Annotated in this window: 795 protein-coding genes, 14 tRNA genes, 3 rRNA genes, 4 pseudogenes and 2 riboswitches (2 of these 818 running past the window's edge); of the genes and pseudogenes, 326 read left to right on the top strand and 490 right to left on the bottom strand. The window is 63.0% G+C overall.

From position 1 onward, the window contains the following. The 6 genes in view from tkt to pgl are tightly spaced (at most 32 nt apart) and all read left to right on the top strand, a layout consistent with a single transcriptional unit that may run on beyond the window. Positions 1-1870 carry the 3' portion of a transketolase gene (gene tkt, locus ABQM86_RS10720; RefSeq protein WP_369746592.1) on the top strand. The gene continues 257 nt to the left of window position 1, outside the view, so 1870 of the gene's 2127 nt are visible here — the last part of the coding sequence; the start codon falls outside the window, past its left edge; it ends in the stop codon at positions 1868-1870. A 32-nt stretch (positions 1871-1902) separates the two neighbouring features. Continuing rightward, entirely contained in the window at positions 1903-3021 is a 1119-nt protein-coding gene (gene tal / locus ABQM86_RS10715) for a transaldolase (protein ID WP_369746591.1), read from the top strand. 6 nt (positions 3022-3027) lie between these two features. Further along, positions 3028-4659 carry a glucose-6-phosphate isomerase gene (locus ABQM86_RS10710; RefSeq protein WP_369746590.1) on the top strand — a complete coding sequence of 544 codons (1632 nt, stop codon included), beginning with the start codon at positions 3028-3030 and terminating at the stop codon, positions 4657-4659. Between the two features lie 15 nt (positions 4660-4674). After that, on the top strand, positions 4675-6231 hold the full coding sequence (gene zwf, locus ABQM86_RS10705; RefSeq protein ID WP_207593514.1) for a glucose-6-phosphate dehydrogenase: 1557 nt from the start codon (positions 4675-4677) through the stop codon (positions 6229-6231). Further along, the gene (locus ABQM86_RS10700) at positions 6228-7169 is read left to right on the top strand and encodes a glucose-6-phosphate dehydrogenase assembly protein OpcA (RefSeq protein ID WP_024821021.1); all 942 of its coding nucleotides are present in this window, start codon (positions 6228-6230) and stop codon (positions 7167-7169) included. Before zwf ends, ABQM86_RS10700 begins: the two co-directional genes overlap by 4 nt. Continuing rightward, a complete protein-coding gene (pgl, locus tag ABQM86_RS10695) occupies positions 7159-7977 on the top strand; it encodes a 6-phosphogluconolactonase (RefSeq protein ID WP_337340341.1) in 819 nt (272 codons plus the stop codon). Before ABQM86_RS10700 ends, pgl begins: the two co-directional genes overlap by 11 nt. Here pgl and ABQM86_RS10690 read toward each other — a convergent pair. From ABQM86_RS10690 to ABQM86_RS10620, 15 genes are all read right to left on the bottom strand, one after another. Continuing rightward, on the bottom strand, positions 7930-8325 hold the full coding sequence (locus tag ABQM86_RS10690; protein WP_280627928.1) for an RNA polymerase-binding protein RbpA: 396 nt from the start codon (positions 8323-8325) through the stop codon (positions 7930-7932). The two genes, pgl and ABQM86_RS10690, sit on opposite strands and share 48 nt — an antisense overlap. A 176-nt stretch (positions 8326-8501) precedes the next feature. Next, positions 8502-8759 (bottom strand): preprotein translocase subunit SecG, encoded by a 258-nt coding sequence (gene secG, locus ABQM86_RS10685; protein ID WP_024821019.1) that lies wholly within the window; start codon positions 8757-8759, stop codon positions 8502-8504. Between the two features lie 36 nt (positions 8760-8795). Beyond that, positions 8796-9611, bottom strand: a complete 816-nt coding sequence (gene tpiA, locus ABQM86_RS10680) for a triose-phosphate isomerase (protein WP_207593511.1) — start codon at positions 9609-9611, stop codon at positions 8796-8798. 74 nt (positions 9612-9685) lie between these two features. After that, positions 9686-10912, bottom strand: a complete 1227-nt coding sequence (gene pgk / locus ABQM86_RS10675; RefSeq protein ID WP_369746589.1) for a phosphoglycerate kinase — start codon at positions 10910-10912, stop codon at positions 9686-9688. A gap of 9 nt (positions 10913-10921) precedes the next feature. Further along, positions 10922-11932 carry a type I glyceraldehyde-3-phosphate dehydrogenase gene (gene gap, locus ABQM86_RS10670; protein ID WP_089595055.1) on the bottom strand — a complete coding sequence of 337 codons (1011 nt, stop codon included), beginning with the start codon at positions 11930-11932 and terminating at the stop codon, positions 10922-10924. Between the two features lie 271 nt (positions 11933-12203). Further along, positions 12204-12827: a superoxide dismutase gene (locus tag ABQM86_RS10665; protein WP_089595054.1), complete on the bottom strand. Its 624-nt coding sequence runs from the start codon at positions 12825-12827 to the stop codon at positions 12204-12206. Between the two features lie 174 nt (positions 12828-13001). Next, positions 13002-13982: a DNA-binding protein WhiA gene (whiA, locus tag ABQM86_RS10660; protein ID WP_018777554.1), complete on the bottom strand. Its 981-nt coding sequence runs from the start codon at positions 13980-13982 to the stop codon at positions 13002-13004. Positions 13983-13991: 9 nt separating this feature from the next. Beyond that, complete coding sequence (gene yvcK / locus ABQM86_RS10655) at positions 13992-15008, bottom strand: uridine diphosphate-N-acetylglucosamine-binding protein YvcK (protein WP_207593509.1); 1017 nt, start codon at positions 15006-15008, stop codon at positions 13992-13994. Beyond that, positions 15008-15931 carry an RNase adapter RapZ gene (gene rapZ / locus ABQM86_RS10650; RefSeq protein ID WP_089595052.1) on the bottom strand — a complete coding sequence of 308 codons (924 nt, stop codon included), beginning with the start codon at positions 15929-15931 and terminating at the stop codon, positions 15008-15010. The genes yvcK and rapZ overlap by 1 nt, the downstream gene beginning before the upstream one ends. Positions 15932-16060: 129 nt before the next feature. Next, on the bottom strand, positions 16061-18076 hold the full coding sequence (uvrC, locus tag ABQM86_RS10645) for an excinuclease ABC subunit UvrC (RefSeq protein ID WP_369746588.1): 2016 nt from the start codon (positions 18074-18076) through the stop codon (positions 16061-16063). Between the two features lie 60 nt (positions 18077-18136). After that, positions 18137-18805 (bottom strand): 1-acyl-sn-glycerol-3-phosphate acyltransferase, encoded by a 669-nt coding sequence (locus ABQM86_RS10640; RefSeq protein WP_207593507.1) that lies wholly within the window; start codon positions 18803-18805, stop codon positions 18137-18139. Continuing rightward, a complete protein-coding gene (locus ABQM86_RS10635; protein WP_369746587.1) occupies positions 18792-19508 on the bottom strand; it encodes an HAD hydrolase-like protein in 717 nt (238 codons plus the stop codon). The genes ABQM86_RS10640 and ABQM86_RS10635 overlap by 14 nt, the downstream gene beginning before the upstream one ends. Before the next feature lie 68 nt (positions 19509-19576). Next, positions 19577-22504: an excinuclease ABC subunit UvrA gene (gene uvrA / locus ABQM86_RS10630; protein ID WP_369746586.1), complete on the bottom strand. Its 2928-nt coding sequence runs from the start codon at positions 22502-22504 to the stop codon at positions 19577-19579. A 65-nt stretch (positions 22505-22569) separates the two neighbouring features. Then, positions 22570-22950, bottom strand: coding sequence for a GntR family transcriptional regulator (locus ABQM86_RS10625; RefSeq protein ID WP_207593504.1), 381 nt, complete (start codon positions 22948-22950; stop codon positions 22570-22572). 202 nt (positions 22951-23152) lie between these two features. Then, positions 23153-23932 carry a trans-aconitate 2-methyltransferase gene (locus ABQM86_RS10620; protein ID WP_369746585.1) on the bottom strand — a complete coding sequence of 260 codons (780 nt, stop codon included), beginning with the start codon at positions 23930-23932 and terminating at the stop codon, positions 23153-23155. Between the two features lie 70 nt (positions 23933-24002). Between ABQM86_RS10620 and ABQM86_RS10615 the strand changes: the two genes are divergently transcribed. The 4 genes from ABQM86_RS10615 to ABQM86_RS10600 are packed head-to-tail and all read left to right on the top strand — an operon-like array spanning position 24003 to position 29830. Then, positions 24003-26537 (top strand): DEAD/DEAH box helicase, encoded by a 2535-nt coding sequence (locus tag ABQM86_RS10615; protein WP_369746584.1) that lies wholly within the window; start codon positions 24003-24005, stop codon positions 26535-26537. 10 nt (positions 26538-26547) lie between these two features. Beyond that, the gene (locus tag ABQM86_RS10610; protein WP_369746583.1) at positions 26548-27918 is read left to right on the top strand and encodes a CoA transferase; all 1371 of its coding nucleotides are present in this window, start codon (positions 26548-26550) and stop codon (positions 27916-27918) included. 48 nt (positions 27919-27966) lie between these two features. Beyond that, positions 27967-28479 (top strand): N-acetyltransferase family protein, encoded by a 513-nt coding sequence (locus ABQM86_RS10605; protein WP_369746582.1) that lies wholly within the window; start codon positions 27967-27969, stop codon positions 28477-28479. Further along, a complete protein-coding gene (locus ABQM86_RS10600; protein ID WP_280627920.1) occupies positions 28472-29830 on the top strand; it encodes an alpha/beta fold hydrolase in 1359 nt (452 codons plus the stop codon). Before ABQM86_RS10605 ends, ABQM86_RS10600 begins: the two co-directional genes overlap by 8 nt. On the opposite strand, the gene ABQM86_RS10595 is transcribed toward ABQM86_RS10600, so the two are convergent. From ABQM86_RS10595 to coaE, 4 genes are all read right to left on the bottom strand, one after another. Then, a complete protein-coding gene (locus ABQM86_RS10595) occupies positions 29827-31173 on the bottom strand; it encodes an MFS transporter (protein WP_207593498.1) in 1347 nt (448 codons plus the stop codon). The genes ABQM86_RS10600 and ABQM86_RS10595 overlap by 4 nt on opposite strands. Positions 31174-31202: 29 nt before the next feature. Then, complete coding sequence (locus tag ABQM86_RS10590) at positions 31203-32228, bottom strand: TerC family protein (protein ID WP_280627918.1); 1026 nt, start codon at positions 32226-32228, stop codon at positions 31203-31205. Positions 32229-32396: 168 nt separating this feature from the next. Then, positions 32397-34496, bottom strand: coding sequence for an excinuclease ABC subunit UvrB (gene uvrB / locus ABQM86_RS10585; RefSeq protein ID WP_011774759.1), 2100 nt, complete (start codon positions 34494-34496; stop codon positions 32397-32399). Between the two features lie 29 nt (positions 34497-34525). Next, the gene (gene coaE / locus ABQM86_RS10580) at positions 34526-35764 is read right to left on the bottom strand and encodes a dephospho-CoA kinase (protein WP_280627917.1); all 1239 of its coding nucleotides are present in this window, start codon (positions 35762-35764) and stop codon (positions 34526-34528) included. Positions 35765-35786: 22 nt separating this feature from the next. Between coaE and ABQM86_RS10575 the strand changes: the two genes are divergently transcribed. After that, on the top strand, positions 35787-36476 hold the full coding sequence (locus ABQM86_RS10575; RefSeq protein ID WP_207593495.1) for a YigZ family protein: 690 nt from the start codon (positions 35787-35789) through the stop codon (positions 36474-36476). Between the two features lie 98 nt (positions 36477-36574). On the opposite strand, the gene rpsA is transcribed toward ABQM86_RS10575, so the two are convergent. The 4 genes from rpsA to polA form a co-directional block, all read right to left on the bottom strand. Beyond that, a complete protein-coding gene (rpsA, locus tag ABQM86_RS10570; RefSeq protein ID WP_026540604.1) occupies positions 36575-38056 on the bottom strand; it encodes a 30S ribosomal protein S1 in 1482 nt (493 codons plus the stop codon). 184 nt (positions 38057-38240) lie between these two features. Continuing rightward, on the bottom strand, positions 38241-39173 hold the full coding sequence (locus ABQM86_RS10565) for a polysaccharide deacetylase family protein (RefSeq protein ID WP_369746581.1): 933 nt from the start codon (positions 39171-39173) through the stop codon (positions 38241-38243). Positions 39174-39223: 50 nt separating this feature from the next. Next, on the bottom strand, positions 39224-40540 hold the full coding sequence (locus ABQM86_RS10560; RefSeq protein ID WP_369746580.1) for a GNAT family N-acetyltransferase: 1317 nt from the start codon (positions 40538-40540) through the stop codon (positions 39224-39226). Between the two features lie 85 nt (positions 40541-40625). Next, entirely contained in the window at positions 40626-43268 is a 2643-nt protein-coding gene (gene polA, locus ABQM86_RS10555) for a DNA polymerase I (RefSeq protein ID WP_280627999.1), read from the bottom strand. 160 nt (positions 43269-43428) lie between these two features. On the opposite strand from polA, the gene ABQM86_RS10550 reads away from it, so the two are divergent. Continuing rightward, on the top strand, positions 43429-43893 hold the full coding sequence (locus ABQM86_RS10550) for a hotdog fold thioesterase (protein WP_280627914.1): 465 nt from the start codon (positions 43429-43431) through the stop codon (positions 43891-43893). Between the two features lie 4 nt (positions 43894-43897). Here the strand turns inward: ABQM86_RS10550 and ABQM86_RS10545 are convergent, their stop codons facing one another. From ABQM86_RS10545 to ABQM86_RS10520, 6 genes are all read right to left on the bottom strand, one after another. After that, positions 43898-44449: a dihydrofolate reductase family protein gene (locus ABQM86_RS10545; RefSeq protein ID WP_207593490.1), complete on the bottom strand. Its 552-nt coding sequence runs from the start codon at positions 44447-44449 to the stop codon at positions 43898-43900. Positions 44450-44462: 13 nt separating this feature from the next. Further along, a complete protein-coding gene (locus ABQM86_RS10540) occupies positions 44463-45350 on the bottom strand; it encodes a hypothetical protein (protein WP_242703301.1) in 888 nt (295 codons plus the stop codon). Continuing rightward, complete coding sequence (locus ABQM86_RS10535) at positions 45347-46126, bottom strand: hypothetical protein (protein WP_369746579.1); 780 nt, start codon at positions 46124-46126, stop codon at positions 45347-45349. The genes ABQM86_RS10540 and ABQM86_RS10535 overlap by 4 nt, the downstream gene beginning before the upstream one ends. A gap of 327 nt (positions 46127-46453) precedes the next feature. Next, a complete protein-coding gene (locus tag ABQM86_RS10530; protein ID WP_089595031.1) occupies positions 46454-46675 on the bottom strand; it encodes a hypothetical protein in 222 nt (73 codons plus the stop codon). Then, a complete protein-coding gene (locus ABQM86_RS10525; protein WP_207593488.1) occupies positions 46672-47877 on the bottom strand; it encodes an inorganic phosphate transporter in 1206 nt (401 codons plus the stop codon). The genes ABQM86_RS10530 and ABQM86_RS10525 overlap by 4 nt, the downstream gene beginning before the upstream one ends. 181 nt (positions 47878-48058) lie before the next feature. Further along, on the bottom strand, positions 48059-48577 hold the full coding sequence (locus ABQM86_RS10520; RefSeq protein ID WP_369746578.1) for an HAD domain-containing protein: 519 nt from the start codon (positions 48575-48577) through the stop codon (positions 48059-48061). A gap of 108 nt (positions 48578-48685) precedes the next feature. Here ABQM86_RS10520 and kynA point away from each other — a divergent pair, with 108 nt between their 5' ends. The 3 genes from kynA to ABQM86_RS10505 are packed head-to-tail and all read left to right on the top strand — an operon-like array spanning position 48686 to position 51837. After that, positions 48686-49555, top strand: coding sequence for a tryptophan 2,3-dioxygenase (gene kynA / locus ABQM86_RS10515; RefSeq protein ID WP_207593486.1), 870 nt, complete (start codon positions 48686-48688; stop codon positions 49553-49555). Positions 49556-49607: 52 nt separating this feature from the next. Continuing rightward, positions 49608-50846: a kynureninase gene (locus tag ABQM86_RS10510; RefSeq protein WP_369746577.1), complete on the top strand. Its 1239-nt coding sequence runs from the start codon at positions 49608-49610 to the stop codon at positions 50844-50846. A gap of 7 nt (positions 50847-50853) precedes the next feature. After that, positions 50854-51837, top strand: a complete 984-nt coding sequence (locus ABQM86_RS10505) for a PaaX family transcriptional regulator C-terminal domain-containing protein (RefSeq protein WP_369746576.1) — start codon at positions 50854-50856, stop codon at positions 51835-51837. On the opposite strand, the gene ABQM86_RS10500 is transcribed toward ABQM86_RS10505, so the two are convergent. The 5 genes from ABQM86_RS10500 to ABQM86_RS10480 all read right to left on the bottom strand — a co-directional run bounded on the left by ABQM86_RS10500 (position 51786) and on the right by ABQM86_RS10480 (position 56270). Then, on the bottom strand, positions 51786-52082 hold the full coding sequence (locus ABQM86_RS10500; protein ID WP_369746575.1) for a Dabb family protein: 297 nt from the start codon (positions 52080-52082) through the stop codon (positions 51786-51788). The two genes, ABQM86_RS10505 and ABQM86_RS10500, sit on opposite strands and share 52 nt — an antisense overlap. Beyond that, the gene (locus ABQM86_RS10495) at positions 52079-53752 is read right to left on the bottom strand and encodes an FAD-dependent oxidoreductase (RefSeq protein WP_280627906.1); all 1674 of its coding nucleotides are present in this window, start codon (positions 53750-53752) and stop codon (positions 52079-52081) included. The genes ABQM86_RS10500 and ABQM86_RS10495 overlap by 4 nt, the downstream gene beginning before the upstream one ends. Before the next feature lie 36 nt (positions 53753-53788). Beyond that, positions 53789-54574: an SDR family NAD(P)-dependent oxidoreductase gene (locus tag ABQM86_RS10490; RefSeq protein ID WP_280627905.1), complete on the bottom strand. Its 786-nt coding sequence runs from the start codon at positions 54572-54574 to the stop codon at positions 53789-53791. Positions 54575-54751: 177 nt separating this feature from the next. After that, the gene (locus tag ABQM86_RS10485; RefSeq protein ID WP_369746574.1) at positions 54752-55546 is read right to left on the bottom strand and encodes an IclR family transcriptional regulator; all 795 of its coding nucleotides are present in this window, start codon (positions 55544-55546) and stop codon (positions 54752-54754) included. A 1-nt stretch (position 55547) separates the two neighbouring features. Continuing rightward, positions 55548-56270 (bottom strand): GntR family transcriptional regulator, encoded by a 723-nt coding sequence (locus tag ABQM86_RS10480; protein ID WP_369746573.1) that lies wholly within the window; start codon positions 56268-56270, stop codon positions 55548-55550. A 212-nt stretch (positions 56271-56482) separates the two neighbouring features. On the opposite strand from ABQM86_RS10480, the gene ABQM86_RS10475 reads away from it, so the two are divergent. The 5 genes from ABQM86_RS10475 (at position 56483) to ABQM86_RS10455 (ending at position 61068) form a co-directional block, all read left to right on the top strand. Further along, entirely contained in the window at positions 56483-57376 is an 894-nt protein-coding gene (locus ABQM86_RS10475) for an N-acetylglucosamine kinase (RefSeq protein WP_207597397.1), read from the top strand. Positions 57377-57451: 75 nt separating this feature from the next. Then, positions 57452-58603, top strand: coding sequence for an outer membrane lipoprotein carrier protein LolA (locus ABQM86_RS10470; RefSeq protein WP_369746572.1), 1152 nt, complete (start codon positions 57452-57454; stop codon positions 58601-58603). After that, positions 58600-59571, top strand: a complete 972-nt coding sequence (locus ABQM86_RS10465) for an ABC transporter ATP-binding protein (protein ID WP_207597395.1) — start codon at positions 58600-58602, stop codon at positions 59569-59571. The genes ABQM86_RS10470 and ABQM86_RS10465 overlap by 4 nt, the downstream gene beginning before the upstream one ends. Further along, positions 59561-60427 carry an ABC transporter permease gene (locus ABQM86_RS10460; protein ID WP_369746571.1) on the top strand — a complete coding sequence of 289 codons (867 nt, stop codon included), beginning with the start codon at positions 59561-59563 and terminating at the stop codon, positions 60425-60427. The genes ABQM86_RS10465 and ABQM86_RS10460 overlap by 11 nt, the downstream gene beginning before the upstream one ends. Before the next feature lie 20 nt (positions 60428-60447). Further along, positions 60448-61068, top strand: coding sequence for an L-threonylcarbamoyladenylate synthase (locus tag ABQM86_RS10455; protein WP_207597393.1), 621 nt, complete (start codon positions 60448-60450; stop codon positions 61066-61068). 25 nt (positions 61069-61093) lie between these two features. Here the strand turns inward: ABQM86_RS10455 and ABQM86_RS10450 are convergent, their stop codons facing one another. After that, entirely contained in the window at positions 61094-61951 is an 858-nt protein-coding gene (locus tag ABQM86_RS10450) for a serine hydrolase domain-containing protein (RefSeq protein ID WP_369746570.1), read from the bottom strand. Between ABQM86_RS10450 and ABQM86_RS10445 the strand changes: the two genes are divergently transcribed. Next, on the top strand, positions 61944-62150 hold the full coding sequence (locus ABQM86_RS10445; RefSeq protein WP_369746569.1) for a hypothetical protein: 207 nt from the start codon (positions 61944-61946) through the stop codon (positions 62148-62150). The two genes, ABQM86_RS10450 and ABQM86_RS10445, sit on opposite strands and share 8 nt — an antisense overlap. A 108-nt stretch (positions 62151-62258) precedes the next feature. On the opposite strand, the gene ligD (ABQM86_RS10440) is transcribed toward ABQM86_RS10445, so the two are convergent. Beyond that, positions 62259-63284 (bottom strand): non-homologous end-joining DNA ligase, encoded by a 1026-nt coding sequence (gene ligD, locus ABQM86_RS10440; protein WP_207597391.1) that lies wholly within the window; start codon positions 63282-63284, stop codon positions 62259-62261. Between the two features lie 76 nt (positions 63285-63360). Here ligD (ABQM86_RS10440) and ABQM86_RS10435 point away from each other — a divergent pair, with 76 nt between their 5' ends. Beyond that, the gene (locus ABQM86_RS10435) at positions 63361-64026 is read left to right on the top strand and encodes an alpha/beta family hydrolase (RefSeq protein WP_369746568.1); all 666 of its coding nucleotides are present in this window, start codon (positions 63361-63363) and stop codon (positions 64024-64026) included. A 16-nt stretch (positions 64027-64042) separates the two neighbouring features. On the opposite strand, the gene ABQM86_RS10430 is transcribed toward ABQM86_RS10435, so the two are convergent. From ABQM86_RS10430 to ABQM86_RS10420, 3 genes are all read right to left on the bottom strand, one after another. Further along, positions 64043-66148, bottom strand: coding sequence for an elongation factor G-like protein EF-G2 (locus tag ABQM86_RS10430; protein ID WP_207597389.1), 2106 nt, complete (start codon positions 66146-66148; stop codon positions 64043-64045). Positions 66149-66307: 159 nt separating this feature from the next. After that, the gene (locus tag ABQM86_RS10425; protein ID WP_207597388.1) at positions 66308-67042 is read right to left on the bottom strand and encodes a M50 family metallopeptidase; all 735 of its coding nucleotides are present in this window, start codon (positions 67040-67042) and stop codon (positions 66308-66310) included. 31 nt (positions 67043-67073) lie between these two features. Continuing rightward, positions 67074-67691 carry a TetR/AcrR family transcriptional regulator C-terminal domain-containing protein gene (locus ABQM86_RS10420; protein ID WP_207597387.1) on the bottom strand — a complete coding sequence of 206 codons (618 nt, stop codon included), beginning with the start codon at positions 67689-67691 and terminating at the stop codon, positions 67074-67076. Positions 67692-67851: 160 nt separating this feature from the next. Here ABQM86_RS10420 and ABQM86_RS10415 point away from each other — a divergent pair, with 160 nt between their 5' ends. Next, positions 67852-69309: an APC family permease gene (locus ABQM86_RS10415; RefSeq protein WP_207597386.1), complete on the top strand. Its 1458-nt coding sequence runs from the start codon at positions 67852-67854 to the stop codon at positions 69307-69309. Then, positions 69299-70930 (top strand): amidohydrolase, encoded by a 1632-nt coding sequence (locus tag ABQM86_RS10410; RefSeq protein WP_280627893.1) that lies wholly within the window; start codon positions 69299-69301, stop codon positions 70928-70930. The genes ABQM86_RS10415 and ABQM86_RS10410 overlap by 11 nt, the downstream gene beginning before the upstream one ends. On the opposite strand, the gene hrpB is transcribed toward ABQM86_RS10410, so the two are convergent. Further along, on the bottom strand, positions 70927-73575 hold the full coding sequence (gene hrpB, locus ABQM86_RS10405; RefSeq protein WP_369746567.1) for an ATP-dependent helicase HrpB: 2649 nt from the start codon (positions 73573-73575) through the stop codon (positions 70927-70929). The genes ABQM86_RS10410 and hrpB overlap by 4 nt on opposite strands. 81 nt (positions 73576-73656) lie before the next feature. Further along, the gene (locus ABQM86_RS10400; RefSeq protein ID WP_369746566.1) at positions 73657-74700 is read right to left on the bottom strand and encodes an NAD(P)-dependent alcohol dehydrogenase; all 1044 of its coding nucleotides are present in this window, start codon (positions 74698-74700) and stop codon (positions 73657-73659) included. 130 nt (positions 74701-74830) lie between these two features. Here ABQM86_RS10400 and ABQM86_RS10395 point away from each other — a divergent pair. From ABQM86_RS10395 to ABQM86_RS10385, 3 genes and pseudogenes are all read left to right on the top strand, one after another. Further along, positions 74831-75720: pseudogene (locus tag ABQM86_RS10395) on the top strand (helix-turn-helix transcriptional regulator). A 404-nt stretch (positions 75721-76124) separates the two neighbouring features. Beyond that, entirely contained in the window at positions 76125-77846 is a 1722-nt protein-coding gene (locus ABQM86_RS10390; RefSeq protein ID WP_369746565.1) for an acyltransferase, read from the top strand. A 116-nt stretch (positions 77847-77962) separates the two neighbouring features. Beyond that, entirely contained in the window at positions 77963-79759 is a 1797-nt protein-coding gene (locus tag ABQM86_RS10385; RefSeq protein ID WP_369746564.1) for a DUF222 domain-containing protein, read from the top strand. A gap of 300 nt (positions 79760-80059) precedes the next feature. Here ABQM86_RS10385 and ABQM86_RS10380 read toward each other — a convergent pair whose 3' ends face one another. Together ABQM86_RS10380 and ABQM86_RS10375 are read right to left on the bottom strand one after the other, a co-directional pair. Beyond that, a complete protein-coding gene (locus ABQM86_RS10380; protein ID WP_369746563.1) occupies positions 80060-80638 on the bottom strand; it encodes a Clp protease N-terminal domain-containing protein in 579 nt (192 codons plus the stop codon). Between the two features lie 153 nt (positions 80639-80791). Then, a complete protein-coding gene (locus tag ABQM86_RS10375; RefSeq protein ID WP_369746562.1) occupies positions 80792-81727 on the bottom strand; it encodes a 5'-3' exonuclease H3TH domain-containing protein in 936 nt (311 codons plus the stop codon). A gap of 181 nt (positions 81728-81908) precedes the next feature. On the opposite strand from ABQM86_RS10375, the gene ABQM86_RS10370 reads away from it, so the two are divergent. From ABQM86_RS10370 to ABQM86_RS10360, 3 genes are all read left to right on the top strand, one after another. Beyond that, positions 81909-83819, top strand: coding sequence for an FAD-binding monooxygenase (locus ABQM86_RS10370; protein WP_369746561.1), 1911 nt, complete (start codon positions 81909-81911; stop codon positions 83817-83819). A gap of 170 nt (positions 83820-83989) precedes the next feature. Beyond that, positions 83990-85261 (top strand): MFS transporter, encoded by a 1272-nt coding sequence (locus tag ABQM86_RS10365; protein WP_242703599.1) that lies wholly within the window; start codon positions 83990-83992, stop codon positions 85259-85261. 17 nt (positions 85262-85278) lie between these two features. Next, positions 85279-85797, top strand: a complete 519-nt coding sequence (locus tag ABQM86_RS10360) for a dihydrofolate reductase family protein (RefSeq protein ID WP_207597375.1) — start codon at positions 85279-85281, stop codon at positions 85795-85797. A gap of 31 nt (positions 85798-85828) precedes the next feature. Here the strand turns inward: ABQM86_RS10360 and ABQM86_RS10355 are convergent, their stop codons facing one another. From ABQM86_RS10355 to ABQM86_RS10345, 3 genes are read right to left on the bottom strand one after another with little or no spacing between them, the layout of a single operon-like run. Next, complete coding sequence (locus ABQM86_RS10355; RefSeq protein ID WP_369746560.1) at positions 85829-86599, bottom strand: SDR family NAD(P)-dependent oxidoreductase; 771 nt, start codon at positions 86597-86599, stop codon at positions 85829-85831. An 18-nt stretch (positions 86600-86617) separates the two neighbouring features. Beyond that, positions 86618-87586 carry a LysR family transcriptional regulator gene (locus tag ABQM86_RS10350; protein WP_369746559.1) on the bottom strand — a complete coding sequence of 323 codons (969 nt, stop codon included), beginning with the start codon at positions 87584-87586 and terminating at the stop codon, positions 86618-86620. A gap of 29 nt (positions 87587-87615) precedes the next feature. After that, positions 87616-88827: an MFS transporter gene (locus ABQM86_RS10345; RefSeq protein ID WP_369746558.1), complete on the bottom strand. Its 1212-nt coding sequence runs from the start codon at positions 88825-88827 to the stop codon at positions 87616-87618. 270 nt (positions 88828-89097) lie between these two features. Here ABQM86_RS10345 and ABQM86_RS10340 point away from each other — a divergent pair, with 270 nt between their 5' ends. From ABQM86_RS10340 to ABQM86_RS10310, 7 genes are all read left to right on the top strand, one after another. Next, positions 89098-90117: a VOC family protein gene (locus ABQM86_RS10340; protein ID WP_369746557.1), complete on the top strand. Its 1020-nt coding sequence runs from the start codon at positions 89098-89100 to the stop codon at positions 90115-90117. After that, positions 90117-91058, top strand: coding sequence for a fumarylacetoacetate hydrolase family protein (locus ABQM86_RS10335; RefSeq protein WP_207597371.1), 942 nt, complete (start codon positions 90117-90119; stop codon positions 91056-91058). The genes ABQM86_RS10340 and ABQM86_RS10335 overlap by 1 nt, the downstream gene beginning before the upstream one ends. Continuing rightward, positions 91055-92062 (top strand): cyclase family protein, encoded by a 1008-nt coding sequence (locus ABQM86_RS10330; protein WP_369746556.1) that lies wholly within the window; start codon positions 91055-91057, stop codon positions 92060-92062. The genes ABQM86_RS10335 and ABQM86_RS10330 overlap by 4 nt, the downstream gene beginning before the upstream one ends. Positions 92063-92127: 65 nt before the next feature. Continuing rightward, complete coding sequence (locus ABQM86_RS10325) at positions 92128-93252, top strand: FAD-dependent monooxygenase (protein ID WP_369746555.1); 1125 nt, start codon at positions 92128-92130, stop codon at positions 93250-93252. Then, positions 93249-94325, top strand: coding sequence for an amidohydrolase family protein (locus ABQM86_RS10320; RefSeq protein ID WP_369746554.1), 1077 nt, complete (start codon positions 93249-93251; stop codon positions 94323-94325). Before ABQM86_RS10325 ends, ABQM86_RS10320 begins: the two co-directional genes overlap by 4 nt. 10 nt (positions 94326-94335) lie before the next feature. Beyond that, positions 94336-95349, top strand: a complete 1014-nt coding sequence (locus ABQM86_RS10315; RefSeq protein WP_369746553.1) for a fumarylacetoacetate hydrolase family protein — start codon at positions 94336-94338, stop codon at positions 95347-95349. 18 nt (positions 95350-95367) lie between these two features. After that, the gene (locus ABQM86_RS10310) at positions 95368-95628 is read left to right on the top strand and encodes a hypothetical protein (protein ID WP_207597366.1); all 261 of its coding nucleotides are present in this window, start codon (positions 95368-95370) and stop codon (positions 95626-95628) included. 1 nt (position 95629) lies between these two features. On the opposite strand, the gene ABQM86_RS10305 is transcribed toward ABQM86_RS10310, so the two are convergent. After that, positions 95630-95986 (bottom strand): TraR/DksA C4-type zinc finger protein, encoded by a 357-nt coding sequence (locus ABQM86_RS10305; protein WP_280627877.1) that lies wholly within the window; start codon positions 95984-95986, stop codon positions 95630-95632. 6 nt (positions 95987-95992) lie between these two features. Further along, complete coding sequence (locus ABQM86_RS10300) at positions 95993-96475, bottom strand: pyridoxamine 5'-phosphate oxidase family protein (RefSeq protein WP_207597364.1); 483 nt, start codon at positions 96473-96475, stop codon at positions 95993-95995. Positions 96476-96707: 232 nt separating this feature from the next. Between ABQM86_RS10300 and ABQM86_RS10295 the strand changes: the two genes are divergently transcribed. Beyond that, positions 96708-97136: a hypothetical protein gene (locus ABQM86_RS10295; RefSeq protein WP_337340528.1), complete on the top strand. Its 429-nt coding sequence runs from the start codon at positions 96708-96710 to the stop codon at positions 97134-97136. A gap of 61 nt (positions 97137-97197) precedes the next feature. Here ABQM86_RS10295 and ABQM86_RS10290 read toward each other — a convergent pair whose 3' ends face one another. From ABQM86_RS10290 to ABQM86_RS10275, 4 genes are read right to left on the bottom strand one after another with little or no spacing between them, the layout of a single operon-like run. Beyond that, positions 97198-97593, bottom strand: a complete 396-nt coding sequence (locus tag ABQM86_RS10290; protein WP_089594989.1) for a hypothetical protein — start codon at positions 97591-97593, stop codon at positions 97198-97200. Between the two features lie 54 nt (positions 97594-97647). After that, positions 97648-99798 carry an iron ABC transporter permease gene (locus ABQM86_RS10285; RefSeq protein ID WP_369746552.1) on the bottom strand — a complete coding sequence of 717 codons (2151 nt, stop codon included), beginning with the start codon at positions 99796-99798 and terminating at the stop codon, positions 97648-97650. A gap of 9 nt (positions 99799-99807) precedes the next feature. Further along, positions 99808-100788, bottom strand: a complete 981-nt coding sequence (locus ABQM86_RS10280; protein WP_278251953.1) for an ABC transporter substrate-binding protein — start codon at positions 100786-100788, stop codon at positions 99808-99810. Between the two features lie 44 nt (positions 100789-100832). Beyond that, complete coding sequence (locus ABQM86_RS10275) at positions 100833-101657, bottom strand: ABC transporter ATP-binding protein (protein ID WP_369746551.1); 825 nt, start codon at positions 101655-101657, stop codon at positions 100833-100835. Between the two features lie 103 nt (positions 101658-101760). Here ABQM86_RS10275 and arfB point away from each other — a divergent pair, with 103 nt between their 5' ends. Then, positions 101761-102180, top strand: coding sequence for an alternative ribosome rescue aminoacyl-tRNA hydrolase ArfB (gene arfB / locus ABQM86_RS10270; protein ID WP_207597360.1), 420 nt, complete (start codon positions 101761-101763; stop codon positions 102178-102180). A 30-nt stretch (positions 102181-102210) separates the two neighbouring features. Here arfB and ABQM86_RS10265 read toward each other — a convergent pair whose 3' ends face one another. Next, a complete protein-coding gene (locus tag ABQM86_RS10265; protein WP_242703594.1) occupies positions 102211-102612 on the bottom strand; it encodes a nuclear transport factor 2 family protein in 402 nt (133 codons plus the stop codon). Between the two features lie 225 nt (positions 102613-102837). Here ABQM86_RS10265 and uvrA (ABQM86_RS10260) point away from each other — a divergent pair, with 225 nt between their 5' ends. Next, a complete protein-coding gene (gene uvrA / locus ABQM86_RS10260; protein WP_369746550.1) occupies positions 102838-105360 on the top strand; it encodes an excinuclease ABC subunit UvrA in 2523 nt (840 codons plus the stop codon). 1 nt (position 105361) lies between these two features. On the opposite strand, the gene ABQM86_RS10255 is transcribed toward uvrA (ABQM86_RS10260), so the two are convergent. Next, positions 105362-107110: a pyruvate dehydrogenase gene (locus ABQM86_RS10255; RefSeq protein ID WP_280627873.1), complete on the bottom strand. Its 1749-nt coding sequence runs from the start codon at positions 107108-107110 to the stop codon at positions 105362-105364. Positions 107111-107642: 532 nt separating this feature from the next. On the opposite strand from ABQM86_RS10255, the gene ligD (ABQM86_RS10250) reads away from it, so the two are divergent. The 3 genes from ligD (ABQM86_RS10250) (at position 107643) to ABQM86_RS10240 (ending at position 111200) form a co-directional block, all read left to right on the top strand. Continuing rightward, positions 107643-108887: a non-homologous end-joining DNA ligase gene (ligD, locus tag ABQM86_RS10250; RefSeq protein WP_207597356.1), complete on the top strand. Its 1245-nt coding sequence runs from the start codon at positions 107643-107645 to the stop codon at positions 108885-108887. 1 nt (position 108888) lies between these two features. Further along, on the top strand, positions 108889-110163 hold the full coding sequence (locus tag ABQM86_RS10245; protein WP_280627872.1) for a cation:proton antiporter: 1275 nt from the start codon (positions 108889-108891) through the stop codon (positions 110161-110163). A 143-nt stretch (positions 110164-110306) separates the two neighbouring features. Next, positions 110307-111200, top strand: a complete 894-nt coding sequence (locus ABQM86_RS10240; RefSeq protein WP_369746549.1) for a glucose 1-dehydrogenase — start codon at positions 110307-110309, stop codon at positions 111198-111200. Positions 111201-111248: 48 nt separating this feature from the next. Here ABQM86_RS10240 and ABQM86_RS10235 read toward each other — a convergent pair whose 3' ends face one another. From ABQM86_RS10235 to ABQM86_RS10220, 4 genes are all read right to left on the bottom strand, one after another. Further along, a complete protein-coding gene (locus ABQM86_RS10235) occupies positions 111249-112445 on the bottom strand; it encodes an NAD(P)/FAD-dependent oxidoreductase (RefSeq protein ID WP_369746548.1) in 1197 nt (398 codons plus the stop codon). Between the two features lies 1 nt (position 112446). After that, positions 112447-112656, bottom strand: a complete 210-nt coding sequence (locus ABQM86_RS10230) for a DUF2945 domain-containing protein (RefSeq protein ID WP_369746547.1) — start codon at positions 112654-112656, stop codon at positions 112447-112449. 106 nt (positions 112657-112762) lie between these two features. After that, complete coding sequence (locus tag ABQM86_RS10225; RefSeq protein ID WP_369746546.1) at positions 112763-113326, bottom strand: DinB family protein; 564 nt, start codon at positions 113324-113326, stop codon at positions 112763-112765. A gap of 16 nt (positions 113327-113342) precedes the next feature. Continuing rightward, the gene (locus ABQM86_RS10220) at positions 113343-114809 is read right to left on the bottom strand and encodes an APC family permease (protein WP_207597351.1); all 1467 of its coding nucleotides are present in this window, start codon (positions 114807-114809) and stop codon (positions 113343-113345) included. A gap of 224 nt (positions 114810-115033) precedes the next feature. Here ABQM86_RS10220 and ABQM86_RS10215 point away from each other — a divergent pair, with 224 nt between their 5' ends. After that, the gene (locus tag ABQM86_RS10215) at positions 115034-115846 is read left to right on the top strand and encodes a hydrolase (RefSeq protein ID WP_369746545.1); all 813 of its coding nucleotides are present in this window, start codon (positions 115034-115036) and stop codon (positions 115844-115846) included. Between the two features lie 7 nt (positions 115847-115853). Here the strand turns inward: ABQM86_RS10215 and ABQM86_RS10210 are convergent, their stop codons facing one another. The 5 genes from ABQM86_RS10210 to ABQM86_RS10190 all read right to left on the bottom strand — a co-directional run bounded on the left by ABQM86_RS10210 (position 115854) and on the right by ABQM86_RS10190 (position 121376). Next, positions 115854-117434 carry an ABC transporter ATP-binding protein gene (locus ABQM86_RS10210; protein ID WP_280627867.1) on the bottom strand — a complete coding sequence of 527 codons (1581 nt, stop codon included), beginning with the start codon at positions 117432-117434 and terminating at the stop codon, positions 115854-115856. Next, positions 117427-118272, bottom strand: coding sequence for an ABC transporter permease (locus ABQM86_RS10205; RefSeq protein WP_369746544.1), 846 nt, complete (start codon positions 118270-118272; stop codon positions 117427-117429). The genes ABQM86_RS10210 and ABQM86_RS10205 overlap by 8 nt, the downstream gene beginning before the upstream one ends. Beyond that, a complete protein-coding gene (locus ABQM86_RS10200; protein ID WP_369746543.1) occupies positions 118256-119197 on the bottom strand; it encodes an ABC transporter permease in 942 nt (313 codons plus the stop codon). Before ABQM86_RS10200 ends, ABQM86_RS10205 begins: the two co-directional genes overlap by 17 nt. Before the next feature lie 27 nt (positions 119198-119224). Beyond that, a complete protein-coding gene (locus ABQM86_RS10195) occupies positions 119225-120775 on the bottom strand; it encodes an ABC transporter substrate-binding protein (protein ID WP_369746542.1) in 1551 nt (516 codons plus the stop codon). Between the two features lie 175 nt (positions 120776-120950). After that, positions 120951-121376 (bottom strand): ChaB family protein, encoded by a 426-nt coding sequence (locus ABQM86_RS10190; protein ID WP_207597345.1) that lies wholly within the window; start codon positions 121374-121376, stop codon positions 120951-120953. 128 nt (positions 121377-121504) lie between these two features. Here ABQM86_RS10190 and ABQM86_RS10185 point away from each other — a divergent pair, with 128 nt between their 5' ends. Further along, the gene (locus ABQM86_RS10185; RefSeq protein ID WP_207597344.1) at positions 121505-122281 is read left to right on the top strand and encodes a type 1 glutamine amidotransferase domain-containing protein; all 777 of its coding nucleotides are present in this window, start codon (positions 121505-121507) and stop codon (positions 122279-122281) included. Here the strand turns inward: ABQM86_RS10185 and ABQM86_RS10180 are convergent, their stop codons facing one another. Beyond that, positions 122282-123220: a LysR family transcriptional regulator gene (locus ABQM86_RS10180; protein WP_280627864.1), complete on the bottom strand. Its 939-nt coding sequence runs from the start codon at positions 123218-123220 to the stop codon at positions 122282-122284. 227 nt (positions 123221-123447) lie between these two features. Between ABQM86_RS10180 and ABQM86_RS10175 the strand changes: the two genes are divergently transcribed. After that, positions 123448-124566, top strand: coding sequence for a PrpF domain-containing protein (locus tag ABQM86_RS10175; RefSeq protein ID WP_207597342.1), 1119 nt, complete (start codon positions 123448-123450; stop codon positions 124564-124566). A 12-nt stretch (positions 124567-124578) separates the two neighbouring features. After that, on the top strand, positions 124579-126027 hold the full coding sequence (locus tag ABQM86_RS10170) for an SLC13 family permease (RefSeq protein ID WP_369746541.1): 1449 nt from the start codon (positions 124579-124581) through the stop codon (positions 126025-126027). A gap of 156 nt (positions 126028-126183) precedes the next feature. Here the strand turns inward: ABQM86_RS10170 and ABQM86_RS10165 are convergent, their stop codons facing one another. The 10 genes from ABQM86_RS10165 to ABQM86_RS10120 form a co-directional block, all read right to left on the bottom strand. Then, positions 126184-126912, bottom strand: a complete 729-nt coding sequence (locus tag ABQM86_RS10165; protein WP_369746540.1) for an SDR family oxidoreductase — start codon at positions 126910-126912, stop codon at positions 126184-126186. 122 nt (positions 126913-127034) lie between these two features. Further along, positions 127035-128459: a glycoside hydrolase family 32 protein gene (locus ABQM86_RS10160; protein ID WP_348537389.1), complete on the bottom strand. Its 1425-nt coding sequence runs from the start codon at positions 128457-128459 to the stop codon at positions 127035-127037. Between the two features lie 145 nt (positions 128460-128604). Beyond that, positions 128605-130155, bottom strand: coding sequence for a glycoside hydrolase family 32 protein (locus ABQM86_RS10155; RefSeq protein WP_369746539.1), 1551 nt, complete (start codon positions 130153-130155; stop codon positions 128605-128607). Next, the gene (locus ABQM86_RS10150) at positions 130152-131246 is read right to left on the bottom strand and encodes an ATP-binding cassette domain-containing protein (protein WP_369746538.1); all 1095 of its coding nucleotides are present in this window, start codon (positions 131244-131246) and stop codon (positions 130152-130154) included. The genes ABQM86_RS10155 and ABQM86_RS10150 overlap by 4 nt, the downstream gene beginning before the upstream one ends. Continuing rightward, positions 131243-132205 (bottom strand): ABC transporter ATP-binding protein, encoded by a 963-nt coding sequence (locus ABQM86_RS10145; protein ID WP_369746537.1) that lies wholly within the window; start codon positions 132203-132205, stop codon positions 131243-131245. Before ABQM86_RS10145 ends, ABQM86_RS10150 begins: the two co-directional genes overlap by 4 nt. Beyond that, entirely contained in the window at positions 132202-133137 is a 936-nt protein-coding gene (locus tag ABQM86_RS10140; protein WP_369746536.1) for an ABC transporter permease, read from the bottom strand. Before ABQM86_RS10140 ends, ABQM86_RS10145 begins: the two co-directional genes overlap by 4 nt. Positions 133138-133148: 11 nt before the next feature. Next, positions 133149-134126 (bottom strand): ABC transporter permease, encoded by a 978-nt coding sequence (locus ABQM86_RS10135; protein WP_207597335.1) that lies wholly within the window; start codon positions 134124-134126, stop codon positions 133149-133151. A gap of 301 nt (positions 134127-134427) precedes the next feature. Continuing rightward, on the bottom strand, positions 134428-136098 hold the full coding sequence (locus ABQM86_RS10130; RefSeq protein ID WP_280627859.1) for an ABC transporter substrate-binding protein: 1671 nt from the start codon (positions 136096-136098) through the stop codon (positions 134428-134430). A gap of 80 nt (positions 136099-136178) precedes the next feature. After that, the gene (locus ABQM86_RS10125) at positions 136179-137246 is read right to left on the bottom strand and encodes a LacI family DNA-binding transcriptional regulator (protein ID WP_369746535.1); all 1068 of its coding nucleotides are present in this window, start codon (positions 137244-137246) and stop codon (positions 136179-136181) included. 166 nt (positions 137247-137412) lie between these two features. Beyond that, a complete protein-coding gene (locus ABQM86_RS10120; protein ID WP_280627858.1) occupies positions 137413-137541 on the bottom strand; it encodes a hypothetical protein in 129 nt (42 codons plus the stop codon). 207 nt (positions 137542-137748) lie between these two features. Between ABQM86_RS10120 and ABQM86_RS10115 the strand changes: the two genes are divergently transcribed. Then, positions 137749-138777, top strand: a complete 1029-nt coding sequence (locus ABQM86_RS10115) for a DUF808 domain-containing protein (RefSeq protein ID WP_369746534.1) — start codon at positions 137749-137751, stop codon at positions 138775-138777. 6 nt (positions 138778-138783) lie between these two features. On the opposite strand, the gene ABQM86_RS10110 is transcribed toward ABQM86_RS10115, so the two are convergent. After that, positions 138784-139818 (bottom strand): AAA family ATPase, encoded by a 1035-nt coding sequence (locus ABQM86_RS10110; protein WP_369746533.1) that lies wholly within the window; start codon positions 139816-139818, stop codon positions 138784-138786. 159 nt (positions 139819-139977) lie between these two features. Here ABQM86_RS10110 and ABQM86_RS10105 point away from each other — a divergent pair, with 159 nt between their 5' ends. The 7 genes from ABQM86_RS10105 to ABQM86_RS10075 all read left to right on the top strand — a co-directional run bounded on the left by ABQM86_RS10105 (position 139978) and on the right by ABQM86_RS10075 (position 146268). Further along, on the top strand, positions 139978-141024 hold the full coding sequence (locus ABQM86_RS10105; RefSeq protein ID WP_369746532.1) for a homoserine dehydrogenase: 1047 nt from the start codon (positions 139978-139980) through the stop codon (positions 141022-141024). After that, the gene (locus ABQM86_RS10100; protein WP_369746531.1) at positions 141017-142432 is read left to right on the top strand and encodes an aldehyde dehydrogenase family protein; all 1416 of its coding nucleotides are present in this window, start codon (positions 141017-141019) and stop codon (positions 142430-142432) included. The genes ABQM86_RS10105 and ABQM86_RS10100 overlap by 8 nt, the downstream gene beginning before the upstream one ends. Further along, positions 142429-143805, top strand: a complete 1377-nt coding sequence (locus tag ABQM86_RS10095) for an aspartate ammonia-lyase (RefSeq protein ID WP_369746530.1) — start codon at positions 142429-142431, stop codon at positions 143803-143805. Before ABQM86_RS10100 ends, ABQM86_RS10095 begins: the two co-directional genes overlap by 4 nt. 58 nt (positions 143806-143863) lie before the next feature. Continuing rightward, entirely contained in the window at positions 143864-144556 is a 693-nt protein-coding gene (locus tag ABQM86_RS10090) for a histidine phosphatase family protein (protein ID WP_280627853.1), read from the top strand. A gap of 24 nt (positions 144557-144580) precedes the next feature. After that, the gene (locus ABQM86_RS10085; RefSeq protein WP_280627852.1) at positions 144581-145135 is read left to right on the top strand and encodes a DUF3090 domain-containing protein; all 555 of its coding nucleotides are present in this window, start codon (positions 144581-144583) and stop codon (positions 145133-145135) included. Continuing rightward, positions 145135-145902 (top strand): SCO1664 family protein, encoded by a 768-nt coding sequence (locus ABQM86_RS10080; RefSeq protein ID WP_369746529.1) that lies wholly within the window; start codon positions 145135-145137, stop codon positions 145900-145902. Before ABQM86_RS10085 ends, ABQM86_RS10080 begins: the two co-directional genes overlap by 1 nt. 63 nt (positions 145903-145965) lie before the next feature. Continuing rightward, entirely contained in the window at positions 145966-146268 is a 303-nt protein-coding gene (locus ABQM86_RS10075; protein WP_369746528.1) for a hypothetical protein, read from the top strand. A gap of 63 nt (positions 146269-146331) precedes the next feature. Here ABQM86_RS10075 and ABQM86_RS10070 read toward each other — a convergent pair whose 3' ends face one another. Together ABQM86_RS10070 and ABQM86_RS10065 are read right to left on the bottom strand one after the other, a co-directional pair. Beyond that, positions 146332-147483, bottom strand: coding sequence for a fatty acid desaturase (locus tag ABQM86_RS10070; RefSeq protein WP_369746527.1), 1152 nt, complete (start codon positions 147481-147483; stop codon positions 146332-146334). Positions 147484-147496: 13 nt separating this feature from the next. Next, the gene (locus ABQM86_RS10065) at positions 147497-148597 is read right to left on the bottom strand and encodes a ferredoxin reductase (protein ID WP_207597322.1); all 1101 of its coding nucleotides are present in this window, start codon (positions 148595-148597) and stop codon (positions 147497-147499) included. Positions 148598-149027: 430 nt separating this feature from the next. On the opposite strand from ABQM86_RS10065, the gene ABQM86_RS10060 reads away from it, so the two are divergent. From ABQM86_RS10060 to ABQM86_RS10040, 5 genes are all read left to right on the top strand, one after another. After that, the gene (locus ABQM86_RS10060) at positions 149028-150227 is read left to right on the top strand and encodes a pyridoxal phosphate-dependent aminotransferase (protein WP_207597321.1); all 1200 of its coding nucleotides are present in this window, start codon (positions 149028-149030) and stop codon (positions 150225-150227) included. Then, entirely contained in the window at positions 150224-151216 is a 993-nt protein-coding gene (locus ABQM86_RS10055; RefSeq protein ID WP_369746526.1) for a 2-hydroxyacid dehydrogenase, read from the top strand. The genes ABQM86_RS10060 and ABQM86_RS10055 overlap by 4 nt, the downstream gene beginning before the upstream one ends. Positions 151217-151370: 154 nt before the next feature. Beyond that, a complete protein-coding gene (mtr, locus tag ABQM86_RS10050; protein WP_369746525.1) occupies positions 151371-152831 on the top strand; it encodes a mycothione reductase in 1461 nt (486 codons plus the stop codon). Between the two features lie 198 nt (positions 152832-153029). After that, positions 153030-153938, top strand: coding sequence for an ATP-binding cassette domain-containing protein (locus ABQM86_RS10045; protein ID WP_369746524.1), 909 nt, complete (start codon positions 153030-153032; stop codon positions 153936-153938). Then, positions 153938-155557 carry an ABC transporter permease gene (locus ABQM86_RS10040; protein ID WP_369746523.1) on the top strand — a complete coding sequence of 540 codons (1620 nt, stop codon included), beginning with the start codon at positions 153938-153940 and terminating at the stop codon, positions 155555-155557. The genes ABQM86_RS10045 and ABQM86_RS10040 overlap by 1 nt, the downstream gene beginning before the upstream one ends. A gap of 409 nt (positions 155558-155966) precedes the next feature. Here ABQM86_RS10040 and ABQM86_RS10035 read toward each other — a convergent pair whose 3' ends face one another. The 8 genes from ABQM86_RS10035 to ABQM86_RS10000 form a co-directional block, all read right to left on the bottom strand. Further along, positions 155967-156980 (bottom strand): sugar phosphate isomerase/epimerase family protein, encoded by a 1014-nt coding sequence (locus ABQM86_RS10035; protein ID WP_369746522.1) that lies wholly within the window; start codon positions 156978-156980, stop codon positions 155967-155969. A 26-nt stretch (positions 156981-157006) separates the two neighbouring features. Continuing rightward, positions 157007-158503, bottom strand: a complete 1497-nt coding sequence (locus tag ABQM86_RS10030; RefSeq protein ID WP_369746521.1) for a sugar ABC transporter ATP-binding protein — start codon at positions 158501-158503, stop codon at positions 157007-157009. Continuing rightward, positions 158500-159354 (bottom strand): sugar phosphate isomerase/epimerase, encoded by an 855-nt coding sequence (locus ABQM86_RS10025; protein WP_207597314.1) that lies wholly within the window; start codon positions 159352-159354, stop codon positions 158500-158502. Before ABQM86_RS10025 ends, ABQM86_RS10030 begins: the two co-directional genes overlap by 4 nt. Next, a complete protein-coding gene (locus ABQM86_RS10020; RefSeq protein ID WP_207597313.1) occupies positions 159347-160198 on the bottom strand; it encodes a sugar phosphate isomerase/epimerase family protein in 852 nt (283 codons plus the stop codon). Before ABQM86_RS10020 ends, ABQM86_RS10025 begins: the two co-directional genes overlap by 8 nt. 77 nt (positions 160199-160275) lie before the next feature. Beyond that, positions 160276-161265 carry a sugar ABC transporter substrate-binding protein gene (locus ABQM86_RS10015; RefSeq protein WP_207597312.1) on the bottom strand — a complete coding sequence of 330 codons (990 nt, stop codon included), beginning with the start codon at positions 161263-161265 and terminating at the stop codon, positions 160276-160278. A gap of 70 nt (positions 161266-161335) precedes the next feature. Beyond that, entirely contained in the window at positions 161336-162454 is a 1119-nt protein-coding gene (locus tag ABQM86_RS10010; protein WP_369746520.1) for an ABC transporter permease, read from the bottom strand. Between the two features lie 44 nt (positions 162455-162498). Continuing rightward, positions 162499-163542, bottom strand: a complete 1044-nt coding sequence (locus tag ABQM86_RS10005) for a Gfo/Idh/MocA family oxidoreductase (protein ID WP_280627838.1) — start codon at positions 163540-163542, stop codon at positions 162499-162501. Beyond that, the gene (locus ABQM86_RS10000; protein ID WP_369746519.1) at positions 163539-164675 is read right to left on the bottom strand and encodes a Gfo/Idh/MocA family protein; all 1137 of its coding nucleotides are present in this window, start codon (positions 164673-164675) and stop codon (positions 163539-163541) included. Before ABQM86_RS10000 ends, ABQM86_RS10005 begins: the two co-directional genes overlap by 4 nt. 250 nt (positions 164676-164925) lie before the next feature. Here ABQM86_RS10000 and ABQM86_RS09995 point away from each other — a divergent pair, with 250 nt between their 5' ends. From ABQM86_RS09995 to ABQM86_RS09970, 6 genes are all read left to right on the top strand, one after another. Beyond that, positions 164926-166176: an ROK family protein gene (locus tag ABQM86_RS09995; protein ID WP_280627836.1), complete on the top strand. Its 1251-nt coding sequence runs from the start codon at positions 164926-164928 to the stop codon at positions 166174-166176. A gap of 312 nt (positions 166177-166488) precedes the next feature. Further along, positions 166489-167394, top strand: coding sequence for a helix-turn-helix domain-containing protein (locus ABQM86_RS09990; protein ID WP_280627835.1), 906 nt, complete (start codon positions 166489-166491; stop codon positions 167392-167394). Between the two features lie 116 nt (positions 167395-167510). After that, complete coding sequence (locus tag ABQM86_RS09985) at positions 167511-167627, top strand: ATP-binding protein (RefSeq protein WP_369746518.1); 117 nt, start codon at positions 167511-167513, stop codon at positions 167625-167627. 328 nt (positions 167628-167955) lie between these two features. Then, complete coding sequence (locus ABQM86_RS09980) at positions 167956-169104, top strand: glutathione-independent formaldehyde dehydrogenase (RefSeq protein WP_369746517.1); 1149 nt, start codon at positions 167956-167958, stop codon at positions 169102-169104. A 53-nt stretch (positions 169105-169157) separates the two neighbouring features. Further along, positions 169158-170306 carry a zinc-dependent alcohol dehydrogenase gene (locus ABQM86_RS09975; protein ID WP_207597306.1) on the top strand — a complete coding sequence of 383 codons (1149 nt, stop codon included), beginning with the start codon at positions 169158-169160 and terminating at the stop codon, positions 170304-170306. Positions 170307-170318: 12 nt separating this feature from the next. Next, positions 170319-170906 carry a hypothetical protein gene (locus ABQM86_RS09970; RefSeq protein ID WP_207597305.1) on the top strand — a complete coding sequence of 196 codons (588 nt, stop codon included), beginning with the start codon at positions 170319-170321 and terminating at the stop codon, positions 170904-170906. Positions 170907-170977: 71 nt separating this feature from the next. Here ABQM86_RS09970 and ABQM86_RS09965 read toward each other — a convergent pair whose 3' ends face one another. From ABQM86_RS09965 to ABQM86_RS09950, 4 genes are all read right to left on the bottom strand, one after another. Then, positions 170978-173200 carry a catalase gene (locus tag ABQM86_RS09965; RefSeq protein WP_369746516.1) on the bottom strand — a complete coding sequence of 741 codons (2223 nt, stop codon included), beginning with the start codon at positions 173198-173200 and terminating at the stop codon, positions 170978-170980. A gap of 191 nt (positions 173201-173391) precedes the next feature. Beyond that, a complete protein-coding gene (locus tag ABQM86_RS09960; protein ID WP_369746515.1) occupies positions 173392-174027 on the bottom strand; it encodes a TMEM175 family protein in 636 nt (211 codons plus the stop codon). Between the two features lie 61 nt (positions 174028-174088). Continuing rightward, positions 174089-174400 (bottom strand): putative quinol monooxygenase, encoded by a 312-nt coding sequence (locus ABQM86_RS09955; protein ID WP_207597302.1) that lies wholly within the window; start codon positions 174398-174400, stop codon positions 174089-174091. 286 nt (positions 174401-174686) lie between these two features. Continuing rightward, entirely contained in the window at positions 174687-175520 is an 834-nt protein-coding gene (locus tag ABQM86_RS09950) for an aldo/keto reductase (protein WP_242703590.1), read from the bottom strand. Between the two features lie 472 nt (positions 175521-175992). On the opposite strand from ABQM86_RS09950, the gene ABQM86_RS09945 reads away from it, so the two are divergent. The 5 genes and pseudogenes from ABQM86_RS09945 (at position 175993) to ABQM86_RS09925 (ending at position 179859) form a co-directional block, all read left to right on the top strand. Continuing rightward, a complete protein-coding gene (locus tag ABQM86_RS09945) occupies positions 175993-176223 on the top strand; it encodes a zinc-ribbon domain-containing protein (protein WP_280627829.1) in 231 nt (76 codons plus the stop codon). Positions 176224-176295: 72 nt separating this feature from the next. Next, entirely contained in the window at positions 176296-177030 is a 735-nt protein-coding gene (locus tag ABQM86_RS09940; protein WP_280627828.1) for a GAF and ANTAR domain-containing protein, read from the top strand. Positions 177031-177194: 164 nt separating this feature from the next. Beyond that, positions 177195-177881 (top strand): GAF and ANTAR domain-containing protein, encoded by a 687-nt coding sequence (locus ABQM86_RS09935; RefSeq protein ID WP_280627827.1) that lies wholly within the window; start codon positions 177195-177197, stop codon positions 177879-177881. Between the two features lie 9 nt (positions 177882-177890). Then, a pseudogene (locus ABQM86_RS09930) lies at positions 177891-178603 on the top strand (GAF and ANTAR domain-containing protein). Positions 178604-178665: 62 nt separating this feature from the next. Next, positions 178666-179859 (top strand): fatty acid desaturase, encoded by a 1194-nt coding sequence (locus ABQM86_RS09925; protein WP_369746514.1) that lies wholly within the window; start codon positions 178666-178668, stop codon positions 179857-179859. A gap of 851 nt (positions 179860-180710) precedes the next feature. Here the strand turns inward: ABQM86_RS09925 and ABQM86_RS09920 are convergent. The 3 genes from ABQM86_RS09920 to ABQM86_RS09910 all read right to left on the bottom strand — a co-directional run bounded on the left by ABQM86_RS09920 (position 180711) and on the right by ABQM86_RS09910 (position 184688). Further along, positions 180711-181775 carry a hypothetical protein gene (locus tag ABQM86_RS09920; RefSeq protein ID WP_369746513.1) on the bottom strand — a complete coding sequence of 355 codons (1065 nt, stop codon included), beginning with the start codon at positions 181773-181775 and terminating at the stop codon, positions 180711-180713. Between the two features lie 27 nt (positions 181776-181802). Then, on the bottom strand, positions 181803-182771 hold the full coding sequence (locus ABQM86_RS09915) for an alpha/beta hydrolase (RefSeq protein ID WP_280627824.1): 969 nt from the start codon (positions 182769-182771) through the stop codon (positions 181803-181805). A gap of 498 nt (positions 182772-183269) precedes the next feature. Next, entirely contained in the window at positions 183270-184688 is a 1419-nt protein-coding gene (locus ABQM86_RS09910; protein WP_280627823.1) for an amino acid permease, read from the bottom strand. Positions 184689-185333: 645 nt separating this feature from the next. Here ABQM86_RS09910 and ABQM86_RS09905 point away from each other — a divergent pair. Next, entirely contained in the window at positions 185334-186248 is a 915-nt protein-coding gene (locus tag ABQM86_RS09905; protein ID WP_369746512.1) for an ABC transporter substrate-binding protein, read from the top strand. A 39-nt stretch (positions 186249-186287) separates the two neighbouring features. On the opposite strand, the gene ABQM86_RS09900 is transcribed toward ABQM86_RS09905, so the two are convergent. Together ABQM86_RS09900 and ABQM86_RS09895 are read right to left on the bottom strand one after the other, a co-directional pair. Continuing rightward, the gene (locus tag ABQM86_RS09900; RefSeq protein WP_369746511.1) at positions 186288-186689 is read right to left on the bottom strand and encodes a hypothetical protein; all 402 of its coding nucleotides are present in this window, start codon (positions 186687-186689) and stop codon (positions 186288-186290) included. A gap of 289 nt (positions 186690-186978) precedes the next feature. Continuing rightward, on the bottom strand, positions 186979-187878 hold the full coding sequence (locus ABQM86_RS09895) for a LysR family transcriptional regulator (protein WP_369746510.1): 900 nt from the start codon (positions 187876-187878) through the stop codon (positions 186979-186981). Positions 187879-188185: 307 nt separating this feature from the next. Between ABQM86_RS09895 and ABQM86_RS09890 the strand changes: the two genes are divergently transcribed. The 3 genes from ABQM86_RS09890 to ABQM86_RS09880 are packed head-to-tail and all read left to right on the top strand — an operon-like array spanning position 188186 to position 191455. Further along, the gene (locus ABQM86_RS09890; RefSeq protein ID WP_369746509.1) at positions 188186-189589 is read left to right on the top strand and encodes a DUF6421 family protein; all 1404 of its coding nucleotides are present in this window, start codon (positions 188186-188188) and stop codon (positions 189587-189589) included. Beyond that, entirely contained in the window at positions 189586-190326 is a 741-nt protein-coding gene (locus tag ABQM86_RS09885) for an SDR family NAD(P)-dependent oxidoreductase (RefSeq protein WP_369746508.1), read from the top strand. Before ABQM86_RS09890 ends, ABQM86_RS09885 begins: the two co-directional genes overlap by 4 nt. A 28-nt stretch (positions 190327-190354) precedes the next feature. Beyond that, entirely contained in the window at positions 190355-191455 is a 1101-nt protein-coding gene (locus tag ABQM86_RS09880; protein ID WP_369746507.1) for a low specificity L-threonine aldolase, read from the top strand. A 282-nt stretch (positions 191456-191737) separates the two neighbouring features. Here ABQM86_RS09880 and speB read toward each other — a convergent pair whose 3' ends face one another. After that, entirely contained in the window at positions 191738-192712 is a 975-nt protein-coding gene (gene speB / locus ABQM86_RS09875; RefSeq protein ID WP_369746506.1) for an agmatinase, read from the bottom strand. A gap of 454 nt (positions 192713-193166) precedes the next feature. Here speB and ABQM86_RS09870 point away from each other — a divergent pair, with 454 nt between their 5' ends. From ABQM86_RS09870 to ABQM86_RS09860, 3 genes are all read left to right on the top strand, one after another. After that, the gene (locus ABQM86_RS09870; protein ID WP_207597287.1) at positions 193167-194138 is read left to right on the top strand and encodes an amino acid ABC transporter permease; all 972 of its coding nucleotides are present in this window, start codon (positions 193167-193169) and stop codon (positions 194136-194138) included. Then, positions 194135-194941: an amino acid ABC transporter ATP-binding protein gene (locus tag ABQM86_RS09865; protein ID WP_369746505.1), complete on the top strand. Its 807-nt coding sequence runs from the start codon at positions 194135-194137 to the stop codon at positions 194939-194941. The genes ABQM86_RS09870 and ABQM86_RS09865 overlap by 4 nt, the downstream gene beginning before the upstream one ends. A 257-nt stretch (positions 194942-195198) precedes the next feature. Beyond that, complete coding sequence (locus ABQM86_RS09860) at positions 195199-196485, top strand: PLP-dependent aminotransferase family protein (protein WP_369746504.1); 1287 nt, start codon at positions 195199-195201, stop codon at positions 196483-196485. Positions 196486-196982: 497 nt separating this feature from the next. On the opposite strand, the gene ABQM86_RS09855 is transcribed toward ABQM86_RS09860, so the two are convergent. Then, on the bottom strand, positions 196983-198017 hold the full coding sequence (locus ABQM86_RS09855; RefSeq protein ID WP_369746503.1) for a carbon-nitrogen hydrolase family protein: 1035 nt from the start codon (positions 198015-198017) through the stop codon (positions 196983-196985). Between the two features lie 186 nt (positions 198018-198203). On the opposite strand from ABQM86_RS09855, the gene ABQM86_RS09850 reads away from it, so the two are divergent. Beyond that, positions 198204-199175 (top strand): helix-turn-helix domain-containing protein, encoded by a 972-nt coding sequence (locus ABQM86_RS09850; RefSeq protein ID WP_369746502.1) that lies wholly within the window; start codon positions 198204-198206, stop codon positions 199173-199175. Positions 199176-200242: 1067 nt separating this feature from the next. Here ABQM86_RS09850 and ABQM86_RS09845 read toward each other — a convergent pair. Further along, complete coding sequence (locus ABQM86_RS09845) at positions 200243-201184, bottom strand: LysR family transcriptional regulator (RefSeq protein WP_207597283.1); 942 nt, start codon at positions 201182-201184, stop codon at positions 200243-200245. A gap of 120 nt (positions 201185-201304) precedes the next feature. Here ABQM86_RS09845 and ABQM86_RS09840 point away from each other — a divergent pair, with 120 nt between their 5' ends. The 3 genes from ABQM86_RS09840 to ABQM86_RS09830 are packed head-to-tail and all read left to right on the top strand — an operon-like array spanning position 201305 to position 203939. Further along, positions 201305-202297 (top strand): DUF1852 domain-containing protein, encoded by a 993-nt coding sequence (locus ABQM86_RS09840; protein WP_207597282.1) that lies wholly within the window; start codon positions 201305-201307, stop codon positions 202295-202297. A 20-nt stretch (positions 202298-202317) separates the two neighbouring features. Then, complete coding sequence (locus ABQM86_RS09835) at positions 202318-203364, top strand: methionine synthase (RefSeq protein ID WP_207597281.1); 1047 nt, start codon at positions 202318-202320, stop codon at positions 203362-203364. 2 nt (positions 203365-203366) lie between these two features. Further along, positions 203367-203939, top strand: a complete 573-nt coding sequence (locus ABQM86_RS09830; RefSeq protein ID WP_369746501.1) for a flavin reductase family protein — start codon at positions 203367-203369, stop codon at positions 203937-203939. Positions 203940-204102: 163 nt separating this feature from the next. Here the strand turns inward: ABQM86_RS09830 and ABQM86_RS09825 are convergent, their stop codons facing one another. The 3 genes from ABQM86_RS09825 to ABQM86_RS09815 form a co-directional block, all read right to left on the bottom strand. Continuing rightward, positions 204103-204723 carry a glycoside hydrolase family 3 C-terminal domain-containing protein gene (locus ABQM86_RS09825; protein ID WP_369746500.1) on the bottom strand — a complete coding sequence of 207 codons (621 nt, stop codon included), beginning with the start codon at positions 204721-204723 and terminating at the stop codon, positions 204103-204105. A 96-nt stretch (positions 204724-204819) separates the two neighbouring features. Continuing rightward, on the bottom strand, positions 204820-204957 hold the full coding sequence (locus tag ABQM86_RS09820; protein WP_337340652.1) for a DUF5129 domain-containing protein: 138 nt from the start codon (positions 204955-204957) through the stop codon (positions 204820-204822). 430 nt (positions 204958-205387) lie between these two features. Continuing rightward, the gene (locus ABQM86_RS09815) at positions 205388-206320 is read right to left on the bottom strand and encodes a LysR substrate-binding domain-containing protein (RefSeq protein WP_369746499.1); all 933 of its coding nucleotides are present in this window, start codon (positions 206318-206320) and stop codon (positions 205388-205390) included. Positions 206321-206433: 113 nt separating this feature from the next. Here ABQM86_RS09815 and ABQM86_RS09810 point away from each other — a divergent pair, with 113 nt between their 5' ends. The 8 genes from ABQM86_RS09810 to ABQM86_RS09775 all read left to right on the top strand — a co-directional run bounded on the left by ABQM86_RS09810 (position 206434) and on the right by ABQM86_RS09775 (position 211826). Next, a complete protein-coding gene (locus ABQM86_RS09810; protein ID WP_369746498.1) occupies positions 206434-207750 on the top strand; it encodes a cytochrome P450 in 1317 nt (438 codons plus the stop codon). A 34-nt stretch (positions 207751-207784) separates the two neighbouring features. After that, complete coding sequence (locus tag ABQM86_RS09805; protein WP_337340569.1) at positions 207785-208108, top strand: 2Fe-2S iron-sulfur cluster-binding protein; 324 nt, start codon at positions 207785-207787, stop codon at positions 208106-208108. Positions 208109-208111: 3 nt separating this feature from the next. After that, a complete protein-coding gene (locus ABQM86_RS09800) occupies positions 208112-209350 on the top strand; it encodes an NAD(P)/FAD-dependent oxidoreductase (protein WP_369746497.1) in 1239 nt (412 codons plus the stop codon). Positions 209351-209391: 41 nt separating this feature from the next. Further along, positions 209392-210774 carry an MFS transporter gene (locus tag ABQM86_RS09795; RefSeq protein WP_369746496.1) on the top strand — a complete coding sequence of 461 codons (1383 nt, stop codon included), beginning with the start codon at positions 209392-209394 and terminating at the stop codon, positions 210772-210774. Positions 210775-210982: 208 nt separating this feature from the next. After that, on the top strand, positions 210983-211108 hold the full coding sequence (locus tag ABQM86_RS09790; RefSeq protein WP_280627804.1) for a hypothetical protein: 126 nt from the start codon (positions 210983-210985) through the stop codon (positions 211106-211108). 33 nt (positions 211109-211141) lie between these two features. Further along, positions 211142-211273, top strand: a complete 132-nt coding sequence (locus tag ABQM86_RS09785) for a hypothetical protein (RefSeq protein ID WP_337455590.1) — start codon at positions 211142-211144, stop codon at positions 211271-211273. Further along, entirely contained in the window at positions 211270-211539 is a 270-nt protein-coding gene (locus ABQM86_RS09780; protein ID WP_280627803.1) for a hypothetical protein, read from the top strand. The genes ABQM86_RS09785 and ABQM86_RS09780 overlap by 4 nt, the downstream gene beginning before the upstream one ends. Positions 211540-211703: 164 nt before the next feature. Next, positions 211704-211826 (top strand): hypothetical protein, encoded by a 123-nt coding sequence (locus ABQM86_RS09775; RefSeq protein ID WP_280627802.1) that lies wholly within the window; start codon positions 211704-211706, stop codon positions 211824-211826. A 25-nt stretch (positions 211827-211851) separates the two neighbouring features. Here the strand turns inward: ABQM86_RS09775 and ABQM86_RS09770 are convergent, their stop codons facing one another. Then, a complete protein-coding gene (locus ABQM86_RS09770) occupies positions 211852-212082 on the bottom strand; it encodes a helix-turn-helix domain-containing protein (protein ID WP_280627801.1) in 231 nt (76 codons plus the stop codon). Between the two features lie 99 nt (positions 212083-212181). On the opposite strand from ABQM86_RS09770, the gene ABQM86_RS09765 reads away from it, so the two are divergent. The 4 genes from ABQM86_RS09765 to ABQM86_RS09750 all read left to right on the top strand — a co-directional run bounded on the left by ABQM86_RS09765 (position 212182) and on the right by ABQM86_RS09750 (position 218135). Next, on the top strand, positions 212182-214200 hold the full coding sequence (locus ABQM86_RS09765; protein WP_369746495.1) for an alpha/beta hydrolase: 2019 nt from the start codon (positions 212182-212184) through the stop codon (positions 214198-214200). Positions 214201-214319: 119 nt separating this feature from the next. Beyond that, the gene (locus tag ABQM86_RS09760) at positions 214320-214712 is read left to right on the top strand and encodes a hypothetical protein (protein ID WP_369746494.1); all 393 of its coding nucleotides are present in this window, start codon (positions 214320-214322) and stop codon (positions 214710-214712) included. Between the two features lie 177 nt (positions 214713-214889). Beyond that, the gene (locus ABQM86_RS09755) at positions 214890-215279 is read left to right on the top strand and encodes a hypothetical protein (protein ID WP_280627797.1); all 390 of its coding nucleotides are present in this window, start codon (positions 214890-214892) and stop codon (positions 215277-215279) included. A 1680-nt stretch (positions 215280-216959) separates the two neighbouring features. Beyond that, the gene (locus tag ABQM86_RS09750; protein WP_369746493.1) at positions 216960-218135 is read left to right on the top strand and encodes a hypothetical protein; all 1176 of its coding nucleotides are present in this window, start codon (positions 216960-216962) and stop codon (positions 218133-218135) included. A 1021-nt stretch (positions 218136-219156) separates the two neighbouring features. Here ABQM86_RS09750 and ABQM86_RS09745 read toward each other — a convergent pair. Continuing rightward, the gene (locus ABQM86_RS09745) at positions 219157-220119 is read right to left on the bottom strand and encodes a hypothetical protein (RefSeq protein ID WP_369746492.1); all 963 of its coding nucleotides are present in this window, start codon (positions 220117-220119) and stop codon (positions 219157-219159) included. Positions 220120-220589: 470 nt separating this feature from the next. Between ABQM86_RS09745 and ABQM86_RS09740 the strand changes: the two genes are divergently transcribed. Beyond that, on the top strand, positions 220590-221108 hold the full coding sequence (locus ABQM86_RS09740) for a hypothetical protein (protein WP_369746491.1): 519 nt from the start codon (positions 220590-220592) through the stop codon (positions 221106-221108). Positions 221109-222381: 1273 nt separating this feature from the next. Here the strand turns inward: ABQM86_RS09740 and ABQM86_RS09735 are convergent. Continuing rightward, positions 222382-223353, bottom strand: a complete 972-nt coding sequence (locus ABQM86_RS09735; RefSeq protein WP_369746490.1) for an HNH endonuclease — start codon at positions 223351-223353, stop codon at positions 222382-222384. 347 nt (positions 223354-223700) lie between these two features. On the opposite strand from ABQM86_RS09735, the gene ABQM86_RS09730 reads away from it, so the two are divergent. Both ABQM86_RS09730 and ABQM86_RS09725 read left to right on the top strand, forming a co-directional pair. Then, the gene (locus ABQM86_RS09730; protein ID WP_369746489.1) at positions 223701-225818 is read left to right on the top strand and encodes a restriction endonuclease; all 2118 of its coding nucleotides are present in this window, start codon (positions 223701-223703) and stop codon (positions 225816-225818) included. Positions 225819-226216: 398 nt separating this feature from the next. Further along, on the top strand, positions 226217-227638 hold the full coding sequence (locus tag ABQM86_RS09725; protein WP_369746488.1) for a hypothetical protein: 1422 nt from the start codon (positions 226217-226219) through the stop codon (positions 227636-227638). 167 nt (positions 227639-227805) lie between these two features. Here the strand turns inward: ABQM86_RS09725 and ABQM86_RS09720 are convergent, their stop codons facing one another. Further along, positions 227806-229281, bottom strand: coding sequence for a DUF4041 domain-containing protein (locus tag ABQM86_RS09720; protein ID WP_207597238.1), 1476 nt, complete (start codon positions 229279-229281; stop codon positions 227806-227808). A gap of 564 nt (positions 229282-229845) precedes the next feature. Between ABQM86_RS09720 and ABQM86_RS09715 the strand changes: the two genes are divergently transcribed. Then, entirely contained in the window at positions 229846-230217 is a 372-nt protein-coding gene (locus tag ABQM86_RS09715; RefSeq protein ID WP_369746487.1) for a DUF4192 family protein, read from the top strand. A 137-nt stretch (positions 230218-230354) separates the two neighbouring features. Then, positions 230355-230543 (top strand): hypothetical protein, encoded by a 189-nt coding sequence (locus ABQM86_RS09710; RefSeq protein ID WP_207597236.1) that lies wholly within the window; start codon positions 230355-230357, stop codon positions 230541-230543. 217 nt (positions 230544-230760) lie between these two features. On the opposite strand, the gene ABQM86_RS09705 is transcribed toward ABQM86_RS09710, so the two are convergent. From ABQM86_RS09705 to ABQM86_RS09685, 5 genes are all read right to left on the bottom strand, one after another. Beyond that, positions 230761-233346: an AMP-binding protein gene (locus ABQM86_RS09705; RefSeq protein WP_369746486.1), complete on the bottom strand. Its 2586-nt coding sequence runs from the start codon at positions 233344-233346 to the stop codon at positions 230761-230763. Further along, a complete protein-coding gene (locus ABQM86_RS09700) occupies positions 233343-234512 on the bottom strand; it encodes an ABC transporter ATP-binding protein (RefSeq protein ID WP_369746485.1) in 1170 nt (389 codons plus the stop codon). Before ABQM86_RS09700 ends, ABQM86_RS09705 begins: the two co-directional genes overlap by 4 nt. Further along, positions 234509-236107: an ABC transporter permease gene (locus tag ABQM86_RS09695; protein WP_369746484.1), complete on the bottom strand. Its 1599-nt coding sequence runs from the start codon at positions 236105-236107 to the stop codon at positions 234509-234511. Before ABQM86_RS09695 ends, ABQM86_RS09700 begins: the two co-directional genes overlap by 4 nt. 4 nt (positions 236108-236111) lie before the next feature. Beyond that, a complete protein-coding gene (locus ABQM86_RS09690) occupies positions 236112-237152 on the bottom strand; it encodes an iron ABC transporter substrate-binding protein (protein ID WP_369746483.1) in 1041 nt (346 codons plus the stop codon). 430 nt (positions 237153-237582) lie between these two features. Beyond that, entirely contained in the window at positions 237583-237759 is a 177-nt protein-coding gene (locus ABQM86_RS09685) for a CsbD family protein (RefSeq protein ID WP_369746482.1), read from the bottom strand. Between the two features lie 496 nt (positions 237760-238255). Between ABQM86_RS09685 and ABQM86_RS09680 the strand changes: the two genes are divergently transcribed. After that, a complete protein-coding gene (locus tag ABQM86_RS09680) occupies positions 238256-238915 on the top strand; it encodes a DUF4192 family protein (RefSeq protein ID WP_369746481.1) in 660 nt (219 codons plus the stop codon). A gap of 37 nt (positions 238916-238952) precedes the next feature. Here the strand turns inward: ABQM86_RS09680 and ABQM86_RS09675 are convergent. Continuing rightward, a pseudogene (locus ABQM86_RS09675) lies at positions 238953-239375 on the bottom strand (serine/threonine protein kinase); the annotation flags it as partial. Between the two features lie 319 nt (positions 239376-239694). Here ABQM86_RS09675 and ABQM86_RS09670 point away from each other — a divergent pair. Continuing rightward, complete coding sequence (locus ABQM86_RS09670; protein WP_369746480.1) at positions 239695-239853, top strand: hypothetical protein; 159 nt, start codon at positions 239695-239697, stop codon at positions 239851-239853. A 402-nt stretch (positions 239854-240255) separates the two neighbouring features. On the opposite strand, the gene ABQM86_RS09665 is transcribed toward ABQM86_RS09670, so the two are convergent. Continuing rightward, positions 240256-240337 (bottom strand) — tRNA-Leu (locus tag ABQM86_RS09665). 196 nt (positions 240338-240533) lie between these two features. On the opposite strand from ABQM86_RS09665, the gene ABQM86_RS09660 reads away from it, so the two are divergent. After that, positions 240534-241139 (top strand): ANTAR domain-containing response regulator, encoded by a 606-nt coding sequence (locus ABQM86_RS09660; RefSeq protein WP_369746479.1) that lies wholly within the window; start codon positions 240534-240536, stop codon positions 241137-241139. 130 nt (positions 241140-241269) lie between these two features. On the opposite strand, the gene pyk is transcribed toward ABQM86_RS09660, so the two are convergent. From pyk to hisI, 11 genes are all read right to left on the bottom strand, one after another. Then, positions 241270-242763 carry a pyruvate kinase gene (pyk, locus tag ABQM86_RS09655; RefSeq protein WP_369746478.1) on the bottom strand — a complete coding sequence of 498 codons (1494 nt, stop codon included), beginning with the start codon at positions 242761-242763 and terminating at the stop codon, positions 241270-241272. 55 nt (positions 242764-242818) lie between these two features. Next, positions 242819-244276 (bottom strand): glutamate synthase subunit beta, encoded by a 1458-nt coding sequence (locus tag ABQM86_RS09650; RefSeq protein WP_207597218.1) that lies wholly within the window; start codon positions 244274-244276, stop codon positions 242819-242821. Further along, on the bottom strand, positions 244269-248882 hold the full coding sequence (gene gltB / locus ABQM86_RS09645) for a glutamate synthase large subunit (protein ID WP_369746477.1): 4614 nt from the start codon (positions 248880-248882) through the stop codon (positions 244269-244271). Before gltB ends, ABQM86_RS09650 begins: the two co-directional genes overlap by 8 nt. Positions 248883-249141: 259 nt before the next feature. After that, a complete protein-coding gene (lgt, locus tag ABQM86_RS09640; protein WP_369746476.1) occupies positions 249142-250296 on the bottom strand; it encodes a prolipoprotein diacylglyceryl transferase in 1155 nt (384 codons plus the stop codon). A gap of 20 nt (positions 250297-250316) precedes the next feature. Continuing rightward, the gene (gene trpA / locus ABQM86_RS09635) at positions 250317-251129 is read right to left on the bottom strand and encodes a tryptophan synthase subunit alpha (protein WP_207597215.1); all 813 of its coding nucleotides are present in this window, start codon (positions 251127-251129) and stop codon (positions 250317-250319) included. Further along, on the bottom strand, positions 251129-252502 hold the full coding sequence (trpB, locus tag ABQM86_RS09630) for a tryptophan synthase subunit beta (protein WP_207597214.1): 1374 nt from the start codon (positions 252500-252502) through the stop codon (positions 251129-251131). Before trpB ends, trpA begins: the two co-directional genes overlap by 1 nt. A 114-nt stretch (positions 252503-252616) precedes the next feature. Beyond that, on the bottom strand, positions 252617-253435 hold the full coding sequence (trpC, locus tag ABQM86_RS09625) for an indole-3-glycerol phosphate synthase TrpC (protein WP_369746475.1): 819 nt from the start codon (positions 253433-253435) through the stop codon (positions 252617-252619). A 2-nt stretch (positions 253436-253437) separates the two neighbouring features. Next, entirely contained in the window at positions 253438-253710 is a 273-nt protein-coding gene (locus tag ABQM86_RS09620) for an HGxxPAAW family protein (RefSeq protein WP_207597212.1), read from the bottom strand. Positions 253711-253842: 132 nt separating this feature from the next. Then, positions 253843-254448 (bottom strand): Trp biosynthesis-associated membrane protein, encoded by a 606-nt coding sequence (locus ABQM86_RS09615; protein WP_369746474.1) that lies wholly within the window; start codon positions 254446-254448, stop codon positions 253843-253845. Further along, positions 254445-256028 (bottom strand): anthranilate synthase component I, encoded by a 1584-nt coding sequence (locus ABQM86_RS09610; protein WP_369746473.1) that lies wholly within the window; start codon positions 256026-256028, stop codon positions 254445-254447. The genes ABQM86_RS09615 and ABQM86_RS09610 overlap by 4 nt, the downstream gene beginning before the upstream one ends. 57 nt (positions 256029-256085) lie before the next feature. Then, positions 256086-256502: a phosphoribosyl-AMP cyclohydrolase gene (gene hisI / locus ABQM86_RS09605; protein ID WP_369746472.1), complete on the bottom strand. Its 417-nt coding sequence runs from the start codon at positions 256500-256502 to the stop codon at positions 256086-256088. 89 nt (positions 256503-256591) lie between these two features. Here hisI and ABQM86_RS09600 point away from each other — a divergent pair, with 89 nt between their 5' ends. Continuing rightward, positions 256592-257236: a TIGR03085 family metal-binding protein gene (locus ABQM86_RS09600; RefSeq protein WP_207597537.1), complete on the top strand. Its 645-nt coding sequence runs from the start codon at positions 256592-256594 to the stop codon at positions 257234-257236. 57 nt (positions 257237-257293) lie between these two features. Here ABQM86_RS09600 and hisF read toward each other — a convergent pair whose 3' ends face one another. The 14 genes from hisF to ABQM86_RS09530 form a co-directional block, all read right to left on the bottom strand. After that, complete coding sequence (gene hisF / locus ABQM86_RS09595; RefSeq protein WP_089594622.1) at positions 257294-258070, bottom strand: imidazole glycerol phosphate synthase subunit HisF; 777 nt, start codon at positions 258068-258070, stop codon at positions 257294-257296. A 46-nt stretch (positions 258071-258116) separates the two neighbouring features. Next, complete coding sequence (hisG, locus tag ABQM86_RS09590; protein ID WP_207597208.1) at positions 258117-258977, bottom strand: ATP phosphoribosyltransferase; 861 nt, start codon at positions 258975-258977, stop codon at positions 258117-258119. An 82-nt stretch (positions 258978-259059) separates the two neighbouring features. Continuing rightward, positions 259060-259323, bottom strand: coding sequence for a phosphoribosyl-ATP diphosphatase (locus ABQM86_RS09585; protein WP_024820576.1), 264 nt, complete (start codon positions 259321-259323; stop codon positions 259060-259062). Positions 259324-259436: 113 nt separating this feature from the next. Then, complete coding sequence (gene ribH / locus ABQM86_RS09580; RefSeq protein ID WP_369746471.1) at positions 259437-259922, bottom strand: 6,7-dimethyl-8-ribityllumazine synthase; 486 nt, start codon at positions 259920-259922, stop codon at positions 259437-259439. A gap of 18 nt (positions 259923-259940) precedes the next feature. After that, positions 259941-260645 carry a GTP cyclohydrolase II gene (ribA, locus tag ABQM86_RS09575; RefSeq protein ID WP_207597206.1) on the bottom strand — a complete coding sequence of 235 codons (705 nt, stop codon included), beginning with the start codon at positions 260643-260645 and terminating at the stop codon, positions 259941-259943. Next, positions 260642-261337, bottom strand: a complete 696-nt coding sequence (gene ribB / locus ABQM86_RS09570; protein WP_369746470.1) for a 3,4-dihydroxy-2-butanone-4-phosphate synthase — start codon at positions 261335-261337, stop codon at positions 260642-260644. Before ribB ends, ribA begins: the two co-directional genes overlap by 4 nt. Further along, a complete protein-coding gene (locus tag ABQM86_RS09565; RefSeq protein ID WP_369746469.1) occupies positions 261334-261963 on the bottom strand; it encodes a riboflavin synthase in 630 nt (209 codons plus the stop codon). The genes ribB and ABQM86_RS09565 overlap by 4 nt, the downstream gene beginning before the upstream one ends. After that, positions 261963-263102 carry a bifunctional diaminohydroxyphosphoribosylaminopyrimidine deaminase/5-amino-6-(5-phosphoribosylamino)uracil reductase RibD gene (gene ribD / locus ABQM86_RS09560; protein WP_369746468.1) on the bottom strand — a complete coding sequence of 380 codons (1140 nt, stop codon included), beginning with the start codon at positions 263100-263102 and terminating at the stop codon, positions 261963-261965. The genes ABQM86_RS09565 and ribD overlap by 1 nt, the downstream gene beginning before the upstream one ends. Further along, the gene (pnuC, locus tag ABQM86_RS09555) at positions 263099-263803 is read right to left on the bottom strand and encodes a nicotinamide riboside transporter PnuC (protein WP_369746467.1); all 705 of its coding nucleotides are present in this window, start codon (positions 263801-263803) and stop codon (positions 263099-263101) included. Before pnuC ends, ribD begins: the two co-directional genes overlap by 4 nt. Positions 263804-263892: 89 nt before the next feature. After that, positions 263893-264048, bottom strand: a riboswitch (FMN riboswitch). A gap of 77 nt (positions 264049-264125) precedes the next feature. Beyond that, entirely contained in the window at positions 264126-264800 is a 675-nt protein-coding gene (rpe, locus tag ABQM86_RS09550; protein WP_369746466.1) for a ribulose-phosphate 3-epimerase, read from the bottom strand. A 46-nt stretch (positions 264801-264846) separates the two neighbouring features. Continuing rightward, positions 264847-266394: an RsmB/NOP family class I SAM-dependent RNA methyltransferase gene (locus ABQM86_RS09545; RefSeq protein WP_369746465.1), complete on the bottom strand. Its 1548-nt coding sequence runs from the start codon at positions 266392-266394 to the stop codon at positions 264847-264849. Then, positions 266391-267311 carry a methionyl-tRNA formyltransferase gene (gene fmt / locus ABQM86_RS09540; RefSeq protein ID WP_369746464.1) on the bottom strand — a complete coding sequence of 307 codons (921 nt, stop codon included), beginning with the start codon at positions 267309-267311 and terminating at the stop codon, positions 266391-266393. The genes ABQM86_RS09545 and fmt overlap by 4 nt, the downstream gene beginning before the upstream one ends. Continuing rightward, positions 267308-267880 carry a peptide deformylase gene (gene def / locus ABQM86_RS09535; protein WP_369746463.1) on the bottom strand — a complete coding sequence of 191 codons (573 nt, stop codon included), beginning with the start codon at positions 267878-267880 and terminating at the stop codon, positions 267308-267310. The genes fmt and def overlap by 4 nt, the downstream gene beginning before the upstream one ends. A 70-nt stretch (positions 267881-267950) precedes the next feature. Beyond that, positions 267951-268835 (bottom strand): cytochrome, encoded by an 885-nt coding sequence (locus ABQM86_RS09530; protein ID WP_369746462.1) that lies wholly within the window; start codon positions 268833-268835, stop codon positions 267951-267953. Positions 268836-269282: 447 nt separating this feature from the next. Here ABQM86_RS09530 and ABQM86_RS09525 point away from each other — a divergent pair, with 447 nt between their 5' ends. The 6 genes from ABQM86_RS09525 to ABQM86_RS09500 all read left to right on the top strand — a co-directional run bounded on the left by ABQM86_RS09525 (position 269283) and on the right by ABQM86_RS09500 (position 272177). Continuing rightward, entirely contained in the window at positions 269283-269783 is a 501-nt protein-coding gene (locus ABQM86_RS09525; RefSeq protein ID WP_369746461.1) for a hypothetical protein, read from the top strand. Between the two features lie 53 nt (positions 269784-269836). Continuing rightward, positions 269837-269974, top strand: a complete 138-nt coding sequence (locus ABQM86_RS09520) for a hypothetical protein (RefSeq protein WP_369746460.1) — start codon at positions 269837-269839, stop codon at positions 269972-269974. 107 nt (positions 269975-270081) lie between these two features. Continuing rightward, positions 270082-270474: an ankyrin repeat domain-containing protein gene (locus ABQM86_RS09515; protein WP_369746459.1), complete on the top strand. Its 393-nt coding sequence runs from the start codon at positions 270082-270084 to the stop codon at positions 270472-270474. A 30-nt stretch (positions 270475-270504) separates the two neighbouring features. Continuing rightward, on the top strand, positions 270505-271035 hold the full coding sequence (locus ABQM86_RS09510; protein WP_369746458.1) for a hypothetical protein: 531 nt from the start codon (positions 270505-270507) through the stop codon (positions 271033-271035). A 141-nt stretch (positions 271036-271176) separates the two neighbouring features. Continuing rightward, the gene (locus ABQM86_RS09505) at positions 271177-271662 is read left to right on the top strand and encodes an alpha/beta hydrolase (RefSeq protein WP_369746457.1); all 486 of its coding nucleotides are present in this window, start codon (positions 271177-271179) and stop codon (positions 271660-271662) included. A 122-nt stretch (positions 271663-271784) separates the two neighbouring features. After that, on the top strand, positions 271785-272177 hold the full coding sequence (locus ABQM86_RS09500; protein WP_369746456.1) for a hypothetical protein: 393 nt from the start codon (positions 271785-271787) through the stop codon (positions 272175-272177). A 1593-nt stretch (positions 272178-273770) separates the two neighbouring features. On the opposite strand, the gene ABQM86_RS09495 is transcribed toward ABQM86_RS09500, so the two are convergent. Continuing rightward, positions 273771-273845, bottom strand: a tRNA-Val gene (locus ABQM86_RS09495). A 248-nt stretch (positions 273846-274093) separates the two neighbouring features. On the opposite strand from ABQM86_RS09495, the gene ABQM86_RS09490 reads away from it, so the two are divergent. The 9 genes from ABQM86_RS09490 (at position 274094) to ABQM86_RS09450 (ending at position 278059) form a co-directional block, all read left to right on the top strand. Continuing rightward, a tRNA-Gly gene (locus ABQM86_RS09490) sits at positions 274094-274166 on the top strand. A gap of 46 nt (positions 274167-274212) precedes the next feature. Further along, a tRNA-Cys gene (locus ABQM86_RS09485) sits at positions 274213-274283 on the top strand. 39 nt (positions 274284-274322) lie between these two features. After that, a tRNA-Val gene (locus ABQM86_RS09480) sits at positions 274323-274397 on the top strand. 57 nt (positions 274398-274454) lie between these two features. Further along, positions 274455-274527, top strand: a tRNA-Gly gene (locus ABQM86_RS09475). 25 nt (positions 274528-274552) lie between these two features. Then, a tRNA-Val gene (locus ABQM86_RS09470) sits at positions 274553-274627 on the top strand. Positions 274628-274684: 57 nt separating this feature from the next. Beyond that, a tRNA-Gly gene (locus ABQM86_RS09465) sits at positions 274685-274760 on the top strand. Between the two features lie 177 nt (positions 274761-274937). Continuing rightward, on the top strand, positions 274938-276392 hold the full coding sequence (locus ABQM86_RS09460) for an amino acid permease (RefSeq protein ID WP_280627765.1): 1455 nt from the start codon (positions 274938-274940) through the stop codon (positions 276390-276392). Positions 276393-276487: 95 nt separating this feature from the next. Then, on the top strand, positions 276488-276721 hold the full coding sequence (locus tag ABQM86_RS09455; RefSeq protein WP_207597196.1) for an antitoxin: 234 nt from the start codon (positions 276488-276490) through the stop codon (positions 276719-276721). 120 nt (positions 276722-276841) lie between these two features. Further along, entirely contained in the window at positions 276842-278059 is a 1218-nt protein-coding gene (locus ABQM86_RS09450; RefSeq protein ID WP_207597195.1) for a benzoate/H(+) symporter BenE family transporter, read from the top strand. Position 278060: 1 nt separating this feature from the next. Here ABQM86_RS09450 and zapE read toward each other — a convergent pair whose 3' ends face one another. Continuing rightward, entirely contained in the window at positions 278061-279101 is a 1041-nt protein-coding gene (gene zapE, locus ABQM86_RS09445) for a cell division protein ZapE (RefSeq protein WP_207597194.1), read from the bottom strand. 209 nt (positions 279102-279310) lie between these two features. Between zapE and ABQM86_RS09440 the strand changes: the two genes are divergently transcribed. The 3 genes from ABQM86_RS09440 to ybaK all read left to right on the top strand — a co-directional run bounded on the left by ABQM86_RS09440 (position 279311) and on the right by ybaK (position 281339). Continuing rightward, positions 279311-280237 carry a sulfurtransferase gene (locus ABQM86_RS09440; protein ID WP_207597193.1) on the top strand — a complete coding sequence of 309 codons (927 nt, stop codon included), beginning with the start codon at positions 279311-279313 and terminating at the stop codon, positions 280235-280237. A gap of 89 nt (positions 280238-280326) precedes the next feature. Next, positions 280327-280785: a SufE family protein gene (locus ABQM86_RS09435; RefSeq protein ID WP_198318399.1), complete on the top strand. Its 459-nt coding sequence runs from the start codon at positions 280327-280329 to the stop codon at positions 280783-280785. Positions 280786-280820: 35 nt separating this feature from the next. Then, positions 280821-281339, top strand: a complete 519-nt coding sequence (gene ybaK / locus ABQM86_RS09430) for a Cys-tRNA(Pro) deacylase (protein WP_369746455.1) — start codon at positions 280821-280823, stop codon at positions 281337-281339. Here the strand turns inward: ybaK and ABQM86_RS09425 are convergent. Beyond that, positions 281336-282658, bottom strand: a complete 1323-nt coding sequence (locus ABQM86_RS09425) for a S9 family peptidase (protein WP_242703578.1) — start codon at positions 282656-282658, stop codon at positions 281336-281338. The genes ybaK and ABQM86_RS09425 overlap by 4 nt on opposite strands. Positions 282659-282778: 120 nt before the next feature. On the opposite strand from ABQM86_RS09425, the gene ABQM86_RS09420 reads away from it, so the two are divergent. The 9 genes from ABQM86_RS09420 to ABQM86_RS09380 all read left to right on the top strand — a co-directional run bounded on the left by ABQM86_RS09420 (position 282779) and on the right by ABQM86_RS09380 (position 292933). Next, entirely contained in the window at positions 282779-283270 is a 492-nt protein-coding gene (locus ABQM86_RS09420; RefSeq protein WP_280627761.1) for a hypothetical protein, read from the top strand. 14 nt (positions 283271-283284) lie between these two features. After that, a complete protein-coding gene (msrB, locus tag ABQM86_RS09415; RefSeq protein ID WP_369746656.1) occupies positions 283285-283725 on the top strand; it encodes a peptide-methionine (R)-S-oxide reductase MsrB in 441 nt (146 codons plus the stop codon). 201 nt (positions 283726-283926) lie between these two features. Continuing rightward, positions 283927-285294: a DUF6421 family protein gene (locus ABQM86_RS09410; RefSeq protein WP_207597190.1), complete on the top strand. Its 1368-nt coding sequence runs from the start codon at positions 283927-283929 to the stop codon at positions 285292-285294. Next, positions 285294-286034, top strand: coding sequence for an SDR family NAD(P)-dependent oxidoreductase (locus ABQM86_RS09405; protein ID WP_369746454.1), 741 nt, complete (start codon positions 285294-285296; stop codon positions 286032-286034). The genes ABQM86_RS09410 and ABQM86_RS09405 overlap by 1 nt, the downstream gene beginning before the upstream one ends. A 70-nt stretch (positions 286035-286104) precedes the next feature. After that, positions 286105-287166: a low specificity L-threonine aldolase gene (locus ABQM86_RS09400; protein WP_369746655.1), complete on the top strand. Its 1062-nt coding sequence runs from the start codon at positions 286105-286107 to the stop codon at positions 287164-287166. Between the two features lie 63 nt (positions 287167-287229). Then, the gene (locus tag ABQM86_RS09395) at positions 287230-287886 is read left to right on the top strand and encodes a DUF3000 domain-containing protein (protein WP_337340926.1); all 657 of its coding nucleotides are present in this window, start codon (positions 287230-287232) and stop codon (positions 287884-287886) included. Between the two features lie 91 nt (positions 287887-287977). Beyond that, the gene (locus ABQM86_RS09390; RefSeq protein ID WP_207597187.1) at positions 287978-289339 is read left to right on the top strand and encodes an HRDC domain-containing protein; all 1362 of its coding nucleotides are present in this window, start codon (positions 287978-287980) and stop codon (positions 289337-289339) included. A 190-nt stretch (positions 289340-289529) separates the two neighbouring features. Beyond that, positions 289530-290792 carry an acetyl-CoA C-acyltransferase gene (locus ABQM86_RS09385; protein ID WP_207597186.1) on the top strand — a complete coding sequence of 421 codons (1263 nt, stop codon included), beginning with the start codon at positions 289530-289532 and terminating at the stop codon, positions 290790-290792. Then, positions 290789-292933, top strand: a complete 2145-nt coding sequence (locus ABQM86_RS09380) for a 3-hydroxyacyl-CoA dehydrogenase NAD-binding domain-containing protein (RefSeq protein WP_369746453.1) — start codon at positions 290789-290791, stop codon at positions 292931-292933. The genes ABQM86_RS09385 and ABQM86_RS09380 overlap by 4 nt, the downstream gene beginning before the upstream one ends. A 159-nt stretch (positions 292934-293092) precedes the next feature. Here the strand turns inward: ABQM86_RS09380 and ABQM86_RS09375 are convergent, their stop codons facing one another. The 8 genes from ABQM86_RS09375 to ABQM86_RS09340 form a co-directional block, all read right to left on the bottom strand. Next, a complete protein-coding gene (locus ABQM86_RS09375) occupies positions 293093-294070 on the bottom strand; it encodes an aldo/keto reductase (protein WP_369746452.1) in 978 nt (325 codons plus the stop codon). 9 nt (positions 294071-294079) lie between these two features. Continuing rightward, positions 294080-294298: a hypothetical protein gene (locus tag ABQM86_RS09370; protein ID WP_207597183.1), complete on the bottom strand. Its 219-nt coding sequence runs from the start codon at positions 294296-294298 to the stop codon at positions 294080-294082. Between the two features lie 31 nt (positions 294299-294329). Further along, on the bottom strand, positions 294330-294890 hold the full coding sequence (locus tag ABQM86_RS09365) for a hypothetical protein (protein ID WP_207597182.1): 561 nt from the start codon (positions 294888-294890) through the stop codon (positions 294330-294332). Beyond that, positions 294887-295450, bottom strand: coding sequence for a DUF402 domain-containing protein (locus ABQM86_RS09360; RefSeq protein WP_369746451.1), 564 nt, complete (start codon positions 295448-295450; stop codon positions 294887-294889). The genes ABQM86_RS09365 and ABQM86_RS09360 overlap by 4 nt, the downstream gene beginning before the upstream one ends. After that, on the bottom strand, positions 295450-297423 hold the full coding sequence (gene dxs / locus ABQM86_RS09355; RefSeq protein WP_207597180.1) for a 1-deoxy-D-xylulose-5-phosphate synthase: 1974 nt from the start codon (positions 297421-297423) through the stop codon (positions 295450-295452). The genes ABQM86_RS09360 and dxs overlap by 1 nt, the downstream gene beginning before the upstream one ends. 175 nt (positions 297424-297598) lie before the next feature. After that, a complete protein-coding gene (gene acnA / locus ABQM86_RS09350) occupies positions 297599-300406 on the bottom strand; it encodes an aconitate hydratase AcnA (protein ID WP_369746450.1) in 2808 nt (935 codons plus the stop codon). 232 nt (positions 300407-300638) lie between these two features. Further along, positions 300639-302012 carry a class I SAM-dependent RNA methyltransferase gene (locus ABQM86_RS09345; protein ID WP_369746449.1) on the bottom strand — a complete coding sequence of 458 codons (1374 nt, stop codon included), beginning with the start codon at positions 302010-302012 and terminating at the stop codon, positions 300639-300641. Continuing rightward, positions 302013-303986: an APC family permease gene (locus tag ABQM86_RS09340; RefSeq protein WP_207597177.1), complete on the bottom strand. Its 1974-nt coding sequence runs from the start codon at positions 303984-303986 to the stop codon at positions 302013-302015. It abuts the gene before it with no gap. 116 nt (positions 303987-304102) lie between these two features. On the opposite strand from ABQM86_RS09340, the gene ABQM86_RS09335 reads away from it, so the two are divergent. Next, positions 304103-304774 carry a TrkA family potassium uptake protein gene (locus ABQM86_RS09335; RefSeq protein WP_207597534.1) on the top strand — a complete coding sequence of 224 codons (672 nt, stop codon included), beginning with the start codon at positions 304103-304105 and terminating at the stop codon, positions 304772-304774. Next, positions 304774-305511, top strand: coding sequence for a TrkA family potassium uptake protein (locus tag ABQM86_RS09330; protein ID WP_207597176.1), 738 nt, complete (start codon positions 304774-304776; stop codon positions 305509-305511). The genes ABQM86_RS09335 and ABQM86_RS09330 overlap by 1 nt, the downstream gene beginning before the upstream one ends. Here ABQM86_RS09330 and ABQM86_RS09325 read toward each other — a convergent pair. The 4 genes from ABQM86_RS09325 to dut form a co-directional block, all read right to left on the bottom strand. After that, a complete protein-coding gene (locus ABQM86_RS09325) occupies positions 305478-306260 on the bottom strand; it encodes a DUF3159 domain-containing protein (RefSeq protein ID WP_280627750.1) in 783 nt (260 codons plus the stop codon). The two genes, ABQM86_RS09330 and ABQM86_RS09325, sit on opposite strands and share 34 nt — an antisense overlap. After that, positions 306257-306634 (bottom strand): hypothetical protein, encoded by a 378-nt coding sequence (locus ABQM86_RS09320; protein ID WP_369746447.1) that lies wholly within the window; start codon positions 306632-306634, stop codon positions 306257-306259. Before ABQM86_RS09320 ends, ABQM86_RS09325 begins: the two co-directional genes overlap by 4 nt. Beyond that, positions 306627-307370 carry a DUF3710 domain-containing protein gene (locus ABQM86_RS09315; RefSeq protein WP_369746446.1) on the bottom strand — a complete coding sequence of 248 codons (744 nt, stop codon included), beginning with the start codon at positions 307368-307370 and terminating at the stop codon, positions 306627-306629. The genes ABQM86_RS09320 and ABQM86_RS09315 overlap by 8 nt, the downstream gene beginning before the upstream one ends. A gap of 97 nt (positions 307371-307467) precedes the next feature. Further along, a complete protein-coding gene (gene dut, locus ABQM86_RS09310) occupies positions 307468-308019 on the bottom strand; it encodes a dUTP diphosphatase (RefSeq protein ID WP_207597173.1) in 552 nt (183 codons plus the stop codon). A gap of 103 nt (positions 308020-308122) precedes the next feature. Between dut and ABQM86_RS09305 the strand changes: the two genes are divergently transcribed. After that, the gene (locus tag ABQM86_RS09305; protein ID WP_198318398.1) at positions 308123-308620 is read left to right on the top strand and encodes a DUF3093 domain-containing protein; all 498 of its coding nucleotides are present in this window, start codon (positions 308123-308125) and stop codon (positions 308618-308620) included. Between the two features lie 36 nt (positions 308621-308656). Here the strand turns inward: ABQM86_RS09305 and ABQM86_RS09300 are convergent, their stop codons facing one another. Next, positions 308657-308956 (bottom strand): DUF4193 domain-containing protein, encoded by a 300-nt coding sequence (locus tag ABQM86_RS09300; protein WP_207597172.1) that lies wholly within the window; start codon positions 308954-308956, stop codon positions 308657-308659. Between the two features lie 294 nt (positions 308957-309250). On the opposite strand from ABQM86_RS09300, the gene sepH reads away from it, so the two are divergent. After that, complete coding sequence (sepH, locus tag ABQM86_RS09295; protein ID WP_369746445.1) at positions 309251-310591, top strand: septation protein SepH; 1341 nt, start codon at positions 309251-309253, stop codon at positions 310589-310591. A 9-nt stretch (positions 310592-310600) separates the two neighbouring features. Here the strand turns inward: sepH and ABQM86_RS09290 are convergent, their stop codons facing one another. From ABQM86_RS09290 to ABQM86_RS09275, 4 genes are read right to left on the bottom strand one after another with little or no spacing between them, the layout of a single operon-like run. Continuing rightward, positions 310601-311341, bottom strand: coding sequence for a thymidine kinase (locus ABQM86_RS09290; RefSeq protein WP_369746444.1), 741 nt, complete (start codon positions 311339-311341; stop codon positions 310601-310603). Further along, positions 311334-312524, bottom strand: coding sequence for an alkaline phosphatase family protein (locus ABQM86_RS09285; protein WP_369746443.1), 1191 nt, complete (start codon positions 312522-312524; stop codon positions 311334-311336). The genes ABQM86_RS09290 and ABQM86_RS09285 overlap by 8 nt, the downstream gene beginning before the upstream one ends. Before the next feature lie 26 nt (positions 312525-312550). Beyond that, positions 312551-313276, bottom strand: coding sequence for a DUF5998 family protein (locus tag ABQM86_RS09280; RefSeq protein ID WP_207597168.1), 726 nt, complete (start codon positions 313274-313276; stop codon positions 312551-312553). Positions 313277-313332: 56 nt separating this feature from the next. Beyond that, the gene (locus ABQM86_RS09275; RefSeq protein WP_369746442.1) at positions 313333-316020 is read right to left on the bottom strand and encodes a GNAT family N-acetyltransferase; all 2688 of its coding nucleotides are present in this window, start codon (positions 316018-316020) and stop codon (positions 313333-313335) included. Positions 316021-316074: 54 nt separating this feature from the next. Here ABQM86_RS09275 and ABQM86_RS09270 point away from each other — a divergent pair, with 54 nt between their 5' ends. Next, positions 316075-318591, top strand: a complete 2517-nt coding sequence (locus tag ABQM86_RS09270; RefSeq protein ID WP_369746441.1) for a DNA topoisomerase (ATP-hydrolyzing) subunit A — start codon at positions 316075-316077, stop codon at positions 318589-318591. A gap of 95 nt (positions 318592-318686) precedes the next feature. Here the strand turns inward: ABQM86_RS09270 and ABQM86_RS09265 are convergent, their stop codons facing one another. Continuing rightward, positions 318687-319070, bottom strand: coding sequence for a VOC family protein (locus ABQM86_RS09265; protein ID WP_207597165.1), 384 nt, complete (start codon positions 319068-319070; stop codon positions 318687-318689). 128 nt (positions 319071-319198) lie between these two features. Between ABQM86_RS09265 and ABQM86_RS09260 the strand changes: the two genes are divergently transcribed. Continuing rightward, positions 319199-319717, top strand: a complete 519-nt coding sequence (locus ABQM86_RS09260; RefSeq protein WP_280627744.1) for a DinB family protein — start codon at positions 319199-319201, stop codon at positions 319715-319717. 6 nt (positions 319718-319723) lie between these two features. Here the strand turns inward: ABQM86_RS09260 and ABQM86_RS09255 are convergent, their stop codons facing one another. From ABQM86_RS09255 to ABQM86_RS09240, 4 genes are read right to left on the bottom strand one after another with little or no spacing between them, the layout of a single operon-like run. Next, positions 319724-320734, bottom strand: a complete 1011-nt coding sequence (locus ABQM86_RS09255) for a GNAT family N-acetyltransferase (protein ID WP_369746440.1) — start codon at positions 320732-320734, stop codon at positions 319724-319726. A 9-nt stretch (positions 320735-320743) separates the two neighbouring features. Beyond that, a complete protein-coding gene (cydD, locus tag ABQM86_RS09250) occupies positions 320744-324154 on the bottom strand; it encodes a thiol reductant ABC exporter subunit CydD (RefSeq protein WP_369746439.1) in 3411 nt (1136 codons plus the stop codon). Between the two features lie 7 nt (positions 324155-324161). After that, complete coding sequence (gene cydB, locus ABQM86_RS09245; protein ID WP_207597161.1) at positions 324162-325241, bottom strand: cytochrome d ubiquinol oxidase subunit II; 1080 nt, start codon at positions 325239-325241, stop codon at positions 324162-324164. 18 nt (positions 325242-325259) lie between these two features. After that, positions 325260-326852 carry a cytochrome ubiquinol oxidase subunit I gene (locus ABQM86_RS09240; protein WP_369746438.1) on the bottom strand — a complete coding sequence of 531 codons (1593 nt, stop codon included), beginning with the start codon at positions 326850-326852 and terminating at the stop codon, positions 325260-325262. A 280-nt stretch (positions 326853-327132) separates the two neighbouring features. Between ABQM86_RS09240 and ABQM86_RS09235 the strand changes: the two genes are divergently transcribed. Genes ABQM86_RS09235 through ABQM86_RS09225 form a run of 3 tightly spaced genes read left to right on the top strand, consistent with a single transcriptional unit; the run spans position 327133 to position 329720 of the window. Further along, the gene (locus ABQM86_RS09235; protein WP_011774471.1) at positions 327133-327519 is read left to right on the top strand and encodes a BlaI/MecI/CopY family transcriptional regulator; all 387 of its coding nucleotides are present in this window, start codon (positions 327133-327135) and stop codon (positions 327517-327519) included. A 5-nt stretch (positions 327520-327524) separates the two neighbouring features. Next, positions 327525-328511, top strand: coding sequence for a M56 family metallopeptidase (locus ABQM86_RS09230; RefSeq protein WP_280627739.1), 987 nt, complete (start codon positions 327525-327527; stop codon positions 328509-328511). A gap of 15 nt (positions 328512-328526) precedes the next feature. Continuing rightward, positions 328527-329720 (top strand): MFS transporter, encoded by a 1194-nt coding sequence (locus tag ABQM86_RS09225; protein ID WP_369746437.1) that lies wholly within the window; start codon positions 328527-328529, stop codon positions 329718-329720. On the opposite strand, the gene ABQM86_RS09220 is transcribed toward ABQM86_RS09225, so the two are convergent. Then, positions 329717-331825 (bottom strand): type IIA DNA topoisomerase subunit B, encoded by a 2109-nt coding sequence (locus tag ABQM86_RS09220; RefSeq protein ID WP_207597157.1) that lies wholly within the window; start codon positions 331823-331825, stop codon positions 329717-329719. The genes ABQM86_RS09225 and ABQM86_RS09220 overlap by 4 nt on opposite strands. A 337-nt stretch (positions 331826-332162) precedes the next feature. Between ABQM86_RS09220 and ABQM86_RS09215 the strand changes: the two genes are divergently transcribed. After that, on the top strand, positions 332163-332384 hold the full coding sequence (locus tag ABQM86_RS09215; protein WP_018778705.1) for a hypothetical protein: 222 nt from the start codon (positions 332163-332165) through the stop codon (positions 332382-332384). A gap of 191 nt (positions 332385-332575) precedes the next feature. On the opposite strand, the gene ABQM86_RS09210 is transcribed toward ABQM86_RS09215, so the two are convergent. The 4 genes from ABQM86_RS09210 to ABQM86_RS09195 all read right to left on the bottom strand — a co-directional run bounded on the left by ABQM86_RS09210 (position 332576) and on the right by ABQM86_RS09195 (position 337833). Next, the gene (locus ABQM86_RS09210) at positions 332576-333886 is read right to left on the bottom strand and encodes an RNA polymerase sigma factor (protein WP_089594537.1); all 1311 of its coding nucleotides are present in this window, start codon (positions 333884-333886) and stop codon (positions 332576-332578) included. A 258-nt stretch (positions 333887-334144) separates the two neighbouring features. Beyond that, entirely contained in the window at positions 334145-335404 is a 1260-nt protein-coding gene (locus ABQM86_RS09205; RefSeq protein ID WP_369746436.1) for a DUF4192 domain-containing protein, read from the bottom strand. A gap of 99 nt (positions 335405-335503) precedes the next feature. Beyond that, the gene (locus ABQM86_RS09200; RefSeq protein ID WP_369746435.1) at positions 335504-336859 is read right to left on the bottom strand and encodes a nitrate/nitrite transporter; all 1356 of its coding nucleotides are present in this window, start codon (positions 336857-336859) and stop codon (positions 335504-335506) included. Positions 336860-336894: 35 nt separating this feature from the next. Further along, positions 336895-337833: a proteasome assembly chaperone family protein gene (locus ABQM86_RS09195; RefSeq protein ID WP_369746434.1), complete on the bottom strand. Its 939-nt coding sequence runs from the start codon at positions 337831-337833 to the stop codon at positions 336895-336897. A 337-nt stretch (positions 337834-338170) separates the two neighbouring features. On the opposite strand from ABQM86_RS09195, the gene ABQM86_RS09190 reads away from it, so the two are divergent. The 5 genes from ABQM86_RS09190 (at position 338171) to ABQM86_RS09170 (ending at position 344423) form a co-directional block, all read left to right on the top strand. Continuing rightward, positions 338171-339694 (top strand): leucyl aminopeptidase, encoded by a 1524-nt coding sequence (locus ABQM86_RS09190; RefSeq protein WP_280627735.1) that lies wholly within the window; start codon positions 338171-338173, stop codon positions 339692-339694. Between the two features lie 296 nt (positions 339695-339990). Further along, complete coding sequence (gene lpdA / locus ABQM86_RS09185) at positions 339991-341373, top strand: dihydrolipoyl dehydrogenase (protein WP_207597152.1); 1383 nt, start codon at positions 339991-339993, stop codon at positions 341371-341373. Positions 341374-341484: 111 nt separating this feature from the next. Further along, positions 341485-343269 carry a 2-oxoglutarate dehydrogenase, E2 component, dihydrolipoamide succinyltransferase gene (gene sucB, locus ABQM86_RS09180; RefSeq protein WP_369746433.1) on the top strand — a complete coding sequence of 595 codons (1785 nt, stop codon included), beginning with the start codon at positions 341485-341487 and terminating at the stop codon, positions 343267-343269. Positions 343270-343402: 133 nt separating this feature from the next. Continuing rightward, positions 343403-343756, top strand: a complete 354-nt coding sequence (locus ABQM86_RS09175) for a hypothetical protein (RefSeq protein WP_207597150.1) — start codon at positions 343403-343405, stop codon at positions 343754-343756. Positions 343757-343994: 238 nt separating this feature from the next. Next, on the top strand, positions 343995-344423 hold the full coding sequence (locus ABQM86_RS09170) for an OsmC family protein (protein WP_089594529.1): 429 nt from the start codon (positions 343995-343997) through the stop codon (positions 344421-344423). Positions 344424-344520: 97 nt separating this feature from the next. On the opposite strand, the gene ABQM86_RS09165 is transcribed toward ABQM86_RS09170, so the two are convergent. Further along, positions 344521-348021 carry a S41 family peptidase gene (locus ABQM86_RS09165; RefSeq protein ID WP_369746432.1) on the bottom strand — a complete coding sequence of 1167 codons (3501 nt, stop codon included), beginning with the start codon at positions 348019-348021 and terminating at the stop codon, positions 344521-344523. 85 nt (positions 348022-348106) lie between these two features. Between ABQM86_RS09165 and ABQM86_RS09160 the strand changes: the two genes are divergently transcribed. Continuing rightward, positions 348107-349006 carry a TIGR01777 family oxidoreductase gene (locus ABQM86_RS09160; protein WP_369746431.1) on the top strand — a complete coding sequence of 300 codons (900 nt, stop codon included), beginning with the start codon at positions 348107-348109 and terminating at the stop codon, positions 349004-349006. Between the two features lie 15 nt (positions 349007-349021). Here the strand turns inward: ABQM86_RS09160 and ABQM86_RS09155 are convergent, their stop codons facing one another. Continuing rightward, the gene (locus tag ABQM86_RS09155) at positions 349022-350686 is read right to left on the bottom strand and encodes a protein kinase (RefSeq protein ID WP_369746430.1); all 1665 of its coding nucleotides are present in this window, start codon (positions 350684-350686) and stop codon (positions 349022-349024) included. 85 nt (positions 350687-350771) lie between these two features. On the opposite strand from ABQM86_RS09155, the gene lipB reads away from it, so the two are divergent. Together lipB and lipA are read left to right on the top strand one after the other, a co-directional pair. Next, positions 350772-351503 carry a lipoyl(octanoyl) transferase LipB gene (gene lipB / locus ABQM86_RS09150; protein WP_369746654.1) on the top strand — a complete coding sequence of 244 codons (732 nt, stop codon included), beginning with the start codon at positions 350772-350774 and terminating at the stop codon, positions 351501-351503. Next, positions 351500-352519, top strand: coding sequence for a lipoyl synthase (gene lipA / locus ABQM86_RS09145; protein WP_280627730.1), 1020 nt, complete (start codon positions 351500-351502; stop codon positions 352517-352519). Before lipB ends, lipA begins: the two co-directional genes overlap by 4 nt. Positions 352520-352571: 52 nt before the next feature. Here the strand turns inward: lipA and ABQM86_RS09140 are convergent, their stop codons facing one another. From ABQM86_RS09140 to ABQM86_RS09130, 3 genes are read right to left on the bottom strand one after another with little or no spacing between them, the layout of a single operon-like run. Next, positions 352572-353429: a hypothetical protein gene (locus ABQM86_RS09140; protein WP_369746429.1), complete on the bottom strand. Its 858-nt coding sequence runs from the start codon at positions 353427-353429 to the stop codon at positions 352572-352574. After that, positions 353413-355284: a hypothetical protein gene (locus tag ABQM86_RS09135; RefSeq protein WP_369746428.1), complete on the bottom strand. Its 1872-nt coding sequence runs from the start codon at positions 355282-355284 to the stop codon at positions 353413-353415. Before ABQM86_RS09135 ends, ABQM86_RS09140 begins: the two co-directional genes overlap by 17 nt. Further along, the gene (locus tag ABQM86_RS09130; RefSeq protein WP_337340952.1) at positions 355284-357308 is read right to left on the bottom strand and encodes a CDP-glycerol glycerophosphotransferase family protein; all 2025 of its coding nucleotides are present in this window, start codon (positions 357306-357308) and stop codon (positions 355284-355286) included. The genes ABQM86_RS09135 and ABQM86_RS09130 overlap by 1 nt, the downstream gene beginning before the upstream one ends. Positions 357309-357499: 191 nt before the next feature. Between ABQM86_RS09130 and ABQM86_RS09125 the strand changes: the two genes are divergently transcribed. Then, complete coding sequence (locus ABQM86_RS09125; protein WP_207597141.1) at positions 357500-358261, top strand: DUF4191 domain-containing protein; 762 nt, start codon at positions 357500-357502, stop codon at positions 358259-358261. A gap of 86 nt (positions 358262-358347) precedes the next feature. On the opposite strand, the gene ABQM86_RS09120 is transcribed toward ABQM86_RS09125, so the two are convergent. Beyond that, entirely contained in the window at positions 358348-358785 is a 438-nt protein-coding gene (locus ABQM86_RS09120) for an RDD family protein (protein ID WP_207597140.1), read from the bottom strand. A gap of 325 nt (positions 358786-359110) precedes the next feature. On the opposite strand from ABQM86_RS09120, the gene glnA (ABQM86_RS09115) reads away from it, so the two are divergent. Then, on the top strand, positions 359111-360535 hold the full coding sequence (glnA, locus tag ABQM86_RS09115; protein ID WP_089594519.1) for a type I glutamate--ammonia ligase: 1425 nt from the start codon (positions 359111-359113) through the stop codon (positions 360533-360535). A gap of 71 nt (positions 360536-360606) precedes the next feature. On the opposite strand, the gene ABQM86_RS09110 is transcribed toward glnA (ABQM86_RS09115), so the two are convergent. From ABQM86_RS09110 to ABQM86_RS09095, 4 genes are all read right to left on the bottom strand, one after another. Beyond that, positions 360607-360957, bottom strand: coding sequence for a hypothetical protein (locus ABQM86_RS09110; RefSeq protein ID WP_207597139.1), 351 nt, complete (start codon positions 360955-360957; stop codon positions 360607-360609). A gap of 320 nt (positions 360958-361277) precedes the next feature. After that, the gene (locus ABQM86_RS09105) at positions 361278-361505 is read right to left on the bottom strand and encodes a hypothetical protein (RefSeq protein WP_207597138.1); all 228 of its coding nucleotides are present in this window, start codon (positions 361503-361505) and stop codon (positions 361278-361280) included. A gap of 66 nt (positions 361506-361571) precedes the next feature. Then, entirely contained in the window at positions 361572-361787 is a 216-nt protein-coding gene (locus tag ABQM86_RS09100) for a hypothetical protein (RefSeq protein WP_026542533.1), read from the bottom strand. Between the two features lie 54 nt (positions 361788-361841). Beyond that, on the bottom strand, positions 361842-362411 hold the full coding sequence (locus ABQM86_RS09095) for a GNAT family N-acetyltransferase (RefSeq protein WP_207597137.1): 570 nt from the start codon (positions 362409-362411) through the stop codon (positions 361842-361844). Between the two features lie 60 nt (positions 362412-362471). Between ABQM86_RS09095 and ABQM86_RS09090 the strand changes: the two genes are divergently transcribed. Beyond that, positions 362472-363959, top strand: coding sequence for an arylsulfatase (locus ABQM86_RS09090; protein ID WP_369746427.1), 1488 nt, complete (start codon positions 362472-362474; stop codon positions 363957-363959). On the opposite strand, the gene ABQM86_RS09085 is transcribed toward ABQM86_RS09090, so the two are convergent. Continuing rightward, positions 363956-366967 (bottom strand): bifunctional [glutamine synthetase] adenylyltransferase/[glutamine synthetase]-adenylyl-L-tyrosine phosphorylase, encoded by a 3012-nt coding sequence (locus ABQM86_RS09085; RefSeq protein WP_369746426.1) that lies wholly within the window; start codon positions 366965-366967, stop codon positions 363956-363958. The genes ABQM86_RS09090 and ABQM86_RS09085 overlap by 4 nt on opposite strands. 9 nt (positions 366968-366976) lie before the next feature. Beyond that, the gene (glnA, locus tag ABQM86_RS09080; RefSeq protein ID WP_026542529.1) at positions 366977-368317 is read right to left on the bottom strand and encodes a type I glutamate--ammonia ligase; all 1341 of its coding nucleotides are present in this window, start codon (positions 368315-368317) and stop codon (positions 366977-366979) included. A 190-nt stretch (positions 368318-368507) separates the two neighbouring features. Between glnA (ABQM86_RS09080) and panB the strand changes: the two genes are divergently transcribed. Continuing rightward, entirely contained in the window at positions 368508-369413 is a 906-nt protein-coding gene (panB, locus tag ABQM86_RS09075; RefSeq protein ID WP_369746425.1) for a 3-methyl-2-oxobutanoate hydroxymethyltransferase, read from the top strand. Here panB and ABQM86_RS09070 read toward each other — a convergent pair. Then, positions 369410-369574 (bottom strand): SPOR domain-containing protein, encoded by a 165-nt coding sequence (locus ABQM86_RS09070; protein WP_011774435.1) that lies wholly within the window; start codon positions 369572-369574, stop codon positions 369410-369412. The two genes, panB and ABQM86_RS09070, sit on opposite strands and share 4 nt — an antisense overlap. A 108-nt stretch (positions 369575-369682) precedes the next feature. Between ABQM86_RS09070 and map the strand changes: the two genes are divergently transcribed. The 3 genes from map to ABQM86_RS09055 all read left to right on the top strand — a co-directional run bounded on the left by map (position 369683) and on the right by ABQM86_RS09055 (position 372212). Beyond that, complete coding sequence (map, locus tag ABQM86_RS09065; RefSeq protein WP_207597133.1) at positions 369683-370561, top strand: type I methionyl aminopeptidase; 879 nt, start codon at positions 369683-369685, stop codon at positions 370559-370561. A 71-nt stretch (positions 370562-370632) separates the two neighbouring features. Then, positions 370633-371436, top strand: a complete 804-nt coding sequence (gene ppgK / locus ABQM86_RS09060; protein WP_278251957.1) for a polyphosphate--glucose phosphotransferase — start codon at positions 370633-370635, stop codon at positions 371434-371436. Between the two features lie 8 nt (positions 371437-371444). Continuing rightward, positions 371445-372212, top strand: coding sequence for an SDR family oxidoreductase (locus ABQM86_RS09055; RefSeq protein ID WP_207597131.1), 768 nt, complete (start codon positions 371445-371447; stop codon positions 372210-372212). An 86-nt stretch (positions 372213-372298) separates the two neighbouring features. Here the strand turns inward: ABQM86_RS09055 and nrdR are convergent, their stop codons facing one another. From nrdR to ABQM86_RS09040, 3 genes are all read right to left on the bottom strand, one after another. Beyond that, positions 372299-372802: a transcriptional regulator NrdR gene (gene nrdR / locus ABQM86_RS09050; protein WP_089594513.1), complete on the bottom strand. Its 504-nt coding sequence runs from the start codon at positions 372800-372802 to the stop codon at positions 372299-372301. Between the two features lie 174 nt (positions 372803-372976). Then, positions 372977-374341, bottom strand: coding sequence for a histidinol dehydrogenase (hisD, locus tag ABQM86_RS09045; RefSeq protein WP_369746424.1), 1365 nt, complete (start codon positions 374339-374341; stop codon positions 372977-372979). Between the two features lie 4 nt (positions 374342-374345). Then, positions 374346-374879 carry a hypothetical protein gene (locus tag ABQM86_RS09040; RefSeq protein ID WP_369746423.1) on the bottom strand — a complete coding sequence of 178 codons (534 nt, stop codon included), beginning with the start codon at positions 374877-374879 and terminating at the stop codon, positions 374346-374348. 110 nt (positions 374880-374989) lie between these two features. Here ABQM86_RS09040 and ABQM86_RS09035 point away from each other — a divergent pair, with 110 nt between their 5' ends. Next, complete coding sequence (locus ABQM86_RS09035) at positions 374990-375490, top strand: flavin reductase family protein (protein ID WP_207597532.1); 501 nt, start codon at positions 374990-374992, stop codon at positions 375488-375490. 34 nt (positions 375491-375524) lie between these two features. Here ABQM86_RS09035 and dnaE read toward each other — a convergent pair whose 3' ends face one another. The 23 genes from dnaE to dinB form a co-directional block, all read right to left on the bottom strand. Then, entirely contained in the window at positions 375525-379082 is a 3558-nt protein-coding gene (dnaE, locus tag ABQM86_RS09030; RefSeq protein WP_207597128.1) for a DNA polymerase III subunit alpha, read from the bottom strand. A gap of 55 nt (positions 379083-379137) precedes the next feature. Further along, positions 379138-380064, bottom strand: coding sequence for an RluA family pseudouridine synthase (locus ABQM86_RS09025; RefSeq protein ID WP_207597127.1), 927 nt, complete (start codon positions 380062-380064; stop codon positions 379138-379140). Then, positions 380057-380680 (bottom strand): signal peptidase II, encoded by a 624-nt coding sequence (lspA, locus tag ABQM86_RS09020; protein ID WP_207597126.1) that lies wholly within the window; start codon positions 380678-380680, stop codon positions 380057-380059. Before lspA ends, ABQM86_RS09025 begins: the two co-directional genes overlap by 8 nt. A gap of 100 nt (positions 380681-380780) precedes the next feature. Further along, positions 380781-381479, bottom strand: coding sequence for a DivIVA domain-containing protein (locus ABQM86_RS09015; protein ID WP_207597125.1), 699 nt, complete (start codon positions 381477-381479; stop codon positions 380781-380783). A gap of 156 nt (positions 381480-381635) precedes the next feature. Next, positions 381636-381923: a YggT family protein gene (locus tag ABQM86_RS09010; RefSeq protein WP_207597124.1), complete on the bottom strand. Its 288-nt coding sequence runs from the start codon at positions 381921-381923 to the stop codon at positions 381636-381638. 106 nt (positions 381924-382029) lie between these two features. After that, a complete protein-coding gene (locus ABQM86_RS09005; protein ID WP_089594506.1) occupies positions 382030-382566 on the bottom strand; it encodes a cell division protein SepF in 537 nt (178 codons plus the stop codon). Positions 382567-382651: 85 nt separating this feature from the next. Then, on the bottom strand, positions 382652-383410 hold the full coding sequence (locus ABQM86_RS09000) for a YggS family pyridoxal phosphate-dependent enzyme (protein ID WP_280627716.1): 759 nt from the start codon (positions 383408-383410) through the stop codon (positions 382652-382654). Further along, positions 383403-384116, bottom strand: coding sequence for a polyphenol oxidase family protein (locus tag ABQM86_RS08995; RefSeq protein ID WP_207597122.1), 714 nt, complete (start codon positions 384114-384116; stop codon positions 383403-383405). Before ABQM86_RS08995 ends, ABQM86_RS09000 begins: the two co-directional genes overlap by 8 nt. A gap of 25 nt (positions 384117-384141) precedes the next feature. Beyond that, positions 384142-385362, bottom strand: a complete 1221-nt coding sequence (gene ftsZ / locus ABQM86_RS08990) for a cell division protein FtsZ (RefSeq protein WP_369746422.1) — start codon at positions 385360-385362, stop codon at positions 384142-384144. 216 nt (positions 385363-385578) lie between these two features. Then, positions 385579-386484 (bottom strand): FtsQ-type POTRA domain-containing protein, encoded by a 906-nt coding sequence (locus tag ABQM86_RS08985; RefSeq protein WP_369746421.1) that lies wholly within the window; start codon positions 386482-386484, stop codon positions 385579-385581. Then, positions 386477-387847 (bottom strand): UDP-N-acetylmuramate--L-alanine ligase, encoded by a 1371-nt coding sequence (gene murC / locus ABQM86_RS08980; protein ID WP_369746420.1) that lies wholly within the window; start codon positions 387845-387847, stop codon positions 386477-386479. The genes ABQM86_RS08985 and murC overlap by 8 nt, the downstream gene beginning before the upstream one ends. Then, positions 387844-388962: an undecaprenyldiphospho-muramoylpentapeptide beta-N-acetylglucosaminyltransferase gene (gene murG, locus ABQM86_RS08975; RefSeq protein ID WP_369746419.1), complete on the bottom strand. Its 1119-nt coding sequence runs from the start codon at positions 388960-388962 to the stop codon at positions 387844-387846. Before murG ends, murC begins: the two co-directional genes overlap by 4 nt. 6 nt (positions 388963-388968) lie before the next feature. Continuing rightward, positions 388969-390270 carry a putative lipid II flippase FtsW gene (ftsW, locus tag ABQM86_RS08970; protein ID WP_369746418.1) on the bottom strand — a complete coding sequence of 434 codons (1302 nt, stop codon included), beginning with the start codon at positions 390268-390270 and terminating at the stop codon, positions 388969-388971. 2 nt (positions 390271-390272) lie between these two features. Then, positions 390273-391862: a UDP-N-acetylmuramoyl-L-alanine--D-glutamate ligase gene (murD, locus tag ABQM86_RS08965; protein WP_369746417.1), complete on the bottom strand. Its 1590-nt coding sequence runs from the start codon at positions 391860-391862 to the stop codon at positions 390273-390275. After that, positions 391844-392953 (bottom strand): phospho-N-acetylmuramoyl-pentapeptide-transferase, encoded by a 1110-nt coding sequence (gene mraY / locus ABQM86_RS08960; protein WP_089594499.1) that lies wholly within the window; start codon positions 392951-392953, stop codon positions 391844-391846. Before mraY ends, murD begins: the two co-directional genes overlap by 19 nt. Beyond that, positions 392950-394440 carry a UDP-N-acetylmuramoyl-tripeptide--D-alanyl-D-alanine ligase gene (murF, locus tag ABQM86_RS08955; protein WP_207597116.1) on the bottom strand — a complete coding sequence of 497 codons (1491 nt, stop codon included), beginning with the start codon at positions 394438-394440 and terminating at the stop codon, positions 392950-392952. The genes mraY and murF overlap by 4 nt, the downstream gene beginning before the upstream one ends. 6 nt (positions 394441-394446) lie before the next feature. After that, positions 394447-396084 carry a UDP-N-acetylmuramoyl-L-alanyl-D-glutamate--2,6-diaminopimelate ligase gene (locus ABQM86_RS08950; RefSeq protein WP_280627709.1) on the bottom strand — a complete coding sequence of 546 codons (1638 nt, stop codon included), beginning with the start codon at positions 396082-396084 and terminating at the stop codon, positions 394447-394449. 102 nt (positions 396085-396186) lie between these two features. After that, positions 396187-397983 (bottom strand): penicillin-binding protein 2, encoded by a 1797-nt coding sequence (locus ABQM86_RS08945; protein WP_207597114.1) that lies wholly within the window; start codon positions 397981-397983, stop codon positions 396187-396189. Between the two features lie 42 nt (positions 397984-398025). Then, entirely contained in the window at positions 398026-398688 is a 663-nt protein-coding gene (locus ABQM86_RS08940; RefSeq protein ID WP_207597113.1) for a hypothetical protein, read from the bottom strand. Continuing rightward, entirely contained in the window at positions 398685-399683 is a 999-nt protein-coding gene (gene rsmH / locus ABQM86_RS08935; protein ID WP_207597112.1) for a 16S rRNA (cytosine(1402)-N(4))-methyltransferase RsmH, read from the bottom strand. The genes ABQM86_RS08940 and rsmH overlap by 4 nt, the downstream gene beginning before the upstream one ends. Before the next feature lie 167 nt (positions 399684-399850). Further along, positions 399851-400282, bottom strand: a complete 432-nt coding sequence (mraZ, locus tag ABQM86_RS08930) for a division/cell wall cluster transcriptional repressor MraZ (protein WP_026542500.1) — start codon at positions 400280-400282, stop codon at positions 399851-399853. A 437-nt stretch (positions 400283-400719) separates the two neighbouring features. Further along, on the bottom strand, positions 400720-401088 hold the full coding sequence (locus ABQM86_RS08925) for a DUF3040 domain-containing protein (RefSeq protein WP_280627707.1): 369 nt from the start codon (positions 401086-401088) through the stop codon (positions 400720-400722). Between the two features lie 239 nt (positions 401089-401327). Next, positions 401328-402590, bottom strand: a complete 1263-nt coding sequence (dinB, locus tag ABQM86_RS08920; protein ID WP_369746416.1) for a DNA polymerase IV — start codon at positions 402588-402590, stop codon at positions 401328-401330. A 72-nt stretch (positions 402591-402662) separates the two neighbouring features. Between dinB and ABQM86_RS08915 the strand changes: the two genes are divergently transcribed. Further along, positions 402663-403241: a hypothetical protein gene (locus ABQM86_RS08915; protein ID WP_337340967.1), complete on the top strand. Its 579-nt coding sequence runs from the start codon at positions 402663-402665 to the stop codon at positions 403239-403241. Further along, positions 403238-404332: a polyprenyl synthetase family protein gene (locus ABQM86_RS08910; protein ID WP_280627706.1), complete on the top strand. Its 1095-nt coding sequence runs from the start codon at positions 403238-403240 to the stop codon at positions 404330-404332. Before ABQM86_RS08915 ends, ABQM86_RS08910 begins: the two co-directional genes overlap by 4 nt. A gap of 125 nt (positions 404333-404457) precedes the next feature. Here ABQM86_RS08910 and ABQM86_RS08905 read toward each other — a convergent pair whose 3' ends face one another. Next, on the bottom strand, positions 404458-404811 hold the full coding sequence (locus ABQM86_RS08905) for an Rv2175c family DNA-binding protein (RefSeq protein ID WP_207597108.1): 354 nt from the start codon (positions 404809-404811) through the stop codon (positions 404458-404460). Positions 404812-405066: 255 nt separating this feature from the next. On the opposite strand from ABQM86_RS08905, the gene ABQM86_RS08900 reads away from it, so the two are divergent. Together ABQM86_RS08900 and pknB are read left to right on the top strand one after the other, a co-directional pair. After that, positions 405067-406407, top strand: a complete 1341-nt coding sequence (locus ABQM86_RS08900) for a LysM peptidoglycan-binding domain-containing protein (protein WP_207597107.1) — start codon at positions 405067-405069, stop codon at positions 406405-406407. Positions 406408-406494: 87 nt separating this feature from the next. Continuing rightward, positions 406495-408558 carry a Stk1 family PASTA domain-containing Ser/Thr kinase gene (gene pknB, locus ABQM86_RS08895; protein ID WP_369746415.1) on the top strand — a complete coding sequence of 688 codons (2064 nt, stop codon included), beginning with the start codon at positions 406495-406497 and terminating at the stop codon, positions 408556-408558. A 79-nt stretch (positions 408559-408637) separates the two neighbouring features. Here the strand turns inward: pknB and ABQM86_RS08890 are convergent, their stop codons facing one another. Beyond that, entirely contained in the window at positions 408638-410041 is a 1404-nt protein-coding gene (locus ABQM86_RS08890) for a class II 3-deoxy-7-phosphoheptulonate synthase (protein WP_207597105.1), read from the bottom strand. Between the two features lie 66 nt (positions 410042-410107). Continuing rightward, positions 410108-410899: a 1-acyl-sn-glycerol-3-phosphate acyltransferase gene (locus tag ABQM86_RS08885; protein ID WP_207597531.1), complete on the bottom strand. Its 792-nt coding sequence runs from the start codon at positions 410897-410899 to the stop codon at positions 410108-410110. A gap of 109 nt (positions 410900-411008) precedes the next feature. Here ABQM86_RS08885 and ABQM86_RS08880 point away from each other — a divergent pair, with 109 nt between their 5' ends. The 3 genes from ABQM86_RS08880 to ABQM86_RS08870 are packed head-to-tail and all read left to right on the top strand — an operon-like array spanning position 411009 to position 413129. Further along, positions 411009-411797 (top strand): carboxylesterase, encoded by a 789-nt coding sequence (locus ABQM86_RS08880; protein WP_207597104.1) that lies wholly within the window; start codon positions 411009-411011, stop codon positions 411795-411797. Beyond that, positions 411794-412597, top strand: coding sequence for a carboxylesterase (locus ABQM86_RS08875; RefSeq protein ID WP_280627702.1), 804 nt, complete (start codon positions 411794-411796; stop codon positions 412595-412597). Before ABQM86_RS08880 ends, ABQM86_RS08875 begins: the two co-directional genes overlap by 4 nt. Beyond that, positions 412584-413129: a hypothetical protein gene (locus tag ABQM86_RS08870; protein ID WP_369746414.1), complete on the top strand. Its 546-nt coding sequence runs from the start codon at positions 412584-412586 to the stop codon at positions 413127-413129. Before ABQM86_RS08875 ends, ABQM86_RS08870 begins: the two co-directional genes overlap by 14 nt. A gap of 32 nt (positions 413130-413161) precedes the next feature. Here the strand turns inward: ABQM86_RS08870 and ABQM86_RS08865 are convergent, their stop codons facing one another. Beyond that, positions 413162-414220 (bottom strand): ROK family protein, encoded by a 1059-nt coding sequence (locus tag ABQM86_RS08865; protein ID WP_207597101.1) that lies wholly within the window; start codon positions 414218-414220, stop codon positions 413162-413164. A 186-nt stretch (positions 414221-414406) separates the two neighbouring features. Between ABQM86_RS08865 and ABQM86_RS08860 the strand changes: the two genes are divergently transcribed. Then, entirely contained in the window at positions 414407-416218 is a 1812-nt protein-coding gene (locus ABQM86_RS08860) for a long-chain fatty acid--CoA ligase (RefSeq protein ID WP_280627700.1), read from the top strand. Between the two features lie 62 nt (positions 416219-416280). Here ABQM86_RS08860 and ABQM86_RS08855 read toward each other — a convergent pair whose 3' ends face one another. Next, complete coding sequence (locus tag ABQM86_RS08855) at positions 416281-419676, bottom strand: pyruvate carboxylase (protein ID WP_369746413.1); 3396 nt, start codon at positions 419674-419676, stop codon at positions 416281-416283. A gap of 301 nt (positions 419677-419977) precedes the next feature. Between ABQM86_RS08855 and ABQM86_RS08850 the strand changes: the two genes are divergently transcribed. Beyond that, the gene (locus ABQM86_RS08850) at positions 419978-420787 is read left to right on the top strand and encodes a ParA family protein (protein ID WP_207597098.1); all 810 of its coding nucleotides are present in this window, start codon (positions 419978-419980) and stop codon (positions 420785-420787) included. A gap of 152 nt (positions 420788-420939) precedes the next feature. On the opposite strand, the gene ABQM86_RS08845 is transcribed toward ABQM86_RS08850, so the two are convergent. The 5 genes from ABQM86_RS08845 to gcvH all read right to left on the bottom strand — a co-directional run bounded on the left by ABQM86_RS08845 (position 420940) and on the right by gcvH (position 424010). After that, the gene (locus ABQM86_RS08845) at positions 420940-421533 is read right to left on the bottom strand and encodes a MerR family transcriptional regulator (protein WP_026542483.1); all 594 of its coding nucleotides are present in this window, start codon (positions 421531-421533) and stop codon (positions 420940-420942) included. Positions 421534-421768: 235 nt separating this feature from the next. Further along, positions 421769-422272 (bottom strand): bifunctional nuclease family protein, encoded by a 504-nt coding sequence (locus ABQM86_RS08840; RefSeq protein ID WP_026548570.1) that lies wholly within the window; start codon positions 422270-422272, stop codon positions 421769-421771. Next, positions 422272-422988, bottom strand: coding sequence for a MerR family transcriptional regulator (locus ABQM86_RS08835; RefSeq protein ID WP_207597530.1), 717 nt, complete (start codon positions 422986-422988; stop codon positions 422272-422274). The genes ABQM86_RS08840 and ABQM86_RS08835 overlap by 1 nt, the downstream gene beginning before the upstream one ends. Positions 422989-423008: 20 nt before the next feature. Further along, complete coding sequence (locus ABQM86_RS08830) at positions 423009-423485, bottom strand: FHA domain-containing protein (protein WP_089594479.1); 477 nt, start codon at positions 423483-423485, stop codon at positions 423009-423011. Positions 423486-423623: 138 nt separating this feature from the next. Further along, positions 423624-424010 carry a glycine cleavage system protein GcvH gene (gene gcvH / locus ABQM86_RS08825; RefSeq protein ID WP_089594478.1) on the bottom strand — a complete coding sequence of 129 codons (387 nt, stop codon included), beginning with the start codon at positions 424008-424010 and terminating at the stop codon, positions 423624-423626. Positions 424011-424126: 116 nt separating this feature from the next. Here gcvH and ABQM86_RS08820 point away from each other — a divergent pair, with 116 nt between their 5' ends. Continuing rightward, a complete protein-coding gene (locus tag ABQM86_RS08820; RefSeq protein ID WP_280627699.1) occupies positions 424127-424708 on the top strand; it encodes a hypothetical protein in 582 nt (193 codons plus the stop codon). 69 nt (positions 424709-424777) lie between these two features. On the opposite strand, the gene ABQM86_RS08815 is transcribed toward ABQM86_RS08820, so the two are convergent. Further along, positions 424778-425986, bottom strand: a complete 1209-nt coding sequence (locus ABQM86_RS08815; RefSeq protein WP_369746412.1) for an MFS transporter — start codon at positions 425984-425986, stop codon at positions 424778-424780. Between the two features lie 170 nt (positions 425987-426156). Here ABQM86_RS08815 and ABQM86_RS08810 point away from each other — a divergent pair, with 170 nt between their 5' ends. Continuing rightward, complete coding sequence (locus ABQM86_RS08810) at positions 426157-426603, top strand: MarR family winged helix-turn-helix transcriptional regulator (RefSeq protein WP_369746411.1); 447 nt, start codon at positions 426157-426159, stop codon at positions 426601-426603. A 123-nt stretch (positions 426604-426726) separates the two neighbouring features. Here ABQM86_RS08810 and ABQM86_RS08805 read toward each other — a convergent pair. The 10 genes from ABQM86_RS08805 to ABQM86_RS08760 all read right to left on the bottom strand — a co-directional run bounded on the left by ABQM86_RS08805 (position 426727) and on the right by ABQM86_RS08760 (position 436490). After that, a tRNA-Pro gene (locus ABQM86_RS08805) sits at positions 426727-426800 on the bottom strand. Between the two features lie 141 nt (positions 426801-426941). Beyond that, positions 426942-428492 (bottom strand): ribosome biogenesis GTPase Der, encoded by a 1551-nt coding sequence (der, locus tag ABQM86_RS08800; RefSeq protein ID WP_207597094.1) that lies wholly within the window; start codon positions 428490-428492, stop codon positions 426942-426944. Between the two features lie 10 nt (positions 428493-428502). Then, a complete protein-coding gene (locus ABQM86_RS08795) occupies positions 428503-429246 on the bottom strand; it encodes a 1-acyl-sn-glycerol-3-phosphate acyltransferase (RefSeq protein WP_207597093.1) in 744 nt (247 codons plus the stop codon). Beyond that, positions 429236-429949, bottom strand: a complete 714-nt coding sequence (gene cmk / locus ABQM86_RS08790) for a (d)CMP kinase (RefSeq protein ID WP_280627696.1) — start codon at positions 429947-429949, stop codon at positions 429236-429238. Before cmk ends, ABQM86_RS08795 begins: the two co-directional genes overlap by 11 nt. Continuing rightward, positions 429949-431055 (bottom strand): prephenate dehydrogenase, encoded by a 1107-nt coding sequence (locus tag ABQM86_RS08785; protein ID WP_280627695.1) that lies wholly within the window; start codon positions 431053-431055, stop codon positions 429949-429951. Before ABQM86_RS08785 ends, cmk begins: the two co-directional genes overlap by 1 nt. Before the next feature lie 3 nt (positions 431056-431058). After that, complete coding sequence (locus ABQM86_RS08780; RefSeq protein WP_207597090.1) at positions 431059-432270, bottom strand: pseudouridine synthase; 1212 nt, start codon at positions 432268-432270, stop codon at positions 431059-431061. Between the two features lie 150 nt (positions 432271-432420). Next, entirely contained in the window at positions 432421-433077 is a 657-nt protein-coding gene (locus tag ABQM86_RS08775; RefSeq protein ID WP_280627693.1) for an SMC-Scp complex subunit ScpB, read from the bottom strand. Further along, positions 433070-433960 (bottom strand): ScpA family protein, encoded by an 891-nt coding sequence (locus ABQM86_RS08770; RefSeq protein WP_369746410.1) that lies wholly within the window; start codon positions 433958-433960, stop codon positions 433070-433072. Before ABQM86_RS08770 ends, ABQM86_RS08775 begins: the two co-directional genes overlap by 8 nt. A gap of 30 nt (positions 433961-433990) precedes the next feature. Then, positions 433991-434890 carry a ParA family protein gene (locus tag ABQM86_RS08765; RefSeq protein ID WP_089594468.1) on the bottom strand — a complete coding sequence of 300 codons (900 nt, stop codon included), beginning with the start codon at positions 434888-434890 and terminating at the stop codon, positions 433991-433993. A 253-nt stretch (positions 434891-435143) separates the two neighbouring features. Then, entirely contained in the window at positions 435144-436490 is a 1347-nt protein-coding gene (locus tag ABQM86_RS08760) for a cation:dicarboxylate symporter family transporter (RefSeq protein WP_207597087.1), read from the bottom strand. Positions 436491-436627: 137 nt separating this feature from the next. Here ABQM86_RS08760 and ABQM86_RS08755 point away from each other — a divergent pair, with 137 nt between their 5' ends. From ABQM86_RS08755 to ABQM86_RS08730, 6 genes are all read left to right on the top strand, one after another. Beyond that, positions 436628-438274: an ATP-binding protein gene (locus tag ABQM86_RS08755; protein ID WP_369746653.1), complete on the top strand. Its 1647-nt coding sequence runs from the start codon at positions 436628-436630 to the stop codon at positions 438272-438274. Further along, positions 438271-438984, top strand: a complete 714-nt coding sequence (locus ABQM86_RS08750) for a response regulator (RefSeq protein WP_280627691.1) — start codon at positions 438271-438273, stop codon at positions 438982-438984. The genes ABQM86_RS08755 and ABQM86_RS08750 overlap by 4 nt, the downstream gene beginning before the upstream one ends. Before the next feature lie 73 nt (positions 438985-439057). After that, positions 439058-439714: a GntR family transcriptional regulator gene (locus ABQM86_RS08745; protein WP_369746409.1), complete on the top strand. Its 657-nt coding sequence runs from the start codon at positions 439058-439060 to the stop codon at positions 439712-439714. Positions 439715-439724: 10 nt separating this feature from the next. Further along, positions 439725-441245 carry an MmgE/PrpD family protein gene (locus tag ABQM86_RS08740; RefSeq protein WP_369746408.1) on the top strand — a complete coding sequence of 507 codons (1521 nt, stop codon included), beginning with the start codon at positions 439725-439727 and terminating at the stop codon, positions 441243-441245. Continuing rightward, a complete protein-coding gene (gene prpB, locus ABQM86_RS08735) occupies positions 441246-442151 on the top strand; it encodes a methylisocitrate lyase (RefSeq protein WP_369746407.1) in 906 nt (301 codons plus the stop codon). It abuts the gene before it with no gap. A 76-nt stretch (positions 442152-442227) separates the two neighbouring features. Next, positions 442228-443367, top strand: coding sequence for a bifunctional 2-methylcitrate synthase/citrate synthase (locus tag ABQM86_RS08730; protein WP_369746406.1), 1140 nt, complete (start codon positions 442228-442230; stop codon positions 443365-443367). An 85-nt stretch (positions 443368-443452) separates the two neighbouring features. Here the strand turns inward: ABQM86_RS08730 and ABQM86_RS08725 are convergent, their stop codons facing one another. Then, positions 443453-443947 (bottom strand): 8-oxo-dGTP diphosphatase, encoded by a 495-nt coding sequence (locus tag ABQM86_RS08725; RefSeq protein ID WP_369746405.1) that lies wholly within the window; start codon positions 443945-443947, stop codon positions 443453-443455. Positions 443948-444003: 56 nt separating this feature from the next. Here ABQM86_RS08725 and ABQM86_RS08720 point away from each other — a divergent pair, with 56 nt between their 5' ends. Beyond that, positions 444004-444762: a hypothetical protein gene (locus ABQM86_RS08720; protein WP_369746404.1), complete on the top strand. Its 759-nt coding sequence runs from the start codon at positions 444004-444006 to the stop codon at positions 444760-444762. A 48-nt stretch (positions 444763-444810) separates the two neighbouring features. On the opposite strand, the gene xerD is transcribed toward ABQM86_RS08720, so the two are convergent. The 9 genes from xerD to ABQM86_RS08675 all read right to left on the bottom strand — a co-directional run bounded on the left by xerD (position 444811) and on the right by ABQM86_RS08675 (position 454050). Continuing rightward, positions 444811-445770, bottom strand: a complete 960-nt coding sequence (gene xerD, locus ABQM86_RS08715) for a site-specific tyrosine recombinase XerD (protein WP_369746652.1) — start codon at positions 445768-445770, stop codon at positions 444811-444813. A 2-nt stretch (positions 445771-445772) separates the two neighbouring features. Beyond that, positions 445773-446435, bottom strand: coding sequence for an NUDIX hydrolase (locus ABQM86_RS08710; protein ID WP_207597080.1), 663 nt, complete (start codon positions 446433-446435; stop codon positions 445773-445775). 27 nt (positions 446436-446462) lie between these two features. Beyond that, positions 446463-448208 carry a CTP synthase gene (locus ABQM86_RS08705; RefSeq protein ID WP_207597079.1) on the bottom strand — a complete coding sequence of 582 codons (1746 nt, stop codon included), beginning with the start codon at positions 448206-448208 and terminating at the stop codon, positions 446463-446465. Positions 448209-448339: 131 nt separating this feature from the next. After that, entirely contained in the window at positions 448340-450079 is a 1740-nt protein-coding gene (gene recN, locus ABQM86_RS08700; protein ID WP_280627686.1) for a DNA repair protein RecN, read from the bottom strand. Between the two features lie 3 nt (positions 450080-450082). Further along, on the bottom strand, positions 450083-451114 hold the full coding sequence (locus ABQM86_RS08695; protein WP_207597077.1) for an NAD kinase: 1032 nt from the start codon (positions 451112-451114) through the stop codon (positions 450083-450085). Between the two features lie 13 nt (positions 451115-451127). Next, on the bottom strand, positions 451128-451940 hold the full coding sequence (locus tag ABQM86_RS08690) for a TlyA family RNA methyltransferase (RefSeq protein ID WP_207597076.1): 813 nt from the start codon (positions 451938-451940) through the stop codon (positions 451128-451130). A gap of 3 nt (positions 451941-451943) precedes the next feature. After that, the gene (locus tag ABQM86_RS08685) at positions 451944-452237 is read right to left on the bottom strand and encodes a hypothetical protein (protein ID WP_369746403.1); all 294 of its coding nucleotides are present in this window, start codon (positions 452235-452237) and stop codon (positions 451944-451946) included. 9 nt (positions 452238-452246) lie between these two features. After that, positions 452247-453233 (bottom strand): HAD-IIA family hydrolase, encoded by a 987-nt coding sequence (locus ABQM86_RS08680; protein ID WP_369746402.1) that lies wholly within the window; start codon positions 453231-453233, stop codon positions 452247-452249. Further along, positions 453226-454050, bottom strand: a complete 825-nt coding sequence (locus ABQM86_RS08675) for a hypothetical protein (protein WP_369746401.1) — start codon at positions 454048-454050, stop codon at positions 453226-453228. Before ABQM86_RS08675 ends, ABQM86_RS08680 begins: the two co-directional genes overlap by 8 nt. A 6-nt stretch (positions 454051-454056) precedes the next feature. Here ABQM86_RS08675 and ABQM86_RS08670 point away from each other — a divergent pair, with 6 nt between their 5' ends. Further along, positions 454057-455043 (top strand): hypothetical protein, encoded by a 987-nt coding sequence (locus ABQM86_RS08670; RefSeq protein WP_369746400.1) that lies wholly within the window; start codon positions 454057-454059, stop codon positions 455041-455043. A gap of 432 nt (positions 455044-455475) precedes the next feature. Here the strand turns inward: ABQM86_RS08670 and rrf are convergent. The 6 genes from rrf to ABQM86_RS08640 all read right to left on the bottom strand — a co-directional run bounded on the left by rrf (position 455476) and on the right by ABQM86_RS08640 (position 466105). Beyond that, positions 455476-455592: ribosomal RNA gene (rrf, locus tag ABQM86_RS08665) — 5S ribosomal RNA — on the bottom strand. A gap of 154 nt (positions 455593-455746) precedes the next feature. Beyond that, a 23S ribosomal RNA gene (locus ABQM86_RS08660) occupies positions 455747-458904 on the bottom strand. Between the two features lie 540 nt (positions 458905-459444). Next, a 16S ribosomal RNA gene (locus ABQM86_RS08655) occupies positions 459445-460964 on the bottom strand. Together the 16S, 23S and 5S rRNA genes form the textbook arrangement of a ribosomal RNA operon. A gap of 806 nt (positions 460965-461770) precedes the next feature. After that, positions 461771-463081: a tyrosine--tRNA ligase gene (gene tyrS / locus ABQM86_RS08650; protein ID WP_207597072.1), complete on the bottom strand. Its 1311-nt coding sequence runs from the start codon at positions 463079-463081 to the stop codon at positions 461771-461773. A 37-nt stretch (positions 463082-463118) separates the two neighbouring features. Next, positions 463119-465347: an ATP-binding domain-containing protein gene (locus ABQM86_RS08645; RefSeq protein WP_369746399.1), complete on the bottom strand. Its 2229-nt coding sequence runs from the start codon at positions 465345-465347 to the stop codon at positions 463119-463121. 89 nt (positions 465348-465436) lie between these two features. Further along, on the bottom strand, positions 465437-466105 hold the full coding sequence (locus ABQM86_RS08640; RefSeq protein ID WP_207597070.1) for a DNA-3-methyladenine glycosylase: 669 nt from the start codon (positions 466103-466105) through the stop codon (positions 465437-465439). A gap of 79 nt (positions 466106-466184) precedes the next feature. On the opposite strand from ABQM86_RS08640, the gene ABQM86_RS08635 reads away from it, so the two are divergent. Then, positions 466185-467690 carry a DNA-3-methyladenine glycosylase 2 family protein gene (locus ABQM86_RS08635; protein WP_369746398.1) on the top strand — a complete coding sequence of 502 codons (1506 nt, stop codon included), beginning with the start codon at positions 466185-466187 and terminating at the stop codon, positions 467688-467690. 125 nt (positions 467691-467815) lie between these two features. Here the strand turns inward: ABQM86_RS08635 and ABQM86_RS08630 are convergent, their stop codons facing one another. The 9 genes from ABQM86_RS08630 to argC all read right to left on the bottom strand — a co-directional run bounded on the left by ABQM86_RS08630 (position 467816) and on the right by argC (position 477362). Continuing rightward, a complete protein-coding gene (locus tag ABQM86_RS08630; protein ID WP_369746397.1) occupies positions 467816-468553 on the bottom strand; it encodes a maleylpyruvate isomerase family mycothiol-dependent enzyme in 738 nt (245 codons plus the stop codon). A gap of 84 nt (positions 468554-468637) precedes the next feature. After that, positions 468638-470053: an argininosuccinate lyase gene (gene argH / locus ABQM86_RS08625; protein ID WP_369746396.1), complete on the bottom strand. Its 1416-nt coding sequence runs from the start codon at positions 470051-470053 to the stop codon at positions 468638-468640. After that, complete coding sequence (locus tag ABQM86_RS08620) at positions 470053-471258, bottom strand: argininosuccinate synthase (RefSeq protein WP_207597066.1); 1206 nt, start codon at positions 471256-471258, stop codon at positions 470053-470055. The genes argH and ABQM86_RS08620 overlap by 1 nt, the downstream gene beginning before the upstream one ends. Positions 471259-471326: 68 nt before the next feature. Then, positions 471327-471866 carry an arginine repressor gene (locus ABQM86_RS08615; RefSeq protein WP_089594443.1) on the bottom strand — a complete coding sequence of 180 codons (540 nt, stop codon included), beginning with the start codon at positions 471864-471866 and terminating at the stop codon, positions 471327-471329. After that, the gene (gene argF / locus ABQM86_RS08610; protein ID WP_207597065.1) at positions 471866-472870 is read right to left on the bottom strand and encodes an ornithine carbamoyltransferase; all 1005 of its coding nucleotides are present in this window, start codon (positions 472868-472870) and stop codon (positions 471866-471868) included. Before argF ends, ABQM86_RS08615 begins: the two co-directional genes overlap by 1 nt. Further along, on the bottom strand, positions 472867-474204 hold the full coding sequence (locus ABQM86_RS08605; protein ID WP_369746395.1) for an acetylornithine transaminase: 1338 nt from the start codon (positions 474202-474204) through the stop codon (positions 472867-472869). The genes argF and ABQM86_RS08605 overlap by 4 nt, the downstream gene beginning before the upstream one ends. Then, positions 474201-475157, bottom strand: a complete 957-nt coding sequence (gene argB / locus ABQM86_RS08600) for an acetylglutamate kinase (RefSeq protein ID WP_369746394.1) — start codon at positions 475155-475157, stop codon at positions 474201-474203. Before argB ends, ABQM86_RS08605 begins: the two co-directional genes overlap by 4 nt. 10 nt (positions 475158-475167) lie before the next feature. Further along, positions 475168-476334 (bottom strand): bifunctional glutamate N-acetyltransferase/amino-acid acetyltransferase ArgJ, encoded by a 1167-nt coding sequence (argJ, locus tag ABQM86_RS08595; RefSeq protein WP_207597063.1) that lies wholly within the window; start codon positions 476332-476334, stop codon positions 475168-475170. Continuing rightward, positions 476331-477362, bottom strand: a complete 1032-nt coding sequence (gene argC / locus ABQM86_RS08590) for an N-acetyl-gamma-glutamyl-phosphate reductase (RefSeq protein WP_207597062.1) — start codon at positions 477360-477362, stop codon at positions 476331-476333. Before argC ends, argJ begins: the two co-directional genes overlap by 4 nt. 167 nt (positions 477363-477529) lie before the next feature. On the opposite strand from argC, the gene ABQM86_RS08585 reads away from it, so the two are divergent. The 4 genes from ABQM86_RS08585 to ABQM86_RS08570 all read left to right on the top strand — a co-directional run bounded on the left by ABQM86_RS08585 (position 477530) and on the right by ABQM86_RS08570 (position 485100). Next, positions 477530-478618 carry an acyl-CoA desaturase gene (locus tag ABQM86_RS08585; RefSeq protein ID WP_207597061.1) on the top strand — a complete coding sequence of 363 codons (1089 nt, stop codon included), beginning with the start codon at positions 477530-477532 and terminating at the stop codon, positions 478616-478618. A gap of 85 nt (positions 478619-478703) precedes the next feature. Next, positions 478704-479669 carry a quinone oxidoreductase gene (locus ABQM86_RS08580; RefSeq protein WP_369746393.1) on the top strand — a complete coding sequence of 322 codons (966 nt, stop codon included), beginning with the start codon at positions 478704-478706 and terminating at the stop codon, positions 479667-479669. A gap of 160 nt (positions 479670-479829) precedes the next feature. Then, entirely contained in the window at positions 479830-483744 is a 3915-nt protein-coding gene (locus tag ABQM86_RS08575; RefSeq protein WP_369746651.1) for a Pls/PosA family non-ribosomal peptide synthetase, read from the top strand. Between the two features lie 12 nt (positions 483745-483756). Then, entirely contained in the window at positions 483757-485100 is a 1344-nt protein-coding gene (locus ABQM86_RS08570; protein ID WP_369746392.1) for a M1 family metallopeptidase, read from the top strand. On the opposite strand, the gene ABQM86_RS08565 is transcribed toward ABQM86_RS08570, so the two are convergent. The 5 genes from ABQM86_RS08565 to ABQM86_RS08545 all read right to left on the bottom strand — a co-directional run bounded on the left by ABQM86_RS08565 (position 485097) and on the right by ABQM86_RS08545 (position 492122). Further along, positions 485097-485750: a 4'-phosphopantetheinyl transferase superfamily protein gene (locus ABQM86_RS08565; RefSeq protein WP_369746391.1), complete on the bottom strand. Its 654-nt coding sequence runs from the start codon at positions 485748-485750 to the stop codon at positions 485097-485099. The genes ABQM86_RS08570 and ABQM86_RS08565 overlap by 4 nt on opposite strands. Before the next feature lie 564 nt (positions 485751-486314). Further along, on the bottom strand, positions 486315-487181 hold the full coding sequence (locus ABQM86_RS08560) for a serine protease (protein WP_369746390.1): 867 nt from the start codon (positions 487179-487181) through the stop codon (positions 486315-486317). A 187-nt stretch (positions 487182-487368) separates the two neighbouring features. Then, positions 487369-489912, bottom strand: coding sequence for a phenylalanine--tRNA ligase subunit beta (pheT, locus tag ABQM86_RS08555; RefSeq protein ID WP_369746389.1), 2544 nt, complete (start codon positions 489910-489912; stop codon positions 487369-487371). A gap of 2 nt (positions 489913-489914) precedes the next feature. Beyond that, entirely contained in the window at positions 489915-490976 is a 1062-nt protein-coding gene (pheS, locus tag ABQM86_RS08550) for a phenylalanine--tRNA ligase subunit alpha (RefSeq protein ID WP_207597052.1), read from the bottom strand. 192 nt (positions 490977-491168) lie between these two features. Then, entirely contained in the window at positions 491169-492122 is a 954-nt protein-coding gene (locus ABQM86_RS08545; protein ID WP_369746388.1) for a hypothetical protein, read from the bottom strand. Between the two features lie 101 nt (positions 492123-492223). On the opposite strand from ABQM86_RS08545, the gene ABQM86_RS08540 reads away from it, so the two are divergent. Both ABQM86_RS08540 and ABQM86_RS08535 read left to right on the top strand, forming a co-directional pair. After that, the gene (locus tag ABQM86_RS08540; RefSeq protein ID WP_337341193.1) at positions 492224-492667 is read left to right on the top strand and encodes a hypothetical protein; all 444 of its coding nucleotides are present in this window, start codon (positions 492224-492226) and stop codon (positions 492665-492667) included. A 2-nt stretch (positions 492668-492669) separates the two neighbouring features. Further along, positions 492670-493299 (top strand): SIMPL domain-containing protein, encoded by a 630-nt coding sequence (locus tag ABQM86_RS08535; protein ID WP_280627669.1) that lies wholly within the window; start codon positions 492670-492672, stop codon positions 493297-493299. On the opposite strand, the gene pcp is transcribed toward ABQM86_RS08535, so the two are convergent. Beyond that, positions 493296-493937, bottom strand: coding sequence for a pyroglutamyl-peptidase I (pcp, locus tag ABQM86_RS08530; RefSeq protein WP_337341194.1), 642 nt, complete (start codon positions 493935-493937; stop codon positions 493296-493298). The two genes, ABQM86_RS08535 and pcp, sit on opposite strands and share 4 nt — an antisense overlap. Before the next feature lie 92 nt (positions 493938-494029). On the opposite strand from pcp, the gene ABQM86_RS08525 reads away from it, so the two are divergent. Continuing rightward, complete coding sequence (locus tag ABQM86_RS08525; protein WP_207597047.1) at positions 494030-495118, top strand: Rv2578c family radical SAM protein; 1089 nt, start codon at positions 494030-494032, stop codon at positions 495116-495118. Between the two features lie 10 nt (positions 495119-495128). Here the strand turns inward: ABQM86_RS08525 and ABQM86_RS08520 are convergent, their stop codons facing one another. Continuing rightward, positions 495129-495563: a (deoxy)nucleoside triphosphate pyrophosphohydrolase gene (locus ABQM86_RS08520; protein WP_369746387.1), complete on the bottom strand. Its 435-nt coding sequence runs from the start codon at positions 495561-495563 to the stop codon at positions 495129-495131. Between the two features lie 133 nt (positions 495564-495696). Between ABQM86_RS08520 and ABQM86_RS08515 the strand changes: the two genes are divergently transcribed. Next, a complete protein-coding gene (locus ABQM86_RS08515) occupies positions 495697-496905 on the top strand; it encodes an MFS transporter (protein WP_280627666.1) in 1209 nt (402 codons plus the stop codon). Positions 496906-496932: 27 nt separating this feature from the next. Here ABQM86_RS08515 and ABQM86_RS08510 read toward each other — a convergent pair whose 3' ends face one another. The 4 genes from ABQM86_RS08510 to infC form a co-directional block, all read right to left on the bottom strand. Further along, a complete protein-coding gene (locus tag ABQM86_RS08510) occupies positions 496933-497859 on the bottom strand; it encodes an RNA methyltransferase (protein ID WP_207597044.1) in 927 nt (308 codons plus the stop codon). 26 nt (positions 497860-497885) lie between these two features. Further along, positions 497886-498560 carry a 50S ribosomal protein L20 gene (rplT, locus tag ABQM86_RS08505; protein WP_089594417.1) on the bottom strand — a complete coding sequence of 225 codons (675 nt, stop codon included), beginning with the start codon at positions 498558-498560 and terminating at the stop codon, positions 497886-497888. 119 nt (positions 498561-498679) lie between these two features. After that, complete coding sequence (gene rpmI / locus ABQM86_RS08500; protein ID WP_011774324.1) at positions 498680-498874, bottom strand: 50S ribosomal protein L35; 195 nt, start codon at positions 498872-498874, stop codon at positions 498680-498682. Between the two features lie 121 nt (positions 498875-498995). Then, positions 498996-500036 (bottom strand): translation initiation factor IF-3, encoded by a 1041-nt coding sequence (infC, locus tag ABQM86_RS08495; RefSeq protein ID WP_369746386.1) that lies wholly within the window; start codon positions 500034-500036, stop codon positions 498996-498998. Positions 500037-500428: 392 nt separating this feature from the next. Between infC and ABQM86_RS08490 the strand changes: the two genes are divergently transcribed. Further along, positions 500429-500830 (top strand): DUF1844 domain-containing protein, encoded by a 402-nt coding sequence (locus tag ABQM86_RS08490; protein ID WP_089597300.1) that lies wholly within the window; start codon positions 500429-500431, stop codon positions 500828-500830. Between the two features lie 82 nt (positions 500831-500912). Here the strand turns inward: ABQM86_RS08490 and ABQM86_RS08485 are convergent, their stop codons facing one another. The 8 genes from ABQM86_RS08485 to ABQM86_RS08450 all read right to left on the bottom strand — a co-directional run bounded on the left by ABQM86_RS08485 (position 500913) and on the right by ABQM86_RS08450 (position 507115). After that, positions 500913-502217, bottom strand: a complete 1305-nt coding sequence (locus ABQM86_RS08485; RefSeq protein ID WP_369746385.1) for an MFS transporter — start codon at positions 502215-502217, stop codon at positions 500913-500915. A 49-nt stretch (positions 502218-502266) separates the two neighbouring features. Continuing rightward, positions 502267-503187, bottom strand: coding sequence for an SseB family protein (locus ABQM86_RS08480; RefSeq protein WP_280627663.1), 921 nt, complete (start codon positions 503185-503187; stop codon positions 502267-502269). After that, complete coding sequence (gene priA, locus ABQM86_RS08475) at positions 503187-503930, bottom strand: bifunctional 1-(5-phosphoribosyl)-5-((5-phosphoribosylamino)methylideneamino)imidazole-4-carboxamide isomerase/phosphoribosylanthranilate isomerase PriA (protein WP_207597040.1); 744 nt, start codon at positions 503928-503930, stop codon at positions 503187-503189. Before priA ends, ABQM86_RS08480 begins: the two co-directional genes overlap by 1 nt. Positions 503931-503977: 47 nt before the next feature. Beyond that, the gene (locus tag ABQM86_RS08470) at positions 503978-504136 is read right to left on the bottom strand and encodes a hypothetical protein (protein ID WP_198318392.1); all 159 of its coding nucleotides are present in this window, start codon (positions 504134-504136) and stop codon (positions 503978-503980) included. After that, entirely contained in the window at positions 504137-504889 is a 753-nt protein-coding gene (gene hisH, locus ABQM86_RS08465) for an imidazole glycerol phosphate synthase subunit HisH (protein WP_207597039.1), read from the bottom strand. Further along, positions 504886-505512 (bottom strand): imidazoleglycerol-phosphate dehydratase HisB, encoded by a 627-nt coding sequence (hisB, locus tag ABQM86_RS08460; protein WP_089594411.1) that lies wholly within the window; start codon positions 505510-505512, stop codon positions 504886-504888. Before hisB ends, hisH begins: the two co-directional genes overlap by 4 nt. A 46-nt stretch (positions 505513-505558) precedes the next feature. Next, entirely contained in the window at positions 505559-506677 is a 1119-nt protein-coding gene (locus ABQM86_RS08455; protein ID WP_207597038.1) for a histidinol-phosphate transaminase, read from the bottom strand. 78 nt (positions 506678-506755) lie between these two features. Continuing rightward, positions 506756-507115: a LysM peptidoglycan-binding domain-containing protein gene (locus tag ABQM86_RS08450; protein ID WP_207597037.1), complete on the bottom strand. Its 360-nt coding sequence runs from the start codon at positions 507113-507115 to the stop codon at positions 506756-506758. 345 nt (positions 507116-507460) lie between these two features. On the opposite strand from ABQM86_RS08450, the gene lexA reads away from it, so the two are divergent. Continuing rightward, positions 507461-508204 carry a transcriptional repressor LexA gene (lexA, locus tag ABQM86_RS08445; protein ID WP_089594409.1) on the top strand — a complete coding sequence of 248 codons (744 nt, stop codon included), beginning with the start codon at positions 507461-507463 and terminating at the stop codon, positions 508202-508204. Here lexA and ABQM86_RS08440 read toward each other — a convergent pair. Further along, complete coding sequence (locus tag ABQM86_RS08440) at positions 508201-510261, bottom strand: ATP-dependent DNA helicase (RefSeq protein ID WP_369746384.1); 2061 nt, start codon at positions 510259-510261, stop codon at positions 508201-508203. The two genes, lexA and ABQM86_RS08440, sit on opposite strands and share 4 nt — an antisense overlap. After that, the gene (gene hflX / locus ABQM86_RS08435) at positions 510254-511816 is read right to left on the bottom strand and encodes a GTPase HflX (protein ID WP_369746383.1); all 1563 of its coding nucleotides are present in this window, start codon (positions 511814-511816) and stop codon (positions 510254-510256) included. Before hflX ends, ABQM86_RS08440 begins: the two co-directional genes overlap by 8 nt. A 519-nt stretch (positions 511817-512335) precedes the next feature. On the opposite strand from hflX, the gene ABQM86_RS08430 reads away from it, so the two are divergent. After that, on the top strand, positions 512336-512950 hold the full coding sequence (locus ABQM86_RS08430; RefSeq protein ID WP_369746382.1) for a class I SAM-dependent methyltransferase: 615 nt from the start codon (positions 512336-512338) through the stop codon (positions 512948-512950). On the opposite strand, the gene dapF is transcribed toward ABQM86_RS08430, so the two are convergent. The 6 genes from dapF to ABQM86_RS08400 form a co-directional block, all read right to left on the bottom strand. Further along, positions 512931-513899, bottom strand: a complete 969-nt coding sequence (gene dapF, locus ABQM86_RS08425) for a diaminopimelate epimerase (RefSeq protein ID WP_207597033.1) — start codon at positions 513897-513899, stop codon at positions 512931-512933. The two genes, ABQM86_RS08430 and dapF, sit on opposite strands and share 20 nt — an antisense overlap. Positions 513900-513936: 37 nt before the next feature. Then, on the bottom strand, positions 513937-514863 hold the full coding sequence (gene miaA / locus ABQM86_RS08420; RefSeq protein WP_369746381.1) for a tRNA (adenosine(37)-N6)-dimethylallyltransferase MiaA: 927 nt from the start codon (positions 514861-514863) through the stop codon (positions 513937-513939). An 18-nt stretch (positions 514864-514881) separates the two neighbouring features. Further along, the gene (gene miaB, locus ABQM86_RS08415; RefSeq protein ID WP_369746380.1) at positions 514882-516411 is read right to left on the bottom strand and encodes a tRNA (N6-isopentenyl adenosine(37)-C2)-methylthiotransferase MiaB; all 1530 of its coding nucleotides are present in this window, start codon (positions 516409-516411) and stop codon (positions 514882-514884) included. Beyond that, positions 516411-516953: a regulatory protein RecX gene (locus ABQM86_RS08410; protein WP_369746379.1), complete on the bottom strand. Its 543-nt coding sequence runs from the start codon at positions 516951-516953 to the stop codon at positions 516411-516413. Before ABQM86_RS08410 ends, miaB begins: the two co-directional genes overlap by 1 nt. Then, entirely contained in the window at positions 516943-517983 is a 1041-nt protein-coding gene (gene recA, locus ABQM86_RS08405) for a recombinase RecA (protein ID WP_089594401.1), read from the bottom strand. Before recA ends, ABQM86_RS08410 begins: the two co-directional genes overlap by 11 nt. Positions 517984-518231: 248 nt before the next feature. After that, complete coding sequence (locus tag ABQM86_RS08400; RefSeq protein ID WP_207597029.1) at positions 518232-518456, bottom strand: DUF3046 domain-containing protein; 225 nt, start codon at positions 518454-518456, stop codon at positions 518232-518234. Between the two features lie 41 nt (positions 518457-518497). On the opposite strand from ABQM86_RS08400, the gene ABQM86_RS08395 reads away from it, so the two are divergent. After that, the gene (locus ABQM86_RS08395; protein WP_207597028.1) at positions 518498-519049 is read left to right on the top strand and encodes a MarR family winged helix-turn-helix transcriptional regulator; all 552 of its coding nucleotides are present in this window, start codon (positions 518498-518500) and stop codon (positions 519047-519049) included. A 90-nt stretch (positions 519050-519139) separates the two neighbouring features. Here ABQM86_RS08395 and ABQM86_RS08390 read toward each other — a convergent pair whose 3' ends face one another. The 8 genes from ABQM86_RS08390 to ABQM86_RS08355 all read right to left on the bottom strand — a co-directional run bounded on the left by ABQM86_RS08390 (position 519140) and on the right by ABQM86_RS08355 (position 527876). Further along, positions 519140-519574 (bottom strand): helix-turn-helix domain-containing protein, encoded by a 435-nt coding sequence (locus tag ABQM86_RS08390; protein ID WP_024820363.1) that lies wholly within the window; start codon positions 519572-519574, stop codon positions 519140-519142. A gap of 137 nt (positions 519575-519711) precedes the next feature. Further along, positions 519712-520224 carry a CinA family protein gene (locus ABQM86_RS08385; protein ID WP_369746378.1) on the bottom strand — a complete coding sequence of 171 codons (513 nt, stop codon included), beginning with the start codon at positions 520222-520224 and terminating at the stop codon, positions 519712-519714. After that, complete coding sequence (pgsA, locus tag ABQM86_RS08380) at positions 520221-520823, bottom strand: CDP-diacylglycerol--glycerol-3-phosphate 3-phosphatidyltransferase (RefSeq protein ID WP_207597026.1); 603 nt, start codon at positions 520821-520823, stop codon at positions 520221-520223. Before pgsA ends, ABQM86_RS08385 begins: the two co-directional genes overlap by 4 nt. Before the next feature lie 38 nt (positions 520824-520861). Continuing rightward, a complete protein-coding gene (locus ABQM86_RS08375; RefSeq protein WP_369746377.1) occupies positions 520862-523723 on the bottom strand; it encodes a DNA translocase FtsK in 2862 nt (953 codons plus the stop codon). Between the two features lie 75 nt (positions 523724-523798). Further along, positions 523799-525490, bottom strand: coding sequence for a ribonuclease J (locus tag ABQM86_RS08370; RefSeq protein ID WP_207597024.1), 1692 nt, complete (start codon positions 525488-525490; stop codon positions 523799-523801). 27 nt (positions 525491-525517) lie between these two features. Continuing rightward, complete coding sequence (gene dapA, locus ABQM86_RS08365) at positions 525518-526429, bottom strand: 4-hydroxy-tetrahydrodipicolinate synthase (protein WP_089594395.1); 912 nt, start codon at positions 526427-526429, stop codon at positions 525518-525520. Positions 526430-526487: 58 nt separating this feature from the next. After that, on the bottom strand, positions 526488-527444 hold the full coding sequence (locus tag ABQM86_RS08360) for a carbon-nitrogen hydrolase family protein (protein ID WP_369746376.1): 957 nt from the start codon (positions 527442-527444) through the stop codon (positions 526488-526490). A gap of 96 nt (positions 527445-527540) precedes the next feature. Continuing rightward, positions 527541-527876, bottom strand: a complete 336-nt coding sequence (locus ABQM86_RS08355; protein WP_369746375.1) for a hypothetical protein — start codon at positions 527874-527876, stop codon at positions 527541-527543. An 88-nt stretch (positions 527877-527964) separates the two neighbouring features. On the opposite strand from ABQM86_RS08355, the gene ABQM86_RS08350 reads away from it, so the two are divergent. Continuing rightward, the gene (locus ABQM86_RS08350; protein ID WP_369746374.1) at positions 527965-529200 is read left to right on the top strand and encodes a heparan-alpha-glucosaminide N-acetyltransferase domain-containing protein; all 1236 of its coding nucleotides are present in this window, start codon (positions 527965-527967) and stop codon (positions 529198-529200) included. Here the strand turns inward: ABQM86_RS08350 and ABQM86_RS08345 are convergent. From ABQM86_RS08345 to ABQM86_RS08305, 9 genes are read right to left on the bottom strand one after another with little or no spacing between them, the layout of a single operon-like run. Continuing rightward, positions 529176-529664 carry a hypothetical protein gene (locus ABQM86_RS08345; protein ID WP_207597021.1) on the bottom strand — a complete coding sequence of 163 codons (489 nt, stop codon included), beginning with the start codon at positions 529662-529664 and terminating at the stop codon, positions 529176-529178. The genes ABQM86_RS08350 and ABQM86_RS08345 overlap by 25 nt on opposite strands. Positions 529665-529668: 4 nt before the next feature. Then, positions 529669-530427 (bottom strand): 4-hydroxy-tetrahydrodipicolinate reductase, encoded by a 759-nt coding sequence (dapB, locus tag ABQM86_RS08340; RefSeq protein ID WP_369746373.1) that lies wholly within the window; start codon positions 530425-530427, stop codon positions 529669-529671. A gap of 51 nt (positions 530428-530478) precedes the next feature. Continuing rightward, positions 530479-530934 (bottom strand): molybdenum cofactor biosynthesis protein MoaE, encoded by a 456-nt coding sequence (locus tag ABQM86_RS08335; RefSeq protein ID WP_089594391.1) that lies wholly within the window; start codon positions 530932-530934, stop codon positions 530479-530481. Further along, positions 530924-531421, bottom strand: a complete 498-nt coding sequence (locus tag ABQM86_RS08330; protein WP_207597018.1) for a molybdenum cofactor biosynthesis protein B — start codon at positions 531419-531421, stop codon at positions 530924-530926. Before ABQM86_RS08330 ends, ABQM86_RS08335 begins: the two co-directional genes overlap by 11 nt. Further along, on the bottom strand, positions 531418-531954 hold the full coding sequence (gene moaC, locus ABQM86_RS08325; RefSeq protein ID WP_280627650.1) for a cyclic pyranopterin monophosphate synthase MoaC: 537 nt from the start codon (positions 531952-531954) through the stop codon (positions 531418-531420). Before moaC ends, ABQM86_RS08330 begins: the two co-directional genes overlap by 4 nt. Continuing rightward, the gene (glp, locus tag ABQM86_RS08320) at positions 531942-533168 is read right to left on the bottom strand and encodes a gephyrin-like molybdotransferase Glp (protein ID WP_369746372.1); all 1227 of its coding nucleotides are present in this window, start codon (positions 533166-533168) and stop codon (positions 531942-531944) included. Before glp ends, moaC begins: the two co-directional genes overlap by 13 nt. Positions 533169-533226: 58 nt before the next feature. Beyond that, positions 533227-534834 carry a molybdopterin-dependent oxidoreductase gene (locus ABQM86_RS08315; RefSeq protein ID WP_369746371.1) on the bottom strand — a complete coding sequence of 536 codons (1608 nt, stop codon included), beginning with the start codon at positions 534832-534834 and terminating at the stop codon, positions 533227-533229. Beyond that, positions 534831-536051, bottom strand: coding sequence for a sensor histidine kinase (locus ABQM86_RS08310; RefSeq protein ID WP_369746370.1), 1221 nt, complete (start codon positions 536049-536051; stop codon positions 534831-534833). The genes ABQM86_RS08315 and ABQM86_RS08310 overlap by 4 nt, the downstream gene beginning before the upstream one ends. Beyond that, on the bottom strand, positions 536038-536805 hold the full coding sequence (locus tag ABQM86_RS08305; RefSeq protein WP_207597013.1) for a response regulator transcription factor: 768 nt from the start codon (positions 536803-536805) through the stop codon (positions 536038-536040). The genes ABQM86_RS08310 and ABQM86_RS08305 overlap by 14 nt, the downstream gene beginning before the upstream one ends. A 134-nt stretch (positions 536806-536939) precedes the next feature. Here ABQM86_RS08305 and moaA point away from each other — a divergent pair, with 134 nt between their 5' ends. Together moaA and ABQM86_RS08295 are read left to right on the top strand one after the other, a co-directional pair. Then, positions 536940-538079 carry a GTP 3',8-cyclase MoaA gene (gene moaA, locus ABQM86_RS08300; RefSeq protein WP_369746369.1) on the top strand — a complete coding sequence of 380 codons (1140 nt, stop codon included), beginning with the start codon at positions 536940-536942 and terminating at the stop codon, positions 538077-538079. A gap of 4 nt (positions 538080-538083) precedes the next feature. Further along, complete coding sequence (locus ABQM86_RS08295; protein WP_089594386.1) at positions 538084-538350, top strand: MoaD/ThiS family protein; 267 nt, start codon at positions 538084-538086, stop codon at positions 538348-538350. Between the two features lie 3 nt (positions 538351-538353). Here ABQM86_RS08295 and ABQM86_RS08290 read toward each other — a convergent pair whose 3' ends face one another. The 8 genes from ABQM86_RS08290 to truB all read right to left on the bottom strand — a co-directional run bounded on the left by ABQM86_RS08290 (position 538354) and on the right by truB (position 546053). Continuing rightward, positions 538354-538815, bottom strand: a complete 462-nt coding sequence (locus tag ABQM86_RS08290) for a DUF1579 family protein (RefSeq protein ID WP_369746650.1) — start codon at positions 538813-538815, stop codon at positions 538354-538356. 78 nt (positions 538816-538893) lie between these two features. Next, the gene (locus tag ABQM86_RS08285) at positions 538894-540237 is read right to left on the bottom strand and encodes a M16 family metallopeptidase (protein ID WP_369746368.1); all 1344 of its coding nucleotides are present in this window, start codon (positions 540235-540237) and stop codon (positions 538894-538896) included. An 89-nt stretch (positions 540238-540326) separates the two neighbouring features. Continuing rightward, entirely contained in the window at positions 540327-542579 is a 2253-nt protein-coding gene (locus ABQM86_RS08280; protein WP_207597010.1) for a polyribonucleotide nucleotidyltransferase, read from the bottom strand. Between the two features lie 238 nt (positions 542580-542817). Then, positions 542818-543087 carry a 30S ribosomal protein S15 gene (gene rpsO / locus ABQM86_RS08275; protein ID WP_089594382.1) on the bottom strand — a complete coding sequence of 90 codons (270 nt, stop codon included), beginning with the start codon at positions 543085-543087 and terminating at the stop codon, positions 542818-542820. A 159-nt stretch (positions 543088-543246) separates the two neighbouring features. Next, positions 543247-544230, bottom strand: coding sequence for a bifunctional riboflavin kinase/FAD synthetase (locus ABQM86_RS08270; protein ID WP_369746367.1), 984 nt, complete (start codon positions 544228-544230; stop codon positions 543247-543249). 88 nt (positions 544231-544318) lie between these two features. Beyond that, a complete protein-coding gene (locus ABQM86_RS08265; RefSeq protein WP_369746366.1) occupies positions 544319-544765 on the bottom strand; it encodes a hypothetical protein in 447 nt (148 codons plus the stop codon). A gap of 2 nt (positions 544766-544767) precedes the next feature. Beyond that, complete coding sequence (locus ABQM86_RS08260) at positions 544768-545121, bottom strand: hypothetical protein (protein ID WP_089594379.1); 354 nt, start codon at positions 545119-545121, stop codon at positions 544768-544770. A gap of 2 nt (positions 545122-545123) precedes the next feature. Beyond that, entirely contained in the window at positions 545124-546053 is a 930-nt protein-coding gene (truB, locus tag ABQM86_RS08255) for a tRNA pseudouridine(55) synthase TruB (RefSeq protein WP_280627643.1), read from the bottom strand. Between the two features lie 34 nt (positions 546054-546087). Between truB and ABQM86_RS08250 the strand changes: the two genes are divergently transcribed. Continuing rightward, the gene (locus ABQM86_RS08250; protein WP_207597006.1) at positions 546088-547242 is read left to right on the top strand and encodes a pyridoxal phosphate-dependent aminotransferase; all 1155 of its coding nucleotides are present in this window, start codon (positions 546088-546090) and stop codon (positions 547240-547242) included. A 46-nt stretch (positions 547243-547288) separates the two neighbouring features. Here the strand turns inward: ABQM86_RS08250 and ABQM86_RS08245 are convergent, their stop codons facing one another. The 6 genes from ABQM86_RS08245 to rimP form a co-directional block, all read right to left on the bottom strand. Beyond that, entirely contained in the window at positions 547289-547771 is a 483-nt protein-coding gene (locus ABQM86_RS08245; protein ID WP_207597005.1) for a nucleoside deaminase, read from the bottom strand. Between the two features lie 85 nt (positions 547772-547856). Beyond that, on the bottom strand, positions 547857-548360 hold the full coding sequence (gene rbfA, locus ABQM86_RS08240) for a 30S ribosome-binding factor RbfA (RefSeq protein ID WP_207597004.1): 504 nt from the start codon (positions 548358-548360) through the stop codon (positions 547857-547859). A 78-nt stretch (positions 548361-548438) separates the two neighbouring features. Next, positions 548439-551315: a translation initiation factor IF-2 gene (gene infB / locus ABQM86_RS08235; protein WP_280627641.1), complete on the bottom strand. Its 2877-nt coding sequence runs from the start codon at positions 551313-551315 to the stop codon at positions 548439-548441. Positions 551316-551467: 152 nt separating this feature from the next. After that, a complete protein-coding gene (locus tag ABQM86_RS08230) occupies positions 551468-551809 on the bottom strand; it encodes a YlxR family protein (protein ID WP_369746365.1) in 342 nt (113 codons plus the stop codon). Positions 551810-552005: 196 nt separating this feature from the next. Further along, on the bottom strand, positions 552006-552986 hold the full coding sequence (gene nusA, locus ABQM86_RS08225) for a transcription termination factor NusA (protein WP_089594374.1): 981 nt from the start codon (positions 552984-552986) through the stop codon (positions 552006-552008). Further along, complete coding sequence (rimP, locus tag ABQM86_RS08220; RefSeq protein ID WP_089594373.1) at positions 552986-553597, bottom strand: ribosome maturation factor RimP; 612 nt, start codon at positions 553595-553597, stop codon at positions 552986-552988. The genes nusA and rimP overlap by 1 nt, the downstream gene beginning before the upstream one ends. A gap of 105 nt (positions 553598-553702) precedes the next feature. Here rimP and ABQM86_RS08215 point away from each other — a divergent pair, with 105 nt between their 5' ends. The 4 genes from ABQM86_RS08215 to ABQM86_RS08200 are packed head-to-tail and all read left to right on the top strand — an operon-like array spanning position 553703 to position 557465. Further along, entirely contained in the window at positions 553703-554848 is a 1146-nt protein-coding gene (locus tag ABQM86_RS08215; RefSeq protein WP_369746364.1) for a ferritin-like domain-containing protein, read from the top strand. Positions 554849-554899: 51 nt separating this feature from the next. Beyond that, the gene (locus ABQM86_RS08210; protein WP_369746363.1) at positions 554900-555628 is read left to right on the top strand and encodes a VIT family protein; all 729 of its coding nucleotides are present in this window, start codon (positions 554900-554902) and stop codon (positions 555626-555628) included. Positions 555629-555662: 34 nt separating this feature from the next. Beyond that, positions 555663-556685, top strand: coding sequence for an aminoglycoside phosphotransferase family protein (locus tag ABQM86_RS08205; protein WP_369746362.1), 1023 nt, complete (start codon positions 555663-555665; stop codon positions 556683-556685). A gap of 3 nt (positions 556686-556688) precedes the next feature. After that, a complete protein-coding gene (locus ABQM86_RS08200; protein WP_337341033.1) occupies positions 556689-557465 on the top strand; it encodes an aspartate dehydrogenase domain-containing protein in 777 nt (258 codons plus the stop codon). Positions 557466-557479: 14 nt separating this feature from the next. Here ABQM86_RS08200 and ABQM86_RS08195 read toward each other — a convergent pair whose 3' ends face one another. The 8 genes from ABQM86_RS08195 to dxr all read right to left on the bottom strand — a co-directional run bounded on the left by ABQM86_RS08195 (position 557480) and on the right by dxr (position 566251). Next, positions 557480-558277 (bottom strand): sulfite exporter TauE/SafE family protein, encoded by a 798-nt coding sequence (locus ABQM86_RS08195; protein ID WP_369746361.1) that lies wholly within the window; start codon positions 558275-558277, stop codon positions 557480-557482. Beyond that, positions 558274-560085 carry a proline--tRNA ligase gene (locus tag ABQM86_RS08190; protein ID WP_207596997.1) on the bottom strand — a complete coding sequence of 604 codons (1812 nt, stop codon included), beginning with the start codon at positions 560083-560085 and terminating at the stop codon, positions 558274-558276. The genes ABQM86_RS08195 and ABQM86_RS08190 overlap by 4 nt, the downstream gene beginning before the upstream one ends. Before the next feature lie 399 nt (positions 560086-560484). Further along, positions 560485-561216 (bottom strand): hypothetical protein, encoded by a 732-nt coding sequence (locus ABQM86_RS08185; RefSeq protein ID WP_280627636.1) that lies wholly within the window; start codon positions 561214-561216, stop codon positions 560485-560487. Between the two features lie 74 nt (positions 561217-561290). Further along, positions 561291-562169 carry a GNAT family N-acetyltransferase gene (locus ABQM86_RS08180; RefSeq protein WP_369746649.1) on the bottom strand — a complete coding sequence of 293 codons (879 nt, stop codon included), beginning with the start codon at positions 562167-562169 and terminating at the stop codon, positions 561291-561293. Beyond that, a complete protein-coding gene (ispG, locus tag ABQM86_RS08175) occupies positions 562132-563298 on the bottom strand; it encodes a flavodoxin-dependent (E)-4-hydroxy-3-methylbut-2-enyl-diphosphate synthase (RefSeq protein ID WP_024820317.1) in 1167 nt (388 codons plus the stop codon). Before ispG ends, ABQM86_RS08180 begins: the two co-directional genes overlap by 38 nt. Before the next feature lie 47 nt (positions 563299-563345). Then, complete coding sequence (locus ABQM86_RS08170) at positions 563346-563639, bottom strand: YciI family protein (protein ID WP_207596995.1); 294 nt, start codon at positions 563637-563639, stop codon at positions 563346-563348. A 63-nt stretch (positions 563640-563702) separates the two neighbouring features. Beyond that, positions 563703-565034 (bottom strand): RIP metalloprotease, encoded by a 1332-nt coding sequence (locus ABQM86_RS08165; protein WP_369746360.1) that lies wholly within the window; start codon positions 565032-565034, stop codon positions 563703-563705. A 32-nt stretch (positions 565035-565066) separates the two neighbouring features. After that, a complete protein-coding gene (gene dxr, locus ABQM86_RS08160) occupies positions 565067-566251 on the bottom strand; it encodes a 1-deoxy-D-xylulose-5-phosphate reductoisomerase (protein WP_369746359.1) in 1185 nt (394 codons plus the stop codon). Between the two features lie 105 nt (positions 566252-566356). Here dxr and ABQM86_RS08155 point away from each other — a divergent pair, with 105 nt between their 5' ends. Then, a complete protein-coding gene (locus tag ABQM86_RS08155; protein WP_369746358.1) occupies positions 566357-567817 on the top strand; it encodes a lipase maturation factor family protein in 1461 nt (486 codons plus the stop codon). On the opposite strand, the gene ABQM86_RS08150 is transcribed toward ABQM86_RS08155, so the two are convergent. Then, positions 567788-568855, bottom strand: coding sequence for a LacI family DNA-binding transcriptional regulator (locus ABQM86_RS08150; protein ID WP_280627634.1), 1068 nt, complete (start codon positions 568853-568855; stop codon positions 567788-567790). The genes ABQM86_RS08155 and ABQM86_RS08150 overlap by 30 nt on opposite strands. A 282-nt stretch (positions 568856-569137) precedes the next feature. Here ABQM86_RS08150 and ABQM86_RS08145 point away from each other — a divergent pair, with 282 nt between their 5' ends. The 6 genes from ABQM86_RS08145 to ABQM86_RS08120 are packed head-to-tail and all read left to right on the top strand — an operon-like array spanning position 569138 to position 575373. Next, the gene (locus ABQM86_RS08145) at positions 569138-570457 is read left to right on the top strand and encodes an extracellular solute-binding protein (protein WP_207596990.1); all 1320 of its coding nucleotides are present in this window, start codon (positions 569138-569140) and stop codon (positions 570455-570457) included. A gap of 4 nt (positions 570458-570461) precedes the next feature. Continuing rightward, complete coding sequence (locus ABQM86_RS08140) at positions 570462-571388, top strand: carbohydrate ABC transporter permease (RefSeq protein ID WP_207596989.1); 927 nt, start codon at positions 570462-570464, stop codon at positions 571386-571388. Further along, a complete protein-coding gene (locus ABQM86_RS08135; protein ID WP_207596988.1) occupies positions 571388-572287 on the top strand; it encodes a carbohydrate ABC transporter permease in 900 nt (299 codons plus the stop codon). The genes ABQM86_RS08140 and ABQM86_RS08135 overlap by 1 nt, the downstream gene beginning before the upstream one ends. Positions 572288-572317: 30 nt before the next feature. Next, the gene (locus tag ABQM86_RS08130) at positions 572318-573538 is read left to right on the top strand and encodes a Gfo/Idh/MocA family protein (protein ID WP_369746357.1); all 1221 of its coding nucleotides are present in this window, start codon (positions 572318-572320) and stop codon (positions 573536-573538) included. 9 nt (positions 573539-573547) lie between these two features. Then, complete coding sequence (locus ABQM86_RS08125; protein WP_207596986.1) at positions 573548-574249, top strand: ThuA domain-containing protein; 702 nt, start codon at positions 573548-573550, stop codon at positions 574247-574249. Continuing rightward, a complete protein-coding gene (locus ABQM86_RS08120) occupies positions 574234-575373 on the top strand; it encodes a Gfo/Idh/MocA family protein (protein WP_369746356.1) in 1140 nt (379 codons plus the stop codon). Before ABQM86_RS08125 ends, ABQM86_RS08120 begins: the two co-directional genes overlap by 16 nt. Before the next feature lie 79 nt (positions 575374-575452). Here ABQM86_RS08120 and ABQM86_RS08115 read toward each other — a convergent pair whose 3' ends face one another. The 7 genes from ABQM86_RS08115 to ABQM86_RS08085 all read right to left on the bottom strand — a co-directional run bounded on the left by ABQM86_RS08115 (position 575453) and on the right by ABQM86_RS08085 (position 583482). Beyond that, positions 575453-576319 carry a CoA ester lyase gene (locus tag ABQM86_RS08115; RefSeq protein ID WP_337341040.1) on the bottom strand — a complete coding sequence of 289 codons (867 nt, stop codon included), beginning with the start codon at positions 576317-576319 and terminating at the stop codon, positions 575453-575455. 115 nt (positions 576320-576434) lie between these two features. Next, on the bottom strand, positions 576435-576920 hold the full coding sequence (locus tag ABQM86_RS08110; protein ID WP_207596983.1) for a MaoC family dehydratase: 486 nt from the start codon (positions 576918-576920) through the stop codon (positions 576435-576437). Then, a complete protein-coding gene (locus ABQM86_RS08105; protein WP_337341041.1) occupies positions 576917-577669 on the bottom strand; it encodes a CoA transferase subunit B in 753 nt (250 codons plus the stop codon). Before ABQM86_RS08105 ends, ABQM86_RS08110 begins: the two co-directional genes overlap by 4 nt. Then, positions 577666-578514 (bottom strand): CoA transferase subunit A, encoded by an 849-nt coding sequence (locus ABQM86_RS08100; protein WP_369746355.1) that lies wholly within the window; start codon positions 578512-578514, stop codon positions 577666-577668. Before ABQM86_RS08100 ends, ABQM86_RS08105 begins: the two co-directional genes overlap by 4 nt. Positions 578515-578534: 20 nt before the next feature. Further along, positions 578535-579698, bottom strand: coding sequence for an acyl-CoA dehydrogenase family protein (locus ABQM86_RS08095; protein WP_207596981.1), 1164 nt, complete (start codon positions 579696-579698; stop codon positions 578535-578537). Next, positions 579695-581869 carry a biotin carboxylase N-terminal domain-containing protein gene (locus tag ABQM86_RS08090; protein ID WP_369746354.1) on the bottom strand — a complete coding sequence of 725 codons (2175 nt, stop codon included), beginning with the start codon at positions 581867-581869 and terminating at the stop codon, positions 579695-579697. The genes ABQM86_RS08095 and ABQM86_RS08090 overlap by 4 nt, the downstream gene beginning before the upstream one ends. Positions 581870-581871: 2 nt before the next feature. Beyond that, a complete protein-coding gene (locus ABQM86_RS08085) occupies positions 581872-583482 on the bottom strand; it encodes a carboxyl transferase domain-containing protein (RefSeq protein WP_207596979.1) in 1611 nt (536 codons plus the stop codon). A gap of 140 nt (positions 583483-583622) precedes the next feature. Between ABQM86_RS08085 and ABQM86_RS08080 the strand changes: the two genes are divergently transcribed. The 3 genes from ABQM86_RS08080 (at position 583623) to ABQM86_RS08070 (ending at position 587549) form a co-directional block, all read left to right on the top strand. Next, the gene (locus ABQM86_RS08080; protein WP_207596978.1) at positions 583623-584255 is read left to right on the top strand and encodes a TetR/AcrR family transcriptional regulator; all 633 of its coding nucleotides are present in this window, start codon (positions 583623-583625) and stop codon (positions 584253-584255) included. A gap of 79 nt (positions 584256-584334) precedes the next feature. Further along, positions 584335-586260, top strand: coding sequence for a DUF222 domain-containing protein (locus ABQM86_RS08075; protein WP_369746353.1), 1926 nt, complete (start codon positions 584335-584337; stop codon positions 586258-586260). Positions 586261-586676: 416 nt separating this feature from the next. Further along, complete coding sequence (locus ABQM86_RS08070) at positions 586677-587549, top strand: NAD-dependent epimerase/dehydratase family protein (protein WP_369746352.1); 873 nt, start codon at positions 586677-586679, stop codon at positions 587547-587549. A 95-nt stretch (positions 587550-587644) separates the two neighbouring features. Here the strand turns inward: ABQM86_RS08070 and ABQM86_RS08065 are convergent, their stop codons facing one another. From ABQM86_RS08065 to pdhA, 3 genes are read right to left on the bottom strand one after another with little or no spacing between them, the layout of a single operon-like run. Further along, positions 587645-589084 (bottom strand): dihydrolipoamide acetyltransferase family protein, encoded by a 1440-nt coding sequence (locus ABQM86_RS08065; protein ID WP_369746351.1) that lies wholly within the window; start codon positions 589082-589084, stop codon positions 587645-587647. Next, positions 589081-590091: an alpha-ketoacid dehydrogenase subunit beta gene (locus tag ABQM86_RS08060; RefSeq protein ID WP_207596974.1), complete on the bottom strand. Its 1011-nt coding sequence runs from the start codon at positions 590089-590091 to the stop codon at positions 589081-589083. Before ABQM86_RS08060 ends, ABQM86_RS08065 begins: the two co-directional genes overlap by 4 nt. Then, complete coding sequence (gene pdhA / locus ABQM86_RS08055; RefSeq protein WP_280627622.1) at positions 590091-591260, bottom strand: pyruvate dehydrogenase (acetyl-transferring) E1 component subunit alpha; 1170 nt, start codon at positions 591258-591260, stop codon at positions 590091-590093. Before pdhA ends, ABQM86_RS08060 begins: the two co-directional genes overlap by 1 nt. Positions 591261-591455: 195 nt before the next feature. Here pdhA and ABQM86_RS08050 point away from each other — a divergent pair, with 195 nt between their 5' ends. From ABQM86_RS08050 to ABQM86_RS08030, 5 genes are all read left to right on the top strand, one after another. Next, positions 591456-591926 carry an Lrp/AsnC family transcriptional regulator gene (locus ABQM86_RS08050; RefSeq protein WP_207596972.1) on the top strand — a complete coding sequence of 157 codons (471 nt, stop codon included), beginning with the start codon at positions 591456-591458 and terminating at the stop codon, positions 591924-591926. Positions 591927-592073: 147 nt separating this feature from the next. Then, complete coding sequence (locus ABQM86_RS08045; RefSeq protein ID WP_242703565.1) at positions 592074-592781, top strand: hypothetical protein; 708 nt, start codon at positions 592074-592076, stop codon at positions 592779-592781. A gap of 128 nt (positions 592782-592909) precedes the next feature. Beyond that, positions 592910-593317, top strand: a complete 408-nt coding sequence (locus ABQM86_RS08040; protein ID WP_011774231.1) for a DUF4383 domain-containing protein — start codon at positions 592910-592912, stop codon at positions 593315-593317. A gap of 44 nt (positions 593318-593361) precedes the next feature. Beyond that, positions 593362-593967 carry a hypothetical protein gene (locus tag ABQM86_RS08035; RefSeq protein WP_207596970.1) on the top strand — a complete coding sequence of 202 codons (606 nt, stop codon included), beginning with the start codon at positions 593362-593364 and terminating at the stop codon, positions 593965-593967. Between the two features lie 76 nt (positions 593968-594043). Continuing rightward, positions 594044-595063 (top strand): PHP domain-containing protein, encoded by a 1020-nt coding sequence (locus ABQM86_RS08030; protein WP_207596969.1) that lies wholly within the window; start codon positions 594044-594046, stop codon positions 595061-595063. A gap of 85 nt (positions 595064-595148) precedes the next feature. Here ABQM86_RS08030 and ABQM86_RS08025 read toward each other — a convergent pair whose 3' ends face one another. Together ABQM86_RS08025 and ABQM86_RS08020 are read right to left on the bottom strand one after the other, a co-directional pair. Then, the gene (locus ABQM86_RS08025) at positions 595149-596768 is read right to left on the bottom strand and encodes a cation acetate symporter (protein ID WP_172322137.1); all 1620 of its coding nucleotides are present in this window, start codon (positions 596766-596768) and stop codon (positions 595149-595151) included. Then, positions 596765-597145, bottom strand: a complete 381-nt coding sequence (locus tag ABQM86_RS08020) for a DUF485 domain-containing protein (protein WP_207596968.1) — start codon at positions 597143-597145, stop codon at positions 596765-596767. Before ABQM86_RS08020 ends, ABQM86_RS08025 begins: the two co-directional genes overlap by 4 nt. Positions 597146-597352: 207 nt before the next feature. Between ABQM86_RS08020 and ABQM86_RS08015 the strand changes: the two genes are divergently transcribed. Genes ABQM86_RS08015 through ABQM86_RS07995 form a run of 5 tightly spaced genes read left to right on the top strand, consistent with a single transcriptional unit; the run spans position 597353 to position 601856 of the window. Further along, positions 597353-598555, top strand: a complete 1203-nt coding sequence (locus ABQM86_RS08015; protein ID WP_207596967.1) for a sensor histidine kinase — start codon at positions 597353-597355, stop codon at positions 598553-598555. A 21-nt stretch (positions 598556-598576) separates the two neighbouring features. Next, a complete protein-coding gene (locus ABQM86_RS08010) occupies positions 598577-599296 on the top strand; it encodes a LytTR family DNA-binding domain-containing protein (RefSeq protein WP_280627619.1) in 720 nt (239 codons plus the stop codon). Then, the gene (locus ABQM86_RS08005) at positions 599293-599655 is read left to right on the top strand and encodes a hypothetical protein (RefSeq protein ID WP_337339632.1); all 363 of its coding nucleotides are present in this window, start codon (positions 599293-599295) and stop codon (positions 599653-599655) included. The genes ABQM86_RS08010 and ABQM86_RS08005 overlap by 4 nt, the downstream gene beginning before the upstream one ends. Next, the gene (locus ABQM86_RS08000; RefSeq protein WP_369746350.1) at positions 599652-601118 is read left to right on the top strand and encodes a cation acetate symporter; all 1467 of its coding nucleotides are present in this window, start codon (positions 599652-599654) and stop codon (positions 601116-601118) included. The genes ABQM86_RS08005 and ABQM86_RS08000 overlap by 4 nt, the downstream gene beginning before the upstream one ends. A 45-nt stretch (positions 601119-601163) precedes the next feature. Further along, complete coding sequence (locus tag ABQM86_RS07995; RefSeq protein WP_207596963.1) at positions 601164-601856, top strand: hypothetical protein; 693 nt, start codon at positions 601164-601166, stop codon at positions 601854-601856. Between the two features lie 24 nt (positions 601857-601880). On the opposite strand, the gene ABQM86_RS07990 is transcribed toward ABQM86_RS07995, so the two are convergent. From ABQM86_RS07990 to rpsB, 6 genes are all read right to left on the bottom strand, one after another. Beyond that, entirely contained in the window at positions 601881-602465 is a 585-nt protein-coding gene (locus tag ABQM86_RS07990; protein WP_089594332.1) for a DivIVA domain-containing protein, read from the bottom strand. 20 nt (positions 602466-602485) lie between these two features. Continuing rightward, complete coding sequence (locus ABQM86_RS07985; RefSeq protein WP_089594331.1) at positions 602486-603421, bottom strand: phosphatidate cytidylyltransferase; 936 nt, start codon at positions 603419-603421, stop codon at positions 602486-602488. Further along, a complete protein-coding gene (gene frr, locus ABQM86_RS07980) occupies positions 603421-603978 on the bottom strand; it encodes a ribosome recycling factor (protein ID WP_026541491.1) in 558 nt (185 codons plus the stop codon). Before frr ends, ABQM86_RS07985 begins: the two co-directional genes overlap by 1 nt. 102 nt (positions 603979-604080) lie before the next feature. Then, positions 604081-604818: a UMP kinase gene (pyrH, locus tag ABQM86_RS07975; protein ID WP_207596961.1), complete on the bottom strand. Its 738-nt coding sequence runs from the start codon at positions 604816-604818 to the stop codon at positions 604081-604083. Between the two features lie 120 nt (positions 604819-604938). Next, positions 604939-605775: a translation elongation factor Ts gene (gene tsf, locus ABQM86_RS07970; protein WP_026541489.1), complete on the bottom strand. Its 837-nt coding sequence runs from the start codon at positions 605773-605775 to the stop codon at positions 604939-604941. 120 nt (positions 605776-605895) lie between these two features. Then, positions 605896-606768 (bottom strand): 30S ribosomal protein S2, encoded by an 873-nt coding sequence (rpsB, locus tag ABQM86_RS07965; RefSeq protein ID WP_207596960.1) that lies wholly within the window; start codon positions 606766-606768, stop codon positions 605896-605898. A 407-nt stretch (positions 606769-607175) separates the two neighbouring features. Here rpsB and ABQM86_RS07960 point away from each other — a divergent pair, with 407 nt between their 5' ends. After that, the gene (locus tag ABQM86_RS07960) at positions 607176-607685 is read left to right on the top strand and encodes a M23 family metallopeptidase (RefSeq protein WP_369746349.1); all 510 of its coding nucleotides are present in this window, start codon (positions 607176-607178) and stop codon (positions 607683-607685) included. Positions 607686-607726: 41 nt separating this feature from the next. On the opposite strand, the gene ABQM86_RS07955 is transcribed toward ABQM86_RS07960, so the two are convergent. The 6 genes from ABQM86_RS07955 to ABQM86_RS07930 form a co-directional block, all read right to left on the bottom strand. Beyond that, positions 607727-608917, bottom strand: coding sequence for an acyl-CoA dehydrogenase family protein (locus ABQM86_RS07955; protein WP_337339628.1), 1191 nt, complete (start codon positions 608915-608917; stop codon positions 607727-607729). A gap of 134 nt (positions 608918-609051) precedes the next feature. Then, positions 609052-609125 (bottom strand) — tRNA-Ile (locus ABQM86_RS07950). Between the two features lie 83 nt (positions 609126-609208). After that, complete coding sequence (locus ABQM86_RS07945) at positions 609209-610405, bottom strand: glycosyltransferase (protein WP_369746348.1); 1197 nt, start codon at positions 610403-610405, stop codon at positions 609209-609211. Between the two features lie 109 nt (positions 610406-610514). Continuing rightward, positions 610515-611420, bottom strand: coding sequence for a DMT family transporter (locus tag ABQM86_RS07940; protein ID WP_207596956.1), 906 nt, complete (start codon positions 611418-611420; stop codon positions 610515-610517). Then, on the bottom strand, positions 611420-612043 hold the full coding sequence (locus ABQM86_RS07935) for a CDP-alcohol phosphatidyltransferase family protein (protein WP_369746347.1): 624 nt from the start codon (positions 612041-612043) through the stop codon (positions 611420-611422). The genes ABQM86_RS07940 and ABQM86_RS07935 overlap by 1 nt, the downstream gene beginning before the upstream one ends. Before the next feature lie 48 nt (positions 612044-612091). Next, a complete protein-coding gene (locus ABQM86_RS07930; RefSeq protein WP_207596954.1) occupies positions 612092-612940 on the bottom strand; it encodes a phage holin family protein in 849 nt (282 codons plus the stop codon). A gap of 175 nt (positions 612941-613115) precedes the next feature. On the opposite strand from ABQM86_RS07930, the gene ABQM86_RS07925 reads away from it, so the two are divergent. The 5 genes from ABQM86_RS07925 (at position 613116) to ABQM86_RS07905 (ending at position 618930) form a co-directional block, all read left to right on the top strand. Next, positions 613116-614345: a multidrug effflux MFS transporter gene (locus ABQM86_RS07925; RefSeq protein WP_369746346.1), complete on the top strand. Its 1230-nt coding sequence runs from the start codon at positions 613116-613118 to the stop codon at positions 614343-614345. A gap of 23 nt (positions 614346-614368) precedes the next feature. After that, positions 614369-614548 carry a glycine zipper domain-containing protein gene (locus tag ABQM86_RS07920; protein ID WP_207596952.1) on the top strand — a complete coding sequence of 60 codons (180 nt, stop codon included), beginning with the start codon at positions 614369-614371 and terminating at the stop codon, positions 614546-614548. A 125-nt stretch (positions 614549-614673) separates the two neighbouring features. Next, complete coding sequence (locus tag ABQM86_RS07915; RefSeq protein WP_369746345.1) at positions 614674-617172, top strand: phosphatidylglycerol lysyltransferase domain-containing protein; 2499 nt, start codon at positions 614674-614676, stop codon at positions 617170-617172. Positions 617173-617194: 22 nt separating this feature from the next. Continuing rightward, a complete protein-coding gene (locus ABQM86_RS07910) occupies positions 617195-618478 on the top strand; it encodes an alpha/beta hydrolase (RefSeq protein WP_369746344.1) in 1284 nt (427 codons plus the stop codon). A gap of 44 nt (positions 618479-618522) precedes the next feature. Beyond that, positions 618523-618930, top strand: coding sequence for a hypothetical protein (locus ABQM86_RS07905; protein ID WP_207596949.1), 408 nt, complete (start codon positions 618523-618525; stop codon positions 618928-618930). A 48-nt stretch (positions 618931-618978) separates the two neighbouring features. Here ABQM86_RS07905 and ABQM86_RS07900 read toward each other — a convergent pair. The 9 genes from ABQM86_RS07900 to ABQM86_RS07860 form a co-directional block, all read right to left on the bottom strand. Beyond that, positions 618979-619051, bottom strand: a tRNA-Asn gene (locus ABQM86_RS07900). Positions 619052-619167: 116 nt separating this feature from the next. Continuing rightward, a tRNA-Asn gene (locus tag ABQM86_RS07895) sits at positions 619168-619240 on the bottom strand. Positions 619241-619293: 53 nt separating this feature from the next. After that, a complete protein-coding gene (dnaG, locus tag ABQM86_RS07890; RefSeq protein WP_369746343.1) occupies positions 619294-621183 on the bottom strand; it encodes a DNA primase in 1890 nt (629 codons plus the stop codon). A 59-nt stretch (positions 621184-621242) separates the two neighbouring features. Next, positions 621243-622559 (bottom strand): deoxyguanosinetriphosphate triphosphohydrolase, encoded by a 1317-nt coding sequence (locus tag ABQM86_RS07885; RefSeq protein ID WP_280627613.1) that lies wholly within the window; start codon positions 622557-622559, stop codon positions 621243-621245. A gap of 64 nt (positions 622560-622623) precedes the next feature. Further along, a complete protein-coding gene (dusB, locus tag ABQM86_RS07880; protein WP_014921229.1) occupies positions 622624-623805 on the bottom strand; it encodes a tRNA dihydrouridine synthase DusB in 1182 nt (393 codons plus the stop codon). A gap of 122 nt (positions 623806-623927) precedes the next feature. Next, positions 623928-625445: a YibE/F family protein gene (locus tag ABQM86_RS07875; protein ID WP_369746342.1), complete on the bottom strand. Its 1518-nt coding sequence runs from the start codon at positions 625443-625445 to the stop codon at positions 623928-623930. Positions 625446-625573: 128 nt separating this feature from the next. Then, positions 625574-626536, bottom strand: a complete 963-nt coding sequence (locus ABQM86_RS07870) for a GNAT family N-acetyltransferase (protein WP_369746341.1) — start codon at positions 626534-626536, stop codon at positions 625574-625576. A 2-nt stretch (positions 626537-626538) separates the two neighbouring features. Further along, entirely contained in the window at positions 626539-627924 is a 1386-nt protein-coding gene (locus tag ABQM86_RS07865) for a glycine--tRNA ligase (RefSeq protein ID WP_207596944.1), read from the bottom strand. A 139-nt stretch (positions 627925-628063) separates the two neighbouring features. Then, the gene (locus tag ABQM86_RS07860) at positions 628064-629068 is read right to left on the bottom strand and encodes a DMT family transporter (RefSeq protein ID WP_207596943.1); all 1005 of its coding nucleotides are present in this window, start codon (positions 629066-629068) and stop codon (positions 628064-628066) included. A gap of 23 nt (positions 629069-629091) precedes the next feature. Between ABQM86_RS07860 and ABQM86_RS07855 the strand changes: the two genes are divergently transcribed. Continuing rightward, positions 629092-629319 (top strand): RNA-binding S4 domain-containing protein, encoded by a 228-nt coding sequence (locus ABQM86_RS07855; protein ID WP_207596942.1) that lies wholly within the window; start codon positions 629092-629094, stop codon positions 629317-629319. An 11-nt stretch (positions 629320-629330) separates the two neighbouring features. On the opposite strand, the gene ABQM86_RS07850 is transcribed toward ABQM86_RS07855, so the two are convergent. Next, on the bottom strand, positions 629331-629981 hold the full coding sequence (locus ABQM86_RS07850) for an alpha/beta hydrolase (protein ID WP_369746340.1): 651 nt from the start codon (positions 629979-629981) through the stop codon (positions 629331-629333). Positions 629982-630051: 70 nt separating this feature from the next. Here ABQM86_RS07850 and ABQM86_RS07845 point away from each other — a divergent pair, with 70 nt between their 5' ends. The 3 genes from ABQM86_RS07845 to ABQM86_RS07835 all read left to right on the top strand — a co-directional run bounded on the left by ABQM86_RS07845 (position 630052) and on the right by ABQM86_RS07835 (position 632599). Then, complete coding sequence (locus ABQM86_RS07845; RefSeq protein ID WP_207596940.1) at positions 630052-630894, top strand: SGNH/GDSL hydrolase family protein; 843 nt, start codon at positions 630052-630054, stop codon at positions 630892-630894. Positions 630895-630928: 34 nt separating this feature from the next. Then, a complete protein-coding gene (locus ABQM86_RS07840) occupies positions 630929-632116 on the top strand; it encodes a winged helix DNA-binding domain-containing protein (RefSeq protein WP_207596939.1) in 1188 nt (395 codons plus the stop codon). A 75-nt stretch (positions 632117-632191) separates the two neighbouring features. Further along, a complete protein-coding gene (locus tag ABQM86_RS07835; RefSeq protein WP_207596938.1) occupies positions 632192-632599 on the top strand; it encodes a hypothetical protein in 408 nt (135 codons plus the stop codon). Between the two features lie 61 nt (positions 632600-632660). Here ABQM86_RS07835 and ABQM86_RS07830 read toward each other — a convergent pair whose 3' ends face one another. Continuing rightward, positions 632661-633782 (bottom strand): homoserine O-acetyltransferase, encoded by a 1122-nt coding sequence (locus ABQM86_RS07830; RefSeq protein WP_369746339.1) that lies wholly within the window; start codon positions 633780-633782, stop codon positions 632661-632663. Positions 633783-633797: 15 nt separating this feature from the next. Next, positions 633798-633914: riboswitch (SAM riboswitch) on the bottom strand. 183 nt (positions 633915-634097) lie between these two features. Continuing rightward, positions 634098-635438, bottom strand: a complete 1341-nt coding sequence (locus tag ABQM86_RS07825) for a bifunctional o-acetylhomoserine/o-acetylserine sulfhydrylase (RefSeq protein WP_369746648.1) — start codon at positions 635436-635438, stop codon at positions 634098-634100. A 201-nt stretch (positions 635439-635639) separates the two neighbouring features. Between ABQM86_RS07825 and ABQM86_RS07820 the strand changes: the two genes are divergently transcribed. Next, positions 635640-636278 carry a VOC family protein gene (locus ABQM86_RS07820; protein ID WP_089594306.1) on the top strand — a complete coding sequence of 213 codons (639 nt, stop codon included), beginning with the start codon at positions 635640-635642 and terminating at the stop codon, positions 636276-636278. Positions 636279-636398: 120 nt separating this feature from the next. Here ABQM86_RS07820 and ABQM86_RS07815 read toward each other — a convergent pair whose 3' ends face one another. After that, positions 636399-637172, bottom strand: a complete 774-nt coding sequence (locus ABQM86_RS07815) for a CPBP family intramembrane glutamic endopeptidase (RefSeq protein ID WP_369746338.1) — start codon at positions 637170-637172, stop codon at positions 636399-636401. 23 nt (positions 637173-637195) lie between these two features. Here ABQM86_RS07815 and ABQM86_RS07810 point away from each other — a divergent pair, with 23 nt between their 5' ends. After that, a complete protein-coding gene (locus ABQM86_RS07810) occupies positions 637196-637876 on the top strand; it encodes a histidine phosphatase family protein (protein WP_369746337.1) in 681 nt (226 codons plus the stop codon). Positions 637877-637900: 24 nt separating this feature from the next. Here ABQM86_RS07810 and ABQM86_RS07805 read toward each other — a convergent pair whose 3' ends face one another. The 5 genes from ABQM86_RS07805 to ABQM86_RS07785 are packed head-to-tail and all read right to left on the bottom strand — an operon-like array spanning position 637901 to position 642380. Further along, positions 637901-638692, bottom strand: coding sequence for a DeoR/GlpR family DNA-binding transcription regulator (locus ABQM86_RS07805; protein WP_089594303.1), 792 nt, complete (start codon positions 638690-638692; stop codon positions 637901-637903). A 24-nt stretch (positions 638693-638716) separates the two neighbouring features. Further along, the gene (locus ABQM86_RS07800) at positions 638717-639571 is read right to left on the bottom strand and encodes a class II fructose-bisphosphate aldolase (protein WP_280627605.1); all 855 of its coding nucleotides are present in this window, start codon (positions 639569-639571) and stop codon (positions 638717-638719) included. Beyond that, the gene (locus ABQM86_RS07795) at positions 639553-640521 is read right to left on the bottom strand and encodes a hexose kinase (protein WP_280627604.1); all 969 of its coding nucleotides are present in this window, start codon (positions 640519-640521) and stop codon (positions 639553-639555) included. Before ABQM86_RS07795 ends, ABQM86_RS07800 begins: the two co-directional genes overlap by 19 nt. Further along, on the bottom strand, positions 640518-641453 hold the full coding sequence (locus ABQM86_RS07790; protein ID WP_369746336.1) for an ROK family protein: 936 nt from the start codon (positions 641451-641453) through the stop codon (positions 640518-640520). The genes ABQM86_RS07795 and ABQM86_RS07790 overlap by 4 nt, the downstream gene beginning before the upstream one ends. Positions 641454-641462: 9 nt before the next feature. Continuing rightward, entirely contained in the window at positions 641463-642380 is a 918-nt protein-coding gene (locus tag ABQM86_RS07785; RefSeq protein WP_280627602.1) for an SIS domain-containing protein, read from the bottom strand. Positions 642381-642654: 274 nt separating this feature from the next. Here ABQM86_RS07785 and ABQM86_RS07780 point away from each other — a divergent pair, with 274 nt between their 5' ends. Further along, complete coding sequence (locus tag ABQM86_RS07780; RefSeq protein ID WP_369746335.1) at positions 642655-647061, top strand: endo-alpha-N-acetylgalactosaminidase family protein; 4407 nt, start codon at positions 642655-642657, stop codon at positions 647059-647061. Positions 647062-647123: 62 nt separating this feature from the next. Here the strand turns inward: ABQM86_RS07780 and hutI are convergent, their stop codons facing one another. After that, positions 647124-648362 (bottom strand): imidazolonepropionase, encoded by a 1239-nt coding sequence (hutI, locus tag ABQM86_RS07775; RefSeq protein ID WP_369746334.1) that lies wholly within the window; start codon positions 648360-648362, stop codon positions 647124-647126. A gap of 11 nt (positions 648363-648373) precedes the next feature. Then, the gene (locus ABQM86_RS07770) at positions 648374-649471 is read right to left on the bottom strand and encodes an NAD(P)/FAD-dependent oxidoreductase (RefSeq protein WP_369746333.1); all 1098 of its coding nucleotides are present in this window, start codon (positions 649469-649471) and stop codon (positions 648374-648376) included. 165 nt (positions 649472-649636) lie between these two features. On the opposite strand from ABQM86_RS07770, the gene ABQM86_RS07765 reads away from it, so the two are divergent. After that, positions 649637-650353, top strand: a complete 717-nt coding sequence (locus ABQM86_RS07765; protein WP_369746332.1) for an AAA family ATPase — start codon at positions 649637-649639, stop codon at positions 650351-650353. A 174-nt stretch (positions 650354-650527) separates the two neighbouring features. On the opposite strand, the gene ABQM86_RS07760 is transcribed toward ABQM86_RS07765, so the two are convergent. Both ABQM86_RS07760 and tdh read right to left on the bottom strand, forming a co-directional pair. Continuing rightward, positions 650528-651721, bottom strand: coding sequence for a glycine C-acetyltransferase (locus tag ABQM86_RS07760; protein WP_337339614.1), 1194 nt, complete (start codon positions 651719-651721; stop codon positions 650528-650530). Between the two features lie 47 nt (positions 651722-651768). After that, positions 651769-652815, bottom strand: a complete 1047-nt coding sequence (gene tdh / locus ABQM86_RS07755; protein ID WP_207596927.1) for an L-threonine 3-dehydrogenase — start codon at positions 652813-652815, stop codon at positions 651769-651771. Between the two features lie 107 nt (positions 652816-652922). Here tdh and ABQM86_RS07750 point away from each other — a divergent pair, with 107 nt between their 5' ends. Then, complete coding sequence (locus ABQM86_RS07750) at positions 652923-653861, top strand: LysR family transcriptional regulator (protein WP_369746331.1); 939 nt, start codon at positions 652923-652925, stop codon at positions 653859-653861. Between the two features lie 38 nt (positions 653862-653899). On the opposite strand, the gene ABQM86_RS07745 is transcribed toward ABQM86_RS07750, so the two are convergent. The 5 genes from ABQM86_RS07745 to ABQM86_RS07725 form a co-directional block, all read right to left on the bottom strand. Further along, positions 653900-655093 carry a Gfo/Idh/MocA family protein gene (locus ABQM86_RS07745; RefSeq protein WP_369746330.1) on the bottom strand — a complete coding sequence of 398 codons (1194 nt, stop codon included), beginning with the start codon at positions 655091-655093 and terminating at the stop codon, positions 653900-653902. Positions 655094-655110: 17 nt separating this feature from the next. After that, positions 655111-656163, bottom strand: coding sequence for a LacI family DNA-binding transcriptional regulator (locus ABQM86_RS07740; RefSeq protein WP_207596924.1), 1053 nt, complete (start codon positions 656161-656163; stop codon positions 655111-655113). 56 nt (positions 656164-656219) lie between these two features. Beyond that, the gene (locus tag ABQM86_RS07735; RefSeq protein WP_280627597.1) at positions 656220-657878 is read right to left on the bottom strand and encodes a sugar ABC transporter substrate-binding protein; all 1659 of its coding nucleotides are present in this window, start codon (positions 657876-657878) and stop codon (positions 656220-656222) included. Positions 657879-657953: 75 nt separating this feature from the next. Continuing rightward, entirely contained in the window at positions 657954-658877 is a 924-nt protein-coding gene (locus ABQM86_RS07730; RefSeq protein ID WP_369746329.1) for a carbohydrate ABC transporter permease, read from the bottom strand. 42 nt (positions 658878-658919) lie between these two features. After that, positions 658920-659954, bottom strand: a complete 1035-nt coding sequence (locus tag ABQM86_RS07725) for a sugar ABC transporter permease (RefSeq protein ID WP_207596921.1) — start codon at positions 659952-659954, stop codon at positions 658920-658922. Between the two features lie 292 nt (positions 659955-660246). Between ABQM86_RS07725 and ABQM86_RS07720 the strand changes: the two genes are divergently transcribed. After that, complete coding sequence (locus ABQM86_RS07720) at positions 660247-661242, top strand: formylglycine-generating enzyme family protein (protein ID WP_369746647.1); 996 nt, start codon at positions 660247-660249, stop codon at positions 661240-661242. On the opposite strand, the gene ABQM86_RS07715 is transcribed toward ABQM86_RS07720, so the two are convergent. From ABQM86_RS07715 to ABQM86_RS07695, 5 genes are all read right to left on the bottom strand, one after another. Further along, entirely contained in the window at positions 661243-661797 is a 555-nt protein-coding gene (locus ABQM86_RS07715) for a hypothetical protein (protein WP_369746328.1), read from the bottom strand. 75 nt (positions 661798-661872) lie between these two features. Beyond that, entirely contained in the window at positions 661873-663381 is a 1509-nt protein-coding gene (gatB, locus tag ABQM86_RS07710; protein ID WP_369746327.1) for an Asp-tRNA(Asn)/Glu-tRNA(Gln) amidotransferase subunit GatB, read from the bottom strand. Beyond that, a complete protein-coding gene (gatA, locus tag ABQM86_RS07705) occupies positions 663381-664943 on the bottom strand; it encodes an Asp-tRNA(Asn)/Glu-tRNA(Gln) amidotransferase subunit GatA (RefSeq protein ID WP_369746326.1) in 1563 nt (520 codons plus the stop codon). Before gatA ends, gatB begins: the two co-directional genes overlap by 1 nt. Positions 664944-664948: 5 nt before the next feature. Beyond that, positions 664949-665245, bottom strand: a complete 297-nt coding sequence (gene gatC / locus ABQM86_RS07700; RefSeq protein WP_017199363.1) for an Asp-tRNA(Asn)/Glu-tRNA(Gln) amidotransferase subunit GatC — start codon at positions 665243-665245, stop codon at positions 664949-664951. A 238-nt stretch (positions 665246-665483) separates the two neighbouring features. Continuing rightward, the gene (locus ABQM86_RS07695; RefSeq protein WP_369746325.1) at positions 665484-666986 is read right to left on the bottom strand and encodes a CitMHS family transporter; all 1503 of its coding nucleotides are present in this window, start codon (positions 666984-666986) and stop codon (positions 665484-665486) included. Between the two features lie 156 nt (positions 666987-667142). Between ABQM86_RS07695 and ABQM86_RS07690 the strand changes: the two genes are divergently transcribed. Together ABQM86_RS07690 and ABQM86_RS07685 are read left to right on the top strand one after the other, a co-directional pair. Continuing rightward, positions 667143-668843 (top strand): ATP-binding protein, encoded by a 1701-nt coding sequence (locus tag ABQM86_RS07690; protein WP_337339609.1) that lies wholly within the window; start codon positions 667143-667145, stop codon positions 668841-668843. Continuing rightward, a complete protein-coding gene (locus ABQM86_RS07685; RefSeq protein ID WP_280627589.1) occupies positions 668836-669495 on the top strand; it encodes a response regulator in 660 nt (219 codons plus the stop codon). Before ABQM86_RS07690 ends, ABQM86_RS07685 begins: the two co-directional genes overlap by 8 nt. A 70-nt stretch (positions 669496-669565) precedes the next feature. Here ABQM86_RS07685 and ABQM86_RS07680 read toward each other — a convergent pair whose 3' ends face one another. Both ABQM86_RS07680 and ABQM86_RS07675 read right to left on the bottom strand, forming a co-directional pair. Beyond that, the gene (locus tag ABQM86_RS07680; protein WP_369746324.1) at positions 669566-669946 is read right to left on the bottom strand and encodes a RidA family protein; all 381 of its coding nucleotides are present in this window, start codon (positions 669944-669946) and stop codon (positions 669566-669568) included. Between the two features lie 56 nt (positions 669947-670002). Continuing rightward, positions 670003-670515, bottom strand: coding sequence for a GNAT family N-acetyltransferase (locus tag ABQM86_RS07675; protein WP_207596913.1), 513 nt, complete (start codon positions 670513-670515; stop codon positions 670003-670005). A gap of 296 nt (positions 670516-670811) precedes the next feature. Here ABQM86_RS07675 and ABQM86_RS07670 point away from each other — a divergent pair, with 296 nt between their 5' ends. Further along, positions 670812-672179: an LLM class flavin-dependent oxidoreductase gene (locus ABQM86_RS07670; protein WP_369746323.1), complete on the top strand. Its 1368-nt coding sequence runs from the start codon at positions 670812-670814 to the stop codon at positions 672177-672179. Between the two features lie 28 nt (positions 672180-672207). Here the strand turns inward: ABQM86_RS07670 and ABQM86_RS07665 are convergent, their stop codons facing one another. The 19 genes from ABQM86_RS07665 to ABQM86_RS07575 all read right to left on the bottom strand — a co-directional run bounded on the left by ABQM86_RS07665 (position 672208) and on the right by ABQM86_RS07575 (position 710079). Continuing rightward, a complete protein-coding gene (locus tag ABQM86_RS07665) occupies positions 672208-673416 on the bottom strand; it encodes an AAA family ATPase (RefSeq protein ID WP_369746322.1) in 1209 nt (402 codons plus the stop codon). 10 nt (positions 673417-673426) lie between these two features. After that, positions 673427-674251, bottom strand: a complete 825-nt coding sequence (locus tag ABQM86_RS07660; RefSeq protein WP_369746321.1) for an inositol monophosphatase — start codon at positions 674249-674251, stop codon at positions 673427-673429. Beyond that, positions 674248-676542 carry an NAD-dependent DNA ligase LigA gene (gene ligA, locus ABQM86_RS07655; protein ID WP_369746320.1) on the bottom strand — a complete coding sequence of 765 codons (2295 nt, stop codon included), beginning with the start codon at positions 676540-676542 and terminating at the stop codon, positions 674248-674250. Before ligA ends, ABQM86_RS07660 begins: the two co-directional genes overlap by 4 nt. A 42-nt stretch (positions 676543-676584) precedes the next feature. Beyond that, complete coding sequence (locus ABQM86_RS07650; protein ID WP_369746319.1) at positions 676585-677064, bottom strand: hypothetical protein; 480 nt, start codon at positions 677062-677064, stop codon at positions 676585-676587. 225 nt (positions 677065-677289) lie between these two features. Continuing rightward, positions 677290-681744: an FtsK/SpoIIIE domain-containing protein gene (locus ABQM86_RS07645; protein WP_369746318.1), complete on the bottom strand. Its 4455-nt coding sequence runs from the start codon at positions 681742-681744 to the stop codon at positions 677290-677292. Continuing rightward, positions 681741-682445, bottom strand: a complete 705-nt coding sequence (locus ABQM86_RS07640; protein ID WP_026541428.1) for a hypothetical protein — start codon at positions 682443-682445, stop codon at positions 681741-681743. The genes ABQM86_RS07645 and ABQM86_RS07640 overlap by 4 nt, the downstream gene beginning before the upstream one ends. 45 nt (positions 682446-682490) lie before the next feature. Then, complete coding sequence (locus tag ABQM86_RS07635; RefSeq protein WP_369746317.1) at positions 682491-684194, bottom strand: serine/threonine protein kinase; 1704 nt, start codon at positions 684192-684194, stop codon at positions 682491-682493. Beyond that, the gene (locus ABQM86_RS07630; RefSeq protein WP_369746316.1) at positions 684191-686230 is read right to left on the bottom strand and encodes an FHA domain-containing protein; all 2040 of its coding nucleotides are present in this window, start codon (positions 686228-686230) and stop codon (positions 684191-684193) included. The genes ABQM86_RS07635 and ABQM86_RS07630 overlap by 4 nt, the downstream gene beginning before the upstream one ends. Next, positions 686217-687143, bottom strand: a complete 927-nt coding sequence (locus ABQM86_RS07625) for a PP2C family serine/threonine-protein phosphatase (protein WP_207596904.1) — start codon at positions 687141-687143, stop codon at positions 686217-686219. The genes ABQM86_RS07630 and ABQM86_RS07625 overlap by 14 nt, the downstream gene beginning before the upstream one ends. Then, complete coding sequence (locus ABQM86_RS07620; RefSeq protein WP_369746315.1) at positions 687140-688726, bottom strand: RDD family protein; 1587 nt, start codon at positions 688724-688726, stop codon at positions 687140-687142. Before ABQM86_RS07620 ends, ABQM86_RS07625 begins: the two co-directional genes overlap by 4 nt. Beyond that, positions 688719-691214: a transglutaminase domain-containing protein gene (locus tag ABQM86_RS07615; RefSeq protein WP_369746314.1), complete on the bottom strand. Its 2496-nt coding sequence runs from the start codon at positions 691212-691214 to the stop codon at positions 688719-688721. Before ABQM86_RS07615 ends, ABQM86_RS07620 begins: the two co-directional genes overlap by 8 nt. Further along, entirely contained in the window at positions 691211-692614 is a 1404-nt protein-coding gene (locus ABQM86_RS07610; protein ID WP_207596901.1) for a DUF58 domain-containing protein, read from the bottom strand. The genes ABQM86_RS07615 and ABQM86_RS07610 overlap by 4 nt, the downstream gene beginning before the upstream one ends. A gap of 72 nt (positions 692615-692686) precedes the next feature. Further along, positions 692687-693658, bottom strand: coding sequence for a MoxR family ATPase (locus ABQM86_RS07605; RefSeq protein WP_089594270.1), 972 nt, complete (start codon positions 693656-693658; stop codon positions 692687-692689). Positions 693659-693715: 57 nt separating this feature from the next. Continuing rightward, complete coding sequence (locus ABQM86_RS07600; RefSeq protein ID WP_369746313.1) at positions 693716-699916, bottom strand: Ig-like domain-containing protein; 6201 nt, start codon at positions 699914-699916, stop codon at positions 693716-693718. A 157-nt stretch (positions 699917-700073) separates the two neighbouring features. Further along, the gene (locus tag ABQM86_RS07595; RefSeq protein ID WP_369746312.1) at positions 700074-706190 is read right to left on the bottom strand and encodes an Ig-like domain-containing protein; all 6117 of its coding nucleotides are present in this window, start codon (positions 706188-706190) and stop codon (positions 700074-700076) included. Positions 706191-706455: 265 nt separating this feature from the next. Continuing rightward, positions 706456-707634 (bottom strand): adenylate/guanylate cyclase domain-containing protein, encoded by a 1179-nt coding sequence (locus ABQM86_RS07590; protein WP_207596897.1) that lies wholly within the window; start codon positions 707632-707634, stop codon positions 706456-706458. Further along, complete coding sequence (locus ABQM86_RS07585) at positions 707624-708217, bottom strand: PH domain-containing protein (protein WP_369746311.1); 594 nt, start codon at positions 708215-708217, stop codon at positions 707624-707626. Before ABQM86_RS07585 ends, ABQM86_RS07590 begins: the two co-directional genes overlap by 11 nt. Beyond that, a complete protein-coding gene (locus ABQM86_RS07580; RefSeq protein ID WP_369746310.1) occupies positions 708210-709133 on the bottom strand; it encodes a biotin--[acetyl-CoA-carboxylase] ligase in 924 nt (307 codons plus the stop codon). Before ABQM86_RS07580 ends, ABQM86_RS07585 begins: the two co-directional genes overlap by 8 nt. Before the next feature lie 67 nt (positions 709134-709200). Next, positions 709201-710079: an NAD(P)-dependent oxidoreductase gene (locus tag ABQM86_RS07575; RefSeq protein WP_337339594.1), complete on the bottom strand. Its 879-nt coding sequence runs from the start codon at positions 710077-710079 to the stop codon at positions 709201-709203. Positions 710080-710291: 212 nt separating this feature from the next. On the opposite strand from ABQM86_RS07575, the gene ABQM86_RS07570 reads away from it, so the two are divergent. The 3 genes from ABQM86_RS07570 (at position 710292) to ABQM86_RS07560 (ending at position 713878) form a co-directional block, all read left to right on the top strand. Then, entirely contained in the window at positions 710292-711875 is a 1584-nt protein-coding gene (locus ABQM86_RS07570) for an acyl-CoA carboxylase subunit beta (protein WP_207596893.1), read from the top strand. Then, entirely contained in the window at positions 711872-712129 is a 258-nt protein-coding gene (locus ABQM86_RS07565) for an acyl-CoA carboxylase subunit epsilon (protein WP_089594263.1), read from the top strand. The genes ABQM86_RS07570 and ABQM86_RS07565 overlap by 4 nt, the downstream gene beginning before the upstream one ends. A 66-nt stretch (positions 712130-712195) precedes the next feature. Then, positions 712196-713878 carry a DUF885 domain-containing protein gene (locus tag ABQM86_RS07560; RefSeq protein ID WP_369746309.1) on the top strand — a complete coding sequence of 561 codons (1683 nt, stop codon included), beginning with the start codon at positions 712196-712198 and terminating at the stop codon, positions 713876-713878. Between the two features lie 1657 nt (positions 713879-715535). Here the strand turns inward: ABQM86_RS07560 and ABQM86_RS07555 are convergent. Next, entirely contained in the window at positions 715536-717098 is a 1563-nt protein-coding gene (locus ABQM86_RS07555; RefSeq protein WP_369746307.1) for a hypothetical protein, read from the bottom strand. 200 nt (positions 717099-717298) lie between these two features. Between ABQM86_RS07555 and ABQM86_RS07550 the strand changes: the two genes are divergently transcribed. From ABQM86_RS07550 to ABQM86_RS07525, 6 genes are all read left to right on the top strand, one after another. Further along, the gene (locus ABQM86_RS07550; protein ID WP_369746306.1) at positions 717299-718732 is read left to right on the top strand and encodes a dicarboxylate/amino acid:cation symporter; all 1434 of its coding nucleotides are present in this window, start codon (positions 717299-717301) and stop codon (positions 718730-718732) included. A 92-nt stretch (positions 718733-718824) separates the two neighbouring features. After that, on the top strand, positions 718825-719328 hold the full coding sequence (locus ABQM86_RS07545) for a YbjQ family protein (RefSeq protein ID WP_089594256.1): 504 nt from the start codon (positions 718825-718827) through the stop codon (positions 719326-719328). A 143-nt stretch (positions 719329-719471) separates the two neighbouring features. Beyond that, entirely contained in the window at positions 719472-720194 is a 723-nt protein-coding gene (locus ABQM86_RS07540) for a TetR family transcriptional regulator (protein WP_369746305.1), read from the top strand. 1 nt (position 720195) lies between these two features. Further along, positions 720196-722721, top strand: a complete 2526-nt coding sequence (locus ABQM86_RS07535; RefSeq protein WP_369746304.1) for an MMPL family transporter — start codon at positions 720196-720198, stop codon at positions 722719-722721. Between the two features lie 152 nt (positions 722722-722873). Next, entirely contained in the window at positions 722874-723533 is a 660-nt protein-coding gene (locus tag ABQM86_RS07530) for a nucleoside triphosphate pyrophosphatase (RefSeq protein ID WP_207596885.1), read from the top strand. A gap of 60 nt (positions 723534-723593) precedes the next feature. Beyond that, positions 723594-725465: a biotin carboxylase N-terminal domain-containing protein gene (locus ABQM86_RS07525; RefSeq protein WP_242703562.1), complete on the top strand. Its 1872-nt coding sequence runs from the start codon at positions 723594-723596 to the stop codon at positions 725463-725465. A 68-nt stretch (positions 725466-725533) separates the two neighbouring features. Here ABQM86_RS07525 and ABQM86_RS07520 read toward each other — a convergent pair whose 3' ends face one another. After that, positions 725534-726943, bottom strand: a complete 1410-nt coding sequence (locus ABQM86_RS07520) for an MFS transporter (protein ID WP_207596883.1) — start codon at positions 726941-726943, stop codon at positions 725534-725536. Between the two features lie 292 nt (positions 726944-727235). Between ABQM86_RS07520 and ABQM86_RS07515 the strand changes: the two genes are divergently transcribed. The 4 genes from ABQM86_RS07515 to ABQM86_RS07500 all read left to right on the top strand — a co-directional run bounded on the left by ABQM86_RS07515 (position 727236) and on the right by ABQM86_RS07500 (position 733454). Further along, complete coding sequence (locus tag ABQM86_RS07515; protein WP_337339587.1) at positions 727236-728648, top strand: MFS transporter; 1413 nt, start codon at positions 727236-727238, stop codon at positions 728646-728648. Next, positions 728649-730856 carry a molybdopterin oxidoreductase family protein gene (locus tag ABQM86_RS07510; RefSeq protein ID WP_369746303.1) on the top strand — a complete coding sequence of 736 codons (2208 nt, stop codon included), beginning with the start codon at positions 728649-728651 and terminating at the stop codon, positions 730854-730856. It begins immediately after the preceding gene. Further along, entirely contained in the window at positions 730853-732415 is a 1563-nt protein-coding gene (locus ABQM86_RS07505) for an FAD-dependent oxidoreductase (protein WP_369746302.1), read from the top strand. The genes ABQM86_RS07510 and ABQM86_RS07505 overlap by 4 nt, the downstream gene beginning before the upstream one ends. A gap of 136 nt (positions 732416-732551) precedes the next feature. Continuing rightward, positions 732552-733454: an MBL fold metallo-hydrolase gene (locus tag ABQM86_RS07500; protein ID WP_369746301.1), complete on the top strand. Its 903-nt coding sequence runs from the start codon at positions 732552-732554 to the stop codon at positions 733452-733454. On the opposite strand, the gene ABQM86_RS07495 is transcribed toward ABQM86_RS07500, so the two are convergent. Next, on the bottom strand, positions 733387-734796 hold the full coding sequence (locus tag ABQM86_RS07495; protein WP_207596878.1) for an NAD(P)H-quinone dehydrogenase: 1410 nt from the start codon (positions 734794-734796) through the stop codon (positions 733387-733389). The genes ABQM86_RS07500 and ABQM86_RS07495 overlap by 68 nt on opposite strands. Positions 734797-734918: 122 nt before the next feature. On the opposite strand from ABQM86_RS07495, the gene ABQM86_RS07490 reads away from it, so the two are divergent. From ABQM86_RS07490 to ABQM86_RS07475, 4 genes are all read left to right on the top strand, one after another. Beyond that, positions 734919-735719, top strand: coding sequence for a purine-nucleoside phosphorylase (locus tag ABQM86_RS07490; RefSeq protein WP_207596877.1), 801 nt, complete (start codon positions 734919-734921; stop codon positions 735717-735719). Positions 735720-736180: 461 nt separating this feature from the next. Continuing rightward, positions 736181-737779 carry a glycoside hydrolase family 68 protein gene (locus tag ABQM86_RS07485; protein ID WP_207596876.1) on the top strand — a complete coding sequence of 533 codons (1599 nt, stop codon included), beginning with the start codon at positions 736181-736183 and terminating at the stop codon, positions 737777-737779. Between the two features lie 91 nt (positions 737780-737870). Beyond that, positions 737871-739496 carry a glycoside hydrolase family 32 protein gene (locus tag ABQM86_RS07480; RefSeq protein ID WP_369746300.1) on the top strand — a complete coding sequence of 542 codons (1626 nt, stop codon included), beginning with the start codon at positions 737871-737873 and terminating at the stop codon, positions 739494-739496. A gap of 102 nt (positions 739497-739598) precedes the next feature. Further along, positions 739599-741344, top strand: coding sequence for a phospho-sugar mutase (locus ABQM86_RS07475; RefSeq protein ID WP_369746299.1), 1746 nt, complete (start codon positions 739599-739601; stop codon positions 741342-741344). A gap of 27 nt (positions 741345-741371) precedes the next feature. On the opposite strand, the gene nirD is transcribed toward ABQM86_RS07475, so the two are convergent. Next, positions 741372-741734, bottom strand: coding sequence for a nitrite reductase small subunit NirD (gene nirD, locus ABQM86_RS07470; RefSeq protein WP_280627562.1), 363 nt, complete (start codon positions 741732-741734; stop codon positions 741372-741374). Positions 741735-742017: 283 nt separating this feature from the next. Here nirD and nirB point away from each other — a divergent pair, with 283 nt between their 5' ends. Genes nirB through ABQM86_RS07455 form a run of 3 tightly spaced genes read left to right on the top strand, consistent with a single transcriptional unit; the run spans position 742018 to position 746862 of the window. After that, the gene (gene nirB / locus ABQM86_RS07465) at positions 742018-744648 is read left to right on the top strand and encodes a nitrite reductase large subunit NirB (protein WP_369746298.1); all 2631 of its coding nucleotides are present in this window, start codon (positions 742018-742020) and stop codon (positions 744646-744648) included. 9 nt (positions 744649-744657) lie between these two features. After that, positions 744658-745692 (top strand): uroporphyrinogen-III C-methyltransferase, encoded by a 1035-nt coding sequence (cobA, locus tag ABQM86_RS07460; protein WP_207596871.1) that lies wholly within the window; start codon positions 744658-744660, stop codon positions 745690-745692. A 12-nt stretch (positions 745693-745704) separates the two neighbouring features. Then, positions 745705-746862: a uroporphyrinogen-III synthase gene (locus ABQM86_RS07455; protein WP_207596870.1), complete on the top strand. Its 1158-nt coding sequence runs from the start codon at positions 745705-745707 to the stop codon at positions 746860-746862. Between the two features lie 33 nt (positions 746863-746895). On the opposite strand, the gene ABQM86_RS07450 is transcribed toward ABQM86_RS07455, so the two are convergent. From ABQM86_RS07450 to ABQM86_RS07435, 4 genes are all read right to left on the bottom strand, one after another. Next, positions 746896-748194 (bottom strand): Y-family DNA polymerase, encoded by a 1299-nt coding sequence (locus ABQM86_RS07450; RefSeq protein WP_207596869.1) that lies wholly within the window; start codon positions 748192-748194, stop codon positions 746896-746898. 150 nt (positions 748195-748344) lie between these two features. Then, a complete protein-coding gene (locus ABQM86_RS07445) occupies positions 748345-748857 on the bottom strand; it encodes an N-acetyltransferase family protein (RefSeq protein WP_369746297.1) in 513 nt (170 codons plus the stop codon). Further along, a complete protein-coding gene (locus tag ABQM86_RS07440; RefSeq protein ID WP_369746296.1) occupies positions 748854-749201 on the bottom strand; it encodes an ArsR/SmtB family transcription factor in 348 nt (115 codons plus the stop codon). Before ABQM86_RS07440 ends, ABQM86_RS07445 begins: the two co-directional genes overlap by 4 nt. 51 nt (positions 749202-749252) lie before the next feature. Next, a complete protein-coding gene (locus tag ABQM86_RS07435) occupies positions 749253-749993 on the bottom strand; it encodes an aquaporin (RefSeq protein WP_369746295.1) in 741 nt (246 codons plus the stop codon). A gap of 45 nt (positions 749994-750038) precedes the next feature. Between ABQM86_RS07435 and ABQM86_RS07430 the strand changes: the two genes are divergently transcribed. From ABQM86_RS07430 to ABQM86_RS07405, 6 genes are all read left to right on the top strand, one after another. Then, complete coding sequence (locus ABQM86_RS07430; RefSeq protein ID WP_280627556.1) at positions 750039-750713, top strand: helix-turn-helix domain-containing protein; 675 nt, start codon at positions 750039-750041, stop codon at positions 750711-750713. Between the two features lie 155 nt (positions 750714-750868). Then, entirely contained in the window at positions 750869-751291 is a 423-nt protein-coding gene (locus ABQM86_RS07425) for an arsenate reductase ArsC (protein WP_207596865.1), read from the top strand. A gap of 31 nt (positions 751292-751322) precedes the next feature. Beyond that, positions 751323-752312 (top strand): thioredoxin-disulfide reductase, encoded by a 990-nt coding sequence (gene trxB / locus ABQM86_RS07420; RefSeq protein ID WP_369746294.1) that lies wholly within the window; start codon positions 751323-751325, stop codon positions 752310-752312. A 42-nt stretch (positions 752313-752354) separates the two neighbouring features. Continuing rightward, positions 752355-753740, top strand: coding sequence for an FAD-dependent oxidoreductase (locus tag ABQM86_RS07415; protein ID WP_369746293.1), 1386 nt, complete (start codon positions 752355-752357; stop codon positions 753738-753740). Between the two features lie 35 nt (positions 753741-753775). Then, positions 753776-754432, top strand: a complete 657-nt coding sequence (locus ABQM86_RS07410) for an arsenate reductase ArsC (protein ID WP_207596862.1) — start codon at positions 753776-753778, stop codon at positions 754430-754432. Further along, complete coding sequence (locus ABQM86_RS07405; protein WP_369746292.1) at positions 754432-754848, top strand: low molecular weight phosphatase family protein; 417 nt, start codon at positions 754432-754434, stop codon at positions 754846-754848. Before ABQM86_RS07410 ends, ABQM86_RS07405 begins: the two co-directional genes overlap by 1 nt. Positions 754849-754894: 46 nt before the next feature. Here ABQM86_RS07405 and ABQM86_RS07400 read toward each other — a convergent pair whose 3' ends face one another. Both ABQM86_RS07400 and ABQM86_RS07395 read right to left on the bottom strand, forming a co-directional pair. Next, positions 754895-755326 carry a hypothetical protein gene (locus ABQM86_RS07400; protein WP_369746291.1) on the bottom strand — a complete coding sequence of 144 codons (432 nt, stop codon included), beginning with the start codon at positions 755324-755326 and terminating at the stop codon, positions 754895-754897. After that, the gene (locus tag ABQM86_RS07395; RefSeq protein WP_026542753.1) at positions 755308-755739 is read right to left on the bottom strand and encodes a LexA family transcriptional regulator; all 432 of its coding nucleotides are present in this window, start codon (positions 755737-755739) and stop codon (positions 755308-755310) included. The genes ABQM86_RS07400 and ABQM86_RS07395 overlap by 19 nt, the downstream gene beginning before the upstream one ends. A gap of 253 nt (positions 755740-755992) precedes the next feature. On the opposite strand from ABQM86_RS07395, the gene ABQM86_RS07390 reads away from it, so the two are divergent. Further along, complete coding sequence (locus ABQM86_RS07390; RefSeq protein WP_369746290.1) at positions 755993-756424, top strand: hypothetical protein; 432 nt, start codon at positions 755993-755995, stop codon at positions 756422-756424. Between the two features lie 24 nt (positions 756425-756448). Here the strand turns inward: ABQM86_RS07390 and ABQM86_RS07385 are convergent, their stop codons facing one another. After that, positions 756449-757045 (bottom strand): dihydrofolate reductase family protein, encoded by a 597-nt coding sequence (locus ABQM86_RS07385; protein ID WP_369746289.1) that lies wholly within the window; start codon positions 757043-757045, stop codon positions 756449-756451. A 51-nt stretch (positions 757046-757096) separates the two neighbouring features. Next, a complete protein-coding gene (locus ABQM86_RS07380; protein ID WP_278251950.1) occupies positions 757097-757225 on the bottom strand; it encodes a hypothetical protein in 129 nt (42 codons plus the stop codon). Here ABQM86_RS07380 and ABQM86_RS07375 point away from each other — a divergent pair. From ABQM86_RS07375 to ABQM86_RS07325, 11 genes are all read left to right on the top strand, one after another. After that, entirely contained in the window at positions 757224-757655 is a 432-nt protein-coding gene (locus tag ABQM86_RS07375) for a hypothetical protein (RefSeq protein WP_280627548.1), read from the top strand. The two genes, ABQM86_RS07380 and ABQM86_RS07375, sit on opposite strands and share 2 nt — an antisense overlap. Positions 757656-757803: 148 nt before the next feature. Then, positions 757804-760539 carry a GMC oxidoreductase gene (locus ABQM86_RS07370; RefSeq protein ID WP_369746288.1) on the top strand — a complete coding sequence of 912 codons (2736 nt, stop codon included), beginning with the start codon at positions 757804-757806 and terminating at the stop codon, positions 760537-760539. Continuing rightward, positions 760536-762557, top strand: coding sequence for a hypothetical protein (locus ABQM86_RS07365; protein WP_369746287.1), 2022 nt, complete (start codon positions 760536-760538; stop codon positions 762555-762557). The genes ABQM86_RS07370 and ABQM86_RS07365 overlap by 4 nt, the downstream gene beginning before the upstream one ends. Beyond that, a complete protein-coding gene (locus ABQM86_RS07360; protein WP_207596853.1) occupies positions 762554-763609 on the top strand; it encodes an alpha/beta fold hydrolase in 1056 nt (351 codons plus the stop codon). Before ABQM86_RS07365 ends, ABQM86_RS07360 begins: the two co-directional genes overlap by 4 nt. Then, positions 763606-764589 carry an acetoacetate decarboxylase family protein gene (locus ABQM86_RS07355; protein WP_369746286.1) on the top strand — a complete coding sequence of 328 codons (984 nt, stop codon included), beginning with the start codon at positions 763606-763608 and terminating at the stop codon, positions 764587-764589. Before ABQM86_RS07360 ends, ABQM86_RS07355 begins: the two co-directional genes overlap by 4 nt. Next, a complete protein-coding gene (locus ABQM86_RS07350) occupies positions 764586-765068 on the top strand; it encodes a DUF1772 domain-containing protein (protein ID WP_207596851.1) in 483 nt (160 codons plus the stop codon). Before ABQM86_RS07355 ends, ABQM86_RS07350 begins: the two co-directional genes overlap by 4 nt. Next, positions 765065-765541, top strand: a complete 477-nt coding sequence (locus ABQM86_RS07345; protein WP_369746285.1) for a hypothetical protein — start codon at positions 765065-765067, stop codon at positions 765539-765541. Before ABQM86_RS07350 ends, ABQM86_RS07345 begins: the two co-directional genes overlap by 4 nt. Beyond that, positions 765538-766893, top strand: coding sequence for a patatin-like phospholipase family protein (locus ABQM86_RS07340; protein ID WP_369746284.1), 1356 nt, complete (start codon positions 765538-765540; stop codon positions 766891-766893). Before ABQM86_RS07345 ends, ABQM86_RS07340 begins: the two co-directional genes overlap by 4 nt. 156 nt (positions 766894-767049) lie before the next feature. Further along, positions 767050-767970, top strand: coding sequence for an FAD-dependent oxidoreductase (locus ABQM86_RS07335; protein WP_369746283.1), 921 nt, complete (start codon positions 767050-767052; stop codon positions 767968-767970). A gap of 135 nt (positions 767971-768105) precedes the next feature. Further along, on the top strand, positions 768106-768798 hold the full coding sequence (gene deoC, locus ABQM86_RS07330) for a deoxyribose-phosphate aldolase (protein WP_369746282.1): 693 nt from the start codon (positions 768106-768108) through the stop codon (positions 768796-768798). A gap of 54 nt (positions 768799-768852) precedes the next feature. After that, positions 768853-769080, top strand: coding sequence for a hypothetical protein (locus ABQM86_RS07325; protein WP_089594218.1), 228 nt, complete (start codon positions 768853-768855; stop codon positions 769078-769080). Positions 769081-769214: 134 nt separating this feature from the next. Here the strand turns inward: ABQM86_RS07325 and ABQM86_RS07320 are convergent, their stop codons facing one another. Further along, positions 769215-770024 carry a metal-dependent hydrolase gene (locus tag ABQM86_RS07320; protein ID WP_089594217.1) on the bottom strand — a complete coding sequence of 270 codons (810 nt, stop codon included), beginning with the start codon at positions 770022-770024 and terminating at the stop codon, positions 769215-769217. Positions 770025-770028: 4 nt separating this feature from the next. After that, on the bottom strand, positions 770029-773661 hold the full coding sequence (gene mfd / locus ABQM86_RS07315; RefSeq protein WP_369746281.1) for a transcription-repair coupling factor: 3633 nt from the start codon (positions 773659-773661) through the stop codon (positions 770029-770031). Between the two features lie 109 nt (positions 773662-773770). Here mfd and ABQM86_RS07310 point away from each other — a divergent pair, with 109 nt between their 5' ends. The 4 genes from ABQM86_RS07310 to nhaA all read left to right on the top strand — a co-directional run bounded on the left by ABQM86_RS07310 (position 773771) and on the right by nhaA (position 777563). After that, positions 773771-775312 (top strand): SDR family oxidoreductase, encoded by a 1542-nt coding sequence (locus tag ABQM86_RS07310; RefSeq protein ID WP_369746280.1) that lies wholly within the window; start codon positions 773771-773773, stop codon positions 775310-775312. A 47-nt stretch (positions 775313-775359) separates the two neighbouring features. Next, positions 775360-775857 carry a DUF2505 domain-containing protein gene (locus ABQM86_RS07305; protein ID WP_089594214.1) on the top strand — a complete coding sequence of 166 codons (498 nt, stop codon included), beginning with the start codon at positions 775360-775362 and terminating at the stop codon, positions 775855-775857. A gap of 1 nt (position 775858) precedes the next feature. Continuing rightward, complete coding sequence (locus ABQM86_RS07300; protein ID WP_207596844.1) at positions 775859-776080, top strand: SCO4848 family membrane protein; 222 nt, start codon at positions 775859-775861, stop codon at positions 776078-776080. Positions 776081-776243: 163 nt separating this feature from the next. Next, positions 776244-777563: a Na+/H+ antiporter NhaA gene (nhaA, locus tag ABQM86_RS07295; protein WP_337339559.1), complete on the top strand. Its 1320-nt coding sequence runs from the start codon at positions 776244-776246 to the stop codon at positions 777561-777563. A gap of 28 nt (positions 777564-777591) precedes the next feature. On the opposite strand, the gene sufU is transcribed toward nhaA, so the two are convergent. The 10 genes from sufU to ABQM86_RS07245 all read right to left on the bottom strand — a co-directional run bounded on the left by sufU (position 777592) and on the right by ABQM86_RS07245 (position 792345). Next, positions 777592-778044: a Fe-S cluster assembly sulfur transfer protein SufU gene (gene sufU, locus ABQM86_RS07290; RefSeq protein WP_207596842.1), complete on the bottom strand. Its 453-nt coding sequence runs from the start codon at positions 778042-778044 to the stop codon at positions 777592-777594. A 67-nt stretch (positions 778045-778111) separates the two neighbouring features. Then, positions 778112-779437 carry a cysteine desulfurase gene (locus tag ABQM86_RS07285; protein WP_369746279.1) on the bottom strand — a complete coding sequence of 442 codons (1326 nt, stop codon included), beginning with the start codon at positions 779435-779437 and terminating at the stop codon, positions 778112-778114. Between the two features lie 89 nt (positions 779438-779526). Beyond that, positions 779527-781998, bottom strand: a complete 2472-nt coding sequence (locus ABQM86_RS07280) for an ATP-binding protein (RefSeq protein ID WP_369746278.1) — start codon at positions 781996-781998, stop codon at positions 779527-779529. A gap of 472 nt (positions 781999-782470) precedes the next feature. Beyond that, on the bottom strand, positions 782471-785152 hold the full coding sequence (locus ABQM86_RS07275; RefSeq protein WP_369746277.1) for an AAA family ATPase: 2682 nt from the start codon (positions 785150-785152) through the stop codon (positions 782471-782473). A 32-nt stretch (positions 785153-785184) separates the two neighbouring features. Beyond that, positions 785185-787917 carry a LuxR C-terminal-related transcriptional regulator gene (locus tag ABQM86_RS07270; RefSeq protein WP_369746276.1) on the bottom strand — a complete coding sequence of 911 codons (2733 nt, stop codon included), beginning with the start codon at positions 787915-787917 and terminating at the stop codon, positions 785185-785187. Positions 787918-788058: 141 nt separating this feature from the next. Then, positions 788059-788643 carry an aminoacyl-tRNA hydrolase gene (gene pth, locus ABQM86_RS07265; RefSeq protein ID WP_280627533.1) on the bottom strand — a complete coding sequence of 195 codons (585 nt, stop codon included), beginning with the start codon at positions 788641-788643 and terminating at the stop codon, positions 788059-788061. Between the two features lie 147 nt (positions 788644-788790). Then, positions 788791-789360, bottom strand: a complete 570-nt coding sequence (locus ABQM86_RS07260; protein ID WP_207596836.1) for a 50S ribosomal protein L25/general stress protein Ctc — start codon at positions 789358-789360, stop codon at positions 788791-788793. 316 nt (positions 789361-789676) lie between these two features. After that, positions 789677-790657, bottom strand: coding sequence for a ribose-phosphate diphosphokinase (locus ABQM86_RS07255; RefSeq protein ID WP_011774071.1), 981 nt, complete (start codon positions 790655-790657; stop codon positions 789677-789679). Between the two features lie 2 nt (positions 790658-790659). After that, positions 790660-792153, bottom strand: a complete 1494-nt coding sequence (gene glmU / locus ABQM86_RS07250) for a bifunctional UDP-N-acetylglucosamine diphosphorylase/glucosamine-1-phosphate N-acetyltransferase GlmU (protein ID WP_207596835.1) — start codon at positions 792151-792153, stop codon at positions 790660-790662. Positions 792154-792273: 120 nt separating this feature from the next. Further along, positions 792274-792345: transfer RNA gene (locus ABQM86_RS07245), tRNA-Gln, on the bottom strand. A 299-nt stretch (positions 792346-792644) separates the two neighbouring features. Between ABQM86_RS07245 and ABQM86_RS07240 the strand changes: the two genes are divergently transcribed. Further along, positions 792645-793244 (top strand): TetR/AcrR family transcriptional regulator, encoded by a 600-nt coding sequence (locus ABQM86_RS07240; protein WP_026542776.1) that lies wholly within the window; start codon positions 792645-792647, stop codon positions 793242-793244. A 427-nt stretch (positions 793245-793671) separates the two neighbouring features. On the opposite strand, the gene ABQM86_RS07235 is transcribed toward ABQM86_RS07240, so the two are convergent. From ABQM86_RS07235 to ABQM86_RS07215, 5 genes are all read right to left on the bottom strand, one after another. After that, positions 793672-795504 carry an ABC-F family ATP-binding cassette domain-containing protein gene (locus ABQM86_RS07235; protein WP_280627530.1) on the bottom strand — a complete coding sequence of 611 codons (1833 nt, stop codon included), beginning with the start codon at positions 795502-795504 and terminating at the stop codon, positions 793672-793674. 35 nt (positions 795505-795539) lie between these two features. Then, entirely contained in the window at positions 795540-796532 is a 993-nt protein-coding gene (locus ABQM86_RS07230) for a 4-(cytidine 5'-diphospho)-2-C-methyl-D-erythritol kinase (protein ID WP_337339553.1), read from the bottom strand. Beyond that, a complete protein-coding gene (rsmA, locus tag ABQM86_RS07225; RefSeq protein WP_207596831.1) occupies positions 796529-797410 on the bottom strand; it encodes a 16S rRNA (adenine(1518)-N(6)/adenine(1519)-N(6))-dimethyltransferase RsmA in 882 nt (293 codons plus the stop codon). Before rsmA ends, ABQM86_RS07230 begins: the two co-directional genes overlap by 4 nt. A gap of 26 nt (positions 797411-797436) precedes the next feature. Beyond that, positions 797437-798588: a resuscitation-promoting factor gene (locus ABQM86_RS07220; RefSeq protein WP_207596830.1), complete on the bottom strand. Its 1152-nt coding sequence runs from the start codon at positions 798586-798588 to the stop codon at positions 797437-797439. 291 nt (positions 798589-798879) lie between these two features. Then, positions 798880-799767: a TatD family hydrolase gene (locus ABQM86_RS07215; RefSeq protein WP_207596829.1), complete on the bottom strand. Its 888-nt coding sequence runs from the start codon at positions 799765-799767 to the stop codon at positions 798880-798882. A 197-nt stretch (positions 799768-799964) separates the two neighbouring features. Here ABQM86_RS07215 and ABQM86_RS07210 point away from each other — a divergent pair, with 197 nt between their 5' ends. From ABQM86_RS07210 to ABQM86_RS07200, 3 genes are read left to right on the top strand one after another with little or no spacing between them, the layout of a single operon-like run. Beyond that, positions 799965-801053, top strand: coding sequence for a MoxR family ATPase (locus ABQM86_RS07210; RefSeq protein WP_207596828.1), 1089 nt, complete (start codon positions 799965-799967; stop codon positions 801051-801053). A 9-nt stretch (positions 801054-801062) separates the two neighbouring features. Next, the gene (locus tag ABQM86_RS07205; RefSeq protein ID WP_369746275.1) at positions 801063-802490 is read left to right on the top strand and encodes a DUF58 domain-containing protein; all 1428 of its coding nucleotides are present in this window, start codon (positions 801063-801065) and stop codon (positions 802488-802490) included. Further along, positions 802487-804988 (top strand): DUF3488 and DUF4129 domain-containing transglutaminase family protein, encoded by a 2502-nt coding sequence (locus tag ABQM86_RS07200; protein WP_369746274.1) that lies wholly within the window; start codon positions 802487-802489, stop codon positions 804986-804988. The genes ABQM86_RS07205 and ABQM86_RS07200 overlap by 4 nt, the downstream gene beginning before the upstream one ends. Before the next feature lie 117 nt (positions 804989-805105). Here ABQM86_RS07200 and ABQM86_RS07195 read toward each other — a convergent pair whose 3' ends face one another. Both ABQM86_RS07195 and rsmI read right to left on the bottom strand, forming a co-directional pair. Continuing rightward, the gene (locus ABQM86_RS07195) at positions 805106-806587 is read right to left on the bottom strand and encodes an NAD-dependent succinate-semialdehyde dehydrogenase (RefSeq protein ID WP_026542786.1); all 1482 of its coding nucleotides are present in this window, start codon (positions 806585-806587) and stop codon (positions 805106-805108) included. A 160-nt stretch (positions 806588-806747) separates the two neighbouring features. Further along, positions 806748-807623, bottom strand: a complete 876-nt coding sequence (gene rsmI / locus ABQM86_RS07190) for a 16S rRNA (cytidine(1402)-2'-O)-methyltransferase (protein ID WP_369746646.1) — start codon at positions 807621-807623, stop codon at positions 806748-806750. A gap of 251 nt (positions 807624-807874) precedes the next feature. On the opposite strand from rsmI, the gene ABQM86_RS07185 reads away from it, so the two are divergent. The 3 genes from ABQM86_RS07185 (at position 807875) to ABQM86_RS07175 (ending at position 812014) form a co-directional block, all read left to right on the top strand. Then, positions 807875-809566 (top strand): dolichyl-phosphate-mannose--protein mannosyltransferase, encoded by a 1692-nt coding sequence (locus ABQM86_RS07185; protein WP_369746645.1) that lies wholly within the window; start codon positions 807875-807877, stop codon positions 809564-809566. 10 nt (positions 809567-809576) lie between these two features. Next, positions 809577-811409, top strand: a complete 1833-nt coding sequence (locus tag ABQM86_RS07180) for a long-chain fatty acid--CoA ligase (protein WP_369746273.1) — start codon at positions 809577-809579, stop codon at positions 811407-811409. Positions 811410-811522: 113 nt separating this feature from the next. Next, the gene (locus ABQM86_RS07175; RefSeq protein WP_369746272.1) at positions 811523-812014 is read left to right on the top strand and encodes a hypothetical protein; all 492 of its coding nucleotides are present in this window, start codon (positions 811523-811525) and stop codon (positions 812012-812014) included. On the opposite strand, the gene ABQM86_RS07170 is transcribed toward ABQM86_RS07175, so the two are convergent. Together ABQM86_RS07170 and ABQM86_RS07165 are read right to left on the bottom strand one after the other, a co-directional pair. Next, complete coding sequence (locus ABQM86_RS07170) at positions 812011-813120, bottom strand: TIGR01906 family membrane protein (protein ID WP_369746271.1); 1110 nt, start codon at positions 813118-813120, stop codon at positions 812011-812013. The two genes, ABQM86_RS07175 and ABQM86_RS07170, sit on opposite strands and share 4 nt — an antisense overlap. A 139-nt stretch (positions 813121-813259) precedes the next feature. Beyond that, a complete protein-coding gene (locus tag ABQM86_RS07165) occupies positions 813260-814252 on the bottom strand; it encodes a stage II sporulation protein M (RefSeq protein WP_337339544.1) in 993 nt (330 codons plus the stop codon). A 108-nt stretch (positions 814253-814360) separates the two neighbouring features. Here ABQM86_RS07165 and ABQM86_RS07160 point away from each other — a divergent pair, with 108 nt between their 5' ends. Continuing rightward, positions 814361-815164 carry an RDD family protein gene (locus ABQM86_RS07160; RefSeq protein WP_369746270.1) on the top strand — a complete coding sequence of 268 codons (804 nt, stop codon included), beginning with the start codon at positions 814361-814363 and terminating at the stop codon, positions 815162-815164. Between the two features lie 112 nt (positions 815165-815276). On the opposite strand, the gene ABQM86_RS07155 is transcribed toward ABQM86_RS07160, so the two are convergent. The 5 genes from ABQM86_RS07155 to ABQM86_RS07135 all read right to left on the bottom strand — a co-directional run bounded on the left by ABQM86_RS07155 (position 815277) and on the right by ABQM86_RS07135 (position 819908). Further along, positions 815277-816116, bottom strand: a complete 840-nt coding sequence (locus tag ABQM86_RS07155; protein ID WP_207596821.1) for a pentapeptide repeat-containing protein — start codon at positions 816114-816116, stop codon at positions 815277-815279. Between the two features lie 187 nt (positions 816117-816303). After that, positions 816304-817524 carry an Ig-like domain-containing protein gene (locus ABQM86_RS07150; protein WP_369746269.1) on the bottom strand — a complete coding sequence of 407 codons (1221 nt, stop codon included), beginning with the start codon at positions 817522-817524 and terminating at the stop codon, positions 816304-816306. Between the two features lie 119 nt (positions 817525-817643). Beyond that, the gene (gene ahcY / locus ABQM86_RS07145) at positions 817644-819122 is read right to left on the bottom strand and encodes an adenosylhomocysteinase (protein ID WP_207596819.1); all 1479 of its coding nucleotides are present in this window, start codon (positions 819120-819122) and stop codon (positions 817644-817646) included. 45 nt (positions 819123-819167) lie between these two features. Further along, positions 819168-819386, bottom strand: coding sequence for a Trm112 family protein (locus ABQM86_RS07140; protein WP_207596818.1), 219 nt, complete (start codon positions 819384-819386; stop codon positions 819168-819170). A 144-nt stretch (positions 819387-819530) separates the two neighbouring features. Further along, positions 819531-819908 (bottom strand): DUF3499 domain-containing protein, encoded by a 378-nt coding sequence (locus ABQM86_RS07135; protein ID WP_280627517.1) that lies wholly within the window; start codon positions 819906-819908, stop codon positions 819531-819533. A 142-nt stretch (positions 819909-820050) separates the two neighbouring features. Between ABQM86_RS07135 and ABQM86_RS07130 the strand changes: the two genes are divergently transcribed. Next, a complete protein-coding gene (locus ABQM86_RS07130; protein ID WP_207596816.1) occupies positions 820051-820569 on the top strand; it encodes a metallopeptidase family protein in 519 nt (172 codons plus the stop codon). Positions 820570-820576: 7 nt separating this feature from the next. On the opposite strand, the gene ABQM86_RS07125 is transcribed toward ABQM86_RS07130, so the two are convergent. From ABQM86_RS07125 to ABQM86_RS07115, 3 genes are read right to left on the bottom strand one after another with little or no spacing between them, the layout of a single operon-like run. Then, a complete protein-coding gene (locus tag ABQM86_RS07125; RefSeq protein WP_369746268.1) occupies positions 820577-822214 on the bottom strand; it encodes a DUF5719 family protein in 1638 nt (545 codons plus the stop codon). After that, on the bottom strand, positions 822207-825590 hold the full coding sequence (locus ABQM86_RS07120; protein WP_369746644.1) for a glycosyltransferase: 3384 nt from the start codon (positions 825588-825590) through the stop codon (positions 822207-822209). Before ABQM86_RS07120 ends, ABQM86_RS07125 begins: the two co-directional genes overlap by 8 nt. Next, positions 825590-826135 carry a WhiB family transcriptional regulator gene (locus ABQM86_RS07115; RefSeq protein WP_081733423.1) on the bottom strand — a complete coding sequence of 182 codons (546 nt, stop codon included), beginning with the start codon at positions 826133-826135 and terminating at the stop codon, positions 825590-825592. The genes ABQM86_RS07120 and ABQM86_RS07115 overlap by 1 nt, the downstream gene beginning before the upstream one ends. 378 nt (positions 826136-826513) lie before the next feature. On the opposite strand from ABQM86_RS07115, the gene ABQM86_RS07110 reads away from it, so the two are divergent. Next, on the top strand, positions 826514-827209 hold the full coding sequence (locus ABQM86_RS07110) for a TIGR03089 family protein (protein WP_337339541.1): 696 nt from the start codon (positions 826514-826516) through the stop codon (positions 827207-827209). Here ABQM86_RS07110 and ABQM86_RS07105 read toward each other — a convergent pair. Next, positions 827196-827759 (bottom strand): GtrA family protein, encoded by a 564-nt coding sequence (locus ABQM86_RS07105; RefSeq protein ID WP_207596812.1) that lies wholly within the window; start codon positions 827757-827759, stop codon positions 827196-827198. The genes ABQM86_RS07110 and ABQM86_RS07105 overlap by 14 nt on opposite strands. Positions 827760-827950: 191 nt before the next feature. Between ABQM86_RS07105 and ABQM86_RS07100 the strand changes: the two genes are divergently transcribed. Genes ABQM86_RS07100 through ABQM86_RS07080 form a run of 5 tightly spaced genes read left to right on the top strand, consistent with a single transcriptional unit; the run spans position 827951 to position 833578 of the window. Beyond that, entirely contained in the window at positions 827951-829138 is a 1188-nt protein-coding gene (locus ABQM86_RS07100; RefSeq protein WP_337339540.1) for a 5-(carboxyamino)imidazole ribonucleotide synthase, read from the top strand. Continuing rightward, positions 829135-829698, top strand: a complete 564-nt coding sequence (gene purE / locus ABQM86_RS07095) for a 5-(carboxyamino)imidazole ribonucleotide mutase (RefSeq protein WP_089594181.1) — start codon at positions 829135-829137, stop codon at positions 829696-829698. Before ABQM86_RS07100 ends, purE begins: the two co-directional genes overlap by 4 nt. A 20-nt stretch (positions 829699-829718) precedes the next feature. Continuing rightward, complete coding sequence (locus ABQM86_RS07090; RefSeq protein ID WP_207597507.1) at positions 829719-831335, top strand: LCP family protein; 1617 nt, start codon at positions 829719-829721, stop codon at positions 831333-831335. A gap of 53 nt (positions 831336-831388) precedes the next feature. Next, positions 831389-832639, top strand: a complete 1251-nt coding sequence (gene manA / locus ABQM86_RS07085; RefSeq protein ID WP_369746267.1) for a mannose-6-phosphate isomerase, class I — start codon at positions 831389-831391, stop codon at positions 832637-832639. Positions 832640-832642: 3 nt separating this feature from the next. Beyond that, entirely contained in the window at positions 832643-833578 is a 936-nt protein-coding gene (locus ABQM86_RS07080) for a lipid II:glycine glycyltransferase FemX (RefSeq protein WP_369746266.1), read from the top strand. A gap of 138 nt (positions 833579-833716) precedes the next feature. Here the strand turns inward: ABQM86_RS07080 and glpX are convergent, their stop codons facing one another. Next, a complete protein-coding gene (gene glpX, locus ABQM86_RS07075) occupies positions 833717-834739 on the bottom strand; it encodes a class II fructose-bisphosphatase (RefSeq protein ID WP_017198677.1) in 1023 nt (340 codons plus the stop codon). 125 nt (positions 834740-834864) lie between these two features. Between glpX and ABQM86_RS07070 the strand changes: the two genes are divergently transcribed. The 5 genes from ABQM86_RS07070 to ABQM86_RS07050 all read left to right on the top strand — a co-directional run bounded on the left by ABQM86_RS07070 (position 834865) and on the right by ABQM86_RS07050 (position 840361). Further along, positions 834865-835641 (top strand): DUF4245 domain-containing protein, encoded by a 777-nt coding sequence (locus ABQM86_RS07070; protein ID WP_369746265.1) that lies wholly within the window; start codon positions 834865-834867, stop codon positions 835639-835641. Positions 835642-835692: 51 nt separating this feature from the next. Further along, complete coding sequence (locus ABQM86_RS07065; RefSeq protein ID WP_011774029.1) at positions 835693-836307, top strand: carbonic anhydrase; 615 nt, start codon at positions 835693-835695, stop codon at positions 836305-836307. Positions 836308-836394: 87 nt separating this feature from the next. Next, on the top strand, positions 836395-837822 hold the full coding sequence (locus ABQM86_RS07060; protein WP_089594175.1) for a class II fumarate hydratase: 1428 nt from the start codon (positions 836395-836397) through the stop codon (positions 837820-837822). Positions 837823-838004: 182 nt separating this feature from the next. Continuing rightward, on the top strand, positions 838005-838691 hold the full coding sequence (locus tag ABQM86_RS07055) for a TetR/AcrR family transcriptional regulator (protein ID WP_207596807.1): 687 nt from the start codon (positions 838005-838007) through the stop codon (positions 838689-838691). Beyond that, positions 838688-840361 (top strand): MDR family MFS transporter, encoded by a 1674-nt coding sequence (locus tag ABQM86_RS07050; protein WP_369746264.1) that lies wholly within the window; start codon positions 838688-838690, stop codon positions 840359-840361. Before ABQM86_RS07055 ends, ABQM86_RS07050 begins: the two co-directional genes overlap by 4 nt. A 2-nt stretch (positions 840362-840363) precedes the next feature. Here the strand turns inward: ABQM86_RS07050 and ABQM86_RS07045 are convergent, their stop codons facing one another. The 3 genes from ABQM86_RS07045 to ABQM86_RS07035 all read right to left on the bottom strand — a co-directional run bounded on the left by ABQM86_RS07045 (position 840364) and on the right by ABQM86_RS07035 (position 842023). Beyond that, entirely contained in the window at positions 840364-840840 is a 477-nt protein-coding gene (locus ABQM86_RS07045) for an NUDIX domain-containing protein (RefSeq protein ID WP_207596805.1), read from the bottom strand. 4 nt (positions 840841-840844) lie between these two features. Continuing rightward, on the bottom strand, positions 840845-841345 hold the full coding sequence (locus ABQM86_RS07040) for an META domain-containing protein (RefSeq protein ID WP_369746263.1): 501 nt from the start codon (positions 841343-841345) through the stop codon (positions 840845-840847). Between the two features lie 126 nt (positions 841346-841471). Then, a complete protein-coding gene (locus tag ABQM86_RS07035; protein WP_280627510.1) occupies positions 841472-842023 on the bottom strand; it encodes an A24 family peptidase in 552 nt (183 codons plus the stop codon). Positions 842024-842082: 59 nt separating this feature from the next. Between ABQM86_RS07035 and ABQM86_RS07030 the strand changes: the two genes are divergently transcribed. Next, a complete protein-coding gene (locus ABQM86_RS07030) occupies positions 842083-842844 on the top strand; it encodes a hypothetical protein (protein ID WP_207596802.1) in 762 nt (253 codons plus the stop codon). A gap of 170 nt (positions 842845-843014) precedes the next feature. Then, positions 843015-843680, top strand: coding sequence for a GNAT family N-acetyltransferase (locus ABQM86_RS07025; RefSeq protein WP_369746262.1), 666 nt, complete (start codon positions 843015-843017; stop codon positions 843678-843680). Positions 843681-843784: 104 nt separating this feature from the next. On the opposite strand, the gene ABQM86_RS07020 is transcribed toward ABQM86_RS07025, so the two are convergent. Together ABQM86_RS07020 and ABQM86_RS07015 are read right to left on the bottom strand one after the other, a co-directional pair. Next, positions 843785-845059 carry a PhoH family protein gene (locus ABQM86_RS07020; protein WP_369746643.1) on the bottom strand — a complete coding sequence of 425 codons (1275 nt, stop codon included), beginning with the start codon at positions 845057-845059 and terminating at the stop codon, positions 843785-843787. Positions 845060-845416: 357 nt separating this feature from the next. Continuing rightward, the gene (locus tag ABQM86_RS07015) at positions 845417-846223 is read right to left on the bottom strand and encodes an isoprenyl transferase (RefSeq protein WP_207596799.1); all 807 of its coding nucleotides are present in this window, start codon (positions 846221-846223) and stop codon (positions 845417-845419) included. Positions 846224-846331: 108 nt separating this feature from the next. Between ABQM86_RS07015 and ABQM86_RS07010 the strand changes: the two genes are divergently transcribed. Next, positions 846332-846973, top strand: a complete 642-nt coding sequence (locus tag ABQM86_RS07010; RefSeq protein ID WP_369746261.1) for a hemolysin III family protein — start codon at positions 846332-846334, stop codon at positions 846971-846973. Positions 846974-846989: 16 nt separating this feature from the next. On the opposite strand, the gene ABQM86_RS07005 is transcribed toward ABQM86_RS07010, so the two are convergent. From ABQM86_RS07005 to mca, 3 genes are all read right to left on the bottom strand, one after another. Further along, complete coding sequence (locus tag ABQM86_RS07005) at positions 846990-849146, bottom strand: thioredoxin domain-containing protein (RefSeq protein WP_369746260.1); 2157 nt, start codon at positions 849144-849146, stop codon at positions 846990-846992. After that, entirely contained in the window at positions 849124-849468 is a 345-nt protein-coding gene (locus ABQM86_RS07000; RefSeq protein ID WP_207596796.1) for a hypothetical protein, read from the bottom strand. The genes ABQM86_RS07005 and ABQM86_RS07000 overlap by 23 nt, the downstream gene beginning before the upstream one ends. 103 nt (positions 849469-849571) lie before the next feature. Continuing rightward, positions 849572-850477 carry a mycothiol conjugate amidase Mca gene (gene mca, locus ABQM86_RS06995; protein WP_369746259.1) on the bottom strand — a complete coding sequence of 302 codons (906 nt, stop codon included), beginning with the start codon at positions 850475-850477 and terminating at the stop codon, positions 849572-849574. 74 nt (positions 850478-850551) lie between these two features. Between mca and ABQM86_RS06990 the strand changes: the two genes are divergently transcribed. Continuing rightward, positions 850552-851010 carry a DUF4307 domain-containing protein gene (locus tag ABQM86_RS06990; RefSeq protein WP_369746258.1) on the top strand — a complete coding sequence of 153 codons (459 nt, stop codon included), beginning with the start codon at positions 850552-850554 and terminating at the stop codon, positions 851008-851010. Positions 851011-851162: 152 nt separating this feature from the next. Then, the gene (gene greA / locus ABQM86_RS06985; RefSeq protein ID WP_011774015.1) at positions 851163-851657 is read left to right on the top strand and encodes a transcription elongation factor GreA; all 495 of its coding nucleotides are present in this window, start codon (positions 851163-851165) and stop codon (positions 851655-851657) included. Positions 851658-851744: 87 nt separating this feature from the next. On the opposite strand, the gene ABQM86_RS06980 is transcribed toward greA, so the two are convergent. The 4 genes from ABQM86_RS06980 to ABQM86_RS06965 form a co-directional block, all read right to left on the bottom strand. Beyond that, the gene (locus ABQM86_RS06980) at positions 851745-852359 is read right to left on the bottom strand and encodes a rhomboid family intramembrane serine protease (protein WP_369746257.1); all 615 of its coding nucleotides are present in this window, start codon (positions 852357-852359) and stop codon (positions 851745-851747) included. Between the two features lie 13 nt (positions 852360-852372). After that, positions 852373-853611 (bottom strand): threonine ammonia-lyase, encoded by a 1239-nt coding sequence (gene ilvA, locus ABQM86_RS06975; RefSeq protein WP_089594164.1) that lies wholly within the window; start codon positions 853609-853611, stop codon positions 852373-852375. A gap of 3 nt (positions 853612-853614) precedes the next feature. Beyond that, entirely contained in the window at positions 853615-854895 is a 1281-nt protein-coding gene (locus tag ABQM86_RS06970) for an AI-2E family transporter (RefSeq protein WP_207596792.1), read from the bottom strand. A gap of 85 nt (positions 854896-854980) precedes the next feature. Next, positions 854981-855931 carry an aldose 1-epimerase family protein gene (locus ABQM86_RS06965; RefSeq protein WP_369746256.1) on the bottom strand — a complete coding sequence of 317 codons (951 nt, stop codon included), beginning with the start codon at positions 855929-855931 and terminating at the stop codon, positions 854981-854983. 99 nt (positions 855932-856030) lie between these two features. On the opposite strand from ABQM86_RS06965, the gene galT reads away from it, so the two are divergent. The 3 genes from galT (at position 856031) to ABQM86_RS06950 (ending at position 859640) form a co-directional block, all read left to right on the top strand. Then, positions 856031-857182: a galactose-1-phosphate uridylyltransferase gene (galT, locus tag ABQM86_RS06960; protein ID WP_369746255.1), complete on the top strand. Its 1152-nt coding sequence runs from the start codon at positions 856031-856033 to the stop codon at positions 857180-857182. Next, complete coding sequence (gene galK / locus ABQM86_RS06955; protein WP_207596789.1) at positions 857179-858339, top strand: galactokinase; 1161 nt, start codon at positions 857179-857181, stop codon at positions 858337-858339. Before galT ends, galK begins: the two co-directional genes overlap by 4 nt. A gap of 62 nt (positions 858340-858401) precedes the next feature. Then, entirely contained in the window at positions 858402-859640 is a 1239-nt protein-coding gene (locus tag ABQM86_RS06950) for an acetyl-CoA C-acetyltransferase (RefSeq protein ID WP_280627502.1), read from the top strand. A 167-nt stretch (positions 859641-859807) separates the two neighbouring features. On the opposite strand, the gene ABQM86_RS06945 is transcribed toward ABQM86_RS06950, so the two are convergent. Then, on the bottom strand, positions 859808-860719 hold the full coding sequence (locus ABQM86_RS06945) for a Bax inhibitor-1/YccA family protein (RefSeq protein WP_369746254.1): 912 nt from the start codon (positions 860717-860719) through the stop codon (positions 859808-859810). Between the two features lie 417 nt (positions 860720-861136). Between ABQM86_RS06945 and ABQM86_RS06940 the strand changes: the two genes are divergently transcribed. The 5 genes from ABQM86_RS06940 to ABQM86_RS06920 all read left to right on the top strand — a co-directional run bounded on the left by ABQM86_RS06940 (position 861137) and on the right by ABQM86_RS06920 (position 866205). Continuing rightward, entirely contained in the window at positions 861137-862471 is a 1335-nt protein-coding gene (locus tag ABQM86_RS06940; protein WP_242703555.1) for a branched-chain amino acid ABC transporter permease, read from the top strand. A gap of 9 nt (positions 862472-862480) precedes the next feature. Continuing rightward, on the top strand, positions 862481-863449 hold the full coding sequence (locus ABQM86_RS06935) for a branched-chain amino acid ABC transporter permease (RefSeq protein ID WP_089594158.1): 969 nt from the start codon (positions 862481-862483) through the stop codon (positions 863447-863449). Continuing rightward, positions 863446-864438, top strand: coding sequence for an ABC transporter ATP-binding protein (locus tag ABQM86_RS06930; RefSeq protein ID WP_207596785.1), 993 nt, complete (start codon positions 863446-863448; stop codon positions 864436-864438). The genes ABQM86_RS06935 and ABQM86_RS06930 overlap by 4 nt, the downstream gene beginning before the upstream one ends. Then, on the top strand, positions 864435-865205 hold the full coding sequence (locus tag ABQM86_RS06925; protein WP_207596784.1) for an ABC transporter ATP-binding protein: 771 nt from the start codon (positions 864435-864437) through the stop codon (positions 865203-865205). Before ABQM86_RS06930 ends, ABQM86_RS06925 begins: the two co-directional genes overlap by 4 nt. Positions 865206-865347: 142 nt before the next feature. Continuing rightward, a complete protein-coding gene (locus ABQM86_RS06920) occupies positions 865348-866205 on the top strand; it encodes a phosphotransferase (protein WP_369746253.1) in 858 nt (285 codons plus the stop codon). Between the two features lie 92 nt (positions 866206-866297). On the opposite strand, the gene ABQM86_RS06915 is transcribed toward ABQM86_RS06920, so the two are convergent. From ABQM86_RS06915 to ABQM86_RS06800, 24 genes are all read right to left on the bottom strand, one after another. Next, the gene (locus ABQM86_RS06915; RefSeq protein WP_207596782.1) at positions 866298-867653 is read right to left on the bottom strand and encodes an ABC transporter substrate-binding protein; all 1356 of its coding nucleotides are present in this window, start codon (positions 867651-867653) and stop codon (positions 866298-866300) included. Between the two features lie 322 nt (positions 867654-867975). Beyond that, positions 867976-868049, bottom strand: a tRNA-Leu gene (locus ABQM86_RS06910). A 21-nt stretch (positions 868050-868070) separates the two neighbouring features. Continuing rightward, positions 868071-868991 carry an N-acetyltransferase gene (locus tag ABQM86_RS06905; RefSeq protein WP_369746252.1) on the bottom strand — a complete coding sequence of 307 codons (921 nt, stop codon included), beginning with the start codon at positions 868989-868991 and terminating at the stop codon, positions 868071-868073. A 121-nt stretch (positions 868992-869112) separates the two neighbouring features. Beyond that, positions 869113-870567: an NAD(P)/FAD-dependent oxidoreductase gene (locus ABQM86_RS06900; protein WP_207596780.1), complete on the bottom strand. Its 1455-nt coding sequence runs from the start codon at positions 870565-870567 to the stop codon at positions 869113-869115. Between the two features lie 38 nt (positions 870568-870605). Then, positions 870606-871997: a S8 family serine peptidase gene (locus ABQM86_RS06895; RefSeq protein WP_280627441.1), complete on the bottom strand. Its 1392-nt coding sequence runs from the start codon at positions 871995-871997 to the stop codon at positions 870606-870608. Beyond that, positions 871994-872950 carry a Ppx/GppA phosphatase family protein gene (locus ABQM86_RS06890; protein ID WP_280627440.1) on the bottom strand — a complete coding sequence of 319 codons (957 nt, stop codon included), beginning with the start codon at positions 872948-872950 and terminating at the stop codon, positions 871994-871996. Before ABQM86_RS06890 ends, ABQM86_RS06895 begins: the two co-directional genes overlap by 4 nt. Beyond that, positions 872947-873630, bottom strand: a complete 684-nt coding sequence (locus ABQM86_RS06885; RefSeq protein WP_280627439.1) for a DUF501 domain-containing protein — start codon at positions 873628-873630, stop codon at positions 872947-872949. Before ABQM86_RS06885 ends, ABQM86_RS06890 begins: the two co-directional genes overlap by 4 nt. Before the next feature lie 68 nt (positions 873631-873698). Then, on the bottom strand, positions 873699-874439 hold the full coding sequence (locus ABQM86_RS06880; protein ID WP_207596777.1) for a septum formation initiator family protein: 741 nt from the start codon (positions 874437-874439) through the stop codon (positions 873699-873701). Positions 874440-874571: 132 nt separating this feature from the next. Then, entirely contained in the window at positions 874572-875852 is a 1281-nt protein-coding gene (eno, locus tag ABQM86_RS06875) for a phosphopyruvate hydratase (RefSeq protein WP_207596776.1), read from the bottom strand. A gap of 116 nt (positions 875853-875968) precedes the next feature. Beyond that, positions 875969-876664: a MazG nucleotide pyrophosphohydrolase domain-containing protein gene (locus ABQM86_RS06870; RefSeq protein WP_207596775.1), complete on the bottom strand. Its 696-nt coding sequence runs from the start codon at positions 876662-876664 to the stop codon at positions 875969-875971. Beyond that, entirely contained in the window at positions 876642-877784 is a 1143-nt protein-coding gene (locus ABQM86_RS06865; RefSeq protein WP_207596774.1) for an adenosine deaminase, read from the bottom strand. Before ABQM86_RS06865 ends, ABQM86_RS06870 begins: the two co-directional genes overlap by 23 nt. 49 nt (positions 877785-877833) lie before the next feature. Continuing rightward, entirely contained in the window at positions 877834-878517 is a 684-nt protein-coding gene (locus ABQM86_RS06860) for a DedA family protein (protein ID WP_207597504.1), read from the bottom strand. A gap of 192 nt (positions 878518-878709) precedes the next feature. Continuing rightward, the gene (locus tag ABQM86_RS06855; RefSeq protein WP_207596773.1) at positions 878710-879360 is read right to left on the bottom strand and encodes a DedA family protein; all 651 of its coding nucleotides are present in this window, start codon (positions 879358-879360) and stop codon (positions 878710-878712) included. An 88-nt stretch (positions 879361-879448) separates the two neighbouring features. Further along, entirely contained in the window at positions 879449-880759 is a 1311-nt protein-coding gene (locus ABQM86_RS06850) for a thymidine phosphorylase (protein WP_369746251.1), read from the bottom strand. Continuing rightward, the gene (locus ABQM86_RS06845; protein WP_280627437.1) at positions 880756-881160 is read right to left on the bottom strand and encodes a cytidine deaminase; all 405 of its coding nucleotides are present in this window, start codon (positions 881158-881160) and stop codon (positions 880756-880758) included. Before ABQM86_RS06845 ends, ABQM86_RS06850 begins: the two co-directional genes overlap by 4 nt. Positions 881161-881162: 2 nt before the next feature. Continuing rightward, positions 881163-882452, bottom strand: a complete 1290-nt coding sequence (locus tag ABQM86_RS06840) for an ABC transporter permease (protein WP_089594145.1) — start codon at positions 882450-882452, stop codon at positions 881163-881165. Then, positions 882449-883804: an ABC transporter permease gene (locus tag ABQM86_RS06835; RefSeq protein WP_369746250.1), complete on the bottom strand. Its 1356-nt coding sequence runs from the start codon at positions 883802-883804 to the stop codon at positions 882449-882451. The genes ABQM86_RS06840 and ABQM86_RS06835 overlap by 4 nt, the downstream gene beginning before the upstream one ends. After that, positions 883797-885314 carry an ABC transporter ATP-binding protein gene (locus tag ABQM86_RS06830; RefSeq protein ID WP_207596769.1) on the bottom strand — a complete coding sequence of 506 codons (1518 nt, stop codon included), beginning with the start codon at positions 885312-885314 and terminating at the stop codon, positions 883797-883799. The genes ABQM86_RS06835 and ABQM86_RS06830 overlap by 8 nt, the downstream gene beginning before the upstream one ends. Positions 885315-885448: 134 nt before the next feature. After that, positions 885449-886687, bottom strand: a complete 1239-nt coding sequence (locus tag ABQM86_RS06825; protein WP_207596768.1) for a BMP family protein — start codon at positions 886685-886687, stop codon at positions 885449-885451. Positions 886688-886800: 113 nt separating this feature from the next. Next, the gene (locus tag ABQM86_RS06820; protein WP_369746249.1) at positions 886801-887814 is read right to left on the bottom strand and encodes an NADP-dependent oxidoreductase; all 1014 of its coding nucleotides are present in this window, start codon (positions 887812-887814) and stop codon (positions 886801-886803) included. Further along, the gene (locus tag ABQM86_RS06815; protein ID WP_207596766.1) at positions 887811-888242 is read right to left on the bottom strand and encodes an organic hydroperoxide resistance protein; all 432 of its coding nucleotides are present in this window, start codon (positions 888240-888242) and stop codon (positions 887811-887813) included. The genes ABQM86_RS06820 and ABQM86_RS06815 overlap by 4 nt, the downstream gene beginning before the upstream one ends. Positions 888243-888295: 53 nt before the next feature. Then, positions 888296-888730, bottom strand: coding sequence for a MarR family winged helix-turn-helix transcriptional regulator (locus ABQM86_RS06810; RefSeq protein ID WP_369746248.1), 435 nt, complete (start codon positions 888728-888730; stop codon positions 888296-888298). Between the two features lie 122 nt (positions 888731-888852). Then, entirely contained in the window at positions 888853-890058 is a 1206-nt protein-coding gene (locus ABQM86_RS06805) for an amidohydrolase (protein WP_024820064.1), read from the bottom strand. A gap of 110 nt (positions 890059-890168) precedes the next feature. Then, positions 890169-891266, bottom strand: a complete 1098-nt coding sequence (locus ABQM86_RS06800) for a mannose-1-phosphate guanylyltransferase (RefSeq protein WP_369746642.1) — start codon at positions 891264-891266, stop codon at positions 890169-890171. Positions 891267-891555: 289 nt separating this feature from the next. On the opposite strand from ABQM86_RS06800, the gene sdhC reads away from it, so the two are divergent. The 5 genes from sdhC (at position 891556) to ABQM86_RS06775 (ending at position 895991) form a co-directional block, all read left to right on the top strand. Continuing rightward, complete coding sequence (sdhC, locus tag ABQM86_RS06795; RefSeq protein WP_089594138.1) at positions 891556-891936, top strand: succinate dehydrogenase, cytochrome b556 subunit; 381 nt, start codon at positions 891556-891558, stop codon at positions 891934-891936. Between the two features lie 3 nt (positions 891937-891939). After that, a complete protein-coding gene (locus ABQM86_RS06790) occupies positions 891940-892401 on the top strand; it encodes a succinate dehydrogenase hydrophobic membrane anchor subunit (RefSeq protein ID WP_017197835.1) in 462 nt (153 codons plus the stop codon). Between the two features lie 97 nt (positions 892402-892498). Beyond that, entirely contained in the window at positions 892499-894298 is a 1800-nt protein-coding gene (gene sdhA / locus ABQM86_RS06785) for a succinate dehydrogenase flavoprotein subunit (protein WP_207596763.1), read from the top strand. Further along, the gene (locus ABQM86_RS06780) at positions 894298-895080 is read left to right on the top strand and encodes a succinate dehydrogenase iron-sulfur subunit (RefSeq protein ID WP_026542862.1); all 783 of its coding nucleotides are present in this window, start codon (positions 894298-894300) and stop codon (positions 895078-895080) included. The genes sdhA and ABQM86_RS06780 overlap by 1 nt, the downstream gene beginning before the upstream one ends. Before the next feature lie 143 nt (positions 895081-895223). After that, positions 895224-895991, top strand: a complete 768-nt coding sequence (locus ABQM86_RS06775) for a carboxylesterase (RefSeq protein ID WP_089594135.1) — start codon at positions 895224-895226, stop codon at positions 895989-895991. Positions 895992-896088: 97 nt separating this feature from the next. On the opposite strand, the gene ABQM86_RS06770 is transcribed toward ABQM86_RS06775, so the two are convergent. Continuing rightward, positions 896089-897390, bottom strand: a complete 1302-nt coding sequence (locus ABQM86_RS06770) for a sugar ABC transporter substrate-binding protein (protein WP_280627431.1) — start codon at positions 897388-897390, stop codon at positions 896089-896091. 111 nt (positions 897391-897501) lie between these two features. Here ABQM86_RS06770 and ABQM86_RS06765 point away from each other — a divergent pair, with 111 nt between their 5' ends. Beyond that, positions 897502-898422, top strand: a complete 921-nt coding sequence (locus tag ABQM86_RS06765) for a glycoside hydrolase family 43 protein (RefSeq protein ID WP_280627430.1) — start codon at positions 897502-897504, stop codon at positions 898420-898422. Continuing rightward, on the top strand, positions 898419-900632 hold the full coding sequence (locus ABQM86_RS06760) for a hypothetical protein (protein WP_369746246.1): 2214 nt from the start codon (positions 898419-898421) through the stop codon (positions 900630-900632). The genes ABQM86_RS06765 and ABQM86_RS06760 overlap by 4 nt, the downstream gene beginning before the upstream one ends. A 23-nt stretch (positions 900633-900655) precedes the next feature. Here the strand turns inward: ABQM86_RS06760 and ABQM86_RS06755 are convergent, their stop codons facing one another. From ABQM86_RS06755 to glyA, 11 genes and pseudogenes are all read right to left on the bottom strand, one after another. Beyond that, positions 900656-900808, bottom strand: coding sequence for a glycine zipper domain-containing protein (locus ABQM86_RS06755; protein ID WP_280627428.1), 153 nt, complete (start codon positions 900806-900808; stop codon positions 900656-900658). A gap of 24 nt (positions 900809-900832) precedes the next feature. Continuing rightward, on the bottom strand, positions 900833-901918 hold the full coding sequence (locus ABQM86_RS06750) for a YihY/virulence factor BrkB family protein (RefSeq protein ID WP_369746245.1): 1086 nt from the start codon (positions 901916-901918) through the stop codon (positions 900833-900835). Beyond that, entirely contained in the window at positions 901845-902522 is a 678-nt protein-coding gene (locus ABQM86_RS06745) for a 2'-5' RNA ligase family protein (protein ID WP_207596758.1), read from the bottom strand. Before ABQM86_RS06745 ends, ABQM86_RS06750 begins: the two co-directional genes overlap by 74 nt. A gap of 4 nt (positions 902523-902526) precedes the next feature. After that, positions 902527-903648 (bottom strand): tryptophan--tRNA ligase, encoded by a 1122-nt coding sequence (trpS, locus tag ABQM86_RS06740; protein WP_207596757.1) that lies wholly within the window; start codon positions 903646-903648, stop codon positions 902527-902529. A 20-nt stretch (positions 903649-903668) separates the two neighbouring features. Continuing rightward, on the bottom strand, positions 903669-904502 hold the full coding sequence (locus ABQM86_RS06735) for an exodeoxyribonuclease III (protein ID WP_207596756.1): 834 nt from the start codon (positions 904500-904502) through the stop codon (positions 903669-903671). Between the two features lie 10 nt (positions 904503-904512). Then, entirely contained in the window at positions 904513-905079 is a 567-nt protein-coding gene (locus tag ABQM86_RS06730) for a hypothetical protein (protein ID WP_207596755.1), read from the bottom strand. 67 nt (positions 905080-905146) lie between these two features. Beyond that, a pseudogene (locus ABQM86_RS06725) lies at positions 905147-905979 on the bottom strand (ABC transporter permease). Continuing rightward, positions 905976-906794, bottom strand: a complete 819-nt coding sequence (locus tag ABQM86_RS06720; protein WP_369746641.1) for an ABC transporter permease — start codon at positions 906792-906794, stop codon at positions 905976-905978. The pseudogene ABQM86_RS06725 and the gene ABQM86_RS06720 overlap by 4 nt, the downstream one beginning before the upstream one ends. 37 nt (positions 906795-906831) lie before the next feature. Beyond that, positions 906832-907761, bottom strand: coding sequence for an ABC transporter ATP-binding protein (locus ABQM86_RS06715; protein WP_369746640.1), 930 nt, complete (start codon positions 907759-907761; stop codon positions 906832-906834). Positions 907762-907908: 147 nt separating this feature from the next. Then, complete coding sequence (locus ABQM86_RS06710) at positions 907909-908802, bottom strand: bifunctional methylenetetrahydrofolate dehydrogenase/methenyltetrahydrofolate cyclohydrolase (RefSeq protein ID WP_207596753.1); 894 nt, start codon at positions 908800-908802, stop codon at positions 907909-907911. 133 nt (positions 908803-908935) lie between these two features. Continuing rightward, positions 908936-910231 carry a serine hydroxymethyltransferase gene (glyA, locus tag ABQM86_RS06705; RefSeq protein WP_280627423.1) on the bottom strand — a complete coding sequence of 432 codons (1296 nt, stop codon included), beginning with the start codon at positions 910229-910231 and terminating at the stop codon, positions 908936-908938. A gap of 236 nt (positions 910232-910467) precedes the next feature. Here glyA and purU point away from each other — a divergent pair, with 236 nt between their 5' ends. The 5 genes from purU (at position 910468) to ABQM86_RS06680 (ending at position 913807) form a co-directional block, all read left to right on the top strand. Continuing rightward, a complete protein-coding gene (gene purU, locus ABQM86_RS06700; RefSeq protein WP_280627422.1) occupies positions 910468-911319 on the top strand; it encodes a formyltetrahydrofolate deformylase in 852 nt (283 codons plus the stop codon). A gap of 21 nt (positions 911320-911340) precedes the next feature. Continuing rightward, a complete protein-coding gene (locus tag ABQM86_RS06695) occupies positions 911341-912006 on the top strand; it encodes a class I SAM-dependent methyltransferase (protein WP_369746244.1) in 666 nt (221 codons plus the stop codon). A 73-nt stretch (positions 912007-912079) separates the two neighbouring features. After that, positions 912080-912598, top strand: coding sequence for a gamma carbonic anhydrase family protein (locus ABQM86_RS06690; protein ID WP_369746243.1), 519 nt, complete (start codon positions 912080-912082; stop codon positions 912596-912598). Positions 912599-912710: 112 nt separating this feature from the next. Beyond that, on the top strand, positions 912711-913097 hold the full coding sequence (locus ABQM86_RS06685) for a PadR family transcriptional regulator (RefSeq protein WP_369746242.1): 387 nt from the start codon (positions 912711-912713) through the stop codon (positions 913095-913097). Beyond that, positions 913094-913807: a hypothetical protein gene (locus ABQM86_RS06680; protein ID WP_369746241.1), complete on the top strand. Its 714-nt coding sequence runs from the start codon at positions 913094-913096 to the stop codon at positions 913805-913807. Before ABQM86_RS06685 ends, ABQM86_RS06680 begins: the two co-directional genes overlap by 4 nt. Positions 913808-913864: 57 nt before the next feature. Here the strand turns inward: ABQM86_RS06680 and ABQM86_RS06675 are convergent, their stop codons facing one another. Next, complete coding sequence (locus tag ABQM86_RS06675) at positions 913865-915562, bottom strand: flavin monoamine oxidase family protein (RefSeq protein ID WP_369746240.1); 1698 nt, start codon at positions 915560-915562, stop codon at positions 913865-913867. Continuing rightward, positions 915559-916989: an amino acid permease gene (locus tag ABQM86_RS06670; RefSeq protein WP_242703617.1), complete on the bottom strand. Its 1431-nt coding sequence runs from the start codon at positions 916987-916989 to the stop codon at positions 915559-915561. Before ABQM86_RS06670 ends, ABQM86_RS06675 begins: the two co-directional genes overlap by 4 nt. A gap of 194 nt (positions 916990-917183) precedes the next feature. Here ABQM86_RS06670 and alr point away from each other — a divergent pair, with 194 nt between their 5' ends. Both alr and ABQM86_RS06660 read left to right on the top strand, forming a co-directional pair. Further along, positions 917184-918416 (top strand): alanine racemase, encoded by a 1233-nt coding sequence (gene alr / locus ABQM86_RS06665; RefSeq protein ID WP_369746239.1) that lies wholly within the window; start codon positions 917184-917186, stop codon positions 918414-918416. Beyond that, positions 918406-920019 (top strand): PucR family transcriptional regulator, encoded by a 1614-nt coding sequence (locus ABQM86_RS06660; protein ID WP_369746238.1) that lies wholly within the window; start codon positions 918406-918408, stop codon positions 920017-920019. Before alr ends, ABQM86_RS06660 begins: the two co-directional genes overlap by 11 nt. On the opposite strand, the gene ABQM86_RS06655 is transcribed toward ABQM86_RS06660, so the two are convergent. Next, positions 920016-920822, bottom strand: coding sequence for a carbon-nitrogen hydrolase family protein (locus ABQM86_RS06655; protein ID WP_369746237.1), 807 nt, complete (start codon positions 920820-920822; stop codon positions 920016-920018). The two genes, ABQM86_RS06660 and ABQM86_RS06655, sit on opposite strands and share 4 nt — an antisense overlap. A gap of 311 nt (positions 920823-921133) precedes the next feature. Here ABQM86_RS06655 and ABQM86_RS06650 point away from each other — a divergent pair, with 311 nt between their 5' ends. Continuing rightward, a complete protein-coding gene (locus ABQM86_RS06650) occupies positions 921134-922324 on the top strand; it encodes an ROK family transcriptional regulator (protein ID WP_089594117.1) in 1191 nt (396 codons plus the stop codon). Positions 922325-922453: 129 nt separating this feature from the next. Next, positions 922454-922746 carry the 5' portion of a multiple monosaccharide ABC transporter ATP-binding protein gene (gene mmsA / locus ABQM86_RS06645; protein ID WP_207596742.1) on the top strand. Its footprint extends 1264 nt past the window's final position, so 293 of the gene's 1557 nt are visible here — the first part of the coding sequence; its start codon is at positions 922454-922456; its stop codon lies beyond the right edge, outside the window.

Here is a 922746-nt window from a genome sequence, read left to right as displayed (position 1 = left end):
GTTCCTGTCCGGTTACGGCCTGGAATTGAAGGACCTTGAGGCGCTCCGCACCTGGGGTTCACTGACCCCTGGCCACCCCGAGTACAAGCACACCGCCGGCGTGGAAATCACCACCGGCCCGCTGGGCCAGGGCTTGGCCTCGGCTGTTGGTTTCGCGTACTCCCAGCGTCGCCAGCGCGGCCTGTTCGACGCCGATGCTCCCGCCGGCGAATCGCCGTTCGACCACACCATCTGGGTCATCGCCTCCGATGGCGATCTCCAGGAAGGCGTGACCTCCGAGGCGTCCTCGCTGGCCGGCCACCAGGAACTTGGCAACCTCGTAGTGATCTACGACGAGAACCACATCTCCATCGAAGACGACACCGACATCGCCTTCACCGAGGACGTCCTCAAGCGCTACGAGGCCTACGGCTGGCACACCCAGCGCGTTGACTGGACCAAGACCGGCGACTACGTCGAAGACGTCCAGGAACTCTACGCAGCACTGCTCGCGGCCAAGGCTGAGACGAACAAGCCGTCCATCATTTCGCTGCGCACCATCATTGGGTACCCGGCGCCGAAGAAGCAGAACACCGGCAAGATCCACGGTTCCGCCCTGGGTGCCGAGGAAGTCGCGGCCCTGAAGACCGTGCTCGGCTTCGATCCTGCCAAGTCCTTCGATGTTGACGAAGAAGTCCTGGCACACGCCCGTAAGGTCCTGGACCGTGGCGCCGAGTCACGCGCTGCCTGGCAGAGTTCGTTCGAGGCATGGCAGTCCGCCAACCCGGACGCCGCTGCCCTGCTGGAGCGTGTTGAAGCCAAGAAGCTCCCCGTCGGCATCGACGCTGCGCTTCCCGTGTTCGAAGCAGGCAAGGACGTTTCCACCCGCGCGGCTTCGGGCAAGGTCCTGAACGCCATCGGCCCGGTCCTGCCGGAGCTGTGGGGCGGTTCGGCCGACCTCGCGGAGTCCAACAACACCACGATCGAAGGCTCGCCGTCGTTCATCCCGACTTCGCGCTCCACGGACGCCTGGAAGGGCAACCCGTACGGACGGGTGCTGCACTTCGGTATCCGTGAGCACGCTGCTGCGTCGATTGTGAACGGCATTTCCCTGCACGGCCGCACCCGCGCTTTCTCCGGTACATTCCTCATCTTCAGCGACTACCAGCGCCCGGCCATCCGCCTTGGCGCGCTGATGGGTGTTCCGTCCCTGTACGTATGGACACACGACTCCATCGGCCTGGGCGAAGACGGCCCCACCCACCAGCCGGTTGAGCAGCTCGCTTCGCTGCGCGCCATCCCGGGCCTGGACGTTGTCCGTCCCGGTGATGCGAACGAGGTTTCCGCGGCATGGAAGGCCATGCTGGAGAACCACGAGAACCCGGCAGGTATCGTCCTGACCCGTCAGAACATCCCCACCTACGCCCGCGGCGAAGGTGAAGCAACCGGTGACACGTTCGGTTCCACCGCAGGCGTTGCCAAGGGCGGCTACGTGCTGGCCGAAGCTTCCAAGGACGGCGAAACCGTTGACGCCCAGGTCATCCTGATCGGCACCGGCTCCGAAGTCCAGCTGGCAGTCCAGGCCCGCGAAGCCCTCCAGGCCGAAGGCATCGCAGCCCGCGTTGTCTCCATGCCCTGCGTTGAGTGGTTCAACAAGCAGGACGAGGCCTACCGCGAATCCGTGCTCCCCGCTTCCGTGAAAGCCCGCGTTTCTGTTGAAGCCGGCCTTGCACTCGGCTGGCGCGAATTCGTCGGCGACGCCGGCCGCTCCATCTCCCTTGAGCACTTCGGTGCCTCGGCCGACTACAAGCGGCTCTTCAACGAATTCGGCATCACCGCCGAAGCCGTCGCAGCCGCAGCCAAAGACTCCCTCGCAGACGTCAACGCATAACAGTCTGCTCCCCTCTCACAGGAGAAAAACACATGTCTAGCACTCCCACGCAGCAGCTCTCCGACGCCGGCGTTTCCATCTGGCTCGATGACCTCTCCCGCACCCGCCTGGACACAGGCACCCTGCAGAAGCTCATCGACGAAAAGAACGTGGTTGGCGTGACCACCAACCCGTCCATCTTCCACGCCGCGATCACCGCCGGCACGGACTACGACGCCACCATCGCAGCGCAGGCCGCGGCCGGCGCCAGCGTCGAAGAGACCATTTTTGAAATCACCACCACTGATGTCGCAGACGCCTGCGATCTCTTTGCACCGGTAGCCGCCGCCACCAATGGTGTGGACGGCCGCGTTTCCATCGAGGTGGATCCCCGCCTTGCCTGGGACACCGCCGGCACCATCGCCGAGGCCAAGCACCTCTACGCCAAGGTCAACAAGGACAACGTCCACATCAAGATCCCAGCAACCCTGGAAGGCCTCGAAGCCATCACGGCTACCCTGGCCGAGGGCATCAGCGTCAACGTGACCCTGATCTTCTCCCTGGAGCGCTACCGCGCGGTCATCAACGCCTTCCAGTCCGGCCTTGAGCAGGCCAAGGAGAACGGCCACGACCTCTCCAGGATCCACTCCGTTGCTTCGTTCTTCGTGTCCCGCGTTGACTCCGAGATCGACAAGCGCCTCGACGCCATCGGCACCGATGAAGCCAAGGCACTCAAGGGCAAGGCCGGTGTCGCCAACGCACGCCTGGCTTACCAGGTCTACGAAGAGCTCTTCTCCACCGAGCGCTGGGCAGTGCTGGCAGAGGCCGGCGCCCTCCCGCAGCGTCCGCTGTGGGCCTCCACCGGCGTCAAGGACCCTGCCTACCCGGATACCCTCTACGTGACCGAACTCGTGGCAGCCGGCGTGGTCAACACCATGCCGGAGAAAACGCTGGATGCCACGTTCGACCACGGCGTCGTCACTGGTGACACCATCACCGGCACTTACGACGAGGCAAACGAGACCCTCAACGACCTCGAAGCCCTCGGCGTTTCCTACAACGACGTCGTCACCCTCCTTGAGACCGAAGGCCTTGAGAAGTTCGTAGGCTCCTGGAAGGAACTCCTCGCCGACGTCGAAGGCGCCCTCGCCACCGCACGGAAGGTTTCCTAACCCACCATGAGCACAATCAGCTACGACGCCAGCGGTGCCGCGCAACAGGCCATCGCCCAGCACATTGACAGCCTGGTTGAGGACAGGATCGCCACGCGGATTTTCGCCAAGGACCACACTCTGTGGGGTCCTGAGGCAGAGTCCGAGTCTGCGATCCGTCTCGGCTGGGTAGAGGCCGCCACAGTGTCCCAGGCCTTGGTCGGTGACATTCTGGAACTTCGTGACGCCCTTCGTGCCGAAGGCGTTACCCGCATTGTCCTGTGTGGCATGGGTGGGTCTTCGCTGGCTCCCGAGGTCATTGCCGGTACTGCCGGCGTCGAGCTGACTGTGCTGGACAGCACTGATCCTGAACAGGTCAGTGCTGCACTGGCGGATCGGCTGGCGGAAACGGCGATCGTCGTTTCCTCCAAGTCCGGCTCCACCGTCGAGACCGACTCCCAGCGCCGTGTATTCGAGAAGGCGTTCAACGACGCCGGCATCGACGCTGGGAGCCGCATCATCATCGTTACTGATCCGGGGTCGCCCCTGGATAAGGCGTCGCGCGAGGCAGGCTACCGCGCGGTATTCAACGCCGACCCCAACGTGGGAGGCCGTTTCTCAGCACTGACTGCCTTCGGCCTGGTCCCTTGTGGGCTTGCCGGTGTGGACATCCAGGCCTTCCTGGATGAGGCGGAGGAAGCTGCGGAGATCCTCAACGAGGACTCCGCCGACAACATCGGCCTGGCACTGGGCATAGCTTTGGGTGGTACCAGCCCGCTGCGCAACAAGGTGGTCATCGCCGAAGACGGCTCAGGTATTGTCGGTTTCGCTGATTGGGCCGAACAGCTCATTGCGGAATCCACCGGCAAACTGGGTACGGGCGTCCTGCCTGTCGTTGCCGGCCCGGACTCTCCTGAGGCCCTGAACGGTGCAGACGACGTCCTGGTGGCGCGGCTGGTCAGCGCGGATGCCGACGTCGAGCTTCGTGGGAACGAGGTAGCCATCGCCGGTGGGCTGGCCTCGCAGATGTTTGTCTGGGAATTCGCAACCGCCGTGGCGGGCCGGCTCCTGGGCATCAACCCGTTTGACCAGCCCGACGTCGAGGCCGCCAAGGTGGCAGCCCGCGGCTTGCTGGACGCCCGTCCCGAACCCACCCCCGCGGCCTTCACCGACGGTGCTGTGGAAGTACGCGGAGGTGGATGGCTCGGTAACGCCTCAACGGTAAGCGAGGCTGTGCAGGCACTGCTCAGCCAGCTCGGCACGGATGGCTACTTGAGCGTGCAGGCATACCTCGACCGTATTTCCCACGCGCCGCTTGAAGGTATCCGGGATGAACTCGCGGCCGTCAGCGGGCGTCCTGTGACATTCGGTTGGGGTCCGCGGTTCCTTCACTCCACGGGCCAGTTCCACAAGGGCGGACCGGCCATCGGAGTATTCCTGCAGGTCACTGCAGCATCCTCCACTGATCTGGACATCCCGGAGCGGCCCTTCACTTTCGGCCAGCTCATTGCCGCCCAGGCCACGGGCGACGCCCAGGTCTTGGAAGGCCATGGCCGTCCTGTTTTGCGCCTGCACCTCACTGAACGTGCTGCCGGCGTGGCCCAACTCCAGGAAGTCGTCGCTGCGTTGGCCGACCAAGCCAGCGCACTCGAAAGCTAAGGCACAGAACCAAACATGCCAGAAACTGAAAACGGCAGGAAAAACGCCGGTCTGCGGAATCCTCTGCGGGATCCGCGGGACCGGCGCCTGAACCGCATCGCCGGGCCGTCGTCGTTGGTGTTCTTCGGAGTCACCGGCGACCTCGCCCGTAAGAAACTCATGCCGGCGGTCTATGACCTCGCCAACCGTGGTCTGTTGCCTCCCAGCTTCGCGCTGGTTGGTTTCGGCCGCCGTGACTGGGACAACGCTGATTTCGCGGCCGAGGTCAAGGAAAACGTCAAAGCCCACGCCCGGACCAAGTTCGATGAAGCGGTATGGGAGCAATTGGCCTCGGGTATTCGCTTTGTCCAGGGAGAGTTCGACGACGACGACGCTTTTGAGCGCCTCGGTGATGTCCTTGATGAGCTGGATGAGACCCGCGGAACCCGCGGGAACCACGGCTTCTACTTGTCGATCCCACCCAAGGCCTTTGAGCAGGTCTGCCGCCAGCTGTCCAAGCATGGCCTTGCCCAGGCCAAGCCTGGCCAATGGCGACGTGTGGTGATCGAGAAGCCGTTTGGGCATGACCTCGAGTCCGCCCGCCAGCTGAACGACATCGTCGAATCCGTGTTCCCGGCCGATGCCGTGTTCAGGATTGACCACTACCTGGGCAAAGAGACGGTGCAAAACATCCTGGCTTTGCGCTTCGCGAACCAGTTGTTTGAGCCGCTCTGGAACGCCAACTACGTGGACCACGTCCAGATCACCATGGCCGAGGACATCGGCACCGGCGGGCGTGCAGGGTATTACGACGGCGTGGGTGCTGCCCGCGATGTCATCCAGAACCACCTGCTCCAGTTGCTGGCGTTGACGGCGATGGAGGAGCCCATTTCCTTTAATGCCGATGATTTGAGGGCGGAGAAGGAAAAAGTCCTCGCGGCGGTCAAGCTGCCCGACGACCTCTCGACCCACTCCGCACGTGGTCAGTTCACCGGTGGCTGGCAGGGCGGCGAAGAAGTACTCGGTTACCTGGATGAGGACGGCATCCCTGCCGATTCCAAGACCGAGACGTATGCTGCGATCCGGGTGGACATCAACACCCGCCGCTGGAACGGTGTGCCGTTCTACCTGCGCGCCGGTAAGCGTTTGGGTCGTCGTGTCACCGAAATCGCCGTGGTGTTCAAGCGCGCGCCGAACCTGTTGTTCCGCGACCATGGTGAGGACGACTTCGGCCAGAACGCCGTGGTGATCCGCGTCCAGCCCGACGAAGGCGCCACCATCCGTTTCGGTTCCAAGGTCCCTGGCACCCAGATGGAAGTCCGCGACGTCACCATGGACTTTGGCTACGGCCACTCCTTCACGGAGTCCAGCCCCGAAGCCTACGAGCGACTCATTCTGGACGTACTCCTGGGTGAACCGCCGCTCTTCCCGCGCCACCAGGAAGTGGAATTGTCCTGGAAGATCCTGGACCCGTTCGAGGAATACTGGGCCGGACTGGACGAACAACCGCAACCCTACGCACCCGGCAGTTGGGGACCGGCCTCGGCCGATGACCTGCTCGCCCGTGACGGACGAACCTGGAGAAGGCCATGATTGTAGATCTTCCCGATACCACCACCTCCAAGATCTCCAAGAAGATCATGTCGCTGCGTGAACAGGGCGGCGTCATCGCCTTGGGCCGTGTCCTGACCCTGGTGGTGGTGACCAAGTCCGGGCAGGAAGAAGAAGCCATCGAGGCCGCCAATGAAGCCAGCCGGGAACACCCCTGCCGGATCATTGTCCTGGCCGATGCCGGCGTTGAGGGTCCTGACCGTCTTGATGCTCAAATCCGTGTCGGCGGCGACGCCGGCGCATCCGAGGTCATCGTCCTGCGCGGGCATGGGCACATGGCCCACGAGAGCGAATCCCTGGTGGCCGCCCTGCTGTTGCCGGATGCCCCGATCGTTGCCTGGTGGCCGCACGGAGCCCCGGAAAGCGCCTGCGAAACCTCCATCGGCCGCATCGCGCACCGCCGCATCACCGACTCCGCCAACGAACCTGACCCCCGCCGGGCACTGGAGAACATCCGGGCAACGTACAAAGCCGGCGACACCGACCTTGCCTGGACCCGCCTGACCAACTGGCGCATGCAACTCGCAGCTGTCTTCGACCAAGTCGACAGCGACCCCGTCTCAGCCGTGGCTGTGGAAGGCGCATCGGACTCTCCCAGCACCCTGCTGCTGGCTGCCTGGCTGAGCCTGGCGCTGGAGGCGCCCGTCACGATTGTGGCGGACCCTGCAGGTACCGGCATTCGGCGGGTCCGGCTGACCCGTGCAAGCGGCGATGTCCAGCTTTTCCGTCCCGGACTGTCCGTGGCGGAACTGACCCAACCTGGACAGCCGGCACAGCGTATCACCCTCCCCCGGCGCAGCCTTAAAGATTGCCTCGCCGAAGAACTCCGACGGCTCGACCCCGACGAAGTCTTCGGAGAAGTGATTACGATGGGACTGCCACTTACCAGCCAGAGGAGAGTCCAGACAAGTGCACGCTGAGCCAAGAGTTAGCATCCATCCCGACTCCAAGGTGTTGATGGCCGCCATCGCGGCACGCCTCATTACCAAGCTTGTGGATGTCCAGGACAAGCACGGCGAGGCCACGGTGGTCCTGACCGGCGGCACCGTCGGAATCGGAACGCTGAAGGCTGTGGCCGATTCAGCTGCAGCACCGGCCGTCGACTGGTCAAAAGTTAACTTCTGGTGGGGTGATGAACGCTTCGTTGCTGCTGACAGCGAGGACAGGAATACCCGTCAAGCGCACCAGGCCCTGCTGGCCCACCTGGCTGTAGATCCTGCCAGGATCCACGAGCCCGGCTCGGCGGACGACTTTGCCACAGCTGACGAAGCCGCCTTTGCCTATGCCGAGGAACTCAAGGCAGCAGCCGAAGCCGAGCATGCAGCTGACATGTCTGATAGCCGCTCCGACGAGCCTGGCCTCCTGCCGCGCTTTGATGTCCTGCTTCTTGGCGTGGGCCCGGACGCCCACGTGGCGTCGCTCTTTCCCGAGCAGGCCGGCGTCCGTGAGAAGAAACGCACGGTGGTGGGTGTCGAGAACTCGCCCAAGCCGCCGTCGTCGCGTATCTCCTTGACGCTGCCCGCCATCAACACCGCCCAGGAGATCTGGATGGTTGTTGCCGGCGAGGACAAGGCAGGAGCTGTTGGCCTGGCCTTGGCTGGCGCCAATCCGGTCCAGGTGCCCGCCTCCGGTCCCGTTGGCCGTGCGCGGACCCTGTGGCTTATCGACGAGAACGCAGCCTCACGCGTCCCCCAGCAGCTGGTCCGGAAGGACCCCGCGGGCGCGTAGCCGCTCCAACGCTCCAGTCAGGACAATTTCTGCGTCTTGGCTGGAGCGTCTCTCTTTAACGTAGTCGAGGTGCGATTTGAAGAGCTCGTCCTCTGGCCGGGCCGAGGCCGGATGGCCGGGATCACGGGAGGCCGGAAGGCCGCACTTGGGGCAGTCCCACGTCCTGGGAATTTGCTCGTCCGGCAGCTTAAGAAAAACAAGCCGGGTTTCGTGTCCTTTGGCGCACCAATAGGGAACCCGAATCCGCGGCAGCTGGACTCCCCCGCCATGGTCGCTTTGGTTTCTCGGAGTAGAACCTTGGGCCACACCTACGCGGGTGCCCCGATATCCTGGCGTGCCATGAACCATTTTCGAACCCCTAGCGACTCGGTGGTCGGCCGTCACGGCCTGTGGGCCTTTCGGCCAACACGGACATTCTAGTGCGAAGTGCTCGACGACGGCACTGGGGATGGGTAACCAACAAAAAGAGGAGTGGTCCCTGGGAAGGAACCACTCCTCTTGTGATAGATCCGTTGAGGTGGGGACTAGGAGTCGCCACCTGAGGTGAAGCGCATGATCAGGCCAAGGCCGATGATGACAGCTCCCCATGTGATACCGAGAATGATGGTGAAGCGGTTCAGGTTGCGCTCGGCTACACCGGACGAACTCAATCCGGAGCTCATTCCGCCACCGAACATGTCGGACAAACCGCCGCCACGTCCCTTGTGCAGGAGAATGAGCAGCGTCAGCAGAAGACTGGTGATTCCCAGCAGGATCTGCAGAATGACTTGAAGAACGTCCACGACGGCCTTTCGAAGAAGCGGAAAACGGGAGCCGGACTAGTCCGTGACGAGGTGGCTCTCGAACCTGACAATGTTAGCAAACTCAGCGGGGTCCAGGCTTGCGCCACCCACAAGCAATCCGTCAACGTCACTTTCGGCCATGATGGCGGCTGCATTGTTGGCCTTGACGGAACCGCCATAAAGGAGACGGGTCTTTGCTGCGACGGTCTCGTCGAAGAGTTCGGCAAGTTCGGCTCGGATGGCTGCACACATTTCCTGTGCATCCTCCGGACCGGCAACTTCGCCCGTGCCGATGGCCCAGACGGGTTCGTAGGCAACCACGAGTTCCGCAGCCTGCTCAGCCGTGAGTCCTTCAACACCGGCGCGCAGTTGGGCAAGGGTGTGCTCCACATGCGTTCCTGCCTGGCGGATCTCGAGGCCTTCGCCGACGCAGAGGACAGGGATGACGCCGTGGCGGAACCCAGCTTTGACCTTGGCGTTCAGGACGTCGTCGGATTCGTTGTGGACGGTGCGGCGCTCACTGTGGCCCACCAGGACGTAGGTGCAGCCCAACTTGCTGAGGAACTGACCGGAGATATCACCGGTGTAGGCTCCGGAGTCGAACTGCGAGAGGTCCTGGCCACCGTAGACCACCTCGAGGTCGTCACCCTGGACCAGCGTCTGGACGCCACGGAGGTCCGTGAACGGCGGGAAGACGGCAACCTCGGCACGGTTGTAGTCGTGCTTGGCGTCGGACAGCGTCCAGGCGAGCTTCTGCAGCAAGGTGATGCCCTGGACGTGGTCCATGTTCATCTTCCAGTTGCCGGCGATGAAGGGCTTGCGGACAAAGTTGCCGTTGGCAGAGGTAGTCACATGAACTCCAAAGAATGCGTTGAAATATGGAACGGCCGGCAGAACGCGATGGCGTCCTGCCGGCCGGATGGTGCTTAGCGGTCCAGGACGCTCAGGCCGGGAAGTTCCTTGCCTTCAAGGTATTCCAGGCTTGCGCCACCACCAGTGGAGATGTGTCCGAACTGCGAGTCCTCGAACCCTAGGGTCCGAACGGCTGCGGCGGAATCGCCACCCCCCACAACGGTGAAGGCAACCGTATCCGTCAACGCCTGGGCGATGGCCCGCGTGCCGCTGGAGAAGGCCTCGAATTCGAAGACACCCATGGGGCCGTTCCAGAAGACGGTCTTGGCGCCTTCGATCTGGGCTGCGAACGCGGAAGCGGATTCCGGTCCGATGTCCAGGCCGATACCGGAAGCTCCGAAAGCGCTGTCCTCAATGGCGTCCGCCCTGACGACCTCGTGGTCTGCATCAGCTGCAAAGCGGCTGGCCACTACTACGTCGGTGGGGATCACAAAGGAGGTACCCGCAGCCGAAGCGCGCTGGAGGTAGTCCTGGACTACGGGGATCTGGTCCTCCTCAAGAAGGCTTCCCGCAACCTTGTGGCCTGCTGCGGCCAAGAAAGTAAAGAGCATGCCGCCGCCAACAAGGATGGTGTCCGCTTTGCCCAGAAGGTTCTCGATCACCGCCAGCTTGTCCGAGACCTTGGAGCCACCAAGAACTACGACATACGGGCGCTGCGTGTCCGTGGTGAGCTTCCGGAGAACCTCTACCTCGGTGTGGACGAGGTCGCCCAGGTAGGACGGCAACCGGGTGGCCACGTCATAAACGCTCGCGTGCTTGCGGTGGACCGCTCCAAAGGCATCGTCCACGAAGGCGCCGTTACTTCCCGTGAGGGCAACCAGCTCGTCGGCGAAGGCGCCGCGCTGGGCGTCGTCCTTGCTGGTTTCGCGGGCATCGAAGCGAACGTTCTCCAAGATGAGTACGTCCCCGTCGTTGAGGCCGGATGAGAGCTCCTTGGCGGAGAGCCCCACCGTGTCGGCGGCGAGCTGTACCGGGAAGTCCGCCAGCTCCGCAAGGCGGGCCGCAGCGGGCTTCAAGGAGTACTTTTCTTCGGGAGCGCCCTTGGGGCGTCCAAGGTGTGCGGTAACGAGCACACGGGCACCGGCGTCCGAGAGCTTCTTGAGGACCGGAAGTGAGGCCTTGATGCGGCCGTCGTCGGTCACTGTAGAGCCGTCGAGCGGCACATTGAGGTCACTTCTGACCAGAATGTACCGCCCGCGGACACCTTCAGCGATGAGTTCGTTGAGGGTGTGAGATGTCATGTGTCTACCCTAGCCCAGCTTGGATGCGACGAGCTCCGTGAGGTCTACGAGGCGGTTGGAGTAACCCCACTCGTTGTCGTACCAGGAAACAACCTTGACCTGGTTGCCAATGACCTTGGTCAGGCCGGAGTCGAAGATGGAAGACGCCGGGTCTCCGACGATGTCCGAGGACACGATGGGAGCGTCGGTGTAGCTAAGGATGCCGGCGAACTGTTCTGACTCAGCGGCAGCCTTGACTGCTGCGTTGACTTCTTCAACCGTTACTTCGCGGGAGACGGTGACCGTGAGGTCCGTAGCGGAACCCGTGGGGACCGGAACGCGGATGGCGTAGCCGTCCAGCTTGCCCTTGAGCTCCGGCAGGACCAGTCCGATTGCCTTGGCTGCACCGGTGGACGTAGGAACCATGTTGATGGCGGCGGCGCGGGCGCGGCGGAGATCGCCGTGCGGTCCGTCCTGCAGGTTCTGGTCGGCCGTGTAGGCGTGGACCGTGGTCATGAGGCCACGCTCGATGCCGAAGGCGTCATTGACTACCTTGGCCAGCGGGCCGAGGCAGTTGGTGGTGCAGGAGGCGTTGGAGATGATGTTGTGCGCTGCGGGATCGTAAAGCTCGTGGTTGACGCCCATGACGATGGTGATGTCTTCGTCGCTTGCGGGAGCCGAGATGAGGACCTTCTTGGCGCCGGCATCAATGTGCTTCTGGGCTGCTGCGGCCTTGGTGAAGAAGCCGGTGGACTCGATGACAATGTCAACGCCCAATTCGCCCCACGGAAGGTTGGCGGGATCGCGCTCAGCCAGGACCTTGATGGACTTGCCATCGACTACCAGGTTTCCATCGACAACTTCCACGGTCTGGGCGAGGCGTCCACCGACGGAGTCGTACTTCAGGAGGTGGGCGAGAGTCTCGGGGCTGGTGAGGTCGTTGACGGCGACGATCTCAAGGTCTGCGCCCTGGGCCAGTGCTGCGCGGAAGTAGTTACGGCCGATGCGGCCGAAGCCGTTGATACCAATACGGGTGGTCACTATGTGTCAATCTCCTTGGTGCTCTTGCAAGCACGCCTAGTGAGTCGGATTTATTATTTCCAACCAACAGACCCCGCACGTCTTTGGGCAGAGGTGATTATCAGATCGGAGGGCGACCAGCCACGTTGCTGAAGGCTAACCGCCTTCCGTGATCCATCTTACGTTTAACTAAGCCTGCCCCCGCAACTGCGGAGGCAGGCTTTCCAGCATTTGGCCCCAATTCACGCAAAAAGTGACTTTTGTTACATCGGCGTGAACCGGGGCTCACCAACTAAAGGACGATGAGGCCCGTGGCGTTGGCGCGCGCGGCTTCGAAGCGCTTTGCAACGTCCGCCCAGTTGACGATGTTCCAGAAGGCCTTGACGTAGTCAGCCTTGACGTTGACGTAGTCCAGGTAGAAGGCGTGCTCCCACATGTCCAGCATCAGGAGCGGCGTGGTACCTACTGCAACGTTGCCCTGCTGATCGTAGAGCTGCTCGATGAGCAGGTTGCCACCGATGGGCTCGTAGGCCAGGAAAGCCCAGCCGGAACCCTGCAAGCCAAGTGCGGCAGCGCTGAACTGCGCACGGAAAGCGTCGAACGAACCAAAGGCGTCATCGATGGCTGCTGCGAGCTCACCTTCGGGCTTGTCGCCGCCGTCCGGGGAAATGTTGTTCCAGAAAACGGAGTGGTTGATGTGTCCGCCGGTGTGGAACGCGAGGTCCTTGGAGAGACGGTTGATGTTGGCGTAGTCACCCTTCTCGCGGGCATCGGCCAGCTGGGAGAGGGCATTGTTGGCGCCTGCAACGTAAGCAGCATGGTGCTTGCTGTGGTGCAGCTCCATGATCTTTGCCGAAATGTGCGGCTCGAGTGCTGCATAGTCATAGCCGAGCTCGGGCAGAACGTACTCTGTCACGAAATCCTCCAATGTAATGGACTGACGTCCGGGTTGGTAACTCTCGTTATGTCATCCGGCCAGCATGCTGGCCGGAAATCCTTGGCGAAGAAGCCTGCTCTTGCCTCCATCGGGAACAACCCCGGGTGGCCTCGCAGTATTTCCTCCACGCATTTTCGATTCTATGGGTGCGGACTACTCGTCCATCATTTCCGGAGTCACATTTGCCTCAGTACCCGGGATGCCCAGGTCGAGGGCCCGCTTATCCGCCATGGCGAGGAGGCGGCGGATGCGACCCGCAATGGCGTCCTTGGTCATGGGCGGATCCGCCAGGCGTCCGAGTTCATCCAGGCTGGCCTGCTTGTGGGCAACACGGAGCTCCCCGGCGTACTTGAGATGGTCCGGTACGTCGTCTCCCAGGATTTCCAGGGCACGGTCCACCCTGGCACCCGCGGCCACTGCTGCCTGGGCAGACCGGCGCAGGTTGGCGTCGTCAAAGTTGGCAAGCCTGTTGGCCGTCGCCCGGACTTCCTTGCGCATGCGCCGTTCTTCCCACACCATCAGCGCGTCATGCGCACCCATGCGGGTCAGGAGGGCAGCAATGGTGTCTCCGTCTCGGATGACTACGCGATCCACTCCGCGCACCTCACGGGCCTTGGCCTGGATGCCGAGCCGCCTGGCAGCCCCAACGAGTGCCAGCGCGGATTCGGGGCCGGGGCACGTGACTTCCAGCGAGGAAGAACGACCCGGCTCAGTGAGTGAACCGTGGGCGAGGAACGCTCCCCGCCAGACAGCCTCGGCGTCTGCAGCCGAGCCGTTGACCACCACCGAGGGCAGCCCTCGCACAGGACGTCCGCGTCCGTCCAGCAGGCCCGTTTGGCGGGCGAGTGCTTCACCGTCCCGGACCACACGGACAACATAGCGGCTTCCCCGGCGCAGGCCGCCACCGGAAACGACGATGATTTCGCTCTGGTGGCCGTACACTTCCGCGATCGCGGCCCGGAGGCGGCGTGCCGTGGAAGCGAGGTCGACTTCAGCCTCGATGACGATCCTGCCCGAAATGATGTGCAGGCCACCCGCGAAGCGCAGCATTGCCGAAACTTCAGCCTTGCGGACTGAAGACTTTTTGATGTCCAGCCGGGACAGTTCGTCCTTGACCGACGCAGTAAGTGCCATCGCGTATTCCTAACTGTTCCCGAAAATATCGTGGTACGCCGCTGCCAGCAGCAGTGGATCATGGACGGGGCGGCGCCTCGACGCCCCCACTCTACCCAACACCACTTCAGCCCCGATCATCCCCGCGGCCTTCTCGAAGGCTTTGAGGTCCTGGATTGCAGCAGGATCCGCAAGGACCACATCGACGCTGAATTCAGGTGCATAGCGGCGCAGGACGTCCAGATGGTCCGCGGCCGTCATGCCCGAGGTTTCCTTGGTTTCGACGTCAAGGTTCATGGTGAGGCAGCGCTTCGCAGCGGTGTCGCCCAGGGCTTGGCGCAGCTCAGGCAGCAGCAGATGCGGCAGGACCGAGGTGTACCAGGAACCGGGTCCAAGGATGACCCAGTCAGCCAGTTCGATGGCCGTCAGGGCTTCTGTGCAGGCCGGAGCATCCTCAGGCAGCAGCCTGACGTCTTCAAGCTTGCCCGCCACAGCGCATTTTGCCTGGCCCCGGACCGTACGCAGTTCCTGGCCACCTCCCGGAAGGTCAATGTGGGCCTGGCCCTCAATGGTGAGGGGAACGCTGGACATGGGCAGCACCTGGCCCCTGGCTCCCAGCAGGGCGCCGGCCCACTTCAGGCCGGCAACCGTATCTCCCAAGAGCTCCCACAGGGTCACGATCAGCAGATTGCCCATGGCGTGATGGTCCAGTGAGCCGCCTTTGGCGGACCCGGCATTGAAACGGTGCTGCATGACGTCCCGCCAGGTCCGGCCCCAGTCGGTATCGTCGCACAGGGCGCTGAGCGCCATCCGCAGGTCGCCGGGCGGAAGGACGCCGTACTCCTCGCGAAGACGCCCGGACGAGCCGCCGTCGTCCGCTACTGTGACGATTGCCGTCAGCTCGGAGGTGAGCAGGCGCAGTGCCGACAGCGACGCAGCCAGTCCGTGGCCGCCACCCAGGGCAACCACTGACGGACTTTTCTTTTGCTGGCTGCCGGGGACGCCTTTGGGCGGGATCAGGGGCAGTGGGCCGGTGAGGACGCCCACTACTCGCGTCCCAGGTCTCGGTGGGTGGTGGTGACTGTGACACGGGGATACTGCGCCAAACGCTTCGAAAGTTCGACGGCGACCGCCACCGATCGGTGCTTGCCTCCAGTGCAGCCAACAGCCAAGGTGGCGTAGTGCTTGTTCTCCTGGCGGTAGCCGTCCAGGACAGGCTCCAGGGCCCGTACGTACCTGTCCACGAACTCGTGCACGCCATCGGCAGCCAGCACGTAATTGCTGACGTCCTCATCCAGCCCTGTATGGGGCCGAAGCTTGGGAACCCAGTGCGGGTTGGGAATGAAACGGGCATCAGCCACGAAGTTGGCATCCACGGGGAGTCCGTACTTGAATCCAAAGCTCATGACGTTCAGGCGCAGGGTCACCGGGCCTGTGTCGCTGAACAGTTCGGTGATGGCTGTTGCCAGACCGTGGACATTGAAGTCGGAGGTGTCCAGCACGACGTCGGCATGCTCGCGCAGTTCCCGCAGGACCTCGCGCTCGACCCCGATGCCATCAAGGATCCTGCCGCCGCCCTGCAGGGGATGCGGACGGCGTCCTTGCTCGAAACGGCGGACCAGGACGTCATCATTGGCGTCCAGGAAGAGCACCCGGAAGGTGATGCCGCTGGCGCTGAGCGCGCCCAGCGCCGTCTGGATGTCAGTGAAGAGGTCCTTGCTGCGGACATCCACCACCACCGCCAGCTTGGGAATGGATTTGGGAGCATGCGAGACAATTTCGGCCAGGGTTCCCAGCATCTGCGGTGGGAGGTTGTCCACCACATACCAGCCGTGGTCTTCCAGGGCATCCGAGGCCGTACTGCGTCCTGCCCCTGACATGCCGGTGACGACCAGCAGTTCCGCCTCCGGGGGCTTGACGGGCGTGAGGCCGTCCTGCTCCGTTCCGGACCCTGCCGTTGCCTCATCCATGAGTTGTTCCCCGTTTCGTCCGAAGTGGTGTTTACGGCCTGAGGTGCGCTCCCCTTGGGTCAACGCACCCTCGACATGTTCAAGGGCCGGTGGCCGCTGATGCGGCCATCGGCCAGGTTCTAACCCTAGCTAAGATTCAAGGATTTCGCCGGTGGTCATGTTGATCGCCGGGACTGCCCCGGCGGAGTCTTCCGTGTTACCCAGGTGTTGAACCACGGCAGCTGCCAGCGCAGGGCCGATACCTTTGGCAGACGTGAGCTCTTCAACGGAAGCCGCTTTGATCTTTTTCAGCGAGCCGAAGTGCGCCACCAAAGCCTTGCGCTTGGCTTCACCAAGGCCCGGCACCCCGTCCAGGACGGACACCGTCATGGCCTTCCCGCGCTTCTGCCGATGGAAAGTGATGGCGAAGCGGTGGGCTTCGTCACGGATCCGTTGAAGTAGATACAGTCCTTGCGATGTCCTCGGCAGGATGACCGGGAAGTCGCTGTCAGGCAGCCAGACTTCTTCCAGACGCTTGGCAAGGCCCACCACGTAGACGTCGTCGATGCCGAGCTCCGCCAGCGCACGCTTGGCGGCGTTGACCTGCGGCTGCCCGCCGTCCACCACCACCAGGTTGGGCGGGTACGCGAACTTGGCCTTGGGGGCCGGCATCGTGGGGTCCGACGGCGGGGCTTCAGTGTTGCTCTTGGCCCCCGCACGCGTCGGGTTGACGATCTCGCCGGATATCACGGGGACCTGGGCAGCCTTGTCCGTCAGGTAATGCCGGAACCGACGGGTCAGGACGTCATGCATCGCCGCGGTGTCGTCAGCTGCCGCTGCGCCCGTGATGGAGAACTTGCGGTAGTCCGCTTTCTTGGGCAGACCGTCCTCCACCACCACCATGGAGGCCACCACGTTGGTGCCCTGCACGTGCGAGATATCGAAGCACTCTATCCGCAGCAAGGGAACCGGAATTTCCAGGGCTTCCTGCAATTCCTGAAGCGCCACCGAGCGGACAGTGATGTCGCCGGCCCTGCGGGTCTTGTGCAATTTGAGGGCTTGCTCCGCGTTCTCGCGCACCGTGGACATCAGGGCGGCCTTGTCACCACGCTGGGGCACGCGGATGTCCACCTTGGCACCACGCAGTCCGCCCAGCCACTCAGTGAGTTCGGCATGGTTGCTGGGTGCTTCCGGCACCAGGACTTCGCGGGGAATCCGGCCCTGGACCTCGCTGTCCTCGCCGTAGACCTGCTGCAGCAAATGTTCGATCAACTCTGGGGTCGTGGCATCTTCAACCTTCTCGACCACCCAGCCACGCTGTCCGCGGACCCGGCCACCGCGGACGTGGAAGACCTGCACGGAAGCCTCCAGTTCGTCGTCGTGGAGCGCGAAGACGTCAGCGTCGGTATCTTCGGCGAGGACCACGGCATTGCGCTCAAAAACCTTCCGGAGCGCGATGATGTCGTCCCTGAGCCCGGCAGCCCGCTCGTAGTCGAGTTCGGCCACGGCTGCTGCCATGTCCTTTTCCAGGCGGCTTATAAAGCGTTTCGCTTCGCCGCCCATGAAGGAACAGAAATCCTCGGCGAGGTTGCGGTGTTCATCCGGACTCACCCGGCCGACGCAAGGGGCCGAACATTTGTCGATGTAGCCGAGCAGGCAAGGACGCCCGCTGGATTCCGCGCGTTTGAAGACGCCCGCGCTGCAGCTGCGGACCGGGAAAACCCTCAGCAGGGTATCCATCGTTTCGCGGATGGCGCCGGCGGTGTAGGGCCCGAAGTACTTGGTGCCCTTCCTGCGCTCACCTCGCATGACCTGCACCCGGGGGTACTTCTCCCCCATGGTGACGGCAAGGTAGGGGTAGGTTTTGTCGTCGCGGAAAACTACGTTGAAGCGCGGTTTGAACTCTTTGATCCACGTGTATTCCAGCTGCAACGATTCCAGCTCGCTGCCCACCACGATCCATTCGACGCTGCTGGCCGCATGCACCATGGCGTGGGTCTTGGGAAGCAGTCCTGCAGGGTTGGCAAAGTAGGAATTAAGCCTGGACCTGAGATTCTTTGCCTTGCCTACATAGATGACCCGGCCATGGGGGTCGCGGAATCGATAGACGCCCGGGGTGGTCGGAATCTCACCTGTTTGGGGCCGGTAACTTGCTGGATCTGCCACGTTTCCAGTCTAGTGAACCGGAACGACAACCATTGCCACGTCATCCCCCGGCAGCTGCTGCTAGTCGACGGATTTGCTCTGGTTGTAGCTTGCAGAGCGTTCCTGGCCGCTGAGCAGGGCGATGGCGTCCATGATCCTGTCGGTGACTTCACGCCGCGCCGGAAGCGAGTGGTCCGGCCCGGTCTTCTCGAAATAGAGCGGCTCGCCCACCTTCATGGTGAAGTGCTGTGGCCTTACTGCGTTCTTGTCCGCAGGCTGCAGCCTTTCGGTCCCGATCAGGCCCACGGGAATGACAGGCGCGCCTGTGGTCAGGGCAAGCCACCCCACGCCCGTACGCCCACGGTAGAGGATGCCATCGCGCGATCTGGTGCCCTCGGGGTAGATGCCGATGCCCTTGCCTGACTCGAGGATGTCCAGCAGGGTCTTGAGCGCCTGCACGCTGGCAGCCTGCTCACCTCGTTCCACCGGAATGGATCCCACGGCTTCGAAGAAGGACTTCATGACGGCACCTTTGACGCCCTTGGTGGTGAAGTATTCGGCCTTGGCAAAAAAGGCGACCGGACGCGGCATCAGAGCCTGGACGATCACGCTGTCAAGGAAGGAAAGGTGGTTGGGGGCCACAATGAAGGGCCCCTCTTTGGGAACGTTCTCCAAACCAATGACAGTAGGCCGGCACGTGGAGGAAATCAGTCCACGGGTTGTCCACCGGATCGCATCAAAGACTGCCATCGTTTTGTACCTCGCTCAGGGCTGCCGCACGGACAGCGTCAAGTTCTTCAATTTTGATCCGCAATTCGGCTGCGGTTTGCACTACGGCCACAGCGCCGGCTTCTTCGAGTTCACCGTCCGGGGCGAATCCCCAGGCCACCCCGATGCAATCCAGGCCGTTTGCCATGGCTCCTGCGACGTCCTGATGCCTGTCTCCCACCATCACTGCCGGCTGTGAATGCAGGTCAGCCAAGGCTGCCCCAACAATCTCGACTTTGCCGGATGCCGTATTCGCTTCCAGGGACTCGTTGTCAGCCGCCCCGCGTATGGACACGAAGAAATCAGCAATTTTATGGTGTTCGAGGACGAGCCTCGCAATGGACTGCGGCTTCTGAGTAGCAACTGCTACAGCCCGGCCGGATTCAGCAAAGTACTCAAGAAGTTCGAAGATCCCGGGGTAAAGCTTGCACTGCCCGATACCCGTTTCCTTGTAATGGCGCCGGTAACGCTCAATGGTTTCATTGACCAGGGTTTCCGGGACGTTGGCCAAATGCAGCAGGGAATCGCTGAGCTTGGGACCCACCATGGAATTCAGCACGGCCTGCCCAGGAACGGGAAGGTTCAATTCACGGAGGGCCGCGGAGATTCCTCCCGTGATACCGCCGGCTGGATCGACAAGGGTGCCGTCCAGATCGAATATTACGGGCACCGTTGTTTGAGTCACCGGGTTAGTTTCTCACGAGTAGCGGCATGCCTGAAACTCGCATGCCGCTACCGGAATACTTCTGGCGCCTATCCGAGAATCTCGGCCAGGAACGTTGCTGTGTGGCTCTCCGTGGATTTTGCCACCTGTTCGGGTGTTCCGGTGGCAACAATCTTTCCGCCACCCGAGCCACCGTTGGGGCCCAGATCCACAATCCAGTCCGCGGACTTGATGACGTCGAGGTTGTGCTCGATGGTGATGACCGTATTGCCTTTGTCCACCAGGCCCTGAAGCACCATCAGGAGCTTACGGATGTCCTCGAAGTGAAGGCCCGTGGTGGGCTCGTCCAAGACATAGATGCTGCGTCCGTTGGAGCGCTTCTGCAGCTCTGCGGCAAGCTTCACGCGCTGGGCCTCGCCACCGGACAGCGTGGTTGCCGGCTGTCCCAGACGCACGTAGCCAAGGCCAACGTCCACCAGAGTAGTCAAGTGGCGCGCAATGGGAGTGAAGGCGGCAAAGAACTCCGCACCCTCCTCAATGGGCATGTTGAGGACATCAGCAATGGTTTTGCCCTTGTAGTGGACTTCAAGGGTTTCCCGGTTGTACCGGGCACCATGGCAGACCTCGCAAGGAACATAGACGTCCGGCAGGAAGTTCATCTCGATCTTCAAGGTGCCGTCGCCCGAACACGCCTCGCAGCGACCGCCCTTGACGTTGAAGGAGAACCGTCCGGGCAGGTATCCACGGACCTTGGCTTCGGTGGTCTCGGCGAAGAGCTTGCGGATGTTGTCGAACACCCCGGTGTACGTCGCGGGGTTGGAGCGCGGAGTACGCCCGATGGGACTCTGATCGACATGGACCACCTTGTCCAGGTGTTCCAGGCCGGCCACCGTCCGGTGCCGTCCTGCCACTTGCTTGGCACCGTTGAGCTTATTGGCGAGGACCTTGTACAGGATCTCGTTGACCAGCGTGGACTTACCGGAACCGCTGACGCCGGTCACCGCAGTAAAGAGCCCCAGCGGGAACGTGGCATCGACATTGTTGAGGTTGTTCTCACGGGCACCGACAACCTTGAGCTCACGCTTCTTGTCGTACTTACGGCGTTTGGTGGGAATGTCGATCTTCCGGCGTCCTGACAGGTAGTCACCCGTCAGGGAATCCGTGTTCTCCAACAGCTCCTTGTAGGTACCTGAGTGCACCACCTGGCCTCCGTGCTCACCGGCGCCTGGTCCGATGTCCACCACCCAGTCAGCCTCGTGAATGGTGTCTTCGTCATGCTCCACCACAATCAGCGTGTTGCCGAGGTCCCGGAGACGGGTAAGGGTCTCGATGAGTCGACGGTTGTCACGCTGGTGGAGGCCGATGGACGGCTCGTCAAGGACATACAGGACGCCCACCAGGCCGGAACCGATCTGGGTTGCCAGCCGGATGCGCTGGGCCTCCCCGCCGGACAGGGTTCCTGACGGCCGCTCGAGATTGAGGTATTCCAACCCCACGTCCAGAAGGAAGGTCAGGCGGGCCTGGATCTCCTTCAGCACCTGATTGGCGATTTGCGCTTCCCTGCTGGTGAGGGTCAGGCTGCCCAGGAACTCAGCGCATTCGCGCATAGGCATGGCAGCAACCGCTGCGATCGACTTGCCGTTGATCAACACGGACAACGATGCCGGGTTGAGGCGTGCACCATTGCACTCAGGGCAGGGAATCTGGCGCATGTACTCTTCGTACCGGTCACGGGCCCAGTCGGAATCGGTTTCACCGTGCTTCCGGTGGACGTACTGGATAGCGCCTTCAAAGCCCGTGCTGTACTTGCGTTCACGGCCAAAACGGTTCTTGTACTGGACAACAACCTTGTGGTCCTTGCCATGCAGCACGGTGTTCCGGACTTCTTTGGAGAGTTTCTCCCAAGGCGTCTTCATGGAGAAACCGAGCTCATGGGCCAGGCCCTCAAGGAGGCGGTTCCAGTACTCAGTGGTTGCCGTTCCCAAGGACCACGGGGCAATGGCGCCTTCACCCAAGGAGAGTTCAGGATTGGGGACGATGAGTTCTTCGTCGACTTCAAGCTTGGTTCCGATGCCGCTGCATGCCGAGCAGGCACCAAAGGGGTTGTTGAAGGAGAACGAGCGGGGCTCGATTTCATCGATCGCCAAAGGGTGCTCGTTGGGGCAGGCAAGATTCTCGGAGAAAGCCCGGATACGACCGGGATCCGCGGGGTCAAGATCCACGAACTCCACCAGGACACGGCCCTCCGCCAGGCCCAGGGCGGTCTCCACGGAATCCGTGAGCCGCTGGCTGATGTCTTCCTTGACCACCAAGCGGTCAACCACCACTTCGATGGTGTGCTTGAACTGCTTCCCCAGCTTGGGAGGATCGCTCAGTTGGACGAGCTCGCCGTCAACGCGTGCACGGGAATAGCCTTTGGCGGTCAGTTCCTTGAACAGGTCGACGAATTCGCCCTTGCGTCCGCGGACCACCGGGGCGAGGACCTGGAAACGTGTGCCTGTCTCAAGTTCCAGAAGCTGGTCAACAATCTGCTGCGGTGTCTGGCGGGCGATGGGTTCGCCACATACGGGGCAGTGCGGGCGGCCAACGCGGGCCCACAGCAACCGCATGTAGTCGTAGATCTCCGTGATGGTACCCACAGTGGAACGGGGGTTCTTGCTGGTGGATTTCTGGTCGATGGAGACCGCGGGCGACAATCCCTCGATGAAGTCGACATCAGGTTTGTCCACCTGGCCCAGGAACTGGCGCGCGTACGCGGACAGCGACTCTACGTAGCGGCGCTGCCCTTCGGCGAAGATGGTGTCGAAAGCCAACGATGACTTACCGGAACCCGAGAGTCCCGTGAACACGATCATGGCATCGCGCGGAAGGTCGACGTCCACGTTGCGCAGGTTATGTTCCCGGGCACCCTTGACCACCAGCCGCGAGAGGTCTGGCCTCGCGGGATTGGAGTCAGGAACCACAGGGATGCTGTTCGGGGATTCGATGGCGGTATCTTCAGCTAAGGCTTTGGGCACTTACCAATGCTAATCGAAAACTTCTTCGAATTTCCATGTCGTGCCTCACATGCTACCGATCGGTATCAATCCGCGTCATACGCTGCGGCGAGAAGCTGGACTGCCTCGGCGAAAGAGGCGCCCTGTGCCTTCGCGGCGGACGCATACTGCCCGGCCACCTCGGCCAGCGCTCCCCAGCGATCGTCCCGGGCACAGACCACGGTGCCGTTCCGACCGCGGGTTGCCACGACGCCCGCGGCTTCCAGTTCTTTGTAAGCCCGGGCGACGGTGTGGGGTGCGACGTCCAGTACGCCGGCCAGATTGCGCACGGGTGGCAGTTTCGCTCCAACCGCCAGGACTCCCGAGTCAGCGAGCTCGATGATCCGCAACCTTAACTGTTCAAAGAGGGCGACAGCGCTGGTGGTGTTGGGCCGCCAGGTGCCCGGGAAATCGCCGGTGGGAGTCACAACGACCTCCGCCCGGGTGCCGGCATGTGGCGGGGCGTTTGATGTCGGAAGCGTCCTTGGTCCATGCCGAGAATTAGACCAGCGACGACGGCAGTGGACAAGCCATGACGACAGGCACATCCACATCGAGGACCAGGCAGATCACCATGCAGCTCACGGCGCAAGAAGGTCGCTGCCTCCCCTCCCGGGGAATCCAACGGCGTCACGCGTTCTTCCGTGCCACGGCAAAAATGCGTCGAAACGGATAGACGGTTCCATGGCTTGTTGCGGGATAGGCCTCGCGCAGCATTGCGGCGTACTCCGTCTCGAAGTCGGCAGCTTCTTCAGAGGACAATGCCGCCAACACGGGACGGAGACCTGTGCCGCGGACCCATTGCAGGACCGGGTCACTGCCCGGCAGTACCTGCTGGTAGGTGGTTTCCCAAGCGTCGGCCGAGCATCCGGCGTCGAGCATGATTCCCAAGTAGTCCGCCGGGCTCCCTACTGCACCGTCATGTCGAAGAACGCCGTCCAGCCGGGCCGACCACTGGGGCGATTCCGCGAGGTGCCGCATCAGGGTGTGGGAAGGAGAGGTGAAATTGCCGGGAACCTGCAAGGCAAACCATGCCCCGGGCTGCAGGGCCCGCAGCCAGCCGGCCAGCATGTCCTGGTGACCGGGAACCCACTGGAGCGCCGCATTGCTGACAACTACATCGGTATCGGCGTCGGGCGACCATTTCGCGATATCACCCTGTAAAAATTCCAGATGCGTGAACTGCTGCGTGAGGGCGCCTGCTTGAGCGAGCATCTCCGCAGAGGAGTCCAGGCCAACAATGCGGGCGCCTGGCCAGCGCTCGGTGAGCGTAGCAGTAAGGTTTCCGGGGCCACAGCCGAGGTCCACTACCGTGCGGGGTTCACTGGCCTGGACCCTCGCGACGAGGTCGTGGAATGGACGGTCCCTATGGTTTCCGAATTCCACATACTTGGACGGATCCCACTTCATCAAAGCCTCCTCGCATCTGCCACCATTGCTGGGCCGAGCCTAAACCGTGCGGGCACTAAGCTGGAAACCAATGAAACTTCTTGAGCAGCTTCCCGGTTCCACCGCCACCGGTCCCCTGGACCCGGACGAAATCTACACACGGTTCGTGGAGTGGACGGAAACCCGCGGGCTACAGCTGTATCCGGCCCAGGACGAAGCGATCATGGAGCTTGCCTCCGGCGCCAACGTCATCCTCGCCACCCCCACGGGCTCCGGAAAATCGTTGGTGGCCATCGCGGCACACTTCGAGGCGATGGCACGGGGCCAGCGCAGCTACTACACGGCTCCGATCAAGGCATTGGTGTCCGAAAAGTTCTTTGCCCTCTGCGACATCTTCGGCGCGGAGAACGTGGGAATGATTACGGGCGATTCCGGCGTCAACCAGGATGCCCCAATCATCTGCTGCACCGCTGAAATCCTGGCCAACATTGCCCTCCGCGAAGGCTCGACGGCGGAGCTCGGCTCTGTGGTCATGGACGAATTCCACTTCTACTCCGATCCCCAGCGCGGATGGGCGTGGCAGGTACCCCTGCTGGAACTCCCCCAGGCACAGTTCCTCCTGATGTCCGCGACCCTGGGAGACGTCACACGCTTCGAAACCGGTCTGACCGAACTCACTGGCCGGTCCACCACCACAGTGAGCTCAGCCGAACGTCCTATCCCGCTGCACTACTACTACCACCTGACCCCGGTCCACGAGAGCCTGGAAGAACTGCTGTCCACCAAGCAGGTCCCGGTGTACGTGGTCCACTTCAGCCAGGCCGAAGCCATTGAGCGTGCCCAGAACCTCATGAGCATCAACATGTGCAGCCGCGCGGAGAAAGACCGGATCGCTGAGCTCATTGCAGGTTTCCGGTTCGCCGCCGGTTTCGGAAAAACCCTCAACAGGCTGGTCCGCCACGGTATCGGTGTCCACCACGCCGGCATGCTTCCCAAATACCGCCGCTTGGTGGAGCAACTGGCCCAAGCCGGGCTGCTGAAAGTCATCTGCGGTACCGACACCTTGGGGGTGGGCATCAACGTGCCCATCCGGACCGTGTTGTTGACTGCTCTGAGCAAGTACGACGGCGTACGCACCAGATCGCTTAACTCACGTGAGTTCCACCAGATTGCCGGACGCGCCGGACGCGCGGGGTACGACACTGCCGGGACGGTGGTCGTCCAGGCGCCGGACCACGTGGTGGAAAACACCAAGGCGATGGCCAAGGCAACCGCCAAGTTCGGCGATGACCAAAAGAAGTTGCGGCAGGTGGTGAAGAAGAAGCCTCCTGAGGGATTTGTCTCCTGGGGTGAGCCCACGTTCAAGCGGCTGGTGGAGTCCGTGCCTGAGCCGCTGACGTCCAGTTTCACTGTGACCCACGCGATGCTCCTGAACCTTATGGAGCGCCCGGGTGACCCGTTCCAGGCCACCAGGCGCTTGCTCTGCGAGAACCACGAGAACCGCGCTTCCCAGCTCAAGCTCATGAAGAAAGCTTTGGGAATATACCGCGAGCTGCTGGCCGCAGGTGTGGTTGAACGCATCCCGGAGGAGGAGCAGGAAGTTGAGGGGCGCTCCGTACGCCTGACAGTTCACCTGCAGGCAAACTTCGCCCTGAACCAGCCGCTCTCCCCCTTCGCGTTGGCCGCCTTGGAGTTGCTTGATCCCGAGTCGCCGTCCTACGCCCTGGACGTTGTCTCCGTGATCGAGTCAACCTTGGAGAAGCCCCGCCAGATTCTTTCGGCGCAGCAGAAGAAGGCACGCGGCGAGGCCGTTGCGGCGATGAAAGCCGATGGCATCGAGTACGACCAGCGGATGGCCATGCTTGACGAAGTTACGTACCCCATGCCTTTGGCGGACATTCTCGGCGAAGCTTTTGAGGTCTACCGCAAGGCTGCGCCGTGGGTGGGCGACTTTGAGCTTGCGCCGAAATCCATCATCCGGGACATGTACGAGCGCGCCATGAATTTTGGTGAGTTCGTGCAGTTCTATGGCCTGGCCCGCTCGGAGGGCATCGTCCTGCGCTACCTGGCGGACGGGTTCCGCGCCCTGCGCCAGACCGTTCCCCAGGATTCGCTGCGGGAGGACCTTGAAGACCTGATTGCGTGGCTGGGAGAACTGGTCCGCCAGGTTGACTCCAGCCTGCTGGATGAATGGGAAGAGCTCACTTCGGGGCTTGCCCCCACACCGCACGACGCTCCCCCTCCCCCGCCCCCGCTCCTGACGTCCAACATCCGGGCTTTCCGTGTGATGGTCCGGAACGAAATGTTCCGCCGGGTTGAACTCTTTGCTGATGAGGACTCAGCGGCACTGGGCGAGCTGGATGGCGATGCCGGCTGGGACGCAGAACGCTGGGAAGAAGTCCTGGATGACTACTTTGATGAACACGACGACATCGGCACGGGTCCTGATGCCCGTGGCCCGGGACTGCTCATCATCACCGAGGAACCCGGCAGCTGGAAAGTGCGGCAGATCTTCGATGATCCTGCGGGCAACCATGACTGGGGAATCTCGGCCGAAGTTGACCTGGCCGCATCTGACGAGACCGGTACCGCCGTGGTCCGCGTGACAGACGCCGGCAGGCTCTAGGCCAACCGCTGTGGAACCGGTCCCGGACCTGACCGGCAGCCTGCGGTTGCTGGACGCCTTCGCTACTGCAGAGCCGGCAGCCTGCATCGGTCCGCGCTGGTGGTGGGGTGGCAGCTTGGACGTCGAAGGGCTCGCGTTGGGGTCCGTCCAGGCAGCAGCCACTGCCCTCGAATCCCTGACGGGTTCTACGGGCCGTTACGCGGTGTCGTCAGAATTGACGGCAGCGTCTTTTGATTCGTTGGGGCACCTGAGGATCTCGGGCCGGAAACCCCAGGGTTTTGCTCCGATGTCCGGGTTCCGTCCCACCGCAGATGGCTGGATCCGTCTGCATGCCAACTACCCGCACCATGCGGCGCGGCTGATGGAAACGCTTCGGATTTCGACGCCCGATGGGCTTGACCGAGTGCTGCTTTCCATGAACGCTCTGGAGGCAGAGGAAGCAATTATTGCCGGGAGGGGTGTGGCCGCGGCCGTCCGTAGCCGGGAAGAGTGGACTGCCACACCCATGCATACCGCGGCAAGCACGGGACCGTGGATCGGATTCACGTCTCCTGCAGCGCCGGGTGAAAGTCCGCGGTCGTCGTCGTGGGTTCCCTCAACGGACCCATTCCGTCCCCTGGCCGGACTCAGGGTCCTGGACCTGACCCGCGTCATAGCGGGGCCCACGGCCACCCGACTTCTGGGCGCCCTGGGTGCGGATGTCCTGCGGATCGATCCGCCGGGTCTTCCTGAGCTCACTGATGCCTTTGTTGATTCCGGGTTCGATAAGCGCAGTGCCGAAGCCGACCTCAACAATGCCGAGGCTTTGGACGTGGTGCACCGCCTGCTTTCGGCGGCCGACGTCGCAGTGACCGGCTACCGTCACGGTGGACTGGACAGATTCGGTGTGAACCCGGACGGGATGCTGGCCGCCAGGCCTGATCTGGTGGTGGTGACATTAAGCGCCTGGGGCGACTCAGGACCGTGGAATGGCCGGCGCGGCTTCGACAGCCTGGTACAGGCAGCCTGCGGAATCGCGGAGCGATACGGAAACGTCGACGACGGGTGGACACCCGGCGCGCTGCCCGTCCAGGCACTGGACCACGCAACGGGGTACGGTGTTGCTGCAGCCGCCCTGGCTCTCCTGTCAGAGCGCCTCCACACTGGACGAGGAGGATCGGCACACGTTTCCCTGGTCCGCACGGCGGAGGTGCTCTTCCGCCTGTCGGTGCCCGGGCCCGCCAGCGGCGTCGGCGGAATGCCCATCCCGGACTTCCGTCTGGTGGACAGCCCCTACGGGCCACTCCGCTTCGTAGGGCCACCCCTGACGGTGGACGGTGTCCCCCTCCAATACCGCAAGGCCCCGGTGAAGTACGGAACGTCCGCCTTGGCTTGGCAGTAAGGAAGAACCGGGAGCGGCAGGCGCAGCTCCCCTAGTAAGCTCGGAGCCATGAGTGTAATCCGCCCAGCCACTGTAGACGACGTCCCTGCCATCCTCCGGATGATCCATGATCTTGCGATCTACGAGAAGGAACCGGACGCAGTCAAAAATACACCGGCCATGCTGACCGAAGTACTTTTCGGCGAGAACCCCCGTGTCTACGCCACCATGGCCGAAAACAGTGCCGGCGCAGTTCAAGGGTTTGCCCTCTGGTTCCTGAACTACTCCACGTGGGAGGGCGTCCACGGCATCTACCTGGAAGACCTTTACGTGATCCCCGAAGCACGTGGCGAGGGCCATGGCAAGGCGCTGTTGCAGCATCTGGCGGCCACCGCCGTCGAACGTGGTTACGCCCGTGTTGAGTGGAGCGTCCTTGACTGGAACGAACCCTCCATCACGTTCTACAAGAACCTGGGCGCTTTCCCCATGGAAGAGTGGTCCACGTTCCGCCTGACCGGCGAGGCCCTTGAGGCCTTCGGCACGAACGCGGGCCAGACGAACGAGGCTCTCGCCCGTGGCTGACCAGTCCCCCGGACAGACCGCCGGCCGCAGCACTGCCGGCGTGCACAGTGTCCACGCACGCCACGAGTTCCGCGGGCTGCGAACGGCGGAGCACTATTTCACCGTTCCCTTGGTGCACGTACCGGATGAATCAGCCACCGCCGGCGAGACCATCACGGTCTTTGCCAGGGAATACTCCTCCACCGACCACACGGCCGAGGAAGCCGCCAGGCTGCCTTGGTTGTTGTTCCTGCAGGGCGGCCCGGGCGGCCGCGGCAACCGGGTCACATCATTGTCGGGTTGGATGAAGGCGGCCGCGAAGGAATTCCGCATCCTGATGCTCGACCAACGCGGCACAGGCTTGTCCACACCCGTTGAACAACAGTCACTCGAACTCCGGGGCGACCCTTCAGCACAAGCCGAATACCTGACCCACTTCCGTGCCGACTCGATCGTGGCTGACGCTGAGTACATCCGCCGTGTGCTCGGTTCCGGTCCATGGTCTGTCCTCGGCCAGAGTTTCGGCGGCTTCTGCGCGTTGACGTACCTCTCCTTCGCGCCGGAGGGCCTCCGCGAGGTCCTTATCACTGGTGGGCTGGCGCCGCTCCACGGTCCGGCGGACCGCGTGTACCAGGCCACGTTCCACCGTGTCGCTTTGCGGAACGCGGAATACTTCTCCTGGTACCCGGAAGACCGGGACATCGTCACCCGGATCGCCCGCCACCTGGACCAGCATGCTGAGTTCCTCGCCAGCGGCGAAAGGCTCACGACCGAGCGTTTCCAGATGGTCGGGTCCTTCCTCGGGGGCAACACCCGGGTGGATGCGCTGCACTACCTCCTGGAGGATGCATTTATTGACACGCCCTCCGGTCCACGCTTGTCCGAGGCGTTCCTTGAACAAGTGCGGAGCCTCGTGAGTCGCGCGGCCAACCCTCTGTACGCCGTCGTCCATGAGTCGATTTACGGACAGGGTGAGGCAACCAACTGGGCCGCGTGGCGGGTGCTGGAGGACCATCCGGAATTCAAACCCGACGCGAACGAGCCACTGCTCACCGGTGAGATGGTCTACCCCTGGTATTTCGAACAGGATCCGGCCTTGGTTCCCCTGCGGGACGTGGCTGGGCATTTGGCGGCCAAGAAGGACTGGAAGCCCCTGTACAGCCCCGAACGGCTGGCGGTAAACACTGTCCCCGTAGCGGCTGCCGTCTATAAGGACGATATCTATGTGGACCATGACCTGTCCCTGGAAACTGCGGCTGCAGTGCGGGGCCTTCAACCATGGGTCACCGCGGATTTCCACCACGATGGTATCGGGGAAGACGGCGAGGGAATCTTCGCACGTCTCCTTGGGATGGTTCGGGCGGTCCGTTAGGCCGGCGGCTGGTGCGACGGCGCGTCCTGGGCCCGTGCTGACCGTACGGCCATGACGAGCGTCAAAACCAGCACTACGGCAGCCAGGGCGCCCGAGGCGATGTTCAAGCCTTGGTATCCGATCCACGCGAGCAGCAGACCGGAGGTGGCGCCGCCAATGGCGCCGGCGCCACCCATGAGGGTGTCAGAGACGCCCTGAACGGTAACGCGCGCATCGGGGGCAACGCTTTCAGCCAGCAACGTTGACCCGGAGATGGTTGCGGCGGACCAGCCCAGGCCCAGGAGGATCAGGCCAGCGGTGACGAGACCAGGCTCGTGCTGGCCAAAACCGGCAATGAACACGGCAACCAGCAGCAGGCCGTGGCCCATGGCGATGGTTTGCAGGCGCCCTGCCTTGTCAGTGAGCCACCCCCAGAGAGGCGACAAAGCAAACATTCCGGCAATGTGCAGCGAAATCGTGAGGCCGATGATCACCAAGGCATCCTCGCTGTCCGTGGTTCCGCCATGGTGTCCTGCATGGGAACCGCCGACGAGTTGCTGCAGGTGCAGGGGCGTCATGGACATGACGGCCACCATGACGCCGTGCGCGGCCACAACGGCGGCCAGCGCCAGCATCGCCGACGGTGATGAGCGCACGGCGCGCAATCCTGAACGGATGGTACCCCTGACGGGCAGCGCGCCCTCGCCTGCGTCGCCGTTTGCCTGGGATGCCAGCCGCCTGGACAGCACCAGGGGGTCCGGGCGAAGGCCCGCGAACAACAGGACGGCTGCAAGGAACAGGCCGGCCGCAGAAAATACGAAGGGGCCGGCAATGGGCGGCAACCCGAGTGCCTCCCCAACCACTGCACCCGGCTGGATCAGGTTGGGGCCGGCGACAGCACCAATGGTGATGGCCCAGACCACGGTGGACAATGACCGTCCGCGGTGCTCCGGGTCAGCGAGGTCGACGGCGGCGAACCTCGCCTGCAGGTTCGCGGCGGTTCCAAGACCCAGTAAAGCTGCGCCCAACAAGAGCAGCACGAAGGACTGGCCCACCACGGACGCAATAACCAGGAGCGCCCCCATCATCGCGGCCACCAGTCCTGTCACCAAACCTGTCCGGCGTCCCCGCGTTTCTGCCAGCCGCGCCAGGGGAAGAGCCGCGATCGCTGCGGCCAGTGTCAGCACTGTGGTGATGGAGCCGGCCCACGCTTCTGACCCTGACAGGTCCACTGCCAGCAACGATCCGATGGAGAGCGTGGCTCCGTTGCCGACGCCGCTGAGAAGTTGTGCGGAACTGAGCAGGAAAACAGTACGGCGCTGAACCCGTTGTGGGTCCAGCGCCGTAGTTGAAGTGGTAGTCACTTCACGAGACTACAACTTTCCAAGGAGAGTTACTCTGCCTCGCTCAAGCTCTTTCGTGCGTCTTCTTCCAACCGGGCATCGATCTTGGCCTGGCGTGCTGCCGGGCTCAGGAGGCTGGCTACAACCGCAACGACGATCGTTCCAACGATGACCGCCAAGGAAACGTAGGTGGGGATCTCCGGTGCCCATTCGATGTGCTGTCCGCCGTTGATGAACGGAAGCTCGTTGACGTGCATGGCGTGCAGGACGAGCTTGACGCCAATGAACGCCAGGATGACGGACAGTGCGTGCTTGAGGTACACCAGGCGGGTCATGAGGCCACCGAGGAGGAAGTACAGCTGGCGCAGGCCCATGAGTGCGAAGATGTTTGCGGTGAACACGATGAACGCGCTCTGCGTCAGGCCGAAGATCGCCGGGATGGAGTCCACTGCGAAGAGGAGGTCTGTCAGGCCGATCGTGATGAAGACGATCAGCATGGGGGTGAAGACCTTCTTGCCGTCCACGGTGGTGCGGATCTTGTTGCCGTCGAACTTTTCGGACATCGGCAGGACCTTGCGAAGGCGGGCAATGAGCGGGTTCTCGGTGTCTTCCTCGTCTTCGCCGGAGTCCTTCGCCTGCTTCCAGGCAGTCCACAGCAGGAAGGCGCCGAAGATGTAGAAGACCCAGCTGAACTGCTCGATGACCACGGCACCCAGCGCGATGAAGATACCGCGGAGGATCAGGGCGATGATGATGCCCACCATCAGCACTTCCTGCTGGTACTTACGGGGCACCGAGAAACGGGCCATGATGATGATGAAAACGAACAGGTTATCGATGCTCAGGCTGTACTCAGTGACCCAGCCGGCGACGAACTGGCCGCCATACTCTGCACCGGCAAAGATGAACATGGCCACGGCAAAGAGCAGTGCCAGTCCTACATAGAAGGCGACCCACAGGCCGGCTTCTTTCATGGAAGGTTCATGGGGACGCTTGACGACCAACAGGAGGTCGATCAGCAGGATGATTCCGAGAACGACAAACGAGCCGATCTCAAACCAGACGGGAAGCTGCATTAAAGGTGCCTTTCGCAGGGTACGGGAAAGCGGTGTAAGTCTCTCCGGCCTGCCAGGGTGCGGTGAATGCAAGAATTGGCGGCCCGCTAGATCCGGCGAGGCATCTGTGCCTTGCGTGCTGACGGACGTAGCGCTTGGGATACTCCCCTACGTGACCTAAACCTTACCTTAGGCGTGCCCGGCGGACTGCATCTGGCGTAATTCGCGCTTCAACTCCTTGACTTCGTCACGGATGCGGGCAGCGACTTCGAACTGCAGCTCAGCAGCCGCCCCGTGCATCTGTTCGGTGAGTTGCTCAATGAGTCCCACCAGGTCCTCGGCGGGAGCGGCGGCAAGGCCATCCTGCCGAACTGTCGCCGCACCCTTGGCTGCCGACTTGCCGCGTTTGCCGCCCTTGGCGAGTCGGTTGTTGTTGAGCAGTTCCTGGGTGTCTGCGTCTTCCTTGGCCAACTGGTCCGTGATATCAGCAATTTTCTTCCGCAACGGCTGCGGATCAATGCCATGGTCCGTGTTGTACTGCACCTGGATGGCACGGCGCCGGTTGGTTTCTTCAATGGCGTGGGCCATGGAGTCGGTAATCCGGTCCGCGTACATGTGGACTTGGCCCGACACGTTACGCGCTGCGCGGCCGATGGTCTGGATGAGCGAGGTGGAAGAACGCAGGAAACCTTCCTTGTCAGCGTCGAGGATGCTCACGAGGGAAACCTCAGGCAGGTCAAGGCCTTCGCGGAGGAGGTTGATGCCTACGAGGACATCGAACACGCCCATTCGCAGCTCACGGAGCAGTTCCACGCGCCGGAGGGTGTCGACGTCGGAGTGCAAGTACTCTACCTTGACGCCGTGGCCCACCAGGTAATCTGTGAGGTCCTCCGCCATGCGCTTGGTCAACGTGGTGACCAGAACGCGTTCATTCTTTTCCGTGCGGGTCCTGATTTCACCGAGCAGGTCGTCGATCTGACCCTTGGTGGGCTTGACCACTACCTCGGGATCGATGAGGCCGGTGGGACGAATGATCTGCTGCACATAACCGTCAGCTTTGCCGAGCTCATACTTACCGGGAGTTGCGGACAGGTACACCGTCTGACCGATGCGTTCCAGGAACTCATCCCACTTCAGTGGCCTGTTGTCCATGGCGGATGGGAGGCGGAAGCCGAAGTCCACGAGGTTCCGCTTGCGTGACATGTCGCCCTCATACATGGCACCAATCTGCGGGATGGTGACATGTGATTCGTCGACGACCAGCAGGAAGTCGTCCGGGAAGTAGTCGATGAGGCAATGCGGGGCGGTCCCGGGATTACGGCCGTCAATGTGCACGGAGTAGTTCTCAATGCCGTTGCAGAAACCCATCTGCTGCATCATCTCGAGATCGTACGTGGTGCGCATCCGGAGGCGCTGCGCCTCCACCAGCTTGTTCTGGCCTTCGAGGACCTTCAAACGGTCAGCGAGTTCATCTTCGATGCGCTTGATGGCACGGGCCATGCGCTCCGGACCGGCAACATAGTGCGATGCCGGGAAAACGTACATCTCCTCTTCGTCGCGGAGAACCTCTCCGGTCAGGGGATGGAGGGTTTGGATGTTCTCGATCTCGTCACCGAAGAACTCGATCCTGATGGCCAGTTCCTCGTACATGGGGATAATCTCCACGGTGTCACCACGGACGCGGAACGTTCCCCGGTGGAAGTCCATGTCGTTGCGGGCGTACTGCATGGAGACGAACTTGCGCAGGAGGTGGTCCCGATTCATTTCCGCCCCCTTGCGGAGCGTCACCATGCCGGCGATGTACTCTTCGGGCGTGCCCAGACCGTAGATGCAGGAAACCGTGGCCACCACGATGACGTCGCGACGGGTCAGCAGGGCATTGGTGGCAGAGTGCCGGAGGCGCTCCACTTCCTCATTAATGGAGGAATCTTTCTCAATGAAGGTATCCGTCTGTGCTACATATGCTTCGGGTTGGTAGTAGTCGTAGTAGGAGACAAAATACTCCACTGCGTTGTTGGGCAGCAGCTCCCTGAACTCATTGGCCAGCTGCGCGGCGAGTGTCTTGTTCTGGACCATCACCAAGGTGGGTCGCTGGACCTGCTCGATGAGCCACGCCGTGGTGGCACTCTTACCCGTACCCGTGGCGCCGAGGAGGACGACGTCTTTTTCACCGTTGTTGATGCGTTCCGTCAGTTCTGCAATGGCTGTCGGCTGGTCACCGGCGGGCTTGAACTCACTGATTACTTCGAAAGGTGCGACGACACGGTTGATTTCCTGGGCAAGGCTCATAAAACCAATCTACCCCTGCCCCAGGACAGCTACTGTCCGCGTTTGCCTTCAGCTGAAGACAAATACGACGGCGGCAGCCAGCCTGTGCGTTTGGCCCACTCATCCATGAGTGGCCAGGCAACGTCGGTAAACCAAGGCTCCTTGGCATCGGCGTAGGCAGCGGTGCCGCTCTCCCCCGCAAACGTGGCCGCCAACGTGCGCTTGTGCGCCTCGTACAGCGCGGTAGCGGAGGGTTCAGAGCGCAACCAGTCACGGAACAGCAGGGCATACCGCCACCCCGGCGACCCGGCCACGCGGACATGCAGATTCACCGGCCGGCCGGGATCGGCGTTGGCGTGGAACCGCTTCTGCCATTCTGCGGGATCGGGCCGGGCGGGTTTTGGTGTGTCCCGGTTGACTCCCGGAATTGCCGGGAACCCTGCTGCAGCGAGTTGATTCGCCATCAGATCGGCGGCCTCGAGATCGGCCACCGCCACCTGAAGGTCGATCACATCCTTGGCCGCCAGTCCCGGCACCGATGTAGAGCCGACGTGGTCCACCGCGAGGATCTGCTGGGGGGCAGCAACGGCAATACGGGCGGCGAGGCGGTCAGCCTGCCTGCTCCAGTCGCTGTTGTATGGCGTCATGACCGGCCCTACGTGCCGTTCAGCCCTTGTTCCCTGGCTGAGATTCCTGGCAAAAGGCAACAGCCTGTCCGTCCATAACGCCTCAACCTTCGCGAGGAGCTCTTCGCGGTCACCGTCGTTGACCAGGACAACATCGGCAGCCGCGTTGCGTTCTTCCCGCGTGGCCTGGGCCGCGATACGGGCTCGGGCATCGTCGGGAGTCATCGCCCGGAAATCCACCATGCGTTGGACGCGCACCGGCTCCGGCGCATCCACCACCACCACCAAGTGGAAGTTGCTGCCCTGCCCGGTTTCGACCAGCAGTGGAATGTCCTGGACAACGATATCGCCGGGGCCGGCTGCTGAAACGATCGCCGCTGCTGCTTCGCGGACCAGCGGGTGAATGATGCCATTGAGCACCTCGCGCTGCGAAGGATCGTGGAACACGATAGCTCCGAGTTTGGGCCGATCAAGCCTTCCATCAGAGTCGAGGATTCCAGGGCCGAATGCTTCCACAACGCGGGCCAGCCCAGGAGTTCCAGGTTCCACCACTTCCCGCGCAAGGAGGTCAGCGTCCACAAGGATTGCACCCAATTCCCGCAATCTGGACGCCACCAGCGATTTCCCCGAGGCGATGCCGCCCGTCAACCCAATCTTCAGCACCCTCCAACACTAGACTGAAGCGGTGGAAAATGAGGATGACAGCCGCGCGACAACGTATACGACCCTCGCGGTTGGTCCGGATTTCCGCCACGAACTGGAGATCCGGCGGTCCCGGTTCATCACAGTCCTTCGGCGCTCACCTGATGAGCAAACCGCGCGCTCACTGGTCAATGATCTTCGGCGTGAATTCCACGACGCCCGACACCACTGCTCAGCCTTCGTCATAGGTCCGGATCGGATGATCCAACGTTCCAGCGACGACGGGGAACCGTCGGGAACTGCGGGTATCCCCATGCTGGAGGCGCTCATCAAACGGGAGACTTCACCAAGGGTGACGGACCTCAGCGACGTCAGTGTCGTCGTCGTGCGCTATTTCGGTGGGATTTTGCTGGGCGCGGGCGGACTGGTCCGCGCGTACTCCGAATCGGTGTCCGCTGGTTTGGACGAGGCTCCATTGGTTCTCCGGCGAAGATTGCGTCTGTGCGCCATCGACGTCCCCCATGCCGAAGCCGGCCGCTTGGAAAACGAGCTTCGCGGCGCCGGGTACGTCATGGCGGACACCGGATACGAACCCCAGCACACGGTGCTTCACCTCGCCTTGCCCGACGAGGCAACGGCCATCTCCGAGGCACGCGCGCGGTTGGCTTCCCTCACGGCTGGACATCTTGAGCTGCGGCCCCAGGGAACTGAGTGGGTAGACGTCCGCCGCTGAGCAGTTCCCGCATCGCGAAGGCTTTAAGCAGAAGGACCCCTGCCCGGAGGCAGGGGTCCTTCTTTGGCTGTTCAGCACATCCCGTGAGGGAGGCGGAATTAGTTGCCGGTCAGCTTCTCACGCAGTGCGGCGAGTGCTTCGTCGGACGCCAGGGTACCGCCGCCGGTGTTGGACTCAGCAGCAGCCGGCTCCGAGGAGTAGCTCGTGGTGCCGGAATCGCTCTCACCGGACGTTGCAGCAGCAGCGTCGTCAGCAGCGTGCTGGGCAACCTGCTTCTTGTGGGCTTCCCAACGGGTCTGGGCGTCAGCGTACTGCTGCTCCCAAGCTGCACGCTGGGTCTCGTAGCCTTCGAGCCATTCGTTCGACTCGGGGTCGAAGCCCTCAGGGTACTTGTAGTTGCCCTCTTCGTCGTACTCAGCGGCCATGCCGTACAGAGCGGGATCGAACTCGGTGCTGTCAGCGTCAACGCCCTCGTTAGCCTGCTTGAGGGAGAGGGAGATACGGCGACGCTCGAGGTCGATGTCGATGACCTTGACGAACAGTTCGTCGCCAACGGAGACAACCTGCTCGGCGAGCTCCACGTGGCGGACAGCCAGCTCGGAGATGTGCACGAGGCCTTCGATGCCGTCTTCGACGCGAACGAACGCACCGAACGGAACCAGCTTGGTGACCTTACCCGGAACAACCTGGCCGAGGGCGTGGGTGCGGGCGAAGGTCTGCCACGGATCTTCCTGCGTAGCCTTGAGCGACAGGGAGACACGCTCGCGGTCCAGATCCACTTCGAGGACCTCGACGGTGACTTCCTGGCCAACCTCGACAACCTCGGAGGGGTGGTCGATGTGCTTCCAGGACAGCTCGGAAACGTGAACGAGGCCGTCTACGCCGCCCAGGTCCACGAAGGCACCGAAGTTGACGATGGAGGAAACAACGCCCGGACGAACCTGGCCCTTTTCCAGCTTGTTGAGGAACGTGGAGCGAACCTCGGACTGGGTCTGCTCGAGCCATGCACGGCGGGACAGCACAACGTTGTTGCGGTTCTTGTCCAGCTCGATGATCTTGGCTTCGATCTGCTGACCGATGTACGGAGCGAGGTCGCGGACGCGGCGCATCTCGACGAGGGATGCGGGCAGGAAGCCACGCAGGCCGATGTCCAGGATGAGGCCACCCTTGACAACCTCGATGACGGTACCGGTGACGACACCGTCTTCTTCCTTGACCTTCTCGATGTCGCCCCAGGCGCGCTCGTACTGAGCACGCTTCTTGGAGAGGATCAGACGGCCTTCTTTGTCTTCCTTGGTGAGAACCAAAGCTTCGACCTGATCGCCAACGGCGACAACGTCACCGGGATCAACATCGTGCTTGATGGAAAGCTCGCGGGAAGGGATGACACCTTCGGTCTTGTAACCGATGTCGAGCAGGACTTCGTCGCGGTCGACCTTGACGACGGTACCTTCGACGAGGTCTCCGTCGTTGAAGTACTTGATGGTGGCGTCGACAGCTGCGAGGAAGTCCTCAGCGGTACCGATGTCGTTAATAGCGACTACGGGGGTACCGGGCTTCTCGGTGGAGGTGATGGTCATGTAGTAGGGGCTCCGTTGTGGATAGTGAGTCGGTCAGGCAAACCGCTGCCGTCCGGGTCCGGACGGCAGAACACGGCAAAATACCGGGTCATCCTGATTTGTGGATTAATACAAAATGGATGCATGCACGTAGTACACGCCCGTTTATTCTAGTCGCATTGGCAAAGCAGGGTCAAAAGGAGTGTCACGTGGTCAGCACGTCTCCCAGGCGGGCGAACGTGGCGCCCCGGTCCAGCATCCCCGGCAGAGCCCGGGCATAGCCTTCGGCAGTGCCCGCCGCCGGCCTGTTGAAGTGCGAAATAACGATGTCGCCGGCAGCTGCGCGAGCCACCTCGGCTGCGACGGTGGCCGCCGGATAGGTGGCCCCACCGTCCCCATTGATGGTGAAGTTGACCGGCAGCATCCCAAGCCTGCGCGTCATCTCCACAGCGACATCGTCGTAGAAGGCGGTTCCCGGCCGGAAGAACCTGGGAGCGGAGCCGTCGAGTTCACGCATCAGCGCCTGGTTTCCCATCAACTCGTCGTAGGCAGCCGCGGCATTGGCCGTCCCAGGGATCCCGTAGGCAGACCTCCCGTTGACTGAGAGCGGCTGATGAAGGGTGCCATGGTTGGCAAGTTCGAACAGTGGGTCGGCGGCCAGCTCGGCGGCCAGCGCTGGGTTGGCGTGGAGCCATCGGCTGTTGATGAAGAGCGTCGACGGGACATTGAGCCGGCGGAGTGTCGTCAGCAGGGCGTGGTCGCAACCAGTGCCCCCAGGGCCGCCGCACGCATCGAATGTCAACGCCACGTGCTTCGACGGCGAATTGTTCACCACTCCCGTAATGTGCAGCCCCCACTCGGTGGGCCGCCTGCCAGCGAATTCGGCCAGGATCTGCTGTTTGTCGGGCACTGTGGCAATGGCCGCTGGCGCAAGGGCAGCAGCGGCCTGCTCGCTTGATGTGGCAGCAATCGACGGCGGCGGCGTGGCCGGGCCTGTCGGCGGCGCAACCGATGGTGATGCCGCTCCTGACGGCCCCTCCACCGATGCGCAAGCCGCCAACGCAGCTGATGCGAGGCCCGCCATTCCAAGCAGCACTGATCGCCGGCCGGCCACAGGCCGCCGCGTGTAATCCCCCATGGATGTCCTTAACTAGGTGTGTCTATGTGCTTTTGATGACGTGGTGCAGTTTAGAAGTGCGTCAGGCAATGCGCCGGGCGTTCCACCGCGAAAAGTTGCTGGGCCAGGAATGCGGCACCGGCTGATTTCTCACGGACGCGTCCCGCAGCAGCAAGGGTTACCGGAGACACCGCACCAAGATAGATGGACGCGAGGTCGGCCACGTCCATCGTCAGATCCGCTGATTCGCCCGAGGCTTCAGTCACGACCGCCGCAGCCCCACCGTCGGACTCCAGGACCCAGGTGCCGCCAGCCAGCGACAGGGAGTCCGTCACTTCCAGGACCAGGCGTCCTGCGGAGGCGAAGCGGCGTGCCCGCAAGGCGGCCGGGGTATCCAGGATCCGCAGCCACAGCATGTCACGGACCTCGGAAGCCTCGATGCACCGTGGGTCCTCCAAGGCCCATGCCAAGGGATCATCCACAGGGGCTTCAGCCCACGTCACGTCCTCGATGAGGTCAATGCTGCCCAGGAAACGCCACAGATCCAGGTAGGCAGCGTTGGTAGCGGCAACGAGGTCCACAATTTCCATGGTGTATGGCTTGTGGTCCCAACCCTTGAACCGGTATGAGACGTAGCCGTCCAACGCTCCGGAAAGGTCGTAATGCAGGGCACAGCGGACGCTGGTGTCGGGCTTGCCGTCCTGCCCAAGGGAGCCGGAGGCAGCAAGCCGGTAATACTCCTGCCGGTCCACCGATCCCGGCGACAGCCGCTGGACGCGCTCGAACACCCGGGGCGCCACGTCAAGCAGCACGGAAGGATCCGCGACTTCCACAGTTCCCTCCGGTCGCCCCTTCATCCGGAAGCGGGGTCCGGTGTCGACCTTGATGCTGCGCTCAAAGGTAGCAACGCCGAAACCGAAACGACCATAGATGGAACCTTCGGAAGCCGTCAGTGCCGCCATGGCCAGGCCGTCATCCTTGGCGCCCGCCAGGTCAGCCGTGATCATGCCACGCAGGATTCCTTGGCGGCGGTGTGTTCCGCGGACCGTTACAGCCGTCACCAGGTTGGACTCGAGCTGCCGGCCAAAACCGATATTCAGGTCCTTGCGCATGGTGGCGTAGGTTGCCACCGGGACATTCGCCTCGAGGGAGTGTTCTGGTACGACGCCGTTGACGTAGACGCCTGTCAGCTCACGCCCGTCCGCCTGGTAGGCGGCGAGGGTCTTTGCAAGGTACTCGTCATCACGACGTTGCTGGTGAAATCCGTGCGATACAGCCTGCACCCAGGTGGCACAGCGGCCATAGGCATCGGAGTCGTCCTTGTCGGCCACAGCGGGGAAACGCTGGACGGAATATTTCCGGGAGGTTGGTTCATTGGGATCAGCCACGATCCCGAGCCTAGCCAGACGCCGCAGGGCGCGCCACCATCCCGGCGGCGCGTCCTGCGGTGATACCCCGAATTCCGGGACCGGACTAGTGTCCGGCCTCGTACCAGCTGGAGCCAACGCCGATCTGGACATCGAGGGGAACGGACAGCTCGGCAGCTGATCCCATCTGCTCGATGACCAGTTTCTCCACGACTTCGCGCTCTCCCGGTGCCACTTCCAGTACGAGTTCGTCGTGGACCTGCAGCAGCATCCGTGACTTCAGGCCCTGGCTGGCGAGCTCGGCGGACACGCCAAGCATGGCGCGCTTGATGAGGTCTGCCGCGGAGCCCTGGATGGGCGAGTTGAGGGCGATGCGTTCTGCCGCTTCCCTCGCCTGGCGGTTGGTACTGGTCAGGTCAGGGAGGTAGCGGCGGCGGCCTTCGATGGTGGCCGTGTAGCCGTCAGTCCGTGCTTGGTCGACGACACCACGCAGGTAGTCCCGCACGCCGCCGAAGCGGTCGAAGTAGTCCTTCATGAGAGTCCGTGCCTCGTCCACGGAGATCTCCAACTGCTTGGAGAGTCCGAAGGACGTGAGTCCATACGCGAGGCCATAAGACATCGCCTTCACTTTGGATCGCATGGCGCTGGTGACTTCGGACGGGTCTACATTGAAGATCCGCGAACCCACGAAACGGTGCAGGTCTTCTCCGTCGCGGTACGCCTGGATCAGGGCTTCGTCACCGGAAAGGTGCGCCATGATGCGCATTTCGATCTGCGAGTAGTCTGCCGACAACAGGCACTCGTAGCCTTCGCTGACCACAAAAATTCCGCGGACCCGCCGGCCTTCTTCGCTGCGGACCGGGATGTTCTGCAGGTTGGGATTGTTGGAGGAGATGCGGCCGGTGGCTGCGATGTTCTGGGCGTACGTGGTGTGGATACGGCCATCCTCCGCGACCGACTTCTTGAGCGTCTCCACCATCTGGGCCAACTTGGAGGACTCACGGTGGGCCATGAGCTGGACCAGGAACTCGTGGCCGGTCTTTTCCAGCAGGCCCTTCAGGGACGCGGCATCGGTGGTGTAGCCGGACTTGATCTTCTTGGTCTTGGGCAGCCCGAGTTCCTCGAAGAGAACAGTCTGGAGCTGTTTGGGTGATCCGAGGTTGACCTCGTGTCCGATCGCCGCGAACGCCTGCTCCTGGGCGTTCTCGATCACCTTGGTGAGGTCCGCGAGTTGCTCGTCCATGCGGTCCGTGGACACAAAGATTCCTGTGAGTTCCATCTGCGCCAGCACGCGTGCAACGGGAAGTTCCAGCGTCGTCAACAGGGCATCAGCCTTGATGTCCGACAGTTCCGTTTCGAAGTGCTTGCTGAGGGCATGTACGACGGCGGCATGCTGGACGAGCGCTGCGGCGGCGGCTTGATCTGTTTCACCTGAGAGGTCGAGCTCCAGCTGCCCGGACTGGGCAGCGGCTGCGGTAAGTGAGATCTTCAGATGCACTTGCGCGAGTTCTGCGAGATCGTAGCTGCGGCGGTCCGGCTGGATCAGGTAGCCGGAGATGGAGGTGTCATCCACCACGCCTTCCAGGCCGAGGCCACGGTTATGAAGAGCTTTGAGTGCCGACTTGAACTCGTGCAGCACCTTGGCTTCCTCGGGGTCCTTGAGCCAGCGGGCCAAGACCGACTCAGCTGCGGCGTCCAGCCCCGTCAGTTCGATATAGGCCGCTCCGTTGTTCCTGACAACAGCCAGGGCACCCGCATCATCACCGATGCGTCCGGGGACAAGCTGCACTGCAAGTGCCGAACGCACACCGGATCCGGCGGCGAAGAAGGACTCAAGTCCCGCGGCGTCCGTGAGGACCGAATAGTCCGGGGCCTCAATGGTGTCCGGAGCCTCTCCTGCGGTGTCATCACCGTAGAGATCGAACAGCCGCGTACGGAGGGTCCTGAACTCGAGTTCCTCGAAGAGTTCCTCGATCGCCTGGCGATCCGGACGTGGCTCGTGCAAGTCAGCCAAGGTGAGGGGAAGGTCGAGGTCGGTCAGCAACTGGTTCAGCCGGCGGTTCCGCTTGACGTTCTCCAGGTTCTCCTTCAGCGCACCGCCCACCTTGCCGCCGATGGAGTCAAGGTTTTCCAGGATGCCTTCGAGGCCGCCGTACAGGTTGATCCACTTGGCAGCTGTCTTGGGGCCAACGCCCGGGACGCCGGGCAGGTTGTCAGCGGTCTCGCCAACGAGGGCGGCGAGGTCCGAGTACAGGCCGGGCTTGACGAAGTACTTCTCTTCAATCGCCGCAGCGTCCATCCTGGGAATGTTGCTCACGCCCTGCTTGGGGTAGAGCACAAAGACGTTGTCGTTGATCAGCTGGAACGCATCCCTGTCGCCGGAAACGAGAAGGACTTCGAAGCCTGCGGCGTCGCCCTGCGCGGCCAGCGTGGCCAGGACATCGTCTGCCTCGTATCCGGGCATGGCGATCGTTTTGATGCCCCAGGCCTCCATGACCTTGGCGATGAGACCGATCTGGCCCGCGAACTCTGCAGGCGTCGCGTTGCGCCCGCCCTTGTACTCGCTGTACTCGGCCTTGCGGAACGTGGTGTCGTCAGAGACGTCAAAAGCTACGGCGACGTGCGTGGGCTTCTGGTCCTTGATCAGGTTGATCAACATGGAGGTGAAGCCATGGACTGCGTTGGTGTACTGGCCCCTGGCAGTGGAGAAATTCTCGGCCGGAAGCGCATAGAAAGCCCGGAACGCCATGGAGTGGCCGTCAAGGACCAACAGCCTGGGCCGGCCCTCCCCCGCGGTGCTGGCCGATACTGTGGCAGAGGGGGTGGGGGCTGTCGCAATGGCAGCAGCTTGGGCCGTTGGAACCTGGTCCGGTTTGGTTGTTTCACTCACAGGTGCCAGCCTAGTTGGCATGATGGACAATTTCACGCCGAACCCCTTTGCCGATGAGCTCGCCGAGGCAGGGGTGCCCGAAGAATTCCACGATTGGCTCTCGGCACACGGTGTGGGTGCACTGGTGGTGAAGCTCGGGATCCGGTTCACGGAAATGAGTGCTGAACGAATGGTCGCCACCATGCCGGTGGAAGGAAACACGCAGGTAGCGGGCATCCTTCACGGCGGGGCCCACGTTGTCCTCGCCGAGACCTTGGGATCGTTCGCGGCGTCCCTCCATGCCGGCCGGGGCCGCCATGCGGTAGGCATCGAAGTGGGCGCAACACACCACCGTTCAGTTGCCAGCGGCCTGGTGACGGGCACGTGCACGGCGATTCACCTGGGAGGCACCCTTGCTACCCATGAGATCGTGATGACCGATGACAAGGGCCGGCGGCTTTCGACCGCCCGGATCACCAATATGATCCGGGACAACCGGCACTGACCACCTAATCCGAGCCCTTGGGCAGCCTGTAGTGAAGCTCGGCCGCGGCCCCGCCGATGATCTTGTGCGAGACCAGCTCAAGTGGCGCCGTCGGGCCTTTCAGCGGCAACAGCCGCTTCCCCGCGCCCAGCACCACGGGAACGATCGTGACGATCATCTCGTCCAGCAGCCCGGCATTGGCGAACTGGGCCACGAGGTCGCCTCCGCCCACCAACCAGACGTTCTTGTCTCCAGCGTCTTTTAGCAGGTCCGGGGCGAACTCGCGGACGTCTCCGCGGACGAAGGTGATGTCCGCTCCGGCTGGAGCCGAGTACTCATGGTGGGTGAACACCCAGCAGGGAGTGTCCGGATAGGGCCATTGGCCGGGCTCGTGTTCCATCAGCCAGCGGTAGGTGTCCCCACCCATGACGATGCACCCGACGCCCGCCATGAAGGACTCAATGCCTTGGTTCACACCCTCAACCCGGTCGAACTGCAGGAGCCAGCCGAGGTCGTCGTCCGGGGAGGCTATGAAGCCGTCGATGGTGCAAGCTACGTAGTACTGAAACGTCGACATGGGCCCAGACTAGTCAGTCCGACGCGGGGTTCCCATACTCCACGCGGACACTGCCGTCGTCCTGCAGCACCACCACCCGGCCCCGCTCGAGGGACCAGCCTTCGTTGAGCAGGAAAATCCGTCCGCCGCTGACCACCAGCAACCGCAGCCCGGTGTACCTATACAGGGGCGCCGTATCCGAGCCCGCAGACTCCTCGCGGACGTTCGGGGCACCGACCGCAAGACGTTCCTTGCTGTAGACCACCGCCGTGGGCAAAAGGCTGGAACGTTCCTGGTAGTCGAGGGCAGCACCGCGCCCCAGTGCCTGCGCGTAATCCGACGTACCCCAAAACAGCAGCAGCGTGACCAGCACGAACACCAGGGACCTCTCGAGGGCCCTTGGGGTGGTCCTCTGCGCAGGATGGCCGCGCTCAACGGCCCGGCGTCGCACACTCAGGCCCCAGGCCCCCACCACCAATCCCCCGGCGATCAGGAAGGGCGCGTACAGCACGATCTGGCCGGGACGTGCGGAAACGGCCAGCCACATGGCCGCGGCATAGGCAAAGCCGAGCAACATCACAAGGGTGGCGGTCAGATGGACGGCTTTTCTGTGCCGCCCGGCTTCAAGAAGCCGCGATACTGCGCGGTCCAGCATGAACCACAGCAAACCGATGACCACGAGCCATGCCAACGGCTGGAACAGCGACTGGATACTCCTCAGGACAAAGTCCTGGACTGTGTAACCGAACAGGCTGACATCGAGGCCCATGGCTTTGGCCTGCGCGTCAGTGCGGGCCCAACCGAAATAGACCAGCAGCGCCGTGACGATGGTCAACGGCGGGCCGATGACCGAGAGGACTTCGAGGGTCCGCTGCCAGCGTGTGTTGTTGACTCCTTCTTCGGTATCGGGTGTATCGCTCACGGGGCAGCCGTTGGGGAGGCAGCGCCTGACGGCGGCGCAGTTGGGGGTGGAGTGGCGGAGGGACTGTGGCCGGGCAAACCTGTGCCCGGGCTTGGGGTCTCCGGGGGTGGCACGGAGCCGGTGGCGGTACCGGGGTCGTCGTAGAAGAAGGTCACCGTTCCGGCAATATCCACGGTGTCAGTGATGGAGATCCGGATCGAGTCCCGGCCGGCTGACGAGGGCATCCGGAGATAGACGGGCTGGTAGTCGTCCCTGGCGCCAACAAACTCAGCGTCCACGGGAACGCCGTCGAACAGGACATCGCCCACCCGGACGTAGTAGCCGTCCAAGCGAACAATCGTGCCACCACTGCTGGGCCCGGAGGCGCGTGCCAGCCCTGGGATCGGCCTGAGCTCTTCGTCAACCACGGTCAATCCAACCAACTGCCTCGGGCATGCTTCGCCTTGTCCCGGCTCCACGATGAAGACAGCGTCGGGATTGCTGCGGTGTTGGGCGAGCAGCGACGCCGAAGTGGCGGCGACCCGGAATTCAAGGCACTGGGTTTGCGGTATCCGCGGCGTGGCAGCAACTGCAATGGAAGCCCGCTGCCAATCCTGCTGACTCCCGCTCTGAAGTGCCTTGCACACGGCGGCGCCGGCCAGCCAGACTGCCGCGTCGTCGGCACCCTCCACGCTCTGCACCAAGGCATCGCATTGGAACTGCTGGAGCAAAAGATATCGCTGGCCGGAGGTGGGATCGTTCGGGCCAATCGGTCCGATGGGGACCCAGCGAACCACTGGAGCATCCGCCTGTGGCGCCCCGGGGCCTGCCGGACCAACCGGTTGGGTGGCTGTAGGAGCGATCGTGCTTGGTACTGGTTGCCCAGTGGTGGCGGCTGTGGAGGGGATGGAAACCGGAGGCGATGATCCGCCGCCCTCAGCTGCGGGCGGAAGGCAGGCGGAGAGCCCCAGCATCAAGGCCGGAACCAGAGCCAGTCGGATGAGATGGCTTCGGGATGGGCAATTCATGACAGCCCCGCATCTGCCGGATCACAACCACGCAGTTATGTGCATAACTACACTGCTGATTATTCTCCCGAAAGCCCCCGACTGCCAGAGAGGCTGCTACTTTCCGAAGTAGGGAACAATCAGGTAGATCCCGAACAGGACGGCCGCGGCGCACACGCCGAAGCAAACGTAGGCCAGGGACCGGACCAGGACAGGCGACTTCTGCTGGGCGTCACCGGCGATGGCCGTGAGGCGGACCCCCAGGGAGTAAAGGACCACCAAAGTCACGGCCGCCACGAGGGTGACTCCTCCTACCTGCAGCAATTCCAACCATTTCATCGCCGCACATCCTCATTCTGGGTGGTCTTACGGGTCTTCTTCTTCTTGCGGAACCGGACGGCATGGCCGGCTTCTTCAACCTCGACGGCGTTGTGGTGGCCCACATGCGATTTGCGCGAGACAACAAACATGAAGAGCACCGCTGCTGTTCCAACAACTGCCGCGATAATGACGCCCACGACGCCGATGCTCACCAAGAGCGCCGTCAGTGCACCGACAATGGCCGAGGCCGGGAGGGTAAAGAGCCAGCCCAACGCGATCTTGCCTGCGGTGCCCCAACGAACCGAGGTGCCCTTACGGCCCAGGCCCGAGCCGATGACCGATCCCGAAGCGACTTGTGTGGTGGACAGGGCGAAGCCGAGGTGGGACGAAGCGAGGATGGCCGAAGCCGTGCTGGTTTCGGCAGAGAAACCCTGGGCGGGCTTGACCTCGGTCAGGCCGGAACCCATGGTGCGGATGATCCGCCAGCCGCCCGCGTAGGTTCCGATGGCGATGGCGAAGGCACAGGCCGCGATTACCCAGAACTGCGGACCGCTGCCCGGAGCCTGGGTTCCACCGGCGATAAGAACCAAGGTGATGATGCCCATGGTCTTCTGGGCGTCGTTGGTGCCGTGCGCCAGAGCCACCAGGCTGGACGTGAAGATCTGTCCGGTGCGGAAGCCGCCGCGTTTCTGCGTGAGCTTGTCGCCGGTTTCGGGATCGTGGCGCGAGGTCAGTGCGTAGGCGAGGCGGGTGCAGATGTAAGCCACCAGGCCGGCGATCAGCGGCGCGAAGATCGCGGGCAGGATCACCTTCTGCAGCACGGTCTCGAAGTTGATGGAATGGAGCCCGATGCCCACCACTGCCGCGCCAATAAGGCCGCCGAACAAGGCATGGGAGGAGCTCGATGGCAGGCCTTTGAGCCACGTGACCATGTTCCAGAGAACTGCGCCCATGAGTCCGGCAAAGATGATGTCCGGAGTGATGTGGATACCATCCGAGCCTTCCCGGATCAGTCCACCTGAAATGGTCTTGGCCACTTCCGTGGAGAGGAACGCGCCGACGAGGTTGAGCACAGCGGCCAAGGCAACGGCCGTCTTGGGCTTGATCGCCCCCGTGGCGATAGGCGTGGCCATCGCATTCGCTGTGTCGTGAAACCCGTTGGTGAAGTCAAAGAAAAGGGCCAACGCTATTACCAGCGCGACCATGAAGGTGATATCCACCTGTTGCCCAATCTGCAGAGTCGTCGACGTTCAGCAGTTTCACTTCCCCGTACCTGCCATCCACAGCATAGTTCAGCAAGTGTTCAACTGACCGGGCTTGCGGAATTCACTCTGGCGGGCTTGAAACCTTAAGAATCTTACGTGGCATCCAGTGAGCGGACAAACGTACACGGCCTTCCCCTCAGCCCAGATACTCCCTTACTGCTGCAAGGTGGCTCGGGGACAGTCCCTTGCGGGGATCGGGTGAGATGCAAAGCACACGGTCCTGTTGGTATTCAGCCCAGGAGCGGGCGTCGGATTCCCGGCTGAGCTGGTCGTCCAGCCACACGATCCGCCGGCTCCCCGTAGCCGCCAGATCCTTTTGGAGGGCGACAAGTTTCCACCACTCCGGGCCTTGGTCCCAGCCCTGGCTGGACAGTACCGGCCAGTCCTCCCCCTGGAGGCCGATAGCCGGGCAGAGGAACTCGGGTGCAAGGCGCTCCCACGTGGTCAGCCACACGAAACGCGCGGCTGGATGGCGGGCAAGGTCATTAAGTCCCGCCACGAGTTCCGGCGCGAAGGCAACCTCCAGGATCCCGGCGTCGGCGGTGGTCCATTCGCCACCCCAATCATTGGTTCCCACCGGACTGAAGGGGTTCACCACGCCATCGACGTCGAGGTAGATCGACACGGGCGCGGCAGCCTTTTCCACACTTTCCATCCGCACTCCCCTTCCCCAATGGTCGTGCTTCAGCCTACGTGACGGTGGCCCCCTGCGAACCGAAAATCAATAGCTTGACGTGCGTCATGGAAGTGATAATCTCAAACCATGGAAAAGCCCACAGTCCATTCCGCCCACAGCGTCCGGGACATCGAGGACACCGTCCGCACCGATTTCCGTCATGCGATGTCCTACGGCGGATATCTGGACCTCGATCACCTGCTCAGCTCCCAGCATCCCCTGAGCGAGCCGGAACACCATGATGAACTGCTGTTCATCATCCAGCACCAGACCAGCGAGCTCTGGCTCAAGCTGGTCCTTCACGAACTTTTGGAAGCCCGCAGGCTGTTTGACGCGGACAATTTGGGCAAGGCACTGAAGTGCATCGCCCGCGTCAAGGCCATCCAGCGCACCATGACGGAACAATGGTCGGTCCTGGGAACGTTGACGCCGCGTGAATACGCCCAGTTCCGCGGGTTCCTGGGCAGCTCGTCCGGCTTCCAGTCCTATCAGTACCGCGGTGTCGAGTTCCTGCTGGGCAACAAGAACCGCGGGATGCTGCGCGTTTTCGAAAGCGAACCCGAGGCCCACGCTTTGCTCAGCAAGCTCTTGGAGGAGCCCACGCTGTATGACGCCTTCCTGGCAGTGCTGTCCCGCGCCGGCTATGACATTCCCGCCGACATCCTTGAGCGGGACACCAGCGAGCCGTGGACCTTCCGGAAGGACCTGGTCCCCATCTTCCAGAAGATCTACGAATCCGATGACACCCCATGGGGCCTTTACGAAGCGTGCGAGGACCTGGTGGACATTGAGGACAACTTCCAGGCATGGCGCTTCCGCCATTTGCGGACGGTTCAACGAACCATCGGTTTCAAAGTCGGCACCGGAGGATCCTCGGGCGTGGACTTCCTGAAGCGCGCCTTGGACCTGACCTTCTTCCCCGAGCTCTACGCAGTACGCACCGAAATCGGCAACTAAGCACCCAGGCAAACATCGAGAATTGCCGCCCAACACTTCCGCAGGAGGAACCATGTCCACAGCACAGCAAACCCAACGGCCAACGTCGGCCGAACTGGATGCCGCTGATCCCCTCGCCGCCCAGCGCGAGGCCTTCTACGCGCCCGACGCCGCCCAACTCACCTCATATCTGGATGGCAACTCACTGGGCCGCCCGCTGAAAGCCACGGCAGGGAATCTCGATTCGTTTGTGCACAAGGCTTGGGGCAGCCGCCTGATCCGGGGTTGGGACGAGCAATGGATGGATGAGCCGACGGTCGTGGGAGACCGCATCGGCGAGGTGACCCTGGGCGCTGCCGCTGGGCAGACCACCGTGGGCGACTCCACCTCCGTGATGCTCTACAAGATGATCCGCGCGGCAGTGGATGCCCAGCCGGGGCGGGATGAGATCATCATTGACCGCGACAACTTCCCCACCGACCGGTTCATCATCGAGGGCATCGCCGCCGAGCGTGGGGCGACTATCAAATGGATCGCTGCGAACCCCGCCAGCGGTGTTCGCCCGGAGGACCTGGACGGACTGCTGGGCGAAAGGACCGCCGTAGTGGTCCTCAGCCATGTTGCGTACCGGTCAGGCTTCCTGGCCGACGCCGAGGGCATCACTGCCAAGGTTCATCAAGCAGGTGCCCTGATGCTCTGGGACCTTTGCCACTCCGTAGGTTCCGTGCCCATGGAGCTGGACAAGTGGGGCGTGGACATCGCAGTCGGCTGCACCTACAAGTACCTCAATGGTGGCCCCGGTTCGCCCGCCTTCGCCTACGTCAACGCTTCCCAGCAGGACCGTTTGCAGCAACCCATCTGGGGTTGGATGGGGGCCGACAACCCGTTTGGCATGACGGACGCCTACCGTCCCGCGCAAGGGATACGCAGGTTCATCACGGGAACACCTCCCGTGCTGGCCATGCAGCCCATGAAAGACATGCTGGAACTGATTGCCTCCGTAGGGATGGACGCGGTCCGGGAAAAGTCCATCAAGCTCACGGAGTACGCAATCGCACTCTCAGAGGAGCTCCTGGTGCCTCTCGGCGCGGAAATCGTGAGCCCTCGGAAGGTGGCCGAGCGCGGCTCCCACATCACCGTGGACCACCCGTTGTTCGCAGATGTTACAGCGAGGCTTTGGGAAAAGGGTGTCATCCCCGATTTCCGTCCCCCGCACGGCCTGCGCATTGGCCTGTCCCCCTTGAGCACAAGCTTTGCCGAAGTTGAACTGGGAGTGGCAGCCATCCGCGACGCACTCTCCCAAGCGCAGTGAGCCGGAAATGAGTGCTGTCCTCGATGACATGGACTCCCGCCCAGGGAGTACAACGTCGTTGCTGCGTACCGTGATCGGCCTGTACCTGCGCGACGCCGGCGGATGGATGTCCGCCAAGGACATCGTGGCACTCATGGAGGCCCTGGGCACGACAGGAACAGTAACACGGACCGCCTTGGGCCGGTTGCGTAAAAAGGATGTAGTGCTTCAGGAGACACGCGCAGGGGTCCCCGGTTTCACGCTTACAGACGGGGCCGCCACCATGTTGGCGCGCGGAGACCGCCGGATCTACAACCCACGGAGCATGTCACTGGAGGATCCCTGGTGCCTGATCTCCTTCTCCATTCCTGAGACGGAACGCGAAAAGCGGCACCAGCTGCGGCGTCGGCTCCACTGGATCGGTTGCGGGACCGTGGCAGCGGGTTTGTGGATCTGTCCTGATTCGCTGCGAGGCGAAGTGGAGGAAATCCTGATGGACTTGTCGCTCCGGGACATGGCGACGATCTTCGTCACGGGAACACCCATGGTTGGCGGCAGCCTTCGCGACGCAGCCTCCAAGTGGTGGGACCTGGAAGCAGTGGCCGCGCTGCACAGGGACTTTATCCGTGAGCACGGTTCGGCCGGCGCGACCATTGATGGCGCTCCTGCGTCTCCCGTGCGGACGGTGGAGCCTTCTGCTGAAGCTTTTTCCACCTACGTGCAGTGCATCGACCGCTGGCGGATCATCCCGTATCTGGACCCCGGGCTGCCTCCTGCATTCCTGCCGGAGGACTGGCCCGGGGCCGAAGGTTCGGCACTGTTCAGCCGGACAGTTGCCGCTTATGCGGAGCCCAGTGCGGAGTTCGTTCGCCGGACCTTGAAGGAAAGTCAGGCGCTGCCATCGCCTGACTGGGCTCCAGTGCTTTCACTGACGTGCACAGCACTGCGCGACTGCACGGCTCAAGGCTGGAGCGCGAAGTCCACGGCAATGATCCGCCCGCTGTTGGGATAGGAGTACTTCTTCAGCGGCTCGTGCAATGGGTGCGTGGTGTAGACCTCGAGGTCCTCGACCGTACTGAAGTCAGCCACAATGGCGTAGTCGAAGGACCGATCCTGGTGGAGGACATCCGGCCCGTGCGTGAGCTCCAGCAGGCCGGGAATATTGCCCTTCATCCTGTCCAGGCCCTCCTGCCAGGCAGCCTTGTCCGCCTCGGGAAAGCCGGCCTTGAACTTGAAGAGCACCACGTGGCGAATCATGCTTCAACTCCTGCTGCTGCGCCCCTATATGCCGAGGGCGTGTACTCCGCCGGCTCGCCTGCAATGGTGCGTCCTGCCAGGTAGCCCATGGTCATGATGGGCCCCAGGGTGGCACCGGCCCCAGGGTAGCCCGCAGCGTAGGCGTTCTCCGTTGTGTTTCCGGCGGCGTACAGGCCGGGGATGGGCTCTCCGTCGACGTCCAGGACCCGCGCCAAGGCGTCCGTGGCAACGCCTCCGTTGCTGCCGAAGGCGCCATTGACCACCTCCATCGCGTAGAACGGACCGGACTGCAGCGGACCGAGGGAAGGGTTGGGCCAAGGGCAGTCGTCGTCACCCCAGTACTTGTCGTAGGCGCTTTCGCCGCGGCCGAAATCCGGGTCTTCGCCTTTGACTGCATAGTGGTTGAAGCGTTCAACGGTGGCCGCGAGGTTATCGGCAGGGACACCGATCTTCGCGGCCAGTTCGGCCAACGTGGGGGCTTCCGTCAGGTAAGCCGGCGTCGGTTGGCCCGCCCGGTGGGCGAGGATACCGTAGCGCTCCAGGTAGCTGTGATCGAACACCACATGGGCAGGGGTGTTCAGGGTCTGGTTGTTGGGTGAATCCCACGATTGGAGGCAGCGGGCGAGGTCGTTGTAGTTCTGGGATTCGTTGGCAAAACGCCGGCCATGACGGTTGACCATGAGCGATCCCGGTCCTTGCCGCTCAAAACGCAGAAGCGTACCAACCGGTTCACCGTCCCGGGTGTCTCCCGTAATGGACATGGGAGCCCACCAGGCTTCCCGGGTTCCCCGGGTGTGGGCCCCCACCCGCTGGGCCATCTTGAGCCCATCGCCGGTATTCGATGGCGGCGAGCACATGACGTACAGGCGTGAGGCCAGCAGCGAGTCAGCCAGCGCCCTGTCCCATTCGAAGCCGCCCGTGGCGAGGACCACGCCGTCGTTGGCATGGAAGGTTTCGCCTGACGTGAGCTGCACGCCCACTACCCTGCCGCCGTCGTTCAGCAGTCGATGCCCGCGGGCGCCAACCACCAGCGCAGCGTCATCCCGCACCAGGCTGGCCAACAGCATGGAGACCAGAGCCTGGCCTTTGGCAACCAGCCCCTGCTCCTGCCGCTGCTTCAGTTGCGCCCACGGGAACTTGGTGAATGCGCCCCAGGTCTCGTACTCCTGCATGGTGAACGGGGCCCGGCCATCGGACCGGACATGGGCGGCGAGGCCGCCGAGCGCTTCACGAATGTTGAACAGCTCGGGTTCAACTGTCCTGCCGCCTTCCACGGAACCGGGCAGGTCCTGCCGATAGTCCGGGAAGTTGTCCAGGAAGATCAACCGGACTCCGCATTCGTCTTCAGTGAAGCGAAGCATCGTGTCGCCGTAGGTCAGGGCCGCTTCCAGAAGTTCTTCGCGGCTCCGTCCCCGGGCAACGGCGCGGACGTACCGGGCTGCCGCTTCCTTGGAGTCGCTCAGCCCGGCTTCGCGGGCATGATGGTTGTCAGCAACCCACAGCATGCCTCCCGAGACGGCGGTTGTTCCGCCCAGCAAGTGGGTCTTTTCAAGCACGACGACGGACTTGCCGGCACGCGCGGCCGTGGCGGCTGCAGTCAAAGCGCCGGCACCGGAGCCGACGACGACGACGTCGTAGGCAGTGGAGGGTGTGCCGTTCAGGTATTTCATGGTGGTACCTCTCAAGGGGCGATGGATTGGGGGCTGTCAGACGGCCGTGTAGCCGCCGTCGATGACCAACTCGGAGCCGGTGGTGAAACGGGACTCATCGGAGGCCAGATAGAGCACTCCGTAGGCGATCTCGTCCGGTTCACCTTGGCGCGGGAGCGGGTTTCCGCCCACCAGTTGCTGGTAGTAGGCCTCTGCTCCGATGTCCGACTGTTCTGCAGAGTGCCTGCTCATCCGCGTGTTCATGGATCCGGGATGGATGGAGTTCACCCTGACTCCGTAGGTGCCATAGGCCGCTGCGTCTGACTTGCTCAAGAGCCGGACGGCTCCTTTGGTGGCGTGGTACAGGGGAACGTTGCGCCCGCCGGTTAGTCCGTGGATGGAGGAAAAGTTGATGATGCTGCCGGACTGCTTGGCGATCATGGCCGGGACAACGTGTTTGGTCAGGAGCCACACGCCTTTGACATTGACGTCGAAGACGAGGTTGAACTGGTCCACGCTGGCAGTGTGGCTGGCACCTGCCGGGCCGATGATTCCTGCCGCGTTGACCAGGATGTCCGGTGCGCCGAGCTCAGCAGTCAGTTGCTGGACGGCCTGCGCGACACTGGCTTCATTGGTGACATCGACGTCGTATTCAGTGATCCCCGGGTGCCTTGCTGTGGTGGATGTTCCCGCCCGGTCCAGGCTGGCAACACTTGCTCCGTGCTGGGCGAGCAGACGGGCTGTGGCACCGCCAAGGTCTCCCCTGCCTCCTGTCACCACGGCGACCTTGCCGGCCACCCTCCCGCTGACGGACTCCTGCCCAGCCTGCTTTGCTGTTTCCATGACCAACTCCTCCTGCCGCGGCGTTGCGGCTGCTGAAACCCAGGTACAACGCAGGGCAGCACGGAACAGAGCCCCAGGGGCCCTGATGAGGTGGAGATTTGGGCGGTGATGCCCTGCTGGGTTTTACTCTGCCAGCGCGGTTGTGAGTGTAACCACAGGGTTACCGATGAACGGGAATCAGATATTTCCGTTGCTTTGCCGGACAGCGCCCTTGAGCTCGCCCCGCCAGCCGAGCGCCCGTGAAATGCCGCGCGCAGCAGTCATCAGGACCGGAACCCGGGCCGCGACGTTTTCTTCATTTCTGGGGACCACGACGCTCAGGGCGGCGACCACCGTATTCGCACGGCCAAAGACAGGGACTGCGATTCCGCTGGATTCCGGCACGATGATTCCGGGCATGGACGTAAACCCCTGTTGCCGGATGTTGGCCAGGTGACGTCGGAGGTCAGTGGGCTGGGTCAGGGTTGCATCGGTAAACTTCTCCAGCGTGCGGGCCAGGAACAGGTCCTGGTAAGCAGGGGGCGAATAGGCCAGCAGCACCAGCCCTGACGAGGTTCCATGAACCGGAAGGCGGCCGGCAACTTTGGTGATGTCCACCAGGGAATCCCTGGAGCCGATCCGTTCGATGTACAGGACTTCGTCCGAATCCAGGATTCCCAAAGTAGTGGAGTGCTGGACCACTGACTGCACATCCTCCATGAAGGGCAAGGCCGCTTCGCGGAGGCCCACCATGCGTGAGCTCCTGGACACCAGCTCCCACAGCCGGGTGCCGATCCGCACCTCGCCGTTGGCTCCGCGCTCGAGCAAACCTTCATTCAAGAGTTCGTCCACCAGACGGTAGGTGGTTGTCACCGGAAGCCCGGAGCGCCTGGCCAGGGTGGCGACGCTCATGGTGAGGTGGGCGTCGTCGAACGCTCCCACCAGCCGGACCAGACGCCGGATGATTGACTCTCCAGAGGACGAGTTGGCCACCTCAACCTCCCGACTTCACGCGGGATACGAACCGGAACCTGTCGCCGCGAAACGCACTGCGGGTCCATTCCAGCGGGGCGCCGTTGGCGTCACGGGCCAGCCGGTGGACCACCAACAATGGCGCGCCCATCTCGATCCCCAGCAGCCTGACATCCTCCGGCCCAGCCAGGGCCGTCTCCACAGTGTCCTCAACGTCGGCGACGCGGAGGCCGTAGACATCGGCCAGTACCGCGTACAGCGAACCGGCTTTGGCCAGATTGGACTTGAAGCGCGGCAGCCTGCCGGGAAGCCAGGCGACCTCGTGCGCCAGAGGCTCCCCTTCAATCAACCGGATGCGCTCGAGCCGGGTCACAGGTTCGCCCTGCGCAAGTCCCAACTGGTCGGCGACGCCGGCATCGGAGCCGACCACATCCAGGGCCAGCAGCCGGGAATCCGGCCGCAGCCCCTGGTTGCGGGCGTCATCGGAGAAGGACGTCAGTTGCCTGACATGCGTCACCTTGGGCGGGGCCACAAAGGTTCCATGCCCCTGGATGCGTCCCAGTTTTCCTTCAGCCACCAGCTCGCTGATTGCCTGCCTGACAGTAGTACGGGACGTGGCGTACTTCCCGGCCAGTGCACGTTCGGTGGGGATCAGCGTTCCTGGCTGGAGGCCCGCGATGAGCCCCAGAACCTCAGTCTTGAGGAAGTAGTACTTCGGCGTTGCCGGCGCGACGTCTGTGGGCATATTGGACATCCTACTTGTAGACAACGGAATTGGTCTATGCCAATGTGAACTGGGCTCATGTGGACCACGCTGACCTGACAAAGCCAGGAAACGAAGGGACATCAGTTGGAGGATATAAATAAGTTCCGTGAAAACGGCGGGAAGAGGTCCGGGGCCAGCTCCAATACCACCGTCGCCCCGTTGACCGGGGCAGATGAAACGGCGGCCCGGCGATGACGCCGGCGGTTCTCGGCCTGCACATCGGCGGCTCCAAGACGCATGCCGTTCGCTGGGATGGAACCCACGCGGAGGGAGGGGGCGTCGAAATCACCGAAGCGAGCGCCAATCTTTCCTCAGTGGGCCACCAAGGAGCCGACGCAGTTCTGCGAAGGATTGCCGCGAGTGTGGGCAGCGGAATCGAAGCCGTATGTGCCGGCGCGGCCGGCGCCGACACCCCAGCCAGCCGGGCTGTGCTGTCCGCGCTCCTGACTGAGCACTTTCCGGGCGCCCGCGTTGAGGTGGTCCATGACACGCGCATCGTCCTCGCCGCAGCAGGCCTGGATGCCGGAGTTGTGCTGGTTGCCGGCACCGGTTCGGTAGCTTGGGGCCGGAACGCAGACGGGGCGGAAGCCCGCAGCGGTGGCTATGGCTACTTGCTTGGCGACGAGGGCGGTGGCTACTCCGTGGTGCGGGACGCCGTGCGTGAAGCCCTCCGGGAGTACTATGCAGGCCTGGAACCCGGGACGCTGGTCCGCTCGCTGATGGCCGCAACGGCCAATGTGGACGCCTTGCAGCTCATGGATGCCTTCTACGCCAAGCCGGAGCCGGATCACTGGGCGACTCTCGCCCCGCTGGTCCTGGAACTCGCCGCCGAAGGCGACTCGGCAGCCATGCGGATTCAGGCGGAGGCCGCCCATCATTTGGCAAGTTTGGCCAGGCAGGTACTGGGAGAGCTCGGCCTCGAGCTGCCACTGGTCATGGCCGGCAGCTTACTGGTGAACCACAGCCAGCTCGCTGGCTCGGTTGCCCGGAAGGTCTCCTTGGAAGATCCGTCATCGATCCGGATCCTCTCCCAAGCCCCGGTCCACGGGGCGGTGGAACTGGCACGCCAACTCATAAGGGACTGATGCCCGGACAGGTGATCCGCGCAGGTAACCGGAGTAGTCTGGGTTCATGCCTTTCACGATCGGTGGTTGGTAACAATGGCGCGGTACAAGCAGCGATGGCTGCCTGTCGGCGTGATCGCCCTTGTTGTAGCGATGGCTGCCATGTTCGCCTCGGTGCAAGCGGGTGCCACCGTTTCCCTCCCGGCCAAGACCGCTGACGAAATCCTCGCGATGATTGCCCGCACAGAGGTCCGGGCGTTGTCCGGCACCGTAGAACAAACTGCTGCTTTGGGATTGCCGGAAATCCCCGTTGCGGGCCCGGGCATTGCCCCCGGGGCTGCCTCGGCGATGGAGTTGTTGACCGGCTCCCACACAGCAAGGGTTTACCTCGACGGTCCGTCCAAGGCCCGGTTGCAGATCATGGACCGCATGGCGGAGCGTGACGTGGTGATCAACGGGCGGGACGCCTGGTTCTACAACTCGGCCGACAACAGCGCCACGCGGTTAATTGCGCCGCAGCCATCTCCAGCCGAGGTCCCGTCCTTCGCGGGCCCCAGGCCGTCGCTTCCGCCCACCTCCACACCGGAACGGCCTTCACCGGACATGTCCTCACGGGATTTGCCGACGCCCGAGGCAATGGCCAGCCGTTTCCTGGCGGCAATCGACGACACCACCGAGGTGTCCGTTGGCGACTCCTCCTCGGTTGCCGGCCGAAGTGCGTACCGGATCAGCCTGCATCCCCGCAACACTGCGACCTTGGTTGAGTCGGTGGCGATCGATGTTGATGCTGACACCGGCCTGCCCCTGGGTGTCGAAGTGCGGGCCAAGGGCCAGACCGACCCCGCGTATTCACTGGGCTTCACTGAGTTGAACCTGTCCACTCCGGATTCTGCGTTGTTCGAGTTCACCCCGCCACCGGGCGCCACCGTGACGGAGAAGACACTCCCTGCCAAGCCGGTACCCACCATGGCCGCTCCCGACACACCCACACCGGAGGTCGCGCCTGAGGCTAACCGCCCACGCCCCACCGTCACTGGTGAGGGTTGGGAGTCGGTTGTAGTTTTGCCGGCAGGCTCTGCCCCGGCCGGGCTGACGTCCAACCCCCAGCTGTCCCAGGCACTGCAACCTGTCGCCGGTGGCCGTGCGTTAACGACGTCGCTGGTCAGTGTCTTGATTCTCGACGACGGCCGCGTTTACGCGGGCATGGTGCCACTGGAGCGGCTCCAGTCAGCCGCTGCCGCCCAGTGAGCGGATCCTTACCCTCCGACTTCGCCATAGAAACGCGTGGCCTGGTCAAACTCTTCGGTCACCGACCCGCCGTTGATGGAATAGACCTCGCGGTCCCCCGGGGTTCTGTCTTCGGCTTCCTTGGGCCCAACGGTTCAGGCAAAACCACCACCATCCGGGTGCTGCTGGGCTTGGCATCGGCAAGCAGTGGGGACATCCGGGTGCTCGGCCAGGAGATGCCCCAGTCTCTGGCGTCCGTCCTTCCGGACGTGGGGGCCTTGGTGGAGGGGCCGGGCTTCTATCCGTTTCTCTCCGGTACGGGCAACCTGATGCGCCTGGACACCGCCGACCGCCATGCTGCCTCGTCCACCAGACGGCAACGTGTCCACGACGCTTTGGAGCGGGTGGGGCTTGGCCACGCCGCAGGCAAGAAGGTCCGGGCATATTCGCTGGGTATGAAACAGCGCCTTGGCCTGGCCAACGCCATGCTGAGGCCACGAAAACTGCTGGTCCTCGACGAACCAACCAATGGACTGGATCCGCAGGGCACGCGTGAGGTGCGTGGCCTGGTTCGGGCCCTGGCCGCAGGCGGGACCACCGTGTTCGTTTCCAGCCACTTGCTGGCTGAGGTGGAACAGATGTGCACCCACGTGGCCGTGATGAGTGCCGGCCGTCTGGTTGCTCAAGGTCCCCTGGAAGAGCTGCGTTCCGCCGGCCAGGCCCACGTTGTGGTCCACACCCCCGACGTCGAACGTGCCGCCGGCGTCCTGGCCCGCCTGGGACTGGTTCCCGGCCAGGCTCCTGGTACCGGCAGCCCCTGGGGAACCACAGCGTTGTTGGGCACTGGGCTCAATGGACTGGAACCCGAAACGATCGTGACCGCACTGGTTGCCGAGGGTGTCCGGGTCCGCGGTTTCGCCGTGGAAAACGCGAGCCTCGAAGATCGCTTTGTGTCACTGACCGGAGAGGGGTTCGACGTTGTCGGCTGAACCTGCGGCGCCCGCTACCTCGGCCGCCGGCCGGCCCGGAGCCGGATGGGCACTGCTGGGTTCTGAGCTGTCCGTGCTGTTCCGCCGGCTCCGCACGTGGGCCATGCTGATCGCCTTGGCTGCAGTTCCCCTGCTGATTGCCGTGGCGGTGAAGTTGTCGTCCCGGCCCACGACGCCAGGGCGGGGACCGCTTTTCCTGGACCGCATCACCCAGAACGGACTCTTCGTGGCTGTGACTGCGTTAGTGGTGTGCGTTCCACTGTTCCTGCCACTGACCGTTGGCGTGGTGGCCGGAGACACCATTGCAGGAGAAGCCAACACTGGAACGTTGCGGTACCTTCTACTGGCTCCCGCAGGACGGATCCGGCTGTTGTTGGTGAAGTATGCCGGGGCCGTTGCCTTCTGTTTCGCCGCAACGGCGACTGTCGCGGCCTCCGGCGCCCTGGCCGGCGTCGTACTTTTTCCCGTGGGGCCTGTGACCCTGCTGTCCGGTGACACCATCAGCGTCGGCGAGTCGGCCATGAGATCGCTGTTGATCGCTGCCTACATCACTGTGTCGCTGCTGGGATTGTCGGCGATCGGCCTGCTCATTTCGACGTTCACGGACGTGCCGGTGGGGGCCATGGCGGCCACGATCGTCCTGTCGGTGGTCTCGCAAGTACTGGACAACCTCCCCCAACTTGAATGGCTGCACCCCTGGCTCTTCAGCCATCATTGGCTGGGTTTCGCGGATCTGCTGCGGCAGCCCATCTCCTGGACGTCGTTCGGCGACAACGCGCTTCTCCAGGCCGGGTACATGGCAGTGTGCGGCGCGCTGGCTTACGCCAAATTCTCAAACAAGGACGTCTTGTCTTAGCTTTGTCGTAGGCTCTTCCCATGGCCAGATTCTTTGACGTGCACCCGGAAGATCCACAACCACGCGCCATCGGCCAAGTGGTGAGCATGCTCCAAGGCGGCGGCTTGATCGCCTACCCCACCGACTCCTGCTACGCGCTGGGGGCCCAGATCGGCAACAGGGAAGCGCTGGACCGGATCAGGACCATCCGGCAGTTGGACGACAAACACCACTTCACCCTGGTATGCAAGGACTTTGCCCAGATGGGCCAGTTCGTGATGCTGGACAACGACATCTTCAGGAGCATCAAGGCCGTCACTCCCGGCAGCTACACCTTCATCCTCCCGGCCACGCGTGAAGTCCCCAAGCGGCTGCTCCACCCCAAGAAGAAGACCGTGGGGGTGCGCATTCCCGATCACAGGGTAGTCCAGGCGCTGTTGGCCGAACTCGGCGAGCCTTTGCTGTCCAGCACCCTGCTGCTGCCGGATGAAGAAGAACCTTTGACCCAGGGATGGGAAATCAAGGAGCTCCTGGACAACCAGGTGGATGGCGTCATCGACGCCGGCGATACTGGTTCAGAGCCCACTACCGTGATCGACTTCTCCAGCGGAGTGGCCGAGGTTGTGCGTCGCGGAATGGGCGATACTTCGCGCTTCGAATAGCCGCGCGGATGCCTGGAAGGCACGTTCAGCGGAACTGGAAACGGCAGCCTGAGTTCAAGGCCACTTGCGCAACACCCGTCATCTCCAGGGAAAGTGCGGACGGTTGCGTCATAAGGGGCTGCGGAGGATAGGCCACAAAAATGGCCAACTGTCGGTTGCCGTCGGCACTGCTGAGGGCAACGCTTCCGTAGCCTGGAACATCTCCGGCATGGCCGTAGTAGGAGCCGTTCGTACAGCGGTCGTCCCAATGGTCCAGGCCAAGGCCGTACTCGGCGAACACTGTGCCCTTCATGGCGATGAGGCTTGCCGGCGCCAACAACCGCCCCCTGAGCAAGGCGTCCTGGAAGGCGCTGATGTCCCCGATGCTGGACACCAGGCCGCCTGGTGCAACCCCTGGTGGCGCTGAGGGAAACGTCACGTCCACGGTTTCCCCGCCCTCCTGGATGTAACCGTGGACAAGGTCATCCGGCACGGTGGAGCCCGGAGCCAACAGCTGGGTTGCCCCGAGGTCCAGGGGCGTCAGGATGTCGGCCCGCAGGACGGCCTCCAACGGGGAACCACGGAGTTGCTCCACCACCCGTCCCAGCAAGGCATCGGCCTGGGCAGGCGATACGTCCGGGAGAGCTGCGGTGATTCCCAGGAGTTGGCGAGTGGTGAGGGGGCTACCCGCAGCAACGGAACCCGGCAGGTACGTGGTGACGGCGTCGTCCAGCGTCAGCAGTCCCTCATCGGCGAGCTTGAAGATGGACACTGCCAGCATGGTCCGGAGTTGCCCGCCCACAGGGAAAGTGTCGCTGGGCTGCACAGCAGTGCGCGCTTCCCGGCTCCTTACTCCCGCTGCGCTGGTCCACTCCTGCCGGCCAACTTTTGCCTTGATGAGCACCGCTGAGGCTCCTTCCTCCAGTTTCTCCCGGGAGAAGAGCTCCAAGGTGGCCCGGAGCTCCTGGAAGGCCGGCGAAACTAAGGTGGTCTCCGTGGGCAGCGCGCTTGGTGTTGGGGTGACCGCCGGCACCAAAGGAGGGGCCGTCGTCGTTGGTGCCACCGTTGCCGTCACCGGAGGCAGTGCCGGCGTAGTGGCCTGAGTCGGCAAGGGGTCCGGCGTGCGGGTGCACCCACAAAGAAGCAACCCGCACGCAAGTGCGAGGCTCGTTACCCCCTGACCTGGGCGTCGCGGCAAGCAGACTCCCGGTTTACTCCTCGGGCTTGCGGGCCCGGCTGGGTTGCACGCGCATGGGTTCACCCGGCATCTTGGGGAATTCAGGCGGGAAGGGCATCTCGCCCTGGCCGTTCTTGACGTCCCGCTCCCACCATTCGAGCAGCACATCGATATCGCCGGGGTGATCGTGCATGGATGCCCACGGGTCGCCTGTCTTCGCCAGACGGTCCGGGACTGTGGTGATGGTGTACTTCGCGGGATCTGAGCTTTCCAGCTCATCCCACGTCAGCGGGCAGGACACCTGTGCCGTGGGTACGGCGCGGGGGCTGTAAGCCCCGGCGATGGTTCGGTCCCGGTTTGCCTGGTTGAAGTCCACGAAGATCCTGGTCCCGCGTTCCTCCTTCCACCAGGCTGTAGTGACCTTGTCCGGCTGCCGTCGCTCCAACTCGCGTCCTGCGGCAATCACAGCATGGCGTACGTCGAGGAACTCATGCTTGGGGTGGATGGGCGCGTAGACATGGAGTCCCCTGTTGCCCGATGTCTTGATGAACGCCGTCAACCCGGCTTCCTCCAGCACTGACCGGAGCTCCTGCGCAGCGGGGATGGCGTCGTCGAAATCGGTGCCCGGTTGGGGATCGAGGTCGATCCTCAGTTGATCGGGGTTATCGGGATCGCCGGCACGCGAGGCCCATGGGTGAAACACCACGGTGTTCATCTGTGCTGCCCACACAGCAGCCGCAGGCTCGTCGATGACCAGCTGCGGATGGGACCGGGCACTGGGATAGGTCACCGGGACGGAACGGACGTACTCCGGCGCGCCCTTGGGCGGATTTTTCGAGAAGAACATCTCGCCCTCAATATTGCCTGAATAGCGTTGAAGGCTGACGGGCCGGCCTCCGTTGGCGGCCACAAACGCGTCTCCGACGTCGATGAGATAGTTGGCGAGGTCCAGTTTTGTCAGTCCCGCCTCGGGCCACATCACCCGGCTTGGACTGGAAATGCGGACCTCCCGGGGGCCGTCGGGACCGGGAACAGTGACAGTGGTTGCTTCGCTCGCCATGGGCACAAGCTACCCCGTAAAGGGCTTGCGCGTCAGCACCCACGGCGTTTTCGGTGCTATGGGCAATGATGGTTACATGCCCAACACTGAAACACCTGTCACCGTCACGGTTGGTGAATCCAACATTTCCGCCCTCCATATCAGGCCGGAGAGCCCGTTTGCCACGTTGGTGGTGGCGCACGGCGCCGGAGCTGGAATGGAACATCCGTTCCTGCAGGGTTTCGCCGCGGCGATGGCGGGCGAAGGAGTGGCTACCTTCCGCTTCAATTTTCCCTATCGCGAGGCAGGCCGGCGATTCCCCGACCGCCCTCCCCTGGCCATCGCCACGTGGCGCGCCGTCATGGACAAGGCCGCTGAATTAAGCGATGGTGAGCCCCTCTGGGCGGCGGGCAAGTCCTTCGGCGGTCGGATGGCGTCCATGGCAGTGGCCGACGGCATGCCTGCCAGCGGATTGGTGTACCTCGGCTACCCCCTGCATGCGCCCGGCAAGCCGGAGAAACTGCGCGACGAACACCTCTACGGAGTTACGACGCCCATGCTCTTCCTCCAAGGCACGCGGGATACGTTCGCAACACCGGAACTGTTGAAGGCCGTGGTGGGCAAGATAGGCCCGACGGCGACGCTCCAGTGGAGCGAAGGCGGTGACCATTCGTTCGCGGTCAAGGGTGTCAAACGCGGGGCGGCCGAGACCGGGGCGTCGCTGGCGCCCGTGGTGGCTGCGTTCCTGCGGGCCAACTCCTAAGCCTGTCCCCTGGGCACTACTTTGGCAGGGGCTCGTGGCGGAGGTAGGACCGGCGGAAACGACCGGTTCCGGCGGTGAGGGCACGCAGTTCAATGGCGTAGCGCACAAGTTCCTGGTCCGGCACTTCGGCAGTGATGTCCGTTCCCTCGGCGTCGGTCGCGGTAGTGCCGGTAACCCGGCCCCGCCGGCCCGAAAGATCACTCATCACGGCACCTACGTACTCGTCAGGGACACTGATAACCACCGATGAGACAGGTTCCAACAACTGGATTTTGGTGGCTGCCGCAGCTTCACGAAGGGCCAGCGCCCCGGCTGCCTGGAAGGCCGCATCCGATGAGTCCACGCTATGGGTTTTTCCGCCCACCAACGTCACTTTGATGTCCACCACCGGGAATCCTGCGGATACGCCCTTGAGCATTTGGGAACGGACGCCCTTTTCCACGCTGGTAACGAACGTTGCAGGGATCGCCCCGCCCACGATCCTGTCAGTGAAGGCGAAACCTTCACCTCTGGCGAGGGGCTCTACCTCGATGTCACAGATGGCAAACTGCCCATGGCCCCCGGATTGCTTGACGTGCCGTCCGTGTCCCACAGCTTTGCCGGCGAAAGTCTCCCTGAGCGGAGTAATAACGTCCACGGTCTGCAGTTTGACGCCCTGGCCGCGCAACCTGTCCAGGACTACCTCGGCGTGGGCTTCTCCCATGCACCAGAGGATGAGCTGGTGGGTGTCCTGGTTGCGTTCCAATCTAAGCGTCGGGTCTGCGGCCGCGACCTTCCCGATGCTTTTTGCCAGCGCGTCTTCATCACTCCGTGAAGCACCTTCGATGGCGATGGGCATCAGTGGCTCGGGCATGTTCCACGTTTCGATCAGCAGCGGCGCTTCCCTGTCGGACACGGTATCGCCGGTCTCGGCGCTGGCGAGCTTGCTGATGGCGCAAATGTCCCCGGCAATACACTGTGGAACGGCTTTCAAACTGGAGCCCACCGGCGAATAAAGGTGGGTGACGCGTTCATCGGCGTCGTGGTCCTCATGGCCCCTGTCCGCCAGTCCCCTGCCGCCCACATGGATGGCGGAATCCTCCCGCAACGTCCCGGAAAAGACACGGACCAGGCACACGCGGCCAAGGAATGGATCCACGGTGGTCCGCACCACTTCTGCGGCCAGACGCCCCGCAGGATCACATTCCAACGGTTTCATGGGCGAACCGTCCAGTTTCATCACCGCGGGGGTGATGCGTTCCACTGGCGATGGCAAGGCATCGGTCAACAAGGCCATGAGCTCGGGAAGGCCCACCCCGGTTTCCGCCGACGTCGGAATGACCGGAAAGAAGCTCCCCCTGGCCACAGCGGTTTCCAGGTCCTTGATGAGGTCTGCCAGTGGTAATTCCTCGCCACCGAGGTACCGGTCCATGAGTGTTTCGTCTTCGCTCTCGGCAATGATCCCTTCGATCAAGTTGCCCCGCGCCTCCTCACCATCCGGCATCGATGACGGATCCCCATCAGCCGGCCCATTGAGGATGCTGACCAGGCCGGTATTGCCCACCGCCGGAACGTACAAGGGGAGCACCGACTCACCAAAAGCTTCCTGGCATCGCACGACGGCGGCACTGAAGTCGCCGCGCGGATGGTCCAGTTTGCTGAGCACCACCGCCCGGGGCATGCGGACTTTCTCGCACTCGCCCCACAGCGCAATGGTGGCAGCGTCAATGCCGTCGGCAGACGAGACAACAAAAAGGGCCGCGTCGGCGGCCCTTAGACCAGCGCGCAATTCGCCGGTGAAGTCGGTGTAGCCCGGGGTGTCGATCAGGTTGACCTTGATATCACCCACCAGAATTGGCGCGACAGACATGGTCACCGAGCGTTGCTGATGGACTGCGGAAGGATCGGAATCGCTGACAGTGGTGCCTTCGCTGATGGATCCCATCCTGGTGATGGCTCCGGTGGCAGCGAGCAGCGCTTCCACGAGCATCGACTTGCCGGCTCCAGAATGCCCCACGAGTGCAACATTCCGGATTCGGGAGGGGTCCCTTGGTGCCAAGGCCGGGCCGTTGTCACTCCGTCGGGCTTCAGTCATGCCGGGCCCGGCTCCCCTTGGCGTTTCGCGCGTGCCCTTCGCGGACATGGGCACCTCCTGGTGTTGGATCCCGGCACGGAGTCCGAACACATCCTGTTCGAACGTTAAACAGGATTGGACACCCTGAGGTGACCACAGGGCAAGGGCTGGCAGCCAGCAAAACCGGCCAACCGCCGTCGGGTCCTTGGTGGCGGTAAGAACTACGAACTACAGGGCGAGCATCCCCCACAGCAACCAGGCAGATGCTGCTGCGCATCCGAGGATCACCACAGTAAACCCCGTCAACCACACGAAGGCCGGCAGGCCTGTGGTGCGGCCCAGGATGAAGGCGTCGGAGGCCCCAATCCGGTCCCGGCGGCTGGTGTGCACACTGGCCAGTTTGAAGAGGTCGCGGACACCGCCCACTGACAGGGCGACGCCAAGGGCAAGGACCACATAGTTCATTGTTGCCGGGGCAGCGAACAGGATCAGCAGCTGGGCTACCGCAGCGCTCACGACGGCCACGAGAATCCCGGTGAGGTTCCGAAGGAAAATGAGCGACACCAGCAGGATCAAGGCCCCGACGGACATCGCCGCGCCGGAACGGCCTGCCGCAAACGCGGCGATCAGCCCGAGGCCAACCACTGCTGGTGCGGGGTATCCCCAAAACCCGGACCAGGCCGCACCAAAAGCACTCCGGCCACTGCTGACAAGGCGTCCCGAATGGTCGAGCCCGATACGGAGCCCGTGCACAAAACGTCCTGTCATCAGTGCCGCATAGGCGTGGCCGAGCTCGTGGACGAACGTGACGTACAGGCCGAACCAGCGCCAGGTCACACGCGGAATGCTGAGGACAACGGCACACGCAAGGATGCCCAGCAAGGCCGGTAGTGGCACCGCAGTGGTGTGCGTTTCGGTGAAACCGCGGACCACCGCGTCCCACCACGTTTGAAAGAGGGTCATTGCGCCTTCCGGATGCCCTCCACCGACGGCCTCACAGCCGTGTCGACTGAAGGCGGGAATGCAGCCCGGCGATGAGGATCTCAAGGCCAAAGTCGAAAGCTGCCTCGCCACGCTCCACAGCAGGTCCAGCCTGTGCCAGGGCATTGGTCAGGGCCGGGTACCCGTGCGCAGGTGGAGCCCAGACGACGTCCGGCGCTGCCAGGTCCAAGGCGAAACCCAGGGCGAAGCTGTCAATGGTGGAAATCGCTGACATCACGTCCCGGCCCCGGAACCCGGCGGCTCCAAGGGCAACCGCAAGGTTCTCGTAGAGGGCCATCACTTTATCGTCTTGAACTGTTTGGAGCACCAGCAGCGGTGCGAGTTTCGGATGACGGGCGAAGGCATCGCGATAACTCCGGACAATGGCGCGAAGGGACGCCTCCCAGTCCTGCTCGTCCTCCAGGACATAAGGACTCTCACCGATGATCCTGCCACGCATCAGCTCAAGGATTTCCTCCCGTCCGCTCACATGGTTGTAGATGGAGGACTGGCTGACGCCGATCCGCTTGGCCAGTTTGGGCAGGCTGAAGTCCCCGGCTTCGTCCACCAACTCCAGGGCTGCGGTGACGAGGGCATCGATGGATATCAGTGGGACCAGCGGGCGTGCCATACGGGTGTCTCCATTCAAGGTTGTTGTTACGACTCTAGCCAGAACTTTGCACCGAGGTATTGTGCTCTGGATCACCAGGCCCTACGCTAAACGAAAGCCTTTCGCTTAATGACTTTCACTCCTTGAACATTCCTTCCCCCCAATACCCCTGAGGATCCCCATGTCTGACCTCGAAACCCGACCTCCAGCAGCAAATGCCGGAAATGGGCTCAAACGGAATGCCATCGGCACCGGCGGCATCGCCTTCCTGGTGATCTCCGCAGCAGCCCCCCTGACAGTGATGGCCGGCGTAGCCCCTGTGGCTATCGGCATCGGGGGCATTGGCGCCCCCATGGGATACGTCATTGCCGGGGCAGTCCTGCTGGTTTTCGCCATTTCCTTCATGGCCATGACCAAACACGTCAAAGCTGCCGGCGGTTTCTATACGTACATCAGCCTTGCCATGGGCAGGACAGTCGGGCTGGCCGCGGCCATCCTGGCGATTGTGTCCTACAACTGCCTGCAGATCGGCGTCTACGGTTTGTTCGCCGTCCAAACCCAGGCCATGCTCCGCTCGCTCGTTGGCCTGGACGTGCCATGGCCCGTTGTGGCGTTGGTTGCCATCGCTGCCGTCTGGCTACTTGGATTCCGCGGCATTGACGTCGGCGCCAAGGTCCTCGGAGTCCTGCTCATCGCCGAAACCGCCATCCTGGGGATCATGGGCGCAGCGATCCTTGCCCGCGGCGGAGCTGCCGGCATCAGTTTCGCCTCCTTCTCCCCCGAGCACGCTTTCACGCCGGGTGTCCTGGCGATTCTGGCTATTTGCTTCGCGGCATTCATGGGCTTCGAATCCACCGTGCTGTATAGGCGCGAGGCCCGCAACCCGGACAAGTCCGTCCCGCGTGCAACGTACATCGCCGTTGGATTCATGTCCGTGTTTTATGCCTTCATTGTCTGGACAGTCATTCAGGCCTTCGGCGACGGGAACGTGGTCACCGCAGCCGGTGAACTGGCCGACGGAATGTTCTTCGCCACCATCAACCAGTACGTGGGGCCGTGGGCCGAGGTGGTGATGTACGTCCTGATCGTGACCAGCGTCTATGCATCACAACTGGCTTTCCACAACGCCATCAACCGCTACGTCTACATGCTCGCTGAAGACGGTGTGCTCCCGGCGTTCCTGGGCAGGACCCACCCCAGGTACAAGTCCCCGCACCGTGCCGGCCAGATCCAGACCATCCTGGCCGCCGTCGTCATCATCATTTGTGCGATCGCCGGCGCCGACCCATACAAGCAGCTCCTGATCTGGGTGAACACTCCGGGGATCGTCGGAATCGTTGCCTTGCAGGGCCTGGTGTCCGTGGCCGCCTTCATCTATCTGCGCCGCCATCCGGCGGCCGTGACCAACCGTTTCCTCATTCCAGTGAGCGTGGCCTCGGCCATCCTGTTGTTCGGGGTGGTGGCGTTGATCGCCATCAACATCGAACTCCTCACGTTTGCCGATCCCCTCACCAACACCGCGCTCCTCCTGGTCGCACCAGTTGTTTTCCTGGCAGGCCTGCTGATTGCACGACGCCTGCGCACCACCCGCCCTGACGTCTTTGCCCGGATTGGAAGCTTCGAAAAACATGACTCCTGACCTCATCGTCCTTGCCGACACCATCCACACCATGGACGGCCACCGCGGCGATTCCCACCAGGCCGTAGCCGTGCGCGACGGAGTGATTACCGCCATCGGAAGCCGGGTTGAAGCGCAGGACTGGGCGCACGCGGGCACCCGCGTGGTTGACCTTGGCAACGCGACGCTGACTCCGGGCCTGGTGGACTGCCACATCCATCCGGTGTTCGGGCTGGACCTGACCATCGGTGTTGACCTGTCCAGTGCTGCCACTGTGGAGGAAGTCCGCGCCCTGCTCCAGCCGGAATCAGAGAACGACGGCGGCTGGTTGCGTGGCTGGGGACTGAACCCCAACGCCTTTGGCGCAGTTCCGTTGCACCGGAGCGTTCTGGATGCTGTCAGCGGTGACAAGCCCGCGCTGATCCGGTTGTTCGACGGTCATTCAGCCCTCGCCAACAGCCGGGCGCTGGACCTGGCGGGCATCCGAGGCAGGCATGAATTCGAGCAGGCTTCCGAGGTGGTGTGCGATGCCGACGGCGTTCCGACCGGCCTCCTCCTTGAAGCAGCCGCCATGGAGCTTGTCCAACGGCACATCCCCCAGGAAACGTTCGACGAACGGAAAGCCAGGCTCGCTGCCTTGCTGGAGGACTTTGCCCGAGCAGGATTGACCGGCGGCCACATCATGGACCACAGCGACGAATCCGCCCGCCTTTTCCGGGCTTTGGAGATCGACGGCGGGCTGCCGCTGCGCCTGCGGAGCGCCCCGTGGTGCATGCCCGGCACCGATGAATCCGATTGGAAGGAACTGGCCCGCACCGTGGGGACCGGTGGGCGACGATGGTCTGTTGAGGCCATCAAACTGTTCGTCGACGGAACCGTGGACAACGGAACCGCCTGGCTTTACGAACCCGACGCTTACGGCCAATCCACTGCGCCGTTCTGGCCACGGCCGGAGGAATACTCGGCCGCGGTCCGATACTTCGCCTCCCGGGGCATCCCGACGGCGACGCATGCGATCGGTGATGCGGGCGTGGAACACGTGTTGAATGCGCTGGAGTCATTGCCCGGCGCGGTGCCGGCTGATGTCCTGCGCCGGACCGTCCACCGCATTGAACACATCGAGACAGTTCCGGACGGGCTCGTGGAGCGCTTCAGGAGTGCGGGTGTAGTGGCCAGTATGCAACCAACGCACTGCACCCATTATTCAGCGGCGGACCACAGCGACAACTGGTCCACCCGGTTGGGCGCCGAGAGAGCGGACCGGGCCTGGCGCTGCAGGGACCTCCGCGAGGCGGGAGTGACACTGGGCATCGGCTCGGACTGGCCGATCGCACCGTTTGAGCCCCTTCCCATCATCGCGGATGCGCAACTGCGCCGGCGATCCGGACATCCCGAGCAAGAGCCCATCGCGCCGGCGCAAGGTCTCACCGCATACCAGGCACTGGAGGGCTACACCTCGCATGCTGCAAAAGCGGCAGGCCTCTGGGATGCCTCCGGTTCCATCTCGGTGGGCAAACGGGCAGACTTCACGGCTTTCGAACTCGACCCCCTGACCACCGACCCCGACGAGTTGGCTGCCAGTGCGGTCCTGGGAACATTCGTCGACGGTGAGATCCAGTTCATGCTGGAGCGCCTCGCCTAGCTGGAGTGGCCGGACTGCATCCTGCTCTTGGTCCTGGCGGTGGCCGGCGCAGTCCACGGGTCTTCGGGCCAGGGATGCTTGGGGTAGCGCCCACGCATCTCGGCCCGGACCTGGGAATAGGGACCGGACCAGAAGGAAGCGAGATCGTCAGTGACGGCCAATGGCCTGCCTGCCGGAGACAGCAAGTGGAACAGCACAGGGACCCTGCCGTCGACGAGCAGTGGCGTGCGGTCCCAGCCGAAGCATTCCTGGAGTTTGACCGCCACCACCGGCCTGCCGCCGTCGTGCTCTTCCGGGCCTTTCTCCGACACCTCCGGATAATCGATCCTGACCCGCGAACCGCTGGGAACGTGCAGACGCTCGGGAGCAAGGCTGTCCAGGCGGGATGCTTCCGGCCATGGCAGCAGCCGACGCAAGGGCTCCGCAAGGTTGATCGACTTAACAGGCGTCCCGGTAGCCATCTGTTCCAGCTCCGGGGTCAACCAGTCCTCGAGTCGGGCCAGCAGTCTGGCTTCACGGACGTCGGGCCATGGCGCACCGAGCTCGTGGTGCAGCAACGCGAGCCGCCTCCGCAGGGTGTCGGCTGCTGTTGACCACCCGATCATGGACAACCCGGTTTTTGCCAAGGCCTCACCCACCGCATGGCGTCCGGCTTCTGCGCTGGGGCGCACAGGCGTGGAGGACAAGACGATCGCTCCCAACCGACGTTCCAGGCGGGCGGTCACCTTCCCGTGGTCAAACTTCGCCTGCACGTTGGTGACCATGAGATCGGGGGCAGCAGCGTGGGCAAGTTCCGCGGACAACGGCGCCGCTGAGCGGATCAGCGCGCCCGTTCCCGCAGCGTCGCGGCCCTGTGCCCGCGACACTTCGGACACTGCCAGCCACTCATGCCCGGACAACGGACTTCCGGCAGGAAGCCCGGCCCTTGTCCCGGAGGACAACAGGTATGTGGATCCACCTCCGGGAACGCGACGCCCCACACGGTCCGGGAAAGCCAACGCCACCACGAAGCCGGGCGTTTCCCTGGCGGAAACGTCCGCTGGGAGTCGTGAAGGCACGACGCCGGACGCCTCCTGCCGGGCCATCGACTCCATCCGCTTGGCCTCCTCCGCGAAACGTCGCGCGGCGGGATCGGAACCGGACCTCAGCGACGTCAGCAAGGCGGTGAGGTCCGCACCGGGTGCGCGCTGGTCACCAGCCACGAGTGCTACGGTTTCCGCCGCTGCCCGCGTGCCGACCACTGCGGCTCCATCCAGCAAGGCCCGGGCCAGGCGGGGATCGGCCGGAATGCGTGCCAGTGACTTGCCCAGCGCGGTGACGGATCCGTCCCCGGCCACTGCACCCAGTTCCCGGAGGACTTCCACAGCCTCGTCCATGGCTCCTGAAGGTGGAGCGTCAGGCAGCTGCAAGCCCAGGCCTCCCGGAGCGCCCCAGCAGGCGAGGACCAGTGCGGCTCCCGTGAGGTCGGCTACCGAAATCTCGGGTGTTTGGTGGGCCGGGGCCGCTGCGAAAGACTGGTGGTCGTAACAACGGACCACCGCGCCTGGCCCTTGCCGTGCCGCGCGTCCGGCACGCTGGTCGGCCGAAGCCCGTGAGCAGGAGACGGTCACCAAGCCCGACATGCCACGCCCCGAGTCCCTCCGCGGTTCCCTGGCCAAACCCGAATCAATAACGAGCCGCACGCCGGGAACGGTGAGGGATGACTCAGCCAGCGAGGTCGACACAATGATCCGCGGCGGGCCGCCGGGCTCACGCCCGGACACAGCCCGATCCTGGGCGTCGGGACCGATCTGGCCGTGCAACTCAAGTACCTCCACGTTCCGGGGAACCTGGGCGCGAAGGCGATGTGCGACGTCGGACACTTCACGGGCGCCCGGCAGGAAGACCAGAGCATCAACTTCAGGGTTGGCGGCCAAAGCCAGTCCGTGGGCGGCCGCGGCGGTACGGGCCACGTGATCCAGGAACGTGCGGGCCACTCCCCGTTCGTTGAGGCGGTGCTCACCGGAGGGGGCCCACTGAACCTCCAGCGGGTACAGCGCAGAAGGGCAGTCAACCACGGGAGCCGGGCCGCCGTCGTCGTGAGCTGTCCCGCTTTGCTTCAGGAGGGCTGCAAAACGCGGGGCGTCGAGGGTTGCCGACATTGCAATCAACGTCAGGTCGCCACGGAGCTCACGGACCTCGGCAAGCATGCCAATCAACAGATCGGTATCAAGCGCGCGTTCGTGCACCTCATCCAGGACCACGGCGTGAACGTCCTCCAGTCCGGGATCGCTGAGGAGACGGCGGAGGAGAATGCCGGGCGTGACGAATTCCACCACCGTATCCTTGCCGGCCTTGCTCTCCCCGCGCACGGTGTAACCCACTTTGCCGCCCAAGCGGCTGCCGTCCAATGCCGCCAGCCGGCGTGCAGCCGAACGCGCAGCAACACGCCGTGGTTGGGTGACGACGATACGTGGCTGGCCGGATTGCCGTTCGGCCAGCAGGTTGGCCAGCAGCGGAGGCACGAGCGTGGTCTTGCCCGTGCCGGGCGGCGCCTGTACGACTGCCACGCCGCCATCGCCCTGGCGTTCCAGCGCCGCGGTCAGGTCCGCGAGGGATTGAGCAAAGACCAGCCCCCTACCGATGGTGTCCAGTCTGAAAGTCACCAGACCATTGTCCCTGTTCGGTGGTACGGAAAGGCCACGCCGGTGTGAACCCGGCGTGGCCTTTCCTCTCGTGCAGTGTTTCTAGCCGATGGTGGAAGCGTCGATGACAAAGCGGTAGCGGACGTCGGAGGCGAGCACGCGCTCGTACGCCTCGTTGATCTTGCTGGCCGGGATGACCTCGATTTCGGCGCCAAGGGCATGTTCGGCGCAGAAGATCAGCATTTCCTGCGTTTCCCGGATGCCGCCAATGGCGGAACCAGCGAACCGGCGACGACCTGTGATCAGCGAGAACACGTTCACCGGCAGCGGTTCGGCCGGGGCGCCAACGTTGACCAATGTGCCATCAAGTGTCAGCAACTGAAGGTACGCGCTGATATCGATCGAAGCGCTGACCGTGTTGATGATGAGGTCGAAGGTGCCGCCGAGTTGCTCGAATGTGGCGGGATCACTGGTGGCGTAGTAGTGGTCCGCGCCAAGCCCGAGCCCGTCCTCCATCTTCTTCAATGACTGCGAAAGGACCGTGACCTCAGCGCCCATGGCATGGGCGATCTTGACGGCCATGTGGCCGAGTCCGCCGAGCCCGACAACCGCAACCTTCTTGCCGGGACCGGCGCCCCAGTGGTGCAGGGGCGAGTAGGTGGTGATGCCTGCGCAGAGCAGCGGAGCAGCAACGTCCAGTTCCAGGCCCTCCGGAATGGTGACGACGAAGTCCTCATTCACCACCACATGGCTGGAATATCCGCCTTGGGTGATGGTGCCGTCGCGGTCAACGGCACCATAGGTGCCCACGTTTCCCTTGAGGCAGTATTGTTCTTCTCCGGCCAGGCAGTTCCGGCACTCCTTGCACGAGTTGACCATGCAGCCGACGCCAACGCGGTCGCCCACCTTGTGCTTGGTCACATCGGAGCCAACCTCGGTGACGATGCCGGCGATTTCGTGACCGGGGGCCAGAGGATACTGCTGCGGCCCCCAATCACCGCGGACCGTGTGGATATCGGAATGGCAGATGCCGGCGAACTTGATGTCAATGTGGACGTCGTTCGGGCCGACCTCGCGACGTTCGATGGTGGTCAGGGTCAGGTCGCCCGTAGCCGAGGGGGCAGCGTAAGCGTTAGCGGTAGGCATGTTTCTCCTGCGTTGTGAACGTTGGTGGATATTTCCATCTAACCTTGTTTCCCTGGACGCAAGGAGTTACTGCTGTAAGGGGTAATGACAGGGACTCCCTTAGCTGGACAAAAGCCATACCGTTGAAACCATGGACAACCGGACTGAGACGCGTGACTTTCTTTCCACCCGAAGGGCGAAAATCACGCCGGAGCAAGCGGGACTGGCAGCTTATGGCGGCAACCGTCGGGTCCCCGGACTTCGACGCGGCGAAGTGGCCATGTTGGCAGGCATGAGTGTTGAGTATTACACCCGGCTGGAACGGGGAAACCTCTCCGGGGTCTCTGAAAGTGTGCTGGACTCGCTGGCCAACGCCCTGCAGCTGGACGACGCCGAACGCGCCCATCTGTATGACCTCGCCCGCGCGGCAAGCGATGGCGGCAAGTTCCGGCGTCGTCCTGTCCGGAAGCAGGCCATCCGGCCGGGGGTGCAACTCACGCTGGATGCGATCACCGGCTCGCCGGCTTTCATCCGCAACGGCAGGTTGGACCTTCTGGCAACGAACGCCTTGGGTCGGGCCCTGTACGCAGACATTTACGACAGCCCATCCGGACCGCCCAACCATGCACGTTTCCTCTTCCTTGATCCCCGCAGCCACGATTTCTACACGGACTGGGAACGCGCCGCCAACGACACCGTGGCCATCATGCGAACGGGGCCGGCCGTGATCCCTATGACCGAGGGCTCAGCGACCTTGTGGGCGAGCTGTCCACCCGCAGCGAGGAATTCCGTGTCCGCTGGGCATCCCACAATGTCCGCCAGCATTTCACCGGGAAGAAACAGTTCCGGCACCGGATAGTCGGTGACCTGCACTTGCTCTACGAGGCCCTGGAATTATCCGCTGACGCCGGTTTGACCTTGACCGTCTACAACGCCGAGCCCGGTACGGGCACTGCGGACGCCCTTCAATTACTCGCAAGCTGGGCTGCGACCACTCCCGCGTCGGCCGCGGACTCAGAGCCCATCCGTCACCATCATTGAGACCTTCATCAAGGAGTTCATGGATATCCCGCCCAAGACCACCAGCACCAAAGGGCCTGCGGAGCTCTTCACCGGCGAGGTCTATTTTGACGTCCTCGCCAAGGGCGAAGAGCCATCGCAGTTAAGGATGAACATCGTCAGGTTCGCGCCGTGTTCCCGGACAGCGTGGCACACCCACGCGGGGGGCAAAACCGTCTACACGCCCCTGGCGAGTGGCACTGGCATGGCGCTGCCCCGGATCACTTCATGGGTCATTTGGCTAGGTGGGAAACCGCCGGCGCCACCGGTGGCTCAGAGACGGCGTGGGGAGAGTTGGTCACCGATGAGGAGTACGGCTACCCGGAGTGATCGACCTTGATTGTTTGCGTCTGACGCATTGACCGGAGTGGGAGGGGCCGCAAATAATGAGGGAAGCGCTTTCCAACACCTGTCACCGCGGAGCCTACGACGTGAATCCCCAGCACCACCTCAATTTTGACTACTCTCCTTGGACGTTTTGGAGTTCTGCCTCGGAGGCGGAACGGGACGCGCAGCACGAATACCAAAATGGCTTCGCGGCACGCGATGGCGTCACCATAGGTGAGCGGGCTTTCCTGTCTCCGATGGCCAGTATTGACCCCGACTCACTGTCCATTGGCGCAGACTCCTTCATAGCCGCCCACGCCTACGTCACGGGTACCGTCACCATTGGTGACGATTGCACGGTTAACGCCTTTACCGTGGTTCGAGGCGACATCACCATGGGCGACGGCGTGAGGATCGGCGCCCACACCTCCATCCTCGGCTTCAACCACTCCATGGATCCCGCCGAACCCGTTTTTAGACAGCCGTTGACCAGCACAGGCATCCGCATCGGAGACGACGTCTGGATTGGGTCCAACGTGGTGGTCCTTGACGGAGTCACAGTTGGCTCGCATGCAGTTCTGGCCGCGGGCGCCGTGGTCACCAAGGATGTTCCCGAATGGTGCATCGTGGGCGGAAACCCTGCCCGCAGGATCCGCGACAGGCGGGATGCCGCTCCGGCCAGGACGTTGGGGGATCTGACCGCGGCCGACGGCGGGCTGTTGGCAGAGTTGAGAGCCTTCGCCGATGCGGCACGCACCGATGCTCCGCTGATTCTTTCAAGGAGTTGGACCTCCGCCGATGGCGGCTGCTATGTGGACCGTCCTGGCACATCGCCGACCGTCAGGGCGCACTGCGATGCCATTGAAATCGCGGACCTCCTGTTGGGTTCCGTCCCACCGCAGCTCACCCGGGCGGATCACATCGAGCAGCTCCAGGCACTCCAGGATCCGACCTCCGGGCTGGTGCCGGAGTTGGGCTCCGACACCATTGCTCCGCTGGTCTTTGGCGAGGGACCAGCCACCTATCATGTCCTCTCGGCAGGCTATGCCCTGGATCTACTGGGGAGCCGGTTCCGCCATCCGGTGTACTGCATCGCCGACATGGACCCGGCAATGCTGATTTCTTACTTGGACGCGCTGCCGTGGCGAAAGGAAGCCTGGGGATCAGGTGCTTGGGTGGACGCATGGGGCACTGCCGCTTACTGGAACCTTGCGCAGAATCATCCCAACTCCGTGGGTTCGTTGGAGGCGCTGTTCGGCTGGCTGCTGACGCACGTCAATCCGTTGGCTGGAACGTGGGGTACGCCCACGACAGATACCCGGATGAAGGTCGTCAATGGGTATTACCGCCTGACTCGTGGCACTTTTGCGCAGTTCGGGGTACCGGTCCCCCACGTTGAACGCCTCGTGGACACTGTCATGGAGCACTCCTCGGATCCGCGCTATTTCTCCCCCGGGCGGCAGAATGCCTGCAACGTCCTGGACGTCGTCCATCCTTTGTGGCTGGCGTCCAAGCAGACCTCATATCGCCGGGCAGAGATCAACAGCTGGGCCGGAGCCCAGCTGAAGCAGGCCTTGGGCCGGTGGCATCCGGGCCAAGGAATGGCTTTCAGCGCTGCGGAGGAGAGCGGAGACCACCATCTCCCAACACTTCAAGGAACGGAGATGTGGCTGGCCATCATCTGGTACCTCGCCGACATCCTGGACAGCGCCGAAGCACTGGGATACAAGCCCCGCGGCGTCCACCGGCCCGAACCCGCGTGGTCGCTGCCTGGTCTGTAGCTTTCCGCACATCACCATGTCGGCTGATTCCCTTCCAACGCTCTCACTTGATGCCGAAAGCACGTGGCGACAACGACCGGCGCAATAATGTCAGAGCCCCCTGACATGCTGTTTTTATGGAAAAACCAGGGCAGTCGACAGCACTCAGGGCGCAATTTTCCCCTGCTGTGGTTGCCCTGACCGCTGTCCGGTCACGACGCGTCTTGAGCATGCCGGACGTGCTGAAGGCCGGGTTCAAGGATTCGACGGCGACCGTCACCTGGATTGGCCACTTCCACGGCGCCGGGCTGCCCAACGGTCAGACGAAGTCCGCCCGGGCTTCATCGCTCACCGGCCTCGCCCCGGCCGGCGTTTCGGCCCAAAGTCCAAGATCAATCCCGACCGTCCCGCCAGTCCAACGTCGCGACACCCAGCGCCCTGATCCCAAGGCGGCCGGCAGCCGGGACCTGGCGGCGTTCCTTGACGACAGCGCGGCACTTCTGGACTCCGCGCGCGTGTCCGCTGCCGGTGAGGCGCGGCTGTTTGGGTTTGTTGAAGCGGCTGATTTTGCCGGCGAGGTCGAGGAGATCGCCCGGTCGGTGGAGTACTTGCAGGTGGTCGCGGCGCAGGCTGTGGAACGGACCCGGACCGAAGCCCAGCAAACCAAGCCCGGACCCTCGGCAGCAGCACCGCAATGGCGGACCGGCTGGACGGAACCAGCCACGGACGCAACAGTGCCGGGCGCAACGGTTCCAGGAGCGGCCAGTGTTCTGGATGACGGGTACCGGAACGCGGCCCAGTTCCTGCGCGCACGGTTGCGGATCGGCATTGGAGAAGCCAAGCGCCGGCTCGCCCTCGCACCCGACGTCCTCCCCCAAACCGGGATGGCCGGGCAGAACATCCCGGCCCGCCACGAAATACTTGCGCAAGCCCTCACCACCGGGGACCTGCCTTCCCGTTCGGCCTCGATCATCAGCACCGCCCTGGACAAAGTCCGGCACCTCACCGACGAGGACACCCTCACCCGGATGGAACACGCCCTCACCACCACCGCGGTCGAAACCGACCCGGACTTCGTCACCACAATGGCCAAACGCTGGATCGACGCCATCGACCACGACGGCCCCGAACCCACCGAAGAAATCCTCCGCCAACTCCAAGGCGTGTTCCTCCGCCGCCGACGCCGCCACGGCCTCCACCACCTCGAAATCTTCGCCACCGACGAACAATACGAAATCCTCACCACCGCCATGAACGTCGCCACCAACCCCCGCCTCACCACCCCCGGCACCGAAGCCAGCCCGGACCTGGACCGGCGCAGCCGCCCACAGAAACTCCTCAACGGCCTCACCAGCGCCTGCAGCCTCGCCATGCGCACCGAAAAACTACCCGCCAACGGCGGCCTCCCACCCCAACTCACCGTCACCATCGGATACCAAGAACTCCTCGAACAAGTCCACAACCACCACCACAACCCCGGCACCGGCACCGGCACAGTAGCTGGGATAGGGACAGGCACCGCGACCTTCACCGGCCCGATGCACCCGAACACCATCCGCAAAATCGCCTGCGACGCCGACATCCTCCCCGTCCTGCTCGGCAGCGACTCCCGCATCCTGGACATCGGCCGCACCACCCGGATCTTCCCACCCCACATCCGCAAAGCCATCACCGCCCGCGACCAAGGATGCGCCTTCCCCGACTGCACCATGCCCGCACCCTGGTGCGAAGCCCACCACACCACCTACTGGTCCAACGGCGGCACCACCTCAACAGACAACGGCACCCTGCTCTGCAGCCACCACCACCTCATCCACAAAGAACAATGGCGCATCGACATCAAAACCGGCATCCCCTGGTTCATCCCCCCACCCCACATCGACCCACACCAAACACCCCGACGCAACCACCACCACACCCCCCACAGAACATAGGAAAGCGTCCGCAGAACAACAACACGCCCAACCGTGAAGCCGGGTCACGCCCAGCACCGTCCCAATAACAGGGCGACCCGTCCAGCAAAACGGTGCGCGGTCGGAGCGGGCCTGATGCTGGACGACGCCTGATGCTGGACGACGCCTGATGCTGGGCGCGTCCTGACGCTGAGCGAGCGTAATGCGTTCGAGCACAGCTCAAGTGCGTCCAGCAAGGTACGGACCAGACCGCAAGGGATCCCCCGGATATCGCCCGGGGGATCCCTTGCTTCAGCCGATCAGCTGGTCAGCTTGGCAGTGTCAGCGGCCGCCTCCCCCAATGACTCCAGCCTCCACGGCTTTGGTCACGGCGTCTGCCTCTGCCTGGGTCAGTTTGCCGTCCGTGACCGCCTTGTCCAACTTGGATTTCAGTGCAGCGGAGCGTTCCGCTTGGCCCGCGGCCCGGATTTCTTCCAGTGCCGTGGTGACCTTGGCTTCGTCGACGCCCAGGGCGGCAGCAAGAGATTTCGCCAGTGCCGCGTCCTGCTCCGTCCGGTCCGGCTTGGTTCCTTCGGCTCCGTCTGTTCTTTCAGCAGGCGGCGTGGTGGGTTTGTTGGCCTCACGGAATGCCTTCAAAGCTTCGGTGACCTTAGCCTCATCCACACCGAGCTTGGTTGCCAGGTCAGCGGCTATCTGTCCCCGATCGTGTCCGTGTCCGCCTGGCTTTCCGCCCCGGTCTGAAGGGGTGGTTGCTTCCGCTGACGACGTGCCGTTTGGGGACGCCGTGGCGCTCGGCGTCGGCGTGGTGGCCGCCGTCGCGATACTCGTCGCGCCCAAGCCTGCGCCCAATGCCAGTGCTCCGGCTGCTACGCCCAGCGTGATTCTCTTGACTTTAGACATGTGCCTCTCCTCAATGAGCCGTCGGTACGGCTGGTGTCTGAGGGACGGTCAAAGGTTCCGTCCTCCTTAACACGATGAGAGACCCACCACAGCCCCGGCTGTTCCGAACCTGTCATTCGGCTGTGAAAGTGAACCGGAGCCTGTGGGTGGATGTCAGCGGACTCGGTCCAGCGCCTCCAACAGCCTCTTGACCGATCCACCCAAATTCCACTCCGTCGCCAGCTGTTCCAGTTCCGTGCGCGCGTCTCCGGTGACGGGACGCAGCTCGGCACCTGCTTCATCAAGCGTCGGCACTTCCAAGTCCCGCACCACATTTACGACCGTAGGCGCCACGTTGAGGTAGTCAGCCGCCGCGGACAGCTTGGCGCGCACAGAAGCCGACAACCCGCCGTCGGGAGCTTCCGCCGCCTCAAGCAGCCCCTTCAATGACCCGTGTTCGCCAAGCAATGACGCCGCCGTCTTTTCTCCGATGCCGGCAACGCCGGGTAGTCCGTCGGAGGCATCGCCCCGGAGTGTTGCGAAGTCGGCATATTGCTGGGGCAGCACACGGTACTTGCCCACCACAACGACGTCGGTGAGGACTTCCAGGTTCTTCATTCCACGTGCTGTGTAAATGACGCGGACTCCACGGTCATCATCGACGAGCTGGAACAGGTCGCGGTCGCCCGTGACCACATCCGTCGGCATCCGGGACTGGCTCGCGTAGGTCCCTATGACGTCATCCGCTTCATGGGCGTCAACGCCCACCACAGCGATCCCCGCGAGGTCCAGTACTCGCCGGATCATGGGAATCTGCGCCTCAAGAGGGTCGGGGACAACCTCCACATCCGGACCAGTTGGAACCATCTCCGCGACCCGGTGCGACTTGTAGCTGGGAATCAGGTCCACGCGCCATTGCGGGCGCCAATCGTTGTCCCAGCAGGCGACCAAGTGCGTGGCTTCGTAGTCGGTGGTGAGTCGGGCGATCATATCCATGAGCCCCCGCACCGCGTTCACAGGTGTGCCATCGGATCGGCGGATGGAATCGGGCACGCCGTAGAAGGCGCGGAAGTACAAAGAGGCAGTGTCCAAAAGCATCAGTCGCGGCATACCTGATCCTGACACGTCCACAGCCCTTTGGGCAGGAAGCTCCGGCAGATTCGGTGGTGGGTCACTGCGAACACTTGAAGCCTGCTGTGAGCGGCATTACTATTGTGTGAGCGATAATAGAACAAGCTGTTCTATTATCGAACACCTTGATTGATGGCCCACAAAGAAGTGAGGAAAGCCCGTGCAGTTCCACCACCACGGATACGTATCCGGTGACCCGCGAGTTGAACCGGCCGCCGGCGTCGGCATCAACCGCCCCGCCGAGCTGCCCGACGAAGTTGACGTTCTCATTGTGGGCACCGGCCCGGCCGGAATGTTGACCGCGGCGCAACTGTCCCAGTTTCCTGACATCACAACCCGCATTGTGGAGCGTCGCCCCGGACGGCTCGCCATCGGCCAGGCCGACGGCATTCAGGCCCGCAGCGTCGAAACTTTCCAGGCATTCGGGTTTGCCGAACGAATCATCGCGGAGGCCTACCGCATCACCGAGATGGCCTTCTGGAAGCCGGACCCGGCCGACCACTCCCGCATTGTCCGGGCCGCCCGGGCTGTGGACGATCCCGCGGGGATCAGTGAGTTCCCGCACCTGATTGTGAACCAGGCCCGCGTGCTGGACTACTTTGCCGAGTTCATGGCCAACTCCCCCACGCGGATGACGCCGGACTACGGCTACGAATTCCAAGGCCTCGAAGTCACCGAAGACGGCGACTACCCTGTCACCGTCACACTGGCCCATACGTCCGGTCCCAAGGAAGGCCGGGAGCGCACTGTCCGGGCAAAATATGTGGTGGGGGCTGACGGTGCCCGCAGCAAAGTTCGCGAGTCCATCGGTTGCCACCTTGCCGGCGATCAGGCCAACCACGCCTGGGGTGTCATGGACGTCCTCGCCGTCACCGATTTCCCGGACATCCGCACCAAGTGCGCCATCCAGTCCGGCGCCGGTGGCAGCATCCTGTTGATCCCCCGCGAAGGTGGCCACCTGTTCCGCATGTACGTGGACTTGGGTGAAGTTAATCCCAACGACAAAGGCGCCGTGCGGAAAACCACCATCGAGCAAATCATCGGCAAGGCCAACGACATTCTCCACCCCTACACCCTGGATGTCCGCAATGTCGCCTGGCACAGCGTCTACGAGGTAGCACACCGGCTCACAGACAGGTTCGACGACGTTCTGCCGGAGGACCGCGGTACCCGCACGCCACGGGTGTTCATCACCGGCGACGCCTGCCACACCCACAGCGCGAAAGCCGGCCAAGGCATGAACGTCTCCATGCAGGATGGCTTTAACATTGGCTGGAAGCTCGGCCACGTCCTGGAAGGCCGCAGCCCCGAAAGCCTACTGGACAGCTACTCGGCCGAACGCCAGGTGGTGGCCAAGAACCTGATCGATTTCGACAAGCAATGGTCCACACTGATGGCCAAGAAACCAGAAGAATTCGAAGACCCCGCCGAACTGGAGACCTTCTACACCAGCACCGCAGAATTCCCGGCTGGCTTCATGACCCAATATGCCCCGTCCATGCTGGTTGCCGAGGCACAGCACCAGGAGCTCGCCACCGGCTTCCCCGTCGGTAAACGCTTCAAATCGGCACCCGTCCTCCGTGTCTGCGACACCAACCCCATGCACCTTGGCCATCACGCCAAAGCAGATGGCCGTTGGCGCATCTACGTCTTTGCCGATACTGCCCAAGCGGGCAGCCCAGGTCCGGTAGCCGACTTCGCCGAGTGGATCGCGAACTCACCGGAATCGCCGCTGGCCGCGACGCCGTCGGACGCTGACCGCGACGCCTGGTTCGATGTGAAGGTGATCTACCAACACGACCACACCAACGTGGACATCAACGCCGTACCCGAGGCCTTCAAACCCACGGTAGGACCCTTCAAGCTCACCTACCTTGAAAAAGTGTTCGGTACCGACCCCAACAACGACATCTTCGACCTGCGCGGACTCAGCCGGGACGGCGTCGTTGTGGTGGTCCGCCCGGACCAGTACGTCGCCAATGTGCTGCCCCTGACCGCGACGGCCGAACTTGGCCGGTTTTTCGCGCCGCTGTTGGCTTCACACCCGGGCGCTGGACTCGTCCAGGCGTAGAAGCTTCAACGCTGGAAAACTGCCGGTGGACTCGACAGCCACCGGCAGTTTCTCCGTGGTCTGGCATTCGCGGTGGCTTCGGCGTAGAACGGCTCTATGGGCGATCAGTATGGGTTGCAGGCGGACGTGGCCGCCCAAAAGGCCCTCGGTCGATGGTGCAGGTGGGCAAGGTGAACGAGGAAGCCCGCAAGATTCAACGTGTCTACCTCACGCTGACGCTGGGAAACACCATTGCTGCCTCGTTCATCTGGGGTATCAACACTCTCTTCCTGCTTGATGCCGGGCTGAGCAACCTTGAGGCATTCGCCGCCAATGCGTTCTTCACAGCAGGGATGGTCCTTTTCGAGGTTCCTACCGGGGTCATCGCCGACGGTTGGGGCCGTAGGGTTTCCTTCTTGCTGGGCACGGTGACGCTGGCCGTCTCCACCTATTTGTACTTTGTGCTGTGGCAGATCTCGGCGCCATTCTGGATGTGGGCAGTGGTCTCCGTCCTGCTGGGCTTGGGCTTTACGTTCTTCTCCGGGGCTGTGGAGGCCTGGCTAGTGGACGCTTTGCGCTTCTCGGGTTACGAAGGCGGGCTCGAGTCCGTGCTGGGCAGGGGGCAAATGGTGCAAGGCGTGGCCATGTTGCTCGGCTCCGTGGCCGGCGGCGTCATAGCCCAGGCAAGCAATCTCGGGGTGCCGTTCATCCTCCGGGTAGCTGTGTTGGCAGCGATGTTCGCAGTAGCGTTCGCCCTAATGCACGACGTCGGGTTCTCGCCTGAACGCTCGACGCACCCCCTTCGTGCTACCCGCGCAGTGCTTTCCGCGTCCATTGAGAACGGATTGAAAAAACCGCCAGTACGCTACGTGATGCTCGCCGCACCGTTCAGCGCCGGCGTCGGAATCTATGTTTTCTACGCCCTTCAGCCGTTCCTGCTTGATCTGTTCGGCGACCCGCGCGCCTACTCCATCGCCGGACTGGCTGCCGCCATTGTGGCTGGTTCGCAGATCCTGGGCGGCTGGCTCGCTCCCCACGCACGAACACTGTTCCACAAACGCACGTCCGTCCTGATTCTCGGTGGCCTGGTGGGTGCCGTCATCCTGCTGATCCTCGGGTTCACCCGCAACTTCTGGCTTGCGTTGGTGCTCCTGGCCCTGTGGGGCGTAGTGGGCGCCGCCGCAACTCCGGTCAGACAGGCGTATATCAATGACATGATCCCTTCGAAGCAACGGGCCACCGTACTCAGTTTCGATTCGCTCATGGGTTCAAGCGGTGGCGTGGTCATCCAGCCACTCCTTGGCCGGGGGGCTGATCTTTACGGCTACCCGGCATCCTTGGCTGTGGCCGGCGTCATCGAGCTGATCGCGGTGCCGTTCCTGCTGGCAAGCCGGAAGCAAGGCGCAGCGGCGGACACGGCCGTCACAACTGAAACCGCCCCGGACACCGAGTCCTTGCCGTGAGTAAGGTGTTCGGGGGCATGGCCTCCAGCTTGGACGGATACATCGCCTCAGAGGGCGGCGATCTTTCATGGCTGAACGATGCCATGGCCAGGGACGAAGACTACGGATTTGAAGCCACCGAGCGCAGGACCGGGGCTTACATCATGGGGGCCAACACCTACCGTGAGGTGTCAGCGATGGGCGGCGGGGTGTCCAAGGTCCCAACGTACGTGGTCACCCACCATCAAACACTCGCTACCAAGGGCACTACCGAACTGTTCTCCGGCGATCTGCGGGAACTCGTTGCGCATATCAAGGAAACCATTGCTGGGGACAAAGACATCTGCCTGTTTGGCGGCGGTGAGTTGGTGACGGAATTCATCGAGCAGGGTTTGATCGATGAGCTGGGTATTTCCGTGATCCCCGTCATCCTGGGCGGTGGCATTCCGTTCTTCGGCCGGGTGGGTCAGTGGACGAAGTTGGAACTCATGGAGTGCCGTCATTACCCGTCCGGAATCGTCCTGTTGAACTACCGGTTGGTGGGCCCGGGGACCTAGGAGTTCAACGGCGCCAGCCACGTGTTATCGGTCAACGCACCGCATCTGAGATTGATTTCGCTCCGCCGTGGCTGCTCTGTCCACCGTCAACCGGCAGGTCCACTCCCGTGACAAAAGCGGCCATTGGGCTCAGGAGGAAAAGCACGACGGCCGCAACTTCCTCGGGAGTCCCGGTTCTCCCCAGCGGCGTCTCGGCGATGCTGGCTTCCCTGAAAGCCGGGTTGGCTCCGGAAGTCATGGGCGTCTCGATAAATCCAGGATGAACCGAGTTCACCCGGATGCCCTGCGGCCCGAGTTCCGTGGCGGCGGCGATGGTAAGCCCCCGCAGCGCCCATTTACTGGCGGTGTAGGCAACAGGGTAATGCCCGCTGAGGGCCGCCACTGATCCAACATTGACGATGGAAGCCCCGGGCTTCATCAACGGAACGCAGGCCTGCATTCCCAGCAGAGGCCCAGTAACGTTCACCTCCGATACGGCGGCGAGATCGGCCGGTGTTGCCTCGAGCAGGCGGCTGCGTCGGGTGATGCCGGCGTTGTTGACCAAGCCGTCCACCCGGCCGTATTCGTCGTGGAGGAGCTTCGCCAAGTGCGCCCACCCACTCGGCTCGGTGACATCGAGTTGGCGGTAGACAATGCGGTCCGGGTGTGAAGCGGCCACGGCCTTCAGGGCTGCGGATGGCTCCGCGGTCAGATCTGCCGCGAGCACGGTCGCCCCGGTAGTGGCCAGCAGCAGGGTTTCGGCCAGGCCTTGGCCACCGTTGGCGCCTGTAATCACCACCATGGCGTCTGTCATATCAAGCATGATGTTGCGTCCACAGCATCATCCGTCCGCCCCAACGCGATACGTTGCTGCGACGGGTATGGGATGTGCCGTCACCGGGAAAAGAGCGTGCAGTTGGGAACAGGCCCGCTGAACCACTGACCTCAGCCAGGCGTTGGCTGGATCTTCGGTCTGTGATGGATGCCAATACATTGCCTCGACCAATGAGGCCTCCAAGTCTCCGGTGAACTCCAGAACCTCGATCCTTGCCCCGCGTTGGGCCCTGGACGCCAGCATCCTCGGCACCAAGGCCACCAAGTCCGTACCCTCCACCAGGAGGGGCAGGGACAGGAAGCCTGCCACTGTCGCTGCCACCCGCCGTCGAACGCCCCGGGACTCAAAAAGTTTGTCAGCCGGGGTGCTGATCCCCTCGCCGAAGTACCCCACCGCGTGCGGGACGCCAATAAGATCCGTCAACGTCATGGCCGGCATCCGGAGCAAAGGATTCGCGGCATCGACCACTGCTACAAAACTGTCACGGAACAGCTGCTTGGAGTCGCCTTGCATCTTGTAACCAGTGGGCCCCACCAACAGGTCCATCTTGGAGTATTCGGCCATGGTGCCCTCAAGTCCGGAGGTCGGAACGAAGTCCACCACCACGCGTGGTGCTTCCTGCTGCAGGATGCCCCGCAGCGGCCCCACAATGAGGGCAGCTGCATAATCGGAAGCCGCAATGACGAACTCGCGTTCGCTTGTGGTGGCATCGAATCCGGACCGGACACGCGTGGCCCGCTGGACATGAAGCATGGCTTCATCCACCAGCGGGACCAACGACTGCGCAAAGGGTGTGAGATCGTACGTGCGGCCGTGACGCACCAGGAGTTCGTCGTCGAAATGCCGCCTGAGCCTGGCCATGGCTGCACTGGTTGCAGGCTGGCTGAGTTGGAGCCGCTCGGCCGCCCGGGAAACGTTCCGCAGTTCCAACAGCACCTGCAATTGGGGCAACAGGTTGAGGTCCAGGTTCTTCATCCTCCTAGGTTATCCAGCCACGGTCTTCATCAGTGGCTGACAGGTACCAGCCGCGGCCCACGAATCAGCACAGCCAGCAACGCCAGCGCGCAGGCCAGGCCCAGCGCCCCGAGCGCAAGGCCCAGGTTGCCCAGAGCAGCGGCTGTCGCGCCCAGGACTATAGGCGTCAGGAACTGGCCGATGAACAAGGTTCCAGTCCAGATACCGGTGCCCCGGCCGCGCTGGGAGAAGTCCAGTCCGTTGACCGCCCACGTCAGCAGCGTCGGCAACAAAACACCCGTGCCCGCACTGGCGATCACTGCCCCAAGGACAGCCACCGGAACGCTGCCCGCCACGGAAACAACGCAGAGCCCGACGGCGGCGAGGCCGAAAGCGCCTGCCAACAGTTTTCGGGTGCCCAGCTTGGCCAGGAAACGGAAGGAGATTGCCCCTGCTGCCGTTGCAAGCGAAGCGATCGCAGCCGCACCACCAATGAGGGCGGCATCCTGGACGCCCAAACTTGTGATGACGTAGGGCAGGTGGACTATCAACGCGTAGAACACCATGCCGCCAAACAGTGTCACAGCAGCAGGTACACCGATCTGACGCCAGGGCACCGGCTGTTTCGCTGCCAGGCCCGTGGCTTGGCTCTTGGCTGGTTCCCAGAGCTTGAAGATCATGGGGACCACCAGGACGGCGCTGACTGCGTACAGCCAGAAGGGCGTCCGCCAGCTGATACTGCCCAAGGCGCCACCCAGCGCAAAGAATGCCGTCGCAGCAAGTGCGCTCACCATGGTTTGGAGGCCCAGGTATTTGTTCCGTTGCTGCCCCGCATAGTAGTCGGTGATCAGGGTTGTGCAGCACGTCATGATGGCTGCCTCTGCAATACCTACGCCGATCCTTGATGCGGCAATGGACTCAAGGGTGTCCAGCCATAGCGGTGCCGTGCCAAAAAGTGCGTAGGCCAGCATGGCGTAGATCAACAACTGCTGACGGCCCATCCTGTCAGCGACGTAACCCGCCAAGGGCGAAAACAATGCCACGAACAACGCTGGAAGCGTCAGGACCAGCGGCACAAGAATTGCGACACCCGCAGTGTCCGCGAAAACCTGGTTCAGGGTGGGCAGGACAGGTGCCAGCAAAACGGCGCCCAGGACCGGCATGCAGCTTCCGGCCACAAGAAGTGCAGCTTGCGCCTTGCCCGCTTCCCGGGTGGAGACCGGACGGCGCGACTCGAGCGCAGTGGGATCAATGATGCTCATGGGTGTTCCTTCGCCATTGAAGAGTCCCTGGTACCGGCAGGGTCGCCGAGGGGATTTCCATCACTGTGACAAGCCTCACTCCATCGGAGAATAGCTGTTTGGGTATAGCTGGTATTCATACGGCTGATAGCCGCACCGACTCCAACTATTTGTTTGACGGATAGCTCCTATCAGATACTTGCTCTTCTCCGGATACGTGATGTGGCTCATGGTGGTTACAGGACCCTGCAGAGAACTGTCCGAGCCATCAGTACATAGAAGGAATTCATCGTGGAAACTCCCCTCTCCCATCTTGCCCACCTCGAGATCACCGCTCCGGACGTCGACGCCTCGGCACGGTTCTACGAGGAGAAGTTCGGCATGCGCATCATCGACCGCGTGGAGGGCAATGTCTACCTTCGCTGCTGGGGCGATTACTACCGCTACAGCCTGGTCATCACTGAAGGCCCCGAGGCATCCTTGGGCCGGATGGCGTGGCGCACCAACTCCCAGGCCGCACTCGAAGCCGCCGCAGCCCGTGTTGAAGCAACCGGCGTGCAGGGCACGTGGACTGCGGGCGGTCACGGCTTTGGCAAGGCCTATGAGTTCACCGGTCCCTACGGCCACCACATGCGCCTGTTTTACGACGTAGAGAAGTTCGTTGCAGAGCCCGGCTTCGAATCCACCTACCCGGACCGTCCCGAGCGCCGCAGCAGCCACGCAGCCGCTCCACGCTTCCTGGACCACGTCACGGTGGCTGCCTCCGACGTCCGGGGGTTCGCCCAGTGGTACAACGAAGCGCTGGGGTTCCGCGTCATGGCCTTCGTGGACCTGGATGAAGCACCCATCACGGTCTTCTCAGTCCTGACCACCAACGAGAAGTCCCACGACCTCGGAGTGGTCCTGGACACCTCCCAGCGCGCCGGCCGCGTCAACCACATCGCCTTCTGGGTGGACGCCACCGAAGACCTGCTCCGCACTGCCGACGTGATGATGGAAAACGGGACCCCCATGGAATACGGCCCCTCCATCCACGGCGTGGGCGAGCAGAACTTCCTGTACTTCCGCGATCCCTCCGGTCTCCGCGTCGAGCTCAACTCCGGCGGCTACCGCAACTACGTCCCGGACTGGGACGCCAACACCTGGAAGCCTTCTGAAGGATCCAACAACTTCTACAAGAACGGCGCCATGCCGCACTCCATGACCGAATCCTTCCCGCCGGCCGAAGGCTTCACCGCAACGGAAGAAGGTGCTTCCGCTGAAATGAAGGAAGCACTCCTGAACCCCTACGCAAAGCAGGGCCGCGGCTAATGACGCAGCCAAACTACGCACTGATCCGCTTTCAGGAGCCCGGAGAGAGCAAACCCAAAGTCGGTCTTGTGGTGGGAGAACGTGTCCTCCCCCTGGACGGCGACATCAACTCGCTCATCCAGCACTGGGACACCACCGAAAGCGAACTGGACGCCTTGGCTGCCTCAGCGGGCGACGAAACAGGCCTGGCGTTGTCCGGCGTTGATGTCCTTGCTCCCGTGGAACCCATGCAAGTGCTGCAAACAGGGGCCAACTACCGCAAGCACGTGATCGACCTCGCGGTAGCCCACCGCGAAGCCGGCCAGGATGCCGAGGAGGTTCGCACCAAGACCGCCGCCATGATGGATCAGCGCGCCGGTCAGGGCACACCGTACTTCTTCATCGGGCTTCCGACGGCGATCGCGTCGGCCACAGATGATCTCACCCTGCCGTCCTACAGCAAGTCCCACGACTGGGAGCTGGAACTGGCAGCAGTCATCGGCAGGACCGCGTTCCGCGTCACTCCCGAGGAAGCCCTGGACTACGTGTACGGCTACACCATGGTCAATGACATCACCACCCGCGAGTACGTCTTCCGCAAGGACATGCCCGCCATCGGTTCGGACTGGTACCGCGCCAAGAACGCACCGGGGTTCCTGCCCACCGGTCCCCTGCTGGTACCGGCCAAGTTTTTCGGTGACCCGCAGGACGTCCAGGTCACACTGAAGCTCAACGGCAAAGCCATGCAGGACGAGTCCACCCAGGACATGATCTTCGGCGTTGCCAAACTCGTGAGCGAAGCCTCCCAAACGATGCCGCTGAAGCCAGGCGACCTGGTGCTGACAGGCAGCCCTGCCGGTAATGGCCAGCACTGGGGACGGCTCCTGCAGAACGGGGACGTCATGGAAGGCACCATCACCGGGCTGGGCACCCAGCTCATCCACTGCAAGGACGAACAGTGACCACCGATGCCGTGAACGTTTCCCTGATCCAGCGGAAAGATCCGCTGGCCAGTATCGCCGCCGCGGCCAGGCAGTTCAACAACTGGGGCCGCTGGGGCGAAGACGACGTTCTCGGAACGCTCAACTTCATCGATGCGGCCAAGCGCGTGGAGGCCGCTGCGTTGGTCACCACCGGCGAGGCCTTTTCCCTGTCCCAGCCCTTCGACACCAACGGCCCCCAGAAGGGGTGGCGTCGCCGGACCAATCCCGTGCACACAATGACGGACACCGGTGTGGATGCCGAGCGGGGCAACCAAGGGTTCCCCCACGGCTTCGGGGGCGCCGATGACGTCATTGCCATGCCTTTGCAGTGCTCCACGCAATGGGATGGGCTGGGTCATATTTTTGATCGCGGCAAGGCCTGGAACGGGCGTGCAGCCGGAGATGTGGTCACCTCCGAAGGCGACCTCGTCACCGGGATCGAAACCGCCGCGGCGAAGATCGTCACCCGCGGCGTGCTGCTGGACGTCGGCCGCGCACTCGGCGCGGACCTGGGGCGCACCGATGGCGAACTGCCCGACGGTTTCGCGATCACCCCCGAACACCTGGAACGCACCATTGAACGTCAGGGTCCCAGCTCCCCTGTTCGCCGGGGCGACATCGTTGTGATCCGAACGGGTCAGTACACACGGGTCCGGCGCGACGGGTGGGGCGACTACGCCGGCGGGTCCGCACCGGGCCTGTCCTTCAGCACCGCGGAATGGCTGCATACCTCGGAAATTGCCGGTATCGCCACAGATACCTGGGGCTTCGAGGTCCGGCCCAATGAGTTTGAAGGCGCGTTCCAGCCCCTGCACCAGATCGCCATCCCCAACCTTGGTTTGTTCCTCGGGGAAATGTGGGATCCTGACGCACTGGCTCACGCGTGCGCCGCCGACGGCAGGTATGACTTCATGCTCACTGCGGCCCCACTCCCCATCACCGGGGCTGTGGGCTCGCCGGTCAATCCCATCGCGGTCCGCTGACACCCCGTCCACCACCGCACGCAGCACACCAGGCAGCAACGCCGTCGACACAAAGGAGTCTTCAGATGGCAGCAGTAAAGAGGGTCGGAATCGTCGGAGCGGGAGCCGCGGGGCTTACTGCCGCCATCCTCCTGGCCGATGCAGGTATCGAGGTGGAGGTCCTGGAGAAGGCCGCGGAACCGCAAACCCTGGGCTCAGGGATAACGCTCCAAGGCAACGCCCTGCGAATCCTCCGCAACCTGGGAGTCTGGGATCAGGTGCAAGCACAAGGGTACGCTTTCAGCACCCTTGGCCTGCGCGCCCCCGACCCCGCCGGCACAGTCATCGCAGTCCTGGAGGACATCCGGACCGGTGGCGACGATCTTCCGGCAACGCTCGGAATGTACCGGCCGGACTTGACCGCCATCCTCCGGGACCGGGCCCAACAAGCAGGCGCCCGCATCAGCTATGGCAAAACCGTCACCGACATAGCTGACGACGGCGGCACCGTCACGGTCCGCACGGCCGATGGTTCCAGTGCCTCCTATGATCTCCTCATAGGCGCTGACGGGCTCCATTCCGCAGTCCGCACAGCGATCGGCATCGACGTCGAGCCCAAACCCACCGGCATGGGCATTTGGCGCGCCTTCGTCGAACGGCCCGAAGACGTAGTCCGGACCGATCTCACCTACGGTGGCCCATGCTTCATTGCCGGCTATTGCCCCACCGGACCGGACACCATTTACGCCTACCTCGTGGAAGAGGCGCAGGAACGCAGGCACGAAGACGGCCCACAGGTCATGGCAGAACTTGCTGCAGCCTACGGTGGCCCGTGGAACGAAATCAGGGACAACCTGGACCACAGCGCCCGCATCAATTACACGTGGTTCACCTCGCACTTGGTGGAAGGCCCGTGGAATCGCGGGAGCACCGTCATCATCGGGGACGCCGCCCACAGCTGCCCCCCGACGGTCGCCCAAGGGGCCGCCATGGCCTTGGAGGATGCGGCAGTGCTTGCGGAACTCCTGATCTCCGTCGACCACCTCACCGAGACCTTATGGAAAGAGTTCACGGATCGACGCTTGGAGCGGGCGACAGCCGTGGTACAGGCATCGGTCCAGTTGGGGCAGTGGATGCTGGACGGCGTCCGGGACGCCGATGTGCCCGGACTGATGAATTCCCTGTCAACCATGCTGAAGGAACCTGCATGAACACCCTTGCCACAGACCACCAATCCGTCATCGATGTCCACGCGCACGTCCTCATTCCGGCACTCCAACAAGAAGTGGCGGAAGGTGACCCGGAGGGATTCGCGGCCCTCCAGGCCCTGGAAGCCCTGAGGAACGGTCCTGAATCCATGGCCACCTCAGGCGCCATGATCAAGGAGCGGTGGCAACAGCTCACTGACCTCACCCGACGCCTGAAAGACATGGACGCCCAAGGCGTGGATGTCCAACTCGTCTCCCCGTCACCCTCGCACTTCTATTACTTTGCCCGTGCGGAGCTCGCACTGGCGTTGGCCAAGCAGGCGAATGCGGCAGTCCGTGAGCTCATCGACAGGGCTCCGGACCGGCTGAACGGACTCGGGCTCGTTCCTTTGCAGCATCCCCATCTCATGGTCGAAGCGCTGGAGCACGCCGTGACGGAATGCGGTTTGGCTGGTGTGGAGATCGGATCGTTCGCCGGCACGCCCGAGGCTGCGGAGCGCACCACCGTGGAGCTGTCGGATCCTCGGTTGGAATCCTTTTGGAGCCGGGCGGAGGAATTGGGTGCCCTGGTCTTCCTGCATCCGTTCGGCTGTTCCCTGGACGAGCGTCTAGACCGGTTTTACCTGGCCAACACCGTGTCCCAGCCGGCCGAGAACGCTGTGGCCCTGTCCCACCTCATCTTCAGCGGGGTCCTGGACCGGTACCCGGACCTGCGGATCCTCGCCGCCCATGGCGGGGGTTACCTTCCCACCACGATCGGCCGTTCGGACCATGCCTGGAAGGTCCGGCCCGAGGCGCGGCAGTGCGCCGAACCGCCGTCGTCCTATCTTCGGCGGATCTTCTTCGATTCGCTGGTCCACCATCCCCGCGAACTCAGGGCGCTCATCGAAGCTGCCGGGCCCACCCAAGTGATGCTCGGCTCTGACTACCCCTTTGACATGGGCTCGGACCACCCTGTTGCGGAGGTTCATGCCGCCGGCCTCTCCGACGCCGATATCACCCGGGTACTTGCCGGCAACGCCGGCCGTCTCGGTATCACCTCCGCGGCAGCCCCCGCCGCCCGCCCCACCGTCTAAGGAAGAAACCATGGTCAAGATTGCCCGCTGGAACTACGACGGCGGTACTCGGGAAGGGTTCGTCGACGACGACAACTGCTTTGCGCTGTCCGAGGGACGCACCGTCCAGCACCTCCTGCAGGCCGGTCTGGAAGAGACTCTGTCCATCGCCGCGGAAACGCGCCGGACCGTACGTCCTGTTGCCTTGCGGGACGTGCAGTTGCTGGCCCCGCTGCTACCGGGCACCATCAGGGATTTTGTTGCCTTTGAGGAGCATGTTGAGGGGGTTCGCAAGAGCATCGACGGTGTGGCAGGCGTAGTGGCCGAATGGTACGAAGCGCCGACGTTCTATTTCACGAATCCTCATACGGTGACCGGCACCGGCGAGGTGATCGGCATTCCTGCGGGTTGCAGCGAGCTGGACTTCGAGACCGAAGTCGCGGCCGTCGTCGGACACGTACCAGGCAGTGAGGGCAGGAACCTGTCCGCCCCGGACGCGCACCGCCACATCTTCGGTTACACCATTCTCAACGATTGGTCGGCGCGTGACCTTCAAAGGCGGGAGATGAAGGTCAGCCTTGGCCCCTGTAAAGGAAAGGACTTCGCCAATACCCTGGGGCCCTGGATCGTGACCGCTGATGAGTTCGAGCACCTGCACGACGAGCAGGGTTTTCTCCCCCTGGCCATGGCGGTGGAAGTCAACGGTGAGGCCATTGGCGGGGACCTCCTGTCCAACATGGGCTGGCCCTTCGCTGAGCTCGTGGCCTATGCGTCCCAGGACTCGGTGGTCCGGCCAGGCGACGTCCTGGGTTCAGGAACCTGCGGCAGCGGCTGCCTGGCCGAACTCTGGGGCCGGAACGGCGCCAGGACTCCCCCGCCTTTGAAGACAGGGGATTCCGTGGGAATGAGGGTGGATGGCATCGGCTCGATTCTCAACACTGTTGGTGAACGACGCGAAGCCGTCACCCGGGTTCCTGCCCGCAACCGGCCAGGTACCAAAGACGGCGGTGGCCGGAAAGTGCGGGAAACTGTCACTAACCACTAAAGAAAGCGCGGTCCACCTTTGATCTCCCTGCAGCAAGACCCTGAGGGCTTCGTCCGGATGAAGAGACACTTCCCTGGCGGTGCTTCAGTGTCCATACTCTTCACTGACGGAACCCAGGAAGTTTTCACCGGGCAACGGCTCAACGACATCTACGACGAGGCGCTGGCTGCTTATCGCGCCGGCAACAACCTGGACGCGAAAGGGTTCAACCGAGGACCCCGGAAGAAGGTCCAGCAAACCATCGAGTTCATCCCCGTCTCGCCGGGCATGTCCGGGTAGCTCACCGGCGCCGGCCGGAGGCGTGCTCCACGCAGAAGGGCGTCCACGGCCGGGCCTCGAGCCTGGCCTCCGGAATGTCCGCGCCGCACACCTGGCACCTCCCGTAGCTGCCCTCGACAATCCGCTCCAGGGCAGCATTGATCTCCTCCAGGCCTGCGCGGCTTTGCTCCAAGAGGGCTTCAGCCTGCGAAAGCTCAAACGCGATGGTGCTGCCCTCGGGATCATGTTCGTCATCCACATTGGAGTCCTGCCGTGCGAGGCTCACCGAGGTGATGTCGCTGCGCAGTGCTTCCACCAGCTTCATTTTTCGGTCCCGTTCCTCCGTAAGGAGGACCTTGAACCGCTCTGCGTCATCCACGGTGGTTCAGAGTTCCACTGTTCCGCTCTCGCCGACGCTGAACCGGGAGTTGGTGACCTTGGACTTGACCCACTGAAGTACCGTAGCGGCTGTTCCACCCGGACTGGTCCAGTATTCAGCCGAGTCCGAATCGACGTGCAGCAGGCACACTTCCGGAGTATCCGGTCCATCCGGGTACCAGGCTTCCACCACTTGGTTCCACAGTTCGCGGATTTTCCGGCGATCCGTAACAACTTCAGCCGTACCCGCTACTGAAACCCACTCCGTGTTCTTGCCGAAGGACACGTTCACCCGGGCATCCTGCCGGACATGCGCCACCTGCGAGGTGTCCAGTCCCGTAAAGAACCACATGTCGCCGTCGTCCTTGACGTCCTGTACGGCGAGCGGACGGCTGACCAGCGCGCCGTCTTCGTTGATGGTGGTCAGCATTCCGATCCTGGAGTCGTTGATGATGTCCGTGACCTTCTTGATGTCCTGCTCTTCAGTCATGCCTCGCCTCGCTCTTTTCCGTGCCGGGGACTTTCCCCAAACGGCCAGCCTAATAGTAAGACTACTGATTTACTAGGCGGCCAAGGAATGTCGGTAAAGGCCGGAAATGCACAGCACCCGGCCTAACGGGAATCATGGCGGGCTGTTGTCCGTTCTCCTTGATGATGACGGCCGACGGCGGTCAGGCATGCCTGTCCGGGGCACGCAAACGACGGGAAGTTTGGGGACTGCCATGACGTTGGACGAAACACTTGCCCACCTGCGGGCCGCGCACCTCATGGTCCGCGACGCCCAGGAGTGGGACGGTCTCACTACGGCGCTGCGTTCAGCCTATGAGGCCAACGACGAGGACCTTATCGAACAACTAAGGCCGCCGTACCTCCAGTCGTGGCGGACAGTGACGGGCAATGTCCTCCGGGACACTTTCGACTCTGCTGGCATCTCGGTGGCGGATCCCCACCATCCTTGGGGAATTGCCACCTTGACCGCGAACGGATTCAGTTCAGAGCCGCTGCTGTGCCTTGTTGATGAAGCTCGCGCCGACGCAACGGAAACTGCCACTTCGGATACCATCCGGCTGCTCTCCTTTACCGAGGCATTGAACCACTACGCGGACTGCCTGGTGCCCTTCTTTGACGATCAGGTTGAGCAACCACGGTGAAAATCCTGTCTCCCCAACGATTCCCTTATCCGGTCCGGAGAGTCATTCGAGGGGTTCAGGACTAAAGCACCAGGAGGGCAAATCCGCCCAGCGTGCTCAGGATGCCAACGCCAGTGAGGATCCAACCGACAATCAGCACTGTATGGTCGTGCCGCGGTGGTTCAAGCGAGCATCTCGAAGGATGGCAGACGTCATAATGCACCACTACTGCCCGCGGCTCATAGCCTCCGGCACCAGCCGGGACATCCAGCAGGACTTTGCGTTCCTCGTCTGACTGGTCTACCCAGTGGAGGCCCATGAATCCGCCCGCGGCAAAGCGTTCACCGTCCGCGGTCACCCAAACGCATCGGCGCTTGGCGATGATCCAGGCACTGATCAGCAAGGGCACGCCCGGGACGAACCCCACCCAGGTCATCATTTCCAGAATGGGGCCAAGAACGTCCACTGTACCGGCCATACAGTCGATCCTATGTGGTGGAGGCCAGTGTCCGGGAGGTCTTGGAGCGGGAGGTCAGACGTTTCGGTCCACCCGGGACCGCCACAGCAGATAGACGAAGTACGGCGCTCCCACCAAGGCCGTCATGATTCCCGCGGGGATCTGTGCGGGTGCTATGGCAGTCCTGCCAATCACGTCTGCGAACACCACCGTGGCGGCCCCAATAAGGGCGGCTGCGGGAAGGACGCGGGAATGCCGCGCCCCCACCAGGGTCCGGGCTGCGTGGGGGGCCACCAAACCAACAAATGCGATCACGCCCACCGATGAGACAGCACCCGCTGTCAAGAGCACTGCGACCGACAACAGGAGCAGGCGTGATCCGGACAGCCCGATGCCCAGCACACGGGGAGAATCATCATCTACCGCAATAAGGTCCAGATCCCGCCGCATTCCCGCCAGCACAGGCAGCGAGACCAGCAAAGCAAGGAGGGGAGGCAGGACCGACGCGAAATTACGGCCATACGTGGAGCCGGACAACCACGTCAGCGCCTTGGTCTGGTTGAATGGGTCCGTACTCACCAGGAGGACTGTAATCATCGCGGCCAATCCCGCGGAGACACCAATGCCTATCAATACCAGGCGGTTCTGCTGCAGCCCTCCGCGGAAGGCGAGGCCGAAGACCAGCAGCGCGGACAATGCCGCGCCGCCCAGCGCAGAGCCGGTGATGACCCACGAGCCCGCGGTGGGGACCGTGGTGATGACGATGATTGCCGCCAGTCCGCCGCCACCGGAGACTCCCAGAATCCCAGGCTCGGCCAAGGAGTTCCGGGAGACTGCCTGGATGAGCGCACCGGCAAGAGCCAGGGCAGCTCCGGCAAGAACTGCTGCCAGGACCCGCGGCACGCGAGTACCCAGCACGGCACTGACACGGTTTCCGGACTGGCCCGTGAGCCAATTGACCAGATCACCGAGCAAGAGTTTCGCATCGCCCAGCAACGCGCCCGCCACCAGCAAGCCCGTGAGCAGCACCAGCAGCCCGATCAATACCGTGAGGAAGAACCGGCGTGAACGCAGCCGCGCCAAAGCGTCGCCTGCAACACTCAAGCCGGCGTCGGACATCCGCATGGCCAGTGCCACCAGGAAAACGGCGCCGAAGACCGTAGTGACTGCACCGGTGGGAACTTCGACGCCGGCTTGGGCACCGAAGAGGCCACGGACAAGAACGTCGGCCCCGATGACCACCACTGCACCGGCCACACCGGAGATTGGCAGCAACGCCCGGTGTCGGCCAAGGCCGCGGAGCCGGGAGGCCAGCAGCCGAACAATGGCCGGGGCACAGAGACCCACAAAACCAATCGGCCCGGCGATCGTTACTGCCGCTGCGGACAGGACGACGGCAAGTACGACGGCGCCGACCCGGGCCAGGCGCGGGTCCGCACCTGCCAGCCGGGAGGCGTCGTCGCCCAGACCGAGCAAATCCATCCTGCGGGCGAGGAGGAACAAGCCTGCAATGGCCAGAAGAATGACCGGTGTGAACTGGATCAGTTCATCGGTGCGTGACTGGGCAAGGCTGCCCTGCCCCCAGGCGTAGAGACCGGTGGTTTCCTGGCTGAACAACAGCAACAGCGCGCTGGTGGACGAATGCAGGCCGAGGGCCAGCGCCGTGCCGGCCAACACCAAACGGATGGGACCGCCGTTGCCGTTGGCTCCCCCGCCGGACAATGCCAGAACCAGCATCGCCGCAGCCAGACCGCCGATAAAGGCAATACCGCCCGACAGCAGCGCCGGCAGCGTCAGCCCGAAGGCGGCAACTGCCACGATGGCAAAGTGGGCTCCGGCGTTGACCGCCAGCGTGTCCGGGGAAGCAAGAACGTTGCGGGTGGCCGACTGCAGGGCTGCACCGGCCACCCCCAACGCGACGCCGACCAACAGGCCGGCGAAAAGCCGCGGTATGCGCGAGGCGACCAACACTGCGGTGTCCTGGTCAGTTCCGCCACCGGTGACCAGCCCCAGCAACTGCAACGGGCCGACGTCGGCCGTTCCTTGCGTGAGGTGGAGCGCCGACAACAACACCAGGACAACCATCCCGGCCGCAGCCACAAGGACCGGTCCGGCAAGACGCCGGGCTCCTTGCCGGGCGCCGTGTCCGGTGGGCGGTGCGGGGACGGGAGTACCCGCCACGGCCGTGGGTACGGTCATGACGGGCCTCTTCGCAGTGTCGGTCATGAGGTGGGACTACTTGGTGAGGGACGCGACGATCGCGTCGACATACTGGGTCATCGAGGCAGGGCCACCGAACATCCAGATGCCATCAGCAAGGCGGTGCACGTTGCCGGAGGTCACGAACGGAAGGGACTTCCACACAGCGTTGTCCGTCAACTGCTCGGTGAAGTCACCGTCGGCACTGTTGGTGATGTAGACAAAGTGGTCGGCATCGACGGCAGTCAGGCCTTCGACGTCCGTGGAGCCCAAGCCATACGCAGGGTCCCCTTCAACTGTCCAGGGGTCGACGAGCCCCAGTTCCGTATTAATGTCAGCCAGCAGGGATCCCTTGGTGTAGGGGCGGATGGAAACCTTGCCGTCAGCAACCCAGCCGTCGGCGAACGCCACGCGGGAACCGCCGAGGCCGGCCTTCTCGAGATCGGCTTTGCCCTTGATGACGGCGGCATCAAACGCACCGATGACCTCGTCGGCCTTCTTCTCCGTGCCGGTCGCCTTGGCGACCAGCTTCAAGTTGTCTTCAGCCTGAGCAATCTGGCGGCTGCCATCGGCAGACTTCACCACCACAACGGGAGCCAACTCTTCGAGCTGCTTGATGACTGGTTCGGCAAGATCAGTGGTCGCAACGATCAGGTCAGGATCCAGCGATGCAATGGTGTCGAAGCTGGGCTCGTTACGGGTTCCAATGTCCGTGGGAGTGCTGTCCAGCGTGCCGGCGGTAACCCAGGCGCTGTATCCCTTGACGTCTGCAACACCAACCGGCATGACGCCGAGGGTGGTCAGGTTCTCCACCACGTTCCATTCGGTGCCCACCACTCGCTTGGCTGGGCCGTCGAGCTTGACTTCGGTGCCGCGGGCGTCGGTTACGGTGATGGCTTCGCCGGCCGCCGCAGTGTTGGACGCCTGGCTGGCAGGTCCTTCGGTAGTGCCGCAGCCGGTGAGCAGGACTGCCAAGGCAGCAGTGGCGGCCAAGGCCTTGTGAATCTTCATGGACACGGGGTCCCTTTCGTGTTGGGGTGCTGACGTTGTCTTGGAAGTCTTCAGCTGTCGTTGTGCCGGCCCACCGCGCGGGTGCGCAGCCTGCCTGTCAGCGGGTCAGTATGGGTGACGATGGGGATTGAATAGACGTCGCTCAACAGCGCTGCATCGAGGGCTTCGTGGGCTGGACCCGCCGCTGCAATCCGACCCTCCGAGAGAACCACCACGTGGTCGGCCAGCGCGGCTGCTTCATCGAGGTCGTGCAAAACCACGCCAATCGCCACACCGTGGACGCGGGCGAGGTCGTAGACCAGGTCAAAAATTTCCACTTTGTACCGGAGGTCCAGGTGGTTGGTGGGTTCGTCGAGGAGCAACACCGACGTGTCCTGGGCCAGGCAGGTTGCCAGCCATACCCGTTGCAGTTGTCCGCCGGAGAGTTCCTGGACACCACGATCGGCAAGTTCAGCAACGCCTGTCAGTTCCATGGCACGGTGGACAGCAGCGGGGCCCTCGGGATCGGCAGCACGCCACCGTCCGCGGTACGGATGGCGACCGAACTCCACGACATCACGAACGCTCAGTCCGTGCGGCACAGGCCGGCTCTGCGACAGCAACGTTACGTGGCGTGCGAAGTCACTGCGCTTCATCAACAGCGCATCGGATGCTTCTCCGCCGGCGGGCCGGACCGTCACTGTTCCGGAGGAAGCCTCATGCAGACGGGCGAGCGCACGGAGCAGCGTGGACTTGCCGCTGCCGTTCGGACCTACCAAGGCCACAATGCGGCCTGGCTCCAGGTGGAGCCCGGCACCGTGCACCACGTCCTTGTCCCCATAGCGGAGGACCAGCTCTGTGGCTTCAAGCCCGGAGAGTTCACTCAGTTCAATCACAAAACGAAAGATTAGCTTAGCCTTACCTAATTTCTAAACCGTGTCGGAGGATGTCCCTGCCTTTGCCGACCCGGCACGGCTCGGGACGTGCGAGGCTAGACCCATGGACCTGCGCATCTCCCCCACAGTGATGGTTCCCGCCTCGGAGCTGTCCTGGCGCTTTTCGCGTTCGTCGGGACCCGGCGGCCAGCATGTCAACACCACAGACAGCCGCGCAGAGCTGATGTGGAACGTTGCCAAAACTGCGGCGCTGACGGATGGGCAGCTCCAGATGCTGCTCAGGCGCCTTGGGCCACGACTTGTCGACGGAGTGATCACAGTGACGGCCGCCGAGGAGCGGTCACAGCTGCGGAACCGGGAGATCGCCCTGGCCAAACTCGCTGACATCGTCAGGGCCGGCCTTGTCCCGGAAGTTATTCGCCGCCCCTCCAAGCCCACCCGCGGCTCGGCCCGCCGGCACCGCGCAGCCAAGGAAATCAGGTCCGCAACCAAGCAGCAACGGCGCCGGCCTCCAGCAGAGTGAAGCCGATTTGCGGGGCGGTCCTGGGATCGCCTAGGCCTTGGTGACCTCAACCCACTGGGAGCGCCACTCGGGAGCTTGGAAGGCTTCGCTCCAGTAGGCTGTTTCCTTGGCAATCCTGCCGTCGCGGAATTCAAAGATGAAGACCGTCTCATAGGTAGGTCCGCCATAGTCCAGCAGGGCCTCAGCGGTGACCAGGTTGCCGCCACCCAGGAGGCGCCGCGGCGTAATGGTGGGGAGTTGTGGGAAGGCGCTGTAGATGGCCCTGCGGTTCTCCGCCCCGCGAACCACTTCCCCGGATTGAGGCCAATGCATCACGGCGTCGTCATGGAACAGCTCATCCATGACCTCGATATGACGATTGTTGATGCAGTCGATCAGCCGCTTGACCACGTTCTCGTTGGTGCGCTGTTCATCCAGGGTTTCGTCAGCCATAATCCGCATTCTCCTCCTGGGGACCCTGCTGCACTACCGTTTGAGCGGACCGGATCAGTTCTTCTTGATCAGTGCCGGCCCGGAGCCGGGTCCGGGGATCCCTCAACCAAACAGCAAAGCGACGCCTGCCGGCAGGCACGATTTCATCATCCCCGCCCCTTAGCGCCAAGGCTGGGAGCCGGCCCGTCCAAGCGACAAGTCGCGAACGCGGCTAGAGTCATAGAAATGGACAGAGTACTGACAAATTCCCAGCGGCCAGTTCCCCATGCGCCGGCAGCGCAGGTTGCCGCCCCCGAGGATGGCTTTGTCCGAGTCCGGGGGGCACGCGAAAACAACCTCCGCACCGTTGACGTGGACGTCCCCAGAGATGCGATCGTCGCCTTCACCGGCGTCTCCGGCTCCGGCAAATCTTCCTTGGCCTTCGGCACCATCTTTGCCGAAGCACAGCGCCGCTACTTCGAATCCGTGGCACCCTACGCCCGCCGCCTCATCCAACAGGGCCACAACCCCAAGGTGGAGTCCATCACCGGGCTGCCACCCGCCGTCGCGCTCCAACAACGCCGCGGCACCGCGACCGCACGCTCCAGCGTGGGTACAGTGACAACCCTCTCCAACTCGCTGCGCATGCTGTTCTCCCGGGCCGGGCGTTATCCGCAAGGCGCCAAGCAACTGGACTCAGATGCGTTCTCCCCCAACACCGCCGCCGGAGCATGCCCCGAGTGCCATGGCCTGGGCGTTGCCCACACGGTCAGCGAATCGTCTTTGGTTCCCGACCCCTCCCTCACCATTAGGGACGGTGCCATAGCCGCGTGGCCGGGCGCCTGGCAAGGCAAGAACCTTCGGGACATCCTCACCCACCTGGGCTACGACGTGGACACGCCGTGGAAAAAACTGCCGAAGAAGGACCGGGACTGGATTCTCTTCACAGAGGAACAGCCAGTGGTGGAAGTGACACCCCAACGCGACCGCGTTGCCAAGCCCTACAAGGGTAGGTTCTGGAGCGCCAAAAGCTACGTTCTCCACACGCTCGCGGACTCCAAGAGCACCACCATGCGGGACCGGGTGCTGCGCTTCATGGAGACCGGCCGATGCCCACGGTGCGACGGCAGCGGACTCAGGCCCGACGCGCTCGCAGTCACCTTCGCCGGTAAGACCATCGCAGAGCTGAACGCACTGCCCATGACGCAACTGGCAGAGATCATCAGACCCACCGCCGAGCTCACGGCCGCGGGCACGGCGTCCCGCACCCAGACCTCCGGCGAAGGCAACGAGGTGGCCGTCGCCATCACCCGTGACCTGCTCGCCAGGGTTACCGTGCTCCTGGAACTCGGCCTGGGCTACCTGGCACTGGGCCGCGCAACGCCGACGCTCTCTCCCGGCGAGATGCAAAGGCTCAGGATTGCCACACAGCTGCGCTCCGGGTTGTTCGGCGTCATTTATGTGCTGGATGAACCGTCCGCCGGGCTTCATCCGGCTGATGCCGAACCCTTGCTTGAGGTCCTCAACCAGCTCAAGGGGTCCGGAAACTCAGTGTTCGTTGTGGAGCACAACATGGACTTCGTCCGGGCCGCGGACTGGTTGGTGGACGTCGGACCGCATGCCGGAGATGGTGGTGGCCAGGTCCTTTACAGCGGCCCCGTGGGCGGCCTGGAAGCTGTGCAGGATTCAGTGACCAGACCCTTCCTGTTCCCCGAAGGCAGCCGCGCGGGTACAGGTGCTGCCCGCCCATGGGATGAGTCGTTGGAACTTCGAGGAATCACCCGGCACAACCTCCGCGGGCTTGCGGTCGACTTTCCCCTGGGTGTGCTCACGGCTGTGACGGGCGTTTCCGGCTCGGGTAAGTCCACGTTGGTCAGCCAGGTTCTGGCCGATGTTGTCAGCGCCGAATTGCACCCGGAGTCCACGGACAGCGAGTCGCCCACTGCGGTACCGGGAACTGCGGCCGTGTCCGGGCTGCACCGTCTCGATCGCCTCGTGAAAGTGGACCAGAGGCCCATCGGCCGCACTCCGCGCTCGAACCTGGCCACCTACACGGGCCTTTTCGATGGTGTGCGGAAAGAATTCGCGGCCACTGATGGCGCCCGTGCCCGGGGTTTCGGCCCAGGAAGGTTCTCCTTCAACGTCGCCGGCGGCCGCTGCGAAACGTGCCAGGGAGAAGGATTCGTGGCGGTGGAATTGTTGTTCCTGCCGGGAAGCTACGGCCCCTGCCCTGAGTGCAACGGTTCCCGTTTCAACCCGGAGACCCTGGAAGTTACCTACCGTGGCCGGACCATCGCGGAGGTCCTGGGAATGACCGTTTCAACAGCGTCCGGGTTCCTCTCAGATCTCCCGGCCGTCTCGCGAAGCCTGCAAACCTTGAAGGAAGTCGGACTGGGTTACCTCAGGTTGGGGCAGCCCGCCACGGAGTTATCCGGCGGGGAAGCCCAACGCATTAAGCTCGCCACCGAACTACAGCGCGTCCAGCGCGGGCACACCCTGTACCTGCTGGACGAACCCACCACCGGATTGCACCCCGCTGACGTGCAGTTGCTGATGAAGCAGCTTCACAGGCTCGTCGACGCCGGCAACACCGTGATCGTGGTCGAACACGAGATGGACGTAGTGGCGGACGCAGATTGGGTGATCGATTTGGGACCCGGCGGCGGCGACGCCGGTGGCGAGGTGATCGCCACCGGCCCGCCCGCCGTCGTCGCCCGTTCAACGGAAAGCCGGACGGCCCCTTACCTGGCCACCGCACTCCGGCAGTGAGTCAGCGCCGCGGGATGTTGCGCAGGTTGCTGCGGGCCATGCTCACGGCCTCGCCTGCGCCCCGGTTCAGGACCACTTTGGACATGGCAGTCGCGAATCCGATGACCTGGGACCCGGAGATCTTCGGCGGAATGGACAACGCGTTCGGATCGGTAATGAGCTCCACCAGTGACGGTCCGGGGTGCGCAAAGGCCTCCCTGTACGCAGCCTCGATGTCCGCTGGATCCGTGACGCGCACTGCGTGGAAGCCCAGCGCCTTGGCAACCTCGGCGTAGTTTGCGTCCGGGACGTCCACGCCGAAGTCAGGGAGTCCATCCACCAGCATCTCCAGCTTGACCATGCCCAGGGTGGAGTTGTTAAACACCACCACGTTCACGGGCAGCTTGTGCGCGGCAACGGTGATGAGCTCACCCAGCAACATGGACAAGCCGCCATCACCGGAGACTGAGACCACCTGCCGGCCGGGATACGCCACTTGCGCACCAATCGCGTGCGGAAGCGCGTTGGCCATGGAGCCGTGGAGGAAGGAACCGATCAGTCGCCGTGTGCCCAACGGGTTGATGTAGCGGGCGGTCCAGACGTTGCACATGCCGGTGTCAGCCGTGAAGATGGCATCCTCTGCTGCCACCTGGTCCAGCAAGGAGGCAGCATATTCGGGGTGAATCGGCTGCTTCTTCTCCACTTTGCGGGTGTAGGCGCCCACGGCTTTGTTCATCAGGCGGTCGTGCTTCTTGAGCATCTGATCCAGGAACCGGCGGCTCTTCTTTGCATGGATCAGTGGCAGCAATGCTTGAAGTGTTGGCAGGACGTCGCCGTGGACGGCAACATCGACGTCGGTCCGCCGGCCCAGCCGCTGGGCGGCCCGGTCCACTTGGGCTGTCCGGGTATCCGGCAGGAACTGATCGTACGGAAAGTCGGTGCCCAGCAGGATCAGCAGGTCAGCATCCTCGATACCCTCCGCTGCAGCACCGTAGCCGAGCAAACCGGTCATGCCAATATCGAACGGATTGTCGTACTGGACAAAATCCTTGCCCCTGAGGGAGTGTCCAATGGGCGCTTTGATGAGCTCTGCCAGCGCCATAAGTTCCCTGTGGGCGCCCGCAACGCCGGCACCGGCGAAAACAGCCACCTTATCGGCGTCGTTAATGGCCTTGGCTAAATCCTGGACGCCCGCAGGATCTGGCACCACCGTTGCGGGCCGGAACGTGGCAGGCAAAGGCGTGGGGGCCGTGGCTTCGAGACCGGCGATATCGCCCGGGAGCGTAACCACTGATACTCCCCTGAGGGCGATGGCGTTCTGGATGGCGCTGTGCATGACCCGTGGTGCCTGCTCGGCAGTACTGATCAGTTCCGAATATACCGAGCATTCCGTGAACAGCCGGTCCGGATGGGTTTCCTGGAAGAAACCGCTGCCGATCTGCTTGCTGGGGATATGCGAGGCGATGGCCAGCACCGGAGCTCCAGTGCGGTTGGCGTCGTACAGGCCGTTGATCAAGTGCAAATTGCCGGGGCCGCACGATCCTGCGCAAACGGCGAGCCTGCCGGTCAATTGCGCCTCCGCGGCGGCGGCGAACGCCGCGGCTTCCTCGTGACGTACATGGATCCAGTCGATGCCACCCTTCGCCGAGCCTCCGGTCTGGCGAACAGCGTCCACGATCGGGTTGAGGCTGTCGCCGACGATGCCGTAGATCCGCTGCACTCCGGCAGCCTGGAGTTGTTCGATGAGCTGGGTGGCGAGTTCCTTGGCCATAGTGTGCAGACTCCCTCAGTGGATGGTGGTGGGCTGACATGGCCAAATATAGCCGGATTGCCTTGGCGGCGGCTGGATGCCTCCAGGCCGCCAAACGCGTCTCGAAGAGGCGTTCCGCCATGCTTACCAGGCGTTCCGGGGCAGGGGATGAATTCGGCCTCGTCATTCAAGAAAACGTGAAAACCCTCCCGTTAACCGTCTCGACATTTACCTTTGCCAATTTCTGTCGAAGGTCCAGACCCAGCCCAATCCATTCCCCTTTCATTAGTGAGCCTTCCGGGCAGACATAATAGATGCCGGGACAAATTTGTTTCATCAATGTGCCTTCAAAACGTCAATGTGCATTCCACCGCTACGGATACACCCCGCGGGGTTAACGCCTGGGTACCTCTGGTTTTTTCGGGGTTTGGAGAAGACGTTTTCGCTACTATAAATGCCAGTTCCGTAAATGTAGTGGCCCCGGCAACAGCATGGAACCACTTTTTCTCCGATTCCTCTGGCTGGGACAGCCGTTCGTTGCTAGCGTGACCGCATGAGCCCCTCCAAGACCCCCGCGGAGATTCTTGACATTGACGGTGCCGAGGTTCGTGTCTCGAATCCGGACAAAGTGGTTTTCCCGGAACCCGGGCTGACTAAACTCGATCTGGTCCGCTACTACCTTGAAGTGGCCGATGGTGCGCTGAGGGGAGCCGGCGGCCGGCCGATGGTCCTCAAGCGCTTCCCCAAAGGCATCGATGCAGAGCCGTTCTTCCAAAAGCGCGTGCCGGAAAACCATCCGCCGTTCATCGACACAGCTACGCTCCACTACTCCTCCGGAACCTCCGCTGAAGAAACGGTCATCCGGGATGCCGCGGGCTTGGCCTGGGTAGTGAACCTTGGCTGCCTGGACCTCAATCCACACCCCGTCCGCGCCGAGGACCTTGAGCACCCTGACGAGCTTCGCGTGGACCTCGACCCCATGCCGGGTGTGGATTGGTCGCAGATCGTGGACACCGCGTACGTCGCACAGGACGTCCTCGACGACGTGGGGTTGGTGGGATGGCCGAAGACGAGCGGTTCGCGCGGGCTTCACATCCTGGTGCGGATCGCGCCGCACTGGTCCTACCGCGAGGTCCGGCTCGCCGCCGAAACCCTGGCCAGGGAGGTGGAGAACCGCGCACCGGGACTCGCCACCGCCAGGTGGTGGAAAGAGGAACGGGGTGAAAGCGTGTTCGTCGACTTCAACCAGAACGCCAAGGACCGCACCGTTGCCTCCGCCTATTCGGTCCGGTCACTCCCCGATGCCCGCGTCTCAACTCCACTGACCTGGGCAGAAGTACGCTCAGCCCGGCCGGACCAGTTCACGGTCCTCACTGTCCCTGGCCGCTATGCCGATGTGGGTGATCCCCACGCCGGCATCGACCACGCCGTGGGGTCACTCGACGGGCTGCTGGCGTTGGCTGCCGAGCTCGGCCCGGCAGAAAAGGCTCCGCGAAGCGGGGACGGCTCAGGCCGCCGGATGCCCACGATGCCACTCATCGAGGTGGCCCGCACCAAAACGAAACCAGAAGCCCTCGCAGCGCTGGAGGAATGGAAAGAACGGCACCCGGACGTCGTCTCCGCTTTGCACCCGGCAGATGTCCTTATTGACGGGATGAGGGGATCCAGCTCGCTCTGGTACAGGGTTCGGATCAACCTGCAGCACGTTCCCGACAGCGGGCGCCCGCCGCAGGAGGAACTCCTTGCCGACTACGATCCTTGGGCGGGCAAGACATGGCCCGGACGGCCCGGGGCCTGACATGCAAGGCCTGTCCGCGTCACTGGTCCTCATCGCAGCGTTGGCAGTTGCAGCTCCCCTAGCCGTTCGGCTGCTTGATCCCGTGATCAAGGTGCCGATCGTGGTCTTCGAAATTGTCCTGGGGATCCTGTTTGGCCCCAGCCTGCTGGGCTGGATCGAATCCACTCCGTTCACCGACACCTTGGCTGATTTTGGGCTGGCGATGCTGTTTTTCGTTGCAGGGAACGAAATCGACTTCACGGCAATCCGCGGGCGCCCCATCAAACGTGCTTCCGCGGGATGGGTGATCTCCCTGGCAGCCGGAGTCGGCGCCGGCTTTGTGCTGGCTCCCGCCCCCGAGGCCGCCGTGATCATTGGAGTGGCCTTGTGCTCCACAGCATTGGGAACCTTGCTGCCCATCATCCGCGATGCGGGCGAATCCACATCTCCCGTCGGCACTGCCGTTGCAGCCCTGGGCGCCGTAGGCGAGTTTGGTCCCCTGATTGCGATTTCACTCTTCTTCTCCGGGAAGCAAGTGGGAACGGCTTCAGTGGTGTTGTTGGGATTTGTCCTCCTGACCGGCGTATCCATCTACTTCGCTTCAAAAGCACGGCACACTCTCTTCCACGCCCAGGTCACCAGGACCCTCCACACCAGCAGCCAATTCGCCATGCGGTCCATCATGCTGGTCCTCAGCTCGTTGGTTGTCCTGAGCATGGTGCTGGGGCTGGACATGCTGCTGGGTGCCTTCGCGGCCGGCGTCCTCTGGCAGGTAACCATCGCGCGTGCTCCCGAAGCTGACCGAAGAGTAATTGAAACAAAAATCGATGCGGTCGCCTTCGGATTCCTGGTGCCCATCTTCTTCATAGATACCGGTATTGATTTTGATCTCGGCGCGTTGACGTCAAGCCCTGCTACCCTCGCTTTGGTCCCGCTGTTCCTGGTGCTCCTGCTGGTCATCCGCGGCCTGCCGTCCTTGCTGGCGGCGCCCCGGGGCTCGACATGGGCCCATAAGCGGGCAATCCTGCTGTTCGGGGCAACGGGGCTGCCCATCATCGTGGCCGTAACCACCATCGGACGGGAGCAGGGATTCATCACCAGCGGAATCTCCTCCGCACTTGTCGGCGCCGGTATGCTCTCCGTCCTGTTGTTCCCCCTGCTGGCCCTGCTGCAACTCCAGCGCGGGGCCACAACGGCCCCTGCGGCGGCATTGCCGGCCGACAGCAGTCCACGCCCAGACCAACAGAAGCACGACGGCGACCTCCCGCCGTCGGGCGCTTCCGGCAGCAGCACCTAGGCGCAGCCAGCGTCGGGCAGCAGGGACACACCACCAGGTTTTGCACCTGACCTCAGGCGTGCTTAGTGTGGATTCATAAGCTTCCTTAGCTTTAGGGGCGCGATACCCGCAGCGCTTCTCCCGTAGACAACAGGAGGACCATCATGACTGATCAGTACACGTTCCGAAACCCTGTCACCGCCTACGAAAAAATCTCCCCGCCGAAACAGCACCAACCCGAGCCGGGACTGGACGCAGATTTGACGCCCACAGCGGATCTTGGTGAGGAAACCTACCGCGGAACCGGTCGGCTGGATGGCCGCAAGGCGATCGTCACCGGCGCGGACTCGGGCATCGGCGCGGCGACCGCCATTGCCTTCGCGCGGGAGGGTGCCGACGTCGTGCTTTCCTACCTTCCCGAAGAGGAAGAAGATGCCGTCCGGATCGCCGGCATTATTGAAGCCGCAGGCCGCAAAGCCGTCAAGGTGCCAGGCGATCTCAAAGACTCCGCTACATGCCGGGAGCTGGTGGATACCGCCATCGCCGTCTTGGGCGGAGTGGACATCCTGGTCAACAACGCAGGCAAGCAAGTGGCACAGGAAGACCTCGCAGGCATCACCGACGAGCAATTCGACCACACACTAAAGACCAATGTGTACGCGATGTTCTGGCTGACCAAGGCTGCACTGCCCCACCTGCCCGCTGGTTCAACCATTATCAACACCACATCGATCCAGGCCTACAACCCTTCGCCCACGCTGGTGGACTATGCCACCACGAAGGCCAGCATCAACAATTTCACGAAGGGCCTGGCCCAGCAGCTGGCCCCCAAGGGCATCAGGGTCAACGCAGTGGCACCCGGCCCCATCTGGACCCCGCTGCAGGTGAGCAGCGGCCAGCCCAAAGAGGCCTTGCCGGAGTTCGGCCACTCCACTCCCCTGGGCCGCGCCGGCCAGCCGGCAGAGCTTGCCCCGGCGTACGTGTTCCTCGCTTCGCCCGAATCCAGCTACGTAGTTGGCGAAACCCTCAACGTCAACGGTGGCAGCCCCACACCCTAGCCGGGAACCCGCAGCTGCCTGGCTGACGTGGTGGGAATGGACTCGTCCTTAAGCCCTGCCCTTGAGGATCATGTGCCAGTAGACCTGGGGGAACATGATGCGGTCCACCCACCACGACACCCGGCTTTCCTTCCACGTGGGCACTTTCGGGATGGTAGACATAGGGCGATAGTGGTCGTCAAATTCAGCGAAGACCACCGTGGTGCGCGAAACAGTGAAGGGGCACACGGAATAGCCGTCGTACTTCATCGCGGGCGGCTTTCCCTGGCGGGCCGCCACGAGGTTCTTCGCCAGCACCTTGGTCTGCTTGCGCAGGGCACCGCCGGCCTTGGAGTTGGTGGTGGCTGCAGCGTCGCCCAGGGACCACACGTTGGAGTGGCGGACGTGGCGCAATGTTTCGGTGTCCACGTGGACGAACCCGTCCTGCCCACCAGGGGCTGGAAGATCCGTAGCTCTGAGCCACTCCGGCGCAGACTGGGGTGGGACGGCGTTCAGGACGTCGTACCCCAGCTCCTCAGTGGTGTTGGTGACATTGTTGCGGATGGTCGCTTGCCTGCTGGCAGCGTCCACGGCCACCAATTCGCTGTTTGTCCGGAGCTCAATGCCGTATTCAGCAATTTTCCGCTCAAGCTCCCTGTCCACCTCGGGGATGCCGAATACGGTGGGATATGGCTGCACCATCACCACGCGGATCTTGTCCAGGACACCTTGCTCGCGCCAGTAGTCGCACGCCAGGTACATCGGCTTCTGACTGGCGCCCCCACACTTAACAGGTCCTGACGGCATGGTAAAAACCACTGTGCCGGACCGGATACTGCTCAGGAGTGACCAGGCCTTGGGTGCGAGCTCGAATTCATAGTGGGACGCACCGTACGGGGAATGGACAGCCTCGGCCAAGCCCGGCACTGAATCCCACCGGTACTGGAGCCCCGGACACACCACCAGATGTTGATAGCCCACGGCGCTGCCTGAGGCCAGCATCACCATGTTGGCCGTGGTGTCCACGTCCACCGCATGGTCTTTGATCCAGGCAACCCCCCGGGGCATCACGGATGCCTGGCTGCGGGTGGCTTCCTTGACCGTAGCCCTGCCGCCGGCGATGTGGGAGAACAGAGGCTGATAGAGGTGATGGTCCTTGGGTTCAATGAGGCCAATGTTCTTGACCCCGTATCTGCTCAGCCGGGCCGCAAGCGAGACTCCCGCATTGCCCCCGCCGATGATGACTACATCGTGCTGATGGGACATATCACTGGTTCTTTTCGGTCAGGGCGGAGCCTTTGTGGGCCGCCCGCGCGCCGGTCTTGTCTGATTCCACCACGTACTGCGGCTCGTCTTCAGTGGCTCGGTGGGTATTGCCGTCCAATTCGAAGTCGCTGGTCTTCCTCTCCACAATCTTCCCGTGCGTTTTGCCTTGGGAGGTGTTCCACTCCACGCGCGTTCCCTTGCCCAGTGCCATATCCGCTCCAATGTGTGGTGTTCAGCTCTGACTTCAAGCGCTCCACAATAGTAAGCATGATGATCTTTTTCGCGGAACCCCCCAGAGCACGTTGCTGGACGCAGCCTCAGCCGGGCGGGTCTTGCCCCACGAGACCGTCCACAGATTCGCGGATAAGGTCCGCGTGGCCATTGTGCCGGGCGTATTCCTCAATCATGTTCAGGAGGATGTAGCGCAGGCTGGGCAACTCGATGTCCGGACGGGACGCGATGGTGCCTTGCCGGGACGGGCCGCCTTCTGCCATAGCTGCTTCGAACAAGACCCTGGAGCGGGCAACAGCGTCACGCCACCTTTCATACAGTTCCTCCGGCGGGTCTCCGGCAGCGGAATTCCAGTCCCAGTCGGGGTCGGCGTCCCAGTCAACTGCGTTCCACGGGGGAAGTTGCCTGCGGCCTTGGAGCCACTCGGTGGACATATCGTCCTCGAAGCGGGCCAGGTGCTTGAGCAGCCCACCCAAAGTCAACGACGACGGAGCGTGCCGGGCCCTCAGGCCGTCCCGGTCAAGTCCCTCCGTCTTCCAGGCAAACGTCGCCCTCTGTCGCTCAAGGAAGCCCATCAGGGTGGCGGCTTCATCGCCGTCCAGCGGAGGCTCCGCGTTGACCGGTTCGGTGGTGCCTGCTTGATCGTTCACAGCAGCTCCTGGTGATTCATCCGGAAGGAGTTCCCTGCTCCCGGTCGCGTGGCCCTGCTGACGGAGTGGATTTTCTGGTGATCAGCCACGTGATGAACCAGAGCACGACACCAATGGCCATGAGCCCGCCGGCCACTTGGTACTGTATGGGGTTCCTGCCCACCCAGGGACCAGCGAGGAAGGCGCAGAGGATGGCGGCCACCCACGGCAACTGACCGGGCGAGGTGAAAAAGACCTTGCGGTCCGGGTGCCTCTTGCGGCGGAGCACCACGCACGCCACGTTGACCACGGTGAAGACGCACAACAGCAGAAAAGCGGTTGTCCCCGACAGGTTGGCCACGATGTTGCTGTCCGGATCGATGCTGACGTACCAAATCAGTCCCAGGGCCAGGACGGTGGAGAAAGTGATGCCGGCCCACGGTGAACGGCGTCCGGGCAGCACCTTGCCAAGGCCGCGCGGCAGGACATGCTGGCGGGCCATCCCATAGATCAGCCGGCTCGCCATCAGCATGTTGATCAAGGCAGTGTTGGCCACCGCAAAGACCGCCAGGAACGGAAAGATCTTATCGATCGGGAAATCCGGGGAGCCCTTGTGGACGACCTCGAGGAGTGCCGCCCCTTCGGATTCCCTGATCTCCCCCAATTCGGTGGGTGACAACACACTGACAACCGACACCGCTACCAGCATGTAGAGCAACACTGCGATACCGAGGCCCGTCAACATGGTTCGGGGAAAGATGCGCTCCGGGTTCTTGGTCTCCTCCACCATGTTCACGGAGTCCTCGAATCCAACCATGGCAAAAAAGGCAATGGACGTGGCGGCTGTAACAGCCAGGAACAGCCCCTTGTCCTGGTAGTCGGTGAACACCGTGATTTCCTGGATGTTGCCTGTTCCCTGCGCCATCACGAAGAACCCGACGCCGATCACAATGCACAGGGCGAGTACCTCAACCGAGGTCAGCACCACGTTGAACTTCACGCTTTCGCCAACCCCGCGGAGGTTAATTACTGCCAGCAACAGCATGAATGCCATTGCGACCAGTGTGATCATTCCTTTGTCAGGCGCGCCCATCCACCCGTTGACTTCCAGACCTCCGAACAGATTCTGGGCGAGGACATTCGCGGATGTTGATGCGCTGGTGATGCCGGAACACACCACGGCGAACGCCACAAGGAACGTGACAAAGTGGATCCCGAATGCCTTGTGCGTATACAGCGCCGCGCCCGCCGCCTGAGGGTACTGCGTCACCAGTTCCAAGTAGGAAAAAGCTGTCAGCGTCGCCACAATAAAGGCCAGAAGGAACGGCAACCAGACAATGCCGCCCACCGTCCCCGCCATCGTCCCGGTGACTGCGTAAACGCCCGCTCCGAGAATGTCGCCCACGATGAAGAGGAGCAGGAGTTTGGGCCCCAGAACCCGCTTGAGCTGTGGTTCTTCGTCCGGGGGTGAAGCTTGGTAGACGTCGTCGGATGTGGTGCTCATGGTTGACCTCCACGGCGGATACACGGTTCCCTGATCGTGTTAGTGACCTGACGTAACCCACTGTGAGCCTGTCCGTTGGCTTTGGCAACACTGTTGGCCCCGAAACCTGCCCTTCCGGAGTGCCGCACCCGTGCAATATTCTGGGCCCACCAGTGTGCGGCGGACGGCGGTCCGCTGGCCGTGGACCGTGGGCTCCGAATCCGACCGCTCCGAAAGGACCATCCATGCTGATTTGCGCGGCCTGTGCGGTGGAACGTGATGAACCCGTTCCGGGTGTCTGCCCCATCTGTGCCGACGAACGGCAGTACGTCCCTGACGAAGGGCAACAGTGGGTCACTCTTGACCAACTCAGGACGGCCGGCCAGCGGATATCGCTCTCGGAAAGCGAACCAGGTCTTATAGGCGTCAGTACTGACCCGAAGGTCGGAATCGGCCAGACGGCCCAGCTGGTAGTGACGTCCCAGGGCTCGTTGCTGTGGGATCCGGTGGGCTACATCGACGACGACGCTGTGAAGGCGGTGCGGGAGCACGGACCTGTCCTGGCGATCGCCGCCAGCCATCCGCACATGTTCGGCGTGCAGGTCGAATGGTCACGGCGGCTGGGCGGCGCCCCGGTATGGGTGACTGAGGCAGACCGCCAATGGCTGGGACGCCATGATCCGACCATTGCCTACTGGTCCGGCAGCATGTCGATCGCCCCCGGGCTGACCCTGCACCAAACCGGCGGACACTTTCCCGGCAGCGCCGTGGCGCACTGGGCGGCCGGAGCAGCCGGCATGGGGGTTCTGTTGACCGGTGACAGCGTGTTTCCCAATCCGGATCGCCGTTCCATCTCGTTTATGCGAAGCTACCCGAACCGCCTGCCGCTGTCCGGAGCCGTGGTGTTGCGGATCGCGGCGCAGTTGGACACGCTTGGGTTCGATCGCATCTATGGGAATTTCAACAACGTCATATCGTCCGGAGCCAAAGCCGTTTTGCACGACTCCGCTGAACGGCATGCCGCCTGGGTGCGGGGAGACTTCGATCATCTGACGTGAACTGTTGCTAAGGGGCAGTCCTCATCTTTTTCAGATGCAGTCCCCTGCAGGGAATCGCGGCCGAGACCAGGTCTTTGCTGTGCTGGTGCTGCGGGTCAGCGAAGAACTTATCGGTGTCGGTGAGTTCCACCAACCGCCCCTGATAGAGGACGGCTACCCGCTGGCACATATGGCGCACCACGTCCATGTCGTGGGTGATCATCATCAGGGACAGCCCCCGCTCGCGGTGCAGGCGTTGCAGCAGGTCAAGGATGGTTCTTTGTGTCAGTGCATCCAGGGCGGAGGTTGCTTCGTCGCAAATGAGCACTTCCGGCTCCATCAGGAGCGCCCGGGCGATGGTGACCCGCTGCAACTGGCCGCCGGAGCATTGGCCCGGACGCCTGTCCAGCAGACTGGGTTCCAGTTCCACTTCCGTCATGGCGTCGCTCAGCCGTTGGGTTTTCTCGCTCGACGGGAGCCGCCGTGGCAAGGGTGCTTCCAGGCTTGCGCGGAGTGTCATGCGGGGGTCGAAGGCGTCATGTGGTTCCTGGAACACCAGTTGGACGGCAGTCGGATCGGCAAGCCGGTCTGCTGACAGAGCCCGGGTGATGCTGCCGCTGCTCATTCCTTCCAGACCAACGATTGACCTGGCCAAGGTGCTTTTCCCGGAACCGGATTGGCCGAGCACTCCCAGGATCTCCCCCTTTTTCAGCTCGAGGGAAACAGCGTCAAGTGCTGGACTGCGACCCCGGCGGCCGCGGCCGAAATTCTTGACGACGCTGTTGAGGGTAAGGACATTCCGCGCCGGGTGCACCTGCTTCACAGTCCCTGATGGCAGGAGGTTTGATGCCTCCAGAAGTTTTTGCGTGTAAGGACTCTTCGGGCTTCCCAGCACTTCCTCAGTGGTGCCCGACTCCACGATCTTGCCTGCCTCCATCACCAGGACGCGATTTGCGAAGGCCGCAACAGAGGCAAGATTGTGCGTGATGTAGAGAATCCCCAGACCACGCTGGCTCCGTTCGCGGTCCAGCAACTGCAGGATCTGGCGTTCCAGGACCTTGTCCAAAGCAGACGTTGGTTCGTCAGCAAGCAGGATCCCCGGCTGGCCCGCCAGGGCCACGGCTGTCATGGCACGTTGGGCCATGCCACCGGAAAGTTGGTGCGGGTAGGCCCGGGCGCCCCACTGCGGATCCTCGAATCCCACTTCAGCCAGCAGCTCCAGCACCTTCTCCTCCGCAGCTTTTCCGCGCAGGCCTGAATGGAGGCGGAGGGGTTCCCTCAGGTGGGCACGGAGGGTCTTGCTGGGGTTGAACATCTTCTTGGGCTGCTGGAAAAGCATCCCCAACCGGCCACCCCGGATGCGGTTCAGCTCAAGTCCGGAGGCACGGGTCACGTCTACGGAGTCCACATGGATGGACCCCGAGGCAATCCGCAAAGGCTGCGGCAGCAACTGCAGGACGGACCGGGCAGTCATGGTTTTGCCCGACCCGGAACCTCCCACGAGCGCTACAAACTCGCCGGGATGCACGGCCAGGCTCACACCGGAGAGAATCGGGCGTCCTGCGTCTGTGCCCAGCACCGTCAGGTTCTCGATCACCAGTTCAGGCATGCTGGCCCTCCACTACCAGGACATCCACCCGGTCGGCTGCCCGCCGTGACGTCCGCTGGCCGATCAGCGTTACACACAGGGCAACCAGGAAGATGGTGAGGCCCGGAGCAATGATCCCCCACGGTGCCCGCTCCGCATACGGCTGGGCCGCTGCCACCATGGAACCCCAGTCGGATTGTGGCGGTTGAACGCCCAGCCCGAGGTAGGACAGGGCTCCCACGCTGATCAGGAGCTGTCCGAAACGCAGGGTCGCCTGCCCCAGCATCGGCGCTGCGAGGTGCGGGATGATGTGACGGAAGACAATGAACGACGGCGAACAGCCCACCACGCGCGCTGCTTCGACGAACCCGCGGGCAGAAACGTCGTAGGCCAACGTCCGGGCCAGGCGGGCAAACGGCGTCCACCCGGTTACGGTCAGGGCGACCAGCAGGGACGTAAAACCTGTGCCCATGGCCGCGACGATGAACAATGCCACCACCATCTCCGGCAGCGCCAACAAGACATCATTGGTACGGGTGAACAGTTCGTCTACCCAGCCCTTCCGCCGGGCACTGAGCACACCGACCACCAAACCAATGATTCCGGTCAGGACCGTGGCCAGTGCCGCCACCACCAAAGAGAACCGGCCGCCGTCGAGCAAGCGGCTGAGCGTATCCCGCCCAAGGTGGTCCGTCCCCAACCAGTGTGTGGCACTGGGTGGCGCGAGCCGTGCAGCGAGGTTCTGATCGTCCGGTGGAAAAGGTGCCAGCCACGGTGCAGCCGCCACGGCGGCAACTATCAGGACGAGAATAACGACGGCGGCGCCGTCGAGCACTGACCGTTTACGCAAGGGCGCCACTCACCTTTGGGCTCAGAATCCGGTGCAGGAAGTCCGCGAGGGTGGTAATGGCAACAGCCAAAGCCACCACAACCACCACGCCTCCCTGCGCCAAGGGGATGTCACTGTTGACCACGGCGTCGTAGAGAAGGCGGCCCATCCCGGGGATCGCGAAGATGACCTCCACAATGACCGAACCTCCCAGAAGACCGGCGAACCACACCGCGAACAACGTGGACAACGGAACCAGGCCGTTGGGAACAACATGCCGCAGGACAGTCTGCACGTGGCTAAGGCCGCGGGCCCGGGCAGCGGGAATGTGCTCCGCCTCAAGGGCATCGATCATTCCCGAGCGGACCGCTGAGGTGAAGAAGCTGATGGGCCGAAGGGACAGCGTGGCGGCCGGCAGGACAATGGACGACGCCGTATTCCACCCGGCCGAGGGCAGCCAGGAAAGTTTGAGGGCAAAGACCAGCACCAGCAGTGGTGCCAACCAGTATTCCGGCATGGCAATAAAGGACTGTGTGACAGTGGTGATCAGTTTGTCGGTTTTGCTGCCTTGCTTCAGGGCCGCAACAATGCCCAATGGGAGGGACACCAGCACGGCCATGCCCAAAGCCACCAGCACAAGGCTGAGGGTGATGCCCAAGGCAGGCAACACCTGATCAATCACCGGTGTACGGCTAATGTGCGACAACCCCATGTCCCCTGTGAAGAAGTCGCCCAGCCACCGGAGATATTGCACGGGAAGCGGATCGTTGAGTCCCAGGCTTTCCGCCAGTGCCTGAACGGTGGCTTCGTCCACCACATCGCCGGCTACACGGGACCGGATAATTTTCCGGACCGGATCGCCTGGGGTCACGTAAGGAATCAGGAAGACGGCGAAAGACGACAGCAGGACGGCGACCACCAGGGTCGCCGTCCGCTTCGCAAGGAACGTGATCATACGTGCTTCGGTTGTCCCAGCCCGTTGTCAGGAGCCGGCCTTGGCCGTTTGCGCGGTCAGGACGTAACGGGACAGCGGGTCCTGGACGTAGGACAGGACGTTGCTGCGGACAGCGTCCGTGGCTTGTTCATTGACCAGCCACAGGTTCACGGCTTGGTCGTTCAGGAGTTGACCGGCTTTGCCATACAGCTTGTACCGTTCCTCAGTGGTGGAGGTCCGGGCAGCTTCTGTGATGAGTGCGTCGTACTCTTCGTTGCAGAAGTGGCTCAGGTTGTACGTGCCCTTGCAGGTGTAGTCGGCCGTCAGGAAGCCAATCGGATCGGCAATGTCAATCAGCCGGTTGCGCTGGCTCAGGATCATGTCATAGTTGCCGGCCAAGACGTCCGGTTCAGCCGAGGCGTATTCCTTGGCCTGGATGGTCACTGGAACACCGATGTCCTTGAGGTTGTCCTGAATCACCGTTGCTACGTCGGCGAACTCCGTCCGCTCCACGATGGCGATGATCTCCAGCGGCCTGTCCGCGGTGTAGCCGGCATCGGCCAGGAGCTTCTTCGCCTCGTCCAGGTTCTGCTTGGGAGTCTTGGCTTCGCTGGATGCCCATGGTTCGGAGGGCGCGAAGGGACCAGCTGCAGGCAACGCCGCGCCTTCGTAGACGCTGGCGGCCAGGGCTTCCAGGTCCAGAGCGGACCGGAGTGCCTTGCGGAAATCCACGTTGTTGAAGGGTGCCCTGCCGTTGTTCATGTACAGGGTGGCCGTGCGGGGTGAATCTGCCTTCAGGACGGACACCTCGGGTGCACTCTCAAGCGTGGACAGTGCGGAGGCTGGAATGGACAAGGAAATGTCGGCCTCGCCGGTTTGCACTTGCGCGGCCCTGGTAGCGCCATTGGTGATGAAGCGGACTTCTGCGCCAGCCAACTGCACCTTTCCGCCCCAGTAATTCTCGTTGCGGTCCAGGGTCAGGGACTGCTTCGCCTTCTCAGACACTGGGGTGAACGGTCCCGTGCAGTGGCCGAAGGGATTCACCGTGGCACCGGTATAGGCGGCAGGCGCGAGGATGCCCGTGTTGACGCTCGCCAAGCGGAACGGCACCAGCGGATTCTCCACCGGCGTGGTGACGCGAACGGTCTTGGCGTCAGTTGCCTGGACTCCACTGACAATGCCCGGGCTGAACGCCCTTGCAGGCACCTTGGCCTTAAGGACTGAGTTCAGCGAAGCGGCGACGGTCTCTGCGGTGAGATCGGTACCGTCCTGGAACTTCACGCCTTCACGGATGGTGAAGTCCCACTCAAGTGGTGAGACCTGCTTCCACTCAGTAGCCAGGAACGGGACCACCTTGCCCTGGGCGGAATCATATTTGGTCAGGGTTTCCAGGCAGCCGGACAACGACAGAATGTACGCGGCATCGGACTCCAGGGCCCAGTTGGCCACGGGGGCCCGGAAGTTATCCACGACGATGCGCTGGTTGGTATCGGCCACTTTCCCGGTGGCGCCTGTCTGTCCACCGCTAAGACCACAACCGGTCAGGGAAAGAAGTGCAGCGACCCCAAGGGCTGCTGTGGAACGGCTGAGTTTGCGCAAAGGGAACCGCCTGCGATGTATGCCCGGAACGGGAGGGCATGGGGAAATGGAGACTATTTAGGTTAGCCTTACCTCGGCGCAACAGCAAAAACAGGGCGCTTCGCAGACGCGTCACAATGTGCCTGACATCACCCAGCCCAACCATTTGCCCGCTGCGGCATCCTGCGCCCCAGATTCAGCTTTCCCGGGCTTTCCGGGTAGCCGCGTCATTGGCTTTCTGCAGTGCCTGGACCAGCTCATCCTTGTTCATGGTTGAACGGCCCTTGATGTCCAGCTCGCGGGCCCGCCGGTAGAGGTGCTCCTTGGAAGCGTTGGCGTCCACTCCGCCGGCAGTGGGCTTATCCGAGCTGGCCCCTCCAGCCGCGTGGTCATCGGAAGGTCCATTTTCTTCTTTGGGTTCCCAATGGTCGCCCACCTTCTCGTAGCTGTGCTTCAGCGACGCGAAAGCCGTGCGGGCGGCCCTGCCCTCATCGCCGTCATAGGAATCCATCGCCGAGTCGTAGGTCTTGGCGAACGTGTCCTGGGCCTTCTGATCCGAGCGCTGGAGCGTCGATGGCAACTCGTTTTTCCGTGCATGATCATTTTTGCCGGTCTTGGGCATGGCACTCACTCTCCTGATCCAGGGAACAACTACAGCATGCGACAGCAGACGCATGGATCCTCGTTCAGCCTACTAAAGGACCGGAATTGATGGGGGCGTAGGGTGGAGGAGGACGAAAGGAGCACTTCATGAAGAAAATCCTCATGGTACTAACCAGCGTTTCCGAGCTCGGCGACACGGGAGAGAAGACCGGCTACAACGTGGCAGAGGCCGCACATCCCTGGAAGGTCTTCAAAGACTCAGGCCACTTCGTCGATTTTGCTTCCATCAAAGGAGGCCAACCTCCGCGCGACGAAGTGGACACGGACGATCCCATCCAGGTTGCCTTTACCCAGGATGAGACAACGCGCGCCGGCCTGTACAACACCGCACGCGTCGACGTCGTAGACCCCGCACAGTACGATGCCATCTACCTCGTGGGCGGCCATGGGACCATGTGGGACTTCCCGGACAGCGAAGGCCTGCAGAATCTGGTGGCCAGCGTCTACAACGCGGGCGGTCTGGTAGGTGCCGTCTGCCATGGGCCGGCCGGCCTGTTGAACGTAGAACTGGACAACGGGTTCAGGCTGGTTGAAGGCCGCGACGTAGCCGCGTTCACCAATGACGAAGAAGTGGCTGCGGGGAAAGACAAGGTCATCCCGTTCTTCCTGGCGGACCGGCTCGAGGAACAGGGGGCCCGCCACGTCTCCGCAGGGGTCTTCGAGGAGAAGGTAGCGGTGGACGGCCGCTTGGTTACGGGCCAGAACCCCGCCTCGGCCGCTGGCGTGGCCAAGGAAATGGAAAAGCTCTTCGCTGAAGTCATCCACCAGGAAAAGGCAGAAGAGCAACACGAGGCAGAAGCAGTGCGTGCGGAGAAGGACGCAGAGAAAAGCGCCCGGAAGGCTGATGCCGACGCCGACCACTGATTACAAGTAGTCGCGCCCCCGTTCGCGGGCGATTTCCACCAGCGTGGAGTGGAATGCCACTTCGGCGGGGGCGTAGACCTTGTCCTGGCGCTGGGCTAGAAGTACCCGCCGTAAGGGGGCGTCCGGGCCCAGACTGAGGACGCGGACATCGGGATGTTGGAGTGCAACAGCCGTCTTAGGCACCATTGCCACGCCCATGCCCACGCTGACCATGGCCTGCGCCTCCTGGTAGTCGTTGGCCAGGAACCCGATGTTTGGTTCAAAACCGGCATCGTGGGCAGATCGCTGCAACACTTCCACTACCGGATGAGCTTCAGCGCGCACTATCCATGACTCCTTCCGGAGTTCACGCATACTTACTTCCTCACGGTCAGCCAAGGGGTGCCCCTTGGCCACGAGAATCACCGTGCTCTCCTGGAAGACCTCAGTGATGCGGATGGACTCATCACTGAAACGGTTCCAAGGGTAATCCCACAGCAGACACAGTCCCGTTACCCCGGATTCAAGGTCCGAGACCAATTCGTCGAAGCGGGCACTGCGCACAGAAAGTCCAATGGCGGGGTAACGCTTCTTGAATGCCCGGATGACAAGCGGGAGAAACGATCCCGCCAACGTGGGAAAAGTACCAACCGTCAGTGACCCGCGGCGCAGCCCCGCGATCTGATCCAGGTCCGCGCGGGCCGCCCGCATCTGCCCAACAATTTTCCGGGCGTGCCCTGCCAGTATCTGGCCGGCCTCGGTGGGGACTACGCCGCGCGAACGGCGGTTGAGGAGAGGCTGTCCGACTTCCTGCTCGAGCTTGCGCAACTGCTGCGAAACGGCCGATGGCGTATACAGCATGGTGTCGGCCGCAGCGGTGATCGATCCCTGCTCGACCACTTCCACCAGCAGCGCAAGCCGCCGGATATCGAATAGTTCGGCGTTTTCATCGTTAAGCATGCGTTCATGCTCCTGTCCAAGTGGTTCATTCACTGTATTTACGGGAGACCGACTTGCCACAGAGCCAGCTTTTCCAGACATTGGCGTATCCGAATCCAGTCATTGTGCGCTGATAACCTTGTGAATTAAGCATCCCTTCAGCCCCCATCATATATCCAACATTGTCTTCATTTGTGATCCCGATCATCCTCGTACAAGAAGAACATCACCGAGATGCAGGGAACACCATGAAGATAGAAGCGGAATGGATGCGCGGGGGCACCAGCAAGTGCTGGGTCTTTGAAACTGCTCATCTGGAAGAAGCCGGCACCGACGTCAACGAGCTGCTTCCCAGGCTCTTCGGAAGCCCGGACTCCCGCCAGATCGATGGGGTCGGCGGGGCCACCTCCACCACCAGCAAGGCGATGATCCTCAGTCGGCCCGACGACGATGAAGTCGATGTCGAATTCACCTTCGCCCAGGTAGGCATCGAAGAGGCAGCCGTGGACTGGGGAAGCAACTGCGGGAATTGCTCCGCGGTTGTGGGGCTTTACGCCATTGAAAAAGGCTGGGTTTCGCCCGACGGCGATTCCACCCGCATCGTCACCCGCAACACCAATACGGGCCAGATCATCATCCAACGGGTTTCGACCCCCGAGGGCGCACTGCCGATCATTCCTGATGCAGACATGCCCGGCGTCGTTTTTCCTGGCTACAGGGTGGGTCTTGGCTTCCGTGATCCGGCAGGAAAAACCACCGGCAAGCTCCTTCCTACCGGCGCGCCGACGGACGTCATTGTCGCAAACGGCACCCGGTGGACGGTATCAATGGTCGACGCCGGTGCGCCGGTGGTCATGGTGCGTGCCGAGGAGTTGGGACTGGACACTGCCCGTTATGAAACCTGGAGTGCCGGCGTCGAACTGCAGCTGGATGCTTTGGACATGATCCGACGCCTCGCAGCTGTCCGGATGGGCCTGGCGGCCAGTCCTTCGCAAGCCGCGCGGGCCGTCCCCAAGCTTGCGATCGTGGGCGCACCCACCGGGGAGGACCTGGAAGGCGACGTCAACGTCATGATGCTCTCCATGGGCAAACCGCATCCGGCGTTGGCCATCACGGGAAGCATCGCTTTGACACTGGCCGCCCGCACCCCGGGAACAGTGCTGAACCACATTACCGGTATCCCTTCCCGCCCCACGCTAAAACTCCGCACGCCGGCCGGCGTGATTGAAACCTGGACCGAACACCGGGACGGTTCCCTCCTGGTGGGCGTCGACCGGACCGCCCGCACCATCGCCACCAGCATCATTCACGTCCCGGAGGCTCTCGGCAGTGCCGTCGAAGCCCCGCTGGCATCAGCCACTCAATGAGGAGACACCACCATGGCTAAAGTTACTTACCAACCAGCTCCCGAATCGGAGAGCGAAACCCGGGATCAGAATTCCGGCAGTCCCAACCGCCGTCGCCGTATCCTGCTGGTAACGGTTGCCGCTTCCGTGATCCTGGGCCTGGTTGCCATCCTGTTCGGGGGCGCCATCTTCAACCCGGCGGCCACCCCGGAATCGGAGCCGACCATGACTGCCATCCAGATCATCCCGCTGGTCATCCTCGTGGTGATGTTCGTCGTCGCCACGAAATGGCCGCTGAACATCGGGGTTATGGGACTGGTAGCATCCTTCGGCGTTGGCTACTTCATGCTGGGCATGACGGACAAGGAAATCCTGGCGGACTTCCCTGCCAACATCGTCATCACCATCGTCGGTGTCACGTACTTCTTCAGCATGGCCCAACGGAATGGGACCATCGACATCATCGTCCAGACGTGTGTCCGGCTGGTTCGCGGCAAGACCATGCTCCTGCCTTGGGTGTTCTTTCTCCTGGCAGCATCGCTGACAGCCCTTGGCACCTTCTCCCCTGCCGCCGTCGCCCTTCTTGCCCCTGCCGCCATAGGACTGGCCTATGAATCACGCATCCACCCCGTCCTCATGGGTGCCTTCATCATCAACGGAGCACATGCAGGTGGATTCTCACCGCTGTCAGTGGCGGGTGTTCTGGTCCACGACATCGCAGTGAAGAACGGCTTCCCCATCTCGCAGAGCTCACTCTTCGCCGCAAGCTTTGCGCTGAACCTCATCCTGTCAGTTTTGACAGTGGTGCTGTTTGCCCTCCTGGGCAAGATCCGCGACGGCGCCACAGGCCAGCTCGCTGACCTGGACACCACGCATACCGCCCGGCCACACGGCCAGCAGATCCTCACGCTGGCACTGATCGTCGCAATGCTTGTCTGCGCCTTGGGCTTCCACATGCCTATCGGCTTCGTGGCACTCTCCGCAGGACTGCTCTTGGCGCTGGTCAACATCAAGGAACACCAGACGTTCATCGGCGGAGTCTCCTGGTCCACCGTGCTCCTGGTCGCCGGCATGATCACTTACGTATCCCTGCTGCAGCACGTAGGCGTCATCGATACGCTCGCCGAGCAGGCACTGGCACTCGGAGCCCCGCTCCTCATTGCACTGGTTCTTTGCTACGTCATCGGCGTCGGCTCGGCCTTTGCATCCTCCACCGCCCTGCTCACGGCTTTCATCCCCTTGGCGGGACCGTTGCTTGCAACCAGTTCACTGAGCGCCTCGGGCACCGTGGCAGCACTGGCTATCGCCGCGACCGTCGTGGATGTATCCCCGTTCTCCACCGACGGCGCACTGGTTGTCGCCAATGCCCGCGAAGACGATCGCCAGCGTGTCTACAAGCAACTGATGGTGTACGCCGGCGGCGTGGTCCTCGTAGCACCCGCACTGGCCTGGGCACTGCTGGTCCCCACCGGGATCATGTAAGTTCTGGACCCCACTGACCGCCGAAGTACAGGTTCGGCAAGCGTAGGGAACCGTACCTGCACACCGTCGCAACAGGAAGCCCGAACCTCGGGCGCAGGGACCGGCACCATACGCACCAAAGGCAGGGCCACCACTGAGGTGTCCCTGCCTTTGGTTTCAGGCGCTGACGCGCTTCAGCTGTGGGTAGATGGCTTCCACAGGGGCACTAAGTCCGGCCTTGAGGTTCACGGACGTCTCATCCGCGAGGACTTCATACTCGCCGGCCTGGACGGCGTCGAAGACGGTTGCCACGAGGTCCGCGGGGGCGGTTTTCGGCTCGGTGGAGTGCGCGGCCATGGGGGTGTCAACGTAGCCAACATGGACCCCCACGACATGCACGTTCCCGGCGGCGAGTTCAAGGCGCAGGGAGTTCGTGGCCGACCACAGGGCCGCCTTCGTGGCGCTGTAGATCCCTGCCACCGCATACCAGCTCAGGGCGGAATGAATGTCAATGAGCACCGACTCCTCCTTGGCGGACAAGACCGGAGCGAAGGCCCTGGCCAGGAACAACGGCCCAAGGAAATTGGTCTCCACGTTGTGCCGGATCTCCTCATCCGTGTGGCTGAGGATGCCAGGCGTCGGTGTGCTGGCACCGGCATTGTTGATGAGGACTGTTGTGTCCTGCGCAGCCTCGACGGCCGCCCGAACGGATGCCGGATCCGTGACATCCAAGGTGAGCGGGACGATGCGATCATCGCCCCACGTGCGCGGATTCCGCGCCGTGGCATAAACCTTGCTCGCACCGCGGGCCAAAGCCTCGTGGACAAAGTGGGTGCCAATGCCACCGTTGGCTCCAGTGACGAGGACAACTGCATCAGTCAAGACGGACGTGTTCAGTGAAGGCATGATGGGGACTTCTTCCTGATGGGCTGGGCTGTGGGGGAATACTGATCCCTGATGGGAAACCACTTATTGACTTCACTCATAACTGAGTGCTCTCAGTAGTTATTCCCCCACGCCCTCCAGTGCTACGGCGTGACCTTGAGTTCCCTGATGGTCATATCCCGGAACGTCGCCGTGCCTTCATGGGCGTAAAGACGGATGCCGTCGTCGCCTTCAAGGGGGAACACCCGGTGCGAGTGCACCACGCGCCCATCTCCAACGAACACTTCCACACTGGTTCGATCCACCAGGATCCGCAGCGTGAGGCGGCCTGTGGCAGGGTCCACCGGCGTTTGCGTTTCGCCGGCTGTCGGGTTGATCGTGGGGCGGCGATTGACGTACGTGAACGGGCCACCCAGGAAGACCCCCGCGGCCACGTGCCTGCCGCCACCGGGTGCTCGGCAGACCTCCAACCCGAGATTGGCGGGCGGCGCAGCCGGATCCCACACCAGTTCGCACGTGAGGTCGTAAGCGGTCGAGCGAATCTCCAGGTCATGTGTACCCGCAACCGCCACGTCACCCACGCGGTGTGTTCGCGTTACGTGGTCACCCAGCGCAGAGGTGGGGGCGGAGGCGAGATAATAGGCGCCATTGCCACGCTTGAGCCGGATATCCCGGACGATCATGTCATCGCCGTTGTAGCCGTCAGTGGCAAGGGTTGGCGTGTTGTGGGGGTAGTCCCAGAAATTTGCCCAACCAATCGCCCGGCGGAGGGTTGGGTCCTCCACCCCCGACGCGTCGTGATGCGGATATGTTACTGCACCATAAAAGTCGAAGCCGTAATCGAGCCATTCCGGCTCAGGATGGTCTGGAGCAAAGGAGCTGCCGTCAAAAGCTCCAGTCCAGTAGGCATAGGTTGCCGGCAGTCCGCGGCCCTTGCCGTTTGCACTGGTGCCCAGCACCCAGTGCCGGGTGCCGTCGTCGGCGGTCATCCTAAAGAGGTCGGGGCACTCCAGCAGCCCCAAATCGCTGCGCAGAAACTCGCCAACCCGCGTCCAGGAGCGCAGATCCGGGGACGTGTAGAAACCCAGCTTTTGCCCCTCCGCGTTGGCCATGAACCACCGGTTGCGGTCCTCGTCCCAGATCACCTTGGGATCGCGGAAATCGTGAACCCCCGGGTTGGGCAAAACCGGAGCCTGGCCACCTGATATGAAGGACCGGCCCCTGTCTGTGGAGTACCAGAGGTACTGTGCCTGCCGGCCCTCCGGCGCCTGGGTGACGAGTGCCACCACCGTACCCGCCCCGTAACCCGCAGTATTCCGCTCATCAACCACCAGGCATCCGGACCAACAGTCGCCGTTGGAATTGCTGAACTTCGGCACCGCGACCCCGCGGTCCCTGAACGCGACGTGATCAGTGGTGGTGGCACGGCGCCATGACGTGCCACCACCGCCGTTGATGTAGTCAGCGTTATACAAGTAGTAGTAGTGGTACTCCCCATCGAGGTAGATGGGTCGCTGGGGATCGTTCTTCCAGTTGTCAGGCACGCTGAAGTGATAGACCGGGCGCATCCGCGATGATCCTTTCGAGGCTGGGCCACCCGCCGCCATGGCGGGCTCTGCAGGGGTGGACAGCGCCAGGGACCCGCCCAGCGCAACCGCGCCGGCGCCCGTCAGTAATCCACGGCGGGTAACCGGTGATGACATTTCCACGGGTTCACAGTCCTTTCGGGATGAGGTTGCGGGCGCTGTCAAAGATCCCGGCCATCGTCCAGGCATCAAAGGAGAGGAGCCGCACCGACCCTTCAGTCGCTGCCAGCGTCACGCGCTCGCCGCCCAGGGTCGGGTAGACGCGGGCCGTGAGCGGCTTGCCGTTGGCGAAAATTTCGACGGCGGACCGGTCCACCAACACGCGCAGGCGCACCCGGCCGTCCGTCATCGGCAGGGGCCCGGATTTGTCTTCCGCATCGATGGTGGGGTCGAGGCTGCTGCGCGTACGGTCCAGGCGAAGGGTGCCGCCGGGGGTCCCATCAGCGGCCCGGTCCAGCACGATCACTGTCTCCTCGGCCCCGTCCGACGACGCCAGCACTCCGAGCCGGACCTCTGCCCCGGGTGCAAGTTGCACATCCAGTTCAAGGTCCAGCTGGTTACCGGACACGCCGGTCTCCACGGACGTACCCGCCCCCACCATCACGTGGCCGGGGACGCTGAAGAGGCTTCTGCGCAGCTTCTCTACTTCGGGAACCGGTGCGAACTCCAGGGTTCCGTCGTGCGCCAACGTGGCGACGCGCGGCAAGCTCATGACGCCCGACCAGCCCGCTTCCACCATGGCGGCATCGCTTCGCCCTTCCTGCATCCAGCCGAACATGACACGCCGGCCGGACTCATCCTGGAACGATTGCGGTGCATAGAAGAACCGCCCTCCGAAGTCCAATCGGTGCAGCGTATCCGGCTCGAACGTATCGCCGCCGTAGCGGCCGGTCCAATACAGCGGGTGGCGGGTTTCGCCGTCGTCCCACGCGGAGAAGACCAGCACATCCGGCGAGCCGTCAGCGGGCGCAGACCCCAACGATCCCTGCCCTGCCCGGAACAGGTCAACGCATTCCCACATCGTCCCGGTCCAGTCAGTGTCGGCGGGATCGCCCTGCGAGGCATCCCCGATCATCAGCGGGCCCAGGTAGTCCCAAGACCGCAGGTCCGAAGACTCATAGAGGAACGCCGTGCCGCCGAGGTGTCGAATTCCTGAACCCACCAGCTGGCGCCATGTGCTTCCCTCGCGCCATACGCAATGATCGCGGTAGGCCGTGATGTCAACGCCGGCAGGTGGGGCACCGATAACAGGGTTCCCGGGGTCCTTGGTCCAGCTCAGCAGGTCAGGGGTTCCTACAGCGACGCACGGCAACTCCTTGCCCTCTGCGCGGCCCGAATACACCAAGGTGGGCGTGCCGCCGTCGTTAACCAACACCCCGGACCAGCAGCCCTCGGCGTCAGGTCCCTCGGAGGGTTCCAAAGCAACAGGCTGGTCAATCCACGTGACCAGGTCGGTGCTGGTGGCGTGGCCCCACTGGATGCGGTGGTGGAAAGCGCCCTCGGGGTTGTACTGATAGAAGAGGTGGTAGGTGCCGTCCCAGTGACTGACACCGTTGGGGTCGTTGAGCCAACCGGCCGGTGAGACAAAGTGGAAGCGCGGCCTCAGGGGATCGGCTTCGGCGCGGGCCACCAACTCATCCTGCGGAACGGTGGCGAGCGGATGGGTCAGTTCAGTCATGCGGAAGCCTCTTCTTGAGCGTTCGACGCCGGGTGGCCGGGGTGGAGTGGTTCACTCGCCAGGGCATGGCCGCCGGCAGCGGCCCATGGGCGGTGCAGGTGGCAGCGGACCCAGTGACGGTTTTCGGGGTCCCCCACCTGATGACGGACGGGTGCTTTGTCCGAGCACGCCTGGTCCGGGTCGCCGCCGAAAGCGCAGTGTGTGGAAGCCATGACCGCCTGCCGCAATTCGGCTCTACGGACGGGATCGTACGAGCCTGCCCGGGCGGGATCCGGGACAGCCGACACCAGGAGTTGCGTGTACGGATGCGCGGGGTTGGCCAACAGGTCCAGGGACTCCCCTTCCTCCACCAGTTCACCGGCGAACATGACCGCGGTCCGGTCCGCCAGGTACCGGGCGGAGGCGAGGTCGTGGGTGATGTAGAGCATGGAGATGCCTTGCTGGTCACGGAGCTTGCGCATGAGGTTCAGAACGCCGATCCGTACGGAAACGTCCAGCATGGAGGTAGGCTCATCGGCCAGGATGACCTGCGGTTCAACGGCGAGCGCCCTGGCTATCGCAACGCGTTGGCGCTGACCGCCGGAGAGCTCGTGCGGATACGAGTTCAGCATGTCGGCCTCCAGGCCAACAGTGGTCATGAGCTCCTCAAGCCGCCGCTGGGTCTCCTCCTGGGAACCACCATTCTTCCCGTGGATCGCCAGGGAGCGCCCCAGGAAATGCTCGATCCTGTGCGCCGGGTTCAAGGAGCCAAAAGGATCCTGGAACACCATCTGCAGCTGGGACCGAAACGCCCGCGACGCCTGGAAACGATCCCGCTTCAGAACATCGACGCCGTCAATGAGAATCTCCCCGGAGCTCGGCTTTTCCAGACGGGCGACACAGCGGGCCAGGGTGCTCTTCCCGGAACCGGACTCCCCCACGAGGGCCACGATTTCGCCTTGGTGGATGGTCAGATCAACCCCATGCAGAGCGCGGACGGACCCGCGGGAGAACAAGCCGCCCATCGGGAAGGTCTTTCCCAAGCCTCGAATCTCAAGGGCGGGGGTGCCGGTAGTGGACACGGCCGATGGGCTCATCAGGGAGTGGCTCATCGTGCGGCTCCTTCCAGGTTTGCTGAATCAACCACCGGGGCGTCGCCACCGAACGGAGCCACAAAATGGCCGGGTGTCACCTCGGCGAGGTCCGGGATGTTACGGAACTTCACACCGTCGGGCAATCCCGTCAGCGGAACGCGTGGACCGGTGAGCGGCGGGAATGCGCCCATCAGCGCCTGGGTGTACGGATGGCGGGGGGTGGCGTAGACGTCCTGGGCTTTGGCGGTTTCCACGATCCGGCCTCCGTACATCACGGCCATCCGGTGCGAGAGTTCCACCATCAGGGACATGTCGTGCGTGATGAAAAGGACGGAGAAGCCGAGTTCGCGCTGAAGCTCCTTGATCTGGGCCATGATTTCCTGCTGCACCACCACGTCCAGCGCGGTGGTGGGTTCGTCGAGGATCAACAGTGATGGCTTGAGCGCAACGGCCATGGCAATAACGGCACGTTGACGCATACCGCCGGAGAGTTGGTGCGGATAGGACTTCAGCCGTGCGGGATCGATCCTTACAAGTTCCAGCAACTCACCGGCACGCCTCATCGACTCTTTACGGGAGTAACCGGCGTGGGTGGTGAAGATGTCCACGATCTGTTCTCCGATGGTCAGCACCGGGTTGAGCGAGTTCATGGCTGACTGGAACACCATTGCAACGTCCTGCCACCGAAAGCGCCGCAGCTCTTCCGGGCTCATGGCCAGGACGTCCTTGCCGCCAAAGGAGATGCTTCCGCCTGCGATCTTTGCGGGATCCTTCAGGAGCCTCATGATGGAGTTGGCAATGGTGGACTTCCCACAGCCGGACTCCCCCGCAAGGCCGAATACCTCACCGGTGCCGATGCTGAAGGAGACGCGGTTGACGGCGGTGGTGGAGCGGGTGTCACCGATGTACTTGACGGTGAGGTCCTTGACGTCAAGGACCGGTTGGCGGGAGCCGAAAGAAACTTGGGAGATGGTCATTTGGCGGCGCTCCTTTCAGTGTTCGTGGGTGTTGTTTTAGGCGTTTTGATCTTCCGAAGCCGCGGATTGGTGACCTCGTCCACGGCGTAGTTGATGAGGGCGAGGGCGAAAGCCACCAGCGCGATGCACACGCCGGAGGGGACAAAGACCCACCAGCTTCCGGTGAGCAGTGCACCTTCGTTGCCGGCCCAGAAGAGGTTGTTGCCCCAGGAGACAGTGCTGACATCGCCCAGGCCCAGGAACTCGAGGCCTGCTTGGGCGCCGATACCGTAGATGACGCAAGCCAGGAGCGTACCCATGACGATCGAGGCCATGTTGGGCAGGATCTCGCGGAACATGATCCGGCCGGCCCGTTCGCCGGACACCACGGCTGCAGCCACAAAATCCTTGGAACGGATGGACAACGCCTGCGATCTCAGCACGCGGGCGGAACCGGCCCATCCGGTCACCACGAGTACAAGGATTACGGTCCCCAGTCCCGGCGGAAGGAACGCGGCCAGGATGACCAACAGCGGCAGGCCGGGCAGCAGCAGGAAGACATTGGTGACCAGGGACAGTGCTTCGTCAATGAATTTGCCGAAGTACGCCGAGGCAAGGCCCACCAGGATACCGATGAAAGTGGATGCCACGCCCACTGTCAGGCCCACGAACAGTGAGCTCCGCGAACCATGGACGGTCAGCGCGAGGACATCCTGTCCCTTGGCCGTAGTTCCCAGCCAGTGCTCGGCTGAAGGTTCCATTGAAGCCATGGCCGTGATCCGCGACGGATCGCCGGGGAACAGGATCGGTGCCAGTAAGGCCAAGGCGATGAAGATGATCATCACGGCCATGCCCGTCAGGGCTTTCTTGTTGGTGAGCAGGCCGTGGACGAAGCTGCGGTTCGGCTTGCGGACCGGCGTTGGAGTTGGCTGCTTCAGAAGTGCGGTTGTCATGATCGGTCCCTCTAGTTGCTGCGCACGCGCGGGTCGAGGCGGACGTAGAGGATGTCCACCAGGAAGTTGGCAAGCAGAACAGCGGCGGTGATGGTCAGGAACAGGCCCTGCATGAGCGGATAGTCGAGGCCTTGGACAGCGTTTAGGAGCTGGTAGCCGACGCCGGGATAGGCGAACACCACCTCTGTGAGCAGGGCGCCGCCCACCACGAATCCCAGTCCCATGCCGAAGCTCGTGACGGAGGGAAGCATGGCATTGCGTGCTGCGTAGCGGAGCATGATGCGGCCCGGACGGAGTCCCTTGGCTTCGGCCATGGTGATGTAGTCCTCGGAATTGGTGGCAATCATGGTGTTCCGCATGCCGAGCATCCAGCCGCCGATGGACACCAACACAATGGTCAGCGCCGGCAGCACAAGGTGCGCACCGACGTCGCCGATGAATTCCCAAGTAAACGCCGGCTCCAAACCGTCCGTGAACGCGTGGCGGATCGGGAACCAACCCAGCACCACGCCAAACAGGTAGAGAGCGCCCATGGCGAGCCAGAAGTACGGGAAGGAGCCGATGAACACCAGCACCGGCGGAAGCGCGGAGTCGATCGCTCCGCCGCGCCGCCAGGCGGCCAGGATGCCCAGCAGGTTTCCTACGACGGCGGCAATGACCAGTGCGGTACCGCCCAGCAAGAGTGTCCAACCGATCTGGGACGAAATGACCTCGGTCACCGGGGTGGGGAAACGGGAGATGGAAACACCCATCTGCCCGGTGAAGATGTTGTGCAGGTAATCGATGTATTGCGCCCAGAGGGGCCGGTCGTCAACACCCAGCAGCTTGCGCAGGGCCTCGATCTGTTCAGGCTGCATCCGGTCTTGGGAACGGGCGAACATGCGGGAGACGGGGTCCCCGGGCATGAACCGCGGAAGCAGGAAATTCAGGGTGATGGACGCCCAGAAGGCGATCAGGTAGAAACCCAGGCGGCGCAGGATGAAGCGCACGGTTTCCCTCCATTCGGGAAGTGCGGAAAGTATGGGAGGCACGCCCGGCGGAGTCGGCCGGGTCAACGGCGTAGAACCGCCGGGCGTGCGCTGTGAGGCCCGACTGGGCCTCAAGCGGTGGATGGGCCCACGCCGCCCGGGTTCCCTGGCCGAAGCGCAGCGAGGTGAGGGCGGCGGTGGGTGGGCCCACGCCGCCCGGGTTCCCTGGCCGAAGCGCAGCGAGGTGAGGGCGGCGGTGGGTGGGCCCACGCCGCCCGGGTTCCCTGGCCGAAGCGCAGCGAGGTTAGGGCGGCGGTGGGGACTACTTGCGCGGTTCCAGCGTGGTCAGGACCAGCACCGTGGTAGGCGACCGGACCGAGAGAGTGGCGTATGGGTTGGCCTCGGTGGGCCAGCCGGTGAAGCGGGTGTCGTTGAAGGCACCCCATTCAGGGCCGGAGAACAGCGGCACCAGCGGCGCGACGTCGTTGTACTGTTCCTGCAGTTTGTTGGCGATGTCCTTCTGCTTGGACAGATCGGCCTCCGCTGCGAAGTCGGCGAGCAAGGCATCCGCCGTGGTGTCGCCGAACCGGTGGTAGTTGTCGAACGTCTTGGTGCCCACGGGCTTCACGGTGCTTGTGCCCATGGAAGTGTTGAAGTACTTGTACGGGCTGGGGTCGTTGGCGCTCCAGACAATGCCGGAGTCGAAGTCGCCGGTCTCGTAGCCGGCAACCACAGCGGCCCAGTCCGGGGACTCCACCTTGGTGGTGACGCCGACTTCTGCAAGGTTCTGCGAGATGACGTTGGCCACGGACAGCCAGTCGGACGAAGTAGCACCCACGGAGATCTTGAATTCGAAAGGCTTGCCGTCCTTCAGCGTGCGCTTTCCGTCAGCTCCCTTGGGGTAGCCGGCTTTGTCCAGCAGCTCGTTGGCCTTCTGGACATCGTGGTTGGTCCACGTGCAGTTGTCCTTGACCTGGGTATTCTTCCAGGTCTCGTAGTTGCCGGACAGCCCGGTGCAGTCGGCCGGCTTGGCGTAGCCGCTCATGCCGATTTTAGTGACTTGCCCGCGGTCAACTGCCATGCTCAGTGCTTTGCGGACATCAACATCGTTGAATGGCGCTTTGGTGGTGTTGAGCTGCCAGTTGATCATGGCACCCGTAGCCGGGAACCAGTACTGACGGTGTTCCTTGTCCTTGGAGACAAAGGTCTTTTCGATGTTGGGGATGTACTGGGGAGCCCAGTCCACGTCGCCGTTCGCTGCGGCAAGGTTGGCGCCGTCGTTTCCTGCGAAGGCGAGCATCTTGATACCGGCGATCTTCTGCTTTTCCGGCTGCCAGTAGTTGGGGTTCTTTTTCAGCACGAAGGACTGTGCCTGGAAACTGTCAACCTCGGTGTATGGTCCGGTGCCCACGGGCTTGGCGTTGGCATCCTTTTCCGGGTCCGGCACAGCGGACCAGATGTGCTTGGGCAGGATGGTGATGTGGCCGACGTCGTAAAGGGCCGGGGACCACGGCTTGTTGAAGGTGAAAGTGACCTTGTTGCCCTCGGCGGTGACGGTGTCCAAGTACTCGAAGCCGCCCTTGATCTTCTTCTGAAGTTCGAACGTATAGGCAACGTCGTCTGCAACGAAAGGCTGCCCGTCGGACCATTTCACACCATCACGGAGGGTGAACGTGACGGACTTGCCATCCTCGGCGGCCTTCCACTCGGTGGCGAGCCACGGCACCGTGTCACCCTTGGCGGGGTTGAAGATGAGGAGGGATTCGTAGATGGATTGCTGAACCATGGGGTTCACCGTGGGGGCGAACGGATTGAAGTTCTGCACGAACGTGCCCATGTCTTCACGCGGGATGGTGAGGAACGCGCCGGCGTTCGCGCCGGCGTCGGACGTGTTGGTCTTGGCAACGTTCGCGGTGCAACCGGTGAGAAGCATAGCGCCTATTGCAAGGCTCGCCGCCGTCATCCGGGCAGCCCTGAATCGGGGTTGTGTCATGATGGTTATCTCTTTCCTATCTTCATCGTCCAAGGTGAAGGGGTGGGTAAGGGGTTTGCTCTTCGAGGTTGATTTCGCGGTCAGACCGAAGAGCGTTCTAGCAGCGGACAGTCGACCAATTGCTGGTCGGCAAGGATCGGCTGTCCTGCTGTAAGAGCGGCAAGCGTTTGGACACCCAAGGCGCCCATTTTTTCGAATGGCAACGCAACCGTGGTCAGTTTTGGCCTGAGGTAGGCCGCAATGAGTTCCTGGTTGTCGAAGCCGATCACGGCAATGTCCCCGGGGATGGTCAGTCCCCGTTCCTTGATGGCGTCATAAGCGCCCATCGCCATGCGGTCATTGAGGCAAAACAGGGCCGTTGGCCTGTCCTCCGGTGGATAGCGGTCCAGAATCCGGCATGCGGCGTCGTAACCGCCGTCCGCCGTTGCGTATCCGGACACCACCAAGTCCGGGTCAAGCTCCAGTCCGGCAGCGGAAAGTGCTTCGCGTGCACCTTCCAACCGGCCTACTGCGGCAGGGATAACCGGGTCAAGGTTAATGATTCCGATCCGCGAGTGGCCGGCTTGGAGCAAACGTTCGACGGCGACTCTGCCTCCCCCACGTTCGTCCGGGACGATCGAGGGCAGTTTTCCATCAGCGTCGTAGCAGTTAATCAGGACGGTGGGTACTTCGTTGGCGCTCTCTGGAACCCGGACGCCCCGGTGGAAGGTGGCTGCGTAGAGAAGCCCTTCCACTCGTTGCTCCAACAGTTTTTCGATGGCAGCATCCTCCAGGCCCTGGTTGGGTCCTACGGCATCGGCCTGGTCGGATGGCGCGATGAGCAGGAACCGGCGGTCAAGCCAGGCTTGGTCTTGCGCGCCTTTGATGATGTCGACGGCGAAGGGTGCCGTGACGATCTCCGTCACGATCCCGTACCAGTCACTGCGCTGTGATGCCAACGCACGGGCGCCGGCATTGGGGCGGTAGCCCAATTCCTGCACGGCGTCATTGATCCGGGTGCGGGTTTCCTCTGAGATGCTGGCATTTTCGCGGTTGCTCAGCACAAAGGAAACAGCCGTCCGGGAAACACCGGCATGTTTGGCGACGTCTTTCATGGTGACTCCGCGCTGCCGGACGGCCGCAGTGCCGGGGGTGGTGCTTTTCGCCATCGAATGCTCCGGTGTTCGGTGTTCTGAGTCGTGCGCCAGACCTTCCTTGTCTGGTTCGCTTGCCTGGTAATGCGTGATGGTAACGCGCGTTACTAAGCGAGCATGTGACTTAGGTTACCCGCGTTACTTCGAGTCTGTCAACACTCCTTTGAGCGCCTCCGACCAACTAACTTTCGTCAGGTTCTTCCTCGGTTGTTTCCTTTTCGTCGTGCCGGGAGGCGTCGTGGACCTTTCTCGGCATTTTGCCCTCAAGGTCAGCAGGTACGGGAGGATCCTTCTCTTCATCAGTAGACATGAAGCCAGCATAGGTGGATCACGCCGGTGATGCCTGGCAGGCAAAACCCGCGCATAGGTATATTTCAGGTGGCAATGTCCGGGCTAAGGCGCGTCACGGCCATCCCTGGTTTTACCAGCCAACGTATAATCCGAGCATGCCCTTCATGCTCCTTGTACCAGTTATCCACGCCCAGCCTTCCGGCCTTGACCAGGACGGAGCAGCCCTGTGAGCGGCGGTCTCGTCGCCCTGTTGGATGACATTGCTGCCCTGGCCCGCATCGCGGCCGCATCGGTGGACGACATCGCAGCGGGAGCCGCCAAGGCTGGGGCCAAAGCTGCCGGCGTAGTGATCGACGACGCCGCCGTAACGCCGCAGTACGTGTCCGGGGCTGACCCATCCCGCGAACTGCCCATGATCAAAAAGATCTTCTGGGGCTCGCTGCGCAACAAACTGGTGATCATCCTGCCGGCGCTGCTGCTCGTCAGCGCCTTCATCCCGGGAATCATTCCGTTCATCCTCATGCTGGGCGGTTCCTACCTCTGCTACGAGGGCGCTGAAAAGGTCTGGCACAAGCTCCGCGGCCATGCTGATGATGCCGAGAAGGCACCAGCTGTCCAACGCGGCCCTGAGGCCGAAGCCAAGGTGACCAAGGGAGCCATCACCACCGACTTCATCCTGTCCTGCGAAATCATGGTGATCGCCATGAACGAGGTAGCCACCGAGTCCCTCTGGGCCCGGGCGTTCATCCTCGTCGTCGTAGCGATCGCCATTACGGTCATCGTCTATGGTGCGGTAGGACTGATCGTCAAGATGGATGACATCGGCCTGCACCTGACCACCAAGGACTCCGCGGGCTCACAGCGCTTCGGCCGGCTTCTCGTCAAGGGAATGCCCGCCGTGTTGGCCGCGATCACCCTCATCGGGACCATCGCCATGCTCTGGGTTGGCGGCCACATCATGTTGCAGGGGGCACACGACCTCGGCTGGCACGGCCCGTACGACCTTGTTCATGTCCTTGAGACACCCTTTGCCGGAATCCCCGTTGTGGGTGGCTTCCTCGCATGGCTGGTCAACACGCTGTGCTCAGCCATTCTCGGCGCCATCTGGGGCCTGGTGATCATGGTAATCCTGCACCCGCTTCTCAAAGTGCTGCCGTTCGGCAAGAAAAAGGACGCACACAAAGAAGGCGATGTCCGTGCTGCGAGCTCCGGCCACCGGCCCGGAAGCGATCATAGCCAGAAGGATAAGGCCTGATTCAGGTCAGGCAAGCCAGCGCCACCAGCGTGAGGGCTCCGGTTCCGGGATGGCTTCCGGCTGCGGCTCCTGGCCCAGAGCCAGAGCGGCCCCGACGATGTCATCCTCGGTGAGCGTGATGACCGCTTCACGATCAAGTGCGTCGAGGCCCGGTTCTTCGTCGCGCGTCAGCCGCAGCGCCTGGCGATTCAGTGACTGCTCAAACAAGGTGCGGGCGAAGCGGGCGTTCCCTGAGTCTTCTCCTGCGTGAAGCCCGGCGAGGATGCGGCGCAACATCTGACCCGCGCCTAGCTCCAGCGTGTACTCATGTTGGGCCAGCATCTGCTGGAATATCGTCTCCAGTTCGTCTACCGAGTAATCGGGGAAGGTGATCTCGCGGGCGAACCTTGACCGCAGCCCGGGGTTGGAGAGCAAGAAAGACTCCATGAGCCGCGGGTAACCGGCCACGATCACCACCAAGCGGTGGCGGTGGTCCTCCATCCGCTTGAGCAGGACCTCGATCGCCTCGGGGCCGAAATCCATCCGGCCGTCCTCCGGGGCAAGCGCATAGGCCTCATCGATGAACAGGACGCCGTCCAACGCCCGCCGGATTACCCGGTCCGTCTTGATGGCAGTTGCTCCAACGTACTGACCCACCAGGCCGGAACGGTCCACCTCGACCAGGTGTCCTTTCTGGAGCAAGCCCACCGCACGGTACATTTCGGCCAGGAGGCGCGCCACGGTGGTCTTGCCCGTGCCCGGGTTTCCGAGAAATACAAGATGCTGGGATGTGGCCACCTCCGGCAGTCCGTGGGCTTTGCGACGGGCCTGGACCTGGAGCAATGCCACCAAGGCCCTGACCTGTTCCTTTACGGTCTCCAGCCCGACCAGCGCATCGAGCTCGGCCTGCACTTCGGACAGCGGCCGGGCGGGACCGGGCCGCGCACCGATGAAATCGCCCACCAGGTCGTCAACGCGTTCCGACCCTGGCAGCTTGAGCTGATTGGCCAGATGGCCAATCGTTTCCCTCAGCTCATCGAGCGGATTGCGGCTTGCAGCCATACATCCACTGTAGTCCTCGCGATATGAAGCGGCCACGGATCAAACTGCCCGCATTTGGGCGTTTCGGCATCTTCGGCGGGCGATTCGCCCATAAGTAACTGACACTCCGCGGACTGAAGCTTGGAGGACAGCATCACCGCCCTACCCAAGGAGATCAACGTGACTACTTACAACCTGGCCCTGATTGGTTTCGGAGGCGTGAACCGCGCCTTGGCCGAACTGATCCGTGACGAACCGCAGCGCTTCGCTTCCCTCGGGTTCGAGCTCCGCGTTGTGGCCATTACCGACCTCGCGTTTGGCTCGCTCGTCCAAGGCGATGGCATCGATCTGACCTCGGTCCTCGCCATGCCTCGCGGATCTTCGTTCGACGGACTCCCGGGCGGCAGCTCCGACCCCCGCAACGAAGACGTCATCAAGAACAGCCCCGCCGACATCGTGGTCGAAGCCACCTTCACCAGCCCCCTTGACGGGGAACCGGCCGTTTCGCACGTGAAATGGGCCATCGAATCGGGCAAGCACGTGGTGACCACCAACAAGGGGCCGGTGGCCTTGCAAGGCACTCAATTGTCCAAGCTCGCCGCCAACAACGGCGTTCGCTTTGAGTATGAAGGCGCTGTCATGAGCGGCACGCCCGTGATCCGTTTGGCGCACAAGATGCTCGGAGGTCTGGAGCTGAACGCCGTGCAGGGAATCTTGAATGGAACCAGCAACTACCTCCTGGGGCGTATGGAAGCCGGCCTGCGCTTGGACGAGGCCATCTCAGAGGCCCAGGATCTCGGATACGCCGAAGCGGATCCGACCGCCGACATCGGAGGCTCCGACGTCCGGCTCAAGGTCGCCATCCTGGCCAACGAACTGCTCGGTGCCACCATCCACCCCAATGACGTGGAAACCACCGGTATCCAGGACATCAAGAGTGATGACGTCGCCCAGGCCTTGGCAAGCGGTTTCCGGTGGAAGCTGATCGGTGAAGCCCGCCGCGAGAGCGATGGCAGCATCACTGCTTCCGTCCAGCCGATCGCCCTTCCGGCGGACCACCCGCTGGCCGGGATTTCCGGTGCCACCAACGCCGTCTCCTTCACCACCGACCTGCTCGGGGCCGTCACCGTTTCCGGTCCGGGAGCCGGACGCGTCGAGACCGCCTACGCCCTCATTTCCGACATCATCGCCGTTGACGAATTCGCCAAAGGAGCCGTCCGTGCCTGAAACAGCCATCGCCGAGGCCAAGAGCGAAGCCACAACCAACGATCTGGTGGTTCGCAACAAGTTTGACGGTACCGTTCTGGCTACCCTGCCCCAGTGCAGTGAGGCGGATGTACGTGTCGAGCTCATCCGTGCCGCTGCGTCCGCTCCGGCAGCTGCAGCCCTGCCGCGCCACGAGCGTGGCAGGATTCTGGACACCGCCGCGGACCTGTTGCAGCAGCGGTCGCAGAAGGTCGCCGAACTGATTGTTGCCGAAGCCGGGAAAACCATCAAGCAGGCCCGCAAAGAGGTTTCCCGTGCGGTGAACACCCTTAAGCTCTCCGCTGCGGAAACGCGCCGGAATGTTGGTGAAGTCGTTCCGTTCGACTCGTTCGCCGGTTCTGAGAACCGCCAGGGATGGTTCACCCGTGAACCACTGGGGCTCATCGCAGCGATTACGCCCTACAACGACGCGTTGAACTTGGTGGCCCACAAGCTCGGTCCGGCAATCGCCGGAGGGAACACCGTCATCCTGAAGCCATCGCAGCTGACACCGTTGACGGCCATCCTCCTCGTGGACCTGCTTCGCGAGGCCGGACTGCCCTCAGACTTCGTCACCGTTGTTCTGGGTGACCGCACGGTCGCGCAAACCATCATCTCCTCCAAACTGGTCCGCATGGTCTCCTTCACCGGAGGATTCGCCACCGGCCGGGCCATCGCCGCGAATGCCGGAATCAAGCGCCTGTCCATGGAACTTGGCGGCAACGCACCCGTCATCGTCTTCGACGACGCCGACATCCCAGCCGCCGTCGAAGCCAGCGTGTCCGGCTCCTTCTGGGCCGCCGGGCAGAACTGCATCGGCGCCCAGCGGATCCTTGTCCAACGATCGGTCTTCGACACGTTCCTTGATGCCTTCGTCGCCCAAACCGCGGCACTTAAGACCGGCGACCCGAGCAACGAACACACCGACGTCGGGCCCATGATCAGCAGCGCCTCCGCCGCCGAAGCGAAACGGAAGATCGAGGAGGCCGTAGCCGCCGGGGCGCGACTGCTGACGGGAGGGACCCTGAACGGGCCGGTCCTCACACCCGCTGTTCTCACAGGAGTCCCCCGCAGCTGCGAAGCCTGGAGCGAGGAACTCTTCGCCCCGGTCGTCCTCGTCGAACCGTTCGACACCGCCGAGGAAGCCATCGCACTGGCCAACGACAGCGAATACGCCCTCCAGGCAGGGGTTTTCACCAAGGACCTGGGTCGGGCCCTGGCCACCGCCAAGGCGATCGACGCAGGCGGCGTGATGATCAATGACTCCTCCGACTACCGACATGATGCGATGCCGTTCGGCGGTTCCAAGTACGGCAGCATGGGCCGGGAAGGCGTCCACTTCGCCTACGAGGAAATGACCCAGCCCAAAGTCATTGCGATCACCTCATGAACACAGGAGTAAGAATTGAGCACGACAGCCTGGGTTCTTTGGCTGTCCCAAAATCCGCTTTGTGGGGCATCCACACTGAACGGGCGATCCTCAATTTCCCGATCAGCGGCATCCAGTTGGGAACCCACCGGCACCTCGTCCGGTCACTCGCATTCGTGAAGAAGGCTGCAGCCCTGACCAACGCCGAGCTGGGCTTGATTCCGTCGGAAGTCGGCAAGGCCATCGCTGAAGCCTGCGACACAATGGCCGCCGGTGACGTTGACCATGCCTTTCCCGTCGACGTCATCCAAGGTGGCGCCGGGACATCGACCAACATGAACGCCAACGAGGTCATCGCCAACCTCGCCCTGGAGGCCTTGGGCCACCCCCGCGGCTCCTACGATGTGGTGGACCCGATCGGGCACGTCAACAAGTGCCAGTCCACCAACGACGTCTATCCGACAGCGGTGCGGTTGGCCCTCGTGTTCGCGTTGGAGGACCTCCTGGAGCGCCTGGCCCTGTTGTCAGAATCATTCGCCGAACGGGGCCGGGCCTTCGCGGCCATCCCGAAAATTGGTCGCACGCAGCTTCAGGATGCAGTTCCCATGACCCTCGGCCAGGAATTCACCGCGTTCGCGGTAACTCTGGAGGAAGACCAACGGCGTCTGCGCGAGGCAGCCGCGCTGTTGCGGGAATGCAGTCTGGGTGCAACGGCCATCGGTACCGGCATCACCGCGGACCCGCGGTATGTGGAGCGCGTCATTGACAAGCTCTCGGTGGTGAGCGGGGTCAAACTGGACCGTGCCCACGACTTTGTTGAAGCAACCTGGGACACCGGCGCGTTCATGACGTTCTCCGGAGCGCTCAAACGCACTGCCATCAAGCTCTCCAAGATCTGCAGCGACCTTCGGCTGCTCTCCAGCGGACCCCAAACAGGGCTCGCCGAAATCCGGTTGCCCCCGCGCCAAGCGGGCTCCTCGATCATGCCCGGCAAGGTCAACCCGGTGATTCCGGAGGTCGTCAACCAGGTTGCGTTCTTCGTTGCCGGGGCCGATCTCACTGTCACCATGGCTGCCGACAACGGACAGCTACAACTGAACGCCTTTGAACCGGTCATCGCCCACTCCCTGCTGCAATCAATGAACTGGCTGACCAACAGCACGGATGTTCTGCGGGACCTATGCGTCGAGGGCATCGAAGCGAACGAAGCATTGCTGCGGTCCAGGGCACGGGCCTCCACAGCACAAGCCACGGCACTGCTCCCTGTGCTGGGATACGCCGTTGCGGCCGACATCGCCCACAAGGCGCTCGTGTCCGGACAGAGCGTCGTCGACGTCGCTGTCAGTGAAGGCCTGCTGCTGCCCGAGCAGGTCGAGGCCCTGATGATGGCCTGAGACCGGGATAAACGATTCGCGGATCACGCCGGGACGTGCGGGATACTAGGCTGAGTGGATGGCGACAGTTATTCTCGTGCGGCACGGCCGCACCACAGCCAATGCAACTGGACTGCTGGCCGGCCGGACCGCGGGCGTGAGCCTGGACCAGGTAGGGCGCGAACAGGCGGCATTGACGGCAGACCGGCTCGCAGCAGTGCCGGTAGTCGGGGTAGTGTCGAGTCCTCTCGAGCGCTGCCGGCAGACCGCCCAGCTCATTCTCGACCGCCAGGCCGGCACGCCGTATGCACCAGTCGAAATCGATATCACCGAATGCGATTACGGCCAGTGGCAGGGCCGCATGCTCAGTGATCTCGCAACTGAGGATTTGTGGCCGGTGGTGCAAACACAACCATCCGCCGTCGTGTTTCCCGGCGGTGAATCCATGGCCGCGATGCAGGCCAGGTCCGTGGCAGCCATCAGACGCCACGATGCAGCCTTCGAAGCCGAGCATGGGCCGGGAGCAACCTGGGTGGCGGTGAGTCACGGTGACATCATCAAGTCGATCCTTGCGGACGCGCTCGGCATGCACCTTGACCTGTTCCAGCGTATTAACGTGGGCCCCGCCTCCGTATCGATCGTGCGCTACGGCGCTGACAGGCCCAGTGTCTACGCGACCAACACCGATGCGGGTGATCTGTCATGGCTGTCGAACGGCATCCATTCCGGCGATGCGCCGGTGGGCGGCGGTGCAGGACAGAACGCGCCGTGAACCTTATGTGCCTAAAATACAAGCATGCCTACAAGTGTTCACGAGTTTGCCTGGCCTGATCGGGTTGTAGTTGGGACCATTGGCCTTCCAGGGTCGCGGACGTTCTACCTGCAAGTGCGTGCAGGGAAGCAGATCGTGAGTATTGCCTTGGAGAAGCAGCAGTCGGCCCAGCTCGCAGAAAAGATCGACGAGATCCTTGACCAGCTCATCACTGTTCAGGGGAATCCGTTCAGCGTACCGACCAGTACTCCCATCGAGCTTGTCGACAACGATCCCCTTGAGGCGGTTGACGAGCAGTTCCGCGCTGGAGCCATGAGTTTGGGTTGGGATCCCACCACAGCCCAAGTGGTGATTGAGGCCTACCCCATCGCCGACGTCGATGCTGATGACAACGACGAGCCGCTCGTTGGGGACGACGCAGTCGAAGCGGAAATGCTGCTGGTGCGCATGCCGGTAGGCACCGCCCGCGCATTCGCCAAGCGCACCCGTGAAATCGTCGGAGCCGGGCGCCCGACGTGCCCGCTCTGTGGATACCCCATAGACGCCGACGGGCACAGTTGCACCCTTCCCGAGGCGTGATGCCGGCGCCGGACTTGGCGACCGCCGAGCTGACGCTCACTGGCCGCATCACGACGGCTTCAAACGCGACATTCCTGGGCGCCATCGGGGACGTAAAAGTCGTTTATAAGCCGATGGCAGGCGAAAGTCCGCTCTGGGATTTCCCCGATGGCAAACTTGCTCACCGGGAGGTGGCCGCGTACCTGGTATCGCAGGTATTCGGCGGGGACATCGTGCCATGCACCTGGCTGCGCGATGGCCCGTTGGGCGAAGGAATGGTCCAACTGTGGAAAGAGCGAGACCCTGCCCAGCGCGCCGTCGATCTGGTTGCAACGGACCACGCGCCGGAAACGGGATGGAAGCACGTTCTCGAAGGACAGGATGAGAAGGGACGGATGGTCACCCTCATTCACGAAGACTCGCCAGCGCTCAGACGCATGGCAGTCTTCGACATGATCGTCAACAACGCCGACCGTAAAGGCGACCACATTCTGGCCATGGCGGACGGACACCGACACGGCGTGGACCATGGACTGACCTTCCACCATGACCATAAGTTGCGCACAGTGCTGTGGGGATGGCTGGGCGACCCGCTGGCCGCCGGGGAACTCGAAGGCATCGATCGTGTCGCAGAGGGTTTGAACGGTGGGCTGGGTCAAAACCTGGCGGACTTGCTGAGCGCCGAAGAAATCGCCTCGCTCGCCACACGCTGCGAGCGACTGCGCCTGCTTGGACGGTTCCCGGCTCCGAGCGGTGACATGCCGGCGGTGCCCTGGCCTCTGTTCTAGGATAATTCCGGCTAAGGGATTCCCAGCGAAACCAGCCCACCCTCTACTCCACGAGAAATGAATATGGAACTTTTTGACGCCCACACCGTTGTGATTTCTGCCGTGCTCCTGGTGCACATCACTGGGGTGATGATCGTGGCCGCCTCAGTTGCCGGCCTGGTGATCTCCCTCTTCGTCGTTGTCCTCGCCGTGCACTCCATCCGGACCACGTGGGAACTGACCCAAAACCTGCGAAGCGAGGGACGCTTCAGCGGCACCATCAGTAAGGTGTTCTCTTCTGTGAAGTCAGGAGCCCTGGCAGCACGTCCCCTGATAGCCGATGCACGACAAAGAATCAGCCGGCTGTCACCATTCAAGCCCGAGTAGAAACCGGTTCACCGAGACCGTGGGACCGGGATCTCGGCGCGGACGGGCGCTCATCCGGCAGGGTTAGGGCACAGCGAGCTTGAAGACCTTGGCCCAGGCAGAGCCGACCTGCTTAAGCAGGGGCCCCGTGGTGTACTTCAAGCCGTAGCGCTGGCATATGTCACGGACCTTGGGCGCAATCTCGGCGTACCGGTTGGACGGCAGGTCAGGGAAGAGATGGTGCTCAATCTGGTGCGACAGATTCCCCGTCATGAGGTGCATGAACGGTGACCCGGAGATGTTGGCGGATCCGATCATCTGACGGACATACCAGTCGCCGCGGGTTTCGCCTTCCACCATTTCCTCGGTGAACGTATCCGTTCCTTCCGGGAAGTGGCCGCAGAAGATGACGGCGTGTGCCCACACGTTGCGGATGGCGTTGGCAGTGAGGGTGCCATAGAGGGCTTGTTTCCCGGAGCCCATCAGCATGGCCAAGGCTGGGGTGGCCGCATAGTCCTTGGCGAATTGCTTGAGCGCCTTCCGCCCCAGCGCTTTGAGGTCCTTGTTCATGGCCTCCTTGGACTTCAGGCCTTCCTTGTACTCAGGGATCTCCAAGTCGTAGAGGGCTATGCCCCATTCAAATACGGGCGCAAGCAAAGCGTTGTAAAGGGGGTTGCCCAGGTTGAAGGGCTTCCACTCCTGGTCAGGGTCCATGCGCAGAAGGTTGTAGCCGACGTCGCGGTCCTTGCCAACCACGTTGGTCCAACGGTGGTGGAGGTCGTTGTGCGTGTGCTGCCACGATCGCGACGGGGTAACGAAGTCCCACTCCCAGGTGGTGGAGTGGATGTCCGGGTCACGCATCCAGTCCCACTGGCCGTGGAGGATGTTGTGGCCAAGTTCCATGTTCTCCAGGATTTTTGCCAGGCTGAGAAGTGTGGTGCCGGTGAACCAGGCAGCCTTGTTCTTGCCTATCAGCAGTGCGGCACGACCTGAGATTTCCAATCCACGTTGGATCTTGATCATCCGCCTGATGTAGGCAGCGTCGCTGGAGCCACGCTTGGCAAGAATTTCGTCGCGGATTGCATCAAGCTCACGGCCCAGTTGGGCTACTTGCTCGTCGCTCAAATGTGCGGCCGCCGGCGGCCGCACCGTGGGCCTTCCCTCATCGGCAAGGGCACCGGGCCGGGTCTTGGATCCGACGGCGGTGACGGAGCCTTTGGCTGAGACTACTGACATGCGGTTGTACTCCTCAGATTTCCAGATTGACAGGCCCGGCGGCTGCCGAGACACAGGTTTGGATAAGTTCCCCAGGTGCCCCATGGATCTCACCGGTGCGCAGATCGCGGACCCTCCCGGCGAGCAAGGGAGTCAGACAGCTGTGACAAATACCCATGCGGCAGCCGCTGGGCATCAGGACCCCTGCGTCCTCGCCGACGTCGAGGAGAGGGACACCGCCGTCGGCCTTGACCTCCCGGTCGGAAGTTTCGAACGTGACCACGCCGCCTTCGCTGCCGTCCCCTCCCAGGAGCTCGGTGCTGAAGCGCTCAATAGTGAGCGAGCCCTGCCCCGTTCCACCGTTTGCTGTCTTCCCTGATGTGCCGGCAGGAGTCAACGCTGCCTGGTTCCACATAGCTTCGGCGTCATCCAGGAAAGACCCCGGGCCGCACGCGTATGCGGCCCTGTCGCGCCAGTCCGGGCACACCTCTTCGAGAGCGGCCGCAGACGTGAAGTTCATGCGGCCACGTCCACTGGTGTGCCACTGCACCACGCGGAAGTTGGGAAATTGATCGGCAAGTTCGTCCAGTTCCTCGCGGAAGATACTGTCGCCTTCTTCACGGGAGGAGTGGATCAGGACAACGTCAGCGTCAGGGCGGCTTGGGACAAGCGTCCGGATCATTGACATGACGGGTGTGATGCCACTTCCCGCAGTGAGCATGAGCAGCGAACGGGGATGCTCGGGGAGGACAAAATCGCCCTGGGGCGGCGCCAGGAAAAGGACGTCACCCACCTTGGTCTTGCGGACCAAGGTTCCGGATACGGATCCTACGTCAGTGACCGTGATGGCCGGACCTTTGCCAGCCGGCGCACTCAGCGAATAAGAGCGCCATTGGCGGACCCCGTTGATTTCGACGCCTATCCTCGCCCACTGCCCGGCGAGGTGGGCATGCCAGCCTCGGCCGGGCCGGAAGAAAATGGTGGCTGATTGAGGTGTTTCGCGGACTACCTCGGTGACGACTCCACGCAATTGACGGGACGAATAGACCGGGTTGAACAACGCCAGGACATCCTCAGGCGCAAGTGGGGTGGTCAAAACCGAGGCGATGCGGGCCAGGGGACGAAAGCTGACCATGAACTACTCCTCGCAACGACGGAGACCGAAGACCTCAGCAACATGTGCCGGGATATCCGAACCAGCAAATATCATAAGTATACTTATAAATCTCATCCCTTGAAACACAGGGAAAGCCCCTCAGGAGGGGCTTTCAACGGGAATGGGGCGATACGTGGATCGGTCAGCGGTGATGCGCCCCTCCCCTCCGGGCTTTTGCGCCCATGCCGGTTTCAGTAGCTAGACCGTAATACGCCCAGCGGATGGGATGCAAACCCGCAACCAATAAAGACCGCCAGTGCGGTAGTCCAAGTATCCGGATTCAGGTTTTTGGCTCATCGTCGACGCCGCTCGATCGCGAGCATCCTTGAGCGGAGCGCTCCGCCTTTGATATATTAGTTAAGTATTAGATGTCTACGACGGACTTTTGACTCAACGAGGAGTAAACGGCATGCAGCAACTCGCGCATCGGCTCGAACGGCTCGGCACTGAAACCGCCTTTAGCGTGGCCCAAGCCGCGGCATCCTGGAAGGCAAAGGGAAATCTGGTTTACCCTTTCCATCTCGGCGACATCAACATCCCGACCGCCCCACATATCGTCGAAGCCATGACCAAGGCAATCGCTGACGGCTACACCGGGTATTGCCCCGGCCCGGGCATCCCACAGCTCCGCGAAGCCCTTGCCGAAGACCTTGGCTCACGCCGCGGAGTGACCTTCTCTGCAGAGAACGTAGTAGTAATGACGGGCGGCAAACCGGTCATCACGAAGTTCCTGCAGGCCGTGATGAACCCCGGACAGGAAGTGCTCTACCCGAACCCGGGATTCCCCATCTACGAGTCGCAGATCGAATACCTCGGAGGAAAGGCAGTACCGTACCGCTACCTCCCCACGAGCCAGGGTTTCTCGATCGACCTCGATCAGGTTCGGGCCTCGATCACTCCGAACACCACCGCAATCATCTACAACGACCTGCAGAACCCCATCTCCGCCGAGTCGACTGCTGCCGAACGTGAAGCCATCGCCAAGATCGCGCAGGAGCACGATCTCTGGGTTCTCTCCGATGAGGCCTATTTTGAGACCCGCTACGAGGGGGTTTCGAGCTCGATTGCCTCGATTCCTGGCATGGCTGAACGTACTGTCATTCTGTACACCTTCAGCAAGAAGTTCGCCATGACCGGCTCACGGCTGGGCTGCGCAGTCGCACCACTTGAGATCGCGAAAGTCCTCAGCACGCTCAACACCAACGACGAATCCTGTACCACCCACTACGTGCAGTGGGCTGGCATCGAAGCACTCCGCGGCACCCAGGAACCGGTCCAACAGATGCTCGACATCCTGCGTGAGCGCCGGGATGCTGCCTGCGAGCTCGTGAACTCCGTCCCCGGAATGCACGTCGCGGTACCTCAATCGACGTTCTACCTGTTCCCCGACGTTACCGACGTCATGGAGAAAATGGGGTACACAGCAGTGGGCGACTTCGCCAGCGACGCACTCTACAAAACCGGAGTCTCCTTCTGCACACGTGAGCACTTTGGGCGCCGCCAACCCGGCGAGGAGCGGCAGTACATCCGGCTCGCCTACTCAGGCATCGACGTCGCTGACATCCGCGACGGCCTTGGCCGCCTGCGCGACTGGATCGCAACGGCATGAGCCGGGTCCTCGTCACGGGACGCATTCCCGATGCTGCCATTGAAAAGCTCCGCGCCGAGCACGACGTCGATGCCTGGACGGGGCCTGAATCCATCAGCCGCGAAGAGCTGTTGCGGCGGGTAGCCGATACAGACGCGATCGTGTCCCTGCTGACCGAGCGCGTTGATTCCGAACTGCTCGACGCCGCCGGCCCGCAGCTCAAAGTCGTAGCGAACGTCGCCGTCGGATACGACAACATCGATGTGCCCGCCTGCACCGCGCGCGGAGTCGTCGCCACGAACACGCCCGGTGTGCTCACCGACGCTACGGCGGACATCGCGTTCGGCCTCATCCTGATGGCTACCCGCCGGCTCGGTGAGGGCGAACGGCTTATCCGGTCGGGCGAGTCATGGAAGTGGGGCATGTTCTTCCTGCTGGGGTCCAGCCTGCAGGGAAAGACACTCGGCGTCGTGGGCATGGGCGGCATCGGCCAGGCAACCGCGCGTCGGGCAAAGGCCTTCGGCATGGAGATCGTGTACCAGTCCCGCAGCGAAATCGATCCCACGGTCGCCGCCGAGTTGGATGCACGACGCGTCGATCTCAACGAGCTGCTGGCCGTTTCCGACGTCGTCTCACTGCACTGCCCCTACGGTCCCGCCACTCACCACTTGATCGGGGCCGGGCAACTCGCAGAAATGAAGAGCTCGGCATACCTTGTCAACACCGCCCGCGGACCCATTGTCGATGAAGACGCACTGGCATCCGCGCTCCGGGAGGGTGCAATCGCGGGAGCTGGGCTCGACGTTTACGAGCAGGAGCCCCGCGTCCATCCCGGCCTGCTGGAACTGGACAATGTTGCGCTCCTGCCGCACCTTGGCTCGGCGACGGTGGAGACGCGCACCGCCATGGCCATGCTCGCCGCTGACAACGCCATCGCAGTGCTGAGCGGGGAACAGCCCCCAGCACCAATCGCTGAGGGCGTCAGGGGTGCACAACGAGCAGAACGTTGACTCCGCTGCGCCATGATCAGGCGACCCGGTAAGTATTCAGGGGGGTGTCCGTGCTTCGCGGGCGCTCCCCTGCCTTGCCGTGCGGCCCGTGTAATGGGTCCCGACAGGTTGTGTTCAGTAGGGTTGGGAAGACCCCAGAGTGAGGACCACCTGCATGCACACCACTTCCAGCAAGGCCGCCGTGGATCGGCATTACGACCTGATCATCATCGGCACGGGCTCCGGGAACTCCATTCCCGGACCCGGGTTCGAAGACCGGTCGATCGCGATCATCGAGGAAGCAACGTTCGGCGGCACCTGCCTGAACGCCGGCTGCATCCCCTCGAAAATGTACGTCCACACCGCCGACACCGCGCTGCAGACCGCCAGGTCCGCACGGCTGGGCCTCCACGCCGAGGTCAACTCCGTAGACTGGCCCGGCATAGTGGGCCGGATCTTCGAGAACCGCGTCGACCCCATTGCCGCCGCCGGTGAGGAATACCGGCGCGGACCACAGACTCCGAACATCGATGTCTACGACCAGCACGCTGTCTTCATCGGAGAACGCACCTTGCAAACAGGTCAAGGCAACCAGCAGATAACCATCTCGGGTGACCAGGTTGTCATCGCCGCGGGCTCCCGCCCCTTCATCCCCGAGGCCATCGCCGCTTCGGGCGTGCGGTACCACACCAATGAGGACATCATGCGGCTCCCTCATCTACCCAAATCATTGGTGGTCATCGGCGGCGGCTACATCGCAATGGAGTTCGCCCACGTCTTCGACGCCCTCGGCACGGACGTCACAATCATCGCCCGCTCCACACTCCTGCGGAACCTCGACGAGGACCTGCACGACCCGTTTAACGACCTCGCCGCCGAACGCTTCGACGTCCGGTCCGGCCGCACCATCATCGGCGCCGACCAGACAAGTCAAGGCATAACTGTCAGGCTCGACGACGGCACCTCCGCCACCGGGGAGGTACTGCTGGTAGCGACCGGGCGCATCCCCAACGGGGACCTGCTGGACCTGCCCTCCGGCAGGATCGAGACGATAGGCGCCGGACGCATCAAGGTCGATGACTACGGCCGGTCAACCTCCGCTGCGGGAGTTTGGGCCCTCGGCGACGTTTCATCGCCCTACATGCTCAAACACGTCGCCAACGCCGAGATGCGCGCGGTGCGGCACAACCTGCTCAACCCGGAAAGCCTGCAGAGAATGCCCCACGACCACGTCCCCGCCGCCACCTTCACCCACCCCCAGATCGCCACCGTCGGGATGACCGAATCCCAAGCCCGCGAACACGGCCACAACGTGACAACCAAAGTCCAAAGCTACGGGGACGTCGCCTACGGTTGGGCCCTGGAAGACACCACCGGCATCTGCAAACTCATCGCCGACAAAGACACCGGCAAACTCCTCGGCGCCCACTACATGGGCCCCCAAGCATCAACCCTGATCCAGCAGATGATCACCGTCCTGGCCTTCGACCTCGATGTACGCACGTTCGCTGCCAACCAATACTGGATTCACCCCGCACTACCTGAGGTCACCGAAAACGCCCTGCTCGGTCTCACCTTCAACCAACCGGACCACACCAACACCGTCTTCCGCGCACGCCCCGGCGTGGACCACTGAGGATTCGGGCTGACGCGTTGATCGGCAAGGTGAACACCGCGCCCTAACGGGTGTGCGTGGTCCTCTTCCTTGGGGGACTGCACAGACGTAGGCTGTGGATCGGAGAGCCGGGAAGACTGGTCGGCCCGCTGGGTGAAATGCCCGCGGAACGGCTCCGGCGTCCGTCTGGGTCGTTGGACCGAAGACAGGATCTCCGCAATGCCATCATCGTCAGAACCAATCGTCGACGCCGTGCAGCTCGTCAAAGTTTTCGGCAGGACCCGCGCCCTTGACGGGCTGGACCTGCGGGTTGGGTACGGGGAAGTCCACGGCTTCCTGGGCCCCAACGGGGCCGGCAAATCAACAACGTTGCGTGTCCTCCTGGGCTTGATGCGTCCCACCGCAGGAACGGCCCACGTTTTCGGACTCGACCCCTGGCAAGACCCCGTCCGCGCCCACCGGGACATCGCCTACGTTCCGGGAGATGTGAGCTTGTGGCCTAACCTTTCCGGCGGCGAAGTCATCGATCTGCTGACGAGCCTGCGGGGCGGTGTCAACGAACGGCTCCGCCGGGACTTGATCGAAGAATTTGAATTGGATCCGCGTCGTAAGGCCAGGACATATTCGAAGGGAAACCGCCAAAAAGTGTCCCTGATTGCTGCGTTCGCGCGGCCGGCTCGACTGTATTTGCTCGATGAGCCCAGCGCGGGTTTGGATCCCGTCATGGAGTCGGTCTTCCGTCGGCAGGTTCAGCGCGTCACTGCGGAGGGCGCCACAGTGCTGCTGTCCAGCCACATCCTCAGCGAGGTTGAACAGCTCTGCGAAAAGGTGACCATCATTCGCGCAGGACGCACCGTGGAATCAGGAACCCTGGCCGGATTGCGTCACCTGAAACACACCCACTTCAGGATCGACGCCACCGAACCTGAACTGTTTCACTCCCTGCCCGGCGTGCAGAACCTCATAGTCGACGGCGGCCTGGTTGAGTTCGACGTCGACCCGGCCGACCTTTCGCCGTTGCTGCAGGCGGTAGCAGCGGCCGGACTCAGCGGTTTGACCGTGTCTCCACCATCGCTTGAGTCCCTTTTCCTCAGCCACTACAGCGGCGCGAACGGCCAGGTTCGCTGATGTCCGGAATGATGGGACTTCTGCTGGTGCAGGCGCGCAGGGAACGGGTGCTGTTGCCGGTGTGGATCCTGAGCATTGCCTTTCTTGGCTTCATTATCGCCAATGCCGTGGCCACCGAATTTGGTGATGAAGCAGCCCGGTCAGCGATCATCACTGTTGCCGGGGCAAGCCCTGCGTTCCTGTTCGTCCGGGGACTTCCTGACGGGACCACTGTCGGGGCAGTCGTGTTCTTTCAAGGCTATGCGTTCACCGCTGTCCTCGCAGGGTTGATGAGCACTTTCCTGGTCATCAGGCACACCCGCACGGATGAAGAACTCGGACGAGCGGAACTGATTGGCTCCGTCCCGGTCCGCCGGGCCGCACCAATCACGGCCACCCTTATCCTTGGAGGCACGGCGAATCTGGTTCTGGCAGTCTCCGTGGCGGCCGGTTACGTTGCCGCAGGCTTACCCTTGTCCGGCGCCATCACCGCCGGGGCGGCAGTCGGCGCTGTGGGCGCGTTCTTCGTAGCAATCAGTGGACTCGTCGCACAGATCATGCCCTCAGGCCGGGCATCCAACGGCGCAGCTGCCGCCTTGGTCGGCGGGGCGTATTTCGTGCGGGGCGTTGGCGACGCGTTCGGTACCCCGTCCGCTGACCTGACCCAGGTGACCAGTGGATGGTTTTCGTGGTTCTCCCCCATCGGCTGGGGACAACGTTCCCGGCCGTTCTCGGTGGCTGATCCCATCCCGCTGCTGGGATTGGTTGCGGTGAGCCTTCTTCTGGCGCTGGCCGTCATCTGGCTCAGGAGCAAAAGAGATCTGGGAGAAAGTCTGCTGGCCGAACGCGCCGGACGGGAGCGGGCCGCGACCGGGGCCTCTTCTTTGCTCGGCTTGGCATGGCACCAACAACGATTCATCTTGCTGGGCTGGTGTCTCTTCTCGGGCCTGCTTGGCGGCATGGCCGGTGGGCTGGGGCCCGTGGTCACCAACGTCATCGGCGGGAATCAGTCGCTTCGCGAGCTGATTTTCCGGCTCGTTCCCGGCGGCCGGGGGGAGCTCATTGACGTTTTCACTACCGCGCTGCTGGGCATCGCGGGTGTCCTCGCGGCTGCCGCAGGTGTCCAGGTTGTGCTGCGGCTTCGCACAGAAGAAGCGGAAGGGCGAGCTGAACTGCTCTTGGCGGCGCCGCGTTCCCCGGCACGCTGGCTCGGTGCGAACCTGCTCCTCGCTACCGTCTCTACTGTGATGGTGGCTGTGGTTGCGAGAACCGCAGCCGCCGCAGGTCTTGCCGTGTCGGGCGTGGCAAGCGGACCTCCTGGATTGCTGATCGGCGCCGCCTTGGCTCACGTACCGGCCGCCGTCGTATTCATTGCCGCTACGGCCGTGGCCTTCTCTGTTATCCCGCGGGCGAGCATCGCCTTAGGCTGGGGGTTTCTGGCCGTCGGGCTGGTTTTGGGGCAATTCGGCGAACTGATGCGCCTGCCCGCCTGGCTCCAGGACCTTAGCGCGTTCCGCCACACGGCGGCGATGCCCGTCGAAGCCTTCGACCCCATAGCCGCCCTCACCATGACCGGCATTGCCCTGACTGGAGCCGGACTAGCCGGCTTTCTGCTCAGCAAGCGAGACCTCGCAGCATGAGCCACTGGACACGAAGCTTGTAAACCATGTCACCCTGAACCGTGGCACCCGCGATCTGTTCCAAGGCAGAGCCGAACCCACCATAGATAGGAGGCTGCCCCGCAGCGAGGAAATCCGCCAGCTTTTCAGGTGGATTCCAGGCCTCACCCGTTGGCAAGGCGACCGGCATCGCCTGACCAATCCCGGGCCCTTTCGTGGCTCCGCCCTCCTCGTTCTCCCCAGGCTTGACCTCAAGACCCCAAACGATGTGGCTGTGGTTAAAGGCTTGGACCTCCGCTCCACAGCTTTCGAGGAGCGGAGGTCAAGCCATGAACAGCAGCGAATTGGCCGACGGGAATGTCAAACCAGACTCGACCACACCTTGCAGCCCTGGCCGGGTCGAAGGGTGCGGATCACGTCGGTTACATACTTAGTCCTTGCTGCTGAAGGCGGCGTCGAAGCTGGTTTGCGACGCCGGGAAGTCGAACTTCTTCAGTGCGGCCAGGGCTTCGGGTGCCCCATGGAGTCGGTCCATTCCTGCGTCTTCCCATTCTACGGAGATGGGGCCGTTGTAGCCGATCGCGGTGAGGGCGCGGAAGGACGATTCCCAGGGCACGTCGCCGCGTCCGGCGGAGACGAAGTCCCAGCCGCGGCGGGGGTCGCCCCAGGGCAGGTGGGAGCTCATGACGGTGTTCCGGCCGGTGGGGCGGAGCTTGGTGTCTTTGCAGTCCACGTGGTAGATCCGGTCCTTGAAGTCCCAGATGAAGGACACGGGGTCGATGCCTTGCCACATGAAGTGGGAGGGGTCCCAGTTCAGGCCGAACGCTTCCCGGTGGCCGATCGCTTCGAGGGTCCGGACGGTGGTCCAGTAGTCGTAGGCGATCTCACTCGGGTGGACTTCGTGGGCGAAGCGGACACCGTTTTCGTCGAAGACGTCCAGGATGGGGTTCCAGCGGTCGGCGAAGTCCTGGTAGCCGGCCTCGATGACTTTTTCGGGGACGGGCGGGAACATGGCCACGTACTGCCAGATGGAAGAGCCGGTGAACCCCACCACGGTGTCCACGCCGAGCGCTTTTGCGAGGCGGGCGGTGTGTTTCATTTCTTCGGCGGCGCGTTGGCGGACGCCTTCGGGTTCCCCGTCGCCCCAGACGCGGGAGCCGACGATGGCTTCGTGGCGGAAGTCGATGGGGTCATCGCAGACGGCCTGGCCTTTGAGGTGGTTGGAGATGGCCCAGACCTTCAGGTTGTACTTCTCCAGGACAGCGAGTTTGGACTCGACGTAGCCGGGTTCGTCCCAGCGCCAGGCGTCCAGGTGGTCTCCGGAGACGGCGATTTCCAGGCCGTCATAGCCCCAGCCCGAGGCAAGGCGAGCGACTTCCTCGAAGGGGAGGTCGGCCCACTGGCCGGTAAACAAGGTGAACGGCCGGGTCTGTTGATCGGGCATGATTCTCTCCGTTCTGGTCTGATCGCTTACGCCGCGGCATAAGCGATGACGTTTTCTTTGGTTGCTTGTGCCTTATCCAGCTCGGCCACTACCCGGCCGGACCGCATGACCATCACTCTGTCGGAGAGCTCCAGCAGCTCGGGGAGTTCGCTGGAGATCACGAGTACGGCGACGCCTCTGCGGGCCAGCTGCTCGATGAGGCGATGGATCTCCGCCTTCGCGCCGATGTCGATGCCCTTTGTTGGCTCGTCCAAAATGAGTACCTTGGGATTGCTCGCCAGACAGCGTGCGATGATGACCTTTTGCTGGTTGCCGCCGGACAGGGACTGGATGGGGGTTTCCGCGGATGGGGTCCTGACATCGAGTTCCTTAATGTAGCTGGTTACCATCTTCTTTTCGTAGCCACGCCGCAGTACGCCCCACTTGCTGATCTGCTTCAGCAGGGTAAGGGTAGTGTTCTCGCGGATGGACAGCATGGGAATGATGCCCTGCAGCTTTCGCTCTTCCGGGACAAGTGCAATGCCTGCGGCAATGCCGGCAGAGGCGCCGTGGAGCTTGAGTTTCCGGCCACTTACGTGCACAGTGCCGGCGTCGGCTTTGTCGGCCCCGTAGATGCACCGGGCTACCTCGGTTCGGCCGGCACCGACCAGTCCTGCCAGTCCGACGATTTCACCGGCGTGCAGCTGGAGGTTCACGTCCTCAAAGGCACCGACAAGGCTTAGACCCTGCGCCTCAAGCACAAGTTCACCGCGTTCGCGGGGAATGTGCTCGTAAAGGTCAACATCCCTGCCCACCATCAGCTGCACAACGGAACGGGCATCGAGCTCATCTGCAGGGACGGATGAGGCCACGGTTTTGCCCTCGCGGATTACGGTTATCCGGTCGGCCAGGGTGAAGACTTCTTCCAGTTTGTGCGAAACGTACATGATCGCCAGGCCCTTGTCCCGGAGTTCGTTGACGAGCTTGTACAGTTTCTCCACGTCCTGCTCGGTCAGGGCAGTGGTTGGCTCATCCATGATGATCACTCTTGCGTCCTGGGCAATGGCACGCGCGATTTCCACCATCTGTCCGTCCACCGTTGAGAGCGCCATCGCAGGGGTGTCGAGGTTGAGGTGGGGTGCAACCTGGTCCAGGGCCTTCCTTGCCCGCTTGCGGATATCGCGACGGGAGAGGATGCCCTTGCGTCCGCCCCAGTTTCCCAGAAGGACGTTTTCGGCGACCGACAGGTCCGGGACCAGATTGTGTTCCTGATAGATGGTGGCGATCCCGGCGGCTTTGGAAGCCGCGGTGCTGGAGGGCATGAGTTCGCCGTCCACGTACACGCCGCCTTCGTCGGGAGTATAGAACCCGCTGAGGGTCTTGATCAGCGTTGATTTTCCGGCTCCGTTTTCACCACAGACGCAGTGCACCTCTCCGGCATGAAGCTCAAAGTCCATGCCGGAGAGGGCCACGACGCCCGGAAACAGTTTTACGAGATTTCGTGCTTCAACGATTGATGAAGCGCGTCCGGGCGTCCCAATCACGGCAGTTCCCTCCTCAGGAACGTGAGTCCATCTCTGGCCAGCGCATCCATGGACGGTGCCACCGGCCGCCAGAGCGAAACGGCCTTGGCGATTTCCTCGACAGTGGGGAGGAACGATTCGACAACAATGGAACCTTGGTAATCGATCGTTTTCAGCGCGTCAAAGGTCTCGGACCACGGCACGTGACCGCTGCCGGGCGTTCCGCGATCGTTCTCTGACACTTGGAAGTGGAAGACCTTGTCACCGGCAGAGGTGATGGCCGCCGCGATGCTCTTCTCTTCGATGTTCATATGGAACGTGTCGAGCATCAGGCCTACGTTATCCCGGCCGATCAGACCGCAAAGTTCCAGACCCTGCTCCACAGTGTTGACCAGATCCGTTTCGAAGCGATTGAGCGGTTCTATGGCCAACGTGACGCCGCGTTCGGAAGCGTAGTCCGCTACTTCACGCAGACTGTCGGCCGCCCACTGGCGCTGCTGCCGGCGTTCTTCGGGGGGAAGCAGCCGGGCTTTGCCGGTGGCTGAGTACATAGGGCCGGCAACGTGGGGGGAACCGACGGCTTGGGCGATGTCAACGCAGAGTTTCAGGTAGTCAATTCCCTGCCGACGCTTCTGCGGGTTTTCGTGCGAGACGTCGCGGTCCGGTCCGAACGCCCCGCAGATGGATACGGGCAGTCCGGTCCGTTCCGAGGCTTCCTTCAGTGCTTCCGCACTGACGACGGCAGGGTCCTCAATACAGACCTCGATCAGGTCGTAGCCCATCTCCTTGGCGACGTCGAACTGATCAACGTCGCGGTCGGTGAACGGGGAGACCAGGATGAAGGTGCTGACCCCGAATTCGTATTTACTCATGGGGCCAAAGCTCCTGTTCCAGCTTCTTCATTTCGTTGATGGCCTTTTCGGTGTAGGGGTCCAGGAACTCCAGGTGGCCGCCACGAGCCATCATGGCGAAGGGGTTCGACGCGGCGGGCAGGAGTTCGAAGGTCAGGTAGCCGTCGAAGTTGATGTCCTTCAGCGTCTGCAGTGTCGGACGGAAGTCGATGTGTCCTACGCCGGGGGCAGCCCGGTTTGAGTCGGCGAGGTGGACGTGGTTGACTTTGCCGCCAGCACGGGCGAACGCTCCGTGGATGCTGTCTTCTTCGATATTCATGTGGAAGAGATCGCCGTGCACGCCGGCGTTCTTCAGACCGGTAGCGTCCAGAAGTTCCACAGCCCGGTCGAGCCGGTTCAGGAAATGCGTCTCGTAGCGGTTCCACGGTTCGAGAGTGATGTTGATGCCGACGCTCGCCGCATATTCGCCAAGTGTGCGGACATTCTCGACCGCCCATTCCCATTCCTGTTCATCGCTCGCCAGGGCTTCGGTCTTGCCCACCGGGGATGGCCCGACGATGATGGTCGGAGCTCCGACGGCGGCGGCGAAGTCGGCTACCGACTTGCCGTAGTCCAAGGCCTTCTGCCGGTTGGCGGCGCTGGGGTTGATCAGGTCGCGTTCCTCTCCAAACCAGATGCTGCAGATGGAACTGACGTCGATACCGGCGTCGCTGGTCAGTTTGTTGATCTCGTCGACGTTGTGCGTTGCCGGTTCTCCGACCAGTTCGATGGCGTCGTAGCCGTAACGGGCGACGCGGTCAATGCCTTTGGCGATGTCTTCCTGGTAGTAGACGATGGCGTTGTAGGAATACTTGAAGCGGGACATGTTTCTCCTTGAGGGAATTGGTGTTGCTGCCTGGCCAAGCGGCGGGGCCTGGCCAGGCAGCCGAGGGGTTAGCTGCGCTAGTCCTTGAAGATGTTGCCCCAGAGAGTGGGGTCATCGACGTTCTCTTTGGTGATGAGCTTGGTGTCGGTCAGTTGCATCTTGGGCACCTGCTTGCCGTCAAGCAGGTCAACCTGGGCCTGAAGGGCCAGTGCACCCATCTCGAACGGGTTCTGGTCCATCGTCGCGTCCTGGGTACCGTTGCGGATGCGCTCCAGGGCGAGCGGTGTGCCGTCGACGCCAACCAGCGGGATGTGGTTCTCTGCTCCGACCGGGGCGTCCTTGTTGATCTGCGAGAGGCCGGAGACGATTCCCCGCACCATTTCGTCGTTGTGGCTGAAGAGGCCGTTGATACTTGAGTCGGCGGTGAAGTTATCGACGGTCAATGACAGTGCGTTGTCTGCAGTCCACTGTGCGTCACGGCCGATGACCTTGATACCAGGGAACTGTTGGATACCTTCGCTGAAACCCTTGCCGCGCAGGGTTGCGTGGTATGCGCCCTTGGCTCCTTGGTATTCAAGAACGGTTCCCTTTTCTTCCATCAGTTTGGCCAAGGCTTCGGCCCCGAGTTTGCCGGCCTTTTCGTTGTCGAAGGCGACGGCGGCGTCGGCGATGTCCCCCGGGATGACCGAGTCCACGGTGGTGACGGTCTTTCCGGCATCATGGATCATCTGGACTCCGGGAACCAGTTCAGCTGAGTTGTTCGGACTGAGGACAATGCCGTCCACACCCTGGGCGAGTTGATCCTGGATCTGGCTGATCTGGGTGCTGGAATCGCCTTTGGCATCAAGGACTGTGACTTCCACGCCGAGCTCCTCCGCCTTATCCTTGACGCCCTGCCCGAGGGCAACCATGAATTCAAAACTCTGGCTGTAGAGCAAGACGGCGATCTTCTTTGTCTTTGTTCCGTCGTTTGATTCCTGTGCGGCGCTAGGTGCACCGCAGCCGGTCAGGGCGATGGTTGCGGCGGAAACTACCGCGAGAACCGCCAGTTTGGGTGAGGTCTTCATTGACTTACTCTTTCTGTTGGGTGCTAGGGCATGCCGGCCGGGGCGGCCTGCTTGCGTGGGGCGTCAGGCGTCAGGCCGGAGCTTCGGTAGTTTGTGGTGCACGAGTGCCGTCCGTGTCTTTCGATGGCGGCGGTCCGATCTTGCGTTTACGTGACAGGTTCTTTTGGACGTACTTGTAGCGGTAGACGTCCAGGGCGGCTGCGGCGAAGATCACCACGCCTTGGACAATCCGGTCGTAGGAGGAAGGGATTCCGAGCAGGTTCACGGCGTTGGAAACCATTGCGATCAACAGCACGCCGAGCAGTGTGCCCTTGATGTTTCCTTGGCCGCCGAAGAGGCTTGTTCCGCCGATGACCACAGCTGCGATGACTGTCAGCTCAATGCCGTCGCCCGCCCTCGGGCTTCCTGAGGCCAGGCGGCCGGTGAGCAGAAGCCCGGCCATGCCCGCCGAGAGACCAGCGATGATGTAGGCGTTCATGGTGACGCGGTCTACCCGGATCCCTGCGAGCAGGGCAGCTTCCTTGTTACCGCCGACGGCGTAGATGGAGCGTCCGTAGGTAGTGCGGGTTAGGGCCAGATGGGCCAGGAACGCCAGCACCAGAACGGCCGGTATGAGCAGGGGAATTCCTGCGATTTTGGCGCTGACCACCTCGGTGAGCACCTTGGGTACAGGTGTGATGTTGCCGCCGTCGGAGTAGGCGAAGGCGATTCCCGACCCGGCGGAGAGTGTTGCCAGGGTCGCGATCAGCGGGGATATCCCCAGCTTGGTGACCATCAGTCCGTTGACGGCACCGACTCCGGCTCCAACCACGAGGCCGGTCAGTAGTCCGATTGCCGGCGGCATATCCATGTTGACGATCACGCCCATGGACAGCACCGACGACAGGGCAGCCGTCGATCCTACAGAAACGTCGATGCCGCCAGTAAGGATCACGAAGGTCATGCCAATGGCGAACACACCGAGGATCGTGCACTGGTAGAACAGATTTACCAGGTTGACTGTGGTCAGGAATACCGGGCTGAGGAACGTCAGCAGTACACCGAATAGCAGGACGACGACCAGCAGGCCCTGCGCACCGATGAAGTCGCCGATGCCGGAAAGCCGTGAACGGGAATCGTCGTGGGATTTTCCGGGGCCAGCCTTCCCGGAAACCGGACCGGACGAGCCGGTGGCTGTTTGTGGCTGCATGTTTGTATCTCCAGTCAATTCGACACTTCCTCGGGTCGGAAGTGCTAGTGGCTGCCGAAGAGTTCGGCGTTGGTCTTCAAGGTGATGGGCGCGCCGTCTTGGCGGGCGGAGTCGGCGGTGGCCATGACGAGTTGCAAGCTCTGAATGTTGTCGGTGACATCCGTCTCAGCCTTGTTTCCGGTTTCGATGGCGTCGCGGAACGCTTCGAGGGTCCCCAAGCGTTCCTCCACCGGCAACGGGTCCAAATCGACGTGCATGACGCCGGAGCGTTCCACCGCGCCGGCAAGGAAGACGGTGTCAAACAGTGAGGCGAAGTTGATGGTGACCTCGTTGTTCTTCCAGGTGATGGTGCCCTTGCTGCCTTGGATTTCCCAGTCGCCGTCCCAGCTGGTCTGCGGACCGTATGAGCTCCACGATCCCGTGTAGACGACGCGGGCACCGTTGTCGCAGTCGAACTGCACCACGGCGGAGGCGTTGCCCTTGAATCTGGAGGTGCTAGTGTTCCAAGAGCGCGCACGCACGGCGGTGGGTTCGACACCAACGATGCCGCGGAGCTGGTCAAGGTGATGGATCATGGCATCCACGATCAGTGGTTCATCCATTTCCAGCCGGAACCCTTCGAACGGCGGGTTCTTCTTGTAGTCGATGAAGACGTGCTCGAGGTCTCCGATGACTCCGTCGCGGATGAGGCGCTGAACGGTGCGGGCGGCGCGCTTGAAACGGTAGTTCTGTGAAACCATGGCTTGTTTGCCGGACTTCTCTGCCGCTGTAATGATGCGAATGCCGTCTTCAAGGCTGTGGGCGAGGGGCTTCTCAATGAGTGTGTGCACCCCTGCTTCCAGAGCCGGGATGGCCACCGCTGCGTGGTACTCGGGTGGAACAATGACCAAGGCAGCGTCGAACGTGTCCTTGTGTCCCAGCGCCTCGTCGATGGTGGCGTAGGCAGGGATTCCGTATTGTTCACCCGCGGCCCTCGCAGCGTCGGGGTTGACGTCGACAACGCCGGCCAGCTCCCAACTCTTGCTGTGGTGAATCACGTTCAGCCATGAGGCGCCCCAGGCGCCGAGGCCTACTTGAATGATCTTCATAGCTGCACTCCTACTGGTTCTTTAGTGTTTGGGACGTCGACCCATTCGCCGTCCTTGCTGGATTTGATGATGCTTTGTGTAAGGACGGCTGATCTGAGTCCGTCCTGGAAGGTCGGCAGGCCTTCGCGGAGGTCACCGCCGATGGCGGCATAGGTATCGGCCACGAACGCATTGAACGCATCCTGATAACCCTGCGGGTGACCAGCTGGCAGCACGCTGAGCCGTGCTGCTTCCGGGCTGAGTGCCCCCGGATCACGGACAAGCAACTGGGACCCCGCCCGCTTACCCAGCCACAATGTCTCCGGGGCTTCCTGGTCGAACTGGAGGGTGCTCTCTGAACCCGCGATCTCGATCATCAGGCGGTTTTTTCGGCCGGGCGCAACCTGGCTGACCAGGAGATTTCCCACGCTGCCCGAATCAGTGGCGAAAACAGCCGCCACGAGATCCTCGGTCTGAATGTCCCTGTTGTTCGCCCGGCCCGGGAACAGAGTCCTGCTCATGGCACTGACTTTGGTTATCCGTTCACCGCTCACGAATTCGAGAAGGTCGCACAGGTGGGAGCCGATGTCGGCAAACGCCCGCGAGGGCCCACCCACAACGGCGTCCACCCTCCAGTTGTCGTCCTCCCGGGAGAGTAACCAGTCTTGGAGGTAAGAGCCCTGGATAGCGGAGATCCGTCCTGCTTGGCCCGAGGAAATACGTTCCCGGGCTTCCCGGATCATCGGATGGAAGCGATAGACAAAGGGGACGGTCGCAACTGTCCCGGCCATGGCGGCTAGCTCTACAAGTTCGGCTGCATCCTGGACGTTGGTGGCCAATGGCTTCTCGCAGACCACATGCTTACCTGCTTTCAGCGCAGCTTCAGCCAGTCCGTAATGAGTGCCGTTCGGCGTGCAGATGTGGATGACGTCGATCGCGTCGTCCTCGAAAAGGTCCTGGGCGGAATCGTAAGCCCGCTGCACACCCAGGCGGTCTTTGGCGCGGTCGGCGCTGGCACGGCTCGAAGACGCAATGGCGACGATATCCGCCCCTGCAGCGCGGGCGGCCCGGCTGTGCACATCGGCCATGAACCCGGCGCCGACGAATCCGGCCCGTAGCCGGGAGGGGGCTGTCGTGGTTCTGTCGTTGTCCATGTCGAAACAGTGACACGCAGCACGTGGCTTTGGTCAGGGGCCCAACAAAAGTCTGCACCTTTTGACGCTGATGGGGGTCGAATGCACACCCAAGTTGCACTTTGTGATGCTAAGCACTTCGCCGGGTGGACGGGAACGAGTGAGCCGCTTGACACTAAGTGGAGATGAGGGCCCTCAGGGTCCGGTGAGCCCGACGCGTCAAGAATTCAGGCTCACGAACAACCTCTTTTTAGCCCCGAATTGGAGTGTCATGGACAACGGCGGACCCGGCGAACTACTGCAAATCCTGCGGGACGGACAACCACGAACCAGAGCAGACCTGGCTGGAACAACAGGGTTGGGCCGAGCTGCCGTCAGTTCCCGCCTTGAGCCGCTCCTGAAATTGGAACTGGTGGTTCCCGTATCAGGGGCACCTTCTACTGGAGGTCGTCCATCGGCGCGGCTAGCTTTCAACCCAGGCGCAAAGTTGGTGGCGGCCGCAGACGTCGGCGCGACACACGCCACAGTGGCCCTCACTGACCTGTCAGGAACGATACTCGTGGAAACCACTGAGCGGCTGGAGATTTCATGCGGACCCGAAGCGGTCCTGGACTGGCTTTTGACGATGGTGAAGGGACACTTGCAAGTTTTGGCGCGCCCGACTGCGGACGTCATCGCCGTCGGCATCGGACTACCTGGCCCGGTAGAGCACTCCACCGGAAAGCCGACGAGCCCGCCGATCATGCCAGGGTGGGACGGATTCGATGTTCCCGCTTACATTCAGCAAACCTTGGGCGTACCCGTACTCGTCGATAACGACGTCAACCTTATGGCCCTCGGCGAGCGGGCGACCCGTTGGCCCAACGAGGAGAACATGATTTTCCTCAAAGTCGCCACTGGCATCGGATCTGGAGTGGTTAGCGGAGGAGAACTGCAGCGTGGCGCGGCAGGTGTCGCCGGAGACGTCGGCCATATTGCTGTTTCCCGGGGGGCAGGAATTCTCTGCCGCTGTGGCAAGAGTGCCTGCCTGGAAGCCATTGCAGGCGCACCTGCCATCGCCGCTCAACTCCGCGACAGCGGGCTTGAGGCAACCACTGGAAGCGATGTCGTTTCGCTGGTTCGTTCCGGGAATCTGGCTGCTGTCCAAGCGGTCCGCCAAGCGGGCCGCGACATCGGAGAAATGCTCAACATGTGCGTGAGCTTCATCAACCCCGCCCTGATTGTTGTGGGCGGATCGCTTGCCCAATCCGGAGAACACCTCATGGCAGGGATACGCGAAACGGTCTACGCACGATCAACGCCTTTAGCGACCCAGCACCTGACAATCACCCAGTCCGAAACCGGGCCGGAAGCTGGAGTGGTTGGCGCCAGCATCCTGGCCGTCGAGTATGTCCTCTCCCCCCACCGAGTAAATCAACTGGCAACCAGACCGCTTTCCGACGGAAACGAAATTATCAACCGGCAGGAAAATGAGCCCGCTTTCCCCACACACCGGCCGCTCCTTGAGGCGCTGGCCAAATAATTGCAAGACGCACCTCTGTGAAAAACATATACACATCAACGCACCAGCCGAAGGTGCATCCGGAGGTAAAATTGACCTACCAGCGGACCTCATTTTCGGTCGGTCTGACGAGTCACCGCAAGCGCTTCCCTAAGCCGCCGTGCCAGCTCGCAAGACTGCCATGATGCTCAGCTGGTAAAGGAGGACGGCATGCCTCAATCTGGTGACGGGAACAGCGCCCGTGTGCGACGTTACGCAGTACCGGAAGGGCTCACTCCAGAACAAAGGTTCGAGCATTGGCGGGTCTGGTACGGCAACGCCGTCGAAACACCAATGAGGCTGGAGCGGTCAGAAGGAGAGAGTCCTGCGTCCGTCAGTCCCTCAGCTATTAATCTTGCCGGACCGGGCTTCAGCCTCATAGAGATGCACAACACCCCCGCGCTGGGCTTTTGGGCGCCGAATCCCGACTCCACTGACTTGCGCCTGGCCTACTTCCGCAAGGCGTCGGGTCTGACCCTCGATCTCAATGGCACCCCCGAGCCGGTTCCAACGGGTTCGGTGAGATTCATCGACACCTCGCTTGGTGGCAGTTTCGATGCACCCGAAGGATTCCACGCACAGCAACTCAACATGGACCGCGTCAGTCTCAATGTCAGCGAAGGCGGACTGCGCTCCCTTCTTCGCCTGCCTGACCTTGCAAGCCACCCCATTGTGGGCACCTTCGTGATACCCGCATTGATGAGTTGGAAGCGGCCCGGCATCGACAGTGAGGCATCAGGAACCAGTGAGATCCTACGATCCGTCATGGCAACCCTGGTGGGCTCCCTGCTCGAATCGCCGGCCGACGATGAGACACAGAAACCGGCACTAAGCCGGGCGGTAAAGAAATACCTTGAGAGCAGTTACGACAACCCAAATCTGGACGTGGCAATGATCGCCGGAACGTTCAACCTCTCCCGTCGCTCCCTGTTCTACTTTTTTGAGACCGAAGAACTCCGTTTGGGTGAGCGAATCCGCGCCTTGAGAACCCGGAAAGCGTTGGAGCTTCTGCTTCAAGCCCATGCTCAAAGAATCACCTACTCAGAAATTGCGACACGGAGCGGATTCACCAACGTTCAAAGCATGCGCCGGGCCATCAAAGAGTTCACCGGGATGAATGTCAGGGAGATCCATAAATCCGAGCCCGTCGTTCATATGGCACTGCAGCAACTGCGGCAGAAGCTCAACCCAGCAGCTTGACCCGTCGGAGGCCCTGCCTTGGCACCGTCCCGCCGCTTCCGTGGTCGCATAGTGATGGTGTCGGCTGAGGCTGGCGGGCAAGCCTGATGTATGGACCTCGGGCCAAAATTCAGTTAGTGCCCGCCAAGGCCGTCATCGACGCCCACGGCGGAACGATCAAGCTCAGCAGCCAGCCGGGCAAGGGCACCACCGTGACAGTCACCATTCCCGCCCAACGCAACCGGCAAAATTGATCGTCATCTTTTCTGTCGCTACACCTCGACAGTATTAATAAGTGTGCTTAGTATTGAAGCTTATTCATTGTCTCGTTTGCGGACGGACCAGCAGGCGGATCGTCCCGGACATCCTGCGGTCTGAAAGCGTTGGGCCTTACGGCCCCTTCTGAGCGACTCTCGCGTCTCAACCTGCACTCCCCATTTCCTCGCTGAATCAACACCCGTTTCTGGGTTACGGCTGCGCCATTATTCCGTTCAGGACCCCGCGCCATTTCTGCGCCTGCGCCCCCGGAAAGCTACATCGACTTGGTCGGATCGGCTTGGGCAACAAGAAAAGAGCGGAAAAATGAAGGCAGTAGTCTACAAAGGGCCGAACGACGTCAGCGTCGAGGATGTACCTGATGCCAGGATTGAGCACCCCGCCGACGTATTGGTGCGAATAACGTCGTCGAATATTTGCGGCTCCGACCTGCACATGTACGAAGGCCGCACCAGCTTCGAGACCGGACGCACCTTCGGGCACGAGAACCTCGGTGAAGTGATCGAAACCGGCTCCGCGGTGAGCAAGGTCAAGGTGGGCGAACGCGTCGTACTGCCGTTCAACATCGCCTGCGGATTCTGTAAGAACTGTGAACGGGGCTTCACCAACTACTGCCTGACCATGCAGCCCGAACCCAAGCTCGCCGGCGCGGCGTACGGGTTCGCGGACATGGGCCCGTATCAAGGCGGACAGGCCGAGTACCTGCGCGTGCCGTACGGAGACTTCAACTGCCTGCGTTTGGGCGAGGACGCCGAGGAGAAGGAACTCGACTATGTCATGGTCGCGGACATCTTCCCCACCGGATGGCACGCAACCGAGATGGCCGGCGTTTACCCCGGGGACTCGGTCGTCATCTACGGCGCAGGGCCAGTAGGACTCATGGCCGCCTACTCGGCCATCATCAAGGGCGCCGGAAAGGTCATGGTGGTGGACCGTCACAGTGACCGCCTGAAGCTGGCGGAACAGATCGGCGCTATCCCTGTAGACGATTCCAAAGTGGACCCTGTTGAGTTCGTCAAAGACCAAACCATGGGGTTCGGGGCTGACCGGGGATGCGAATGCGTCGGGTACCAGGCGCACGACCCCAGCGGAAACGAACAGCCCAACCTGACGTTGAACCGCCTGGTGGACTCCGTCCGGTTCGTCGGCGGCCTAGGCGTAGTAGGCGTGTTCCTGCCGCAGGATCCTGGCGCCCCGGACGAACTCGCCAAGCAGGGGCAGGTGGCCTTCGACTATGGAAACTACTGGTTCAAAGGACAAACGATGGGCTCCGGCCAGTGCCCTGTCAAGAAATACAACCGGGCCCTTCGCGACCTCATTGCCGGCGGAAAAGCCAGTCCCTCATTCCTGGTCAGCCACGAACTTTCCCTGGACAAGGCCCCGGAGGCCTACAGAAACTTCGATGACCGCGTCGACGGCTGGACCAAAGTCGTCCTCCACCCCGACGGCACCTAGGCCCGGGAGGTCATTTCAATGCCGGAACGAACTACTTCCCGGAAGGGGAACTGATGCGATCCATGGTGTATCGCGGGCCCTATAAGGTACGCGTGGAAGAAAAAGACATACCGCAGATCGAACATCCCAATGATGCGATCGTGCAAGTGAAGTTGGGGGCCATCTGCGGCTCAGACCTGCACCTTTATCACGGCATGATGCCGGACACGCGGGTCGGGATGACCTTCGGTCATGAGTTTGTGGGCGTGGTGCACGAGGTGGGTTCCTCGGTGCAGAACCTGGTGGTCGGGGACCGGGTCATGGTTCCGTTCAACATCTACTGCGGGTCCTGCTACTTCTGCTCACGCGGCCTGTACTCCAACTGCCACAACGTGAATCCGAACGCCACTGCCGTGGGCGGTATTTACGGTTACTCCCACACCTGCGGGGGTTACGACGGCGGCCAGGCTGAGTTTGTGCGCGTGCCGTTCGCTGACGTGGGTCCCAGCAAGATTCCGGACTGGATGGACGAGGAAGACGCAGTCCTGCTCACGGACGCACTGCCTACTGGCTACTTCGGCGCCCAGTTGGGCGACATTGCCGAAGGTGACACCGTTGTGGTGTTCGGTGCCGGCCCGGTGGGCCTGTTCGCGGCAAAGTCGGCATGGCTCATGGGAGCGGGGCGGGTGATCGTCATCGACCACCTGGAATACCGATTGGAAAAGGCCCGCTCGTTCGCCCATGCCGAAACCTATAACTTTGTTGAGTACGACGACATTGTGGTGCACCTGAAAAAAGCCACGGACTACCTGGGCGCCGACGTCGTGATAGATGCGGTAGGAGCTGAAGCGGACGGTAACTTCCTCCAGCACGTGACCAGCAGCAAGCTGAAACTGCAGGGTGGGTCTCCCATCGCCCTCAACTGGGCCATCGACTCCGTCCGCAAGGGCGGCACGGTGTCAGTAGTGGGCGCCTATGGACCGCTCTTCAGCGCCGTGAAGTTCGGTGACGCGATGAACAAAGGGCTGACGCTTCGGATGAACCAATGCCCTGTCAAAAGGCAGTGGCCCCGGTTGTTCGAACACATCCAGAACGGGCATCTTAAACCCAGCGACATTGTCACCCACCGCATCCCTCTGGAGCACATCGCCGAGGGTTACCACATCTTCTCGGCGAAGCTTGATGACTGCATCAAGCCCCTGATCGTCGCAACCACGGTCTGAAAGGGGATCGCAATGGCTGAAATACCGACGCCCTACACCTCCGGCACGCCCGCGCTGAAGGAAACTGCGGAGGAGCTGCGGGCACGGATCCCGGGATGGGGCGTGGACCTCGACCCGGCGGACAGGCCCTCCTACCCCCGCGAGCAGCCCGGTATCGAGACCGGGGCGCGCTGGGACTTTCCCGAACGCCAGAAGGAGAAATGGCCCCGGGAGCGGTCCATTGAACACGCTTTCGTGACCCCCGTCTTTGGCACCTCAACCCCTCCCAAGGGCATCTCCGGTGCGCTGCGGAAGTACGCGTACGGGAAATACAGCGAAGGCCGCGCAGCCCACTGGCTTGTGCTGATCGCCGCCGACAGAGTGGACGCGTGGGAAAACCACGTGCGCGCATTCGCAACTCTGCAACCGGACAACCCGGTGACCGAAACCGGCGTGCTCAGCGAGTTCACCCACCATGGTGCGCGTTCCCGCTTCGGGAAAAAGCGCGCCGACCTGAACCATCAGTGGATCGACCCCATACTTGTCGGTGCCCCGTGGGTACTGGCGGGTCTGGGGGCAGTAGCCGCCTTGAGGAGGGTGCGGAAGCACCGACCGGCCTGACACCACGACGGCGGCGGGCTGGCCCACAGGGCAACCCGCCGCCGTCGTGCTTAACAGTTTGTCCTTGGGGGCTAAGAAGCCGACCCCGCCACCGGGAACCGCTCCCACGCCCGGTGTGCGGAGAGCAATTCCCGGACCACCGGAATTACCGTGTCCGGACCTTCACCACTGACGATCCCGGGGGCAGCCTGAGGGACGCCGGCCGCGTCAAGAACTGCGGCACCTGAACCCCAGGCACCAATGGCTTTGCCATGACGGAACGCTTCGGACACCATCAGGACCACCCGCGGATCAAGGGTCACCCCGGGTTCACCGGCCTTGGCGTCGCGGCCCGGCATGGCGTCGGCTGCCGGAGTGCCTCCGCCTGCCACAATGACTGCGTCGAATTCGGTGGAGCGTGCAGTGAGGTAGCTCCTTTGAACAGTCACGTCCGGACCCTGATCCGACTCGATCACACCTCCGGACGGTGCAATAACCAGCGGAACCATGTCTGCCGCATCCAGCGCCTCGCGTGCCGCTGTCACCAACGACAGGTCACTTTCACTGTCCGCGATGATGCCCACGACGCGACCGGCAACAGGCCACTTTCCACCAATCTGGGACACAGCAGGGCTCGGTTCCACGTCCGGCGTGTCAACGGTGGCCGTGGGAGCGGGCATCCCGAGGCCCTTGGCGACAGCAGCGCAAAGGCCGGCATCGATATTGGCCAACGCCATAAGTTGCCGTTCCCGGATTGCCACTTCGTAGCACTTGCCAAGCTCGAAGGTGTAGGCCTGGATCACGTGGTCCTGCTCCACCGGAGTCAAACTGTGGAAGAACAGCCGGGCTTGGCTGAAGTGATCATCGAACGACGCGGGATTGCGCCGTTCCTTCATTCCTGTGGCGACTTCCTCAGGGACGTCCACAAATGCTCCCACGTCCTGCCCTGCCATGAAGGGGCAACCACCATCAAGGGAATTTGGATGGTAAGGGGCTACTCCCCCATGCACGGCAGTCTGGTGCATACCGTCACGCAGCATGTCATTGACCGGGGCGTGGGGACGATTGATGGGAATTTGCGCGAAGTTCGGGCCGCCGAGCCGCGAAATCTGCGTGTCCAGGTAGGAGAAGAGCCGGACCTGCAACAGAGGATCGTTGGTTACATCAATACCTGGGACGAGGTGTCCGGGGTGGAAGGCTACCTGCTCGGTCTCGGCAAAGTAGTTGGTCGGGTTGGCGTTCAGCGTCATCAGCCCGATCGGCTGAACCGGCGCCAATTCCTCAGGGATAAACTTGGTGGGATCCAGAAGGTCGATACCTTCAAACATTTGATCTTCAGTGTCCGGAAAAGTCTGGATGCCGAGCTCCCATTCCGGGTAGGCACCTGATTCGATCGCATCCGCCAGATCACGGCGGTGGAAATCGGGATCCATGCCGTTAATAATCTGGGCCTCTTCCCACACCAATGAGTGGACGCCCAGCTTCGGCTTCCAGTGGAATTTCACCAGAGTGGTCTTACCGGCCGCATCCACCAACCTGAATGTGTGGACGCCGAACCCTTCCATGGTCCGGTAGGAACGGGGAATTCCGCGGTCAGACATATTCCACATCGTGTGGGCTTGGGCTTCGGTGTGCAACGAAACGAAATCCCAAAATGTATCGTGCGCACTCTGGGCCTGCGGGATCTCCCTGTCAGGGTGCGGTTTCCCCGCGTGGATGATGTCCGGGAACTTGATGCCGTCCTGGATGAAGAAGACAGGAATGTTGTTTCCCACCAGGTCGTAGGTGCCCTCATCCGTGTAGAACTTCGTGGAGAAGCCACGGGTGTCACGGACGGTATCGGCGGACCCCCTTGATCCCAGGACAGTGGAAAACCTCACGAACACCGGGGTTTCCACATCCGGCGCAAGGAACCCTGCCTTTGTGACTTTTGAAGCCGTGCCATAAGAGCGGAAGATTCCATGTGCCCCGGCTCCTCTGGCGTGGACAACACGCTCGGGAATTCTCTCGTGGTCAAAGTGCGTGATCTTCTCACGCAAGTGATGGTCCTGCAGCAAAATCGGGCCCCGCGGACCCGCCTTGAGTGAATGGTCTGTATCTCCAAGCCTTAGACCTTGGGCCGTTGTCAGGTACTGGCCGGACTGCGAACGCGAGTTCACGGGTGCTCCGGTGGGGCTCCCCGTAGGTGACACGGCCTCCGGACCCCGCTGATCAGGCTTCGGCGGCAACGGCTCCCGTGCATCTGTTGGCTCTTCAACCGCGGGGCTCTCAATCGACGGAGTCCCTGGAATCTTGATGTTGTCCTCAACTGGCACTGCGCGTTCTCCTCGATGTTGATCGGCAAATCGACTACTGCACTCAACCAAAAAGGTAAGCTTCCTTAGTACCTTATGGGCCAGGGATCCTGCTTGCAACGTCAGTAGGGCCACATAACGCAGGACCACTCGACATGAGGGTGGAGCGTGGGAACTGCATCGGCGAGGTAGACAGGGGCAACGAGCAGTGCCTACGGGCCCCGCAGGAAGGCCGGCCTGTGATCGAACCCGTGACTGGTGAGACCGTAGAAAACAGGCAGGATCAGAAAGATCACCGATGCGACCAGCGGATGGACGAGGACACCTGCGGTTCCCGCCGCGAGGTAAAGCACCACCCCGGCAAGGGCACGTGGCCGCTCGCGCGCGAAATAGGTATCCTCCACCTCCTCCTCGGTGAGCTCAGGGTGCCGTGCCAGGTGCGAAAAGAAGACCAGCCATGACAGGCACAGCAGTGCCCCGACGATCGCGTACAGCGCGACCGCGACCCGCTCATCGGCCAGATTGCCTGACTTGGCTGTATCGATGATCACCGCTGTGGGCCAAGGCAAAAGAGCGAGCGTGGCGAGGATGCCTAGGTTGGCCCACTGCAGGCCGATATCCATCTGCCGAATACGGGAGAAGGCTGATTTATGGTTGAGCCAGATCACGGCCAGGTAGGTGTAGGAGGCCGCATAAGCCAAGTATGTCGGCCACTGACCCAACAACCCGGCCATCAGCCCGCCTGGCTCAGTCTCCGGCGGCGTGAGCTCAAGTACAAGGAACGTGATGACGATCGCGATGACGGCGTCGCTGAACGCCTCGGCACGGCTCGTGACCGAACGTGTCACCCTCTGCTCCTAAGCCTGCGCATGACGTGGCACCGTGGAGCGGCGACGGCTTGCCGGTCCCCTATCCGCCTTCGCCGGGGAGTTTGTATGCGAGCACATCGATGTTCTGTATGTTCGGTTCCACACTGAACAACTCTGCTCCCTGAGCGGCAAGTGCCTGCCCGACTCCCCCGGAGAGGTGGGTCTGGCGGGCGTCGTCATCGGGGAAAACGTCAAATACTCCGAAAGTCGATTCGTCTAACTGGAGGGCGAACCAAGCACGCGTGCCTTGCTCCTGTTCAACGACGGAACGCGCGGAGCGGAGGAAATCTGCGACGTCCTTCTCCTTGCCGGGTTTGGCCTTAAGGATCACCAACAATGCAACCTCAATCATGCTCCATCACCCGGCCCGCCCTGACTGATTCCGTACTGCACGACAGTTTTCATGGCGAGCCTCCTTGGAACGGTGCTGCGGCGAGTATGGTGCGGACCGAACTGGCCTCGTGGCACCTCCTCCACGTAACGAGGGAGCGGCGCGATGCACTGCCAGTCTCGCAGTGATCGCCGGCCACCACAAGGGATGTTTCCGTCTGCCAACTTCAGTACAGTTCCCCGCCGGGACTCGGCGGGCCATCATCGCGCCCTCGCCGAGGGCGCTGCCCGAAAAGCCCTGACACCGCCTAGATCATCTCAAGCACGCGTTTGTGGGTGGGAGGAGGATGGGCGCGATCCAGGTCCGCCAGGTCGTGGGGCGCAAGCTGAACGTCGAGGGCCCGCTGGCATTCCTGGACATGGTGCGGGCTGGAAGCTTTGGGAATGGCGAGGACGAGCGGATGCCTGAGCACCCAGGCGAGGGCGATCTGCGCGGGACTTACACCGTGTTCGGTTGCGATGCGCACCAGCACAGGATCATTCAGCATCCTCCCCTGCTCCAGCGGCGAGTACGCCATCACCGGTATACCCCCGTCGCCGCAGCGGGGCAAAAGATCGAACTCGATACCACGGCGGGTCAGGTTGTAGAGCACTTGGTTGGTCGCGACTTTCCGCCCGCCCGGCAGGCGCATAAGTTCTTCCATGTCCGCCACATCGAGGTTGCTGACGCCCCAGTGCCGGATCTTCCCGGCCTCCTGCAGGCGTTCAAATGCTTCGAGCGTTTCGGCCAAGGGCACAACGCCGCGCCAATGGAGTAAATAAAGGTCGATGATGTCCGTTCCAAGACGGCGCAAGCTACCTTCGCAAGCATCGATGGTTCCGCGTAATGTCGCGTGGTGCGGCAGGACTTTGGTGATCAGGAACGCTTCTTTCCGCCGGGCTGCCAGCGCCCTTCCGACGAGTTCCTCGGCCGCGCCGTTGCCATACATCTCAGCTGTATCCACTACGGACATTCCCAAATCCAGGGCCGCATGGATCGCAGCGGTCTCTCGCGGGGCGGTGCTGGGGTTCTCGCCCATACCCCACGTTCCGATCCCGAGCACCGGGACAGCCTCACCGGAGGGAAGAGATATCTCGCGCAACGTAATTCCCGTCAGAAAGAGCCCGCTCCCGTTGTCGGCCGCATGGCGTCCAATGATTCCCGTCCGGACCATGGCGACAAGCGCCGTGTTTGTTCAATCTACGCGACTGTTGGGGGAGACGAAAGGTACCGGGGCTCCCCCGGAATCCCCGCCTGGGCCAACCATGTCGGAAATGGTGATCCCCGGCCTGGCCATCCGGCCCCTTCGGCAGGCCGCACCTGGGCCCACGGTTCGACGGCGGCCGGTCTCCGAACGTGCGGAACTTTGACCGAGGTGGTGGTTTCGGTAACCGGCCTTCACGAGTCCACTTGCCAGAACGGCAGAGATAGACATTTCTACAATGTAGACTTTATGCGTAGACTGGGTAGGAAAGCTTGCTTATCTTCTCTGGGGTCGCTTGCCTGCGCGCAGTACCGACGGAAGCGAATGTCCCCACCAGAAAACCCCACGAACTCCCTGAAAGGCATCTCCGATGTTTCTCATCTTCGGTCTTAAAACCGCCATCCGGGAATTGCCCGGACGAATGGCTACCTGCCGGTTTTGCGGCCAGTTCGCTCATCACCACCTGCAGCAACGCGCCACGAAGTTCACCCTGTTCTTCGTCCCCGTCTTCACGACGTCCAAGTCCTACACCATCAGGTGCACACACTGCGGCGGACCATCGAGCATCACCACGCGGCAGAAGAACGCACTAGCCAGCTAAGCAATCGGCGTCCTGACCGGACGCCACCCACCATTCATTGTGAATCAGGACGCCAAACCCTAGATTGGACGCATGACGGACAACGAGCTGGAGGAAGGCTTCGATCACCTGAACCGGCTGATAACGTCGACCGACGACCTCAAGGGCTTCCTTCAGGGCATGGCTGGGCTCGCGTCGGAAAAGCTAACCCACACCGAGGGAACGCAGATCGAATGCGCGGTAGCGCTGCACCGTCGCAAACGCCGCACCACGATCGCCGGCAGCAGCGACATCGCCCTCTGGCTGGATCAAATCGAACAACGCCTCGGCGAAGGACCTTGCGTGGAAGCACTGGAGTTGGGAAAGCCCATGATTGTCTCGGATGCTGCGGCCGACCAACGTTGGCCCAACTACTGCAGGACCCTCACCGACGAGGGGTACCGCAGTGCCATGGGTATCCCCCTTGAGCTGGGGGCCGACGCCGACGCTGTCCTCGACTTCTTCGCAGCACCGGCAGATCAGTTTACTCCGAATACCGTTGAAGATGCCCGGGTTTTTGGCGATATGGCCGGTAGGGCCCTTCGTCTGGCTGTCAGGATCACGACGGCAGAACAGCTGGCCGACGATCTTAGATCTGCATTGGAAAGCCGGACCGTGATCGACCTCGCGTGCGGAATGATCATGGCCCAGAACCGATGCAGCCAGGTACGGGCAATGGAAATCCTTAAGAAAGCCTCCAGCGACCGCAACCAAAAACTCCACGTAGTCGCCGAAAACATCGTCCAGCGGGTCAACGCGACCTACACTTCAACCTTTTTCGAGAAATAACGCCTCTCGAAAGGTGATGAGCAGACCGTGGCGACCACCGCCGTCGAGGGCCTCAACCGCCGTCGGGTTTATGGTTGAGGAAGCAGTCAGAGTCCGACTGTCCAGGAAAAACAGGAATGGTGGTCATTGGTGCAGCCGAGCCATCGCGGGAGCTCTGATCAAGCGTGCCTGACCTGACAGCCGCGCCGTGGAACGCACCCCACGGCGATCTGTGTGCCGCGTTCCTCCAGGAACTGCCTATTGATGGCGCAGCTGTATCTGTCTTCGGTGGTTCAGCCGCCGAAACGTTGATGTGCGCGTCCGACGCTACGGCCGGCCGGCTCGATGAGCTCCAGTACGACCTCGGGGACGGGCCACGGTGGGATGTTTTCCGCACCCACCTGCCGGTGGTGATCCCCGACCTGACCGCCGAAGGGGTCCGGTCGTGGCCGGCCTTTTCCGAGGCGGCCACCAGAACGGAGGCGGCAGCGTTCTTTGTTTTTCCGTTGCTCGCCGGCGGCCTGGTCATCGGGGTAGCAGAACTGTACTGCACCTCACCGCGGGAACTCAGCCCCGCCCAGGTCAGCCGGGCCGCACAAATCGCCAGCCGGACCGCCTGGACATTGCTGCGCGGATTATTGCCCGGCAATGAGGCCGGATCGGCGGCCATTCCACTGGCCCGGCGTGAAATCCACCAGGCAACCGGCATGGTTCTGGTCCAGACCGACAGCACCGCCGATGAAGCATTGCTGCTGTTGCGCGGTCATGCATTCGCCAGCGGACGATCATTGCAGGACACCGCGCTGGACGTTGTCAGCCGAAAGCTGGATTTCACGCCGGCCGCGGGCGCCGCAGAAACCGGATCACAGTAAAATGCAGACATGGTAAACAAAAGCAGAGCCGAACGTCTCAGCGATACGTTCGTGAAGCTTACCGACACCCTCGTTGCCGACTACGACGTCCTGGACTTGCTCCACACGCTCGTGGAGGACGCCGTCGATTTACTCGACGCCGCCCAAGCCGGGCTGTTGCTCTCCGACGCCGACGGCGACTTGCAATTGCTGGCTTCAACCAGCGAGCAAAGCCAACTGGTGGAACTGCTCCAACTCGAAGCCGGAGCGGGCCGTGCGTGGAGTGTTACCACACAGGAACAGTCATCACCGTCGATGACATCGGCGCCCTTGGTGACCGCTGGCCGGCCTTCCAGCAAATCGCCTTGGACATGGGCTTCAGGTCAGTGCACGCCGTACCCATGCGCGTCCACACCAGAGTCATCGGCGCCATGGGCCTGTTCGGAGCCGAAACCGGCGCCCTGTCCCCCGAAGACGCCTCCATTGCCCAGGCCATGGCCGACGTTGCCACCATCAGCCTTCTGCAGGAGCGCACCATCCGCGAAGCTGGCGTCCTCAACGACCAACTCCAACGCGCGTTGACCACCCGGGTGCTCATCGAGCAAGCCAAAGGCGTCATTGCCCAGACCAAAAACCTCGACATGGACAGTGCCTTCAACGTGCTGCGCGCACACGCCCGATCCTCGCGGCAAAACCTTCACGATGTCGCCGAAAGCATCGTCAAGCGCACTCTGAAGATTTAGCACTTTCCATGTGACCGGCTGTAAAGGATTGCCCGCCCGGGTCCGTTCCCTATGGACTCACAGTGTCCTTCGTGTCTACGCTGGTGTTGTTGCCCCAGACCTCGGCAGTGCATTCAGAGCACACACGAGGAGGCAATATCTTGTCGCTCATCAAAGAGCCCCCACCGGTCGTACCCACAGTCAAACCAGCAGCCAGGCAGACGACGTCCGCAATTCGCATCAACAAAGTCACCAGCAGCTATGCGAGCCTTTTGACCTCAGTTAAGGAAGCGGGGCTGCTCGAGCGGTGCCGCCGCTATTACATCCTGCTGCTGATGCTCTTGATCATCGCGGGTGCCGGCGTCTGGGCGGCGTTCTTCCTTCTGGGCGACTCGTGGCTCCAGCTTGCAGTAGCGGCGGCACTCGGCGTTGTCTTCACGCAGTTCGCTTTGGTCGGGCACGAAGCAGGGCACCTTCAGGTCTTTGCCACCCGGGCGGCAAACGAGTGGACAGCACGCCTGATCGCCACCCTCATGGTGGGCATGAGCTATGCCTACTGGACCGACAAGCACTCCAGGCATCACGCCCGGCCGAACGTGGTTAACCGGGATCCGGACATCGCTCCCGGTGCCATCGTCTTTCACAACGAAGTAGCCAACAACCGTGGACGATTCTCCCGGGCGTTCGGCAAACGACAGGGCTACCTCCTCTTCCCACTGCTACTGTTCCTTGGTTGGACGCTGCATATCGACTCGCTCAGGTACTTGCTGCGCCGCGGCCCAGTGAAGTTCCGTTGGCTTGAGCTTGGCCTGCTGGGCCTGCGTTTTGGCACCTACATCGGATTGTTGTTCCTCACGCTGTCCCCTGGGATCGCTGCGGCGTTTATCGGGGTTCAGGTCGCCGTTTTCGGGCTTTACATGGGAGGAACCTTTGCGCCAAACCACAAAGGGATGCCGATACTTCCCGAAAACAGTCGCGCCGACTTCCTGACCCGGCAAGTGCTCACGTCCCGCAATATCACCGGCAGCAGGTTCGTGACGTTCTTCATGGGTGGGCTCAACTACCAGATTGAACACCATCTGTTTCCCGACATGCCCCGCCAGCATCTGCGAGAAGCAAGCCAACTTGTCAAAGAACACTGCGTTCTCATGGGCATTCCATACACCGAAACCAGGCTGATGCACTCCTACGGAATCGTGATCCGCTACCTCAATACCGTAGGTCTCGCCGCGGCTGCCCCGTTCACCTGCCCCCTCGCAGGGGAGCACCGGAGTTAACGGAGCGCTCAGGGCCTTTGTTTTGAGAGGATTCGCCCTCACAGGGTTCTTTACTATGGACTCGCGGCCTCCTTGGTGCCTACGCTGGTGTTGTTGCCCCAGACCCCGGCAGCGCCTTACCAGCGCAACGAGGAGGCAACATCTTGTCGCTCATCAACCGGCCCCCAACGGCCCTAGCCACAGCAGGGAAGCCGACTAATCGCACGATAGTCTGCCGCGTCCATTCCTACCGGGAAAGCAGCCCCTCTTTCACGGATGAGGAGGACCGGTAGCCGTCATGGCAGAGAACTCCATTCCATCGGGTGGGACATCCCTGCCCCAAGGGTCGAGAATGTGGTGCCCGACGTGCCGGACCGACGGCTACCTGGTGCTACACGCGATTGAAACAGCACGGGCCCACACAGTCGGCCTCGTCGTAGAGGTCTCTTACAGCTGTACCGGATGCGGTTCGATACTCTCGCACTTCACGCCATTCAGCGAAGTTGCTGCACGGCTGAACACCGGAACGAATCTTGAAGGGCTCATCCTCTTCGGCGACAGCTACCTTCATTGCAGCGAGCCCATGGCCAGAGTACCCCTCGAAGTGCGACGGACCCTGACCGCCAGCAGCATTCCTGGAGATGACTTGACTCAACTGCTGGACGTCCGGCTTAGAACCCAGATTTTGCGCTGCGTGAGCTGCGGCTTCCGGCTGGAATTGCCTGCCTGAGCAAGCCGGTACGACTCCCAGCGCCCATATCCACCACCTTTGCCGTGACAAACCGGCGCGTCCGCCGGGCCACCGCGGATAGGGACTGCAACTTGAAGGTCCCTTCGCACCTGAGAGGATCTGATTCATCATGGGCAGCACGTCAGTCGAAACGATTTGTTGCAAGCCGGAAAAGAGCCAGAGCCAGCGTTAGGCGAACCCGCCCAACTGGCGTCCGGATATCGAAAGCCAAGGCGATTGAGAGTTCTGCAGCACGGCTCTGAACACTTGAATGGTGCAGATGGAGCTGTCCGGCAACAGATCGCAGGCTGCTGGACTCCGCTATGGCTTCGAGCAAGGGCAACGCTTTCGGCTGACCCTCCACCAATTGCCTCAAATTGGTGACATCGGTCGGCTCCTGCCCGGAGTCGTCTGCCCGCCCGGCCAGGACGATGAGACTTCCGAGCTCGTCAGCCGTTTGCACACTGTGGCGTGGAGTGGTGAGTCGGAGGGCCAGCAGGGCCGTTTCCCAGGAGTAATAGAGTTCGCGGGGGGCCCGCGCGAGGCCTACTCCTGTGGGGCCAACCTCCTCAAGCGCTTCTGTGGATGGGCGGATCCCTGCCTTAATGGGTCCGAAGGGCGTCTGGACCAATGCAGTGGGACCAGGCATGGATGTCGTTACCGGCGTTGCGTGAACCCGATACATCCTGTCCCGCTCGAGGTGCAGGAGCCTTGCCCCCTCAGAACGCTTTTCCTCCGGCATATCACCGTCGATGACCGCCTCCATCGCCCGTCGCGTGATGGCCACCGGACTGGTCCGGTCCCAAAAGACGCCCAAGGCGAGTGCGAGGCGTTCCAGAATCAGCTCGTCGTTGACGAACCCGGGCCTGGCGCGTTGAATCCATGCTTTCCCGTCAATGCCGAATGGCTGGGAGGGCCACTGCCCTTGCTCGCTGGTGATTCTCTGGCCCGATGCATCTACACAGATGCTCCGGCCTTCCAGCGAATAACCCACGGGGCAGCCGCACAGGGCTGCTGCCCCACGGATGAGCATGTCTGCGTTGGCCCGGCTGTTGATCAGGGTATCGAAGTAGGCGATGACTTTGAGGCTTTCCGAGGCTACCGGATCGAGCGCTTTGAGCCGCCACACGAGTCCCTGCACTGATACCACCACTCCGTCGTCGGTCTCTACGAACTCTATGGTGTGCCACTCCGGCCAATCCGGCAACGAAGATCTCCCAGCCGGCTGAGCCGGTCAGGCGCCCAACGCTCGTCGTAGCCACCGGGTTCTGGCTTCGCGGGCCAATATCGAGAGCGCCGCTTGGGGAAAGAAGATGTCGAAACCGTGGAAGCCACCCGGCCACACGTGCAATTCGGCCTCCCCACCGGACATCCAGATGGTTGAAGCATAGGCAATGTCCTCATCCCGGAAAACCTCGGCTGAAGCGACATCGATGAACGCTGGAGGTAAGTTTGAGAGGTCCGCAGCGCGCGCAGGGGCGGCGTAGATGGAAACTTGGTTGGTTCCACGCCGTTCCCCCAAGAGCGCATTCCAGCCAGTGTCGTTGCTGGTACGGTCCCATACACCTATGCCATCAAACTGGTGGCTGGAAACGGTCTCATTGCGATCATCCAGCATGGGGTAGATCAACAACTGGCCGGCCAGGAAAGGGCCACCACGGTCGCGTGAGAGCAACGCCACCCCTGCAGCGAGTCCGCCGCCAGCACTGGCGCCTGCAACGACGATCCGGTGGGGATCGACACCCAGTTCTTCGGCATTGGCGGCCATCCACTCCAAGCCTGCATAACAATCCTCCACCGGCGCCGGATCGGGATGTTCGGGGGCAAGTCGATACTCCACTGAAACGGCCACTGCATCAAGGGACTCAACCCAGTCAACGAGGGAATCCGCTCCAAGAAAACGGTCGCCCATAACCATTCCCCCGCCATGAATGTTATAGATGCCTGGTCCGCCGGGCGCGTGATCGACCCGGCGGAAGATGGAGACAGTAAGGTCCGGAGCGCCCACCGGACCGGGGATCGTCCGCTCAAAATGTGTCACGGGGCGTCCAGCGAGAAGATCCTCGATAGGCGGTGCAACCAGGGTTTCGCGCATGCCTTTGATCATGTCGGGCGTCAACGTTGGGCCTATCAAGTCGCCCAACGCTCCCAGCGTGGCACCCAGCTCAGCATCGAAAGGTGGCACTTTATACTTCGGTGACATCTCAACCTCCATCCTGACGGCCACCTCGTCGTGACCTGAAGCAAGCCTAGGCTTGCTGGCGCCATACGTTACCCGCCAAAGGCACTCAAAAGGCTGACTACGGGCGCCATGTGGCGGTCAATGGAAACCATTGGTGGCTCCGGACTACTGCCGCTGCCGGCACCACCTGGGACGAGGTTATTGCGCGCTGGACGGGCAAGCCCCTGCCCGCGGGGTGCTGAGACGGAACTCTTCGGCCGTAGGCAGCCCGGTTAATTCGACCAGTTCAACGTGGTGCTCCTTCAGTACTTCCAGGACCTGGTTCGGGCTGACCCGGAAGACTTCGCGGTGGAAGCAAGGTGGCTTCCCGCGGGGTGTCCGCGGTGTCATGGCGTGCCAGCCATGACACCGCGTTTGTTCCACCGTGCAGTGACCGCGTCGCTGACGTCCGCGAATGAGCAAGGCCAGGCCTGGTCAGGTCACGAGGCGGAGGCCTAAGGCTTCCACGCCCAGCCATGTTCAGTTCTGAAGTTGATCCACTTCGGCCGATTGTGGTTCGGTCGCGACGTCTTTTACCCGGAGACTTTGTGCCACAACGGAATTCCGACGTCCGTATGCGAGGTAGATGCCAGCGCCGAGCGCCATCCAGACGACAAAGACAATCCACGTGCTTCCACCGAGGTTCACCATCAGAACCAGGCACATAACAACAGCAAGTATCGGCGTGAACGGGTACAAGGGAACCCGGAAGGTACGTGGAATGTCAGGCTGGTTACGCCGCAAGGCGATGACCGAGATGCTGACGAGAGAGAACGCAAACAAGGTGCCGATACTGGTTGCGTCGGCCAGTTCGCCGAGGGGGATCAACCCTGCGGCGGCAGCTATGGCACCGCCGGTGATCATGGTGTTGGCGATTGGGGTCTGCGTGCGACGGGAGACCTTGGCGAAGACGGGCGGGATCATTCCGTCCCGTGACATTGCCATCAGAATGCGGGTCTGGCCGTAGAGGGTGACCAGGACGATGCTGACGATGGCGATGACAGCCCCGATGGCAAAGATCAGGGAGACCCACACGGTGCCGGTCACTTCTTCAAGGATGTGCACCAAAGCCGATTCCTGACCGTCGAACCATCCCCACGGACGGGCACCGACGGCGGCCACGGCCACGGCCACATACAGGACAGTGACAGCAGCCATCGAGATCACGATGGCTCTGGGCAGGTCACGTTGGGGGTTTTTCGCTTCATCGCCGGCAGTGGAGGCCGCGTCGAAGCCGATGTAAGAGAAGAACAACCGGGAGGAAGCAGCCGTAATGCCGGCGAGGCCCATGGGGGCAAGTGGCTCAAAGTTCCGTGAATCGAACGCGCTGAAAGCGACAAGGATAAAGAGCAGCAGGACAACTACCTTGAGTCCGACGAGGATGGTGTTGACCACGGCGCTTTCACGGGACCCGCGAATGAGCAGTACGACAGCCAGCAGTACGATCACCACGGCGGGAACGTTGAACACTCCCCCATCGCCTGGCGGTTGAATAAGCGCATGCGGAAGTTCAACTCCAAACGCTTTGGCCACTTCAGACAGGTACTCACCGGCCCCGACTGCCACGGCGGCTACGGAAACCGCATACTCGAGCAGCAGACACCATCCGCAGATCCAGGCCAGCCCTTCACCCATGGTGACGTAGGTATAGGAGTAGCTGGACCCCGAGACGGGAACTGCCCCCGCCATTTCCGCATAGGACAATGCAGAGAGCATGGCCGCGATGCCTGCTACAACGAAAGAAATCCAAATAGCGGGTCCGGCAATGGGCACAGCATCGCCTAAAACAACGAAGATCCCGGTTCCCAAGGTGGCGCCCACACTGATCATGGTCAGTTGGACAAGGCTCAGGCTCCGCCGGAGACCGGTCGTCTGGATGTCTGATTCCCTTTTCAGCATGTGCAGCGGCTTGCGGGTTCGTACTTGCTGGGTAAGGCTCAATCCCGCTCGGGACGTCCTTGTGCCAGGTGTTGGAGAGTTCTCCATGGGTGCCTTTCAATCTGGGGGGGTGCCCACCCGCAACTGGATGACACGCTGACGGGTTCTGGGGGCGGGCGGTTGCTTCATCGTCGATGGCGTCGCGGGAGACCTGCGCGAGGGAGTCGTCGTCGACCCGGGGCTGCGCGTTGGCAGACGCCTGGCGATCTTTAGTCATTCATGTGTAGAAGCCATTCCTGTTGGAGCTCTTGGTCCACCGCTTCGGTGCGGTGCGCCTTGAGCATAGTTTTTTCTTAGCTGTGAGCGGCCTCACCGTAAGACAGAGTGAGCCATGATGCCTCCGGAATGTGACTGAGGAACAGAAACCCTACGCCACGTTGAGGGGATTTACGTCCTTGTCGTATGGGCTTGTCGGCGCCTCTTTGGGGCCTATAACCCACCGCCGGCCCAGCGTAGCTGTCCATAAGAAATTCTCGGCCTTCACTGCCGAAACGGCGTTGTCGGTGCGGTCCTTCTTATGGCCGATTGCTCATATTTTCGGGAACCGTAGCGTTACCACAACGTTCCGAAGAACGGACATATATGTGCCTAGAGAAAGTGCAAATCATGCAGAAGAGAACTGGCTTGGCCCTTGTTCTGGCCGCATCCATCGCGTTGTCTGTCGCCTCTTGTACAACGTCCGAACAGGTAGGAGGAACGACTTCGACGGAAAGCCTTGATCCCACCAGCGTCAGCCGGGATGAGCAGATTTCGGCAAGCGTTCCGGCAGATGTCCGGGCGGACGGCGTCCTCACCGTAGCCACCGATCCTACCTATGCTCCGGCTGAGTTCCTCGGAGGTGCCGACGGTCAAACACCCATGGGCTTCGACATCGACATAGCCAACGCCGTTGCAGCCCGCATGGGATTGAAAGCTGAGTTCCAGAACGCCGACTTTGCCAACATCCTCCCCTCCCTCGGCCCGAAATACGACCTGGGCGTGTCATCCTTCACCGTGACATCCACGAGGTTGAAGGCCGTCAACTTCGTGAGCTACCTTGCAGGTGGCACCCAGTGGGTGGTGCAGAAAGACAACCCGAAAAAAGTCGACAGCAAGAACGCCTGCGGTCTGAAAGTCGGCGTTGAGACAGGGACGCTACAGGAGACGGCTGTCAGAAAGCAGTCCGATGACTGCGTCGCCAGCGCCAAGCCCGCCATTGAGGTACTTACCCTCACCAACCAGACGGACGTGACAACACGCCTCATCAATGGAGGTCTCGATGCCTTCGTGGCCATGTCGGCCGCTGCCGGATACGCCGTGTCGGAAACCGGTGGCCGGCTTGAGCCCCTGGGAGACGCCGTCGACCCGAGCCTTGTCGGGATCGCCGTGGCCAAGGACAATGAACCCCTGGCCATGGCTGTCGCTGCCGCTGTCAACAGCCTCATCGCTGATGGGACTTACGGCACCATTCTCAAGGCCTGGGGTCAGGAGAAGACGGCTCTGGACAAGGCCGAAGTGAACCCACCCACGACTATTGAATAGTCCGCACCAGCGGCGTTATCAGCAAGGCAGCCGGGTACGTCAGCATTCTGTTGGCGTATCCGGCTTCTCAATGTCCACTGGCAGCGCGGCCACGGCGGGACCAGCCGTAGTTGCCCGCTTCAGCATCAGGGTCGAATCATCGGAAGAAAACAGCCGTCGACCCGCCCCGCCGTCCAACCACACCCACAGCAGGGTGCCATCTGGCATGACGACATCGATGGTGCCTTTTCTCACGGCGCCGTCCAGGTAGAAACTCACGCGCTGGCCGGTCCGGTAGCGGAGTGGCTCTTCATCTTCACCGCTGTGGGATAGCGGTGCCCAAAAGGGTTCCCCTGCCGGGTCAAAGACTATGCGTTTAACGGTCAACTGTTTGGTGAAGGCGGTCTTCCGGTGCTCCACGAAAGTTGCGGGCACGTGCGTTGGCTGCGACTGGTCCGTCATTGCTCGGCTCCCTGGCTCGGGGTGGGTTGATGCCGGATGCCTCGTCGAAGTTCCTGCAGCGTTGGCCTCTGTCGCGGAAACCCAACAATCAGGGCCCAGATGTGCAGAACAGGACTGTCCCGCGGGTCTCTGTCCGTTGCCAACAAAAAGGCCGCCCCGACTTTGGCACCCACGGGGAAATGTAGTTCGCCGCCGGGCAATCCGCGCACCAGCATCAGGGATCGTGGGGCTTCGTCGACCGTTTCATGGCAAAGCCGCATTCCCGCTGGCCGTTGTTGACGTTGGGTGATTACTGAGGGCCTTCGAGTGCTTCCTTGAAGAGCCGTATCAGTGTTGTAGGTCGAGACCCCGGGCGTTCCCGGGAGGTCAAGGCGACGATGTTTCGAGTCAGCTCCAAGCCTTCCACGCGTACCCGGACCAGACCCTCCGAGCGTTGAAGGGAGAGTTCGGGAAGGAAGGCGCCGCCCATCCCGGCTGCGACCAGTGCTGCAGTGGCGTTGAAGTCATCACTGACACCGACCACGCGGGGTCGGAAATTGTGGTTCCGTAAGTGCTGCTCGATGACAACACCGTCGCTGCCCCCGGGGTACTGCATGATCCAAGGCTTGGTGGAGAGGTCGTCCACACTCATCAGCGTGTGTGCAGCAATCCCCCAAGCGGCAGGGATAACCACCCTGAAAGGGTCCTCGGCAATCTGATCTCTCGCGATACTCGGCGGCCACAAGCCGGATTTTCCGAGTTGAAACACGAAAGCGGCATCGAGTCCGCCTGACCGGAGTTCATCCGCAGTCTCCCACGGTTCGGCAACAGACACGCGAAGGTCCACGCCTGACTTCTCCCACTCAGGATGCCGAAGTACCAGGGGCAGTACCTGTGCTGCGAGGCTGGGAAAAATCCCAACCCGCATCAGTTCCTTGCCTGTGCCCTGAACGGCCCGGGAACTCGAAATCATGACGTCGACGCCGGCTAAAATACGCGCGGCCTGCTTGGCCAGTGCGAATGCTTCAACTGTGGGAGTGACGCTCCTGGCATGTCGCGTGAAAAGGCGAACGCCGGTCTCCTGTTCAAGCGTCAGCATCTGCTGGGAGACATTCGAGGGCGAGTATCCGACGTCTTCCGCGGCCGCGGCGAAGGAGCCGGTCTTCATGACAGCGAGCAATGTCTGCAGTTGGCTGGAACTGATGGCCATGTGTCTTCCTTTGCTTCGCTGTTCCTATATTGTCCTGTTTGCCTCATTGGTCCCACCCTGTTACTGCCACATTCTGCTTGGGTATCGGTGGTCGCGCAGGCCAGTGTGGGCGGAATCGACGCAATCTGACCTTTATGCGGCACCGGGAAGCGGTTGTATAGCCAGGACCGCGAATCTTGAGGGCTTAGCAAGCCCGCGAGCGAATGAGGCACAAAATATCTTATGCTTCGGCATCTTTTCCATTAGATTCTCTGTCTTAGCTGTAGCGTCGTTTCTCACCCGATTGTTATCCTCTGAAAGGAATGGCATGTCCACGACCACACGTTCCGCCGCTGTGACGTTGTCCACCGCCCAGTTACGTGAGCTTCCCGCCTGGTTGGCGCTCAAGCAGGCCGCTACAGACTTCCAACTCATCCAAATCCAGGACGGTTCCGTGCCCGAGCCGGAAGACAAGGTAACAGCCAAACGGCTTACCGCGACCATCCGGAAGTCCCTCGCAGAACTGGCTCCGCAGTTTCCACACGACGCGGAGTATCTGGAACAGGTGCAGGACGCTTTCGCAGGGTGGGAAGAGGCTGGTTTTGAAGTGCCCGACTTCCTTGACGCCCTCCAGGCTTTCCAGCCTCAGCAGCACAGGGCCGACGGCGTGCGTCACCTTGTGGTCTTCCCGATGTACACGCAGAACGGCAGCAGCAACCGTTTTGTGGAGGCAGTTCTGATTGAAGTTGTTTGGCCCGAGTTCATCGACGAACTCGAAACCGGAGACTACTCCAACCCCCTGTTCCTGCCGATTCGGTTCATCGACTTTACCCCTGGCTACGACACCAATTCGGCAGTGCTCTTCCCCGAATCCGTCGCTGTCAGGACAACACCGCAGTTCACCTGGGGTGCCATCTTCGCCGACCGTGAAGCGGCAAGGTTCCGGCGCGTTCTGCGTTCAGCAGCGGAGATCACCCGGCTGGATTTGCCCGAAGACGCTGCAAGCCTGCTGGATGACCAGCACCTGACCGAGTCCACCTTCGTAATGTGGGACCTGATTCATGACCGGACGCACATGCGCGGGGACCTTCCCTTCGACCCGTTCATGATCAAGCAGCGAATGCCCTTCTTCCTCTACACCCTCGAAGAGCTGCGCTGCGACCTCACCGCGTTCCGCGAGTCTGTAAGGATCGAAAAGGACGAGAACGCTTCTTCGGAAGCGCGCAAACATGCCAAGCTCGTCCAGTACGCTGTGATCTTCGACAGGATCTTCAGGTTCGCCATGACCGGCAGCCGCGTTCGCAATTATGACGGGCTCGGTGGCCAGCTGCTGTTCGCCTGGATGCACCAGCACCACGTTCTGCACTGGACGGACACCAAACTGACCATCGACTGGGATGGTGCCGCCCAGGTCGTCATCGCCCTCGGACAGGAAATCGAAGACCTGTACTGGCGTTCAATCGATCGTCCCAAAACAGCCCACTGGCTGGCTGCCTACGAATTGATCTCGGCGACCGTAACGCCTCACCCGGCCTCAATCTGGGCCAAGGGCCCTGAAGCGCTGCCCCTGGAGGGCCCACCGCGTGGTCTGACTGATCTGGTCCTCAATGACGAGTTCCCTCACTCAATGTTCTATGAGGCGCTCGAGAAGAAGATGAGGGACGTCATTTCCTCCACGTCCGGCATCACCGGCGAAACAGCGCAGACAACCTCTGAAGCGACCGCGGCATGAGCGCCCCCACGGCAATACGTACAAACCTGAACGTGGTGGTGGCAGGTTCCACGAGTGCCGCCGGACGGGCTGTCGTGAAATCTTTGGCAGCACAGGGGGCCAGGATCGCCGCCGTCGACGTCAACGAAGCCGGCGTCAGGGCCCTCGCGCAGGAGTATCAGGAGGTCACACCCTACGTCTGCAACCTTGCCGACCCTGCGGAGGTCGACACCTTCGCCCGGGCTGTCCGCGCGGACGTCGGCCCTGTCGATGGGCTGATCCATCTCGTTGGTGGATGGCGTGGCGGGGATGGCATCACTGGCCAGCAGGATCAGGACTGGGACGTTCTGCACACCAGCGTGCTCACCACGCTCCGGAATACTTCCCGGGCTTTCTACGAAGATCTTGAATCGTCTGACAAAGGGCGTCTGGCGATCGTCTCCTCTGTGACGGCACAGAAACCGACCGCTGGTGGCGCCGCCTATTCTGCGATCAAGGCAGCCTCCGAGGCTTGGGTTCTGGGTGTCGCCGATGGCTTCCACCAGAGCCAAACAGGCAACAAGGCAGAACCCGTCGGACAGAAGTCAGCGGCAGTGGTCTTCGTCGTCAAGGCACTGGTCGATGACGCCATGCGTGAGGCTGCGCCACACCGTGCCTTCCCCGGCTACACCGATGTGCAGGAACTTGCCGAACACGTCACGGCACTCTTTGACGCGGATGCCGGGAGTTTGAACGGGACCCGGCAGCACCTGATCTAGCCGCTGGCCGGTACTCGGAAGGACATCCATGTCAGTTACAGAACTCACCACAGCCCTTCACCCGGGACGGCCCCTGCATGATGCCGGTCTGCGCAACTTTGCCTCAGACAACTATGCCGGGGCGCACCCGGAAGTGCTGGCAGCTTTGATCCAAGCCAACGAGGGCCACCAGCCCGCCTACGGAGAGGACGTTTACACCGAGCGTCTCCAGCACGTCATGCGGCAGCATTTCGGGCCAAAAGTCCAGGCCTTCCCCGTGTTCAACGGCACCGGGGCGAACGTCCTGGCGCTGCAGTCCATGCTGCCCCGCTGGGGAGCAGTTATCTGCGCCGCTTCGGCCCATATCAACACCGATGAGAACGGGGCCCCCGAGCGGATCGGTGGGCTGAAGTTGTTGCCGGTACCTACCAGTGACGGCAAACTCACCCCCGAACTGATCGAACAGGAAGCGTGGGGTTGGGGTGATGAACACCGGGCCCAGCCCCTTGCGGTGTCCATCACGCAAACGACCGAATTCGGTACGGCCTACCAGGCCGGGGAGATCAAGGAAATCGCTGATTTCGTCCATGAGCGGGGAATGCTGCTGCATCTGGACGGCGCACGCTTGTCCAATGCCGCCGCCCACCTGCAGCGTCCCTTCCACGACTTCACCACCGCAGCCGGAGTCGACGTGCTCTCCCTGGGCGGGACGAAGAACGGGATGGTCTTTGGGGAAGCAGTTGTCGTCCTCAATCCGGATGCCGTCGCGGGCGTCAAGTACCTGCGGAAACTGAACATGCAGCTGGCATCAAAAATGCGATTCGTTTCGGCGCAGCTCATCGCCCTTTACGAATCGGACCTTTGGTACCGGTCAGCTGCGCAAGCCAACGCCATGGCCGCGCGGCTGCGCGCAGGAGTGGAGGGCAACCCGGCCGTGCACCTGTCCCAGTCAACGCAGGCTAACGCTGTTCTGGCCGTCCTGCCACCGGGGGCAGCCGAAACACTGCGGCAACGGTACAGGTTCTACGACTGGGATGCGGCACGCAGAGAAGTACGCTGGATGACTGCCTTCGACACCACGGCGGCAGACGTGGACGATTTACTCGCGGCAGTCGGCGCAGCCGTCCAAGTTCAGCACGGTACCTTGTAGGCGCGGCGCCCAGCTGCGCGCTGCCCCACCTCAACATAGGAGCCCACGACCGGATAAACCGGCCGTGGGCTCCTATGTTTATTGGGATCCCCCACATCCGCCGCGATGATGCTGGCCTTGGCCCCGGCTCGTGCCGGGGCCATTTGAGTGAACAGTCCAGGTGGAGGCGCAGCCTTGGACCAAGGGCTTTGACGGATCGGGACCTGGAGAGACGACAAAGGCGGCGGGCCGAAGATTCGGTCCGCCGCCTCGCTGCCAGCAGAGCTGGCAACCAACGTCACGTCAGGAGTTGGGTTCCCCGCCGGAGGTGTCCCGAAGGCCCATGAGCGTGATGAGTTCCCATGCCGTGTGGGCTGCTGCCAAGCCCGTGACGCCTGCATGGTCGTACGCCGGCGCAACTTCGACAACGTCTGCACCGACGATGTTGAGCCCGCGCAATTTCCGCAGGACGGTGAAGAATTCCCGGGTGTTGATGCCGGCGACCTCCGGGGTCCCTGTGCCCGGGGCGTGTGCGGGGTCGAGAACATCGATGTCCACGGAGATGTACACGGGCCCCGTGCCGAGACGGCCACGTACCTGCTCCACGATGCTGGGAATCGAACGTTCCTGGAACTCTTCGCTGCGGACGATCTCGAACCCGGCTTGACGGTCGTCGTCCAGCTCGCTTGGATCGTAGACTCCGCCGCGGATGCCTACGTGCTGGCATCGATTCAGATCCATCAGTCCTTCTTCGGCCGCGCGACGGAAGGGGGAGCCGTGCCAGATTGATTCTCCGTGCAGTACGTCCCAGGTGTCCAAGTGGGCATCGAAGTGAAGCACGGCCAGTGGTCCATGCTGCGCCGCAGCCGCCCTCAGCAACGGCAAAGCTATCGTGTGGTCACCACCAAGTGCCACGATCCGGGTGCCTTGGGATGTCAGCTTTTCCGCTCCCGCCTGGATCGACGTGACAGCCCGTTCGATTCCGTACGGTCCGACAGCGATGTCGCCGGCGTCGACGACCTGCTGGTCACGGAACGGGTAAGCATCGTGGATCTGGTGGTACGGATGCAGCTGGCGGGAATTTTCGCGGATGTGGGCCGGGCCAAACCGCGCTCCGGGCCGGAAGCTCGTACCGGAATCGAACGGGATGCCCACCACGGCCACATCTGCCCTTGGGACTTCTTCCAGCCTGGGAAGCAGGGCGAAGGTCGCGATTCCTGCGTACCTGGGCGCCTCGGGATCGTGCCGTTGCCCGACGATTTCTGACGTGCTCGTCATTGGTTTCCTCTCTTCTTCAGGCCACGGCGCCTGTCACTGGTTGTGACCAGGAACTAAATCAACCGCCGGGCATGCTGCTGAATCGTGGCACGCCGCAAAGGCGTAGCGCTTCCCGTCACAGCAATTTCTGAGGCTGAACCCACCCCTGAGCCGTTGAGGCACAGAAAAATTAGGGCTCGCGTGACCTGAGCCACATTCTTTTTATGGTTGGGGCAGGCGATGGCCAGGATCCAAGTCCGGCACGTTTCTCCGCGATATGTACCTCCTAAGTAAGGCAGAGCATGATTCCAACCTCCAGGCCCTTCGGTACGGTTTTGACCGTCCACACGCTAAGCGTGCCGGCGACAGCGCCTTGCATGACAGCGCCCCTGGCCCGTTCATTCAGCGCCGTTGGTATGGACAGCAACCAACCACAAGGTCGGTCTGCTTCCCTCGACGATGCGGCAGGTGCGTCATGAGAACGCAAACAGCTGAACCCTCCGTGTCCGGTACGGCGACAGCCCCGGCATTAATCGACGCAATCCCGGTGCGGCACCCTGGTCGGTGGATCGGCGCAGGCATCCTCGTTCTAGTGATGATCCTGATCGGCCAAAACCTGGCAACCAACCCCCAATTCCATTGGGAGACCGTCGGGCTGTACCTCTTGGACATCAATGTGATCCGAGGCGTCGGGTGGACGCTGCTCCTCACAGTTCTGTCCATGGCTCTGGCCGTTGGCTTGGCCATACTGCTTGCATTCATGCGCCAATCAGATAACCCCATACTGAGGTGGACCTCATGGTTCTGGGTCTGGTTTTTCCGCGGTACCCCCGTATACACCCAACTCATCTTCTGGGGACTCGTCGCCGTGCTTTACCCAAAAATCGCGGTCGGCGTTCCCTTCGGGCCGGAGCTCTTCAGCTTCACCACCCAGGACGTACTCACAGCATTCTGGGCGGCAGTCCTCGGACTCGGACTGAACGAATCGGCCTACCTGGCCGAAATTTTCCGGGCGGGTTTGAAGTCCGTGGACAAGGGCCAAATGGAAGCAGCGGAAGCCCTGGGCATGAGGAGGGCGAAGATCATGTGGCGCATTATCCTGCCCCAGGCAATGCGCGTCATCGTCCCACCGACAGGTAATGAAACCATCGGAATGCTCAAGACCACATCACTTGTCCTGGCTGTTCCTTTCACCCTTGACCTGACGTTCGTTACAAATTCCCTCGCCAATCGCACATACCTTCCCATTCCGCTGCTCATCGTGTCCGCCACCTGGTACCTCTTCATCACCAGCCTCCTCATGGTCGGCCAGCACTTCATCGAGAGGCACTACGGCAAAGGCATCGACAACCTCGCTCCCGTCGCAGTGAATCCTGCGGCACTGAAAGCAGCCAAAGCGAACACCACGGCGAAAACCGCTGAGATTATTGAGGAGAGCGGACGATGACTTCAGGCCATGCCCAAACCACCAAGTCGTCGGCCCAGACGACCACCCCCTTGGTCAGAATCGAGGGACTGCACAAGTTCTACGGTCACCACCACGTGCTTCAAGGCATCGATATGACCGTGAAAGAAGGTGAAGTCGCTGTTCTCATCGGGCCATCGGGTTCCGGGAAGTCGACACTGCTCCGGTGCATCAACCAGCTGGAGAGCATCAGCGCCGGCCGGATCTACGTCGATGATGAACTTGTCGGCTACAAAGAGAAGGACGGTAGGCTCCATCAACTGAACGTTAAGGACATCGCACGCCAACGCCGCAACATCGGCATGGTGTTCCAGCGCTTCAACCTGTTCGGGCACAAAACCGCACTCGAAAATGTCATCGAAGCTCCAGTCCATGTCAAAGACCAGCCCAAAATCACCGCCAAACGCAAAGCCTTGCAACTTTTGGACAGGGTTGGGCTGGCCTCCCGGGCCGACTACTACCCCGCGCAGCTCTCCGGGGGCCAGCAGCAACGAGTAGCCATCGCCCGGGCCTTGGCCATGGAACCTGAACTGATGCTGTTCGATGAACCCACTTCAGCCTTGGACCCCGAGCTCGTGGGAGACGTCCTGACGGTCATGAAAGACCTGGCAAAGTCCGGAATGACCATGGTCGTCGTGACCCATGAAATCGGCTTTGCCCGGGAAGTCGGCGACACCCTGACCTTCATGGACGGCGGCGTGGTCGTCGAATCCGGCGATCCCAGAGACGTCATCGCAAACCCCCAACAGGAACGGACAATCAACTTCCTGAGCAAAGTACTCTGACGCAGCCCGGGCTGGAATGACCTGCGGTGCGCTTTCCGGTTCTGATCCCGGCGTCAGGCTGGGATCAGAACCGGAGCGCATTCCCCTAGCTGTACCGCCAACGAACACGAGCCAGACACCCGGGCTGACAACATATGAAGAACAACATGAAGCACCTGGCGTGGGACCAGACGACCACTTGCACTGACGCAACAGGCCGTCAGGCAAGGGCACCAGGACACCCGCGAACACGCCGGAGACCCCAGTATTGGAGACGAATGACCCACGAAACATTGGATGCCGGCGCAACGCTGCCCGCTGAAGCCATCGACGCCATTGAGCGGGCCGCCACGGCCGCCCACCCGCACGAGGAACTGTTCTCCGCGCGGGCCGCCAACATCAAGCAATCCGCCGTTCGCGATGTCTTCGACATCTCCATGCGGCCCGGCCTTGTCTCACTCGCCGGGGGCAACCCCTACCTGCAGTCGCTGCCGTTGGAGAAGCTCGGCCAGACCGCAGCCCGCATCATCGCCGAGGAAGGCATGACGGCCCTGCAGTACGGCGGCGGCCAGGGCACCGAAGAGCTCCGTGCCCAGATCTGCGACATCATGGCGGCAGAGGGCATCACCGACGCTGATCCCGGCAATGTGGTCATCACCGCCGGCTCACAGTCGGCGCAGGATGTGGCCACCAAGGTCTTCTGCAACCCCGGCGATGTGGTCCTGGTGGAAAACCCCACCTATGTGGGGGCCTTGAACACGTTCGAGGCATACCAAGTCGAGGTGGCACCGATCGACATGGACGACGACGGCCTGGTACCTGAGCTTCTTGAGGCCAGGATCGCGGCGCTCCAGTCAGAGGGAAAGAACATCAAATTCCTCTACACGATCCCCAACTTCAACAACCCCTCCGGGATCACCCTGGCCGCCGAACGCAGGCAACGGATCGTCGATATATGCCGGGACGCGAACATCATTGTCCTGGAGGACAACCCCTACGGGCTCCTGCGTTTCGATGGCCATCCCATCGCCCCGATGCGCGCGGCCAACCCGGACGATGTCATCTACCTCGGCTCCTTCTCCAAGATCTTCGCTCCCGGCCTCCGGATCGGCTGGGCACTGGTTCCCGCGCACCTGCAGCGCCGCTTCTACCTGGCCTCCGAAGCCGTGACGCTCTGCCCGCCGCCACTGAACCAGATGATCGTCTCGGCATATCTCCGCGACTATGACTGGAAAAGCCAGATCGATACGTACCGCACGCTGTACGCGGAGCGGTGCGAGGCCCTGCTCTCAGCGCTGGATGAGTACATGCCCGCCGGGCTTACATGGACCCGCCCCGCCGGCGGCTTCTTCGTCTGGGTCACCCTGCCCCATGGCGTGGACACGTACCTCTTGCTCGCCAAGGCCATCGACGCCGGCGTCGTCTTCATCCCCGGCGCAGCCTTCTCCCCCGCCGACGGCCCCTCCAACAAGCTCCGCCTGGCCTTCAGCGCAGTGCCGCCCGATACGATTGCCGAAGGCGTCCGCCGCCTGGCCCCAGTTTTGGCAGAAGCCATCAAGCTCTGACGGATGCGGCCCGGCCGGGAAAGTCCGAGTGCCTGGACTGGCCAAACTACGTCTTCCTGTTCCAACCAGGCGAAGAAGGACCGGGTGGGGCTGAACCAATGATTGCCGGAGGGGTACTGGGGGTTACGGGTCGGCGGCCCGACGCCGTTTTACGGCCTCCACGTCGTGGCCCATAAAGCTTCCGGAGAATTCTCTATCCGACCCCAAACCTTCATGGCCGGCGTCTACGAATTGGAAGTCACCGTGAGCGGCCGTAGTCGGCGGGCTCCAGAGCAGCACCGATCAGTGCGTCACGGTGCTGTTTAAACCAGCGACCATAAGCCTCGACGTCGTCCCAAAAGGCAATAATGACCTGCTTCTGCGAATCGCGCGGAGTAGGGCGGGTAGGGCGGTGTGTAGCTATCGCCTGCCCGCTTCGGGTGCGTCCGTTCGACGGTGGGGTGTATCGGGATGGAATGCTCGATAGCCGGGTCCTGACGGCTGGGGTCAGGAGCCATTTAGAGTTCCGCCATGAATGGGAGCGCTGGTTCTTCTACGTGGCGGAGTTGCTCAGGACTGGGGACGGTATCCGCTGGCAGGACGGCGTCGATGACGGCTCTCCTAGGAGCTTTGTTGAGGACCAGCTGGGTGACATCGGGGCGGGAGTAGTGGCCCGCTGGGTCGGAAATGGCCTTCGACGCTGAAATAAGGCCCAGATCTATCTCAGCGTAGACGAGGCCTTCCTGGTCGTCCGGAAGGGATTCGTGGAGTTGCCGGCCGTCGGGTCCGAAGATGCGGGCATGTCCGCCGCCGGTTTTCAGGAGTGCTTTCTGCGTGTCGGTGGCGCACATCTCGTCGACCATGTCCTGGGACACGGTGGCGCACGGAGCCAGGACGAAGCACTGGCCTTCCACAGCATAGATGCGCGAGGCGGAGGTGTTGACCTCAGGGCCGAGGGCAAAGGCACCACCTTCATATAGGGAAAAGCTCGGCCATGCAGCGACGTGCACCTGCTCGTTCTGGGCGTACATGGCGTACTTGGACAATGGCTGCAGGTGCTCCCAGCAGCAGAGCCCGCCGACGCGCCCCAGCTTGGTGTCCCAGACGGCCAAGTCGCTTCCATCGCCTTCGCCGAAGATGGTGCGCTCCACGTAGGTGGGCTTTAGCTTGCGGCGCTGGGCGATGGTCTGTCCTTCACTGTCAATGAACCATTGAGCGATGTAGAGGCTGCCGCCATGGCGTTCGCTCAGGCCCATACTGACCATGATGTTGTTGTCCCTGGCTGCCTTCGAGATCCGCTCCGCCTGGGGAGTGCCGTACTCAAGGGAATTATCGAAGTAGCGTTTGGTGTATTGCGGCAGCCACAGGGCTGGTGCGTCGAGCCAGGCGTACCATGGGTACCCCGGGAGCCAGGTCTCGGGAAATGCAATCATCTGCGCGCCGTTGCGTGCCGCGTCCTCGATCAGGGCGATCGTTTTATCGATGGTCTTGTCCAGGTTGAGGAATGCCGGTGCTGCCTGAACGACGGATGCTTTGAACTGGGCGTGGTTCATTGGGATCTCCTAAAGGATGTGATGCGAGTCATAGAAGTGGATGTGTTTCCACGTTATGTCTCAATTCCCAAGGATTCTTGATCGAGAATCGCAGGAACGTTGACTGCGTATGTCACGTTGCACGCACCCCCATCGGCCTCGGCAAACCGGCCCCAGAGTTGGCGCAGGGCGGCGATAAGATGGGGCATGGCCAAGGTTGTGAGCACAGTGGCGGTGTCTCCCCGGAACAGTGTTTCGTTCTGGACGGAGGCCGTTTCTGATACTTTCGTTGACCTCGACTGCAAGGCGGGTGACGGCCGCGAGTCCATAGATGGTGAGATAACCGTCCAGACTCTGGCATCGCTTGATTTGGCCCGTGTCCGTGCTTCCGCGCAATCCGTCCACCGCACACCAGCTGCCATCGACGCTTCCACCGACGACTACTATCTCGTGGGCATCCAAACCGAAGGCTCATGCTTGGTAACCCAGGGAGGCCGCTCGGCCGCCCTCCACGACGGCGGATTCGCGCTCTATGACACCACCCGACCGTATTCGCTGCTGCTGACCGGCCACTTTGAGCAACTTGTGCTCCGCCTTCCACGAATTGCGTTGGAGCGACATTTACCCGAAGCTGCCAGACTCACCGCATTGGCAGTAAACGCGGATCCAGGGGCTGCACGTCTGCTGGTAAATACAGTGCAGTTCCTGGCGAACGATATTGACGTTCTGCCCTCGGATGTCTCTTTATCAGTCTCCCAGGGCGTGGAGCATCTGATTGTTGCCGGCCTGGGCGGCCTCGCCCGCTGCGTCCCGGACGCGCAGCGAGTCTCCCGGCGCAAGCTCGTGCAAGCCCATATCCTCGAAAACCTCGGCGACGAGTCCCTGAGCATCAAATCCATCGCAAGAGAGCTTCACCTGTCTCCGAGCAGCATCCACCGCGCCTTCGCAGCGGACGGCGAGACAGTGATGGGCTGGGTCTGGCAGCAACGTCTGAACCGGATCCGGGAGACCTTGTTGACCGGGAGCTATGACGGCACGCTGACGGACTTGTCCCTATCGTGGGGATTCTCAGACCCCGCACACTTCAGCCGGGCCTTCCGCCAGCGGTATGGGCATGCGCCCTCGCAATTGCTTCGACCGATAGCCGAATCCCCTTTCACACCCCCTTCGACCCAGTAGTTGCCACTTGCTCCTAATCTGAATCGCGGTGAGCGCGGTGGGCAGGACTGCTGGCAACACTTCCAGTGGTCGAGTACATCGGTCCAAGTGCCATTCTTGAAGCCGGTGGAAGCCCTACGCCGAGCGGCGACGCGGTTCCCATACGTTTTCTGAACCGTAAGTGCAGCAGTCGGACGCGGTATAGCGCTGCCGTTAATGGCAGGCGGAACTTGCCGTATGCTCTCCGTCGCGACATATGTGCGCTTATCGGCAGACTGGTCCGCGTCGGCGTGCTCAGCCGACATTCGCGCGAGCTGCAATGTCGCGAGCTGCAATGTTCCGTAGGCACCGCTGGGGAGCGGTCGTCTGCGTTGAGCCCGCGTCCGGCTTGATTTCGCAGTGCGCTCCGACGACACGGCCAAGACCCGTTTGTTTCCTCGCCCGACGAAAGAACCGAAGTCAGGATCCTTAGTGCAAGTTCCCAAAGTCATATCGTGCGCAGCATCCCTACGCATGTAGAGGTGTGGGCCAACCACGACCTACCGGACGGACCCAGAGAGGACCACATAACACCAGCTCCAGGAAACAATGACCCCGAAAGGCCGTCATTACTGGCGTGCCCTTCCCGCCACGGCGGTCCTTCCTCTGCTCCTTGCAGGGTGCAGGACCACTCCCGTCACGGATTCCCTACCAGCACCGTGGAGCAGACCATGGGACCAGAACAAGCCCGAACTACATAAAACTCTTCAACGAGATTCAAGCTCTCGCCCCGGGCGACTGGACGAAAGTTGCACCGGAAGCACAGGGGGATACATAAGGCGGTAAAGGAAGTCTTTGAGAGCAAAGGGCAAAGAGAGGGCAGATTCCGGTAGCAAGCAACAGACAGGCGAAGGCACCGCGGCCTTACAAGCCCGGCGTGACGTCCTCGGACTGGCCCCGCCACCACCTGGAACAGGACGTTTTCCTCGCTGGCGCCCGCGCCGGCCATGCCAACGACGAAGTCGGGCATATACGACACCTGCAGCCCGCTCGCCTGAAACAACTACCTCCAATCACTGAAGGGTAAAGACCCGCCCACCCAGCTGCAGTCAGTCGATCAGCGCCACGCCGAACTCCGCCACGACGGCCCGCAATTCCTTCAGATAGCGCTGCGCTTGGTCGGTGAGTGGAATCGCTGCGTGGCCTATCCAGCCGATCTCGATGCGTTCATCAACGTCGAGCGGGATGGCGACGATTTCCGGGTCGAGCTGCCCGCTGATGATGCCGGTCGAGATCGTGTAGCCGTGGAGCCCGATCATGAGGTTGAAGATCGTCGCACGGTCAGAGACCCGGATCTCCTGTTTGCTGGACAAGGTGGAGAGAATCTCCTCGGCGAAGTAGAAGGAGTTGTTCGCACCTTGATCGAAGGTGAGCCGCGGCAAGCCGGCGAGATCGGCGAGAGTCGCACGCTTCTTTGAGGCGAGCGGGTTTTTCCTTGAAATGAAAATGTGCGGATCGGCGAGGAAAAGCGGAGTGAACGCGAGCCCGGACTCCCGGAGCAGCTTGTCGATGATCTTCCGGTTGAAATCGTTCCGGTAGAGAATGCCTATTTCGCTGCGGAGCGTCCGGACATCCTCGATGATGTCCCAGGTGCGTGACTCACGCAGTGAGAACTCGTATTCGGCCACGTCAGTGGCCTTGACCATCCGGACGAAGGCGTCCACCGCGAACGAGTAGTGCTGCGTTGACACCCCGAGCAGACGTCGCCGTGGTGGCCTGCCAAGGTAGCGCTGCTCGAGGAGAGCAAACTGCTCCACTACCTGCCGCGCGTAGCCGAGGAACTCGACTCCGTCGGCGGTGAGGGTGACTCCGCGGGCGGAGCGAACCAGGAGCGCACGGCCCACCCGCGCCTCAAGGTCCTTCATCGCGGCGGACATTGTCGGCTGGGCTACGTAGAGAAGATCGGCTGCCGCGGAGATCGACCCCTCAGCTGCAACTTCGATGAAGTAGCGGAGCTGCTGCAGCGTCAATCCGCTCGAAATCTGGGCCATAGGAAGATTCTATATGAATGCATAGTAACGCCTAGTTACCCGATACCCGTCGGTAGGTTGCACCATGGATACATCACCTTCTGAAAGGCCGTCTCCGGCCCATCAACGGATTGGCAGCACATGGCAGACGACTTCACCTTCAGCATCACCACGACCCCCTTCGACGAGGATTACTCACCGTCGGAAGGCTCGCGGATCACCACGAATTTCGCCAACCTGGCACGGGGCGAGCACCGCCAGGAGAACCTCCGGAACGCCTTGACCATGATTCGGCGCCGCTTCAACGATCTCGCAAGCTGGGACAACCCGGACCGGGACCGCTACACCCTCGCGCTTGAGATCGTTTCCGTGCAGATTGAGTTCACCGCGGAAGGCACTGATCAGCAGTTCCCGCTGTTCGAGGTTCTCGACATCCAGATCGTCGACCAGCTGAATGGGGTCCGTCACCAAGGGATCGTCGGGAACAATTTCTCCTCCTACGTCCGTGACTTCGACTTCAGCGTCGTACTGCCAGCGGCAGCAGCAGAGTCAGGCAAGCCCACCGTTCCCGAGGACTTCGGCGATCTGCACGGCAAACTGTTCCAGCAATTCCTCGACTCCCCCGCATGCAAGGAACGCTTCCCGCAACCGCCAGTGGTGTGCATCAGCGTCTCCACGAGCAAGACGTACCGGCGAACGGAGAACCATCACCCGGTCCTGGGCGTCGAGTACCAGCAGGACGAATTCTCGCTGACGGACGCGTACTTCGCAAAGATGGGGCTGCAGGTCCGCTACTTCATGCCACGCGGCAGCGTTGCCCCGCTCGCCTTCTATTTCCGCGGCGACCTGCTCAACGACTACTCCAACCTGCAGCTCATCGGCACGATCAGCACCATGGAAACATTCCAGAAGATCTACCGCCCGGAGGTCTACAACGCGAACTCCGCCGCCGCCGTCGTCTACCAGCCGAGCCTGGGAGAGCAGGACTACTCACGGACCCAGATCGCCTACGACCGCGTCGAGCGCAGTCAGCTCGCGATCAAGCAGGCTAAGTACACGGAGGAGCACTTCATCACTCCCCACAAGGATCTATTGGACCGGTGGACCGCCAAATACCCCGCTCTCGTCAACTGACCCACGGAGAATCGTCAATCATGAACACACTTTTGCCCACCACCGTTGTCGGAAGCCTGCCGAAACCATCGTGGCTCGCACAGCCGGAAACTCTTTGGTCCCCGTGGAAACTGGGGGGAGATGAGCTGCTCGAGGGCAAGCAGGATGCTCTGCGCATCGCCATCCACGAACAGACCCGACGCGGCATCGACATCGTCAGCGACGGCGAGCAAACCCGCCAGCACTTCGTCACCACCTTCATCGAGCATCTCAGCGGGGTCGACTTTGAACAGCGCAAGACCGTGCGCATCCGCGACCGCTACGACGCAAGCGTGCCGACCGTCGTCGGAGCAGTGCGCCGCGAGCGGCCGGTATTCGTCGATGACGCCAAGTTCCTCCGCGCAACCACCGACCGGCCGATCAAATGGACTCTTCCCGGTCCAATGACGATGGTGGACACGCTCTTCGATGACCACTACAAGAGCCGCGAGAAGCTGGCGTGGGAGTTCGCCGCGATCCTGAACCAGGAGGCGAAAGAGCTGGAGGCGGCCGGGGTGGACATCATCCAGTTCGATGAGCCCGCGTTCAATGTCTTCCTCGATGAGGTCAAGGACTGGGGCGTGGCTGCGCTGGAGAGAGCGGCAGAGGGACTGCGTGCGGAGACGGCCGTGCATATCTGCTACGGCTACGGCATCAAGGCCAATACCGACTGGAAGGCGACGCTCGGCTCACAGTGGCGGCAGTACGAGGAAACGTTCCCGCTGCTTCAGAACTCCAGCATCGACATCATCTCGCTGGAATCCCAGAACTCCCACGTGCCCATGGACCTCATCGAGCTCCTCCGCGGCAAGAAAGTCATGCTCGGGGCAATCGACGTCGCAAGCGAGACCATCGAGACCCCGGAGGAGGTTGCCGACACCCTCCGCAAGGCCCTGCAGTTCGTCGATGCGGACAAGCTCATCCCCAGCTCCAACTGCGGCATGGCACCGTTCCCCCGCGACGTCGCACTGGCCAAGCTGAGTGCTCTCAGCGCAGGAACGAACATCATTCGCGAGGAACTCGCCCGCTCCGTCCCCCGGGTGTCATAACCATGTTTCACGCCTACCCCCCAGACACTTGGGTCGAGGCTCCGAAGCAAAGCTTCCCGTCCTCCCTCTCGGCCGACGAATTCAAAGCACTGTTCCGTGGCCACCCGGGAGGTGTCGCCGTCATCACGGCGGATGCCGGCGAAGGACCGGTGGCACTGACGGTATCGTCGGTCGTGTCAGTGAGTGCGGAACCTCCGTTGCTGATTTTCTCGGTCTCGGCACTGTCCTCTGCCTCTGAGGTGCTTTCACGCGCCGAAACCGTCGTCGTGCACCTGTTGGACGCGCACGACATCGACTTGGCGAAGTTTGGAGCGACCCCCGGCGCCGACCGCTTTGACCAGACGCACCGCTGGTCGACCCTTGCCACCGGCGAAGCGGTTTATGAGGATGTACGGGCGTGGGTGCGCTGCGCCGTCATCAATCGCATGGAGGTGGGGACTTCCACCATCATCGCCGTTCACGCCCTGGAGTCCCGCGTGATGCGTGACGTCCAAGCGGGCGAAGCCGGCGACGCTCTGGTCTACCACAACCGCTCATGGCACCGTCTGGGCGAGCATTCCAAGCACGAAGGCTGAATGCCGCGCCAACAATGCGAGGCAGCAAAGCAGAACGGCGCGCGACGGCGGGAGCATAACTCCCGCCGTCGTCCTCCTTAACATCGGCGCGTCCATCGACTTCCTGAAGGGCCCCCTGGTCTGCACGCATGCGACGCTTCGGTTCGCCTTCGGTTGCTGGAGATCAACCGTCCGTCTCACATGCGGGAACAGCCACGCCACCCAGTCCATGCCCGTACGTGTACAGAGGATCCCGGGTGCCGCCTGGTTCATCGCTGTGGGCCTCCAGGACGGCTTGAGTTGATCGGGGCAATTCAAAGGGAAGCCGGCCTTCGGGATTTACCTTGCCAGCCAGCACCCGCACGAGGGCTTCGTCGGAGATTCCTAACGTGGCCAAGAGAGCCGTATAGTGCGGTTCCAGCGGCGTGAGTATCGCCGGACGGTCGAGGTTCATCACAAGGACCACGGGTGCTTTCGAGGCGAGTTCTTCAGTATGCGCAACGGTGGCGGCATCGAAATCCAGGCTCCCGGCGTGGAACATCGCCTCAAGGAACAGATCATTTCGTGGCTCGTAAGGGGCATCGAGACGGACAATCGCGACGTCGGCATCGTCCGGAGCAGTTGCGATGACAGCACAATCAGCGAGGGCATCAGGGGACATCCCTTCCACGTAGACCCGCGTCGAGGACCTCAGAGGAAAGACACCCGCTGCAGTTTTAAGAGCCACCACGGAGCGGCTCTGTGCTTTGAGGCCCTCCTCACGGAATTCGGCGTTGCCCACGACGGCCTTCAGCAACCGTCGCACGGATTCGTCGGTGCGCTGAACCCGGATGCGGCCCGACTTGACTAAACAACCAGGATTTCGGGGCAGGCCTCTCCACCGAACTGGTCGCAGCCGGCTTCAATGGCCTTGACCATGCGCCGCGCGCCGGACCCCTGCGATGGTTCCATCTGTCCATTGGGCGTCGCGAAGACGTTCTTTGGCCGCCTCCTGAACATCATCCCGCTGCTCAAGAGATACCTTCCGGTCCTCACCCATAAACGTGCCCACGTGTCTCCCCCGGGGCTAAGGGGGAAGATAAAGAGGCCGTCCGCCCACTTTTGACCGTCTGAGGCAGCCAGCGCGCCGATGGGGCTTCCCGCGGCAGCCTCTACCCGCTGAACGGCATTCTCTTCGCTGACGTCCCCCGCAACAGCAAGTTGGTTTGCTCCTGCATCCGGACCGCCCACTTACTCCCAGCGCGGCGCTGCTCGCCGACAAACTTCCGGAAGTCGGCGGCGAGATGGAACGAAAACCTTGCCTCTGGTGTCGGTGGTATGCCCTAGTGGCAGGGTCCCAAGGGCACATCAACAGATATCGCCTTGCGCTCGATGGGTGCGCGGTGCCGATGCTGTACGGGCCGGTCAGGCTGTACGTACTGGCGAAGCTTCCGGAACTGTCCGACGGATAGTATTGCCAGACCTTCCGTTCAGATGTCTCCGTGATCCGAACCAGCGTTGACCGGTGGGGTGTACAGCTGCCTCGCGAGTGTGATCATGGCTTCGACGCTCTGAGACTGTTTTATGGCAGCTGGCCAGATGAGGGAAACGGGAACGCTGCGCACCGCGGGGTTTATAGGTCGAACTGCGAGTGGTCGCCCTTCATAGGATTGGTTGGAGGCTGGTTGCTGCACGAGGATGGCGTAACCCATTCCGCGTCCTACCAGCGATCTGGTCACTTCGTAATCCAAGGTCCTGAACCGGATGTTTGGGTCCAGACCCGCGCTGGAGAACATCATCATCGTGTTTTCGCGGCTGGGGTAGACGTCCAAGAGAATCATCGGCTCGTCAGCGACATCCTCCAAGCGCAGCGTCGGGTAAATGGCGAGTGGATGGTCAGCGGCCAAAACGATGGCCGGCGAAGTGTCGAAGAGCCGGTGGCCCCGCAGCCCATTGGGCAGCGACAGGTCGTAGGCGATGGCCAAGTCCAACGTTCCGGACTTGAGCCCTTCCTGCACGTCTGATTGCGGGCCGACGAAAAAGTCGAGGTCGACGTAGGGGTGCCGCTTACTGTAGTTGTCGATGAGCGCTGCCAGTACGGTAGGCGCCAGTGTCCCGTAGCAGCCCAACGTCAGGGACCCGCGTAACTCAGCTCCGGCGTCGGCGGCGTGAAGCTCCAAATCGGTGGCCGCATGGAGCAGCCCTTTGGCGCGGTCCAGGACGTAACGTCCGGCCGCGGTCAGTGCCACGCCGTGAGCCTTGCGCCTTATGGTCAGCTGCGCTCCGAAGGCGTGCTCAAGTGCGTTGATTGCTCCTGCGACTGCCGACTGCGAAATGAGCAGGGTGTCCGCAGCTGCGGTCATGGTGCCGTGTTCCGCCACGCTGACAAATATTTCGAGCTGCCGAAGTGTGTATCGAGCCACCTTTTGCCTCCTCACTAAAACCGTGGATATATCGCAGATACTTGTACTTTACCGGGGATGTGTTCTGTTCCACACTGAGTTCAGGCAAAGTTGCCCACGACTTCAGGAGACCAATGATGATCACCCAAGGAACCCCAAAAGCCCCAGGCTGCCCGTTCACTGAGGCGCTCCCCGAAGATACAGCGGAGCGGAATGCCCTGCTTGCCTCAGTTCCAGCAGACCACGTTGGCGCCTCAGATTCCCCAACTGCCGAGGCACTCATTGAGGCCCCTCTAGCAGACTGGGTATCCATTCCCGATCTGTACAGCAACCCGTTCCCTATTTACCGGCGCATGCGTGAAGAGGCACCAGTGCACTGGGTGCCGGCAGTGAACCGCTACATGGTCACAAGCTACGCTGCCTGCCACACAATAGAACAGGACGCGGACACTTACTCCGCCAACGAATCCGGTTCACTCATGAAGCGGGCCATGGGCCACTCAATGCTGCGCAAAGACGACCCGGAACACAAAGTGGACCGGGACTCATACGGCAGCACGCTGCGCCCCGGGACGATCAAGAATCATTGGGCGTCGATCTTCGAAAAGAACAACACCAAGTACCTGGACGAGCTCGCCGCCAAGGGTCCGGGCGCTGATTTCGTCTGGGACTACGCCGCTCCCTACGCGGCAGAAAACCTCAGGCTGATCTGTGGCTTCCACAACTCCACCCAGGAGGACTTCCAGCGCTGGAGCCAGACGATGATCGATGGCACCGGCAACTATGCCGACGACGCCTCCGTCTGGACCAAGAGCGAAGCATCGTCCAAAGAGGTAGACGCGGCCATAGATGACATGATCCCGTACCTGCGCAAGAACCCCGATCCATCGCTGCTCTCAGGGCTGGCGTCCATGCCTATTCCGCTGGAGTCGATCCGGGCCAACCTCAAGATGACCATCGGCGGGGGCCTCAACGAGCCCCGCGACGTGCTGGCCACAACGGTCTGGGCCCTGCTGAGCTACCCGGACCAACTGGCCGACGTCCTGGCTAACCCAAAATTGTTTTCGGTCGCTTTCGAAGAGTCTGTCCGCTGGGTCGCGCCCATCGGGATGTACCCGCGGCAGACGACCCGCGAAACAGTCCTCGAAGGTGTGCGCCTCCCCACCGGCGCACGGCTGGGCGTCGTGCTCGGCGCCGCAAACCGCGATCCTGCCGTGTTCACCGACCCGGACACGTTCAACATCCAACGGCCAAAGAAGCCGCACCTTGGCTTCGGTGGAGGCGCACACTTCTGCGCCGGGACCTGGGTCGCCCGTGCCCAAGTGGCTCAAGTAGCGATGCCCGCGCTCTTCGACAAGCTGCCTAGTCTGCGGCTGGACCCTGATAACCCCTCTATCGACGCCGGCTGGGTATTCCGGGGACTGACCAAAATGCCAGTCCTGTGGAACTGAAACCCAGCCCTACCCAGCACTCCAAGGAAGAATCATGCCAACCATCACTTTCGTACAGCCCACCGGAAAATCCGACATCGTCTCCGTGGAAGAAGAGACGTCTCTCATGCGAGCTGCGGTCACCAATGGCGTAGAAGGCATCGTCGGCGAATGCGGCGGCCAAGCCATGTGCGCCACCTGCCACGTGTATGTTCGCCCCGAATTCGAGGACGCCCTGCCCGGTCTCAGCAACGACGAAGACGAAATGCTCGACTGCACCACGGCAGAACGGACAAGCCAGTCCCGCCTCGGATGCCAGGTGAGTGTCGGCGCACACCTTGACGCAATCATCGTCGACATTCCCACGGACCAGGTCTAAACCATGGGAGTAATCATCATCGGAGGCGGCCAAGCCGGCATCCAAACGGCCGACTCCCTCCGTTCCGGCGGATATACCGACAGCATTACCATCCTCGCCGAGGAAGGGTGCCTGCCTTATCAGCGCCCGCCACTGTCCAAGGACTACCTGGCTCCGGGCGGGAGCCCCGTGCCCCTGCCACTGCGGCCGGCCTCCTTCTACACCGACAACGACATCGACCTGCGCAGCGGTGTCTCCGCAACGGACATCGACCGGGACAACAAGACCGTCACCATCTCGGACGGGACTGCGCTTCCCTACGACCACCTTGTCCTGGCCACTGGTTCCCGCAACCGTCAACTGACCTGTCCCGGAGCGGAAGCGACAGGCATTCACAGCCTGAAGACTCTGCGGGACGCAGAAGAACTGCACGCCGCTCTCACTCAAGCGCGGGACATCGTCGTCATTGGAGCAGGATTTATTGGCCTGGAATTCGCCGCAGCCGCAAGAGCCCACGGATGCTCCGTGACTGTGTTGGAATTTGCCTCCCGCCCCATGGCCCGGGCCCTGACCCCTGCTATGAGCGAGTGGTTTACCGACGCGCACCAACGAAACGGTATCGAGCTTCGCCTGGGTGAAGGCATCAGTCGTTTCGAGGCTGGCCCTGATGGCGGAGTTTGTGCCGCCCACTCCACCACAAATCGGCGTTACCCGGCTGACCTCGTTGTTGTCGGTGTGGGCGTCATCCCCAACGACGAGATTGCCGCCAGGGCCGGACTGGAAACAAACAACGGCATCGTGGTGGACCAGTCCCTGAAAACTTCAGACCCTTGGATATTGGCCATCGGCGACTGCGCCAACTACCCGAACCCCCATACCCGGACCAGAACCCGGCTCGAGTCGGTCCAGAACGCAGCGGCGCACGGACGTCACGCAGCACAGGTCGTCCTTGGCGCATCGGACCACTACGAAGAAACACCTTGGTTCTGGTCAACACAGGGCACACTGCGGCTGCAAATGGCCGGGATGTCCAGCGCCGACGACACAACCACACTCATCGGCGACCCCGCTACAGCCAAATTTTCGGTCCTCTGCCACCGGGACGGCCAACTCGTAGCCGTCGAATCCGTGAATGCCGCAGCAGATCACATGGCTGCCCGGAAACTTCTATCAGCAGGCCTCGGACCATCACCCGAAGAAGCCCAGGTTCCAGGTTTCAGCCTGAAAGCACATACAAAGCAGGCTCTGCTAAACCCCGCATAGCATTCCCCTAAACACCACCCTCACCCAACGCAGGAGAAACCATGCCCAGTGCATCAACCGACGCCGCGGCGAAAAGGACGCAACGACGCGTCGCCTTCGCCACCATCGTCGGAACCACCATCGAGTGGTACGACTTCTTCATCTATGCCACAGCCGTCGGTCTCGTCTTTGCCCAAGTGTTCTTCGCCCCTGCGGGGGAATCGATCGGGCTTTTGCTGGCATTCGCATCCGTGGGGATAAGTTTCCTCTTCCGCCCGCTCGGAGCCTTCCTAGCCGGGCACTTTGGCGACCGCATCGGCCGTCGACCCATGCTGGTCCTCACACTCATCCTGATGGGAGCCGCCACCACACTCATCGGTATCCTCCCGACCTACGAAACTGCAGGAATCCTGGCCCCCGTCATGTTGCTGCTCCTCAGAATTCTCCAAGGCATCTCGGCAGGCGGCGAATGGGGAGGCGCTGTTCTCATGGCCGTCGAGCACGCCCCACGCAATGGCCGTGGCCGCGCCGGAGCTTTCCCCCAACTAGGCGTACCGCTGGGCATGCTACTGGCCTCCGGAGTCACCGCCGTCATGACCGGATGGGTCTCCCCCGGAACAGCCTTCATCGAATGGGGCTGGCGCGTGCCATTCCTGCTCAGTATCGTTCTGATCGCCGTCGGATACATGGTCCGGCGCGCCGTCGACGAATCCCCCGTATTCCAGGAGATCGCCACCAAAAAGCAGCAAACCAAAGTCCCGGCCGCCGAACTGTTCCGCAAACACTGGATACTGGTCCTGCTCGCCGCACTTGTCTTCGCAGGAAACAACGCAGCAGGCTACATGGCTACAGGAGGATTCATACCCAGCTACGCCACCAGTCAAGTAGGCCTGGACCGCACCGACGTACTCCTTGCGATCACCTTCGCCGCTGCCATGTGGTTCCTCTTCACACTTCTCTCGGGCTACCTCGCCGACAAGATCGGTCGCAAACGCACCTACTTGATCGGCTTCGGATCCCAGGCACTCATGGTCTTCCCGCTGTTCTGGCTCATCGACACCGGTTCGCTGCCCATGCTCTACCTCGCGCTAGGCCTGTTCACCATCGGTCTGGGACTCAGCTACGGGCCACAGGCAGCCTGGTACAGCGAAATATTCCCGGCCTCAGTGCGCTTCTCCGGAGTATCCATCTCGTACGCGATCGGGGCCATCCTCGGAGGGGCATTCGCACCAACCATTGCCCAAGCACTCATACAATCCACCGGAAGCAGCGCGGCGGTTTCGCTGTATCTGCTCGGCATGACCATACTGTCTGTCATTGCGGTACTGATCCTGCGGGACAGGCCAGGCATAGACCTCTCGATCAACAACCAAGCCGAGCAAGAAGTCGGAGCCACCATCTTCGACCAGCGCCGGGAACGGGCCTACGACAAAGCGACCATCTAGCGACATAGAGCACACCAAACCCTGCGGGCTCTCCACACTATGCCGGGAGCCCGCAGGGCTTTGTAAGGTTGCAGTACCTGGACCCGATTCGCGGGGTTTGCCATGATGCAACTCGTGAGCTCGTTCTCCCGACCGTGTTTGACGACCTCTGCAGGGAGGCCGAGGAATTTGATGGCCCCGCGCTGACACGTAAGCGGACCAGGAGTCGTTGCCCGAGGGCCAGGGGCGAGAGCTGGCCCGGCAGGAGTTGGGCCTGAACCGCCGCTTGGACCTGAAGCGTCGCGTCCACGAGCCTTGGGTCGCGGACTCCACGTCCCTGACAGCCCTCGAATAGCCGGAGCAAGTACGGCCCGGTGATGAGCTGCGAATGTTCAAGGGTCTTCGGGTCTGCGCCGTGGGAACCGTACTCTGGGTCGAGCAGGCGACCTTGCCGATGCCTGGCGATGAACAGGAACAGCTGCTGGGCTGGCTCGCCGACCCGCTGGACGAAAGACCATGAAGGTCAAATACAGTCCGGTCCTCACCCACGACGAACGGACAACACTGGAGCCAATTTCATGGTTGACGATCGACGCTGAGTACCACGTCGTCTCACAGCTCGCTCATGCAGGCCGCCGTGTTGACCTGCAGCGTCTCACCGACAACGGTCACAGTCTTGCCTGGTTCGACTCCACGGCGTTCATCACCGTGGATGGAAGCGTGCCTGAAAGTTGGGAGGCCCGCATCCATGAGGGCGTCATGCCGGTGTTCGCAACCGCCACCTGACAGGTGCCCGGGTTCTGGGAGGACTAATACGACGGCGACCCCGCCGCGCAGAGGCGGTCAGGCAGGAACTCAAGAAGATCATCGGTGGCACACCCTTTCCGGATGTGCGTGACCTGCATGGTCCCCTGACCTAACTGGAACTGTGCTCCGCTGCGGAGCTCATCTTGGGAAATTCCGGTGCAAAATTCGCCCGGGCCCTGCTGTGCGTGCTGGAACCGCTGGGTGACGAGGAATCCGGATCCAACACAGCCGACTGGTTCGCCGGAGTCGTTTGGGACATCTGGTGACATCGCTGATGGATAGGCCAGGCACTCATTCCGGCAGCTCGCCGGCGGCAATCCTCTCGGCGGTCAGAGTGTACGCCGCAATGATGTAGTCCTCGACATCCGCGGCAGCAATGCGCCAGATGTTTCTACCTCCAACCTGGATGCCGCGCAGATCCCCGGCTTTCGGCAGCGTCCTGATCTGGCTCACGGAGATATTGAGTTCCTGGGCGACCTGTTCAATAGTCAGGAACCGGCGCTTCTTCTTTTTGTCGGACACCCGTCCATCCTTAAAACCGTCCGGCTGCGTAGACCCTCAAGAGAAGCAATGAGCAGTTATGCTAGTCGTTGGATTTATTGTTCTGGGTTGGGGGCGGGCATGGGAATTGCTTTTGATGACGGCGCGGCCGACGCGCTGATCACTGCCGCGAACTCCGCCGACGAGGTTCTGCGTGCCGAGGGAGGCTTCCTGAACGGGGCCGTGGAGCAGGCAGTGCAGGACTTCAACGGCGGCTACGGGCGCCTGTTCAAGGACGCCTGCGGCATCAGGTCCGATGATCGCGGCAAGCTCTCAGGTGTCCTCGCGGCTCTGGCCGAGGACGTCGGCGAGGCCAAGCACAGGGCACAGCAAGAGAAAACCCGGCAAAAGAACATGGACGCCTGGCAGCAACGCGACAACATCCGCAAACAGCACCTGCTCTCCGGGAACATCGCCGAAGCATCCGCAACAGTCGCCACCATGGTCCTGGACCCGATGCCCGAGAGCACGCCAGTCCCGCCACCGGCTGTTTCAGCTGCTTTCTCCGCGCGGGACCGGCCCCGGTTCGCCGGCGGGCCGGGAACCGGAACCACCTCAGCTGATCCGGGCAAGCTGCGCGGCTTCGCGTCAGTGTCCCGGACTGCCACGAACACCCTGAACTCACACTTTGTCGCAGTCCGGAATGCCTGGAGCGGTTTCACAGCATCGTGTTCCTGGGTGACCATCGAGACTGAATCGTTTGTTGCTGGTTTTGAGCGGCTGCTCGCCGCGAACGCAGCAGACGCCGATTGGATAGAGCAGGTCGCCACTGCATTCGAAACAGCCGGCAGCGGCGCTATAGCGGACAGCATGCTCAACGGGCTCTTCATCCAGTACGCAGCACCAAACCAAGTGGGCCTGAACGACATCGGAACCATGAGTGCAGCGCAACTGAAGGTTTGGCTGGGTAATGGTGGCAGCGCCAGGCTGCGGGAACTCCTGACCCAACCAGGACTGGACCCCGTAGCGACAGCCACGTGGTGGTCTGGTCTCGGCCACACCGTCGAGCCTGCCACTGGGAAAGTCACCGTCGGTGAAGAACAGCAGCTCCTGATCGATGAACTTCCGGACGTTTTAGGGAACCTGAACGGTGTCACCGCGACAGCCCGGAACCTTGCCAACCGCAAAAAGTTGCTGCAGATGCACGACCGCTGGAAAAAGTACCGCGAAGAGCGCGGCGGAAAAGTCGATGAAGGCTCCCAGGAAGACATGATCAACAAAGTCTGGGAATCGCTCTACGACAGCGAGGGCAGGCCGAAAACCAATCCTCAGGATCCATCCGACATCCGGCAACTAATCAGCTTCGCTCCCTTTGGTCTCGGGACAGGGTCGGAGACCGGGTTCGGTGCATCTATTTCCGTGGGAGACCTCGATGCCGCCAAGCACGTCACCTACCAGCTCCCCGGGCTGGACACCACCATCGGCAAAGACGTGGCATCCAAGACCAAACAGGCCAAGGATCAAAGGCTTGATCAGCGTGCCCTCGCCTCACGTAATGGAATTGATCCTGATCGAATCGCTGTTGTTGCCTGGATTGGTGTTGAGCCGGCCCAGGGTCTGGGTGTGTTCAGCAATGACCAGGCAAAAGTCGTGGGTCCTGCTCTTCGCAACGACGTGACAGGGTTCAACGCCGTTCATCAGAACCTCGAGAACACTGCCAGGACAACCGCCGTCGGGCACTCCATGGGTTCCCTCGGCGCCATGGAAGCAGCCAAAACCGAGCTGCCTGTCGATAACCTCGTTCTCGTCGGTGACGTTGGAGCCCCTGACAACGTGACCTCCGTGAACGATCTCCACCTAAACCCCGGCGGCACCGTATACCGGGGAACCTACGACTGGGACCACATAGCCGAGGTCGGGCATGGGCTCGGCTGGCAGCGTAGAAGTACCGAAGACCCCGGATTCGGTGCCGTCACCTTCGGCACGAACGGCACCACCGCGCCCGATGGCACCGTTGAGAACCCCACCAAAACCCACGACGGACAGACCGGCGGCAAGGACGGCGTCTATGGATATTTTGATCGCGGCACAGAGTCAAGCAGCAATCAAGCCAAGATCGCCTTGGGCTTGAGTGACCAACTTACGAATGTGAAACGATGATCACCATGTCTTCGCGAAGATTTCTCATCCAAGGCCTTGTCGTTGCCATCCTCGCTGCCCTCACTGGGTGTGGAACTACGCCGAGCACCAACCCACCTACCAGTACCGCGGAGCAGACTATGGGACCAGAACAAGCCCGCACGGAATACCTCGACATCTTCACACAAATTCAAGCTCTCGCCCCTGGCGACTGGACGAAAGTTGCACCAGAGGCACCGGGGGATGTCTGCGATCTGCCCCAGGGCATTGAAGGGACTCAATTCAGCTTTGACAGTACACGCAGCGTGATCTCAGAAGATCAGGCTGAAGCCATACATAAGACGGTAAAGGAAGTCTTTGAGAGCAAAGGGCTAAGAGTTGTACAAACCCAGCCCTCGGGGGCAAACCGAGACCAGACAACCACAGGCTTTGGCGATGGCAAGTTCTCCATGCAGCTTGGAACGAGCAGCTTCGGCACCACGCTCGGCGGCAACACTCGATGCGCGCCGGATCCCGAGGGCAAATTCCGGTAGCAAGCAGTGACCAACAACGTCCACCGGTACTGGCGCGTCCTTTCCACCAGTGCCGTCCTGCTGCTGCTCGTGTCCGGATGCGCCCCTACCTCTCCGGGAAAAGAAACTGGTACTGCCCCATCACCCTCTCAAACCACCGCAACGAACACACTTCCCGATGACGGGAAAGGGGCAACCATGACACCGGGAGAGGCCAAAACGGAGTTCTTCGGACTCCTCGACGAGATCCAAGCGATGGCACCGGGCGATTGGACCAATAAGGATGTTCCGGCAGGTGGCTACTGCAGCTTCCAGGGAACCGGAAACGGCAAGTCGTTCGCTGGTGCGCGGACCATGGGACCCCTCAGCGCCACCGAGCGGGAGACACTTCGGCAGAAAGTCGAACATTTCTATGAGTCCCGCGGGTACAGCGTAAAGGTCTTTGATCAATCTACGACCACAAACAAGCTCATCATGACTAATGGTTTTGGACCAGATGGCTTAGTTATCCAGCTCTACACGGGCGACCTTGGCACAGTAGTCGATGGCAATAGCCGCTGCGTTCCTGATCCGCAGAGCCAGGGATAGCCGAGCTGACCATGACGTGCCGGGCCACAGTGAGCCCTGGTCGCAGATGACAGCAGAGCCACAAGCTAAGCCACGATGACTTACAGTGATCACGTGCCAGATCTTGAACTCCTCGGCTTCCATGAGAACGCTGCAACTCCTGTCGGAGTCACTCCCCCCCCCCCCCCCCCCCCGCGCAGCTCTGACCCTTGGTCATGTTCTCGTTGGCATGGGCGCGGACCACGATCCAGTTGTGCAGCTGGAAGACATCCTGGTCATCCGGCACACCTTCAGCCCTAGCGATCCCCAGGCTTTGCGAGGCCCCGAGGACCTGACGCCCGAACGCGTTCTTACCTACACCCGGGAGCAGAGTGTCTTGCCGCGCAGTTTCCCTGCCGTCCCACCGCGATACTGGATCATCCTTGCCGCCGACGGCCAAAAACGATCGCGACTGTGGGGTGCCTTCGAGAACCACGGCGAAATCATCGCTGAACGTACTACGTCTGAGCGGTATTTTGATCTGCGACCCTCCGACTTTCTCGCGCCGTTGAACGACCGGCTCGTCATCGAATGGGACAATCCCCCGCAGCTGGCACCGATGGGCCAGCGCAAACACCGCTGGCCCATCCCCCTCTCTCCAGGCACGAGCCCAGGCCGGCTGGAATCGACGCATGATCTCGATGTCATGTTTCGCTCGTTCCCCCTACCCACGAAGAGGTGTAGGACAACCACGACCTACGGGACGACCCGAGAAAGGAGACGTACAACCCCCATACACTGCCAGCGGAGGGCCACCCAGCCACGGCTCTGAACCCGCTCTCCACAACTGAACAGGCCAACCGGCGGCCAGGCACATGCCGGCACCACATCAGAGGCTCCTGTCAACAATTGTCAACACGTTAAAGCAAAAACCCCCTCCGACGAGGGGGTATGCCGTGCCCGAGGTGGGACTCGAACGGGATTCCAAGCCTTGTTGATGCGGGGAAGCAGCGGAAACATGCGGAATCCGGGCCGGTCCAGCGGCTGTACGAAGCCGTCCGAGGTGGAAAGTGTGGACATTGTCCACACTTCTTTTTGGTCGACGGACCACTAACGAGGACCCGATGCTTCCCCTGCGCACTCATATCCAGCGACTGCAATCGGCTGCTGCGGCCCTTGCAGATTGCCTGCTCGATGACACCTGTCCGTCCTTGTGAAACCCCCGGCCGCGATGAAGCCGCGACCTCCAAGGCACGACTTCCCAGCGGCCCCGCCGCCGAAGAGCCTCATGGCCGTACGTGAGTGCGAGGCGGCCGGAGACTCCTCTTCAAGAGCGCGGAATGCATGCCAGGACGCGGTATCCGGTATCGGGCCGAGCAGGTATGTGAGCTGGGCACCGTCTTCGAAGAGGAGCTGCCGGTTCGACCCCTTCAGCCGCGATCTGCCCGTACTTTTGCGCAGGCTCTTTCCGACTGTAGCCGCAGTTTTAGAGCTCCAAGGGCAGCGCGTACGCGATGCTGAGGTCAGCGACCCCTTTTTTCGTCCCTGGAATCCCGCTCCACCTGAAACCGCTCAACAGCTGGTTGAGGATCCGAGCGACCTCAAGTTTTCATATGCGAGCCTTGGTCGCTTTCTGCGAACCCAGCTTGCGTGTCCCGATTCGCAGGAGCTTTTAGCGCGTCCTGCTGCCGACCACGGTGAACCGGCAGCAGAATAGTTGCCATGACTACCGACAAGGCTTCTCCACAGCATACAAAGACAGATGTGGAACACACGGCGCAAGAGTCGGTGGGTAAAGCAGGCAATGAGGCTTTCAAAAACATCGTTGTGGAACCGCCCGCCATGGCCACGATGCAACGCATCCTGGAACAAGCCGGCAACCAGGCTTACAAAAACATCGTTGTGGAACCGCCCGCCATGGCCACGATGCAACGCATCCTGGAACAAGCCGGCAACCAGGCTTACAAAAACATCGTCGTGGAACCGCCCGCCATGGCCACGATGCAACGCATCCTGGAACAAGCCGGCAACCAGGCTTACAAAAACATCGTCGTGGAACCGCCCGCCATGGCCACGATGCAACGCATCCTGGAACAAGCCGGCAACCAGGCTTACAAAAACATCGTCGTGGAACCGCCCGCCATGGCCACGATGCAACGCATCCTGGAACAAGCCGGCAACCAGGCTTACAAAAACATCGTCGTGGAACCGCCCGCCATGGCCACGATGCAACGCATCCTGGAACAAGCCGGCAACCAGGCTTACAAAAACATCGTCGTGGAACCGCCCGCCATGGCCACGATGCAACGCATCCTGGAACAAGCCGGCAACCAGGCTTACAAAAACATCGTCGTGGAACCGCCCGCCATGGCCACGATGCAACGCATCCTGGAACAAGCCGGCAAGCTGCATCTGCGTGATTTTCCAAGTCGCTTTACTGGAATAGCAGCAATTCAGCGGATCCTGGACATGCCTGATGGACCTCTACTGCAACCTCCTTTAAGCGCTGACTTGGAAGTGAAGGAAGTTGCCAACAAGCTTCGGGACGAAGCAGATGAGCAAGTCATCCTTGAAATAGACGCGGCATACAGCCAGGTAGTCATTTCGGCCGTTGCACAAAAGGATCCTGTCAGCGACCTAGCGCTGACAATCCCTTTCCACGACCGCTACAGCAGGGCAGCGCTGCAGCTGGCCGTTGTAACGGCCTATATGTCTGCTTCCTACATTCTGGGGTTGGCCGCAGCTCTTTTCCCTCCACTTTCGGCCGCTCTCTGGATGTCGGGCTACACCCCGGATCCGAAGCTCGCGTGGAAAGCCACAGGAGCAGCTTATGACCGAATTTTCTCGCGGGAGAATAACCATGTCCCCTCGGAGCAGCCGAAGAACAACGTCTGGTGACCCCTAACCCTTTGCCCCTCTATGCAGTCGCGCAGACACTCTGAACCCAACGCGGTAGCCACCACTTCATAGGATCTTGACTGTCCGCATAGGAACCTCGCCTTCCGAAAGAAGCGGAACGGCGATGTCTGCTAAGTTTTCACAGCCGTGTCCTCAGTGAACCTTAGTCAAACCGTGCTCTGTATCGTGGCGAACGTAAATGATTCCGATCGAAGGGACGTGTTGTGGCGCAGGGTGACATCGAGACGCATTACGAAGACGGTACGTGGAAGAACCGAGCGCGAGGGCTTTATTTCGGCTTTCACCTCTCACGGCACCAAGGCAGAGGCAACCGCTCAGGGCCGCGAAGCGGCCTTGAAGACAAGGTGAAGCACGTCATCAAGAACCAGGACAGCACCATTTCCGAGAAGAACAGTTACGGTAATGATCCACGAAACGTCCCCGGCTAAAGCAGCCGCCCGGCGGGCGGCGGATAAGTGGCGAGGAAGCCTTTCGCTGACAATGGCTTCTTTCGCTTAACGCGTTGACCCCAAACTTGATGGTGCATCCGCTGCTGCCGCAATCAGACAAGTTTGCCATGCAGCGGAGCGGTCGTGCTGGCAGTTATGCGCCACACATTCCGGCCACCGATCTTTGTTACCCCGGAGTTCGCCGGATTTCAACAACGCTCCGATCTGGCTCACGGACACATTCAGTTCCTCGGCTACCTGCTCAACGGTGACGAACCGGTACTTCGTGGTTTTATCGGACACTCGTCCATGGTAAGAGGGCGACCAGATTCTGAACTTCAACACGCTAGGTCGGGCGGCGCCTGCCCGCAGCACCGCCCGGCCCTTGCTGCGGGGTCGACAACAGCCCCGGCCGTCGTGGGGGATCAAAGGCCGCTGCGTTTACTCCGCACCGTTCAGCAAAGCTCGGTAAAGGGATGGACGCACGAATAGCCGGTGCTCATCTTTCCGGGCTGACCAGCCCCGATTACTCGTTAAGGCGTGGGTGGGCACCGTTCTAAGACCAGCCGGCGTTATTGACGGAACGGAATTTCGCTGCAAGTGACCTTGATGTCATGCAGACCATAGAATTCCAACAGCTGCTTCAAGCTGGCCGTCGCCTGGACTCTGTACGGGGTTGGGCCGATACGAATTTCCCGGATCGGCAGCCTGCCGGCTTTAGTAGCAAAGCGTTTTTCATCCGGATCAATATTCTCTCCACGCAGCGAGGTGAGCTTCACATACGGTACGAGCCCATAGGGACCTGTACGGTGGAAAACAAACTTCCAGGCGGGGTTGGGCCAAACGATGATCCGTTCTTCGAGTTCGTCACGGAAACCATCATTTTTGATCAGATCCAAGTCCTCATTCATGAAGAAGGGAAAAAGCCAGACCCTGAGCTTGCCTTTCTCAGCGGGTGCCAAGCGTTTCTCGACACCATCACGAAGCTTCTCAAATACCGTAGTGATGATCTCCGACTGCTCCTTCAGGTCGTAAACGACGGATTTCCATTCACCGCCCTCTATGAATACGTCATCCGGGTCATAGGTGCGAAAAGGGATTCCTTCCTCGTCGTATTCGATCGCGTCGTCACCGTAGCCGGCGGGAGGATTTGGGTGCTCGTCCTCTTCGAGCCTTGCCAAGGGCACCAAGGACTCGCTTCGATCTAGCCCGACTGCAAAGCTGACTTGATGACGGCCGTAGTAGCGCCACATGGTCAGGCTGTCAGGGTCGGAGGACGCTGATAAAACGAAAGAATCACGTGATCTTGCCTTCACCTCAGGGATGTACTCCTCCAGCATTTGCGTGACCTCTTCAGAGAGATCACGACGCTGGTCCTCAAAGTGGTTTCGAAGCTGGATGCTGCCGCTGAGCAGCTCGTTCATGTCATTCATGAAGGCGGCTGAGCCCGCCCACAGTTCGTTGTTTTCTAGAATGTTCATCAAGGCACCACCGTCGGTGTAGTGCCAAACAAGTTCAGTCTCTTCTTTCGCCATACCCAAAGCATATTTGCAGCGGGTAGGTCCAGTGGACAAATGCAGTGATCCGTTGACCCTTTCCCCCTCCGCCCCAGACAACTAGCCCATGGCAAACAGGACGAAGCCCCAAGCTGTTAGCGGCAGTTATCGACCGACTGGCCAAGAAGTTTCCGGACACTCCACGCCCAGGTCAAGAGATCGTCAGCGAGGAATACCCCGCAGTTAAAGACGGGCCAACGTGCGTTGTTGGGATTCGCGGCCCAATGCGTCGAACGAAGTGACAACGTTGCCACCCAGGAAGAATGGGCTTGAGAAAACTGATCAGACATCGCGGCCTTGTGCATGCTGTCAATCACCGTGCCAGAGGCAACTCAGTCATGCAGCTCCGCCAGCAGATTGGCCAAACTGGAACTACGCAGCGCGGCCTCGATTGCAAATGACCTTCACGGGAGCCCCAGCTAGACTGGGAGTTGTGGCAGGATTGCCGGGTGACTCCTCCCATAGCCTATTTTCAGGCTGCAGCAACCGCCATCCCAGCATTGATGATTGCCGTCGCGGTAGGCATGAGACGTGGGCACAAGCTTGCAGAGCTCAGTGGGACAAATGCAACCCGCCGCATTATGAACCTCAACGTGGTTTTGCTTCTCTTTTTTCTCATCGGGGCTGGCGAAGTCAACGCTTTGCTGGCTATTGCTACGAATGGCGGCACGGCAGTCCAGGGCTACTGGGCCTACCAGGGGATTATCCTGGCTTTTGCCCAACTGGGACACGAGCTCGTGACGCCAGTACTGTCAGGTATAGAGGACAAGAAGCTATTATGGGTCGGCAGAATCTACACAATGATTTTGCCGCTGGTTGCTTTGGCTTACGGGCAGGCCGTCTTCTTCGGCCCGGATTACAATCTCATGATTATCACTCAAAGGTGCATAGATGAATTGCGAGAGCGGTTCGGATGGTTAGCCTCGACGGCTGAAGTCATCAAGCTGAATCCAGTCTACAGCCTGTAGTTGTTGAAAAGGTAAAAGCAATAACCTTGGCTATGCTCGAAATGGGTGCGAATTTGGGGCCAAGGCCCACCACTGGCGCCAGGAACTCAATTGCCCGGATACTGTCTAGAGAATTGCGATACGGTCGCGGACGGTGAGGTCGGCGGCTCTCTTGGCGGGCGATCGGCCGAACAAACCCGGTAGATCGATCGAAGGGCCGACAGATCTGCCACAGCCTGTGGCACTTTCGCCAGCTAACCTGTGGGCTATGCGACATATGGGCGCTTATCGGCAGACTGGTCCGCGTAGCCGTGCTCAGCCGACGATCGCGTGAGCTGCAATGTTCCGCAGGCTCCGCTGGGGAGCGGTCATCTGCGGACGGCCCGCCCCCACTTGATTTCAAGGTGCGCGTCGATGACACGGCCAAGACCAACTTGAAAGCACTCGGCCGACCGCCACTGAACTCCCACCTCGGAATGACCCTGCATATGTAGAGCGCTTCCTGATCGGCGTCATGTCGCTATGGGCACTCACATGCATGAGTAGATATGGGCCCAAGGAGGGAAGACCGCATGGCTGCGATCAGTCGCAATAAAGAAGATTTAAGTGTGGACAATGTACACACCTTCTTTGGCCTGACAAAGCATCGGCATGGCCGGCTTCCTCGCCCAAAGAACGAGCCGAAACCAAACAACTTAGACGAAGGATCTCGAAGTCATGTTGTCCTCGTGCCCCCTACCCATGAAGAGGTGTAGGCCAACCACGACCTACCTGAAGAACTAGGAGAGGAACGAATAACCCCAGTTCAGAGCAAGCGGAGGGCCGACCAGCCACGACCCTAAACCCGCTCCCCCACAACCAAACAGGCGACCCGCGGCGCCAGGCACACCCCGCGGCCAGTGTCAGAGGAACCTGACCAACAAGAATGTACACACATTAAAGCAAAAACCCCCTCTGACGAGGGGGTTTGCTGTGCCCGAGGTGGGACTCGAACGGGATTCCAAGCCTTGGAAACACTGGGAAGTGGCCGAAACATGCGGAATCCGGGGCAATCCGGTGGGTGTACGAGCCAGTCCGAAGCGAGAAGTGTGGACACTGTCCACACTTTTTTGGACTGAGCCTCCACTCCGAGGTCCTGGACGGGGTTCGAGGGAGAGCCTTGCGCTACTACCGGAACCACGTCCGCGACCTGTTCAAACGCCTGTATGCCGGTTGCATCGCCAACCGGTGTGCTGACGCCGCACCGTCGTGTTCATAGGCAATAAAGTGGTCTCACCTGTCGTGGCCAGACACTTCAGGCAAATGAAACTTTGTTGGATTTGGTCCTGTTACATCGCCAGCACAGAGTCTGCAAGTTATCCGGCGTTGACAAGCCACCCTTGGACACCGGAAGAATGTGGTCCACTTCCAGGAGCAGGTGAGGTTCTGCCGCTACCGAAACGGAGCAGTACCGACAGGCGTGATTGTCGCGGGTCTTGATGTAGTTGCGTAGCCTGGTCGTCATCAAGGATCGCTGTCCTGCCGCACTTTTCTTCCACCGAATCTTCTGCGACAGCAGATCAATGAGTGCGTCAATAGTCTTGGCGTCGAAGGTGACGGTAGCCCGCTGCGAGCTATTCCCGCCGGCACTAACGTACTCAAAGACGTACACGGGATACGGAACCCATATGGGCGATAGTTCAACACCCACTTGCGCCATGAACTCATCTCCAAAGTACTTCAGGATGAATGCAGGTGGGTTAATCGAGTTAGCGATGCTGGCCTCGCGTTGGCGCAGGTTTGCGATGGCGCCTTCCAGCCGTGCTATGTCGTCGCCCAGACTCTCCACATTCGCGAGGTCAGCCTCTTCTGCCTTGATATTGAAGTACTTCATTACGTACTTGAGCGGGTCGACACTGGCATTACGTACTACCTGCAGGGAACAGTTATGCACGTTCGGGGCTTGATGATTCGCTACGTTCCGGTCGCGCCGATAGTTGTAATGGCTTGTGTTTTGGAATGATGCCAAATGAGCTTGGGCGCCGGCGGTTGAAGCGCCGACCTGGAAGATACCACTCCTCCGGATCTCCGCAGCATATTGGGCGACCTCGTTGTGCTCAGCGACCACCGAGCCGATCGCAGCTCTGTGCGCTTGAAACTCATCACTTGCAAAGTAGCGTCTCTTTCTAACGTTGCGGATCACCTTCGGCAGCGCGATAGCCAGAACGACAATGACGATAAGCAGTAAAACTTCCATCGTGATTCGGTATCCCCATTTGGTCTTCATGTTGAACAGGCGGACTGGTAAAACTACTGCGCTTCGCTGCGTGCAGTGCAGACCGAAATCGCAACCGAGTCAGCCTTGGCGGCACAGAGCACGCCGTACAACGGAAATCTTATCTGCGTGCTGTGACATGATCCGAGAGCCACACCCGTTGAGGGTTCTGGCCCTAATGTCTCGGGTAGGACGAACAACTACCTGGCAACGCGTTGAGGGGTCAATGCGAGTTACATGTCCTGGTCAGGTTATGAGTGGATAAAGGCCCAGCCCCGGGCGTCTGCTCGAAACGGAGTGGAATCGGCACGCCAGCGATTCGGCCCACTGAAACCGCCTCAATCTCATATAGTTCTTCAATGACCACGGAAAGTCTGGCAACGAAGGCTCACGAACTCGCGGAACAGAGAGCGCTTTGGCGTGGGCAGGCCGCCTCAATCCCGGGTCTCTTGGGAGGTAAGGGTGTCTGGGTCCCACTTGTTCTAGAACTCGTGAGGCAGGTCGGTAGCGAACGCCTGATTGACCTGAACGCGAAACCCGTGTTGTCATTCGACGCAGCCGAAATAGAAGTCCGCAACGGTGGCGCATCCCCAAAGCCTGACGTTGCTTCATGGCGCGAGTACTATGGCTTTCTTAGAGGTTTAAGACTCGTCAAGAACGGCAGTTTGGGACTCGAGCTCACCCCGAAGGGTTTGGAACTTGTGTCCGATCCGACGCCGCACCGTCTCGCCAGCATCTTTGCTGAGCGGATCCGCCTGTTCACAGAAACACTATCCGAAATCGCCCAAGAGCCGCTCACGATTGATGACGTGGATGAGCGAATTCGCCGCCTATACAAGACCTCGTGGCGGAGCAACGGCGGCACTCGGAGTCGAATGGACTGGCACGACGTTCTTGGCCTCATCGAGGCTGTAGGAAACAGGCGATGGCAGATAACGACCTTGGGCCGGACATTGCTTGAGGACCGCTTGGTTGTGACACCCGAGTCCTTTGACTATGAGCACGAGCCAATCGTCGAGATCGCAGAACCCCCTGTTGAGATCACCGCACTGCTCGCTGAATTCTTGACGTCAACCCGTACCCACGAATCGCGAAGCACCTACAACATCTGGGTACCGAGTCCGCCTTCGAGTCCCAACAAAGTAGAGAATCTCAGAACAATCATTAATGTAGCACTGGAAAAGATTGGTCGAGAGGAACTTTTCTCATTTATCAGCGATGCCTTCAGCTTGAGAAGGAGCAGCGTGGACTCCATGCTGCCATTTCTGCGGGCTTCGGGGGTTCTTATAGAAGTTGGTCGAGGAATATACGAGGCAACACCTGCAGCAAAAGCGTGGATTGAGTCAGGGGATGACCTCAACTTCATCAGAATTCTCCACGTAAACATGCGCTTTGTGGGTGAAATGATCCGCGCCGTTAAGAACGATGCAACACGCAACGAGGTATATTCCGAGGCGGCCGCGTACGGCCTCAATACAGACAAGTGTCGCTGGATCGCCAGTTTCCTGCTTAACACAGAGTTGATCGAGGAGCCACGGTACGGAAGTCTTCGGTCGACACCTCGCGGTAATGCCTTACTCGCAGAACTGCCCCTAGCGGAGGTTCCCGCTTTGCGAGGGGAACTAAGCACTCCAACGCACTCTGGAAGTCAGACAACTGACGGGCCACCACCAGCTTTGAGCACTGAACTGGCAAGACTCTCCCGGGACCCACAGGCTGCCGGACATTCGCCTGGCCGAGCGTTCGAGAATGCCATTCGGGACGTCTTTCTCGCGATGGGGTTCGAGGCACGCGTTATCAGCGGGTCGGGTGACACGGATGTCCTCGTCAAATGGCGCGACCCTGATGGCTCTCCAAAGACGGCGATAATCGAAGCGAAAGCACGATCAATTGGCAATGTCGCACACACGGACATCAGCGATGTAGCGCTTGAGACACACAAAAATCGGCACGATGCCAATTTTGTGGCAGTTGTTGGGCCCGCCTTCAGCGGCGAAACCCTTAAGAACATGGCCTACCAAAGGGAATGGGTACTACTGGAAGCTGAACGTTTGGGGCACCTTGCCGAAGCATCGATCGCCCTGGGACTCCAGCCCTTCGAGATTGGGCAAGTGTTCTTAACCCCTAACGGAGTAACCGAACTCGACGACGGGCTGGCAGCGCGTCGTCGCGAACTGGACATAGTGAAATTCGTAGTCGTCAAACTCGCCGAAGAAGAACATGAGACCGGTGAACCGCTTTCCGCCCGTGATATTTCTCGGGATGGACGCAAAACAGAACTAGCACCTAGTGTCGAGGAGATCGCCGTTGCCATCGAAACAGTGACGCAAATGCAGAGCGACGCCTTGAGATTAGTCGATACCGCAGATGACCCAAAATTCGCAACATACGTTCTCGGCAACGTGCCCGCCGCCGCGCGCCGACTGCGTGCTCTCGCCGACGCCCTAGAAACTCGAGGCACCAATTCTGTGGAATGACTCCTGCCCGCGACCGCACGTGACTCCAACTGGCGCAGGATGCGCCCGCTTCGACAGTTTCACTCACCTGTGTGGTTCCTGCTACTTGGGGCTGTCCGCCCCATCATGAGGCCCAGAGCGCCTCCATGAGATCGACCTCAGAAGCAAGCCACGGTCCCCCACCGATCTCACCACTTTCGGCGTTTTGGCCGCGAGCTATCCCTCTTGTCCCGCTTCGCCGGGAGAGTGCCATGCGGTACCTGAGCTAAAAGTCGGTCCGCCCTCTGCCTCGGTGGACCGCGCGCTCTGCCCCATCACATACCCTGCTACCTGCCCAATTTGAGTACGTCGGAGCCTAGGCTCATCTTCTAAAGCCAGCCCATAAACCTGCTCAATCTTTATCTGGAAGAATCGACTGTATGCGTGAGCAAAGCACACCGGAATGGGAAGAAAATTCCACCTACACCGGGAGTTGGTGGGCCCCAGATTGCCCAGAGTTAGCGTTCCATGGGAATCTGGAATTCAAAGGACGAAAACCTGAATTGCGGATTTCTGCTGACGTATTCGGCCAACATCGAGTCGTGCATGGGAAATCTCGGGTAGTTCACGGCAAACTCGAGACGGGCGAAAAGTTAACGCTCTGGGACCTCAGTGGTCATCCTCTGCGGTCTCTCTACAACGGAGATAACGGGACAGAGAACGTCAAGACGTTCACTTACGCAATTCTGGGTGATCATCTAGCGGGGCCTGAAGAGACCCGCTTGCGCTACTCCGCATATCGCATGCGAGGGTTGGGGACCTGGGCGGCAATTGATGCCCCAATTCCGTACGCCACACCCTATGAAGAGTTACCGAACTACCATCCGGTCGTGCTCAGCATCCCAGACGATGAGACAGATACTGAATATTTGGTTGAAGTTCGCATAGAGAATCCTCGCCGTCTCGAGGCGGAGGAAGGAAACTCGTACGGAGTAATCAGTAGCTTTACCGGCGAAGACGCTCGAATAGTTTTTGCGTGTGAGCCGCCTGCGCCCGCCCGCATACACGACCTTTTGCTGTTCGATATGCAGGCCCTTCTCACATTCTCCTATCAGGGTGGTGCACCCATTGAATCGGAGTGGTTGGCCCTTGGGAATCTCGATGACCAGCTGAACGTCATGCGGGAAGATGCCTTCACTGGGCATCCACCTACCGAACATATTTTCCGAGACGCCATGGTGCTGACTACTGCCGCCCTCGAACCGCGCGAACTGCTCCCGGCCTGGTGGAGAGTTGTTGAAGAACTCTATCCGGCAACGCAAGTCATAACCCTGTATCACCACGGGCCTCATGGTGTTCTGGAAAATTCTGTGTCATCTGTTATTGCCATGCTAGAAAATCTGCATGCGAAAATTGGTCCAACGACGACCAGGTTTGAGCAAGGCTTCCTGCGAGCACAGGCAAAACCTCTCAAAGCGGCTCTAAGATCTGCCTTTCCCGGCAATGAATACGCCCGTTTCCGCGAGTTCATGTACGAAGCCCTGCAAAATGACCGGCCGACACTCGAAATTCGGCTTGAAGAGCTTGTATCCGCGGCAACACCCGAACGGCTCGCGCTTATGCACATCGACCCAACTCAGTGGATTGAAGATGTCAGGCTAGTCCGCAACCCGCTTGCACACACTTCCTCACATGTAGGCCGTAGAGGGGGAGGCAACTCAGTGGTCCTAAGACGAGTCAACGCTCAGTCCCGAGCCATAGCCACCATGCTCGTCCTTGGACAGATGGGCTTGGGCAGCGAAGCCCTCGACATAGCCGCCACCGCGCTCTCTCGGAAATTACAGCACCTCCAACCTCAGTGAACTGAATAGACCCCAGCTATAACCACTCGAGGTACCACTAGTTATTACCGTTCACCTCACCGCTATAGCTTCAATCGTGCCGATAACGGCGCCTAAGACATGCGCCGAACGAACGGCCGACTCCATTCGCGCTATGGATGCGTTAACCGGCAATTGACCGCTGTGCGTTACACAGGCAAGGCCTCTGCCTCCGGTGTGCTGAGGCGGAATTCTTCGGCGGTGGGTTGTTCGGTGAATTCCACGAGTTCGACGTGGTGTTCTTTCAGCACTTCCAGTACCTGGTGCGGGGTGACCCGGAAGAATTCGCGACGGAGGTTGACCTTGTTGACGCGCTGCTCAGCGAACGTCCGGTGCAGCATTGCCTCGGTGGCGAGGGCATCGTCGGAGTAAAAAAGCGCATGTACGTCGAAGCGGAACGGTACGGACGCATCTCCGAGTTCGTTGACCCGGTCCATGGGCTCCAACCGGCGGGTCATGCCGATCTTGACCATGTTTTCCCCGAAAGCGCCGATGTTGGAGATGACGTACACGTAGCCGGCGCGAATGTTCGCAGCGCGCCGTTCCACGTCGGCGAGGGCGAGTTCGTCTTCAGCGATTTTGGCGCGCATTCGTTCTGCGCCTTCGAGGTCGCCGTTGGCTATGAGTGCGTCCAGGGTTGCCTGGTGCATGGCCCGTTCCTTGGCGAGCTTTTGCCGGGCGGCGGCGAGTTCCGCTTCGGCTTTCTTCTGCTCGCGCAGATCTTCGCGTCGGGCGCGCTCCAGTTCCTTCTCCGCGGCAAGAGCTTGGAGGTGTTCCGCGGCGAGCACCATTTCCTGGATGCGCAGGTGGTGGTAGGTCTCGTCGACTCGTAGGTCAATCATGGTGCCTTGTCGTTCGATCTGTTCTTTCGCCTTGGTCAGGCGCGCCGTCGCGGTTGCCAAGTTTCCAGCTTTGACCGTTTTCACGCAGTTCTCGGCTTCGGCGTTATAGGCACGCAGCATGATGGTCGACATCTGGTTCACGAACTTCATGCCCTGCTTCGCGGAGTTGTTGAACGTGAAGTTCGACGTCGCGTGGATGGCCTGCTTTGCCCGGGCCATCTCCTTGTATTGGGCACGGACGGAATCCAGCCGGGCAGACAGGTGAGCGGAGTGTTCTGCTGGGTGGTCGAAGTCAAAGACTCCGACTTCCTGCAGCGCGGCCGAGGCGCGAGCGGTCACCAACTGGCCTTCGGCTTCGGCAAGTTCAGAACGCAGGGAGTGCAGTTGAGACTGAAGCCGTTGGTTCTCAGATGCCCATTCCCTGCGTTCGTTCTCAGCAGTGCGGCGAAGCTCATCCCGGCTGGCTTCTATCTGGTCGAACTCGAGCAGGCCACGCTCATCCAGGATCCTTTGCAGCCGCTCGACATCGGCGAGGGCGGTCTCGGCTGTCTTCTTGGCACCGAAGAATCCGACCTTGCGCGTGCCTCCAACGCGTCCCTGATTCAGTTCCTGCGGTTCCTGAGAATGTTGACGCGCCGGGGCCGGCTCCCGGGGAGCAGTCGGTAAATCCGCCAGCTGTGCGGGCTGGACAGGTTGGACGTGATCGGTCCAGCGCATGCCGTCCCAGTAGCGGACAAGTGCAGAGTTTTGAGGGTCGGTGTACCAGCCGGCGGGAACGCTCACAAAGGGACCTATCGTCGTCGAAACATAAACTGCTGGGTTCATCACCCAGCTGTTCAGATCAACATGCCTAGCTCCCCCAGCATGATCTTGCCCTACCCGTGCCGGAAAGCTGAAGAAGTCTCCAAAACATTTCGTGCCGCAATTCAAAATCCACGAACATTTCTGGCGGGGTCAAGGGAACGCGGGCATTTGACTCTTCCGCGGGAACTCATATTTTCCCAACAGCATGACGGTTCGACACCGCTGAACCGGCTCAACTGCCCACGGCGTCAAAGTTGCGGGCCCTGAACAAGTCTCACGCCCGACCACTTTTCCTTGCTGGACCACCCGCTCTCTCCAACCGACCGACTCACCTCATCCATAAATTCCAAGGCGCTGACGCGCCGACCCGGCCCGGAACTTCGCTCGGCGCTCTTACGTCGCTCCCATCCTGACGAACTTTCCGGCGCTCCCGGTCCCCCAGGTTGCACTACAGCCCCTACCCCAGCGCCCAGGTCCCCTAACAGAAGGACACCCAACCCCAACAAACCACATGCACACCGAATTAGGGCAAGGAACAGGACCATGAACGCGCTGACCATCAAAAACCCGGCAGATTTACTCAGCTTCATCGGACACACCCTCGGCTTCTGGCCACAGGTGAGCCTCGTCTGCATCACCCTCGGCAACAGCAAAGTAGGTGCAACGCTCCCCATCGACCTCTCCCGCCAGCCATGCCACGAAGTCCTCTTCGCCCGGACCGTCGCCAGCGACCTCACAAATGACTCCAAAGCCACAAGCATTGTCTTCGCCCGGTATACCAGTGCCGCTTCCGAACCTGGCCAGTCGAACGCCCACACCGCGACCATCGCAGCGCTCACCGGAGTCGTCGCAGAAACCGGCGTCACCATCCGCAACGGAATCTTCGTCGGTAGCGACACGGCCGCCCCCCTATGACACCGGAGCGGGCCAAGACAGAACCCTGCCCCTCAGCACCACCGAGTACAGCCAAGTCAACGCCGAATTCATCTACCGCGGCAGCACCATCGCCCCCCACTGACCAAATCACCCTGCCACCACGAACGCACCAGGCTGTGGAAGCGACCGTCATCGAAAACCACATGATCGCCATCAAGTCACTAAACCCCGAGAAAGCCGTCCGGCAGGCACACGAACTTTGGACCACAATGCCCGACAGCCGCGATTACCTCACAGAAGAGAAAACCACTGCCCTGATGGCCAACTTCCAGTTCCCGCACATCCGCGACCAGCTCATCCTTTGAACTCCCAAGCGCTGGACGTGTCCAGAGCGGCGATCTATTCGAGCACTGGGACAGTACCGTGGCCGTAGGTATCCAGAAAGCTGCGTTATTCAGCTACAGTTCACCTTCATCTCTCGCAGCAAGACTCTGGCGGTCCCTGTCCCCTAGTCGTCTCGAGAGGCCGTGTCAGCAAGGCTTCCCACCAGGTCCGGGATAAGGCAGCTAGGCGACATCCCTATCAGGACATGGAACCAGGTCGCTCAACAGCAGTTGGACGCGCTGGTCGCAGCCAACTTTCCGCAGCCCCCATGACCCTGCTCATAAGAGCCCAATAGGCCACGCCGACGGCCAGGGATGCCCACACCGCCAGACCCTTATCAATCTGAATGACCATTGGGTATACGAGCCAATGGGTGACGTATATATACAGCGAAGCACTGGCCAGTAGGGCGACGAACCTGTGCATGCCGCGCGGGACGGGCAAGGTGTTAATCCAGAGGAGAACGAGGAAGCCCGCGAGAATCGTGGCGCTGCGGTAGGTGTCTTCGAAGGATCCCGGGATAGTGCACAGAGCCATAGCGGTAAGAAGGGATCGCTGCCGGAGCGTGTGGGACACGGCGGCAGCCCAGCCGAAGGCGAAGAGCCACAAAACGGGCCCCTGGCCGGGGTAAGGCAGCTCAACGACGTCGAAGCGTTGCAGGAGATCCAGGCCCGCCAATGCAAGCGGGAAACCCCATGGCCACCGGCGCATGGCCCGATCGATGACCGGGATAGCCAGCAAGAGCGCGAGACCGACCAGGATGTGAACTAGCACCTCGACGAACCAGAAGCGGGACATGTCTGTCCAACCTTGCGGGCCGACGAGTGAGTTCAGAAGAAGAACGTTGTGCCAGCCGTAGTCATCAGTGACAGCGAACGCGACTGCTATCACCGCCACGCTGGGAACCACGATCCGGGCAATGGCCCGCAAGTGCCGTCGGAAACGGGAACGCCGATTTCCCTCAAGCTGGAAACGGGCAAAGTTGTAGCCGGCGAGGCCCATCAGTACGTGAGCTGTTCCTTCCCAGGAGAACAGGCCGATGTGCGTGGAAACGATGAAGACGATGGCCACTGCCCGCAGGACGACGCTTGTCTCCATCGGTGCAAGCAACCGCCTTTGCCAGGTGCGTACCCGCCCATGGACCGGTTTGGCGGTATGCCCGGCGCGCTCGGCCTGCTTCAGTCCGGGGGTGAGCTCGCGGATGGGCATCAGATGCCATCCCCGCGGAAGGTAACGGAGTTCCTGCTCCAGGCGAACTGAGGCCGCGACGTACGAGAGTGAGTCTCCGCCGAGCGACACGAAGGTGTCCGTGTCCGTGACGTTGGCCGTTTCGAGTACTTCGGCGAAGATCGTGCGCACGTCCATGCCGGGGTGATGCGGAGGTGGCTCGTTGGCTGGCATCTCCGGTCGGGATGCCATAGCGATGACGGCAGGGTAGTCAGGCTTTCCGTTCGCCAGCCGGGGTATCTTGGGGACAGGATGGAGGTCGACGGCGGCGCGCGGCAGCCCAAGGTCCTGGGCGACGGTCTTTGCTATCAGGGATAGATCGTGATCCCCCTCGACGGCGGCAACGAGCCGGCCATCTGTGCCTGCTACGGCCGCTGAAACCCCCAACCCGATCAGAATGCGTTCGACGTGGCCTAAGTCGACCCGCAGGCCAACCACTTTGATGAAACGGCTTCGTCTGCCCACGATCTCGTAGAGCCCGTTGGGGGTGCGCTTGGCCAGGTCCCCCGTTCGGAGTTCAGCTACGGTCCGGCCTAAGGCCAGGTCCTGAGGACTTTCGGCGTAGCCGAGCATGACGTTTGGTCCGGCGTAAATCAGCTCACACTCATCGAGTCCGGGCACTTGTTCAAGCCGGAATGTTCCACCGGGCACGGGCACGCCGATGGCCTGCGGGTGTTCGGAAGCGAGGTCCGGTGGCAGGTAGGCCATTCTGGCGGTGGCTTCGGTCTGTCCGTACATGACAACGAGGTCCCAGCCTCGTCGTGCACCCAGCCCGGCGTAGTGCCGGACCTTGTCGGGGCCAAGACCTCCGCCGGCTTGGGACACATAGCGGAGCGAGGGCAGTGCCATGTCTGCGAAGCCCACGCGCTCGAGAAGGTCAAAGGTGTAGGGCACGGCGGCAAACGATGTAGCCCCTTCGGCGTGGAAAAGATTCCAGAAGCACGGGTCTACCACGGACAAGTCGGTCACCACCAGCGATGCGCCCCGGAGGAGGTGGCTGTTGATCACCGACAGGCCGTAGCAGTAGGACATCGGCAGCGTGGTGGCTGCCCGGTCGTGTGGACCTATGCCCAGATACTCGGCAATGGACTCGGCGTTGGACTGCAGGTTTTCCAACGAAAGCCTGACCAGCTTGGGTGAGCCTGTGGAGCCGGAGGTGCTCAGGAGTAGTGCCAGCTCAGGGTGGAGTTCATGCCGGGTCCCGGGCCGGCGTTCCTCCATCACAGGCTCGCCGGACCCCGAACGCATGATGACGTCGGGGTCGTACGCGGCCACGAGCGATTCGAGCGCAGCGGGCTTGTCCGCGGGCAGGAGGATGATCGCGTGGTTTCCGGTAAGCGCAGCCAAGTAGGCGACCAGTGAGTCCACGTCATTCGAGGCGGTCAGTGCAACAAGCCGACGGACAGGGCCGAGCCGGGCTGCGGTCGTAGCTACCAGATCTGCAAGCTCTGCGTACGAAATGGTGCGCGAGCCACCGCGAATGGCCGGACTATCTCCGAAACGGGCAAGCTGCGCGGCAAAGGGAACGGGTGCAAGGTCGAGCGTTGTTGTTGTCATTGAATCTCCTGGGGAAAGGCCACTCCCTCGCCGACAACGCGAAGGCACAGTTCCGTCCCGGGCTTGGTAATCGAAGCGTTCCAGTGCCGGATGGTGATCACCTCACCGCCGCCAGGGTAGCGGTGGCCGTTGCCGGAGACTCCGCCGTCGGCAGCGCTGTACGCAGCAAGCTTGATGCGGACGGTGGTCTCGGGTCCGAAGTAATCCGTATCAACGACGACTCCGCGGATGGGGCCGTCGGGGGCGATGCGGATCTGTTCCGGCCGCAGCATCAACTGCACCCGTCCCTGTGCAGGGGGACGGCGCACCGGAATCCCGCCGAGTGAACACGTGGCCAGTGATCCCTCCAACCATGCGTCCAGAATGACGGCGTCACCGAGGAACTCGGCAGTGGCGCGGTCCGCTGGACGGGTGTACACAACAAACGGATTGCCGATCTGCGCCAATTTTCCGCCCCGCATGATGGCCACCTGGTCCGCAAACGACAGCGCTTCAGCCTGGTCATGCGTCACGAGGATGGTGGTCACACCCGCGGCGTTCAGCACCTCAGCCACCGCCCGCCGCGTGGCGACGCGCAGGCCCGCGTCAAGGGCCGAGAACGGCTCGTCCAGCAGCATGAGTTCAGGTTCCCGCGCAAGAGCACGCGCCAGGGCAACGCGCTGTTGCTGGCCGCCGGACAGCTGGTGCGGGCGCCGCTTGGCCATGGAACCGTCTAGCGCGACCATCTCGAGCAGCTCCTGGACGCGGGGGCCCACGGCCCGCCGACCGCCGTCGAGCTTCCCGGAATCCAACCCGAAGGCTATGTTCTGCCCCACCGAAAGGTGCGGAAACAGGGCACCGTCCTGGGCAACATAGCCCACCTGCCGCTTGTGCGCCGGAACCCGGACTCCGTTGCCGGCAACGGTGGAACCATTGAGGCTGATGGTCCCGGTGTCAGGATGTTCGAAGCCTGCAATAAGCCGTAACAGCGTGGTCTTACCCGAGCCGGAAGGTCCGACGATGGCGGTGGTTCCCCCCAATGCGACGGACAGGTTGACGCCCTTCAACACTGACTGGGAACCGAAGTTCTTGGTGACGTCGGCGATGTCTAAGTGGGTGTTCGTGGTGGGAGCCACTGTGGGCGCAACCCGTGGGGCGGGCAGCCTGGGTGGAGATTGTTCGGTCACTGTCCGGCAACTTTCTTGGACTGATGGAAGAGCAGGTAGGTCATGGGGGCCGAGAGCAGGATCATCAACAGCGCATAAGGTGCTGCGCCGGCATAGTCGATCTCGCTGCTCTTGCTCCAAAATTCGGTGGCCAGGGTCCGGGTCCCGTTCGGCGAGAGCAGAAGCGTTGCCGTCAACTCATTGACGATGGCAAGGAATACCAAGGCCGCACCGCCGGCAGCCGCAGGGGCAGTGAGCCGCAGGGTGACCTTGAAGAACGACGCCAAGGGAGCCTTGCCGAGGGATTGCGCGGCCTCATCCAACTCTTTGGGTGCTTGGGCAAGGCCCGCCCGAAGGTTGACCAGTGCCCGGGGAAGGAACAGCAGCACGTACGCCGCAACCAGGACCCCTGCTGTCTGATAGATGCCCGGAAGAACCCTGATGCTGACGGTGACAAACGCCAAGCCCACAACAATGCCCGGCAGTGAGCTCGTTACATAGTTGGACAGCTCCAGGACCTTGCTGAACCAGCTGGGCCGCCTGACCGCAAGGTATGCCATTGGGAACGCCACCACGGTGGTGGCCACCGCGCCGGCAGCCCCATACAGAAGGGTTTGCAGCAATGCCGGGGCGAACTCGCCGACCACCCACACCTCCGGGCCACCCGCAGCGATCCAGCGCAGGACCATCCAGACCGGCACGCCGAAAGCCAGGATCGTGACCGCAAGCATGGCCAACTGGGCTGGGGCCTGGAACTTACCCAGCTCCAGCCTTGTTGCTTTCGCCTGTGCGCCCGAACCGATCCTTGCGTAGCGGGCCGTACCGCGGCTCTTCACCTCGGCCAGGAGCAGGACCAGGCACAGGAAAACGAGGACGCTGGCCAGCATGTTTCCGGCGGTGCCGTTGAACGTCGACTGGAACTGGACCATGATCGCCGTCGTGAAGGTATCAAAGCGGATCATCGCGAAGGCTCCGTACTCCGCGAGGAGATGCAACGCCACCAGCAGGGCGCCACCGGTCATGGCAATGCGGAGCTGCGGCATAACCACCCTGAGGAACACTGCCCAAGGACCCAGGCCCAACGAAGCCGCGGACTGCTCAATAGCGGGGTCCAGCCTGCTTAGCGTTGCCGCGGCTGGAATGTACACCAAAGGGAAGTAGGACAGCGTGGCGATCAGCACGCCAGACCATATGCCCTCCAGCGACGGTATCGCGGACACCCACGCATAGCTGTTCACGAACGCTGGAACTGCCAGTGGCGCAGCCAGCGCAACAGCCCACCATGTGCGGCCACGCAAGGTAGTGCGCTCCACCAGCCAAGCCCCACCAACACCGAGCACAAGGCATAGCGGAACGGTTAGTACGGTTAGCAGAATCGTGTTTAGGAGCAGCTCGCCAACGCGCGGACGGACTATGAGTTCGACGGCGGTGTCCCACCCGGTCGCGACGGTCATGTAGACCACGTAGCCGAGCGGGATCAGCGAAAAGAAGGCGATCAGGACCGCCAGGACCGATACGGTGGAAACGCCGAAAGGCGGGCGAAGGCGCTTGCCCTTGTCCGCCGTCGGCGTGTTTCCCGGACCTGGCTGGCCGGAAACCGTAAACCCGGTTGTCACCGAATTACAGCAGTCCCGCCTGGGTCATCAGGTCGGTGACCTTGGAGGAGTTCAGCTTTGCCGGATCAACAATGGGAGCCTGCAGTTCCTTGATGGGAACCAGCTTTTCGTTTGCCTCAACCTGCGAGGCAATGGCGTATTCGAAGGACGTGCCGGTCTTCAGGATCTCCTGGCCCTTCTTGCCCGTGATGAACTTCAGGAAAGCCTGGGCGTCGGCTGCCTTTTTGGAGGACTTCAGCACGCCACCTCCGGACACAGATACGAAGGCACCCGGATCCTGGTTCTTGAAGTAGTACGGCGTGACGTTCTTGGAGTTCTCGCCGGTCTTGGCCTGGTCGCCGTAGTAGTAGTAGTGGTAGATCAACGCGGCATCAACTTCGCCGGCGTTAACAGCCTTCATGGCCGTGCCGTTACCCTTGTAGGCCTTGAAGTTGTCCTTCATGCCTTTAAGCCATGCCTCAGTGGCGGCTTCGCCCTTCAGTTCCAGCAGTGCGGAGACTATGGCCTGGAAGTCGGCGCCGGTGGGCGACGCTGCCCACTTGCCCTTCCACTCCGGGTTGGCCAAATCCAGCATGGACTTGGGTAGCTTGTCTTCGCGGATCTTGTTTTTGTCGTACACCAACACGGTGGAGCGGGCTGCGATACCGGTCCATTTGCCGGTGGAAGGACGGAACTCTGCGGGCACCTGGTCAATGGTGGTCTGGTCTACGTCGGCGAAGAGGGCGGCATTTTCAACCTGAGCCATGGCCGGGGAATTCTCGGTAAGGAAGACGTCGGCAGGAGAGGCCGCGCCCTCCTGAATGAGCTGGTTGGACATTTCAGTGTCCGACCCCTGGCGCAAGGTGACCTTGATTCCTGTCTCCTTGGTGAAGGCGTCGATCCATTCTTTGGTAAGGCTTTCGTGCTGGGCGTTGTACACCGTGATGCCATCGACGGCTTCGGACGGCGCGGGGGCGGTCGAAGCGTCGGAGCCACAGGCTGCAAGGGCAAGGGTGGCGGTGGCTACAAGTGCGATTTTGGCCAGCGCAATGTTGGGGATCTTCATGGGGATACTTTCTGCAAACTGTCGGAGAGAGATTGGGGACCCTCCCAGGAAGTTTAGGTTAGCCATGCCTAAGCGTCCAAGGCTCCTAACTGCTGGGCACGAATGTTACGGCGCTCCTACCATTTGTGAGGTCAGGGCCACGTTGCAACCCTCAGACCCCGCATGGCGCGGCACAGCAACAGTCACCTTCCCCCGCTTAGGTCCTGCGGATGACCGTCGAGGCTCTACCCGACTGCATGCTGAGCTCATGGAAAAACCATCACATTGCGACGTGCAGGATGGGCTTCCGGGAGCACCCGACCTTGACCAGTTTGTCCTGAAGGCCAAGCTGCCGAGCTGTGCCTGATCTTGGGTTCGTTTTCGTCGCAATGATTATCGATGCTGTCGCATCTACATTCGACGTAGAAAACAGCCTGGCGTTTACCGGTGGTCAGCGCTTCTTGAACGCGTCCTTCAACTTCTCGACAGCCTGTCTGAGGTCCGCCCTGAGCTGGTCCCTTTTTCCTTCGGCCCTGAGGCGGTCGTCAACGTTTGCCCTGCCGGTGGCTTCTTTGAACTTACCGGCAAGCTTTCTCCCCGCATTCCCGACTTTGTCGCCGAGACCCATAGTATTCCTCCTCTGAGGCGAACCGGCAGCTACCGATGGGATCATCGTTTACGCTATCCAGCGGCATCTGCGGCGGCCAGACTTCGAGTGAGAGGTTGGGAAATCACACCCTTGGCTCTCCGAGACCGCGCACTGGAATTGGACGAACCTAGAAGGCGTCCGCGTCCTTACTGATCACCTTCAGGCAGAAGAGCGCTCTCACTGACGTCATGACGTGAGGTCATGACCCCTCCATGAATAGCCAGAAGCAACAACGCTGTTTGTCATTCTGATATCCCGACCATCGCTGGACGGGCCGCCGCGCAGCCAAGGCGCTGACATGCCAGCGCCGGTCTGGAAAGTTCGCTCGTCGCTTCTACGCCACTTGTCCCCTTCCGAACTTTCCGGATCGGCCCGGTCCCCGATTTGCACTCCAGCCCTCTACCAGCGCACGGGTCCCCTATCAGAACGACCCGCAAAGACCACAGAATCAGCATATGGGCAAAGGAAAAGGACAATGAATGCGCTCACCATCAAAGACCCTGCTGACCTGCTCAGCTTCATCGGGCACACCCTCGGCTTCTGGCCCCAAGAGAGTCTGGTCTGCATCACCCTAGACAAAGGCAAGGTCGGCGCCACCCTCCGCATCGATCTCCCGCGCCAGCCCGGCACGGAACTCCCCTACGCCCGCACCGTCAGCAGCTACCTCACCACTGACACCAGCGCGACAAGCATCGTCTTCGCCCTCTACACCTCAACCCACTGCGAACCCGGCCAGCCCAAACCACATGCAGCGACCATCGCCGCACTCACCGGAGTCCTCGCCGAAAACGGCATCACCATCCGCGACGGAATCTTCGTCAGCGACGACACCTACTCCCCCTACGACAGCGAGCCCGGACAAGACATCAGCCTGCCCATCAGCACCACCGAATACAGCCGCGTCAACGCCGAGTTCATCTACCGCGGCAGCACCATCGAACCAACCAACCGGATCATCGTCCCGACGCCGACCCACGAAGCAGACCACGCCACCGCCGTCGAAAACGGCATGCGCACGATCCGCGCCCAGGCGCCGCATCAAGCCGCGCTACGAGCCAGCGAACTGTGGACAACCATGCTTGGTAGTTGCGATTTGCTAGGAGATCACCTTGCTGAGTCAGAGACGAGTCTTTGAAATGAGCGATGCCGAAATCCGCAAGAACGACCCGTCGGTTCTTACTGTCGACGAGGATATTCTCGGGCTTGATGTCCCGGTGCACCACCCCTCGATCATGCACATAGGCGAGACCATCGCATAGTTGGGAGAGGTAATCGAGAAGCACCCGGTAGTCGTATTCCTCGTCAATGATGTCGCGCAAGTTCTCCGGGTACAGGTCCATGGTGTAGTAGAAGTACTTCGCGTCATCGAACTGCGAGTGAATTTTCACAACGTGATCATTCTTCGAGTCCAGACCGAACGCGATTTCCTGGAGGAACCTCCCGTTGCGCTCTGGCCGAGCATTTTTCTTTATTTGCTTGAGTGCGTAGACCCTGTCATCTGCCAATGAGCGCACCTCACAGACCGTGCCCGCCCCGCCCTGCCCCAGCTGTGGCTCGACGACGGTGTAAGAGTCACCGTCGATCTCAAAAATCATCCCCTTTTTCATAATGACCACACTATTGAAATTTCGGGATGATCGAATTCCTCCTGAACTGCGTTCGCAGACAGGGCCGCCCACCGTTATTGCCCCAATCCGAATCCTTTACGAACGTCCGGACCCGTCCCCTAATCAGGCTCGATGTGTCTCGAAACCTCTATGCCTCCAGACACTAGGGATTTGAGATACTCAGTTATGAAGGTGAAGCGATCAGGCTCTCCGCCAGAAATTAGTACCATCGTCTGCTCCGGATAGTGTGAACCAGACCAGAACTGTCACCATTCGACGTCATCTTGCCCGAGACGATGCGCGAGACATGGGCTACACAAACCCCGAAGAAAAGGTCCGGATTGTGGTGACCCTCCTGGAAGGAGCAACACGCTGGGCGCCGGACGAGTATGACGACGCAGAGCTCGAATCCCTGGCAGACAAAGCCGTGGTGCTGTCGCGAACGGTGTTGGGCCTGGAGCTCTGACCCAGTCATACGCTAACTTTGCTTCAGCGAACGAGTGTTCGGCCCCTCACTCCATCAATGTGAACGTGGACGCAATCGCAGTCGCCCGGGCAGCCCCGCCGGGTGACAATCCTTCGAATCACCCCTCCCATGAACACGTTCCTTAGGTCATGTTGCGCACAGCACCCCTACCCATGAAGAGGTGTAGGACAACCACGACCTGCCAGACGAACGCAGAGAGGAACACCTGACTCCAGGCCCGAGCAAGCGGAGGGCCCACCAGCCAAGACCCTGAACCCGCTCCCCCACAACTGAACAGGCCAACCGGCGACCAGGCACACGCCGGCACCACACATCAGAGACTCGTGTCAACAATTGTCAACACGTTAAAGCAAAAACCCCCTCTGACGAGGGGGTATGCTGTGCCCGAGGTGGGACTCGAACCCACACACCTTTCGATACTGCATTTTGAGTGCAGCGCGTCTGCCAATTCCGCCACTCGGGCGCGGATTACCGGGAAGTTAAATCTCGCTGACTGCTCACGTCTGTGAGCAACGCGATCCTTTCCCAGCACGCGAAATTACTATACATGCAGATAGGCTGATTCAAAGAACCGGGCGCGCTGATGCAACAAAAACCTGCCATCAAAGAGTCCACACTAAGATGGACATGAACCCGCCGAACCTTTTCAAGGAGATCCCGTGACCGAACAGACGGAGTCCATACCCACAGCCCAGCCGGCCCGACGCGTTGTCGTAGCCGAGGATGAGACCCTCATCCGCCTGGACATTATCGAGATTTTGAAGGGCGAGGGGTACGACGTCGTCGGCGAGGCAGACAACGGCGAGAAAGCTGTGCAGCTGGCCGAGGAACTGAAGCCTGACCTTGTCCTCATGGACGTGAAGATGCCCGTGATGGACGGCATTTCGGCGGCTGAGAAAATCGTCAAGGCACGCATCGCGCCTGTTGTCCTTCTGACTGCTTTCAGCCAGAAGGAACTGGTGGAGCGGGCACGCGACGCCGGTGCCATGGCTTACGTCGTCAAGCCGTTCTCCCCCGCGGACCTGATTCCGGCCATTGAGATCGCTCTCTCCCGCCACGAGGAAATCAAGGCGCTCGAGAACGAGGTTTCCGACCTCCAGGAGCAGTTCGCCACGCGCAAGCTTGTAGAGCGCGCCAAGAGCCTCCTGACCACCAAGATGGGCCTGACGGAGCCGGAAGCCTTCCGCTGGATCCAGAAGACCTCCATGGACCGTCGCCTCAGCATGCGTGAGGTTGCCGAGACCATTATCAACCAGGTCAACTGACGCAAGAACCACAACAACGACGGCGGCCGCTTACCTCCTGCGAGGTGGGCGGCCGCCGTCGTACTCACCACCAACAAACAAAAATGCGGGCCCCGCCATAAGGCGGGGCCCGCATTCAACAACCGAAGAACTAGCTCTTGGTCTTGGACTTCTTTTCAGGCCACGGGCCAACAGGTTCCTTGCGTGAACCGTCGTCAACCTTGGAGGTATCGGCGAGGTCACCCACCTTGTGGACCTTCAGTGAGTTCGTGGAACCGGCCTGTCCTGGAGGGGATCCGGCGGCGATGACAACCAGGTCGCCTTCGTCCACAAGATCCATTTCCAGCAGGCTCTTGTCCACTTGTGCGGTCATCTCGTCGGTGTGGCCCACGGAGGGAACCAGTACCGGCTGGATGCCCCAGGTGAGGGCAAGCTGGTTCCAGACGTGCTCCACCGGTGTGAACGCGAAGACCGGCTTGACGGGGCGGAGGCGCGAAAGGCGGCGTGCCGAGTCACCGGACTGGGTGAAAGTACAGATGTACTTTGCGTCCAGCTGGTCGGCGATTTCGACGGCGGCACGGGTGATGGCGCCACCGCGCGTCTTGGGCTTGGTACCCAGCGGGGGGACGCGCTCCAGGCCGTGAACTTCAGTGGACTCGATGATCCGGGCCATGACCTTGACGGTTTCGATGGGGTACTGGCCCACAGAGGTTTCGCCGGAGAGCATGACTGCATCGGCGCCGTCGAGAACTGCGTTGGCGCAGTCTGAAGCCTCGGCACGCGTCGGACGCGGGTTGTCGATCATGGATTCCAGGACCTGGGTGGCCACGATGACCGGCTTTGCCCAGCGACGCGCCAGTTCAATGGCACGCTTCTGGACTATCGGCACCTCTTCGAGCGGCAGCTCGACGCCGAGATCGCCACGGGCAACCATGATGGCGTCGAAGGCGTCGATGATTTCGTGGAGCTGCTCCACTGCCTGCGGCTTTTCGATCTTGGCGATCACCGGAACACGGCGGCCTTCTTCGTCCATGATCTCGTGGACGCGCTTGATGTCTGAGGCATCACGCACGAACGAGAGGGCGATGAGGTCGGCGCCGCGCTTGAGGGCCCAACGGAGGTCGTCCTCGTCCTTTTCGCTCAAGGCGGGGACGTTGACGGCAACACCGGGCAGGTTGATGCCCTTGTTGTTGGAAACCTTGCCGCCAACAGTAACGGTGGCGACTACCTTGACGTCGTCAACCTCGATGGCACGCATGGCCACCTTGCCGTCGTCGATCAGCAGGGCATCGCCCACGTTGACGTCTTCAGTGAGGCTCTTGAGCGTGGTGGAGCAGATGTCCTTGGTGCCGGGTACGTCTTCGGTGGTGATGGTGAAGATGTCGCCGACGGCCAGCTCGTGGGGTCCGTCAACAAAACGGCCAAGACGGATCTTGGGTCCCTGGAGGTCAGCCATGATCGCAACAGGCTTGCCCAGCTGCGCCGCAGCCTTGCGGACGTTTTCGTAGGTGATGTCATGCACGGAGTAGTCGCCGTGGCTCATGTTCATGCGAGCAACGTCGACGCCGGCCTCCAGCACCGCGAGGGTGTTGTCGAAGCTGGAGATAGCCGGGCCGAAAGTTGCCACAATTTTCGCGCGTCTCATATACCTACCCTAAGTAGTTCATGCTGATTGAGTAAAAGAAACGTTCCTGCCGGCGCTATAAGACCGCTATTGCCCGGTCGGTGGGGGCGACCGGTGCCGGGAGAATGGTGCTTCCCATCAGGAACTTGTCCACTGCGGCCGCACATGCACGGCCTTCCGCAATGGCCCACACAATCAGTGACTGGCCACGTCCGGCATCGCCGGCAACAAACACGCCCTCGGTGTTCGTCATGTAGTAGCCGTCGCGGGCAACGTTGCCCCGACCGTCGAACTCTGCGCTGACCTGCTCCGTGATTCCTGCCGGCTCAGCGCCGGTAAAGCCAAGGCTCAGGAAGACAAGGTCAGCTGGGATGATCCGTTCTGTACCGGCCTTGGGCAGGCGTTTGCCGTCCACGAACTCGGTTTCAGCAACTTTGACGCCGGTGAGTTTGCCGTTTTCTCCAACGAACTCAACGGTGGACGCAAGGTAGGTACGCTCGCCGCCTTCTTCGTGGGCGCTTGCGACCTCGAAGAGGGTGGGGAACGTCGGCCACGGCTGGTGTCCTGCACGTTCCGACGGCGGCTGCTTGCCGATCGCGAGCGTGGTCACCGAAGCGGCCTGATGGCGGTGGGCGGTGCCGATGCAGTCAGCACCGGTATCGCCACCACCGAGGATGACCACGTGCTTGCCGCGGGCATCAATGTGGTTTTCGGGGTTCTCCCCTGCCACCATACGGTTCGAAGGAACCAGGTAATCCATGGCGAAGTGGACGCCCTCAAGGTCGCGGCCCGGGATGGGCAGGTCACGCGGCACGGTAGCACCGGTGGCGACTACGACGGCATCGTAACGGCGACGCAGCTGCTCCCAGGTCACGTCCGTACCGACGGCGACTCCGGTCCGGAAGCGGGTGCCTTCGGCCTTCATCTGCTCCAGGCGGCGGTCAACCTGTTCCTTCTCCATTTTGAAGTCGGGGATGCCGTAGCGGAGCAGTCCGCCAATCTTGTCGTCGCGTTCGTAGACGGCCACGGTGTGGCCCACACGGGTCAGCTGCTGTGCCACGGCCAGGCCTGCCGGTCCGGATCCCACCACGGCCACTGTCTTGCCGGTGAGGCGCGTCGGCGGCAGCGGCTGGACCCAGTCGTTGTCGAAGGCCTGGTCGATGATCGAAACCTCGACCTGCTTGATGGTCACTGCAGGCTGGTTGATACCCAGCACGCAGGACGCTTCGCAAGGTGCAGGACACAGACGGCCCGTAAATTCCGGGAAGTTATTCGTGGCATGAAGGCGCTCAATCGCTTCTTCACCCTTATCCCGCCACACGAGGTCGTTCCACTCAGGAATCAGGTTGCCCAGCGGGCAGCCCTGGTGGCAGAACGGAACGCCACAGTCCATGCAGCGGCCGGCCTGGCTCTTCAGGACGCCCTTTTCCTGTGCTTCGTACACCTCTTTCCAGTCCATGATGCGGACGGGAACAGGACGGCGTGGCTGCGTTTCGCGCTGCCGGACTTTCAGAAATCCGCGTGGATCAGCCACCGGTTACCTCCAGGATTCGAGACCATACTTCTTCGCCATCGGGGTCCAAACCCTCTTCAATGGCGTCGAGACGGGTTTGCAGGACTGCTGCGTAGTCGCGGGGCAGTACTTTGGTGATGCGGGCGGCGGTGTCGTCGAAGTTTTCGAGCAGACGGCCGGCCAGGACGGATTCGGTTTCCTCAAGGTGCTTGGTGAGGAGGCCGTGAACGATGTCGCGGTCCTCGGCATCGAGCTCCAGGAGCTGGAGTTCGCCGGTGTCGAGGGCCATCTTGTTGACACGCTCGGGCTGCAGGTCCAGCACATAGGCGGTACCACCGGACATGCCGGCACCGAAGTTACGGCCGGTGCGCCCGATGATCAAGGTCTGGCCACCGGTCATGTACTCGCACCCGTGATCGCCAATACCTTCGACGACGGCGGTCGCACCGGAGTTGCGGACCAGGAAGCGTTCGCCAACCTGGCCACGCAGGAACATCTCGCCGCTGGTGGCACCGTAGCCGATGACGTTGCCTGCAATGACGTTGCGCTCTGCCGGGAACACGTTGGTGCGGTCCGGGCGGACGATGATGCGGCCGCCGGAGAGACCCTTGCCGACGTAGTCGTTGGAATCGCCGAACATCCGCAGAGTGATGCCCGCGGGCAGGAACGCTCCGAGCGACTGGCCTGCGGTGCCGTTGAGCGTGACGTCGATGGTGTCGGTCGCCAGGACATCGATGCCGAAGGTCTTGGTCACCACGTGGCCCAGCATCGTACCCACGGACCGGTCTGTGTTAATGACGTCGAGGGTGATCTTGACGGGCATGCGGTCGCTGAGTGCTTCCTGGGCCATGGTGATGAGCCGCTGGTCAAAGTGCTTGTCCAGCTCGTGGTTCTGACCGGTCATGTTGCGCAGCGGCACGTCGTCGTCGAACTCCAGCCCGTGCAGGATGGGATCGAGGTCCAGCCCTTCGGCCTTCCAGTGGTTGATCGCTTCGCGGGTGTCCAGCACCTCGGCGTGACCGATGGCTTCTTCCAGGCTGCGGAAACCGAGCTCTGCAAGGATTTCGCGGACTTCTTCTGCGAGGAACTCGAAGAAGTTGACCACGAACTCGGGCTTGCCGTTGAAGCGGGAGCGGAGCTCGGGGTTCTGTGTGGCAACACCAACGGGACAGGTGTCCAGGTGGCAGACGCGCATCATGATGCAGCCTGAAACCACCAGCGGAGCAGTCGCGAAACCGTATTCCTCGCCACCCAGCAGGGCAGCAATAACAACGTCGCGGCCGGTCTTGAGCTGGCCATCCACCTGAACCACCACGCGGTCGCGGAGACCGTTGAGCATGAGGGTCTGCTGGGTCTCGGCCAGGCCGAGTTCCCACGGTACGCCCGCGTGCTTGAGCGAGTTCAGCGGCGAGGCGCCGGTACCGCCGTCGTGACCTGAAACAAGTACGACGTCGGCCTTCGCCTTGGTGACGCCGGACGCCACCGTGCCGATCCCGACTTCCGAAACCAGCTTCACGTGGACACGGGCCGAAGGGTTGGCGCGCTTGGCATCGTAGATGAGCTGTGCGAGGTCTTCGATCGAGTAGATGTCGTGGTGCGGGGGCGGGGAAATGAGTCCGACTCCGGGAGTCGAGTGACGCGTCCGGGCTACCCAGGGGTAGACCTTCTGGGCCATCAGCTGGCCACCTTCGCCGGGCTTGGCACCCTGGGCCATCTTGATCTGGATGTCGTCGGCGTTGGTCAAGTACAGGCTGGTGACGCCGAAGCGGCCGGAAGCGATCTGCTTGATGGCAGAGCGGCGCTCCGGATCCAGCAGGCGGTCAACGTCCTCGCCACCTTCACCGGTGTTGGACTTGGCGCCCAAACGGTTCATGGCAATGGCCAGGGTCTCGTGCGCTTCCTTGGAAATGGAGCCGTAGCTCATGGCACCGGTAGAGAACCGCTTGACGATGCTGGAGACCGGTTCCACTTCCTCGAGCGGAACCGCAGGGCGTACACCGTCCTTGAACTTCAGGAGCCCACGCAGGGTCATCAGGTTCTCGGACTGGTCGTCGATGCCCTTGGTGTAGGCCTTGAAAATGTCGTACCGGCGTTCGCGGGTAGCGTGCTGCAGGCGGAACACCGTCTCAGGGTTGAAGAGGTGCGGTTCACCGTCGCGGCGCCACTGGTACTCGCCACCGCCAAGAAGCGGCTGGTGCGGGTGCTCGATGCCACCTTCGGGGTAGGCCATCTGGTGGCGCGCCGAAACTTCGGCAGCGATGACGTCCAAGCCGACGCCCCCCAGCTGGGAATGCGTGCCGGAGAAGAATTCGTCCACGAGCTCCTGGGACAGGCCCAGCGCTTCAAAGGTCTGGGCGCCCGTGTAGGAAGCCACGGTGGAAATACCCATCTTGGACATGATCTTCAGGACACCCTTGCCGAGACCCTTGATCAGGTTGTAGACGCCGTCTTCAGCGGTGACGCCCGTGACGTCACCGTTGGAGATCAGCTGTTCCACCGATTCCATGGCCAGGTATGGGTTGACTGCGGATGCGCCGTAGCCAATGAGCACGGCCACGTGGTGCGTCTCGCGGACATCGCCGGCCTCAACCACCAGCGCTGTCTTGGTGCGGTTGGCGCTGCGGAGCAGGTGGTGGTGAACGGCGCTGACCAGCAGGAGCGAGGGAATCGGCGCCCACTGTGCGTTTGAGTCACGGTCGGACAGCACCACGTACTGCACACCGCGGTTGATCGCGCCGGAAACCTGTTCGCAGATTTCGGTCAGGCGTGCACGAAGTGCCGCTTCCCCACCCTCCGGGCGGTAAAGGCCGCGGACCTTCATGGCGATGCGGTCGCCGTCGGGCGTCTCGATGTTCGCGATCTTGGCGAGCTGGTCGTTGTTGATGACCGGGAACGGCAGGGAGATCTGCGGCTGGCGGACCTGCTTGCCGTCCAGGAGGTTGCCGTTGGGGCCGATGGCACACTTCAGTGAAGTGACCAGTTCCTCGCGGATGGCGTCCAGCGGCGGGTTGGTGACCTGGGCGAAGGACTGCACAAAGTAGTCGAACAGCAGGCGTGGGCGCTTGGAAAGCACGGCAACAGGAGTATCCGAACCCATGGCACCCAGGGGCTCGGCACCCGTGCGGGCCATCGGGCCGAGCAGGATCTTGAGCTCTTCGGTGGTGTACCCGAACGTTCGCTGGCGGATGTTGACCGACGCCGCGGTGTGGACCACGTGCTCGCGCTCAGGGAGCTCGTTGATGTCGATCAGGTTGTCCTTGAGCCATTCAGCCCACGGATTGGCAGCAGCAACCTCGGCCTTGACCTCAGCGTCGTCAATGATGCGTCCGGCTTCGGTGTCCACCAGGAACATCTTGCCGGGGGCGACGCGGCCCTTCTTGACCACGTTGGAAGGCTCTACCTCGATCACCCCAACTTCGGAGGCAAAGATGATGAGGCCGTCTTCGGTGATCCAGTAGCGTCCCGGGCGCAGGCCGTTGCGGTCCAGCGTTGCACCAACGAGGTTGCCGTCGGTAAAGGAAACAGCGGCCGGACCGTCCCACGGCTCCATGAGCAGTGAGTGGTACTCATAGAAAGCACGGCGGGCGGGATCCATGGTGGCGTGGTTCTCCCACGCTTCCGGGATCATCATCATGATGGAGTGCGTAATGGGACGGCCGGACAGCCACAAGAGCTCGGCAACCTCGTCGAAGGAAGCGGAATCCGAGGCACCGGGGGTGCAGATTGGGTAGAGCTCTTCGGGAACGGAACCCAGCAGCGGGCTGGCCAGCTGCGACTGACGCGCACGCATCCAGTTGCGGTTGCCCTTGACCGTGTTGATTTCACCGTTGTGGGCGATGGTGCGGAAAGGCTGCGCCAAAGGCCATGACGGGAACGTGTTGGTAGAGAAGCGCGAGTGGACAATGGCGAGCTTCGTCTTGAAGCGCTTATCCGAAAGGTCCGGGTAGAACGGCTCCAACTGGGCTGTGGTCAGCATGCCCTTGTAAACGATGGTGCGCGAGGACAGCGACGGGAAGTACACGCCGAACTTGTTCTGGGCACGCTTGCGGATGCGCCAAGCGCGGGAGTCCAGCTCATTGTGCTCAAGCTGCTCACCGGTGGCTGAGGCAAAGAACGGCTGCGAGAAGTACGGCATACAGGCCCGTGCCATGGCGCCCACCAGATCGGCGACCACTGGAACTTCACGCCAGCCGAGGACCGTCAGGCCTTCGTCGGCTGCAAGCGCTTCAATGCCGGCCTTCGCGGTTTCTGCTTCGCGGGACTCGGCGGGAAGGAAAGCTGTGCCCACCACGTACTGGCCAGGGGCGGGCAGTTCGAATTCGGTGACGGCCCGGAAGAACTCGTCCGGTACCTGCATAAGCAGGCCCGCACCGTCGCCGGTACCTTCGTCGGCGCCCACGGCGCCGCGGTGTTCGAGATTGCGGAGGGCGGTCAGAGCCGCTTCCACGATGTCGTATCCCGGTTCCCCGCGGAGCGTGGCAATAATAGCCAGGCCGCAGGCGTCCTTCTCCGTATCAGGGTTGTAAAGACCCTGGGCCTCCGGGAGCGCGGCAAAGCGCTTGAATGGAGACATGGCACCCTGAGGTTCGATATTTTCGGACCAACCGGGGTTATGAAGATGGGTCATGGGAGACGTCCTTCCTCGAGATCGTGCGTATGGAAGGGACAACGTTGGCCCCACCTTGCCTGCCCTGTGACGGGCACAACAAAGCGCTAGTAATTGGAATTGTAGGCCAGCCGATCCAGCGCAACGAACAGTTACGCAGACCTCTGGCCCCGGCTTGACCAGTGAACATCGGTATGCTGCGGTCCGGTTTCCGGGGTGCCACGACGCTGTGGACTGGGCCCTACGAGCGGTGACTCTGTTGCCCCTTGACCGAACGTGACTACTTGGTGTCGTCAGCCTTCGGCGTGGATCCGGGGGCCTTCCTTGCGGCAGTTGCAGCAGATGTGGATTCCGGGGCGGACGTGCTGTCCTTTTCCGGCTTCCCTGCTGTTTTCTGCGGCTCGTCAACGTGGCCCGAATCGCTTTGGTTATCAGGGAGATTACCACGCGAACCAGTATCTGAGACAGATGCGTCCACATCATGACTGGTGACGCTCGTCACCGGAATGGGCTCTTTTCCGGCCTTCTCTTCCGGCTCGCGCCCCGCCAAGTAAGGAGTGTCGGGCACAGGCCGTCCCCGGCGGCCGAGGATGAAGAAGATGGCCAGCGCAGCAATGAAGACAAAGATGCTGGTCCACACATTGAGCCTGGTGGTAATGCCAAACAGATTGATCTGTTCAGCATCATCGATGCGCAACGCCTCGATCCACACCCGGCCCAGGGTGTAGTACACCGCGTAGAGCCAGAAGAGCCGGCCCCACCGGAAGTTGAACTTCTTGTCCAGCAACAGAAGGATGGCCACGCCCAGCAGGTTCCACAGCATCTCGTAGAGGAACGTGGGGTGGAACAGCGTGCCTGCCGCCATATCCGGCGGGAAGTTCGCGTTGGCTGGATCAATCTCCAGTCCCCAAGGCAAGGTGGTCGGCGCACCGAAGAGTTCCTGGTTGAACCAGTTCCCCAAACGGCCGATCGCCTGGGCCAGCAGAAGTCCCGGCGCAGCTGCGTCCAGGAAAGCCGTCAGTTTGACGCCTGCCCGGCGGCAACCAATCCACGCGCCCACGGCACCCAGGATGACGGCACCCCAAATGCCGAGTCCGCCTCGCTGAATCTGCGGAATCAGGGACAGGTCCCCGGTACCGTCAAAGCCCGGACCGAAGTAAGCGTCAGGCGAGGAGAACACATGGTAGAGCCGGCCGCCGATGATGCCGAAAGGAATTGCCCAGATGGCAATGTCCCACAGGCTGCCTTCAGGAGCGCCACGGCGCTTCCATCGAGCCGACGTCAGCCACAGGCCAACGATGATGCCCGCCAGGATGCAGAGGGCGTAAGCGTGGATACGCAGCGTCCCCCACGGTAGCGGAATGTCGAAACCGGACCACGATGGGCTCGGGATACTCATGGGGACCATTGCCGCTGCGTGGAGGACGGTCTGCATTCGCTTCGCGGTTTCCTTTTCTAGGCTTCTGCAGCTGCGCGGCCCAAGCCGGCGCTGAGGTTCTTGGTGAGTTGCCCGACAGCGTCCACGCCGCCATCGCGGAGAGCCGCCACCAAGGCGGTTCCAACGATCACGCCGTCAGCATAGCCGGCAATTTCACGGACATGGTCCGGGTTGGACACGCCCAAACCGACGCACACGCGCCCGGCTCCGGCAGCGTGGGCACGGGCCACCACGTCTTCAGCACTGCTGCTGACAGAGGTGCGCGTTCCGGTGACGCCCATGATTGAGACAGCGTAGACGAATCCACGACTTGCCTTGACGGTCATATCAAGTCGCTCCGGGGTGGACGAAGGTGCCACGAGGAACACCCGGTCCAAGCCATACTTATCCGAGGCCTCGAACCACTCATGAGCCTCGTCAGGGACCAAGTCGGGGGTGATGAGCCCGGCTCCCCCGGCTTCGGCCAGGCGCCGGGAGAATTCATCGACACCCATGCGCATGACCGGGTTCCAGTAGGTCATGACCAGCACGGCCGCATCCGTAGCGGCGGTGATGCCGGCAACAACGTCGAAAACGTTGCTGACACGGAATCCGTTGGCGATCGCCTCGGTGGTTGCAGCCTGGATGACCGGGCCGTCCATCACAGGATCGGAGTACGGGATGCCGATCTCGATGAGGTCAGCACCATTGCGGGCCAAGGCGATGCCCGCCTCGATGCTTTCCTGGACGGTGGGGTACCCCGCGGGGAGGTAGCCCACCAGGGCGGCACGGCCTTCTGCCTTGGCACGATCGATGGCGGCAGCGGATTTGCTGGCGAATTCTTCAGTCATCAGTTCTGGTCCTCGTTGACATCCCCGGCATCGGACGTGCGCTCGGTGGGGCCCTTGGGCTTACGGGTAGATAACGTAGTGCCCTTGACGTGGCCTTCTTCATCCAACATGTTGAACCAGGCCGCGGCCGTCTCCACGTCCTTGTCTCCACGACCGGACAGGTTCACGATCACCGTGACGTCGGAAGGGTTCTCCTTGCCTTCGGTCAACCGATGGCCGATCTTGATGGCGCCGGCCAAGGCGTGCGAGGACTCGATGGCGGGAATGATGCCCTCGGTCCGGCACAGGAGGCTGAAGGCGTCCATCGCTTCGGTATCCGTGACCGCCTCATACGTGACGCGCCCAATGTCGGCCAGGTATGAGTGCTCCGGACCCACGCTGGGGTAGTCCAGACCCGCGGAGATGGAGTGGGACTCGATGGTCTGGCCGTCTTCGTCCTGCATGAGGTAGGAACGGGCGCCGTGCAGGACGCCGGGACGGCCCAGAGAGATCGCAGCCGCGTGGCGACCGGTCTCGACACCTTCTCCGCCTGCTTCAAAGCCATAGATCTTGACGGATGCGTCGTCAAGGAAAGCGTGGAACAGGCCGATCGCGTTGGACCCACCACCGATACATGCGGCAATGGCATCGGGGAGCTTGCCTGTTTGCTCCAGGATCTGGCTGCGGGCTTCCTCGCCAATGACTTCATGGAAATAGCGGACCATGGCAGGGAATGGATGTGCCCCGGCCGCAGTACCCAGAAGGTAGTGGGTGTGTTCGACGTTCGAGACCCAGTCTCGCAAGGCGTCGTTGATGGCGTCCTTGAGTGTCTGGGAGCCGTTGGTCACGGGTACCACGGTGGCACCGAGCAGCTGCATGCGGGCAACGTTCAGGGCCTGGCGCCGGCAATCCTCGGCACCCATGTAGACCACACATTCCAAGCCCAGCAAGGCTGCCGCCGTGGCGCTGGCCACGCCGTGCTGTCCGGCGCCGGTTTCCGCGATCACCCGTGTCTTGCCCATGCGCTTGGCGAGGAGGGCCTGGCCCAGGACGTTGTTGATCTTGTGGGACCCGGTGTGGTTCAGGTCTTCGCGCTTGAGGAAGATGCGTGCTCCGCCGGCGTGCTCGGAGAAGCGTTTGGCTTCGGTGAGCAGGGAAGGCCGGCCGGAGTAGTTTTTATTGAGATCCTTGAGCTGAGCGATGAACTCGGGGTCAGCTTTGGCTTTCTCGAAGGTGTCCTGGACTTCGTCGAGGGCGGCGATGAGGGACTCGGGCATCCAGCGTCCGCCGTAGTTGCCGAAATAGGGCCCGGAGGCGTTGCGCAGCGAAGGGCCACCTTGCAGGAATGCGTCAGCCGCATTCTCTTCTGAGCCGGCTGTTGGCGCGTTGACCATCAGTCTCACCGTCCTGTTCCAGTTAGTTCATTGGGTAGTTCCACGTGCCGCAAGGCAGCCGCAGGCTCAAGCCCGGGCTGCCTTGCGACAGTTCGCCGTGATTCAGTGACTGCCTCAGTTCCTGACGGCGATGGCGGCAGCTCCAGCTGCCTTGAATTCGGTGATGCGTTCGCGCGGCGTGGAGTCACTGACAAGCGCCTCCCCCACCAGGATGGCGTTGGCGCCGCCCGCGGCGTAATGCGAGACGTCGTCCACGCCCCGCACACCCGACTCGGCGACGATGACGGCCCCGGCAGGAATCAATCCAGCCAGGGAACTGAAAACCGAGCGGTCGACGTCGAGGGTCTTGAGGTTGCGGACATTGACGCCGATGATCTTGGCCTGGGCCGCGACGGCGCGCTCGATCTCTTCCTCGGTGTGGGTTTCCACGAGCACGTTCATGCCGAGCTCGTGGCTCAGCGCGCTGAACTCCGCCAACTCCGAGTCCGACAGTGCCGCGACAATAAGCAGGATGAGGTCGGCGCCGTGGGCACGGGCTTCCCAGATCTGGTACTCGTCCACCGTGAAGTCCTTGCGCAGCAAGGGAATATCGACGGCGGCGCGGACGGCATCGAGGTCGGCCAGCGAGCCGCCGAAACGGCGCTGTTCGGTCAGGACGCTGATGACGGAAGCCCCGCCGTCGGCATACTGAACCGCAAGGGAAGCGGGATCCGCGATGGGCGCGAGGTCGCCCTTGGACGGGCTGCGACGCTTGATTTCTGCGATGACCTTGAGGTCGTTGCGGACGGATGAGGGACCACCCAGGGCGGCCCATGCATCGTGTGCCGGGGCGGCACCTGCGGCGCGGTCCTTCAGCTCCGCAAGGGAAACGAGACGGCTGCGCGTCTCCATCTCCTCCTTGACGCCAACAATGATGTCATCAAGAACGGTCACGATTAGTGGCCGTTGTTCTGCAGCTTGCTGCCGCCCACTCCGTAGCCCGCCTTGCGCATGACGAAGCCCACGATCAGGCCGATGACCATGACAACCAGTCCGCCAATGAAGATCGGAGTACTGGCAATGACGAACGCGATGGAGGAAATCAGGGCACCGACCAGCATCACAAGTACGCAGGTCCAGGCAGCCGGGCTGTTTCCGTGGCCAATGGCGTCAGCGTGGCTGGCCATGGTGGATTCAGCTTGGTTTGCGGACACTGTTGTTTTGCTCATGTGAAATCTCCTCAGGATGAATACTGCTTACATTCTGCCATTTATTGGCGGCGCCCGGGACATCGTCCGACGTCACGACAGGCGTGTGGGCTTTTGTTGCGCCACACCTGCCCGGAAGCCCACTGTGGCTGCCTACGTAGGGTCCTCACCACGCGACAGGCTGTCCCAGCTGTCAATCTCGTCCACCGGTTCGTTGCTGCTCTTCAGGCCCCGTGCGCCGGCGTCGTACTTGGTCCGGGAGGTCCAATGACGTCCGGCCAGCGGCAAGGCAACAGCGCAAAGGGCCAGCAGGGCACCCGCCACAATGGCTGCCACCGGGAACGCCGTGGACGCAGCGTCAGCCTGTCCGCCGGACACGCCTGTTGCGGCAGCAATGGCACCTTGGGCGGCACCCAACGGGTCAAGCAGGACAGTGATTGCGGCAAGAATGATCCCGGCCGCCGACAGGACGATGAGGACCGCGATGATCCAGCGCGCGATTTTTCCGGCAATGGACGCTGCCAGTCCGCCGGCCAAGGCGACCACCGCAAGGGCAGTAACTGCCGTGGCTGCCTTGCTGCCTTGGACGTGGAGGTCGCTGTTGGACGCTCCGGTGGGATCCAGGCTGACCTCGATCCAGGTCTGCGTGGTGGCACCGAATACCGCCAGGGCAAGGATGGTGGTGGCGAGAACCACAGTGGATTTGCGTGCCCAGCGCGGCGGCTGCCTGACGGGAGATGCCGAGGGTGCCGTGCTCATGACGCGGAAGTCCCGTCGTCGTGGATGTCTGCAGTCCCTACCGTCTCAGCGGAAATGTTCTGCAGCGATCCCGCGGTGTGAACGGCCCGAAGGGGCGCAGCCGCTTTGTTCACCGTCTCCAGCGCTTCGGATGGCTTGTGCGAATCGGCCACGATTCCACCGCCGGCCTGGACATAGGCGCGGCCCTCACGGAGCAGGGCTGACCGGATGGCAATCGCCATGTCCATGTCACCGGCGAAGTCCAGGTAACCCACCACACCGCCATAGATGCCACGCCGGTGGGGTTCCAGTTCGTCCAGCAGTCGCAGCGCGCGGGGCTTGGGAGCGCCGGACAGCGTGCCCGCCGGGAACGTCGCTTTGAGGACGTCGTAGGCCTTGGCCTGGGGAGCGAGCTCCCCCACCACGGTGGACACCAGGTGCATGATGTGGCTGAACCGCTCCACTTCCATGAACTGCGTGACGTCCACCGTTCCTGCCACACAGACCTTTGACAGATCGTTGCGCGACAGGTCCACCAACATCAGGTGCTCGGCCCGCTCCTTCTGGTCGGCCAGCAGTTCTGTCGCCAGTGCTTTGTCCGCCTCAACGGTCTTCCCACGGGGGCGCGAACCGGCGATGGGGTGGGTGATGACTTCCTGGCCGGTCACAGTCACAAGCGCTTCCGGTGACGAGCCCACAATCGAGTACCCGCGGCCGTCCGCATCCTCCAGGCTGAAGAGATACATGTACGGGCTCGGGTTGGTATTGCGCAGGACGCGGTAAACATCCAGGGGATCCGCAGCGCATTCCATCTCGAAGCGCCGGGAAATCACCACTTGGAAAACCTCGCCGTCAACAATGGCTTCCTTGCCGCGGTCGATCGCCTCAAGGTACTTGGCTTCATCCCACCGCTCCTGGACGCTGGAAGCAAAGTCCAGGGCAGCGGTTTCCAGCACAGAGACCGGCTGGGCCACGGGGGTGCTGATCTGGTCCAGCAAACCCTTCACCCGGGCGACGGCGTCGTGCCAGGCGTCGTCCACGCGCTCGGAGCTGTCGTCGAAGTTGATGGCGTTGGCAATCAGGAGGACGGTGCCGTCCACATTGTCATGAACAGCCATGTCGGTGACCAGGTTGAGGGCCATCTCAGGCAGGTGCAGGTCGTCTTCGGGCGGAGACGTCAGCCGCTCCCAGTGACGGACGGCTTCCCACCCGAGGAAGCCCACCAAACCGGACGTGAACGGCGGCAATCCATCAAAGCGGTCTGTTTGGAGTGCCTCGATGGTGTCCCGCACCGCGTCAACAGGGTTACCCGAGACGGGAACCCCCACGGGCGGCTCACCAATCCAGTGGGCCTGTCCGTCCTTGGTGGTCAGCGTGGCACGGGACTTGGATCCGATGAAGGAGTAACGCGACCACGCGCCGCCAACTGCCGCGGACTCCAAGAGGAATGTTCCGGGTTGGCCCTTGGCCAGCTTTCGGTACAAGCCGATAGGAGTCTCGGCGTCTGCCAGGACCTTGAGTCGGACAGGGATGACACGGCTGTGGACGGCGAGTTCGCGGAACTCTTCCAGGCCCGGGCTGATGATTCCAAGGTCCTGCATGGCTATGTTCTCCGCCTTTTGTCTGAGGTGGTGCGTCAGTGGAAAGTAGTGGGTGCCTTAGTCGCGGTGGCCCGTAACAACTGTGAAGTCGCGACCATCGAAGCAGGTCCGGGTACCGGTGTGGCAGGCTGCGCCGATCTGGTCCACGCGGATCAGGAGGGCATCGCCGTCGCAGTCAAGGGCGACAGACTTCACGAACTGTACGTGTCCGGAGGTGTCGCCCTTGCGCCAGTACTCCTGGCGGGAGCGCGAGTAGAACGTCACACGTCCCGTGGTCATGGTGCGGTGGAGAGCCTCGTCATCCATCCAACCAAGCATGAGGACCTCGTTGGTGTCATGCTGCTGCACGATAGCGGCAACGAGTCCGGATGAATCACGCTTGAGGGCGCTGGCGATCTCCTGCGGCAAGGGGCCTGCGGGGTCACTGAAGGGCTCCACGGCGGGAGAGTGGCTGGGGGCGGACTGCTCTGACATCAGATCAAGTCTAGTGCCTTTGGCGGGAGCCGGATTCTGCGGCGGTTCCACTGCGCATGAGGGCTCCGATCGTGCTAGTTTCACAAGTGATGCATTTCGTCGATCCTTCCCGAGAAGTACTGGCCGAAACCCTGCTGGCGGCCGGACCTGACTCCCCCACGCTCTGCGAAGGGTGGCAGACGCGGGATCTTGCTGCTCATTTGTATCTGCGCGAACGGAAGATTGCAGTGGGTTTGGGCCTTCTGATTCCCAGCCTGGGCAAGGCCTCGGAAAAGGCCACTTCCAAACTTGCAGCCAAGCTCAAGAGCCCTGACGCCTACGCGGACCTCATCAAAACTTTCCGCGCCGGCCCACCGGCCCTCTCCCCCTTGAAGATCAAAGCCCTGGATGAGACGTCCAACCTCATTGAGTATTTCGTTCACACTGAGGACGTCCGCCGCGCGGGCGACCGTTGGGCCCCCCGCGCACTCGACGAAGCATATTCGGATGCCCTGTGGGACGACCTCATCAAGCGGGCTGCCTTCCTGTACCGCGGCGTAGACCTCGGCATCGTCCTTGTACGTCCCACCGGGCCGCGGCATGTCGCCAAGCGCGCCCCCGTTTCCGTCGCCATTGTTGGCGAACCGGGCGAATTGCTCATGCATGCGCACGGCCGCACCAGCCAGGCTTTGGTCACCTTCGAAGGCCAGCCGGACGCCGTCGCGTTGTTGCAGTCCGCCGATATCGGCCTCTAAACAAACCAAGGGAGGGTCACTGCGTGGTGACCCTCCCTTGCTTTTAATCATTGCCGATCAACGGACTTCGAAGCCGGCCTCCCGGATGGCGGCCTTGACCTGGGCGATCATGTCGTCCGGACCAAAGTGGAACACCGAAGCGGCCAGTACGGCATCAGCTCCTGCTTCTACGGCGGGCGGGAAGTGGGCCGGTTCCCCGGCGCCGCCCGAGGCAATGATCGGAATGTTCACTGCAGCGCGGACCAAGCGGATCAATTCAAGGTCGAAGCCGTCCTTCGTACCGTCGGCGTCGATCGAGTTGAGCAGGATTTCGCCCACGCCCCGGTCCGCTGCTTCCTTGGCCCAGGCGATGGCGTCGATTCCGGTTCCGGTGCGGCCGCCATGCGTGGTCACTTCAAAACCGGACGACGTCGGGACGTCACCTTCGCGGGTACGGCGCGCATCCACTGAGAGCACCAGGACCTGCGAGCCGAAGTGACGGGTGATTTCGTCAATGACCTCCGGACGGGCAACAGCGGCGGTATTGATGGACGCCTTGTCCGCACCGAAGCGCAGGAGCTTGTCCACCTCTGCCACGCCACGGACACCACCACCCACGGTGAGGGGAATGAAGACTTCCTCAGCCGTGCGGCGAACGACGTCGAACGTGGTTTCGCGGTTGCCGGATGAGGCAGTGACGTCCAGGAACGTCAGTTCATCGGCCCCGCCATTGTCGTAACGGTGCGCAAGTTCCACCGGATCACCGGCGTCGCGGAGGCCTTCAAAGTTGACGCCTTTGACGACGCGGCCTGCGTCGACATCAAGGCAGGGTATGACGCGGACGGCTACAGCCATGTGCTGCTCCTCAGTTCTGCTGGGCTCTACTCGATCACTGCGTGGGTTAGATGCGGCAGGCGTGGATGCTGCTGACCAGGATGGCGCGCGCACCGAGGTCGTAGAGCTCGTCCATGATGCGGTTGGTTTCTTTTTTGGGAACCATTGACCGCACGGCAACCCATTCCGAATCACGCAGGGGCGACACGGTGGGCGATTCAAGGCCGGGAGTCAGCGCAGCGGCGTCTTCCACCAGGTCCTTGCGGATGTCGTAGTCCATCAGCACGTACTGGCGGGCCACCAGGACGCCCTGGAGCCGGCGGATGAGGATCTCGATTTCCTTGGCTGTACCGTTGGCTGCTCCACCTGAACCGGAGCGGCGGATGAGCACGGCCTCGGACTTCAGGATGGGATCGCCAAAGATCTCCATGCCGGCAGCCTTGAGGGTGTTTCCGGTTTCGACGACGTCGGCAATGGCGTCCGCCACGCCGAGGCGTACGGAGGACTCCACAGCACCATCGAGGCGGACCACTGTGGCGTTCACGCCGCGCCCGGCGAGATAGTCGCGCAGGAGGCCGTCATAGCTGGTGGCCAGGCGCTTCCCTTCAAGCTGTTCGACGCCGGCGAAGTCACCTACAGGACCGGCAAACCGGAAGGTTGACGGCGCAAAGCCCAGGGGAAGAATTTCCTCGGCTTCGACCTTCGCATCGAGCAGGAGGTCCCTGCCGGTGATGCCGACATCCAGCGTTCCCTGGCCCACGTAAACAGCGATGTCACGGGGACGGAGGAAGAAGAACTCAATGTCGTTGTCGGGGTCCACCATGACCAGCTCGCGGGTATCGCGACGTTGGCGGTAACCGGCCTCGGACAACATGGCCGAGGCGGCTTCGGACAGGGATCCCTTATTGGGGACTGCTACACGGAGCATGGGGAGACTTTCTTGTTGGAAGGGAGTTTTCAGGCACCTTGGCCACGCAGGGGCTCCGCTACAGGCGAGCGGAGTGGCGTGGCTAGAGATGCTTGTAAACGTCCTCCAGAGTGAGGCCCTTGGCGAGCATGAGGACCTGCAGGTGGTAGAGCAGCTGGGAGATTTCCTCAGCGGCGGCTTCGTCCGATTCGTACTCCGCGGCCATCCAGACTTCGGCGGCCTCTTCGACCACCTTCTTGCCGATGCCGTGGATTCCGGAGTCCAGTTCGGCAACCGTGCGCGAGCCTGCCGGGCGGGTCGCTGCTTTCTCACTCAGTTCTGCGAACAGCGTCTCGAAATTCTTCACGCCCTCCAGACTACTTGCTCCGGGGCGGACACCGCTTGTTGGGGCGTTGCATGACGAAGGGGATGTGAGTGAAGACACACCCACATCCCCTTGAGCGCCCGCAGGCAAGGGCTTTAGCTGAACTGCTTCAACGTCACTGCCGTGGCGAGGGCTGCGGTGACAGCTTCGCGGCCTTTATCTTCTTTGGAACCGGGCAGGCCTGCGCGGTCCAGGCCCTGCTGCTCGGTGTCACAGGTGAGGACACCGAAGCCCACCGGCACGCCGGTGCGGACACTGACATCGGTGAGTCCGGATGTCGCGGCCTGGCATACGTAGTCAAAGTGCGGTGTCCCGCCGCGGATGACCACGCCAACTGCCACCACTGCGTCAAAGTGCGGTGCGAGCCTGGCGGCGGCGACAGGAAGCTCAAAGCTGCCCGGAACCCGCAGGAGTGTGGGCTCGGCGATCCCGGCTTCCTTGGCGGCGCGAAGTGCGCCATCCACCAGCCCGTCCATGATCTGTGTGTGCCAGCTTGCTGCCACAATGGCCAGCTTGAGCTGCGAGGTTTCCTCAGGGTTAAGGGTGGTGAGGTCGATAGTGGGGGCGCCGTGTCCGCTCATGGTGTGGTGTGGATCCGTTCAGTCTTGGTTGTTGTCAAAGGTGTGGTTCGAAGGCGTCTTGCCATTGCTGACGGGCTCGACATCGAGCGTCAGCCGGTGGTCCATCCGGTCCTTCTTGGTTTGCAGGTAGCGCAGGTTCTGTTCGCGTGAAGGCACCTCGGTGGGGACCATTTCCACCACAGTCACTCCGGCCTTGTCGAGCCGGTGCTGTTTGTCGGGATTATTGCTCAGAAGCCGGACTTCATGAAGTCCCATCTCGGCGAGGATCTGTCCTGCCGCGCTGTACGAACGTGCATCAACCGGCAAGCCCAGCTGCTCATTGGCTTCCACTGTGTCGAAACCGGCTTCCTGCAAGGCGTAGGCCTTGATCTTGTTGGCCAGCCCGATGCCGCGGCCCTCCTGGCCGCGCAGGTAGAGCAGCGTTCCGCCTTCGGCGTGGATGAGTTCCAAGGCAAAAGCCAGCTGTTCTCCGCAGTCGCAGCGGTATGAACCGAAAACATCGCCGGTCAGGCACTCGGAGTGCAGCCGTACCAGCGGCGCACGGCCATCCTTCGGCGGATTGGGCGAACTGACGGCGAGGTGTTCAACGCCGGTCACGTGGTCCGTCCAGGCCTGAGCCACAAAGTCGCCGAAAGCCGTGGGCAACTGCACGATCGGGCCACCGCTGACGGGGTGGGGCGCAGGGCCGGTGTGGTCACTGCTGCGCGTGGTCGATGCGGTCATCGCTTCTCCTCGTCCTCCTGTGAAATGGGTGCCGTCTGGGACTCTACCGCCTCAACATACGACACCAGGTCCTCTATGGAGATGAGGGGGCATCCATGGTCGGCGGCGAAGTCGCGCAGGCTGTCCAAGCGCATCATTTCACCATCATCATGTACCAACTCTGCGATCACACCCACCGGGGCCAACCCGGCAAGACGACACAGGTCTACGGCAGCTTCCGTGTGACCCGGACGTTCACGCACTCCCCCTTTAACCGCACGCAACGGGAAAATATGCCCGGGACGGGTTATTGAGGCCGGGGTGCTGCCCGGATCTGCCAGAATACGGGCCGTCAGGGCCCGGTCCGTAGCCGATATACCTGTACTGACGCCGATCGCTGCGTCGCAGGAAACGGTGTATGCGGTCCCCTTGGCGTCCTCGTTGATCTCCACCATGGGAGGCAGCACCAGTGCATCCGCACGTTCGCCGTCCAACGGGACGCAGATGACGCCGGATGAATACCGGATGGTCCATCCCATGAGTGCGGGCGTGGCATGCTGGGCCGCGAAAATAATGTCACCTTCGTTCTCACGGTCCTCGTTGTCCACCACGATCACTGCCCGGCCCGCGGCCATCGCCTCAATGGCCGTTTCCACGGGATCCAGTGCTATACGGGGAGTTCCGGCCGGTGAGGTGTTTGCAGGGGCGCTCATCGTGTGCTCCCTGCCTGCGGCGCGAAGGACAGGAGGCGTTCGGTGTACTTGGCCAGCACGTCGACTTCCAGGTTGACGCGGCCACCCACTGGCTTGGCTCCCAGCCCGGTTTCTTCCAGAGTTGTGGGGATCAGCCCTACCTCAAACCACGGCGCCGGTTCGGCAGCAGCGCTGACGGCGGTCACTGTCAGCGAGACACCGTCGACGGCGATCGAACCTTTCTCCGCGATGTAGCGTGCCAACGGGGCCGGGACACCAAACCGCAGCCGGTCCCAGTTGCCCAGGGCCTCGCGTTCCAGCAGCTCACCCACACCGTCCACGTGCCCCTGCACCACGTGGCCGTCCAGCCGTCCCCCCGCTGGAACACAGCGTTCAAGGTTCACGGTGTCCCCCGGGGCCAACCCGCCGATGGTGGTCCGGACGAGGGTTTCACCCATGACATCAACGCTGAAGTCCTGCCCGTCAATTTGTGTGGCGGTCAGGCACACTCCGTTGACGGCGATGGAACCACCCAAGGCCAAGCCATCGGTGGTGGTGGGTGCTTTCAGCCGCAGCGTGGCGCTGGCGTCGCCGTCATGCTCAATGCCCAGCACGGTGCCTTGTTCTGCAACGATTCCCGTAAACATCAGTGTCCTCCTGTGACATGTTCCGCAGCTTCACCGCGCGGAACCAAACTCTTGTGTGGAACCAAATTCTTGATATTGACGGCGGCGCCGCTGGGCGACCGCAGGTGCAACCGAAGGTCGTTGCCGAGCATCCGGACCGCTCCGCCACCGGCGTCGTCCCAGGACCAGTGCTGGGCGTCCGCCAGCGTGGTGATTCCGAGGTCGTGCAGGGCGGGAGTTCCGGATCCCAGCAACGTCGGAGCCATGTAGACGATCAGCTCGTCCACGAGATGCGCGCCAAGGAATGTGCTCAGGATGGACGAGCCGCCTTCCACCATGACGTGCCTGACTCCCTGGTCGAACAGCATGCCCAAAGCCTCTGCCGGATCCCGTGTTGGCAGGTGCACAAAGCGCCCGTCGGTCCCCCGGACTGCCGCATCCTCAGGGACCTCCCGTAAACCCATTACGGCGCGGACCGGCTGCCGGTTGGAGAGTTCTCCCTCCGCGTCCCTCGCAGTCAGCCTGGGGTTGTCGATCAGGACCGTCCCCGTGCCCACCAGGATGGCGTCGATGAGTCCCCGCAGCCCATGGTTGTCAGCGAGCGACTCCGGACTGGAAATCCATTGACTAGTGCCGTCCTCGGCCGCAATGCGGCTGTCCAACGTCTGGGCGATGTGCAAGGTGACGAAGGGGCGCTTGGCGGCAACGGCGTCGAACCAATCGCGGTTGAGGTCGAACGCCCGCTCCAGGGCCAGCCCGGACCGGACCTCCACGCCGGCCGAACGGAGCGTACGGGCACCGCCCGCAGCGGGGTCGTGGGGATCGTCGACGGCGTAAATCACCTTTGAGATTCCCGCCGCCATGATTGCCTGCGCACAGGGTCCCGTGCGGCCCACATGGTTGCACGGTTCCAGGGTCACCACCATGGTTGTTCCCACGGTGTCGATGCCTTGCTTGCGGGCTTCGGAGATCGCGTCTGCTTCGGCATGGGCCGTGCCGGCACCCCGATGGTATCCCGTCGCCAATTGCTGGCCCTCGGGACTGAGGATGACTGCCCCAACCAACGGGTTGGCTCCGCGGGGACCGGCAAGGGCTGCGGCGAGTGCGGCATCCATGGCCGCGCGCTCCGCCGGAGTGTAGAGGGCTGTATCGGCCGTCATCGTGCAACTCCCGCCGGTTGTGCAAGGTCCGGTGTGCCGGCATCACGACCGGTACGTTCGCGCTTTTCGGCCCGCCACCAGACGAAAAATCCGGTGAGGGTGAAGAAGCCGTAGAACAGGTACATGACCGCGCTGGCGTAGTAGCCGGCGCTGAACAGCAACGGCACACCTACAATGTCCACGGCAACCCAGATCAGCCAGAACTCAGTCCATCCACGGGCCATTCCGTACGTCGCCAGAAGTGACCCCATGAAGGTCCAGGCGTCGGCCCAGACCGGCGGGTAGGAACCGAGGGCATCAAACAAGGGCGTCAGCGCTGCCGTGCCGGCCGCCATGGCGCCAACCAGAGCGATGCGGACCTTGTTGCTGGCCCAGCCAGGCACAATGGCGCGCCCTTGGCTGCTCGATTGACGGCCTTGCTGCCACCGGTACCAGCCGTAAATGGCGACGGCGATGAACATCACCTGCCGTGCCGCCTGCCCCCACAGGGTAGCCGGCGCAGCTGCACCAAAGACGTTACCCAGAAAGACCGTGAGCAGGAGGATGTTGCCGATTATGCCGATCGGCCAAGCCCAGACTTTGCGGCGCATACCGCCGAGGGCGCTGAGGAGCCCAAAAATGTTTCCAAGCACTTCGCGTAAGACAAGAGCAGATCCTCCAACGGGGATCTGTGCTTCGAAGAGCCATCGCAGAAAGTCCATGCCGTTCCTTCCCAGTAAGCCGCGATGACTCCGGGGGTGTACGACAGCGCAATGCCGGGCGTCGCTAAAGGAACGCCCACGGCATGACTGTACGTGCTTCTCCCATCCAGACTTTAACTGTCGGTACCGGAATTTCACCAGTTCAACCGTCTGCCATCGAAGGTCCAATCACTTGGAATCCGATGGCTCGCGGGTCGCGGACTATAACCGCCGGTTCGGACTTACACCGACCCCGGAGCACGTATGTGTGTTGTTATTCTGCCACAACTACCAAGATGGCCGGGCTATTCCCAGCCATCTTCGTAACATGTGGTGACGGTCGTCAGGCGAACGTCGCCGTCACAGCCTGGCCTGCTGCACGGAGCCGATCGATCGCCGCTGCGGGATCCTGGTGCCCATAGACCGCCGAGCCTGCCACGAACACATTGGCACCGGCTTCTGCGGCCCTGATGATGGTTTCCTCAGTAATTCCCCCATCCACTTGGATGGCCACGCCGATGCCGGAGCCCTCTACCGCAGCCCGCGCACGTCGGATTTTGGGCAGGGTGATGTCCAGGAAGGACTGCCCACCAAATCCGGGCTCCACCGTCATGATCAACAGCATGTCCAATTCGCTGAGCATGTCCAGGTAGGGCTCAACCGGCGTAGCCGGACGAAGGGCCATTCCAGCTTTGGATCCCCGCGCACGCAGTTCGCGTGCCAGCTTGACGGGGGCCATGGCGGCTTCCACATGGAACGTCACCGAAGCAACGCCTGCGTCCGCGTAGGCAGGCGCCCAACGGTCGGCGTCGGAAATCATCAGGTGGGCGTCCAACGGTACCGGACTGACCGCCTGGATCCGCTGCACCACCGGCAGGCCCAGCGTCAGGTTGGGGACAAAGTGGTTGTCCATGACGTCGACGTGAACGGCATCGGCATTGCTGATCCGCTGCAGTTCCGCCTCAAGGTTGACGAAATCGGCAGACAGGATGCTCGGATTGATACAGCACTGAGACAAAGCAGCCCCTCTGGGTCGGTGGAAATGGAAAGCCGGGTTCCGGCAGTTACGGCTTTTTACGGATGATGGCCATGAACATGGCATCGGTCTGGTGGACGTGCGGCCACAACTGGGCTGTTTGTTCGTGCCCTGCGCCCAAGCGCCCGGTGAGGCTGACATCGTCAAGAGCCTGCCCGGCGTCGAGCAGTTCCAGGTCCTCACGCTTGGCCATGACGTCGCTGACAACCGCGGTGGTTTCGGCCGGGTGCGGCGAGCATGTCACATAGGCAACCACGCCGCCGGGCTTTACTGCATCAATTGCAGACTTCAAGAGGTCACGTTGCAACGGACCGAGGTCGCCAATGTCCTTGGGTGAGCGCCGCCACCGCGATTCGGGGCGCCTGCGCAACGCTCCCAGCCCGCTGCAGGGAACATCAACCAACACGCGGTCGAAAGCTTCCGCCTGCTCCGAACCAACGTCGCGTCCATCACCCGTCCGTACCGACCATGTGTCCTCCGGAACAGCCGACAGTGCCTGCTGAACGAGCTTCGCCCTGTGCGGCGCGGGCTCATTGGCCAACAACGTAGCGCCGTCCCTGTGCGCCAGGGCAGCCAGAAGAGCGGCCTTGCCTCCCGGACCTGCGCATAAGTCCAACCAGCGTTCACTTCCGGAGGAGGCGCCCAGGTCCACGCCGGCCAAGGCCCGGGCAACCAGCTGGGATCCGACATCCTGCACGCGGGTGGTTCCGCGACGAACTGTTTCCAGGCGGCCGAGGTCTCCACCGGCGGACAATGCCGAATCTTCGACCAGTTCGCCTGCCGTGGCCCCATTGTCGAAAGCCTCGTCCAGGCTTCCCAAACCCGGCAGCGCCACCAGATTGACCACGGGCGCGGCGTTGTCCGCCTCCAGCAGGTCATCAATTTCCGACTTCGGACGTCCGTGGTTGACAAGCGATTGGCGCAATGCGCGGACAATCCATTCAGGGTGGGCATGCCGGAGCGAGGCAATCCGGGTTTCATCGGTTTCGTCGGCCAGCAGGATGTCCAGCCACTCGCCCATGCTGTGGGCAGTGACCTTGCGCAGGACTGCGTTGATCAGGGCTGACGGACCTGCGCCGATGACGGCACGCGCCAAGCCAACGGTCTGGTCCAACGCTGCATGCGCAGGAACACGCATTGAGAGCAACTGATGGGCGCCAATCCGCAGGGCATCCAGGATTGCAGGGTCCAACTGCTCGAGGGGGCGGTCCACGCAGCGGGCGAGAATAGCGTCATAGGTGCCTTGACCGCGCAAAGCGCCGTAGCTCAGCTCCGTGGCGAAGCCGGCATCCCGGCGATCCAAGCGGTGTTCCCGGATGCGGGCTGGGAGCACCAGGTTGGCGTAGGCATCCTCGGAAGCAACAGCACGGAGCACTTCGAAGGCCACAAGGCGGGCCGGGTCAGCGCGGCGGGTGCGCTGCGAGGGAGCATTGTTCGTGAAGCCCCGCTGAGGGCCACGGTTTCGCTCCCTGCCTTGGGCGTCACGCCGGCTTTCGCCACGTGCTCCCCGGTTGCCTTGTCCGGCGCCGTCCCGGTTCCCGCTGTTGTTGGGGCCTCGCCGGCCGGACTCACTCATTCGAATACCACTCTCTCGGGTGCTGCCAAGCCGCGGGCCCAGTCAGCCGACGACATCATTTTCTTACCTGCCGGCTGGATCCTGCCGAGCTCAACGGCGTGGGATCCGGTACCCACCAGAACAGACTTGCCCTCCACCCTGATGGTGCCCGGAGCCAGGTCCTTAATCTCAGGACGGAGTGCCAGTGGTTCAAGTTTGATTCGCTGGCCTTCCAGCGTTGTCCATGCCCCCGGCTCAGGTGTCACACCACGAGCCCGGCGGCTGACGGCAAGGGCCGGCAGCTGCCAGTCAAGGCGGCCGTCCTCCAGCATCAATTTGGGAGCGAGGGAGACTTCTCCGGTTTGGGGTTGCGGGGCAGCCTGACCGGCGTCGATCGCGGAAAGCGTCTGGCTGAGAAGCACGGCTCCGCTGATGGAGAGGCGCTCGAGGAGGTCCCCGGAGGTGTCATCCGGCCGCACAGCTTCAGTGAGGGTACCGAACACGGGGCCGGTATCGAGGCCTTCTTCGAGCTGGAACGTCACGGCACCAGTGATTTCGTCCCCCGCGATGATTGATCGCTGGACGGGGGCAGCGCCCCGCCAAGCAGGGAGGAGCGAGAAATGCAGATTGACCCACCCATGCCTCGGAACTCCCAAGGCTGCCTTCGGAACAATTCCACCGTAGGCAACAATGGCAGCGACATCCGGGGCGAAGTCCGAGATCCGGGCGGTGGTTTCCGCATCGACCTTGGCCGCGCGGATGACGTCGATACCCAGTTCCATCGCCCGCGCTGCGACGGGCGAAGGTGTCAGTACACGCTTCCTGCCTACCGGCGCGTCCGGGCGCGTCAGGACCGCGACGACGTCGAATCCCGCCTTAACCAGAGCGTCCAACGATGGGACGGCCACGGCGGGGGTTCCTGCGAAAAGGACCCTCACTCGGGTGCCCCGAAACTGCCGCCACCAAAACTCGATCCCGCGCTGGCGGCGCGCTGGGACGTGGTCTTCTCCGTAATGGCGTGGTAGTTGGCGTTCCGGATGGCGCGGAGAGCTGCCTTGCGGTCATCCCCTTCCAACCTGTCCGTGTACAAGATGCCGTCAAGGTGGTCCGTTTCGTGCTGGAAACACCGGGCAAGCATGCCCTCTGCTTCCACCGAGACCGGGTTGCCGTTCATATCAACACCGGTGGCCCTGGTTGTCCGGAAACGGCGGACCGGGAAGCCCAGGCCGGGGATCGAGAGGCAACCCTCTACTTCGTCGGGCTGGAAGTCATCGCTGTTCTCCAGGACAGGGTTGATGATGTGGCCTTCCACTCCCCCAATGCGGTAGGTAAAAACACGCTGGCTGACGCCGATCTGAGGTGCAGCGAGGCCCGCACCTTCCACGTCCTCCATGGTTTCAGTCATGTCAGCTACCAGCTTGGCGAGCTCCGGACCGAAATCGGTGACAGGGTCCGCTACGGTGCGCAACACCGGATCCCCGATGATTCGGATACTCAAAATTGCCATGTGCTGTCAGTCCTCACTATCGTCAAACCCGGCTCCGGGTGTTGCGGAGCCTAAGCCAGTTTAGTTGAGGTCAATCACCGCTGGCGCTGTTTGCCGCTCCGGCGCCAACCGCTGCGAACACCGGCGGAGCAATGGGCAACAGCGCTTGTCCCGCAGCAGAGACGTCTGCCGACATTTCCCAGACGCGCCGAAGCGCGCAGAACTTCCACCAATGGTGCTTGAGGATTTCCGGGTTGGCCCGCATCGGCCGGACTTCGGTCTCTCCGATGGCTACAGCGAGCAGCATGGGGTTGTCTCCGTATTTCCATGGCTCCCATACTCCGGCAACGGGATCGACCAGGCTTTCCTCCGCCTTCATTCCGGCCGCGAGTTGCATGACCACTTTGTCATCCAGGGACTTGACCGTTCCATCCCGCGTAGTGCCTTTGGTCTTGTAGTCGATCAGGCAGATACGCCCATTGATCCGGGCTACAAGGTCAAGTGTCCCGGCGTAGCCCACAGTCTTGTTCCACACGGTGATCTCCGGGGCCAAGGGCTCCACCCGGTACAGCTCCCACCATTCATCGAAACGGGCGGCAAACGCCTCCTCACCACGGGCTGCGAGGTCGTCCCGGCATTCCTGCATGCGGTGTGGACGCCCCAGAGCACGTAAGGCAACCTGCTCGCAGTACGTGTGCACGCGGTCGCCTCGTGCTGCTGCCGCGTCCCTATACACCTCAGCAGCTTTGGCCGCCTTGTTAATCGCTTGGCGGGTTTTGGCCGGGCTGCCAAGAATCGCCGGAAGCTCCGGGTCCGCAGCGAGACTGCTCGCACCCATGTAGCTGAACCAACCGTCCAGCGAGTGGGCCTGTTGTCCGATCACCGTGGTGATGGAGGGAACCGAAAATTGCTCCGTGGTAGAGCGGGCATACATCCGGCCGTAGTCAGTAGCGTGGGCAAGCAGTGGAGCAGTCATATAAAGACTGTGTCATACAGGGCCGACAGAATTCTCCGGCGGGAAGATCATTGCGAGTTGCTCCGGCGGCAGCCGGGCCAGCTTCGCCGCAAGGATGGGAGCCGTCTCCGCCAGTTCCGAAGTGGACAGCCCAGGGTCAGGAGGGGTCCAGGGCACATCAGGTTCATCCTCAGCACGCATGTTGACAAAGTGCTCCGATGAAGCGTTTCGTGACGCGAAATACCCATCGGTGTTGGCGATTGCCGTGCAATTACTGCCCCGTCAAGCGCGACGCCGCCGTCAGCACCAAGGACTGGAGTGCTTACACCAGGCAAAAAGCGGACGTGGTGGCTGCGATCCTCAAAAGCGCAGGAGAACCCGACTAGCACTAACCAGCGTCCGGTATGGGATCCTTCATCGGCGCCTTGGCCTCGAACCGAATCCCCCATGTGAGAGAGGCAAAGATCAATGAAGATCGGCAACTTCGTTCCTGCGCGGGTTGAGCTGCAGGAATCCCAGGTTGGCCGCCGGCAGGTACTGATAAGCCTCGGGAGCGCAGTTCTCGTCGCCACGGTGAGTGCGTGCGCATTGTTGGAGCTCCCCGACGAGGTAGAGCCTTCTGACATTATTGGCGAGTGGACATCGAAGCCGAAGAACGGCCACACCACACTTTTGAAGCTCTGCGCTGACGGTATCTTTGAGTGGCCTGGTGTGACTGAGGGAACCTTCGGGGATGGGACCTCTTCAGAGAAGCTCGACTGGGAAAGGTTAGTGACCTATTCCGGCCAATGGTCGATCAAAAAGGACCTCGTCAGCAAAAAGTTCACGAACGTCAGGCTCCGGCCTGAGACATCACAGGACTTGGCAATCTTTCCCTTGTCTGTCTGGAAACGTGGCTCAGATCAGTTCCTCACCTATACGCTAGGCGATCCGGACGGGGGCGACAGGTTCGAATTCCATAACCGCTAAGCCCCGGTTCGGGAAGAACTCAACCGGCGCGGATGTAGCCTGCCTGTTCCACGGTGCGGACTAAATTCAGCGCCCTGATCACAGCTTTCGCTGAGCGTGGCGATGAACTTCATGGCATTGCAGCCGGAGCCACCGCTTACCTGATCAATCCCTTCCGCCCCGCCAACTACGTGAACTCGCGCTGCAACTGAGCCCTCAACAACTCACGCCCCCGGAACCATAAACAAGCCCTGAAAAGACAATTAGCAATCCAGTCGGCGCGCGCTGTCTTGCGGCACAGATATGGAAGGCTGCACGTATGGACAGGATGAACCGCACAGCGCTCCACCACGCAGCCCTGGAAAACGATGTTGCCGCCGTAGAGCAACTTCTTGCTGACGGCGCTTCTCCCGACGCCCAGGACAAAGCCGGATTCACGCCCCTACATTTTGCGGCGCAGGAATACTCAGTAAAAGCATCTGCCGCTTTGCTTGGTGCCGGCGCCACCGTTGATCTTCAAAACGGCTGGGGCAACACCGCGCTCTTTACAGCCGTCTTCAATTCAAACGGCCGTGGCGAACTGATCAAACTCCTGCGTTCGCACGGCGCTGATCCGCTCTGTGTCAACGGAAGCGGCCAGACGCCCGTGGGGCTGGCGCGGCTGATCGGCAATTACGACGTCGCGCAGTACTTCACCGACGTACCTGAGTAACCTGCGCTATCCAAGACTTATCCTGATGCCATGGATAGAGTGCTGCTCGATCAGGTGATCATGACGGACTACGGCCAGTTCGACCTCATCTGGGCTGACGAGGGCGGCTTCGACGGCATCTTTGAACGCTGCTTTGAGGGCCAGGTCAACGGCCTGGTCGGGGCTGCAGCTCCCAATGGGGTCTATATCAACCTCGGACGACGGTCTGGCGGTTCTGACATGTGCATCGTTCTCCTTGATAAGCGGCCAGCTACGGAACCCGATAGCGCATGGGAAGACATCGTAGAGGTATCCTTCGCACTCCCCCCAGGACACGATCTGCGTTGGGCCTCGTGGGCGGATGAGACGAAGGGGGAACTAGCTAACGTGCCGCCCGGGAGCTACCGGCTGCGGGTCAGTGCGAAGGGCCGCGACGAAGGCCATGATGGAGAATTCTCCGAAGAAGTCGTCGATCATTACCTGCTGGAGATGTGGCCAGCTACGCCGAAACCCGACGCCATCGTGCGCTCAAAGAGCCAGAGCGCCGAGTACTGGCACAAGACGTGGGGAAGCCGCCGCTAGGCGCAGCATCGCTTCAAGACTGTTCGTCTGGCCATCACTCCGGAAGTTCGCCGGCGGCGATCCGCTCTGCAGTGACCCTGTACGCCTCAGCGATGTAGCTTTCCACATCGGTGGCAGCAATGCGCCAGACGTTCCAGCGATGTGGTCGGGTTCAACGCAGTTCATCAGAACCTCGACAACGCAGCGATGACAACGGCTGTCGGGCACTCCATGGGTTCCCTCGGGGTCATGGAGGCGGCAAAAACCGGGCTGCCTGTCGATAACCTCGTTCTCGTCGGTGACGTTGGTGCCCCTGATAACGTGACTTCCGTGAACGATCTCCATCTGAACCCCGGAGGAACTGTTTACCGGGGAAGCTACGACTGGGACCACGTAGCCGAGGTCGGGCATGGAGTCGGCTGGCAGCGTAAAAGCACCGACGACTCCGGATTCGGCGCTGTCACCTTTGGCACGGACGGCACCACAGGACCGGATGGTGCCAAAGACCTGCCAACGAAAACCCACGACGGGCAAACCGGTGGCAAGGACGGCATCTACGGTTACTTCGACAAGTCAACAGAGTCTAGCTACAACCAGGCCAGGATCGCCCGCGGCTTGAATGACCAGCTCACGAATGCGAAACGATGACATCCACACGTAGCCGCCGATACTGGCATATGCTTCCCGCCGCGGCGATCCTTTTACTCACCCTTGCAGGGTGCGGGACAACGCCAAGCACCAACCCACCTACCAGCACCGCGGAGCAGCTCATGGACCCGGAAGAAGCCCGAACAGAGTACCTTGACCTCTTCAACAAGATTCAAGCTCTCGCCCCCGGCGACTGGACGAAAGTCACACCAGACAAAGCAGGGTGGGTCTGTGATCGTCCCCTCGGCACGGAAGGCACCCAGGTCTCCTTCGATACCAGTCGGAGTCCACTGAGCCGGGAAGAGATGGATGTTCTCCACGACAAGGTCAAGGCCTTGTTCGAGGCCACCGGGTTTAATCTCAGGCAGGAAATCGATGATGGCCCGAACTTTGCCCGACACACCGTGGTCCTCGGGCCCGACAAGTTCTCTATGGGCTTCGGTACCGGCAAGTACGGCATCACCCTCAGCGGGAACACCCGCTGCTTTGCCGACCCGGAAGGTAAATTTCGCTAGGAATCCCCAGGCGGACGATCAATTCACGAATGCGACACGATGACCACCATGTCTTCGCGAAGATTTCTCATCCAAGGCCTTGTCGTTGCCATCCTCACTGCCCTCACTGGCTGTGTAACAACGCCGAGCACCACCCCACCTACCAGCGCCGCGGAGCAGACTATGGGACCAGAACAAGCCCGCACGGAATACCTCAACATCTTCACACAAATTTGAAGCTCTCGCCCCGGGCGATTGGACGAAAATTTCACCCGATAAACCCGGTATGGCGTGCCCCCTCCCGGACGGGACCGAGGGCACTCGGTTCAATTACGACAGTACGCAGGGCGCGATCTCAGAAGATCAGGCTGAAGCGATACATAAGTCGGTAAAGGAAGTCTTTGAAAGCAATGGGCTAAGAGTTGTTCAAACCCAGCCTTCGGGGGCGAACCGAGACCAGACGACCACTGGCTTTGGCGATGGCAAGTTCTCCATGCAGCTTGGAACGAGCAGCTTGGGCACCACGCTCGGCGGCAACACTCGATGCGCTCGGGATCCCGAGGGCAAATTCCGGTAGCAAGCAGTGATCAGCAAAGTCCGTAGGTACTGGCCTGTCCTATCCACCAGCGCCGTCCTGCTGCTGCTCGTGTCCGGATGCGCCCCCGCGTCTCCGGGTAGGAGTGCTGTTACAGCCCCATCACCCTCTCAAACCGCAGCGAGCAACATGCTTCCCGATGACGGGAAGGGCGTCACCACGACCCCGGAAGCAGCCAGACCGGAGTTCTTCGGACTCCTCGATGAGATTCAGGCCTTGAAACCAGGAGACTGGGTGAACGAGGACATTCCGGCAGGTGGCTACTGCAACTTCCAGGGAAGGCTGCAGCAGCAGCCTCACAACGCTGGGAAACGGCAGACGCCCCACTGAAAGGGACGGCTCAACAGCCCCTTGAAGAGTTCCTTTCGGGAGAGTTGAACGACTACATTCGGCTCCAACTCCTCGCCGGGATAGAGCAGCTAAAGAGCGGAAGACGCTACTACGAGTACAACACCTTCAACATACTGCTCGACGCTGACAGGTCTACTGTGACCGTTGAGGACGAACCCGACGTGCATCGGGAAAGCACGCTGTCTTTCGCCGACTTTCAGGTGCTTCTCCGCTCATCCACTGGGCTACAACTCTAAATGCCAACAACGTGGCCGGAATCCCGGGCCCAGCGCGCCGTCCTCAGAAGTGAACGCAGCGAAGCCCCACTACTAGGCACCATTGAAGACCCGCACCTTCGGACTCAACCGGAACTAACGGACCACCCCTCTGTAAGAGGCATGCTGGTCGCATCGGTCGCGTGCTCTGCCCTGCTGGTTGATTGCCATTTATTGACACCAGGACAAGAGGGGGGAATGCGATCAACCGTGGCAATTACTGAAACCGAGACACCTTGGTGGTGGGACTGGGTAGTACTGGTGTGGTGTCCCCGTGGTACTTGGGACAGTAGGTAGCCATCATCCTGCCGAGCAGGATTCATGGACCTCGTTCGCGAGTCCCACGCAGGTACCACGGAGTGGAGGAAAATGCCTCAGAAACCCAAAAGCCCCCGGAATTCCGGGGGCTTCTCTTGGTGGGCGATACTGGGTTCGAACCAGTGACCTCTTCGGTGTGAACGAAGCGCGCTACCACTGCGCCAATCGCCCGGGTGCATAGAAAACACTAACCGACCACGGCCTGATTGCAAAACCGATCAGCGCCTTCATTGACAACCGAACTACAGCGGTGGAATTACATGGGTGAAACTCAGGGGATTCCGCGCAGATTCAAGGATCCAGCCACCTGCGAAACCAAATCCCCACCCTCGATTTGGAGTTTGCAACAACCTCCTATAGAGTTTTTACTCGTCGGAAAGCGACGGAAAGCCTGAAGGGTTGTCCGTCAAAACGACACTGCGGACGTAGCTCAGCTGGTAGAGCACCACCTTGCCAAGGTGGATGTCGCGAGTTCGAATCTCGTCGTCCGCTCGCAAGGCACTGTCAAAGCAGGAATTCCCCGGAATTCGGCTTACACGGTGGGTTGGCCGAGAGGCGAGGCAGCGGCCTGCAAAGCCGTATACACGGGTTCGAATCCCGTACCCACCTCGGTGAAAACCATGTCTTCCAGCAGTTGGCTGGATGCATGGGCGATTGGCGCAGCGGTAGCGCGCTTCCCTGACACGGAAGAGGTCACTGGTTCGATCCCAGTATCGCCCACCAGAACAAGGCAACTTGTTTGTTGTTGACGGCCAGGCATCAGCCCGGCAGACAACATGTGCGGACGTAGCTCAGCTGGTAGAGCACCACCTTGCCAAGGTGGATGTCGCGAGTTCGAATCTCGTCGTCCGCTCTCCTACTCGATAGGACCCGGAAACGGGCGATTGGCGCAGCGGTAGCGCGCTTCCCTGACACGGAAGAGGTCACTGGTTCGATCCCAGTATCGCCCACCAGAACAAGGCAACTTGTTTGTTGTTGACGGCCAGGCATCAGCCCGGCAGACAACATGTGCGGACGTAGCTCAGCTGGTAGAGCACCACCTTGCCAAGGTGGATGTCGCGAGTTCGAATCTCGTCGTCCGCTCCAAAAAGAAAAGCAGCTCCCCGGAGCTGCTTTTTTTGTGCCCAACTTCAGCAAATAATCGATTCATTACTTGAAGTAACCGATACCCCTCAGAAGAAGTCGCTTTATCTAATGTGATTAGGCTCGCATAATGTACTGCGAGCTCATCACCGTTCCACGCCAACTGGCAGGAGTACCCCCATGAATCAACAGACGGCTTCCAAGTCCGTCCTGAGGCGCAAGCCGATCGACGACATTGAGGAAGAAAACAAGCACAGCGGACTATTCAAAAGTCTGGGCCTCTGGCAGCTGACGGCCATCGGCGTCGGCGGAATTATCGGCGTCGGGATCTTCTCCCTCGCCGGCCTTGTAGCCCACGGGAGCGAGGGAACTCCGGGCGTAGGCCCCGCAGTTCTGATTTCCTTCCTGATCGCCGGCTTGGCATCCGGCGCCGCCGCGCTGTCCTACGCCGAATTCGCTGGAATGATCCCCCGCGCCGGCTCGGCTTACACCTACGGCTACGTGGCCCTCGGCGAGATCATTGGCTGGTTCATCGGCTGGGATCTGCTGCTGGAATACATCGCGATCGTGGCTGTGGTGGCCATCGGCATCTCCGGTTACTTCGATGCGTTCCTCTCCGGCATCGGAATCCACATGCCAACGTGGATGACGTCCACTGCCGACGAGGGCAAGGGCGGCATCATCAACCTCCCGGCGATCCTGGTCTGCCTGTTGGTCACGTGGATCCTGAGCCGTGGAACCAAGGCCTTTGGCCGGTTCGAACTGGTAGCGGTGGCCATTAAGGTCATCCTGATCCTGTTCATCATCGGACTCGGTATTTTCTACGTCAACGCCGAGAACTACAACCCGTTCATGCCCAGCGGCTTCGGTCCGGTTATCGCCGGCGCCGCAACCGTCTTCTTCGCAGTCTTCGGCTATGACGCCATGAGCACAGCGGCCGAAGAGGCGAAGGACGGCAAGAAGCACATGCCCAAGGCCATTATCTTGTCCTTGATCATCGCCATGCTTTTGTACGTAGCTGCCACGCTGGTCCTGACCGGTATGCAGAACTACAAGGACATCAACCCCACGGCCGGCTTCGCGTCGGCGTTCCAGGGGGTTGGACTGCCCGTCATTGCCACCATCATCTCGGTGTTCGCGGTGCTTTCCATCCTGACCGTCATGCTGACCTTCCTGTTGGGCGTCACGCGCGTGTGGTTCTCCATGAGCCGCGACGGCCTGCTGCCCGGTTGGTTCGCCAAGACGGACCGGCACGGCACGCCACAGCGCGTGACGTGGATCGCCGGCGTTGCTTCGGCCTTCCTCGCCGGCGTTTTCCCCATCAAGGAAGTAGCCGACCTCACCAACATCGGCATCCTGGCCGCCTTCGTGGTGGTCTGCGTTTCAGTAATTGTTTTCCGATACACCAAGCCAAATGCTCCGAGGACGTTCCGGTTGCCGCTCATGCCGATCGTCCCTGCCTTCGGCGTCCTGGCCTCCGCGTTCCTGATGTTCCAACTGCATTGGGAGACCTGGGCCCGGTTTGGAGTGTGGCTGGTCATCGGCCTGGTGATCTACTTCGCGTACGGTCGCAGGCACTCACTGATGAACCCGGACAGCCCGCGCCACAAGGTGGAAAGTAAGCCATTGGCGTAGTTTGTCCACAGCGTCGTCCGCAACCCTTGGCACCCCTGTCAAGTGGTGTTAGGGTCGGACGCGGAGGAGCGAACTGGCTCCGCGATGGAAGGGAGGTGCCCGTGGGTTTAATTGACGACCTGAAGGGCAAGGCTCAGGGTCTCATTCAAGGCAACGAAGAAGCCATCAAGAATGGCATCGAAAAGGCCGGGGATTTTGTGGACAATAAGACGGGCGGCAAGTATGCCGGCCACGTCGACAAGGTCCAGAATGCCGCTTCCGACTTCGTGGCCAAGAACGACGGAAAGCCTGGACAGGCTCCCGTCACGGATGAGCCGAAGCAGCCGTAGCTGCCTGAGCCGCCGTACCAGATACGTCAAGGGGGCACCGGTCCCGCCGAGAGGCGCCACCGGTGCCCTTGGCGTTTAACCGACAGGGCGTCCGCCCGCTGTTCGGGTACGTTGGACTTCATGCGTTCTGTCTCCCCGCCCACCACTCATAACCATGTCAGCCGGGACACACTGGGCCCGCCGATCACCGCCGGCATTGTGACAGCGTTGGTTGGCTTTACTTCATCGTTCGCAGTAGTCCTGGCAGGTCTTCAAGCTGTGGGGGCCAATCAGGCCCAGGCATCCAGCGGTTTACTGGCACTCACCCTGACCTTCGGCCTCGGGATCCTGTGGCTGTCCTGGCGGTCCAGGATGCCGGTCACGCTCGCGTGGTCAACACCCGGGGCAGCGCTGCTCGCCTCCGCTGGAACGGTCGACGGCGGCTGGCCGGCTGCCGTGGGCGCGTTCCTGATGGTCGGGGTACTGATCGTCCTGACGGGATTGTTGCCGGTGTTGGGGCGCCTCATGGCCAGGATCCCTACTGCGCTGGCGCAAGCCATGCTTGCCGGGGTCCTGCTTCCCCTGTGCCTGGCGCCCTTCAAGTCGTTGGGCTCGGCACCGCTCCTCGTTGCTCCGGTGATCTTGTGCTGGGTTGTGCTGATGAAGTTCGCACCGCGTTGGTCTGTCCCAGCATCGTTGCTGGTTGCCCTCGCCGTCATCGGGATCCACATAGTCTCCAACGGAGTCCAGGTACCCCTTCACAGCCTCGTGCCAAGGCTTGAGTGGACAACTCCGGCCTTCTCCCTGGAGGCTGCCGTAGGGCTGGCATTACCCTTGTTCATCGTCACCATGGCATCGCAAAACATTCCAGGCGTCGCAGTCCTGAAGTCGTTCGGGTACACCACTCCATGGCGCCCCTCGATGCTGGTCACCGGCGCGGGCACTCTTGCCGGTGCACCCTTCGGCGGACACGCGATAAACCTCGCGGCGCTCAGCGCAGCGCTGGCGGCGGGAGAGGAAGCAGGCAAGGACCATGGCAGGCGTTGGATCGCAGCGTTCGTTTCCGGACTGGCCTACCTTGTCCTGGCCGCGGCGTCCGCGGCGCTGGTGACGTTGGTGGCCGCAGCCCCGCCAGGACTCCTGGAAGCCGTCGCCGGCCTGGCACTCCTGGGGACTCTGGCCGCCTCCATTTCCTCAGCGCTGGCTGTAGCGGAGGAACGCATTCCGGCTTGCATCACTTTCCTGTTGGCAGCGTCAGGCCTCAGCTTTGCCGGGGTTGGCGCTGCGTTCTGGGCGCTGGCCGGAGGCATCCTGGTGCGCTGGATGCTCAAGAGCCGCGAGCCTGTTCAGAAAGCGTGAATCAGGCGGGTTCGTGGTTTTGCGCCTCACGGGCAAGGGCGGTCAGCCGGGAGACAGCCCGGAAGTACTTCTTGGTGTAACCGCCGGTCATCATCTCTTCGGTAAAGAGTTTGTCGAAGGGGACGCCGCTGGCCAGGATGGGCACATCTTTGTCATAAAGCCTGTCCGCCAGCACTACGAAGCGAAGGGCTACTGCCTGCTCCGTGATGGTTTCGACGTCGCTCCACACCACGGCTTCAACGCCGGAGATGAGTTGACGGTAACGGCTGGGGTGAACCGCAGCCAGGTGATTGACCAGCGTGCGGAAGTCATCCACCGCCACGGTCCTGCCGGCGAATTCGGCCTTCATACGGTGTTTGAGCTCTTCGGTCTTCAGCGGCGCCGGAGCAGCGGGCAATCCACGGTGCCGGAAGTCCTCGCCGTCGATCCTGACAACATCGAACTGGTCCGCGAGAACCTGGATCTCGCGTTGGAAATCGACGGCGGCAAAGCGGCCCTCGCCCAGCGAGCCGGGCAGGGTGTTGGACGTGGCCGCGAGCTTGACGCCGGCGTCGGCCAGTTCACGCATCAGGCGGGACATCAACACGGTATCGCCGGGGTCATCCAGTTCAAATTCGTCGATGCAGACCAGCTTGTAGCTGCTCAGCGCCTCCACGGTCTTGCGGAATGAAAGCGCACCCACCAGGTTGGTGTATTCAACGAACGTACCGAAGGCCTTGGGTCCGGGCGACCTGTGCCACAACGAGGCCAGGAGGTGGGTCTTGCCGACGCCAAAGCCGCCGTCAAGGTAGATTCCTGCTCTGGTGGCCGGCGCCTTCTTGGCGAAGAGCTTCTTGAACAAGCCGCCGTTGTCTTCGGATGCCACTCCGTCGGCGAAGGCCGAGAGGAGCTTCACGGCATTGGCCTGGCTCGGCTGCGAGGGGTCGGGACGGTAGCTGTCGAACGATACCTCTCCGAATCGCGGAGAGGGGTAGAAACCCTTCAGGAGCTCCTCCACGGAGACTGCCGGCGTGCGGGCAGCCAGTTGCTCGATCTGTACCACGGTGGTCCGTTCCTTCGGTATTAGGTCCCCAGCAAGAATACCGGCTTCCGGCGGCCCCGGCGGGACACGTGACCAAGCCCATGTTTCACCGTGTGACCGCAGGGAAGCATTCCTGTCGCCCCGTGGTTAGTGTTGGAAGCAGCCGGGCCGGCACCTGCACCACTCCCCACGGCCAGGCTTCCGTCCGTTGTCAGTGAAAGGCCATCACCATGTCCTACCCCGTTGAACAGAACGAAAAGTTCGCGTCGTACGCGAACCCCGAACGCCTTGTTTCCACCGAATGGCTCGCATCCGCGCTTGCCGACGGCGCTGTTGCCGACGGCAAACTGGTAGTGGTTGAGTCCGATGAGGACGTCCTCCTGTACGAGACCGGCCACATCCCAGGAGCCGTAAAGATCGACTGGCACACCGATTTGAACGATGAGGTCACCCGCGACTACGTCGACGGCGCTGCTTTCGCTGCCCTCGCATCATCAAAGGGAATCTCCCGCGACAGCACGGTTGTCATTTACGGCGACAAGTCCAACTGGTGGGCTGCCTACGCCCTCTGGGTTTTCACTCTCTTCGGCCACGAAGACGTCCGCCTCCTGGATGGCGGCCGCGACAAATGGATCGCCGAAGGCCGCGAGCTGACCACCGAAACTTCACAGCCCGTCGTCGGCGACTACCCGGAAGTAGAGCGCAACGACGCTCCCATCCGCGCTTTCAAGGAAGATGTCCTGGCGCACCTGGGAAACCCCCTGATCGACGTCCGCTCCCCCGAGGAATACACGGGACAGCGCACCCACATGCCTGCCTACCCCGAAGAGGGCGCACTCCGTGGCGGCCACATCCCTACGGCCGCATCCATTCCATGGGCCCGGGCCGCTGCAGAGGACGGCACCTACCGCAGCCGCGAAGAACTCGAAGCCCTGTACCTGGGTGAGGCCGGACTGGCGGCCGGCGACGACGTCGTGGCCTACTGCCGGATCGGCGAACGCTCAAGCCACACCTGGTTTGCGCTCAAGTACCTGCTGGGCTTCGATACCGTGCGCAACTATGACGGCTCCTGGACAGAGTGGGGCAATGCCGTTCGCGTTCCCATCGTCAAGGGTGCAGAGCGCGGTTCCGTTCCGGCCGCCTTCGCACGCAACTAGTCGTCGCGTGAATCCGCCACCGTCCGGAGGGCCCGTAGTGTTGCGGCATACAGAGCGCAATCGCCGCGGTTGTGCGTAAGCTGGAAGAGATGAGTACGTACACTTTGCCCACCGCGCTGGCGGAAATCGTCGATGACTTCCAGGCACTGACGGAGCCTGACCGTCTGCAGCTCCTGCTTGAGTTCTCCAGGGGCCTTCCGGAGCTTCCAGAGCGCCTGAAGGACCACCCTGAGTTGCTGGAGCAGGTTGTGGAATGCCAGTCCCCGCTGTTCCTCACGATCGAGTCGGAGAAGAATCCTGACGGTGCCCGCAAGTACCGGCTCTTCTTCAAGGCTCCCCAGGAGGCGCCGACCACCCGCGGCTTCGCCGGTGTCCTGCACGAGGGACTCGACGGACTTACCGCCGAAGAGATCCTTGCTGTTCCGGACGACATGCCCGAACTGCTGGGCCTGACGCGGGCCATTACTCCCCTGCGTATGCGGGGAATGACGGCCATGCTCGGCCGCATCAAGCGCAAAGTTGCAGCCGCCAGCCGGCTGGAGCACTGAGCCCGCCAGGACACCGAAAGGCGCCACCAGACGGTATGGCCAAGAAAATGGCTTCACAGGGAACGCCGGCTACTGCAGCTCTTGCTGCGGCCGGCGTTTCTTTTGTGCTTCACCCGTACGCCCATGATCCAGCCGCGCCCAGCTACGGCATGGAAGCCGCGGAGGTCCTGGGCATCGAGCCGGAGAGGGTCTTCAAGACACTCATGGTGGAGGTCGAAGGCCGCCTGGCGGTAGCCGTTGTCCCTGTGTCCGGAAACCTGGACCTGAAGTCGGTTGCGGCGGCGTTGGGAGCGAAGAAAGCGGCCATGGCCGATCCCAAGGCCGCTGAGCGCCGCACCGGTTACGTGCTGGGCGGGATATCGCCCGTGGGACAGCGCCAGCCCTCCCCCACGGTCCTGGACGAATCAGCGCTGGGCTTTGACGCCATCCTGGTCTCCGGTGGCCGCCGCGGACTGGACATCGAACTCGCTCCCGCGGACCTCATCCGGTTGACACAGGCCGCCGTTGCGGCCATCGGCACCTCCCCGCCAGCTGATACCAAGCGTCGGCCTTAGCCAGTCTGGCCAGAAGCGCCAGTCAGTCCTGCACCACCCACTGAGCCTGCACCATCCTCCGGACCTGCAGCCACCGGCTGTCCCGGGTTGTTCCGTGGAGCCAATTCCCGCTGCAGCCATGCGTGCACTACGCGTTCCCACCGTTCCGGGTCCACGTTCCATTCCTTGGTGTGCCGCGCACCGTTGAAGGGCTCAAAGGTCACCATTTCCGGGTTCTTCTCGGCGAGGCTGGCGGACGGGCCGAACGGAACGTAGTCGTCGTCGACGCTGTGGATCAACAGCGTGGGGGTCCGCAGCTCAATGGCGCGGGCTTCCCAATCCATGGCCTTGAGGTCAACGGGAGCCGCGAGGCCGGTCAGCCTGCGCCCCAGCGGATGACCCAGCATCAACTGGCCATAACGCCCCACGGTGTAGGGAATCCTGTTCATTTGGGCATGGTGGGCCATGACATTGACCCAGTTGATGACGGGGGCATCCAGCACCAAGGCCCGGATGAGGTGGCGGTGCCTGGAGAGATCGGCTGTCTGCAGGCTGATCGCTCCGCCCATGGACCACCCGAACAGCACGACCTCCCCGGCCCCATGCTCCAAGGCGTAATCAATGGCAGCCTCCACGTCCCGCCATTCAGTGGATCCCAGGCCGTAGCGCCCATCGAGGGCTGATGGGGCCAGGCCGTCGTTGCGGTAGGAGATGAGCAGGCTGTCCAGCCCCAGGCTCCGCGCCGTACGCACAGCCCGGAGGCCCTCAAGCCGCGTGGCGCCACGCCCGTGCACCATAATTGCCCAGACCGGCGCTGCAGCGGAAGCATCAGCGCGGATCAACCATGCCGGCGCCAGCCCGCCGTCGACCTTTATCTCCACATCCTCGGCCGCAAGGCCGATCGACGCCGGGTCCGGGTAGGTAGCGCCGCTCCACCAGCCACGGCGGGCCTCTGCCAGATTGCCACTGTAGACCTCTTCAACCTCGCGGAGGACAGTCTGCTCGGCCGGGGAGTAGGACACGATCCGGCCAATCCGCGCGTGTCCTTGACCGCCGGCGAAGAAGAGACTGAACACGCCGTCGATGGTGGTGTCCGGGGTAGCCGCGAGGATGACCTGGAGCCCCTTGTCGTCCCGGATGACTGCCAGGACCTCCTGGTCCTCATGGCGGGCCGCCGGGGTGATGACGCGCCGTGCAAAGTAGACGGCGAGCGCAGAGGACCCGGCGCCGAGCAGGCCTGCGAGGGTGCCGCCCGCGAGGAAGCCGCCTATGGCCCATTTGGTACGGAGGGACATTTTGTTCTCTGCAGCGTCGCCCGCTGACCCGTGTGTCGATGCCATGCCTCCATTGTTGCCGCTTCCTGGCCACGCCGGGTGCAGGTGCGGGCCGCGCGGCGCACCTGCACCCTGATTCGGTACCAAAGCCTGCGGACTCAGGTTATGCGGGACTACGCTGTAGCCATGAGTGATCCCATAGTCATCTTGACTGAAGAGCCCCTTGGCCCCGACGACCGCGTTAACATCGCCAAACTGGTGGATGGCAGCGACGCGCCCCTTGTTGTCCTGGTTCCCGCCAACACCGAGCGACATCTCCTGGTGGACTTCCTGGAGAATCTTTCGTTGCTGGAGATCGCCAAGGCGTTCCGCGAACTTACAGCGCAGTCACCGGATCCGGCGGCGGAGCGTGCTGAAGCGTCGGAGACGTTGTCGGCCTCCTTGGCGGCGTTGGCCGGTTTGGGTGGCGGCGTCACGGGTGAAGTCGTCGACGGCGGTGCCGTGGCCGGCTTGGTGTCCAAGGTGCGTGCGCTCGATGCCGCGCAGGCCGTAGTGGTCACGCGCCCCCATGCCATCGCCGATACGTTCCACACCGACTGGGCCAACAAAGCGCAGGATCAATTGGGACTTCCTGTCCTCCATCTGTACGCGGGTTCGGGATTTATCGGCGACTCGTGAGCGTTGCACAAGACATGAACACTCCTGAGAACACCAGCAAGACAACTTCTGCGCCTGCGGAGAAAACTGATGCCCAGTGGCGCGAGGAGTTGACCCCCGAGGAATACCGCGTTCTGCGGCAGGCGGGAACGGAGCGGCCGTACACCGGCGAGTACTGGGACACCCACACAGAGGGCGTCTATCAGTGTCGTGCTTGTGGCAGCCAGCTGTTTACCAGCAAGGAGAAGTTCGATTCCCATTGCGGCTGGCCGTCGTTCTGGGCTCCCTTGGCTGAAGGCACGGTCCGCTATCTTCATGACCGCACCATGGGCATGGACCGGGTGGAGGTCCGTTGCGCCAACTGTGATTCGCATTTGGGGCACGTCTTCGAGGGCGAGGGCTACGGCACCCCTACGGACCAGCGGTTCTGCATCAACTCCATCTCGCTCCGCCTGGTCAACCCGGAAGAGAGCTGACGGGTCCGGACGGGCCGGCCATGGGTTCGGTCCGTCCGGAGCTGTTGTCCTGCAGGAGTGCGGGGCGCTGGATCTCGAACTGTGCAGGAACACCCAAAGGGCAAGAGTTGCTTATCCTCGGGGCTTTTTTCAATTAGCAATGCTTTTCGCTTGCTACGCTCGGCCCAGAAGCAACCACTACTTCGGAAAGGGCCGAGCTCCATGACAACCATCGCCACCTCCACCCTCCCGCGTGTCACCGCTGACAACGCCGAGTGGACAACGCTGAAGGCCGCGGCCACAGCACTCCAAGCACACCAGGAACAGGACGGCTCCATCGCCGATCCCTCGGTCCACGGCGAGGCAACAACCCTCGTAGCAACGATCTGCGACGCCGTCACATCTTTGGCTCCCCTGTTCCCCCACGACGCCCGCTACCTGGAGTTGCTGGTGGAGGACTTTGGCCGGTGGGTACAGGGCGGCTTCGGCGTACCGGACTTCCTGGATTCCCTGCAGGCGTTCCAGCCCCAGGAACTGCGCGTTGACGGCCTCCAACACCTGGTGGTCTTCCCCATGTACACGCAGAACGGCAGCACCAACAGGCTGGTCGAAGCCGTATTGATCGAGGTCATCTGGCCTGAGTTCATTGGCGGGCTTGAAGCGGGCGAGTACTCCAACAAGCTGTTCGTCCCCATCCGCTTCATCGATTTCACTCCCGGGTACGACACCAACTCCGCGGTGCTCTTCCCCGAAACCGTTGCTGTGCGCGAGACTCCCACCTTCACCTGGGGCGCCATCTTCGCCGACCGTGAAGCCGCACGCTTCCGCCGCGTCCTCAAGGCAGCAGCAGCAACCACTTCTTTGGAACTTCCAGCAGATGCAGCCCAGTTGATCGAGGACCAGGAACTCACCCAGCGCACGTTCGTCATGTGGGACCTCATCCATGACCGCACCCACATGCGGGGTGATCTGCCTTTTGATCCGTTCATGATCAAGCAGCGCATGCCGTTCTTCCTCTACTCGTTGGAAGAGTTGCGATGCGATTTGACCGCCTTCCGCGAGTCAGTCCGCATCGAGAAGGATGAGAACGCCGATCCTGACGCCAGGAAGCACGCAAAACTTGTTCAGTACGCGGTGATTTTTGACCGGATCTTCCGCTTCGCGATCACCGGCAGCCGTGTCCGCAACTATGACGGACTTGGCGGTCAACTGCTGTTCGCGTGGATGCACCAGCACCACGTCCTTCACTGGACGGACAGCAAGCTCTCCATTGACTGGGAGGATGCTGCTGCAGTAGTGGTTGAACTCGGTGCCAGAATCGAAGAACTCTACTGGCGTTCCATTGACCGGCCGAAGGCCGCCCACTGGTTGGCTGCGTACGAACTCATTTCCGGCACGGTGACTGCCCACCCGGCGTCTGTGTGGGCCAAGGGACCGGATGCCCTGCCGCTGGACGGTCCTCCCCGCGGGCTCACCGACCAGGTCCTTGACGACGAGTTCCCGCTGTCCATGTTCTACGAAGCACTGGAGAAGAAGATGCGTCCCGTGATCGAATCCACTACGGGCATCACCGGCGCGACGGCGGCCTGATGCCCACACTGACCATCCTTGTGACCGGCGGCAGCAGCGCGTCCGGCATTGCTGCCGCGCGGGCTTTGGGGGCCGCCGGTCACCGGGTCTTCACTGTGGGCTCGGACGACTTGCGCATCCAGGAAGCGGCGAATGAAGCCGGCCATGGAGTGGTCCCCCTGGTGTGCGATCTCGCTTCGTATGAGGCTGTTCGCGACCTCGCGGACGGGCTCTCCGGCCACGGCGTTGAAAAGGTGGATGGAGTCATCCACTTGGTGGGCGGTTGGCGTGGTGCGAAAGGCATCGAAGACCAATCCGATGAGGATTGGGATGCCCTGGAACGGGGCGCGATCACTACCCTGCGCAACGTCTCCCGGGTGTTCTACAGCCAGCTCGAGGCATCCCCGCAGGGCCGGTTGGCGATGATCTCCTCCACCTCCGCGTCAGCCCCTACTGCCGCTGCCGCCAGTTACGCCGCGGCAAAGGCTGCCGCTGAAGCCTGGACCCTTGCAGTGGCTGACGGGTTCCGCCGCGCGCAGGCGGACGGCCGGCCGGACAGCCAGCAGCAGCCAGAAGGCCAACACAGCGCAGCCGTCATCTTCGTGGTCAAAGCCCTGGTGGATTCCGCAATGCGTGCCGCGCATCCGGACAGGCGGTTCCCCGGCTATACGGACGTCGAGGACCTGGCGGCCGCCGTCGTCGGACTGTTCGAAGAACCGGCCGCAAACCTCAACGGCCAGCGCATCCTGCTGGCCAAATAGACTTGAAAGCGTGAATGAACAAGTGACGAGCACAACAGAGGCCATCCACCGCGCCAACAGCGCCAACACGATGGTTGGGAACAGCCAGCTCCATGACCCATCGGTTCGTGGATTTGCCTCCGACAACTATTCCGGCGTGCACCCGGAGATCCTCGCAGCACTGGCAACCGCCAATGGCGGGCACCAGGTCTCTTACGGCGAGGATGTGTACACCGCACGGCTGCAGGAGGTGCTGGAGCAGCAATTCGGGCCGGGCATCGAGACCTTCCCGGTCTTCAACGGCACCGGCGCCAACGTCCTTGCCCTGCAATCCCTCCTTCCCCGGTGGGGAGCGGTGATCTGTGCCTCCACCGCGCACATCAACATGGATGAGAACGGTGCACCCGAACGGGTGGGCGGGATCAAGCTCCTCCAGGTTCCCACCGAGGACGGCAAACTCACCCCCGAGCTGATTGATCGCGAAGCGTGGGGCTGGGGTGACGAGCACCGGGCCCAGCCTTTGGTGGTCTCCATAACCCAGACCACTGAACTGGGTACCTGCTACACCCCTGAAGAAGTGCGGGCCATCGCGGACCACGCCCATTCCAAGGGCATGAAGCTTCACATGGATGGCGCCAGGCTGGCGAACGCAGCCGCTCACCTTGATGTTCCCCTCCGGGCCTTCACGCGCGACGCCGGCGTGGACATCCTGTCCTTCGGCGGCACCAAGAACGGGCTCCTTTTTGGCGAAGTAGTAGTGGCACTCAACCCGGAGGCGGCTGATGGCCTGAAGTTCCTTCGCAAGATGAACATGCAGCTCGCCTCGAAGATGCGCTTCATCTCAGCCCAGTTCATTGCCCTGCTGGAGGATGGACTGTGGTTGCGTTCGGCCGCCCACGCCAACGCCATGGCAGCCCGCCTGCGGACGGCCATTGAAGCGATCGACGGCGTGGAGCCCACCCAGGCGACGCAGTCCAACGGCGTCTTCGCCATCCTCCCGGCCGGCGTTGCCGACCGCCTGCGCAAGAGCTTCGCCTTCTACGATTGGGACGCCGCCAGAGGTGAGGTCCGGTGGATGTGCTCCTTTGACACCACAGAGGAAGACATCGACGCCTTCGTTGCTGGCATCAAGCGGGAGCTGGCCTCCCGGTAACCCCGCGCATCCGGGGCGGCGAGCCTGCTGGGAATCGCCGCCCCGGAAGCATAACCTGCGAGGGTGAACGCCCTCGCACAGGTTCCCTCGGACTTTCTCCTCGCCTTGGGAACACTTCGAAAAGCCCAATGCCGCAGCGAATTGCGGCTTGATGAGATCCCTGCGCCCGCCCGGCTGGCCCCGTACGCGGTGGCTTTGGGTGCGGAAGTTTTCAGCCCCACTGCGGCTACGCGCCGCGTTCCCGTCCACGGGCCGGCGGCAAAGGCCTTCGCAGCGAGCCAGGCGAACACGCCGGCGAGCGAGGACGACGACGAACTGGCCACGGGCCGGTTCATCCTCCTCTACGATCCCGATGGTTCACCGGTGTGGGAAGGTGAATTCCGTATTGTCACCTACATCCGGGCCCAAATGGACGCTGAGATGGGCAACGACTCCATGCTGGGCTCCGTCGCCTGGACGTGGTTGGTGGACGCCCTGGAGAACCACGCAGCCCCGTATCGCGCGGCTGGGGGCACGGCAACAAGGATCCTTTCCGAGAGCTTTGGCACACTGGCCGAACGCCCGGACACCATAGACATTGAACTGCGCGCTTCATGGACCCCTGCCGGCGCTGACGTCCAGGCGCACTTGGAGGCCTGGTCTGACATGGTCTGTACTTTCGCCGGGCTTCCTCCCCTTCCGCCGGGCGTCACTGGACTTCCCAACAGGAGGCTGAATTGACCACTGTTGACACGTCGCCCACGGCGGCCAATACATGGTCAGCACCGCGTCCCGGCGAGAACCCGGCGTGAATCGGTAAGCTTAAGCCACCATGACCCCTGAAAATCTGGATAAAACCACAGCCGGCGATCCGGTTGCTGATCCCACCACCCACATCAAGGTAGACGGCTTTGACAGCCACGTCCCCGAAGTCATCGATCTCGATACGCCACGCGAAGGCGTCCCCCTGGTCATCGACACTCCGGCCGGACTTGAACGATGCGCCGCCGCCATCGCCGCCGGAACAGGACCGGCCGGCGTGGACGCAGAGCGCGCCTCCGGCTTCCGTTACGGCCAACGCGCCTTCCTGGTGCAGATCCGCCGCGACGGAGCGGGAACCTGGCTGATCGACCCCGAGCCTTTCGACAACCTGGACATCATCAACGAGGCTCTCCGAGGCGTCGAATGGATCCTGCATGCAGCCACCCAGGACCTTCCCTGCCTGTCCGAACTCGGCATGTGGCCCGACAAACTGTTCGACACCGAACTTGCCGCCCGCCTTGCCGGCCTTCCCCGCGTAGGCCTGGCGGCCGTCATCGAGCAACTCCTCGGATTCGGCCTGGCAAAAGAACATTCTGCAGCCGACTGGTCCACCCGCCCACTGCCCGAGCCTTGGCTCCGGTATGCAGCGCTCGACGTCGAAGTTCTTGCGGAATTGCGCGAAGAGCTCATCGAGTTGCTGGAGGCGGACGGCAAGCTGGAGTACGCCGAACAGGAATTCGCCGGCATCCTTGCCGCCGGTATTTCACCGCCCCGCGTCGATCCCTGGCGGAAAACGTCCGGGTTGCACCAGATCCGGGACCGCCGTCAGTTGGCAGCAGTCCGCGAACTCTGGCAGGAGCGCGATCAGCTGGCACGTAAACGCGATGTGGCGCCGGGGCGCCTGATTCCTGATTCGGCCTTGGTGGCCGCCGCGAAAGCCATGCCCACCACTGTCCCCCAACTACTGGCCACCAAGGGATTCCACGGCCGCTCTGCCCAACGGGAGGCACCGCGCTGGCTGCGATGCATCACCATCGCCCGCACCCTGACTGATCTTCCGCCCTTGCATCTGCCCACCAACGCTCCACCGCCGCCGCGGGTGTGGGTGGACCGCGACCCGGAGGCTGCAGCACGCCTGGCCACCGCCCGGCCCGCGCTGCAGGCCAAGGCTGACGAACTCAACCTGCCGGTGGAGAACCTGCTGACACCGGACTTCCTGAGGCGGATTACCTGGCGGCCACCGTCGGACATATCCCTGGAAACGGTATCTGCTGAATTGCGGGAGCTGGGTGCCCGCGAATGGCAGGTCTCCTTCGCCGCACCAATCCTCACCGACGCCTGCTTGAACCCCAAACCCCTGCCGGCCAAAGAATCCAAAACGAAGGACAGCCGGCAGGCACAGGAAACCCAACAGTCATCGGACTCCGCCTGAGTCTGTCCAGACTGCCGGGCCCGTCACCCGAACTACGGTTCGCAGCGGCGGGCCTTTCGCGTCTCCAGGGTCACTCGGCAGGAGGCCGACACACCTTGCACCGTAAGTTACCGGCGAGTAACATTGCGTTAATGCCAACCGGAGCACCCGCGACGCGGGCCGGCGCCATGTCTCAACGAGGAGTTAATACATGAGTCCATCACGCAGTGCCCAAAGGAATGTCCGCGATGTCGTTTTCGTGGACGGAGTCCGCACCCCGTTCGGCAAAGCCGGCGACAAGGGAATCTACGCGGGCACCAGGGCCGATGACCTCGTGGTGAAGTGCATCCGCGAACTGATGCGGCGCAATCCGTCCCTGCCAGCAGACCGCGTGGACGAGGTAGCCATTGCCGCCACCACGCAGACCGGAGACCAGGGCCTCACCATCGGCCGCACCGCCGCGTTGCTGGCCGGCCTCCCGCGCACCGTTCCCGGCTTCGCCATCGACCGCATGTGCGCAGGCGCCATGACGGCGGTCACCACGACGGCGAGTGGCATCGGCTTTGGCGCCTACGACGTCGTCATCGCCGGCGGAGTGGAACATATGGGCAACCACCCCATGGGCGCCGGAGCCGACCCCAATCCGCGGTTCATGTCCGAGCGGCTGGTGGACCCGGCTGCCCTGAACATGGGCAACACGGCAGAAAACCTGCACGACCGGTTCCCGGCCATCACCAAGGACCGCACGGATGCCTATGCCGCTGCTTCGCAAGCCAAGCTCGCCGCAGCGTACTCCAACGAACAAATACAGCACGACCTCGTCCCCGTGGCCACCATGAAGCCGGGCCAGGGCTGGGCGCTCCACACCACGGACGAACCCCCTCGCCCCGGAACCACGGTGGCCGACCTCGCCGAACTTCGCACCCCTTTCCGTGCCCACGGCCGCGTCACTGCCGGAAACGCCGCTGGCCTGAATGACGGCGCGACGGCGGCCGTTCTCGCGTCGGCCGAAGCCGCCGAGGAGCTGGGACTCTCCGTCAAGATGCGCCTTGTCTCCTACGCCTTCGCGGGCGTCGAACCGGAGGTCATGGGCATTGGCCCCGTTCCGGCGACGGAAAAGGCGCTCAAGAACGCCGGACTGGGAATAGAAGACATCGGGCTCTTCGAGATCAATGAAGCCTTCGCGGTCCAGGTACTGAGCTTCCTGGACCACTTCGGCATCGCCGACAATGACCCCCGCGTCAACCGCTATGGCGGTGCGATCGCCGTCGGACATCCGCTTGCTTCCTCCGGCGTCCGCCTGATGAACCAGCTGGCCCGGCAATTCGAGGAGGATCCCACAGTGCGCTACGGCATCACCACTATGTGCATCGGCCTGGGCATGGGTGCAACAGTGATCTGGGAGAACCCGCACCACCCCGACTACGCTTCCTCCACCGCTGAGACCGCCACCACCGAAGGAGCCGCCGCATGAGCGCCGCCGAATTCCAGAAGCTCGCCGCCCTCTTCCCTGACGAAGTGGTCACCCACTCCTACGTGCAGGACATTCAGCTGCCGGGTGGCGCAGGAACCTTTGCGCTGATCACCCTGGACAATGGCTTGGACCACTCCAAGCCCACCACGCTGGGCCCCAACACGCTGGTTGAACTGGGCGGCGTCCTGGACCAACTCAAGGAACGCGCTTCACGGGGTGACATCGTGGGTGTCGGTGTCACGGGCAAGCCTTACTTCCTGGTGGCCGGCGCCGACCTGTCGGCCGTCAAAACGCTCAAGGAGCGCGAGCACGGCCTCTGGATGGCACAGCTTGGCCACGCCGTCTACAGCACCCTGGCAAATCTTGGCGTGCCAAGCTTCGCCTTCATCAACGGCCTTGCCCTGGGCGGCGGACTCGAAATCGCCCTGCAGTCGACGTACCGGACCGTCTCCACCGGTGCCGGCGCCTTGGCCCTCCCCGAAGCGTTCATCGGCCTCGTGCCGGGGTGGGGTGGCGTCTATATCCTGCCGCGCCTCATCGGTCCCGAGAACGCCGTCAAGGTGATGATCGAGAATCCCCTGAGCAACAACCGGACACTCACCGGACCGCAGGCATTCGAGCTGGGGGTGGCCGATGCCATCTTCGAGCCTGCCGACTTCGTGGAACAGTCGCTCGCATGGGCGGCAAAGGTTATTTCAGGCGACGTCACACCTGAGCGGAAGAACTCCGTAGATGCCGCGGACGACGCAGTCGCTGGGCGGTGGGCAGCCGCAGTTACCGCTGGACGGGCTTTTGTGGAGTCCAAGACCTCCAATGCCTCCCCTGCCCCGGCAAAGGTCCTGGACGTCATGGAAGCCAACCGCACCATGACACAGGCGGAATCGGCAGAGCTCGAGTGTGAGACCCTCGCAGGGCTCATGCAAACGGACGAGTTCCGCTCCACTGTGTACGCTTTCCTGGACCTTGTCCAGAAGCGCTCAAAGCGTCCTGCAGGGGCCCCTGACCGCAAGCTTGCCCGCCCGGTCACCAAGGTCGGCGTGGTAGGCGCAGGGCTCATGGCAAGCCAGCTGGCCTTGCTGTTCGCCCGGCAGCTGAAAGTCCCTGTAGTGATGACCGACATCGATCAGGCGAGGGTGGACAAGGGCGTTGCCTACGTCCATGCCGAAGTGGACAAGATGCTGGCCAAGAAGCGGATCAAGCCCGACGCCGCCAACAGGACCAAGGCGCTCATTACGGGTTCCGTCTCCAAGGAAGCCTTCGCCGACGCCGACTTCGTCATCGAGGCCGTTTTCGAAGAACTGCACATCAAGAAGCAGGTCTTCGCGGAGGTTGAAGCAATTGTTTCTCCCGAATGCATCCTGGCCACCAACACGTCTTCGCTGTCTGTCACTGCCATGGCCGAGGACCTGAAGCACCCGGAACGCCTGGTGGGCTTCCACTTCTTCAACCCGGTGGCTGTCATGCCCCTCCTGGAGATTGTGCGGGCACCCAAGACGGACGACGCCGTGCTGGCCACCGCCTTCGAACTCGCCAAGGGTCTCAAGAAGACTGCGGTGCTGGTCAAGGATGCCGCAGCCTTTGTGGTCAACCGCATCCTGCTCCGCCTCATGGGTGAAGTCATCGCAGCGTTCGACGAAGGAACACCTGCCGACGTCGCTGACAACGCCCTGCGTCCCCTGGGGCTGCCGATGTCGCCGTTCACCCTGGCTGCCATGGTTGGCCTGCCGGTCGCCCAGCATGTGCAGGAGTCCCTGCACACAGCGTTCGGCGACCGGTTCCCCGTCTCGCAGAACCTGCAGAAGCTCATCGACAACGGAGTAAAGTCACTATGGGTCCCAGGCCCCGATGGGACTCCTGTTATCCCGGCTGAGACTTTGGCCATTATGTCCTTCGGCGACACCCCGTCCACCGGCGAGGACGTCCTTCGACGCACGCAGGATGCCCTGGCCGAGGAAATCGGGCTCATGCTCGCCGAGGGCGTGGTCTCCGGACCGGAAGACATCGACCTTTGCGTCATCATGGGCGCCGGCTGGCCGATGTTCCTCGGAGGCATCACACCGTACCTGGATCGCGTGGGCGCTTCGGAGCGGGTCAACGGCAAGAGGTTCCTCGCCCCCGGCGTCGCATCAGCCCCTGCCTGATCCGTCCCTCTCTCACATCCCGGGCCCTTAAACCGATCGCTCTCTCACATCCCGCAGCCCAAACCGGAACGCTCTCTCACCGAGGTGGGAGAGCGTTCCGTTTTAGGGTCTGTTTTCTGCGAGAGGGACGCCCGACGGGGGGCGGGATGTGCTAGCGGGCTAGAAGAGTGCAACCTTCGGCGTCCGCGGGAAGATCTCATCCAGCTCCGCGAGGTCTTCCTTGGTAGGTACCCAGCACACAGCTTCGGCATTTTCGCGGATCTGCTCCGGACGCGTGGCGCCCGCGATCACGCTGCCGACACCGGGCTGCGCGGCAAGCCAGGAGAAGGCCAGCTGCAATTCACTGATGTCCCGCTCCTTGGCGAACTGGCCGAAGCGACCCAGCTGGTCCCAATCGGCGTCGTCCACCAGGTTGGTGCGGGTGTGGCTCAAGCGGGAACCTTCAGGGGCCTTGCCCGCAGAGTACTTTCCGGTGAGCAGCCCGTTGGCCAAGGGGAAGTAAGGAAGGACGCCCAAGGAAAAGGCTCCCGCCGCGGGAAGCACCTCGAGTTCTGCGCGCCGGTCCAGGAGGTTGTAATGATTTTGCGTCGAGATGAAGCGCGCGCCCCCAAGCTGGCGCCCGACGTACTCCGCTTCAGCGATCTGCCAGCCGGCAAAGTTGGAATGGCCGATGTACCGCACCTTGCCGCTGGACACCAGGTCATCCAAGGCGGCCAGGGTCTCCTCGATGGGCGTCCGCGCGTCCGGGGTATGGAACTGGTAGAGATCGATCCACTCTGTGTCCAAGCGGCGGAGCGATGCTTCCACGGCCCTCACAATGTAGCGGCGCGAACCGCGGGCGTCGAAGTCGTTGCCGTTGACTCCACGCATGTCCATGCCGAACTTGGTGCCGATGACTACGTCGTCACGCCGGCCCTTGAGCGCCTTGCCCAACATGGCCTCGCTCAGTCCCGGCTCGCGGCCGTAGACATCGGCAACGTCAAAGAAGGTCACTCCGGCATCAAGCGCGGCATGGACAACGTCGTCCGTGCCCTCCTGGGACTCGGTGGGTGTATTGGCGCGTCCAAGATTGTTGCAGCCCAGCCCAACAGCTGAGACAGTCAATCCGGAATGGCCAAGGCGTCGGTATTCAGTCATGAAATCAGCCTAGCCGCCGCTGTAGGAGATTCCCGATTCCTCCATGGCATCCTCAAGCTGGGCGATGGCCACCGGCCCCATGCCGTGGAGCTTGGAGATTTTCACCTCTCCGAATTCCGCCAACTGCTCCAGGGTCTCAATTCCTTCGTGCGCCAAAGCCCGTCTCGCCGGTGCAGCGAGGCCCTTGGGCAGTGGTGTATGTCCGGGCCAGTTGCTCTTGGACGCCATGGAAGTCCCTCCTGGTGCGTTGGGGTGCTACTTAGAGAGTAAAGCCCACGCCCTGCTTGGGCGAGTGCTTCAGCCGGAAGGCGTCGGGCTCGCTGTGGGGCGCCGCAGCGATAGTGAGTTTGGTGAAGTCAAGGTCCTCACCACGAACACAGATCTTGATGGCATTCACGGCCTTGTTGACGTCCGGGCAGAGGCAGAAGATGTTCAAGTGGCCATTGCCTATTTCGGACCGGTCCACGATGCCCAACCCGCGCCATGCCAGTTCCCCTGTCAGGGCGGCCTTGGCTTTCCGTTCAAGATGACGGTCCCGCTCGGTGCCGTCCTTGGTCTTGAGGGCAATCTGGGCAACAACCCAGAACTGCTCCGACTCTGGAATCTCCGCGTATCCGTCTTCCTCGCACTGCGCAGCGAATGCCGACATCAGGCCCTCCACCGAGGATTCGTCCTCCACGCCGGTTTCGTCGGTTTTGCTCTGATGACCCACCACGCCGTGATTAATCACGAACTGCTGGTCCTCGTCGTCGTACCAGGCTTCCCGGAAGTGAAGTACTCCCTCATCGTCCCGCTTGTACGTGCGAATAATGCCGCTCATGCCCGTCCTTTTCTGAACCATTCGGCGCTGGTGCTGGCACCAGTGACGTCGAACGGTGCTTTCATGGCCGCTACAGCCTCCAAGAGGGCGGCGCATTCCGTGCGCATAGCGGCCACTGTGTCGTGCGGATAGCCCATGGCCACCCGGTGCTGCTCAAACTCGTCTTCATCGTCAACAAACACACCGTGCCGGGTGGAACGGATCACGTCCAAGTCCATGTCGATCATGTGGAACTCCGTGACGCCGGGCCTGATGGTGTTCCAGCCGTGGGACGTGGCGAGGTCAACGTAAATGCGGAAGTCCCCCGGGTACGTATCGTCGTAAAAGGTCGCCACAAACTCGCCGGTCCTCGGGACCAGCAGGACAGCGTCCGAAGCCGTGTAGAAGGCTGCCCCGGGACGGGAACAGAACTCCCCCGCGCCCTGGAAAATCCACCAGCCGTGAAGGTCTTCGCCAAGATACCGGCCAGGCACCACCCAATGGGCTTTGCCGTTCCATTTCCTGTTCCTCGACACAACGAGGTCACCGGGCTGCAGTGCGCCCGGTCCGGGGTTATTCATCACAACGTGGGCAGACTGCCGGTGGTGGGGTGTTCCTGGCCTGGGAGGGGCCTCGCGAAGGGGACCTTGGTCCCCAGAACCTGGGCTACGACGTCGTGCGTTATCTTCTGGGCGGTGAGTCCAACGCGTTCCAGGACCTGGCTCCGGGAGCCGTGGACCAGGAACTCCACAGGCAAACCGACTTCATTGAGGGCCGTATCCACCCCCGCAGCACGCATCTCCTGCCGGATGCGGGAGCCAACACCACCGGCACGCACGCCGTCTTCAATGCAGATGACCAAGCGATGGCGGGCAGCGAGAGCAATGATCGATTTACGGACGGGAAGGACCCAACGGGGGTCCACTACCGTGGAACTGATGCCTTGGGCACCCAGCCGGCCGGCCACATCCAGCGCGAGCTCAGACATGGCGCCGACGCTGACGATGAGGACATCGTTTTCGGTGGATCCCTCGGGTCGGCGGGCAAGGATGTCAACGCCGTCGTGAAGCCGTTCAATCGCTTCAACTTCGGAACCGACGCTGCCTTTGGAGAACCGCACCACCGTGGGGGCGTCGTCAACCGCCACAGCCTCCCGCAATTCTTCCCGGAGCCTGGTGGCATCGCGGGGTGCGGCCAAATGGAGTCCCGGCACGATCTGGACCATCGCCATGTCCCACATGCCGTGGTGGCTGGGGCCGTCCGGGCCGGTGACGCCGGCCCGGTCCAGGACAATCGTGACGCCGGCCTTATGCAGGGCCACATCCATGAGGAGCTGGTCAAAGGCCCGGTTCAGGAAGGTGGCATAGACCGCCACCACGGGATGCAGGCCGCCGAAGGCCATGCCTGCAGCAGACGTGAGGGCGTGCTGCTCAGCGATGCCGACGTCGATGACGCGTTCCGGGTGCCGCTCAGCAAATTTGTGCAGGCCCACGGGGATCAGCATGGCGCCTGTAATGCCCACGATGTCCTCGCGCTCATCAGCGATGTCCGCGATCTCCTCAGCGAACACCGAGGTCCATGACCTGGCGCCAGGCATCTCCGTGGACTCGCCCGTTTCGGGGTCGATGATTCCCACGGCGTGGAATTGGTCTGCCTCGTTGGCCAGGGCCGGGGCATAACCGTGGCCCTTCTCAGTCATCGCGTGCACGATCACCGGGCCTCCGTAAGCCTTGGCGGTGTTCAGCGCATTCTCCATGGCCTGGAGACTGTGCCCGTCCACCGGACCGATGTACTTCATGCCCAGGTCCTCGAACATGCCTTGGGGAGCCCACCAGTCCTTGATGCCCTTCTTCATGGCGTGCAGGCTCTTGTAGGTGAATTGCCCGGCGGGACCGCCGTTCTGGAGCTTTTTCTTCCACCAGTCCAGCATCCGCTCGTACGCCGGAGTGGTGCGCAGGGAGTCGATGGTGGGGCGCAGTGAAGCGAGGTAGTCGGCAAAGCCGCCAACAGTGGGTGCGTAGGAACGGCCGTTGTCATTGACCACAATGACCACACGCCGCCGTTTGTCAGCGGCAATGTTATTGATGGCTTCCCACGTCATGCCACCGGTGAGTGCGCCATCGCCCACCACCGCGACGACGAACCGGTCACCTTCGCCGGTCAGCTGCCGGGCCCGTGAAATGCCGTCGGCCCAGGACAGGGAGGACGAGGCGTGGGAGCTCTCCACAATGTCGTGCTCTGATTCAGCGCGCTCCGGATATCCGGAGAGCCCACCCTGCTGGCGGAGGGTGCTGAAATCCTGGCGGCCGGTAAGCAGTTTGTGCACGTAGGACTGATGCCCGGTGTCGAAGACAATGCTGTCCCGCGGGGACTCGAAAATCCGGTGGACGGCCAGGGTGAGTTCAACGACACCAAGGTTTGGACCCAGGTGTCCGCCTGTCGCGGCTACGTTGGTGATCAGGAATTCCCTGATTTCGCCGGCCAGTTGTTCCAGCTCGGTGCCGGACAGTTTGGCCAGGTCCTGTGGATCCTTGACGGTTTCCAAAAGTCCCAACGGCCCTCCTTAGGGTGAATGACGTGCTTGTTAACTTTAGCGCGTGCCCGGGCCTGCGCGTTTCCCACCGCGACGATCCGCATCGCGGCGGGACCAGGACGCCAACAGCCCCGGCTGGTCAGGCGACCAGCCGGGGCTGTCTGGCATCAGGATCAGCCGGAAACCGGCCGACTCGCTATGCGGAGATCTGGCGCAGCACGTACTGCAGGATGCCGCCGTTGCGGTAGTAGTCCGCTTCACCCGGGGTATCGATGCGCAGAACCGCGTCGAAGGACTTGACGGTACCGTCCTCTGCCGTAGCCGTCACTTTGAGCGTCTTCGGCGTGGTGCCGTTGTTCAGCTCGGTGACGCCTTCAACTGCGAACGTTTCCGCACCGGTCAGGCCCAGGGTTGCTGCCGACTCACCTGCGGGGTACTGCAGCGGGAGGACGCCCATGCCGATCAGGTTGGAGCGGTGGATACGCTCGTAGCTCTCGGCGATGACGGCCTTGACGCCCAGGAGCGCGGTGCCCTTTGCAGCCCAGTCACGGGAAGAACCCGAACCGTATTCCTTGCCTGCCAGCACCACCAGCGGCGTTCCCGCTGCCTGGTAGTTCTGGGCGGCGTCGTACACGTACGCCTGCGGTGCACCTTCCTGGCTGAAGTCGCGGGTGAAGCCACCCTCGACGCCGTCCAGGAGCTGGTTCTTGATGCGGATGTTGGCGAAGGTACCGCGGATCATGACTTCGTGGTTGCCACGGCGCGAACCGTAGGAGTTGAAGTCCTTGCGCTCCACACCGTTGGCCAGGAGGTACTGGCCTGCAGGGGTGTCCGACTTGAACGAGCCAGCCGGGGAGATGTGGTCCGTGGTGACGGAGTCGCCGAGCTTCAGGAGGACGCGGGCGCCCTCGATGTCCTGGACGGGGTCCGGCTGTGCCTTCATGCCCTCGAAGTATGGGGGCTTCCGCACGTAGGTGGAGTCCTCGGCCCATGCGAAGGTGTCGCCTGCAGGGGTATCGAGGGCCTTCCAACGGTCGTCGCCGTCGAAGACGCCCTCGTAACCCTTGGCGAACATGGCCTCGTCGATGGAGGAGTCGATGACTTCCTGCACCTCCGTGGGGTTCGGCCAGATGTCCTTCAGGAAGACCTCGTTGCCTTCCGAGTCGGTGCCCAGGGCATCGGTGTCGAAATCGAAGTCCATGGAACCGGCCAGGGCGTAGGCGATGACCAGCGGCGGCGACGCCAGGTAGTTCATCTTCACGTCCGGGTTGATGCGGCCTTCGAAGTTGCGGTTGCCGGAGAGGACTGCGGTGACGGAAAGATCGTTGGCCTGGATAGCCTCGGAGATTTCAGGCTCCAGCGGACCGGAGTTACCGATACAGGTGGCGCAACCGTAACCGACGATGTAGAAGCCGAGCTTCTCCAGGTACGGCGTGAGGCCGGACTTTTCGTAGTAGTCAGTGACCACCTTGGAGCCGGGGGCAACAGAGGTCTTGACCCACGGCTTGGACGTCAGGCCCTTGTCCACGGCGTTGCGTGCCAGGAGGGCAGCAGCAAGCATCACCGACGGGTTGGACGTGTTGGTGCAGGACGTGATCGATGCGATCGACACTGCACCATGGTCCAGCTCGAATTCGCGTCCGTCGGCAGTCTTGACCTTGACCGGCGACGACGGGCGGCCATGCGCACCGTTGGCGGCGGAGTAAACGCGCTCCGTCTCCGTGGTGTGCGAGTCAGCATGAGTGAACGACGGCGCGTCCGACGCCGGGAAGGACTCGTCCAGCGACTCGTCAACGCTGCCGTCTTCGATGGCCACGTAGTTGTGGATGTCCTTACGGAACTGCTCCTTGGCGTCCGTGAGCTCAATGCGGTCCTGGGGACGCTTGGGGCCGGAAATGGAAGGAACAACCGTGGACAGGTCCAACTCAAGGAACTCGGAGAAGCGCAGTTCGCGGGAGGGATCGTGCCAGAGGCCCTGTTCCTTGCTGTACGCCTCCACGAGGGCGACGTTTGCTTCGGAACGGCCGGTCAGGCGCAGGTACTCCAGGGTGACGTCGTCGATGGGGAACATGGCAGCCGTGGAACCGAACTCCGGGCTCATGTTGCCGATGGTGGCGCGGTTGGCCAACGGCACAGCGGCAACGCCTTCACCGTAGAACTCAACGAACTTGCCAACAACACCGTGCTTGCGCAGCATTTCGGTGATGGTCAGGACGACGTCGGTGGCGGTAGCGCCGGCCGGGATGCTGCCCTTGAGCTTGAAGCCCACTACGCGGGGGATCAGCATGGAAACGGGCTGGCCAAGCATTGCTGCCTCGGCTTCGATGCCGCCGACGCCCCAACCCAGGATGCCCAGGCCGTTGACCATGGTGGTGTGCGAGTCAGTGCCCACACAGGTGTCGGGGTAGGCACGAAGAACGCCGTCTACCTCGCGGGTCATCACGGTGCGTGCCAGGTACTCGATGTTGACCTGGTGGACAATACCGGTTCCCGGCGGGACAACTTTGAAGTCGTCGAACGCGGTCTGGCCCCAGCGAAGGAACTGGTAGCGCTCACCATTGCGCTGGTATTCGATCTCCATGTTGCGCTCCAGTGCGCCGGAGTTACCGAAGGCGTCGATCTGGACGGAGTGGTCGATGACCATTTCTGCAGGCGCCAAGGGGTTGACGCGCTTGGGATCGCCGCCGAGTTCCTTGACTGCTTCGCGCATGGTGGCGAGGTCAACGACGCAGGGAACACCAGTGAAGTCCTGCATGATGACACGTGCCGGGGTGAACTGGATTTCCGTATCGGGCTCCGCATTGGGATCCCAACCGGCCAGGGCGCGGACATGGTCCGCCGTAATATTGGCGCCATCCTCAGTCCGCAGGAGGTTTTCAAGCAATACCTTAAGGCTGAACGGAAGGCTGTCTGCGCCCTCTACGGAGTTCAACCGGAAAATTTCATAATCGGTGCCGGCTACATTCAGTACGCCTTTGGAACCGAAGCTGTCCACAGTGCTCATGGCAGGACTCCTCTCGCAACAGTTTCATCTTTGTCGCGTGGTTGGCCGCTAGCCAGTTAGGCGCACCTTACTTAGCCGGGCGGCATCTCTCGTGGTCACCCCGGTCCGCGGCGATGATTCCAGCGAAGCGGGGCTACTACGCCCATCGTAGTGGCATCCGCCCCAAGAGTGGCATGTCGCCAACCAAACACGGCGCCGCCCGCCGCACTGCGGCGGGCGGGCGACACTCCGGCTAGGCGGAAGGGACGATCAAGCCCACAGTTTCGAGGTGGTGGGTATGGGGGTAGAGATCGAAGGCCCGCAGTGACTCCAGGCGCCAACCTCCCTGATGGAAGTAACCCAGATCACGCGCAAAGGAAGCAGGATCGCAGGACACATAGGCGATTGCGCGGGGACCAGTGGCCATCAATTGCTTGACCACAGCCTTTCCGGCTCCGGCCCGCGGTGGATCCAGCACCACGGAATCGAAGCTCCGGGCACTCTGGTGCAGCACGCGTTCCACCCGCCCTTGGACGATTTCCACCTGCGGCTCACCGTGCAGGTTCTTACGTGCGTCGCGGCTCGCGCCGGGGGCACCCTCCACCGAGAGCACCGATCCAGTGACACCCACGGCATCGGCCAGCGGTGCCGTGAACAGCCCGGCACCGGCGTAGAGGTCGGCAACTGCGGCGCCCGGCTGCAAGTACCCGCCATGCGAAAGATAGTCCGTCACAGCGCCCACGAGCGTTTCCGGTGCGTTCTTGTGGATCTGCCAGAAACCCTCGCCGGTGACCCGGTACTCGTGGCCGGCCGCGGTCTCCTGCACCCAGGTTCTCCCCCGGAGCTGCAGGACCTCTCCCTTGCTGGGGTCGAAGCTGGCGACCGACACGTCATGCGGCAACTGCGACAAAATGCTGTGCACCCTCTTGGGGCTCGTCCCCTCCTCCGGCGCCAGCAGTATCAGGGGCCTGGATCCATTGGCCGGGACCGCAACCTCGACGCGGGCGATGCCCGAGAGGTCAAGGTCCCACAGCTTCAGGTCGTTCAGTTCCGGGAGCGCCAACGGCATCTCCTTGATGGGAAGCACCACGTCCGAGCGGTGGGCGTGCATGCCCAACCGCCCCTTGGAGGTCACGGCAAAGCCGGCGCGTGTGCGCCAGCCGAGGCCGTCGTCGTTATGGTCCCCCACGGCTTCCACCTCTGTGGCGAGGTCAAGCCCGGCAAGCCGTTTGAGTTGTTCAGCCAGCACCTCGGCTTTCAGGGCACGCTGGTGCTCCAGCGAAATATGCCCGAGCTCGGCGCCGCCAACCGGCGGCCCGCCACGGCGCCAGGAGGCCTGGGAATCCGCTGCCCTCCAAAAGTGCGGGACCCGGTGGGGCGAAGCGTCAAGGACTTCGACGACGTCGGCCCGCCAGAAGCGCGACGAGTCACCGGAGTCAGTCAACCGGATACGGACCTTCTCCCCCGGGATGGCGTGCCGGACGAAGATGACGCGCCCTTCGTGCCGCGCGACGAAGTGCCCTCCGTGGGCTATGGGACCAATGTCAACGACCAGTTCAGTACCGGATGCCCCTTGGTGGTCATTGACGGGGTGATCGGTGTGGGAGGAATTGCTGTGGGAGGTCATTTAGGTATCCTGCAGTGCCTTTGCTTCTTCGGAGGATTTCAGCTGCCACGGAACGCTGGCAACCATGACTCCAGGTTCAAAGTGGAGCCTCGTCTTGATTCTGAGTGCTGTCTGGTTATGGACCAGTTGTTCCCACCATTTGCCCACGACATATTCGGGGATGTAAACCACGATCAAGTCCCGCGGCGAATCACGGCGCATGTTCTTGATGTAATCCATGATGGGCGTCACGGTCTCGCGGTACGGGCTGGCCAGGACGGTCAGGGGAACCGGAATTTCCAGTTTCTCCCAATCCCGGACGGTGTGTTCGGTCTCCTCGGTATTGATGTCCACGGTAATTGCGTCAAGGCGTGAAGGCCTCGACGCCCTGGCATAGGCCAGTGCCCTCAGGACAGGCTTGCGTACGTGCGAGACAAGCAGTACCGCGTGGACACGGGTGGGCAACGCACGCGGGGACGAGTCCTCGTCAACGGCCAGTTCCCGGGCCACATTGTCATAGTGGGCCCGGATGCTCCACATGATGAGGAAGAGGACAAACATCGCAAGCAAAGCGATCCAGGCACCTTGCTCGAACTTGGTGATCAAGACGATCACCAAGACCAATGCGGTCATGCCAAAGCCCAGCATGTTGATGGTTCGCGACTTGAAGATGCGGCGGCGGACAGCCTTGTCCCTGGCAAGCTTCAGCTCCCGGCCCCAGTGGCGGATCATCCCGAGCTGGCTGGCCGTGAACGAGATGAAGACACCCACAATATAAAGCTGAATCAGCTTGGTGACATCGGCATTGAACGCAAGGATGAGCACCAGTGCGCCGGCCGCCAGGGCGAGAACGCCGTTGCTGAAGGCAAGGCGGTCACCCCTGGTTCGGAGCTGGCGGGGAAGGTAACCGTCCTGGGCCAGGATGGAGCCAAGCACGGGAAAGCCGTTGAAGGCGGTGTTGGAGGCGAACACCAGGATCACACCCGTGGCAGCCACCACGACATAGAAAAGGATGGAGCCCGAGCCAAAGATGGTGTCCGCGATCTGGCTGATGGCAGGCGTCTGGATGTAGCCCTCCGGCAGGGGTTTGCCATCCACCAGGAACTCGCGCGCGGGGTCCAGGACAATGTGCACCTTGGTGGCGTTGGCAAGGTAGAGGATTCCGGCCAGCATGGAGGCCGCTATGACGCCCAACAGCAGCAGCGTGCTGGCCGCATTCTTGCTCTTTGGTTTCCTGAAATTGGGAACGCCGTTGCTGATGGCCTCAACACCTGTGAGCGCCGCGGCCCCGGAGGAAAAGGCCCGCAGCAGCAGGAAAGCTCCGGCAAGGCCCACCAATCCCTCGTCGAAGCCTGGCTCCGGGACGATGGTGAAGTTGGCGGAGGGTGCCTCACCCAGTGTCCCGGTAGCTGCTTGGAAGATGCCTACCGCGGTCATGCCGAGGATGGACGCCATGAAGATATAGGTGGGGACAGCGAAGAGCGTCCCGGCTTCCCTGACCCCGCGGAGGTTGACCAGCGCAAGGATGACCACGCCGATGGTGGCGATGAGTGCCTGCTGGCCGTGCAGCGAGGGAATGGCCGTAGTGAGGTAGGTGGCCGCCGAGGACATGGACACCGCCACTGTCAGCACGTAGTCCACCAGCAGGGCCGACGCCACCGTGAGCCCGGCATACTTGCCCAGGTTGACGCTGGCGATTTCGTAGTCGCCGCCGCCGGATGGATAGGCGTGGACATTTTGCCGGTAGGACGCCACTACTGTGAGCAAAACCACCATGACCGCGAGGCCGACAAGTGGAGAGAAGGCCACTGCGCTGACTCCGGCCAGGGCGAGTGTCAGCAGGATTTCGTCAGGGGCATAGGCTACCGAAGACAGCGCATCCGAGGCGAAGATCGGCAAAGCGATGCGTTTGGGCAACAAGGTGTGGGACAGGCGGTCGTTCCTGACTGGCCGGCCCACCAACACCCGCTTCGCAGCATTCAAAATTGTCAGCACTCCGCAAAGCTACTCTGAATCCCCATCGATGTCATGACGGTCGTTCGCAGGCGCAGCCACGCGGCACCGGTAAAGTCATACCGAGCGGGACGGACAGCACAGATAAAGGAGACATGGTGGCTCACTTCGTGATCATGGGTTGCGGCCGTGTTGGCGCAACCCTGGCACACACTTTGGAGGATGCCGGCCATTCGGTCGCCATCATCGACCAGGACGAGCGGGCCTTCCGCAGGTTGCGCAACACCTTTACCGGCCGCAAGGTCACCGGGGTGGGTTTCGACCGGGACACCCTCAAGCAAGCCGGCGTGGAAGAGGCCTACGCCTTCGCCGCCGTCTCCAGTGGCGACAACTCGAACATCCTGGCCACCCGGGTGGCCCGTGAGACCTTCCACGTTGCCCACGTCGTGGCACGGATCTACGATCCCGGCCGCGCCGAAATCTACCAGCGACTGGGCATCCCCACGGTGGCAGCCGTCCGCTGGAGCGCCGACCAGGTCCTTCGCCGCATTCTTCCGGAGCAGCATTTGGCCGGAGACTACCGTGAGCCCTCAGGCCGGCTCGTGCTGGCCGAAGTGGAGCTGCACGAGGATTGGATTGGGCACAGCCTCGCTTCGATCGAGGCGGCCTCGGGAATCCGCATCGCCTTCCTCACCCGGTTTGGTGAGGGCGTGCTCCCCCAGGCCGGCACGGCTTACCAGGAAGGCGATACGGTCCACGCGATGCTGAGCCTGGACAGAACGTCCGAGATCAGCCGGATCCTCGCCAAAGCACCCGCCAAGGAGTCTTAGTGAAAGTTGTCATTGTTGGCGCAGGAAGCGTCGGCTCGTCCATTGCCCGCGAACTTCTGGCCCACAAGCACCAGATACTGCTGATCGACCTCAAGCCCGAGGTGATTGGCCGCAGCGGACTGCGGGGCGCCCGCTGGTTGGTGGGAGACGCCTGTGAACTCAGCACCCTGCAGGACGCAAAACTTGAGGATGCCGACGTCGTGGTGTCAGCCACGGGCGACGACAAAGTCAACCTTGTGGTTTCCCTGCTGGCCAAGACCGAGTTTGGCGTGGGACGCACCGTGGGCCGTGTGAACAACCCCAAGAATGACTGGATGTTCAATGATTCCTGGGGCGTCGACGTCGCGGTGAACACCCCGCAGCTCATGACGGCATTGGTGGAAGAAGCCGTGGAAATCGGCGACATTGTCCGCCTCCTGACGCTCCAGACCGGTGTGGCCTCGATCGTCGAATTCACCGTCCCGCATGACTCCCATGTCATCGGCAGCACGGTCGGAGGGATCGACTGGCCGGAGGACGCAACACTGGTAGCCATCCTTCGCGACCAAGCGCCGATCACTCCTACCCGGGACGATGTCCTGGATGGCGGCGACGAGCTGTTCTTCGTCACCACCATCGCAGCCGAAGACGGCCTCCGGTCACTGTTGTCGCCAGGTTCCGACGACGGCGGCGAACCTCGTGGGGAAACGTCTTCGGCCGCGGATCAGTCCTCTGAGGACGACGGCTTCGACGGCTGAGGTGCAGGCTTGGTGAGCAGCCAGGCCACCCAGAGACCCAGGATGTACAGCGGGGCGCCCATCAGGAGCCTGGTGGTCGCCAACGCTGTCAGGCCGGCCTCACCCAGGAAGTACAACGGCACCTGCACCACAAGGCGCAGCGCAAGAACCGCAACCACAATCCACGTTCCCAGTTTGTAAGCCCTGAGCCGTTCGGGATCCTTCCGCCACTCGAGGCCCTCATTGCGGACGAAACCAAAAAGAAGGCCCGCCACCGGCCATTTGAGGACAATGGAGAGCACCATGGCGGCGATGTAGGCGATATTGGTGAAGAAGCCCAGGACGTAGAAGTCCTCTGCCTTGCCCGTGGTATTGGCCAACCACGCGGAAATACCGACGCCCACCACACCGGCCAGCGCCTGGGTCAGGGGACGCCGTTGGATCAACCGGACCACGGTGAAAACCGCGGCGGCGGCCAAAGCCGCCACCAACGCCGGGGTCAGATCACGGGTCACGGTGAAAACCACCAGGAACACCAGTCCCGGAAGAATGCTCTCAGCGATTCCCTGCCATCCACCTGCGGACTTCAGCATGTCCACATGCCCAGCGCTGTTCCGGTGGAGGCCGGCTTTTTCGGCGTAGCCGGCAGCGAGATCGGACACACTGGGGGTTTCTGCCGTCGGCTTGAGGGCATCATCCGGCGGTGACATCCTTTGATCGGGAACAGCGCCCCCGGTGTCCTTGGGTTCTGATCCATTGGACACGGTCATAGGTGCTCCTGACGGGAAAGTATTTCGTAGCGTGGATTGAACATGGCCGGCAAACCGTCAAGCTGGGTCACCATGCCGTTCAGGCGAAGCTGCACACCGGCCTCGATGCCGGGGACGCGTGTCCTGCCGAGCCAAATGACGCGGAGACGGTCGTAGGGCTTCCGGATTCCACCTGCACTGATGACCTGATGTGGTCCGGGACCCAGGGCGTCGACGACAACAGCGGAAAAAAATGGCTGATCGCTGGGCGGCTGATGCGTCACCGACTCGATGAAGCCGGTGCACACCGCCCTCCCCCGGGCAGGAAGATCACGGACTCCCTGCGTCCGGGGACGCTGGCCGGCTGTTCCTCCCCTGCCCGAAGTGTCAGCCAATCTGGGTGATCTCCGGCCCTCGTTCGGGCTGTTCCATGGCCGGTGCAGCCTGCGGAGCGCCGGCCTGTCCCGGCACGGCAGCGTCCTTGGGCAGGCGCAGCTGCAGCAATTCGCGGGGAGGCATCGGGTTGTCGCCGCGCACCACCACTACACGGCGGAAAAGTTCTTCCAGCCCTGCTGCAGCGTCCCGCTCCAAGGCAGCCTGCCCGCCGAGGACGCCGCGGAGGAACCAGCGCGGACCGTCCACGCCCATGAAACGCGCGGCACGGAAACCACGGCTGCCATCGGCCGCTTCAGCGGGCAACTTGGCGACCAGCTCGGTACCAAAGGCTCCGGCAACTTCTTCGGTTTCCCCGCCCTGACTGGCCACGGACTGGGTGATCTGTTCCCGGATCTCATCCCACAAACCTTCTGACCGCGGAGCCGCAAACGCCTGAAGCTGCAGGCTGGAACCGTCCAGGTCCATGGTCACGGCCACCACACGCTGGGTGGCTTCTTCAACCTCAAGCCTCAACTGGAGACCTTCGGCTGGAGCGATCAGCAGCGCCCCGAGGTCCACGTAACCGTCACGGTCCTCGATCTCGTCTATATCCAAGGGGCCTTTGGCAAGCCGGAAATCACCGGGGGTGCCAAGCTGGCCCGATTGAGGACTTTGTGCCTCAGCACCGGATTCCTCGACAGTGCCGGCGGTGTCCGACCGCTCGTCCTTGGACTTCTTGCCGCGCCCAAAAAGCATTGGGTTTTCTCCTTAGTAGTGGTCTATCCCCAAGTAAACCGCACCCACGTTAAACCATGTAAAACCACGCCAAGGCGATGCCTCCGACGCAGCGAGGTCAGTGGTTTGCTGAGGGCTTCGGTGCGTTGAAGCCGCCGGTGGAACCGAAGCCGCCGGTTCCACGAACGGAATCGGACAGCTGGTCTACAGCCACGAACCGCGCGTACTCAACGCGCTGTATCACCATTTGTGCAATTCTATCGCCGCGCTTGAGGTCGATGGCGTGGTCTTGATCGGTATTCAGGAGCGTCACCGCGATCTCGCCCCGGTAGCCTGCGTCAACAGTGCCTGGAGCATTGACGACGGTCAGCCCATGCTTGGTGGCGAGCCCCGACCGCGGGTGGATAAGAGCCACGAAACCATTCGGCAGCGCTATCGAAACGCCCGTGGGAACAAGTTTCCGCTCACCGGGGGCGAGGTGTACGTCCTCGCGGGCCCGGAGGTCGGCTCCGGCATCTCCCGGGTGCGCGTACGACGGCGCTTCCAACCCGGCGTCGAGCATTTTCAGCTGGACTTCCAAGGTGGGGGCTCCGTAGGCCGCGGGGGTCTCACTGCCGTTGGCGGTTCCGGGGGCGGTGTCTGTGCTGAATACTGCCGTCTCATTGCTCACAGTGGTCCATTCTACTGGGAGCAGGAACCTGCGCACCCGGCCTGCCGGCCGCTGCCTTTGAGGGTGGACGCAGCACCAGCGCAGGGCCGGATAAGCTGGAGGCATGCCTACGCCTGACCAGTCCTCCCCCGTGCCTGCCCGGAACACCCCGACGTCATCGGAGGTTCTCTACACCGAGAAACTGTGGCCGTCAGTGTGGATTTGGGTTGTGGTGGTGGGCCTGTCCGGCGCCGGCATCCTGATGTTCGGCCCCATCAGCGCAGCAACGGGCATCATCGCGGCTTTGGTCCTGCTGGCCATCATGACCATCATGTTGGTGCTCTCAACACCCACGATTACGGTCACTCCCACCACGGTCCGGGTAGGCAGGGCCAGCATCGACCGGAAGTTCGTGGGATCCGTCCAGGCCTTCACCAAAGGCGAAGCCACCGCCGAGCGGGGTCCCCGGCTCAACGGACTCGCTTACATGTGCTTCCGTGGCTGGATCGACCCCGTGGTCAAGATTGAGATCACGGACCCCGCGGACCGGACTCCGTACTGGCTCGCCTCTTCCCGCCGGCCTGACGAACTGGTCTCGGCGCTCACCACCCCGCGGGACTGACAAGTCCCTGCGGGAACCCCGGGAACGCTGGTGTTCCTATCCTTCGCACTCCGTGCAGTACAAATGTCCGCCACGCTCGGTGGCGATTTGGGACTTGTGCTTCACCAGGAAGCAATTGAAGCAGGTGAACTCGTCCGGTTGGGGTGGCATGACCTGGATCAGGAGTTCTTCGCCGGATAAATCAGCACCGGGCAACTCGAAGCCGTCGGCAAGGTCCGACTCATCGACGTCCACGGCGGAAGATTGCTTCCCCGACTGGTGCGTCTTGAGTTCTTCCAGGGAATCCTCGCTGACGTCTTCCTCGGTCTTTCGAGGGGCATCGTAATCGGTGGCCATGGTCCTTCCTAGTCCTCCCTGTCTGCAGTGGGTTCTCGCCGGTCCGGCGGCCATCGCCACCGGGGTAAGGGTGCAACGCTGCACGCCTCGGATTTGTGCCCGGTATCGGCCAGATTGTCCTCTTCCCGCCCACGAATGTCCATAGCCCCCAATCGTTGCCAAAAAGCACCGAAAGAACTCCTCGCAGGGCCGGTTTCACCGGAATATCACGGCACGCCCTCCCTCCTAGTAGGAAAAGACCCCGGCGGGTGGCAGAGTTTCGAATGTCAGTTATGCCATGTGGTGGAGGGTGTTATGCAGGATCTACGACTGGTAGGCGTCCACGACGACGGCGGGCATCTGCTTTTGAGCGGCCCCGGCGGTGCGATGTTCCAGCTTCCGATCGACGAGGCCTTGAGGTCAGCGGCGAGCCGGACCCCTGCCCAAGTGGCGGCACGCGCCGCCAACACAGCCATTGCCATGTCCCCGCGCGACATCCAATCCAGGATCCGCAGTGGGGCCACCGCGGCCGAAGTGGCCGAGCTGTCCGGGCTGCCCCTCGCCAACGTCCAACGCTACGAAGGCCCTGTCCTCGCAGAGCGTGAGTACGTAGCCAGGCAGGCACGCAACATTGAGGTTGCTGCCCCTGCCCCCGGGCACGACGCCTACCGTTCGGCCTTCGGCGACAACCCGGCCACGCTGGGTGAAATGGTAGACCACAGGCTCGCTGCCCACGGCATCGATTCGGCCACGGTGGAATGGGACTCGTGGCGCCGTACGGACGGTTCCTGGACCGTCGTCGCACGCTTTGAAACGGTACCGGGCACCCACGGCAGCATCGGTGAGGAACCTCCTGCCATGTGGACCTTCAGCCCGCAGCGCAAGTCCCTTCAGAACGCCAACCGCTGGGCCCAACAACTCAGCGAGCTGGAGCCACTGGATGGACCCGTCCCGGCGCGCAGGCTCGCTGCCGTCTCGGACCGGCCTTTCGATTTCGAAACCGATGCTGAGACAGCCGCCCGCGCGTCCGCCAAGGAATCGGACAGCCTCCTGGAAATGCTGCGTTCGCGGCGGGGTCAGCGCCTGGGCGTGGACGAAGACGGAGACGACGCCTTGGCGGTGCTGCTGAGCAACGTTCCCGCAGCCCACCCGCGGCCCGGAAGCGAGCACGAAGACCTCGAAGAAAACGACGCTGCAGATCCCGAACCGGCTCCGGCCGTCGCGGAGGAACCTGCACGTAAAGACGGGCGCCCTTCCATGCTCTCGCGGCTGAGCCTGGCTCCACGGCACTTTGAACCCCACGACGAAGATGAAGACGATTCCCTGAAGCTGCACCACGGCGTCAGCACGGAAACGCGGGAGATCACGGTGGTAGCCGGCCCGCTGCGACCCGTCACTTCACTCACAGGGCGCAAACCTGCCGGGCTTGACGAACTCCTGGGTGGCAACAGCACTGTCCGAAACACGGACTCTCCGCGGGAGGAATCTCCTGAAGATCATCGGGACAGCGAAACCCTTGCTGATGATTCCAAGAACCCCGGGGACTCCGGGGGCCGCAAGGACCCCGATGCCCCCGCAGAACGCCAACCGTCACGGCCAAAGCGGTCCAGCATTCCCAGCTGGGACGAGATTGTCTTTGGAGCCCGCGGAGACTGATTCCACAAGCTAGCCGTGGCGGAGCTCCCCGGCGCCCGGCCAGAGGCAAGCGTCAATGTCGAAAGGGAGCGGCTGGTCCGCCCCTGCCATCAGGTTGGCACCGTGCACCGTGACGCGCCGCATGTAGTGGCGGCGGCATAATGTCTCGTAACCCACCGAAGCCTCACGGCCTTCGACGCCGGCCTCCGGACTGCCTTCTACGTGCTCGCCCCCGGTGGCTGGTGCCACGTCACCCACCATCACCTGCTTGCCTTCCACCACCATGATGCCGTTCACCGTCCGGGCATTCTGAGTTGCCCGGCGCCCGCACCAGCACAGTGCTTCCACTTGCAGCACTTGGACCTTATCGGCCAGCTCAATGAGGCGCTGTGACCCAGGAAACAGCCGGGTGCGGAAGTCCGAGGTGATGCCAAAGGCGAAGACGTCCACCTCCATCTCATCCACCACACGTGCCAACTGCTCCACTTGGGCGGGTGTATAGAACTGCGCTTCATCGCAAATAAGGTAGTCCACGCGGAGTCCGCTGGTGCGGCGGACCACAACTTCGTCCCAGAAGTCGGTGTCACCCTCCACCTCAACGGCGTCGATGTGGAGTCCCAACCTGCTGGAGATGGTGGAGTATCCGGCGCGGTCGTTGCAGCTGAAGCGAACACCTCCGCGGCCCCTTGCGCGGTGGTTGTGGTCCATCTGGAGGGCAAGGGTGGACTTGCCGCAGTCCATGGTGCCTGAGAAGAAGACCAGTTCAGCCACGTTTGCCCTTCTTGCCGGCAGCAGCGAAGCACACCAAGGGAACTTCGCGCTCGGCTTTGGTCAGCGAACCGTGCTGGCCCACTACCTCCAGGGAAGCGGGGCGGGCACGGCGGGTGTCATAGAGTGCCAGGGTGTCGCGGGCTGCGATCATGACATCGCCAATGCGCGGCGCAACCTCGGGGCGGACAGCACCGAACAATCCGGCGTCCATGGCCTGGTTCCGCGTGAAAGCCCAGATCCTCTCACCGAAGCGATGACGCCAGGCTGCGAGCAGGGCTTCGCGATGCTCCGCGGTGGCATCGGGTTCAAGGTACAGGTGCACCATGCGCGGCTCCCCTGCAGTGTGCCTGACTCCTGCCACCAAGGGTTCATCGGCGGAGTAGTCGAGTCTCTGGGATTCGGGAACGTCCACCATGCCGTGGTCACCGGTCAACAGGATGGTGGTACCTGCCGGGAGCGTTGAGGAGAGCCGTTTGACCGCGGAATCCAGTTCTTCGAGTTGATGCTCCCAACGGTCCGACTGGCAGCCATGGCGGTGGCCCGCTTTGTCCAGCTCATTGAGGTAGAAGTACATCAGGGAACGTCCGCCACCGGACATTGCTTCCGCGGCCGCGGCCGTCCGCGCATGCAGCGTAGTGCCGCCAATAAACCTGCTCCCCCGCAGTGCGGCCTGCGTCATGGGCGAGTTACCGAATTGAGGCAGGCTGACGGTCACCACGTCCAGTTCCTCGGCCAGTCGTTCAAAGACGGTGGAGTGGGGCTGCCACTCCACAGGATCCACCTGTGAATCCCAATTGCCCAGGAGGTTCACTACCTTGTCCTGCGCTGGATCCAGGACGTCGTATCCCACCATGCCATGTTGTCCGGCGGGCAAGCCGGTGCCCAGGCTCGCCAGGGAGGCTGCCGTGGTGCTGGGGAATGCTGAGTCGATCCACTGCGGGACGTTACCCTGTCCTTCGGCCAGGACTGAGCGGAGGAAGGGCGTGTGGGAGGCCTTCTGTTTGAGCAGGTTGCGGCCCAAACCATCGGCGAGGACCACGCAGATACGCTGGGATGCCGGCACCTGCAAGTGGTTGGTGAACCCGGGCACTCCGAGAGCAGCGGCGGAACTCGTGAAGACTTCCGCGATCGACTTGCTCCCGAACAGCGGGGCTGAGGGGAGATCGGCTGCGTCGTGGGTCACCGGGGACGAGGTCTGCGCGGCGTCCCTCAACGCTGGTGTCCGCGGCTCAAGCGGTTGCTGAAGACACCCGAACGCGGCCGCGGAGCGGGGATGCCCGTGTGCTGGACGGGAGCCGGATTTCCTGTATTAACGGCACGCAGGGCGCGGGCAAAGAGCTTGGCATCCTGGACGGCCTGCAGACCATCCGCTTCGGCGCTGATGCGCAGCACGATGTCTTCCTGGGCAATGGTGCCGCTGTACCCATGATCTGCCTCGCACTGGGGGTCTCCGCAGCTGGCCGGTCCCATGTCCAAACGCTGGCCTCCGGACCAGGCAATGGAGACGGTGAGCTCCCGTACAGGATCGGAGGGCTTGTAGTTCTGGGGCTGGGAGTACATGTAGCTGAGGACCACCGAGCGGATTTGGGCCACTGGGACCGACTCCGTAGAGATCTGGGCAACAATTTGCTCGCCGGCTTCATCAAGCTGCTGGTCGTCAACATGGGTGATGACCAGCATGTCTTCGGTGAGCACCAGGACAGTGATGTGCCTGCGGACCTCGGCGCGGTCAAAGTGCGTCTCCAAGTGCACCAAATGGGAAAGGCACTCCCGGCCGTCCAGGGCGTCATCGACGACGTCCGCCACGAGCCGCGGATAAAACCCCGCCTGCTGCAATGCCTGGTCCAGGCTCTGCCCCTGCGAGCTGTGGTTATGCGCGGTGTGGTGCCCGGTGTTGGACGGGCGTGATTGAGGCGTCGGAGACTGGGTGCTCATTCCCCCATTTTCACAGATCGGTTGATGACTTCCTAACCGCGCGGTCCACCCTGTGGCTAACTTCGCATCGCACGCCGCGCGCTGTCAGTCCGCTGTGCGGCGTTGCCAATCCAGACCTCGGCACCCAGGATCGTGGCGCCCGAGGGACCGGCCAGGACGGGGTTGAATTCCACCAGCGCAATTCCCGGGTGATCGTCCTTCAGCTTCGCAAGCCTGGCCGCTATGTCCTCCAGGGAAGCCACATCCACCGCAGGCAGTCCCTGATAACCAAAGAGTTTCCTTGAGGCGCGCGGTGAGCGGATGACGTCATGCAGGTCCGCAGCCGAGAGCGGAGGTACCCGGTGGGCCCAGTCGTCCAGCAGGTTCACGGCATCACCGGCCAACCCAAAGGAGAGAACGGGCCCCAGCAACGGATCCTCAATGGCCCGGAAAGTGCAGGCCTGTCCCACCGGAGCCATGGCCTGGACCTCAAGGGACGGCGATCCATATGGTTCCAAGGCCCGGCGCATTTGTGCAACGTTCAGGCGCAGCGATTCCGCGTCCTGGATGTCCAACCGCACCCCGCCCAGATCCAGCCGGTGCCGGAGGGCTGGGTCGGTGGTTTTCAGGACCACAGGCCAACCCACCGCGTCGGCCGCCTGCACGGCTTCGTCCGGTGTACCGAATCCAAGCGTGGGCACCACGTCGATTCCGTAGCCGGCAAGCAGCGCCGCGGCAGCCCCGGCGTCGAGTTTCCTGAGTTTCTCGCCGGTAACACCGGCCAGCATCGCCGTCAGCGTTTCCCGGGTGCCCTCCACGTCGCAGCCGTCCGGTTCAACGAACAGTCCTTGGTCCCTGTCGCGCCATTGTGCATAGCCAACAATGGCCGCCAAGGCAGCCACGGCGGCGCCCGCATTGGAAAAACACGGAAGCACGGGCTTCTCTGCGGAACCCACCATGCCCTCCACGTGGACCGAGGGGTCCAGAATTCCCGTGAACGCGGCAACAACGGGTTTCCCGGCCTCTGCGGCACATTCCGCGAGGACACCGGCCAACGCCTCCACCGTGAGTCCCCTCGCGGGAAGGAGTGCGGCAATTACAGCGTGGACGGAGTGATCGGCCAGACTTTCCATGAGGCTGGTCCTCAGTGCCGGGAGCGCAAGCGACATACCGGCGTCGAGGTCAACGTCAGTGACCAGCCGGTTCACCTCCAGTCCGAGCGGACCCGCGGTGTCGGAAACTACTTTGCCCAAGGCCACGGAATTGGAATAGACGGCAACCCCGGGGCCTTGTGGCAGCGCCTGGGATGACACGATCTGGGCGATGTCCATGAGCTGCTCAATGGTTTCCACGCGGATGACGCCTGCTTGGCGCATCATGGCGTCCACTGCGGCAGCGGGGGCTTGGGTGGTCCGCACTTCGTGCCCCGGCGGCAGGCTGAGGCCCGTCACATCGGACTTTGCGACGATCACAGGCTTGCTCCGCGACAACCGGCGGGCCAGGCGGGAGAACTTACGGGGGTTGCCGATGGATTCCAGGTACAGGCCCACTGCGGAGGTGTCGGCGTCGTCCTCCCAGTACTGCATGGCATCGTTGCCGGAAACGTCGGCACGGTTTCCCGCCGAGAGGAAGGAGGACAAACCGAGCCTGCGGCGGCTGGCGGCGGCGTAGACAGCAACGCCCACAGCAGCAGATTGGCTGAACAGGCCCAAACTTCCCCTGGGCGGCATGGTGGGCGCCATGGACGCGTTGAGGGATACGGCCGGGTGGGTGTTCAGTATTCCGAGGGACTCGGGGCCGATCACCCGCATCCCGTTGGCCCGGGCACGACGCACCAGTTCGTGCTGGCGTGCCAGGCCCCGCTCGCCGTCGTCGGCAAATCCTGCAGTTGCCACTACGATGCCCTTGACGCCGGCAGCAGCGCAATCGTCCACCACCTTGGGTACTTCTTCGTAAGGAACAGCGATGATGGCCAACTGCACAGGTCCAGGTATTTCCGACAACTTGCCGAAGGAGACCATGCCGGCAAGTTCAAAAGCCTCAGGGTTCACCGCGTAGACCGGGCCCTTGAACCCGCCTTCAATGATGTGTTCGAGCAATTGGTAGCCAATGGTCCCCCACTTGCGGCTGGCGCCGATAACAGCCACCGACGACGGCGACAGCAGGTCGCGCACGCTGCGGGCCTCGGCGCGGTGCTCACGGGATTCCATGACGGCCCGCGACTTCTCCGTGGGGTCGATGTTGAACTCGACGCTCACCACGCCATCGTCGAATTGCCGGGTGAGGTCGTAGCCGGCGTCGGCAAAGACCATCAGCATCTTCCGGTTATCCGGCAGGACCTCGGCAGTGAAACGCCGGATGCCGTTTTCGCGGGCGGCAACGGCCAGGTGCTCCAGGAGGATCGAGCCGATCCCGCGGCCCTGATGGGCATCTGAGATATTGAAGGCGACTTCAGCCTCGTCCGGGTCATCCAGCCGGTCGTAACGGCCGATGCCCATGATCTCCCCGCCGATGGTAATGACGAAGGCCACCCGGTTGATGTGGTCCACTTCGGTGAACCGCCGCACTTCCTTGCCGGAGAGCCGGGGTTTGAAGGAAAAGAACCGCATGTAGATCGACGCCTGCGATTGGCCCGCATGGAAGGCTTGCAGGGCATCGGCGTCCTCGGGCCGGATGGGGCGAAGGTGGGCGGTTCCGCCGTCGCGCAGGACGACATCAGCCTCCCAATATTCCGGATAAATGCCGACGCCGGGCTGATCCACCATAGGCTTAGCCTAGCTAAAACATCCGCAGTACAACTTCAAGGATTCACCGACCCCATGGCCCGCAGCCAAAAATCAGCACGGACAGCCGAACCCCTCGGCGATTTCACCGAAAATATCGTGGACATCGACGTCACTTCGGAGATGGAAGGCTCCTTCCTGGAGTACGCCTACTCAGTGATTTATTCGCGTGCGCTCCCGGACGCCCGCGACGGACTGAAGCCCGTTCAACGGCGCATCCTGTACATGATGTCCGATATGGGCCTCCGCCCGGATCGCGGGCACGTTAAAAGTGCCCGGGTGGTGGGCGAAGTCATGGGCAAGCTCCACCCCCACGGCGACACCGCGATCTATGACGCCATGGTGCGCATGGCGCAGGACTTTTCCCTCCGCCTGCCGCTGATCGATGGCCACGGAAACTTCGGATCGCTCGACGACGGACCGGCAGCACCGCGGTACACCGAGGCACGCCTGGCCGCCGCCGCGCTGATCATGACGGATCACTTGGACGAAGACGTAGTCGACTTCGTCCCCAACTACGACAACCAACTGACCCAGCCGGATGTCCTCCCAGCCGCTTTCCCCAACCTGCTGGTCAATGGCACTACGGGCATCGCGGTGGGCATGGCAACGAACATGCCTCCACACAACCTCGTTGAGGTCATCGCCGCCGCACGCCACCTGATCGCCAACCCGGACGCTACGCTGGATGACATCATGAGGTTCATCCCGGGTCCCGACCTGCCCACAGGCGGCCGGATTGTTGGGCTGGACGGAATCCGCGACGCCTACGCCACCGGCCGCGGTTCCTTCAAAACCCGTGCCAAGGTTGAGGTGGAACAGTTGTCCGCCCGACGGACCGGCCTGGTGGTCACTGAGCTCCCCTACATGGTGGGCCCGGAAAAGGTGATCGAGAAGATCAAGGATGCCGTCAACGCCAAGAAGCTGACAGGCATCAGCGATGTGGTGGATCTGACGGACCGCAACCACGGCCTGCGCTTGGTCATCGAGCTCAAGAACGGCTTTAACCCCAACGCCGTCCTCCAGCAGCTTTACCGCTATTCACCCATGGAAGATTCCTTCGGGATCAACAACGTTACGTTGGTGGACGGTCAGCCACAGACGCTGGGCCTCCTGCAGTTGTTGCAGGTGTACGTTGAGCACAGGCTGACTGTGGTGCGCCGCCGTACGTCCTTCCGCCTGGGCAAGAAGAAGGACCGCCTCCACTTGGTGGAGGGCCTTCTGATCGCGATCGTTGACATCGACGAAGTCATCCAGATCATCCGTTCCTCCGACGAAGCGTCTGCCGCCCGCGAGCGGTTGATGTCCATCTACGACCTCACCGAGATCCAGGCCAACTACATCCTGGAACTGCGTCTGCGGCAGCTGACCAAGTATTCCCGGCTTGAACTGGAGAAGGAACAGGACGAGCTCCGCCGCGAAATCGAGGCACTTGAGGCCATCCTGGCCTCCGATGAGTTGCTCCGCGACCTCGTCTCCGGCGAGTTGGGGGTCATCGCCGAAAAGTACGGCACACCCCGGCGCACGGTGCTGCTGGAGTCCGAAGCCGTCTCCCCCACCGTGGCTGCAGCCCTCGCAGCTTCCACTCCCGGCCCCAAGGGCAAGGCTGCGGCGTTGCCCTTGGAGATTCCGGATGACCCCTGCTGGGCCCTGCTCAGCGTCTCAGGCCAGATTGCCAGGACGTCCAACCAGGAGCCGCTGGCCGAAGCGGGACCCCGGGCCAAGCACGATGTCTTCCGCTCGGTAGTGAAAACCACTGCCCGGGGTGAGATCGGCGCGGTGACGTCGCAAGGGCGCATGCTGCGCCTGCAGGTCATGGACATGCCCGTCCTCCCGCCGATGTCCGGGCTTCCCAACCTTGCCGGCGGTGTCCCGGCGAAGGACTTCATCACGTTGGTCAAGGGCGAGACTCTGGTTGCGTTCGTTCCCTTGGATGCCATCCTCGCTGTTGGCACCGTCCAGGGAATCGTCAAACGGGTTCAACCGGACTATCCGTTGAACCGTGAGGACTGGGAGATCATCGCACTGAAGGACAAGGATTCGGTCCTTGCTGTGGAACCGGCACAGGAGGACGACGTCGATCTCGTCTTCGTGACCCGACAGGCACAATTGCTCCGGTTCAGTGCGTCCAACGTCCGGCCGCAGGGCCGAACGGCGGGCGGTATGGCCGGCATCAAGCTGGCCGCCGGTGATGAAGTGATCCACTTCGGAACCGTACGCACCAACGATCCCGCCGCCGTCGTCGTCACCATTGCCGGCACCAATGGCGCCTTGCCGGGCACAGCTCCCGGCACCGCGAAGGTGACAGCTTTCGAGGAGTACCCTGCCAAGGGCCGTGCCACCGGCGGCGTCCGGGTCCACCGTTTCCTCAAGGGCGAAGACACCCTGCTGCTGGCGTGGGCGGGACATGGCCCCGCAAAAGCGTCCTCGGCAGCCGGCGTCGCGCGGGCCCTCCCGCACGAGCATGGCCGCAGGGATGGTTCCGGCGTGCCGTTGTCGCAGCCTGTTGAGGCGATCGGACCGAGCATGGCATGGGTCGAAGCGGCAGAATAGCCGCGCCACGAACAGCACAGCCGTCAGGAACAGCGAAGGCCGGGGAGATAGACCCCGGCCTTCGCTGTGCCGTGGCCCTGGGGCCACGGCGCGGGCTAGCCGGTTTGGTTGATGCTGAGGATGTTTCCCTCGCTGTCCAGGAACCATGCCGCAGCGCTGCCGTCAGGCATCGTGGCGATTCCGTCCTCAGTTTTCAATCCAGGAAAGTCGTAGTCCTCAAACGTGACACCCTTGCCGCGCAGTTCCTGCACGGTGGCCTTGACGTCATCGACTGTCCAGCCCATCTGGGTGTTCTTCGCGGACCCGGCATTGGATGTCTGGTAAACGAAGAATCCCGTTCCATCGCCGCACCTGTACTGGAGGTTGTCGTCGGCGTCCGGATTTTCGGGTTCCAGTCCGAGTTTTTCGCTGTAGTACGCGCGGGCCCGGGCTATGTCCTGTGCCGGTAGGACGGCACCAACCTGCTGATCCTTGAGCATGTTTTTCTCTTTCCGGCTCTCCCCCCGGAATGAACTTTACTCTTGCGCGGGCGGGCACGTCATGCGAAAACGACACCATATTTCACGGTTCGCAACGGGTGTGGTGCAGGTCGGCTTAGACTGGCGGCATGCCGATCATCCCTGACGAAAAAGACTGGACCTGGGTGCTCTCCCAGCCCTGCCCCGAATGTGGTTTCGACCCCGCCACGGTAACTCCTTCCACGGTGCCAGGGTCGGTCCTGAACATGCTCCCCCGGTGGAGGGCTGTCCTCCGTCGGGAAGATGCGGCCGTCCGGCCTGACGACCACACATGGTCCAACCTGGAGTACGCCTGCCACGTCCGCGATGTGTTCAGCCTGTTCGACCAACGACTGAACCTGATGCTGACCGAGGATGATGCCCGGTTCGACAACTGGGACCAGGACCAGGCCGCCATCGATGGGGAGTACGGTTCGGCCGACCCCCGAACCGTGGCTGACGAACTTGAAGCGGAGGGCAGCGAGATCGCCGAGTCCTTCGCCCGGGTCACCGAGAATGACTGGCAGCGCACCGGCACCCGCAGCAACGGGTCCTCGTTTACTGTGCTGACGTTCTCCCAGTACTTCCTCCACGATGTTGTCCACCATCTGCATGACGTGGACGGCTAGGACGGGCTAGAGCATCTTCTCCCACGTCATGCTGCGGTTCACGGGTGCATAGCCCATCCGGAGGTAAAGCTCCAGCGCACCGGTGGGGTTGGCTGAATCCACATCCAGCGATGCCACCTGCATCCCGGCATCGGTGTACCGGCGCATGGCGTCCGCCAGCAGCATTTGTGCAATGCCACGGCCCCTGTAGGCGCGCCGAACGCCCAGGAGCTCCGTATAGCCCTCTGTGAAACCGCGGTCTGCTGCGGAATCGGGATCGAAGCTGCTCAGCTGGTATCCAGCCACCTCCCCCGTCCCTGAGTCGAGAACCACCGCACTGAGATCATGCCGCGCCGTGGGTTCCTCGATGGTGAAGCGCCAGGACTCTTCGTCCCTGGGTTCGCTCCCCCAGTGGTCCCTGAAAGCATCGTTGTGCGCTTGACGTACGGGTTCAAAGAGCGTCGGTTCCAACGTCCTGAGTTCCAGGCCGGCACCCAGTGGCACTTGGGGCAGTTCGTGGGAAAGGGGCCGGTGCATTTCATTGAACCAGCGGACGGCAGCATACCCATGCCCCATCAGGAGAGTGGCCTGGTGTTCGTGCTGTTCTTCTGTCTGGATGCGGAGCCGCGGCGGTGCCTCTGTATGCCCGGCAGCCTGATCAGCGTCGAACCGCCTGCGCACCTGCTCTTCCTGCCACACCAGGACTGCTGAGCCGATCCCGCGTTGCTGCCATTCGGGATCAACACACGCCGCTCCGGTGGCTTTATCGCCCTCCGGGTTCTTGGAAATACGTCCGTAGGCGCGTGCGGCACCGTCGGCGTCCAAACCCAGCAGGGTGCTCGTCTGCGGCGGGTTCTTGCTGGACTCCAGGATGTGGGCCAGGTCCCCGCGCTTTTCGTACCAGACGGGATGTTCGACGGCGGCCGTCCGGGCTACCAGGGCCGCCCAGTTATCAAGATCCTCCATGGTGGCAGGCCGCCACTGCAGGCCGGTGATGTCGGCATTGGGCACAGCAGGGCTTGCGGCGTTGAAAGGCATGCCAACAGGTTACTGAGGGGTACGCTTTCCCACCAGTTCCGGCGCGCCCATGCTTTGTTTCGCCGCAGGCCGGGCTGCGGGCAGTTCCAGCCGCGCATCCCCCGGATCAATGTCGTCAGGATTGTGCGTCACCAGGACAACCGTGACGTCTTTGAGGCCCTGGCGGAGAATGGCCATCATTTCCCGTGCAGAACCGGCATCCAGATGGGCGGTGGGCTCGTCGAGCAGCAGGACCGATGCCCCAGTCAAAAGGGTCCTGGCCATTGCCAGCCGCTGCCGTTCGCCTCCGCTGAGGAACGAGCCACCGGGCCCGATCCTGGCATCGAGCCCGTCCGGCAAGGCGTCCACCACCGCATCAAGTCCGACGTCGGCCAGTGCCTTGTGCATCTCGGCCTCGCTGGGCTTCGCCGCGGCCGGACGGCTGAGCAGGAGATTCCCACGGATGGTCGAGTCGAAGAGGTGCGCTTCCTGGGGGCACCAGGCAGCGGTGCCCGTCAGCTTCGCTGTTCCCCGGGTAAGCGGCAGGAAGCCCAGCAGCACGGACAGCAGCGTGGTCTTTCCCGCGCCCGAGGGCCCTGTCACCGCGAGCCAACGGCCGGGTCCGGCTTCGGCGGTGATCCCGGCGAAGGCATCGGGGCCCCCGGGCCAGGCGGCCGCCGCACCCTTCAATTCAAGCCCCGCTGAGCCGTCGCGGTCCGGGAGTGGCCGCGGGCCGCCGTCGAGTTCTGTTCGGGTTGCCCCGGAAAGATCGGTGGCAGGAGCGTCCAAAGCCCCGGACGCAGCAACCCGGCCCAGCACGTCCGCGAGCGCCGGAGCCTGGCGCACTGCGGAAACGATGCCGCTGAAGGCATCCACCAAGGCCAACTGCATCAGGACGATGACAGCCACAAGTTCGGGCGGGACTGCACCGTTGGCAACAGAAGGAGCGCTGAGGACACCTGCCCACAAGGCTGCCAGCGAGCAGGACAGGACGATCACGGCTTGGCCGAGGCCTTCAGCCCATGCCGAGCGCTGGGCAGCGACGGTGGCTTCGCGGTCTTTGGTTCGCAGATCCTTGAGGACCGGCCCGGCTACTGCGTTGGCCGTCAGTTCTGCCCGGGCGTCCAGGGCAGCGGCCACGCCGTGAAGTACCGCGGAGCGCATGTGCTGTTCGGCCTTGGCAGCGTTCCTGTCAGCCAGGACGGCAAGGAGCGGAGCGATTGCAAGTCCCACAACAGAGGCCAGCACGACAGCGGGCAGGGCGGCGGGCAGGACGACGGCGGTGGCTGCGATCGCCGCTGCTCCCACCCCCACTGCGGTGACGGGTGGCAGAGCGACCCGTGGCAGGAGATCCCGGAGGGTATCGACGTCGTCCACGATTGCGCCAAGAACATTGCCGCCCTGGAGAAGGCGCCTCAATGACAGTGCCCTGCGGCTCAGTGTCTCCCACAGTGCTCCGCGGAGGCGGGTCATAGCGGCGAACACGGCGTCGTGGGTCAGGAGCCGCTCACAGTAGCGCAGGACTGCCCTGCCGATTCCGAAGAATCTGACGCCCACGATCGCGCCCAGCAAGTAGAGGATGGGCGGTTGTTCGCTCGCCCTGATGATCAGCCACCCGGACAAACCTGACAGTGCTACCGCGAACAGGGCAGCCAGGACTGCCACGGTGCCGGCTGCGACAAACTTCCACTGCACGGGCTTGAGGATCCCCATCAGGCGCTTCAGGCTGCCGGCCTGTGGGGCGCTCTGGGTAAGACCATCGGTCATGGGTGTCTGGCGCTGCTCGCCGGCGGCCTTCTCCAGAGTGTCACCCGTGCGCTTGGACGGAACCATGGGCGCGGTATGGAAGCGTTTGTTTCCCACGGGCACCACGTGGTCCGCGAGCGCACGGGTTGCGGCGTCGTGGGCCACCAGGATGACAGTCACGTTGCCTCGCAGTGACTCGATGGCGTCGCGGACCACGCTGGCTGAGTAAGGGTCCAAGTGTGCGGTGGGCTCGTCGAGCAGCAGGACGGTGGCCCCTGCTTCCACCCGTGCCAATCCACGGGCGAGCGCAACACGGCGTAGTTCGCCGGGGCTCAGCTCGGCCGGGTTCTTCGCAGCCAGGTGCGCAGCCTTTGCTTTCGACAGAACTCGTGTGACGGCTTGGGCGGCATCTCCGTTGTACCCGTCAAGATACAGCGACACTTCTTCCTGGACGGTCTCTGTTGCCATGGCGGGGTGTTGGGGCACCCATGCCACGGCCCCCTTCCCGGCTCCAGTGACCGTTCCCGTTACGCCGGCTCCCGGCCCTGGTCCGATCAGCCCGGCAAGGACACCAAGGACGGTGCTCTTCCCGGCGCCGCTGTCGCCGTCGAGGGCTGTGATACTTCCCCGCGGAGCGGTAAAACTGAGGGGCCCGACGGCGGCTGTGGACCTCCCGTGATAAGTCACCGCCAACCCGTCAACCACAACGCCGGACGGCGTGTTGTTTGAGGATTCTTTGTCCATCAGGGGTTGGTGCGCGGGGGCATCCAGCACGGCATGGGTGGTTTCCAAGGCGGCCCTGCCGTCGTCGCTGGCGTGGTGGGCCGTACCAAGCTCCCGAAGCGGCAGGTAGCAGTCCGGGGCCAGGATGAGGGCCAGAAGGCCGGCTTCCAGCGCCATGTCGCCGCCCACAAGCCTGACACCAATGAACACGGCAACAACGGCAACGGAGATCGTGGCAATGAGTTCGAGCGCCAACGCTGACAGGAAGGCTGTGCGGAGCGTTCCCATGGTCCGGCTCCGGTACTGCTCCGAAATGTCTTCCAAGGCCGCCCGTTGTTCGGTGGCGCGGCCCAGGCCCACCAGCACCGGAAGGCCCTTGGCCAGTTCCAGGATGTGCCCGGAGAGCTTCCGGAGGGTTGTCTGGGCGTCCCTGACGTTGTCCTCCGTGTGCCGGCCAATCAGGACCATGAACAACGGCACCAGCGGAACGGTCAGGACGATCACTACCGCGCTGACCCAGTCGGCAAAGAGAATCCTGGTCCCGATCAACAGCGGCACCGTGGCGCAATTGACCAAGGCGGGCAGGTACTGGGTGTAGTAGTCGTCCAGCGCATCCAGGCCCCGCGTCGCCAGGATGGCCAGGCCGCCGTCGTTCATTCCTTCGACCGGGGATGAACCACGGTCGGCCAGTGAGCGCCGCAGCAGCTGCGCCCGCAACTCCTCCTTGACACCCAGGGCTGCACGCCTGGAGGCGATGCCCTGGCCCCAGACCGTGAGTGACCTCAGGACTGCTCCCACGGCACCCCAGACAAGTCCGCTGCTCCAGTCCCCCGTTCCGGAAGCGAGCCCTGCCAGCATCCCCGCCACGGCCTGGGCCATGAGCACCAGGGACAGCGCCTTGAGGGCGGACAGGAGCCCAATGAGGTAGAGCGCGGATCGGGTGGCCGGGCCGGAGGGGAACACGGGCTTCATGGGGCGGTTAGCCTTCCTTGGTGCTGGCGGTTGGCTGGCTGTCCTTGGAGATCAGGACCTTGGCGGCAATAGCGGGAAGGAAGCCGTGCGCTTCAGGGATGTGCGCCGCGCTGACACGCCGGCGGAATACCCAGTAGGTCCAGGACTGGTACGCGATCACCAAGGGCAGTCCTACGGCTGCCACAATGCTCATCAGTCCAAGTGTGTAGTCCGAGGATGAGGCATTTGAAATGGTCAGGTTGAACGCTGGGTCAAGGGTGGAAGGAATCACCACGGGGAAGGCTGCCCCGAAAATCGAAGCGGTGGCGCACACAATGAACCCACCCAGGGCACCGAAGGCGCGACCTTCTGCCCCTGCCCTGGCCAGCGTCCAGGCCAGGACGACAGCTACGACTCCGGCCGCCACCAGGGCCCAGGTCCACGGCTTGCCGCTGAGGAATTGCACTGACACCATCCAGCCGAACATCGGCAACACCGCAAACGGCACCAACCGCACAAACCAGCGGCGGGCACGGTGCCGCACATCGCCGTCGGTTTTGAGGGCCAGGAACGCAAGGGCGTGGACCAGGGCGAACGCCACCACACCGAAACCGCCCAGCAGCGCATAGCCACTGAACCAGGACATCGGGCCGCCGCTGCGGTCTCCGTTGGCGTTCAACGGAAGGCCGGTGGTGGTCAGCGCCAAAGCGGCACCGATGCCGAAGGCTGCGACAAAGGATCCGACGGCGATCGCCCAGTCCCAGCGGTTCCGCCAGCGCTCTGAGTCCACTTTGCCGCGGTATTCGAAGGCGACAGCCCGGAAGATCAGCGCGGCCAGGACTGCCAGGAGTGGTAGGTAGAGGGCGGAGAACAGCGAGGCGTACCAGAGCGGGAAGGCTGCGAAAGTGGCTCCGGCTGCAGTGAGCAGCCATACCTCGTTGCCGTCCCACACGGGGCCGATGGTGTTGAGCAGCACACGGCGGTCCGTGTTGTTGCGGGCAAACAGCTTCATGAGCATGCCGACGCCAAGGTCAAAGCCCTCCAGGAAGAGGTAGCCCGTCCACAGCACCGCGATGGCAACAAACCAGATGGTTGGCAACAGTTCCATTGTCAGTTTCCCCTGTCTCTAGTAGGCGAAGGCCAGGACGTCGTCGCCGGACTTGTCCGGACCGGCGTCGTTCTTGTCGTCGTCGTCCGTGTCCTTGGCCGGGTGGGCCAGCTCCGGCATCGCGGAGGCCACCCCGCCCCGGATGTACTTGACCAGCAGCTTCACTTCGACCACCAGCAATACGGCGTAGATGGCGGTGAGGACCACCAGCGAGGTCAGGAGCTCCCCGGCGCTGACCCCCGGCGAAACGGCGGCAGCTGTGAACATGAAGACCTGGTCGATGCCGTTCATGTCCGGGTTGGGCGCCACCACGAACGGTTGCCGTCCCATTTCGGTGAAGATCCATCCCGCGGCGTTGGCTCCGAAGGGTGCAAGAATGCCGAAGACGGCGAGGCGCATGAGCCACTTCGATTGCGGCACTACGCCCTTGCGGGTCACCCAGAGAGCCAGCAGTGCGGCAAAGGCTGCGATCCCGCCGAAGCCGATCATCATGCGGAAGCCCCAGTAGGTCACCTCCATCACAGGCACGTACTGGATTTCCTGCCCCGCACGGTCGCCGTACAGCGGGTTGTCCGGGAGATGGGTTCCGTACTTTTCCTTGTACTCGCCCAGCAGGCTGTTGACACCCTTCACTTCGGTGGTGAAGTCACCCTTGGCCAGGAAAGAGAGGATGCCGGGTACTTCGATCACGGCAACAATGTCATCGCAGTTGGTGGCGCCGAGGTTGCCAACACTCAGGACCGAGAAGCCCGTGCCGTCGTGGCAGGCGGCTTCTGCGGCAGCCATTTTCATGGGCTGTTGTTCAAACATCAGCTTGCCCTGAAGGTCGCCCGTGATGGCGGTGCCGGCGAAGGAAATCATGGCAACCACGGCACCGATCCGGAGGCTCTTCATCCACACGGTGTAGTCCGAAGTGTCCCGGCCCGGGATCGCAGCTTCACCGAGGACCAGCTTGCCGTCCTTGCCCACGACGTCGATGCCGTCATGCCGGCGACGCCACAAGTGGTACCAGGCGATGCCCAGGAGGAACGCACCGGCAACTGCCAACGCACCGAACAGCGTGTGCGGTACAGCCACCAGCGCTGTGTTGTTGGTGAAAACTGCCCAGGCGTCGGTCATCACGGGCCGTCCGTCCACCATCTCCACTCCCACAGGGTGCTGCATCCAGGAGTTCGCCACGATGATGAAGTAGGCGGAGAAGACGGAACCAATGACGGCAATCCACAGGCAAGCCAGGTGCACGCCGCGCTTGAGTTGCTTCCACCCGAAGATCCACAACCCCAGGAACGTTGATTCAACAAAGAAGGCCAGCAGGGCCTCGAGGGCAAGCGGCGCGCCGAACACATCACCGACGAACCGGCTGTACTCGCTCCACGCCATGCCGAACTGGAATTCCTGCACGATGCCCGTGGCCACGCCCATGATGAAGTTGATGAGGAAGAGCTTTCCCCAGAACTTGGTCATCCGCAGGTATTCGGGCTTGCCCGTGCGGTACCAGATGGTCTGCATAATGGCCACCACCAGTCCCAAGCCGATAGTGAGGGGCACCATCATGAAGTGGTAGACGGTAGTGATACCGAATTGCCAGCGTGCGATTTCCAAGGCGTCCATGGCTGTCCTTTGTACGGCGGACCGAAGTACGATGACGTTACTTCTACGTTGCGTAGAAAACTTGTCTTCTACACAGTGTAGAACAAATGACGGGCGACGAAACCCATTCTTCAAGTGGCGTAACCCACGCGCAAGGGCTCCCCAGTGGCCGCGGCGCGCCGATAGTTCTACCTCACGTAGAATGAAGAGCTGAAAAGCGGTAGATTTATGGTGGAATGTTGGATCATCGCTCCCGGCAGCAGTTACCCTGCACCGGGAAGCGGAAGGTAGGGACGTATAGATGGCAAGTCTTGGGGAACTGGAACGGGCAGTCATGGATCTGCTCTGGGCAGGCCAGGAGGCTGCAACTGCCAACACCCTGCGCGATCTGTTGGCGCAGGATTCCGAGGCCGGAGATGGCACTGCGGGACATCAAGGCAAGGATCTGGCCGTGACCACGGTGCTTACCGTGCTGTCACGCCTGGAAAAGAAGGGGCTGGTGGAGCGTGAGCGCGGTACCCGTCCGCACCGCTACCAAGCTGTTTCCAGCCGCGCTGACCACACCGCCGAACTGATGCATGAAGTCCTGGGCTCCGCCCCGGACCGCGAGGCCGTCCTGGCCCGCTTCATTGGTTCCGTCACCGAAAGTGAAGCCGCTACCCTGCGCAAACTGCTCGGCTACAATTAGCCACTATGTTCTGGACCTCATACCTGCTTGCGGTCCTGGCATTGATTTTGGCATGGCCGGTGCCCGTCCTCCTGTCCCGCGCCCAGTGGCCGGCACGCTCGCCCTTCACGGCCATGGTCCTGTGGCAGGCGATCGCCCTCGCCGGTGGACTGTCCATGATCGGCGCCATGCTGGTCTACGGGCTGGAGCCCATCGGCGACAACCTCATTGCCGGTCTCAAGAGCCTGGCCGGCATGGTCTTCAACAACGAACCCACCACAGCGCTGGGTTTTTGGCACCTCTTCGCACTGTCCGCGGCAGCGCTCCTGACCGCGCACCTGGTTTTCACCCTGCTCCTGACCTATTACAAGATCGAGCGCCAACGGCGGCGGCACCGCGAACTGCTGGCCTTGCTCGCCTCACCGTCCGACGACGGCCCGGGCACCGTGGTCATCAACCACGACTCCCCTGTGGCGTACTGTCTCCCCGGCGGCGCCCGATCCGTCACGGTCTTGTCCGACGGCCTGATGGCAGCCCTGGAGCCGGCTGAACTCAGGGCCGTCCTCATTCACGAGAACGCCCACCTGTCCCAGCGCCACGACCTCCTGCTGTGGGCCTTCGCCGCCTGGCGCCAGGCCCTGCCGTGGTTCCCCACCACGCGGCTGGCCCAGACCGCGGTGAACTCCCTGATCGAAATGCTGGCCGATGACGTCGCCTTGCGGACCGAAAGCAAAGGCACCCTGATCAAGGCCATCGCGATCGTCGCCAGCGGAACCTCCCAGCCCGCCATCGGAACCGGGGCACTCAACGCCGGCGGCGCCGTGATCGAAGGCAATGCCGTCAGTGCCACCGGAGGGGCGGACTCACCACGCACGACGGCGTCACGCGTCAGCCGCCTCCTCTCACCCCAGCCTCCACTTACCAAGGGCCTGCGCATCCTTGTCCTGGTGGTATCGGCCTTGCTGCTGGCAGTGCCGACCGCGCTGTTGATCGTCCCGGGACTGTTGGGCTGAACGGGATTGTGAAGCGTGAATCCCACTGACGCCGCGGCCTTCCCCGTCCACGCCTATCAGCGCTGGCCGCTCTACGCTGCGGGATTCACCACCGCCTTCGGCGCGCATGCTGTCGCTGCCGCCCTGGGGGCCGAAAGCGCGGACATTGGATTGAGCCTGCTGGCCTTGGGCGTACTGCTGGCCTTGTACGACATCGCCGAAGTGTTCCTGAAGCCGGTGTTTGGCGCCCTGAGTGACCGCATCGGGCCAAAACCGGTCATCGTGGGTGGGCTCCTGGCCTTCTCCGCGGCCTCACTTACCGGGTTGTGGGCCGACCAGCCTGCCATGCTCGCTATGGCGCGACTGGGACAGGGAATGGCGGCTTCGGCGTTCTCACCGGCATCATCGGCCGGCGTGGCACGCCTCGCGGGAAAGCACACCGGACGGTATTTCGGACGATACGGTTCGTGGAAGGGGCTCGGCTACGCGGTAGGACCGCTGCTGGGAGCTGTTGCCATCATCAGCGGCGGCTTCCCTCTCCTCTTCGGCGTTCTGTCCGCCCTGGGCCTCATTGTTGCCATGTGGGCAGCGGTTGCGGTGCCGCGTCTGGCGCCACTGCCCCGCCCCCGGTACACCATTGTGGATGTATGGCGCCAGAGCACCGAGAGATCATTCCTGGGCCCTACACTGGTCCTGGCTGCAGCCACCGGGGCCTTGGGCGCAGCCGTCGGCTTCCTTCCTGCCTTGGCGGCACGCGAAGGCCTTGGCACGGCAGGAAGCGTGGCGGTTGTAACGGTATTGGCCCTTGCGTCGTCGCTGATACAACCTCGCATCGGCAGGCTGCGGGACCAGGGCTTCCTCGCCGACAAGCCGGGCATGGTGGCAGGCTTGCTCTGCATCGCGGCGGGCACACTGATGGCAGGGCTCCTCCCCGGAGCGGTTTGGATCTACCTTGCTGCCGTCCTGATCGGCGCAGGGATAGGCATTTCCACACCCCTGGCTTTTGCGCACCTGGCAGACTCGACCCCCTCCGAACGGCTGGGCAGAACCATGGGTTCAGCCGAGCTGGGACGCGAACTCGGCGATGCCGGCGGTCCGTTGCTGGTGGGCGGCATCGCCGTGGCGGCCGGACTTCCCTGGGGACTGGGAGCCTTGGCACTGCTGGTGGGGCTGACGGCATTCGCCGCGCCGGGAACCAAGGAACCAGCGGCTCCGTCCACCGCCGGCTAGGCGTCGATGCGTTCCCGGTCCAGTGTGGCGGCGCCGGCAATGATGAACTCCTTGCGGGGCGCAACATCCGAGCCCATGAGAAGGTCAAAGACCTCTTCAGCGCGCTGGGCGCTGTCGATGCCAACCTTCCGCAGAGTCCGGTGCCGTGGATCCATGGTGGTCTCTGCCAGTTGCTGCGCATCCATTTCGCCCAAGCCCTTGTAGCGCTGGATGGGCTCTTTGTAGCGCTTGCCTTCCTTGGCAAGGTTCGCCAGGAGGACATGAAGCTCCGCCTCAGAGTAGGTGTAGATCATCTCGTTGGCCTTCTGGCCGGGGTTGATCACTTCCACCCGGTGAAGGGGCGGAACTGCCGCAAACACTCGGCCTGCTTCCACCATGGGGCGCATGTAGCGGAAGAACAGGGTCAGCAGCAAGGTCCGGATATGCGCGCCGTCCACGTCGGCGTCGGTCATGAGAATGACCTTGCCGTAACGGGCTGCCTCAATATCGAAGCTGCGACCCGAGCCGGCCCCAACTACCTGAATAAGCGCCGCGCACTCGGCATTGGAGAGCATGTCGCCCACGGAAGCTTTTTGGACGTTCAGGATTTTTCCGCGGATGGGCAGCAGGGCCTGGAAGTCGGAAGACCTGGCGAGCTTGGCTGTACCCAGGGCGGAGTCACCTTCAACGATGAACAACTCTGAACGGGCAACATCGTCCGTGCGGCAATCGGCCAGCTTGGTGGGCATCGAGGAGGTTTCCAACGCATTCTTGCGACGCTGGGTTTCCTTATGAACACGCGCCGAGATGCGCGACTTCATTTCGCTGACCATCTTTTCCAGCAGGAGCGCCGACTGGGCCTTGTCGTTACGGTTGGCCGAGTTCAACCGGCCAGTGATCTCCTTTTCCACCACTTTGGCCACGATGGCCCGTACCGCCGACGTACCCAGGATCTCCTTGGTCTGGCCCTCGAACTGCGGCTCCGCAAGCCGGACAGTCAAAACGGCAGTGAGCCCGGCGAGAATGTCATCCTTCTCGATTTTGTCGTTACCGGCCTTGAGCTTGCGGGCATTCGTTTCCACAGCCTTGCGGAAGGTCTTCAGCAACGCCGCCTCAAAGCCCGACTGGTGGGTACCGCCCTTGGGAGTGGCGATGATGTTGACGAAGCTGCGCATGGTGGTTTCGTAGCCGATTCCCCAACGCAGGGCAATATCGACCTCACAATCGCGTTCGACTTCCGCGATCTTGCTGTGCCCCTTGTCGTCCAGCACCGGGACCGTTTCCTTGAACTTTCCGGAACCGTGGAGTCGCCAAACATCCGTCACCCCGGCATCTGCGGCCAGGAACTCAACGAATTCCGAGATGCCTCCGTCATGATGGAACACTTCCTCGTGTGCACCGTTCTCACCCGGAGTCCCGGGGAGCTTGCGTTCATCGCGGACCGTGATCTTCAGGCCGGGCACAAGGAAGGACGTCTGGCGGGCCCTCGCGGCAAGGTCATCGTAGGAGAACTTCGCATCAGGTGTGAAAATCTGCCGGTCCGCCCAGTAGCGGACCCGGGTTCCCGTTACCCCGCGCTTGGCCTTGCCCACGACGTCCAGCACGGAGTTCTCAACGAACGGCTCAAAGGGAGCCTCGGGGCCAGGCTTCGAACCCGAATCCACGAACCGGCCGGGCTCACCCCGGCGGAAGGACATTTGGTAGGTCTTGCTGCCGCGATCCACCTGAACGTCCAGGCGGCTGGACAGAGCATTGACCACAGAAGCGCCAACGCCATGCAGGCCGCCGGATGCCGTATAGGAACCGCCGCCGAACTTGCCGCCCGCGTGCAGCTTGGTGAAGACGACCTCGACGCCGGAGAGACCGGTCTTGGGTTCAACGTCCACCGGGATGCCACGGCCGTCGTCGTGGATTTCCACCGAGTTGTCGGCGTGCAGGATCACCTTGATGTCGTGGCCGAATCCCGCCAGGGCTTCATCAACGGCGTTGTCGATGATTTCCCAGAGGCAGTGCATAAGGCCACGGGAGTCGGTGGAACCGATGTACATGCCCGGGCGTTTGCGGACGGCTTCCAAGCCTTCAAGGACAGACAGGTGCCGGGCGTTGTATTCAGAACTCGGTGCCACTCGCAGTGTGCTCCTTCGGGGTATATCTCAAGGTGAATCTGGGGGTGCTTCCCAGCCGTCCAGTTGCTGTTCAGTGCCGGAAATTGCTGGTAACTGCTGGTAAGCGCTGGTAACTACTGGTAATCGCTGGTGAATGCTGGTAACTCAGGGCAAACACTGCCCATACTAGGCTAGCCCCGACCGACCGGTGCCACTGGTTGCCACTCCCTGTACGGGCCAATCTGTGTGGTTACGTTACGCACATGTGATACGCGGACAGCGAAAGTGACCCATCCTTGCCATGGATCTGCGTCGAATGCTGGTTATATGGATGTACGGAACTACTAAGGAGGCCGACATGACAACAGCAGTTGCAGACCGCACGCTAAACGCAGCTGACCGGTGCGATCGTTGCGGAGCCCAGGCATATGTCCGCGTTGTACTCGAGTCCTCCGGTGGTGAGCTGCTTTTCTGCGGCCACCACGCACGTGCAGTTGAAGCTACGCTCCGGCCCATGACTTCGGACTGGCACGATGAGACCGAGCGCCTCAACGAGAAGGCACCCGTCCCCGTCGACTAGGCAGGGCAGCCCGCACAGCCGGACTCCCTTGTTCAGCAAGTATTGTGTTGATCAGATAACGAGGCTCCTCCCATCAGGGAGGGGCCTTGTTGCTTCCCGGGTGTGCCCGGGAATTTGCCCCTTGAACGGCAATCAACAAAAAGCGGCCCGGTCGGTTATCCGACTGGGCCGCTTTTGCAGTGCGGGCAGATTTAGTCCAGGTAGTCCCGGAGGACCTGCGAGCGGGACGGGTGCCGCAGCTTGGACATTGTCTTCGATTCGATCTGGCGGATGCGCTCACGCGTGACTCCGTAGACCTTGCCGATTTCGTCTAAAGTCTTCGGCTGGCCGTCCGTCAGGCCGAATCGCATGGCCACCACGCCGGCTTCGCGCTCAGACAGGGTGTCCAGCACCGAGTGAAGCTGCTCCTGCAGGAGCGTGAAGCTGACAGCGTCGGCCGGAACTACAGCTTCCGAGTCCTCAATCAGGTCACCGAACTCGGAGTCTCCATCCTCGCCGAGCGGGGTGTGGAGCGAGATCGGCTCGCGTCCGTACTTCTGGACCTCTACGACCTTCTCAGGGGTCATATCCAGCTCCAGAGCCAGCTCTTCCGGCGTTGGTTCGCGGCCAAGGTCCTGGAGCATTTGCCGCTGGACACGTGCCAGCTTGTTGATGACTTCCACCATGTGCACCGGAATACGGATGGTGCGGGCCTGGTCAGCCATGGCGCGCGTGATGGCCTGGCGGATCCACCAGGTGGCGTACGTGGAGAACTTGAAGCCCTTGGTGTAGTCGAACTTCTCCACTGCACGAATAAGGCCAAGGTTGCCTTCCTGGATCAGGTCCAGGAAGAGCATGCCACGACCCGTGTAGCGCTTGGCCAAGGAAACGACGAGACGCAGGTTGGCCTCGAGCAGGTGGTTCTTGGCGCGCTTTCCGTCGTGAATGACGAACTCAAGTTCACGCTTGAGTTTGGGATCCATGGATCCGTCATCAGCGTTGATCTTTTCCTCGGCAAAAAGGCCGGCTTCAATGCGAAGCGCCAGGTCCACTTCCTGCTCTGCGTTCAGCAGGGCGACCTTGCCGATCTGCTTCAGGTAGTCCTTGACGGGGTCGGCGGTTGCGCCCGCGGACATGACCTGCTGGACCGGGGCGTCGTCGTCGTCAGCGTCGGAGTAGACGAATCCCGAGCCGGACGGGGCGGGCTTGTCCTTGGCGGCGGCTGCGCCATCCTCGGTGTCATCTTCCCCGACTTCGACTTCCTCCGCTGCTGCGGGATCAAAGTCTTCGTCCTCGGCAGTGGCTTCCTCGGAGTCGGAGCCGGACTTGTTAGCGGCCTCAGCGGCGGCCTTCGCGCCGGGCTTGGGCCCACGCTTCTTCGGTGCGGGCTTGTCAGAGTCACCCTCTGAAGCCTTGTTGGCAGCGCGTGTCGCCGCGCGCTTTGCCGACGTGGCCGCCTTCTTTTCCTCGGCGGTCAATTCAGCCTGGGCGGCGGGTTCCTTCTCGACGGAAGACGGAGTCACAGAAAACCTTTCTAGCGGCGGTCTGTGGAATCACCATACGGGCAACACCACTATGACCCTGTCAAGTCCGCGATCAATTTCAAATGCGATCGCCGTCTGCAGAGTCTGTAGATAGAACTCCCGACAACGCTGATTTGTTCCCGTTTCCGGGCTCAAGCAGGCATTCAAACGCGGACCCAACCGGGTCTCGGCATCCATTGTCTCACGGTTTTGCGAAACCCATGCCTGTTGAAGTTCCACCACGTGGGTACAGGCGTCCTACACAGGTGCTTGTCTGGGCCCCCTCCACGCCGAGTCGGGCCGGCTCGCCCACCGACAAACGGCGCCCTGGCCCAGGACCTCCATCAGCAGTTCGGCCAACCGATAACCAGGACGGGCAGTTTCGGCCCGAGCAAGGCATGCGTGGGCGATTGAACCGCTGCCCTTGCACCATGTGATCCACCCCTGAAGCGTGAACGCCGCGGCAGCCACATCACCCGACTCTTCTTCCACGCACAGCCCGGCAAGGACGCGGTGCAACGCATCAACGCGAGGCCAGCACGGCGTATCGGGGCGCATTCCCAGCAGGACATCGCCATAAGTGAAGACATCCCCGTGCCCACTCGAACCACTCGGAGCAGTGGCCGGCGGGTAGGTGGCGGATGCCGTTACGACGAGTTCGCCAACATCAAACGGCGGCGCGCACGACTCGTCGTCGCTGAAGAATTCAAAAGCAGCAGCGCCCGATACTGCAGAGTCCATGCCGGCGGCCGCCATCACCACCACGGCATCCCGCCAAGCCGGCACCTTCAGCGTGGTCCTGAGGAATCCGATCAGTTGCGCGTCAGTCTCCGGCTGCAAAGGAGCACCATGCTCGACTCTGGCGAGGACGTGATGCCAGACCGCAAGGACGGATTCCAGGCATCGCCCACTGCGCCATGCGCCGAGGATGCGCTCTCCCCATCGGATCTCCGCTTCCATCACGGAAGGATCCAACGGTCCTGATCTGGCAAGTGAGGGTTGTCCGGTGCCACTCCTCGGCGACGGACCGACTGCACTCCCCTGGTAAACGAGCTCAGCGTTCAAGCGGCTGTCCTTGATGCGGGCCACCGGAAGTCCTGGATCCGGGCAACAGCTTTTGTCCGAACAGAAGGCGCTGCGCCAATAGTTGGTTCCGATCAGCCAGGCATCCCGCACCGACAAGTCAACCTCGTCGAGGGACAGTTGCAAGGCTTCAATCATTGGCATCGCCTGGTCGACGACGGTTCCATCGGCCCAACCGGATTCGGTGTAGACAGCAAGCACCACACCGTTGGCGGCTTCGTCCGCCACCAGGTATTGGCGTATCTGTTCAGCGAAACCGACAAGTGCCCGGGGCGACCGGCGGGACGGCAGATCCACCCGCAGCGTGGCCCCCAGCATTTTCCCCTGCATGGTGATGGCAACCAGGCTGTCCTCGGGCCAATAGCCCAGCAGGTGGGGGATATAGCCAAGAATGTCTTCAGGTTGGTGGATGCTCAGTGTTCTCTTGGTGGTCATGCATCCAGCCTGCGTACGTCCGGCTGGCAGAAACAGACCATACCTTGCCTATGTGGAAAAGCTGGTCCGTTTCACGCCGGGGCAAGGGCGGCAGCCGCGCTACTGATCCTTTGCGGCGGTGGCACGCGAGGCGCGCCTTTTTTCCACGCGCTCCCGGCGCTGATTGGCCAGGGTTGCCACCAACGGCTGTACATGGATTCCCTGGGCGGCCATCTGCCGCCGGACTTTACGCCGGGACACCAGGATGAGGACCGTTCCCAGGCCAAGGAGCAGGAACTGCACGCTGAGTGCGATGCGGAACGGTGCCAGTCCGTACAAATCGCCACCCGAGAAACCGCTGGCATTCAAGAGGTCCAGAACCAGGCCGATGAGGTAAATCGCAACAAGTGCCGCAATGAAGCCACCCACGTTCACAATTCCGGTTGCCGTGCCGATCCGGTGCGAGGGGTTGAAGGTCCGTGCAAAGTCGAAACCAATCATGGACCCCGGACCTCCAACCGCCAATACCACTACCAGCACGACCAGCATCCACAACGGAGCGCGGTCAGGAAGGAGGAGAACGGCAGCCCACGCCACAGCGGTGGCAAAGGTGATCAGCAGGACCATCGCTGAGCGTCTCATGGGGTGTTTGGAGACGAAACGGCCAAAGCCCGGACCCGCAATGATGGCGGTTGCCACAAAGAGCGCCATCAAAGCGGAGACTGTTCCGGCATCAAGTCCCTGGGCCGAGAGCAGGAAAGGGTAGCCCCAGGTCATGGCGAACAGGTTTCCGCTGAACTGGACGGTGAAGTGGCTCCACAGCCCCAGCCGGGTCCCCGGCTGTTTCCAAGCGCGTGACAGAGAGACTCCCGTGGCCCTCAGGCCTTGCCCGGACTCCTTGGGCGGATGCCCGGGAGGTGCATCCCGCAGCATCGCGAGTACCAGCACCACAGCCAGCACTGACATGGCCGCAAGGGTGAGGAACGCGGGGGTCCACCCGGAAGTGTGAAGGAGAAGCGCAAACGGAACCACACTGAAGAGCTGCCCCAACTGGCCGGACATCCCGGTGAGCTGGGTAACCAAGGGAACCTTGGCGGGAGCGAACCACAACGGCACCAGACGGATGACCGAAATGAACGTCATGGCGTCACCGGCACCCACCAGGACCCTGCCAAGGACACCTCCGGGCACACTGTCCGCGAACGCGAGCTGCAATTGGCCCAGCCCCATCAGGACTGCTCCCCCGGCGATCATGGCCCGTGAACCGAACCTGTCCACCAGGACGCCGACCGGAATCTGCAGCCCTGCATAGACCAGGAGTTGAAGCACGGTGAAGAAGGAGATGGCGGCTGCACTGGCATGGAACCGCTCAGTAGCCTCCAATCCAGCAACGCCGAAGGACGTTCGTTGCGCCACCGCCACCAGGTAGGCGAACACGCCGATCGTCCAGATAAGCCAGGCGCGGGGTGCATTCACCCCTCAATTATGCCTGTCACCTCCTGAAAGATGATTTATTGAGGCGAGTCCTTACGGGCCAAATAGGCCTCGACTGCAGCTCCGATGTCCTCGGCATTGGGCAGCTCATCGTTCTCGTCCGCCAGCAGCGAGCGGCGGACCACTCCCTCGGATTTCTCGTCGTACCGGGCCTCCAGATTGGTGACCACCGCTTGGACCTCTTCCGAGGCCTGAATCTGTTCCGCGATCTGGCGACCAACTTCCCGGCCTGACTCACGGAGCCGGTCGGTGGGCAGCATCAGCGATGTTGCCGCCCCCAGGTACTCCAGGCCGGCTACAGCCGCCGGAGGATATTCGGCTTCTGACAAGTAATGCGGAACATGGATGACATAGCCCGCCACGTTGCGTTCCGCTTCCGTCAGCCGGAGTTCAAGGATGTGGCCGATGGCAGCGGGAACGTCCACAGTGGGCTTCCAGCTGGAAATCCCTTCAATGAGATCGGGGCGGTTGCCATGAACGGTGACTCCCACAGGCCGCGTGTGCGGGACAGGCATGGGGATGGAGTGGATCCAGGTGACCAGGTTGACGTCCAGCTCTTCAACAATCCCGACGACGGCCCTTGAGAAACGCTCCCACTGGAGGTCCGGTTCGAAGCCTGCCAGCAACAGGAACGGTTGACCGAGGCCGTCGGTCAACTTATACAGACCAAGCTTGGGGGCCTGGTAATCCTGTACGTGGTCTTCCACGAAGCTGATGTGGGGGCGGCGCGAACGGTAGTCGATCAGTTGGTCGGCATCGAACATGGCCACTACCTCGGCGTCGAGCTCGTCCAGCAGTTCCGCGTTGATCTGCCGGACCACCTGGCCGGCGTCGGCAAAGCCGGTGAATCCCATGACCATGTTCAGCCCGCGGAGCTCAGGGCTGTGGAAGGTCTCGATGTTGCGCGCGTACAGCGATTCAGGGTCCAGGAGGGAGCCGGATATCCGTTCAAACACGGCGTGTTCCTTTCGCAATGACAAAGTAGGGGAAGGTCCCGGAGGTGCCGGCCACATGGCGCCAACGGGGCCGTCGGTAGTAGCGGTGGGATTCCTTTAATCCTTACAACGCTGCACCTCCAGCGGGCATTCCTGCACCGGATGTGCCGCAGCTCTCATTTAATTGCTGTCCGAAGCGTTCAAGAGACTACGATCGAACCGGGCCGGTATCCTCTTGCGACACTGGCCCCTGAAGACCAAGGCCGCCGTCGGAAGAGGACGTCGGGCGCGTACCGGGGCAGGCCGCCAAACATGCGGCCCAGCCATGCAATGCAGAGAGAAGTGAGGCAACATCCTCGTGGTCAAGACTACTGACATCATCCTGGGCATCATCGCCAAGGACCTGAAAAAGTCCCCCAGCGACGCACTTGTGATTGGAGTTGCGCAAGGTGCGGATGGGCCAGTGCTGCTGCCGAATCCGTTGAGCGCAAAGGCAGCCGAGTCCGTTGCGGGCTCCCTCAAACTGTTGGGGATCACCGGCGCTGCCGATCAGGCACACCGGCTCCCGGGCTTGCCGGAGACCGGCTCGGGAATTTTGGTCCTCGCCGGCGTGGGCAAATTGTCGGAATCCGGCAGCCTCCCCGAAGAATCCCTGCGCCGCGCCGCGGGCTCTGCCGTCCGGCAATTGGCCGGCGTCACGTCAGTAACGTTGGCCTTCCCGACCACCGGCGTCACCGATGTCGCGGCCATCGCCGAGGGTGCCGCCCTTGGCGCCTACTCCTACACGGAGCACCGTTCCAGCAAGGACGGACTGAAAGCCCCTGTAGCCAAGGCCCTGATTTTCTCCGATGTCGATCCCAAGGATGCCCAACCGGCACTGGACCGTGCTGTTGTTGTGGCCCGTGCCGTCAACGCCACCCGGACCCTGGTCAACCAGCCTCCCAGCCACCTCTACCCGGAGTCGTTCGCCGAGTCCGCCAAGGAACTCGCCAAGGGCCTGCCCGTCAAGGTCACTGTCTGGGACGAAAAGCGACTGGAAAAGGAAGGCTTCGGCGGCATCCTTGGCGTCGGTAAGGGTTCAACCCGCCAGCCACGCCTGGTGAAGGTCGAATATGCTCCGGCCAAGGCCACCAGGAAGATTGCCCTCGTGGGCAAGGGCATCACGTTCGACACCGGCGGTATCTCCATCAAGCCGGCCCTCGGGATGGGCGACATGAAGAGCGATATGGCGGGCGCCGCCGTCGTCCTTAATACCGTTTTGGCCATCGCTTCGCTTGGCCTGAACATCAAGGCGACCGCGTGGCTCTGCATTGCGGAGAATATGCCCTCGGGTGCTGCGGCACGGCCTGCCGACGTCTTCACCATCTACGGCGGAAAGACGGTCGAGGTCCTCAACACCGACGCCGAAGGGCGTCTGGTCATGGCCGACGGGCTCGTCGCTGCCAGCCTGGAAAAGCCGGACGCCATTATTGACGTTGCCACACTGACGGGCGCCCAGCTCATCGCGTTGGGACTGCGCACGGCTGGTGTCATGGGCTCCGATTCCGTCACCGCAGCCTTGAAGTCGGCGGCAGACCGGGCAGGCGAACTGGTCTGGCCGATGCCGCTGCCGGAAGAACTGCGCCCAAGCCTGGATTCCCAGGTGGCGGACCTTGCCAACATTGGTGAGCGTAACGGCGGCATGATGACCGCAGCCGTTTTCCTGCGGGAATTCGTCGGCAAGAACGGCGACGGCCAGCAGATCCCTTGGGCACACGTCGATATTGCGGGTCCGTCGTTCAACAACGGCAGCCCCTACGGCTACACCCCCAAGCAGGGAACCGGTTGCACTGTCCGCACCCTGGTTGCCTACGCCGAGGATCTCCTCGCCGTTCCTGCCTAAGCGGCACGCCCCCGCCCACCAGGGCCGCGACGGCCCTTGCCGGACACCCTGCAAGGGCCGCGCAACCCCGGAATTATGCGGCGTGTAGCGCTGTGTCACAAGTGAACGTGAGTCTCGACACAAGCGCTCCACAAAACGCCCGCCGAGGGTGGAGCATGGGTAGGTGGTTCGCTAAGGTGAACTCGATAGTCACAAATGCAAGAGAACTTAGGTGCTGGCATAATCACGGCAGAACAAGTTCCAAAGACCAGATGGCACGCAGTCCCGTGTCATCATTCACGCGAGGGAGCGTTTTAGTGGCCGATCAGGCAACTGCGCAAGAATTCGACATCCTGGTACTCGGTGGCGGCAGCGGCGGCTACGCCACTGCCCTGCGGGCCGTACAGCTTGGGTTCACCGTTGGCCTTGTGGAAAAGGCAAAGCTCGGCGGAACCTGCCTGCACAACGGTTGTATTCCCACCAAGGCACTCCTGCACTCGGCCGAACTGGCCGACCATGCACGCGATTCCGCCAAGTATGGTGTGAATGTCACGCTGGACAGCATCGACATGCCGGCCGTGAACGCCTACAAGGACGGCATCATCGCCGGTAAGTACAAGGGCCTCCAAGGACTCATCAAGTCCAAGGGCATCACCGTCATCGAGGGTGAAGGCAAGCTTCAGGGCAACAACACGGTAGTAGTCAACGGCACCCCCTACACGGGCAAGAACATTGTCCTGGCCACCGGCTCCTACTCACGCTCCCTGCCTGGCCTGGAAATCGGCGGCAAGGTCATCACCTCCGACCAGGCGTTGACCATGGACTACATCCCCAAGAGCGCAATCGTCCTCGGCGGCGGCGTCATCGGCGTCGAATTCGCTTCCGTATGGAAGTCGTTCGGCGTAGACGTCACCATCATCGAGGGCCTCCCCTCCCTGGTTCCCAACGAAGACGCCTCGATCGTCAAGAACCTTGAGCGTGCCTTCAAGAAGCGCGGCATCAAGTTCACCACCGGCATCTTCTTCCAGGGCGTCGAACAGAACGACGACGGCGTCAAGGTCACCTTGGTGGACGGCCAGACCTTCGAAGCCGACCTCCTGCTCGTGGCCGTCGGGCGCGGTCCTGTGACCGCCAACCTGGGCTACGAAGAAGCCGGCCTCACCATTGACCGCGGATTCGTCATCACCAACGAACGTCTCCACACCGGCGTCGGCAACATCTACGCCGTGGGCGACATCGTCCCCGGCGTCCAGCTCGCACACCGCGGCTACCAGCAGGGCATCTTCGTCGCCGAGGAAATCGCCGGCCTGAACCCGGCAATCGTCGAGGACATCAACATCCCCAAGGTCACCTACTGCGAGCCCGAAATCGCCACGGTCGGCTACACCGAAAAGGCCGCCAAGGAGAAGTTCGGCGACGACCAGGTGCAGACCCAGGAGTACAACCTTGCCGGCAACGGCAAGAGCTCAATCCTCGGCACCGGTGGCATTGTCAAGCTCGTACGCCAGAAGGACGGCCCCGTGGTGGGCATCCACATGATCGGCTCCCGTATGGGCGAGCAGATCGGTGAGGCCCAGCTGATCGTGAACTGGGAAGCCTACCCGGAGGACGTGGCCCAGCTGGTCCACGCCCACCCCACCCAGAACGAAAGCCTGGGCGAAGCCCACCTTGCCCTCGCGGGCAAAGCTCTCCACGGCTAAGTCTTACCAAGACCCACGGTTCAGGCGCATGCAGCGGAAAATGCCGCATGCGCCTGAACCGGACCAGCAGAATTCATCCGCACAAAGATCAATAAGGAGAACGGGGACGACATGTCTGAATCCGTTAACTTGCCCGCCCTCGGTGAGAGTGTCACCGAAGGAACCGTCACCCGCTGGCTCAAGCAGGTTGGTGACCGGGTAGAGATCGACGAGCCGCTGCTCGAGGTTTCAACCGACAAAGTAGACACCGAAATCCCTTCTCCGATCTCAGGCGTCATCGAAGAAATCCTCGTCGCTGAAGACGAGACCGCTGAAGTTGGCGCCCCCTTGGTCCGCATCGGCGACGGCTCCGGCTCAGGTGCTCCTGCTGCCGAGGCTGCTCCGGCCGAGGAGGCACCGGCTGCTCCCGCAGAGCAGCCGGCAGCCGCCCAGGAGGCTCCGGCTGCACCAGCAGCAGAGGAAGCTCCTGCTGCCGAGGCACCCGCCGCTTCCGGCGGCGAAGGCCATGAAGTAACCCTCCCCGCGTTGGGTGAAAGCGTTACCGAAGGTACCGTGACCCGGTGGCTCAAGGCTATAGGCGACACCGTGGAGGTGGATGAGCCCCTTCTGGAAGTTTCCACCGACAAGGTCGACACCGAAATCCCGTCGCCGGTTGCGGGCACCCTGCAGGAAATCCGCGTCAACGAGGACGAGACCGCTGAGGTTGGCTCCATCCTTGCCGTCATCGGTTCCGGCGCAGCGGCACCGGCCGCCGCTCCCGCACCCGCGGCACCTGCCGCTGCACCCGCACCTGCTGCCGCTCCGGCCGCACCTGCTGCCGCTCCGGCCGCACCTGCTGCCGCTCCGGCCGCACCTGCTGCCGCTCCGGCCGCACCTGCTGCCGCTCCGGCCGTACCTGCTGCCGCTCCGGCCGCACCTGCTGCCGCTCCGGCCGCTCCTGCTGCTGAAGGTTCTTCGGAATCCGGTTACGTCACTCCCTTGGTCCGCAAACTTGCCAACCAGCACGGTGTGGACATTGCTTCCGTCTCCGGTACCGGCGTCGGTGGCCGTATCCGCAAGCAGGATGTCCTGGCCGCTGCCGAAGCCAAGCAGGCCGCCGCTGCCCCCGCAGCATCGGCTCCCGCAGCCGCAGCCCCCGCTGCCAAGACCGCTGCTCCGGTAGCAGCATCGTCCCTGCGCGGCACCACGGAAAAGGCACCACGTATCCGCCAGGTCATCGCCCGCCGCATGCGCGAGTCCCTTGAGGTCTCCACCCAGCTGACGCAGGTGCACGAGGTCGACATGACCAAGATTGCCAAGCTCCGCCTCAAGGCCAAGAACCAGTTCCTGGCCCAGAATGGCGTCAAGCTCACCTTCCTGCCGTTCATTGCCAAGGCTGTAGCCGAAGCCCTGAAGCAGCACCCCAAGCTGAACGCTGCTTACGACGAGTCCAAGCAGGAAATCACCTACCACAACGCCGAGCACCTGGCGATCGCCGTCGACACCGACAAGGGCCTTCTGGTTCCGGTCATCTCCGACGCCGGCAACTTGAACCTTGCGGGCCTCGCCGGCAAGATCGCCGATGTCGCAGGCCGCACCCGCGACGGCAAGATCGGCCCGGACGAGCTGTCCGGCGGTACGTTCAGCATCACCAACATCGGTTCTGTTGGCGCACTGTTCGACACGCCGATCATCAACCAGCCGCAGGTGGGTATTCTCGGAACCGGTGCGATTGTCAAGCGTGCCGTGGTGGTTGCTGACGAAAATGGCGACGACTCGATTGCCATCCGCTCCATGATGTACCTTTCCCTGACGTACGACCACCGTTTGGTGGACGGCGCAGACGCCGGCCGCTTCCTGCAGACCCTCAAGGCCCGCCTTGAGGAAGGTGCGTTCGAAGCCGACCTTGGCCTCTAGGGCTTAGCGACACAACGTCCTGCTGTGACGTAAAAGGGGCAGGTCACCGGAAATCCGGTGGCCTGCCCCTTTGCTGTATCCGCTCCGCGTGGCTTTGCTACGGGACGTAGAACCAACTCGATAAGCTGGGTCCATGAGTATCCTCTTCAGCATTCTGGTGTTCTTGCACATCGTCGGCGCGGCCATGATTGTGGGCTACTGGATCGCCACCATCAAGGAGCCAACCATCCACCCGCGCCAGCGCGATGGCGCCTTCCTCCAGCTCCTGACCGGCATCGCCATGATGGGTTTGTTCCCCTTGCTGCCTGATGCCGATCCCAACTACTTCAAACTCGGGGTTAAGTTCGCCATTGGCGTCGCTGTGGCTGTCCTTGCCGTCATTGGCTCGCGCAAGGTCAAGAAGGGCGAGCCTGTCTCCACCGGGCTGGCTCATGGTGTGGGCGGCCTTGCCCTGGTGAACATCGCCATCGCCACGCTCTGGAACTGACCCGGCACCATACTGACGCCGGGCAGCGTCAATCGCGTTGATCATAATGGACGCGATTCCAAGGCCCCGGCTTGTCCGCGCAGGGGTATGTTTTCCCGTCTTCATCCCGCCAGTCAAGGGGTCACAATCCACTGACAGCGGAATGTCCGTGCGGTCCCACGGGCAAATCCCTAGGATGGAAACCGGTGGCACCTGCCTCAGGCTGGTTGCCGACTCACAACGACTTCAAGGAGTGGAAATGGCAGCAACACGCACCGCACACACGGTTTGGAACGGCAACCTGATCGAGGGCGCCGGCAACACGACGCTGGACAGCTCAGGCCTGGGCACGTTCGATGTCACCTGGAAGGCACGTACCGAACAGTCCGGTGGCAAGACCAGCCCTGAAGAACTGATCGCCGCGGCCCACTCCGCATGCTTCTCCATGGCTTTCAGCCACGCCCTCGCCGGTGAAGGTTTCACTGCTGAGGAAGTCAACACCAAGGCAGATGTCACCTTCGTTCCCGGAACCGGCATCACCGGGAGCCACCTGACCATGACCGCAAAGGTTCCTGGCCTGTCCGAAGAGGACTTCCGCCGGATCTCCGAAGACGCGAAGACAGGCTGCCCCGTTTCGGGTGCACTGGCCAGCATCGAGATCACCCTGGATGCCACGCTCTCCGTCTAGCTCCACCTTGTACTGAACAGCACCACTGAACCACAAGAAGAGCCCCGCCGTTCCTTCACGGAAACGGCGGGGCTCTTCGCTGTTGAACCTTCTGCCCTTAGCCCTTCTGCGGACGTGAGGGCAACGGTTCCGGACGGACCTTGCGGTAGCCCTCGCGGAGGGGAGGCCTGTCCGTGGGCAGTTCCTGGATCATTTCCTTGAGTGCACCGATGCCGTACTCCAGCTGGGGATCAGTACCGGCGGCATAGGCGTGGGGCGGGAACAGTACTTCGATGTCCGGCTCCACTCCGCGGTTTTCAACATCCCAGCCGATCCCACCGCTGAACCACGTGGCGTACCGGGGTTGCGTCACGCCGGTGCCATCCGCCAGGGCAAAGCGGTTGTCGATGCCCACCACCCCTCCCCATGTCCGCGTACCGATCACAGGGCCAATGCCCCTCAGTTTGGAAACCTGGGTGATGATGTCGCCATCCGACCCCGCAAATTCGTCGGCGAGGATGATCACAGGACCGCGGGGGGCGTGGTCCGGGTAAGTCCGCGGCTTCTCCCCGCGCGGCATGCTCCAGCCAGTGACCTTCCGGCCGATGAGTTCGGCGACCAGCTGTGAGGTGTGCCCGCCACGGTTGCGGCGTACGTCCACAATCAGGCCGTCCAGGGCGGTTTCGGTATCCAGATCGCGGTGGAGCTGCGCCCAGCCGTTGGCCATCATGTCCGGGACGTGCAGGTAACCGAACTTACCGTCCGAGGCCTCCCGCACGGTGCGGCGGTTGGCCCTGACCCAGTCCTGGTAGCGAAGCCTCTCTTCATCACGGACAGGGACAACAGCCACACGACGTTGAGCCCCGGCGGCCCCACCGTGTCCTTCGCCGTTCAGCAAGGTCAGCTCCACTGTCCGGCCGGCTGCTCCCACCAACTGCATTGCTGGCGTCAAAGCCGCCGAAAGTTCGACGCCGTCAATCGCCAGGAGGACGTCACCGGCCTTCGCGTCGGCACCCGGTCGCGTCAAGGGCGAAGTCGCCAGCGGGTCCGAGGACTCCCCCGCCAGGATCCGCGTGATTTCCCAGCCTTTGCTGCCGAAGTGAAGCTCAGCACCCAGGCGGCCCTGGCCGTTACGCCCTGGCTCGCTCACAGCGGCAGGCTTGACGTAGGCGTGCGACGTTCCCAGCTCACCGTGCATCTCCCACAGCAGGTCCACCAAGTCGTCATGCGAGCCCAAACGGTCCACTATCGGCCGGTAGCGTTTGAAGACGGAGTCCCAATCCTGGCCAGCCATGTCTGCGGTCCAGAAGAAGTCACGCTGAAGACGCCAAGCCTCCTCAAAGGCCTGCCCCCAGGCAGCCACAGGGTCAAGAATGACCCGGATCCTGTTCAGCTCCACCTTCACCAGGTCTCCGGATTCCTCGTCCACCTTGGTGTCCGAAGGTACCGAGGTCACCTGCTGGTCCAGGATGTAAACAACCCGCTTGAGGTCACCGGACAACCTGTAGCTGTCCACTGCAGCAACCAAGGTGGTTTTCTTGCGCTTTGCGAGCTCGTACCGCACCAAGGCCGGTGCGGTCTTCTTATCTGCGAGGGTGCCCTTGCCTTCGCCCGTCACGCCGGAGAGTTCAGTATCAAGCCACAACAAGGCACCGTCTGCGACAGACAGCTGCGAGTAGTTCCCTTGCGGCACGGGCACACTGATGACGCGGTGAGCCAGTCCCTCCGGGTCGACACGCACGGAAGGTGCGCCGCCGTCGTCGGACTCCACCGAGGCAGCCGCCCCGTCCTCCAGCGCATCAACGGACGGGCCAAAAGGTGAAGGCGTGTCCGCAGCCAAGGCCACAAGATACGGCTTGATGGGGCTCGGGAAGGACAGGTCGAAGGAGTGGCCGTCATAGACCGGGTCGAAACTTCGGTTCGACAGGAAAGCGAGGAACTTCCCATCCGGGGTGAACCGAGGTGATTCGTCGCAGAAACGGCCGTCGGTGACATCGATGATGCCCGCCTCAGCGTCACTTGGGCGGGTGATGCGGAGCTTACTCCGCGAACCGAAAGATGTGACCGGCTCTGACCACACCAGCCACTGCGAATCCCCGGACCACGCCAGTTGTTCGATGCTCCCCTCACCCACGCTGACAACAAGGCTCAACGTTCCCTGGGCCGTGTCTGCAACGTAGACGTCCCCAAAGGAGGTCCCCACTGCGAGCCATCGTCCATCCGGGCTCGCCTCGAGTGCACTTGTGCGCGTCGGCGACGGGAATTCAATCCGGACGTCCACCGCGTCCTCCGCCGTTTCAGGGACTGGCGGCGCGTCCGTGGCACTCACAGTGTCAGCGGACGGTTCGGCCGGCGTGCCGGCTCCCGCGCCGGTTGGCGGCGTGACAGGGACTGTTGCCCGCGCCGCAGTACTTGCCTGCCCCAACACATTGGACGCGGACACCGGTTTGGGCAGTGGATCAGATTCATTGTCCGGAGCAGGCGTCGGAACAACCGCGTCGGGCACGTCCACGACTGCCGACAATCGCGAGGCGATGCGCTTGATGTACAGGGCTTCAACGGACTCATGGTCAGCGACGTAGGCAATCCGGCCGCCGGTCAGCGGACGCGGCAGGCGGGCCCGCACCCCGGGTGTCGCCTCGACTACACGCGATGGTCCGTCCTTATGCCGGAGCCAGTGGAGCGTTCCGTGCGACTCCACGGCACTGGCTGTACCCGACGCGTTGGGAGCGACGTCGCCGAGGTGCGCAGCGACTTTGAGGGGCGCGGGACGGCGGGCCGGCGAGGCCGAACCCAGCGTGATGTCCAGTTTGCTTGCCTCGGCGTCGGCATCGAGTGAAGGAAGCATCCACAGCTCGCCGGCTGATTCAAAGATCACCCGGTCACCGTCGGTGCCCGCATGCCGGACGTAGAAGTCTTCGTGATCGGTGTGGCGGCGCAGCCCCGACCCGTCCGGAAGTACGGAGTAGAGGTTGCCGTACCCCTCATGGTCCGAAAGGAAGGCGATACGTCCTTTCACCCACAGGGGGTCAGTGAGGTTCCCTTCGATCTCCGGAACCAGGCGCTCGAACTCACCGTTACCGTCGGCGTCGATCCACAGTTTGCCCGCCGTGCCGCCCCGGTACCGCTTCCACCAAGCAGGTTCCCGGGAAAGGACACTGGCCAACACCACGGGCTTTTCGTCACCGATTTCGGGACCAAAGGCAACTGCCTCGACGGGTCCAAAGGGAAGTTCGACGGCGGCACCCCCGTCAAGGGGGACACTGTAGGCATGCGTGTGGCGGCTTTCGGACTGCTGGAAGGCGCTGGTCACCACCACGTTTCCTGACGGTGTGAAGCCCTTGACTTTAGTGGTGCTGTGGCCGAAGTACGTCAGCTGCCTGTAGCCACCGCCGTCGACGTTGGCCGTGACAACCTCCGGAGACGTTCCCACAATCACCGTCCACACGAGTCGTTTTCCGTCCGGAGTGAAGCGGGGGTTCCTTGCCGGCAGTTGCTGGGACGAAACCCGCCAGGCACGCCCGCCGGAAAGGGGGGCCACCCAGATATCGTCTTCGGCCACGAAAGTGACCAGATCGCCGTGCACATGCGGGAAACGGAGGTAGCTGGAGGAGGTCATTGTTCGATCATAGTCAAGAGGCGCCCAGCCTCAGCGGCACCGACAGGCGTTTCCGCCATGCACGTTTCCCATGGTGAGATGGGTCATGAGAATCGTGATGTCCGGAGCGTCAGGAATGATCGGAACGGCTTTATCGGAGCACCTGGCCGGCTACGGCCATGAGGTCATCCGGTTGGTGCGGAGGCCCGCCAAGGACCCCGGTGAATGGACGTGGAACCCGGCCGCGGGGCAACTCGACGAAGCCGTCCTGGACACGGCGGAGGCCGTCATCAACCTTTCCGGAGCCGGAATCGGGGACCGCCCGTGGACCAAGAAGCGCATCCGGGAACTCCGGGATTCCCGGCTCGAAGCTACCAGGACCCTGACCGACGCCATGGGAAGGCTCGGCACACCACCGGCCACCTTCATCAGCCAATCCGCCTCCGGATACTACGGTGCCTCACGCGAGGGCCTTCTGCGGGAGGATTCGGGGCCCGGCCATGGCGTGCTGGGAAACTTGTGCGTCGAATGGGAACGAACAGCCCGGACCGCACCATCTGGTGTGCGGGTAGTGACTCCACGGACCGGCGTAGTACTCAGCACCTCAGGGGGCGCGCTTGGACCCCTCCTCCCTTTGCTGAGGATCGGGCTGGGCGGGCCGTTTGGAAACGGGCGGCAGTACTGGCCTTGGATCACATTGGCCGATGAAGTGGCTGCATTGGCGCATCTTCTGAGAACTGACATTGATGGCGCGGTGAATGTTTGCGCCCCGGAAAGCGCAGACGTCAACACGATCGTCGCCGCCCTGGCCAAAGCCTTCCACCGGCCAGCCTTCTTACGTGTCCCCCGTCCCGCTTTGCGGTTGGTGCTGGGGCGGCTTGCCGATGAGCTGGTTCTAGCCAACCAGAGAATGGAGCCTGCCCGGCTGTCGGACGCTGGTTTCACGTGGGAGCACCCATCCTTATCTGACGCCATGGCCTGGTTGACCAAGGACAGGGCACGCTGACCGGGCGGTTGGCCGTCAGCCGTTGGTCGCTGGACCAGTGTGGTCCAGGGTGTCGCTTTCCTTGCCGGTGCTTGGAGCGAGGATTTCTGAAATCCACCATCGCCCGTCAGCGCGAACGATGTGAACGCGAAGCTTCTGCGGCGGGCCGGCAGGCTGTGGCCGGGCTTTGGCTCCTGAGGCATCACGTTCTTCATAGCCGGATGTCGCGACAGTCACCGTGACCACGGCGTCGCCGGCCTCCCCGGGTTCGGACACGCCATCCGCGGATAACGTCGTCGAGAATCCGGCGTACATCGTTCCGGTTTTCCGCAGGTGGTCCGCCAGCAGCTGGTCAGAGGCTTCCGCGGGTGATCCAGCGGCATTGACCAAAGCCAATAACTCAGGTCTTCCCTGCCCCAGTGCAATGTCGCGCACGGATGCCAGCGTGGCAACGGCCACTGCCGGATCTTCGGCGTGGAGTCCTTCGGCCAGTTCTTCCGGCAGAGCGGCGGACACCGTGGTTCCTGGCCCTGGGGCCGGATTCAAGGTCTCCGCCGCTGCTTGCTGGGGCTGCGCAGATAACTCCAGGCTTTGATGCTGCGGGTTCTGCGGCCACAGTATCCATGCCGCGATGCCGAGCAGCAACCCGGTAGTCAGTACGGCCGCAAGGACCCTGACCCTGGCCCAGAGGCCACGACGTTGGGGCCGCCGGCCCTCCGGACGAAGTCCAGGCTGTAGTCCAAGCGGAAGGAAACTCCGCCATGATCCAAACCATCGGGGCATGCGCCGTGCGGGACGCCCCAAGGCCTGGCGGCGGGTCAGCAGGTCAGGAATGACGGAGGAATGTACGGCGCCGGACAAATCCACCGGCTCCGGCGCCGCGCTCCTGAAGATCGCCATGGCCAGTTCCCTGGCAGCAGGCCGCACCAACGCATCGACATCCAGCGCAGCCTCCAAGGCGGCCACCAACGACCTCGGAACATCCGGAACCAGCACGGACAACGGCGGCCGGTGTTGAGTGGTCTCCGGTGCCGCCCCCGTCAGGCAGTACCACCCGACGGCGGCAAGGGAATAGACATCACGCGCCGGCTGGAGTTCCTGCAATGCGTCGGTCCCACTGCCGGCGGCAACTGCGCCACCTGGCGACGTGAAGCCGGGTGTTCCAGCCTCAAGGTTTGGCCGGCCACCTCCCACCACGGAGGCAATGCCCAGGTCCGCGAGCAGTGGCTTCCCCTCGGCAGTGAAGAGGATATTTCCAGGCGCCACGTCACCATGCACGGTGCCATTGGCATGGAGGTAGTCCAAGGCCTGGGCAAGAGGGGTCAGAATGGTGACAGCTTCGCCTACATGGAGCCTTCCCCGCCCTGCCATCAGGTTGGCCAGCGAGCCGCCCGCCGCGTAGTCCATGACGATGCCCAGTGTCCCCACGCAATCGCCTTCAAGCGGAACGACGTCGTGAACCCGAACCAGGTGCTGGTGTTTCAGGCCGGACAGGACCTTGACCTCCCTCGAGGCTTCCTCAAGAACCTTGGATTGCGCCATCCGGGCTCCGGGACTGGCGCATTTAATGGCGAACCGCGCCCCATCGCTGCTCCTGGTGACCAGCCATACAGTAGAAGTACTGCCTTGGCCCAACATGCGGGATGTCACATAGCCCGGAGCGGACGGCGTGACGGCGGCGGGCGGATCCAGAGTTTCCATAGACAAGATCTACCGGAATACGGAATTTTCCGCAGAAGTTATCCACAGGTCGCACCCAGATCACTCCTTGCACCAACAGCACGTGATGCGACTGAGAGGTTCGCCACAAAATCATGGACAGTCTGCCGCTGGGTCTAAGCTTGAACCCATGACTCTTGAGTTTTCACAACTGGGTCTTGCCCCTGATTTCGTTGACTACATGCAGGGCTGGGACCTGCAGCGCGAGATCCACAACAAAGTTGTTGCGGGCGAGAAGAACAGCACCGTTTTGCTCCTGGAGCACGCTGCCGTCTATACGGCCGGCAAACTCACGGAAGATCACGAACGACCCTTTGACGGGACACCCGTCGTTCCCGTGGACCGCGGTGGAAAGTTGACCTGGCATGGTCCAGGACAGCTGATCGCCTATCCCATCCTCAAACTCAAGAACCGCGCCGGTATCCGCGACTATGTGGAACGGCTCGAAGCCATCATGATTGCCGTGATGTCGGACTACGGCATCAACGCCGTGACTGTGAAAGGCCGGGCCGGCGTCTGGCTGCTTGCCGATGAAAAAGGTCCGGACCGCAAAATTGCCGCTATCGGTATCCGCGTCCTGGACGGCGTCACCATGCATGGTGTCGCCATCAACTGCAGCAATGACTTGGCGCCTTACGCACAGATCATTGCCTGTGGAATTACCGACGCCAGTGTCACCACCATGTCGCTGGAAGCCGGCCGGACCATCAACCCGGCCGACATCGTTGACCGCTTCGTGGAAGAATTCCGCAAGCATGAAGAAGCACTCATTTCCACCCACGAAGGAGCACTCCAGTGACCCTGGCACCTGAAGGCCGTAAGTTGCTGCGCGTTGAGCAGCGTAACTCGGCGGTCCCGGTTGAACGCAAGCCCGAGTGGATCAAGGCCAAGGTCCAGATGGGTCCTGAGTTCGTCCAGCTCAAGAACCTGGTGAAGAAGGAAGGCCTGCACACTGTGTGTGAAGAGGCCGGCTGCCCGAACATTTTTGAGTGCTGGGAAGACAAGGAAGCGACGTTCCTGATCGGCGGGTCCGAGTGCACCCGGCGGTGTGATTTCTGCCAGATCGATACCGGCAAGCCGTCCCCTGTGGACATGTTCGAACCCACCAAGGTGGCCCGTTCGGTGCAGGCGATGCAGTTGCGCTACGCGACCGTGACCGGTGTGGCCCGTGATGACCTGGCCGATGAGGGTGTGTGGTTGTACGCCGAAACGGTCCGGAAGATCCACGAACTGAACCCGGGCACCGGGGTGGAGCTGCTGATCCCGGATTTTTCCGGCAAGCCGGAGCACATCGCGGCGATCTGTGATTCCAAGCCCGAGGTGTTCGCGCACAACGTCGAGACCGTGCCGAGGATTTTCAAGCGGATCCGTCCGGCGTTCCGGTACGAGCGGTCCCTTGATGTCATCACGCAGGGCCGTGATCTGGGCATGGTGACCAAGTCCAACCTGATCCTGGGCATGGGCGAGACCCGGGAGGAAATCTCCGAGGCCCTGCGGGACCTGCACACGGCCGGGTGTGATTTGATCACGATCACCCAGTACCTGCGCCCGTCCGAGCGGCACTTGCCGGTGGACCGGTGGGTCAAGCCGCAGGAGTTCGTGGATCTCCAGCACGAGGCCGAGGAGATCGGGTTCCTTGGTGTGATGTCGGGTCCGTTGGTGCGGTCCTCGTACCGGGCCGGGCGCCTCTGGGCCACCGCGATGCGGAAGAAGGGCCGGGACATCCCCGCCCACCTCGCCCACATTGCCGAGGGCATCCAGGACTCCGGCACCACCCGCCAGGAAGCCTCCACCATCCTCGCCGCCCACAAGTAGGCAAACCCATCCTCAGCCGCGCCGCCACACCAGGCGGCGCGGCTGAGTGGTCTCATCCCAGGTAAAACCGGTTCCGGGCGCCCAGGTGATCCAATTGGAAGCACCAGGCGGCCCGTCCGATGCCGGAGGTAGCAGCGTCCAACCCGCGTTCCAAGGTGGAAACGTCAATGACCTGCTCGTCGGAGACGAAGATGAACTCACTCCCCGAATGGACAAGGCTCTTTTCCGTTTGGGCCGCCGTGTACCCATGCACTGATGGTCGCGTCCAGAAGATCCCTTTACTCACGATCCTTGCGGGCACGCCCGCGGCTGTAGCGTTGGACGGGACGTTCTTGGTGATCAGGGCACGGGCAGCCAGAATGCTGCCGGAACCGACCTTGGCTCCCTTGAGAAGAAGCGTGTCTTCCCCCAACCACACATGGTCCCCCACCCAAATGGACTCGCTCGGATTGACCCGCTGGTGATGCTCGACTGAATAGATCAAGTGTGGGTCGGCCGTCCTGAAGGCAACCCGGGACGAAAACATTGCATCGCTGCCCACTATCACGTGCTTGCGTTCAGTGGGAAGGACCCGCGCTTCTGCCGTGAAAGTTGCGCCAGGGCCCAAATAGAAGACGGACTCTTCGAATACCGTCACAATCAGCCTGAGGAACCCATGGGACTTCCGGAGATGGATCACGGCGTCGTTCCCCAGGAAGCGGAGCTTTGTGTTGCGGAGCCTTGTTCCATCCTCGATGAAGAGGACGTTTCCAGTTCCCGCGAATTCGACGCTTGATGAGGTGAATTCAGACCCGGGCGTTTCCTTGAGGTGTACTACGTTGTCTTGAATGGCGGCGACATCCGCGTAAGAGCGGATGATCTGGTTCTTCGGGGGCTGGCCACCTCTGCTTGAATCAGTCGTGTCGGACACCGGCCACCTCCCGGGAGTCCGCAAGCACAACGCTGGTGTCTTCCCAGTCAATGGCGGACAGTGCCTCGGCAGCGTCGGCGTGCGTGTCTCCATGGACGACGATCAGCAAGCGCTGGACTCCGGCAGCGATGACAAACCTCAGAGCTGCGATATCCGCCAAGGCCCAGCCATCGAGGACTTGGACTGCAGCCCTGCACGCCGTCCGGGTACAACTGTCCTCGACGTCTGCAATTACTGCTTCGGGGTCGGAAACGAAATGGATCTCCATCGTGTCACCGTCAGGGGCCAGTGTGCGGCAGCTATAGCGGAAACGCGCGAAGGTATCTCCGTCGAGCACGGCATAGTCCTGCGTGGTTTCTGTGTGAAGTGTCAACGCCTGGGAGCTCAAGGTCTTCTTTGGTATCCGTGTCCCCGGTTTCACAGCCTCCGGCAGGGCGCCGGTCCACGTGGTCCCATCGGCCTTCATGGCGATCACCTGGGAGAGCTGGCCGATGGGGTCATAGGCGGGGAAAAGGCTCTGCTCACCGGCGGTGTATTTGACGAAGTGATAGGAGTGCTCCGTCATCAGCTGCAGGAACCGTGTTCTCCCCGAGCTCCCGGCGATGAACCAGTTGGCCCCGGTGACCGTGGAAGCTTCCGCATCGATCCTGACCTGCACCTGGAGGGTCTGGTCGTGGCGGAAGGTACGCATCTCTTCGCACGCGAATTGTTCCTCCACCGGGTCGCCGAGAAATCTCCGAATGATGCACAACATGGCGGGGAGAGCGGCCCTGGCGACGTCGGAGTGTCCGCCATTGATGCGGTACTTCGAGAGATTGGGTATGTCGGAGGCCAACTCGATCAGCGAATGATTGCTCAGCTCGTCGGAGTTCGTATAGAAGTAGTCAATTTTGCGTCCTTCCGCGAAATACCGGCGGAGGCGGTCCTCTGGTTGCCCGACATCGCGCAAGGCACGGTTTTGCAAGAGGTTGTCCTTGAAGAACGGCTTGCTGAAGTAGTACGGCAGGTTCATTTGCGGCACTGCAAGAAGCAAGGCGGCCTCAGGATAGTCCATGGCGTAGTGGATGGCGATGGAACCACCCTTGGATGCACCGAAGAAGAGCATCTCTTTACGATCGATGTGGAACCGGCTCCGCAGCCCCTCAATGGCTCCCCCCACCCGGCTCTCCAGAGGCCTGCCTGCATTGTCCACCATCATGTAGGAACCGGCCACCAGGTAACGGTCTTGGAAGCACACCATTATGGTGTCCCGCAGGTCCGTCTCCGTGAGGTCCTTGAGGTAACTTACTGCATAGGAAATCCGCGTAGTCGAAGGGCCAAAACCAGGGAAGGTGATGAGCATCCTTTTCGGGTTTGTTGTGTTCCCGCGCAAGGAGTAGAACACGTCCCCGTGTTGCTCCACACCATACTGCTCATCGTACGAAACTTGCTGTCGCGTAGTGAACGCTCCCCGCCCGATCTTCAACTCATAGGGTGTATCGATATCGACAGCGAAGCGGGAGACATCGTCCGAGGTGACCATGATGTTGCGGTATTCAAGAGGGAACCCACGGGCCGGTGGTTCCACCATGTTTCCATAGACCACCTTCCCGTCCTGGAGCAGCCGGAACTGCTGACCCTTCCAGGCTTCCCAATTGCCCAAGGTCAGCTTCGCGAAGTAGACCCCTTGCGGGAGGCTTTCGGAGGCAACACGGCGGATCCTCCCCTCCAGGCCCTTGGCCTTGATAATGCGCCGCACGGGTGAATCAGCACGGGAGGCCAGGACTGCCCTGGCGACCTCCAGCCCGGCAGGCGAGTAGGCCGCCGCCCGGCCCGCTTTGGTGATGCTCTTCTTGAACCCATGAATCAACGCCATCAGAGACTCAACATCCTTTCGACGATCTTTTCGTTGATGCGTGCTGGATCCACTCCCTCAAAGAAGCGCTCACGGCGTCTGATGTACTTGGGATCCCTCACGGCGAAATCCTCACGGACGATGTGGTTCACCAGCTCGGAGTGCTCACTGAACACAGGGCCCAGTCCGTCGTCGCTGTAGTCCATGCGACTCTCGTAGGGCTGGTCCTTGAAGAAATCGGCTGCGTCCCAGTGGTAGTACGCAATTGGCTTGCCCACGAAGGCCGCGTCAAGGGCCGCGGAACTGTAGTCGGTCACCACGAGCTCAGCGGCGCAGATCGCTTCCCGGTAGCTCAAATCAGACTTCACGATGCGTTCGGTAAACCTGAACTGTCCGGCTCGTTTTTCCACGTTGGGGTGAAGCTTCACATGCATGATCCGGTCTGTGTCCTCAAGGAACCTGATGAGCCTTGGGTCCGAGAGCAAGGTGTCAATGGCATGGAAGTAGTCCGACTGCACAAAGTGCTCAGTCGAGGACTGGTGCAGATTGAAGCGCCATGTGGGCATGAAGAGAAGATGTTGTTGTCCGTGGATGTCGCGGGCCAAGGACTCGTAGCGCGGCAATCCACTGTTCAGGGTCTCAACAGGAGCCAATTTGCTCATGTATTCCGTTTCGATCCTGCCCGTGGCAACAAAAACGTCAAAGTACTTGGAGAGCACCCAATCGGACATGTCATTGAGCTGGATTCCATGCTGGAGGTAGACAAACCGGGAGTTGGCGAACGATTTTCCGCGGTATCTGATGCTGTATATCTGCGAGGACACCACAAGGTCTGATATGAGGAACTTCTCGTAGAAATCCTTGGTGAAAATAGAAATCAGGTTGAAGCCCTTGGCCTCCAGGCGCGCCCAGTCGGGCGACTTGGGGTTGATCGCGAAGTACGCATGGGTAAATTCGGGATGCCTTGCTGTGAAGTACTCATACAAATGCTCTGCATTGTCGTCTGCTTGATGAGGCCGGTCGAAAAAGAGGATCGTCGAGGAAGGGCGGATCGGCCGGTTGTAGAAGTTGTAGCTGCCGGGCCTGGCATGGCCGGACCTGAGATTGCGTGCCAGATAGCACTTTCCGATCCTCAGGATCTCGTCATTGAACAGCAACTCATACAGTGGGACCTCGCTCGCGCCAGCGTCAGGCTTGTGCCGGAAAACCAGGTAGGCGTCTTTGTTGCTGAGTTGCTTGTAGAACTGCTTGCCGTCTTCCGGGTCAACCAGCCAGCGGATCCAGGCAGCTTCGAAAGGCTGCAGCGGCTCCACCATGGCCAGAAGCTCCATCAGCTCGAAGCCGCTGATCAAGTCCCGAAGATGGTTCAACTTAATGGACGTCGCCTTTTGCCCCCGGATCCCCCGGAGGAACAGTGCAACGTAGCGCAGGACCTGCAGCCTGATTTCTTTGGAGTGAACGGGCATCACCGGCATCAGACGGTTGGCTTCCGCGGCAACCTTAAGGCCGATCGCTCCCTTGGTATCTGATGCCATAGAGAAACCTGTGGTGAGCGGCCTGACCTTCGCTATCGACCAATACATGCGGTAGCTGGTGTAGATGGCGGTGCGATCCACGTCCTCGAGCGCCTCCAGTGCGTCGGACAATCTCCTCGTGTTGAAGGCACTGCCAAAGACGTCGGTGTCGCGGGCGTAGTGGTACGCGTCGTCGAGCTTGGTTCCGGCCACATGTTTCGGGATGGGGCCTGTGTACATGACGGGCTCGGCAAGATAGACCGTGCGCGACTTGAGGTACTCGAAGAGGGTGGCCACGTAGTTCGCAGACAAGAGGTGGGAAGTCCGCATGAAGATGACGTACTTGCTGTCGATCTGCCGGCAGAGCCTGGCGATGACGGTCGTCGTCAAGGGCTCAGCAACATGAAGGACCGAGAAATGCGATTCAAGCCGCAGGCGTGCAGCTATCAATCGCCGGTACATGGCGGACTCGCGGTCAAGTTGTCCGGTTTCCTCAAGGACGATGGTGAGCAGTGGCGGCAAATCGGGCATGTGGTTCCTATGGCGATCGAACGTGGGGAAATGCGCAGTGTCGAGTCACTCCGGAGCTTGGGAGTCACTTAAACCAAGTGACACAGCGGGCTGGTTCGTGACGGAGAAATCAAAAACGAATCGCCTGCGGCCTGGCCGTGGTCCTCAAGGCGTCCGGTGTCTGGGCGTACATCACGTAGAATTAAGGCACTATGGCGAACTCCCCTGATTCCAGCAACTCGACCCCCTCGGCCGACGCACCCAAGCGTGGGCTGTTCCAGCGCAAGCCCAAGGAAGCCAAGGCAAAGAAGCCTGGCCAGCTGAAGCAAATCGCTGAAGTCTTCAAAATGACCCGGCGGAACGATCCCCAGGTCGTGTGGATCATGGTGCTGGCGTTCCTTGCCGTGGTGGCTGTCGCATTCCTGATCGGCTTCCTTCTGGAGAACTGGGTCACCGGCCTGATTATCGGTATTCCGCTGGGTCTCCTGGCAGCGGTGTTCATCCTGTCCCGAAGGGCCGAAAAGGCTGCCTTCGCCCAGATCGAGAACCAGCCGGGCGCCTCTGGCGCCGCCTTGGGAACCCTCCGCCGTGGTTGGGTCACGCAGGACCAGCCTGTAGCGGTCAACCCACGCACGCAGGACGCAGTCTTCATGGCCATTGGCCGGCCCGGGGTTGTCCTGGTCAGCGAAGGTCCCACACACCGTGTTAAGCCCCTTGTCGATGCAGAGCGCAAGCGCCTTGCCCGTATTCTTCCGAACGTCACCATCCACGTTCTGGAATCCGGACGGGGAGAAGGCCAAGTGCCCCTGAACAAACTGGCAAAGACCATGGGCAAGCTCAACAAGGAGCTCACCAAGATTGAAGTAAACGCTGTCAGCAAACGCATCAATTCCCTGGGGAACCGCCTGCCGATCCCCAAAGGCATTGATCCCTACAAAGCGCGCCCTGACCGCAAGGCCGCGCGCGGACGCTGACGCTCTTCGCTACAACGAAAAACCGCTGCTCCCCGAATTCGGTGGAGCAGCGGTTTTTTGTTGTCTTCTTTGCCGGGAGGGCGTGCCTACATCCGTATGAGGATAGTGTTCATCGCTTTGTCGTGCAGGCCCCGCTGGTCAGGATCAAAGACGACTGCCGGAATGACCAGGCACAAGAGGATCGTCCGTACCACTGCGGCCACCGGACCGGCAGGACCTCCGCCCAAGCGAACCACATGGATGCCAGCCACCCTGTGTCCGATGCTGTAGCCCAAGGTGCCAATCAGGAGAATCTGCTCAACAGCGAAAATGGCCAGCGTAGCCCATGGGTCGCCGCCGAAGGCAAAGTTGCTGATGACCAACGCGATGGTCCAATCCACAACGATGCCCAGGATGCGGCGCCCGGCGCGCGCAGTGGAGCCGGGACCCGATTCAGGCAACCCGAGCCTTTCGCCGGGATACTTGGAGATTCCGGACGTGTCCGGACCGCTCAACCAGGAGCCAATGTCTTTTCTATCTACCACACTTCAAGCCTAACGGCTGGGCTGCCCGGTGTCCGACCTGCCAGAGCTCCGGAAGCGGCCGCCAGAGGTGCTTGTCGGGGCGCAGTGTTCGCCCACCGGACCGACGTGGACCAGACACCGGGAAGCCGACTACCGTTTACACAACAGATGATTCTGTAACCTGCCGGAAACAATACTGACACCCCCGGGAAATCCCATCTCCCTATGGTGGTATGAGTTGCCAGCCACCACTGCACAAGGGGATGTTTTGTGTCTCCGGAGCTTTGGCATGGGCTGCACCACGCGGCCTTCCGGGCCTGTTACTTGATATGCATAAGGAGCATAGATGTTCAAGACTGCGGACGAAGTCCTCAAGTTCATCAAAGACGAAGACGTCAAATTCGTCGATATCCGCTTCACCGACCTTCCTGGTGTCCAGCAGCACTTCAATGTGCCGGCCAAGAGCGTTGACCTTGACTTCTTCGTCAATGGCCAGCTCTTCGATGGTTCTTCCATCCGCGGCTTCCAGGGCATCGCTGAGTCCGACATGCAGCTCATCCCGGATGTGACCTCGGCCTTCATCGACACGTTCCGCATCGAGAAGACGCTTGCGCTGAACTTCTCCATCGTGAACCCCCGCACCGGTGACCCCTACCACCGCGACCCCCGTGGCGTAGCCGAGAAGGCTGAAGCCTACCTGGCCTCCACCGGCATCGCCGACACTGCTTTCTTCGCTCCCGAGGCTGAGTTCTTCGTCTTCGACAACATCCAGTACGAGTCCTCCCCTCAGGGCAGCTTCTACAAGATCGACTCCGAGGAAGCTCACTGGAACACCGGCCGTAAGGAAGAGGGCGGAAACCTCGGCTACAAGACCCCCGTCAAGGGCGGTTACTTCCCGGTCTCCCCCACCGACAAGCAGGCCGACCTTCGCGACGCCATGTGCATCGAACTGGATAAGGCCGGCCTTGAGGTTGAGCGCTCCCACCACGAAGTTGGATCCGCGGGCCAGGCCGAGATCAACTACAAGTTCACCACGCTGACCGCGGCTGCTGATGACCTGCAGAAGTTCAAGTACATCATCAAGAACACTGCCGATGCTTGGGGCAAGTCCGTCACCTTCATGCCGAAGCCCGTCTTCGGTGACAACGGCTCGGGCATGCACTGCCACCAGTCACTGTGGAGCAACGGTGACCCGCTGTTCTACGACGAGAAGGGCTACGCAGGCCTCTCCGACATGGCTCGCTGGTACATCGGCGGCCTGCTGAAGCACTCTTCCGCAGTCTTGGCTTTCACCAACCCGACGGTCAACTCCTACCGCCGCCTGGTCAAGGGCTTCGAGGCCCCCGTGAACATGGTCTACTCGCAGGGCAACCGCTCCGCCGGTATCCGTATCCCGATCACGGGCACCAACCCGAAGGCCAAGCGCATCGAGTTCCGCGCTCCGGACCCCTCGTCCAACCCGTACCTGGCGTTCGCTGCCCAGCTGATGGCCGGCATCGACGGTATCCGCAACCGCATTGAGCCCCCGGCTCCCATCGACAAGGACCTCTACGAGCTCCCGGCCGAGGAAGCCAAGGACATCCCCAAGGCTCCGGGTTCCCTGGAAGAAGCTCTTGAGGCCCTTCGCGAGGACAACGAGTTCCTGCAGGCCGGCGGCGTCTTCACCCAGGACCTCATCGACACTTGGATCGACTACAAGTACGAGAATGAGATCCGCCCGCTGTCGCTGCGCCCGAACCCGTACGAGTTCGAGCTCTACTACGGCGTCTAAGCTCCACCACGCGCATTAACCAGCGCGATCCCCGGTCCATATGGACCGGGGATCGCCTTTTTTGCGGCTAACTACTCAGTCTTATCCTGATCGCGTTCGCGGATGTTCCTGGCGATCTCATCCAGTTTCTCCTTGACGAAACCAGCAGCTTCCGAAAGACCCTTTTCAGCGCTGCCCAGCGGATCCAGCTGAAGGTAGACCTTGTGGTCGATCGTGAGGTCGTATTCATCCTTCAGGTGGGTACCGCCGCCGACTCCATCAAGCGACAGGTAGACCAGCGCTTCGGTTCGCGCAATGCCTGCGATGGTTCCGAAAACCACAGTGAAGTCATTGGGCTGAAAGCTCACGGACTGGCCCACATGGCGCCGGTCCAACTCCCCGGCAAGGACGGTCTTCTCTGTCGAACTTGGGTTGTATTCCATGGACTTTCCCTCTGCCTAGAGAACAGTGACAGAAGAAGTCTATAAGGATACTTAGCGTCTGCGCAGCCTGATGCCCCAGGAGCCGCAGCGCTCACGGGAGCCAAGCCATCAGTGCTTGGTTCTGGGCGACCGTCCCGGGACTTCCGGCGCTGCACAGTCAGTGCAGAACACCCGGTCGGTTTCTTCGCCGCAGCACTGGCAGCGATGGAGCAGGGCCGCTGGTTCAATCACATACGTTGTCATAACCACAATGCTGCCCCGCGGCCATTGCGGGGACACGAGTAGCGTGTACTCGTTTTTTCGCCTGCCAGGTACCGCGACTACTTGGATTCGAAAAACCGCAGCTCTTCGGCGGTCGCCGGAGAATGGCTTAAAACTCCCCCGACCATTGCAGCAGGTTCTTCGTCAGAGAAGGTCGCAAAGCAGCGCCGGCAGACAAACGTACCGGCACGGCCGTGACGCGAGGACCAGTGCGGCCCTGCCTGTTCGCAGCGAAAACAGCACATGGTGGAGAAAGCTGCACCTTCCGAATCCACGCTGATTGTCACGGGAGAATCCTAAACGACCCCAGCCGCCGGGGCCAGACCCCTGCACATTTTGCCGCGGCAGTATTTCTACTGCTTGCCGTACTTCTTGTGCACCGCCTGCTTACTGACGCCCAGGCAAAGGGCTATCGCCTCCCATGACAAACCGGACTGCCTGGCCGCACGTACCAGCGAAGCTTCCCGCCGCCCGACTTCCTTCTGAAGTTCCGCTACAGCGTACAGTGCCTCAGCCGGGCCCATTCCATCCATCGATCCCACCAGCGTCTTCATTCGGTCCACCTCCATGACGTCAACCCTAGTTGACGAAATGCTAATCGTCAACCAGTGTTGACGTCAGTGTCACTCAAAGGCCCTGTACATCGTTCGCTGCGGACCGGAACTGCCGCCCAGGTACCTGCCTGCATCGACGAAGCCAGCCTTGGCGTAAGCAGCCTGTCCCGCCGGATTACGTTCGTTGACGGACAGCACGACGCCGGTCTGGCCGCCGCCCAGCCGGGTCGTCAGCTTCCACGCCTCCTGTGTTGCCGCACGCGCAGCCCGTGTTCCCAGGCCACGCCCTTGGCTTCCCGAGTCGATCAGGAAGCCCCTGAGAAGCCATGCAGAATCATCGTCGGACCAACCCGCCAATTCCGCAGCCCCGTACTGGAGGGTCAGCACGCCCACCGCCAGCCCCCCTGACTCAATGACGTACGGCAGACGGGACTCCTCCTCCATGCCCAGCAGCATCATGCGGAGGGGGTCCCCGACGAACTCGCGCTGCCTCTCCTCGACGGAAAGCGTGGCCACGGCACCCAGGTGAATGGCCCGCGCGTCATCGTCCAGGCACTTAAGCGGAATCAGCCACACATCACCCACGTCAGAGTGATCGTTCGCGCTCGAAAATTGATCTTTCGAGTCATATTCAAGCATTTCGCGGGGTCTTCCTACTAGTGTTGTCACAACTGTTCCCTACGTCGAAGGAACCTCTCCATGAACCGGCCGAACGTCATTCTGATCTGCGTGGATGAATGGAGGGGCGACTGCCTGTCCTCGGACGGCCATCCCTACGTCGAAACACCCCATCTCGACGAACTCGCCCGAAGCGGCGTGCGGTTCTCCAAAGGCTATTCTGCTACGCCATCCTGCGTCCCTGCCCGCGCGGCCCTGTTTACAGGACAGTCCCAGGAACGCCACGGACGGGTGGGGTACAACGACGGCGTACCGTTTCACGCTGTCCACCCGGTGACAGTACAGGACGAGTTCAGAAAGGGCGGATACCACACCCAAGCAATCGGCAAGATGCATGTGTGGCCCGAACGCTCAAGGCTCGGCTTCGACGATGTGGTCCTCCATGACGGCTACCTTCATCACGCGCGGCGGGAACACCAACAGCATTTCGCCATGTTTGATGACTACGTGCCGTGGCTCCGGAGGCAGCCGGGGATGAGCCCCGATGCAGAGTATTTCGATCACGGCGTGAACTGCAACTCGGTTGTTGCCCGGCCCTGGGACAAGGCAGAGAACCTGCACCCTACGCATTGGATCGGCACGCAGGCCATCGAATGGATGCACCGCCGCGATCCCGTGAAACCCTTCTTCCTCTACCTTTCCTTCCACCGTCCGCACCCACCGTACGACCCGCCGTCGTGGGCTTTTGAGCAGTACCTCGGCCTTCCCGGGTATGAGGCCGTGGTGGGCAATTGGGAGCACCACTGGGATGGGAACCGGAGGGACGGAGACTACCAAGCAAGCTACGGCAGAATGCCGGACCATGTGGTCCACCGTGCCAGGGCTGGGTACTACGGCCTGATGGCGCAGATCGATCTGCAGATCAACCGGATCAAGGAGTCACTGGCGGATTTCGGACTCGATGACAACACGGTCATAGCCTTCACCAGCGACCACGGGGAAATGATGGGCGACCACCACATGTTCCGCAAGGCCGTGCCCTACGAGGGATCCGCCCGCATACCGTTCATTATCGCCAACTCACCTGCAGCACAGGACGCAGCGCGGGGCACCGTAGTGGACCACGTGGTGGAACTGCGGGACATCATGCCCACGCTGCTGGATCTTGCCGGGTTGCCCATCCCGGACTCCGTGGATGGAAAGTCCCTTGCGCCCCTCGTGCGCGGCGAGAATACCCAATCCGTCCGGGACGTCCTGCACGGCGAACATGTCTATTGGGGCCAGAACCTGCACTGGTTGACCGACGGGCACCACAAATACATTTGGGGTTCCGGAAGAGGAACAGAAGAACTGTTCAACCTCGACGCCGATCCTCAGGAACGCTTCAACCTCGCCGACGATCCCGCGAGCCACGCTGAACTGCACCGCTGGCGGGATCGGATGGTGGAGACACTCCGGGACCGTGAAGAAGGCTACGTGGTCAACGGCACGCTGGTGCCAGGGGTTCCGGTGGTCTCCATGTTGCGGCATGCCCGGGAAATGGCCGGGGCGGCGCTTCCCCAGGGCTAATTGCCGTAGAAGACCTTCTCGAACACTCCCCTGGCCCTCCGGCTGAGCCGCAGGTAATCCTCTTCGAACTGGCCGGCATTTCCTGGAGCATATCCACACCAGCGCGCCGCAGCCTCAAGGTCCTTGCGTGAAGACGGCAGAAGGTCAGAAGCCCGTCCCGTGACGATCACATTCGCTGAGCGTATCCTGCTGGCAAACCGCCACGCATCCCGCAGGAGCGCAGCGTCGTCGTGTCCAATGAAGTCCAGTTTTTCCGCTGCGGAGAGGGCCTCAAGCGTCGAAGTTGTCCTCAGCTCCGGATGCTTGCCGGCGTGCTGCAACTGGATCAACTGCACCAGCCATTCGACGTCGCTCAGCCCGCCGCGCCCAAGCTTGACGTGACGCGCAGGATCGGCGCCTCGCGGCAAACGTTCAGACTCCACGCGTGCTTTGATTCGACGGACTTCCCGCACATCCTGCTCCGCCAACTCCCGAGGGTAGCGGATCGGGTCAATAAGCTTGACGAAATCGGCGGCCAGCTCATCGGAACCGGCCATGGGACGCGCCCGCAGCAGCGCCTGGGCCTCCCAAATAAGCGACCACCGACGGTAGTACTCCGCATAGGACTCCAGCGACCGGACCATCGCGCCGTTTTTGCCTTCGGGCCGCAGGTCCGCGTCCACCATGAGTACACGTTCAGCCATGATGGCCGGCTTGAGCGGCTGGGTGAGGAAGCTGGAGACTTTGGCGACGATCGCCGTCGCCTGCTCCTGGGCCTCTGCGTCAGAGAACCCGGGACGGGCGCGATGCACATAGATGACGTCGGCGTCCGAGCCGTAACCGATTTCCCGTCCACCCTGCCGCCCCATGGCGACCACCAGGACATCGGTTTTCAGAGGACCATCGGCGGCAATGACGGATTCGGCTACATGAAGCGCCCCCAGGACAGCGGCCCGGTCGGTTTCAGCCAGGGCAAGGCCAACTGCGTCCTGGTCCAGCAATCCGGAACTGTCGGCGATCGCTGTCCGCAGGATCTCGCGGCGCCGGATCAAGCGAATGAGCCGCATGGCACTTTCGGGATCGGGGTGGCGGGAAAGCTTGGACCGGATCTCCTGCCACTGGGCTTCGAAGCTGATGGGCACCAGCTCTTTGTCGCTGCCCAGCCAGGCCACAGACTCCGGGGAAACTTCCAATAGATCCGATATCAGCCGGGAGTTGGCCAGCACCTGGCACAAGCGTTCCGCAGCCGCCTGCGAATCCCTCAACAGACCCAAATACCAATGTGTCGTGCCCAGGGCCTCGCTGACCCTGCGGAAGGCGAGCAGACCGGCGTCGGGGTCCACGCCTTCAGCGAGCCAGCCCAGCAAAATGGGGAGAAGCTGCCGCTGCAGCGCCGCCCGCCGGCTGACTCCGGCCGTCAGCGCTTCAATGTGCCGCATGGCCCCTTGCGGATCCGAGTAGCCCAGGGCAGCAAGCCGCCCTTGGGCTGCCTCGGGGGTGAGCTTGGCATCCTCGCTGCTCAGCTTGGCCGCAGTATTGAGCAAGGGGCGGTAGAAGATGCGCTCATGCAGCTCCCGCACGGCTTTCTTGGTCTTCTGCCAGGTCGCCATCAGCTGGTCCGGATGCGGCCGTTCCAGCGAAAAAGGCCCCAGGACGGCCTTGGCAAGGAACCGCTGCGCGTCCTCGGCCACAGGCATGAGATGGGTTCGCCGCAGCTGGAAAAGCTGGATCCGGTGCTCCAGCAAACGCAGGTACCGGTAGGCGTTGTCGAAAGCGGCTGCATCCGTGCGGCCGATGTAACCCCCGGCAGACAGTGCGGCAATGGCTGACGTGGTGTCCCTGCATCGCAGGGATTCGTCGGATTTTCCGTGGACCAGTTGCAGCAGCTGGACGGTGAACTCGACATCGCGAAGGCCGCCGCGCCCCAGTTTGATCTGGCGGTGTTCCTCGGCCGCGGGGATGTAATCGGTGACCCTGCGGCGCATCGCCTGCACGGATTCGACGAACCCTTCGCGGCCCGCGGAGGCCCACACCAGCGGTTCCACCGCTTTCTCGTAGCGCTGGCCCAGTTCCCGGTCGCCGGCAATGGTGCGTGCTTTCAGGAGCGCCTGGAACTCCCAGCTTTCTGCCCAACGTGCGTAGTAGCTGAGGTGGGAGGGCAAGGTACGGACCAACGGTCCGGACTTTCCCTCGGGACGGAGGTTGGCATCGACTTCCCATAGCCCGGGCTCCGGCGCCGACGAAGAAATCGCGCGGGAAATCCCGGACGCCAGGGCAGTACCGATGGTGGACGCCCGGGCGTCCTCCAGATCCCCCGCCTCAATGACGTAAATGACGTCGACGTCGGAGATGTAGTTCAGTTCACGGGCGCCACACTTGCCCATGCCAATGACGGCAAGCCCGACGTCGGCGATCTCCGCGGCAGCGTACTGTCCTGCCGCTTCGGCCCGGGACACGGCGAGGGCGGCCTCGATGGCGGCACCAGCAAGGTCGGCCAGTTCGGCGCCGACAGCCGGCATGAAGTCCTGGGGCGATGCGGCACAAAGATCCTTGATGGCCAGCTCGGTCAGCCCGCGTCGATAGGCACTCCGAAGTGCCGCGTAGGCCGGCATACCGGTGATCCCGGCCACAGGGCGCTGGGCTCCGGGCTCGGCTTTCACGGAACGGAGAAGCATGGCCCGGAGCTCTTCACTGGAGGCCTGGAGGGGCTCCGGGCTGACGCGGGCCTCGAACACATCCAGGTGTTCAGGCCGGCGCATGAGGAACTCGCCCAGCGCCTCGGAAGCGCCCAACAGACGGTACATGGGCTCGCTGGTGTCCTGCTCCGCCGCAGCCAGCTTCTTCAGCCCTGGATTCTTCTCCAGAAGGCGGACCAACGATTGCAGGGCCGTGTCCGGGCTCGCGGACATGGAGAGCCCGGCAAAGAGCGCTTCCTGGTCAATACCCTCAAGTTCAGGGGCAGTAAGGAAACGTTCTGCCTTTTCGAGATCACTGAAACCGGCTGAAATGAGCCGACGTGCAAGGCTCATTGGCCTTGCCTACAGAATGCCGAGGTTGCGCTGCAACTCGTACGGTGTGACCTGAAGGCGGTAATCCTGCCACTCCGCGCGCTTGTTGCGCAGGAAGTGCTCGAAGACCTGCTCGCCCAGGATCTCGGCTACAAGCTCCGATTCCTCCATGGCGCGGATGGCGTCGTGGAGGCTGGCCGGCAATGGCGCATGCCCCATGGCCCTGCGCTCAGCGGTGGTCAACGACCAGACGTCGTCTTCCGCAGCAGCGGGAAGTTCGTAGCCTTCCTCGATGCCCTTCAACCCTGCGCCCAGCAGGACAGCGTAGGCCAGGTACGGGTTGGTGGCGGAGTCGATCCCGCGGTACTCGATACGCGCCGACTGGCCCTTGCCGGGCTTGTACAGCGGAACGCGGACAAGCGCGGAACGGTTGTTGTGTCCCCAGCTCAGGTAGCTCGGCGCCTCGCCGCCGCCCCAGAGCCGCTTGTAGGAGTTCACGAACTGGTTGGTGACTGCCGTGAATTCGGGAGCGTGCTTCAAAATTCCCGCGATGAACTGACGTGCCGTCTTGGACAGCTGGAACTCAGCTCCAGCTTCGAAGAACGCGTTGGTATCGCCCTCGAACAGGGAGAAGTGGGTGTGCATGCCGGAGCCGGGGTGGTCGGTGAAGGGCTTGGGCATGAAGGTGGCGTAAGTCCCCTGCTGGAGCGCGACCTCCTTGATGACCGTACGGAAGGTCATGATGTTGTCAGCGGTCTGCAGGGCATCCGCGTAACGGAGGTCGATCTCGTTCTGGCCCGGGCCGCCTTCATGGTGGCTGAACTCCACGGAGATGCCAACGGATTCGAGCATGGTGACAGCCGTACGGCGGAAGTCCTGGGCAACGCCGCCCGGAACGTGGTCGAAGTAGCCTCCCTCATCCACGGGAACCGGCGAGCCATCGGGGCCGAGGTCCTTGGACTTGAGCAGGTAGAACTCGATCTCCGGGTGGGTGTAGCAGGTGAACCCCATGTCCGCAGCTTTAGCCAGGGTCCGTTTGAGGACGTTGCGGGGGTCAGCTGCGGAGGGTTCACCGTCAGGGGTCAGGACGTCGCAGAACATGCGCGATGTTTGTTCCGTCTCACCGCGCCACGGCAGGATCTGGAAAGTCGACGGATCCGGCTGGGCGAGCATGTCGGACTCAAAGACGCGGGCAAGGCCCTCGATCGCTGAACCGTCAAAGCCAAGGCCCTCTTCAAAAGCTCCCTCAACCTCGGCAGGCGCAAGCGCTACCGACTTCAGGGAACCCACGACGTCGGTGAACCACAAGCGTACGAAGCGCACGTCACGCTCTTCGATCGTCCGCAGAACGAACTCTTGCTGGCGGTCCATAGGGCCTCTTTTCCGATTCAGTGTCCATGCCGCTGGTTCCAATGGTTTGGAGCCACGACAACTCAGCCTTCACTCTACTAAGTCTTCGGTGCTTATGCCGCAGCAGTACCTGCGCGTAACACAGCGTTTACATTCAGTGACGCTTGGCACACTGGTGGCAGGCGTCGTCGGCACCCCTTAGGCTCTACCCATGGCCCCGAGCAACCTTCCTGAGTCCACCACGCCCGCCGAAGTTCCCGCACCCTACGGGACCGGCCCGGCATCTGCTGCCACGACGCCCGCTTCAAGCGCAGGTAAGCCGCTCAGCAGAGTCAGGATCCACCACCTCCAGCAAGCCAAGGACAACGGCGGGCGCTTCGCCATGCTGACTGCCTACGAGCAGTACACCGCAGAGATTTTTGACCAGGCAGGAATCGAAGTCCTCCTCGTCGGAGACTCGGCATCCAACAACGTCTTTGGCAACGAGACGAGCCTGCCCGTCACTGTGGACGAGCTCCTGCCTCTGACCCGGGCGGTGAGCCGGGCTGCCAAGAGGGCCCTGATCGTGGCGGACCTTCCCTTCGGCAGCTACGAGGTTTCGCCAGGGCACGCAGTTGCTACCGGCGTCCGGTTCCTCAAGGAAGGCCTGGCGCACGCTGTCAAGATCGAGGGGGGCGCTTATTACGCAGACACCGTTAAAGCCATGGTTCAGGCCGGCATCCCCGTCATGGCCCATATTGGCTTCACTCCGCAGAGCGAACACTCCTTGGGCGGTTATCGCGTCCAGGGCCGCGGAGACGACGCACAACGCCTCGTGGACGACGCCCTCGCACTGCAGGACGCCGGAGCCTTCAGCGTGCTCATGGAAATGGTTCCGGCGGAAACGGCGGCCGCCGTCGATGCCGCGTTGCGGGTACCAACCGTAGGTATCGGTGCCGGGAACACCACCACAGGCCAGGTCCTCGTGTGGCAGGACATGGCTGGTCTGCGGGGAGGAAAAATGGCCAAGTTCGTCAAGCAATACGCCGACCTGCGCACCACCCTGCGCGACGCAGCCGCCGCTTACGGCGAGGACGTCAGGTCCGGGCAGTTTCCCGGACCCGAGCATTCCTTCTAGTCGTCGTCCTGGGCGTCCCAGGCATCGTTTCGGGCTTTAACCTTTTCCAAGGCGTGTTCGGCTTCTTCCCTGGTTTTGTAAGGGCCAATCAGCTGGGTCCAATCGGACATGGCGTCCTCTTCGATCTCGTGCGTCTTGACGTTGTACCAGTACTCCGTCACGTCTCCTCCTCGGTCCTTGGGCGGCTGGACGCGTAACGTTGGCGGGGTCACGGGAACCCGGCCACCCTTTGTTACTTACGTCTCTTGTGTGCCTTATATGATCAATCTATGCCTTCTCTTGCTTCGACTGCACCCATCGGCGCCCTCACCCCAGGAACCATCAGCCCCGAGCGGCCTGTCCCGGCCTCCATTCCGCGGCCCGAGTACGTCGGCAAGAAGGCGCCGGCCAAGTTCACCGGTTCCGAGGTGAAGTCGGCGGAGACCATCGAAAAGATCCGCATCGCCGGCAAGATCGCGGCCCAGGCGATCGTCGAGGTGGGCAAGCACCTGGAGCCCGGCGTCACCACGGACTACCTGGATAAAATCGGCCACGAGTTCCTTCTGGACCACAAGGCCTATCCCTCCACGCTTGGCTACCGTGGCTTTCCCAAGTCGTTGTGTTCCTCGCTGAACGAAGTCATCTGCCACGGGATCCCCGATTCCACCGTGGTGCAGGACGGCGACATCCTGAACATCGACATCACAGCCTTCATCGGTGGAGTCCATGGGGATACCAACTACACTTTCCTGGTTGGCGACGTGGATGAGGAATCCCGTCTGCTGGTTGAGCGTACGCAGGAGTCGCTCAACCGGGCCATCAAGGCCGTGGCCCCTGGCCGCGAAATCAACGTAATCGGCCGTGCCATCCAGTCCTACGCCAAACGCTTCGGCTACGGCGTGGTGCGGGACTTCACTGGCCACGGTGTGGGTGAGGCCTTCCACACGGGCCTCATCATTCCGCATTACGACGCAGCCCCGGCGTATAACACCGTGATCGAGGAAGGCATGGTCTTCACCATTGAACCCATGCTGACGCTCGGCACCATCGAATGGGACATGTGGGCCGACGACTGGACAGTCGTTACCAAGGACCACAAGCGCACGGCCCAGTTCGAACACACCCTGCTGGTCACTGAGACCGGCGCGGAAATCCTTACCCTTCCCTGAGCTCGTCGGAAGGTCCAGCAGCCCGGGCGGCTGCGCCATGCCCATCCCCTCCTGCCATGATCGGAATTGCATTGTCCAAGAAGGATGAGAAGACCCACAAGAACGCACCGCTGATCGGTATCGACATCGGTGGCACCGGCATCAAGGGCGGCATCGTCGACCTGAAAAAGGGCAAGCTGATTGGAGACCGCTTCCGTGTTCCCACACCCCAGCCCGCAACTCCTGAGGCAGTAGCCGAGGTTGTAGCCCAGATCGTCGAAGAACTGTCCAGCCGCCCGGACGCCCCGGCTGCAGACTCCCCGGTGGGTGTGACCTTCCCCGGCATCATCCAGCACGGCGTGGTCAACTCAGCTGCCAACGTGGACAAGACCTGGCTCGGTACTGACATCGACGCAAGGTTTACCAAGCGTCTTGGCCGACCCGTGGAGGTTATCAACGACGCCGACGCAGCCGGTCTGGCTGAAGCCCGCTACGGAGCCGGCGAAGGCGTGGATGGAACGGTCCTGGTCATCACTCTGGGAACCGGAATTGGCTCTGCTTTCATCTTCAACGGCCAGTTGGTCCCCAACGCGGAGCTGGGCCACCTTGAGGTGGATGGACACGACGCCGAGACCAAGGCCTCCGCCGTAGCCCGTGAACGCGATGGCCTGAGCTGGGACGAGTACGGCGTCCTGCTCAACCGATACCTCCAGCACGTTGAGTTCCTGTTCTCCCCCGAACTTTTCATTGTGGGCGGCGGAATCTCCAAGCGCTCCGATGAGTACTTCCCGCACCTGGACCTGCGCACCAAGATTGTGACTGCGAAACTGAAGAACGACGCCGGTATTGTCGGCGCAGCGCTTGAGGTCGCTTTGCACCACAAGCTCACCAAGTAGTCCGCAGGATGGCTGAGGACACAGTTCCGGGAGTCGGAACGGTTATCGTCACGGGGGCCAGCCGAGGCATCGGAGCTGCCGTGGCCCACGCTGCGGCGCGCGCAGGATATGCAGTGGTGGTCAACTACTCCGAGGACAGCGCAGGAGCTAAAAACGTGGCTGAGGACATCATCGGACTGGGCGGCAGGGCACTGGCCGTCCAGGCCGACGTCAGCCGCCCCGCCGACGTCGTGCGTTTGTTCGACGAAGCCGCGGCCTTGGGTCAGGTGACCGCCGTTATCAACAACGCGGCCATCACCGGCAACCTGATCGGCCCCCTGGTGGGCGTACCGGCCGAGACCATTCAACGGGTTGTTGACGTCAACGTATCCGGGATGATCCATATGTGCCAGGAAGCTGTTCGACGGCTCTCCACCGACAACGGCGGCAGTGGCGGATCGATCGTTAATATCTCGTCAACCGCCACCAAAGCGGGCTCGCCTGGAACCTGGGTCCACTACGCTGCCACGAAGGGCGCTGTAGATGTCCTCACGGTTGGTTTGGCGGCCGAGGTGGCCAAACAGGGCATCCGGGTCAACGCGGTGGCCCCCGGCAGCACCAACACAGGATTGCATGCCGCCGCAGGCATGCCGGACCGGGTGGAAAGGTTGAACCCCACCATTCCCATGGGGCGCGGGGCTGAACCCGAAGAAGTGGCGGCGGCCGTCTTGTGGCTGACGTCCGCCGAGGCCGGGTACATTACCGGAGCTGTGCTTCCTGTTTCTGGAGGCCGCTGACCAGCGTGCCGGAAACGCTCACCCTGGCGTGTGCCGGTCCTGGTGCCGGTGGCGGGTGCGGCTTCCCCTCCGCACCGCCACCGGAGCTAGAGTGGGCTCTTCTCTGAACCCTTGGCTTCTTTTGCCCCGGCCTTCGCATGCTCTTCATGCTCGTGGCGAAGCAGTGAAATGGCCGATTCAAAGTCTTCCAGGGACTCAAAAGCCTGGTAGACGCTGGCGAAGCGCAAGTAGGCTACCTCGTCCAGCTTCCGCAGCGGGCCAAGAATGGCCAAACCGACCTCGTGCGCGTCAATTTCCGCCGCACCCGAGGACCGGATGTTTTCTTCGACTTCCTGCGCCAACATGGCGAGATCGTCCTCAGTAACCGGGCGTCCTTGGCATGCCTTGCGGACACCACTGATGACCTTGATCCGGCTGAAGGGCTCACCGACTCCGGACCGTTTGATGACGGAAAGGCTGGTGGTCTCCACGGTGGTGAATCGACGGCCACATTCAGGGCACTGACGGCGGCGGCGGATGGAAGAGCCGTCGTCGGCCATGCGGCTGTCAACGACACGGGAGTCGGGATTCCGGCAGAACGGACAATACACGCTGGGCCTCCCCTGACAGTTCCGGCACGGAACGGAGCCGGCGGGTTGCCGGGGACGCAAAAGGTGCCGGAAGTTTAACTTCCGGCACCAGTTTACGTTTGTTCACTACGTAATGACAAGCGTGTAATTACTACATGTAGTAGTGGGCACCCTTATATGTAGTGGTTAAGTGGGCTACGCAAAGCGGATCCGGACCGCGTCGCCGTGACCGGGGAGATCTTCGGCACCGGACAAGCTCACGATGTGGCCGCTGACCTGTTCCAGCGCCGAACGGTTGTAGTTGATCACCTGAACGGCACGGAGGAACGTGGTGACATTCAAGCCTGAAGAGAAGGCCGCTGTTCCGCTGGTGGGCAGTACGTGGTTGGATCCGGCACAGTAGTCACCCAGACTGACGGGGCTGTAGTCACCCACAAAGATGGCGCCGGCGTTACGGATCCGCGACGCAACAGCCGCAGCATCCGCCGTCATGATTTCCAGGTGTTCAGCTGCATAGGCATTGCAGACCGCGATCCCCTGTTCGAGATCATCCACCAGCACCACACCGGACTGCGGCCCGGACAACGCCTCCAGAACCCGGGCGCTGTGCTTGGTGACGGCAGCCTGCCGTGCCAGTTCAGACACGACGGCGTCAGCCAGGTCAGCGGAGTCCGTCACCAGGACTGAAGCTGCTTTGGGGTCGTGCTCTGCCTGGCTGATGAGGTCGGCGGCCACGAGGGGGGCCTGTGCCGTGGAGTCGGCAAGAATGGCAATCTCGGTGGTACCGGCCTCTGAGTCGATGCCCACCACGCCCTTGACGAGCCTCTTGGCCGTGGCAACGAAGATGTTTCCGGGGCCGGTCACCACATCCACGGGTTCAATGGGCAGCTCGTCCGCGGATCCCGGGATTCCGTAGGCGAAGGAAACGATCGCCTGCGCACCGCCGATGGCATAGACCTCATCAATGCCGAGCAGCTTTGCCGCAGCCAGGATGGTGGGGTGCGGAAGGCCGTCGAAGTCTTTCTGGGGTGGGGAAGCCAGAGCAATCGACTCAACCCCGGCCGCTACTGCCGGCACCACGTTCATGATCACTGAGGAGGCCAGAGGAGCGAGCCCGCCGGGCACGTAGAGCCCAACGCGGCCCACCGGAATCCAGTTCTGGCTGACGACTGCGCCATCGGCCAGGGCAACATCCACATTGGCCGGGCGCTGCTGCTCCGCAAACTGCCTGGCGCGGCTGATGGACTCTTCCAAAGCAGCGCGGACGTCGGGATCCAGCCCGGCCAAGGCCTGGTCCAGCGCCTCAGCCGGAACCCGCGGGTGGGACTGTTCCACGCCGTCGAACTTCCTGGCCAGCTCAGCGAGGGCCGCGAAGCCACGGCCGCGGACGGCTGTAATGATGTCCTGGACCTTCTGCTCGGCGTCGGCCATGGTCTGGTGGCGCGCCCTGGGAACTGCGGCACGCAGCTCAGCCAAGGAAAGGTGGCGGCCCCGGAAATCGATGCTCCGGAAATCGAGGGAAGCGGCGGGGCGGGCGGAAGTATCCGAAGAAGTGGTCACTTGGCTATTTTACGGGCTTCTTGGAAAGAACCCCGAACAGCGCCAGGACGAACGTGATGAAGGCCGTCGCAGCCGGCCACAGCAACAGCACAGCGAAGGAACGGAGCGTGAATCCATATCCCGGACCCAGTGCGGGGTTGGGGGCCGGGCCAAACAGCTGCGCGGTCAGCAAGCCAACCAACCACGCCACAATGCCACCCATCGCGCCGCCAACGAGTGCGAAGGTCAATCGGCGCCCCACGGAGGGGCCCTGCAGTTTCCCGTCCAGCATGACCCCCGTGAAGCACCCCGCCACGAGTACCAACCCCGCCAGGACCAGGTCGCGTGGAAGCCAGGACTCGGGATTGACTGCATCGGCAAGCGCGGGGTTGCCGGAGACCAGGTTGAGCCCACCCGGAGCCAACAGCCACCAGAGCACTCCAAGAAGGACGCCGGCGGCCAGCGGAAGGACAAGCCAGAGAGCCTCCTTGAAACTGCGGGGAGGAGCGGCCGGGGCCGGATCGGCAACAGCAGGTACGTGCACGGTTGGCTCGGTCATACCCCTCACATTAACAAAGGTTCATGCAGGCTCAACAAAATGAGGACCCGGCAGCGCCGGAGGAATACGCTGATGGGAGAGTCAGCCCCCAGTCCAGGAGATTCATCGACGTGACAAGCGAACCATCCGGCTTTGACCAGACTTTCCGGGAGATGTTCCGCAGGCATGCCGCCGGGGTTGCCATCATCACGGCGAACTTGAACGGAAAGCCCTTCGGCTTCACCGCCACCTCTGTGGCGTCGCTGTCCGCCGAGCCGCCCCGGTTCACTTTCAACATGGCCAGGAGCTCCAGTTCGTGGCCGGCCGTAGCCAATGCCGAGTACATCGGTGTCCACATGCTGGGGCTTGAGAACCAAGCCCTCGCCAACCGTTTCGCACGGACACGTGACCGGTTCGAAGGCGACCATTGGGAACCTGGCCCCCACGATGTGCCGATTCTCAAGGATGTCAGTGGCTGGTTGGTGGGCAAGATCCAGATGCGGCTCTCGTTCGAGAACAACGCAGTGGTAGTAGTGGAGGTCATCGATGGCCAAGTAGGCGACGACGGCACTCCCCTGCTGTACCACAGCGGCGGTTACAGCAAGCCCGCGCCGCTCGACTACGAAATCTGACGGGGCGGAATCCCTGACTGGCGGCTTTGGTTCGCTAGTTGTCCAGGCAGGCCGGCCCCAGCAGGACCTTCAAGTCACCGAAAAGCGACGGGCTGGGGTTGACCCGCATATGCACGGGCAACCCCATGACCTCCACTTTGGTATCACCCATCAGCTTGAGCCGGACTTCGGAGTTCCCGCGGTGAGTGCGCAGGACATCGCGCAGGTCCGTTACGACCGCTTCGGTTGCCTTGAACGTGGGAATGGTGATCACCACGGGACCATTGACGCTTTCGCTGAGGTCCGGCACCGAAAGCTCCATGCAGTTCAGCGTCACTGCGCCGTCGTCCCGGCGTTGCAGCCTGCCCTTGACCACCACGATGAGGTCCTCGGCCAGGACGGAGGCGATGGGACCGTAGACCTGCCCGAAGAACATGACCTCCATTGATGCGCCGAGGTCTTCGATTTCTGCCCGGGCGTAGGCGTTGCCGCTGGCCTTGGCGATCCTGCGGCTCAACGAGGTGATCATGCCCGCGATGGTGACAATCGCGCCGTCGTGCGGTCCGTCTTCACCGATGATCGAGGTAATGGACTGTTCCGCGTGCTGGCTAAGAACGCCTTCCAGCCCTTGCAGGGGATGGTCTGAAACGTAGAGTCCCAGCATGTCCCGTTCGAAGGACAGCTTGTCCTTCTTCTCCCACTCGGGAAGGTCGGGGATTTCCGTGGTGAGCGACGCTTCGGGCTCCTGGTCCTCGAAGCCGGCGAAGAGGTCGAACTGGCCAATCGCCTCGTTGCGCTTGAGGGTGATCACGGAATCGATGGCTTCTTCGTGGATCATGGCCAAAGCCCGGCGGTGGTGCCCCAGCGAATCGAAAGCGCCGGCTTTGATCAGCGATTCGATGGTTCGCTTGTTGCACACCACGGCCGGAACCTTCAAGAGGAAATCCTTGAACGAGGTGTAGTTGCCCTCTGTGGCGCGCGTTGAAACCATGGCGTCCACTACGTTGACGCCGACGTTCCGGATGGCACCCATACCGAAACGGATGTCCGTTCCCACCGGGGTGAAGTTCAGCGAGGATTCGTTGACATCCGGCGGCAGGACCGTGATGCCCATGCGCCGGCATTCATTGAGGTAGATGGCCGACTTGTCCTTGTCATCGCCCACCGAGGTCAGCAGTGCAGCCATGTATTCCGGCGCGTAGTGCGCCTTCAAGTAGGCCGTCCAGTAGGAGATCACGCCATAAGCAGCCGAGTGGGCTTTGTTGAATGCGTAATCGGAGAACGGAAGCAGAATGTCCCACAAGGTCTTCACGGCAGCCATGGAGTAGCCGTTGTCCTGCATGCCTTGGGAGAAGCCGGCAAACTGCTTGTCCAGTTCGGATTTCTTTTTCTTACCCATGGCACGGCGAAGAATGTCAGCTTGGCCCAGTGAGTATCCGGCCAGCTTCTGTGCCACCGCCATAACCTGCTCCTGATACACGATCAGGCCGAAGGTGCCGCCGAGGATTTCCTTGAGGGGTTCTTCCAGCTCCGGGTGGATGGGAATGACCTCTTGGATCCCGTTCTTGCGCAGCGCGTAATCAGTGTGGGCATTGGCGCCCATGGGACCCGGGCGGTAAAGCGCCAGGACAGCGGAGATGTCTTCAAAGTTGTCAGGCTTCATCAGCTTGAGCAAGGACCGCATGGGTCCCCCGTCAAGCTGGAACACGCCCAGGGTGTCACCGCGGGCAAGGAGTTCATAGGAGGCAGCGTCGTCGAGTTCCAGGTTTTCCAGGTCCAACTCGACGCCACGGTTCATCTTGATGTTTTCCAGGGCGTCCGAAATGATCGTCAGGTTTCTCAGACCCAGGAAGTCCATCTTGATCAGGCCGAGGCCTTCGGACGTCGGGTAATCGAACTGGGTGATGACCTGGCCGTCCTGGAAACGGCGCATGATGGGAATGACATCGATGATGGGGTCCGAGGACATGATGACACCCGCGGCGTGGACACCCCACTGGCGCTTCAGGCCTTCAATGCCCAAGGCCGTCTCGAAGACCTTGGCGGCCTCGGGGTCGGTGGCGATGAGCTGGCGGAAATCGCCTGCTTCGCTGTAGCGCTTGGACTCCGGGTTCTGGATGTCCGCCAAGGGAATGTCCTTGGCCATGACGGCAGGCGGAAGCGCTTTGGTCAAGGTCTCGCCCATGCTGAACGGGTAGCCCAGAACGCGGGAGGAGTCCTTCAGCGCCTGCTTGGTCTTGATGGTTCCGTAGGTGACGATCATCGCCACGCGCTCGTCACCGTACTTCTTGGTGACGTAGTCGATCACTTCGGAGCGGCGCCGGTCATCGAAGTCGACGTCGAAGTCGGGCATGGACACACGGTCCGGGTTCAGGAAGCGTTCAAAGATCAGGCCGTGCTGCAGGGGGTCGAGGTCGGTGATGCGCATGGCGTAAGCCACCATGGAGCCTGCACCGGAACCACGTCCCGGACCCACCCGGATCCCGTTGTTCTTGGCCCAGTTGATGAAGTCGGCAACCACCAGGAAGTAGCCCGGGAAGCCCATTGATGTAATGACGCCGAGCTCGTAATCTGCCTGCTTGCGGACCTTGTCCGGGATGCCTTGGGGGTAACGGTATTTGAGGCCGGCGTCTACTTCCTTGACCAGCCAGGAGGTCTCGTCTTCCCCGGGCGGGCAAGGGAAACGCGGCATGTAGTTGGCGCCCGTGTTGAACGAAACTTCGCAGCGCTCGGCAATCAGCAGCGTGTTGTCGCACGCCTCAGGGTGGTCGCGGAACAGTTCCCGCATTTCCTGTGGAGACTTCAGGTAGTAGCCGCTGCCCGAGAAAGCGAAGCGGGAGCCGCCGTTGTCGTACGTTGGCTCCAAAAGGGTGGAACCGGACTGGATTGCCAGCAAAGCCTCGTGGGCCTTGGCATCGTGCTCGTGCGTGTAGTGGAGGTCGTTGGTGGCCACCAGCGGCAGGTTGAGCTCCTTGGCCAGGCGCAGGAGGTCGCCGGTCACACGGCGTTCAATGTCCAGGCCGTGGTCCATCAGTTCACAGAAGTAGTTCTCTGCCCCGAAGATGTCGCGGAACTCCGCTGCAGCCTCAACGGCCTCGCGGTAAAGGCCGAGCCGCAGCTTGGTCTGCACTTCCCCGGAGGGGCAGCCCGTGGTGGCGATCAAACCTTCGGAGTAAGTGTTGAGCAGTTCCCGGTCCAGCCTGGGCCACTTACCAAAAACCGAGTCGAGGGACGCAATGGAGGAAGCCCGGAACAGGTTCCTCATACCCACATTGTTGTAGCTCAAGAGCGTCATGTGGGTGTATGAGCCACCACCGGAAACGTCGTCCTTGCGCTGGCTTTCGTCGCCCCAGCGGACTCGTTCCTTGTCGCCCCGGGCGGTGCCGGGCGTGACATAGGCTTCGACGCCAATGATGGGCTTGATGCCCTTGTCCGTGGCCTTGCGCCAGAAGTCGAACGCACCGAACAAGTAGCCGTGGTCGGTGGTGGCCAGAGCGGGCATCCCGAGACGTTCGGTTTCATCGAACAGCTCACCCAGACGGGCCGCTCCATCCAGCATGGAGTACTCGGTATGGGTGTGCAGGTGGACGAACGAATCATTGCTGGAAGTCACCACGACAGTCTACCGTCCCGGCCCGTGCGGGGCAGGGACCCCGGCCGGCGGTGCCCTACGCTGAACCGGTGGCGAGCAGGTCCAAGGCGTACTGGAGGTCCGCCGGATACTCGCTGCTGACTTCCACCCACTCACCCGTGCCGGGGTGGGTGAATCCAAGCTGACGCGCGTGCAGCCACTGGCGGGTCAATCCCAGGGTGGCCGCGAGACGGGGATCCGCGCCGTAGGTGAGATCTCCGGCACACGGGTGACGCAAGGCCGAAAAGTGCACGCGGATCTGGTGTGTCCTGCCGGTCTCCAGGTGCACTTCCACCAGGGTTGCCTTGCCGAAGGCTTCCAACACCTCGTAGTGGGTTACTGATGGCCGGCCGTCCTCGATCACCGCGAACCGCCAGTCGTGGCCGGGGTGGCGGCCGATGGGAGCATCAATGGTGCCCTCCAGGGGGTCAGGCAGTCCCTGGACCACAGCATGGTAGACCTTCTCCACGGTCCGTTCCTTGAAAGCGCGCTTCAGCATGGTGTAAGCGTGTTCAGTCTTGGCCACTACCATGACACCCGACGTACCGACGTCCAGCCGGTGGACGATCCCTGCGCGCTCGGGCGCACCGGACGTCGAAATCCTGTACCCGGCCCCGGCGAGACCTCCCACCACTGTGGGTCCCACCCAGCCGGGTGAAGGATGGGCCGCGACCCCCACCGGTTTGTCGATGACTACGAACTCGTCGTCGTCCAGCAGGATCTTCAGGCCTTCCACAACTTCCTCCACCACTTCCAAGGGATCCCGTCGATCCGGGACGGTGACCTTCAGCACTGAGCCGGCGGCAAGTTTTGCCGACTTGCCCATTGCCACGCCGCCTACAGTGACGTTGCCTTCAGCGATCAGCAGCGCCGCCGCGGAACGGGAGATGCCAAGCAACTGGGCCAGGCCTGCGTCAGCCCGAACACCTGCCAGTTCGTCGGGCACCACTACAGCGCTACTCACCGGCGGGCTCCCCGGTGGAACCGCCTGCCGGCTTGGCATCATTGGCGGACCGTGCGTCATCAGCCGGCTTGGGAGCAGACGTTTGACGCGTCCCATCCATGCCGATGCCGCGAAGCGTCAGGAGGCAGATGATGACGACGCCGGACACCACGGCTGAGTCTGCGATGTTGAAAATGGCAAAGTTGGGCAGCTGGATGAAATCCACGACGTGGCCCATCGCAAACGACGGTTCCCGGAACAAGCGGTCAGTGAGGTTGCCCAACGCTCCTCCGAGCAGCAGGCCCAGCGACAGGGCCCACCAGGCCGATCCCAGGCGCCGCAACTGGAAGAGGATCGCCACGGATACGACGGCCATGACAATCGTGAAGATCCAGGTTACGTTCTCGCCGATGGAGAACGCGGCACCCGAATTCCGGATGTAGTACCAGTGCAGCAACGGGGGAAGAACGGGGATCCGCTCCCCCTCCGTCATGGTGCTGGTCACCCAAAGCTTGGTGAGCTGATCAAAGGTGTAGGCAAACACGGCGAAGCCGGCAAACAGCCAGAGCATGGCCGGGCGCCACTTGCGGCGGGCGGCGGGCGCCGGCTGTGGGGCGTCATCGGTGAAGTCGGTCATAGTGCTTTCATTCGGGAAGCGTGGCGGGCACTGTCATGGGCTCTTAACAGCAAAAGCCGGTGGCCGAGGAGTCCTCAGCCACCGGCTTTCAGAATACTTGCTAAACGTCTGCGGTTGCTTCGCCGACCTCGGGGGCAGCAACGGAACCACGGGCGTCCAGGTCGCGCAACTGGCCTTCAATGTAGGCCTTCAGGCGTGAACGGTAGTCGCGCTCAAAGCCTCGGAGCTGCTCAACCTTGCGCTCAAGGACGGAGCGCTGCTGCTCCAGGGCACCGAGGATCTTGCGGGACTTCTCCTGGGCATCGTTGACGAGGCTGGAAGCCTCGATCTGAGCCTCGGCAATGATCTTTTCCTTCTGCTGGGCACCGTCGGAGACGTGCTTGTCGTGCATCTGCTGGGCCATGGCCAGCAGGCCCGCAGCAGATTCAGCGGAGGGCGTGACGCTGTTGGTCGCAGCGGGAGCCTTGGCGGCGGCAGCAGCGGCTGCAGCCTGCTCGGCTTCCTTCTTCTTGGCAGCTTCAGCAGCCTTGGCTTCGGCTTCCGCCTTGGCTTCAGCTTCCTTGTCGACCTTGACGGGGGCCGGAACCTTCTCAACCACCGGAGCCGCAGCAGCTGCAGCAGGCACTGCCGAACCGGCTTCGCCGAGCTTCTTGCGAAGTTCGTCATTTTCCTGGTTCAAGCGGCGAAGTTCCACCACGATCTCGTCGAGGAAGTCATCTACCTCGTCCTGGTCGTAGCCTTCGCGGAACTTGGTCGGCTGAAAGCGCTTGTTGACAACGTCTTCTGGCGTCAAAGCCATCTGGTCACCTCGTTGGTCTAGTTAGTCAGTAGGCCTTCCGGCCGTTCAAAACTACGGTACCTAAATATCATCTGGTTCCTCCAATTCAACACCATCGTGTTGAATTGGCGAATTTGCGGCCTTTGAACCATCGGTGGTCCGGGTTCCGCGGAGCAGCTACGCCAGGCTGTTGGTTACCGCCATCGCAATGCTGACGGCGATAATCAGGATCAGGAAGCCCAAATCCAGGGAGATTCCGCCCAACTGGAGTGGCGGTATCAGCCTCCGGAGCCTCCCCAGCGGAGGATCCGTCACGGAGTAGACCACGTGCGCTGTAACCAACGCCACACCCCGTGGCCGCCACTGGCGGGCAAACATCTGGACCCATTCGAAGATGAGCCGGATGATCAGGGCAATGAAGAACAGCAACAACACAATATAGATAAGGCCGAAAACAATGCCCACGAGTTAGCTCAGATCTCCCACTTGTTCCGGAATGCGGATCGGTCCCTACTATTGCAACACAGATGCCAGGCAGGTTGACCCGCCTGGCATCCGCAAAAGATCGATGTCAGCTCTGGTTGAAGAAGCTGGCTTGGGTTTCGCTGGCCTTTTTGTCATCACCGATGACTTCGACATACGACGGCGACAACAGGAAGACTTTGTTTGTCACCCTCTCGATGCTGCCGTGGAGGCCGAACACCAGGCCGGCGGAGAAGTCCACGAGGCGCTTGGCATCGGCTTCACCCATGTCGGTGACGTTCATAATGACGGGAATGCCATCCCTGAAGCTCTCACCGATGATCTTGGCGTCATTGTAGGAACGGGGGTGAACGGTGGTGATCTGCCTCAGGCCAGAGGCGTCTTCGCGGCTGGAGGCCGCACGCTTGATGGGTGTCACGGGTGCGCGGTATTCCTCTTCAGCATCTACAGTGGGCATTTCACGGACAACTTCCCGGACGGGAGCAGGCGCCCTGCGCTCTTCCCGTTCCTGTGACTGGGGGCGTTCTTCGTCGTGGTGCGAGGCGACAGCCTGCTCAGATTCGTAGTGTTCATCGCCGTCGGCGAGCCCAAGATAGATCATTGTCTTGCGCAGAGCGCCAGCCATGGTGCACTCCTATCGTTTCTGCAGTAGGCGGGCCGCCATGACGTGACATATTGGAACCCCGGCCCGTCATTCCAATACTTTGACGCTACCCCACGGCCGGACGGGAACCGAGAATATCGGAGCCTATTCTCAGGTGTGTCGCTCCGAAGTTCACTGCCGCTTCGAGGTCCTGGCTCATCCCTGCCGATATCCGTGTGGCAGCTGGATGAGTGGCCCGGAGGGCCTCGGAAATACCGGCAAGTTTCTCGAATGCCGCCTCCGGATCCGCTCCCAACGGCGCCACGGCCATGAGCCCGGACAGCTGCAAGCCGGAAGCCGATTCGATCCTGTCTGCCAGCACGCCGACGTCGGAGGGGCTGGCGCCACCACGGTGGGCACCGGCGTCGTCATCCAAACCCACTTGGATGAAACAGTCGAGGTCGCCGCGCCCAGTAGCATCCTGTTCCCGCGCAACGGCCTTGGCCAAGGCGTCGACCACCTGAAGCCTGTCGATCGACTGAACCGACGAAGCATACTTGACGACTGACTTGGCCTTGTTGCTTTGGAGTTGCCCAATGAAATGCCACCGGACATCCACGTCGGGAAGACCGGCGCTTTTGGCGGCAGCTTCCTGATCACGGTTCTCTCCGACATCGGTCACGCCCAGTGCCGCAAGCCGGCGTACATCGTCCGCGGGATGGAATTTGGTCACCACGATCAGCCGTGGCGCGTCAGTCCGTCCGGCAGCAGCGACAGCTGTTTCGATCCGGCGCCTCACCGTGTCAAGCCTGTGGGAGAGTTCGGCAGTCCGGGCATCACCCGTCAGGCCATCGCGTTTTTCGTCGTCGCGACCAAGGCTAATCATGCGTCCACACCAAACCTGCAAATCGACCCGTCCGGGAGTCCCGGCGGTATGAGAAAAGTGAATTGTGCTCCCGAGTGCACTCCCCCGAGTACTCCAAGGTGACATCCATGGCTTCCAGTTGGGCCCTGACGCCGGCGGGAAGATCCAGGGCGGGCGTACCCCAGGACGTGGTGGCCCACGTGGCAGGAACCCGGGCCGCGACCTCGTCCCGTAACCCGGGCGGCACCTCGTAGCAGGATCCGCAGATGGAAGGGCCCAGCCATGCATGGATGTCCACTGCACCGCGCCTGCGCATTTCCTCGACGGTTGCGGGCACAACCGCCGAAGCCACACCGGGGCGCCCGGCATGGGCTACTGCAATCACAGGATCGGCGCCGGTACCGCTCCCCACGAAGACCACGGGTACGCAGTCGGCCACCATGACCGCCAACGGCTGCACCGCACGTCGTGAAGAAGTGGCGGCTGAAACCATGGCGTCGGCCGTTGGCCCTGGCCCGTGGGCGTCAATGAACGCCACGGTGTTGCCATGGACCTGATCCATGTACTGGAATGTGCCGGCTTCCAGTCCGGCGGCCTGTTCAACTCGAACGCGGCGCGCCAGGACCTCGGCGGGGTTGTCTCCCACGTGGAGAGCCAGGTTCCCGGCGCCTGTATCCGTGAAGGCTACAGAGACGCCGGGCCGAACTTCATTGCGCCACCAGAACACCAGGAATGGACTCTCCGAACGCGGCTTACTTCAGGAAGTCGGGGACGTCGAGGTCGTCGGAACGGCTGCCCGAAAGATCGGGCTCCACTACCGCCGGGAGGTCGACGTCGAAGCCTGAGTCGGCAGGGAGTGCCGACGGACGCTGCTGGCCCCAGTTGCTCAAGCCTGCGGCACCGATTCCGGCCGTTGCGTGCTGCGGTGCAGCGGCGCTGGACGGTGCGCTGCTCGGGGCAGCGGGACGATCCGAGGGGACGGGGTTCTGCGCAGGACACGACTGGTCCATGGAAGGCGAGGTCGCTTTCACATCATCGAAGCCTGCCGCGATGACGGTCACGCGTGCCTCATCGCCCAAAGCGTCGTCAATGACTGCGCCGAAGATGATGTTGGCTTCGGGGTGTGCCACTTCCTGAACCAAACGGGCGGCCTCGTTGATTTCAAAGAGACCCAGGTCCGAACCACCCTGGATGGAGAGCAGGACGCCGTGGGCGCCGTCGATGGAAGCTTCCAGCAGCGGCGAAGCGATGGCCAGCTCGGCAGCCTTGACCGCACGGTCCTCGCCGCGGGCGGAACCAATACCCATCAGGGCCGAGCCCGCGCCCTGCATGACGGACTTGACGTCGGCGAAGTCAAGGTTGATCAGGCCGGGGGTGGTGATGAGGTCCGTGATGCCCTGGACACCGGAGAGGAGCACCTGGTCCGCGGAACGGAAGGCGTCCAGGACGGAGACGTTGCGATCGCTGATGGACAGGAGGCGGTCGTTGGGGATGACAATCAGGGTGTCGACTTCGTCGCGCAGGGCGTCGATGCCGGCCTCGGCCGAACCGGCACGACGGCGGCCTTCGAAGGTGAACGGGCGCGTCACCACACCGATGGTCAGCGCGCCCAGCGAGCGGGCGATGCGTGCCACTACGGGGGCGCCACCGGTTCCCGTGCCACCGCCTTCACCGGCGGTCACAAAGACCATGTCAGCACCGCGGAGAACTTCTTCGATCTCGTCGGCGTGGTCCTCTGCGGCCTGCTTGCCCACCTCGGGGTTCGCGCCGGCGCCAAGGCCACGCGTGAGTTCACGTCCAACGTCAAGCTTGACGTCGGCGTCGCTCATGAGCAGCGCCTGCGCATCAGTGTTGATCGCGATGAACTCGACGCCCCGAAGGCCCACCTCGATCATGCGGTTGACTGCGTTCACGCCACCGCCGCCGATGCCGACGACCTTGATGACGGCCAAGTAATTCTGCGGTGCTGCCACGTTTCGTGCCCCTTGCTTGTGTCCTATAGCGAAACTGATCGAGTCCAACGTGAATCCTTGGACCTTAACCCTCTAGTTGAAGGTTATAGTTATGTCAAGTAACTCTACTGCGACGGTATTTCCTATGCTTCGCACATGCAATCTCCGCTTGCGCGTGTCGTGTGATTGCCGCGAAATAAGGCCACCGCCGGCCGTAGGTTACGTCCTCGAAACTGCTTATTTTGTGAATGGATGCCGCGGAACGCTGACGTCGTAGACACTCACTTGAACCTTCGGGTCCGCAGGCATCTTCAGCAGTGCTTCGAGTGCCTTCGCCTTCAGTTCCCTGTCCTCGGCATTGCCCCACACTACCGTCTTTCCGTCCACCAATTTCAGCTCTACGGCATCCGGGGAAGCGGCCGAAGCCGTGGACATTTTGGCTCGGACATCGGCGGGCAGGGTGTCCAGGACGGCCGCAATGGCCTTGAACAGCTCCGTATTGGTGGCTCCGGCCCCGGCATCGATCAAGGGCAGCGCCACCGCTGACTGGTCCTTGGTAGCCCCGAGCTGCACTCCGTCCACATCAACCATCACGTAGGCGTCCCCCTGCTTCAGCAAGGCCACCGGAACGCGCTCGTTGACGTGAACCAGCAACTCTGACGGCGGGCGCGCCTCCACCGTGGCCGAGCGAACCTGCACCAGTGGCTTGAGGAGCTCGTTGATCTCCTGTTCACCCACCTGGGGCAGTGGTTTGCCTTCGAGGCCCGAAAGAGCTTTCTGCACCGCCTCCGGAGTCAGCAGCGTGGTGCCGTCCACCGTGATGGTCCTGACTGCCAGCGCCGGCGAGAAGACCGCTCCGGCGATCAGGGCCGCCACTACAGCCGCCACTATGGAGAGCGTCCACATCACCAGCCTCCGCTGGCGCCGCCGTTTCGGCTCCGGAAAGACAATGACGTTGTCCGAGGACGCGGTGGAGGCGGCCGATGTGCCGGTGGCGGATGTGCCGGCGGCCGTGACGGAATTACCCTCCGGCTCAAGGGAGCGTTGTGCGCTGATGACGTGGTCGGATCCGCTGCCCGGCCGTGAGGATCCCGGCCGGGGTTCCGTTCCCGGCCTGTACGTCGGCTTGCGGGTGCTAGCCACCCAACGCCTCCACGATCACTGGCCCATAGGCGGTGACATCACCAGCGCCCACGGTCAGGACCACGTCGCCCTCGTGGGCGACGGCTGCCAGGGCCTCCACAGCTTCGCCGGCCGCCACCAGCCGTCCCGTGGCCAGCTGATCGACGATCAAGTCACTGGTGACACCAGGAATTGGATCCTCCCGGGCAGGGTAGATATCCAGGATCAAGGCCGTATCCGCTGTGTCCAACGCTGCGGCGAATTCCTTGGCAAATTCACGCGTACGGGAAAACAGGTGCGGCTGGAACAGGACGTGGACTTTGTTGCCGCCTGCTACCGAACGGGCCGCCGACAAGGCAGCGCGAACCTCCGTGGGGTGGTGGGCGTAATCGTCATAGACCCGCACTCCCCTCCCCTGGCCTTTGAACTCAAACCTCCGTGAAGCCCCGGTGAAATGGCCAAGCGCTGCGGCGGCAGCTTCCGGTTCCACACCAAGTTCGACGGCGACCGCGAACGCGGCTGCCGCGTTCAGGGCGTTGTGACGGCCAGGTACCTGCAGTTCGACCCTGTGGACCTTGTCCCCGAAGGCCACCGAAACGTCGCCCGGGCCGCCGTCGAAAAGCCGGATGTCGGCGTCGTCCGAGGTCCCGTACGTCAGTACCCGCGTGATCCCTTGGGATGCCGTGCGCTCGGCCAGGGCACGGGCGCCGGCGTCGTCGGCGCAGGCCAGGAGAAGGCCGTCAGCCGGAAGGAGCGCCGCGAAGTTGTCAAAGGAGGCGAAGACCGCTTCCGGTGTTCCATAGTGGTCCAGGTGGTCTGCCTCGACGTTGGTCACCACGGCGATCAGCGGCCGGTAGTTGAGGAAGGATCCATCGGACTCGTCCGCCTCGGCAACAAAGATGTCCGAATTCCCATGGGCTGCGTTCACTCCCAACGCCGGGACGTTGGCCCCAATGGCAAATGTAGGGTCAACGCCGGCCTCCTTCAGCAGGACGGCGATCATGGAGGTAGTGGTGGACTTGCCGTGCGTACCCGCCACTGTCACCACGCGGTGGCCGGCCATGGTGGCTGCCAAGGCTTCGGAACGGTGCAATACCGGCAACCCGGCGGCCCGCGCCGCGGCAAGTTCCGGATTGTCGGCGCGGATGGCCGAGCCGGCCACGATCGTCTGGGCGTCTGCCAGGTTGCCTTGGTGGTATCCCACCGCGATGCGGGCCCCTGCCGAGGAGAGGTCATGCATGACCGGAAGATCTTTGGCATCGGTACCACTGACGGGGACCCCGCGGGCCACCATGATGCGTGCGACGGCGGACATTCCCACGCCGCCGATGCCAATGAAGTGGACGCGGCCCAAGGACTTGAGGGGGGCGATGCTGGTGGTCATGCGGATACCGCTTCCAGGACAAGATCAGCCATGCGCTGATCGGCGTTTCTAATACCAAGGGCTTCGGATTTGCGCGCCATGTCGACGAGCCGGCTGTGGTCCGAGAGCAGCGGAATGAGTTCCCTCTCGAGCCATTCCGGGCTGAGGTCTTTGTCGTCAACCAGGAGCGCCCCGCCTGCATCCACCAACGGGGCAGCATTCAGGGCCTGTTCCCCGTTTCCGATGGGCAGCGGCACAAAGACGGCCGGAACTCCCACCGCGGCCACTTCGCTGACCGTTCCCGCGCCGGCGCGGGCCAGAAGGACATCGGCGGCAGCGTAGACGTTCTCCATCCCGTCCACATACTCAACCTGGCGGTATCCCTCAGCGGCCAGAAGACCGCCATGTTCGTTGAGGACAGCTTTCCCGTTGCCGGTGATGTGCAGGGTCTGGATGCCGCTGGCCGCCAACGCCGGCAAGGCCGCAGCGATGGAACGGTTGATGCTCATGGCACCCGAGGAACCGCCGCTGACGATCAACGCGGGACGGTCCGGGTCAAAGCCCAAGGCTTCTTTGGCGGCAGGCGCAGCCGTTGCCCGGTGCAGTCCGGAAATGGCACGCCGCATGGGCATGCCAACATGACGGGCGCCCCGCAACCGGGTGCCGGAGAAGGCCACGGCGACGTGTTTGCTGAACCGGGCACCCACCCGGTTGGCCAGACCGGCCTTCATGTTGGCCTCGTGGATCACCACGGGGATGCCGAGTTTACGGGCGGCCAGGTACATCGGAGTGCAGACGTAACCGCCCACACCCACCAGGACGTCGGCGTCGGCATCCTTCAGGATCCGGCCGGCCTGGGAGACCGCGGCCAGCAACCGGGCCGGAAGCTTGATCAGGTCAACAGAGGGCCGGCGCGGAAACGGAACCCGGTCAATGGTGGCGAGTTCGTAGCCGGCCGCCGGGATGAGCCGCGTTTCCATGCCCGACGGCGTGCCCACAGCCAGGATGGAAGCATCCGGACGCTTGTCCTTGATGGCATCGGCGATGGCCAGCAGCGGGCTCACATGCCCGGCAGTACCGCCGCCTGCAAGGACGACGGACAAAGGCTTGGACGCGTTGCGGGAGTCAGGAGTCATGAAGGGCTATGTACGCTTTCGTGCGGTTTTCGGAGAACGGCGCGGCAGGAACCGGGGTCGCTGCTGCGGCGGCAATTGGCCTCGGGCCAAGGACAACACTACGCCCACGCCACAGAGGGACATCACCAGGGCCGAGCCGCCGTAGGAGATGAATGGGAGCGGCACGCCGACCACCGGGAGGAGCTGCGTCACGACTGCCATGTTCATGCTGGCCTGGCCAAGGAGCCAGACCATGATCCCACCTGCCAGCGTTCGCTGGAAGGGATCTGTTTGCCTGACCACCACCCGGAAAATGGCGATGCCGAGGATCGCGAACAGCACCAACACCACCAGGGTTCCCACAAGTCCAAGCTCTTCACCAATGATGGCGAAGATGAAGTCATTGTGGGCTTCGGGAAGCCAGTTGTACTTCTGCCGGCTTTGGCCGAGGCCCAGCCCGGTCCAGCTACCCTGCGCCAGGCCGTACATTCCGTTGGTGGACTGGAAGTCGAAGTCGAAGTTTTCCGTACAGGAGGCTGACGCCGTGCCCAGCCATGAGGTGATGCGGCAGATGCGGTTCGCACTGCTGATGGTTCCTAGGACGGCGCCGACTGCACCTACGGCTCCAGCGATGGCCAGCATCTTCCCCGGCACTCCAGCGAAGTAGAGTCCTGCGGCTGTGATGGCCGCGATGACAATCACGGTACCGAGGTCGTTACCGACCATCACCAAGGCAATCACCAGGCCTGCTCCGGGAACAACCGGGATGATCACGTGCCACCAGCGATGGAGGAGCTTTTGCTTGCGGGCCAGCACAGCTGCAATCCAGACGCACAGGACCAGTTTGGCCATCTCCGAAGGCTGGAGGGTCACTCCGCCAAGGTCGATCCAGTTCTTGTTGCCGTTGACGGTGTTGCCCATGACCTGGACCAGGACCAGGAGCGCCACCACGCCGCCGAGGGCCCACCAGGACAACCTCTTCATCCAGTTCACGTTCGTGCGCGAGATGACGTACATGGCGGCCGCACCGAGGACCCCGAACATTGCCTGCTTCAGGGCATCCGCATAGGGCGATTTGCCCTCGGAGATCGCCTCGACACTTGAAGCGGACAACACCATCATGATTCCGATGGCGGTGAGCGCCAGGGCACAGCCCAGGATGAGGTAGTACGTGGAACTGTTGGGCGTCCTGTCCTTGCCTTCAAGGCTTTCCCAAAAGTTGCGCAGGTGTCCGCGGAGCCCGGAAGGCTTCTTTCCCGGCGTGGCCGGAGCCTTGGGTTTCCCGTCCCGTGGGTCCTTGCCGCGGGTGCGGGTGGGCGTGCTGACCATTGTTACTCCTCGGTGGTCGGTGCCTGCCCTTCCACAAGCTCGCGAACTGCCTGGACGAATGCATCGCCGCGGTGAGCGTAGGAAGAGAACTGATCCATGGATGCAGCCGCGGGTGCCATCAGGACGGTGTCCCCAGGCATGGCCAGTTGGGCCGCCGACGCCACGGCCTGGGCCATGATGGCCTCGCCGTAGATGGGCGAAGCGGCGTTGCCGGCTACGGTCTGCACCTTTTCAGTGTCGCCCTTCGCCTGCGCTATCACGGGGACATCCGGTGCGTGTCGTTGGAGGGAGCCTTCCAGCGCCTCCGTATCGGTACCGATCAGCACAACAGCTTTCAGCCGGGACGCATGTTCTTTGACAAGGTCGTCATAGTTGACGCCCTTGGACAGTCCTCCCGCGATCCACACAACCTGCTGGAAGGAAGACAACGCGGCGGACGCTGCATGGGGGTTGGTGGCTTTGGAGTCGTTGATCCATAGAACCTCGTTCAGCTTGGCCACCACCTGGATCCGGTGGGCGCCGGGCAGGTAGTTGACCAAGCCCTGCTTTACCGCTGCCGGCTCAATCCCGTAGGCACGCACCAACGCTGCAGCAGCCAGGGCATTGGCTACCATGTGCCGCGGCGCCACGGGTCCGAGGTCAGACATCGCGGCCAACTCCGCTGCCGAGTCCTTGCGTTCGGCAATGAAGGCGCGGTCAACCAGCAGTCCGTCCACTACACCCAGCATGCTGATGGCAGGCGTGTTGGTGGTGAAGCCAATGGCGCGGCACCCCTCCACCACATCGGCGTTTTCCACCATGCGCTCGGTTTCGATTTGCTCGGCGTTGTAGACGGCAGCCTTCTGGGTGTTTTCATACACCTTGGCCTTGTCCGCAAGGTAGGAGGCATACGATCCGTGCCAGTCCACGTGGTCTTCAGCGACGTTGAGGCACACGCTGGCTACCGGTGACAGGGAGTGGCTCCAATGGAGTTGGAAGCTGGAAAGCTCAACAGCAAAGGCGTCGTAGTCCACCGGATCCCGGAGCGCATCGAGGATGGGCGTTCCCACGTTGCCTACGGCGATGGCCTTGAGACCCGCCGCCTGGAGCATGGACTCGGTCATGCCCACGGTGGTGGTCTTGCCGTTGGTGCCGGTAATGGTGAGCCAATCCGCCGTCTTGCGTCCCTCGCGGACGCGGAGGCGCCATGCAAGTTCAACATCTCCCCAGACGGGGATGTGCTTGCGCTTGGCGGCAGCCAACAGCGCTTGGTCAGGCCGCCATCCCGGCGAGGTAACAACCAGTTCAGGCAAAGAGCCATCGATCAACGGCAGGGCGCTGACGGCGTCTTCCCCCAGGAGAACGTCGACCGCGCCGACAATTTTCAGGGTGTCTGCCTGGGCTTTGGCTTTGGGGGTGGTGGCAGCGTCAACCACCACTACTTTTGCTCCGAGCTCAATCAGGGTGTCAGCTGCCGAGAAGCCGGACACGCCGATTCCCGTAACCACCACCCGCAGGCCGCTCCAGTCAGCGTCCCAGCTGGTCAGTCCGTTGAGCCTGTCCGTGGCGGACGGAGTTGTCTCCGGGCTTCCATTCACAGCAGTACCACCCATTCAGCGTAGAAAATTCCGAGGCCGGCGGCCACGAAGAGACCGGCGAGGATCCAGAAACGGACCACTACGGTAACTTCCGCCCAGCCCTTGAGTTCAAAATGGTGCTGGAGCGGTGCCATCTTGAAGACACGTTTGCCGCCGCTGAGCTTGAAGAAGCCCACCTGGATGATCACCGAGAGGGTGATCAGGACAAAGAGCCCACCGATGAAGGCCAGCAGCAGTTCAGTGCGGGACAGGATGGCGAAGGCTGCAACGGCGCCGCCGATCGCCAGGGACCCAGTGTCACCCATGAAGATCTTGGCCGGCGACGTATTCCACCAAAGGAATCCCACCAGGGCTGCGCTGAGGATGGCTGCCAGCAGGGCGAGGTCCATGGGGTCCCGGACCTGGTAGCAGCCACTGCCTGCTTCACGCGGCGATCCACAGGCTTGGTTGTTCTGCCAGATTCCCATGATGGTGTACGCCCCGAAGACCATGATGGACGCCCCCGCCGCCAGACCGTCCAGCCCGTCGGTCAGGTTCACGCCGTTCGTGGCCGCGGTAATGATCAGGTTGGACCACACGATGAAGAGGATCGCACCGAGCACGGTTCCTCCAAAAGCGAGGTCCAGCCAAGGGATGTCCCGCACCAGAGAGATCTGGGTCGATGCCGGGCGCAATCCGTCCTCATTGGGGAACTGCAGGACCAGGACGGCGAAGATGATTCCCACCGCAGCCTGGAGGATCAGCTTGGCGCGGGCGTTAAGGCCCAGGCTCCGCTTGTTGGAAATCTTGATGTAGTCATCCAGGAACCCTACAAAGCCCATGCCCACCATGAGGAACAGCAGCAGGAGCCCGGACGCGGATGGTCCCGGGGAGCGCGGGTTCATCATCCACATGATCAGGTGGGTCACGAAGTAGCTGATGAGGACGGCCGCCACCACCACGGTTCCACCCATGGTGGGCGTTCCGCGCTTGGTGTGGTGCGACGTCGGACCGTCGTCCCGGATGAATTGCCCGTAGCTCTTGGCCACCAGGAACTTGATGAACAGGGGTGTCCCAATAAGGGCCACCAGAAGGGCGACGCCGGCGCCGATCAAAAGTGCAATCACAGCAGCTCGTTCCCTTCGCTTGCGGCCGCTTCAGCCGCGTTGTCTCCGGTGGGCTCGGCCCGTGGAGGTAATGCTATCCGATCACCCAAATGCCGCAGCCCCACGCCGTTGGAGGATTTGAACAGCACCAGGTCACCGGGTTCGAGCTCATTCTGAAGGAGCTCGTAGGCTTCTTCCACTGTCTCGGTGAACGAACATTCGTCACCCCAGGATCCTTCCTGGATGGCTGAGACGTAGAGGGCACGTGCTTCGCGTCCCACCACCACCAGCCGTGAAATGTTCAAGCGCACCACCTGCGTGCCGACGGCGGTGTGCTCGCGGATGGAGTCCTCCCCCAGCTCGAGCATGGCCCCAAGGACCGCCCAGGTCCTCCTGCCTTGCCCAAGGTCTGCCAGGGTCCGCAGCGCTGCCCGCATCGATTCGGGATTGGCGTTGTAGGCATCATTGATGATGGTCACGCCGTCCGCGCGTTCCGTCCGCTCCATACGCCAGCGGCTGGCCGCAGACTGTGAGCTCAGGGAGGCAGCAATAGCGGCTGCCGGGATGCCTGCGGCAAAGGCGGCTGCCGCAGCGGCCAAAAGATTGGTCACGTGGTGACCGCCGATCAGGCGGCTTCGCACCTCGACGGCAGGCCCGCCGTCGGGCAGTACAAGATCAAACTCGGGGAAACCGTGTCCGTTGACCACCACGTTGCGGGCTTCGACTTCCTCGGTGGTAGCCGGTGACGACGTGAAGCCCAGGACCTTGGCCTTCGTCCGGCTGCGCATGGCGGCAACACGGCCATCGTCCAGGTTGATCACCGCTGTGCCGTGCTCCCCGAGGGCTTCGACGAGTTCACCCTTGGTTTTAGCGATATTCTCGACGCCGCCAAATTCACCGGCGTGGGCCGTGCCAACCACCAACACAACACCTATGTCCGGTTTGACCATGTCGGCAAGATACTTGATGTGGCCCAGGCCTGTGGCGCCCATTTCGATGACCAAGTAACGGGTATCGGCGTCTGCGGCGAAGACCGTCAGCGGCACGCCCACCTCACCGTTGTAGGAACCCTGCGGGGCCACCGTCCTGCCGGCCCCCGAAAGCACTCCGGCGAGGAGGTCCTTGGTGGTGGTTTTGCCTGCCGAGCCCGTGATTCCGATGACGGTGAAGTCTTCGCCGCGCTGCGCACGTTCAGCCCGGATGCGTCGGACGCATTCCGCTGCCAACGCGCCCATGGCCAGGACCGCGTCATCAACCACGACGGCGGGGAAAGGGCTTCCGGCGGCATCGGTCACTTCACGTTCCGCCAGGACCAGGACGGCGCCGCGCTCGAACGCAGCATCAACGTAGTCGTGTCCGTCGGCGTGCTCGCCCGGTTTGGCCACATACAGGGAACCGGGAACCGCCTCCCGTGAATCAGTGACGACGGAGGTGGGCACGACGTCCGTAGCTCCGGTCAATCGGCCATGGGTGATGTCGGCGATCTCCGCCGCAGTAAGTGCAATCATCTCGGTTTAGGACTCTATCCGCTGGTCCGTTGAAACGCTGAATCCCTTGGATGTCAAGGCGGCACGCAATTCCACCCTGTCGTCCAGAGCCAGGTTGACGCCTTTGACCTCTTGCCACACTTCGTGGCCACGTCCGGCGATCAGGATGGTGTCGTTGACAGTGGCCATCTCCACGGCCAGGCGGATCGCCGCGTCCCTGGGGAAGGACTCGATGATCTCGCTGGACAGTCCCTCTGTATCGTGTGCCGCGTGGGCGCCTTGCAGGACCTCGGCGCGGATTGAGGCGGCATCTTCGTCATGGGGATCGTCATCGCTGACAATCACCACGTCAGCCAGGCGCGCGGCAATGGCGCCCATGGTGGGCCGCTTGCCTTGATCGCGCTGGCCGGTGGCACCGAAGACCACAATGACGCGGGAACCCTCCTGGGGGGAACGCACGGCCTCAAGGGCACGCGCGAGGGCGTCGGGATTGTGGGCAAAATCAACAACGGCCGCCGGTTCAGTTGACACCAATTGCATTCGTCCGGGAACACCAACGGAAAAAGGGTCATGGGCATCCAGCGCAGCCTGCAGGGTCTGTACATCGACACCGGACGCCAGGACCATGATGGCGGCCAGGGCTGCATTGGCCACGTTGAAGTCCCCGGGCAGCCCCGTATGGACGCGCAGTACACGTCCATCGACATGACGTAGTTCGAATTCCGAGCCCAGCCCGCGGGCGGCGACTGCTGTTACCTGCCAATCAGCATCGGAGGTGGAGTCCTTGGCAGAGAGGGTTGTGACAGGGATATCCGCCAGCTCCACGAGCTTCCGTCCCCACTCGTCGTCCACAGTCACAACGGCGCGCCGGGCCCTGCCTGCAGTGAAAAGGTCTGCCTTGGTGCGGAAATACTCTTCCATGCTCCCGTGCAGGTCCAGGTGGTCCTGTGTGAGGTTGGTAAAGCCCGCGACGTCGAACATCACACCATCCACACGCCGGAAGGAGATCGCATGGGATGACACTTCCATGGACGCAGCCTCCAAGCCGCGTTCCCGCATCAACGCCAAGAGGGCATGGACGTCCGTGGACTCAGGTGTGGTCAGCAAGCTGGGGATGGGTTCACCGCCCGCCACGATCTCGATCGTGCCAATGAGCCCCGGCTTCTTGCCAAGGGCCCTCAGCAGCGAGTTGATGAAGTAGGTGGTGGTCGTCTTGCCGTTGGTGCCGGTGACGCCGTAGAGCGTTGGATATCCACCTTCGGAGGGCTGGCTTCGGTAGATCAGTGCGGCCAAAGGACCCACAGCCGTACGCGGCTCGTCAATGATCAGGACAGGTACGGGCTGTTCGCCGGCCAGCGCAAGCTGGCGTGCCCCGGCGTCGTCCGTCACCACCGCGACTGCACCGGCTTCGACTGCCTGGGGAACGAAGTCGGCACCGTGGCGCGAGGCTCCCGGCAAAGCCATATAGAGATCGCCGGGTTCCACGGCCCTGGAGTTGAGCGTGATACCCGTTACTCCTCCGTCATGGATTCCCTCAGGGGCGGCAACGCCAAGGACCTCCGCGATGGTGGCCAAAGGCACCGCTGCCACGGACCCGGGGCGGAAGCCGGACCGGCCTGCATCCGGCGTCGTGACGTTGGTGGCTGCCTCATTATGCTCTGACACGTAGTTCTCCGTTGGTGCTCGTGGAACGACCGGCTTGGGGCCAGCGGCGCCCGGGCCGTTAGTGGTGGATCGAATTTTGGCCGAAACAGACGCCCAAGAAGCTTACTTGACGAACTGGGGCAGGCGCGCGGGAGTTCCTGTGGACGGCGCCACGTTGTAGGTCCGCAGGACCTGCGCCATCACCGACCGAAACACCGGCCCGTTGGTGACGCCGTAGATGTTTCCCTTGGGACGCTGCAGGACCACTTCGACGATAAAACGGGGGTCATCCATCGGCGCCATGCCCACCATCGAGGCGGTGTAACCGTCGAAGCCGGGCAGACCGTCTTCACGGGGCGCCTGGGACGTTCCCGTCTTAGCACCAACCCGGTAGCCGTCGATGGCCGCGTCCTTGATCTGCCCCTCGGTCACGGCGCTCTCCAGAATGTCCCGGACCTGCTGCGCGGTCTCCTTGGACACCACTTGGCGCGAATCCTTGGCCGCAACCTTCTGCTCCTCCCCCTCGGGGGTGACGTAGCTGTCTATGAGCCTGGGCTGCAGCATCACACCATCGTTGGCGATGCTCTGGAAGGCCCGTACTGTCTGGAGTGTGGATTGGGAAACGCCCTGGCCGAACAGCACCGTGTATTGCTGCCGTTCGTCCCACTGCTCAGGCTTGGCCAGGATGCCGGTGGCCTCAGCCGGCAAGCCGATGTCCGTTTGCTCCCCAATGCCGAATTTCTTCAGCCAGTCGTAGCGCTGTTCCTTGGTCAACCTGCTGCCGGCCATGACGGTTCCGGTGTTCATGGACCACCCCAGGATGCCCGCCAGGGTGCGTTCCTCCGTGCCGTGCTCAAAGGCGTCCGTAAACGTCTGTCCGTCGATGGTGTATGCCGTTGGAATTGTGAAGTGATCCAAGGGGAAGGACTTGCCCTCCTCGATGACAGCCGCCGCGGTGATCATCTTTTGCACGGACCCAGGTTCATAGGCGGCCGTCACGGAGCGTACGCCCCGATCCTTGGCGTCCACTTTCCCCGGGTCATTGGGATCCGGAGCGTTGGTATCAGCCAGGGCCACCAGGTTGCCGGTCTTGGTGTCCATCACAATGATGGACCCCCACTCCGCGTTCATCTTGTCCACCTGGCTTTGGATGGCCTGCTGCGCGAAGTACTGGATATCGGTGTTGATGGTCAGCTTGACGTCGCTGCCATCCACGGCCGGCGTCAGTTCATCGGTGGCAACCGGAATCCTCAGGCCGTCAGCGCCGATCTCAAAGACCCGCTTGCCTTCAACACCGCGAAGGATCTCGTCCTGGGTTTGTTCGATGCCTGCTTGTCCGGTGGTCCCGTCCTGGAGGAAGCCCACCACGCCACCGGCAACACTGCCGTTGGGGTAGACGCGCTTGCTGACGCCTTCAGGGACGACTCCGGGGATGTTCAGTTTGGAGATGCGGTCTTCAAGTTCAGGCTTGATGTCCTTGGCAACCACGAAGTACTTCTTGTCCCCGGTCAGCGCCTCACGGATCTTCTCAACGTCGGACCCCAGGAGCGTAGCGAGCTCCGAAATGCCCTGGTCCCTGGAAACAGTCTCGATCTCGTCGGTCTTCTCGTTATAGCGCTTGAAAGAGGCTGTGTTCGTGTTCAAGACCTGATCGACCACCAGGTTGTAGCGGATGACGCTGCTGGCCAGCACGGTTCCGTTCGCGTCCACAATCTGTCCGCGTTCTGCCGGCAGGACCTGCGGTGTGAGGCGTTTTGCCAGCGCGGCCTCGGCCATTCCTCCCATGTCCAGGCCCTGGACCATGAAGAGCTTCCCACCCACAACCAAGAGCAGGGTCAGCATGATGCCAAGACCAACGCGGAGCCGCTTTCTTGCCGCCGGCGTCTTCGTTTTTTTCGATGTGCCGGGGTTCTGAGCCACGTTGATTCCTTGCTGCTGGCCTAGCTTCAGTGGACTGATGGGTTACTGCCCGGGTGCCTTCTGCTGGGGGGCCGGGACTGATCCCCCATGGAGTTCAACCGGAGGCGTGGCTGCCGGAGATGCCGGATTTTCGGCAGGAGCCGCCGGAGTGGGCGGCGCCACCGGTGTTACCGGTTTGAGGTTCTCCAGCGGATCCTTGGTTGTCACCGAGGGAACCACGTCCAGCATCCCCGCCACGGCCGGAGGAGCAAGCTGGGCCAAGGGAGCATCTCCCTTAACTGCCGGCGTTGCCTTTCCGGTGACGGTCATCGTATTCAGGTCGATCTGTCCCTTGACGGTGGAAGGAACCATTCCCAATTCTGCAGCCTTTGCAGCCAGATTCTGGGGAGCTTCGAAATTCTGCTTCTTCTGTGTCAGGTCCTGGTTTTCCTTGTTCAGGGTTGCTGCCTCCGCCTTGAGCTGCACCAACTGGTACTGGGCGGTGGACACTGAAATGTTCAAGACAAGTACGGTCAGGAGGGCAGCCGCCATGGCCACGAAGCAGAGGACAACAAAAGGTGTCCGGCGTTTGCCCGGAGCGTTTCGCACCAGGGAGAGCGGAGTGCGGGCCTTGCGTCCGGCGTCGGGCTTGCCGGCAGGAGCGGGCAGCGCACGGGCCGTATTGCCCACCACGGAGGGCAGTGTCTTCGCTGCGGCGTTGCTCATGCGTCTCTCCTCGGTTTGATGCGCTCTACTGCCCTCAACCGGGCGGACGCCGCGCGGGGGTTCTCAGCGATTTCTGCTGCCGTGGGCACTTCCGTGCCCTTGGTGATGGTCTTTAGTTCGGGTTTGTGTTCTTCAAGTTCCACGGGAAAACCAAGTGGGGCTGAGGATTTGGATCCGGCCTGGAATACGGACTTCACGATCTTGTCTTCCAGCGAGTGATACGACATCACTACAATCCGGCCGCCCATGGCCGTAGCGGCCACGGCTGCAGGAACGGCCCGTTCCAGCACATCCAGTTCCTCGTTGACCTCAATCCGAAGCGCCTGGAAGGTGCGCTTGGCGGGGTGTCCACCGCTCTTCGCGGCTGCAGCGGGGACTACACTCCGGATCTGTTCCACCAGTTCACCGGTGGTCGCGAAGGGCTTCCCGGCGCGGGCATTCACGATCCTGTTGGCGATGCGCCCGGCAAACTTTTCTTCGCCCCATTTACGGATGATGCGGACCAGCTCGTCTTCGCTGTAGTTGTTGACTACATCGGCAGCCGTCTGGCCGCGGCTGGTGTCCATCCGCATGTCCAGGGGGGCGTCGTAGGAGTAGGCGAAGCCACGCTCCCGCTCATCAAGCTGCAGTGAAGACACGCCCAGGTCCATGAGGATGCCATGAACCTCGGGGATGCCAAGGTCCGCCAAGACGTCTTCGATTTCGTCGTAGACGGCGTGAACCAGGTCAGTCCTGTTCGAAAACGGCTCCAGCCGTGCACCCGCCAAAGCGAGCGCTTCCTCATCGCGATCAATGCCGACCAGGTGCAGGTCCGGAAAGCGTTGCAGCATCGCCTCGGAGTGGCCGCCCATGCCCAGGGTGGCATCGATGGCCACAGGCGTCTGGCCGCGCTTCCGGGCAGCCTCGAAACCAGGGGCCAGCAAGTTGATGCAGCGGTCTTTGAGGACGGGTACGTGGCGCTCCGATGTGGGCTTTGCCGCGTCCTGCTCTTCCACGCTGCCTCCTCTTTCCGCAATCGCTTGCCTGGTGTTTCTTGAATCGGATCCCCATCCGCGCCTATCGTTCGGCCGGCCTGGCTCAGGGGAAGGTGAGCCAGGAAGACTGTTCGATGGGCGGCTGGAGATCCCATTCAAGAAGCGGTAATACTGCTTCCTCCGACCGGTTAGATGAACCCGGGCAGATTGTCGTCATCCGTTTCCGAGAAGGCTGCTTCCTTCTCGTTGAGGTACTCATTCCAAGCTTCGGCATCCCAGATCTCCGCCCGGGTACCGGCACCGATCACGGCCAGTTCCCTACCGAGGCCCGCATACGCCCGGAGCGCCGGCGGAATCGTCACGCGCCCCTGCTTGTCAGGTACTTCATCAGAGGCTCCCGACAGGAAAACGCGAATGTAGTCACGGGCCTGCTTGGAAGACAGTGGCGCTTCCCGCATCGATTCGTGGATACGTTCGAATTCTTTCTGGCTGAAGACGTAGATGCAGCGTTCTTGGCCCCTGGTGAGGACCAACCCCTCCGCCAGCTCCTCACGGAACTTGGCGGGAAGGATGATCCTGCCCTTTTCATCGAGACGCGGCGAGTGAGTACCCAGAAACATCTGGCCCCACCGCCCCTCAGTTAAGGTGCCCGTTCATTCCCAACACTGCCACTACCCTCTTATGTGCTCCACTTTACTCCACAAAGCCCCACAGTCAACGCAGTATGGGGCGTTTCTCCACCACCTTGAGTTTTAAGATGACCGAAACGGCGCGGCTTTCAGGGTCGTGGCGGAAAGTGGAGGGATGCGATCCCCTGGGCTCGGCGCGTCTGCTCCCAACAGGGAGCCCAGGTATCCAATCCGGACATCTACGCAGCTGTGGAGGTGGCGGGTGGTGGAAAGTGGAGACGGGGTGGGAAGTGGAGGAGGCCACCACCACTCCTTAAACGCAAAAAGACCCGCAGTTTGCGGGTCTTTCGTTATCCCCTTTAGATCGTCAGGGGCGCGCGTCAAGCGGGGTAACCGGCACGGCCGGCGGTGGAGAGAGGAACGAACGCTCAGGAATCGTCGCGGCGCCGCTCGTCCCAGCGCTCTTCCAAGCTGCTCATGAAGGAACTCTTGGGTTTGCCCTTTGCAGGCTTGCCCTTGCCGGCTTTGCCAAAGGCACCTCCGCGCAGCGTGGCGAAGTAAACGCCAGCACCCATGACGACGAAGCCGAGGACACCCACCGGTATCGCCTGCATCGACACTCCCACGAGCAGGAGGAGGATGCCGGCAATGGCGCCGAGCACGCCGATAATCACATGCCGGGTTGACCAACTGCGAATGGGATCCGAGCCCATGGTGCTGGCGAACTTCGGATCGTCCTCATGAAGTTGCTTTTCCAGTTGCTCAAGCAGCTTCTGTTCGTGCTCCGAGAGGGGCATCGCGACCTCCTTTAGTCAGCCAGCGTCGGGACATAACGCTTTCTGTGCGTCTGTTTCCAAAACGATCGGACCAAGAAAATCGTTCCCAAAATTCCCTCGTGGTTCAGCGGGCATCTCAGGGCCGACTGTTCAGGAAACAGTTTGTCCAGACGATCTAAATCTCTGTAATAAATAGGATAGTTTGTCCGACGCCGTTCTGAAAGACGCCCGGAGCCCAGCGGGACCAAGCTCACAGCCGATCAGGTGCCTGTGGGAGGTTTTCCCGGTTCCAGGAGCCTGGCAGGGAGCAAGGTCTTGGAACCGAAGCGTTCTGAAACGCGGTCCAATGCCTGCTCCGCTGCCCTCCAGTTGTCATCCCGGCGATCCAGGCTCAGCTGCAGGGACGTCTGTCCGGCAGGCTCAAGCTGCTCTGCCCGAACCCCTACGAGGCGGACAGTCATGGACCGCGGGCCCAGGGATTCCAGCAGTTGGACAGCCACTTGGTAGATCATCTGGGCACTGTCCACGGGGGCGTGGACGGTCCGGCTCCGCGTGACGGTTGAAAAGTCCGAGTACCTCAGCTTCAAGGCGACAGTCCTGGCCAGCATGCCTGAACTCCGCAATCTACCCGCCGTCCGGTGCGAGAGGCGCAGCAGTTCCCTGTGCAACAGGTCGTCGTCGCCGGTGTCGTTGGAGAACGTCTCCTCGGCTCCGATGCTCTTCTCCAGCCTGGTGGGGGTCACCGGTCGCGGATCGACCCCCATGGACAGGCGGTGGACGTGTTCACCGCTGGCACCCAGGACCTTCTTCAAAGATGCCAAGGGAGTAGCTGCCACATCTGCCACGGTCCGGATGCCAAGCCGGGCAAGCATTTCTCCGGTCTTTCCACCCACACCCCACAATGCGTTGACAGGGAGGCTGTGCAGGTACGCCAGCGTGTCCTCCGCGTCGATCTGCAGTATTCCGTCGGGCTTGCACCGCGTGGACGCGATCTTGGCCACGAACTTGGTGCTTGCAATTCCAACGGAGGCCGTAATTCCCAGTTCCGACTGGACCCGTCGCCGGATGAGGTGGCCGATGTCCAAGGGCGGACCGAGCCGGCGAATCGCGCCGCCAACATCCAAGAACGCTTCGTCCACGCTGAGCGGTTCCACGAGATCCGTAATGGAGGCAAAGATCTCCATGATCTGGCCGGACACTTCGTAGTACACCGTGTGCCGCGGGTTGATGATCACTGCGGACGGACAGCGTCTCATCGCCATGGACATCGGCATCGCGGACTTCACTCCGGTTGCCCGGGCCTCGTAGGAAGCAGAGAGCACCACCGACCGCTCAGCGGGAAACCCGACAATGACGGGTTTTCCCCGAAGATCAGGGCGGCTGCGGAGTTCAACGGAAACGAAGAACGCATCCATATCAACGTGAAGTATGCTGGTTCGCCTCAGTTCCCGCAGAGCATCTCCAGCGCTGCGGGAGGGTTCCTGGCCGGCTCCCGGTCCGTTTCCGAATGCTTCCTGCCTCACATCGGCAATACTATGCCCGGCCACTGACTAAACTGGAGGCACAGTCAGGCTCAGCCCACGGAAGGATACCCTGTGAAGCTCTTTGGAACTCCTCGATCGCGAGGTTTTGCCCTGCTCGCAGCAAGTGTCGCCGTCGCGGCCTCGGCATGTACGCCGTCGCCAGGAGGCTCAGCCGCGCCCTCCCCCACAGAGACTTCATCGCAGTCGGCACCATCCACGCCGGCCGCTTCAGGTTCGGGCTCCGGTTCCACGTCGGCACCGGAGACTGCGACGGCCACGGAGTCGGCCACCCCGGCGCCCGGCGCAACGGCAACGGTGAACGCACTTGTTCCCGGCTTCCCTGAACAGTTGATCCCCGTCATGCCCAAGACGTCTGTCCGTTCCAGCAGTTTTGACAAGAGCACCTCCCTGGCCACCGTTGCCTTGGTCGGAACCGTCAAGGCCCCGCCTGAGGGCGTGGTGGACTACTACAAAACATCCTTGGAGGCACAGGGCTTCAAGCTTGTCCCAGGCCCAGAAGCCGTGGGCAACGTCACCTCGCTCGACTTCATCAGGGGCGATGGCGAGACCGTGAACGTCTCAATACGGCAAAAGGAAGGCGTGTCAACCTTCACCATTGGCGCCAACGTGGCGTCCGGGTCCATCAAGTGACGGCATTTTCCCAAGTGGCGTCCGAACAGACGGAGTTCATCAGCGGGGTTGCGGGCAAACTGAGAAACTTCCTGTCACAGCAACAGGACCTCATGGCTACGGTGTCCCCGGACGTCGAACCGCTGATCGGCTCAATTTCCCACCTCGTCACTGGTGGAAAACGACTCCGCGCACTGATGTGCTATTGGGGTTGGAGGGGCGCAGGCGGTCAATCCGGAGATCCTGACATCGTTACTGCCGGGTGCGCGCTGGAACTGTTCCAGGCAGCAGCGCTGATCCATGACGACATCATTGACCGATCAGATACACGCCGCGGTGGACCCAGCGTGCACAAACGCTTCAGCCAACTCCATGGCATCAACGGCTGGGCTTTGGACAGCGCGCGCTTTGGGGATGCCGCTGCCATTCTGACGGGGGACCTCTGCTTATCCTTCAGCGAGGAGTCCTTTACCGAAATCGGCGTCCGGGCCGCGGCGGGAACCCCCGCGCGCCGCATTTTTAATGTCATGAGGGCCGAGGTCATGGCGGGCCAGTACCTCGACATTCTTGAGGAGGTGGCCGGCCCTGTTCGTGACCGGGCCGGCTCAGTGGATCGCGCGCAATCGATCATCCGGTACAAATCAGCAAAGTATTCCACGGAACATCCGCTGGCATTGGGCGGAGCGCTTGCCGGCGCCCCCGCGGGGCTGCTGAAGAACTACTCAGAGTTTTCCTTGCCCCTCGGCGAGGCATTCCAAATGCGGGACGACGTCCTTGGAGTCTTTGGCGATCCCGAAACCACCGGCAAACCGGCAGGCGATGATTTGTTGGAAGGCAAGCGCACTGTCCTTGTTGGATTTGCCTTGAACCAGGCAACAGCCGACGACGCAGAATACCTTGATCGAATGCTGGGTAATCCGGGCCTTGGCGAAGACGACGTAGCTCGTATCCGCCGCATCATGGTGCAATGCGGCGCTTTGGATGCCACGGAGTCGCGGATTGCCGAACTGAGCAACCAGGCCTTTGAAGCGTTGGAACGCCTGCCACTCGATGACGCGCCGCTCACGGCATTGAGGCAGTTGGCCGAGGCCGCCGTCAGCCGCGCAGCCTAAGCCTCAGCATGGCGGTTCAGCCGGTGGGGACCGGCTTCGAAAGGACATGACTCGACGACGGCGGTGGAACCCGCCGTCGTCGTCGTTTTAATTCAGTTCCAGGCTGTCCAGCCGGGAAGACACCTCTACCAGGCGAGAGACTGGGCGCGACGCCTGATTTCAGTTTTCCGCCCCTCGCGCAGGGCGTCGATAGGACGGCCCCGCAGTGATTCATCCGGGGTAAAGAGCCAGACGATCAACTCTTCGTCGTTGTAACCGGCATCGCTGAGAACCGCGATGGTTCCCTTCAAGCTGTCTACAACATGTCCATCCTGAAGAAACAAGGCTGGAACGGAGCGGACATTCCGCTCTCCCCGCCTGATGGCTACCAGCGCACGCTCATCCAAAAGTCCGTGGACTTTGGTGATGGAAACTTCCAGCAGCTCGGCGACATCCGGCAGCGGGAGCCAGTCGGAAACAAGGCTTTCTACATTACTCACGGAACAAGGTTGCCACGCCGCACTGCCCGGCGCCTAGCCGGGGTTCGACGGCGGCACCCGGTTCCCGCCTTGAGGTCGCCATTTCATTGGCAATTAATTGGTATCCATAATCCCGTACGACAGGAATTGTTGTGTCGATTGAATAAGTGTGAGAGATTCACACTGATCACACTTGCACCATTGATAACATCAGTAACATTGGCAACACTGACAACAGCGCTACCCAACACCCCGCTGTTGAGATGAGGACACTTCATGACGACGCCCCGCTCGCCGAAACGAACCATGAGCATGCCGGTCATTGCGGCAACCACGGCTGCGCTTCCCGCCGTGGTTTTGTCCTCGCTTGCCCTGGCCCAGCCGTCCATGGCTTCCCCGGCACCCCAGCCCCGCAAAGTCCCTGCCACGCTTGCTGCAGCAATGAAGGCGCAAGCCGTCAATGCCGGCACCGTCATCCCCGCACAGGCTGTTGCAGCCACGCTGCCCGCAGCCCTGCGCCCCATGGCCCCTTCGGTTCCGGATACTTACACGATCGTTCGTGGCGACACCATCAGCGCGATCGCCCGCCGCTTCAATCTGGACACCAACGCGGTCCTCCAGCTGAACAAGCTCTCGGCCACCACGTTGATCTACCCGGGCCAGACCATCAAACTCACGGGAACGGCTACGACCACACCCGCCCAACCCTCCGCACCGGCGGCCCCGAGCGCCCCAGGCAACGCCAGCATCTACACAGTGGTCTCCGGTGACACCCTGGGCGCGATAGCCGCCAAGCATGGCGTACCCCTGTCCAGCATTTTCAGCTGGAACAACCTCAATGGAAGCTCCATCATCTACCCGGGGCAGAAAATCAAGGTCAGCGGCGGCTCTGCGCCCTCCACGCCCGCGGCTCCAGCACCGGCCCCCGCGCCCGCGCCTGCCCCCTTGGCCAGCACAGGTTCCTACACCATCAAAGCCGGCGACACCCTCAGCTCCATCGCCGCGCGCCACGGGGTCTCCCTGAGCGCGCTGATGACCGCCAACAAGGTATCGGCAACCACGGTCATCTACCCGGGCCAGAAGCTCAGCATCCCCGGCCCCGGACTTCAGCCGGCCGGCGAGACCAAGCCGCTGGTTCCCAGCACCTTCCTGGGCTTCACCTACCCGGCGGCCGTGGTGAGTTCGGCCAACGAGAACAAGGCCCTCCTCAACGCTTCCCCGGTACCAAGCCGCGCCGAAATGAAGAGCATCGTGGCAGATACGGCCAGGCGCATGGGCGTCAGCCCGTCCCTGGCGCTTGCTTTCGCGGAACAGGAGTCCGGCTTCGACCAGCGGGCTGTTTCACCTGCCAACGCGATCGGCACCATGCAGGTCATCCCGTCGTCCGGCCAGTGGGCCTCGGACCTGGTGGGCCGCAAGCTCAATCTCTTGGACCCCTACGACAACGCCACGGCAGGAGTCGCGATCATCCGCGCACTGATCGCCACCAGCAAGGACCTGGACACCGCGATTGCAGGTTACTACCAGGGCCAGTACTCGGTCAGCAAGTACGGCATGTACGACGACACCAAGCGTTACGTCGAATCGATCAAGGCCCGCCAGCGCACGTTCGGCTAGGCTTCAGCAGCACCTCGGAAGGGGCCCGGATCCCATTGGCCAGCCCAATGTGGATTCGGGCCCCTTCCCTGCCTCGTTTAGGATCGTATGGTGCAAGAACCAACGCAGGACCAGCTCATTGGAACCATGGTGGACAGCCGATACCTGGTCCGTTCCCGCCTCGCCAAGGGCGGAATGTCCACCGTCTACCTGGCCACGGACCAGCGCCTTGAGCGCGACGTGGCCCTCAAAGTCCTGCACCCACACCTGGCAAACGATCCCACCTTCCTGCAGCGGCTGAGCCGCGAGGCAAAAGCCGCCGCCAGCCTTTCCCACCCCCATATTGTGGGCGTACTGGACCAAGGCGAAGACGGCCACATCGCCTACTTGGTGATGGAATTCGTCAAGGGCCACACCCTCCGCGACGTCCTTATCGAGCAAGGCATCCTGGCACCGAGGCTTGCTCTTGCACTGATCGATCCCGTCATCGAAGGACTGGCCGCTGCCCATAGCTCCGGCTTGATCCACCGGGACATCAAACCCGAGAACGTCCTGATCGCCGACGACGGCCGGATCAAGGTGGGTGATTTTGGCCTGGCCCGGGCGGTCTCGGCCAATACCAGCACCGGCGCCCTGATCGGCACTGTGGCTTATCTGGCTCCTGAACTGGTTCTCGGGCAACCCGCGGATGCCCGCAGCGATATCTACTCGGCGGGCATCATGCTCTACGAAATGCTGACCGGCAAACAGCCCTACGCCGGCGACTCCCCCATCCAGATGGCCTACCAGCACGTCAACGCGGTGGTGGGACGACCGTCGGACGTTGTTCCCGGATTGGCCGAAGACCTTGACGAACTGGTTCAGTGGTGCACGGCGGCAGATGCCGAGAACAGGCCTGTGGACGGCGCTGCCCTCCTGGCCGAACTCCGCCACATCAGAACCACGCTGACCGACCAACAGTTGGACCACCGGCAAGGTCCGGGACCCAACCCACACCCCGCGGTATCGGCTTCCACCGCGCTCGGTGGCGGCGCCGGTAATCCAAAGGAAACGCTGGCAACCACGGCGTCACCTACCGAGTTCATCAGCCACCAGAGCAACCCGACCACCATCATGGCGGCCGGTGGTTCAGCGATCCAGCACGCGAGGACTGCGGCAAGCGGGGATGCTGGGCAGGACCTTGGCCGTCCCGGCAAGCGTGAGCTGAAGAGGCTCGAGAGGCAACAGACCAAAGACCGCGCCCGCGCTGCAGCGACCCCTGTCCGCCCCCTCAGGGAAGGCAATCCCCGCCGTCGTGGCGTGATCTGGGCCATCGTGATCGTCATCCTGGCGATGTTCGCGGCTGCAGCCGGGTGGTTCTTCGGCATGGGGCCCGGTTCACCCGGGACCGTACCCGACGTCAAGAACAAGACAGTTGCCGAGGCACAGCAACTCCTCCGGACTGCTGGTTTCCAATCGGAGCCACGCGACGTCTTCGACGACGACATCCTGGCCGGACTCGCGGTCGGAACCGAGCCCGAATCCGGCGCAGAAGTACGGAAGTTCCAGCCCATTACCCTTTTCGTCTCCAAGGGGGCCCAGCTCTTCCCCTTGCCCGACTTGACCGGCGGCACCCTGGACGAGGCCAAGACGGCACTTAATGCCGCGGAAATGGCCTTGGGGAACGTCACCGAAGCCTTCGACGAGAAAGTACCTGCCGGCGTCGTGATTGCCCAGGACCCGGCCAAGGGCACTGAAGTCCGGCACGGTACGCCTGTGGCCCTGGAGGTTTCCAAGGGTCCCCAGCCGATTCCCGTGCCGGACGTTCGCGGCAAAACACAGGATGCCGCAGTCAAGGCCCTCCAGGACGCCGGGCTCAAAGCCGTGATTGCTCCGGAAACGGTCAATGACAAGTCGGTCCCCAAGGGCGCAGTGGTCTCCCAAACCCCGGCCAACGGCACCCTCATCCGAGGCAAGTCCGTGACGCTGACCGTGTCCAAGGGGCCCAAAATGGTGAAGGTTCCCAGCTTCATTGGCAAACAGGCCGATGAGGCTGAGAAGGAGTTGAAGAAGTTGGGCTTCAAGGTGGAAGTCAACAAGATCCTCGGCGGTTTCTTCGGTACCGTCCGTGACCAGAGCCCCGTCAATACTGAAGTACCGGAAGATTCGGTTATTACGCTGACAGTCGTCTAGCAGCCCCACTCCAGTTACCTGAATACATCAAAAAGGCGCGGTCCGGAGACATCCGGACCGCGCCTTTCTTTCTGGTTTCCTACCGCTTGGAGAGGGCTCCTGCCACCAGGAAGGCCATCTCAAGGGACTGCATGTGGTTGAGGCGGGGATCGCACACTGACTCGTAACGGTCCAGGAAAGCGTCCTGATCGATGGGATCGGCACCGCCCAGGCACTCAGCGACGTCGTCGCCGGTCATTTCGACGTGAAGGCCGCCGGGGACGGTACCCAACGAGTGGTGGACCTCGAAGAAGCCACGGACTTCATCAATGACGTCGTCGAAGTTGCGGGTCTTGTAGCCGTTCGGTGACGTGACAGTGTTGCCATGCATGGGATCGGTGACCCACAGCACCTGTGCCCCTGAGGCCGTGACGCGCTCGACGACGGCAGGCAGCTTTTCCCGGATGTTCGTCGCACCCATGCGCGTGATGAACGTCAGGCGGCCCGGTTCCCGGTTGGGGTCCAGCTTGTCGATCAAGCGCAAAGCATCGTCACCGCTGGTGGTTGGCCCAAGCTTGACGCCGATCGGGTTCCGCACACGGGAGAGGAAGTCGACATGTGCATGGTCCAGTTCACGGGTCCGCTCGCCGATCCACAGGAAGTGTGAGGAGGTGTCGTAGGGCAGGCCGGTGCGGGAATCGATGCGGGTGAGGGCACGCTCATAGTCGAGAAGCAACGCTTCGTGGCTGGCGAAGAACTCCACCCGCTTCAGTGCCTCGAAGTCGGCACCACAAGAGTCCATGAAGCTGATGGCACGGTCGATATCGCGTGCCAGCGACTCGTAACGGGCGTGCGCCGGGTTTTCCGTGAAGCCCTTGTTCCACTGGTGGACGAGTCGAAGGTCCGCGAAGCCACCCTGGGTGAACGCACGAATGAGGTTCAGAGTGGAAGCAGAGGTGTGGTAGGCCTTCAGCATGCGGCCGGCGTCGTGGGCGCGGGACTCCGGGGTGAAGTCGTAGCCGTTGACGATGTCGCCGCGGTAGGCGGGAAGTGTCACGCCGTCGCGGGTCTCGTCGTTGGACGAGCGCGGCTTGGCAAACTGGCCCGCCATGCGGCCCATCTTGATGACGGGCATGGCAGCACCGTACGTGAGCACCACTGCCATCTGCAGGATGGTCTTTACGCGGGCGCTGATCTTGTCCGCGGTGGCGGCCTCAAAGGTCTCAGCGCAATCGCCGCCCTGCAGGAGGAAAGCCTTGCCCTGTGCCGCAGCGGCCAGTCGCTCCCGAAGAACGTCCACTTCGCCTGCGAAGACCAGCGGCGGCACCACGGAAAGTTCCTTGACGGAAGCCTCGAAAACGCCGGCGTCCGACCAAGTGGGCTGCTGTGAAATCGGCAGGTCCCGCCAGGCGTCGAGCCCGGGATAGTTCGCTGCCCCGCTTTGGGCGGTGCTGGCAAGGGGATCTGCTGTGGAGGATGCGGTGTTCGCGGTTAGCTCAGTCACCCTTCAAGAGTAGTAGCCTCCGGCATGGTTCCGGGACAGTGGGCGTAACCGATGCTGCCGCCCGCGTCACAGTTTCTGCGATGTCCCGTCCCCGCCGCTCCCAGGTTCATCCCTGTCCTCAGCGATGTCTTCGGTGACCTCCTCTGTCACCTCAAGCTGGTGGACAGGCTCCGGGCCCTTGCCGGCCAACTGGGCCTTGACCACGGCGGCATACTCATCGACGTATTCCTGGCCGGAGAGACGCATCAGGGCGTACATGATTTCGTCCGTCACTGCGCGCTGGATCAGGCGGTCGTCCTCCATGCCGTAGTAGCGGCTGAAGTCCAGGGGTTGTCCAAAGATGATGCCGACCCGGCGGATGCTGGGGAGCCGCTTACCGATGGGCTGGACTTTCTCCGTGCCGATCATGGCGACCGGCACCACGGGGACCCTGGTTTGCAATGCGAGCCGCGCTACACCCACCTTGCCGCGGTAGAGCCGGGCGTCCGGGCTGCGGGTGCCTTCCGGGTAAATTCCCAACAAGCCCCCGGAGGCGAGGACATCCTTGCCGGCTTGCAACGACATCTCGGACGCTGCCCCTCCGGAACGGTCCATGGGAAGTTGGTTGCTCAGCCTGAAGAAAAGCGCCGTAAGCCGGCCCTTGAAGCCTTTCCCGGTGAAGTACTCGGACTTGGCCAGGAAGATCACCGGCCGATGCACCATCAAAGGCAGGAAGATGGAGTCCGAAAAGGACAGGTGGTTGGACGCCAGGATTGCGGCCCCGCTTTCAGGGACGTTATCCAGGCCCTTGACCCACGGCCTGAACAGGAGTTTGAGGATGGGACCCAGGAAGATCCTTTTCATGACCCAATAGAACACGGTTGTCCTCTCACGGCCGACGGATGGCATGCTTCCGGCAACCCGGCCGGCACTCAACTGCAACCCTACTCCAGTGAGAAATCTCCGGAACAGTGACACGATGGGACACATGACGGAACGCCTCACACCTGCAGCGCCGCTTGCCTTCCACCATGCCGGGCACGGACCCAATGCCGGCACCGGAGTGGCCATCTGCCACGGATTCACCGGCAGTCCACTCAGTGTCCTCCCGTGGGCGGAGTATCTGGCCGCTCAAGGATTCGCCGTTTCTGTACCACTGCTGCCTGGCCACGGGACCAGTTGGCAGGACCTCGCAACAACGCGGTGGCAGGACTGGTACCGGACTTTTGAACAGAGTTACCTGGACTTGGCCGGGCAAACAGAAAAGTGCTTCGTGGCGGGATTGTCAATGGGTGGCGCCGTGGCACTGCGTGTAGCTTCACAGCATGATGTCCCCGGGCTGGTCCTTGTCAATCCGGGCCTGAGTTTCTATGACCGTCGCGTGAGGTACGTAGCTGCCCTCAAATACGTCATGCCCACCACCACACCCATCGTTGAAGACAAACCGGCTCCGGTCACCACCCAGGATGGCGACTATTCCAAGACGCCCTTGAAGTCAGTCCATGAACTGAAGAAGCTCTTCCGGGCGGCCACTCTCGGATTGCCCAAGGTGCAGGCTCCGGCTTTGGTCTTCAAGTCGTCAGTGGACGAGGTGGTCCCGCCGAGTTCCGTAGCCGCCATTGAGCGCCACATTGCGTCCTCCCGGTTAAAGGTGGTGACGCTTCCGCACAGCGGTCATGTGGCCACACTGGATGTTGATGCGCCTACCATTTTCGAACAATCAGCCAGGTTTTTCCGTCAGCACGCCGGGGACAGAGTAGCCTCAGAGTCATCATGAACATGCTTCCGGATTTCTCGCCGTTCCTCAGCAGTTGGAACGGGACAGGCCCCCGCGTGGGTGTCGTTATGTCCCACGGTTTTACCGGCAGTCCACACAGCGTCAGGCCTTGGGCCGAGCACCTGGCTGCAGCCGGTTATGCTGTCAGGTTGCCCTTGCTGCCCGGTCACGGCACAACGTGGCAGGACATGGCGAGGCGTTCCTGGCAGGAGTGGCACCGCGCAGTGGATGACGCCTACCTTGAACTGGCCGCCGAGTGCGATTACGTCTTCAGCACCGGCCTGTCCATGGGCGGCACTTTGGCGCTGCGCATCGCGGCGACGCGCCCTGTGGCCGGAACAGTGGTGGTCAACCCGGGATTGGTCCTCGATGATCCACGGGCAGTCATAGTCGCTGCGCTCAAATACGTGGTGAAGACAACGCCGGCCATTGCCAACGACATCCTCAAACCGGACCAGAATGAAGGTGCCTACGCCCGCACTCCTGTTGCCGCGGCGCACCAGTTGAAGAAGATGTACAAGGACACGGCAGCGATCCTGCCCCGCATCCACTCCCCTGTCCAGGTCTACAAATCCAGTGTGGACAACGTGATCTCAGAGGCGAGCCTGGATTTCCTGCGCGCCCGGGTCAACGCACCAGTGGACGTCAAATACCTCAACAACAGCTACCACGTGGCTACTCTCGACAACGACGCCCCGGAGATCTTCGCGGGTACCGTGGATTTCATTCAACAAACCGTAGCAACCCTGGCCGGACACGGGCCCTCCCCCGAAAAGGACACAGCCCATGAACAGGCCTGATGCCAACTCTGCCGATCAGAGCGCCAACAAGGACGACGACGCCGTATGGCTCGACCTGGTGGCCCGGTTGGAGGGGACTGGAACCTCCGAAGCCGGGAACCCGCCGTCGGCCGGTCCCCTGAACCCGGCTCCCGGAGACGGCGGGCTGCCCCGGCGTGAATCCAGCAAGGCCTTCAGGGATTTCGACCCCTTGGGATTGTCCACGCCGCCCGATGAAGCGACCGCGGTTCCCGCGTCTTCCGAAGGCGCCGGCCGTCCCTTGGGGCCACGTGACTTCGAGGTCGAAGACGACGATGACGCCTTCGTTCCCGAGGAGCCTCCGAGCCTTGCCGGCACGGAGCCGTTGACCATGCTGGCGTGGGTTGGCGCAGTGGGAGGACCCATCGCGCTGCTCTTCACCGCAATGTTCTGGCGGTCTGCTCCCCTTGTTGCGATCCTGGGAATTGTTGCCGCTTTTGTGGCGTCGGTGGTGTTCCTCATTATGCGGCTTCCGCAGGAAAAGAATGAGGACGACGACGGCGCCCGCATCTAGGTGCTGCCGACGCCCCCTCTGCGGCGAACAGCTTAGCTGTGGGCGCGTCCGCTGACACGTGAAAGGTCCGCGGCGCCGATCATGCCGGCACGGGGACCGAGTGCCGCGAGCTCAATCCCCGCCATGGGCCGGAACCCCCTGCCGGTGAGGTTCTTCGCGAACGACTCCCGGGCTGGTCCGGCCAGCAGTTCCCCGGCATCGCAGAGTCCCCCGCCGATCACGAACATCCCGGGGTCAAGGGCAGCGGCCAGGTTGGCCAGTCCCAATCCCAGCCATTCGCCTTGATCTGCAAGGAGTTCGCGGGATGTCGCATCACCTTCCAGTGCCAACGCCGTGACAGCTGCCCCCGTGAGGTTGTCTGCAGTTCCGCCGGCCTTTTCCAAAAGAGCCCGGCCTTCCGGCGAGTTGGTCCGGACAAGTTGGCGGGCCTCGCGCCCCAAGGCGTTGCCGGAGGCATACTGCTCCCAGCACCCACGGTTCCCGCATTCGCAACGGTGTCCGCCGGGAAAGATAATCTGGTGCCCGAATTCGCCGGCCACCCCGTAACGTCCTCGTTCCACCCGGCCATCCATGACCATGGCCCCGCCAATGCCCGTACCCAGCGTCACGCACACCAGCCGGCTCTCACCCTGGCCTGCACCGAAGCGCCATTCAGCCCAGGCGGCGGCATCGGCGTCGTTCGTCAGGAGGACAGGACGCCGCAGCAGCTTCTGCAGGCTGGCCCGGAGCGGCTCATTGCGCCAGGCAAGGTGCGGGCTGAACAGCACCGTCCCGCCGTCGAGATCCATCCATCCCGCTGCGCCGATTCCGACGGAGGCCACGCGGTGCTCGGCGCTGAGTTCGTCCACCAGCTCCACGATGGTCTGTTCCACGGCCCGGGGATCGGCACCGGGAGTGGACCTGCGGGCCTCGGCGAGGACCCGCCCTTCCGCATCCACCACGCCGGCTGCAACTTTGGTGCCGCCGATATCTATTCCAATCGCCAGGCCGCGACGGCCCAAATGGCTGCGGCGGGCAGCCCACGGCACGTCCTTCCATGCTGAGGCCGGTGGTTTGGGTCTGGCACGAAAAGAGGACCGTAGTGCGGGCATCCCATCATCTTATTCCGCTGGACTGCGGGCCCCCGCATCGGCGGGTCGGAGGGCCCCCGAGTTGCTTGAAATGACGGCTCATCCGTAAAGTTACTCGCCAGTAGGTGAAATAGGACACACCTCCGCGAGCGGGCATACTAGAGTGAAAGCAGCCCCTCGTGGCCCGTGGATATCAAAGGAGCTACCGTGCGTGAAATCAGTGTTCCTCCCCTCGTCAATATCGCCCCGGAAACCAACATCACGGACTTCGTGATCCGGGAAGCCGAAAAGGCGTCAAACCCAGCGTTGTTCTCCAAGCTGGACAGCAATGGGCAGTGGCAGGACATCCGGGCCAAGGACTTCCTCGCTGATGTCAGGGCCCTGGCAAAGGGCCTGATTGCCAGCGGCGTCGCCACCGGCGACCGGGTGGGCATTATGTCCCGGACCCGGTACGAATGGTCGTTGGTGGACTTCGCCATCTGGTTCGCCGGTGCAGTCTCGGTCCCGATCTATGAAACGTCTTCTCCTTCCCAGGTGGCGTGGAACCTGGGTGACTCTGGTGCGGTGGCAGCCTTCGGCGAAGCCGCACACCACGAGGACGTCATACGCCAGGCGGTGGCAGCCGAGGACATCAGCTCGGTGGCCCACGTCTGGCAGCTTGAGGGTGCGGGGCTGGATGCCCTGCGGGCAGCCGGTGCAGGCGTACCCGACGACGAACTCGAGTCCCGCCGCTCCTCCGCGGGCCTGGCCGATCTCGCCACCATCATTTACACCTCCGGCACCACCGGCAGGCCCAAGGGCTGCGAATTGACCCACGGCAACTTCGTGGAGCTCTCCGAGAATGCCCGCGCGTCCCTTCCCGAAATCATCAATGAGTCGGGCAAGACCATCATGTTCCTGCCGCTGGCCCACGTCTTTGCCCGGTTCATCTCCGTGCTTGCCGTGGCCGGCGGCGTCCAGGTAGCCCATACCCCGGACATCAAAAACCTGCTGGCCGACCTCCAGAGTTTCCAACCGACGTTCATCCTGGCTGTCCCCCGCGTCTTCGAGAAGGTGTACAACTCGGCGCTGACCAAGGCCGAAGACGGCGGCAAGGGCGCCATCTTCCACCGCGCCGTGGACACCGCGATCGCCTACTCCAAGGCCCGCGAGTCAGGTTCCCTGGGCCTCGGCCTGAAGATCAAGCACGCAGTGTTCGACAAACTCGTTTACGGCAAGCTCCGCGCGGCCATGGGTGGACAGGTAGCCCACGCCGTGTCCGGCGGCGGCCCTCTGGGTGAACGCCTTGGCCACTTCTTCCAAGGCATCGGCCTGCAGATCCTGGAAGGTTACGGACTCACCGAAACAACCGCGCCCATCTCCGTCAACACTCCTTCCATGATCAGGATTGGCACTGTTGGCGCCCCCTTGCCCGGAAACTCCGTCAAGATTGCCGACGACGGCGAAATCCTCGCCAAGGGAGTCTGCGTCATGCGCGGTTACTACAAGCGCGAAGACCTCACGGAAGAGACCTTCACCGACGGCTGGTTCCGCACCGGCGATATTGGCGAGTTGGACAGTAACGGATTCCTCAAGATCACTGGCCGCAAGAAGGAAATCATCGTGACGGCCGGCGGCAAGAACGTGGTTCCCGCGTTGCTCGAGGACCAGATCCGCGCTGATGCGCTGGTCTCCCAGGTTTTGGTGGTGGGCGATAACCGCCCGTTCATCGGCGCTCTGGTCACCCTCGATGAGGAAGCCCTCCCAGGATGGTTGGAACGCCACGGGCTGCCGTCCAGCACGTCGTTGGGCGAAGCCGCGGACCATGCGGTGGTGAAAGCCGCGGTGCAGGAACTCATCAGCAAGGCCAACCAGTCAGTGTCCCAGGCTGAAGCCATCAAGTCTTTCCGGATTGTCCCGGCGGACTTCACGGAGGCCTCAGGGCACCTCACCCCGTCCCTCAAGGTCAAGCGGGCCCAGGTCATGAAGGACTTCAACGCCGTGATCGAGGAAATGTACTCGTCTCCACGCGCTTCCTAGAAAACGACAAAAAAGTACCCCGTCCGGACGTTTCCGGACGGGGTACTTTTATGGGCGGATTGCTAGCTGATCACCAGCAGCAAGTCGCCACCCTGGACCTGCTCCACCGAGGAAATAGCCAGGCGCGAGACCGTGCCGGCTACCGGCGTCGTGATGGATGCTTCCATCTTCATCGCCTCAATGGTGGCCACGGTATCGCCTGCGTTGACGACGTCGCCCGCCTTGACCGTGACCGTCACGGCACCGGCGAACGGGGCTGCAACCTGGCCGGGCTGGGCAGGATCGGCCTTCTCTGCTGCCTTGACGTTGCTGACCACCGAACGGTCACGGACAACCACCGGGCGGGACTGGCCGTTGAGCGTGCACATCACAGTGCGCATGCCCTTCTCATCGGCTTCGGACACAGCCTCAAGCTGGGCAATGAGGCGGACGCCCTTTTCCAGCTCGATGACATGCTCTGAGCCTTGCTGGAAACCGTAGAGGTAGTCACGGGTGTCCAGCACGGAGATGTTGCCGTAGGTCTCCACACTCTTCAGGTAGTCCTTGGTGGGACCGGCGAACAGCAAACGGTTCAGCGTGTGCTGGCGCGTCTTGGAATCCCCCTTGAGCGCAGCGCTGTCTTCGGCGCTGATATCCACATCGCGGACCTTGACACTGCGGCCCTGCAGTGCCTTGGTACGGAACGGCTCGGGCCAGCCTCCAGGAGGATCTCCGAGTTCGCCGGACAGGAAGCCGATGACGGAGTCAGGGATGTCGTAGTTCTGCGGGTTCTCGTTGAAGTCCGCCGGATCAGCGTTCAAGCCAACCAGGTGCAGGGCGAGGTCTCCCACCACCTTGGAGGAAGGCGTCACCTTGACCAGCCGGCCCAGGATGCGGTCGGCAGCGGTGTACATGTCCTCGATGGCTTCGAACTGCTCCCCCAGCCCCAGGGCAATAGCCTGCTGGCGAAGGTTGGACAGCTGGCCGCCCGGGATTTCGTGCTGGTAGACACGGCCTGTGGGGCCCGGCAGACCTGACTCGAAGGGCGCGTAGACGCGGCGGACAGCTTCCCAGTAAGGCTCCATGGCGCCCACATTTTTCAGGCTGAGGCCGGTGTCCCGCGGGGTGTTGGCCAAGGCTGCCACCAAGGCCGAAGCGGCAGGCTGGCTGGTGGTCCCGGCAAGGGAGGCAGCAGCGACGTCAACAGCGTCCACGCCGGCTTCAACGGCAGCGAGGAGGGTTGCCAGCTGCCCACCGGCGGTATCGTGCGTGTGGAGATGCACCGGCAGGTCGAAGCGCTCGCGCAACGCCGTCACCAGCTTTGTGGCCGCAGCCGGACGCAACAGGCCTGCCATGTCCTTGATGGCGAGGATGTGGGCACCGGCGTCGACGATCTTCTGGGCGAGGTCCAGGTAGTAGTCAAGGGTGTACAGGTCCTCATTGGGGTCAAGGAGGTTGCCCGTGTAGCAAAGCGCCACTTCTGCGACGGCGGTGCCGGTGGCCCGGACGGCCCGGATGGCCGGTGCCATCTGGTTGACGTCGTTGAGGGCATCGAAGATGCGGAAGATATCGATGCCGGTGGCTGCTGCTTCGTTAACGAAAGCCTCAGTCACTTCCTCAGGGTAGGGCGTGTAGCCCACGGTGTTGCGTCCGCGGAGCAGCATCTGGAGGCAGGTGTTGGGAAGTGCCTGACGCAGTGCGGCCAGACGGTCCCAGGGGTCCTCACCGAGGAAACGCAGGGCGACGTCGTACGTCGCACCGCCCCAGGCTTCCACGGAAAGGAGTTCCGGCATCAGGGCCGTCACCGCCGGACCGGCCGCGACGAGGTCACGGGTGCGGACGCGGGTGGCCAGGAGCGACTGGTGGGCATCACGGAAGGTGGTGTCCGTGACGGCCAGGGCCTGCTGCTCCCGAAGGGCCTTGGCGAAGCCCTCGGGCCCGAGTTCCATCAGCTTCTGGCGCGAACCTGAGGTGGGAACCGGCCCCTCGATCGCCGGCAGCTTGCTGGCCGGGTCTGAGTGGACCGTGAGCTCACCGTTCGGCTTGTTTACAGTCACCTCGGCCAACCACGTGAGCAGCTTGGTGCCACGGTCGGCGGAGATGTGGGACTTCAGCAGCTCCGGGCGCTTGTCAATGAAGTCAGTGGCCACGTTGCCGGCGTTGAAGTCCGGATCCGCAAGGACAGCCTGCAGGAAGGGGATGTTGGTGGACACGCCGCGAATACGGAACTCTGCGAGGCCACGGCGGGCACGGGCCACTGCTGCCGGGTAGTCCCGGCCACGGCAGGTCAGCTTGACCAGCATGGAGTCAAAGTGCGGGCTGATCTCGGCACCCGAGTAAACGGTACCGCCGTCGAGCCTGACACCGGCACCGCCGGCAGAGCGGTAACCCGTGATCTTTCCGACGTCCGGACGGAACCCGTTGGCGGGGTCTTCCGTGGTGATGCGGCACTGCAGCGCGGCACCCTTGATGAAAACGGTCTCCTGGCTCAGGCCAAGGTCCGCCAGGGTCTCACCCGAAGCGATGCGCATCTGCGCCTGTACGAGGTCCACATCCGTGATTTCCTCGGTGACGGTGTGCTCCACCTGGATACGGGGGTTCATTTCGATGAACACATGCTGCCCGGCGCGCTCACCCTCGGTGTCCACCAGGAATTCCACGGTTCCCGCATTGACATAGTTGAGGGCCTTCGCGAAAGCAACGGCATCGCGGTAGAGCGCCTGGCGGATGTTCTCATCCAGGTTCGGCGCAGGAGCGATCTCCACCACCTTCTGGTGGCGCCGCTGCAGTGAACAGTCACGTTCGAAGAGGTGCATGACATTGCCCTCGGCGTCAGCCAGGATCTGCACTTCGATGTGGCGGGGACGCAACACAGCCTGCTCAAGGAACATGGTGGGATCGCCGAACGCGGCGTCAGCCTCACGCATGGCGGACTGCAAGGCCTCGGGGAGGGCTTCGCGCGTCTCCACACGGCGCATACCGCGGCCACCGCCACCGGCGACAGCCTTTGCGAAGATGGGGAACCCAATATCGTCCGCTGCCGCAATGAGCTCGTCAAGATCCTTGGACGGCTTGCTCGACTTCAAGACAGGTACGCCGGCCTTGCGGGCTGCTTCCAGTGCCGCAACCTTGTTGCCGGCGAGTTCCAGCACCTCCGCGGGCGGACCCACAAAGGTGATTCCGGCTGCCTTGGCAGCACGGGCGAGGTCCGGGTTCTCCGAGAGGAAGCCATAGCCGGGGTAGATGGCGTCTGCGCCGGCTTCCTTGGCGACGCGGACAACCTCCTCCACGTCAAGGTAGGCGCGGACGGGATGGCCCACCTCGCCGATCAGGTAAGCTTCGTCGGCCTTCTGCCGGTGGATCGAGTTACGGTCCTCGTGCGGAAAGACGGCTACGGTCTTGGCGCCCAGTTCATAACCAGCGCGAAACGCCCTGATCGCGATTTCGCCGCGATTGGCCACCAGAATTTTCGAAAACATACTTCTCCTGCATCATTGCGGGTGGATCGGTCGGTGGTCACAGTGTGTAGTGCCGCCAGCATCAAACACAAATCTTTGTGGCAACCATCACAATGGAATCGTCATGTGGGCTGTATATGCGTGCGCGCGATCCGACGGCATGCTATTGCTGCTTCGTCTCCCGCGGCCGGGCGCGTAGAAAGCGGGATTCAGCCGCGATGCACCATATGATGTTGAGGGGGCTTCGGCAAGCCCCGGCTCCGGCGCTTCCGGAGCCGAATCAGCGCGATACGGCAACCGGCGTTAGGTTTTGGGTTTTCAAGTGCAAGTAGTCAGCATCAGCAGCCTCAAAGGTGGAGTGGGAAAGACGTCCGTGACCACTGGTCTGGCGTCCGCGGCCCTCGCCGCCGGCATTCCTACCCTGGTGGTCGATCTCGATCCCCACGCCGACGCCACCACGGCACTGGGTGTCCAGCCGGGCGGGCAACTGGACATCGGCCGGATGCTGAAAAGCCCCCGGAAGGCCCGGCTCCAGGAAAACGTGGCGGGCAGCAGCTGGGTCTCCAACGGATCAAGCGACGGCACCCTGGATGTCGCAGTAGGTTCGGCGTTCACCGGAATCTACGATCGCCCGGACTTGGGACGGCGCGACCTCCGAAGGCTGTCAGCAGTACTGGCCGGCACCACAGCTTATGAACTCGTGCTGGTGGACTGCCCACCGTCCCTCAACGGGTTGACGCGCATGGCGTGGAGCGCCAGTGACCGGGTGGTCCTTGTGGCTGAGCCCGGGCTGTTCTCCGTAGCCGGCACTGAACGCACCATGAGGGCCATTCAACTCTTCCGGCAGGAGTTCGCTCCCAACCTGGCTCCGGCCGGCATCGTTGCCAACCGGGTTCGTACAGGCTCCGCAGAACACACCTTCCGCCTGGCTGAAATGGAATCAATGTTCGGTGACTTGCTGCTGACTCCCCACATTCCGGAACAGGCAAATTGGCAGCAGATCCAGGGTGCAGCCCACTCTGTGCACCACTGGCCCGGGGATTCGGCCAAGAACTCCGCCAAGCTGTTCGATGCGCTCCTGGAGAGCCTCCTGGCGGGACAACCATCCCTGCGGGACCGCCGCCAGCGCTAGGTGATGCAGCCTCGCACAGGGGCTGGAGCAAACAGCAGAGCGGGAACCACAGCAAACCTGGTATCGACAAGGAAAGCCTCCTCCCCAAGGGGAAGAGGCTTTCTGTGGTTTAAGACCGGGTCGTGCGGTCCAGTCAATCAATGCGGCAGGGTTCAGCCAATGCGGCGGGCCACTCGCCGCTTGCTCAATTCGTCGTCGGGAAAGGACTGCTCCACGGCGTGTTCACTCGGAAGAGCGGCCAGGCTTCCCTCTACTTCCCGCCATACGCGTCCAACGGCTATGCCGAAGACGCCCTGTCCGCCTTGGACGAGGTCAATGACTTCGTCCGCAGAGGTACATTCATATACGCTCGCACCGTCGCTCATCAGGGTAATTTGCGCAAGGTCCTCAACACCCCTCTCGCGGAGGTGCTCCACAGCGGTTCGGATCTGCTGCAGGGACACACCTGTATCAAGGAGCCGCTTGACCACTTTGAGAACCAGGATGTCGCGGAATCCGTAGAGCCGCTGGGACCCGGATCCTGCCGCCCCGCGTACGGCCGGCTCCACCAGGCCCGTACGGGCCCAGTAATCGAGTTGGCGGTACGTGATGCCTGCGGCTTTGCATGCAGTGGGACCGCGGTAGCCCGCGTCCTCGTCCAGCACAGGAAGGTCCTCTGTGAAGAGTAAACCTTGGGCGCCGGATGCGGGCGCAGCAATGCCGGTCGAGGCCTGCTTCAGCTCGCCTGCTTCGCCTTTCGGACTCACGTGACCTCCTTGTTCTCAGTTCCCTTGGGGACGGTGCATACCCTGGCACAACGCTGAAATGCAGCAGTGTAATTCCCACAAGTCCGCACCTTCCAGTGTGACTTGCGCAGGCAGTGTATGCAACGGGAACTTGATATCTTCGACGTTAGGCCCGTCGGGGGCCGAGGTCAAAGACCTTGGCCCCAATTTCCGGTCGTGTCGAAACTTTCACCCTCAACTTTAGGCTTAAGGTCCCTCAGCCCTCGAAGTCTTCGGGTTCCACGTCGTCCAAAAACTCCCGGAAGCGGCGCATTTCGCGTTCTTCGTCCACGCTGGGATCCGGCTCGGAGTCTTCACCTTCGTCGTGTTCCGTGATCCGGACACCGGCTTCTTCCATCACGGCATCAGCGCACCAAATGCGGCACTTGGCCCGGAGCGCCAGCGCCAGCGCGTCCGAAGCCCGGGAACTGACCACGGTGCCGTCGTCGAACTGCAGTTGCCCGTAAAAGATGTTGTCCTCAACAGCAACGATGTTGACGCTGATGATGGAGTGCCCCAGCGATTCAACAACGTCCACCAAGAGGTCGTGCGTCATGGGCCGGGGCGGAACCACTCCCTGCTGGGCCAAAGCAATGGCGCTGGCCTCCGGGGTGCCGATCCAGATAGGTACATGCCGTTCGCCATTGAGTTCGCGAAGAAGCACCAAGGGCTGGTTGGACGGCAACTCTATGCGCACGCCTACGATTTCGACTTCGATCATCAGCTGTCCATCCGGGAGATGCGATCATGGACGAGCGCCCTGTGAAGGGTGAGGCAGAGCTCACTGATCTCGCGGGCAGCTTCTGCTGCGCGGGCTTGGGACGCGGCGTCGCGGCGGGACGTCAGAGGCGCTACGGCCCGTTCCACCAAACCGAACTCACGGTCTGCCGCGGCCTGGAATGGACGAAGGTGCCTCGGTTCGAGGCCGTGCCCTTCCAACTGCACGCAGGCCCGCGCCACTTGAAGGGCGTGCTCGTCGAACCGCCCGCCGACGTGGCTGATAAGCCCGAAGCTCAGCAGTGATTCAAGCAACGGCACGCTCGCTCCCGACTCAGAGCGCAACTGCTCCTCGGTCAGTGCCCTCGCCCGTCCTTGCCTCTCGGCAGCCATTCCGGCCGAAACAGCTTGGGGCGCCACTGTCACGCCGGGTGGCAGATTTTCCGGGCGCTCACCGCGATCAATGGCGTCCAGGTAGTCCTTAATGACTTTCAGCGGAAGGTACTGGTCGCGCTGCAGCGCGAGGACGAAACGGAGGCGCTCGACGTCACCGTCCGCATACTGCCGGTAGCCTGCAGCGGTCCGCTTGGGGTTGATGAGCCCCTTTTCCTCCAGGAACCGGATTTTGGACGCAGTCATGCCAGGGAAGTCGTCACTCAGCTGGGCAAGGACTTCCCCAATGTTCAGGACCTGCGGTCCTCGGCGGTCCGGCTGGGCGATAGCCACAGGCAGGTACCCCGTCAGACTTGGCCTGCTGCGCGGACAGGGCTCAGGTAGTAGGTCAACCGGAACTTGCCGATCTGCACCTCGTTGCCGCTCTTCAGGTGCACACGGTCAACGCGGTCGTGGTTGACATATGTTCCGTTGAGGCTGCCCATGTCCACCAGTTCGAAGCCCGATGCCGTGCGAAGGAACTGGACGTGCTTGCGGGACACCGTGACGTCATCCAGGAAGATGTCTGCGTCCGGGTGCCGGCCCGCAGTGGTGGTGTCCGCATCCAAAAGGAACCGCGCTCCGGCGTTGGGCCCGCTGTGGGCAATAAGCAAGGCCGAGTTGGGCGGTAGTGCTTCCACGGATGCGCGCTCTTCAGGGGCCAGCTTGGGGGCGATGCTTGGCTCGTCCCACGTTGGCGTGATGCTGATGGAGGTGGTCTCCGACGTAGGCTGTTCCTCCGCGCCGTTCCCGACATTGGCTTGATTCTGTTCGCCGCCAACCATGGAATTTCCTCCTCATCTGCCGGCAGTTCAAAAACCTGCCAGCCACTTCCGCATCCCGGTACCGCCGGGCAAATCGGTTGCTGGCCCGCCGTCGCGCTTTTCCCGCTAAGGAAATTCAGCCTGGCGGGCCAGATAACTTTAGCCTACCTGTTGTTCGTACTCTGATGCACTGAGCAGGGAATCCACTGCATCTGCTTCTGCGAGCTTGACCTCAATGAGCCACCCTTCACCGTAAGGATCCGAGTTAATCAGCGCAGGATCGGTGTCCAACGCGTCATTGCGATTAATGACCTCGCCGCTCACGGGAGCATAGATGTCGCTGACGCTCTTGGTGGACTCAACTTCCCCCACCACCTCATTGCCGGTGACTTTTGTCCCGGGCTCAGGCATCTGGGCGTAAACGACGTCGCCCAGGGCATCCTGCGCAAAGTCGGTAATACCAATCCGCACAACGCCTTCGGCATCGGGAGCGGTAACCCATTCGTGCTCCGCGGTATAGGAAAGATCTTCTGGAATATTGCTCACGGGTGGCCTTTCATCGGGACAATGACGAACCTCGACGGCGGCCTGTGCTGGTGGCCACCGCTGAAAGTATAGGCACATTTCCCTGCGCCCAAGGGGGTCTCTGCCATGATTGACCCATGACTGAACAAGCACAAGTACCAGCTCGGAAAAAGCGCAATTGGGGCGTCAAAATAATCCTGATACTGGTGGCATTGCTTGTCGCTGTAGCCGCCTACTTTATTCTGGGGGCCATTCTCCCCCGCTGGTGGTCCGATGTCATTGCCGGCCAGATCAAGCGGGATCTCGGAGCCAGTGTCCTGGTGGGCATGTTCTACGGTTTCGTCTTCACCTTCGTTCCCCTCCTTGTGGCCTGGCAAGCCACCCGCAAGGCAGTCGCCTGGCCGTGGAAGATCGTCATTCTCCTGGCGGCAGTTGCCATCGCCACCCCGAACCTCCTGACGGCCGGCATTGCCTTTGGAACCTCGGAATCAGCCCACGCAGGCCAGCGGACGCTGAGCGTGGACGCCGGCTTCTTTACAACCTGGACGGCCGTGTCTGCCATTGCGGCAGTCGTGGTCTTCATCGCCGTCACAGTCCTGTGGGCTCTTTGGCGCCGGCGGGGCAAACAAATGAAAGCGCTGAAGCAGGCGGAAAACCAGCGCGTCAAGGCGGCGAAAAGCGCAGCAGCGGAGACGCAGGGACCCACGCCAAGCGCCTAGGCCACCCCACAGAACACGAAGCCCGCCACGGAACAATCCGTGGCGGGCTTCTTTTGCCGATGGGACACCTCAGGCGACGGTAGCCCCGCGTGGCTCGCGTTCGCCGTCGGGCGTGGCAGCAATTGTTGCGGCTCCCCCGCGCTTTGCGGCAGCGGCAGCAATGACCATGACCAGCAGCGCAGCGACGGTAATGCCGGCACCGGCCCAAATGGGCGAGGTGTAGCCGAGGCCAGCGGTGATGGTCACGCCGCCCAGCCAAGCTCCGAGAGCGTTACCCAGGTTGAAGGCACCGATGTTTGCGCCGGACGCCAGCGTTGGGGCCGTGGAGGCAAAGTGCATCACGCGCATCTGGAGGCCGGGGACCGTCGCGAAGCCGAAACCACCCATGAGCGCCAGCGAAACCAGCGTTGCGATGCTGCTGGACGCGGTGAGGGCGAAGAAGACCAACACTGCGACGAGCCCGGCGAGGATGACGACGAGGGATTTGTCCAATGCTCTGTCGGCAGCCTTGCCGCCCAGGACGTTGCCAACGAACAAGCCGCCGCCGAAGAGCACCAGGAGCCAGGGTACGGCTCCGGAATTGAAGCCGGATACCTCAGTCAATGTAAAGGCGATGTAGGTAAAGGCGCCGAACATGCCACCGAAGCCGAGGATGGTCACAATGATGGAAAGCCAGACCTGGCCGGACCGGAAGGCTCCAAGCTCACTGCGCAGGCCCTTGGTCGGTTCGGTGCCGGCCTTGGGGACCATGAGCGCGATGCCCACCAAGGCGATCACGCCAATGATAGTGATCGCCCAGAACGTGGAGCGCCAGCCGAAGTTCTGGCCCAGCAGGGTTCCGAAAGGCACGCCCAGGACGTTCGCGGCGGTGAGGCCCGTGAACATGATGGCAATGGCACCGGCCTTCTTGTGCGCCGGAACCAGGCTGGCCGCCACTACCGAGCCGATGCCGAAGAAGGCACCGTGGCACAGTGCGGCGACAATGCGGCCTACGAGCATTGCCGTGTAGCTGTCCGCGATGGCGGACAGGAAGTTGCCCGCAATGAACAGGACGAGCAAGCCCACCAGAACAGGCTTCCGCGGAAGCCGGGTCACGGCCGCCGTGACCAGCAGTGCGCCAACCGTAACGCTCAGGGCATAGCCGGAGATGAACCAGCCGGCTGCAGCCTCGCTGACCTGGAAGTCGGCGGCAACCTCGGGCAAGAGACCCATGATCACGAATTCTGTCAGTCCGATGCCGAATCCGCCGAGGGCAAGGGCAATTAACCCTGCGGGCATGTGAAGCTCCTTATGTGGTGGCTCCCAGGGAAAGTGGAACTGCGCCTCCGGGAACCGTAGAATAATAGTTGCAGACGCTTTATATATAGTTGCACACGCTAGGTACTTGCGCAAGCAACTAGTTTCCGGCGTCCCGATCTACACGACATCAAGTCAGGAGCACAGCAAACATGGGCATCAAGGATGACGCCGTAGAAGTTCGGGCGCAGGGTTGGCGGACCCTTGCCGCCCTGCACGGAAGCATCGAAGGGGAACTGGAGAAGGCGCTCCAGGCCTCAAGTGACCTGTCGGTAGTGGAGTACACGGTGCTGGATGCCCTGAGCCGTCAGGACGGCTGGCATATGCGGATGCAGCAACTGGCCCGCGCCACGGCCCTGTCCAGCAGCGCTACCACCCGCCTGGTCAACCGCTTGGAGGACCGCGGCCTGCTCACGCGCATCCTGTGCGCCGACGACCGTCGCGGCATCTACACCGAGCTCACCAACAGCGGACAAGAACTCTTGGAGTCGGCCAAGCCGGTCCACGACGAGACGCTGGCCTCCGCCCTTGAGGCCGCCGCCTCCGTGCCGGAGCTTGAACCGTTGGTGCGGGCACTCGGCGCGCTGCAGAGGGTTTAGCCCTACCCCCGTCATCCTTCGCTTCACCCGACGCAACCCGACGCTGACGCAAGGTGAAGCGAAGGGCCGGAAACAAGAAAGGACCGGAATCCCGCGTTTCCGCGTGATTCCGGTCCTTCATTGTCGGGCTGACAGGATTTGAACCTGCGACCCCTTGACCCCCAGTCAAGTGCGCTACCAAGCTGCGCTACAGCCCGCTGGTTCCACCGTTCTCCGCCCAGGTTATCCTCCGAAGAGTCCCACCTAAGCAGTCCGGCCGAACCACCTCCAAAAGCTTACACGAAGTTGGAGGTCGGAGACGCCATCACAGCCAAACTCGGCTGTGATGCCCGTCTCACTTAGCGCTTCTTGCCACGCTTCTCGCGGACGCGCATGTTGACCTCGATGGGCGTACCCTCGAAGCCGAACGTTTCGCGGAGGCGACGCGTGATGAAGCGACGGTATCCGGGATCCAGGAACCCGGTGGTGAACAGCACAAACTTCGGCGGACGGCTGGAAGCCTGGGTGCCGAAGAGAATGCGGGGCTGCTTTCCACCACGGACCGGGTGCGGGTGCGCAGCGACGAGCTCGCCCAGGAACGCGTTGAGGCGACCCGTGGGGATGCGGCGGTCCCAGCTCTCCAGTGCGATGTCCAGGGCAGGAACCAGGCGGTCCTTGTGCCAGCCTGTCTTGGCGGAGATGTTGACGCGGGGCGCCCACTCAACGTGCGCCAGGTCCTGCTCGATTTCGCGCTCCAGGTAGCGGCGGCGTTCGTCGTCCAGCAGGTCCCACTTGTTGAAGGCGAGGACCAGTGCACGGCCGGATTCAATGGCCAGCTGGAGGATACGCACGTCCTGCTCACTGAGGACTTCATCGACGGCAAGAAGCACGACGGCGACCTCCGCCTTTTCGAGCGCGGCCTGCGTCCGCAGGGAAGCGTAGAAATCGGCGCCCTGGGCCATGTGCTGGCGGCGGCGGATACCTGCGGTGTCCACGAAGCGCCAGGTACGGTCGCCAAGTTCGATGAATTCGTCGACAGGGTCACGCGTGGTCCCGGCCAGCGGATCAACCACGACGCGCTCAGAGCCTGCAAGCTTGTTCAGCAGCGAGGACTTGCCAACATTCGGGCGTCCGATCAAGGCGATACGGCGCGGACCGCCGGAGCGCTCAACGCCTTCCACCAGGGAGAACTCGGGAAGGGTATCCATGACGTGGTCCAGGAGGTCGGCAACGCCACGTCCGTGCAGTGCCGATACCGGGTACGGTTCGCCGAAGCCCAAGCCCCACAGCGTTGCCGAGTCAGCTTCCTGTGCGAAGTCGTCCACTTTGTTGGCCACCATGATGACCGGCTTCTTGCTCTTGCGGAGCATCTTCATGACACCCTCGTCCGTGGCCGTGGCACCAACGGCGGAATCCACCACAAAGAGGACGGCGTCTGCAAGCTCAACGGCCATCTCGGCCTGCTCGGCTACGCGGGCGTGGATGCCCTTGGCATCGTGCTCCCATCCACCGGTATCAACCAAGGTGAAGTTGCGGCCATTCCAGCGCGCCGAGTACATGACGCGGTCGCGGGTAACGCCCGGGGTGTCCTCAACCACGGCTTCGCGGCGGCCCAGGATGCGGTTGACCAACGTGGATTTGCCCACGTTCGGGCGGCCGATGATGGCCAAGACGGGGTCCAGCTTGAGGGGACCTTCGTCGCCTTCGTCGCCGTATTCGCCGCTGAGAAGTGCGGCATCTTCGTCATCGAGCTCGTAGTCGTCCAGGCCGGCACGCAGGGTGGCCGCGCGGAGCTCGGCCTCGTCATCGTCCAGGGCAGCCAGGTTTTCAGCCACCTGGTCGGTGCCGGTGGGCGTGTATTCGTCGTCGCCGGCTCCGTGGAGGCCGGATTTTTGAGTCGTATCGCTCATTGCACTTTCCTTAGGGGTGGTCTGCCGGCGTCCCGGCTACTGCTGTATGGCGGTGCTGCGGAGTGGATTCTCCGGGCGCAGGATCCCGGGGAAGGCCCTGTCCTGTGGCACGGATGGCATCCTGGACGTGATCGGCCAGGGCTGCGCGGATTTCCGCAGCCGCCCTGTCCATTGAAACACGGCCCGGTTCACCCTTCCGGCGCTTCACCGTAAGAGGTTCACCGAAGCTCACGTGGAGCTTGCGGCGCGGTTTGGGGATATGGTCGCGGTGCTCGTCGCCCTGGCGGGTTCCGAGGATGGCCACCGGTATTACTGTTGCTCCGGAGTTAATGGCAAGCCAGGCAACCCCGTTGCTGATGCTTTCGGCTGCACCGCTCCCCCGCGTGCCTTCCGGAAGAATCCCGACGCAGCGGCCGTCGTCGAGCAGTTGCTTGCCGAGATGCAGGGCGGCGCGGTCCCCGGAACGGTCCACCGGAATCTGTCCGGAGCCCCGCAGGACTGAACCAAGGAAGCCCCTGAACATCTCTTTCTTGACGAGGATGTGCATAGGCCGCGGAGAGGCGCCGAACATCACAGGCCCATCGAGGAAGCTGATGTGGTTCGCGGCGAAAATCACCGGTCCGCCGGCGGGAACGTTGCTTTTACCCGCCACGACGGTCCGGTACATGACGTGGTCAAGGAACCACCCGACGGGGCGGCTCCACACTTTGGTCCACGGAGCGGGAAGCCCGTGTCCTTGTTCCTTAGTCGCCATAGATCACCTTGCTGACGATCGCCAGGGCGGTCTCCACTGTTTCCTCGAAGTCCAGGTCCGAGGAATCCAGCGTCACCACGCCATCAGCTGCCTGGGTGAAGTTCACCACCGTGGAGTCCTTGGCGTCACGCTGGATGACTTGGGCTGCCAGCTGCTCTTTGCTCTGGGTGCCACCCAACTGGATGCCCCGGCGCCGGAGCCGTGCTTCCTCGCTGGCGGTCAGGAGCATGCGGACCTCGGCATTGGGGACGACGACGGTGGTGATGTCGCGTCCCTCCACCACCATGCGGTGGTGGTGCTGGTCGATCAGCTCACGCTGGCGGCGGATGAGCTCCGTGCGGGCACCGAGCGTAGTGGCCACAGCGCTGACGGACGAGGAGATCAAGGGATCCCGGATTTCGTCCGTGACGTCTGTGCCATCCACTGCCACGTACTCCGCAGCAGTGGATGTGCTGATCTCCAACGGCATGGCTTTGGAAGCCTGCTCCACTGCTGCGCCGTCCTGGAGGTCAACGCCTGTCTTGAGGCAGTACCAGGTGAGGGCCCGGTACATCGCGCCCGTATCCAGGTAAGCCAGTTTCAAGCGCCGGGCAACTTCCTTGCTGACGCTGGATTTGCCCGATCCGGAAGGACCGTCGATGGCAATGACCAACGGCTTGCCCGGACGGGCTACCGTTTCCGGTCCAAAAAATTCACGCGTCATTACTGGAGTACCCGCCATCCACGGTCAGTCAAAGCTTCAACAAGGAGGTCATGCTTGCTGGGAAGCACGGAAAGCTCCACCATGCCCACGTTTTGTCCCGACGAATGGTCGAGCCGGAGGTCCTCGAGGTTCACGCCAATCTCGCCGATCTCCGTGAGAAGGTGGGCAATCTGGCCCGGTTTGTCGTCCACCAGGATGGTGAGCCACGAGTAGGCCTGCGGAGGTCCGCCGTGTTTACCGGGAATCCTCGCCTGCCCTGCATTGCCCTCACTGATCAGTTGCGCAAGGTCCAGCCGAGCGCCGGGCGCCAACGGCTCTTCAAGAGTTCCGATCAAGCGGTTCAGGTCCTCGCGGACACCGTGCAGGATGGAAACCACCTTTTCCGCGTTGCCTCCCAGGATCTGCACCCAAAGGGTGGGATCGCTGGCGGCGATGCGGGTGGTGTCCCGGAGCCCGTTGCCAGCCAAGGAAAGGGCATGCAGGGGCGTACCTTGCAGCCGGCTGGCCAACAGGGAAGACATGATCTGGGGCAAATGCGATACCAGTGCCACAGCTTCATCGTGTTCGTCTGCCGTGAATTGGGAGACGATTCCCCCAAGATCCCCGGCCAACGACCGGGCAGCCTGAAGCGCCGCATCCGAGGTTTCCTCTGACGGGCAAACAACCCACGGCATGGAGGTGAAAAGCTCTCCCCGGGCAGCCACCGGGCCTGACTTCTCACGCCCGGCCATAGGATGCGTCCCCACATAGCGGGACAGGTCCACGCCACGCTCACGCAGCTGCGCCTGAATGGTCGCTTTCACGCTCGCGATGTCAACCACGACGGCGGACGGGTAGTCCGCCAAAGCCTTCTGCACGACGTCGGCGGTAACGTCCGGCGGAGCCGCGACAACAACCAGCTGGGGTTCTTCACCCAACTCGCCCAACGGCCGTCCCGCTCCGATATCCACCGCGACCGCCTGATTGGTGGGCGAAGGATCGGAAAGGAAGACCGGAACTCCGCGTCCGCGCAGGCCGAGGCCAATGCTGGCCCCCAGCAAGCCTGTACCGAGAACGACGACCGGGCCATCGAGATGGCCCCGGCCGTGCGTACCGAATGCCGACATGCCCTAGAGCCCTACAGATGCCAGGAGGTGTCCGACTTCCTGCCTGCCTAGGTTGCGGATGCTGCCCTGGCGCTGGTCACCCAAGCCGATGGGGCCGACCTTCACGCGGACAAGACGTTCCACCGGGAACCCGACGGCGTCAAACATACGGCGCACGATGCGGTTCTTGCCTGAGTGGAGCACAACCTCGATGAGGACGTGGCCCGGGGTGGAGTCCACCAACCGGAACGAGTCAACTGCGGCAACGCCGTCTTCGAGCTCGACGCCGTTCTTCAGCTTCGCGCCCACGCCCTGCGGGAACGGGCCGCGCACCTGGACGAGGTACGTCTTGGGTACCTCATAGGAAGGGTGCGTCAAGCGGTTGGCGAGTTCGCCGTCGTTCGTCAGCAGCAGCAGCCCCTCAGTGGCGACATCGAGACGGCCAACGTGGAACAGGCGTTCGCCCTTGTTCTTGTTGTTCTTCAGGAAGTCGCTGATGCAGGGACGGCCTTCGGGGTCCTCCATGGTGGAGACGACGCCCTTGGGCTTGTTGAAGACCATGTAGACGAGGGTTTCGTCGAGCTGGATCCGGATGCCATCGACGTGGATCACGGCAGCCGTGGGGTCCACGCGCATACCAAGCTCGGTGGTCACTACGCCATCAACCTCGACGCGTCCCTCGAGGATCATTTCCTCACAGACGCGGCGTGAAGCCACGCCGGCTTGAGCCATGACCTTCTGCAGGCGTACGCCGTCAACATCGTGAAGGTCCGACTGCGGGACTTCCTGGCGCGGTCCGCGGTTGCGGCCTGGCTTGCGGATGGGACCCAGGTTCTGGCCGAATCGTTCGCTGCCGAATGCCTTGGAGCCGTACTGCCTGGCGGGCTTGGCCTTGGGCTTCAGTGCGCCCGGCGTACCGGGTGCCTTGCCAAAGCCGGGCTTGTTGGAGCCGGGCTTGCGGAAGGGCTTCGCGGGCCTGGAGGCCTGGCCCCGGTCAAAGTCGCCCGCAGTTGTGGGGTTGTCAGGATCGAAAGGTGCCGCTTCGCGCGGCTTCGGAGCCTTGAAGGGTCGGCCTTCGCCCTGGGTGAAGTTGCGCTTTCCAGCGCCGGCGCTGCCGCCGCGGCCTGAGAAGCCGCCGGCGTTGGTGCGGCCCGTGCCGCCCTTGGCCTCATTGCGTCCAGAACTGTTGCGTCCCGAACTGTTACGTGGTGAACTCTGGCGTCCCGCCTGTGTCATGACCCGTCCTTGTGTAGTAATGGCCGGCTTTCCGTGCTGCAATCAACACTAGCCAGCCGGGCAGACATCGTCTGCCCCTTGTCGCTGTGCACCCTGAAGGTGCCGTGAATCCATCTGAAGTTTTCCTGCGGTGCCGGGCGTAGCCTGTGGCTACATCCGGCTGGCGTCGTAGTACTCGTCAATTCCTTCCAAACCTGGAAGGTGTGGCGAAAGCTGTGGCAGTTCAGCCACTGAGCCAATACCCATTCGCTCCAGGAAATACGAGGTTGTCCGGTAAAGGACAGCCCCGGATTCGGGATCGTTTCCGGAATCCTCGATCAAACCCCGTTGGGTGAGTGTCCGGACTACCGAATCGACGTTGACGCCGCGAATGGCAGATACCCGGGCCCTGGAGACCGGTTGCCGGTAAGCTATGACCGCCAGGGTCTCAAGCGCTGCTTGAGTGAGCCTGGTGGTCTGCCCTTCGAGAACGAACCTTCCCACGATGTCGGCAAAATCCGACCGTGAATAGATGCGCCACCCGCCGGCGACATTCCGCAATTCAAAACCCCGGGGTGCAGTGCTGGCATCGGCATAGCCGACAGCATCCACGTCCGGGGCTTTAACAGTATAGCCGCTATACTCCCGTTGCAGGTCATGCAGCAAATCCTCGACGACGGAGACCGTCACGTTGAGTCCGGCGGCCAACTCTTCCGACGTAGCAGGCTCGTCGATGACCATGAGCACTGCCTCCAAGGCTGCCCGTGCACCACCTGGCAGCGCTTCCAGGTCAGCCAGCCCCTCCTGGGCCGTTTCCTGCTCATTCACTGCTGTTCTCCCCGTTTTCCGGCCCCACGCCAGTCTCATACTCTTCGCTCAAGCGGGAACTGTCCCACCCGGCGTCGTCGCCCGTCCACCGAACCGTCAACTCCGCCAAGGGTGCGGGCTGTTCGAAAGCCACCACGCGGTCCCGGAACATTTCCAACAACGCAAGGAAGCGTGCCACGACCACCAGGGTGGTTTCTGCGTCGGCTATCAGCGCCTGGAAGGACAAGGGCGCGCCCAGCTTCAGGCGGTGGCCCATGATCCCGGCCTGTTCCTTGACGCTCACCGGCGGAGCGTGAAGATGGTCCAGGCCCACCTCGGCGGGAGCCGAATCCTTGGGTTTCAGCGCCTTGGCAGCAAGTTCCGCGAACTGTTCCGGGGTATGGCGCCATACGAGTTCGGGCAGCAGGGCGGCGAAATGGCTTTCCAGAGCAACCTGGCGCGGATAACGACGCGCTTCCTGTTCCAGCGTTTCACCCAGGATCCCGGCTATCTGCTTGAAAGCCTTGTACTGCAGGAGGCGGGCGAACAGGAGATCCCTCGCCTCAAGGAGCGCAATATCCTCTGCGTCCTCCACCTCACCGGCCGGCAGGAGGCGCGCGGCCTTGAGATCCAGCAGAGTGGCGGCGATGACCAGGAACTCGCTGGCTTCGTCCAGCGCCCAGTCCTCCCCCAGCTCCTGGAGCCGGCGGATGTACTTGATGAACTCATCGGTGACGGTGGCCAAGGCCACTTCGGTGATATCCATCTTGTGCTTGGAGATCAGGCCAAGCAGGAGATCGAACGGGCCCGTGAAGTTGGCCAGCCGTACCTCAAAACCGGGTTTGCGGGCTTCGGCGGTACCGGCGTCGGGCGCTTCCGCAGCAGCGGAAGCGCCAGCTTCCATGGCCGGAGCGAGAGACGGTCCCACGGTCGGCTAGGGCGCGCCGCCGCGCGAGATCAATTCCTTGGCAAGCCGGCGGTAGGCGTCGGCGCCAATGTGGTTGCCCGCATAACTGGTGATGGGCTCGGCCGCGACCGTTGCATCCGCGAACTTGATGGAGCGCTTGATGACGGTCTCGAACACCTTGTCACCGAAGGCCTCCACGAGACGTGAAATCACTTCGCGGCTGTGCAGGGTACGGGCGTCGTACATGGTGGCCAGGACACCGTCCACCTGCAGCCTCGGGTTGAGGCGGTCCTGGACCTTTTCGATGGTTTCCACCAGGAGGGCCACTGCCCGCAAGGCGAAGAACTCACAGATCAGCGGAATAATGACTCCGTGCGCTGCCGTCAGTGCATTGACGGTCAGCAGCCCCAGGGACGGCTGGCAGTCGATCAGGACGACGTCGTAATCGTCCTCGACGCTCTTGAGCGCGCGGTCCAATACCTGCTCGCGTGCCACCTCGTTGACGAGTTGGACTTCTGCGGCGGAGAGGTCGATGTTGGCGGGAAGAAGGTCAACACCCTCGACGCCGGTCTGCTGGATGGCATCCCGGATACTCACTTTGCGGTCCATCAGGACGTTGTACACAGTGAGGTCTAGCTCGTGCGGATTGGCACCCAGACCCGCGGAAAGCGCGCCCTGGGGATCAAAGTCCACCAGCAGGACACGCCGGCCGTATTCGGCGAGCGCAGCAGCGAGATTGATGGTGGAGGTGGTTTTACCCACGCCACCTTTCTGGTTGACCATGGCGATAACTCTCGCCGGGCCGTGGGAAGCAAGGGGAGCAGGTTCCGGAAATTCGCGGTAAGGGCGGCCTGTTGGCCCCATGATGGCGTCTTCCAGATCGAGCTCGGTGCCTCCCAGCGTAGCTGTTCCTCGTTCGATGCTCACGTATCTAACCACTCTTTCGACGACGATCTTCCCTGCCGCTGGCCCCCAGCTACAGCGCTACTACCCACCTAGGCTACAGCGCCCGACACGGTTATTTGGGGAACTTGACTTTGTCCTGCTCGTGAGCCTTGACCCTCTAGCTGAGGTAGAAGGTTGCCTTCATTGCCGCAGTTTGGCGGCCACATGCGGAAGGCCGGCACCTGGAGAGGTGCCGGCCTTCGTAAATGATGCGATGCGCTGATCCCTGCCAGGGTTAGACGGTTGCCTTTTCGCGGGTTTCAGCTTCAGGAGCGGCCTCTTCTTCGCCGCCATGGGCGATCATGGTCTGCTCATCGAAGGGTTCGCTGCCGGAGAGGACACGCTCCACCTGTCCATTGTCGATTTCCTTCACCCAGGTTCCGATCAGGACCGTGGCTACTGCATTGCCGGTGAAGTTGGTCAAGGCGCGGGCCTCGGACATGAAGCGGTCGATTCCTACGATCATGCCCACGCCGCCGAGCAGCTCCGGCTTGTGTGCCTGAAGACCTGCGGCAAGGGTTGCAAGTCCCGCTCCCGTGACACCGGCGGCACCCTTTGAAGCGATGATCATGAAGACCAACAAGGAGACCTGGGCGCCGAGGTCCAGCGGGGTGCCCATGGCGTTGGCGACGAAGAGCGAAGCCATGGTCAGGTAGATCGCCGTGCCGTCAAGGTTGAAGGAGTAGCCCGTGGGAACGGTGACGCCAACTACCGGCTTGGAGACACCCAGGTGCTCCATCTTGGCGATCAGGCGGGGCAGCGCTGCTTCGGAGGAGGAAGTGGAGAAGATCAGGAGGTACTCACGGGCCAGGTACTTCATGAGCTTGAAGATGTTGACGCCGGCCACTGCACGGAGCAGGGTTCCGAGGATCACCACGATGAACAGTGCGCAGGTGACATAGAAGGCCAGCATCAGCGTGAACATGCTGAGGATTGCCTGGGCGCCTGTGGCACCAACGACGGCGGCAATGGCACCGAACGCGCCTACCGGCGCCAGCCACATGATCATAATGAGGATGCGGAAGACGAGGCGCTGACCGTGGCCGATTGCGGCGAGGATAGGGGCTCCCTGCTTGCCCATTTTCTGCAAGGCGAAACCGACCAGGATCGCGGCAAGCAGTGTGGGCAGGACCGGGATATCACCGGGGATGATGCCCAGAAGGAAGTCAACAGTGCTGTTGGTGTCCGCCTTCTTGGTGGGATCGTACGGGGTCAGCTTGAGTCCCTCACCCGGGTGGATGAGGTTGCCCACCACGAGGCCGATGGCCAGGGCAAAGGTTGACATGGCCACGAAGTAGCCGAGGGCAAGGCCACCCACCTTGCCAACAGTGGCAGCCTTGGCGATGGAGCCGATGCCCAGGACGATGGTGCAGAAAATGACCGGCGCGATCATCATCTTGATGAGCTTGATGAAGCCATCGCCGAGTGGCTTGAGTGACTTGCCGACTTCGGGGAACATCAAGCCGACCACGGCGCCGAGTACTACGGCAAGGATGACCGCGATGTACAAGTAATGCGACTTGTCGAGCCCCTTGCGTCCAGCTTTGGCAGCTACTGCCGACTCTCCTCGTTGAGAGGTCATGGGATTCTCCTTTGGATACTGTGTAAGGCGCTGCGGTCCTGCACTGATGTCCAATCCGCTGCCCTTGTGTGATATCCATCATTGAGCCGTTGGTGACACACATCACCGTTGCGGTCATATTGGTCATGGAGGTCCACGTGTTTCACAGCTGGAGCATCGCCCGCAGGTTGTTTGTGGCAAACCTCCTGTTCGTCCTGGTCCTGACGGCGGTGTTTGGAGCCTTTTCCGTGGTGGAAGCCCGGGACAGGGCCTACGACAACGCCGGGGGTCGAATGCTCGCCGTGGCGACATCCATTGCCGACAACCCGTTGGTCCTGGACGCGGCTTCAGCTGCGGAGCCCTCTGCTACGCTGCAGCCCTACGCGCTGGACGTCATGGACGATGCGGATGCCGATTTCATCACCATCATGGCTCCGGACAGGACGCGCTGGACGCACCCGAGGGTCGAAGAACTCGGCAAGCCCTACATCGGAACCATTGAGCCCGCGCTGCGGGGCGAGACGTTCACGGAGGTCACGGCAGGCACCTTGGGTCCGTCGGTTCGAACCATCGCACCGGTCAAAGCTGCCGACGGAACCGTCAAAGCCCTGGTGGCAGCGGGAGTTACCGTCCGGACGGTAGATACGGATGTGGCCGAGCGCCTGGGGGTGATCGGAGGCATAGCACTGGTGGTGTTGAGCTTTGGCTCCGTCGCTTCGTGGCTCCTTGGGAGGTATCTGAGATCGGTAACGCGGGGCTGGGGACCGGAACAGCTCGCTCAGCTGTTTGCCTACTACGAGTCGGTCCTGCACTCCGTACGCGAGGGTGTGATCCTGATCGATAACCACGGCAAGGCAGTCATGTATAACGACCAAGCCGCCGAGTTGCTGGGCCTGCAGCCTTCGGACGCCGACCGTTCCCCTGTCGATGCCCCGAAACTCGCTGATCTCCCCTTCGACGGCAGCCTGCGGGCGCTGTTCGAATCCGGCAGGCCAGCACACGACGAGATTCACCTGACCGGTTCCCGGATCCTGGTAGTGAACCAGGCCCCCGCAGTAGGGCCGGTGCCTGAGCGCAGCCGACAGAAACCCGCGGTCTACGGCACAGTGGCCACCATCCGCGACCGTACCGAGATCGAATCTCTGGGCACGGAACTCCAGACCATGAAAACCCTCTCGGATGCGCTGCGCGCGCAGACACATGAACACGCAAACCGGCTCCACATGATCGTCTCCCTGCTGGAACTTGGCCGCACACCCCAGGCTTTGGACTTTGCCACCAAGGACCTTGAACTCAGCCAGCAACTCACCGACGACATGGTGGCGTCGGTGGATGAGCCCGTCATGAGCGCCTTGGTGATGGGCAAGGCGGCAGAAGCCCACGAACGCGGGGTGGAGTTGGAGGTCCGGACGTCAGGGAGTTCCGGTGTCCGTGGCCTGGAGATCCAGGACCTGGTGACGATCCTCGGAAACCTGCTGGACAATGCCATTGATGCCGCGGCTGCCGGTGACTTCCCACGGAAGGTGGAGCTGGACGTGGAAGCCGGACCTGCCGCCGTCGAATTCACGGTCCGGGACTCCGGGAGCGGCATCAATCCGGAGTCCATTGACGACGTACTGCAGTACGGCTTCAGCACGAAGTCTCCGGACAAAAACCCGCGCGGCTCCCACGGGCGCGGCGTTGGCCTGGCACTGGTGCGCCAGGCCGTGGATCGGCTCAACGGTACGATGACCATCAGCAATCCCGGCGGAGCACAATTCCATGTAGTGCTGCCCGCGTCGGTTCCTGAGGAAGAGAAGGCATGACAGACATCCGTGTCCTGGTAGTGGAGGATGAGCCCATAGCTTCGGACGCCCACTCCGTCTATGTCGGCCGCCTGGACGGGTTTTCGCTGGTGGGCACTGCCCCTGACGGCCAGTCGGCACTGCGCATCCTTGGGGAGTTCGCTGCATCGGGGGCCCCCGTTGACTTGGTCCTGCTGGACATGAATCTGCCTGACCTTCACGGGCTCGACGTGGCCCGGCGCATGAGGTCCGCGGGAGTTTTTGCCGACATCATTGCCATCACCGCTGTCCGGGAACTGAACATCGTGCGCAGCGCCGTGTCCATCGGCGTCGTGCAGTACCTCATTAAGCCCTTCACGTATGCAACATTCGCGGACAAGCTCGGCAGCTACCGAACGTTCCGTGAGCAGCTGGCCGGTTCATTGTCCGGAATCTCCAAGGCGGGAGCCTCCCAAAGCGATGTGGACCAGGCCTTTGCCAGTCTCCGCGCTCCGACGGAACTACCGCTGCCGAAGGGCCTTTCGGGATCCACTCTGGAAGCGGTGAAAGACCTGATGCGGGCGCGGCAGGAAGCGGTCTCCGCGAGCGAAGTCATGGACGCCCTGGGCATGTCCCGCGTCACCGCACGCCGGTATCTGGAATATTTGGCCGACGCCGGGACAGTCACCAGGGCGCCCCGGTACGGCACCCCTGGGCGCCCTGAGAACGAGTACGGCTGGAATCGCGGATAGGCATCTGTATACACAGAAAGCGTTTTTGGCCGTATTGCTCGCCTCAGAGGCCATTGGTGTATACACTGGGGGCATGCGCGCCAGTGATCGGGCTTACAACGCCCTCCGTGAAGACATTATTGAATGGCGTCTTCGGCCGGGCACCGTCCTCGCGGAAGTAGAGCAGTCCGAACGCCTCGGAGTGTCGCGCACGCCGGTCCGTGAGGCGCTGAGCCGGCTCACCGCGGAAGGATTGACGACGGCGGCAGGAGGCCGCGGCGTCGTCGTCACCGATATTTCGCTTGAGAGCATCGACGAACTGTTCGAACTGCGCGAAACCCTCGAAGTGAAGGCCGCCGCGCTGGCGGCCCAGCGTGGAGAGCCCGGTGTCTTCGCCGAGCTGCACACCCAGCTGCTACTGGCCCCAGAACTGCTCCGCGACGACGATCCCGCACGCCATGAGTACTACGCCTTGGTGGGTCGCCTGGATGAGGCAATTGATACCGCGATCTCCAACTCCTACCTTGCCCAGGCGATGCGCAGCTTGCGCGTCCACTTGGTCCGCGTCCGCCGCCTGGCAGCCGACGACACTGCCAGGCTCCACGCGGCAGCCGCGGAACATGCCGCGATCGCCGAGGCCATCGCCGCCGGCAAACCACGGCTGGCCGAGGCCGCCACCACAGTCCACTTGCACCGCAGCCTCACCCACGTTAAAGCCACCCACACCACTGCCCTGAAACACCCTGCCTAGAAGGAGCACCATGGTCAAGAACCATCACGTCCGCGTGTACAAGAGCGAAGAGAACCTCCCCCGCGAGGAGCAGCTGGCGCATAAGATCGCCGTGGTCGCCGCTGATCCCGTCGAGGTCACCCCCGAGGTCACCGACATGGTGATCAACCGAATCATCGACAACGCCTCGGTGGCTATTGCCTCGCTGAACCGGGCACCGATCGTCGCAGCCCGCGCGCAGGCATTGACCCATTCCCCTTCTGCCAACGGCAAGGGCGCCGCAGTGTTCGGCATCAGCGAGCAGGTCTCCCCCGAGTGGGCGGCATGGGCCAACGGTGTGGCCGTCCGCGAACTTGATTACCACGACACGTTCCTGGCAGCGGACTACTCCCACCCCGGAGATAACATCCCCCCGATCCTCGCCGTCGCCCAGCACGTGGGCTCCAACGGTGCAGACCTTGTCCGTGCCATCGCCACCGGGTACGAGATCCAGGTGAACCTGGTCAAGGCCATCTGCCTGCACAAGCACAAGATCGACCATGTGGCCCACCTCGGCCCCTCCGCCGCCGCGGGAATCGGCACGTTGCTGGGATTGGATGTTGAGACGATCTTCCAGTCCGTGGGCCAAGCCCTCCACACCACCACCGCCACACGGCAGTCCCGCAAGGGCGAAATCTCCACCTGGAAAGCACACGCCCCGGCCTTCGCAGGCAAAATGGCCGTCGAAGCCGTGGACCGTTCCATGCGCGGACAGACCTCGCCCGTGCCGATCTATGAAGGCGAAGACGGCGTGATCGCCTGGATGCTGGATGGCCCGGACGCCTCCTACGAGGTTCCGTTGCCGCTCCCGGGTGAAGCCAAGCGCGCGATCCTGGACACCTACACCAAGGAGCACTCCGCCGAATACCAGGCCCAGGCGTGGATCGACCTCGCCCGCAAGCTCAACCGTGAGCACCCGGAAACCACGGACCCTGCCAACGTGGAATCCGTGCTGATCAAGACCAGCCACCACACGCACTACGTGATCGGCTCCGGGGCGAACGATCCCCAGAAGTACTCCCCGACCGCGTCCCGGGAGACCCTTGACCACTCCATCCCGTACATCTTCACGGTCGCGTTGCAGGACGGCGCGTGGCACCACGTGGACTCCTACGCCCCCGAACGCGCAGCTCGCCCGGACACCGTGGAACTCTGGCACAAAGTCACCACCGTCGAGGACCCGGAATGGACCCGCCGCTACCACTCCCTGGACATCGCAGAGAAAGCCTTCGGCGGCACTGTTGTCATCACACTCACGGATGGGTCGGTTGTCACGGACGAGATCGCCGTGGCCGACGCCCACCCGCTCGGCGCCCGGCCGTTCGCCCGCGAGCAATACGTCAACAAGTTCCGCACCCTCGCTGCAGGACTCGTGGAGGAAGCCGAAATCGAGAGGTTCCTCGCCGCCGTCGAACGCGTCACCGAACTGGCCGAAGGCGAACTGGACCAGCTGAACATCACCGCAGCCCCCGGCGTGATCAACCTCGAAGCAGCTCCGAAGGGACTGTTCTAAATGCTGTACTCCAAAGTCACTCCCGAACAAAAGCGGGTGAAGCTGCGGGAATTGCTGGCCTCCGGGACCGTTCAGCAGTTCCCGGGCGCCTTCAACCCGCTCTCGGCCCGGCTCATCGAGGAGAAAGGCTTCGCCGGCGTCTACATCTCCGGCGCGGTCCTGGCCAACGACCTCGGCCTGCCGGACATCGGCCTCACCACCCTGACCGAGGTAGCCACCCGGGCCGGGCAGATCGCCCGCATGACCGACCTACCCTCCCTGGTGGACGCGGACACCGGCTTCGGTGAACCCATGAACGTGGCCCGCACCATCCAGGAACTCGAGAACGCGGGCCTGGCCGGTTGCCACATTGAGGACCAGTTCAACCCGAAACGCTGCGGACACCTGGACGGCAAGAACGTCGTCGACATCGACACCGCCACCAAACGCATCCGCGCCGCAGCAGACGCCCGACGCGACCCGAACTTCCTCATCATGGCCCGCACGGACATCCGCGCAGTCGAGGGAATCCAGGCCGCTCAGGACCGTGCCAAAGCCCTCGTAGACGCCGGCGCTGATGCGATCTTCCCCGAAGCCATGCGTGATTTGAGCGAGTTCCAGGCCATCCGCGACGCCGTCGACGTGCCGATCCTGGCCAACATGACCGAGTTCGGCAAAAGCGAGCTCTTCACCGTCGACCAACTCCAAGGAGTCGGGGTGAACATGGTCATTTACCCGGTCACGCTGCTCCGCATTGCCATGGGCGCTGCAGAGCGTACTCTGGAATCGATCAGGGCTGCGGGGACCCAAGAGGCGGACGTGGAAAACATGCTCACGCGTGCACGCCTCTACGAACTCGTCGACTACGAGGCATACAACCAATTCGATACCGGCGTTTTTAACTTCCAGGTTCCTGGCGTCCGCTAGGTACCGGATTCATCAAGGGGAAAGCAGGCACTCCGGACTCACCGGTGCGCCTGCATTATGAACGAAGGAGAGCAGCATGGCAGCTGTTGACATCAAAAAAGGCCTTGCCGGAGTCGTGGTGGACTACACCGCCGTCTCGAAGGTCAACCCGGACACCAACTCGCTGCTCTACCGCGGGTATCCGGTCCAGGAACTGGCCGCCAAATGCAGCTTCGAAGAGGTCGCCTACCTGCTGTGGAACGGCGAACTGCCGGGCGCCGCAGAGCTGGCTGAATTTACTGCCCGGGAACGCGCCGGCCGCGCTTTGGACCCCGTGGTCAAACAGGTCATCGACACCCTGCCCACCACCGCCCACCCCATGGATGTGTGCCGCACGGCAGCATCCGTGCTCGGCGCCCGGCATGAACTGGCTGAAGATTCTTCACCGGAAGCAAACATGAAGAAGGCAATAGACCTCTGGGCTGCCATGCCTTCCGTCGTGGCCTACGACCAGCGCCGCCGCCGCGGCCAGGAACCCGTGGAACCGCGGGAGGACCTGGACTATTCGGCCAACTTCCTGTGGATGACGTTCGGCGAAGAACAGGTGCCCGAGGTGGTGGAGGCGTTCAACGTCTCCATGATCCTGTATGCAGAGCACTCCTTCAACGCCTCCACCTTCACCGCCCGTGTGGTCACCTCCACGCTCGCTGACCTGCACTCAGCGGTGACCGCCGCGATCGGCGCCCTCAAGGGTCCGTTGCACGGTGGCGCCAACGAGGCCGTCATGCACACCTTCGACGAAATCGGCATCCGCAGCGAAGAGTCCCTCGAGGAAGCCGCCACCCGTGCCCGGGCCTGGATGGAAGACGCCCTGGCACAGAAGAAGAAAGTCATGGGCTTCGGCCACCGCGTCTACAAGCACGGCGACTCCCGTGTACCCACCATGAAGGCCGCCCTGGACAAGATGATCGCCCACTACGGGCGCCCGGAACTCCTTGGGCTGTACAACGGCTTGGAACAGGCCATGGACGAGGCCAAGGCCATCAAGCCCAACCTCGACTACCCGGCCGGCCCCACCTACCACCTGATGGGCTTCGACACCCAGACGTTCACCCCGCTGTTCGTCGCCAGCCGCATCACCGGCTGGACCGCCCACATCATGGAACAGGTAGCCTCCAACTCCCTCATCCGTCCCCTGAGCGAATACAACGGGCCGGAAGAGCGGCACGTGCCCTAACGTTTCCGGTTAGTCGAAGAGACGTACGACGCCGGGCCGGTCACCGAAAGGCGACCGGCCCGGCGTCGTTCTTTCCACGTTTTTGCTACGGCTGGTCCACCCAATCAGTGGTGTGGACGTCAGCTACATTTTCGTTATCTGCTGCCAAGGCCACCCGCACCGCAATGCGCTGGCCGGAAATCATGGTCGGCAGCCAGTGTTCGGCGTCGGCCCACATCCGGTCCACGGGGAGTTGCATCACCGGGAACCATGCCGGGGCGATCTCGTCGCTTTCCGAAGGTTCCCCCTCCCACGTGCGGGTCAGGAACACAGTGGTGGCCATGTTCCACTCCGGCCTCGCCGGAAACACAAAGTCAACAGTGCCCGCCGGAACCAGGTCCTGCGCGGCAACCACTACATTGATTTCCTCCATGACCTCCCGGCATGCTGCCTGGGAGGCGGTCTCACCCGGCTCCACGTGCCCGCCCACTCCCACTACCTTGCCCCTGCCGAAGCCAGTCTTCTTGGTGCCGAGGAGGACGTGCTCGCCGTCCGCACCGTCGCGGAGGAGGAAGCACAAAGTCACATGGGCTGCAGTCATGCTGCCTACCTTAACCTGATCTCCCCCGCCAGTGCTGCCATTGCTACAGTGAGCCCATGACTGAAGGTGGGGGTAACCGGCCAGCCAATGTGGCCGCCGTTGACGACGCTGCAGATCCTCCGTCCGTCGAGGAAAGTGCGGCTGCCGAAACAGCCACAAAAGCCACGCCCGAACGGGACCTATGGCTACCCCGTTGGCTGGTGGCCCGCCCCCTCTATGCAGGGTGGGCCTGGACTGTGCTGTGGGCCGGGCTTATTGTTTTGGACGAACTGGTGGACCTGGCCGGATGGACCTGGTACCTCCTGGTCCTCGTTGCGGCACTGCCCACGTTGATCTCCACGCTGGTGGTCCTGCATGCCACGCCCCGCAGTCACCTCAGAGCAGTGGATGCAACAGTGCTGGGTCACTTTTTTGTACGGTTCCTGGCGCTTGTGGCGGCGTTCATGGTCTGGGCCGCCTCGGTGGTGATGAGCGCTTCCATCTCCACCACCGTCCAAACCGTGATCGGCGATTCCGAAAAGGAAGTTACGGCGTTGGGCTTCAACCTCATGCTCGCTGCCGTTCCGCTGGTGCTCTCCGTCCTCTGGATGGCCTTCATTGTGCGCTGTGCATGGTTCCTTCGACGGTTGCGCGGCTGGCGGCAGGTGCCGGTGAAGACCCGGGTTCCCAAGAAGTTCCTCAAGGGACGGCCCCGGCTCAAGCGCGTAGTCGTGGGCCTGGCACATCCGGGGCTCCTGCTGGTGGCCGGCCTGGGGACGTCGCTGTTGGCGTTGTTCGTGGACGCCGTGGAGTTGACGCTGAACGTACTCGGGTAGTTCGCCGAACGCGCTCTTGGCCCAGCGCCCTCTTAGCCCAGCGCCCTCTTAGCCCAGCGCCCTAGGGTGCGCCGCCGCATAGACCTCGCGCAAGGTCTCTGCGGTAACCAAGGTGTAAACCTGGGTGGTGGTCACCGAGGCATGCCCCAACAGCTCCTGCACCACCCTGACGTCGGCTCCGCCTTCCAGCAGATGGGTGGCGAAGGAGTGGCGGAGTGTATGCGGCGAGACGTCCTTGGTGATGTTGGCTTTCTCAGCCGCCGCTTTGAGGATGGTCCAGGCGCTCTGCCTGCTGATCCGGCCCCCGCGGGCGTTGAGGAACAGCGCCGGCGTTCCTTTTCCTTTGGATGCCAGCAGCGGCCTGCCCCGGACAACATAAGCTCCGACGGCGCGGGCTCCGTAGGAGCCGAGGGGCACCAACCGCTCTTTGGAGCCCTTGCCGAACAACCTGACGATCGCAGGATCGCCACCGGTGTCTTCGAGGGAGATATCATCCACGTCCAACCCGACTGCTTCGCTGATGCGGGCACCGGTGGAGTACAGGAATTCAAGGAGAGCACGGTCTCTGAGCCCTGTGGGCGAATCGGCTCCCGCAGCTTCCAGGATCCGCGTGACCTCGCCGACGCTGATGGCCTTGGGAAGCCGTTTGCCCGGCATGGGCGGGTGGACATCGCTGGCGGGGTCCGCCGTCGTGGTTCCTTCAAGTGCCCAGAATTTGTGAAGTCCGCGGACGGCCACCACCGTTCGCGCAGCCGAGCGGACACCCAACACTGCGGCGCCATCGCTTCCATCCGACAAGGCCTGGGCGAAGGCGGTCACATGATGCCGGGTGATGTCGCCAGGCCGTTCCACGCCCTGGCCCGTGAGGAAGTTGGAGTAACGCGTCAAATCCCTGCGGTACGCCGCAAGGGTGTTCGCTGCCAGGCCGCGCTCCACACACACATGCTGCAGGTAGTCCGTTACTGCGCGGTCAAGGCCAGTGGGGGTTCTGGTGGAGGCCTCGGCCATGCTCAGCGCTGGCTCGGGTGAGCCGGCCAAGGCGCATTGGCGGGACGAAGCCCAGTGAACCCATCGGCTTTCGCAGCTGCGGCAGCCAGGATGCCCAGCACCGCGGAAGGATTGTGCAGGCGGCCTTCCAGCACTGCCTTCACGGCGTCATCGAGCGGCACCCAGTGGAGTTCAATTTCGGCCTCTTCATCGGTGCGGACGTGCCGGTCCGCCACGGGAACGTCACTGATGCCACGCGCCAGATAGATCCGGACTGCTTCGCTGGACGAACCGGGCGAGTTGAAGAAGTCCACCAGGACGTTCCACGTAGCCGCGACCAAGTCAGCTTCCTCCGCCAACTCCCGGGCCGCCCCCACCACGAAGTCTTCGCCTTCGACGTCCAGCAGGCCCGCCGGGATCTCCCACAGGTCCATGCCCACCGGATGCCGGTACTGCTTCAGCAGCAGGATCTCGCCGTCCACGTTCATGGGGAGCACTGCTACTGCGCCTGGGTGGTCAATGTAGTCACGAACAAGGGTGTCCGTGCCATCGCTGAGTTGGAACGAGTCGCTGACAACGTCCCAAATTCTGCCTTCGTAAACCTTGCTGGTAGACAAAAGACGGCGCGGGCTCGGCATGTCCGAAACCTGCCTTGATGTGCGGGGGGTTTCAGAAATTCCGGGCATCGCGCCGTCCTTCGTTAGTACTTGCGTTTACTTGGCAGCTACCGTGCGGGCACCGGTCTTGGTGGCCACGGGGGCACCTTCGCGACGCTCCAAGGCAGCTTTGACCAAACCTGCGAACAGCGGGTGGGGGCGAGTGGGGCGCGAGCTGAGCTCGGGGTGCGCCTGCGTTGCTACGTAGTACGGGTGGACCTCGCGGGGAAGTTCCACATACTCCACCAACTTGCCGTCAGGAGAAGTACCGGAGAACACCAGACCTTCTGCTGCGATCTGGTCACGGTACTTGTTGTTGACCTCGTAGCGGTGGCGGTGGCGTTCGCTGACCGTGGTGGTGCCGTACGTCTCGGCGATGACCGAACCCTCGTCCAGCTTGGCTTCGTAGAGGCCCAGACGCATGGTGCCGCCGAGGTCTCCCTTGCCTTCCACGATGTCCAGCTGCTCTTCCATGGTGGCGATGACCGGGTACTTGGAGTCGGGCTCGAACTCGCTGGAGGAGGCGCCTTCGAGGCCAACCACGTTGCGGGCGTACTCGATCACCATGCACTGCAGGCCGAGGCACAGGCCAAGGACCGGGAGCTTGGACTCACGAGCGAACTTCAAGGCACCGAGCTTGCCTTCGAGGCCGCGGATACCAAAGCCGCCGGGCACGCAGATGGCGTCCACACCGGCCAAGGCCTTCGTGGCCCCGGCATGGGTCTCGCACTCGTCGGAGGGGACCCAGCGGATCTTGACCTTGGCTTCGTTGGCAAAACCGCCGGCACGAAGGGCCTCGGTGACCGAGAGGTACGCATCCGGGAGGTCGATGTATTTGCCCACCAGGGCAACCTCGACCTCGTGCTTCGGGTTGTGCACTGCTTCGAGCAGTTTGTCCCACTTGCTCCAGTCAACATCCTTGAACGGCAGGTCCAGTGCGCGGACGATGTAGGAGTCCAGACCCTGTGAGTGCAGGGTCTTGGGGATGTCGTAGATGCTGGGGGCGTCAGCTGCGTTGACTACGGCGTCGATGTCGACGTCGCACATACGGCCGATTTTCTCGCGCATGGCGTCGGGCACTTCGCGGTCCGAGCGGATCACGATCGCTTCAGGCTGGATGCCGATGGAGCGAAGGGCAGCTACGGAGTGCTGCGTCGGCTTGGTCTTCAGTTCCTGGGACGGTCCGATGTAGGGAACCAGCGACACGTGCAGGAAGAAGACGTTGTTGCGGCCAACATCCTGACGGACCTGACGGGCCGACTCCAGGAACGGCTGCGATTCGATGTCACCTACCGTGCCACCGATTTCGGTGATGATGACGTCCGGGGCGTTCTTGCCTTCGGCAGGCAGCCGCATGCGCCGCTTGATTTCGTCGGTGATGTGGGGAATGACCTGGACGGTGTCTCCGAGGTATTCGCCGCGACGTTCCTTGGCGATGACGGTGGAGTAGATCTGGCCCGTTGTGACGTTGGCCGAACCTTCGAGGTTTTCGTCGAGGAAGCGCTCGTAATGTCCGATGTCGAGGTCGGTTTCGGCGCCGTCGTCGGTCACGAATACTTCGCCGTGCTGGAAGGGGTTCATCGTGCCCGGATCCACATTCAAATAGGGATCGAGCTTCTGCATAGTTACAGACAAACCGCGTGCCCGCAGCAGGTGACCGAGGCTGGAAGCCGTCAGACCCTTACCGAGCGAGGACGCCACACCACCGGTGACGAAGATGTGTTTGGTCGTCTTGGACGAGCCCGGGAACCGGGAATTTACACGGGAATTTGATCGCTGCACCACGGAATTCGAGCTTATCATCAATTACGCCTTCCAAGCGTCTGTTCGGATTCCCCAAATGGTCAATAGTTGCTCACCACCGCATTCCAAGCAAGAGCCGGGCGGGATTAAGTGTGCCGATGTGATGGTGCTCGCATTCCCGGCCAAGAGCACTAAGCGCGCTGCGGCATGAGCTTCGCGTCGTCCAGCAACTCTTGGGCGTGGGCCTGCGCCGATTCAGAATCTTCTTGCCCGGCCAGCATGCGGGCCAGCTCCTTGACCCGCTCGTCCTCGCTCAGCAGCTGTACGTCGCTGGAGGTGAACCCGGTGGTTGTTTTGCCGTCAGCACCGCGCACGGAGGTTTTTGTGACTCGGATGTGTTGATCGGCGAAGGCAGCAACCTGCGGCAAGTGCGTTACCACCAGCACCTGGACGTGCCGGGCAAGCATTGCCAGCCTCCGGCCGATTTCGACGGCGGCCCGGCCACCCACGCCCGCGTCCACCTCATCGAACACGAACGTCGGTACAGGATCCACCGCAGCGAGAACTACCTCGATGGCCAACATCACCCGGGAGAGTTCACCGCCCGAGGCTCCCTTGCCCAGAGGCCGGGCCGGAGCCCCGGAGTGCGGCTGAAGAAGGAAGGCGATCTCGTCGGTGCCCCAAGGGCCCAACGATCCACTGCCATCGACCTCAATGACCAGGGTGGCGTCAGCCATCGCCAGCGCCTTGAGCTCAGCACTGACCCGGGCTGAGAGATCCTTGGCAGCTTTGAGGCGGGCCTTGGAGATAGCCGCTGCTTGCTTCCGGAGAGTGGCTTCCGTCGAAGCCACCTCAGCATCCAGGGACTCGATGCGGCTGGAATCATCCTGAAGCTCGTCCAGCCGGGTCCTGGCAGTCGCCGCCCACTCCAGCACTTCATCAATGCTGGGGGCGTATTTCCGAATCAACTTGGCAAGGGCGGCCCGGCGCTCCTCGATTTCGGAGAGCCGCTCCGGACCTTCCGTATCCAGGGCGGCCTGATAGCTGGACAGCTCTGTTGCAATGTCGTTGAGGAGGAACCCGACCTCCGCGAGCCGGGCAGCGGCGGAGCGCAGTTCCTCGTCATGGTCGGCAACATGCTCAAGTGTCCTCTTGGCAGCATCCACCATGGTGGTTGCGTCGCCGGCGTCCCCGAATTCCTCGGCGATGAGGGACTCATGGGCTGCAGCGGCGGCCAACCGGAGTTCTTCGACGTTGGCGAGCTTCACAGCCTCGGCCTTCAGTGTCTCGTCCTCCCCTGGCTGGGGATCCACTTCGTCGATTTCCTTGAGCGCCGCGTCCAGGGACTCAGCTTCCCGCAGCCGCTCCCGGGCCTCGCTGCGCAGCGTTTCGAGTTCGGACTGAATGTTCTTCCAGTGGCTGTAGAGCTCCTGGTACTCCCCCAGCGTCTTGGCAAGGGGCGCACCGGCGAACCGGTCCAGGGCATGCCGCTGCGCAGTGGCGCTCTTGAGCCGGATCTGGTCCGACTGCCCGTGGACCACTACCAGGCTCTCTCCCAACTCGGCCAGGACCCCCACGGGCGCCGCGCGCCCGCCAACGTAGGCACGGCTGCGCCCATCGGCACCCACGGTACGGGCCAGCAGGAGCTCAGCAACGCCGTCGAACTCTTCCGCCTCACCGCCTGCCTCCTTGGCGCGCTCAACAGCGCTGTGCGCCGGATCGAGCTTCAACACCGCTTCAGCGGACGCCGATTTGGCTCCGCTACGAACGGCGCCTGCATCTGATCGGGCACCCAGAAGGAGCCCGACGGCTGTCACCACCATGGTCTTGCCCGCACCGGTTTCACCGGTGACGACGCTCAGGCCAGGGCCCAGGGGCAGGGCAGCATCGGTGATGACACCAAGGTCACGGATTCGGAGTTCTTCAAGCATGGTTCACTTCGCATTCGTGGGGTCGGAAGGGTCACCATCCCGGGGACCGTCTACATCCCGAGGACTGGGCAACGGAGCCGGTGAAAGGGTCCGGATGACCGGGATAGGGCCGGTGTGGACTTCCCCGCTCCGCGGAGCCGGTCCACGCCAGCCGTGGATGGGGAGTTCAAACTTGCGGACGAGCCGGGCGGAAAAGGGTGTTTTGTGGGTGCGCGCCAACCGCACAGGGGTGGCTGAACGGGTCACTTCAACACGCGCCCCGGGCGGCAGGTCCACGGAACGCCGACCATCGCACCACAGGACACCGATGGCTTCGGTGCGGTTCATGATTTCGACGGCCAGCTTGGACCTCGGCGATACCACCAACGGCTTGGCGAACAGGGCATGGGCACTGATCGGAACAATCACGAGGGCTTCCACCTCCGGCCACACCACTGGTCCTCCCGAGGAGAACGCGTAAGCGGTGGAACCGGTGGGAGTTGCGAGGACCACTCCGTCACAGCCGAAGGACGTCAACGGACGCTCGTCCACCTCAGTGACCACTTCCAGCATGCGCTCACGGTTGGCCTTTTCAATGGCAGCCTCGTTCAACGCCCACGTGTGCCAAATCTTCCGGCCCTTGACCCACACCTGGACATCGATGGTCATGCGTTCTTCCACCGTGTACTGGCGACTCGCGATCCATTCGACTGTTTGGGCCAGGTCGGCACGCTCGCTTTCAGCCAGGAAGCCCACGTGCCCCAGGTTCACTCCCAACAACGGGACGTCCACCTCACGCACCAGTTCCGCGGCCCGCAGGATGGTTCCGTCCCCACCCAGGACCATCACCAACTCCACATCCTCCAGGTTGACGTGGTCGTTAAGGATCTCAATGGGTGTATCCAACGCACCGAAAAAACGTTCAATATCGGCCAGTTCAGACTTCTGCAGTACAGGAACCAGGCCGGAGGAATGCAGTTGCGTACAGGCATCCCACGCTGCGCGGAGCGATTCTTCCCGCCCTGTGTGGGCAAGGACAAGTACACGCCTGCTCATCGGGTTCTGCTTTCTAGTGGTTTGGCCAGAATTTCGTGATCAATGCAGCAACGTCCCCGTCCCGCTCTTCGATCTTAGGCAACACCGCTGACATCCCGCGCTTCATCCACAGGAAGTATTCAACATTTCCGTCCTGGCCAGGCAGCGGACTGGCGGCAAGGTCCATCAGGACAAGCCCGGCATCCACCGCGGCCCGGGCCACCTGGGCAACGGCCCGGCGTCGTTCATGGTCCGATGACACCACGCCGGTTCGGCTCAGCCGTTCCTTGCCCACCTCGAATTGCGGCTTGACCATCAGGACCATGTCCCCGCCGGGTTCGGTGCAGTACGCCAGCGGCGCCACCACCAGGGTCAACGAAATGAACGACAGGTCCGCGACCGTCAGGTTTGCGAGCCCACCGATCTGCTCCGGAGACATATATCTGACGTTCAGACCCTCATGGACGTCCACACGGGGGTCATCGCGCAGGTGTGGCACCAACTGGCCGTGTCCTACATCCACCGCCACGACGCTTGCCGCCCCTTGCCGCAGCAGGACGTCAGTGAAGCCACCTGTGGAGGCACCGGCGTCGAGACACCGCTTCCCGGCAACCACGACGGCGGGAAACGCCTCCAGCGCGCCCGCCAACTTATGACCGGCGCGGCTGACGTAGATGTCCTCAAGATGGGCCTCTACGGCCAAGTCCGTAGCCGAGTCCACCTGGAGTGCGGCTTTGGCGAGGACAGTCCCCGCGGAGCTGACTTTTCCATCGCTGATGAGCTTTGCTGCATGGGTACGTGACCTCGCCAACCCACGGGTGACGAGTTCCTGGTCGAGTCGTGCCATACGCTAGCTGTCGCCTTCCGGGCGGGGAGTACTTTGTGGTGCGGCAGGGAGGCCGGGTTCAGCATCCAAGGCTTCCAGCAAGGAGTCGTGAACGGCTGCGTACAGGTCTCCGTGTTCAGCCACGGGGGTCGCCGGCACGTTGTCCAGGACGGCCAAGGCCCTGTCCACCAGCGGGTCCCCCGTGGAGCTGGCGGGATCGGGCCACTGGACCTCCGGGCGCGAGGGCTCAGAGTTTTCAGTCACGGGGCCGTCGTGGCCCGCATGGCTTTCCGCCGGTACATAATTGGGCTCGGTCATCGCACCAGTCTAGTGAGTTCGCCATTCCACCTGTGGCGCCTGCGCCACAGCCATGTCGGGGAACCTGGCCCACCACGCGGCACAGGCCGCGCGCCAAGCGTCAAGGTCATCCTCAGCGCCCGTGACCGTGACGGTCCCGTCCCCGGCGACCGCCGAGGCTGCACCGCAACGGAAGGTTCCGTCGTCGCTGATGACCTCAGGGTAGGGCGCGTAAAGGCCCTCCAAGTCGGCCAAAAGGTAGGTGGGGCGCTCGTCGGTCCGCGCCGCAAGAATGGTGTGGGTGGTGTCCACGCCAGTGAGGACGGCCGCCGTCGCAAATCCCGCACGGTTGCCGCCCAGGATGTCCGTGTCCAAACGGTCGCCCACAACCAGCGGACGATCGGCGGTCAACCGTTTCGCTGCCGCATGGAAAAGCGGCGCTTCGGGCTTACCAGCCACCACAGGAGTTTTCCCCGTTGCAGCCGCCACAGCAGCAACCAGCGTCCCATTGCCCGGTGCCATGCCTCGAGCCTGCGGTATGGACATGTCCGTGTTGGTGGCAAACCACATGGCTCCACCGGCCACTACATACGACGCCTCCGCGAGATCCTTCCAACCGATCTCAGGGTTGAATCCCTGGACCACGGCAACCGGGGATTCAGCGGCGCTGTGGACCGGCTTGAGTCCCACCAATTCAATCTCATGGGCCAGAGCTGCGCTGCCGGTGATGAGCACATGCGCCCCCGCAGGCAACAGGGAAGCCAGAAGCTCCCCTGCTGCCTGGGAGGAACTGACCACTTGATGGTCCTCCGCCGGCGCACCGAGCTCACGCAAGTGTGCAGCGACCTGGGCCGGGGTGCGGGAGGCGTTGTTAGTCACGTAGCCAAGGCCAACGCCAAAGGTCTCCAGACGCAGCAACGACTCCACGGCCCCGGGGACGGCGTGCGGTCCTGCATAGACCACACCGTCCAGATCCGAGAGGACGGCATCAAACAATGAGATGAGTGGATCAGCCATGCTGGGAGTCAGAACCCTGGTTCTCGGCGTCTTCTTCCTTGGCTTCTTCTTCCTCAGAGTCGTCTTCTGCGGAGTCGATGTCCGACTCCGCGTCGTTCGACTCGAAGTAGTCAGATTCTGCGTCATCAAGTTCAACGTCATCGTGCTCAACGTCAGCCGCTGCGGCTTCGGCAATAGCCGATTCCGTCTCAGGCTTAACGACGTCGGGCTCCGGAGCCGACTTGACGAACCGCGGCTTGCTCGCGGCTGCTTCTTCCTGCTCATCCCACCCGAGGTCAAGGATCTCCGGTTCAGCGAAATCGCCAACTCCCAGAGCATTCTCAGCCACCAAAGCCTGCCGGGCCCACTTGTCCGCTTCTTCCGTGCGACCCACCGCGCTGAGCGCTTCAGCGTAAGCACGGAAAAGTCGCGGGCTGTAAGAGAAGGCCCTGTTGATGTCCAACTGGGGAATTTCCAGTTCGGTGACTGCAGCATCAAACTGCTTCAAATCCGCACGGGCACCGGCCGCCACCATGGCCAGCTCCACCTTGCCCGGGGCATCGAGGTCCTGGGCTTCTGGAGAACGAACCATATCCAACGCACGGTCCGGACGTCCGAGGCCTCGCTCGCAGTCAGCCATCACAGGCAAGTGCACGTTGGACCCGCTGATGCGGCGGTACGTACGGAATTCACGAAGCGCTTCGCCATAGTGTCCCGCGGCGTAGGCGGTCAGGCCCACCGCTTCACGAACAACCGAAAGGCGTCCGCCACGACGGCTTGCAGCCAATGCGTGCTGGAAGGCCAGCTCAGGCTCAATGTCAATCAGGCGGCCAGCCATGACCAGGTGCTTGGCGACCCAACCAGCACTCTGCTCCTCAAGTGTCTTGATCTGGTGACCCGTGGCGCGGTCGAGTTCCTTGCCCGTGACATCCTCATCGATCTCGGGAGACCGCTCACGGTCAGGACGGTTGGAGCTGCGGATGTCCTTGGCGTTGGGCACCCTGGCAGGACGCTCTTCCCAGGAGTTACCGCGGTCGTTGCGGTCGCCGAAAGGCTTGCGGTCGCCGCGGTCGTTGTGGAAGGGGCGACGGTCATCGTTGTCGCGGCGGGGGCCGTCAAAGTTCCGCGGACCGCGCTCGGGACGATCGCCGAAAGGCTTACGGTCGCCACGGTCGTTGTTGAAGGGGCGCCGGTCGCCGTCACGGGCCGGACGGTCGTTGCGGTCGCCGAAAGGCTTACGGTCGCGGTCGCCGCCGAAGGAGCGACGCTCGCCGTCACGGGCTGGACGGTCGTTGCGGTCGCCGAAAGGCTTGCGGTCGCTACGGTCGTTGTTGAAGGAGCGACGCTCGCCGTCACGGGCTGGACGGTCGTTGCGGTCACCGAAAGGCTTACGATCGCCACGGTCGTTGTTGAACGGGCGACGGTCATCGTTGTCGCGACGGGGACCGTCGAAGTTCCGCGGACCGCGCTCGGGACGATCGCCGAAAGGCTTACGGTCGCCACGGTCGTTGTTGAAGGGGCGCCGGTCGCCGTCACGGACCGGACGATCGTTGCGGTCACCGAAAGGCTTACGATCGCGGTCGCCACCGAAGGAGCGACGCTCTCCATCACGGGCCGGACGATCGTTCCGGTCGCCGAAAGGCTTACGATCGCCACGGTCGTTGTTGAACGGACGACGCTCGCCGTCACGGGCCGGACGATCGTTGCGGTCACCGAAAGGCTTACGATCGCCACGGTCGTTGTTGAACGGACGACGCTCGCCGTCACGGGCCGGACGGTCGTTGCCGTCTCGGTTCTCCCGGGAACGGAACCCGCGAGGGTCCCCGCCTGAGTTGTTATTGGGGCGGTACGAACCGCGGTCGTCGCGATTACCGCCGAAGTTTCCGCGATTACCGCCGCGATTGCCGCCGTTGTGCTCAGCCATGGTGGATTCCTCCTGTTGCGAGCCGACCACTGGCGCGTGCGTAGTCGCTCATAACCCTTATTTCGTTGTCACGCCGCCGGCAGCGCTCAGCTACCGACTCGTATGTCTTATGCAATTCTATTCGACGCCACCACGGCAGCCGAACGCCTGGACCTGATTCCCCGTCTCCCGTGTCAAGTCTCACAGCCGCTTCAGCAGCCTGCAGGAAACCTTCAGCGACAGCGACTGGCCTGGGTTGTTGGCAAGTTCCCGGTTGATGGATGCTTTGCCTCGTTCAGGGGTTGGGTGGTTAAAGGGGAAGAGCCCCGACCTGTGGTCGGGGCTCTTGCCTTAATGGTTGTCCGGCGGTGTCCTACTCTCCCACACCCTCCCGGGTGCAGTACCATCGGCGCTGTGGGTCTTAGCTTCCGGGTTCGGAATGGGACCGGGCGTTTCCCCCACGCTATGACCGCCGTAACTCTGTTACCCGTCCCGGCCCCCTTTTTGGTGGGGGTGGGTGGGAAGACTTTGTGGTTACAACTGTGGTGTTGTTATTTAGTTGTTGGTTCCGGCAACCCTTGGTGCGGGTTGTTGTTCGGGAACCACATAGTGGACGCGTGCAGTGTGTTGTGTGGTGTAAGTTGTTGGCCTATTAGTACCGGTCAGCTTCACGAGTCTTTAGTCCTCGCTTCCACATCCGGCCTATCAACCCAGTGGTCTGGCTGGGGGCCTCTCACACATAACTGTGTATGGAAATCTCATCTTGAAGCGAGCTTCCCGCTTAGATGCTTTCAGCGGTTATCCCATCCGAACGTAGCTAATCAGCGATGCACTTGGCAGTACAACTGACACACCAGAGGTTCGTCCGTCCCGGTCCTCTCGTACTAAGGACAGCCCTTCTCAAATTTCCTGCGCGCGCAGCGGATAGGGACCGAACTGTCTCACGACGTTCTAAACCCAGCTCGCGTACCGCTTTAATGGGCGAACAGCCCAACCCTTGGGACCTACTCCAGCCCCAGGATGCGACGAGCCGACATCGAGGTGCCAAACCATGCCGTCGATATGGACTCTTGGGCAAGATCAGCCTGTTATCCCCGAGGTACCTTTTATCCGTTGAGCGACGGCCATTCCACAATGTACCGCCGGATCACTAGTCCCGACTTTCGTCCCTGCTTGAGATGTCTCTCTCACAGTCAAGCTCCCTTGTGCACTTACACTCGACACCTGATTGCCAACCAGGCTGAGGGAACCTTTGGGCGCCTCCGTTACTTTTTAGGAGGCAACCGCCCCAGTTAAACTACCCATCAGGCACTGTCCCTGACCCGGATCACGGGCCGAAGTTAGATGTCCAAAGTGACCAGAGTGGTATTTCAACGATGACTCCACCCGAACTGGCGTCCGGGTTTCAACGTCTCCCACCTATCCTACACAAGCCACTCCGAACACCAATACCAAACTATAGTAAAGGTCTCGGGGTCTTTCCGTCCTGCTGCGCGTAACGAGCATCTTTACTCGTACTGCAATTTCGCCGAGTTTATGGTTGAGACAGCGGGGAAGTCGTTACTCCATTCGTGCAGGTCGGAACTTACCCGACAAGGAATTTCGCTACCTTAGGATGGTTATAGTTACCACCGCCGTTTACTGGGGCTTAAATTCTCAGCTTCGCCACACAAGGTGGCTAACCGGTCCTCTTAACCTTCCAGCACCGGGCAGGAGTCAGTCCGTATACATCGTCTTGCGACTTCGCACGGACCTGTGTTTTTAGTAAACAGTCGCTTCCCCCTGGTCTCTGCGGCCCACACCCGCTCACGGAGAGCAAGTCTCCATCACGGGGCAGGCCCCCCTTCTCCCGAAGTTACGGGGGCATTTTGCCGAGTTCCTTAACCATAATTCTCTCGATCGCCTTGGTATTCTCTACCTGATCACCTGTGTCGGTTTGGGGTACGGGCGGCTAAAACCTCGCGTCGATGCTTTTCTAGGCAGCATAGGATCACCGGATCCCCCCATACGGGAGTCCCATCAGATCTCAGGAACGTGCTCGAAGCACACAGGAACGGATTTGCCTATCCCTGACCCTACATCCTTAGACCGGGGCAACCATCGCCCGGCCCGGCTACCTTCCTGCGTCACACCTGTTAATACGCTTACCTCCCGGGATCAGGTCCCGCGCTCGGCCAAAACCCACAACACCACAAGGGTGAGCGGGCAGGCTCCGGGCGGTTAGTATCCCCCGCTTGGCATGGGCGGTTTTTCGCCGGTACGGGAATATCAACCCGTTGTCCATCGACTACGCCTGTCGGCCTCGCCTTAGGTCCCGACTTACCCAGGGCAGATTAGCTTGACCCTGGAACCCTTGATCATTCGGCGGACGGGTTTCTCACCCGTCTTTCGCTACTCATGCCTGCATTCTCACTCGTGTAGGCTCCACCGCTGGTTTCCACCGCGACTTCACTGCCCACACGACGCTCCCCTACCACTCCACACCCCTGAACCACGAAGGCTAGGGCAATGTGTGAAATCCACAACTTCGGCGGTGTACTTGAGCCCCGCTACATTGTCGGCGCGGAATCACTTGACCAGTGAGCTATTACGCACTCTTTCAAGGATGGCTGCTTCTAAGCCAACCTCCTGGTTGTCTTCGCAACTCCACATCCTTTCCCACTTAGCACACGCTTAGGGGCCTTAGTTGGTGGTCTGGGCTGTTTCCCTCTCGACTATGAAGCTTATCCCCCACAGTCTCACTGCTGCGCTCTCACTTACCGGCATTCGGAGTTTGGCTGACGTCAGTAACCTTGTAGGGCCCATCGGCCATCCAGTAGCTCTACCTCCGGCAAGAAACACGCAACGCTGCACCTAAATGCATTTCGGGGAGAACCAGCTATCACGGAGTTTGATTGGCCTTTCACCCCTACCCACAGCTCATCCCCTCCATTTTCAACTGAAGTGGGTTCGGTCCTCCACGACGTCTTACCGTCGCTTCAACCTGGCCATGGGTAGATCACTCCGCTTCGGGTCTAGATCACGCCACTACACTCGCCCTGTTCAGACTCGCTTTCGCTACGGCTACCCCACACGGGTTAACCTCGCGACGTAACACTAACTCGCAGGCTCATTCTTCAAAAGGCACGCCGTCACAACTACTATGCGATCACTCGCGGTTGCTCCGACGGATTGTAAGCACACGGTTTCAGGTACTGTTTCACTCCCCTCCCGGGGTACTTTTCACCTTTCCCTCACGGTACTGGTCCGCTATCGGTCATTAGGAAGTATTTAGGCTTATCAGGTGGTCCTGACAGATTCGCACGGGATTTCTCGGGCCCCGTGCTACTTGGGATACTCTCCAGGCTGCACACAACATTACGGTTACGGGGCTCCCACCCTCTCTGGCCGGCCTTTCAAGACCGTTCACCTATGCCTGCACATCACCCCAACGGTCCGGCAGAACCATCACGGAAAGTCCCACAACCCCGCCCATGCAACGCCCGCCGGCTATCACACATGGAACGGTTTAGCCTGATCCGCGTTCGCTCGCCACTACTAACGGAATCACTATTGTTTTCTCTTCCTGCGGGTACTGAGATGTTTCACTTCCCCGCGTTCCCCCCACGCACCCTATGTGTTCAGATGCGGGTCACACAATCACCTTGCAGCGTTGTGCGGGGTTTCCCCATTCGGACATCCTGGGATCAACGCTCGGTTATCAACTCCCCCAGGCTTATCGCAGATTCCTACGTCCTTCTTCGGCTCCTAATGCCAAGGCATCCACCGTGTGCCCTTAAAAACTTGACCACACAAAGATCAAAAACTTACTCGAGAGAACCACGACCACAAGGGCCAGGTTCATTCATAAGAAATTGCTGTAGAAACACACACACCAACCCCGAAAGGCCAGCCATGCATGTCTCAGATGCTCGCGTCCACTATGTAGTTCTCAAACAACAACCCCATCAACCAGACCACCACCACCCCACACAGGGACACGCGGCAGAACCGGAAGCAGGAACAAAAGAAACACCAGAACGATGCCCTCTGCATTGCTGCAAAAAGGTCCTGTTGCCTCAGGACCCAACAGTGCGCCAAACACAACCCCCACAAACCACGCACCCCGGCAGCGTTCCCAACAACACCCACCCCCACAAAAAGCAGAGACACATGCTGCCGTACTGGCACCAGGACACAACCGGTAAAGGCCATGCCAAACAAGTTTGATTCGTTGATATTCCACCCATGAGCACCCACCGCAGAACAGACGCCTGCGCAATGGGCAACACTGACAACCACCACGAACTGCATACACAGAACACGGAACAGCTGCTAGCAGCTCCTTAGAAAGGAGGTGATCCAGCCGCACCTTCCGGTACGGCTACCTTGTTACGACTTAGTCCCAATCGCCGGTCCCACCTTCGACGGCTCCCCCCACAAGGGTTAGGCCACCGGCTTCGGGTGTTACCAACTTTCGTGACTTGACGGGCGGTGTGTACAAGGCCCGGGAACGTATTCACCGCAGCGTTGCTGATCTGCGATTACTAGCGACTCCGACTTCATGGGGTCGAGTTGCAGACCCCAATCCGAACTGAGACCGGCTTTTTGGGATTAGCTCCACCTCACAGTATCGCAACCCTTTGTACCGGCCATTGTAGCATGCGTGAAGCCCAAGACATAAGGGGCATGATGATTTGACGTCGTCCCCACCTTCCTCCGAGTTGACCCCGGCAGTCTCCTATGAGTCCCCGCCATAACGCGCTGGCAACATAGAACGAGGGTTGCGCTCGTTGCGGGACTTAACCCAACATCTCACGACACGAGCTGACGACAACCATGCACCACCTGTAAACCGACCGCAAGCGGGGCACCTGTTTCCAGGTATTACCGGTTCATGTCAAGCCTTGGTAAGGTTCTTCGCGTTGCATCGAATTAATCCGCATGCTCCGCCGCTTGTGCGGGCCCCCGTCAATTCCTTTGAGTTTTAGCCTTGCGGCCGTACTCCCCAGGCGGGGCACTTAATGCGTTAGCTACGGCGCGGAAAACGTGGAATGTCCCCCACACCTAGTGCCCAACGTTTACGGCATGGACTACCAGGGTATCTAATCCTGTTCGCTCCCCATGCTTTCGCTCCTCAGCGTCAGTTACAGCCCAGAGACCTGCCTTCGCCATCGGTGTTCCTCCTGATATCTGCGCATTTCACCGCTACACCAGGAATTCCAGTCTCCCCTACTGCACTCTAGTCTGCCCGTACCCACTGCAGAACCGGAGTTGAGCCCCGGTCTTTCACAGCAGACGCGACAAACCGCCTACGAGCTCTTTACGCCCAATAATTCCGGATAACGCTTGCGCCCTACGTATTACCGCGGCTGCTGGCACGTAGTTAGCCGGCGCTTCTTCTGCAGGTACCGTCACTTTCGCTTCTTCCCTACTGAAAGAGGTTTACAACCCGAAGGCCGTCATCCCTCACGCGGCGTCGCTGCATCAGGCTTGCGCCCATTGTGCAATATTCCCCACTGCTGCCTCCCGTAGGAGTCTGGGCCGTGTCTCAGTCCCAGTGTGGCCGGTCACCCTCTCAGGCCGGCTACCCGTCGTCGCCTTGGTAGGCCATTACCCCACCAACAAGCTGATAGGCCGCGAGTCCATCCAAAACCACAAAAGCTTTCCACCACCTGACATGCGTCAGACGGTCATATCCGGTATTAGACCCAGTTTCCCAGGCTTATCCCAGAGTCAAGGGCAGGTTACTCACGTGTTACTCACCCGTTCGCCACTAATCCCCCAGCAAGCTGGGATCATCGTTCGACTTGCATGTGTTAAGCACGCCGCCAGCGTTCATCCTGAGCCAGGATCAAACTCTCCGTTGAAGTAAAACAAATCAAACAGACACAACCACACCCACCGGAAATAACGGCCGGCACGGCTGCACAAAATTCGAAACCAGCTGAAAACCAGACCACCACACACGGGGGTGCGCAATGATCCAGCCATAATTTCAACCAATCAATAAAACAATCGGTATCAACAAACTTGGCACACTATTGAGTTCTCAAACAACAGACACTACCGGCACCACCCAAACCCACAAGGGTCCAGGATCGCTCCGGAGCAACTTTTCAAACTTACCCGAACCAGCCGCACAAAGCAAACCAGAACCCGGGCCTCCCACACCAACCAGCAGCACACAAAAGCACCACCGAAACCGGCAATTTGAAGGGAGTCGGTCGCCATCTTTCCGCATCAGCGGCGGCGACTCGAATAACTTTACACGCGCCCCACCCCCACACCAAATCCACCCCAACACCACCCAAAAACCCCGCCAACACAAGGAAAACACCCCCAAAACCACCCCACCACACCCCAAACCAACCCAAGTGAAGCCCATCACACAACCCCACCACCGCCGTCGAACCCCAACCAAACCCAAGGAACGCGAGAGAGCATCCGCCCCAAACCCAAGGAACGTGAGAGCGCGACGCCATCAAACCCGCGGGATGTGAGCGAGCGTCGGAAGGTGACGCTGCACGACCGACCGCCACCTCCCGGCGGTACCAACGGTTCGTCCGGCACCCGGCACTGAACAAGCACGTAAATCGCACCATGCACGGAATCGCAGAAAGGGCCGGCAACCGTAACGGTTGCCGGCCCTTTCGGAACGCGGTGGAAAAGAGTACTAAGCAGAAACCTCAATGGTCGCAAGGTTTTTCTTGCCACGCCGGAGGAGCAAATACCGTCCGTGCAGCAGTTGATCCTGGGCAATGACTGCATCGGGATCGGAGACCTTGGTGTTGTTCACATACGCGCCGCCCTCCCCTACGGTCCGACGGGCAGCCGACTTGCTGTCGGACAGACCCGAGGCAACCAGGAGGTCGATGATCCCCAAACCGTCGGTGCCGATCGTCGCCAATGGAAGTTCGGCGGTGGCGGCTTCAAGGGTTCGCTCATCCAGAACTGTGAGATCGCCGTTGCCGAAGAGTGCAGCCGAAGCTGCAATGACCTTCTCCGTTGCCTCGACGCCATGAACGAGCGAGGTCACTTCGAAAGCGAGCTTTTTCTGGCCCTCGCGGGCAAATGGACGCTCCGCCACAGCTTCTCCAAGTGCCTCAATCTCTGCACGCGAAAGGAAGGTGAATACCTTGAGGCGGTCCACAACATCCGCGTCCGCCGTGTTCAGCCAGAACTGGTAGAACGCGTACGGGCTGCACATGTCCGGGTCCAGCCAGATGGCGTTCCCTTCGCTCTTGCCGAACTTGGTGCCATCGGAGTTGGTGATCAGCGGCGTCCCCAATGCGTGGACGCTCTTGCCTTCCACCTTGCGGATCAGTTCGGTTCCGCTGGTGAGATTGCCCCACTGGTCAGAGCCGCCGGTCTGCAGCGCGCAGCCGTAATCCCGGAAGAGTTGGAGGTAGTCCATGCCCTGCAGGATCTGGTAGCTGAATTCGGTGTAGCTGATGCCTTCGTCGGAGTTCAGGCGGGACGCCACAGCATCCTTGCGGAGCATGGTGCCCACACGGAAGTGCTTGCCGATTTCACGCAGGAAGTCGATAGCAGTCAGCGGCGCCGTCCAGTCCAGGTTGTTCACCATGCGGGCCGGGTTTTCCCCCTCGAAACTGAGGAAGCGGCGCACCTGGCCCTGCAGGTAACCAACCCACTCAGCAACGGTGTCCTTGGTGTTCAAGGTGCGTTCCGCCGTCGGACGTGGGTCACCGATCAGGCCAGTGGACCCACCCACCAGGCCGAGCGGCTTGTGGCCTGCCAACTGCAGGCGTCGCATCACCAGCAACTGCACAAGGTTGCCCAGGTGCAGGGAGGGCGCGGTGGGATCGAAGCCACAGTAATACGTGATCGGGTCCCCGGCGAGCAGCTTTTCCAGTTCCGTTTCATCGGTGGAAACGTGGATCAGGCCGCGCCATTTGAGCTCCTGCCAGACATTGGCAAAAGCGGGATCGTTGTGCTGGGACTCGAGGTTGTTTACGTGTGACACGAGATCTAAGTTAGCAGGATTGCGGAGGCCCGTTTTCCTAGCGCTCGATACCCGCAGGTACCGGGGCGGCGGCAATGAGACGCAAGCGCTGCGTGGCTCGCGTCATGGCGACGTAGAGGTCGCCCACCTTGCCGTGCTCATGGTTCAGCATGGCGGCCGGTTCCAGGACCACCACCCCATCGAATTCCAGGCCCTTGGCTTCCTTGGGGCTGATGACCACAATGTCCTGTTCGTAGCTGCCCGCCCCGGCGCCAATACGGCGGCCGTAGACCTCCCGCAGCGCAGCGGTGGCCTGCGGAAGAAGTGGCCCGTCGGCAATGACAGCCAGCAGTCCGCCGTCGATCGCTTCAACTTCCTCGGGCAGGACGTCCACCAGGTGCGACACGATGCTGTCGGCATCGACGCGGTCCACAATGGGAGACCATTTACCTTCGCGCACGGCCTTGGGAGCCGAGACCACCAGTCCCGCGCGGTTGGCCATGCGGACTGCGGCTTCGGCGATCTGCGAGGGCGTGCGGTAGTTGACGGTGAGTTCTTCGAGGGTCCAGCGGTCACCGAACGACGGCGCCAAGGCACTCTGCCACGAATTGGCACCTGCCGCAGCACTCGTCTGGGCAATATCACCGACGATCGTGAACGACTTCAGCGGGCAGCGGCGTACCAGGAGCCGCCACTGCATGGGTGAGAGTTCCTGGGCTTCGTCAACCACAATGTGGCCGAAAGCCCATGAACGGTCGCTGGTGGCACGTTCCGCCGCGGTCAGGCGGCCTTCGCGTTCCTGGTTCTGGTCGGCAAGTTCTTCAGCCGAGACCAGGACGTCGACACCCATGGCTTCCATGTTGGCAAGAGTCTGCTTGGCGTTGGCGATGTCGCGTGCGCGGTCGGCCTCCTGCTGGGCCAATCCCCTGCCGGCTGCCGGGTCCAGTTCGCCCAACAGTTCAGCAGCTTCATCCAACAGCGGAACGTCAGCTTCCGTCCAGGGCGCGTCCACGGGCCGCTGCAGCAGCGAACGCTGTTCAAGCGTCAGGTGCGGTGTGCAGGCTTCAAGGATGGCCGGCTTGCTGAAGAGCTCGGAGATGAGCTTCTCCGGTGTCATCGGCATCCAGCAGAGGTTCAGCGCAATGCGCACGTCCCTCGCCGACCGGACGTCTTCCGCCAGGTAGGCGCGATCTGCGTTGTTGCCGATGTTGCCTTCCTCGACGAGGTCCGTCAGCTGTTCCGTGAGCTCGCGAAGGAGGATCTTCACGAACGTGAGCCGCGCTTCGTTGTGGGGTTTCCCCGTGGCGCGGGCCTTTTCCCGGGCACGGCGGACCTGACGGACAGTCAGAGTGAGCTTCCGTGAATCGACTTCCAGGATGCGGTCTTCAGCAGGCGTCCTTTGGCGGTTCGCGACGGCGTTGGCCACCACCTTGGCCATGTCCAGTTTGCCCTTGAGTGCGGCAACGTCGGCGTCTTCCTCGGGGATGGCATGGATGCCGGGCATCAGGCGGCCAAGGCTTGCCATGACCACGCCGGTCTCGCCGAGGGATGGCAGTACGCGTTCGATGTAATGCATGAAGGACGACGACGGTCCAACGAGCAACACGCCGGCGCTCTTGAGCCGTTCGCGGTGCGTGTACAGCAGATAAGCAGCGCGGTGCAGGGCAACGGCGGTCTTTCCCGTTCCGGGACCGCCTTGGACCACCAACGCGCCGGAGATGGAGGATCGGATGATCCGGTCCTGCTCAGACTGGATGGTGCCCACGATGTCCGACATGCGGCCCGTGCGCTTGGAGTTCAGTGCTGCCAGCAGTGCGCCTTCACCTTGGAGAGAGTCGTTGTCTGCGAGCATCCCCGCGTCCAGGACATCGTCTTCAATCGCTTTCACGTCGCGCCCCTGAAGGATCAGGTGGCGACGGCGACGCACGCCTTGACGGTCGAACGCCGTGGCTTGGTAAAAATGCCCGGCTTCGGGCGCACGCCAGTCGACCATCAGTCGCTGGAGATCGGCAGTAGAGAGACCGATGCGCCCGATGTATTGTGCTTCACCGGAGTCAAGGTCAAGGCGGCCGAAGACCAAGCGGTCGTCGACGGCGTCGAGCTGGGCAAGGCGGTCTTCGTACAGGGCCGCGAACGCGTCACGCTCGGAAACGTTCTGCATGGTTCCCACCGCGCCGGCCTTCCGCACCTGCGCCAGCTGGGCGCGCTTTTCGGCGCGCAGCTCATCGAGCCGGGCGTACAGCCCGGCCACATATTCCTGCTCGTGGACCAAATCAGCGTCGTGCATCGAACCGTAACCCCTATCGCAAAAGACAGACCGTCCATTCTACAGCGATTTTGGTAAACGCGTGGGGTACAAGTCATGTGGTGGGACGGTTATTGCGGAACGACCCTATTTCGGGGCCGTGCTGCCTTGTACCGCGACACCGTTGGATCGTCTTCGATCCAAAAGCGCCAAGGATATTCCGTGGTTCCGCCAGGACCCGATACCCCCACCCGCGGTCCGCTGGCGACGGCGGCTGCGGGTGTCGCCGGCAACCACAAGCTGAACGGTGAAGCGAGCGCGTCACGGCCGGTGTCCGCCGTCGTGAGTCCCAACGCGGAGGCGAGCCGGGCCGGTCCGCTGGCGAGGTCCTTGTGCGCTTTGGAGGCTGGCCTGCGGACGGCGGCGAGCTCCTCCCCCTCTACAACTTCTCCTGCCCGCAGGAGCAGCGCGGATGCGAATCCGTCGGGTCCACAGACGATGTTCGCGCAATAGTGCATCCCGTACGTGAAGTAGACGTAGAGGAATCCGGGTGCCCCGAACATGGGCGCATTACGGGCCGTGGGGCCACCGAAAGTGTGTGATCCAGGGTCAGGGTGTTCCGAACCGCGCGGCCCCATATAGGCCTCCACTTCGGTGAGCCTTACGGAGACAGGGCCGGCATCGGACTGGTGGGTGAGGACGGCTCCCAGGATCAACGGGGCAATGTCGCGGGCATCGCCCTGGAGAAAACTGCGCACGTCGTCGGGATGACCGATTCCGTTTTCCGTGAACGATCCCATCCCCAGACCCTAGCAAACTGCCAACGCCCATGTCCGATTTCCGCTAGCCGTGGTCGCGGCCGGCTGGCAGGATGAAGCCATGGACTTCTGGCAGCGCTACCGGGCAATCGACGCCCGGGACACACGGTTCGACGGGCAGTTCTTCACGGCCGTCAGTTCTACAGGCATCTATTGCCGGCCATCGTGCCCCGCCAGAACCCCCAAAGCCGAGAACGTCACGTTCTACGAAACCTCGGCCGCTGCCCATGAAGCCGGCTACCGCGCCTGCAAGCGGTGCCTGCCCGAAGCTGTCCCGGGAACTCCGGCCTGGAACATCCGCTCGGATATAGCCGGCCGGGCCATGCGGCTGATCAACGACGGCGTGATCACCCGCGAGGGCGTCGACGGCCTTGCCCACCGGTTGGGCTACTCCGCACGGCAACTCAACCGCATCCTCAGCAATGAACTTGGCGCCGGTCCACTATCGCTGGCACGGGCCAGCAGGGCACAAACCGCCAGGACCCTGTTGGTCTCCACCGATATGCTCCTTGCCGACGTTGCGTTTGCTTCGGGTTTCAACAGCGTGCGGCAATTCAACGACACCATTGGCGAAGTGTTCGCCATGACCCCGACGGCGGTGCGCGCTACCGGGGCCAAGTCCAGGCAACACCGGGGTACCGTTGCTGCGGTGCACGCCCCCGCGGCCTTGACGCTGAACCTTCCTTACAGGGAGCCCTTCGATCCGGGCATTTTCGATTTCCTGGCAGTACGAGCGGTGCCGGGCATCGAGACGGTGCGCACCTCGGAGGACGGAACCGGCACCGATGGAAGCAGGACTTACGCCCGCACCCTGCGCCTGCCGCGGGGCAGTGCCTCCTTCTCTGTCTCGTATAACCCCTCAGCTCCCGGCAAACCCTTGCAACTTACAGCTGCGGTGCTGGACCTCCACGATCTCCCGGCACTCTTGAGCCGGGTCCGGAGGCTGTTCGACGTGGACGCTGATCCCCAGGCAATCGACGACGCTCTGGCAACAGATGCGAGGCTGACTGCCAGTGTGACCGCGATCCCAGGAATACGCGTGCCGGGGGCTGTGGATCCCCACGAACTACTCATCCGGGCCATGATCGGGCAGCAAATCACCGTAGCAGCCGCGCGAACGGCCCTCACTCAGTTATCTGCTGCCGGAACCAGCGTGGATAGCGCCACCCCCGGCTTGGAGCGTTTGTTTCCGACGGCGGCCGAGATCGCCGAACACGGGCGAGCGTTCCTCCGTGGACCCCAGCGGCGGATTGACTCCATCATGGCCGCGTCCGAAGCCATGGCCAGCGGAGCACTTGATTTCGGCTACGGCGACGATCCCACCAGCCTCGAAAGCAAGCTGCTCCCCTTGCCCGGAGTGGGGCCATGGACTGTTGGCTACGTGGCAATGCGTGTCCTCGGTGCTCCGGATGTTCTCCTGGCCAATGATGCCGCGGTCCGGAACGGCATAAAGGTCCTGCCCGCCGGCACTGGGCTCAGCGCCGATTTCAGGGAGGTCAGCCCGTGGCGTTCGTATGCCACCATGCACCTCTGGCGGGCTGCAGCGGAAAAAACCCGAAGCAATTAGCTCCCGGGACGTGAGAGAGCGACCCGCCCAAACACGAGGGACCTGAGAGAGCGACCCGCCCAAACACGAGGGACGTGAGAGAGCGACCCGCCCAAACACGAGGGACGTGAGAGAGCGTGCGCGGCTCAGCGGGCGGCGGGCTGGGGTGCCGGCCAGGGCAGCAGGTCCGGCAGGTCCACTCCATCGGCGGCCGCTGTTGCGCGAAGGCTGCCCAGGCTGGGCTCTCGGCCCGCAAGCCACGCGGCGATGTCGGTCAGCATGCCGGTAATCGCGATGGAGGTGCCGCCGCTGCCAATGGTCCTCTGTGGCAGGCCGGTGGGCTGCAGGACGAATTTGTACGTGTCAGGGACGCGTGCAGCGAGGAAGCCAATCAGGTGTTCGCAGAAAGGCCTGTTCCATGTCTCCGGTCCGAACCCCACACCCGAATCCGACGCATGGATGGTGAGCTCCCGCCATAGGGCCAGGCCGCCGTCGAGCACTGTCCCGTCCCGGTACGCAATACGCGCCTGCCAGTCCTCCGGTCCCAAGGCATCGAACGCGGCAATCGCCGCATCCATGGCGGTGGTGACGGCCTCCGTGTGCTCCGTGAGGCTGTGCCCCGCCGCGAGTGCGATGGCCTTGTTACGGCCGTCCATGCCGCCGTCGTACAGTTCCCCGGTTTCGCCGCGGCGCGCGTACTCAAGTTGCCGGGCCATGGCATTGGAGATCCCGGCAAGGTGGGCGAGGACGTGACCCCGGGTCCAGCCTGGCAGCTCCGACGGTTCAGCGACGGATGAGTCGTCCAGTTTGGCGAGGATGCGGGTGACGGTGCCGGCGGCTTTGTGAAGCTCTTCGGGCAGCGTCTCGGGGGTGATCTGAGTCATAGCGCCATGTTAACGCACAGCGGGACGGCACCTCGCGATGCCCTGCCCGAAGGCATGGCCGCGACGTGCCGTCCCGGTTGTCGTCTAGCTGGCGTAGGAACGCACTGCGTCCAGTTCCGCTTGGAGAGCCGTCAGTTGGCGTTCGACGGCGGCCGGTGCCGTTCCGCCCTGCGAGTTGCGGCTGTTGAGCGACCCTTCGGTGCTGAGGACACTGCGGACCTCAGGAGTCAGGTGCTCCGAGATCGCTGCGTATTCCTCGTCCGTCAGGTCCCACAGCTCAACGCCACGGCCTTCGGCCTGCTTGACGGCAGCGCCGGAGAGCTCGTGGGCCTCGCGGAAGGGGACGCCCTGGCGGACCAGCCATTCTGCGATGTCCGTTGCCAACGCGAAACCCTGGGGGGCCAGGGATTCCATGCGCTCGGTGTTGAACTTCAGCGTGGCGATCATGCCGGACACGGCCGGAAGCAAAAGCTCCAGGGTGTCGGCGGCGTCGAAGACCGGTTCCTTGTCCTCCTGCAGATCGCGGTTGTAAGCGAGCGGCAGTCCTTTCAGGGTTGCCAGCAGACCGGTCAGGTTGCCGATAAGCCTGCCTGCTTTGCCACGGGCGAGCTCAGCGACGTCCGGGTTCTTCTTTTGCGGCATGATCGAGGACCCCGTGGAGTACGAGTCATGCAGCGTGACAAAGGAGAACTCCTTGGTGGCCCAGAAGATGACTTCCTCGGAGATCCGGGACAGGTCCACGCCAATCATGGAACACACCCAGGCGAACTCGGCGAAGACATCGCGGGAAGCGGTGCCATCGATCGAGTTGTGGACGGCCGAGAAGAATCCGAGGTCAGCAGCAACAGCCTCGGGGTCCAAACCAAGCGAAGAACCGGCCAAAGCACCGGAACCGTACGGCGAAACACCGGCGCGCTTGTCCCAGTCCTGGAGCCGCTGCACGTCGCGCAGCAAAGCCCAGGCATGGGCCAGGAGGTGGTGGCTCAGCAACACCGGCTGGGCGTGCTGCAGGTGTGTCCGGCCCGGCATGGCAACGCCTTGGTGGGCCTTGGCCTGCTCCACCAGGGCGTCGATGGTGGCAAGGACACCGCCGGCGATGATGCGTGCATGGTCGCGAAGGAACATACGGCCCAGGGTGGCCACCTGGTCGTTGCGTGAACGGCCGGCGCGGAGTTTGCCGCCCAGCTGGGTCCCGGCGCGCTCAATCAGGCCACGTTCCAGGGAACCGTGAACGTCCTCGTCGCTCTCGGCCGGCAGGTAGGCGCCGCTCGCGACGTCCTCGTCCAGCTGGGTGAGTGCGGAAAGCATGCCTTCGAGCTCGGCGTCGTCCAGCAAACCTGCTTTGGCCAGCACGCGGGCGTGGGCCTTGGAGCCGGCGATGTCATAGCGGGCAAGCCGCCAGTCAAAGTGGGTGGACTTGCTCAGTGCGGCCAGCGCATCCGCGGGGCCACCGGCGAACCGGCCGCCCCACAGTGCACCTTCGTTTGTTGCCGAGGCCATTACTTGCCTGCGACGCGCAGGTCGCGGCCGGAGGCAACCTTGGAGGACATGCCCCACAGCTCGATGAAGCCACGTGCCATGGACTGGTCGAAGGTATCGCCGGTGTCGTAGGTGGCGAGGTCGAAGTCGTACAGCGAGGTCTCGGAGCGACGACCGTTGACTACTGCCTGGCCACCGTGGAGGACCATGCGGATATCGCCGGAAACGTACTGCTGCGTGTCCTCGATGAAAGCGTCCAAGGAGCGCTTCAGCGGGGAGAACCACTGTCCGTCGTACACCAGCTCGGACCAGCGCTGGCCAACGGTGGCCTTGAAGCGGGCCTGCTCGCGCTCGATGGTGATGTCCTCGAGGTGCTTGTGCGCGGTGATCAGCGCCATGGCACCCGGGGCTTCGTAAATTTCGCGGGACTTGATGCCAACAAGGCGGTCCTCGACGACGTCGATGCGGCCGACGCCCTGGGCGCCCGCACGGCGGTTAAGTTCCTGGATGGCCTGCAGCGGGGTGACCTTGACGCCGTCGATCGCTACCGGCACGCCGGCCTGGAAGGAGATGGTGACCTCGTCCGGTGCCGGGGGGAATTCCGGGGTGGCCGTGTAGTCGTAGATGTCCTTGGTGGGAGCGTTCCAGATGTCCTCGAGGTAGCCGGTCTCGACGGCGCGTCCCCAGACGTTCTGGTCGATCGAGTACGGGTTCTTCTTGGTGGTCTCGATCGGCAGTCCCTTCTCCTCGGCGAAGGCGATGGCCTTGTCGCGGGTCAGGGCGAGGTCGCGAACCGGTGCGATGCACTTCAGGTCCGGGCCGAGGGTCTGGATGCCGACTTCGAAACGGACCTGGTCGTTGCCCTTGCCGGTGCAGCCGTGGGCAACGGTGGTGGCGCCGAATTCGCGGGCAGCCTTGACGAGGTGCTTCACGATGACCGGACGGGAGATAGCCGAAACCAGCGGATAGTGGCCCTGGTAGAGGGCGTTGGCCTTCAAGGTGGGCATGGCGTACTCGTTGGCGAACTCGTCGCGGGCGTCGGCTACGTAGGCCTCGACGGCGCCGCAACCGAGGGCGCGCTGGCGGATGGTCTCCAGGGACTCGCCACCCTGTCCGACGTCGACGGCCACAGCGATGACCTCGGCACCGGTGGCTTCACCGATCCAGCCGATGGCTACGGAAGTATCAAGGCCACCGGAGTAGGCCAGAACAATGCGCTCAGTCACGAGAGTGCTCCTTTGTTGTTGCTTGGTTCATTCGAATCAATACTGGTGTGAATCAATGCTGGGAAAATCTATTGGTTGGCCGGCCCGGCTTCTTCGGCCATGCGCAGGAAACGCGCCGCCAGTTCCGCCCCGCCATCGGGATCCCGGGCGACCAACAGCAAAGTGTCATCGCCTGCGATCGTACCCAATACAGAGGGCATCACCGAGTGGTCCACGGCCAGTGCCAAGAAGTTCGCCGCACCAGGCGGGGTACGAAGGACCACGATATTGCCCGAGGCCTCCGCGGTGACCAGGAGTTCGCCGCACAACCGCGTCAGACGTGCATCCAGAATCTCCTGGGTCACGCCGCTCTTGGCGTTGCGGTCGCCGCCCTCCCCCGGAACGGCGTAAACCAACGCGCCTTCCTTTCCACGGACCCGGACTGCGCCCAGCTCCACGAGGTCCCTGGATAACGTGGCCTGGGTGACCTGGACACCGTCGTCCGCCAGCAGGGCTGCAAGCTCTGCCTGGGAGCGCACTGACTCACCTGTCAAGATCGCGGTGATACGCGCCTGGCGGGCAGTCTTGGTGGCTGGGCTGGCGCCCGGCACGGACGGGTTGGTGGACACTAGAACGTGCTCTCCCCGGTACCTTCAACAGGTGAAAGGCCCTCCACGAAAGCAAGTCCCGAGCGGTGCATCAACCATGCCATGAGTGCCTTCTGGGCGTGGAGGCGGTTTTCCGCCTCATCCCACACGATCGACTGCGGGCCGTCGATGACGTCCGCCGAAATCTCGTAACCGCGGTAAGCGGGAAGGCAGTGAAGCACGACGGCGTCCGGCGCAGCTTGCGCCATGGCGGCCTCGTCCACGGAATATTCACGGAAGAGTTGCATCCGCGCTTCCTTTTCGGACTCCTGGCCCATGGAAACCCAGGTGTCTGTTGCAACGACGTCGGCGCCCTTGAGGGCCTCGGCAGCATCGCTGGTGATGAGGACCGAACCGCCGGTCTCCGCAGCGCGTTCCTCTGCAGCGGCAACAATTTCCGCGGCAGGGAGATACCCCTCCGGCCCGGAGATGCGAACGTGCATCCCGGCAGTGACGCCGGCAAGGAGGTACGAGTTGGCCATGTTGTTGGCGGCATCGCCCAGGTACGCCATGCTCAGTCCGGCCAGCTCGCCCTTGTGTTCCTTGACGGCAAGGAGGTCGGCCAGGAGCTGGCAGGGGTGGTAATCGTCGCACAGGGCATTGATGACGGGGACCTTGGAGTTTTCAGCCATCGCCACCAGTCCGGCGTGCGCCCCGGTCCGCCACACAATGGTGGACACCATGCGCTCCAGGACTTTGGCAGTGTCCTCCACGGATTCCTTATGGCCGATCTGCGCTTCCCCCGGGTTGATAATCAATGCGTTGCCACCCATGTCTGCGATGCCCGTGGCGAACGAGACGCGGGTGCGGGTGGAGGTCTTGTCAAAGATCACTGCAACGGTCTTGCGGCCGTTGCCCTCTGCGGCGAAGGGCTGCACGCTGTAAGGCGCGGCCTTCATCCGGACGGCGAGTTCCAGGACCTCAGCCTGCTCGGCGGGGCTCAGGTCCGTGTCCTTGAGGAAGTGACGGGTGGTTGACGTGCTCACTGTGCATCCTTAGCGGTTTGGGCGGTAGCCGTGGCGATCAAGGCGGGCAGGGCTGACAGGAACCGGTCGGCCTGCTCGGTGGTCAGGATCAGCGGAGGGGCGAGACGGATGGTCCGCGGGCCCGGACTGTTGATGATGAAGCCTGCATCCAAAGCTGCGGTCACCATGGCAGGTGCGATGTCGGCGTTCACGTCGAATCCAATCAGCAGGCCCTCGCCGCGGACTTCACTGACAGCATCGACGTCAGCCAGCCCTTCGCGCAGGTGCGCGCCGACGCTCAGCACGTTCCGCAGGAGACCTTGGCTTTCGATGGCGTGCAGCGTGGCCAGCGCGGCGGCCGTAGCCACCGGGTTTCCGCCGAAAGTGGTGCCGTGCTGCCCTGCGGTGAGCAGGGCCGACGTCGTACTTCCGAAGGTGACAAGGGCACCCACCGGGAACCCGCCGCCAAGGCCCTTGGCGAGCGTGACGGCGTCGGGCACAATTCCTGCGTCTTCGCTGGCAAGCCACTTTCCGGTGCGGCCGATGCCGGTCTGGACCTCGTCCAGGATCAACAACGCACCCGCTGCGGTGGTAGCTTCACGGGCTGCCTGCAGGTATTCGGCGCTGAGCGGCCGAACCCCCGCTTCGCCTTGGATGGGTTCCAGGAACACGGCAGCAGTGGAATCGTCGACGGCGGCAAGCAGGGCCTCGATGTCACCAAACGGAATGTGGACCACACCACCTGGCAGTGGTTCAAACGGCGCACGGTAGGCCTCTTTGGCCGTGAGGGCCAAAGCACCCATGCTGCGGCCGTGGAAGGCACCCTCCAAAGCGATGATTTTGGTGCGCTTCCCGTCGGGATTGTTCCTGCGTGCCAGCTTGAACGCTGCTTCGTTGGCCTCGGTACCGGAATTGGCAAAAAAGACCTTGGAACCAGCCGGGGCCTTGCTGAGGGACAACAGCTTCTCGGCGAGAGCGATCTGCGTGGGGCTCGTGAAGAAGTTCGAGACATGGCCGAGCGTGGCCAGTTGGCTGGAAATCACGGAGGTGACGAAAGGGTGCGCGTGGCCCAGGGCGTTCACAGCGATGCCGCCCAGAAGATCAAGGTATTCCTTCCCGTCTGCATCCCACACAAGGCAACCGGCGCCACGGACCAGGACCCGCTGGGGCGTGCCGAAGACACCCATCAGCGAGGACGAGTAGCGCGCCAGCCAGTCGGCGCCTGAGCTCTGGGAAACGAGCGTGGCTGCGCCAGCCTCCGCAGCGATGGGGGCCCCGCTCGCTTCGCGATGCCCGACCACACCCGGCCCCCCATTGCTGCGGCTTTCAGCGGTATGGCTCAGTTCGGTGCTCATGCGTTCACTTCCTCGTCGGGTACTACTTGGGTGCCGATGCCCGCCGTCGTGAACGTTTCCAACAACATCGAGTGTGGGAGGCGGCCGTCCACGATGTGTGCGCGCTCCACGCCTTCGTCGATGGCCTTCAGGCAGGCGGCCATTTTGGGGATCATTCCCGACTCGAGGCGGGGCAGCATTTCGCGGAGTTCCGAGGCTGTCAGCGACGAGATCAGCGAGGATTTGTCCGGCCAGTTGGCGTACAGGCCTTCCACGTCGGTCAGGATGACGAGCTTGGTGGCACCCAGGGCCGAAGCAACGGCGGCAGCTGCGGTGTCGGCGTTAACGTTCAATACCTGGCCGGTGGTCTGGAAGCCGTTTCCGTCGTCCACGATCTCCGGGGCCACGGTTGAAATCACGGGGATGCGACCGGCGTCGAGGATATCCGTGATGCCGGCGGGATCCACGCCCACGACTTCGCCCACCAGGCCGAGGTCCACTTCTTCGCCATCAACCACGGTGCCCGTGCGGACGGCGCGCAGCAGGCCACCATCCTCGCCGGACATGCCGACGGCATAAGGACCGTGGGAGTTAATGAGCCCTACGAGTTCACGGCCAACCTGACCTGTCAGGACCATGCGGACCACGTCCATGGCCTCGGGCGTGGTGACGCGCAGCCCACCCTTGAACTCCGACTCGATGCCGAGGCGGCCGAGCATGGAGTTGATCTGGGGGCCGCCGCCATGAACCACCACGGGGTGGATGCCCACGTGGTGGAGGAACACGATGTCCTCAGCGAAGGCGCGGCGGAGGTCGTCGTTGACCATGGCGTTGCCGCCGTACTTGATCACCATGGTGGTGCCGGTGAATCGTTGGATCCACGGCAGGGCTTCGATCAGCGTGCCGGCCTTGTCCTGGGCTGCCTCGGCCGAGACGTGGCTCGTGGACGTGGTTTCGCGGGTATGGGCAGTCATTGTCATAAGCTCAGCTCGAGTAGGCGCTGTTCTCATGCACGTAGTCGTGCGTGAGGTCGTTGGTCCAGATGGTCGCCTCAGCGTCGCCGGCCTGCAGGTCAATCTCGACCAAGACTTCGCGCGGCTCAAGGTCCACCAGGTTGCGGTCATCGCCGATAGCGCCGTTGCGGCAAATCTGCACACCGTTCATGGCGACGTTGAGCTGGTCCGCCTCGAAAACAGCATCTGTGGTCCCCACAGCCGAGAGCACGCGGCCCCAGTTGGGATCCTTACCAAAGATGGCAGCTTTGAACAGGTTGGATCGGGCAACACTGCGGCTGACGATTTCGGCGTCGCGTTCGCTGGCGGCGTTGAAGGTCCTGATCGCGATGTCGTGGCTGGCGCCTTCGGCATCACCGATGAGTTTGCGTGCCAGTTCGGCGCAGACGATGGTGACCGCTTCGCTCAACTGCTCGGCAGAGGGCAGAGCTTCGGAGGCGCCGGATGCCAGCAGCACCACGGTGTCGTTGGTAGACATGCAGCCATCCGAGTCCGCGCGGTCAAAGGTGACGCGCGTGGCGTCGCGGAGGACGACGTCGAGCTCATTCGCAGGAACCTCGGCGTCGGTGGTCAGGACCACCAGCATCGTCGCCAGGCCGGGCGCCAACATGCCGGCACCCTTGGCAATGCCTCCCACAGTGAACTGCTTGCCTTGGGCATCGGTGCCGGTGAAGACGGCTTCCTTGGACACGCTGTCAGTGGTCATGATGGCCGTGGCGGCAGCGGTACCGCCGTCTTCCGACAATTCACGGAAAGCCGCATCAACACCAGTAAGAATCTTGTCCATGGGCAGCTGCTCACCGATCAGGCCCGTGGAGCACACTACGACGTCGGAGGCTGAGATGCCCAGCACGTCCGCCACTTTCTCGGCAGTAGCATGCGTGTTCTGGAAGCCCTGCGGGCCGGTGCAGGCGTTGGCGCCGCCCGAGTTCAAGACGACGGCATCCACACGGCCATCGCTGACTACCTGGCGTGACCAGTGAACCGGCGCAGCAGCTACACGGTTGGAGGTAAATACGGCAGCTGCGGACTTTTGCGGCCCGTCATTGACTACCAGGGCCAGATCCGGGTTCCCGGATGCCTTGATGCCGGCTTTGACGCCGGAGGCGCGGAATCCCTTGGGTGCGGTAATGGTCACGGTGCAACTCCCTGCAGGTTCAGGCCGGCGGTTTCATCCAGGCCGAGGGCAATGTTCATGGACTGCACGGCTCCGCCGGCGGTCCCCTTGGTGAGGTTGTCGATGGCGCACGTGACGATCACGCGGCCAGTGTGCTGGTCCAATGCCAACTGCATCACTGCGTGGTTGGAACCCTGCACTGACTTGGTGGTGGGCCATTGGCCTTCGGGAAGGAGGTGCACGAACGGTTCGTCGTCGTAGGCATCTGCCCAGGCCTGGCGCAGTTCAGCTTCCGTCACGCCGTGCTGTGCCTTAGCGGTGGCCGTTGTCAGGATGCCCCGGCTCATGGGAACCAACGTGGGCGTGAAGGAGACCGATACCGGTTCACCGGCCGCATTGGAGAGTCCCTGTTCGATCTCCGGCGTGTGGCGATGTCCGCCACCCACGCCGTAGGGGCTCATGGAACCCATGACTTCGGCACCGATCAAATTCACCTTGGCCGCCTTGCCGGCACCGGAGGTACCGGATGCCGCAACAATCACGACGTCGTCCGTCAGGAGGAGATTGTTGGCGAACCCGGGCGTCAGGGCGAGCAACGCCGACGTCGGGTAGCAACCAGGCACTGCGATGCGGGTGGCGCCCTTGAGGGCTTCACGCTGACCGGGCAGTTCAGGCAGTCCATAAGGCCATGTTCCTGCGTGCGCAGATCCGTAGAACTTTTCCCATGCCGCGGCGTCCTGCAAGCGGTGGTCCGCGCCGGCGTCGATCACTACGGTCCCCTCCGGCAACTGAGCAGCGATCTCGGCCGAAGCACCGTGCGGCAACGCCAGGAACACTACGTCGTGGCCGGACAGGTTCTCCACCGTGGTGTCTTCCAGAATCCTGCTGGCTAAACCATGGAGATGCGGCTGCAACTCCCCTAGTCTGGAACCGGCGTTGCTGTGTGCGGTGATGGCACCGATGGTGACGTTCGGATGGCCTGCCAGCAGGCGCAGCACTTCTCCTCCGGCGTAGCCGCTGGCACCGGAGACGGCAACAGAAATAGTCATGACTCCACTGTACAGCAAGAATATTCATGCTGTCCGATATTTATGCATGCAGTTGTGAGCAGTCTCATTATTTTGGGGATTGGACGTATGCTTAGTGAAGGGTGATCCAGACCGTGCAGTCCGAACGTCGGCTGCAGCGTTGCCCGTTAGCGATACGGGGCACATTTATGTCACCCACGTCCACCGCTGAGCGCCCCAAAGCTCGCGCAATTCAACCAAATCCCGTCGTCCAGAGCTACTCGGAGCTTCTCAAGAGCGTCAAGGCAGCCGGACTCCTGGAACGCCGTAGCGGCTTCTACATCTGGGTCTTCGTGGCCCTGGCACTCCTTATGGCCGGCACCTGGCTCGGCTTCGCACTGATCGGCGATTCCTGGTACCAGCTTTTGATCGCTGCAGCCGTAGGCATCCTGTGCACGCAACTGAGCTTCCTTGCCCACGAGGCAGGTCACAAGCAGATCTTCGCTTCCCGGCGTGCCAACGATTGGTCAGCCCGTCTCCTGGCCACAGGAGTTGCCGGCATCAGCTATTCCTGGTGGGAACAGAAGCACGGAGCCCACCACAACCACCCCAACGTCATCTCCAAGGACCCGGACATCCGGAACAACGCCTTGGTGTTCTATGAGGACGCTGCAGCCGAACGCAAAGGCCGCCTGGCTTTCCTCACCAAAAAGCAGGGCTGGTTCTTCTTCCCGCTCCTGACGCTCCTGGGCTTGAGCCTGCAGTTCGACTCCCTTCGCTTCGTCTTCGGCAAGCAGAAAGTACGTCACCGCTGGGTGGAGACGCCCATCCTCGTGACCAGGCTTGCCGCCCTCCCGGTCCTGGCTTTCACCTTCCTGCCCATCGGCATGGCGTTCGCCTTCCTTGGCGTCCAGATCATGGTTTACGGCTTCTATATGGGAGCCTCGTTCGCCCCGAACCACAAGGGCATGCCCGTCCTCCCCAAGGACAGCCGCGTGGACTTCCTCAACCGCCAGATCCTGACCTCGCGCAATATCTCCGGTGGTCTCTTCATGGACTTCCTCCTGGGTGGACTCAACCGCCAGGTGGAGCACCACCTGTTCCCGGACATGGCTCGCCCCCATTTGTACAAGGCCACAAAGATCGTCCGCGAGTTCTGCGCCAAGCACTCCATTTCCTACACGGAAACCACGTTGATGCAGTCCTACGGCATCGTGGTCAGATACCTCAATGACGTAGGCCTGGCAGCAGGCCGCGGCTTCGATTGCCCCGTGGCTTCGACGCACGGACGCTTCTAGGCGTTCAACAAGGGAAGCCCCAACTTCCCTAGGATGGAATCTGAAACCGGGCCCCGGAAGGACCGCCCCGGAGTGAGGAGCCACCATGACGCACGCCATCGTTGCACAGCAGCCCGGAGGACCTGAGGTCCTCGAATACGCATCTGTGGAAATACCGAAACCTGGCCCCGGCCAGCTGTTGATCAAGGTCGCAGCTGCCGGGGTCAATTTCATTGAGACCTACCAACGCAGCGGCACCTACAAGGTGGAATACCCCTTCACCCCAGGCGCCGAAGCCGCCGGCACAGTGGAGTCCGTAGGCGAAGGTGTCGCAGAATTTTCCGTTGGCGACCGGGTTGCCACGGCTGAGGGGTCCCGGACGTACGCGGAGTACGCCGTGGTGGAGGCGGCCAAGGCACTTCCGGTTCCTGACGGCGTCGACGATCACACCGCAGCAGCCCTGCCGCTGCAGGGCATCACTGCCCATTACCTGATGAACTCGTCGTTCCGCGTAGAGCCGGGCCACACCGTTCTGCTCCACGCAGGCGCAGGTGGCGTTGGTCTGCTGTTGACGCAACTGCTGAAGGCCCGCGGAGCCCGTGTGATCACCACCGTGTCCTCTGATGAGAAGGCCGATCTCTCCACGCTTGCAGGCGCTGATGAAGTACTCCGTTACGAGGGCTTCGCTGACAGGGTCCGTGAACTGACCGACGGCGAGGGCGTCAACGTGGTGTACGACGGCGTCGGCAAAGACACCTTCGATGACTCCCTGAAGAGCCTGCGCATCCGGGGTGCCATGGTGCTCTTCGGTGCGGCCTCCGGCCCGGTGCCGCCCTTCGATCCCCAGCGTTTGAACGCCGCAGGTTCGCTGACGCTGACCAGGCCCACCATGGCGCACTTTGTGCAGAACGCCCAGGAACGCAGGTGGCGTTCAGCCGAGATTTTCGACGCCGCCGCCAACGGCACCCTAACTGTCAGGGTCGGTGCCACATACCCGTTGGCCGAAGCAGCCCAAGCACACAGGGACCTCGAAGGCCGCCGCACCACCGGCAAAGTCCTGCTGGTTCCCTAAGCCGCCATGTCCGGTTCCCAACGGCCAGTGACGCGCAGGGAAACTGCTGTGCAACAGAAAGTGACGCGCAGGAAACGTCAGACACCTTTTGTTCATCTTTCTGCGGAAAGCTGACGTCGTGAGCACAGAACATCCATTGGGGGCCGGGCATATCCCTGCCATGACCACGTACCGTCCCCAGCTACCGGGAGGCACCGCCGCCCCGGCCGAGCGCACCCTCGTTGACATCCTGACAGAAACCGCATCGTCATTCCCCGAAGCCTCGGCACTGGATGACGGGCAGAAGTCCCTGAGCTACACCGAGCTTCTCAAGGCGGTACGCGCCTTCGCTGCCCGGCTCAATGCGGCAGGTCTTGGCCGGGGCGACAAAATCGGCGTTCGGATCCCATCCGGCACCAACGAGCTCTACATCGCCATCTTGGGAGTCCTCATGGCTGGCGCCGCCTACGTTCCCGTGGATGCGGACGACCCCGACGAACGCGCCCGTCTGGTGTTCGGCGAAGCCAAGGTGGGTGCCATCATCGCTGCGGGCCTGGACATCCAGCTTTCCGGCGAGGCCCGGGAACCCGTCTCCACACCCTCCATCCCCGGACTGGACGACGATTCCTGGATCATCTTCACCTCCGGATCCACAGGAACCCCCAAGGGCGTTGCCGTCCAGCACCGGTCCTCGGCCGCGTTTGTTGACGCCGAGGCCAGGATCTTCCTACAAGCTGAGCCTATTGGCCCCGAGGACCGGGTGTTGGCCGGCCTTTCGGTCGCCTTCGACGCTTCCTGCGAGGAAATGTGGCTTGCCTGGCGCCACGGCGCTTGCCTGGTACCGGCACCACGAGCGTTGGTTCGCACCGGCATGGACCTCGGCCCTTGGCTTATCAACCACGGCATCACGGTGGTTTCCACCGTGCCCACCCTTGCCGCTCTCTGGCCGGCAGAGGCGCTGGAGAACGTCCGCCTGCTGATCTTCGGCGGCGAAGCGTGCCCGCCCGAGCTGGCCGAACGCCTCGCGGTAGATGGCCGTGAGGTGTGGAATACCTACGGACCCACCGAAGCCACCGTCGTTGCCTGTGCCGCTCCCCTGGGCGGACCCGGCCCCGTGCGGATCGGGCTTCCACTGGATGGCTGGGACCTTGCCGTCGTCGATCCGCAGGGCGTCCCGGTGGCCGAAGGTGAGATCGGCGAACTGATCATCGGCGGAGTGGGACTGGCCCGCTACCTGGACCCTGCCAAGGACGCAGAAAAGTATGCCCCCATGCCTACCTTGGGTTGGGAACGTGCCTACCGCTCCGGCGACCTGGTCCGCTTCGAAGCCGAGGGTCTGATCTTCATGGGCCGCGCCGACGAACAGGTGAAACTGGGTGGACGCCGGATCGAACTGGGCGAAGTGGATGCTGCGCTCCAGTCCTTGCCGGGCGTCGCCGGTGCTGCTGCGGCCGTGCAGACCACGGCTGCCGGCAACCAGATCCTGGTGGGCTACCTGGCCCCCGTTGACGGCTACGAGCTGTCCATGGACGAGGCACGCCGGCTGCTTGGCGAAAGCCTGCCGGCCGCTTTGATCCCCCTGCTGACCGTGGTGGATTCGCTCCCGACCAAGACGAGCGGAAAAGTTGACCGTCACGCTTTGCCGTGGCCGCTGGCAGGAGCCGGTGCCACCGAAGCCGGGAACGCCCCGCTGAACCTGCCCGATGACGCCCGTTGGGTGGTTGAGCAATGGGAATCCGTGCTGGGAAGTCCCGTCGGCTCCCTGGACGCCGACTTCTTCGCTTATGGTGGCGGATCCTTGGCTGCGGCGCAGCTCGTTTCTGCCCTTCGCGTCCGGTATCCCACCATCACCGTGGCGGATATCTATGCCACGCCACGTGTCGGCGCACTGATCGACACAGCACGGCAATCTCTTCCCGACGGCGGCGCGCCGGGTCCCGCTGCAGAGCGCACCGTGCGTCCCACGGCGCTGAAGTCACAGATCTTCCAGGTGCTAATGGGCGTGCCCTTGCACATCCTGGTGGGGATGCGTTGGCTCACCTACCTCATGGCCGCCAACAGGTTGCTGGCCGACTTTGCTGGATTTACCGCCGCACCCGTCGTGTCGTGGTGGTGGATCGCAGCGTCCTGGCTGGTCTTCGTCAGCCCCTTGGGCCGGATGACGATCTCGGTGGTTGCAGCCAGGGTGCTTCTTGGCAGGATCGAACCCGGCACTTACCCACGTTCCGGAAAGACCCACCTGCGCTTGTGGCTGGCCGAGCAAATACAAGACCTGTCGGGCGCCATCGGTCTGGCCAGCGCCCCGTTCGTCCCTTACTACGCACGGGCCCTCGGAGCCAAGATCGGCAAGGATGTCCACCTGCACTCACTGCCCCCGGTCACCGGTTTGCTGTCCCTCGGAAGCGGAGCCAACATCGAGCCCGAGGTGGACCTTTCCGGATGGTGGGTGGATGGTGACTCCGTCCATATCGGGCAGATCCATGTAGGAGCCGGCGCAGTCGTCGGCGCCCGAAGCACCCTGATGCCAGGGGCCACCATCGGTGCGGGTGCGCGCGTCGAAGCCGGGTCGGCAGTACTGGGCAAAGTGAAGGCCGGGCACCTTGTGGCCGGCTCCCCCGCCGAGCGCCGTGGAAAAGCGAAGCAAGAGTGGCCTGAAACGATCAACCGGCGGCCAGTGGTTGACAGGCTCTGGTTCTCCGCCTTTGCCAGCGCTTCGGCGCTCCTGGCCCTTATTCCTTACATTTCTGCGTTCGCGGCGGCCTTGGTTGTCCTGGCTTTCATGCAGGGCCACGAATCCCTGGAAACTGCGCTTGCTCAAATAGCTCTGGCATTGCCTCTTGCGGCGTCGGTGTGGTTCTTCGGCAACCTGCTGCTCATCCTGATGGTTGCCCGGCTTCTCGGGTTGGGTTTGAAGGAGGGTTACTACGGGGTCCGCAGCCGTGTCGGGTGGCAGGTTTGGGCCACGGAACGCCTTCTGGACATGGCCCGGGACCTCCTTTTCCCGGTCTACGCAAGCCTTTTCACACCGATCTGGCTGCGCCTTCTGGGCGCCAAAGTCGGCAAAAACGTGGAAGCCTCAACCGTTCTGTTGGTTCCTAAAATGACGACCATTGGGGATGGAGCCTTCCTGGCTGACGACACCATGGTGGCCTCCTACGAACTCGGTGGGGGCTGGATGAAGATTGCTCCCGCCAAAATAGGAAAGCGCTCCTTCCTGGGCAACTCGGGCATGACTGCTGCGGGACGAAACGTTCCCAAGAACTCCCTCGTTGCAGTTCTGTCTGCCACGCCGGCGAAAGCCAAATCCGGCACGTCCTGGTTGGGCAGCCCGCCGGTCAGGCTGCGCCGCACTGCCGTCGCTGCTGACCAAACCCGGACCTTCCAGCCGCCCCGCAGGCTCAAGGTTGCCCGGGCGCTGTGGGAACTGTGCCGGCTCGTGCCTGTCATCCTCACCGTTGCCATCGCCGTCAGCGTCATGCTGGTTCTGGATTGGATCGCGAGTGGATGGGGCTACTGGGTGGCGGCCGTCCTGGGTGGTGTCGTGATGCTGGCAGCAGGTGCCGTGGCCGCATTGAGCTCCATCGTGGCCAAGTGGGCCCTGGTGGGGACCATCCGCGCGGGTGAGCACCCCTTGTGGAGCTCATTCATCTGGCGCAACGAGGTAGTGGACACCTTCATCGAAATGGTGAGTGCCCCGTGGTTTGCCCGCTCCGCCGCCGGAACTCCCGCCTTGGTGTGGTGGCTTCGCGGCCTCGGAGCGAAGATCGGCCGTGGGACCTGGTGTGAAAGCTACTGGCTGCCCGAAGCTGACCTGGTCACGCTCGGTGAGAATTCCACCGTCAACCGTGGCTGCGTTGTCCAGACGCACCTGTTCCACGACCGCGTGATGAGCCTGGACACCGTGCTGCTCGGTAACGGAGCCACCATGGGTCCGCACGGCGTCATCCTCCCCGCGGCCAGCATCGGCGACGGCGGAACTGTTGGTCCGGCGTCGTTGGTTATGCGGGGTGAGACAGTGCCGGCCGGAACGTATTGGATGGGCAACCCGGTGAGCCCATGGGTGGGTCCGTCAACACAAGCGCCGCGCCTCAAGTAGATTGGACGGATCATGACCGTACCAATCACCGCCCCCACGACCGAAGCGGACCCCTATGCTCTGGACCACGGCAGCAGCAACTACCGTGTGGACCGGTACGAGTTGGATCTCGACGTCAGGTTGGGCAGCAACAAGCTGATCGGCAAGGCGGTCCTGCGATGCACGGCGTTAAAACCCCTGGCACAGATTGTCCTCGACCTGGTGGGCCTGCGGGCCAGCAAGGTCCAGCTGGATGGCAAGAAGCTCCAGAAATTCAGCCACAGGGCCGAACACCTGGTGCTCAACCCGGCCTCCCCGCTTAAGCCCGGCCAGCAGTTCTCCTTGGAGATCCGCTACGACGGGAACCCCCAGCCCCGCCGCGGGCTTTGGGGCGATGTGGGGTGGGAAGAACTGAACGACGGCGTACTGGTGGCCGGCCAGCCCAACGGTGCGGCCTCCTGGTTCCCCTGCAATGACCATCCACGCTACAAGTCCAGCTTCCTTATCTCCGTGACCACAGACGACAACTACCGGCCGGTGTGCAACGGCACGCTGATCTCCCACTCCCGCAAGTCGAGCAGGGAGACCTGGGTCTATGAACACGCTGAACCCATGGCCACCTACCTCGCCACCGTTCAGATCGGCCGGTACGTCAGGGTTCCCCTGCACAATGACGACACCCATCACCGGGTGCCGCAGTTCGTAGCAGTCACGCCCGAGATGGCGGTGGATGCTCTGCAAGGCCTGCGCCGCCAGCCGGACATGATGCGCACCTTCGAGGATTGCTTCGGACCGTATCCGTTCACGGACTACACGTCGGTGGTCACTGAAGACGAACTGGAAATCCCGTTGGAAGCCCAAACCGTCTCCATCTTCGGCCGAAACCACATGCGCGAGTCCTGGGACGCCCAGCGCCTGATCGCCCACGAGCTTTCCCACCAGTGGTTCGGCAACTCGCTGACCGTGAGCAGCTGGAAAGACATCTGGCTCCATGAAGGATTCGCCTGCTACGCGGAGTGGTTGTGGTCCGAAGAATCCAGGACCATGACTGTTGCTGCGCGGGTAACGGCTGCATGGAAGAGGCTCGACGCCGGGCCCCAGGATCTGCTGGTCGGAGACCCCGGCCCTGAGCTGATGTTCGACGACCGCGTCTACAAGCGCGGCGCCCTTGCCGTTCACGCGGTGCGGATGGCAGCTGGGGACGAGGCCTTCTTTGGTTTCCTGCAGCACTGGACTGCCACCAACCGGCATGGCTCAGTGTCGACGGAGGCGTTCATTGAGGCTGCGGATTCGTTCATTCCGGGCTTTGATGCTGCGTCGATTCTCCGGCCATGGCTCTACGAGGCTGCGCTTCCGCCGCTGCCTCCAGCGCGCTAGCCCAGTGCCAGGGCGGCAACCAAACCGTCAGGCAGTTTTCGGTTTTCTTGGATGCCGGTGACATCCCGCAGGCCGGGCAGGTCCAGCACATCCAGCTCTGCGGGGTTGCGCCTCAGGCCCTCCCCCGTCATCTTCAGCCACGCCTCTTTGCGTGCCCACAGACGCGCGCGCTGACTATTTCGCTCCTGATCCGGGATGGTGGACAGGAAGCGTTTCTCGGTTGCGGTCAGCGCGACGTCGTCGAAGCCTTCGAAGGTTGCTTTGCCAGTCGATTCAAGATCCACTCCCAGCCGTAGTTCTTCGGGAGCATGCACGACGCCGGCCAGTAGTACCCAGCCCGACGCCCGGGATGCACTGAGCGCCAGAGGTGCGGGGCCGCCGTCGAGCATGAACCCTGGGCGACCATGGTCCTGGCCGGGGCCGCACCGCGGACAGTGATAGTCAGGAACGAGTCGAGCAGGATCCACTTCCAGGAGCGCAGCGGCAAAGTCCAGCAAGGCCACCCGCCCTGCAATGAACTCTTCACGGTCTGCGGGGTTGGCGTAGCGAAGGGCGCGCTCGAGGGCCAGCTGGCCGAGCAGTTCAAGCGCGCCTCCTGCGCCGGGCGTCTCATCGAGCCTCCGCAGGTCAAGCACCGGATTCTGCATCATGCCCTCCTCTCACGGCTAAGTCCCCAGCCCAATGTCGCAACAGCTATGGGTGGATTTCCCCCTTCTGTGAGGCTTCAAACGACTCTGCCATCGCCCCGCGTCTATGCCCAAATCGGGTTCCGTACGACAGGTGTTAGACCATCCTGACAGGCGCTGAATGGAGAAGTGGACTCTTACCTGTGAAGGCTTTTCTCGGGCCAAACCAGCGCGCCTCGCCCGTCGTGTCGCGGAGCAGTACGTGTGCACCACAGGTTTCGTCCCTCAGCTATAAGCTACGGAGCGTCTCACGGGCCTGTATGTAGCTCCCGACCGCGGCGTGCTGAGACCCCTGCGTTCCTTTCGTTCTGTAGGTGGTCCGCACTCCAGCCCTTCCGATGTTGTCCGTGCATAGTCGCAAGTGCTCATAAACGAGGACATTTGCACCTAAATCTACCCACCCCCCTTTGTAGCTATGGCCTCTGCAAACTGCAGCTTGTGTGGCGGGCTCCTTTTCGCCAAAGCAAGTGTTCCCCGCAGCCACAATTACGCCGCGGGGAACACTGTGGGTGGCTTAACTCAACTGCGCTACTTTACCGACGTCAGGTAGTTCGCCAGTGTGGGCGTGATGCGGGTGCCCGAGTTGGAGCTGCCGCCGTTGGTGTGGATGGCCATGATGGTGTTGGAGCTGTTGTACACGGGCGCACCGCTCTGGCCGCCGAACGTGTCCATCTTGTAGTAGACCTTCTCAGCGGTGGTGCTCTCAATGGGACCGGTCATGGACCACATGGTTCCGAAGGCCTTGTCTCCGGGGTAGCCCCGAACGGTCACATTGGTGCCATTCAGACTTGCGGTGGTGCCGGTGTAATTGAGCCAGCCGGTGGTGTTGCCGATGGTGCAGTCGAGCTTGATGACGCCCCAATCAGCGTTGGTGTTGGCAGAGTCGATCCAGCGCTGGTCCGTCAAGAGCTGCGTTGCGCCACACGTACCGTAAGGATCGGTTGATCCATTCCGACCAGGAGCCACTTTTACGCCCCAGGAGTAATCAGCCGTTGACCCAGTGCCGCCTTCGTGGACGCAGTGCCCTGCGGTCAGAACGGTGTCGTCGGAAATCAAGGCACCGGAGCAGATGTAGCCGCCGTTGAACTCGATCTGAACGATCGAGCGGTTGGGCGCAGCTGTGGTGTTGGTGATGCGGACACGGCCGTCAGCGCCGATCACTGAGTCGGTGGAGGCCCCTCCGTTCTTCGACGGTGCGGCAATCGTGTATTTGTCAGCCAGTGGTGATGCAGCGGAACCGGACGTCTGCGAAGGGTCTACCGTGTGCGATACAGGTTGGACCTCGGCGGCGGCTGCCTGCGGCGTCGACTCTGACGCGGTTGCGGCTCCACCAAGCGAGGACGTCAGAGCCATCACTGCAGCTCCGACAAGCAAAGCAACGTTCTGCTTCTTCATGGGTACCTTTCAAGGGACGGCTCACAGAAGAGCCGTGCGAGGGATGTGATACACATGCTTCACATGTGCATGACAAAACTGTCATACATGCATGAATAGTCTGTCAAGATGCTGGGAGCTCAATCTCAATAAAAGAAAAAATCCCCGGAACCATCAGGTCCCGGGGATTCACTCGATACAGGGAGTGCTAGCGCTGGACTGCTCCGAAGCGCTCGGCCGCAACGGCAACGGCAGCCGCTCGGGCCTCCGAAGCCTCATCCGCCGTCAGCGTGCGGTCGTCCGCACGGAAGCGCAAGCCGAAAGCCAGCGATTTCTTGCCCTCCTCGATGCCGGGACCCGCGTAGACGTCGAACAGCGCCACGTCTTCGAGGAGTTCTCCGGCGCCTTCACGCAGCGCGGAGAGGACCAGGTCTGCCGCCACATCCTGCGGAACCACCAAGGCGACGTCCTGCGTGGCGACGGGGAATCCAGAGATGTGCTTGGCCACAATCACGTCAGCAGCGGCTTCGAACAACGCTTCCACGTTGACCTCCAGAGCCACGGAGCGTGCGGGCATGTCCTGAGCCGCCAGGAGCTTGGGGTGCAACTCTCCTGCGTAGCCCACGACGTCGCCATTGCGCAGCGCCAGTTGAGCTGCACGGCCGGGGTGGAATGCCTGGTGGCTGCCCTGGCTGACGACCAGCTCGACACCCAAAACATCTGCAATGAGGCGTGCCACGTCAACAGCGTCCGCCCAGTCCCAGACGCGCGGTGTGTGGGTAGCGGCAGCCGGAGAATCATGGCCCGTCAAGACAGCTGCGACGTGCAGCGGCTGGGGCGGGACGCCGTCGTACAGCGCATCCAGAACCTCATCGGAAGGCTTGACGCCCAACGGCGGGATGGAATCCGTGCCGAGCTTGTCACCGGGCAGGAAGACCGAACCCGCTTCGTAGACAGCCAGGTCACGGAAGCCGCGCGAGTGGTTCCGGCGGGCAACCTCGATCAGGCCCGGCAGGATGGACGTCCGCAGGTAGCCGTGTTCCTCACTGATCGGGTTGGCGAGCTTGAGCGCCGGACGCGCACCGCCTTCAGCAGCAACGCCAAAGGTGTCGTTGGCTGCCTTGGAGACGAACGGGTAGGACAACACCTCAGTAAGCCCCGCATCAGCCAAGGCCTGGACGACCCGGCGCTTCTGCTGCTGGCTGCGGCTCAGGCCACGGCCTGGAGGCGCCACCGGAAGAGTCGAGGGGATGTTGTCGTAGCCGACAAGGCGCGCGATTTCCTCGGACAGGTCTTCCTTGGTTTCGAGGTCATTGCGCCAGCTGGGAGCCGTGACCCTGTAACCGGCGGCAGTTTTTTCAACCACAGCCCCAAGGTCCTCAAGGGACGTGACGATCTGCTCTTCGGTGAAGTCGATGCCGATTCGGGCAGAGGCGAACCCTGCCGGCAGTTCAATGGTGACCGCATCAGGGGCGGTTCCAACGTCGGTCCCCGTCTCATCTGCCGTACCACCGGCAAGCTCTACCAAGAGGTCAACCACGCGCTGGGCAGCAATATTCGCAACGTGCCAGTCAACGCCGCGCTCGAAGCGCTTGGAGGCTTCGGAGGGCAGCTTGTGGCGACGGCGGGAGCGGGCAATCGACACTTCGTCGAAGTGCGCGGCTTCCACCAGGATGTTGGTGGTGGAATCCGACACCTCAGTGTGGGCTCCTCCCATCACGCCGGCGATGCCAATGGCACCCGAGTCATCGGTGATCAACAGGTCCTCGACGTCGAGCGTGCGCTCCTTGTCATCGAGGGTGGTGATCTTCTCCCCCGCCACTGCACGACGCACCACGATGTCGCCCGCGAGCTTGTCGAGGTCGTAGCAGTGGTTGGGCTGTCCCAGCTCAAGCATGACGTAGTTGGAGATATCAACCGGCAGCGAGATGGAACGAACGCCGGCCAGACGAAGGCGCGCGGACATCCACGGCGGTGTGGGACGTGATGGGTCAACGCCACGGACGGTGCGGGCCACGAAGCGGTCGCAGCCTGGCTTGCCGTAAATCGGGGCGTCATCGTTGAGCTTGACGCCGTAGCCACCCTGCAGGGTTGCCGGCGCGCTCACCTTGGACGCGGGATCCACGAACGAGGTTCCCGTGGCGTGCGCGTACTCGCGAGCGACACCCCGGATCGAGAACGCGTAGCCGCGGTCAGGGGTCACGTTGATTTCAGCAGCCTGGTCATAGAGGCCAAGGAGTTCCATGGCGTCCGTGCCGATTTCCGGATCGAGGCCGATGCGGGAGAGGACCAGGATGCCGTCGTGGTCGTCGCCGATGCCCAGTTCCCGAACGGAAGCGATCATGCCCGCGGACAGGTGACCGTAGGTCTTGCGGGCTGAGATCTTGAAGTTTCCTGGCAGAACAGCTCCGGGAAGGGTAACTACGACCTTGTCGCCCTCAACAAAGTTGTGGGCACCGCAAATAATGCCCTGCACTCCGGAAGGGTCAATGCCCTCACCATTGAGCGTCTGTTCCTGTCCTTCAGGGACGACGCGGACCTGGCACCAGTTGATCGTCTTGCCGTTGGACTGCGGCTCCTTGACCAGGCTCAAGACCTGGCCCACGACGATGGGCCCGGAGAGCTCGTCCGTGGGACGGTGGACTTCTTCTTCTTCAAAGCCGACCTTGACCAGGTCCGCCATGACATCTTCGGCCGTTGCATCGGCCGGAACCTGCGCGAATTCACGCAGCCAGGAAAGTGGGATACGCACTATTAGATCTCCATCCCGAAGTGCTCGCTGAAACGTACGTCGCCTTCGATCATGTCGCGCATATCGCCGACCTCGTTGCGGAACATGAGCGTGCGCTCAATGCCCATGCCGAAGGCAAAACCTGAATAGATGTCCGGATCGATGCCCGCTGCACGGAGGACGTTGGGGTTGACCATGCCGCAGCCACCCCACTCGATCCAGCGCGGACCGCCCTTGGCACCCGGGTGCCAGATGTCCAGTTCCGCTGAAGGCTCCGTGAACGGGAAGTAGTTGGGGCGCAGGCGGATGGAGGCTTCGTCACCGAACATCTGGCGGGCGAAGTGCTCCAACGTGCCGCGCAGGTCCGCCATGCTCAGGTTCTTGTCGATCGCGAGACCCTCGAACTGGTGGAACACAGGCGTGTGCGTAGCGTCCAGTTCATCGGTGCGGAACACCTTGCCCGGGCACAGAACGTAGATGGGAACTTCGCGTTCCAGCATGGAACGTACCTGGACAGGAGACGTGTGGGTGCGCATGAGCAGGTGAGCTTCGGGCGGTTCCACGAAGAACGTGTCCTGCATTTCGCGGGCGGGGTGGTCCGGCTTGAAGTTCAGCGCATCGAAGTTGAACCACTCGGACTCCACCTCTGGGCCTTCGGCAATCTCCCAGCCCATGCCGACGAAGATGTCTGAGACGCGGTCCTGAAGCGTGGACAGCGGGTGACGTGCACCTGCCCGGCGACGACGCGGAGCGGCCGTCACATCCACTGTTTCTTCGACCAGGATACGGGCGTCGTTCTCGGCTTCGAGAACCTCGGTCCGGGCAGCGAGCGCCTGGTTGACGCGGCCGCGGGAGGACCCCATGAGCTTGCCGGCGGCGGCCTTGTGCTCCTTGGCGAGCCCACCGATTTCACGGTTGGCGAGGCTCAGTGGCGACTTCTCGCCGGTGTGGGCGAGGCGGACAGCCTTGAGTTCATCAAGGGAGGAAGCAGCCGCAATTGCGGCGATGGCATCCTCGACGGCGGCGGTGATGGCGGCTTCATCCAGCGGATTCGGGATGGCAGCGCCTGGCAAAGTGTCAGTCATCTACTGTTCTTAGCTACGAGTCGGGAGCGGCCGGCAAGGCAGGCCTGCAAAACGAAAGGGCAGTGCTCGCCGCGGACGGCAGGCACTACCCTTCAGTCTAGTTGAACGTCATGGACTGGATTTAACCCACCAAGACGCGTCCCGCCATATGAACGGCACGACGGCGGAAATCGCCAGGAGTTCCTCGCCGCCCTAAGCGGGCGGTGCCGTGGGCGGCGGTGGCGACTGGCCGTCGTCGTTCCGTTGGACGGGTGGCGTCGCAGGCTGCTGCTGCGTCGGGAACTGCTGGGCAGGCGGCTGCGGGACCTGGGCAGGCGGCATGGTCTGATCCTGCGGCGCCCCAGGAGTGTAACCCTGCCCTGCCCAGTCCGCTTGAGGTGACTGCGTTGGCTGCCGGGGGTAGGCGTCCTGCTGGGGAGCGTAACCCGGCTGGCCGTACGGCGCAGCCCCTGCGAGCGCTGGCGTTTGCTGCGCGGACTTCCTGCGCAGCAGCAGGAACAGGAGAACCAACCCAGCGGCGATCACCAGAACGGCAACCAGGATCCAGATGATCCACATCGGAACGCCGGCGTTGGCTTCGGCCTTGGCCTGGACCGCAGTCTCTTTGATGGTCAGCATGTCGAAGGTGGCAGTGTTGCCGTCCACGGTCGCACCTGTTGCTTCGACGACCTTGCCGGGGAACGTGAACTTGACCGTGGCTTCGTCAAACATTGACTTGGCCATGCTGGAGGCTTGGGGATCGCTGCTGTCCATCCCGGTCACGCCGCCCATGGAGAGGACATAGAAGTCACCCTCCTTCTTGAGTTCGAAAGGATTTTCGGAGCTGGACGACTCGGCGAGCTTCGCAGGGTCAAGGTTGGCGGCTGTGATCCGCTTGCCCTTGTACTTTTCGTCCTCGTAGTCCACCACGGTGGCACCCTCCGGGATGTCCATCTCCTGGCTGCCACTGCCGCTGCCGTTTGACTCCATGAATTCTTCAAAGGACTTATCGCCCAGTACCGACTTCTGGATCGCGTAAACAACCTCGTAGTCCACGCTTTTCTCGTTGTTCACCTTGACGGACATGTTCAGCTTGACGCAGCCGGTCAAAGCCACCATGACTGCAAGCAGGACACCCACCACGCCCACGGCGCGTTTAATGTTCATCGCGTTTCTTCCCCCATTCATTCCCCTGCACCGATGAGTGCTCGAACAGCGTATCCCTGCCGCTCATGCCGTGCCATACGCGACGGGTCTAGCATGGCTTCATGACTCCCGCGCAACGCCTGCGGCAGATCGCCAACGTCGCAAACCTGTCTACACCACTGGGACTCGCGGTAGCCGCTGCGTCCCGAAGCACCTTGACCCGCGGGCCACGCGGCCTCCTGATAGCAGCCGGGTATGGCTGGAAACTCCCCCACGCCGGAGCATTCACGCTGGGGAACGTGATCCTGTACCGGGCGCCCCATGGCGTTGCCGGAACGAACCCCGTGCTCTTGGGACATGAGGAGCGGCACAGCACTCAGTACGCCTACTGCCTGGGACTTCCGTTCCTTGCCCTCTACGGCGTCGCCGCCGCGTGGTCCATGCTGCGCAGCGGGAATCCGGGCTCGAGTAACTTCTTCGAGCGCCAGGCTGGCCTCGCGGCGGGCGGCTACATCGACCACCACAACCGGCCGGACGGACCTGCCGGCCATCGAATCGAGGCATAAGCATGAAGCGAACCATCACCGTAACGGGGAATGCGAGCGCCACAGCAGTCCCGGACCTGGTCACGTTGACGCTTGGCGTGGAAACACGCCGGGACACTGCCGCCAAGGCCTACGACGACGCCGGGAAGGCGGCCGGCGCTGTCGCGGCCAGTTTGCGGGAGGCCGGCGTCACGGACGTCGACCTGCGGACCAGCGGCCTGAACCTTCGGGCCGAGCTGGTGTGGGTGGAAGGCCAAGGCCAGAAGGTCACAGCGTATGTGGCGTCCACCACGCTGCAGGTGGGAATTCGCTCACACGCGGATGCACCGGAAGCCATCGCCGCGGCAGTGGCGGCCGGTGGCGACGACATCAGGATCAATGGGATCGAGCAAGGCTTCGCCGATGCAACCTCGGTGACCGCACAGGCGCAGGAAGCGGCTTGGCTGGACGCACTGGCACGTGCCCAACAGTACGCATCGCTGGCTTCTGCCCGGCTGGGGCAGGTGAAATCCATTGCCCAAGAGCCCGTCCATGGCGCACCCATTCCCCTGGGCGGGATGGTCAGGGCATCTTTTTCCGCTGAATCCCTGCCCGTTGAAGCCGGAGAGTCCTCCGTCACCGCCAGCGTCACTGTGGAATGGGAGCTTCTCTAGTGGATGGCGCCGGCACCCAAGGCAGCGTCCACCTGCGTCTGTAGGGCCGTCCGTACCACGACGGCAAGACCCTCCGCCATGGATTCCAAGGGCATGGACGGGGTACCGCTTTCCGGGGACACCTGTTCCGGGAGATAAGGGATGTGCACGAAACCGCCACGGATGGTTGGGGTCGATGCGAGCAAATGCATCAACGCGTAGAAAAGGTGGTTGCAGACGTAGGTTCCTGCCGACTGCGAAACCTCGCCCTTGATTCCAGCAATCTGGAGGTCCCGCAACGCGGCCTTAATGGGCAGGGTAGAGAAGTACGCTGCCGGGCCACCGGGGACTACTTCCTCGTCCACAGGCTTCTGGCCCTTGTTATCGGGGATCCGTGCGTCATCGCAGTTGATGGCCACCCGTTCCAAGGATATCCGTGCACGTCCGCCGGCCAATCCCACACAGATCACAAGGTCCGGCTTAGTGGTGGCCATTGCCTCGCTGAGTGCTGCGGCAGAGTCACCAAAGACGCACGGCAGCTCCCGGGCTTCGACATCCAGGCCTTCAGCCCGCAGAATGTCCCGTGCGCGGCGCACCGCATGCCAGGAAGGATTGACATCGTCCCGGCCAAACGGTTCGAAGCCAGTCAGCAGAATCATGGGCCAACCTTAGCAACGCTTGACCCTCGGCTTTCCTTAATTCACCTCGAGGGTCCTTGACATTCATTCGAACATACCTTCGAATGGAGTTCATGAGATGGGACGCACAAGCACTGTCACCCAAGCGTGGACCGGCGTCCGACGACGGCGGCTCTCCAGTTCCAGGCCCTGCCCCGGCCATGGATGCGTTGCTGCCGCTGGCCGGGCTGGTGCGTTCCATCTCAACACCCGAATTCTCCGGAGTCACCTTTCATGAGGTCACCGCAAAGTCAGTGCTCAACAAGGTGCCTTCGGGCTCTGCCATGCCGTTCGAATGGACGGTGAACCCTTACCGCGGCTGCAGCCACGCGTGCGTCTACTGCTTTGCCCGCAAGAGCCATACCTATTTGGAGTTCGACGCCGGGCGTGACTTCGATTCCCAGGTGGTGGTGAAGATCAACGCCGCCGAAGTCCTCCGGAGGGAACTCACAAAACCCTCCTGGAAAAGGCATCAAGTGGCCTTGGGGACCAACACCGACCCCTACCAACGCGCCGAAGGCCGTTACGCCCTGATGCCCGGAATCATCCGTGCGCTGGCGGACTCGGGCACGCCCTTCTCCATCCTGACCAAGGGCACCCTGCTGGCCCGGGACATCCCACTGCTTAAGCACGCTGCCACCATGGTGCCCGTGGACCTCGGAATCTCGCTCGCCATGACCAATGAAGATCTCGCCGAGCTGGTGGAACCCGGTACCCCCTCCCCCAGGGCACGGCTCAAACTGATTTCCCGGCTCCGGGATGCTGGACTGGGTTGCGGCGTCATGGCGATGCCCATCCTGCCGTGGCTGACCGACTCGGACGAAGCCCTCGATTCGTTGTTCAGCGAACTGGCCAAAGCCGGCGCCACGGGCGTCACCGCCGGAGCCCTCTACCTGAAGCCAGGAACGCGGGAGTGGTATATGCAGTGGCTGGCGGCCCAGCACCCCGAACTCGTCGGCAAGTACCGCCGCCTCTACGGCCAAGGCTCTTACGTTTCCAAGGAATACAGCACCTGGCTGACCGGCCGGATCACCCATTTCAAAGCGAAGTACGGCTACACCCGGACTTCAGGATTCAGCCACCGCAACGCCCGCCCGGCGCAGGGGTCCGCCGCCCCTGAGGTGGGCGCAGGCACACTCCCAGGACAGCAGCCGCTCTTCTGAGCTGGCCCTGTTATGCAGGTGCGACTACGCGGTCAAGCAGAGCCCGGACAATGGGGAAGTCCGCCGGGATCCAAGGAAGGCTCAGAGCTTCAATACCGCCCATCAGTGAAACCCACCGCAGTTCATCGTGGTCTTCCAGCGGAGCGGGCTCGCCAGCTGTCAGTTCCGCAAACCAGACCCGCATTGCGGCCCGATCGTTGAGGACCCACCCTTCCGGTTGACCTGACTCCAACTCGTGTCCCAGCTGAACCTCAATGCCAAGCTCCTCGGCCAGTTCCCGATGCAGGGCGGCCTCTGCAGTCTCGCCGGCCTCCACCTTGCCCCCCGGAAATTCCCACATACCGGCAAACTGCGGTGGTGCTGAGCGGCGCGCAGCAAGAAGGCGGGTGGGTACTTCAAGGGAGTCGACGATCGCAGCGCCAACAACATTTATCAGTGCAGTCACTCCCCCAGTCTAGGGGCGGCCACTTGATGGGCATCGTCACATTCCTGCGTCAACGACAAGCCACGGGACTAAACTTGTTATCGGATTTTCTCCGCATTCCCCAGCCCACAAGGCACCCTCTAGAAACAGGCTTATGACTACCACTGTGTCCCCGTCCACCGACGCTAAAGCAACAAGGCGCCACCTTGGCCTGGCCATCCTGGCGTTGGCCATGGGCGGGTTCGCCATAGGTACTACCGAGTTCGCCATGATGGGCCTCCTGAAGGAAGTGGAGGAGGGACTCGGCATCAGCACACCTGAGGCAGGAAACCTGATTTCGGCCTACGCCCTTGGCGTGGTCATCGGCGCACCGATCTTCGCCGCATTCGGGGCCAAGCTCCCCAAGAAGCACCTCGCCTTGGGACTCATGCTCTTCCTTTCATTGGCGAACCTGACATCCTTCATCGCACCGGACTACGGCTTCATGCTGCTCTCCCGCTTCGCCTCGGGCCTTCCGCACGGAGCCTTCTTCGGCGTGGCCGCCGTCATCGCCGCCGGGCTCGTTGCACCAACCAAGCGCGGGTGGGCAATCTCCATGGTGATGGCCGGCCTCACAGTTTCCAACGTCATCGGCGTGCCCTTGGCCACCTGGGTGGGACAAACCTTTGGCTGGCGGCTGCTCTTCATCATTGTTGGTGCCATCGGACTGGTGACCGTTGCCATGGTGTGGAAGTTCGTCCCCTTCGAAGCAGCCCACCCCGATGCCAGCATCCGTCGTGAACTTGGCGCCCTCAAGCGCCTGCAGGTGTGGCTGGCCCTGCTCATCGGCATCATCGGCTTCGGCGGGTTCTTCGCCGTCTACACTTACATCGCCCACACCATGACATCTGTGGCAGGAATCCCCGAGAGCCTCATTCCAGCTGTCGTGGCCCTCTACGGCCTCGGCATGGTGGTGGGCAACATCGTGGGCGGGCGAATCGCCGACAAATCCGTCATGGGCACCATCTACTGGGTAATGCCGGGAATCGCCGTGGCCTTGGTGGTCTACGCCATCGCAGCGCACTGGGCCTGGGCAGCGTTCATCATGGCATTCGTTGTGGGAGGCGTCGGTTCGATGCTGACTCCGGCGTTGCAGACACGCCTGCTGGACGCTGCCCCGGGAGCCGCGTCCCTGGCGTCCTCGCTGAACCACTCGGCCCTGAATATCGCCAACGCCCTCGGAGCCTTCCTGGGCGGCACCGTAATCGCGTGGGGCTGGGGCTACGTGGCGCCCGCCCTTGTGGGGGCGGTACTGGCCATCCTGGGCCTGGGCGTAGCCCTGCTCAGCGGCCTGCTGGAACGCAAACGACCGCTTGCCAGCTAATCCCTCGATGCTGTGCGGGCGCTGGAACTATTCCCAGGCCTCGTACAGCGCCTGCGTTGTGGCACCCTGCTGGGAGCGTGCACTGGCGTAAAGGCACACAGTGGCTGCTGTGCCCAGATTCAAACTCTCAGCCGATCCGTAGACGGGCACAGCCACGCGGTGGTCAGCGAGCGACAGCTCGGCGTCTGACAAACCCTGCGCCTCATTGCCGAACAGCCACGCCGTAGGCGCCTCAAGAGCGTACACAGAGGCTACAGAATCATTCCCCAACCTCCGGGCAGCATTTTCGTCCTGGAGCTTGTCCAGGTTCACGGTCCCGTAGCCGTCCGCGGCAAGGACGCCGATACCGCGCTCCCTGCAGCGCTCCACCAGATCCTCAACCTCGGCTCCAAGCACCACTGGGAGGTGGAACAGGGAACCGGCCGTGGATCGGACAGCCTTGGGATTGTAGATGTCCACGCTCGAGCCCGTCAGGATCACGGCATCAGCACCGGCCGCATCAGCTGCACGAAGGACCGTGCCGGCGTTGCCGGGGTCCCGCACCTGGCACATAACAGCGATCAGGCGCGGGCCGGCGTCGAGCACTGATTCCAAGCTGACGTCAACAAAACTGCACACGGCCACGATTCCTTGCGGATTCACCGTGTCCGCCATCGCGGCCAGGACTTCGTCGCTTGCCAGCCGGAGGGGCGTTCCCTGCGCGAGGTCTGCCAGTTCCGGAAGACGGTCCAGGCACGCTTCGCTGGCAAAAACTTCATGCACGACGGCGGGCCCTCCCGCCGCGGTGCGCTCACGGTGCAGGCTCAACGCCTCGCGTACCGCCTGCGGACCCTCCGCGAGGAAGCGTCCGCGTTTTAAACGCGCCGGGCGCCCGGCAAGCTTGGCGACATCCCTCACCCGATCAGCTCGGGGGTTGGTCATCGAAAAGTCTTGCGGGCGCCCGGTTTCGTTCATATAAAGAACTTTAGTGGCTGTTGCGACTAGTTCTTGATCTGCTGGCGTGCTTCGCCACCTGCAGGCTCAAAGCCGGCAGCCTTTGCAGCTTCAACGGTGGAGAACCAGTATTCAGCAGCGGTGGTGTTGTACCAGGTGGAACCCGGAACGTGGTACTTCTTGGACTCGGCGTTGCCCTTGATGGCGTAGCCTTCCGGAGCCTCGTCGCCATCAGCGGCAACTGCGCCATCGATGGCGGGCTTCTCGGAGACGACAGCCTTGACAGCCGTTGCCGTGGCGGCAGCCGGAGCAACCTTTGCAGCCTTCGGAGCAGCTACGGCCTTGGCGGCCGGAGCCGACGTGTCAGCCGGAAGTGCAGCCTTGGCAACGTTCACCAGAGCGGCGAAAGCGTTGGCGTCAGAGACAGCCAGTTCGGCCAGCATGCGGCGGTCAACCTCAACCTCAGCGGCCTTCAGGCCCTGGATGAGACGGTTGTAGGTGAGGCCGTTGGCGCGGGATGCAGCGTTGATGCGCTGGATCCAGAGGCGACGGAAGTCACCCTTCTTCTTACGGCGGTCACCGTAGCTGTACACAAACGAGTGCAGCAGCTGCTCTTTGGCCTTGCGGTACAGGCGCGAACGCTGACCGCGGTAACCCTTGGCGCGTTCGAGGACAACCCGGCGCTTCTTGTGGGCGTTTACCGCCCGCTTCACACGTGCCACGTGCGTACTCCTTCAGAAATCTTTATCCCAAGCTGCTACTGCCGGAAACCCGGCCGGCCTGAGAAGGCTTTTGGTGTAGTCGGCAACTGCCGGATGGCAGCAACCAAAGAACTTGGAACTTAGACGCCGAGCATCTTCTTGATGACCTTGGCATCGCCCTTGAAGACGAGCTTGTCGCCGGCGAGGCGACGGGTCAGCCTGGAGGACTTGTGCTCCAGGTAGTGACGGCGGTTGGCCTGCTGACGCTTCAGCTTGCCGGTACCGGTCAGCTTGAAGCGCTTCTTAGCACCGCTGTGGGTCTTCATCTTCGGCATGGGAACCGATCTCCTTACGTATCCACGGACGAATCCGCGATTCTTTCGCGCAGCCGGCCTGCGAGGGCCGGCATGCTGGTTGCTTGCCGGTGGAGGCGGAGCCTCCGCGGCGTTGAACTAGTTAGTTGGTCTTGCGTGAAGCAGGCTTCGGCGCGGCTTTGGGGGCCGCGGGCCGAGCTGCCGGCTTAGGAGCTGCCGGCTTGGCCATGGGCTTCGGAGCCGCAGGAACCGCGGGCTTCGGAGCGGCCGGAACCACAGGCTTCGGTGTTTCGGCCGGGGCAGCCTTCGCTGCCGGAGCCTTTTCAACCGGTGCAGCCTTTGCAGGTGCTGCCTTGGCCGGTTCAGCCTTGGGAGCCGGGGCTTCCTTGACTACGGGTGCTTCTTCGACAACAGGCGCCGGAGCTTCCTCTGCAACAGGAGCTTCCTCGACTGCCACTGCCTCTTCAACTGCCGGGGCCTCTTCAACAACCGGTGCCTCTTCGGCAACGGCTGCTTCAGCCTCGGGAGCCTCCACAGTTTCCTGCGTGGTCTCGTCTTTGCCAGCCAGCAGGCCGGCCGGAAGAAGGTCACCCAAGGTCTGCGTCAGCGGAGCCTGGTCACCAGTGGTGTCCACGTGTCCCGACGCCTTGGCCTCATTCTGGGCCTTGGCTTCTGCACGCTGGGCTGCACGGCGGGCTTCTGCCTTCGCTTCAGCCTTGTTCTTCAACGGACCGATCACCATGACCATGTTGCGGCCATCAATGCGCGGGCTGGACTCAACGATGCCAACCTCGGCAACATCCTCGGCAAACTTCTGGAGCAGGCGGATGCCCATCTCCGGACGCTGCTGCTCACGACCGCGGAACTGGATCATGGCCTTGACCTTGTCACCGGCACCGAGGAAGCGAAGTGCGTGGCCGCGCTTGGTTTCGTAGTCGTGCTTGTCGATCTTGAGGCGGAAGCGAATTTCCTTCAGAACCGTGTTGGTCTGGTTCTTGCGGGCTTCGCGGGCCTTGACTGCAGCCTCGTACTTGTACTTGCCGAAGTCCATCAACTTGCAAACAGGAGGCTTAGCCTGCGGGGCAACTTCAACGAGATCGAGATCGGATTCGGCAGCAAGACGCAGGGCGTCCTCGATGCGGACAATTCCTACCTGTTCGCCGGCAGGGCCGACCAACCGCACCTCGGGGACGCGGATACGCTCATTGATTCTTGGCTCGCTAATGTTAAAGCTCCTGTGGTTGTGGTGATATCACCGGCAAATAGAGAAGGCCCCCAATTGCTGGTGCAATCGAAGGCCTCGAAGATCGGCTGCACTCCCCTTGCGGGAAGTACGCACTATGGGTGGCTGTGCCGCCCACGTGTCCGACCAGGTACCCGGCAACCTCTTGTCCCGAAAGGGATCATGTCCCTGATGGGAACGGCTGACGCGGGTGGGAGAGAACTCCGCTTGCAAACTGAAAGACAATTCTACAGAAACAACCCGCCAAGCGCACATTGCACGTGGCGGGAGCATTACTGCTGATGTTGGCCGTGAATAACGACTTCCAGTCGGTCTGTGACAAGCTTACCAGTATGAGCACTGAAGACAGCAATTCCCGCAACTCCTACAGCGAAAACGCGGCTTCGCCTGCCGCTGATGCCGGGGTTTCCCAGCAGATCCGCGACATCGCTGAAGTCCCGGCCGTAGAAGTCATCACCACTGGCGCCGTTCACCTGATGAGCGCAGCTGCCGTGAAAGTTGGCCTGGCGGATGACCCCAACGCCGAGGACCTCAAGGATCTCGACGAAGCCCGCAAGCTGATCACAGCCCTTGCCGGCCTTGTTTCCGCAGCCGCCCCGGAGATCGGCTCACAGCACGCCGGACCGTTGCGCGATGGGCTTCGCTCTCTGCAATTGGCCTTCCGCGAGGCATCGCTGATTCCCGATGCTCCAGGCAAGGGCCCCGGCGAAAAGTTCACCGGTCCGGTGAACTAGCCGGCAACTGCAACAGAATTCAACGACGGCGGGTCGACCACATGTGGTCGACCCGCCGTCGTGCTTTCTTCCGCTTGGCGTGTCAGACGCGGGCAGCGCGTCGACGCAGGGAAGTCAGGACCAGGCCTGCAATACAGAGCACGACGCCTGCCGAACCGATGGCCGCGAATCCAGCTGAAGGACCCACGGCGTCGATGAAAACGCCGGCCAAAGGGGCGCCCAGCGCAACGCCGGCCGTCAGGGCAGAGCCGTACCAGCCCATTGCTTCGCCGCGGCGTTCCTCGTCCACGAGGTCGGCGACCTTCTCCGACGACGCGGACAGGACGGGTGCGCATAACAGGCCCGGCAGGAGTGACAGGAAAGCCAGGGTCCAGGTGTCCTGGGCAAATCCCATGGGGATGGTCAGGGCGGCCATGCCCAGCAGCAGCAACATGGGCGAAATGGAGCGCTTCATGGAGCCGTAGATCAATCCGCCGACCACGGATGAGGCGCACCAGAAGAAGAACACGATGCCAATTTCATTCTCGTGCCCGCCACGTTCCAGCAACCCGACGATGCTCACATCCGAGCCGCTGAGCACCATACCTGAACCGGCCGCCACCGTGAAGAGGGCAGCCACGGATGCGGTGAACCACGTGAAATTCCTGGCCACGCGGCTTCGGAGGGCTGCACTGCGCGACGTTGAGGACGCCATTTCCGATGCCGCTTCCTGGACATGGGCCGGCGCCGAGGCCACCATGGCCGCTTCAGCGGCAGCTAGATCCGCTGCGGCCCGGTCCGCGGACTCCTCCGGCGTGCAGGCCGCCTCGCTTCGTGTTGGCGGGTTGAACCACATGAGGAAGAGTCCAGCCACGGAGACCGAGATACCTACCGCAGTCAGGCCTATCGCCGAGTGGCCGCTTGTGGCAACAATGGCGCCAACGGCCGGACCTATCATGAAGACGAGTTCAGTAGCGATGGAATCGAGGGCGAACGCAGACCGGCGCTGTTCCCCGTCCACCATGACTCCCAGTGACTGACGTACAACACTGAAGATCGGCAAGGTGAATAGCCCGCCGACAAAGACCAACGGCAGAAGCCACTCATAAGATACGTGCGGGACGATCGACCAGATCACAGTCTCGGAGACCACCGAGGGGATCAGGGCCTTCCTCAGGCCCACCATATCCACCCTGCGGCCCCGCCACGGCGCGCCCAAGGCGATGCCAATGGTCATCACGGCCGCTGCTGCACCCGCGGCTGCGTAGCCCTGGCCCAAGGTCAGGACGATATGCAGGGTGAGGAGAACGCCGGCAGCAGAATGCGGAATACGGGCGATCATGCCCACCACCAGCAAGCGCCGGACAGGGCGGATGGACAGCATCTCCTTGTAGAGAGCGAAATTCACTGGCTAAATCCTCTTGTTCCCCCGGGGCAGACCGGGGAACCGGCTGCCGTTAGTGCAGCCCAGGCTCCTGCGCCGCACGCTGCAATTTCACTTCAATGGAGTCAACGCCTTCAGCGAAGGAATCCATCCGTGCCCACGCCTCATTGAGTTGCGCCACCAGAGTTTGCACGGCCACCGCGTCGAGGCCATCTTCAAGGAAGAGCACCACCCGTAACTCCGGACCCGAGCCACCGCCGGACACCGTCCGCCCGTCAGCCGTCAACGACGCAACGCCTGCGCCGGGCTGCGTCTCCAGCCGGCGCACGGTCCGGAAACCTGACACGGTTGAAGCGAGAGCAGACTCCAGTTGATCATCAAGGTATGACGGCGTCCAGTCCCGCTGTTGGGCGAGGGCCCACATGGCCGGGCGTCGGACCACGAACGTGAAGTCCGACCCTGGATCCAACACCAGCAACTGCGCACCCTCGGAGACCGCGGAAAGAGCAGCGCGGGCCGCGTAAACCGCCACGGGACGGGCTTCCCCATGCCAAGCCTCCAGCGCAGCCGCCGAAGTAAAGACAGGCATGGCTTTGCGACCATCAGGCGCCTTAAGTGTGACCAATGCCATATCCGCCTGCTTGTCAGCATGCAGCCCATCAACACCAACGGCTTCCTCTGCCAACTGCGCAACAACGGGAACAAACACCCGTGCAGTAGCCAGCGAGGCGACAACATCGGCCTCGGTTCCGGTGCCGTTGATCAACGCGGAAATTGCGGTGACGTAGCCGGCGTCGGCCGTTCCGTCGTCGTCCTCAAAGTTATGGATCCTGGCGTCGTCCCCACTAAGGCTCCTGCCTGCCCACGGTTGCCCGGCAGAGTCAGTCGCTCCCCCGGCCCCGGCCAGGGCGGCGGCAATGTGGCCCGGCAGGTGCCGGCTGCCTGCACCAAGGTGGCCTTGGTGACCATGCGGGTGTTGGGCGTCGTGGGGCATCAGCGACGACCGGCAACGTCCAGGGCTTCGGGCAGCGTGAAGGCACCGGCATAGAGGGCCTTGCCCACAATGGCACCCTCTACGCCCAGAGGCACGAGTTCACGCAGGACGCGGAGGTCCTCAAGGCTGGAAATGCCTCCCGAGGCGACAACAGGCTTTCCGGTCTTCTCCACCATCTGCCGCAGCAGTTCCACGTTGGGCCCCTGCAAGGTTCCGTCCTTGGTGACGTCCGTGACGACGTAGCGCGCACAGCCGGCATCCTCAAGACGGGCCAGGACTTCCCAAAGGTCGCCACCCTCCTTGGTCCAGCCCCGGCCGGCAAGGGTGGTACCCCGGACGTCAAGTCCGACGGCGATCTTGTCACCGAAGCGGTCAATGGCCCTGCGGGTCCACTCGGGGTTCTCGAGCGCTGCCGTGCCAAGATTCACCCGCGCGACACCCAGCCCCAAGGCGCGCTCCAACGATTCGTCATCGCGCAAACCACCTGACAGCTCTACCTTGACGTCCAGCTGCTTCACTACCTCACTGATGAGGTCCGCGTTGTTGCCGCGACCGAAGGCGGCGTCGAGGTCCACCATATGAACCCATTCGGCACCGGCATTCTGCCAGTTCAGGGCTGCTTCCAGAGGCGTTCCGTAGCTGGTCTCCGAGCCGGCCTCTCCTTGGAGGAGGCGGACTGCCTGGCCGTCAACGATGTCGACGGCGGGCAGGAGTTCCAGAACAGGCTGGGCAGAGGTGGTCATGTGGGTCCTTGGAGTTCGAGGTTTGACGCGGGTTCTTGGTGACCGGCTCAGTTACCGGGCAGCGTCAGGAGGTAGGCGGCCAGCAGGGACAACCCTGCCAGCACGTAGAAAGAGATGGAAACCCAGCGGGGCTTCTTCTGCTGATGGAAGGAAATACCGCCGCCCACCAGCACGCCGGCAAGGCCCATGAGGACAACAGACCACATCTAGGCGGCACCGCTTCCGGAGGTTTCCGCTGCTGGAGCAGGGGTCTTTTTCAGGCCGTCCACCCAGTTCCGCAACAGGCGCGCCCCGGCGTCCCCCGACTTTTCCGGGTGGAACTGGGTAGCGCAGAGCGGCCCATTTTCCACGGCGGCAATGAACCGTGCGCCATGCTCGGACCACGTCACCTGCGGCGGGGCCATGCGGGGCTGCACAACGTCGAAGTTCCATTCCTGCACACCGTACGAGTGCACAAAATAGAAACGCTCCTGCTCGACGCCGGCAAAAAGCTTGGATCCTTCCGGGACATCCACGGTGTTCCACCCCATGTGCGGGACGACAGGAGCAGGCAGGAGCTCCACCTTGCCAGGCCACTCGGCCATGCCCTCGGACTCGGTGCCGTGTTCCACACCGGCTTCAAACAGAACCTGCAGACCAACACAGATGGCCAGCACAGGCCGGCCGCCGGCGACCCGGCGTCCGATCATCCGGATGCCATCCACGGCTTTCAGTTCCTTCATGACGGTCTCGAAAGCACCGACACCCGGAACCACCAGGCCATCGGCGTTAAGCACGTCTTCAGGCTTGGAGCTCAGCACTACATGGGCGCCGGCACGCTCCAGTGCCCTCACAGCCGAACGTACGTTGCCCGAACCATAGTCGAGCACCGTGACAGTGGGCTTGCCTTCCGGGGACTCGGGCTTGACCGAAGCGATGGTGTCGGCGACTGCCCCGTCCTTCAGGACCTGACCACTCACAATGCCCCCTTGGTGGAGGGGATGCCCTCGACCCTGGGATCGGATTCCACTGCAGCACGGAGTGCCCGGGCAAAGGCTTTGAACTGGGCTTCCACGATGTGGTGGGGATCGCGGCCGGCGAGAACGTTCATGTGCAGGCAAATCCCGGCGTGCAGGGTAATGGCCTCAAAAACGTGGCGGGTCAATGAACCAGTGAAGTGACCACCAATCAAGTGGTACTCCTGGCCGGCCGGCTCTCCGCCGTGAACGAGGTACGGGCGGCCGGAAACATCCACCACAGCGTGGGCAAGGGCCTCATCCAGAGGAACAGTGGCTTCGCCGAAGCGGCGGATGCCCGCCTTGTTGCCCAAAGCGGTCCGCAGCACCTCGCCAAAGGTGATGGCAACATCTTCAACGGTGTGGTGGGCGTCGATGTGGGTATCGCCGGTGGCCTTCACGGTCATGTCAATCAACGAGTGCTTGCACAGCGCCGTCAGCATGTGGTCGTAGAACGGAACCGAGGTGCTGATGTCCGAGACACCTGATCCGTCCAGGTTGATCTCCACCAGGACGGAGGATTCGCTGGTGGTGCGCTCCATGCGCGCGGTGCGGGCAGCGGACGGCGTGGCGCCGGTTTCGCTCATTGGGACGTCCTTATACACGAAGAGTGGGTTGGGTCTATGGACAAGTTTAGGCGGGCTGTGACGCCCCGCCGTCCAGCAGCGCTTCCAGCGCCTCGAGGAAGGCCGTGGTTTCCGGTTCGGTTCCAGCAGTGACCCTGAGGTGGCCGGGAATCCCGACATCGCGGATCAGCACGCCGGCGTCAAGCAGGCCCTGCCAGATCGTGTGAGGATCCTTGAGTCCGCCGAAGAAGACATAGTTGGAGTCCGACTCCGCAGGTTTCAAGCCCATGCGCAGGAGCTCGGTCACAATCCGGTCGCGCTGGACTTTAATGTCCTCAACGTCGGCCATGAGGGCCTCCCGGTGGTTGAGCGCAGCCAGGGCGGTTGCCTGGGTAACAGCGGACAGGTGGTAAGGAAGCCGGACCAGCCGGATGGCATCCGTGACCTCGGGAGCAGCAGCCATATAGCCCAGTCGGGCACCGGCAAGGGCAAAGGCCTTGCTCATGGTGCGGGAAACGATCAGACGCTCGCGTCCCGGCAACAAGGTCAGGGCGCTCGGGGTATTGTCGTGTGCGAACTCGTGGTAAGCCTCGTCCACGATCACTATTGCCTGGCTGGCTTCGCCTGCCTCATAAACAGCCTCAACGACATCCAGCCCCAGACCTGTTCCCGTGGGATTGTTGGGTGAACACAGGAACACGATGTTGGCACCTGTCTCCCGGACCTGTGCAGCGGCGGAGGCAGCATCGAGGCCGTAGTCGTCAGCCCTGACTCCGCGGACGTATTCGGTATCCGTGCCGCTGGCCAGCAACGGGTACATGGAATACGTGGGCGGGAATCCCAGTGCTTTCCGGCCGGGTCCGCCAAATGCTTGGAGGATCTGCTGCAGAACCTCATTGGAGCCATTGGCTGCCCAGATGTTGTCCGGGGAAAGATTGTGACCAAGGTAGTCGGCCAGCGCCTGGCGAAGTTCCGTGAACTCCCGGTCCGGGTAGCGGTTGAGCCCCGTGGCCGCAGCAGCAACAGCTTCTGTGATGGCTGCCTGCACATCAGCCGGGACGCCATGGGTGTTTTCGTTGACGTTGAGCAAAATGGGGACGTCAAGCTGCGGAGCACCGTAAGGGCTCAGTCCACGCAGGTTGGTCCGAAGGGGTAGTCGGTTAAGTCGCTCAAGCTGGTCACTCACCACCACAGTTTAAGGGGCCGCCGGGACTGCCGACTAACTGTGACGCCGGGTGGCCGGCTCATGCGGGCATGCAACGTACTAATTTGCGGGCACGAACAGTTGCTGACCCGGCTGGATACGGCCGCCACGGAGGTCATTGAGCTGGATGATCTCCGCAATCACGTCGCGGGGATCCCGCTCAGGAGCAGCGGCTCCGGCGATGCCCCACAGCGATTGTCCCGGCTGAACCGTAACAGTGACAGCGACGGGCGGTTGGAGTTGCGCCTGGGAATCCGAAGCCTTGGCCGGTGACGTGATAAATCCAGCCAGGCTCAGCAGCGCAGCCACCAGCAGCATCGCCGGGATGCCGAAGAAGACCATCCGTCCCCGTCGGGTCAGGCGCAGACGCGCAGGCGCCTGGGTGGTGCGGAAATCAGCGAACGTAGTGATTGCGGACATGAGCTGAGCCCTTCTGAGCTATTGCCGTGCGCCGGGTCCCGGTACATGGCTGCCAATTCTGTGTGTTCCCCTGCCCAACTCCGTCAGTTCGAACACTTCGTTCGAACAGCCGGCGTCAGCATCAGGTTTATAGAACACATATTCGAACCTTGCTATGACATTTTTAGCACTTATCAACGAACGGTGTCGAGACTCGCTAGAACAAATGTTTGATAAACGCCTGTGGCTGCCCTACGTTTGAGTGAAGAAACAGCACTGTTTCAGTGGAACAGGAGGGTCTGACATTTTTTGAAGACCCGACGACCCCGGGCTCACTCCGGGCGGAATGGAAAGGCATTGGCGAACATGGCAGCGAAAGCCACCGGCGGCGGGGCACCCCTGCGGAGCCAGCAGCCTCAAAAGAGTCCCAAGAGCCTGACTGTCCGTCAGAAGAAGATCCTGGAAACCATCCAGCGGTCCGTCAATGACAACGGTTATCCGCCCAGCATGCGCGAAATTGGAGACACCGTGGGCCTGGCAAGCCTGTCGAGCGTGACGCACCAGCTCTCCCAGCTGGAGAAGCTTGGATATCTCCGCCGCGATCCCAAACGTCCCCGGGCCATGGAAGTCCTCATGCCGTTGACCCTCGATGGCGGACCCATTCCGGGAGTGGAAGCACCCACTACCCTCCGCAGCACGGGTGGCTTTGCCGTCACAGAGCTTGCCAGCGCCAGCGATACTGCCATGGTCCCGCTGGTTGGTCGGATCGCTGCCGGCGGCCCCATCCTTGCTGACCAGACCGTGGAGGACGTGCTTGCCCTGCCCCGGCAACTCGTAGGGCACGGCGAACTCTTCATGCTGAAGGTGGCCGGCGACTCGATGATCGATGCCGCGATCTGCGACGGCGACTGGGTAGTTGTCCGCCGGCAGAACGACGCCATCAACGGAGACATCGTGGCAGCACTGCTGGACGACGAAGCAACCGTCAAAACCTTCCGCCAGCGTGATGGGCACACCTGGCTTCTTCCGCAGAACACCCAGTACGAACCCATCCTCGGCGACCAGGCCACCATCATGGGCAAGGTCGTGTCGGTCCTGCGTTCCCTCTAGGAGGCTTTGGCCGGGCCCAGACGCTCCAGGACGCCCCGAACCACGGTTCTGTCCGTCGTCGCCCAGAACGGCGGCAGGGCTGCCCTGAGGAAGCCCCCATAGCGCTCTGTTGAGAGCCGGGAGTCCAGGACCGCCACAACCCCTTTGTCCCCGGTGGAACGGATGAGCCGGCCTGCCCCCTGGGCCAGACGAATGGCGGCGTGGGTCGCTGACACGGCCATGAATCCGTTTCCACCCGACTGTGCCACGGCACGAGAGCGGGCAGTCATCAACGGGTCATCCGGACGCGGGAACGGGATTCGGTCTATGACCACAAGGCGGCACGAACCACCGGGGACATCCACACCCTGCCACAGCGACATCGTGCCGAAGAGGCAGGTATCGGGCTCGTCGGCGAACTGCTTCACCAATGCGGCCATGGTGGATTCACCCTGACAGAGAATACTGACGTCGAGGCGAAGCCTCATGGCATCGGCGGCTTCCTCGGCCGCCCGCCGCGACGAGAAAAGACACAGCGCTCCCCCACCGGAAGCGCGGATGAGGTCTTCCAACTCATCCAGGGCCTCGGGCGAAGTTCCACGGCCAGGCTTAGGCAAGTGCTTGGCCACGTAAAGCACACCCTGCTTGGGGTAATCGAAGGGCGAGCCAACATCGATCCCGGTCCAGCTTGGCGCTCCATCGCCAATCAGTCCAAGGCCACCTGCAGCCGGTTCGAAAGCCGAGCCGATGGCCAAGGTAGCTGAAGTCAGCACCACTGTGTGACCGGCAAAGAGACCTTCACGCAGGCGTCCCGCAACACTCAGGGGCGCAATGTTGATCAGGGCCGGAGCGGTCTCGTCGGGTTGCGAGTATCCCTGCTGGGGATCGAACGTACTGTTGCGGGAAAACCACACCACTTCCCGGTTCTCCTTGGCCGCGAGCATCCGCTCGCACAGCTCCAGAATGAGCATGAGCCGTGAACGCGCCAGCTGCCTGCCGCCGTCGACCGCGTTGGAAGAATCCGTCTTCGAATCCGACAATGCTGCGCGTGTGGCTTCCCTCAGTTGGTCCAAACAGTCGAGCTGTTCGTCATTGAGCCCACTGGGCAGAAGACCATTGGGCACGCCCGCTATGGCCATATCCAAACGATCGGCGGCCGCGTTGAGGGCATCCACCGTGATGGCCGTGTGCTTGCGCGCGCTCGACGCCGCCGCATGGACCATGGCCGCGGACAACTGGCCTGACACCGCGCCCGTCACCCGGTCCTGCAGTTCATGGGCCTCATCCACTACCACGACGTCGTATTCGGGCAGCACAGCCAGCCCTTCGAAGGCGCTGACGGCCAGCATGGCATGGTTGGTGACAACGACGTCGGCTTCGCCTGCGCGGGACCGGGCCAACTCACTGAAGCACTCCTCGGCGAGGGGACACTTCTGCGCGCCGAGGCACTCCATGGACGTCACGGAGACTTGCCGCCAAGCCCGGTCCGTGACGCCGGGCATGAGTTCGTCACGGTCGCCGGTAGTGGTCTTTTCGGCCCATTCGCGAAGCCGGACCACTTCCTTGCCCAGCTGTGATTGCGGTCCCCCCATGGACGCCGCAAAGTGCGGGACACTGGTGTCCTCGCCCAGGGAGAACAGCTGACCCTCGGACGGTTCCTCACTGGGGAACCCGCCTTCGAGTTTTTGCCGGCAGACGTAGTTGGCCCTGCCCTTGACGAGCGCCACGTTGACGGGGCGTTCAAGGGCTGGGTTGATGGTCTCCAACAGCCGGGGAAGGTCGCGGCCAACAATCTGTGTTTGGAGTGCCAAGGTGGCGGTGGACACCAAAGTCGGTTTGTCGCTGTCCATCGAATGCGCGATCAACGGAATCAGGTACGCCAAGGACTTACCCGTTCCCGTTCCCGCCTGGACCAGCAGGTGCTCCCCGGTCTCGATGGCCCTGGTGACATGCTTGGCCATCTCGTGCTGCCCGGTACGGCTTTGACCGCCCATGCCGGCAACAGCCCGGTCCAACAACTCGAGGGTGGTCTTCTCCCCCAACGACTCGACGGCGTCCGCCGCCACCTTCTCAACCATTGGTGACGAACGGCTCCAGTTCGGCTGCCAGTCCTTCGCGGACCATGACAACAACACGGGTCCCGTTTTCCTCGTGCTCGAGGGTGAGGATTTCCGAGTCGGAGCTGTGGAGCTTGCTGATCATTTCGCCGCGGTCGTAGGGAATGAGAAGCTCCAGGCGCACCCCCGGGCGGGGAATGGACCGGCTGATGTCTTCCAGCAGTTCGGCGATGCCTTGGCCAGTGCGTGTAGAAACAACCGCATGACGCGGTTCCTTCTGCTTCAGGCGCTCAACGACGAAGGGATCCGCGACATCAACCTTGTTCAGGACGATGATCTCGGGCACCTTGCGGGCATCCACCTCTGTGAAGACCTCCCGGACAGCAGCAATCTGGCCTTCGGGATCAGGATGCGAGGCGTCCACTACGTGCAGGATCAGGTCTGCGTCCGCCACTTCTTCCAAGGTGGAGCGGAAGGCTTCAATCAGCTGGGTCGGCAACGAACGGACAAACCCCACAGTGTCCGCCAAGGTGTAGCCGATGCCATCCGGCGTTTGGGCTTTACGGACGGTGGGATCCAAGGTGGCGAACAGGGCGTTCTCCACCAGCACACCAGCGTCAGTGAGGCGGTTCAGGAGCGAGGACTTGCCGGCGTTCGTGTATCCGGCGATTGCGACGGAAGGAACGGCATTACGACGGCGGTTGGCGCGCTTGGTCTCGCGCGCCGGCTTCATCGCGGCGATCTCACGGCGAAGCTTGGCCATGCGGGTGCGGATGCGACGACGGTCCAGTTCGATCTTGGTTTCACCAGGACCACGCGAACCCATGCCGGCACCAGCCCCACCCACCTGGCCACCGGCCTGGCGTGACATGGAGTCGCCCCAACCGCGAAGGCGCGGGAGCAGGTACTCGAGCTGCGCAAGCTCAACCTGGGCTTTTCCTTCACGGCTCTTGGCGTGCTGGGCGAAGATGTCCAGGATCAGCGTGGTGCGGTCTACTACCTTGACCTTGACAATGTCCTCAAGGCCACGGCGTTGGGAAGGAGCCAACTCGGTATCCACCACTACGGTGTCCGCACCGGTGGCGGCAACGATGTCCTTGAGTTCCTGGGCCTTGCCCGACCCCAGGAAGGTCCCTGGGTCCGGCTTCGTTCGCCGCTGCACCAAACCATCAAGGACTTCCGAACCGGCAGTCTCTGCCAGGGCAGCTAGCTCGCGGAGTGAATTTTCAGCGTCGGCCAGTGTCCCCTCGGTCCAGAGGCCGGCCAGGACGACGCGCTCAAGTCGCAGCTGCCGGTATTCGACCTCGGTGACGTCTTCGAGTTCCGTGGACAAGCCAGCCGTACGGCGCAGTGCACGACGCTCGGCCAGGTCTTCCTGGTCGCCGTCGTAGATGCTGTGTTCCTGGTCAAGTGTGGAAATGGCCTGTGCCTTGCCGAACACACCACCGGCATCGTCGTTATCGGATGCTTGCGGAGGTACGTCCTTGGAAAGAATCCGGTCGATGACGGCCTGGATTTGTTCAGGACTCATGTCCTGGGCGTCGGAATCGGATCCGGAGTGCTTCTGGGTGGTCATGGTCTCCTTAGACTGTTCGGCTATTCCAGAATAGTGCTGTTTGCTGTTCAATGGGGCGCTATTCGCGCTGGGCTGACGGGCATGGGCCAAAGAGGGCCTCCTGTGCTGAACGGCCGCCCGTGGAGTGGGCGGCGGTTGCTGTGATCTGGCGTGGTGGGATCCGCGTGGAGGTTCCTGGCTATCTGGAGATTGCACTGCCGGCTTACCTGGACCGCACAGGATACTGACGGTTCAGAGGGCTGGGCTGGAGGGTGTGATCTTCAAGACATCCGTGACGGGGAACGCGGGTCGACGGATGTGCCGGTGGGACCTGCCTGGCGGAAAGACCGGGGCTTGGCAGAACTGCCAGGGACCGGGCTGCATCGCGGGCGGTGCCGTGCGACGCCTGAGTGCTCAGGCGGGTGGCGGCTTTTTACTCGAAGATCAGGAACATGCGTTTCACACTATCATCCAATGTCAAGCCAGCTCTTCGGGCAGGCAGTTTCCCATGGCGCCGATAGCCAACTAATCTGGCAAATTATGGAGTCTGCACACTATTTCACCGCCCAACCGGCCGGACCATTCACCCGAAAGCCACTCACGGTGGAACTCGCTGGAGCCACACGCCACTTGCAGACCTCCTCCGGCATCTTCAGTCCCGACGGAGTGGACAAGGGCACTGCCATACTCTTCTCCGAAGTTCCGCCGCCTTCACCCCAGGGAAACTTGTTGGACATCGGCTGCGGCTGGGGTCCTATTGCCTTGACGCTGGGGCTGATGGCCCCCCACGCCAAGGTGCACGCCGTGGACGTCAATGAGCGGTGTGTCACGTTGACCAATGAGAACGCTGCTGCCCTGGGTCTGGACAACGTGACGGCGAGCCTGCCGCACGAGGTAGACCCCGCCGTCGAGTTCGACACCATCTGGTCCAACCCGCCCATCCGCATCGGCAAGGACGAGCTGCACACCCTGCTGCTGACGTGGCTGCCGCGCCTGGCCTCGGGAGGAAACGCCTGGTTGGTGGTTCAAAAGAACCTTGGCTCGGACTCCCTCCAGCGGTGGCTCGCCGGCGAGCTGGACAAGAGCTACACGGTGGGCCGGGAGAGCACGTCCAAGTCCTTCAGGATCATCCGGGTCAGGAAAGCGTCCCAGTAGCCACGATCACGGCCGGGCCGCTGAGCTCTACATGTTCGCGGCCACCTGCACCGGGGAAGAATTTAACACCCACGACGCCGCCCGGCACCTTAACGTGCCAATCGTTCGGCGCGGTGTTTCCGGCCCAATGACGAATGGCGACGGCGGCCGCGCAGGCTCCTGTGCCGCATGATTGGGTCTCCCCCACGCCGCGCTCATGGACACGCATGGTGATGGTGCCGACGCCGTCTTCAACCAACGGTTCGGCCGGAACAACGAATTCAACGTTGGTCCCGTTGACAGGCTTGGGATCGACCACCGGGGCCTTGAACAATTGCGTGGCCGACAGCTCCTTGAGTTCGGCCAAAGCAACCACAGTGTGGGGGTTGCCCATGCTGACTGAGAGGCCCGGACGGGCTACTTCCAGGCCGTCAGCGCTGACCAATGCGTCCATTGCCTTGGTGGTGGCTTCCTTGGGGAAGATGAACTCCCATGGGCCCATGTCCACGGCATACCCGTTGGCCGTACGGACCACTTTCTTGACCCCGCCACGGGTGCCGATGGTCAGGGTTTCGCCCGGGCCAAGATCCACCAGCTTTTCCGCAATCAAGAAGTGCACGAAGACGCGGACCCCGTTGCCGCACATCTCCGAGAGGGAACCATCGCCGTTGCGGTAATCCATGAACCACTCGGCGTCGGGGTCCTGCTCCAGAAGGTCCCGGCCCTCCGGAAGGAACCGCGACGGGACAGCGCGGATAAGACCGTCTCCACCAATGCCTACGTGGCGGTCGCATAATTGGGCAACCTGCTCCGGGGTGATCTCGTGGGCATCGCCGGGGTCGGCAATCAGGACGAAGTCGTTGCCCGTTCCATGGCCCTTGGAAAACGTCAGCCCAGCAAGGCTTGAGGCGGTCACGGTAGCACCGGCAGCTGTGGACTGCTGGGCGGGAACTGCAGGGGTTTCATCCATGCCACTAGGCTACCTTCCACGCTGGTTTGGCCAGAAATCAGGCCGGCCGGCTCGAAGCGGTGGCGACGGCCTTGGCCACGAGGTCGGTATCCTGCCAGTCAAGCCAGGTGATCCGGGGGTCAGCCCTGAACCAGGTGAGCTGACGCCTGGCGAACTGCCTGGTGGCCACGATGGTTTCCTCTGACGCGGCAGCAACATCGGTTTGATGGTCCAGGACCCTCAGGAACTGCGCGTACCCCAAGGCACGGGACGCGGTCTTGCCCTCCCTGAGCCCCGCAGCATCAAGCCGTTCAACCTCCTCAAGCAGACCAGCCTCCACCATCCGATGGACCCTCAGGGCCAACTGTTGCCTCAGCACCTCACGGTCCACTGACAGCCCGATCTGCACTGCCGGCTGAAAGTACTCGCGTTGCGGCATGAACGAACTGAAAGGCCGCCCGGTGAGCTGGTGCACTTCAAGGGCCCGGATCACCCGCCGCGCGTCACCTACACGGGCTGCCGACACGGGATCGACGTCCTCAAGGCGGGTTTGCAGCGGCGCGAGGCCGTGCGCGTCATACTCTTCTTCCAGGGCCTTACGGATGACTGGGTCGGTGCCGGGGAACTCCAGGACGTCCAGCGCGGCGCGGACGTACAGACCGGATCCCCCCACCAGGATAGGGCGTTTTCCGCGTGAACGGATTTCCCCAATGGCTCTACGGCAGTCCGCCTGGAAGTCCGCAACACTTGCCTCCTGGGTGACATCCATGGTGTCCAGCAAGTGATGGGGAACGCCCTTGCGCTCTTCCACGCTGATCTTGGCCGTTCCGATGTCCATCCCGCGATAGAACTGCAGGGCATCCGCGTTGATGACCTCACCGTTCAGGGCGAGGGCAAGGTTGACACCCAGGTCCGACTTGCCGGAACCAGTGGGGCCAACCACTGCAATGACGGGCAGGGAAGCGTCCTTGGTGTAGGTGGGCACAGGGTTCCTGATCAGACGTCAGCCGCGGCGAGCCGGCAAGGACGGCATGCCCAGGGACACCCCGGCCTTGGTCGAGCCCGAACCCGGAGCAGGGACGCCGCAGGACTCAGCTTGGGAACGATCCCAGGCATCGCCGGCACGGGACCGGCGCAGCACATAGTCGCCAGCGGTGGCCGGATCCGCCACAAGGTGGAAAGCAGCAGCCTCCGTGATGGTGACCGTCACAAAGTCACCGGGACGGGGAGTATCTGCGCCGGACGGCACGGAGAAGTGCACCAGGCGCTGATCCTTGGACCGACCGGATAAGCGGTGGGTTTCCTCGGCTTTACGCCCTGACTGGGCCGTCACCAGCACTTCAACCGTCCTGCCCAGCTGTTTGGCGTTCTCCTCAGCGGCAATGCGGTCCTGGAGGGCTGTCAGCCTTTCGAAACGCTCCTGCACCACCGCTTTCGGAAGCTGGTCAGGCAACTCGGCGGCCGGCGTGCCGGGCCGTTTGGAGTATTGGAAGGTGAAGGCTGAGGCGAAACGGGACTTCTCCACGACATCCAGGGTGGCCTGGAAATCCTCTTCAGTTTCGCCTGGGAACCCGACAATAATGTCCGTGGTGATGGCTGCGTTGGGAATCCGATCGCGAACCTTGTCCAAAATTCCGAGGAACCGGCTGGATCGGTAGGAACGCCGCATGTCTTTGAGGATTTTATCTGAGCCCGACTGCAAGGGCATGTGCAATTGCGGCATGATGTTGGGCGTCTCAGCCATGGCCTCGATGACGTCATCGGTAAAGGCTGCGGGGTGCGGGCTGGTGAAGCGGACGCGCTCCAAGCCCTCGATTTCACCGCACGCCCGAAGGAGTTTGGAGAAAGCCTGGCGATCCCCGAACTCCACGCCGTAGGAGTTGACGTTCTGGCCGAGGAGAGTCACTTCAACAGCGCCATCATCCACGAGGGCTTGGATCTCGGCGAGGATTTCTCCGGGGCGTCGGTCCTTTTCCTTGCCGCGGAGCGAAGGCACAATGCAGAACGTGCAGGTGTTGTTGCAGCCCACGGATATGGAAACCCACCCCGCATAAACAGAATCCCGTTTAGTGGGAAGAGTTGACGGGAAGACATCCAAAGACTCAAGGATCTCAAGTTGTGCTTCATTGTTGTGCCGGGCACGGTCCAGCAGCGCCGGCAGGGCGCCAACATTATGGGTACCAAACACGGCGTCAACCCACGGCGCCTTCTTGACGATGGTTTCGCGGTCCTTCTGGGCCAGGCAGCCACCTACAGCTATCTGCATGCCAGGGTTCGCTGCCTTGACCTGCCGGAGTTGGCCGAGATTGCCGTAGAGCTTGTTGTCCGCATTCTCCCGAACAGCGCATGTGTTGAAGACCACCACGTCAGCCAGTTCACCGTCCGCAGGCACGTAACCTGCGTCCTCCAGGAGTCCCGCCATGCGCTCTGAATCATGGACGTTCATCTGGCAGCCGAACGTGCGGACCTGATAGGTCCTGGGCTCAGCCGGAGGAGTGGCGGGAACTGTTGGGGAAGGAATGGTCAAACTCACTACTCAAGGGTACCGGCTTCTGCCAGCACCTCGCCGACGATCCTGAAGGCCATGGAGGGGGCGTAGCCCTTCCGTGCCAGCATCGACGCCAGACGCCGGGTGTACTTGTCCCGTTCCGCGCGATCAGCCAGATCGACGCCGGGACGCAGCTTGCGTTGAACAAGCTCACGGGCAGCCAACTCTTCATCCTGATCACTGAGCTGTGACAGGGCATCTTCGGCTGCGTCCAGCTCAATGCCCTTCTCCGTCAGTTCGCGACGAAGTGCGCCTTTGGCGAGCTTCTTGCTCTGCGAACGGCTGCGGACCCACATTCTCGCGAACTCAGTATCATCAATCAGCTGAACCTCTTCAAACCGGTCCAGGACGGCCTCGGCCACATCCTCGGGCACGTTGCGTTCCGCGAGCTTGCGGGACAGCTGGAGCCGGCTCCGCGGCGCCATCGTCAGCTGCCTCAGGACGATGGCACGCGCCACGGACTCGGGATCAGGCTCGGGATCGGCGGATACGGACGACTCCGGATCCGGCCCTCTCCTAACCGTCAACGGCCTTCAGCTTTGGGGAGTCTTCCTCCGGCTTGACGCCAACGCCAAGCTTTTCCTTGATCAGGCGCTCCAGCTCCTGGGCGAGCTCAGGGTTATCCCGGAGGAAACGCCGCGAGTTCTCCATGCCTTGGCCCAGCTGATCGCCATCATAGGTGAACCACGAGCCCGATTTCTTGATGATGCCGTGCTCGACACCCATATCAATGATGCCGCCCTCACGGGAGATGCCCTGGCCGTAAATAATGTCGAACTCAGCAATCTTGAAGGGCGGCGCCATCTTGTTCTTGACGATCTTGGCCTTGGTGCGGTTACCTACGGAGTCCGCACCTTCCTTCAAGGTCTGGATACGACGGACATCGATGCGCACCGAAGCGTAGAACTTCAGGGCCTTACCACCGGTGGTGGTTTCCGGAGAACCGAAGAAGACGCCGATCTTCTCACGCAGCTGGTTGATGAAGATGGCTGTGGTCTTGGTCTGGCTGAGCCTGCCGGTGATCTTACGCAGGGCCTGGCTCATCAGGCGGGCCTGCAGACCCACGTGGGAGTCGCCCATTTCGCCTTCGATTTCAGCACGGGGTACCAGCGCGGCCACGGAGTCGATGACGACGATGTCCAGGGAGCCGGAACCCACCAACATGTCCATGATCTCCAAAGCCTGCTCACCGGTATCCGGCTGCGAGACCAAGAGTGCATCCGTATCCACTCCGAGCTTTGCCGCGTAGTCCGGGTCCAGAGCGTGCTCAGCGTCGATGAACGCCGCAATGCCGCCGGCGCGCTGGGCGCTGGCAACGGCATGCAGCGCAACGGTTGTTTTACCCGAGGATTCCGGTCCGTAGATTTCCACTACACGGCCACGGGGCAGCCCGCCAATGCCAAGGGCGATGTCCAGGGCAATGGAGCCGGTAGGGATGACCTCGATGGGAGCCCGGGTGTCATCACCCAGGCGCATGATGGATCCTTTGCCGAACTGCTTGTCGATCTGGGCAAGCGCTGCTTCAAGCGCCTTTTCACGATCCGGGGTTGCCGCCATGGTTCACACCTCTGATGCTTTCTCGCTGTGGAGTGGCCCTAAGAGCCGCTTTCCTGTCATGTCAGACGCTATTACGACGTGCTGACATTTTTATGAGCCGAATCCGGCTATGTGGACAACCGGGCAATCCGGATGCTCGGAAATGCGGCCTTCGGGATCAATTTTCCTCTCACAGGAGCATATCCCCATCCGAACAGATATTCGAACAATGGACCGGCGTGTCTGCTGTCGAGGCAGCGGCGCGGACCTCAGCTGGAGGCCGGTTTAATGTCCCGCCCCAGCCTGCGTTCGGCCGGAACATCCTGGACTTCGCATACAGCCAACCACACCTCGCGGGGGTGGTATCCGGAGGCCAGTGCCTCAACGGCAGTCCGCCCGCCTACGCCTGCGAGTACCAAGGAGCCGGCGAGGACACGGGAATAGCCTGCCCCGAACTCATCGTCCATCAATCGCCAAAAGTCACTTGCCCTCACGGATAGAGTCTCTCACGGAGCCGGACTCTAGAATGGTTGCCATGAGCAATCCTCTCCAGAGCACGCCCGGTCAGGCCGTGCCAGGCGACGCCGTAGACGACGCCCTCCAGCAGGTGGAACACCAGCTGAGCCTGCTCTGGCGCCGTGCCCGGTCAATCTCCCATCAGTTGTCGCGCCAGGTCCACCCGGACATGGAACCGGCCGCCTACGGGCTGCTGACCGTCATCCGGAGGGAAGGTCCTATCAGGCTGACCGACCTCGCCACGTGCATTGGCGTTGGCAAGCCCTCCGTGAGCCGGCAGATCGCCTTCCTGGAGAGCATTGGCCTGGTCTACAAGGAAGCGGACCCGCAGGACGGAAGGGCACAATCCATACGCCTGACGGACAAGGGCGAGGACAAGATGCACCAGGTCCAGGATGCCCGGCGGCAGGTATTCCGCGAACGCCTGGGCGAATGGCCGCTTGAGGACGTCCAGACCCTGGCCGACTACATGGGCCGGCTCAATGCGATCTACGGCGACGGCGTCCTCAAGGACGTGACCCTGCGGGAACCGGACAGTGCTGCCGACCCCACCAAGCCAGCCGACGCCTGATCCGCCAGGCGCCTCAGGCCATACCAACGAAGACCAAAAGAAGGTCCCCAGCTGATGGCTGGGGACCTTCTCCCACTTCTGGTGGAACGGTTACCGGGCTCCGGAGAGCATTCCCTGCGGGAAGTCGTCCGTGAGGTCCAGATCGCGACCGTAACGCTGGGAGAATTCCTGCGGAACGGTGTCCGGCACGGCCACACCCTCCGCAACGGCCACACGGTCGCTGACTTCGCGGAGCATGTGGGACAACGGAACATCCAAGGCTGTGCAAATGGAGGACAGGAGCTCGGAAGAAGCCTCCTTCTGGCCGCGTTCAACTTCACTCAAGTAACCAAGTGAGACGCGGGCGCTGTGCGAAACCTCGCGGAGGGTACGGCCCTGACGCTGGCGGACATCGCGCAGTACATCACCGATCTCGTGGCGTAGTACAACCATTTTGCGCTCCTTCTGTTCGCTCTGTGTCTGATCAGCCAAGCCCACATCCTTCCAGCGGACAACGCCGTTTACGGATACGGGCTGCTTTACCATCTGTATCGCCTTGCTCCCTCAGTCATCCGGTTCGCTGGTGGGCGGACCGGGTTGGTTTCTACATCCTAGGCGCCCCGGCTCTTCCGAAGCGACTCAATGACACAACTATTGGCAATCAGTTTTTGTTCCCGGCTACTTTACGAACGGTAACCATCCCCTTCCAGCGCGGCAAGCAGACGCGCCAGGGCCGCCTCGCAGGCCTGTTCGCGAATCGAACGCCGGTCCCCCGTGAAGCTGAATTCGAAGGCTTTGGTTCCGGCATCGGCAGCGATTCCAACGAACACTGTTCCTACGGCTTTGCCATCGTGGGGATCAGGTCCGGCCACTCCGGTAGTGGATACTCCAATGCTGGCACCGCAAGAGCGCCGGGCACCCTCGGCCATGGCTTCCGCAACAGCACCGTCAACGGACCCGACGTCGGCAAGCAGCTCTTCCGGGACGCCCAGGACGCCGGCCTTGACGGAATTTTGGTACGCAACAACTCCCCCCTGAAGCATCCCCGAAGCGCCAGGAGTATTTGCCAGGGTGGCCGCTACCATTCCAGCAGTGAGCGACTCGGCCGTGGCGACCGTTTGGTTCTGTGCGATCGCTGCGGCGACCACCGCCGTCGACGTCTCTGCCGCGGCGGTGCCGGCGTTCCCGGACGTCATGCCCTACGCCCCGCCGCCCGCAGCTTGAGGGCTTGGATGACGTATTCGACGCCGGTCCACAGGGTGATGGCAAGTGCCAGCATCATGACCCAGAAGGCAACGTCGCCCAGCCATGGAGCGATCGCTTTGAGGGGAAGGATGTAAAGGAAGATGGCGACGGTTTGTACCACCGTCTTCAGCTTTCCGCCCCTGGAAGCCGGCATGACGCCGTACCGGATCACGACGAACCGAAGGGCCGTAATCCCCCACTCGCGGACGAGGATGAGGATGGTGACCCACCACGGCAGTTCCCCCAGGATGGACAGGAGCACCAGCGCGGAGCCGATCAGCAATTTGTCGGCAATGGGATCGGCGATCTTGCCGAAATTGGTGATGAGGCCGCGCGCCCTGGCGATGTCGCCGTCGAGCTTGTCCGTGTAGATGGCGACCGCGAAGGCCACCACCGCTGCCCAGCGCCACAGGCCGTACTCGCCGTTGTCGGCGAGCAGGAACCACACAAAAAACGGAACCAGGACGATCCGAAGCATGGTGAGGATGTTGGGCAGGTTCCAGACATCGGAATTGCTGGACGTCGCGTTATCACCCTCGGCTGTAGTCACCCCTCTAGGCTACCGTCTTTGGGCTGGCGCCTTTGAAGCTAGCGCCCCGTCAACGACCAGGCGTCCTCGCCGCCTTCGTCGTCGTCATCGGGGCCGTCAGCGCCATCGTGGTACTCAATGGCCTGCGTCCGGTTGTCCAGGTCTGCCTGCACGAGGTCCTCCGCATAACCGCCGACGGCGATGTTCGAGTTCGCGTTGTCGCTCAGGGCCGCCGTGTGGGCGTCGGGTGCAGCGGGTGATTCCTGGCCCTTCATCGCTGCCAGGACGGCCGCGAGGTCGTCCGGCTTGACCAGGACATCGCGGGCCTTCGAGCCTTCCGAGGGACCCACCACTCCGCGGGATTCGAGGAGGTCCATAAGCCGCCCGGCCTTGGCGAAGCCTACCCGGAGCTTGCGCTGCAACATCGACGTGGAGCCGAATTGGGTGGTCACCACCAACTCGGTGGCCTGCAACAAGACCTCGAGGTCGTCTCCGATGTCGTCGTCGATCTGCTTCTTGGGGGCTTCGGCAGCAACGTCGTCGCGGTAGACAGCCTGGAGCTGTCCCTTAACGTGCTCCACCACCTTGTGGATCTCGGATTCCGTCACCCAGGCACCCTGGACACGCATTGCCTTCGACGCACCCATCGGCAGGAAAAGCGCGTCACCCTGGCCAATAAGCTTCTCCGCCCCAGGCTGGTCCAGCACAACACGGGAGTCCGTCACGGATGAGGTTGCGAAGGCCATGCGGGACGGCACGTTCGCCTTGATCAGGCCAGTAACCACATCCACGGACGGGCGCTGGGTGGCCAGGACCAGGTGGATACCGGCAGCACGGGCAAGCTGGGTGATGCGGACGATCGAGTCTTCGACGTCGCGCGGGGCCACCATCATGAGGTCGGCGAGTTCATCCACGATCACCAGAAGGTAAGGGTAGGGCTTGATGATCCGTTTGGAGTCCACGGGCGGCACCACTTTGCCGGCACGGACAGCCTTGTTGAAGTCGTCGATGTGTTTGTAACCGTAGTTGGCGAGGTCGTCGTAGCGGGCGTCCATCTCCCGGACCACCCATTGCAGGGCCTCCGCGGCCTTTTTGGGATTGGTGATGATGGGCGTGATGAGGTGCGGGACGCCTTCGTACGCGGTGAGCTCCACGCGCTTGGGGTCCACCATGACCATGCGGACTTCATCCGGGGTGGCACGCATGAGGATGGAGGTGATCATGGAGTTCACGAAGCTCGACTTACCGGCACCAGTGGCCCCAGCCACCAGCAGGTGGGGCATCTTTGCCAGGTTGGCCACCACGTAGCCGCCCTCGACGTCCTTGCCAACACCCATGACCATGGGGTGGTCTGTCCGGCGGGCGTTCTGGCTCCGCAGAACGTCGCCCAGCGAAACCGTTTCGCGGTCCGTGTTGGGAATCTCGATACCGATGGCCGATTTGCCGGGGATGGGGCTCAGGATGCGGACATCGCTCGATGCGACCGCGTAGGAAATATTCTTCGACAGCGCGGTAACGCGCTCCACCTTGGTACCGGGAGACAGCTCGATCTCGTAGCGCGTCACGGTGGGACCACGGCTGAAGCCAGTCACGGCTGCGTCCACGTTGAATTGTGTCAAGGTGTCCGTCAAGGCGGCGACGACGGCGTCATTGGCCTCTGTGCGCTCCTTCGGAATGGAGCCCGGCGTCAGGTAGTCGGAGGCCGGCAGGGTGTAGGTGACGTCCCCGGCGAGGGACAACTGCTCCGTGCGTTGTGGAATCGGCGTTTGCGGCAGCGGCGCACCGGCAGGCTTCGCGGGGACCTGGGCAACGGTGGGCGCTGGCACAGTCATGGCAGGACTGATGACCGGAATGGCTTCGGTGGGGTTGTCAATGCCGGGTGCAGCCCCCAAGCCCTGGGCTGCCTTGATCTTCCCGACGGCGATCTCCGCCTGGGTTGGGCGGCGCACCCCCGGCGGAACGCGCGGTTCCGACGAGGCGGGAGCGTCGTCGTCGACTATTGCATGTTCGAAAGCTTCGTCCCCGACGTAGCCCTCCAAGCCTGCCTCGGGCTCCTCATCCTTGCCGAAGAAGCGCATGCGCTTCTTCTTGGGCTTGGCCGGTGCGTCGTTTTCGTAGAGGTAGCTGCGGTCGTGGGCGTCCTTGCCGGAGCCGTCCATGAGGTCCACACCCATAAGGTGCTCATAGGCACCCCGGATGCGGGAGGGAATGGCGCCGAACGGGGTTGCAGTGACGATCAGGAAAGAGACGAAGGCCAACAAGCTGTAGAGGACCACCGGTACTGCACCATGGATTGCGGCCAGGGGGGCGGCGGCGAGGAATCCCAGCATGCCGCCTGCCCTGCGAAGGCCATCGAACCCATCGGCCACGGTGGGCAGGCCGCCAATGACGTGGGCCAAACCCGATCCGGCCAGGGTCATGATCATAAAGCCAATGCCCACACGGTTGTTGCCGCGGCCGTCCTGGGGTTTCCGGAACAACCGGAAGGCACAAACAAAAAGCATGAAAGGCAGGATCAGGGTCATCCAGCCAAACGTCCCGTTGACCACGCTGTAGACGACGTCCGGGAGCCACCCCGTCAGGCCCCACCAGGCGAAAGTGGCAATCGCGATGCCCAACACCAGGTTGAAAAGGGCTGCGCCGTCACGGCGATCCGCGGGCTCGAGGTCGCTGACGTCGTACCCAATGCGGCGGACGCCGGCACCGACCACATGGCCGATCCCCTGCCAAAAACCTGAAAGCATACGCAGGGGCAGCGGAGCCTGGGGCTCGACGGCGGCCGCCTGCTTGGTGCGGGCAGTGCTTCCACGCCCGCTCTTGCCTGCGGCGGCGCTGGTTTTGGATGTGGCTGCGCTCCGGCCTGTGCCGCCGGATTTACTGCTGGAGCTGCCTCGTGGCGTGGAGGTAGTACGGGTCGCCATAACTGCCACGGTACCCCAAGGGGGCCTGAAATCCGCGGATTTCAGGCCCCCTTGGGTGTGCATGTTGCCGTGGGGCTATGCCTCAAGGACCACCGGAATGATCATGGGACGGCGGCGGAGCTTGCGGTTGACCCACGTGCCGATGATCCTGCGCACCACCTGCTGCAGCTGATGGTTGGTATGGTCTGCGTGATTAAGCACAGCGTCTTCCAGTGCGGCGTTGATCTTGGGGATGATCTCGTCGAAGACCGAATCATCCTCAGCAACACCACGGGCATGGATTTCCGGTCCCGACACGATCTTGCCGGTAGTGCGGTTGATGACCGTAATGATGGAAATGAAGCCCTCGTCCCCGAGGATGCGACGGTCCTTCAAATCGGCGTCGGTGATCTCACCCACGCTGGAACCGTCCACGTAGACGAATCCGACCTCTACTTGGCCAACAATGTTTGCTTTGTGGTCCTTCAGGTCGATCACTGTGCCGTTGTCGCTCAGGATGATGCCCTCGGACGGAACACCGGATTCCCGCGCGATGTTGCCATTGGCAATAAGGTGACGGGTTTCGCCGTGCACAGGCATGGCGTTGAGCGGCTCAAGGATGTTGTAGCAGTACAGGAGCTCCCCTGCCGCTGCGTGCCCGGAGACGTGGACCTTCGCAGTGCCCTTATGGATTACGTCCGCGCCGAGTTTGAGGAGTCCGTTGATGATGCGGAACACGGCATTCTCGTTGCCGGGAATCAGGCTGGAGGCCAGAATGACGGTGTCGCCGGGTCCAACCACTACGCGGTGGTCGCCGTTGGCCATCCGGGACAGGGCAGCCATCGGCTCGCCCTGGGAACCGGTGGACATCAGGACCACGCGGTCATCGGGCATGTTGTCGATGTTCTTGATGTCCACCAAAATCCCGGCCGGCACATCGAGATACCCCAGTTTGGCGGCGATGGCCATGTTGCGCACCATGGAGCGTCCAACGAAAGCGACCTTGCGGCCATGCTTCTCTGCGGCATCAAGGACCTGCTGGACACGGTGAACATGGGACGAGAACGACGCGACGATGAGGCGCTTCTTTGCTTGGCCGAACAGGCGGTCCAAAGTGGGACCAATTTCCTTTTCGGCCGTGGTGAACCCAGGGACGTCCGCGTTGGTGGAGTCGGCCATGAACAGGTCCACGCCCTCTTCGCCCAACCGGGCGAAGTGACGGAGGTCGGTGATGCGGCCATCCAGCGGCAACTGGTCCATCTTGAAGTCGCCGGTGTGCAGGACCGTGCCACCCTCGGTCCGGATGAAAACGGCCAGGGCATCAGGGATGGAGTGGTTCACGGCAATGAACTCGCACTCGAACGGGCCGAATTGCTCCACTTGGCCCTCGGTGACGGTGAGGGTGTACGGCTTGATCCGGTGTTCCTGGAGCTTTGCTTCCACCAGGGCCAGGGTGAGCTGGGACCCGATCAGTGGAATATCGGCCTTAAGGCGCAACAGGTAGGGAACCGCACCGATGTGGTCCTCGTGACCGTGCGTCAGCACGACGCCAACTACGTCCTGCAGCCTGTCTTCGATGTAGGAGAAATCGGGCAGGATGAGGTCTACGCCGGGCTGGGTCTCTTCAGGGAAGAGCACGCCACAGTCAACGACCAGCAGCTTGCCGTCGATTTCGAAGACGGCCATGTTGCGGCCGATCTCTCCCAGGCCACCGAGCGGAACAATCCGCAGCGTGCCTTTCGGCAGTTTCGGCGGCGTAACCAGTCCGGGAAGGGCGGTTTGGGTCATATTGTGCTTCTTTCCGGCGGAACCGGCCTAGACGTTGAAGTCCATACCGGCTTCCGCCAAATCCCCGCGGATGATGTCGATCTCGGCTGCGTCCGGCTCCACGAGGGGCAAACGGACAACCGAGTTGGGCAGGACTCCCTGCCACTTGAGAATCTGCTTGGCGGCTACTGCGCCTTGGACCCGCGTCATGGTTGCGCGAATGACGGGTTCCAGTTCAAAGTTGATGGCCCTCGCAGTGGCGAGGTCGCTGGCGTTAACAGCGTCGATCAGCTCGCGGAAGCGACGCGTGGCCACGTGGGTGGTGACGCCCACCAGGCCGACGGCGCCGAGCGCCATCCACTGGAGGGTCAATCCGTCATCACCGGAATAGAAAACCAGGTCAGTCTCAGCCATGACCCGGGTAGCGGCGGCAAAATCTGCCTTGGCGTCCTTGACCGCCACGATGTTCTGGTGCTTGGCCAGGCCGATCATGGTCTCAGGAGCAATCGCAATGGAGGAGCGGCCTGGGATGTCGTAGAGCATGACGGGCAGATCCGTTGACGAGGCAATGGTCTCGAAGTGCGCCCGGACGCCTGCCTGGCTGGGCTTGTTGTAGTAGGGCGTGACGATCAGGAGACCATCCACGCCAACCTCGGCAGCCCGCTGGGAAAGGTGCACCGAGTGTGCGGTGTCGTTGGTGCCGGTTCCGGCAATGATGGCAGCCTTGCCGCCGACGGCTTCTTTGACCGCCCGGAACATACCAAGGTTTTCGTCGTCCGTGAGGGTTGAGGTCTCTCCGGTGGTGCCGGTAACAACGAGCCCATCGCAACCATCCTGGACAAGCTTCTCTGCCAGTACAGCGGCTTGGTCGTAGTCCACCTTGCCGTCCTCGGTGAACGGGGTGACCATCGCGGTCAGGAGGGTACCAAGGGCGGGAGTGTGGGCGCGCAAGTCAGACATAAGAAAAACGTTACCCTGTCGCGGGCTTGTTACAAGAATGGGTTCCGCGTGATGGTCCTCATGCCCCGGTTGAGGATCTGTAGGCGCCAAGACGGGACCAGTCCAACGACACCATGGCGACTTCCGTCCCGGTGCCCGCCACCCGGACCAGGGCAGCACCGTCGGGACCCCACGCTCCACTGAGACCGCAGGAGGGGCCCAAGGGCGTTTCTCCTCCAAGGTTCGCCAATAATCCGAACATCCGGTGGTCCATGGAACGGGCGCCCAAATGCAGTCCGAGCCTGAGTTCCTCGCCCCGCGTGTACAGCGCAGACACTGCATACACATCAGCCTCCGCTGCCGCCGCGGCACCGGCGTGGGCAGGATGCGCGGCGTCAGCACAGACCGCAAAGGCAACCCGCCATCCGTCGACATCAAGCACCGCCGGACCGCTTCCAGGGACAAAAAGCTCCCGCTCCGGCCCATGCAGATGAGTTTTGAAGACAGGTTTCACCGATCCGTCACAGCCGACGATAAGCGAGGCCAACCTGGGCGTCTGATCCGCCTCCCGCCAGCCTGCCCCGACGACGGCCACCGTCCGGGTGCGGGCACAGACATCCTGGAGGGGGTGGAGCCGCGGGTCGCCTTCGGTTAACCACGGCGAAGGCTGACTGCCCGGCGAAGGCTGTCCTGCTCCGGCGGGGACTTTGAATGCAGTGAGTTCATACCCGGTCAAGGAGAGTTCAGGAAAAAGCACCAAACGTGCGCCACGGTTGCAAGCCTCCGCCACCAGCCTCACATGGGCCGCGACGTTTGCCTCCACGGCCGCTCCACCGACGCCTGGCAGCAGCGCTTCATATTGAACAACGGCCACGCGAAGCACTGCCGGGTCATGCGGTTCTTCCCCTGGGTGAGGTCTTGCTTCAACGAACCCCGCCCCTGCGGGCGCGGTACCACCAAACGGGCTCTCCACGGATGTGGCATCCAGGGGACGGGCCGGCCTTTGGGTGGGGACTTGCGGGGGCGTCGGAATCACCAGCCCATCCTATTCCGGAGGCAACCTCGGGATGTTGCAGGACAGGCCGGGGCGTGGAGCCATGGGGCCCTCTCACTCCAGTCAGACCCCGACTGGCTAGGACGGCCCAGGCGTCCGCGCAGGTTGATCCGAGCAATAGTGCGCCACGGCCCGCTCCTTGAGGTGTTCTGCCCAGGTGACCAGGCGCTGCGAAGCGCGAACGTACTCGAACAGTTCCAACGGCGTCAGGGAATCCAGGTCCGCCTCGGATAGCCGCCGGGCAAGTTCAGCTCCGGGCGGCTGCTCGGCCAGCACTGTTCCTTCGCGGCGCCACTGGGTGTCTTCAGGGGGTTCGCCCGCCACGAGTTGCCTGAAGAGGAAGTCGACGACGCCGGGGCTCATTGCTTTCATGGGTCCGGCGAGACCTTCGGGTGGCGTGGGGACATCGTTCATCCTGCCATGTTATTCGAACATATATTCGAAGACAAGACCTGGCTCTGCCGTCGGCCCGGCTCACAGTTGGCTGTGAGACGATCGCAGCATGACTTCGCAAGAGACTGCGCCCCCGCGGAAAGCGCGCGACGGCGGCCAGGTCTCCTCCCGGCTCACTGGGATCGACGCTGCCAGGGGTGCAGCGTTGCTTGGCATGATGTCCACGCACCTCCTACCGACGTTCGGGCCCTCCCCGGCGTGGGAGCCGACCTTCGTGGGATTGGTATTTTCGGGGCGGTCTGCGGCACTCTTCGCTGTCCTTGCCGGCATTGGATTGGCGCTGAGTACGGGCCGGCAGGAACCTCGCACAGGCAACGATCTCCGGGCCGCGAGAGGCGGGGTCGCCATGCGAGCCTTGGTCATTGCGGTGGTCGGCCTCACTTTGGGAGGGCTGGACGTCAATGTCGCCGTCATCCTGGTGCATTACGCCGTGCTTTTCCTGTGCGTTCTGCCATTCCTTGGCCTTCGGGTCAAGGCACTGTGTTTCTGGGCGGCGGGCTGGGTGCTGTTGTCTCCGCTGCTGGCTTACCTGGTCCGGCCCATGCTGTTGGACGCCGCACTTCCCCTGCAACTGGGTCACAATCCCAACGGCGAGGACCTGGGGACGCCGGCACGCCTCCTCGCAGACCTCTTCTTCACTGGTTACTACCCGGTGTTCCAGTGGATCTCATATCTGCTGATCGGACTGGTGCTCGGCAGGTTGGCGCTCACGACCGCGAAGGTGCAGTTCCTGCTCCTAATCGGCGGAACCACTGTGGCTGCTGCGGCAAAGCTGGGAGGGTTCCTTGCCCTGGAAGCATGGGGCGGCCGGGCCGCGCTGGAGGCACTTCCCGGCACCCGCGGGTACCCGCTGGAAAGCATGCTCCAGGTTAATCTGACCGGACTGGAGCAGACCGGTTCGTGGTGGTGGTTGGCCACAGCAGCCCCCCATGCAGGGACCACGCTGGACCTGCTGCACACCAGCGGAACGGCTGCCGCAGTGGTGGGTTTCTTCCTGCTGCTGGGTACCGTGGCCGACCGTATCAAGGTCAATATCCTGATAGTGCTCAGCGGGCCCGGAGCCATGACGCTCAGCCTCTATTCGGCCCATGTATGGGTGGTTTCGGGGTTCACCAACCAGCCACTGCCCGCAGGGTGGACAGAAGAGGGCATGTACTGGACCCAGGCACTGTGTGCTGTGGCAATCGGCGTGTGTTTCGCCTTGCTCCGGCGCCGCGGACCGCTGGAGTGGGTTGCCCACACGGCGTCGAAGCTGGGCAGCTACCGTCCCGCAGCGGTGGGCTGAGAGCGGAACAGCTTCACGGCGTCGCGCATTGATGCCCGGGCGCGTTTGCGGTCCCCTGAGGCGTCATAGGCGCAACTCAGCCTGAACCAGGAACGCCAATCCTCCGGCGCCGCCTCTGCCTCGGCGCGGTACTTCTCGAACTCCGCATCCGCGGCAGCCCGGACAATCCGCCCGCCGGGCGTACGGGGCAGTGTGTCCTCGGGCAATCCGCCTTCGGCTTCCAGGACCTTGGCCATCTGCTCGGTGCGGGCGCCAAACAGGAGCTCGCGGATGAGCGCCCACGCACCGACGATGGGCAGGACCAGATAGGCCGCTCCAATGCCCTTCGCTACCAGGTTGGGGTCACCGAGGAGGAGGAACGAGCGTTGGACGGACACCACCAGGTAGAGCACCAACAGCAGGGTGATGGCGCCGACCCAGATCTTGGTGCGGTTCTTCTTCAAGGAAGTCCAGAAATTGCCCATGGACCTAGAGCCCCAGGTCCAGGTAGCCGTCCAGGCCAACCGTGAGGCCGGGGTGCGTTGAGACTTTACGCAATCCCAGCAGGACACCAGGCATAAAGGAAGCCCGGTCGAAGGAGTCATGGCGCAACGTCAACTGCTCACCCGGACCGCCGAAAAGGACCTCCTGGTGGGCTACCAAACCGCGGAGCCGCACACTATGGACGCGGACACCCTCCACGTCACAGCCCCTGGCTCCGTCCAACGACGTTTCAGTGGCGTCCGGGCTTGCCGGAACTCCGGCTGCCTGCCGTGCATCAGCGATCAGCTGCGCCGTACGCACCGCCGTGCCGGATGGTGCGTCCACCTTGTTCGGGTGGTGCAGCTCGATGATCTCGACGGACTCAAAATACTGTGAGGCTTTGGCCGCGAAAGCGGAGGCCAGCACGGACCCCAGGGCAAAGTTCGGGGCGATCAGGACGCCGGTGTCCGGCTTCTGCTCCAGCAATGCACGGAGGGACTCCAGCCTGTCGGCATTCCAACCAGTGGTACCGACAACAGCATGGATGCCATGCTCTACGGCAAACCGGACGTTGGTCTCTGTGGTGTCCGGGACCGTGAGGTCAACAACGTACTGTGCGCCGGCGTCGAGCAGGGTTTCCAGGGAATCGCCGCGACCCAGGGCGGCTACAAGCCTCATGTCATCGGCTGCTTCCACAGCTTTCACGGCTTCAATTCCCATGCGCCCGTGGGCGCCCAGCACTGCAACAGCAAGTTGTTCGGTCATGCCGTTAACCCTACCGCTGCGCCGGGGCCCGGCAGGAACCGTGACTCAGGCCTACTCCCCCGCGCCAACCCACTCGACGGTGCCGTCGGTGAAGAACTGTTCCTTCCAAATGGGAACCTGCGCTTTGACCCTGTCCACCAGCTCGGAACAGACGGCAAACGCCTGTCCCCGGTGGGCCGCCGCGACGGCGCAGACAAGGGCCGGGTCACCGATCTCCAGCATCCCGATGCGGTGCGCTGCCCAGATGCGGACGGGTTGGTCGGCTTCGCCTGAATGCTCAGCCACCAATTGGGCCACGACGTCGGACATGACCTGGTGCGCCGTTGGATGGGCGCTGTAACTGAGCCGGTCCACAGCCTTGCCGGAATCGTGGTTCCGGACCACGCCGCTGAAGCTGACCACAGCCCCGGCGGTGTCCGATTCGACCGCCGCGATGGCTTGGTCCACCGAGATGGGTTCCGCGCTGAGGACAGCGCTGACTACTTCAAAATCTGTTTCAGTGCCCATGGCTACCTTCCATTTGTTCGCACAAGTGCCCGATCACTGGGTCCAGGACAGCCAATCCATCCATAACGCCTTTCGGGGATCCCGGCAGATTGATGATGAACGTCGTTCCCGCAGCTCCAGCGTGGCCGCGGCTCAGCATGGCCATGGGCGTCTTCGCGGCGCCTGCGCGCCGGATTGCTTCCATGATGCCGGGAATTTCGCGGTCCAAGAGCGGCAAGGTCATCTCCGGCGTCTTGTCATCCGGGCTCAGGCCCGTTCCGCCGCTGGTGATGATGACCGCGGGGTCCTGGGTCAGGAGCGCCCTGAGGGCAGCTCCCACTGGCTCCCCGTCCGGCACCACCATGGTGGGGAACGTCTCAAAACCGTGCTCATTGAGCCAATCGAGGATGATGGGCCCCGTCTCATCAGCGTAGATTCCGGCAGCAGCCCGGGTGGAGGCAATCACGACTCCGGCCTTCCGAAGGCTGTTCGGCTCGCAAGCACTCATTCGCCGGCCTCCTGGACCGGTTCCCCTGAGACGTCCCAGTCGCCGCTTTTGCCGCCAGTCTTGGCCAGCACGCGGATGTCGGTCAGCACGGCATGCTTGTCTACGGCCTTGATCATGTCGTAGACACTCAGTGCCGCTACCGATGCCGCCGTCAGGGCTTCCATTTCAACGCCGGTCACGCCCTTGGTCTTGACGGTTGCCAGGATGTCCACCGAGCCGGCGCCCAAATGGAAATCCACGGTGACCTTGGAAATAGGCAGCGGATGGCACAACGGGATCAGCTCTGGCGTCTTCTTTGCCGCCATGATGCCTGCTACCCGTGCCACGGCGAGCGCGTCGCCTTTGGGCAGCTCACCGGCACCCAAAAGGGCCATCACGTCCGGGGTTGTCCGGACGGTTGCCGTGGCGGTGGCTTCGCGGGTGGTCACTGCCTTCGCGGAGACATCCACCATCTGCGCAGTGCCGTCGTGCCGTAGGTGCGTCAGGCCGCCGCCGTGTTCTGTTGTCCCGGGAGTTTCATTCACAGCATCCATACTTCCACTTCGGCTCCTGCGGTGAGTTCCGTGACGTTGCCTGGGATCTGGACCAACGCGTTGGCACGGGCAAGGGCGTGCACAAGGTGTGAGCCGGCGCCGCCTTCCATACGGAGCATGCCGTCCCCGGCCACCGAGCCACGCCGGACCTGGTGTTTGCCCTCTGGAGAGGTCAGGGGTTCGGCAAGGCGTACCGTCCGTACGGGTCGTGGAGCCGGAGTTCCCATAACCTCCGACAGGGCGGGCCGGAGGAACATCTCAAAGGAGACGAGGCAGCTGACAGGGTTGCCGGGAAATCCGAGGAAGGGAATGCCGTTGAAGGTTCCCAGGCCCTGCGGCCCGCCCGGCTGCATTGCAACGGGGAGGAAATCAACGGGCTGGCCGGCCATCGCCTGGCGCACCACCTCGTAGGCGCCCTTGCTTACTCCCCCGGTGGTGACAATGACATCCACGGGACGGTCCGATTCCCGGGTGTGATGGTGAAGGACGGCCAGGAGGTGTGCAGGGTCGTCGTCCGAGATGCCCGTACGAACAACATCCAGGTTTGCCTGGCGCATGGACGCTTCAAGCAGCGTTCCGTTGGAGTCGAAGATCTTGCCGGGCGTGAGTTCTTCCCCTGGTTCCACTACCTCGTCTCCCGTGGTGACCAGGAGGACACGCAGAGGTTCAGGGACCTCAACTGTTGACAGGCCCATGGCTGCCAGCAGGCCAAGCTGGGCCGGTCCCAGCAGGGTGCCTGCTGCCAGGGCCAGGGCTCCCCTGTGGATGTCGCTGCCGCTGTTCCGCACATAAGCACCGGGAGCCACCGCGGGAAGGTTGACGACGGCATCCATGGTGGTGGGGTCTGGAAAGGTACTGGGGCTCGCTTTCTCGATGGGTACGACGGCGTCGGCGCCCTCTGGAATCATGGCTCCGGTCATGATGGGGGCGGCGTAGCCGGCCTTCAGCGCTGTTGGTGTCGCACCTGCCGGGACGGGAGCTGCCACCCGGAGCTGCCCGCCGTCGTCGGGAATGTCATGTGACCGGACGGCAAAGCCGTCCATCTGGGAGTTGGCGAACGGCGGCAGCGAGAGCGGCGCATGGACATCGACGGCGAGCGGCTTTCCCAGCGCGTCGAGCAACGGCACGCGGTGGTTTCCCTTGGTGGTGGCAGTGCCGGCCAGCAGTTCCACCACTGCCTGGCGATGGGTTGCAACTGATCTGGGCACGGACAACCTCCTGTTGTGACACGCTGGCTTCCGGAATTTCTCCGGACGTACCCAGACTAGGGCCTTAGCCCACCTTGACGCTGATGGTGTGATAGCCCGTGGCGCCATCCGGAGCCACGGGTGCCTTTTCCTCGGTCTGCGGCTGGCCGGTGGTATCGGTGGCCCGGACCTGCACTTCGTAATCCCCGGGGGTGAGATCGAGGCCCAGTTGCCATTGATACCAGGTGTCCGTGGAAATCCCGCTCGCAAGAGTGGCCTGCTTCCAGGGTCCGCGGTTGACGCGGAGCTCAACGCGGCTGATGCCCCGGTGCTGGGCCCAGGCCACACCTCCGAACTGCACTGTGCCCGGCTGGACCGTCCTGCCGCTGCGGGGAACGTCGATGCGTGACTGCGTCTTGATGGGTCCGTGGTCGCTCCAGCCCCTGGGGGTCCAGTACGCGGTGTCGTCGGCGAAGCGGGTGACTTTCAGTTCGGTGAGCCATTTGGTGGCGGAGACAAATCCGTACAGCCCTGGCACGATCATCCGCACCGGGAAGCCGTGTTCCAGCGGGAGCGGTTCGCCGTTCATGCCGACGGCCAACAGGGCGTCGCGGTCGTCGGTGAGGGCCTCCAAAGGTGTGCTGGCCGTCCACCCGTCGTTGCTGGTGGACAGCACCATGTCTGCGCCGGCTTTGGGGCCGGCCATGGCAAGGAGTTCGCGGATGGGCCAGCCCAGCCAGAGCGCGTTGCCTATGAGGTCGCCGCCGACGTTGTTGGATACGCAGGCGATGGTGACATGCCGTTCGATCATGGGTTTGGCGAGGAGCGTGGCAAAGTCGATCTCGATCTCCCGGTCCACCAATCCGGTGACCTTCAGCCTCCACGCCGGCGGGTCGATGGCCGGTACCGTCAGTGCCGTATCGATTCTGTAGAAATCGGAGTTGGGGGTCACCAGGGGGCTGATGCCGTCCACGGGAAGCGAGGCGCCGGCGGGTATTGCCTGAGGTGGGATCACGGGTTCCGGGAGCGTCATGGAACTGCGGAAACCTGACGCCACGGCCGTGGCCCGGGTGAGGACCGCAGTGACGGTTCCGGCCACGACGGCGGCGAGGGAGGTGCCAGCGAGGGCGTTGAGGAAACTCCGCCGTGCCAGGGGTGCGGGATCATGCCCTTGAAGTTCCTGATTTGCTGCCTCGGGTGCCCACGTGACGAGCCGCCGGATGAGGGTGCGCAACAGCAGCATCGTGACGACCGCAGCGACGATCGGGGCCAAGGCCGCCTGCGGGCTTGCTTGGGCACGCGTGACGACGGCGGTCAGTCCAGCTGCTCCGGCCACCCCAGCCAGCGCCAGTCCCCAGCCGGCGCGGCGATGCTCCAGAACGCCGGCCAGCGCGGCCAACAATCCCGCGACGAGACCGATGGATGCAATCAACACGATCTTGTCCGCTGTGCCGAACAACTGCACGGCCAGGTCCTTCACTCCGGGGGGCACTGCATCAATCACAGCTCCGCCCAGGGCCGTGACAGGGGAAACCAACGGGCTCAGCAGGCCTGCGGTCAGTTCGCCGGCCGCAATCCCCGCACCGCCCGACGCTACACCTGCCGCGGCAGGCCACAGACGTAGGCTGAGCCGGCCGCGTGACCGGGTGGAGGCGCGGGTTTCCGGCCTGTCAACACTTTTGTGCGTACTCATGATGCGCCTCCCGCGCGTTCGTCGGCTGAAATCCCGGACGTGGCCGGGACGGATCCCGCCGGAAGGGACAGCGCAAAGCGGCAGCCGCCGTCGACGTTTTCCACAGTGACTGATCCGCCGTGGGCCTTGACGATGCCGGCCACCATGCTCAGTCCGATGCCCGCGCCACTGTATCTGCCCTGCAGTCCCTCAGTGGTGCCCCGGGCGGGGTCTTTCTGCCAGCCCGTCTCGAACAGATGCGGTAGGTCCTCGTTGCGGATGCCACCACACTGGTCCTGCACTGCGACCACTGCATTTCCGCCGTGGTGCCCCAGCCCGTCGCGTCCGACGCTGACGTGGACCTCAGTGTCCGGCCGGCTGTAGATAATGGCGTTGAGGAGGATGTTCCGCACGGCGCGGGCGAGGCTGGGGCCATCGGCGACGGCCATGCACTCACGGTCGCCGCCGCCGTCGAGCGTGATGCCGCGTTGAGCGGCCAAAGGTGCGAGATCGGACAACGCATCGCTGACAAGATCGTAAAGGTCCAGTGGTTCAGCACGGAGACGGAGAGTGCCGGCCTGGATCTTGGACAACTCCAGGAGATCATTGACCATGGCGGTCATCTGCTCCGTCTGTCCGATGATCTTCCGGTAATAGCCCGGCACATCGGACGCCATACCGTCTTCAAGTGCCTCGGTCATGGCGCGCATGCTGGCCAAGGGGGTCCGGAGATCATGCGATATCCACGACACCAATTCCCGCCGGGCCGTCTCAATGGCGGCTTCACGTTCCCGTGATTCGGCGAGGCTGCGGCTGCTGGCCTCAAGTTCCTTGGCCAGTTCGGCAAGTTCGGACGTCATGGCGGGAGCACTGCCCCGCCCCTCCCCGGCGTGGTCCAAGGTCTCCCCCCGGCCCAGGCGCCGCGCGGCAACCACCAACCGGGCAGCGTTACGTGACACGCCCGCGCCCAGCATGAGTGACAAGGCAACAGCTACTGCTGATGCCACGGCGAGGATGTACCACATGACTTCCAGATCCCTGGCAGAGATGAACATGGCATTGAACGCACTGACCATGCCGGCCACCAGGACCGCAACCGTAGCGACGACCACCAGGCAGATCTGTGCCAGGACCGACGCCCGACGCAGAAGTCGCAGGCTGAACAAGGTTGCGGCGCCGATGAGGACGGCCCAGAACAAGACCCAAGCCAGGATGGTCCACAGCTCACTGCCCTCCATGGCCACGCTCCCCGCCGCCGGAGTGCTCCGGCGCGTTGCCGGAGGCGGAATCGAAGCGGTACCCCACACCCCAGACCGTCTTGAGCAACTCCGGCTTGGTGGGGTTGGCTTCAATCTTTTCCCGCAGGCGACGCACGTGCACTGTGACTGTTGAGAGATCGCCGAAGTCCCAGCCCCAGACGGCCTTGATGAGTTCCTCGCGGCTGAAAACCTGGCGTGGCCGCCGCATCATGAAAGCCAGGAGATCGAATTCGCGCACCGTCAAGGCCAACGGAACTCCGTGATGCGTTACTGTCCGGGACGCAGGATCGAGTTCGAGACCCGCGGCTTCCACTGGTGGTTCCGGCGTGAACTCCTTGATGCTTCGTCTGAGCACCGATTTCACCCGGAGCACCAGCTCGCGCGGTGAGAAGGGCTTGGTCACGTAATCGTCAGCGCCCATCTCCAGGCCGAGGATCCGGTCATCTTCGGTGCCCAAAGCCGTAACCATGATCACCGGTACACTCATGGTCTGGCGGAGCCGGCGGCACACCTCCACGCCGTCCAAACCAGGCAGCATGCGGTCCAGGATCACCAGGTCGGGTTTGCGGTCCGCTGCCACCTGGAGGGCGGTAAATCCGTCACCCGCCATGTCTACCTGAAAGCCCGCTTGCAGCAGGTAGTCGCGGACCACATCGGCGATGGTCTGTTCGTCTTCCACCAGGAGGATGCGGCGATTCCCTGGTTCCGCTGATGATGCCGTAGGTGTGGTCACGCTTTCAGCATAGGTTTGCCGGCGGTCCCCGGCACGTGATTCAGGCATCCGCGGCGCAAGTGTATGCAATCCGTAAGAACTGTATGACTGTAATCGGTGTCACTGATCCTGCCACGGTGGCGTAGCCTGAATTTATGAGTGTTCAGCTGGGAATGCCGGTGCCCCCTTCGGGTGGCCCCGCGGGCAGCAAGGAAAGTGGCGTCGCGGTACCGCCGCCGCGCCCGGCAGGAACGCCTGCGGGCCTGTGGGACCGCTATGGCCGGCGGGCTACGGACATGCGGCTGTCCCTGACGGACAAATGCAACCTGCGCTGTACATACTGCATGCCGGCCGAGGGGTTGGAATGGCTCTCGAAACAAGCCGTGATGACCAGGGACGAAATTGTCCGGATCGTCCGCATCGGGGTCAACGCCTTGGGCGTGCGGGAACTGCGCCTCACCGGCGGCGAACCCTTGGTCCGCGCCGACCTGGTGGACATCATTTCCGGCATCCGCAGCGCCCACCCGGACCTCCCGATCTCCATGACCACCAACGGTGTTGGCCTGGACAAAAAGGCGGCGGCGCTGAAGGCTGCGGGCCTCACCCGCATCAATGTCTCGCTCGATTCCCTGCACGAGGAAACCTTTACCAAACTCACGCGCCGGCCGTTCCTGGATCGCGTCCTGGCCGGCGTTGATGCCGCTTGGGCGGCCGGCCTTGGGCCGGTCAAGTTGAATGCCGTGCTGATGCGCGGGATCAACGACGCCGAATCGCCGGACTTGCTCGCCTGGGCCTTGGACCGCGGCTACGAGCTTCGCTTCATCGAACAAATGCCGCTGGACGCCGATCACGGGTGGACCCGTCGCAACATGATCACTGCCGCCGAAATCCGGGATCTGCTCTCGCGCGACTTTGTGCTGGCGCACGACCCCCGCGAACGGGACGGTGCCCCGGCCGAACGTTTTGAAGTACGACGCCGGGACACGGCTTCCGGTGAAGCTGCGGGCCCAGTCCTCGGTACAGTCGGCATTATCGCCTCGGTCACCGAACCGTTCTGCGCCGACTGCCGCCGAACCCGCATCACGGCCGAGGGCAAGATCATGAGTTGCCTCTTCTCCCGCGAAGAATTCGATCTCCTGGGCCTGCTTCGCGGCGGGGCCACGGATCACGAACTGGCATCGCGGTGGCAAGACGCCATGTGGGTCAAACCTAAAGCCCACGGCATGGACCACACGGGTCTTGGCGCAGCGGACTTTGTCCAGCCGGACCGCAGCATGAGCGCAATCGGAGGCTGAAACCTTGCTTGTCCGCTACTTCGCTGCCGCACGCGCGGCGGCCGGTGTCGAAGAAGAACGTCACGTCCTCCCGGAAGGCACCAGCCTGGAAGCGTTGCTGGAAGCCGCACTCGCCGTCGAACGTCCGCTGCCTCCCGAAGGCACCCCGACGCTGGACCGGATCGTGGCACGGAGCAGTTTCCTGCGCAACGAGGTAGCTGTGCGGGACCGTTCAGCGCCGCTGGGAGCCCAGGACGTCATCGATGTCCTGCCGCCGTTCGCCGGAGGCTGAGGCTCAGGCCTTACGGAAGACGCTCCTCAGCAACGGACTGTAGTCCGGTGTTCCTTCCAGCCGTAGATCGGCCGTGTGCACCAGGACCCCGTCCTCGACGCGGAAGGTGTGCCGGGCAACGCCGTCGGCAGTCCTCCTGTCCAAGGTCAGGGTGCCTGCATGCCACGCTCCCCTGACCGGGCTGGCCGGCGACCTCCCCAGGCTGTCTACGTAGTACCAAAGAGTGTCCCCGTGATCCCGGTCCACAGTGAACATGCCATGCCCTTCGAAGTGCGTGCCGTCCGCCTCGCGGTGCCGGTAGCTCTGGACGACGGCATACCCGCCGGCGGCCTTGGTGAAAACCACTTCCGCTTCAGCCGTCCGGGCACTCCCCCACGGCGACGCGGCAATCTCCGTGATGCCCCGCCAGTGACCGATGAAGTCCTGCAACAGCTCCGCGGCCAGGCCGCTCGAGGGCAGATCCATCATGTCTCCAAAGTCGTCAGGGCAGCATCATCACCGTGTGATCATGCTGCCCTGTTGACAGTGCGTGCGTCCAGAGGCCTAGAGTCCGAAAGTCTCGGTTTCCTCGAAAGGACCCACCACGGTAATGGTTCGCGGTGCAGCTGCGAGTTCGCGGGCCAGGTCCTGCACTTCTTCCACCGTGACGTCCTGGATCCGGGCAAGGGTTTCGTCGATGTCCTGGAATTCTCCGGAAACCAACTCTGCCCGGCCCAGCCGGGACATCCGTGATCCCGTGTCTTCCAGGGCCAGGACGATTCCCCCACTGAGTTGGCCTACGGCTTTACGGAGTTCTTCTTCTGTGATGCCCTCCTTGGCAAGCTTCTCCAGCTCGACGCCCAGGAGGTCCAGTACCTGGCGGACCTTGGACGGCGTGCAGCCAGCGTACATTCCGAAATAGCCGGCGTCAGCGTAAGCCGCGGTGAAGGAGTAGGTGGAGTAGACCAGGCCCCGCTTCTCGCGGATTTCCTGGAACAGCCTGGAGGACATGCCGCCACCCAGGACAGCGTTGAGCACGCTCATAACGAATCGTCGGTCATCGGTTGCCACGATCGTGGGGCAGCCCATGATGATGTTGGCTTGCTCCACGGGGCGCTTGACCACATGGAGGCCGGACGTTCCGCTGATGACGGCGCGATCGGTACCGCGGCGGTCGACCGGGGCTGCCTGGGTGTCAAGCTTCCAGCCCGCGGCCGTCAGGGCATCGAGGACAAGGTCACAGACGACGTCGTGGTCCAAGCCGCCGGCAGCGGTGATGACCAATTCCTCCGGGCGGTAATAGCGCTGGTAGTGTTCCCAGACCGCGTCCCTTGCCACAGCCTTGATGGCGTCAGGGGTTCCACCAATGGGACGGGCCAGGGGGTGGTTGCCGAGGACGGCCTCCACGAATTTCTCGTGGGCAACATCCGTCGGGTCATCGCTGTCCATGGCGATTTCCTCAAGGATGACATCGCGCTCCTGCTCCAGTTCAGCAGGATCCAGGACGGCGCCGGTGATCATGTCGGCAATGACATCGATGGCCATGGGCAGGTCTGTGTCCAGGACCCTGGCAAAGTAACAGGTGCTTTCCTTCGCGGTGGCAGCGTTTGATTCGCCGCCCACCTCGTCAAAAGCCGACGCGATCTCCAAAGCGGTGCGGCGCTTGGTGCCTTTGAACAGCAAATGCTCAAGGAAGTGCGTGGAACCGTGCTGGCCGTCCGCTTCATCGCGCGAACCCACTGCCACCCAGAACCCTATGGTGGCCGACCGCTGGCCGGGCATTGCCTCGGTCAGGACGCGCACGCCGCCGGGAAGGACCGAGCGCCGTACGACGGAACCGCCCTCGGCACCATGGATCAATTCGCCGCCGGGAAGAGTCTGCTCCAGCGGCAGGGGTACGACAGTCATCAAGGCCTTTCAGGTTTTCGGGTTAAGGCCGGAAGGGCCGGTGGAGCTTTTACAAGCCCACCGGCCCCGCCGGGTGTACTGCTTACAGACTACTCTGCGGACTCTTCAGCGGCCTCAGCCGGAGCGTCCTCGGCAGCTGCGCCGTCTTCCTCGGCAACAACCGGGGAGAGGGAAAGCTTGCCGCGGTCATCGATCTTGGTGATCTCGACCTGGACCTTCTGGCCCACGGAGACTACGTCATCAACGTTGTCCACGCGCTTGCCGTTGGCCAGCTTGCGGAGCTCGGAGATGTGCAGCAGGCCGTCCTTGCCCGGGGTCAAGGAAACGAAGGCGCCGAAGGTGGTGGTCTTGACGACCGTGCCCAAGTAGCGCTCACCGATTTCCGGGACCTGCGGGTTGGCGATGGCGTTGATGGCGGAACGTGCTGCATCGGCAGACGGACCGTTGGTAGCGCCGATGTAGACCGTGCCGTCATCCTCGATGGAGATGTCCGCGCCCGTGTCTTCCTGGATCTGGTTGATCATCTTGCCCTTGGGGCCAATGACCTCGCCGATCTTGTCCACGGGGATCTTGACGGCGATGACGCGCGGAGCGAACTCGGAGAGCTCATCCGGGGTGTCGATCGCTGCGTTGATGACCTCGAGGATGTGGAGACGGGCTTCGCGGGCCTGCTTCAGTGCTGCAGCCAGCACGGAAGCGGGGATGCCGTCGAGCTTGGTGTCCAGCTGGATGGCCGTGACGAACTCGGACGTACCGGCAACCTTGAAGTCCATGTCGCCGAAAGCGTCTTCGGCGCCGAGGATGTCGGTCAGCGCTGCATAGCGGGTCTGGCCGTCAACCTGGTCGGAAACCAGGCCCATGGCGATACCGGCAACTGCTGCCTTCAACGGCACACCGGCGTTGAGCATGGAAAGCGTCGAAGCGCAGACAGAGCCCATGGACGTCGAGCCGTTGGAGCTGAGGGCCTCGGATACCTGGCGGATGGCGTAGGGGAACTCTTCACGCGTCGGCAGAACCGGAACCAGGGCGCGCTCTGCAAGAGCACCGTGGCCGATTTCGCGGCGCTTCGGGGAACCGACGCGGCCGGTCTCACCGGTGGAGTACGGCGGGAAGTTGTAGTTGTGCATGTAGCGCTTGCGCGTTACCGGCGACAACGAGTCGATCTGCTGCTCCATCTTGAGCATGTTCAGTGTGGTGACACCCATGATCTGGGTCTCGCCGCGCTCGAAGATGGCCGAACCGTGGACGCGGGGCAGAACCTCTACCTCGGCGGTGAGCTGGCGGATGTCCGTCAGGCCACGGCCGTCGATGCGGATCTGGTCCTTGAGGATGCGCTGGCGCACAACCTGCTTGGTGACCGAGCGGAAAGCTGCGGACAGTTCCTTCTCGCGGCCTTCGAAGTTACCGGCAAGCGCACCCAGGACTTCGTCCTTGAGTTCGTCAGAGGCAGTGTCGCGGTCCTGTTTGTCAGCGATCTGGAAGACGGCAGCCAGCTTGTCGGCAGCAGCGGCCTCAACAGCGGCGTAAACATCGTCCTGGTAGTCCAGGAACACGGGGAACTCGACGGTGGGCTTGGCCGCGCGTGCAGCCAGGTCCGCCTGTGCTTCACAGAGTGCCTTGATGAACGGCTTTGCAGCCTCGAGGCCCTCGGAGACAACCTCTTCGGTGGGGGCTGTGGCGCCCTGTTCCTTGATGAGGTTCCAGGAGTTGTCCGTGGCTTCGGCTTCAACCATCATGATGGCGACGTCGTCACCCGTGATGCGGCCGGCTACAACCATGTTGAAGACGGCGTTCTCAAGCTGGGAGTGCTTGGGGAAAGCAACCCACTGCGAACCCTGTTCGTCAGCGATGAGGGCGACGCGGACGCCACCGATCGGGCCGGAGAACGGGAGGCCGGACAGCTGCGTGGACATCGAGGATGCGTTGATGGCGACGACGTCGTAGAGCTCATCGGGGTTGATCGCCAGGACGGTGACCACGATCTGGACTTCGTTGCGCAGGCCCTTGACGAAGGCCGGGCGCAGCGGACGGTCCATGAGGCGGCAAGCCAGGATGGCTTCGGTGGACGGGCGGCCTTCGCGACGGAAGAACGAGCCCGGGATACGGCCGGCAGCATACATGCGCTCTTCAACGTCAACCGTCAGCGGGAAGAAGTCGAAACCTTCGCGCGGCTGCTTGCCTGCGGTGGTTGCGGACAGCAAGGCGGTGTCTTCGTCGATGTAGACCATCGAAGCGCCGGCTGCCTGCTTGGCAAGGCGGCCGGTTTCGAAGCGAATGACGCGCTTGCCGAAACGACCGTTGTCGATAATGGCTTCGGAGAACTGGATTTCGGGACCCTCCATAGAGAGTCACCTCCGTTTCTGTTAGCGGAAGTCCGCCGCATCAACCCAGGCCTCTTCTTTATTCCTGGCCTGTACGACACCCGGTCATCGATCGAGATCCACGGGGCAATCGTCACCGATTGTTCCCGGGAATCACTACCGAGGACCGCGAATGCGCGATGCGGTTGATTCCTGTTTTTAGTTGTTGGTGAAGAAGACGGCCCGTTCCACGAGGGACCGGGCCGTCCCTAAAGTCAGACTAGCGACGCAGGCCGAGGCGCTCGATGAGCGCACGGTAGCGGGCGATGTCGGTGTTCTTCAGGTAGGAAAGCATGCGCTTGCGACGACCAACCATGGCCAGCAGACCGCGCTGGGTGTGGAAGTCGTGCTTGTGCTCCTTCATGTGCTCAGTCAGATCCTTGATCCGCTGGGTCAGGACTGCAACCTGTACCTCGGGCGAACCGGTGTCGCCTTCAGAGGTTGCGTATTCCTTGATGATGGACTGCTTTACAGCGGCTTCAAGTGCCACGTGAACTCCTAGAGTTGTGCCGTGCCTCCCGGTCCAGCGCCTCGCTGACGGGTTGCCTTTGGTGCGTCACCGCACACAAAAACAGGTCCAGCCGCCACGGACTGCAGCCGGATCCACTCATCAGTTTACCGGCAGGCCGGCAGTGTTGTCGAAATGCGCCTAGCTCTGGCCCAGGAGCTTGTGCGCCTGGGCGACATCCAGGCACATTTGCTCAACCAATGCCTCGGGTCCCCGGTACGCCACCATGCCGCGGAGGCGCTGGGTGAATTCAACGGCTACGGTTTGGCCGTAGAGGTCGAAGTCCTCCACATTTTCCTCGGGACGATCGATCACATGGGCTTCCACCTGACGGCTGACGCCATCGAACGTGGGGTTGGAACCCACGGAAATCGCAGCGGGCCACCGGGTTCCGGACTGGTCGATCAACCAGCCGGCATAAATTCCGTCCGCAGGAACATAGCCCGTGGAATCGTGCGAAAGGTTGGCGGTGGGGAATCCGAGGTCACGGCCACGGGCGGCGCCATGGACGACTTCCCCGCGCATGCGGTGGGGCCGGCCCAATACCGCGGCGGCAGTCACGACGTCTCCCTCAGACAAAGCTTCCCGCACCCAGGTGGAGGAACAGCGGCGGTCGGTATCGCCGTCGTCGTGGACCGGGAAGCCTCCCGCGCCGTACTCATGAACTACCTGAACACTGAAACCGAGCTGGTCCCCCAGCTCCTGCATGGTGAGGACATCGCCGGCATTGCCCGCGCCGAAACGGAGGTCATGGCCCACCACCAGGTGTGCGGCATGCAGCCCGTCCAAGAGGACCTCGCGCACAAACTCCAGCGGCGTCATGGCCGCCAGGTCCAGGGTGTACTTCATGACCAGTACGGCATCGACGCCGGTGTCCGCCAGGGCTTCCAGCTTGTCTTGGAGCCCCATGATCAATTCCGGGGCAGAATCCGGCCTGTGGACCTGGGCGGGGTGGGGATCAAAGGTCACTGCTACCGATGGGATGTTGTGCCGCTTGGCGGTATCAGTCAGTTGCGCCAGGACATGCTGGTGTCCGCGATGGACACCGTCAAAGTTTCCGATGGTGACGACAGTAGCTCCGAAGTCCCTGGGGACTTCAGTGGGATCGTTCCAGATGTGGACCATCAACCTCGCCTTTTACTGCAGATATTCGTTCCGCCCGGCAACCTTCCGGCGCCGGAACATTCTAAGGTTACCCGCCAGGGCAGCTGGCTCAGGACGGTCTGCGTTTGTTGAGCCACAGGAGCCCGAGGACCGGCAGGACCAAGGGGACGAATCCATAACCGCGTCCGAACAGCGACCAGACGGTGTCGTGCGGGAAGGCGACGGGATCGAACAGGCTGATGGCCCCCACCACCAGCACACCCACAAGTTCCGTCAGCACCGCCGCAAGGGAAACCTTGAACCAGGTGCGGCCGGGCTTGGCCAACGAAATGGTGGCCACGATGTACACAACGGCGGCGAAGGCAGAAAGGATGTGCGCCAAGGGAGCTTCGGCAAACTTGGTGGCGATCTGGTAGCCCGCACGCGCCGTTGCCGACAATGCGAAGACCGCATAGACCGCGATCAGCAGGCGGCCCGGACCAGTATTGCGGGTGTCCTTCTGCTTCGGGTTTGCCGGGTTGGTCTCGGTTCCAGTCACGTCGTGTTCTTCCTTCAAGGTCAGTACCAGATCTGGTTCATGCGGGCACCCATAACGAGCACGGTGACCCCCACTGCGGCCAGGACAAAGTTGCTCCAGCGGGTTCGTTCAAGGATGGCCCAGTAAACAGCACCCAACGGGATCATCAGGGCCGTGACCAGGTACCCCCAGAATTCCCAGGCCTCACCGGCAATCTGCTCACCCATGGCCACCCGAACGATCGAACCCACCAGATACACCAGGAGGACCAGTTCAACGGCGAGCACGGAGAAGATGGTGGGATCGTTCGGGGCTTTCTTCATCAGGCCTGCCACGAGGCACATGATGGTGGACACCAATCCGACGATCAGGATGGCATAAAAATATCCGTCCATGGTTATTGCCCCTGCCCGGTTCCGGACCCAGTTCCCGGAGCGAAGACCAACACCGGCTTCGCAAAGCTGCCGGCGTCCGCCAGCAGTGCTACCAGCTCACCCGACGGCGCGAACGCGGCTGCGGGGTTCTCTGCCGTAGCGGCCGTGGACGTACCTGCCCCGGGGCCGGCAGCAATACGGCGGCCAAAGGAGATCTCCGTGGTTTCTTCTTCGCTGAGCTCCCGGTTGGGCATGAGGGCCCTGGCCGCCAAGGACATCTCCAGCACGTTGAGTTCTTCTGCCAGCTCCTCCAAGGTGCGGGCCTGGTCAAGGGTGTACGGGCCTACCTGGGTCCTGCGCAGGGCAGTGAGGTGCCCCCCGACGCCCAGCCCGTTGCCGAGGTCGCGGGCCAACGCCCTGATGTACGTGCCGGAAGAACATTCCACGGTGACATCAACGTCAACTACCCTGCCGCCGTCGATCCTAGTTATGGAGTGGACATCGAAGCGGTGAATGGTGACCGGGCGGGCGGCGAGCTTGACTTCCTCGCCGGAGCGGACGCGGGCGTAGGAACGTTCGCCGTTGACTTTGATGGCGCTGACGCTGCTGGGAACCTGCTGGATTGGTCCTGTCAGCGCGGCAACCCCGGCGGCGATGGCGTCATCGGTGACCTCCGCGGCCGTGCGGGATTCGGTGACTTCGCCCTCAGCGTCATCGGTGATGGTGGTTTCGCCCAACCTGATGGTGGCGGTGTAGGTCTTGGAAGTGCCCACGATGTAGGTCAACAGGCGCGTAGCCTTGTTGATGCCGAGTACCAGCACGCCGGTGGCCATGGGATCCAGCGTTCCCGCATGCCCCACTTTCCGGGTACCAGCCAGCCGCCGCATCCGGCCAACCACATCATGGCTGGTCCATCCCTGCGGTTTGTCAACGATTACCAGTCCAGAAAGCACGCTTACCAGTATATGGGTGGCTAGGATGGCTCCCATGCCTGAGCTTGCCACACATGTCCGCGACGTCCCCGTGAACCAGATCCGGGAAATCACCGAAGCCGCCTGGGCAACCCCCGGAGCGATCGTCCTCAGCATCGGCGAGCCGGGCTTTGCACTGCCGCGGCACGTCCTGGACGCCGGCATTGCCTGCCTGGACCGGGATGAGACCAATTACACACCGAACGCCGGGATTCCCGCGCTCCGTGAAGCCTTCGCAGCGCGCTTCCGCGAACAGCAGCACGTGCAGATCGGGGCGGAGCGGGTCTATGTGGTGGACGGCGCGCAGCAGGGCCTGCACTTCGCCATGAGCCTCCTGCTCGCTCCGGGCGACGAGATCCTCATTCCCAACCCCGGGTACCCCACGTTCGCCATGACCAGCCGCCTCCTGCACGCAGTGCCGGTCCAGTACCCGCTGTACCCCAAGAACGACTTCCAGCCCCACATCGAGGACATCGAAGCACTCATCACACCACGGACCAAGGTGCTGATGTTGAACTCCCCCTCCAACCCTTTGGGCGCGGTCATCAGTGAAGACGCCACGCGCCATCTCGTGGAGCTGGCAGTGCGGCATGACCTCTGGATCATTTCGGACGAGTGCTATGAGGCCTTCACGTTCGATGTGCCACATGTCAGCCCGGCCCGCTACGACAGCGACGTTCCCGGTGAAGCCCGCGTTTTCACCTCCCTGACGCTGTCCAAGACCTACGGCCTCACAGGCCTGCGCATCGGTGCCTTGATCTGCCCTCCAGGACTGGAGCAGAAGATGAACAACGTCATGGAATCGATCGTGTCCTGCGTCGCATCACCTTCCCAGTACGCCGCTTTGGCCGCACTCACGGGGCCGCAGGACTATGTTTCCCACGCCCGCGACCACTACCGGAGCAACCGGGATGCGGCCTCAGCGGTGTTGTCGGGGAAGGGAATTCCGTATTTGGGAGCACAGGGGGCGTTCTATTTGTGGGCCGACGTCTCCCATGTCACCAACGGGGATGTCCGCACCTGGGTGCGAAAGTTCCTCGCTGATGCCGGGGTGTCCTTCGCGCCGGGAACGGCATTCGGCTCAATCGGTGAAGGATGGATCAGGATTGCCCTCTGTGGTGGGCAGCAGGACCTGCTCGACGGCGTCAGCCGGCTCCCAGCCAAGGTCTAGTTGCCGGGGACTCCAGGATGCGGGCGCCTTCGCAGGCCGACCGGCCTCAGTAGGCGGTCCGGCGGGAGTGGTTGAGCCAGGCCTCGAAGGGGTCACCTGACGCGGGCAATGCAGCGTGCTCTACCGGCAGCAGCCCAGGCCTGGCACCGGCGAAATATTCGTAGAACACGGCGTCATCAAACCCAGCCCGGGCGGCACCATGCCTGTCCGCCGCGAAGTAGACATGGCCGATCCTGGCCCAGAGCGCGGCCGACAAACACAAGGGGCACGGCTCACAACTGGCGTAGAGAACCGATCCCGTGAGGTCGAACCGTTGCGCCGCGGAAGCGGCCCGGCGGATCGCCACGACTTCTGCATGGGCTGTGGGGTCATGGTCGCGGGTGACCCTGTTGACACCTTCATGGACAGTCCCGTCCGGGGTGACCACAACGGCGCCGAAAGGACCGCCGCCGTCGGAAACGTTCTGCACCGCCAGGTGGATGGCACGGTTCAGATATTCATCACGTTGCTGAGCAGTGTGCGCCGACATGCTCTGATCCTAACGAGTCTGAGTACAGCCAATGCCCCTAAAACGCTGTCTTAGGGGCATTGGGTGTACAAAAACGCTGAGGTTCTTAGCGGTTGGCGTCTTCGTCGAGTTCTTGATCTCCGGAGAGATCAGTGTCCTCTTCGTCGAAGTCGTCCTCGTCGATGTCCTCAGGGGCATCGCCCTTGTAGGGGTCGGCCTCGCCGGCGTGCTTGGCACTGGCAGCCAAAGCGGCTACCTCGGCATCGCGACGCTTGGCTTCGCGCAGCAACTCCTCAAGGTTCGAGGCGTTGACGGGGATTTGGTCCGCAACAAACTCGAGCGTCGGGGTAAGCCGGACGGTGATGTTGCGGCCAACTTCCTGCCGAAGCACACCCTTGGCCTTCTCCAAGGCGCGGGCAGCATCTGCGTGGGCTACCTCGTCACCGAAGACGGTGTAGTAGATGGTGGCGTGCTGAAGGTCGTTGGTGACGCGGGCGTCGGTGACCGTGATGGACTCGACACGCGGATCTTTGACCCGACGACCGAGGGCCTCAGCGACGACGACCTTAATCCGCTGTGCCAGCTTGGCAGCGCGTGCGGGATCAGCCATGACTTCCTCCTGGAAAGTTAGAAACGGGGACGGAACGGGTCCGCCGGGGCTACCCGACGGACCCGTTCCAAACGGAACCTAGACGCGCGGCTTTTCGCGCATTTCGAAGGTCTCGATGATGTCGCCTTCAGTGATGTCGTTGAAGGAGCCAAGACCGATACCACACTCGAAGTCGGTACGGACTTCGGTGGCGTCATCCTTGAAGCGCTTGAGCGTCTCAACGGTGAGGTTGTCACCGATGACCTTGCCGTCGCGGCTGACACGTGCCTTGCTGTTACGGCGGATGATGCCCGTGCGGACGATCGAGCCTGCGATGTTGCCGAACTTGGAGGAACGGAAGACTTCGCGGACCTCGGCAGTGCCGAGCTGGACTTCTTCGTACTCCGGCTTGAGCATGCCCTTGAGAGCCATCTCAATGTCATCGATTGCTGCGTAGATGACCGAGTAGAAGCGCATGTCCACGCCTTCACGGTCAGCAAGTTCAGCAACGCGCTCGGCCGGCTTGACGTTGAAGCCGATGATGATGGCGTTGTCCACCGTAGCGAGGTTGACGTCGTTCTGCGTGATGGCACCCACACCGCGGTGAATGACACGCAGCTGAACGTCGTCATCTCCGACGTCGATCTTGAGCAAGGCGTCTTCGAGGGCTTCCACGGCACCGGAAACGTCACCCTTGAGGATGAGGTTGAGGGTGTCGATCTTGCCTTCTGCAACGGCCTGGTCGAAGTCCTCCAGGCTGATGCGCTTGCGACGCTTGGCCAGTGCGGCGTTGCGGTCGGCAGCTTCACGCTTCTCAGCGATCTGGCGGGCCGTACGCTCGTCAGGGGTCACCAGGAAGGTGTCACCTGCACGCGGCACGTTGGACAGGCCGAGGACCTGCACCGGACGGGACGGCAGTGCGACATCGAGTGCCTCGCCGTTCTCGTCGAACATGGCACGGACGCGGCCGTGAGCCGTACCGGCCACGATCGTGTCGCCCACGGCCAAGGTTCCGGACTGGACCAGGACGGTAGCAACAGCACCGCGGCCCTTGTCCAGGTTCGCTTCGATGGCAATGCCTCGAGCGTCCTTGTCCGGGTTGGCGCGCAGATCCAGTGCCGCATCGGCCGTGAGCAGGACGGCGTCGATCAGTTCGTCAATATTGAGGTTCTGGCGTGCAGAGACCTCAACGAACATGGTGTCGCCACCGTACTCTTCCGGAACCAAGCCGTACTCGGTCAGCTGGCCCTTGACCTTGTCAGGGTTGGCGCCTTCCTTGTCGATCTTGTTCACCGCGACGACGATCGGCACATTGGCTGCCTGGGCGTGGTTGAGCGCTTCCACCGTCTGCGGCATGACGCCGTCGTCGGCTGCGACAACCAGGATGGCGATATCGGTGACCTTGGCACCACGTGCACGCATGGCCGTGAAGGCCTCGTGACCGGGGGTGTCAATGAAGGTGATGTCGCGGGCAGTGCCCTCGTGGACGTGGCTGATCTGGTAGGCACCGATGTGCTGGGTGATGCCACCGTGCTCGCCGGCCACAACGTTCGAGTTGCGGATGGCATCCAACAGGCGGGTCTTACCGTGGTCAACGTGACCCATGACGGTGACAACCGGGGCGCGGGCCTCGAGAACGTCGTCGCCTTCGGCGTCGAGTTCATCCTGGATGTTGATGTCGAACTGATCCAGCAGCTCGCGCTCTTCATCCTCGGGGGAAACAACCTGGAGCTTGTAGCCAAGTTCGGCGCCAAGCAGGCCAAAGGTGTCTTCGTCGAGGGACTGCGTAGCCGTTGCCATTTCACCGAGGTGGAACAGCACGGTCACCAGCGATGCGGGGTTCGCATCAATCTTCTCGGCAAAGTCCGTGATGGACGAGCCACGACGAAGCCGGATGATGGTCTCGCCATCACCGCGGGGTACCGATACGCCGCCCAGCGACGGAGCACTCATCTGCTCCAGTTCCTGGCGCTTTGCACGCTTCGACTTACGCTGCTTGCCACGACCGGCGCCACCCTTGCCGAAGGCACCCTGGGTGCCACCGCGGCCGCGGCCACCCTTGCCGAAGCCACCGCCGGCGGGAGCGCCGCCACCGGTACCTGCACCGGGCGCGCCACCGGGACGACCGGGGCCGCCACCGGGACGGCCTGCGCCACCCGGACGGCCTGCGCCACCGGGAGCCGGACGCTCAGTGCGGTTGGGCATCATGCCCGGAGTAGGACGGTTTCCGGCACCGGGACCGCCAGCGGGACGCGGAGCGCCCGGACGGGGTGCACCCGGACGCGGAGCGCCCGGACGGGGACCACCGGTGCCTGCTGCAGGACGGGGACCGCCTGCGCCGGCAGCGGGACGGGGACCACCGGGGCGTTCGCCGTCGTTGCGGCGTTCGCCCCGGGGCATGCCCTGGGACGGTGCGAACGGGTTGTTACCCGGACGGGGCGGACGATCTCCGTCGCCACCACGGCCCCGGGGCATGCCCTGGGAGGTAGCAAACGGGTTGTTGCCCGGACGGGGACCGCCGGGACGCGGAGCCTGGCCACCTTGACGTGCCGGAGCCGGCGTCTCTGCCTTGGGAGCAGGACGGGCGCCGGGCTTGGCCGACACCGGGGTGGACGCGGCAGGAGCCGCGGGTGCTGCCGGAGCCGAAGCCGCGGGAGCCGCCGGTGCTGCAGGAGCCGAAGCTGCCGGAGCGGGGGCTGCAGGTGCCGGGGCCGGAGCCTTCGGTGCTGCGGGGCCCGGAGCCGGTGCTGCCGGACGGGATGCTGCGGGACGGGTTGCCGCGGGAGCGGCAGCGGGAGCGGCGGCCTTGGCAGCGCCGGCACCCGGGTAGGCGTCGCGAAGTTTCTTCACGACTGGGGCCTCGATGGTTGACGAGGCGGAGCGAACGAATTCGCCCAATTCCTGCAGTTTGGTTACTGCATCTTTGGAAGTAATACCGAGCTCTTTGGCGAGCTCATGTACGCGGACCTTGGCCACATTTCTCCTGTCTCGGTCCGCACCGAGCCAGGCACGAACCGTCTACTTCTTACTGCGGGCCTTCGCCGCTTGCGCGAATGAAAGGCCCATTGCAGAGCGCAACAAAGTTGTCATCGTTACGCACTCATCGCTGGGAACTCATCGGGTTTCCATCAGTTTTCTGACCCGCTTTCAGGTTTGGACGGTTTTCCTGTGGTGGCCTGGGCCTCCACAAGTGGCGTGCCCTGCATCAGGTAACGTTCGACGGCGTCCGTTTCGGCAGCACCCGCGAGGGCCCTTCCGAAAGCGCGCCGCTTGATCGCCAATGCCAAGCACTTTTCGCTGGGGTGCAGCCACGCACCCCTGCCGGCCATCCGGCGTCGGACATCCACCAGGACGGCGGACGAACCGCTGCCTTGGGCGACCAGCCGGACAAGCTCGGACCGGGAGCCTTGCTTCCGGCATCCGATGCACGTGCGAACAGGCCCCTGGCCGTGTTCAAGCAGTTCAGCCACGACGTGTCCAACCTGCCTTACGTTACTGGCGCCCGACGGGCCCCGGTCCTGCACACGCAGCTGAGGCACGCCAAAGCGCGCGGATACCGGACGTAAGCCCGGTTCCATCTAGTCTAGCCCCCCGGCCCCGCACTACCGAAACCAGGGACGCCCAAGCGCGGCGCGGAACCGGCGGCATCAGCCGCCGGTTGAACCGCTAGTCGACCTTGGCCGGAGCGGCGTCGGAGACGATATCGATCCGCCAGCCAGTCAGCTTTGCGGCGAGCCGGGCGTTCTGGCCTTCCTTGCCGATGGCCAGCGAAAGCTGGTAATCGGGAACCACCACTCGGGCCGAGCGGGTTGACTCGTCCGTGATTGTGACGGAATTCACCCTGGAGGGCGACAAGGAGTTGGCAATGAAGGTTGCCGGGTCATCACTGAAGTCGACGATGTCGATCTTTTCGTCGTTCAGTTCAGTCATGACTGCCCGGACACGCGAACCCATTTCACCGATGCAGGCACCCTTGGCGTTGATGCCGGGAGTGTTGGCCTTGACGGCGATTTTGGTGCGGTGGCCTGCTTCGCGGGCAAGCGCCACGATCTCCACGGAGTGGTCGGCGATTTCCGGAACTTCCATTTCGAACAGCTTGCGGACCAGTCCGGGGTGCGAACGGGACAGCGTGATGGAAGGACCTTTGGCGCCACGGTGGACATCGACCACGAAAGCGCGCAGTCGGCTTCCGTGGAGGTACTTCTCACCGGGAACCTGCTCGGGCGGCGGCAGCAGTGCCTCAACGGCTCCCAGGTTGACCTGGATCATGTGCGGGTTGTTGCCCTGCTGGATCATGCCGGCAACGAGTTCGCCTTCACGGCCCTTGAACTCACCCAGGACGTTGTCATCCTCCACGTCGCGGAGACGCTGGAGGATGATCTGGCGGGCCGTGCTGGCTGCGATGCGGCCAAAGCCGGCCGGAGTGTCCTCAAACTCGCCGATGGGCTCGCCGTCGTCGTCAATCTCGGTGGCCCAGATGGTCACGTGGCCGCTCTTGCGGTCCAATTCCGCGCGGGCCTTCTCGAAGGCGCCGGGCGTCTTGTGGTACGCCACCAACAGGGCTTGCTCGATGGTGGGAATCAGGAGATCCAGCGGGATTTCACGCTCACGCTCCAGGAGTCTCAGTGCGCTCATGTCAATATCCATTAGGCCTCCTCAGAAGGTCCGTTGTGCTCGTCTGCCAGCGCAGCCTCGTGGAGGTGGCTGAATTCAATCTCGACTTTTCCTTGGCGGATCCTGTCGAAAGGAATAGTGATGGGGTCGCCTTGCTTGGGCTTCATGCCCTTCTTGACCTCGTGTTCGGGGATCAACGTCACGCCGTCATCCTCCACCGAGGCGATGCGGCCCAGGAGGTTGTCCCCCTGGATCACGTTGACCCGGACCATGCGGCCCCGGGCCCGGTGCCAGTGGCGCGGTTCGGTCAGGGGGCGGCTGACGCCCGGCGAGGAAACCTCAAGGTCATACGGACGTCCGTCGTCATGGGGATCGTTGTCCAGGATATCGGACAACCCGCGTGAGACATCCGCAATGGCGTCAAGGCTGACACCGCCGGTCTCCTCCTGCGGCAGGTCCACGACGACGTGGACCGTGCGGTGTGAACCGGCAACGTGGATGGAAACATCCTCGAGGTAGAGCCTGCTGGCAAGGACAGCCGGTTCAAGCAGCGCCTTAAGCCTGCTCTCTTCCGGGTTGTGGATGGTGGCCGTTGAGTTGGATTCAGAACGGTGTGTTGAAGTCGTGGCTTCCGAGTCACTCACGTTGCCCGCCGCCTCCCGATAGATGTTGTTGTGACTACTAGCCTAACGATTTTCCCGGGAACATGGTGCACGGACTTTGCCACGCACGTGACACCATGGTCTGTTGTGAGCGGGCAGACAAGCGAAAAACAACGAACACCACCCTGGGGCCGCGCCCTGCTGGTTACCGTGGTGGCATTGCTCGTCGCAGGGACCGGAATAGTGCTTATTCCGCGTGATTCCGGCACTCCCCCGCCCGTCCCCTTCTCCGAAGCCGCCCGTGCGGGTGCGCTGGAGGACACTCTGCAACTTCGCGAATCGGCCGCCGCCCTGTCTTCGTCCGCCGGCCAGGGTGCTGACCAGACCGCACTCAAGGACGCTGTGACTTTGCTGACAACGCAGGCTCGCGCCCTCCTGGTTCCATCCGAAGCAACTCCCTCCGCCACCGCGACTACTACCGGCAGAGCAGACGGCACCACGCGTTCCGACTTTGTTGCCGCTTTGTCCGCGAGCGGAACCCAGCGCCTGGCAGACGCCTACGAGGCCGACGGCGGCATCGCCCGGCTCCTCGCCGCCGTGGGATCCGCCCAAGTGCTGGGGGCCGAAAAGCTGGCTGGTGCGTGGCAGTTGCCGATCCCGAAGGATGCCGCGGCATCCAAGACCCCAATACCTGCCGCCACGCCGTCGACGGCACCGTGCCCTTCGGTCAGCCCCACGCCCGAGCCAACGTCCGCCACCACCGACGCATCCTTGGCAGCTACGGTCCGCATACATCAGGAAGCGGTCTACGCGTACCAGGTGGCGCTCAAACGGCTGGACACTGCTTCCGCCGGCACCGCGGCCAAGGGCCTTGCAGCCCATGAACTGCTGCTCCAGCAGGTGGAGGCGCTGACCCGGGCCAACTGCGGGGACGTACCTGCCAGCGAAGCCGGATACCGTCTTCCGGAACAGTTCGCGCAGGACCCCGCCGCTGCCCTGGCTGCGATGGAATCGTCGGCTCTTCCGGTAATGGGGGACTTGGTTGCCCTGTCCACGGGTGGGACGCGGGCATGGGCGGTGGACGGCCTCCTTGCCGCTGCCCGCAGGAGCCTGGCGTGGGGTGCGGACGTGCCTGCCATGCCAGGTCTGACGCTCGACGCCGGGGAGTTGCCGCCGCTGCCGGCGCCCGGTTCAGCGGGCGGTTCAGCGACGGGTCCAGCGTCCGGCTCCGCCTCCACCACACCATCCACCGGGTCCACTATGAAGGGGTCCGCGCCTCCTCCCGCCGGATAGGCCAGCCTAGCCATGCTGGTCAAGACCCTCCCCCGGTGCTTGGCTTGGATTATGGCTTCCCCAGACACTGCCACCGTGCACGAGAGCGAACCCCACCGGGATGACTTGGCCCACCGGTTGAACTGGTTGCGGGCCGGGGTCCTGGGCGCCAATGACGGGATTGTGTCCGTTGCTGCGATCGTGGTGGGCGTGGCAGGTGCCACCACCAGCACCGGCAGCATCCTTGCCGCCGGTACCGCGGGCCTGGTGGGTGGCGCCATTTCCATGGCCTTGGGTGAATACGTCTCCGTCAGCAGCCAGAGCGACACCCAGAAGGCGCTGATCGAGAAGGAACGCCTCGAACTGGCCCAGCAACCCGAGGACGAACTCAACGAGCTGGCGGCCATCTACGAGTCCAAGGGACTCAGTGCCAGGACTGCCCGGACGGTTGCCGAGGAGCTCACGGAGCACGATGCCCTGGCCGCCCATCTCTCTGCGGAGCTGAACATCCACGAGGACGACATTGTGAGCCCGTGGAATGCGGCGTTCGCCTCCGCTGTGGCGTTCACTTTGGGGGCCATACTGCCCATGCTGGCCATCCTCCTGCCTCCCCCGGAGCTCCGGGTACCGCTGACCTTCGTGGCGGTCCTGCTTGCCTTGGCGATCACCGGAGCTGTTGGCGCCTGGATCGGTGGCGCTTCCCGGTTCCGTGCGGCCTTCCGGGTGGTGCTGGGCGGCGCGTTGGCCCTGGCTGCCACGTTCTCCCTGGGAACGCTCTTGGGTGCCAGCGGCGTTTTCTAGGGGCTCCGGCTTCCCTCAGAGTTAGGCTGATCGCGTGACCCTTCACGCGATGATTCCCATTCCGGGCGACCTCCACGCCCGGTACAACCGCGACTCCGCGGGACGCGACTGGCTGGCCAGCCTTCCGGGACTTATCTCCGACGCCCTGGACCGGTGGCAGCTCTCAGTTGACCTGGCACCCGGCACCGAACCATGGAACGGCCATGGAGCGCTGGTGGTGCCGGTCCTCCAGAACGGCGCCCCGTCCGCGCTGAAGATCGCCTACCCGCACGACGAAGCCCAGGTGGAGCGCCACGCCCTGGCACTGTGGGATGGTCACGGCGCGGTCCGCCTGCTGGCAGCGGATGCTCCCAGTTGCACCATGCTCCTTGAACGGCTGGAGGCCTCCCGCTGGCTCCAGGACGCCCCCATGGATCACGCGAGGGACGCCTGGGGCGCCGTCCTGCGCCGGCTCTCCATCCAACCTGACGAGCGCCTGGAGTGGCGGGCCTTGGAGCACATTGCCGCAACTGCCGAGCGATGGAGCGATGAGCTGCCGGCGGAGTGGGAACGCCTGGACCGGCCATTTCCCAGGTGGCTGCTGGAAGCGGCGCTGGAAGTATGCCAGACGCGTGGCGCCGTGGGACGCCGCTCGGGGACGGATGTCCTGGTTCACACGGACCTCCACTTCATGAACATCCTTGCTGTCCCCAGTGGCAACCGGCAACTCCGTGGCGACTACCTGGCCATCGATCCGCAACCACAGATTGGTGAGGCCGAGTTCGCTGTGGCGCCGGTTTTGTGGAACCGGATCCATGACCTCTCCCGAACGGCCCCGGAGGCTGCGTTGCGGGAGCGTTGCCACGATTTCAGCGTCGCCGCGGGGCTCGATCCCGAGGCTTCCCGGCAATGGAGCATTGCCCGCGAGGTGGACAATGCTCTGTGGTACGCGGGGACTCCCGGTCACGGCGGAGACTTAGCGCGTTCTTTGTGGGTTGCCAGCACTCTTGCAGGCCGAACACTTGATGGCCTTCCACGGGTCCATGAGATCCCCGATCCCGGCGCTACGGCGCACTAGGCGATGACACTCACCGTAGCCCTGATCGGGTCCGGGGCCATCGGCTCGAGGATCGTGGAACTGCTCGACGCCGGGACAGTCCCTGGCGCCAGGCTCGCCGGAGTTGTGCCGCACGGCAAGGCCGGGGCAGGGTTCAGCTTCGACGACGCCTTGGAAGTGGCGGATGTCGTGGTGGAGTGCGCCGGCGTCGCCGCCGTCGCGGAATTCGGCCCCCGTACCGTAGCGGCAGGCACGGACCTGCTGGTCACCTCGATAGGCGCCTTGTGCGACCAGTCCCTGCGGACGAAACTGCTCGACGACGGTCCAGGCCGGACGTTCCTCACCACCGGCGCCTTGGGCGGACTGGACGCGATCACAGCCGCCTCCGCCGGCGGCACCATTCACCGCATCACCCTGGAGTCGCGAAAACTGCCCGCCGCCCTGGTCCAGCCGTGGATGGACGGGGAAACCAAAGAACGGCTGCTCGCCGCGACCCGGCCCGTGGAGCTTCTGCGGGGCGGCCCTGCGGACTTGATCAAGGCCTTCCCTAAATCCACCAACGTGGTGTCCGCGCTTGCCTTGGCCGCTGGCAACTGGGACGTGGTGGAGGCTGTGCTCATCGCAGATCCGGGCGCCGGCCAGACAGCCCACCACGTGGTGGCGGAGACCAGCCTGGGTACGTTCGATATCTGCGTCACCAATGAGGCATCCCCCGGTAACCCGGCCTCCAGCGCGTTGGTGCCTCACGCCGTCGTCCGCGGTCTGAAATCGCTGGCCAATGCCAGCGGCAGTTTCATCTGACGCCTGCGTGGGAATCAGGCCGCGAAGTTCTCATTCCAGACGTCGACGCCGAGCTTGATGATCAACGCCGCAACTACGATCAGGAAGACAACGCGTACAAAACTGCTCCCCTTGGCTACGGCGGTGCGTGCACCAAGATAGCCGCCGGCCATATTGGCCAGGCCCAGGACCAGCCCTACGCCCCACAGCAGGGAGCCGTGGGGAAGGAAAAAGATCAGGGCGCCGGCGTTGGTGGCCATATTGACGATCTTCGCCTTGGCGCTGGCTTCCAGGAACGCGTAACCCATGGCCGCAACCAGGGCGATCACCAGGAAAGAGCCGGTGCCAGGGCCGATCAGACCGTCATAGAAGCCAATGACGGCGCCTATGAGGCATGCCACCACGTAGTGCTTGTGGCCGTCGTGGCGGAGGGCAGTCAACTCTCCGGCGCGGGGGCGCAAGGCAGTGAAAATGGCGACGGCGATCAATGCCACCACGATGATCGGCTTGAACACACTGGCAGGCAGCGAAGCGGCCAGGATGGCCCCACCGAAGCTCCCCGCCAACGCGATGACCGCCATGGGCACGGCTGTTTTGAGATCGGGTCCCACGCGCCGGTAATACGTCACGGCGCTGGTGGTGGTGCCGAAAATGGACCCCATCTTGTTGGTGGCCAAGGCCTGCACCGGCGTGATGCCGGGAACCAGCAGCAGGGCGGGAAGCTGGATCAGTCCCCCGCCCCCTACAACAGCGTCCACCCAACCGGCGGCGAATCCAGCCACCACAATCAGGATGAGAGTGGTGAGCTGGATTGATTCGAAGCCGGAAATCACCGGTTTCGTACGGAGTTGACCACGTAGTCCACGGCCTTGTCCACCGCAACGTTCTCGGCTTCGCCGCTGCGGCGATCCTTGACTTCCACCACACCGTCTACAAGTCCCCGGCCAACGGCCAGGATGGTGGGCACGCCAACCAGCTCGGCATCACCGAACTTTACGCCGGGGGAAACCTTCGGACGGTCGTCGAAAATGACGTCCAGGCCGGCAGCTTCAAGCTCAGCGGAGAGCTTTTCAGCAGCCTCGAAGATTTCATCGCCACGGCCTACGGCCACCACATGGACATCTGCCGGAGCCACTGAGCGCGGCCAGACGAGGCCGCGGTCGTCATGGTTTGCTTCAGCCAAGGCGGCCACTGCGCGCGTAACACCAACGCCGTAGGAGCCCATGGTGACAACCTGCTGCTTGCCGTTCTGGTCCAGCACCTTCAAGTCCAAGGCCGCGGCATACTTGCGGCCGAGCTGGAAGATGTGGCCCATTTCGATGCCGCGGGCGGTCTCCAGCGGACCGGATCCATCCGGGGCGGGGTCGCCAGCACGCACTTCGGTGCTTTCAATGACGCCGTCCCACGTGAAGTCGCGGCCGGCGACCAGCCCAAAGACATGCTTGCCCTCGGCGTTGGCGCCTGTAACCCAGCTGGTACCGGAGACGACACGGGGATCAACCAGGAACAGCACCTTGGACGAGCCCTCAAGGCCCAGCAGAGGCTGGTCCAGGGACAGGCCGGGGCCGATGTAGCCCTTGACCAGCCACGGCAGCTTCTTGAGGTCCTCTTCGTTGGCAGCCTCGAGGCCGATCTCGCCGGCAATCGGCAGGTGTGAGCCGATGTTGGCTTCCACGCGCTTGAGGTCCACTCCGCGGTCGCCGGGGACACCGATCACCACGATCTGGCGCTCACCCGTTGGCAGGGTCACGGCAAGGACAACGTTCTTGAGCGTGTCAGCGGCAGTCCAGGCGCCGCCGTCGGCCTCGCTGCGCGGAGCCAACTGGTTGGCTGCGGCCACCAAGGTATCAATGGTGGGAGTGTTCGGGGTGTCCAGGACCTGGGCAGCCGGTGCGTTGGTGAAATCGATCTCCTCCGGGACAACAGTGGTCACGGCCTCGACGTTGGCGTAGTAGCCACCCGCCGAGCGCACGAACGTGTCCTCGCCGATCTCGGTGGGGAACAGGAATTCCTCGCTCTTGGAGCCACCCATGGCACCGGCGGTGGCAGCAACGGGGATGACTTCCAGGCCGAGGCGCTCAAAGATTTTCAGGTAGGCGGCGCGGTGGGCGGCGTAGCTGGCATCCAAACCGGCGTCGTCAATGTCGAAGGAGTAGGAGTCCTTCATGATGAACTCACGGCCACGGAGGAGGCCGGCCCGGGGGCGTGCTTCATCGCGGTACTTGTTCTGGATCTGGTAGAGGCTCAGCGGCAGGTCCTTGTACGAGGAGTACAGGTCCTTCACCAGGAGCGTGAACATTTCCTCGTGCGTGGGGGCAAGAAGATAGTCCGCGCCCTTACGGTCCTGGAGGCGGAACAGGCCTTCGCCGTATTCGGTCCAGCGGTTGGTGGCCTCGTAGGGCTCGCGGGGCAGCAGCGCCGGGAAGTGGACTTCCTGGGCGCCGATGGCCGACATTTCCTGACGGATGATCTCTTCTACCTTGCGCAGGACACTCAGTCCCAGCGGCAGCCACGTATAGATGCCGGGTGCTGCGCGGCGGATGTAGCCGGCACGGACCAGGAGCTTGTGGCTGGCGACCTCAGCGTCAACGGGATCTTCACGCAGGGTGCGCAGGAATAACTGGGAAAGGCGAAGGACCACGGGTACGTATCCGTTTCTATGGCAGGTGTGGCAAAAACAACTGTCTACTAATCTACCGGGTGCCCACACACAGAAGAGCCACGCCGTCGCGTGTGGAAGCCCCTGGCCCCAATGGGCTGGTCATCCTGCGATGGCGTGGCTCAGCGGCCGGCCGGCCGCAGACTCTGTCCTGGGACTAGATCGCCGTTCCCTCCAGCGGAACGGGATCATCTGCGGCTGGGAAGCATGGGTCACTGCCGAGCTCACGGATGGTGTGGACGCCAGCGACGCCGGTCAAGGTCTTGATCATGAGTCCCCCCGATACCACCCGCACCCCAACGACACGGCTTGGGAAGAACCTATGTGATCGCGGACACATTTTCAAGCGGGGTGGCATGCCGCGCGGCTGCAGCGCCGACGCTACTTAATAAGTGCTGCGGCCTGGTCCATGAGTGCCCCGGCAGCTGCTGCGCCGCCGCTTTCGGCGTTCTTTCCCGAGGCTGTGGCGGAGATGAGGACGCCGTCCTTAATGGCAGCGGCCATCAAGGTTGACTGGGTCTGGCCGTCAGGGAGGGTCATGGTGGTCTTGATGCCCAGGGTTCCGGGTACTGAACCGATGCCGTCGAACTTTTCCGTCTTCATGGTCATGGTGGTGCCGGACATGGACATTGTCATGTTCGCGCACGTGGTGATCTGGTCTTCGTTGCTCTTGACGTTGTTCTCCAGCACGTCCTTGGAGACACCTGATGCCAGGGTCACACTGGAAATGACGCCGGAAGCAGGGTCAATTTTTGCACCGCTGGCGCCGGTGGCGCCATCGATCGGCTGCGAAGCGCCGGCCATGGCCAGGTCCTTGCACTCGGCCGGCTCAATGTTCATGGAGCCCAGGAGATCCTTGAGTGGATCCTGCTGGCCAGCGAGGTCGTCGACGGAAGAAACCATCAGTTCCGTTCCATCGGCTGCCTTGATCTGCTTCACCAGGTCCGTGAGTTCCTGGGTGGTGTACTGCTTTGCCTGGGCGGGCGCAGGGGCCGGGGTCTCACTGGCCGGAGCAGATGCAGCATCCGTAGAGGTACCGGCGCCGCCACACGCGGTGAGTCCCATGACCAAAAGTCCTGACGCGGCAAAACCGCGCAGCGCATTCTTCTTCATTTGTTCCCCAAGAAAGTTCGAGTGATGGCTGGCGTGCGCCAACCGGGACAAGACTACAAGTTCCCGGACGGAGGCTAAAAAAGCACCGTGGCGAACGTGCCCACTTGCTCGAAGCCTACCCGTTCGTAGGTGGCGCGGGCCTTGGCGTTGTAGTCGTTGACGTACAGGCTGGTCACCGGGGCAAAGGTCTTTGAGAGATTCACGACGGCGGCCATGTAGCCGGCGCTCTGGCCGCGTCCCCGGAGTTCCGGATTCATCCATACACCCTGGACCTGGGTCACATCCGCCGTGACGGCACCGAGTTCAGCTTTGAAGACCACCGTGCCTCCGGCGTCAATGTGGACCAGGGAATGTCCCTGCCGGATCAGGCCGGCTACCCGCCTGCTGTAGAACTCCTGGCCTCCAAGGAAGGGAGAATAGCCAACTTCTTCCTCGAACATGGCCGCGCAGGCCGGAAGGATGCGGTCAAAATCCTCCATTGCGCCAAAGGTCAGGGCAGGATTGGCGCCGATGGCAGGTCCACCGGAGATGGTCAGGAGGGGCTGGCTGGACCGGATCTCGTGGGCGGCGTGGCCCAGTTGTTCAAAACGCGAGTAGAGGGCCAGCACGGTGTCCGCGGGGCCAAAAATTGAAGCGTAACGGCGTCCGGTTTGGTGTGCCGCCGTTGCTGCATAGCCTGCCAATGCAGGATCAAGTTGCACAGGAACGAGGTTGGCCCCGGCCCAGCAGGCACCCAGGAGCGTTTGATCGTGGAACACTCCAAAAATACTGGCACCACCGCTGGTGGGCGCAGCCGTCCCCGTGCTGTCCAAGTGGGACAGGATGAAGACATTGGCCACCACGTCTTCGCTGGCCAGCGCGCGCAGAGCCAGGGTGTCGGCTTTGCCGAGCACCCTGACTCCCAAGCCGTTCTCGTTACGAGACGCTAACCACGGGGCTACCCTTGACAGCATCTTCGCCATCGGCCTCCCCCATCTCTTCGGCGATGCGCATGGCCTCTTCGATCAGTGTCTCAACAATTTCGCTCTCAGGCACAGTCTTGATGACTTCGCCCTTCACGAAAATCTGGCCCTTGCCGTTTCCGGAGGCCACGCCGAGGTCTGCTTCACGGGCCTCACCGGGTCCGTTGACGACGCAGCCCATGACGGCGACACGCAGGGGAATCTCCATGCCTTCCAGCCCGGCCGTTACCTGCTCCGCCAGCGTGTAAACATCAACCTGCGCACGGCCACAGGACGGGCAGGAGACGATTTCCAGCTTGCGGGGGCGCAGGTTCAGGGATTGCAGGATCTGGTTGCCCACCTTGATTTCCTCCACCGGCGGAGCCGAAAGGGAAACACGAATGGTGTCACCGATGCCGCGGGACAGAAGCGCACCGAACGCCGTTGCCGACTTGATGGTGCCCTGGAATGCCGGCCCGGCCTCGGTCACACCGAGGTGCAAGGGCCAGTCGCCCTGCTCAGCCAGCATTTCGTATGCGGCCACCATGATCACGGGGTCGTTGTGCTTGACGGAGATCTTGAAGTCGTGGAAGCCGTGTTCCTCGAACAGGGACGCTTCCCACACGGCGGACTCCACCAGGGCTTCGGGTGTCGCCTTGCCGTACTTCTTCATGATGCCCGGCTCCAGGGAACCGGCATTGACGCCGATCCGGATGGACGTGCCGTGGTCCCGGGCCGCTGCCGCGATTTCCTTGACCTGGTCATCGAACTTACGGATGTTGCCCGGGTTCACACGAACAGCCGCGCATCCGGCCTCAATGGCCGCGAAAACGTACTTGGGCTGGAAGTGGATATCGGCGATCACGGGGATCTGGGACTTGCGGGCGATGATGGGAAGCGCTTCGGCGTCGTCCGCCGAAGGACACGCAACACGCACGATGTCGCAGCCGGACGCCGTGAGTTCGGCAATCTGCTGAAGAGTGGCGTTGATATCCGTGGTGGGCGTCGTGGTCATGGACTGAACGCTGATGGGCGAATCAGAACCAACACCAACGGACCCAACCTTGATCTGCCGTGTCTTACGGCGCGGGGCAAGTACGGGGGGTGGGGCTGCTGGCATTCCCAGGCTGACCGAGGTCACGTGGACTCCTTGGATTGGGGTGGATCGTTGTGGTGGAGAACGCCCGGCTAGGACGCGTGGGCCGCCAGGACCCCGATGATGGGGGCCCATTCGGTGGTGCGGATGCCGGCAATCACGCCTGCTTCGGCAAAGGGATCCTGCTTGAGGAGGTCGTTGAGCCCGGTTTCATCTGCGGACTTGAAGATCAGGAGGGCACCGGCGCCGTCACCGTACGGGCCGCTGGCAAGGAGCTTGCCTTCCTCGGCCAGTTCGCCCAGCCAGGCACGGTGTGCGGGGCGGGCTTCGTCGCGGAGGGCACCGGAGTCGGCGACGTATACGTACTCAACAGCGAAAACAGTCATGGTGCTAGCCTATCCCGCCTGCTCCGCCGGAAATATTCATGTTCTGCCGAAAATGTTCATGGCTCAGCCGAAGATGTTGACGGGCTTCACGATGTCCGCATAGATCAGCAGGGCGCCCATGGCCATCAGCAGCGCAGCCACCACATAGGTCAGCGGCAACAGTTTCGCAATGTCGAACGAACCCGGATCCGGTTTGCCCCTCAACCTGGCCACTTGACGCCGTGCGCCCTCGTACAAAGCCCCTGCCACATGGCCGCCATCGAGGGGAAGCAAGGGGATGAGGTTGAAGATGGCCAACGCGAAGTTCAGCCCTGCAAGCAGCCCCACCAGGGTTCCGATGCGGGCCTGCATGGGAACCTGTTCCATGGCCGCGACTTCGCCGGCCACGCGGCCAACGCCCACTACGCTGATGGGACCGTTCGGATCCCGGGGTTCCTCGCTGAAGGCTGCTTTCGCCACCCCGGCTACCCTGGCCGGCAGGTTGAAGATCACACCGGAAATTTGTTTGATGTTCTCCCCCGCCATGGGGAGAACGGCCGACGCCGGTTGGGGAACCAAGGCGCTTTGGGCGCCGATCCCGAGGAAGCCGACCTCCTGGTACTGCAGAACACCGTTGGCGTCCTGCGCCTGGCGCCCATCGGAGCCCACCACGGGACGGGACGAGAGCACAGGGGTCACGGTGGTCTCCACAGGAGAACCGTTGCGCTGCACGGTGATGGCCACATCCTTGCCTGCCGAGGCACGGATCCAGCCGGTCAGTTCGTCCCAACTCGTGACGGTCTTTCCGTCAAAGGACGTGATGGTGTCGTTCGGCTGGAGCCCCGCAGCTGCTGCCGGTGTGGACTTGCAGTCCGCTGAATCCGGATCCACGGTTTCGCCCGCGGCGACCTGGCATTTGGAAACGTCTGCGATGGTGGTGGTCGCCTGCGCCGTGCCGAAGCCCATGACCAGGACGGCCAACAGGATCAACCCGATGATCATGTTCATGGCAGGGCCACCGAGCATGACAATGATCTTTTTCCACACGGGCAATTTGTAGAAGACGCGGTTTTCGTCCCCCGGCCCTACTTCTTCGTGCGCCATGGAGCGCGCTTCTGTGGCCAGCGTTTGAAACATCCCGGTGCTGGAAGGGCGGACAGCGCCGTCCACCTTATTGGGTGGGTACATGCCGATCATGGAGACGTATCCGCCCAGTGGAAGGGCTTTGAATCCGTACTCCGTCTCGCCCTTCTTCCTGGACCAGAGGGTGGGGCCAAAGCCGATCATGTACTTGGTGACGCGGACTTTGAAGAGCTTCGCCGGCACCAGGTGGCCTACCTCGTGAAGCGCGATGGAAACGGCGACGCCGATGGCGACGAAGACGACTCCGAGAATGAAGAGAAGGACGGGACTCATGCCGGTGGGACTGCTTCCATAAGGGTTCTGAGCTACAGGGCGCTGCTGGCTAAACGATCAAGGGTGCGGGCGCGTGCCCACTTCTCAGCATCCAGCACGGACTCCACCGTTAGCTCGGAGGAGCCTGAATGTTCACTGAGGACGGACTCCACGGTATCCACGATGTCCGTGAAGCGGATGCGCCCGGCGTGGAAGGCCTGGACGGCTTCCTCATTGGCGGCGTTGAACACCGCCGGGAAGGTGCTGCCTTGTTTGGCGGCGTCTTTGGCCAGGTCCACGGCGGGGAATGCCACGGTGTCCAAGGGCTCGAACGTCCAATTGGTGGCCTTGGTCCAGTCGCAGGGCTTGGCAGCACGCGGGACGCGGTCCGGCCATCCCAGCCCCAGCGCGATAGGCAGGCGCATGTCCGGGGGTGACGCCTGGGCAATGATGGACCCGTCCACAAACTGGACCATGGAGTGAACCACCGACTGAGGGTGGACCACCACCTCGATCCTGTCCAGGGGAACATCGAACAACAAGTGTGCCTCAATGACTTCCAGGCCCTTGTTGACCAGGCTGGCGGAGTTGGTGGTGACCATCAGGCCCATGTCCCAGGTGGGGTGGGCCAGCGCTTCCTGCGGCGTAACCCCGTGAAGCTGATCGCGTGTGCGCCCGCGGAAGGGACCGCCGGATGCGGTCAGGATCAACTTCTCCACTTCCTGCTCGGTCCCGGACCGCAAACACTGGGCAATGGCGGAGTGCTCAGAGTCAACGGGCACTATCTGCCCCGGCCGGGCCGCGGCCTTGACCAGGGCACCACCCACGATCAGTGATTCCTTATTGGCCAGTGCCAGCGTTGCGCCGGTGCTGAGCGCGGCCAAGGTAGGTGCCAAGCCAATGGAACCGGTGATGCCATTGAGGACGACGTCACACTCGATGGCTGCGATCCGGGTGGAGGCATCCGGGCCGACGAAGATCTCCGGCGCACAATGGGGCACCCCCGCAGCCGAGGCCGCCGCGTCAATCAGTTGCCGCAAAACCGCGGGATCTCCCTGGGCTATGCCCACAGCCTGCGCTTGGGTGTGGACCGCCTGCCGGGCGATGAGTTCCAGGTTCCCTCCACCTGCGCTGAGCGCCACCACCTCAAAACGGTGCGGGGCAGCATCGACGACGTCAATCGCTTGTGTGCCGATGGAACCGGTGGACCCGAGGATGACGATCTTGCGCGGCTGCATTCTCCAAGTATCCCAGCCAGTAACGCGAGCGGCGAACGGAGCAGGGACGATACTGGGAAAACCTGCATCGCTTGACCATCCACAGCCCGCGCGTACGGTGGAAAGGTGGAGTGGCTGTCCTGGTTTGATGCGCGGGACTATGAGTTCGCCCGGCAAGTGTTGCAGCGCGGCACGGCTGCGCTGTATCTGGTTGCCTTTCTTTCCACCATGAACCAGTTCCCTGCACTCCTCGGCGAGCGCGGGCTGCTGCCGGTACCGGCGTTCCTGGACATGGCCCGCAGACTGGCCAGGCCCACCCTCTTCCGCTGGTATTACTCCGATGCGCTCCTGGGGTGGGTGTGCTGGACGGGGATCGGCGTCGCTGCCTTGCTCGTGATCGGTCTCCCCCAAACGGGCCCTCCATGGCTGCCCATGCTGGCATTTCTGATCCTGTGGTTCCTCTACATGTCGATCGTCAATGTCGGCCAGACGTTCTACGGCTTCGGCTGGGAGATCCTGCTTCTCGAGGCCGGGTTTACCGTGGCCTTCCTCGGCTCGGACCAGACTCCCCCGCCCACCACCATCCTGATCCTCATTGTGTGGCTGGTTTTCCGGCTTGAGTTCGGGGCGGGCATGATCAAGATCCGGGGCGGCCGCGAGTGGCGCGACATGACGGCTATGTTCTACCACCATGAGACACAGCCCATGCCGGGCCCGCTCAGCAGGCAAGCCCATCTCCTGCCGCGTCCGCTGCATAAAGTGGAAGTGGCGGGCAACCATTTCGCACAGTTGGTGGTGCCGTTTTTCCTCTTCGCGCCACAGCCCCTGGCCTGCATTGCGGCAGGCATCATCATCGCGACCCAGCTATGGCTGGTAGGCACCGGGAATTTTGCCTGGTTGAACTGGGCGGCGATCATCCTTGCCTTCGCGGCCGTCAGCGACCCCCTCGCCCACGCGGTCTTTCCGTTCATCCCGCTGGACTGGCACCCTGGCGCCGATACCCCGGTGTGGTGGCTCGCCGTCGTCGTGCTCGTGACTGTGGTGTTGCTGGCGTTGAGCTACCAGCCGCTCCTGAACCTCTTCTCCAGCCGGCAGCTGATGAATGCCAGCTTCAACCGTTGGCGTCTGGTCAACGCCTATGGGGCGTTCGGGACCGTCACCAAGCAGCGGATCGAGATCGTGGTTGAAGGCACACTGGCCGAGGAGCCGGACGCCGCCGATGAGCACTGGCGTGAGTACGGCTTCAAGGGCAAGCCCGGCGAGGTGCGGCGGCTCCCGCGGCAGTGGGCGCCATACCATCTACGCCTGGATTGGCTGATGTGGTTCCTGCCGCTGCGGACTGTCCACGAAGACTGGTTCTACGCCTTCCTGGACAAGCTGCTGGAGGCAGACAAGCCCACGTTGGGGCTGCTTCGCCATGACCCGTTCGACGGCGAACGCCCCCGTTGGGTGCGCGCACGCAGCTATCTGTACCGGTTCGCCAGCCGTGCGGAGTTCCGTGAGACCGGCGAACGCTGGGTACGGGTCTGGCTGTATGACGCCATTGGACCGGTGGGGCTAAACCCGCGACGCCGCTTTCTTTCGTGAGGCCAGGTCCACGGGGGGTGCCGTTGATTCCCGGACCACCAGGTGGGTTGCGAGTTCCACGCGCCGGGAGTCGATGTCTTCGCCCTGCATCTGGCGCAGGATGAAGTTCAACGCCGATCGCCCGATCTCCTGAAGCGGCTGGCTCACGGAAGTGAGGGGTGGCGTGGATTCTTCAGCTTGGTAGGTACCGTCGAACCCCACCAGGCTGATTTCCTCGGGAATCCGCACGTCCTGCCTACGTGCCTCGGCCAGCACCCCCATGGCGATGCTGTCGCTGCCGGCGAAGACTGCCGTGGGCGGATCCTCCAGCGCCAACAGGGACTTGAAGGCTGCGGCCCCGGTCTCGGGGCGGAACGGGCCTGCCGATACGTATTCGTGTTCCACCGTTATGCCTGCGGCCATGAGCGCGGCCATGTAACCGTGCAGCCTGGCCTGGCTGCATTCGGCGGTGGCTGGGCCGCCGATGTACGCGATCCGCCGATGCCCCAGCTCCAGGAGGTGTGTCGCGGCGGCCTTGCCACCGGCCCAGTTGCTGGCGCCCACACTGAACAGGTCGGCCGGCGGCGGGTTGAGGGGGTCGATCACCACAATGGGAATTTGACGCCTTTGGAAGGCCTCCAAGTGGGCTGTGCCAAAGGCTGAGGTCACCACGATCATCCCGCTGCGGCCTTCATCGACCATGCGTTGGGCCCGTTCTTCCGGCCCCAGCGGAGGCGCCGCCTGGAGACCGGTCACGGACAGGATCACTTCCATGTCGGAGACGTTTGCCTGCTCCATGATCCCCTTGAGGACTTCCATGTTGTAGGCCGAATTGAGGGAATCAAAAACCGCTTCGACAGTCCGCTGCACCGGATTGCTTTTGCGCTGGAGGGGAGATTTATAGCCTGTGCGCTGCAGTGCCGCCAGCACGCGGGCCCGGGTTGCCTGGGCCACATCCCCGCGACCGTTGACCACCTTGGAGACAGTAGGCACAGAGACTCCCACCTCCTGCGCGACGGCAGAGAGGGTCAGCTTGGAGGGTCGATCGTCGGGGCTCACAGTTTTCGCTTTCGAAAAGTTTCGGTTGCAGACAGTGTGCATCGTCGTCGGCCCGCCCGTCAATATGGCTCGCGTGCCTCCAATATCTCTTGGAAATTGACCCTTGACGGTGACGTGGCTCACGGCTAAGTTAGGTGGGCACTTCCGAAAGGACCTTCGAAACATTTCGAAAAAGCTTTCAGGGTACTGGTGATCACAGGTGATCCCTCCCCCGCAGAGTGCGGCTTTGTACGAGCAGCCGGGCCATCAGCGTCGAGCCCGTAGGACGAATGGAAACAGCACATGAATAATCTGAAGTTGCGCACCGCCGGAATGGCGGTCTCGGCAGCCGTCTTGTCGATCTCGCTCGCAGCCTGCGGCTCCTCGGGCCCTGCCGGAACCGGAGTCTCCGCGGATTCGGCCACCATGTGGGGGCTCACCGGCGGTGACCAGCCGGTGTTCCAAGCCTCCGTGGACTCCTGGAACAAAACACACCCCGATTCCTCCATCAAGCTCGACTTCTTCGCCAACGATGCCTACAAGACCAAGGTGCGCACGGCCGTCGGCGCCGGACAGGGTCCCACGTTGGTCTATGGCTGGGGAGGCGGTGTCCTGAAGTCCTACGTTGACGCCGGACAGGTGGACGACCTCACGGGATTCCTCAAGGAAAACCCGGAAGTCCAGAACCGCTACCTTCCCTCCATCCTGGAAAGCGGCGTGGTCGACGGCAAGACCTACGCCCTCCCCAACAACAAAGTGCAGCCCGTAGTTCTGTACTACAACAAGGAAGTCTTCGACAAGATCGGCGCGGAGGCACCCAAGACCTGGGACGAACTCATGGCCCTGGTCCCCAAGTTCAAGGCCGCAGGCGTGGCACCCTTCTCCTTGGGTGGGCAGTCCAAATGGCCGGACCTCATGTGGCTCGAATACCTGGTAGACCGCATCGGCGGCCCCGAAGTCTTCGCCAAGATCGCGTCCAACACGCCGAATGCCTGGTCCGACCCAGCTGTCATTGAGGCATTGACCAAGATCCAGGAACTGGTGGACGCCGGCGGCTTCATCAACGGCTTCTCCTCCATTGCCGCGGACAGCAACGCCGACCAGGCCCTGCTCTACACCGGCAAGGCCGCCATGATCCTGCAGGGCAGCTGGATCTACCAAGGCATGAAAAAGGACGCAGCGGACTTCGTCACCAGCGGCAAGCTCGGATACGCCCCCTTCCCCACCGTAGAGGGCGGCAAGGGCGACCCGGCCAACGTCGTGGGCAACCCCACCAACTTCTGGTCAGTCTCCTCCAAAGCCACCGAAGAACAGAAGAAGACGGCCCTTGAGTACGTCAAGGACGGAATGTTCACCGATGAGAACGTCCAAAGCCTCATCGACTCAGGAGCCGTACCCGTGGTCACCGGTATTGAAGACAAGCTGGCGGCATCCCCTGACAAGGACTTCCTGAGCTACGTGTATGGAATGGCCAAGGATGCACCGGACTTCACCCTGTCCTGGGACCAGGCACTCAGCCCCGCGCAAGGCGATGCCATGCTGGCCAACCTGGACCAGATCTTCCTGAAGAAGATCACCCCGGAACAGTTCGCTTCCACCATGAACGCAACGATCGGAAAGTAGCCCGGTGTCGTCCACTACTGCGCACCGCCGGACCGCCCGGGCACAGCTGTCCCGACCGACCCTCGAGAAGGGTCCGTCGGGGTGGCTGGCCGCCCCGGCGCTCGCGTTCTTCATGCTGTTCGCCATCCTCCCGCTCCTGGGAGTCCTGTTCCTGAGCTTCACCCGCTGGGATGGCCTGGGCGAGATCAAGCTCGACGGCCTGTCCAGCTGGAACACCGTCCTGGCAGATCCCGTGACGGGCAACGCCTTGCTCGTCACCGCCAAGATCATGTTCTTCTCCTTCATTGTCCAGGCACCCATCAGTCTCTTGTTGGGCGTCTTCACCGCAGCAAACCAGAAGTACCGTGCCGCGTTGGCCGTCCTGTACTTCGTTCCGCTGTTGCTCTCCTCGGCCGCTGTGGCCATTGCCTTCAAGGCCCTGCTGGACCCGAACTTCGGCCTCGGCCCCGGCTTGGGTTTGCCGTTCCTGGCGCAGGACTGGCTGGGCAACTCGGATCTGGTCCTGTTCGTGGTGGTCTTCGTCATCGCGTGGCAGTTCGTTCCGTTCCACACCCTGATCTACCAAGGCGGCGTCCGACAGATCCCCGCCTCCCTCTATGAAGCCGCGCAGATCGACGGCGCCGGCCGCGTACAGCAGTTCCTCAACATCACGCTCCCCCAGCTGAAGTACACCATCATCACCTCCTCCACCCTCATGGTGGTGGGATCCCTGGCGTACTTCGACCTGGTGTTCGTGCTGACCGCGGGCGGCCCCGGCTATTCAACCAGGCTGTTGCCGCTGCACATGTACCTCACTGGCTTCAAAGCGAACGACATGGGCGCAGCGAGCGCGCTGGGAGTGATCCTGGTGGTCATCGGACTGGCCCTGGCACTGTTCCTTCAACGACTCGGCGGCAAGAACCGCAACGCCAGCCAATTGGAAGGTGCGTAATGGCTTCCACCACACAACTCCCCACAGCACCGGCAACGCTGCCCGAACCGGCGGCCGACCGCCGTCGTCCGCAGAAAATGGGCCGCTCGCGGCCCAACTTCCTCGGAGGACTGGGGGGCTGGCTCTGGCTCGCGGTCATTATTGTGCCTGTGTACTACGTGGTGATCACCAGTTTGAAGAACCAAGCAGGCTTCTTCACCTCCAATCCGCTGATGCCCCCGGCGGAACCAACGCTGGATAACTACAAGCTGGTCGTGGAGAACGAGTTCGCCAAGTACTTCACCAACAGCCTGATCGTAACGGTGGGCAGCGTGGTTCCAGCCCTCTTTGTCTCCTTCATGGCGGCGTACGCCATTGTGCGCGGCAAGGGGAAGTTCCTGAGTTGGACCAACAACGTGTTCCTCCTGGGCCTGGCCATTCCCCTGCATGCCACGATCATCCCGATCTACTGGATGATCACCAAAGCCCACATGTACGACACTTTGCTGGCACTCATCCTGCCCTCGATTGCCTTTGCCATCCCCATTTCCGTGCTGATTCTCTCCAACTTCATGAGGGACGTGCCCAACGAACTTTTTGAGTCGATGCGGCTGGACGGCTGCTCCGACTGGGCCATGATGTGGCGCCTGGCATTGCCGATGACCAAGCCCGCTGTCATCACGGTTGGCATCTACAACGCACTGCATGTATGGAACGGATTCCTGTTCCCGCTGATCTTGACCCAAAGCCCGGACACCCGCGTTCTGCCGTTATCGCTCTGGACGTTCCAAGGTGAGTTCAGCGTCAACATTCCTGCGGTGCTCGCCTCGGTTGTCCTGGCTACGCTCCCACTGCTGGTGATTTACGTCGTTGCACGGCGCCAATTGCTCAGTGGCCTGACCGCCGGCTTCAGCAAATAACTGGCTGCTGCCAGGAGAAAGGGACCACACATGACACAGCCACAGCCCTTGCGGGTAGGCATGGTGGGCTACTCATTCATGGGAGCCGCCCACTCCCACGCCTGGCGGACCGCGCCGCGCTTCTTCGACTTGCCGCTGAGACCTGAATTGGCTGCCGTGGCCGGCCGCAACGAAGTCGGTGTCCGGGCAGCAGCCAGCAAGTTTGGTTGGGACTCAACCGAAACTGACTGGCGTCGCCTGATACAGCGCGAAGACATCGACCTCATCGATATCTGCACACCTGGCAATACCCACGCGGAGATCGCCATCGCCGCTCTTGAAGCGGGAAAGCATGTCCTCTGCGAGAAGCCGTTGGCCAATTCAGTGGAGGAAGCGGAGAAGATGACGGCAGTGGCCCAGGCGGCAGCCGGCCGTGGGGTTCTCTCCATGTGCGGCTTCAGCTACCGCCGCACGCCTGCCCTGGCGCTGGCCAAGCGGATGGTGGACGATGGCCGGCTGGGCAGCATCCGCCACGTCCGCGCACAGTATCTGCAGGACTGGCTCAGCGACGCCGACGCGCCGCTGACCTGGCGGATGGACAAGTCCAAATCCGGCTCCGGATCACTGGGCGACATCGGCGCGCACAGCATTGACGCCGCGCAATGGATCACCGGCCTGAACATCAGCGGCGTCTCGGCCTTGCTGGAGACATTCGTCAAGGAACGCCCGGTGGGCGGAGACTTTGTGGGGCTTGGTGGCCACGGCGGCGCAGATGGTCCTCGAGGACCGGTAACGGTGGACGACGCGGCACTGTTCACCGCCCGCTTCGAGGCCACCCACGACGACGGCGCTGACGCCAGCTCACGCTTCAACGGCGATTCCGGCCCCATCGGCATCTTCGAAGCTACCCGGTTTGCCTTGGGCCGCAAGAACGCCATGCGCCTGGAGCTGAACGGCACCAAGGGGTCTCTGGCCTTCGATTTCGAGGACATGAACTCGCTCCAGTTCTACGATGCCGCCTTGGAACCTGATGCGGGCTTCCGAAAAATCATGGTCACCGAGCCTTCCCACCCTTATGTGGGCAACTGGTGGCCCACCGGCCATGGACTGGGGTACGAGCACGGCTTCACGCATCAGGTGGTGGACCTCGTGACCGCCATCGGCGCAGGCGGGCAGCCGTCGCCGTCGTTCGCTGACGCTTTGCAGGTCCAAAAGGTTCTGGCCGCCGTCGAGGCGAGCGCGGACAACTCGAGCCGCTGGCAGAAAGTCTGAAAGGAAAACATGACACGCGAAAACAAGACAGCGTTGGTGGTTCGAGGCGGTTGGGACGGCCACCAACCGGTGGAGGCCACCGAACTGTTCATCCCCTTCCTCAAGGACAATGGCTACGACGTCCGGGTGGAAGAATCCCCGAAGATCTATGCCGACTCCGAGTACATGGCGGGCGTGGACCTCATAGTGCAATGCATGACCATGACGACCATCGAGAAGCACGAATTCGAGGGTCTTCGCGCGGCAGTCGAAAACGGCACGGGCCTTGCCGGCTGGCACGGGGGCATCGCCGATTCCTACCGCAACAACTCGGACTACCTGCACCTGATTGGCGGCCAGTTTGCCTGCCACCCCGGCAAGCACGCGGACCAGCGGATCGGCGAGCAGTCGGATAACTACGTCCCTTACACCGTGAACATGTTGCCCGCTGCGGCCGATCACCCCATCACGCAGGGTATCAGCGACTTCGACCTCGTCACGGAGCAGTACTGGGTCCTGTCCGACGACTACATTGACGTTCTGGCCACCACCACGCAAAAGGTGCGGGAATGGGATCCGTGGAACCGTGAGGTCACCTCGCCTGCCATCTGGACCCGTCAGTGGGGTGAGGGCAGGATCTTCGTCTGCACTCCCGGCCACCGCGTGGAAATCCTCCAGGACAGCAACGTCCGTACCATCATTGAAAGGGGCATGCTGTGGGCGTCCCGGTAGACCTTGCCAAGGAGTTGGGCACCGAGGGTCCGCTCAACGTTGGAGTCATTGGCTGTGGCGCCATCATCGCCCAGTACCTGACCAACTTCCGCCGGCTCGATTCCATCAACCTCGTGGCCGTAGCAGATCTGGACCCGGCCAGGGCGGAGGCCGTCGCCGACTCCTACGAGGGCGTCCGGGCACTGACCGTCGACGGACTCCTCGCCGCCGATGACGTGGATCTGGTCCTGAACCTGACCATCCCTGCGGCCCATGCAGAGATCGCACTCAGAGCCATCGCCGCCGGCAAATCCGTTTACGGCGAAAAGCCACTGGCTGCCACCACGGCGGAGGCCCGGGACGTCCTGGCCGCTGCTGCGGCGGCCGGAGTTATTGTGGGCTGTGCCCCTGACACTGTGCTGGGCACGGGAATCCAGACCGCCCGCAAGGCAATCGACGACGGCCTGATCGGAGCGCCCGTTTCCGCCACGGCCACCATGGCTACCCCCGGGCACGAGCGCTGGCATCCCAACCCCGACTTCTATTACCAGCCCGGGGGTGGTCCCCTGCTGGACATGGGACCGTACTACGTCTCGGCCTTGGTCACACTGTTGGGTCCCGTGGTGTCGGTGGTGGGGGCTGCCAGCCATACCCGGAACGAACGCACCATCGGTTCGGGCCCACGGCAGGGTCAGACGGTGCCGGTGGACATTGACTCGCATGTCACCGGCGTCCTGGTCCATGCATCCGGTGCTCTGTCCACCCTGTTCATGAGCTTCGACGCGGTCAAGACCAAGAGCCCCAACATCGAGATCCACGGGGAAAAGGGGTCGCTGATCGTCCCGGACCCCAACCACTTCGACGGCGATGTACAGCTTTTCGCGCTGGGTGCCGAGGACTGGGAAACGCTCCCCGTTTCGGCCGGCTACGTGGACTCGGGCCGTGGCTTCGGAATCGCCGACCTCGCAGCGACCCCTGCGGGCCAGGAACCACGCGCGGGCGGACAACTGGCCTTCCACGCGCTGGAGGTCATGGAATCGGTGCTTGGTTCCGCCAAAAACGGGAAGGCGGTATCCATCAAGAGCCAGGCAGCACGGCCCGCCGCTGTTGCACTGACAGCCCTGTCGACGGCGGTACGCGTCTAGCGCACTTACCGCCCGCCGGGACAACAGTTAATGCCCGTGTCGAATGCCGAACGTGGGCATTCGACATGAGCATTAACTGTCATCCCGCGGGGCGCCCGGCCCTGCGGAGTGTCGCTTGGGCATGCTTGAGGATGGGCCCGTCGATCATCTTGCCCTTGAACTGGAACACCCCCGTACCTGCCGCTTCCGCTGCGTCCAGGAGCTCGGTGGCTTCGGCCACCACTTCTGCGGAGGGAGCATAGGCCTCACGCACTACGGCCACCTGGTTGGGGTGGATGCAGGCCTTGGCGCCGAAACCGCTGGCTACGGCGTCGTGGGATTCTGCCAACAACCCTTCAAGATCCGGGATGTTCACGTAAACGGAGTCGATGGCTTCCTTGCCGGCAGCCTTTGCGGCAAGCAGGACCGCGGACCGTGAGTGCAACGCGACAGCCCGGTACCCGCCGTCGTCGTTCCGGCTGGAGAGCCCGCCCAGGGAAGCCAACAGATCCTCAGCACCCCACATCAGTCCCACGGCGTTCGGCTCGGCCGCAATGGAGGAGGCATTGACGATGCCCGCCGCTGTCTCGCAGAGCGCAATGACCTGGTAGCCGGCCAGGGCTTTGAGTTGCCCGGCACTTTCCGCCTTGGCCAGCATGACCGTCCGGTAGGGCGTCTTCGCCAGGGTCTGGAGATCGAGCTCGAACTCAGGCGTTCCCACAGGGTTAACCCGGACAATAGTGCTGCCCGGATCCAGCTGGCCGTCACCCAACTGCTCAAGAATCGCCTCGCGGGCCCGGGGTTTGTCCGTCGGAGCCACCGCATCTTCGAGGTCCAGGATCACGGCATCGGACCGCTCGGCAGCCTTCCTGAAACGCTCCGGCCGGTCGGCTGGACAGAACAGGAGTGCCGGTCCCATGGTGAACGGCAGAACCGCTGAGGGAGACGGGGAGTCGGGAGAGGGCATGCGGATTCCTAGCTTGTAGTTCTGGCAAGGGACTGGACCGGTTCCAAGGCTGCGCTGTGTTTCAGGATTGCGTTGGGTTTCAGGGCTGCGCTGTGTTTCAGGATTGCGCTGTGTTTCAAGATTGCGTTGTGTGCGCTTCCTTCGTCCACATCAGGCATGTCCGGGTGGCCAGCGCCACCACCGCCCCATCCTGGTTACGGCCGGTGTGCTGCATGGTCACCACGCCTTGGCCGGGTCGGGAGGTCGACAACCTTTTTCCCGTGATCACCGTTTCCGTGTACAGGGTATCTCCGTGATACAGCGGGTGCGGAAAAGTGACATCGGTCAGCCCCAGCTGCGCGATGATGGTGCCCTGGGTCAGCTGGGCCACCGACTGCCCCACCATGGTGGATAAGGTGAACATGGAATTCATGAGCCGCTGCCCAAAGGGCTGGGTTGAGCTCCACGCCGCGTCCAAGTGCAGCGCCTGGGTATTCATGGTCATGGTGGTGAACAGGACATTGTCCGCTTCAGTGACGGTCCGCCCTGGCTTATGGGCGTAGACCACGCCCTCTTCGAGTTCGTCGAAGTACAGCCCCCGCTGCTCAACAACCCGGGTCATACGGTGAGCTCCTGGTCTTCCTCGAACAGGTCGGCCCCGGTTGCTGCGAGGACGTCCTCAAGAGTGACGTTGGGGGCCAGTTCGCGAAGGACCAGTCGCGGGTCCCCTTGGTCCTTGACGACGTCGATGACGGCCAGGTCGGTGATGATCCGGTCTACGCACCCTTTACCCGTCAAGGGCAGCGTGCAGTCCTGAACAATTTTCGGTCGGCCGCTGCGGTCCACGTGCTCCATCATGACGATGACCTTCTTGGCACCGAACACCAGGTCCATGGCGCCCCCCATGCCCTTGACCATCTTGCCGGGAACCATCCAGTTGGCGAGGTCCCCGTTGGCAGCCACCTCCATGGCACCCAGCACAGCGACGTCCACGTGCCCGCCGCGGATCATGCCGAAGGACGCCGCCGAATCGAAGAACGCGGCCCCCGCATTCGTGGTGACCGTTTCCTTGCCCGCGTTGATGAGGTCCGGATCAATTTTGTCCTCGGCAGGGTAAGGACCGACGCCCAGGATCCCATTCTCGGAGTGAAGGATGACCTCCACACCGTCAGGGATGTAATTGGGGATCAGGGTGGGCATCCCGATTCCCAGGTTCACATATTGGCCGTTGGTGAGCTCCTTGGCTACGCGGGCGGCCAGTTCGTTGCGGGTCCAGCCTTTGGCCTCGTGATGTTCGACGTCGGCGCGACGGTACTCGTGCCGTACGGCTTCCGGACGGGGTGGGATGTCGTGGAACGTGTTGTCGGTCATCGGTCCGTTCCTGTCTGGCTTGCGCCCGCCTGTCCAATGCCCGTTTGGTTTGGGCCCGTTTGGTTTGGGCCCGTTTGGTTTGGGCCCGCTCCAGGAGTCAGCGCCACGGTCCGCTTTTCTATCCGCTTCTCGCTGGAGGTCGCCAGCACCACCCGCTGGACGAAGATTCCCGGCGTATGAATATGCTCAGGGTCAAGCTCGCCGGGTTCCACCAGTTCCTCCACTTCGGCAATGGTGGTTTTTGCCGCCATGGCACAGAGCGGGTTGAAATTCATGGCCGTTGCATGGAACACCAGGTTGCCGTGCCGGTCACCCTTCCACGCATGGACCAAGCCGAAATCCGGCGTCAGGGACTCCTCCAGGACGTAGTCGGCGTCATTGAAGGTGCGGACCTCCTTAGGGGACGACGCCAGCGCAACGTTCCCTTCGGCGTCGTACTTTTGCGGAAGCCCACCCTCCGACACCTGGGTTCCCACACCGGCCTTGGTGTAAAAGGCCGGGATGCCGGCGCCACCGGCGCGGAGCTTCTCTGCCAAAGTCCCCTGCGGGGTGAGGACTACTTCCAACTCCCCCGCCAGGTACTGCCGGGCAAATTCCTTGTTCTCCCCCACGTACGAGCTGATGGTGCGGCGGATGCGACCGTCCTTCAGGAGAATGCCCAGGCCCCAGTCGTCCACGCCGCAGTTGTTGCTGACAGTCTCAAGACCAGTGGTGCCTTGGCTGTGCAGGGCCTCGATCAGGGAGACGGGAATACCGCAGAGGCCGAACCCTCCCACAGCCAGGGAGGCCCCGTCCGGGATGTCCTTCACCGCTTCCGCGGCGCTGGCAACAACCTTGTCAATCATCCTTGATCCTTCCCGTACGGTTACAGACCCAGCTCGCGTGCGATCAGCATCAACTGGACCTCGGTGGTGCCTTCGCCGATTTCAAGGATCTTGGAATCGCGGTAATGACGTGCCACCGTGAATTCGTTGATGAAACCATAGCCGCCGAACACCTGGGTGGCGTCCCGCGCGTTGTCCATGGCTGCCTCGCCTGCGACCATCTTAGCGATGGCCGCTTCGGTCTTGAACGGCTTCCCTGCCAGCATCCGGGAGGCGGCATCGTAGTAGGCCAGGCGGGCGGTGTGGGCCCTGGCCTGCATCCGGGCGATCTTGAACTGGATGGCCTGGTACTTGCCGATGTTCTGTCCGAAGGCACTGCGTTCCTTGGCGTACTTCACGGACAGGTCCACACACCCCTGGGCTGCGCCGGTAGCCAGTGCTGCGATGGCGATACGGCCCTCGTCAAGGATGGAAAGGAAGTTGGCATAGCCCCGGCCGCGCTCGCCCAGAAGGTTGGCTTCAGGAACGTGGACATTGTCCAGCGTGAGCGGATGCGTATCGGAAGCGTTCCAGCCCACCTTGTTGTAGGGCTTTTCCGCCCTGAACCCGGGAGTGTCCGTTGGCACCAGGATGGTGGAGATCTCCTTCTTGGTGCTGCCATCCGAGTTTTGTTTCTGGCCCGTGACTGCCGTGACCGTCACCAAGGTGGTGATGTCCGTGCCGGAGTTGGTGATGAACTCCTTGTTGCCGTTGATAACCCACTCGCCGCTTTCCAGGTGGGCGTTGGTTTTGGTGCCGCCGGCATCCGACCCTGCTTCGCGCTCGGTCAAGCCGAACCCGGCCAAGGATCGTCCCGACGCCAACTGCGGCAGCCATTCTTCTTTCTGTGCATCCGTACCGAAGCGGTAGACCGGCATGGCGCCCAAGGAAACCCCGGCTTCCAGGGTGATGGCTACCGACTGGTCAACGCGGCCCAGCTGTTCCAGTGCCAGTGCCAGGGCGAAGTAGTCGCCGCCCATTCCGCCGAATTCCTCAGGGAAAGGCAGACCGAACAGGCCCATCTCCCCCATCTGCTTTACAACCTCGTAGGGAAAGCTGTGCTCTTCGTCATGCTTGGCGGACACGGGTGCAACAACCTCGTCGGCGAACTCGCGGACGGAGTCGCTGAGGTCCTGGTACTCCTCATTGAGTTCAAAAGTGCTCATGGCTGGATTTCCTTGTCTGTGCTTGTGGTCTCTGCGTCCACATGAATGGTGGCGAGCACCTGGTCGGCCTTGACCAGGTCGCCGGGTTTGCTGGTGAGGTGGACGGTGCCAGCAACGGACGCCACCAGGTGATGCTCCATCTTCATGGCCTCAACGGCCAGGAGCACCTGGCCCTCTTCCACCGTCTCGCCATCGGCTACTGACACCGACACCACCGTTCCGGGCATCGGCGAGCGCACTTCGGGGTCCGCCGCCCCTTCGTCGCGCTGGATCCCTGCAAGCATCCGCCGCAGGCGCTCGGCACGGTTCAGGACCTCGAGCCTGCAGGACCAGCCATCGTTGCCGAGGTAAATTTCGCGGACACGGCCCAGCCCGCTGACGCTGTCCTGCCCGCGGGGGTCCACGCCAACCGCGTAGGTGACAAGGCCGCCGTCGAACTCCAGAACGATCCCGTCCACGCTGCGGTCCGCTACCCGGACGTTGACCGGCTGCCCGCCGTCGATGCTTGCCGTCACGTTGCCGCCCACTTCGGTGACCGACACCGTGGCAACGCCGCCTCCGGGAATCCCCAACGTAGCGGTCCAGGCACCCCGGGCACCAACACGCCAGGAGTCCGGCGTTGCCCAGGCATCCCCCGCCGGCGTCGATCCCGTGCGCTCCAGCCACAGCGTGAGCGCAGCAGCAATCAGTTCGTCGGAACCGGCGTGCCGGAAGGACATCGACGGAAGTTTGCGCTCGATCAATCCAGTATCCAACTGCCCGGCGCGGACCTCGGAATCGTTGATCAGCAACCGCAGATACTCCACGTTGGTATCCACCCCAAGCAGCGTGTAACGGCCCAGGGCAGCGTCAAGGGTATCCAGCGCCGCCGTCCTGTCCCCACCCCATGCGATGACCTTGGCCAGCATGGGATCGTAGTCCCCCGTGATCTCCAGGTTGTGGCGCATGGCGGAATCAATCCGAACGTTTGCCTGCGCCGTTTGATGGCCCGAAACGGTTGCATCCGAGGGACCGTGCTCTGCGAGCGCCACGATCCGCCCCATCGATGGCATGAAGTTCCGCTCCGGCACCTCGGCGTAAACACGCGCCTCCACGGCGTGGCCTTGAAGAACGACGTCGGACTGCGCCACAGTGAGCACCTCACCGGCGGCGATCCTCACCTGCCATTCCACGAGGTCGATGCCGGTGACCATCTCAGTAACGGGATGCTCCACCTGCAGGCGGGTGTTCATCTCCATGAAAAAGAACTCATCGGGGTGCTCGTCGGACACCAGGAATTCGACAGTACCGGCACCGCTGTAGTTAACCGAACGTGCCGCGTTGCAGGCCGCCTCGCCAATGCGGGCCCGTTGCTCCACACCGTCGGGCAGTGACTCAAAAAGGGCCGACGGCGCTTCTTCGATGACCTTCTGGTGGCGTCGCTGGAGTGAGCACTCCCGCTCGCCGAGGTGGATCACATTTCCGTGGTTGTCTGCCAGCACCTGGACCTCGATGTGGCGGGGCGTGCTGATGAGCCGTTCCAGGAAGAGGGTGTCGTCGCCAAAAGCGGATGCTGCCACACGCCTCGCAGTGACGAGCGTGGATGCCATGTCCTCAGCCCGTTCCACCACATGCATGCCCTTGCCGCCACCACCCGCGGACGGTTTGATCAGCAGGGGGAAACCTACCGCCGCTGCAGCGTCGATCAGTTCCTGGTCGGTAAGACCTGGTTGCGCGATGCCGGGAACGCAGGGGACGCCGTAGGTCATCACGTGGTTCTTGGAACGGATTTTGTCGCCCATGACGTCAATGGCATTGATGCCCGGCCCAATGAACGTGATTCCTGCGGCATCCAGGGCCTTGGCGAACTCTACATTCTCCGACAAGAACCCGTAGCCCGGGTGGACCGCTTCAGCTCCGGTGCGGCGGCACGCGTCGATGATGGCGTCGATCTTCAAGTAGCTTTCGGCTGGTGCCGTGCCACCGATGGCGACGGCGGTATCGGCGAGGGCCACATGCCTGGCATCCTTGTCAGCGTCCGAGTACACAGCGACGGAGCGGATGCCCATCTCCCTCAGTGTCTGGATGACGCGGCAGGCGATCTCTCCGCGGTTGGCAACGAGGACGGCGCTGAAGGTTCGGGCAGCGACGGCCGGGGCGGGTGGGGCTGTGGTTGTTGTGGGCAGCGTCATGGTCACATCCTGAAGAGACCGAAGGAGGTCTCGGGCAGTTGTTGGCGGGAGACAACGTCCAGGGCCATCCCCAGGACGCGCCGAGTGTCAGCGGGGTCGATGATGCCGTCGTCCCACAGCCTTGCGGTGGAGTAATAGGGGCTTCCTTGTTCTTCGTATTGCTGCTTGATGGGGGCTTTGAAGGCTTCCTCATCCTCAGCAGACCATTCCTGGCCGGAGGCCTCGTACTGATCCCTTTTGACCGTTGCCAGCACGCTCGATGCTTGATTTCCGCCCATCACGGAGATCCTCGCGGCCGGCCACATCCAAAGGAACCGCGGCGAATACGCGCGGCCGCACATGGAATAGTTGCCCGCGCCGAAGGAACCACCGATGACCACCGTCAGCTTGGGTACCCGGGCTGTAGCCACTGCGGTGACCATTTTGGCGCCGTTCTTGGCGATGCCGCCTTGCTCGTAGTCCTTGCCCACCATGAAGCCGGAGAGGTTCTGCAGGAAGATCAGCGGGATGCCGCGCTGATCGCAGAGCTCGATGAAGTGGGCGCCTTTGAGCGAGGATTCGCTGAAGAGGACGCCGTTGTTGGCCACGATGCCGACGGGATGCCCGTGGAGGTGCGCAAATCCGGTCACCAGGGTGGTCCCGTAGTTCTTTTTGAACTCGTGGAATTCGGAAGCGTCCACGAGCCTCGCGATGACTTCGCGGACGTCGTACTGGGCGTTGACGTCCGTGGGAACCACACCGTATATCCCGGAAGGATCGACGACGGGCGGCAGGACGACGTCGGACATGTCCCATGCCGGCTGTGCCGGCTTCGGTAACGTGGCCACGATGTCCCGAACAATCTCCAGAGCGTGTTGGTCGTTCTCGGCCAGGTGGTCGGTAACCCCGGAAATCCTTGAATGGACGTCGCCGCCGCCTAGTTCCTCGGCCGTGACGATCTCGCCAATCGCTGCCTTCACCAGGGGCGGACCACCCAGGAAGATGGTGCCCTGGTTCCGGACAATAACGGTCTCATCGCTCATGGCGGGTACATAGGCGCCGCCGGCCGTGCAGGACCCCATGACCGATGCAATCTGCGGGATCTTGGCCGCGGACATCTTGGCCTGGTTATAGAAGATCCGGCCGAAGTGCTCCTTGTCGGGGAAGACCTCGTCCTGCTTGGGCAGGAAGGCTCCGCCGGAATCCACGAGGTAGATGCACGGGAGCTTGTTCTCCAACGCGATTTCCTGGGCACGCAGGTGCTTTTTCACCGTCATGGGATAGTAGGTGCCGCCCTTGACTGTGGCGTCGTTGGAGATCACCAGGACATGGCGTCCATGGACCAGTCCGATGCCGGCAATGACCCCGGCGCCCGGGGAATCGTCGTTGTACATGCCATTGGCAGCCAAGGGTGCAATCTCAAGGAACGGGCTGCCGTCATCCAGCAAGTAGTCGATGCGTTCGCGCGGGAGAAGTTTTCCCCGGGCGATGTGCCGCTCACGCGACGTGGCCGGACCGCCGAGGGCCGCCGTCGCCAAGCGGTCCTTCAGTTCTGCCACCAAGGCCAGTTGCGCCTCCTGGTTGGCTTCAAAGGTACCGCCGGCGGTTCCCATCAGGCTGGCAATTGTCTCCATTGACCCCTGTTCCATTCCCGGCCACAGGCCATTTCGGTTAGTGCCGCGTAACTGAAATTTAGGTTAGTCTTTATTAACTGTGATGTCCAGCACAGCCGATCCAGCGAGTATCGGGTCCGCTCTGGCGCCAAGGAGGAAAAGTGACCGGAGGTCCGGAAGCAAGCAACAACGGCACCCGTGCCGCCGCCACGCAACGTGGGCAGGCCAAGGAAGTCCGACGATTGGCGTTGTTGTCCGCTGCCGCGGGACTTTTTGCGGAGAACGGATTTACCCGCGTATCGCTTGAGGATCTCGGCGCCGCAGCGGGCGTCAGTGGACCCGCCGTCTACCGGCACTTTCCCGGCAAACAAGCGGTCCTCGGCGAACTACTCCTCAGCGTCAGCCGGGACTTGCTGGATGGTGGAACACGGGTGGTGTCAGAGTCGGACGATCCCCTGACCGCACTGAACGGCCTGATCCAGTTCCAGGTTGACTTCGCACTCAGCAATCCCGACGTCATCCGCGTCCAGGACCGCGACTTTGGAAGTCTCAGCGACGCCGACCAAGCGGAAGTCAGGTCCCTCCAGCGGAGTTACGTTGAAACGTGGGTGGACGTCCTTGCACGCATCCATACCGACGCCGATATCCCCGGCCTCCGCGTCCGGGCGCACGCAGCCTTTGGCTTGATCAACTCCACACCCCACTCGGTGCGCCATCACGGCAGGAAAATTGCCGCCAAGTCAGCCAGGCCCATCCTGGAACAGATGGCGTTGGCTGCTCTCACCTCGGCATAACTGTCTTATTTTCTTGGGCGGCTCGGACCGTCCTCCATTGCTGGCTAATAATGTCGGACCCCCCTGACATGCTTGATTCATGGGAGCAATCGGGCAGGTATTGGCAAGGCGGGCAGGCTCGCCCCGCGGCCATGCGCTGCTTCGTCAAAGAGCCCTCACATCTCTTAACGGGCCTGCCCGGGTCCCGGCATTCAAGCTCACGACGGCGGTAGGCCAGGATGCAGATACGTCCAGCGGCACTTGGCTGCTTCTCGGTCTGAGTCCCATGGCACGGTCCTCGGAGTCGGGCTACGCTGGCGGCCTGAGCTCCGCAGACGTTGCTCCGGGCTTGCGTGTAGTTCCGGTTGCGGACATTAAGCGCGCGGCTGGCTTTGTCGATGCGGGCCAACCCTCTCCCGACGTCGTAGACGTACCACTTGCGCAGGCCGGTGCAATCCTGACATCCCTTCGCCAATCCGTCCTTCATAAAACCCGGTTGTTTGGGTTCGTTGAAGCAGCGGATTTTGCCGGCAAGGTCGAGGAGATCGCCCGGTCGGTGGAGTACTTGCAGGTGGTCGCGGCGCAGGCTGTGGAACGGACCCGGACCGAAGCCCAGCAAACCAAGCCCGGACCCTCGGCGGCAGCACCGCAATGGCGGACCGGCTGGACCGAACCAGAGCCAGGAACCGACACAGCGGCAGCTTCGCAGAGCGCGGCTTCGCAGAGCGGAGCTTCCCTCGGTAGGACGGGAACTGCCACCGCTGCGGCGGCCGATGGTGAAACAGGATCAGCACGTTGGGCATCGGATGCCAAGGCCAGTGTTCTGGATGACGGGTACCGGAACGCGGCCCAGTTCCTGCGCGCACGGTTGCGGATCAGCATCGCAGAAGCCAAGCGCCGGCTCGCCCTCGCACCCGACGTCCTCCCCCAGACCGGGATCACCGGGCAGGACATCCCGGCCCGCCACGCAATACTCGCCCAAGCGGTTGGTTCCGCACTGGTGCCTTCCCGTTCGGCCTCGATCATCAGCACCGCCCTGGACAAAGTCCGGCACCTCACCGACGAGGACACCCTCACCCGGATGGAACACGCCCTCACCACCACCGCGGTCGAGACCGACCCGGACTTCGTCACCACAATGGCCAAACGCTGGATCGACGCCATCGACCACGACGGCCCCGAACCCACCGAAGAAATCCTCCGCCAACTCCAAGGCGTGTTCCTCCGCCGCCGACGCCGCCACGGACTCCACCACCTCGAAATCTTCGCCACCGACGAACAATACGAAATCCTCACCACCGCCATGAACGTCGCCACCAACCCCCGCCTCACCACCCCCGGCACCGAAGCCAGCCCGGACCTGGACCGGCGCAGCCGCCCACAGAAACTCCTCAACGGCCTCACCAGCGCCTGCAGCCTCGCCATGCGCACCGAAAAACTACCCGCCAACGGCGGCCTCCCACCCCAACTCACCGTCACCATCGGATACCAAGAACTCCTCGAACAAGTCCACAACCACCACCACAACCCCGGCACCGGCACCGGCACAGTGGCTGGGATAGGGACAGGGACTCGGATAGGGACAGGGGCCGGGGTAGGGACAGGCACCGCGACCTTCACCGGCCCGATGCACCCGAACACCATCCGCAAAATCGCCTGCGACGCCGACATCCTCCCCGTCGTGCTCGGCAGCGACTCCCGCATCCTGGACATCGGCCGCACCACCCGGATCTTCCCACCCCACATCCGCAAAGCCATCACCGCCCGCGACCAAGGATGCGCCTTCCCCGACTGCACCATGCCCGCACCCTGGTGCGAAGCCCACCACACCACCTACTGGTCCAACGGCGGCACCACCTCAACAGACAACGGCACCCTGCTCTGCAGCCACCACCACCACCTCATCCACAAAGAACAATGGCGCATCGACATCAAAACCGGCACCCCCTGGTTCATCCCCCCACCCCACATCGACCCACACCAAACACCCCGACGCAACCACCACCACACACCCCACAGAACATAGGAGGCCCGGGTTCAACAACACGCCCAACCGTGAAGCCGGGTCACGCCCAGCACCGTCCCAATAACAGGGCGACAATCCGATAAAACGGTGCGCGGTCGGGGCGGGCCTGATGCTGGGCGGCGCCTGATGCTGGGCGCGTCCGGCTCCGGCTGCGAAGGTCAGAGGAGTCGCAGGGCAAAAGAAGCTGCCCGGCAAAGCTCCCGAGCGAGCGGCAACCTGAGCGAGCGGCAACCCGTTTCGTTGTACTCGTATGCCCTGGGTCGTTCGTGTCTTCCTAGGACTCTCAGGGCCAGCCTGAGAGGCTGTTTTCTGCCGCCTCGCCGCCTAGGCTGAAACCCGGACCTTGCTGACTCAACGAAGCAGCTGAATCAACAAGGCGACAGGGTCAGGGACCAGCCACGATCGAGGAGCACACCATGAGGATTGCCGTCACGGGCGGAAGCGGAAAACTGGGTAGGAGCGTAGTCCGGCGACTCACGCAGGATGGCCATCAGGTGCTCAATATTGACCGCGCCGGGACCCGTGGCAAGGGCTACGTCAACGTGGATCTCCGTCATTACGGGCAGGTCCTGGATGTCATCCTGGGCCTGGACGACCAGCACCACGGTTTGGACGCAATTGTCCACCTGGCCGCCATTCCCGCACCAGGCCTTGCCCCCGACGCCACAATTTTCGAGAACAATATGGTGTCCACCTACAACGTGTTCCAAGCTGCCCGGCGGGCCGGCATCAAGAAGGTGGTCTATGCCTCCAGCGAGACGGTACTGGGACTTCCCTTCGACATCGCTCCTCCCTACATTCCCGTGGACGAGGAGTACGCGGCCCGGCCGGAAAGCACCTACTCGCTGGTCAAGCATCTCGAGGAGCAGATGGCCGTCCAGCTCACGCGATGGGATCCGGAACTCAGCATCACGGCGCTGCGTTTCTCCAACGTCATGGACCCCGAGGACTACGACGCCTTCCCGTCGTTCGACTCTGACGCAAACCTTCGGAAGTGGAACCTCTGGGGCTACATCGACGCCCGCGACGGTGCACTGGCAGTGGTCAAGGCCCTGGAACATGGCGTGCCGGGTTTTGAGACGTTCATCATTGCCGCCGCTGATACCGTGATGAGCCGAAGCAGCGCCGATTTGGCCGCGGAAGTCTTCCCCGGCGTCGAGGTCCTCAAGGAACTGGGCGAGCACGAAACCATGCTGTCCATCGACAAGGCGCGCAGGCTCCTGGGTTTTGAGCCGGAACACAGTTGGCGCTATGTCCACTCCAACCGGACAACCCCCACCGAGGATTGACACCACCTGCCCGCTGACGCGCGACGGCCCACCCCCTAACCGCAGTTTCCTGCAAGCACTCGTAAGAGGATGGGCCGGCGCAGCTTCAGTTAACGCTAGATCATGGTCATGACCATGGCGGGATCTTCAAGGATGGCGCCCAAGTCGGCAAGGAACCGGGACCCTTGTTCGCCATCGACCAGGCGGTGATCGAACGACAGGCTGAGGGACATGACCTGCCGGACGGCGAGTTTGTCATTCACCACCCATGGCGCCTTCCGCACAGCACCAAGTGCCACGATAGCGGCCTCGCCAGGGTTCAAGATGGGGGTGCCGGCGTCGATGCCAAACACGCCAATGTTGGTGATGGAGATGGTCCCGCCGGACAAGTCCGCTGGGGACGTCTTGCCCGCCCTGGCAGTGTCCGTGAGCTCGGTCAGCGCGGTGGACAGCTCACGAAGCGTCAGGCTGTCAGCGTCCTTGATATTCGGTACCGTCAGGCCACGAGGCGTTGCCGCAGCGATGCCCAGGTTCACGTAATTGAACTGGACGATCTCCTGGCTCGCCTCATCCCAGCGTGAATTCAGCGACGGGTTGTTGCCCAGCGCTACCAAGACCGCCTTGGCCGCGATGGTCAGCGGTGTCAGCTTGTAGCCTTCGAACGTGCGGCCGCCTTTGAGCCGGGCCAACAACTCCATGGTTGCCGTGACGTCGACGGTCAGGAACTCCGTCACATGCGGCGCGGTGAAGGCACTCTGCACCATGGCGGCGGCAGTGAACTTGCGGACACCCTTGATGGGAGTACGAGTTTCCCGTTCGCCCTGCGCTGGTGCAGCGGACACCTCGACCGGCGCCTCGGTACCCGTGAAGTTCTGGACATCCTCGCGGGTAATAAGTCCGTCCGGCCCGGTGCCGCGAACCAATTCCAGGTTGATCCCCAGGTCACGGGCCAGCTTTCGCACGGGCGGAGTGGAACGGGGTCGCTCAGGGCTTCCTTCTTCTGCACGACGTGCCGCTGTGGGCGCGACGATTGCTGGCGCCGCCGGAGTTACCGGCTCCTCCGGGGTTTCCGGCGTTGGGACCTTGATGTCCCGTACCTGCCCCCGGGCGCGCCGTGTCGGACGGCCGGAATGTTCGACGACGGCGCCGTACCCCACCAGGTTCGGCTCACGTTTCGCCGGGGCCCCCACCGCTTCAGTGCCGGCATTTGCCAGCGAGCCGTTGGCAGCGCTTTCGACGGCGGTCCGCTCACCGGCGGACCCGTTGCCAGCGGCCGGCGCGCCACCCCCAGTGGAAGACCCGGCGTCGTCGACCTCAAACGAAACGATCGGCTTGCCGACCTCCACCACCGTGCCAGGCTGCTCATGAAGTTCTGCAACCACTCCTGCGAAGGGAGAGGGCAACTCCACAACAGCCTTGGCGGTTTCCACCTCGGCGATCACCTGGTTCAGCGTGACAGTGTCCCCCACAGCCACCTTCCAGCTCAGGATTTCCGATTCCGTGAGGCCTTCACCAAGGTCCGGCAGCCTGAATTCCTTGATCATGGTGGCGGTCATCCTTCCAGTCCACTCAGCGAGTTGGGGCGGCCCAAGGCGCGGTCAACGCCGTCGAGAATCCTGTCCAGATCCGGCAGATGGTGCATCTCCAGCTTCGAGTAAGGGTAGGGCACATCGAAGCCGGTGATGCGGACGGGAGCGGACTCCAGGTAATGGAAGCACCGTTCAGTGATGCTGGCGGCGATCTCCGCACCCAAGCCGCCGGACTGGCCGGCCTCGTGGGTGATCACCAAGCGGCCCGTCTTGCGGACAGATGCTTCCACCACGGGGTAGTCCACGGGGGCCAGTGACCGGAGGTCGATGACTTCCACGGACAGGCCTTCGTCAGCCGCTGCCATCGCGGCGTCCTTTGCTGTCTTCACCAGCGGACCGTAGGCGACAAGTGTCACGTCAGAACCGGCATTCACCACGGCGGCTCTGTCCAACGGAAGTGCCGTGGAGAGGTCGATGGTTTCGTCCACATCACCCTTGTCGTGATAGCGACGCTTGGGTTCAAAGTAGAGGACGGGATCATCGGAGGCGATCGCCTGCTGGATCATGGTGTAGGCATCCTGCGGATTGGACACTGCCACAACCCGGAGACCGGATGTATGGGTGAAGTAGGCCTCGGGCGACTCTGAATGGTGTTCCGGCGAACCGATGCCACCCCCGAAGGGAACGCGGATGGTGATGGGCATCTTGACCCGCCCCTGGGTGCGGTAGTGCATCTTGGCGACCTGGCTGACAATCTGGTCAAACGCAGGGTAGATGAAGCCATCAAACTGGATCTCGCACACGGGACGGTAGCCGCGGTAGGCCAGACCCACCGCGGTGCCGATAATGCCTGACTCAGCCAGGGGGGAATCGATGACCCGGTGCTTTCCAAAGTCTTTCTGAAGTCCGTCGGTGACGCGGAAAACACCACCGAGCGCGCCAATATCCTCACCCATCAGGACCACTTTGGGATCGTTTTCGAGCGACTTCCGGAGGCCGGCGTTGATGGCGCGGGCAAACGTGAGCTTCGACATCAGAGTGCACCTTCCTCGACTGGCTGGTTGAAGCTGTTCAGGTAGCGCGAGTAATGGTCCTTCTGGCGTTCAATCCAGGAATGGGGCGTGCTGTAGACGTGGTTGAAGACGTCCAACGGCTGCGGGTCCGGCATCTCGATACAGCTGGAACGGAGCTCGGCTGCTACCGCGTCAGCCTTCCTTTTGACGCGGGCCTCGACGTCCTCGGTGAGGAGGCCTTTGGCCTCCAGGAGCTTGCGCAGCCGCAGGATGGGATCCTTGGCGGCCCAGTCTTCGAGTTCGATCGGGTCGCGGTACCGGGTGGGGTCGTCGGCAGTGGTGTGCGGACCCATACGGTAAGTGACGGCCTCGATAAAGGTGGGTCCGCCGCCATTGCGTGCCCGGTCCAGGGCGACCCGCGTGGCAGCCATGACAGCGAGGACATCGTTTCCGTCAACCCGCATGCTGGGAATTCCGAATCCAGTGGGCCTGTCGGCCAATTGCACGTGCGACTGTACCCGCACAGGTTCTGAAATGGCCCAATGGTTGTTCTGGCAGAAGAAGACCACGGGAGCCTGGTAGCTGGCGGCGAACACCATGGCCTCGTTCACGTCGCCTTCACTTGTGGCGCCATCGCCGAAGTAGGCGAGGACCGCAGTGTTGGCTCCATCCAACTGCACGCCCATGGCGTAGCCGGTGGCGTGCAGGCTCTGGGATCCGATGATGATCTGGGGCGTCGCCAGGTTGATGCGCTGCGGGTCCCAGCCATAGGAAGCATTGCCCCGCCACACCCTGGCAATCTCGGAGAGGTGGGCTCCACGAACGTAGGCTACGCCGCTTTCGCGGTAGCTGGGGAAGACGAAGTCGTCATCGCGCAGGGAGCGGCTGGAGCCGATCTGCGACGCCTCCTGGCCCAGGAGCGGTGGCCACAATGCCAGTTCGCCCTGACGTTGGAGCGCCGTCGCTTCGGCATCGATGCGGCGGATAACTGTCATGTCCTCGTACAAGGAACACAACTGCTCATCTCCGACGTCCTTCACCCAGACATCGAATTCGGGATGGCTGATCCGTTCGCCTTCCGGCGAGACCAACTGGAGCAGATTGCCGCCAGTCCTCAGGGGAATTTGTGCACTATGTCCAGGGCCCGGAGTGTCGTGATGCACTCCCTTGCCCGCCTGATCCGTCAACACAGGTGATCGCAACCTTCCGGCTCGTTTTCGTCGGCGCTGACTGGACTTGTGATCCTGCCGCAGACCGGCCCTCCGGCACCTTCGCCGAAGTTAATTGTGACCCTACTCACAACGCGCATCAGGTACAACTACCCTTCTGAAAATTGAGCATTCTGCCCTGTTTCGCTTGAACACACCGTGCTAATCTTGCGCATTATGCAACCCCTGGATGGCACTGACACCCGGCTCCTTTCCGCGATGGCAAAGGACCCCCGCGGGACAGTGGTGGCGCTGGCCCAAAGGCTGGGCCTGTCCCGCAATACGGTGCAAGCGCGCATGGCCCAGCTGGAGAAGAAGCACGCCTTCCTCTCCTTTGAACGAAGGATCAACCCGGTCGCGCTCGGCTATCCGTTGACTGCATTCATCACGGTCCACGTCCAACAGCAAAAGCTCGCCTCCTTGGCTCAGGACCTGGCAGACATTCCGGAAATCCTTGAAGGCTTCGGCCTCACAGGATCGGCGGACCTGCTGCTGCGTGTTGTTGCCTTGGACGCGGAGGACCTCTACCGCATCAATGGAAAAATCCTCGGCTGCGAAGGGGTGGAACGGACCGACACAGCACTGGCAATGCGTGAGATGATCCCGTACCGCGTCCAGCCGCTCCTTGGAAGGCGCTCCGGGGACTGAACTCCCTCCCCACCTGCGGTTATTGGCAGCCCGGTACTTGCCCGTCGAACCCGCATGCGATTGGATGCAAGAGGACGTACCGGGGACCGGCCAGAGGTCCCCGGCCATGTGGTGGCGCTGCCGAAGGCTGCCGAAAGGGGCACTACCGTGAGCAACCCGCAACAACCCGAACCCAACTACCCGGGCCAGAACCCGCCGCCGGTGCCGCCCGGGCCCGGGTACCCCCCTCAGACCGGCGGCGCGCCGCAGTGGCAACAGCCGCCGTCGTCCGCTGCTCCCCAAGCCGGCGGGCCCCAAGCCGGAGGGCCCCAATACGGCGGCCCCCAGTACGCAGCCGCCGGCCAGGAGCCGTACGCCCAGAACCCTTATCCGCAGGGCCAATCCCAGTCCGGACAGTACCCTCCGGGCCAATTCGGCCAGCCACCGGCCCGGAAGAGCAGGAAGGTTTTGTGGATCGTCCTCAGCATCGTCGCCGGAGTGATTGTGCTGGCGGTGGTGGGCGTGCTGCTGCTTGTCAATCTGGTGGGCAATGCAACGTCCAAGGCCAGGTCCTTGGCGGACGAATTCACCAATTTGGTGGTCTCCGGCCAAACCGAGCAGGCCTACGACAACTACCTGAGCCAGCCCCTGAAGGATGAGCTGGACAAGCAGTCGTTCATGGACGGCATTGCCAGCCTGGAACTGGATAGCTCGTGCAAGCCGAACTACAACTCGGTGAACGTCAACAACAACAACGGCAACAACAAAGCCGATCTCTCCGGTGCCTTGCAATGCGACGGCAAGACCATTGATCTCCACTACGTCTTCGAGGGCAGCAACGACCTCAAGATGAGCAGCATCCGCCTCCGGCCCTAACCGCAGGAAAGAATTTCCGTAACACCACCCATCCACCTGCGCTTATGGTCCGAATCACTGCTTGAGAGCCCCACCCGGGGCTCAGCAGGACGGCCGGGATATCCGGCCATCACCGGAAGGTTCGGACCATGCGTACTTCGCCCAATCGCCTGATCGCCACCATCTTCGGAGCCGTCTACCTCTTGGTAGGCGTGCTCGGATTCTTTGTCACCTCGGGAATCGGTTTCTTCGCCACCGAGGGCGCCAACCTCATCATCTTCGCCGTGAACCCGCTTCACAACATCATCCACCTGGCCATCGGCGCTGCCCTTCTTTACGCCGGTATGAACAGCGTCACGCTGTCCAAATCCGTCAACACGGCCGTAGGCGGCGTGTACCTCCTGGTGGGTATCCTCGGACTCTTCCTGGTGGGTTCGTCCCTGAACATCATCGCCCTCAATGGCGCAGACAATGTTCTGCACCTCGCCAGCGCCGTGGTCCTGCTGGGTGTTGCCCTGTCCCAGGACAAGGCAGCCGTAGCTTCCGCCCGCGCCTGATCCGCCTGATCACCGAGTAAAGCAGCGAAAGGACGGCAAGAGCCATGGAACGCAGACACCACCCCACACTGAACGCAGCGACCCTCCTGTTTGTTTACTTCGCAGCGATGGCCGCCGGGATGGTTGAGCTTTCCCTTGCCGCCGGATATCTCACTGGAACGGCGTCAGCGACACCCGGGATGGTGGCAGCCGGCGTGGCGACCCTCGCGGCGGGCCTTGCCTTTTTGGCCTGGTCCCTGCGGGGGCTGCACCGCAACTCCCTGGTCATGGCACGGTTCGCCCTTCCTGTCCTCGCTGTTACGGCTGCTGCTCACCTCGCGGTCACAGTTGCCGGGATCAGTTCCCTGCGCTCACTGGACGTGAGCCACTTTGCTGCCCTCGGCCTGACGCTCATGGCTCTTGCCGGAGCCGGCTGGCTGAGGCGGCAGCACAAGACCAACGACGGCGGCGCCCACGGCCAGCCAAGGACCGGGCGGCTTCTGGCAGCCGCGTTCGGAGCCGCCGTCGTTGTTGCTTCAGTTGCAACACCAGGACTGGCCGCCTCAATGGCAGGACAGCACGCTGTCCCTCATGGCGAGCACGGCCAAGCCCCGCACGGAGAAAACGGCCAGGGCTCCAATCCCGCCCTGGACCCGGGTCGCCACCACTAGCTGACGGCGACCGGCCCGGCGCACCATTGACACTGCCCACTGTTGATGGTGCGCCTGGTTCGTGGATCATGGAGCCATGGATCCCATAGAGGCGCTCGACGAAATCTCTTTCTGGCTTGAACGCAGCCAGGCCCCCACCTTCAAGGTCCAGGCCTTCCGGAAAGCGGCCGACGCCGTGCGGCAGCTTTCGCCCGAAGAGTTGGCCAAGCTTGTGGGCACCGGGCGGATCACCAGTCTCAAAGGCGTCGGCAACCGCAGCGCCGAAGTCATCACCCAGGCCCTCGAAGGGCGGATCCCCGAATACCTTGCGGACCTGCGCCAACGGGGCACCGAATCGTTGGCATCCGGAGGAGACACGCTCCGGGCAGCACTGCGCGGCGATCTCCACAGCCACAGCAACTGGTCCGACGGCGGCTCCCCCATTGAATCCATGGTGGCAGCGGCACGGACCCTCGGCCGTGAATATCTTGCCCTTACCGACCACTCCCCCAATCTCACCATTGCCAATGGACTGAGCGTGGAGCGGCTTGAGAAGCAGCTCGGCGTCGTGGAGGGAATCAACTCATCCCAGGATGGCTTCCGCCTGCTCAAGGGCATTGAAGTGGACATCCTCGAAGACGGAACCCTGGACCAGACTCCGCACATGCTGGGCCAACTGGACGTGGTGGTGGCCAGCGTCCACTCCAAACTCCGGTCAGACAAGAAGACCATGACCACGCGGATGTTGGGCGGCATCACCGATCCCCACACCAACGTGCTGGGGCATTGCACCGGACGCCTCGTCCAGGGATCACGGGGTACGCGGCCCGAGTCCGAGTTCGATGCCGCGAAAGTCTTCAAGGAGTGCGCGGAGTGGGGTGTCGCCGTCGAAATCAACTCCCGTCCCGAGCGTCAGGACCCACCGGACAACCTCATCACAATGGCTCTGGACGCCGGCTGCCTGTTCAGCATCGACAGTGATGCCCATGCTCCTGGCCAACTCGACTTCCTGCAGTACGGTGCCGAACGCGCCGAAGCCCTGGGGGTCCCCACAGAACGGATTGTCACTACCTGGCCGCTGGAACAACTGACGGAGTGGCTCAGCCTGAAGAAGTAGGCTCAGCCTGAAGAAGAAGGCTCCTCCTGCGCGTTGTTCGCAGGAGGAGCCTTCCTTTTGGGTTACTGATTTGTTTGAGCCGGTGCTAGTGGTCTACCGCCTTCTCGGCACCGACGCCGGTCAGCGAGCGCACTTCCATCTCCGCCTGCTTGGCCGGATCTTCGCGCCGCTTGTCCAGAACGGTTCCGAGCCATCCCAGGAAGAAGGCCAACGGGATGGACACAATGCCCGGGTTGCTCAGCGGGAACAGGGCGAAGTTCGCTCCGGGGATCATGGACGTCTTGGCCCCCGAAACCACGGGTGAGAACGTGATGAGCAGGATGGCTGCAGCCAAACCGCCATACATGCTCCAGACTGCGCCCTGGGTGGTGAACTTCTTCCAGAACAGGGAGTAGACGATGGTGGGCAGGTTCGCCGAGGCTGCAACTGCGAAGGCGAGCGCCACCAGGAAGGCTACGTTCTGTCCGTTGGCAAAGATGCCGCCCAGGATGGCAAGCACGCCGATCACCAGTACCGTCCGACGGGCCACCTTCACCTCGGTGATGGCATCCGCTTTGCCTTTGGCAATGACGTTTGCGTAGATGTCGTGGGCGAAGGATGCAGCCGCCGTGATGGTCAGACCAGCCACCACCGCCAGGATGGTAGCGAAGGCAACCGCCGAAATGAAGCCCAGGAGCAGAGGGCCGCCAAGGTGGAAGGCCAGCAGAGGTGCGGCGGAGTTGACGCCGCCGGGTGCGGACTTGATGGTTTCCGCCCCCACCAGGGCTGCGGCACCGTAGCCCAGCACCAGGGTGAAGAGGTAGAACAGGCCTATCAGCCAGATCGCCCAGACCACGGATTTGCGGGCTTCCTTGGCTGTCGGGACAGTGTAGAAGCGCATCAGCACGTGGGGCAATGCAGCTGTACCCAGGACCAGGGCAAGGCCCAGGGACATGAAGTCGAGCTTGGACGTTTCGGTCTTTCCATACTGCAGCCCGGGGTTCAGGATTGCCGGGTTGTTGGCCGCTTCAGCGGCAGAGCCCAGCAGGCTGGACAGGTTGAAACCGTAGATTGCAAGCACCATTGCTGTCATGACCCCTGCACCGGCAATGAGCAGGATGGCTTTGATGATCTGGACCCAGGTGGTGCCCTTCATGCCACCGATGAGTACGTACATGATCATCAAGGCGCCGACGACGATGATCACCAAGGCCTGGCCGCCCCAGTCGCTGATGCCCAGCAGGAGCGAAATGAGGCTGCCTGCTCCTGCCATCTGGGCGAGGAGGTAGAAGAAGCAGACGGCCAAGGTGGAGAGGGCAGCCGCGATTCGGACAGGGCGCTGACGCAAGCGGAAGGACAGAACGTCAGCCATGGTGAACTTCCCGGTGTTGCGGAGCAGTTCAGCCACCAGGAGCAAAGCCACGAGCCAGGCGACGAGGAAGCCGATGGAGTACAGGAACCCGTCGTAGCCGTTGATGGCGATGGCGCCGGTAATGCCGAGGAAGGATGCCGCCGACAGGTAGTCTCCGGCGATGGCTGTGCCGTTCTGCGAACCAGTGAAGGATCGACCTGCTGCGTAGTAATCTGCTGCGGTCTTGTTGTTCCGGCTGGCCCGGAAGACGATCACCATGGTGACCGCGACGAAGAGGGCGAAAATGCCCATGTTGAGCAGGGTGGTGTCTTTCAGCGCTTCGACGTTGACTGCTGCCGGGACCATGGTGTTCATTTGACTCCCCCGCTGATCACTTTGCCGTCCTTATCAAATTCGTGCCCCTCGATCTCATGGCGGATTTCAGCAGCGATGGGGTCCAGCTTCCTGTTGGAGTAGCTCACGTACCATGCCGTGATGCCGAAGGTAGTGACGAACTGCAGCAGGCCGAGGATTAGCCCGACGTTGATGTTGCCCCATACCTTGATGGACATGAAGCCCACCGCGTAGTCGGCCAAGAGAACATATGCGAAATACCAGAGCAGGAATACGACTGCCATCGGGAAGACAAAGCTGCGGTGCCGCTTGCGCAGTGTCTTGAACCGTTCCGTCTGTTGAACTTCCTGGAAGTCCACGGACGCTTTTTCGTCCTGGGGTTGGGCCTCATTACCCATGGTTCCTCCTGATTGTGATGTGTCCACACCAGCTCCACACGCCTGCCAATGTGACTGCAATCACTATCGAACGCCGCCCGGTGCCTGTTCCAGAGCATCGCGCCCTGCCATCGCTCAACGGTTGCGGTGCTGCGCCAAACGGTGGAATGTGAACCACCTTCCGCGGAATCGGGGCGAGGTTCAGGAGCATCCGGCTACGCTGGCCTTATGCCCGACTCCCCGCTGTTCACCGCCGCTGCCATCGCCGTGATCGTGCTGGCCATCGCCGTCGTCGTGGGTGTTGGGCTCAAGGTCATGCGTTCCTTCCGGGACCTGGGCACCGACGCTGAACGCGCCACTTACAACACTTTGCACGCGGCCTCCCGGGCCGGGCAGCATCTCCGTGGCGGCCTCCAACCGGCCGGTGCAGCGAAAGCGAGCAAGCAACTGCGCGTACTGCTGGGCTGCGATGCCTTGGCCATCACGGACACCGGTTCTGTGCTCGCGTGGGACGGTACAGCCGAGGAACTCAGGCCGTCGCTGATGCGTCTTGCGGCCGAGGTCCTGGCCACCGGCCGAACCGCGGTGGTGCCGCACGCCGGGCATCGGACCACTGCCAAAGCCGAGCATGGAAACCATGACTTCAGTGCCGTGATCGCTCCTATCCGCTCCGGTTCCAGGGTGGTCGGCTCCGTGGCAGCCCTGGCGCCGGCGGCAGGTGCCGGGCTGGTGAGGGCCACCAGCGAGGTGGCCGACTGGATAGCCGCCCAGCTGGAACTGACGGAACTCGAAGCCTCCCGGACCTTGCTGATGGAGGCTGAGGTCAGGGCGCTGCGTGCCCAAATCAGCCCGCATTTCATCTACAACTCCCTCAATGCCATTGCCTCGTTCATCAACACCGACCCCGCCCGGGCCCGTGAGTTGGTGGTGGAGTTCGCCGACTTCACCCGGTACTCCTTCCGGCGCCACGGCGACTTCACCACTTTGGCCGAGGAACTGCGCTGCATCGACCGTTATCTCCTGCTGGAACGGGCACGCTTCGGCGAACGCGTCCAGGTGAGCCTGAGGATCGCCCCCGAGGTCCTCAGTACGGTCATCCCGTTCCTCAGCCTGCAACCTTTGGTCGAGAACGCAGTCCGGCACGGGCTGGAGGCCAAGGAGGGCCCGGGCCATATCACCATCTGCGCCAACGATTCCGGTGCGTTCGCTGAAGTAACCATCGAAGACGACGGCGTGGGCATGGACCCCGACCACCTTCGGTCAGTGCTCGCCGGGCACACGGATGGAATCCATGTGGGCCTGCGCAACGTGGATGCCCGCTTGCGCCAGGTGTACGGGGACGAGCACGGACTGGTCATCGACACTGCTCCCGGGGAAGGAACCCTGATCACCATGCGGGTGCCGAAATCCCAGCCCGGCCATGACGCCTGAGGCGACGGTTAGTCTTTAAACATGATCAACGTGCTCGTCGCTGATGACGAACTTCCCGCCGTGGAGGAGCTTGCCTTCCTGCTGGGACGGGATGAACGGATTGGCGCCATCCACCGGGCCTCCTCCGGTGCTGAGGCGCTGCGGACCCTGGAAACGGAGTCTGTCGACGCCGTGTTCCTCGATATCCACATGCCGGCATTGTCCGGCCTGGACATCGCACGGGCCATTTCCCGCAGCAGCCATCCACCCGCCGTCGTTTTTGTCACCGCTGATGAAGAGTGCGCACTGGAAGCTTTCGACCTCGCCGCGATCGACTACCTGCTCAAGCCGCTGCGCGCAGAACGGCTGTCCCGTTCCGTGGACCGGATCAGCGACCTGATCAAGGAAGGCACCCCTGCGCCGGAAATGATTACCGTGGACCTCGGCAGCACCACCCGCATGATCCGCCGGGACGATGTCACCTACGTCCAGGCCCAGGGCGATTACGCGAGGTTGCACACAGCCGAAGCCAGCTATCTCATCAGGGTTCCCCTCAGCGACCTTGAACAGAAGTGGGCAGAGGCAGGCTTCATCCGGATCCACCGCTCGTACCTGATCGCCCTGAACCACGTCCAGCACCTCAAGTTGGCTGCAACGGGTCCCAGCGTCGCCGTGGCCGGAGCTGAATTGCCCATCAGCCGACGCCACCTGCCTTCCGTCCGGGACAAACTGCAGTCCACGCGCATCCGGCCGCAGGGATGACCCGCGTCCGTGTGACGGCACCCCGCCAGCCGGCCACAGCGGCTCCCGGGCGGCCGCCATACCCGCGCGAGGTCGCCGAAGACTCCGACGCAGGCAAACTCTTCATCCGGTCCCTGATCCGCTCGCAGTTGCGCCTGGCGCTGGTGGTGGCCTGTTGCTTCCTGATCATCCTCGTGGTGATCGCACTGTTCCTCGTGTACGGGCCTGGCGTGGCAGAAACAAGGATATTCGGCATCCCGCTGGACTGGATGGTGCTGGGCGCCGGCATCTACCCGGTGATTGGCTTGAGCGCCTGGCTATACAACCGCGCGGCGGCCCGCAACGAGGCACGCTACAGGGACCTCGTGGAGGACAAATGAACCCGGCTGTGGGCCTGTTTGCGTTCCTTGCCGTGTCACTGGCGACGGCAGTCATCGGCTTCTACGGTCTGCGCATCTCGCGGACAACCGGCGACTTCTACGTGGCTTCGCGAACCGTCCCGCCCTGGTGGAATGCCTCTGCAATCGGCGGTGAGTACCTGTCTGCCGCCAGCTTTCTTGGCGTCGCCGGACTGATCCTGCTCTCGGGAACGGACGCACTCTGGTTCCCCGTGGGCTACACCGCCGGTTACTTGATGCTGCTGCTCTTTGTCGCCGCTCCTCTGCGTCGCTCAGGTGCCTACACCATTCCCGACTTCACCGAAGCCCGTCTGGATTCCGCTCTGGTCCGCCGCGTGACCAGCCTGGTGGTGGTAGCCGTTGGCTGGCTGTACATCGTCCCGCAACTCCACGGGGCGGCGCTCACCATCCGCATCACCACAGGCCTGCCGTCGTGGGTAGGCTCGACGGCGGTTGTTGTGGTCGTGTGCCTCACGGTAGTGGCAGGTGGCATGCGTTCCATCACGTTTGTGCAGGCCTTCCAATATTGGCTGAAACTGACTGCCCTGGCAGTTCCGGTGGTCTTCGTGCTGCTGGTGCTGGCTGGTAACGGCACCGGACCCCAGGCGCCGCTTCCCATCAACCCCACCGGCCAGCCCTCCGCCGGCGCGTACCAGCACATTTCCCTGTTGGTGGCGTTGCTCTTCGGAACGCTGGGGCTGCCCCATGTCCTGGTGCGGTTCTACACCAACCCGGACGGGCAATCCGCCCGGAGAACCACACTCATTGTGCTGGGCCTGCTCTCCGTCTTTTATCTCTTTCCCACCGCATCCGGCGCGGTGGGACGAATGTTCGCGCCCGAACTCGCACAGTCCGGCCAGGCCGACGCCTTGGTCCTCCTGCTCCCCGGCAAGCTGATAGGGGGCACCGCCGGAGACCTTCTCTCCGCCCTCGTCGTAGCCGGAGCTTTTGCCGCTTTTCTGTCCACCACCTCGGGGTTGGTGGTTTCGCTGTCAGGCGTCATCAGCCAGGACCTCTTCGGCGGAAGCGTCAGGGGCTTCCGCCTCGCAGCGGTGCTGGCCGCCGTCGTTCCTTTGGGCTTTGCCTTGATGACCGACAGCCTGGCCCTGGCCGGGAGCGTTGGCCTGGTCTTCGCGTTCACAGCCTCGACCATCTGCCCGGTCCTGCTCCTGGGAATCTGGTGGCGCGGCCTGACCGACGCCGGTGCGATTTCCGGAATGCTTACCGGTGCACTGCTCTGTGGTGGTGCCATGGTGATGGGTACGCTCATGGGATCAGGCAACGCGCCCGCGTGGCTTGCCCAGCCGGCGGCGTGGAGCGTCCCGGCAGCGTTCGCGGTGACGGTGGTCGTTTCCCTTGCAACGAAAAGCCGTGTGCCGGGGTCTGTGAACCGCGTCATGTCGCGGCTGCACGTTCCGGAGCGGCCGGTGGTCACCGAGCGCTAGGCCCGGCCTGTTGTCCGCGCAGCAGCCAGGGTGGACAATGACGCCATGTCCGAGGAACCGGGCGCCTCAAGCCCAGAGCCGCCGGCAAGACCGACGGAGTTGTCACCGAGTGTCCGCGCTCAATTGCTGGCCACCGAGCACTGGAGCCTGCTCGCCTCACGCAGTACCACCCAAGGCGAAGTCCTCACACGCATCAGCATGTTCCTGACCTTCACTTCGGCAAGCCTGTTGAGTGTGGCGCTGGTGGGTAACGCCACACAGTTTTCAGATGCCTTCAGGGCTTTCGCGCTGACCGTCCTCAGTATCGACCTTGTGGTTGGCCTGCTCACTCACGTCCGCGTCATGAGTGTGGGCATGGAGGACCTGATGTACGTCCTGGCGATGAACCGCTTGCGGGCGGCCTACGTCGACATGGATCCCGGCATAGGGCCGTACCTCATGGCCGGCGCCCACGATGACGAAGAAGGCGCCAAAAGGACGTACTACTTCCTGGGCGTTCGGACAGACTTCAGCCAGGTCGCTGGCAGCAGCATGGTCTTCATGGGCTTCGTCAACTCGGCCTTGATCGCTCTCCTGCTGGGATCGGCACTGCTGACAGCCGGGCTTCCCCCAGTGGTGGCAGTCCCCGTCGCCGTTCTGGTCGCCCTGGCCTTCTTCGGCACATCACTGGTCCGCGGCCACAGACGCTACCTGGCAGTGTGGAAGAACCACCCGCCTGTTTCCCCCAGCACCCATTAGCCCGCCCGATGAGCAGGGTGTGGATTAGTCGATAGCCGCCATGAGCTCCACGGCGCGGGCCAGGAACGCGTCCACCTGGGCTTCTTCGTAGCCTTCATCGCCCTTGGCCGCCCGGAACACGGCCCGGCGGACAGTGTCCACGCTCAGGACCTGGTCGTGTTCAAGGTATCCCACCAGTTCAGCACACAGTGCGTCCACGTCCTGGATGTTGTAGCTGCGCGCCCGCCTGCTGGAAGGTCGACGGAACCGCTCGCCATCGGGCCGGTGAAGCCGGCCCCGCAGGATGCCGGAGAGTTTGCCGATCTGGCGCAACCAGGCTTCTTCGCCCTGCTGGCTGATCAGGTCGTCACGCTCGCGGCGTGCAAACGCATCCTCGAGCCGGTCCAAGGCGGCGTCCACGCTGTGGGCGTCGTACCCGCCTTTGACGGGATCAAAGGCCACGTCCCGCACGTCCACGCTGGCCACCTGGTCAGCGGTACCCACGGGGTTCTCGAACGACGTCCTGGCTCGCTGGAGGAACTCGTCAACTTGTTTGGCGTTATAGCCGTACTTGCTGCGCTCCACGCGATCGAACGTTGCGGGAATCTGGCGTCGAATATCCACGGACACTAATTTTCCTTCGTTGATTGTCAGACGCCGCTGAGCAGCGCGAACAGAACATAGGCTACAGGGGCCGCGAACACAATGGAGTCCAGGCGGTCCATGACGCCACCGTGGCCGGGCAGGATACTGCTCATGTCCTTGACCCCCAATTCACGTTTGACCATGGACTCGGCAAGGTCGCCTGCCGTAGCTGCGGCCACCATGCCAACGGCCAGGAGCAAGCCCACCCACCAGGGCTTGTCGAGGAGGAAGATGCAGGCCAGGACGCCAATCAGCATGGCTCCACCCACCGACCCGGCGAAACCCTCCCACGACTTTTTGGGACTGATTTTTGGAGCCATCGGATGCTTCCCGAAGGACGCCCCAACGATGTACCCAAACGTGTCATTGGAAACGACCAACAGCAGCATGGACGCAATCTGCCATGCACCTTCGGGGATCCCATCCGGCCAAAAGCCCACAGGAGTGGGGCCGCTGGTGGTGTGCAAGGACAGCGACGCGAAGCTGATGAGGAAAGGAATCCACGCCAGGGTGAACACACCGGCGAAGACGCTCCGCGGCGCTCCAGCGGCGCTCTCGATGGAACGCCAGAGCAAGACGGCCACGGAACTCGCCGTCATGGTGAACAGCAAACCTTCCAGGCCGCCGAAATAGGCCGATACCGGCATCACCAGGCTGCCAACCATCACGGGGATGATCGGCATCCTGGTGCCCTGGGCTTCGAGGGCCCGGAAAACTTCCCACACACCCAACACAGCAAAAGCCGTGGTGAGCAGGACGAATCCCAAGGGGAGGAAAAGCAATCCGCCCAAAACCGCCAGAAGCATGGAAAGGCCGACGCCGATGGCCGCCGGAAGGTTCCGGCCGGCCTTTGGCGTGGGGTTCGTCCGTACGCGCCTGGCGCGCTGAGGGGTATCGCGTGTCGGGACCCGTCCAGCGGGTGCCGGCTCAGCCTGGTTCATCAGACCTCGAGCAGCTCGGCTTCCTTGCGCTTGAGCAGCTCGTCGATGCTGTCAACGTGCTGCTTGGTCAGGGCGTCGAGCTCCTTCTCAGCGCGGGCACCCTCATCTTCACCGGCTTCGCCGTCCTTGACGAGCTTGTCCAGCGTGTCCTTTGCCTTGCGGCGGATGCTGCGGATGGAGACCTTGGCGTCTTCACCCTTGCCCTTGACAATCTTGACGTACTCCTTGCGACGTTCCTTGGTGAGCTCAGGAATGGTGACGCGGATGACGTTGCCGTCGTTCGATGGGTTGGCACCAACCTCGGAATCGCTCAACGCCTTCTCAATGTCGCGCAGAGCGGTTTTGTCGTAGGGCGTGATGAGGATGGTCCGGGCATCGGGAACACCGAAGGAAGCCAACTGCTGGAGCGGCGTGGGGGTGCCGTAGTACTCCACAATTACCTTGTTGTAGAGACCAGGGTTCGCCCGACCCGTACGGATCGTAGCGAAATCGTCCTTGGCTACCTCAACCGCCTTGTCCATCTTTTCGCCGGCTTCGAGCAAGGTCTCTTCGATCACGGGTTTCTCCTCAGAAATAAGTTGCTGCCCTCATGCAGGCCGCAGTGCACAGTAAAGATCCGCCGTGAAAGGCGGAAGGTCCTAGAAATATCCTAGCCCCAGCTAGGGAGTAACCAGGGTTCCCAGCGTTTCGCCGAGGATGGCACGGGTAACGTTGCCCTCACCTTCCATGCCGAAGACCACCATGGACAGTTTGTTGTCCTTGCACATGGTCATGGCCGTCTGGTCCATGACGCGGATGTCCCGGCGCAGGGCGTCGTCGTAGCTGAGGACATCCAGCTTCTCGGCTGTGGGGTCCTTCTTGGGATCGGCAGTGTAGACGCCATCCACACCGCTCTTGGCCATGAGGACCACGTCAGCATGGACTTCGAGGGCACGCTGGGCCGCTACGGTATCAGTGGAGAAGTAGGGCAGTCCGGCGCCTGCACCGAAGATGACAACGCGGCCCTTCTCCATGTGGCGGATGGCACGGCGGGGAATGTAGGCCTCGGCAACCTGGCCCATGGTGATGGCGCTCTGGACGCGGGTTTCAACGCCTGCCTGCTCCAGGAAGTCCTGCAGGGCCAGACAGTTCATGACCGTGCCGAGCATGCCCATGTAGTCGGCGCGGGAACGGTCCATACCGCTCTGGGACAGCTCTGCGCCGCGGAAGAAGTTGCCGCCGCCTACGACGATCGCAACTTCGACGTCGGACACGGCTGCCGCGATCTGCTTGGCGATGGCCCGGACGGTCTCAGGATCGACGCCGAGCTTGCCTCCGCCGATGACCTCGCCGGAAAGTTTCAGAAGTACACGTCGGCGGGTCTTCTCGGGCTGGATTGCAGTGTTGACGGTTTCCATGGTGCCTCCCGTTGGTGGACTCTGGCTAGATTATCGTGCTGTGGGTCCGCGCAGGTACTACCCGGACGGGTGCATGAAAAAGGGGCGGCCACCGAAGTGACCACCCCTTTTCATGAATTACTAGTTTCCTACGCGGAAACGGGTTACTGCGGTTGCCTTGACGCCGGCTTCTTCGAGGACCTGCGCAACGGTCTTCTTGGAATCCTTGGCGAATGCCTGGTCAACCAGAACTTCGCCCTTGTAGAAGCCCGTCACGCGGCCTTCAACGATCTTCGAAAGAGCAGCTTCGGGCTTACCTTCAGCCTTGGCGGTCTCTTCGGCGATGCGGCGCTCGGATTCGACCAGTTCGGCCGGAACGTCGTCGCGGGTCAGGTAGTTCGGAGCCATGGCTGCAACGTGGACAGCGATGTCGTGTGCGGCGGTGGCAGCGGCTTCGCCTTCACCGTCAACAGCGAACAGGACGCCGACCTGGGCCGGAAGGTCCTTGGAAGTCTTGTGCAGGTAAGCGTCAACCGTGGTTCCCTCAACGCGGGAGATACGACGGACGACAACCTTTTCGCCGAGGACAGCGCCCTCTTCGACAACAACCTCGGACAAGGGCTTGCCGTCAACCTCGGTAGCCAGCAGGGTCTCGAGATCGGCTGCGCCGGACTCGACTGCAACGTTGAGGACCTTGTCAGCCAGCTGGATGAACTTGTCAGCCTTGGCAACGAAGTCAGTCTCGCAGTTGACCTCGATCATTACGCCAACGCCGCCGTTGACCTTGGCAGCAACCAGGCCCTCAGCGGTCGAACGGCCTTCACGCTTGGTAGCGCCCTTGAGGCCCTTGATGCGGATGATCTCGATGGCCTTCTCGGCGTCACCGTTGGCTTCGTCAAGAGCCTTCTTGACGTCCATCATGCCGGCGCCGGTGCGCTCGCGCAGGGCCTTGATGTCAGCAGCAGTGTAGTTCGCCATGTGAACCCCTCTGTCTAGAATTTGTGTGTTTACGGACTGACAGGACGGCCGCCCACCATGTGAGCTGCCATCCTGTCAGTTGCCCCCGATGCTGTTTGCGGCATCAGGGAAGGTCCAGATTTACTTGGCTGCTTCGGCTTCGCCGGCTGCAGCTTCAGTTGCTTCGGGAGCTTCTGCTGCGGGAGCTTCTGCTGCCGGAGCCTCGGCTGCCGCTGCTTCTTCGGCCTTGCTGCCTTCGAGGAGCTCGCGCTCCCATTCAGCCAGCGGCTCTTCCGGAGCCTCGGTGGTGCCGGTTGCGCGCTGGTTGCGGGCGATGAGGCCCTCAGCGACAGCGTCGGCAACAACGCGGGTCAGCAGGTTGACGGAGCGGATGGCGTCGTCGTTACCCGGGATCGGGAAGTCAACTTCGTCGGGATCGCAGTTGGTGTCCAGGATGGCAACAACCGGGATGTTCAGCTTCTTGGCTTCGTCAACAGCAAGGTGTTCCTTCTTGGTGTCAACAACCCACAGAACCGAGGGAGCCTTGGTCAGGTTGCGGATACCACCGAGGTTGGATTCCAGCTTGGTGAGTTCGCGCTTGAGGAGCAGGAGCTCCTTCTTGGTGTAAGCCGAGCCTGCGACGTCGTCGAAGTTGATCTCTTCGAGTTCCTTCATGCGCTGGATGCGCTTGGCGACGGTCTGGAAGTTGGTGAGCATACCGCCCAACCAACGCTGGTTGACGTACGGCTGGCCAACACGGGTAGCCTGCTCGGCAATTGCTTCCTGAGCCTGCTTCTTGGTGCCGACGAACAGGACGGTGCCGCCGTGGGCGACAGTAGCCTTGACGAACTCGTAGGCGCGGTCGATGTAGGACAGCGACTGCTGGAGGTCAATGATGTAGATGCCGTTGCGCTCCGTGAAGATGAAGCGCTTCATCTTCGGGTTCCAACGACGGGTCTGGTGTCCAAAGTGGACGCCGCTGTCAAGCAGCTGGCGCATAGTTACGACGGGCATGCCGACGCTCCTTCCGGCAGGTCATTCATGAGAGAGCCCATGGGACTGCTCTTACCCTGCCAATAGTTGACGGTTGTTTAGCCTTTGCCCGGATGGGCGCGGCTCCTGGCATCCTTTGCACTTCTCATCCGGAGCGAAGCCAAAGGCTTGTCCGGACCGCAAGAGGCACAATCTTCCGCAGCCTGAAGCCACGTGGCTTCGCTGGTGGAGGGTTGGATACGCGTAGTCAGCCTGGGGCCCCCACATATCTGAATGAGACATGTTCCTGAACAAGCTTGAGGGCACAGCAAACTGCTCCACCAAGTGTACTACAGCAGCCCCACCTGTTTGACCGCGGCCGCAGCCCGTTGTCCACATACGAACGACCGGGGATCGACCCGCCGCGGGCTCCCCGGAAGGCTTGGTCCATGACCCTTACGAAGTCCTTGACGACCCTGCTGGCTGCCGTGGCGATGAGCGCGGGCGGACTTGGCGCACCCGGGCCGGCCGCACCGGATCCTGCCTCGGCCCGGTGGAGCTGGCCGCTCTCCCCCAAACCTGACGTGCTTCGGATCTTCGATCCTCCGGACAAACCGTGGCTGAGCGGCCATCGGGGTGTGGATGTCGGACCAGCGTCCGACGGCGGAAAGGTCACCGCGCCGTCGGACGGCATGGTGACCTTTGCCGGCGTAGTGGTGGATCGACCGGTACTGACCCTCGACCACGGCGATGGCCTCAAAAGCAGCTTCGAACCCGTGACCAGCGAACTCAAAGCCGGCGACGTTGTCCGTAAGGGCCAGGTCATAGGGACCGTGGAACCCGGACATTGCGGCCTCAGTCCGTGCCTGCATTGGGGTGTTCGCCGGGGCGGGGACTATCTCAACCCGCTGAGCTTCGTAGCGGACCTGCGCCCGTCCATCCTGCTCCCGCTTTCCTGAGCCGCCACCCCGCCGGGACAGCACCCTGGTCAGCGGACCATCTAGACGATGGCCGAAACGCCCGTGATGGCCCGGCCGGTGACCAGCGTGTTGATCTCGTGCGTGCCCTCGTAAGAGTAAATGGCCTCGGCATCGGAGAAGATCTTGGCCATCCCGTAGTCCGTGACGATCCCATTGCCACCCAGGATGCTGCGGCCCAGGGCGACGCTTTCGCGCATGCGTGCGGTGCTGAACGCCTTGGCCAAGGCTGACTGCTCATCCTTGGCGACTCCTGCGTCTTCGAGTTGGGCCAGACGGACCATCATGCCCATGGAAGCAACGGTGTTCCCGAGGATCTGGACCAACTGGTTCTGCACCAACTGGAACGCGGCCAGCGGCCGTCCGAACTGCTGACGCTCCACGGCGTAGCTCCGGGCGACGTCGAAAGCTGCCATCTGAAGCCCCACCGCCTGCCACGCGACAGCCAAACGCGTGACCTTGAGGACCTTGTTGGTGTCCCGGAAGCTGTTGCCGTTGGCAAGTTTGAAGAAGTCCGGCACCACAACGTTATCCAGAACGATGTCCGCGTTCTGGACCGTACGAAGGGAGATCTTGTTCTCGATCTTGGTCGCAGAGAAGCCTGGCAGCGTGGTGTCCACCAAAAACGCCTTTACCTGGTTGTCGGCTACGTCCTTGGCATAGATCACTACCCAGTCGGAGAAAGTAGCGTTGCCGATCCACCGCTTGGCACCGTTGAGGATCCAGGTGTCGCCGTCGCGCTTTGCCGTGGTCCTGGTGCCGCCGGCAACATCGGAGCCACCCAACGGTTCAGTGAGGCCGAAAGCTCCGATCTTCTTGAGCGAATAGATATCCGGAAGCCAGGCATCCTTCTGCTCCTGGGAAGCGAGGGCTTCGATGGAGCCGGTGAACAAGCCGTCGTGGACACCCATGAAGGTAGCAATGGAAGCATCCGCCCGGGTCACCTCGGCATGGAGCATTCCGGCGAACAGATTGGAGTACCCCTGACGGCGGACAGGGCTGACAAGGTCCAGTTCGCCGAGCTTGGGAATGAGGTCCATGGGGAACTCCCCACGGTTCCAGCAATCCACGGCAATGGGCTTGACCTCACGGGCCAGGAATTCGCGGACCTCGGCCAGGCGGTCCTGCTCTTTGCCTGTCAGCATCTGCTCAAAGGCATAGAAGTCGCCGTCGGCATAAGGAAGGTTGGTGGCGTCGAATGCAGCGTTGGACATGTTCGCTCCTTCAAGGGTGGTCACCTGCGACCAAGACTAAGTTACTGATGAGTAACTTACCGCAACCAAGGGGGAACGCAAAAGAGCTGTGGCCGACAATCATGGATTGTCGGCCACAGCTCCTGCGTCAAATGTAGGGCTACTCGGACTTGAACCGAGGACCTTAGGATTATGAGTCCCGCGCTCTAACCAGCTGAGCTATAGCCCCGTGAAGCCCGGAAAACCCCCGCAAAGCGGCAGTTCCGGGCAAAGCACTCCAGCAATTCTAATAGGTGCCGGGGAGTGCTTTTGTCACACCACCTTGTCCTCGTAGGAAGCCCCACGGTAGAGGTCCTCGAACGTCTGGAGCGTGCCGTTGATACTGTGGGGCTCCACCATCTCGCGGCTCAACTTGCCCATGGCTTCCAGCTCATGCTTGGGAAGCTCCACCAGCTTGGTGATTTTGGCTGCCAGTTCATCGCTGTTGTTCGGCGTGAAGAGATAGCCGTTCTCACCATCACGGACCAGATGCGGCAAGGCCATGGCATTGGCCAACAGCACCGGAGTGGAAGCAGACATGGCTTCCAAGGTCACCAGCGACTGGAGCTCAGCTGTTCCGGGCATGCAGAAAATGTCGGCCTTGATGTAGGCCTCGCGCAAATCTTCGTCGCTGGCGAGTCCCAGGAACCTGACCCTGTCCCCCAGCCCCAGCTTCGCTACCTGGGCTTCAAGGGCGGGCCGAACTTCGCCACCACCCACGATTTCCAGGTTCACGTTCAACTCGCGCGGGGTCTTGGCCACGGCGTCGATCAGCACGTTGATGTGCTTCTCTTCGGCCAGACGTCCCACGAACAGGACCGTCGGGTTGGCGTGCGGTTCGATGACCTCACCGGGCTGGAGCTCGTAGGCCGAGGAGTCGATGCCGTTGGAGAGCGGCAGGACCTTACGCAGGAATGCGTGTTGGTGCATGGCCTTGGCAGCGAGGGGCGTAGGCGTGGTGACCACATCGGCCTGGCTCATCACCTTGCCCATGTCCTTCCAGGAGATGCGGCCAACGATGTCCTTGAACCACTGGGGGAACGGCAGGAAGGGATTCAGGTTTTCCGGCATGAAGTGGTTGGTGGCAATAACACGGATGCCACGCTTAACGGCCTCGTACAGAACGTGCTCGCCAATCATGTAATGGCTTTGGATGTGGACGACGTCCGGCTGGACTTTGTCGAACAGCAGGCTGATTTCCTTCTTGATCTCCCACGGGAAGCAAATGCGGAAGTACTCATGCGTGAAAACGCCATGGGAACGGAGCCGGTGAACAGTGGCTTCGTCGCGGAACTCCGTAAAGCTCTTGCCCGTGTCCGGACGGCAGGCCAACACGTGGACGTTGTGTCCTCGTGCCGTCATTCCCTTGGCCAGGCGGTAGCCAAACTGCGCGGCACCGTTGACATGCGGCGGGTAAGTGTCCGCAGCAATCAGAAGAGTGAGGGGCTTGTTGGTGTCGGGAATGGTCACGTGGAGAACTCCTGATGTTCACGGTGCGGACAGCACTGCTTGTGGCAATACTGCGGTGTCGCCGGGTTGCCGGTCCGCGTGCAGCGGCGGCGCAAGGTACAGCTATGCCCTAGGCCTTCTTGGCGGCAGCCGCCTTTGCGTCCTTCTTGCGTTTGGTGACTTCCGGATGGTGCCGGCTCAGGGCAATAACTCCCACGATAGCAAGCGTTGCGGCCACAGCCATGGCGATAGCCATCACGGCGTGGACATCGGGACGAAGCTCACCGAGGATCACGATGCCGATGGCGATGCCCACCATCGGGTCAATAACGGTCAGACCGGCGATGACGAGGTCCGGTGGGCCGCCGGAGTAGGCACTTTGCACGAACCAGGATCCCAATCCCCCGGCGGCCACGATGGCTATGAGGGTGTACCACTGGACGTTGAGCAGGAACAACCCGTTGGGATCCAGCAGGTGCTTGCCGATGATGCGGGTCAGGACGGCAACAAAGCCGAACAGGACACCAGCACCCAGGATGTAGACGAAGGCACTCATGCGGTGTTTGAACAGCACGGCCAAAGTTCCGAAGATTCCCACGGCCAGAGCGAGAAGGAGAACAATGGTCAGCTCGTCCTCGCTGGTGACGTGATGGTTCTCCTGCGTGACGAAGACGGCCAGCAACACGAACAATGCCGAGCCCGTGACACATGCGCTGATGGCCACCACAGTTGCACGGTTAATGCTCAGACCCTGGTCCTTGGCATTGACCACCGTGGTGATCACCAGCGCAATGGCACCAATGGGCTGCACCACGGTCAGCGGTGCAGAAACCAGGGCGATGGCGTTCATCCCCATTCCGAGGGTAAGGAACAGCAGCCCGAGCATCCAGCGGGGATTCCGCAGCAGCCTCAGGAAACCGTTGGAGCTCAGCGCCAGGCCACCGGTGTCGGCTTTGACTGCGCTGCCCTGCCGTTGGGCGCCTATGGCGAGGAAGAAGGCACCAAGGACCGCAAGGAAAACCGCCAACCAGACCATCAGCCGTGTCCGCCGTCGTCGTTTTTCAGTTCTTTTCCCTTACGCAAGATGGCCCAGAAATAGTTGTAGGCCGCAATCCAGTGTCCCAGCAGCCCGAAGCCCAGAAACGTCCAGGCGGCAACGAAGTAGACCTCAGTGAACGGGATGGGCAATTTGGAGAGGACAAGCAACGGAGTGCCGAGCAGCAACAGCGCTGTGCGGATTTTCCCAATGACGCTCACTGGAAGGTCCGGGTGGCTGCGGAAGTAGATCAATGAAGCAATGGCCAGGATGGCGTCCGGAACCAGCAGCGCGGCCAGGTACCACCACTGCACGACGCCGGCAATCGCCAACGTGAAGGCAACGGCCAGCAGCGCGGCCCGATCGGCCATGGGATCCAGGATGCGGCCCAGCTTGGAGGTCTGGTCGAACCGCCTGGCGATGTAGCCATCAACCCAGTCGGTGCTGCCCATGATCACAAGTACCAGGACCGCGAAGCCGTACTCCTGCTCCGACAAAACGAGCCACACGAACAGCGGGACCCCCATGAAGCGGAGGACCGTGAGGATGTTGGGGACAGTTAAGATGAGGTCGTGGTCAACCTGCGGCCGGTCAGGGTTCGAACCAGCACCGATCAATTTCACCTGTGTCCCCCTTCCTCGTTGTCAATGTTTGGCGCTGCGGATTTCTGCCTACTTTTTCAGCAGCTTCCGCAGGGCAACAACGAAGACCACGGCAGCAGTGGCAAAAGCGGCCAGGTCCTTCCACCGGGCGGCGAGCCGTTCGGTGAGGCTTTCGGGGACGGCGTCTCCGAGGTCGGCAAACTTCGCCGCAGCGAACTCCCTGCCCTCTTGGAACTTTCCGCCGGCACTGTTCAGCAGGGCCTGCCCCTGCTTCTTGACGTCCAACTGCTCGCCGAGCTCGTCGCGGACCCCCGTCAGGTGTTCGCGGCGCTTCTTCAGGCGCGAGCGAAGCTCCGCTTCCGTGGGTGCCTTGACGGCGTCCGCTTCCTTGGCGGCTTCCTTCGCAGCCTTCTCTGCCTTGGCCTTCTCCGCTGCAGCTTCCTTCTCGGCCTTGGCCGCCTTGGCAGCGGGCGAGTTGGGATCGAGGATGGACTCATCGAAGGCAGAGCCCTCTTTGGCAATTCCAAGATCGTGCTTGATGCCCCGGATGGTGTCCTCGGGCACCAGGGGCATGGCCTTCTTGAACTTGGCGATTCCAATCAGGGATGCAATGGCCACGATCACCAAGAAGAACGCTGCGACGATCAGCGCCGCGAGCCATCCCGGCATGATGGTTGCCAGCCCCAGAATGGCGGCAACAACGAGGGCGATCACCAACAGCGCAAGGAAGGCAAGGGCCACGCCAAAGAAGGCGCCGGCTATTCCAACCTGGGTGGCCTTGCGTTTGAGTTCCACCTTGGCCAAGGCAATTTCGTCGTTGATTTGCCGTGGGGCCAACCGTGCAACGAGCTTGAGGGTCTTCGGCAAAGTACGAATGGCAGGTCCTTGACTGGTCCGGCCGGTGTGACGTCCACTCATGGGTTCCGCCTAACTGCTTTCCTCTGGGCATCGTGTTGGGGCGAACGCGGACTGAAATCTCTCACCGCGGACACCTGTTCTCAAAGCTATCATTCAGGTTCCTGCTGAACTTTCGGGGCCACACTGCGGCGCGCCCGTCATACGCCCAATAAATATGATCCGGGCCATAGGATAGATGATCGTGACCTCTCCCATTGCTCCGGGCGACTCCCTGAGCCGACGCGAAAAACTTGTCTACATTCTCCTGCTGGGTGCACTGACTGCGCTGGGTCCCTTCACGATCGACCTTTACCTCCCGGCGTTCCCGGCGCTGGAGGAGAGTTTCGACGTTTCGGCTGCGGCCATCCAGCTCACCCTGACGGGAACCACCGTAGGCTTCGGGCTTGGCCAACTGGTGGTGGGTCCCTTCAGCGACAAAGTGGGGCGCCGGCTTCCGCTGATCCTGGCCACCGCCCTCCACATCGGCTCGTCGTTCGGTGCAGCGCTGGCAACAGACATCGGGATGCTGTCGCTGTTCCGCGTCCTCATGGGCATCGGCGCCGCAGGCGGCGGTGTAGTGGCCATGGCCATGGTCAGGGACCTCTTCCACGGCTATTCCATGGTCCGCATGTTTTCGAGGATGTCACTGGTCAACGGCCTGGCTCCCATCCTTGCCCCCGTTATCGGATCCCAGTTGCTGTTGGTCTTCCCATGGCCCGGTATTTTCTACTTCCTGGCCGCCTGCGGGCTGCTGGTGATCCTTGCCTCCATCTTCTTCATCCGGGAGACGCTGCCCGCAGCCCAGCGCGGCAAATCCACCATCACGGTGGGACAGCGCTACAAATCGGTCCTTACGGACCGGATCTTTGTGGGCATGGTGCTGGTGGGAAGCCTGAACTTCGGTGGTTTGTTCGCTTACCTTTCCGCGTCCACTTTCCTGTTCCAGGACGTCTACGGATTCTCGCCGCAGCAATACGGGCTCCTGTTCGGCATCAATTCGCTGGGCATTGTTGCGGGTGTACAGATCAGTTCACGCTTGATCAGGCGGGTGGCCCCGCAGTGGATTGTTGCCGGGGCAACATTGTTCATGCTCTTCGCTGCCCTCCTCATCGTGGTGCTTGACCTCTTGCACGCCGGCCTCTGGGGCATCCTCATTCCGTTGTGGTTCTATATCTGTGCCACCGGGTTCATGTTCCCCTGCGTCCAGGTCCTGTCACTCGCCAATCACGGCGCCCAGGCAGGCACCGCAGCGTCCCTCCTCGGGGCATCACAGTTCATGATGGCCGGAATTGTCCCGCCGGTAGTGGGTTGGCTGGGCGTCAGTTCCGCTGTTCCCATGGGCTCCGTCATGGCGGTGTGCATCACGGGGGCCATCGCCGCACTCTGGATTGTGGTCCGGCCCCGCACCGTGCCCTCCATCCATTAGGAAACCACCCGTAGGCTGACACCATGACCAGGAAACCGCACCGCAACGGCAGGGGCCTCTTTCTCGGCGCCCTGCTTGGCGCCACTGCCGGCGCGCTCATCGGCCGTGCCGCAGGAAGTGCCCTGTTCGGCGCGATTCTCGGTGCCGTGATTGGCGCCGCCATCCTTTACCGGGTGAACCCCGGCCCCTGGAAACGGGACTAAGCCCACCGAACCAAACGCGGCCCGCCGCCGTCGGGACTGTCCAACCTCTCCCCTTACAGCGTCCCGCAAGGCAGAATGGTGGCCAGCCGGGCTAACCGGTGCCGGACCGGTGAAGGGGACATCACATGAGCGCGGCTGGTGGATTGCGGGGCGGTATCCGCGGCTTGGCCACGGTGCGCCGGCTGCCCCTGGCACTGGGCCTGGCAGTACTGCTGTGGATCCTGGGGGCTGCGACAGGGAGCCTGTTGAATGGGCCCAGCGAGGCGTTGCTGGACCAAGTAGGTCTGGGATTGGCCGTGGAGCCAGGGCCATGGTGGTCGATTTTCACGTCGGCGTTCTTTGCTTCTTCCCTCTTGGACTACCTTGCCTGCACGGCCGCGATCCTGGTGGGCGTAGGCATCGCCGAGCGGGTCATGGGCCCGTGGCTCGCCCTCGTTGCCTTCATTGCGGGCTCAGCCCTCAGCGCCCTGGTTCTGGTGGCGCTGGTTGCTTTCGGGACCGACGCCAGCGACCAGTGGCTGAGTTTCCTGGGCGGCGAATACGTTGTGGGAGCCTACGGCGGCGCTGCCGCCACTTTGGGATGCGCGACGGCGGCACTTGACGCGCTGTGGCGACGGAGACTGCGGACGTGGTTGCTGGCCGCCACGCTGATGTTCGCCCTGTTCGTCGGCGTCGCCCAAACACTCCAGGCACTGGCTGGAGCGGTGATCGGCATACTGGCCGGCTGGGCCGTCCAGTCGCTGGTCCTCCGGCGCCGGGCAGGATCATTGCATTCCTCATCTCTCCGCGAGACGCGCTTCCTGGTGGGTACGGTGGTGGGTGTCTTCGCAGTAGGACCTTTGCTCACACAACTCACCGGCACGTGGGAAATCGGGCCACTCTCGGTCGTTTCCGAGGTGATGCTCCAGGCCAGTCCCGACGCCGACGAAGTCAAGGAAGCCTGTAACAACGACACCAACTGCGTCACGCTGCAAAGCATCGTGGGTGTTCAGAGCTTCGGCGCAGCCATTCTGACGCTGATTCCGGTCCTCCTGCTGCTGGTTTGCGCCGAGGGTCTCCGCCGTGGCCGCCGGCTCGCCTACCGCCTGACACTCGTGATCCAGGCGTACCTGGCAGCGGTGACGGTCCTGTCGATCATCCAGTACATCACTGATCCGGACGTCGCCCTGGGCGATGACGATTTCGGCTACCTCCTGCTTTATGCAGTCCCGGCGGTCCTCGCACCGGTGATCATCGTGGCCTTGCTGTTGGCCAACCGCCACAAGTTCCGGGTGGAGTCCAGCGACGCCGGATACAGGGTCCTGGGCAGGACCTCCCTGATCCTGGCCGTCGCCGCGATTGTTCTCTATGTGGCGTTCTGGTTTGTCGAAGGCAACCCGGGACGTTCCACGCTGTGGGACCTTGCGGGGCAGCTGACCCACATCCTGGTTCCTTTCCCTGTCCCCTTTGTGGTGGCCCTCCCCCAAGGCCTGTTGAGCACGGTGGTGTACGGGCTTGGCGGGGACATCATCTGGCTTTGCATCCTGGTACTGGTCCTGAACAACTTCCGACGGTTCAGGATGCTGGCCACCGATCCGGCCGCAGACCTCGGCCACACCCGCGAGTTGCTCCATGATGGTGGCGGCACCCTGTCCTGGATGGCGTTGTGGGACAACAACCAGTACTGGTTCACGCCGGACCGGAAGGCCGGCGTCGCCTATCAGGTGCACAACGGCGTGGCGTTGACGGTTGCGGGCCCCTTCGGGGCTGAAGAGCACCACGCGGATGCAGCCACAGGGTTCCTGAAGCACTGCGCCGGTCTGGGACTCATCCCATGCTTTTATTCGGCCACCGCAGAGCTCGACGCCCCTCTCGAACCACGGGGATTCCGCAAGCTGGAAGTGGCGGAAGAAACCCTTTTGAACGTCCAGGCCATGACCTTCAAGGGCAAGGAATGGCAGAACGTGCGCACCGCCCTGAACCGAGCGGAGAAGTTGTCCATCAAGGACCACTGGTATCCCTACCAGGGGATGCCGCCGGGAGTCAGGGCCCAACTTGCAGAGATCTCCGAAGAGTGGGTCGCGGACAAAGCCCTGCCGGAAATGGGATTCACCCTGGGAGGCCTCAATGAGCTGAAAGATCCCGAAGTCCTCTGCTGCGTGGCCGTGGACGATGAGGGCTTGGTCCATGGAGTCACGAGTTGGTTGCCCGTGTTCCGCAACGGCGTCATCTCGGGATGGACTTTGGATTTCATGCGAAGACGCACCACCGGGTTCAAGGGCGTCATGGAATTCCTGATCGTCTCGGCCGTGACCCACTTCAAGGAAGAAGTCCCGCAAATCTCGCTGTCCGGCTCGCCCTTGGCCAACGCCGGGGCTGACGGCGCCGAAGGGGACCGAAGCTCCCTGGACCGCGTCCTGGCGCTGCTCGGCAATGCCCTGGAGCCGATGTACGGATTCAAGTCCCTGGCAGCCTTCAAGTCACGGTTCCAGCCCGAGCACCGCACCCTGTACATGTACTACCAGGACCCCTTGGCCTTGCCATCCATTGGTATCGCTGTTGGTTCCGCCTACCTGCCGGGCCTCTCCCCCGCGCAGAGCGCCGGCCTCCTGCGGCAAATGGTCGCCAGGGAGCCCGCAGCATGAGGGGCAGGCGGTGTTCCCAGCCATGGACGACCTCCTGAAACTTGAGATCAGTGGCCCTGTAGTCATGACCATTGCCGGGGCGATCGGCGTCGTGTTCTTTCTGGTGCTTTTCCTCAGGCCGTCAGCCCGGTGGGCGCTGACCGCGATCATTGCCATTGTTTCCGCTGCACTGCTGGGGTGGCTGACGGTGTGGATCATCGAGGACGTCATGGACGTCTTCCATGTTGGCCTGACTCCCCGCGTATGGTTCTGGGCCATCTCCTGCTTCGCCGCGCTGGGACTGTCGGTGGTCAGCTTCCGCCACAGCCGTGCTTGGCGGAAAGTGGTGGCTGCAGTCTCCATCCCCGTTTTTGTCCTCGTCGCGGGGCTGGGCATCAACACCGAGTTCGGGCTGAACAAGACCTTGGGCTCGGCCCTGGGGATTTCCACCGAAGGCGCCATCCAGTTGAACAAGCCCAACCCGGACGCGTCCATACCGGCAGGACCACTGTGGCAAAGCTGGAAACCCCCGGCCACCATGCCAGCCAAGGGCAAGGTGGGCACCCAGGTGATACCGGCGACGGCCTCCGGATTTGAGGCCAGGCCCGCCGGCATTTACCTGCCTCCCGCGGCCCTGACGGACAATCCTCCCCGGCTTCCCCTGTTCGTCCTCATGATGGGCCAACCAGGCCTACCCGACCCCCAGTACGTCTCGGCGGCACTGGATGACTTCGCGGCGAAGAACAACGGCCTGGCGCCGATTGCGATCGTGGCTGACCAGATCGGCCCGGATGAGAACGACACCCTCTGTTTGGACACCACCAAGTACGGCAACGTAGAGAAGTACATCAATGAGGACGTAGTGAACTGGGCCAAAGCCAACCTCACCATCCTCCCGGACCGGGAGCATTGGACCATCGCCGGTTACTCCAACGGCGGCCAGTGCGCCATCTCCTTCGCCGTTAAGTACCCGAAAATGTGGGGCAACGTGGTGGACATCTCCGGCGAAGAGTTCCCGGGAGCCGAGGACCCCGCAGGCAACCTCGCAACCATCTTCGGCGGCAATCAGGCCGACTACGACGCCCAGAAGCCCATCAACATCATGAAGGGCAAGCAGTTCCCTGATACGACAGCCGTCTTCACTGTCGGATCCGACGACGTGACGTATGTAGCCGCGGCGAAAGCTGTCTCCGCCGCTGCACAGGCGGCGGGCATGACGGTGACCTATTACGAGGTCCCCAACGGCGGCCACGTGGGACTGGCCCTCAATGCGGGCCTGGCCAAAGGCTTCGAGGTGCTGTATCCCAGGCTGGGGCTCTCCCGCTAGGGCTCCCCCTGTTGCAGGCCCCGAACCGGCGATAAAGTTGGGGTGTGCCACATGGGCAAGAGCTGCAGCCGCTTCCGGCACCGTGGCAGCGTCGGGATGAACGCATCCTGCCGCTGTGGTGGGACCGTCTGTGCTCGGTGACCAGCCCGCAGTCGGCCGCCCTTTACGCCGCAGGCCTCTTCACGGACGACCGCCGCCGGCCCATCGCCCAGTGGTACAACCCCCAGGCCGACGCCGCCCTGCTGGTTGCGCCGGAGACTTCCCCTGAGTGGCCGGTCCAGCGATTCGGAATCTTCTATGCCCCGCCCGGTGGCGGATTCACCCGCGTCTATTCAGCCCCGCACGAGTGGCATCCGCGCGAACCCAGGACCCCGCCCACTGAGCAGGATTCGTTCCTTGCAGCTGTTGCCGAGGCCGCCCGGTTCCTGCAAGTGGAGATGGATTTCGTCTAGGAAAAGACGAACCCCGCATCGGCGTGACGCCGATGCGGGGTTCTTATGCTCCTCCGACTGGACTTGAACCAGTAACCCTTCGATTAACAGTCGAATGCTCTGCCAATTGAGCTACGGAGGAATGAAGCGGTTATGACTTTAGCAAAGGTTCTACCGGAATGCGAAATCGACTCCGGATACCCCTGAGGGGTATAAAAATACCCCCGCTCCGAAAGCTCGGAACGGGGGTATTGTGCGCTCCTCCGACTGGACTTGAACCAGTAACCCTTCGATTAACAGTCGAATGCTCTGCCAATTGAGCTACGGAGGAATGAAGCGGTTACTAGCTTAACAGGGGCCCGCCGGAAAACGAAATCGAGGTTCTCACCCGTCCGATCGCAAGGATCGGCGCTCCATTTCCAACACCATCAACTCACGGTTCAGCCGCTGGAATTCTTCCGGATTGGCTCCCGCATCCAGGCGTTGCAGCTGGCCCATCTTGTCTGCCTTGATACGGGTGATCTGCAGCTCGAAGAGGCGGGCCAGGATATCGCGGCGGTACCGCTGCATGGCCTCCGGTGTACTGGCGGGCAAGGGTGTCACTGCCAACTCGGACACCAAGGGCCGCAAAGGCTCGGGAACTTCCTGGCGGACCTGCTCCACCCACGCCACCGGATCAGCCGAGTGGGCAAGTCCGGCAGCCCGCACGGCCGTGTGGACCGCCGCATACGCAGGGGTGGCGAAGTACGAGGCCTCGAAACGCTCCCAGGCGCCCCCGCCCAACACCCCCGGCTCCTGGAGGACAACTTCCAGTGCCTGGCGTTCCATACCCGCAATGGGGTCTCTGGGATCGGGCCGTTGGAAGACAGGACTGCCCGACGGCGGGGCTGCAGCGGCCGATTGCCCGCCCGGACCGGCCGGAGCTGACGCATTGCCACCGGATGCGGCACGCTTGGCGGCCGCCCCAACGTAGCTGCTGACTTCCTCGATAGGCATACCCAGCCAGCCGGCCAGGTTGCGCGTGTAGCCGGGCCTCGTGGCGGAGTCCCTGATTTGCGCCACCACGGGGGCGGCCTCGCGCAGTGCCGCCACACGGCCTTCCACCGTGTCCAGGTTGTGCCGGCGAAGCGTGGCCCGGATGGCGAACTCAAAGAGGGGCTTGCGGGTACCGATGAGGTCGCGCACCGCGGCGTCGCCCTTGAGCTGGCGAAGATCGCAAGGATCCGCGCCGGAGGGCTCCACGGCGACGTACGTCTGGGCAGTGAAGCGCTGGTCTTCCTCGAAGGCCCTCAGGGCGGCTTTCTGTCCTGCGGCGTCGCCGTCGAAGGTGAAGATGACCTCACCGCCGCTGCCGTCGTCCGAAAGCAGCCGCCGGGCCACCTTGATGTGTTCGGTGCCGAACGCAGTACCGCAGGTGGCCACCGCCGTCGTGACTCCTGCCAGATGGCAGGCCATGACGTCCGTGTACCCTTCCACCACCACCAGTTGCCGTTCCTTGGCGATGTTCCGCTTGGCGATGTCGATCCCGTAGAGGACCTGTGACTTTTTGTAGAGCGTGGTCTCCGGAGTGTTCAGGTACTTGGGGCCTTGATCGTCCTCGTAGAGCTTGCGGGCGCCGAATCCGATCGTGTCCCCGGCGATGTCGCGGATGGGCCAGATGAGCCTCCCCCGGAAGCGGTCATAGATGCCCCGGTTTCCTTCGGAGAACATCCCGGTGAGTTTCAATTCAGCATCCGTGAACCCGCGCCCGCGGAGGTGCTTGAGCAACGAGTCCCAGCCTTGGGGGGCATAGCCCACGCCAAAATGCTCGGCAGCGGCGCGGTCGAAGCCGCGTCCATCGAGGAAGTTGCGCCCTTCGGCCGCGCCGGGGGTCAGCAGCTGGGCGCGGAAGAACTCGTCGGCGATCTTGTGGGCGTCCAGCAGGCGCTGGCGCTTTCCCACTTCCTCGCGGCTGGGCCCGGTGCCGCCGTCCTCGTAACGCAGCTCGTAGCCGATCCTGGCGGCCAGCTTCTCAACAGCTTCGTGGAAGGAGCTGTGGTCCATCTTCTGGACGAAGGAGATGGCATCCCCGTCCTCCCCGCAGCCGAAGCAGTGGTACCTGCCCACTTGCGGGCGAACAGTGAAGGAGGGCGAGCGTTCGTCGTGGAAGGGGCACAAGCCCTTGAAACTGCCCAGCCCGGCGCCCTTGAGGGTGACGTAACCGTCAACGACTTCCTTGATATCCGTGCGCTGGCGTACTTCGTCGATATCTTCACGTTTGATCAGGCCAGCCACGTCACCATCCTAGTCGCTTGCCCCCAATGACCCCGCCGTTAACGTCAGCGGCTCCGGAGTTACCAGAGGGACGGAAGACTGCCCACGAGGCGTTCGTACACGGCCAGCGCGGAGACATCCGTCAGCGAAGCGACCTGGTCGATCACTACGCGCAACCGGGCACCGTCGTCGGCGGCGTCACGCCAGTCCGCGGCGAACATTGGCTCCAGATGGCGGTCGCCGGAGGCGTTCAAAACACCCACGAGCGCGTGCAGCACTTCGCGCTGGCGTTCGTAAACGGGCTGGCGGTGGTCGGTGGAGATGACAAACGTGGTGGCCAGACCCTTGAGCACCGCGATTTCGGTAACGGTGTCCTCAGGAACCATGAGCTCTGCGTCATAGCGGGTCAGGTTGGCCGGGCCAAAGTGCGCCCGCGTGGTTTCCATGGCGCTTTGGCAGAACCGGCCGATCAACTGGCTGGTCATATCCTTCAGGGCAGCCATCGATTTACGGCTGCCATCCGCCTCGCGGACCCAGACCTTGGTGGCTTCCAGCCGGGCCAGGGCGGCATCGATTTCGGCGGGGTCGTTGTGGGGCAGGTACCACTGTTTGGTGTAACCCACCACGCGCGCCCGATGGTCCGGGTTGTCCATCCATTTGAGCTGGAAATGACCCGCTACGATCGCATCCTCGACGTCGTGGACCGAGTAGGAAATGTCGTCCGCCAGGTCCATCACCTGGGCCTCGATGCAGGAGCGGTTCCCGGGGGCACCCTCGCGCAGCCATTCAAAGACCGGAAGATCGTCCTCGTAGGCGCCGAACTTGCTGGTGCGGTGGCCATGGATGACGGGAGCGTCGACCGCGGACCACGGGTATTTGGACGCAGCATCGAGACTGGCGCGGGTCAGGTTGAGCCCTGCCGGCCGTCCGTCCTCGGCGAGCACTTTGGGTTCGAGCCGGGTCAGCAGGCGCAGTGTTTGGGCGTTGCCTTCGAATCCACCAATGGTGTGCGCCACTTCATTCAGCGCGGACTCGCCGTTGTGGCCGAAGGGCGGGTGGCCGAGGTCGTGGCTCAGGCATGCTGTGTCCACCACGTCCGGATCGCAGCCAAGGGAACGTCCCAGTTCACGGCCCACCTGGGCCACTTCCAGGCTGTGGGTCAGCCTGGTCCGGACAAAGTCATCAGTGTCCGGGGCAACAACCTGTGTTTTTGCACCGAGCCTGCGCAGGGCCGAAGAGTGCAGGACCCTGGCGCGGTCCCGTTCAAAATCGGAGCGATAGTTGCTCTTGCGCGGCTCTTCAACCCACCGCGCGGAATCTGCCTCGGCGTAACCGGGGATGGCCAGCACAAAATCGTGGGCCGTCCCGTCGTGGCCAAGTATCGCTTCGGTTCCCATGGGTATCTGCCTCCTTCAAGCGCCGGGGTGTGGAGCTTCTTGAGTCAGTCTTACACGTGTGAGGCTAGCCGCCCGAAACGTCCAGCTCCGCAGCCGAGATATCCGCGCTCTGTTCAGCGTTCAGCTGACGGCTCACCAGCCAGTCTTTCGGCAAGGCCGGCTTCTTGGGCGAGCCGGCGCGGCCCCGGGGACCTTCTGAATCGACACCCGGGTAGGGCGAGTCCATGTCCAGTTCATCGAGGTATTCGCGCAGCACCTCGAGGGTGGGGACCGTAGCCAGTTTGGCGCGGAGCTCGCCGCCCACCACGTAGCCCTTGAAGTACCAGGCCATGTGCTTGCGGATTTCGCGAAGCGCCTTGTATTCGTCGTTGCCGAAGGTCTCCACCATGAGCTCGGCGTGCCGGTAAACCCCCTCAGCCACTTCCCGGAGTCCGGGGCGGTGCCGCTGGTCACTGCCTTCGAAAGCTGCCTGCAGGTCCCCGAACAACCACGGACGGCCCTGGCAACCGCGGCCAACCACGACGCCGTCCACACCCGTTTCCCGCACCATGCGGACCGCATCCTCAGCGGACCAGATGTCGCCGTTGCCCAGCACGGGGATATCCGGAAGCGCTTCGCGAAGACGTGCGATGGCGGACCAGTCGGCCTGCCCGGAGTAGAACTGGGCGGCCGTGCGTCCATGAAGGGCGACGGCGGCCACGCCTGCGTCGCGGGCGATGCGGCCCGCGTCGAGGTACGTCAGGTGGTCTTCGTCGATACCCTTGCGCATCTTGATGGTCAGCGGGATTCCGCCCTTGGACGCTTCCTTGACCGCCGTCTGCACGATGGACGTAAAGAGATCGATCTTCCACGGGAGCGCCGAGCCGCCACCGCGCCGGGTGACCTTGGGTACGGGGCAGCCGAAGTTCAGGTCGATGTGATCCGCACGGTCTTCTTCCACGAGCATTCGAACCGCGGCACCCACCGTCACCGGATCCACACCGTAGAGCTGCACGGAACGGACTTTCTCGTCCTCATCGTGGGAGATGATGCGCAACGATTCCGGCGTCCGTTCCACCAGGGCACGGGAAGTGACCATCTCGGCCACGTACATGCCGCCGCCGTATTCACGGCAGAGCCTGCGGAAGGCCGAGTTGGTGATGCCCGCCATGGGGGCAAGGATCACCGGGGTGTCCACGGTGATCCCGCCGAGCTTCAAGGGCGGGAGCTCGAGCTTTGGTGCGGGGGGCGTTGCTACTACAGTCACCTATCCATTGTTGCAAAGCGAGGCAAATCGGCCGGAATCCCGCCACATAGTTGGGCAATACACCGTGTTGGCCAGTCTCCGCGCAGTCCAGCGGGCGGAGCAAAGACCGGCACGATCACGCGCTACTTTGTTTCGTCCCGGCCATGCCGCTCCGCTTCCCGCTGGGCGCGGCGGCTCCCTGGACGCGCCGGACGGCCGGAAGCGCCTTGGCCCGTACCGGCGTCGTGCGTTTCCTGCGTCTTTTGCTTGTCGTGGGGGGCCGAACCCACGACGGCGGCGGCTGCTGCCAGCGCACCGGTATCGTTCAGCTCGTCGGCAGTCACTGACGGCCCACCAGCGGTGGCGAGGCGCTTCATACCGGTGGCCTTGACCACCAGGACAGCGATCAGTGTGGTGACGGGGATCGCGAGGACCAGGCCGATGGATCCCACCAGGGTCCGGATGACTTCCTCGGACAGCTCGGCGCTGGTCAGGGCTTCGGCCAGCGGGCGGTCGTACAGCATCACGATGATGAGGATCGGCAGGGCGGCGCCCGCATAGGCAAAAGCGATGGTGTACACCGTGGAGGCGATATGGTCCCGACCGATCCTCATGGCCGAGGTGAACAGTTTCCGGGCCGTGGTGTTGGGCGCCAGTTCATACAATTCCCACACGGCAGATGACTGGGTGATGGTGACGTCGTTGAGCACGCCAAGGCCGGAAATGATGAGGCCGCAGAGGATGATCCCGGAGATGGAGATCTGGGGTGACATGTTCACCAAGGTGGAGGCATCGTGGTTTCCCACACCCGCCAGGTTGGCGGCGTCCGTAGCCCAGGCCGCCAACAGCGCGGTAATGCTGAGCCCAAAAATGGTGCCCAGCAATGCCGTGGATGTTCGCGCCGAGAATCCGTGCGCGAAGTACAGGACCCCGATCATGATCACCGTGGACCCCACCAACGCCAAAAGCAGCGGTGGCTTGCCTTCCACCAAACCCGGCAGGATGAAGCTCACCAGGACGAAATAGGCGCCCACCAAGCCAAGCAGCGCCCGGAAACCACGCCAGCGTGCCACAGCTATGACCACCGCTGCGTACAAGACGGCCAGGAGGGCGATGGGAATGCTGCGGACGAAGTCGACGAAGACGAAGGCCGGAGCGCCGCTGCCCGCGTTGGCGCCTTGGACTGCTGAAAGGTTCAGGTACCTGATGGAATCCCCCACGTCCACACCGTGGGACATTGCCACATCAGGGTTGATGACCACCTTGACCACGTCCCCGCCCTTGTCCGGCTCCGTGAAGGCGAAGGTGCACTGGGAACCGCCGGCCTGCCCACCCTGGTTGGAGTCGGGTTGGGCAGTGCTGGGCTGTCCGGTGTTGGGCTGTCCCGTGTCAGTTTGGCCGGTTTGCGTGCAGCTTTCCACCACGACGCTCTGGATCCGCCCGGTATCGAAGGTAACACCCGGGGCAGCCTGGTAGGGGCTCGAGAATGTGATTCCCTCCCGGCTTCCGGAAGGCCACATGACCATCATGGCCACGAGCGTCAGGACGCCCAGCGGAACCAGTATGGCCGCCAGAATCCAGTTGGCCCTCTTTCGCGAGGCAAGGGCCTGCGGTGTTGGCTCGGAACTTTCAGAATGTCCGTGGGAGTGACCGTGGCCCATCAGCAGCAAAACCTCATGCCCTTAACCCTACGCGGGACCAGGCCCACTGCAGAGTTCAGCCATAAAGCACGAGATCCCGTGCCGCCCGCAGAATGCAGGCAGCACGGGATCCAGTCGATCAACATTGGTCAGTCGCTGACGATCAACGTATCCGCGCCGCGTACATGGGCCTTGCCCGATCCCAGCAGTGGCTCCAGAACCGTCCGAAGGGCCGTCATGGATTCGTCCACTTCCAGCAGTACCGGGTGCTGGTAAGCGATGAGCGCCAAGAGATCACGTACCGCCGCGGCTGCGTCGTCGGCTGACAGCTGGGGGTCATGCCCCAGGAAGACATCCGATGGTTCGTCCGAGTTGCCCTGGGCGTAGCTGATGGCGAAGGCCTGGATTTTGCCCTTGCGGGTTGCTGGAACGCCTTGGCCAAAAGCACTGGCTTTGGGCGCGCGCAGCACGATCGCGCCATGGGCTCCGGTCAGGTCATGCAGGAACAACCGCTGCACTGTGGCGATGCTGAGCTCCCCGGGGCTGTCCCATTGGTGGACGTGCGAGTAGTACTTGCCCACAACGTCACTCAACTCAACCGAACCCGTCGCCAGGTCCTCCACTCGCTCGGACGCGGCTTCCTCGGAACCGTCACCGAACCGCGGCAAGGACAGGGGCTCCGGCTCCACCACCACCAGTTGCGACCGTTGGATGGGCGCAAGTCCCGCTGCCGCGGCGAACGCCGCACCGGCTGTGTCCGGCTCCACCTTGCTGCGCAGCTTGGAAACGCCCGACGGCGAGTTCCCGGCTTCGCGGCGAAGCATGGTCAGCAGGGTGGCGCCCACGCCTTCACGCCTGTGGTCCCTGGCAACCTCGATATACGCCCAGAGCCGTTCGGGGTGCAGGGATGCCTCGTGAACCACGCCGGCGGCCACAGGGATCCGTACCCCGTCCACCACGTCTTCGGCCACGATGCAGCGGCGCCAAGGGTGGTTGCTGGACGGCGCCAGGGCCGCACGGAACTGCTCAGCGGGAAGGGTCTCCGGGCCGCCCCAGATTTCCAGGAGGGCGAGGTCGTCGCCCTCCTTCCATTCGCGATACTCCAGAGCCATGGCTAGGCGCCGATCAGGCGTGCTGCAAGGTAGCCCTCAACCTTGTCCAGGGACACACGTTCCTGGCTCATGGTGTCGCGTTCACGGATGGTGACGGCCTGGTCTTCCAGGGTGTCGAAGTCCACGGTGATGCAGAACGGCGTACCGATTTCATCCTGGCGACGGTAGCGGCGGCCGATCGCACCGGCGTCGTCGAAGTCGATGTTCCAGTTCTTGCGCAGCTGGGCACCCAGCGCCTTGGCCTTCGGGGACAGGTCCTCGTTGCGGCTCAACGGCAGCACGGCAGCCTTGACCGGCGCAAGGCGCGGATCCAGCTTCAGGACGGTACGGACGTCGACGCCGCCCTTGGCATTGGGTGCCTCGTCCTCGGTGTAGGCATCGATCAGGAAGGCCATGAAGGAGCGGGTCAGGCCTGCCGCGGGCTCGATCACGTACGGGGTGTAGCGCTCGTTGGTGGCCTGGTTGAAGTAGCTCAGGTCCGTGCCGGATGCCTTGGCGTGCGTTGACAGGTCAAAATCGGTGCGGTTGGCGATGCCTTCGAGCTCGCCCCACTCGGAGCCCTGGAAACCGAAGCGGTATTCGATGTCCGTGGTGCCCTTGGAGTAGTGGCTGAGCTTCTCCAGCGGGTGTTCGAAGAAGCGGAGGTTGTCCTCGCGGATGCCAAGGTCCGTGTACCAGGACATGCGTTCCTTCATCCAGTACTGGTGCCACTCAACATCGGTGCCGGGCTCGACGAAGAATTCCATCTCCATCTGTTCGAATTCGCGCGTACGGAAAATGAAGTTGCCCGGCGTGATTTCGTTGCGGAAGGACTTGCCGATCTGGCCAATGCCGAACGGCGGTTTCTTCCGGGACGTGGTGAGCACGTTGTTGAAGTTCACGAAGATGCCCTGGGCGGTTTCCGGACGCAGGTAGTGCATGCCTTCCTCGCTGGCCACCGGGCCGAGGAAGGTCTTCAGGAGGCCGGAGAATTCCTGGGGTTCAGTCCATTGGCCGCGGGTACCGCAGTTGGCGCAGACGATGTCCGCCAGGCCGTTTTCTGCCGGACGGCCCTTCTTTTCCTCGTACTCTTCTTCGAGGTGGTCTGCGCGGTAGCGCTTATGGCAGGAAAGGCACTCCACCAGGGGGTCGGAGAAGACCTCCACGTGGCCGGATGCTTCCCATACCTGGCGGGGAAGGATGACGGATGAATCCAGGCCGACAACGTCCTCGCGGCCGCGGACCATGCTCTGCCACCACTGGCGCTTGATGTTTTCCTTCAGTTCAGCACCGAGGGGACCGTAATCCCAGGCGGAACGCGAGCCACCATAGATTTCACCGGCCTGGAAGACAAAGCCCCTCCGCTTGGAGAGGGAAATGACCTGGTCAAGGACGGATTTTGCTGCCATGGGTAACTCCATTTGTTCTACAGGGCCGCTGGGTGCGGTCCGCGGTGGTGGCCCCGGATCCCGGACGAGGTTGTCCGGCGGGGTGCTGGGGAAGGTATGGACAAGTACTCAAGATACTTGAATCTACCTGCCTTCTACCCTACCGGCCTTTGGCAGGGCCCCTCCGTGCAAAGGAGCCTTTGGGCCACGGCAGCGTGGCCACGATGATCGCGGCCAGCGTGAGAATCGTGCCCAGCACCGTGGGCAAGGCGACTACCGCACCGGGACTGGGGATCACGACGTCGAGCACCAACGACCCCACCAACTGGCCGGCGATCATGCCCAAGCCCGTGATCAGCACGCCCAGGCTGCGGACCAAGAGCGCTGCCAAACCGATGAACAGGCAGCCCATGGGACCGCCGAGGTAGTACCACCACTCGGAGGGAAGCGGGTTGCCGGGTCCGGCGACGGCCAGCTTGATAAGCCAGGCGATCCAGAGAATGGCCGACCCCGCAATGAAGTTGACCAAGGTGGCTGCGATGGGTGTTCCGTAGTGGACGGTGGCCGTTCCGTTCATGGCCTGCTGGAAGCTCATGAAGAATCCGGCCGCCAGCGGCAGGAGGACCGGCAGCACCAGCGAGGCAATGTCGGCGTCGCCGCCGAAGCGGGGTGAAACCGCCCAGGCGACGGCGGCTACGGTCAGGACACTGCCGATGACGCGGACGCCTGTGATGGAGCGTTTACCGCCCGGGCCAATGCCCATGCGGTCCACGAGCAGACCGCTGAGGGTCTGTCCCGTCACGGCGGCGACGGTAAACAGCGCTACACCCAACAGCGCGACCGTGAACGACTGGGCAAAAACGAACAGCGCACCGATGGCCCCGGCCATGACGTAGAAGCGCGGAAAACTTCGGTTCCGGACTGCAGGGATGATGCGTTGGAGGCCTGCCCTGCCCTTGGGCGTTGCCAGTGAAATGGCCGTTATCAGCAGAAGGCCAGTGGTGAAGCTCACCACAGCTGCGGCGATGCCGTCGTCGAGCGTGGCGCCGAGGGCCCCGTTGATCCTTCCCTGGAGCGGGATGACCAGCCCTGTTGCTACTGCGACAGGAAGGCCAACGGCGAGCGGGAGGACGGGACGGGGAGAAGGCTGCGGCACCGTCACCACACTACTTCAGGCATCATTGCTGTATGAGCACTCCGGAAATCGAAGACATCACCATCCGCGACGACATGATCCGCCTGGGCCAGCTGCTGAAGCTTGCCAACCTTGTGGAGGACGGAGTTGAGGCCGCTGAGCTCATCAAGAACGGCTTGGTCAAGGTCAACGGCGAGATCGACGACCGCCGCGGCCGCCAACTCCACGTTGGGGACACTGTGACGGTCAACGGCCAGACCGTGCGGATCGCCGCCGCCTGAAACAACGCCCCTTAGGGGGCGAGGACCTTGTGGGTAAGGAACTCCCCTACGTGCCCGATTTCCTGCTGGTTGATGCCGTGCCACATGCCCGTGTACAGGACCTTGGTCAGGTCCACGTGCTTGCGGACCCAGCCCATGGTGTAGTCGATCTTATCCGGCGCAATGACAGGATCCTGCTGGTCACGGCCCCAGAACATCGGCATCGATCCGTCCAGCTCGTCGTCCTTGAACGCGGCGTCGCCATCGGCGTCGATCACAAAGCCTGAAAGCCCGACGACGGCGGCAAAGTCCGCGGGACGGTAGCGGACCATGGTGGTCGCCATGGCCATACCCATGGAGAAGCCGAGCAGGGTGACCGAAGAGTGATTGGCCTTGACCGTGTCCAGCCACTCAAGGGCGTACTCGGCCGCCAGTTTCACGGCATCCAAGGAGTAGTCGATGGAGGCCGTGAGCGGGAACCACGTGAAGCCAGGTCCCATGGGCATCGGAGCCCGGAGGGCCGCCACCACAAATCCGTCAGGGAGCAGTCCGGCCAGGCTGAAGAGATCGTCCTCGTTGGAGCCGTAGCCATGCAGCAGGACCAGGAGGGGTTTGCCGGCACGCTCAGCTTCTTCGTGGGACCACAGGACAACGGGCGCGGGGAAGGCGGGGGCTTCAGTCATGGATCCATTCTTGCAGTTACCCGCCAGTAACAACCTACGGTGGCGTAGGTTTGCCGTCAGGGGGCAGGATATGAACGTGAGTGAGAACAACCATTTGTTGAAACCCGACGATCCTGTTCAGAGACACCCGTGGAGCCGTTACGTGGCACTGGGTGACTCGTTCACCGAAGGGATCGGCGATCCCGAGCCGATGAACCCCGGCGGCCACCGCGGCTGGGCGGACCGGGTTGCCGAGGAACTGGGCCGTGGCCAGGACGACTTCGCCTACGCCAACCTCGCCATCCGGGGCCGGCTGCTCCAGCAGATCATCGATGAACAAGTGGGGCCCTGCCTCGAGCTGCAGCCTGACCTCGTGTCCATTTCAGCCGGCGGCAACGACCTCATCCGGCCCGGCGGCGACCCCGACCTGCTGGCCGAAAAACTCGATGCCGCGGTTGGCGAGCTGGGTTCCGGCGGCGCCACCGTGGTGCTTTTCAACGGCCCCGACACCGCCGCCTCGGTGCTGGGGCGCATCCGTGGAAAAGTGGCCATCTACAACGAGAACCTCAGGACAGTGGCTGCACGCCACGACGCCGTGATAGCGGACATGTGGTCTTTGCGGCAGCTGGCAGATCACCAAATGTGGGATGCAGACCGCCTGCACTTCTCGCCCCTGGGACACCACACCATCGCCATGATGGTCCTGGACTCCCTCAACGTCCAGCACACCCTTGAACCACTGATGCCCAAGCCGCTGCCTCCGCGGACCTGGCGTGAGGCCCGCTCCTCGGATCTCGTCTGGGCGCGCGAGTACTTTGTCCCGTGGGTTATCCGAAGGCTCCGGCACCAGTCCTCCGGTGACGGCATCACGCCAAAGCGTCCGACGCCGGGTCCTGTCTTCGGCCCCAGCGGCACCTTGCTGCCGCGGAGCTAGGGCGACGTTCAGGTGATGGTGCCAGCAGGGTTTCATGGGGCCGGACTTTCGGGTGGCCACAGTGGCGGATAAGGCGGACCTCTTCGCGGAGAGGGTCCGGCGCCTGCGACTGCGACGGCAGCAACTGCGGGCTCCTTTGTCCGGGACCGCCGGAGACGTGGTCCGCAACCTGTTGGCAGTCCAGTCCCAGGAATTTCCGTATGCGCGGTGGACCCTTGCACAAAGGACATCCGCTTCCACATCCTCCGATGTGGAACAAGCCGTTGCCGATGGAACCATCCTGCGGACGCACATCCTGCGGCCCACGTGGCATTTTGTGCACCGGGACGACCTCGGCTGGCTGATGGGACTCTCCGCGGACCGGCTGCATCAGGGAAACAAAGGCATGTACCGCCAAACAGGGGTGGATGAAAAAACGTCCGCACTCAGTGGCCGGATCCTGGCCTCAGCAGTCGCCGACGGGGCCCACAAGACGCGCGAAGAGCTGGCTGAAGTCCTGGGACAGGCCGGCTTACCCAGCAAGGGCCTGGGGTTTATCTACCACCTCATGCACGCCGAGGTCAGTCGCATCCTCGTGAGCGGTTCCCCCGTGCGCTCGTCCGGGGGCGCCCTGAAACAGACGTATGCCCTCTTCGAGGAGCGTGTGCCGGGTTTCGTCCGTACGCCGTTGACCGGGGAGGACCGTGAAGAGGCCCTGGGCACGCTGGTTCTCCGATACTTCGGCAGCCGCGGACCCGCCACCATCAAGGACTGCGCCGCGTGGTCCGGGCTGACCATGAAGGACGTAAAGCTGGGCATCCACGTGGCTGGCAAGCTATCGCCGGGCGCCCTGGCATCACTCGCCATGGACGGCCTGGAGTTTTACCTGGCCCCGGAAGATGCCGTCGAGCTCACCAACCCCGGGGGCCCTTCGCGTCTGCCTGACGCAGGACTCCCCCGCATCGACCTCATCCAGTGCTACGACGAATACGTCATGGGCTATTCGCAGTCCCGGCACTATCTGGGTGGGACAGCACCGTACTTCCCCGAAGACAACGGGCCCATGCACGTGGTCCTGATGGATGGCAGGTTGGCCGGATGGTGGCGCCATGGGTTCTCCGGCGGAGCCTGCCACCTGGATGTCCGCATGAACCGGCCCACAAGCCCTCCCGAACAGATGGCCCTCGACGCCGAAGTGGAACGCTATGGGCAGTTCCTGGGCATGGAGGCCCGCCTCCTCTGAAGTCCTCGCTGCAGGCGCCGGAGTTCACGCCGTGCGACCGGGCTAAGCTGGGATACGACCTAGGAGGCCTGCACTGTGAACAATCTGATCTTCTGGATCATCGTCTGCTCGTGGCTGATTCCGCTCGGAATCCGCATGTACAACCGATCCCGCGCGCGCCGGATCCAGAACGGAACCTTCCGCAGCCCCGGTTATCCCCCGCAGCAGAACCTGCCCGGCCCCGGTTACCCTGCACAGAATTACCCGCCGCAGAACTACCCCGGCTATCCGTCTGAACCGACCGTCATCCGCCCTGTGGATGACGCGCCGCAGCCCGGGCCGCCGTCGAACACTTCCTCCCCCACGCCTTTCCCGGCCACCAACGGATCGGAGCCGCAAGGCTACCGCGCCCGCAAGCTGGCAGAGCTGGACGCAAAGTTCAGCAACGGGGAGATCGCCATGGAGGACTACATGAAGCAGCGCGGCGACATCATGAACGGCTAGCCTGGCGGCCAACCCGGCGTCCTGCAGCCGCTACTCAACTGTCCGGCAACGGCCACTCAACTTAGGCGAAGAAGGCTCCGCGGAGCTGTGCTGAGAGCTGGCCGATTTCCGTCAGGAACCCGTCGTGGCCGATCGGCGCCTCAATGATATGAACCGGAACATCACCCGGCAAGGCTGCCGCCAATTCCCGGGATTGCGCCGGGAAATACAACCTGTCGCTGTCCACCGCCGCAACGAAGAACTCCGCAGTGGTACGCGACAATGCTGCCTCCAGCGATCCACGGCCGCGTGCGACGTCGTGGGACATCAGGGCTTCGGTGAGGGCGATGTAGCTGTTGGCGTCAAATCGTCGGACAAGCTTTGTTCCCTGGTGGTCCAGGTAGCTCTCGACCTGATAGCGGCCGCGCTCCCCCAGGACCGCAGCGGCAAGAGGTGTCTCCAGGTGCTGGGCTTCACGGCCAAAGCGGAAGTCCAACTCCACTGCGGAGCGGTAGGTGATGTGGGCGATGCGCCGGGCCAAGGCGAGCCCGTGTTCAGGGGCAGTGCCACCGTAGTAGTCGCCGTTGTTGAAATTCGGGTCCTGACGGATGGCCAGGGTTTGGGCCTGCGCAAAGGCGATCTGCTCGGCCGTGCTGTAGGCACCCACGGATATCACGGCACAGCGTTTCACCCGCTCTGGGAAGGTCACTGCCCACTCCAACGCACGGGCGCCACCCATGGAACCGCCCAGCACGGCATGCCAGGCCTCGATTCCCAGGGCTTCGGCCAGGCGCGCCTCCGCCTCGGTGCTGTCGCGCAGGGTGACCAAGGGGAACCGGGAGCCCCAAGGACGGCCGTCCGGCGCCTCCGAGGACGGTCCAGTGCTGCCGTAGCAGCCACCCACGATGTTGATGGAGATGACAAAGAACCTGGTGGTGTCGATGGTGGCACCGGGGCCTACCAACTGCTCCCACCATCCTTCTTCGTCCGTAGCTCCCCGGGCTACGTGTGTGCTGCCCGTGAGGGCATGCTGGATGAGCACGGCATTGGAGGCATCGGCGTTCAGCTGCCCCCAGGTCTCATAAGCGAGGACGACGTCGGGAAGGAATCCACCGGCTTCAAGGTCCAGCGGCCCAATGGCGGCGTACTTGACGGTTCCGTCTTCTTCTCCGGATTTTGGAAGGGCTGCAGCAGTGATGGTCATTCCTTTGACACCTTAAACTCGCGCTTGCCCGTCGCCTTGGGTGCGAACAGGCCAGGTCTTCACCCGGGGCACCCCACCGCGGAGGAGGGTTGCCGGCCAGCAAGCCGGGGCTACGCGCTGGCACTCATGACCTATACGAAGAGTCTAGGAAATACAGGGCGGGTATGGCGAAGAATGTGACATCAGTGTGACGCTTTAGGGCGTTTTCGTTCACGAAGCAGCACTCCGGAACGCCGCCCGGCGAATAATCGTCGGTCCGGGCGGCCTCCCAGGAAGGTGGCGGGCGTGGTCGCGCCGTATCGTCCAGGTCCGGAATCAGGCTCCCTTGGCGGCCCGGAATCCGGCTTCGAGGTCGGCGATGATGTCATCCACGTGCTCAATTCCCACGGACAAGCGAACCAGGCCGGGGTTAACACCGGCCGCCAGCTGCTGTTCAATTGTCAGCTGGCTGTGCGTAGTGGACGCCGGGTGAATGACCAGCGAGCGGACATCGCCGATGTTGGCCACATGCGAGTGCAGTTCCAGTCCGTCCACGAAGCGCTTGCCCGCTTCAACGCCACCTTTGATGTTGAACGCAACAATGGCGCCGGTGCCTTGCGGACCATACTTCCGGCCACGGTCGTACCACGGACTGGACGGCAGACCCGCGTAGGCAACCGATTCGACGTCGTCGTGGGCTTCCAGCCACTCGGCCACTTTGGTGGCGTTGGCTACGTGACGCTCGACGCGCAGGCTCAGCGTCTCCAGCCCCTGGGCAATCAGGAAAGCGTTGAACGGGGACACAGCGGAACCGAGGTCGCGGAGAAGCTGGACGCGTGCCTTCAGGACGTAGGAGAGGTTGGCGCCGAGCGCCCCATCCTTGCCAAGATCCCGGGCGTAGACCAAACCGTTGTAGCTGGGGTCCGGGGTGTTGAAACCCGGGAAGCGCTCCGGGTCCTTGCCGAAGTCGAAGTTGCCTGAGTCCACGATCACGCCGGCGATGGCGGAACCGTGGCCACCGAGGTACTTGGTGGCGGAGTGGACCACGATATCGGCGCCCCACTCGATGGGACGGATGAGGTAGGGAGTGGACAGTGTGTTGTCGACGATGAGTGGCACACCGGCCTCGTGGGCGGTGCGGGCGACGCCCTCGATGTCCAGTACGTCCTGGCGCGGGTTGGAAACAACCTCGCCGAAGAACAGTTTGGTGTTCGGCTGGACGGCATCACGCCACTGCTCCAGGTTGTCCGGGTCCTCCACGAAGGTCACCGAGATGCCGAACTTCTTCAGGGTGTGCGCCAGCAGGTTGTACGTACCGCCATACAGGCTGGGGCTGGCCACGATGTGGTCGCCGGCCTCCGCGATGTTGAGGATGGCGAAGGTCTCCGCAGCCTGGCCGGAGCTCAGCAGGAGGGCGCCCAAGCCGCCTTCGAGGCTCGCGATCCGCTGCTCCACGGCATCCTGCGTCGGGTTGCCGATCCGCGTGTAGATGGGCGCGAGCTCGGCCAGGGCAAACCGGTTGGCTGCGCTCTCGGCGCTGGGGAACACAAAGGACGTGGTCTGGTAGATCGGCAGTGCCCGTGCTCCCGTGGCAGAGTCAGGCTCCTGGCCTGCGTGGATCTGGCGGGTTTCGAAAGACCATCCTTGGGACATGGAGTTCTCCTGTTCGTGGCGCATGGGTTCTGTGGAAACGTGCTGCATGTGAGCTGGGGCCAGTCTAGGAAGTGTCCGGAGCCTTGGACAGCTTTGTGACGCCGGTGGAATCTTTCGGTCTTTCAGCGTCGCCGCATGACGCGGTACGGCACCGGTTATGCACATCCCACCTTAGTTAGGCTTGACTTAGCTGAGACCCCGATCACAAAGTGCCAAGATGAAGCCATGCGCATGGATCACGTCTCTTACGCCTGTGAACGAGATGGCCTTCTGGCCACTACCGAACGAATTTCCGCGGCACTGGGAGTGGACGCTGTCCGGGGCGGAGTGCACCCGCGCTTCGGTACCCGGAACATGATCATTCCCCTTGCGGATAACAAGTACCTGGAAGTGGTGGAGGTCCTGGACCACCCCGCTTCCGACAAAGCACCCTTTGGCCAGGCAGTTCGTGCCCGCTCGGCCGCCGGTGGTGGCTGGATGGGCTGGTGCGTCGCTGTTGATGACCTGGCACCGTTTGAGGACCGCCTTGGCCGCTCCGCTGTTCCGGGCAACCGCAAGTTCCCTGACGGCCGCGAACTGGTGTGGCAGCAGATCGGCATCCTGGGGCTGATCGCAGATCCCCAGGTCCCGTACCTGCTCAAGTGGGAGGGCGACCCGTCACTGCACCCGTCCAGGATCTACGAAAGCGACGTCAAGATGTCCAGCCTCACCATTGCGGGCTCGGCGGAACGCGTCACTGAATGGCTCGGAGAACCGGTGGAAAAGCCGCTTGAGGACGTTGCTGTCCAGTGGATGGCACCGCACGGCACTCCGGGAATCATGTCAGTAACTTTCGAAACCGCCTCAGGAGCAGTCACCATCTGACCGCCCCGTCCATCCGGGCACGTCCCGGCACCGGTCATCCCTGTCCGGTAAAACTTCGGCCGCCATCAGCGGGTGCCAATGACGTCACCCACCGATGGCGGCCGGATATTTTTAAGCGTCCTACCCCAGGCCGATCGCTTTGCCGAACAGGCTGAAACCCACAAACGCCACGATGTCCAGCAATGCGTGGGCAATCACCAAGGGCATCACGCGTTTAGTCTTGGTATAGATCCACGCGAAGACCAAGCCCATGACCACGTTGCCGATAAACGGCCCGAAGCCCTGGTACAGGTGGTAACTCCCCCGCAGGACCGCGCTGACCACAATGGCCACGGGCATGCTCCAACCGAATTTGCCGAAACGGTCCATGAGGTACCCCACCACGATCACTTCTTCCACGACCGCATGCCGCATGGCAGAGAGGATGAGCACTGGCACGGTCCACCAGTAGGCGTCCAGGCCGCTGGGAACAATCGCCGTGGTGATGCCGAGGGCCCGGCCGGCGGCGTAGAGGCCCAGAGACGGAATTCCGATCACGGCAGCAAGGCCCACACCGTGGAGCAGGTCCTTGCCCGGCCGGGCGAAGTTGAAGCCGAGCCGGGCGAACGCCGAGCCGTTGTCGCCGTCGCGGTTTGCCTGGATATGCGCGGAGAGGAAGTAGAACACCAGAGCCACAGGCACCAGGGCGAAGATGATGTCCAACAGTTGGTAGGTAAGGTCAAAGTACTCGCGGGTGCTTTGGGACCGGTTCAGGGTTGAGGTGGCGTCGGCCAAGGGAGCCCGCGTCATCTTGTCCAGAAGTTGCACCACGGAATAGACGGCCGACTGGCCCAGGGACAGGCCCAGCACAATCAGTACTTCGGCGCGCAGCCGTCGGCGGGAAGCAAGGAACATGTACCCACCCTATGCTTGGTGGGATGGGTGCCCCAGCAAGAATTTTCATGATCCGGCATGGCCAGTCCGCCGCAAACGCCGACACGTCCATCTACAACCGTGTGCCGGACTACCGGATCCCCCTCACGGGACTCGGTGTGGAGCAAGCCCGCATTGCCGGTGAAGACCTTCGCCGCAGGCTCGACGGGCAACAGGTCTGCGTCTACGTCTCACCGTATTTGAGGGCCTACCAGACCTTGGAGGCGTTGAATCTGGGCTCGTTGATAGAACGCGTCATTGAGGAACCCAGGCTTCGTGAGCAGGACTGGGCCAACTTCCAGATTGCCGGGGAGATCGAGGATCAAAAGGAGCTCCGCAATCTCTACGGCCACTTCTTCTACCGGTTCCGCGAGGGCGAATCGGGTTCCGATGTGTACGACCGCGTGTCGTCCTTCATGGAGACGCTCTACCGCCATTGGCAAAAGCCCACCTACGCGCCGAACGCTCTCCTGGTGACGCACGGACTGACCATGCGCCTGTTCTGCATGCGCTGGTTCCATTGGACGGTTGAATACTTCGAATCCCTCAACAACCCGGATAACGCTGAGTTGCGCACACTGGTCAGGAACGACGACGGCCAGTACAGCCTCGATTCACCGTTCAGCCAGTGGGTGCCCAGGGATGTTGACGATTCGGTGCTGCACGCACCCAGAATGCGGTTTTAGGCAACGCACCCGGCTTGCCGGTGGCTAGCCGGCTGATGCGACGATGACTTCCGTGCCCTTGGCTTCGAAGGCAGCCTTGTCCTCTGCGCTGATTCCGGCATCGGTGATGAGGTGCCTGAAGTCGTAGCCCGCCATGGCTGCGAAGGAGCGGCGGCCCACTTTGGAGGAGTCAGCTACCACGTAGGACTCCGTGGCGCGCCGTGCCATCACAGTGTTGACCATGGCCTCGCCCTCGTCGGTGATGGTAGGACCGAGGTCCGGGTCCACGCCATTGACGCCGATGAACGCAATGTCCAAAGCAACTTTCTGCATGATGACATCCGTGTAGGGACCCACGAGCTCGTAGGAGCGCGGATTCAGGATGCCACCGGTGACCATGATCTTGATGTTGGGCCGGACCGCCAGTTGCGAGGCAATGTTGATGGCGTTGGTCACCACCGTCAGCGTGGGCCTGTTGGACGGGGCGTTGAGGTCCTCGCGGGTGGAGAGCAACTGGGCCAGAGCGGTGTTGGTGGTGCCGCCGCTGAGGCCTATCACAGCACCGGGGCGGATCAGCGCGGACGCAGCCTGGGCAATATCCTGCTTGGCTTGGGCGTGGTCGTCACGGTTGTAGCGGCCCGGGAGGTCATAAGCCACCGATCCGGTGGTGGCCCCACCCCGGGTCCGGCTGAGCAACCTCTGCTTGGCGAGGCTGTCCAGGTCTCGACGGGCCGTGGCCGGTGACACGCCCAGGCGCGTCACGATGTCCTCGACTTCCACATGGCCGGACTCGGCCAGGAGATCGAGGATGGCAGTCAGCCGATCGGTGCGCGTCATGACGAGCCTTTCGCGGGTTCGGAGCTATTTCGCTTTGGCGAACAGCGTCAGCATACGTGCGGACTCCAGCACAAGGGCATCCCGGCCGGCCTTGAGGTACTTCCGGGAATCCACCACGGCAGGGTTGGCATCGAGGTACTCACGGACGGCGCGGGTAAAGAACCCGTTCAAATGTGTGGATACGTTGATTTTAGTCATACCCGCGCCGATAGCGGCTACGAGCATCTCATCTGTGACGCCTGAGGAGCCGTGAAGGACCAACGGTTTTCCGACCGCGGACTTCAGGCGGGTGATCAGGTGGAGGTCCAGTGAAGCGCTTCGTTCGGTCATGGCGTGGGAGGAACCAACGGCCACGGCGAGCGCGTCCACACCGGTGGCCTCAACGAAATCCTGGGCCTCGGCGGGGTCGGTCCGGACGCCCGGGGCATGGGCACCGTCTTTGCCTCCCACTTTCCCGAGCTCGGCCTCCACGTAGACACCGCGCTGGTGGGCGTAGGCGGCGACACGTTGGGTGACTTCGACGTTCCACTCGTACGGCAAATGCGCGCCGTCGTACATGACGGAGCCGAATCCCAGGTCGACCGCAGCCAGAGCGAGGTCCTCGGACTCCGCATGGTCCAGGTGCAGGGCCACCGGGACGGCGGCGGAGCGGGCGATCGCCAGGGCGGCTGACGCAATCGGTTCGAGCCCGCCGTGGTACTTGGCGCAGTTTTCGGAGATCTGCAGGATCAACGGAACACCTGCCGCTTCGGCGCCGGCCACCAGGCCCTCGGCTGTTTCGATGTGGATGATGTTGAACGCGCCTTGGCCTGTGCCGGAAGCCGCGGCCCTGTCCATGAGTTCCCGTGTGTTGACCAGGGTCACCGGGTCTCCTTCCATGTCACGATCAGTTGGTCTTGAAGTTCCTGGTACCGCGGTGAAATTTCGCCGGCGGCCGGCATGAGCACGGCAGCGGCGGACCACGCGGTGGCCCGGCGGAGTATTTCGCGTGGTTCCGTGATGCCTTCGGCGAGTGCGACGGCGGCAGCCGCCACACCGGCGTCGCCCGCCCCTGTGGGGTTGCCGCTCAGCGCTTCAGGCAGGCGCGCGCTCCAGTAGCCACCGGGAGCGGCGTGATCAAAGGCGAGCATGCCGTCCGCGCCGGCACTGACGAGTACCGTCCGGGCGCCCATGTCGATCAGGGCGAGCGCGGCTGCTTCAAGGCTGGACTCCCCGGTCGCTTCGGCCAACTCGTGGTGATTCGGTTTGAGGATGTCCGCACCCGCTTTGGCTGCGGCGATGATTCCGGGGCCGGAGGTATCGATGATGGCCGGAATGCCGGCATCGTGGGCCAGGCGCACCAGTTCCGGGTAGAAATCTCCTGGAGCACCCGGCGGCAGGCTTCCCGAACCGACCAGGACGGAGGCCGGCAGGTTTCGGTTTCCGCTGACGGCCTCAACCACCGCAATCCTGAGTGAGCGCCAGTCGTCCGGCAGGAGCGCCTGGCCTTCCTCGTTGAAGATGGACGTTTCGCCGGCGACCGTGTCGACCAGGGCGATGCTGCGGCGGGTCTCGGCAGCGACTCCTACCAGGGTGTGGGGAACGCCGCTGGTCCAGAGCTCAGCTGCAAGTGTCTGCCCGGCGGCGCCGCCGGTGGGTGCGATGGCCAGGACAGGGTAGCCCAGCTGGTGTGTCACACGGGCAACGTTGATGCCCTTGCCGCCGGCCCGGCTCAGAGGGGTGGGCACACGGTGGCTGGCGCCCTCGGTGATTCCCTGCACGGTATAGGTCATGTCGATGGCCGGATTGGCGGTGACGGTGATGATGCGGTTCACGTTGGCTCGCTTCATTGTGCTGCTCCCAGGAGTGCCCGCGCATTCAGGGCTGCACCCAGCAGGCCGGCGTCTTGCCCCAGTTCGGCCCGGATCAGCTGTGGGCGTCGTTGGAAGTCAAGGATGCCGTCCACCTTGGTCCGGAGGGGTTCCAGCAGGTCGTCACCGGCTTCAGCCAGGCCACCGCCGATTACCACCGCTTCGGTTCCCACGATGTTGACGCACTGGCAGATGGTGAAGGCGAGGGCATCCACGGCATCGGCCCAGATGCGCGCGGCCAGTTCATCGCCATCTCCGGCCCTGAGCAGGACTCCGCGGGCACCGTTCACCCTGTTCCCGGACGCCTTGTAGTAACGCTTGGCGATGGCACCGGCCGAACCGACTGCTTCCAGGATGGTGGAACCCGGGGAGCCAGGTCCGGCGTCGGGGTCCGGGACCTGGGCATGGCCAAGCTCACCGGCGAAGCCGCCAGCGGTGACCGCCTTGCCACCGGAGAAAACGGCTGCGGCGATGCCGGTCCCCACCACCATCACCACAACGTCCTTGAACTCTTTGGAACCACCAAAGGTGTGTTCCACAGCGGCAGCGGACCGGACATCATGATCAAACGCCACCGGAATCCCCAGGCGCTTTTCGGCTTCGGCCGTGAAAGGGAAATTACGCCAGCCGAGATTGGCAGAGTAGACACCGATGCCGGCCACTGAGTCCACGATGCCCGGGACGATGATGCCGGCCGCTTTGGCGGGGACGTCCGGGAATTCGGCAGCCAACTCGGTTTTGAGTTGGGCCAGCCTGTCCAGGACCGCCTCGCCGGGACGGGCAGGATCCAATGGTGTAGGAACCCGGCGCATGCCCAGGACTGTCCCCCGGGCATCCACCAAGCCGGCCTTGATGTCAGTCCCGCCAACATCGAAGGAGAGGACCGGTGATTCTGCGGCTCCGAGAACCATGACCGAAGCCTAGGCGGAGGCGTCGAGAATGACGGAGCGCGTCAGGTTGCGGGGCAGATCCGGATTCAGGCCACGGACGCGCGCACGCTCCAAGGTGACCTTGTGAACCCTGGCCAGCTCAGCCAACGGGTGCTTGTCGGTGTGGATGTAGAGGGCGCCGGTAACGGCCATGTCGCCGTCCAGCCCTTCAGGCTGGGCACCGAACAGCCAAGTGACGCGGCCCGGAGCTGCGATGGAGATGGGACCGTGCCGGTACTCCATGGCGGGGTAGGACTCTGTCCAGCCCTGTACTGCCTCCCGCATTTTCAGGCCTGCCTCGTGGGCCAGTCCAACCGTCCATCCAGTGCCGAGGAAGGTGAACTGCTCGGCGTCCAGGAGTTCCTGCGGGACCGGCGCGCTCACGGCGTCGCGGGCATCATCGATGGCCTGCTGCACATCGATGTCAAGGCTGGTCAGCAGGTACACCAGCGCTGTGGTGGCAAAACGGGTCTGAACTACCGAACGCTCGTCGGCGTACTGCAGTCCGATCACGGCATCTGCCAGTTCGATGATCGGGGAGGTGGTGTCACCGATGATTGCCACGGTGGGGACGATCCCCTGAAGCTCGGCCAGGATCTCGAGTACCTCAGTGGTGGTGCCTGACCGCGTAATGGCCACAACGGCGTCGTACTGGCGATCGGCGCTGTTGCTGTTAAGGAAAGCTTCGGACGCGGCGAAGGCATCGGTGACGCCCTTCCCGGCGGATTCGCGGGCGGCCGCGTAGCTCTGCGCCATGAACCAGGAGGTCCCGCACCCAATCACGGCGATGCGCTTTCCGTCGGCCGGAAGCACGTCCTCGGCACGGGCTTGCTCAACAGCCCGCTGCCATACGTCGGGCTGGGAAACCAGCTCTTCCTCCATGAAGGCGCCCAGTGTGTTCTCGCTCATCGTGTGTTCCGCTCCCGCTCAGCTTAATGACGTTTTCTGATCTATAGAAACACTAAACGATCATTTTCGATCTCACAAGGATCATTCGCGGGGGAACTCCGCTCATCAAGTGCGCACGGCCGGAATGTACGCCGGACCGCGGAAAGCGTGTGCCGGGATGTGCTTTTAAGTTAACTAGCTGTTAACTCTTGTCAACTTCTGTCCCGTGGAGCAGTCTTAGACAGTCCGCAAGAACATGATCGTTATTCGCACGGAAAAATCAAGAAGGAGCATAATGCCCCGCTTGTCATCCACCAGACGCCTCGCATCGCTGAGTTTGGCCTGCGTCGTCGCCTCATCCTCGCTCGGCCTCATGGCACTTCAGCCTGCCACCGCAGCCCCTTACTCCCCTTTCGCCCCAATCGTCCCGCAAGCAGACATCGCCGATGCTACCGATGCTGCCGTCATCACCTCCGGCCAACTGGGAGTGGAGGTCTCCACCACCTTCCCGCAGGTCCTCGGCTACGTCGATGCCGCCACCAGGGCGCGCTTGGACGGCACCGTCACCCGGCTCAGCACCATCATGCTCAATGGCGTGGAATACACGGTGACCGGTTCCTCCACCGGCTCCGGAGACGACGCCCGCGAGTACGTGCTGACCGTCCCGGAATTCGGCAATACCCTTATCAAGGCCCGGCTCTCGGTCAAGAAGAACGTGGTCTCCTTCAATGTCACAGAGATCAGGGACTCCGCTGATCATCAGGTCAAGACCTTGCAACTCCCCCGGCTGAACCTGGTGACCGTCGGGTCCACCCAGCCCGGGGCCCAGGTCTCCACTGCGAACCTGTCCGTGGACCGCAGCGTCACCGGTGACGAATTCACGCCCATCACCCCGGCGACTCCCCTCGACGCCACCGCCAAGAGCTCCGCCTACGCACTGGCAAATACCGCCACCTTGGGCGCCGCTGTGGAGTCCAATGCCCTGTACGACACGTCGTCGGGTCCGGGCGCGAAGGACCGCGGGCGCTTCTGGCGCCAAGCCGTCAGCGACGGAGCCGGCGGCGTATCCATGGGTATCGCCAGCGGCCAGTGGCTGTACCGCGCAGAAGGCTCCGCGACCACCGAGGAACTTCCGTGGACCCGCGTGGCCATCACCAGCGATGCCAATGCCGACGGCGGCGTGGACTGGCAGGACGCGGCGATCGCCATGAGGTCCATCCAGGTCAGCCCCAATAAGGCCGAACAAACGCCGGACAACGTGATCACGCACATCCCGTTCAACTTTGCTTCGCAGGCAACCCACCCGTTCCTGAGGACCCTGGATGACGTCAAGCGCATCGCCCTGGCCACCGACGGACTGGGGCAGGTGGCGATGCTCAAGGGCTACACCAGCGAGGGGCACGACTCCGCCAACACGGACTACGGCAACAACTTCAACACCCGTGCTGGCGGACTGGAGGACCTCAACACGCTGGTGAAGGAAGGCAAGGACTGGAACGCCAGTTTCGGCGTCCACATCAATGCCACGGAGATCTACCCGGAAGCCAAGTCCTTCAGCGAGGACCTGTTGCGCGCAGACAAGGGCCTGGGATGGAACTGGCTGGACCAGTCCTACTATATGAACCAGCGTGCGGACATTAATTCCGGCAAGCTCGCCCAGCGCATCAAGGAACTACGCGAAGCCACAGACAAGAACCTGGACTTCGTGTACGTGGACGTCTACTACGAGTTCGGTTGGCTCGCCGAGCGCCTGCAGCAGGAACTGGTCAAGAACGGCTTCCGGGTGGGCTCCGAATGGGCAGACCACCTCTCCCGGAACAACACCTGGTCCCATTGGGCCAACGATGAGAAGTACGGCGGTTCCACCAACAAGGGCATCAACTCCCAGATCCTGCGTTTCATCAACAACACCCAGTCGGACGTCTGGAACCCCGATCCAAAGCTCGGCGTGAGCCATATTGTGGAGTTCGAAGGCTGGACCGGGCAGAACGACTTCAATGCGTTCAACGAGAACGTGTGGACGGCCAACGTGCCTGCCAAATTCCTGCAGCACCACCAGATCACCAAGTGGACGGCCGACCGGATCGACCTCGCCGATGGCGTGTCCGTCACCGGAAACACGGCTGCAGAACGCAACATCACCGTAGGCGGCATTTCCGTCTTGCAGGGTGGAACCTACTTGCTCCCGTGGTCCTCCAAGGAAAACGGCACGGCAGACAAGCTCTACCACTACAACCCTGCCGGTGGCGCCACCACGTGGACGCTCACCCAGGAGTTCGCCAAGGCCGGCTCCTTGGAGCTCTTCAAACTGACGGACAACGGCCGCGTGAAGGTCGCCGACGTCCCCGTGGTCAACGGACAGGTTGCCCTGATAGCCGACGCCAAACAGCCCTATGTCCTGGCTCCAAAGAACAACAAGGCTGAGCTGCCCAAGAAGGCCAACTTCGGCGAAGGAACGGCCTTCAACGATCCCGGCTTCAACAGCGCAGACCTCTCCCCATGGAACCCCGCCGGTACCGTCACGCAGGTCCGCGATGACAAGGGCCGCCGCTTCGCCGAATTGGGGGCAACGCCGTCGTCCATCAGCCAGGAAGTGAAGCTGGACGCCGGAACCCAATCAGTGAGCGCCTGGGTGGAAATCAAGCCCGGCAAGACCCGTCCCACCACACTCTCCGTGGACATCAGCGGCAAGACCGAAAGCGTCACCATTGATTCCTCCAACGCAGAGAATTTTGTGGCCGGCGACGAGAAACACGGGACAGCCTTCCAGCGCATCCGCGTTGTGGTGGACGTTCCCCACAAGAACACCAAGGCCAAGGTCATCGTCACAGCGGCCGACGGCGACGCAACAGTGCGCGTCGACGACTTCCGGGCGGTGAAAACCGCCAGGGTGGCCACTACCGGCGTGCTCAGCGAGGACTTCGAAAACGTGGACCAAGGCTGGGGACCCTTCGTGAAGGGCGATGCCGGCGGCTCCACGGACCCGCGCACGCACATCACCGAACGTAACGAACCCTTCACCCAAAAGGGCTGGCACACCAACGTGATCGACGAAGTACTGGACGGAACCTGGTCGCTGATCGCGCACGACGAAAACCGCGCACCCGACGGCGGACCGGGCATGGTGTACCGGACCACGGAGGCAACAGTTCCGTTCCAGGCGGGCCACAAGTACAAGATTTCCTTCGACTACCAAAACTCCAAGGACGGCCAATACGCCTGGGTTTCCGGCTACGACTCCCAAGCCGGACCCGCAGTGACGGGCAGCCAGGCGATCGAGGCCGCGACGTCCACCACACGGTTCGAGCAGACCCTGGATACCGGATTCTGCGGAGACTACTTTGTGGGACTGCAGCGCACGGGCAGTGCCAATGGTTCGGACTTCACCCTGGACAACTTCCTGGTGGAGGATCTCGGCGCGTCCGAATCCGTCCCGGCCTGCGCGCAGCTCTCGGCGGCGCTCCAGGGCGATGTGGTCCAGCAGGGCAAGGCCCAGGACTTCGTCACCACGTTTGTTTCCGATGAACCGGCAGCCATCAATGATCTGACCGTGTCGCTGAAACTGCCCGAGGGGTGGACGGCAACACCATCCACGCCCGCAACGGCCTCGACGCTGCCCGCCGGGGGCTCCTTGACCACCACGTGGAAGGTCACCGCGCCGGCTTCGGCTGACGGCGACTACCCCATCACGGCGACGGCCAACTACAGCACGACCTCGCAGCCCGCAGGCAGCCGCACCATCAGCACCACCACGGCCGTCCGAACGCTGCCCAAGCCTCCGCAGGCCACCGTGTTCGCCAGCGACCACCCGTGGGTCAGCGCCACCAATGGCTGGGGTCCCGTGGAAAAGGACCAGTCCAATGGTGGAACCGGAGCCGGTGACGGCACTCCGCTGACCCTGAACGGGACGGTCTATGCCAAAGGCTTGGGAGCCCACGCCAACGGTACCGTCCGCTACTACCTGGGCGGCTACTGCACCGCCTTCACCGCGACCGTGGGCATCGACGACGCCCAACCGACGCGGGGAAGCGTGAAGTTCTCCGTGGTGGCTGATGGGACCACCAAGGTGACCACACCGGTTCTGGGCGCTGCGAGCGCTCCCCTGCCACTCACTGTGGACGTCACCGGCGCCCAGTACGTGGAACTGGTGGCCAACGACGCCGGCGATTCCAACGGCAACGACCACGCTGACTGGGCAGATGCCAGGTTCACCTGTTCCTCCACCTCACAGGAGCCCCCGGCGCCGGTGTTGTCGGGCACCGTCTTCGCTTCCGACCTGCCCTGGATCGGCAGTACCAACGGTTGGGGACCTGCAGAACGGGATCGGGCCAACGGTGAGCAGAACGCCGGCGATGGACCCGCACTGCGGCTGGACGGCGTCGTGTACTCCAAGGGCATCGGCGTCCATGCCGACTCGAAGATCAGCATCGCCACGGAGGCCAAGTGCAACGCCTTCACCGCCGTGGTGGGAGTGGACGACGCCAAGCTCAACAAGGGCCTGCACGGTTCCGTGGTGTTTATCGTCAAGGGCGATGGGCGCGAACTGCTGCGGACCCCTGTCCTGAGCGCAGACTCCGCCGCGCTCCCCCTCAGCGTGGACATCACCGGTGTCCGCAACGTCGAGCTGATCGCTGACAAGAACAGCGACGACGCCGGCGATGACTGGGGCGACTGGGCCGACGCGAAGTTCAGCTGCGCGTAGTCCCTTCATCCCCACGAAGAGGGGCGGTGTTCCTACCGGAACACCGCCCCTCTGTGCGTTGCTTACACGGCCCGTACGCCGGCCCGCCACACGGAATGAGTCAGCGGGATCCCCGGGCGGTAAGCCAGGTGCGTGGCCGACGGCGCCTTGAGCAGGTGCAAGTCTGCCCGATGTCCGACGGCGAGCGAACCCACCGCCCGTTCGCCGTCGACGTCGTTCCCTGACTCCCGGCCCAACGCCAACGCGCCGCCGTACGTCGCAGCCCGGACCGCTTCGTGGACGCTCAAGTGCATCTGCAACACAGCAGTGGTGACGCAGAAGGCCATGGAGCTGGTGTATGAGGTCCCCGGATTGCAGTTGGCAGCCAGCGCGATCTGCACGCCGGCGTCGATCAATTCACGGCCTGGTGCCAGGGGCTGACGGGTGGAGAGGTCGCAGGCGGGAAGGCAGGTTGCAACAGTGCCCCTGGTGCCCGTTCCGGTTGCCGGGTCCCAGCCCGCCCAGGTTCCCGCGAGGTCCCGGATGTCTTTGTCCGACAAGTAGTTGACATGGTCAACGCTCGCTGCGGCGAACTCTACGGCCAGTGCAACACCTGGCCCCTCGCCCAACTGGTTCCCGTGGACCCTCAAGCCCAGACCGGCCTTGCGCGCTGCAGTCAGGACCCGACGGGACTGGTCCTCCGTGAACGCGCCCCGCTCGCAGAAGACGTCGGCCCAGCGAACGTGCGGGAGGACGGCGTCGAGCATGGGCCCACACACCAGGTCCGTGTACTCCTCGGGATCGGCGCCCTTCGGGACCAAGTGCGCGCCCAGGAAGGTGACCTCGTCCACTTCGGCTGCGGCGATGCGGGCACTGCGGGCCTCGTTCTCGACGTCCAACCCGTAGCCGGTTTTGCTCTCCAGGTACGTGGTCCCTTGTGAGACTGCCTCGGCCACGCGATCCCGGACGAGCCGGGTGAGTTCGTCATCGCTGACGCTGCGCGTAGCACCCGTGGTGACCGCGATCCCGCCTGCGCTGTAGCTTTCCCCGGCCATGCGGGCTTCGAACTCGGCAGTGCGGTCCCCTGCGAAAACAAGATGGGAATGAGAATCCACCCAGCCCGGCAGGACGGCGCGGCCTTCGACGTCGATCATTTCGTCAGCAGCGGGAGCGTCTTTGGCAGCGCCGATCCAGGAAATCCGCTCTCCTTCAATGACCAACGCGGCGTCCTTCAGGACCCTGTGTTCAAGGTCCTGGGTCATCAGTTCGCCGATGTTGGTGATGACAGTGCTGCCGCTGTTCCCGTTCCTGATTCCGCTCATGTCCCTATTGTTCAGCGCCGGATGGACCAGCGCACGGCCGCCAGCTGCTCCGCTGTCCGGGATTCCGGACTGTCGTCTTGCACGTCGCCCAGGATCAGCGCGGCTGCCAGCTCCGCGATGGCGGACGAAGTCTGGAAGCCGTAGCCGCCTTGCCCTGCGAGCCAGAAGAAGCCCGGCGCTTCGGCGTCGAAGCCCACCACTGGTATCCCGTCTGCAGCTTCTGTCCGGAGGCCAGTCCATGCCCGGTCCACTGAATGGATTCCCAAGGAGGTCACGGTGTTGAGTTTGCTGATCAAGGCCTCCACATCACCTGCGTAGGGCTTGGCGTCCTCGGCTCCGCTCGGCACAGATTCAGACGGCGAAATCAGCACCTGGTTGCCCTCGGCGCGGAAATAGAACGAGTCATCTGCCGCACAAACCATGGGTGTTTCCGGCGTCAGGGGACTGTCAACATTCACGATGGCAGCCGTCCGTCGATACGGCTGCAGTCCCAGCTTCTCCACCCCACTAATGACGGCCAGCTCATCTGCCCAAGCACCAGCGGCGTTAACCACGACGCCGGACTGGAACCCTTCGGTTCCCGCGCCCACCTGCCAGCCGCTCCCCAATCGTTGGGCGGAATGGACCTTGGCCCCAGTGATGATGTCCACTCCCGCAGCTTCCGCTGTGCGGCGGTGTTCCTCAAGCAGGAGCGGAGCGTTGCAGCCGAAGGAGCCGTTATCCAGTCCTGCGGCTGTAAATGAGTCGGGGTCGAGCACCGGGCAAAGTCGCATCGCTTCGTCGTGGGTGATGGCATGCATGTTGCCGCTGGCCTCGGCGTGAACTGTTTCTTCGTCGCCTACCAGCATGAAACCGCGTGGCGTGAGGATGGGTTCGTCAGCCTGGGCATCGCGCGCTGCCAACATTTCCAGGGTTCGAATGGTCAGCTCCTGCACGACTGCCGGACCGTAACTGGGGATAAGTTGCCGGGCTGAACGTGACGACGTGTGGAAGGCCAAGGACTGCTCGGCCTCAACAAGTGCAACCGTGCACTTGCCCGCGAGGGCCGCAGCCAAGGACAGTCCCCCGATGCCGCCGCCTACGATTACCACGTCATAATTCGAAGCCATGGCTCCATCCTGTCAGAACCGATGCTCTCTCACATCCCGCGCCCTTCAACGCAACCCTCTCTCACATCCCGCACCCTTCAACGCAACCCTCTCTCACATCCCGCGTTTGTGATGCGCGCCGGTAGTTGTGGCCTTAACGTCTGCCAGGACTGCAACAATGACGGCATGCACCGCAACCATCCCATTCGGCGGGTGATGGAAGATCCCGCCAATGCACTGGACCGCCACAAGTGGCCAGCCAGCCTGCCTCCGGTAACCCAGCTTCTGGAACAAGGTCTGGATCTGCCTCCTGCAACCATCCTCGTGGGCGAAAACGGTTCTGGTAAGTCAACAGTTGTGGAGGCCATCGCCTTGGCCTACGGTTTGTCCCCGGAGGGCGGATCAACGGGGGCCCGTCACACCACAAGGTCTACGGAATCCGAGCTGGGCAACCACCTGCAACTCATCCGCAACGCCGGCAGCAGCAGGCGTGGTTACTTCCTCCGTGCTGAGACCATGCATGGTTTTTTCACCTATCTGGAGAAGAACCCCAGCACGTTCGGCGACTTGCCCTTCCACGACATGTCACATGGCGAATCGTTCCTTGAGCTCGCTGTTGACCGGTTCCGCGGGCCCGGACTATGGGTACTGGATGAGCCGGAGTCAGCTTTGTCCTTCAATGGTTGCCTAAGCCTGCTGTCAGTTCTCAAGGAGTTGTTGGTTGGGGGCAAGTCCCAAGTCATTATGTCTACGCACTCGCCCCTGCTTGCCGCCCTTCCGGGCGCCCAAATACTTGAAGTCGGGCAGTGGGGCTTACGTCCCAGGCAATGGGCCGACTTGGACCTGGTCACCAACTGGCGATCATTCTTGGACGCCCCGGAACGATACCTTCGGCACCTATAGGCCGACGCTCTCGCACTTTCGTGAAGAAAGTGAGAGAGCGTCGGTCTTAAACCCGAGGGACGTGAGAGAGCGTCGGTCTTAAACCCGAGGGACGTGAGAGAGCGTCGGTCTTAAACCCGCGGGACATGAGAGAGCGTCGGCCCGAAACCCGCGGGACGTGAGAGAGCATCCGCCTTAGGCGACCGCGGCGCGACTCTTGACGAACGCCTGAACGCAGGCTTCGACGTCGTCCGCGCTGTGCGCAGCGGACAGCTGCACGCGGATCCGGGCCACGCCCTTCGGCACTACGGGGAAACTGAAGGCCGTGACGAAGACGCCGTTGTTGAGCATTTCGTCGGCTACCTTGGCAGCAACCACGGCGTCACCGAACATGACGGGGATGATGGCGTGCTCGCCGTCCAGGAGATCGAAGCCTTCCTCGCTCATGCGGCGGCGGAACAGTGCAGCGTTCTGGAACAGTCGGGTACGGAGTTCGCCGGATTCCTGGACCAGTTCGATCGCCTTGATGGTGGCCGCAACGATGGCCGGGGCAAGCGAATTGGAGAACAGGTACGGGCGCGCCTTCTGGCGGAGCATGGCCACAATCTCGCCGCGGCCGGAAACGTAACCGCCCGAAGCACCGCCGAGGGCCTTACCGAAGGTGCCGGTGTAGATGTCCACACGCTCGGAGACGCCGGCGTGCTCGGGGGTGCCCGCACCGGTGGGTCCCATGAAGCCGACGGCGTGGGAGTCGTCCACCATGACCAAGGCGTCGTGCTTGTCGGCGAGGTCGCAAATGGCCTCGAGCGGCGCGAGGTACCCGTCCATGGAGAACACACCGTCGGTAACAATGATCTTCCGGCGGGACCCTTCGGCTTCGACCAGCTTTGCCTCGAGGTCCGCCATGTCCTGGTTGGCGTAGCGGAAGCGCTTGGCCTTGCTCAGGCGGATGCCGTCAATGATGGAGGCGTGGTTCAGGGAGTCCGAGATGATGGCGTCTTCGGGGCCAAAGAGCGACTCGAAGACGCCGCCGTTGGCATCGAAGCAGCTGGAGAACAGGATAGTGTCTTCGGTCCCCAGGAACTTCGAGACACGGGTCTCCAGTTCCAGGTGCAGGTCCTGGGTTCCGCAGATGAACCGCACAGACGCCATGCCGAAGCCGCGCTCGTCCATGGCGGTCTTTGCTGCAGCGATGATGTCCGGGTGGTCAGCCAGGCCCAGGTAGTTGTTGGCGCAGAAGTTCAGGACTTTGTTGGCGGGCTCGCCGAGCTGGCCTGCGGCGATGTGGCTGGCCTGCGGGGAGTCGATGTGGCGTTCGGTCTTGAAGAGGCCAGCGTTGCGGATCTCGTCCAATTCGCCTTGCAGCTGGTCTTTGATGGCTGAGTACATAAGGGGTGCTCCTAAAGGTGAGGGGGCCGGGTGCAGTTCAGGTCCAGCTACAGTTCAGTCCAGTCGAGGACCACTTTGCCGCCGGTGCCGTTGCGGGCGATTTCGAAGCCCTTCTCCCAGTCCTTGGCAGAGAGCTTGTCGGTGACTACCGCGGAGATGTTGCGGTGCAGCACGGGGTTGGAGGACAGCATGGCGCTCATGGCGTACCAGGTCTCAAACATCTCGCGGCCGTAAATGCCCTTGAGCGTAAGCATGTGCGTGACGACCTTGCCCCAGTCGATGTCGATGGATTGGCTGGGGAGACCGAGCATGGCGATGCGGCCGCCGTGGTTCATGTTGTCGATCATCTCAGGCAGCGCGGTGGGGTGTCCCGACATTTCCAGGCCGATATCAAACCCTTCGCGCATCCCCAGTTCCTGCTGGGCATCGCGGACGCGCATCTTGGAGACGTCGACGGCCAGGTCAACGCCCATCCGGCGGGCCAGTTCCAGTCGCGGAGCAGAGACGTCCGTGATGGCGATCTTGCGGGCGCCGGCATGGCGGGCGACGGCGATGGCCATGAGCCCAATGGGACCGGCACCGGTAATCAGCACATCTTCGCCGACCAGCGGGAAGCTCAGCGCAGTGTGGACGGCGTTGCCGAAGGGATCGAAGATGGCACCGAGTTCCGGGGTGACGGATTCATCATGGTGAACCCAGACGTTGGTTTCCGGAATGACGACGTATTCAGCAAAGGCACCATCGCGCTGCACGCCGACGGAGACGGTATGGATGCACATCTGGCGGCGGCCGGCGCGGCAGTTGCGGCAGATTCCGCAGACCACATGGCCTTCGCCGGAGACCCGGTCCCCTACTTTGACGTCGCGGACGTCTTCGCCGATTTCCACTACTTCGCCATAGAACTCGTGGCCGGCGATCAGCGGCGCTTCGATGATGCTCTGGGCCCAGGCGTCCCAGCTCTGGATGTGCAGGTCGGTGCCGCAGATACCGGTGGTCATCACACGGATCTTGACGTCGCTGGGGCCCGCTTCGGGCTCAGGACGTTCGACGAGTTCGAACCCTGCGTGGGGTCCGGATTTGTAGAGAGCCTTCATGGGATTCCTCACTGCCGGGGCTGCTTCGCTGCTGCTGAGTCCATTAGAGCCCCGTCAACGATTTAGCACAACTAGGTTCTTCTCAATCAACGATTTAGACTTTGCTAATGGAAATACACCAGTTGCAGATGCTTCGTGAGCTCGGCGACCTCGGCAGTGTCAAGGCGGTGGCCGAGACGCTCATGGTCACTCCATCGGCTGTTTCCCAGCAACTCGCCCTGCTGCAGAAATCGGTGGACGTGCCGTTGACGCGCAAAGAAGGCAGGGCCTTGGTGCTGACGGACGCCGGCCGCGTCCTCGCCGAAGCCGGTGCCGCCGTCGTGAACGCCATGGCAGATGCGCGGGCAGCAATCGGCGCTTACCACGATGCTCCGGACGCGCCGGTCAGCGTGAGTGCGTTCCACAGCGCCGGGCAGGCTCTGTTCGCGCCGTTGGCGGCGCTGCTGGCGTCCGGAACAGCGTCCGTCGGCGGGAAGTCGCCGCGCCTGCGACTGTCCGATGAGGATGTGGCACAGGAGGATTTCCCGGGCTTGGCCGCGCGGTACGACCTCGTGTTGGCACACCGGATGGACAACAGCCCGCAGTGGCCGGAGGACAAGGTAGCGGTGATTCCACTCGCAGACGAGCCCTTGGACATCGCTCTCCCGGCGGACCATCCCCTGGCGGTCCGGCCGGAACTGGAGCCATCCGACGTCGTGGGTGAATCCTGGGTGACCAGCCGCGACGGCTACTCCCCCGCGGACGTGTTGGCCGCCGTCGTTGCCGTGAGCGGCAGACCTGCCGAGGTGCTGCACCGGATCAACGATTATTCGACCGTCGCGGCGTTGGTTTCCGCGGGCGGGGCGATCGGGCTGTTGCCGAGGTTCACTGCACGCCGCGTGTTGGATGCCGGAGTGGTGCTGCGTCCGCTGTCCGGCGTGAATTCGGTGCGCAAGATCGACATCCTGGCCAGGCCGGAGACACTCAAACGGAAATCGGTCATGACGGTTTGCGAGTCGCTTCAAACCGTCATGACCGAGCTTGTGGAGCTCTCCGGCCCGGGCTGACCCAAGCGGGCTGACCCAAGCGGGCTGACCGCGGTCGGTCAGTCGCGGACCAGGGCGGGCTGGCCGGCGTCGAAGTACTCCACCAGTTCGGCGGGGAGCTCCGGAACCTCGCGCGCAGAGCCGTCACCGCGGAGTGATTCCGCGGCCAGGATGCCGGCCACGACCGCCTGCCGGGCCGCAATGGGACTGGTCTGTGTTTGGCCGCCTTGGGAAGCGAACCGAAGGAACTCCTCGATCAAACGGGGATCCGCGCCACCGTGGCCGCCTTCGCCGTCCTGGATGGTTAGGACCTCGTCCGGTGCCGCGTAGCCGGATGACCGGCTGGTCCACACGTTGATGGTCTCGCCGGGTCCGTCGCCGAGGTTTTCGATGCGGCCCTTGGTGCCGATGACGGTGTAGTTGCGCCAGTAGTCAGGGGTGAAGTGGCACTGCTGGTAGGAGGCGAGCACGCCGTTGTCCAGCACCATGTTCATCATGGAGATGTCCTCGACGTCGATCACTTCAGCCAGGTCCTTCTGCTCTGTGGGCGGCCAGTTGTCCATGGAGAACCAATCACCCATGCGCTTTCCGGCGTTGTTGCTGCGGTTCGCGACGTCGCCGTAGACCGCGAGGTCGCCGACGGCGGCAACCCTCTTGGTGTAGCCCCCGGCAAGCCAGTGGATCACGTCGATGTCGTGGGCACCTTTTTGGAGCAGCAGTGAGGTGACGTTGGCCCGTTGTGCATGCCAATCCTTGAAGTAGTAGTCACCACCGTGGCCCACGAAGTGGCGGCACCAGACCGCCTTGACCTCGCCGATCCTGCCGTCCTCGATGAGTTGGCGCATCTGTACTACAACGGGCATGTGCCGCATGTTGTGGCCCACGTACAAGCGCGTGCCGGTTTCGTAGGCCGTTGCCAGGATCCGGTCCGCAGCGTCAATGGTGATGTCCAGCGGCTTCTCGCAGAAAGTGGGGATGCCCGCCTTGAGCGTAAGGACCGCGACGGCGGCGTGCTGGTTATCGGGGGTCAGGACCAGGACAGCGTCAATCCCACTGCTCAGGAGTTCTTCCAGATCCCCGGTGACGCGGGCGGTCGGGATCCGGTCCGCAGCATCTGTCCGGCCTCGTTCGCTGAGGTCGCAGACAATGGTGACCTCAGAGCCCTGGCCTGGCTTGTGGGCGTGTTTCCATAGCCCTGAACGCAGGCCGAAACCTACGATGCCAACCTTCAAATCCTTTTCCATGGTGTGCAATTTCCTTCTTCTGTTTCTTAGTAAAGTCTGGTTGCGGCGCTGCGGTGCGGCGCCGATTCACGCACGAACAAGTGCCACGGGAAGTCCAGGACGTCGGGTTCCTCTGCTGTGGTGGTGTCAGCAGGGCCAGTTGCCCGCCGCAGGAGCAGCCGGGCCAGCTTGTCGAAGAAATCCACGGGACCTACGGTGCTGAGAGAGGGCGACATCCGTTCACCCTCCACGGTGTTGCCCACACCGATGATGTCCACATCGGTGCCCACGGAAAGACCCAAACGCTGGGCGGCGTTGATAGCGGCGACGGCTGCGTAATCCGTGGTGGCATAGATGGCCGTGGGCCGGTCCGCCATGCTGAGCACCCGGGTCGCCGCAGCGTAAGCCCCAGCGCTGGTGCCATCGAACAGTCCCACGTAATCGTCCCGCTCCGGAATGCCGGCGTTGGCCAGGGCGTCGGAGTACGCCCGGTACCGGGTCCCACCGGAGGTGCCTGCGGCGGTTGCCGGTGTCAGGCACGCGATCTGGCGGTGGCCGTGGAGCAGGTGCTCCACGGCCATGCGGCAGCCGGGCCCGGCGATGGAGCGGATGACATCGAAGCCCTCCGCTTCCACCTCTTCATCAAAGACCACCAGCGTGGTTCCATGTTCGGCCAACTTTCGCAGCGCGTCCCGCTGGTCAGGACGGACGGCGTCAACGAACACGGCATCGGCGTTGTGGGTGCCGAGCACTTTGACCCAGTCGGCGTCTCCAAGGATCATCGGTGTGATTCCCAGAGGACCGGCCGCCTTTTGCACGGCCTCGATCACGGACAGGGACCATGGATCGGACAGCATGGTCAGCGACAGAATCACGGTGTTGGTGCGACCCGTCCGGATGGCCCGGGCCGCTTGGTTGGGGCGGTATCCCAACCGCTCCGCAGCCGCCTTGACCTTTTCCGCCGTCGGATCCGAAACTCCCGGTCCGCCGTCACCGCGGCGGCCGGACAGCACGTAGGAAACCGTGGCCGTGGACACTCCCGCCAGCTCGGCCACCATGCGGATGGTGGGCCGGACTCCGGTGGTGCTTGCTTTTGCCATGGTTCCCCCTGCTGATCTTCTCTGTCTTGGCGCGTTGGTTCGTTGTTGGTTTGAGGCTAGCTTCTGAACACCGGAGCGTTGGGGTCCAACGCGGCCTGGTACTCATCGCGCATCTTGTCGCCGCCTTCGCTCTTCCAGCGCTTGACGGCATCCTTGAGCTCATCGATTTTGGCGCGGCCGGTGATGATGTCCACCACCTTGTCGCGAAGCTGCTTGGTGATCTTCGCTCCCACCTTGGCGTTGGTGTCCGAATAGGAACCGTTGGTGGGGTTGCGCCACGCGAATTCAAGGAGCTTCTCCTCCTGCTGGCTGACGTACCTGGTGTCGTCGTCGAATCCCGGGTTGAAGATGACGTTCTCCGGACTGGACATGATGTTCAACGCCGAAACCAGGCCTGGTGCGTTGGTGGTTCCAGTTTCGGTGCGCGCCGGGTTCCCGGAGGCGTCGATGGTGTAGTCCTCGCCGAGTTCACCAAAGTTCTTCTGCAGGTACTCCACCGTTCCAAAGGGCGCCGACAGGTAGTTGATGAGCGCCAGCAGTTCACGGATCTTGCCCTCTTCGGCCTTCTTGAACGGCGTGAAACCCACCGTGCCGTAGCCCATGTCGTACACCGGCTTGACCTTGCCGTCGGCACTGAAGGGAATGAGAACATCAAACCGGGCAGTCTTGTTCAGGGCACGGTAGCTGCGGATATCGTGCGGGCCCACCACAACCTGCGCGGCCACACTGCCGTTTGCCACGCGGGAGCGGATGTCCGTGGCCTTGGAGTCCGGGTAGAAGACGCCCGCTGCGAACATCTTGGCAGTGAACTCCACACCGGCCAGGTATTCATCGGTTTCATACAGGTGGGTCAGGGTGCGGTCCTTGTTGACGGCCCAGCTGTTGGGGGCGCCAAACCACTCCGTGACCATATGAAGGGCGTTGATGTAGGCCGGCTCCAGCGCATATTGCTGGTCGCCGGGACGGGTCAGCTCCTTGGCCTTCTCCAGGAATTCCTCAGCGCTGGAAGCTTCAAACCCACCAACCTTGGACCACATGTCGTGGTTGCCCAGGTACACCTGGCCGAACGGGGTACTGGGGATGGGAGCTCCCCAGATCTTGCCGTTCACGACGGCGGTCTTCCAGGAATCGGGCTTCAGTGCAGCCAGGTTGGGGTACTCCAGCACGGCGTCACCGGAGAGGTACGGCGTCAGGTCCTGGAACTTGGCCTCCAGCATGGGGCCGACGTTGGGGATGCCCTGGTTCGGTGGAACCCACATCATGTCGGGGAGATCGTTGCTGGCCAGAACGGTGGCGAATTTGGCCGGGTAGCCGTCTCCGATGTCTTCGGCGATCTGGAGCTCCAGGTCCCCGCCGAGCTTGGCATTGAGCCTCTGCCAGAAGGGGTTGTCCTTCAGGCCGGGGCTCATGGTGTCGAAGGTTTCGGTCAGGCCGGTCACCTTGCCCTTGAGCGGCGGCGTCTTCACGGACTGCACAGCGGTGGGCAGCTTGAAGTAGCCGGCTTGGAGGCCTTTGGCGTTGCCCGCGATGTCCGGGGTGACGCCGGTGAATTCCTTGTACGTGGGCAACTTGACCGACGCGGAGGCAGCGGCGCCACCGTTGCTCGCGGTTCCGCCACCACCGCATGCGGACAAGCCTGCGGCGGTCACGGCCAAGCCAGCGAGGCCAAGGAAACCGCGGCGGCTGAATCCAGCCTGGGAGGTAGTGCTTGTCATGGCATAACCCTTTCTGGTTACTTGCTTTTCTCTGAGGTTTGAGTGCGTTGGGTTTTTCTGGATCCTGGGAGGGAGCTAGCCCTTGACTGCGCCGGTGATGACGCCCTTGGCAAAGTGCTTCTGGAGGAACGGGTAGACCATCAGGATTGGGACCAATGCCACGACAACGACGGCCATTTGGATGGACTGCGGCGGCGGAGTGGTGGTGATTCCCAGTTGGTCCGCCGCGCCACTGCCCTGGACCACGAAGTTGCGGAGCAGCAATTGGATGGGCCACTTGCTGTGGTCGTTGATGTAGAGCAGGGCGTTGAAGAAGGAGTTCCAGAACCCGACGGCGTAGAACAGTCCGACGACGGCGATCACTGCTTTGGACAGTGGCATCACGATGCGCCACAGAATTTGCCAGTCGTTGGCGCCATCGATCCTGGCGCTTTCGATCAGTTCGCCCGGGATGTTCATGAAGAACGATCGCATCACCACAAAGTTGAAGGCTCCAAAGATGCCCGGGAGGATCAGCGACCACAAAGAATCGAGCAGCCCGAGTTGACGGATCATCAGGAACGACGGGATCAGGCCAGGCGCAAGCAGGAGCGTAAACAGCACAGCGAGAATCACGGGACGGCCAAAGAGCACGGTGCGGCTGGTGGCGTAGGCCATGGTGATGGTCACGAACAGGGCCAGGATGGTGCCCACCGCGGTGACCAGCATGCTGACGCCGAGCGATTGCAGCACCATGGGCCCTTTGAAGATAGTGGCGTAGGCCTCCAGCGTGGGACGCTCGGGCCAGAGGACGAAACCGCCTGCCTTCACCAGTTGTTCGGTGTCAGCCAGGGACGTTGAGACCACCAGCAGGATGGGCGTGAGGATGGACAAGCTGAAGACGACCAGGACTATCGCTTTGATCGTTTGGTATAGGGCGGAAGGCTTCTCCTTCCACACCGGGCGCTTGGGGTTGTAGCTAAGCTCCCGGGGTTTCCTGGTGAAAAGTGTTGTTGCCATGGGGTTCTCCTTGTGCGGCAGGCGCGCGGGTCAGCGTGGCTGTCAGCGCACTTGTTTTGCGAAGATTCCGTCTTCGCCGAAGCGGTGGGCAAGTTTGTTGGCGCCATAGATCAGCAGCGCGCTGACCACGCCCTTGGCGAGGCCGGCTGCAGCACCTGAGCTCCAGCCGCCTCCTACTACGCCGGTGTAGTAGGTGAAGGTGTCCAGCACTTCTGCCGCCCCGGCGCCCACAGCGTCGCGCTGGAGGATGAACTGTTCAAATCCGACAGAGAGGATGTCGCCGATGCGCAGGATCAACAGGAGCACGATCACGGGCCTCAACCCGGGAAGGGTGATGTGCCACATCCGGCGCCAGCGCCCGGCGCCATCAGCCGCCGCAGCTTCGTAGAGCGAAGCGTCGATGCTTGCCAGGGCTGCCAGGAAGATGATCATTGCCCAGCCGGCGTCTTTCCAGATCATCTGGACGACCACCATGACGGGGAAGGTTTCCGGGTTGGTCATGAAGGGGATGGGATCCATGCCCCAGTCCCTCAGCAGGTTGTTGACGAAACCAGCGCCGCCCAACATCTGCTGGAAGAACGCGATGACAAGCACCCAGGAAAGGAAGTGCGGCAGGTAGGCGATGCTCTGGAAGATGCGACGGACCCGCGTGCTGATGAGTGAATCAACAATCAGCGCCAGCACCAGCGGCACCGGGAAAAGAAAGACCAACTGCCAGGCGGCCAGATACAGGGTGTTCCAGAACGCATGGATGAAATCCGGATTCCCGAACAGATCCACGAAGTTCTGCCAGCCAACCCACAAGCTGTCGCCGATGCCCAAGTACGGCTGGTAGTCCTGGAACGCGATGACGTTGCCCAGGATGGGGATGTAGAAGAAGAGCAGCAGGAAGGCCACACCCGGGACCATCATGAGCAGCATCTGCTTGTCGCGTCGCAGGCGGGACCGGAAGCTCTGCTGCGGAGGCTTGCTCCGTTTCCGCTTCTTTGATCCGACCCCAGGGGCGCTCCCCCGTGCCGGCGCCGCGACCCGGCGGGCTTCGGGCAATGCCGGAGCCTGTTCCGTCGTCGAGTTCATGGTGTCTCCTCAAGTGCCGAGCCGGAACCACCAATGTGATCCAAGCCACGCTCGTTAACCGTTTAACAAACCATAAGTGACCCGCATCTCTTTTTGCAAGATCATGATCGAAACTGAGTGCAGAAATCACATTTCGTCACTTCGGGAAGGCCGCGGGTTTGCTTGGAGTCGGGGTGTGACGCCGGAGTGCGCGGCGGAAAGTGGTCCACCCATGGGGTTTGGGAAGGAGCGTGTGGCAGGCCACCGGACCCCGCTAAAGTACAAGCAGTTGGTTTATAGACAGAAGGTGGACATGGCAGACTGCTGCAGCCCGGGTGCCGGCGCCCGGGAACACTCGACGCCGGGGCTGGCGCTCCCCCTGCGCGCGGTGGGCGGACACCCGACCAGCGGCACACCCGGGACCAACCATATGCACCAGACCAACGACGTCGACATCCCCGGCGGGACGTTCACCATGGGCGATCGTTTCAACGAGGGCTATGAAGGCGACGGCGAATCACCGGTGCACGAGGTCGCCATCTCACCATTCCGGATCAGCGCCACAACAGTGACCAACCAGGAGTTCGCACAGTTTATCGACGCCACCGGCCACCGCACCGAGTCGGAGATCTTTGGTACATCAGCGGTGTTCCACCTCGCCGTGAAAGCCAGTCCGCATGACATTCTCAACCGGGTCAACAACGTCCCGTGGTGGCTTAACGTCCGCGGCGCCGACTGGGCGCACCCGGCCGGGCCCCTCTCGAACTGGGAAAACATCCCGGACCACCCGGTGACCCACGTGTCGCACAACGACGCCCTCGCGTACTGCGAATGGGCCGGCCGACGACTGCCGACGGAAGCCGAATGGGAATACGCGGCCCGCGGCGGGTTGCCGGGACGGCGATACCCGTGGGGCGACGAGCTCCACAACAACCCATCAGGCACCGCCGCACACAATTGCAACATCTGGCAAGGCGATTTCCCGTCCCGCAACACCGAAGACGACGGCTACCTCACCACCGCACCCGCCAGGTCCTTCAGCCCCAACGGTTACGGGCTCTACCAAACCAGCGGGAATGTGTGGGAATGGTGCAGCGACTGGTTCCTGCCCAAGTACTACAAAACCTGCCTGGCGCAGGGAACGGTCGAGGACCCGCAGGGGCCCACTATCGGCCGGGGCAGGGTGATGCGCGGTGGCTCCTACCTCTGCCACGAGTCCTACTGCAACCGGTATCGCCTGGCAGCGCGGAGCTCGAACACCCCGGACTCAGCCAGCGGCAATCTGGGCTTCAGGACTGTAGCCGCGTAACTATTTGGGGCCGTGGCCCTTGTGCCCGGGCCCACCCTTGAGGCCGGCCGGCAGTTGGCCTGCCAATACCCTCGTGGCGGTCACCGTATCGCCCTCCCGAGTACCGCTGATGCGCACCGTATCGCCGGCCTCGAGGTCCGCTGCTGCAGCTGTGGGCAGGGATGGCTTACCCCTGCCGTTCCTGGGCCCGGGAACGGCAGGAACCATGGAGATCCGGGTGTCCGCGGTGATCGCGTAGCGCTGTATGAAGCCGTCGTCGCTCTTCACGGTCACCTCTGAATCACTGGCCGCTTCGATGGTTCCGGTCTGCGTAACCACCGTGCGGTACGTCCCGTCCCGCTGCTTCACCACGTGCTCGCCATGAATTGCCTGGCCGCGGCCTTCAGTGGACTTGGCGTTCGCGGACGCGGAAGGGCTGTTGGACGGAAAAGCGCTCGACGGCGGGGGGCTGGCTTGCGTGCCTGCCCAGACAGCGGCGGCCCCGCCACCTGTCAGGGTGACGGCGATCCCGCCGGCAAGGAGGGCCTTCCGAAGGCCCGGTGAGAGTGTGGCCATGCATCCATTGTGCGCCCAAAAAGCAAAGTAGGCCGCAGCAAAAACTGCGGCCTACTTTGATGGGAAAAACGGGTGTCAGCCCTCGACGCCGAGCCTCTCCAGGATGAGTTCACGGACTCGTCCAGCGTCGGCTTGGCCGCGGGTGGCCTTCATGACGCCGCCAACAATCGCACCGATCGCTTGGACCTTGCCGCCTCGGATCTTCTCCGCGACGTCCGGCTGTGCTGCCAGTGCTGCGTCGATGGCTTCCAGAAGGGGACCGTCGTCGGACACCACCGCAAGGCCACGGTTCTCCACGATCTCCGCCGGGGTTCCTTCGCCGGCGAGGACGCCGTCCAGGACCTGGGTGGCCATCTTGTTGTTGATCTTGCCGTCCTCGACCAGCTTGTTCAGCTCGACGATGACCTGCGGCGTGACACCGAGTTCGGAAGGATCGACGTCGGCAACCTTGGCGCGGCCCACGATCTCACCCATCCACCACTTGCGGGCGACATCGGCGGACGCACCGGCGGCGATGGTTTCCTCAATGGAATCCATGACGCCGGCGTTGACTACATCGCGGAACTCCAGATCCGAGTAGCCCCAGGCTTCCTTGAGGCGCTTGCGGCGCTCGGCCGGCGGCTCGGGAAGGGTGGCACGGAGTTCCTCCACCCACTCGCGGGAAGCGACGACGGGAACCAGGTCCGGCTCCGGGAAATAGCGGTAATCGTCAGCGTCGGACTTGGGCCGGCCCGACGTCGTCGAACGCGTGTCCTCGTGCCAGTGGCGCGTCTCCTGGATGACCGGCTCGCCGGAATCCAGAACGGCGGCGTGCCGCTGGATCTCGTAACGGACAGCGTGCTCGAGGGCGCGCAGCGAGTTCACGTTCTTGGTTTCCGAACGGATGCCGAACCGCTCCCGGCCGTGCGGGCGCAGGGAGACGTTGGCGTCGCAGCGGACGTTGCCGCGCTCCATCTTGGCATCGGACACGCCGAGGTTCTTCACGATCTCGCGGACTGCGGCGACGTAAGCCTTGGCCAGCTCAGGCGCACGGCTGCCGGCACCCTCGATCGGCTTGGTGACGATCTCTACCAACGGAACGCCCGAACGGTTGTAGTCCACCAAGGAGTAGTCGGCGCCCTGGATCCGGCCCGCAGCGCCACCCATGTGGGTCAGCTTGCCGGCGTCCTCTTCCATGTGGGCGCGTTCGATCTCCACGCGGAAGACCGTGCCGTCCTCAAGCTCGATGTCGAGGTAACCGTCGTAGGCGATCGGTTCGTCGTACTGGGAAGTCTGGAAGTTCTTGGGGGTGTCCGGGTAGAAGTAGTTCTTCCGGGCGAAGCGGCAGGACTCGGCGATCTTGCAGTTCAAAGCAAGGCCGATCTTGATGGAGGACTCCACAGCCGTCTTGTTCACCACCGGCAGGACGCCGGGCAGGCCCAGGTCAACCTCGTTGACATTGGTGTTCGGCTCGTCTCCGAAGACATTCGGTGCGGAGGAGAACATCTTGGTCTTGGTGTTGAGTTCCACGTGGACCTCAAACCCCAGGACGGGATCGTACTTCTCCATGGCCTCTTCGAAGCTCAGGGTTGCGTCGACGGACATTAGTTGGAACCTCCGGCGGTGTTGGATACTGCACCGAGAGCAGGCGCCTGGGCAAGCATCGGACCGCCCCACTTCTCTTCGAGCATGGATTCGAGGACCGCACCAACGCGGTACAGGCGGGCATCCTGGCGGGCAGGAGCCAGCAGCTGGATGCCAACAGGCAGGCCGTCTTCGTCAGCCAGGCCACCCGGCAGGGACAACCCCGGGATGCCAGCCAGGTTGGCGGGGATGGTGGCGACGTCGTTCAGGTACATCGCCAGGGGATCATCCAGCTTCTCCCCCAGCTTGAACGCCGTGGTGGGCGCCGTGGGCGAGATCAGGACATCGGCCTTCGCAAAAGCTGCGTCGAAGTCACGCTGGATCAGCGTACGGACCTTCTGTGCGGAGCCGTAGTACGCGTCGTAGTAACCGGCGCTCAAAGCGTAAGTGCCGAGGATGATACGGCGCTTCACTTCGTCACCGAAGCCTGCGGCACGGGTAGCCCCCATGACGCGCTCGATGGTCATCGGACCATCCTTGGGCAGCACTCGCATGCCGAAGCGGACACCGTCGAACTTGGCCAGGTTGCTGGACACCTCGGACGGCATGATCAGGTAGTAAGCGCCCAGGGCGTACTTCAGGTTGGGGCAGGAAACCTCAACGATTTCAGCACCGGCATCCTTCAGCAGCTGAAGGGACTCGTTGAACCGGTTCTCGACGCCTGCCTGGTAGCCCTCGCCGTGAAGTTCCTTGACGATGCCGATCTTCATGCCCGCAACATTGCCCACGCGGGCAGCAGCAACAAGATCGTTGAACGGATCGGTCAGCGACGTGGAGTCAAAGGGGTCGTGGCCGCCGATGACTTCCTGCAGCAACGCCGAGTCCAGGACCGTACGGGAAACCGGGCCAATCTGGTCCAGGGATGACGCCATGGCAATGGCACCATAACGGGAAACAGCACCGTACGTCGGCTTCACGCCCACAGTTCCGGTGACGGCACCCGGCTGGCGGATCGAGCCACCAGTATCGGTGCCGAGCGCCAGCGGCGCTTCGAAAGCGGCGACGGCGGCCGCGGAGCCACCGCCCGAACCGCCGGGAATGCGGTCCAGGTCCCACGGGTTGCGGGTGGGGCCGTACGCCGAGTGCTCCGTGGAGGAACCCATGGCGAATTCATCCAGGTTGGTCTTACCCAGGATGGGCATCTTCGCCGCTCGCAGCTTCTTCACCACGGTGGCGTCATACGGGCTGTGCCAACCCTCGAGGATCTTCGAACCAGCCGTCGTCGGCTGGCCAATCGTGACGATGAGGTCCTTGACGGCAATCGGCACACCAGCGAGGGCGTGCAGCTCCGCGGCAGCGGCACCGCCGGCGGCACGGGCGGCGTCAACCTCGGCTGCGACAGCCAAAGCCTCTTCGGTGTTAACGTGCAAAAATGCGTGGATACCGTCGGCTCCGCCATCAACAAGGGCGATGCGGTCAAGGTGCGCCTGCGTCACCTCGACGGCGGTCACCTCACGGGCAGCCAGCTTCGCAGCGAGATCGGCAGCGGAGTGGCGGAAGAGCTCGTTCTTCGATTCAGTCATAGTGATTAGTCCTCATCCAGGATTGCCGGGACCTTGAAACGGTTCTCGTAAGCATCCGGAGCGCCGGACAATGCCTGCTCAGCCGTGAACGTGTGGCCCACAACGTCCTCACGGAACACATTGGTCAACGGAATCGGGTGCGACGTCGCCGGGACATCCTCCCCCGCAGCTTCGCTCACGCTCTTCACCGAATCCACGATGACAGCAAGCTCAACAGCCATCCTGTCCAGTTCTTCGGCACTCATTTCAATGTGAGCCAGACGCGCAAGATGCGCGACGTCGTCACGGTTGATCGCAGCCATGGATCTCCCCTGCAAAGTTCAAATGGTTTTCGGAACCAGTCTACTTGGCTTGGGTGCGCCGCCGTACGCGGGCTGCGGCCCGCTCGGTGGGGGTTGTCGCCTTCGGCCGGTGGGCCTCCTACGCAGACCGGGCCAGGCATCCGGATGCGTGCGTCAAAGCGACGAAGGAGCAGCACGCGGAGGATGTCTGGCCCGGTCTTGCACCTCAGGTGCAGACGGTTGCGCTGGGAACAGCGGGTCAGCCGATGCCGATGGCTCCGGTCAGGACTCCGACTGCCAGCATGACGACTGAGACCACTGCCGTGCGCCAGAGGACCTTCTTGTGGTGGTCACCCAGGTCTACCTTGGCGAGGGACACCAGGAGGAGGATAGCCGGTACCAAGGGGCTCTGCAGGTGGAAGGGCTGCCCGGTGATGGAGGCACGGGCCATGTCCACTGCATCGACGCCATAGTGCGCGGCCGTTTCGGAGAGGACCGGAAGGACACCGAAGTAGAAGGCGTCATTGCTCATGAAGAAGGTCATGGGGATGCTGAGCAGTCCGGTGATGATCGCCATGAACGGACCCATGTCCGCGGGGATGATCTGGACCAGCCACTCGGACATAGCCTTGACCATGCCGGTGCCGTTGAGGACGCCTGTGAGGACGGCGGCGGCCATGACCATGCTGACGACGGCGACGATGGACGGTGCGTGGGCGATCAGCTGGGCGCCTTGGTCTTTGACCTTGGGAAAGTTGACCAGCAGGGCGATCGCGGATCCCACCATGAACACGAACGGCAGCGGAACGATGTTGGCCACCAGGACCACCATCACGGCGACGGTCAAGCCCAGGTTGAACCAGAACAGCTTGGGACGCAGGGTGGAGCGGTTGGGGTCCAGCGCGGTGTCCGCCATGGCGGTGTCGTGATCGTCCACCAGCGTGGCAGGGTCTTCGAGGACCGCGACGCCGGAACCTCCGCCGGTTCCCGGCTTACCTGCGGTTGAACCGTTGCGGCCAAATCCGAAACGGCCGGCGCCGAAGCCTGCACCCAGGCCCGAACCTGCGGCGACGGAACCGCCGCGGCCGGCGCCGCCGTCGAACGCTTCAGAAGGATCGGCGACGTCGTCCCAAATTTCGGGCGCAGTGGTGCGGAGGCGGTTGCGTTCCTGCAGGCCCAGCAGCCAGGCGAAGACCAGGACAACGATGAGGCCAACGATGAGGGACGGAACCATGGGGACGAAGACGTCGTTGACATCAAGGTTCAGGGCGGTCGCAGCGCGGGCGGTGGGCCCGCCCCACGGCAGGATGTTCATGGTGCCGTTGGCCAGGCCCGCCACGCAGGTGAGGACCACGGGGCTCATCTTGAGCCGCAGGTACACCGGGAGCATGGCGGCAGTAGTGAGGATGAAGGTGGTGGAGCCGTCCCCGTCCAGTGAGACTGCTGCGGCGAGGATCGCGGTGCCGAGGACAACCTTGGCGGGGTCGTTGCCCAGCTTGCGCAGGATGAACTTCACCAGGGGGTCGAACAGTCCGACGTCGATCATCAGGCCGAAGTAGATGATGGCGAACATGAGGAGCGCGGCCGTGGATGTCATGGACTTCATCGAGTCCATCACCATGTCGCCAATGCCGAGGCCCGCCCCGGCGAAAAGGCCGAAGACGGTGGGGACGATGATCAGCGCCAGTACTGGCGTCAATTTTTTGGTCATGATCAGGACCATGAATACCGCAATCATTGCGAATCCAAGCAAAACCAGCACGGCCGGCTCCTTACTACTGTGAATGGCGCCACGTCGGTGTGATGCGCACTACAGACGATATGGTGGCGCCGATCACGGCGGGGGGTTTCCGGGAATTGTTGGGAATACTGCTCGTTGCGAACGTTTTGCGCATTGTGCTCAGTGATTCAATGGATCATGCGGTTTTCCACCCAGACCCTCCTCCTCCAACTGGGGGTTGTCCTGCTGGTGGTCCTGCTCAGCGGAACAGTCCATGCCTGGCTGGTGTACGAACGGATCGGCACCGAAGCCGAGAACCAAGCCCTCACCCTTGCCAGGACGGTCGCGGCGGATCCGGATATCAGGACCAACGTGCAGCTCATCAGCAGGGAAGAGGGAACGCCTCCCTCGGAAGTACTCGCCGTCGGGCCGCTGCAAGAAGCTGCCGAGGCGGTACGGGCGCGCACCGGCGCCTTGTTCGTGGTTATCACGGACGAAACCGGCCTCAGGCTGGCCCACCCGGAGACGGCGCGGCTGGGTGAACGCGTCAGCACGGACCCCTCGGTGGCATTGGGCGGTGAGGAAATCACTACCCGCAACACCGGAACGTTGGGACCATCGGCCGGCGCCAAGGTGCCGGTGTACTCGCCGGAAACGCCCGGCGCAATCGTGGGCGAAGTCAGCGTGGGCTACTCCGTGGAGTCTCTTGGCAACAGCCTGGCCCGCGACATCGTACCCATTGCCCTCACTGCTGGCGGAGCATTGCTTGCCGGCGTCCTGGCGTCGTTCTTGCTCCGCCGCAGGCTGCAGCGGCTCACCCTCGGTCTTGAGCCCGAAGAAATCAGCACCCTCGTCCACGACCAGGTAGCGGTACTCCAAGGCGTGGATGACGGCGTGATCGGTATCGCGGCGGACGGGCGCATCTCCGTGTTCAACGCAGCAGCCGCCAGGCTCCTGGACATGCCCGATGCCACCGGGCAGGACTGGGCGTCCGCCGCCGTTCCCGAGCAACTCAAACAGCTCACGCAGCCCGCGGCACGTGATGCGGAGGCCGTGGAGATTGTTGCAGGTGGGCGCGTTCTGGTGGTGAGTGCACGCAAGGCCTGGCATCGCAAGGAGGACCTTGGCTGGGTGGTCATGCTGCGTGACCGTACGGAATTGCAGCAACTCACCCGCCAACTCGACGCCGTGGGTACCATGTCCACAGCCCTCCGCGCCCAGCGCCACGAGTTCGCCAACCAGCTCCACACGATCGCGGGTTTCATGAGCATCGGCCAGTACGAATCGGCCAAGGCATACTTGGCCCGGATCTCCGCAACGGGCCCGTTGAAGTTCCCGGTGGAGCAGGCTGAACTCCTGCAGGACCCGTACTTGCAGGCGTTCGTTGGCGCCAAGGGCGTGGAGGCTTCGGAGCGCGGCGTGGCCCTCCGCGTCGGGCCCGAAACATTGGTCCGTGGGCACGTGGCCGATCCCCAGGACGTGACCACGGTGCTCGGCAACCTGATCGACAACGCGGTGAGTGCCGCCGTCGCCGGGTCCGCCGCGGACCGCTGGGTGGAGGTTGAACTGCTGGACGACGCCACCACAACGGGCGGCACCTTGCATATCGTGGTGGGAGACTCGGGCGATGGTTTGGGGAGCCTTGAACCCGAAGAGGTCTTCGCAGAAGGATTTACGACGTCGGAACAACCGGTACGCTCGGGGGCTGGACAAGGTTTGGGGTTGGCGTTGGTGCGGCAGCTGGCGCGAAGGCGCGGCGGCGACGTCCGCGTTCTGGAGCCCGGCAGCCATGGCGGTCCGGGGGCGGTGTTCATGGCAACCATCCCCGGTGTCATGGACTTTTCCGGCACTGTGGATGCAGGTGCCGACTCTACCTTGAGGGAGGACAGCAGTGGCTGAGGATTTGAGGGTGCTGATCGTGGATGACGACTTCCACGTGGCAAGGCTCCACGCTGCCTATGTGGATTCCGTGGCCGGCTTCATGGCTTTGGCGCCGGCGGGCTCCGTGTCCCAAGCGCTGCAGGCGATCCACAGCCTCCGCCCGGACCTGGTGCTGCTGGACGTTTACCTGCCGGATGGCTCCGGCTTGGACCTGCTGGGCCAGTTGGACGTCGACGCCGTGATGCTCACCGCCGCCTCGGATGCGCAGTCCATCAAGGTTGCCCTGCGTCGCGGCGCGCTGGGGTACATGCTCAAACCCTTCACGGCCGAGTCCCTGTCCCAGCAACTCCGGTCCTACGCCAGGTACCGGAGGATTTTGGGCCAGCAGAGCGCCGTGGACCAGACCACCATTGAACGCGCAAAGCGCTCCCTGATTCCCGGTGACGTCACGCCGGCCGCCAAACCCCGCTCGGCGACCGAAGCGGCGGTCCTGGAATCGTTGATCCCTGGTGAGCAGTATTCAGCTGCCGAGGTGGCGGAACGCGTTGGCGTTTCCCGGGCCACGGCGCAACGGTACCTGTCCTCGCTCGCGGACGATGGCGCCGTCGAAATCCAACTGCGCTACGGGACCACGGGTCGGCCGGAACACCGCTACGGCATCCCGAGCTAGCCCAACCAACTGGCATTAGTGGTTGTTCTGAGCGCTCAGAACAACCACTAATGCGACTCAGTTGGGTGCGTTACGCGCTCTTCTGCGCCACGAGCTCGATCTCCACCAGCATCCCGGGATCGAGGAACGGCAGGACGTGGACCAGGGCAAGCGTGGGGCGGATCTCGCCGAAGACCTCACCGTGCGCACGGCCGGCATCTTCCCACTTGCTGATGTCCGTCAGGTACAGCTTGGACTGCACAACGTCCTCGTAGGAGAACCCGGCATCTTCGAGAACGGCGCCGAGCTTCTCCAGGATGTACTTGGTCTGCGAGTAGAAGTCTTCGCCAACAATGCCATCGGGCCCACTGGCTGCCGTCGCAGAAATGAAGAGGGTGTTGTCCACCTGGACTGCGCGGGAGTATCCAAGGGTCTGCTCCCAGACCGAACCCGTGCCGAATGTCTTGCGCATGGCGCGCCTTCCTGTCGTTTCGCACGGTCCGGTGACCGGCGTTTACGAAGGAAACTTTATGACTGCGGGAGGTCCAGCCGGTAAACGAACAGCTTTATGTCGGTGCCGGGAACGAACCAGTCGCGGTGCGGCGCGCGGTCAAAGCCGGTGCGTGCATACAGGGCGTTGGCACTTTCCCACGTCGCGCCGGTGGTCAGCGAAACGGCCTTGATGCCGTCCATGGCCTTGGCCTGATCGACGACGGCCTGCACCAGGGCGCGGCCGGCGCCGGAGCGCTGCACAGCCGGATCCACCACGAGGGTCCGCAGTTCCAGCTCATCCTCCAGGCCGATGTCCGAGAAGCCGCCGCCCGCAGGAGCCGCGGTGACCGAACCGATCACCTCGCCGTTGCGCTCTGCCACAAGGATGTCGGCGTGCTCTGCACGGCCTGCCACATCCTGGAGCTTCTGCAGGTACGGGTGGTCGGCGTCGCCGTAGTACCCCGCAGTGACGTAGGAGTCCTGCGTAATGCGGGCAACGGCGTCGTAGTCTTCGGGCAGGGCGGGACGGACGGTAATCGGCGAAAGCACCTACCAATGGTAGTCGTCCCGGTCGCACCAAAGACGCCAAAAGGGCCTTTCCGTGATGGAGCTATCAGTCACGAACGGAACGCACGACGACGGCGGCCCGTGCTTTGTTGATCGGGTGGACAACTGCTGGGCTGCTTTTGTGTTGCCTCCCGTGGCGTCGGATGGAGCCGCGTTGCCTGCCGTGAACCCCGGTTTCGTGCTGTTGCGGGGACATGTCGAAACGCTGGCGGAGGGCTTTGGACCCGTGCTTGAGTTGCCACACACCGGCCCCAACTGTCCTGACCCGAGGAGAAACCATGACCCCGCCAGACCGCACATTGCACCTCAACGCGTTCCTGATGAGCACAGGGCACCACGAAGCATCATGGCGCCTGCCCGAAAGCGACCCCCTTGCCTCTACCAAAGTGGAGCACTACCAGCACCTGGCCCGCACGGCCGAACGCGGAAAGCTCGATTCCATCTTCTTCGCTGACTCCCCCGTCCTCTTTGGCGAGGTGGGCCGCCGTCCTGCCGGAAAACTGGAACCAACCGTGCTGCTGACGGCCATCGCTGCCGCAACACAAAGGATCGGCCTGATCGCGACCGCCTCCACCACCTACAACGACCCCTTCAACCTTGCGCGCCGTTTCGCTTCGGTGGACTGGGTCAGTGGTGGACGTGCAGGCTGGAACGTCGTCACGACGGCGGGACCGGACGCCGCGCGCAACTTCGGTGTGGATGACCAGCCGGCCCATGCCGTCCGGTACGAGCGGGCCGCTGAATTCATCGAGGTGGCACAGAAACTCTGGGACAGCTGGGAAGATGACGCCATCCTCGCGGACAAGGCCGAGGGCGTCTGGGGCGATGACAACAAGATCCGGGTCATCGAGCACGAGGGGAAACACTTCCGCGTTCGTGGCCCCCTCAATGTTCCCCGTTCACCCCAGGGCCACCCGCTGATCGTCCAGGCCGGCTCTTCCGAAGACGGCAAGAAGCTGGCGTCGCAGTATGCCGAAGCCGTCTTCACCGCCCACCAAACCCTGGCCGACGCCCAAGCCTTCTACTCTGACCTGAAGTCACGCACCGCAGCGGTGGGCCGCGACCCGGAAGGCATCAAGATCCTGCCGGGGATCGTCCCGGTCATCGGATCCACTGAAGCCGAAGCCCTCAAGCTTGAGCGTGAACTGGACGAGCTCATCAAGCCCGAATACGCCCGGGAGCAACTGGCCAAGACGTTGCGCCTGAAGCCTGAGGACCTCCCCTTGGACCGCCAACTCCCTGCAGACCTGCCGTCCGAGGACGACATTGAGGGTGCCAAGAGCCGCTACACGCTGATCGTGGAGCTGGCCCGCCGGGAGCAGCTCACTGTTCGCCAGCTGATCGGCCGGCTGGGTGGAGGACGCGGGCACCGTACCTTCTCCGGAACACCTGAACAGGTTGCTGACGCCATCCAGGACTGGTTCTTTGCCGGCGCCGCGGATGGCTTCAACATCATGCCGCCGGTCCTCCCCTCAGGACTGGAGGTGTTCGTGGACCACGTAGTACCGATCCTCCAGCAGCGCGGGCTGTTCCGTACGGAGTACACCGAGTCCACGCTCCGCGGACACTACGGACTGGCCCGGCCGGAGAACCGCTTCGCAGGCTCCGCGGCGCAGCAGCTCACGTCCATCGGATCAGCGTTCTAGGACCCATGCCGCGTCACGCGGGCGGCCCTCAGCGCTTGGGCCAGCTCCACGAGGGACCTTCCAGCGATCCCAGACCCTTGATCCGGGTCTCGCCGAGGTCCTTGTAGAGCTCATGCTCGTGGGCGGCACCGCTCTCGCGCAGCGCCTTGAGCAACGCTTCCGAGTGGGTTACCACGATCATCTGGCTGTTGGCACTGGCCTGGACAATCAGTCCGGCCAGTGCCGGCATCAGGTCAACGTGGAGGCTGGTCTCGGGTTCGTTGAGGACCATGAGCTCGGGGGGCCGCGGGGTCAGCAACGCCGCGGTCAGCAACAGGAACCGCAGGGTTCCGTCCGAGAGCTCTGCGGCCTTCATGGGCCGCAACATGCCGGGCTGACTGAGTTCCACGCTGAACCGGCCGTCGTTGACGGCAATCTCCAGGCGGCTTCCGGGAAAGGCATGGCCGACGGCGGCATCCAACTGCCGCTCGAAGCCCACCTCGCGCAGTGTTTGCAGAGCAGCCGCAAGATCCTTGCCGCTGTGATGAAGCACGGGTGTGCGGGTTCCGAGCTGCGCCTGGCGGGCGGGAGCGTCGGCATCCGTGCGGAAGTGATCGTAGAACCGCCATGAACGGACCGAATCACGAACCCGCAGAACCTCCGGCGCCCTGTCCTGGTCCGAAACCTCCGTCAGCATGCTCTGGAAAGTGTCCAGCCGCCTGGATAACTCTGTCCACTCGCTGCCGGGTCCGCGCAGCTTGGCCAGGCTTCCCTTCCGGTCGACCAACAGTGAGCCTGGCCGTGCTACAGGGCCGGAGAAGATCTGCTCCCGTTTTATTTCGGGATCCAAGCTGAAGGCGGAGGGCCGGGGCCTGCCGGTTTCCTGGTCGAATCCGGCACCGCCGGGCGTTGGCATCCCCAGGTCCACCAAGTATCCAAAATCGTCCCCGGAGTAACCCAGCTTCAGGCTTACGGACTCACGCCGTACCGTTCCCTGGACAGGCACGTCACCACTGCGCATGGCCTTGCTGATGGACTCCGGGCCTGCCCACAGTGTGGAGGGCAAACCGCCGTCGCGGGCAAGCGAACCCACCACGTTGCCGGAGTCGCCCCCGGCACACTCTGCCAACAGCCGAAGCGCCCGGTACAGCGAGGACTTTCCGCTGCCGTTGGCACCGGTCACGATGTCCAGGCCATGCAACTCCATGGCGAGGTCCCGGATGGATCGGTAGTTGGCGATGGCGAGGGTTTTGATCACGGATTGGTGGTCACAAAGGAAACTTGCCGGACAGTTCCAAGGCGCCGGCGCACATCCAGGCCGCCAGACGGTCTTCGGTGCTTGGCCCACCGTTCAAAGGGCTCTCCAACCGTGGTCTGCGCACCCAGCAGCCCGCCTCTTCGGCGATCAGCGCACCGGCAGAGAAATCGTGCTCGTTCAGGCCACGCTCGCCGTAAGCGTCAAAAGTACCGTCGGCGACCAAACAGAGATCCAAGGCCGCAGAACCCAGGCGCCGGACGTCGGCAAAACCGTCCATAAGCTCAGCGAGGCCGGCCGACTGGTCTGCGCGGGTAGCGGGATCGTAGCTGAATCCCGTAGCCAGGATGAGTCCCCTTCGTCCCTGGACAGGACCTGCCAAGCGGGTGGTCTCTCCACCGACCTCCAACCAGGCTCCTTGTCCACGGGCGGCCGAGTAGACGCGACCCAGGGCAGGTGCGTGGACCACCCCGGCCAGCCATACGCCGTCGGAATCGGCTACGGCCACAGAGGTGGCGTAGTAGGCGATGTTTCGGATGAAGTTGGTGGTCCCGTCCAAGGGGTCAATGGACCAGCGGTATCCGGAAGGCATGTCCGGCCTGGTGGTGCCGTGCTCCTCGCCAGTGATGGTGTCGTGGGGCCGCTCTGCAAGGATGGCTTCGCGGACGGCATTCTCAGCCGCGACATCAAAGGCCGTGACCCAGTCGCCGTCCTCACCCTTGTTGGTGGTTTCGAGGCCATCGCCGCCTGTGCCGCTGACGGACCGCTGCGCGAGCACAGCAGCACCCGCCGCAGCGGCACGTTTGGCTACTGCCAGGAGCCCGTTCACGTCCGTCATTCGGAGACTGCTTCCGTGGCGTCGTCCTGCGCCGTTTCGTTGTCCGCAGGCTCGTCTGCCGCAGCCGCGGGCCCGTTGGCAAGCAGCTGACGGAAACCATCTTCGTCCAGCACGGGAACACCGAGCTGCTCCGCCTTGTCCAGCTTGGTGCCGGCGCTTTCGCCGGCCACCAGGTAGCTGGTCTTCTTGGAAACGGAACCAGACGCCTTCCCGCCACGAATGATGATGGCTTCCTTGGCTTCGTCCCGGCTGAAGTTGGGCAAAGTACCGGTAACAACGATGGTGAGCCCTTCAAGGGTGCGCGGCACGGACGTGTCCCGCTCGTCTTCCATCCGCACACCGGCCGCTGCCCAGCTGTCCACGATCTCATTGTGCCAGTCCACGGCGAACCACTCTTGGAGTGCCACTGCAATGGTGGGGCCCACACCATCCACATGGGCCATTTGCTCCTCCGTGGCGTTCCGGATGGCGTCCATGCTGCCGAAGGCGGTAGCCAGAGCACGCGAAGCGGTGGGGCCCACATGCCTGATGGAGAGCGCCACCAAAACACGCCAGAGCGGCTGCTTCTTGGCTTTCTCCAACTCCACAAACAGTTTCTCGGTGGTGGCCGTTGGCTTGGAGGGGGACTTGGCCGTGCCCTTGGTATAGAAGTACGGAACCAGCTCATACTCGCCCGTGCCCACACCCTTGGAACGCTTCTCCCTGCGGATCAGGACATCTGCCAGGTCCTCGCGAGTGAGGCTGAACAGTCCCGCTTCACTGGTCAGCGGTGGAGTCTCTGGCTCCGCCGGCTGCGTGAGGGCAATGGCAGCTTCCCACCCCAGAGCTTCAATATCGAACGCGCCACGGCCCGCGAGGTGGAACACGCGCTCACGCAGTTGCGACGGGCACGACTTCGCATTGGGGCAACGGATGTCGACGTCGCCGTCCTTCGCCGGCGCAAGCGGGGTGCCGCACGACGGGCATTCGGTGGGCATCACGAATTCCCGGACCGGTGGATCCTGTTTGTCACGCAGGGCCAGTACAGGGCCCACGATTTCGGGGATGACATCGCCGGCTTTTCGAAGGATCACGACGTCGCCGATCATGACACCCTTGGCCTTGACCACGTCCTGGTTGTGCAGCGTCGCCATGCCCACCGTGGAGCCGGCCACCTTCACGGGTTCCATCAAACCGAACGGAGTCACCCGGCCGGTACGGCCTACGTTGACGGCAATGTCCAGGAGCTTGGTGTGGACTTCTTCCGGCGGGTATTTGTACGCAGCAGCCCACCTCGGAACGCGGGAGGTGTAGCCGAGGGCGCGTTGGGTGGCGAAGTCGTCGATCTTGACCACAATGCCGTCGATTTCATGTGCGAGGTCGTGCCGGTGCTCGCCGTAATGCCCGATGAACTCGAGGACCTCGTCAAACGAGTCCAGAACCTTGAGGTACGGGCTGGTGGGCAGCCCCCATGCTTCAAGAAGCTTGTACGTTTCGGACTGGCTCTTGGCTTCCAATCCTTCGCGGGCGCCGATGCCGTGGACGTACATGCTCAGGGGCCGCTTGGCGGTTTCCGCAGGATCCTTTTGTCGCAGCGAGCCAGCGGCAGCATTGCGCGGGTTGGCGAGCGGTGCTTTGCCGGCGGCGACGAGGGTTTCGTTGAACTCGACGAAGGCCTTGGAGGGGATAAATACCTCACCCCTGATTTCGACTTCAGAGGGATACCCGGATCCGGTGAGTTCGCGTGGGATTTCCTTGATGGTCAGGACGTTGTGGGTGATGTCTTCACCAGTTGTGCCATCGCCGCGCGTGGCCGCACGGACGAGCTTGCCGTCGCGGTAGAGGAGGTTTACAGCGAGGCCGTCGATCTTCAACTCTGTCAGCCAGGCAATGGGCGGAACGGAGTCTCCGAGCTTGGCCACCGAAGCTTCCGCCTTCCGCACCCAGGCCTCAAGCTCGTCCAGGGAGAAAACGTCATCCAGGCTGTACATGCGTTGCAGGTGCTCCACGGCAGCGAATGCCGAGGAGACCTCGCCGCCCACTTCCTGCGTGGGGGAATCGTTCGAGACAAGCTCCGGGTGGAGGGCTTCCATCTCCTCCAGGCGCCGGTACAGTTCATCAAACTCGGCGTCGGATACCGTAGGTGAGTCTTCCTGGTAATAGGCATACCGGTATTTGCGGACGAGATCGGCCAGTTGCTCGTACTCATCGCGCAAGGACTCCGAAGGTGGGGTCCCCTCTGCTTCCACGACGGTTGCAGCCGCCTGTTCACCTGTGGTTTCTACCGGATTCGCAGTTTCTGGTGTGCTCACACGTCTATCTTGCCGCAAGCCAACGACATTTTTGCGGCGCGGCTAGTGCGAAGAGAGCCGGTTCTTGCTCCACAGGGCGAACGCCAGGCCGCCCAGGCCCACCAGGAGAACGGCACCCAGGATGCCGAAGAGGCCCAGCACATTGGGGCCGGAGATGGACGTGGTGGCCATGGCGGCGGCCTGCGTCTCCTTGCCCTTGTCCACGGGGGTGTTCCAGTTGGACGACTTGGACGGGCTGGGGCTGGCTGAGCTGGGTGTCGCAGAAGGCGAGGCCGACGGCGTTGCAGACGCCACGGTCGCCTCGGGCGTGGGCGCGGGTTCGGACGGGCCCGACGCCGGACTGGTCACCCGGGGTGCCACGGTAACGAACTGCGTCACTACGGGCTGTGGTGCCTGGACAGGCGGCTCGGGAGCGGCTGGTGCAGGTGCAGGTGCCTTCTGTGTCTCGCGGACACGGGTCGGTTCCGGTTTGGGCGTGGGCCTCTTGTCCGGTTCCGGGGCCAGCGCAGGCTGCGTCGGCAAGGGGTCTTGGACTCCCTCACTGGGCGCGCAGGATAACTTCCCGTCGCATGGAGCAGCGTGGACGGCGGCAGCTGGCGCCAACAGCAGACCAGCGGTCAGAAGAACGGCAGGGACAACGGAGTGTCGCATGAAGTAACCTCAGCCGGGGCGTTGGGGTGCCACCGGTTTTCAAGAAGTTCGGGTGTTTTGTGAAATCCTCCTATATCCCCCGAGCTGCGGCAAATCCTAGCTTCGGTTCTCCGGCGGCATGGCGATCTGCAGTTTGCGTACTTTGCCGCGTCCAACAATGTATCCGCGGCCGGGAATGAAGTCGGTGCTGATCCTGCCGAGGGAGGTGTTGAGCAGGCTGTCGCCTTCCACGTCTCCCGGGTTGAGCAACAGCCCACGGCGCCCGGACTTGAACGGCTGTGCCAAGGACCACGCCTGGGACCAGGTGGACGTTTCAGATTCGCCCACCACCCATTGATCGGCCTTGATGGCCGCCGTGACCAGGCGGCCGACCCCCGATTCAGCCAAGGTGTCCGTGAACTCGGTCAGGCCCTCGATGAAAATCGCCATGCTGCCCGGGTTGTCCGAGGCCTTGTCGATCAGGTCATCCACGACGTCGGACACTTCATCCGGACCCACCAACGAGCGGCTCCAGATGTTCAGCGACGCCACGGCGGACCGGCGCGAGCCGATGTAGATCAGGTCTGTCCGCGGATTGGAGCGACGCAAGGCGTACGCCAGGGTCACCAGCGCCACCGTCCGTCCGGCACCCGGAGGGCCAGCGAGGAGGAGCGAGCCCTTGGCAGCGATGGCCGCCGAACCCAGTGTCTCGTCGTCGACACCAATAACGGGATTGTCCGGAGCGCCGGTGGGCAGGATGTCCAGGTCCACCAACTCCGGGAGGCGCTGGATTTGCGGTGCCTGCTCCAGTCCTTGACGGACCATGGCCTGGCTGAGCTTGGCAACTTCGCGTGCTTGCAGTGCCAGGTTCGAGTTGCCACCCAGGACGGCGAGCTGGACTTCAAGACCATCCAGCAATCCGCGCCCGGGAGGGGATGCGGCGTTGAGGACATCTTTGGGGACGTCCAAGGTCATGTAGTCGTCTTCTGAGCTGAGGCGCAGGACCAACCGCTTCTGGATGGAAGCAAGAAGCGACGCCGGAACAGAGTTGGTGCGGTCACCGCTGACTACCAGGTGGATGCCCAAGGGACGTCCGTCGGTGGCCAGCGTCAGGAAGATGTCCCAGAGCGCGGACAGCTTGCTGTACTCGTATCCTTCCCGGAAAGAGGACATGCCATCGACCAGGATGAAGATGCGCTTCTCGTCCGGCCTGTTGGCCAACTGCCGGTATTCCACGATCGTGGAGGCCCTGACCTCGGCGAACCGGGCAGCACGGTCGTCGGCTACTTCCTTGAGCCAGCGCAGCAGGCGGCCAACGCGTTCAACGTCGTCTCCATTGATGATTTCACCAACGTGCGGGAGTCCGTCCAGCATCTTCAGGCCGGAGGAACCACAGTCGATGCCGTAAATATGCACCGGGCCACCGCGGGGTGTGACGGCTGCAGCGATGGCGATACTGCGCAACGCAGCCGACTTTCCGGATCCGCCCGTGCCGTAGACGGCCATGTTGCCGTCCTTGTCCGGTTCGTAGAACACGGTGGGCTGGTCCTGGTGGGCGGGATCGTCTGCGACGCCCAGCAGGAGCCGCTCATCCGTGCGCGGGTTCGGGAGCTTGGAGAAGTCGTATGTGGTGGCCAGTTCGTTAAGCCACGGTTTCCGGGGAGGCTCGATCGAGAGGACGTCCGCGGCACGGATGATGTTTTCCGTCATCCGGGCGATGTCGTTCGGCCCTGCGGGTTCTTCCTCCACCTGGGCCACCAACGGCGGTTCCCAGGTGGGCCCGGAGCCGAAGGCCATCTCCACGATGTCGATCCGCGGACGTTGCGGTTTCTCGGTGGTCCAGCCACCGGCATATCCGGTCTGGAAGCCCTGGATCCGCCCGGGGCCGGTCTTCGCGGCGCCACGGCCCGGGATGGAGGGATCAAAATAGGCGGCAGTGGGAACACCAAGAATGTCCACGGCATCCACTTCATCAGCCATGCGCAAAGCGACACGGAGGTTGGTGTTGGCACGCAGGTTGTCCTTGATGACGCCGGCAGGCCGCTGGGTGGCCAGGATCAGGTGCAGGCCCAGGGAACGGCCACGGGCAGCGACGTCCACCACGCCGTCCACGAACTCCGGAACTTCCGTAGCCAGTGCCGCGAATTCGTCCACGATGATGATCAGGTACGGCGGTGCCTCGGGATCGGCTTCGCGTTGCAACGCCAGCAGGTCTTTGGCCTTCTTGCGGTTCAGGAGCCGTTCCCGGTAGTGCAGTTCAGCGCGCAGGGAGGTCAGTGCACGGCGGACAAGGTGCGGGGACAAGTCCGTCACCAGTCCCACGGTGTGGGGCAGGTGGAGGCAGTCCGCGAATGCTGCGCCGCCCTTATAGTCCACGAAAAGGAAGCTGACACGGTCCGGGCTGTAGGCCGCGGCCATGCCCATCACCCAGGACTGGAGGAATTCTGACTTGCCGGCGCCGGTGGTTCCGCCCACCAGTGCGTGCGGACCTTCGTTCTTGAGATCGAGGTAGAACGGCTCCACGCCTTTGGAACCAACCAGCGCGCGGAGGCTGCCGTTGTCCTTGCGGTTGGGCACGGCGGTGGCGTGGACAGAATTGTTCTCCTGCCAACGTTCAGCAACGGCCTGCGGGTTGTCCATCAGTTCCTTGCCGATCAACGTGGCGTAGGACACGGCGCGCGGGAGGTCGGAGTCGTCGTCGAGCGGGTTTCCGACGTCCACCAACGGCGACATCATGCGGGCCAGTTGCGTGGCAAGGTCCGCATCGAGGCTTTCGCAGCTCACAGGATAGGTGTGCCTGCCCAGGCGGACCTGGCCTGTTGTGGTGCCGTGATCGCCGTCAACGGAGAGGAAGTCCCGGCACGCTGCAGGGAGGGACTGCACGTTGGCTGCTACCCACATGACGTGCACGCCATGGTCAGGGCCGCGCTCCACCAGGCGTGTGAGGCGTCCACGGTCCACGGGAGCATCGTCTTCCACGATCACCAGGACAGCGGGCACAACGGGGGCTGGGATTTCTTCGTGCTCGCTCTTGAGCCCGGGGCGATGCTGCGGCCCTGGTTCCTTGGCCATGGACTCGCGCTCTTCCACGAGGCTTTCCAAGCGGGACAACAAGGCAGCACCGGCGCCAGGGCCTGCGGCGAGGTGGTCACCGGACAGCGGGCTGTGGCCTGAACCGACATGCGGAAGCCATTGCAGCCAGTCCCAACGTTCACGGGAGCGCGCCGAGGTCAGCGAGGTCAGGACCACTTCTGCAGGCGAGTGGAGGCCTACCAGTTGAAGCACCATCCCGCGGGCAACATCGTCCACCACGCTGCGGTCCCCCGCCACGCCGAACGATCCGGAGGTCCGTAGTTGGGAAACAATGGGCACGCCCTCGATCACCCGGACCTGCTGAAGGCATTCCTGGATTTCCCGCATGTACTGCGGTTCGGTTTCGTTGGCGCTTGGCTCGTCAAAGGGGATGCGCGACGGCGCGGAGCCCAGCCCGAAACGGACGCCCAGGAAGTGCTGGTGCTCGGGACGGTTGGTCCACAGCAAGGGGCCAAGTTTGTAGATCGCGTCCACGGTATCGCTGACCGAAGGCGCTTCCTGGAGCCTGACGGCGCGCTCGATGTTCTGCTGCCGGTCGATGTCCTCGCGGAAAGCCAGCATGGCGGCCTTGAACTGCTTGTGGCCTTCCTTGGCCTGGCGCTTGCTCTGCATCTTGTGGTCTACGTAGTGCCCCACGATGAACAGCGGCATCATGGCCATGAAGAGGACAGAGAGCAGGTTCTGGGTGACGGCAAAAAGCACGCCGCCCATCAGCAGCGGCGCCACCAGCATGATGTAGGGGAACGGCTGGTGCTCGGGGCGCTTGGGACCGGCCGGCGGCACCCGCTTGGGTGACTCGAACCTCGGCAGGACCCGCGGTGACCGGTTGAAGTCCACCAAGGGCGACGACGGTCCACCACTGTGGTTCCGGGACAACGCCACCACTCCTACAGTGGTATCGCCCAACGTAACCGTGTCCGAGGATTGCAGTGTTGCCCGCGTGACGGGCAAGCCGTCCATGAGCAGCCCGTTGGCAGAGTTCGTATCCACGATCTCCACCGTCTCGCCCACCGTGACGCGGGCATGGCGCTTGGACGTCAGCGGGTCGGAAAGCCTGATGTCGGCGTCCCTGTCCCGGCCGATGTAGCTGGTGCCGAAAGGCAGCGAAAACTCGCGCCCGACGTCGGGCCCTGACATGACGCGCAACGTCGCCGCTGCCGGTCCCCTGTTGGTGCCGCTGGCGTGGCCGTTCGAGGCAAACTGTTCGCTGACCTGCGCGAGCGAGACCTTGGATCCGGGCCGCAACCCGGACTCCAGCAAGTTGTCGGTGGGGCGGAGCACGTGTCCGGACAGGCCACCGCCAACGAACGCTTCGTCCACGCTGATGGACAGGTTCGACGGCGGTTCGGTCCCCTTGCGTACGGGGTCGGCGACCCAGAGTTCGGTGGCTATGTCCGCCACGGTGGCGCGACCATCCACCGTCACGGCGAGGTCCTTTGCTTCGGCAGGATCACGCCGCAAGGTCAGGCGAAACTTCATCCTTCGTCGACTCCAGTCATTTTTTCAAGGAGGTGCAAATCAGCCGGGGTCACCAGATGCGAGGTCACCGCGTGCTCCACCAGGCGGGCGCGGCGGTTGGTGGCGAGTTTTCCTGCACCACCGCGCAAACCAACGACTCCAACGCGGTCCAGTTTGTCGCACACGTTGTCCAGCTTGCGGTTGAACCGTGTCAGGGCCCAACCCAGCCGCTTCGCAGCCTCTGCTGAGGAGGGAATGGCGCTGAAGCCAGTGCCTTCGCGGCGCAGCATGGGCTCAGCCAAGGCCACGATCAGGGCCTTCTGTGAGTCCGTGAAGACCACGGGGCCAATGGTGGTGTCCCCCGCTTGGTCCTCTTCGCGGGCCTCATGCCGGAACGACGGCGTCTTCAAATGGACGGCGAATTCATACGTTGTGGGCCCGGCAGTGAAGATCACGTTGGTGTGGCTGAAGACCAACGGGATCCTTGCACCCGGCGCAAGCCAGGCCTGCATGCCGCCGGAACCATCGGCGATGGTGGCAGACAACATGCTGCCCACGTTGCTGAGCCACCACATGCCGTCGTAACGGGCGATCTGCAGGAAGCGTCGGTGCAGATACGGGTTGTCGTCGACCTCCAGGTCACCTTCGCGACCAATGTCAAAGACGTCTTCGTCGGATGGTTCGTACCATTCCCCACAGAAATCTATTGCTAGATCCCCCATGATCTGTGCCTCCTCAGTCGGCGGTAAGTAAGAGTCATATGCCGGCTACCCGTCCAGGCAAGCGATGGAGCCCGGCCCCTCAGGCGACGCGCTGCCGTCCGACCGGACAATGATGACCTGCACGCAAATGGGCGGTTCGCCAAAGCCTGAAACGAAGGCCTTCTCCGTCTGCGTTGTCTCATAGGCGCCGTCAGCCTTGGCCGATTTGGTGCGCCACTTGTAGGTATCGCCCTCTTTAGGCTGCGGGTTCTTCCAGGAAAAAACGATGATGTTCGGATCCTTGGTATCCCGCGCCGCGGCCAGTGCCTCGACGTCCGGGACGCTGCCACTGTCCAAGGCATCGGCCGGGGCCTTGCTGGCTGTTTCCGTCGGGGCAACTTTGGGTTGTGCCGACGAACCCAGGACCATGCCCACCACGACGGCGACCACCAGCACTGCCGCCCCGGTGGCGGCGAGCCACAGGTTGCGCTTGCTGTGGTCGGCTGCCTGGACGTTATCTTCCGTTGTCGATGCCCCTGCGGACGCAGCGGAGCGGCTGACCGTTGCATCAACATCCACCGCAGCCGGCGAAGCCTGCCAGCCTCGCAGGACCGTGGATTCCGCGACCTCGGGTGCCTCCACCGCGCTTTGATCCCGGACCGGCGCATGAAATTGCGGTGGGGTTTGCTGGGCGGCGCCTGGATGCGTTTGTGGCGGGGAAACGTGTGCAGGAGCTTGCGTGGCGCCGGGAACCGTGGACGGGAAGGTCCGGGCGGGGAAGGTGGGCGCCGATCCCGTGGTGGCTGTCCCGGAAGCGTCGGGATCAATCGCAGCAATGCTCCGGACCCGGGTTTCCTCGAAGTTGTCGTCCGGATGCTGGTCGTCGCCGTGCCCGGGTTCTTCAAGCACTTCAAACGGTGTCTGGGACAGGTTCAACTCTGTCTGGATCCGCTGGAGCGCCAGGGCAAAAGCATGCGCAGACGAGTAGCGGGACCCTGGAGACTTTGCCATGGCGGTGGCCAGGACGAGTTCCAGGGACTCCGGTACGTCCGCCCGCCCAAGCCTGGGAAGGGGCGAGTTGGTGATGCGCGAAATCAGCTCGCGCTGGGAATTGTCCTGCCCGGGCAAGACGAAGGGCGAACGGCCTGCCAGGAGGGTGTAGAGCGTGGCTCCCAACGCCCAGATGTCAACGGGAACCCCGTCCACCGCGCCACCCCGGAACTGCTCGGGCGGCGACCACGGAATGGACATGCCGGCGTCGTCCTCGGTGTCGGCGCCAATGGTGCCGGAGATACCAAAGTCCGTCAGTGCGGGACGGTTGTAGTCGGTGACCAGGATGTTGGCCGGTTTGATGTCCCGGTGGACGATGCCGGCCCGGTGCGCGGTCTCGACGGCGGACGCCACCTGGATGCCGACGGCCAGGACCTCGTCCACGCTGAAGCGCTGACGGCGGTACCGCACATCAAGGCTTGGCCGGGAGCAGTACTCCATGGCGAGGTAGGAGTGGCCGCTCTCCGTAATCTCGGCTTCGAAGATCGTCACGATGTACGGGTGCGATGACAATTGCGCCATCAGGTTCGCTTCGGACTCGAAGCGTCGGCGTGCGCCCTCGGTCTTCAGGTCTGACAGCAGCACTTTGACGGCCACTTTACGGCGCGGCCGGTCTTGCTCATACAGGTAAACATCCGAGAATCCGCCGGAGCCCAGCAGGCTCACATACTGGAATCCCGGAATGGGTGGAGGCGGCGCGGGGGGCCTCTTGGAACTCAAAGAATCTCCTCGAAACGCAATGAAATGTCGTCACCCAGCTCGGCGATATCGCCGTCCAGCAGAATGGCCATTTCGTTTTGGGCAAGGCGGCGGGGGGCCTGGCCTTCCCTGATCAACACTGTTCCGTTGGTTGCCTTCAGGTCGCACAACATGACGTGCCAGCCCTCCAGCCTGACCTCGACGTGGGAGCGGGAAATGTCCCCTCCGGGACTCTCCACCTGCACCAACTTGGGCATGGTGCCGCCTTGGACACGGGAAACGGAAGGTTGCCGTCCAATGATCAGCGACTGGTCAAGATCGATCAACTCGCCCGTGGAAAGGCGCATGCGGCCAAGGCGCGGACGCTGGACCTGCTCGGCATCCCCGGACAATGCCGTGCCACAGACAGAACACTGCGGATACGTAGGTGGATTCGCGTGCCCCTGCGAACACACCCGCGCCAACACGCTTGGCCCATTGGCAACCGCAGCGTCCAGGGCAGCCGGTGCCGGTTGGGCCGCGTCGTCATTCCCTGCAGCCAGGCTGCTTTTCATGATGGTCTGGCCGTCATGGTCCGCATCTTCGTCGACGACGCCTGCGGGCGGTGCAGGTGGCCAGCCGCCCGGAAGCTGCGGGGCAGGGCCCGCAGTGGGCTGTGACTGGGCCGGGCCTGGCGACGGCGCGGACCCGATGGCCGGAGCAGCGGGCAGGCTTGAAGACGCGGGGGCGGCACTGCCTGCATCCGACGCGGCAGGGCCGGTCCGCAGCCAAGGTACGGAATCAATCAGACCCGTTCCCTGGTCGGAAGGGAGTTGCACAGCCGCAGGTTGCCCTGCCGAAGGTTGCTCTGCCGAAGGCTGCTCTGCCGGTGCTGGGGTCACTTGCGCCGGAACTGACGATAGCGGATCCTGCGGTTCTGCAGCAGGTGCTGCAGGCATGGGCGCAGGGGCCACCGGAGCACCCGGCGTCTTGGACACCGGGGCATCGTGGTCGTCGGAGTCGTCATCCACCCGTACGGCGGCATCTTCGATGGTGCGCATCACCGTCTTATCCCACAGGTGATCGTAGTTGGTGGTGTTTTCCAGCGTGGGGACCAAAGGATCAGTGGTGCTGGTGTGGACGGGTTCACCGGCCTCTTCGAGGCCGTCCGTCGCGACTGGTTCTTGAGCGGTCTCCCCTGCCAAAGCACGTGCCGGTGAAGCAGCTCCATCCTCCGAAGGCGGGCCGGCGGCGGGCGGGGCGGTGGCGGTTTCGGCGACGACGGGCTCGGCGGTGGCGGTTTCGGCGACGACGGGCTCGGCGGTGGCGGTTTCGCCATGGGAGGTTTCGTCGGCAGAGGCTTGTCGGGAAGCAGGTTCTCCGGCACGCCCATCCGCCGCAGGTTCACTGGCAGGTTCATCGCCAGGATTTGATTCCTGCCCCAGCCCCAAGTGGCCGGGTGCGATGGTCAGGCCAAGGTCCGCTTCGGTGTAGCCGATCATGGTTTCGTCGGAAACCTTGTCCGGGACAGGGTGCTGGTTTTTTCCGTCGTTTGCCGGCTCCTCCAAAGGAACGGCTGCTGCATGGATCGCCGGCCCCACATCGCGGCCGGGTTGGCCGGGCTCAGCTTCGAGAACTGACAACAGCACCACGCCCTCCGTCAGGGGCAGGCTGTTCAACGGCATGCCGGAGGCGGAACCGCCCCCGATCCGAAGGCTGTAGGAAGATGCGCCCGCGAGCCTGCGTTCTGTCCAGGTGGTGACGTCACGGCCTGTGAGCTGTTCGGTGCCCGATTCCACCTGGACCCGCAATTCGAGATCACCACGGAGGAACACGCGGAGCGCGTCCTTGGCGTCAATGATCCCGAACGGAGGGATCCGGCTCAACGAAACACCAAAGGCATCCGTCACCTCGTGAAGGACCTCGTGGGCCTCGGGAGCCGATGCCAGCAACTCCCAGACAGCGTCGATCAGCGCATGCGGTGTATCCGGACCCAGGAGAACCACGGTCCCGTTCCGCACAACGCCAAACCAGTCGCCTTGCTGGTAGCGGGTCAGCGAAAGGTTACTGCTTGCCATCGACGCCTTCCTCCTGGTCAGCCGCGGATACCTCGTCCGCGCCATTAACCCAGGCCCGTGGAAGGGTGTCCTCTTCAACCTCGGAATCAACCTCGGGACGGGGCGCAGTGGTGGCGATGCCGGCGTCGTTCATGACGTTCTTGGCGTCCACCACGATGACGGTGACGTTGTCCCGGCCGCCGCTTCGCAGGGCAGCCTGGATCAGAGCATCCACGGCATCCTGCGGATGTGCGACGGTGCTGAGGATGCGGAACATGTGGTCGTCGCCCAGCTCACCATTGAGACCGTCGGAGCAGACCATGATCCGGTCACCTTCCTGGATGGGAAGCAACCAGAAATCGGCCTCGGTCTCATCGCCGGTGCCCAAGGCACGGGTCACTACGTGGCGGCGGGGATGAACCGTTGCCTGCTCTGCGGTGATGTCCCCGGAATCCACCAGTTCCTGCACCTCGGAGTGGTCCACGCTGACCTGCGTGAACTCCCCTTGGCTGAGGCGGTACGTCCTGGAATCTCCGATGTTCATCACCAGCCAATAGGGCAGGCCCATCTGTTCCACCACCACCACGCCGGACAGCGTGGTTCCGGCGCGGGCTCCCGTTGCGTTGCGGATGGCTGCGTCAGCCCTCAACAGGCAGGCCTGCAAGTCGGCTGCAGATGCGGTCCGCACGCCAGCTGCAAGTTCGGGGGCACTGCCCAGGGCCCGGACACACATGCCGCTGGCAATTTCACCGGCCTCATGTCCGCCCATGCCGTCTGCAACCGCAAAGACGGGGTCTGCAGCGATGAACGAATCCTCGTTCAGTTCACGGCGCAGTCCGCGGTCCGTCCCGTACCCGTAACTCAGGCCAAAGGAAGACCCGCCTGCAGGAGCGCCGGCTTCGGCATTGGCAGGGGTGGCCGGCTGTGAATTCATGCTTGTCCTAGGTGGAAGGAACGGTCCCCGAAGTGAACGGTGGAACCGGGACGGACCAAGACTGCCTGGCCCGGATGGAGCCGCGTCTGGAGACCGTCGGGCGTGGTGACGGCACTGCCGTTGGTGGAGTTTCGGTCGGTGACCCAGACGCCATCGCCATCCACCCTCAGATGCAGGTGGGTTTTGGAGATGGACCGGCCGGGATCGGCAACCGGCAAAAGTTGCTCTACCGCTTCCCCGGGCTGCGCAGCCGGGTTCCTCCCCAGCAGGACCGAGCCGCCGAGTTGGACGTCCTGGCCGTCATCAATCCGGATCCGCAGGACCGCTTGTGCCCGCGCAGTGCCGGGGCGCATCTGGGTGCGCTCCACGTCGTCGTCGGGGTGGCCGGCAAAGCCGGTAACCGGCGCGGACGGTTGCTGAATGACCTGCGGCTGCGGCGTCACGGGAGCCAGCTGTGGTGCAGCCGTCGTTGGCCGTGGTGCCGACGGCGGACGCCACTGGTTGGGGTCATGTGAGGGCTGCTGGGCTGCCGGCACCACTGGAGTCACCGGCGCAGGTGCGGACTGCCCGAAACCGGACGGAGTGGCCTCAGAGGAAGCGGCAGCAGCCTGAGCGACACCGGATCCCCTGGCACCAGTCGTTGCGCCGGAGGGGACTGGAGAAGCCACCGGTTGCACGGGCGGGAGATCCATTGGCGCGAAACTGTAGGGGCCCTGGATGCCACCCGTGGCCACGGGATTGCGTCCTGCGTTGACGTCGAACACCAAAGACTTCGCGGCCTTGTCCTGCCAGCCGCGGAGCTTGCCGTCCTTGTCCCAGGCATTGGAGACCACCACGAGGACGGCCCACACAACACCCAGGAGCATCAGAGGAAGCCCGATCCACAGCACCAGGGTAATCAGGCCAAGGGCAGAAAGAACCACCGAGGTGATTCCGCCGAGGAGCAGTACGCCGCCGGTGATGATGCCCCGCACAAAAACGGCACCGGCACCGGGGGCGTAGCCCTCGGCATCGGAGCTGCGGATTCCCATGAGCTGGTTGCCGATGGTGTTGCCGGACTTGGCTTCGAGTGCAAGCAGCACAAAAATGTAGACCACCGTCACACCCAGGCCGATGCTGCCCAGGAGGACCAACAGGCCCGTGTCATAGACAATGAAGCCGTTCTTGCGGGTTTGCGTGATGCCTGCGATGCCGATGGCGAAAGTGGTGGCCAGGACTGCAATGGGGCCCAGCCAGTCCAGCACAGCCGCGCCAAGCCTCCTGCCTGCAGACGCGGGCACCAAGTGGAGCTTGGTGGTCATGGTGGTCCCTCCCCCTGGCCCAGTGATACGGTCCGGCGCCGTGGTGGTTCCCGGAGGCGCCGGGTGCGTCGGCGACGCCGGCGCCGACACTACCGAGATACTACCGGGATCGGGCATGCCCTGCCGGGTCGCGAACTCCAAAGCCGCCTTTTGGGCGTGGTTGATGTTCCCTTCCTTGCGGGCTCCACGGTTGCTCAACGGCGATCCGCATTGCGTGCAGAACGTGGCCCCTGGAAGGACCGCATGCCTGCAGGCCGGGCAAAGTTCGGCCTCATTATTCATTCGTGGTGTCCTTCTTGAACGGCAAGGTGAAGCGACGGCGCGTCGAGGGATCGGTGGTCGCCTGATCCCGGCGCCGGAGGGCAGCCCGCCCATCGGACAGCAAGGACCGCGGCGAGAACCGGGCCTGCTGCCGCTTCCAGAAACCGACGCTTCCCGTGATGTCGGTCAAGGACGAATCGACGATCTCCCAATAGTGCTTGACCTCGTCCTCGCTTGGCTGGCCGGCGCCAAAGACTGCGGCGTCTGCGCGGTGGGCAAGCATCGTGGTGGTGCCGCCGGCGTTCGGGAACGCCTCCGCGATAACGGTGGCCGATTCACGCCGCGTTGACTTGGTGTTGATCGAGGCGCCCATGTCGGTGGCAAGGCTGATCACTTCGTTCCACCCACCGCCGACCCGCTGGGCAGGATGGCCGTCACGGAAACGTGCCTTCCGGCGTCGCGCTTTCAACAGAAGGATGAGCAGCAGCGGCAAGGCGAGTATCCCCAACGGGATCAGCGCGACACCGATAGCTGCCAACAACGGGCCCCAGAAGAGCCAGGGGTTGTTTTTCTTCTCGTCAGCGTCCAGGGCATCCGGCGTGGAGTCCGGCGGCAGGTCCGCGGGTTCCTGCGGCGGGGGCGGCGGCTGCAGCACCTGTGGCTTGGGCTTGGACTTGTTCTCCGGGTCCGGCGGGATGGGGACGTTGTCCTTGGGCGGGGTGGGATCGAACGCAACCCAACCGACGCGGTCGAAGGCCACCTCAACCCAGGCGTGGACGTCCTTGCCCGTGATCTTGATGTCGCCCGCACCGTTTTCGGGGCTCTTGGGTTCCGGGTAGAAGCCCATCACGACGCGCGACGGGATGCCGAGGTGCCGGAGCATGAGGGACATGGAGACGGCGTATTGTTCGTCGTCGCCCAGCATCTGCTTGGCGGAGAGCATGTTGCGTACACGTGCGGCGCTGTGGCCGGGGAGGCTGGGAAGCTGTCCTTCCGTCACCAGGCCGTTGCTGAAAGCACCGCTCTTCTGGAAATGCGCTTCGATCTGCCGCACACGGTCAATGGCCGTTGGCGCATCGGCGGACAGTTCATTGGCCTGCGAGGCAATGATCGGCGGCACCTCCTGGGCCTCCGGCAGCGTCAGCTTCGCGAAGTCGTACTGCGTCAGCTGGCCGTGCTCCAAGGTGCCAGGGTCGGAGACCTGGACCGTGTAGCTCTCGCCTTTGGACAGGCCCTTGGTGGTGACTGCGGTGTCCGTGCCGGCGTTGAAGTATAGACCCGACGCCGCACCGGACGTGTCCGCGAAACTCATGCCGGTGGTGTGCCGGCCGCCCGGAACGAAGTACCCCTGGTAGTCCTCGATGGTGATGTCCAGCGTGTAGTTGGTGCCCTTGACCGGGCTCCCGGTGTCAGCCAGCGTATTGAGGGAGCGGGCGTCTCCCACCTTGCTGAAGTTCCCGGAGCTGTTGGGATCCATGGTGTAGTTCAGGCCGTTGAAGGCATCCAGGGCGGCCAGGCGCACACGAGCGTCCTTCGGCAAGCCCTTAACCGTGAACAGCGTGCTGTCCTTCTCGTCCTTGACGAAGTTCCGGAAGCTCGCCAAAGGAGTGATGTAGTCGCGGGGATCGAACGGCGGGACGATCGTGTTGCGCAGCACCTTCCGGTCGTCGCTGGCGGTGACAATCGGCGACGCGATGGCGGTGACGCCGACAGCGACGGCGATCACGGCTGCAGCAGTCCCCAACCGGCGGAGCTGGCCGCGGCGCGCTGCACCGGCGTCGGAATCCGGCCTGTTGGCCGAGACAGTCTTGGTGCTCCGCTGCCGAAGGACATCGCGGCGGAACGTCGCCCACACGATCGAGACAATGGTGAGGGAGACGCCGCGCTCCACATTGAGGAAGCCGGCGCTGGTGCTGAAGGCGATACCCGTTACGAACAACACCAACACAGGCAGCAAAGGCCAGTACGGGCTCTTCAGCCGCCAGGTCAGCAGGCCAGCGGCCAAAGCGGTCAGCAGCGAGCTGAGGAACGGCACGATGAGCATGCCGTTGGCAGTGCCCACGGGAACGCCGACCGTCAGCATGTCCTTCCAGGCAAACACCACGCCCAGCAGCAGTGTCCGCAACGAATCGAGGCTGGGAAGGACGCCGAAGACCGCTGAATCAGGAACGGCGAGGGCGGAGCCAAACAGCATGTAGGCACCGAAGGCCACGGCGGCAGTAATCAGCAGGCCCAGGCGAAGATGGGCGTTCAGGACCGCGATGCCCAGTCCAAGGAGCACACCGCCCAGGCCGGCGATCAGATAGTGGGGGTCTCCCCCGAAACTCAGGCTGAATCCGAGGACTCCCAGGAACAGCAACACCACCAAGGCGCCGCAGTCCACGGCGAAGTGCCACAGCGGGCGGCCGTCGGCAAAGATCGACCCTCCGCCCGCGCGGTTGGCGCGGCCTGTTGACCTGGATCCTTTCGCGGCACGGGGACGCACACGGAGATTCGGTGCGGTGCTCATGCTGCCGCCTTTCGAAGAACAATGGCCAGATCATCAAGGTCGCCGACAGTGAGGACCGTCAGGTCAGCGATGTTGGCCCTCGTCGGCGCCGCGCCGGGTTGGACCCGCACCGCCAGGCTGCGAACGCCAGGGGGCACGGATGCGGCACAAGTACGGAGCTGGGTTGCGGTGACGTGACTGCCCACGACAAAGAACACCACGGAGGCGTTCGGGACAGCGTCGGACAGGTTCCTGGCGAGGTCGACGGCGTTCTTCCGCATCGGCGCCCCGACAATCCTTGTGGCGTCGTCCAGCAGGTTGCGGCCGGTTTCACAGCGGAGTGGTCCCTTTTGAGTCAGGACGTCCAAATCGCGCTGTTCGCTGATGGCCTGGCGGCCAATGGATGCCGCTACTGAGATGGCCATTTCGAACTCCGGTTCGGAGTCGTATTCGTCAGTGTTGATGGAGAGCGCAATGGCCAGGTGTGCACGGCGGGTTTCCTCGAACTGGCGGACCATGAGCTTGTTGGTCCGGGCTGTGGTCTTCCAGTGGATGTGGCGGCGATCGTCCCCTGGAACATAGTCACGCAGGGCATGGAAAGAGACGTCGGCGCTGGACAACTCAGTGGTGGGCATGCCTTCAAGGTCGCGGATGAAGCCCGCGGCCGAGCTGCCCAAGGACACCGTGCGGGGATGGACAAAGAGGTCCACAGGTTCGGTCCACATCACGCGGCGGCGGAGAAGGTGGAGGGGGTCGGCGCGGACCGAGCGAACCGGACCAACCACGATCACAGCGCGCCGGGCCGTTGGAATGGTGAAGAGGTCCTCGTGCACCTGCGCCGGCTTCATGCGCGGCAGGTGGAAAACGGCGGTGTTGGAGCCCACCGGAAGCTCCAGTGCTGCGGGCAACAACGGCCTGGTGGAGACGTTGGACACGGCAATGCTGCCTACAGCGTCGTCGCCCACAGCTACCCGCGTGCGGGCGAGGTCCAGGACCACGCCGTACGCCGAGCGGCCCACAATGAACGCAATGGCCAGGACAAACAGCAGGAAAGCAACCATCGCCGCGGACTTCGCTTCCTGCCAGCCCCAGGCCTGCCCTGCCCACCAGAGCCCGATGGCAGCAGCGAGGACCACCCAGCCCAGCAGGCTCACCACGGCGAGGACCGGCCACACGAACTTCAGCCACACTGCCCGGACGTTGCGCCAAGCAGGTGAGAGGAACTCGCCGGCTGTTCCCGCGGCTTCGGCCCACACGGCGGCCGGGTGCAAGGAACTGGGCTTGCCCGGTTTCCCGTTGCGGCCGGGGCGGTTCCCTGGTTCGTTGCGGGGTGAACGGGCGTCGCGAATCTTGCCGCTCACAGCGGCCGTTGCGCGTTTGAACGAGTCAGCAGCCCTGGTCAGGGGTGTGCTGGAGGACATGTGGAGGCCTTTGTTTGAGCTGGGGAGCAGGTGGGGTGCGATGAGCCGGTCTGGCTCGTGCGGTGCCGCGGACTAAGCGGTGGCGCGTTGCTGCGGGGCGGCGACATCCGCCAGGACGCGGGTGAGGACAACGTCCGGTGTTGCACCGGAGAATTCCGCCTCAGGATCCATGACCAGACGGTGGGTCCACACCACAGGTGCCAGTTCCTTAATGTCGTCCGGGAGGACGAAGTTGCGGCCTTGGCCCGCGGCCCACACCTTGGCGGCACGAACCATGGCAAGTGCACCACGCACGGAAACACCAAGGCGGGTCTCGGAGGCGTTGCGGGTTTCCTCGCACAAGCGTGAGATGTACTCCAGCACAGCCGTATCCACGTGGGTGGTGGCCGCAAGGTCTGCCATATCGGCCACGGCCTGGGTGGTGATGAGCGCCGTGAGCTCCTTGGACCGGTCCTTGAGGTTGGCCCCGCCCAGCAACCGCACCGTGGAGGCATGGTCCGGGTAGCCGATGGACGTCTTGATCAGGAAGCGGTCCAGTTGGGCCTCGGGCAAGCGGTATGTTCCGGCCTGCTCGATCGGGTTCTGGGTTGCCAGCACCATGAACGGGCGGCCTGCCTCATAGGTGGTTCCATCCACGGTCACCCGGGATTCTTCCATGACTTCCAGCAACGCGGACTGGGTCTTCGGCGACGCACGGTTGATTTCATCAGCCAGGACGATGTTGTTGAACACCGGGCCCTTGTGGAATTCAAACTTCTGGGTCTTCTGGTCATAGATGGTCACACCCGTCACGTCCGACGGCAGGAGGTCAGGCGTGAACTGGATACGGTTGTGCGAACCCTGGACTGTTGCAGCCAGGGCGCGGGCCAACGAGGTCTTACCCGTGCCCGGTGCGTCTTCAAACAGGATATGTCCCTCGGCCAGCATCGCCGTGAAGGTCAGCCGGATGACGTGCTCCTTGCCGAGCACCGCCTTGCCCACATTGGCCACGAGCTTCTCGAACGTTTCTGCAAACCACGCGGCCTGCTCGTTTGTCATGGTCATCGGTTGATCCTGTTCCTTATGTATCGGTAGGGGTTTGACGTTGTTGTTGCCATGGGACTAGCAGCCGCCGGGACGCGGCCCGTAGAGGTCCACTGTCGTGGACTTCACGAACCAGCCGTCCTTCGGGGAACCCTGGAGCCGGTACCACGGCGTGCCGTTGTTATAGATGTCCTTGGTGCAGTTGATGGTGATCCTGCCCCAGGAGCGTTCTACCCAGCCCACACCACATTTCGCGGGACTGCCAGGAGTGTAGCTGTCCGTCTGACCGGGCTTACCGGGGCATGTCCGCACGCTACTGGCGTCCACCTGTATCTCTGATGCCGGCGGGTCCGGGGGCGGCGGCGCAGATCCGCTCCGGGAGGTGTCGCTGCCGATGTTGCCGGCCTGGCCACCACTGATGGCACGGACTCTCAACGTTTTTGTTTCGCTGAAGCCCACGGTCGTAGAGAAACTTCTCTGCGTTGTGTCTGTCCACCCGCCGTTATCGAGGCTGTACTGGTAGCCGGTGACGGGCCTGCCGTTGCCGTTGGGCTGGTTCCACGTCCAGGACACTGTCTTGTCGCCGACGCCGCTGCTCTTGCTGCCGGTAACGCTAGGGGCAGCCGCCACACCGTAGGGATTGACGGTGTTTGATGCGGCACTCCTGTCGCCAGGTGTGGGGTTTCGTGAGGATACTGCCCACACCACCACAGCCGTGTCCTGGCCGTTCGGTGCCGCGATAACGCCACCGCCGGCGGGGATCGCTCCGCTGCTGGCGCCGGACGTCAGGGCATACCGGTAGCTGATCTCGTTGGCGTTGGCCCCGTTGCGTTCCTTCTGTGACAGCGGGTTGAAGGCCACGCGGATCTTGCCACCGGCCGCGTTGGTCTCCATCAGGGCTGCTGTGGGCGCAGCTACGATGCCTGGCTTTCCTGCCGCGCGGATAGCCGCTGACTGCTGGCTGACACCGCTGACGCCGGCCTTGTTCGTTGCCGAGACAGTAAAGGTGTAGTCGGCTTCACTGTTGGCAACCGTGACGTTTTGCGAGGTCGCCCCCACCGACTGCGTGGTCACTACGGCCCCGCCCCGGTACGTGGTCAACGTGTAGGCGGACACGGCGTCGCCGTTGTTGTTTGGCGCGGCCCAGCTGACCTGCAGCTGGCTCTGGTCACCCACCGACCCAGCGCCGGCTACGGAAGGCGCAGCAGGCGTCGCCGGCACACCAGCAGGAGTTTCCGCCGCCGAGTAGGGGCTCCACTCGGACGGCTCCTTGGCATCGTTCCGGGCCAGGACGCGGACCTTGTAGGCCACGCCGTTAGTCAGTCCGGACCAGACATGGCTGTTGCCAGTGAGGTTCTGGATCTGGGGATTCTGCCCGGCCGGAGCCGGCGAGATCTCAAGGTCGTAGGACTTGATGGGCGAGCCCTTGCTGGCCGGGGGAACCCAGGCAACCGAAAGTTGCTTGTCACCAAACTTCAGTGTGGGAGCAACCGGGGTATCAGGCTTGACATCCGGACGGACCTCGGCGGATACCGGAGAGCGCTCGGATTCATTGATCGCATTGGTGGCAGTGACAGCAAAGTGGTACTTCACGTTGTTGGTCAACCCGGTCAACGTACACGTGTTCGCGGGGCAGTCCTGCTTAAAGCCGTTCTCTCCGTACACCGTGTACTTGGTGATGGGTGAGCCACGATCTGCCGGCGCGTTCCATGTCAGCAACGCTGTCTGGTCGCCCACGCTTTGAGCCAGAGGCGTGGTGGGCGCGGCCGGCTTGTCCTTGACGGTGAGCCGGATACGGGCCGTGGCATAACGTGAGGTTTCACCCGTCTTGTCGCCCACTACGTAGGCAACAACCATGGTCCCGGTGAAGCCCGACGACGGCGTGACGGTCACGTTTCCGCCGCTGACCTCTGCTGTGCCTTCGCCCGTCTCAGTGACGGCCGAGATGATCTTCAGCGGCGTATCCGGGAACGGGTTGGAGTCGTTCGCCAACGCATTGACCGTCACGGAATTCCCGGATTTCGCATCCGGTTCAAGGTCGTCGTTGGCCACCGGTTTGGGTCGGTTGGATGCCGTCAGTGACAGTTTGTACGTCGCGACCGCTTCAAGACCCCGCGGGTCCTTCGCTTTCACCTGGACCGTGCCGCCCTGGCCGATCTGCACCGAGTCTTCGGCGGAGACCTTCAGGGTCTTGCCATCGATGCTCACTCGGAATCCACCCGGTGCTGCTCCGGCCAACTCATACTTCATGTTCTGGACGTCGTCGGAATCGGGATCGGACGCGAGCTTTTCCAGGTCCAGGCTGGCCGAGTCACCCTTGGGAACGTCCACGTCGCTGCCCAGCAGCACCGGCGGGTTGTTCTTGTTCGGATCTGGCAGCACCTTGGTGCGGATGCTCAGTGTCGATTTCAAGCCGTTGGGGTCGTCGGGTCCGCTTCCATCAGTGACTTCGAAGCTGATGGAGCCGGGACCAACGTATTCAGCGCCGGCCGTGTACTTCAGGGCCGTTCCATTGCCCGCTACGGGGTCGCTGCCGTCGGCACCGATGAGTTTGATGCGGTCCGCCTGGGTGAGCCGCGGCGACTTACCCTCGCGGACCTTGACCCATTCGGCCAGATTCACGGTGACGGACTGGCCTGAAACCATCTCCACCACTTCATCCTTGGCGAGCGTCGGAACCTGCTGCCCGATACCCGGCACCCAGATGATGGCCGTGGACTTCTGGCCGTCTACATCCTCAACGGTGTAAGGCACCAGTTGCGGCTGCTCGGTGAGGTCCACCACCACGTTGCCTTCAGAACCCGGACGAGCCGTTTCCAAGCCTGTGGTGACCTTGAGGTTCTCCCCCACGCCGTCCGGATCCTCGTCGTTCTTGAGGACCGGAACGTCCACGGCGGTCTTGCCCAGCGTCTGGGCTGATGTAACGCGGTCATCGCGGGCGATGGGAGCTTGCAGCGGAATGTCGTTCTTGACGTTCACCCTGATGCTGGCCTGGCCCACGGCGTCCCTGTCGTCAGCCACGGAGTAACGGACGTTGACCGTGCCCTCGGCAGCCGGAGCGGTGACCAGGACGCGGCCGCTGGTCTTGCTGACCTGGGCTTCGAGGCCAGCGTCGGCTTCGATGCTGTCCGTCAGGATGCGGATGATGTCGCCGTCGGGATCGGTGTCGTTGGCGGTGGCATCCACAGCGATCTGGCGCCCAGGACGGACCTGCACTTCGTCGTCCACCGGGGCAGGCTTCTGGTTGTCTTCACCACGAGGCGCGACGCCGACGGTCACCGTTCCGGTGTTGACCGCACCTTGACGGTCAATCACCTTGTAGCGGAACGTGTCGGTTCCCGCGCCATCGCCGGCGGCGACGAAATCGATGAAGCTGCTGCCCGCCGTCGCGGTTCCCATGGTGGGCGTGCTGTCGATGCCGGTCAACTGGACCGAGTCGCCGTCGGGGTCGATGCCGTCCAGCGGCACCGGGATCCGGACGCTGCCACCGGCGACCACGCGCGCGGTCAGGTTCTGCGGCTGCGGACGGGAGTTCTGCGCGCCTTCCAGCGGCAGGATGTGGATGGTGACGGCCGCGGCGCTCTTCTGGCCCTGGGGGTCCACCGCGTTGTAGATGGCACGCACGGTCTTGGGTGTGGGTCCGGCGATGAAGCGCAGGGTCTTCTCGGAGATAAAGGCCTTGCCGTCCTCTTCCGGAATGGTCTGCGCCAGTACTGGGTCGACGGACAGCTCTTCACCCTGCGGGTGCGTGTCGTTGTCCAGGACCGGAATGGTCACGACGTCGTTGACGCGGACGTTGACTTCGTCGGGTTTCGGCTGGGGGGCCTCGACGACGGCGGGGGCCGGCACCGGGACGACGCCAACGGTGCCTGTGGCCGAGCCGCGGCCGTTGGACATGGTGTAGCTGAACACGAACGGCTCTTTCGCGCCTAGCACATCGGTAACGCGCAGGACGCTGTGGTCGATCACGCTGACCGAAGCGGACGAGCCGTCGGGGACGGTGACGGACTGGAGGACCAGCACGCCGCCGGAAGGATCGGAGTCGTTGGCCAAGGGATCCACCAGCACACTGCCGCCCACAGGGAGCAGTGCGACGTCGTGAACCGCAACGGGCGCTCCAGCGTCCTTGCCGGACTCGACGTCAACACGGATCAAGCCTTGGCTGCTTTGGGGCCCGTTGCTGGCGATGTACGTCAAGTAGATCGGGCCCGGTGTGGTGCTCCGGAAGGTGAACGTACCGCCGTCGGTCACTGGACCCAGCTCTGCCGGTCCGGCAGCCTCGACGTGCGCTACCCGGAGGGCACCGCCATTGGGGTCGACGTCGTTCTTGAGGGGCGCAATGACCAGGTCCTGGCCAACCACGGCCGTGACGTGGTCGGCGTTGACCACCGGCGCCAAGGCGCCCGGGGGCTGCACGTTGACAACGATCCGGCCCGTCGTGGTGGCCCGGCCGTCCCACACCGTGATGGTGACGTTCTTCTTGCCCGGTGCTGCACCAGAGTCCTGGTACGTGAGCAGGCCGTCGCGACGGACCTTGACCTGGTCCTGGTCGTTGTCCGTCTTGGCGTCCAGGAGGACGAGGTCGTCGCCGTCGGGATCCATCCAGTCGGTCAGGATGTTCTGACTGACGGACTTGCCCTGCTCCACCAGCATGGTGGTGGGCTCGCCGCGTTTGAAGAAGGGAGGCTTGTTTTCCTCCGGAGCCACGACGCGCAGCGTGACCTGTCCACCGGCGGACAAACCGCGTCCGTCCGAGGCGTTGTAGTCGAAGGTTTCCGTTCCCGGCTTGGCGTCAGCGGGGACCTTGATCTGGAACGCTGAGCCACCGTAGATGTTCTCCAGCGCCCCGGATTTTGGCCCGTTGGCGCCTACCGCAGCGGTGAGGACATCGCCGTCGGGGTCTGAATCATTGTCCAGGATGCTGAGGATGGAGGTCCGGCCCGGCCGGACACCGAACTCGTCCGGTTTGGTTTCAGGCGCACGGTTGGGCTTGGTGCGGTCCGGCAGGACGTTGATGGTGTTGTTGTCCGCGGACTCCTGGTCCTGGTCGTCGGACTGGTTCTTGGGCGGGACAACATCGTCCCAGTTGTTGACGAGCTGCATGTTCTGGTTGACCAGCCACACGCTGCCGGAATTCACATCGTTGAGGACTACGAGGTCGCGGTTGACGCGGAAAACGTAACTGGGCGAGGCACTGGCCTTGGGGACGTCATTCTTCTTGTCGTCGGCGTCGTTCTCGCAGTCTCGGACGTACTTGTTGGCTCCGGACCAGGCAGCGTGAACGCACTTGCTCACCTGCACCGGTGCTGCGGGGACGCCTTCTCCGTCGGCATTGAGTGTTGCAGCGGTGGATCCGTCCAAGGGCTGCTTCAAGAGGGCTTTGCGGGTGGCAATGGCAACAAAGCTGCTGTCCTCGCCACTCTGCTGCAGCTTGGCTTCCCGTGCATCCTGCAGCTGGAGCTTGCGGCCGCCGGGCAGGAACAGGTTTCCTGAGCCGGCGTCGAGGACTACGGGCTTATCACCGACGACGGCAATCTGAAGGTCGCCGGCCCCCTTGAGCTCATCCACTTTGGTGACCTGCGAGTCTGTCCGTTCACCATTGGCGTCCACCGTGGTAACGGTGATCTCGCCCTTGCCCGGATCCGCTGTGTAGATGCGGTTATCGGCGCCTACTGCGGAGACCATGCCTTGGTCCCCGGTCAGGACAGGCTCGGTACCTTCTTCATCGAAGCCGTTGACCGTGGAGGGAGACAGCGCCCACACCTTGCCACGGGCGGGATCGGTCACCGAAAGGACGGTGGAACCATAGCTGACTTGCGACGACGACGGCAGTTGCTTGTCGCCGCCGAGCTTCAGGTTCGCGGCAGAGACCTGGTTGATGGTGGAACCGGATTCGTCGTCGACAAAAACGTTGCCGTCATGCTGCAGGACATCGAAAGTGGTGGTGGCGGGAGTTACGGCCCCATCAAGAACGCGCGACGGGTAGTTCAACCGCCCCACAGCGTTCTTGGTTTTGCTCACAACCCATACGCCGCCGTCGTTCAAGTCCACCTCCGTGGTCTTGAAGCCCGGGTAAAGTACAGCCCCGGTGATCAACAACGCGCCCGCCGCGGTGGCAGCAGTTCCCGCTATGAACTTCTTGTTTTGACGCCTTGTCAGCCCCAGCTTGCCGAAGAAATTTCTCACAGCCCCAAAATTCCTTTGATGTTCAGCCGCCCCCCAGCGACTTCCGGGCCAACCGACACATGCCGGCAGCCGTGCATTCCGCAGTACCCCCATACGGCGGCGGAATTTTCAGTCCCTAAGACTATCCCACGCACCCCACGGCCAATTGAGGACACCCGAGACCGGGCTATCCATTGGCTTTGACAGACTACGGCCTTAAGCACTGGGCGCGCGATGGGGAGAAGTGCCCCGTCCCGTGGTTTTGTCATGTTCAGCACGGGGGCGCTCCGATGCCTGCGGGGTCTGGAAGGTGGGTGTGACCTGCGATGATGTACCGGCCCACGTTGCGGTAGGAGCCTGATTCGATCCGCCACCAGCGGTGCATACCGGTCCAGTTATCTGTTTGGTCGATGTAACAACGCACCACAATGGGGCCTTGATCGGCGGAAGCCATCCATGGCGGGGTGTTGTTGCTTTGCCCGTCACACGTTTTCCTGTTCGGATCGTAGTTGGCCCCTCCTGCTGTAAAGCTGCACGACCGCACCACCGCTCCCGGGTTCATGGTGGTAGTCCACTCCCCTTGGCGTCCCGACTTGGCGCTGGCCGACGCTAGGCCGCCGCCCGTGCCGAGCGAGTTGAACGTCTGCACAGTGAGGCTGTGGGACTCTTCCCACCCGGCAGTGTTGATGGTACGGCTGCCCGAGGCGCCCACGGTCTCCCAGCCGCCGTTGTCGATGCGGATCTTCGTGGTCTTCACATCGTTCGTAGCGGTTGACGGGGAAGACCAGTTGAAGGTCACAGATTTCTGGTTCACGGCCCCGTTGGAACCCGACGCCGACGGCGTACCCGGAGCACCAAATGGTGTGGCGGATGGCGCGGCAGCGGCATCCGCACTGGGCGCCACCGTCGAATGTGCCGTCACTGTCACAGTGGTCGCCTGGCCGTTGGCGAAGCCGCCTACGGTCTGCCCGGGCTGGATGGCACCGGAGCGTCCGCCTGCGGAGTAGGTATAGCTGACTTCGTTGGCCTTGGAGCCGTTGCGCTGGGTGTCGCCGAGCGCAGAGAAATTGATGGTGAGCTGACCACCGGCGGCACCGGTGTTGGCCGGCGTGGCACTGACGTTTTGAACAGTGCCCAGCTTTCCCGTGGCCCTGCGCGGAGGTGAGGCCGCGCTGACCAGGCTCTTTCCTGCCTTGTTCTCAGCCTGAACTGTGAACGTGTACGCCGACTCGTTGGTGGAAACCTTGAAGGTGGCTGTTCGGACATTCCCCGGAATGGTCTGAGTCTGGGTGGTTCCGCTGCCGCCGCTCATGGTGACGTAGTAATTCTTGATGGGGTCGCCGTTGATGCCAGGCTCGGCCCAGTCGACGCGGAGCTGGTTCTGCGAACCAACGGCGGACACCACTGTGGTGCTGGGCGGCGCCGGTGTTGCGGGGATACCGGCAGGATGGTCCTCTGCGGAGTACAGCCCCCAATCCGACGGGCCTAGGTCATTGACAGCCTGGGCACGGACCTTGTATTTCACACCGTTGGTCAGGCCTGGCCAGGTGTAGCTGAGGCCAGTGACCTCGTTCTTGACGGCAATGCCGTTGGCGGGCGGCGGAGAGATCTCCAGGTTGTAGTGCTTTACCGGGGAACCTTCGGTCTTGGCGGGAGTCCAGGTGATGGCTAGGTCCTTATCGCCGGCTTGGACCGTGGGGACGTCCGGGGGCGATGGCTTCTCATCCGGAGTGATCTCGTTGGAGGGCACTGAGGGCTGGGATTCGCCTACCTCATTGGTGGCAACCACGGTGAAGACATACTTGACGTTGTTGGTCAGTCCAGTCAACGTACACGTCGTCGTGGGGCATTCCTGCTGGAACCCGGCCGCTTTCACCGTGTACTTGGTGATGGCTGCGCCATTGTCCGACGGCGGCGCCCACTTGAGGACGGCAGTTTTACTGCGGACGTCCGTAGCAACCGGGGCCGAAGGAGCATCGGGCTTGTCCCGCACCGTGATGCGGACACGACCCACGGCTTGCCGGCTGGGATCATCGGTCTTGTCCTTGATGGTGTACCTGACTACCAGGACCCCCTTGAAGCCGTCGGCGGGCGTCACCGTGATGGAGTCGCCTCCTATGGCAGGCTCGCCTGATGCGGATCCGGTCTCCACCACGGCCGAAAGCACCGTCAAGGGTTCGCTGAAGGGGTTGAAGTCGTTGCCCAGCACATTGATGGTTTCGGACTTGCCGGCGTTGGCCTTGTCGAGGACATCATCGTTCGCTGCCGGTTTGGGTCGGTTCGATGAGACTACGGAAACGGTGACGGCTGCCTTCGCAGGCTCCGAGCGGCCATCGGTCACCTTGAGCGGCACGGTCCCGCGGGCGCCGGGGTTGAGTGAACCCCCGGGGGTGATTTTCAGGACCGTACCCTCCACCCGCGCGTCGAAACCGCCGGGCAGGTCACCGTCCACGCTGAACGTGAGCTTGCCTTGGTCCTGCTCATCAACGTCCGCGGCAAGGTTGGCCAGGTCCAGTTCGGTAGTGTCCCCCTTTGGCGCTTCAATCGCAGCTCCGCTGAAGGTGGGGGCGTGATTGGCGTTGGGGTTCGGGAGCACCTTGGTCTGGATGGTCAGAGTGGACTTCAAGCCCTCGGCATCGTCCGGACCACTGCCGTCAGTCACTTCGAAGGTGATGGACCCGGGCCCCACATACTCAGACTGGGCCGCATACCTCAACGCCGTACCATCACCAGCAATAACGTTGGTGGAGTCACCGCCAAAGACGCGGATCTTGTCCGCCACCGTTATGCGGGGTTGACGGCCGTCCCTGACCTTGACGTGATCCTGAAGGGCCAGAGTAACTTCCTCCCCCGCGGTGACCTCCACGATCTCAGTGGTGGAAAGCGTGGGGTACTGGAGGCCCTGGCCTGGAATCCACATGACCGCGGTGGCTGACTGCCCATCGATGTCCGTGACGGTATAGGGAATCAACTGATCTTCGGGCAGGAGTGTCACCACTACGTTGCCGGCTGTCCCTACGCGCACATTCGGGTTCCCGTCCGGCAGGGAAATGGTGAGGTCCTCCGCCACGCCGTCGGGATCGGAATCGTTCTTCACCACCGGAACGTCAACCGCAGTTTTACCCAGGGTCTCGGCCAACGTGATCCGGTCGTCCACTGCCACGGGGGCATGGAGCGGCGCGGTCGGGCTGGTCTGGACGCGGATGACCGCGGCAGCTTCTGCCTTCTTGTCGTCCTGGATCCGGTAGCTGATGCTGTCCGTGCCGGCCGCACCCGGCGCCGTGAGGACCACCTTTCCTGCGGCGGCTTCAACCTGCAGTTCCGGTTTGGCCTCGAACGCCGACACCAAAGCGATGGGGTCGCCGTCGGGGTCTGAGTCGTTTTTCAGTGCGTTCACCGCGACCCGTCGTCCGGGCCGGACATCAATGACGTCGTCCACCGCAATGGGCTTCTGGTTGTCGGCTTCGGCCGGCGCAATGCCCACGATCACCGTGCCGGTGTTCTCCGCACCTATACGGTCCCGCACGCGGTAGCTGAAAGTGTCAGTACCGGCGGACGTACCCCCGGCCGTGAACTCCAAATATCCGTCCCGCAGGATGGATGTCCCCAGTTGGGGAGCTTTATCGATGCCCATCAGCTGCACCGAGTCGCCATCGGCATCGATACCATCCAGGGGAACAGGGATTCTTACCGTCATCCCCGCAACCACGCGGGCTGTCAGATTCCGCGGCTCTGGCCTGGTGTTGGTGGCGTCATCGCGGGCTCGGATGCGGATGGTGACTTGCTGCGAGTCAGTTTGGCCCGAGGCATTGCTGACCTTGTAGATGGCATAAACGGTGGTGGGTTCCTGGCCTGCGATGTAGCGCAGGGTGTTCCCCGCAACAAAGATTCTGCCCGCGGCCTCGTCGGGCTGCTGTGCCAGGACGGGGTCCAGTGTGAGCTCTCCGCCGTTGGGGTCCGTGTCGTTCTCCAGGACCGGGATGGTCACTATGTCGCCGGCACGCACGGAGACCTCGTCCGGCTTGGCCTGCGGTGCCTGAAGTTTGGTGGGCGCCGGCACAACCTGGACAGAAATATCCCCTGTGGCCGAGGCCTTGCCGTTGGAGATCGTGTATTTCAACGACAACTGTCCCTGGGCCCGGATGTCGGTGATTTTGACGACCGAGTGGTCAAGGACCGCGACCGATACCGGGAGCCCGTCGGCCGCCGTGACCGACTGGACCACCAGGACGCCCCCACTGGGGTCTGAGTCGTTGCCCAACACGTCAACCACGGTGCTGCCGCCACTGGGCAGGAGGGCAATATCGCGGACCGCCACCGGTGCGCCGTCGCTGTTTCCGGACACGACGTCCACCCGCACCAGTTGCTGGGCACTCGCCGGTCCGTTGGTCACCATGTACGTCACATAGTGGGGACCCACCGAGGTCGAGTTGAAAGTAAACGTCTGCTGGTCCGGACCCACCACGGCGGTCGACTGCGCGTCCGGCTGTGCCTGCGCAAGTCTTAGCGTCCCGCCCTGCGGGTCGGTGTCATTCTTGAGCGGCGCGATCACCGTATCCTGGCCCGCCACCGCAACCACGTGATCCGCATTCGCGATGGGCGGCAGCGCACCCGGAGCACGGACGTCAACGCTGATCTGCCCTTGGGTGGTCAGGGACCCGTCCGAGACACTGACGGTCAGGGTTTTACGGCCCGGGCCAGCCCCTGCGTCCTGGAAGGTGAGCAAGCCGTCCGGCCTGATCCGGACTTGGTCCGCTGGATCGCTGCTGGAGACGGCGACGGCAAAGATGTCATCGCCGTCGGGGTCCAGCCAATCGGTGAGGACAAACTGGCTGGCGATCTTCCCGGACTGGACCACCAAGGCGTTGTTCCGGTTGGGTTTGGGCTGGGGGGCGTTGTTTTCCGCCGCGGGCACAACCCGCAGGTCGACGTCCGCGCCGCCTGTACCGCCACGGCCGTCGTCCACCGAGTACTTGAACGTTTCGGAGCCCGTGGTTCCGGCGGGGACTGCGATCTGGAAGCCGGTGCCACCGTAGACGGCGGACAAGGCGCCGGACTTCAGTGGCTCGCTGGTGCTGACCGTGAGGACATCGCCGTCGGCATCGGCGTCGTTGTCCAGCACGGGCAAGACAGTGGTCTTTCCGGCCCTGACCCCGAAGGCATCGGGTTTGGCCACCGGCACGGTGTTGGGTTTGCTGCGGTCCGGAAGGACTGTCTGCTGGACTTCGTCCGCGGAGTCCTTGTCGGCGTCGTCCGAGGTCTGCTGGGGCGGGATGACGTCGTCCCAGTTGTTGACCAACTGCATGTTCTGGTTGACCATCCAGACGTTGCCTGAGTTGACGTCGTTCAGCACCACAAGATCGCGGTTAACACGGAAAACGTACGACGGCGACGCACTCGCCTTGGGAACGTCGGACCGCTTGTTATCTGCCTCGTTGGTGCATTCCCGGACGTATTTGTTGGCACCGGACCACGCTGCGTACGTGCAAGACCCTAGATGGACTGGGGCAGCCGGAATGCCCTGACCGTCCGCTTGAACCGTCTTGGCGGTCCCGCCGTCCAGGGGTTGCAGGAGCAGTGCCTTCGGGGTGGCGATGGCGATAAAATCGGCGGCCGGGCCGCTCTGCTGCAATTTGGCTTCCCTGGCGTCGTCCAGGTGTACTTTGTTGCCCCCGGGCAGCACGATGTCGCCGGTGGCTGCGTTAAGCACCACGGCTTTGTCGCCCACAGTTGCCAGCTGGAGTTCGCCGTCGGCCTTCAAAGCGTCATCGCTCCGGACCCGGGAATCCACGGCCTTACCGTCGAGATCCACCTTTGTTGCCGTCAGTGTTCCTGTTTTCGGGTCCAGTGTGTGGATGGTGTCATCCACACCCACCACTGAGACCACACCGGGCGACTGCTCGAACAAGGGTTCCGATTCGTCGCTGAAACCGCCGATGGAGGTGGGCGAAACAGCCCAGACCTTGCCCTGGGACGGGTCAGTGACAGCCAGTACTTTGTTGCCGAAGCTCACTTCCGCGGAGCCCGGAAGTTTTTGGTCACCGCCCAGGCGCATGTTGGCGGCGCTGACAGGGTTGATGGTCCCGCCATCTGCGTCATCGATAAAGATGTCGCCGGCCTGCTGAAGGATGTCGAAGTTGGTGCTGGCCGGAGTCACTGCCCCATCCAGCGATTTGGAGGGGTAGTTCAGGCGACCGGCCGCATTCTTGGTCTTACTGACCACCCAGACGCCGCCGTCGTTCAGTTCCACCTCGGTGGTCTTGAACCCTGGATAGAGAATGGCACCTGTGATTAGGACGGCCGCTGCCGCAGTGAAGGCAGTGGCTGCGATGACCTTACGCCGGCTGTTATTGGCACGGCGTTTTCCGGACCCATCAGACAGAGCCATCCCACATTCCCCCACAGTTCAGGCAGCACGAAGCAGCCGGCGCCGACCCCCACGGCGAAACACGACACAATCAACGCACAGCCTACCGGGTTACTCCATCGATTAGCTAAGTCGTGACGGAATCGCATCCACCACGCTCTCTCACATAACAGCCCTTAAAGCCGAACGCTCGCTCACTTTCTTCAGGAAAGTGAGCGAGCGTTCGGCTCAAGCCCGAGGGACGTGAGAGAGCGTGCGCTTTGGAAGGGGGGCCGTCAACAGGCGACTAGTCCAGCACCAGCCCCTTGCCGCGGCCACGAGCCAGCATCACGGGATGGATTTCGCCGAAGCCACGGACGTTCTCCGATTTCTGCGGAACCAGGACGAACCTGTCATCCTGCCCCAGAGCAGCGGCTGTCATGGCATCCACCAGGACGGTGCCGGGCTGGGCAAGGGTTGTCAGCCGGGCGGCCAGGTTGACGGTTGGTCCGTAAATGTCGCCCAGTCTGGACAGGATGCGGCCCCAGACCATGGAGACTCGGCATTGCGGCAGAATTTCGTCTTCGGTGAAGGCCTGCGCCAACGCCAGGGAAATCTCGGCCCCGGCCGCGGGTGTCTCCGCGATGTAGAGGACTTCGTCGCCCACGGTCTTGACCAACCGGCCGCCACCCACGGAAATAATTTCGGCGCACTTGTTCTCAAAGCGCTGCACCAACTGGGCGAGCGTCTTTTCGTTCATCCGACGCGAAAGGCTGGTGTAGGAGACGAGGTCGGCGAAACCCACGGCCCGTGCCAAGGGCAACGGCGAATCGTCTTCGTCGCCCTCGCGGCCTTCTTCACTGGCCTGCAGCCCGGCTTCCGCGCGAACCGCCAGGCGTTGCACACCTGCGTTGAGTTGACGCCGATAGGAGTAGACCAGGATCTCTTCGAGCGAGTCCACCAGGCCGGGCAACTGACCTACCAGTTGCTTACGGGCCACGGCATCCGGAATCCCCTGCTCAGACACCATGTCTTCCACCAAGGCTTCGATCTGCCAGACCACCATGCGGTCCGTCATCTGCCCGATGGACCGGGTGACAGAGATGGCCGCTTCCTCGGTCAGGACGCCGGCCCGGACAAGGTCCAGGATGGTGGACAGTGCCGCTTGATCCCGTTCCGTAAAGGCAACGTCTTCGTCGCCGAAGTTCGGGAATCCCAGGGCACGCCAAATTTTGCGGGCGGACAAAATGGAAACACCCGCCCCTGCGGCTACTTCACGACGACGGAGCTTTCGTTCGCCGCCCAGCAGCTTTGATTCCAATGCTTTGATGGCCAGGCGCTCGGCGGACATTACACCGGTGGGTGGTCCAGCCTGCACAGCAACCGGGGCAGGCCCCGAATCGGTGTCCTCGTCGACTGAAGGTTCGGGGACGGCGTCGAACTCCTGGTCCAAGTCCTCGCCGGACTGCTGATCCTCAACGCTCATCTCTTCCACCTTCTCTCAGCTCCCGTGGCAACTGGTCATAATCCGTCAATACTTGGCCCTCAAAAACCTCACCTTGCGGGAGTTCGTCCATCGCGTCAAGAATGAATCCCCGGAACTTCGCGACGTCCGGAACATCCGCCAGGATGGCCGTTCCGGAGTGCCCGGTATCCAAGGATATATTCCCGGAGTGCAATGTCCGTTGGAGCAGGCTCTGATGAACGCCCACATTGCGGACCGCCATGAGCGAGACCTGCCAGTCGCGGCGTCGAAACATTCCGTATTTGGCAAGTATCCGCCTGCTGGTCAGGATGTACCGGATGGAATGCCAGCGCATCACCCGACGAATGCAGTAACCAATCAACAGCCAGGCTGCGAGTCCCACACTGACACCCATCAGCCACGGCGTCCATTCCACTGTAATGAACGGAGCAAGGCGCTGGGCATTGCCTTTGACAATCCAAGCGCAGGCATATCCCGTCAGAGCCGGAGCAATGAGGAATGCCAGCACCGGGAAGAAGAGGGATCGGGCCTGTTGACGTGTGATGGTGATGACCTGCTCCCCCGGAAGCAACTCTTTACGCATAACCACTTTCCGTGGCGCGCAAGTGCACCACGTCACCAGCTGTCACCACGTGTTCCCTGCCCCCATGGTCCACCACCAGCAACGAGCCGTGCTCGTCCAACCGCGAGGCATGTCCCACCAGTTCGTGATCGCCAGGCAGGTGCGCCCGCACTTCGCGCCCCAAGGTCACCATGGCGGACTCAACCCGCTTGTGCAGGGAAGGCCCTCCCGCCAATCCTGCGGCCGGGTCCCCCTCGGAATTGCAGAAGCTGCGGTAAAGCCGGGCGAAGCGTGACAGGTAACTTTTCAGCAGCGCCGTGCGGTCCGTCGTCGTGGCCCCTTCCAAGGCCAGTGACGTCGCTGTCGTGACCGGCAGCTCTTCCTCGGCCAGCGTGACGTTGAGGCCCACGCCGAGGATGACGGCGGGAACAGAGCCATCGCCCACGGCTGTCATCTGGGCAAGGATCCCAGCGATTTTGCGCCCGTTGACCAAGACGTCATTGGGCCACTTGATGTCTGCTGTCACACCGGCGGTTTCCTGCAATGCCTCCCGCAGGGCAACGGCAGCTAGCAGGGACAGCCAGGAATAGCTTTGCGTTGGTACCGGCATGCCTTCTGCCGTGACGGGACGAAGCACTATTGACACGGAGACAGCCGATCGCTCGGGCGATTCCCAGTGCCGGTCCAACCGACCACGCGCAGCCGTCTGGTGCTCGGCTGTCAGAACGGCGAGGTCGGCCCACTTTTTGGGCTCAACGGTGACAGCCCGCACCAAGTCCTGGTTGGTGGACCCTGTGGACTCGACGATGGTCAGTTGCGAAATGCCCGTGGCTGAAAGGAAGTCCGGCTGCAGCAAGGCTTCACGATCCAAGGCAGCCCGCTCCGGACCGCTGGTCGGGATGTGGGGTTCGCTGCTCTCTGGCTGTTCGGCATTCATAGCTGAATCCTATCCAGTTGCGGCGTCCAGGGATGGCCCGTGAGCAGGAAAGCGGCTGGGAATCCGCCTAGAGAAAAATGTCCGGAACCAGGCGGTCTTCGGGCGCGCCCAGGCTGTACGGCGAAAAGTCTGACACACCAGCCGCGCGCAGGACTTCTTCATCGGTGAAGAACTTGCCCGTTGCCCCCGCACCCGTCAGGACGGCATGCGCGGCGTCGGCCATGATTTCCGGGCCGCGTGCGGCCTGGACGATTTGCTGCCCGCCGGGCATGTTCCGGATGGCGGCGGTATCGATCAGGGTGCACGGCCAGAGCGAATTGACCGAAACGCCGTCGTCCTTCAACTCTTCCGCCAGCCCCAGCGTGGTGAGGCTCATCCCGTATTTGGCCATGGTGTAGGCCAGATGCATGCCGGCCCATTTGGGGTCCAGGTTCAGCGGCGGAGACAGTGTGAGGATGTGGGCGTCGCTGGATTCCCTCAACGCAGGAAGCGCCAGCTTGGAGAGCAGGAACGTTCCACGGACGTTGATGTCCTGCATGAGGTCGTAGCGCTTCATGTCTACGGCGTCGGTGCGGGACAGGTCGATCGCCGAGGCGTTGTTAACCACGACGTCGATCCCTCCGAAACGCTCGACGGCGGCGGCGACCGCTGCGGCGACGTCGTCGTCATTGCGAACGTCCCCGACCAGCGGCAGCGCTTGGCCACCGGCCGCGACCAGTTGTTCAGCGGCGGTGAAGACAGTCCCCTCGAGCTTGGGATGGGGATCGCCGGTCTTGGCCATGAGCACAATGTTGGCGCCATCGCGGGCTGCGCGGGTGGCTATGGCCAAGCCGATGCCCCGGCTGCCGCCGGACATGAGGATGGTCCGGCCCTTGAGCGAACCGGTGGCCACGTAGGGAGTCTGCGCCGGCGCAAGTGCGCGGGAAGCGTCGTTGCTTGAAGTCATGGGGACACTCTAACGCAACTATGTTACTGACGGGTAACATAGCGATGGCTTTGGCTTGGACGCGGAAAATTGTAGGGTTTCTACAGCGGTTCGCGGCAAAGGCGTCACTAGACTGGCCTGCGGGGCCTGTTCTTTGTACGGAAGCTACTTAAGCTTCGGGACCAACACCGAACTGCGCCAGCGAAAATCAGCTACAGAGCCGGAGACACTTGATGAGCCACGATCTGACAACGACAGCGGGAAAGATTGCCGACTTCCGCGACCGCCAGGCCCGTGCAGAGCAACCTTCCGGCCCGGAAGCGATTGAGAAGCAGCACGCACGGGGCAAGAACACGGCCCGCGAACGCATTGACCTCTTGGTTGATCCGGGCTCGTTCGTCGAGTTCGACGCCCTGGCAGTCCACCGCTCCACTGCCTTCGGCATGGAGAAGAAGAAGCCCCTCGGCGACGGCGTGGTCTCCGGATACGGCACCGTTGATGGCCGCCTCATCGCGATCTACAGCCAGGACTTCAGCGTCTACGGCGGCTCCCTGAGCCAGGTCAACGGCGAGAAGATCGTCAAAGTCCAGGAATTCGCCCTCCGCAATGGTTGCCCGGTTGTCGGAATCAACGACGGCGGCGGCGCGCGTATCCAGGAAGGCGTAGCTTCCCTGGCCATGTTCGCTGACATCTTCCGCAACAACGTCCACGCTTCCGGCGTGGTCCCGCAGATCTCCCTCATCATGGGCCCGTGCGCCGGCGGCGCAGCCTACTCCCCCGCCCTGACCGACTATGTGGTCATGGTGGACAAGACCTCGCACATGTTCATCACCGGCCCGGACGTCATCAAAACTGTCACCGGCGAAGACGTGGACATGGAAACCCTGGGTGGCGCCCGCCAGCACAATGCCACCACCGGAACCTCCACCTACCTTGCCTCGGACGAAGCAGACGCGATCGAATTCGTCCGCGAACTCCTGGACTTCCTCCCCTCCAACAACCTGTCCGAAGCCCCCGTCGTGGAGCACGACCAGGAACTGGAACTCAACGACGACGACCTCGCACTGGACGCGCTGATTCCCGATTCCGCCAACCAGCCGTACGACATGCGCAAGGTCATTGAGCAGATCGTGGACGACGCGCACTTCCTTGAAATGCAGTCCTTGTACGCCCCCAACGTGATGATCGGCTACGGCCGCGTTGAGGGACACACCGTGGGCATCGTGGCCAACCAGCCCATGCAGTTTGCCGGAACCCTGGACATCTCCGCCTCGGAAAAGGCTGCCCGCTTTGTCCGCCACTGCGATGCGTTCAACATCCCCATCATCACTCTGGTGGACGTCCCCGGCTTCCTGCCTGGCAAGGACCAGGAGTTCCAAGGCATCATCCGCCGTGGCGCGAAGCTCCTGTACGCCTACGCCGAAGCAACGGTCCCCAAGCTCACCGTGATTACCCGCAAGGCCTACGGTGGCGCGTACATCGTGATGGGCTCCAAGAAGCTCGGCGCAGACCTGAACCTCGCCTGGCCCACCGCCCAGATCGGCGTCATGGGCGCCCAGGGTGCCGTGAATATCCTGTACCGTCGCGATCTTGCTGCTGTTGCCGAAGCCGGCGGTGATGTCGAGGCCAAGCGGGCCGAGATCATCCAGGGCTACGAGGAAGAACTCCTCAACCCCTACCAGGCGGCCCAACTGGGCTACGTGGACGCAGTCATCGCTCCGTCCGACACGCGCCTCCAGATCATCCGCGGCCTCCGGGCCCTCCGCGACAAGCGCGCGAGCCTGCCCACCAAGAAGCACGGAAACATCCCGCTGTGAGCACGCCGAAGCACCGGGCTGATTCCGCGCCTGATCAGGTACCCGCTGAAGCAGCCGCTGCGCCGCTGTTTTCGGTGGTCAAGGGCGAACCGACGGCCGAAGAGCTCGCGGCGATTGCCGCCGTCGTGGTTTCACTCGGGACAACGCAGGAAGCTGCCGCATCGAAGCCGAACGTCCGGCATTGGGTGCGTCGTCAGCAGTTGCGGCTGGACCCCACCCCCGGTCCTGGCGCGTGGAAGCGCAGCCGCGGCTAGTTTTCGCTCACGTAGAAAAGTTCAACAACCCTTTCACGTAAGCGGTGTCGCGGCTAGGCTCTGTGGGTGACTACTGCAAACACTCCTGTACGCCCGAAGTCCGCCATCGATGCCGTCGCTGACGCGTACACAGAAAAGTTGATCGAACTCAATCCCAGCTTCGCCACCACACTGGGCTTGCCCGGACACGAAACCGAATACCAGGACTACTCCCCTGCCGGTGCCGAGGCTCATGCGGAAGCCACAAAGTTGGCCTTGGATGCCTTGGCAGGCCTTGAGCCGTCCGATGATGTGGATGCCGTCACCCTGGACGCCATGCGCGAGCGGCTCGGCCTGGAACTGGAGATCCACGAGTCGGGCTGGGACCTCGCCGACCTGAACAACATTGCCTCTCCTGCCCAGGACATTCGCGCCATTTTCGACCTCATGCCCACCGACACGGTGGAGCACTGGGAGCACATTGCCGGCCGCGCGGCCAATGTTCCTGGGGCTGTTGAGGGCTATATTGAGTCGCTTCGCTCCGCTGCTGCCGACGGAAAAGTCGCCGCCGCCCGCCAAGTCCGGATCGTCATCGAGCAGACCGGCCGCTACGCCTCAGAGGACGGCTTCTTCGCCAAGATGGCCGCCAACGCTGCGCTTGATGGCTCGCCACTGCCCGCCGAGGTTCAGTCAAAGCTCGACGCCGGGACTGCGGCCGCGCGTTCTTCGTATAGCGCCTTGGGTGGATACCTTCGGGATGAACTCCTGCCCCTGGCACCGGAGAAGGACGCAGTCGGGCGCGAACGTTACGCGCTGGCCTCGCGTTCATTCGTTGGCGCCGAAGTAGATCTGGAAGAGACCTACGCTTGGGGCGTCCAGGAGCTTGAGAGGCTCATCGGCGAGCAGGAGAAGATCGCCAACCAGATCAAACCTGGTGCATCGATCGAAGAAGCCAAGAGCATCCTCAACAACGATCCTGCACGCCAGATCAAGGGCACGGACGCCCTCAAGGCCTGGATGCAGGAACTCTCAGACCGGGCAGTGTCCGAACTTGCTGACGTCCACTTCGACATCCCGGACGTCATGAGAACTCTTGAGTGCATGATCGCCCCCACCGACGAAGGCGGCATCTACTACACCGGCCCTTCCGACGACTTCTCCCGTCCAGGCCGCATGTGGTGGTCCGTGCCCGCCGGTGAAGACACGTTCACCACGTGGTCCGAAACCACCACTGTGTTCCATGAGGGCGTCCCGGGCCACCACCTTCAAGTAGCCACGGCAACATACCGGCGCGAACTCCTCAACAACTGGCGCCGCAATGTTTGCTGGGTGTCCGGCCACGGCGAGGGCTGGGCGCTTTACGCCGAGCAGCTCATGCTGGAACTGGGCTACCTCAAGGACCCGGGCGACCACATGGGAATGCTCGATGGCCAGCGCATGCGCGCGGCCCGCGTGGTCTTCGACATCGGCGTCCACTTGGAACTGCCCGTCCCCGAGCGTTGGGGCACCGGAACCTGGACCCCCGGGAAGGGCTTCGACTTCCTCAAGGCCAACCTCGACATCAGCGAAGGCCAGCTCCAGTTCGAATTCACCCGCTACCTCGGCTGGCCGGGCCAAGCCCCGTCGTACAAGGTCGGCCAGCGTCTCTGGGAGCAGATCCGTGCCGAGCTTGAATCCCGCGAAGACTTCGACCTGAAGTCGTTCCACAGCAAGGCGTTGAACATCGGGTCAGTGGGCTTGGACGTACTGCGCAGGGCCCTGCTGGGCTGATTATTTTGGAGTGGCTCCGGCCGGAGGCCGGACATCCTCGGTGTGCTGCTCCTTCGTCACTTTGATGCACACTGCCGGATGCCCGGTCTTGGCAATGGGTTCTCGGAGACGGCCGGGATTAAGGCGAGTCCCCCGCGGCAAGGGCAGGCGGGTTTATGCTGCAGTGGGCGGTTCAATCAAACTCGATAAAGTCCCGTATCGCTGCGTGGTGACAGACCATTCCTGCTTTAACACCACCAGCCACTTCAAAGCGCGCTGAGCCGTGCTCGACCGTCAAACGCCCCCGCTTTGCCCCATCCAGGGAATGCAGGGCCTCATCCGCCAGTCGCCGGGCCTCCGCCGCAGAACCAAAACCACGCTTATCCACCGCACAAGGAGCCACCGGGCCCCTTGTGCGGCTCCCAGCAGCACGCCCCCATGCCAAACCTGCAAACGTTCCCGCAAGGAACCCGCCAAACCAGGCATACCCAAGACCAACCACACCACAACGAACAAAACCAGAACAACGGAACCCATCCACTGCCGAGGTAAGCCAAACCGAAGAAACAGAGAACCAACAGCCAGACCGGCAAGTAACGAACCGACCTCCAGCAAACACTGTGTCATTCGGCACAAACACCATCACAGAGAGCGTGGCCATTAAAACCACCCCACTGAAGATCAGGGAGCCCTCCCAAGAATTCCGCCGCTCTTTAGTCACGACGGCTTCGCTGCTTGCTGTGCTGCTTGGATTTCATTGCCAATCACACCGAGGCCCAGACTTATCGTTGTTCACCAGCAGTTAGAGTCAGCCCAATCATGAAGCCGAGACCACAGCCCGCCCATAGCGATCCGTACGATGTCGCAATGACCGGAAGTATGTTGGACAGAGCCGCTATGGCTAGACTGCCTAGGACAATTGTGCCAACCAAAGTATTTATGGCGGCGAAATTTGAACTGACATATGTCACAAACCCCATGCCGGCAATACATATAGACAATACAATAAAGTTTGTTAGCCAAGCAGATAAGCCAAACTCGTCAAATCTATTTACGCAGGTTAAAATCGCTATAAGACCGGGAATTGTCACGCTCAGCCATTGGTATCACTGGGGCATCGCTCTTTCACGAAGGGTGCGGTCCCCGGCAGTCTCTTTAGTCATCATTATTTCCATGCTTCATCGATCATTCCATTCGTTCCGAGTCCAATGAGTGAATTAGTTAAGTCTGTAGTCATATTGGACTTCGTAAAATACTCAATAGGCGAAGAGGTGCTTGTTCCAATGAGATCAGCGTAACCCTGCGATGAGTTTCCCCGCGAAGTAGAAACACCCGTAGAGAACACTCCGGACGTAGTAGAAGAAACCAGAGACTTGATCGGATCAAATGCTTCGCCATTCACACCACTCTTGAGCATTTCCCCCCGCGAACCCGGCGCCTGTGTTGACGCTCGCACTCAGGAGAAACTGGGCGCCTTTGCCCGTAACGTGGCCGGCTGCTGGATTCCCGTCACCGTCATACCCCCATGACAGCGTCCCGTTCCCGTTGCCGTTGGACTTTCGGGTGAGGAGTCCGCGCCGGTCAAAGCACAGTTCGTGCTCTACCGCATACCCCGCCCCGCCCGTGTGGTCGGTGATGACCACCCGCCGGCCCGCAAGGTCGCGTTCGATGGCGGCGATCAGTGCCCCGTCTCGAACCCGGTCCTGCCACCCACCCCGTTCGTCGTGGACACTAACTCCCCGGCGAGGTTGTATTCAAAGCGGCGGGTCCCGTACCAGGAATCCTGGGCGAAACTCAGCCGCCCGACCTTGTCGTACCCATACCGGGCCGTCCCCTCCCCCGGAGTATGCCTCGCGGTCAACCGCCCACACGCGCCGTAGGCGAAGGTTTCGACCTCACCGCTCGGCAGTCTCCTCGCCGTGAGCCGCTGATCGGGGTCGTAGGACAGTTCCGTGACCGCCCCCACCGGGTCAATACTGCGGAACGGCCGGCCGCAATTGTCATACTCGAACCGGGTCACCGCCCCCGTGGGTGAGGTGATCGAGGTGATCTTCCCCGCGGCGTCGCGGCCCAAGACCGTCAACCCGCCCTCACCATCAACCAACTCGACCGGGTTCCCCGCCGCGTCATAGCTCACCAGCTCCGCGGACCCATCCACGGCCTCGATTTTCGTGGGGCGGCCGTACTCATCAAAAGTGTAAATATTCGTGGCGAACGCGTCGGTCAAGGACGCCGTCCCGCTGGACCGGTCGGTGACCGCGCCGGTCCGGACACCGGTCGGATCCACGACGGCAGTCAGGGCACCGACCGTGTCGTACTCCCGCACCCAGTCATGCCCGGCAGGATCCGTCACCGAGACGAGCCGGGAGAGGTTGTCATGGGTGAAGCCCCACTTCGCCCCGTCCGGCAGCACCGCGGCGGTGAGGTTCCCGAGCTCATCAACAACCCGTTCGATACTGCGGCCCAGCGGGTCGATGGTGCGGGACAGTTCCCCGTTGGGGGCGTACTCGAACACCGTCCTTCCCCCATCAGGAGCAACCATTACGGTGGTCCGGCCCGCGGTGTCGTGCTCGAACGCCCACACCGCCCCGTCCGGATCCACCCGACGCACCAACACCCCGGCATCGTCATAACTAAACCGGGTCTCTGCCCCCGACGGGGTCAACGCCGTCACCGGACGACCCGCCCGGTCCCGGACAATCCTGGCGGTGTCCCCTGCGGCGTTCCGGGTTGCGATGAGGTCCCCGAACCCGTCGTACTCAAAACCGATCGTGACCCCGACCGGGTCCGTCACCCGTTCCAGCAGCCCGTCCCGCCACTGAAGCTCGGTCCGGCCACCCAACGGATCCACCACCACCGACGGGTCCCGGGACAGCTCATCGGCGTACTCATAGGCCACGACGGCACCGGATGCGGTCACCAAGGTCGTCAGACGGTCCTGCCCATCCCACCCATACGTCAGGTCCGCGCCTTCGGGGGTGACGGTCCGGATCTTCCGTCCGCGGGTGTCGTAACCGTGGACCGTGACCGCACCGTCCCGCTCAGTCAAAGACACCAGATTCGAATGCGCGTCATAAGCCATGGACTGGCGCCGGTCCTCCGCATCCAACACCCCCACCAGACGGCCCTTGCCATCAGCAACCCAGGAGTTCGACCGGGACCCGCCCTCATCAGAGACCACCGTGACCCGGCCCGGTAAATACGCGAACCGCGTCCGCCGCCCATGCTGTGTGACCTGCATAACCACCCGGCCGGCCTCGTCACCATGCGAGTCCCTTTTTAGCGACCATGACCGCAAAGACGGGATCCACGGCCTTGCAATCCGGCCCGAACGCCCTCGACTGAGATCAACGTCACAAAACCGCGGGAATAACTTTTGCGCACGTAACATTTCTCAACGTCCGTTCGCTATGTTATTGGCACTGCACCTAACGTGTTCCGGTGAGCACCTCAACCAACACTTCCCCAGCAGCTGGCAAGAGCGGCTTCCGGCTCCCCAAGTGGGCCGGTTCCTTCGGCGTCCAGATCATCGCAGCCCTCATTGTGGGCCTCATCCTTGGCCTCATCGCCAAGTACACGGGCAGCACCAAGACCGCCCCCAATGCCCTGGGGGCTACTCTCCAGACAATTGGCTCCAGCTACGTCTCGTTGCTGCAGACCGCCGTCGTTCCTTTGATTTTCACCGCAGTGGTGAGCTCCATCGCGAACCTGCGCCAGGTCTCCAACGCTGCGCGCCTCGCCTGGAACACGCTGCTGTGGTTCGCCATCACCTCGCTGGTTTCAGTACTGATCGGCATCGGCCTGGGCGTTCTCCTGCAGCCGGGTGCAGCTACGGGCATTACCGAGGAAGCCAAGTACACCGGCAAGACCGGTGATTGGTGGGCGTTCCTGATCGGCCTCTTCCCGAAGAATTTCCTGGGCCTCGGCGCCAGCTCTACCGTGACCGAAAGCGCCAACGCTGCCACGACCGTCAGCACCGCGGTCAACTTCAACGTGCTGCAGATTTTGGTCATCGCTATCGCAGTCGGCGTTGCCGCTCTCAAGGTTGGCAAGCAGGCTGAGGCCTTCCTGACGTTCAACGCTTCAGCGCTGGCCGTCATCCAGAAGGTCCTGTGGTGGATCATCCGCCTCGCTCCGCTGGGCACCATCGGCCTGATCGGCAACGCTGTGGCCATCTACGGCTGGGACACCATCGGCTCTTTGGGCAAGTTCACCGCCGCCATCTACATCGGGCTGGCACTGGTGCTGTTCGTCCTCTACCCGATCCTGGTCCGAGTCCACGGCCTCTCCATCAAGCAGTACTTCTCCGGCGTGTGGCCGGCCGTGCAGCTGGCGTTCGTTTCCCGCTCCTCCATCGGTACGCTGCCGCTCACGCAGCGCGTCACTGAGCGGAACCTGGGCGTCCCCTCCGGCTACGCATCCTTCGCCGTGCCCCTCGGCGCCACCACCAAGATGGACGGCTGCGCAGCAATCTACCCGGCGATCGCAGCCATCTTCGTGGCACAGTTCTTCGGCATCAACCTTGACTTCAGCCAGTACCTGCTGATCGTTCTGGTCTCCGTCCTTGGTTCGGCCGCTACCGCCGGTACCACCGGCGCCGTCGTCATGCTCACGCTGACGCTGTCCACGCTGGGACTGCCGCTGGCCGGCGTCGGCCTCCTGCTGGCCATCGACCCCATCCTGGACATGGGCCGGACCGCCGTCAACGTGGCGGGCCAGGCACTGGTCCCGGCCATCGTGGCCAAGCGCCAGGGCATCCTGGATGAATCGCTTTACAACGCACCCCGCAACGGTGCCGCCTTTGCCGACGAGTACGCCGCCGACAAGGCAGCAGCCGAAGCGGACCATCGCGAATTGGCCGACTCGAAGGCCTAATTTCAGTCCCTTTGAAACGGCGCAAATCCCCCGGGGAGTTCTCCCCGGGGGATTTCCCCGTTAAAGGGGTCAACTCTGGATAGGCTCGGACCATGTTGATCGTCACTTCCAATGAAATCCCGGGCCACCGGATCGACGCCGTCTTCGGCGAAGTCATGGGTCTCACCGTCCGCTCACGGGACATCGGCTCGCAAATGCTGGCCGGCTTCCGCTCCCTCGGCGGCGGCGAACTGCCCGAAATGACCAAGGCACTCTATGAAAGCCGCCAGGAAGTTATGGCACGCATGGTCAACGAAGCGCAGCAACGTGGCGCCAATGCCATCGTCGCCATGCGGTTCGACACCTCTGAAATGGGCACCAACTGGACCGAAGTCTGCGCGTACGGCACCGCGGTGTACGTCCTGCCGTTGGGTGAAGGCGAACCCGGAGCTACGGGACAGTCGGTCTATCTGACCAAGACGGCCACACAACAGCCCGCTCAGCCGACACAGCCGCAGCAGCCAGCCCAGCAGCAGCAGTTCACCCAGCCCCAGCAGCCCGCCCAGCAGCAGCAATTTACCCCGCCGACTCCCCCGGCCCAGCCTCACCAGTTCTAGTCGGATCAGCCCAAAGGTCCCGCCCTCCTTCGTCCCCTCGCCGCCCAGCGGCGAGCTGAGCGAACGAGGGCGGGACTTTGAGTATCAGGGGCACGGGCACGCTCATATTGCGCAGAGTGCAAACTTGCACTTAGTGTAAGTATGTGACTCAAACCAGTAGCCAGGAAGCCGCTGCGGAATCGTCTCCTTCCGAGCCCAGCGTCCCCTCCAGGCGCGAACTCAACAAGGCGGCCACCCGCAGCTCCATCGCTTCCGCAGCCTTGGGCCTTTTGCGTAGCAAAGGGTCCGGCAATTTCACCGTCGAAGACATCGCAGCCAGCGCCGGCGTCTCACGACGAACCTTCTTCAACTACTTCCCCAGCCTCGAAGCCGCCTTGGCATCCGTTGCCGACGGCTTCATGGACCACGCCTTGGAGCAGTTCCGGCTACGCCCGGCGGACGAGTCAATTCTCGAATCCGCCCAGGCAGCCCTCATGGCGCTGGCCGATCCCATGTCCGTGGCACCCATGGCCGAACTCTTCAGCCTGACCCACGACAACCGGCAACTGGCCCGCTCCGAGCTTGAAGCCTGGGAGCACTGCACCGAGCAGATCATTGAAGCCGCCCGCAGCAGACTCGGCGTCGGCATCAGTGAGCTCTACCTCCATGCCTTGGCGGGCTCAGTGATCTCCTGCGGCAAGGCCGCAATGACCGTCTGGTTCGCCGATCGCGGCCCTGATCTCTCGGCGGAATCCCTCGCGGTACTTCGCCAGCACCTCATCGATGCGATGGGCCTCCTGGGCGCCGGCTTCGCGCCGCCGTCGGACCCGCCCTCGACAGCCCCAGCAGCCTCCCCCTCCGTTCCAACCACCACAGATCGGTTCTGACATGGCCTCGTTCCTCTACCGTCTCGGCAAGTTTTCGTATCGGCGCCGCTGGCTGGTCATCTCCATCTGGCTGGCCGTCATGGTGGCGGTGGGCGGCTCGGCCGCAGCCTTCCACGGCACCATGTCCAACAACTTCACCATCCCGGGCACCGAAACCCAGCAGATGGCCGACAAACTCAAGGAAGCGCTCCCTGATTCTTCGGGAGGCTCCGCCAGCGTGGTCTTCGACGCCGGGAACGGCGGATTCGACCAAGCCAAAAAGGACGCAGTAGCCGCTGCGTTGACCAAACTCGAGGCCATGCCTGACGTGCGGGGAACGGTGAACCCGTTCACCACACAGGAGCAGTTGGACAAGTCCGCCGGCGAGATCGCGGCCGGTGAAGCCAAGGCCGCCGAGGGCAAGGCACAGCTTGATACTTCCCGCGCGCAGCTGGAGGCCGGCGAGGCGCAACTCGCCGGGGTGGAGCAGCAACTCGCTGCCTCTGGCCTCACACCCGCCCAGATTGAAGCCCAGTTGGCGCCGCAGCGCGCAGAACTTGCTGCCAACAAGGAAAAGCTCGACGCCGGAGCCAAGGAAGCTGCCGACGGCGCCGCCACATTGGCTCTGGGCAAGCGACAGCTCGAAGCCTCCGAAGGCCTCCGTTTTGTGTCCAGCGACAACAAAGCCGCAGTAGCGCAGGTCCAGTTCAAGACCTCCATTAACGCTGTTGACCCCGCCGTCCGCGAGGAAGTCCAGGAGATCGTCCACGGAGTTTCTTCCGCCGGCGTCACGGCCTACGCCAGCAAGGAAATCACCGAAGATGTCTCGGAGATCTTCGGTATTGCTGAAATCGTGGGCGTCGCAGTCGCGGCCATGGTCCTGATCCTGATGCTCGGAACACTCATCGCGGCCGGGCTTCCTCTCCTGATGGCCCTGATCGGCGTAGCTGTAGGTGTCGGCGGAACGTTCGCACTGACCAGCGTCATCGACATGAGCTCCATCTCCCCGATGCTTGCACTGATGCTCGGACTCGCGGTTGGTATTGACTACTCCCTGTTTATCGTCAACCGTCATCGCACCCAGCTTCTGGCCGGCATGGACGCGGAGGAATCCGCTGCCTTGGCTACGGGTACTTCAGGTAACGCTGTGTTGTTTGCCGGGCTCACCGTCATCATCGCCTTGGCAGCACTCGTGGTCCCGGGGCTGCCCTTCCTCGCTGTGATGGGTGTTGCGGCCGCAGCGACCGTTGCTGTCGCCGTCGTCGTCGCCTTGACCCTGACGCCCGCCGTGCTGGCCCTGATCGGCCGCCGACTCATCTCCAAGCGTGCTTGGGCCAAGGCTGCCAAGCACAACGCCGAGCCCGGCCACGAAGCTGCCGATCGCGAACTCGAAGAGAAGCGAAGCAGCGGGGGCTGGGGCGGCATGGTGACGCGTCACCCGTGGGTTGCATTAGTCCTCAGCGTCGTCCTTCTCGGAGCCGTTGCGTTGCCGGCTTCCCAGCTTCGGTTGGCACTTCCCGACGGCGGCTCCGAGCCGGTCGATTCGCAGGCCTTCAAGGCCTATGACCTCACCCGCAGCAGCTTCGGCGAAGGCGTCACCGGCCCGATCGTCGTCGTCGGCGAATTCCCTGAAGGCCTCAGCGAAAACGACGCCAAGAACAAGCAGTTCGATGTCGCGGACGAACTTCGCAGTGTAGGAAACGTCATCGCGGCTGTACCGATCGCGCTGAGCGAAGACCGCCGTACCGCAGTATTCCAAGTCATTCCCAAGGAAGGCCCGGCCAGTGCGGGCACCGTGCAGGTGGTGTCCGATCTCCGCGCCAAGGGTGCAGTGATCAGCAACGACCTTGACGTGAAAATCGGCCTGACCGGACAAACCGCGGGCAACATTGACGTTTCCAACAAGCTCGGAGCCGCGTTGCCGCCGTACTTGGCAATCGTCGTCGGGCTGTCCTTGCTCTTGCTGCTCCTGGTGTTCCGCTCGATCGTTGTGCCGTTGCTGGCCACGGGCGGATTCCTGCTCTCGCTGGCCGCTGCCTTCGGTGCCGTAGTTGCCGTCTACCAGTGGGGCTGGCTCGGAGGGATCTTCGACGTCGCCAACCCGGGCGCCGTCCTGAGCTTCCTGCCCATCATCCTGATCGGGGTGCTGTTCGGACTCGCCATGGACTACCAGGTGTTTATCACGTCGGGTATGCGGGAGTCGTTTATGCACGGCGAGTCCGCCAAACACGCGGTCCGCTCCGGTTTCAGCCATGCCGCCGCCGTGGTCACTGCCGCCGCGATCATCATGGTCAGTGTGTTCTCCGGCTTCATCTTCAGCCACCTCACGATGGTCCGGCCGCTGGGCTTCGCCATGGCCTTCGGTGTGCTGATTGATGCCTTCGTCGTCCGCATGACCATCGTTCCCGCTGTGATGTATCTTCTGGGCGAGAAGGCCTGGTGGCTGCCCAAGTGGCTGGAACGTGTTCTTCCGGACGTCGATGTTGAAGGCGCCAAGCTGGAGCGCAGCGACCGCAGGAAGGCCGACGCCGGAGAACTCGTCCACTAAACGGTCTCTCACATAGCAGTCGATATTCACGAACGCTCACTCACTTGCTGGAGGCAAGTGAGTGAGCGTTCGGTTTAAGCACGTGGGATGTGCGAGAGGGTCGGCGGGAAGCACGCGGGAGGTGAGAGAGGGTTCGTATTAGGCTGGGTGGCGTGACCCGATTGATTCTCGCCTCCCAGTCCCCCGCCCGCACCAAGCTGCTCACGGAAGCCGGGATCCAGCACGACGTCCTGGTGTCGGACGTTGACGAGGACGCTGTTCAGGCTAAGTACGGAGTGACTGACGCGCACGACACCGCGCTCCTGCTGGCACGGGCCAAGGCCGAGGCAGTTGCCGCCCTCCCCGAAGCCGAAGGTGCGCTGGTCATCGGTTGCGATTCAGTATTCGAATTCGACGGCGAGTCCCATGGCAAGCCGTACACCGCGGAGGTCGCGCGGGAACGGATGTTGCGTATGAGTGGCTCGCAAGGTGTGCTGCACACCGGTCACTGGCTGGTGGACTGCCGGGACACTGCCGCTGACGCCGAGGACGATGAGGCCCCGGAAGGCACCGGCGCTACCGTCGGCGGAGTATCCAGCGCCGAGGTCCACTTTGCCCAGATGAGCCCACGGGAAATCGACGCCTACATCGCCACCGGAGAGCCCCTTCACTGCGCCGGGTCCTTCACCATAGACGGCCTGGGTGGGGCCTTCATCCGCAAGGTCAACGGCGACCCGCACGCCGTCGTCGGGCTTTCCATCTCCACGCTGAGGGACTTGCTGGTCCACGCGAACGTGGGAATCACCGAGCTGTGGGACAACGATGAGCAGTAGAACACATTTGTAGTAACCCTACAAAGGAACATCGCCTCACACACGGAATCCCCCATCAATATGGGCGGAACCCTCACAATCGCGCTAGGCTCCTCAAGGACAGAAGGAGTCAACAACTTGTCAGCTAACCCGGCGCAGCCCATTTCCAGCCCTCTTACCAAGGTCTTGATTGCCAACCGCGGCGAAATCGCGGTCCGCATCATTCGAGCCGCCCGGGACGAAGGCATTGCCTCCGTAGCGGTCTACGCCGACCCTGACCGTGACGCACTCCATGTCCGACTGGCCGACGAAGCCTATGCTTTGGGCGGCAACACGGCTGCTGAGTCGTACTTGGTAATGGACAAGATCATCGACGTCGCCAAGCAGTCCGGCGCGGACGCGATCCATCCCGGATACGGGTTCCTGGCGGAGAACGCCGATTTCGCTGCCAAAGTCATCGACGCCGGCATCACCTGGATCGGACCCTCCCCCGAGGCCATTTCGGCCCTCGGCGACAAAGTCCAGGCCCGCCACATCGCCGAAAAGGTGGGCGCTCCGCTGGTCCCGGGCACAGCTGACCCGGTGGAATCGGCCGACGAAATCCTGAAGTTTGCCGAAGAGTTCGGCCTCCCGGTCGCCATCAAAGCTGCCTTCGGCGGCGGCGGACGCGGCATCAAGGTCGCCCGCACCATGGACGAGATTCCCGAGCTCTACGAATCGGCCGTCCGGGAGGCCATTGCAGCTTTCGGCCGCGGCGAGTGCTTCATCGAGCGCTTCCTCGATGCTCCGCGGCACGTCGAGACCCAATGCCTGGCCGATGCTTTCGGCAACGTCGTGGTGGTCTCCACCCGCGACTGCTCACTGCAGCGCCGTAACCAGAAGCTCGTCGAGGAAGCCCCCGCTCCGTACTTGACCGAAGAGCAGAACAAGCGACTCTACGAATCCTCCAAGGCCATCCTCAAGGAAGCCAACTACCTTGGCGCCGGAACGTGTGAATTCCTGGTGGGCCAGGACGGCACCATTTCCTTCCTCGAGGTCAACACCCGCCTCCAGGTGGAGCACTGCGTGTCCGAGGAAGTCACGGGAATCGACCTGGTCCGCGAGCAGTTCCGCATTGCCCGCGGCGAAGCCCTCGGCTATGAGGACCCTGAGGTCCGCGGCCACTCCTTCGAGTTCCGCATCACCGGCGAGGACCCGGGCCGCAACTTCATGCCTGCCCCCGGCACCATCACCACCCTGAAGAACCCCACCGGCCCCGGCGTCCGGATCGATTCCGGCGTGGAGCAGGGCGACGTCATCAGCGGCAACTTCGACTCCATGCTCTCCAAGCTGATCATCACCGGCGCCACCCGCGAACAAGCGCTCCAGCGTTCACGCCGGGCGTTGGAGGAAATGGTGGTTGAGGGCATCCCCACCGTCATCCCCTTCGACCTCGCAGTGGTCACCGATCCCGCTTTCGCCCCGGCGGAGGGCCCGTTCAAGGTCCACACACGCTGGATCGAAACCGAGTTCGTCAACAGCATCCCGGCGTGGTCTGCCAGCACTGCCGGCACAGACACTGCCGACGCCGGTGAGCGCCAGCGCGTCGTCGTCGAGGTGGGCGGCAAGCGCCTTGAGGTGGTCCTTCCCTCCGGCCTGGGTGGCGGTGTCGCAGCAGTTTCCAGCGGCCCGGGCACCAAGTCCGGCAAGTCCAAGAAGCGCTCCCGTTCAGCTGGCGCTGCGGCTGCTGCAGCCGGTGGCAACGCCCTGACCTCACCGATGCAGGGCACCATCGTCAAGGTGGCAGCTGCTGAAGGCGACGTGGTGGCTGAAGGCGACCTGATCGTGGTTCTCGAAGCCATGAAGATGGAACAGCCCCTCACCGCCCACAAGGCCGGTACCGTACGTGGCCTCGCTGCCACGGCCGGCGAGACTGTTGCCGCCGGCGCAGTTATCGCCACCATCGAGGACTAACGCCAAGTACCCCTTAACGACGGCGGCTCCGCACCAATGGTGCGGAGCCGCCGTCGTTATTGGGCTGCTTAGGACACGTTGTTCTCGTAGTCCATGTCCTTGGTCTCGCGCGTCAGCCAGAGCGCGATGAAGGTCACCACTGCGGCGGCGGCCATGTAGACGCCCACCAGCCAGGTGCTGCCGTTCGCTGCAGACCAGAGCGCAATGGCTACGAACGAGGCCGGAGCGGCACCAATCATGGAGGACAGGTTGTAGGCCACGGCTGATCCGGTGTACCGGACGTTGGCCGGGAACAACTCAGGAAGGATGGCCGCCATGGGCCCGAAGGTCAGGCCCATGAGTGTGAAGCCCACAATGAGGCCAACCATGGCCGCTGCCTGGCCGGGACCGAACATGGTGAACCAGAGGGCACCGAACACGAAGATACCGGCGGTGACGCCCAGCAGGAACTTTCGCCGGCCCCACTTCTCAGCGAGCGGCCCGGAGACCACGGTGAAGATGCCGAAGAAGACGACGCCGATGATCAGCATCCAGAGGAAGTCGGACCGGGTGATTCCCAGGCCGGGAACGAAAGCGGCAATCTGGTCGGCCGTCATGGGCTTGCCGGCTTTTTCAGCGGCCGCCTGTGCACCGGCCAGGGTGGGCTTGGTGCCGTAGGACAACGTGAACGTGGTCATGATGTAGAAGAGCACGTAGGTGGCAAACATGATGAACGTACCGGCCACCACCGGACGCCAGTGGCTCTTGAGGGTGGCTGCGAGGGGCAGCTTCTGCACCTTGTCCTGTTCGATGACCTTGGTGAAGGACGCGCTTTCCACCAGCTTCAAACGAACATAGAGGCCCACGATCACCAGGACGGCGCTGAGGAGGAACGGAACCCTCCAGCCCCAGGCCAGGAATTCTTCGGCGCTCAAGGATACGTTCATCCAGATGAAAATGACGTTGGCGATGATGAATCCGATGGGAGCACCCAGCTGCGGGAACGTTCCGTAGATGGCACGCTTTCCCTCGGGAGCGTTCTCCGTGGCCAGCAAAGCCGCGCCGGACCATTCGCCGCCCAAAGCCAGGCCTTGGAAGAACCGCAGGATGACCAGCATGATCGGGGCAAGGATGGCCCAACCCGGCATGGAGGCCGTGGGCAGAAGACCAATGAGGAACGTGGCAATACCCATGGTCAGCAACGACGCCACCAGGGTGCCCTTGCGGCCGATCTTGTCACCAAAGTGGCCGAAGACCACGGCACCGACAGGCCGCGCGAAGAAGGCAACGCCAAAAATGGCGAACGCACTGAGCAACGCGTTGATGTCTGTGGCGTCCGGGAAGAAGAGTTTCGGGAAGACGAGTACCGACGCGGTGGCATAGGCGTAGAAGTCGTAGAACTCGATCGTCGTGCCGATCAGGCTCGCGAAGATCACCTTGCCCCGCGAGTTCACTGGCTTAGTGGACTCGCCTTCCTTGGATGGTGCGGTGGAAGACATGTATTTGCAGCTTTCTTTCACGCCGGCCGAAGCCCCGAGAGGCTCCCGGCAAGGAATATTCGAGAGTTCAATAATAGTTCCCGCCGTCCATTGACTGGACAACTAAGTCCAACATGCGGACATACAGGAAAATCCCACTCTGTGGTCCGCGCCACACTACCTCACCAGCGCCTCACGCGCCGGTGACCCCGCCGATAGGGAAATGTCACAGCACGTTTACAAACGGCGCCCGTCCACGAAATGCGCAAAACCTACCTTGGAATAACAACGTCCCCCACCAAGGAGGCACTCCGTGACTGTTGACCGCACCGCAGATGCACTGGCTCCCGCCCAGTCCACTGCCACCGCAGCCCCCGCTCTTGAACACCGCCCCGGCCGCTGGATTGCCAACTGGGATGCCGAGGACAAGGGCCAGTGGGAAGCCGAAGGCCGGTCCATCGCCAAGCGCAATCTCTACTGGTCCATCTTCGCCGAATTCCTCGGTTTCGTCGTCTGGCAGCTCTGGTCCATCGTGGTGGTCCAGCTCCCCGCAGCCGGGTTTGCCTTTGACACCAACCAGATCTTCTGGCTCATCTCCATCCCCAGCCTGGTAGGCGCCACGCTTCGTATTCCCTACACCTTCATGGTTCCCAAGTTTGGTGGCCGGAACTGGACCATCGTCTCGGCGCTGCTCCTGCTGATTCCCACCACAGGCCTCGCTATCTGCGTCTCCAACCCGGAAACGCCCTTCGGCGTCATGCTCCTCATGGCCGGGCTTGCCGGCTTTGGCGGCGGCAACTTCGCCAGCTCGATGGCCAACATCACCTTCTTCTACCCCGCCCGTGAAAAGGGTTGGGCCCTGGGACTGAACGCCGCCGGCGGAAACCTGGGTGCCGCCGTCGCCCAGCTTGTTGTCCCGATCGCCATCACTCTCCTGGCCGCCGGAACCGTCAACCTGCCGATGGCAGGCATCATTTGGATTCCGCTGATCATCATCGCCGCCTTCGGCGCTTACAAGTACATGAACAACCTCACCAGCGCCAAGGGTGACGTGGCCGGTTCACTGGCCGCCCTCAAGGAGCCGCACCTGTGGATCATGGCGTTCCTGTATATCGGAACGTTCGGTTCCTTCATCGGCTTCGCGGGCGTCTTCCCCAAGCTGATCAAGGACTACTTCCCGGACTTCTCCTCCATCCATGTCGGTGCTGTGGCACTCTCACTTGCCTTCCTGGGCCCGCTGGTTGGCTCCCTGGCCCGTCCCTACGGTGGCCGCATGGCTGACCGCATGGGTGGCGCCCGGATGACCATTGCCTCGTTCGCCTCCATGGCTGTGATCACCTTGACCATGATCTGGACGCTGCCGCTGAAGAACTTCTGGCTCTTCCTCACCTTGTTCCTGCTGCTCTTCCTGGCCAGCGGGTTCGGAAACGGTGCCACGTACCGCATGATCCCTGTCATCTTCGCAACGTCCAGCCGGGCCGCCCGCGCAGGAGCCCCGAGCACCACCACGGCGCGGCTCGCCTCGTCCTCGCTGGGCCTGATCTCCGCGATCGGCGCCTACGGTGGCTTCGTGATCCCCCAGGTGCTGAATGCCTCCAACTCGGCCAGCGGCTCCTACACCCCGGCGTTCTACGGATTCGTTGGAGCCTATGTCCTGATGCTCATCGTCTGCTGGGTCTTCTATATCCGCCCTGCCCAGAAGCGCAACACGATCGGACACATCTAGATGCCCAACGGCGCCGATACCCACTGCCCCTACTGCGCGCTCCAGTGCGCCATGACGCTGACCCCGGCTGCTTCGGCAGTGCCGGGAGCAGCGGCAGCGGACACACCGGAGGCAGCCCCGGCCGCTCCCCTGGAAGTATCCGGGCGCGACTTCCCCACCAACCGGGGCGGGCTGTGCCGCAAAGGCTGGACATCGGCGTCGTTGTTGCGTCACAACGGGCGCGTCACCGAACCCATGCTCAAAGGATCGGACGGCATCCACCAGCCGATCTCCTGGGACCAGGCCCTCATGCTCATCACCGCAGCTGTGAAGGACACCCAGCAGCGGTATGGGAATGACGCCGTAGGAGTCTTCGGCGGCGGCGGCCTCACCAACGAGAAGGCCTACCTGCTGGGCAAGTTCGCCCGGCTGGCGCTGCGTACCTCACGGATCGATTACAACGGTCGGTTCTGCATGTCCTCCGCTGCTGCGGCAGGCAACCGCGCCTTCGGTGTGGACCGCGGACTGCCCTTCCCTGTCACGGACCTCGACACCGCGTCCGTGATCCTCATGCTCGGTTCCAACGTTGCCGAAACCATGCCTCCGTTCGTCCAGCACCTGCAAGGCGCCCGCGATGCCGGTGGCCTGATTGTGGTGGACCCGCGCCGTTCGGCTACAGCAGCGTTCACGTCCGACGGCGGCGGCCTCCACTTGCAGCCGACGCCAGGTACCGATTTGGCTCTCATCTTGGGCATCAGCCACGTGGTGGTTCACGAAGGCCTGGCCGACGCGGCGTACATCGAGGCCAACACCAGCGGCTACGCGGCCGTGGTGCGGAGCCTTTCGGCGTTCTGGCCGGAACGCGTCCAGTCCATCACCGGCGTCCCAGCCACCCTGATCCGTGAAACCGCCCGCCGTTTGGCGCAAGGAGCCCGTGACGGCGGCAGCTACATTCTCAGCGGACGCGGTGTGGAACAGCACGTGGACGGCACAGATACCGCCACGGCGGCCATTAACCTCAGCCTGCTCCTTGGCCTGCCCGGCTCTGCGCGCAGCGGATACGGCACGCTCACCGGCCAGGGCAACGGCCAGGGTGGCCGCGAACACGGACAGAAGGCCGACCAGCTCCCGGGCTACCGCAAGATCACCGATCCCGCTGCGCGCGCCCACGTGGCCGGCGTGTGGGGCGTCGACGAGTCGCTCATCCCCGGTCCCGGCTTGCCCGCCGTCGAACTTCTTAAGTCTCTTGGACAGCCCGACGGCGTCAGGTGCCTTTTCGTGCATGGTGCCAACGTAGTGGTCTCGGCGCCGGACACGAACGCAGTGATCCGAGGACTTCGAAGCCTGGACTTCCTGGTGGTCTGCGACTTCTTCATGTCAGAGACAGCTGCTGAAGCGGATTTGGTTCTTCCTGTGACGCAGTGGGCCGAGGAAGAGGGCACGCTGACCAACCTCGAAGGCCGCGTGATCCGACGTCGCCGGGCACTGACTCCTCCCCCGGGTGTTCGCAGCGAGTTGTGGCTCATGGCGCGACTGGCTGAACTTCTTGAGGCCCCTTCAACGTTCAGCGACGATCCCGAGACCGTCTTTGAAGAGCTGCGACTGGCATCCGCAGGTGGTTTGGCCGATTACTCGGGCATCGACTACGCCATGCTGGACCGGGGCGAAGCTGCCTACTGGCCCTATCCTGTGGGAAGCACCGGGACTCCGCGGCTTTTCGCCGACGGATTTGCCCACGCCGACGGCCGGGCTGTCATGGTTCCGGTGATCCCCTCCAAGCGGGCTGTACGTTCGTTTGCGGACAACTCCCTGGCGCTCGCTACGGGCCGTCTCCTTGAGCACTATCAGTCCGGCGCCCAGACCCGCCGGGTGAGCGAGCTGCTGGCATCGCAGCCTCAGGCCCGGCTCCTCATCCACCCAGGCACAGCAGCTGCCCGCGGCATCGCCGACGGCGACTACGCCACCGTCACGAATGAGCGCGGCGAAGTACTTTGCCGCGCTGAACTCAGCGCCACCGTCCGACCCGACACTGTCTTCCTGCCGTTCCACTTCCCCGGCCAGGAAAACGCCAACCGCCTCACCGAAGCGGCCACAGATCCCATCTCCGGCATGCCGGAATTCAAGACCAGCCGGGTATGGGTCCGGCGGGCAGTCTCCACCCAGGAATTGGACTCGTACGCAGTTCCTGCCGGGACGCGGCTGCCACTGGACGTCAAGGAGGCATCATGAGCGAGCGCATTGTTGTAGTTGGATTCGGACCAGTGGCAGCACGGCTTATTGACGAACTGCTCCCCGCCGTCCGCACGGGGCTGGTACAACTGCTGGTGGTGGGTCAAGAGACAGAGGCTGCGTACAACAGGGTCATGGTTGCTGAGCTCGGCGTGGGGCGCACCACGGCCGGGGCGTTGGCGATGGCCGATGCGTCCGAGTTGGAGTCCGACGGCGTTGACGTCCGCCTGGGCACCAAGGTCAAAAGGATCGACCGCGCCCGCCAGCAGGTAGTCCTCTCCGATGGCACCTCTGAACACTACGACCGCCTGGTATTTGCCACTGGCTCGCGTCCGGTCATTCCCAACCTCACCGGGCTCAACCCCGATCCGGCCAAGCCCGTCCTTCCGGCCGGAGTCACAGCTTTGCGCGATCTGCAGGATGCTGCCGTGCTTCGCGCCGCGGTTGCCGATGGCAAACGCGTGGTGGTCCTGGGCGGCGGGGTTCTGGGTTTGGAAACCGCGCTGGCGGCCTCTGAAGAGGGCGCCCAAACCACGGTGGTCCACAACGGACCCTTCCCCCTGGGCCGTAGTATTGACCGCGGCAGTGGCTCCGTCCTTACCAACAGCCTGCGGGCGGGTGGCGTCCGGATGGCCGGCAATGCCCGTTCCACCGGCATCGAAACGTCCGGCCCTGACGGCAGCTTCTCAGCGCTGCTGCTGGATGACGGCTCAGCGATCGACGGCGACCTGCTGGTCTTGTCGTGCGGTGTCCGTCCCCGGATCGAACTGGCCGAGGGCTGTGGACTTCCTACCGGCGCCGGTATCCTGGTGGACCACCACCTCCGGACCTATCACGAGCCCCACATGTTCGCGATCGGCGACTGTGCTGAAGTGCGCTGCCCGGACGGTTCATGCGTTGAATGCCGCACAGCCACCGGCCCGTCCGGCCTGGTGGGCCCGGGGTGGCGGCAGGCCGAGTGGTTGGCCGAATACCTCGTGGTCCTTGCCCGGGACGGCCAGGCCGCCGCGGATGCCCTCGAGCCGCTCCCCAAGGAAAAGCCCGGAGTGGTGGTCTTGAAGTCACGGAGCATCAACCTTGCCGTGGCGGGAGACAACGTGGCTGATCCCTGGGATGAAGAATTGCTGGAAGCCGGTGCTGCTTCAGGGCGTGCCCGCCGGCAGATCTCCCAGTGGGCCGATCCCGAACACGGCCGCTACGTGAAGATGACCACCCGCGGCGGGGTGCTGGAAGGCCTCGTTGCGGTGGGCATGCCCCGGACGGCTGCTGAGCTGGTGGTGCTCTTCGAGCGCTCCTCGGAGCTGCCCGCCGACCGCTCCCTCCTGCTCCGGCTCGATGGTCCCGACCAACTGGACACCGGCGCCACCAGCAACGATCCCCAGCGGACCGTGTGCCGTTGCGCAGGAGTGAGCGCCTCCACCATCTCAGGCTCCGTCCTGGAGGGCTGCAGCACAGTTGGCGAGGTCTCCAAGGCCACCCGCGCCGGAACGGGCTGCGGGGGCTGCCATGGGGACATCAAGGGGATCATCGAAAAACACTTCCAAGCGGCTGCCGCCTGAGACCGCGGAAGCACCGCAGCTGGAGCCGGTTGCGATCCCGCTGGAACGCTGCGAAATCGCCTGGTCCGGATCGGCGATCCCGCAGCATTCCAGCGTTCTCGCATTACCAGAGCAAGGAACAACCTAGAATTCCGGTGTGAAGGTATCCGAACCCGCGCCCGGCGTCCATTTTGTTGAGGGACCTGCGTCCAACTGGCTCCTCGTCCGTGACTCCTCAGGCTTCATGATGATCGACGGCGGCTACCCTGCCGACCGCGACCTCGTCCTGGAATCGATCCGGGAGCTGGGCCTGGAGCCCGCCGACGCCAAAGCCATGCTCATCACGCACGGGCACGTGGACCACACCGGATCTGCGTCGTACTTCTCACGGACCTTCGGCACGCCCATCCTCTGCTCCCCCGAGGAGCTCCCCCACGTTCAGGGCAGGGAGAAGCATCAGGTCACGTTCGGGCAGGTTTTGCTCCGCGCATGGCGTCCCCGCGTTTTCCGGTGGATGCTCCACGTCATCGAAGCCAAGGCCCTTCAAGCGGAGCCGGCCATGCGCGCGGAGGCTTGGACCACGGACCGACTCCACAGCCTGCCGGGCCACCCCCAGGCCATCCCGCTCCCCGGGCACACCCCTGGCAACGTCGCATTGCTGCTGCCGGGTGCCCAGGCGATTGCCGTGGGTGACACCTTTGTCACGGGCCACCCGATCAGCCCGGCATCCGGACCCCAAATGCTGCACAGGATGTACCACTCCGACCCGTCTGGGGCGTTGGCCTCTGCCCGGCAGCTGGAGAGCGTACAAGCCACCGTGATCCTGCCGGGACACGGCCCCGCGCTGCGCATGCCGCTGGCTCAAGCTGTGCAGGCACTCCGCCACCAGGAGCAGAAACGCCCGTTTCGATGGCTCGCTGCGCAGGGTGCCGTGCGAACGGCATGGCGTGCAGCGAAGCCTCGAAACGGGCGCGCGGGCTCTGACTACGGAGCTACATGTGCACGTGCAGGCGCCGTGCAGCCTCAGAGATGGACCCGGTCAGCGACGGGTACACCGTGAACGCGCTGGCGACGTCATCCACGTGGAGCTTCTGCGTGACGGCCACGGAGATCGGGAAAATGAGCTCGGAGGCGTTCGGGCCCACCACCACCCCACCGATCACGGTGCCGGATCCCTTGCGAGCGATGATCTTGACGAAGCCGTCCTTGGTGTTGCGCATCTTGGCGCGGGCATTGCTGAGCAAGGACAGCATCACAACATCGCCCTGGTACTTCCCGGACGCAAGGTCGGCCTCGGACACACCCACCGAAGCAATTTCCGGGGAGGTGAAGATGTTGGACGCCACCTGGTTGAGCTTGAGCGGCTTCACGCCGTCGCCCATGAAGTGGGCAATCGCGATGCGGCCCTGCATGGCTGCCACGGAGGCGAGCGCGAACACGCCCGTGCAGTCACCGGCAGCATAGATGTTGGGGGCGGTGGTGCGGGACACGCCGTCCACCTTGATGTGGCCGGACTCCGTGAGGGTTACACCGGCTTCCTCAAGACCGACGCCGGCCGTGTTCGGGATGGAACCAACACACACCAGGCAGTGAGTACCCGTGACGATCGATCCGTCACCCAAGGTGACCTTGACGCCGTCGTCCGTTCGCTCCACCGCATTTGCGCGTGACTTGGACAAAACGTTGACGCCGCGACGTTCGAAGACGCCTTCCAGCAGCTTGGCGGCATCGGTGTCCTCGCCGGGGAGGACTTGGTCTCGGCTGGAAATCAGGGTGACCTTGGAGCCCAGGCCGTTGTAGGCGGACGCGAATTCGGCGCCGGTGACACCTGATCCCACGACGATCAGTTCTTCCGGGAGCTCATCCAGGTTGTAGATCTGGGCCCAGTTGAGGATGCGTTCGCCGTCGGGCTTGGCAGTGGGGAGTTCGCGTGGGTGGGCGCCGACGGCCAGAAGGATGGCGTCCGCATCAATGGTGCGGGTGCCTTCGAGGGTCAGGACCTCGATGGTGTTGTTGTCCAGGAGCTTGCCGGACCCAATGACGATCTCCACGCCCAGGCGCTCCAGGCCGGCGCGGATGTCCTCGGACTGTCCGCGGGCCAGGTTGAGCACGCGGTCGTTGATGTGCTTGAGGTCGGCGCGGGGCTTCGAGGCAGTGCCGTCGCCGTCGAACTTCACTCCCAGCTCGTCCGCCTCACCGACGCGGGTCATGAGATCGGCGGTGGCAATGAGGGTCTTGGAAGGCACGACGTCGGTCAGCACGGCAGAGCCGCCAAGGCCTGCCCGCTCAACAATGGTGACGTGGGCGCCGAGTGAGGCGGCCACCATGGCAGCTTCATATCCGCCGGGACCACCTCCCAGGATCGCGATACGGGGGGCACTGAAGTCAACTTGGGTGGTCACAATCCTCAATTCTCGCTCATTGCCGCGTCGGCTGCCACTCAGCCCACCCTCACCAGCGCGCGGGTCCCTACCAAAGTCCTGCAGCCGCAAGGTAGCTTGTACCAGTGAGTAACACTGAGCTGATGAACACAGACCCCTTTGAGGCCGCGAAGGCCGCCGCAGACTTCATCGCCGCCGAGACCGGCGTCGAGTCCCATGATGTAGCCCTGGTGCTCGGATCCGGCTGGGCGGAGGCCGCCGACCTCATCGGCGAAACTACCGCCACCCTGAACGCTTCGGAGGTCCCCGGTTTCCACAAACCAGCGGTGGTGGGCCATGTAGGTACCATCCGCTCCGTTCTCACCAAGGAGGGCAAGCGTGCGCTCGTCCTGGGGGCGCGGACCCATTACTACGAAGGCCGCGGCGTGCGGTCCGTAGTCCACGGCGTACGCACCGCAGCCGCCGCCGGTTGCAAGACCTTGGTGCTGACCAACGGTTGCGGCGGGCTTAACGAAGACTGGACCCCGGGCACCCCCGTCCTCATCAGCGACCACATCAACCTCACCGCAACCTCACCGCTTGAGGGCGCCACATTTGTTGACCTTACCGATCTCTACTCCTCGCGCATCCGTGACCTCGCCCGTGAAGTGGATTCCTCCTTGCAGGAGGGCGTGTACGCACAATTCACCGGACCGCACTACGAAACACCGGCAGAGGTCCAGTACGCCAAGCGGATCGGCGCAGACCTGGTGGGCATGTCCACGGCGCTGGAAGCAATCGCCGGCCGCCATGCAGGAATGGAAGTTTTCGGCATTTCCCTGGTCACCAACCTCGCAGCCGGCATCAGCCCTGTTCCCTTGAGCCACGCTGAAGTCCTGGAAGCCGGGCAGGCAGCCGGCAAGCGGATCTCCAAGCTCCTGGCGGATATCATCGCCAAGCTTTAACCACTCTGCGGAGAAGCGGGGCCACCATCCACGGTGGCCCCGCTTTGCTGTTTAAGAGGTGCGCGCTAACAATTCCAGGGAGGAAGTAAACGCACAGCAAATTCTCAGGATAAATCTGTTTTATCGCGCAACATTTGATCCTGCACCCCCAGATGTGGCACGCGCGCCCGTTGGCAATGTAAACGCTTGCGCATATACCCGCCGGTAGCTCAAACCGCCCGCTAAACACCGTTTGATGTCCGACCTAACACGTGTCTAGCGTGGAACGTGTCCCGGTAAGTCGACGTGCCGGGACTACCGCGGTGGAGGCCTACGAGGCTCCCCCGCACCTCGAAACGATGGCGTCCCTCGGTGACGCCTCCAGCGGATCGATGGACGCCCCAGTTGTAGAGAACCCCCAACCGGGGGTCAGGGCATGCGCCCCACTCCACGAAGTCCAACACTCCGCGAGAAGAGCAAGCATGAACACGCACTCAACCCCTCAACGGCCGCGCCGCCGGCTGCGACAGGCAACAGCCCTCGCAGCCGCAGCCAGCGTGGCCGGCAGCATCCTGCTGGTGACGCCGGCGGCGCAGGCGAACCTGCCGGCCGATCCGCCGTCGAGCACCATGCCGGCACCCACACCCGGCTTCCCGTTGCCAACCAACCACACGCAACAGGCGTACGATCCCGCGGCGGACTTCACGTCCAAGTGGACACGGGCGGACGCCAAGCAGATCATGGCCCAGAGCAATCCCAATGTTGCGCCCGGCCAGAACTCGATGAGCCCGAACGTCACGATGCCGGAAATCCCGAAGGACTTCCCGGCCATGAACGACGACGTCTGGGTCTGGGACACCTGGTCCCTCACGGACGAGAATGCCAACCAGATCAGCTACAAGGGCTGGGACGTCATCTTCTCCTTGGTGGCTGACCGGCATGAGGGCTACGGCTTCGACCAGCGCCACTGGAATGCCAGAATCGGCTACTTCTTCCGTAAGACCAACGCCGATCCTGCCAAGGACAAGTGGAACTACGGCGGACACCTGTTCCTCGACAACACCTCCATCGGCAACACCGAGTGGTCCGGTTCCACCCGCCTCATGCAAGGCAACAAGATCAACGTCTTCTACACGGCCACCACGTTCTACGATGTGGCCGAGCGGAACGCAGGCGGTGGCGGGATCGCTCCCGATGCCGCGATCGCCAAGGCCTTGGGTAACATCCACGCCAACCAGAACGGCGTGACCTTCGACGGTTTCCAGCACACCAAGCTCCTGGAACCGGACGGAAAGCTCTACCAGAACAAGACGCAGAACCCCGGTTTCGCGTTCCGTGACCCGTACACGTTCGCCGACCCGGCACACCCCGGCAAGACCTTCATGGTCTTCGAAGGAAACACCGGCGGCACCCGTGGCTCCTACAAGTGCAAGCAGGAAGACCTTGGCTACGCCCCCGGCGACCCCAACGCCGAGACTTTGGCCCAGGTCAACAGCACCGGCGCTTGGTACCAGACCGCGAACGTAGGCCTGGCTGTCGCAGACAACAAGGACCTGACCAAGTGGAGCTTCCTCCCGCCGATCCTGTCCGCCAACTGTGTCAACGACCAGACTGAGCGTCCGCAGATCTTCATCCAGAACGAGAACGGCAAGAACAAGTACTACCTGTTCACCATCAGCCACCAGTTCACGTACGCAGACGGCATGCGCGGCCCCGACGGCGTCTACGGATTCGTCGGCAACGGCGTCCGCTCCGACTACCAGCCGGTCAACAACAGCGGATTGGCCCTTGGCTCCCCCACGGACCTGAACATGCAGGCCAACGCTCCGGAAGGTCCGGACCCGCGCCAGAACGGCCGTCAGTTCCAGGCGTACTCGCACTACGTGCAGCCTGGCGGACTCGTCCAGTCCTTCATCGACAACGTGGACGGCGTCCGCGGCGGTTCCCTCTCACCCACCGTGAAGATGAACTTCAAGGCCGGCGTGACGCAGGTTGACCGCAGCTTCGGCAAGAACGGCCTTGGCCCATTCGGCTACCTGCCCACCAACGTCCGCGTTGGCGGCGAAGGCCACTACAAGTAGGCCGCAACACCCCGGCCCTTAGGCCACGGCAGGGGTGTCGGCTCCAGAAGAGCCGGCACCCCTGCCACCCCAACCCTCAGGATTTCTCCCCATGACTTACCCCAGCCCCCACCTGTCCCGCCGCCAATTGCTGGCCGCAAGTGCCGCCGTCGTGGTCGCCTTCTCTGCCGCTTCCTGCACGCAAACGGAAGGCCCGACGGCGGCCCCCACCCCGGGCGGGCACCGTCCGTCCCCTTCGGATCCATGGCGGCCCGTCGCACACCTGACGGCTGGGAAGAACTGGCTCAACGACCCCAACGGCCTCGTCTACCACGACGGCACCTACCATGCCTTCTACCAGTACAACCCGCACGGCAACTCGTGGGGCAACATGTCCTGGGGCCACTCCACCAGCAAGGACCTGGTGCATTGGGAAGAGCAGCCCGTAGCCATGGAGGCGAGCCCCGACGAAGAAATCTTCTCGGGCTGCATCGTGGTGGATTCGAACAATGCGTCCGGCCTTGGCTCGGCAGAGAACCCGCCCATGGTGGCCCTGTACACCAGCGCTTATGGCAAGAACGGCGCCCTCCCCGAGGGCGCGCAGGCGCAATCGATCGCGTTCAGCCTGGACAGCGGCTCCACCTGGCAGAAGTATCACGGCAACCCCGTGCTGAACCTCGACCCCACCAACAACAATTTCCGCGATCCCAAAATCACTTGGTACGAGCCCGGCCGCTACTGGGTGATGACCACCGTAGTGGCCGACGCCCAAGTAGTGAAGATGTTCAAGTCCACAAACCTCCTCCGCTGGGAGTTCCTCAGTGACTTCTCCGGAGTCGGCGCCCAAGGTGGGCTCTGGGAAGTACCTGAACTTGTGCAGATGGATGTGGAGGACTCCACGGCCAGGAAGTGGGTCATGCTCCTCAGCATCAATCCCGGGGGCATCGCCGGCGGCTCAGGGATGCAGTACTTTGTGGGTGGGTTCGACGGGACCCGCTTCACCGCTGAAAACGCGGCTGCCGCTGATGCGCCGCTCGAGGATTCGCAGTGGCTGGACCACGGCGCGGACTACTACGCAGCAAACTCCATTTCCGGCGCGCCCGGGAACAAGCCCGTGCTCCTGGGCTGGATGGGCAACTGGGACTACGCCCAGGATGTGCCCACCACGCCATGGCGCGGTTCCATGGCCATTCCCCGTGAACTCACCCTGGTTCGGGGCGCGAAGGGGTTTGAGTTGCGATCGGCCATCGCCGGTGCCGCAAAGGAAACGCTGGAACGCTCCGGTGAAGTGAACAGCAAAAACCTCACCGTCGGGTCCTCACGCCAGGACCTGGGAGCGGACTTCGCAGCCCGGACCCAGCTGATTGAACTGGAAATGAACCTCGCCTCGGCGAGCGAGTCCGGCCTGATCCTCCGCCAATCCTCGGACGGCAAAGCCGGCCTCCGCATCTCCTACGCCAAGGAATCGCGCACCCTCAAGGTGGACCGGTCAGAGGCCGGGACCAGTAATTTCTCGGAGAAGTTCAGCCCGTTCCATGAGGTGAGGCTGCAGCCCTCCGGGAACGATCGCACCGTCCGGCTCACGATTCTCCTGGATGCGTCCTCGGTGGAGGTCTTCGCAGGCTCTGGAGCGGCGGTCATTTCAGACACGTTCTTCCCGGACTGGGACAACACCGGATCGTCAGCGTTCAGCCTGGGCGGCGACACGGACTTCACCATCACTTCCCACTCGCTCTAAGGCCCGCCGAGGAGTGAGATCCCACCCTTTACAACCGCATTTAAGGTTGGGATCTCACTCCTCGTTGCTCGTTCTCGGCTCATTGAGGATAGTTTTGACCCTATGACATCCAGCGATGCCGCATTTGAACAGCTGCTCACCGACGCCCGCGAGTGGGCCTCCCAGGATCCAGACCCGGCGACGGCCGCTGCCCTGGAGAAGCTGGCCGACCTCGCAAGCGGCGGTGATGCGGGAGCAGCCCAGGAACTGGGCGACAGCTTTAACGGCACCCTGCAATTCGGCACAGCCGGCCTCCGCGCAGCGCTCGGCCCGGGGCCAAACCGCATGAACCGCGTGGTCGTCCGCCGGGCCGCGGCGGGCTTGGCGGCCTTCCTCACCGAAACGGTAGCTGCCGCTGCGCCGGGAACCCGGCCTCGCGCCGTCGTCGGCTTCGATGCCCGCTACAACTCGGACATTTTCGCGGAAGAAACTGCGGCGATCTTCACGGCGGCAGGCATCGAGACGTTCCTGATGCCGGCAGCTCTTCCGACGCCGTTGCTCGCCTACGCGGTCAGGAACCTGGATTGCGACGGCGGCGTGATGGTGACAGCCAGCCACAACCCGCCGCAGGACAACGGCTATAAGGTCTACCTGGGACGACATGCAGTGTCGGAAAGCGGGCGCGGATCCCAGATCGTCGCGCCGTACGACGCAGAGATAGCCGCCCGGATTGAAGCCGTGGGTGCCTTGGACTCCATCGAACTGGCAGACAGTGGGTGGACAGTGCTGCCGACGGCCATTGCCGCCGACTATGAATCCGCCATGGCCGGCCTGGTGGATCGTGAACACTTCCCCGCCAGGGACCTCAAGATCGTCCTGACGCCCATGCACGGTGTGGGCGGCGAAACGGCTGTCTCCGTCCTGAAGACAGCGGGTTTCACGGATGTAACCCTCGTGGCCGAACAAGCCGAGCCGGACCCGGACTTCCCCACAGTCGCGTTCCCCAACCCGGAGGAGCCCGGCGCACTGGACCTGGCCCTCGCGGCCGCCGCAGACGCGGGTGCGGACATCGTTTTGGCCAACGACCCCGACGCCGACCGGGCTGCGGTCGCCGCGTTGGATCCCTCGACGGGGTCCTGGCGCATGCTCCGGGGCGATGAAGTGGGTGCGCTGCTGGGTGCCCACATTGTGGCCCGAATGGCAGTCAGTGATGGCGAAGAACCCCGTGACGGCGTCTTCGCGAACTCGATCGTTTCCTCGCGGCTGCTGTCGCGGATCGCCGCGGCCGCAGGGTACAAGCATGAGGAAACGCTGACGGGCTTCAAATGGATTTCACGGGTTCCCGGCCTCAGCTACGGATATGAGGAGGCACTGGGCTACTGTGTGGCACCGGATCTGGTGCGCGATAAGGACGGCATTTCAGCTGCAGTCCTGATCGCGGAACTGGCGGCCGCTGCCAAAGCCGAGGGCAAGACGATCTTCGACACCCTCGATGACCTCTACCTGGTGCACGGCCTGCACGCCAGCGATCAGTTGAGCATCCGGGTAGCGGACTTGGGACTCCTGGATGCCATGATGAACCGCCTGCGGGTCAACCCGCCGGAAGCGTTCGGTGGCTCCGCCGTCGAGGTCTTCACTGACCTCGCCGAAGGAAGCGAAGCCTTACCGCCCACAGACGGTCTGTTGTACCTCACCCGGGACCAAAGCCGGGTCATCATCCGGCCTAGCGGCACGGAGCCCAAACTCAAGTGCTACCTGGAAGTCATTCAGGCCGTGGACTCCGCAGCGGAACTCCCCGCTGCCCGCCAGGCAGCGCGGACATCGCTGGACGACGTCCTCAGGGATGTCCGCGAAGCACTGGGCCTTTAGGAAGCATGGGCCTTTAGCCGGCTTGGCTTAGAGTTCAACCTCGATAAAGCCGTCCACCAAACGGGTGGCGAAGACATCGAGCCTCAGTTCGGGGTTGGTGAAGCACTCCCCGGTTTCGAGGTCGTAGACCTCTTTGTGGAGCGGCGATGCGATGGTCGGCCGGCTTCCGCGGGATCCAATGATGCCGCGCGCCATGACGTTGGCCAGTGTTGCCGGGTCCTGCTGTGCCACAGCGAATACTTCGGTGGGCGTAGTGCGGAACAGGGCAACCTGGCGGCCGGCGATCAGTGCCGCTTCGCCCCAGGCGACTTCGAGCTCATCCACCGGGCACACGACGTGCCACTCGCCGGTGGTGGTCAGATCCTCGGCACGGTCCAGAATTACGGTCATTTCAGCCCCTCTCACTGTGTCCGGGTGGTGGCTGTTCCCACCGTCAATCCCCCGGACCGGGCCACGCTTGCGGCCGCTCTTCCACGCTAGGACCCGGGTGTTTCGTCAGGTGTCCGGGTTTGTGTCCAACGCGTAAAAGAGACCTCACACCCCGCGAAATGCGGTTGTGATGCAGAAGTTAAGATCACGAAACAAAAGGGAAACTGAAGCGAAACTGCCCGTCCCTAGGCTGGAACCACAAGTTGCGACAGATCCGTCTGCAACATCTGCGAAAGGCCCACCAGTGACCGGACACACTTCAAGTACAGAGAACCCGCGCCGCGTCGTCGTCGTCGGCGGCGGGCCCGCTGCCCACCGTTTCGCTGATGCCATGGTCAATCGCGGTCTTGAAGGTTGGCAGGTTACGGTGCTGACCGAAGAGGCACACCTCCCCTACGACCGCGTAGCGTTGAGCAAAGCCCTCACGGAAACCGATGTTGACCTCACCTTGGGGGAAGCGTCCATGTGGGACCACGAGGCATTGACCCTCAAGACCGGCGAGCGCGCCGTCAAGATTGACCCGGTGGCCAAGAGCGTCCTCACCGCCGCGGGGAACAAGTACGAATACGACCACCTGGTAGTGGCCTCGGGCTCGGACGCTGCCCGTCTCCCTATTCCCGGGGCTGAACACACCCACGTTTACCGCACGCTCGACGACGTGTGGGCGATCAACAGGGCCATTGCCGGTCTTCGCGAAAAGCTGGGCCGCAAGGTCAACGCCGTCACCATTGGTGGTGGACTGCTGGGACTTGAGTCCGCTGCCGGTACCGAGCAGTTGGGCGCCACTCCGATCGTCATCAACGGCGCTCCGTGGCTCATGAATACCCAATTGGACGAGGGAGCCGGCCAGTCTCTGGGTCGCCTGATCGAGGCAAAGGGCTTCGAAGTCCACGGTGGCGTCTTCCCTTCGGAGGTGGTGACGGACGACGACGGAAACGTCACCGGTGTCCTCATGGCTGACGGCCGCACTATTGATGCCGACCTCGTGATTGTTGCCATTGGCGTCAAGCCCCGTGATGATCTCTTCCGCGCCGCAGACGGCGAGGAACAGCTCTTCAGCCTGGGTCAACGCGGCGGCGTGGTCATCAACGACTTCTGCGCCACCGAAGTGGACGGCATCTGGGCCATCGGCGAAGTGGCCAACTTTGAAGGCATGTGCCTTGGCTTGGTAGCACCCGCCAACACCATGGCCGAGATCGTTGCGGACCGCCTGCATGGTGGCGAAGCGACGTTCCCCGGCTTTGACACTGCCACCAAGCTCAAGTTGTCCGGCGTGGACGTTGCCAGCTTCGGCGACGCCTTTGCCCGGACCGAGCACTCCCTGGAAATCGTCTACGCCGACCCCGCACGTGGCGTCTACCAGAAGATTGTCACCACAGACGATGCCAAGACCCTCCTGGGCGGCATCTTCGTGGGCGACGCTTCCCCCTACATGAGCCTCCGCCCGCTGCTGGGACGCGAGCTCGCGGCAGAGCCCGGTGCATACTTGAGCGCCGCCGGTGGCGGCGAAGCTCCCGAGACCGAACTGCCGGACGACGCCATCCTGTGCTCCTGCAACAACGTTGCGGCCGGGACCATCCGGGACACCATCAACGGATGCGGAGCATGCGAAGGCGATGCTCCCGTCCAGGAACTCGGCGAACTCAAGGGCTGCACCCGTGCCGGCACGCAGTGCGGTTCTTGTGTCCCCATGCTGAAGAAGCTCCTCGAGGGCGAACTGACGAAGTCCGGCATCGAGGTCTCCAAGGCGCTGTGCGAGCACATCAGTCTCTCCCGGCAGGAACTGTTCGACGCCATCCGCGTCCTGGAACTCACCTCCTTCGAAGAGATCATGGCCAAGTACGGCACCGGTGCCGGCTGCGATATCTGCAAGCCGACCATCGCCTCCATCCTGGCCAGCCAGCACTCGGCCTACGTCCTGGATGCCGGCCGCGGCTCCCTTCAGGACACCAACGACCGCGCCTTGGCGAACATGCAGAAGGACGGCACGTATTCGGTGGTCCCCCGCATCGCCGGTGGTGAGATCACGCCCAAGGGCCTCGGCGTCATCGCCGCAGTTGCCGAGAAGTACAACCTCTACACCAAGATCACCGGCGGCCAGCGCATTGATATGTTCGGTGCCCGCCTGGAGCAGCTCCCGGACATCTGGAAGGAACTGGTGGACGCCGGTTTCGAGTCCGGCCAGGCCTACGGCAAGAGCCTCCGTACAGTGAAGTCCTGTGTTGGATCCACCTGGTGCCGTTTCGGTGTCCAGGATTCGGTAGCCATGGCCATCGCTTTGGAGCTTCGTTACCGCGGCCTCCGCAGCCCGCACAAGCTGAAGATGGGCGTGTCCGGTTGCGCCCGCGAATGTGCCGAAGCCCGCGGCAAGGACGTGGGCGTCATCGCCACGGCCGATGGCTGGAACCTGTACGTCGGTGGCAACGGTGGTGCCACTCCGGCCCACGCCCAGCTGCTGGCCAAGGACCTGGACGACGAAACGCTGCTCAAGTACATCGACCGCTACCTCATGTACTACATCCGCACCGCTGACCGCCTCCAGCGCACCGCGCGCTGGCAGGAAGAACTCGACGGCGGCATCAAGCACGTCGAGGAGGTAGTGGTCAACGACTCCCTGGGCATCGCCGAAGAGCTTGAAGCGGCCATGGCCAAGCACATCGACACCTACGAGGACGAGTGGGCCGAGACCTTGAAGGACCCGGAGCGCCTCCGCCGTTTCCGTTCGTTCGTCAACGCCCCCGACCAGAAGGACGAGTCCATCTCCTTCGTTCCGGAGCGCGGCCAGATCCGCCCGGCCACCAACGAGGAAAAGGGCGGCGTGCTCATCGCTTCCACCATCCCGGTCCGCAGCGAAACCGTCGGCGCAGGAAACTAGGGGTTCACCATGCAGCTCACCATTGATCTCACCGGCCGTGACGTCCTTGTCACGGGATCGGAAAAGTCCGCCCGCCAGGCCATCCGCCGCTATCAGAGCGCCGGTGCCAACGTGTACCGGCTGAGCACCCCGGAAGGTGTACCGGGCGACGGTCAACTTCCGGAGCGCCCGTTCCTGGTGGCGATAGTGGACGACGGCGACGCAGGGTGGCTGCCGCTGGTGGAACGCTGCCGCGATGCGGGGATACCTGTCGCGTTTGAGCCGGCACCGGGCGCCGACGGCCACGTGACCTTGGTGGGCGGAGGTCCAGGAGCCTTGGACCTGCTCACGGTTGGCGCCGTGGACGCCCTGCGTGATGCCGATGTGGTGTTCTACGACCGTCTGGCCCCGTACCAGGAGCTGGCCGACCTGACCTCGGCCGAACTCGTGGATGTTGGCAAGCAGCCGGGCCTGCACAAGGTGACCCAGCGTGACATCGAGAAGCTCATGGTGGAAGCTGCGCTGCTGGGCAAGAACGTGGTCCGGCTCAAGGGCGGCGATCCGTATGTATTTGGCCGAGGCGGCGAGGAAGTGGCCGCCTGTGTTGCGGCAGGCGTCCCGGTGCGGGTGATATCCGGTGTCACCAGCGCCATCTCCGTTCCCGCCGCAGCCGGGATCCCGGTCACGCACCGCGAAGTCAGCCACATGTTCACCGTAGTGTCCGGCCATGCCCCCTTGACCGAGAAGGAACACACCCACCTTGCCGGACTTGGCGGCACGATTGTGGTCCTCATGGGCATTGGTACCCTTCCCCAGCTTGCAGCAGGGCTGCGCCGGGCAGGCATGGACGCGGACATGCCCATGGCTGTGGTGGAACGTGGCTACCGCCCGGGGCAGCGCACCACCATCGCTGATCTGGGTACGATCGAAACAGCTGCCACAGGCTGCAGCAACCCGGCCGTGCTGGTCATCGGCGAGGTGGTCCGGGTGGCTGAAGCCAACCGCAACCATGCAGAAGCATCCGCTGAACTGAGCCGCCTGGCGGCTTCGCTCCTTGAAGCCTGAAGGTAAAAACACATGACTGTTGCACGCGCCATCGAAGTCCACGACGCTACTGCCGCTCCGGAGGTTTCCGAAGCCGTCGACGCCCCGCTGGACGGATTCCGAATCGGCGTCACCTCGCACCGCCGCTCCCGTGACCTCATTGAGGCACTGGAGCGTCGCGGTGCCAGCGTGTTGCACGCCCCCGCTTTGAAGATCGCCCCTGTGCAGGAAGACATGGTCCTCATCGAGGACACCCGCACCATCATCGCGGCCAAGCCGGACATCTGCATCGCCACCACCGCCTACGGCATGCGCCGCTGGTGCGAAGCCGCCGATTCCTTCGGTATCGGCGAGCAACTCCTGGAAACCCTGTCCGCCTGCCGCATGTTCGTCCGCGGCCCCAAGGCCCGCGGTGCCGTGCGCGCTGCAGGACTTGCCGACGTCGGGATCAGCAGTGACGAAACCACCGCCACGCTGGTGGATATGCTGCTGGTCGAGGGCGTGCGCGGCAAAACGGTCGCCGTGCAACTGCATGGATACACCGATGTCCGCCAGCTGGAACGGCTGCGCATGTCCGGCGCCACGGTCCTGACCGTGACCCCGTACCGTTGGGTGAAGCCCGACGGCGAAGACAAGCTGCCGCGCCTGATCGAGGCAGTGGTGGGCGGCAACCTGGACGTACTGACGTTCACCAGCGCTCCGGCCGTAGACGCCATGTGGAGCACAGCTCACGAAATGGGCCTGTACCGCCAGCTCATCGAAGCCCTTAAAGGGCCCGTCACTGTTGCCGCTGTTGGGCCGGTCACCGCACTACCACTGGTCGACGCCGGGCTGACGCCACTGATCCCGGACCGTTACCGCATGGGCGCACTGATCCGTTTGGTGACCGAACACTTGTCCCTTAACCATGTACGCCGGTTGGAGACCAAGAGCGCCACGATCGAACTGCGCGGGCGCTGCCTGCGGATCAACGGTGAGGTGGTGGACCTGGCACCGGCTCCCCTGCTGCTCCTGCGGGCACTGCTCGGCGCGGGCGGAGCGGTACTGTCCCGGGAAGCGCTCTCGGACCTGCTGGACCTGCGCGGTTCTGTGCATGCCCTGGACATGACGGTCAGCCGCCTGCGTTCCTCGCTGCCGGACGGCAAGCTCGTAGAGACCGTCGTGAAGCGAGGGTACCGGCTGCGCGCGTAGCCTCCCGGTCTCTACGAGGTGGCGGCTCCCACGTCAGGCCGCCTTTACCAAGGGAAGTTCATCCCAGTTGGTGGTGTACCGGGGGCTGAGCATGTCGCGTTTCATGGACCAGTCCGGTCCTCCCTTGATTCCAGCGTGCCCCAGACCTATGGAGCCGCGGCCGTACCGCTTGCTGACTTGCTCCAGCAGGGGGCCGATGCCACGTTCTTCGTGCCGGTTCTCGAAGATCTCCAGGGGCTTCTGGTTGCCGCTGGGACGGAGGTCAGTAACCATGATCCCGGCCTTGGCGTACCTCACGCCTTCCTGGATCCTTGGAACCAACGCATGCGCTGCCTTGGTCAGCAGCACGGGATCCGAAGTGGGCATGGGCAGTTTGACGTTAACGGTGGGAAACGACTTGTCGTTGGGGTTGTAGACCGATGTGGCAGCAAAGGCCGTCAACAGCTTTGCTTGGAGGTCATGTTTGGCCAGCCTGGCACTGGCCATCTGTCCGTAGATACTGAGCACCTGCCGCAGCTGCGCCGCCGTCGTGATCGGCGTGGAAAAGGAGCGGGAGAAGATCAACTGGTCCCTCCCGATCCTTTCCTCCTCCATCGGGATGCACGGGGTACCCTGCAATTCCAGCACCGTGCGCATCATGACGATGGAGAACTTGTCCCGCAAAGCCACGGGGTCAGCCCGGACCAGGTCCAGGATGGAGAAGATCCCCATGGCATTCAGACGTTTGGTCAGCCTGGTGGCAACACCCCAGATCTCCATCACGGAGAGCCGTGCCATGAGTGCTTCACGGTGGGCTTCTGGAATCGAGTCCCACCGGCACACTCCGTTGAAGCCCGGATTGTGTTTGGCCCATTTGTTGGCCAGCTTGGCGAGGGTCTTGGTTCTGGCGATACCTACGCAGACCGGAACCCCCACGTGCCGTTGGCACGCCGCTTTAATGGTGCGTCCCAACTCCAGCAGCTCTTCGGGCTGCCCTTTCACTCCGAGAAACGCCTCATCAATGGAGTAGACCTCCTGCCACGCCGAGTAGCGGGCCAGGAGCTCCATGACACGGGAGCTGATGTCCCCATACAGTTCGTAGTTGCTGGAGAGGGCAATGAGCCCCCATTCCTTGGCCCGTGGAGCAAGTTTGAACCATGGCTCCCCCAGCCCGATCCCCAGCTTCTTGGCTTCCGGAGACCTGGTGACTGCACAACCGTCGTTGTTGGACAGCACGATCAGCGGCTTGCCCTCCAGCGAGGGATTGAACGCACGCTCGGCCGACGCATAGAAGCAGTTGATATCCACGTGGGCGATCTCCTGCATCTGATGCATGAGTGCTGGCTTGGACATCGTCCTCCTCCTCCGTTCGGCCTTAGCACGCACGCTGCTGTTCCCCTGCAGGACACGCCGCGCATTCGAACAAACATTCGAATACCTTTACTGTACTGCCACGCACCGACAAGAATGCCGCCGGTTTAGTGAGCGGCATCAATCAGGTAGTTACACTGCGGGTGAGCGGCGTTCGAGCAGGAGTGTGTCGCGCCACTGGCCGGCGGCGGGACCGTAGGTCATGCGGGCGATGCGGCTCCTGTGTCCGATGACCCGGAAACCGGCGGATTCGTGGATCCGGAGGCTGGACTGGTTCTCCGGGAAGACGCTGGATTGGATAGTCCACACCCCGTCGCGCTCGGTGGAGTCGATGAGTGCCTGCAAAATGGCTTTGCCCAGACCGAGGCCGCGGGCTTCGGCCGCCACATAAATGGAGTGTTCGACCACGCCCGCGTAGGCAGTCCGGGACGAGACGGCGGAGACGGCGGCCCAACCCAGAACGCCCCGTCCGGGCGCTTCGGCGACGATCCGGTGCGCCTTCAACCTGGAGGTGTCGAAGGTTTCCCAATCGGGAGCCTTTTCCTCAAAGGTGGCGTGCCCCGTCTCGATGCCTTGCTGGAAGATGCGCCGGACAGTGGGCCAGTCGGCTTCCTGCATGGGCCGGACATCAAAATCACGGCTCATAGGGCAGTGAGGACTCCGGCGACGTCATCCAGGGCTCCGGGGACCAGCGAGTAGTACGCCCAGGTGCCGCGCTTTTCGCGATGCAACAGACCGGCCTCGACCAGGATCTTCAGATGGTGGGAGACGGTGGGTTGACCCAGATCCAGCGGTTCGGTGAGGTCGCAGACGCAGGACTCACCGCCGTCGGCGGCCTTGACGATGGAGAGCAGGCGCAGCCGGTTGGGATCCGCCAGCGCTTTGAACACGAGGGCCCGGCGCTGCGCTTCTTCAGCGCCAAGGGCTGGGGTAGCTGGCGGGCAGCAGATGGTCTGCGTGTCCGGTTCGAGCAAGGGCAGCGAGGTCATCTACCTATTATGCCGCAACATTGACATTCATCAATGTTTAGGCCGGCGGGACTACTGCTTGGCCGCTTCTACGGAGTGAGGGATGACAACGTCGGCGGCGGCCCGGCCGGCATGTGGGAAAAGCAGGAGCAGGATTCCAACGCCAACAGCCGCACCGAGGACCTGGACGGCGAGGAATGGTGGAACGGAACCCGGCGCAATGCCAGCGAAAGTGTCACTGAAGATACGGCCGATGGTCACTGCCGGGTTCGCGAACGACGTGGAGGACGTAAACCAGTACGCAGCGCCGATGTAGGCACCTACAGCCGGGGCGGCCATAGCGCCGCGTTTGGTGGCCGCAAGGGAGAAGATCAGCAGGACCAGACCGGCAGTCGCGACCACCTCGGCCAGCAGATGACCCGCCGTTGCCCGCCCCTTGGTCGAGATGGACGTACCCACCTCAAACATCGCGTTCGCCAAGACACTGCCACCGATGGCACCGGCAATCTGGGCCAGGACGTAGAGGCCGAGGTCCGGCAAGGACAAGCCGGATCCGCCGCGCCGTCCGAGGAACCAGTCCACAATGGAGACAACCGGGTTGAAGTGGGCGCCACTGACCGGCCCGAACACCAGGATCAACACCGTCAGGCCAAGCACCGTGGCCGTGCTGTTTTGCAGCAACTGCAGGCCTGTGTCATTGGGCGAGAGCTGGGCTGCGGCGATTCCGGAACCAACGACGATGGCAACGAGCAGGCCGGTGCCGAGGAATTCAGCGATGGCACGGCGCCACAGGGGCGGCTGGAGTGAAGTCATGCCAACAGCTTGACGCATGGAATTAACTCAGTCAAAATTGAATCAATGAATATTGAAGCAGTCGACACATTCCAGGCACGCGTGGCCAGGCACGCAGCCCTTGCCGATCCGGCACGCCTGCGTATCATGGACCTGCTGACCCTGGGCGACTTCTCGCCATCGGAACTGCAGGCCGAACTGGGCATGCCCGCCAACCTGCTCTCCCACCACCTCCGCACCCTGGAGGAAGCCGGCCTGGCAACCCGACACCGCTCCGAAGCCGACAAGCGCCGCAGCTACCTCCGCCTCGCCACCGGCGCCCTCAGTGGGCTCGTGCCCGGGGCGGCACATACAGCAAGCCGTGTCCTGTTCGTCTGTACGCGCAACAGTGCCCGCTCCCAGCTGGCCACCGCCCTGTGGCGGCAGGTCAGCGACATCCCAGCAGCCTCGGCCGGAACGCGCCCCGCAAACCGCATCGCCCGCGGAGCCATCGAGACCGCCCGGCGTCATGGGCTGGACCTGCCCGACATCGCACCGCGCACCCTGGAAGAGGTTGCGGAGGAGGCCGACCTGGTAGTGACCGTCTGCGACAACGCCCACGAAGAACTGACCGGGCTGGGCGGAATCCATTGGTCCGTGCCGGATCCCCTCCGCCTGGACACTACGGCCGCCTTTGACCGTGCCTTCGATGACATCACCCGCCGGATCAACGACCTCGCGCCACGCATCACCGCCGCCTGACCATCTGGCAGCATTGAAATATTGACATTCATCAATCTATCGTCCGATACTCGCTATATCGACCATCATCAATGTTCGCTACGGAGAGCTTCGTGCTCGGGCGCACCGCTTCAAACCAGCCACCCGTTCACACAACCATTCCAGGAGAGAAACCCGTGAGCTACGAAACCATAAAGAAGCCCTCTGTCCTCTTCGTCTGCGTCCACAACGCCGGACGTTCCCAAATGGCCGCAGCGTTCCTGACAACCCTTGGCAAGGGTGGGATCGAAGTCCGCTCCGCAGGCTCCCAGCCCGCCGACAAGGTCAACCCGGCCGCCGTCGAAGCCATGGCCGAACTGGGTATCGACATGTCAGCCGAAATCCCCAAGGTCCTCACCACCGAGGCCGTCAAGGAATCCGACGTCGTCATCACCATGGGCTGCGGCGACGAATGCCCATACTTCCCCGGCAAGCGCTACGAAGACTGGGTCCTGGAAGACCCCGCCGGCCAAGGCGTGGACGCCGTCCGCCCGATCCGCGATGAAATCAAGACCCGCATCGAGGGCCTGATCGCCTCCCTCGTCCCGGCTGCCAAATAACCCACTTTTTCGAGCACCAGGAGAGTCTCCCGTGAGCACCGCCGTCCAGACCGAACAACTGATCATCATCGGCTCCGGCCCCGCCGGCTACACCGCGGCGATCTACGCCGCCCGCGCAGGCCTGAACCCGCTGGTCCTCGCCGGGTCGGTCACCGCCGGCGGTGCGCTGATGAACACCACCGAAGTCGAGAACTTCCCCGGCTTCCCAGGCGGGATCCAAGGCCCTGAGCTCATGGATGGGCTCCAGGAACAGGCGGAAAAGTTCGGCGCCCGGATAGTGTTCGACGACGTCACTGAAGTTGATCTTAAGGGTCACCTCAAGCGTGTGGTCACTGGAGGCGGCGAGACCCACGAGGCCCCGGCCGTCATCCTTGCCACCGGTTCCGCGTATAAGGAACTGGGCCTTCCGGAGGAGAAGAAACTCAGCGGCCACGGAGTGTCATGGTGCGCCACCTGCGACGGGTTCTTCTTCCGCGAACAGGACATCATCGTGGTTGGTGGCGGCGACTCCGCTATGGAGGAAGCGACCTTCCTGACCCGCTTCGCCAGGACCGTCACGGTCGTAGTGCGCAAGGACGAACTCCGCGCCTCCCGGATCATGGCCCAGCGCGCCAAGGACAACCCCAAGATCAAGTTCGCCTGGAACTCGGCCATCACCACCATCCACGGCGACAGCAAAGTCACCGGCGTGACCCTCACGGACACCCGCACCGGTGAAACCCGTGAACAGGACGCCACCGGGATCTTCGTAGCCATCGGCCACCTGCCCCGCACCGAGCTGGTTGCCGGACAAGTCGACTTGGACGACGAGGGCTACATCAAGGTCGACGCACCCACCACGGTAACCAACCTCTCCGGCGTTTTCGCCTGCGGGGACGCCGTGGACCACCGCTACCGCCAAGCCATCACCGCAGCTGGAACCGGCTGCGCGGCCGCGCTGGATGCCGAACGGTTCCTTGCCGCGCTGGATGACGCCCACAGCATCGCCACCGCCCTGGTCGAAGAACCAACCCACGCCTAACCACTCGAAACGCCACGCCAACGGATGAAACAAGAGGACAGCATGGACTCAGTGACGAACTTTCCCATCGCAGTGATCGGCGCAGGCCCGGTAGGACTCGCCACCGCGGCCCACCTGCTCGAACGCGGACTCGAACCGGTCATCTTCGAAGCAGGCCCCTCCGCCGGCGCCGCCATCGAACAGTGGCGGCACATCCGTTTGTTCTCACCCTGGCGCTTCAACCTCGACGACGCCGCCGTCCGCCTGCTCGAACCCACCGGCTGGGAATCACCCCGTCCCACCGCACTGCCCTACGGCGGCGAACTCATCGACAACTACCTCACCCCACTGGCGGATACACCCCAGATCGCTTCCCGGCTCCAGACCGGCTCCCGCGTCATCGCCGTGACCCGGCAGGGCATGGACAAAACCCACGTCCGGGACCGCGACACCACCCCCTTCGTTGTCCGGGTTGAGCACGACGGCGGAGAAACACGGGACCACACCGTCGCTGCCGTCATCGACGCCTCCGGCACCTGGTCCACCCGCAACCCGCTTGGCACCTCCGGCCTGCCCGCCATCGGCGAAGGCCTGGCAGCTGACCGGATCTCCTCGCCGCTGCCCGACGTTGTTGGCCGCGACCGCGCCGCTTTCGTCGGCCGCCGCGCCCTCGTTGTCGGGGCGGGCCACTCGGCAGCGAACACCCTGATCAACCTCGCAGACCTCGCCAAGGACGAACCCGATACCCGCATCCTGTGGGCCGTCCGCGGCAACTCCGCCGAGAAGGTCTACGGCGGCGGTGACGCCGACGGGCTCCCTGCACGCGGCCAGCTCGGCTCCCGCCTCCGCCGCCTGGTCGAGGCCGGCACCATCGAACTGCACACCGGGTTCGGCATCGCTGCCCTGAAAAACCTCGACTCGCATGTGAGCGTCGAAGCCGTCGATGGACGCACCATCGACGCCGACGTCATCGTCCCTTGCACCGGCTTCCGCCCGGACTTGGAGATCCTGCGGGAACTGCGCCTGGACCTGGACCCCGCCGTTGAAGCTCCCACCGGGCTCGGCCCGCTGATCGACCCTGAATTCCACTCCTGCGGCACGGTCCCGGCGCACGGCGCGAAGGTCCTGACCCACCCTGAAAAAGACTTCTACATCGTCGGGATGAAGTCCTACGGCCGGGCACCGACCTTCCTCCTCGCTACCGGCTACGAGCAAGTCCGTTCCGTCGCCGCAGCCCTCGCCGGTGACCAGGAATCGGCGGACACCGTCCACCTTGAACTGCCCGAAACCGGGGTCTGCTCCGCGGACGCCGGCACCAGCTGCGACGTTCCCGCCCCTGCCGCCACCGTGTCGCAGGAGCCAGGGTCGGGCTGCTGCGCCGCTCCCGAACCAGCATTTGTCGGCTTCCCGACCGGGCTCGCACACGGCCGATCCGGCACCACCAACTGAAAGCCAGTCACCAAAACAACCATTGGAGCACTGTCATGACCGACCACCAGGAAACCACGCTCGGCCTGCAGGACAACACCGAAGTACTCCACCGCATCAGTGACCGGCTCGCCGGACGTTACGCAGGGATCTTCGCCGCAGAAACCGTCGAACGCTACGTCTTCGAGTCCTACACAGCACTGGCCCGCACCGCGAAGGTCAGCGCCTACCTGCCCGCGACCACCGAGCACTTCGCCAACGACAGGCTCCACGCCCTGGCCAAGTCAAAAAGCTCCCTCGCCTCGGAGATCCCGGAGGTGTTGTTCGTCTGCGTACAGAACGCCGGCCGCTCCCAAATGGCCGCAGCCCTGCTCACAGCCGAAGCCAAAGGCAAAATCCGCGTCCGCTCCGCCGGGTCCCTGCCCGCATCAGAACTCGACGCCAACGTCGTGACAGTCATGAACGAGATGGGCTTGGATCTGGGCAAGGAATACCCCAAACCGCTCACCGACGACGTCGTCCGCGCCTCCGACGTGGTCATCACCATGGGCTGCGGCGACTCCTGCCCCATCTACCCCGGCAAACGCTACGAAGACTGGGAACTCACCGACCCCGCTGACCAGCCCCTCGACACCGTCCGGACCATCCGTGATGAAATCCACGGCCGTGTGAAGAACCTGGTCGCCTCCCTGACGAAAGAGACTGCACTCTAATGACCTCGGAACATCCCGCCGTCCTGTTCGTCTGCAGCAAGAACGGCGGCAAATCCCAGCTCGCCGCAGCTCTCATGCGGGAACTGGCTGGGGACAACGTCACCGTCTACTCAGCCGGAACAAAACCCGGCGCGGCGTTGAACGCCCAGTCCGTGGAATCCCTGGCCGAACTGGGCATCGACGTCACCGGCGAGTATCCCAAACCGGTCACCGACGAAGTCCTCAACACCGTGGACGCCGTCATCGTTCTGGGAACCGAAGCCAAACTCGACCCACCGACCGGGAAACGCTTCGAAATCTGGGAAACCGACGAACCCTCAGAACGTGGCATCGAAGGCATGGAACGCATGCGCCTGGTCCGCGACGACATCAAAACCCGCGTCCAAACCCTCTACAGCGATCTCGCGACAACCTAACCCGACAAGGCTCGCCGTCGAGCTGGACGCAGGGCCCTGACACCCATCACACTGAACCACGACCAACTCCAGGGCCGTGCTCGAAAGATCGTTCCAAGGCAGCGATGAGAACAGCTGGCGCCAGCCGGTCCACGAGGTCCACCGGCCTGCCCTCGCGCAGCGCCGGGCATCCGGTGACCATCCACGCAGCAAAGTAGTTATGTGGAATCCTCAGGGCCATGGCCCGCACAAACAGCCCCATCACCACGGGGTGCAAGGACAGGTCTTCCCGGAACTGGAAGCCCGGGCAGTAGGTGCCATCCGCGGAAAACACCCGCACCACTTGTTGCATCACCGGTTCCGGATCCTCATGTATCTGCGCAAGCCGTCTCCGGACCCTTTCCAGGCTTGGCAGGCCGAACTCGGCGCCCATCCGTTCCCACAGCTCGCTGGGAATGGGACCTTGCGTATGGGCCGGACTCAGATGTGGTGCAGGCACGTGGTGGCAACTCCCCAGATGGTGAGTTCGGACAGTGCCGGCACACGGATGTCCGGATACTTGGGATTGTCCGCTTGAAGGATCACTCCCGAAGGCGTGACGCGGAGCCTTTTGATGGTCAGTTCACCATCGAGGACAGCCACGACGACGGACCCATCCTTCGGCTCCAGCGCACGGTTGACGATCAGCTCGTCTCCATCACTGATCCCGGCACCTTCCATGGACTGCCCCGTCACCCTGACCACAAAAGTGCTGGTGACGTCCTTGATAAGGTGCTCGTTGAGATCGATCCGGCCATCAAAATAGTCCTGCGCCGGCGACGGATACCCGGCCGCCACCGGGAGAGGTGCCAGCAAAACCGACATCAGGGAAAAGCCCGCATCTATCACGCGGGGGCCGACTATCACGCCCACAACACACCTTTATTCGAATATATGTTCGATACTCGAGTGTACAGCGGATGACGGACATTGTTGTCACTCCGCGAAGTCTGCTGCGGCGCCAGGAAGCCGGCGGAATGGAGGGCCGCCGTTCATGCGTCTTGGCGAAAGACAGGTATTTTAGGGAAGGTCAAGCGAACTGCTACTTGGCAGGAACTGAACAAACCACCGTCTTCGGCTACAGGGTTCAATACCGCGGTGGCCGGATATCGCGCATTGGAGAGCCATGACCGCCCGGAGCAAGGACGTCGCTGATGCGCTCAGCGCCGATGTCACACGCATAGTCAAGGAACGCTACCCGGATGAGCTGGCACGCGCGCAGGCCGTCCACGCACGCTCCGAGAAATTGGTTCTCGCGTTCATGTTCTCCTCGGTTGCGCTGTGGTTCCTCGGTCCGGCTCTGTTCCTGAACGGCCTCATCAGCCCGGTGGTCGCCATCATGGTGCCGGGGCTGCTGACGCTCGGGTTCCTCACGATCGTGCTCGTCGCCATCGTCCGCAACAGGGCTGCGGCGCGACCAATCGTCGAGTACGCGAAGCAGTGGGGTCAGAACGTCACCAGCGTGACGAAGAAGGGCATTACCGTCGCCGTCCCGAAGGGCGCCATCACGGTACCCGAGGAGTTCCGTGAGACACGCAGGGTCACCCGCCAGCACTGATGCCGCGATGGCGCCAGGTCCGGATCAGCGCTGCACCCGATACCGCACGTGGGTGACGAGTCCGGTCCCGCGCGCTTCGATCGGTTCAAGCGTCACGCCCCCCACGCCGTCGAGCAGCCGTTCGCCACCACCCAGGATCACCGGCGAGATGTGAAGCCGCAGCTCGTCCATGAGGCCTGCGGAGAGATACTGACGAGCGGTTTGCGCTCCCCCCGCAATCGCCACATCCCTATCCCCGGCGGCTTCCCGGGCCTGGGCCAAGGCCGATTCGATGCCGTCAGTGACGAAGTGAAAAGTGGTGCCACCTTCCATCGCCAGCGGCTCGCGCTGGTGATGGGTCAGGACGAAAACAGGTGCATGATACGGGGGTTCCTCACCCCACCAGCCGCGCCATTCCTGATCCCACGGGCCCGATCCGGGACCGGCGAACATGTTCCGGCCCATGATGTAAGCACCAGCTTCGAGGATGCCCGCGATCTCAGCTGCGCTGGCCTCCCGCTCCTCGAACTGCCAACGGTGCAGGCTCTCGCCGCCCTCCCCCAGCGGCTTATCCGGGGACTGGTTGGGCCCGGCAACAAATCCGTCAAGGGAAACAGTCAGATCACAAGTGACACGGCTCATGCGCCCATCCTGCCACCGCACGCCCGGTGCGGCCAGGGGCCAGCCCGGCCATCACAGCACCACCTGCATGGCGTTCTGCCGTTCCATGCGGAGCATCCGGCGGCGCATCTGTACGGCAGAACGGACGAGCCCTACGCTGAACCTGTCCACCAGCGCGACGACGCGAAAAGAGGCAGCCATGGCACGGGATCCAAAACCCACGTTGGAGCAACTGACGATCCTCGTCGGCGAGTGGGAAACGTCAGTACCTGGCCAGGAGGTCTCCGGCCGGACGACTTTCGAATGGCTGGAGGGTGGCGGTTTCCTCATCCAACGATCCACGGTCCAGCGGCCGGAGTACCCCAATGCGGTCAGCGTCATTGGTGCCACCGGCTCGGACGGAGCCTTCCAGCAGCACTATTTCGATTCCCGAGGGGTCGCCCGGATCTACGACATGACGCTCAAGGACAACGTCTGGATTCTCTTCCGGGATGGCCCGGACTGGCCCCAGCGCTTCGTTGGCCGCCTCACCGAGGACGGCAACACCATCACCGCCCGCCTGGAGCGCGGCACCTACCCGGGCGGGCCGCTGGAGCACGACTTCGACATGATCTACACCCGGATCGTCTAGTGCACCCTGAACCCAAGTACGCCACCTCATTTACAGATCCCCTGCCCGGTGGGAACATAAGCCCCATAGTCCGCGGAGGCAACGCCCGGCCACACCCGGCGCCGTCAGCTGCAGCTATGTAGTCAGCTCTCCTCTGAGAGGAACGGCCATGGGTCGTCTGGGGACCGGGAACAGTGGGGATGCGGGGTCTGAGCCCGCGTCTGATCCGCCACGCCACCGCGGCAGCGGCATCGGCAGCGGCATCGAAAAAGTCGACGCAGTGGTGGTGGGCTCCGGCTTTGGAGGTTCCGTTGCGGCGCTTCGACTGGCCGAAGCCGGACAGTCCGTTGTGCTCATGGAACGCGGCAAACCATACCCGCCGGGCAGCTTCGCGCGCTCGCCGTCGGAGATGGGCCGCAACTTCTGGGATCCGGACCGCGGCTTGTATGGACTCTTTGATGCCTGGACGTTCCGCGGCACGGAGGGACTGGTGTCCAGCGGGTTGGGCGGCGGCTCACTCATCTATGCCAACGTCCTCCTGCGAAAGGACGAAAAGTGGTTCGTCAACGAGTCCCCGATCCCCGGCGGTGGTTACGAGAATTGGCCCTTCACCCGGGCTGACCTTGATCCCTATTACGATGCCGCCGAAGCCATGCTGCAGCCTGTCCCGTATCCCTACAAGGACACCGCGAAGACCCTTGCCATGGAGAAGTCCGCCGCGAACCTGGGGCTGTCCATCACCCGGCCTCCCATTGCCGTCACGTTCTCAACGGCGCCTGGCACGGAGCCCCGGACCAATCACGCCTTGCCCCTTCCCGGCTACGGGAGCATCCATGGTCCCACCACGGTGCGGACCACCTGCACGCTGAGCGGTGAATGCGACATCGGGTGCAACGCCGGCGCCAAGAATACGCTGGACCACAACTACATTTCAGCGGCGTCCTTCAGGGGTGCCGATGTCAGGACGTTCCACGATGTCCGCGGTATTCGGCCGTTGGACGCTGGAACGCAGGGCGGGGGCTATGAAGTCCGCTATGTGGTGCACCATCCGGATCGACACGGCGAACTCCTCACAGAACGCATCATTCATTGCCGCCGGCTCATCCTGGGGGCCGGCACGTTCGGCACCAACTTCCTCCTGCTCCGCAACCGTGGCTCCCTTCCGGCGCTCAGCGACGCCCTGGGCACCCGCTTCAGCGGCAACGGCGACCTTTTGACGTTCATCATGGGCGCCAAGACTCCCCCGGCCAATGGCTCACGCCCGGGTGTCCGGACATTGACCGGAAGCCGCGGGCCGGTGATCACCACAGCCATCAGGGTCCCGGATTCGAACGACGACGACGGCGATGGTCGCGGCTACTACGTGGAGGATGCCGGGTATCCGGCCTTCATGAACTGGCTCATGGAAACAGCACAACTGCGCACCACCATGAAACGGACGGTGAAACTGGCGGGGCAACTGCTCAAGGACAGGTTGTTCGACGCCGGCCGCTCCAACGTCTCCGCCGACCTCGCCGCAGCACTGGGCGACGGCCGATTGTCGTCCAGTTCGGTGCCTCTGCTGGGAATGGGAAGGGACATTCCCGACGGCGTCATGACCCTTCGCGACGGGAGGCTGGCCATCGCCTGGACCATGGCAACGTCCAAGGAGTATTTCGGCCGCGTCCGCGAGACCATGGAGGCGATTTCCAAGGACTTGGACGGGGACTTCATTGACAACCCCCTGTGGTGGGCCAAGCGTGTCATTACGGTTCACCCCATTGGAGGCGCCCCGTCCGGCCGGCATCCGGGGGAAGCCGTCTGCGATTCGTATGGGGAGGTGTTCGGATACCCGGGACTATTCGTCGTTGACGGGGCCGCAATGCCCGGTCCGGTGGGCGCCAACCCGTCCCTGACCATCGCCGCATTCGCAGAGCGTACCTGCGCCCACATCATCGAGAACGCAGACAAGGCGCAACACCGGGGCATCCGTCCGGAAGACACTGAAGGCTCCGGCGGGGCCCGCGAAAAGGTGGCCGTTGAACGGGAGGCAGCAGGCGCCGTCGTCGACGTCGGTGCATCCGCTCCGCGCGCGTTGGCGCCGGACGCTACCAAAGGCAAGGCGGCACCAGCGGAACTGCCCGCGAGCGCAGCGCCTGAGGTACCTCAGGCGCGCAGCCGCGGACTCGGCGGGCCTGGCGCTCCCGACGCCCCAGAGACCACCTCCGTGCGGTTCACCGAGCAGATGCACGGTTGGTTCAGTCCAGGCACCACCGATCCGGAAAAGGGGCGGAGCCTGGGCCGGGACCGCAGCCGGAAGATCATGTTCGAACTGACCATTACCGCCGAGGACATGGAGGCGTTCGCGACCGATCCGAACCACCCTGCCAAGGCCGAGGGCTACGTGCTGGCGGACTACTTTGGTGGCCGGATGCCGGTAGAGCGGGGCTGGTTCAATCTCTTCATTCCGGATGCGTCCGACGACGGCGCACCAGCCAGGCGCATGCTCTACCGCTTGTGGCTTCGGGACCCAGGTGGCACGCCGTTCACGTTCACCGGGCACAAACTGATCCATAACGAGGCAGGTTTCGACCTCTGGGCGGACACCACCACCCTGTACGCCACCATCCTCCGCGGCCATGTGCCGCCGGATGCTGTGCCACCCGATCCAGGGACGCCGGACGTTACACCGCCGGACGCCGGTCGGCCCGTTGCAAGCGGCGCTGCCCAGGCAGGCGTAGTTGGCGCCGGGATCCTCTTCATCCGGCCTCTCGACTTCGCCAGGCAACTGACCACGTTCCGGGCCGAAGGACCGGCCCCGGCCGCAGGCTTGACGACCTTCGGCAAACTGTTCGCCGGCGAACTCTGGCAGGTCTACGGCCAGGGTCTCAGACGCGTACCGTTCCCGTTCACGTCAAAACAATGAAAAGCCGGGAGCTCGCGAAACACCACGCCGCACTGGGCTTCACACCCCAGACGGCGGTTCGTTGGCTCTCGCCCCTGTCCTTGGCCAGAACCGCGTTGAAGGTCGCGGCGGCCACAGTCTTTGCCGATTTTGGCGATAAGCGCGAGCTTGAGGGAAGCTTTCCAGCGGACCCCTTGCGTTTGGACAAACTTCCCGTCCCGGGCCAACCGGCGCAGCCCGTTGTCAGCAGCCGCGGGCTTCCCTCACCTGCCGATCTCGAGGATGAGCCCGCCGCGGCTCCGGCAACGACGGAGATGTGGCTCGATTTCACGGCCGACCTCGGCGATGGCTTCGATGCCACCTACACGGTGGCATCCTTGCTGGCCCAGGACACCCTGACGGTGGACGGGCATGAACTTCCCCGTGGAAGGGTGCTAGTCCTTGGCGGGGACGAGGTCTACCCGGTGGCGTCGCCGGCGGCGTACGAGAACCGGATGGCGGGCCCGTACCGGACGGCGTTCCCACCTGTGTCGAGCGGCCCAGGAAGCGCCGACGCCGCGCACAACGGGCCCCACAACGCGCCTCCGGTCATGCTGGCGCTTCCCGGCAACCACGACTGGTACGACGGCCTCACCTCGTTCATCCGGGTGTTCACCAGGCAGCGGAGCATCGGAAACTGGCGGACCATCCAAACCCGGAGCTACTTTGCCCTCCGGCTGACCGGAATCCCTCCCGGACCGGGCCGGAACGGCACCCCCGGCTGGTGGTTGCTGGGCTTGGACAGCCAACTGGGGCAGTACATCGACGAGCCACAACTAGACTATTTCTACCGGAACGTCACTCTGCAACTGCAGCCCGGCGATGCGATCATCCTCTGCGTCGCTGCTCCGTTCTGGGTTGACGCCACTCAACCCGGGTGGGGTGAATTCCGGCAGGTGAACTTCTTCGAGCAGGACTATCTGCGCCGCCGCTTCAACCCTGAAACGGGCCTCTTCGACGCCACAGGTGCCAGCGTCAGGCTCTGGCTCACCGGAGACCTCCACCACTACTCCCGCTACGAGGACTCCCCTTCCCACCTTCACTCCCACAACCAGCACCAGACCACGGATCCGGGCAGGACCCAGATGATCACCTGCGGGCTGGGCGGCGCTTACCTCTCGGATACCCACGGACTGCCGGAACATCTCACCCTGCCTGCCGCGCCGGCTGCTCCCGGTGAATCGTCCAGTGTGCGGGACACACAACGGTCGGGCCCACAACAGACGGGCCCAGGCCGCGCCTTCACCCGCACGACCACCACCTTCCCCGGCCAAGGGAACTCCCGCCTGCTCGGCCCGCAACTGGCCAACCCCTTCTCGCAGTTCTGGCTCCCCATCCGCAACCCCGGCTTCGGACTATCGCTGGGCATCATGCACGTGGTGGCCGCCCTGGCGCTGTGGACGGTCTTCAGCGCCTTTCGCGGGGAAGGATTCGTGGACAGCCTGCGCAGCCTGAGCCGCGGAGACACCCCGGTACTTGTCATTGTCCTGATCCTTGCAGGGCCGCTCCTCCTGGCGATTGCCTCGTTGTCCGCGCGTTCGCTGGGCGTGGCCCAGGCGGGCATCGTCGTTTTCGCCCGCGGCGCCCTGTACCAGCTGTCCGCGCTCGCGGTGAGTACCGCCGTCGTGATCCTTGTTCCTTGGCCGGAGATCTGGCCGGACGTCGTGATCCTGCTCCTGGTGCTTGGCCTGGTACATCTGGGCGGGTGGGCGCTTGGCAGCGAGGCCTTCGCCCTGTACATCCTGGCGACACCCAGTGGCGAGGTGGCCTCGTGGAAGATGTCAGGCCAGGCGATCGAGGACCACAAAGGCTTCCTCCGCATCCACCTCTCACCCGACGGCAACCTCACTGTCTACCCGTTGATGGTGGACACCGTCTGCCGCGACTGGCAACTGGCAACGAACGACGACGGCGCGCGGCTGGTTCCGGTGACCGGCCTGCCTGCCGTGCGGCTGCTTGAAGAACCCATCACCATCGCACGGAAGGGAAACACCCCATGATCATCACCCGTGCCGAGCACAGGACCGAGGTCATTCCTCTCCGTGCCCGGGACAACACGCCCTTGAGCCTGGTCCACGTCACCTCACCCCTTGAAGCGGTCAAGGGGCCGGTGATCCTGGTTCACGGTTCCGGAGTGCGGGCCGAGCTGTTCAGGCCGCCGGTCCGCACCACCATCGTCGATGTCCTCCTCGAAGACGGGTGGGATGTTTGGATGCTGAACTGGCGGGCATCGATCGACCTTGATCCCCTGTCCTGGACGCTTGCCGATGCCGCCGTGTACGACCATCCCGCCGCCGTCGAGCACGTCCTGAACGCTACCGGCGCGGAGACCATGAAAGCCGTCATCCATTGCCAGGGCTCTACGTCGTTCACGATGTCGGCCGTGGCGGGGCTGCTGCCGCAGGTGGACACCATCGTGTCCAACGCGGTGTCCCTGCACCCCGTAGTGCCGGCGTTCTCGCGGCTGAAAATCAACTACCTCACGCCCGTAGTCAAAGCCTTCACGCCGTACCTGTCGCCGGCGTGGGGGTACAAGTCCCAGGGCTACTTCACCCGGGCCATCCGGGGCCTGGTCAAAGCCACCCACCATGAGTGCGACAACACTGTTTGCAAGATGGTCAGCTTCACCTACGGCAGCGGCCGCCCCGCCCTCTGGTCCCATGAGAACCTCGACGACGCCACCCACCAATGGCTCACCGGCGAGTTCGCCGAGGTGCCCGTGACGTTCTTCGAGGAAATGGGCCGCAGCATCAAGGCCGGGCACATGGTGGCCGCCGGCGACCATCCGGAATTGCCGGACAACCTGGTGGCCGAAGCCCCCCAGACCGATGCGAGGTTCGCCTTCATCGCAGGTCTGGACAACCTGTGTTTCCTGCCCGAAAGCCAGCAACGCACCTACGAATTCTTCCAAAAGCACCGCCCCGGGAAGGATTCACTCCACCTCATCCCCGGGTACGGCCACCTGGACGTCTTTTTCGGCGACCACGCCTGGCAGGACACCTTCCCCATCATCGTCGACGAGCTGAACCGAAACCCGGAGTCGAAGCCATGAAAAACCTCACCGAACTGGCCGCACCCTTGCTCAAGCTCCTCCCGTCCCCGGTTCCGCGGAGGCAAGAACGGCTTCGCGGACAGCATGCGTTCGCGGACGGGATCAAATACGTCATGCCGGTCAATTCCGACGACTCACCGGTGTTGATGGCGGCCTTCCCCATCAACAAGCGGGCGGCCGCCGCTGCACTCCCCGGTTCGGAAATGCGGCCGTTCACCCTCGGCGGCAAAGGGCTCCTGGTGGTGACAGTGGTCAACTACAAATCCACGGACATCGGCAAGTACATCGAGTACTCCCTGGCCATCGCCATCACCCACGGCAGCAGGCCTGCCCCGCCCATCCTTCCCCTGCTTTTCCAAAAGACGTTCAAGCTCGGCCAGTTCGTAGTGGACCTGCCCGTCAGTACCGAAGTTTCCGTGAAAGGGGGCAAAGGAATCTGGGGCATGCCCAAGCACCAGGCCAATCTGGACTTCGTGGTTACGGACACCACCGTGTCAGCCCAATACGACAAGGACGGCCAGTTGGGTTGCTACATCGAAATTGAACGGCCGGCCGGACCAGGGGCAACCCAGCTTCCCCTCAAACTTGCCGCGTCCAACTACTGTGTGTTCCGGAACATGCTCTGGAAATCGGACATCTACTTCGAAGCCACCGGTGACATCGCCCTCGGCGCCCAGGCCAAGGCGCGGCTCATCCTCGGTGACGCGCCTGGCGTCGAGCCTTTAAGGGACCTGCAGGTAGAGAGCAAACCGGTGTTCACCGCCTGGCTGCCCCAAGCCCACGGGGTCCTGGATGACCACTACGAAGCGTGGTTCCTCACGGCTCCCACCCAACTGGAGGCCGTGGCCCTTCGCGGCGGGGACATGATGGACAGCGTGGTGGACCTGGGCCAAGGGCAGGAATGGCTGGCGCCACCGGACCGGAGCCGGGTCTCGGGCGCTGCCGCACCAAGTGCCGACTCCCGTGGAGGTGCCCAGTGAACTGGCTCCTCCTGCTCAACGCCCTCTACTTCCTCTTCGGGGCCACCATGTATGTGGGCACCATGTGGGTCCTCAAGTTCTTCCTCTACCCCACCTGGGAATCGTTGGCCCGGGACAACGTGGACATGCACTTCGGCATCCCCACCCGGGCGGCCACCAAGTTTTTCACCATCGTGGTGCCCATCATGTTCATCTCCGGCGGCATTCTCGTCTGGTCCGAATGGGGAACCGTCCGAGTCATCCCCGCCATCATTTGCCTGCTGGGAATCATTGTCCTGACCTGGGTGGGCCAAGGGATCATCATCCCCATCAACGTCCGGATCCGTGGCGGCGACTTCGCGGACGACGCCGAGCTCAGGTCGCTGCTCAAACGCTGGATGATGCTCAACGACATCCGGTTCTACGTCTCCACCCTGACCTGGGCGGCCATGGTGTGGCTGTTGGTGGACCGCGGCCGGCTGCTGGAGTCCTACGCGTGACCGCGCACCAGCCGGCACCCTCCGGGCGCCACCCCCGGAAAACACACCCGCCGGGCACCGTTGCCTGGGCCGTGGCCGATCCCCTCCGCTCCGTCCTCGCGGTCATCGCCGTCATCACCGTCCTGACCGGAGCCGTGCAGGTCCCGTTCGGTGGGCCAGTCCTCCACCTGATCGGCGCAGACTCCACCCCCGAAACCCGCCAACTCTTCGGCACCGTGGGAATGTTCATGGTGGTGGTGGGCGGACTGCTCCTCCACACCCTCCTCAACGCTGTTCCCTCCCCCGAGGTGGTGTTGTGGTCCGGGCTCCAGAAAACCGGCGCGTTCGGGGCCGTGGGCATCGGCGTCCTCAACGGTGTCTTCGCACCCATTGCCCTGATGGTGGCCTTCTTTGACCTCGCAACCGGGATTCTCCTCTACGTGTATTGGCGCCGTCTCAGCGCCGCACCTGCCAACTCCGGGTTGGCAGGATGAAGCACCCGGCAAAACGCTCACTGGTCCTCGCCGGCGGCGGCATGCGGGTGGCTTGGCAAGCCGGAGTGGTAAAGGCGCTCACCGAGGAAGGCTTGGAATTCCAGCACGTCGACGGCACCTCCGGCGGGATCCTCACGGCCGGCATGATTCTCTCCGGCGTCTCGCCGGATGAGATGTGTGCCCGGTGGTCGGGCGTCGACGTCAAGGACTTCGGCTCAGCACTGCCCGTGGGCGACTACCTCAAGGGTCCGTGGTCGTTGCCCGCCGTTGGCGACGCCGACGGTATCCTCAACAAGGTCTTCCCCGCCTTGGGCATCAACGACGCCACCATCCGGGCCCACGCAGCGGAACCGGACGCCGTCGAGGGTTCCTTCAACGTGGTGGAGTTCACCGGAAAGCGCTGCCACGCCATCGACGCCACGGACATTGATGCCGGGCTCATGGCTGCCGGCATGTCACTTCCGATCTTTCTCCCGCCTCTGCGGCGGGACGGAAAAGTCTGGACCGATGCCGTCTGGATCAGGGACGCCAATGTGGCCGAAGCACTGCGGCGTGGGGCCGACGAAGTGTGGTTGGTCTGGTGCATCGGAAATACGCCTTACTGGGGCGACGGGCCGCTGGAACAGTACGTGCACATGATCGAGATGAGTGCCATGGGCGCCCTCCTGGCTGATTTCGATGCTGCCGAGGCTGCCGGACGCGAATTTGTGCTGCACGTAGTCCGTCCCCGGCACCCCCTTCCTCTGGATCCAGAGTTCTATCTGGGCAGGATCGATGCCGATACGCTGATCGGCATGGGCTACAGGGACGCCCGCGCCTACCTCGATTCGAGGACTGACACCGGATTGGCCAAGGATGCCAACTGCACGGCGATGACAGAGCCTGCGCCGGGTGTCCGCGTCAACGACACCCTCCGGGGCGACTTGGACGGATCGCCCGTGACGTTCAAAGCCACGGTGGTCCTTCCCTCCGATCCCGGGGACGAAGCGCCGCAGCTCAGCGGCTATCTGGAGCACTCCCGGTTCGGGCGGGTCTTCCTGGCGGGCGGGCGCGTAGAGACCCACGGCGACGACGTCACCTACCGTGCCCGCATAAGGGTCGACGGCGGGTGGCAGAGTCTTGCGGTAACCCGCACATTGCACGATGACCCGGGGCCGGACGCCTGGGCGGATTCGCGGCGAGCCAGGCTGGAAGTGGGTGGACTGGTGGCCGATCTGACCATGAGCCTGGCCGACGCTGCCGGCTTTCTGGCTTCCGTTGAACCCGTCGGCGCCCACGGTTTCGTGGACCGTGCGGGCGCGGTGGCAGGCTTCGCGGGGAACGGTTTCCGTGAGCTCCTGCGCCGATACTGACGCCGGCGGCAGGCCCGATGTGACGCACGTTATTACCGGCCGGTAAACACCACGCTTCAGATCCGCCAAAGATGGCAACAGCGGGGAAACACCCGCGAAAAACCGGCCGCCTACGCTGATGATCAACAGCAGGTCATCTGAGCGAAAGGGCCAAACATGTCCGCCACCCCGTCCGCACCCTCCCTCCACATCGTCATCGCAGGCGCAGGCCCAGCGGCCCAGGCATTGGTGCGGCGGCTTGCAGGAAGGTCAGACTCCCGGCAACGCGCTTTCGACGGAACCATCACCGTCCTCAGCAACCGCGACGAGTGCCCTGACGCTCTACTGGAACTCGCCGAGCTCCCCCAGGTTTCGGTCCGTTTCGGGCAGCCGGCCAGCTTCATCGACTCCGACGCCAAAATGGTCACCACCGTGGACGGCCTGGAATTTTCCTACGACCAGTTGGTCATCGCCACCGGTTCTGCCCCTTCCCTCCCGCCCGTAGCCGGAGCCGAAGCTGGCCTGAGCTACTCCACCATCGACGACGCCGCGACCATCGGTGAGGCCGTCAAGGAGGTCACGAGGATGGTGGGCCGCCGTCCCCTCGGAATCCTGGTGGGCAGTGGGCCTGCCGCCGGCCAGGCAGAGGCCGTGCTCCGTGCCCGTGGAGTCCGGCCAGTCCGCACCACCCTTCGCCCCGCCGCGGTGATTGCCGATCCCATTCCCGTTGCTTCCACAACTCCTGTTGCGTCCACTGCCGCAGGCGCACCGGAGTCCAACCTGCCGGCCACTGGCATCCTGTTCGAGGACGGCAGCAGCATGAAGGGGGACCTCGTGGTCATTGCCGAGGAACGCACGGCCCGTAACGACCTTGCCGCGAGCGCCGGCTTGGCGGTGGCGTCCGACGGCGGCATTTCCGTGGGGCGCGACCTCGCCACCTCCGTCCCGGGCATCTGGGCGATCGGCGACGCCGCTTCGTGCGACGGCCTCCGCCTTGGCCTGCTTCTCTCCGCTGAGTCTTCTGCGATGTTGTGCGCATCCGGCATGCTGTTGGGGACACGGGGCAGCTCTGACCAGCAGGTCCCCATGGCGGCTTAGCCCGTCCTGGGGCCCGCCTTCCACGGTACCCAGGCCCTCCCTGCGGCAGGCAACCCATGTGGCAAGATGGTCCTTTGACGGGCAGTGACAACCCTGCGGCCACCGGGCCGGCCACGCCCTGCACGGAAGGATCCCATGAGCAACCAAGCCGTCGCCCCGGCGAACATCGCCTCCTACATCGACCACACCTTGCTGAAGCCGGAGGCCAGTGAAGCAGACGTCCTCAAGGTCTGCGCCGAGGCCATCGAATACCGGTTCAAGTCCGTCTGCGTGAACCCGGTCTGGGTCAAGACCGTCACCAAGGCCCTCAAAGGCTCCGGTGTGCTGACGTGTTCGGTCATCGGATTCCCACTGGGCGCTACGCCCAGTGACGTCAAGTCTTTTGAGGCCCGCGGAGCAGTGCTCGATGGTGCGGACGAGATCGACATGGTGATCAACATGGCCTCTGCCCGGGCCAATGACAAGGGTGCGCTGGTGGACGACATCAGGGCTGTAGCCGAGACGATCCACGCCGGTGAGGCCATCCTGAAGGTCATCATCGAGACGTCCATGTTGACCGACGAGCAGAAGGTCATCGCCTGCGAAGCGGCCGTGGAAGCAGGTGCGGACTTCGTGAAGACCTCCACCGGCTTCAATGGCGGGGGTGCAACGGTTGAGGACGTCGCCTTGATGCGCAAGACCGTTGGACCGGACCTCGGGGTCAAAGCCTCCGGTGGCGTGCGGTCCCTCGCCGATGCACAGGCTATGATTGCTGCTGGTGCAACACGTATCGGAGCAAGTTCCGGAATTGCCATCGTCAAGGGTGAACAAGGTTCATCCGCCTACTGAGGCTTCCGCAACTGCCAAAGAATTTTTGAGCCCCGCGGGGCCGAGGAGGAACGAATGTCCAAGAACGCAACAAGCGCCCCCATTGAACGCGAGAACAACCTGGGCACAAGCATTGTGCTGTTCGTGGTCATGATCGTGCTCTTCCTGGGCTCCATCTACTCGCTGTCCTTCCTGAGCTTGGACAACCCGTGGCCGATGGCCGTTTGCCTGGGCCTGTTCGCGCTGGCTTTCTGGATCCCGCAGACCATTCTTGGCCGTTCTGATTCCGCCGGCGAAAGCTAAACCCCTTAGATACAGCGAAGCGGCCCAGGTTGATGCCTGGGCCGCTTTCTTTTAACCAATTGGACGCCCGCCCGCGATGCAGTCAGGGCAATCCCGCCAGGAGCAATCCCGCCAAGAGTAATCCCGCCAGGCCGTCACGGTAACTGCACCACGCCGCCCAAGGCCGCCAGGACACCGGGCCAGTGCTGTTGCGCCAGTGTCCATGCCGCGGCTCCCATGCCCACCATGGCATAACCACTGACGGGAATCAGGACCAGCCACTCGCGTCGGGAACCAGCCCGCCCCAGCAGTGGAATGGAGAAGGCCCCGTTGGACCGCCAAATTCCGCTGATCAACGATTTGCGCAGGAATTTAGGTGGCTTGATGACAATCGGCCATAACAGCGGAACTCCCCCCACCGTGATCATGTCCCCCACAATGTGCACCACTACGCCGGTGAGCATGGACAGCGGCAACCAACCCCACTGATCCGGCGCAAACCACGTCACCAGGCCGGCCATGACCAATGCGAACAGCCAGTTGGTAATCCAGCCTGACTTCGGGAACAGGTTCAACGCCTTGGCCGCCAGGTTGATCATGAACATGCACAGCAGCCCCGCGCCCACAGACAACTTTCCCATGGGCGTCACCATCTGGAACTGCGCGGCCATTGCTGCCAGCACAACAAAGGCCGAGGCCCCCAACAGGGAATGCGTCCCTTGGCGGTGCCCGCCGCTGGCCTTCTCAATTCCCACCGCAATCATGTTGGACAACGGCGGCAGGGAGTTGGCGATCGTGCTGTGGCGGTGGTCCCAGTCGACCACCAAAGCAGTTCCCGCCGTCGCCATGGCACCGATCAGGATCCCGGTGGAATCCAAGGGGTACCAACCCAGGGCGTACGGGCCGGTTGAGGCAATAGCTATCCACGCCGCGGCTCCCGACGCGGCGTGATGTCCTCCCATCATTCAGTTAGCCAGCCTTCACAGGTACGTCGGTGAAAATGGCTTCAATGACGGTGTTGGCCCACTGCAGGATTTCGGCATCCTGGAGGTCGCGCCCGCCGATCCTGGCGGTTTTGGGCTTGGGAATCAGGACGGCATCCATTGCGGGCTTCACTTGGGAGCCCGGGTACATGCGGTTCAGGCGCATGGTTTTGGATTCGGGCAGTTGCGCCGGCGAGAATCGGATGAAGTTGCCTTGGAGCGCGACGTCGGACAGGCCGGCTTCGCGGGCCCCCACCCTGAAGCGCGCCACGGCAATGAGGTTCTGCGCAGGCAGCGGTGGCTCGCCGTAACGGTCCACCAGTTCGGCCAGGACTTCGTCAATCGCTTCGTACGTGATGGCAGCGGCCAGTTTGCGGTAGGCCTCCAGGCGCAACCTTTCGCCCGGCACGTAGTCGTGCGGAAGGTGGGCGTTGACGGGCAGTTCGATCTTCATTTCCGCCGCCTTTTCCTCGGCCTCACCGCGGTACTCGGCCACAGCCTCGCCCACCAGGCGGATGTAAAGGTCAAAGCCGACGCCTTGGATGTGACCTGACTGCTCACCGCCCAGGAGGTTTCCCGCGCCACGGATTTCAAGGTCCTTCATGGCCAGCTGCATCCCGGCCCCGAGTTCGTTGTGCGCTGCCACGGCTTTGAGGCGTTCCAGCGCTACCTCGCCCAATGGCTTCTCGGAGGGGTACAGGAAGTAGGCGTAGGCGCGTTCACGGCCACGGCCAACCCGTCCACGGAGCTGGTGGAGTTGCGAGAGGCCGTACTTGTCCGCGCCATCCACAATCAGGGTGTTGGCGTTGGAGATGTCCAGGCCCGTCTCAATGATGGTGGTGCAGACCAGGACGTCGAACCGCTTCTCCCAGAAGTCCACGATGATCTTCTCGAGGCGGCTTTCGGACATCTGTCCGTGGGCAACTTCCACGCGGGCTTCCGGAACAAGTTCGCGGATTTGTGCGGCGATGCGCTCGATCGAGGAAACCCGGTTGTGGACAAAGAACACCTGTCCCTCGCGCATAAGTTCGCGACGGATCGCTGCAGAGGTCTGCTTGTTCGTGTACGGGCCCACGTAGGTCAGTACGGGGTGGCGTTCCTCAGGCGGCGTGGCCAGGGTGGATGTTTCCCGGATGCCAGTGAGGGACATTTCGAGGGTTCGGGGAATCGGCGTTGCACTCATCGCCAGTACATCAACGTTGGTGCGCATTTTCTTGAGCGCTTCCTTGTGTTCCACCCCGAAGCGTTGTTCTTCGTCCACGATCACCAAGCCCAGGTCCTTGAACTCGAAGTCCTTGGACAGCAGCCGGTGCGTGCCGATCACTACGTCCACGGCCCCGCTCTTGACACCCTCGGCCGTTTCCTTGGCTTCTTTGGTGCTCTGGAAACGGGACAGCGGCTTCACCCGCAACGGGAACCCGGAGAAGCGCTCCGTGAAGGTTTCATAGTGTTGCTGCGCCAACAGTGTGGTGGGCACCAGCACAGCTACTTGCTTGCCATCCTGAACGGCCTTGAACGCTGCACGGACGGCGATTTCCGTCTTGCCGTAGCCCACGTCACCGGACACCAGCCGGTCCATGGGAATCTCCCGTTCCATGTCCGCCTTGACCTCGTTGATGGTGGTCAACTGGTCGGGCGTCTCCACATACGGGAAAGCTTCCTCCAGTTCGCGCTGCCACGGGGTATCGGGGGCGAAGGCATGTCCGCGGGATGCCATGCGGGCGGAGTACAGCCGGATCAACTCTCCGGCGATTTCCTTGACCGCCTTGCGGGCCTTGGACTTGGTGCTGGCCCAATCGGCACCACCCATTTTGCTCAACGCGGGGGTGTCTCCGCCGACGTAGCGGGTCACCTGGTCCAGCTGGTCGGTGGGCACAAAGAGCCTGTCCCCGGGGGCGCCGCGTTTGGACGGCGCATACTCCAGCACGAGGTACTCGCGCAGCCCGGCATCGGACGACGATGTGCCAGCCACTTTGCGCTGGATGAGCTCCACGAACCTGCCGATGCCGTGCTGCTCGTGCACCACAAAATCGCCGGCGTGCAGCTGCAACGGATCCACGGCGTTGCGGCGCTTGGACGGCATGCGGCGCATGTCCTTGGTGGAACTGGCCGTCGCGCGACCCAGCAGGTCGGCTTCGGTCAACAGGCCCAGTTTGAGGCCGTCCAGGACAAAACCACGTCCGACGGCGGCGGTGGTCACCTCGATGATGCCTGGCTGCGGATCCTTCTCCAGCGACTCAACGCGGGAACACGGAATATCGGCGTCGTGGAACAGCTCCGCCAGGCGTTGGGCAGGCCCGGGACCATCGGTCACCACCACCACCCGCCATTGCTCGCGGACGCGGGAGCCGATGAATTCCAGCATCTCCGCCACTTCACCTTGGTAGCCCCGAGGTTCACGGGCACGCATGTTCAGGACGTCGATGTCCAGGACCAGGTCCTCATCAGTGGCCAGTGAGGTGATGGACCACCAGGAGACGTTGTGGGCAAGGGCAGCCGAGCGGGTGTCGGTCAGGGACCGGAAACTGGCAGCATGCAGGTCCGTGGAGGCCTGGGACGACAGGTCAAGGGGCGCCGCACCGCCGTCGGACGCTGTTGACCAGGCGGCTTCCAGGAATTCCTCGTTGGTGGCCGCGAGATCGTGCGCGCGGGTGCGTACCTTCTCTGGTTCGATGACAACGGACAAGGACCCGGCCGGGAGCTGGTCCACGAACGGGACCATGGCGTCCACCAGCACGGGCGCCAGCGATTCCATGCCTTCAACAGCGATGCCGCCGGCGATCTTTTCCAGCATGTCCGCAGCTGCCGGCATGTCCGCCTTCAGCTTGGACGCGCGGGACATCACGGAGGGCGTGATCAGGATTTCGCGGCACGGCGGAGCATGGAGCGCCGTGGGGTGGTGTATGCCGGGGGCGGACAGCGAGCGCTGGTCGGCTACGGCGAACCAGCGCATCTGGTCCACTTCATCACCGAAGAATTCCACGCGGATGGGATGGTCCTCGGTGGGCGGGAAGACGTCAAGGATGCCACCACGGACGGCGAATTCGCCACGGTGGGTCACCATGTCCACACGGGCATACGCGGCATCGGACAGCGCGCGGACTACCTCCGTGAACGAGCGTTCCTGTCCCACCTGCAGCGTCACCGGAACCAGGTCACCCAGGCCGGCCACAAGAGGCTGGACCACGGCGCGGACAGGAGCCACCACTACGCGCAAGGGGGCCGCCGTCGACGTCTCCGGGTGGGTCAGGCGGCGCAAGACGGATAGGCGCCGGCCCACGGTGTCCGAGCGGGGCGACAGCCGCTCGTGCGGGAGGGTTTCCCAGCTGGGGAAGGCGGCCACGGACCCGGCCGGAAGATAGGAGGCCAGAGCAGCGGTGAGGTCTTCGGCTTCGCGGCCAGTAGCTGTGATGGCGAGGACCACGGGAGTACCAGCGCCGTCGGCGGCTGCGTCGGCCAGGGCGTCGGCCATTTCCGCGAGCAGCACAGCCCGCATGCCCGTGGGCGCGCTGATCTGGTAGTCAGTGTTGCGGTCGCTGAAGGGCCGCTGAGCTTCCGTTCGGACGCGCGCGAAAGTCTTGTCCTCCGCCAATGCGCGGCGCAGACCGTTGAGGCTCATGACAGAAACTCCTAGGGTGGGTCCAAGGGCAGGCAACACAAATGCCCGGAAATTCAGATGAACGCCGGGTCATTCCAGCCTACCTCTACCCCCAGCCCCAGGAGTTCCTTTGCAGCCTTCGGAAGCCACCCATTCCAACACCCCGCAGGACACCAAGACCGTTCTGGTGACCGGCGCCACCGGCTACATCGGCGGCCGCCTTGTCCCCCGGCTCCTCGAGGCCGGCCACAGGGTCAAAGTCCTGGTCCGCACGCCACAGAAGATCGCCGATGTTCCCTGGCATGACCGCGTGGAGATCATCGAGAACAGCTTGTCCGACGCCGAAGGCCTCACCGAGGCCCTGGCTGGCGTGGACGTCCTGTATTACCTGGTCCACTCCATGGCGTCCGGCAGCGGATTCGAGGCCAAGGAAGAAGCAATGGCCCGGCTCGTGGCAGAAGCCGCAGCCGAGGCCCACGTGGACAGGGTTGTCTACCTCGGCGGACTGCACCCGGAGAACGAGGAACTTTCCGTCCACATGCGGTCCCGCGAGACTGTGGGAAAGGTGTTCCTCGATTCGCCGGTGGACGCGATCGTGTTCCAGGCCGGTGTGGTGATTGGTTCCGGGTCGGCGTCGTTCGAGATGATCCGGCACCTCGCCGAAACCCTTCCCGTGATGCCCGCGCCAAGTTGGGTTGGCAACCGTGTTGAGGCCATCGCTGTCCGTGACGTCCTGCATTACCTCGTAGCTGCCGCGGCGCTCCCGGAGAAGGTGAACCGTTCCTTCGACATTGGGTCCCGGGACGTCCTGAAGTACAAGGAGATGATGAACGAGTACGCCGTGGAGCGTGGGCTCCCCCGGCGGCTGGTCATTGCGCTCCCTGTGCCTGCACCGAAGCTTGCCGGTTTGTGGGTCGCCTTGGTGACCCCCATTCCGTTGTCCATGTCCCTGCCGTTGGTGCAGTCGCTGCAGCATGACGCGGTGTCGCGGGAGCACGACGTCGACCGTTACTTCCCGCAGCCCGACGGCGGCCTGACGCCCTACCGCCGCGCCGTCGCCTTGGCGCTCGGCAAGGAACGGGACGGGCAGGTGGAGACCACCTGGGCCAACGCCGGCATCGACGCCGATCCGCTTCCCAGCGACCCCGACTGGGCCGGTTACAAAGTGTTCCTGGACGAACGGACCTTCCACAGCGAGGCGACGCCGGAACATGTCTGGACCATCATCGAAGGCATCGGCGGCAAGAACGGATGGTACTCCCTGCCCTTGGCCTGGCGGATCCGCGGGTGGCTTGACAAGCTCCAAGGCGGCGCCGGATTGTTGCGGGGACGCCGGCATCCCAAGACGCTGAACACCGGCGAGGTAGTGGATTGGTGGCGGGTGGAGGCCATTGACCGGGGGCACCTGCTGCGCCTGCGGGCCGAGATGCGGGCACCGGGAGGGGCATGGTTGGAGCTGGCGGTGGAACCCGACGGTAATGGCAGCCTTTACAAACAGCGCGCCATTTTCTTCCCGCGAGGCTTGGCCGGGCGGCTCTACTGGCTGGGTGTCTACCCGTTCCACGGCTTGATCTTCCCGTCCATGGCCCGCAACATCTCGGCAGCGGCCATCGCCCTCCAGGAAAGCCCGCCCAAGACCGCCGGTTCAGGGGTGGCCAGCGAGACCCCGTAGGATGTTGGGAGCTAAAAAGCTTCACCACCACCATTCACGGAGGACCCATGGCCCTGAGCGCATCCACCACCCTGCCGCACAGCGTTGACCGCGTTGCTGCCGTATTCGTCAACGAAGATTTCCTGCGTCACACGAGCGAACTGGTGGGCGGCTCCCTGGAATCGTTCACCATCGACGGCGACCCCGCCGGCGCCTTCAGCACCACCACAGTCCGCACCCTGCCCACCACCCGCCTGCCGGATATTGCCCGCAAGTTTGTTGGCGAAACCCTGAAGGTCACCCAGACCGAGCAGTGGGAAGCTCCCGCCGCCGACGGTTCGCGGGCCAGCAACATCGCTCTCAAGATCTCGGGTGCTCCCCTGGACGTCACGGCCGTCCAGCGCCTCGTGGCTGATGGCAGCAACACCCGGATCGAGCTCGAAGGCAACGTGTCTTCTTCGGTGCCGTTCCTCGGTGGCAAGATCGCAGACGCCGCTGAGCCGATGGTGGGCAAAGCCCTGAACATCCAGTCGCAGCAGGCCCAGGCCTGGCTCGAAAGCCACTAAGGTGGAGATCCCCGCTGTCCTTGCGGTTGTCCTGATCGTTGCCGGGGCCTGGTCCCTGGTGGTGTGGCCGCAGTTCCTCAAGCGCGTCATGAAGGATCCCCGCGCCCGCGATGCCGCAGGCAAGGCCACCAAGTTCCTCACGGTCCACGTTGTGCTGGTCACCATCTCCATGGTGCTGGGACTCGCGACGGCAGCCATTGGGATTGCGGGCCTCGTCGCCTAGGTTTCACCCAACTAAGTAGCAGCAGAGCGCGTTATGGGAGCTGATAACGCGCTCTGCTGTTACTCAGTTGGGTAAGATGGTTATTGGTGTGCCGGGAAGTCTGGTCGGCGGAGCCTTTGTGCTCCCCTGAGACCGATTGATTTTGCGCAAGTAAGGAGCCCCCGTGGCCCAGAAGCCCCCTGCAGCCCCTCAGCAACCCAGCAGCTCAAGCGCAGTTTTCTCGCGCTCCAGTTACCCCGAGTACCGCAGGATCCTCTCGATCCTTCGCACGGAAACAGTGGGCGGCGCGCTCCTCCTGGCAGCCACCGTAGTCGCCCTGATTTGGGCCAACTCTCCCGTGGCCGACGGCTACTTCGCATTCCGCGACGTCAAGATCGGCTTCGAGCCCTGGCATCTTGAGCTGAGCCTCGGCCATTGGGCCTCGGACGGCCTCCTGGCGGTGTTCTTCTTCTTGGCAGGCCTTGAGCTCAAACGCGAGTTCGTGGCCGGCGAACTCCGCAAACCCGCGAAAGCAGTTGTTCCCGTCGCCGCGGCGATCGGCGGCGTAGTGGTTCCGGCAGCCATCTTTGTCCTCTTCAACCTCGGGTCCCCTGAGACGCTCAAGGGCTGGGCCATTCCTACCGCCACGGACATCGCTTTCGCCCTGGCCGTACTGGCCGTCATCAACACCCACCTGCCGGCCGCTCTCCGAACGTTCCTGCTGACCCTCGCCGTGGTGGACGACCTCATCGCCATCGGCATCATCGCCTTCTTCTATTCCACGGGACTGCAGCCGCTCATGCTGTTGGCCGCCTTGGTGCCGTTGGCCCTCTTCACGTTCCTGGTCCAGAAGCGGATCCGCAGCTGGTACTTGCTCGTACCCCTTGCTTTGGCCACGTGGGGCTTCGTCCACGCTTCCGGGATCCACGCCACGGTGGCGGGGGTGCTGTTGGGCTTCGCCGTTCCGGTCCTGGCCAGCGGCAAGAAGGGAGAACCGGCCGAAGGCCTGGCTGAGCACTTCGAGCACCGGCTGCGCCCGTTCTCGGCAGGCTTCGCAGTGCCCGTCTTCGCGTTCTTCTCCGCAGGCGTGGCCTTGGGCGGATTCGATGGCATGGGGGCAGCGCTCACGGATCCCGTGGCCGTCGGCATTGTGGCAGCACTGGTGGTGGGCAAGGCAGTGGGCGTTTTCGGCACCACGTACCTGGTCACCAAAACCACCCGCGCAAGCCTCGACTCCAGCATTTCCTGGATCGACCTTTTTGGGCTGGCTCTTCTGGCGGGCATCGGCTTCACGGTTTCGCTTCTCATTGGCGAACTGAGCTTCGGCACCGGTTCAGCCCACAATGACCACGCCAAGGTGGCCATCCTGGCAGGGTCCCTGATTTCGGCGCTGCTGGCCGCCGTCGTACTCAGGGCCCGTAACCGGCGGTACCGTCAGGTGCAGGCGGATGAAGAACGGGACGACGACGGCGACGGCGTACCGGATGTCTTTGCCCGCCACTGACGCGCGGGTGCTGGGCTGCTGCTGAAGGTCAGGCGGTGGCCTGGTTGAGCGCGTCCTCGGCAGCAACCCAGGAGATCATGGCGCACTTCACGCGCGCCACGTAACGGGCAACGCCCTCGAAAGCGGCAGCGTCGCCCAGGATCTCCGGGTCCGCCTGGACTTTGCCACGGGACCGCAGGACCTCACGGAAGTTCTCGATCACAGAGTGCAATTCCTCCACGGACATGCCCTCGGCCAGTTCACTGAGCACCGAGGCCGAGGCCATGGAAATCGAGCAACCCGCGCCGTCCCAGCTGATCTGCCGGACCGTTCCGTCAGCAACGGCCAACCGCAGCGTTACTTCGTCGCCGCACACCGGGTTCAGCTGGTGTGATTGGCCGGTGGACGCACCTTCGGGGGCTGGCGTTTCAGCCAAGCCGCTGCCGTGCCGCTGCTTGGAGTGGTCCAGGATGATCTGCTGGTACAGCTGGTCAAGACTCATGGTGGTTGTTGCCTGTTCTGCGAAAAATCGTTGGTGGAGGCTGCCTGGCTTCCAGGGCTGCCGAAGGTCAGGCCTGGAAGTATGCCCGGACCCCGGAAACAGCATCGAGGAAAGCATCGACGTCGTCCGTGGTGTTGTAAAGGTAGGTGCTCGCCCGGGTAGTGGCCGTCAGGCCCAGGCGGCGGTGCAGCGGCTGGGCGCAGTGGTGACCGACACGAACGGCGATGCCGCGATCATCAAGGAACTGCCCGACGTCGTGCGCGTGGACACCGGCGACGTCGAACGCTGCCAGGCCGATTCGCTCGGACCCGGAGGCGGGACCTACGACGCGGATGCCGTCGATGCTCTCGAGCCCTTTGACGAGGCGCTGACCAAGCGTCGTTTCCCACGCATGGATGCGGTCAATGCCAGTCTCGGTGAGGTAGTTCACGGCGGCAGCAAGCGCCACAGCCTGGGAGATCCGCTGGGTACCGGCCTCGAACCGCTGGGGCGCCGGCAAGTACTCGGCCCGCTCCATGGTGACCGTGGTGATCATCGAACCACCGGTGAGGAAGGGCGGCATGACATCAAGGAGTTCCTGCTTGCCGTAAAGCACGCCGACACCTGTAGGCGCCAGCATTTTGTGCCCGGAGAACACCGCGAAGTCGACGTCCAACTCCTTGACGTCCACGGCCAGATGCGGCACGGACTGGCATGCATCCAGGACCACCAGGGCCCCGACCTTGCGGGCGAGTGCCACGAGCTCCACCACCGGGTTGATGGTCCCCAGGACGTTGGAAGCGTGGGTGAAGGCCAGGAGCCTGGTCCGTTCCCCCACGATCCCGGCTGCGGCGTCGAGCATCAGCGTTCCGTTGTCGGTGACGGGGATGTACTTCAGGGTGGCCCCCGTCCGGAAGGCCAGCTCCTGCCAGGGGATGAGGTTGGCGTGGTGCTCCATTTCGGTGACCACGATCTCGTCGCCCGGTCCCACGGCCAGGTCCTTCAGGCGCGAATCGCCACGGCCCTGCGCCGCCCACAACCCGGCGTTGGATAGTGCGTAGCTGATGAGGTTGAGTCCCTCGGTGGCGTTGGAGGTCCACACGGTTTCCTCGTACTGCGCGCCGATGAAGTCCGCCACGGTCTGGCGTGCGTCCTCGAAGACCTCCGTGGCTTCCACGGCAAGGTGGTGGGCTCCACGGTGGACGGCCGCATTACGTTGTTCGTAGTACTCCTGCTCGGCCTCGATGACGCTGAGCGGGTTCTGCGACGTGGCGCCGGAGTCCAGATAGATCAAGGGTTTACCGTTGACCATCTGGTCCAGCACCGGGAAGTCATTCCGGATCCGCAGCACCTCCGCATTGTCCATGGCATGCACGGACCGCAGCAGTGAGGCGGGGGTTGATACGGCAGTCAAGGGGCGCTCCTTGGAAATCCTTCAGGGACTCCCTATTATCCCACGGTGGCCCCTGCCGTGCGGTGCCGCAGGTGTGCCTTACAGCACGTTCAGCCGCCGGCCCTCCCGGGTACCCACCCCAGCGGCGGAACAGCCCCGCTGTCGAACGCGTTACGCAACCGTTCAACCAGGACCAATGTGCGCCGGCTTGCTGCACTCCGGGTTCGGGCTTCATACCCGCTGGCCGCTCGGGAGAAGCACACGGAAGCATGGGCAAACAGCCTGTCGGCAGACAAACTTCTTCCCGCAGCTTCCAACGTCTTGGGATCGTTGTCCAGCAGTGCCTCTGCAAACGTTCCCAGGGCGGCTCCTCCGGCTCCGTGAATTTCCGCAGCAAGTCCTGACAGCCGCCGCTGGACCACAAGGTCGTCGACGGCGGCACTGCTTGCGTTCAGCGTCAGGAGGGACACTGCCTCGGCTTCCAACAACGTGCTGCCCTGGTGGTGGAGTTGTTCTGCCAGCGCCAACAGATGGCCCGGCTTACCGGCCATCTGGTCCTGCGCCGCCGCCAAATAGACGGAGCCGAGCTGGGGAAGGAGGCCAGCGGGATCCCCGACTTCCCGCAAAGCAGCGAGGCTCTGCCCACTACGCTCAATCGCCTGCGCAGGGTTTCCGCACAGCGCCTCGGAGTAGGCCAGCAGTGCTGCAGCGAATGCCAGTACCGGCGGAAGGCCGGCGTCGGACAGTTCCGCAAGGACCGGCTCCAAAGTTCCCCGCGCGGCGCGGGGAAGCCCCTGGCTGAGTTCGGCGTACCCTCGGGCAACGTCCAAGCACACGGCCAGGTATGTGGGGAGGACAAAGGCCGCAGGACACTCCAGGAGTGAATCTATTTGGCTCCAGGCCAGATTGTTGCGAAGGCATACTACGTGCCGGAGCAGCACCCCAGGCCGGAACATCTCCAGGGCAGGGTCCGCGTCAACGGCCGCCATTGCCGCAGTTGACCGCTCCAACGCTTCCGGGGCGGATCCAGCGAGTAAGAGCCGTTCGGCTTCCCGGACGTTCCACACCACGTGGCCGGAAATTTCCTGCAGGGTCTGCGGCTGGCCGGCGCCGGAAGCAGACTCCCCTGAACCGGCGTCCTCCGAAAGACCGGACGTTGCTCCACCCGGGACAGCCCCCAGGAGTTCCAATGCCAACAGGCGGCTGCCGGCATCGGCCTTTACCTCCGGCGATCCCCCACCTGCTGCCAACTCCCGCAGTTCCGGGGCGGCTTCGCCCACCAGGCCTTCTGCAACCAAGGCCCGCGCCCTGAGGAGCCTGGCCTCGTTTTTCCGGCCCGGCCCGGCCACTGCTGCGGCGGCCCGCATGACGAGTTCGGCAGTTGACGGCCTGTCAGCGGCCGGGGCGGTAGCCAGAAGAACCTCATCGGAAAGGGTCAGGCCACAGTCAATGGTCCATGTCATCCACCGCAGCAGGGTGGGGGCGGATTCGCGCGTGAGTGCGGGTTCCTCAACGCCAAGGCGGAGGGCCAGGCTCCTGGGTCGTGGCACGGCCAGCCGGGTACCCTCGCCACGCAGCCAGGAACTGGTCCTGACCAGCGGCGGCCGCCCCGCCAGCAGCCGGATGTGGCGGTTGGCCAGAAGGTGTTCAACGGCGCTCCGGCCAAAATGGTGTTCCACAACGTCCAGCGCCACTGGTTCAGCGAGCGCAATGAGTTCGAGTGCGTGCCGTTCCTCGGCAGGCCGGGCGGCGTTTTCTGCCTGCACTTGTGCCACCACACCTGGCCAGGCGCAGTGGGCCCGGACATCAATGGTCCAAAAGCCGTCCTTCTGCACCAGCAGACCAGCATTCCGTGCATCGTTGATGGCGATCCCCAGCAGCCCCACATTGAAGCCGCTCATGGCGGCTAAAAGGCTGCTGGCACGGCGTTGGACCTTTCCATTCAGGATGGATTCGGACAGCGCATGAGCCTCGCTGAAGGTAAAGGGCGGAAGAACGTACTGTTCCAGGAATCCGTCTTCCCAGAGTTGGTAGAGGTCCGGAGGAAGGGGCCGGCGGCTGTCGGCAGTTGCAACCAAGGTTGCCCCGAAACCGGGTATCAGTTGCAGCAGGACGGCCAAGGAGGCTGGGTCTACGTAGTGGATGTCGTCCACCAACAGAACCAGCGGCGGCCTTGCCGTGTGAGCCCGGCGCTTGTTCCGGCGTCGGCCCATCTGTGGTGTGTACAAATATTCAGCGGCACCCAGGGTGCTGGTCAGGGCCCGGAGGACGTGAAGCCCCGGCGGCAGTGTGTCTTCACCGCCGGGTTCAGCTGCCGCGCCCAAGGCGCCGTAACTGGTGGTCTTCAGCTCTGGTTTTCCTGCGAAACTTCTGACATCCATGCTTTCGGAGAGGCCCTCTTTGACCGAGAGCAACAGGTGGGTCTTTCCGGATCCTCGGTCCCCTACCACCACGATGCCACTGGTGGAGGGCGACGGTACTGCGGAAAGGATGATGTCCAGGAGCCTCGTCCGGTCCGGGAAGGGTGATGGCCTCAGCCCGACTGTGACGGTGTCTTCGTCCAGCCAGGGATCCGGCAGCATGCGCACTCCAATAGCAGCAGTCCCATGGTCCGGGAGGGGTGATTTCCGCGAAGTGCGGGCTACCTGGCCTAGAAGCCGGCGGCGGCTGGGGGGAGAGTCTCGGTCTCAGAAGACTCTGTCGCCGCCGGCTTCGTCCAGGGCCGGAACACCTTTCGGTGTCCGGTGCATCGGCTCAAAGAGACCACCGATGCGGATGATGCGACTTTCGGAATCCCGGTGATGCTTGGGGCTGAACCGTTCTTCCAAGATCAATACTGCCGGGGTGGCGAACGGGGTACACCAGTAGTTGGTACTCGATTAGTCCGGGGCTTTTTCCGGGCCTCTACCTTGTTGTACTCAGTCCCTCAGAGGCGCACTACTTGGTTTGGGCGCAACACTCCCACGGGTTACTCCAGTGATTGGCCAAAACCCGTGCGGTGGCGGGGCCAAGTGGCGTGGTGGGTGGTTAGTGAGTACTCGAGGAACACTGCCGTCAATGACGGACAGCAGCCCCGAGATCTTCGCGACGGCGGATGCCCAACTTGGCGTAACTGCGGTAGAGGTGGCCCTCTACCGTGCGTACGGACACCATGAGTTTCTCCGCGATCTGGCGGTCGGTGAGCCCTGAGACTGCCAACGCCACGATGTCCTGCTCACGACGGGTCAACGGCACCGAGCGATCCGCTTCGGTGCTGGGGTCATGGACCAGGGCATCACCAAGGCTGGCTTCGCTGACATCGCGCAGCACCGCTGCCTGCCGGGCCTCCGGTCGCTTTCCTTCGGCGTCGAAGGACAACGCCGCTTTATCGAACGCCACGGCGGCTGGTCCGGGCATGCCGGCCGCGGCCAGAAGGTTGCCGGCGTTGACAAATCCTTGGCCGTCAGCGCCCAGATGTGCTTCCGCCAGGGAAAGCCATCCGGCGGCCCAGGCACCTGACATGGATGGGGTGATCCCCTTGATGGACTCCATGGCCTGTACGTCGCCGAGCTCGGCACGGAGCACCAGGTTTTGCAGCAGGACACCGGGCTCCTGATGCAGCCGTATGGATTCCGGGAGCTTCCTGAGCTTGTCCAGTCCTGAGCCTTTGGCCACCAACTCCTGGCCGGCCAGGGTAAAAAGTTCCGCAAGTGCCTCCACGTAGGCTCCTCCGGCCGCTGCACCGGCCTGCTGGCCTGCCTGGCCGGCCTGTTCGCCGGCCAGGCGCTCAGCGAGCGCGGTGTCGCCGGACCTCGCCGCGGCGTAGAACGCCAGTGCATTGCCCAGATTCTTCAGCTGTTGGGGGTCCCTGACCCTGAGTGCCTCGACGGCCGGAGTCACCAGCTCCGCGGCCTGCTCCAGCCTGCCTTGACGCAGCAGTGACAACCCTTTGAGGGTTTGGATGTCCCCACCAAAGACGATGAGGCCCATGGCCGATCTCGCTGAGTAACGTTCAAGGGCAGTCCCTGCGGCACCCCAGTCCCCCGCTCCCAGTGCGGCAAGGGTGTAGCGCGCCAGCACAAAGTCGCTGAAGTACAGGAGGTCATCAGCCTGCTCGTCCAGCATCGCCAACGCTTCACGGCCGGCGTCGAGGGCCTCCACGGCGTGGCCCTCTACCGTCAGGAGTTCGCACTGGATGGCCAGGAGGAATACCCGGTTCATGACAAAATCCGGTTGTTCCGGGCTGAGCGCTGCCCCAAACCGCTCCAGGCCTTCACGGACTTCTGCGTAGTGGCCCTCGTGGGCAAGCGCCGCCAACTCCAGTGCCTTGGCATGCCGCCCCACAAGCCCCACCACGGGGTCTGATTCCGGAAGTCCGTTGACGAGGGCTGCCGCCGCGGTCCGGGCATCGGCCACGATGTCCGGCGATGAGTCACCCATGGCCGCCCGCGCGGCGGCCCACAAAAGCCCTGCCCCCAGGGGACCCGACGGATCGGCGTCCAAGTACCCCAGGCCCTCTTCCAACAGCCGCACCGCAGTGCCAAAGTCGCCGTCGTTGTAGCTGACCATGGCCATGACTGCGCGGGCGCGCGGGCGCAACGCCTCGGAGCGGACCTTGCCGGCTGCTGCCAGCGCCAGGGGGTTCTGGAGCAGTTTTGCAGCCAGGAAAGCTGCCTCCAGCAGTTGTTCATCATCGACGTCGGCACCACAGTCCAGCGCCCAGCTCACCAACCGGAGCAGCCCCTCGGCCGTGGGCGGCTCCGCGATCAGGTGTTGGACCATGCGCTGGCGGATCTGGAGGCTGCGGGCAGGCGAAACAAGCTGGCGCAGCGCCTCGCTGTACATGGGGTGCCACATCTTGAGGGGGCTTCCGGGCCCGTTGGTGGACAGCACCAGCCGGCTGTCCATCAGCGCCCGCACGGTTTCCCTGCCAACTTGTGTGTCCAGCACGGCGGCAGGGACGGGTTCGGAGAGAGCGATGACGTACATCGCTTCCCTCTCAGCCTCGCTGCTCCGCAGTACACGGTTCCGCACTACCTCGGCCAAGCCTTCGCCGCTGCCCGAGAGGGCTCGTGTCAGGAACCAGACACCGTTCCGCCGCACCAGGTTTCCGTCCGCCCTTGAGTCGTCCAGGAGGCAGCGAAGGAGTAATGGATTGCCCTCGGACACGGAGTGCAGCACGTCCGCGGCACTGGCCATGACGGTTCCGTCCAGTGTCTTCTCCGCGAGCTCGGTGACGCCCTCATGGTCCAGGGGATGAAGCTCCAGCCGCTCGGCGAGGCCGTCGTACCACAGCTGAAGCAGCGCGGGGGGCAGACCCGGGCGAGGCCTGCCCGTGGCCACGAGCCTGGCCCACCCTGCCGTCACCAATTCGGCCAGGATCTGGGTGCTGCCTTCGTCAAGGTCGTGGGCATCGTCCACAATAAGCAAGAGCCGTGCACCTTGGCCGCCACGGCGTTTCTCGAACTGTGCCCAGAACTCCCGCAGGATCGCCACCGGCGAGGTAGCTTGTTCCACAGGCAAGTCCAGCAAATAGGGCGCCAGGACACCGTAGGGCACAGCAGACAATGCGGGGCTTCCGTGGACCCGCATTACCACCATTTCCCCTGCCAGGCGGCTCGCAATTTCGGCGGCAAGGGCCGTCTTTCCGATGCCGGGGTCCGCTACCAGAAGCACAGCCCCCGCACCTTCCTGGCGCAGGATCTTCATGGCCAGTTCCAGCTCGGCGTCCCGGCCTACAAGGTGCTCAGCCCGCATGGGCGCTCCGCACTTCTACAGTGTTGCCTGCCTCATAGGAGCCCATTGAGCTCGCCTCGAGACGAAACACCCAACTTTGTGAACACCTGGTACAAATGGCCTTCGACAGTTCGCACAGACACCCCAATATCCATCGCGATTTCACGGTTGCTGACACCCTTCCCGGCGAGTTTAGCAATTTGGCGTTCCCGCTCCGTCAATACCGGCGCGTCGCTGCGCGGTTGTATCGGCAACGCGGACACGGAATGCTCCAGCCGTTCAAGCCTCAGCTGCGCCGTGCGGGCAGCGGTTGTCTCACCCGCGTCCCGGGCAAAGTCCAGTGCCATGGCCACGCACCTGGCCTCGACCACCAACAGGTCCAGCGCGGCAGCGGCGTCGGCTGCCTCCAGCAGGGACCGTGAACTCCTGTCCAGTGCACCACGGGCGAGGTTCCCGGAAATCCGGGCCAGCGGCCCCTGGCGGCGCCCGGCAATATCCTCGAGCAGCCGGTACTCTTCGTCGGTGCCTTCAACCGTGGCGCCGAAGAGGCAGATGCCGGCAGTGGTCACCCGCTGTTTCTCGACGTCGTCGCGGACCCGGGCCAGGAGCCGCTGCTTGACGTCCGGATCCCCCATCCATCGCCCAGCCATCTCAGCACAGAAATCAGCCACGGATTCGGAGAAATAGGTTCCCTCGCCACGGCATGTCCTGTACAGGTCCAGATAACGGCCCGCTTCCACGGAATTGCCCACCTGCGCATAGGCAAAAGCGGTGGCAGCGTAGGCTACCTTGTTCATGTTCATGGCCGGGCGGAGTTCCAGCTGGGCAACCGCGGATCTGAGGGGCTCAATGGCACTGGCAGGTTTACCGGCGTAGGCGTAGGCGAGGCCGATACCCAGTTCAGTCAGGGCACCCCTGTACTGAAGCCGCGACGACCGGGACGGTGTGCGACGCATGAGTTCGATGCATTGCCTCCACTGCCCGGACAGCAAGAGGACCAGGAAAGCGTGCTTGGCAAAGGCTTCTTCAAGCTGGGCAGGCCGGTCGGTATCGCCCAGATGCCGTGAAACGGTCCGCGCAAGTTCCTGCGCCTCAAGCTCCCGGCCCAGAATGCAGCGGGCCTCAACCAGGAAGAACGCCGACCTTAACCAGTGCTCCCGGTCCACTTGAGGATCCTTGGCCAGTTCTTCCTCCAATTGATCGATGATGGAGGCGTACTCACCCATGTAGGTGTTGTACTCATAACTGCACAGGTGTAGGCGGTTATAGGCCTTGGCCACTGTCTCAGGCGGGTAGTTGCCGGCCATGGCCCCGAGAGTCTCAAGTCCGTCGGAGATGACCCCCGGCACCATGCCCGCCCGACCATCAATCCACGTCATTGCTTGGCATTTCGCGGCGGTTACTTCCGCGAACTCCACCGGGTCCAGCGCGGCAAGGTGGGACTCGGACACCTCATCCAGAGCCTGGGCGGCGTGCAACGGCAGGTCCAGCATGAGGTACGCCGCAGCTTTCAGCCGCTGCCCCGGGACCCACTCTTCGTCTTTGGGATCCAAGGACAGCGTGCACTGGATGGCAAAGTTGGGATCGTAGTTGTCCAGTGCTGCGCGTCCGGCTGCCAAGGCGTGGGCCGGCGAGGGCATTGGTTCGTCTTCGCAGGAATGCATCCATGCGGCATAGCTCAGGAGATCCTGCGCGGCGAGGCCCTGCAGTTCAGGCTCTTTGGGGCCATGAAGCATCAGCCGCAGTTCGCGTCTGCGGCGGGTGCTCAGCCAGCTGTGGACCACCTCGCCCACATAGGGATCCCTCAGGGATACCCAGTGGTCATCTCCCCGTTCAACGGTGAGCAGCCCGGAGTCTTCCATCTCTACCAGAACTTCGGTGCCAAAGATGCCTGCCAGGTCCACCAGGGTTGCGCGCTGCGCACAGGCGAGGATTTCGACGACGGTCCTGCTGGCCTGTGTTTCGCGCGCCAGTTTGGAGCGGACGAAGTCCTCCACCACCGTGGCGCCCTCCAGTTTGATCCGGTCGCGCAGCGTCCAAACGGAATCGTTGAGTACCAAGTTGCCGGTTTGCCGCTGCTCTTCCAGGAGGGCATGCAGCAACATCGGGTTTCCGCCCACTGCCGCGTGCAGCGAACCAACCAGCGTTGATGATACGTAGTGTCCCAGGACCGATCCCAACACCTGCTTGGTCTGTTCTTCGCTCAGGGTATTGAGATGGACCTCCCCCAGCTCGCCTTCGAGGACCAGGCGGTGGAAGTCGGCTGGCAGGTCGCTGGCTCGCTGCACTGTGGCAACTACCTTGGCGGTTCCGGTGGCCATGAGGTTCAGCAGCACGCCTGTGCTCATGGGGTCCATGCCGCCGGCATTGTCCACAATGAGAACGGTGTCCCGGCCCGCCGCTTCCTGCCTGATCAGGCTTGTCACCGCATGCAGGATGCCGGTGGGAGAACTGACGGCTTCGGATGGCAGGCGGGCCAGCAGGAAACCCAGGCATCCATACGGAGTTTGGCCATTGGCAACAGTGTTCCGCAGTTGAAGGCTGTGGACCTTGGGGCCCAGCGAGGAGACTACGGCGCGGGCGAGGCCGGATTTGCCGATTCCCCGTTGACCAGTGAGGACCACCCCATACGAATCGGGTGAGTCGAGGAATTTTCCCGCCTTGGACAGATCGCGGCTGCGGGCCAGCAGCGACCACGTTTGCCTGTCCGTTGGTCCGCCCACAAGATCGGGAGCCGCAGCCCTTGCTGCGCCTCCCCCGCCCTTGTTTAGCAACTCCGCCGACATTCGCATCCTTCGCTACACATCCGCGACAGTCCCCCACCGCTTACCTGCGTACCATGCACACTACCGCCGGGCGCCGACAGTTTGTAGGCCTTAGGGTCTTTGGGACCGTCAGGCTTTCCTCAGGCTTACCTCAAGATTCGCTCAAGCTTTGGCGGGGTGGTGTTTCTGCTGCGCAGACAACAAGCCCTGGTCCATCAGCAACTGCACGGCGTCGGCGGCCTCGTCCACCAGGAACGGCAGTTCCTTCTTTTCGGCGGTGGCGAAATCCCGGAGGACGTAATCGGCGGTCTCCATCCGGCCCGGAGGCCGCCCCACTCCTACGCGGACGCGCAAATAGTCCTTGGTGGCGAGAGCTTTGGAGATGTCCCGCAGGCCGTTATGCCCGCCCTCGCCTCCGCCCAGTTTTAGCTTGACTGTGTTAAAAGGAATATCGATTTCGTCGTGGACCGCTATGACATGGTCCGCGGCGATGTCGAAAAAGTTGCACAAGCCCGCAACCGGCCCCCCTGACGTGTTCATGTACGTCATGGGCTTGGCCAACACCACACGGGGGCCACCGATACCCAGCCGGCCCTCCACTACCTGGGCCCGGGCCTTATGGACCTTGAACTTTCCGCCCATGCGGGCAGCAAGTTCATCCAGCACCATCTGGCCCACGTTGTGCCGGTTGTTGCTGTACTCACTGCCGGGGTTGCCGAGGCCGACAATCAGCCAAGTGTCACTCATGGTCTCATCCTAGGGAACGTTTCGATGTATCAGCGGGAACTGATGTGCCGGCGGGACTGGTCTTGAACAGGGGAAGGACAAAGGAAAGTGGCCGGGACCCGAAGGTACCCGGCCACTCAACGGCTTGCGCCTCAAGCAGTCACAAGACTACTCAGCGGCCGGTGCTTCTTCTTCAGCCTCGGAAGCGGTCTCCGCGATGCGGACCACCAGGGTGTCGCCTTCGGTGAGGAGGGTGGAACCCTTCGGCAGGACGAGGTCGGAAGCGTGGATGCTCTCGCCGGCCTTGAGGCCTTCGATGCTGACCTCGACGGCGGTGGGAACGTGGGTTGCCTCAGCCTCGAGGGAAACCGTGGTGGCTTCGAGGCTGGCAACAGCACCCGGAGCAACTTCACCGGAAACGTGGATCGCGATGTCGACGGTAACCTTCTCGCCGGCCTTCACGGTCTGCAGGTCAACGTGCTCGATGATCTGCTTTACGGGATCGCGCTGGATGTCCTTGACGAGCGTCAGGTGCTGCTCGCCCTCGACGTCGATCGCCAGAAGGGCGTTGGAAACGCGCACTGCCAGCGTGGTGGCGCGGCCCGGCAGGTTGATGTGGATCGGCTCTGCGCCGTGGCCGTAGATGACAGCCGGGATCTGGCCGGCCATGCGTGCACGGCGGGCGAAACCCTTGCCGAATTCGGTGCGCAGTTCTGCGGTGAGCTTCTGCTCAGACATGTGTACTCCTTGATTACTGTGGCGCCCGGTAAAATCCGGGCTGGTCTATCAGCAAGGGCGGAGGTCTGGAGACCTTCTACGCCCGGCTGAGTGCGGCCGCTGCGCAGCCGTTCCGCCTGTGTCGAAGGAGATGCAGACCCAGTCGATAACGGAGACCCGCAACCCAGGCCCACGCAACGTGGACCGGATGTGCTCTCCCTCGCCAAGGTATCCCCAAGAGTTTAGCAGCGGAAGGCGTCCAACATGAAAACGGGCAACAAAACGGGCCACCCGCATGCCCGGAGGCAGCGGATGGCCCGTTCTGATTCAGGCAGTCTTATGCCTTGCCGTCAAACAGGCTGGTGACCGAACCGTCGTCGAACACTTCACGGATGGCGCGTGCAATCAGCGGTGCGATCGACAACACCGTCAATGACGGGAAGCGCTTCTCGGCAGGGATGGGCAGCGTGTTGGTGACCACGACTTCGCGGGCGCCGGAATCGGCCAGGCGCTGCGCCGCGGGGTCGGAGAAGACTGCGTGGGTGCAGGCGATGATGACGTCCTTGGCACCGGCGTTCTTCAGGACCTGGACAGCACCGGAGATGGTTCCACCGGTGTCGATCATGTCATCGATCAGGACGCAGGTGCGGCCTTCCACCTGGCCAACAACGGTCTTGGAAACAGCCTGGTTGGGAACCGTGAGGTCGCGGCTCTTGTGCACGAACGCCAGCGGGGCGCCGCCCAGTCGTTCGGCCCACTGCTCGGCAACGCGGACGCGGCCAGTGTCGGGGGAAACAACGGTGATGTTGTCAGCCTCAACCTTGGTGCGGATGTAGTCAGCCAACAGCGGGATGGCCATGAGGTGGTCAACGGGGCCGTCGAAGAAGCCCTGGATCTGCGAGGTGTGCAGGTCCACGGACATGATGCGGTCCGCGCCGGCAGTCTTGTACAGGTCGGCAACCAGGCGGGCCGAGATGGGCTCGCGGCCGCGGCCCTTCTTGTCCTGGCGGGAGTAGGGGTAGAACGGCGAAACAACCGTGATCCTCTTGGCAGAGGCGCGCTTCAGGGAGTCGATCATGATCAACTGCTCCATCAGCCAGTTGTTCAGCGGTGCCGGGTGGGCCTGGATGACGAAGGCATCGGTGCCTCGCACGCTCTCGGCCGAACGGACGTAGATTTCCCCATTGGCGAAGTCGTAGGCGTCGATGGGCAGGAGCTCAGTCTCCAGCTCCTTCGCGATTTCCTGCGCCAGCTCCGGATGTGCCCTTCCGGCGGCGAGAATTAATTTCTTCTCTCCGTGTGCGGTAATTTCGCTCATGCCTATTTGCCTTCTTCTATGGTTGCCGGGGATTGTGAGGATGTGGAGGCGGACGCCGGTTCCTGGGCGGCTTCAGCCAAAGCAGCGGAAGAGGTCCCCGGACGGTTGGCAATGACCCAACCTTCGGCGTTCCGCTGCGCGGCCAGGCTGAGGGCGAGGGCGCCTGCGGGAACATCCTTGCGGATGACGGCCCCGGCGCCACTGTAGGCACCGTCGCCTACCGTCACGGGAGCAACGAAGACCGTGTTGGAACCGGTGCGGACGCCCGAGCCGATGACCGTACGGTGCTTCTTCTCGCCGTCGTAGTTGGCCGTGATGTTGCCGCAGCCGATGTTGGTGTCCTCACCGATTTCCGCGTCGCCGGCGTAGCCCAGGTGGGACAGCTTCGAACCGCGGCCGATGGTCACGTTCTTGGTTTCGTAGAACGCGCCGATCTTGCCGGTCTCCCCCAGCACCGTGCCCGGGCGGAGGTACGTGAACGGTCCTACGCTCGCCTTGGCGCCAATGGTTGAACCGGAACCATGCGTGCGGATCACCTTCGCGCCCTCGCCCACGTTGACATCGGTCAAGGTGGTGTCAGGACCCACGACGGCGTCGCGGGCCACTGTGGTGGAACCGTGCAGTTGGGTGTTGGGCAGCAGACGGACGTCTTCGTCGAGGGTCACCGTCGAATCGATCCAGGTGGTGGCCGGGTCAACCACGGTCACGCCGGCACGCATCCAGGATTCGATGATGCGGCGGTTGTGCTCGGCGCCCAGCGCCGAAAGCTGGATGCGGTCGTTGGCGCCTTCAACCTGCCAGCGGTCTTCGGTCACGACGGCGGCAACCCGGCCACCGGCGTCGCGCGCCAATCCCAGGACGTCAGTGAGGTACATCTCGCCTTGCGCGTTGTCCGTGGTCACCTTCGCCAGCGCGGTGCGCAGCACGGCGGCATCGAAGGCGTAGATACCGGAGTTGACCTCGCGGATGCTGCGCTCGGACTCGCTCGCATCTTTGTGTTCACGGATGCCGGTGACAGTTCCGTCTTCGGCGCGGAGGATCCGGCCATAGCCCGTGGCATCGTCCAGGACCGCGGTGAGTACCGTGACAGCGTTGCCCTCGGCCTCGTGGGTGGTAACGAGTTCGCCAAGCAGTTCGCCCGTCAGGAGCGGAACATCGCCGTACGTCACTACGACGGTGCCGGTAAGTTCGGCTTCGGCGTCGAGGGCCTTGAGGGCCACCTCCACTGCGCGACCGGTACCGGGGACATCGTCCTGGTCAACAATCAATGCTTCGGGATCCAGCCCGGTGACGTGCTCGGCCACGCGGTCGCGCTCGTGCCGGACAACAAGCGCCAGCTTCAGCGGAGTGATGGAACGGGCTGCCAGGAGAGCGTGGCCCACCATGGAGCGTCCGCCAATTTCGTGGAGAATCTTGGGGGTCCGGGACTTCATGCGCGTTCCAGCGCCTGCGGCCAAAACTATGACCGCTGCGGGACCGGTGGATTCGGGGCTCACGTACTGGCTCTCCTTGCTCGGTATGTCCCGGGTAACCCGGCTTCGGAATGCTGCCATCCCAATGGACCCAGGCACCGTTCGAGCCGTTCCAGGTACAGAGAGGAGCGCATTTTCCGACCGTTCCGCCCATAGGATTCGAACCTATACTCCACGGCTCCAAAGGCCGGGGTGCTGCCATTACACCAGAGCGGACCGTGCATGATTCACACCATCAAGCAGCAGGGCTTGACGGTTTCCCGGGCTACCGGGATGCACACACAAGAATCTAGTTTGCCATGACCATTGCATGCTTCGCGACTTGACCGCCCGGCACCCCGGCCACGGCGCACTTCGCGATGCCTCCCGCGCCCCTTTCCGACCCGCCATGCCGGGCCTGTAACCGGCCGGTAAGGCATGATGGTCACGTGAGCAAGCGCACTGAACTCCCCCGGCCCGAGGACACCGTTGCACCCTTGGACCAGGTTTCCACCGGCCCTGGAGTCCGCATCAGGATGACCGGCCAGCAGCGCAAATCCCAGCTCATCGGCATTGGCCGCGCACTCTTCGCTGCCCGCGGCCTGGACGGCACCACCATTGAGGAAATCGCTGCCAGCGCGGGAGTTTCCAAGCCCGTCATCTACGAGCACTTCGGCTCCAAGGAAGGCCTGTACCGGCAGGTTGTGGAGACCGAATTCCGGATCCTGCTGGACTCCATTACCGAAGCCCTCAGTACCGAAGCCAAACCCCGGGTACTGGTGGAACGCGCAGCCCTGGCCCTCCTTGGCTACATCGAAGACCGCACCGACGGATTCCGGATCCTCATGCGTGACGCCCCGCCATCGCAGCCCGAAGGCGCCTTTTCCACACTGCTCTCCCACGTCACTGCCCGGGTGGAGCACCTGCTGTCCGACGAATTCGCCCGCCGCGGGTTCAGCGCCGCAGACGGTGCCATGTATGCGCAGATGCTGGTAGGGATGGTGGCAATGACCGGCCAGTGGTGGCTCGACAGCCGCACACCGGACAAGCGCGCCGTCGCCGCCCACCTGGTGAACCTGGCATGGAACGGCCTCACCGGGTTGCAAAAGGAGCCCGGACTGCGTTCCGAGGCTTAGGTCCCTGCCTTGGTCACCCCCACAGCGCCGTCGCCCTCAAGGCACGCTCTCTCACATCCCACGCCCTTAAACCCAACCCTCTCTCACATCCCACGTCCTTAAACCCAACCCTCTCTCACCCCCCATGTGGCCCGGGTTGGGCTGCGGAGGCGAGGCACGTGGTTTCTACGCGGATATGACGCGGCCAACGGTGAAACGACGGTCAAGTAGTGGACCCCACGGCCCCATTGGCTCATAGGCTCCGAAGGGACGTGAGAGAGCATCGACCCCAAACCCGAGGGACGTGAGAGAGCATCGACCCCAAACCCGAGGGACGTGAGAGAGCGTCGGTAATCCGCGGTCAGCGGGACAGCGGCAGGCATCCGGAAGCATGCGTCAAGGCGAAGGACCGGCCGGCACACACACGAGGTTGCGGCGGCCCCACCATCTACTCGCCGAGGATTTCAGCGGCCTCCAACCACTCCAGCTCCAGCCCTTCCTTTTCCTCGAGCAACTCCTGCAGCTTGGCGTTGAGTTCCCCCAAGGCATCGAAGTCGCCGGATTCGGACTTCGCTGCCATTTGGGTGTGGAGCTTCTCTTCCTGCTGCGAGATCTTGCCGAGTTGGCGGTCGATCCTGTTGAGGTCCTTGCGGGCCTCCCGCTTTTCGGCTTCGCTGGCACCGGACGGAGCAGCAGCGGAAGCAGAGGACCCGCTGCCAGAGGTCGGCGCGCCGGAGCCCCCACCAACAGCGCCGGATGCAAGGGCGGCTTCACGCAGCTCGAGGTACTGGTCGACGCCGCCCGGCAGGCCACGGAGTTTTCCGTCGCCGAGCAACGCCATCTGGTTGTCGGTAACGCGTTCCAGCAGGTAACGGTCGTGGCTGACAACCACCAGGGTCCCGGGCCAGCCGTCCAGGACGTCTTCGACGGCGGCCAGGGTGTCGGTGTCGAGGTCGTTGGTGGGTTCGTCGAGCATGAGGACGTTGGGCTCCCCTACCAGGAGGCGCAGGAGTTGGAGCCTGCGGCGCTCACCACCTGAGAGATCGCTGACGGGTGTCCACTGCTTTTCCTTGGTGAACCCGAGCTGTTCCACGAGCTGGCCTGCGGTGAATTCCTTGCCGCCCACGCTGAAGGACCGCTTTTCGCGTTCGATGACTTCAATGACGCGCAGGTCGGAGACGTCGTCGAGTTCTTTGACGTCCTGGGTGAGCACGGCGGTGACCACGGTCTTGCCGCGCTTGACTTTGCCGGAGGTCGGCTGGATTTCGCCGTTGAGCAGTTTCAGCAGGGTGGACTTTCCGGCACCGTTGACACCCACCAGGCCAAGGCGTTCGCCCGGTGCGAGCCGCAGCGTGATGTTGTCAAAGAGCTTCTGCCCGCTCTCGCCGCCCAAGAAGTCCAGGGTGATGTTCTCGAGGTCCAGCACGTCTTTGCCGAGTCGTGCGGTGGCCATCTTGCTGAGCGCCACCGAGTCGCGGGGATCGGGCACGTCGGCAATGAGGTCGTTGGCGGCTTCGATGCGGAACTTCGGCTTGGCGGTCCGGGCGGGGGCGCCGCGCCTCAACCACGCGAGTTCCTTTTTGACGAGCTGCTGGCGTTTACCTTCGACGACGGACGCCATGCGGTCACGCTCGGCGCGGGCCAAAACGTACGCGGCGTATCCGCCGTCGAACATGTCCACCATGGCGTCGTGGACTTCCCAGGTGTAATTGCAGACCTCGTCGAGGAACCAGCGATCGTGGGTGACCACCAGGAACGCGCCTTGGTTGGCGCGCCAGCGAGTCTTCAGGTGCCGGGCCAGCCAGGCGACGCCTTCGACGTCGAGGTGGTTGGTGGGTTCGTCCAGCATGATGACGTCGTGGTCTTCGATGAGGAGCTTGGCCAGCGCAACGCGGCGCTTTTGGCCACCGGAAAGGGCGTGGACGTTGGCGTGCCAGTCGACGTCGCCCACCAGTCCGCCCATGACTTCCCGGATCTTGGCGTTGGCGGCCCATTCATGGTCCGCGCGGTCGCCGACGATCGCAGCGCCCACTGTCAGGTCGCCGTCGAGCACGTCGCCTTGGTCCAGGTAGCCCACGTTGACATCGCCCCGTTTGGTGACCCGTCCGGAGTCCGGCGTCGAGCGCAGGGCGAGCAGGCGCATGAGGGTCGATTTGCCGTCGCCGTTACGGCCCACCATGCCGATGCGGTCGCCATCCTCCAAACCGAGGGTGACGCCGTCGAGGACAGTGCGGGTCGCGAACGAAACGGTGAGGTTTTCGCCGCCAAGCAGATGGGCCAATGGGTACTACTTTCTACTGCTGGAATGCGGAGGTACTAAAGGAGGGTATCGGAGATGATCCGGGCGCCGGGCACCGGGCCGTGGACCGCCAAGGCAGTGTGGCCGCGGTGGGTCAACTCTTCGGCGAGGACACTGGCTGAAACGGAGTCGCGGGCAAGCAGGGCGATAGTGGGGCCGGAGCCAGAGACCATTCCTGCCAGGGCACCGCGTGCTTCGCCCAGTCCGATGGTGTCGCGAAGTTGTGGCGCCAACGTGATGGAAGCCCTCTGAAGGTCGTTGATCAACACCCGGCTGAGGGTCTCAGGGTCTCCATGACGGAGCGCTTGGAGGATGGTGGGGTCCACGGCCACTGGTTCCGGAATGTCCACGCCCTCGGAATCCCGCAGTCCGTCAAGGGTCCGGAAGACGTCAGGTGTCGAGAGCCCGTAATCTGCAAAGACCAGCACCCAGTCCATCTGGGCTTTGGCCAGGGCCGGGGAGAGTTTGTCGCCCACGCCCAGCCCGACGGCGGTGCCCCCCAGGAGCGAGAACGGCACGTCTGCCCCCAACTCTGCCGCCAGATGCGCGAGTTCCTCGCGGGACAGTCCGCTGTTCCACAGGGCATCGCAGGCCAGCAGGGTCGCCGCAGCATCCGCTGAACCGCCGCCCATGCCACCGGCCACCGGCACGCGCTTGGTGATTTCAAGGTGCACACCGGTGGGCTTCTCGGACATTTCGGCCATGATGGCCGCGGCCTTGTAGGCGAGGTTCCGCTCATCCAGCGGAATGTCCACACCGTCGAGGTCAAGCGTGCTGTCGGGGCTGATGCTGACAGTGATTCCCTGTGCCTCGGTGCTGGTTGCCGCCACTTCCTCATAGAGGGAAACGGCAAGGTAGACACTGGCCACCGAATGGTAGCCATCAGGCCGCAGCGGTCCGACGCTCAGGGAGACGTTGACCTTCCCGGGCGCTTTGACGCGGACTGTCCGGGCATGGAAGCGGTCCCCCGCGAACGGGAGGCTGCTGGGTTTGCGGGTGCCCGGGTTCATGCGTCCACGGGGTGGCGGGCTTCGGCGATCTTGACATAGGCGGAGATATCCAGGACTTCGCCGCGCGCGGTGGGGTCCACGCCGGCCGCAACCAGGCATCGTTCTGCCTCAGCGGCGCTCCCGGCCCAGCCGGCCAGCGCCGCCCGAAGGGTTTTCCGGCGTTGGGCAAATGCAGCATCGATAACGGCGAAGACCTGCTCGCGGGTGGCATGGGTCCGGGGCGGATCGTGGCGTGTGAAAGCCACGAGTCCCGAATGGATCTTGGGCGCAGGCCAGAACACGTTCATGCCGATGACACCGGCTTTGCGCATGTGCCCGTACCAAGCGGCCTTCACGGAGGGAACACCGTAGATCTTGGACCCGGGAGTCGCAGCAAGCCTGTCAGCTACCTCGTCCTGCACCATGACCAGGCCGTGCTGCAGGCTCGGGAAGTGCTGCAGGAGGTGAAGCACCACGGGGACCGCAACGTTGTACGGCAGGTTTGCCACCAGTGCCGTGGGAGGCACGGGCAGTTCGGTGACCTTCATGGCGTCGGAGAGCACCAGGTGGAAGTTGTCTTCTGCTCCGGGCCGCCAGGCACGCACAGTCGCCGGCAGTTTCTCCGCCAACACGGGGTCGATCTCCACCGCCACAACAGTCTTGGCTGCGTCCAGCAAGCCGAGGGTCAGCGAGCCAAGTCCAGGGCCGACTTCCAGCACGGTTTCATCGGAGTCGATGTTGGCGGCCGCCACAATCCTGCGGATGGTGTTGCCGTCAATCACAAAGTTCTGCCCAAGGGTCTTCGTAGGGCGTACACCGATTTCCTCGGCAAGCCGTCGGATGTCTGTGGCGCCCAGCAAAGGCGCGACGGCGGCGGGTTCGGAATTCGGTTCAGTCACCTAGGTATCGTATCGCCTGTGGAGGGTCAGGCTGCGTGCGCGCAGCCCCAGTCGCGGAGGCCGTTCTTGGCGTAGAGGCGGTTGGCGATATCAATCTGCTGTGCCTTGGTGGCCAGGCTGGCGTTGGGAGCGTAGGCTCCGCCACCATTGGCCAGCCACGTCGGGCTGGAGAACTGGAGGCCGCCGTAGTAGCCGTTGCCGGTGTTGATGGACCAGTTTCCACCGGACTCACACTGGGCAATCCTGTCCCACATAGCTTCGTTCGGTGCGCCCGTGGGGCCGCTGGAGGTTGCGGCTGCCTTGGCCGGAGCAGCTACCGGGCGGGCTTTGGTGCCCACGCTGACCTTTTCGGTCACCGGCTTGGTGGTGACATTGCTTGAGACGAGGGCTCGTGACGCTTCACGCCCGTCAACCAGGACCAGCTTGAACGTCTTGACCAGCGAACCGGCCACACCTTCCTGGGTAACCTTCTCTTCGCCCTTGAACAGCTCAGCAGTTTCGGTCTTCACGCTTTCGAAGGGCACTTCCTCCGTGGCTTCTGCGGTCTTGCTGGTGTCCACGCGGGAGACCTTGATCACCATGTCCTGAACGATGGGCGCGTTGCCAGGCTGTGAGATGCGGTCGTTGGCGCCGACGGTGACGCCGGTGTCCTTCAGCACGGTGGCGACGTCGGCCGCCGTCGTGGTGGTGGTGGTGTCCTTGCCGTCGGCAACAACACTGATGGTCTTGGGAGTTGAGATGGAGACGAAGGAACCGGTGACTTCCAGCGATGCTTCCTTCGGCTGGGAGATTTCGGAGGAGCTTGCCACTCCAAGTTCGCTGACCAGTGCGGCGACATCGGGGGCGTTCGTGTTCACGGTCTTGCGCGCGCCGTCCAATTCAATGGACACCGCCTTCGCGAGGTTGATGTTGACCACGGAGCCGTTATCCACACGGGCGTCGAGGGCGGGAGAGACCCTGTCAGCGTCCTTCAGCTCAACCTTGGCCGCCTTGACCACCTGGTCAACTGTGCCGCCGAAGGTCTGGATGGAACTTACCTTGCCGTCCACGTTGAGGGTGACAGTCTTGTTGTTGCCCACAAACGCGACAACTCCGACCACCAGCGCTGCAACAACCAGCAACTGGGCACCGACTTTGAGGAAGCTGAACTTGCCATCCGTTGTGAAGAACTTGATCACGATTGCCCATAACTCTCAGACCATCCGGGCACGGGGAAAAGCACAGAAATAATGCCAGCGGCAAAACGGAGGGGCCAGGCACAAAGCCTGGTCCCACACTTGCTGCCGGCATCTGCGCCGCCAATTACATTCAACTGATGAAGGCCGGATTCAACCGGCCCAGCTGTCCGAAGGCCTTCCCCGACCCCGGCTACTTGTTTAACACAGTAACCGATCTGTTATAAACCAACCAAGACTTCTGCATACCGGGTATTCATTTCGGGCACGGGGAAGGCGCCTCGAAGGAGCGCCTCAGGCCCATGAGCCGTAGGCCTGGAGCGTGTTTTCCGCCAAACGCGAACAGAGCTCGGAGAGGTCATCACCGGTCACTTCCGCCATGGACCGGACGGTGTAAGGAACCATGTAGCTCGCGTTAGGCCGGCCACGGTACGGGTGGGGCGTCAAGAACGGCGAATCGGTTTCCACCAGGATCCGCTGTGGTTCGGCGATGGCCAGCGCTGCGCGCAGGTTCCCGGCATTCTTGAACGTCATGGTGCCCGCAAACGACATGTACCACCCATTCTGGTTGCAGATCCGGGCCAGTTCTTCGTCTCCGGAGAAACAGTGGAACACCACCCGCTCCGGGGCACCTTCCTCCATCAACACCTTCACCACGTCGTCGTGGGCGTCGCGGTCGTGGATCTGCAAAGTCAGCCCCAACCGTTTGGCGATGTCGATGTGGCGCCGGAACGAGTACCGCTGGGCCACCAGCCCTTCCCCGTGGGTCCGGAAGAAATCCAATCCCGTTTCACCGATGGCGCGGATCCGCGGGTGGGCTGCCAGCTCTTCGATCTCTGCGAGCGCCGACTCCAGTTCACCGCGCCCGGCGTAAACCGGGGCGTCGTTGGGGTGGATTGCTACGGCACCGAGCAGGCGCGGATCCGCGTCCACTGCCTGCACTGTGAAGCGGGACGACTCCAAATCGCAACCCACCTGCACAGCGCCTTGCACACCTACGGCCTCAGCCGAGTCCATCGCGTCGCGGACCGGGACCTCGATCAGTCCGTGCCGGAAATCCAGGTGCGTGTGGTTGTCCATGACCGGAACGGGGAGGGGTTCAGGTGCCGGCGGGTATTCCTTGCGGGAATCCGTATCCTCGGATGACGCACGGTACGCAACAGGGGCGAGCGAATTACACATGCTCCCACCTTAATCGGACCATGGTCCCCCTGAGGCAGCGGCCGGGTGGGCAGAGGTAAATTCCACTCGGCACATAAATTCCTGAGCACTATGTCAGCGGCGGCCAATGTCTGGGTAGTCTGGAACGGACAGACGGTCAAGAACAGCAACACGTCATCAAGATTGCTGGTGCAGTGGCCACGGCTGAAGGGCAATCCATGGAGTCCAAGCGACAAGTATCCGTTGAACCTACCCCGTTCCAGGGCGAGGCTTACAGTACCCTGCCGCGGGAAGGTGCAGCACTCAATGGACACAGGCCGCAGGTCATGGATGCGGAACGCTTCCACGATGCCAGCGAACGCATCCTGGGATCCATCAACAAGGTCATTGATGGCAAGGCCGACGCCGCGAAACTCGCGTTGACGGTTCTGCTGGCCCAAGGCCACCTCCTGCTGGAAGATGTTCCCGGCGTCGGCAAGACCCTGCTGGCCAAGACACTGGCGCGGACCGTGGACTGTACCGTCTCCCGCATCCAGTTCACGCCGGACCTCCTTCCGTCAGATGTCACCGGTGTCTCCATTTACAACCAGTCGTCCCGGCAATTTGAGTTCCGGCCCGGCGCAGTGTTCGCGAACATTGTGATCGGCGACGAAATCAACCGGGCTTCGGCCAAGACCCAGTCCGCGCTTCTTGAGTGCATGGAAGAGCATCAAGTCACCGTTGACGGACATTCCTATCAACTGGGCCTGCCCTTCATGGTGGTCGCCACCCAGAACCCCATTGAGATGGAGGGCACGTACCCGCTGCCCGAAGCCCAGCGGGACCGTTTCATGGCCAGGATTTCCATGGGCTATCCCGACAAGGAAGCCGAGATCGAAATGCTGGAGACGCACCAGGCTTCCTCTCCCCTGGCCAAAGTGACCCCCGTGGTCACTGCCGCCGACGTCGCGGCCATGATCGCTGCCGTCCAGCAGGTGTATGTGTCCACGGCCATCAAGGAGTACACCGTGGCTATCGGGCGGGCTACCCGCGACAGTGCCCGTCTGCGCCTTGGTGCCAGCCCGCGGTCCTTGTTGCAGCTGTTGCGTGCAGCCAAGGCAACCGCCGCGTTGGACGGCCGGGACTTTGTTCTCCCGGACGACGTAGTGGACGTTACCGAATCGGTGCTCGCCCACCGGATCATCCTGGACCGCAAAGCGGCAAGCTCAGGTGATACGCCGCAAAGCATCCTTCGGGGCATCCTGGCCGCCCTGCCGGTTGCCCAGGAACCGCCCAACGCGTGGCGCAGGGACAGGCACACCGCCTAGGAGGCAGGAATGGCGCTCGTGGATCGGCTCCCCAAGCATTTATTTACCAACCGCGGCTGGGGATTGATGGCGGCCGGTGCCGTCTCACTGGGGTGTGCCTGGGTCATGGGCAGGCGGGATCTCCTGACGCTCGCGGTCTTGTTGCTTCTCCTGCCGTTGGTGGCCCTCGCCGGGGTGCGGGTTCTGAAGCCCAAATTCCAGGTGTACCGGGAGTTCAACCCCTCCACTGTGGAAACTGCCAGCACCACCACCGTTCGTTTGGCGGTAGCACGGTCCTCGTATTCCACAGGGCACGTGATCATGGAGGAGCAGCTGCCTCCCCGCTTCGGCGAGCCGCCGGCGTTCCGTTTTCCGGCCCGCTCAGCATCCGGAGGCACCAGCCGCTACGAATACCATCTCCGCTCCGGCAAACGCGGACAGTTCCGCATCGGCCCGGTGACGGCAGAGTTCAGTGACCCCTTCGGTTTGTCGCTGCGGCGGCATGCGATCGACGACGGCGACATCCTCACCGTGACGCCGGCCGCCGTCGAACTTCCCGTCACCGGACTTGCCGGCGCGCGCGGCAACGATGGCGTGACCGCCACGCGCATCAGGGCCAACCCCAGCGACGACGACATCATGACCCGTGAGTACCGGCACGGCGATCCCATGCGCCGCGTGCATTGGGCGGCTACGGCACGCCACGGGCAACTGATGGTCCGTCAGGAGGAATCGGTCACTACCCCGGAAGCCACCCTCATCCTGGACCAGCGCTTCACGGCTTTTGCCGCAGGAACAGGTTCCATGTTTGGAGCCCATGACGAGGACTCGGACCTGGTCACCAGCCCCGGTTTTGAATGGGTGGTGACGGCAGCGATGTCCGTTGCGGCCCATCTGGCGGAGTGGAATTACTCGTTGCGGGTGCTGGATGTTTTCGGGAGCCCGGCATTCATCCGTTCGCGCTCGGCACCGGAACCGGATACCGAAGAGTTCTCGGGCATCGGAGGCTTGCAGGCCATCGCTGAAGGATTGGCCGCCATCGAACTCAGCGGTCCCAGGCATGTCCGGGCGGAGCACCACAGGGCAGACGCTGCTACGGGCCCAGCCACCGCTGATTCCGCCGATGCTGCCTTCGATGACCGGCTCATGGATAAGCTCGCCGCCCACCGTCTTCGCGGCCCTCTTCTAGCGCTCCTCGGCACGCTGACTCCCGCTGAGGCCAGGTCCCTGGCACCCGCGGCAGCCTACGGAGCCAATGCTTTCGCGCTGATGGTCACTGACGCCGCCCGGAACAATGATGACGTATTGGAGATCCTGCGCCTGGCCGGTTGGCGCGTGGCTGTGGTGACCTCCAGGACCCAACTGGCGGCCGCTTGGTCCTCCTTTGATGAAGGGGGAATCGTGGCCGCGGCAGGGTCGGCCATGGACGTCCGTCGTGGAGCGGCGGTTCCCCGATGACAGCGACGTCCCACCTCGGCACTCCCGCACCGGTCCAACTCGGCGGAACGTCCGGTCCGAAGCCGTCCGGGTCCCCGCGGCCGCAAACCCCGGGGCCAGGGCCTTACCCCTGGGTCATGGCGGTGTCGATCGTTGTTGCCGTTCTGGGCGCTGCCTTGTCCTTGAACGGCGTCCTCAGGGGCTGGGCCTGGTTCATGCCCTTGATCACCACGGTGCTGGTTGTCGCGCTGACCTTGGCTCTTCTTCGGACACTCCGGGCCAAGCCACTGTTGGCCACCCTTGGTTCCTTTGCCTCGCTCGCGGGGATTCTCAGCTTTACGTTCTTCCGGCAGGAAAGCCTGGCGGGTTTCATCCCCACGGCCGGGACGTTCACCGCCGTCGGACGCCTCATCAAACGTGCTGCCGAGACGGTGGTCTCCGAAAGCGCTCCTGTGGCGCCCAACGCCGGGATCGTCTTCGTCATGTGCGCCTGCCTGGGGCTCCTGGTGATTTTGATCGACGCGTTGGCAGTCCCCTTGGCGATGCCGGCGGCCAGCGGCATTGGGCTCCTCGCGGTCATGGTGGTTCCAGCCACCATCAAACCCCAGAGCGTGGGAGTTGCAGGCTTCCTCGGCGCTGCTGTGGGATATCTGCTGATTCTCGGGTGCAGCCACTGGTTCGCCCCTGACGCCAGGCTCCAGTCCGGTTCGGGGCGGGGCGCCGGCCAGTTCAGGCGTTCACTGGTGGCGGGCGGCCTGGCGCTGGCCCTGGCCATGGTGGTTCCGCTGGCCATCCCGGGGTTCGAGACAGGGACCTTCCCCCAGGGATCCCGGCTGAGTCCGTGGGGAACTTCCAACGGGCTCAATCCCATGATCACCCTGGGCAACAGCCTCCGGAGCCCCACGGGGTCGGGCCGCATTACCTACGCCACGAGTGCCAGCGGGCCGCTCTACCTGAGGTCCGTCACCATTGACCACTTCGACGGCGAAACCTGGGCCCCGGACGACCGTGCGGCCCAGCGGCGCGCGGGCGCCGACAGACTGGAAACGGGCTACTCCGTCCAGGCAGAAGTGGTCAACACCGTGACGTCCGTGAATGCCGGCCTCTTCACCAGCCCCTACCTTCCTGCCCCGTTTGCCCCTGCCTCAGTGAACGGCCTCAACGGGCGCTGGACCTGGGACCCGGCCACACTAAGCATCATGAGCACCGAGACCACCACGCGTGCGCAACGGTACGTGGTATTTTCCGGTGCACCCAAGGTCACGGCAGAATCCCTGTCCCAGGCCACAGCGGCTCCCCAAGGCATCTCAGAGGATTTCCTCCGGATTCCGGGCAACCTTCCTGACATCGTGAGGCAAACGGCGGATTCCGTTACGGCGTCCGCCGGGAGCAACTACGGCAAGGCCTTGGCTATCCAGAAGTACCTGCGCTCCGGTGAATTTACGTACTCCCTGCAGGCGCCGGTGCAGAACGGCTATGACGGCAACGGGCTTTCTGTCCTGGCCGATTTCCTGGCCGTCAAGAGCGGCTACTGCGTTCATTTCTCCTCGGCGATGGCCGTCATGGCCCGGGCTGAAGGTATTCCGAGCCGCATCGCCGTGGGCTACGCACCAGGCCGGCTCACGGGCGAGTCCGTGGCGTTGGTCGGCCAAGGATCCTTCCCTGAGTACGAGGTAGACGCCCGGGATGCGCACGCGTGGCCAGAGTTGTACTTCGAAGGACTCGGTTGGGTCCCGTTTGAGCCGACGCCGTCCCGTGGCGTCCCTCCCGATTACGCGACGGAAACCTCTGTTCCCAGCAACCTCAGCACCAATGCGGACGAGAAAGAAGTCCTGACAACACCGGCCCCGGCCACGCCCGCCCCGGTTCCGCTTCCTGGCGTGGAAACCCCGGCGACCGGTTCCCCCAGTGCGAACCCGCTGCCGGTCATCGGCGGGGCCGCAGCAGCCGTGGCGTTGTTGCTTGCCTTCCTGTGGTCTCCGCGGCTGAGCAGGACCATCCTGCGGCGGCGGCGCCTGAACCAAAAACCCCCGGATGAGGCCGACGCCTTGCAGCCCGGCTACAAGGATCCGGCCCCGGAGCTGGCGTGGGCGGAACTGCAGGACCTGGCGACGGACTACGGTTTACCCTCCACGCCCAGCGAAACGCCGAGGCACTTCTCCACCAGGCTTCGCTCCAGTGCCGCCCTCGGAGACGCGGGTGGAATGGACGACGCCGCGCACGTGGCGGTTGCCTCGCTCACCTCGGACTTCGAACGGCAGCGTTATGGCCGCCAGACGGGACCAGCGGCGACACCAGCTGCGGCGACGCGGATCGCCGTCGTGCGTGAAACGTTGCGGAACAATGCCCGCTGGTTGGTGCGCTTCCGCGCGGACTGGCTGCCGCCGTCGATGATGCGCCGGTGGGTCCACGCGCTCGGGGCGCCGTTCCGGTCCGTGGGGTCGCTCGCTACGGTGGTTGGGCGCGGGTTCGCGCGGTGGTGGCGGACGCTCCGCGGTGTGCTTCCACAACGGCGCTAGCTTGAAAGCAAAGGGCCCGGCTCCTGGAACTTGTGGTTCCAGGAGCCGGGCCCTTGCGTGTCACAGCCGTTCTTGTTGCGAGAGCGGCGGACGGGGCTCTTTGGTGGAAAGAGCAGCCTAGTCGGCGTACGGGTCCGCGATACCTACGTACTGGGTGTAGAGGTACTCTTCGATGCCTTCGGAGCCGCCTTCGCGGCCCAGGCCGGACTGCTTGACGCCACCGAACGGTGCGGCGGCGTTGGAGATGACACCGGCGTTGAGGCCGAGCATGCCGGTCTCGATGCGTTCGCTGATGCGCAGGCCACGGTTGAGGTCCTTGGTGAAGACGTAGGCAACCAGGCCGTATTCGGTGTTGTTGGCCAGGCGGACTGCGTCGTCTTCGGTGGAGAAGGTGATGATCGGCGCTACCGGGCCGAAGATCTCTTCCTGGAGGATGCGGGCGTCGGCGGCGACGTTCTTCAGCACGGTGGGCTGGTAGAAGTAGCCGGGACCGTCGACGGCGGCACCACCGGTGACGGCGGTGGCACCTCCTGCTACGGCTTCGCTGACGAGGGCGTGAACGCCGTCGCGGGCCTTGCCGTCGATGAGCGGGCCCACCTTGGATTCGGGCTCGGTGCCGCGGGCGGTGGTGAGGGAGCCGATCTTGGCGGCGAACTTCTCGGCGAAGGAATCGGCGATGGACTCGTGCACGATGAAGCGGTTGGCTGCGGTGCAGGCTTCGCCCATGTTGCGCATCTTGGCGGCAATGGCACCTTCAACGGCCTTGTCCAGGTCGGCGTCTTCGAAGACGACGAACGGGGCGTTGCCACCGAGCTCCATGGAGGTGCGCAGGACCTTGTCCGCGGCTTCGCGGATCAGGGCCTGGCCCACCGGCGTGGAGCCGGTGAAGGAGATCTTGCGGAGGCGGTCGTCCTTGATCAGGGGGCCGGTGACAGCACCTGCGGTGGAGGTCTGGATGACGTTCAGGACACCTGCGGGGAGGCCGGCTTCCTGCATGACCTGGGCGAACAGCAGGCTGGTCAGCGGGGTCAGATTGGCGGGCTTGAGCACCATGGTGCAGCCAGCGGCGACGGCGGGGGCTACCTTGCGGGTGGCCATGGCCAGCGGGAAGTTCCACGGGGTGATCAGCAGGCAGGGACCTACCGGCTTCTTCTGCACGAGCAGGCGGTTCTTGCCGTCGGGTGCTGCGGAGTACCGGCCTGAGACGCGGACCGCTTCTTCGGAGAACCAGCGCAGGAATTCGGCACCGTAGGTGACTTCACCACGGGCTTCGGCCAGGGGCTTGCCCATTTCCAGTGTCATCAGCAGTGCAAAGTCTTCGGCACGCTCGGTGACCAGTTCAAAGGCCCGGCGCAGGATTTCGCCGCGTTCGCGCGGTGCGGTGCGGGCCCAATCAGCCTGGGCGGCAGCAGCGGCGTCGAGCGCCGCGGCGCCGTCTTCAGCACCGGCGTCGGAGATGCTGAGCAGGACCTTGCCTGTGGCAGGGTCCTCAACATCAAAGGTCTTTCCGGAACCGGCCGGGCGCCACTGACCGTTGATCAGCAGGCCGGTAGGGACGGAAGCCAGCAGTTCGCTTTCGCGTTCAACCGTGACAGTCATGGCGACTCCTTCGTCTTGGGTGCTTTGGAGAATTGCACCACGGGGGTTCGTTGCCGGAAGTGGCGTGAATTACTGCCACGGTACTGCCACGCGAGAAGGAGTGTCTACGCCTTCACGCACTGCCATGCAGGCGCCAATTTGTGCAGCTGCACAGCACGGATCAGCGGGCCGCGAGTACCGCCGAGTACAGCTCCCGCTTGCTGACGCGGGCATCGTCAGCCACTGCTGCCACGGCTTCCTTCAGCCGGATGCCTTGGGACATGAGTTGGTTCACGGCTGCCACGTGGTCCTCGGGTTTGCCGGGCTCCTGTTCAGGCGCACCACCGACCACCACCGCGATTTCGCCGCGGACTTCGTTGTTCTCTGCCCACTCCAGCAGTTCGCGCAGCGTTCCGCGGATGACTTCCTCGTAGGTCTTGGTCAGCTCACGGCATACAGCTGCGCGGCGGTCGGCTCCAAACCGTTCGTGCAGTGCCCGGAGCATCACTTCGAGCCGGTGCGGGGCCTCGAAGAAGACCATGGTGCGGCGCTCGTCTGCCAGGTCGGCGAGGCGTGAGTTCCGCTCCCCCGCTTTACGTGGCAGGAATCCTTCGAAGCAAAAACGGTCAGTGGGAAGCCCGGAGAGTGCCAAGGCTGTCAGCACGGCAGACGGGCCCGGGACGGCAGTGACGGTCAGGCCCGCAGCAACAGCGCCCTCCACCAAACGGAACCCGGGGTCCGAGACGGCGGGCATTCCAGCGTCGCTGACCATGAGGATGGTCTTTCCGGCGCGAACGTGGTCAAGCAATTCGCCGGTCTTGGCAACCTCGTTGTGCTCGTGGTAGCTGATAACCCGTCCGGAGACCTCCACGCCCAAGGCCGTCACCAGCCGGTGCAGACGCCGGGTGTCTTCTGCGGCAACAATGTCCGCAGTTGCAAGGAGTTCAATCAGCCGGGACGATGCGTCGCCCACGTTTCCGATCGGGGTAGCCGCCAGCACAATCCTGCCTACCCCCGCAGTTGCGCCGGCGCCGGCAGCAGGAACTGCCTCGTCCAGGTCGTCGCTGAAGGGAGCCTCGTCCGGGGTGCTGCGCTGTTCGTCCACCTGCCAAGCCTAATGCCGCGGTGCCTCCAACACCGCACCTCAACGCTGTGACAAGGATGGAAAGGTAGCATGGGCGGGTGAACCAGTCGCCCGTTCCTGCCACCACTTCCGGAACTCCTGTGGCGTCCCCTGCAACCGGTGGATCCGATGCCCCCGCTGCCGCAGACAGCAACGGGCAAGCATCTGCCAGGCCCACCGGGGACGTGACGCGTTCGCGGCGCACCGCGGCATTGGACGACACCGTGGCAACGCCCCTTCCAGGCCGCGGGCTTGAACACCACCGGTGGATCGCCCGGCCAACCGAGGCTTACACAGCGCAGGCCCTCAGGGAGCGCCTGATCGGCGGGATCCAGAGTTGGCGGGACTACCCGGCGTCGTTGCGTCTATGGTTCTGGCTGATCCCCACCATCACTGCCGTGCTGGGCGGCATTCTCCGGTTCTTCCGGCTGGATGCCCCGCACAGCCTGGTGTTCGATGAGACGTACTACGTCAAGGACGCCTATTCCTATTTGCTGAGCGGCTATGAGCGCAGCTGGCCCGCGAACGCCAATGACTCCTTCAACGCCGGCAACCCGAACGTCCTGCTCAACACCCCGGAGTATGTTGTCCATCCGCCGGTGGGCAAGTGGATGATCACCTTTGGCATGTGGCTGTTCGGCGGTGACAATCCCTTCGGTTGGCGTTTCGGTGCAGCGCTGACGGGGACCCTGACCGTTTTCCTCGTCTCCCTCATCGCCCTGAAGCTCTTCCGTTCGCACACACTTGGCGCCGTTGCCGGACTCCTGCTCGCCATTGACGGCCACCACCTGGTGCTCTCCCGGACGGCTTTGCTGGACGTCTTCCTGGCGTTCTGGATCCTCGCCGCCTTCGGCGCCCTCCTGTTGGACCGCGACGACGGCCGCCGTCGTCTGGCTTCCCGCCTCGCCGCACAGGCGGCTGCTTCGCCGCTGGGCCGCCCATCCCCCACTCAATTGGTGGCCGGCCCTTGGCTCGGAATGCGTTGGTGGCGCCTGGTTGCCGGGATCTGCCTTGGTTTGGCTGTGGGAACCAAATGGTCAGCGTTGTTCTTCGTGGCCGCCTTCGGTTTGATGACGGTCCTGTGGGACGTGAGCGCCCGGCGCATTGCCGGCATCCGCAGTTGGTTCAGCGCAGGAATCCTCAAGGACGGCCTGTTTGCCTTCGTCACCATCATTCCAGTGGCTGCCTTGACCTATGTGGCAACGTGGACGGGGTGGTTCCTCTCCAAGGACGCCTACTACCGTCAATGGGCCGCCACGAACCCCTCAGCGGGTTGGGATTGGCTGCCCAATTCCGTGCGGTCCCTGGCGCACTACCACCTTGAGGCGTACAAGTTCCATCAGGGCCTCAGCTCGGACCACCCGTATGAGTCCAGCCCGTGGACCTGGCTCCTCATGGGCCGGCCTACCTCGTTCTATTACCAAACACCCAAGCAGGGCACTCCTGGCTGCGTGGTGGAGACCTGTTCCTCGGCCATCCTGCCGGTGGGTAATCCAGTGGTGTGGTGGGGCGGAACCATCGCCCTGGTCATCTTGCTGTTCTGGTGGGCCGGCAGGCGGGATTGGCGCGCAGGTGCCATCCTCGCCGGAGTTGCCGCCGGATACCTTCCGTGGTTCATGTATCCGGAACGCACCATGTTCATCTTCTACGCTGTGTCCTTCGAACCGTTCCTGGTGCTTGGCCTGACCTACGTCCTGGGCTTGGTGCTCGGCCGAAGCAGTGATCCCCCTTGGCGGCGACGGTCCGGGCTCTATGTGGTGGGCCTGGTCCTGGTACTGGCGGTCCTGGCAACGGCGTTCTTCTATCCGGTCCTGACCGCAGAGGTCATCAGCTATCAGGAGTGGCGGATGAGAATGTGGATGCCATCGTGGATTTAGGAGGCAAGCAGTGAGGGAAGCCAGCACGGAGCTTCTGGTCGAGGCCCATCCTGACAGCAATGTGACTGACCTCCTCCTGGAACGCTGTGCCAAGGATCCGTTCGGCATCCTCTACGCCCACAAGACGGCGAACGGTTGGCTGAATGTATCCGCAGCCAGGTTCCTCGCCGATGTCAGTGCCCTCGCCAAAGGACTGATCGCCGGAGGCCTCAATCCCGGCGACCCCGTAGCGGTCCTCTCCCGGTCCAGCTTCGAGTGGACGTTGGTGGACTTCGCCATCTGGATGGCCGGCGGCGTGACGGTGCCCATTTACGAGACGTCGTCCCCGAGCCAGATCGAGTGGATCCTGGCCGATTCAGGCGCCCGGCGCATCTTCGTGGAGGACACGGCCAAAGCAGATCTCGTCCACGCCCTGGTGAACCGGTCCACTGCACTCGGGGACGATCCCGTGGCGATCATGCGGATGGAGCACGACGGCGACGCCCCCAACCTGACCAGCGTCTCCGCCGTCGGGGTTGGCGTCATGGACGCCGAGCTGGAGCGCCAGCGCAGCGCAGCGAATCTCGCCGACATCGCCTCGATCGTCTACACCTCCGGAACCACTGGCAAGCCCAAAGGCTGCGAAATCACCCACGGCAACTTTGTCCTGGTGGCACGGAACGTCATCCCGTTCCTTCCCGAGCTGCTGATGCAGCAGGGGGCCCGGACGCTGATGTTCCTGCCGTTGGCGCACGTACTCGCCAGGGCAGTCCAGGTGGTGTGCCTCACCGCGGGCATCACGCTCGGCCACAGCGCGGGTGCCAATGGGCTGATGGCAGACCTCAGTACTTTCAAGCCCACCTTCCTGCTCGCTGTGCCGCGCATCTTTGAAAAGGTCTACGCCGGCGCCGGGCACAAAGCCGCCATGAGCGGAAAGTCGGCGCTCTTCTCGGCTGCCTCGGCAACCGCTGTGGAATATTCGACGGCGGTTGACCTCGCCGCGCGTGGGCAGGGACCCGGTCCGGGGTGGCTTTTGGGCATGAAGCACACCGCGTTCAACAAGCTTCTCTATCCCAAGGTGCGCGAGGTTTTCGGCGGGAACGTGGGCTACACCGTCTCCGGTGCCAGTCCCCTGAGCCTCCGGGACAACCATTTCTTCCATGGTGCCGGCGTTCCCGTGCTGGAAGGCTACGGGCTGACCGAGACCACTGCGCCTTGCACCGTCAATACGCCCAGCATGTCCCGGATCGGTACTGTCGGGATTCCCCTCCCCGGCACCACCATCCGTGTGGCCCAGGACGGGGAGGTGCTGGTCAAGGGCATTGGCGTCTTCAAGGGCTACCACGCCAATAAAGCGGCCACCGAAGCTGCGTTTGTTGATGGCTTCTTCCGTACCGGCGACCTCGGCGAACTCGACGCCGACGGCTTCCTGACCATCACCGGCAGGAAGAAGGACCTCCTGGTCACTGCCGGTGGCAAGAACGTGGCCCCCGCACCTTTGGAGGAGAAGCTCCGCGAGCACCCTCTGGTGGGTCAGGCATTAGTGGTGGGCGATGGCCGCCCCTTCGTCGCGGCACTGGTGAGCCTCGATCCCGAGGGACTTGCCGACTGGTGCGCCGAGAACAAGGTAGGTGCTTTGTCACCTGCGGAAGCGGCCAGCGACGACCGGGTGAAGGCGGCTGTTCAATCCGCCGTGGATGAGGCCAACAAACTGGTCTCCGCAGCCGAGTCGATCAAGAAGTTTGCCTTCATCACGGCGGAGCTCACCGTCGAATCCGGACACCTGACGCCGTCGCTCAAGCTCAAGCGGGCAGCTGTGGTTGACGATTTCTCTTCAGTTGTGGAAAAACTTTTCGAGAAGTAGTCCCTCCACCTAGGCCGCCTCTATTCACCACCTAGATAAGCCGGTCCCTGCCTAGGTGCCGTCGTTGTCCACGTAGCGTTTTCCTCACGAACCACACGTTCAAAGGGGAACTCATGGCAACACCATCAGGCATACCGACACCGGCGCTCTACTACTCGCGTGTCCGGGCTACCTTGATACCGCGAATTGCGGGTTTCACGATGGTTGCGCTGGGCCCGGTGCTGTTCGTGCTGATCGTCCTGAACAACACACCGGAAGTGCTCTTCGCACCGCTGGTCACCACCGCAGCTGGTTCATTCATCGCCTTCATGACTGTCACCGTCAAGGTCGACTCGCAGAACATCGTGATCGTCTTCTGCGACATCTTCAAACGGACATTGCCCAAGGAGGAAATCGCGACGTTGACCACGGACAACGCGGCCGGACCCAGTGGGTACGGATTCCGATACATGGGGCCCGGCATGGTCGGGTACCTCGTCGGCGGTCCCGAGATCAAAATCGAGTTGAAAAACGGTAAGACCGTCATCGCCAGCACAGATCGCCATGAGCAGCTTGTTCGTGTTCTGGCGCCCCCACAGGGCACGCCGTGGAGCCGGCTCCGCTAGCGCTTGGCGTCAGCTGATTCTCTGCTGAGGTTGTCCGCTTCATCTGTAACAGCGTCATCGTCCGAGACCTCGGCTTGGTCAACCGTTGTGTCAGCACCCCGACGCCGCTTGGTGGGCCACGTGAAGATGAACGTCACCGTCGCCACGAGGAAGACCAGCGCGCCGATGACGATGCCCGCGTCTATCCAGAACTGTCCCGGGAAGAGCCGGATGAGGGTGTCTTCCAGCGAGAAAGTCCAGGTTCCATTGGCGAAGAAGATCCGGTGGAACTCGGTGAAGAACTGCTGCCAGCTCAATGCCGCCAGGACAGCGAGGCCAATGATGATGACCAGTGTGACGATGGATCCGGCAAAGAGCCCTCGACGGATTCCGCCGTTGCTGCGCTTCCGCAGGTACAGGACGGCGATGATGCTGAGGATGATGAGGAGCAAGCCTGCACCGAAGGACGACAGGATGACCAGCTTGACGTCAGCCATGTGCGCCACTTCGCTGTCCTTGAAGAGCTTGGCACCGTCCTGGTGGACCAAGCCACCCAGGTAGCGGGGACCTGCCCAGTTGCTGAGGTAGTCCACGGCGTACGAGCCGTAGGTCATACGGTCATCAGTGCTGAAACCATAGCCGTCGCCCGGGAAACCCGGCCGGTTGTACTCCACCCACAGGAACAAGGGGCTGGTGACCGCCCGAACGGCGAGCACCAGGAGGATCACCGGGTAGAAGACGGCCAACAGGACTTGGAAAACCCGCGGTCCGATTGGCTTCACCTTTGCGGCTTGCTCACGTTCCACGTTGCGTCGGGCCACTTCGTCTTCCGGCGGTCGGACCTGAAGGGCCGACGTCGGCAAAGGTTCCGAATAGTGCGACTCCTGCTTCTCAGCGGAGTTGCCCGCAAGAGTGTCAGCGAACAGCGGGGGTTCCGGCTCGACGTCGGCCGCTTCTGCAGCTTTCCGGTGGGCGCGGCTTTCAGGCTGCCCGCCGGCGGGCGTCGCGGGAGCCACTGCAGAGGCACCACCGGAGGTCTTCGGCTTCATCCAGTCGAAGGCCGGTTCGTTGGGGTCCTCGTGGACGTCCGTGTCCGGTTCTTGTGGTTTTGGGCTCTTGTCGCTCACAGCGGTTTCACTTCCGTAGGCATCCACCGGCGAATGCGTACTGCCGGCTCTCTTGTCTGCATTCGAGCCTACCGTCCGGCCTTACGCCGACACGCTGTGCCACCCCGGGTGCGCCCAGATCGAAACGTAACTGTAAGGTCTACGCAGCGATGCTGCGGTATCCGGCGTCGTTCGCGTCCAGGTCCCCGGTAACACCGGTCCGGGCGGCCCTGCCACCGAGCACCAACGTGTAGACCCAATATCCGGCCAGAACCAAGGCTCCGATGGTGATCTTCGCCCACACGGGCAGCGGACTGGGCGTCACGAATCCCTCCACCATTCCGGAAACGAGCAGGACCAACACCAACCCCAGCGCAATCGTGATCAGGGAACGCCCCTCGTCAGCCACAGCCTGCAGCCGTGTGCGGGGCCCCGGCCGCACCATGGCCCAGAAGATTTTAAGGCCCGCTGCGCAGGCGATGAACACTGCCGTCAGTTCCATCAGTCCATGCGGAAGGATGTAGCTGAAGAAGACATCCATCTTCCCCGTCGCCAGGAAGAGTCCCGCGGCGATGCCCAGGCCTTGGGCATTCATGAACAGGATGTACGGCACCCAAAATCCGGTGACTCCGAATGCCACGGCCTGGGCAGAAATCCAGGCGTTGTTGGTCCACACGGCGCCGGCAAACGAGGCAGCCGGGTTCTCCGAGTAGTAGTCGATGAAGTCTTCGTCCACATACTGCTGGATCCTGGCATCACTGCCCACCGCCCTCAGCGCCTCCGCCGACGTTCCAATCCACAGGGCATACGCCCCTGCCACCACCACGAAAGCCAGTCCGCACCACAGGGTCAACCAGCGGATCCGGTAGAACGCCGCGGGTAAGGCGATGACGAAGAACCGGGCCAGGTCCTCCATGAAATTCGAGCGCGCCCCCGTGAACCGGGTCCGGGCCTGTGCCAGCCCTGCGGACAGCGTGGCGGACAACGCTGTCTCCGGAGCCACCGAGCGGATCAGGGACAAATGCCCCGATACCGTCTGGTAGAGCCGCAACAACTCATCGGCTTCGGCTCCCGTGAGACGGCGCTTATGCGCAAGAAAATGAAGCCTGGACCATTTGTCCCCATGTACGGCCGAGAAGGCGTCGATGTCCACGGCACCACCCTAGCGCCTCAGTCCACGCACGGGGTGGGTCCCGCCGCTAGACTCGGTGATGCGGGCACGCCAAGCGTCCGCAGCGTTTGCGAGGCATGGGGGCTGGGCATGAGTTCAATCATCACAGGCGAGGCAGTAGTCCTCGAACTGCGACCGGCATCCTTTGCTGCCCGCGCGCTGGGACTCATCCTCGACATCATCTCGCAGGTAGCCCTCGCGATACTCCTGATCATCCTCATCGGCATGGCGTCAGAGGACCTCGACGACGCCGCGATCCGCGCACTGATCCTCAGCAGCGTTGTGTTCTCCATCGTCATTGTTCCCGTCGCCGTGGAAACCCTCACCCGTGGACGATCCCTGGGAAAGTTCGCAACAGGACTTCGCATAGTGCGCGACGACGGCGGTTCCATCCGCTTCCGGCACGCCGTCATCCGGGGGCTTCTTGGCGTCCTTGAGATCTATCTGACCTTCGGCGGCCTCGCGATCGGCGTGGCACTGTTCAACGACAAATCCAAGCGCCTTGGCGACATCGTGGCCGGCACTTACTCACTCCGCCAGCGGGTTCCCTCAAAACCGCGCATCATGCCGGTGGCACCGCACTACCTCCAGGCCTGGGCCGCCATGGCGGACATCGGCAGGGTCCCGGACGCCACTGCACGAAGGGCCGGTACCTTCGTGCAGCAGGCCTACCTCATGTCCCCGGAATCCCGGGTCGCCATGGCCACGGCCATCGCCTCCGAACTGGCCAAATACGTGGCCCCTCTCCCGCCCTCCGGGACCATCGCCGAGGACTACATCGGGGCCGTCCTCGGGGAACGACGCAACCGCGAACTTGTGCGGCTGCGCCAGGCGGAGCAGCGGAACGCGACCGTCGGTGAGCGACTACAAAAGCTGCCGTTCACTGACGTTTAGTGCCTGCCACCGGCTGGCGCCGGGGGGCCGCCGTCCTCTGCCTGCTCGCTCGTTCCTCGCTTGGACGCAGGCTGCCGGACGCAGGCCCCCCGGCTTGTCCCGGTTGCAGTCTTCAGCGCCAGTGATCCGGTTTTGTGAGTCTTTGTGGCAGGAGGGTGGTGGGGTCGCCTTCGGCGGCGGTGATCTGCGGTTGCGTCAGGTAGAGCGCACTGGAGAGATCGGCGCCGTGGAGGTGGGCTCCCCGGAGATCGGCTCCCAACAGGTCTGCCGCCGTGAGGTCGCTGTTCCTGAGGTTTGCTCCTATCAAGTAGGCACTGCGGAAGTTGGATCCGCAGAGGCGTCGGTTCGCCAGGTTCGCGCCCATCAGGTCGGCGCCGCTGTGATCACCGTCCCGGCGAGGGCCGTCGTCGGGCGTTTGCGCGTCCTCGGCTCCGTAGGAGGCCCGTAGTTCCTCGCTGACCTCCATCAGGAGGGCCCGCACTTCACCATGCAGCGTTTCGACGTCGGTGGCAAGGATCGCTGTTGCGTCGCCTTGGGCGGTGGTTGTTATGCGTCCGGACAGGTGGCCGGCCGCTGAAGCGAGGTCGGGGTCGAAGGTCCGTTGCTGGGCTTCGGCCAGGTACCAGAGCATTTCGTGGAGCTGCCTCACCACCTTGAACACGGCGAACATCGAGGACGTGGACGAGGGTTGGTCCCTCCAGCTGGTACCGCCAAAGGTGTGCTGGGAGACCACTTGGCCCGCGCCGAAGCAATCGAAAACGGTGCAGCCACGGAATCCGCGCGGCCGGAGGCGTTCATGGATGGTGCAGGAAAAATCGGCGGACATGTTCGGGCAGGGTGTCGCCGCGGGTTTGTCGATGGCAAAGTCGGCCGAGCGGACGAATCCCAGGGCGGTACAGCAGAGGGCAAAGCAGTTGCCGCAGTCCGGGCGAAGGGTTGGTTGAAGAGTCATGTGTGCTCCAGGTGATGAAAGAGGGTCCGGTGGGAAAGGCCGGGGAACCCGTTGGCGGGTTCCCCTCAGGGACACCCGGAATCACCGAGGAGGGCAGCACAAAGTGAAGGGCCAACATGTGGTCAGCACAGGAAAGGTGGGTCAAAGAGCGCAGGAAATAATCACTGCCACTATCGTAACCGCTGGGCTAGCGCTGGGCGTAGCTCGCCCAAGGGATATTCCAGTCGCCGAAGCCCTCCAGGGGCTCTACTGCGGGGGCTCCGGTGTTGAGGATCTGCACGACGTCGCCGGTCTTCATGTTGTTGAAGAACCAGGCAGCATCTGCGGGCAGCAGTCCCACGCAACCATGCGAAACGTTGGCAACCCCGATGGAGCTCCAGGCCGCTTCAAGGGCCTGATGGACATAAACGCCGGACCAGGTCAACCGGTTGGCGTACTCCACTACCAGCGGTGGATAGTAGCCCTTGTCACCCGGCTTCAAGCCAATGGTCCCCGCGTTGAAGTTGGAGTGGCGTTCCTGCTCCATGATCACGGCATAGCCGGTAGGAGACAGCCAGTCTTCGCCGCCGAGCGACACGGGCGCAGTGTGCACCAGCTGCCCGTCCGAATACACGTTCATGGTCTTGGTGTTGTCATCCACTACGGCCACACGCTGGGGACCGGTAGTGAACGTGGACACCACGTCCGCATTGCCGATCATCTTGTTGCCAAAGTCGACGCCCAGGAGTTTCATGTCCACTGTGACGGTGGTCCCTGAAGCCCAGAAAGCTTCGGGACGGATCCGCACCTTCGTGTCCGAATACCAATGCCACGCCACGGGCTGGCCGGAGGACACCGTGATGGCCACTCGCTTCTCCATGGCAGCCTTGTCCACCACGGGCTCGCTGAAGTTGATCTCGATGGGCTGTCCTGACCCGGCCGTGGTTCCGTTCCGGGGGTAGATGGAAGCATCGGCCTCATAGGCTGCGGAAACGGTGGTGAAGGTTTGGGTCTTCTTGGTTTCCTTCCCGGCGGTATCCACCACGGTGAAGGAATAGTTGTACTGGGTTTCAAACTTCAGTACTTCCGAGGTAGTCCACGTGCTTCCATCCGGGCTGGTCTTGCCCTGGACAGGCGCGCCGCCGGCTACCGGAGCCAGGACGACGTCTTTGACCTTGCCGTTGACTGCTTTGATCTGCGGGCCCACCACGGGGTTCCACTCGATGGCACCGTCCAGCGGGGTGATCCCCAACTCCACGGGCTTTGCTTCCACAGTTGCCGTGGGAGACGCCGCAGGGCCGCCGTCCTGCGGAGGGCCGGCCAGCAGTCCGGGCACGGTAGCAACACCAATTCCGCCCACGGCAATAGCGGCGCAGATCCCTGCGATGGCAAGGATCTTGCCCGTCTTCCGTTTGGCGACTTCCGTCATGTTTTCCGTCTTCCTGTCCCCCGGCAAGCAATACTGAACACCCAATCCTAGCCGAAAGGCCGGCCACGCTGCTCGCGTGTCCGGCCTTTCGCCATCGATTTGGGTAGTGCTGGCCCGCTTTAGTAGCGGTAGTGCTCCGGCTTGTAAGGACCAGCGACGTCCAGGTCCAGGTATTCGGCCTGGTCCTTGCTGAGTTCGGTCAGCTCGACACCCAAGGCGTCCAGGTGGAGCCGCGCTACCTTCTCGTCCAGGATCTTCGGAAGCACGTAAACCTGCTTCCCATACTCGCGTTCTCCGGCGGGCTGGTCCTTCTTGGTCCAGAGCTCAATCTGCGCGATGGTCTGGTTGGCGAAGGAGTTGCTCATCACGAACGACGGGTGTCCCGTGGCGTTGCCCAGGTTGAGGAGGCGGCCCTCGGACAGCACGATGATGGACCGCTCGGAATCCGTACCTTCTTCGAACACCCATTCGTGGACCTGGGGCTTGATCTCCACTTTCCTGACACCCGGGATCTTCGCCAGCCCGGCGATGTCGATCTCATTGTCAAAGTGGCCGATGTTGCCAACGATGGCCTTGTTTTTCATGCCCAGCATGTGCTCGGCCATGATGACGTCTTTGTTGCCGGTAGTGGTGATGAAGATGTCACCCTGGGCCAGGACCGTCTCCAGCTTCGCAACCTGGTACCCATCCATGGCAGCCTGCAAGGCGCAAATGGGATCGATTTCGGTCACGATGACGCGCGAACCCTGGCCGCGCAGCGCCTCTGCAGCGCCCTTGCCGACGTCGCCATAGCCGCAGACGACAGCTACTTTGCCGCCCATGAGGACGTCGGTAGCACGGTTGATGCCGTCAGGAAGGGAGTGGCGGATGCCGTACTTGTTGTCGAACTTGCTCTTGGTAACGGAGTCGTTGACGTTGATGGCCGGGAACAGCAGCTTGCCCTGCTCGGCGAGCTGGTACAGGCGGTGGACGCCCGTGGTGGTTTCTTCCGTGACACCCTCGATGCGTGCAGCAAGACGGGTCCACTTCTGCGGATCAGCTGCCAGGGTCCTGCGGAGGAGGTCCAGGATGAGGACGTATTCTTCCGGGTCCTCCTCGGTGGCGGTGGGAACGGCGCCGGCGGCCTCGAAATCCACGCCCTTGTGCAGCAGCAGCGTGGCGTCGCCGCCGTCGTCGAGAATCATGTTGGGGCCCAACTCCGGGTTGGTGTCGGCGCCGGGCCAAGTGAGGATCTGCTCGGCAGTCCACCAGTATTCCTCCAGCGTTTCGCCCTTCCAGGCAAAGACCGGAACACCCTGCGGATCTTCCGGGGTTCCCTTACCGACCACGACGGCGGCAGCGGCTTCGTCCTGGGTGGAGAAGATGTTGCAGGAAGCCCAACGGACCTCAGCACCCAGGGCCGTGAGGGTCTCGATGAGGACCGCCGTCTGGACGGTCATGTGCAGGGAGCCGGCAATTCGGGCCCCCTTGAGCGGCTGGGAAGCACCGAATTCGGCGCGGAGGGACATCAGGCCCGGCATCTCGTGCTCGGCAAGGCGGATCTGGTGGCGGCCAGCCTCCGCAAGGGTGATGTCAGCCACTTTGAAGTCGAAAGTCATGGAAGTCCTTAGGGGTACCGTGCGGAATGGGTGAAGAAGTGTGGGTTAAGCCTTGGAATCGTGCTGGCCGGAGGTGGCTGCATGGGCCGCGGCGAGGAGCTCCGGCGGCAAGAGCAGCGGGATGCCGTCCTCGATGGCGTAGCGGAGCTTTTTCCCGGTGGAGTCTCCAGCGGTGGAGACCAGTTCCTCACCCTCCTGGACCAGCGGTGAACCCGACACGGGGCAGCGCAGGATGGACAACAGTTCAGGACTGACCTTTGGCATGAATGATGCTCCCTGGGTGGCGCCGTCATGGCGCAGGTGGCGGATGTTATCTGCAGATTCCAGACTACCGCGCAGGATCAGCCTGTTTGGAGCAGGGCGACGAATTGCGTCCGAAGCAGACACAGGACACCAGAGCGAACCGGGTCAGGACGGCTCGCGGAGGATGCGCAGGTGGCCTCGTCGGGTTCCTTCGGTCGCTGCCGGCGGCTCCATCTGCCCGTGGCTGTGCCGGGCAGGAGTTTCGGGAGCCGCTGACGCCGCCTCGCGGACGGCGTTGGCCAGGGCCAGGAGGTCGTCGGGCCCAGGCTCAGGCGGCGTGGCAGGCATCGCAAGGCGCAGGACTTCCCAGCCACGCGGCACCGTCAGGCTCTCTGCGTGCTGTGAGCAAAGATCATAGGCGTGCGGTTCGGCATACGTGGCCAAAGGACCAAGGACGGCGGTCGACTCGGCGTACACGTACGTCAAAGTGGCCACCGCCGACTGGCGGCAGGCTGATCTTGAACATTGACGAATAGCACCCACAACATCCCAGATTAGCGCCAACTTGCAACAGAGTTGCGCATTGTCTGCCCGTGGCTCCCTGGAACCGGTGGCTCATCAGCAACTCCGGCGCGCTGCAGGCAATGATGTCGCGCTGGCGGTTCCTCGGGACTAAAGTCGATATATGCAGTCACAGCCACATGTTCCCGGATTCACCATCCGGTGGACTGACGCCGATGGCGATCAGGCAAAGCAACACGCCGGTTCGGGTGTGCGCGGTTTCCGGCGGCGTCGACGCAATCGGCATGGGCGGGGACTGCGCGGGGAGCTGATGCTCCCCAGCCTTCCCGGCTTCCGTACCCGCGCAGAGCGCTTCGATGACATGGTGCTGGACTCCGCAGAGCGGCTTCAGGACATGTGGGGCAAGCAGCTTGACGGCGTCCTTTTTGCCGTGGACGAGATCCCGCCCAACCTCGAACAGCTTGTTGCCATGGGTAGCCCCGCTCCCCTGGGCTCATATACGCCCGGTGGTCGCGGCGAAGCCCCCATGATCACGGTGTACCGCAGGGTAGTTGAACAAGGCTGCACCACCCGCGAGGAACTGCAGGACCTGGTGCACGACGTCGTGGTGGAGTACACCGCTGAAATGCTGGGCGTGCCCCCGGAGACGCTGGATCCCGTATACCGCCGCCGGTATCAGTAACGCCCCGCTAGTAACCTACGGACACTGGGACCTTTTCGAGTCCCGCGGCTGCGTCCTGGATGGCTGCTACCGAGATGTCCGGCCGGCCCTGCGTGCCAAGGACCAGTGCGCCATAGATGGGGTCACCGGAGGCAGAAACTACATACCCCGCTACCACCGAATCGCCCGACTTTGAGGGAAGTTCGATCAACGAGGTGGTGCCGCCGGACAGGTCAACGTCTACGGATTTTCCCACCGCGCCGTCTGCGGTGACCGGGGCATAGGTGACCGTGCCCCGCCCCTCGGGGACACCGAAACTAAGGTACCGCTGCCCGTTGCGTGGAATAGCTACGAGGTGCTGGCTGCCGAGACGGGCCGACGAGGGAGACCACGCGAAGTCAGTGGCTTCCTCCGCTTTGGCTCCCCGCGTAACCCTGGCCGAGGCCACGAAGGCAACGTCTGAGCTTGCCCTGACGGTGTAGGTGCCGGCAGGGATGCCTTCCAGGTTCATGGTGGCTACGGTTCCGCCTTTGACCGTCACCACTCCGCCGCTTGGAATCTTGCGTTCGCCGTTGGCCCCGTACAGGCTGACCTGCACTACGGCATCGGTGGAGCCGGGAACGGCGATCTGCAGGGCGGGTGCTGCGTCGGCGAAGCCGGGCTTGGTGGCGAGTGCCTTTGTGGCCGCCGGATCCTGGATATCGACGCCGGACATGACCTGCAGGCTCGATGCCCCTGAGCCCGGCGAAAGGTACTCGACGCCGCCAGGAGCGAGGCCGCGCAAAACACTTTGCTGAACGGTCGCAGCTACCGGGCCGCCCGTGCTGCGAACGTGGACGGCGAGTTCGCTTTCGCTGGGGGCCAAGCCTGCGAGGTTCACCGAGCGGGTGGTTCCGGGAGCTACCAGGAGTCCGCGTGCCCCCGGCGCCTGGATCTGGCCCTTCTCCCCAAACAGGTCCAGGTTCACCGTGGCCGGAGTCTCCGAAGCGTTGCTCAGGTTAAGGACTGCCGTACGGCCCACTGCCGTGTTGGCCCCCAGCAGCCAGGCGTCGTTTCCCGGCGATTGGCATTGGGCTGACGCCAGGCCGCGAAGATCTCCATCAGTGGCGGCGTAGCTGAGATTGGCAGCAAGGGAGGCCTGCTCATTCCCCAAGGGATCCGCTCCCACTACGGCCGGAGCCGTCACCGGGGAAATAGAGGCCACACCGGCAGACAACACTGGAGGTCCGGCCGTTGGCGTGGGAGTACTGGCCGGCGCTTTGGCGATCTCAGCAACTGCGTCACCTTCCAGCGACATCACCTTGCTTCCAGGGACCGTACCGGCCGGATTACTCAGCACCACTGCGTTGAGGGCGCTGACGGCGGTAGTGGAGACAGGGCTGAAGTCTGCATCAGTTCCCACCACCGTTCCATTGACCAGCCTCGCGGGTTCCGGGCACACACCCAATGCGCGGCCTGCGGGAACATCGGCTTGCCGGATGTCCATGGTGGTCCCGCCGGATGGTTCGGGCATCATCGACGTCGCCGCAACAGCTCCACCACCGGCGGCCAGGATGGCCACTGCGGAGAGGACACCCGTGACGACGCCCCGGTTGGAACTTCGCGAGCCCTTGCTGGAACTGCGCGACGGTTTTTCGTCGACAGGCTGCTTCTGGTCCTCAGACACTGCTGTACTCCTTACGGAGGGAGACTTCATCCCTCGACATGCCGGTTCGGGTGCGCCGTGCGGGCATCGGTATTGCCAACAGGAGCGTCAGCCCGATCACCACGGCCTGCATTATGCCGAACCACAAAGCCCAGGGGTTGGTATAACGGACTTCCAACTCCCCGCCGTTGGCCGGGAGCTCAAAGGCCTGCGACCATCCGGACGTGGCAGTCTTGAGCTGCTTTCCATCCATCGAGGCCGTCCAGCCGGGATCGGATCGTTCGGCAAGAACAAGCTTGCGGCCCTCGCCACCGGCAGGGACGGCAGCGTCCACGGACACTTCCTCTGCGGGCAGATTGGCCATGGTCTTGCCATCGGCATCAATGATCCTGACGCGGTGCGCGGTTTCAGCAGCTGTAGCGGCAGGCTGGTTCCGGGGCGAGACGCGCCACAGCCATCCGGCTTCGGTCTGCCCAACGGCAACCAGGCCCGGGACGGCGTCGATCCTGCTCGCCGTCAACTGGGCTGCGTTATCCGCAGCCTTCAGGACCACAAATCCGGCCCCCAACTGTTCCAGGTCCGCGCGCGGGTCCACTCCACTACTGGCCACAATGGTGGCCACTGCCCGCCGAAGCGAGGCAGTGGCGGCGTCGTCGTCCACAATATCTTCGCGGCCCGGTGCACCGATGATGGTACGGGCCGACGCGATGGTGGACAGGCTGTCCAGGGTGGTGCCGGCGCCGCGCATCAACGAGGACGTAAACGCGCCCTGCTCACCGCTGGTAATGACCAGCGTGCGGGTACGTTCCGGCCCCTGTCCGCGATCGACGGCGGTGGCCGGCAAAGTGCTGGAGTCCACCGGCCATACCTGGCGTTCAGCCCCCAGGGACGACGCCGGTTCGGCCGCGTTCGGTGATGTCGACAACCCGGGCGCGGGCGAACGCTGAAGGACGTTCTGACCTGCCCATGCGGCCATCCCCGCGAGGGGCCCGGCCACGAGGAGCGTCAGGACCAGCCCGGAAGCCACGCGCCGCATGGGCAGCCTGGGGCCACTGGAATCGGTCGTCCGGCGGGGCGCGGAGAAGAGCTTGTCTGCGCCAATGACCGCAGCACCGAGCAGCAACATGCCGGCCGCTGACACCGCCGGGCCGGTGAAAGGTCCAACGATGACGTTGTTGTTGACGCCGGTGGCTACATGCCCCACCAGCCAGCCACTCGCCAAGGTGGCCAGGGCGGCCACCCAGAACACCCTCGCCAGGGCCGTCCGCTTGCCGGGCAGGAACAGCGCCGTCACTGCCAGAACCAGGACAGGCGCACTGACCAACAGCGCCAGCAGCAAAGCCCAGGGCACGGCGCCCGGACCGAAGAACGACAGCCCGGTCAGGCCGCCGTCGAGGTCGAATGCCAACGGCTGTCCGAGCAATTGCTGCCAAAACGGCGCGGCTTCGAAGGTCAACGGCACTCCGGGATCAGCCAGCAGGGCACGGGGTCTGTCCAACACGGAAATTCCGTAAGGCACGAACAAAGCAACTGTGGGCAGGAGTGACCACCACAGCGTCTTTCCGCGCTGCCCGAGGATGACGGCCGCAAGGATCACCGCAACCACGATCGGCCCCAAAAGCGATGGTGCCGAGGCAGTCACAACGGCCATGACCAGCCCGCCGGCCGCGGCAGCGGTCCAGGACGGTGTTCCGTTGATGCCCGGCTTTCCGAGGATCGGAGCAGGCCGCCTGCTCAGTGAAGAGACGGGGTGTGAATTCACGTGGCCGATCGCAGATCCCGAGGCGCGAAGCAGCCCGAGCAGCAACAGCGGCATCATCACATGGGCAACCAAGGCGCCTGCGCGGCCTTCATTGATCGCGACCAGCAGGGCGGGGGCGGCAGACCATGCCAGGGCGGCAACAGTCCTGAAACGGCGCTTGGTGGTCAAAGCGCCCGCTGCGAACCATGCGCCGACAGCGGACAGCGGCATGGCCAGGATGAGCAGCCAAGCCATGGCCGAGTTGCCGTCTCCCCCGCCAATGAGGGACAGCAGCCACAGCACGTAGCCAAAGGGATCCCCATGCCCCGGCAATCCTGCGCCGAGGGAGATCCACCATGTGGAGGCATTGGCCCAGATGTCTCCAGGCGTTGCAGAGAGCGGGATGAGGCCGCCACCGGCCACGACGCCGGAGCGGAGCAGCCCAAGCAGTCCAACAAGCGCTGCGGCAAGGGCCAGCAGGGCCGCCGCGACGGCGCCTGTTCCCACCCAACCGCGTTCGTTCGTTGCCAAGGATGCGAAGTCGTCAGCGGCATCACCGCTGGGTTCGGGAGCCAGAAGGTCCGAAACTGCGGACGGGTCGTCACTGGGGCGGATCGCCTCCAGCAAAGACCGCCTGTTGGATCGGACTTCACGGGTTGATGTTTGCAGGCCGCGGACCACCGAACGGTGCACCCGGCGTGTGCTTGCGGCAACCCGGCGGCCCCGCGCAATGGCGACCGGTCGGACCAAGGCGGCAACGGTTGCCGTGAACTGCGAGAAGCCGTATCCCGGTTCCTTGACCAGAATGCTCAGCATAAGTCGAACGATGGCACCGAACAGGGCTCCCGCGGCCTGGAACGGAACCTTCCACCAGGGAGCGTGCTTGAGCCGCAGATGAATTTGGGCTTTGCGCGCGGCTGAGGAGGTGCCCAAACCATGGGGACGGTGCTCCACGTGGAACATCCTGGCGCTGGGAACCACCACCACGCGATTGCCGGCCAGCCAGTTCCGCCAGCAGAAGTCCACGTCGTCGCCGCTGCCAGGCAGCGCAGGATCAAAGCCCTGCAGCAACTCCCAGACGTCGCGGCGGATCAGCATCCCGGCAGAATTCACGGCGAAGGTGTCCGTGCGGGCATCGTATTGCCCCTGGTCTACTTCGTCCGCATCGATCAGGGTCAGGCGTTCGGCCCAGCGGCTCGTGGAGAGTCCTACGTCCACCAGGTGGCGCTCATTGTCCCAACCGAGCTGCTTGCAACCGGCCACTGTCACCGATGGGGCCCGTTCCACGGCGTGCAGAAGTTCCGCCAAGGCATCGGGTGCCGGAGCGGCGTCGTCGTGAAGGAGCCAGATCCAGTCAAAAGAGCCGGCGCGGTTTCCATGGTCATCGCCAGTGGCATCCTGGTCATGCGCCAGCTCGTGGAGGCCTGCCTGAACTGCTGCGCCAAAACCGGATTTCGCCTGCTGGAAGGTGGTGACATTGCCTTGGCCGAAAGCTTCGCGAAGCATGTCCAGCGAATTGTCCGTGGAACCTGTATCAACGCCAATGGCGGCATCTGCCGGACGCGTTTGGTCCGACAATGCCGCCAGTGTCCTGGGGAGATAGTTGCCGCCGTTGTGGGAGACCACAACGGCGGTAACGTGAACTTCCTTGAGAATTAGACCGCTCGCTTCCTTAGCCGACGACGCTCCCGTTCGGAGAGTCCGCCCCAAATACCGAACCGCTCATCATTGGCGAGGGCATATTCCAAGCACTGCGAACGGACGTTGCACGCCCCGCAGACTTTCTTGGCGTCCCTGGTGGAACCACCCTTTTCCGGGAAGAAAGCTTCCGGATCGGTTTGAGCACACAGTGCATCAGTCTGCCAGCCAAGTTCACCTTCGTCATCGAAGTCGCCTTGGCCCGGCAGGCCGATCCATACGGGCTGCCCCGGAGTTTCCAGCGGACGACGCACCTCCATGGGAGGGTCGTCCAAGTCTTCTTCCGGCCCTGCAGGCAGATCGCCGATCAGCGCCTCATGTGCAGCCAGGAGGGCAGTTGCCTGATCCTCCAAAGAGTCCTGCACATTCTGGTTGTAGCGGTCTGCCGCTTCCGGATCCGCTGGGTCGACGTACCAATCTCCCGGTACTTCCCGCGAACGGTATTTCACCGACGCATGTTCTGCGACGACTGCATCTTCCTGGATACGCAACGCTTGCCCCATGGCGTCCCTCCTGATTTTGCAGCTGCTGCTTGGATGTGTTTCCGATTCCCGGCGACGTTCCGGATATCTGTGCAGCGGCGTTTGATTACTAATTACACGCGTGTAACTACCCGTCAGTCAAGCTGCGCCGGGATAATAATCAAGAATCCGCAGAAACGTGGGATGCGCCACGCCCAAGATTTTGCCCGTGCCGCTGCGTGTCTCTGCGGAAAACGGGAGGCCCGGATCGATTTACGTGAACTTTCATTGAATTTCCGCGGAAAACTAAGCCTTTCGACGCGAGGCGCCCACCGACTGGAGAAAATGTCCTGTGTCGCAATTCACAAACCCGGTGATAATCCCCGGGACGGCGGGGGGCCACCGTGGCAAGATTGACGCATGAGCATCCCGGCAGCGAACCTGATGACCGCCCTGCGATCCGGCCATTCAACCTCACCACGGCTTACGTGGTACGGGCCTGACTCCGAGCGGGTGGAGCTTTCGGGCCGCGTCCTGGACAACTGGGTGGCCAAGACCAGCAACCTCCTGCAGGACGAGCTGGACGCGGAACCCGGCATGACCATCCGACTGGACCTTCCCGCGCACTGGAAGTCCTTCGTCTGGGCGTTGGCGGCTTGGCAGCTTGGCATGGAGGTGGTCTTTGACCGCACCTCCGCGGATCTCCTGGTCACCGACAGTCCCGACGACGGCGACGGGTCCGGTTTCGACGCAGTGGTGGCCGTACCGCTCGCAGCACTTGCGATGCGTTGGCCCGGTGAGCTGCCATCCGGCGTCGTGGATTACGCGGCGGAAGTCCGCTCCCATGGCGACGTCTTTATGGCGCACAACGAGCCCGCCCCGGATTTGCCGGCAGTGCGGGGTGCCTCGGAACTCACCCACGAAGCCCTCATGAAGGAATTTGCCGCTGGCCACGAACCCGGCGTCCGCCTGCTGGTACGCGCAACAGACGGCCTGGAGAAATGCCTGGCATCATCACTGGGCGCCTGGCACGGCGACGGCTCGGTAGTGCTGGTACACCCTGACCTCGAGGTGACCGAGCACCTGCTGGAGAACGAGCGGGTCAGCCGTTCTTAACGGACGGCAACTCGCCGGTGCCGGGGTTGGCAGCTCCGGCCTCGCTCTTGGCTTTGTGGTGGAGTTCGATGATCTCGTGGTCATGCGAGAACTCCGGCTCGGCATCCAGTTCTTCGTTGAACACCCAAAAACGGTAGGCAAAGAAGCGGAAGATGGTGCCCAGGACAAGGCCTACCACACTGCCGGCGATGAACAGTGAGGGCTTGTCGTTCAGGTCCAGGATGTACTTGGCGAACCAAACGCAACCGGATGCGATCAGGAGCCCCACCAGGTTCATGATGGCGAACAACACGGCCTCACGGACCACATTCGCCTGCTTGCGGTGGCGGAATGTCCAAAAACGGTTTGCGACCCACGAGAAAACACTTGCAACGATGGTTGCTATGGCCTTGGCCCACACTTCGCTGCCGTGCATCGGTCCGGAGAACAGCCAGATGAAAACGGCCGAGTCAATGACAAAAGCAACACCGCCGACGGCGCCGAACTTCGCTACTTCGCGCCAAAAAAGCGAGGCGAGTCCGCGGATGCGATCTGCAAGTGTGGTGATCATGACCCTCCATGGCCGTTGAAAAGGTGGGCCGATGGGCCAAGTCCATTTTAGCCCCGATTTCCCCGCACTGCCTTTGAGGTGACTGTGAGAACGCCGATACTGGCGCCCTCATGCCGCCGGAGCTGTGGAAAAAGCAGCCGCGAGGGCGGCAGAATCAGTGATCACCCCACCGGTTCGGTAGGCTGAACCTTGTGACTTTTCCAGTAATTGGCGTTGTTGGCGGCGGCCAGCTCGCACGAATGATGGCTCCGCCCGCTACCGCCTTGGGCTTCGAACTCCGTGTTTTGGCTGAGGGTGAGGACGTTTCGGCTGTTGCCGCGGTGGCCACAGCCCCGATCGGCGACTACAAGGACCTGAACGCTCTCCTTGAGTTCTCCAAGGGCCTGGACGTGCTGACGTTCGACCACGAACATGTCCCCACTGAACACTTGCAGGCCCTTCTGGATGCCGGCGTCAACGTCCAGCCCGGCCCCGACGCACTGGTCAATGCCCAGGACAAGCTGGTGATGCGGGCTGCGATCGACCGCCTCGGTCTTCCCAATCCAGAGTGGTCCGCGGTCAACAGCGTTGAAGAGCTGGTGGCTTTTGGCGACCGCATCGGCTGGCCCGTTGTCCTGAAGACACCACGCGGCGGTTACGACGGCAAAGGCGTCAGGATTGTCCACTCAGCAGAGGACGCCGCGGAGACCGCCGATTGGTTCCAGGCCATGAGCCCCTTGCTTGCAGAGGCAAAGGTGGACTTCAGCCGCGAACTCTCGGCACTGGTCGCCCGCACCCCCGGCGGCGAATCGCGGGCCTGGCCCGTGGTCCACACCATTCAGGTGGACGGTGTCTGCGACGAAGTCATCGCACCGGCCCAGAACATCCCCGTTGAGGTGGCCGCTGCCGCCGAGGAAGCTGCGTTGCGGATCGCCAATGAGCTTGGCGTCACCGGCGTCATGGCTGCAGAACTGTTTGAGACCCCGGGTGTCGGTGCAGGCTTCCTCATCAACGAACTTGCCATGCGCCCGCACAATACGGGGCACTGGACCCAGGACGGCTCCATTACCAGCCAGTTCGAACAGCACCTTCGGGCTGTGCTGGACCTGCCGCTCGGCGCAACCGACGCACTGGCGCCCGTGGTGGTCATGAAGAATTTCCTCGGCGGCGAGAACCAGGACCTGTTCAAGGCCTTCCCCCTTGCCTTGGCCTACGAGCCCGCAGCCAAGGTCCACTCCTATGGCAAGTCCGTTCGTCCCGGCCGCAAGATCGGCCACGTGAACCTCGTAGGCAGTTCGGTCTCCGACGTCGACTCTGTCCGCCAGCGCGCCACGGTCGTGGCCAACATCATCCGCGACGGCCGCAAGCCCGAGCAGACCACCCTTGAGGAGACCGCATGACGTCAGAAGCAACAGCCCCGCTGGTAGGGCTCGTGATGGGTTCGGATTCGGACTGGCCCGTCATGGAAGCTGCAGCGGACGCCCTGGCAGAATTCGGTATCCCCTTTGAGGCGGACGTCGTTTCTGCGCACCGCATGCCCACCGAAATGATCCGTTACGGCCAGACTGCCCACGAGCGTGGACTGCGGGTCATCATCGCCGGTGCGGGCGGGGCCGCCCATCTTCCCGGCATGCTGGCCTCGGTGACACCGCTTCCTGTGATCGGCGTCCCCGTGCCCCTGAAGACCCTGGATGGCATGGACTCCCTGCTGTCCATCGTCCAGATGCCTGCCGGTGTCCCGGTGGCCACGGTGTCCATTGCCGGGGCCCGCAATGCCGGTCTCCTGGCTGTCCGGATGCTGGCCTCGGGAACGGACGAACTCGCAGCGAAGCTCCGCGCAGATCTGCTCGATTTTGCCCAGGAGCTCAATGACGTCGCCAGCAAGAAGGGCGAAAACCTGCGCCGCAAAGTAGAGGAAGTCTTCTCCCCTGCCAACGCTTCAGACCGGGGCTCCCGCTAGGAAGGCAGCGGTTGACTACCATGCACAAGACTTCGAATCAGCCCGGTTCCGCCCTGACTGATCCCGTCCGCTATCCGTCCGGGGCCAGCGCCCCGGTGCGGACCAAACGCGCCTTCGTGCTGGTGCTCCTCACGCTCTTTATCCCCGGCAGCGCCCAGATTGTTGCCGGAGACCGAAAACTTGGCCGGATGGCGTTGCGCGTCACGCTCACCGTGTGGGCACTGGCGCTGGTTACCCTGTTCATCGCGTTGGTGAACCGCACCGTGTTGCTCAGTATTTTTACCCATCCGATCGGTTCACTCTTCATCATCGTGGTCCTTGTTGCTTTGGCTCTGGGATGGGCCTATCTGTTCCTCAACACCCTGCGGATCATCAGGCCTGCCCTGCTGGCTCCGGGGATGCGACCCATCATTGCCGTGGTCCTGGCAGTCTCTACAGTGCTTGCCAGCGGCTCGCTGGGTTACATCGCCTACGTCCTGAACGTCAGCCGGAACGCCATCGGCAGTATTTTCAACGCCGGCCCGGCCATCGATCCCGTGGACGGGCGTTACAACTTCCTCATGATGGGTGGCGACGCCGGGGATGACAGGACGGGCCGCCGCCCGGACAGCCTCTCCGTCATCAGTGTCGACGCCAAGACCGGCGAGAGCGCCATCATCTCCGTCCCCCGCAACCTTCAAAACGCCCAGTTCAGCGAGGGCTCACCCATGCGTGAGATCTACCCTGAGGGCTACAACTGCGGTGACGAATGCCTCATCAATGCCGTCAATACCGAGGTCACCAACAACTACCAGAACCTCTACCCCGGAGTTGCCGATCCCGGCGCCCAGGCCACCTTGGAGGCGGTCTCCGGCACGCTCGGAATCACTGTCCAGGCCTACGTCCTGGTGGACATGGATGGCTTTGCCAAACTCATCGACGCCATGGGCGGCATCCGCATCAAGGCCGGCGGCTGGGTTCCCATCAGTGGTCCCGTCACTGATGAGGCCAATGGGATCCATGGCATGCCGGACGGCTGGATCCCGGCCGGTGACCAGCACCTGGATGGTTTCCATGCCCTCTGGTACGGCCGCTCCCGCGAATTCGTGGATGACTACGCCCGCATTGCCCGCCAGCAATGCGTACAGCAGGCCATGCTCAAGCAGTTGGATCCGGCCACCCTCCTCACCAAGTTCGAGGACATCGCCAACGCCGGCACCAAGGTTGTTGACTCCAATATTTCTTCCAACCAGCTGGGCAGCTTCGTGGACCTCGCCCTGAAGTCCAAGAACCAGCCCGTCAAGCGGCTCACCATCGGCCCACCGGACTTCGACGCGTCCTTCTCCACCGTGCCCGACTTCGACCTCATCCACTCCAAGGTCCAGGAAGTCCTGGCGTCGTCCAACGCCCCCAAAGCCGATGATGCCGTCGTATCGCCCAACGGCGCTGCTGCCGGCACCATCGTGGCTGCCGGGCCGGTTGCAGGGCGCCTCCCCACAAGCCAGCTTCCCTCGCCGTCGGCCGATTTCACCCCGGTGACCACCACTCCGGATGGCACCCCCATCACCATCGAACTGCTCAACGGCCTTAAGGCCCAGGGCGATGAGCAAGGCATCCGGGATCTCGTAGCCACCAACGGACAGTGCGCACCGCTGTAGGCGTGCAGATCCCCTCCACCCCACGTCCAGCGCAACGATAAGGACCTTCTTTCGTGTACCAGATTGAGAATGTTTTGCGACCCTACGCGTGGGGTTCGACGACGGCGATCGCAAACTTGCTGGGGCGCCCGGCATCAGGTGGCCCCGAAGCCGAACTGTGGATCGGCGCCCACCCGGACTCCCCCTCCACAGCCCTTCACCCCAACGGCGTGACCCAACCCCTGAACGCCTTGATCGAGTCCGATCCCCAGCGGTTCCTGGGTGCGGAGAGCCTGGCCGAATTCGGACCGCGGCTGCCGTTCCTCACCAAGTTGCTGGCAGCGGAACAGCCGTTGTCCCTGCAGGTGCACCCCAGCCTGGAACAGGCCCGGGAAGGCTTTGCCCGGGAGAACGCCGCCGGGATCCCCGCGGACGCAGCGGATCGCAACTACCGCGACAACAACCACAAGCCTGAGATGGTTTTTCCCCTCACTCCGTTCAGGGCCTTGTGTGGTTTCCGTTCCCCCGCTGATTCGCGGAGCATCTTTGAGCACCTGGCGCAGGTCCTCGATGCAGCGGCGGTGGACGTACCGGCAGTCATCCAGGACGTCATCTCCGATCTCGCCCAGGCCGACGAAGCCACTGCGCTCAAGGCAGCTTTCAGCCGCCTTATCGAGGGTGGCGGAGATATCTCCGACGCCATCAACGAGGTAGTGGCGGTCCTGTCCGCCGGAGCTCCGCTGGAGCCGCACCGGGAAGCCCTGACGGCAATGCTGGATATCAACGAGGCCTTCCCCGGCGATCCCGGCGTCCTCATCTCACTTCTCCTCAACCACCTCACCCTGGAGCCCGGCGAGGTGGTTTACCTGCCTGCGGGAAACATTCACGCGTATCTTCATGGGCTGGGCGTTGAAGTCATGGCTTCCTCCGACAACGTGCTTCGGGGCGGGCTCACCCCCAAGCATGTGGACGTTCCGGAATTGCTGAAGACGGTCCGGTTTGAAGCCCTCGGAGTGCCGCGCGTCCAGGTCAGTGGCACCGAGTTCGGGCAGGAGCTGTACCGGCCGCCCTTCAACGAATTCCAGTTGCAGCGCATTGAACTTGGCCCGGGTGCCGAGCCGGTTCCCTTGGCGCAAACCGGACCTGCCGTCGTCGTGGTGGTTTCCGGTTCGGTGCTGCTTGACTCGCCCAAGAGCGACCTCCGCCTCGAGCGCGGCGCGGCGGCGTTTATTCCGGACCTTGAGGCACCCGTGAACGTCCATCCTGTCCAGGGAGCCACGGAAACCAGCATCGCCTTTGCCGTCACCACAGGGCTGGGGAACTGATCCATGGAGTTTTTCCTGCAAACTCCCGCGTGGGCTGCTGTGCAGCGTTCACTGGGCCGCCGAGTCCACGAACAGTCCGGCCCGGGCTGGAGCTTCCTCGCCATTGAGGAAAAGAATCCCGCCGGCAAAGTCATCTATGCCCCCTACGGTCCTGTGGCAGAGTCCGTTGAAGCGTTCGACGCCGCCACGGAGGCCTTGGTAACCCTGGCCAAAAAGGAGCATGCGGTCTTCGTCCGGATGGAACCTGCAGCAGCCGGTTTTACAGCGTCCGACGCCGGCCCCCTCCTCCGCGCGCGCGGCTTGCGTCCCGCTCCGGTCAACCAGCAGCCCGAGCTGAGCTGGATCGTGGACCTCGATAGCGACTTCAAGGACGTGCTGGCCGGCATGAAGCCGACCAACCGGAACCTGTACCGGAACATCCACAAAAAGGGCGTGACCTTCCGCGCTTCCCAGGATCCTGCAGACATCAGGATTCTCCTGCACTTCCTCCACCTGACAGCTGCCCGGAACGGCTTCAAGCCACAAAGCGACGAGTACCTCACCCAAGTAGCCGCTTCCCTGCTGCCCCACGGCGCTGGAACACTGTTCATTGCGGAGCTGGAGGGCGAACCCATCGCTGCTGCCTTCGCTTACGACTCCGCTGACACCCGCGTCTACGCCCACGCGGCCTTGGACGACACCCACCGCAAGCTCAGCGCGGGCATCCCCCTCCTGGTGACGCTCATGGCTGACGCCAAGGAAAAGGGCTTGAAGCACGTGGATCTCTGGGGCGTGGCGCCCGAGGACCAGCCGGACCACAAGTGGGCCGGGTTCACTGCGTTCAAGAAATCCTTCGGCGGCCGCGAAGTCTCCTACCCCGGCACCTGGGACCTCCCGGTCAACAAAGTCCGCTACGGTGCCTACCAACTGGCCAGAAAGCTCCGCGACAAACTCCGCTAGGCCTTTTCCCGCGACCCACCCGTACCGCCACCGGACACAGAGAAGGACGGCGAGTATCGCGAAAGCGGCATCAAATCGACGAGGTACGAGGAGATAGCCGCCGAGCGATGCTCGCCGTCCTTCTGTTAGAAGCGGAGGTTACGGCTTGCGCGCGTACGTCTCCCACTTGGATGCGTGGTGCTCGGCCTCAACAAAGCGGACCGTCCCGGACTTGGAGCGCATGACGATGGACTGCGTCATCACGCGGTCCTTCTGGTAGCGCACACCGTGGAGGAGGTCGCCGTCGGTGATGCCGGTGGCTGCGAAGTAGCAGTTGTCCGAAGTAACGAGGTCGTTGGTGGACAGGACGCGGTCGAGGTCGTGTCCGGCGTCGATGGCTTTCTGCTTCTCTTCATCCGACGTCGGCCACAAGCGGCCCTGGATGACGCCACCAAGCGACTTGATGGCACAGGCTGCGACGATGCCTTCCGGGGTTCCGCCGATACCCATGAGGGCGTCAACACCGGTGCCGGAGCGGGCTGCGGCGATGGCGCCGGCGACGTCGCCGTCCATGATGAACTTGGTGCGTGCACCGGCTTCGCGGATTTCTTCCACAAGGGGGCGGTGGCGGTCGCGGTCCAGGATCATGACGTTGAGCTGGTTGACCTTGACGCCCTTGGCCTTGGCGATGAGGTGCAGGTTCTGCTTGACGGGCAGGCGAAGGTCCACCATGTCGGCGGCTTCTGGGCCGGTAACGAGCTTCTCCATGTAGAACACGGCGGAGGGGTCGAACATGGATCCGCGCTCAGCAACTGCCAGCACTGCGAGGGCGTTATTGATGCCGAGGGCGGTCAGACGGGTTCCGTCGATGGGGTCGACGGCGACGTCGCACTCGGGGCCGGTGCCGTCACCAACCTGCTCGCCGTTGAACAGCATGGGGGCTTCATCTTTTTCGCCTTCACCGATGACCACAACGCCGTTGAAGTGGACAGTGTGAAGGAACGAACGCATGGCATCGACGGCGGCGCCGTCTGCCTTATTCTTGTCACCGAATCCCACCCAGTGGCCACCGGCAATTGCCGCGGCCTCGGTGACTCGGACGAGTTCAAGCGCAAGGTTGCGGTCGGGTTCGTCGAGGCCGACGGCGAGCGACGGCGAAATCGTGGAATACTGCTGGGTCATTGGTGCAGGAGACACTTGAACCTCTTCTTCGAGTGACGATTCACGGGACCGGACATGGTTGCGCGGGGCAACCCGGGGTTCCTCTATCAACGATCATAGTCGCCACGTGGTCCAGGAGTCGTTGGATGACCACAGCCCCCGATGCCGGTGGTGAGGTTCCCGGATGTGTGTTCCCTGCCGGGATAAGGGATCATGGACAGGTGAGTGAAACGCAGGACAAGCCCGCAGCCGAGAACCAATCGGACGCTGCAGCGGCCAGCCAAAACGATGCCCAGGCCCTCCCGGATGCCCCCTACAAACCCGTCATTGCGGCGAAAGCTGCCAAGCGGGCCAACGCGTCGGTCATTGGCATGGTCATTGCCCTGCTTGTCTGCGTGCTGGCTTTCCTCCCCATCGTTTTGATGAACCCGGCTCCGAAGGGCGAGGGCTTCCGGCCCGATGTTGACGTGGCAGCCATTGCCCGCAACGCCGCAGGTGTGGCGGGATTCACACCGGTGACCCCGGATACGGGCGACACATTCAAACCCAACTACGCCCGGTGGGAATCAGGCACGGGAAGTGGCGTCCCGACGTGGGAGATTGGTTTCCTGACCCCCAAGGAGGCCTTCATCGGCCTCACCCAGACCACCCAGGCCAACCCCACTTGGATCTTGCAGCAGACGGAAAACCTGCCCGTCACCGGCACGCGCAACGCCGGTGGCCAGGATTGGGAACTGCGGGACTCCGGCAAGGAGAAGCGCAGCATGGTCCTGGAGTACCGGGGTACCACCATCATCTTGAGCGGCACCGCGAGCCTGGATGAGTTCGCAACGCTCGCTGCCGCCGTCGTGAAGTCCGCAGAGCAGGCGCCGTCGGCTAGCGCGCCCCCCTCAGCCCCTGCATCAACGCAACCGTCCGCTTAACCCGCGCAACAGTTTCACGGACTGCCCTGTCAGCGTCGTAAAGTAAGGCTCGTGCCTACTTACCTGACTCCAGCCCTGGCGTGGCGCCGTCTCCGCGAGGGCAACGAACGTTTTGTTTCCGGCGAATCCCTGCACCCCAACCAGGATGCTTCGCGTCGATCCTCACTCATTGAGAACCAGAATCCTTTTGCTGTCATTTTCGGCTGCTCGGATTCACGGCTCGCCGCCGAGATCATCTTTGACCTGGGCCTCGGTGACGCCTTCGTGGTCCGCACCGCCGGCCAGGTCATTGACGACGCCGTGCTTGGCTCCCTCGAGTACAGCATCAGCGAACTCCGGGTTCCGTTGATTGTGATTCTCGGCCATGACAGCTGTGGCGCAGTGAAGGCCACCAAGGCCGCCGTGGAAACCGGTGAGATGCCTCCTGGCTTCATCCGTGACCTCGTGGAACGCATCACGCCGTCGGTCCTGACGGCCAAGCGCAACAGCCAGGAAGACGTCAACGACATGGTGGTGGAGCACGTCAAGCAGACCGCCGCCCGCCTGGCCGACAGCTCGCGTGTGATTTCCGACGCCATCGACGACGGTCGGGTGGCTGTCATTGGCCTGTCCTACAAGCTCGATGAAGGCCGCGCGGCCCTCGTTTCCGGGATCGGCAAGCTCTAGGAGCACGTGCTCCGGCCCGGGCGCCGGAGCACGTAGCACTCCCCTCCGGGTTTTCTGTGCGGCGTCCAATCGCCCTAAGCTAGCCCCATGACTTCCACCACTGAGTTCCGTATTGAACATGACACGATGGGCGAAGTTCGCGTCCCCGTGAACGCCCTGTACCGCGCCCAGACGCAGCGTGCTGTGGAGAACTTCCCGATCTCCGGCAAGACGCTTGAGCGCACACACATCGAAGCCCTGGCCCGCGTCAAGAAGGCAGCTGCACTGGCGAACGCCGAACTGGGGGTGCTCGATGGTGAGCTCGCCGAGGCCATCGCCGCCGCCGCCGATGAGGTTGCCACCGGCAAGTACGACGGCGATTTCCCCATCGACGTCTTCCAGACCGGTTCAGGCACCTCCTCCAACATGAACACCAACGAGGTCATCGCCGAGCTCGCATCGCGCGCCCTCGCAGCCGCCGGGAGTGACAAAGTTGTCCACCCGAACGATCACGTGAACGCTTCGCAGTCCTCCAATGACGTCTTCCCGACGTCGGTCCACGTCGCCGCCACGTCTGCCTTGATCAACGACCTGATCCCGGCCCTCGAGTACTTGGCCGCTTCCCTCGACCGCAAGGCCGTGGAGTTCAAGGACGTCGTCAAGTCGGGCCGTACCCACCTCATGGATGCAACGCCCGTCATGCTCGGCCAGGAGTTCGGTGGCTACGCCGCTCAGGTCCGCTACGGCATCGAGCGCATCAACGCTGCACTCCCCCGTGTTGCCGAAGTTCCCCTGGGCGGCACCGCAGTGGGCACCGGCATCAACACCCCTGCCGGCTTCCCGGAGCGCGTGATTGAACTGCTCGCAGCCGACACCGGGCTGCCGCTGACCGAGGCCCGCGACCACTTCGAAGCACAGGCAAACCGCGACGGCCTCATCGAGGGCTCCAGCCAGCTCCGCAACATCGCGATCTCCTTCATGAAGATCAACAACGACCTTCGCTGGATGGGCTCGGGCCCCAACACGGGTCTCGGCGAAATCGCCATTCCGGACCTTCAGCCGGGCTCCTCCATCATGCCCGGCAAGGTCAACCCGGTGATTTGCGAAGCGTCCATCATGGTCTGCGCCCAGGTCATCGGCAACGACACCGCCATCGCCTGGTCCGGCACCAACGGCGCCTTCGAGCTCAACGTCGGCATCCCTGTCATGGCCGCCAACCTCCTGGAGTCCATCCGCCTGCTGGCCAACACCAGCCGCGTCATGGCTGACAAGATGATCGACGGCATCACCGCCAACGTGGAGCGTGCACGCTTCCTGGCCGAGGCTTCCCCGTCCATCGTCACCCCGCTGAATAAGTTCATCGGGTACGAAAACGCTGCCAAGATCGCCAAAATTGCCGTCAAGGAGGGCCTGACCATCCGCCAGGCGACCGAAAAGCTCGGCTTCGTTGGCGAGGGCGAAGGCAAGGTCACTGAGGCCGAGCTCGACAAGGCCCTGGACGTCACCACCATGACGGCGCCGGCCCACAAGGCCTGACTCCTGGTCTAAAACCCAACAGCACGACGGCGGCCGGTACCTTTCGCACGAAAGGTGCCGGCCGTCGTCGTACTCCGGAGTTTTTGTACGGCGCGCCCTGAGCGCCCACCTTCAGGGTCAACTGCTGTCCAAGAACTCCTGCTTTTTTGCACTTTCTGGCTTGGAGTGCAAAACTTTACTTTGTGAGCAATAGTGCAAATATCGACGGCGGCCTCCGCGAGCGTAAGCGGGCTGCCACGCGGACGGCGATCACCGCCGTCGCGCGTTCCCTGACCGCGGAGCATGGCCTCAGCGGTTTCACTGTTGAGGAAGTCTGCGAAGGGGCGGGAATTTCGCGCCGAACCTTCTTCAACTACTTCCATTCCAAAGAAGATGCCGTGATCGGCTCTTTCTCGGATGAGTTGCCCGCAGACGCCTTGGAAGCGTTCAACCAGAACCCTTCGCGCACGCCGGACAGCATCTCCGGAACTCTTCTGGCAGCTCTGCATGTGCTCACCGTGACTCTGATGGAGCGTTCGTCCATCAGCCGTAGCGAGGTCCAACAGTTCATCGCTGCCATCACGGCCGAACCACAACTTCTGGCGCGCCTGACCCTGGAAGGGGAGGCCCGTGAACGGCAATTCGCTGCCTTGGTGGCCGCCCGCGAAGGGCTGGATCCTGAGCATCCCGAAGTCATGACAGCGACGGCGTTGTTCGGGGCGGTCTCCAAGAAGACAGCCCAGCAGTTCTTCTCGGAGGAGAACACCCGCCCGTACCGCGGCATCCTCGAACAGAACCTCAACGCCGCGCGGAAACTCTTTGCCCAGCCGCTGGCCACGAACCAGCAACTGGGCCCCAACCCCCTTGATACCTCGAAGGACCCCGCATGAGTACACTCCCGAAGGCAGCAGAACCGCTGTTGCTGACCCAGAAACGCATCTGGATCATCTTCTCGGCTCTGATCGCAGGCATGCTCCTGTCCAGCCTCGACCAGACCATCGTCTCCACCGCCATGCCCACCATTGTGGGCAAGCTCGGCGGGGTGGAGCACCAAGCCTGGATCACCACGGCCTACCTTCTGGCCACCACCATCGTGATGCCCATCTACGGCAAGTTTGGTGACATCCTGGGGCGCCGCAACCTGTTCCTCATTGCCATTGCCCTGTTCACACTGGCGTCCGTGGGCTGCGCCTTCGCCACCGATTTCTGGGGCTTCGTCATCTTCCGCGCCCTCCAGGGCCTGGGCGGTGGCGGCCTCATGATCCTGTCGCAGGCCATCATCGCTGACATCGTTCCTGCCAAGGAACGCGGCAAGTACATGGGCCCTTTGGGCGCCATCTTCGGTCTCTCCGCTGTGGCCGGACCGCTGCTGGGCGGATTCTTCGTGGACCACCTCACGTGGGAGTGGGCTTTCTACATCAACATCCCCATTGGTATCGCGGCGTTCATCACCGCCTGGTTCACCTTGACCCTGCCCAACAAGAAGGCCGAAAAGAAGATCGACATCCTGGGTGTCGTCTTCCTCTCCGCAGCCACCACGTGCCTCATCTTCTTCACCGACTTCGGTGGCAAGAAGGACGAGGGCTGGGACTCGCCGCTTACCTGGGCGTTTGGCGCGGGCATGGTCCTGGCTGCCTTCGCCTTTGTGATGGTTGAACGCCGGGCCGAGGATCCCATCATTCCCCTGAGCCTGTTCAAGAACCCCATCTTCATCAACGCAACGGCCATCGGCTTCACCTTGGGCCTTGGCATGTTCGCTGCCATCGCCTTCGTCCCGACGTTCCTGCAAATGTCCTCGGGCACCTCGGCGGCAGAGTCGGGCCTGCTGATGCTCCCCATGATGGTTGGCCTGATGGGTACGTCCATCTACTCCGGTATCCGGATTTCCAAAACCGGCAAGTACAAGATGTACCCCATCCTCGGTGCGGCCCTGACCATCGCGGCGATGTTGTGGCTGACCACTCTGGCAGCATCCACGCCAATCTGGGTGATCTGTGTCCAGCTCTTCATCTTCGGCGCAGGCCTGGGCCTGATCATGCAGGTCATCGTCCTGGTGGTGCAGAACTCTGTTCCGGCTGACCAGATCGGCACGGCCACCAGCACCAACAACTACTTCCGTGAAGTAGGTGCATCGCTGGGTGTCGCCGTCTTCGGTGCGATCTTCACCAACCGCTTGTCCGAATCGTTGACTGAGGCATTCACCGGCGCCGGCGCTTCTGCCGAACAAGCTTCGCAGTCCACCAGCACGTTGGATCCCCAGGCACTGGCACAGCTCCCTGACCAATTGCGGGACGCGATCGTCAACGCTTACGCCAACTCGCTCGCACCCGTGTTCTGGTACTTGGTACCCTTCATTGCCATCGCACTGATCCTGGCCATCACGCTCAAGCAGATCCCTCTCTCCGACACGGCCGGAATGGTGGCACGCGGTGAGGCTGTGGGCGGCGAGGAGGCTGAGAAGCTGGCGGCTGAGCGCTTGGTTGGTCAGCTCGAAACCGACGTTGCCGCGTCGGATGACCTCGACAAGGACCGACCCACGGCCGAAGCAGGACGCAAGTAGCGTCAGTCCTCCGTTTGGTACGCCACGGGGCCCTCGGGCTCCGTGGCGAGCCTGATGGCCTCAAGGTTGCCGGAGCTCATATCCGGGAGGTCGTCCAGTTCAAACCAGCCGACGTCGATGGATTCGTCGTCGTTTACCCGGGCTTCCCCGGAAATGTACTTGCACCGGAATGTAATGTCCAGGAAGTCGCAGACGTCCCCGTTGGGGAAGGTCACCGGACCTACAACCCCAACGCCGAGGATCCGTTCAGTCTCAGCCACCACCGCTGTTTCTTCGAAGATTTCCCGTACAAGGCCCGGAGCAGGGTGCTCCCCCGGCTCCAACATTCCCGTGATCAGTGTCCAGTGACCGTTGTCTGCCCGCTGGCACAGCAGCACACGGCCATCGTTATCGAAGACCACCCCGCGGACGGCCGGTAGCCAGAGGGGGTCGTTGCCGATCTTCTCCCGCAGTTTGAGCACAAATTCCGGTGCACCCATGGTGTCAGCTTTCCTTCAGGTCAATGGTGGCGTGTGCATTGCGCAAGGTGAGCGTATCGCCGTCGAGCTTCCACTGAACAGGCTGCTCAAAGAGCTTCTCTGTCCAGGCCTGGTAGCTGCCCGTTGGCTCCTCGCAGCCCCTGTCCGTAACGGACACCAACCCCGGTGTCAGGACATCATCCTGGACCGAAACCTGCACCTGCAGATGGTTGCAGGGCGTGGCGACATGCAAGGTCCACACTCCATCGAAACGCGCCGACGTTACACGCAGCGGATGCGTGCCGAGCCACGATACCTCTCCTGTGGCGTCTCTTCCGCGCACGGACGCGAATTCGGAACACCCCAGCGGAGTTTCGCAGGACCGCACTGGCCGCTGCAAGGCCTGCGACGTGATGGCCGACGTCGTCGGAGCGGAGGAGGTGCTGCCTGGTTGGGCACATCCGCTGAGCAGGACGGTGCAGGCAATGGACACAGCCACCGCGAGCCTCAACCTGTTCCGCTGCATTGCACCCTCTCCTGGCGCCCCGCACGCGTCGGAACACCCACTGGGCTAAGCATGCCGCACGCCGGTGAACACCGAGAATACGGAGAGCGTTGCAATTTGGCCGCAGTTGGTCCTTCCCGTGAAACGCTACGCGGGCAGGACGATCATGGCGGCCGCAGCACCTGCCAGCATGAACGGCCCAAAAGGAATGGCCGATCGCAGCGTACCGCGGCGTGACACCAGGATAGCCAGGCTCCACAGACCGCCCAGAATGAAAGCGGCGAACGTCCCTGCGAACACATGGCTCCACCCCAGGTATCCCAAGTAGAGGCCCAGCACACCCGCCAACTTGACGTCACCGAAGCCCATGCCGGGCGGGTGGATGAGCCTCAACACGAAGTAGAAGAGCCACAGCACAGCGCCGCCCGCGAGGACCCGGAGTCCGGGCACAGCGAAAAGGTCCGCAGAAAGGTGGCGGTCCGGACCGGCATCGGCGAAGAAAGCCAGGAACGATGCCGCCAGCAACAACACCCCTGCCACTGCGTACGACGGAAACACAATGCGGTTGGGCAACAGGTGGCTCCGCACGTCTATCACCGTGAGCCGAACAGCCATCACCACGAAGTACAGGCACGCGGCCATCACCAGCCAGAAGCCCAGCGGGCTGGCATCCCAGAGGTCGGAGAGTCGTCGGATCACTCTCGGATGCTATCCCGCTTGGCCGCGGGCACGCTTGAATGGCTGGGTAAACTGTGGATATGGGGAGCTACAGCGCAGAAGGACCGGGGGTCGACTTGTCCTCCACATTCCGGAATCTCTGCCGCTCTTCGCCGTGGAAATGGACGAGCCTCCGCTTCGAATACCTGGAGCGGCCCGGGACGGGCGCCTCCATGGTCCGCGCATGGCTGAGGCGGCCGGGCGCTCTTCGCCTGGAAACACCGGACGGCCAATTGCTGCACAGCACCACGGGCATCAACGACTCCCGGGATGATCTGTACGTGTCCTCAACACGCCGCTCATGGTTGCTTCCGGCCCATCTGGTGACGCCTGTTTACGACGACGCCGGACTGGTCAGGCGACGCCCGGAGGCAGCCTACGGTGAGCCCTCCTTCGGCAACGGGCGCCTTGCCGCCGCCCTCGATCCCGTGGAACTGGCCGGCAACGCGCCGGTTCCCCTCGAATTTCCGGACACAAACCCCGTCTTCCTGGAACAACCCCGGGAAGTGGACCATGAGGGCCGCCTCGCGTTGGAAACCATCGTGACCCGCAGCAGGACCTATGTTCCCTCGGATCCTGCCGAGCCTTTGGCCCACATTGGACGAACATTGATCAGGATCGACGCCGGTACGGGAGTTTGTGTTGCCAGCCAAAGCCTGGATGGGGACTCGTCCGGAAAGGGACATTGGCTGAAGATCCTCGCCGTGGACGAGTACATGCTGGACGACCTTTTCCTGGCTGAGTCCATGAACCTCACGGACGTACGCCGCCACATCCCGTGGGACATCGGCCCGGCCGCCTGAACAGCGGTACCCTCGGCAGGCGTCGAGGGGTGAGCTCCCGGCAGTATCGAGGGTGCGCCAATGTCCTGGGAACCAACCCCTCGGCGAGCATGGCGGGCGGGTGGCGGAAGCGTAGGAGCCTCCCTGCGATGTGACTCGCATGGCTCCCCCCGCCGGGCTAAGCTACGGCGATGACATCCCTGGCAGACATCTGGCCCCCGTTCGGACTCACCCTCACCACCGCGAGGTTGACCATCCGTCCAGTTTTCGACGACGACATCCCCACCGCCGTGGCGGCCGCGCGTTCCGGAGTCCACGAGCCAGGCAAGAGCCCGTTCAGCACCCCGTGGACCGATCTGCCGACCGACGAGCTCGCCCCCAACATGGCCCAGTGGTACTGGCGCTGCCGCGCCAACTTCACCAAGGAATCCTGGACCCTCCTCCTTGCCGTGTGGCACGACGACGAATTCCTGGGAGTCCAGGACATCGGCGCCAAGAACTTCAAAACCCTCAAGACGGTGAGCACGGGATCCTGGCTCAAGCAGTCTGCACAAGGCCAGGGCTTCGGCAAGGAGATGCGCGCCGCCGTCGTCAGCTATGCCTTTGACTACTTGGGCGCCGAGGTAGCCGAGTCCGAGGCTGCCTCCTGGAATCAACAGTCCCTGGGCGTCTCCGCCAGCCTCGGTTACGAGCCTAACGGCATCTTCCGCGATGGGTGGGGAGACACCGTCCAGGAAGTCCAAAAAGTCCGCCTCACCCCAGCCACCTTCAAACGCCCGGACTGGACCCTCAAAGTCCAAGGCCAGGAAGCCCTTTCCTCTTATCTCGGAATCGGACAACTTCCGGCGGGTGACTGAGAGGCGAAGGCCAGGCATCCGGCAGCGTGCGTCAAAAGCGAGGAACGAGCTAGCACGCAGAGGATGTCTGGCCTTCGCCGTAGGCGGGCACCGCGTCGATGGGGTTAGATCTCAGCCCCTTCGAGCAACTCCGTCACCAGCGCTGCAATCGGTGACCGCTCCGACCGGGTCAGCGTGATGTGCCCGAACAGCGGGTGGCCCTTGAGTGTCTCGACGACAGCCGCAACACCGTCGTGCCGCCCTACCCGGAGGTTGTCCCGCTGGGCGACGTCGTGGGTGAGGACGATCTTGGAGTTCTGCCCGATGCGGCTCATGACGGTGAGGAGGACGTTTTTCTCGAGTGACTGTGCTTCGTCCACGATCACGAAGGCGTCGTGCAGCGAACGTCCGCGGATGTGGGTCAGCGGCAGGACTTCGAGCATGCCCCGATCCATGACTTCCTCAACGACTTCCTGGCTCACCAGTGCGCCAAGGGTGTCGAACACGGCCTGGGCCCAGGGGTTCATCTTTTCGGACTCGGATCCGGGGAGGTAGCCGAGCTCCTGGCCGCCTACGGCGTACAGGGGGCGGAAGACCACCACTTTGCGGTGCTCACGGCGTTCCAGGACTGCTTCCAGGCCCGCACACAGTGCCAGCGCGGACTTGCCGGTGCCCGCACGCCCACCGATGGAAACGATGCCGACGGCGGGGTCCATGAGCATGTCAATGGCGAGCCGCTGCTCGGCCGAGCGTCCGTGGAGGCCAAAGACGTCGCGGTCGCCCTTGACGAGGCGGACTTGCTTGTCGGCCCCTACCCTGCCCAGCGCGGACCCTCGGTTGGAAAGAAGGACCAGTCCGGTGTTGACGGGGAGTTCAGCGGCAGCTGGGATGAAAACCGGTTCGTGGCCGTAAAGGGTGGTGATTTCGTCGTCGTTGGCTTCGACCTCGGCCATACCGGTCCAGCCGGAGTCCTTGACGAGTTCGTTGCGGTACTCGTCGGCTTGAAGTCCCATGGCGGATGCCTTGACGCGCATGGGGAGGTCCTTGGAGACCACGGTGACGTTGTGGCCTTCGTTGGCCAGGTTCTTCGCCACAGCCAGGATGCGGCTGTCATTGTCGCCTCCGCGGAATCCTGCCGGCAGCACCTCGGGGGAAATATGGTTCATTTCCACCCGCAGCATTCCGCCGTCCTTCCCGATGGGAATGGACTGGTCGAGGCCGCCGTGTTCGATCCTCAGATCGTCCAGGAGCCGCAGTGCCTTGCGGGCGAAGTATCCGAGTTCGGGATCGTGGCGTTTTCCTTCCAGTTCGCTGATGACCACGATGGGGACGATGACTTCGTGTTCAGCGAATCGCAGCAATGCATGGGGATCGGACAGCAGGACGGACGTGTCGATCACGTAGCTGCGGCCTGTGACGGACTTTTTGGTCCGCGCTGTTTGTGGGACCCGCTTGGCGCGAGAGGTAGCTGCACTTTCCCCGTCGGAAACCACTGCGGGCAGTTGCTCAGAAATAGCCACATCGACTCCAGCCCCGGGCAGTTCGCCCGGCCTAATGGTGAAGCGGCTCGGCCGGAAGGCCGGGCGTGGCCTCCCATGTAACTGGTGCGATGATCCGCTCCATGTACTGGCCTCCCCGATCAGCGGGCGGTTTTGCCTGCTGATGTGATTAACGTAATCCCGCACACATTCATTTCCGCAACCCGCGGTCGGCAAGTCGCATGTCCGGTTCGTTAATTTTTGATGAACCGGGCCGCCCTATGCTCCGTAGCGGCGCTGGCGCCCGGCATAATCCCTGAGGGCCCGCAGGAAATCAACCTTACGGAACGCCGGCCACAGTGCCTCGCAGAAGTAGAACTCGCTGTAAGCGCTTTGCCACATCAGGAAACCGGAGAGCCGTTGCTCGCCGGACGTGCGGATGACCAGGTCAGGATCAGGCTGGCCGCGGGTGTAAAGGAACCGGGAGATGTCGTCCACCGAGAGTTCATCTGCGACGTCGGTCATAGTCCGTCCCTTGGCGGCGGCATCGTGCAGGAGTTCCCGGACGGCGTCGACAATTTCGCGGCGGCCGCCGTAGCCCACGGCGACGTTGACGTGGATCTTTTCGTGGACCGGCGTGCGGGCTGTCAGCTTGTTGAGGCGCTCGGCCAGATAGTCCGGCAGGAGCTCGGGAGCGCCCATGGCGTGGACGGAGACGTCCTCGTCTTCGTCAAGACGGTCCATGGTGTTCGCGATGATGCCCATGAGGAGGTCCAGCTCTTCACCGGAGCGGTTCATGTTGTCCGTGGAAAGCATGTAGAGCGTCACAACTTTGACGCCCAGTTCCTGGCACCAGCCGAGGAACTCGTGGATTTTGTCTGCACCGGCCTGATGTCCCTGGCTGGTGGGTGCATTGAACTGGCGTGCCCACCGACGGTTGCCGTCAACCATGACACCGATATGCCGTGGGATTTGGTCTTGTTTGAGGGAGCGCAGAAGTTTGCGCTCATAGAAGCCATAGAGGAAACCGGGCAGCTCCACCGGACTCTCACCTGACTTCCTTGCTTGTACGACGACGACGCACATCCTAGGCTACCTTCCCCAGCTGGCGAGCCGGTGCAGTCGGTGATGAAAAATCCCTCCGGCTGTTGTTACCCTGCGGTAACTTACCGAAACGTAAGTTATGGTTTAACCATGGCTGAGCTCCTCGAAACCAAGCCCGCCTGGCGCGGGTGGATCCATGCTGCAGCGGCTCCCTTTGCCCTCGCTGCAGGGATCCTGCTGGTGACCATTGCCCCGACCCCGGACCGCAAAATCACGTCCGCCATCTATGCGCTGACCGGCTTCCTCCTGTTCGGCGTCAGTGCTGTCTACCACCGGGGAAACTGGTCCCCCAAAGTCCGCATCGTCCTCAAACGGCTGGACCATACGAACATCATGTTGGTCATTGCCGGAAGCTACACCCCGCTGGCCTGGTCCCTGCTGGAACGCTCCGAGGCCGTCACTCTGCTGTGGCTTGTCTGGTCCGGAGCGATCGTCGGGGTGCTCTTCCGGATTCTCTGGACGCACGCACCGCGCTGGCTGTACGTTCCCGTCTACATCGCCCTGGGCTGCGGAGCGTTGTTCTACTTGCCTCAGTTCTTCGCGGCCAACGCCCCTGCCGCGATCCTGATCTGCGTGGGCGGTGCCTTGTACATCGCCGGCGCGGTGTTTTACGCCACCAAGAAGCCCAACTTCAGCGTCAAGCACTTCGGCTTCCACGAACTCTTCCACGCCTTCACCGTGCTGGCCTTCGCGGCCCACTTCATCGCCATCATGCTGGCAGTGCTGAGCTAAGCCGAAAGGGACCTGCTCAGTCGCCTGATCCCATGGCCGCCAAGCGCGCCCGGACAGCAGCTGGCTCCCCCAGCGGCCTTTCGCACACCATGTCCCGGCACAGGTAGACCTGCGGTAAACCGTCCGGTGTGCCTGACCTGTTGAGAAGCAGCGGCACGCCGGGATCCCCAACCGGCGCCCCGGCGTCGTCCTCCTGCACTGCGATTACCAGCCCTGGGCTGGCAGACGTCAACAGCGTGTGGTGCAGTTCGCGCTTCAACAACGAATCCGGGCCTGCGACGGCGGCCTCCACCGGCCCTGCGAGCGCGGCTTGCGCGGTGGCCAGGAGCCAACCGGCGACGCGCGGCGCCTGGGTGGCGAGAGGCGGGAGCAGGCCAAGGATGTTGCCCGCCATGAGCCGGTGCCCGTGGGATCCGGAGTAGGCAGCGTAGGACAGGAGAACCCCGGCGAAGCCTGCCGCTCCGCTGGGTGTGGCGTTGTCGAAGGGGTCCAGCGCTGCGTGCTGACCTTGGGCGTTGAAGACCTGCGCAGACTCCCCCGTCGAGTCGGCAAGCTGTCCGTTTTCCACGAAGCGGGCGCACGCAGCCAGCACCAACTCCTCCGCGAACAGGTACCAGCGTTTGGTTCCCGTCACCGCATAGAGGGCCAGGAAGCCATCCGCACAGAACGCGTAGTCTTCCAGCAGCCCGCCGATTCCACGTGCTTGTGAGTCATGTGAGACGCGGACCAGCGTCTTCGTTTCATCGTTCCAGTGGACGGTGGCGAGGTACCCGGCCACGTTCTCCGCCGCCGACACCAGGTCCGGGCGGCCCAGAATGGCACCCGCCTCGGCGAGTCCGGCTACAGCGAGGCCGTTCCAGCCGGCCACCACCTTGTCGTCCCTGGCTGGCTGGTTCCTGAGGTTGCGCGCAGTAAGCAATACCGGCGCCACACGCCCCCACAGCCGCAGATCAGCGTCGGACAGCTTCCGCGCCGGATGGAGTGGCGAGCCGAGGGCCGACACTGTCCCTTCAGCGCCAATGTTCATCATGCGCGCCACCTGCAGGGCGTCATCGGCGCCCAGGACATCCGCCAAGGATTCCAGGGTCCACAGGTACGTGGCGCCCTCGTGATGCACTCCGTCAATGACCGTGTCGGCGTCCAAGGAGGAAGCCGCAGCGCCGCCTGGCAGCCCCAGTGACTCCAGCATCCAGTCTGCGCACCGTGACGCCACAGCCGCCGCTTCGTCGGCTGAATAGACCTCGTTGCCACCCAACCGCACCCAGTGTGCATAGACACGGAGCAGTTGGGCGTTGTCGTAAAGCATCTTCTCGAAGTGGGGCACGGACCAGTCCGCCGTCACCGAGTAGCGGGCGAATCCGCCGTCGAGCTGGTCGCACAAGGCCGAGCGCGCCATGCCCGCCAACGCTCGTCCAGCCATGTCCTTGGCGGCATCCGCTGTATCGGAGGGCACCGCCGCGTGCCGGATGAGGAACTCGAGAACGGCCGACGGCGGGAACTTGGGGGCGCTGCCGAACCCGCCGGCGTCGGGGTCTTCAGAGCGCGCCAACAGCGCCACGGCGTCCGGAAGGAGGGAAGCATCCAGCAACCCGGGCGGTTCGTCGAGCCGCACCGCCGCGGACAGTTGCCCATCAGCCATGCTGGCTGCAAGACCCCGGGCGTTCTGCTCCACCCCGTCACGACGCTCCATCCAGGCTTCATGGACGGCTTCAAGAACATTGCGGAAGGACGGCCTGCCGGGCAGCGGAACGGGCGGGAAATAGGTTCCGGCGTGGAAAGCGAGCCCGTCCGGGGTGAGGAAGACGGACATTGGCCAGCCACCTTCACCACTGATGGCCTGGGTCGCGGCCATGTACACGGAGTCGACATCCGGACGTTCCTCCCGGTCCACCTTCACCGGGACGAAGTGGGCATTGAGGTAGTCAGCCGTTTCCTGGTCTTCGAAAGACTCGTGGGCCATGACGTGGCACCAATGGCATGCGGCATAGCCGATGGAAAGAAAAACCGGGACATCACGTTCGGCGGCGAAAGCAAAAGCTTCGTCGCCGAACGGACGCCAGTGCACGGGATTGTCCGCGTGCTGCCGCAAATAGACAGAAGGTTCCGAGCCCAGGGCGTTGCTGGCCCAGGGCGAACCGTTACCGGTGGATTCAGCGGGTCCGGGGACCGGCATCGTCGTTCTCATCCGAGGCGCCGTCACCTGCAGACTGCGCGCCAGGGGCTCCGGGAGTGCCGCCGTCGGCAGCTTGGCCGGCCTCCGCAGCCTGGCCTTGCTCAGCCGCCAGGCGTGCTTCCTCCACCTGCGCGCGGTACCGGACGCGCCGGATGCGTCGAACCATGTCCACAATGAGGAACGTGGTCAGGATGACGATGAAGGCCGTGAGGACGAAGCCCCACGTACCGGGCGTCACCTGGTCCTCGGACAGGCCGGGCCGCAGCGTGCCCGAGGGGTTGGGCGACGGGGTGACGGTCAGGGCGAGAATCAAGTGGTGCACGTTCAAACCTTCTATGGGAGCTGATGCATGCCGACAGGCAGCGTAGCCGGAAGCTGGTTGGCCTGGCGACAATTTCTACGGGCGATAGAAACTGCCGGAGTTCCTATCTTATCCCCGCGAACAGGTCCTTCTCCGGCAGCTCGGACGGGACAGTGGACTTGATGAGCGTGTAGTCCTCCCACGGCCACGCAGTGCGCTGCAGATCCGGCGATACCGCGAAGAAGAACCCCAGGGGATCGATCTGGGTGCGATGCGCCCGGAGTGCGTCGTCGCGCGCCTCGAAGAAATCGCCGCAATCCACCTGGGTGGTGGTCTGGTGTCCCGGGGGAACGGGAGTATGGCCCTCGGCATCGGCCTCCAGCCACGCGGCAAGTCGCTCAGCGTAAGGAGACTGCAATCCTGCCTCTTCCAACGCAAAGTGCAGCGCACGGAACCGCTCCGGACTGAAAGCACGGTCATAGTAGAGCTTGCTCGGGGCCCACGGCTCCCCCATGCCCGGGTAACGGTCCGGGTCACCGGCGGCATCAAAGGCTTCCACCGCCACCTTGTGGGCCATGATGTGGTCCGGGTGCGGGTAGCCCCCATTTTCGTCGTAGCTCAGAATCACGTGCGGTTTGAAACTGCGGACCAGCCGGACCAGGGGCGCCGTGGCGCGTTCCAAGGGCTGGAGCGCAAAGCACCCCGGCGGCAGCGGCGGCAGTGGATCACCTTCCGGAAGGCCCGAATCCACAAAGCCAAGCCACCGCTGCTTGATTCCCAGGACGGCAGCCGCATTCGCCATCTCCAGTCGCCGGGCACCGGCCATGTCCCGTTTGGGGTGGGGCGCGTCTTCCATGGCCGGGTTCTGGATGTCACCGCGTGAGCCATCAGTGCACGTAGCAACCATCACGTCTACTCCCGCGGCGGCGTACATTGCCATGGTGGCCGCGCCCTTGCTGGACTCATCATCAGGGTGGGCATGGACGGCGAGCAGCCGCAGCTGCTGGTCGGAACTGCTGGACGCTGTCACGTGACGGCTCCTCTTTCGTGGATCAAGCTGTGTGGGCGGTGATGGGGCGCCGGGATCGGCACTAAACTGGACGGGTGACTTCAGAGGACCTATCGGCCACCCAAGTACCGGCAAGCACCAGCCTAGCCAATCGCTACGGCGGTCAAAAGCGCGCCATGAACCGCAAAACCAAGCGGAACATCGTCATCGGCGCCCTGGTCATCGGGATGGGGTTCGCCGCCTATGTGGCAACCGGATCCGCACAAGCCCCTGTCACCTTCAAGGACATCGGTTACAGCACCGTGGACGGCACCCAGGCAGAGGTGGACTACCAAGTCACCAAATATCCCGGAGCCACAGCCAAATGCGCCATCAAGGCACTGGACTCCAAATTCGCGGTAGTGGGCTGGAAGGTAGTGGAAGTAGGCCCCAACGATCCGCAGGACGACCCCGACGGCGGCAGCACCACTGTCCAGCGCACGGTCCTGCGTACCGAGTCACCGGCTGTTTCCGGAGTGGTGGACAATTGCTGGATCACGGACAGCGGCAAATAACAATCATGTGACCCATGACTCAACCGGTTTGGGTTCGTCCAAAGGATTTACTACAATGGATGAAACCTTCACCCCGTTAAGTTGGTTACTGAGTTCCACGAGTGGCCACCTCGGCGGGGTCTTTTGCATTGTCAGATCTAGAGGAGAAATCCGTGTCTACCACCAATAGCGCCACTGCGGCTTGGCTCACCCAGGAAGCTTTCGACCGCTTGCAGGCTGAGCTGGACCACCTTTCCGGCGCTGGCCGGGCGGAAATCGTCCAGAAGATCGAAGCTGCCCGCCAGGAAGGCGACCTGAAGGAAAACGGCGGCTACCACGCAGCCAAGGAAGAGCAGGGCAAGATCGAGGCCCGCATCCGCCAGCTCACCGCACTGCTTCGCGATGCCCAGGTTGGCGAGGCCCCTGCCGATGACGGAATCGTTGAGCCTGGAATGCTGGTTGTTGCCCGCATCGCCGGTGACGAAGAGACGTTCCTGCTGGGCTCCCGCGAAATCGCCGGAGACTCCGATTTGGACGTCTTCAGCGAGAAGTCACCCCTGGGTGCTGCCATCATCGGCCACAAGGAAGGCGACAGCCTGAGCTACGTCGCCCCCAACGGCAAGGAAATTCAGGTGGAGATTGTCTCCGCCAAGCCTTACGTCGCATAACCAGCGGCTCACCGGCCCGAAATACACGACGCCGGCCCACCCCTTCGCGGGGCGGGCCGGCGTTTTTTGGTGCGCGGCTGGTGGGAGTCAGGCCGCCGGCGCGGACTTGGGACGTAACAGGACGGCTGCAATGACGCCGCCAACGGCTCCGCCGAGGTGCGCCTGCCAGGAAACGTAGCCCATCACCGTGGGCAGCACGCCGAAGAGAATGCTGCCGTAGGCCATGAACAGCACCACCGAGAGCAGGATCTGCCACCAGTTCCGGTTGAAGAATCCACGGACCAGCAGGAACGCGAAGAATCCGAAGACCAGCCCGGACGCTCCCACCGTGACCCCTCCCCCGCCGATGAGCCACACAGCGAGCCCCGAGCCCAGCCAGCTGAAGGCCAGTGCCGTGATAAAGACGCGGAGGCCTGACAGGAACACCAGGAAACCGAAAATGATCAGGGGCAACGTGTTGGAAAGCAGGTGGTTGAAGTTCGCGTGCAACAGCGGGAACGTCAGGATGTCCAGCACCCCGTCCATGGAACGGGGGCGCAGGCCAAAGGTGAAGTTCAAGCCGTGGCGCATCAGCGTGTTGAGGATCTCGATGACATAAAGCAGGATGACGAAGCCGCCCATGAAGAGCAGGCCGCCCTTCGCCCGCCCGGCCAGCGACTCCCGGTCCGCTTCTCTGGATCCTTCAGGCGTTCCCAGCACCATGGTGCTCCTCCCGTCAGTGCACCACGATCGGCTGGAAGCCCTCGGCCCGCAGTGCGCCGAGAACCTGCTCCCCGTGTTCGTGGCCTTTGGTTTCCAGGTTGATGGTGATGGAGACGTCCCCCATGCTGATGGAGCCACCCAAGCGGGTGTGATCCAGCCCGGTGACGTTGGCATCGTTTTCGGCAATGATCCGCGCGATGGTGGCCAAGGAACCCGGGCGGTCATCGAGCATCATGCGGACAGTCATGAACCGGCCTGCGGCCGACAGACCGCGCTGGATGACTTTGAGCATGAGCATGGGATCGATGTTGCCTCCGGAAAGCACGACGGCGGTGTTTCCCGGGTTTTCGATCTTGCCATCCATCAGCGCGGCCACTCCGACGGCACCTGCAGGCTCAACCACCATCTTGGCCCGCTCCAGGAGGAAGATCAGCGCCCGCGCCAGGGAGTCTTCACTGACGGTGACAACATCGTCCACCAGCTCGCGGATGATGCTGAAGGGCAGCTGCCCCGGACGGCCCACGGCAATGCCGTCAGCCATGGTGGTGACCTTCTTGAGCGGCACCAGTGCGTCAGCGGCCAGCGACGGCGGGTAGGCGGCAGCGTTTTCAGCTTGGACGCCGATCACCCGGATCTCACGGCCGAGCTCCTTGGCCCTGGCTTTGATGGCCACAGCCACTCCGGCCAGGAGTCCACCGCCGCCGACGCCCATCAGGATGGTGTCCACGTTGGGGATCTGGTCCAGGATCTCCAGTCCGATGGTTCCCTGGCCTGCAACAACGTCCACATTGTCAAAGGGATGGACAAACACAGCACCGGTCTCGTTGGCGTAGCGCTGCGCTTCGGCCAGGGCTTCGTCCACGTTGTGGCCATGCAGGATGACTTCTGCGCCGTGGCTGCGGGTGGCCGCCAGCTTGGGCAAAGCCACACCAAGGGGCATGTAGATGCGGGCGTTGATGCCCAGGCTCTTTGCGGCCACCGCCACACCCTGGGCATGGTTGCCTGCGGAGGCCGCCACCACGCCGCGCTTCTTTTCGTCCTCGGTCAGCCGGGCCATGCGGACATAGGCGCCGCGGACCTTGAAGGAGCCCGCGCGCTGGAGATTCTCACACTTGAAAAAGACGTTGCCGCCCACGAGGCTGCCAAGAGCACGCGACGACTCCACTGGAGTCTTGGTAATAATGCCCTCGAGCAACTCCTGCGCCTTGAGGACATCGTCCAGCGTGACGGGCAGGGTTTCGAGGGTATTCACTGACTATTCTCCTTTAGTGGTGTCGGCGGCAGGGCCCTCAGCAGAGGGGCGTCCTGCAGCCTTGTTCTTGCCTGCGATGCCTTTACCGAGGCGGGATTCGGGCTTGGGGAGGTGAACCTCCTTGAAGTTGGCGTCTCCGCTCGGCCCCGCAGAAGCGGTTGCCGGCTGAGGCTCCATACCGCCCAATCCTTCATCATGTTCCCACGTCCGCCCGGCAATGTACCGAACCGCCGTGTTTACTACGGCGAGCAACGGGACCGCGAACAGTGCTCCCGGGATGCCTGCGAGGTAGGAGCCTGCTGCCACCGAGAGGATCACGGCCACGGGGTGCAGCGAGACAGCCTTGCCCATCACCAGCGGCTGCAGGATGTGGCTTTCGAGCTGCTGGACCAGCAGGACGATTGCCAGCATGATGAGCGCGTTGATGGGCCCGTTGGCTACGAGCGCAAGAAGCACCGCGATGGCTCCGGTAACAAGGGCACCCACTACCGGGATGAAGGAGCCGATGAAGACCAGGACCGCCAAGGGAAGTGCGAGGGGAACCTGGATGATGGCAGCGCCCACGCCGATGCCCACAGCATCCACGAATGCCACGAACATCTGGATACGCACATAGCTGACCATGGACGTCCACCCGCGACGCCCTGCGCCGTCAGTGGCCTTTCGCGCGGTCTTGGGCAGCAGACGCACCAGGAAGGCCCAAATCCGGCTGCCCTCCAGCAGGAAGAAGATGAGGATGAACAGGGCCAGGACGAGTCCCGCGGCAAAGTGTCCGGCAGTGCTGCCAAAGGACAAGGCGCCACTCAGGATACTGCTGCTGTTGTTTTGCAGCGCGTTGGCGCCATCGGCAATGTACTGGTCTATCTGGTCTGCGGTGAGGTGGAGGGGACCATCGGCCAGCCACGTCTGGATCTGTTGGATTCCGGCCAAGGCCTCCTGCCAGAGTTCGCCGAAGCCGGAGACAAGCTGCCTTCCCACCAGGGCCAGGGCGCCGGCGATAACGCCGATGAAGGCCACCACCGTGATGGCCACGGCGGCCCCGTTGGGCACATTGCGGTTGCGGAGCCACGCCACCACTGGATACAGCAGTCCGGCCAAAAGGGCGGCCACCATGACCGGGATGATGAGGAAGCTGACCTTGCCCAGCAGCCAGACCAGGGCACCAATCATGAGCAGGATCAGTCCCGCCCGCCACGACCAGGCAGCAGCAATTCGCACCCCGTAGGGGATGTCTTCGGCAATTTGGCGGTCAGAGCGGGATTTGGCGTCCGGTGTTGGCGTCATGAACCCATAATTCCGTAGGCCACGCCGTATGGGAAACCGGCCCGCGCAGCTGTTACCAAACGCTGAGGCAGCACGTACAAAAAGCTCAGAGGGATGCGGTGATGCCCCAGCTCATGGTGAACGCCTCGCCGGAGGCCAGCCATCGCAGGCCGTCGCCGCTGTTGAAGGCGTTGGCGGGGCCCGTCATCGGCTCGAGGGCCACAGCTTTGGAGCGGCCAGGGAAGGTATCAGTGACAAAAACATGGACGTACGGGGACACCTCGTCCTGCTCAAGGCTCACGCTGCGGCCATCAGGCGCGGTCAGAGTGTGGCGGGCCACGCCGCCGTCGTACGCCAGGTCCGTCAAGGCGACATCAACCAGCAGGTCATTCACCGCTGTGCCGGCGGAAAGATCGAACTGTCCATCTGCTTCAGCCGTGCTGCGGGGAATCAGCCGCTCGTCGGCCACCAGCCGGGTACGGGCTTTTACGGTCAGGACCAGGTCCTCGGTAGCGACGTCACCGAGGCGCAGGTAGGGGTGGGCCCCGAGCACAAAGGGCGCCCTGCCCTGGGAATCGTTGACCAAGGTCTGCCGGACGCGGAGATCCATGGCCTCGTCCAGCTCATAGCGGACCACGTGCCGGACCAGGAACGGGTAGCCGTGCTGCGGGAACACGGTGGCTTCGAGCGTCACGCTGAACTCGGATTCGTCCACCAAGGCGTAGGCGGCATTCCTCAGCAACCCGTGGCTGGCGTTGTTGCGGGAGACTTCGGTGATATCAAGTTGCTGCTTCTTACCGTCGAGGTACCAGACCCCGTCCTCCACGCGGTTTGCCCATGGCGCCAGGGTGATGCCCGTGGCGCCCGGAGGAATCTGGTCGTCATCGTAGCTTTCCGTCAGTTGCACACCGCGGCGGGAGTAGAGGCGCAGCCCGGCGGCGAGTTCGGTGATGACGGCGAGCGCATCGCCCCTGCGAAGCTCGAATTGCCGGCCCGTGGCGAAGCGGCGGGATTCGGAGGGGAGCGCGTTATCGGCGGGTGAAGGCAAGGCAGGCATGGCAATACCGTACTTCATTTCGAAACCCGGAACTCCACCTTCAATGTTAGCTTTTGTTAGAAACTATGCGCTTTTGATCGGTTGTGGAACAATGGATCCATGAGTCGCATCACCAGCACCCGCCTTGCGGACAGCCGCGAGCTGATCTACTTCGACGACCCCGGCACTCCGGAGCGAACACCGGAATCCCTGGTGGACCACCGCGAGCTCCCAGCCCGCGGCGAGCCCGGCGAAGTCCGGTATGACGCCCTGTCGGGCGACTGGGTTGCCGTCGCTGCGCACCGCCAGGCCCGCACGCATCTGCCGCCTGCCGACCAGTGCCCTATTTGCCCCACTACCGCGGCGAACCCCTCGGAAATCCCGACAGCGGACTATGACGTTGTGGTGTTCGAAAACCGCTTCCCCTCCCTGGGCCCTGCCCTGGGTGATATTCCCCCTCTGCCCGCACCGGGCGCCAGCGGCCATGGGACCGTTGGACCGGCATTCGGCCGATGCGAAGTAGTCGCCTTCACCCCGCAGCACACCGGCTCCTTCGCCGAACTCGGGGAGACCCGCGCTCGCACCGTCATTGAGGCATGGGCACAGCGGACCGAAGCGCTCAGCGCCTTGCCGGGCATCAAACAGGTCTTCCCGTTCGAAAACCGCGGCGCGGACATCGGCGTTACCCTGCACCACCCGCATGGACAGATCTACGCGTACCCGTACGTCACGCCGCGCGCCGCCCAGCTCGGTGCTGTCGCACGGAAATACTACGACGACGTCGACGGGAAGGAGACGCTGGCGGCGTCGCTCCTCAAGGCTGAACGCGAAGACGGCAGCCGCATGGTGCTGGAGGCCGAACACTTCAGCGCCTACGTCCCCTTCGCCGCGCGTTGGCCCTTGGAAATCCACGTGGTCCCCCACCGCAGCGTCCCCGACCTCGCAGCGCTCACGGGCGCAGAACGCGATGAACTTTCGCACGTCTACCTTGACCTGCTCAAGCGCCTCGACTCCCTCTACCCCACTCCCATGCCGTATATCTCCGCATGGCACCAGGCTCCGCTGGATCCGTCCCTGCGCCCTGCAGGCCAGCTCCACCTGCAGTTGACTTCACCCCGTCGCGCAGCCGATAAGCTCAAGTACTTGGCCGGCTCAGAGGCCGCCATGGGAGCGTTCATCAACGACACCACCCCCGAAGCCGTGGCGGAGAGGCTCCGCAGCGTCGCCGCGGCGCCGGCATCCCCCAAGACCCTGGAAGGCACCCGAGCATGAGCACCACTACCGATACCAGCGTCCTCGCCGCCCGCTTCCAGGAAACGTTCGGTGAAGCCCCCGACGGCGTGTGGCAGGCACCGGGACGCGTCAACCTGATCGGCGAGCACACCGACTACAACGAAGGTTTCGTGCTGCCCTTCGCCATCGATAAGACAGCAAAGGTGGCGTTGCGCGTCCGCGATGACTCAAGGGTCCGCATGCTGTCCACGTTCGGTGGGCACGGACTGGTGGAGGCCGATCTTTCAGAGCTGGAACCGGGCTCGGGCGAAGGTTGGTCCCGCTACCCGCTGGGGGTCGCCTGGGCGCTGAAGGAGCGTGGCATCACGGTGCCCGGCTTCGACCTCCTGCTCGACTCGGACGTCCCGTCGGGCGCCGGCCTCTCCTCCTCCCACGCCATTGAGTGCGCCGTCATCAGCGCCCTGAATGAGCTGACCGGAGCCGGACTCGCCGCCGAGGACCTTGTGCTGGCCACCCAGCGGGCCGAAAACGCCTACGTTGGCGCACCCACCGGAATCATGGACCAATCGGCATCCCTGCGTGGCGCCAAGGGACAGGCTGTCTTCCTGGACTGCCGCGACCAGCACGTGGACCTGGTACCGTTCGACGCCGAAGCCTCCGGTTTGGTCCTGCTGGTCATCGACACCAAGGTCTCGCACTCACATGCCGACGGCGGTTACGCCTCCCGCCGTGCGTCCTGCGAGCTGGGTGCCGGGATCCTGGGCGTCAAAGCACTGCGCGATGTCGGTGTGGAACGCTTGGAGGAAGCGTCCGGACTGCTGGATGAGACAACGTTGAAGCGCGTGCGCCACGTGGTCACCGAGAACGACCGCGTGCTGCAAACCGTGGACATACTGGGCAGCCAAGGACCCGCCAGCATTGGTCCCCTGTTGGATGCGAGCCACGTTTCCATGCGCGACGACTTTGAGATCTCCTGCCCCGAGTTGGACCTCGCCGTGGACACTTCCCGCGCCAACGGCGCCATCGGTGCCCGCATGACCGGCGGCGGGTTCGGCGGTTCGGCCATTGCCCTGACCCCGGTGGGCCAGGAGCAGCAGGTGCGTGACGCCGTCGTGCGTTCCTTCGCCGACGCCGGTTACGCCGCGCCGGACATCTTCACGGTGACTCCGGCGGCAGGCGCCCGCCGATTGGCCTGACACTTCCGTGATTTCCAGTAACCGCCCGGCGCTGGTGCAGGCGCCGGGCGTAAGCTGTGGCCATGACTGAGGCTGTCATTGTTTCCACTGCCAGAAGCCCCATTGGCCGCGCCTTCAAAGGGTCCCTGAGGGACGAGCGCCCCGATGACCTCGCCACCGCAATGGTGCAGGCCGCCCTCGCCAGGATTCCGGCATTTGATCCGGCCGCCGAGGATGGGCGCGGTCTGGACGATCTCCTTCTTGGTTGCGCAGAACCCAGCGGCGAAGCCGGCTCCAACATGGCACGCGTGGTGGCTGTCCTGGCAGGAATGGACCAGGTACCGGCGGCCACCATCAACCGTTTCTGTGCATCGAGCCTGCAAACGCTGCGGATGGCCTTCCACGCCATCAAAGCCGGGGAAGCCAACACGATCGTCTCCGCCGGGGTAGAGAGCGTGTCCCGCTACCAGAACTGGGCAGGCGCAGGAGAAACGGACACCGCCAACCACAACCCCCTGTTCGGCCCAGCGGCCCAACGCACGGCAGCCAGGGCAGCGTCCAACATTCCGTGGACCGATCCCCGCTTGGGTGGCCGTCTGCCGGACATCTACATCTCCATGGGCCAAACGGCAGAGAACGTTGCCACCACCTATGGCGTCAGCAGGGCCGAGCAGGATGAGTGGGGCGTCCTGAGCCAGAACCGGGCCGAGGCAGCCATCGCTTCAGGATTCTACGCCCGCGACATTACCCCCTACACCCGCCGGGACGGCACCGTGGTGGAGCGCGACGACTCTCCGCGGGCGGGAGTGACACTTGAAGCCGTGTCCGCCCTCCAACCCGTGTTCCGTTCCGACGGGACAGTCACCGCCGGCAACGCGTGCCCCCTCAACGACGGCGCCGCAGCCGTAGTGGTCATGAGCGATACCCGGGCCCGCGAGTTGGGCCTCGAACCGCTGGCCCGGGTGGTGTCCACAGGAGTGAGCGCACTCTCCCCCGAGCTCATGGGCATGGGTCCCGTTGAGTCCACCCGGCGGGCCTTGGCACTGGCCGGCCTGACCATGGACGACATTGATCTCGTGGAACTTAACGAAGCCTTCGCCGTGCAGGTGGTAGCAAGTGCACGGGAACTGGGCATCGACCCTGCCAAGCTCAACGTCCACGGTGGTGCCATCGCCTTGGGACACCCCTTTGGCATGACCGGTGCACGGATGACCAGCACGCTCCTGAACGGGCTCAAGGAACGGGACGGAACCCTGGGGCTTGCCACTCTGTGTGTTGGCGGCGGGCAGGGAATGGCCGTGGTTTTCGAACGCTTGAGCTAACCGCGAGGGGTTGGATCTCGCCCCTATGATTCGCCGAGGGGTTGGATCTCGCCCGTATGATCCCCCGCTTAGAGGCGAGAGCTCACCCCTCGACACACAAAAATGCCCCCGAAGAGTCTTCGGGGGCATTTCGGGTCGGCTTACTTAGCAGGTTGGGCCTGCAGCAGTTAGTCGTCGCCTCGCAAAATAGCCAGAAGGCGGATGATTTCGACGTAGAGCCAAACCAGCGTGACCGTCAGGCCGAAGGCCGCAACCCAGGAGTAACGCTCCGGGGCACCGGCGCGGACGCCTTCTTCAATGCTGGTGAAGTCCATGATCAGCGAGAACGCTGCCAGGCCGATAGCCAGGATGCCGATGAAGACGCCCAGGGGGATGCCTGCAATCGTCATGCTGGTGCGCAGGCCGAAGGGCTCCTGCACGGCACCGGTCCACATCATCACCATGTTGATGATCGCGAAGACTGCGTAGCCAATGGTGGCGATCATGAAGAAGCGCACCATCTTGGGGGTGGCGCGGACCTTGCCGCTCTTGAACAGCACCAGCGTGACGCCGAAGACTGCCAGCGTGCCGATGACAGCCTGGAGGCCGACGCCGGGGTACATGCCGTCGAGGATGCGGGTAAGGCCGCCCAGGAACAGGCCTTCCAGGCCGGCGTAGGCAAGGATCAGTGCCGGTGAGGGCTGCTTCTTGAAGGTGTTGACCAGGGCCAGGACGAAGCCGCCCAGTGCTCCAACGATCATGAGCATGGTCGAGAGGGCGGGAGCTACGAAGAGCGTCACGCCGGCGCCGATCACCAAAACCACCAGGCAGGCGACAGTCTTCATGATGACGTCGTCATAGGTCATACGGCCGGTATCGGCGGGGCCGGCAGCCGGCTGGTTGTACATCTGCTGCAGCTGCTCATTGGTCATGTTCTGCTGCTGGGCAGACCACGCGGCCTGGCCATCCAACACCTGGCCAGGCGCCCGACCGGGGGCCTGGTTGAACTGCTGGCCGTACGGGTTCTGCGGTACAGGCGGGGCCTGCTTTGCTCCACGGAAATTCTTTCCGTTGAAGACTGGGTTTCCGCCAAGTGCCATTGCGGGTGTCCTCCTGAAAAAGGGCTAGTGATAATTCACGGTACCAATTACCACGCGCGCGCGGCAGGGAAAGTTCCCTTGTTCACCCAGACGAAACGCAACCGTGACACGAAACCGGCATAGTGGCAGCGGCAGGGACCCGCCCGAACGTTTAGAAACACCCGTACTCAACAAAGGTTTACTTAACTACAGCTACATCATTAGTTGCCTATAGCTTCACAGTTGTTATCCGATCGCGATGTTTGCACCCCCGAACTGGGCATTTATTCGGCCCACCGGGCGGTAACATAGGCCACACATGGGTGACTTAGATCACAATCGAGGCAGCTAGGCAAGAACTGTTCACAAGCCCCATTTACCGTTCGCACCGGCTGCAATGGCGCAGCCGGGACCACCCCCACTGTGGAGGTTTCCATTTTGAGAAGCACACTGCGAGACCCGTCCATCAGACGGTCCAAGGGACTGCAGAGAGTTGTGGGGGCGCTGTTCGCAGCCCTCATCGCCGCTCTGTTGATCGCCGCCCCTTCGGCACAGGCAACCACCCCATCGCCTTCGCCGTCACCGACGACATTCCAAAACAACATCAGCGGGTTCCTCCGCGATGATGCCCGGGCCCCCATACCCGGCGTCAAAATCAAGGCCTCAGGCAACGGGTTCGAAGGTGAAGCAACCTCCGGAGCCAATGGTGCGTGGACCATCGGTGTTCCCGTCCAAGGTACCTACACCATCGAGCTGGACACCTCCACCTTGCCGGAGGGCATCGCACTGGCCGAGGGCCAGGACAATCCCCGCGATGTCACGTTCAGCCAAACATCCAACCTGTCAGTGATCTTCGCCTTCGGTGAGGGCATCGTGGTCCAACAGCAGGACTTTGGCCAGAACCTCCTCAACCGCCTGGTGGCGGGCCTGAGCTTTGGCCTCCTCCTCGCCCTCGCCTCGGTGGGCCTCTCCCTGATCTTCGGAACCACGGGCCTGACCAACTTCGCCCACGGCGAGATGGTGACCCTGGGCGCCGTCCTCGTGTTCATGTTCAACGGATTCGGACTCCCCTTCTGGCTGGCGATCCTGCTGGCACTGATAGGGGGCGGGCTCTTTGGCTACGTCCAGGACGCCGGACTCTGGCGTCCATTGCGGAAGCGCGGCTCCGGCCTCGTTCCCATGATGATCGTCAGCATCGGCCTGGCATTGGCCATCCGCTACGTCATCCAGTTCTTCTTCGGTGGAGCAACCCAACAGCTGCCCGGCGCACAAAGCGCCGAAATCCAGATAGGGCCTGTGTCCATCTCCCCGAACAACCTCTGGTCACTGATTATCAGCGCTGTGGTCATCGCGTTGATTGGCATCGTCCTGCTGAAGACCCGTCTCGGCAAGGCAACCCGCGCCGTAGCGGACAATCCCGCTTTGGCAGCCGCATCCGGCATCGACGTCGACTCCGTCATCCGCATCGTCTGGATCGTCGGCGGCGTCCTCGCCTCCCTCGGTGGCATCCTGTGGGCGTACTACCGTCCCGGTGTCACCTTCGACATGGGCTCGCAGATCCTGCTTCTCATCTTCGCCGGCGTGACGCTGGGTGGTCTGGGAACCGTCTTCGGCGCTTTGATCGGCTCGATCGTCGTCGGCATCTTCGTGGAACTGACTACAGTGTTCGGCCTTCCCGCCGACCTCAAGTACGTCGGTGCACTGTTCATCATGATCGTTGTTCTTCTGTTCCGACCGCAGGGTATCCTCGGCCGGCGTGAGCGTGTGGGTTAGGAGCGGGCCATGGACTTCGGATTCATTTTCTCCAGCGCCCTTGGCGAATTATTCAGCCCGACGACGGCGGCGTACGCACTGGCCGCTTTGGGTCTTGCGGTTCACTTCGGCTACTCAGGCCTGCTGAACTTCGGCCAGGCAGGCTTTATGGCAGTTGGTGCCTACGGTTTCGCCATCTCAACCCTGAGCTTCGACGCTCCGTTCTTCCTTGCACTGATCATCTCCATTCTCTGCTCGGTGATCTTCGCCTTCATCCTCGGTATTCCCACCCTCCGGCTACGCGCCGACTATCTGGCAATCGTCACCATCGCAGCGGCAGAAATTGTCCGTTACGTAGTCACCACCAACCAGCTCACCAGCGTTACGGGTTCCGCCAACGGCCTGGCCGCGTTTGAGAACACGTTCTACGCCATGAACCCCTTCCCCGAGGGGTCCTACATGGGCATGAACAACCGTGACTTCTTCATCCGGGTGGTCGGTTGGGGACTCGTAATCGTGTGCTGTGTGCTGGTCTGGCTCCTCATGCGCAGCCCGTGGGGCCGTGTCCTGAAGGGCATCCGCGAGGACGAGAACGCTGTCCGCTCGCTCGGTAAGAACGTCTACGCCTACAAGATGCAGGCACTGATCATCGGTGGTGTCCTGGGAGCCTTGGCGGGCATGATCTTCACACTCCCCCGCGGCGCCGTCCAGCCATCCAACTACGGCACGGAACTGACGTTCTTCCTGTGGACCTGCCTCCTCCTCGGCGGCATGGCCACTGTCCTGGGGCCGGTCATCGGAGCCATGATCTTCTGGGTTGTCCTGTCGCTGACCCAGAGCCTGCTCTACGGCCTTATCGAATCAGGGGCAGTCACGTGGCTGACCACCGTCCAAGCCGGCCAGTTGCGCTACATCCTGGTGGGTGTCGCGCTGATGCTCCTGATGATCTTCCGCCCGCAAGGCGTCTTCGGCAATAAGAAGGAGCTTGCTTTCGCATGAGTGAGACCAACGAACGCAATACCGAGAATATCGACTACATGACGGATTCGCGGCCCATCGCGGTCGGGGAGAACACCCCCGGCTGCAAGAAGCGAGATCCCATCGTGGTGGCAGAGGATGTCACCCGGTCCTTTGGCGGCATCAACGCAGTGGACGTCGAATACCTTGAGATCCCGCGCCACAAAATCACTGCTTTGATCGGCCCCAACGGCGCCGGCAAAACCACCCTGTTCAACCTGCTCACCGGCTTTGACACTCCCAATACAGGCAAGTGGCAGTTTGAGGGCAACAGCCTGGCAGGCGTTTCCTCCTACAAGGTGGCACGCATGGGCATGGTGCGCACGTTCCAGCTGACCAAGGTGATGGGCAAACTAACCGTCATGGAGAACATGCGGCTCGGCGCAGCGGACCAGCCCGGCGAACGGCTCTCCAAGGCCCTTTTCAAGGGCATGTGGGGAGGCCGCGAGAAGGAAATCACAGCCCAGGCCAACGTGCTGTTGGAGAAGTTCAAGCTGGATGCCAAGAAGGACGACTACGCTGCGTCCCTCTCGGGTGGACAGCGGAAGCTGCTGGAAATGGCACGTTCCCTGATGGTGCGGCCCAAGCTGGTGATGCTCGATGAGCCCATGGCCGGTGTGAACCCCGCTCTGACCCAGTCGCTGCTGGACCACATCAAGAACCTGAAGGCTGAAGGCATGACCGTGCTGTTCGTGGAGCACGACATGAACATGGTCCGGCATATCGCGGACTGGGTAGTGGTCATGGCCGAAGGCAAGGTGGTGGCTGAAGGCCCTCCGGGCGAAGTCATGAAGAACCCTGCCGTCATCGACGCCTACCTTGGCGCCCACCACGACGTGGACCTCGGCGATGCTGAAGGCATCAAGGTGCTCGAAGCCGAGCTTGAGGCCGATGAAGAGTCGGTGGTGGGTACTGAAGACGCCGGCATCCTGTCCGACATCGTTGAAACCAAGAAGGAGGACGGGAAATGAGCAGCCCCGCCGCAATGCCCGCCTCAGCAGCTGCTCCGGCAGGCGATTCCGTCGTCAAAGTCACCAACCTCGTAGCCGGCTACATTCCCGGCGTCAACATCCTCAACGGATGCAGCATCGAGGCCCGCAAGGGTGAGTTGATCGGCATCATCGGCCCCAACGGTGCCGGCAAGTCCACCCTGCTGAAGGCCATGTTCGGGCTGGTGAAAGTCCACTCCGGCACCGTGGTGGTCCGGGGCCAGGACCTCACGGGTTTGAAAGCCAACAAGCTGGTGACCCAGGGTGTTGGCTTCGTGCCGCAGACCAACAACGTGTTCGCAGCACTGACCATCGAAGAGAACCTCCAGATGGGCATGTTCCAGCGTCCCAAGGCTTTCGCTGAGCGCTTCGACTTTGTGACCAGCCTGTTCCCGGAACTGGCTAAGCGTCGCGCCCAGCGTGCGGGGTCGCTCTCCGGTGGTGAGCGACAGATGGTAGCCATGGGCAGGGCGCTCATGATGGATCCGGCTGTACTGCTCCTGGACGAGCCGTCTGCTGGCCTCTCCCCCGTCAAACAGGACGAAACCTTCCTCAGGGTCCACGAGATCAACCGTGCCGGCGTCTCGGTCATCATGGTGGAACAGAACGCCCGCCGATGCCTGCAGATCTGCGACCGCGGCTACGTACTGGACCAGGGCAAGGACGCGTACACGGGTACCGGCCGTGAGCTTATGAAGGACCCCAAGGTCATCCAGCTCTATCTGGGCACTCTGGCGGACGAGGTCTAACCACCGCAGCCACACACGACGGAAGGCCCCGGGACACCACCCGGGGCCTTCCGCTGTTTGAGACACACTCCTGCCAAGGGAGCGGAAGCCGCCTGGACCCCTTCGGTCAACGCGAAATGCCACCCAATGGCATGCTGGACTGATGACGGGAACCATCACGGAACTGCAGCAAAGCCTCCTGTTGACATGGCTTGGTGGCTTCACCGTGGTTCAGGACCACTCATGGCCCCTCCAGGACACCACCGTCCTTCAGGTCGCTGCCCCGGATGGCCAGGAGTACATCGTCAAAGCCAGCACCACGAGCCACCACATCCGGCGCGAAATTGCGGCTTACTCGCGGGGCCTGCCGGGGCTGCACGGCAGGGTACCCACCCTGAAGCACGCGTCGCCTGAGGCAGGCATCCTGGTCACCGGGTACTTGCCCGGGACCCTGGTAGCTGGAACCTCTTCCGAATCCGATCCCAGGACGTACCGTGAGGCCGGCATGCTGCTCTCAAGGATGCACCTGCCGGCGGGAACCTCCCGCGGTTACGCAAAGGCGCTGGCGGCCAGGACGGGCTCCCTCATTGAACGCGCGCACTCTCTCCTGCCCGAGGAGACGCAAAGAAGACTACAAGAGGTCCTTGAGTCGTTGGAGCCGGGTCCTGCCACGCTTGTGACAACCCATGGCGATTACCAGCCCAGGAATTGGCTGGACGACGACGGAGTGATCAAGGTGATCGATTTTGGCCGTGCCGAGCTTCGCCCGTGGGTTCATGACCTGGTCCGGCTCAGCCACCAGCAGCTGCTCGCTCAGCCAACGCTCGCCGCGGCCTTCCACGAGGGCTTGGGCAGGGTTGTCACCAGCGAGGAGGACCACCACCTGTGGACCCTGGAAAACCTGAACCAGTCGGTGGGCACGGTGGTCTGGGCACACCACGTGGGAGACGCCGTCTTTGAGCGTCAGGGCGTGGAAATGGTGACCCGGGTCCTTGATGGGTTTCTCCCCTGCAGCGGGTAGCGACACCACAGAACGCAGCCCAGCACAGAACAGGCCCCCTTCCAGATGAGGAAGGGGGCCTGTGACTGACTGCGGTTTGGACCGGCTGCGGCTTAGAGCTTGCCGAACTCTTCGCGGACCGGCTTGTAGGTGTTGTCATCCTGGTATTCGTAGATACCGATGTACGCCTCGGTGGGGTCACCAGCGTCGGAGAACGTGACCGGACCGGACTGGCCGTCGTAGTCGATGTCCTTGCCGTCGCGGAGCAACGTGACACATGCTGCGAAGGTGGTGCACTTCTCGCCGCCCTCAGAGACTTCCTTCAGCTTGGCTGCGATGTCCGTGCCCTTGGTGCTCTTGGCGGCCTCGGAGGCCAAAGAGATCAGGTTCACGGCGTCGTAGGACTCGCCTGCGTAGCTGTAATCCTTCAGGGCGGGATCGATGGCGAGGAGCTTCTTCTTGAAGTCGTCCTTGGCGAACGTACCGGGAATGGTTCCCTGTGCGCCCTTCATGGTGCCGGCCTGGAAGTCCTTGCTGTAATCGGAGGTGTTGCCATCAACCATGAACAGCTGCGTGGGCTTGATACCCTTGCCCGTGATCAGGGGGACGATGCTCTTGGCTTGGTCGAAGGTGATCAGGGCGATCGCATCCGGCTTGGCGGCGAGGACCTTGTCCACCTGGCTGCTGAACTGGGAGTCACCCTCGTTGAAGAGTTCCTCAGCAACAACCTTGCCACCGGCGGCCTCGAAGGCTTCCTTGACGTTCTTCTGGAGACCGGTTCCGTAAGCGTCGTTCAGAACGATCATGCCAACGGTTTGCGCTCCACAGGTAGCCATGTAGTTGCCCAGGACCTTGCCCTGCAGGACGTCGGACGGTGCAGTTCGCCAGTAGAGGCCCTTGTCGTCCCATGTGGTGAAGTCAGGCGAGGTGTTGGCGGGCGAGAAGTGGATGACACCGGCGCCCGTGATCTGGTTGATGACCGTCTTGGAAACGCCCGAGGATGCAGCACCGATGACGGCGCTCACGCCCTGGCCCAGGAGGGCGGTGGTGGACTGGGTGGCGATGTCCGTCTTGGTATCACCGGAGTCGCGGTGGACCACGGAGACAGGTGCGCCGAGTACGCCACCGGCGTCGTTGACTTCCTTGATGCCGAGGTTGACACCGGCAATTTCGGGCGGGCCGAGGAACGCCAGCGACCCCGTCGTCGGCAGGAGCGATCCAAGTTTCAGTGGTGCGTCTGTGGTGGTGGTCGAGGGAGGTACTGGTCCCGTGTTGGTGGCAGCCTGGCTGTTGCCGGCTCCCGCCCCGCCGCTGGGAGCCGGGCAGGAAATGCCTGCCGCCGCGGCGGAAGAAGACCCGGTCTGGGTAGGAGTCGAAGACCCACCACAGGCCGTGGCCAAGAGAGCGACCCCAATGCCAAGCGCTGTTAGCTTGGCGGCTCGGGGCGCCGCTGGGGAAAGATCAAACATGCGTTGTCTCCTCGATCGAAAGGTGCGAACTGCCTTTGATGCGATTACTCAGGTGTTCCTGATTAAGACTCAAACTAATGCAATTGGGCGGCGAACATAAGTGATTCAGGTCACATCCCTATAACACTCGTTGCCTGTGGGGAATCTACGAGCGGGCTGGGAATTTCCGCGGAGGACCCTTGGGAGCACGGCGGAAGCGATGTGGGCGGATCAGCCAGGTTCAGACAGACCAGCAAGCCCCTCGTGGACGGCCTAGCCCGGGCCAAGGAAAAAGACCCCCGAATCCCTTTGTTCGCAAGGGTTTCGGGAGTCTTTCTGCTTGTGCCCCAGGTGGGACTCGAACCCACAACACGCGGATTTTAAGTCCGCTGCCTCTGCCAATTGGGCTACTGGGGCGCCCGCACCATGGTATCCCAGCTACAGCCCGCTGAATGGCCCGGCGTAGCGGAAGGTGCCGCGGACGTCGTCGGGCCACGCGGGAAGCGTCAACAACTGGAAGTGATCGCCCCACATCGCCTCCGGCGGTTGCACACCCACAGAGGCTGCCGGCACGTAACCGAAGCGCATGTAGTACAGGGGGCTGCCGAGCAGGGCAATGCCGGGCTCCCCTGCGGCTGTGGCACGGGCCGTCGTCTCCCGCATCAAGGCTGAACCTACCCCGCGCTTCTGAAAGGCGGGAAGCACGCCGATCGGACCCAGCCCCAGCAGTTCCAAGTCTCCGATCCAGCCCCTCGTGCTGATGGCATGCCCCACAATCTCCCCACCCATCTCGGCGACGATACTGAACTCCGGAAGGTACTCAGGGCACTCAAAGAGCTCGCGCAGCAGCCCTGCTTCAATCGGCACGCCGTCCACGGGTTCACCGGTTACCGGCGAGACGGAGAAGGCCTGGGCAGTCAGTTCCAGAATCTCGGCGCGGTCCTCGGGACGCTCACTTCGGAGCACGAGACCTTTTCCCAAAAGCCGGAGCACATCCATGGCCCGGCCCGCGTCGGCCGAAGGCACCAGGAGGTGGTCGTGGTGGAAACCCGCCAGGACGTTGCAGCTGATTCCCGCGTGGGTCAGGGCGGCGCTCACGGCGGCCGTGAGGCCCACCGCTTCGAGTGCCGAGTGGACCTGGAGCGTGATCCACGAGGCCACGAAGTCGTAGCTCAGACCCAGCGCATCAGCCTCGTCCCGGCGGAGGACAACCGTAAGGCCCTCGGCCTCGCGCACAGCCGCCTCGATCCCGCCCTCCAGCGGCCTGCCATGTGGCCACAGGGCGTAGACGTAGTCGCCATCGCGGGCTACGGGGTGGAGGGATTGCAGGAGTGTCTTCAGATCGGTTTCACCGGACATGGCAACAGTCTAGGGGCGCAGCAACCCGCCACCGCCGTCGGCACAACTGCTTAAACGCCGACGGCGGCCACTCCCCGAAAGGGAGCGGCCGCCGTCGTGCGTTGACTGCGCCGTGCGTTGACTACTTGGCGGCGGCAGTGACCGGAGTCTTGGCTTCCTCAGCCGCAGGCTTGGCCTCTACAGGTGCCGGAGCGGCAGCGGGCTTGGGAGCGGGCGTTGCAGCGGCCACGAAGGCACCGCGCGGGTTGTCGAGGTCCATCAGCTGCGTGGTGTCGCGGCCGGCGAAGAAGGCCAGGATCCAGCCGAAGATCACACGGAACTTGCGCTCAACCGTGGGCATGGCCATGCCGTGGTAACCACGGTGTGCCAGCCAGGCGAGGCCGCCCTTGAGACCGATGCGGCCGAGCAGGTTGATGTTGGCAACACCCTTCCACTCGCCGAAGCCGGCCACAGCACCAAGGTTCTTGTGCTTGTAGTCGTGCAGCGGCTTGTCCCAGCGGGAAGCCCACAGGTTCTTGGCGAGCTTCTTGGCCTGGCGAAGGGCGTGCTGGGCGTTGGGGACGCAAGTGCCGTCCGGCAGGCCCTTGCCCGTGAGGTCCGGAACAGCGGCGATGTCGCCGGCGGCCCAGGCGTTCTCCACGATGCCCTCGTCGCCTGCGATGCGCAGGTCCGGGAGGACGCGGACACGGCCACGGGGTTCCAGCGGGAAGTCGGTGGAGCGGATCATCGGGTTGGCCTGCACGCCGGCAGCCCATACCAGGGTGTCTGCTTCAACTTCCTGGGCCGGGGTCTTGTCCGGGAGGTTGATCAGCTTGAGGTTGCCCTCGGCGCTGTCAAGGGAAGTGTTGAGGAGTACTTCGATGCCACGGCTGCGGAGGTGCTCCACAACCCACTCGGCCTGCGAGGCGGTGACCTCGGGCATGATGCGGCCCATGGCTTCGACAAGGATGAAACGGATTTCTTCCTGGCGGATGCGCGGGTTGTTGCGCACTGCGGCGCGGGCGAGGTCTTCCATTTCGGTGAGGCACTCGATGCCGGCGAAGCCGCCACCCACCACTACGAAGGTCAGTGCCTTGGCGCGCTCTGCGGGGTCGGTCATGGTGGAAGCGGCTTCAATGCGCTCCAGGACCTTGTTGCGCAGTGCAACGGCTTCCTCGATGGTCTTCAGGCCAATGCCCTTGTCCGCGAGGCCCTTGATGGGGAAGGTCCGGGTAATGGCGCCTGCTGCGATGACGACATCGAAGTACGGGATTTCGAAGTTGTCGCCGCCATCGGACGGGGCGATGACCGCGGTCCGGTTGGCGTGGTCGATGCTGGTGACGCGGCCCTGGATGAGCTCAGTCTGCTTCAGGTGCTGACGGTGGGAGACGACGGCGTGGCGTGCCTCGATGTTGCCACCTGCTACTTCCGGGAGGAAGGGCTGGTAGGTCATGTACGGCAGTGGATCAACGACGGTGACGATGCCGCCCGCGTTCGCGATCTTCTTTTGCAGTTTGAGGGCTACGTACAGGCCGACGTAGCCGCCGCCGACGACGAGAACCCGGGGACGGTCAATGAGCTCTGGGGTGGTTGCCATGAGTCCAGAGTACAGTACTTTGTGAAAATCTTCACTAACTACGTCCGGGCGGGTGGATCCACTTTCAGAAGCGCGCCCGTTTCGGCCTCCTCGGCCACCGCTGGAGCGTTTTTGGCGACCCTCCTCAACTGGATCGCGGCCCCTGTCACCAGGGCAAGGAACAAGGCTCCAAATCCAAGCACGACGGCGGCCGGCAGGGCGTCGTCGACGGTGGCCGGCGTCTTCGCGGCCGGAACGGTCGGATCGGCGAGCGTGGGTGCTGCGCTGGTGGGGCTCGCCACGGGAGCCTGCGACGGCTCGCTGAAATCTCCCCGGCGGTGGACCCGGATCCAGTCAGCGATGGAACCCAATGGGTTGCTGCTGGTGGCAGCCACCTCATCCTTCAGTGCCGCCTCGGCGTTAAGGATGCCGTAACCGTAGAGGGGGTCCTTGCCCGGAGCTCCCGCGTCCTTGGCCGTGCTCACAATTCTGTTGATGACCTGATTGGCACTCATCTCCGGCCATTTGGAACGGATCAGGGCGGCCACACCGGAAACGATCGGGGCAGCACCGGACGTTCCCGCCCAATCGGCGTATCCACCGCCGGGGATGCCGCCTACCAGCTTCTCGGCCGGTGCGGCGACGCCGATGCTGATGCCCTGGGATGAGGAGTCGACGCTGGCGCGCCCCTCACCGTCGAGTCCGGCGACAGTCAGGACACCGGGAATGGTTGCCGGGGCTCCGACCTGGACGTTGCCGCCCACGCGGTTCCCGGCGGCCGCGACGATCACCACATCCTTCTGCTCTGCATAAAGGAAGGCCGCGTCCCAACTCTGCGGCCAGTCCGGCGAGGTACTGCCCAAGGAGATGTTGATGACCTTGGCGCCGTTGTCCACGGCCCAGCGCACGGCGTCCGGAATCTGCTCCTGGTCCGTTTTGCCACCCGGGTTGGGTGATCCGAGCCAGGTGGAGACGGCCAGGATTTGCGCTTCAGGAGCGACACCGATGATCCCATCCGGTCCCCCTGCAGGAGGGACCGTGGGTGGTACTGGAGGCGGCGCGGACCCCGTTGGTGAAGGCGAGGCCGTGGGTGTGGTGTGGCCGCGCCCGGCGAGCATCGTGGCAACCAAGGTTCCGTGCTCGGTCTTGGCACCAATACTCTTTTGCCCGTTGGGTGCTCCCGCGCCCGAGACGTCCGTCCCGCCCACCACCACGCCTTTGAGGTCCGGGTGGTTGCCATCAATGCCGCTGTCGATGATCGCAACCTTCACTCCGGCACCCTTGGAAACCTGCCAGGCGTTGGTGACACCCGAATCCTTGAGCCAGAACTCTTTGTCGCGCCACGCGTCTGCGGTGGCGGCAGGGGCCGTCAACAGCGCACCGGCCAACGCCCCGCCTGCCAAGACCGTGGCAAGGGCAGCGGAGAGGGTCCGGTGAAAACGCAACGTCATGCCGCGTCCCGGATGCTGAGGGCGATGCCGTCCAGGATGTCGTGCTCGCTGGAGACGGCCGCAGCAATCCTGCCACTGCTGACACTGGCCAGGCGGGCAAGGATCCGGCGCCACACCAAGGCGCCGGCGCCGATGACGTCCACGCGGCCCGGATGCATGTACGGAAGCGCTGCGCGCTCGTCCCGCGTCATTTCCAGCAGGTTGGTGCACGCGTCGGTGATGGTTTCGAGATCCAGTGACGCACCATGGATCCGGTCCGGCTGGTATTCGTCCAGGCCCAACGCGTGGGCGGTGATGGTGGTGATGGAACCGGCAACGCCCACTACGGCCGTGGCGCGGTCAAGCGGTACCGTCTGCGCAGCAAGATCAAGTGCGGCATCGACGTCGGCCTCTGCTGCCGCGATTTGCGCAGCGGTGGGCGGATCGCTGCGAAGGTGACGTTCGGTGAGCCGCACGCACCCGATGTCCACGGAGCGTGCCGCGATGACGCCAGTGGAGTCGCCCAGGACGAACTCAGTGCTGCCGCCACCGAGGTCCACCACCAGGATGGGGTCCTCCCCCGTGGCCGGCAGGACACTGCTGGCGCCGGCGAAGGAAAGCGCCGCTTCCTCGTCCCCGGAAATGACCTCGGGCTCCACACCCAGGAGATCCCGGATGCCGTCCACGAAAACCTGCCGGTTGCGGGCGTCACGGGTGGCGGACGTAGCGGCGAAACGGACGTGCCCGGCGCCGTGCGCCTTGATCAGTTCGGCGTAGTCACGTGTTGCTTCAAACGTGCGTTCCAAGGCCTCGGGTGCAAGCTCGCCGGTGGCATCCACACCCTGGCCGAGCCGAACCACGCGCATCTCACGCACGACGTCGGCCAGCGGGCCCGGCGCGCCGTCTGCTGAAGCATCCGCGATGAGGAGGCGGATGGAGTTGGTTCCACAGTCGATCGCTGCAACGCGGCTCATGCAGTGCCTTCCTGGTGGCCCGGAGTGTCCGTCTTCGGGGTACGAACCGGCGCTGGACGCCCCACGATGTCCGGCAGCCCCTGCGGTCCGTGCCGGCTCAGGTCCCGGGACGGTGCCTCACCGGCAGTGTCCCACGCACCATCGCAGTAACAACGGTCCTTGGTCCACCACTCCGTGATGGCGCCCAGTGCTTCGTCTCCCAGCGGGTTGACTCCCGGCCCAGCAGCCAGGGAATGCCCAACCAGGACGTGGAGGCACTTCACCCTGGTGGGCATGCCACCGGCGGAGATGCCGTCGATTTCGGGGACAGCGCCGGTTCCGGAGCGGCCGGCGATGTCATCGCGGGCCTGGAGGTAGGCCTCGTGGGCGCTGCGGTAGGCGCCCGCCAGGTCCTGGTCGGCCGTGAGGCGATGATTCATCTCGTTCATGAGGCCGCCCGCTTCCAACCGCGACACCGCGGAGGTAATGACGGGGTGGGTCAGGTAGAACGTGGTGGGGAACGGTGTTCCGTTGCTGAGCCGCGGTGCGGTAGCGGCCACCAGTGGATTGCCGCAGACGCACCGCGCAGGGATCTCAACGACATCCCGTACCGGCCTGCCGAGCTGGCGGCTGAGGACCTCAAGATCATGTGCTGATGGCTGGCGGGATTCCTGCGGCTCGGCTGCCGTGTTCTCTTCCACTTGCGCTGCCACCCTTCCTGCCCTTGTTGCCGTGTCCACTGCGGACACGACGGCGGTGGGCACCGCGTCTAGTCAGTTGCCGATCGTCTGATTGACTCCCAGAGGGCATCCACCCAGGGCAGATTTTCCGGGTTTGCAGACGATCCGGAGCCGGTGCGGCCACCCGGCGTGCCGGCGGCTTCTTCTCCCCCAAACACCCAGTAACCTGTTTCACCCGGCATAACCATGTTAATGCGGTCGCGGGCCTGTTGTTTCACGTAGTTGGGGTCCTGCCACCGGGAAAGCTGCTTGTTGAGCTCGGCCTGCTCTGCTTTCCGTCCTGCAATTTCGGCTTCCAGCGCCGAAATTTCGGCGCGCTTTTCCAGGAAAATCTTCACCGTGGGGGCCAGCATAATGGTGATCGCAATCATGACCACTGCCAGCGCCAGCATCCTGCCGGAAAACGCCTTGGCCGGCACTGGATCCAGATCATGGTCAGATGTGGCCTTGGTGCCCGGCTTGCCGGATGCCTTGTCCGTGGGCTTTTGTTGGCCCACGGATGGCTTCTTGCCGGCGGGTGCTTTGGTGCCGCCTGCCGGCGTCGGGGTTTTGGCAGTTATCCGCGGTCCGCCAAACTCGGCTTTGATGACATCGCCGCTACTGGAACCGGAACCTTTTGTCCCTGCACCCTCAGTGCTCTTGGCGGCAGTTCGCGGACTGGCGCCGGTGGCCCGGGTTTCGCTGGCGGGACGGCCCGCGCCGGAGGAACGGCCTGCACTGGAGGGGCCCAGTGCGTCGGCCCTGGGTACCTTTGGACGACGGGTGGCCATGACACTCCTGTAATGCCCGGTGCTTGCCTGGCGGGTTGCTGCGCTTGCTGTTGTTGACCTGGCCCGCGTTAAACAGAACCGGCGGCCATGGTCTTTCCACCATAGCCACCGGTTACGTGTTTTCGCTGAAGGCTAGCCCTTGAAACGCGGGAACGCGCTGCGGCCGGCGTAACGTGCGGCGTCGTCGAGTTCTTCTTCGATGCGCAGCAGCTGGTTGTACTTTGCGACGCGCTCGGAGCGGGCCGGGGCACCGGTCTTGATCTGGCCCGCGTTGGTGGCAACGGCGATGTCAGCAATGGTGGTGTCCTCGGTTTCGCCGGAGCGGTGCGAGGTGATGGTGGTGTAGCCGGAGCGCTGGGCCAGGGAAACGGCGTCCAGCGTCTCGGTCAGGGAACCGATCTGGTTGACCTTGACCAGGAGGGAGTTGGCCGTTGCAGAATCGATGCCCTGCTGCAGGCGGACCGGGTTGGTGACGAAGAGGTCGTCGCCCACCAGCTGGACCTTGTCACCGATGGTATCGGTGAGGGTCTTCCAGCCTTCCCAGTCGTTCTCGTCCAGCGGGTCCTCGATGGAAACCAGCGGGTAGTCGGCAACGAGCTCAGCGTAGTACGCGCTCATCTCGGTAGCGGAAAGTGCCTTGCCTTCGAACTGGTAGGCACCGTCCTTGAAGAACTCGGAGGATGCAACGTCCAGTGCCAGGGCGATGTCCGTGCCCGGGGTGTAGCCGGCGTTCTTGATGGCTTCCTGGATCAGATCCAGTGCAGCGCGGTTGGACGGCAGGTTGGGGGCGAAGCCACCCTCGTCGCCGAGGCCCGTGGAGAGGCCCTTTTCCTGGAGGACAGCCTTGAGGTTGTGGTAGACCTCAACACCCCAGCGCAGGCCCTCGGAGAAGGTCTCGGCACCGATCGGGGCGATCATGAATTCCTGGATGTCCACGTCGGAGTCCGCGTGCGAGCCACCGTTGAGGATGTTCATCAGCGGAACCGGCAGGACGTGGGCGTTCGGGCCGCCCAGGTACTTGTACAGCGGCAGGTCAGCCGAAGCTGCTGCAGCGTTGGCGACGGCCAGGGAAACACCCAGGATGGCGTTGGCGCCGAGCTTGCCCTTGTTGGGCGTGCCGTCCAGGTCGATCATGGCCTGGTCGATGCTGCGCTGGTCAGTGGCGTCGAAACCAATCAGGGCCGGGGAGATCTCGTCGATGACGGCGTCAACGGCCTTCTGGACACCCTTGCCGAGGTAACGGCCTTTGTCACCGTCGCGAAGCTCAACGGCCTCGTGCTCGCCGGTGGAAGCACCGGAGGGAACTGCTGCACGGCCGATCTGGCCGTCGGAGAGCAGGACCTCAACTTCTACGGTCGGGTTTCCGCGGGAATCAAGGATCTCGCGTGCGTGGATGGCATCGATAAGCGCCATGGATGTGCTCCTTATGGGCAAATTACAGGAATGAGGAGGGAAATTCTCAACGTCCTCGTCGCTACTAGCGTAGTCCAGAGTGGCTTAGGTTACGGAACAACTTCCAAAGACCCACGTCATGAAGGCTGGGACTGGCTGTTCTGAAACGATCGAACAGCGGAACGGAGGGCCCGTTCGGCGTCGAGTCCTTGCTCCCGGGCACCGGCCACGACAGTCAGCAGCAGCTCACCGAGCTCCTCTTCCGAGGCCGGGATGACGGGAAGCCCGACGGCGGCCACGGGGCCTTGCGCGTCGACCTTCACCCCTGCGCGGGCTGCCCTATCCAGGGACTTCTGTGCTGCTGCCAACGCAGGAAGGTGCGGCGGGATGCCTTCAAAGGGATCCTTCCGTTCCGGCTTCTCGGCACGTTTGGCGGCGTCCCATTTGACGATGATTTCTTCGACGCTGGCCGGGAAACTCTCCCGCAGGGATCCATCGGCCTTGAAGACGTGCTGGTTCCGCCGGACCATTTTGGCGTTGATGCTGCGCACCACGTCCGCGAAATCGAAGCTGCCGCGCTCCTCGGCGAGCCGGGCGTGGAGTACTACCTGAAGCAGTACATCGCCCAGCTCGCCCAGGAGCTCGCTGTCCCTTTCCGGGGAGTCGCCGGCTTCGATCGAATCCACCACTTCGTAGGCTTCCTCGATCAGGTATTCCACCAGCGATTCGTGCGTCAGCGCACCCATCCAAGGACAGTGCTCACGCAGCGCGGCGATCGTCCCAATGAGCTCCGTGAGTCCGTCGGCGTTGTTAGCCGAGGTTGGCGTAGGCATCGTTGATGTACTCAACCAAGGCTTCGCGTTCGTCCAGCGGCAGGAAGGCTGCCTCGGCGGCGTTGAGCGTCAGTTCAAGGAGGTCATCGAGGTCGTAGTCAAAGGTTTCCACCAGCAGTTCGAACTCGTCCGTCAGGGTGACGCCACTCATGAGTCGGTTGTCCGTGTTGATCGTGACGTTGAAGCCGAGCTGGAACAGCATGTCCACGGGGTGGCTCTCGATGCCATCGCCAAAGCCGGAAACCGCACCGGTCTGAAGGTTGGAGGAAGGGCAGATTTCCAGGGCGATGCCGCGGTCGCGGACCCAGGCCGCCACGCTGCCGATGGTCACCATGCCGACGGTGTCTTCGCCGTCGTCGTCGGAATTGTCCTCAAACTCCACCGAAATGTCCTCGGCGATCCGGACGCCGTGGCCCAGGCGCAGGGCACGGCCATCGACCAGGGCTGACTGGATGCTCTCCAGGCCCGCTGCTTCACCGGCGTGGACGGTGGCCGGGAAGTTGTTTTCGGCAAGGTACGTGAAAGCGTCCTTGAAACGGGACGGGAGGAAACCGTCTTCGGCGCCGGCAATGTCAAAGCCCACAGCGCCATTGGCACGGTGGCGGACAGCGAGCTCTGCGATCTCCTGGCCACGATCGGCGTGGCGCATTGCGGTGATGAGCTGGCCCACTTGGATCTGCTGGCCGCGCTCGTCAGCAGCATCAACACCGGCTTCAAGGCCGGTCTGGACGGCTTCAACAACCTCGTCCAGGGTGAGGCCCTTCTGCAGGTGCTGTTCCGGTGCCCAGCGGACTTCGCCGTAGACCACGCCGTCCTCGGCGAGGTCTTCCACGAACTCCTTGGCCACCCTGAAGAGGCCTTCCTTGGTCTGCATGACAGCAATGGTGTGGTCGAACGTTTCGAGGTAGCGGACCAGTGAGCCGGAGTCGGCTGATTCGCGGAACCATTCACCCAGCGCAACGGGGTCGGTGGACGGCAGCGTGTGGCCGACCGCCTCAGCGAGCTCGATGATGGTGGCGGGGCGGAGGCCTCCGTCCAGGTGGTCGTGGAGGGAAACCTTGGGGAGGCTCTTCAGATCGAAGTCAAGGGCAGGGGCGGCGTCAAGTATGGGCTCAGTCACGTACTAAGACTAATCCCCACAGCCGCTCTGGCTGGTACTGCCGGTCGCCTTAGCTGGCGGGCTTGGAGAGGTCGACGCCGGCGATCGCCTTTTCAGCGGGATCGACAGCTGTCACTTCGGTGCTGGCAGCAGCCTCCCTGGCGAGGTCCTTCTTCTCCAGGTATTTGTGCCACCAACGGAGGGCGTGATCCACCACAATGCCCAGGACCACGGCGAAGGCAACCGCGATGCCGACTCCCAGGAGCGGGTTGTGGTGCACCCACTGGCCCGCGAGGAGGCCGATACCGATGGAGTAACCTACCCAGGTGATGCAGGCGAAGGCGTCCAACCAGAAGAAAGTCCGGTGGCGGAAGCCGGTTTGTCCGGCCACGTAGTTCACTGCTACGCGGCCCCAGGGAATGTAGCGGGCCGTGAAGATGAGGACCGCGCCGCGCTTATCCAACTCATACTGCGCCCAGGCGAACATCTTCTGGACCTTGGGCCGGCGCATCCACTTCCAGCGGGTGAGGCCGATCTTCCGGCCCAGCAAGTAGGCCATGTTGTCGCCTGCCATGGCACCTACCAGTGCGGTGGCTCCCAGGATCCACAGGTTGGGCTCTCCGCTGTGAAGGGACAGCGCCGAGAGGCCAACGATGGCTGTTTCGCTGGGAAGGATGGTGGCAAATCCGTCAATGAAGAAGAAGACCAGCAGGACCGGGTATATCCAGGGCTGCCCGGCTGCATGCTCGAGCATTTGGTTCAAAAACTCCACGCGGCGGTAGCTCCTAGACGAATATGACTTGACGGTGTGACGGAAGTCGCTCTAGTGTCCCACGGCCGGGACGTCGTTCGCTACGTCCCAGCCTTGGGATCACACGCTTAACGCTATAGGGGCTGATAAGGTGCCGTCGTCAACCGCCGGGCTGATCTTCCGGGGCCGGAGGCGTCATACCGTGGGTGGAGTCGGAGCGTCTTCCTCGGGGATGTTCTTGCCGTCCAACGGCACTGATCCACGGACTTTGCTGATGATCCGATCGATGATGATGCCCAGGATCACGGCAACCACGATCGCTATGACGGCGCCCAGGAGATGGTTGTCTTCGAACCAGACTCCAAAGAAGTAGCCCAGGATCACCGAATACGTGGCCCACAGGACGGCGGACATGGCAGTAAGGGCCACGAAGCGTCGGTGGTGGAAGTGTGTGGCACCGGCCGTCAGGTTGACGGCCACCCTGCCAATGGGGATGAAGCGGGCCACCATGATGAGCGAGGCGGACCGGCGTCGGAGTTCCTTGCCTGCCCAACGGAAGGCGCCCTGCATCCGCTGCGTGCGCATCCACCGCCACCGCTGGATCCCTATGCGGCGGCCGATGATGTACGCGATGTTGTCCCCCGAGAACGCTCCCAGGGCTGCCATCACGCCGAGCAGCCATACATTGGGCGCGCCGCTGCTCCCGGACACGGCACTCAGGCCCACCACCACGGATTCGCTCGGAATGGGTGGGAAGAAGCCATCTATCACGCAGCAGGCCAACACCAGGAACAACACCCATGGCTGCTCCGCCGCGGCGAGGATGAAATCGTTGATGCCCTGCACGGTTTCCTTACGGTAGCCGGCTCCCCCACAGGCGCCGGATGACTGGTGTTCCGGGCCGTTCTTGCCGAACGGCCCGGAACACTTAAGCCTAGGCGATGCGGTCGATGATGAGCTGATGTGCCGGGCGTGACCCCTCGGGCGCGATCACCACGGCATCCTGGAGCGCTTCCTTGGCCCGTTCAAACTTCCCGGGAGTGTCCGTCAGGAGTGTCATCAGAGGCTCCCCCGCACGGACCAATGCGCCCGGTTTGGCGTGCATGCGGACACCGGCACCGGCTTGGACCTGGTCTTCCTTGCGGGCCCGCCCGGCGCCCAGGCGCCAGGCCGCAACACCGACAGAAAGCGCATCCAGTTCCACCAGGACACCGTCCGCGGGAGCATAGACAACCTCGGATTCCTTGGCCACCGGCAGCGCAGCACGCGGGTCGCCACCCTGTGCTTCGATCATCCGGTTCCAGACATCCATGGCACGGCCGTCCTTCAAGGCAGCCGCGGGGTCGGCGTCGTGGATGCCGGCGCCGGCCAGCATCTCCTCAGCCAGGCGGACGGTCAGTTCGACGACGTCTTCCGGGCCGCCGCCGGCAAGGACCTCCACGGATTCCTCAACTTCGATCGCGTTTCCGGCGGTCAAACCCAACGGCGTGGACATATCTGTCATCAGGGCGACGGTGTGCACACCGGCATCCTTGCCCAGGGCCACCATGGTCTCGGCAAGCTCGCGGGCCCGGGCCTCATCCTTCATGAAGGCACCGGAACCCACCTTGACGTCCAGCACCAGGGAGCCCGTGCCTTCGGCGATCTTCTTGCTCATGATCGAGGAAGCAATCAACGGGATCGCCTCCACGGTGCCCGTGACATCACGCAGCGCGTAGAGCTTCTTGTCGGCAGGAGCCAGCCCGGAACCTGCCGCGCAGATGACTGCACCCACGTCCTGGAGCTGGGCCATGATCTCGTCGTTGCTCAGGTTGGCGCGCCACCCGGGGATGGCTTCGAGCTTGTCCAACGTTCCACCCGTGTGGCCCAGCCCGCGGCCTGAGAGCTGAGGAACTGCGACGCCGAACACGGCAACGAGCGGCGCCAGGGGGAGCGTGATCTTGTCCCCGACCCCACCGGTGGAGTGTTTGTCGCTGGTAGCCTTGCGTCCGCCGTCGGGCTTTGTCAGGGACGAAAAGTCCATCCGCTCGCCAGAGGCGATCATGGCGGACGTCCACCGCGAAATCTCGGCGCGGTCCATTCCGTTGAGCAGGATGGCCATATTCAGCGCGGCCATTTGTTCCTCGGCGATGACACCCCGCGTGTAGGCATCAATGGTCCAGTCGATCTGCTCGGGAGTGAGGGTGCCTTTGTCGCGCTTGATGGAGATGATCTGGACGGCGTCGAACGCTTCAGTGTTGGTCACGTGGTTTCCTCCAGGTTTTCGGGACCGAAGGCATCAGGGAGCACCTGGTCCATGGTTTTGATTCCCTGCGTGGTCATGAGCTGCATGCCGGGCGCCCGGAACTCGTAGAGCAACTGGCGGCACCGGCCGCACGGCATGAGGACGTTGCCCTGCCCGTCCACGCAATAGAACGCGGCGAGCCGGCCACCGCCTGTCATGTGAAGCTGCCCAACAAGTGCGCATTCGGCGCAGAGGGTCAGCCCGTAGCTGGCGTTCTCCACATTGCAGCCAGTAACGATCCGACCATCCTCGGTGAGGGCCGCAGCGCCCACCGGGAACTTGGAGTAGGGCGCATAGGCGTGGCGCATGGCCTGCTGTGCTGCCTCTTCCAGTGCCTGCCAATCGATGTCATCCGCAGGCATCGTCAACCCTTCACGTACGGTATGCCGCTTGCGGCCGGTGGCCGCGACTTACCCACCAAACCGGCGACGGCGAAGATGGTCACCAAGTACGGCAGCATGGCCATGAACTGGCTGGGCACCGGTGTACCGATGATGCCCAGGATGGATTGCAGGTTGTACGCGAAGCCGAACAGCAGCGATGCCAGGAACGCGCCGATCGGGTTCCACCGGCCAAAGATCAAGGCTGCCAAGGCGATGAAGCCTCGGCCGCCGGAGATGTCCTTGGTGAAGGAATCGATGGTCACCAGGGTGAAGACTGCGCCACCGATACCTGCGATGGCACCACCCAGGGTGACGTTCCAGAAGCGGGTGGCGTTGACATTGATACCCAGGGTGTCGGCAGCCTGCGGGTGCTCGCCGACGGCGCGGACCCGCAGGCCCCACCGGGTCTTGAACAGGCCGAACCACACCACGGCCACGGCAATGTACATGAGGTAGCCCGCAATGGACTGCTCAAACAGGATGGGCCCGATGATGGGGATGTCCGAGAGCAGCGGGATCGGCAGGATGTCCAGGCGCCCCGGGGTGTTGAACTGCTCCTTGTTGGGGACCATCAGCGTGCCGTAAAGGAAGCCGGTGAGGCCGGAGACCAGCACGTTGAGGACAACGCCCACAATGATCTGGTTGACCAGGTATTTGATGCTGAAGACCGCCAGGACCATGGAGACTGCGGCACCGGCAGCAGCCGCCGCGATCAGGCCGATATAGGGGCTGCCCGTCATGGTGGCTACCAGCGCGGCGGTGAAGGCGCCGCCCAGGAGTTGTCCCTCAATGGCGATGTTCACCACGCCCACGCGCTCACACAACACCCCTGACAATGAACCGAAGACCAGAGGTACGGCCAGTGTTACCGACCCCGCTACGAGGCCTGCCAGCGAAATGGACGGCTGCCGTGCGCCGGCCACGATCCAGACGAGCAACGCGAACACGAATACCACGGCAAAGGCAATGGGCAGCCACTTGGGTGAACGCTCCCCCTGCGTCCAGAGGTAGATGGAGTAGGCGGCCATAGCCAGCAGCAGGATGCCGAAGACCACCCCGCCCACCTGCCCCGGAATCATGAGCGCCGGGACGGCGACGGCGTCACCGGCGTCGCTGATCTTCATCTCGGCTGTCTGGTCCGGACCCAGGAAGCCGAAGAAGACCAAGGCTATGAGGGCAAGGATGCCGAGCGAGAGCGGGACTTTCATGGAAGGCCGGAACGCCGGCAGGGCCGTTGAACCCGACTTCGGAGCGGTGGTTGTCGCGCTCATTTGGCACCTCCGGAGGCGTTGACGAGGGCAGCCTTGGGAGCCGCTTTAGGTGTCTTGTTCTTCTTCTTGGGTTCAAGCCGGAAAATCGACCGGATGAGTGGAGGTGCCGCGATGAAGAGCACGATCAAGGACTGCACCACCAGCACGATGTCGATGGGCGTTCCCGTCTGGATCTGCATCTGCACTGCCCCTGCGCGGAAGGCTCCGAACAGCAGGCCGGCGAAGAACGTCCCCCACGGCGTGCTGCGTCCCAGCAGGGCAACCGTGATGGCGTCGAAGCCGATCTGGGCAGCGACGCCGCCGGTCAGCACCTTTTCCGTACCGGCAACCTGGGCAATACCGCCGAAAGCGGCGAGGGCACCGGCCATGGCCATCACCAGGATGGTGGCGCGGGATACCTTGACGCCGGCGGTCCGTGCAGCGATGGGGTTGGCGCCGACAGCACGGAATTCGAAGCCGATGGTGGACCGGTTCAACAGCCACCACACGCCGAAGGTCAGCGCTATGGCCACCAGGAATCCCACGTGGAGACGGGAGCCGGGGATGAGGACGGGATAGGTTGCCGATTCGTCCAGGCGTGGCGAGATGGGGCTGTTGTCCCCCGGACGCCGGAACGCAGCAGTGTTCAGCAGGAAGTCCAGCAGGAACAAGGCCACGTAGTTCAGCATGATGGTGACGATCACCTCGTGTGCACCGGTCCGTGCTTTGAGGATGCCAACGATGGCACCCCAAAGTGCACCACCCAGGACCCCAATGATGATGACCACCAGCAGGTGCAGGCCGAACGGCAAGTGCCAGGCGAACCCTGCGTAGGCAGCCAGCGTGGCGCTGATGATGATCTGTCCCTGTGCGCCGATGTTGAACAGGCCGGCGCGGAAGGCCAAGGCAACACCAAGGCCTGCACAGATCAGCGGGGTTGCCACCGTCATGGTTTCAAGCAGCGGCTGCAGTCCCTGCCGGGGGTTGAAGATCGACCCCTGGAAAAGGGCAACATAGCTCTCGGTCATGGCAGACCACAACGCGCTGAGGAAGTCCGTGGGCCGGGCGAACAAGTAGCCTGCGGTTTTGGCAACCTGGGCGTCCGTGCTGGCAATCAGCAGGCCACCCAGGAACAGTGCCACGATGACGGCCAGGACGGACACGAAGCCGTTGCCCATCACGATGCGGCGCATAAGGCTGCCCTGCTGAGCTCCGGAATCGCCGCTTTGGGAAGACACCGGAACGATGGATGGTTCCAGCATGCCTCCCGCGGTATCAAGTGAGACATCTGCCGCACGGAGGTCCGCTGTGGACTGGTCCTCAGCGGGCAGGGCGGGTGTTGGTTCGCTCTTGGACTGATCCTTCTCAGTCATCAGAGCCTCCTTCCGGGCCGACGCCGGCCATCATCAAGCCAAGGGTGTCGCGGGGCGTTCCGGCGGGGACGATGCCCACGAGCTTGCCCTTGTAGAGCACGGCAATCCGGTCCGCGAGTTCGATGACCTCATCAAGTTCAGTGGAAACGATCATGACCGGCGTACCGACGTCGCGTTCGGCAACGATGCGCTTGTGCAGGAACTCGATGGAGCCGACATCCACGCCACGGGTCGGCTGGCTCGCGATGAACAACCGCAAGGGCCTGGACAGCTCCCGCGCCATGACCACTTTCTGCTGGTTGCCGCCGGACAGTGTTCCAGCGGCCGACCCCGCAGAGGGAGTCCGGATATCGAATTCTTCGATCTTGGCCTTGGCATGTTCAGCAACCTTGGCCGGCTTCATGCTGATGCCGCTGGCAAAAGGTGCTTGGTCATACAGGTCAAGCACCAGGTTTTCGGCGACCGAGAAAGGTCCAACCAGTCCATCCACAGTGCGGTCCTCTGGAACAAAGCCGACGCCCGAACGCAGCACTTCCTTGACCGGAAGGCCCAGCAGTTGCTTGCCGTCCAGGGTCACCGAACCTGTGACGTGCTCCTGCACGCCCAGGATGGCTTCGGTCAGTTCCGTTTGGCCATTGCCTTGGACACCCGCGACGGCGAGGATCTCACCTTGGGCGATGTCGAAGCTGATCCCGTCCACCACGTTGGTGCCGTTGGCAGCGCGGACCGTCAGGTTTTCCACCACGAATGTGGTTTCCTTCGGCTGCGCGGGTGCCTTGTCCAGGCTCAGGCTGACAGGGCGGCCCACCATCATGGATGCCAGTTCGGTGGCGGAGGCCGTGGGAGGCGCATCCCCCACTACTTTGCCGCGGCGAATGACGGTGATGACGTCGGAGACAGCCTTCACCTCACGCAGCTTGTGCGAGATGAAGACGATGGACGTGCCACCGGCTTTGAGCTGCCGCATGATGTCCAGAAGTTCATCGGTTTCCTGCGGCGTCAGCACTGCGGTGGGCTCGTCCAGGATGAGGACCTTGGCTTCGCGGACCAGTGCCTTGATGATCTCGACACGTTGCTGGACGCCCACGGGCAGGTCCTCCACCAAGGCGTCGGGATCCACGTCAAAGCCGTATTTATCGGAGATTTCCCGGATCTTCTTCCGGGTTTCGTCCATGCTGAGCACACCGCCGAACGAGGTCGGCTCCGCACCGAGGGCCACGTTTTCCGCCACCGTGAAGACGGGGACCAGCATGAAGTGCTGGTGCACCATGCCGATGCCGGCCGCCATGGCATCACCGGGGCCGCGGAAACTGACCGGCTGGTCATTGACCAGGATCTGGCCGGCTGTGGGCTCGTACAGCCCGTACAGCACGTTCATAAGGGTTGATTTTCCGGCACCGTTTTCGCCGAGAAGGCAATGGATCTGGCCGGATTCGACCACGAGGTCGATGTCTTGGTTGGCGTAGAAGGTCCCGAAGGCTTTCGAGATCCCCTTCAATTCGAGTTTCACAACTCCCACCGTTCTGTGAGTCCGAGGGACGGCTGTACTGCTCCAAAGCCACTGGCTTTGAGCCCAGCGTAGTCAGGGCAAAAACGCGCCGCCAGTACCGGGGCTCGGTACTGGCGGCGCGTCCAGGAATTGATTTACTTCTTGGGGCTCGCTGCCGATTCGACAACCAGCTTGCCGGAGACGATGTCAGCCTTCAGGGCATCGAGCTCGGACTTGGTTTCAGCGGTGACAGCGGAGTCAAGATCGTGGAACGGAGCGATGGCAACGCCATCGTTCTCCAAGGTGCCGACGTAGGCTGCGTTGTTGAACTTGCCTTCCGTGTCATCCTTCACCACGGCTTCAACAGCTTCGCCCATCTGCTTGACCACGGAGGTCAGCATGAGGTCCTTGTACTCAGGAGCGGTGAGGTAGCCATCGGAGTCAACCCAGATGAGCTTGACGTCCTTGCCGGCTGCCTTGGCTTCCTTCAGCGCAGCGCCTGCGCCCTTACCAACAGGTCCGGCGACTGGCATGATGATGTCCGCGCCCTGGTCCAGCAGGTTGATGGTGACCTGCTTGCCCGTGTCCTGCTTCTCGAAGTCACCCGTGAACGAACCGTCCTGGGTGGTCTTGTCCCAGCCAACAACCTGGACGGTCTTGTTCTTGGCCTTGTTGTAGGCCTGGACGCCGTCGTAGAAGCCGTCCATGAAGATGGTGACCGTGGGGATCTTGATGCCGCCGAAGGTACCTACCTTGCCGGTCTTGGAGGTGGCCGCAGCCGCGTATCCGGCCAGGTATGCCGCCTGCGCCGTGTCGTAGACGATCGGCTTGACGTTGGCGATCGGAGTCTCGTACGTGTAGTCGACGATCGCGAAGTGCTTGTCGGTGTTCTTCTCGGCGGCGGCCTTGGTGGCATCGCCCAGGAGGAATCCAACGGTCACCGTGAGGTTGCAGCCGGCGGAGATCATGCCGTTGAGGTTGGTTTCGAAGTCGCTGTTGGCCTTCGATTCGGCCGACTTCACCGTGATGCCCAAATCCGTCTCTGCCTTCTTGAGGCCTTCGAACGAGGACTGGTTGAAGGACTGGTCATCGAATCCGCCGGAGTCGGACACGATGCATCCAACAAAGTCGCTCTTGGTAGCGGTGCCGGATCCGGCGTCGGGGGCCTGTCCGCAGCCGGTCAGCAGGAGCGCTGCTGCGCCGACTGTGGCAACACCGGCCATTGAACCGCGCTTCAGGGTGGCACGCAGTGGTTTCTTCAATTTTCCTCCAGGAAGAAAGTGTTTGGCGCTACGACGGATGGTCAATGAGTGTCCGTTTCCTATACCTGAGGCAGAAATTCTGTTTTCACTGATGCTCGCAGCTGCGCCGAAGCGCATTGATGAAACCCACACTAGTGGCCTGGAACACACCCAGCTACCACAATTGATCACTCCAGGTCAGATTGTTGACCTTTTGTTACCAAGCAGTAGCTGGGTGCGCAAGTCACACGCGATTCACCTGTGGATCAGAGGCGGACAAGCATCTTTCCGGTGTTGGCGCCATCCAGGAGGTCGATGAAGGCCTGTGGTGCATTTTCCAAGCCGTCGACGATCGTTTCGTCATAGCTGACGCTGCCGTCGGCGAGCCAGCCGGCCATCTTCTGCGCGAATTCAGCGGCGTGCTGCCGTTGTCCACCCACCAGGAATCCGCGCAGTGTCAGCTGCTTGCCGATCGCCACGGCCAGGTTCCTTGGCGCCATCGGGGGCTCGGTGGAGTTGTACTGCGCAATGGCTCCACACATGGCAACCCGGCCACCGACGGTGAGGGTGGCCAACGCGGCTTCCAAGTGCTCCCCGCCGACGTTGTCGAAGTACACATCGATGCCGCGCTCCCCCGCAGCTGCCTTCAGCTGCTCCAGCACGGGCGCATCGTTGTAGTTGAAGGCAGCATCAAATCCAAGCTCCAGCAGCCGGGCTACCTTCTCCGGCGATCCTGCACTGCCGATGACCTTGGAGGCGCCCATGGCCTTGGCGATCTGGCCCACCATTGAGCCGACTGCACCTGCCGCGCCGGAGACGAACACCACGTCGCCTTCCTCGAACTCTGCCACCTTGAGCAGTCCGGCATAGGCAGTCAGGCCGGTCATGCCCAGGGCGCCAAGGAACGCGGAGGTTGGGGCCAGTCCCGACGGAACCGGAGTGGTTGCCGCGGCGTCGACTACGGCGTGCTCACGCCAGCCGAGTTGATGCACGACGACGTCACCCACCTTGTGCGCGTCGGACCGGGACGCGATGACCTCACCTACCGCACCGCCGTCGAGCGCTGCATCGAGGCGGAACGGCGCCGAGTAGGACTTGACGTCGTTCATGCGGCCACGCATGTAGGGATCCACTGACATGAACTGGTTCTTCACCAGGAGCTGTCCCTCGGCGAGCTCGGGGAGCTGCGCTGTTGCCAGCCGGAAATTCTCTGGAACCGGACGGCCCACCGGGCGGGAAGCAAGCTGGATTTCGCGGGTTTCGGTAGCGGCGACGCTCATGCTGCGAACTCCACGAGCTTGAGGTCTACGGCCATGTTGCCGCGGGTGGCGTTGGAGTACGGGCAGATCTGGTGCGCCTTGACCATCAACTCTTCAGCGGTGGTGCGGTCCAGGGCAGGCAGCGCGATCTCGAGTTCTGCAGCCAGGCCGTAGCCTTCGCTGTCAGTCAGTGCACCGAAGTGGATCTTGGCGGCGACGGCGGAATCACTGAGGTCAACACGTTCCTTGCGGCCCACCAGGCGCAGCGCGGAGTGGAAGCAGGCTGCGTAGCCGGCGGCGAAAAGCTGCTCGGGGTTGGTGCCTTCACCGTTGCCACCGAGTTCCACGGGGCTGGCGAGTGCTACATCCAGTTTGCCGTCATTGGTGCGGGCGTTGCCGTCGCGGCCTTCGCCGGAGGCCAGTGCCTCGGCAGTGTAGAGAGTCTTCATGGTGTTTCCGTTTCTCTTCGGGAATGGACGTCTCGGGATTTTCCGGGAGTTTGTCAGAGTGAGCCGTTGAGGGCTTTCGTGAGCTTGCCGAGGGTGGCGTGGAGTTGTTCGATCTCACCGGCAGAAAGTCCGGCGGCGTCCGCGAGGCGCTGGGGCACAGCCTGGGCACGATCGCTCAAGGCGGTCCCGGCGTCGGTCAAGATCACGTCCACGCGGCGCTCGTCCTCGGCGGAGCGGCGGCGTGCCACCAACCCCAGGCCCTCAAGGCGCTTCAGGAGCGGCGACAATGTGCCTGAATCAAGTCCCAGTTCGGCGCCGAGGTCGCGAACACTCCGCGGCTCCTGCTCCCACAGCACCAGCATCACCAGGTACTGCGGGTACGTCAGGCCAAGGTCCTCCAGCACGGGGCGGTAGACCGCCGTCGCGGCTTTGGACGCCGAATACAGCGCAAAGCAGACCTGGTGGCGGAGGCGGGGTGCATCACTCATGGATAAAACGATAGTGCACAATTCAATTGTGCACAACTTATCTGCCCCGACCGCACCCAACTGAGCCGCAGTTGGGCGCGTTTTGAGCGGTCAAAACGCGCTTGACTGCGGCTTGGTTGGGTCTACTGCTCGAGGTCGCGGATGGTGCGCAGGGCGGCGGCGGTCAGGACGCGGATGGCGTAGCCCAGGGCACGCTCATCCACGATGAAGTCACCACGGTGGAGATCGTATTCTTCGCCGCCGGGGGTGTGCGTGCCCAAGCGCATCATGGCACCTGGGAGGTCTGCCAGGAACCAGGCAAAGTCCTCGCCTCCCATGGACTGAGGCGTGAGCACCACAGCGTTTTCACCCAGCTCAGCGCGGGCGGAAGCTTCGATGAGGGCGGTCTCGTGCTCGGAGTTGACCACAGGCGGCACGCCACGGGTGTGTTCGAGGTGGACGTCCACGCCGTACGGCGCAGCAACTTGCCGGACGACGTCGTCCAGCAGCTCCCCCGCGCTGTGCCAGGCATCGCGGTCGAGGCAACGCATGGTGCCGGCCATGTAACCGGAGCCGGGGATGGCATTGGGGGCAGAGCCTGCGGAGATCTGGCCCCAGACAACGGACACGCCACTGCGGACGTCCACCCGGCGGGAAAGGACGGCCGGAACATTGACCGCTATTTGGGCCAGCGCGAACACAAGGTCCTCGGTCAGGTGTGGCCTGGACGTGTGGCCGCCCCGGCCGGAAAGCTCAATCTTGATGGTGTCCGAGGCAGAGGTAATCGCCCCGATGCGGGTGCCGATCTGGCCCACGTTGATCCGGGGATCGCAGTGCAGCGCAAGGATGCGCGGCACACCCTCAAGGACTCCCTGCTCAATGCAGGACAGCGCCCCACCCGGCATGGTTTCCTCGGCCGGCTGGAAGATGATCCGGACTGTGCCGCCCAGAGGATTGTTCTTGTGCATCCGCTGCAGCGTCAAGGCAATGCCGAGCATGGCAGTGGTGTGGACGTCGTGCCCGCAAGCATGGGTAACGCCATGGTTCTTCGAAGCGAAGGGCAGGCCGGTCTCCTCGATGATCGGCAGTGCGTCGATGTCGCCACGGAGGGCGGTGGCAATGGGACCCTCGCCCACGTCAACCGTCAGCCCGGTCTCCTCCAGCCGCCGCGGCTTCAGTCCTGCCGCTTCGAGCCGCTCCACGAGTTTGTCCGTAGTGCGGAATTCCTTGAAGGAGAGTTCGGGGTGCGCATGGAGGTCACGCCGGAATTCGATGAGTCCGGGCAGCAGTTCATCAACCCAAGGACTCACAACGGGAGCGGGCTCGGTTTCAGTCGTGTAATTGCGCACGTCACAACTCTAGCCATCCGCGGCACGCAAAGAACGAAAGCCACCTCTTGGTTACGCTGCGTTCAGGCGCAGGACAACCAAAGAGGTGGCTCACGGTATAAGGAGCTGCGTTACAGCACGTCCGTATCGCCGCTGGCTTTGAGGGCGTCAACGGTCCCCTTGACCAATTGCGCGTGTTCCTTGGTGGTGACCAGGAGCGCGTCCGGGGTGTCCACGATGACCACGTCCTTGATGCCGATCAGGGCGATGACGCGCTTGGTGTCGGAGACCACCACGCCGCTGGCATTCTCCGCGAACACACGGGCGCCTTCACCGAGCACGGTCACCTCGTCCACATCGCCGGCATTGTTGAGGCGGCCGATCGCAGCGAAGTCGCCAACGTCGTCCCAACGGAAAGTGCCAGGCACGACGGCGACATCGCCGGCTGCCGCTGCGGGCTCGGCCACGGCATAGTCGATCGCGATCTTGGGCAACGTGGGCCACACCCGCGCGGTGACTTCGGCGCGCTGGGGAGTGTCCCAGGCCTCTGCGATTTCCTGGAGGCCCTTGAACAGTTCGGGCTGGTTGGCTTCAAGGTGCTTCAGCATGAGCGCCACGGGAGCAACGAACATGCCCGCGTTCCAGACGTAGTCCCCTGCTTCTACATATTTATTGGCGACTTCCTGGCTTGGCTTCTCCACGAACTCAGCCACCGCCAGCGCGTTCGGTGCGCCTTCCACGTTGAGGGCAGCGCCGGAACGGATGTAGCCAAAACCGGTGGAGGGGTGCGTGGGCTTAATGCCGATGGTGACGATCTTGCCCATGGCGGCCGTGTAGATGGCCTCGCGCACCGTTTCCTGGAAAAGATGGTCCGGGCTGATGACCTGGTCCGCTGCGAAGGAGCCCATGATGGTGTCCGGGTCGCGGCGGTACAGGATGGCAGCGGCCAGTCCAATCGCAGCACCGGAGTCCTTGGGCTCGCTCTCGAGCACCAGTTCGTCGTCCCCGATTTCAGGGAGCTGGCGGCAAACAGCGGCACGGTGGGCCTCGCCTGTCACTACGAGCACCCTTTCACCGGCCAGCGGCTCCAGGCGGTCATAGGTGGCCCTCAACAACGTACTGCCGGAACCGGTCAGGTCGTGGAGGAACTTGGGCGCAGCGGCCCGCGAGAGCGGCCACAACCGGGTCCCCACACCGCCGGCCGGAATAACCGCATGGAAGCGGTTCATGGGCGATTCCGGGTATTTCGCGTCTTCTGTACTCACCGCAACACTTTATCCGACGCAAGCGCGAAGCCCCGCAGTACGCCACGCATGTGGCGTTCGTCTCAGGGACTGGGCAAAATCGCCTGAATACTGGCAGGAAACATGGAATTAACAAGGAGAGAAGCCCGTCCTAAATTGAATATGCTGTGAGCGAAGCCTAGATTTAGGCGTGAGCTACGAGTGCTCTCGCAGCAGGCGTTCCCCCCGCGTGGATCCCATGCCAGCGCCGCTGTGTTGCAGGAAGGTTTAATCAGTGCCGACAAAACCAGCTGGCACCTTGTACCGCGGCCGTGAAGGCATGTGGTCCTGGGTTGGACATCGTATTACCGGTGTAGTGATCTTTTTCTTCTTGTTGGTCCATGTGTTGGACACCTCATTGGTGCGCGTGTCCCCTGAGGCCTACACGGCCGTCATTGGTGCTTACAAGAACCCCCTCATGGCCCTGGGGGAAACGGGCCTGGTCGCTGCGATCATTTTCCACGCCTTCAACGGCCTGCGCGTGATTGCCATCGACTTCTGGAAGAAGGGCGCCAAGTACCAGCGCCAGATGCTGTGGATCGTGCTTGCGCTGTGGCTGGTCACGTTCGCCGGCTTCGCCATCCGCCACCTTTCCCTCGCGCTGGGAGGCCACTAAGCCATGACAACCATCGAATCCCCGCGCAGCGGAAAAATCGCCCCGAAGTACAACCGCACCGGCTCCAGCCGCGGCAACTTCGAGATGATCGCCTGGCTCTTCATGCGCCTTTCCGGCATCGTCCTGGTGGTGCTGATCTTCGGCCACCTCTTCGTGAACCTGCTGGTAGGCGAAGGCATCCACGCGATCGACTTCGGCTTTGTTGCCGGCAAGTGGGCAGATCCGTTCTGGCAGTTCTGGGACCTCGCCATGCTGTGGCTTGCCATGCTGCACGGAACCAACGGCGTCCGCACCATCATCAACGACTACGCCGAGAAGGATTCCACGCGCTTCTGGCTCAAGATGGTCCTCTACGCGGCCACCCTGGTCATCATCATCCTGGGCACGCTGGTGATCTTCACCTTCAACCCGTGCCCTGTTGTTGACGGCGTTCAGCTTCCTGGCGGATTCTGCCCGGCCCCGTAGCAGCGTTTCCGGTGGCTCTGCGGAGTGAACCGGTTCGCCTGACGTAGCGGAGCAGCCTCCGCAGACCATCTGAATTTTGAAAGAGAGAGCATCTGGTATGCAGGTCCATAAGTACGACGTCGTTATTGTCGGTGCAGGTGGCGCCGGCATGCGCGCCGCGATCGAGTCCGGTCAGCGCGCACGCACAGCGGTACTGACCAAGCTCTACCCCACCCGTTCGCACACCGGTGCAGCCCAGGGTGGAATGTGTGCAGCACTGGCCAACGTCGAAGAAGACAACTGGGAATGGCACACCTTTGACACCATCAAGGGTGGCGACTACCTGGTTGACCAGGACGCAGCCGAGGTCATGGCGAAGGAAGCCATTGACGCCGTGCTGGACCTGGAAAAGATGGGCCTGCCGTTCAACCGCACGCCCGAAGGCCGCATTGACCAGCGCCGTTTCGGTGGCCACACCCGTGACCACGGCAAGGCTCCCGTCCGCCGTGCTTGTTATGCAGCCGACCGTACGGGCCACATGATCCTGCAGACGCTGTACCAAAACTGCGTCAAGCACAACGTTGAGTTCTACAACGAGTACTACGTTCTGGACCTGCTGATCGTCGAAGAAGACGCAGTGCGCGAAGACGGTACCCCGTACAAGCAGAAGCGCGTTGCCGGCGTGGTCTCCTACGATCTCGCTTCCGGCGAACTTCACGTCTTCCAGGCCAAGTCCGTGGTGTTCGCCTCGGGCGGCGCCGGCAAGGTCTTCAAGACCACGTCCAACGCCCACACCCTCACGGGTGACGGCATGGGCATTGCCTTCCGCCGCGGCATCCCCCTGGAAGACATGGAGTTCTTCCAGTTCCACCCGACCGGCCTCGCCGGCCTGGGCATCCTCCTCACCGAGGGTGCACGTGGTGAAGGTGCCATCCTGCGCAACTCAGAGGGTGAGCGCTTCATGGAGCGCTACGCCCCCACCATCAAGGACCTCGCACCCCGTGACATCGTGGCCCGTGCCATGGCGAACGAAGTGCGCGAAGGCCGCGGTTGCGGCCCTAACAAGGACTATGTCCTCCTGGACCTGACCCACCTTGAGCCGGCTCACATCGAAGCCAAGCTTCCGGACATCACGGAGTTCGCCCGCACCTACCTTGGTGTGGAACCGTTCACCGATCCGGTTCCCGTGTTCCCCACGGCGCACTACGCCATGGGTGGCATCCCCACCAACATCACCACGGAAGTGCTCCAGGACAACGACACGATCGTCCCGGGCCTTTACGCCGCCGGTGAAGTTGCTTGTGTGTCCGTGCACGGCTCCAACCGCCTCGGCACCAACTCGCTCCTGGACATCAACGTGTTCGGCAAGCGCGCGGGCATCGCTGCTGCGGAGTACGCCAAGACGGCCGACTACGTCGAGCTGCCCGAGGACCCCGAGGCAATGACCCGCGGCATCCTGGACGGCCTGCTCACCGGCAACGGCACCGAGCGTGTTGCGCAGATCCGCAAGGAACTGCAGGACACCATGGACGCCAACATGCAGGTGTTCCGTACCAAGGAATCCCTGGAACAGGTCCTTCGCGACATCGCTTCCTTCGAGGAGCGGTACAAGCACGTCACCGTTCAGGACAAGGGCAAGCGCTTCAACCTTGACCTCCTGGAAGCCGTGGAACTGGGCTTCCTCCTGGACATGGCCAAGGTCATGACTGTTGGTGCACTGCACCGTGAAGAGTCCCGCGGCGGCCACTACCGCGAAGACTTCCCGGACCGCAATGACGAGAAGTTCATGAAGCACTCCATGGCCTACCTGGACACCTCCGTCACCGTCGACTCCTCGGCGGAATCCGTCGCGGGCATCCGTCTTGAGACGAAGCCCGTTATCTTCACCCGTTACGAGCCGATGGAGCGTAAGTACTAATGACGACCGAAATGGCAGAGCCCGCTTCCAAGATCGAGCTCCCGGCAAGTGTTGCCGGCGACGGTGAAATCCCCACGTTCCACATCACGCTCCGCGTGCGCCGCTACGATCCCGAAATTTCGGACGAGGCACGCTGGGATGACTACAAGCTGACCATGTATGGCACGGACCGCGTGTTGGATGCCCTCCACAAGGTCAAGTGGGAGATCGACGGCAGCGTTTCCTTCCGCCGCTCCTGCGCCCACGGTGTCTGTGGTTCAGACGCCATGCGCATCAACGGCCGCAACCGCCTCGCCTGCAAGACGCTGCTGAAGGACCTGGACACCACCAAGCCCATCACCGTCGAGCCGATCAAGGGCCTCCCCGTGGAGAAGGACCTGATCGTGGATATGGAACCCTTCTTCCAGTCCTTCCGCGAAGTCATGCCGTTCCTTATCAACAAGGGCCACGAGCCCACCAAGGAACGCCTGCAGTCCGTTGAGGACCGTGAGCGCTTTGATGACACCACCAAGTGCATCCTGTGCGCCGCTTGCACCTCATCCTGCCCGGTCTTCTGGACCGACGGCCAGTACTTTGGTCCGGCAGCGATCGTCAACGCGCACCGCTTCATCTTCGATTCCCGTGATGATGCCGGCGACATGCGCCTTGAGATCCTCAACGACAAAGAAGGCGTGTGGCGCTGCCGCACCACCTTCAACTGCTCGGAAGCCTGCCCCCGTGGCATCCAGGTGACCCAGGCAATCGCAGAGGTCAAGCAGGCCATCCTGTCCCGCAAGATCTAGTTCGCGTTTCGTACAAGAACAACCACGACGACGGCGCCACTCACCACTGCTGGTGGGGGGCGCCGTCGTCGTTAACCAAGTGTCGAAGCCAGCCGCCGCCGGATCCGTCACGGAAAACGCCACCGCAATGCAAGGAGATCAGCGTGTCACGCTCTGAAAAGATCAGCTTCACGGGAAGTACCGGCGACACCCTGGCCGGCATCGTGGACGTCCCGGAAGGGCCCGTCCGCGGCTGGGGCTTGTACTCACACGGACTGACCCTCGGCAAGGACAGCCCCGCCGCTTCCCGCATCTGCAAGGGATTGGCTGAGCAGGGCGTCGGCATGCTGCGTTTCGACAACCTGGGTTTGGGCGGTTCTGCCGGTGAATGGTCAGCGGGATCGTTCAGCGTGAAGGTGGCCGACACCATCCTGGCCGCGGAGTTCATGAGGGAGCAGGGCCGGGGAATCTCCTTGCTGGTGGGCCACTCCTTCGGCGGTGCAGCCGTGTTGGCCGCAGCCCGCGACGTCCCTGGCCTGAACGCCGTGGTGACCGTTGCCGCACCGTACGAGCCCAAGCACGTCGAGCACATGTTCGACACGGAGATTGAGGACATCCTGCGCGACGGCAGCGCCGTGGTTGACCTCGGCGGACGTCCCATGGAGGTACGCCGCCACTTTGTGGAGGACGTGGAACGCGCCGACTTGCGCGACTGCATCCGCACCCTTCACAAGCCGCTGATGGTGATGCACTCCCCCACCGACAACACCGTGGGGATCGACAACGCCAGCGAGATCTTCCGTACGGCCCGGCACCCCCGGAGTTTCATCTCCCTGGAGGGCAGCGAGCATCTCCTTACCGGAAAGGGCCAGGCCGCACGGGTTGCGCGCATCATCGGAGCGTGGGCGGACCCCTACCTGGAAGTCAGCTAGGTCCGCGACGCCGGCTGAGGGCCCAGCCGCCCATGTAGGTAACAGCAAACGCTCCACTGACGCCTCAGTAGAGCATTTGCTGTCACCTAGTTGGGTACTACTTGCCGATGGCCGCTTTACTCTCGCTCAGCCACTGCTCTGCTGCCTTCTTCGGGCTCAACCGCTTGAAGAGGACTTCGGTGTTGATGCGGGCCGTGATCTCGGAGACCGCCGTGGAACCGGTGGGACCGATGAACGTTGGCGCGAAGTCCATCTTGCCGATCTGGTCGATATAGGCGGCTTCCACTTTTCCCTGGGGCGTCAGGAGGTCCTGGATGGCCGTGCGCATGCCGGAGTTGCTGGGCACCCCGCGGTCGCTCTGGATGATTTTTGCTGCGGCCTCATTGTTCACCAGGAAACTGACCAGCTTGGCGGCAGCATCCGCGTGCTTGCTCCGGGCTGAAATGGTGTAGAACTGCGAAGACTGGAGCCAGATCCCGGGTGTGGGCGTCTCGCCAGGCAGTTTAAGCAGTTTCAAGTCTGCACCGGAGGCCTTGCTGAGGGCAGTCAGTGAGTTGGTCCAGGTCAACATCATGCCGGCCTGGCCCATGCCCATGAGTGTCTGCTCGGTGCTGACGTTGAGCTTCTCCACCGTCTCCGAGGCGCTGGGAGCGGCGCCTGATTCACTGAGTTTCACCGAGAAATCGAAATAATCCCGCACGGTGTCCTTGTCCAGACCCAACTGGCCGTCCTGGGTATAGAGGGACTTCCCGCGCTGTCGGGCGAAGGCATCCAGCGAGTCATGCGTCAGGACGGTAGCGGTGCCGTAGGTCCCCTTGGGACTCTTGGCTGTGATGTCCTCTGCCGTCTTGGCGAAATCGTCCCAGGACCATTTGCTGTCATCCGGCAAGGCAACACCCGCAGCCTGGAACACGGCAGGGTTGACGACGATGGCCAGGGCGTTGGCACCGGTGGAGACGCCGTACTGCTTGCCCTGGACCTGCCCATTTTCCAGTGCTCCCTGGTCCATCTTGGACAGATCCAGCGAACCCTCCACCTTGGACAGATCCAGGAGGGCGCCACGGTTGGCGTACTCGGCCGGGTAGGCGCCACCCATGGTGATGACGTCAGGGGCATCGTTGGCTGCAACTTGGGTGGCCAGCTTGTCGAAGTAGCCGCCGATGTCCCCGTATTCCGGCTTGACCTTGATATTGGGGTTGGCCGCCTCGAATTCCTTGATGGCCTTGTTGGTGAGGTCGGCCCGGGTGGCGTTGCCCCACCACGAGAACCTGATCTCCACTGGCCCATCTTCCGGCTGGTTGGAGGAGGGGCTGGAGCAGGCCGCAGTGAGGCCCAGCATGCTGACGGCTGCTACGAAAGCGATGGACTTACGGAGATGTCGGAGAGATTTACGCGTCATTGGGTAAGCTTCTTTCAGGCTCAAGAAAACGGTTCCTGAAACGTATCAAGGCGGTGTATATTCGTCAATAGTTTGGAATATGAACTATTTGGATCCGTCAAGGAGGACGCAGTGGACCTACGATTGAACCAGATCCAGATCCGGGACCCCTTCGTGCTGACCCAGCCCACGTCCGGCGATTATCTCCTGTTCGGCAGCACGGACAAAAACATCTGGTCAGGACAGGCCACTGGATTCGACTGTTATCGAAGCAGCGACCTGCTCACCTGGCAGGGCCCCCTTGAGGCGTTCAGGCCGCCGCGCGGATTTTGGAGCCAGGAGCAGTACTGGGCCCCCGAAGTCCATGAGTACCAAGGGCGCTTCTTCATGTTCGCCACCTTCATTGCGCCCGGGCGCCTCCGCGGAACGCAGATACTGGCAGCAGACAAGCCCGAGGGTCCCTACGAACCATGGAGCGACGGTCCGGTCACGCCCGGAAATTGGCAATGCTTGGACGGCACGCTCCATGTGGACGACGACGGAACGCCGTGGTTGGTCTTCTGCCATGAATGGAAGCAGGTACACGACGGCGCCATGATGGCCCAGCGCCTCGACCCGGACCTGCGCAGCGCCAAGGGCGTGCCGGTGTTCCTTTTCAGCGCATCGGAGGCTCCTTGGTCCCGCGCCCTTGATGTCCCATCCGTCCGGGACCGCGGGTTTCCTGTGTATGTCACCGATGGTCCGTTCCTCTTCCGGCTTTCAAGCGGAAAACTCATCATGCTGTGGTCCAGCTTCGGTGACAACGGTTACGCCATGGGGATTGCCCGCAGCGAATCAGGGACAGTGCTGGGCCCCTGGAAGCAAGAGCCCGATCCTCTCTGGAGCGCAGATGGCGGCCATGGAATGATTGGCCGCCACCTGGACGGAAGCCTGTTCCTGACGTTGCACCAGCCAAACGAAACTCCCTACGAACGGGCAGCGTTCTTCCCGCTCCTTGAACTTGAGGACACCGTGACGCTCGCCGGCGTCATCCCTTCAGAAAGGCTGACATGAACCCGCCACACCCCGCTATTGATCGCAAGGCACTGGTCCGGCGGCACAACGTCCGGCAGCAGCAACTGGATCCTCGCAGCCCCGTCTCCGTCGGCAACGGCGAGTTCGCCTTCACCGTGGACCTCACCGGGCTGCAGTCATTACCCACCGACTACCCCGTGGGCGCACGTGACGACCTGCCACCCGGGACACTCCTGGGAACGCAAGCGCAGTGGGGCTGGCACTCCGTTCCACCACCCCACCCCTACCACCTCGCTGGATCCACCGTCCTTTACGATTCGCCCCGCGGCCCAGTCCCTTACGTGGACATGGTGGGTGACATCGTGAACGATCGTGAAACCGACACCTCCGTGGCGGAAACGTGGCTCAGGTCGAACGCGCACCGGCTGGACTTGGGGCGCATCGGCTTTCGCTGGCTGCACGATGGCACCGAGCGTCCGTTGAATGCAGCGGACATCACTGACACGGAACAAACACTGGACCTCTGGACAGGAGCCATCACCAGCCTGTTCACAGTGGCAGGTCACCGGGTGAAAGTGACGACGGCGTGCCACCCGGACCGGGATGAGCTCGGCTTCCGTGTGGAGTCCACTGCGCTTGGTGGCGGATTGTTTGTCGGCGTCGGCTTCCCCTACGGGTCCGAGGCCTGGCATGACGCCGCGGACTGGGATCGACCGGATGCCCACACCACCACGCTCAGTGGACCGTCACCAGTGGGAAACAACGGATCCACAGCATGGACCGCCCAGCGCGAACTGGACGATTCCCGCTACGAGGTGGTGATCACTGGTCAGAGCCTGGCCGTGGTACAGGCCGGTCAGCATGATCTCCGCATCGCCCCGGCGTCGCCTGGAACACCGGGCAGCGATACGGTGCTGGACTTCTCCGTGGCGTTCGTGTCGGCCGGGGATGGCGACTGTATCGCGAGGGGCAACAACAGGCCAGCCAACCACGCCCACCAGCCGGAGGGCCCTGCGGAGGCGCGGACCGGCGTCGCACTTTCACCGGCACGTTCAATCTTCGAAGCATCCGCCGCCTACTGGCCTGAGTTCTGGTCCTCGGGCGGGGCGATCGAGCTCGATGCCACCGATGATCCGCGCGCCAAGGAATTGGAACGCCGGATTGTGTTGTCCCAATACCTCACGGCGATTAATTGCGCGGGTTCCTTGCCGCCGCAGGAAACGGGGCTCGTGTGCAACTCGTGGCGTGGCCGCTTCCATCTGGAGATGCACTGGTGGCATGCGGCCCACTTTGCGTACTGGAACCGTGTGGAGCTGCTCCTGCCGTCGTTGCGGTGGTACTCCACGGTGTTGGAGACTTCACGGCAGACGGCCAAAGCGCAAGGATTCGACGGCGTTCGCTGGCCCAAGCAGGTGGGGCCGGACGGTCGGGAGAGCCCCAGTCCGATCGGCACATTCCTCATTTGGCAGCAGCCGCACCCCATCCACCTGGCCGAACTGGTGTATCGGGCCAACCCCAGCTGCGACGTCCTGAAAGAGTTCGCGGAGATCGTCTTTGAGACAGCTGCTTTCATGGCCGGCTTTGCCCACCCCACCTCGCGGGGATTCGAGCTGGGGCCACCCCTGATCCCGGCGCAGGAAAGCTACGGGTCCATCCGGTCCAAGGTCACCAACCCCACCTTCGAGCTGGCCTACTGGCAGTGGGGCCTGCGCACGGCTTCAGCGTGGCGGGAGCGTCTGGGCCTGGAACCGGTGCCTGGATGGTCCGACGTGGCAGAGGGCATGGTCCCTCCGCGGGTGATCGGCGGCGTGTACGCAGCGATCGATAGTGAACCCTTCACCATCCGCACCGACCATCCGTCCATGCTGTGCGCCCTTGGAGTCCTCCCGCTGACCGACATCATTGATCCGGAGATCATGCGGGCAACACTCTCGGACGTGCTGGCCGACTGGGACTGGGACAGCACCTGGGGCTGGGATTACCCAGTGATGGCCATGACCGCAGCACGGCTTGAGGACCCGGAGGCCGCAGTGGATGCGCTCCTCCTCAGCGCAGGCAAGAACACGGTCCTGCCCAACGGGCACAACCGCCAGACGGACTCGTTGCCGCTCTACCTGCCAGGAAATGGTGGGCTGCTGGCCGCTGTCGCTCTCATGGCAGCTGGATGGGACAACGGTCCGGACCGCCACGCCCCCGGGTTTCCGGCCGACTGGACCGTGGCATGGGAAGGGCTGGTGCAAGCACCCTAGCCTCAGCTCAGGGGACACGCCCACTATCCCCGGCGAGGTCCCACTGCAGCCCCGACAAGTGCCCCCAGGCCCACCCCGATGAGGATGCCCAGGAAAGGGGACTTAAAGATCAGTTGCCCCACAATGAGACCAACGGCAGCCCCGAGGAGGCAGCCGATCCACAGTTGATTGTTCATGGCGCCTCCCGGGAGAAAGAACTGTCAGGTGCGGGGCGCCACGCGACGCGACCCAAGGACTTTCTTGCGCGGGGTCTCCCCCGACTCAGTATCGGCCTCACGAATGGCCGACCACGACGCCGAGACGAGGTACACCTGGCTCACCAGGTTGAACCAGATCAGCAGGCCGATGATGATGGCGAAGGACGCCAGAACGGGGTTGTTTCCTGACCGGGCCAGGAGTTCGGTGCTGAAAAGTTGAAGGACAGTGGTCCCTGTGCCGGCGAGCACCACCGCTTCAAGGAACGCGCGCCTCCCCAGCTTAAGGCCGGCGGCGATACGGAAGAGTACTGCCGCCGTCGCGCAGTTCAGCAGGAGGGGAACCACAATCTTGACGGTGGCGGCGATAGGTGCGGCCACTGCCTCGTCCAACTTCAGCAAACCGATGAACCAATCGGCGGCTGTCCCAAAAATCAGGGAGGCGCCTGCGCTGATGACCAGAAGGACTCCGAGGAGCAACAGGGTACCGGCGTCGATGAGCTTCTGGAGGACAGCATTACGCACCAACGGAGCGGCGTTCATGATCCCCCGGATGCCCTCCCGGATGCTTGCTATCCAGCCCAGGGAGATGAAGACAGTCACTAGTGCCGCGATCAGGGCTGTCCAGCCAAGTCCGGACGGGTTGAGCAACGACTGGGGATCCACCAGTCCTTCGCCGCCATCCACTTGAAGGAGCCCGGGGGCCGCCGCGGCCACGCTGTCGATGACGGCGTCCTGAAGCGCCGGGCTTCCCCCCAAAACGATTCCCGCCACTGCAAAGCCAGTGGTCAGCAGACCCGTCACGGAGAAGAACATGTTGAAGCCAATACCCGCACTCAACAGAGGCCCATGCTGGCGTGTGTAGTGCTGGAAAGAACGCAAGGCACGGTTGGTGTTCAGCCTGGCCATGAAGAGGGCAAAGAACGCTCCGGCCTTCTTCGGCAGGCCATCACCGGCGCGCTTGGACTGGCCCCATTCCTGCCTCTTGCGAAGCAGCTCAAGTTTGAGCTTGGCCAGCTCAGTTGGCAGCGGAGGAGCGTCCGCCTGCGTGGCGTGAATCCGTTTGCTGTTCTTCGTCAGTATCGCCGCCAAAGTCGAGCTCTTCCCGTAGCTGCCATATTCCATTGGTGTCGTGCTCGTAAAGTCCCATGCTAACCACAGGGAAGGTCGCCCGGTAATCTCTGAGGACCGTTTCGGCCTCATCCAGATTTTCCTGGGCGACGTCGTGGGCCACCGTGACGTGCGGGTGGTATGGGAACGGGAGCAACCGTTCCAGCGGCCCGGTTTGAAGTTTCTCGTGCAACTGCACGCACTCTTCAAAGCCCTCTTCAACGTTCACGAAGACCACCGGTGACACGGGCCGGAACGAACCCGTGCCGGAAATGGTGATGTGGAAGGGTTCCTGGGTCCGGGCCACTTCCCGTACATGCTCGCGGGTAGCGGCCCAGTCCTGAGTAGGTGTGGTGGTGATCAGTGTGATGTGGGCAGGAATGACCTCGGCCATCGGGTCACCGAAGGAGGCGCGCCATTCCTGGAGTTCGCGGGCGATCTCCGGTGGAAAGCCGAGGATGACACCAACACACATGGTGTCACCGTCGCCGCAGTCGGTGCCGGCAACACCCGTCTGGCGAGAGTCGTCCGGACCGACACCCTTGCGGGTGTCGGTCTTGACGTTGAGCTGGCCAGCGGAGCACATGGAGTTAGCGGACTCCCAGGTCGCGGTGGGCATCTCCGCGGTAGGGCAGGAAACCGACCTTGGAATAGACGTCCGCGAGAGTAGCTGACGCGATGTCGCGTGCCTTGTCTGCTCCGAGGGCCAGGAGCCGGTCGAGTTCAGCGGGATCGGCCAGGAGCTCGTTGGCCCGCTCCCGGATGGGTGCCAGGTGACCGGAGACGAGTTCAGCGAGGTCAACCTTGAGGTGCCCGTACATCTTGCCTTGGTAGTCAGCCACGATCTTCTCTACCGGTGTTCCGCTGATGGCCGAGTAGATGGTCAGCAGGTTTGAGACACCCGGCTTGTTCTCGCGGTCGTAACGGATCTCGGTTTCAGTGTCCGTGACGGCCGATTTGATGCGCTTGGCCACGGTCTTGGGATCATCCAGGAGGTTGATCAGTCCGGCGGGTGATTCCGCAGACTTGGACATCTTGGCGTTCGGGTTCTGAAGATCGTAGATCTTTGCCGATTCCTTCTGGATGAAGGCTTCGGGAACCTGGAACGTCTCCCCGAACCGGCTGTTGAAGCGGTTGGCGAGGTCACGGCTGAGCTCCACGTGCTGCCGCTGGTCTTCGCCCACCGGCACACCGTGCGGCTGGTAGAGGAGGATATCGGCAGCTTGCAGGATCGGGTACGTGAAAAGGCCAACGCTGGCGTGGTCCGACCCCTGCTTCTGCGCCTTGTCCTTGAACTGCGTCATGCGGGCAGCTTCGCCCATGCCGGTGATGCAGTTCAAGACCCACGCGAGTTGGGCGTGCTCAGGGACCTGGGACTGGACGAAGAGAGTGCACTTCTCCACGTCCACGCCGCCGGCGATGTACTGGGCGGCGGTGACTCGAGTGCGGTGGGCGAGCTCGGCCGGGTCCTGGGGCACGGTGATGGCGTGCAGGTCCGGGATGAAGTACACAGCGTCGTACTCGTCCTGCATCCGGACCCAGTTGACCAGTGCGCCGAGGTAGTTGCCCAGGTGCAAGGAGTCAGCGGAGGGCTGCATGCCGGACAAGACGCGATGCTTGGCGCCTACGGCTGGCTTGGTGGATGTCACAGCCCTGGGGTCGGCGGATGCATCAGCCGGTGCGCCGGTTTCAGTCGTGGTGGAACTAGTCATGGAGGAATACCTTAGGGAGCTTAGAGCCGGTAGTCGACTACCAGCGGTGCGTGGTCGGAGAAGCGGGTGTCCCACGAAGGCGCCCGGTCCACGACAGCCGAGAAAGCGGCTGCCGCGAGGCCCGGCGTAGCCAGGTGGTAGTCGATGCGCCAGCCAGTGTCAGTGTCAAAGGCTTTACCGCGCTGGGACCACCAGGTGTAGGGGCCGGCGACATTTCCTGCCAGGCCCCTGTGGACATCCCTCCATCCGATTTCTTCGCCGAGGAAGCGGTCAAAGTACGCGCGCTCCTCCGGGAGGAAGCCGGCACGCTTGACGTTGCCCTTCCAGTTCTTGATGTCCAACTCTGTGTGACCGACGTTGAGGTCGCCCACTACCAAAGCGTGGTCGCTGTGCTTGGCGAGCTCAGGCAGGCGCACCGTCATGGCGTCGAGGAAACGGAACTTGTCATCCTGCTTGGGGGTTCCCACTTCTCCGGAGTGCACGTAGGCGCTGACGACCGTGAGCGTGGTGGATTCGCCGGCACCGTTCTTGACGGTGTAATCGGCTTCAACCCAGCGTCCGGACGTGTCAAAGTAGTCATCGCCAATACCGACGCGGGTGGCAGTAGGTTCCTCGCGGGACGCGATGGCAACACCTGCGCGGCCCTTGGCCTCAGCTTCGGTGTGGAGGATGTGCCAGCCTTCGCCGATCAGCTTCCTGACGATGTCATCAGGTGCCCGGACTTCCTGGAGGCAGAGAATGTCAACCTCGCGGGGCTCCAGCCATTCCGCCATGCCGTTCTTGTAGGCAGCCCTCAGGCCGTTGACGTTAACTGACGCGATGCGAAGGAAGTCCTTCTTCAATGCCGTACTCACCCGGTCCACTCTAGTCGATGATGGTGCCGGCTACGGGCTCGTCCGAGCCGCCGGAGGACTTGATCATGTCGCGCGCATTGGTGGCCGTAATGGCGATGGTTTCCAGTGCGCGGTTGATGGTGTCCTGATCGGCGGCACCGCCCTTGGCCCGCTCCTCATCCACAACACGGACCTGCACTTGGACGATCTTGAAGGAGTGGTCCAGTTTGAGGTCGCGAACCTCATCTGACTTGCTGCGTTCGGCCACGACGCGCGTGCCGCCACTGTCAGCAGCGGACGACGACGGCGCGCGGCCGGCTGCGGCGTTAAAGGCATTTTGCGCTTCGGTCAGTTTTGCACCTGCCCGCTGCGCGGCCTTGCGGATGCTCAACACCACGAAAGCGGCCAGAGCCAACCAACCGAAGGCCACTACTGCGACAACCCAACCCACAACATCGTTCTGGTTTGCCGCGAAAATGACGGCCACCAGGAACGCGATGATGACGACGGTCATCCCCAGGCCGCCAATGCGGAAGCCCTTGAACATGCCTTTGCCGGCGGGGGACGTGGACGGGTGGGGGTCACCGAGAGATTGCATGGACCTATTCTCTCAAATCCACGAAGGTGCCTGTGCCAGCTTCCACGGACGGCGAACACCGGAGCTTTCACTTGAGGAACAGCTGGCGCAGCCTTCCTGTGGTCAGCATGATCCCGAGAGCGATCATCACCAGGTAGTAAGCCACGTGGATTGCGGTGGCCGGGCTGAACGAGCCCACACTGATCTGCCGCAGCAACTCCACGCCGTGCCACAGGGGCATGGCCTGGATGAACCATTGGATGACCTGCGGGTAGACGCTCAGCGGATAGAACGTGGCGCTGAACAGGAACATGGGCAGCAGGAAGAAGTTGATCCAGTCCATCTGCTGGAAAGTCTCATGAAGCTGGTGATGCCCATTCCGAAGCTCGCGAATCCGAAGGCGATCAGCACCGAGGCAGGAATGACCAGGATGGCCCACCAACTGGTGAGCAAACCCATGACGCCCATGACGGCGGTGAATCCAGTGGCGTAGAGCAGGCCCCGCAGGAGCGCCAGGAAGATCTCACCGATCGCGACATCCAGCGGTCCCAGGGAGGTGTAGAGCATCCCCTGGTACAGCTTGGCGAAGTTCATCTTGAAGAACACGTTCCACGTGGAGTCGTAGATCGCCCCGTTCATCGCCGAAACGGCCAGCAGCGCCGGTGCAATGTAGGCCGCGTAGCTGATCTCCTCGCCGCCAGGGCCTTGGACAGTGCCCACGATGGAGCCCATGCCCACGCCCATGGCCAGCAGGAACAGCACGGGCTCAAAGAACCCGGAGACCATGACCAGCCATGTGCTGGACTTGGCCGCCATCAATCCGCGGCCCACCACGGCTTTGGCATTGCGTGAATAAAGAGAGCCGAACTTCCGCTCCCGCGCACGATCCGTGGCACTGTGGCCACCTGTCAGGACACTCATGAGCCCATCCTTTTCACGAACTGGCGGCGGACGACCATCCAGCCAACTGCGGCCGTGGCCAGCAGGAAAACCACGTGGATGATGGTCAGCACAGGGCTTTGATCCATCCCGTAGGTGAATACGCGGCTCAGCTCAGTCCCGTGCCACACCGGTGAAATCCATCCGATCCAACGGACAGCGATCGGGAGGGAATCCAGGGGGAAGAACGTCCCCGAGAACAGGAACAGCGGCATCACAATGAAGCGTTGCACCAGCGCAAACTGCCCCTTGTCCTGTTTAATGCTGGCCGCATAAGCCATCAGCGGCAGGCCAAAGGACAGCGCCGCAACGGTAGCGACGAGGGCCGACACCCAGCCCCACGGACCCGGCGAAGCACCGAACAATGCCACCACCACGAAGTAGACCCCCGACTGCAGGAGGAACCTCAGGGTGCTGGCCATGATGTGTCCGCTGGCGATTTGCTCGGGAATCAACGGTGAGGCGTGTGGGCCATAAAAAACACGGCGCCACTTGAAGCCGTCCATGATGGGATAGGAGAACTCCCCGGAGGCAGTCATCACCGCAGCTGAGACCAACAACGCCGGAGCCACGAACTCCAAGTAGCTGACACCGCCGAACGTGGCTTCGCTGTTGGCGTCCACCAGGCTGGCCAAGCCAACGCCCATGGCAAAGAGGTACGCCACGGGTTGCCCCACGCTGTACAGGATCACGGACCAGCCGTAGTTGCGCATGACGCGAAGTACTTGCTCTGCGTAGAAAAAGGCGCCCCATCGCCGCGCCCGGGCAGCGGAAACCTCAGGCGAGTGGGCCCGCAACGGCGGCGCCGCCGTCGTAAGTGGTTTGTCAGTGCCGCTAGTCAACGAGACTCCTGCCCGTGAGCCGCAGGAACACGTCTTCCAGCGACGAGCGGCGCACCAGCGAGGTCATGGGGCGCAGCCCGCGCGCAGTGACCTGCTCCAGCGCGGCCTCGCCGTCGTGTGCATAAATGAGCACGCGGTCGGGCAGCGTTTCGAGCCGCTCGCCGACGCCTTGAAGTTCGACGCCGATGGTCGCGTTCCGCTCAGACCCGAACCGGAGCTCGAGTACTTCGCGCGATGAGTGCTCGCGGATGAGGTTCGCCGGAGACCCCTCGGCCATGATGCGGCCCTTGTCCACCACGATCAGGCGATCGCAGAGTTGCTCTGCCTCGTCCATATAGTGCGTGGTGAGGATGAGGGTGACGCCATTTTCCTTGAGCCGGAAGAGCCGGTCCCAGAGGATGTGGCGCGCTTGGGGGTCCAGGCCGGTGGTGGGCTCGTCCAAGAGGAGGATCCGTGGCTCGTTGATCAGCGAGCGGGCAATGGTGAGCCGCCGCTTCATACCGCCGGACAGGGCATCGACCTTCGAGTTTGCCTTGTCCGTCAGCTGCGCGAATTCCAGCAGTTCATCGGCTTTCGGCCGCAAGTAGCTCAGCGGCAGGCCGAAGTAGCGCCCGTAGACAATCAGGTTCTCGCGGACCTTCAGCTCTTCGTCCAGGTTGTCCTGCTGCGGGACCACACCCAAATGCGCCCGGACTTCAGGGCCGTGCGACTCGGGATCCAAGCCCATGATGCTGAGCGTTCCCGAGGTGCGTTGGGAGACGCCACCGATCATTTTCATGGTGGTGGACTTGCCGGCGCCGTTGGGGCCCAGCAGCCCGAAGGACTCCCCCGCCGGTACGTCGAAGGAGATGTTGTCCACGGCAGTGAGGTCACCATAGGTCTTGGTGAGGTTTTGCGCGCTGATGACGGTGGGTCGGTTCATGTCGAAGCGGGTTTGCGACGATTCAGTGGGAGTTGCGGAGCGGGTTGCTTCATTGTGCACCCTCAGCAGACTAGTAGCGCCCACCGACATGTGAAAGGGCTCTTGCACATAATCTTGCAAGAGCCCTCTCGTTTAGCGCGTGTGAACCTAGGCGATGCCCGCCTGGCGCTCAGCACTCTCCACGACGTTCGCGAGCAGCATGGCACGGGTCATCGGGCCTACGCCACCCGGGTTCGGGGAGAGCCAGGCGGCGACGTCGGCAGCTGCCGGGTCCACATCTCCGGTGACCACGGCCTTGCCGTTGCCGTCGTCCACTCGGCTGACGCCGACGTCGAGCACTATTGCACCCGGCTTGAGGTCTTCAGCCTTGATCATGTGCGGCACGCCGGCAGCGGCAATCACGACGTCGGCCTGCTTCAGTTCCGCCGGCAGGTCCACCGTTCCGGTGTGGGCGAGGATGACCGTCGCGTTGACTTCCTTGCGGGTCAGCAGGAGGCCGATGGGGCGACCGATGGTGACGCCGCGGCCAACCACCAGGACGCGCTTGCCCTTGAGTTCAATGTTGTGGCGGCGGAGCAACTCCACACAGCCTTTGGGGGTGCAGGGCAGCGGGGACTTCATCTCGCCGTTGACGTTGGCCACCAGGCGGCCAAGGTTCATCGGGTGCAGGCCATCGGCGTCCTTATCAGGGTCCATGGCTTCGAGGATGACGTCCTGGTCAATGTGCTTGGGCAGCGGAAGCTGGACGATGTAGCCGGTGCATTCCGGGTTGTCGTTGAGCTCGCGCACAACCTCCAAGAGGTCCTCCTGGCTGATGTCCTCGGGGAGGTCGCGGCGGATGGACTGGATGCCAACCTCGGCGCAGTCCTTGTGCTTGCCGCCGACGTACCAGGTGCTGCCGGGGTCGGAACCCACCAGGATGGTGCCCAGGCCGGGGACGATTCCCTGGGCGGCGAGGACGGAAACGCGAGTGGTCAGTTCTGCCTTGATGGCTGCGGCGGTGGCCTTGCCGTCAAGGATCTGTGCGGTGGACTGTGTCATTCCATCTGCTCTTTCTGGTGGGTGACCTAATGGCTCATGCCAACGGGACCCGCCGCCGAAGATGTGGCGGCGGATCCCGTGGGCTCCGGTTCAGTGCCCGGGTGATGCGTTACTTAGCCGCGGAATCGCGGAATTACCACTGCTCGTGCTGCGGGTACAGCGGGAAGTCAGCGGCCAGCTTGTCGACACGGGCCTGGAGGGACTCGACATCAGCTGCCGAGCCCGCCTTCAGCGCGGTGGCGATGATCTCGGCAACCTCGGTGAACTCGGTGGCACCGAATCCGCGGGTGGCCAAGGCAGGCGTACCGATGCGGAGGCCGGAGGTGACCATCGGCGGGCGGGGGTCGAACGGAACAGCGTTGCGGTTCACGGTGATGCCTACGGAGTGCAGGAGGTCTTCGGCCTGCTGGCCGTCCAGCTGCGAGTTGCGCAGGTCAACCAGGACCAGGTGAACGTCGGTGCCGCCGGTGAGGACCGAGACACCGGCTTCGGCGACGTCGGACTGGTTCAAACGGTCAGCGATGATCTTGGCACCCTCGAGGACACGCTCCTGGCGCTCCTTGAACTCTTCGCTGCCGGCGATCTTGAAGGCAACAGCCTTGGCCGCGATGACGTGCATGAGCGGACCGCCCTGCTGGCCCGGGAAGACGTTGGAGTTGAGCTTCTTGGCCCACTCCTGCTTGCCAAGGATCACACCGGAACGCGGACCTGCGAGGGTCTTGTGCACCGTGGAGGTGACGACGTCGGAGTGCGGCACCGGGCTCGGGTGCAGGCCTGCAGCAACAAGACCGGCGAAGTGTGCCATGTCCGTCCAGAGAAGGGCACCAACCTCGTCGGCGATGGAGCGGAAGGCAGCGAAGTCGAGGTGGCGGGGGTAGGCCGACCAACCAGCGATGATGACCTGCGGCTTCTCGGCGATGGCCTGCTCGCGGAGCTTGTCCATGTCAATGCGGAAGTTGTCTTCTTCAACCTGGTAAGCAGCTACGTTGTAGAGCTTGCCGGAGAAGTTGAGCTTCATGCCGTGGGTCAGGTGGCCACCGTGTGCCAGGGAAAGACCAAGGATCTTGTCGCCCGGGGTGATCATGGCCGACAGCGCTGCAGCGTTTGCCTGGGCACCGGAGTGCGGCTGGACGTTGGCGTACTCGGCGCCGAACAGTTCCTTGACGCGGTCGATGGCGAGCTGCTCAGCGACGTCGACGTATTCACAACCGCCGTAGTAACGGCGGCCCGGGTAGCCCTCGGCGTACTTGTTGGTCAGGACGGAGCCTTGGGCTTCCATCACCGCGCGGGGCGCAAAGTTTTCGGACGCAATCATTTCCAGGGTGCCGCGCTGGCGGCCAAGTTCCTGGTTGAGGACTGCTGCAATCTCGGGATCGAGATCGGCGAGCGACTGGTTGCTGACAGACGCGGAAGTGGTTGTGGTAGTCACGGAGATCTCCTGGCTAGGCAACGGGTGGTGCTACAGGTCAGGCTACCGGCAGCAGCATTCCCGCGTCCCCTTGATTACAGAGGGATCGGTCACGTGCATGCGGCGGTAAGACATGACCCTCGGCCCAGGCGTACGATCCGTGGTCTTCATGATTGCCGCTCCCTGGTGGTAGTCCACCCAACGCCAGTTGCGACCCATTAACAGTACAACAACGCGGCACGGGTAGGCTTGATCGTGTGACTGAATCCACCGCTTTCGTAGTAACACTTTCCTGCCCCGACCGCCCCGGCATCGTCCACGCGGTAGCCGGAGCCCTGCTTACGGCCGGCTGCAATATCGCCGACTCCCAGCAGTACGGAAGCCCCAGCACAGGCAACTTCTTCATGCGCGTGGAGGCAACGACGTCGAGCACCCAGGACGAACTGGCCTCTGCCCTGCGTCCGGTAGCCGAATCGTTCGGAATGACCTGGCAGATCAATCCTGTTGGCGAAAAGGTCCGCACCATCATCCTGTGCTCCAAGGACGCGCACTGCCTGAACGACCTCCTGTTCCAGCAGCGCACCGGCACCCTGCCCATTGAGGTCCCTGCCATCGTGTCCAACCACCGTGACCTTGAGCCGCTGGCGGAGTTCTATGGCATCCCGTTCCACCACATCCCGGTGACGCCGGAAACCAAGCCGCAGGCCGAGGCGCAGCTGTTGAAGCTCATTGCCGATCACGACGTCGAGTTGACCGTCCTGGCCCGGTACATGCAGGTCCTTTCCAACGATCTGTGCACGGAGTTGAACGGCAAGGCCATCAACATCCACCACTCCTTCCTGCCCTCCTTCAAGGGCGCCAAGCCTTACCACCAGGCCCATGCGCGCGGCGTGAAGATCATCGGTGCCACGGCCCACTATGTGACGGCCGACCTCGACGAGGGTCCGATCATCGAGCAGGAAGTCATCCGCGTCGACCACGCGCGCACGGCTGCACAGTTCGTCCAGATGGGTCGCGACGTCGAAGGCCGAACGCTGGCCCAAGCGGTTCAGTGGCACGCCGAACACCGTGTGCTCCTGGATGGCACCCGGACCGTGGTGTTCAACTAACGCCGCTCCTATGCTGGGTGTATGCGGGGCATTCCTCACGCCGAGCACGAGGCTGATTTGGCGGTCTACTACGACCGTCAGGCGCCTGTTCGGAACACCCGCGCGCTCACGCCACACCGTGTCGAGAGCAGAGAATGGTTCATCCGGCTCCTGAAGTCCGAACACCGTCATTCCTTGTTCGAGCTGGGGTGCGGCACAGGCGTTGAGGGCTTGGAGTTCGTCCGCGCCGGATTGCACTACACCGGCGTGGATTTGTCCTCGGAAAGTGTTCATCTGGCGTGCGCGGCCGGACTTGAGGCAACTGTGGCCAGCGGCCGGAACCTGCCGTTTCGGGATTCGGTCTTTTCAGCTGCGTGGACCATGAGCACACTTCTGCATGTCCCCAACGGCGGAATTCACGACGTCGTCAGCGAACTGGTGCGGGTCACCGCACCTGGTGCGCCCATCGCCGTCGGACTCTGGTCAGGTGACGATGAGGAAGTCCTGAACCCGGAGGACCTCGATGAACCGCGGCGGTTCTTCAGCCGCCGCAGCGACGATACTGTGCGCCGGATCTTTGGTGAGCACGGCTCGATCGAGCATTTCCGGACGTGGCCCGAGGGTGTGGGCGTGGAGTCCGGTCCCGGCGCGGGCAACTGGGTCCAGCACTACCAATTCCTGGTCCTCCGCACCCCTTTGCCCATGTAGGTAACAGCAAACGTCCCACTGAGAGCCCAGTGCGACATGTGCTGTTACCCAGTTGGGAAATAAGCTGGGCACCATGGCACCCTCTTACACTTTCGCCGGGGACACCCCGGCCATCCATGAATCCGCCTTCGTGGCACCCACCGCATCCATTATCGGCAAGGCAACGTTGGCCCAGGACTCCAGCGCCTTCTATGGCGCCTCCGTCCGCGCAGATACGGCTGCAATCAGCGTCGGCGCAGGTTCGAACCTCCAGGACAACGTAGTCCTCCACGCCGACCCGGGCTTCCCCTGCACCGTCGGCGAGCGCGTCTCCGTGGGGCACAGCGCCGTAGTCCACGGGTGCACTGTGGAGGATGACTGCCTGATCGGCATGAGCGCCACCATCCTCAATGGCGCTGTCATCGGGACGGGCTCGCTCATTGCCGCCGGCGCCGTGGTGTTGGAGGGCACGGTTATTCCCCCACGCTCCCTGGTGGCCGGCGTGCCCGCGAAGGTCCGCCGTGAACTCACCGATGAGGAGTTTGAGGGCGTGAAGAACAACGCCGCGCACTACAAGGAACTCGCGGCGGCGCACCGGGACATGCACGCTTAACGCCGAATGCGAGGCCCGCTCTGCGCCCTAACCTGAAGTTTTGGGATGCAGAGCGGGCCTCGCACCATTTAAGTAGCTTTACAGACCAACTACTTAGAGTGACAATATAGTCATGATCGATTCCCTTCCTGATCCTTCGAGGCCCATAGGCACCGATTGGCCGAGTGATTGGCTGAGGGCGACACTGGGCTTCTTGGCGCTTCGTGCCCTTGCCGCCGGACCCTCGTACGGCTACGCGATCATCACTGAACTTGAACGCCATGGGTTTGGCACCATCAAAGGCGGCACGCTGTACCCGCTCCTCACCCGCTACGAAGCGGCCGGCTTGGTCACTACCGAGTGGCGTGCGGGCGAGGGCGGTCCGGGCCGCAAGTATTTCGCTTTGACTGACCACGGGCGCGCCGAAATGCTCCGGCTCAGCGCGGACTGGGTTCGGTTCACACACCTCAGCAACACCTACCGCGACGACGGTCAGCACACGAAGGAGTCCAGCACATGACGCAGGTAACGACGGACAAGAAGTGGTTTGACGAACTCGTTCTGGAACTTCGCCTCCGCCAGGTGCACGGGAACGCGATTGGCGACGCCGTGGCAAGCGCCCGCGAACTCCTCGCCGACACCGGGCAGCAGGCTGAGGAGGCGTTCGGACCGGCGCGCAGCTACGCCGCCGGGCTGGAACTACCGACCGCACCGAAACATGAATGGGTCAAGAAGGCGCTAGGGCCAGCCTTGCTGGGCCTCTTGGCCTTTTTGCTCTTCAACCAGGCGGTGGTGCCGTGGGTCCGGTCCGAGATGATGCTTGTGTCGCCGGCACAGGCATCTTTCCTCGCAACACCACTTGTGGTCATTGCTTTCCTGCCCCTGTACCTCACGGCAGCAGTCCGACGCATCTGGGTGCTCGTAGCCCTGGTCGCCATCTGCGTGATCTCCGGGCTCCTCTCCGGCATTGCAGCCCCGACGCAGCGGGCGGATGCGTGGCTGGAACTGGATCCTCTCCCTTGGCTCGTCGGCAGTGCCGCCACCATGATTGCTTTGTCGATAGTTGGCACCATCCGCTCCAGGGACACCGATCCGGACGAGATCACCGACCCCAGCACACCTGCCGCTCACGGCAGTGGCAGGGGCAACAGGATCACGGCACTGGTGGGCACCTGGCTCTTCCCGATCTTCGCGCTGGCTATGCTCGGCCTCGCCGCTGCACTGAGGTAGGTGACGGCAGCAAAGAGTCGCTGAGAGCCGAATGCAGGGCCCCGCAACGCACAGAGACTAGTCCAGGCTGATCGGGCCGAGCTCGTCCAGAAGGTCGCCCGGTCCGGAGTTACCGGCAGCGGACGTGCCGCCCAGGTGGTTCACCACGCCCCACACGGCATTGAGGCCAGTGGTCACGGCGCCCTCGGCCCAGCCTGCGGTGAAGGACACGTCATCTCCGGCGAGGAAGATGCCGCGTTGGTGCTCCGGCAACTGGTCCTGCTTGAAGTGCGTGAACAGGCGCTGCTGGTACCGGTAGTGCCCGGGCAGGTTGGCCTTGAACGCACCCATGAAGTTGGGATCCGCTTCCCACGACACGGTGATCGGCTGCCCGACGATGTGGCTGGCAATATCCACACCCGGGTAGATCTGCTGCAGCGAGTGGAGCATCAGCTTCACACGTTCGTCGGCGCTAAGGGCCAGCCATTTCAGGGCGTCGTCATTCCAGGTGTAGGACAGGAGCATGACGGCGGGCTTGTCCGGTCCGTCGTCGAGCAGGTACGTGGCCCGGTTGAGACGGTCGGTGAGCGTCATGGACAGGACCTCGCGGCCGGTCTCCGGGTCTATGTCCTTCCAGAACGGCCGGTCCACCATCACAAAGGTCTTTGAGGACTGCATGTAGTGCGAACGCTCGATCGCAGTCCACAGCTCGGCCGGGAACAACGCTTCTTCGGTGTGGATGCGCGTGGACAGCAGCCAGGACTGGCAGGTGGTCACCACTGCTTGGTAGGTGGCTTCGCGTCCCCAGTTTTCGCGGACCAGCAGGTCGCCGTTCCCTGCGCGGCGGATGTTGTCCACGGCTCCGCGCGGAGAACCGCTGTGCAGGGACGCCAACGAGGTGCCTTGGGGCCAGTAAGTAAGGTTCGACGGCGCATGGTTCCAGAGTGCCTCAGGGAGCCTTTGCGCTCCTCCCGCAATGGAGCGGTGCTGATCGTCCGCGTCGGTGTAGACCACGCGGAGAATTTCGAGGATGGAGTTGGGGAAGTCGGTGTCCCAACCGCCGGTACCGAAGCCCACTTGGCCGAACGCCTCGCGGTGTGCGAAGCCGGCTTCCTTGAAGGACTTGCTGGCGGCGATGAAGCCGTAGAAGGTCTGCTCGTCGAGTTCCGGGAGGAGCGCGTTCCAGATTTCCTTGATCCGCTTGGTGTCGCGGGCCTTGATGGCTTCCTGCATCTCCGCGAAGGCTGCACCGTCGTTGACCGCGGCTTTCCAGGCGTCGGCTACTTCGAGGAAAAACTCCGGCAGCTCATCGGCCGTGGTGGCGTAGTGCTTCTTACCCGCGAGCTCAATCACCGTGGAGGAGGTTGCCGGCGCCATGGGGTTGGGAAATTCATTGGTGTCCAGGCCGAGCAGGTCAACGTAGTGGTAGAAGGCCTTGCCGGAGACCGGGAATCGCATGCCGCCAAGGTCTGCCACGACGCCGGGCGCTGACGGGAAGCTCGCGGTCCGGAGACGCCCACCGATCTGGTCGGCCTCGTAGATCACTGGCTTGAGGCCAAGCTTCATCAACTCGTAGGCGGTGACGAGTCCGGACAGGCCGGCGCCGATGATGGCAACTTCCGTGCCGAGGAGCTCCTCGGGAACGGAGCCCAGTCCGCCGGGGTGGGCCAGGTAGTGGTCATAGCTGAACGGGAAGTCCGGGTTCAGCATGGTGATCGGTGCGCCGGCAGGCGCTCCCGGTTCATCGACGACGGGTAGTTCGGTGGCGATGGTCATGAGTTTGCTGCTTTCACAGGTTCCGGGCTCACGGCCCTGGTGGTTAGTTCACGGTAGTCCTGCTCGCTGAGCGCGGCTACCTTGGAATTCCGGCGTCCATAGCCGAAGTAGATGGCGATACCCACCAGCATCCATACGCCGAAGGTGATCCAGGTGTCGGCGCCGAGGTTGAGCATCAGGTAAGCGCACATCAGCGTGCCCAGGATGGGAGTGATCGGGTACAGCGGGACCCGGAAGCTCCGCTCGAGATCTGGACGGTTGCGTCGCAGGTAGATGACGGCAACGTTGACCAGCGCGAAAGCGAAGAGGGTTCCGATGCTGGTGGCGTCCGCAAGGGCACCAAGTGGGACCAGGCCAGCGGCAAGGGCGACGGCGATACCGACGATCAATGTTCCAGCGACAGGGGTGCCGGTTCGGCGGGAGATGCGCCCAAAGACCTTGGGCACCATGCCGTCGCGGGACATGGAGAGCATGATCCGGGTCTGGCCGTACAACACGGTCAGCACAATGCTGGCAATCGCAAGGACTGCACCGATGGAGAAGACCAGGGCGATCCACGGCTGCCCGGTGATCTCGTGCAGGATCTGCACCAATGCAGCTTCGGTACCGTCGAACCAACCCCACGGACGGGCACCAATGGCCGCGACGGCAACCAGGACGTAGATACTGGTGACGATAACCATGGACAGCATGATGGCCCGGGGAAGATCCCGCTTGGGGTTCTTGGCTTCCTCACCCGCCGTGGAGGCGGCGTCGAAGCCGATGTAGGAGAAGAAAACGCTGGACGCGGCAGCAGAAACACCAGCGGCGCCCATGGGCAGCAAAGGCTCGAAGTTGCCTGCGTTGAAAGCGGTGAAGGCTACTGCGCAGAAGAAGAGCAGGATGCCTACCTTGACGACGACAATCGCCGTGTTAATCCATGCACTCTCGCGGGCGCCTCGGACCAGCAGAAGCATGGCCAGGATCACGATCACCATGGCAGGCACGTTCACCAGGCCGCCGTCTCCCGGCGGCTGGCTGATCGCGTCCGGCAGGAACTGGCCAAATGCGGCGAGGGTCTCGTTGACGTACTGCCCCGCGCCTACAGCGACAGCCGCAACGGAGACCGCGTACTCCAGCACGAGGCACCAGCCGCAGACCCAGGCCATGCCCTCGCCCATGGTGGCGTAGGAGTAGGAGTAGCTGGAGCCGGCCACCGGGACAAGGCCCGCCATTTCCGCATACGACACAGCGGAGAGCAGCGCAGCGAGGCCAGCGATGACAAACGAGATCCAGATCGCCGGGCCGGCCAGCGGTACGGATTCTCCAAGGATCACCAGGATGCCGGTGCCAAGCGTGGCACCGACGCTGATCATGGTCAGCTGAAGAACGCCGAAGCTGCGGACCAAAGGCGTACCGCCCTCGCTGCTTCCGGCTTCGCTGACCATCTGGCCGATCGGCTTGCGGCGCAGAAGCTGAGCTCCGAGGCTCGGCCTGGTGGCACTCTCCGCCGCAGTGTTTTTGGTGTTCACAGGCACAGTCACCCTTGACGTCCCTTCAAAGTAGTTTCGATTTCCCCTCCACAAGACTGGCATGTGAGCCACCTCTCACTGCGGTGCAAAATGACCTATAGTGTTCAACCATGAGACGTAATGCACACTATCAAGGAGCCGCTCCGGCGGCCCTGTCGGGGCAGGTCACCGTTGACCTGTCCGCGATTTCAGACAATGTCAAAGCACTGAAAAAGCGCACTGAAGCGCCCTCCTTCATGGCCGTAGTCAAGGGAAATGCCTATGGCCACGGACTGGTGGAGGTAGCCCGCACTGCCGTCCAGGCCGGGGCGGACTGGCTGGGAACAGCCCAGCTCACCGAAGCCATAGCCCTTCGCCATGCAGGGATCACAGTCCCCATACTTTCGTGGCTCTATCTGGCATCCCAGACAAGCTCCACCATTCTCGAGGCGCTGGAAAACGACATCGATGTTTCGCTCGGAAGCGTCACGCAACTCGAGGTCCTGGCTGGCATCGCAGACCGCGTTGGCCGCCCCGCCGTCGTACATCTCGAACTGGACAGCGGACTGAGCCGCGGCGGTGCACGCAAGGAAGATTGGGCGGAACTTGTCGCCGCCGCCCGCAAGGCTGAAGTGGACGGGACCCTCCGCGTGCGCGGCCTCTGGACCCACCTGGCCTGGGCCGATGTGCCCGCCCACCCGGGCAACGCCACCGCCGTCGCAGAGTTCGAGGACGCTGTGCGGGAAGCCAGTGAAGCCGGCCTGAACCCGCAGCTCCGGCATGTTTCCAGTTCGGCGAACATCCTGGACCGGCCCGAATTCCATTTCGACATGGTCCGGGCAGGGCTGGCCATCTACGGCCTCGCCCCAGCGGATCACCTGAACCCGGCAGACTTCGGCCTGCGTCCCGCCCTCAGCGTGACGGCGCCGCTGGTGATGGTCAAGAAAGTCCCGGCCGGAACAGGCGTCAGCTACGAACACCAGGCCATCACCTACGAACCCCGGTACCTCGGCCTCATCCCGCTCGGCTACGCGGACGGCATCCCCAAGGGCATCAGTGGCCGGTCCGTAGTGAACATCGCGGGCCGCAGCGTGCCGGTGATCGGCAAGGTCTGCATGGACCAGTTCATGGTTGACCTCGGCCCGGATGCTTCAGGAATCGAGGTCGGAGACACCGCGGTGCTGTTCGGCGATCCTGCCTCCGGGGCGGCGAGCGCCGACGACTGGGGAGCCGCGATCGGCAGCCATGGCGACGAGATCATCAACAGGATCGCCCCGCGCCTCCCCCGTGCGTATGCAACTACTGCTTACCGGTGCCCCGACTACCAGGAGCCGGCCGCCGCCGGGCAGGACCATGTCGCCTGAGCCCGCCACCGCCCGCCTGAGTTTCGTCACGCTCGCACAGTTTGTCGAGCAGCTGCCGCCGGAGTTGACAATGCTTCACGACGGCGGCAGCGGCGGCTCGCTGCTGAGGTGGGTGGAACCGAGTGAGCTCGAAGACCCCACGCCGTACCTTCCCGAGGGCGAGTTCCTCCTCACCGCCGGGCTGCCTTTCCTGGGGAAGGGCGGCTCGGCGGCCAAGGTGGATGCCTACGTCCAGCGGCTGGTGGACGCGAAAGTGGCGGCGCTGGGCTTCGGCATCAGGCCGTACTTCGACGCCGTACCGGAGGTGCTGCTGGACGCTTGCCGCAAGCACAACCTCACGTTGTTCGAGGTCCCGGAATCCGTGCCGTTCGCTGCGATCGGGCTGGAGTTCTCCCAGCTTCTGGAGACGGACAATGCGCGGGTCTTCCGCCAACTTGCCGAGACCAACCGCCAACTCATGCGGGCAGTCCTCTCCCCCAGACCGGAACACGAACTGCTGGCAGCGCTGGTGCAGCGGGTGCCGGTGTGGGCCGTACTGGTGGGGGCGGACGGACGGGTCCGGGCGCGGGCGCACAACGCCGGCGGGAGCACCGGCGTCGAGCATTCATTGCTGTCGCCCATGCTGGAGCGGCTGCTGTCCGGCAGCGGGCCGCGCGTTGAAATGGACGGCTTCGAACAACCCGGTTCAGCGCTGGTGTTTGGGCATCCATTGCGGAGCACCAAGGACGCCAACCTCGGGGCCTTGATCTTGGGCTCCGATGCACCGCTGACGTCTGCGCAGAACAACGTGGTGCAGTCGGCTGTGGGGTTGTTGGAACTGCTGGTGCGGCAAAGGACCAGTGGGTCGCTGGCTCCCAGCCAACTGGCCACGGCGGTGCTGCTTCACCCGGACTCGCTGACGTCCGGCTCCACCAAGCATGTCAACGGCCTCAAGGACCTGCTCGCCCAGAGTCTGTCCTCCACCAGATCCGGGCAGATGCGCGTGGTGCAAGGGGTCCGGGTGGATGGCGCTGCTGACGACGGGCCTGTCCGTGAACTGCTGCAATGGCGGAGGCTCTTCGACACCAAGCTTGTGGAGATCACGGAGTATGGTTTCGCGGCGATTACGCGGCTGAAGGTGGACGATTCGCTCCTGGCGGACATCGAGAAACTCGGCTGGCGGCTGGTCATCGGAGAACCGACGGAGCTTCTTGGACTCCAAGCGGCCTATCAGCGGGTGGGCTCGCTGCGCAGCCGTGTCCAGCAGAGCGGCAAGAGCGCACGCGTGGACGAGGTCACGTGGTCTGTCGCAGGCCTCCTGGGCCGCGAAGCCGGGACCATGCTGGCCGAACGCCTCCTTGCACCCGTGCTGGCGCTCGAACCGGAGAGGCGAGACCCGCTTCTTGCCGTGTTGAGGGGTTGGCTCAGCGAAAACGGCAGCTGGGACGGCTCGGCCAAACTGCTGGGCCTGCACCGTAACAGCGTGCGGCGGCAGATCGGCGTGCTGGCCGACCTTCTGGACATGGACCTCAACCAGGCCCAGGTTCGAGCCGAGCTGTGGTTTGCGTTGCAGTATGTGGACGAGTTGGTGGCGGGCCTTCCCGCGGACGGGAACGGCGACTAGGCGCGCTTGTCCCACTCCTCGTAGAGTTCCGTCCGGCGTTCGCGCAGGTAGGGGACTTCCTCGCGGGCTGCGTTCACTGAATCCGTGCCGACCTCCGCGAACAGCAGAGCCGGGGACTCCCCGGCTGCGGCGAGCAACGATCCGTCAGGACCGGCCACGACGCTGCCGCCCAGGAAGGTGTAGACGTCCTCGTGGCCGGAGTGGTTGGCATAGGCCACGTTGAGCTGGCTTTCCAACGCACGGGCACGGATCAGGACCTGCGGCACGTTGTCGAACCCCGCGGACAGGGCCGTTGGCACCAGGAGGAGTTCAGCCCCGCGGGTGGCAGCAGCCCGCACCGCCTCCGGGAATTCGACGTCGTAGCAGATCAGCATCGATGTGCGGATCCCGTTGAAATCCACGACGGCGGGAGGTGCTTGGGCGCCAATGAACGCCTTGTGCTCTTCCGGGCCAAAGAGGTGGACCTTGGCGTAGTTCAGGATCTCGGCGCCTGATGCGTCCAGCAGAGTGGCGGTGATGTGCCAGGCGTTCTGGTCGTTGGCGACTGCCGGAAGGCTGTACACCAGGCCTATGCTGTGCCGGCGGGCGATGCCGGCCAGGCGTTCCCGGATGATGGGAAGCGTGGCCGGATCCAGTTCGGCATGGAGGCGCAGCGGAGCGTATCCCACGGGGAACAGCTCCGGAGTGAGCAGCAGGCCTGCTCCTGCCTGGGCGGCGCGCTGCGCGGCGTCGTCGATCGTTCGGAGATTAGCGTCGACGTCCATGACGGAAGCGTTCGCCTGCAGGACTGAGAGCAGCATCATTACCACCTAGGTTTTCGCCTGTTCCCGATGCCTCGTACACGTGCCCGGGAGGTTTCTTGCTTCCAGCGTAGGCGCGGCCCGCAGACGCTGGGTGGGGCAATTGGACCCGGAGGCCGCCGAAGCGGGACGCATTGCCCGCCATTCCTCGGTTGCGGGGCCCGCCCTGCGCCCCACGACATGGATTTCGAACGATTAGCGGGCCCTAAAGGGGGTACTTATCCCATGTTCTTGCGTTGGAGTATGTCGCGGTGAGTTGACTCCTTGTGTTCACTTCTTGACTACAACGTCGCTTGTGGGGCAATCTTCTTGTCATGCCCGCTACGCAGCGCTCAACGAAGAGCCACCCAAGAAAACCCGGCTCGCAGTCCGCACTGCGCCACCTGAACCAGCAGCGCATCATCGAGTGCCTGTTGAGCGGACCATCCACGCAGGCCGAGCTTTCACGGCAGACCGGGCTGTCCACCGCAACGATTTCCAACATCGTGAAAATCATGCAGGACGCTGGCCTCGTTTCCACCGAACCCACCACCAGTTCCGGTCGCCGCGCAACCAACGTCAGACTGAACAGCAACGGCGCCGTGGCCGTCGGCATCGACTTCGGACGCCGCCACCTGCGCGTAGTCCTTGCTTCACTGGGCTACCACGTCATTGCCGAGGATTACATCGAATTACCGCTGGGCCACCAGGCGGAAGAAGGCATCGCGGCGGCTGTCCTGCTGCTGGAAAAACTGCTCCGCGAAAACGGCATCGACCGCACTGCCGTAGTGGGCGCGGGTGCGGGCATTCCTGGCCCGATCGACCGCCGTTCCGGCACGGTGGCGCAAGGCGCAATCCTCCCGGAATGGGTGGGCATCGATATTCTCCACCGGCTGGAGGAAGCGCTGAATTGCCCCGTCTTTGTTGACAACGACGCCAACCTCGGTGCGTTGTCCGAAGTGACGTGGGGACCCCACAGCGGGGTGTCCAACCTGATGTTCCTCAAGATCGGTTCGGGCATCGGCGCGGGCCTGATTCTCAACGGTTTCCCCTATTACGGCAATGTGGGCATTACGGGTGAAATAGGCCATGCGACCATCCATGAGCACGGCCTCGTGTGCCGCTGTGGGAACAGGGGTTGCCTCGAAACCATAGCGTCCACCACCACCATGATCGAACTGTTGGGCCGCGGCCAGGAGACCTTGCTGACGCCACAGGACATCGTCCGCAACTGCCTCTCCGGCGACTCCGCAACACAGCGGGTGGTGGACGACGCCGGACTGGCGGTAGGACGCGCTTTGGGCAACGTTTCCAACCTCATTAACCCTGAAGTGATTGTGGTGGGCGGCCCCCTGGCGGGCCTCGGCGACCTCTTGCTGGACCCGATCCGCAGGGGCCTGGTGCGGCACGCCGTGCCAGTGGTGGGCGAGACAACCCACCTCGCGATGTCGTCGTTGGGTGCACGTGCAGAGGCCTTGGGAGCTGCCGCTTTGGTGTTCCAACATGCAGGTATTACCGGTAGGTAACGAAATCGTTAGCTGGATCATGCGTTCAAGTCTTGACGACAAGACGGGTGATCCAGTTTACTTTTTCATCAGACAGCCTCGCCATTGCGGGGCCGACAACGAAGTCATGCATTGGAGGCGTAAGGGCTGATGACATCCCTCGACACGCAAGGTGATCCCATCCTTTTGGAGATGCGCTCGATCACGAAGGAATTTCCCGGCGTGAAGGCCTTGTCGAACGTGAGCCTGCGCGTGATGGCCGGTGAAATCCACGCAATCTGCGGGGAAAACGGTGCCGGCAAGTCCACGCTCATGAAGGTTCTTTCCGGCGTTTACGGGTACGGAAGCTACACGGGAGACATCGTGTACCAAGCCGAAACCCAGCAGTTCAAGGACATCCGCGCCAGTGAAGCGGCCGGCATCGTGATCATCCACCAGGAACT

It is taken from the genome of Paenarthrobacter sp. AMU7 (assembly GCF_041200195.1).
GTDB lineage: Bacteria > Actinomycetota > Actinomycetes > Actinomycetales > Micrococcaceae > Arthrobacter.
The sequence above is the reverse complement of the archived record's forward strand: the minus strand, read 5'-3'. Positions and strand labels throughout refer to the sequence as shown.

Coding starts and splice junctions, on each gene's coding strand:
- purE (WP_089594181.1), top strand. CDS start 829,135: ATGACGTCAGAAGCAACAGCCCCGCTGGTAGGGCTCGTGATGGGTTCG.
- ABQM86_RS09375 (WP_369746452.1), bottom strand. CDS start 294,070: ATGACTGAATACCGACGCCTTGGCCATTCCGGATTGACTGTCTCAGCT.
- ABQM86_RS10215 (WP_369746545.1), top strand. CDS start 115,034: ATGCTGATTTGCGCGGCCTGTGCGGTGGAACGTGATGAACCCGTTCCG.
- ABQM86_RS08050 (WP_207596972.1), top strand. CDS start 591,456: ATGCAACCCCTGGATGGCACTGACACCCGGCTCCTTTCCGCGATGGCA.
- ABQM86_RS10520 (WP_369746578.1), bottom strand. CDS start 48,577: ATGGAAAGTGTGGAAAAGGCTGCCGCGCCCGTGTCGATCTACCTCGAC.
- ABQM86_RS07915 (WP_369746345.1), top strand. CDS start 614,674: ATGAGCGCGGCTGGTGGATTGCGGGGCGGTATCCGCGGCTTGGCCACG.
- ABQM86_RS07340 (WP_369746284.1), top strand. CDS start 765,538: ATGAAGCACCCGGCAAAACGCTCACTGGTCCTCGCCGGCGGCGGCATG.
- ABQM86_RS06660 (WP_369746238.1), top strand. CDS start 918,406: ATGTCGCCTGAGCCCGCCACCGCCCGCCTGAGTTTCGTCACGCTCGCA.
- ABQM86_RS07150 (WP_369746269.1), bottom strand. CDS start 817,524: ATGACGGAAGTCGCCAAACGGAAGACGGGCAAGATCCTTGCCATCGCA.
- ribD (WP_369746468.1), bottom strand. CDS start 263,102: ATGACGGCCGATACAGCCCTCTACACTCCGGCGGAGCGCGCGGCCATG.
- ABQM86_RS09565 (WP_369746469.1), bottom strand. CDS start 261,963: ATGTTTACGGGAATCGTTGCAGAACAAGGCACCGTGCTGGGCATTGAG.
- ABQM86_RS10185 (WP_207597344.1), top strand. CDS start 121,505: ATGAAGAAAATCCTCATGGTACTAACCAGCGTTTCCGAGCTCGGCGAC.
- ABQM86_RS09425 (WP_242703578.1), bottom strand. CDS start 282,658: ATGGCATCGACACACGGGTCAGCGGGCGACGCTGCAGAGAACAAAATG.
- ABQM86_RS06810 (WP_369746248.1), bottom strand. CDS start 888,730: ATGAGTGATGCACCCCGCCTCCGCCACCAGGTCTGCTTTGCGCTGTAT.
- ABQM86_RS09795 (WP_369746496.1), top strand. CDS start 209,392: ATGCCCAGTGCATCAACCGACGCCGCGGCGAAAAGGACGCAACGACGC.
- ABQM86_RS09255 (WP_369746440.1), bottom strand. CDS start 320,734: ATGCCTTTCAACGCCGCAAGCCCTGCTGTGCCCAATGCCGACATCACC.
- ABQM86_RS09345 (WP_369746449.1), bottom strand. CDS start 302,012: ATGACCTCCCACAGCAATTCCTCCCACACCGATCACCCCGTCAATGAC.
- ABQM86_RS07105 (WP_207596812.1), bottom strand. CDS start 827,759: ATGATCACCACACTTGCAGATCGCATCCGCGGACTCGCCTCGCTTTTT.
- ABQM86_RS09855 (WP_369746503.1), bottom strand. CDS start 198,017: ATGAACCACGCCCAGTTCAAAGCATCCGTCGTTCAGGCAGCACCGGCA.
- ABQM86_RS06915 (WP_207596782.1), bottom strand. CDS start 867,653: ATGTTTGATCTTTCCCCAGCGGCGCCCCGAGCCGCCAAGCTAACAGCG.
- ABQM86_RS10420 (WP_207597387.1), bottom strand. CDS start 67,691: ATGGCACGCCCGCTGGTCCCACTGATATCCATCGATGCCCTCGTCACC.
- ABQM86_RS08685 (WP_369746403.1), bottom strand. CDS start 452,237: ATGACCGAGCCCAATTATGTACCGGCGGAAAGCCATGCGGGCCACGAC.
- ABQM86_RS10480 (WP_369746573.1), bottom strand. CDS start 56,270: ATGCCCACAGACGTCGCGCCGGCAACGCCGAAGTACTACTTCCTCAAG.
- ABQM86_RS08290 (WP_369746650.1), bottom strand. CDS start 538,815: ATGGATCTGCCCTCGAGCGGCCTGGCCGCGGAGCTGTTGCAGGACTTC.
- ABQM86_RS09600 (WP_207597537.1), top strand. CDS start 256,592: ATGCATTTCGTCGATCCTTCCCGAGAAGTACTGGCCGAAACCCTGCTG.
- ABQM86_RS08130 (WP_369746357.1), top strand. CDS start 572,318: ATGACACAGCCACAGCCCTTGCGGGTAGGCATGGTGGGCTACTCATTC.
- ABQM86_RS10430 (WP_207597389.1), bottom strand. CDS start 66,148: ATGTCCGCGAAGGGCACGCGCGAAACGCCAAGGGGAGCCGGGCCCGGC.
- ABQM86_RS08690 (WP_207597076.1), bottom strand. CDS start 451,940: ATGGCACGACTCGACCAGGAACTCGTCACCCGTGGGTTGGCGAGGTCA.
- ABQM86_RS10000 (WP_369746519.1), bottom strand. CDS start 164,675: ATGGACAACGACAGAACCACGACAGCCCCCTCCCGGCTACGGGCCGGA.
- ABQM86_RS09735 (WP_369746490.1), bottom strand. CDS start 223,353: ATGAAGACCAAATGGGGATACCGAATCACGATGGAAGTTTTACTGCTT.
- ABQM86_RS10010 (WP_369746520.1), bottom strand. CDS start 162,454: ATGCAGCCACAAACAGCCACCGGCTCGTCCGGTCCGGTTTCCGGGAAG.
- ABQM86_RS08720 (WP_369746404.1), top strand. CDS start 444,004: ATGACTGAAGGTGGGGGTAACCGGCCAGCCAATGTGGCCGCCGTTGAC.
- ABQM86_RS08135 (WP_207596988.1), top strand. CDS start 571,388: ATGGCTTCCACCACACAACTCCCCACAGCACCGGCAACGCTGCCCGAA.
- ABQM86_RS07815 (WP_369746338.1), bottom strand. CDS start 637,172: ATGTTCCTTGCTTCCCGCCGACGGCTGCGCGCCGAAGTACTGATTGTG.
- hisF (WP_089594622.1), bottom strand. CDS start 258,070: ATGGCTGTAGCCGTCCGCGTCATACCCTGCCTTGATGTCGACGCAGGC.
- lipB (WP_369746654.1), top strand. CDS start 350,772: ATGCGACTGAGAGGTTCGCCACAAAATCATGGACAGTCTGCCGCTGGG.
- ABQM86_RS09440 (WP_207597193.1), top strand. CDS start 279,311: ATGTCCTACCCCGTTGAACAGAACGAAAAGTTCGCGTCGTACGCGAAC.
- glpX (WP_017198677.1), bottom strand. CDS start 834,739: ATGACCCAGCAGTATTCCACGATTTCGCCGTCGCTCGCCGTCGGCCTC.
- ABQM86_RS07435 (WP_369746295.1), bottom strand. CDS start 749,993: ATGACTTCACTCCAGCCGCCCCTGTGGCGCCGTGCCATCGCTGAATTC.
- ABQM86_RS08210 (WP_369746363.1), top strand. CDS start 554,900: ATGGCTTCCCCAGACACTGCCACCGTGCACGAGAGCGAACCCCACCGG.
- hisG (WP_207597208.1), bottom strand. CDS start 258,977: ATGCTCCGTGTAGCAGTCCCCAATAAGGGATCCCTGTCCGAAGCCGCC.
- ABQM86_RS10335 (WP_207597371.1), top strand. CDS start 90,117: ATGACGCAGCCAAACTACGCACTGATCCGCTTTCAGGAGCCCGGAGAG.
- xerD (WP_369746652.1), bottom strand. CDS start 445,770: ATGGCCGAGGCCTCCACCAGAACCCCCACTGGCCTTGACCGCGCAGTA.
- ABQM86_RS06685 (WP_369746242.1), top strand. CDS start 912,711: ATGATCGATTCCCTTCCTGATCCTTCGAGGCCCATAGGCACCGATTGG.
- ABQM86_RS07005 (WP_369746260.1), bottom strand. CDS start 849,146: ATGCCGGTCCCCGGACCCGCTGAATCCACCGGTAACGGTTCGCCCTGG.
- ABQM86_RS06780 (WP_026542862.1), top strand. CDS start 894,298: ATGACGACCGAAATGGCAGAGCCCGCTTCCAAGATCGAGCTCCCGGCA.
- ABQM86_RS06715 (WP_369746640.1), bottom strand. CDS start 907,761: ATGAACCGACCCACCGTCATCAGCGCGCAAAACCTCACCAAGACCTAT.
- ABQM86_RS09780 (WP_280627803.1), top strand. CDS start 211,270: ATGAAGGTCAAATACAGTCCGGTCCTCACCCACGACGAACGGACAACA.
- ABQM86_RS09725 (WP_369746488.1), top strand. CDS start 226,217: ATGCGTGAGCAAAGCACACCGGAATGGGAAGAAAATTCCACCTACACC.
- gatB (WP_369746327.1), bottom strand. CDS start 663,381: ATGTCCGTCGACGCAACCCTGAGCTTCGAAGAGGCCATGGAGAAGTAC.
- ABQM86_RS07480 (WP_369746300.1), top strand. CDS start 737,871: ATGACTTACCCCAGCCCCCACCTGTCCCGCCGCCAATTGCTGGCCGCA.
- ybaK (WP_369746455.1), top strand. CDS start 280,821: ATGGCCAAGAAAATGGCTTCACAGGGAACGCCGGCTACTGCAGCTCTT.
- ABQM86_RS07355 (WP_369746286.1), top strand. CDS start 763,606: ATGAAAAACCTCACCGAACTGGCCGCACCCTTGCTCAAGCTCCTCCCG.
- ABQM86_RS09730 (WP_369746489.1), top strand. CDS start 223,701: ATGACCACGGAAAGTCTGGCAACGAAGGCTCACGAACTCGCGGAACAG.
- ABQM86_RS09460 (WP_280627765.1), top strand. CDS start 274,938: ATGAATCAACAGACGGCTTCCAAGTCCGTCCTGAGGCGCAAGCCGATC.
- ABQM86_RS08285 (WP_369746368.1), bottom strand. CDS start 540,237: ATGACTGTCGTACCCCTGCCGCTGGAGCAGACTCTTCCCGGCGGCGAA.
- lspA (WP_207597126.1), bottom strand. CDS start 380,680: ATGACCGACTTCACCGATGACGCCCCACAGCCGGCGCCCGCCGCCCGC.
- ABQM86_RS09685 (WP_369746482.1), bottom strand. CDS start 237,759: ATGGGTCTCGGCGACAAAGTCGGGAATGCGGGGAGAAAGCTTGCCGGT.
- ABQM86_RS08585 (WP_207597061.1), top strand. CDS start 477,530: ATGTCACCCACGTCCACCGCTGAGCGCCCCAAAGCTCGCGCAATTCAA.
- ABQM86_RS10130 (WP_280627859.1), bottom strand. CDS start 136,098: ATGACACAACCCCGATTCAGGGCTGCCCGGATGACGGCGGCGAGCCTT.
- ABQM86_RS07920 (WP_207596952.1), top strand. CDS start 614,369: ATGACCAGGAAACCGCACCGCAACGGCAGGGGCCTCTTTCTCGGCGCC.
- ABQM86_RS06680 (WP_369746241.1), top strand. CDS start 913,094: ATGACGCAGGTAACGACGGACAAGAAGTGGTTTGACGAACTCGTTCTG.
- ABQM86_RS07015 (WP_207596799.1), bottom strand. CDS start 846,223: ATGTGCGTCGTCGTCGTACAAGCAAGGAAGTCAGGTGAGAGTCCGGTG.
- ABQM86_RS07455 (WP_207596870.1), top strand. CDS start 745,705: ATGACTGTTGCACGCGCCATCGAAGTCCACGACGCTACTGCCGCTCCG.
- ABQM86_RS09690 (WP_369746483.1), bottom strand. CDS start 237,152: ATGAAGATCCCCAACATTGCGCTGGCCAAAATCGCACTTGTAGCCACC.
- ABQM86_RS07580 (WP_369746310.1), bottom strand. CDS start 709,133: ATGAATGCCGAACAGCCAGAGAGCAGCGAACCCCACATCCCGACCAGC.
- ABQM86_RS09155 (WP_369746430.1), bottom strand. CDS start 350,686: ATGGAAACTCTGGATCCGCCCGCCGCCGTCACGCCGTCCGCTCCGGGC.
- ABQM86_RS07270 (WP_369746276.1), bottom strand. CDS start 787,917: ATGTCGGCGGAGTTGCTAAACAAGGGCGGGGGAGGCGCAGCAAGGGCT.
- ABQM86_RS07690 (WP_337339609.1), top strand. CDS start 667,143: ATGCGGTTTTCCACCCAGACCCTCCTCCTCCAACTGGGGGTTGTCCTG.
- pheS (WP_207597052.1), bottom strand. CDS start 490,976: ATGACTGACACTTTGCCAGGCGCTGCCATCCCGAATCCGCTGGATGAA.
- ABQM86_RS06745 (WP_207596758.1), bottom strand. CDS start 902,522: ATGTGCTCCGCTGGCCAGCTCAACGTCAAGACCGACACCCGCAAGGGT.
- ABQM86_RS10475 (WP_207597397.1), top strand. CDS start 56,483: ATGACGCCGGCGGTTCTCGGCCTGCACATCGGCGGCTCCAAGACGCAT.
- ABQM86_RS10300 (WP_207597364.1), bottom strand. CDS start 96,475: ATGACTGAAGAGCAGGACATCAAGAAGGTCACGGACATCATCAACGAC.
- ABQM86_RS07140 (WP_207596818.1), bottom strand. CDS start 819,386: ATGCCAAAGGTCAGTCCTGAACTGTTGTCCATCCTGCGCTGCCCCGTG.
- ABQM86_RS07070 (WP_369746265.1), top strand. CDS start 834,865: ATGACCACAGCCCCCGATGCCGGTGGTGAGGTTCCCGGATGTGTGTTC.
- ABQM86_RS09870 (WP_207597287.1), top strand. CDS start 193,167: ATGAGAACGCAAACAGCTGAACCCTCCGTGTCCGGTACGGCGACAGCC.
- ABQM86_RS06730 (WP_207596755.1), bottom strand. CDS start 905,079: ATGCAATCTCTCGGTGACCCCCACCCGTCCACGTCCCCCGCCGGCAAA.
- ABQM86_RS09380 (WP_369746453.1), top strand. CDS start 290,789: ATGAGCGCCGCCGAATTCCAGAAGCTCGCCGCCCTCTTCCCTGACGAA.
- ABQM86_RS07645 (WP_369746318.1), bottom strand. CDS start 681,744: ATGAAGTTTCGCCTGACCTTGCGGCGTGATCCTGCCGAAGCAAAGGAC.
- ABQM86_RS08840 (WP_026548570.1), bottom strand. CDS start 422,272: ATGATCGAAGTCGAAATCGTAGGCGTGCGCATAGAGTTGCCGTCCAAC.
- ABQM86_RS09265 (WP_207597165.1), bottom strand. CDS start 319,070: ATGCTCAAGGATCAGCAGGTTGGTGCCGTCCTACCGGCACAGGACATA.
- ABQM86_RS10095 (WP_369746530.1), top strand. CDS start 142,429: ATGAACACAGGAGTAAGAATTGAGCACGACAGCCTGGGTTCTTTGGCT.
- ABQM86_RS09860 (WP_369746504.1), top strand. CDS start 195,199: ATGACCCACGAAACATTGGATGCCGGCGCAACGCTGCCCGCTGAAGCC.
- ABQM86_RS07930 (WP_207596954.1), bottom strand. CDS start 612,940: ATGAGTGGACGTCACACCGGCCGGACCAGTCAAGGACCTGCCATTCGT.
- ABQM86_RS09905 (WP_369746512.1), top strand. CDS start 185,334: ATGCAGAAGAGAACTGGCTTGGCCCTTGTTCTGGCCGCATCCATCGCG.
- ABQM86_RS10230 (WP_369746547.1), bottom strand. CDS start 112,656: ATGGCACTGGGCAAGGGAACGCGCGTGGAGTGGAACACCTCCCAAGGC.
- recA (WP_089594401.1), bottom strand. CDS start 517,983: ATGGCGGCAACCCCGGATCGTGAAAAGGCGCTTGAAGCAGCGCTTGCC.
- ABQM86_RS10360 (WP_207597375.1), top strand. CDS start 85,279: ATGGCCTCCAGCTTGGACGGATACATCGCCTCAGAGGGCGGCGATCTT.
- ABQM86_RS06815 (WP_207596766.1), bottom strand. CDS start 888,242: ATGAAGACTCTCTACACTGCCGAGGCACTGGCCTCCGGCGAAGGCCGC.
- ABQM86_RS08605 (WP_369746395.1), bottom strand. CDS start 474,204: ATGAGCACCGAACTGAGCCATACCGCTGAAAGCCGCAGCAATGGGGGG.
- ABQM86_RS07925 (WP_369746346.1), top strand. CDS start 613,116: ATGATCGTGACCTCTCCCATTGCTCCGGGCGACTCCCTGAGCCGACGC.
- ABQM86_RS10400 (WP_369746566.1), bottom strand. CDS start 74,700: ATGCCTACCGCTAACGCTTACGCTGCCCCCTCGGCTACGGGCGACCTG.
- ABQM86_RS07110 (WP_337339541.1), top strand. CDS start 826,514: ATGAGCATCCCGGCAGCGAACCTGATGACCGCCCTGCGATCCGGCCAT.
- ABQM86_RS07375 (WP_280627548.1), top strand. CDS start 757,224: ATGGCACGGGATCCAAAACCCACGTTGGAGCAACTGACGATCCTCGTC.
- ABQM86_RS09275 (WP_369746442.1), bottom strand. CDS start 316,020: ATGGTGGATCAGCCCGGCGTCGGCATTTATCCGGAATATTGGGAGGCT.
- glnA (WP_089594519.1), top strand. CDS start 359,111: ATGTTCAAGACTGCGGACGAAGTCCTCAAGTTCATCAAAGACGAAGAC.
- ABQM86_RS08570 (WP_369746392.1), top strand. CDS start 483,757: ATGACCGTACCAATCACCGCCCCCACGACCGAAGCGGACCCCTATGCT.
- ABQM86_RS10110 (WP_369746533.1), bottom strand. CDS start 139,818: ATGGCTGCAAGCCGCAATCCGCTCGATGAGCTGAGGGAAACGATTGGC.
- ABQM86_RS07060 (WP_089594175.1), top strand. CDS start 836,395: ATGACTTCCACCACTGAGTTCCGTATTGAACATGACACGATGGGCGAA.
- ABQM86_RS10005 (WP_280627838.1), bottom strand. CDS start 163,542: ATGAAGATCATTCAAGTAGGCCTCGGCGCCTGGGGCGCCTCATGGCTG.
- gatC (WP_017199363.1), bottom strand. CDS start 665,245: ATGGCTGCGATCAACCGTGACGACGTCGCGCATCTTGCGCGTCTGGCT.
- ftsW (WP_369746418.1), bottom strand. CDS start 390,270: ATGGTCAGCACGCCCACCCGCACCCGCGGCAAGGACCCACGGGACGGG.
- ABQM86_RS09040 (WP_369746423.1), bottom strand. CDS start 374,879: ATGACCGAGCCAACCGTGCACGTACCTGCTGTTGCCGATCCGGCCCCG.
- ABQM86_RS07615 (WP_369746314.1), bottom strand. CDS start 691,214: ATGAGCACCGCACCGAATCTCCGTGTGCGTCCCCGTGCCGCGAAAGGA.
- ABQM86_RS10285 (WP_369746552.1), bottom strand. CDS start 99,798: ATGACCGACACTGCGAAGAGGCCCGTCATGACCGTACCCACGGCCGTG.
- ABQM86_RS07770 (WP_369746333.1), bottom strand. CDS start 649,471: ATGGCTTCGAATTATGACGTGGTAATCGTAGGCGGCGGCATCGGGGGA.
- ABQM86_RS10075 (WP_369746528.1), top strand. CDS start 145,966: ATGGAACTTTTTGACGCCCACACCGTTGTGATTTCTGCCGTGCTCCTG.
- ABQM86_RS10490 (WP_280627905.1), bottom strand. CDS start 54,574: ATGGAAACAGCAAAGCAGGCTGGGCAGGAGTCCGTCAGCGGGAGGGTG.
- ABQM86_RS08545 (WP_369746388.1), bottom strand. CDS start 492,122: ATGAACATTAAACGCGCCGTGGGCGTGGTGGGTGTCCTGCTTGCAGTC.
- ABQM86_RS08525 (WP_207597047.1), top strand. CDS start 494,030: ATGAGATGGGACGCACAAGCACTGTCACCCAAGCGTGGACCGGCGTCC.
- ABQM86_RS09840 (WP_207597282.1), top strand. CDS start 201,305: ATGGCAGACGACTTCACCTTCAGCATCACCACGACCCCCTTCGACGAG.
- ABQM86_RS07725 (WP_207596921.1), bottom strand. CDS start 659,954: ATGAACTCGACGACGGAACAGGCTCCGGCATTGCCCGAAGCCCGCCGG.
- ABQM86_RS06930 (WP_207596785.1), top strand. CDS start 863,446: ATGAGTGAGACCAACGAACGCAATACCGAGAATATCGACTACATGACG.
- ABQM86_RS09955 (WP_207597302.1), bottom strand. CDS start 174,400: ATGATTGAGGTTGCATTGTTGGTGATCCTTAAGGCCAAACCCGGCAAG.
- ABQM86_RS10255 (WP_280627873.1), bottom strand. CDS start 107,110: ATGGCCAAGGAACTCGCCACCCAGCTCATCGAACAACTCCAGGCTGCC.
- trpA (WP_207597215.1), bottom strand. CDS start 251,129: ATGACTGAAGAATTCGCCAGCAAATCCGCTGCCGCCATCGATCGTGCC.
- ABQM86_RS08065 (WP_369746351.1), bottom strand. CDS start 589,084: ATGACCGCCACCATGATCAAGGAATTCAGGCTGCCGGACCTTGGTGAA.
- ABQM86_RS10615 (WP_369746584.1), top strand. CDS start 24,003: ATGAAACTTCTTGAGCAGCTTCCCGGTTCCACCGCCACCGGTCCCCTG.
- murC (WP_369746420.1), bottom strand. CDS start 387,847: ATGACCACCAGCATCGCCCCCCTCAAGTCCTTGGGCCGCGTCCACTTC.
- ABQM86_RS08035 (WP_207596970.1), top strand. CDS start 593,362: ATGGAACGCAGACACCACCCCACACTGAACGCAGCGACCCTCCTGTTT.
- ABQM86_RS09300 (WP_207597172.1), bottom strand. CDS start 308,956: ATGGCCACCGATTACGATGCCCCTCGAAAGACCGAGGAAGACGTCAGC.
- gatA (WP_369746326.1), bottom strand. CDS start 664,943: ATGACTGAATCGAAGAACGAGCTCTTCCGCCACTCCGCTGCCGATCTC.
- ABQM86_RS08535 (WP_280627669.1), top strand. CDS start 492,670: ATGAAGCGAACCATCACCGTAACGGGGAATGCGAGCGCCACAGCAGTC.
- ABQM86_RS09845 (WP_207597283.1), bottom strand. CDS start 201,184: ATGGCCCAGATTTCGAGCGGATTGACGCTGCAGCAGCTCCGCTACTTC.
- ABQM86_RS07910 (WP_369746344.1), top strand. CDS start 617,195: ATGGACGACCTCCTGAAACTTGAGATCAGTGGCCCTGTAGTCATGACC.
- ABQM86_RS07130 (WP_207596816.1), top strand. CDS start 820,051: ATGCAGTCACAGCCACATGTTCCCGGATTCACCATCCGGTGGACTGAC.
- ABQM86_RS09435 (WP_198318399.1), top strand. CDS start 280,327: ATGAGTACGTACACTTTGCCCACCGCGCTGGCGGAAATCGTCGATGAC.
- ABQM86_RS10325 (WP_369746555.1), top strand. CDS start 92,128: ATGGCAGCAGTAAAGAGGGTCGGAATCGTCGGAGCGGGAGCCGCGGGG.
- ABQM86_RS07785 (WP_280627602.1), bottom strand. CDS start 642,380: ATGAGCGAGAACACACTGGGCGCCTTCATGGAGGAAGAGCTGGTTTCC.
- ABQM86_RS08830 (WP_089594479.1), bottom strand. CDS start 423,485: ATGGTTGGCGGCGAACAGAATCAAGCCAATGTCGGGAACGGCGCGGAG.
- ABQM86_RS10210 (WP_280627867.1), bottom strand. CDS start 117,434: ATGCCTGAACTGGTGATCGAGAACCTGACGGTGCTGGGCACAGACGCA.
- ABQM86_RS08375 (WP_369746377.1), bottom strand. CDS start 523,723: ATGGCGACCCGTACTACCTCCACGCCACGAGGCAGCTCCAGCAGTAAA.
- ABQM86_RS08540 (WP_337341193.1), top strand. CDS start 492,224: ATGACTCCCGCGCAACGCCTGCGGCAGATCGCCAACGTCGCAAACCTG.
- ABQM86_RS08630 (WP_369746397.1), bottom strand. CDS start 468,553: ATGACTCAGATCACCCCCGAGACGCTGCCCGAAGAGCTTCACAAAGCC.
- ABQM86_RS07440 (WP_369746296.1), bottom strand. CDS start 749,201: ATGACCTCGCTGCCCTTGCTCGAACCGGACACGCAGACCATCTGCTGC.
- ABQM86_RS08750 (WP_280627691.1), top strand. CDS start 438,271: ATGACAGACATCCGTGTCCTGGTAGTGGAGGATGAGCCCATAGCTTCG.
- pnuC (WP_369746467.1), bottom strand. CDS start 263,803: ATGGACTTTCTGCGATGGCTCTTCGAAGCACAGATCCCCGTTGGAGGA.
- ABQM86_RS07555 (WP_369746307.1), bottom strand. CDS start 717,098: ATGCAGGTCACACAGCATGGGCGGCGGACGCGGTTCGCGTATTTACCG.
- ABQM86_RS10350 (WP_369746559.1), bottom strand. CDS start 87,586: ATGAAGAACCTGGACCTCAACCTGTTGCCCCAATTGCAGGTGCTGTTG.
- ABQM86_RS08200 (WP_337341033.1), top strand. CDS start 556,689: ATGACACTCACCGTAGCCCTGATCGGGTCCGGGGCCATCGGCTCGAGG.
- ABQM86_RS10080 (WP_369746529.1), top strand. CDS start 145,135: ATGCCGGCGCCGGACTTGGCGACCGCCGAGCTGACGCTCACTGGCCGC.
- ABQM86_RS08105 (WP_337341041.1), bottom strand. CDS start 577,669: ATGACCGACAACACGTTCCACGACATCCCACCCCGTCCGGAAGCCGTA.
- ABQM86_RS09715 (WP_369746487.1), top strand. CDS start 229,846: ATGAACGCGCTGACCATCAAAAACCCGGCAGATTTACTCAGCTTCATC.
- ABQM86_RS09240 (WP_369746438.1), bottom strand. CDS start 326,852: ATGGACGCCTTGGAAATCGCACGCTGGCAATTCGGTATCACTACCGTC.
- ABQM86_RS07765 (WP_369746332.1), top strand. CDS start 649,637: ATGCACCGCAACCATCCCATTCGGCGGGTGATGGAAGATCCCGCCAAT.
- ABQM86_RS09895 (WP_369746510.1), bottom strand. CDS start 187,878: ATGGCCATCAGTTCCAGCCAACTGCAGACATTGCTCGCTGTCATGAAG.
- zwf (WP_207593514.1), top strand. CDS start 4,675: ATGCCAGAAACTGAAAACGGCAGGAAAAACGCCGGTCTGCGGAATCCT.
- ABQM86_RS10545 (WP_207593490.1), bottom strand. CDS start 44,449: ATGTCGACGTTTCAGTACTACGTAGCTTGCACCATCGACGGCTTCATA.
- ABQM86_RS06655 (WP_369746237.1), bottom strand. CDS start 920,822: ATGATGCTGCTCTCAGTCCTGCAGGCGAACGCTTCCGTCATGGACGTC.
- ABQM86_RS09370 (WP_207597183.1), bottom strand. CDS start 294,298: ATGGCGTCCAAGAGCAACTGGCCCGGACATACACCACTGCCCAAGGGC.
- ABQM86_RS06900 (WP_207596780.1), bottom strand. CDS start 870,567: ATGGCAACCACCCCAGAGCTCATTGACCGTCCCCGGGTTCTCGTCGTC.
- dxr (WP_369746359.1), bottom strand. CDS start 566,251: ATGCAGCCGCGCAAGATCGTCATCCTCGGGTCCACCGGTTCCATCGGC.
- ABQM86_RS09500 (WP_369746456.1), top strand. CDS start 271,785: ATGGACCCGGAAGAAGCCCGAACAGAGTACCTTGACCTCTTCAACAAG.
- ABQM86_RS09765 (WP_369746495.1), top strand. CDS start 212,182: ATGGGAATTGCTTTTGATGACGGCGCGGCCGACGCGCTGATCACTGCC.
- ABQM86_RS08010 (WP_280627619.1), top strand. CDS start 598,577: ATGATCAACGTGCTCGTCGCTGATGACGAACTTCCCGCCGTGGAGGAG.
- ABQM86_RS06895 (WP_280627441.1), bottom strand. CDS start 871,997: ATGACGTTGCGTTTTCACCGGACCCTCTCCGCTGCCCTTGCCACGGTC.
- ABQM86_RS09400 (WP_369746655.1), top strand. CDS start 286,105: ATGGTTGGGAACAGCCAGCTCCATGACCCATCGGTTCGTGGATTTGCC.
- ABQM86_RS09610 (WP_369746473.1), bottom strand. CDS start 256,028: ATGCAGGACCTTGGAATCATCAGCCCGGGCCTGGAAGAGTTCCGCGAA.
- ABQM86_RS07805 (WP_089594303.1), bottom strand. CDS start 638,692: ATGACGCGCACCGATCGGCTGACTGCCATCCTCGATCTCCTGGCCGAG.
- ABQM86_RS07885 (WP_280627613.1), bottom strand. CDS start 622,559: ATGGGAACCGAAGCGATACTTGGCCACGACGGGACGGCCCACGATTTT.
- ABQM86_RS07475 (WP_369746299.1), top strand. CDS start 739,599: ATGACATCCAGCGATGCCGCATTTGAACAGCTGCTCACCGACGCCCGC.
- ABQM86_RS10140 (WP_369746536.1), bottom strand. CDS start 133,137: ATGACAACCGCACTTCTGAAGCAGCCAACTCCAACGCCGGTCCGCAAG.
- ABQM86_RS06845 (WP_280627437.1), bottom strand. CDS start 881,160: ATGCCTGCGGATGACATCGATTGGCAGGCACTGGAAGAGGCAGCACAG.
- ABQM86_RS06835 (WP_369746250.1), bottom strand. CDS start 883,804: ATGACTGAGAAGGATCAGTCCAAGAGCGAACCAACACCCGCCCTGCCC.
- ABQM86_RS10015 (WP_207597312.1), bottom strand. CDS start 161,265: ATGAAGACCTCACCCAAACTGGCGGTTCTCGCGGTAGTTTCCGCCGCA.
- ABQM86_RS09900 (WP_369746511.1), bottom strand. CDS start 186,689: ATGACGGACCAGTCGCAGCCAACGCACGTGCCCGCAACTTTCGTGGAG.
- ABQM86_RS09420 (WP_280627761.1), top strand. CDS start 282,779: ATGAGTGATCCCATAGTCATCTTGACTGAAGAGCCCCTTGGCCCCGAC.
- murG (WP_369746419.1), bottom strand. CDS start 388,962: ATGACTCCTGACTCCCGCAACGCGTCCAAGCCTTTGTCCGTCGTCCTT.
- ABQM86_RS07525 (WP_242703562.1), top strand. CDS start 723,594: ATGGGCGGAACCCTCACAATCGCGCTAGGCTCCTCAAGGACAGAAGGA.
- ABQM86_RS08280 (WP_207597010.1), bottom strand. CDS start 542,579: ATGGAGGGTCCCGAAATCCAGTTCTCCGAAGCCATTATCGACAACGGT.
- dapA (WP_089594395.1), bottom strand. CDS start 526,429: ATGTCTGACTTGCGCGCCCACACTCCCGCCCTTGGTACCCTCCTGACC.
- ABQM86_RS10085 (WP_280627852.1), top strand. CDS start 144,581: ATGCCTACAAGTGTTCACGAGTTTGCCTGGCCTGATCGGGTTGTAGTT.
- ABQM86_RS10245 (WP_280627872.1), top strand. CDS start 108,889: ATGCAAGGCCTGTCCGCGTCACTGGTCCTCATCGCAGCGTTGGCAGTT.
- ABQM86_RS06965 (WP_369746256.1), bottom strand. CDS start 855,931: ATGCCTGCCTTGCCTTCACCCGCCGATAACGCGCTCCCCTCCGAATCC.
- ABQM86_RS08725 (WP_369746405.1), bottom strand. CDS start 443,947: ATGACTGCAGCCCATGTGACTTTGTGCTTCCTCCTCCGCGACGGTGCG.
- pcp (WP_337341194.1), bottom strand. CDS start 493,937: ATGATTCTGCTGACTGGCTTCGAACCGTTTGGCCGGGACGATGTCAAT.
- murF (WP_207597116.1), bottom strand. CDS start 394,440: ATGATTGCACTTACTGCGGCGGAGATCGCCGACATCACCCATGGCCGA.
- ABQM86_RS08385 (WP_369746378.1), bottom strand. CDS start 520,224: ATGACGTCCGGGAACGCCGGCACCGCCGCGGCAGAGACGTCGACGGCG.
- ABQM86_RS10425 (WP_207597388.1), bottom strand. CDS start 67,042: ATGACCCTCTTTCAAACGTGGTGGGACGCGGTGGTCCGCGGTTTCACC.
- ABQM86_RS10495 (WP_280627906.1), bottom strand. CDS start 53,752: ATGAAATACCTGAACGGCACACCCTCCACTGCCTACGACGTCGTCGTC.
- ABQM86_RS08875 (WP_280627702.1), top strand. CDS start 411,794: ATGAACATGCTTCCGGATTTCTCGCCGTTCCTCAGCAGTTGGAACGGG.
- ABQM86_RS08865 (WP_207597101.1), bottom strand. CDS start 414,220: ATGCCCGCACTACGGTCCTCTTTTCGTGCCAGACCCAAACCACCGGCC.
- nirD (WP_280627562.1), bottom strand. CDS start 741,734: ATGACCGTAATTCTGGACCGTGCCGAGGATCTGACCACCACCGGCGAG.
- hutI (WP_369746334.1), bottom strand. CDS start 648,362: ATGAGCGGAATCAGGAACGGGAACAGCGGCAGCACTGTCATCACCAAC.
- ABQM86_RS09915 (WP_280627824.1), bottom strand. CDS start 182,771: ATGTCACCGAAGTATAAAGTGCCACCTTTCGATGCTGAGCTGGGTGCC.
- ABQM86_RS08900 (WP_207597107.1), top strand. CDS start 405,067: ATGACGACGCCCCGCTCGCCGAAACGAACCATGAGCATGCCGGTCATT.
- ABQM86_RS08880 (WP_207597104.1), top strand. CDS start 411,009: ATGACGGAACGCCTCACACCTGCAGCGCCGCTTGCCTTCCACCATGCC.
- ABQM86_RS08350 (WP_369746374.1), top strand. CDS start 527,965: ATGACTTCGCAAGAGACTGCGCCCCCGCGGAAAGCGCGCGACGGCGGC.
- ABQM86_RS07260 (WP_207596836.1), bottom strand. CDS start 789,360: ATGTCTGAGCAGAAGCTCACCGCAGAACTGCGCACCGAATTCGGCAAG.
- hisB (WP_089594411.1), bottom strand. CDS start 505,512: ATGAGCGAAACCGGCGCCACGCCGTCCGCTGCCCGCACCGCGCGCATG.
- ABQM86_RS07740 (WP_207596924.1), bottom strand. CDS start 656,163: ATGGCAAAAGCAAGCACCACCGGAGTCCGGCCCACCATCCGCATGGTG.
- ABQM86_RS07025 (WP_369746262.1), top strand. CDS start 843,015: ATGACATCCCTGGCAGACATCTGGCCCCCGTTCGGACTCACCCTCACC.
- ABQM86_RS07820 (WP_089594306.1), top strand. CDS start 635,640: ATGCGCATGGATCACGTCTCTTACGCCTGTGAACGAGATGGCCTTCTG.
- ABQM86_RS08260 (WP_089594379.1), bottom strand. CDS start 545,121: ATGGACGGATATTTTTATGCCATCCTGATCGTCGGATTGGTGTCCACC.
- ABQM86_RS07670 (WP_369746323.1), top strand. CDS start 670,812: ATGACCCCGCCAGACCGCACATTGCACCTCAACGCGTTCCTGATGAGC.
- ABQM86_RS10025 (WP_207597314.1), bottom strand. CDS start 159,354: ATGAGTAAATACGAATTCGGGGTCAGCACCTTCATCCTGGTCTCCCCG.
- galT (WP_369746255.1), top strand. CDS start 856,031: ATGAGTCGCATCACCAGCACCCGCCTTGCGGACAGCCGCGAGCTGATC.
- priA (WP_207597040.1), bottom strand. CDS start 503,930: ATGACCACCTCTGCCCAGCCTGTTCTGGAACTCCTGCCCGCCGTCGAC.
- ABQM86_RS09405 (WP_369746454.1), top strand. CDS start 285,294: ATGCCCACACTGACCATCCTTGTGACCGGCGGCAGCAGCGCGTCCGGC.
- ABQM86_RS07210 (WP_207596828.1), top strand. CDS start 799,965: ATGGAGTCCAAGCGACAAGTATCCGTTGAACCTACCCCGTTCCAGGGC.
- ABQM86_RS08115 (WP_337341040.1), bottom strand. CDS start 576,319: ATGCCCTCTCCCGACTCCCCGTCTCCCTCAGCGGTTCTGCCGTTCACC.
- ABQM86_RS07960 (WP_369746349.1), top strand. CDS start 607,176: ATGACCCTTACGAAGTCCTTGACGACCCTGCTGGCTGCCGTGGCGATG.
- ABQM86_RS08310 (WP_369746370.1), bottom strand. CDS start 536,051: ATGGAGGGCAGTGAGCTGTGGACCATCCTGGCTTGGGTCTTGTTCTGG.
- ABQM86_RS08030 (WP_207596969.1), top strand. CDS start 594,044: ATGGATCCCATAGAGGCGCTCGACGAAATCTCTTTCTGGCTTGAACGC.
- ABQM86_RS09230 (WP_280627739.1), top strand. CDS start 327,525: ATGTTCTGGACCTCATACCTGCTTGCGGTCCTGGCATTGATTTTGGCA.
- ABQM86_RS06925 (WP_207596784.1), top strand. CDS start 864,435: ATGAGCAGCCCCGCCGCAATGCCCGCCTCAGCAGCTGCTCCGGCAGGC.
- ABQM86_RS09755 (WP_280627797.1), top strand. CDS start 214,890: ATGACACCGGGAGAGGCCAAAACGGAGTTCTTCGGACTCCTCGACGAG.
- ABQM86_RS07115 (WP_081733423.1), bottom strand. CDS start 826,135: ATGGGGCAAGCGTTGCGTATCCAGGAAGATGCAGTCGTCGCAGAACAT.
- ABQM86_RS10690 (WP_280627928.1), bottom strand. CDS start 8,325: ATGGTTCATGGCACGCCAGGATATCGGGGCACCCGCGTAGGTGTGGCC.
- ABQM86_RS07795 (WP_280627604.1), bottom strand. CDS start 640,521: ATGAAGCGAGCCAACGTGAACCGCATCATCACCGTCACCGCCAATCCG.
- ABQM86_RS08330 (WP_207597018.1), bottom strand. CDS start 531,421: ATGAGTGCTTGCGAGCCGAACAGCCTTCGGAAGGCCGGAGTCGTGATT.
- ABQM86_RS08180 (WP_369746649.1), bottom strand. CDS start 562,169: ATGCTGTCAAGGGTAGCCCCGTGGTTAGCGTCTCGTAACGAGAACGGC.
- ABQM86_RS07380 (WP_278251950.1), bottom strand. CDS start 757,225: ATGGCTGCCTCTTTTCGCGTCGTCGCGCTGGTGGACAGGTTCAGCGTA.
- rbfA (WP_207597004.1), bottom strand. CDS start 548,360: ATGGCTGATCCCGCACGCGCTGCCAAGCTGGCACAGCGGATTAAGGTC.
- ABQM86_RS09940 (WP_280627828.1), top strand. CDS start 176,296: ATGACGGACAACGAGCTGGAGGAAGGCTTCGATCACCTGAACCGGCTG.
- ABQM86_RS07845 (WP_207596940.1), top strand. CDS start 630,052: ATGAACGTGAGTGAGAACAACCATTTGTTGAAACCCGACGATCCTGTT.
- ABQM86_RS08355 (WP_369746375.1), bottom strand. CDS start 527,876: ATGAACGATGTCCCCACGCCACCCGAAGGTCTCGCCGGACCCATGAAA.
- ABQM86_RS09015 (WP_207597125.1), bottom strand. CDS start 381,479: ATGGCTTTGACGCCAGAAGACGTTGTCAACAAGCGCTTTCAGCCGACC.
- hisI (WP_369746472.1), bottom strand. CDS start 256,502: ATGTCAGAGCAGTCCGCCCCCAGCCACTCTCCCGCCGTGGAGCCCTTC.
- ABQM86_RS09835 (WP_207597281.1), top strand. CDS start 202,318: ATGAACACACTTTTGCCCACCACCGTTGTCGGAAGCCTGCCGAAACCA.
- ABQM86_RS09450 (WP_207597195.1), top strand. CDS start 276,842: ATGCGTTCTGTCTCCCCGCCCACCACTCATAACCATGTCAGCCGGGAC.
- ABQM86_RS07865 (WP_207596944.1), bottom strand. CDS start 627,924: ATGGCAGCAAAATCCGTCCTTGACCAGGTCATTTCCCTCTCCAAGCGG.
- ABQM86_RS09910 (WP_280627823.1), bottom strand. CDS start 184,688: ATGCTGAAAAGGGAATCAGACATCCAGACGACCGGTCTCCGGCGGAGC.
- panB (WP_369746425.1), top strand. CDS start 368,508: ATGGCCCCGAGCAACCTTCCTGAGTCCACCACGCCCGCCGAAGTTCCC.
- ABQM86_RS08815 (WP_369746412.1), bottom strand. CDS start 425,986: ATGCCCGCAGGGTTAATTGCCCTTGCCCTCGGCGGATTCGGCATCGGA.
- ABQM86_RS10445 (WP_369746569.1), top strand. CDS start 61,944: ATGAGCACCGCTGAGGCTCCTTCCTCCAGTTTCTCCCGGGAGAAGAGC.
- ABQM86_RS08145 (WP_207596990.1), top strand. CDS start 569,138: ATGAATAATCTGAAGTTGCGCACCGCCGGAATGGCGGTCTCGGCAGCC.
- tdh (WP_207596927.1), bottom strand. CDS start 652,815: ATGAAGGCTCTCTACAAATCCGGACCCCACGCAGGGTTCGAACTCGTC.
- trpS (WP_207596757.1), bottom strand. CDS start 903,648: ATGACTAGTTCCACCACGACTGAAACCGGCGCACCGGCTGATGCATCC.
- ABQM86_RS07385 (WP_369746289.1), bottom strand. CDS start 757,045: ATGAGCCGTGTCACTTGTGATCTGACTGTTTCCCTTGACGGATTTGTT.
- ABQM86_RS07535 (WP_369746304.1), top strand. CDS start 720,196: ATGGCCTCGTTCCTCTACCGTCTCGGCAAGTTTTCGTATCGGCGCCGC.
- ABQM86_RS09360 (WP_369746451.1), bottom strand. CDS start 295,450: ATGAATAACCCCGGACCGGGCGCACTGCAGCCCGGTGACCTCGTTGTG.
- ABQM86_RS09090 (WP_369746427.1), top strand. CDS start 362,472: ATGAACCGGCCGAACGTCATTCTGATCTGCGTGGATGAATGGAGGGGC.
- ABQM86_RS10435 (WP_369746568.1), top strand. CDS start 63,361: ATGCCCAACACTGAAACACCTGTCACCGTCACGGTTGGTGAATCCAAC.
- ABQM86_RS07505 (WP_369746302.1), top strand. CDS start 730,853: ATGAGCGAGCGCATTGTTGTAGTTGGATTCGGACCAGTGGCAGCACGG.
- def (WP_369746463.1), bottom strand. CDS start 267,880: ATGGCAATTTTGAGTATCCGAATCATCGGGGATCCGGTGTTGCGCACC.
- ABQM86_RS07090 (WP_207597507.1), top strand. CDS start 829,719: ATGCACAAGACTTCGAATCAGCCCGGTTCCGCCCTGACTGATCCCGTC.
- ABQM86_RS06860 (WP_207597504.1), bottom strand. CDS start 878,517: ATGCTCGAGCATGCAGCCGGGCAGCCCTGGATATACCCGGTCCTGCTG.
- ABQM86_RS07195 (WP_026542786.1), bottom strand. CDS start 806,587: ATGACTGTCACGGTTGAACGCGAAAGCGAACTGCTGGCTTCCGTCCCT.
- ABQM86_RS08090 (WP_369746354.1), bottom strand. CDS start 581,869: ATGACGCTGCCCACAACAACCACAGCCCCACCCGCCCCGGCCGTCGCT.
- ABQM86_RS08870 (WP_369746414.1), top strand. CDS start 412,584: ATGAACAGGCCTGATGCCAACTCTGCCGATCAGAGCGCCAACAAGGAC.
- ABQM86_RS07230 (WP_337339553.1), bottom strand. CDS start 796,532: ATGAACCCGGGCACCCGCAAACCCAGCAGCCTCCCGTTCGCGGGGGAC.
- ABQM86_RS10170 (WP_369746541.1), top strand. CDS start 124,579: ATGGCTAAAGTTACTTACCAACCAGCTCCCGAATCGGAGAGCGAAACC.
- ABQM86_RS10390 (WP_369746565.1), top strand. CDS start 76,125: ATGAGGGAAGCGCTTTCCAACACCTGTCACCGCGGAGCCTACGACGTG.
- dapF (WP_207597033.1), bottom strand. CDS start 513,899: ATGGATGAAACCCCTGCAGTTCCCGCCCAGCAGTCCACAGCTGCCGGT.
- ABQM86_RS09100 (WP_026542533.1), bottom strand. CDS start 361,787: ATGGAGGTGGACCGAATGAAGACGCTGGTGGGATCGATGGATGGAATG.
- ABQM86_RS07610 (WP_207596901.1), bottom strand. CDS start 692,614: ATGTCCTCCAGCACACCCCTGACCAGGGCTGCTGACTCGTTCAAACGC.
- ABQM86_RS07955 (WP_337339628.1), bottom strand. CDS start 608,917: ATGTCCAACGCTGCATTCGACGCCACCAACCTTCCTTATGCCGACGGC.
- ABQM86_RS07325 (WP_089594218.1), top strand. CDS start 768,853: ATGTCCAAGAACGCAACAAGCGCCCCCATTGAACGCGAGAACAACCTG.
- sepH (WP_369746445.1), top strand. CDS start 309,251: ATGCAGGATCTACGACTGGTAGGCGTCCACGACGACGGCGGGCATCTG.
- msrB (WP_369746656.1), top strand. CDS start 283,285: ATGAACACTCCTGAGAACACCAGCAAGACAACTTCTGCGCCTGCGGAG.
- ABQM86_RS06650 (WP_089594117.1), top strand. CDS start 921,134: ATGCCCGCTACGCAGCGCTCAACGAAGAGCCACCCAAGAAAACCCGGC.
- ABQM86_RS09890 (WP_369746509.1), top strand. CDS start 188,186: ATGTCCACGACCACACGTTCCGCCGCTGTGACGTTGTCCACCGCCCAG.
- ABQM86_RS08085 (WP_207596979.1), bottom strand. CDS start 583,482: ATGGAGACAATTGCCAGCCTGATGGGAACCGCCGGCGGTACCTTTGAA.
- ABQM86_RS07415 (WP_369746293.1), top strand. CDS start 752,355: ATGGACTCAGTGACGAACTTTCCCATCGCAGTGATCGGCGCAGGCCCG.
- ABQM86_RS10640 (WP_207593507.1), bottom strand. CDS start 18,805: ATGGCAGTCTTTGATGCGATCCGGTGGACAACCCGTGGACTGATTTCC.
- pknB (WP_369746415.1), top strand. CDS start 406,495: ATGGTGCAAGAACCAACGCAGGACCAGCTCATTGGAACCATGGTGGAC.
- rpsA (WP_026540604.1), bottom strand. CDS start 38,056: ATGACCATCACCTCCACCGAGAAGCCCGGTACCCCCGTAGTCGCTATT.
- ABQM86_RS06820 (WP_369746249.1), bottom strand. CDS start 887,814: ATGAGCGTCGCCGCTACCGAAACCCGCGAAATCCAGCTTGCTTCCCGC.
- moaC (WP_280627650.1), bottom strand. CDS start 531,954: ATGGATGCTGTGAATGAAACTCCCGGGACAACAGAACACGGCGGCGGC.
- ABQM86_RS08005 (WP_337339632.1), top strand. CDS start 599,293: ATGACCCGCGTCCGTGTGACGGCACCCCGCCAGCCGGCCACAGCGGCT.
- ABQM86_RS07390 (WP_369746290.1), top strand. CDS start 755,993: ATGACCGCCCGGAGCAAGGACGTCGCTGATGCGCTCAGCGCCGATGTC.
- ABQM86_RS07585 (WP_369746311.1), bottom strand. CDS start 708,217: ATGCGTAAAGAGTTGCTTCCGGGGGAGCAGGTCATCACCATCACACGT.
- der (WP_207597094.1), bottom strand. CDS start 428,492: ATGAGCGATACGACTCAAAAATCCGGCCTCCACGGAGCCGGCGACGAC.
- uvrA (WP_369746550.1), top strand. CDS start 102,838: ATGGACAGAGTACTGACAAATTCCCAGCGGCCAGTTCCCCATGCGCCG.
- dapB (WP_369746373.1), bottom strand. CDS start 530,427: ATGACCGAACAACTTGCTGTTGCAGTGCTGGGCGCCCACGGGCGCATG.
- ABQM86_RS08070 (WP_369746352.1), top strand. CDS start 586,677: ATGAGGATTGCCGTCACGGGCGGAAGCGGAAAACTGGGTAGGAGCGTA.
- ABQM86_RS10090 (WP_280627853.1), top strand. CDS start 143,864: ATGGCGACAGTTATTCTCGTGCGGCACGGCCGCACCACAGCCAATGCA.
- ABQM86_RS09315 (WP_369746446.1), bottom strand. CDS start 307,370: ATGCTTTTTGGGCGCGGCAAGAAGTCCAAGGACGAGCGGTCGGACACC.
- ABQM86_RS08450 (WP_207597037.1), bottom strand. CDS start 507,115: ATGTCCGCAATCACTACGTTCGCTGATTTCCGCACCACCCAGGCGCCT.
- ABQM86_RS10455 (WP_207597393.1), top strand. CDS start 60,448: ATGGCCAGATTCTTTGACGTGCACCCGGAAGATCCACAACCACGCGCC.
- ABQM86_RS10155 (WP_369746539.1), bottom strand. CDS start 130,155: ATGACTGAACTGACCCATCCGCTCGCCACCGTTCCGCAGGATGAGTTG.
- ABQM86_RS07410 (WP_207596862.1), top strand. CDS start 753,776: ATGACCGACCACCAGGAAACCACGCTCGGCCTGCAGGACAACACCGAA.
- ABQM86_RS08095 (WP_207596981.1), bottom strand. CDS start 579,698: ATGAGCACTTTTGAACTCAATGAGGAGTACCAGGACCTCAGCGACTCC.
- ABQM86_RS08760 (WP_207597087.1), bottom strand. CDS start 436,490: ATGACCTCTCAACGAGGAGAGTCGGCAGTAGCTGCCAAAGCTGGACGC.
- ribA (WP_207597206.1), bottom strand. CDS start 260,645: ATGACCGCATCGACCACGCGCAGCAGTGACCACACCGGCCCTGCGCCC.
- ABQM86_RS08770 (WP_369746410.1), bottom strand. CDS start 433,960: ATGGAAGCTGGCGCTTCCGCTGCTGCGGAAGCGCCCGACGCCGGTACC.
- ABQM86_RS08020 (WP_207596968.1), bottom strand. CDS start 597,145: ATGGGTAATGAGGCCCAACCCCAGGACGAAAAAGCGTCCGTGGACTTC.
- lgt (WP_369746476.1), bottom strand. CDS start 250,296: ATGCAGACCGTCCTCCACGCAGCGGCAATGGTCCCCATGAGTATCCCG.
- recN (WP_280627686.1), bottom strand. CDS start 450,079: ATGCTTGAAGAACTCCGAATCCGTGACCTTGGTGTCATCACCGATGCT.
- ABQM86_RS08490 (WP_089597300.1), top strand. CDS start 500,429: ATGAGCACTGAAGACAGCAATTCCCGCAACTCCTACAGCGAAAACGCG.
- ABQM86_RS09990 (WP_280627835.1), top strand. CDS start 166,489: ATGAGGCTGGAGCGGTCAGAAGGAGAGAGTCCTGCGTCCGTCAGTCCC.
- ABQM86_RS09205 (WP_369746436.1), bottom strand. CDS start 335,404: ATGACCACCAAGAGAACACTGAGCATCCACCAACCTGAAGACATTCTT.
- ABQM86_RS10055 (WP_369746526.1), top strand. CDS start 150,224: ATGAGCCGGGTCCTCGTCACGGGACGCATTCCCGATGCTGCCATTGAA.
- ABQM86_RS10700 (WP_024821021.1), top strand. CDS start 6,228: ATGATTGTAGATCTTCCCGATACCACCACCTCCAAGATCTCCAAGAAG.
- ABQM86_RS10355 (WP_369746560.1), bottom strand. CDS start 86,599: ATGCTTGATATGACAGACGCCATGGTGGTGATTACAGGCGCCAACGGT.
- ABQM86_RS10045 (WP_369746524.1), top strand. CDS start 153,030: ATGCCATCATCGTCAGAACCAATCGTCGACGCCGTGCAGCTCGTCAAA.
- speB (WP_369746506.1), bottom strand. CDS start 192,712: ATGACGAGCACGTCAGAAATCGTCGGGCAACGGCACGATCCCGAGGCG.
- ABQM86_RS10320 (WP_369746554.1), top strand. CDS start 93,249: ATGAACACCCTTGCCACAGACCACCAATCCGTCATCGATGTCCACGCG.
- ABQM86_RS07255 (WP_011774071.1), bottom strand. CDS start 790,657: ATGAGCGAAATTACCGCACACGGAGAGAAGAAATTAATTCTCGCCGCC.
- ABQM86_RS10070 (WP_369746527.1), bottom strand. CDS start 147,483: ATGTCAGTAGTCTCAGCCAAAGGCTCCGTCACCGCCGTCGGATCCAAG.
- ABQM86_RS10190 (WP_207597345.1), bottom strand. CDS start 121,376: ATGCCCAAGACCGGCAAAAATGATCATGCACGGAAAAACGAGTTGCCA.
- ABQM86_RS09885 (WP_369746508.1), top strand. CDS start 189,586: ATGAGCGCCCCCACGGCAATACGTACAAACCTGAACGTGGTGGTGGCA.
- ABQM86_RS08940 (WP_207597113.1), bottom strand. CDS start 398,688: ATGAGCAACGCCGCAGCGAAGACACTGCCCTCCGTGGTGGGCAATACG.
- ABQM86_RS07660 (WP_369746321.1), bottom strand. CDS start 674,251: ATGACGGACGTGAACGGGCTCCTGGCAGTAGCCAAACGTGCCGCTGCG.
- ABQM86_RS07730 (WP_369746329.1), bottom strand. CDS start 658,877: ATGGCAACAACACTTTTCACCAGGAAACCCCGGGAGCTTAGCTACAAC.
- ABQM86_RS07405 (WP_369746292.1), top strand. CDS start 754,432: ATGACCTCGGAACATCCCGCCGTCCTGTTCGTCTGCAGCAAGAACGGC.
- ABQM86_RS09970 (WP_207597305.1), top strand. CDS start 170,319: ATGGCTGAAATACCGACGCCCTACACCTCCGGCACGCCCGCGCTGAAG.
- ABQM86_RS09530 (WP_369746462.1), bottom strand. CDS start 268,835: ATGACTGCTCCACTGCTTGCCCACGCTACTGACTACGGCCGGATGTAT.
- ABQM86_RS08730 (WP_369746406.1), top strand. CDS start 442,228: ATGGCAGCTGTTGACATCAAAAAAGGCCTTGCCGGAGTCGTGGTGGAC.
- ABQM86_RS10065 (WP_207597322.1), bottom strand. CDS start 148,597: ATGGTCAGCTTTCGTCCCCTGGCCCGCATCGCCTCGGTTTTGACCACC.
- ABQM86_RS07205 (WP_369746275.1), top strand. CDS start 801,063: ATGGCGCTCGTGGATCGGCTCCCCAAGCATTTATTTACCAACCGCGGC.
- ABQM86_RS07160 (WP_369746270.1), top strand. CDS start 814,361: ATGAGTTCAATCATCACAGGCGAGGCAGTAGTCCTCGAACTGCGACCG.
- ABQM86_RS07840 (WP_207596939.1), top strand. CDS start 630,929: ATGGGGCCGGACTTTCGGGTGGCCACAGTGGCGGATAAGGCGGACCTC.
- ABQM86_RS07175 (WP_369746272.1), top strand. CDS start 811,523: ATGGCAACACCATCAGGCATACCGACACCGGCGCTCTACTACTCGCGT.
- argB (WP_369746394.1), bottom strand. CDS start 475,157: ATGACTGCCCATACCCGCGAAACCACGTCCACGAGCCACGTCTCGGCC.
- argC (WP_207597062.1), bottom strand. CDS start 477,362: ATGACTATTTCTGTTGCCGTCTCCGGTGCCAGCGGCTACGCCGGAGGA.
- ABQM86_RS08675 (WP_369746401.1), bottom strand. CDS start 454,050: ATGGCTGGCCGCCTGATTGACATTGAGCCTGAGCTGGCCTTCCAGCAC.
- ABQM86_RS08515 (WP_280627666.1), top strand. CDS start 495,697: ATGACTACCACTGTGTCCCCGTCCACCGACGCTAAAGCAACAAGGCGC.
- ABQM86_RS07680 (WP_369746324.1), bottom strand. CDS start 669,946: ATGCGCAAGACATTCGGCACGGGTTCGGTCTGGGAGCAGACCCTTGGA.
- ABQM86_RS06880 (WP_207596777.1), bottom strand. CDS start 874,439: ATGGCCACCCGTCGTCCAAAGGTACCCAGGGCCGACGCACTGGGCCCC.
- ABQM86_RS08060 (WP_207596974.1), bottom strand. CDS start 590,091: ATGTCGAAGCTCACGTTTGCCCGCGCCATCAACGCCGGCCTCCGGAAG.
- ABQM86_RS07010 (WP_369746261.1), top strand. CDS start 846,332: ATGGCTGAGCTCCTCGAAACCAAGCCCGCCTGGCGCGGGTGGATCCAT.
- ABQM86_RS08575 (WP_369746651.1), top strand. CDS start 479,830: ATGACCACGTACCGTCCCCAGCTACCGGGAGGCACCGCCGCCCCGGCC.
- ABQM86_RS06905 (WP_369746252.1), bottom strand. CDS start 868,991: ATGTCCGGTGAAACCGATCTGAAGACACTCCTGCAATCCCTCCACCCC.
- ABQM86_RS09805 (WP_337340569.1), top strand. CDS start 207,785: ATGCCAACCATCACTTTCGTACAGCCCACCGGAAAATCCGACATCGTC.
- ABQM86_RS07510 (WP_369746303.1), top strand. CDS start 728,649: ATGCCCAACGGCGCCGATACCCACTGCCCCTACTGCGCGCTCCAGTGC.
- ABQM86_RS10590 (WP_280627918.1), bottom strand. CDS start 32,228: ATGCAGCTTCCCGTCTGGTTTGAGATCGGCTCGTTTGTCGTTCTCGGA.
- ABQM86_RS08395 (WP_207597028.1), top strand. CDS start 518,498: ATGAGCAATCCTCTCCAGAGCACGCCCGGTCAGGCCGTGCCAGGCGAC.
- ABQM86_RS10415 (WP_207597386.1), top strand. CDS start 67,852: ATGTCTGACCTCGAAACCCGACCTCCAGCAGCAAATGCCGGAAATGGG.
- ABQM86_RS07715 (WP_369746328.1), bottom strand. CDS start 661,797: ATGGCCACACTCTCACCGGGCCTTCGGAAGGCCCTCCTTGCCGGCGGG.
- ABQM86_RS06755 (WP_280627428.1), bottom strand. CDS start 900,808: ATGAACAATCAACTGTGGATCGGCTGCCTCCTCGGGGCTGCCGTTGGT.
- ABQM86_RS09280 (WP_207597168.1), bottom strand. CDS start 313,276: ATGAGCACCCAGTCTCCGACGCCTCAATCACGCCCGTCCAACACCGGG.
- ABQM86_RS06980 (WP_369746257.1), bottom strand. CDS start 852,359: ATGGTGCTGGGAACGCCTGAAGGATCCAGAGAAGCGGACCGGGAGTCG.
- ABQM86_RS09760 (WP_369746494.1), top strand. CDS start 214,320: ATGGGACCAGAACAAGCCCGCACGGAATACCTCGACATCTTCACACAA.
- ABQM86_RS09000 (WP_280627716.1), bottom strand. CDS start 383,410: ATGATTAGCCTTGGTCGCGACGACGAAAAACGCGATGGCCTGACGGGT.
- pyrH (WP_207596961.1), bottom strand. CDS start 604,818: ATGGAAACCGTCAACACTGCAATCCAGCCCGAGAAGACCCGCCGACGT.
- ribB (WP_369746470.1), bottom strand. CDS start 261,337: ATGAGCGCCCCTGCAAACACCTCACCGGCCGGAACTCCCCGTATAGCA.
- ABQM86_RS06870 (WP_207596775.1), bottom strand. CDS start 876,664: ATGCCTACGCCAACCTCGGCTAACAACGCCGACGGACTCACGGAGCTC.
- mtr (WP_369746525.1), top strand. CDS start 151,371: ATGCACACCACTTCCAGCAAGGCCGCCGTGGATCGGCATTACGACCTG.
- ABQM86_RS09545 (WP_369746465.1), bottom strand. CDS start 266,394: ATGAGTGAGTCCGGCCGGCGAGGCCCCAACAACAGCGGGAACCGGGAC.
- ABQM86_RS09215 (WP_018778705.1), top strand. CDS start 332,163: ATGACAACAGCAGTTGCAGACCGCACGCTAAACGCAGCTGACCGGTGC.
- ABQM86_RS08925 (WP_280627707.1), bottom strand. CDS start 401,088: ATGCCCCTCTCGGAGCACGAACAGAAGCTGCTTGAGCAACTGGAAAAG.
- ABQM86_RS07590 (WP_207596897.1), bottom strand. CDS start 707,634: ATGAGCGTTGAGGATCAGCAGTCCGGCGAGGACTTGGACCAGGAGTTC.
- rpsB (WP_207596960.1), bottom strand. CDS start 606,768: ATGCCCGTCGTAACTATGCGCCAGCTGCTTGACAGCGGCGTCCACTTT.
- ABQM86_RS09800 (WP_369746497.1), top strand. CDS start 208,112: ATGGGAGTAATCATCATCGGAGGCGGCCAAGCCGGCATCCAAACGGCC.
- ABQM86_RS09125 (WP_207597141.1), top strand. CDS start 357,500: ATGGCGAACTCCCCTGATTCCAGCAACTCGACCCCCTCGGCCGACGCA.
- ABQM86_RS08710 (WP_207597080.1), bottom strand. CDS start 446,435: ATGCCCGGAATTTCTGAAACCCCCCGCACATCAAGGCAGGTTTCGGAC.
- ABQM86_RS09620 (WP_207597212.1), bottom strand. CDS start 253,710: ATGAGCAAAACAACAGTGTCCGCAAACCAAGCTGAATCCACCATGGCC.
- ABQM86_RS07800 (WP_280627605.1), bottom strand. CDS start 639,571: ATGGAAGGAGACCCGGTGACCCTGGTCAACACACGGGAACTCATGGAC.
- ABQM86_RS08695 (WP_207597077.1), bottom strand. CDS start 451,114: ATGAGCAGGCGTGTACTTGTCCTTGCCCACACAGGGCGGGAAGAATCG.
- ligD (WP_207597356.1), top strand. CDS start 107,643: ATGAGCCCCTCCAAGACCCCCGCGGAGATTCTTGACATTGACGGTGCC.
- ABQM86_RS09525 (WP_369746461.1), top strand. CDS start 269,283: ATGAAGATCGGCAACTTCGTTCCTGCGCGGGTTGAGCTGCAGGAATCC.
- ABQM86_RS06675 (WP_369746240.1), bottom strand. CDS start 915,562: ATGACCATCGCCACCGAACTACCCGTCGTCGATGAACCGGGAGCGCCT.
- ABQM86_RS10165 (WP_369746540.1), bottom strand. CDS start 126,912: ATGCCTTCACTGAACACGTCCGTCTTGACTGATGCAGTTGTCCTCGTC.
- ABQM86_RS10550 (WP_280627914.1), top strand. CDS start 43,429: ATGATGGACAATTTCACGCCGAACCCCTTTGCCGATGAGCTCGCCGAG.
- glnA (WP_026542529.1), bottom strand. CDS start 368,317: ATGGACCGCCAGCAAGAGTTCGTTCTGCGGACGATCGAAGAGCGTGAC.
- ABQM86_RS07485 (WP_207596876.1), top strand. CDS start 736,181: ATGAACACGCACTCAACCCCTCAACGGCCGCGCCGCCGGCTGCGACAG.
- ABQM86_RS10160 (WP_348537389.1), bottom strand. CDS start 128,459: ATGCGCCCGGTCTATCACTTCAGCGTGCCTGACAACTGGAAGAACGAT.
- ABQM86_RS08315 (WP_369746371.1), bottom strand. CDS start 534,834: ATGAGTACGCACAAAAGTGTTGACAGGCCGGAAACCCGCGCCTCCACC.
- ABQM86_RS10200 (WP_369746543.1), bottom strand. CDS start 119,197: ATGATCACGTTCCTTGCGAAGCGGACGGCGACCCTGGTGGTCGCCGTC.
- ABQM86_RS10180 (WP_280627864.1), bottom strand. CDS start 123,220: ATGCTTAACGATGAAAACGCCGAACTATTCGATATCCGGCGGCTTGCG.
- ABQM86_RS08565 (WP_369746391.1), bottom strand. CDS start 485,750: ATGATGCAGAATCCGGTGCTTGACCTGCGGAGGCTCGATGAGACGCCC.
- ABQM86_RS09260 (WP_280627744.1), top strand. CDS start 319,199: ATGCCGATCATCCCTGACGAAAAAGACTGGACCTGGGTGCTCTCCCAG.
- ABQM86_RS08345 (WP_207597021.1), bottom strand. CDS start 529,664: ATGGGCAATTTCTGGACTTCCTTGAAGAAGAACCGCACCAAGATCTGG.
- cmk (WP_280627696.1), bottom strand. CDS start 429,949: ATGACGCGTGAATTTTTTGGACCGGAAACGGTAGCCCGTCCGGGCAAG.
- ABQM86_RS07875 (WP_369746342.1), bottom strand. CDS start 625,445: ATGGGCCACGGTCACTCCCACGGACATTCTGAAAGTTCCGAGCCAACA.
- ABQM86_RS09680 (WP_369746481.1), top strand. CDS start 238,256: ATGAATGCGCTCACCATCAAAGACCCTGCTGACCTGCTCAGCTTCATC.
- pth (WP_280627533.1), bottom strand. CDS start 788,643: ATGAGTGACACTTGGCTGATTGTCGGCCTCGGCAACCCCGGCAGTGAG.
- ABQM86_RS09325 (WP_280627750.1), bottom strand. CDS start 306,260: ATGACCGTGTCCAATGGATCAGAACCCAAGGACACCGGGGGCGCTGTT.
- ABQM86_RS06920 (WP_369746253.1), top strand. CDS start 865,348: ATGACGGGAACCATCACGGAACTGCAGCAAAGCCTCCTGTTGACATGG.
- ABQM86_RS10295 (WP_337340528.1), top strand. CDS start 96,708: ATGACGTTGGACGAAACACTTGCCCACCTGCGGGCCGCGCACCTCATG.
- ABQM86_RS09880 (WP_369746507.1), top strand. CDS start 190,355: ATGTCAGTTACAGAACTCACCACAGCCCTTCACCCGGGACGGCCCCTG.
- ABQM86_RS09390 (WP_207597187.1), top strand. CDS start 287,978: ATGACCCCTGAAAATCTGGATAAAACCACAGCCGGCGATCCGGTTGCT.
- pyk (WP_369746478.1), bottom strand. CDS start 242,763: ATGAGACGCGCGAAAATTGTGGCAACTTTCGGCCCGGCTATCTCCAGC.
- ABQM86_RS09705 (WP_369746486.1), bottom strand. CDS start 233,346: ATGACAACAACAACGCTCGACCTTGCACCCGTTCCCTTTGCCGCGCAG.
- ABQM86_RS10410 (WP_280627893.1), top strand. CDS start 69,299: ATGACTCCTGACCTCATCGTCCTTGCCGACACCATCCACACCATGGAC.
- ABQM86_RS07335 (WP_369746283.1), top strand. CDS start 767,050: ATGTCCGCCACCCCGTCCGCACCCTCCCTCCACATCGTCATCGCAGGC.
- ABQM86_RS09085 (WP_369746426.1), bottom strand. CDS start 366,967: ATGAGCCTTGCACGTCGGCTCATTTCAGCCGGTTTCAGTGATCTCGAA.
- moaA (WP_369746369.1), top strand. CDS start 536,940: ATGAGTGTTCAGCTGGGAATGCCGGTGCCCCCTTCGGGTGGCCCCGCG.
- ABQM86_RS09110 (WP_207597139.1), bottom strand. CDS start 360,957: ATGGAATACAACCCAAGTTCGACAGAGAAGACCGTCCTTGCCGGGGAG.
- cydD (WP_369746439.1), bottom strand. CDS start 324,154: ATGAAGCCCGTGTTCCCCTCCGGCCCGGCCACCCGATCCGCGCTCTAC.
- ABQM86_RS10220 (WP_207597351.1), bottom strand. CDS start 114,809: ATGAGCACCACATCCGACGACGTCTACCAAGCTTCACCCCCGGACGAA.
- ABQM86_RS07760 (WP_337339614.1), bottom strand. CDS start 651,721: ATGTACTCAGCCATCAAAGACCAGCTGCAAGGCGAATTGGACGAGATC.
- ABQM86_RS07780 (WP_369746335.1), top strand. CDS start 642,655: ATGCCCCGCTTGTCATCCACCAGACGCCTCGCATCGCTGAGTTTGGCC.
- sdhA (WP_207596763.1), top strand. CDS start 892,499: ATGCAGGTCCATAAGTACGACGTCGTTATTGTCGGTGCAGGTGGCGCC.
- ABQM86_RS10060 (WP_207597321.1), top strand. CDS start 149,028: ATGCAGCAACTCGCGCATCGGCTCGAACGGCTCGGCACTGAAACCGCC.
- ABQM86_RS09830 (WP_369746501.1), top strand. CDS start 203,367: ATGTTTCACGCCTACCCCCCAGACACTTGGGTCGAGGCTCCGAAGCAA.
- ABQM86_RS06840 (WP_089594145.1), bottom strand. CDS start 882,452: ATGAGCGCGACAACCACCGCTCCGAAGTCGGGTTCAACGGCCCTGCCG.
- ABQM86_RS07870 (WP_369746341.1), bottom strand. CDS start 626,536: ATGGCTCTGGAGTATCGCGAATGGAAGGAGGGCGACGACCTCGCCCTC.
- ABQM86_RS08785 (WP_280627695.1), bottom strand. CDS start 431,055: ATGTCGGCATTCGGTACGCACGGCCGGGGCCATCTCGATGGCCCGGTC.
- ABQM86_RS10175 (WP_207597342.1), top strand. CDS start 123,448: ATGAAGATAGAAGCGGAATGGATGCGCGGGGGCACCAGCAAGTGCTGG.
- ABQM86_RS06690 (WP_369746243.1), top strand. CDS start 912,080: ATGGCACCCTCTTACACTTTCGCCGGGGACACCCCGGCCATCCATGAA.
- ABQM86_RS09750 (WP_369746493.1), top strand. CDS start 216,960: ATGACTACCGACAAGGCTTCTCCACAGCATACAAAGACAGATGTGGAA.
- ABQM86_RS10150 (WP_369746538.1), bottom strand. CDS start 131,246: ATGAGCCACTCCCTGATGAGCCCATCGGCCGTGTCCACTACCGGCACC.
- ABQM86_RS08480 (WP_280627663.1), bottom strand. CDS start 503,187: ATGCCCCACGACGCCCAACACCCGCATGGTCACCAAGGCCACCTTGGT.
- ABQM86_RS07545 (WP_089594256.1), top strand. CDS start 718,825: ATGTTGATCGTCACTTCCAATGAAATCCCGGGCCACCGGATCGACGCC.
- ABQM86_RS07080 (WP_369746266.1), top strand. CDS start 832,643: ATGGAGTTTTTCCTGCAAACTCCCGCGTGGGCTGCTGTGCAGCGTTCA.
- ABQM86_RS10345 (WP_369746558.1), bottom strand. CDS start 88,827: ATGAGCATCATTGATCCCACTGCGCTCGAGTCGCGCCGTCCGGTCTCC.
- ABQM86_RS07595 (WP_369746312.1), bottom strand. CDS start 706,190: ATGGCTCTGTCTGATGGGTCCGGAAAACGCCGTGCCAATAACAGCCGG.
- ABQM86_RS07720 (WP_369746647.1), top strand. CDS start 660,247: ATGGCAGACTGCTGCAGCCCGGGTGCCGGCGCCCGGGAACACTCGACG.
- rapZ (WP_089595052.1), bottom strand. CDS start 15,931: ATGGATGAGGCAACGGCAGGGTCCGGAACGGAGCAGGACGGCCTCACG.
- ahcY (WP_207596819.1), bottom strand. CDS start 819,122: ATGACTTTCGACTTCAAAGTGGCTGACATCACCCTTGCGGAGGCTGGC.
- ABQM86_RS07445 (WP_369746297.1), bottom strand. CDS start 748,857: ATGAGCCGTGATTTTGATGTCCGGCCCATGCAGGAAGCCGACTGGCCC.
- ABQM86_RS06710 (WP_207596753.1), bottom strand. CDS start 908,802: ATGACACAGTCCACCGCACAGATCCTTGACGGCAAGGCCACCGCCGCA.
- ABQM86_RS10020 (WP_207597313.1), bottom strand. CDS start 160,198: ATGTCCCGCTTCAAGTATTCCTACAACGCCATCGTCTACTACCAGGAA.
- ABQM86_RS09165 (WP_369746432.1), bottom strand. CDS start 348,021: ATGACCTCCTCCAGCTACCTCCGTTTCCCGCATGTGCACGGCGATCTG.
- sufU (WP_207596842.1), bottom strand. CDS start 778,044: ATGAGTCTTGACCAGCTGTACCAGCAGATCATCCTGGACCACTCCAAG.
- ABQM86_RS07045 (WP_207596805.1), bottom strand. CDS start 840,840: ATGGGTGCACCGGAATTTGTGCTCAAACTGCGGGAGAAGATCGGCAAC.
- ABQM86_RS08025 (WP_172322137.1), bottom strand. CDS start 596,768: ATGAACACCATGGTCCCGGCAGCAGTCAACGTCGAAGCGCTGAAAGAC.
- kynA (WP_207593486.1), top strand. CDS start 48,686: ATGGAAAAGCCCACAGTCCATTCCGCCCACAGCGTCCGGGACATCGAG.
- ABQM86_RS07030 (WP_207596802.1), top strand. CDS start 842,083: ATGGGGAGCTACAGCGCAGAAGGACCGGGGGTCGACTTGTCCTCCACA.
- ABQM86_RS08580 (WP_369746393.1), top strand. CDS start 478,704: ATGACGCACGCCATCGTTGCACAGCAGCCCGGAGGACCTGAGGTCCTC.
- ABQM86_RS09095 (WP_207597137.1), bottom strand. CDS start 362,411: ATGCTTGAATATGACTCGAAAGATCAATTTTCGAGCGCGAACGATCAC.
- ABQM86_RS06670 (WP_242703617.1), bottom strand. CDS start 916,989: ATGGTCAGCGAAGCCGGAAGCAGCGAGGGCGGTACGCCTTTGGTCCGC.
- ABQM86_RS07430 (WP_280627556.1), top strand. CDS start 750,039: ATGAATATTGAAGCAGTCGACACATTCCAGGCACGCGTGGCCAGGCAC.
- ABQM86_RS09160 (WP_369746431.1), top strand. CDS start 348,107: ATGAGAATCGTGATGTCCGGAGCGTCAGGAATGATCGGAACGGCTTTA.
- ABQM86_RS06760 (WP_369746246.1), top strand. CDS start 898,419: ATGAACCCGCCACACCCCGCTATTGATCGCAAGGCACTGGTCCGGCGG.
- ABQM86_RS08100 (WP_369746355.1), bottom strand. CDS start 578,514: ATGATTGACAAGGTTGTTGCCAGCGCCGCGGAAGCGGTGAAGGACATC.
- ABQM86_RS09745 (WP_369746492.1), bottom strand. CDS start 220,119: ATGGCGAAAGAAGAGACTGAACTTGTTTGGCACTACACCGACGGTGGT.
- whiA (WP_018777554.1), bottom strand. CDS start 13,982: ATGGCACTTACTGCGTCGGTCAAGGACGAACTGTCCCGGCTGGACATC.
- ABQM86_RS07855 (WP_207596942.1), top strand. CDS start 629,092: ATGAGCACTCCGGAAATCGAAGACATCACCATCCGCGACGACATGATC.
- sucB (WP_369746433.1), top strand. CDS start 341,485: ATGTCTGAATCCGTTAACTTGCCCGCCCTCGGTGAGAGTGTCACCGAA.
- ABQM86_RS07985 (WP_089594331.1), bottom strand. CDS start 603,421: ATGAACCAGGCTGAGCCGGCACCCGCTGGACGGGTCCCGACACGCGAT.
- ABQM86_RS09865 (WP_369746505.1), top strand. CDS start 194,135: ATGACTTCAGGCCATGCCCAAACCACCAAGTCGTCGGCCCAGACGACC.
- ABQM86_RS09235 (WP_011774471.1), top strand. CDS start 327,133: ATGGCAAGTCTTGGGGAACTGGAACGGGCAGTCATGGATCTGCTCTGG.
- ABQM86_RS07640 (WP_026541428.1), bottom strand. CDS start 682,445: ATGGGGGATCTAGCAATAGATTTCTGTGGGGAATGGTACGAACCATCC.
- ABQM86_RS10035 (WP_369746522.1), bottom strand. CDS start 156,980: ATGCCCGATCAACAGACCCGGCCGTTCACCTTGTTTACCGGCCAGTGG.
- ABQM86_RS07810 (WP_369746337.1), top strand. CDS start 637,196: ATGGGTGCCCCAGCAAGAATTTTCATGATCCGGCATGGCCAGTCCGCC.
- ABQM86_RS07215 (WP_207596829.1), bottom strand. CDS start 799,767: ATGTGTAATTCGCTCGCCCCTGTTGCGTACCGTGCGTCATCCGAGGAT.
- ABQM86_RS09980 (WP_369746517.1), top strand. CDS start 167,956: ATGAAGGCAGTAGTCTACAAAGGGCCGAACGACGTCAGCGTCGAGGAT.
- ABQM86_RS07630 (WP_369746316.1), bottom strand. CDS start 686,230: ATGGCAAGCAGTAACCTTTCGCTGACCCGCTACCAGCAAGGCGACTGG.
- ABQM86_RS07570 (WP_207596893.1), top strand. CDS start 710,292: ATGAGCCACGATCTGACAACGACAGCGGGAAAGATTGCCGACTTCCGC.
- ABQM86_RS08170 (WP_207596995.1), bottom strand. CDS start 563,639: ATGACTGTTTTCGCTGTTGAGTACGTATACGTCGCCGACTCCGGTGCC.
- ABQM86_RS07790 (WP_369746336.1), bottom strand. CDS start 641,453: ATGGTTCTCGGAGCCGCAGAATCACCGGTCCTCTCCTTCGATGTTGGC.
- ABQM86_RS07360 (WP_207596853.1), top strand. CDS start 762,554: ATGATCATCACCCGTGCCGAGCACAGGACCGAGGTCATTCCTCTCCGT.
- ABQM86_RS08110 (WP_207596983.1), bottom strand. CDS start 576,920: ATGACCCGGGTTGTTGAGCAGCGGGGGCTGTACTTCGACGAACTCGAA.
- ABQM86_RS07280 (WP_369746278.1), bottom strand. CDS start 781,998: ATGCTGCCGGATCCCTGGCTGGACGAAGACACCGTCACAGTCGGGCTG.
- ABQM86_RS07490 (WP_207596877.1), top strand. CDS start 734,919: ATGAACACAGACCCCTTTGAGGCCGCGAAGGCCGCCGCAGACTTCATC.
- ABQM86_RS09270 (WP_369746441.1), top strand. CDS start 316,075: ATGGCCCGCAGCCAAAAATCAGCACGGACAGCCGAACCCCTCGGCGAT.
- ABQM86_RS07735 (WP_280627597.1), bottom strand. CDS start 657,878: ATGACAAGCACTACCTCCCAGGCTGGATTCAGCCGCCGCGGTTTCCTT.
- ABQM86_RS07320 (WP_089594217.1), bottom strand. CDS start 770,024: ATGATGGGAGGACATCACGCCGCGTCGGGAGCCGCGGCGTGGATAGCT.
- ABQM86_RS09365 (WP_207597182.1), bottom strand. CDS start 294,890: ATGAGCGGCATTATTCGCACGTACAAGCGGGACGATGAGGGAGTACTT.
- ABQM86_RS06770 (WP_280627431.1), bottom strand. CDS start 897,390: ATGACGCGTAAATCTCTCCGACATCTCCGTAAGTCCATCGCTTTCGTA.
- ABQM86_RS08335 (WP_089594391.1), bottom strand. CDS start 530,934: ATGGGCACTGAAACAGATTTTGAAGTAGTCAGCGCTGTCCTCAGCGCG.
- ABQM86_RS10530 (WP_089595031.1), bottom strand. CDS start 46,675: ATGAAATGGTTGGAATTGCTGCAGGTAGGAGGAGTCACCCTCGTGGCG.
- ABQM86_RS08370 (WP_207597024.1), bottom strand. CDS start 525,490: ATGACCCAAACCGCCCTTCCCGGACTGGTTACGCCGCCGAAACTGCCG.
- mfd (WP_369746281.1), bottom strand. CDS start 773,661: ATGAGCCTCAACGGTCTGCGCCGCGCATTGGCGGAGGACAAGACTTTC.
- ABQM86_RS08820 (WP_280627699.1), top strand. CDS start 424,127: ATGACTGAACAAGCACAAGTACCAGCTCGGAAAAAGCGCAATTGGGGC.
- ABQM86_RS10235 (WP_369746548.1), bottom strand. CDS start 112,445: ATGTCCCATCAGCACGATGTAGTCATCATCGGCGGGGGCAATGCGGGA.
- alr (WP_369746239.1), top strand. CDS start 917,184: ATGAGACGTAATGCACACTATCAAGGAGCCGCTCCGGCGGCCCTGTCG.
- ABQM86_RS10315 (WP_369746553.1), top strand. CDS start 94,336: ATGGTCAAGATTGCCCGCTGGAACTACGACGGCGGTACTCGGGAAGGG.
- map (WP_207597133.1), top strand. CDS start 369,683: ATGCCTTCTCTTGCTTCGACTGCACCCATCGGCGCCCTCACCCCAGGA.
- ABQM86_RS09785 (WP_337455590.1), top strand. CDS start 211,142: ATGTTCAAGGGTCTTCGGGTCTGCGCCGTGGGAACCGTACTCTGGGTC.
- ABQM86_RS07750 (WP_369746331.1), top strand. CDS start 652,923: ATGGAAATACACCAGTTGCAGATGCTTCGTGAGCTCGGCGACCTCGGC.
- ABQM86_RS07155 (WP_207596821.1), bottom strand. CDS start 816,116: ATGACTCTTCAACCAACCCTTCGCCCGGACTGCGGCAACTGCTTTGCC.
- ABQM86_RS07940 (WP_207596956.1), bottom strand. CDS start 611,420: ATGGTCTGGTTGGCGGTTTTCCTTGCGGTCCTTGGTGCCTTCTTCCTC.
- ABQM86_RS07620 (WP_369746315.1), bottom strand. CDS start 688,726: ATGAATAATGAGGCCGAACTTTGCCCGGCCTGCAGGCATGCGGTCCTT.
- ABQM86_RS10500 (WP_369746575.1), bottom strand. CDS start 52,082: ATGATTCGCCACGTGGTGCTCTTCAAGTTCAAGGCCGGCTTTCCCGAG.
- galK (WP_207596789.1), top strand. CDS start 857,179: ATGAGCACCACTACCGATACCAGCGTCCTCGCCGCCCGCTTCCAGGAA.
- ABQM86_RS08250 (WP_207597006.1), top strand. CDS start 546,088: ATGCCTGAGCTTGCCACACATGTCCGCGACGTCCCCGTGAACCAGATC.
- ABQM86_RS07830 (WP_369746339.1), bottom strand. CDS start 633,782: ATGACCATCACTGCTGCAGCCCTTCCAAAATCCGGAGAAGAAGACGGA.
- ABQM86_RS08645 (WP_369746399.1), bottom strand. CDS start 465,347: ATGCACGACGCTGATTTGGTCCACGAGCAGGAATATGTGGCCGGGCTG.
- arfB (WP_207597360.1), top strand. CDS start 101,761: ATGGACCTGCGCATCTCCCCCACAGTGATGGTTCCCGCCTCGGAGCTG.
- prpB (WP_369746407.1), top strand. CDS start 441,246: ATGCTGTACTCCAAAGTCACTCCCGAACAAAAGCGGGTGAAGCTGCGG.
- ABQM86_RS07575 (WP_337339594.1), bottom strand. CDS start 710,079: ATGACTTCAAGCAACGACGCTTCCCGCGCACTTGCGCCGGCGCAGACT.
- ABQM86_RS08075 (WP_369746353.1), top strand. CDS start 584,335: ATGGGAGCAATCGGGCAGGTATTGGCAAGGCGGGCAGGCTCGCCCCGC.
- ABQM86_RS10265 (WP_242703594.1), bottom strand. CDS start 102,612: ATGGCTGACGAAACCCTGGATGAACAGCGCACCAACGAGAACGTGGTC.
- ABQM86_RS09170 (WP_089594529.1), top strand. CDS start 343,995: ATGGCAGCAACACGCACCGCACACACGGTTTGGAACGGCAACCTGATC.
- ABQM86_RS09850 (WP_369746502.1), top strand. CDS start 198,204: ATGGCCAAGGTTGTGAGCACAGTGGCGGTGTCTCCCCGGAACAGTGTT.
- lexA (WP_089594409.1), top strand. CDS start 507,461: ATGGCAGCGAAAGCCACCGGCGGCGGGGCACCCCTGCGGAGCCAGCAG.
- ABQM86_RS06790 (WP_017197835.1), top strand. CDS start 891,940: ATGACAACCATCGAATCCCCGCGCAGCGGAAAAATCGCCCCGAAGTAC.
- cobA (WP_207596871.1), top strand. CDS start 744,658: ATGCAGCTCACCATTGATCTCACCGGCCGTGACGTCCTTGTCACGGGA.
- ABQM86_RS09055 (WP_207597131.1), top strand. CDS start 371,445: ATGGCTGAGGACACAGTTCCGGGAGTCGGAACGGTTATCGTCACGGGG.
- ABQM86_RS08855 (WP_369746413.1), bottom strand. CDS start 419,676: ATGTTTTCGAAAATTCTGGTGGCCAATCGCGGCGAAATCGCGATCAGG.
- ABQM86_RS08510 (WP_207597044.1), bottom strand. CDS start 497,859: ATGAACGAAACCGGGCGCCCGCAAGACTTTTCGATGACCAACCCCCGA.
- ABQM86_RS08015 (WP_207596967.1), top strand. CDS start 597,353: ATGCCCGACTCCCCGCTGTTCACCGCCGCTGCCATCGCCGTGATCGTG.
- ABQM86_RS08680 (WP_369746402.1), bottom strand. CDS start 453,233: ATGGCTGATCCACTCATCTCATTGTTTGATGCCGTCCTCTCGGATCTG.
- ABQM86_RS06800 (WP_369746642.1), bottom strand. CDS start 891,266: ATGAACCGCTTCCATGCGGTTATTCCGGCCGGCGGTGTGGGGACCCGG.
- ABQM86_RS08040 (WP_011774231.1), top strand. CDS start 592,910: ATGCGTACTTCGCCCAATCGCCTGATCGCCACCATCTTCGGAGCCGTC.
- ABQM86_RS08560 (WP_369746390.1), bottom strand. CDS start 487,181: ATGAAGAAGCAGAACGTTGCTTTGCTTGTCGGAGCTGCAGTGATGGCT.
- ABQM86_RS07625 (WP_207596904.1), bottom strand. CDS start 687,143: ATGAATTCACAGCCGGCCACCCCTGCCAATGCCGAAGCCGGCGCTCCT.
- ABQM86_RS08390 (WP_024820363.1), bottom strand. CDS start 519,574: ATGGTAAAGCAGCCCGTATCCGTAAACGGCGTTGTCCGCTGGAAGGAT.
- argH (WP_369746396.1), bottom strand. CDS start 470,053: ATGGCCTCGGCAACAAACGAAGGTGCACTGTGGGGCGGCCGGTTCGCC.
- ABQM86_RS10290 (WP_089594989.1), bottom strand. CDS start 97,593: ATGGCCGGTACAGTGGACGTTCTTGGCCCCATTCTGGAAATGATGACC.
- deoC (WP_369746282.1), top strand. CDS start 768,106: ATGAGCAACCAAGCCGTCGCCCCGGCGAACATCGCCTCCTACATCGAC.
- ABQM86_RS09130 (WP_337340952.1), bottom strand. CDS start 357,308: ATGCCCGATTTGCCGCCACTGCTCACCATCGTCCTTGAGGAAACCGGA.
- ABQM86_RS09615 (WP_369746474.1), bottom strand. CDS start 254,448: ATGAGCACGGCACCCTCGGCATCTCCCGTCAGGCAGCCGCCGCGCTGG.
- ABQM86_RS08125 (WP_207596986.1), top strand. CDS start 573,548: ATGACACGCGAAAACAAGACAGCGTTGGTGGTTCGAGGCGGTTGGGAC.
- hflX (WP_369746383.1), bottom strand. CDS start 511,816: ATGACCACCCAGAAGCACTCCGGATCCGATTCCGACGCCCAGGACATG.
- ABQM86_RS09410 (WP_207597190.1), top strand. CDS start 283,927: ATGACAACCATCGCCACCTCCACCCTCCCGCGTGTCACCGCTGACAAC.
- ABQM86_RS09135 (WP_369746428.1), bottom strand. CDS start 355,284: ATGGCGTTGATTCATGGGTTCAAGAAGAGCATCACCAAAGCGGGCCGG.
- ABQM86_RS09670 (WP_369746480.1), top strand. CDS start 239,695: ATGGGCTACACAAACCCCGAAGAAAAGGTCCGGATTGTGGTGACCCTC.
- ABQM86_RS06890 (WP_280627440.1), bottom strand. CDS start 872,950: ATGAGCCGCGTTGCAGCGATCGACTGTGGAACCAACTCCATCCGCCTC.
- ABQM86_RS08705 (WP_207597079.1), bottom strand. CDS start 448,208: ATGATAAGCTCGAATTCCGTGGTGCAGCGATCAAATTCCCGTGTAAAT.
- ABQM86_RS07825 (WP_369746648.1), bottom strand. CDS start 635,438: ATGCGCCACGAACAGGAGAACTCCATGTCCCAAGGATGGTCTTTCGAA.
- ABQM86_RS09385 (WP_207597186.1), top strand. CDS start 289,530: ATGAGTCCATCACGCAGTGCCCAAAGGAATGTCCGCGATGTCGTTTTC.
- gltB (WP_369746477.1), bottom strand. CDS start 248,882: ATGACCCATCTTCATAACCCCGGTTGGTCCGAAAATATCGAACCTCAG.
- ABQM86_RS07305 (WP_089594214.1), top strand. CDS start 775,360: ATGGCCCTGAGCGCATCCACCACCCTGCCGCACAGCGTTGACCGCGTT.
- ABQM86_RS07240 (WP_026542776.1), top strand. CDS start 792,645: ATGACCGGCCAGCAGCGCAAATCCCAGCTCATCGGCATTGGCCGCGCA.
- ABQM86_RS10505 (WP_369746576.1), top strand. CDS start 50,854: ATGAGTGCTGTCCTCGATGACATGGACTCCCGCCCAGGGAGTACAACG.
- ABQM86_RS10240 (WP_369746549.1), top strand. CDS start 110,307: ATGACTGATCAGTACACGTTCCGAAACCCTGTCACCGCCTACGAAAAA.
- ABQM86_RS07520 (WP_207596883.1), bottom strand. CDS start 726,943: ATGTCTTCCACCGCACCATCCAAGGAAGGCGAGTCCACTAAGCCAGTG.
- ABQM86_RS09175 (WP_207597150.1), top strand. CDS start 343,403: ATGAGTATCCTCTTCAGCATTCTGGTGTTCTTGCACATCGTCGGCGCG.
- ABQM86_RS08810 (WP_369746411.1), top strand. CDS start 426,157: ATGGGCATCAAGGATGACGCCGTAGAAGTTCGGGCGCAGGGTTGGCGG.
- ABQM86_RS08430 (WP_369746382.1), top strand. CDS start 512,336: ATGGAGTCTGCACACTATTTCACCGCCCAACCGGCCGGACCATTCACC.
- ABQM86_RS08440 (WP_369746384.1), bottom strand. CDS start 510,261: ATGGTTGAGAAGGTGGCGGCGGACGCCGTCGAGTCGTTGGGGGAGAAG.
- ABQM86_RS07365 (WP_369746287.1), top strand. CDS start 760,536: ATGAAAAGCCGGGAGCTCGCGAAACACCACGCCGCACTGGGCTTCACA.
- ABQM86_RS08000 (WP_369746350.1), top strand. CDS start 599,652: ATGAACCCGGCTGTGGGCCTGTTTGCGTTCCTTGCCGTGTCACTGGCG.
- ABQM86_RS09305 (WP_198318398.1), top strand. CDS start 308,123: ATGCCTACGCCTGACCAGTCCTCCCCCGTGCCTGCCCGGAACACCCCG.
- ABQM86_RS09005 (WP_089594506.1), bottom strand. CDS start 382,566: ATGGCTGGCGCTCTGCGCAAGACAATGATCTATCTTGGGCTCGCCGAC.
- ABQM86_RS06970 (WP_207596792.1), bottom strand. CDS start 854,895: ATGACGCCAACACCGGACGCCAAATCCCGCTCTGACCGCCAAATTGCC.
- ABQM86_RS07040 (WP_369746263.1), bottom strand. CDS start 841,345: ATGCAGCGGAACAGGTTGAGGCTCGCGGTGGCTGTGTCCATTGCCTGC.
- ABQM86_RS08780 (WP_207597090.1), bottom strand. CDS start 432,270: ATGACACAGGCGGGACGCCAGAGTTCACCACGTAACAGTTCGGGACGC.
- ABQM86_RS09945 (WP_280627829.1), top strand. CDS start 175,993: ATGTTTCTCATCTTCGGTCTTAAAACCGCCATCCGGGAATTGCCCGGA.
- ABQM86_RS07995 (WP_207596963.1), top strand. CDS start 601,164: ATGTCCGAGGAACCGGGCGCCTCAAGCCCAGAGCCGCCGGCAAGACCG.
- ABQM86_RS09820 (WP_337340652.1), bottom strand. CDS start 204,957: ATGGGTGAGGACCGGAAGGTATCTCTTGAGCAGCGGGATGATGTTCAG.
- ABQM86_RS10510 (WP_369746577.1), top strand. CDS start 49,608: ATGTCCACAGCACAGCAAACCCAACGGCCAACGTCGGCCGAACTGGAT.
- ABQM86_RS09995 (WP_280627836.1), top strand. CDS start 164,926: ATGGACAACGGCGGACCCGGCGAACTACTGCAAATCCTGCGGGACGGA.
- ABQM86_RS07600 (WP_369746313.1), bottom strand. CDS start 699,916: ATGGGGGTACTGCGGAATGCACGGCTGCCGGCATGTGTCGGTTGGCCC.
- ABQM86_RS06945 (WP_369746254.1), bottom strand. CDS start 860,719: ATGGCACTTGGCGGAAACCCAGTCTTCAACGGAAAGAATTTCCGTGGA.
- ABQM86_RS09515 (WP_369746459.1), top strand. CDS start 270,082: ATGGACAGGATGAACCGCACAGCGCTCCACCACGCAGCCCTGGAAAAC.
- ABQM86_RS10375 (WP_369746562.1), bottom strand. CDS start 81,727: ATGCCGCGACTGATGCTTTTGGACACTGCCTCTTTGTACTTCCGCGCC.
- ABQM86_RS10145 (WP_369746537.1), bottom strand. CDS start 132,205: ATGACCATCTCCCAAGTTTCTTTCGGCTCCCGCCAACCGGTCCTTGAC.
- ABQM86_RS07605 (WP_089594270.1), bottom strand. CDS start 693,658: ATGACCATGACAAACGAGCAGGCCGCGTGGTTTGCAGAAACGTTCGAG.
- ABQM86_RS08795 (WP_207597093.1), bottom strand. CDS start 429,246: ATGGCGACTAAGGAACAAGGACACGGGCTTCCCGCTCCGTGGACCAAA.
- ABQM86_RS08245 (WP_207597005.1), bottom strand. CDS start 547,771: ATGTCGGCGCACACTGCTCAGCAACGTGATGAATATCTGAACCGTGCC.
- ABQM86_RS07850 (WP_369746340.1), bottom strand. CDS start 629,981: ATGACTGAAGCCCCCGCCTTCCCCGCGCCCGTTGTCCTGTGGTCCCAC.
- ABQM86_RS10385 (WP_369746564.1), top strand. CDS start 77,963: ATGGAAAAACCAGGGCAGTCGACAGCACTCAGGGCGCAATTTTCCCCT.
- nusA (WP_089594374.1), bottom strand. CDS start 552,986: ATGGATATTGACATGAGCGCACTGAGACTCCTGGAGCGTGAGCGTGAA.
- ABQM86_RS08185 (WP_280627636.1), bottom strand. CDS start 561,216: ATGAAGAAGAATGCGCTGCGCGGTTTTGCCGCGTCAGGACTTTTGGTC.
- ABQM86_RS10620 (WP_369746585.1), bottom strand. CDS start 23,932: ATGAAGTGGGATCCGTCCAAGTATGTGGAATTCGGAAACCATAGGGAC.
- eno (WP_207596776.1), bottom strand. CDS start 875,852: ATGGCGCTTATCGATGCCATCCACGCACGCGAGATCCTTGATTCCCGC.
- ABQM86_RS10120 (WP_280627858.1), bottom strand. CDS start 137,541: ATGTCTACTGATGAAGAGAAGGATCCTCCCGTACCTGCTGACCTTGAG.
- ABQM86_RS10565 (WP_369746581.1), bottom strand. CDS start 39,173: ATGGGGGATTACACGCGGCGGCCTGTGGCCGGCCGGCGATCAGTGCTG.
- cydB (WP_207597161.1), bottom strand. CDS start 325,241: ATGGAACTGTTGCCAACCATCTGGTTTGTTGCCATCGCGGTGCTGTGG.
- ligD (WP_207597391.1), bottom strand. CDS start 63,284: ATGGCGAGCGAAGCAACCACTGTCACTGTTCCCGGTCCCGACGGCCCC.
- mraZ (WP_026542500.1), bottom strand. CDS start 400,282: ATGTTTCTGGGTACTCACTCGCCGCGTCTCGATGAAAAGGGCAGGATC.
- ABQM86_RS07450 (WP_207596869.1), bottom strand. CDS start 748,194: ATGTCCAAGCCAGCACTCATGCATCAGATGCAGGAGATCGCCCACGTG.
- uvrB (WP_011774759.1), bottom strand. CDS start 34,496: ATGAGCCTTGCCCAGGAAATCAACCGTGTCGTCGCACCTTTCGAAGTA.
- ABQM86_RS10125 (WP_369746535.1), bottom strand. CDS start 137,246: ATGGCGAAAAGCACCACCCCCGGCACTGCGGCCGTCCGGCAGCGCGGA.
- ABQM86_RS10380 (WP_369746563.1), bottom strand. CDS start 80,638: ATGTCTAAAGTCAAGAGAATCACGCTGGGCGTAGCAGCCGGAGCACTG.
- ABQM86_RS07370 (WP_369746288.1), top strand. CDS start 757,804: ATGGGTCGTCTGGGGACCGGGAACAGTGGGGATGCGGGGTCTGAGCCC.
- ABQM86_RS07050 (WP_369746264.1), top strand. CDS start 838,688: ATGAGTACACTCCCGAAGGCAGCAGAACCGCTGTTGCTGACCCAGAAA.
- tal (WP_369746591.1), top strand. CDS start 1,903: ATGTCTAGCACTCCCACGCAGCAGCTCTCCGACGCCGGCGTTTCCATC.
- ribH (WP_369746471.1), bottom strand. CDS start 259,922: ATGAGCGGACACGGCGCCCCCACTATCGACCTCACCACCCTTAACCCT.
- pgk (WP_369746589.1), bottom strand. CDS start 10,912: ATGACATCTCACACCCTCAACGAACTCATCGCTGAAGGTGTCCGCGGG.
- rpmI (WP_011774324.1), bottom strand. CDS start 498,874: ATGCCGAAGATGAAGACCCACAGCGGTGCTAAGAAGCGCTTCAAGCTG.
- ABQM86_RS08635 (WP_369746398.1), top strand. CDS start 466,185: ATGGACTTCTGGCAGCGCTACCGGGCAATCGACGCCCGGGACACACGG.
- ABQM86_RS10605 (WP_369746582.1), top strand. CDS start 27,967: ATGAGTGTAATCCGCCCAGCCACTGTAGACGACGTCCCTGCCATCCTC.
- tsf (WP_026541489.1), bottom strand. CDS start 605,775: ATGGCGAACTACACTGCTGCTGACATCAAGGCCCTGCGCGAGCGCACC.
- ABQM86_RS06695 (WP_369746244.1), top strand. CDS start 911,341: ATGCGGGGCATTCCTCACGCCGAGCACGAGGCTGATTTGGCGGTCTAC.
- ABQM86_RS07200 (WP_369746274.1), top strand. CDS start 802,487: ATGACAGCGACGTCCCACCTCGGCACTCCCGCACCGGTCCAACTCGGC.
- ABQM86_RS07275 (WP_369746277.1), bottom strand. CDS start 785,152: ATGCGGGCTGAGCACCTTGTAGGCCGGGACGCCGAGCTGGAACTGGCC.
- ABQM86_RS08270 (WP_369746367.1), bottom strand. CDS start 544,230: ATGGTCCACATCTGGAACGATCCCACTGAAGTCCCCAGGGACTTCGGA.
- ABQM86_RS08470 (WP_198318392.1), bottom strand. CDS start 504,136: ATGTGGTCTGTTGTCCTCATGGGCCTTGCCGGCGTGCTGGTGGGCGGC.
- trpB (WP_207597214.1), bottom strand. CDS start 252,502: ATGGTCAACGCGCCAACAGCCGGCTCAGAAGAGAATGCGGCTGACGCA.
- ABQM86_RS08745 (WP_369746409.1), top strand. CDS start 439,058: ATGCGCGCCAGTGATCGGGCTTACAACGCCCTCCGTGAAGACATTATT.
- ABQM86_RS09810 (WP_369746498.1), top strand. CDS start 206,434: ATGATGATCACCCAAGGAACCCCAAAAGCCCCAGGCTGCCCGTTCACT.
- ABQM86_RS09975 (WP_207597306.1), top strand. CDS start 169,158: ATGCGATCCATGGTGTATCGCGGGCCCTATAAGGTACGCGTGGAAGAA.
- ABQM86_RS10470 (WP_369746572.1), top strand. CDS start 57,452: ATGGCGCGGTACAAGCAGCGATGGCTGCCTGTCGGCGTGATCGCCCTT.
- murD (WP_369746417.1), bottom strand. CDS start 391,862: ATGGGTGGTACTGCTGTGAATGGAAGCCCGGAGACAACTCCGTCCGCC.
- ABQM86_RS08740 (WP_369746408.1), top strand. CDS start 439,725: ATGGTCAAGAACCATCACGTCCGCGTGTACAAGAGCGAAGAGAACCTC.
- polA (WP_280627999.1), bottom strand. CDS start 43,268: ATGGCGTTCCGGGCTTTCTATGCGCTTCCGGCCGAGAATTTCTCCACT.
- ABQM86_RS10040 (WP_369746523.1), top strand. CDS start 153,938: ATGTCCGGAATGATGGGACTTCTGCTGGTGCAGGCGCGCAGGGAACGG.
- ABQM86_RS08165 (WP_369746360.1), bottom strand. CDS start 565,034: ATGAGTCCCGTCCTTCTCTTCATTCTCGGAGTCGTCTTCGTCGCCATC.
- acnA (WP_369746450.1), bottom strand. CDS start 300,406: ATGAGCACTGTGGACAGCTTCGGTTCCAAAGGCGTACTGAATGTAGCC.
- ABQM86_RS09510 (WP_369746458.1), top strand. CDS start 270,505: ATGGATAGAGTGCTGCTCGATCAGGTGATCATGACGGACTACGGCCAG.
- ABQM86_RS10710 (WP_369746590.1), top strand. CDS start 3,028: ATGAGCACAATCAGCTACGACGCCAGCGGTGCCGCGCAACAGGCCATC.
- ABQM86_RS08640 (WP_207597070.1), bottom strand. CDS start 466,105: ATGGGATCGTTCACGGAAAACGGAATCGGTCATCCCGACGACGTGCGC.
- ABQM86_RS06950 (WP_280627502.1), top strand. CDS start 858,402: ATGACTGAGGCTGTCATTGTTTCCACTGCCAGAAGCCCCATTGGCCGC.
- ABQM86_RS06935 (WP_089594158.1), top strand. CDS start 862,481: ATGGACTTCGGATTCATTTTCTCCAGCGCCCTTGGCGAATTATTCAGC.